Here is a 922,746-nt window from a genome sequence, read left to right as displayed (position 1 = left end):
ACAAACCCTGGCATGGCTGCGGGAACTGGGGCAGAGCCAGGGCAGTCATTTTATTCGGGATAGCGGTGCCCACAGAGTCAAACTGGGCAGCTATGTGGGGTTTCTGCAGAGCCCCACTGGGGAAGCTATCGAAATTCTGCCGAAAACCCACCGGCAACCACCCTCAGCCAGCGAAGCGCAGCGGAGCCGGCAACTGTTGCAGAAAATGCTCGCTATCAGCCTGGGTATTACCCCCCGCAATGCCGGCCCGGCTGATTTGCAGCAGCAACCGCTGCCCCTGCACGAGTGGATTTTTTCACAGTTCTTGCAAGCCCTGAGCCGACTGTTAAAACGCGGGCTGCGCAGTGACTACCAGCGCCGGGCGGAGGAGAGCCGATTTATTCGTGGCCGCCTTAACATGGCCCGGCAGGCACAACAAACGCCGGACAGGGCCACCTGGTTCCATATTGAGCACGATATTTTCAGCCCTCAAATCCGGGAAAACCGCCTACTCAAAAGTGCCCTGGAAATTACCCTGAAGCTCTGCGCCACTGCCGATAACTGGCGCTTGGCCAATAGCTTTAATCACCAGATGGCGGCGGTGCCGGCAAGCCGGGTGCCACTAGCCGAACTGCCAAAATGGCGCTCGGACCGGTTGATGCAAAGCTATGAGGCGATCAAACCCTGGTGCCGTTTAATCTTACAAAACCTCAACGCCAGTTTTACCCAAGGCGAGCATCGCGGTATCGCCCTGCTCTTCCCCATGGAGCGGTTATTTGAAAATTATGTGGCGCACAGCCTGCAACAAACATTACCGCCCAGCAGCCACCTTCGCACCCAGGCAAGCGGCCAATACCTGTTAAAGCACAGGCCCGAGGGCACAGAAACGGATGGCCGCTGGTTTCAACTGCGCCCGGATTTGTTGCTGGAAAGTAACACCATGGAAAAAGGTCGACCACAAGTATCCGTGATGGATACCAAGTGGAAATTATTAAGTAGCCGCGCCAGCAGCAACGAGAAATACAAACTGAGCCAAGCTGATCTCTACCAGCTCTTTGCCTACGGCAACTATTACATGGATGGCCGGGGCCATATGGCGCTGATCTTTCCCGCCCACGGGGATTTTTGCCAACCCCTGCCGCGCTTTAGTTTTTCCGACAACCTGCACCTTTGGGCGCTGCCATTTAATCTGCACAGCCAACAATTGGTGGCCGGAGACTGGCAAGCGTATTTTCCCAGCTTGCTCCACAGCCCGGAAACAGAGACACTTTTATCCCAATAAAAACGGATTTCCCTTTGGAGACATGTATTACCGTGGAAATGGATTACACAGCAGTACCGAAATTCCAAGAAGAATACGCCGCAAAGATCCCCGCCCTGGCCCTGTTGTGCAATCTGGGCTGGTCGTTTTTACCCCCCGCCGAGGCCAACCAAGCCCGTAGTGGGCGCCAGGATCAGGTGGTGCTCACAGAGATACTGCGCCGGGAGCTGGGCAAACGGACCTTCCATTTCGCCGGTAAAGAGCAGCCGCTCTCGCAAAAATCCATCGACCACCTGATTGGCATCGTGTGCAGCCCAGCGCTGAACAAAGGACCGCTTGCGGCCAACGAAGAGCTGTACAACCACCTGCTCTACGGCATTTCGGTGACCGAGTTTGTCGATGGCAAAAAAGCTACCCCCACGATTGCCCTGATCGACTGGCACACCATCGAAAACAATCACTTTGCCTTTACCGAGGAATTCAGCGTAACCCGTGCCAGCGGCGTAGAAAGCCGCCGCCCGGATATGGTGTGTTTCGTCAACGGTATTCCCCTGGTAGTGATCGAGGCCAAGCGCCCGGATGGCAAGAAAGGCCCCTCTATCGACGAGGGCATTTCCCAGAGCCTGCGCAACCAGCGCAACGATCAAATCCCGCAACTGTTCGCGTACAGCCAACTTTTATTGTCAGTCAACGGCGCCGAGGGCCGCTACGGCACCTGTAACACGCCGGCAAAATTCTGGGCGGCCTGGCGCGAGGAGGATATCGCCGATGGGGAAATGCTGGCGATCAAAAACCGCCCCCTTTCCAGCGAACAAATCCAAACTCTGTTTAAACAGCGCTCCCCATCAGATCTGGACTGGTACCAGACCCTGATCGCCGGCGGCGAGCTGGCCCTGGGCGGCCAGGATCGGTTGCTAATCAGCTTGCTATCGCCCCAGCGATTGCTGGAGATGGTCCGTTACTTCACCCTGTTCGATAAAAAGGCCGGTAAAATTGTCGCCCGCTATCAGCAGGTATTCGGTATCAAACGACTATTGGAGCGCATTGCCCAACGCGGCAATGACGGCGCGCGGGAGGGCGGTGTGATCTGGCATACCACCGGCTCCGGCAAATCCTTCACCATGGTGTTTTTAAGCAAGGCGCTGATCTTCCAGCCGAGTCTCAAACAGAGCCGCCTGGTTATTGTCACCGACCGGGTGGATCTGGAGCGCCAGCTCAGCAATACCTTTGCCAGCGGTGGAGAACTGGCGGGCAAGAAAGACAAAGAAGCGGCCATGGCTACTTCCGGCAAGCGTTTGGCCCAGCAGATTGGCAGCGGCAATGAGCGGATTATCTTCTCGCTGGTGCAAAAATTTACCGGCGCCACTGCCCTGCCGGAGTGTCGCAACGACAGTGCCGACTTGATTGTGCTGATCGACGAGGGCCACCGCAGCCAGGGCGGCGAAAACCATATCCGTATGCGCCAGGCCCTACCCAATGCCGCCTTTGTGGCCTTTACCGGCACACCCCTGCTGAAAGACGACAAAACCACCAATAAATTCGGCCCCATAGTGCACGCCTATACCATGCAGCGGGCGGTGGAGGATCGCACCGTAACCCCACTGCTGTACGAAGAGCGTATCCCGGACTTGAATGTTAACGAGCGCGCAATTGACCGCTGGTTTGAGCGCATTACGGTGGGCTTGAGCGAGGAGCAGCAGGCAGATTTAAAGCGCAAGTTTGCCCGCAAGGGAGAGATTTACACTGCAGACGATCGCATTCGACTGATTGCTACCGATATCGCCACCCATTTTGTTAAAAATATCGATGCGGGCTTAAAAGGTCAGCTGGCCTGCGATAGCAAAGCCACTGCCATCCAATATAAAAAGTACCTGGATGAGGCCCAACAGCACTGGCCAGAAGCGCAGAAATTTGAATCGGCAGTAGTGATCAGTGCACCGGATACTCGCGAGGGCAACGAGGCGGTAGATGAATCCTCGATGCCGGAGGTAGTGAAGTGGTGGAAAGACAATGTGGGCTCGCAAAATGAACAGCGCTACACCCAGGGAGTGATTGAGCGCTTCGATAAAGACGATTCCCTGAAACTGCTGATTGTAGTGGACAAACTGCTAACCGGATTCGATGAGCCTAAGAATACGGTGCTGTATATCGATAAGCCCCTCAAGGAACACAACCTGATCCAGGCGATCGCGCGGGTCAACCGCCTGCACCCGGATAAAAAATTTGGCCTGCTAATCGATTACCGGGGCATCCTGGCAGAGCTGGATACCACCATGCAGAAATACCAGGATCTGGCCGCGCGCACCCAGGGCGGTTACGATATCGACGATATCGCCGGGCTCTATAGCCCCATGAGCAGCGAGTACAAGCGCCTGCCCCTGCTGTATAAAAACCTTTGGGGCATTTTCGCCGGCGTAAAAAATAAGCAGGACACCGAGCAACTGCGTCAGGTGATAGTGCCAAAAATTGAACAGCGCAACGGTGAGCTAGTCGATGTAAACCTGAAAGTGCGCGAGGACTTCTACGAGGCACTCACCCACTTCACCACCTGCCTGAAAGTAGCCCTGCAATCGGCCACCTTCTTCGAAGACAAAAGCTTTAGCGATAGTGACCGCAAGCACTACAAACAGACAATTAAAGAGTTCGCCAAACTACGCCAGTGGGCGCTACAGCAAACCGAAAAGTCTGTGGACTACGACCACTACGCGGCCCAGGTTAAAAACCTGTTGGATAAGCATGTGGTGGGGGTAGAAATCTTACAGCCCGAAGGCAAATACGAAGTCAATAAAATGGGCAAGGCGGAGCGGCCTGAAGATTGGGGGGAGGACAAAACCCGCAACGAAACCGACATTATCAAAACCCGCGTGACCCGCATGATCGAGCAGGAGCTGCGCGACGACCCCTATGCCCAGGAGGCCTTTTCCAAGTTACTGCTGCAAGCCATTGAGGAGGCGGAAAAACTGTTCGATCACCCGCTCAAGCAGTACTTACTGTTCGAAGCGCTGGAGGCCCAGGTAAAAGCCCGCAACCTGGATGAAATACCCAATGCCTTTGCCGATAATCGCCACGCCCAGGCCTATTTTGGTGTATTCAAGAAAAACCTGCCGGAAGCATTCACAATTGTTGATAGCCAGGTACAGGATAAATGGATCAAGCTGGCTTTCGAGGTGGATACGGCTGTGAACCAGGCCGTAATGGAACACTCCATCAGCCCACAAAATATTGAGAAGGATATCCATAAAAAACTGATGCCCAAATTATTTATGGAGTGTAAATCCATCGGCAGTGGTATGGTGCAGGCCAAGAAAATGGTGGAGATGATCCTACAGATCACCCGCGTTGGTTTAAGCGGAGACTAACCTCGGCATGAATGTGCCCATTACTTCCCCCCCAACTAAACCCAACTCCCGGCAATTGAGCTTTGCCTATGGGGATGAACGCATCACGTTTGAATGCCAACCCCGCCCCCAGGCCAGTGGGCGAGTGCTGATCAAAGTACACCCAGACTGCCGTGTGGTGGTCAGCGCACCGGAACCTATCGATAACGATGCAGTATTAAAGGCGGTAAAAAAACGCGGGCGCTGGATTTACCAGCAGCTGCGGGATTTCCGCAAAGCGCTGGAATATATAACGCCACGGCAATATATCAGCGGCGAGAGCCACTACTACCTGGGCAAGCAATATCTGCTGAAAGTCATTGAATCTGAAGACACCCAACAACAGGTGAAATTACTGCGCGGCAAGCTGGAAGTATCCGTGCGGAAAAAAGATCCCGAAAGAGTGCGCCTGCTTTTGGCCGAATGGTACAAGGCGCGCGCTAAAGATATTTTTCACCGCCGCCTGGATACACTGCTTGAGCAGGCCCTGTGGGTTTCCGGGCGCCCGCCCCTGCGTATCCTCAGTATGAAAACCCAGTGGGGCAGCTGCTCCCCCCAGGGGCGTATTACCCTCAATCCCCACCTGGTAAAAGCACCGCGCCAGTGCATCGACTATGTGATTTTGCACGAGCTCTGCCATATCGCAGAACACAACCACAGCGAGCGATTTTACCGTTTAATGAATCAAGTGATGCCCAAGTGGGAAGGCACGAAAAACAAACTGGATGCTATGGCGAATTTGATTCTGGGTGATACCCTGGCTTTTTCACCAACCTGCACATAAGTTATCTAAAGTAGATCGCTGTCACACTACGGAAAGCCGACATGCAAAAATCGCCATGGGTTGAAAACGCCATCGCAAAAGCGGATGCACACTGGCAGGCATCCAAGTCCACCATTGAGGGCAAAGTATTCAGTGATGTACAGGACAACCAGGGCCTTCAGTATGTCGATATTGTGATGGAAGGTGGCGGTATGCTGGGGATCGCCCTGGTGGGATATACCTATATTCTGGAAAAGGCGGGAATTCGGTTTCGCAAAATTGCAGGAACCTCAGCGGGCGCCATCAACGCACTCTTCTTGGCAGCGGCCGGCACACCGAGCACTGGCAAGAGCGAAAAGCTCTTGGGCATCCTGGCCAATGCGGACTTTGCCAGTTTTGAAGATGGCGAGCGCTATGCGCGCAAAACGGTACAGCGCCTGCTCAAGGGCAAAGGCTTGATGAGCAGTTTGGCATTGCACCCCTTCGATTCTATCCGCACCTTGCGGCACCTGCTCAGACATAAGGGGCTGAATCCGGGAGATACCTTTACCCAGTGGTTACAAACGGAGTTGACACAGCTGGGCATTACCAACACCGCACAGCTCAACCAGAGAATTAACCAGTTCCCACAGCTTCTGTACCGCGGCACACCAGATCACTTGATAGGTAGCGGCGAGGTTGCCCTGGTGGCAGCGGATATCACTACAGAGACCCGCGCAGTATTTCCAGCCAAGGCGCCGCTCTACTTCGATAATCCGAGCGCAGTAAACCCTGCGGAGTTCGTGCGTGCCTCCATGTCGGTACCCGGCTTCTTTAAGCCCTACACCGTAAAGGGCATCCCCCAATTAAGTGAGTGCAATACTGTCGCCGAGAATTGGCGTAGCATTAAAGGCATCGGTGATCCCAAACGTTTTTTCCGTGCTGGCTTTCCCAAAGATATTGAATTTGTTGACGGCGGCCTTGTCTCCAACTTCCCTTTCGATATCTTCCATAAACCCATCGGCACCCCCAAATTGCCAACCTTTGGGATCAAGTTGGAAGTGGATCTGTACCAGCCAAAATCAGATAAGGTAGGAAGGTTTGCGATGGGGCTGATCAGCACTTGTCGCAATATGCTCGACAACCATGTGCGCGCGAGCTTGAACGCGGAATACCATGCGCTGGTAAAAGAAATCCCCATTAACCCCACCGATACCGGAGAAAACCCGCACTGGCTGGATTTTTCCATGCCGGACCACCACTGCGAACACCTGTTCTTATCGGGCGTCAATGCAGCAATTGAGTTTTTGAATCAGGGATTCCACTGGGAGGATTACTTGGTGTTGCGCCAGCCGGACTCTTTCTATACTGGGGAAAAGCTGGCTTAAATGCAGGCCCGATGCGATAGTCGCAACGGGCCCAGCGCTCTTATTTAGAAAGAGCGACGACGGTAAGAACGGTAATCTGCACGCCAGAAGTTGCGCTCTAGCAAACGCTCTAAATGCTCGCGACTCACCTTGGGCGCAACGCCATCCAATTGCGCTTGGGCAGCCACAGCCCGAGCAATATGCATGCTCACATCGCGAATATCATTCAGGTGTGGCAATAAGGCGCCTTCACCATCTTTCACCACCGGCGCCTGCTCTGCCAGGGCGTTGGATGCTGCCATCAACATACCGTCAGTCACTTTGGAAGCACCGGAAGCAATCACGCCGAGGCCAATACCCGGGAATATATAGACATTGTTACACTGCGCTACCGCATAGTGATGTCCATCGATTTCTACTGCTGCAAAGGGGCTGCCGGTAGCCACCAAAGCTTCGCCCTTGGTCCAGCTGAATATCTCAGTTGGAGTCGCTTCAGCTCGGGAAGTGGGGTTTGACAGTGGCATCACCAAAGGACGGCGGTGCCCCTTGTGTAAAGCTTCGATTACTGGCTGGGTAAACAGGCCACCCTGCCCGGAAACACCAATCAGGATGCTGGGCTCAACATTGCCGATCAGCGTCTCAAGGTTCCAGCTGGACACTCCCTCATACTTACTCGGGTCCTGGGCCAGAGCTGCCTGGAAGTCGTGCAGGCCTTTCATATCGGAAGTCACAAGCCCGTAGCGATCGAACATAAAGATCTGTTCACGAGCCTCGGCATCGGATAGACCGGCCTGCACTTTTGCACTGACGATTTGCTCGGCAATACCACACCCGGCTGAACCGGCCCCCACTATCGTCACCTTCTGCGCGGCGAGGGTTTCTTGCCAGGTCTTACAGGCAGCCAGGATAGTACCCAGTGCTACAGACGCCGTGCCCTGAATATCATCATTAAAACAGCACAGGCGGTCGCGATAGCGCTCTAACAACGGCGTGGCATTGGTTTGAGCAAAGTCCTCAAACTGAACCAATACCTTGGGCCAGCGACGCTTTACCGCTTCAATAAATTGCTCCAGGAATTCATCGTACTCTTCCTGGGAAATTCGCTCATGGCGCCACCCCATATACATGGGATCATTCAGCAAAGTGCGGTTATTGGTGCCAACATCCAAGGTGACAGGCAGGGTATAAGCCGGGCTTATGCCGCCACAGGCGGTATACAGGGAGAGCTTGCCAATAGGGATACCCATGCCGCCGATACCCTGATCACCCAACCCGAGTATCCGCTCGCCATCGGTCACCACAATAACTTTGACGTTCTCTTTAGTGGCGCTGCGCAGAATATCGTCGATATATTCCCGGTCCGGATAGGAGACAAATAATCCCCGGTGGTTGCGATAAATACTGGAAAACTCTTCACAAGCTGCACCTACAGTGGGGGTGTAGATAATCGGCAGCATCTCTTCCGTATGATGTTCGATCAGATAGAAGAACAACGTCTCGTTGTCGTCCTGGATTCCCCTCAGGTAGATATGTTTTTCCAAGCCAGTCTTACACTGCTGGAATTGGAGGTAAGCGCGCTTGGCTTGCTCTTCAATCGTCTCAACGGTATTCGGCAGAAGACCGACCAAATTAAACTCGAGACGCTCTTCCAAGCTAAATGCGCTGCCTTTATTGAGCAGTGGTATTTCCAGTAGGGAGGGGCCTGCGTGGGGGATGTAAAGTGGACGCTTTTCGTTGTTACTCATATGCCTGCTTTTGCCTATCGCCCGAAGCGATGATTATTGCGTAGCCATATTTCAATATGACTGAATTAGCCAACCATGTTCTTGAAGTTGCATAAATGTGCTAACTCAACTTGAGCCGAAGACTATCTATTGTGCCGATAGATAACAAGGCCCCCGGTGTGGCCCAATTCGCGAATAAACAGAGTCGCTCAACTATGCTAGCTGTAATTTATCTTCTCTTCGCAACGAATTCTTTTAAGTTAAAAAGCGATCCGACACATTCAGGAAATGGAGCCGCCATCGATGCACAAGAGCAAAGCTGGATTAACCCTGCTCCTCTTTATTCTTGTACTCAGCCTTTATAGTTGCAGTAAAAAGCCCGACGGAGATAAAAATACAAATTCAAACGCCCGACAGACAGAGGACGCCACTCCAGAAAAACAAAGGCCGCTCACGGCGATGGCACCGGAGATAGAAGCGGAGCTGGAAGCCCAACGGGACAGCGATAAACGCATCGCTCGCAATGTCTATTTTGGCGATACACATGTCCATACTGGCTGGTCGGTAGATGCGGGGTTGGATGGCGCAATTCTTACTCCTGGTGACGCCTATCGATTTGCCCTGGGAGAAACTGTTACCTCCAACAGCGGACTGAAAGCCAAGCTCAGCCGCCCTTACGACTGGTTCATGATCACCGATCATTCAGACGGTATGGGAGTTATCAGCGAGATCATCGATGGCAATCCGGAAATGATGTCCAATGCCACCTTGAAAAAATGGCACGAGGCATTAATTTCAGGCAGCGAAGAAGCGACCAATGAAGCAAAAAGTGAAGTCATCGTGCTTCAATCAGAAGGCAAACTGCCCGAGCAGGTAATGGACCCGAAATGGATGAAATCCGCCTGGGAAAAAACCGTTGAAGCCGCAGAGAAATATTACAAACCCGGAGAGTTTTCTACCTTTATCGCCTTTGAGTGGACAGTTAACGCCGATGGTGGCGACAACCTGCACCGCAATATTATTTTTCGTGATGGCGCAGACCGCACTAAGACCCTGCTTCCCCTAACTACCTTTGATACCGAGAACCCGGTAAAACTCTGGGAGTGGATGAAAGCCTACGAAGACAAAACCGGCGGCCGGGTACTCGCCATTCCCCACAACGGCAATATGTCTAATGGCCGTATGTTTATCGAGCGGCAGTTTGATGGCTCCGAACTCACTCCGGAGTGGGCACAAATGCGCGCCCGTTATGAACCCCTTTATGAGCTGGTACAGGTAAAGGGACAAAGTGAGTCCCACCCTGCCCTCTCCCCGGAAGATGAATTTGCCAACTGGGATCTGTGGGATAGAGGCAACCTGATCTTAAAGCCCAAGCCCCCCGGTGCCCTGCAATACGAGTACTGGAGGGAGGCACTCAAGTCTGGCCTACGCCTGGAAGAGAAGCTGGGCACCAACCCTTTCGTGCTAGGCGCAAACGCAGCCACCGACACCCATACCGGACTTTCGACACCGGATCAGGGCAACTTCTTTGGCAAGTTCAAGACCCTGGAACCCAGCAACAAGGAGCGCTGGGCATTTCCCCTGCTCAAGGGGGTTGGTGGAGAGTACTTCGGATGGGAACAAGCTGCCTCAGGCGTTACGGGAGTCTGGGCCAACGAGAATACCCGGGAGGCAATATGGGATGCGATGTACCGCAAGGAGACTTTCGCCACCACAGGCCCCCGGATCTCAGTTCGCTTCTTTGGAGGCTATGACTATAACGATGAGGATATTCACGGTGATCTGGTCGCCAATGGCTATAAAAAAGGCGTGCCGATGGGCGGGAAACTACCTCAAGCCAGTGAGGGACAGGCACCGACATTCCTTATCGCAGCACTGAAAGACCCTGAGGGCGCCAACCTGGACCGTATCCAAATCATCAAGGGCTGGCTGGATAGCAGCGGACTCACCCGGGAAAAGATCTTTAATGTGAAGTGGTCTGGAAGCCGTAAGCTGGATACCGTGGGAAAACTACCCCCAGTTGGGACTACTGTGGATATGAAGACGGCGGAATACACCAACTCTATCGGCTCCCCTCAGCTAATCGCGGTATTCAAAGATCCCGACTTTAACCCCAAGGAAAGAGCCGTCTACTACCTGCGCGCCCTGGAGATACCCACACCCCGATGGACTCTATTTGACAAGGTACGCTTCGGTATTGAAATGGATGAAAAAGTACCCCTTACCCAGCAGGGGCGAGCATTCAGCTCGCCAATTTGGTATTCACCCTAGAGTTAAGGAGCCTCTGAATAACTCCGTGATACCTCTGGCTTTCAGAGCGGTTCACAATCAAGGCGCGGCTTCGCAGGAATGTCTAGACCTTTCAAGAAGTCGCAACGCGGAGTGTGAATCGCTCTGCAAGCCCCGAAGGGCGGGCCTTGAAGGCCGCACCTGCTGCGTTGCAGCTCTTGTAAAGGGCTACGGCCATTCGCGGCGAGCTGCGCCTAACATCTGCAGCCTTCAAGACTCGCAGAGGCATTACGGAGTTATTCAGAGGCTCCTTAAATAGCCCGTATATATACGCGATTCAATTACTTGATGGATATGGCTATCTGAACCTCATTTCCATCCACATACTGCTCAAAATCTGTGGTGAAAGCTCGCTGATGGGGGCAATCCTCCACAGCGAAATAACTCCAAACCTCGCCCCACAAATCAATGGCGACCTGAGGCATTTCCCCTTTGGCGGAAAACATTAGGTATTTGCCGGGCAGTATTTGAATCGACTTGAAATCCTCAGACATATCCTTCGACAACATATCTGAACATGCATACACATCAAAAAAGCCGGTATGGTCAGATTCGTAGTTGGAGTAAACACCAAATACCTTAGGGTTGCCCCTTAATTTGGGGGCAGCCTCTGCGCCGAAGCGTTCCCACATTGGCGTTATCTTTGCTGTTTTCGGGTCAGACTCATTGGCGTTCTTAGTGCGGGTATAAAAACCCACTAATTCCAGGCCTTCTAATTCTCTAACTTCCATTTCTGTGGACCAATTATTTAGTTATTCGTAGAGTGCCGAATACTATAACAGCTCTCCGGGAACTGGCCAGGCGCACACGGTCACAAGAAATCACAAGTACCTTTTCAAGCTGACTTTACAGATTTCTGCCTTACCTCTGAAGGGGGGTACCCATACATCGATTTATAGAGCTGGGTAAAATAAGATTGACTTGAGAATCCGCTCTCCAGAGCTATATCGACTAAACGCTTATTGGTAGTCTTCAACTGAATATCAGCATGTTGTAACCTACGTTCGTTAATCCAAGCCTTTGGTGACTCAGCTTTAAAGACTTGGCCAAACTTATTCTTGAATGATGTGAGACTCATCCCAATCTGTTTAGCATAATTTGCTACAGACCAGTGCTGAGTAGCATTTTCCTCCATAAATCGGCGGAAACGCTCGTTCACCGGATTAACCTGCCGAAGCAGCTCGTCAGCTAAGCGACAACCGCAAGCACCCTTCAGCTTTAAGAGAAGTAATTCTTCCAGCTTTAAATAATTCAAACTCTCATCATTTAACTTGCTAAATGCACTCAGTGAGTCCAAGGTAAAGCGTGTCAGATCGCACTTTGGAAAAACAAAAGGCCCACTTTTGGGGAACGTTGTCACGCTGGATGCAAGGGCATTCTTTGCTTTAATCAGTACGCGAGAGTGTCGCTCATAAAATCGTGTCAGCATGACCGGGCTGATACTCGCACAGATGATTATTAGGTCTTCTCCCTCAGACAAATTATCAACTGTAACATGGCTCATTTCACCCGATAGCCAGATCTCCCCCGAAGCCATAGGGAATTCGCAAGCATCACTATTGATATCAGCAACACCTGAAATCACCATTGTCAGATTAAAATCTGAAGAAAACCCAATTGAAACATTTCCATTTGGTGAAACAAGTATCTTTTGAAACCGAAACAAGTCACCTAAATACTGACTTTCAAATAAGACATTTTGCCTTATGTGAGTGTCCAAATCCTTTTGGCGAGGGGCAATCATGGAATTCACCACTAAATTTACTTCTTCTGTATCTTTACGCTTCACCTGACTCAGCTGAAGCCAAGCTCCAATCACGACACTTTTGTTTCCACTGTGCTCAGGGAGCACTCATCAAGAGATCCGTGCACGGGGTGCGTGGTCACCAAGGGGGAGACAAAGCCGCTTTCGAGTTCAGCCATTAAAACCCACAATCGTTGAATTGAGCGTTTGAAGAATCATTTGAAAGGCGGATACAGCGAAACTATTTGCAGGACTAAAGTGCCAACCTCTTTAGGAAGGGCAACTTTATTAGCCAGGATAAGGGGAAGGTCTCATAAATTAACCTATAAACAGGAACATACAATCCTGCACTACTTAGCGGGCCCTTCCAAAATTCAATTATTCTTCATGCGCGACAAAGCAAGTAGACACCCCAATGCACCCTTTACATTTATTTACACTACCTTAAACGGAACAAGAGGAGTCTCTGAGAGTGAGGGATTGTGAGGTTTAAGCATCGCCTATTCTATTAGAAATAGTGTCACCATATGAAAATTACTGACTTAAAAACCCTAAGTATTCACTAGCAGCCCGGTGGTAATGAGAGACCTCAGGTATTTGGCAAAAGATATCTAAAACAGGCCCCATAACCATCTACTGGCTTTGTAAATTATGGAAAACCCAAACAATTTGCCTGATTAAGCCCCTCACTCTGGTGTAATCACCCAAAAACCGCTAGGTAATCACAAAGATACTGCCGGGTAATGCAGCTGTTAACTTAACTATCTTTAAACTTAATAAACATTTGATTTGTACCAGGTATGATTTTTTTCTAAAATGTGAGAAGATAGCTTTTAACAATATCCCTCGGCTCGTCATGACGGACTCTGCACCAAATAGGTGCCATGGAACCAAGTGGAATATTTATTGATAAATTGAGAGAAGTTTTATATATAAACTATGCAAGCGGATAAGGTCATACCCATACTTAACTTCTATTTTTCAATTATAGATTAGTATTTATTAAGATCTTTTCTGTTAACTCTTTAATTTGCCAGTATTAGTAATCAGCAAAACACCCTAAACCAATAAACTCTTAAGCCTTTGAGATTTATGTCAACTAGTTACTCTAAAGAATTAAATCGGCTTGCCCAACTTATGTGGGAGCAAGAAGCGGAGTTGGAGCTTAAGCCCCAGGAAGAGAAAGAAGCAGCCCCTGAAAAGTCCTCAGTCAACAACGCTCCTAATGACGTTTTTTGGGGCAAATGGAAAGGGCGATATATCGTGGTAATGCGCTATATATCTGGTAGAACAACCTCCAATGTTAAGCTCCCCAATATATATGCCGATGAGGCCGATGCCCGCTCTGCCGCCCTCGATATCATTCGAAAATTTCCAGAAGCATCTATTCGCTATCTTTCAGCTAAAGAACTGGCTGTTTACCTATAGCCAACCCTTAAGAGCTTTAGTTGTTGGTTTTTGAGCAGGGTGGCTGCACTGCAGAACCGCCCCCTCATATTATTTTTATAGGTCACACTATCGGCGATTAATGCTTTGATATAAATTGACGAACTTCCTCCACAAATACATTGGAGGCAGGCTCACGCCCCAGGAGTAAGTGACCGTCGCTATTGAGACCAACAAATCGAGCGCCAGGTATAGCAGAAGCAATTTCACAGCCCGTCTGAACAGGAATACGCTGGTCCCCTAGTGAATGGATCACTAAAGTGGGCACATTAATCTCTTTGAGCTTGTCCCGCACATCAATACTGCCAAAAACCGATAGGAAGCGGACTGCATTTTCCGGCGAAGTAGTCAGCCGCTGAAACTCATTAAACCACTCTAATTCGCTGGCATTCGCGCTTGGCATAAATGTCGTGGAAAAAATCTGCCGATAAGCAGGATTATCCTGTCCCCAGCCCGTCGCTGTCAGGGTCATTACTGCTTCGCGCTCTTTTATCGTGGCCTCACTGGCACCTATTCGCCAACCTGCGTGATAACCCCCAAACAAAATCAGCTGCCTAACACGCTCTGGATGCCTTACTGCATATTCAATAGATACTGCCGCTCCTTGCGATATACCTAGCAAAGTAAAGTTATCAACTTCACAGGCATCGACGACTGTCTCAAGGTCTGTAACAAACGACTCAAAAGAGATATTTTCAACTTCCCAATCCGACAGGCCATTCCCACGCTCATCGTAACGAATAAACTGGTGGTCGACAGAAAGCTCCCGAAACAATGGACTCCATATGGGAGAGTCCCAGTCATGCTCTAAATGACTCAACCAGTTTGCGGCTTTAACTATAGGAAGCCCCTCTCCCATCTTGGCATAGGCAATACGCACACCATCGCTGGCCGTACAAAACTCAACCTTCTGTTGAGTTAGCAGTTTACGCCCCGTAGCTAAATCATCACCGGATTTCTGAACTACCGACTCACCAAGCCTGCAGGGCGACCATGTAATGCCTGCTTTGCGGAATCTGTCAGCAAGCCTTGTCCGTTCAAACTCCACTTCACTACTCAATCCCAATGAGCTCAACAAATGCAGTAACTGCGTTGCAGCGTTTGGGTTATAGGGCTCCAATGCCACCCAGCTGCGGGCCCAAGTTAACTGGTCCGGTATAGGAACACCCGGGTGAGAGGACAAGCGGGACAGCACCCTTCCTTGCAATTGAACAATCTCTTGACGTTCAGACAGTAACCACCGCTGAAATAGTTCTTGATCGGGCAGATCGATCCCATCCAGGAAAGGCTCCTGCAGCTGTCGATGGATATCTTCCAGCTCTGCTGCCAAAACGCCGGGGGAATCAAGCTTAAGTGCTATTTCGGCAACATCAATACAAATGCCTTCCGTATCCAAGCTGACACGCTCTCTATCAGCAATGAGGCGCTCTATTTCTGGGTCGTTGACAATGGATCGAATTTTACTCAAAGACCAGCGCAGGGAGGCACGCGGATCGTCAGGGAGCTCCCAGAATATCTCACATAAGCGATCCCTCCTGTGAGGTCTCGCAGCCAACAGTAAGAAAGCCAAAAGTGCTCGAGTTTTTCTTGAGGGTGGTAGATTAACAGGGCTGCCATCACGGGAGACAAGCAAGTCGCCCAGCATTTGGATTGAGATTCCCATTGATAAGTTATTAACCCCTGAAATGTAAGGTACTAGCATTTCTCAGAGAAAGGCGCCGGTGATTTTCTCAAGGATAATTGTTAGCTGCAAACACCGTTCGCGAAAGATGTGAAACCCTCTGCCAAAAACGCTTATTCCAAGATAGACAGCAATGAGAATACCAACGGCGCAGTGAAGCTTAAATCTGGCCAAGAAAGCACACTCCATTGGGCTTCTTTAGGGGTTAGAGTGGAATCGAAGAATTAGTCTGGCTCGATAGTCTTATCAGGAGATTCTGAAAATGCCCCAAATGGACCCCAGTGAAGGGCTAGATCCCCCAATATATAATGGGCATCTACAAGAAGTAGAGCAAACATATTGAGGAGCCGGACAACCGTATCGGAAAGGAGTTAAAAACCCATTTTCAAAATCAAAACCATGTCAGTATGGGCCTTATAGCCTAGGCCAATATTTGGAGCTTTGACTCACAAAAGGCCCTTAGAAACTCATACTAAAACAAACTTACGGAAGGGTTATCAATAAAGAATCGTATGAGCCAAAAGTAGAAGGGAGAGCGACTTCGCCAGGCTTACAACCTGTGAACACCCCGCCCAACTACCTAAAACACTTTGCAAATGCGCAAGCGCTACCTTACAAGTCTCAACTATCTGTCACTGTGCACAAAGATATCAAATCCCAGAGCCCTTGAAGTTCTATACAATCTAGAATCACTGTGATAATGCTCATACCACTTTCTAAATTGTGCATATTTCAGAAACTTAAACTCACCCTTATTGGGGTCAAAAAAGTAGCTTACCTTATCCGCAGATGGCTCAATGCGAAATGCCATCGCATGCCCCCACCCAGTACCTGCAGTTCTCAACATACAGTGGATGGTATTAGACTGCTGCTTGAAGCAATCTTTGGATTCAAGAGCATCAAAAGACGCAGCAAACTGATCTTTCAACGAAGGACTTTTCTTTTTCTGTGCAATACCGCTACCAGCCTGCCCAATATAGCGAAATCCCTGAGACTCTAAATATTGTTTAGTCTCCTTAATCATCTCATGAGATGTGCTAGGCCTGCCCTCACTTCCATTTGCAAACTTAAATCGATACATAGAGGCGAAGCGCTGGGCGACCACCGCTATTTTTGTCTCATCGATACTATTACCAGTCGTTAAAGCATCCTGAAGCCCCGACTGAAGGGCTTTACTGATCCAACTAACTGATAGAGCCTCACAAATCCCACCCTTGGTATGTGGATGCTTTTTGGTGATTTTTGAATAGCTTCCCTGACTGAACTTCCAGGTTAACTGCCCGCCGTAATTGGACGCACTTGCATCACTATTCAGTAAACTTGGCATTTTTTATCCTCACATCACAACCGAATATTCGGCTTTATTTATATTATCCGGGCTTTATGCAAACAATGTGCAAATTTAGTGATTAATTATTATTAGAAAAATATCACCCGAACATTTCCTTTAAAAACCACGACAAAAACTCAAAGACTGCACCTCAACCGATCAACTCGTCACAAGAAAGTGACAAACAAAACACTGAGGTATCACCCACCTTTAAGGGAACCTTAAAATTAAAACGCAGCTTAGCAATTACTATATTAGTTTGAATGGTCGAAAATATAACGTTTTCAACATGCTATATTTTTACAGACTACAAGTCCACGACAAGCGATCAATGTCGCCATCAGGCAAAACAACCACAAAATAATTACTGTTATTTAAAATTCACTACAGGCAACAAGGCATTTCGGTTTACTAAATAGAGACTGGTTTTAAATATACTTATCAGTACAGCAATTTAACTAAACACCCAGTTAATTTTAAATCAACACATTGACTTAATTACCCTCGGTAAACAGGCAGCAATCAGTACCTTTCGCTACACCGCATAACGTACTCAAAAGAGACATAAACAAACGATCAGAAGAAAGAATCAATGAACTTGGATCAAAAAGGCTGAAGAGCCACTACATCGTGGCTCTTTTTTGTCTCGGAGGGATATTGCTATTGTTGTGTTCCATACCCGCCAGGGGAAGTTTTAACCTAGGGCGGAAGGAATAAATACTGGAAGCCCTGGAAACAACATCAGTTACACGAGAGAATCTTAAGTATCCTGGCGAACCACTAAACTGCCAAAACCAATCAATAGGCCACCACTAAAACGCTGAACCCATCTTTGCATATTCCCACCAATGGAAGCCACTTTCCACTTCGACAACATAGTCGCAAGTGCCAGAAACCACAGGAATATTATTGATGCATGAAGTGAGACCAGCAGGAAAGCCTCATAGTAACTAGAACTGCCAACTGAGATAAACTGTGGAAAGGCCGCGAGATAAAACATCGATACTTTGGGGTTAAGAATCTGGGTTAAAAAGCCCTCGCCAAAATTTCGGTATGAGCTCCCAGGAGCTGCTGTAATTGGTGACAATTCATCCCCTGTATCCTTCACCGAAGATTTTGACAGCGTGGCTAATATCGTTTTCACACCCAAATAAACCAGGTAGGCAGCCCCAAGATATTTGATAATTGTATAAACCTCAGACGACTGCAATATAATCGCCGACAAGCCCAAAATTGAAATGGCACCATGGGCAAATGTTGCTGAAACCAGCCCAAAAATATTCTCTACTCCCGGCCTCAGCCCCCTACTAGCTACTGTTTTAAGAATCAGGACGCTGTTCGGCCCTGGTGAAATAACCAACAAAAGAGAGATTGCAGCAAATGCGAGGATTTCGCTCATAACAATAAACACCTTAAAGAAAGCCAGTGGATAAGGGGTACATCTAAGGGGTATATCTAAGGAGGTCGCCGAGCCAAGGGTTGGCTCGGACTAAGGTCAATACAGGTAAGTTGCCGTACCGGTAGCAATCAATTCATCCGTGTCGTTAATCAACTCCATTCTCGTTACAACCAGCTTGTTACCGGTGCGCAGAATTGAGCCATGGCAGAGAAAGTGTTCTCCCCTGCCCGGCTTTAGGTAGTCTACACGCATGTCGACCGTACCCAGCTTTAATAGGCGATCCACTTTTTCTTTCCAGTGCACATCTCCCAGATGCTGGTAGGCGGCGACCATTGCGGTCAAACCACCAACCGTATCCAGGGCGGTGGCAATTACGCCACCGTGCAGGATGTTCTTCCACACATTGCCGATCAACTGTGGGTTCAGTTCAAACCCTGCGGAAAGTGTGAGCGCCTCCAGGTCCAGGTCGCGCATCTCAAGTCCAATTTGTTGATTAAAAGGAATCTGCTCAAAAAATTCCTTTACCAACGCCTGAAACTCACTGGGTGAGGGTTCTGTCATAGGCGGGCAACCCGGTTGAGCCCATCCAGTGCAGCACTGCGATATGCCTCTGCCATGGTGGGGTAGTTAAAGGTGGTATTAACGAAATAATCGATCGAATTATTCGGTGCTGGTTGTTTCATAATGGCCTGGCCAATATGCACAATCTCAGCAGCCTCTGCTCCAAAGCAGTGAATGCCCAGGATTTCGTGAGTCTCGATATGGAACAAAATCTTGAGCATGCCTACGCGCTCACCAGAAATCTGCGCCCGCGCAGTGTGCTTGAACAGTGCGCGGCCCACTTCGTAAGGTACTTTGGCTGCGGTTAGCTCTGATTCGGTTTTACCCACAGAGGAAATCTCTGGAAGGGTATAAATCCCGGTAGGCGCATCTTCAATTACTCGATGGCCACGGCCCGCAATCGCTGCTGCAACCGCACGCCCCTGGTCATAAGAGGCACTGGCAAGGCTGGGCCAGCCAATCACATCACCTACCGCAAAAATATTTTCAATTTCGGTACAGTAATGATCGTCAACGCTCAATTGTCCGCGATGGTTCGCTTCCAGACCGACATTCTCCAGACCGAGGGAGCTGGTGTTACCAGTACGGCCGTTACACCAGAGCAATGCATCCGCATGAATACGTTTGCCGGACTGCATCTCCATAATTACGCCCTGCTCATTGGGCAGTACCCGCGCATACTCCTCCTGGTGGCGAACAGTCACGCCCATATCGCGCAGGTGATAGCTCAGCGCATCAGAAATCTCATCATCGAGAAATTCCAGCAGGCTGTTACGGGTATTAATCAAATCCACCTTAACGCCGAGGCCAGCGAAGATAGACGCGTATTCACAGCCGATAACACCAGCACCATAGATCATAATGGAGTGAGGGGTGTGCTGCATGTCCAGGATCATATCGCTGTCGTAGACCCGTTCGTGATCAAAGTCTACATCGGCGGGGCGATAAGGGCGTGAGCCAGTAGCAATAATAAACTTCTTCGCTGTAATAGTTTCCGCCGCACCATCGGGCATAAGCACCTCGACAGTATGTTCATCGCGGAACTTAGCTTCGCCGACGATTAGCTCAACCCGGTTGCGGGCATAAAATGAAGTGTGCATTTCCACCTGATAGGAAATGACTTTATTCACCGTCTGCATTACCTGGGGGAAAGTAAGGCGGCGGGGTTCACCCAATGCGCGAAAAACGCTCTGGGTGTTATAACGCATCAACTGTTTGACAGAGTGGCGCAGCGCCTTGGAGGGAATGGTACCTTTGTGAGTACAATTACCACCAACCACTTGGCGCTTTTCAATAACCGCAACGCGCATGCCCTTTTTTGCTGCGCTCATTGCGGCGGCCTCTCCAGCCGGGCCAGAACCAATTACTACCAGGTCAAACTTTTGCTCTGCCATTAAATGCTCTAATTCTATTTTCCAAACGGAGTCCACAGCGCGCTAACGCCATTTACTCAATACTAAATATACGGTTATCGACACCACTTGTGCCAATGACATAAAACAACAAGCCCGTTGATCACGGGCTTGTTGGAGAGGGAAAGCTTACTTGCGTTTAGATGCGTCGTAAGCGAGATCTTTGGCAGTCATCTGCTGCTGTCTTTGCCTCTCCTGTTCCTTTTCACACTCATCGTCATCGCCACCGCAGACTGTGCAATCCTGCTTCATGCCGATATTGTTGAGCCCGCCACAAGTTCCCTTTAACGGTTTGTTCTGAACCATGGCCCCGATCGCCATACCGGCAACAACGAGCAACATGGCCACAAAGGCAAATATGAAAATTGTCACTTCTCAGACCTCTCTACATAAGGTTTAAAGCCAGAGCTAGAACGCTCTTCGAAACCTGAATCAGTTTTCACCACCATAAAGACGGCTAGATTATCTCTTTCTGCCAACGCCATGCCGGCATCAGCACCGAGGACATTGATCGCGGTAGCCAGACCATCGGCTTCTGCACAGGTGTCGGCAATAACGGTTACCGATGCCAATTTGTGCTTAATGGACCGCCCGGAGCGTGGGTCAATGCTATGGGAGTAACGAACACCATCCCTTTCGTAGTAGTTGCGGTAGTCTCCACTCGTAGCTACTGCCTTCCCACTCACCGCGATTGGCTCCTGCACCATCTGCCCTGCCGTACTGGGTACTTCAATGCCAATTACCCAGGTCTTACCCCTTGGATTCACACCCTTAGTTCGCAGTTCACCGCCAATTTCGACCAAGTAGTTTCGAATACCCAGGTCTTCCAATAGCTCCGCAACCCGATCAACTCCGTGGCCCTTGGCAATCGCTGAAAGATCCACCTCAACGGGGCGGCTCTTGATAACAGTGTCTGGCTTACGGGTCAGGGTTAACGCATCGGAACCGACGACGGTTAGCAGATCGGCAATGTCTTTATCTGAGGGGATATGCTCCGGTTCGGGCTGGGGACCAAAACCCCACAAGTTGACCAGAGGGCCGACCGTCACCTCGAAAGCGCCTTCACTGCGGCGATAAATATCCAGGGACATTTCCAGTACATCTGCCAAGTGTTGGCTCACCGGGATCGCCTGCCCTACCGGGCTTTGGTTAAAGCGCATTAACTCAGAGTCGTCGATATAGGTCGACATCTCCTGGTTGACCTGCTGCAACTCATCGTCGATCAACTGCTGCAACTCACCCTGCTCCAGCCCAGAGGGCACCTGAACGACGGTGATGTGATAGCTGGTTCCCATGGTGCGGCCAGCCAACTGCCAGGACTCCGGCGAAGGAGCACAAGCCGATAAAATTACAGCCGCCCAAAGCAAAAACAGGGCCGTAAAGACGGGCCCTGTTTTTGAGTTTGTCGGGCCTGTGATTGCTTTTAGCAAGCTAAGCCCTCCAATTATCCGCCGAAGTCATCCAGCAGGATATTTTCATCTTCTACACCCAAGTCCTTGAGCATATTGATGACTGCTGCGTTCATCATGGGCGGCCCACACATGTAGTACTCACAATCTTCCGGAGCCGGGTGGTCCTTCAGGTAGTTTTCATATACCACGTTGTGGATGAATCCTGTGTAACCGGTCCAGTTGTCTTCCGGCTGAGGATCGGACAGAGCCACATGCCACTGGAAGTTATCGAACTCGGAAGCCAGACCGTTGTAGTCATCTTCGTAGAACATCTCGCGCAGGGAGCGCGCGCCGTACCAGAAGCTGATCTTACGGGTGGAGTTCAGGCGCTTGAGCTGATCAAAGATGTGTGAACGCATTGGCGCCATACCGGCACCACCACCGATAAATACCATCTCGTTGTCAGTTTCCTTGGCGAAGAACTCACCAAAGGGACCGTACACCTTAATCTTGTCACCTGCCTTCAGGCTGAATACGTAGGAAGACATCTGACCCGGCGGAATGCCCTCAGTGCGGGGCGGCGGAGTCGCGATACGGATGTTGAACTTAACAACACCTTTCTCTTCCGGGTAGTTAGCCATGGAGTAAGCGCGAACCACAGGCTCGGTCACTTTGGACTCCAGCTTGAAGAAGCCAAAGTGCTCCCAGTCGCCACGGTACTGCTCTTCGACATCGAAGTCAGCAAACTTGACATGGTGAGCCGGAGCTTCCAGCTGTACGTAACCGCCAGCGCGGAAGTCAACGTTTTCACCTTCGGGCAGACGCAGGGTCAGCTCTTTAATAAAGGTGGCCACGTTCGGGTTGGATTCCACAGTGCACTCCCACTGCTTAACACCAAACACCTCTTCCGGCACTTCGATTTCCATGTCTTGCTTAACCGCAACCTGACAGGAAAGACGCTTGCCTTCTTTTGCATCGCGCGGGGTAAAGTGAGCCGCTTCAGTCGGCAGCATATCGCCACCACCGGAATTCACCTTACAGATACACTGCGCACAGCTGCCGCCGCCGCCACAGGCGGAGGCCAGGAACAGGTTGTTGGCAGCCAGGGTTTGCAGCAGCTTGCCGCCGGCCGGTACGGTGAGAGTCTTCTCACCGTTAACCAGGATGTTGACGTTGCCGGTGTTTACCAGGCGCGAGCGGGCCGCAAGGATCACCGCTACCAGCGCCAAAACGATGACGGTAAACATCGCTACGCCGAGGATAATTTCAATACTCATTCTATTGTTTTCCCCGCTTAGATATCGATGCCGCCGAAGGACATGAAGCCCAGGGACATCAGACCAACAGTTACGAAGGTGATACCCAGACCTTTCAGGCCATCCGGAACGTCACTGTACTTCAGCTTTTCACGAATACCGGCCAGAGCGGTAATCGCCAGTGCCCAGCCGAGGCCGGCACCGAAGCCATAGGCAACACTCTCGCCAAACGCGTACTCGCGCTCAACCATGAACAAGGAAGCACCCATGATGGCGCAGTTCACGGTAATCAGCGGCAGGAATACACCCAGCGCGTTGTAGAGAGCCGGTACATATTTATCCAGGAACATCTCCAGGATCTGTACCAGTGCCGCAATTACACCGATGTAGGACAACAGGCCGAGGAAGCTCAGGTCCACGTCGGGGTAACCGGCCCAGGCCAGTGCACCGTCTTTCAGCAGGTAGGTGTAGATCAGGTTGTTCACTGGTACTGTCAGAGTCAGCACCACGATAACCGCAACACCCAGGCCAATAGCGGCCTCGATCTTCTTCGATACCGCCAGGAAGGTACACATACCGAGGAAGAAGGCCAGCGCCATGTTTTCAACGAAAACGGCGCGGATAATCAAAGAAATATAATGTTCCACGGATTAGGCCTCCTGCGCTTGGGAATTAGGCGCAATCTTGAACTCATCTTCTTCCACCTGTGCCGGTTTCCAGGCACGGATTGCCCAGATGAACAGGCCGATCAGGAAGAATGCACTCGGCGGCAACAGCAGCAGGCCGTTGGGGATATACCAACCGCCGTTGCTCACGGTAGTCAGGATATCTACACCGAACAGTTTGCCGGCGCCGAAGAGTTCACGAACCACCGCGAGACCGATCAGGATCACACTGTATCCCAGACCGTTACCAAGACCGTCGAAGAAGCTGGGCAGCGGCGGGTTCTTCATAGCGAAGGCTTCCGCACGGCCCATTACGATACAGTTGGTAATGATCAGACCAACGAATACAGACAGCTGCTTGGAGATGTCGTAAGCCAGGGCCTTGATCAGCTGGTCTACCAGGATTACCAAAGAGGCAATCACGGTCATCTGTACAATGATACGGATGCTGTTCGGGATCTGTTTACGGATCAGGGATACCGCAACGTTGGAACAGGCCACAACCGAGGTCAGTGCGATACACATTACCAGGGTAACCTGCAGCGAGCTGGTAACAGCCAGTGCAGAACAGATACCCAGGATCTGCAGCGCGATCGGGTTGTTGTTAAAAATCGGCTCTAGCAGAGTATCTTTAATTTTCATGCTTATGCCTCCCCTGCTTTCAGGTTTTTCAGGAAGGGACCATAACCCTGGTTACCCAACCAGAAGTTCACCAGGTTGCTAACGCCCTTACTGGTCAGAGTTGCACCAGACAGACCATCTACTTCGTGAATCGCGTCTGGGCTGTTGGGGTTAACCTGACCCTTGATCACTGCGATATCCACGTCGCCCTGGTTGTTGAAGACTTTCTTACCAATCCACTGGGCTTTCCAGTTGGGGTTGTCAACTTCACCACCCAGTCCCGGAGTTTCCTTGTGCTCGTAGAAGCCGAGGCCCGCTACGGTGTCGAGGTTGCTCTCCAGAGCGAGGAAGCCGTACAGGGTGCCCCACAGGCCATAACCGCGAATCGGCAGAATGATCTTGTCCAGCTTGCCGTCTTTCTCTACCAGGTATACCTCTTTGGTATTTTCCCGGCGGATAATTTTGGCAGTGTCCTCGTCAGCCGGCAGTTTTTCACTGTCAGACGGGATCTTGGCAGCAGCGCGACCACTGCCACCAGCCGGAGCCTGATCGGTAAACTTACCGGTATTCAGGTCGACGTATTTGATTTTTACGTCGGCGAAGGCCTTTTCGACTTCCGCTTTATCAGCGTGAGAGTCTTTCAACAGGCCGCCAGCCATCAGTACGTTGCGCTTCATGTCCAGCTCGGCATTCGCCTGCTGGGCAGGCTTCAGCATTACCGCAGCGGTGGATACCACTACGGAGCACACCAGGCACATTACCAGCGCGACAATCAGAGTACCGGTTACGGAATCTTTATTAGCCACGTGCCAACCTCCGTTTGATATTGGACTGCACCACAAAGTGGTCAAACAGCGGAGCGAACAGGTTGGCGAACAGAATCGCCAGCATCATGCCTTCCGGGAAGGCCGGGTTCACCACACGAATCAGGACAACCATCACCCCGATCAGGATGCCGTACCACCAGCGACCGGTGTTGGTCATCGCAGCGGATACAGGGTCCGTAGTCATAAAGATCAGACCGAAGGCAAAACCGCCCACTACCAGGTGCCAGTACCAGGGAACCTGGAACATCGGGTTGGTCTCGGAGCCGATCATATTGAACATGAAAGCAGTGGCCATCATACCCAGCAGGGTGCCAGCTACGATGCGCCAGCTGGCGATCTTCATGCCCATCAGGATTACGCCGGCAATCAGGATAGCCAGGGTAGAGGTTTCACCAATGGAGCCATGGATCTGGCCGAAGAAGGCGTCGAACCAGGTTACCTGGCCAACAGCAGCATTGACGATACCGTTCTGGATGCCTTCGCTTGCCATAACAGACAGCGCGGTAGCACCGGTGTAACCGTCAACCGCAGTCCAAACCGCATCGCCGGACATCGCTGCCGGGTAGGCAAAGAATACGAAGGCGCGGCCGGTAAGTGCCGGGTTTAGGAAGTTCTTGCCGGTACCACCGAATACTTCTTTACCGATAACCACACCGAAGCTGATGCCCATAGCCACCATCCACAGAGGCAGATCCGGCGGACAGGTCAAGGCGAACAGGATGGAGGTTACAAAGAAGCCTTCGTTGACTTCGTGACCGCGCACCGCAGCAAACAGGACTTCCCAGATACCGCCCACAATAAAAGTGACCGCATAAATAGGCAGGAAGTACATAGCGCCGTAGACAAAGTTGTCCCACAGGCTAGCTGGGTTGTAGGAAGTCAGAGCGCCGATAATGGCGTGACGCCAGCCGGACAGATCCGGGTTGGTCATACCTTCCAGAATGGTGTTGGACTGGAAACCGATATTCCACATACCGTAGAACGCCGGGATCATGGCACAAGCCCAAACGGTGATCATAATACGCTTCAGGTCGATACCGTCGCGCACGTGAGCAGTGGTTTTGGTCTTGTCTGCCGGCTGGAACAGACCGGTGTCAATCGCTTCAAACAGGGCGTAGAACTTTTCGAACTTACCGCCTTTGTGAAACTTGGGTTCGATCGAATCGAGGAATTTACGCAACATACTTACCCCTCCTTCTCAATACGGGTCAGGTTGTCCCGCAAAATGGGGCCGTACTCGTACTTGCCCGGACACACAAAGGTGCACAACGCCAGATCTTCTTCGTCCAGCTCCAGTGCGCCCAGCTTCTGCGCCATTGCAGTATCGCCAACGATCAGGGAGCGCAGCAACTGAGTGGGCAGTACATCCAGCGGCATGACTTTCTCATAACTACCGACCGGTACCATGGCACGCTCAGAACCGTTGGTGCTGGTGGTGAAGTTGAACAGCTTGTTCTTCACCAGGCGCGACAGATAAATCGGGAATACAGAGAAACGTTTATTACCCGCACGCAGATAGTGCAGGAACGGACGCTCATCGCCCTCTTCCAGTACAGAAATCTGGTTGTGGTAGCGACCCAGGTAAGCCATCGGGCCAGCAGCGGTGCGACCACCGAATACAGAGCCGGAGATGATGCGATCGTTATCGCCTTTCAGCTCGTCAGAAGTCAGGGTTTCAAGGCTGGCACCGAGACGAGTGCGCAGCAGACGCGGCTGCTTGACCTGAGGGCCTGCCAGGGAAACGACGCGATCGGTAAACAGCTTACCGGTGGTAAACAGTTTGCCTACGGCGATCACATCCTGGTAATTAATGGTAAATACACTGCGGTTGCCAGAAACTGGCTTCAGGTAGTGGATGTGGGTACCGGACAAGCCTGCCGGATGGGGGCCGGCAAAGGTTTCGCGGCGAATATTCGCTGCGCTCGGTACTGGAATATCCGCATCCGGAGCAGTACAGACGTAAGTGGTTTCTGCCAGCTTGGAAAGAATCTCAACGCCCTGGGAGAAGGCTTTGGGATTCTCAGCAATCACAACTTCTGGATTGGCTGCCAGAGGGTTGGTGTCCATCGCATTGATAAACACCGCTACCGGCTCAGCATCCAGGGCGGGAACGCGGCTAAACGGGCGGGTGCGCAGTGCCGTCCACATGCCGGACTCAACCAGGTTTTCAACGACCTGTTCGCGAGTCAGACCAGACAGTTTATCCGCGCTGTAGCTTTGGAACTGTTCCGCTGCATCGCCGTCTATGCCAATCACGACGGATTGCAGAACACGACGAGCGCCACGGTTAATCGCAACAACACGACCGGCAGCAGGCGCTGTGTAGCGCACGCCTTCAGTTTTTTTGTCGCTAAACAACAGCTGACCAAGATTGACGCGATCCCCTACAGCCACTGCCATTGTCGGCTTCATCCCGTGATAATCGGGGCCGAGAACAGCAACGGTCTTGATCGCAGGTCCTTTTTGAATGACCTGCTCGGGCGCGCCGGATATGGGTAAGTCCAATCCCCGACGGATCTTTCTCATACGCCTATGCCTAAGTTTCTAGTTTAAAAAAATTGCAATAGGACCCACCGTCCCATGCCTGGGATGACGGGTCCTATTGTGGAATTCCGTGCTGCGAGGGCTTATGCCGTATCACCCGTGGACCGGGAGGAAGGAAGCTGACTAAATGGTTGTGCGCGCTAACTTCTCGGCGCACGGCCGCCCCGCAAAATCGCGCGCATTATAAAGACGGGCCAGGATCTTTACCAGCCTGGAAAGTCGTTAAGTGGCACTAACTTTGGAAATTTCTGCTGAAAAAACAGGGATTTGGGGAGGTGAGGTGCGGCGGCCAGGAGAGCCGCCAAAACGCCGCAGTTGGCTCTGGGTACCGACTGCGGCAAGGAGGCGTGACGCCTTAGTCCTCTTTAGGGAACTGCTTGTAACGAACGCCAGCCATATCTTCCAGGCAGCGAACCACCTGACAGCTATAGCCGAACTCGTTGTCGTACCAGCAGTAGAGCACAGCGTTCTTACCATCTACGATAGTCGCAGTAGAATCGAATACGCAGGCAACGCGAGAGCCAACAAAATCGCTGGACACCACTTCCGGGGAGTTGGTGAAATCGATTTGCTGACGCAGCGGCGAGTGCAGTGCCACATCGCGCATGTATTCGTTCAACTCTTCCTTGGTGGTCTCTTTACCCAGGTTCAGGTTCAGGATCGCCATGGAAACATTCGGGGTTGGAACACGAATTGCGTTGCCGGTGAGCTTACCTTTCAGCTCGGGCAGCGCTTTGGCAACCGCCTTGGCAGCACCGGTTTCAGTCAGAACCATATTCAGCGCTGCTGCGCGACCGCGACGCTCGCCTTTGTGGTAGTTGTCGATCAGGTTCTGGTCGTTGGTGTAGGCGTGTACGGTTTCTACGTGGCCGTGCTCAACGCCGTAGCCATCCATCATCGCTTTCAGGACAGGCACGATGGCGTTAGTGGTACAGGAAGCGGCGGACAGTACCTTGTCTTCCGGCTTGATGTCGCTGCTGTTGATACCGTAAACGATATTCTTGATATCGCCCTTGCCCGGTGCAGTCAGCAGCACCTTGGAAGCGCCTGGGCTCTGCAGGTGCTGGCTCAGACCTTCTTCATCACGCCATACACCGGTGCTGTCAACGATAATCGCATCGTCGATACCGTGCTGGGTGTAATCCACTTCCTGAGGGGAGTTGGCGTAGATGATCTTGATTTCGTTACCGTTACAGATCAGGGAGTTGGTCTCCTCGTCCACACGGATAGTGCCCTGGAAGGCGCCATGTACGGAGTCGCGACGCAGCAGAGAAGCGCGCTTCACCAAATCGTTGGGGGCCTTGCCCTTGCGCAATACGATAGCGCGCAGACGCAGAACATCACCACTACCAGCCTTGTCGATCAGCAGGCGGGCAACCAGACGGCCGATACGACCAAAACCGTAGATCACAACATCTTTGGATTCGGGCAGAGGCTTGCCGGCACCCGCTGCGTCGGACAGCTCTTCACGTACAAACTCGTCCACAGACAAGCCGCGATCGTCGCGCATGTACTTGTTGGTCATGGTTCCCAGGTCGATATGTACGGGACCCAGCTCCATCTTGCAGATGGCTTCCAATACAGGGAAGGTTTCAAACTCGGAGAGTTCATTTTCCTCAACCTGACGCACGAAACGGTGCGCTTTCATAATGCTCAGCACTGAGCGATTAACCAGGTTGCGGCCGTACATATAAATACCGACGTTGCTCTCACGGTTGAGCTTTCCAATCATCGGAATCATGGATTCAGCCAGTGCTTCACGCTGTTTCCAGTCCTTGAAAAAGTCCGCGGGCTTCGGTCGCTTCTGAGTCACTATCGGACACCTCTGCAATGTATTTAGTAGGCAAGAAATACGGCCTTGAAACCACTCAGGACCGCATGGCTGCGCATTATAGTGTTCGCTTTACACTGCGCAACTGAGCAAAAAAGAGCCAAAAAAATGTAGTAAAACTACCTTTTTGTAGTCCACCCGAGCGACATTGCGCAATCCATAAAAAAGCGTAGTTGTTCCCGACTGGAAACACAGGCAGGGTTAACATTCCCTGCAAGTAAAACTGTTCGCGGCTACAATAGCCGACCTCGAAGACATCTCGAATGAATGCGCGGATATATAAGGAAAGATGACAGAAATACAGCCCCTGACCCCACCGAAGTTTCGCTCCTCCAGTGACCGACAATTTTGGGGACAACTGCATGGCGCAGCTGCCGCGCTCGCCATCCTCAACGCGGCACGCAATAACAAAGCGCCCACCCTGTTAATCACAAAGGACAGTCTCGAAGCGCACCGTTTAGAGGTGCAATTGAAATTTTTTAACAAAGCGCGGCGAGATAAGGGGGAAAACGGGGAGCTGGAAATTTTCCATTTTCCCGACTGGGAAATTCTCCCCTACGACACATTCTCTCCCCACCAGGACATCATCTCGGATCGCCTCGCCACCCTCTACCAGCTGCCGAAAATGGGGGGCGGGATCGTCATAATCCCAGTTAGCACCCTGATGCACCGGCTACCACCCTGCAATTATATTGCCGGCAATGCGCTGATATTGGAGGAGGGGCAGCAGTTTGATATCGATATCCAGCGGAGACTGCTGGAGCAGGCCGGCTACCACTGCGTAGACACCGTCTACGAACACGGTGAATTCGCTGTGCGCGGCTCACTGATGGATATTTTTCCAATGGGCAGCCCCCTGCCCTACCGCATCGATCTGTTCGACGATGAAATTGAATCCCTGCGCACCTTTGACCCGGAAACCCAACGCACCATCGACAAGGTGAAAACCATTCACCTTTTACCTGCGCGGGAATTCCCTTTGCACAAGGCTGCCCTATCAGGATTCCTGCAAAATTGGCACGGTGAATTCGATAGCGACCCCAGCCAAGTGCCAATTTACCAGGATATCAGTGCAGGAATTGCCCCGGCGGGCATTGAGTACTACCTGCCCCTGTTCTTCGATGGGAACTGCTCAAGCCTGTTCGACTATCTGCCCGAGGGCAGCCAGGCATTTTTACAGGGAGATATCCAACAGCCGCTGGACAATTTCTGGCGCGAAGTCAGCAATCGCTATGAAAGTCGTCGCGGCGACCTGACCCGCCCCATATTGCCACCGCGCCAGATTTTACTGGAAATTGATGAGCTTAACGGTGCCCTGAAGTCCATGCCCCGGGCAATCTTCTCTGCGGAGAGTCTTCCGGAAGCCCAGGGCAACTGTAGTTTTGACACTTCCGTCCCCCCCTCACTGCCAGTAGATGGCAAGTCCGAACAACCCCTGGCTGCACTGGAAAGCTACCTGATGGAATACTCCGGTCGGGTGCTATTTTGTGCTGAAAGTAGCGGGCGTCGCGAAGCGCTGCTGGAGCTATTAAAGGGCATACGGCTCAGCCCTCCCAGCTTCCAAAGTTGGCAGGACTTCCTCGCCGCAAAGGACACTATCGGCATTACCGTAGCCCCCATCGATCAAGGGCTGCTGCTTAAGGACCCGCAAATCAACTTGATCGCGGAACCGCAGTTATTTGGTGAGCGGGTACTGCAGCAACGCCGCCGTAAAAAAGCCAAAGATGAAGCGGACAACGCGGTTAAAAACCTGGCTGAACTGCGCATGGGCACTCCCGTCGTTCACATTGATCACGGCGTAGGTCGTTATCGCGGCCTACAGCACCTGGAGATCGACGGGCAACCGGCAGAATTCCTGACCCTTGAATATGCCGACGATGCCAAGCTCTACGTACCGGTAGCCAGCCTGCACTTGATCAGCCGCTACTCCGGTGCCGATGAAGCCCTGGCCCCACTGCACAGAATGGGCAGTGAACAGTGGCAAAAAGCCAAACGCAAAGCCGCCGAGAAAGTCCGCGATGCAGCTGCAGAGCTGCTGGATATCTACGCCCGCCGCGAAGCCCGTATTGGCCATGCCTTCGATAACCCTCAATTGGCCTACCGAGAATTTTCCGCAGGTTTCCCCTTCGAGGAAACTCCAGATCAACAACAAGCCATCGAGGCAGTTCTGGGGGATATGCTCTCAGATAAGCCGATGGACCGACTGGTTTGCGGTGACGTGGGATTCGGTAAGACAGAAGTGGCCATGCGAGCTGCATTTGTCTCGGCCCACGCAGGTATGCAAGTGGCCATGCTGGTTCCCACCACCCTGTTGGCCCAGCAACACTATCAATCCTTCCAGGATCGCTTTGCCGATTGGCCGATCAATATCGAGGTGATCTCCCGCTTCCGGTCCGGCAAGGAAGTGGACAGCGTGAAAGAGAAGGTTGCCAGTGGCAAGGTGGACATCCTGGTTGGCACCCACAAGCTGTTGCAAAGCGATCTGGACTTTAAAAATCTCGGCCTGCTGATTATCGACGAAGAGCACCGCTTTGGCGTCCGGCAGAAGGAGCGTCTGAAGAGCCTGCGCTCCGAGGTGGATATCCTCAACCTTACCGCCACCCCTATTCCCCGCACCCTGAATATGGCCATGGCCGGTATTCGCGATCTATCGGTGATCGCCACCCCACCAGCACGGCGTCTCTCCGTGAAAACCTTCGTGCGCGAGCGCGATGATGCCCTGGTAAAAGAGGCTATCCTGCGGGAGATATTGCGCGGCGGTCAGGTGTATTTCCTGCACAACGAAGTCAAAAGCATTGAGCGAATCGCGCGGGAGCTACAGGAGATGATTCCCGAGGCCCGTATCGGCATAGGCCACGGCCAGATGCGCGAACGGGAGCTGGAACAGGTAATGAGTGACTTCTATCACAAGCGCTTTAATGTCCTGGTCTGTACCACCATTATCGAAACCGGTATCGACGTCCCCACAGCCAACACGATACTGATCGAGCGCGCAGACAAGTTCGGCCTGGCCCAGCTTCACCAGTTGCGCGGTCGCGTGGGACGCTCGCACCACCAGGCCTACGCCTACCTACTGACTCCCAACAAACGCTCCATGACCAATGACGCCGTGAAGCGCCTGGAAGCGATTAGCGAGGCCCAGGATTTAGGTGCAGGCTTTACCCTGGCTACCCACGACCTGGAAATTCGCGGTGCAGGCGAACTGCTAGGTGAGGAACAAAGCGGGCAGATTCAGAGTGTCGGTTTCAACTTGTATATGGAGATGCTCGACAAGGCAGTGAAGGCCATTCGCGAGGGCCGCACACCGAATATTGACGAACCCCTCGAATCCCCTGCGGTGGACGTCAATCTGCGGGTTGCTGCGCTGATTCCCGAGGACTACCTGCCCGATGTCCACGGCCGACTGATCATGTACAAACGCATTGCCAATGCCACTGACGGGCAGCAACTGAAAGAACTTCAGGTAGAGATGATCGACCGTTTCGGGCTACTGCCGGAATCGGTAAAACACTTGTTCCGCACCACGGAGATCAAGTTAAAGGCCGAGAATATGGGCATCCGCAAACTTGAGGCCTCTGCGGCAAGAGGGCGTATCGAATTTGCGGAGAATACCCGTGTAGATCCGCTCACTTTGGTTAAGATGGTGCAAACCCAGCCGGGACGCTACCAGCTGGCCGGCGCAAACCAACTGAATTTCAGTCTCGATGAGGAGGGTACTGATCGCAAGCTCCAGGAAATTAACGAAGTTCTGGAAAAGCTTGCACAGTGATACCATCCGGCAGGCAGCAGCGGGAGCTGGCGGCAAAACTAATGAGTCTCCTACTCCCGCTTAAACGGCCTGTCGGCAATGACACCCTCTGCACCCAAATAGAATTGTTTAAGTGGTAAACCCATGAAAAGGATAATTAGCCTCTGCTCAACCCTGGCGCTCACGCTGGCAGCAACCAGTGCCCAGGCCGTCAACTACGCTGGCAATACTTTCGAAATAGAAATGATCGTATTCGAGCGCCCCCAGGGGATGGAAAGAACCGCAGAGACCTGGCCGACGGCACCCCGTCTTCAGTATCCATCAAAGTGGATCGACTTTGACACCCTGCGCACCCCAACTCAGCCAACAGAGGATGAGGTGTTATCGCTTGAAGACATCATCTCGAGCCCAGATACGAGCGGCCCAGCCGATATTGAATCATCGGAACTTGAGGGCGACGCATCTACTAGTTTGCAGAACTCTGAGCAAGCACCAAGAAACTTGCTGCTAAGACCAGTACCCAGGCTGCTGGACAACAAAGCCGCCGCAATTTCCAGGGCTGGTGACAGGGTCCTGTTTCACAAGGCCTGGCGCCAGGTTTTAAAAACCAAGAGAAACTCCCCGGCCATTCTGATTGATGGCGGCAGCCAGCTCAGCGGCCACAGCCAGCTTGAGGGATCTATCACCCTGAGTGTCGCTCGCTATTTACATATCAGTACTAATTTGTGGCTCAGCGATTTTTATACGCAACCCGGGGAACACAGCATTCTTCTTCCTCAGCGCCCACAAAATAAAATCGAAAAGCCACTACAAATCCTAACCGGCAATTACAGTGATATTGAAAATTCATATTCACAAAATAACGGGTTTGATATCGAAAATAGTCAGGGCGCAATTAACACAACTCAGCCACTCACACTGGGCGAGCCGGAATTTATAAAAGAAGAGCCATTATATGTAGCCCATGCTGCAAGACTGCAACACGAGAGACGTTTGCGTAGCGGACAACTTCATTATATCGACCACCCTGCATTTGGCATTCTTATTGAAGTGCGCACTGTAGCCAAACCCAAAGAAGACTCGCAAAATATGAATATACTTAATTCCGACCAAGAAAAAGATAACCGCACAGAAAGTTAATTTATTTAAATAATCGACTTTCGCCAATCGCCCCTGCAAATCTTGCAGGGGCGATTATTTTAAATATACCTTTAAAACTCTTCACCTCAAACGAATTAATTTCACCATCACTGCAAGCACACCCCACCCAGCCGATATTTAATCAATTTATCTTTAATCAAAATACTGCCAGCAAACAAGCAAATACCGCCACCCCACAACAACATAAAATTGCAATCAGTGGGCCAATATTCCGGAAGTATTAAAATAATAATTAGCACAGCGGTATTGAGCACAATAAACTCACTCATATACACACAATTACATTGGGGACTTTAGGTGGGGTGGGATATGACCAAATCTACAAAGAGGGACACAAATGCAACTTAAAGAAGAAAAGCCTATATCCACTGCAAAGTAGCAAACAAAAAAGCGGATCATAAAGATCCGCTTTTCAGAGGCGCTGACAGGGCCGGCGTCAATCGAGCCGCAGGACCCTACACGACAACAGTTCTTTCAACGAGTGATCTATAAATCACTCACAGGGAACAACATCTTCCGCCAGCAGTCCTTTGTCACCTTGTTGCATTTCGAACTCTACCGCCTGCCCCTCATTAAGGGTTTTGTAGCCCTCGCCGCGAATGCTGCGATAGTGAACGAAAATATCTTCAGTTCCTTCTCCACAGGTGATGAAGCCATAACCCCGTGCGTTATTAAACCACTTCACTGTACCTGTAACGCGATCACTCATTGAGAAAACCTCATTATTGTTATTGCGCCTACCTCTTTTACCTCACTGCTCAATTCGGCAAGAGGGGCAAACGCCACCCCATTGTTAACAAACTGCTCCATGCAGAATGCTATCTTGCTTAATCCGATGAGCATATACTCAAAGGACGTACCCTGATTCTTAGATAAAACAGCGCCAGTGTCTAGTTTTCTATGTGAAATAAATACTACGTTTTTCCCAATATGCGTAATTAACCGTCAAAATCTTCAATAGTGCTCAATTAGAAACTAATCATTTGTACCTTATTGCACTCCCATTCCTCAACTGTCTAACGCGGCCTCTCGCGTTAATGAAGGTATATCGGCAATATGTAATGTTGAGGTTGGGAATGCACAGGATGCCCCATATCCCTCAATTATTTTAAGAATCGTTAATAGAACATCCTGTTTTACTTCATGATAACGAACCCAATCGGTAGTGCGGGTAAACGTATATATAAAGAAATCCAAAGAGGAGGAAGCAAAACTATTAAAATTAACAATAAGCGTACGATTAGAATCAATTTCCGGATGTTCCTGTAACATATTTTTAACATCCGCCACGATGGCCGCCATATGGTGGGCATCTTCATAACGAATACCAATCGTTTCAAAAATCCTACGATTTAACATACGGGAAGGATTTTCTACCGCAATCTGGGTGAAGATACCATTGGGAACATAGACGGGTCGCATATCAAAAGTGCGGATTCTGGTCAGGCGCCAACCGATATCTTCCACGGTCCCCTCAATCTCCTTATCGGGGGAGCGAATCCAGTCGCCCACCGCAAAGGGCCGATCCAGATAGATCATCAGGCCACCGAAAAAGTTTGCCAGCAGGTCCTTGGCCGCAAAACCGACAGCCAGTCCGCCAATACCACCAAATGCCAAAACACCGCTGACGCTGTAACCCAGGAACTGCATGACCACAATTCCCGCCGTGATCACGATTGAGGCCCTGACCAGTTTGCCGATCGCACGTACCGTAGTGGCATCCATCGGCTTGCCCATATAGCGCGGATCGCACAGATTGTGTTCCACGCTGTGTGAGAATCGCCAGGCAAACCAGGCCATCACCAGGATCAAGCCTATTTCCCGCGTCGGTGCAGCCAGGGAGAATATCTCGGCTCCAGTGGCGTCCCCCGCTCGCTGGGCAGCGACAGTCAAGCCCAGCAGCCATACCAGTACCTGCCCGGGAGGGGAGAGTGCCCCAACCAAAGCATCATCCCAGGGATTAACCGTCTTTTCCGCCTTAATGGCCATGCGCTGCACAAACCGGCCAAATAACCAGGCCAACACCCCAGACGCAAGTACTATGAGGAAAACAGAAACTATCCAGATCCGGTTCTCACCAAGCCAGGACAACAGCACGCTCTCAACGGACTCCACTCGAACCCCTCCGCTTTAACCAACAATCAGTAATATCCGTACAACGCCTTCTCAATAGACGACGGATCTCAACAACTTATCTCAGCGCATTATGGAAGCTAACCACTCCCTGGTTCTGTGCCAACGCGCACTCTTCTCAAGCTCCTCCCAGGAGCCGATCACCGGCCTGCCACCCATGGCCGACAGCCGATGAGTGGACTCCGGCTTAGGCACAAAGGTATCCAGTGCCGCCAGCGCCTCAAAAGCGCCGACACGATTGTTGCATACGATACCCATATCACAACCGGCTTCCAGGGCTGCGCGAATCCTATCGCCATAGCCTCCGGCCGCACCCGCCCCTTCCATAGACAGATCATCACTAAAAATCACTCCATTGAATCCCAGCTGTCGCCGCAATACATCCTGTAGCCAATAGCGGGAGAATCCCACCGGCTGGCTATCAATGTTGATGAAGCGGATATGGGCCGGCATCACCGCAGTAAGTTCCTGGGTTCCAATACAATCGATAAACGGAAGTGCATCGGTTGCCAAGACCTGATCCAACGAGCGCTTATCCTCTGGCAACTCCACATGACTGTCTTCCAGCACGTGGCCATGCCCCGGAAAATGCTTGCCTGTCGTGGCCATTCCCGCTTCGCGCATTCCTTGGATAAAGGGGCGAGCCAGTGCGGTTAACTGGGCGGGGTCGGGACAAAAACTCCGATCGCCGATCACCCTGCTGTGACTGTCATCCGCATCCAAAACCGGCGCAAAGCTAAAATCCACGCCTACAGCCAGCAACTCTGCGGCCAGCAGCCACCCCACATCCTGCAATTGCTCGTTACTGGCGACAGCGCTGAGGGCCTGCATTGAAGGTATTCGCGTAAAGTCATCGCGAAACCGCTGAACCCTGCCACCCTCCTGATCTACCGCTAGCAGGATCTCTGGTCGCACCGCACGAATGGAGTTAACCAATTGGATAAGCTGCTGGCGATCCCGATAGTTTCTCGCAAAAAAGATCAGCCCGCCCACCATCGGATGCCGAAGCAACTCACAGTCTTCCTCGGTGAGTTCAAGCCCCTCGATATCCACCATGACCGGTCCGGGTGGTAAAGACATATTAAGTTCCTTATCGATTTAAGAGTGCGCCCACTAATTATCTACCTTCAACATGGCCGAAGCAGCGGGTACCAATCGCTCAAGAGTCTGGGTCAGGGTACTGTCAGAACCGAAATCCTCCCGCAGGATAGCCTCAATCGCATCGTGGCTCGACAGTGTGAAAATGGTCGCTCCCAGCATAAAGTAGAGGCGCCAATAGAAAGTTTCTGGGTCCAAGCCCGGTAGCGCTTCAGCCAGCAGTCCGGCAAAACGGCGGTAAGTATCCCCGTATCGAGATACGATAAATCGACGCAAATGCCCCTGGAACTGGGTATAAGCCAATCCTAAAAGACGCATAAATCGCTGTGGATCCTTTCCCTCCAGCCCAAGGCTTCCCAACCCAACTCGATACAGGCATTCGATCAGCTCCTCCACCCCCAGGGGCTGCCCCAGGGCAATACGGCGATCAAGCTCTTCTTCCAGAGCGTTAGTGAAAGGCGTTAAAAAGCGTTCAAATACCGCCTGTATCAATTCTTTCTTGGAGCCGAAATGGTAGTTAACTGCCGCCAGATTAACCCCGGCCGTGCTCGTAATTGTTCTCAATGAGGTTTCAGGAAAACCCCGTTCAGCAAACAGCACTTCCGCTGCATCGAGTATCCGGCTGACCGTATCTATCTGGCTCATAAGTATCAAACCACCATTTAAAACATACGTTTAATCGACGCCAGAGTAGCACATTCTCACTGATCTAGAGCCCGCCAGCTAAGCCCTCCACTCAGCAAGGTGCAAGAGTAAAAATAACAGGGAAAAGTATGTCAGGCGGCAAGATCAATACTGCTGGAGTTGATTTCCCGCCAACTTATGCAAGTACGCCACCCCACCAGCCGGTATAGCCTTTTAGTCCGGGGACAGCTTTAACAAAAATAACTTTGAAAATTTTTTCGGTATTTTAAGATCATCCGAATAATTATTCTTTCACCTGCATATATTTCATAATCAGGGCCGCAGCCTCCTCCACACTATCAACGATATGAAAAAGGTCGAGATCACTGGCATCGATACAATCGCGCTCTAACACTGTATCTACCAACCAATCGTACAGCCCACTCCAGTAACGCTTACCTACCAACACAATTGGGAAACGTCGCACTTTCTGCGTTTGCACCAAGGTAAGAGCTTCAAACAGCTCATCCAACGTGCCGTAGCCACCGGGAAGTCCAACGAATCCAAGTGCGTGTTTTACAAACATAAATTTCCGTACAAAAAAGTATCGGAAGTTCAAACTAATGTCCTGATATGGATTTGCCGCCTGCTCAAAAGGCAGCTCTATGTTTAACCCAATTGATGCGCCGGGCTGCCCGAAAGCCCCTCGGTTACAAGCCTCCATCAGCCCCGGCCCACCACCGGTAATCACGGGGATCCCTTCAGCCGCGAGCAACTCTCCCAACTTTACCCCCTGCTGATATTCAGGACTGTCCTCTGTAAATCTCGCCCCTCCAAACACTGTCACTGCACCACCTAACGCTATCAGCCGCTCTATCCCATCTACCAATTCAGACTGAATACGAAGCACTCTCCAGGCTTCCGGCATTTTTGCATCCAACATTATTTTTCCCTCTTTGTCAGTTCCTTCAACGCTTTCTTCTCTCCTTGCTTTCTCCATCAATGTAGCAGCTCACAAAGACTAAAACCTGAGGATTGCGCGAACAATAAATCTGTATATAATTCCAGCAACTGTATATAAATACAGAAAACTAGGTAAATCTATGACCAATCTCACCGCTCGTCAGTCCCAGGTTCTCGACCTGATCAAGTCCTACCTGGATGAAACAGGCTACCCGCCAACGCGGGCAGAAATTGCCCAGGAGCTCGGCTTCCGCTCACCCAATGCCGCCGAGGAACACCTGAAAGCGCTCGCCAGAAAAGGCGCCATTGAGATGGTTGCCGGCGCTTCCCGAGGCATTCGAATTCCGGATCACCAATCCGGCTTGCCGATTGTGGGTAGAGTAGCTGCGGGGAATCCCATACTCGCCAGTGAACATATTGAAGATTACTGCGACTTGCCCGCGAGCTTCTTCCATCCCCCCGCAGATTATTTGTTGAGGGTGCATGGTATGAGTATGCGAGATGCGGGCATTCTCGATGGAGACTTGCTGGCAGTACAAAAGACCGAGCAAGTGCGCAATGGCCAAATCGTCGTTGCCCGTATCGATGACGAAGTCACAGTGAAACGCTTTCGCCGCAAGGGAAATCAGGCAACCGTTCAGTTGCTACCTGAAAATAATGACTTTGAGTTAATTCAAGTCGATATGAGAGATAAGAACTTTGTGATTGAGGGATTAGCCGTAGGGGTCATTCGCCAAACGCCTTAAGCCCCTAAAAACGACAACAGCGGCCATTGGCCGCTGTTATTAAGACTCGAACTAACGCTGATGTTAGTGAATAGTATGATTTACCGGCATTAAATCATCTTCTTCCTCGAAGTAACCAGCCTCAAGATCGTCTAGATTTTGTACGGCTTCAATACCCGCTTCCAACATAGCCCTTGCCACAGCAACCTTGTTCTTGCGCAGAAACTGAAGGCTTTCCGCAGAAAAAGAAATGCTTACCAAAGGGTCCTCTTTATGGCCAGCACGACGCAAAGCTACATCGCCATTAGCCAGCTCGATTATTTCAAAAGTTTCGGAGGACATTCGCTTTTCCTTCACGGCACAACAGTTTGCGCCCAGTGTACCACAGGCTTGCGATAAGTTTCATTCATCCAGTTTAAGGGCTTCTGACTCCTGACTTTCTATAACCAGTACGCTATATCAAGGAATTACCTAAACCACTCAAGAGATCACAAGAGAAGAGTGAATTGCTTTGCACGTTGCGCCGGTTGGGGGTTATGTCGAGTGGGCCACAACTACTCTATTGTAACTCACTCAAAGGACAGCGGACTTTCCCACAGAGGTGCACCTAATATCAACAACCTTCAAAATTCGCAGGAATATTACGAACCTATTCAGAAGTTCACCGAGATCGAGTAAGCGTATTAGTTAACACTCATCCAAGTGAGCGCGCTGCCTCACCACCAATTCATTCAGTGAGCGATGCCACTGAAGCAACAACTCTTTGGACAAGGGTGCAAACTCAGGCTTGGCAACTTCGTTGTGTAGCGGGATTAAATTAACCTGTTGCTGTTTCTCATCGGCATCCACAGATATTTTCTGCTGTTCTTTCCAGGCGTAAAGCATATGGGACAACCAGCTTTCCGGGTCGCCGACCAAGCCGGACAGCTCATTGGCCTCCGCGCTGGCCCTACCCTGAACGCCCAGCGCATCAATGATCAACTGCGGAGACTCCGGTTCAAATCCCAGCTGAAGCTGGGCGGCCTGCTCTGCCAGAAATGCCCGATAGGCCTTGTACAACTGCATCAACGCTGCCTCTTCCAGCGCATCGCGCTGGAGAGGCAAGTCCCACGGCTGTTGCAGCAACAGCTGGCTCTTGCGCAGAGCCGAAGTGACATGAATCGTGTAAGAGTTACTCATTACCTACTTCTTTGCCGCTGTCTTTTTAGCTGCGGGTTTCTTGCGCTTGGCGGCAGTGCTCTTGGTGGAGGCCTCTACTTTCCAACCGCCATCGCGATAAAAAGCACGCCAGCCGGTCGCCTTGCCCTCTTCCTCAGATTGAACATATTGCTCCTGGGTTTTGCGGCTAAATCGAACTACGGTATCCCGCCCACTGTCATCTTGCGTCGGTGCAGAGAATAGGAAGCTGTATTTTGGATCGATCTCACTCTGGTGAGGCAGCAGCTCTTTAACCAGGGGCGCACGGGTCTCACGGTTTTTCGGGAACTGGCTGGCAGCCAGGAATAGACCCGAGGCACCATCGCGCAGGATATAGTGATCCTCAACTTTGATACAGGCCAATTCCGGCATGGGAACCGGGTCCATTTTCGGCGGCGCCGGCTGCCCATTTTTCAGCAGCTTGCGGGTGTTTTTACAGTCTTCATTGGTACAGCCGAAGTACTTGCCAAAGCGACCAGACTTCAACTGCATATCACTGCCACACTTATCGCACTCAATAATGGGGCCGTCATAGCCTTTGATTTTAAAAGTGCCCTGCTCAATCTCGTAGCCATTGCAATCCGGGTTATTGCCACAAATATGCAATTTACGCTGCTCATCTAACAGGTAGCTATCCATAGCCGTGCCGCACTTGCCGCAGCGGCGCTTCTCCCGCAGCAACCTGGATTCAGCTTCCTCGTCCTTATCCGCATCGACCGCCTCATCACCAGAAACCAGGTTCATGGTATTGGTACAACGCTCTTTTGGCGGCAGTGCGTATCCAGAGCACCCTAAGAATACACCGGTGGAGCCAGTGCGGATCTGCATATGGCGGCCACATTTGGTGCACTCGATATCAGTGTCTGTCGGCGTATTGCGACGCATACCTGCATCGGCAGACTGGGCTTTTTCCAGGCGCCCGGAAAAGTCCTGATAAAACTCATCGAGCAGTTGCTTCCAACCCTTATCGCCGTCGGCAACCGCATCCAGGGATTCCTCCAGGTTTGCGGTAAATCCGTAGTCCATCAGGTTCTTGAAACTTTCGCTGAGACGGTCGGTAACAATATCCCCCATTTTCTCAGCGTAAAAACGACGGTTTTCCAGGCGGACATAACCACGATCCTGGATCGTGGAAATAATGGAAGCATAGGTGGAGGGGCGTCCGATACCGCGCTTCTCCAGTTCCTTAACCAGGGCCGCTTCACTAAACCGCGCAGGCGGCTTGGTAAAGTGCTGCTTGGGATCCAGCTGTTGCAGGGATAGCTTTTCGCCTACCTTCACATCTGGAAGCACCAGATCTTCATCTTTTTTGCCGCTCGGTGGCGCAACTTTCAGGAAACCATCGAAACGAATTACTCGACCCCGCGCACGCAATTCAAAGTCACCTGCGCTGACCACGATTGAAGAGGAGGTAAATTGGGCAGGCGTCATCTGGCAGGCCACGAACTGCTGCCAAATCAGGTTGTATAACCTCTCCGCATCCCGCTCAACACCGGACAACATATTTGGGGCGATACGAACATCGGATGGGCGAATCGCTTCGTGCGCCTCTTGAGCGCCCTCTTTACTGCTGTAGCTATTGGGGCTTTCTGGAAGATACTTATCGCCGTAATTCTCGGCAATATAATCCCGTGCAGATTCCACAGCCTCTTTACTGAGATTGGTGGAATCTGTACGCATGTAGGTGATATGACCGGCTTCATACAAGCGCTGGGCCAGGGTCATGGTCTTCTTCACACTGAAGCCAAGGCGGTTACTGGCCGCCTGCTGCAAGGTGGAAGTAATAAATGGTGCGCTGGGCTTGGAGCTGGTTGGCTTATCGTCACGGGCGGAAACAACAAACTCACTGGACTGAAGCTGTTTGGCAGCACTCATTGCCAGCTCTTCGTTGGTAGGACGGAAAGCCTCACCAGCCTGCTTTTTCACCTCGAGGCGCAGCTTGGAAGCCTTTGCCGTCGCCGTATCGGCAAACAGAGTCCAGTACTCTTCCGGGATAAACGCGCGAATCTCCCGCTCCCGCTCAACTACGAGGCGGACCGCAACAGATTGCACACGCCCCGCAGACAAGCCTCTGGCCACTTTTTCCCACAGTAGAGGGGATACCATATAGCCAACGATTCGATCGAGGAAACGGCGTGCTTGCTGGGCGTTTACCCGATTAATATTCAGACGGCCGGGATCTTTAAAGGCCTCCTGAATCGCAGACTTGGTAATTTCATTAAACACTACCCGGCGGTAGCGATCGTTATCGCCACCAATTGCTTCACGCAAATGCCAGGCAATTGCCTCTCCCTCGCGATCCAAGTCCGTTGCGAGATAGATATGATCGGCGCCTTCGGCGAGTTTTTGTAACTCACTCACCACTTTCTCTTTACCCGGCAGTATCTCGTAGTGGGCTTGCCACTCGTGATCTGGGTCGATCCCCATACGCTTAATCAGCTGATCGCGGTTTTTCTTCCGCTTGTAAGCCTCTTTCGCCTCGGGGGAAAGCTTGCGTGTTTCCGCTGCACGACGGGCGCGCTCCTTTGCGTCAACCGGCTGTTTATTGCCCCCACCTGTGGGCAAATCGCGAATATGGCCGACACTGGACTTCACAACAAAGTCCTTGCCGAGATATTTATTGATGGTTTTCGCTTTGGCCGGTGATTCGACGATGACCAGTGATTTACCCATAAGCCTTTGATTTCAAATGAAAATTTACTGCTATTGCAAGTCTTTCAAGCCCTCTTATCGGGCTTGTGCTGCGCGAATATATAAGCCTCACTTCAAGCGCGGTCAAGCAAAGCTGACAATTTTCCACTCACAGTCACCAAAATTGGCACTGGGCAGTCCGCCTAAATGCGACTCAGTAGACGCTCTTTTACACCGCTATTACGGCAATCAAGACAGCCCCTCAGTCGCCGCGCGCGAACTCACTTTTCGAATAGCTTCTTCTATTAAGGGGGTGTACTCATCGAGCGACGCCATTAGTTTCTGGAAGGCTTGATTGCCTCCTGACTCCGGCCACTGAATACCGAGACCCACTGGTGTTGCAGTAATCGCACAGGCGTCCCGAGGGATTTTTTCCAGTAGCTCGCGCAAATATTTCCATGCCCCTTGCGGAGCTGGCTGGCCATCAGCCCAATCCCAAACACCGGAAAAATTCAGCTCGTGCTCAATCCGTTGTTTATCCAAAACCCACCCCACACTCAGGCCTTTACGGTTCTGCCAGCGGTGATAATAGACAGCTGCAGTCCCATCACCCAACGCCGCAGGCAGCGCTTGGATTTGTACGGTAATGCCAGCCTGGGCCGCCCGGCTACGCAAATCTGCAAGACGGCTGTCACGGGCATTGGGCTTTAGCCACATCACCGGCCCCAGCACCAAAGCGATGGCAAATCCGACGATAATCACCGGCAACCAATCAGACATAACCACTCCTCATCAGTGGAAAAAAGTGACTATTGTGCGGTGTTCCGCGTGATCTATGTCAATCGGTTTTTTTTGCGGTAGACTCAAAATAGGTGTCACAAGGGTGTTTTTCACAGTCAATAAAAGGGATAGGAGCAGGTAAATTATGGCGAAATACCGACACATCCTCGTGGGCTTGGACCTGTCAAAAGAGTCTTCCCAGGTGCTTGATAGGGCCGCTGATATGGCTGAAGCATTTGGTGCAGAGTTAAGCTTACTTCACGCCATTGAGCCCCTGACTTTTGCCTATGGCGGCGACATCCCAATGGACCTCTCCGAGGTACAGGACCAACTACAATCCCAGGCCAAGGAGCAATTGCAAAAAGCCGCCGATCGGCTGGATATCCCCGCAGATCGCCAGCACGTAATACTCGGCCAGCCATCTACTGAGATTCATCGCTTAGCCAAAGATATCGAAGCTGACTTAATCATTATTGGCAGCCACGGTCGTCACGGCTTAGCACTACTACTCGGCTCTACCGCCAACGGCGTTCTCCATGGTGCCAAATGCGATGTTCTGGCGATTCGGGTACATATGGAAGACGAATAATCGTTCAAAATTGGGGAGGGGGAAGCAGCAATAATTGCAGCTTCCCCTTCAACTTAGTCGTCTCCCCCCTCCAGCTCTGACCAGCGTTCAAATGCCTCTTCGAGCTGGGCTTGTCTTTCCGTCAGGGTGTTCAGCTTAGCCTGCACCAACGCCTGCTCCTGCTGATAAAAACTGGGGTCGGCAACCTCTTGCTCAATAGCCCCTATCTCTTCTTCCAAAGACTCAATCAAGGCGGGCAGGCTATCCAGCTCTCTTTGAAGCTTATAGCTCAGTTTCTTTTTCTTCGCTGGAGCCGCCTCCTGGGACTGAGGCTTTTCCTTTGGTTTACTAGCAGCTGGCTTAACTTCTTTCAGCTCAGCGACAAAGCTGCCACCTTGGCGCACAAAATCCCCATAACCACCCACGTATTCACGGATGCGGCCATCCCCCTCAAATGCGAGGCATGAGCCCACCACATTATCCAGGAAAGCACGGTCATGGCTCACCAGCAGAACCGTTCCGCCAAAGTCCAGGAGTAACTGTTCAAGCAGCTCCAGGGTTTCTACATCCAGGTCATTGGTGGGCTCGTCGAGCACCAAAATATTGGCGGGCTGGCTAAACAATTTTGCCAGCAAGGCGCGATTTCGCTCTCCACCACTCAAGGCGCTGACTTTAGTACGGGCTTTAACACCACTAAAAAGAAAATCGGCCAAATAAGACATTACGTGGCGGCTTTTACCACCAATAGTCACTGAGTCGCGCCCTTCGGCAACATTATCGAGCACAGTCAAATCGGGATTCAGCTGATCCCGGCGCTGATCGAAATAGGCCACTTGCTGCTTGGTACCCAGGCGCACACTCCCCCCCTGGGACTTTAGCTCTCCCAGCAGCAATTTGATCAGGGTACTTTTGCCGACACCATTGGGGCCTATTAGGCCAACGCGGTCTCCACGCATCAGCGTGAATGATAAATCCCTAATCAACGCTTGCTCATCGGGGTAAGCAAAAGTGACGCCCTTCAACTCAGCGACCAATTTGCCGGACATCTCACCGCTATCCAGGGCCATCTTGGCTATACCCTGCTGGGACCGGCGCGCTTCCCTTTGGCGACGCAGTGCTTGAAGCGCTCTAACCCGCCCCTCATTACGGGTTCGGCGAGCCTTGATGCCCTGGCGAATCCAAGCCTCTTCCTGTGCTAACTTCTTGTCGAAAAGAGCTTCATTTTTTGCCTCTTCTTCAAGAAGCTTCTCTTTTTCTTCCTGGTAACGGTCGAACTTGCAGCGAAATGTCCGCAGGTGTCCACGATCCAAATCCCATACGCTGGTGGCCAAACGTTGTGCCAATGCACGATCATGGCTCACAAACAAAAGAGCGCCACGATAGCTGGCGAGGAAATTCTCAAGCCATTCGACTGCAGCAATATCCAAGTGGTTGGTTGGCTCATCCAGTATCAGCAGATCAGGCTCCACCACCAAAGCGCGAGCCAGAGCAGCACGGCGCTGCCAGCCACCGGAAAGGTCGGCAACCTTTTCGTCTGCATCGAGCCCCAAACGATCTAATACACTGTCCACTTTCGGCAGCAGCTCCCAACCGTGAGCCGCTTCGATTTTGGCTTGTAGCTCTGCTGTGGGGGAGTCCCTGTACGCCGACAAAACAGCGCCTATTTCGCCCAATCCCATAGCCACATATCCGTAGACAGAATCGGGGCAATCGGCAGGTAACTCCTGCTCCAAAACCGCTTGAACCATACCGCTGGCACGAACAATCTCGCCGCTATCCGCGTCAACTTGCCCCGCGATCAAGCGCAACAGGCTGGATTTCCCCTCCCCATTACGCCCCACAAGGCATATACGATCTCCACGCTCAACTTTTGCGCTGACATTGTCTGCCAGTACCTGGGTCCCGTAACGAAGACTGACCCCATCCAATAGAAGCAACATAAATAGGCACTACAATTATCAAACCCGAACCTCAATCCCGCTGATGAAAGAAGCGAAGTCGGCTCTTTCGGGTTCTGTGAAAAATCAGCTATTTTACGCGTTTTTACCGTATAGTCAGTCATAGCTGGAAACACACGTCCAACTGAGGTAATTGAGATGTCAGCTGACGCAAAAGGAATCGCGCTTCTTTCTGCCCTAATCATCACCTGTCTCTGCACAGCCGTGCCCACTAATGCACAATCTGTTCAGGCAACCGCTATCGCACCGGAAGTATCCGAAGATAATCGTGCGGCGCAGAGAGAAAAGCTGCGCCAGGCCCGGCAGGCGATAAAATACAGGGATCGACGGCAACTTCGAGCACTTAAAGCTGAGCTCAAAGATTATCCCCTCGCTGCTTATATTGACTATTGGGCGCTCAGTGAAAAACTGCACCAGCTGCCCTTAAAAGAAGTTGATCAATTCCTGGAGAGCAACAGAGGCACGGCTATTGGCGACTGGATGATGGTCAGGTTGTTGCGCCAACTCGGTAGTCAAAAAAAGTTCTCGACTTACCTGCGCTATTACCAACCTTCGCAACACAGTCGCACCTCCCTCCGCTGCTATTACGCCGATGCCCTATCGCGCCGAGACGGCTATCAGGCAGAAACACAGCAGTTGATATCAGAACTCTGGCTTGTTGGCCGGTCCCAAGTCGAGGAGTGCGACCCCGTTTTTGCCCGCTGGATAAAAAACGGCGGCTTGACGCAGGAACTCGCTTGGAAGCGGCACCTGCTGGCAGTCGAAGAAGGCAATCTCGATTTGGCACGTTATATCGCCAAAAAAATGACGCCAGCACAAGCAGAGAAAGCCAAACTTTTACGCTCGGTCCATCGCAACCCACAGAAGCTTCTCACTGACACCAAGTTCGCCTACAACCCACTGGAATATCGCGATATCGTGTTGCACGGATTGCACCAATTGGCGAAAAAAGACGCGATCAAAGCTGAAACTGCGTGGCACCGCTATCAGGCCAGCTACTTGTTTTCCGATGCCCAACAAGAAGCCATGTTCAAGCACTTGGCGCGTCAATTTGCTCGCCAGGATAATATGCAGCGCTTGCAACAGCTGGTTGAACATCACACAGTGACCGATGGCCGTACCATCGAGTGGCTAGCCAGACAATCCCTACGTGAATTAAATTGGCAACAGGTCGCGTTCTGGATTGACCGCCTGCCAGAGGAGAAACAACAACTCGACCGGTGGATATATTGGAAAGCCCGCTCACTGGAAGAACTTTATGGCACAGGAAGTTCCGAAGCTTCCTCCCACCTTTACCGCAAAGCCGCCCGCAATCGCAGTTACTACGGTTTCCTTGCCGCTGATACCTTGGGGCAACAGTACAGCTTTGAGCACCGGCCGGCACCAATCACCCCCATTCAAGTGCAGGAGATGGCAAAGCGCCCCGAACTGCTGAGGGCCCGAGAATTACAAGCGATAGGCGAACTCTTCCATGCCCGAAGGGAATGGAGCTATGCCACAAGAGCTATGGACCACCAGGAATTACTTGCGGCCGGCAAAGTAGCTAGCGCCTGGGGTTGGTACCATAAATCAATCCAGTCAGTGCTTGCGGCTGACTACCTCGACGACTTGGAGCTGCGATTCCCACTCGCTTTTTCCGATATTGTTCACGATGTGAGCAAACAGGTTGGTGCCCAGAGCTCGGCACTAGAGCCATATCTGATTTACGCTGTGGCACGACAAGAGAGCCACTTTAGCCACGATGCAAAATCCAGCTCCGGGGCCCTGGGACTTATGCAATTGCTCCCATCCACGGCAAAAGCTACTGCACGCAGAGCGGGGGTGCGCTATCGACGCAGCTGGGACCTTTTGAGCCCCAATACTAACATTGCGCTGGGCAGCTTTTACTTAAGTAGCTTACTTAACCGCTTTGACAATAACCGCTTTCTGGCAGCCGCCGCCTATAATGCCGGGCCAACCCGCGTAGCGGGATGGCTAAAAGAGACCCGAAAACAGCTGCCCTATGATGTGTGGATTGAAACCATTCCATTCCGGGAAACGCGTAATTATGTGCAAAATGTACTCGCCTATTCTGTAATTTACGCCTACCGAAGCGGCACCAAGCTGCAACTATTAAGGGAGAGTGAAGCTGCGAGCCGGCTGTAATTTAAAGCCTCTCCTTCAGCCAATCTTGCAATTGGACCTGGTCAAACGGCCAACCGCAAACATCGTCGGGGTCTCCAAGGCCAACCACCGGAATGCGGATAGAAAAGCGCTCCATTAACGCTTCATCCTCGGCGATATCCACCTCGCGAAGACGCAAGTTGAATTTTTCCAGGGCAGGCCAAATTTCAATTTTGGCTTTTTCGCACAGGCCGCAACCCAAAGTGGTGTAGAGCAAAAGCTCTTTTATATCGCTCATCCAAAAACCCCCTGGCTGCTGCCCCAGAGATATCCCGCAACACTTAGCGCAAGCCCCACTATTAAAAGCCACGTTTTACTTTTAGCCTTTGGCTTATCGACTTCCTCAGGTACCTCCTCGGACAAACTGGGTTGCACTGCGTAGGGGACTGTATCGGCTTCTCCAGAGACAGAGGTAGAACTGGGCAATTCGAACTCCGGCAAAGCCGGGCGTACAGCCGTGCGGTTGTTATCGTCAGCTGGGCCGACAATTGAAAAACTTAAAGTGTCGAGCCGGAGCTCATCTCCCCTGCGCACCCGACTCTCACTAACCTTTCTATTATTGACAAAAGTCCCATTTGCCGAACCTAAGTCAATAACGAACAGTAAGCCCTCCCTTACTTCGAGACGAGCGTGCCTACGCGAAAGATGAGAAAGCGAAAAAGTTATATCACACTCATCGGAGCGCCCAATTACCGCACTCTCTTTCACAGGGAACACCTTTCCTGCAATAGCCCGGTGATTGGCTCTTAGCGCCCAGGCAACGCCCTGATTCGAAGCAGCCTTAGGGGGGCCAGACTTGAGCTTAGTTACCTTCGGGTCGATTACCTGGAGTAAACGGCTGCCCACTTTGACCTGATCGTTTATTTTTAACTGGCACGGTGTACCAGTTGGTTGACCATTAAGCAAAACACGGGCCGCGCCCGACAAATTGTGCAAAGTCAGAACATCGCCATTAACTGCAATTTTAAGGTGCGACTTCGCTACGGAATCATCGGCAATACACAAGTCACTACTCTGCGCCCGCCCCACAGTTACTCCCGGCGATACCAGCCATACGCTCTGGCTGAGATCATTGACATCACAAAGTTTGAGCATCGAAATCGCTCCTAAAGCCAAAATGGCCGTGTGAAATTGGCCAATTATTGAAGACAGTGAGCTTAACTAATGTTAAAAAGCAGCCGAAACACTCACTTTTATTGATAAAGTTGAGTTTATCATGGGCGATATCATTAGCGTGTGATTCGGTTTGCAGCTTAAAATGGCCCAATGGTCTAGTATTTAACAGATTCAGCGATGACCTACAAAGTGATCGGCAACTTAAATAAGCCGAGAGCACAACAGGGAAGAGGCGTGTGATTACCGGAGGGTTATCACCGTTAGAAAGATTAAATAAATTACAGGTAGTTGCACGCCAGTGAGTGAAGCCAAAGTACGCGAAGTATCACGGCACAGCGGGATAGTTCAGCATAGCAAAGACGCTACACGCAGTGCCGGCGCAACCCATACCGGCTATAAGCGTGAACAGAACGAAGATGCCTATTGGGCTGCGGAAGACAAAGGTATCTGGGTTGTAGCCGATGGCCTTGGCGGTCACCACGCTGGTGAACTCGCGAGCAAAACTGTTGTTGAAGAAATCCAAAAGTCAGCGGAAACTGACAAGCACTACGAGCGTGCCTTGCAAAAAGCGCACGCCCTTTTACTGGGCGATGAACAAACCACAGCCAATATGGGCTCTACTGCGGTCGTTGTTGCTGAAGAGGGTGACTACTTTCATATCTACTGGGTTGGAGACAGCCGCGCTTACCTCTGGGCTCCCGAAGGCACAACAGGGAAGCTCACCCAACTAACCAGCGACCACTCCTACGTACAGATGTTGATGGATTCAGGCGCTATCAACTCCGAAGAAGCCGCAATTCACCCCAACCGGCATGTAATTACCCGATGTATCGGCGGTAGTACCAACCCCAAACTCGAAGTGGACCGAGTCTCCTATCGCTGGGCAGCAGGACAAAGACTACTCATCTGCAGCGATGGACTTAGTTCGGAAGTACCAGCAAACTCAATCAACCAAATATTGACGGAAAACAGTGATACCCACAGAGCAACAGAACTTCTAATCGCTGCAGCATTGGATGCAGGAGGCAAAGATAATGTCACTGTTCAGGTCATAGATGCCCCATCCACAGCGCAACCTTCTTCTACCGCATCCCTCAACCCAATTAGCGAGCCCACCCTGCCCGGCTCCACACTCAGAAAGTATCGCCCCTTCATTCTCCTCTTCACAGTCGCTTTAGCCACCGCAGTTGCCTACGGACTTTCAACTCTGCTTTAAGATAGGGAAAGCACTTCATGGAAGTCGTCAATAGCGGCACCTCTTCACTGCAGATACCGGGCTACCGCATCCTCAAGAAAATCAATCAGGGGGGAATGTCCTCAGTCTACCTGGCTATACAGCGCAGTGTGGGCCGGCAGGTGGCACTAAAAGTTATGTCGCCAGTATTGAACGCTGATCCAATCTTCAGTGAGCGGTTCCAGCGGGAAGCGAATATCGTTGGGCAGCTGTCACACCCAAATATCGTCGGTATTCACGATATTGGCCGCTACCGCAGCCTGAACTATATCGCCATGGACTACATGCCTGGGGGCTCGGTTGCAGAGCGTTTAAGCAAAGGTGGGCTTGAGCCTCTTGAGGCGCTTAATGTTGTGCGCCAGATAGCCATGGCCCTAGACCACTCCCACAGCAAGGGCTATGTACACCGAGATCTGAAACCGGAGAATATCCTGTTTCGCGAAGACGGATCGGCCGTACTCAGTGATTTTGGGGTTGCCCGGGCTATCGCGAGAACCACCCGTATGACTAACAGCGGGATGGTTGTGGGAACCCCTCACTATATGAGCCCGGAACAAGCTCGCGGAGCAGCGGTTGACGGTCGTGCCGACCTGTATAGCCTTGGAGTTGTTTTCTATGAAATGCTCACAGGAGCCGTGCCCTATCAGGCAGACGAAGCCGTCGCCATTGCAATAAAGCACCTCACCGACCCAATACCGCGACTGCCAGCCCGATACGCACTTTATCAGCCTCTACTTGATCACTTCCTGGCCAAAGACCCGGATAAGCGATTTCAACGCGGCCTGGATATCGCCGATGCCGCAGATGATTTGGTTGCAGCCCTCGCCGGAAAGCCGGCCAACCAAATCAGCCAGCTCAACAATTCAACTTTAAAAACTTCCAGCTTGGCAAAAGCACTTGTACTGACCATTTACGGCAGTGTGGCAGACCAACTCGGGAGAGTTGCTTCCAGTTGGAAACGGAAGGAAACGCCCGAGAAGCCAGAGCGTAAGGAGCAGGATACTGTTGTACGCCTGCGGCAGTTCCTCGCTGAGCCAACAAAACACAAGCGCTCCTGGCTTATGAGCAGCTTTATCGCTGTTGGCCTTACCTCAACCTGGGGCCTGTATAGCATCGTTGATCACAAGACCGGCTGGCAACTTGGACTACCTATATTGGACGGCGCTGCCGATATTACAGCTGCCACCCTACTAGGTACCGCGGAGCAGCCTGCCAATATTGCTCCAAATTCAAATACAGAGTCTGCGCCAACTGAATCAGCAGCAGATGCCCTAGACTCACAGGTACAAGTTACCCAGCTAAATCTACCTTCCTCGCTCAATGCAGATGCACAACTACCCCTCAGTGGTAATCAGGCACTGATTGCCAGGAGTAATATTGAGCCCCCAAAAGTTCTCACGCCTGAGCCTGCAGAGCCAGGAGCAGAGAACCAACCCAAGCTGTACAGCCTAACGATTAACACAAAGCCGTCTGATGCCCGTGTGCGGATTATGAACATAGCCCCCCGCTACCAGCCGGGGCTTGAATTGAGCCCAGGCAAATATGATGTGGAAGTGAGTAAACGGGGCTTCAGTAAAGTTCGCCAGTGGGTCTTGCTGGAAGAACAAAACCTCGAAGTGGCAATCGAGCTGGAACCTGCCTACTTTATCGGCAAGCGATTTCAATCTGAATTATCCTCTGGTGGCTTGGGCCCGAAAATGGTCGCAGTGGGAGCAGGCAGCTTTACCATGGGCAATAACCAGCGGCGATTGGCCAGCCCTGCGCACAGGGTAAATGTAGAGCAGGACTTTGCTATATCCATCTATGAGGTCACCTTTGCCGAATACGATCGTTTCGCCGAGGTCACCGGCAGTGCTAAACCCAGCGATGCAGGCTGGGGGCGCGGCGATAGACCGGTAATTAATGTGACCTGGCGGGACGCACAAAGGTATGTGAAGTGGCTGTCAAAGGAGTCTGGCAAGCAGTATCGGCTGGCCAGTGAAGCCGAGTGGGAGTACGCAGCCCGGGGAGGTAGTTCCCACCAATACTGGTGGGCTTCCAGCGACGTCCGGGGAAAAGCGAATTGCCGCAGGGGTTGCTCTAGCGAATTTACAAAGCTGTTCAGTATCAGTACAGCTCCCGTAGGGCATTACCAGGCGAATCCTTTTGGCCTTTTTGACACTGCAGGGAACGTGGCTGAGTGGGTGGAAGACTGCTACCAAGCTGGATACAACCCAACAAAAACTACTTCAGCGCCTATAAAGATTAACGGCTGCCAACTTCATTCTGTAAGGGGCGGCTCAATGCGTGATACCTCTAGTAAGATTTCTTCTGACTACCGAAAAGGCCTCAATGAAACCGCGCGCTCAAAGGATGTGGGGATACGGGTTGTAATGGATCTGAATGAATAGATCCGAGCTCACAGCGAATCGGGTTTCTGTAGTTGTACCGTCAACTTTCGCTATCTTTTTATTTATGCAAAGTTCTAGCTGAAAGCCGCTGGCCCAAATTAACCTAGAATTGAATTACAAGTAAATTGACACTGGACGGCGATTTACCTCCAGCTTGTAAAATCCCTCAATTTCAATGGTCAAAACCTATTAGACCTTAGGTATCTTAGGCCGGCTATTAAATCAAGCCGGCCATAAATCACTAAAGCGTTAGTACCACCCTACTTCAGCCGGAGCTCCCAAACATTGTGAATTTTTGGGTTGCGCTGAAAGTCCTTATCCAAAAGGTTCAGCTTCTCTACCGAATATTCACTGGAAACGTCCTCGTCCATCTTAAAGCTGCGCAAGTTGTTGGAAAACACCAAGCGACCTTGAGGCGACAACAGGGACATACACTGACGAATCAATTTCCCGTGGTCCCTCTGAATATCTAATACCCCGCTCATCTTCGCGGAGTTGGAGAAACTCGGGGGGTCCATGAATATTAAATCGTAATGGCCTTTCCTGTTCTGTTGAGCAGATTCAAGCCACTGTAAACAATCGGCCTCGACCAACTGATGGCGATAAGGATCCATGTTATTAGCACGGAAATTTTGTCCCGCCCAGTTTTGATAGGTTCGCGACATATCGACACTAGTGCTTTGCTTGCAACCACCCAGAGCCGCTTGGACCGTCGCACTGGCGGTATAGCAGAAAAGGTTTAGGAATGTTTTACCGGCAGAAATCTCTCGCAGATATTTGCGCACCGGGCGATGATCCAGGAAAAGCCCTGTATCCAGGTAGCTCCACAGATCTACCGCCAACTCAGCACCATACTCCCCAACCCAGAGCTCCTTTCTGGATTCCGTCTGCTTCTGGTACTGACTTACACCCTTACCTCCGCCCTTGTGGCTGTGGCGACGGCGCTCTTTAATACTGATATTCGCGCGGGGCAATTCGAGCACGGACTGAAGGGCCCTTAACAAATCGCGCAAGCGTCCCCGAGCTTTCTCTTCCTCGATAGTGGCCGGCGGACGATACTCCTGCAAATGGGCGTACATGGCACCATCCAGGGTTTTATAGATATCGATAGCCGCAGCATACTCAGGCAAGTCTGCATCGTAGAGGCGATAACAATCCACGCCACTCCTCGCAGCCCATTTACCCGTAGTGCGCAGATTTTTGCGCAAGCGATTCGCTACCATCTCCGCCTGAGGTGAAAGCTTCGGCCCAGTAGCTTCACTCGCCGCCGCTCCGCTTTGCGCGCGAACCTCAAACATCAGCAACTGACTGGGAATACTGCCATTGTATAGCTGGTACTGCTTGTGAGAGCGTAAACCGGTGGCATAACCCAGCTCCGGATTGCCGGTAAACACACCGACCAACCAGCCCGGGAACTCCGCTTTTAACTGCCGCCCCAGTTCTAAATAGGTCTCCCGCAAAGCCTCCTGCTCACCCAAGCGCTCACCGTAGGGTGGGTTTGTCAAAACCAATCCCGCTTTGACTTCTCTATGACTCGGTACCCTAAACCCTGCTACTGGGCGGCAACTCACTCGCACCTGGCGCTCCAGACCGGCCCGGGCAATATTAGCTTCAGCCGCAAACAAGACTTTCGCATCGGCATCGTAACCGCGAATCTCTGGCAGTTCGCGAGCCAGGCCAACGCCTTGACGCTGCAATGCCTCTTCGCGAAGCTCATTCCAGATATCGCTTTGATGATTTAGCCAGCGTTCAAAACCAAAGCTATCCCGCATTAATCCCGGTGCCATATCCGCAGCGATCATCGCCGCCTCCACCAGAATAGTGCCCGAGCCACACATCGGGTCGAGCAAGGCTCCACCCTGCTCAGCAATCTTTGGCCAGCCGGCTCTCAGCAACAGTGCTGCCGCAAGGTTCTCTTTCAGTGGGGCTGCACCGATATGGGTTCGGTAGCCACGGCGATGCAAGCTGTCACCGCTTAGATCGATGGCGATATCCAACTTATCCCGATGCAAGCGCAGGGCAACCGTCAAATCTGGATGATGTTTATCAATACTTGGACGAGCTCCCGACTGGCGGCGAAGGCGGTCGACAATGGCATCTTTTGCTTTTTGAGCACCGAACTGACTATTGCGGATCTCTCGATTGGTCCCAGAGAATTGCATCCACAGTTTGCCCGAGGGGCGAATGTGGAGTTCCCAGGGTTGCTCGGCAACTGCTTGGTAAAGGTCTTCAGCGGTGACTACATGCACCTGCGCCAAACGCAGCATAATGCGGTTGGCCAAGCGACTCCACAGACAGCAGCGGTAAGCCAGCTTCAGGGAGCCGGAAAAATACACTGCCGCCGGCTGCTCCCTTACAGACCCTGCACCCAGGTCGCGTAATTCATTAGCGAGCAGCCCCTCTATTCCCTTGGGACACGTAGCCGTAAACTCAAATTCTTCGGTTTGTAAATCTGTCAAAATACTTACTCATTAAGCTCCTCCTGCGGAGGAAGTTTTGTGCGTCAATGAAGACTGCCCACTTAAAGCTGCCGGCAACGTCTGCGCCGCCAGTACGCACAAATAAAACTTGGAGGCAAAACCTTTACAGTCCCCAACTAGGGAAATTGAGCGCTATCGCCTTGCCCCAAAAGAGGACGATTATCCCATTTTGTGGCAGAAGAGAATACGCCCTGCCATTAATTACTACCTGCCCCATAAGTCATACTGTCATCTAGAGATATTTTCCGATTCCCACGCAGCCACTTTACTCTTACTAATAAGGTGGATTGGGTCGGTCCGTTCAAAGACTTATTTCCTTCACTAAAATTCATTGAGAGACACCCCCAAATAGAGCCGTTTGCGAACCTGCCGACAAACTGTCCACAGACCGACAAAGTAGAGGTGCCGTATACGATGAAACGCCAAAAACGAAATCACGCCGACAGGGCATTTTACAAGGGCTATTTGGCAGCCCTGAACAACAAGTCTATGGATAGCTGCCCATTTGTCGAAGAGGATCCTCATCAGGAGTGGATCAATGGTTGGCGTGAGGGGCGGGAAGATTACTGGAATGGCTTCGACAGAGTGACCAAGGCGCAAAAACTGGAGATTTATGGCGCCGTTTCTACCGACATCCAATACCCTGACGGGTGGAGCACCATTTAGCGATGGCAAGTGGGGCTTATCGTCAAAAGCCCCCCTTTTCCTAGCAGTCAGCAACTGATACAGCTTACCCTTGCTCTGTTCGGCGGCGCTCCAAAGCAATTGCCTCTGCCGCCTCACGAATCAATTCAGGCCCCCGATAGATGAAACCGGTATACATCTGTACGGCAGTCGCCCCAGCACGAATCTTTTCAGCCGCACTGTCACCATCAAAAATACCGCCAACCCCGATAATCGGGATCTGCTTGCTCAACTCTTTCGATAACAGCTCGATGACCTTGGTGGATTGCGCTCTCAGGGGTTTTCCGCTCAAACCGCCCTCTTCGCTACCATGGGGCAGCTTGGCGACTGAAGACTTATCGATCGTCGTATTGGTAGCGATCACGCCATCGATATCGTACTCACACAGCGCCTCGGCTATCTGCGCCACCGCATCGCCTTCCATATCCGGGGCAATCTTGACGGCAACAGGGACGTAGCGATCACTCTTTTGAGCCAGCTCCATCTGCTTGTCTTTGATGCTGCCCAGCAAGCGATTGAGACTGTCACCAAACTGGAGGTCACGTAGCCCTTTGGTATTGGGAGAGGAAACATTGGCAGTGATGTAGTCGGCGAAGCGGTACACCTTCTCCATACACAGGCAGTAGTCATCGGCGGCCTTTTCTACTGGAGTATCAAAGTTCTTACCCACATTGATCCCCAAAACACCGCTATAACGGCGCTTTTTCACTCTTTCAATCAGGTAGTCAACACCGAGGTTGTTAAAACCCATACGGTTAATAATCGCATCGGCCTCTTCCACCCTAAACAGCCTTGGCAGCGGATTGCCGGGTTGGGGACGCGGTGTCACGGTGCCCACTTCAACAAACCCAAAACCCAGGGCTCCGAAACCATTAAAGGCCTGCGCATTCTTATCCAGACCAGCGGCCAAACCGACTGGGTTGGGTAGAGTGAGCCCCATCAACTCGACCGGATCATCCGGGACCGACTTTTTGTAAAGGGACATCAAACCGAGGCGCTCTGCAGCGCCAATGGCATCAATCGACAAATGGTGGGCCCGCTCAGGGTCAAGCGCAAACAAGGCTTTACGCAGTGTTGAATACATACCTTTCCTTACGTGGGGAGGCGAACCCTTTAGAAAAACGAAGGGCTCTATCTTGTGATGACGATACTACAGGGGCCTTTGAGTGGCCCCTGGGCTCTATTTCGCTACTGTTCTGCCAGGGTTTCCCGATCCGCAGTGGCGTGGGCGAGATACATTAGCTCGCGCAAAGCCACGGTGAACATGGCAAAGTCACCGACAGAAGTAGACTTCAACTCGGCAATCATATTGTGCCAGCGTTGAATTGCGGGCGCCATGATAGCGCTCCAGCGGGACATTGCACCCTCTACATCAAGATTTTCAGCCTTGCCCAAGCGGAGAATGTTCACCGCCAGTGTCGACAACTGACTGTCCAGGTCATCCATACTGGTCTCCCGGGCCTGCGCCTGCCAGAAGCTGTCTACCGGCAAGTCGACGATCAGATTGCCAAACCAATGCAGGTTCAACTCATCCGACAGCCTGAAGTAAACCGTGGCAACTTCCTCTACGGGCGTATCGCTGGCTCGCGCCGACTCAGAAATACCCAGTGCCGAGTAGAGGTAGGTGGGCGACGCCGACAGCAGGGCCAGGGCCTCTGGCACCCCTGCTTCCAGGAGTTTCTGGTAGCGCTGCTCCCATTCGTTAAGGGGCTCGCCACTCAAGACCTGCGGCAGCGCTGTAATAACCCGCTGTACCGGCTCCTGGAACAGCTCGCAGTTGGTAGCTGGCTCCAACTCATTGCGGCGATTGCGCAGGAACCACCGGGTTGCCCGGCGCACACGGCCTATCATCGAGTTCAGCAGTTCTGTTTGCAGCTCCGCTGGCACCTTGTAGTCCAGCGCAGCCAGCTGCTCCTGGAAGTCGTGCATCTCGTACACATCGCGAGCGCTGACGTAAGCAGCAGTTACATCGTTCACATCGGCGCCAGTAGCTGTACCGATACGGTTGTAGAAGGTGATACCCATACTGTTAACCATCTCATTGGCGACCTGGGTAGCCACAATCTGGCGCAACAGCGGATGGTCATAGACTTGGTCGCGATAACGCTCGACCAATTTTTCCGGGAATGCAGACTCAACCGCAAAACGCACCCGCTCATTGTCGGTGATTTGTGCATTTTGCAGCTCTTCTTTCAACTTGACCTTCACGTATGAGATTAGAACCGATAATTCAGGGCGGGTCAGGGACTGCCCTTTGTGCTCGCGTTCAGAAATCTGCTCGTTGTCAGGAATAAACTCCAGCGCGCGGTTCAATCGGCCGTCGTCTTCCAAAGTGTTGATGGTTCTGCGGTACTCGTCCAGGCGCTTGGCAACCTGATATTCCGCCACACTGAGGGCAAAAGTCTGCTCATAGTTATTGTGCAGCACCAATTCACCGACAGCATCGGTCATCCCATCCAGTAGCTCATTGCGCTGCTTTTCAGTCAAATCACCCTGAGCAACGACTTTATCCAGAAGGATCTTGATATTTACCTCGTGGTCAGAACAATCCACACCGGCCGCATTATCGATAAAGTCGGTGTTACAACGCCCGCCATTGAGAGCAAACTCAATACGTCCACGCTGGGTCATACCCAGGTTGCCGCCCTCGCCAAAGACTTTGGCACGCAACTCCCGACCATCAACGCGCAAGTGATCATTGGACTTGTCACCAACTTCGGAGTCCGTTTCGGTAGTAGCCTTAACATAAGTGCCAATACCGCCATTCCAGATCAGATCCACCGGCGCTCTGAGCAAGGCACTAATCAGCTCGTTGGGGTTCAGTTGATCCTGTTTGATATCAAACGCTTCTTTCATTTCGGGCGTAATAGCAATGGCCTTGGCGCGACGCTCGAAGATACCACCACCTTTGGAAATTAATTTGCGCTCGTAATCTCTCCAGCTCGACCGGGGCAAGGCGAACAAACGCTGGCGCTCTTTAAAGCTGGATTCTGCATCCGGATTGGGGTCCACAAAAATATGCAGGTGGTTAAAGGCCGCTTTCAGGCAGATATGCTCAGACAGCAACATGCCGTTACCAAAAACATCTCCACCCATATCGCCAATGCCGACAACAGAGAAGTTTTCTTTCTGGACATCCACCCCCATCTCACGGAAGTGGCGCTGCACCGATACCCAGGCTCCACGGGCTGTAATACCCATTTTCTTATGGTCGTATCCCTGGCTGCCACCGGAGGCGAAAGCGTCGCCCATCCAGAAGCCATACTCCCCGGCAATGCCGTTGGCAATATCTGAGAAAGTCGCCGTCCCTTTATCCGCAGCTACTACCAGGTAGGGGTCATCCTCATCCCGACGAACAACGTATTTGGGCGGCACAACTTCGCCATCTTTTAGATTGTCAGTGATATCCAAAAGGCCGCGAATAAAGGTTTTGTAGCAGGAGATTCCCTCTTCCATCATGGCTTCGCGGCTGCCATCGGTAGGCGGACGTCGAACGACAAATCCACCTTTTGCACCACTGGGTACAATAACCGCATTTTTCACCGCTTGGGCTTTTACCAGGCCCAGAACTTCTGTGCGGAAATCTTCCAGTCGGTCAGACCAACGCAGGCCGCCGCGAGCGACTTTACTGCCGCGCAAGTGCACACCTTCCACACGAGGGGAGTAAACAAAAATCTCAAACTCCGGGCGGGGTTCGGGAATGCCGGGAATATCCCGGGGACTGAATTTGATCGAAATATAATCCTTGGGCTGCCCTTCATCATCCACCTGGAAGAAGTTAGTGCGCAGGGTCGCCAGGATTAATTCCAAATAACGGCGCAGAACCAAATCTTCATTCAGGTTATCAACCGTATCCAAACCATCGTGAATTTTAGCGATCAAGCGTTCGACACGGGGCTGCTCCTGCTTACCCGTGCTTAAACGGGGATCGAACATCGCCCTAAACAAGGCTACTAGGTTGCGGGTGATATCCACGTGGCTGGCCAGGGTAGCGGCAATATAGCTCTGGCTGGCACCGGACTTGGTTTGCTTCAGGTAACGGGCGTAGGCACGAAGCATGGATACTTCGCGCCAGTTAAGGCGGGCGGCCAGCACCAGGCGATTGAAGGCATCGCTTTCCGCCGTGTGATTCCAGATCGCCGCGAACGCATCCTGGAACAGGCCACGGGATGCCTGCGCATCAATTTTTGTGGGCAGACCAAATTCCAGATGGAATTCGTGCATCCACACATCGGTATAGCCACGGGGGCGAATCGTATAGGGGAATTCACCTATAACCCGCAAGCCCAGATTTTCCAGCACGGGAATCACGTCGGAGAGCGTCAGGCCGCTGCCCCAGTTGAATACCTTGAACCGCAGGCTGCCCTGAGCGGCCCCCACCGGCTGGTAGAAACTCATTGCTACCCGGTTATCTTCACTGAGGCTCTGAACGGCTCCTACATCCTGCACCGCAATACGAGGCTCAAAGTCTTCACGGTACCCCGCCGGGAAGGCGCGGCCAAAAGTACGATAGAGACGACTGCCCTCTTCTTCCCCGCTATTTTCAATTAGTGATCTTTGGAAAACATCTTCCCAGGAGCGGGTAATATCCACAATTTGCGCCTCCAGCAGCGCGACATCAAAATCAACAGGCTCATCGGGGGACACGCGGAAAACAAAATGAACCCGCGCGAGAATGGATTCGGAGAAGAAAGTGGTGAAGTCCGAGTCCTTCGCATTAATCGCTTTGGCAATATGCGCGCAAATCACCTCGCGCACATCACTGTTAAACAGCTCACGGGGAACGTATACCGTGGCAGTAACGAATTTACCAAAGGGGTCGCGACGCATAAACAGGCGAAGGTGAGCCCGCTCATTTAACTGCAGCACCCCCATTACCACGTCAAACAGCTCTTTGGTGCTGCCCTGGAAAAGTTCATCCCTTGGGAAGGTATCGAGAATCCGGCGCAGGGCTTTGCCATCGTGCCCCTGCCCGGAGAGACCGCTAGACTCGATGATCGAGGCCATCTTGCGGCGAATAATCGGAATTTTCGCCGGGCTCTCGGTGTAAACCGGCGAGGTATAAAGCCCCATAAACGCCGCTTCACCAATCACCTCACCATCGGTGTTGTAGCGCTTAATCATCACGTAGTCCGAATAGGCCGTGCGGTGCACCCGAGACTTAACGGAGGACTTGGCAAATGTCAGGTAATTGGGCCCTTGGTAGAAACGCTGCTTGCCCTCACTAAAAGAGGTTTCCAGCATCGGCGCAGCTTCTTCCAGCTTTTTGAAAATACCGAGCCTGCGGTCTTCAACTTCATTGAGGATTTTTTTATCCCCGACAACACTGAACTCGTATTCGCGATACCCCAGGAAGGTGAAGTTACCGTCGCGCATCCACTGCAAAAATGCACTGGCTTCCAATAGGTTGGTGTCTTCGTCTGGAAGTCCCGCCTGTAACTGCCCCTCCATTGCGCTGCAGGTTTCCAGCATCGGGACATAGTCGTCCACTACCAGCTCCACATCGCCGAGTACGTCTTTTAAGCCAGTCATCATGCCTGAAGCGAACTCAGATGAAGTGTCGTGATTAATCTCGACATAAATCATCGCTTCGTTCGTAATGCGCTTCCCTTTTGCCTGCGGCTTTTCACCCAGTAACTCTTCCTCTGGCGGCAACAGGCGAGTCAGTTTCCCCTTGGCATCACGCTCGACTCGAACCACCGTACTCTTTATCGAATGAGTCACTGTATTTCGGCGATTGATCTCCATGCGAATGGAGTCCACCAGAAATGGCATATCCCGCTGCAGCACACCAATGACCGTATGCGAGCACTCCCAACCATCGTCTTCGAGGCGGGGGTTAAAAACCTTCACCTTGGGTAGGCCGCCCGGGCGCTGTTGAATAAAGTTCCACCAGGTGTATATGCAGCCATAGACGTCAACAAGACGACGACCGGCCAGATCCTCTAATGGGTACTGATTGAGGAACTGCTGGGCAAAAGCCACAACGGGTTCGGCTTCGCTGGTCAGCTTGTCACGAATCAGCTCGCAAATCTGCGCAACTAATTCTTCACGGCTGTCGGTAATAACCGTCGCCATATTCACGGGGAACCTCCCAATCTCATTTTTGTCACATCGAATCCAAACACTGTAGATCCGAAAAGGTCATCATCTCAGCCCATACGCAGCTGCAGGGTCGAGTCCTAAAAATTACACTTTCAGTCAGACAGTGAGGAGAAGTCCATTCCACCTCAGAATCTAGTCGGCTCGGCAGAGGCCTACGTCTCAAGAGTTGCCTCTTCATTTGGTGCCGCTAAAATCATCAGTCGTCACCTTCTCGGCGGCGACTATATATAGATGGTAGAAAGCCAGCCAGGTCCGTGCGGCGGCTAAATTCTCAGAAGAAGAGATACTATGGAAGCAAACCAGACTATTAGGGATCATATCGCCGCTTTGGGCGATTGGTTGGAAGAGCAGATTATCGGTCAAGAGAGATTGGTTAACCGATTGCTGATCGCCATGCTGGCCGATGGCCACCTTTTGGTGGAGGGAGCGCCAGGCCTGGCCAAAACCAAGGCCATTAAAACACTGGGCGAAGCTATTGAGGGTGACTTCCATCGCGTTCAATTTACGCCAGATCTGCTTCCGGCGGATATTACCGGCACCGACATTTACCGGCCGGAAACCGGAGAGTTCCATTTTCAACCAGGTCCAGTGTTTCACAACCTGATACTGGCCGATGAGATTAACCGCGCGCCAGCCAAAGTTCAGTCGGCGCTGCTCGAAGCTATGGCAGAACGGCAGATCAGTGTCGGCCGAAAAACTTATCCCCTTCCCCAGTTATTTTTGGTAATGGCTACCCAAAACCCTATTGAGCAGGAAGGGACTTATCCTCTGCCAGAGGCACAATTAGATAGATTCCTAATGCAGGTAAATCTTGCCTATCCCAATGCGGAGGCGGAAGCAAAAATCCTGCGCCTGGCCAGATCCGAGGCTAGCCTTGGCGAAAATCGCCCCACTGAAATTATCAGCCAAGAAACCATTCTTCAGGCGCGCAACCAAATTCTGGAAATGCAGATGGTTGAGGCCGTGGAAACCTATACTGTCCAACTTGTCATTGCTACTCGCGAGCCGGCGAAGTATGACAGCGAGCTGGCGTCATGGCTAGATTTTGGTGCAAGTCCGAGAGCAACAATTGCATTGGATCGCTGCGCGCGCGCTCACGCCTGGCTCGCCGGGCGCGACTACGTCACCCCGGATGATGTGATGAATGTCGCTCCCGATATTTTACGCCACCGACTCCTGTTGAGTTTTGAGGCGGAAGCGGCGGGAATTACTACCGACCAGGTAATTGAGCGATTACTTCAACAGGTGCCTGCGATCTGATGTCCGCTGAAGCATCCCCAACTGAGCTCGAACTGCGCGGGGCTTATCCCGAAGTAACGCCGTTGGTGCAAATGCGCTACGCCGCACGGCAGCTGCAATTATTCAAACCGCGCCTGGCCCGCAGTGATCAGGCCGGCAGCCTGCTCACTCGCTATCGCGGCCGCGGCATGAATTTTGAGGAAGTGCGGAACTACCAGGCCGGCGATGATGTGCGCTCCATTGACTGGCGCGTAACAGCTCGAACCGGCCAAACCCACACCAAACTTTACCAAGAGGAGCGCGAACGCCCGGTAGTTATCCTGTTGGATTTGCGCTCGCCGATGTTTTTTGGCAGCCAAAGGGCATTTAAATCGGTGACGGCCAGCGGCATTGCGGCAGCGCTGGGTTGGGCTGGTTTACAGCACAGCGATCGGATCGGGGCATTGCTTTTCTCCGACCGGGAAATAGACACAGTGCGTCCGCGCCGCAGCCACCACGCCGTACTTTCGATGATTCACAGTACGGTTGCCCGCGCTGCGGAACTGAGCAGCCCCATCCCCGAACAGGGCAGCCAAACGCTGAAAACATTACTTGAGGAAGCGCGAAGAATCGCACGCCCTGGAAGTGCACTCTTTTTAATCAGTGATTGTCACGATCTCGACGAGAGCTGCTCACAGCCACTCTATCTTTTATCCCGCCATGCCGACCTCCAGGTGCTGAGGGTATCGGACCCGCTGGAGCAACATCTGCCCGGCCAATCCCTCACTATATCTGACGGTCGCCAGCGCACATTTCTTCATGCCGGCAATCGGCCGGTACACGAACATTTTGCCGAAAAGCAAGCCCGAGCCCGCGCCGAGGTTGAACAACTGTGCCGGCGTTATCGGCTGCCGCTGCTGGACTTTGATAACACCCAACCGCTTATTCCAGCACTGATGTCCGTCTACGGCTCGCGGCAAAGAAATAATGGCTGGCAAAATGCGAGAAGGCCCAAGTAGTAATGAGTTTGAAAGTGCAGAAAAAGCTAGTCGCCAGTGTTTTGGCGAACCAAGGAGCGAAGGCAAAACGCACTGGCAATTTAATTGAGGGCCAGTCGTGATAAAAGGAAGTCTTCTGGCAAAACAAATGCAATCCCCAACACCGCAAGCGCCTTCGCCCGAGGCCCAGGAACTGTTATCGCAACTCCGCGATATACAAGAGCCCAATGCGGTTAATTGGTGGCCACCCGCTCCAGGCTGGTGGATGTTGGCCGTATTAATTCTTGTCTGTGTGGCCGCCGCTGCCCTATGGTGGCGGCAGCGGCGCAAAAAAATTGAACGCAATCGCTATCGTGTCGAAGCAGCCTCACTGCTCGCCGCAGTAAATACTGAGGAGGTGGATGCAGTTCCAGAAATTAATGAAATACTTAAGCGAGTGGCAGTTACAACATACAGTCGCACAGAGTGCGGCAATCTTATCGGCACAGCATGGGTCGAATTCCTGAAAAAGTCAGCCCCACTCGAGTGCCCCTCTGATGCGCAACAAGCACTCGTCGAAAACCTCTATCGTGGCAGCTGTGACCCAGACAAAAACCGAGCGCTACAGGAATATGCCATTTTGTGGGTGAAGCAGCACGGACAACCCACCAAAAACAGCCCGCAACACCAAGGCGGGGAGGCCGCGCATGTTTGAATTCGCCTGGCCATGGGTTTTCTTTTTAGCCCCACTCCCGCTACTCGCTCGCTGGCTGCTACCCCGCTCCAAACCCATGAGCAGCGCCCTGAAGGTGCCATTTTATTCTGAGCTATCCCAACGCGGCGGCGGCGAACAAAGCAATCTGCTCAATCTCTTTTTGCTGATTCTGATCTGGCTGCTTTTAATCAGCGCCGCAGCCCGTCCCCGGTGGTATGGGGAGCCGATATCTCAACCCAGCAGCGCAAGGGATCTCCTTATTGCCGTAGATATTTCAGGCAGCATGGAAACGCCCGATATGGTAATTAATGGCCGACCGGCGATGCGTATCAATGCAGTAAAACAGGTGGTTGGTGACTTTGTTGAACGGCGTAAAGGTGACCGTTTGGGGTTGGTATTGTTTGGGACTCGCGCCTACCTGCAAGCCCCACTCACTTACGACAGGGAGACGGTAGAAACTCTACTAAAAGAGGCCCAGATCGGCTTTGCTGGACAGGGAACTGCCATCGGCGATGCCATTGGGCTATCGGTCAAACGCCTGACCCAACGCCCCGCAGAGCAACGCGTGCTGATACTCCTCACCGATGGCGCCAACACTGCGGGGGAAGTCTCCCCTCTCAAAGCTGCCGAACTGGCACAACAAGCGGGCATTACGGTTTACACCATCGGTGTAGGTGCCGACGAAATGGTTCAACCCGGTCTTCTGGGGAGCCGTTTTGGCAGCCGCAGAATTAACCCTTCGCGAGACCTCGACAGCAAGACCCTCAAGGAAATCGCCGATAAAACCGGGGGCCGCTATTTCCGCGCCCACAACCCGCAAGAGCTGGCAGAAATCTATGCCGAACTGGATAAGTTAGAGCCTGTCGAACAGGAAGCGGAAAGTTACCGCCCCATGAAGTCCCTGTTCACCTGGCCCCTTAGTATCGCCCTACTACTGGCTGGAATTTGGGCCCTAATTCCCCTGGCGAGCAATTTTCAGCTCCCTGCCAGACGAGAAGAGTTAAGTCGTAACAATGGAGGTCAAGCCCAGTGAATATGCTCGACCTAATCCAATCCTTCCACTTCTTGCGCCCTGGGGTTCTGTGGCTGCTAATTCCCGCAGCACTACTCTGCTGGGGGTTGGCAAAGATGGTGCTCAACAGCGCTCAACTGCAAAAGGTCATAGACCCAGATCTGCTGCCTCACCTTCTACTGCGCGGTGGCAGTAAAAGACCCTGGTTATTCGCATTAATATTTGCGCTGCTGGTCGCGATGATTATCGCTCTGGCGGGCCCTGCCTGGCGCAAGCTGCCAATCCCGGTGTACAGCAACCAGGATGCCCTGGTCATACTGCTAGACTTGTCACCGTCCATGATGGCGACAGATCTCTCACCCAATCGACTAACCCGCGCCCGCCTTAAAATTTTGGATATTTTGCGCCAGAGAAAAGACGGCCTCACCGCGCTCGTCGCCTATGCCGGAGAAGCCCATGTCGTCACCCCTCTTACCGAGGACACGGCTACTATCGCCAATCTGGTACCCGCGTTATCGCCCTCAATCATGCCAGTCCCCGGCAGCAATATCGAAATGGCCGTCGATACAGGAATTCGCCTGTTAAAGGACGGAGCTGCTGGGCGCGGGCAATTACTTGCCGTTACCGACGGCATAGACTCAATGGCCGCCGATGAGGTCGCCAAAGCTCTATCCAACGCAAAAGTCGAGATGAGCATACTCGCCGTGGGCAGCGGCGAGGGCAGCCCCATCCCTAGGGGAAATACCGGTGGATTTGTGACCGATAGTAAAGGGGCCATCGTCATCTCCAATTTCAATGCCGCTGAGCTTCGCCAGCTCGCCCAGTCCAGCGGAGGGCGTTTTGCCAAAATTACGGTAAATGACAGCGATATCGACTATTTACTACCTCAAACTGACAGCCCGCAACAAGCGCAGCTCACTGAAAGGGAGTTCGACCAATGGCGGGATGAAGGGCCGCTATTACTCCTTTTAATACTACCTTTTGCAGCCCTACTCTTCCGTCGGGGAGCTCTGGCATGCGCCCTGCCCTTACTGTTGCTAACTGGGATTTCAAGTGAAAGCCAGGCTATTGAGTGGCAGGATTTATGGCAACGCAAAGACCAGCAGGGCCAGCGCCTATTAGAAGAGGGACAGCCGGCAGAGGCCGCGCAAGAATTTCACAATCCCGAATGGAAAGGCACTGCCAACTATCGCGCAGGCAATTACGCAGAGGCCCAGGAAAATTTCGCCCAACGTAATAATTCACAGAGCTTGTACAATCTTGGCAACAGCCTGGTGCAACAGGGGGACTACGATAAAGCTATCGAAGCTTACGATGAAGCCCTGCAAAAGCAGCCCGAGTTTGCCGATGCCGAGCACAATCGGGAAATTGCTGAAAAGCTGAAAGAGTTGCAAGAAAAACAGCAGCAATCCCAACAGCAGTCCGGTGAACAACAGCAAAGCGAGCAGGAACAGAACCAGCAGGGCCAGCAGCAGAGCCAGGAACAACAGCAAAACCAAGAGCAGCAAGCTAAGAACAACGAACAGCAGTCCAGCGAGCAGCAACAACAGCGCAATAATCAACAGCCCTCTGGTTCACCAGAGTCCTCTGAGCAACAGCCTCAAGGTGAGGAGCAGCAGGGCTCCCAAGAAAAGGGCCAGGAAGAGCAGGAGAGCGAACAACAACAGCAAGGCGAACAACAGGGTGAAGAACAGCCGCAGCAAGGGGAATCGCAACCTACTGGCGCTGAAGAAAGCCCACTCGACCAGGAAACCCAACAAGCCCTGGACCAATGGCTCCGTCAAATTCCCGATGATCCAGCCGGCCTGATGCGCGAGAAGTTCAAATACGAGAGCCTGCAAAGGCGCCGTGCCTATCGCAGCGGAGAGTGGGAGCCACCGGAAAATGGGGCGACACAAAGATGGTAAAGAACAGTAGAACAATGTCGCTGGATTCAAGGACACTGATTTCAAAAATGCCTATGGACGCAATCATTAACAACCGAATAAAACTTTGGAGCCTCCCACTCAGCCACGCCTTCGCTTTGCTACTTCTTGCAATAGCACTTTGTCTGTCGACACCGGTTTTAGCAAGCGATCTCAGCGCAACGGTCGATAGAGATAAGATTGGAATTGATGAGACAGTCAATTTACGTGTGCGCTATTCAGGAGACAAAAGTGGTGGACAACCGGACTTTGACTTGTTGGAACAGGATTTCGATATTCTCTCACGCCAACAGTCCAACCAGTATCGCGTTATCAATGGCCGTGCAGAGAGTTTTGTCGAGTGGGTACTGGCGCTAGCCCCCAAACGGGAAGGCAAACTGTTTATCCCCTCTTTTAACTATCAAGGAGAGGTTTCCGATGCGGTTCCCGTCACGGTCACCGGAGCGCAAAGTGGACCTAACGGCGGTGAAAAGCAGGCTTTTCTGGAAGTAACACTCGACAAGGAAAAGGTATATGTCCAAGAGCAACTGCTGGTAAAAATTCGCCTGTACACCACTATCGGCTTACACGATATCGCAACAGAGCCTCTCAAGGTTGCCGGCGCTCATGCAGAAAAAGTCGATGAGCAGCGATATGAGCGCAAGCTCAATGATGTGAGCCATGCGGTTTACGAAGTTACCTACGCCGTTTTCCCAGATAGCTCAGGCAAGCTCAGCATTCCCGCACTAACCTACGTGGCCATCGCTGGGCGCAGGGACCCCTTCTCCCTATTTAATCGCAACAGCCAAAGGCTTCGACTTCGCTCCCAGGAGAAGTCTATCGAAGTGCTGCCAAAACCCGCTGACTACTCTGGCAGCCAATGGCTGCCCGCTGCCAGTCTCGGCATTGTTCAAAGCTGGAGCCAGGACCCGGACACCTTTGCCGTAGGCGAACCTATTACCCGAATTCTTACCGTACGTGCCGAAGGGCTCAGGGCCGCACAGTTGCCCCCACTTCCCAAACTCAACGTGGATGGCCTTAAAACTTACCCCGATCAACCGCAACAAGAAGACCAGGTTGGGCCCAACGGCGTTACCGGAAGCCGTATTGAGACAACCGCGATTGTGGCTACACAACCCGGGGACTACGAGCTTCCTCCCGTCACTGTGACCTGGTGGGATACAAAAAGCCAACGACAACGCACCACTCAACTACCGGCATTCCGCTTCTCAGTTTCCGGTACTGCTGCTGCAGTAACCAGCGACAATGAAACCAGTGCCAAAGTACCTCAGTCAGCTACACCCACTGAACAAGTCGGTACGGTGAGCCATTTTTGGCGCAACCTGGCTATTATCGCGATTGCCTCTCACTTACTGTGGGTGCTGTACTTTTTCTTTCAGAGGCGCAAACCCGCCCAACAAATACCGAGCAACCACATCCAGGCTCCCGACTTACAACGTGAAACCCGTGCCCTTAAAAAAGCTCTGGAGAGTGAGAATCCCATCCATATCCAGCAAGCCACTTTAAAGTGGCTTGCTGCAAAGTGGCCGCAAGTAAATGGGAAGAGCTTGGCTGCGACCGCGAGGCAACTGAACATCCCCGAGCTGGATCAGCTCCAAGCAGTTCTGGACGCCGCTATTTACAAGTCACCGGCTAGTCCTTTGGACATCAATAAGGTGAAAGCAATAGTCGACTTACTAGTGAACGCGAAACCTGAAAGTGAACCCAGTGAAACGGATAGCGCCCTGCCCTCACTGTTCTCTTAACAGGAGCCACTTCAAATCAAACAGGGAAAGGTTGGCCTTCACCGCCTATGGGTAAGGCCAATTCCTGTGTATTCGAGCAGTTTAAGAGGTACTTTAAATAGAATCAGGAAAAAGTTTGTGTAGATATGATTTTCTTTGCAAGCCCTAACAATTTCCAGATTTTGATGAATCCGCCCCCAAACGCCCTGGGAACTAACACCCCCTTCACGCATTTTCACAATACATTTTGGCAAGCGCCTGAAGCTGATTTTATCCCGATGAAGAAAACGAGCTAGCAATTCAAAATCTGCTGCAACACGGTAGTTGGTTTTATATAAACCTAGCTTTTTATAACAGTCACGCCGTACAAAAAATGTAGGGTGGGGTGGCATCCAGCCCCAGCGAAATTTAGACACCCTAAATTTACTGGAGCCATAAAAACGCACTCTTTGGCTTAAGTTATTGCGAGCCACAATCTCCAGGTCTGCATAGACAGATTGGGCTCCCGAAACTAAAAATTCATTAACAACATTTGAAATTACACGACTATCAGAATAGACATCATCAGAGTTAATTGTGCCGACTATATCGCCAGACGCCAGGCATATGCCTTTATTCATAGCATCATAAATACCTGAGTCTTTTTCAGACACAACTGCCGCGACTTGGTCTTTAAACTCAGATATTATCTCTAGCGTTCCATCAGTAGAGCCACCATCAATAATTATATGCTCAATATTTGCATAATCTTGAGCCAACACGGATAGTATTGTGTCGCGAATGGTGTCAGCACTATTTAGACAAACCGTTATCAGGCTTATTTTTATCACAAAAAGTCTCAAGTTGTCGTTTCGTGAAAAGTAAAACCTCTCTTGAGAACTTTAGTACAAATTACAATATCTGACATTCGATCAACGTAAAATACTTCTATACCAGTCGTATGTTTTCTTTAACCCTACCCCCAAGGAAGTCTGGGAATCCCACCCCAACTTCGATAGCTTTGAGGTGTCTAGCAACTTCCGCGGCACACCATCAGGCATTGACCTGTCAAATGTAATATTTCCCTCAAACCCAATGATCCCGGCGGTTAAATAAGCCAGCTCCTTAACAGTGCAATCCACCCCAGTACCCACATTTAAGTGGGAGCACATAGGCTCTGTCACGGATCGATATACTCGATCTTCCAAACCCATTACAAACACCAACGCATCAACCATATCCTCTACATACAGAAATTCTCGTCGAACATCACCACTCCCCCAAATCCTGACATTCTGCACCCCTTCATTTTTGGCCTTATGGAAACGATGTATTAATGCAGGGATAACGTGTGAATTTGCAGAGTCAAAGTTATCATGTGGACCATAAAGGTTTGTCGGCATAACACTGCGATAGTTACGTCCATACTGCCTTGAGTACGACTCGCACAACTTAATTCCGGCAATCTTAGCAATAGCGTAAGGCTCGTTAGTCGTCTCCAACCTGCCCCCAAGCAGGTCCTGCTCCCGTATCGGCTGGGGGGAATCCCTTGGATAAATACAAGACGACCCAATAAACAGCAAATTTTGGATATCGGCCTTGTGAGCCTGATGGATTACATTGCACTGAATCATCAGATTCTGGTAAATAAAATCAGCTGGGAGCATGCTATTCGCCAATATGCCCCCCACTTTTGCCGCAGCCAAATAAACAGTATCAATCGACTCCGAATTAAAAAAATCAGAAACAGCATCAGCATCTGTCAAGTCCAGCGAATCTCGAGGGCAAGTAATGACTTCACAGTTTTTTAGCGGTCTCAGCCTCTGAATTAATGCCGAACCAACCATGCCCCGATGACCTGCGACAAAAACTCTCTGGGAGTATTTCACTAACTACTCCTCAAAAATAGGCTCAGTGCGATAACCATTCCCAGCCAACAACAAATTCCGCTTCGCTTCCCTCAAATCATACTTAACCATCTCCCCAACTAAATCTTTCAAGGTTGTTTTAGGTGCCCACCCCAGTTCTTGCCGAGCCAATGAGGCGTCACCTATTAGTGACACCACCTCTGTCGGGCGAAAATAACGAGAGTCCACTTTAACAATTACATCTCCACATTTAACTGCTGGAGCATCTTCTCCCACAATTGAAGCAACAACACCTACTTCTTTCTGCCCCTCTCCATGAAACTCTATCGCTATCCCCAACTCTTGAGCACAATTACGAACAAAATCCCTAACGGAGTATTGCAGCCCTGTAGAGATGATAAAATCCTTAGGACTTTCTTGCTGCAACATCAACCATTGCATTTCAACATAGTCTCTAGCATGACCCCAGTCCCTCAGTGCATTCAGCTCCCCCAAATACAGGCAACGCTCTAAACCTTGGGCAACATTTGCCAAACCCCGGGTTATTTTTCGGGTAACAAAAGTTTCACCACGCCGTGATGACTCGTGATTAAATAAGATCCCATTGCAAGCATATAAGCCATAGGCCTCACGGAAATTGACCACAGTCCAATAGGCAAACAATTTTGCAATTGAGTATGGAGAGCGGGGGTAAAAAGGAGTGTTTTCATTCTGAGGGGAAGCTTTGGCAGCACCGTAAAGCTCCGATGTTGAGGCTTGGTAAAACCTGGTTTTATCCAGCCCCAGAAGACGCATCCCCTCAAGTATTCTGAGGGTTCCAAGCCCGTTCACATTTGCAGTATATTCAGGGCATTCAAAACTGACCGCAACATGTGACTGAGCACCCAAATTATAGATTTCATCAGGTCGCACCTCCTGAAGAATTCGGGTCAAATTGCTCGTATCGGTAAGGTCTCCATAGTGAAGAACAAACCTTCTACTATCATCTTGCGGCCCTTGGTACAAGTGATCTATGCGGCTCGTATTAAATGAAGAGGACCTTCTTTTAACTCCATGAACCTCGTACCCTTTCGCCAATAGAAATTCAGCTAAATAAGAGCCATCCTGGCCTGTTACACCGGTTATTAATGCTTTTTTCATGTCTCAGCCTGTTAGAATTATTGGTATACAAGCGCACCACCTCTCCACATCCAATACCGTCCAAACATTTACAAAGATCAATGTCGCTCAGGTTTCGCCCCTAACATCAAGCGAGCCATCTCCCGTATTTCAACCCCCCACAACCTTATCTGAACGAAAGTTGCCAACAATCTATAACCAATATAAATTTCCCTTTTCCGCCAAAAAAATACGACCGACCTTACCGGCGGAAGAAGGGTATATAGGATCAGCTTAAACCTCCCGGCCCCTTTAGAGAGGAAAAACTGCCCTCCCTTTATCCGCCTTGCTTTTGTCGCTACAGATTGCCAGGAGCATCTAACTCGATGATGAACAAAAGCAGATTTCAGAAATAAAACTTGATACCCTCCCACCCTCAACCTTCTGCAAAACTCAAAATCACCACTCGAAAAGGAATTCTCACTAAAGCCGCCAAACTTCAGGAACAAAAACCGATCAACTACCATATTTGCTGTAGCCGCAACTCCTGCAGATACGTAAACCTCTTGTGGTATCCCTCTCATAAAGTCATAGACTTCATAGATATTGGAAAATCCATGTTGCTTTTGACTTCGCACATCACCGGCAAATAACTTTACACTCCCTCCCCAACACCCAACCGCCCTATCAATTCCGGCTATCCACTTTGAATCCGGCAGGCAATCAGCATCCGTAAATATAAGCCAATCTCCTTCAGCTATCTCTGCCCCTCTGTTTCTTGCCGCATAAGATCCAGGCTTTTTGCACTTTCCTCTCTTAACCTGGAAGCTTCCCCCCCCTAAAAAGGATGGAGAATTCCCGTCGTTTGATATCAGTACAAGCTCAAAAAGGTCTTTTGAAATGACTTGAGACTCCAAGCAACAAACCAACTCCTCAATGAAGTGCCACTGCTGATAGACCGGAACAATCACGGAAAATTTAACCCGCATAGCAGCACCAATTGCAGATATTGTTAGACATTTGAATCATCACGCACTGACTAAACGATTAGCACAACACTTGGAATTAGCAACCTACAACATTGACCAACAAACAGGATGGGCGGGGATTTCAACAACTGGATCAGGAGAGAGATAGATGGGAATTTCGACAGCAGCCAGGGTAGTTAGAACCAGGCAACCTTAAGGGAAGACCGAAACAATCAATGAGAAAATAAATTTGGATAAGGCTTAAAGCACCACAACCTTGAAACCGCAGAACACAAACTTACTTCAGGGAATAGCCAGAGACCCGCCCGAAAAGAAAATGATGTAGAAGCTAGCGCTATAAAAAGATGAACCAAAGCCAGCTACCCGTTGATAGCAGCCTCCTCCAACACCTTCAAGGTGGCTTCCGCTGCTCGATCCCAAGAAAACTCTTTTACCCGAGCGCATGCAGATTCCTGAAGGCTACGGACCAAATCCAAATCTGAATGCAGCTGATGGATACCATTAGCCATGCTAGAAACCGAAAGAGGGTCGACTAAAATAGCTCCGTCTCCAGCCACCTCCCGCATAGCTCCAGTATTAGAGGTCAAAACCGGCGTGTTCTGCGAAAATGCCTCAACAATAGGCAGCCCAAACCCCTCATAAATCGAAGGGATTAGTAAAGCTCTGGCATTATGATACAAGCCACTTAACTCGTGATCAGGCACATAACCCCGCACCTTTACCATTTCCCTTAAACCCAACCCCTCAATAACTTCACTTAATCGAGGCAGCCCCCAGCCTTGCCCACCGCAAATATAAAGCGGCAATGCTCCTTGAGTAGCCATATCCAAGTAAGCTCGATATGCGGCCAGCAGGCGCTCCAAATTTTTCCGGGGCTCCAGGGTACCGACGAAAAGGAAATACTCCCCATCAATGCGGTCGTCAGTATTTCCCAAGAAAGGTGCTTCAGGAATAACAACGGTCTTACCCACAGACTTTGGCATTAACTCTGTGAGCTCATCGGCGGTAAATGCTGATACCGCTATCACCGTTTGCGCCGAGTTTACCGAAGGGGGCATCAACCCACGCTCTAGGTGTTTACCAAATACAGACATAGTTTCAGGAAAGCGCGCCCAAACCACGTCGTGAATCGTCACAACCCGGCTTACCGAAGACGGCATCATCAGTGGTAAATGATGCCTAGGGGACCAAAAGACCTGTACACCATCACGCTTGGCCCAAGACGGAAAGAAGGCTTGAGCAAAAAATGTTCCCAGGGATTTGCGCCCTACCTTCCCTGAACGTACAAACACGTTCTCAGCCTTAGAAAACCGATCCGGGAGGGGGGCGTCGCTATACAGAAACCAATGATGCCCACTCTTCAGCATGCGCTCAATAAGTGCCTCTGTGTAACGGCCAATCCCAGTGGTGGTAACTGAAAGCGGCCTGGCATCAACCCCTATCCTAAGCATTGGAATTCCTATTCAACTCAGTCACAGCACTATCTACATCACACCCAAGCAATCTTCGGCAAAGCTCTTGATAAGCAGCGTGCCCCCCCCTTTGAACTGAACCTCATCACGCCGAGGGAAGGCATGCTCCATAGCTCAAGTCTTATCATTTATCATGGCCTCTCTGCGTGCCTCGCTATAGGCCGAGGGATTACATGAGAGACTTAAGATCGACTAGGAGCCACGTATGATTGCATAGATATCAAAAGAGCTTGTGCCTCAGCATTCAACCCAAGGTAGCAGGAATGTAACGCCCAATCACCCTGGCAGGAATCGAAAGTCGTCGGGCATCTACCACCCTTCTGGCCACTAATCCACCAGGCCCCTCTCCAAGAGAACGTCCCGATAGAGCTGATGATAAGCAGCGGCCATTTTGTCAGCCGTAAATAACCTCTCGTAACGACAACGACCGGCGCGTCCCATCTCCTCTGCTTTCACAGGGTCGGACCATAAACTATTCATCGCTTTACGCAGTGCGAGATGGTCAGCCGCCTTCACGACATACCCTGTTTCCCCATTCTGGTTAACAAAACTGGTCCCAGTGCCAATTTCACAGGAGATAAGGGGCTTACTATTCATCAACCCTTCAATCAAAGTTACTCCGAAAGCCTCCGAGCGCAAATGAGAGGGGAAAACCACTGCTCGGCATAATTTCATTAGCGCCACTTTCTGTTCATCACTGACAAATCCAGCAAAATATATGTTACTTGCTCCGAGTTTGTCCGCCAGGGATTTTAAGCGATTAGCCTCAGGGCCCTTACCTGCAATAACAACACGATAAGGCTGATTTGCGGCGGCCCGGATTAGATATTCCAGCCCTTTGTAATACCTGAGCACACCGACAAACAACATAAAATTCTTGCCGTACTTCATCTCAATATTCACCAAAGACTTCTTCGAGGGCTCAGGATATCCCTGCTCAGAAACCCCTAGGGGTATTACCTTTACCTTGTCCCGATAAGCGGCAAGAACTGGGCTAGTTTCCACATAATTGTATGAAGTTGCCACGATACGATCTGCTCGCCCCAGGAACCAGCACATCAATGGTCGATATAAAGTACCTAGCAGCCTCTGTCTAACGATATCGGAATGGTAGGTCACCACCAGCGGGCGTGACCTACCAGCCAGTAAATAAGTCAGATCGCCGAATGGCCAGGGAAAATGAAAATGCAACAACTTGGCTTTTGAGCGAAACAAAGCTCTGAAAAGCCCCGGCCCCACACAGCACGAAGCAACCGAAAACCAGCGCCTTCGGGCAATCACGGGAAACCGCTCATTCAGCTTCAAGCGCAAGGGAGAATTCACCAAGGTCAGGACGCCACATTTGTCTGTTTTTCGTGCAATTTCTAGGATTACCTGTTCGACCCCCCCTTGAGATTCAGGATAAAAGGTTCTATAGCAATGTAGGATTTCAGGCTCGGGGATCAATGGAGACTCACTTAACAGCGGGACCAAAGCCCCACAGATAACCTATTGTTTTATAACGTATTAGGGTATGATAACCGCTCCAGTAACCCCGGTGTCAATGTGAGAATACTGTTCTGTACTATGCAATTCGGGCCCGGATATAATCAGGGAACCGAAAAGTATATTCGCAACCTCGCTCGCGATTTAAGTGGGCGGGGATGTGATATCGTGGTTGCCGGTGGTGACCCGGAAGGCATAATAACCGATGACTCTCTTATTGATGGAAGGGGGGTTCAGCTAATCAAACTTCCGACTTTTGGTTGGAGCACCACTCTAGGCGACTCAATTGATAGTTATCAAAACCTCCTTACGGAATTGAAACCCGATTTAGTGCATATGGTAAATCCAGCCCATATTGGTGTTAATTTGCTAAATGCCGCTCAAAAGCTTGGGATTCCCTACTTTATATCTATCACCGACTTCTGGTGGCTCTGCCCAAAGCATACATTGACGCTTAAGTCCGGCGAGTTCTGCTCAGGTTTTGCCGAGCAAGAAACCTGCTTCCGATGTATTGCGGAAACACACCCTAACAGACTGGTTAAAGCTGCCTCTCAGCTCCCTGCTGCCAGGGGTTGTATGGCCAAAATTCTGCATTTGAAGAATGCTCAATTTACTGCCCAACCAAAAGATAAAGATCGTAAAAAAATACTGATCTCAGTCCTGAATAAAGCCAAAAGGGTAATTTGCCTCTCAAAAACAAGCCAGAGGCTTATAAGCGAATACTTCTCACTTAGCAACACCCACTACATCCCTGCAGGTCTATCGAATACTTGGTTTGAAACAAGCTGCTCTCGACAAACGAATAGTAGTTCCTTTGTAGTAGGGTTTCTTGGGGCCCTTGCCCCACACAAAGGCCTGCATACCCTTATCCACGCACTAAATGACCTTGGTGACTCAAAAATAACTCTCAGGGTCGCTGGAAAAACATCAGCTCAGAAATATGCAAAACAGTGCCTAAACACCTATGGAAATACTCAGTATTTTGGCGAACTTAGCGAACCGCAAAGCAAAGAATTTCTAGACTCTCTGGATGTCCTGGTAATACCTAGTAACTCACCAGAAAATCAACCGCAAGTATTGCTTGAAGCAGCAGCTAGGAAAAAGCCCGTTCTTGCCTCCAATATACCAGGCTGCGCGGAACTTCTTCCTCCAGCTGCCGTATTCCCGGTCGATGATGTGAGGCGGCTGAGAGAACTGCTAAACGTAGCAAAAAAAGACATATCGAAAATAGGCTACCCTACTTTAGGGCTATCCTCCGAAGCAGTGTCGAAAGAAATATTAACCGAATACCAAAAAGTATTGTAATCCCGTGATTTTCCTAAAAAAACACCATAGAGATATCGTCTTCTACAAGGCACTCTGTAATTTGAGATCCGAAGCTTCAAAAACCTATTTGAGCTTCCTCTGGTGGATCATAGAACCAATTTTCTCAATGGCGATCTATTATTTTATTTTTGGTGCTGTCTTTCAACGGGGAACAGAAGATTTTATCCCCTTCCTACTGGTGGGACTAGTTGTCTGGCAGTGGTTTGCCCAATGTGTCAGTCACTGTTCTGCCGCGATCACTCAAAACCATGCCTTAATCAGCCAAGTCAATTTCCCCAAGGTGGTACTCCCCTCGATCAATATCGTCATGGACACCTTCAAATTCAGTATTGTTTTTTCTCTGCTACTGATTGGTCTTTGGGTAATGGGATACCCCCCTACATTAAGCTATATCTACCTTCCGCTGATTTTAGGCGTGCAGTTTCTATTGAACTATGCCTGCGGGCTGATCGCCAGCATGCTGATTCCATTTATACCGGATTTATCCCATTTGATCCCCCACCTGCTACGGCTTGGCATGTATGGTTCGGGCATTCTCTATGCTGTCAGCTCTCTTCCGGAAAGCGCTCAAGATATTCTCGCATACAATCCGATGATCTGGATTATTCAAAGTTATCGTGACATATTAATGTATAACCAAGCACCCGATATATTCAATTTGGCGATTTACGGCTGCGCAGTTTTGTCATTTTATACGCTAGCCAGGTTATTGATGAATAAACTTAACCCCGTATTTGCCAGGGCATTAATGCAACGATGAATGAAAGAAAGAAATCGGCTATCAGCCTCAAGAATGTACGGGTGACCTATCGCTCGGGAATTCCATTTACTCGCGCTACCAGTGTATATAGTCCGCTAAAAGATATCAGTTTCGAATTGTATGAGGGCGACTCGCTCGGGGTTATCGGCCGAAATGGCGCAGGCAAAAGCACCTTGCTTCGCCTGCTAAATGGCATTATCAAACCAGATAGCGGGGAGGTGGTCAATCACGGTCACAGAACCGCGCTGCTCTCCTTGACAGTCGGCTATGATCAGCACCTGTCTGGCCGCCAAAACGCCGTCATCAGCGGTATGATGATGGGTTTAAAAAAGCAGCATATTGTCAGCAAACTCAATGAAATCGATGAATTCTCTGAGCTTGGAATTTTTTTTGATCAACCAATCAAAAACTACTCTACAGGCATGAAGCAGCGGCTTGGAATGGCCGTAGCAATCCACTTAAAAACTGACGTCTTACTCATTGATGAAATTCTGGCCGTTGGGGATTCAAGATTCAGAAAAAAATCAGAGGCGGTGATGAGAGAGAAAATCACCTCAGGAGATACTATAGTCCTAGTTTCTCATTCCTCAGAAACTGTAAAGCGACTTTGCAATAAGGCCCTATGGATTGAAAATGGTGTTGTAGCCCGCTACGGTGATAGCAAGACTGTAGTGGCAGCTTATGAAGAGTCACAAAAGTAATGCGCACCCTAATATATGAACCGATGCCAGACATTCGGCGCGCAGATGTAATATTGGCAATTGCACACAAAGAGTCCGAACTCGGAAATTCTATTTTGCTATTAGTTGAAGAAGAGGTACAACTTCTCAGCAGAAACCACATTAATCACCCACATAGCGTCAATTGCACAAACATAATAAAGGCAAAAATCGCAACTGGTGGTTTTGATTTCGCCGTCGTACCCAGAGATAAAATCCTGGCAAAACAATTCCTAGAGAATCCGCAAAAAACCCAAGAACATATAAAGCACTATCGAACTGATCACTTCCAAAGAGTTTTAGAAAGCTATAAACCGCAAAAGATAATAATCTGGAACGGCCTAACGCATTATCAACAGGACTTTATAAACCTCGCCCGCAAGATAAACCCAAAGCAAACTTTCTCGTTCCTGGAAGCGGGCTGGTTTCCACAGTCAGTTACGTACTATGAGGACCCCCTTGGAGTAAATGCACAAAGTGAAATAGCAATTACAAAACCCAGAGATATTAGCTTAGAAGAACGTCAAAACATAGCTCTATGGAAATCATCATACAGGAAAAATTTTGAGAACAATAATACATCTGACAATGGGTATATATTTATCCCGCTTCAATTAGAAACAGACACGAACATTACAAAGTTTTCCCCATTTTCTACAATGAAAGACTTTCTCCTATGGGCAGAATCTCACACAGATCCCAGTACAAATATTATTACACGCCAGCACCCCCTTGACCGAAGCCCCTCATATAACCTACTCCCCCAAAATAGCCGAATAAAAATCGACAATGAAACTCCCTTACACCAATTAATATCAAAATCTAACTGTATTTTAGGGATAAATAGTACTGTTTTGTTAGAATCATTGATATATGAGAAGCCTATTTATGCGGCAGGCGATGGAGTTTTTTCAAGTAGTGATGCCATTATTAGGGTGAACTTGGAAGATATTATCCCCACTCGTCACAAATACTCAGTTGAAAGGCAGGAAGAGCTTCTTCACCTACTCCTCCACAAACAAAAAGACCTTATCTCTTCTACAGCCTCATTTTCCAACATAAGATCAGCACTCAAAAATCAAAGATACTCAGGTTACTCATTATCTGCCATTATTTTTGCTACCCTTAAAGTATGGGCAAAAAGAAAGTTAATTAGGGTCCTAGAACACCAACATCAGCGCCATAAACTTAGCACCAAAAACTCCAAAGGCACTAATAGTTTATAGTTTTTCGGCAAGTATTGATACGGAGTCTTTCATCTCCAACCTACTTATTCGACATTTAGCTAATTGCCTCCGTTTCAATAAATGATGTCTGGAAAAACTATTGGTATTTTGATTAAACAGAACTCCTAGGAGTAGTATGATCTAGCGTTATATGCAAGACTTACCCACGTTTAATAGGCACCCTGTATAGTTAGGTTTAGGCCTAACACGGAGGTGTATCATGGGTAAGAAAAGAACTCAGGCGTATACGGAGGAGTTCCGTAGAGAAGCAGTTAAGAGAGCGGAAAAGCCTGGAGTAACAACGGCTTCTGTGGCACGAGAACTAGGCGTCAGCGCACAGCAGATCTACAACTGGCGTCGTCAATTTAATCGACTGCCTGATAAGCAGTTCAATAGTTTAGACGGTGTCGACTATTCCAAACAGGAAAGCGCTGAAGTTCGCAAGCTCAAGAAGGAGCTGCATGAAGCTCGTCAGGAGGTTGAGTTTCTAAAAAAGGCAGCTGCGTACTTTGCGAACCACCAAGAGTAAAGTACGCACTGATACAAGAGCATGTAGGGTCATTCCCGGTTAGCTTGATGTGTCGGTGTTTAGAAGTCTCAAGATCGGGTTATTATCGATGGCGAGGGCGGCTGCCATCTGCTCGCACGATTAGAAAGATACGAATAATCGAGAAAATCCGAGAGACGTTTGTTGAGTTTAAAGGTCGTTATAGCGCGCCTAGAATCGCTTGCGAGCTTCAAGAGTTAGGTGAGCCATGCTCACGGAGCTATGTCGCTAAGCTTATGCAACAGAAGCATATTAAAGCGAGAAACGACAAAGGCTTTCGATATAGCCAGCCCGTCGAGGGGAATATCTATGTCGCCGCCAACCTACTTAAGCGTTGCTTCGATGTGGATCGACCAAATTGCGGCTGGACCAGTGATATTACGTATATCTGGGTTCTGGAGCGGTGGCTGTACCTCGCGGTAGTTATGGATCTGTACTCTCAACGTATTGTAGGTTGGGCATTCGACTCTCAGATGACCGATGAATTGACACGTCGAGCATTAAAAATAGCTCTAGAGAGACGACAAATAAAGCCTGGGCTAATAGTTCACTCTGACAGGGGTGTGCAATATCGATCGCAGAAATACCAGGATCTCTTGTCCGAAAGCAAGTGCAAGCCGAGTATGAGTCGCCAGGCTAACTGTTGGGATAATGCGGCAATGGAATCATTCTTTAGCAGGCTAAAAGTCGAGCTGGTCTATGCCGGAACATTCGAAAGCGAAGAGCACGCAAAATCTGCGGTGTTTGAATACATTGAGATTTTCTACAATAGGGTTCGTAGACACTCTGCATTGGGCTATGTAAGTCCAGCAGAGTATGAGCGTAAATATGCATAGTTAGAGTGTCTATTTTTTGTGGGCAAGACCAATGCTTCAGTCAAATTGATCCTACCCACCAAAGACGGACACTCTCTTAAGCGATAAACTACGCAGCAGAGGTGCCCTATGACACGATCAAGTAAATCAACCAAAACCACTCGTAAAAAATACTCAGAGGAATATAGAAAAGATGCCCTAGCACTGGCGGTCAAGGTAGGGGTAAGCGTTGCCGCTAAACAGCTTGGGTTACATCCTTCCCAGATTTACGGATGGCGAAGCAAGGCTAAGTTACATCAGAGCCGAGGGGATGCCGAGAGAGAGCTGGCCACAGAGAATGCTCGCCTTAAGCGGCAGCTGGCTGAGCAGGCAGAGGAGCTGGCGATCTTAAAAAAGGCCGCAGCGTACTTTGCAAAGAGCCTGAAATGAGGTGCGCCTTCATGCTAAAGCACAGGCATAAGTTCAGCATCAAAGCGATGGCTAAGGTATTGAGCGTATCTCGCAGTGGGTTTTACGATTGGGTGTCAAGATCGGCCGATCAATCCAAGCGCCAGCAGTACCAAATGGAGCTTGATGGTTTGGTACAGCAGCGCTTTATAGCCAGTAAAGAACGTAGTGGCGCCCCTCGCCTGACGAGGGAATTGGCCAGTGAGGGGAGTAAATATAATCAAAAAACAGTTGCTGCCAGCATGCGTCGACAGGGCCTACGGGCTAAAGCCGCCAAGAGATATAAAGCCACAACCTACTCAAAACATGGTCTGCCAGTGGCCCCAAATCTGCTCGAGCAGAACTTCAATACTGAAGCGCCGAATCAGAAATGGGTCGGGGATATTACCTACCTACGAACAGAAGAGGGTTGGTTATATCTGGCTGTAGTGATAGACCTATATAGTCGGCTGGTTATTGGTTGGGCGATGTCAGAAACGATGACAGCTACATTGGTCTGTGACGCCCTTCAAATGGCTTTATGGCGACGTAAGAAACCTACAAATGTTATCGTGCATACTGACAGGGGAAGCCAATATTGCTCTAAAGATTATCAATCTTTAATTACAGCTTATGATCTGCGGTGCAGCATGAGCGCCAAAGGTAACTGCTATGATAACGCCTGCGCAGAAACGTTCTTCCACTCACTTAAGGTAGAAGTAATCCATGGTAACCGCTTTCCTACAAGGTGCCTCATGCGGGAAACCGTATTTGAGTATATAGAAATAGACTACAATCGAAATCGCTTACACAGCGCCAATGGCTATCTCAGCCCTGAGGCGTTTGAGGAACAACTAGTCGCTTAGTGGTGTGTCCGTTGTTGGTGGGTAGGATCAAATCTCCACATTGTCGGTTGGCGCCCCCAAAACCCCCAACAGTTGTCGAAAATCATTATTTTATACATTTTCCAATGTATACTTCAGACTTTGTTAGGACATTTTACTCACAATGTACGATCAGTAGCTTTTAAGTAAATTTAACTAATACCACAACATAGTCATCTTGATCATAAGCTATATCACTCTCCCACTCCCAAAGATCGGCGCTTTCGAAAAAAGCAATCTGTTAGTGATAAATGTAACCGCTAGTCAAGTCAATCGATTTAGTAATGAGTCGTTAACCAACTGATACCTTAAGCGCTCACCAAGCTTAATACGACCAGTCATTTATAAGAGGTTGAATATTTCTCCTTATGGCCCAATTACCACTTTTATGTAAAACCAAACCTTTTATGATGAAGGTATCCATAATGCACCCTTGGTAGCTTGGATGCTCATGATATTGATTAGCGGAGCTCTTAAGTTTTATGATGGACTGACTTGATAGAACAGCTCTGCCAAAACATCTATTACGCGGGAGTTCAGGACTTTACTTAGCTACTTATATACTAAAATTTATGGGCTAGCTCAAAAAATATAGAAGTTCTAAATAATAAATTCATATTTATACCGCCCATATACTTAGAATCTCAGCTCAGAACTGTTATGGCAACTTCATTTTTTTAAGAGGCACTTTGTCAAGTCCAGTCAAGTTCAGTATTCTAACCCTCCCTTCTGAGTCTCACCATATTCAAGTATACCCATCGGATCCAAACACTATAAGGTGTTAGATGTTAGGTGTTAGATGTTAGGTGTTAGATGTTAGATGTTAGATGTTAGATGTTAGATGTTAGATGTTAGATGTTAGATGTTAGATGTTAGATGTTAGATGTTAGATGTTAGATGTTAGATGTTAGATGTTAGATGTTAGATGTTAGATGTTAGATGTTAGATGTTAGATGTTAGATGTTAGATGTTAGATGTTAGATGTTAGATGTTAGATGTTAGATGTTAGATGTTAGATGTTAGATGTTAGATGTTAGATGTTAGATGTTAGATGTTAGATGTTAGATGTTAGATGTTAGATGTTAGATGTTAGATGTTAGATGTTAGATGTTAGATGTTAGATGTTAGATGTTAGATGTTAGATGTTAGATGTTAGATGTTAGATGTTAGATGTTAGATGTTAGATGTTAGATGTTAGATGTTAGATGTTAGATGTTAGATGTTAGATGTTAGATGTTAGATGTTAGATGTTAGATGTTAGATGTTAGATGTTAGATGTTAGATGTTAGATGTTAGATGTTAGATGTTAGATGTTAGATGTTAGATGTTAGATGTTAGATGTTAGATGTTAGATGTTAGATGTTAATCCAAGAAATTCTAACACCCTTCTATTACCCATAAATTAAAAGTACAGTGGTAGTAGCCAACACTACTGCAGAGTGGATTTAGAGAAGTATATGAATGTTTTTTATTTACAAGTTTTAGCTTTTCCCTACTTGTCAACCTGTCTTTTGTTTGATTAAGCAATTGTCTGTATAACTAATAGGGCCTACCCTTGAGCCTTCCTCTAGGCTCATTCTCCCTTATCAAAACCGGTAGGCCCATTTGCACAAATTGTAATCTGAACTGGACTAACCTTCTCCTCATGGTAGGTTAATGCAGATTTACACAAACTACTCCCTTAATTAAAAGCACACAAAAATTTAAGACAAGATAAACCAGTTGAGTTTATAAGTAGTTTGCCAATTTTTTGAGCTCCAGAAGGAGTCAAATGTCCTCCATCATAGGAAATTAAACTCTCCTCTGTAGCAAACTCTGGACAAACGCCATCACTACATAAAACGCTCATTTGATCGATAAATAGCAATTCACTACTTTTTTTCTTTAATATTGAGTTGATATTTTTTACTGATTCTGGCGGCTGAAAAGTTCTCTCCAGCCTATTGTCAAGTCTAGAATAATATTCCAACTTAGGCTTAGGGAACCATTTAGTTCCAACTACAAATATTTTTTGTTGCTCTTTTAGAGGCAATAGATTGATAGTATTATCAATATTCTCCGCAGCCCAGTCTCTCCACATACCTGCAAAGACTACTATATCTGCCTCCTCAAAAATCTGTAGATTTCTTCGTATAGATTTACCGTTTTTACAAAACGCCTTATCAGCTTTTAGAACATATTCAAAGTCTGAGTCTTTATGGTCAGCCTGAGATAAATAAATTTGGCACTTAACATGAACGTAATAGGTTACCACATTGTAATAATCCAAAACGCCAGTAGAATCTAAACTATTATATAAGTCCTGTGAAAAAGAATCTCCGACGATCAGCAGATTAGGCTTCTTACTGGTAGGGAAGCTATCAAAAGACTGGCTATTGTACTTACCTCTCACAAATTCTGAATTTTTTTCATTCTCATGAGCTTCAAAGAAATCTTTAACAGCATCTTTCTTTTCATTAAGGTACCCTTGACTTTGAATCAACACAAAGCTCAATATAAACGGGGTTAGCGTCAAGCTAGACACCCCGATAACTTTCCCAATGTTATAATTGGACTGGCGAAAAGGCCGCTCAATTAAATAATGGCAAAGAATAGCGAACACAAATGAGACAAAAAAAACAAAAACACAAAAAATGATATTTTCGCTTTCAATCAACTCTTTTAAAAAAACAATAACTGGCTGATGAACCAAGTATAGGCTATAGGAAATAAGGCCTATTTTCACAAGCAAACGACAAGATAATAATTTATTTATTAGACCGGAACTCTTCCAACCTATAATCATTGCGGCACCAAGTACCGGAAGAAGCGTGTATAGGCTAGGCCAGGGGAGAGTTGAGTCTATCAAGAAGTAGCAAGAGAGAATCAATAATAAGCCAGCAATCTGAATATATGATGCATACCTTTGAAGTGGCATTACATCTTCTCGCCTAAATGCCAAAAGTGCCCCGACACCAATCTCCCACATTCTAAATGGTAGCAAATAGTATGCTTCATTAACAAATCGAGTAGAAAGTGAGTCAGCTAGAAAAAAGCTGAAAGTAGTCAGTGCGGCCACAACCCCAAAACGAATGTTATTTCTCCACAAAAGAACCATTAAAATTGGGAAGAAAAGATAATACTGCTCCTCAACTGCCAGGCTCCAAGTATGAAGAAGCGGGTTTAATTCTGCCTCAGGGGAAAAATAATCCTGATTAGAGTAAAAATAAAAGTTCGAACTAAACAACAGTGCATATAAACTTGTAATAGATAATTCTAACACTCTCTCAGGGGGGAAAAGGAGCACTCCAAAAAAAACTGAGAGTGAAACAATAAAAAATAATAACGGGAGAATCCTTCGTGCACGCCTCAAATAAAAATCGAAAAAACTAAATGTACCCTTGGAAATCTCCCCCAATATGATACCTGTAATTAAGTAGCCACTAATCACAAAAAAAACATCAACACCAGCGAATCCTCCGGAAATATTAGTAACTCCCGCATGGAAAGCTATGACAGGTAAAACTGCTAAAGCGCGCAACCCATCAATATCCCGTCTATACTCCATTTTTTTAAAATCTCAAGAATAAAAAAATATAGGCACCTAATTAATATTAGGCGCCTTTTAAATGCAATAAATTATCTATTCCGGCATTTATCTTTTCTAAGGCGTCTCGATGACTATATAAGGGCACCTTTCTTGTTTTAAGTAATTTTCTTTCCCATTTACTACAAGATCTTCTAGGTTTTCAAAAATACAAGGAGCACTAGACCAGATGGAATCTGACTTATCCAATAGAAGTTCTTTAGAAAACAGAGTACGACTAAATATTTCAGTTACAGTTGAGTAATTTCCTTGAACTACAGAGTCAAACGTCGCCCCTTTACCTGACACACCCTGTGTAACCCCAGTAGGAACAACCATACTTTTGCTCGCTCTTGACAACGCTTCCATACGAGCTAAGTAGTCGTTAGCAAGAATATCCGTAGAATTAATAAAAGTCGTTAATTCTGCTTTACACTTTCCCATAATTCTATCGAAGAAATCCTTACTTGAATCACCTTCGCATTTAGAAATAATATTACTTACTCTAGTATTATACTTCATGTAAAGCTTTAATTCAGATGACCAATATTCAGAAAATTCTTTTTCCAGTGCAAAGATGATCGAATAATGTTCAAAGGATTGATTCGAAAGTGAACTTAGGCAACGAGACATTGTTTCACAGTTGTCAATCAAAATAACAACATCAATTCTCAACTTATTAAATTCTTCCTGCTCAGAATTTTTTAACCCCAATTTTAGTGGGTGTGAATAATACGGAAAATCGTATAAACTTAAATCCCAACCAGCTTTTTGTGAAAACTCTAGCTGATCTCTTGTTTCCCGAATTGAGCTTTCAGTTACATCGGCTATTACCAAATTTGGATAAATGGCGAATGAATTTTCTTGATAAGATCTATTAAGTGATCTAAGTGCTCCAGAATCAAAAGGCCAATCAAATTTACTAAGCTCATTTAAAAGAAAATCAAATGAAGTGTGATCAATCATGTATGCAAAGCTCCCATCAGCTCCACCACCTGGATAGTATAAGCTTCCTGAGTACATTGAGACTTTACTTCTCTCTAATTGAGTGCAGCCTAAATAAACAAGCTTCCAGTCCGTAGGCAGCTCGAAGCAAGCTTCCTCAAGCTTTCTTTGGAAGTCTTTATGCAAGATAACGTCATCATCAAAAACTGCAATTCTTTTTAGTCTCCGCTCTTTAGCTTCTTGAAGTAGGCCTTTCATTGTTAATAAATAGCCCCATGCTCCGGGAGACTGTATTAATTTTCGATTAATCTGCTTCTCTACCGGGTGAGTCAACCCCCCACCAAAGTATCTATCCCAATCTTTTTTATATTTTTTAGAATAACCATTTACAGCATCGAAACGCTCAACTTGAACTCCATGTTTGGCGAATCTGGTCGAAACAGCTTTCCATTTCTCTACTTGTTCAGTCAAATTTAGGACAAAAACGGCATCCACGTATTGATTCAAACCATAGCCCATTGAAAAGTGACCGCTCTCTATTAATCGCGCTTCAAGGTGATAGTTTTGAGGGCTTAGAAGAATCTGGCTACGCGAAGAGAAAGGAGACTTATGGCTCAGCTGTATAAACTGGCGACTATCATCTTGTACAAGCGCCATCCTACGAGCTCGTTCATGAGGATTTAATATTTGTTTAACTTTTTCACTACTCCAATCAACTGTCTCTTTGTAGTTTTCTCTCTGCCACATCCCTACAAGCTCCTCAGAACCCTTTGCATCCCACAAAGTTTCACTGCTATTAAAACCCGCACGGCAGCAGCGAGCCGTAAAGTCCATGTGAGAATGCCCTCTAAAAGGAAAGCTCAATGTGTCAAAATAACCAACCTTGTTTAGAACTTCAGGGGTAAAAGAAAATAGACACCCCATAGCTTCAATTGAAGAGACCGATGAGCTTAAAAGCTCTGTTGACTTACTATGCTTTGGTTTCTTCCACTCAGAATTGTGGTACACAAGGTGCCCAAAGCCACTATGAATTGCGGCTTCATAATATAATGAATCCCAACCCTCTTTTAAGAAATAGATATCATCGTTACACATCAAACCAAAATCAAAATTTGATGACTTAGATGCATCAAAAAGTGAATTTGATTGTCCCGCAATCGTCTTATTCTTGTTTTTGATCAAAATAATTTGGCAATTATATATATGTAAATTCTGTAAGTATTCTAAGGTACCATCTGTAGATCCATCATCTGCCACCACTAAAACCCAGTGAAATTTATCTGATCGAGTAGCAACAAATGTTTCTATGAATTTTTGTATGTACTCTTGCCTATTCCATGTTGTCACACACAAAGCAAAAACTGGCTTTTTCTTTTCAACATTGAGAGGCTCTACTCTAAAGTGGTCCCGCTTTCCATGTAACTTCTTATATCGCGACGGAAGGACATTACTATATTTTACCGACTCTGCAGTGCTACCAGCTTCAAGGCTAGTGACCTGCACCCCCCTACTGTTGGTGGACTTAGTTTTATTTACAAATTTTTCCTTTTGAAAATGAGCATTGGGTTGATGCTCCTCTTTAAGATCTAAGCCTTTATGCCTGGCCCTATTAAAAGATAAAAGATACCTTTTTATTTTTAGAGGTAATAAAAGCGGGAACCTTATACCTTTTACTATCACTTGGCCAATCTTAAATGAGTTGCTATTCAAGATTAACTGGTATTGCTCACCTAATGAGTCTCTTACATTATTTAGAGATTTCTCATGCTCCCTTTTCGTATTTTTTAACTCTTCTTCTTTCCTTTTTAGCTCTTCCTCTTTCCTTTTTAGCTTCTCTTCATTTTTATTAACTACATCTTTCAGTTCAGAATTTAGTGAAGAATAACTTATAATCTCGTCTAAGGTTTCCCTAACATTAAGAAACTCATTTTCTAAGATTTCCTTCAAATTATTCGCCTGGCTTTCAACATGACCTGAAACTGCATCTTTCTTTGAAGGATTATGTATAGCTGTTAGCTCTGTCAGGGCAGCTTCAAGATCTCCTTCAGCCCCTATATCTGACCAAAACCTAGGAAATTCAACCTCAATATTATCTAAATTAATTTGTATTTTATTGGATTTGTTTTGCAAAAATGCACCAATATTAGAGTTAACAGTTTCCCAGTAATCTAAACATTCATCCAGCCCGCCTGAATCCCTCATCAGAATTCCATGGGAGTAAGCTCGCATAATACTTTGCTCAAAGTCCCATCTTTTATTGTAACTATGAGCTGTTTGAACCCGATCTCGAGTTAAGTGTACATAATACGCATCATTACCATACTGTTTTTCCAATAAACCCAACATCCATGACAAGCGATTATCAACTTCAATATGGAATTCGGGGAACCTCCCCCTCTGAGATGCAAGCAAACCACTCTGAGATTCATGCCCTGATGTATAATTGATCATATGCTCACAAGCTTTTGCAAATGACATAGACCCACATCGCCCTGTACATAGTACAAAGATATTCAAAACTTATCCCTCACAACTTCTCATAATATCAAACATTTTTCTTTGGAATGAAAAGACGGCTATCATCATAGATAACCTTGTATCTTCTCTGCTTTTCTTCTCTATTTGTCACGGAAGCATATTGGCTTCCCCAGGAAATAGCACAACGATAGTCATTACTGTTTTCATGCTGAAGAGTAATATAGTGATTACTCCCCAAGGCGTCGAAAAATGAAGCCTCTTTGTTAAAGCCTAAGCGAGAACATCTAGCTGAAAAATCTATATGCCATTGACCTCTTACCGGAAAATTTTTCTCGTCACAATAACCGACCTTTTCAAGTACTACTTCAGTAAAAGTAAACAAACAACCCATGCAACTATAACAGTCAACAAAAGCCTCACACGTACCTGATGGATCAACGACTCTATTTTTATTAATATCTTCTAGACTATTAACGTCTTCGTTTTCATACTTTATTTCTGGATTGAAATAACATAGATGGGCATACCCACTTGATTTGATAGCATTAATATAGAGAGAATCCCACCCCTTTTTTTTAAAGAGCAAGTCATCATCTATCAAAAAAGCAAAATCAAAACCAATGTTTTTACAAAGATCAAATATAGTATTAGTCTGGCCTACTGCATACTTTCTTCTATTTTTTAAAATATGCAGCTCAAATGGAAAATCGAGCATTTCTAAATATTCTAGAGTGCCGTCAGTGGAACCATCATCAGCCACAATCACCACCCAATCATACTTAGGGTCAGCAGATGCCAACCAAGTTTTCAGGCACTCTGACAAATAATCTAGTCGATTATAAGTCTTTATGGCTATAATTACTTTCTCTCTTCCTGGTACTTTTTTTAAGGAGCTTTTTCTACTCGACAGCAAACCAGTGCAATCACTATCAGCCCCCTCAAAACAAGCACTCTCTAAATTCTCTAGACTCTTCTCTAACCGCCAAATGCCAAAATCATTTTTAGAGTTGTTTATTAAATCTCTATTTCCTGGAACTAAGAATAAAGGCGGGAAGTTTTCTGTACAATTATAAAATCCCAGCATAAAGTTGATAGACTTTAAGGGTTCGAGAACTCCTCTCGAAAAAACATCACGATGAAAGGCCGAGCCAAATATACTAAGGAAATGGACTTGAGTAGGGGATTTTTTTTTATCTGAGGCGTAAAATGGATGAATGGCGCTATTTTCATGGCCAAATTTATATAGCCCTCCTTGAATACCCACAACCGCCTGCCGCTTTAAGTCCTCAATATATCCACAAAGGCAAGCAGCATAGTTATTGGGGTAGATCAAGCTGTTATGACAGATCAGGATATATCCGTGGTGCGAATCAATTTCATAGCTCAGCTCTTCCAATATAGCATTTTCATTTATCCGCTTAAATTTAACTTGAGAGCTATAATTTTGATTTAAATTGTCACTATTAGAAAAACTCAGATAAGTTATATGCTCTACCTGCGGCAATAAAGAATTAATAGCTCTTTCGGCTACCAAAGCAGAGCTGGCTCCACCTAATATTATCGCCTTCCTACCCAACTTTTCATTTTGATTCATCATGTACAGAGCTCGAAATTATTGAAGAAACGTTTACGCTCGCCGATAAAATTCTACCCTTATATAAAATAATCAAATGTCATATCAGTAAGCCAGCCTCAATATAGATAGACACAAAGTCCTAGAAATTTCCTATAACAATAAATCCCTTCTGAAAAGACAGGCATACAACCAACTTAAATATCTCCATTTTTTAATGCTACCTCACCTCTAACTTCACATCTTAATAAATAAAGGTCTCTAACTAGTCGAATAAGAGACAACGGATTTTTTTTACTGCTGACTACCAACTCACCTGCCCGAAAAATAAACCCAGCTTTTACATCCTCATACGCCTCTTTTAATATCTCTTTTTGCTTCTCAGAAACTAAAAGCTGCATATGTATTTCACGTACTTTTCTCTTAAGTAATCTTAACTCAATATTTTTTTGCATTAGCAAACTATAATGGCCTGGGTCTTCAATTAAGGAGGCCTTATAATCTTTGGATTTGGAGTTCATCATTCAAAATCAGGACCAAAATAAATGCCAATGCGTATGATAAACACGCTTGACAAGAGCGTTGCTGGGAATTTACATCCAAGACCGTGAATATTCGGACTATTAAGCTCAATCAATCTCACCAAATCTATTAACAGCCCGAATTAATTATAACTATGCCTTTACTATATTACCTATTTTCTTTGTATAACGACCTCTTGTATCAACCAATAATTGTGATTTTTCAGCGAGTAATTCATAGTCAAACGCATCATGGTCTGTTGCTAGCAAGACTAAATCATAATTTAGCAAATCAACCTGATTAAGGTTGACGCTTGACATTGAGAAATCATACTTACGCATTTTAGGAATTGAGGGTACATGCGGATCAGAATATGATACGTCCGCACCCAAATCTAGTAACATTCGCAAGAGCTCCATAGATGGTGATTCTCGCATGTCATCTACGTTTTTCTTATAGGCAATACCTAGAATCAGAATTTTACTGCCATTTACTGACTTTTTTACACTATTTAAAGAGGCGACTACCTTATTTACGACCCATTCTGGCATCATAGTATTAATTTCACCAGCCAACTCAATAAAACGAGTATGTAGGCCATACTCCCTTGCTTTCCAGGTTAGGTAAAATGGGTCAATAGGGATGCAATGTCCCCCTAGACCCGGACCAGGATAGTACGGAGTGAATCCAAATGGCTTTGTTGCGGCAGCTCGAATCACTTCGTGGATATCAATTCCCATGGCATCAGCAACAATTTTCATCTCATTAACCAAGCCTATATTTACCGCCCTATGAATATTTTCAAGCAGCTTTGTCATTTCAGCAGCTCCCACCGAGCTAACAGGAACTACTTTATCTATGACCTCATTATAAAGTGCGACTCCGGCATTCAGGCACGCTGCTGTATATCCACCGCATACTTTTGGAATATTCTGAGTGCTAAAATTTTTATTGCCGGGATCCTCTCTTTCAGGCGAATAGACAATATGCACATCCTTACCAGCAATCAGTCCAGCTTTCTCTACTCGAGGCACCACTTCTTCTTCAGTGGTACCAGGGTACGTAGTACTCTCTAGCGATACCAATTGCCCTTTACGAAGATAAGGCAGCATTTTATCCAGCGTTCCAGTTACAAAAGAGAGGTCCGGCTCGCGATATCTATTAAGGGGAGTGGGAACACAAAGAATCAACGCATCGACTTCCAGCATCTTTGAAAAATCAGTAGTCGCACTTAAGCCCTTCTCGCTTGCATTACGAACTTGCTCGCATGGAATATGCTCTATATAGGACTTTCCCACATTGATTGCTTCTGCTTTTGATTCATCGATATCAAATCCGACTGTAACGAACCCAGCCTCAGCAAAACGAATTGAAAGTGGTAAGCCGACGTAGCCGAGACCCACGATCCCAACTATAGTTTCTTTGGACTTAATTTTTTTTATAAAAGCTTCAGACATATCTAGTAACTCCGAAATGAAATCATCAGTTCAGCCAACCTAGCTTTGAACGGCATGTTTCGTAAAAGTTGTGATCAATCGGGTGGATCAGTGTCAACCGATGCGGTTTCTTATGAATACGTACAACATCTCCAGGCTTTGTAATGACCTGATCGTGCCCATCGCAAGTAACATGGGGGTTTGTGGTATTGTGTTCACCCACTATGATTTTGAATTCGCTGCTCCCTTCCACAACAATCGGACGACTACTGAGTGTGTGTGGGTTCAAAGGAACTAAGACGATAGCATCCAATTTGGGGTGCATAATCGGTCCTCCACCAGAAAGGGCATAAGCGGTAGAACCTGTAGGTGTAGAGACAATCAATCCATCAGAGCGCTGGGTATAAACAAATTGACCATCTATGAAAAGGTTGAATTCGATCATGCGGATAAACTCGCCCGGATGCAGCACCACATCATTCAGGGCGGATCCTTTGCCAATAGGCTTGCCCTCTCTGGTCACCGACATATCAAGTAGAAAACGGCTTTCGGCCATATACTTACCAGACAATACCTCACCAACTTTTTGCTCAATCTCATCAGGGGTAATATCAGTGAGGAAACCCAGCCGTCCACGGTTAATTCCGAGTAAGGGAACGCTGAATTTAGCCAGGGCGCGAGCGGCAGCTAGCAGGCTACCATCCCCACCAACTACAATTACTAAGTCGCAGAGCTTCTCCCAGCTTTTCTTTAGAAGATACGCGAGCATTATTGGCTGTGACCGCAGTTGAAGTCTCCTTCTCCAGTACAACCGCATAGCCTCCTCTCTCGAGAAACTCGCTCAAACGCTTGAGTGATAGTACAGCGCTATCACTCTCTATACGGCCAATCAAGCCGATATTAAAAAATTCCGACACCGCTTCCCCTCTGGGTGGCCGAACCAAGGCCTTACAAATAACACTTTGCCAACTTGATACCCACCACTACCAGGTAAGTCCGATAGTCATAGCTTCTCTAAATGTGACAGGCAATTATGCCTTAGCTTGGTACGTGAGTCGAATTACGGATGACAAGTCAGAGGTCGGGCACCGTCGAATGACCACACCCTTAATTCAGTCGGCACAATGGAATCCGCGCCGACCCTGCAGTCCCCCAGAGTGCAGAGCTAAAACCTTAAATCCGCTGCAAATACGGCCAGCGCGGACCTCTTGAGAAAGAGCATATAAAAGTTTTGCAGTGTAGATAGGATCCAAGGGGATACCGGACTGACGCTCGAAAGACTGATGAAAATCCAACAGCCGACCGGGGTACTTGCCATAGCCTCCACAGTGATACTGATTGGTCAAATGAATATTATTCATAGTGATACATGAATTATCAGAGGCATTGCCTCCCGACAACACCGCCCGCCAATGTCGCACTTCTCTACGAATGCCGTCCCCGGCCTTTAATACCTCAACACCATGTACCGGGAAACTGTCTATAGATGAACTCAGCCCGCCCAAAGTTAACCCAGTGCCACAAGCGACCCAGAGCTGGTCGAATTTAATCGGGGCTGTCTCTTCAATAATTTGACCCAACAGGCTCACCCCCCTTGCTCCAGCAAAGTTTGCCCCACCTTCCGGGATGTAGAGCCCGCAGTTTGGCTCTAGCCCAATTAGCCCCAAAAAATCGGGATGATGGCGAAGTCGGTACTCTTGTCGAGAGATAAAGATTAATCGCATCCCTAACCGCTCTGCATCCTGAAGCATGCCACTCATCACAGGCGGTCGTTGGCCACGAACGACACCAACTGTACGAAATCCAAACCGCGCCCCCGCTGCTGCGGTGGCATGCAAATGATTTGACCAAGCGCCACCGCAAGTAATCAGGACCTCAAAGCCCCTCTCGCTCGCTTCCGTTAGGTTGTATAGGAGCTTATAGGCCTTGTTTCCTGAAATTAGAGGGTCCAAAAGGTCATCTCGACGAACCCATAGCTCAATCCCTGAGAACTGATCACTATCAACTCTTTGATAAGGGATTGCCCGTGCTGCATCGAGAATACTTTTCAAATTGAGGCAAGTTAAGTAGCGAATTTGTATAGCCCTCTTTACCAGGTAAATACTCAGAGATTCACCCATTAATTCATACGGTCGAGCTTTGTAAATCAAAGCAAAAAACCATTGCTCTGAAAGATACGCCCCTTCTACATATCATTTCAGGCAAGGGGTGAAGGACTCCTAATAAAACAACATCGAACCCAAAGCCTGCAACTGACACTTAATAAGCGGTATTACATTTACCAAAAATTACATCACCACAATTACCAGTCATTAATCTAGCCAAGGCAAATCGCACTTATTAAGCAAATCATTATCAGCCAGCTGCTATCAGAAAACCAAAACTAATCGCCGAAATCAATTATTCTAATTAAGCAAGCTTCCCTACTGGCACCCTTCTTTATTCGACTGACAGGCGCCACTAAGGCTTTTTAAATCGCGCCCCTGCAAAAGGAAAACCTTTACTGGCTTCACCCTCTTTCAGGCGAGAAAGACTAAACAGTGTTCCACAATATTCCTGCCAATGCTCAAATCCACTAGCCTAAAATTAGAAAATTGAGATTGAATCCTTAGCACACTTCCAATCGGTAAGGGCAAGTTAGCCATATAGAAAATCAAATCTGTCGAGCCATCTTACACTGGGCGAAATGAACTAAAGCTCCAGTCTGCCCCCCTCAGGCTTATTTTTCCGCCATAAAAAAAGGCCCCCTCTCTCGAGGGGGCCTTTTTCGTATCTGGCGGACCGGACGGGACTCGAACCCGCGACCTCCGGCGTGACAGGCCGGCATTCTAACCAACTGAACTACCGGTCCTCGGTAGTAAACTTCCTCTATGGAAGTTGGTGGGTGGTACAGGGGTCGAACCTGTGACCTACGGCTTGTAAGGCCGTCGCTCTCCCAACTGAGCTAACCACCCGGTGCTCTTTGCTATAGGGGCCGTGCCCCCTTGAGCGACGCGCATATTACCCGACTGTAGATTCCTGTCAACAATTTTCACGCCAAATAATCACGTCCGATTAATTTCCATCCGATTCGTCTGGTAAAGAGACAGGAACCCCCCTCATTTCAGCCTCTTCAGTACTTGCTCCCTGCAAGACCTTACCCTGCCGATAGTCTGGGTCTAGCAGATGCCCAGCTATCTTCACAGGTATCCCCCTCGGTATCAGCTGCTCTTTTGGGCGGGCCAAGTCTTGCTCGTTGTAATTACACACACCAGTAGGAAATATTCTCTTTAGATCTGCCACACGACTGGAAATTTCCTCAGTGAATGGACCGTAGATCCCCTTCGCCAACGCCCGCTCAACCGGCTGTAGAGCGCACTTAAAGACATCATCGGTCACCGGTGCCCCCGCCACTTGCCTTGATGTACTATGAATCGGGTATACCCTCATACACTTCCCGGGAGCCTGGCTATTCCAGGGGCCATTCCAGACCTTGCCTCCAGACGCTAGCAAATTTCCTTCCTTGTCAAAGCATCGATCATTGGCGTCATCCGGGCGGTTTTCCACTACACCTTTACCTGGGTTTTCTATGATGCTCTGCATCCAACGGTCAACTAAATCCAGCGCCTCATGCAGCGGGTTGTAGCCTTTGTCACTCATCCAAATCAGTTGATTCTCCGCATGTCCACGGGCGCGCCGAATACGCTCGCGTGCAGAAAAAGAGGCAGAGCTGTGGTGCATATCAGGCTCTTTATCGAGGTAGTGCCGCAAATCAATAATAGGAATCTCTACATCCCCCAGGAAAACGTGCCCGGAACGATATATTCCATTAATAGCCTCCAGACTTGCGCGGCTGCGCTTCGCCGGCTTTTGGAGTGTTCCCATATTGAGGTTTTGCTCGCTCCAAAGGGACAAGCGAACCGGAAACATATTCCCATTCATAAACCATAACTGCTCTTGGCTCTGGTCTTCTGGCACTTTCCAGCCACCTACAGCAGCATTGACACGTAAAAATGTATCTATATTGATTTCGCCGTTCACCAGGGCTTTCAGGCCGTACTGCACCCCCTCATTGTCCCAAGAACTATTTGCGTACCCTGATGCGTTTGCACCATAAAATTGGCGAAGGTCCTCCCAGTGCGTCCAATGCACTTTTGGGACAACCTCAGCAGCGAAACTCTTAGCAAAGTGAACAAAGTTAGGGTTATTAACCAACGGTACTAAGCCTCGCCACCCTTCGACACATTCAGTGGTTCCCTGCATCCTATCTCGGTAACGACTATCAAAAATCCCAGCAAAAAAGCTCAACACTCCAAATTTACTTGAACCATTCTCACTGGCAGCTAACCCCTGGATAACCGTGCGCTCCTCTGCTTTTTTCCAGCGCTGATTCTGCCTATCCACAATGTCAAAAAAGTACTCCAGTGGCTCACAGTCGAAGGCATAAATTGTTTGGGACACCATATCTGGGTAGGAATACAAGGGGATAGCAGCATCTAAGAGGCCCGGTGCATTCTGCGCAAATAGATACTGCTGGATCGCTCCACCTGACCCCCCAATGCCAACGGTGTACATTGGCTCCCCATATAACGATACAAATTGCTTTTTCACCCTACGAGCAGTGTCTTCTGCCAGCCACATGTTGTAGTGGTTTCTAGTCTGATTGGCGGTCGAATAGACAATCGCATAACCGCGCGCAAGCTCATCCATTCGCCGCGTGGTGATATCTCCTTTGTTGATTTTTCCCTGGCGCCCTCCAATGCCTACGCCACCACGGAACTGATAGATCAGCCGCTTATTCCAGTTACTACCACTTGGCCTACCTGCAGACTCACCCTCGCCCCTCAATACTGCTATTGCATAAAAGTGACGGTTGATCGTGCCTGTCTCTACACGAACAATAAAATCTACCTGCTTCCCGTTTACCGTCACCTTATCGATATCATTTCTGGCCTCATGCAGATAGTGAAACTGGCCATCAGTGGTACTACGGTAAAAATAGGTAACCTCTGTAGCGTGACTGCAATCCCGGCTATACCCAATAACCTCTTTTGTCTTCCTGCCCTTATCATTTAGAGCAAAGATAGGCACCCCTTCACCATCCTGGTTATCTACCAGGGGCTGCTTATTTGTAATATTGTTTTTCCCGCAATAAAGAGGGTACCTGGCTGGGCCACTGAATAGAGTCTCTACAGGCCCTACTTCTCCCAAGCCAATAGGAAATGGGAAATATTCAGGCGGGCGGGACATCATTCGGGGGTGAGGACCGGAATAAGCTGGCGCAGGTTGATAGTCCAACACCCCTTCAGGAACCTTCAACACCGGAGCATCTACGCTCCCGTGGACTTTTGGCAGCTGGTTATACCCATACCAAGCTGCTGCCCCCAGGCCCACTAGCACCAAGAGCAAAATAGAGAGTATCCAGCCTCTCCTAACGGACATAAGCGCCTCCACAGGAAACATCACTTTCTGTACAGCTTGAGTATATGAACGGATGTCCCAGGCTACTGGCAGTTGGCGCCGAGGAAGACTTAAAGAGAGGCAGGACTTGTAGAGCGATGCGCAGAAGCGCAAATATCTTTAGGACAAAAACAAAAAAAGGGAATCTCCTGATCCCCTTTTCGAAAGCAGTACCGCCTAGTCTTTAGCGATAATGCCTTTCTCTTGGAGAGTGGAGAGAATCACTTCTACTTCCTCTTCAAGAGTCATTTCAGCAGTATTCAGGTGCAATTCTGGTGAAACAGGTGCCTCATAGGGATCATCTATACCAGTAAAACCTTTGATCTCACCTGCGCGAGCTTTCTTATACAAGCCTTTGGGGTCGCGTGCCTCAGCCTCTTTCAGTGGGCAGTCTACGAACACTTCCATATACGGAAGATCTCCTGCTTCATGCATCTTTCTTACTAAATCACGATCTTCACGGTACGGACTGATAAAACTGGATAAAACAACCACGCCAGTATCCGCAAACAACTTGGAAATTTCGCCTACACGTCGGATATTTTCCTGGCGGTCCTCAGCTGAGAAGCCAAGGTTAGAATTGATGCCCAAGCGGATGTTATCGCCATCCAGACGGTAACTGAGCACGCCACGAGCAGCCAGAGCCTTCTCTACGGCAACAGCCACAGTGCTCTTACCAGAGCCCGAAAGGCCGGTGAACCAGAGGGTCACGCCTTTGTGGCCGAGGATACTCGCCCGGTTTTCGCGGGTCACATCACCCTCATGCCAATGGACATTGGTCGCTTTTTGCTCAACTGTAGCTGTCACTGATTACTCCAAATCTTGAATACAATCCTAGTGTCACAGGTATCAAGCATTTCACTGCACTCTGTGCCAATGCCTGCCTGTGATGTGGGCGCTAATTATTGAGTATTTGGGCGGTAAGCGTAAAGCCCTCTGTTATAACGTGTCTATTCAACTCAAAGTCTTAAGTGCATAAGCAACAAAGTGGCATTGTTCTAATAGTGGGGCCGAATGGGCAAAATAACTCTATAGACAGGACTTTTTTGCTTGGAATCTGCTCCAGTGGTACTACTGCAGGCAGCATCATTAAACCATTCTGCCACTAGCATCCCTTCGTTACGCTAAGGCTGAGTGGGACATCAGGTTGTTACACTAATCCATCTATAACTAGGTACTTCTATTAGCTATTGAGTGAAATAAAGAATGGAGCAAGAAGTATCACTAGTCACAAACGCTCGCAACCAATACCCATCTACATATTTTGTAAATCTATAAATTCTCACCGGGGATGTAAGCCCTTTCCGGTAGCCCCTTTTACTCGCTCCAATGAACTATATGCCGTTGAATCATCAGCAGGAAAGCAAATAGCAGCTAGGGAAATTTGGCAAGGAGGTTCCTATACAATGCTACCCTCCTTAACCTCAAGCAAAGAAACTTAGGAACATCGCTACCCTATTGGACTAGCTAGGCAAACCAAAGTAGACCATTCAAATCCATAGACAATTGATTATTATAGTTAACATAAAAAACTATTATTCTTTACAATCCGAATACACTAAAATTTCATGGCCTTAGACTCAAGCTTGTCACCTTCCAATAAAAAGCGTCATTTAATTTCAAATCATCAACACCCTCAACTTTCTCACACGAAGCAAACAAACCCCCAACAATTGCGCAGGTTTTCTCATTCATCATATTTGCGACCGGCTACCGAGTGACGCGCTTTAATCTAGTTAAAAATACAAGTTCCATGGTAATCTTTGGGCCTGAATTGAGAAAAAACAGCCCTATATTTCTTAGGGTTTATAGCCGATAAAGGAGGATGCTCAACGATGAGTAAAGGGGTTTTAAATAGATTTAAAATTCGCAAAGGAAAAATTTTTGAAGCCCCGCTAGAAGAGGCATTTGGTCGCCTGGTTACTCCTTTTGAGGAATTTATTCATCGCCAAAGCAGCAGTGGTATATTACTAATGCTCTCTGCGCTTATCGCTTTGATTATTGCCAACTCTCCTCTGCAAGAGGCTTACAAGCACCTACTTCATATGCCTATTGCGATAGGTGCAGGAGACTGGACATTTTCCCTTTCCCTGCATCACTGGATCAATGACGGCCTAATGGCCATCTTTTTCTTTCTGGTAGGCTTGGAATTAAAACGAGAGTTTCTTGTGGGAGAACTCTCAGATCTCCGTCAGGCAGTACTACCTGTGATGGCCGCTATCGGCGGCATGGTGGTGCCCGCCCTACTATACAGCTCCCTTAATTTAGGTACCGAAGCCGGTCCAGGCTGGGGTATCCCGATGGCAACAGACATTGCCTTTGCGGTAGGCTGTATTGCACTACTAGGCAACCGTGTACCACGAGCAGTAGTGACCTTTTTGGTCGCACTAGCGATCGTAGATGATTTAGGGGCAATTCTCGTTATTGCCATCTGGTACACAGAGCAAGTAAACATGACAGCGCTCATCGCATCAGGTGGCCTGGTTATAGTGCTCGGGCTTCTCAATGCTGCGGGTATTCGCCGATCCGCAGCCTATGTCTTTGTTGGAGGTCTATTGTGGTACGGACTTCACTCAGCCGGTGTCCACGCTACTCTCGCTGGTGTCATTACCGCTATGGCACTACCTGCCAAGCCAAAATACGATCCTGTAGCATTTAGTACCTTCGTAAAAGATATCATTCGCAGCTTCGACCGCTGCTTCCGCCCAGGCGACAAGATTATCGCTAACGATGATTTACGAGCTCGCGTAATGGGCTTGGGTAATGGCGTGAACTTAGCCCAATCTCCGCTACAACGAATGGAGACTCGCCTGCACATACCGGTCGGGTTTGTAGTGATACCTATCTTTGCACTAGCTAACGCGGGAATTCCGGTCGACAGCTTCAGCAGCTCCGAAGCAGTACTCAACCCGGTCACTCTCGGGGTTATCTTTGGCTTGGTGGTCGGTAAGTTGCTTGGGATTGTAGGGGCCACTTGGGTAGGTTGGAAGCTAGGTTGGGGCCAATTACCCAAAGCGGCGAATTTCCAACATATTGTCGGTGTAGCATTGCTCGCAGGTATTGGGTTCACCATGTCCATTTTTATCGCCGAACTAGCATTTAGCTCGCAAAATGAACTGCTTATTCAGGCGAAAGCCGGCATTCTATTAGCATCGGTTATCGCTGGGACAGCTGGCTTTTTGGTGCTGCGTAATGCTCCCGCCTCAGAAGACAATGAAGTCAAGGGCGAGGAGCCAGATTACCCGGCCCAAGCTACGTCCAACTAAACAGCAACATTCAAAATAGGCCGGGCAAACTCCGGTTGCCCGGCCTACAAAAAGCGTGATCACTAATAAGGAACGAATAGAAGGCAAACTTTAAATCGACTATGGCCCTATAACTTAGATTCGAACCAAAGTTACATCACAATGTGCATAGTTCACTATGCTATTAGCGGTAGAACCAATCAGGGAACTCAAACCTTTCTTGGAGTGAGTTCCCAGAACTATCAGATCCACCTTCCTTTTTTCAGCTTCCTTACAGATAACCTCATAAGGCTTTCCCACTTTAAGGGCCCGATTTCTCTTGCTAACCCCAAAGTCTTCCGTAATCTCCTCAAACTTCGGAATTGCACTCTCTTTCAGCTCTTTTTGATAATCCTTGGGCAGGAAGCTATAAGGCAGCACATTTAAAACTACTAGCTTGCTATCAAATTTCTTAGATAATTCTACCGCTTTAGACAACACATACCTCCCTTCTTGAGACGCTTCTATAGCGCAAAGGATAGTATTGTACATATTCCCCCTCCAGTATATTTGACTAATAACAACTGAACTTATCGAGCACCGATTCCACCACAGCTTAAATGAAAAGAGTTCGAAGCACAAAGAGGAAAAATTAAAAAATCAATCTAATACCACCTATTTTGTATTCAACCCGAGCGGACTAAAACCTCGATTACGGCACAACTCTCAAACAGTCATAGGAGGTCAGAAGTTATCATTTTCTTGACCAAACCTCCCGCGAGCTTTAAAAAATTAAAGGTCGAGGAGATATAAGCAACAAACGAACAGGACACATCTGCGTCGCACGCAAACAATTATTACTATACGATGAACATCTTTATCCACGCAGATGATATCAATAGAATAACTTCCAACTTCAGCAAAATGTATACCTAATAACATCTCATATACAGCCCTAGCTCTCTTCTATTTTGGCACAAGTCTATCTCACAAAAAATCCATTACCAGAAGACACCAATTACAGGGCTTTCTGTTATTTTTAAACTGTCAACTCATCGTTTTCAACAAGTCTCGCCCTAAATCTGATTGTATAACTTAAGGCAACTATGACATTACATTCCCAGCCCCGCACCCAAAACAAAGCTTCATTTCAGAAGCCTACTGTTTCTCCAACAGGATTTGTATTATAAACGCGGGGTCACTCAAAGGCCGAAAGAAACCTGATATGAAAGCCTCATGTGTTGCGGCTATGACTTTTTGTTAGCTGTCTACGCGTTAATGAGATTTGCTAGAAAGTATGGGGACTCTTTTGGCTTGCACAATGGTAGTAGTCAAGATTCAACGTGGTAGTTGCAAATATCCCTATGGACTAGAAGACACTCCCAATTCCCTCTCGACTGTATGTGCACGCGGTAATATTAGCTTACTTAAGTAGCCTAGCATTGCAATAATTGGATCCAGAGATACGACAAAAAATGGAATGAAAATGGCTCAAAAAATGGCCAGCCATATTTCTTCTAGAAACAATGTCGTCGACAGCGGGCTAGCCCTGGAAATTGACACAACAGCCTGTAGAGAATGCTAGCTTCTAATTGCAGTCTCACCGACGGATTGCATACAGCAAACCGAAGGTCGAATTATCGACTAACAATGTAAGTATTAGAAAGTGGAGGCCTGTCGGTATCAGAGCACACCTCCCCAACAGTACTTTTTTTGTATACCGAAATAGATTGCAGCTAGGTCTTTCCCAACCCTCATTAATTGTTGAATCTGAAGTTTCGGTAGGCTCAATGAAGTATGTAGATTTCTGCCTCCAGGCTAAACACAAACTCTTTGTATGCTACTTTTGCCCATAAAGATCGATATCACCGTCTCCTAGGACCTTAAAAAGTCAATAAAGCACTGACTTTTTAAGGTTGAAATTATCAAGTTAACACTAACTTCATTATTCTTTTACAAGAAAATTTCTGTACTCGGCAATTCTGACTCGCATCGAGAAAAATTACCGTTCTCCAGCACTCTCAAGTAGTTGATAAACTCGCCCAGGGAAATCACCAATAATCCCATCTACACCAAGGGATATACTGCGCTCAATGTCATCTATATCGTTAACTGTCCAGAGATCGACGGCCACGCCTTTACTCTGAAAAAAGCGAACATAGGGCTTAGTGGTAATACTGTATGGCAGTTGGGCAACTTCAAAGTCCGGCTTGAAAGCCCATCCAAAGCCCGAACTCCAGGCTAGACTGGCCTCTATAAGTTCACCGATTGTTGCGCTCGTTCTAATCTCTCCCCCACTGATATCACGAAAATGGCCCATAGCCCTATTATGCTGGCTAGCCACAGTAACTTGCTGCTCCATTCTATAGTCAACAATTACTTGCCATAGTATTTCTGATAGGACCTTATTATTTGGTTTAATTTCAATATTAAAAATGGCATTAGGGTAGCTCTCAAATAGCTCATTTAATGTTAAGAGGACGAGCCCTTGGTTTCGGAATGGGTAACTGTCGCCATTATCTAGGGTAAACTCATGCCCAGCATCCAATGCTTTTATTTCTACCAAAGTCAAATCTTCTATTTTATCCGAGACACCTACATTTTTTTTAAGATCTGCATCGTGATTGATAATAATGAACTGATCTTTTGACAAATGTATGTCCAACTCTAGAGTATCAGCCCCCTGCTCCAATGCCATATCAAAAGCCAGAATGGTGCTTTGAGGATACTCACCAGAAGCTCCTCTGTGAGCAAGGATATCAATAGCCAAAACCTTATTATAAGCCATCATTGATAAAACCAGACAAGTAACGATCTTGAGCGCGTTGTTCATTTAGAAGTTTCCTATGTTTTAAGAGAAGAACTATTGCTCAGACACAAACAAAAGCCAATCCAAAATAGATACTACAGAGAAATAGTATTAGGCATACTATTTCCCTCACATACAAAGCACGAATTGACTCATTCAACCTATTTAAACTATATAAGAGATACAAAAGTAACTCTTACAGCCTTCAAGGCTCTTTTTGTTCACGTATACCCAACCAAAGAATCAACCATTAAAGTACTTAAACCTGATTGATAACCCACTCTAAATGCACCCATCTATTTTAAGCAATATCGTACATTAAAATATTAAGTACTAATGCACAAATCTAGAAAATATCGCCACCAAATTCATTAACTAAACAAAGCCTCCATTATCAATTAAGGACATGTCGATCAAGCTTCTGAGTTGGAAATTCTATCCTTTAAGCTAAAAAAAACATTTAGATCAAGCCAGGAAGGTTAAGAGCGGTTGAGAGGACCTGAAAATCCTCCCCCTTCATCTATTAAGGCAAGCAAAATAAAAATATATCGAACAATATAAAGCCTAGAACAATTTAGACCTATTATTCTTGCGCAAACATGTTGCAGATCACGACAAAAACTCTCCTCAAAATGCAAATGCATGTACTGGTTAAGCTTCTATACATAAACAAAAGGGTTAAATTAGAGTGCATGGTTAGTATGTAGGTTTTATAAAAGATAAAACATACTTCTAGCCGAGAAATTAGCCAACCGCGCTTCGGCGTATTTAGCCGACAGCAGCTACCCAAGGCTACCGACTCGGAGCCCAGATTTATAAGTTTGGAGAATCCCATGGAAAGATACGCACTATTTACCGGTACTTATAACCTACTTATGGGTGGAATAAAGGACTTCAAGCGATCATTTCACAATGAGGAGGACGCCTATAAAGAGATAGAACAAATTGCTAAAACTGACCCATTTACTCACTGGGCACAGATATTCGACAAGAGAACTGATAAGGCAAGAATTTTTAATATTATCGATGAAAATGTGATTGAGAATAAAATCAATGATTACCCAAAGCAATCTGCTAAATCAATGGTGAAGGCTGTAACTGAGTTTTGTTAAATAGTATTCAGCCAGCTTGTGAGCCCGCGTAAAGCAGGCTCGCAAACCTTCGCATATATATTATGCACTATCGAATAACAGATACCTATGTGGCTACTCAGTAAATAAAGAGATTTTTACTTTCCAACAATGCCTGGGCACTATCAACCCTACGGGTATCAATTACCAATAGCAGCAAGTATAAAGAAGAAATTACTCCGTTCTTAAAGCTACTTATATGCTTCTGAAGGGTAGCTTCGACACAAGAGTATCCCAACCTACAAAAATTTATAGCGCTAGTAGTCAAATTATGCAGGCCATAGGTGTATCTCTGCGAAACGGAAATTCCATAAAAAAACCACTTAAATGAACTAGCTCAATCTTAATCTGAAACACCCTATGAAAAGGAGGTGTTTAGCGGTTTAGCTGCAAGAACCTAGACCTAAAACCAAAGATAAGCCCGATGATCCATACTAATAATCGCATTATCAAACAAAAAATATGAAGCTCAATCCAGTAAAAGAACTGGGCAATATATCCAAAGCTGATATGATTCAGAATGTATCGAGAGACACCTTTGAGACCGTTTCAATTCGCGACGTAGACGCCCATCTTGAGAATAATCGATGGGTATCCAACCGTAAGAACCATATTGACACAGCCATAAAAAACAGCTTTGACTTATGCCCTCCTCTAGGAGCCTACCCATCGGCAGATTCGAGTCATCAGTGAACTGCGTAAACGCAGTTCACTTGTGTGTCCTCGTGGCGTTCGAAGCATTTGGGTAAGATCAGACTAAAAGATTTCAAACTGAGATTAAAAAGCTTGGAGCTAAGATGGAGAAGAGACTCACCCTCACCGAGCCACAAGTTCAGGCCTTGGCGCGAAAGTAGTATAGGAACAGAGATTAGAAATTTCTTTCTGAAGTTGGATAACCAGCTTGCTTCCAAGCTACTCATAAAAGTCTTCATATCGTATGACAAAAGGGAGTAGGATCAGTTGAGCTTCTTCCCAGCCTCTCTCTTGACAGCAAATTCTATCTGCTACTCTTCACTGCCTACCACCGTACCCAAAAGCTCTATGATCGGCTCCAGTACACCCACCTAGCTAATATTTGAATCTTTTTAACGGGACACCGAGAAAAAAAGCTTTAATATAGATTAAGGCCCAAATTGCCACACCGAAACAGAAACGAAAAAATTCGCATAGGTAAGTTTGTAAGCCCTTAATAAACAAGGAAGAATCTGGGGTGGCCGACGGGGATCGAACCCGCGACCTCAGGAGTCACAATCAAATGTATAACCTTATAATAATCATATAGTTACAATCATCCATGTGTAATTGGTACGGCGGCTCGCACCTCTCATAAACCCCGGAATCACTCAGTCTCTCAATTTTTGCCACACTCACAAACTGTATATTTACACAGAACCTAGACTGCAATCTCTGGCAACTGATCCCGCTGAGTTATATAAGCTAGAGAGCAATGCGATTACCGCATCTTGTTGATACTTTAAGCGCCAAGAACAAGGTAACTCGTCCAAATTTCTGATTAATCTGATCGATGGCCTACATGGTCTCGTCTGATCGTATTCGCTGGCCAGCGGCAAATATATCGCCTTGCCCCAACGAGCGAGGGTAAGCTCTATCAGCCCTACCCCGGCTTTCAGGAATTTATGCCCCTGCTGAAACAATTCTGAAATCACACGCCTTACCAGCTGCACTATTAGCCGTGTGTCATCCGTTGGACATGGGGCTTGTGTCATCTCAAATATCGAAAATGGAAACGGATTTGCAACGAATCCCTGCGGACTTGCTGCCATTATGGTGTGAGCTAGTAAGGGTTACTTTGGCGGAAGTGTGTGAGATTGAGAACCTATACCACTTTGCGAAGGTTCCCTTTCCATTGCTAACAGCCCGACTATATACAAAATTGCCACAGGAGTTTCGCCGACATATGCACCGAGTGATTGAGAGTAGCTACCAACTTCAGAAGGGCTTGCGATAACGTCCAAAGCAGCGCTGCGACCCTTGCTGCCTTCGCAACCTTTGTTAGTTAGGTATTTTCACTGCGCCCTACCTTACGATAGATAATTGCCATAGCAACAGTAACAACCAATGAAACTATCGCACAACCTGCATAGACTCCCGCCGCTTGTTCGTGCCAAACAACGAACCCATCCCAATATCTACCGGTTTCGTTGTATGGCATTTGATGCCACTTCCACCAAATAACTGAGAAAAATACCGTAACCAGCAAACTCAGAGCGAAGCTAATAGCGTAAAACACCTTAGTTGCCTTTAACATAAATGCACCTAACGAGGGGGTAAAAAAGCTCATCCCTCTTTTGTATTGTGCTTCTACGTGAAAAGCAGCCCACTCATCAGTGAAAGCTAAACCAGAATTCACGTAAAATCATCATTTATGGTTGATATTCGATCATATTTGAGAGGACAAATACATACATTAGTTTTTCAGCAGTCCGAAAGCCATTCGCTGTTGCGGCGTACCCTGTGAAGTTTTTGTGCAAAAATAGGAGCGTAACAACCACATAAAATCTGCACAGAGTAGGACGTCAGCCTGCCGCACTTTTTCATGCATTTCATACCTAGTCTGCTTTACGTTCTTTTCGAAACGACTCTACTCTTTTAAGAAGATCTTGCAATTTTTTATCAATACTTGGACATAGTGATTCTATGAGTTCTTTTTTCGATACATATTTTTCGACAATATATACTACTCCATCGAGGACATAGTGATGAGTTTCTGTCTCAGAATCATACTTTACGTGTTTTAGGCGCTTCATTATTTGTCTGGACCCGCGAAGACTTATCCTATTCTCTCTGGTAATAGATATTACATTGAAGTAGTCGGTTGAATTTTCTATGCCGCTTCGCTTGAAACTCTCGAATATATCTACTGACGCCCTTTTTATTCGATCACCACGTTTTATATTTAGCAATGAGTGGCCTTCACAAGTAAACCTTATCATGTGGTACTCCTCATGATCAGAAGCTAACTGTTTATCAACAACCTCTAATACTTCTAAATCCCATCCTTCCTTGAGATTTCTTATTTTTTCATGATATGGATAGCTAGATCCTCTTCTGGCTTCTCCTTCATGCTGCATTTTTCTACGCTCAGGGTTCTCCGTTCTACCTACATAGAAATATTCAGTCTCTGAAGATGCATCAAAGTACGCTTGCCTATCAGGAAACGTTTCTGTTGTGAGTACGTAGATATAGATTTTGCTCATTACTGCTCGTATATACTCTTACGGCGCATAACGAGGATGTAGAAAAACAGTTTTAGAAAAAGCTGTCACTCCTCAGGCTCCTCTAATTAAAATTTCGGGCTAAATTTAGCTATACCACCAAATTTCTTTCATTGTATTAAATTTTGGCGTCTTGACGCCCTTAATTCATCACTCAATCAGTGAATACTGCCATATCTCATCAACTTTTCAATGTTATGTACCAAGCAGAACATCTGCCATTGTCCCTGAACCTTACTTTTTCCTCGTAGCGAGAAGCGATTTAATCGCTTGTTGGTACCAATGTTCCCAAACACAGGCTCGACAACAGACATTCGATGCCCATAAATGGTCTTGCCTTCGATACTATCAACCCGCTTTTTCATCCAGTCAGTGGCTGTCCGTCCGTTTGTCCAAGTTAGGGATACTTGCCTTCCATGCCCTTTTCGAGAGTCGGCAGAATCTGGGTTTCGCATGCACTGATTTTTAAGGCTGCATTTCCTGCAGTCAGTGAGGCGCCCTTCGAACAATAGTTTTTTCTTACCTTCACTGACATGCTCTTCTTTTAACAAGAGCATGGATTTTCCTGCTGAACAGATACAGGTTTTCTTTTTCTTGTTGAATGTAAATTCACTAGCCGGGATAGTCTTTTGGACATTAGCCCTATCTTTTTGATTGCGCTTGCCATACTTGGTTTTTTGCTTTGTAAAAGCTTTATCACGTGAACGGAATTTATTGTCAGGTATGTAGGCATTGATGCCGTTCTCTCGCAGGTAGTTGTAGTTAGCATCGTTGGAGAATCCAGTATCAGCAGTAATGATGACCTGTTTGGCCAAGATGTCTTCATCTATTCCTATATTCTGATAATGGCAATTGATGCCATCGAGAATAGGTTTCAGTGTATGATGTTCCTGGCCCTCTCCAAAGGCCTGTGCTTCAACAACTATCTGATGCTTTCTATCAACTGCGGCAACACCGTTATAGCCCTGGATGGTTCCCTTGCTGGTAGTCATCTTAGATGATTCATTGTCCATGATATTACTTTTTACTTCTTTAGGGTTTTTACCTTGCCCCATCCTGGGGGAGTGATTCTTTAAGAACTGATCAATTTTATCAAAGTGTTTCTGCAGCGTATCCGCCGCTTTAGCTCTTTTTCTTTAGGTTTCCTGCCATCAAGCCTCTTGTGCTCTTTGAGGCAATGTTTGATCTTCTTGCGAATTTTTTCCTGCCTCTGTTCTAGCTCTTTAAAAGTCCCCGAATGTTCTTTGCTAGCATTGGATGGCATCTTGCATCCATCTATTGCGAAAGGTTCGTTGCCAAGCAGCCCCTGCTGATCGCAGACCAGTAACACTTGCTCAAACACCGATTCAATCGCATCAGGATAACTGCTTACGAAACTTGCAATACTAGTAAAATGCGGAACGGTATCGCATGACAGTGCTTTGAAGAGGATATTGTTCTCACATTGCCATTGAATTTCACGGCTTGAGGTAATGCCTTTTGAGTAAGTAAACAATATGATTTTCAGCAGGATAGCTGGATCATAGGCGGTTCGCCCGCCGCTATCCTTTTGATATTTTTTATGGAAGACAGAGAGGTCTATATGATCATCAATCAAATGATGAAGTGTAAATTCAAAGGTTTCAGGTTGTAGTTGTTCTTCGAAATTGATGACGACCATTGCATTTTGGTTGTAATCGTAACGTTTGAAATTGGGCATATGGATAATCTCGACATCAAGACCTCCATTTTAACAAAAAAGCTTCCTTTTAAGAGTTTTTCTACAGTCTGAACGACTACAACAGGGGCGTCCGGAGCGGAGCGTAAGCTGTCCCGCGAAGGGCCAAAGGCCCGTAGCAACCTGCTTGTACTTGGTACGCCCAGCATGGGCGTGAACTAATGGGGTGAAAGTCCCCTGTAGGAGGATCACCATTTAATGGATTCCATTAAATGCTAACTACTAGCGAATGGCAACTGCAATGCCGCGAGGTCTTGTGGGGAGGAAGCCGCTAGCAAAACTACGAGCTGACGGACAGAAACATCATATAAGGCTTAGCCTGGAGGCGAGGCGGCCAAGGACACCGAAGCCATGTGATCTAACGGGTAGAGTAAATGATGCAGTTGTGTAGTGAAAGTTCACGTTCTTATCTGGGGAGATCTGTTTAGCTTGCTCCTGTGAAGCTGTCAGCGTAGCCGCTGACTCATAAGTAGGCCCAACCCGCTAGCCACCATCGCGGGTGTAGACAAAAAATGGTGGGACACAGAAGCGCTTCGGTCAGCAATGATCAAAGTGATTAAACAGAAGTCAGCCGAGGGCATAGTAGCGAAATGCCAAGTTTAATACCTTGGACAGGGTGAAGGCCTGAACCCAAAATCCACGAGTTAAAAGACAGGGCTAGCCTACTGATATGTTGCCAGCCGGATATAAAATTGACGTAGCGCATTGCCATGACACTCAACTCAAATGAAAATCTGCTCGAAACCATCCTCAGCAAAGAAAACCTCAATGCTGCATGGAAGCACGTTCGGAGCAATAAAGGTGCCGCAGGCATTGACGGGATTACAGTCGATAACTTTGTGCAGCACTTTAAGGCAGTTGGCGATGACCTTATCGAAACCATTCGGCAAGGTCATTACCAACCGCTTCCTGTCAGGCGCGTCTACATTCGCAAGCCAGATGGTGGCCAGCGTGGTCTCGGGATACCTACGATCTTTGATCGTGTTATTCAGCAGGCTATCGCCCAAATCATCGGTCCCAGTTTCGATAAAACCTTTTCGGAGTTCAGCTATGGGTTCCGCCCAAAGCGATCACGGCATCATGCGGTGAAAAAGCTACAGAAGTATATCGAAGGCGGGAAACGAATAGCCGTAGATGTCGATTTATCTAAGCTCTTCGACCGGGTAAATCATGATTTTCTCATGAGTTTACTTGGCCAAAGAATCAGCGATAAGCGCTTACTCAAACTAATCGCAAGCTACTTGCGTGCAGGAAGTGTAGAAGATGGATGCTGGAAAGGCTGTCATGAGGGGGTACCACAAGGCGGCCCTTTATCGCCGCTGCTCTCCAACATTGTACTCGACCTGCTCGATAAAGAGCAGGAAAAACGCCAACATGATTTTGTTCGCTATGCGGATGATTTTGTGATCGTTGTTGCTTCTAAGCGCGCGGGTGAACGGGTTATGGCGAGTATTAAACGCTTTGTTGAGCGCAAGCTTAAGCTCAAAGTTAACGACACTAAAAGCCAAGTAGTTCCTGTCAGCCGCTGTAAGTTTTTGGGATTCTCTTTTCGCGGTGCAAGGCTTGTCTGGCATGATAAGTCTCTGCTCCAATTTAAATATCGCGTCCGCCAGATCACAAGGCGATCCCATGATATTTCGATGGAAAAGAAACTGAAAGAACTTACCGTATACCTCCATGGTTGGATCAACTATTTTGGGATAGCGCAAGGCTATCAAAAATGTATCGATCTTGACTGCTGGATACGACGAAGATTGAGAATGAGCTACTGGAAAAACTGGCGTAAAGTGAGAACGAAAGTCCGAAACTTACTGCGCGTGGGCGTGAGTGAATCACGGGCTGTCACTTGTGGATCGTCCGGTAAAAGTTACTGGCGAAATGCAAAGACGGAAGGTATTCATATTGCACTCAACAATGAGCTTTTCCAAAAGATGGGATTGGTCTCGTTACGTGATCGCGGGGTAGAAATTCATTACGGAGAGGGAACCGCCCATTGCGGACCCGCACGATGGGTGGTGTGGTAGCCGGTAGCTAGAAACTACCGGCTACCCGATTTAGCCAATCAATCTTCAAAGAAAGGCGCCCATTCTGTTTTAGAAAACTCTGATTTCAATTCATCGTAATTTTTTATCGATTCCCTCAAGGTCTTGGTATTTTGTTTTTTCAACCTCGTTTTTGGTTCTATGTGCTGAACATCCAAGAACTCAGTAATTTTTCTGAATGTACCCGAGCGGTTATTTACTAATTCTTCATAGGTGATAGACAAAAGAGGGTGGTTCTTGAAATTGTTTTCACCATTTTCCTCCCAATCTCTTGTTCTCTTAAATTCAGCTCGCAGCTCATCTTCGGTAAAGCTGACTGATACCTCTTTACTAGGAGTGCTTGAAGCTTGGTCAGATTTAATTGCCCAAACATCCTGAACTCCTGCGACCTTTCTCGAAATTAAAGTACGCAAGATATTTTCTCTCTTTAAGTGAATTACATGTAGATCATTCATTGATTTAAGTTTTTCCCATATGCCGCATGAATGATCATCCTGCGGGTGATAATAAAAAATCTTGAATCCTTTGGCCTTTATGTTAAGTGGCTGTTTAGGAAATGCCTTGGACAAAACTGTTTTGTAATTCTTTCCGTTCAATTTAGAGAATATTTCCCCATCTGCCTCAATCTGCGGATGCGAATTGAGCAACGATATGAGCAAGTTCGATCCAGTTCGTGATCTCGTAAGTACGATAAATCGCCTATAGCGACTAGATCCAATACCTTTGCGAAACTTTTCAATTATGCTCATATGATTTTCTCTTGACTTTGCCTAATATTTATGCAGGAGTCATCATGACTACTATTTCTGGCACAAATTTACGCCAATACGCCATTTTATTCCACTAAATCAATGGATTACGATCATTTGGCACTACCGGTCCATCTGGAAAAATGATCAATTTGACCACTATCCCCATTTTTAACCGATCTTTTAAGTCAATGATTTTAAAGCATTTTCCTGTATGTTTGAGCAACTCAAAAAAATAACAATCACAATGATCATAAATCCTGTGCTGACCTACCAACTCAGGCTACACATCCACCAGCACTCGCCAAACAACCCCATCATCCGCCAATCGCTTGCGCACCGTATACCCCACACTACCAAGGGTAATCACCGCCTCTGAGTTGTAAGCACCTACCTCACTCACCAACAGACTCAATTCAACACGCGGTACCTGCACGCGTTCATCACTACCAAGGTCATCAATCTCCTGCTCAAAGATCACACGGCAATCAATAGGCTCACCGCCGCTACCATCATCATAGGTAGCGGCTTTGCCCCATTTGCGAAACGCGCGCTCTGCGGCTCTCTGATCTAAGTCCATGATGAATTAGGACTTCACTGTGCCCGGTACGCCTGTAAATTTGACCGCGAAGCTGGTAACACTGGAACCCGCTGCCTCAGCGGCAAAGGCCGTTGCGCCGATGATATCGCCAGTGGCTGCGGTGGCTGCGTTGTTATCGAATGAGCTGGATGCAACTACCCGGGTGAGAGTTTCCCCTTGGTTGACCTCTGCGGCGGATACCTTGGGCACGGTGAATACGCCATCAATACCAATCACGCCAGACTCACCCACGGCAATATCATCCATCGCCACACCCAGCACCGCACCAACCGCCACAACCTGGCCAGAGGTAATCTTCGCACTGGTACTGTTGGTGTAATCCAGCATACGCCCGTCTTGTACAAAATTAGTAGCCATTCTCTTTCCCTCAATTGAGTTTGTAACTGAAAGTAAAAAGGCCGCGCGATGCGGCCTCTTCAATGAACGTTGTTAGAGCTAGCGGTTGGCTGGTTTTTGGAGTCTTCACCATGCCTTTCGCATCCCAGGCTTTGGCTGCAGCATCCCAGGCTTTGGCTGCAGCATCCAAGCGGACTTTGAATTCCACCCCATCAATACTCCAACCATTTTGCTCTTCCAAAATTGGGGCTTGCTGGCCATCCAGATAGAGCACTTTGATAGTGTCATACGCTACTGGGTCGGCATTGAGGTACCACGCATTGTGGCCACTAAGGCGCGCATCAGAGAGCACTTCGGCAATATTGCGTACGCTATTCGGTGTGGTGTTGTTTTTGGTGGATGCACCCACTTCGTACTCAGATTCCAGGGCAACCTTTGCACTGCCTTCATCAGCAATATCACAGAGCAGGAACTTGGACCGGATGTTGAGCACCGCATCGCCATCCTTTTGCTTACCTATCAATACCCGCGCAATATCAATACTGCTGGTATTGATTCCCGCTGGGCTAGCGAGGTTGCCATGACTTGCGTCGAACAAGGGCTTATCGTCAGCCATATTGGGATTATTGAGCAAGATGCTAAATACCAGGTCACCCACCGTGTGCACGGCAGCGAGGCCCATCTTTTGTGGGATACGGGTAAATGCGCTGAGGTCATCGTTAATGATGGCTTGGCGGGTAATGGAGAAGAGTTCACCGTAAGTAGCCAGTGTAGCTGTCTCGGCGCACTCTCCGATGCTCACGTATTTAAATTCTGCCCCCGGAGCCACTCGGCGAAGTGAGGGGAAGCTGCCCAGGTCCATGCGAGTTGTGAGTTTAAAGCCACTGAGGTTGCCCACGCTGGTAAAGCGCGGGAAGATCTCTTGTGCTTCTTCATAGCCTTTCAGCATGGATTTATTGGCAGTATTGCCAAGGACAGTCGCGAAGTCACCAGAGCTATGGGTAAACGCTGCGGCAACCACACCCATCCGATCCAGGCCAGACAGGCTCTGTCCATGGGCCTGTATCAGGATGCGGGCAATCTCCATCATGGTGTAGCCACTGAGCTCATTGCCCTCTGTGCGCTTTTCACCGAGGGCACGCACGGCAATGGCATTTTCAGCATCAGCCTTAAGCCGTTTCATGCCCTCACCTTCCTGCACCACCACGCTGTAGCTTTGCTCTGGGGTTGGGGTTTGAATACCCAGGGCTGTGAGCAGTTTGTCTTTGGCGCCCTGCACTGAGCAGTCCATATCATTGAGACATTCCTGCATCACAATACTGTGCGCTTCAAAACCTTTAAATACGGCTTTGATATCGTCTTTGCGCTTTTGCTCGTCTGCTGCAAATTGTGCTCTGGCATCGGCTTCAATTTGCGCTTTCATTCCTGGGGTAACCTCGGGCACAGCGGTTGCAGCTGGCGTAGTGGAGGTAGTTTTCGCATGGCTTGCGCCTCCTTGGTTTCGGTTGGGTTGTCTGCAACCGCAGACGGGAATCTGAATTCAGTGGGCCCCTGCATGACCAATTCGCTAATCGCTTTAGGGGTATTTTTGAATTGGTTTAAGAGATCGGCGTTAAAGCTGGCAGCCATCTCGATCTCTGTGGTGGTATCGGTGGCAAAACCGGCTTCTACGGCTTCAGCACCGGTATACCAAGTCTCGTCATCCATCACTTGGCTGACTTCCTCATCCGGCATTCTTGAGCGGGAGGAATAAAGGCCGATCATGGTGGTTTTCACTTTTGCCAGCAGGCTCTTGGTTTTTTCCAGGGCGCGTTCATCGCCTCTGGCGCTGGCACTAGGGTTATGCACCATATAATAGGCGTTCTCGGCGATATGAACCGTATCCCCGGCTAAGGCGATCACACTACCCATACTGGCTGCGATGCCTTCAATCCAGGTTTCCACTTCGGCCTTATGATCTTTGAGCAGGTTGTAAATGGCGGTACCGTCGAACACATCACCACCGGGGCAGTTGATGTGTAGATTGATCTTGCTGACATCACCGAGTGCTTTGAGATCACGGGCAAAGCCTTAAGCAGTTACGCCCAAATAACCGATGTAGTCATATACATAAATATCGGCTTCGCTTTTTTTGTGACCGCGGTAATGCTGTACCAAGATTTTTTAGGCATTGCGGTCTCCTATTTAGAGTCAGACTCAGTGTTTTCTGCGGGGACCGCAGTGCGTTTAGTTGGGGTGGTGATCTTGTTTTTTCGCAACTTTTGTTGCCAGGCAGCAGTCTGCTTAATCACATCGTCCGGCTTCTTGCCTCGGCGGCGAATGGTCTGCTGTGGGCTGGCCAGAACATTTTCCAGCAGCGTTTCATCGGCGCTGGCTTCATGTGCTGGATTAATCCAGGGCATAGCCGGGGTAATAAAATCGACGTGCATCAGGGTTGCCGGGTCCACATCAGCAGGCACTTGAAAGGCGTCTGCTAATAAACCCATTTGCACCCAGCGCCGGGTTACTGGCTCTACAATTTCCTCACAGAATTCCAAGCTGAGGGTTTCGTAGTTTGCCCACTGCTCTACCAGTTCCTGGCGCTGCGAACTATAAGTGCCGTTGTAGTTTTTACTGATGCTGCTAAAGCTGACCATGGTGCCGGCAGCAGCCATGCGGTGCATAGTTTCTAAAAATGGCGTTAGTAGACCGCTGGGGCGATTACTTTGAATGGTGCCGACAGATTCCCCAGGCCGCAGATCGTCATAGATAGCACCAGCGCGAATAGCCAAGGTGCGATTTCCTTCATCATCACTGTCCTCAGGTTTGTAATCTTCAGGACCACCTTTTTGAATGAATCCAACTATGGCCGAGGCAATCTTTGCGGCAACTCGCTCGTTTTCTTCATAGTCTTTAATGTCATTAAGGCGGTTCATCACCGCAGCAAAGATGGAAACTCCACGGGTTTGATGCAGCCTGCGCACAAACTTTAGATGCTCAATATTTTCGGCACTGTGAAATCTGCGCTTCATACGCCAGTTAAAGGATGCCCCGGGATGTTCATCGTGTAACCAGAAGCCCAAGGGCTCGCCCCAAGCAGTTTTTTGGATACCCTGAACAATGCGCTTACTGGGATCGTTGTAATCCACCGGCAGGAAATCCGGCTCCAGGCATTCGATGGTGTAAGGCACTTCAGTACGATGCTTTAAGCCAGGTACCGTGCCCTGCAAGTGCCGCATGAGGGTTTCACCATCCCGTAGCCACGTATTACACAGAAGCCGCTGCGCTTTCCCCCAACTGAACTGCCGGGTACATTCCGGGCGCCGAGCCCATTCCTCATGAGCGGCATTCATTTGGGTGGCGAGGTCTTCATGAATGTCGCCATCCCAGGTTTTGGGCTGGAACTCCACATCAATACCGCGCGGACCAACTACGTTGGTTACCAAGGTGGTGAGAATGCCACAGGCAAAATCGTGGTTTTGCTCCAGGTGCCTAGCCTGGCCGCGCAGGGTTTCTACACTGCTCTCAAGCACCAAATCCCCGCTGCGGTTATCCCCGGGATTTTTTCTTGTACGGCTAGGGCGCGTGGCCTCGTAAGCGGCAACCAGTTCTAATGCCCGGCGAGCTTGCATACGGCGCAAAGCAGCCTCGGGAGCAAAAAACCCGATGAGAGAATCCAGTTTGTTCATTAGTAGAAATTCGCGTAGGCAGGTCCGCAGCGTTTACCTGCAGCCTTTAATTTTTCTTGATATACACGGCGCTCCCACTCCTGGCGGCCTGCACGGATTTCCTGCAGGTTCTCTGCAGTAAATTGCCGACCATTGGTCACCGTGGTTTTACCGGCGAGCACGTCTATCTCGGCCTCGATATAGAGGTCGACCATTTCTTGAGGCGTTTTAGACATTTAACTATCCAGTAAGGAGCCAACGGGCTGCACTGGCCGGAGTGGTTTTTTAGTGGTGTGCGTTGATTCAGGGTCCCGATCAGACTCACTAAACAAAGTGCGCTGACCTAAACGCGCTTCAAGAGTTGACCATTTTTCTCAGTCTTTTTGTGTATTTCCATGGCGTAAGCGGCGTGTAAGGCATAAACCTTGGTATCTGTGCCCTCATTCGGTCTCCCGGGTCGCTGCTGCCAGGTCTCTCTACCTTTGTGCTTTTTACTCGGTGCTTTTACTTCAGCAGTTACCTGCTCCCAGTAATCCTGTCGCACATGCTTACAGCTGTGCATATAGGCACTGGTGCCTAGTAGTCGCCGGGCCATCAGATCCTTAGCCTTGTGGGTGCCTACCATATACACCTTCACTTCGTGGCGATCGGCTTTCGTAGTACGCGTAGGGTTGCTAACTTCTGCTTTCCTTGGGTGGGAAAATATTTCTTTACTACCAAAGTCTCTGCTATCGCCTTTAATCGTTATCACAAGAACGCGACGATATTTTCTTTTTCTGGTTCTTACCCACTCATACACTGCGCCGCTGGTAGTTCCATCAGAGGAATCGATGCTCACCGCAGATGCGTAAATCTCACCAAAGCGCTCGTGCTTAAAGCTTTGAAAAACTAACTTATCCAGGGCATCCCAGCAGCTATCACGCTTATCTACCGTGTCGCCATCAATTTCGCCCCAGTACATTTCCAACTTTCTTCATTGCGACCAAATGCGCGGATGGTGATTGCGAGTCGATCGTGCTGGACATCGACACCGGCAGTCACCAGCAAACCGCCAGCAGGACAAAACAATTCTGAGTAGTCTTCGGCAGCTTCTTCCAGTTTCTCGTGGTCCAGTAACCGATTGGCAGCATATTTATAAGGTCTGCCTAACTTGTTGTTTTGGAATACAATGCGTGCAGATTCATCGCCGCTTTTGGCTTCGTGCTCAGCCTCTAAGAAATCCCTAACGACCTCCGCCAATCCTGTGCCAGGGATACACACATAAAGCTCCGATAGCTCCATAAACGTCTCTATCGATTCTATCTCATCCTGCTCATAGTCTTCGCCGCATTGGGTTTTAACCCAGCCGGCAAATTCATCACCGTTTTCACGCGCTGTTTTACAGGTCTTCAATATGTTAGCTTGGCGGCGGTAGTCATCCCATTCACTGCCACACTTGGGGCAACCGTAAATTGCGGTTTCTGGCTGATTCAAGCCGAATACCGGGTGCGGTGTGCCTCCCTCTTTTTCCAACCAACTAACGTTTTCCCAATCCAGTACATGAGACTCACCGCAGTCATGGCAAGTAACCGGCAGTACACGCATAGTGCCGAGTTTGGTGTAGTGCTCCACCTGGGAAAGATCAGCAACGGCAGGCGTGCCACCAATGATCAATTTCTTATTGCGCATTCGCTTGAGGCGTTCGCGCAGGTGGCGAATGGAATCGCCCTGATCACCAACGTCTTTATTAGTATCGTCCGGCTCCTCCACATAGCCGCGCTTGGCGGTGGTGGATTTAACATTGGAGACGGAGTTAGAACCGACTGTACGTACTTCCCCACCCGGGAATACTTTCCTGGTAGGTCTGTTGCCTAGCTTGCGACTGGTGGAGACATCGATCACACGCGCTACATTCGGCGAGCCCTCAACAATCTTCACGAACTTTTCGTCCATGAAGTTCTGGCCTTTTGAATCCTTAGGAAAGAGCATCAAAACCCGCGCGGGATCAGTCACCGCCACCTTACAGATATCTGCCGCTAGCAGTACCGTCCAGCCAATCTGCGCCGCTTTTTGCATTACCACCATCCAAGAGACATGGCTGTCGAGCGCGTACATTACGCCCCAGAAATAGGGCACAAAATCTACTCTGTAATATCCTGCGTTATCACTATCTTCAGAGGGCAGTTTGATATTTTCTGGCAACCACTCAATCAGCGGAATTTTAGGCTGCGGTATCCAGGTCTGGCGTACCTCCTTCACCAGCCTCTGTAAATTCAATCTCGTAACCGCCAATAGTTCTGAGGGCAGCTTCAATGTTTGGCTATAGGGGTTCTCTGTCGACGGTAATGGCACACTGACTTTCGATAGCAATAATGATGCTCTCTACCGCTCCTATAAATTCATTTTTTCCAACGGTGGACCACTCCACCATCGCCTTGCGCGTCGACTCGACATCAAGGATTAATTGATCCTCTCGATACAGCTCGCGCATTTTTAGTTTTGCATTAACTTCAGACTCAATCGCCTGGGCCATATCGCGACGATTTCGGGCCTCATTCGCCTGGCGGCCTGCGGCCTCAGTTCACAATCGCTCGCAATATTCATGAAGCCAAACTTTGTAGCTGGCACCTACGGTAAAGACCTCAGCCTTGAAGTGTTTGGCAATAGCAGGTTGAGTAGCACCAACCAGGCGAGCAAAACCAGACTGAGTGGCCTGATCATCAAGTGATAGGTTGTCAGCCAAGGTATAACCCCCTAGGAAATTTCAGATATCTGTTAAAAAAACACGGTCCGAATTACCCGTGTGCTACCCCTCTCAGGAGGACCCATTCAGCGCCTCTTCGCGGTCGCAATCGCATGGTCCATGGCTTTATCAAGTTCTAGTGGCAAATGCCTACGTGCTGTGCCGTCAGCAATCCGAAAGAAAGGAAAGCGCTTGCGGTAGTCTGGCTTTCCCTTTAGGAAAATGAGAATGGGCTTTACTGTAGGACGTCGCTTACCCCCGGCCCTTTTCCACACACCCAACACTCCGTTTACCTTTCCTACAAAGTGCTTGCCTGTTGGCCCTTGAGTACTATTTGCCCTGCCCTTTTTGGTACCTGAACCAGCACGGAGTTCTGCCAGAATCTTCTTATAGGTAGCGACCGAGATATTCCCATGTCGGTTTAGCCTTGCCGCTTTTCCATGTACGGCCTACATACCCGCAGGCAGCACACCTAGATCCCGCAGGGCATGCTCAAATCTCTTATCGTTGCGCTTCACATCGATAACCGACGGCGCCAAGTATTTACTCGGTGCCGTGCCGTTGGTTGCTTGATCACGAATAAAGATCTTCGCAACACCCGAGCGCTTAGTGGCTTTCTTCACCAGTACAGAGTTCAGTGTCAGCTTCGCTGGATTTGCAAAGATACGCCCAATTGCTGCGCGCTCTTCTCCACGTATACGAAAGGCCACGTTATTTAGGGCAACCGAACTGGCATAAGGTAATTGCTTCTTCAGTTCAGCAGCTGCTCGATCAAACTTTGAGGTATCGAGCTTTACATTAACGTCCATCGCCCCCGCCCTGCTGCTCTTGCAGCTTCAAGCGCTTGTGGTTGTAATAGCAATTCACAATGAACCCACCCAAAGCAATCAAGAAACCACCTACCGCCAATATCTCTTGTGCTGCATATCCACCAACTACCGCTGTACCCGCAGCAACCGTAGTGGTTGCACTGGCGACCTTCTGAACCATGGCTTCCCTCGCTGCCTCTTGAGCTACAGTGTTCACCGCTTAACCTCACTCACCCACGACTTCACAAAATAGAAACCGATGATGATGCTATAAGGCTGCACAACCACATCAACTAGCAGACCCTTTAGGTCTGCTACAAAAGGCGCGTTAAAAGCCTTGGCCGCTGCAATAAATAAAACCAGCAGCGCCCAAACCATTGTCACCAGAAAGGCAATTAATCTTCGCGCCCGGTTCTGCGGCTGCGTGGCCTTCAGTTATTTCAGATACCAACGAGATTTTTCCTCATTGGTAAACCACATCGCATCTACAGTATTCACAGTGGCATCTAGCACTTTGTTTGCCGACTCGGGGCCAGCAAATAAACTCTTAACTCCAGACCAAATACCCATCACGGATACTCCGGCACATAGTGCGTGATTGTTAGATTAAACTCATAAGGCAGCAGCTCTCGCAATTGCTGCATTGCCCTGCGGGATTGCGTCACCCACCAATTGCCGGGAGCCAGACTAGAGCCAACCCCAATGCAGCCCTGCACATCTGCAGCATAATTTGCTGTATGGATCAAGATTTTTGAACGACTAGGCACTTCCAGTAGCTCCCACACATTGGGGAACCTTGGTGAACTATAGGGATTACAGGAATAAACCCCTTCAGGAATACAGCTCTCGAACGGACGATTACCTAACCACGGGCGCTCTACCGTATAAAACACACAGTCGCGCACCCTTAGCCGTCCCAATGTGGCATTAGGCCCATAGGCAAATCGCTGCAGATTGCAATTCATGAAGTTCTACTCGCAGAGTATTGGAATAGAAAACGGCACCCAAGTGAACACCGCCAAGTACAGAAAATCAAAGACTAAAAAATGAAAAAACCCGCACAAGGCGGGTTAATTTTTATGAAATAAGTATCGCTACTGAGCGACTATCTAAGATTTCTTAACTGATTTTAACTTACAGTACATCTTAAACCTTAAATCAAAAATAAGGACGCGCTTAGTGCTGGTAAGCATCTCTCAGCATATCTTCAAGATATACATGATGAGTTTCAGATTCCATACCTTGCGCGTCTTTAATTTTAACACCTATGGCTGTTTCATCACCATCAGGAGCAGTTGTTGTTGTCACTTCTAGCTTGTATGCTTCATAGAATTTTGATTCATCACCAAAAGGTGCGTGAAAATGGTAAACCTCTTTCCCCTCCCCAAACCACAGTAATTCGACAACAAATGCCATATCACCATTGTTTGAATTTGGATCAAGAGTTGGGTTATCTCTTAGAGACAATTCAACCTGCTTACCGTCAACTGTGAACGTTGCGACATCAACAATCTTGCTTGGAGTCACATCAACCAGCTGCCCATGAACAGTAAATAGTCTTTGGTCATAGTTCAGTGAACGCTCTGCCCCAATAAAATTTTCAGCCTCAGAGACATAACCATCAATGTTGATCATTGTATTATTTAAGCTTTCGAGGTCCAAGCCATCTACTACAACATCAAGCTGACGATACACCCAGGCGTCATCGACGGTCGCTTCATGTCTCCAACCTCCGTCATCCACCTGGAAATTGCTTACTGACAGACTGGGTGCATTAGGAAAGTTAATTTCCAACGAAGCAAGTATAGCGGGGGACCATTTATCTTTTTGATCAACAGTCAAGGTTGCAGAGCTAGCACCTTCTAAATCTAGACCGGGGTACTGTAATTCACCACCAAATGAACCTAGATCTTGAAGTTCGTATTGGAACGTTTTAGCCTGCGCGCCGAAGGCCAACAAGGCCACAGAAACAGCTACTGTTTTGACGGTATTTCTTAAAAACATAAAAACTCACCAAAAAATGTATTGATTAACTAACGAAAGAGGAAGTAAAACTTACAGCACACCTTAAACTAAGTAAATTATATTGAACTTAATTTAGCATCCTTTCCCAGTACGATCTTACCAAATAAAGAAACTCAAAATTTCACGAACAATATCTTTCTCATTCACCAGAATTAATACAAACAGAACGCGTAAAAACCCAGCGCCTGATCACACTTTGTAAAACAGCCATTCAAAAAATACATAAAGTGCGATTAAAGTTTGAAGAAACTTACTGAGCTAACCAACTTCCAGGCATAAAAAAACCAGCTCAGTGGCTGGTTTAATTTTGCAAAGCAGAAAAACTGCATGCTAGGAAATTTATACCCCCTCAGGACAAAGCTGTCAACAAGCGGCTTTAAGTCGCCCTCTGTACTCCTGTACAACTTCAGAAATAGGCCCTAAAGCTCTTGCGGGCAGAGGGTCCAAACGCCGTTGCAAACGTTTCCAAATTTTTACCCACTCCCTATCCCACCGCTTTTTGTCACATCCTAAAATTTTCCGCGCTTGACCCAGATCTATTAATCGATCATTTACATCGCGCAGTGCACGCGTATTAATACAGAATAGCGCCAGCTGGCTAACCTTTTCTCGCAAGCAATTCGGAATATAGCGAACGGCACTCAACTCAAAGCTCTCCGCAACTGGATTACTCGCCAGGCTCCCGGAGCAAGAGCTGTATCAATTCCAGTACATCCTTGAAAATCTGATGGCGGTGGAGGTCCAGATTATCGAGCGACCTGGAACTTCCTGTAGTCCCTACACGTTAGAACGCTTGGCAGAGTTATAAGGCTCACATAGGTATATACCCCTGGAGATACAATTACGATTACCCAACCATGGACGCTCTACGATATAGAAAGTTCAGCCATACAACATCAAGCGCCCCAAAGTAGCAACCGACTCACTGGTAAATCTTGTCACGCTAAAATCCATAAGGTAGAAACTTCCTATTTGGTTTTTTAGTTGAAAGTAGTCAAAAAATAGGTAAGCTACTCCTCTTTTATGACCCCGAGACTACACCGGATTGCGGAACAAACCCTCGTACCATTTATGTCAGGATTTATTAATTTTCAAAAGGCCACAAACTCCACCATAGGACAACTAATTACTCTCCCTATATAGAAGCAAGTCAAACCCATCTATAGTTCCAATTTATTATTTTCAGGCGAAAATGCTTTATAGATAAACATGAAAAAACTTATCATGAAAAAATTAATATTACCGATTGCTATTGCCTTATCTTACTCACCAATCACCAGTGCAGCCGGCATTGCGTCTTCATTTGATATTGAATATGTGCGTATTGGCAAGTCTGGAAAAGGGTTTGTCAGGTTCAAATCAGAACTAAACTATGATCCCCCCGAGTGCGTAAGCTCGCACTATAAGGATGCGCTCGCTTTCGATACAAATGAAAAGGGTGGCGCGTCCATATATGCAATGGCCCTCGCAGCTCAAGCACAAGGTAAGAAAATATATGCCGTTGGGAGTGATTCATGTGATGCCTACTCCCAAATCGAAAGTTGGAGTTGGGGTTATATTGTCAATTAAAACTTCTCTGTATTCAGAACTTAAAAAACCGGCTCAGTGGCCGGTTTAATTTTGCAAAGCAGAAAAACTGCACGCTAGGAAATTTATACCCCCTCAGGACAAAGCTGTCAACAAGCGGCTTTAAGTCGCCCTCTGTACTCCTGCACAATCTCAGATATAGGCCCTAAAGCTCTTGCGGGCAAAGGGTCCAAACGCCGTTGCAAACGTTTCCAAATTTTTACCCAATCCCTATCCCACCGCTTTTTTGTCACACCCTAAAATTGTCCGCGCTTGGCCCAGGTCTATTAATCGGCCATTCACATCACGCAGTGCACACGCATTAATACAAAATAACGCCAGCTGGCTAACCTTTTCTCGCGGGTGCGGTTCTCCCCATTTATCGAACTCACTCATCAAGTATTTCAGTAGTGTTGCCCGCTCTTTGACTCTTGAGGCTGGCGGGGCGTAGGCGGCCATGCTCCAGCAGTATGCTAACGGATCACTCACTCGCAGCTTTGCAACTGTATCTTGAATTAATCCCTTTTCACAGGCACCCATGATGCGATTGCCGCTGTCCTTAATCCCTGGGGCTTCTTTCTCAGCCGCAACCCGGCAAATGACTTGGTTGGCCCTCCCCTGCACCTCTCCGCGAATTACAACTTTTCGCCCTCTCCCAGCCGAGGAAACCGTACTTCTGCCGTTCATGGCCTCATAATCAAACGCAGCGGTGGAGCTACCAAAGGCGTCGTGCCACGCTTGTCTAGCACTTTCGAATTTCATGTCATGCCCATCAAGCAGCCTTCGGCATACTCTCGTAGTAATCCTGAAATCGCCTTTTGGCCGCGTGCAAATTATCGCGGTGATCGGCCCCCAGGTAATTGATGCGGCCCTGGTTTATCCAGAACTGGTTAACCACCCTATTCGCGAAGATGACTTCCACAGGTGGGCGGACTTGGTTATGAGAATCGTTACCTGAGCGCAGAGCCTGTTGACCGCTGTCGCTCTCTTTCCAGATCAAGGTAATAGAGACTTCACCCGGATCACGCAAGCCCGAAGGGTTATAGTCCATATAGCCACTGGTGCCATCAATCGGTGTCATATCAACCGAACCACGAGACTCTTCACCAGGCTCAAGATCCAACATTCCCGCCACTTGAAAATAGGAAGTGCCATCATCACTGCGATAAAACTTGGCTTTATAACCTTGTGCCATAGTCATAACCTCAATTGGATTGTTTTGTTAAAAGTCAGTGGATTCAGTGGAATACTTGGCGCTATACGTCAGCGCACTCCACCTAATGGGTGATCCTGGTCCAGCGCAAACTCGGTTTGGCTGAGCAGTAACAAATCACAGACGTCCTCCAGAGAAGCACCCTGCAAGGAGCATTCAATAGCTGCCGCTGCCTGGTCTAACGCAACATATACATCACCACTAGTTATCACTACCGCAACAACCGTCAGATTCAGTTGCCGCTCGGTTCCGCCATACATTTCGTGCTCATTGTTCTCAGTAGCAAAACCCACCACAATCGCTGGTAGTTTTTTGGTATCAATTTCTTCCGTGGTACCGGGAGGTGGGAATGTGCAGCCGGATAGGGTTCGCAGCTTGCTTTGTACTGCATCGCGGATGGTGATGCGTTGGGTCATTGGGTAATGCTCCAGAAATTTCGGGCATTAAAAAACCCGCTGGTGCGGGTTTGAGCTACTATGTGATTGATAAAATTTAACCTTTCATACAACCGTTAAGATCCTCAGGCTCTACCTTTTCGCCTTTCTTACCATCAGTAATATCGTAGATTAAGACGCCGCAAATATGGCGAAATGAAAGTATATACGCCTCATAGTGCTTGTTACTCTCTAGGCTCATAGCCTTAGTGCCTCTACAGGTTGTCCTACCCGATTTATTCACGTGAAGCACAATACTTTTGTTAGCTTGAACATGTACATTTTCGCTATCCGAATAGCTTTCAGCCCTTACAGCTCTAAAGTTGACCGCACAACCTTTTTCATTTAACTCACCTAGTTTGTATAAAGTGTTGTCGTCTTTTGGCAATTTTAATTTAGTCAAATTACTATTCTGAGGTGGCTTATACGTTACAAGGATAGAATTACAACCCACAATGGAGAGTGAAATGAGAATAAGAAAAAACCTTTTCATATCGTCAATAAGTTACCACATTTAAAACGATTAAAATTTGGACACACATAACGCCCGCCACACAAGAGAGCAACCTATTGCGAGTCCAATACATACAAGGAAGCCTATTTATAACATTTTAAGAAGAGCAAACAAAACACCCCATCATCCGCCAATTTCTGTTCATAAAGGTTTCAATAGGTCTGATCGGACAAGTCGGCAGTCACTGAACACCTGAAGGGGAATGAAAATGGGCGAGCGCTATTTCCTTCCACTCCTAATCATCGATCTCAGAGCCCCTTTACTCGATCCCCACTTGCCTAGGTAATTTGTAACCGTTGCAGCTTTTTGTACGACATTGCCGATTGTTATACGTTGGGTTATTGGGGATCATTCCAAGAATTTCGGGCTAAAAAAACCCGCTGGTGCGGGTTTTAATATTTGCAGTTCGAGAGAGTCTATTTGTGCTAGGAACTTCTTTGTGGCCGCCTATGATTCAAAGTGACTTGGTATAATATGTAAACTTTATCGACTACTCGGTGTGTAACCAAACACTAAGTATGTACGGGTAGCGTCCTTCTTGCCCACCACAACCAGACAACCAAAAGCTGACCTTTGTTCCGGTCATTTGTGCGGTTAACAAAGTTGAATGAAATGCTGCATAGTTATCATGGTCTTCGTGAATAGCAAAATAGTATGTATTTTCACATCCACTAGGATTATAGACAGCTTCTTTACCGGGATGATTTGAGGCATCAAGTTCTGGGACTCTAACTTGTGTCCACCCACCATTTACCCACATTTTACTAATTGCTCCAGGACCAACTAAGCCAGAACCTGTAGCCCAAGCCGTCATTGTCATCATGTAGACTACGGCACCGAACATAAACTTCTTCATTTAATTATATCCCTCATTAACTGTTTACAAACTAATACTGACATGTATCCTAACTGGCGCCCTCAATCAACCCATTCAAACTTAGCCCAGATCATCTTGTGATCAGGTGTACAGCTATCCATTACACAAATTGCTTCCTTAGAATGTGCAACTGGTATATTAAACGCGGATAAGAATTCCTTTCCAACAACTACCCGATTTACTTTCGGCCTAATCTTTCCCTGAGGTGAATAGTAAAATATGTGATCAATCTTCACAGGATTATTCGCTCCTGCATCATTTTTTGTATTTTGAATATGTTGTGTTACGTCTACGACACCAGGAAACTCGTCCTTAAATGCAGAGATAAGCTCATTATAGTCCTCAGTTTTGTGGTAATTTATATTGAAATCACCAACAAATATAACTGGTGCTGGTTTCTTATCAAATTCAGTCTTAAACTGCTGAATCATACTCTTAGCATCTTCAAGACTTTTCTGAGTATCACCTTTCACAAAAACAAAGTGCGTTGTGACGAACCAGACATTTTTTCCATCACCAAAATCCTGAAATAGAACTATGGCTCCTGTATCTGTACCCTCTGTACCCGTAAGCTCTAAGTACTTTTCATCTTCAATTTTAACATTAGTGACTACAGCCCCACCTTTGTAGACACCAACAGCCTCACTAGGCCCAGTTCGGGCGCTAAACCCTCCATCTTCCATTCCCCAGTTAATATTGGAAACTAAGCCATAAAAACGATTTACTACATTGGGGGAAAAATAATCATCCACCTCTTGAATAAATGGCTTATTGCAGACTTGCTTGGTCTTATTCATCGCCTCTTGAAAACCAATAATGAATGGTTCGCCTCTATCTATTACCTCATCCAATTGAGCTAAATATGCCTGAAACCGCGCATCAAAATCATTCTTAGAACTTTCACTTTCACTACAGTTCAATAGGCCATTTTTCTTTTTAGTTGTAACATCATAGCTTGATGCTAGTGAATTCCAGATATTGTGTGTGACAACAGTAAATTCGAGCGACAATGAAGCTGGTGAAATAAAACTAAGCAGCAACAAAACTACTGCATTTACTTTAAAATTAAACATATCCCTTATCCGATATCTTCCTATAAATAGATTCGAGCCATGAACAATGCCGCTGCAAAAACTACCACAGTTTTTCGACAGATTTAGAATTATATTTAAATAAAACTAGAAACAAAACCATTGACAATTCGCCGATGTCAAGTCACCACTTTCACCAACGCCCGCCAGAAAACCCCATCATCCGCCAGCTGCTTACGCACCGTATACGCCATACCAACAAGGGTAACCACCGCCTCTGAGTCGTAACCTTACTCACCGGCAGACTCAACTCAATTCGCGGCACCCTCACGCGCTCCTCATCCTCGAACCCGTCAACCTCCTGATCTTTTATCACACGGCAATCAATAGGCTCGCCGCCGCTACCATCTTCATAGCTAGCAGCCTTGCCCCATTTGCGAAACGCGCGCTCTGCGGCTCTCTGGTCCAGATCCATAGTTCACCTAGGATTTAACGGTACCCGGTACGCCGGTGAATTTAACCGCCAGGCTAGTAACGCTGGAACCCGCATCCTCAGCGGCAAAGGCCATCGCATCGGTAATATCGCCTGTAGCTGCAGTGGCTGCGTTGTTATCAAACGATTTGGAGGCAACGACCCAGGTGAGGGTTTCACCCTGGTTGATCTCTGCGGCGGATACCTTGGGCGCGGAGAATACACCATCAATGCCAATTACACCGGACTCAGCCACGGCGATATCATCCATCGCTACACCCAACACCACACCTACTACCACTTGACCAGAGGTAATCTTCGCACTGGAGTTATTGGTGTAATCCAGCATGCGCCCATCTTGTACAAAATTAGTAGTCATTCTCTTTCCCTCGGCTGGGTTTGTAACTGAAAGTAAAAGGCGGCACGATGCAGCCCTTTCAATGAATGTTGTTAGAACTAGCTGTTAACTGGTTTTGGGGATTTCACCATGCCTTTTGGGGTCCCAGGCTTTGGCTGCGACATCCAGATAGAGCAATTCGATAGTGTCATGCACTACCGGGTCGGTATTAAGGTAGTTGCCGGTCCCAACGCGTCCCAGACTGAAGTCTGGATTGCCTATGAGAAATACGTACCGGTCTAGTGCATCAGGCCTTTACCTTCGCGGATTTAGTAGAGCTCTACTTCGCTTCCCCTCAGTACACCAAACATATAAAACCGCAAACTCAAAAAGACTACCACCGCTATAGCCAACGAGTTCTCGCGGTATTTGGGAAAATGGAACCAGACAATATCACCTCCCCACTAGTACAGATGTTTATGGGTGCGCGCGGCGCTGAGTACCCAACCTCAGCCAATAGAGAGCGAACCTTTCTAGGCATTGTGATGAAATGGGGCAAAGCCTGGGGCTTCGTTAAGATTGAAGACCCCACAGCAGTAGTAAAAACAATTAAAGTAAAGCCCGGCGGGCGCTACGTAGAAGACTGGGAATACCAAGCCTTTTGGCAATGGCTGGGTGATCGCGGCCATGTGATGCACCAGTGCGCTATGGAAATTAGCTATTTGTGTGCAGCCAGGCAACAGGATGTACTCGCTCTCACCCGTGCAGACATCCAAGAAGATGGCCTATTGATCGTGCAAGCCAAAACAGGCAAAGCCCAGTTAAAACTATGGAGCACAGCGCTCAAAGAAGCCGTTGACCTAGCAGTAGTCACTAACACAGAAGCACAAATCCAACCCCCCCCATATCATTCGCAGCCGCGTTGGCCGCGCCTACACCCGCACCGGGTTCAATGCTATTTGGCAAAGGGAACAACGAGCAGCGCTAGCTGCTGGGGCAATCAAACAGCGCTTTCGCTTTCACGATTTGAAGATCAAAGCGGCTAGTGACTTTGATGGGGATGTTCAAAAATTCACCGGACATAAGACACGATCTATGGCTGAGCGATATAACCGTACGGCGGATCGGGTCGCTAGTTTGAATCTAGCAACCAATCAAAAGGCAACCCCTAAATAAAATCTACTTCATTTCATGCTCAAGTATAACTAGAATTACTGAATTGGCATTAGGCGCCAAGAGATACCTCCCATATCTCTTCGTTATAGATTAAGTTTATGGGCACTCCTCATGGGGGTTACCTGCATAAACTGCTTTTTCTCAATACAATTTATATCCATCTCATAACACTAAAGGAATTAAGGTGCAATTTAAAGGTTTTGGTTTTTCTGGGTTTAGAAGCATTGGGGATGAATTGGTAAAAATTAGCCCACTTAAAAAGGTTAACTTTATCATCGGTCAAAATAACTCAGGAAAATCCAATATTATCAATTTTCTTCACGGCCACTATGATTTTTTCCTAAAAAAAGCTAAAGATCGAAGACACAATATCCCAATTGAAAAGAAACACTCATTTACAGAAATTGATAAACACATTTCAAGCCAACCAGGTTGGCACAGAATTTCTTTTCCATTGCCTGTAAGTGAAATTGATAACCATATATACAAAAAGCTTCCCAATGGAAAAAACCATTCCAGTTATATCAACTTAGCAAAAAAAGTCCTTTTATCTGAGCATTTCTTTGATGGTGGTTTTATATGGTTCACATATGGCGCAAGCAACCTCAATGGACATTTTTCTTTAGAATACCCTAATACTGTTCGTCAAGAATTATCTGAAAGGGAATGGAGCACTATTCGTAGCGCCCTAACAAGAAAATCAGGCGGAGAACTGTTAAAACACTGGATTCCAGAAACCATTGAAGCCCTAGCTTACACACCAGATAAACCGCCAAAAATAGAAATAGTACCAGCAATCAGAAAAATTGGCTCATCCAATAGCGAAACCTCTGATTTTAGCGGCGAAGGAATTATCGAAAGGTTAGCAAGACTACAAAACCCCTCACTAAAGGATCAAAAATCAAAAAGTAAATTCTTTGCTATCAATCATTTCCTCCAAGATGTACTTAGCAATAATTCAGCAGAGATAGAAATACCCTACGAACGAGATATGATCCTGACACATATAGATGGGAAAACTCTCCCACTGGAATCTCTAGGGACTGGAGTTCATGAGGTAATAATCTTAGCCGCAGCTGCAACTTCATTAGAAAACACAATATTATGCATTGAGGAGCCAGAGCTCCACTTACACCCATTACTTCAAAGAAAGTTAGTCAACTACCTAAACAAAGAAACAAACAATCAATACTTGTTCACTACACATTCAGCTCACTTGTTAGACGCTGTAGATTCTGAAGTATTTCATGTTACATTGAAAAATGGAGCGTCCAATGTTGAAGCAATATCTAGCACCAAGCAAAAATCAAACATATGCAATGATCTAGGATATAAAGCTTCAGATATACTTCAAGCAAATTGCATTATTTGGGTTGAAGGACCCTCGGACAGAATATACTTAAATTTTTGGATCTCTCATCATTCCCCCGACCTCATAGAAGGCATTCACTATTCAATAATGTTCTATGGAGGAAGGCTATTTAGCCATTTGACAGCACACGACTCAGAAGAAGCCACCTCAGCCGCTAACGACCTTATATCAGTCAGAAAACTTAATCGGAATTCGGTAATAATGTTTGATAGCGACAAGAAAAATCCAAGGGGCAAATTAAACAAAACTAAACAACGACTCAAAGAAGAATTTAACTCAGGACCTGGATTTGCATGGATAACAAAAGGCAGAGAAGTAGAAAATTACTTAGAATTTGACAAAGTTGAAGAAAGCGTAAAAGCTGTCCACCCATCAGCAAAAGAGATCGTGAGCAAATGTGTCTGGGAAAATCTTTTAAAATACAAAACAATCAAAAAAAATGATGAAGTTACTGCAAATAAAGTCAAAGTGGCCAAACATTACACCAACAATAACGAAGCCTCCCTGTCCAATCTTGACTTAAGAGCAAGAGTAAATGATCTAGTAAAATTCATTAAAAATTCAAACAACAATGAAATACGCAATAGATAACTGCACTTTCAAAACCAAAAAATAACGCAAGTAACAATCCATGGAAACTATTAACACGATACTGAAAAAAGAAAAACCTAACTGGAAAAAATTTGAAGAGCCTGTTGGGAGGATTCTTGAAACCGATGAATTTAAAATTTAACCAAGTGAAAAAAAAGGTAGCCACGGATTCGATTTTACAGGGTCAAAAAACAATGAAGAATGGGCAATAGATGTTAAATACTACAGAACGGCAAATGTTAGATCCTCCCTCATCAACTCCGCAGCAAAACGGGTAGCAACAAATGGAAAAAAAGAAAATAAAGAAAAATATATGCTGATTGTTTCAAGCGTGCTTCCAATTAAGACCCAAGAAGTATTAAAAGAGTTATACGACATCGATATCTTGGATAGGTACAAACTAAGAGATCTGGCTCTCGCCTCACCGGAGCTAACAGATGAACTAGACTCACTGATCGAAATAGAGCCACAATTCACCAATAACCAGTCAACCACTCCTTTCGAGTTAGGTACGCTAATAAAGGAAACCCCCATAAATCACACAATTGATGATGAAGGGACCAAACTATCCGAGGAGTTGACTTCGCTACCTAAAGGAAAGGAGGACTGGAGGAACTATGAAGCTCTCTGCATAAAAATATTAAAGTACTTGTTTGAAAATGAACTAGATGGTTGGAGCGCACAGAAAACCACAGATGACGGGCTACATAGATATGATTTAGTTTGCAGGGTTCGCTCAAACTCAGCATTTTGGAAATTAATTGCTCAAAGCTTAGGCAGCCACTACATAATATTCGAGTTTAAAAACTACACTAACAAGATCCAGCAAGAGCAAGTTCTAACAACTGAAAAATACCTTCTAGAGCGAGCCCTCAGAAAGGTAGCTATTGTTTTAACTCGTGAAGGGGCCAGTGACAATGCAAACAAAATGATTCAAGGAGCAATGCGCGAACACGGGAAGTTAATCTTAACCTTAACAGACCAAGATCTCATAAGCATGCTAGAAGCAAAGGAGCAAGGAGAAGATCCCTCAGATAAACTATTCGATTTAACTGATACATTTTTACTGGGGCTACCGCGATAACCCCACTCCTGCGAACAAATAGTTATCTGGGGCCCCAATTGAATTAATCCAAGACAACCACACACTTTAATAAAGCCTAATATGAATGGACCCCAATCACGGAGTGCGCATTAGAAGTGGCCCACAGGGAGTGCGGCCAACTTCATCAACCCTACCATTGATAAGCTAACTTTACACTCGCACCGGTAGTATGTTCATCAAAATACGACTTATCACCTGATCTGGTTCCCGCATGAACAGCGGCACCGAGAACAAATGAGGATTCAGAAAATCCTGAAAAGTAATAATTGTAAAGCAAAGCAATCCCGTTATAGCGCGCTGCTTCATTTCTACTGTAGTGAACTTCTACAAGCCCCAAGAAAGCTCCTAAAGAATGGCTATCGGAAGCTACAAGTCGCTCCCAACCCAATCCGTAACCCGCAACTGAACCAGCCTCATCGGAATAGCCCTTCCAACCCAAGGAGCCGAAGTACTTATCTTTACCGCGGTTAATCGAATACTTTGCTCCTATCCCAGCATGATCCTGCCCCCCCCCTAATGAGAAATTTGAGTCCTCAGCCGCAGAGGCGAAAGCAGAACAAGTTAGGAAAAATACGGACAGCAGATACTTCATTACAGCTCCAAGCTACTTCTTAGTGATTTCAACAGGAGGGAGGGGGGAATTTTTACCGACAAATGGGCATGACTCATGACCGGCCAAATTCAAACCTCAGCATAGATTGAGGCAGAAATTAGTACACTGAATTCGTACACTGAGGCCCAAAACTAAAAAACCCCGCACTCGGCGGGGTTTTAAGTCCTTGATAAACAAGGAAGAATCTGGGGTGGCCGACGGGGATCGAACCCGCGACCTCAGGAGCCACAATCCTGTGCTCTACCAACTGAGCTACGGCCACCATAAAAGTGATATACTTCAGCACCTTGTGGCAGTACTGATTGCCGGATACCTCTTGCAGCCAATCTGGCTTCAGACTAAGTCCTTTTTGCCAAACCAGCACCATCTTGTGAAGATGGCACGCCCGGCAGGACTCGAACCTGCGACCATCCGCTTAGAAGGCGGATGCTCTATCCAGCTGAGCTACGGGCGCAAGGTGAACCCGGAAAATTGGTCGGGGCAGAGGGATTCGAACCCCCGACATCCTGCTCCCAAAGCAGGCGCGCTACCAGACTGCGCTATGCCCCGTTTTTCCAATCATTCGCACCTCTTTGACTCTGTTAACCGCCCCGTAGGTGGTTGTGTAAGTCGCTGTAGCTGCGAAGTGCGTGCATAGTAATGATACCCCCGGCCCATGTCAACGCTTCTAAGCTATTATTTTTAAAGAAGTTTATCCTTTTGCCTATCTGGGCCCAGAAGTGGCGAAATTATTTCCAACCTGTGCGAAAATGGCGCACTTCGCGAATCCGACCGGATAAAAAGTAAGCGTTTTAAAAAATCGCCGGCTTCCGCCCTTCTATATAAAGTAGGTGCTGAAGCAGATTCCGGTCTATTAGCCATCGATTTTTTACTGTTAGAGATAGTATCTATGTCTGCACTGGTTCTGGACGGCAAGGCCCTGGCACAGAAAACTGAAGAGGAACTCTCGGCTCGGGTAGCCGTACTAAAGGAAAAGAGTGGTGGCCAAACGCCAATCCTGGCGACCATTCTGGTAGGTGATGACCCCGCCTCCGCCACTTACGTAAAGATGAAGGGCAATGCCTGCCGCCGAATCGGCATGGACTCCCTCCAGGTGGAACTGCCCTCCTCCACCACCACTGAGCAGCTGCTCGCTAAGATCGAAGAACTCAACACCAACCCCAACGTCCACGGCATTCTGCTCCAGCACCCGGTACCGGCGCAGATCGATGAGCGCGCTTGTTTTGATGCGATCAGCCTGGAGAAAGATGTAGACGGTGTAACCTGCCTGGGCTTTGGCCGTATGGCAATGGGTGAAGAGGCCTATGGTTGCGCGACTCCTAAAGGAATTATGCGCCTGCTGGAAGCCTACAATATTGAACTGGAAGGCAAGCACGCCGTGGTTGTGGGTCGCAGCCCCATTTTAGGTAAGCCGATGGCGGCCATGTTGTTGAATGCCAATGCCACCGTGACTATCTGCCACTCCCGCACCCAAGACCTGGCCGAACATATCCGCCGCGCCGATATCGTAGTGGGCGCCGTGGGCAAGCCTGAGTTTATCAAGGCTGAGTGGATTAAGGATGGCGCGGTGGTTGTGGATGCCGGTTACCACCCCGGCGGTGTCGGCGATGTCGAGCTGGGCCCGCTGACTGAGCGCGCTGCAGCTTACACCCCGGTACCCGGCGGTGTTGGTCCCATGACCATCAATACCCTGATCTATCAATCTGTCGATTCCGGTGAGCGTAAAATTGGCTAACCTGATTCGTCTGGATAAAGCGGTCAGCCAGGTCACCGACCTCTCCCGCACTGATGTAAAGCGCGCCGCTTGGGCGGGGCGCATTACCGTCAATGGTGAGGTGGTCACCAATGCGGCCACCAAAATACAAGTCAGTGATGAGTTGTGCCTGGATGATGAGCCCCTGCACGAGCCGGGGCCCCGCTACATTATGTTGAACAAGCCCCTGGGCTATGTCAGTGCCACCAAAGATGGCGAGCACCCTACAGTGCTGGACCTGATTGATGAGCCTAACAAGGAAAAGCTGCATATTGCCGGGCGCCTGGATATTGATACCACCGGCCTGGTGCTGCTTACCGATGACGGCCAGTGGTCCCACAAAGTGACCTCCCCCAACCACCATTGCGACAAGACCTACTACGCTCTGTTGGCCGAGAAAATTGAGGAAGATGCCGTGGCCAAGCTTGCCAAGGGTGTCTGGCTCAATAACGAAAAGAAGAGAACCAAGCCCGCCAAGCTGGAGATCCTCTTTGCCAACGAAGTGCGCATCACCATCGGTGAAGGGCGCTATCATCAGGTGAAGCGTATGTTTGCGGCCCTGGGCAACAAGGTATTGGAGTTGCACCGGGAAAAGATCGGCGAAATCATCTTGGATGAAGAACTTCAGGAAGGTGATTACCGCCTCCTGACCCCTGAAGAAATTGCCTCTATCAATTAAAAAAAGATATGTCAGCCCTTCTATATCAGGAACTTATCCAGGCCCCAGAGGAAACCCTGTGGATCGCCGATGAAAACAGCAAGCCCCTCTTACACCAGGAGGGGTTTCATTTTGCCGGGGATTTAATCAGTAACCGCTGGGATATTGCCGAACTCGCCGAAAATACGGTGAAGCGGAGCTTCTTCAACGATTTCCACTTTGAAGAACTGGACCGTAAATACCGCCGTATTGTTTACGCCGTTTCGAAAGAGAAGGCCGTAGTTCACCATATTATTGATTGTGCACCCCACTTCCTCGGTGAAGGTGGCGAATTGGCTCTGCTGGGTGAAAAGCAAAGCGGAATCAAAAGCTACGCTGCGAAAGTGGCCGAGCGCCTGGGCACTGCCAAGCACTTGCAAAAAAACGGTAACGACTACCTGAGCAGTAATGTTGTCGCTCACGAGGACACCGGCAATCCAATCAGTGAGCTTCAGTACGCCCAGTTACAAAAGCTGCCCGAGCTTGGCGGCCTCTACTCCAAGCCGGGATTGTTCGGCTGGAACAAAATCGATAAAGGCAGTGCCCTACTCGCCCAGCAATTAACGACGGAGTTGCCACAGGACGGTTCTCGTATTGTTGATCTCGGTTGTGGTTATGGCTACCTGAGTATGCAATTAGCCGCTTTGGGTAAATATCATTTTACCGCTACGGATAATAACGCCGCTGCTCTAGTGGCCTGCCGCAAAAATTTTACCGAACAGGGAGTCGAAGGCATCGTTGTGCCCTCTGATGCAGGCTCTGAACTGGAAAGTGAAATCGCCGATCTGGTACTGTGCAATCCTCCTTTCCATCAGGGCTTTCAGGTGGAGGGAGATTTGACCGATCGCTTTCTGCAACAGAGTGCGCGGATTCTTAAATATTCCGGCACTGCGATTTTTGTGGTGAATGAATTTATTCCCCTGGCGAAAAAAGGGCCCCGCTATTTTTCCCAGGTGGATTTAATCACCAAAGAGCAAGGATTTTGCGTATACCGACTGCGCCCCTAAGAGCTGGGGCGCAGGCCGGCAGCAGTCGCCTGGAAACAGGATTAAAGGCTAGTAATCGCGCAAATTAAACAAGTTCATCGACAGCGTATGCTCTTCCAACTCTTCGAGTTGTCGCAATCGTTCGAATGCATCCCGTGCCGATGGGGTTTCAGCGCCCTGGGCAAGATCCCGATATTGATCGGCCAGGTAGATCTCGATATCCATGGCCAACTTGGCAATCTGCTCCAAGTCTTCAATATCAATGCCGCGCAAGCGCTGCAAAAATTCTTTCTCTCGCCCTTCCGGGGCAAATTGCACCCAGGTATGCAGGGCTCCAGGGGGCAGGTCTTCATGGAAATTTTCCAGTGAGTGCTTCATGGAATCTTCCCGTCGTCGCAGCTGATCCAGCAGCAACTCGACCCGTTCATTGGTGGCAAGCTGCTCATACTCTTCGTACTGCAGCGCCAACTTGGCATGAAAATCCCTTCCTTCCTGAATCACTTCCTCAACAGTTTTGTACCGCATCAATCGATCCCGGCAGAACACTTCGCTCACCTTGAGTATAGTCACGAGGTGACAAAGGGCGCCAATGAATATCACTATTAAAGTGACAGGGATTTTAGGAGCCGGCCTCTGTGGGGGCTGTCGAGATTAGCGAAGCTGGCTCATGCGGAAATCCAGGCGCCGATTGGGGTTGGCGGGATTGATCTTTTCTGGGGCCCTGGCCGCCAGCTCACCTTTGCGCAGAGTTCTTCTGCTCACTGCCAGGATATGATTCTCATACTGGGGCATATAGGCCATCCAGGCACCGCCGAGTCGCTCACGCATAGCTTTATCGCGCCAAGCACTGTTCTGTAGCTCGGGCCTATCCCCGAAGTTGCTGACCAGCACGCCATCTTTATGAAGCAGGCGCATCAGACTGGAGCACCAGGACTTATCGGCGGGCACCGCTCGCTGCGCTACGCCGTCGCAGTGCCCAAATAAGTCGTCGATCACCAGGTCGAAAGTGCTGTGAGAGGGTCGCTTCAAGTGGTCGTGCACAAAGTCGCAGGCATCCGCACACACCAGCTCAACATCGCGTACGCCAAAGAAGCGACGGGCAATATCCAGGTGCACCGGGTCCAAATCTACGCCGACAATACGCTTGGCGGAGGTGAACGCCTGCAAAAGGCGAATCAGGGCACCGCCACCGACACCGAGTACCAATACCGAATTCAAGCGCTCTTCAGGGAGGAAAAATGCCGGTAGCAGCAATAACTCCCAAAGGGAACCCTTGAGCGGATCGCGGGGATTCCATTGAGAGTGGAAAACCCCGTTGCTGTAGAGGCGCACACTGGCACCATGATTGCGCACCTGGTAACAGGTGTCGCCAACCTGCTTTTGCCAAAGCAGCGCCATCAGCTCGCCGGGAGGTCTGAGGACTTGAGCAATACCCGGGCAAAATCCTGTAGACCCACCAGGTCTTCCTCGCTAAAGCGCGCCACACTGGGGCTATCGATATCCAACACTCCCAGGCAACGACCCGCTTCGTCATAGAGCGGCACCACCACCTCTGAAGCCGACACGGCATCGCAGGCGATATGGCCGGGGAACTGATGCACATCCTCTACCAATTGGGATTCACCGGTCGAAACAGCAGTACCGCAAACACCGGCACCCACTGGAATCCGGGTACAGGCAGGCTTGCCCTGGAAGGGCCCCAAACGCAATTCATCACCGTAGAGGAAATAGAAACCGGCCCAGTTGATATCTTCCAACTCCATAAACAACAGCGCACTGGCGTTGGCGGTGTTGGCCAGCCAGTCCCGCTCTCCAGAAAGCAATCCTTCCAGCTGCCCATTTAAGGTGGTGTAAAACTTGTTCAGCGACATACCTAGCGCCCCTTGCCCACTTATAATTTCAAATCGTGTCAGCTAAAACTGGCAAACCCGCAAAACAGTATCCTGCGGGAGGCAGGTATTTTGCGGGCTTTGGCGAGGGAATCAATATGCAGAGTGCAAAATTACTGGTAGGGATCGACCACTGCGGGTTCTTCACCGGTCTCACCACGATACTCATCGGCATCTACAGTTGGGCGAGACCACTCGCTTTCATCATTGTTGCTACGAGTATTCGACTGGATAGCCGGCGGCGCGCTGGTAACGTCTGACTGCATCAGGTTGCGCGACTTTTCAAAGCGGTCTTCCACTTTTGGCTTGGGCGCAACTTGTGCGGGATTGCCGCTACCTTCACGGCGAATACGGTTGGCCATAGCACTCAGATTAGGGCGGCGGCGCTCCGCAAGCTTCACGGTTTCCAATTCGCTGTTCAGGCGGTTGATCTCCGCCTGTAAATCACCCATCTGCGCCTGAAGTTCAGTAATCTGGGTCAACACGCCTTTTACTTTACGACTTTCCTTCTCGTACATCACGGCGGCGCCGCCAAAGGCCAACGCAAAAATGACCAGGATGGAAAACTGACGCATAGCAAACTCCGGAAACTGCACTTGTTATTCTGAGGGGCATTTTTACAGCATATTTTTTCTATCTTCCGAGAAATTGCGCATAAAAAACAAGTTCAAACGCCCGCCGACACCTTGATAGTCACCATTCCATAAAAAACGAACAATTAAAATTTATCGGATAGCGACATATTCACACTAATGTCCCAGCCAGCTCCCCAATCTCAACCGCCTCCTGATCCACATAGCGATTGCTGTCTGAAATTGCTGGCAGCAGAGTGCTATCTGCGTATTGGCAACCAATCGCTTGCACCAGCTTTTGCCCCACCTTTTCCGCCTGCTCCGGAGCATGGGCTTTTCCCGTGCGCAGAAAATGCAGTAACAGATCGTAGCCCGGGCGCCAGCACTGCAAGTCGGGAAAGCTCTTTCTCAGCGCTGCGGCAATCCGCAATCCTTCATAGTCCAGATCCCCCCAGAAAAATGTTGGAACCGTTCGGGACTCCCCATCGTGCCACCAGCTTAGGAATTGCTGCCGGATATTTTCACTAACCACATTAATAGTGCTGAAGCGAACCCTCTCCCCATTGCGAATCCTTTCTGCGCCTCCCTGGTAGCCCTCGCTATAAACCAGTGCTGCACGACTGGGTTGCAGCTCCGCCAGGCTAATAAAAGTGTCCTGGTTTTCGATAAAAATGACCTGCTCAAATTGCCTGGGGAGGTAGGCGTGAAGTAAAAGCTGGCGCCCCTGGATTTTACGGCTCAGGTCAGGATAGAGGTTGCGCACCAGAGATTGGCGGCTGGGTAATTCCAGGTATTTGGAATCCCCTTTAAAGCAGCGTGCGGCTAATTGTCGCCAGGAAATTTTATTGGCAAAGATCAGCTCTTTGCCGACGGACACCCAGCAAGCAATAATTTCTTCGACGGAATCAAACCCCGGTTGGAGTTCCAAGCCCTCGAGGGGAAAAGCAGAGGGATTTTCAAAGCGATCGACATAGGGTTCCAGCAGACTCGTCCAGGCGGATTGTCGAACGGTGGGGGATGGGCGATTGAGCCACAGGCGTAGCTGTTCCTCGCTGGCATCCCGAAAAATCAATTGGGCCCCCTGCCACTCGGCAATACCCGGCCGCCTTTTCGGATTCGGTTTCACCGTAAAACACTGGTATTCCCGCGCAAAATGCTGCAATTCATTCCACAGCTCCTGCTCGTCTTGATCGGGGTCCCTGAGGGGCTCCAACACTTCCAACCAGCGTTTACTGCCAGCGCGCAAATCCAGCCTGAAACTAATGCGGGCTTCCTTGCCGCGTTCCAGCTGGCTGTCCCGCCGATCCAGAATAAAATTCAGGATGCCGATTAACAGCGGGTTTTCCTCTACCCAATAGGGCAATGTCTTTTCCATCGGTTGCCTCCCTGCCAATGGAGGGGTTTCCCCCGAAAATACCTATCCCTCTACTTCTACCAGGTCCATAAAATCCAGCGACGCCTGCTGGCGAATCGTACGGCGGTGATTGGCCCAGAGTTCGGCGATACGCTCCTGGTTGCAGACCTTGCGATCGACATACACCCGGGTATTCAGCTGGCCGATGGGCTTGGCACTGGGGCACTTACTGAATACAAACTGATTCGAGATCAGGTCCATAAAAGGTCCCGATTTACTGCTGGGCATAATGAACAGCAGCTGTAGCCCCAGGGTTTCAGTCAGGTAACGGATCACTTCCTTGGAGCGGGACTCATCCATTTTGGAGAAGGCCTCATCCACCAGCACCATTTGCAAATGGCTGCCGCTTTCACCAAAGCGGAAGGCCGAAGTGACCGCTGCGGAGCGGATAATATAAGCCGGCGTTTCCAGCTGACCGCCGGAACCGGTGCCGTACTGACTGAGCGCAATCGGTTCCTTGCCTTCCGGTTCCTTATAGATCTCATAGCTGCGGTAGTTGCGATAGTCGCTGATTCGATCCAGCTCGCGCCGCGCTACCTGCTCGTCTTCACTCAGCAGCATACTCAACAGGCGGTCCCGCACCTTGCGGTGCTTGGGCGCCAAGTCCGTGTCGAACAGGCTCTGCTCTTCACCCAGATTCGGCAGTTCAATTACCGCCTTAAAGAAGCTCCAGTACTCCTTAAATTCCGCCACCCACTGGTAGTCGAAACGGAAGCGCTCGCGGTCGGCGCCAAAGCGGTGGTGTTCCAGCTCTTTGTTCAGATCATCCAACACGCGCTTACCATCGTTAATGGACTGGTAAATAGCGTGGCACAAGTGGGTTACAAAAGTGGTGTTAAAGGATTTTTTCAATCCCAGCAATTGATCGTGGCGCTCCACCAGCAGGTTGTTCTTCAGGCGGTTGCGCAGGGTCTCTACCTGATCGCCGAGACCGCTGATCAACTTGAACAAACCATCTTTGTGGCCGCCACTCAAGTCTGGCTCAAATACCAGGGTATCGACGCTGGCACAGGTGGCGTTGTACTCCATCACCGCGCGATCCAACTGGCGACTGTATTTCTCCAGCTGCCCCTGCCAACTTTCGATATCCGCTGAGAAGTCGAAGTTGTCAGCTGCGCGCTCTACCTGCTCATCAGCAGTAACCAGTACTTGCTCGGCATCGAAAGTGGGGTCGATGGCGGTAATACGCCTTACCATTTCCTCGCTGTCACTGGCGGCATCGTCCAGGGACTCAAGCTCGCCAGACAGGGCGTATAAGAGTTTTTCGTTGCTCTTTAATTTCGTTTCCAGGGAGCCATGCTTGCGCTGGAGGTCCGACAGCTGCTTTTGCTGGTCTTTAAGCTGGGCCTTGAGTTCATCGACCTGCTGCTCGAACTGCTCGAAGTCCTTCAGGTCCAGGTTTTCCAGAGCCCGCTCGGCGCTGCGCCATTCCCGCTGGGCCGCCAGGGCGGAATCCACAATGGACAACAGCTTGATATTCGCCAGTCCGCGCACCGCGTTGGTGACTCGGCGGTAGAGCTGGTGGCGCTCGTTGACGTGGGCGGCCTCTTCCAGCAACTGCTCCATAGCGCGCTGCTGCGCCGCCAGTGCGCGAGCGCGGGCGCCCTGGCCGAATACCAACTCGGCATCGTCCATATCGCAGCGCCACATGCTGTAGTTGCCACTGGCCATACCGTCGGCAGTCAGGCCCCGGCGGGTGCCGCGCAGCTCGTGTTCATCCTCCACCTGTACCACGGCACCGTATGAGGCGCGCAGATAGTGCTCGGCAGTTTTATGGGTAAACTCCATCAGTTCGATAATAGAGCCCGACGGAGTATCCAGGCGCTCCGCATCGCGGCGGGCTTTATCCCCCTGGATCACGCGGGCGCGGTTGTTGCGCCCGGGCAGGCCGCGCACGATACGAATCGCGCGGGCCTCGTGTTCCGGCTCCACGATAATCGAGAAACGCGCGCCGCCCAGATAGCCTTCAATCGCCATCTGCCAGCGCTCATCCAGCACTTCCACATAATCACACAGGACGCGGGGCTCCGCCTCTGGGCACTGCTCGCGAATTGCGGCCAGGGCCACTTCCACCGATTGGGGGTAGCGCACGCGGTTGGCCTGGAGATGCTGAATGCGGCTCTCCTGGGTGCGCAGCTGCTTTTGCAGTTGCTGCACTTTTTGCTCCCAGCGGGAGGCCTGCTGGGCAATCTGCTCTTTGGGGGAAACCTCATCACTGGCGCCGGCTTTACCACTGCTATCCAGCAGATCGAAGAGGCGGTTCTGTAGGGCCTCACTGCTGGCAGCACGCTCGCGCAATGGCTCCAATGCAGCCAGGTCAATCCAGTCCTTGCCCAACAACTTGTGCAGATCAGGTAGGTCTTCCTCGCGGGCCACCTGCTTAATTGCCTGCACCAGTGCCTTATCGGAGAAGGCGGGAATTTCCAGCTCGGCGGAGGTGGAGTTGAGCAGGTTTAATAATTCTTCGGCGGCCTCGCGGTTCTCGCGCCAGCGGGCCTCTTCGGCAGACATGGGGGTGTGCTGCTGGGACAGCAGGCTCAGGGCATTGTTAATACGCTGTTCCAGTTCGTCCTTATTGCGCAGCGCATCGATACCCAGGCGCTGGGCTTGAAGCTCTACCAGCTGGCCATTGAGTTGCTCGACGCGCTCGGAAGCGACGCGCACTTCGCGCTCATTGTTGTCCAGATCACTGCGCAGCTTTTTCTGGTCGTTCTTGCCACTCAGATAACTCTTTTGCACCCGCTGCTGGCGGTGGCGCGCGCATAAATATTCCTGCACCCGCAACTGCAACCACTGCTCCCGGTAGAGCTCTACCGACTGGGCGATGGCCTCCAGGGAACTGACCCGCTCCACAATCTGGCGGGCTTCCTGCTCCATGCTGTGAATGGTTTTCATCAGTTCGGAGACGGAGCGGATGGCATCACCCAAATCGCGTTTTTCCAACACCTCTTGGGCGACAAAATCGTTAATACTTTTTACTGGCTTGTAGGCCATAAAGTTGGCAAAGGTGCGTGCAGCGTGCATAGCCTCTCGATCGGAGACCGCATCACGACGTCCGCGCAGGGCACCGTAAAGGCGGCGCAGGTAGGCCTTTTTCTTGTCGTACTGCTCTACTTTTTCGAACTGCTTGCTCAGGACCTGGTTGAATTTATCCAGCGGCAGCAGGTGTTTGCCGTCGGTGTAGTCCCGGATAAAATCCCCCATCACCAACTGTTCGCCGGGGAATACGAAAAAGCGCAAATCACTCTGGCGGGCCTGGGCGGGTTTACTGCTGCTATCCAGGTGCGCGCGAATACCCATCACTGCGGTAAAGGGCTCAGCATCGTCTTCACCGCTGGTGGGATGGAAAATACCGGCGATGTAACAGTCGGTAGGCTCGACACGGGCATAACTGCCGTCGTCACAACCCAGTACATAGGAAGCTAGCGTCCGCACCTGCTTGCCACCGCGCCCGCGCTGGGTGGTTTCATCCTGTCCCGGGTTAAAGGTAAACAGAGTGTCGTGGGCGGCGGTCATCAATGTCTGGATAGCATCGGCCGCCGTGGTTTTACCGGAACCGTTGCCACCGGAAAACAGGTTGATCGGGCCGAAATCATATTCCAACTGCGGGATATTGCCCCAGTTAATCAGGATCAGTTTTTTTAGGAACATAGTCTTTTCAAAAAAACGGTCTTTTCAAAAGCAGGGTCTTTTTGCAGGCGGGAAGCCGACACCCCTCTCCGAGGCTCCCGGGTGCGATTTACGCAAACCCGGGCGGTCGAATGTTTTCGATTTTTTATAGCCGCTACTGCGGCCTCTATTTTCAACTAGGAAGCGGCTTCACTCTCAAACAGGCTGTTATCTTCGACTTCTGGAGTGATGCGTTCGAGCGCTTGCTCTTGTTCCGCCTCTTCAACCTCGCCAACCTCATGAACTTGAGCGGCCTCGCTCTCCACTGTAGGAGGGACTTCGCTGTCGATCAGCTGGTGCAATACCGACTCGCTGACAAAGTGGGCGATGGTCGGGCGTACGCGCAACCAGACTTCCGCACTGGTATCCACTTCTTCGCTGCTGAACTGCACCAAACGCAGCTGGCGCAATTTTTTCAACAGATTTTTGCGCTCGGCGTGCTTATCCGGCAGGGACATTTTCAGCAGGTTGCGCATGCCCAGCTCCAGGGCTTCCATCGACAGGGCGGCGCAACCACTCTCATCCACTTGCCCTTCCCGCAGCGCTTTATCGTATTCCACGCGCAGGGCGAGAATCGCGGCCACTTCCTGTTGGCTGAGTCGGGCGCGGAAGCCGCCGTGGTGCGGCTCTTCCTGATCCGGCAGACCCGGTACTTCGGCACCGGGCGGATACACGCGAATAAACTGGAAACGGCTGTCGTGCTGCAAACGCAACCCCAGCGGGGCCAACCACTCGCGCACCAGCTGCTCGCAGCGCTGGAAGCGATCATAAAGCGTGGTTTCGATAACGCTTTCATCCCGGCAGATAACGCCGTAATCCAACAGGCGCACCAGTAGCTCGGAAAATTCGCTGCGGTTCAGGCGACACTGCGCCAGGGCCTCTTCCAAAGCCTGTTCAATCACTGTTTTTCAGCTCCAGGATATATTCGTCAAATTCGGTGAAATAGTCATTGCTGGCGATTTCACCGGTAAATTTCACCTGCAGGTCGGCGGCGCCGCTCTGGTTCACCGCCGCTGCTTCGATCACATGGCTCATAGCGAGCAGATCACGCGCATCCCGCAATGGCAGGTTACGGCTGTTGATCTGGCGGCCGGTGCCGAGGGCATCACTCAGATAATCGCGCAGGTTACTGTTGTTGAAATTAAACGCCTGGTCGAGCAGTTGTTGCAGCTCGATCTCGCGGCGGTTCTCCTCACCAATGGGGGTTTCATCTTCGACCCGGGTATTCACCGGCTGGCGGCGATTGCGCTGCCACAGCTGGGTTTGTTTGGGGTCAAACAGGCGCAGCTGGAAGCCACCTAACTGTTCGCCCAGCTGTTCGAGAATTTGTGTTTTTTGCTGGCTCTCGCCGAGGCGCTGGCACAGGTCGGCAAACTCGCCCTCGGCCTGGCTGTGCAGGTAACTGAGCTGGCGAATAATAATATCCGCGCGCTTGGTAAAACCCTGTAGCGCGCGGCGCAAGGCGGGCAGTTTTACCTCGCAGGCGCGGCGCATACGGTCCTCGATGGTATCGAGCATCAGCCACAACAGGGAGTGGCCCGGCTGCATCAATTCCGGCAGCAGCTGGCGCAGGCGCTTCTCCCACTCCGCTTTCTGCATATCCTCCTTGCGGCGAATGCAGTCAATTACCCGGTTGATGGAATCGCGGTGCTTCTCCACGCTATCCGCAGACAGTCGGATAGCCAGGTCCGGCTGGAAGCGGCTCTCCATAAAGGAGAAAAACTCATCGGTGGCCTGCTGCACCAGCAATTGGGCCTCCACTTCCCGCACCATTTCCCGCTTGCGCTCTTCTAGCTCGGCGATCATATCGGTGAAATCCGCCACGATACGCTCGGAGTATTCCCAGGCATCGATCAAGTCGTGGATTTCACCTCGGCTGGCAAAGGCTTCCAGGGCATTTAAGGTGTTGCGGGTATTGCGGTGGCGGGTGCGCACGCGGGTGCCGTTCACTTCCACTAGCGGCTGAGTGAAAAGGCGGCCCCGGCGGCTAAACGGATAGGTGGCGGTGAGCGTGGCGCTGTCTACCTGCTTCTCCAGCCAACCGAACTCCACCAGGCTGTTCAGTACCCAGACCGCCTGATCGCGTAGGTTGCGGAAGCGGCCCTCGGGGTCCTGCACTCCATCTTCACTATCGAGTTGGGGCGCGCGGGTCAGGGCCTCGGCAAAAATTTCCAGAATCTGTTCCCGCAGCAAAGACTCACCGTAGTCAGCCTTGGCGGTGTACAGACGCTCATACAAAAGACGCAAGCACTCAACCACCTGCTCGCGGTATTTACCGGTCAGCGGGCGGAAGAAGTGTTGGTAGGAATCGACGAAGAACAACGACTATAGGCCCGCTTATTCCTCTTCCGGCTTTTGGTTGAAGACACAATATTTTGTGTAGTCGCGGGTATCGTCAAAAGTCCACTGCCCTTTGGGAATGCCATCCATTTTCTCGCACCAGGCATCGGAACCCCGTTTGGGCTCACAGCCGGTCAGTGCGATAAGGGCGATCACAGCGCTGGTCAGGACAAATACTTTTTTCATGGTTCGCTTCTACAAATGAAATTCGAATTTCACTTCCCCGGCGGCCGCAATGTGCCAAACTGGGGAAAATCTATCGGTGTCTCAAATCTATCCGTGTCTCGGGGAGGGACCGCGCTATTCGCGGCGCCACTTGGTCCCTTCGCGGCTATCCTCAAGCACCACACCTTTGGATTTTAACTCTTCGCGAATCTCATCGGCGCGGGCAAAGTCACGGTTCTTCTTGCTTTGTGCGCGCTCTTCGATCAGTGCTTCAACTTCTTCGGCAGAAATACCTTCATCTCCACCACGGGCCTGTTTGAACCAGGCTTCCGGGTCTTGCTGGAGAATGCCCAGCATATCTGCAGCGGCCAGTAGCAAGCCTTTCAGGCGTCCTTTATCCACCTCATCGGCTTTGTTCAGGTCGCGGGCAATCTGGTGCAATTCGCTGATGGCGATCGGCGTATTCAGATCGTCTTCCAACGCCTTGATAAAGGCGGTGTCATTAAGATCTGCCGCTTCAGCCTCAACCGCTTCCGTTTCACGCAGTGCGCCATAGAGAGTATCCAGGGTGCGCCATGCCTGATCCAGCAAATCAGCACTGAAATTCAGTTCTGAACGGTAGTGGGCAGACAGCAGTGCGAAACGCAGGACTTCACCGGGGTACTGGCTCAGCAGGTCTTTGACCATGCGGAAGTTGCCCAGGGATTTGGACATCTTTTCGCCATTGATATTCACGTAGCCGTTGTGCATCCAGTAGCGCACAAAATCCACACCATTGGCGCAGCAGCTTTGGGCGCGCTCGTTTTCGTGGTGGGGGAAGGTCAGGTCGCGACCGCCGCCGTGAATATCGATAGTGTCACCCAGGTGCTTCTTGATCATGGCCGAGCACTCCAAGTGCCAACCCGGGCGCCCACGGCCCCAGGGGCTGTCCCAGCCGGGCTCGTCATCGGCAGACGGCTTCCACAGTACGAAGTCGCCGGCGTACTTTTTGTAAGGCGCCACTTCCACCCGCGCACCGGCGAGCATATCGTCGAGGGAGCGCTTGGACAGCTGTCCGTACTCCTGCATGGATTCCACAGCGAACAGCACATGGCCTTCGGCGGCGTAGGCGTGACCTTTCTCCAGCAGGCTTTCGATCATCGCGATCATTTCCGGCAAGTGCTGGGTGGCGTAGGGGACAATATCCGGCTCCAGGTTATTGAGCGCGGCCATATCCTCGTAGTAAGCCTGGGCATAGCGCGCTGACAGCACGCCGATTTCCTCGCCGTTATCACGCGCGGTCTTCATGATTTTGTCGTCAATATCGGTGATATTGCGCGCGTAAATCACATCGCTGAAATTTCTTTTCAGTACCCGGTACAGGGTGTCGAACACCACCACAGGGCGGGCATTGCCAATATGCACGCGGTTGTACACGGTGGGGCCACACACATACATGCGCACCTGATCTTCCACCATTGGTACGAAGGGTTCTTTCTTCCCGGAAAACGTGTTGTAGACCTGTAGAGACATCTTTTCTCTCGAATTCTTTTTGCTGTGTGGCTGGGCCAGTCATTGACCCAGCCGCGAAAACTGCCGCTCGGGCAGTCCTCCGCTTTGCTATTTGTTTTGCTCTTTGGCCCAGCTGTCGCGCAGACCAATGGTGCGGTTAAACACCGGCGCTTCTGCGCTGCCGTACTTGCTGTCGCGACAGAAGTAGCCGTTGCGTTCGAACTGGTAACCCTGCTCCGGCTCCGCTTTGGCTAGGCCGATTTCCGCTTTACAGCCTTTTAGGATTTGCAGGTTGTCCGGGTTTACGCAGTCGAGGAAGTTCTTACCGCCGGCATCCGGCGCCGTATCATTGAACAGGCGATCGTAGAGGCGCACTTCGCAATCGACATTGTTGTCCGCAGATACCCAGTGAATAACGCCCTTTGGCTTAACGCCGTCGGCCGGGTCTTTGCCCAGGGTGTCCAGATCAACCGAGCAGATCACCTCAATAATTTCACCGGCATCGTTCTTCACGACTTCTTCAGCAAAGATCACATAGGCGTTGCGCAGGCGAACTTTTTTGCCCAGCACCAGACGCTTGTACTTCTTGTTGGCCTCTTCGCGGAAATCCTCTTTCTCAATATAGAGAGTGCGGCCAAAAGGAAGTTCACGGGCCGGCAGATCATCGCGCACCGGGTGGCCGGGTGCTGACAGCATCTCTTCCTGGCCTTCCGGGTAATTTTTCAGGGTAATCTTCAAAGGCTCCATCACGCACATGGCGCGCGGTGCATTTTTATCCAGATCGTCGCGAATGCTGTATTCCAGCATGCCCACATCGACAACTGAGTCGGAGCGGGTTACACCGATCATCTCGCAGAAGTTGCGAATGGAAGCCGGGGTAAAGCCGCGACGGCGCATACCGGACAGGGTCGGCATGCGGGGATCATCCCAGCCGTCTACATGGCCTTCGTCTACCAGCTGCTTGAGCTTGCGCTTGGACACCACGGTGTAGTTGAGGTGCAGGCGGGCAAATTCGTACTGACGCGGGCGCGAAGGCACCGGCAGGTTCTCAATCAGCCAATCGTACAGGGGCTTGTGATCTTCAAACTCCAGGGTACAGATGGAGTGGCTGATACCCTCAATCGCATCACACTGTCCGTGAGCGAAATCGTAGCTGGGGTAAATGCACCACTTATCACCAGTCTGGTGGTGGGCCATCTTTTTGATGCGGTAGATGATCGGGTCGCGCAGGTTAATATTCGGCGCGGCCATGTCGATCTTGGCGCGCAAGCTGCACTGGCCCTCTTCCATTTCACCGTCGCGCATCTTTTCAAACAGCGCCAGGTTTTCCTCGACAGAGCGATCGCGGAAGGGGCTGTTTTTGCCCGGCTCTTTCAGCGTGCCACGATAGTGACGAGCTTCTTCTGCGGACAGGTCGCAGACATAGGCCTTGCCATCTTTAATCAGGTGCAGAGCCCACTCGTACAATTGATCAAAATTATCCGAAGAGTACTTCGCCTCGCCATTCCACTCAAAACCGAGCCAGGAGACATCGCGCTTAATCGCATCGACAAACTCTTCCTCTTCCTTGGCCGGGTTAGTGTCGTCAAAGCGTAAATTACAGGTGCCACCGAATTCCTGCGCCAGACCAAAATTCAGACAGATGGACTTGGCGTGGCCAATATGCAGGTAGCCGTTGGGCTCCGGCGGGAAGCGGGTCGCGATCTGCGTAACCCGGCCCTCAGTCAGATCTTCACGGATAAGGTTCTGTAAAAAGTGAGCTGGCTTGCTCTCGGATGTCATAGGATTCTCTTAATTTACAGCTGTGCGAACGTAAACGGCGAATTATAACCTACTTGAGAGACAGAATATCGAATTTGAAGGAACGCTTTTCATAGAAATTCACTGCAAGCGTTTGATTTTTGTGCAATTGACACAGATATTCCGACACAGCATTTTACAGCTACAGACTACAAGGTATCATGCCGCCCCAAATCAACCCTCATAGGACATTTTATGATCACCCTTCACACAACCCATGGAGATATAGCCATCGAATTGGATTTCGAAAAGGCACCCAAGACTGCTGCCAACTTTTTGCAGTACTGCCGTGACGATTTCTATACCGGCACTGTCTTCCACCGGGTGATCAACAACTTTATGATCCAAGGTGGCGGCATGACTCCGGACATGCAACAGAAGGAAACCCGCGACTCCATCGAAAACGAAGCCAACAATGGCTTGAAGAACGACACTGGCACCCTGGCCATGGCCCGCACTATGGACCCGCATTCCGCCAGCTCCCAGTTCTTTATCAATGTTAAGGACAACGATTTCCTGAACTTCCGCAGCGAAGATTCTCAGGGTTGGGGTTACTGCGTATTTGGTAAGGTTGTCGACGGCATGGACGTGGTCAACAAAATTAAAGACGTTAAAACCGGCAGCAAAGGCTTCCACCAGGACGTACCCCTGGAGACTATCGAAATCACCGGTATCAGCATCTCTGACGCCTACGCCGATAAGTAATTCCACGGGTCAGTACCGACTCTAAGGCGGGGACATTGTCTACTTATTTTATTTCTGACTTGCACCTCGACGAAAAACGCCCGGATATTACCCGGGCGTTTTTTGATTTCCTGCACGGGCGAGCTGCCGGTGCTGAGGCGCTATATATTCTCGGCGACTTTTTTGAGGCGTGGATTGGCGACGACGACGATGCCCCGCTGGTCCGCGAAGTGATTGGCGAGTTAAGCCGCTATAGCGGTACCGGCGTAGAGCTGTACCTGATGCACGGCAATCGAGATTTCCTGCTGGGTACCGACTTCGCCCAGCGCGCGGGAGCCACTTTACTTCAGGACCCGACTGCGTTGTCCCTCGGTAATGAGCGCGTGTTGCTTATGCACGGCGACAGCCTTTGCACCCTCGACAAAGAGTATATGGCGTTCCGCCGCCAGGCCCGGGACCCCAAGTGGCAACAAGAGCTATTGGCCAAGTCCCTACAGGAACGCCGCGCTATTGCCGCGCAGATTCGTATGGCATCCAAGAGTATGAACAGCCGCAAGGCCGAAGACATAATGGATGTAACCCAGGAAGAAGTGGAGCGGGTGATGCTTGAGCACAATGTGCTTCGACTGATCCACGGCCACACCCACCGGCCCGCCCGCCACGCGTTGACGATCAACGGTGAACCGGCGGAGCGTATTGTGCTGGGAGACTGGGATAAGAATGCCTGGTGCCTGAAAGCGGACAACGACTCACTGGAGTTGATTCACTGGCCGATCGGCTAGGAGCCGGCGTTTTGGTAGAGGCTCTGCTGTTGCTGCACAGCCTCTACCAATTCCTCAAGCGTCTCCCGCAAACACTGCACACCCCCAAATCGAAAACCTATTCCCTGTAAATAAGCGCAATCCATCACTGCTGGCGGTTTCATTTGTGGCTGGGGAGGTAGCGGTCCCTGCTGTCCGGATATCGATCTTAGAATCTTCACCAACTCGCGACTGCTAACCAGGCAATCACTACAGTTTACTGCCCGCCCCCGAGCATCTTTGTGCTCCAGTAAAAGCTCTACCGCCCGCGCCACATCTTCTCCGTGCACTTCCGTTGAAAGCCGGGAATTTAAATAGGCTTCCCCAGATATCACTGCTCGAGCGATGTCATACCACTTGCTACGACTTAGCGGACTCACCAGCCCATAAACTCCAGTTAAGCGCAATGAAACTGTATGCCAGCCACGCTGATACGCCCAAGCAGACAGCATGGCTTCCACAGCCGCTTTATAGCCGCCGTAGAAAGTATCCGGCTGAACAACCTGCTCCTCACTTAAAGAACCGCTCAACTTTCCAGTGGCATAAACGGCACGACTGGAAATAAATACAAATTTTTTTACCTTCGCTGCATAGGCGAATTGGATTAATGCCAGGGTTCGATTGAGATTTACATGTAAAAAACCCTCAAGATCACCCCCTTCTCCATTTCGATAGCGACCGGGAAGATGCTCGAAAGCTGCATGCACCACCACATCCAGATTGCTGGCGAATGTCTGTAGTGTTGTATCAGAAGTAATATCCCCGACGCTCCACGCTAATCTGGGTGAAGCAATACTGCGAAAAAGATCTGCACTTTCCTCCCTGCGCAGTAATGCTCGCACTTCATAGCCCTGCCGCAAAAAATGCCTGACCAGAAATTGCCCCACATAGCCACTCGCACCAGTTATCCCTATTCTCACAATTCCCTCTCTCGATTTTATTTTCTAAGCACGGGCTAACTCACCCAGATCAACGGCGATATCTCGCCCTTCGTAAACCGCCCACCATAAGTCGATCAGGGGCTTGAGCCTCTCAACTTTCGAGTGTTGCTTTTGCCAGGGTTTTTCATATTGGTAGTGAATGACATGAATACTGTCCCACTGCCACAGCTGCGGTAAATTCAGGTAGAGGTATTGCAAGGCGTTATAGATATAAGGCAGGCCGTGCCAACGAGGAAAAAAGGACTGCAAAAATGTCTGGTCTGTGCGCCGCCAGAAAACCCCTGGTCGATCCAGTTGCTCAAGCATTTTTTGGTAAGTCGCTTCACTCGGTACCGCAGTAAACAATCCCGAATTCATACGATGAAATCCATCCAAGTCTTCGTAAAGATTGGGAGCTGCGCAAAATTCCGGATAATTCATCAAGTGGTCAATATTGCGCAATACCAGGGTGTCCGCATCCAGGAAAACAAGCTTATCGAATTGGGTCAATTGCCACAGTGCCAATTTGCAAAAGTTATTCAGTGGGTCATGGAAAGCGGGCTTACTACCCTTGTCAAAGGGCGCGCGCCGGTGCAAAGAATCGCGTTTATGGCGGCGGATAAACTCATCGGAAAAACGAGGCGTATAAACTTCTTTTATCTTACAGCCCGCCGCTTCCAATGGCGCTGGATCACAACTGTTCGGTGGCACCATACAAATTAACGGATAGGCACTGACCGTACGATCCAACGAGTGTTTCAGTGCCTGCGCACCTATTACATAATCCGCACTATTGACCAGGGTCACAAAGGCACATCTTGACATAACAATTGGCTCTACAGTCCCTATACAGCGTTATTTACAGCGGCGGTAGAATATCTTCAGGCCCGCACAATAATCTGTCACACCAGCGACTTACCATTTCCTCTACTTGTTTTTGTTCAAAGCAATTCTCATTGTAGATAAAACTCGAGCGCAACTGCTTTCCAAAGACAGTAATAGATAGATAGATGCCATATGGCGTTAAGCGCGTCGCCAGGGGGACAATGCGAATCTTCAAATGGTCATTCAATTTGACCCAGTTAGAAGTTTCACCGGTATAAACCGCAAAAAAACCTTCCCGGTGCTCCTCTGTTTGCAGGAAAGTCACCAAGTAGCAATGGGATGCATCGAGGTGGTGGCCAATCAGGCCGTGAGGCCCAATTGCATCAGCAGCATAAACCGTGCGCATGGCATACTTTATCTCCGCAGACAGGCGCGAGAGCTTCTCCTGCCAGGACTCATCCCTACGAACCGTCAAATTGACATACCGGCACATGGGGCCAAACACTTCCCGATACTCCCTCTTAAGCCGAAGGGATAAATTGCCATTCATCCAAAAAGAGTGAGGTATGAAATCACATAAAACTTGCTGAAATGCGGCTGCTAGATAAGCGAAGAGGTTCACATTCTCCGAGCTGGCCAATGCCTTTATCTGCTCCAGCTCAATCTCATCTATGTGCTGGATTACTTCACTACAAATAACCGAAGTCTCTTCCGATTGGGGCAACTGCTCTATCTCATCTTTTTGGGATTCCAACTTTTTCTGCCAAAGATTTCGCGCCTTATCCCCCCTCGGCGATCTCAAGTAGGTATTTTCATAATTCACATAATCAGCAAAGTCTGCAGTTTCCACCCTGGGTTGATAATCCTTACCCTTTGCACTATCCAAATAGTGCGTCAAGGATTCAGACCAGAGGAGTGACAAGCTAATCCCATCGGCAATGATGTGGTGACACTTGGTCAAAAAAATGTATTCATCTTCTCCACTGCGAAGAACACTGAGTCCCAACAATTGGTCCTGCGTCAAATCCATTGGCGAGCTGCCAAATTGACGCAAAAAGCTCTCGAAGTGAGCATCACTTAAGTGGCGGATGTCGATATAGTCCAGTTCAATATCTACAAAGGAGCGAACAGCCGGTTCCCCGCTATAACGACAGCGAAAAATCGGATAGGTATTTACCACCTCTGAAATGGACTTCTTAAACAGTTCAACATCGAATTTTCCTTTGAAAACCATGGCGCGGGTAATCAGGTCGACCAGATCCTTGCGGTGATGCAAATCATAAATACGCTGCTCAGTGATCGATAGGGGGACCTGAGTCGATAAACTCCAACCGGCCATTCTGGTCTCCAAAAATCATTTGCCCGACACAAGATCACTAATGAATCTGATAAAACTGCACAAGATCATCGGGAACGTTACTTTTAGAATATACAAAACAGTGAAATGACAACGGCGGTATGCTGAAGCCGCAGACAAGATTCTCTTGATTTAAGTCGCCGGCACGATGCATGATCTCTACAAACTATAAGGGGCAGGAGTTCCATCCAGGTGATCAATAACCTGAATAAACGCGTATTGATTCTCGGCGGCTACGGCAATTTCGGTGCACGTATTGCACAAATGCTGAGTTCTGAGCCCAATATCCAGCTGATTATTGCCGGCCATAACAAGACACGGGCAGACCGCTGCGCCCAATCACTCGGTGGCCTCGCCGAGGGGTTACGATTGGAGCGGGACTCCATCAACTTGGCTGCGCAACTGAAAGCCTTGCACCTGGATTTATTAATCCACTGCGCTGGCCCCTACCAGAGAGAAACCGATTACCGGGTGGCCAAAGCCTGCATTGAAGCCCGCACACCCTACATCGATATTTCAGATGCGCGCCGCTTTGTATGTGATTTTCACCGTCTCTCCCCGGCCGCCGAGGCCGCCGGTATCGCCATGGTATCCGGTGCCAGCAGCCTGCCCGGCCTCAGTTCAGCAGCCATAGCTGAGATCCAGAAAGAGCTACCGGTCATTCGCTCCGTGCAGGCGGCAATTGCTCCGGCACACAAGGTAGAACGCGGCCTCGCCACCGTGCGCTCCGGTTTTGAAGCGCTGGGAGAGAGCTTCCCCCAATTGCGGGATGGGCGCTGGAGAGAATCATTTGCCGGCAATCACCTGCACTCGGTAACTCTTGCCCATCCAGTGGGAAAACGCTGGCTGTGCGACTTTGAAGTACCCGACCTGGAGTTGTGCCCAAGACACCTGCCAAATTTAAACACAGCACTATTTTCCACGGGGACAGAGCCCCTGATTCTCCAGGCCGGCCTGTCTTTGTGCGCCCAACTCTCGCGCCTAAATTTGCCCGCCACGAGTTCCCGCATCGCACAGATTGCCCATAAATTGAGTGCCCGCTGGCCTGGTGGCAGCTCTCACGGCGGCATGATTGTCCGCGCACTGGGTGAAGATGCTGACGGTAGGGCAGCTGGAAGGCAGTGGCAAATACTTGGAATGGATGGCGATGGCGTCTGGATTCCTGCAGCACCCGCAGTGGCTTTGGCGAGAAAATTCCTTCGCGGTGAAATTTCAGACAGTGGCGCGCGCGCCTGCTGGCAACTATTAAAGCTGGATGAAATTCTGGATGAACTAAAGGATTACTCCATCGTCACTGCCATCGAGTTTTTACCTGCAAAGCAAAATTCACTGCCTGCATTAGCGGCAAGTTAGGGGAAAAAGCCCTTTAGTTGACCTTATCAAGGCAGAACCCTTACAAATGATCTAGGTTCAGTATCGGAACTTTATGTAACGATGCTGAACCTGATTTTATGAGTAGCTCCAACCCCTGGTGCGCCTATTCCGGCCGGAATGGTATAAAGCGCGCGATTATTCCCATTACCGCTCTTATCCTGACCCCATTCTTCTTGGTGCTCACGTTTACAAACAGCGCCTGGTGGCTGGTGGCTCTACTGATTAGCGTTTCACTGGTACTACTGGGAATCTACGATATGCTCCAACCCCATTGGAGCATTACGCGGAACTTCCCGGTTGCCGGCCGCATTCGCTGGATATTCCTGAACCTGCGTCCCTATTTCCGTGCCTATATGGTAGAGGGTGATGAGGAAGGACGCCCTTACAGCATTGAAGCCCGAAGGCTTGTGTATGCCCGCTCCGAAGGTTTTTCTGATATGCATCCGTTCGGCACTGAAAAAGATGTGCAGAGTGAGGAATATACCTGGCTCACTCACTCGGTGAAGCCCGAAAAACATGCAGACACCTCCTGCCGTACTGAAGTGGGCACGGGCCGCTGCAAACAGCCCTACTCCGCCGCCCTGTTAAATATCTCGGCCATGAGCTTTGGCGCTCTGTCCGCCGCCGCAATAGAAGCTTTGAATAAAGGAGCCTCAATTGGCGGCTTCTATCACGATACCGGTGAGGGGGGTATCAGCCCCTATCACCGCAAACATGGCGGCGATCTAGTGTGGGAATTGGGTACCGGTTATTTCGGTGCGCGCAACGATGACGGCAGCTTTAACCCGGATCTATTCCGCGAGGCCTGTAACGACCAGGTTAAAATGACGGAAATTAAATTGAGCCAAGGAGCGAAACCCGGGCACGGTGGAGTATTACCTGGCACCAAAGTAACTCAGGAGATCGCCTCCACCCGGAAGGTTACGCCCGGCCAGGACTGCGTATCCCCCCGCGCGCACTCCATGTTCTCCACCCCCATTGAAATGCTGGAATTTGCCGAACAAATGCGTGAACTGTCCGGCGGCAAACCGGTAGGCATAAAACTCTGTGTAGGGCATATCTACGAGGTGATGGCCATAATGAAGGCCATGCACGAAACCGGGAAACTGGTGGACTTTATTGTTGTAGACGGCGCCGAAGGCGGTACCGGTGCAGCGCCGCTGGAGCTGTCCAACCACGTGGGTATGCCGCTGCTGGAAGGGTTGATTATCGTACGCAATGCCCTGGTGGGGGCGGGCCTGAAAGATAAGGTGAAGCTGGCTGCCAGCGGCAAGGTTTATTCCGCATCCGGACTAGCGCAATGCTTGGCCATCGGCGCCGACTGGTGCAATGCGGCGCGGGCCTTCATGCTTTCCGTAGGCTGTATTCAATCCCAACGCTGCCACACGGATACCTGCCCAACTGGCGTTACCACCCAAGATCCTCGGCGTCAGCGTGGGCTAGTGGTGGATGTGCAAAGCAAGCGAGCGGCGGCCTTCCAGGCAAAAACCCTCGAAGCATTGGAGGATATTGTGGCCGGCGCGGGGCTTACCGACCCCCGAGACCTAAAACCCTATCACATGATTCATCGAATTAATGGCGCAGAATCCAGGCCGATAGATCGTATCTGGCATTTTCTTGACACCAACTCGCTGATCGACGCACCAGAAGATACGCCCTACTGGCACTGGTGGCTGGCCGCACAGGCAGACAGTTTTCAGCCTGCGATCAAGCTCGAAGAGGGCAAGTACGCGTCGATCCGCCGCGCTATTAACCGCTAGCCTCACCCAATCTGTGGAGATTGCTATGCAAACCGTTTCAGAGATTATTGTCGATACACTGGTCAAGGCCGGCGCCAAACGGTGCTACGGCATTGTCGGCGATACCATCAATCACTTTACATCAGCGGTACGCACTTCCGACTTGGAGTGGATACATGTGCGTCATGAGGAAGTGGGCGCTTTCGCCGCTGGGGGGGAGTCTTACCTTACCGGTGAGCTGAGTGTCTGCGCCGGGACTGCCGGACCCGGCAGCCTGCACTTTATCAACGGCATTTTTGAAAGCCATCGCAATGGCGCCCCGGTGGTACTGATTGCATCCCGCATCGACCGTGCGGAACAGGGGTTCGGCTATCCACAGGAAGTGGACCAGCAAAAACTCTACGAACAGTGTTCGGTCTTCTGTGAAACCATGACCCACCCGGAGCAAGCCCGTCGAATGATTGTGCAGGCGGCACAAACTGCGCTTACTCGCGGTGGTGTCGCGGTGGTGCAAATTAGCGGCGACTTGTTCAAGGAGAAGACCAAAGACAGTCTGCCCTGGTCGGTACATCGCCCTGAATGGCTAGCGCGTCCGTCTGACTCTGAGCTCGACGCCCTGGCAAAGAAAATCAACGCCGCAAAAAATATCACTATTTACGGCGGTATCGGCTGCCGTCACGCTCACGATGAAGTAGTAAAACTGGGACAGCACCTGGCCGCTCCTATCGCCCACACCACCAAGTCGAAAGAGTTTCTCGAATACGACAACCCCTGCCATGTGGGCATGACCGGGATTCTCGGCAATCCCGCGGGCTACCGGGCCATGGAGACTTGTGACCTGTTACTGTGTCTGGGTACCGATTTTGCCTACACCCAGTTCTACCCGAAAAAAGCCACCATTATTCAAATTGATGCGGAAGCGCCGCACCTGGGGCGACGCGCTCCTGTGGATATGGGCCTGGTAGGGCATGTGGGGCCCACCATTGAAGCCCTCTTGCCCCGATTAAAGGCCCGCACCGATAGCACCTTCCTCGATGACCTTCTCGAACGATACAAAAAAGATCGGGAAGAGATGAAGAGCCGCGGCAAAGAGAAAGACCCCAGCCTGATCCACCCTCAATTTGTCGCCCAGACGCTCAACAAGCTGGCCGATGAGGATGCCGTATTCACCGCCGATGGCGGCGCCTGTATGGTTTGGATGCTCCGCGACCTCACTGCCAACGGCAAACGCTCATTTCTCACCAGCCTTTCCCACGGCACCATGGCCAACGCCTACCCCCAAGCCCTGGGCATGGCCAAAGCCTATCCCGGGCGCCAGGTCATCGCTATGTGCGGCGACGGTGGTATGACCATGTTAATGGGAGACCTGTTGACACTGGTGCAAGAAAAAATCCCATTAAAAGTCCTGGTATTTAACAATAACTCCCTCGGCTTCGTAGAGATGGAGCAGCGCATTGAGGGGCTTCTCGACAGCTATACCGACTTACATAACCCGGACTTCGGCCGCGTTGCCGAAGCTTGTGGCATCAGTGGTGCCAGTATCGAGAGTGCGGATCAGCTTGAGGAAAGTATGAAGCGCTGGCTCGCCACTGACGGGCCGGCACTACTCAGCGTACCGACGAACCGCGTGGAGCTGGTGATGCCGCCGGAAGTTACAGCGCAGCAAGTCACCTCCACCGCACTGTTCGGACTTAAGGCAATACTCAACGGCCGCGCCGATGAGGTGGTAGATCTTTTGCGAGACAATTTCCTGCGCTGAGACTTTTTAGCAGGCCACAACAAAAGGTTTGTGCGGCACTCATGCATCATTTCGGACAGCAACGCCATAACAGCATGCTGGCCCTGATCGCCAGCAGTGAAGTCGACGACAACAGCGCTCCCGGCCGCGCCGCCATGAGGCTACAGGCAGAGTTATCAGAGCGAAAAATTGACGTAATAACAACCACCAGTGGTAGTGATGCCTGCGCCATACTGAGTACTAACACCGCGATCCAATGCCTGCTGATTAATTGGACCCTGCCCGGTGAAGCGAAATGCCCCGCCCTGGTTGTATTGGAAGAACTTCGCGCCCGCAATCCCCAAATGCCGGTATTCCTTCTGGCAGATCAGCAGACTGTCAGCACCATGCCGCGACGGGCCCTGGAATTAGCCAACGATTTTATCTGGATGCTAGAAGATACCCCGACCTTTATCGGCGGTCGCATCCAGAGTGCGATTGAAAGATACCGCCACGCCATTCTTCCCCCCATGTTTCGCGCCCTGACCCACTTTGCCCGGGTCCATGAATATTCATGGCACACACCCGGCCACACTGGGGGAACAGCTTTTCTCAAATCCCCTGCGGGTCGCGCTTTTTACGATTTCTTTGGGGAAAATATGTTGCGCTCGGACCTCTCTGTTTCTGTAACAGAGTTGGGATCGCTTTTGGATCACTCGGGCCCCATTGCCAAGGGAGAGAAATATGCAGCAAAAGTATTTGGTGCGGATCGCACTTACTATGTAACCAATGGCTCTTCGACATCGAATAGAGTGATATTGATGGCATCGGTTACCCGGGGGCAACTGGCTCTATGCGATCGAAACTGCCATAAATCCGTCGAACACGCGATCACCATGTCAGGTGCAGTTCCAACCTACCTGATTCCCCTACGCAACAACTACGGCCTCATAGGCCCAGTCCCTCCCCAGCAGCTGACGGCCAGCTCTGTTGCCAATGCTATTCGGCAAAACCCTTTGTCCAAGCACGCCAAAAATTCCCGCGCCGTTCACGCAGTCATTACTAATTCCACCTACGACGGTCTCTGTTACAACGTGCGCAGAGTGGAAGAACTTCTCGGCGAGTCCGTTGATCGCCTGCACTTTGACGAAGCCTGGTACTCATACGCTCGATTTAATCCTATCTATCGAGATCGCTTCGCAATGTACGATTTGGGAGAAGCCGACGCGAAAAATGGCCCGAGCAAATTTGCCACTCAGTCAACGCATAAATTACTTGCTGCATTGTCCCAGGCATCGATGATTCACATTCGCGATGGGCGTAAACCCATTGAGCATGGGCGCTTTAATGAAGCCTTTATGATGCATGCCTCAACCTCCCCACTTTATTCCATCATGGCCTCCAATGATGTGAGCGCAGCAATGATGGATGGACCGGGTGGAAAAGCATTAACAGAGGAGTCAATTGCTGAGGCCGTAGCGTTCCGACAAGTATTGGCCCGTTTGCAACAGGAGTATCGCGATAAAGAAGAGTGGTTCTTCGGAGGTTGGCAGCCTGAGCATGTCACCGATCCCAATAACGGGCACAACTACGCTTTTCACAGCGCCCCAGCAGAACTCCTGTGTCATGAGCCCAGCTGCTGGTTATTAGACCCCGGCGAATCGTGGCATGGATTTGGTGATATAGAGCCAGATTACTGCATGTTGGACCCGATTAAAGTATCGATTACCACCCCGGGGATAAACCCTGATGGCAAACTGTCTGCATCTGGAATACCTGCCAACATCGTCAGTAAATACCTGGACAACCTTGGCATTATCGTGGAGAAAACTACCGATTTTACGATTTTGTTCCTGTTTTCTATCGGTATTACCAAGGGTAAGTGGGGCACTCTAATCAATGCTTTACTGGCCTTTAAGCGCGACTTCGATGCCAACCGGCCCTTAAGTGAATGCCTGCCAAACCTTATAAAAAAGTCCCCAGCCTATCGCAATATCGGGCTGCGCGACCTTGCAGACAATATGTTTGCTTCCATGAAAAAATTGCAAACCACAGTGCAAATGTCTGCAGGATTTTCAGCCTTACCTAGAGCTGACTGCAGTCCGGTACAAGCTTATGAAACCCTGGTTCGCGGCGATGTGGAAATGCTTCCGCTAAGCAAGTTACCGGGACGTACCGCAGCCACAGGCGTTGTACCCTACCCTCCAGGTATTCCTCTGCTAATGCCCGGCGAAAATTTTGGCGATGAAGATAGTCCGGCATTGATTTACTTGAGAACTCTGGAAGCCTTCGACCAGCAATTTCCAGGCTTTACCCACGATAACCACGGAGTAGAGGTGCGGGACGGCCACTATCATATTTACGCCCTGCGGGGAGACTTGCCATAGGCTCGCCTATCAAAGAGGAGCATAAAATAGGCCTGGTCCCCGCAACCCTGATGGTTGCAGGCAATATGATGGGTTCCGGGGTTTTTATGCTCCCCGCCAATCTCGCTGCAGTCGGCAGTATCTCCCTGATCGGCTGGTTGATAACCATCGTCGGCGCTATCTCCCTGGCCCTGGTATTTGCCAAGCTTGCCGCTATCTATCCCGCAGCCGGCGGCCCTTACGCCTACGCCCGCCGCGCTTTTGGCGATTACATTGGCTACCAAACCAACCTGGTTTACTGGCTGGCCAATGTAATCGGTAATGTTGCGCTGATTACTGCAGGCCTGGGCTATCTGACCCATTTTTTTCCACCGTTAAAAGACCCACTGACTTTTGCCATGGCCCAGGTTGCCATGGTCTGGCTGCTAACTTACGCCAATGTACTGGGCCCGCGCACCGTCGGTCGCATCCAATCCCTCACCACAGGCCTGGTTTTACTTCCAATCCTCGGAACCGCTATTTTTGGCTGGTTCTGGTTCGACCAGCAAAACTTTACCAGCAGCTGGAATGTCTCGGGCAAGAGCGACCCCAGTGCCATTATGGCCAGCCTGACCTTCACGCTCTGGGCCTTTATTGGGGTGGAAACCGCCTCTGTATCCGCCGCAGTGGTAAAAGACCCCACCAAGAACGTCCCAATCGCAACGGTTGGGGGAGTTATCCTAGCTTCTATTGCCTATGTACTCAGCTCATCGGTCATTATGGGGATGCTGCCGAACCAGGAATTAATCAGCTCCTCCGCTCCCTTTGCCGATGCTGCTCGCCTGGCACTGGGAAATACTGCGGCCAATGTCGTAGCCCTGTGCGCCGCTATTGGCTGTATCGGTTCATTGGGCGGCTGGATACTGTTGGTGGGGCAGTCTGCCAAGGCGGCGGCAGATGATGGCCTGTTTGCAGCACTATTTGCCCGCACCAATAACAAAGGCGTACCTACCGGCGGATTAACCCTGGTGGCCGTGCTGATGTCTGTATTGATACTTACCACCATATCGCCAACGGCCAGCCAGCAGTTTGGCAAAATTGCCTCTGTCGCTGTGATTATGACACTGATGCCCTATATCTATTCAGCGGTAGCTTTGCGGGTTTTGGCCTACGGAAAAATGCCGCCTCAGCAGTACGGACTGTTTACTGTGATTTTGCTGATTGCAGCGGTGTACTGCCTTGTGGCCCTGGTGGGATCTGACGGGCAACAAACCCGCTGGTCCCTGATCTTTGTGATTGCGACAGTCATTTTTTATGCGCTAATTTTAAATCGCCGTCGTAGCGTTGAAGAAAAGCACTTTCTACCCGGTGGGCCAGAACCAGCCTGGGTTCACTACTTCACTCTCTTTGCCACAATTGCTACCCTGTGCCTGTTCTTCTGGTTTTCCGTAGGGCAATACCCGGACTTGGAATTGCGCCTGCGCGCACCCAACCCCTCGGGTCATCATCTTGAGAGGCACATTGAACCCTAGACTCAGCGGGTTAGCGCCCTCTCGATGGTTTCTGCGGTAATTTCAGTAATCCCTTGGGAGTTGGATTCACGGTTACCCGCCACATTGAGCGTCTGCGGACGATTCTTGAGGATAAAGTCGCGCACCAGTTGTACTCGATCGGCATCAGTCGGATTGACTACCAAGTGTGGTTTCCCCGATGCCTGGCAGAACTCAATAGTAAACAGGGTACCATCACTACTGGGATTGGTTGTGAAGATAACAGTGGCATCAGAGTTGCGGATATTCTCACGAGTACGCTCTTCCAGATCCGGGGACGTGTTTTCAACCAGCCCAAGCCTTTTCAGAAAATCCGGCCGATCACCGATCTCAGTCCAGTAACCCTGCGGTGCTGTGCCACCGGTGGCAATTCCCAGGCGCTGCCCTGCCAGCAAGCCGCCGGTATCCGCCCCTGTCTGACCACCACTGATAATTTTCTCCGGTCGGAAGATCACTTTTCTCCCCCATATCGTTTATCGTCCTACTAGCTCAAGCTAGCAGATATCAAGGCAGCGATAATTGGCATTGAAATTAACGACCGCAGCCACTAATTTATCTCCAACTTTAGTCTGGCCAGCAGCGCTGTGAATTACTATCTGATACTGAAAACACTGCATATCCTCTGCGCCATAATCGTACTCGGCACAGGGACCGGCATCGCTTGGTACACCCTGAGGGGCTGGCTGTCCGGAAATGCCCAAGTTATGCAGTGGGTCAGCCGGGAGACGGTACGGGCAGACTGGATATTTACCGGATCGGCGGTAATTGGTCTATTCGGTAGCGCGGTGGGAATGCTGCTGATTAATCCAAGCTGGATGCTGCAAGCCTGGCTGCAATTAGCCGCCGGTCTCAGCGCAACCGTGTTCTTGTTGTGGCTGCCGGTTGTTTACCTTCAGTACCAGCTGCGTAAACATGCCAAAGAAGACGGTAATATAGACAAAATGCGCAAGCTAATGATGGCTTGGTCCCTGCTCGGGGCTATCGCATTTCCCATAACCGTTGTCATTGTCTATCTGATGGTGTCTAAGCCGGCACTATAAGGACTCATGCCAGGCCATTACCTCTTCGCCCCCCTGAGGGTCTTATAGCTCGCTCGATGGCCAATATCTTTCCATTGCCGCTTGAAGTCATCCAGAACTACGCCAGACACAATTTCTGCATTACCTTCCGCACTTTTATCCAAACGATGTATCGCTTCTTTCTTACATAGCGGAACAATAATCGCCGAGCGTTCATGCCGGTCCATTCTCAACAGACGGCTGCGAATATGCTCTGCCTCACCACCGGTACAACTTGCATCTGTAATCACAAATACATTGGTATCACTGTCTAAATCCGAAGCTATAGTGCCAAAACCGAGATCAAACTGCCGAAATACCACCCCTTTGAACAACCCCTCCCCCACTTCCGAACCCGTTATAAAGGGCCAGGCATGTGCCAGGGTCCACAAGTAGGATTTACTTAAGACATATTGCAGGTGCTGATTGCGAACAAGCCCCAACTGGAATTGACGCTCAAAGGTTTCATCATTCAACTTGGCTTTACTGCAAATGGCCTTGGGAATGAGCTCCCCTTTGTAGCTGGTGGTCGGGATAACCACGATAAAATCATCAGCATCCCGCTTTTTCTCCAATGCCTTAAGAATGGTCGCCTGTAGATGTAAGACAAATTCCTCGGTGGTAATTACATCGTGTGGCAGCGCTGCGTTGTCCATTGCCAGGTTCATATAAAGTGTTTCCGCTCTATATGCCTGAATAATCGGCTCCAGCTCTTCTCGACTAAACAACAACTTTTCATCGAGGATTGCCTGCTCATTAATTTTTTTTGCATAGCAATCTATCAATAGTTGGTCTGCGGCATAGATACCGAAATTTCCCGAACTGACACAGCGGAAGTATTCCTCATCTTGCATCGACAAAAATCGCTCAACCACAGCCCGGCTAATGTCCCGGCCAAACAACTCATAAAGCGCGTCCTCTTGCCGAGGTAAAAAATATTCTTCCGGGTCAATCAACCGCTGAGATCGTTTAAGAACCACTTAATCACACCTAAATTCTTGATCCACTGCCATTAACCCGCATTAAAAAATACGAATTATGTTAAACACAACAATTTACAGAGTTCTGCACACTTCATCGAAATCCAACCGAGGGTTGCGCGGATATAATTTGTCGGTTTCGCCATAGCCAAGATTGCACAAGAAATTGGACTTAATATGACAATCAGGGAAGTGCTCCGGCAGAAAAGCCGGTGCTGAGCATTTGTCACTGAAGAATGCCTCATCAACCAATGCGTTATCAAACCCCGACATTGGGCCGCAATCGAGCCCCAGGGCCCTCGCCGCTAAAATAAAGTAGCCTCCTTGCAAGGAACCATTGCGAAATGCTGTAACCTCGGCGTATTCGGGGCTATCGGCAAACCATTCCCTCGCAGGAGTCTGGGGGTAGAGCCTCGGAAGGTGTTCATAAAAGTGCACATCGTAAGCAACAATGGCAGTCACCGGAGCCCGCATAGTTTTTTCAATATTTCCCTCATTAAGCGCTGGCTTGAGCCGCTCCTTAGCCTCCTTACTTACAACAAACACCAATCGCATAGGGCAACAATTAGCACTGGTGGGTCCGATTTTGACCAAGTCGTAAAGCTGTTTCAAAACCTCTTTTGAAACCGGCTTATCCTGCCAATGACTATGGGTTCGGGCCTTGTTGAATAGCTGGTCGAGCACCTCAGAGGAAACAGGTTGCATAAGAGCTACCCCAAAATAACTTCGCTGGTAACAGTTTAGTTTGCGCCAGACATTTCAAAGGAGCAGCAGAATCATAAGAAGATGGCAGGCCATCACTAGGTAGGTCACGATGCTGCGGGTACGGAAATACTGATCCCGCCCGGGCAGATTGGGATTCAACCGGGCCTCGGCCCAGACAACAAAACCGAAAGCAACTAGTAATACCGGTAGCGCCCAAGTGGTGCGAAACATCAGCAGCGCCACCCACCCCACCAACGTCACCAGGTTACTCAGTAGCGCTAAAATCATCCTGTGCGGATGCCCCACTTGATTGAGTGCAGCGCCCCACCAAACACCGCAGAGAAAACTCAGAATCACGGCGCTGTAGGCGGTGAACAGTAGGCGAGGAGTCACTCCCCAAAGAGAAAACCCTAACCACTGCATAATGATTCCTGCGACAAATGGAATCAAACCAAGGTAAGCCAGCCAGTCAAACAGTCGCGTATTTACTGGTGGGTAGTGATGGATGTCAGTGTCCATGTCGTCTAAGCTTCCAAGTCAAAGACAGTTTCGTCTCAAACAACAAGCTTAGCGGCAGGAGCAAGCAGCAATGGATGCCGAACAGAAAATTGACGTCAAACAGGCGCTGCGGGTGTTTGATAGGGCGACAAAGGAGGGGCGCAAGGAAGGTAACGAATGGCATTACCAGGGGCTGGCAGTCAGCACTGACTTTGACGGCTATACGGTTTTTATCAATTCCCCCAAAGTGAAACTCACCATATTTTTTCACAATAAATTTTCTGTGGATTCCACCAGCAGTAAAGAGCTTGAAGAGTTTATTCGGCTATTGAAAAAGCTTGATTCAGGATAAGAGAAAAGAGCCTTGGAACCTCAAGCAGAGATAAATTTTAAACACCGAAATGAGACACGTTGAGAGTAACTCTTCGATATTCACTAAAAGAACACCGCAAGCACGAATGGAGACACTATCCGCCACCAAACTTAAAAAACCAAACGCATCCGGTTTAAAATTACAGCCTAATACTACCGCAGTTATCTTCCAGATAAATTGATCATCTTATGGACTTATACAGCTGGCACAGAGTTTTGAAGCCCAGCGAAACATTACCCCATCATTTCACCCAAAGTCCGCTGGGCTAAATGTTAAACCTCTCCCAGTAGAATTTTAATTATTGCCCCAAGAATATTAGCAACATTATCTGTCACTGCACCAGACACATCACTTTCAGCCGTTAACATATCTACTGAAAAGGTTTTCCCTTCTTCAGATACCTGAGAGTGAATCACGTCCTCATGTATTGACCCAGCAAAACATACGCTGACGGTTAAAACCATAAAAAACAATTTATATATAACTTTCATTAATATTCTTCCTAATTGATCAAGTTATCCATCTTCCTATCGTCCCACCCTCCAAAAACCTCCCTATTTTTGGAGTATCTACATTAATGCATATTTGAACAGCCTTCAAACCTATTAGATTAAACCTGCGGCTGCCAATACCCTCTGAATCATATTCAAACTCCCTAAAACCTAAAAGGCATCAACACCTCCAAAAGATTCAGAGTTATCACTGGGATACGCGCCTAGTACTTTTCTACCAAGTCTAAAAGCATAGGACCACCACCTGCCAACATGGTGGAATTGTGTTTAAAAAATCCAATATCTGGGTATCCATAACCAGATATTTCGTCAAACACCAGTCCCAAATAACACCACCTCCCCAGCCTCCCTTTAATATCAACCTTTACATTTCATTGCATGCAAATATTTTTTAACATCCTCAGGAGCCAATAAACAATTACAGCTTTGAAATAGCTTGCTCCTAGCAACATCATTGGTCACACAAAAGATCATCTTGAGCACCAATACTGATTCAGAGTTAGCTATATTGATGTTCAAACGGCAAAATATAACCTTTTTCGCCAGAGTAAAGTTGGAAGCTTGCCATGTCTTTTTTTCAGCCCTTCTCGAGGAAGGCCAAATAGCCTCACACCCTAACAGAACTCTTCAATGGCTTTATTGATACAACCTTCTCGCCAAGGATAAATGTAAATCATGATCATATCTACTGGAGAGCGTCCCAAGATCTTTATATTTTCTGCAAACTAAAATACTACGGCGTCTAAGTGATCAACCCCACTGTGAATACCGTTTTGCTTTATGAGATCTTGTGCAAAATTATTGAGTAAAGCACGGGACAGCCTTGCCTCTGTGCTTCTCTCAGCATCTGTATATTTCTTGGAAATGAAAGATAGTTTTTCCATTACTTACATTTTCTGGGGGAGGAGGGAAGAAATACCGGGCTACCTGGTACAAACTCACCATAACAATCATCCTGACTGATCATTACGCTCCTCAATCTTCAGTGCTCCAAGATCGTCGAATGCGGCCCCTGCAGTAACACCAATATGTTTACCGCCCCAGGCTTTCCCGTTTTGGTGCATTTCTCAGGTAGCCTAAAAACTTCCTGAAATTAGCCCGTTGCCTAGTATCCCTCTCTTAATATGTCTTTAAGCAGTTTCATTAGCCCTTAATGCACTACAAAAAAGCATCCAACGAGCCACTTTCGTCTTCCTTGAATCACTCAGACAAAGATGCCCATAAACCACTTATGCTTTCTGATTACAGAATAACTGTTTGAAAATAAAAGCTAATTAAGAAACGGCACTTAAACCTTCAAAAGGCGGTACTCAAAAACTGTACTTCCACACATTGACTCTAAATTATAATTTTTACGGAAGGATGGTCAGTAAAAATCACTGTGCAGTACATATCTTTTTCAAGATTGTGGCCAACAGGGTATTGATGAACAGCCCCTAGTGTACGAGTTTGATCTTCTAGCGAGCTTACGATAGTACAGCTTACAAATACCCTTTAGTATTAGTTTACTACCGCTCACCCAGCTTACTTATAGCGTTTGATCAGTTGATATCGACTTGTACCGGCGAGATCCCAAAGAGACCTGTGCTGATTTTTAGGGCACAAACGTAGAGTCAGGTCAGGTCAGGTCGGGTCGGGTCGGGTCGGGTCGGGTCGGGTAAAGGTAACAGAACTACCAAGCAGCCCTACGATAATTCCATAACCAACGATTAGCGCTACTGCCGGTATGACCCCATAAGTGAGCTTAGGCAGCAAGAATTCTGGTGTTATCACTAAAGAATCAGGAAGCTTGTAGCTAATAAACATCAATTCGAAAGCTTCCTGAAAATCTGAGCCACCTTAGCAGGCCAAGCGAGAATTACTGCCCTGCACTCTCCGGCACACCACTGTGAAAGCGGAACTGTCCATCACTGCCTTCCACTAATTCCTTTTCTTTCTCCAGCAGTACCTGAACCCTAGATTGAATATCTTCATCGGAAGCCTTCTGGGCAAGATGCAGGTAATCGCGGAAGTGACGCGCCTCAGATTTAAGCAGGGAGAGATAAAACTTCTGCAACTCGTCATCTAACTGGGGCGCAATCCGTGCAAAGCGCTCGCAGGAGCGCGCTTCGATAATAGCGCCACAAATCAGCGTGTCGATCAGTCGCCCCGGCTCCGCACTGCGGACTTCGGCACGAAGACCGGCCGCGTAACGGGAGGCACTAACGTGGGGATAGGCGATACCGCGCTTCTCCATAATCGCCAGCACCTGCTCAAAGTGGCGCAACTCTTCGCGAGCCAGACGCGACATTTTGTTCAGAAGCTCAAAGTCATTCAGATAGCGAAACATCAGGTTCAGGGCAGTACCCGCCGCTTTTTTCTCGCAGTTGGCATGATCGATCAGCATCATTTCCGGCTCCTTCAATGCCGCCTCCACCCAGGCATCGGGCGTGGGACACAGCAGGAATTCATTGATAGCGGACAGATCTGGGACTTGAGCATTCATAAGACGAACAAACTTAACCGGAGCAAAATAACTTGGCGCGGGATTATAGCGGCCCCAAGCCACAAACGCCCGCTTTTAAACGATCAGCGGGCACTACTCCCCCAACTGACAAACCGGGGCTGCAATTATCCAGGAAGGTCCCTAGTGATAAATACACTCAATTTGATAACGATTTATTAAGTGCATTAATATATAAATCACTTTTTATCCGGCATATCTGATGAATGACTACAGAACCCAGGCTAAAGCTATCCCACCGCTATTAGAAAATGTCCATGGTACCGCCCAAGCCCTGAGAGAATCCCTGGAATTGCTGCAAAATGCCGAGAAACCCTGGCAGCACTATCTACTTCAGCCCCCTTTCGCACAGGATGCCGCACTCAGTCTCAATCAGAGCTTTGAGCGCCCCTATTCACTGTCAGGCGCTCTCTACTCGCAACTCGACTATCAGGAGCCCATTAGCGCCGGAGGGGATGCCCGCGCTACTTTACAGGTACCTGGCTTATTGGCGGTACCGACCAAAACCCTTGAGCTTGCCCAACAACTCAATAACCACAAAGAGATCTTCGCCAAGGCTATCGCCGAACTTCGCGGCGCCTTGGCGGAGCGGCCAGTAGCAGAGCAGGATCGCACTGTGCGGGAAACCCTTGCGGATGCCGGATACCCCCGCGCACATCTACGCCAATGCTACCGCCTGGTCTTGATGTGCCCGAAGCGGCCCGATGCTATCACCCTTTCATGGATTAAGGCGCGTAAATCCATTCGCAAGGTCACGGTGAAATGGTGTGAAAAGAAGTTGGTACAGCTGGACCCTCAAGGGTCCGATCCCGGTATCCAATATCAGCGCCAGCTACTCGCCGGGCTACACAAAAGCCAGCAGGAGGATTTACGCCAGGTGCAAGTGCAAAGTCGCCCCAATCTCCAGGTAGCGGAAATCTTCTATGGGCACGAGCCAGGTGAGGAAGAGGAATATCATCAGGTCGGCTATTCCTCCATGCCGATTCTGGTAGAGGCCAACGAAGCCGGGCAGCTGCCTGAATTCACCCGAGTTGACCACCAACCGAGCTTGAGTCGACGGCGCCAGCGGCGGGATCTGGCAATCGCCAGTGAACCCTTTCTACCGGCGCTCAGAGTATTTTTGCGCCAGCAGCGCTAAACCCAAGCCCCAAATGGGGCTGCCATCAAATTTTTGAACCTTCTTAGGTAATACCAGGCGCCACATAGCGCTGGTAATAGGCGACAGACAGTGCGTAAAAATCCTCATCGATAAGGCGGCGAATTTCCACCAGTGGGACGCCGCGAACCTGTGCGGTGAGTTGCAACCCAAAAGCCTTGAGGTCCGATATCTGGCTGGCCCCTGCCCTCAATAGTTCGAACACCCAGCAGTATGGATTTTGACTCTCATCAAAACGGACCCGCTGGTGATGAAGCTGCTCCAATAGCAGCTCGCGATCCACGATCTCCAACTGGCTGCGTACTGCGTTCACCAAATACCCTTCTCGGCGCTCGGCAATTACTCGGCGCTGTTCTTCACTATAGGCATTCCAATCAATAACCTCGTGTGCAAAGCGCTTGCAGCCACGGCAAACATCATCGCCAATTCCCGTGGAGCAAACACCGATACAGGGCGTGCGAACCTTCTTATACATTAACTATCCGACCAACCTATTTATGCCGCCCGCGCGGCCTTCAAATTGCGCGTAGCCTATTTTGTTTCCGCCGCCAAGAAAAGGGGGGAAGTACCAGCTGCCAAACCACTAAAATTCACCTAGCAAATAGTCATAATTCACTTAAACTATTGATTTTTCGATAAACTTAACAGCTGTAGGGCTTTCCTGTAGTATTCGCCCCCCGCCATCAGCGGCCTCGAAAAAAAAATCCCGGCTGACAGTTAATAGACCGGGAATTCCGCCCGCTGTAGGTGCCACCCCACACACCAAGAGGGACTTATCAGTGCTTGAAGCCTATCGCAAACACGTCGCCGAGCGCGCCGAACAAGGCATTCCGCCAAAGCCATTGGACGCCGAGCAAGTCGCCGGCCTGGTTGAATTGCTGAAAAATCCGCCAAAAGGCGAAGAACAGGAACTGGTTGACCTGCTCACCCAACGCGTTCCGCCGGGCGTTGACGAAGCCGCTTATGTTAAAGCAGGTTTCCTGTCCGCCATTATCAAAGGTGAAGCAGAATCCCCGCTGATCGATCGCAAACACGCTGTAGAACTGCTGGGCCAAATGCTGGGCGGTTACAACATCTCCACCCTGGTCGAGCTGCTGGACGACAAAGATCTGGCCGAACTGGCTGCCGAGCAGCTGAAAGGCACCCTGCTGATGTTTGACGCCTTCCACGATGTGGAAGAGAAAGCCAAAGCCGGCAACGAATTCGCCAAAGCGGTAATGCAATCCTGGGCAGACGCCGAGTGGTTCACCAAGCGCAACAAAGTACCCGAGAGCATCAAAGTTGCCGTATTCAAGGTAACTGGCGAAACCAACACCGACGACCTGTCTCCGGCACCGGATGCCTGGTCCCGTCCGGACATTCCCCTGCACGCGCTGGCCATGTACAAAATGAAGCGCGACGGTCTGGAGCCAGAAGAAGCAGGCGTTACCGGTCCCCTAAAGCAGATCGAAGAAGTTAAAGCCAAGGGCCTGCCCGTTGCTTTCGTTGGTGACGTAGTAGGTACTGGTTCTTCCCGTAAGTCCGCCACCAACTCCGTGCTGTGGTACTTCGGTGAAGAAATGCCCGGCGTGCCCAATAAGAAAGGTGGCGGTATTTGTATCGGCGGTAAAGTTGCCCCGATCTTCTACAACACCATGGAAGATGCCGGCGCACTGGTATTCGAAGCCCCCGTTGACGAACTGGGCATGGGCGACGTTATCGAGATCCGCCCTTACGACGGCAAGATCCTGGCCGAAGACGGCAAAGTCCTGTCTGAATTCCAACTGAAGTCCGACGTACTGCTGGACGAAGTTCAGGCTGGCGGTCGTATCAATCTGATCATCGGTCGCGGCCTGACCGGCAAAGCACGTGAAGCCCTGGGCCTGGCGCCTTCCGAGCTGTTCCGCAAGCCTGAGCAACCTGCCGACACTGGCAAGGGTTACACTCTGGCGCAGAAGATGGTTGGTAAAGCCTGTGGCGTTGAAGGTATCCGTCCGGGCACCTACTGCGAGCCGAAAATGACCACTGTGGGCTCCCAGGACACCACTGGCCCCATGACCCGTGACGAACTGAAAGACCTGGCCTGCCTCGGCTTCTCCGCCGACCTGGTAATGCAGTCTTTCTGTCACACTGCGGCCTATCCGAAGCCCGTTGATATCAGCACCCAGCACACCCTGCCGGACTTCATCATGAACCGTGGCGGTGTTTCCCTGCGCCCGGCAGACGGCATCATCCACAGCTGGCTGAACCGCATGCTGCTGCCGGACACCGTAGGTACCGGTGGTGACTCCCACACCCGCTTCCCCATGGGTATCTCCTTCCCGGCAGGTTCCGGTCTGGTAGCTTTCGCCGCCGCTACTGGTGTTATGCCGCTGGATATGCCTGAGTCCGTACTGGTGCGCTTCAAGGGCAAAATGCAGCCCGGCATCACCCTGCGCGACCTGGTGCACTCCATTCCTCTCTACGCCATCAAGCAGGGCCTGCTGACCGTTGAGAAGAAAGGCAAGAAGAACATCTTCTCCGGCCGCATCCTCGAGATCGAAGGTCTGGAAGACCTGACTGTAGAGCAGGCATTCGAGCTGTCCGACGCCTCCGCCGAGCGCTCCGCTGCTGGCTGTACCATCAAGCTGTCCGAAGACACCATGTCTGAGTACCTGCGCTCCAACGTAACCCTGTTGCGCTGGATGATCGCTGAAGGTTACGGCTCCAAGCGTACCCTGGAGCGCCGCGCGCGCGCCATGGAAGAGTGGCTGGCCAACCCGAAACTGATGGAAGCGGACGCCGACGCCGAATACCTGGAAGTCATCGAGATCGACCTGGCCGAGATCAAAGAACCGATCGTATGTGCTCCTAACGATCCAGACGACGCTCGCCTGCTGTCCGACGTTGCTGGCGACAAGGTAGACGAAGTGTTTATCGGCTCCTGTATGACCAACATCGGTCACTTCCGCGCTGCCGGTAAACTGCTGCAAGAACACAAAGGTGGCATCTCCACTCGCATGTGGATTTCCCCGCCCACCAAGATGGACGAGCACCAGTTGATGGAAGAGGGTTACTACAACATCTACGGCTCTGCCGGTGCCCGCACCGAGATGCCCGGATGTTCCCTGTGTATGGGTAACCAGGCACGTGTGGCACCGAACGCCACCGTACTGTCCACCTCTACCCGTAACTTCCCCAACCGTCTGGGCGATGGTGCCAACGTGTACCTGACCTCCGCTGAGCTGGCTTCTGTAGGCGCCATCCTGGGTAAACTGCCGACTCCGGCTGAGTACCAGGAATACGCACAGAACCTGGACTCCATGTCCAGCGAGATCTACCGCTACCTGAACTTCGATCAGATTGAAGACTTCCAGAAGTCTGCCGAAGAAGGCAAGCGCATCGCAGCGACTGAGATCCAGGAAGTTACTGTTTAAGTACGGACGAGCCTTTAAAAAACCCGCCTAAAGGCGGGTTTTTTAATTTCCGTACAATATATTAAACTTACCCTTCCATTACTTCAGACCAAGCCTTTCAAAAACTTAGCAGTACTTCATCAAATGAAAAGAATGTTAAAAAAGTTGGTTCGCCCATCACTTGCTAGACTCCCGATAAAATTAACCTCCCCACCTAAAATTTTCTTTTGTCACGTACCAAAATGTGCCGGTTCCTCCCTCAACTCTGCCATTAGCTCTCAATACTATGAGCCCAACAAACTAGACACTTTTGGTATCAAGCGAGCAGTAAACAAACGTACAGCAGACATATTAGATATCCCAATGATGTCGGTACGAGAAATCGTAATGGTCCACAACTTATCAATAAAATCGAACTATTACGGCCGAGGTCATTCATATTGCCGCCCAAATGTCGTCAAAAGTTTCTCCGGCGAGTGGAACTTTTTGACGGTACTGAGGAATCCTGTTGATAGATGGATATCTCTCTATACCTACAATACTTACAAGAAAAGTCAGTGGGATAAAAATACACTCTCTCTAAATGAATACTTAGACTCCAAAACTGGGGTTAACGCTGGAAAAGAGTATCTTCAATATTTTTCTAACTTTAATAATCGAAATCCATCAGAACATATTGCAGAGGCCCTGGATAACCTCCAACAGTTTTCCATTGTAGGCACAACTGGCCACCTTGACCTACTAACACAGCAGATCGAAGAAGATTTTGATATACAGTTGAACATCCCTGAAATCAACAAGAACCCCAACAATAAACTGGCCCAAGAAATAAAATCCGACCTCAAAACCATTAAAAAGATCGAAGATATCTGCAAATACGACATAGAAATATTCGAACGATTTACAGAAAAGCATGGGTCAATATTTTCAGCAAAAGAAAATCGTCAGTAGAAAATAAAAGAGCAAGAGCGGGAGTAAAATCGACTTAGTCAAAAAAATACAAATCCCGCCCACCTTGGCCTAAGCCCAGTAAACCCAATCAGCTTCTCGCCTCAATTAATAAACATAAACTAACCATCCTATCCACCGCAAAGAGAATTGTACTTCACTAAAGAAGAGAAGGTTTAAGTGGAACCCTGACTCAGGTTAGAGTTCAATACGTTAACGTCCACACCTTAGTCAATTGGAGATATCTTAATTTACGGCTTAGCCGTTAATTGGCGTATTTTATAGCGCCGAAATCCCAATCAAAAATCAAACCTGCTATATTAAGCCCATAATCACACGGCTAAATTGATATCAAAGGCATTTATCGTACCAGCCAACAACCATTAAGAGCCCTCGAACTGAACCAAAAGACATATCTATATATGCAGAAGCCCACCAAGCCCAAACAAAGGATAATAGTCGCCCACAAAAAGGCCTTTTGGTTACAGTGGCAAAATCGCTGGATATTTTTCATTCGTAAACTCAAAAGAAAAATACTAAAATTCTCCAGAACTCTAATCCGTATCATCATTCACAGAAATCGTTTCTTCCCAACCTTTTACTTTCCTTACAACCGCCCACCCTACCCTAAAACCACACCAATCAATACCCACCTAAACACATCAAATAATATCCAGACCTTTATCCTCTACAGAATCATCGGCAACGACTTAGCTCCCCGGCATAGTGTGGGACAGTCCCGCAAGAATCTGGAATTTATTTTGAAGCATGAGTCGGTACTCGACAACTGCAAAAAAGTATTTATCCTCAATCGAATAGTCGACCCTAATGAAGAAGCAGCCATCATTAAACTGCTCGACGACCATCAACAAACTTTCATCAGAATCCCCTTTAGTTGGGACGACTACAGAAAAGTAGAGTGGAATATTCTCGACCACCCCATCATCTATGCCCCCTATAAATTAAAAGGGCTACGATTACGTCAGGACTTAGCGACTCAGGCAGAGCTGAGCCTTTACCGCTATAAAAATAATTATGTAATGAACAATAATGGGGCCAGAAATCTCGCCCTCCAGGACGGCAAATCAAAAGCCGACTGGATTTTACCTTGGGACGGCAATTGCTTCGTAACCCCAAAAGCCTGGCAAGCAATAAAGCAACAGGTACTTCACAACAACGCTTACCCCTACCATGTTATTCCAATGACAAGACTGCTGGATAACCAATCCATTCTATGTGAAAACTTCAAACCAACTCCCACTGAAGAACCACAAATAGTATTTCGATCTGATAGCAGAGAGATTTTTGATAGCCGCTACTGCTACGGCAGGCGCCCCAAGGTAGAACTTTTATGGCGGCTAGGCGTATCGGGGAAATGGGATGAGTGGGCGATTTTCCCATGGGATCTCCCCTGCCCGGATTACTCGGAAGCCGCAGGTCACTATACTCAAGGAGGCTGGGTAGCCAGGCTATTTTCCGGAAAGCCGCACCTGGAGCGGACAGATCAGCAGTCCAGCCGGGATCGAGGAACAACTCGCTCTGAAGCTATCCTTGCCATGCTGGATCACCTCGATGATTCCTGCTTTTCCGCCGATACAAGCGCCCCTGGCAGCAAGTTGGCCGCAGCAAACAGGTGCGACCTTCCCTACCTAATGCTATTAAGAGAGGCCACGCAAAGGTCGGTAAAAGCAAAACAGAGGGCGCGATCCAGTTCGATTAACAGCCTGCTTCAGGATTTGACCATTGTCGCCCTTGCGCAATCCAACTGCTCGAAGCAGGAATTCATTCAATTTATCGACAATAGCCTCATCAAGCTATTCCCCAACAAACATGAAACGAAATACAGCAAACAATTACAATCTGTAAATCCCAACCTACTGGTCTACACCCTCTCCAATTTCAAAAAACTGAAACAAGAACAGCAGATTCGTCTGATAGGAGTTGAGCGATTAGACTACCATCTGGAGCAATACTTTAACTGGTTGATAGATAGTCATCGCGGACAATCAACACGCCCAAAACTTGGGCATCTTGGCACACAGTATGATTTACAAGTTGTAGCTTTAGCGCTCTATCTCAATCAAATACAAACTGCCAGAAAAACTCTCAGGGACTCCCGCTTCCGAATATTAGAGCAGTTTGATCACTCGGATAACCAAGTATCGAAAACCAAGAGTAAAAATAGTGTTAATTTTGAATGCCTCAATCTTCAATCATGGATTTATCTTGCCAGTCTTGCAGAAACAATTAATGAGAATCTCTGGAACTTCACGACAAGAAATGGGGCTGGCATCCAGCAGGGAATAGATAATTTTCTACAAGCATTCGAAAACAACAAGGGCGCCAAGTATTTCGACCGGCAGAGGCTGACCCCAATAGCCCATGCCTACAGACAATATTATGGAGATCTAAAAATAATAATTAATGCCGTACCAATCAGTCAATGCAAACCTGTTTTCCCAATTGAAACGGGAATTTTTCCATTTTGGAACCTCGACAAAGAAGCACAAAATTTACCTTTAAAGGCTGCCGATCAATTAACAACTGAAACGGAAAGGTAGATAATAGATAGATTATTAAAGTCAAACTTCAGGCTTTTTATCCCCGACAAATAAAATGCAAATAATAAAAGAAAACATGGCGAGATAGGCATTTGCAGTAAATGCATATCCAATACCCGATGGCATATCAGTGGCCATCGCCACTATCGTTGTATTCAACCCCAACCCTACGGCACCACCCGCTATTTGAAACATAAAAATGATTGCACCCGCTAAACTTGCCCTACTGCTATCAACAACCGTTATAGCTACAGTTGTAATGGTGGAATTGAACAAACCAATACCAGCACCCAATATCACAAGCCCAGGAACCAAAGACATATATTGAGTATCCTTGTGGATATGAGATAGAAGATACATTCCCAGCGTCATCAATAAAGTAGCTGTCGATACTATCTTCTTTGCTCCAATCACATCATATAGCTTCCCTGCCAGAAAGCCGAAAACGCTAAAGGAGAGCATCATAGGGATCAGCCCCATCCCCGCCCTCATTGCGGAGGTACCACGAACATTGGTTAGGAACTGTGGAATAAAAAACAATCCAGCAAAGAAAAGCGCTGAAATCAATAACGTAGCAGCAGAGGCGAAGACAAACCGTTTATTCCCAGCCACATCCGGTGGAATCAACGCCTGAGCCCCAACTCGCTTCTCAACGACACTAAACAAGCATATAAGTAAGAAAAAGGCAGCGATAAGGCCGAAGACCAATGGGCTTTTGAAACCGACATCAACCACAAGATCAAACGCCAGCAGCAAGGCAAATAGAGCCATCGACAGCGAAGTGATTCCGGCATAGTCAATACGTTCATCACAAGCTTCTGGAGAGTCATCAGGAATCACTCTCCAGCAAACATATAAGGCAACTGCTGATACCGGCAGGTTAATAAAGAAAATCCATCTCCAACTGGCATAATCTGCCAGCGCACCACCCAACAGTGGTCCAACTGAATTGGCAATACCGCAAACAGTAATCACCAGCCCTCCAGCCAAACCCGCTCGCTTTTCAGTCATCAGGCCATAGGTCATACCCAGGATCGACGGCCACATCATAGCCCCTCCAATCCCCATCAGTGCCCGGGATATCAATAACATTCCCATATTAACTGCAATCCCACCGATAAGTGAGAACGCCATAAATAGCAGGGTTCCAATAAAGAATACCCTCCTCCTGCCATACATATCGGCAAGGCGACCACCTGAAATAATCAGTACTCCAAAGACTAAGGCGTAACCATTAATGACCCACTGGGTCGTTGTAAGGTCAGAGTGGAACTCGTGCTCCATTGCCGGCAGCGCGGGAGAAAAGGCCGTAAAATCATTGGCGACAAGGAAAATAGCAAGAGACAGAGCCAACATTCCAAGGTATAAATTCTTATCTAAGAGACCCTCTTGTCTTTCCATTGCGTAAACCTATACTTACATATACATAAACCAATTGACATACAAAATGACGTTAAGCTTTTTCTTCCTTAGACCCTATAAATAAAACGCAAATAATAAAAGATAACATTGCCAAGTATGCGTTTAATGTAAATGCCTGACTAATCCCATAAGATATATCACCAGCCATTGCGACTATTGTGGTATTCAGGCCCAACCCCACTGCACCACCCGCTATTTGAATCATAAAGATTATTGCTCCGGCCAAACTTGCTCGGCGCGGATCAACAACCGATATTGCAAACGTGATTATAGTAGAATTGAATAAGCCAATACCCGCCCCCAAAATTAACAACCCGGGAACCAAGCGAATATATTGACCGTCCTGATAGATATGAGACAGCATATATAAACCTAAAGCCATTAATAGTGTTGCTATGGAGACAATTAGCTTGGCTCCCAGCACCTTATAGACATTACCAGCAACAAAACCAAATACACTAAATGCCAACATAAGTGGAACCAATCCCAGACCTGCTATTGTTGCAGAAGCTCCATGGACTTTACTTAAATATTGCGGGATAAAAAAGAACCCCGCATAGAAGAACTGGGCAATTAACAAAGCGACACAGGCTGCAGTGACAAAAGACTTGTTTCCTGCTACATCTGGAGGGATTAATGCCCCCTCAGCTGCTCTCCCCTCAACCAATATAAAGAGGCAAAACAAGAGAAAGAAAGCCATAAACAGTCCAAACACCAGATAGTTTTTAAACCCCACATCGACTACAAAGTCGAAAGCAAGCAGAAGAGAGAATAGTGCCGATGACAGTAGAGCAACTCCTCGATAATCTAACTTCTCTATAGGCACATTTAACGAATCTGGTGGAATCACTCTGAAGCACAGATAAAGAACCACTAGAGAAAGTGGTAAATTAATAAATAGAATCCATCTCCAGCTGATATAGTCGGCCAGGAAACCTCCCACTAATGGCCCTACAGAATTTGCTATACCGCATATCGTAATAATCAGTCCACCGGCCAACCCTGCATTCTTCGGTGTCATCAGACTGTACATCATCCCCAAAACAGACGGCCAAATCAGCGCACTCCCCGCCCCCATAAATGCACGGGAAACCAACAGCATCCCCATACTTCCAGCAATTCCGCCCAAAAACGAGAAAAACATGAAAATTAATAACCCGACAATAAATGTTCGCCTCCTACCATACATATCAGCCAGACGACCTCCTGAAACTATTAACACACCGCAAACCAATGCGTAAGCACTAATTACCCATTGACTCGTAGTAAGATCTGACTGAAACTCTTGTTCAACCACAGGCAGTGCCGGCGAAAATGCAGTGAAATCATTGGCCACAAGAAAGATGGCCAGGGACAGCGCGCCTAGGCCAAGATATAGATTACTTTTCACCGAGGGCTTTTTATCAACCACACCTAAAACTCGGCTTATTCTCAGTAAAAATAGCTGCCATTAATGGATCGTTTTTGTAGAATGACCAGAAAAGAAAATCATGGAAATCAAGAACCCAAGTAGTGCCAGATAAGCATCAACCACAAAGGCCCGCTCAATCCCAACAGAGATATTTGGAGCCATCGCCAGTAAAGTCGCATTAACCCCCAGCCCAAGTGCACCACCCACAAATTTAAACATATAGATAATCGACCCTGCCAAACTGGAATCACTCGGCTCAACTACGCTAATTGCCGCGGTAACAATCGTAGGGGTATATATGCCAATACTGCTGCCTACTATCAAAAGCCCAGGAATGAAAAAAATATAAGATACTTGGGGCTTTATAGCCGACAGTAGGAATAGCCCTATACACATACCCAAAGCGCCAGAACAAATCAAAATCTTGGCGCCCAACCGCTCGTATAAAGTGCCAGAAATATAGGCGACAACACCAGAGCTGACCATTAATGGTAACAAAGCCAACCCAGCCCCAAAGGCAGAAAAGCCCTTCACCTTGATAAATAGCTGCGGGATATAAACCAGGGTTGCAAAGAATGCGATAGCAACAAAGAACATACTGAGTCCAGCGGCGATAAAGCCTCTATTCTTTATCAACTCACCGGGAATTAGTGCGTTATTCGGATCAACAGTTTCAACACCAGCAAAAACTATCATGAGAAATATGGAAAGTACCAATAGGCCCCACACATAGAAGTGGGACAAGCCATACTGAACCACCAGATCCATAGCAAGGAGGAAACTAAATAAAGACCCACAGAGGGTAATAACACCCCAATAGTCAATTTTCTTAGTGCTTCTCTGCGTATTAGCTGGAGGATATTTGCTCCAACATAGAAGAATAACCAGCAAAGCAATGGGAATATTGATAAATAATATCCAGCGCCAGCTGGCAAAGTCAGCCAACAGGCCACCAATCACTGGGCCACTGGCATTGGCCAACCCCGTTGTAGTGAGAATCAATCCTCCGGCCAGCCCGGCCTTATCCCTGGGTAAGAGGGAGAAGACCATACCCAGGATCGCAGCCCAGGCCAAGGCGCCTCCCAACCCCATCCCAGCACGGGCGAATAATAGCGTTCCTATATTTCCCGCAAACCCACCAACAAGGGAAGATGCAGTAAAGATATAGATGCCGGTAATAAACATTCGCCGACGACCATAGATATCAGCCATCCTGCCCGTAGACACAATCAAAACACCATACACCAGGGTATAGGCGTTAACAACCCAGTGAATGGTGGTGATATCGACATTGAATGTCTTTTGAATTGCCGGGAGTGCCGGCGAAAACGCCGTATAATCATTGGCAAGAAGAAATGCCGCCAGTAGCAGGGCAAAGAGCCCCCAGTAGTGAGTGGGAGTTAAAGAGCTTTCATTGGATGCCATCGATTAAATCTACAGGTACTTTATATCCAGTATGGTGTATTTGTTCCAACATCCACCCCAGCAAAAACCTCAATTCGAGATCAAAAATCTATATAATTCGAGCCACTATCGCATTTACATGGCAACAACTAATGATTACCATTAATTAAGCTAAATTCCACTTGAAAAAACAGATTTAAGCGAGTTTCATCAAGAAGTACATGCCTACAAATTATTACAAAGCGCCTAAGGCCAACCTGGAAAGTAAAACCACTCCTGCGCCCAAAACTATATCCTTCCTCATTGCCCTGAAAGCTACTGCGCTAACCTGTGTCGTATTGCCAACTATTATTGCAGTTTTTTCCTTGCCAGGTGCTTCCGGAATTCAGATTCTTAGTGGCACAGTCCCCATGCTGACATTCTATCTGATGACTACTTTGATATCCTTAATCGCCACCCTAACCTACGGGAAGCTTATTGAGTACTTCCTGTTAAAGATGCAGAGATACAACCGAGTTTCTATGATGTTGGGTGGTGCTCTTCCAAGCATTCTCCTTTGCTGCGCAGGAATAGCAACAACAGAATCAGGTTTCTTCGGTCTCGCATTTATTATCGCTTTATACTCAATTCCCATTGCCTTTTTATGCCATTATTTTGTTGAAAAATCTGGCAAAGATGTAAAGAGCGCATAAAAGAACCTGTCACTTCCCCCTCCCTCAGACGAAGAATTAAGGACCTCTGATCACCTTTAGGAATTTCTTCTCAGAATATTGATAGTTAATTCCCAAGGAAAACACCCTGCCCATAATCAAAAATCGGAGGGTCATCCTATAACGTCATCCAATATCATTTTAACGATAGTGCTTTGGATGTCAGTGGTAGCTTTGGGTGAAAATAATTCAAGTAATTACCCAGGGATTTGAGAGCCGTCTTTGCCTAACCAGCTATTCAGCAGAGTCCCAAATCGACAAACAGGCAGTAATCCGCTTGATAGAACTTAATATGTTGATTTGTAAGGAAATAGATATGAAAACTTACGCCTCCATTGCTGCGGCAGTCGCTATAGCCATCAGTGGGCACGCTGCCGCCAATACTACCATTGTCAATCAAAATGGCGTCGGGAATTCAGCCCTGTCCAACCAGGTTGACCCATCCACGTCAGGAAACTTTGCGATATTCACACAAATCGGTGACAACAACTCATCGACCACATCTCAGGTAGTCAACACTACGAATAGTGTTATTAACAGCACTCAACTTGGAGACAACAACACTGTTTCATCGATTGATCAAAGCGATGCTACTACATCAACTGTTACCGTACTGCAAAATGGCCAAACCAATTTGTTTAATGCGCTTCAAATTAGCACTACTTCAAGCACTTCAACAACGACACAAACTGGCACCTCCAATCAATATACCACCGTACAAACTAATTCATCTTTGGATAACACCGTAATCACCCAGAATGGTGACTCCAACATGGGTTCCATGGTTCAGTCATCCTCCTCTGGGAATGGGCTTTTTATTACCCAGCTTGGAACAACTAATACCGCAGGAGCAGCTCAATCAACTGAGACTTCCGGCACCATCACGGTACTTCAAGATGGCACATCAAATATGTCGGGAAGTACACAATCTCTCGGAACAGGGAATACTCAAAGTACAACCCAGGTGGGAACGAGTAACACCTCATTAGTTCTTCAATTTACCAGTGTCGGAGATTCTGCTGAATTAATACAGGAAGGTGATTCAAACGATGCAGATATTGAACAAGATTTAGGCGCGGGCAATAGTCTCTACGCTGAACAACTAGGCACCACCAATACGGTCATGACCTTTCAAACTGGTGCGGGTAACGATGGTGAAATTCTCCAGGATGGATTAAGTAACTCAGCAGATCTATCACAGGATGGCGACTTGCTCGTAGCCTATATAGAACAAATCCAGACTTCGAATACTGCAACAATTACCCAAACATCAACCAACAATAATGCCAGTACTATGCAGATGGGTTTCGCCAACACCCATGACACCACCCAGGCAACAAGTGGAAACTCAGCAACTGCTACCCAGCTAGGTACCAGTAATACAGGTACCATCTTGCAGTAATTTATCGGCCGGCTCCTGTGAGACTCAAGCTGGAGCCGGCCAAACCTGATGATATAGTGATATTTACTTTGCTATAGTAAATCTTTCAACAATTAAAGCCCCCAGGTTTTTCCCCGCCCCTATTTTAAATGCATAAAAGAAATGACTAACGTAATTAGTCACTTCTTTTTTACACAAGACAAGCTGCAATATAGGCCTGCAACTATCTCTTTAGGGATTTCTTCTCAGTAGATTGATAGTTATTTCCCAAGGAAAACACTCTGCCCATAATCAAAAATCGGAGGGTCATCCTATAACGTCATCCAATATCATTTTAACGATAGTGCTTTGGATGTCAGTGGTAGCTTTGGGTGAAAATAATTCAAGTAATTACCCAGGGATTTGAGGGCCGTCTTTGCCTAACCAGCTATTCAGCAGAGTCCCAAATCGACAAACAGGCAGTAATCCGCTTGATAGAATTTAATATGTTGATTTGTAAGGAAATAGATATGAAAACTTACGCCTCCATTGCTGCGGCAGTTGCTATAGCCATCAGTGGGCATGCAGCCGCCAATACTACCATTGTCATTCAAAACGGTAATGGAAATACAGCAACATCTAACCAGAATGATCCATCAACATCTGGCAACTTTGCAATATTTACTCAAACTGGCGACAACAACTCATCCACCACCGCTCAGACAATCAACTCTACAAACAGTATTATCAATAGCACACAAATAGGTGATAACAACACCGTTTCATCAATTAGTCAATTTGACACCACCACTTCAGCCATTAATGTACTGCAAAATGGCCAAACCAATCTCTTTTTTGCCATGCAAAGCAATACGATGACAAGCACATCAATAAGCACACAAAATGGTACATCTAATGAAATGGTAATTACACAATTTGAATCCAACTTAGATAATATGGTTGTTACCCAGACAGGAGATTCAAATATAGGCGTGCTCGGACAAGACCAAACATCTAATACTTCCCAAATTTTAAATCAGCAGGGAATCTCAAACGTAGTCGGAGGCATTCTAGCTAACGAGACGTCTAGTATTGGCATAATTTTCCAAGATGGAACCTCGAATATTGCAGACTCTATTTTTGAAAATGGTTCGGGGAATTATCAAAGTACCATACAGCTAGGCCTTAGTAATACATCATTCGCTAAACAATCCTCTGCATTTAACAACACTTTTAATCTGCTACAGGATGGTGACTCTAATGATGCCCATGTTGTCCAGGAGTATGGCTCCGACACCTCCATTGAGGTCATACAGCTTGGCACAACTAACATGGTAATGACGGACCAGACTGGATCAACTAATGAGGCAGGACTTGAACAAGATGGCCTCAGTAACACCGCAGACCTCTCTCAAGATGGAGACCTACTTGTAGCCTTTATGGAGCAGGTTGGAGATTCTAATGGAGCTACGATTACCCAAACCTCTACGATGAATACCGCTAGCACCATACAAATGGGCACGACAAACACCCATGACACTACCCAGGCAACAAGTGGAAACTCAGCAACTGCTACCCAGCTAGGTACCAGTAATACAGGTACCATCTTGCAGTAATTCATCGGCCGGCCCCAGTGAGCCTCAAGCTGGAGCCGGCCATACCGGATGATATCGAAAGATTTAAATTGCTATAGTAAATCTTTCGATAATTAAAGCTCCCGAGTTTTCCCCGCCCCTATTTTAAATGCATAAAAGAAATGACTAACGTAATTAGTCACTTCTTTTTTACACAAGACAAGCTGCAATATAGGCCTGCAACTATCTCTTTAGGGATTTCTTCTCAGTAGATTGATAGTTAAATCCCAAGGAAAATACTGCTCACCTGACCGAAAATCGTTAGGTCATCCTACACCATCACCCAATATCATTTTAACGGTAGTATCTTGGGTGTCAGCAGTAACTTTGGATGGGAACAATTCAAGTAATTACCCAGGGATTTGAGAGCCGTCTTTGCCTAACCAGATATTCCGCAGCGTCCCAAATCGACAAGCAGGCGGTAATCCGCTTGATAAAGATTAATATGTTGATTTGTAAGGAAGTAGATATGAAAACTTACACCTATATTGCTTCGGCACTTGCTTTAGCAATCAGCGCGCATGCTGTCGCCAATACCACGATTGTCAATCAAAATGGCACCGGGAATACAGCAACAGCCAACCAAGCTGACCCCACCACGTCGGGCAACTTCGCGATATTCACTCAAACCGGCGACAACAATTCATCAACCACATCACAGATAACCAACTCTACAAATAGTGTTATCAACAGTACCCAAATTGGCGACAACAATACCGTTTCGACGATTGAGCAAGATAATGCGATCACATCGACAATTACTGTACTGCAAAACGGTCAAACTAATTTATTCGATGCCACTCAAACCAATACCACATCGGTAACTTCGACAACCACACAAATTGGCACTTCCAACCAATTCACCACAACACAACTCAATTCCTCCCTCGATACAGCCACAATCACCCAGAATGGTGATTCAAACACTGGATCTATTATTCAATCAAACTCTTCGGGGAATGGACTTGTTGTCATCCAACTGGGAACGACTAATGACGTAGGCGGTACCCAGTCAAGTGAAACTTCTAGCACCGCCACCATATTTCAGGATGGCACATCAAATATGGCTACCTTTTTTCAGGTCGCCAACGGATCGGGGAATATTCAGAGTACAATCCAGTTAGGGACAGGTAATACCTCTCTCATAACACAATTTACATCTACCGGTGGTACTGCCGAGCTAATACAGGATGGCGATTCAAACGATGCTGATCTTGGACAGCAGGACGGCCTCGGTAATAACCTTTTTGCCGAACAACTGGGTACAACCAATATGGTTTTTGCCATTCAATTTGGTGACAGTAACGATGCTGAGATCGAACAGGATGGCTTAAGTAATTCCTCTACGCTATTCCAGCTTGGAGATTTACTGGTTGCCGATGTGGAACAGATTGGAGATTCTAATACGGTTACGATTAACCAATCAATGACGATGAATACCGCCAACATTATGCAAATGGGCACAACAAACACCCATGATACCACCCAGGCAACATCTGGGAACTCTGCAACCGCTACGCAAGTGGGCACTAGCAACACCGGCACAATCTTACAATAATCCACAGGCCGGCCTCCAGAATCACGAGCGGGGCCGGCCATTTTGTTTGATCTATCGAGGCCTGTATCTCAAGAGAATGGCTCCCGCCACCCTGTTTAATAGCCGTCAAAATATTACATACTTAAACGGCTCAAGCATAAATCCACTCGTAGAGTTAAAGCTACATTTCAGGGTTCAACTCTAAGGCCAGGGATACTTACCAGTACCCTCTTTCTCAAACTGCTCTAACTTCTCTTTGGCTTGAGGTAAAAGGTCATAGATTGGCGGATTGTTGGATATAAAACCGATCTTGAATTGTGGGGGATACTTAATGAGTTCTTTCATGTAGTCCCCTGCTGTTGTCATCACCGGTACAAGCATTGGCAAATGACGTACACCGATACTGACATCTTCCTGAGGATTGGAATAAAGGTTAAATAATATTGCCCCACCACTCTCAACAAAAATGGGACCACTGAACCCGCCCCAGTTTCCCCTCTGTACGACACCATTTTCGATTTCTGCCGTCCATACATATTTGAACTCATCAATACGCATGGCAGAAAAATACTGATTCATCGTATAGGGCCGACTACGGCGTGCAGACTGGCCATTATCCGCCAACAGCATTCCCGTTTGATCGATACCATCGATATATCGATCTTCACTAACAAAACTTGCCACCTCCCTACCGGGCTTGCCCGCTATTGAAATTGCTGTGTTAAAGAGATCAGCCAGATCAAACAACCCTTAAGTTCGGCGCAGCTCTATCATCCCCTTCCAATAGGCAAATGTCGGCACTCTTACTCCACCCTCCCAGCTCGTACCTTTACAACCCCGGAAAGGGGTTCGGCCATAAGGAGGAACCTCGCACTCGGGGCCATTATCCGAGGTGAAGAAAATCAGAGTGTTATCCAGCTGGTTTGTTTCCTGCAAAGCACTAAATAGCTGTGCAAGTACATAATCCATATGTACCATACAGTCGCTATATACTGTACGAGCTCGCGATTTCCCTGCCCACTTATCAGATGGATAATTATCAAAGTGGCAACCTCGGGGGGCGTGATACAAAAAGAATGGCTTTTCAGAGCTTTTCATTTGCCTAATGAAATTTACACTGTAATCCATCCACTGGTCATCGAGCACCTTGATAGTGTCCAGGTCAATCAGATGGAGATCTTCACACCGTTCCGTGTCCTGCGGCGTGCAATGAACCTCACTATGACTAAATGGCTCCTTCTGCATCATGGCAAAGCGCTCTGGAGACAGCGCCACTTCTGGATTGAAATAAACGTCCCGCCATTCCGTATACATATCTGATACACCGAGAAACCCTCGGTAATCGTCATAACCAATATTCTGCGGTAGTGAGCCCTTATTCTCTCCCATATGCCATTTACCGACCCCCTGGGTCACGTAGCCTAACTTTTTGAGTACCGCCGGCATAGTTACCGCTCCGTCCAAGCCACCAGCCTCACCGTACATAGGGGGGCGTAGGATTCCATGGTGTAGCGGATTTTGGCCGGTATGAATCGTAGCCCGTGTTGGCGAGCATGAAGGTGTTGAATAGGCAGAGGTTAAGATAAGCCCCTCATTCGCCAACTTATCCATGGTGGGTGTAGCATTGCCGACAGCAATTCCTCCTCCGTTAAAACCAACATCCATCCAGCCCACATCATCAAGTAAGAAAATCAATATGTTAGGCTTTTTTCCAAACTTCTCCTCCAAAAGAGCCAGCTTCTGTCTAGCTTGCTTTTCCTCTTGCGGATGCTGGATTACCGGATACATATTGTCAGCCAGCTTTACAGGCTTTAAATGCAAAAATTGATCCGGATGGCTGTATCCTGGTGCAGAAGTTGGCCCCGTAGTACTTCCCCGTAAATTCTCTGCCAGAGCAATGGGGCCTGACACCATCAAGATTACAACAAGAGATACAACAAAAGAATTATCAGCCAAGAACCGCAACCAAGACAATTTCATATCCGAGATCCATTTCGTATAAATTTACTATTAGCAATCTCTAAGAACTCAGCCCTTCCTGAGCCGCCAATATTAAACGGCTAACAACCCATACGAGTTAACATCGCTAATACTTGTTGAAGGATAGCCCCGACCACTCGCCCTATCCCTTGCAGTCAACATTTAGAGAGAATGAAAATAGGAAACACGCTCCTAAAGACCGATAAGAAACCGTATTGCCTAAGAGGAATCTAAGCAGCGCGTTAATTACCTTCTCTGGGGCTCCTGAAAGAAGAAAATTGCAATCAAGAACCCTATAAGGACAATAAATCCATCTACCAGTAGTGCCCGGTTCACACCGGTGGCAATATCCGGCGCTGACGCCAATATGGCTGAATTGATCCCCAAACCCACAGCACCACCTAAAAAACGGAACATATAGACAACAGCACCAGATAAACTGGATTTACTGGCCTCCACAGAAGTTATTGCGGCAGTCACAGCGGCAGGGCTAAATATACCTAACCCAATGCCAATCAATAACATGCCCGGTACAAAGACCAGATAGACGATATGATTACCGTGAACCGAGAGCATAAAAAGCCCCAGACTCATCGCCAGAGCACCTGAGCAGAGCAGCAGCTTTGGGCCAAGCCGTTCATGAATTGCTCCAGATACAAAGGCAAAAACGCCAGAAGAGACCATAGCTGGCAACAAAGCCAATCCAGCCTGAAATGCGGAATAATGATGCACGCTAATAAAAAGCAGAGGGATATAGACAAGGATTGCAAAGAACGCGATAGCGACAAAAAAGACACTAATTCCTGATACCATAAAGACACGATTAATTACCAGACTCGCTGGAATAAGTGCATCCTCCGCCATTCGCTTCTCGACAAGTATAAAACTCATTGCAGCGATTACAGATATAACCAACAAGCAGAACACCAAAAATCTAGAAACACTAGGCTCAACAATAAAATCCAAGGCGAGCAGAAATAAAAACAGCGACAGGGAAAGAGTCAATATACCCAGATAATCAATGTGATCCTCTATTTTTTTATGCTCCTCCGCCGGGTACTTTAAAACGTACAAAGACACCACCAAAGCAGCAATTGGAATATTTATAAATAAAATCCAACGCCAGTTAAAAAAATCTGACAAGATCCCACCAACAACTGGCCCACAGGCGGTAGCCACACCTAATGCCGCCAAAACAAATCCGCCAACAAACCCTGCCCGATCAGATGGCAATAGGGTGTAAGCCATGCCCAATAAGGCAGACCAAGCTAAGGCGCCCCCCAACCCCATCAGTGCTCTGGCGACCAACAACACCTCTATTTCTCTAGAAAGACCTCCCAGTAGTGATGACAGACAGAAAATTACAATCCCAATCAGGAATGTATTTCCACGCCCATAAATATCCGCCAAACGTCCACCAGTTACTATAATGACCCCATAAGCCAAGGCGTAGGCATTCACTACCCAGTGCACAAATGATAGGCGTATAGAAAAGGTTTTAGCGATAGCGGGGAGAGCCGGTGAAAAGGCGGTAAAATCACTAGCGATTAGGAATACTGTCAGAAAAAGGATTAATAGGCCCCAGTATTGGCTTGTAGAAATACCACTTACTTTTACCATTTTATTCGCACGAGCAATTTAAGTGCCTAAAATTTACACTTTAGTCTATATTCTAGAACTATTTTTCCTGAGCATCGTTTCACCTCTAGAGATTACTCATTTTATCAATGAAGACAACCACAAAGAAAAGTAAATATTTATAACTATATTTCTCATAAACTCTTAATCAAGCTACAAGTAATATCTTAGCACCTCACAATGCATATTATATCAATACACCCCCTACAAATAAAGTTTACGCCACAACGGCCAAGCTCTACGTGTTGCCGCCCCCTACGAGCCCAAATTATAATGAAAAATTAAAATAAGATAATCAAAAAGGATTACACCTCGAATAATGAGCCCTCCAAAAATTAACCCCTTGAAAACACCAATAAATCACCACATTAAAATAAAGCTAAACCGCTAATCTTTAATTATAAATCAATAGCGACTGGTAGATTTAGCACAAACCGTATGGTACTGCTGAATTTTTCTCAATGGATATTAAGATCGGGATAGTGGAGACACCAATACTTAGTAGAATCTGCCTAACTCCAACTTCAGCCTATATTGAAATCAACAGGCTCGAACCCTAAATATTTCACTTTACTAGATCACGAAATTAGAAAGGAAGATTCATTTTAGCAGGCATCTGAAATTCTGATACTTGCCTTTGCTCCAGAAAGGCTTATACTAAAATTCAAAAGAACCTAAAAAACAAGCATCCAATTTTCAAATACGCATACAACAACTGCTGTAATTTTTTGCGGCAATATTCCATCAAGCAATTTCCACAGCATTATTATTCAACAAGCATAAATTGAAACATCTGAGAAACAGTCAGTATCATCCTTGCAACTTCAAACATCCACTTTATTACCAGAAATTAGAGCAGTTGTTGCCAGGGTAAAACTCCTCTGAAATACTCCCTCAGCCCCTGCATTAACTATGCTGAAATCTTATCTTCCCAGAGCAGTTATCTGTATTTGATGAACACCATATCAAAAAAACATCTTCATTCTGCGAAGTCGATTATACTTTTGTTACAGTAGAACCTCTGGTAAGGTATCCTTCACCAGCTTAAGTATTTATCGAAAGAAGCAAAAACAATAGAGTCAAATAGTTTTTTATATAACCCTCCGTAGGCTTAAGATCAATTTAACGATGTTTAAGCAATTCCACAATATCCCGTCACCTTAGAAAGACTAAGAGAGGTATAAGGGATAGCTAGCTATGGCCAGAGCCTACAATTGATGCTTACGGTAAATCTTTAAGTGATCTGTATTCTAACGCAGCTAAATAGGTTTATTTAAGGCTACAGATCTGTGTTTTTGCGATCTGTAAAAAACCAACATCTGAATATAATAATAGAACTCTCTTTCAACTTGCCCTCTATTTGGCTGGACGGGTAATATTTAGCGCCCATATAACGACTTCTTGTTAGTGACAATATCTGCAATACCATAGCCGATATCTCAAAGCTCGCTTATTGAAGTAGGCAGAAGACAAGAAAATGTAGAATAAATCTAGACTAAATGCCATAAACAAGGAGTATACAGCATCGATAATTACTGGTGCTTTCTTTCCGTAACATGCAAATAGGTTATGGCCTGATTCCTAACTGCTATCATTTCTTACTGTTTTATCCACGTTTACTATATTTTTTCTTGTAGTATAACTATGACTCCTTTCACTTAAACTTTGTGCCAAACTAAAAGAAAAGTACAGCCAGGGAGAGCGCTACCTGTTATCTCTAGCGCCTCCCTCCAATCAATGACTAATGTTAATTAATCATTGCTATCACAACTTAGTGAATTCTGATATAAAGAATCTGAGGATCTTTTCCGCAGCCTGTTGTAACCTCAGGATCATATGTCACCAGCACCTCTCTATCCCCCATTAGGGCAGCCAAGGTGATAGAGAGAATATCAGAAGATCCTTCGTCATCTTTTATTCTAAACGTTAATCGCTCCTTCGTTGCATTACTCTCTAGCTGCACAGTGCGGCAATTCGGTACTCGGTGCCCTTCAGTAAATATGATTTTACCTTTAACGTTTGTTGACTCAGCTAGAGTACAAGAGGCAAAAGCCATCAAGAATATACCACCAACAATCCTAACCAGATTCACTTTAATTAAACTCCATTTAATATTAAAAATAGAATTATCTCATTATATCCAAATAAAATTCAACATTTTGTTTGATAAGCAGACAGATTCTGGACACCCACCAAAGGAAGTATACACCGCCAGTCCTATTGACAAAAGAGTGAAACCCCACAAATACTGTATGTTAATCCAGTAAACAGGTGTATAACCGATGACTCTACCGCGAAGCACCCAGATATCTCTTGACGCAACGCCTTATTACCACTGCGTATCCCGCTGTGCACGGCGAGCATTCCTTTGCGGTCGGGATGCCGTATCCGGGAATGATTACGAGCATCGGCGCGAGTGGATTGAAAACCGTATACTTAATTTGGCTGAGGTTTTTGTCCTTAATATTGCTGCCCATGCCGTAATGAGCAATCACTACCATGTGGTTCTCTACATTGACAAAAAATCTGCTGATAAGTGGTCTCTTTTAGAGGTGATTACTCGCTGGCAAAAACTATTTAAAGCGTCTAGGGAGTCTCTGAATAACTCCGTAATACCTCTGCGGGCCTTGAAGGCTGCAGATGTTAGGCGCAGCTCGCCGCGAATGGCCGTAGCCCTTGGCAAGAGCTGCAACGCAGCAGATGCGGCCTTCAAGGCCCGCCCTTCGGGGCTTGCAGAGCGATTCACGGAGTTGTTTAGAGGCTCCCTAGTTTGGCTCAGCGCTATCTTAAAGGCGATACCCTCGACTGCTGTGAGCTGAACACACTAAAAGAAATCACTTCGATATGGCGGGAACGCTTATCGGATATCAGCTGGTTTATGCGCTGCTTAAATGAGTCTGTCGCTCGCCAGGTTAATGCTGAAGACAGGTGTACAGGCCGCTTTGATTCAATAACGTATTAGTGCGGCAGTCTCAGGCAAGCAGCCCAAAAATCTCCTTCCATTTATCGGCGGTGAGCGTTTGAATATGCCGAACGGGCTATCTTTTCAGCTGGATCACTATCTGGAGCTGGTAGACTGAAGCGGGCGGCATCTAGACCCAAGAAAGCGCGGAGCCATTGCTGAAAATACTCCTCCCATACTTAAACGGCTGGGTATTTAACCTGAACACTGGCTCTATCTCAACCAAAATTTTGAAAGTCGCTTTAAAGGTTTGGTAGGGTCTGCTGAGGCCTTACGAAGCGCTTGTCGGCGCTACCTTTCTGCTACACCTTGCTAACTCCCTCCCACTCCCTCAATACTTTTTCTCAAAGCCACAGTTTTTCTAAGCCCAAGCATAAACCTTTAACATTTCCCCTCACTTTAACTATAAAGCAGAAAGAAATAGCCGCTGGAGCTAGCGCCAATACTGCTAGCGTCTCTTCCTAATCTATGGATGTCCTAGTTTGTTTCTTCTGCCAAAATTCGGATTTGCTCTGGGTGTTCATTGAGAATTCCTGATCATTAAAAACCAGGAGAGTAGAGAAAAGTTGGTTGGTATTTTAGGTGGGGTTGCTTGATCGCTTACACTCAACGGGCATATCAATAAACCCATAACACCGTCGATTGTTAGCGAATTATTTCTACGACACCCTGAAAATTCTAAAACATTCTCTCACCTATCACTTCCTCCAGCTTAGCTAGAAATCACCGTCTCCAGGTTCCAAGTATGATTCATAATCATTTAATCAAGGACTTATACAAAGCCAGAAAGAAATGATCACCAAGGAGAGCACTAGCACCTCCACTAGTGTCCCCCCATGATCCACGGTTGCCTTTAATTTAGCCTTTAATAAGCTCCATATATACGATAACTAAAGACAGCTTACATGATTACCATTGTTAGTTTCTGTGACAACAATTCCTCCCCCCTTTTGTAGAAGAAGGGTGAATACACCATCCTTCATGAAAGCAGCGCGTACATAGCGATTTCTCTCTCTCAAATAATCAGCATAACTAATATAATTTTCACTATCATCTAAATCATCCTCTGGATCAGGGCCATTACATTTGTCAACAAAAAGCAGGCCGGCATCAATAAACAAACGCAGCCATAACAAACCTACATTCAAATATAGAGCGTGGACATTCCCGTCCCGATCACTAGGAATTGCTAATATTTCATTACACTGCATTCCGTAGATTTCCGATATTTCAGTTTCATCATCTTGTCTGTATATATCCACTTTTCTCACAGCCCCTTTGGCATATTAAGTGCTGCACCTTTCTTTGATGCATCAAGGAAAGTAAGAAACTCACCATTGCTGTACCGAATAACAACCGCATCCCCTAGCCGACTGTACTGTGCATCTTTAACTTCTTTATACCGTCCCGTTTTAGTTACACCTTCTGAAACCACCTTTTCAATAAAAGTTTTCATGGCAACTTGGGTCTCAAGCTTTTTTGGGCTTTTAGGGATTTCAATACCGAGCTTTCTCGCTGTCTCTCTAATATGATGAGAATGGCTTCTAAATTTTGACAGAGCATTCTTACCATAAGACACAACTCCAGAGAAGGAAACATCACATATATTATGAACCCAAATATCCGTCTTACCAACAAAATAAGTATGGTCCGTATCTACAGTAAAGTTATAGGCATACTGTGGTGAATCATTAACAGTTATGCCAACAACTTTAATCGCACTTTCAGGAGAGGATCCTGCAAAGACGGTATCAACCCCGATTTCACCTGCCGGCAACCACCCCTGCCCAGCGATATAGAAGGGGTGTTCCGCGGTAGTAGTAATCGTTTCCTGAATACCATTCTCATCAATAACTGTAAATGTAATAGTTTCCTGGTGCCAATCCTTAAAGGTATCAGTAACTTCCCGCCAGCTTAGCTCACCGGTAATATCATTTTTGGACAAAACAATATCGCCCACCTGAACTTCAATGATGGCTTTATAGCCATTCTGAGTAAGAACAAGTGTCTCTGGAGTAAAGCTACAGCCTCCACCCTTTTTGTAAAGCTTTGCTACTCGATTGAATTTCTGCAAAGTTTTGGCTGGGTTTAGCATACCAACTGCTGCTTCACCCATTGCCCCAGTCAGATTAAGAGAGCCAGTCTCTGCATAATTCAGCGCTGCGGTCAGGGCCACATCAGCAGCAAACTTAATAGCAAAGTTTAAGAACTCCCCATCCGGGTCATTATATTTATAGGGGTTATTATTCGCATAGGCGTAGCGGTTCATTCCCTGAATAGGGTTTCCTCGCTCTAAATGCCCCAGATACCCCACCGGGTCCATAGAGTAAAAGCGGCCAATTAGTGGATCGTAATAACGGGCCTGCATATAGACAAGTCCCGTATTGGCATCCTCCGCATGCCCCGTATAACCGCGGTGATTCAGGCTTTGCTCATCACCCGCTTTTTTACCATAGGGCTCGTAGGATTCCCTCCATAGAAGCTTGCCTTCTTTATCAGAAGCCGCCACGGGGGAACCCAACATATCATTATGGTAAAAAGTTAATTTTTCTTCTGCCGCAGCAAATGTGGAGAAAAATAAAACACATAACAGAATAACTGAGGTCATTATACTTTTCATCATTCCTCCTAATTCAGCAGTGATGTAATTATGGGCATAATCCACTCCACCTTCACCCTACAATTACCTTGGGCATCAGAAAATGAAACACAATCATCCCTTCTGGTTATTAGCTCTCCATTAAGATAGTAATACTCACTGACATTTCCATTTGTGTCTATCTCTGCCATCAACTTTCCAGCGAGGTTATACATGGAGACATACTCGCCTCTTCCCGCATAGTTAATTACTCGCTTATTATGAGCATCATACTCATAAACCCAGTCGTCAGCTTTTTCCGTCTCTCCCATACCCAAAACATTATCCGCAAAATCATAAATAAAGTGATTTCTCGAGTTATAGGTGATATTGCCACGGCTATCATGCTCATAAGCATATTTATAAGCACCGGATACTGCGCTCAGCAAATTATTGGAATCATACGCATATACCAAAGAAGCGCTTCCGGCTTTCTCTCTTCTATCTATATTTCCAGAATCAGTATACCTATAGGTGTAATCTCCCCAAGGACCACTGGCCTTAGAAAGCCTATTCAAACCATCATAAGTAAAGTGGTCTTTCCTACCGCCGTCAATATAATCGGTAATGGACTCGATATTATTCAAGCTGTCGAATTCATATTTTAGATTTACTGCACCCGGTACAGTAATCCTATCAACCCTCATTTGAGAATCCACGCCATAGCTTTGAGAAAGCCCGTTACTAAAATTAATGGTTTCAATAGCACCGTTTGGATGGTAATCCACACTATTTACCAAGTACCTGGATGGTTTTTCAGAGTAACTGCTAAACAACGCGCGATCTCTGCTCAAGCTATCAGTAGAAAAACTCACTGTTTCCCCCGACGGATAAGTTATCGTGTCCACACTTCCCTGGGGATTGTATTTATATGCCAAACTATGGCTATTCCCAGAGACAGATAGCTCCTCATTTTTTAAATTACCATCTTGATAATAACTGTAGTACCAAGAACTCAACTCATGAGTAGGATTTTCTACATCATCTAGCCGCTGGGCGCGTTTCATTGCGCCGTTTTTATAGTATTCAAAAAATACATCATAAGTGGACGCTGGGTAGTCAATACTTTTCAATCGGCCACTTTTTGTATAATCGTATTTTGCAATCTGCGACCGATTATTATTGTACCATTTTTCAATAATCTGGCCCTTTTCGTCCAGAGAGGCATTAACAATAATTTCAGGCCGTGTAATCTTCTCTATATAGCGAGTACCCGGCTTATAATGGTAGGTTTCAGTCACCCCACCTTGTGTTACAGAATTTATAACACCTTTTGCATTGCGCACATGCGTAGTCTTGACAAAGCTATTAGATCCCGCTGACTTTTCTCGATATAGATTTTTTAGGTAGGTCTCACTAGGGCTACCATAAACATCAAAATCCATAATTGTTGTTATACCTTTTTCATTCGTCGTCCGCAGTCCATAGCCAATTGAGGGTTCACCGGATTGTATACATGCAGATCCGTAACAAATATTCTTACTTTTCCCGGTTGTTGTGTTGGTTACCTTACTAAGACGATCAAGAACGTCGTAATATTGTCTAACGCCCTTTGTTTGGCCTTCGCTCTCAGAAGGCCAAGAAGTAAAGTAGAGCGCACCCCGATTTGTATATTGCTTAGTACTAATAATTGGCTCGGATACATAATTGGTATCCCAAACTTTACTATATTTTAAATTACCTAGGGCATTGTATTTCTCTATACTCCTATAGCTGCCTTGAGTGGTGTTTTTTTGAGTTACTGAGGGCCAAGTAATCACCATATCTGCCCGACCCGGCCTTTTTTCCTTAGAGATCCGGTTTAAAGAATCATACTCATACTCAACCCAATTACTCTCAGCGTCAGTAATACGTTTAGTGTTTCCAAAATAGTCCACTACAACTTTGGTTGTATTTTCATCGGCATCTTTTAACTGCCTTGGAACCCCTCGATAATAATCGCTATAATATTCACGCTCCAAAACACCGCTGACAGTTCTAGTAGCCTCTTTTACATTTCCATTACTGTGGTAATAGAAAGTTTGTGTCAACTTATTATCTGTTACAGTTTTAACTTTATTCTTCTCATAGGTATAGGAGGTAATATCTGAAACCCCATCTACAGAGGCCTTCTTCACCTTGCCAATAAACCACTTATCCAAGTCATTATGATAGGTATACCGTGCAACTCTAGACCTAGTTCCAGTTTCGGATATCTTCTGTGAATTACCCAACTTATCCTGCCCGGAAAAAATCATACTGAGAGTTTTTCCATCTAACTCGCTCGTTATACTTTTCACCCAGCGAAGTGTTTGGCTACTGACATGTTCTCCTTCAAGAAAGGTTCGCCCTATTCGCCCGGCACGCCCCCAGGTATAACTTTTCTTTAAAGCCTTTTTCCCGTCATCATAGACCGTATGGCTCCTTAACAGACCGTGCTGCCAAACATTCCTATGATAATCAAGCACATCCTTTCGGTTACCCGACACAATCTCAGTTCTTGAAATACTGTTATTTTCCTGCTTACTTAAGGTAAAAGTTGCGGAGTGCGTTGGGATATCACTGCCACTTACCGTTCTCGTGAATATCACTGGCACCTTGCCGCAACAGGCATTTAACCCCCAGAATTTTTTGTCCAGTGCGGTGTATGTATAACTTACTTTTGCACCCGCTGGACTCTTAACCTCTTTAATAGCATATAAATATTTAGAAGTTATAGTAGAGTTGTATTTTTCTGGAAGGACACCAAAAGTTGAGTTACTCCAGCGTCCTTTTGGGTGTTTATCGTGTGTGATAACCCATTTAGAATTATCCGGCAGGATAATTTCCTCTAGATATTTTGAAGTGGTCGTAGCACTTTCATATTTAAAATTCCATACACGGCCGTTAACAGTTATTTTCTCTAACTTTGGATTTATTTCGGATGAGTGAGTAAAATCAATAAGCCGGCCATCATTAGACTGGATTTTGTCTATTATCTTCCGTGTATGGTAAGCGGGTAATTTTGTTGCCGCCGAACTGTCATAGTATGTAAACGTAAGTTTATTGCCCCATGGATCATAAATCTTACTTGGATAAATAGTTAAAAATGCCGGGTAATCTCTATAGCTAAAAAATCCCATTGTTGCACTAAGTACATTGAACTCATAGGTAATAGCATCGGGAGAAATCACCTTAAATGTTGCACCATTATCTGAGCAGTAAACAATATAATTGGATGAAGTTAAGTACTTGACTCCAGACGGGTAGATATCGGCCGATGCATCTCTCTCAAGAACCACTTGCGGGGCCATTCCTGGAATCACTAAACTGATAGGGCTCCTTTTACCATCTGGAACCCCGTGATAATCACTTCCTTTGGTATATGGATCTTCACAAGCTTTATTTCTATTGTTGTAGCTCCCTCTTGTGTGGCCATATACATGAGTTCTCGCGGCAATTTCTATGCGCGGAATTTCTAAATCCCAGCTTCCCAGATTATAGAAACCGCTTTCTGTGCTTTTTTTAAATGAGAAATTTACCCCCATATCCAAACCACCTTGTCCAGGTAATGATGGCCCGGGAATTTCCCAGTAGCTTGAACCTGTACGAAGGTCTAAGTTTTCCCCAGGAAAACTGGGGAAAGGTGCATCAGCAGTCTGTGAAAGGCTCGATTCGTAGACTCCAGGATCTTGGTACACATCTTCAGCTATGGACCCAGATGAGATTAGTAGTAAAAAAATATAAAATAAAATCTTATTCATACCCCCTCCAAAAAAATAACAATAATAGGCTTTTAGAATAAATGATCGGCATTCTAGCTAAGTGATGGAGTAATGGCTATCTTACAAGTTAAAATGGTACAGGGGTTTCTGTTTTTACAGCGGCATTAGCGTATAGCCAACCACTTGATATTCCCCAAAGCAATTACTAAACATTGCGATTAAATATGCTTTCTTTTTAAGCTCGAAACCTATTGATATCAAGTTAAATCATATTAACCGGAGATATTTTCGAGAAATTAGATGGTAGGAATCCATCCGTGTGAGGCCGTGCCCACAACACAACTAAAATTAAACTACGAATAATAATATATTTTAACGGTGGCTTTTTACATTGGCACCTGAACGCCTACTAGCCTTTAGCATTGCAATAAGAACACCATAGAATGCATAGCTATCCACCATTCTTTTGAGCGAGTGACCGCTCCATAAGCATCTACGAAGGCATCAAGTGAAAAGTTGGTAACGCCGCTGATATTCAGAAGTATCTTTCAATAGGAACTAGGTAAGTTTCAATACGAACTTGCGGAAATACTGATCAACGAGCGTGGCTAGCTAGAAGCTGCCGAGCTTCCATGAAAGTGGCAAGAGGAGTATTAGTCAAACTGGCAGTTGCAGTCTAATTTGGTACAAAGGCCCAGCTTGCACCGGGCCATAAACTCACAACTTACCAATAATATTAATAAACACCCCGTGACTGTCATAGTCCAGCTGGGTGAGGTCATCAGAGAAGTCGGTAAAGTTGTAGCCCACCCCCAACTTAAGGTGGTCGCCAACATGGCGATACAAGCCGATTAAGGCGCCGCTCTTGCTATCCTGGGCATCGGGTAAATCGAGCAGACGTGCTTCCAAGAGGAGGTCCCAGCGCTTGATAAAATGCCAATCGGCACGCAGTACATAGAGACTTGCACGGCTATCGAAAAACTCCGGGTCTTCCGTATCCATGCTCAACTGGCCCAGGCGATAGGCGTACTTGCCACCCAAAGTCCACTGTCGATTGAGATCGTAACTGGCATCTATCGAAAAGATATGACTCTTCTGGATAAATTCAGTGGAGGTATTTTCAACAGTAACCTGATCCTGAGTCGGCACATTATAGAAATAGGTGTACTTCATCAGGGTATTCAGGCGGTCATTGTTTACCGGGCGGTAGGCATAACCCATTACCGCTTCGGTGAATTTACCATCGTAGAATTCACCTTCCGAACTTTTGCTGTCTGAATAGTTGAGTTTGCCTACCAAGCGCCAGTCCGGAGTGAACTGGTAGTTGAAGGTATTTTTTAATAGCCAGGTATCGCGCTCAGTTTCCGATACAGTATTTTCGCCCGATACCGTTTCCGATATATCCGTACGGTATTCCAGCGCGGATGCGATGCGTATAGCATCCAAACCATAGCCCACATTAAAGCCCATGGCATTGCGCTCGGTCTTGGCTCCTGTATCCGGGTCTTCGAGTGTGCCCGCCTCCAGGGTAGTGCCATAGGTCCAACGGTCATTGGGGGCCAGATCCATACCCAGGGCGTGGGTCAGGCCAGTGGAAACATCACCGTGACTATAGCGCTCCTCACCGTAAATATTTAGCGTATCAGAATAGCGACTGCGGAAGCCGGTACTCATATTGCCCTTGCGTGCACGCACACCGGTATCGCTGCGCTCATTATCCAGCGCATAATTCATATATAGGCTGGTTCTGTCAGTCACCAGAAAGTCCGTACCGAGTCGGGCAGCTGTGCCAGTATCACCACCGGAAACTTCACTGTCCATTGTCAAACGGTCACTTACCCGATAAGCGCCACCAAGGCCGATGCGATTGTTCTCTTCCCGGGTACCGGTCACTTCCATCGTATTCTGAACAAAACCAAAGGCGCTCCAACTCTCACCGGAATCATAGCTCGCCTCGACAGCAACATCTGTGCGATCCCCTTCTGTCTGGGTAGCGGCGACAACTTCGGATTCATCTTCACGGCTATCATTGCGAACTGCGGAGGTGAGTCGCCAGTGATCATTAATGCGGTAGCCGAGCATCAAGTCCATGGCATTGGTTTGCAACCCCTGCTCTTCCTCTTTGGTGTCGGCTTTGATTCTTACATCAAAACTTTCGCCGATCGGCAGGTTAACGCCACCGCCATATTGAATGGTATCGCCATCCACAAATTGGCCTGGACCGGAAAAACCAGCTTCACGCTCTTGATGGTAGAAATTACCAGAGCCACGCAAACTCTCGAAGAAATCTCCCAGCTGTAAAACGCCTTCCACTTTAGTTGCACTGGCAGCAACCGTGGAATCCAGGCTTTCGTCATCAAAGGTATAGCCACCATCGAGTGAACTGACGCTATCGAGATTGCTACCCTCGCTATCGGCCATTTCAATTTTCACCCAACTACTGGCGCTTTTACGCAAAGTCAGGTCAATACCCTGCAAGGAACTCTCATTCTCATCTTCATCTTGCTGAATACTGCTGAGGCCCAATTTGACGTGATCGCCCAACCAGTAGTGGGCACGCCCACCGACAGCCAGGGTATCCATTTCTTCAAAACCGGGAGTATATTCGTAGCGTGCTACCAGGTATTGGGGATTGCCGTTGTAAGCGCCATCTTCAATGAGCAGTTCATCATTTGCCAGAGAAGATAAAGGGCTGTTAAGCAGGATACGCCCTTGGATATAGTCGATGTCGTAATCAACTACTGCGGTAAGGGTCTTAACTGCGAGCACCAGCCCGGAATCTTTATCCCGAACTTCTACTCGTAAACTTTCCGAGCCACTGGAAATGTCCTGGTGACGGAGGTAATACAGGGAACCACCGGTTCCACGATACTCATCGCGCCCTGCAATGGTTCCCGGCTCTGCTCCAAAGGCATCTATTTGAAAGCGCTTCTCACCAAAGCTGGTCATCGCATCGGTTTCAAAGTGACCGCTACCGCCGTAGAGCGTTCGGTCAATTTGGGCGAGCTCATTATCGGCGTAGTTGGCTTTGAAATTACCCCAGAGACCGTAGTCATCGTACTTGGACAATTTCACATAAAACTTGCCTGACGTGGGGGCGTCTTCAACTACGGTGGAGTCATCGCCAAACGTCGGGTAATACAAATCACTATCCAGACGGCGGAACAAGGCATCGGGAGACTTTTCCATAAAGTTGGAAAACAGATCCTCCACCGGGCCCTCTTCGGTATCTGCACTGGCCGACAGCCGCCAACCTTCCCCGAAACCACCGTTGGTGTAAAACGCCAGACGGCCATCGTAGCTTACTGAATTGTCATAGTGAGTTTCATCACCAGTAACCAGGGCCGCTGGGCCATTGGTTTTATCGTAACCCACGGTAAGGTCAGCAATACCTACAGTAAACCAGTCGTTTTTGGCAAAATCCAAATCCCGCAGGAAAAGTTCACCATTACCCTCATCATCAAGTATCGCCACTTCAACCGTATGCATGCCCGGCTCAAAAATTTGCTCGGCGATAAACTGGCCTTGACTATCGACCGGTACCGGATTGCCCGCTAACCATACGGTGTGCCCGGACGGCACCTGAGTGCCATTGACCAGTACACTGTTACCATCCAGAGGGATGTTCCGCTGGGCTAAGCGGTTCTCACCGTAGCCTACTAATAATTCCCTGCCGATATCTTCATTTTCTGCAGACTCTTCAATTTGATCTACCAACCACAGGGTCTGTTCCGTGGTCTCGTCATAGCGGCCCTTGCTGTCATAGGCACGCAGTACGTAGTGTAATTTTTTTAGAGGCGCCTGGAATTCAGAAAATTCTGCACGCCATTCCCCTTTGCCAAAGTGATCCAGCGGTACAATTGCCAGAGGTGTATCGCGCAGAGACTGTCCCTCTTCAAACAATCGCACTTCGGTACTTTTAATAAAAGAGGGATAGTTGGTATAGCTACTGAAAAATACCCGGTTCTCTGCCAGGTCGGTATCCGGGTTATCTGCGTAACGGATGGTGTTGGGCCATGCTGTCACATTCAGGCGCGGTTGCATTTTTTTATTGTCGAAGCGAAATTGAATATTCGCTTCTTGCAAGGCCACATCAGTACAGCGCTGTAAGTCCGCCGAGTTTTTATAGGGGTCGTATTCCGGGCTGCCATCGACAGTGATACGCATTAAGTTAAGTGCGTAGGGATTATTGGCTATGGCTTCACGATTAATGCGCTCGATTTCCAAGCGATCACTTTCAGTGAGAATTGCCAGTTCATCGTACAGGATTTCGACCTCAACCCTGGCGCCATCCCGCTGCTCAAAGCCATTGCTCACAACATCCGCAGATTGGACGTAGCCGCGCCCCTCAAACTCCACCTGGGTGTCTTCGAGATTCAATAATTCCTGTACCTGTGCCATAGCGCGCTGAGCGCGGGCACCGGACAGTCCCTGGTCATCGCCGTAAACCATCGCTTCGCGGCGATCCATACGCTGGTTATCGCTGTAGCCAATAAAGCTCAGACGAACATTCGCTTTATTGGAAATTTCAGCCATGGCCGCACGTATTTGTGTCAGCTGTGCCTGACTGATAATCGGATCGCCATTATCAAAACGAATCGGCGACAGTTTTCCACCGGCAGACTCATAGGCAATGGTGAGAGTTTCCGCAGCGGCAGCTTCCGGACAGGCCTGAACAGAATCTGTAGCGACTTCCAATGGGTCGTCATACCAAAATTCCACTTCTACGCGACGGTTGAGGGCTCGGCCTTTCGGCGTATCGTTGGCCGCTATTGGTTGACTTGCCCCCTTGCCACTGCTGGTGACCATGGCCGCAGGCAAATTCAGTGCAGAACCCAGGGCCTGAGCGACACGGCGGGCTTCGCTATAGGATCGCTCCTGATAAGCACTCTGTTGGGCTTCCGGATTTTCACTCACGTCCAGGGGGCGGGCGTCGGTATGACCAATAAAGTGAATAACCAGATTGTTTTTATCCGCAAGGTTGGATCGAACCTCGCGGATACGGCGAATAAAGGCTTCCGGCAATTCTGTTTGCCCGGGCTCCATCCTCAGTGGCGTCACCAGGTTTCTAAGGCGTGCCCGCTGTTCACTGCCTGCGGCATAAGTAAGCCTGCATACCGTTTCCTGGCGGCATACTTTCACCCGGTTGAGCAACAATGCTTCCGCACGGGCACGGTCCGCCATGGCTTTTTCATCCAGGGCGTCGTAGGTTACTTTTACCTGTACTCGGCGATTCTCTTCTCGACCTGCGGTAGTAATATTATCCGCTGTGGGTTCTATATCCCCACGCCCTTCAACAACAATCATTTGCTCAGGCAGTTCAAGGGCCTCTTGAAGGAAGTCCGCCACGAACTGGGCCCGCGCCAAAGTAAATTCTTCTTTGCTGGCAAAGTCTGCTACCTGTTCCCCGGTAAGGGGATCGGAATCTGTATGGCCAATAAAGTGCAACTTAAAATTAGGCGTCTCACCCAAGTCATTCAAGGTCTGGCTCAGTAACGCCACTGTCTCCAGAGGAATTTCATCCTCAACGCCATAGAACAGGATTGGATCGATAAAATCTTCCACCACAATCGGGTCCAGCGGCGCAACAAATTGAGTCGCATCCTGCAACCATTGATTTGTAGGTGCGCGCAGCAGCATACCTTCTGTATTACTGCCGATCGACTGCTCTTCGAGTTCAGATTGGGTTTCACTTTCTTCAGAACTCAGGCTCGGAATATTTTGCCAAACCTGCCACCAACTAGGCTCATCTACTTTCGCACCCGCTTCCTGGGCCTGCGCTGGAAGTGTCAATGCCAACGCGATCGCAGTGGCGAGACGGCAGTCCCGCCGAGGGAAAAAGCGGGTCGTCTTCGCGGCAGCTTTTATCGAGCAAGCTCGCTGATCACGATTCCGTTTTGCAAAGGACATCACTCCAAACCTCCTTTACCAGGAGGCGCTCCACGGCGCCAGAAAACTTCAGTTTCTATGGTCAAATCGTAGTCACCTTCACGGCTCTCCCAGTCCTGGGCGACCTGATCTTTAATTGCCTGCAGACGCTCGTCCACCAGATCCGGATCTTCATTCTCCCCAAGATAGGCAAGGCGTAAAACAGAGGGAGCTTCACTGAGTTTTTCCAACAATAAATCCATTCGGGAATGCCATTGCGGGCGCAATTCTGTTGTGCCCGGTTCAAATACCGCTTCGGCAATATCCAGGCGCACTACCCGGTGCAAGCTGGCTCCAAAGTTGAACTTCAGCATCTTGCCTCGGGTGGCTCGCAGCACACGCGGGTTTTCAGTGGTGAGACGATACCCGCTTGGCAAGCTGCGATCGTCGAGCTTGAGCACAAAATTGGAACCTCGATCCCCATTCGGCACCACTGCGCAGGTAATATGGAATCGACCATGGGAGTCCGCAGTAGCATTCAGGCCGGTAGCAGTCACCACTCGAGCACCCGGTAAACCACCCTCGCCTTCATCCTGGTAGCCATTCATATTTTTATCGTCAAACACTTTTCCGATAACATCGGTGCAGTCGAAGGTGGGATCGGGCACCACGCGCACAGTGGCAGAGGCCTCACCAGAGGCTGCCTGTCCAGAGAGCTGATTAAACATACGAGCGCGGTTCACATATTTGCCCTCGCCCACACCGGAGCCCACAACCAATAGCAATTTCAATACACGGGTTTCTTCCGCTTCCACGCGCAGATCCGACCACCTCAATTGCAGGCCCTCGCTTTCAGGCTCAACCGCTTCTCCATCAAGGCGCGCCGAGCCCGCGACATATTTGAAGCCTGCCGGGAAGTAATCTACTAGCTGTAGATCTGTCAGTGGAATTGGCAGCGTATTGCCAAAAGTAATGGTGTAAGGAACCAACTGACTGCGGGTTACATTGAGCATGGCCGCGGTTTTGGTGATGGATAGCGCCCCTTCCAACTCCGGGTCCATGGCGACATGGTTGTTGAACAGCTGGCTTTCCCCTGGAATCTGACCATCATCCAAAGTCATTCGCAGGTAGTAGTCCGTTGCCGCATCCCGCGCCTCGACATCAAGAGAGGGGTGAGAGAACGATTCCTGAACCTCACAATGATTTGCGGTCGCAGGAACCATATCGGCGTTACTGCCCAGGCAACCGGCCACATCAAAACCGGCAGTTTCGCTGTTTGTCTGAGAAGGAATTACCAGTGATTCACCACCCACATAATCCTCATCCGCGATATCCACCTGAATCAGGTAGTCCGCGTTGGATGGACAGGCTGCATCGCTGAAGTTGATATCAAACTTGTAGTAACCCCCAGACTGGGTTACCTGCCCTTGTTGTTTCTCATCATCAAAACAACGCGCAGGCAATTCCTGACCGGAACTCACCCTCAACATAGTGAGGGTGGCACCCTCAATGGCGGAGCGGGTTACTGAATCGTAAACCACGCCATTGGGTGTTAGAGGCAAATTCAAATCCTGTGGGTTCGCTCCCGAATCTACATAAATTTCACTAATGGACTGCGGGCCGTTGGTGAAATCAGAAACAGAGTTACCCAATGAAGCTGTACTTTCAGTAGCATCTGGTGCGGTGTAACGCATTTCATAGCTAAGGCCACCATAGCTATTCGGTACCAGCCCCTGGAACTGGAAGTAACCATTTTCATCAGACTGAGCTGTTTCCATCAATTCGTCATTGAAATACAGGTCTACCGCCCAATTAAGCAACAGGCTCTCATCCGTATCCAAGGCATCATTGAAATTCACATCGTGCCACAGATAACCAGCCAGGTTGGCAATGCCCGGGGTACCGCCAACGTCAATGGCAACACTGGCCTGAGCGCTGGAAGCAGGATCATTCCACTGTACTTCTGCGGTATTTAATACAGTAAAACCATAATCCAGGTTTTCTGACATCTGCGCCTGGAAACGCAGAGTAACCATCTCTCCCGGTTCCAAATCACCGTAAGTTGTGGCGTAGTCTGCAGTGATTAGCGTGTCGACAACCGTTATTCCATCGGTCTGCCCGTTGAGCATGGCCGAATCGGCGATATAGGTGAGAACTCCATCTCCAGCTATAGCCAGGTCATCGGTGATCTCAATATAAGTTGCTGGGACACCGCTGATATTTTCAACGGTTACCAGGTATTCCAATACCGCACCCGCTTCTGCGGCACCGCCACCGACAACCGCAACTTCTTTCACAATGGAGAGCAACTGGGCATCACCCACGACAACGTCAGTTGGCTGTGCACCATTGGCTGGGTTGCCATCTGCATCGGTCAGGGTAAGTGCCAACTCATCTGCTTCGACACTACCCTGGTTACTGATAACTGTGCCTGTCGGAGTGCCAGCATTCACCATTACCTCAAATGTGACAGTGGCAGTTTGACCCGAGGTAATAATGCCTTCATTGGCTCCTGGTAGCGGCGGTGTCAGGTCATCGGATGAAACCGGTAAGGCAGAATCCAACTGTGAATTACCACCACCATTATCCGCTACCAATTCACCATTCAAAATGGTGGTGCCAGCAACATAAGCAGTGTCATTTGGTACCTGATCGGTAAGCGCTACTTCGAGAGCATCTACACCACCCATATTGGTGATCGCGATGGTATAGCGAAGTACATCACCCGGATCGACAATCCCTGCGGAAATATAGTCTTCGGCAATCTCCACAGTCTTGTGGGCAATTAACAGGGGTACATCGCCAACAATATCGATCGTGGGATCATTGGGAGCATCGGTATTCGGATCATCGGAGGGCACTTCATCAAAAGTACCGCTACCCGCACCTTCACCATTTACAAACGCTTGGTTTGAAATAACGGTGCCATCATTAACGTCATTAATGGTGACATCAAAGGTGATGACCACTGCAGGTGCGCCATTGGCCGTTGCGCCGATAAAACCATCGGCTTCACCATCGGTATTAATGCTCATACCTGCAGCCAGAGGAGAGGTGCCGCTGACATCAGACAATGTGGAGCCATTCAGGGTGGTAGAGCCACTGACATAAGTTGTATTAGATGGGATCTGATCCAATATCAGGGCATTGATCGCATTCTCATTACCGGCATTTTCCGCGGTAATAGTATATCGCAGGGTATCCCCAACCATCAGCAGATCTGCATCATCAGTCATATCTGCCGACGTTTTTTCTACCACCAGTAATGGCTCTGACTCAATCAGTACTTCTGTGGGATCTTCATCACCCGCCGTATCCGGATCATCAGTGCCGTTGATGTTGGGATCATCACTGTCTTGCAGTAATTGCCCGGGAAGCTGAACCTGGGCCTGGTTGAAGACTTGGGTCCCACTATCAATAACTGCTGCCAGGGTAACTTCATAAACAATCTGGATAGAATCTCCCGCGGTACCGCTCGCCGTAAGATCCAGATTACTGACTTCCAGATAGCCACTATTCCAGGTACCGGCAGAGGCATCGATAGCACTGCTGTCACTGCCAGTCGGAGCACTTACCAACTGTAAAGTGCCCGATTCAAACAGTGCAGAATTATTTAATCGACCCAGGTCATCGGTAATCTCTACTCCGCTCACATCAACACCACTCGTATTGGTCAGAGTCAATGTGTAACGTAAAACTTCCGTGGGGCTGGCGGCAGTGGCCGGGTTTTCTCCACGGCTGATATTTTCCACAGCTTTGTAGAAAGTCACTGTCGGCACAGAGGCGCTAACTGAATAAGCATCCTCATGATCCAGCACACCGGGAGTGCCATCGGTGGGCGCCGCACGGGTGTACTGGCGAACTTCAGTGAGGCTGCTATCCCAGCTGTGCCACTGAGTAACACCAGCAATATTCGTCAGCGTATCCCCATCGACGGTGTCGGCATCCAAATAGGCATCGTAACCAATCAGCAGATGGTAATCCGCATCCAGCATTGCCACTGAACCAATGGAGGTAATTGTGAGGGTGCAGCTATCGTTATCGAATACCGCGCTAAAGTCGGAACCCTCTGCCAGGGTGGCCGTCGTGGTGCCGGCGCTGTCAGTAATTTGCGCGGTGAAATTGGCTGGGGCCGTTTCACACATTCCACCGGGATTATTATCCGGCAAAATATCGGTAACACTAATATCCCAGGCCGGGCCCGTACCAGTATTGTGCAAATCTAAAGTAAAGGTACCGCCTACACCGGACTGGACACTGGTGGGGCCAGTTTTAGTCAGGGTAATAGCCGTGGGCTCTACTACCGTCATGTCCGCCGTAGTATTGCCGCTACCCGCACCCTGCCCCGCAGAGGAATTATCATTATCGTAGTTGTAGCTGTAGCTGGCACTGGCGGCAAAATTCAAACCGTCCACATTCGGCGGGTCCATATCCAGCAGTCGCAGTGTTACATCAATAACGACTTGCTCGCCGGCAGGCACATCAATTCCGTTAGTGCTATCTGCAATACTGAGACTCGTGGAGCTGCCGTTATTTTCCGGAGTGAAAGATGCACTGCCAGATACTTTACTGGCACTGACAAATTCCAGGTCTGCAGCAGACGTAGACAGATCCATCAGCACAGTGACATCGTGAAGCGCCGTGGTCTGCACCGTTTCCGGGATGGTAATGCGATAGTTAAACGGCTCGCCAATGGAAGCTGTTAATTGGGTAACTTCAATCAACAGTGGCGCGGCATTGGGAGTATTAAATTGGACACTCACCGGAGAAGTCGGGCCATAATCCTCACGTAAATCGTCAGTGACCGCCACGGAATTCAGAGATGGCAAATCGTTATCATCAAGCGAATAATAAACTTCAACATAGGCCGCATTTTGCAGACTAAGTCCAGCCCCTAAATTAGAATCCGCTTCAACGCGATATACCATTTCCATGGACTCACCAGCGTTGATTCCGTAACCCGTACCTGCGGCAAAATTCCAAACGGCTTCGCCATTACTACTATCGAAAGTAGGCGCAACCACTGTTGCTGCGGCACCATTTACCGTGAGGGACTGGACACTGACTCCCCCTTGGCGCAGACCTAAAGGAATCACATCGCGGAATACCGGGTCATAGGCTGGTGAAGAACCATTGTTGGTAATCGTAACGGTATACTCAATCGTATCGCTGGCGGAAAGCGTGCTGCCATCTGCGGGAGTTGAGCTAATAGCTACGGCGAGGTCCGGCTGTAACAGGTCCAGTGTTTCGCTATCACTGCGGGTTTCGGCTCCTGTGGCAGCATCAAAACCAAACTCTGCAGTATTGGTCAGCGCGGTGTTCGTTGCTGGCCAGGGATGGGAATCCTCATTGAGAACCCGCACAAGGTAACGCACAACAAATTCATCGTTGCTGGTATCGTTATCACCCGTGTTGACCAGGTCGGGAATGCTCCAGGTAACCGTAGTGGCATCAGTAGAAGGATCACCAGACTGCACTGGCTCTGCAATATCGGTGTGGGTAAAGGGCGCCGCAGCCGTAAATGGTGCAGAAGTCTGGCCATTAATTGAAAGTGTGCTTACAAACACCATTCCCTGGGGCAAAGTATCGACAATAAGCCCATTGGAGGCCGTGCCCTCTGGTAGGGAGAGGTTAATCTGGTATTCAACCAAGTCGCCCACTCGCAATTGCTCGTCAGCGCTACCATAGCTGTCATCTGAACGGATTTTGCTAATTGTACTGTCATTGGCAGCATCTAGCTGAGCAGCAATATTTTCCAGCAAGTAATCATTCAGGCCGCCGCTGCCATCAGCACCGTTACGTTCATAAATACTGCTGTTATCTTCATCGAGACTGGTCCATTCCACACTGGCAGTTGCGGACAGCGCAGCTGCTGGCTGTACGCTGTCGAGTACAACTACATCGAACACCAGTTCACTGTTATCACCTGCGGTGATATCCAGATCACTATTGGCCCTATCCCAAACCAGGTTTTGTGCACTAGTAACTCCGTCACCATTCACGGTGGGATCTGCCTGGGAGGCTCCGGCAAAAGTCACGGTGCCCGGTACAAACCCAAGCCCCAGGGATAACAACTCATTAACCGAAAGATCGTAAGCTGCAGAATTTTCCGCATTACCCGCAGCACTGAGATCCAGGGTAAAACGCAGTACATCGCCCGCATCCGGATCGTTACCGGGGTTGGTTTGATTTGCGACAGAGGCAATTGCACTTATTTCTGGCTCGACGATGGTAAGTGTCGCCGCAGTACCAGTGCCTCCGGACTGCGAAGTGCCACCATCAGTCGCGGCATAAGAATAAGTCACCTCATTTTCAAAGCTGTGGCCAGCCTGGGCTGTAGCATTGTTGGCAACCCGAGCGCGAACTTCAAAAATTGCCACGGTACCGGCTGGGATAATATCGATTGCCATATCGATATTATTGCCACTGGTATTATCGGTGTAGGTAAGCCCATTAATTTCCTGCAATTGCACCAACTCCAGGCTGGGGTCTAATACATCGGAAATTTCAATATCGTATATAGCCGAGGTGGTGCCGCTACCGGGTACCTGTATCTGGTATACGACCTCGTCACCAACAGCGGCAGTAGTCGCTGTTTGCAGTGTTTTTTGTGGAGCAGTCACACTGGTCGCAACAGTGCCCATAGGATAGGGAGTGCCCAAAGTAACTGCAGAGTACTGTTCGCCATTGCTAGCTTCCAGCGACCAGAATTCATCGACGGTAAAAGTGTTAACCCAGCTTTCACCGCCACTAATATCTGTATAGAAACCGATCTCGTAACTGATTTCCAAACAGGTGCCCGCTTCGACCGGCACCAGGAAATCGAAGCCCATATCATCACCCCGTGTTGCCGGCGCACTATAGGTGTAGTCTGTTCCCTGTGTCAGCACAGTACCGTCGAGGCTCACCTGGAGATTGGCAATGGAACTCTCATCCATTTGCGTCGCTAAATCGTCAGTTAGCGATAGGTTGTAGGCGGGGGCAAGACCCGAGTTACAGGCCAGCAGGGTAAACTGCATAATATCGTTGGCCGGGTCCACATTCATATGGGAACTGGGCCAGGTAGCATCGGTCTTGGTGAGATTGTCGATCACCGGTTGCAGTACAGTAATATCGGCGCTGTCCTGCAAGGTACTGGCGGCACCGGTGTAATTTAGCTGAGCCGTATTGGTAAGAGTTGAGGTAGGCGCGGTGATTCCCGAACCCGCTACTACTTTAGCGGTGTACTCAATAACAAAGTTATTGGTATTACCGAAATTACTGGTGATATCCCCTAGATCCCAGGAAACTGTACCGGTATCGCCGGCAGTGGGAACCGAAATCGCTGAATAGGTAAAATCATTCAGGCTATCGTCGTAGGGAGCAGTGGTATCCCCGTTCACGCTGACAACAGTGTCAAATTCCAAACCACTGGGCAGCGCATCATCAATAGTTACCGCTGGTGTTGTTCCCGCCTGTAAATTCAGGGTGAGCTGGTAAGTGACAGTATCGCCAACACGCAAAGTACCCACTGCAGTTGCGGTATCTGTATCGGCAATTACTGCTTTTGTAATGCTAGTATTGTCTACCGTATTAATACTGGCTTCTGCAGGACCAACACAGTAATCATCAGGTGCGGAAATACTGGGGCATCCAGCACCGTCTCGCTCATAGGCCTGGTCATTGATACTGCCATCGTCCAGGGAGGTCCAGTCCAGCATCACACTGTTGCTGATAGGCGAACCAAAAACGCCTGTAACCTGGGTTCGGTAGGTGAGCACCAGAGTTTGACCCAGCGCTAAATCCAGACTGTTATCGCCATTGTCACGACCCCATACGAGTGGACCTGCTGGAGCTGCCGCTGGTGTGGCGACAAAGCCGGATACTGCGGTACCGCCTATTTCTGCGGTAGGTGTAAAGCTGCTATCAAAGGTCAACTCTGAAGGCAGCGTATCGACTAAATTCAGCTCATAAGCTGCGGCACTGGAGCCCGCATCATGCTCCACGGTAATAACATATTCCAGCACATCACCACCCACCGGCAGATTGCCGGGGTTGGTGGCATTACTCACTGTCTTATTAACCTCGAGTAACGGCTCTACTACCGTTACACTGGTTGTGCTGTCGTTGATATTTTCTGTGCTGCCACTTTCCCCATTGCTGTAAGTAAGCGCGGCATTATTTTGGCGATTATCACCATCATTAGTGGCGAGATCATTTTCGATGCGGGCAAAATAGGTAATTCGAATCAGCGGAGCAATTGTGCTTCCGGCCGTGTCATTTTCACTGCTGGTATCGACGGTGCCGATATCCCAGGTAGCATTTCCGGAAGTATTATCCCCCGGAAAACTGTTAAAAGCTGATTCAGATGGCGCGCTGCCATTAATAGTTTCAATACCGACAAAATCGTAAGTGATATCGTAGTCAGTATTATGAGAGAGCACATAACCCTCAGGGCTACCCAGCTGATCAGTGATAACTACATTTTCACTGATACCTTCCGGTAAACTAATCTCCAGTTGGAATTGTTTATGGGCACCGATGGTGGGGACTACCGAGGTGTCCAAATCCGTTTTAGTCAACTCTAATGAAGGTACTTCAGTCTGGGCACTGGCAGTGGTTTCATAATCATTGATAGGATCGCCGACATTGGGCAAAACACCAATACGCATGCCGTCAGCGGCACCATCAACGCCAATAGAGTTGCCACTATTAAGGGCAACATCTATACCAGGTAGGGACTGCCAGCGGGCTTCAACGGTGTTGTCCAGAATTTCATGGGGCTCAACGCCCTGCTCTACCTGGACTTCAAAAGTGAATGTTTTTGTATTGCCAACCGCAATAGTGTAATCGCTATTGCTGCGATTCCAGCTAAAGATGGGGGCATTGGTGCCCACCGTAGTGACATCGACATTATTGGGTGGATCGTTACCGCCCACATTTCCCAGGTAAATAAGATTACTGCCGGTGAGATCGTCGAGCACCTGCAAGTTGTAGGCATCGGCACTGCCAATATTTTCTGCTGTAACCGTGACTGTCAAAATATCGTCAGCATCACTATTGGTAACAGCAAAGGATTTGGTCAGCTGTATTTGTGGCTCGAGTACTGTTATTTCATGGGCATCAAATGGCACCGCCACCGCAGCACCGGACTCATCCACATAGGTAACTTGCGCAGTGGTATAGCTGCCGCCATTACCCAAAACATCGCCGTCATTGGTGTTACTGCTGTTTTCAATACGGGCAATAAACTCTACCGGAAAATCAAACAGGCTACCGGATACGGTGGTGAGTTCCTGATCACCAAAATCCCACTCAACGTAATCTGCAGTACCTGTGCTGGTACAGGTAGCATTAAAAGTACCTCCCGGTACAAAGCCAGCGGCATCGTAAGGGGAGGCACTTAAATCGATGGTCTCCCCTTCGATACAGCGCATACCTGCCGGCAATTCATCACGAATCACAAAATCTCGCAGTTTCGCTGCCGGAATCTGTGCTGTCAGTTCATAACGTACCTCTTCACCGACAACCGCTGTGTCACTGCTGGTTCCACTGGCCGTGCCGTTGGAGAACTCAAGGGCTTCCTTCGGCTCTGCCTGTACTTCAATAATCCTCATCTGTGCTTCGGCATCGTCGGACTGGTAGTGGCGCGCCCGACCGGCTGCAGGAGTGCCGTCACCGACACCATCATTGTCCGTGTCACTGTCAATTTGCGGAGAAGTCTGATTACCAAAATCGCCTTCCAAACTGTCATAGCGAGCGAAGAAAGTATTGGTAAACAGCTGCAGTGGTGCCACTGACTGGTGTGGTTTCACACGGTAATACAGAGTTACGGAGTCACCCGGGTTAATTCGCTCAAGGGCAGTGGAATGCTCATAGGAAAAAGTAATAATAGCCGGAGTGCCACCATCATTACAGTGGGTAGCTTCCGAATAGTTATTTGCACCGGAGGTAATTCCCACCAAGCCATCATCACCACTGACAGTTTCCGAACTGCCATCAGCATCGTTATCCAGGCTATCGGAATCCATCGCCTGCACACACATCTGGCCGGAAGAATCCAGGGTATCAGTTACTACAACATCGTATGCAGGAGCGCGATCAACACCGCTATCCGCAGCCCGGTTAGTCACCGTGAGACGGAAGATATAAGTCTGGTCCCGGTGCCCTTCATCGGTAAAATCCACAAAATTGCTACAGCTTGTTCCAGTGCCGTAGAGATTCTCATTACAGACTTTTTTATCGACTTCTATCGAGGGTTCAGTAACAGTGACAGATTCCGACCATTCAGTAATATCTGGGAAACCGGGGACCGTGGTTGGAACACCATCAATATTGGTCAGGGTTCCACTGGTATTGTAGTTATCTACGATAATCGTTTCAGTATCAAAAACCGCAGTAAACTGGGCGCGGGCGTAATCGATACTGTCATTTGCGTGTTGATTCGGATCAGTGTTTTCTGTATCCACTGGGTCATTCAACAAGCGGGTTGTCATATCCGCAAGGAACCAGCGATCTTTCTCAGTAATATTGGTAGTAATATCCCACTGTAAGTCCGTTTCGCTCAGAGAGTTATTCAGGCCACCGCCTTCGACAATATCACTGGTGGAAATAACCACACAATTTGCCTGAGAGGTAGGATCGGGAAGGCTGACGTCTGAACAATTTAACGCCGAATCCGCAATATAGCCCTGACCATCGGGAAGGTCATCGATAACATCAATATCCTTCACTTCAATCAAAGTGAATCCCGGTGTATCGAATCCAAACCAACCACCGGCTTGAATTTCAAAACTACACTCTTCACCAATCAATACACTGCTATTTGGGAAAGCACTTTCACTGGTCAGCTCGGTACATTCATCAGAACGGTCCTTGACCAGGTTAAAACCCATTACCCGCGCGCGCATACCATCAAGGGTGTAATTGTTGGCCAGCTGCAAGTTTGGTGTTGTTTCGGTAATTACGGCAGGGCTCGGAAAGTACAGAGGTGTACCATCATTCAGAGTGATCTCGCCGACCACATCCGCGCGAAAAGTCAGGTCATCATCGGTGGCCGAGTGATTCTTTTCAACCACAAAAATCACCCGCTCTGTATCACCGGGTCCAATTTCACCACCAAGATCACCACTGTCACAACGATACACTGTTGAGGAATCTGGCAAGTAATCCGGCTGGTTCCATACAGGGTGCTGAGGTACAGTGCCCACATTCGGGTTGCCCAACGCCGTACAGCTGCGGTCGTTAGACAATACCCTCATCGCCTCACCGAAAGTGACATACACTGAATAATCATTCGCATCGTGGCCACCATTATTGGTGATATCCACTGTTAGTTCTGAAGTGCCACTATCGCGAACAATATAGAGGGGGTGAACAGTACTAATATCCAGGTCTTCGGGATCAGGCGTAACCGATTCCGTATCTACCTGAGTGGCAGGGCTGGTTGAAGAACAAAAGTCCTCGTAATCAATAGTGAGAACATTATTTGCCAGAGCGATATTACTATTAGGATCAGTACCGGTGGTAGAAGACTCTTCCTCTACATCCAGGTCCGCATCCAGGTCATAGAAGTCGGGCTCAATCGTAACGATGCGGAAACGAATTTGAATTTCATCTCCATGTCGCATCATGTGCTCTTGGTCTGAGTATACCGAGTGAACTGTACTACTCAACAAGCGGAATTCCGGTTGGTTGTTATTAAGTGGATCCGTATCCCATTGATTCCAAGTAGAACCCACACGCCATTCCAGCGTATCGGCTTTGCCGTCATAGTCTGAGCTGTAGTTAGCGCCATGGTTATCAATACCGCGACGCTCTCGGGTAATTTCCGGTGTAAAGGTGGTATCAACCACATACTCATCGGGCAGATCGCTGACAAACTGGATATCTCTTACCGAGCCACCCGTCCGGTTATTTACGGTTATAGTGACGTAACCGGAAGCACCGAGAGGTTGATTCAAGTTGGTACCGGTAATCTCCTGGGTAATAGTGAGATCAGTTAAAACCTCAACACGCATTTCCGAAGTATCAGAACCCGGAGCCGAGGCTTCCGCAGGGCTTGAAATACCGCCCACACCCGTATCACCATCAATCTCACAACCCCACTGTAAATCTGACACTGTATTGGTGCCATTAGTGCAGGAGGTATTTACCTTACCTACCAAGTAGATATCCAGGTCGCCACCAGACGGAACGTCAGTGCGCCCTGAACCATTGGAAAAATTACCATCCAGCTCAAAGTTATTAATAGAATTACTTGCGGAAACACAGCTACTGCCACCAGGCGCAACACCATTATTATTGGCAACAGCTTCAGCGGCACTTTCACTCGGACAGGCGTAGTTGATATCCATATTGGAGTTGGACATCAAATCATCAAAACGCGCATCCTGCATATCTGCGTCACCATCATTGGAGATACGAATACGCCAGATCACATCATCTTCAATATTGCCATAGACATTATTGGTGTAGTTTGTTTGCGCCGCATCAATATTACGGCCGCGTTTGTCCATGGAGGGTTCCGGCTCGCGGATCGCCAACTCCATGCTGTGAGTATCTGTAGTGGTGGGGTAACTGCAGTAGTCAAAAGTTGCGGTAGCATTTAAGGTGCGATTATTAACAACCAGCTCTTCCTCTTCCTCATCCTGACTGCGCACATTAAAGGTAATCGTCAGCGTCGTACTTTCGTCCCGCTCAGCAAGTGCCGACAGGTCATTTTGATCCCAAGTAATCGTGGTACCACTAATAGTGGGTTCGTCCAGAACAAACCCAGAACTCACTGAAGTAGAGCCAGTCACATACTCAAGACCGGAGGACCCGAAGTTCTCCGTAATAACGATATTCTGAATGGACTGGGTACCCGATAGGCCACTGAAAATACTGGGTACATCAACTTCGATGGTTACCTGACCATCACCACATAAAACGCACCAACTTTGGCCGGAGCGGTGACTGAGAATATTGAACCCTGCAGGATCATCGGTAATAGAAGGACAGCTAGATTGAGCAAATGCCTGCGGCGCAGCTAATAGGACCACCGCACAGACCAATAAAAATCCAATAATCACAGACTTGCAGGATTTTTGCTCAACAAATTCCGACTTCATTATCACTTAACGGCCGCCACTTTCTAATACAGATATTTGGAGATAAATCGGGCATTTACACCAGACACTCCACGGTGGGCGAACTTTAATTACAACCCACTTAGGTAGCCGTGAAACAAGTCATAATTAGCCAGCTAACAAGTGGAACTTTTGTAGGGATTGCCAAGTGGTTCTCAGGCGGGCCCTCTGTGAGGGAAAATTTTGTTCAGAACGGATAACTAATAACTGAACAGGTATGACGAAAATTTCATCAGTTTGAAACGACCGGAGCCCACTATTCAGTGGGCTCCGGCCAACTATCAGCCTAGGTTGGCGGGAAGAAGTCAATCGGATAAAGAATGGTAATGGTCGGCACTCCGGCCTTTTCACCAAAGTTAAATCGTTTGACCCTAGCCACAATTTTTGCATTGAGCGACGGCGAATCCACATCACTAGAATCTACACTCACGGCAGAAACCGATCCGCTGGGTTCAATAGTAATCTTCAACACCATCTTACCTTGCAGCGCGGGATTATTACGAAGCTCACGATTGTAGATACGATACAAGGTGGCTTTGTAGCGATCGAAAACAATCTGGATTTCCTCATCTGTCCGCGACGGTCCAGCACCATCACTGAGAGGACGGTCCTCGCCGGCAAAGTCACCTTCAGTACCGATAGAACTTTCCACTCGAGCAAAGGCAACGCCACCCAAGTCCGAACCAGATCCACCCACATTGCGACTCAACTCTGCCGTATTGATACCACCACTTCCCGCGGTAGATGCTGCGATGATCAGTGAGCGCTGACTGCGGTTCTCTTTTTTACCGGCTGTGCTCAGCTGGGTTTGCTGGCCGAGGCGGTTATCCAGATCATCTTGTATCAGGTCCTGGAAGTTATCCTTAAAGGCGAGAACACCGGATCGCTCAGCTTTTTTACGCGCCTGCTTTTTCTCCGCCTTGGAGGGTTTCGGGTCCTGCTTGGCTACCTTCTGCTCAGGCTTCTTCTCCGGTTTTTTCTCCTCTTTCTTAGGCTTGGCTTTTTCTGGCTCCGGCGGTGGCTTGGGCTTGGTTTTCTTCTCAATAACCAGCTTGGCCAGGCGCTCGGGAATTTCCACTATTTGAGACTCGGGCTGGGGCACCGTATACAGAGGAATCAGGTAGCCCAGCAAGGCGGCGATAAACAGTGAGGCAAAAACACAGCGGCGAAAACGCTTTTCGTCCTCGCCTTGCTTGTGCCATGGCATCACCATAGGGCGGAACTTGGGCTGCTCGAATTCCCGTGTTATCTCGAACTCGAACTTTGACTCTTCCTCCTCGCGGCGCAGCTCATCCGCGCGCTCATCCAGCGTAAATACCTCTTCCTGGCACTCGCTTATGCTGTTCTGCAAAGCACTGCGCTCATCGCGCAGCTGCTCCAGGCTCTGATTGAAACTGCGCGTCGACTGCCCGATCCGCTCGATAACCTGCGCAGAAGCATTCTCCCGATAATCTTCCGCCCAGAACATTTCTCCCGCGCCCGCTTCTTCAAGCTTGCGCAGGCGTTCGGAAATTTCGTCGAGCAACTGGTACTTGGACCCCTGGTCCTGTAATTCAGCCAGCTTCTCTTCGATCTGGTGCCGCTCATCCTCGAGCAGCTGCATGCGATGGTGAACCGCCTCAAGCGCCTCACCTACCGCCCGCTGTTGTTGAAGAAAATTACTCACAAACTTCCATTAACCCTGAGATGCTTTCTGAATAACCGCCAGTGAAACTTTGGTATAGCCAGCGTCTGTACAGCTGGACATCACCTTTTTCAGCAAACTGAACGGAATGCCTCTGTCCGCGAGAATATTGACCTCCGGTGGTTCTGGATCCTGCCCCCCCTCGACATCACCCTCACCTGAATCTTCCGAGGCCTGGGCAACACCAATTGCCTTGGCCAGCTCCGCAACCATCGCTTCCTTAATGGCCGCAATAATGGTTTCCTCACTTTCCAACACTTCGGAGGTGGCAATTACCGAGTTGGACTCCACCAGGATTTCATCATTGGTCACCATCAGGGTCACCGTCTCCCGGGGCTTGGTCTCCACCACTGAGTCCGGCAAGGTAATCACCTTGGGGGGCTCAAGCGCTTCATTGCTGGAGGTATTAGTCAGCAGGAAAAATACCAGGATCGTAAAAACATCCATCAGGGAAGTCAGGTTCATGCCTGAAGTTTTCTTGCGCTTATGGCTTCGCGCCATACGCTTCATGCGTCGGCTTTCATTTCTCACGGCGCATCTCCTATGGAAATATCAGGAAATAAAACCACCTTTTCCACCGCTTCCAGGTCACTGGGATCACTCCCCTCAACCCGCACTTCAGCTCCTCGCACAGTATCCATAATGCCCACTAAATGCTCATAGGCGATTGTGGGCTCCATCAGGATGATGGAATCGGTTTTATCCGGATAACTGGCCTTAACTTCCAACAAAAACTGAGTAAGCTTTTTAAGGTCATACACCTCTGCTGTGGGCAGCACAGCGAGAGCCTCAGCCTGCTCGGTATCTGCCCCAACGGGGGCTTCAACCGGAGCATTTTCACCCTCACCATCGATGTTCAAGTTGGGGAAGCGAGCGATAACCTTTTCACCATCACTGATTTCCACGGCCTGCTCTCGCACAACTACCTCCACCGTAACCGTGGGATCATCCGGTGCCCCACCACCGGCACCACTCGGCATATTCAGTTCGAGAATTGTCACCCGCGAAAATACCGCCGATACCAATAGAAAAGGCACCAATACCACCATCAAATTCAAGAAAGCGGTGATATCCAGCTCAGGAGCTTCTTTATCCCGCCCGTGGCGCCGCCTTCTCATTACGCAGTTTCCGCTTGCTGTGCTACTGGACTGGTTTTAGCTGGAGCAGTTTTTTCACTAGACGGCTTGGATTTTGTGGGCTCCACTTCAAAGCGACGACGGGTTGCACCATCAATCAGGTTGGATGCTTTTACAGAGACCATTTCCAGGCTGTCGATAATTTCACCGGTGAGTGAGTTCAGCAGTGCGTGAACGATCAACAATGGAATACCAGTCATCAGACCAAAGGCGGTGGTGTTCATCGCCACGGAAATACTGGCGGAGAGCAGGTCCGCTTTTTCTGCCGGGTTGGCATTGGCTACCGCGGTAAAGGCCTCGATCAGACCCATAATGGTTCCCAGAAGCCCCAGCAAAGTTGCGATATTGGAAAACAAAGCTACGTAAGGGGTGCGCTTTTCCAGCTGTGGAGTGATCTCCATCATGCTCTCTTCCATCGCGATTTCGATATCTTCACGACGGCGAACAGCCCCCTGCCGGGCCAGCCCCATAGACAGTAATTTGCTCACACTGGACTCATCCTGTTTTACCAGGTTGCGAGCGCGATCGAAGTCTCCTGAAGCTAATACCGGCTGCAGCTTATCCCACATATTGCGGTTGCTGCGGCGCTCCAAATGCAGGCGGATAAAACGCTCGATAGCCACAGCACCACCCAGTGCGGCAACCACGAGAATCGGGTACATGAAAGTACCGCCCGTCTGGAAAAACTCGATGACGTTATTGAAAAAGTCCATTACAAACCCTCTTGAGAAATACAGCTAAAACTTGGTGCTAATCCGGCGACAGCCAGAATCAATATGGCGTTAATCGCCGGACAGGCTGAGTTGATAGAACTCCAACTCACGCATGAAAACTTCCTTGTCGAGCGGTTTGAGTTTGTCGTCCATCAAACTGGAGACAAGGTCGCTTTCGACACCCACTTCGGAACTTTTCCAGGGGACAATATAGAGAGACTTAGGGGCTTCCTTGTTACCGATAATAGAAATACCCGATAACTCCTTAATTTTTGAATCCACCTTTTTATCGGTGGATTCTTTTTTCTCCTCTCCCTCAGACTGAGCCAAGGCATAAGGAAAAACCATAAAGCTGGCCACGAATGGCAAAGCCCAACGAAGTTTAATCATTTACCAGCCCTCCGTTGAATATCAGCTAACCAGATAGTGACATCCCGGTCCTCTGGCTCCAATTGAACATATTGTTCGAATTGTGCCAGAGCACACTGGAGATCTTGCAGATACAGATCACACAATATGCCCAGATTTTTTATCAAAGGTAGATATTCTGGATTTTCTGCCAAAGCATTCACATATATTTTTCGCGCCTCGGCAAAGCGCCCTTGCTTTCGGTAGAGAACGGCCAGTTCATTAGTTGCCACCGGATGCTTTTCGTCCAGCGCCAATGCCTTTAAAAAAGCCTCTTCCGCTTTTGCCTCATTGCCACTTTTGTAGTGGGCAATACCCAGATTGATATAGGGTGCCGGAAGGCGCTGCTCGCGCTCCACCACTGACTGCAGAAGTTCAATAGCACTCGCATAATCCTGCTCGGCAAGATATTCCAGGGATCGCTCAAAGTCCCGACTCACACTGCCCGATACCCGCACCGAAGAATAATCAGAGATTTTTCCAGACTTGGTTTGGGTGCTGGCGCAAGCTGCTAACAACAAGGCTAAGCCCACCAGAAAAAACAAACGCATTTGTTTTTGCATAACTTTCCACTCCAAAAGGCAAATGCCTGTTATTACTGACCCGAAACTGCTGATCCCGCTGAGGGCAATTCCGGCTCTGGCGGCAGGGGTACAATAGTCTGGAGATACTCACCAGCCTCTTCCGCCCGTGCATAGCGAGCGGGCATTAAATTGGCAAGCTTGCCAATACTTTTATCAATCCAGGGGTTATAAATACCGACGCCCAGCAACTCGACATTCTTCTGGTGAACAGAAATGGCTTTTTCCTCGAAGGGATAAATCTGCTCCTCCAATGCCAACTCATACTCTTCCAGCTCCAGGGCATTCAGGTTGGTTGGACGTTCAGAGTCCTTCAGGGCCACGCTAAAGTGGAGATAAATTTCAGCCAGGTAAAAGGTTGCCGCAGCGGTCACATCAGCCACCTGATAATCAATCAGGTCAGTAAATGCACGGGTGGCTGCTTTCATACGCTTGCGCTTGAGGTTGAGGCTTTTCTCGATAGGCGTAACCAAATCCACCTGGGTGAAAGCCTCAAAATTGGGTTCAGCCAATAGCAGGGCCGCATTACCTGCGAGATAACGGGTGCGGTCGCTGCGCTGGGAACCACCGCGGGACTCAACTTTCACCAGTTCACGAAGCTCTGCCATATAAAGCTTTTGACTCCCGGACACTTTGTAGATATCGGCAATTTTCTGGCGGGTCTCCAGCGCCGGCTCCATGGGTTCGGGGAAATAATCGACGTAGCGACGCAAAACAGACAGCGCTTTAGCGCTATCTTCTGCCGCTGCATAAAGATCTGCCGCCTGGGTTAAGGCCTCACGGCGTATTTCATCGTCCTCGGATTCCCGCTCAATACGCTCAAATTCCGCAGCTGCCAACAACAGCTCACCGCTCTCCTGGTAAACCACTGCCAACTTCTTGGTGACATCTTTTGCCAGCTCATGCTCCGGGAAGTGACTGCGGAAGTTATTTAATACCGTTGCCGCTTGTACCCAATCCTTAAGCACGATCAATGATGCGGCAGCATCGTACTCCGCCGTAGCCAAAATGGTCGCACCGGGTGCAGCGCCTCGAATACGCAGGAAATGGCTCGCTGCGGTTGCATGATCCTCCTGCTTACGGGCCATATCACCCTGCTGGTAGATAGAAGCAGCCAGGTTATCTACCAGTCCCGCCCTATCCTTTGCATCCTGGGCAGTCAGCATCAAAGTTTCACCGTAAGCGGTTTCTGCATCCGCAAAGGCCGCAGTATCGAAAGAAGCGTGAGCCACCAGCAGCCAGGCAGAACGTCTAATCTCCTGCTCCGCAGTGGGGAACTGCTCCAACAGTGAACGGCCATTGGCGATCGTCGGGGCATAGTCTTTTAACCCGTAAAGATCCTCCACCGCGCCGAGCATGATCTGAGGGGCTTTGGCATGCTCAGGGAATGTGGCTGCAAATGTCAGCGATGAACGGATAATTTCCCGCAATAGTGGTGCACGCTGCTCATCCGTTGCATCTTTTAAGTTATTGGCCAGATGTTCGCGATAAGCGTAAACCGCTGCGTAGCCTGCTTCGCTGGAATCCTTGTGCGCAGGATATTCATAGGCCGTGCGCTCATACTCCAGAGCTGCACCATGAAAATCCCGGTTTTCCAACATCAATCCGGCAAGCTGATAATTGATTTCCGGTGCGCGCTCAGTTTCCCGGAAGGAATCGAGATAGCTTCGATACCAGTGAATCGCCTCGCGATAATTCTCGGCCTTCTTGTCTTTTAACTTCTTATTCTGGTAAGCCGCATGGTAGTGCCCGGCGAGGTCGACCAGGTTGGTCTGCAGGAAGGCAACCACCTCTCCGTATTCATTAATATCGAAGACAGTCCAGTAATCGGCATTAAGTGCATAAGTAGTGGCGAAATCCTTCTTCGCTTCCAGCACCAGTTTGGGGAAGCCGCCTTTACTGTAGATCTCAATAACACGAATTGAGAAATCCGCAGATACTCTGTGTAACTGGTTTCGATCAACAAACGCAATATAGGATTTTGCCGCATCCTGGTAGCGACGCTTCTCCAAATAATATTCACCCAGCTGGCTGTATACCCGGAATTCGTAATCTCTATTACCCTTGCGGGAGAAGTAATCGACAACCGAATCAGGGCCTTCCAGGTAAGAAAAGCTCAAGCTGACCACACGGAAAGTATCGTCAATATGCTTGCGCTCGCCCTTATTGTTTTGCTGGTCGAAGTCATATCCCTGGGAGACTTTGTAATCCAGCATGGCGATATAGTCATCCAGAGCCATTTCATACATATCCTGCTTAAACAGCGCCCAACCGCGTTTATACAGGGCAAGCTCGTAAAAACTGGATATCACACCAATATCGATAACTTTTCCGTAGGACTCTTCCGCATCGAGAAACTTCTTGCGGGTAAAATAGTATTCGCCCAGCCGGAACCAGGATTCATCGATATGTCGCGAATCCGGATAGTTAGCCACCAGCTGACGCAATACATCCACCGCTGCATCAATCTCTCCCGCCTCTTCATAAGCTCGGGATAACTGATACATCACCTGGTCGTTGCGGTGATACAGGGGATATTTTTGCAGTAATTTAATATAGAGATTGATGGCCTCGCGGGCATTGGCTGACATCATTTCCTCAGAATCAACGCCCGGCGCTTCAAGCGGAGTATCATCTGCAGCTATTTCTATGCTGCCACTAGCCCGGGTTTCAAACTCCTCATCAGACTCGACAACCCCAGGGGCCTGCGCCTCAGCCACTACCGGCTCAACCTTCGCCACCGGCGCTGCCGTCTCTGGAGCATCCAGGGTATTTTCAGCCATAGCTTCTGACGCATCGACAGAGATCACCGCCCCGCTTCCAGCAGCTACTCCAGCAAGGTTATCGAATTCTGCATCTTCAGCGCGGTGTGCCTGCTTGATTTTCAGGTCGGCAATCCTGCGCATCGCCTCGGGGGTCAGCTTGGATTCAGGGGTTTCCTGCAAGTACTTCTGGTAGCTGGCCAGTGCCTTCTCCAGGCTGCCATCAATATGCTCTTCCTTAATTTCTACTTCGACATTTTGGAGGCTGCCGATGGTCTTGCCGCTGTTTCCCGCACAACCCCCTAGCACTATAAGTGCAGAGAGAAGACCGACGGCGCGATTGAGAGATTTACCAGCTTGAGATTTAGATTTGAGCAACTTACTCACGAATCACCTCCCTCTGCTGATTCTTCTTCCTCCACCGGCTCCATCTCCGCTGGATTCTCCTCAGGGATTTGCTCTTCCAACAGTGCCTTGTGCTGCTCTACCTTAAATTCATCTTCACGCTGCTCCTGCAGCTCATTAGCGCGGTCGTAGCTGTCTGCCAGGGCAAAGCGGGCTTTAATTTGATAACTCTCCAACTGTGCGCGACGGCGTTCTAACTCGGCAATAGCCAATGCCTCAAGCATGGTGCCCTGGCGCGCCATCAGGGTTTTCAGTCGCCGTTGGGTTTGCTGGATACGCGCGCGCAAACGAGTAATATCGCGGTCGTAACCGGTATAGCTGTGAGTTGCCGCCTGGCGACTGCGCACAAAGGAATCGTAAACAGACTTGAGACTTTCGATCTCCTGGTTTAATTCCGCAAGGTGTTTGTAGGCCTCGGTCAAACGCTGGTCGTACTCAAAGGAAAGACGCAGGTCCAAAACACCTTTGAGCCGCTGTACCCGCTCCAAAGTAGTTTCAGTAAAGCCCTGGGGATGCTCAGCAATTTTTCCGCTAAGTTCCAGGAGCTTCAATCGCGCTTCCTGCTCTTCGGCCGTTGCCAGGTATTCTGGGCGGCGGGAGATCAGCATCTGCTCTATACGACTGGCAAACTGATCGCGCTGCTCCATCCGCAGTTTGATACGGGCGTCGAGTTCCCGGAATTGCCTGTCCAGCTCCGGCAACAGGGGCTCGTAATAGTTGCGGCGAATACGAATAATATCTTCGTAGGCTGTGAGGCTTTTTAGCCACTCCTCATTGCGCTCATATAAATCGTTGAGGTCGCGATAGTTGCGTAGAAATTCCTGATAGTCATTGGACGCCATCAGGTCGAGTAAGTAATGCGTTTCGGGGGCTTCCGGTAAATTGCGCAAGGCCACTACCCAGTTCTGTACCTGGGTAGCCTCTTTACGACGCAACGCCTCAAGGAACTTACCTTTGCGAATACTATGAATAGACTGAGTGAGGGTATCAATCTCGCGCCCGAACGCGTCTAATGCGCGGCCGTAGTTAATTGCAGCGGTACTGTGGACATCCAATTTTCCATAGGCATAGGGCACCGCCAACATGACCTCTTGCACTGGCTCACTGGTGCCTTTGCGGTCTTGCAACAGTTTCCAGGGCACCAGTGCCCGGTCATAGCGACCCGCGCGGGCCTCTACCCAGCCAGCACCCAGCAGCGCCCTATTTGAAAAAGGGCCATCGAGGTTTACACGATCAAAATAGGGGCGCGCCATATCCAGCCTGCCCAGCTCCATTAAATGGGAGCCCAATAAGAGGTTGGTTTTATCGTAAAGGGCCTGCAGGGCTGCCTCTGAACTGCGCTTTCTTCCAAGCGCAGCCAACTCCAGAACACCGCGTTCCTCTTCTCCCGCCTTCAGTTGGGCAATACCCAAATTGAAGGAAACAAAGCCCTCTAATGACTCTTCACCCTTCAGGTCTTGCAGCAGTTCTACGGCCTCCTCAAATCGACCAAGCTGCATATAGACTCGAGCACGCAAAAACTGCTCATCTGCACGGACCCTCTCGGGAACCCGCCCGTCAATCATTTCCAGAGCATGTAAGGCGTTGCGCGGCTGTTGTTTGTGATAGTGAATTTTTGCCAGTCGATACGCGGCTTCATTGCGCACCGGCTGGGAAACATTTCCCTGCAGTACAGCCTCAATAGCCCGCCCAGCCTCCCTGTGCATTCGATAGGACAATTCCAAGTCACCCACCGAAAACTCAGCTTGCCCCAAGTGCGCACTGAAAGGATCGAGTTCGGGCTGATCTAAGCGGTGATACTGAGCAAGTTCTGTGTCCAGTGCCACAATCGCATCAAAATAACTTTCCTGATGGGCATGAAACATTGCCGCACCGAAAAACAGGTCTTTAAGTTCTTCCTGCGGTTCAGTCGCCGCTGCAGCGGGGAGAGCAGCCAAAGAACAAAGGGATAGAGCACCAAGCATCATCCTGGTTTGACAGGACAACACATTTACCAGGGACCTGAGCATGATTACCAGTCCTTGAAGTTTATCGTGGACTCGGTTCCCAGAACCTTAATCTCGACAAATTTAGGACCCACTGCTTTCTCCACGGTGTAGGAAGCTGTAGCCCGATACTCTTTTCCTGATGGGGTTTTACCGAGAAAACTAACCTCTAATGGATGCCCACCCACTTGCACATTGCCAGTGTATATTTTTTGTACCCCACCTTTTTGCAGGGACTCAATTTCCCGGTAGGTATAGAGATGATGGGCAACTAATTTGCCATTCAATGTGACCTCAACCGATTCCAGCTCGAAGGGCTTTTCATCAGCCACCGAGACAAAAAGAGCTACTTGCGTATTAGAGGGGAATAAGAGCTTTTCCTCCAACTGTGACAACTCAGCAGTGAGATCAATTACATCTTTCTTAACATCCTGGATCTGCTCATCCAGGCCACGGATATCATCTCTATCAATAGTCTGAGCATGCCCAGTACTGGCCAACAGAAAGAAAAGTACAATCTGAAGAATTCTGAACATGTGGCCTACCTCCGACCCAACCCTAAACTATCAATTCCTGCCAGAGAACCTGGAACAGGACCACAATAAACTCAGGCACAACAGGGCCTTGAGCTGCGGCATTGTATTGAATAGAGGGCTAATCAGATGTGAGGAAATTCAAATCTCACAAAAACTCAAAGAATGGATAAATTTTGAAAAAAGCACTTCAATTAGATAAAAGAGATCTACGACACAAAAGAAATGAGACGCACTTCACTTGCGATCAAGAAAGCTCTCCGCTTTGGCTCTCTGGCCTACCGATCACAAAGAACATACAAACAATCAGGCCAACCAAAGCTAGGTAGGCATTTACTGTAAAAGCTCTATCTATACCCGTAGGTATATCTGGAGCGAAGGCGATGATTGTAGCATTCATACCCAAACCAACCGCACCCCCACCAATTTTAAACATATAGAGGATTGCGCCTGCCAAGCTGGCACGGTGAGGTTCCACCACAGTAATACCCGCGGTCGTACTGGATGGATTGAACAGCCCAATACCCACTCCCAACACGACCAAGCCCGGACACATATCTAAAAAACCCGTGTCCGAAGTCAGGTTCGAAAGCATGAACATTCCAACACTCATCCCCAAAATACCTAATGAGACGAGTAATTTTGGTCCAGCTAGCTCATAGAGGCGGCCGGAGATAATAGCAACCAGCCCCGATACAACCATTAAAGGGACCAAAGATAAACCGGCCTGAAATGCTGAGTAACCACGAAAATTCGCCAAAAATTGGGGGACATAGAGAATTGCCGATAGGAATACTACGGAGATTAGAAGTGTCGTAACACCTACCGCTAGGAACTTCCGGTTCTTTGCAATATCAGGGGGAATCAGGGCATCTTTACCAACTCGATACTCCACGATGGTAAACAGGCAGAGCAACACCAGAAACACAACGATCAGGCTGATAACCACAGGATGCTTGAAACCAATTTCCGCGGAGACATCCAGTGCAAAAAGCAAACAAAATAGCGAGGTGCACAGTAGTAGCACACCGAAGAAGTCTATTTTTTCCTCGGTGTCACGAGGTTTATCGGGGGGTACTGCCCACCAGCAAGCCAGCATTGTTGCCAGAGTGAGGAGAATATTAACGAAGAAAATCCATCGCCAACTGAAAAAATCTGCGAGCACCCCACCCAAAACTGGTCCAGCTGCATTCGCTAACCCACAGGTGGCCATCAGGATACCACCCGCCAACCCTGACCTTTCATAGGTCAACAAGTTAAAAGTCATTGCCAAAGTGGACGGCCACATCAATGCCGCACCCACTCCCATTAATGCGCGGGATATCAATAACATCCACATATCCATTGCCAAGCCACCCAGCACGGCAAAGAAAACGAATATTCCCGCTCCAATCATAAATACTCTGCGGCGGCCATAGATATCCGCCAAGCGGCCACCGGTTATGATGAAAACACCAAAAACCAAGGCGTAGCCGTTAATGATCCACTGGGAGCTAGTTATGTCTGCATTGAATTCTCTTTCGATGGCAGGTAGTGCGGGGGCAAAAGCGGTATAGTCATTACTAATAAGGAAGGCGGCGAGAACTAATGCAGCCAACCCCAAGTACTGATCTCGTGTAATTTTGCCGCTCTGTTTAGCCATACTGCGTAATTCACTCGACACCCGAGCCGCTCAGGTAATCCTTCAGAACCTAATTAGCTTGCGATATATTTTTAATACTCCCGCCTAGAGCCTAGACCACTCGCTCATTTACACGCATTTTGACTAGTCAGTTTTCACTGTCGATACTGATCATCATCTGCCTTGTAACTGGCAGCTCATATCTTATGCTTAAAGGACATCCAAGCGCCGGAAAATTGAATTAGTAATTGGATAGCCTGCTGAGCCCCCTAAGATCACGCTAATAGATGAGATGAGTAAATGCATAAGTACATTGTGCTTGTCTTGGTTCTGTTGACTTTTTCTACATTCGCCCAGGGGTCTACGGTGAACGACCTAAAAGACTTCCAGTGGAAAAATCGCATACTATTACTGAATATCCCGGAAGATCCCAATAGCACAATCAATGAATTACTCAAGTTAGCGCCGCAGTTTGCAGAGAGAAACTTGATATGGTTCCTATTCTCTAACGGCACCCTTGAGACTAACTTCCCCGGTAAAGTCACAGACAATTTTGCTAAAAATGTACGGGAAAAATATCTGCAAGGACCAGCAATGCAAGTGCTTCTTATAGGAAAGGATGGGGAAGTAAAGTATAAAGCCAATAAATTCTCAGCCGTCGAAATTTTCCAACGTATCGACAGCATGCCCATGCGACGCAATGAGATGCAGCAAGGACCTGCACAGTGAACAATTATTGAACATCCACAATCTGATAGAGAATTTTTGTATCCTCCAGTATTACTGAGGAATCCCAGAGTTAGATTTCCCTCAATTAATTACGCTTCGGCATTCATTGCTCACCAGACACCCTTTCCAGCTGGCAACTTTTAACAAACATAGACATCTTTGCGCTAAAGTACGCTATTAGCCTTGCGAACATATACCCAATGGAAATTGACCTCCAATGAGCAAAAGAGCCATTATCCTCGGAGCTACGGGCCTTATCGGTGGCCATCTCACAGAGCAACTGGCTGGTGAAGAAGTCTTTGATGAAGTACTTACCCTCACTCGACGCCCCAAAGCCACTGCAAGTCAAAAAATACATAATCATATTGTCGATTTTGATCGATTGGAGGAGGCTGCCCCTCTTTTTCAGGGAAATACTCTATTTTCCTGCCTGGGAACCACTCGCAAGCAAGCCGGCAGCCTAGCCGCCCAGCACAAGGTTGACGTTGAATATCAATACAAAGCGGCCCAATTGGCAGCGGCGGCAGGAGTCAGCCATTACTTACTGGTTTCATCCAGCGGAGCCAATGCCAATAGCGCCAGTGCTTACTTACGTATGAAGGGTGAGCTGGAAGAGAAAATCAAGAAACTTCCATTTAAGCGTATCAGTATACTGCAACCCTCCCTACTCCTCGGAGATCGTGCAAATGCCCGACCCGGTGAGAAAATCGGAGGCATCCTCCTACCAGTAATTTGTATGCTGCCGGGGCTGAGACGTTATAGGCCCATTGAGGGGCGTGAAGTAGCCAAAAAAATGGTTTATTTAAGTCGACAAGAACGAAAAGGGGTTGAGACCCTGCGTTTGGATGAGTTATTCAATACTTAAGGAGCCTCTGAATAATTCCGTAATGTCTCGGCGAATCTGGAAGGCTCCTTAAACCCCAAAGCTTAAATTCGGGAGCTTAAAACAAGTAAATCGCTCCCGAATATTGCGGTTATTCTTTTACTTTAATCCCTAGCCAATGCGGATATTGAGTCAAAACAATAAGGACAATTGCATCGTAGACTGCGTGCCAGATTATCACTCCAAATAAGCTTCCGGACACTTGGTAAACCACTCCTAGAACCACACCAATTCCCAAAGTCAGAAAGAAATTGGTCCACGATGAGAAATGAAGTAGCGCAAATGCAATTGCAGAAATTAATAACCCCAACAATGGCGAGCTAAGTTCTGATAACCAGGACTGCAAAAACCCCCGAAACAAAAGCTCTTCACAAATTCCGACTACAATAGAAATCAACAGCAGCTGAAAGAAAGACAATCGTGAAAATAGCGGAATCAGGGCGATCGATTGACGCCGCATTGACTTGCCAAGGGTCGTTTCTGAGCGAGTTAACGACAACATCACACCGTAGGTAGCCATTGCACCAATGATGCCAATTGTTACTTGCAACCCTACACTATCACCAATGATCACTACCTTGAGTGAAGCCAGATAAAAGCCCAGAAGGGCCAGCAACAAGCAAACAACCTGAGTGCCAATTAATAAAAGAAAAACTGGTGGATTCCCTTTTGTTTGGTCAACAGCATCCATTTGTGACCGTCCTTTTTATTAGTAGTTTATCGAGGTAGTCGAGTGGCTCAGTACCTAAATAGACTGCCTTAGGATTCCGTACCAACTAGAAACCACACCGAAATTCAATCAGCCGAAATAAGCACACCCGCCATCAGCAATAATCTAACAGAAAATGATGACAGGCATAATCCTCCGCCAACAGCCTATCTCTATCCGTTTAGTTTGACGTCAGACAGCTTATCCCCTTTGAAAAACTGCCTGACTTTAGCCGAAAAGCCAGTCACAGTGCTATGCTCGACAATATCTCTGGAACCGGATAGCTCGTAGAGACTACCCGGTTTCCAGCCCTCTTATCAGTAGATTGTCTTGCAAAGAAACTACACAGCAACTAATTCCAACCATGACACAAGAAATCATAGGACTGGGCCAGCTGCTGAAGGATATTGAGGAGAAAAGTCAGGGGCAGGAGAAAATCTCCATCCAGCATGTTATTGAGGCTGTGGGGCTTCGATCCTTTGCCCCATTCCTTATCCTTATCGGGTTGATCCTGTTTTCCCCTCTGAGCGGTATTCCCGGAATGTCTACCGCGATGGGCGTATTGCTACTACTGTTTGCCCTACAACTGCTGATGAAGCGCAACTATATCTGGCTTCCACAGTGGTTAATCAACCGCTCCATATCCAGCGAGAAGCTGATGGATGCCCTGCACTGGATGGAAAAGCCCGCCCGGTTTGCCGACCGCTGGATTCAGCCACGGATGGATTTTATCGTGCGCCGATATGGCACCTACGCTATTGCTGGAACCTGCATTTTTATTGCATTGACCCTGCCAATAATGGAAGTAATCCCCTTCTCTGCCTCAACTGCTGGTCTCGCTCTCACCATTTTTGGGCTGTCGCTGGCAGCTCGAGACGGACTCTTAGCGCTTATTGCTTTTATCCTAACGGCCTCCCTGGTACTAGTGGTGATCGTTGCCGTGATCTAGGGAGCCTCTGAATAACTCCGTGATACCTCTGGCTTGCAGAGCGGTTCACAATCAAGGCGCGGCTTCGCAGGAATGTCTAGACCTTTCAAGAAGTCGCAACGCGGAGTGTGAATCGCTCTGCAAGCCCCGAAGGGCGGGCCTTGAAGGCCACAGCTGCTGCGTTGCAGCTCTTGCAAAGGACCGAGCCATTCGCGGCGAGCTGCGCCTAACATCTGTAGCCTTCAAGGCCCGCAGAGGCATTATGGAGTTATTCAGAGGCTCCCTAGGAGCCCGCGAGTAACTCCGTAACATCTCTGCAGGTCTCCAGACCAAAGCTGGCTACTTACCCTCGCTTTAAGACTTGATTTTTTAATCCGAGCAAATGGGGAAAGTGCACTATGGCGAAAATTGCCAAAAGGTCGTATACCGCATGCCAAACAATCGCCCCCACCAAGCCCCCGGACATTTGGTAGAAAATGCCTAAAATGAGCCCAATCATAAAGGTAAGGAAGAAGTACACCCAGGAAACACAGTGCAGTAATGCGAATATCAGTGATGCACCCAATAAACCGAGGAATGGCGTACTGAGCTGGGAGAGCCAAGACTGTAGAAAACCACGAAACAATAGCTCCTCACAAACACCCGCAGCTAAAGCAACCCATACCATCTGTGATGGGGACAACTTGGAAAACAGAGGGGTCAATTGAGTACAGTGGAGCCGCAGCATTTTCCCAAATAGCGTCTCAGAACGAGCTAATGTCAGTACTACCGCAAATGTGACAATAGCGCCTAACAATCCCAACAGCAGTTGCAGCCATACCGTATCACCAACAAATGAAACTTCCATTGGCACGAGGTAGAGACCCAGAGCTGCAAGCAATAGACAGCCCAGTTGAATATCCATTAAAAAAAAGAAAACCGGCAGGCTGCGCCGTGCCGGACCAATCGCTTCCATTCCTGATTTTTCCCTTTGCCTATTGATTTCCTGAGCCTCTGACAACCTTCAAGCTCGCTCGCCCATCCGCAGAAATCATCAATTCGGCCACGCCACCCTCCCGCAGTTGTTTTTCCAGATCCAGGGCTTTTTCCTTCGGAGCAAAGTAGGCTTCAATACCGTAGCGAATCCGGTAGCTATCTGATGAATTCCAAAAATTCTGGCCTGCTACCCGCCCTCGAATAAAAACTCCGCCCTGTGGTTGTTCAAGGCTGACAGAGGCGCGTTCATACAATCCGGATGACCCTTTTTCTAAGCCCACATAAACCACCTCTCCCTGACGCAGTCGTCCCTGCCCTTTAAACAAGGCTTTATCTAAAGTGGAAAAGGGGTAACTCAATTGGGCATAGTTACCCCGAAACAATGAGCGCGGGTCTACAGGAACAGTTTTCACTGAGACAGGCTGGCCCGTCCACAGCGGCATTTGAGCCTTAATATACATTCCTAACAGTATAAAAAACTGCACGCCAATGGCGGCAACCAGGCCAATCACAACTCTACGTTTCATCGCAAACTTCCCCCCGCCTGGTGATATTTCCAATACTTGGCTGCTGCCAGCAATAAAACTGCGAAGAGAATAAACAGGAGAGCAGCTCCTATATAGTCGCCAATCAAGTCAATATAGCGCAGCAGAGCCGTCAACAGGACCGCCATAACTCCGAGGAAGAAGTAGTGCGAGATACCATCGTGAATACCCCTGAAGATCAACCAGATTCCACAGGTAATCAGGGCAAAGTTTGTAACAATTTGTAACCAAACTGCGTAGTCACTGGAGCTGGCATTCGTTACGAACGCAAGTACTGCCGCAAAAACACCGCACAACCCCAGTCCGAATAGCAACCTCTGAGACAGCAGCGCCAACACTATCGACACAGCAGACATAGTCCCCACTACCGCCCACATAGAAGGTAGGTGACTCCAGGGGGCTTCTATCATCTCCTCCCAGGGATATTCAAAGCTAAAAATCAGTAAGCCAATTAAAGTAAACCGAAGGCACCAAATAGAGATTACTGCTGCGTAGTCCTTGGCTACCGCCGACGGGCGAGTTGCCAACCAATGGGCAAAGCAATACATCAGGATAAAGAGCGAGACTGCAACAGCAAGGTTCTCTGGATAAATATCCGCACTAAATTTCCCATCCTGCAAACGCCAAAATTCTGATAGGGAAAATTCCAGCCAAAAACCTAAGCCAAAGATAAAGGTCAGCAAGAGAATCACGCTCGCACGACCACTTAACAGGATATAGAGGGCTCCCAGCAAGAAAATTGGGAACAGGGCGGGGTAAAAGCCTAAACTCGACTCCAGGAAGAACCAAAGCAAAGCCAATAGCAACGACTGCTCTGCAATCCATGGGCTGCGGGTAATTAAAGCAAATGGCAAACTACCCAGTGCCCACCAGAAAATACCATCTGGCATATGCTCGCCCAAGTGGTATACCTGTGCGATCAAAATAATCGCCGCACCAAAAAACAGGTTGCCCAACAAGAACAAGCCCTCTCCGGCTTTCCGATCTCCAGACAGGTAAACCTTAAACGCCACTCCCTGGGTCACCAAGGTCAAAGCGATCAGCCCCCCCATTCGCAGCGCTCTGGGGATTTCCTCCCAATTGGCCCCAATCAGTGTAATCACCGCCAGCCCGATAAAGAGATAGGCCAACCCAATCAAAATACGATATCCAAGTGTTCTTTCTTGCGCCCGGTGGTAATCCACTTCATAGCGGGCACAGATCTGCTCAGCCTGAGCTTCACTGATCACACCGTCTTCAACCCAATCTCCGGCCTCGCGGGCCAGGTCATGCTTAAGCAACCGAATCAATCGCATAGATGCGCCTTGTGAAAAATTACCCATACACGATGGATGGGTATTAATACTTTGGTCCCGAGTATCCCCGATGTAACCAGCGACCTCAAATTGGTACGGATTGCAGACTAAATTATCGCCAGGCTGCCTAGATAGCAGAAAACTATCTCAGATATTTAAATTGTTAATTTCTATTATCAATCGCCAGCCAATAGCATAAACAGCATCAAAGTTAAGAGCCAGGCACCCAATAAGGAGCTAACCATGTCCCGCTATATCGAATCCGAACTCAAGCCGTTTAACGCCAAAGCCTACCAAAATGGCGAATTTCACGATGTAAGTGACTCTGACGTCAAAGGTAAATGGGCCGTATTCTTCTTCTACCCCGCCGACTTCACCTTTGTATGCCCCACTGAATTAGGCGATCTGGCAGACAACTATGAGGAGTTTAAAAAGCTGGGTGTAGAGATCTACTCAGTCTCCACAGACACTCACTTCACCCACAAGGCCTGGCACGATTCCTCTGACACTATCGGTAAGATCCAGTACCCGATGGTCGGTGATCCTACCGGTACCATTACCCGCAACTTCGGTGTAATGATTGAGGAAGAAGGCATTGCCGACCGCGGTACTTTCGTAATCGACCCGGAAGGCCGTATTCAAATTGTGGAAATTACTGCTGGCGGTATCGGCCGCGATGCCAGTGAGCTGCTGCGCAAGATCAAAGCTGCTCAGTACATCGCTGCTCACCCGGGTGAAGTTTGCCCAGCAAAATGGAAGGAAGGTGAGGAAACCCTGGCCCCCTCTCTCGATCTGGTAGGCAAAATTTAAGACTTCCCAAGCCCTCACAGGATTGGAACTGGCCTTGCCCGCCCTTTTGGCGGGCATTGTCGTTAATCAAATATTGCTAATCCGTGTTAATGGCTTCTTTGCTTCGCAATAAGTGATAAAAGCAAGCAACATACAACTCCTCCCAAGAGGAACACAGGAACTACAAAGATTGCGGTTTGTATTCCATAACTTTCGTCTAACCATCCCACCAAAGCATGGGCCAGAATCAAGAAAATTCCCCCCATACCTAAGGAGAATGAAACTGTAAAAGGGGGATTCTTACTACAATCTGTCAACCATTCCATGGCATAAGGAAACAAGTAGGATAGTGTCAATCCACACACTGGGAACCATAGTGGGCTCACCCAGTAGCCCAAAGAAAATACGGCTGCTGTCGATAAAAAGGAGACTATCAACCAGAAAAAAGCACTTCCCTTCAGCAGGATAAAAGTGAAGGCCACTCTCCCTAAGCAGAGCAATCCGAAAAAGATTGAAAGCAAAATATCCGCCTCAACGGCCCAGTGCCCTCCCCTAGCTTCAAGAAACAGTACCATCCTACTCGCCAATATATGTTCAGCGCCGTTGTAGGCAGAAACAATAAACCCACCACCAATTGCGATCCACCACTCTTTCGGTTCTTTATCTCGTTGGCTCGCCTCTTTAAAGGCGCCAGGGTTAAAAGAACTCCCATTTTTCCTTAGTTTTCCTTTTCTTCTTATTAATCCAGACAAGATAAAAAATAATATGCTTGCAGCTATCCCCCCAAACAAATAGAAACCGCCCTCCCATCCAAAGTGAAATTTATATAACAACCCAGGTAACAAAGGAGACAATATGGAGGCAACCCCATAGGTACTATGTAATCCACAATAACCTTGACGAGTTAAGTTTTCAGGCACAAAAAGGGGGATTGCCACATTAATCAAAACCATGCTCCCTCCGGCACCCAAACCAAAGAGGAAGCTGCCCAGAATAAGCAGGGTAAACGAGTACAAATATCCAGAAATACCTGAAAGTACCGACCCTACCCCCATAAACACTACGAATAATGCTAACCCAGAGATCACTCTGATTTTTTTCACCCAGAGAGCCCCTGACAAAGTCATAAGTAAGGCAGAAAAAGTGGACAGGAAGAAAAAGGTGGAGCCCTTTGTTGGGGAAACAGAAAAAAAATCTAAAATTTTTGGATAAATTGGAGCTTTATAGACCTCCACAAAGCCCAGTAAAAATAGAGCCCCATAGCATGACAGCAATCCAAACCAATAGATGTTGCGTTTCACGCAGCCCTTCTTTTGATATATTGATCACACTCTTCAATCATTCGGATTGCTTGTATAGAGTCGGCAAGAGGAAGATCCGGTGATTCAATTAAGTTTTTCTCAATACATAACTGAACAGCCTGTGCCTCATAATAAAGCCCTTCAGAATTTGGATAATTAAACCTGCCTCTTATTCTCGGTAATGGGAATTCGTACAACTTAGTCTCATTATCTGTCCTTCGATCACCAGTGATCCGCGTCACTGACACCCTAGTTGGACAATGTGCCGGGGCAAACACTTTTATCCGCCCTTCTGTGCCATAGATTTCCAACTCTTCCGCACCCTCAACCAGATGACTCCAGGAAACTACAGCTGTTGATCCACTATCGAAGTGCGCATAAATGAGTCCGGCACCATCCTCCTGGAAACCGTAGTTATCCAGCACCCCAGAGAACTCCAGGTCTGATATCCCCCTACCCAATACCATCAGCGCCGTGTGGACAGGATACACACCGGCATCCATACCAGCTCCCACCTTCCATTTTGGAGACTGCAACCCTTCATCCTTACGCAGGTCAAAGCTCAAATCTGCACGAAGCTGGCTTACCTTACCTATATTTCCAAGACTAATAATATCTCTACAGTATTTAATAGCAGGGAAGAATCTCATCCACATCCCTTCCATGCAAAACAGCTGTTTTTTATTGGCAAGCTCTTTAATCCTTACAGCATCCTCAACTGTTAACGCCAGAGGTTTTTCAATAAGAACAGGCTTACCTGCCATTAATGCTAATTCAGCATGTTGTCGGTGTAACTCGGGGATAGTTGCAATATAGACAATGTCAATATCAGGATCAGAAACAAGTTCCAGGTAACTGCCATAAGCCCTACTTGCTCCATGACTATTCGCAAACTCTCTCGCCCTATTAAAATCCCTGGAAGCTACAGCAAACACTTCTGAGGAATCCAGGTAATCGAGGACTAATGCAAAATCATTTGCTATTCTTCCACAGCCTATAAATCCCCAGCGCAGCCTTCTCAATGGTAGTTTTTTAGCGCTTTGATGACTGGTCAAGTCTAATTGCTTAGGTAAATACTCCTCCTCTGCTATTTCATCAGGATCCAATATGAGCTCTGGATGACGAGTAAGCCTTTCTTGCAGGTCATACCAAGCGCTTTCCAGATGGTTCGCCTCTATCTTATTGACCCAAATACAGTTTCCTAGAGGGGCTGGGAGAGGCGCTCGCAAAGTACCGGAGCGATGAATCGAGATCTGTTTTATTGCCGTCTTGTATACATCCAGGCTCAGCCCTTTGACACTAGCTGCAAGTCCCAGCTGCACGTAAATTCCAAACAGTAACTCAATGTCTGCCTTGGATATCAATCCCATTTTTTCAGCTACCAGCGAAGTAAACAGGCAATCAATGCCCACAGCTTCACCATGCATCAACCTAAAAGCCTCATCACGCTCCAACCAGCGGGATAACGTATGTCCAAAGTCCATTGGTCTGGATAAGTTTTCTTCTTTTAAGTCTCCCGCAATACTATCCAGCATGGCATCAATACAATTTATCAGCAGTTTATAGGATGCATCTCCCGGCAGGCCATCAGGTTCTAAAAAACTATTTTCCAACAGAGTGGCACACTGAGCTGACAAGGTATCGAGCACATCCTTATTGAATACCACTCCAACCTTAATCATTTCACCAATCGCACTTTTTAATACCCGCTGTGGATTAGTTTTCAAGAAGGAGGGATCAATAATGGTATGCAAGGGACAATGGAAAGCACCAATCCCATTCTTAATATTGTGGTTCACACTGACTTTAATGCCGATAGAGGAGTCAATCATTCCCATTAGAGTCGTTGGAATACGTATCCAGGGTGTATTCCGTCGCCACACCGCACTGACAAACCCAATCGTATCGGTTACCGCCCCTCCACCCATAGCTAAGATTGGCTCCCTGTAACGAAGAGGATTTGCCTTCCATATTTCATCAATCATACTGATAAGACTATTAATATTTTTTGACTGTTCGCCACCCTTCATAACTATCGGGATGAACTCAACCCCCATGGACTTTTGCCACTCGGTAATACCCTTCCCATAGAGCTCCCATACCTTGTCATCAACACAACAAATAATTCTGTTCTGCGGCGGTCTTAGGAGTTCTATAAGGAATTTATTACCAGGATTAAAGAGTCCATGGTGGTACCAGATTCTTTGGTTTGTTGGAGCCTGACAAATAGTATCTGAAATTTGTACGATAGAATGATGGCTTTCATCTTCTCTTAATTGAGCCTTAATACTGGGCTCAATCGCTGCGGCCAATTCGAGAACACCACATGCATGAAGCAGTCGCGGCAGGCTCAAGTATTTCTCATCATTGCTATCTAGAATGGATTCAATAAACAGCCGCTTCAGATTGTAATAATCTCGCTCAAACAAGTAGCAATACCACATCCCTCCCTTTTCTTTTCTAGTAAGCTCAAGTGCCCGATCAAGGACATCTTCCATGGCCTGCCGAATAAAAACAGGGTCGCCTCGAATGCCTTTTCGCATCACTATGCAATTTTCGACACCTTCACAACGGGTAGCCAGAAAAGAGAAACTCACCCCCAGATTAGTTTTTAGCGTAAAAGACAGCTTTTTGAAATCCTCGATATCACCGAAGCGCTTCTGCACGGTTTCATCTCGGTTCACCACTACATCAGTAATGTTGTGAGGAGCAAGGTTCCACTTTGCTATACAGAGTTCAAGTTCATGGCAACACTGGTTGAGCAGCATACCCTCGGAATTTTGCCTAAAAATGCTTTCCAGGTTGGCTTCCGGATGCGGGTTGTGATGAATGAATCCGACACTCCTGGACTTCAACTTCCATTGCTCGTTAAGCCTCTCGGCTCTATCCACGTAATTTGCGATATGCTTTTGATAGCCAACAACAACATTTACATTGTTTCTGTCGGCGATCATTTCCATTTCACGCAGCTTTTCCAGCGAGTCTGCACCAGGTTTTTCAAGGTATATATTCCTATATCCTTTATTAATTACCGATTCAAAAATCCCCTTCGCGAGTGGAGTCCTCACAGAGATAACAACCAAATTTTTTAAGGAGGGATGCGCATCAGGTATTTGCTCCACCGAGGAATAAGTTTTGAAATCGCCATACTGAGCTTTAAGTCTTGCCATCTCGTTTCGGAAAACCATCCCTTTTTCAGATGACTCGACATCACTGGAAAGCCAATACTCTTCAACAATCGCATCCACCACTACATTTCGCATATTCATTAGCTGAGACAAATGCAGCCATCCGATTGACTCCCCAGGCAGACCGACACCTACCACCGTGACATGCACCACATTCTGATTCATAGCGGCAACATTTAACCTCACATCCGCTGGCACTACCCAGATCATCAGAACCGGGCTTGCACTTCTAACTTATTGCTAATGTGCGCTGATTTACGACTCAACTCTTTTTTGATGCCTGAGGGTATGGACCGCGATCAACACATCTATATGTCGTCTTTGCGGCTCAATAGACATCAGGATGCGCCGATAAGGTTTCACCTAACGGCTGTCGCTTTGCCAAAGCCATTAAATAGCGGCTAAACACCCAACCAATCAAATAGCCAACAACGATTGCCAAAAGCTATCACACGTATTTACATTAATAATTTTTATCAAAGAGCATCGACCGATAGTATTGATCCCACTTCCAAACAACGACCGACAAGACAGTGATAAATAAGGAGCTATCCATGTCACGTTACATCGAATCCCAGCTGAAACCCTTTAACGCCAAGGCTTATCAAAACGGCGACTTCTTCGATATCAGCGACGCCGACGTTAAAGGCAAGTGGGCCGTATTCTTCTTCTACCCCGCAGACTTCACCTTCGTCTGCCCCACTGAGCTGGGCGATCTGGCGGACAACTATGAAGAGTTCAAGAAGTTGGGCGTTGAGATCTACTCCGTATCTACCGATACCCACTTCACCCACAAAGCCTGGCACGACTCTTCCGACACCATCGGCAAAATCCAATACCCGATGATCGGCGACCCCACCGGCACCATCACCCGCAACTTCGGTGTGATGATCGAGGAAGAAGGCATCGCCGATCGCGGCACCTTTGTAATCGACCCGGAAGGCCGTATCCAAATTGTCGAGATCACTGCCGGCGGAATCGGCCGCGATGCCAGCGAGCTGTTGCGCAAGATCAAAGCTGCCCAGTACATCGCCGCTCATCCCGGTGAAGTCTGCCCGGCCAAGTGGAAAGAAGGCGAAGAGACCTTAGCCCCCTCCCTAGATCTGGTAGGAAAGATTTAACCCAAATACCTCTGACCCGGCCCATCAAAAGGTGGGCCACAACCAAGCCTTAAATTGTTAGAGAAAGGACACACCGATGTTGGACGCAAACCTGAAAAAACAACTGGACACTTACCTGCAGAATATCGTCAAACCGATCGAGATTCGTGTGTCCACAGATAACAGTGAAAAATCCAAAGAGCTGGAGGCGCTGGTAGATGAAATCTCCGGACTCTCCAGCAAAATTACTGCACAGCAGAGTCAAGCCAAGCGCACGCCGAGTATGGCCATCGCCCCTGCCGGAGAGGAACCCCGGGTTAGCTTTGCCGGTATTCCCCTGGGACATGAATTTACCTCACTCGTACTGGCACTATTGCAAGCGGGGGGCCATCCCTCAAAAGCAGACCCGGAGCTACTGGAGCAGGTACGAAACCTGAAGGGTGAATTCCACTTTGAAACCTATATCTCCCTCTCTTGCCAAAACTGCCCGGATGTTGTCCAAGCGCTGAACCTGATGGCAACCCTCAACCCAAACATCACCCACGAAATGATCGACGGTGGCCTGTTCCAGGAGGAAGTTGAAAAGCGCAATGTTATGGCTGTACCTGCGGTTTACCTCAATGGTGAACACTTCGGCCAAGGCAGGATGTCCCTCGAAGAGATTGTTGGAAAACTGGATACTGGCGCAGCCGAGCGTAAAGCTGAAGAACTGAATGAAAAAGCACCCTACGATCTTTTAGTGGTAGGGGGTGGCCCAGCGGGCGCAGCGGCTGCTATTTATGCCGCTCGCAAAGGCATTCGCACTGGCATAGTGGCAGAACGCTTCGGCGGCCAGGTAATGGATACCGTAGGCATCGAGAACTTTATCTCTGTACCTTATACCGAGGGCCCCAAGCTCGCAGCCAGCCTTGAGCAACACGTAAAAGAGTATGGTGTTGATATCATTACCGATCAACGCGCAGCCAACTTGCGACGCAACGAAATGGTAGATATCAAACTACAAAGCGGTGCTACCCTATCCAGCCGCTCTGTAGTATTGGCTACCGGTGCCCGCTGGAGAGAACTGGGGGTACCTGGCGAAGCGGAGTACCGCACCAAGGGCGTAGCCTACTGCCCCCATTGCGACGGCCCCTTCTTTAAAGGTAAGCGCGTAGCTGTTATCGGTGGCGGCAACTCGGGCATCGAAGCAGCGATCGACCTCGCCGGAATCGTCGAGCACGTCACCGTACTGGAGTTCGCCGATAAACTGCGTGCAGACGAGGTGCTGGTACGCAAGGCTCAGTTAATGGATAACATTGATATTATCGTCAATGCGCAAACCACCGAAGTACTCGGCGACGGCAACAAAGTTAACGGCCTGGCCTATACCGATCGAGAGAGTGGTGAAAACAAGCAACTCGACCTGGCAGGCGTCTTCGTACAGATTGGCCTGGTACCCAATACGGAGTTCCTTAACGAAACCGATATAGAGATGAATCGCATGGGCGAAATCGTGATCGACGAGCGCGGCGCAACTTCAGTCCCCGGCGTCTACGCCGCCGGCGATGCGACCACTGTCCCCTACAAACAGATAGTGATCTCTATGGGTGCAGGTGCAACTGCTTCGCTGGGCGCATTTGACTACTTGATTAGGTCTTCGGTTGAATAACACCAAAGCGTTAAAAAGGGCCAGTCATTGACTGGCCCTTTTTTATATTCACTTTAAGCATGGACAATATAGGAGAACAGATTTCAAGCTAAGACCTGAGCCCACATAAAATATCATGCGCCATTTATAAACCTATATTTATAATGGACACTAAATCCGCACCTTTAATTTATATATATTATTAACAAACCAAAAACAAACTGATTAAACCCTATAAAATACCACTTGGCATCACCTATCAATTACTAATCGAAAGAAAACTTTAGAGTAAATAATAGACTCATTATCTTGGGAGCCCCCCATGAAGAAGCCAAGCCTAACGCTATTTTTAACCCTGCTACCAACCTTTGGATTACCTTTAGCCTCAAACAGTTTTGCTGTGAGCTGTGGTGACACGATTACTACCCAGGAATCCCTCACAGAAGACCTCTCCTGCGAAACCAATCCAGCCCTCACAATTGACGGCCCCGGTGGCGGGCTGAACTTAAATGGGTTTACTGTTACCTGTATAGAACCATTACATGAGGGCATCTATCTAACAGGGCTAGCTGCAAGCCTGTTTAACGGCGTAATAGACAATTGCAATGACTCAATAGCACTTACGGAAGATGGTGTTCATTTTGTCAGTGATATTGAGATTAACAATCTTGTAGGTGTGGGCGTACGTATTGAAAGTAACAGTAATTTTGTTACCGGCATCGTGATACCTTTTAATGGTACGCAATATGCAATAGGCATAGAAACAGCTAATCCCGCAAGCCTCAATCAGATCACTGGAAATTTTCTAGAGTTCCCGGGATTTTCAGGAATATATATCGAGGGGCGAAGCAATACAGTCACCGGAAATGAAATTCTTAACCCTGGTGATTTTGGCATAGCTCTTGATTCCGATGGAGGGAGCAACTTAATCCTACTTAACACTATAATCAGTGACAGTAAAGCGAGAATATTCAACACTCTCAATGGCGATGGAGATGTGGGAATATCTGTAAGTTCAGATTCAAATCTCATTTCTCAAAATAGTATATCGAACAGCACCACTGGAATCAGAATCAATAACAGTGACAGCAATACAGTAAGCAGCAATGAAGCTGACAATAACACTGACTATGGCATAGTGATCGAGGGAACTAGCGCAGAATTCAATAACATTTTATCTAATACAGCCAATGACAATGGTATATTCGACCTTTACTCCCCTGATGATCCGAACTGCACATCTTCGAACAACTGGATTGGCAATAGTTCTACCATTAATGACCCTAACTGCTTGGATTGAGGCTTTGCCAAACTAAATCCATAAAATTATCTAGTTAAGCAATAGCCGAGCGGTATATTGCTTACTTATAAAGTATAAAAAAGTAAAGAATCTCTTAGCAATCATTCGTAGCCAATACTCCCCGATAACGGATTGAGAGTGAAATCAATACTCACATCTTCATAGCCCCCAAACTACAACCATGCCAGCACTAATGGGATAAAGCTAAGGACCCTCTGATCAACGAAGCATTTTTCCAGAATTAAGCTGAGCTGCTTGAAAAATTCACTTTATTACGCACAAACGCGTAATTTGCGCGTAATAGTCCACTAATTTTTCATCTGAAACCCTCAATAGGTGGATTTCAGGCGAACCACCCCTAGGCAGCCAAGTATTTTCTCCCTATTATTAAGTTGGTAAAGCCTGCCAGTAAGCACAGCCTCTCAGTATTTTTTACCAGTCCCCGATAGCGGACCTTGTCATAACCAAATACCCGTTTGATGTAGCGGAAGGGGTGCTCGACCTTCGCTCTTATCTGCGCCTTGATCTTTTCCGCTTTACGAAGTGCATCACGCCCTGGAAGAGTTTTTAGCTTGCTCGGCTTCATTGCTATATACCAATCCGCCTCCCGCTCTTTCAACTCTTCACGTTTCTCCGCACCAATGTACCCAGAGTCTCCCCAGATTCTTTTCTCCTCCCCGTGGAGAACTCGCTCTGTAGTTGTGACATCATGCGAATTCGCTGCTGTTGTATCTATGCTATGTATTACTCCGAGCACATCATCAACCCCGATATGCATTTTCATTCCAAAATGCCACTGATTGCCTTTCTTTGTTTGATGCATTTCTGGATCACGTTTTTTCTTTTTATTCTTGGTTGAAGTTGGCGCAGAGATAATAGTGGCATCTACAATCGTGCCTTCACGCAGTACCATGCCATTCTCAGCAAGATGCTTGTTGATTTCATCAAAAAGAGCTGCACCTAGCTGATTGAGCTCCAGTAAGTGGCGAAAGTTAAGAATCGTTGTTTCATCGGGAATTGGGCCGCTCAAAGTCAATCCAGCAAAACTACGCATGGATTCAATTTCATACAGTGCATCCTCCATAGCGGGATCACTGAGATTATAAAATAGCTGCATGCAATGAATACGGAGCATGACACTCAATGGATATGGCTGTCGGCCACGTTTGCCTTGTGGATAGCAAGGAGTGATCTGAGCTTCTAGTCGCTGCCATGGGATGAGGGCTTCCATTTGAGAAAGAAACTTCTCTCGGCGAGTTATACGGCGCTTTAGCTTATATTCTGCTTCGGCAAAGGTGACTTGGTGCATAATTCATCGTAGTCTTGATGGGTAGGTGAATATTACCAATATTGGCTTGGAATTATTCAGAGGTTCCCTAAAACTGACTTCTACCAGAAAAAAAGTATTACGCAAAAGTTCCAGACACCCATAAACCTTACTGAAAGTAAGATTCAATATTTACAATGGGTTTTAAAATCAAAGCCATAATTTAAATTAAATATTATCGAAAACAAATAAAAAAGCTAATAATAGTAAAAGTAACGCTAGCCCAGCTTACGCACTCATCCAATCTAACCATAGAAAATGAATCACCCTCAATAACATAACAACCGCGAACAAGGAATGGAAAGTATGAAAAAACTAAAATTAGCCCTTGCCTATTTTCTTTTGCCCGCTGCTGGAATAGCAATTTCCTTCGAAAGCTATGCTGTTAGCTGTGGAGATACCATTACCTCCCAAGAAACACTGACTCAGGACTTAGTCTGTGCCACTAATCCCGCACTAACAATTACCGGTCCCTTGGGCGGACTTGATATGGATGGATTTACTGTTACGTGCTCTGCCTCAACAGACGACGGCATACTCCTAAATGGCCTATCTGCTAGTTTAACCTCTGGAGTTATCGATAACTGTAACAACTCTATTATGTTACAAGACGATGGGTCCCACTATGTTACAAGTGTTGATATAGATGATCCTGATGGAGTAGGAGTACTTATTTCAAGCGATAGTAACTTTGTCACCGGCATCCAGATACAATCTGATGGCGTAACCTCCGGAAATGGTATAGAAACTGAAGATCCCGCTAATTATAACCAAATCATCGGAAATACTATCGATAGCACCGGTGGAGATGGAATATATCTAGAGGGAATCTCAAACAATGTTACTAGCAATATAATCACAAATGCTGGTGGTGACGGTGTTGATTTCGATCCCGATGGTCGTTCAAATATCCTTATATTGAATGTTATTGATAACAGTACAGACGTTGGCATTGAGATAGATTCCAACTCTAATCTCATTTCTCAAAATGTAGTGACAAATAACGTGACAGGTATCAGGGTTGAGAGCGCTGATAACAACACCATTAGTGTAAATAGTGTAAGTGATAACAATGACTACGGAATATCTATTGAAAGTGGAAGCGCCGACGGTAATACCGTCTTATCTAACTCCTCCTTAAACAATGGGATCTTTGACCTTTACTCACCCAACGATCCAACTTGCACTGATAACACCTGGATAGGTAATACTTTTGTTACCCGTGACCCTTCATGTTTAGAATAAATTAAACCCTAAATAACTCAAAACTAAAGGCGATAATCAAGTTCTGTATCGCCTTCTCTCAATGACTATCATTTGGGCAATAGAATACCTTGTAAGTTAAATCATACATTGTTACCGGCAGTCCTCTATCAAGCTTTCTTCAGCAAGAATTTCAAACCGACAATAAGTAAAACCTCCCATTAAACTAATGTCCCACTAAATCAGCACTTACCTCTCATAGCATCTATCTAGGCCATCTATCAAACTCATACTTGTATCAACCCCATTCACAAGGAGTACGTGCCAGATTGTCGGCCAAATTCCGATGATCAGGCTAGTGAACGGTGATTGATACGACCTCAACCTTGAAAATGCAATGGAAAACGACATTGGTCGTACAGTCTCATCACTAAAGGAGTTTATGATGAAGAATATTGCACCTCTAGCCGCCAGTATTGCCCTGGCAATCATTAGCCAGGGCGCTATCGCCGACACCAATACTGCAACGGTTTACCAAGAAGGTCTTGGGAACACTGCAACAGCTGATCAAAGTGATCCAACCGCCACAAACAATACCATCGATCAAACTCAGATCGGTGATAACAACACCAGCTATGCGGAGCAATCCGCTAACAGTGATGGTGGCACGATCATTCATAACCAAACTGGCGATATGAATACCGCCGAGTCCTATCAGGATAACTCTGTAGGCGCCTATATCGAGATCAATCAGGGTGACAACAATCAGTACGTCTTCACTCTCCAGTCATTTGTTGACGGTAGCACCATGTCCATTACCCAAGATGGGGATGGCCACAGTGCAACCTTAACTCAAACCAATAGTACCGATGATGTTATTGTGGTGACTCAAGCTGGGGTAAACCAAACCGCATTTGTTACCCAAACACTGACGTCAAACAGTGAAGTCTATGTAGATCAGCTCGGCGACTCCAACCTGGCGACCCACAATCAAGTCAATGGGGACTCCCACTACTCCTACTCATATCAGGACGGTACTACCAACACCCTAAATGTGATTCAAACCAACGATGATCACGAGAGCAACCTCTGGCAAATTGGCGACAACAATGTGGCCATTCATAACCAGACGGGTTCAGATCACTACGCACTGACCGAGCAGCTCGGAACTTCCAACTTTGCCAATATTACGGCAACAGGTATTGGTTCTTCCGCTCAAACTTACCAAAATGGTGTGGGTAACGCCCAAACAACAACGCAAATTGGCGATGCGCAATCTGCTTTTGCCAATCAAACCGGAAACGCAAACGTAGGTGTGATTCTACAGTAAACGCTTCATCTCGCAGTGCTGCCCATAAATGGGCAGCACCCATGGACTCATTGGCACCGAAAGACCATCTTCCAAAGAGTTATTTCCGAAACAACTCTTCCCTTACATCCACATACCTAGCAATAACCCAAGTTCTTTACCAACTTATATAGGCGACTTCGTGTTCGTCATAGGTACAATCCGCACCGTTAGTTAGTCTCTCCGTCCCATCTATCAGGATAAGTCGCCTCTATCTGATGACGCAACATACCTTTACCCCACGCATAACTAGACAAAGGATAGCCAAGACTTCCTCGCCGTTCAGCAGCCCTATTCGCCACTTATCCTAATTTTAATCCAGAAGAAAAAGATTCCTCTAAGATGGCAAGCATTCAGCAGGTGAACACAGAGAGAATAGTTGTGCGATATATTCAAACTAGATTTTCAAAGACAAACGCAAAGTTAAAGTCGCTTTTCTTAGCCGCCGGCCTGTTTTCTACTACAGCAAGTGCTGGTGGCATTGATGGAGAATGGAAGGCCACTATCCAAACAGAGAGTGACAAGGTACTTCCGATTGTCCTCCATTTTGATCAGGATAACGATAAATGGACGGGCGTACTGGATAGCCCTTCACAAAATGCCTATGGCATAGAGATGTCATCCTTGGACATTAGCGGCAACAACATATCCTTCGAAATTGAAGACTTACAAATCAGCTACGAGGGGGCGTACAACCCAGTAGTTGAGCTTATGTTCGGATCATTTACTCAAGGGAAGTCACAGACTCTTAACTTCAGAAAGATAAATACTGCTAAACCGGATAACCGTCCACAAATACCAACAGGCCCCTATCCCTATACTGTTGAAGAGGTAAGTTTTAAAAGTACAATCACAAATAATATAATCTCTGGAACATTGACCAAACCAAACTCAAGGATAAAAGCTACTGCGATCCTGATTAGTGGTTCGGGGCCGCAAGACCGGGATGAAACCGCATTCGGCCATAAAGCATTTGCGGTAATTGCCGACTATTTAACCCGGCAAGGGTACGCCGTATTGCGTTATGATGAACGAGGAATTGGTGACTCTACCGGGAGTTTCTCCACGGCAACTACCGAAGATTTTGCCAATGATACCAGTGCAATTGTGGATTATCTGAACAGTCGTAACGATCTCCCCAAGGGTAAAACGGGCTTGATTGGGCACAGCGAGGGGGGGATGATTGCCCCCATGGTAGCCAGCAATCGTGATGATATTGCGTTTACAATTCTTCTCGGCGGCCCAGGGGTTAAAATGCAACAGCTCTTTTTCGACCAGTGGCACAGGGATAGAAAGCACAGCGGTGTGACTGAGAAAAACCTACAAGAGTTACGCAAGCTTGATAAAATTATTTTTGAACAATTTGCTCGTCTTCCCATAGGGGGAACTATCAGTGATGGCTTACATCAAGCTCTTCATAAGAGTGTTAAACTCGAAGGCTTGGAAGGAGGCAAACTGGAAGCTCAAGTTGAGGTACTTAAGAAACAGTATTCCACCCCTTGGTTTCGTTATGCATTGAACTTCAACCCTGAGCCCTATTTAGAGGGTACAAAATGTCCTATTTTGGCTCTTAACGGCTCACTGGATTTTCAAGTTGATGCGGAAATGAACTTAGGCAATATAGAAAAGGTGTTGAGTAAATCCAATCATAAGGATTATGAAATTATTGAACTCGATAAAATGAATCATCTCTTTCAAACAGCCGAAACCGGCAGCTATGCCGAGTATGCGGAAATAGAGGAAACCTTTTCCCCTATTGCCCTCGAGATGATGTCAACCTGGCTGAACGAGAGATTCTGATTTTAACTAAACTCTGTGGCCCCAGAACAAGGGGCCATTTTATTAACATGTATTAATTTATGAAGTTACTGAAGTCCCCCGCACCTACGACAAAATTCTTAGCGTATCATTTTGGCGGCTGGCTAATATTCGCCCTAGTGAACTCCATTTCTCGCGGATTACTTACCGATGAAAATTTTGAGCAACTCGCCATACATGCACTCACCCTGATATTAACCTGCGGAGCTTTAACACTAATCATCAGAGAAATGATTTATCGCTTTGACCTCTTAGATAAAAACTGGAGGCAACAGTGGCCCTACTTTTTTCTATCCTCAATCTCACTTGCATTTACCTGTGCCTATATTTCAGTTATTTTTCTATTCTCATATTATAATTTAATGGGGTATGCCATTCCCGAATCAATTTGGCACAACGTACTTGGCAACTGGCTTATCATGACTATTTTATTAGTAAGCTGGACCCTGATTTATGTTACAGCAGTTAATCAAGACCGTTTACTCAAAGCTGAACAGGAAGCCATTCAACTTAACCTACAGCTCAATGAGGTTAAAATGGCAGCACTTATGGGGCAGCTTAACCCACATTTCCTTTTCAATGGACTAAACAATATCCGGGCCTTAATTCTCGAGGATGCTACTAAATCAAGAACGATGCTGACAAACCTCTCTGATCTACTGAGATATACATTGATGGCGCATAAACAGAAAACCGTGCCACTCAGAGATGAGCTGGAAATTGTTTGTCAATATATCGACCTCCTCAAAATACAATATGAAGATCGTTTGACTTTCAACTTGATAACTGATCCAGAATTGATGGGAGAACGAATCCCTCCTCTTATTATCCAACTGCTTACAGAAAATGCGATACGCCACGGAATTGAAAAGTCCAAGCATGGCGGTGAAGTAACCATCAGAGTATCCCATGAAGAGGAACACCTAGTCATCACGGTAGCTAACCCAGGGACCTTAGAACTAAACGCACCTCTAGAAACAAAGCCCAGCAAAAAGAAAAATGAAAATACCGGATTGGGGCTAGCTAATATAAAAAAACGATTGACTCTTCAATATGGTAACAACACATCCTTCCAGATAAAGCAACAGGGGCAGCAAGTTATTGCCCAATGCCATATTCCTACTTCATCTCTACAGTTGGCGGTATAATAAGTGAAAGCCATTATTATTGAAGATTCCAGACTCGCTCGCAATGAATTGAGAGAGCTGTTAAAGCCTCACAAAAATATTAACTTAGTTGCAGAGGCAAAAGATTGTGAGCAGGCAGTTTCTCTGATTTTAAAAGAACAACCAGACTTACTTTTTTTAGACATTAATCTACCAGATGGGACAGGCTTCGATATACTAGAACAGCTTGAAACTGCACCCCAGGTTATTTTCACAACGGCTTATGACGAATACGCCATACAAGCATTCGAAGTCAACGCATTAGACTACCTCCTCAAACCAATCAACCCGGAAAAATTAAAGCGAGCGCTTAACAAAACACTAAGTGATTCTCCTTTACAGGATGATAATCACTTATCGAACTACCTAGACACCAACAACAAGATCTTTATCAAGGACGGAGAGCGCTGCTGGCTAATAGAAATAGGAAATATCCGTTATTTTGAAAGCTGTGGAAATCATGCCCAAGTATTCTTTGATAACAACAAGCCGTTTATTTATAAATCATTATCTAAAATTGAACAGCGTTTAAATCCTGAGGTTTTCTTTCGCGCCAACCGCCAGCAAATCATAAACTTGAATTTTATTCAGGATATTCAACCATGGATCAATAGTGGGCTACTAATAACAATGACCGATGGAAAAGAAATAGAGGCTGCAAGACGCCCCGCTACTCGCTTACGGGAAATGCTAAGTTTGTAGGTCGGCCGTATAACCTGCTGCCAGGTACCATGCTGGCAGCAGCATCTCTATTACTCACCTCGTATAAATACTCTGCTGCTAATCTGAAACATCAATTTTAGCGGCATACTTTTAATCCAGTAAAGTCTAAAGATGGACAGCTTGCCAAGCTACCTGAATATCGATTCACCTTATGAAATATGCGTCCATAATAGGAGATGACACAATTCTTTACTCATTTTTAATGTCGTTTACAAGACGTCCTGAAACACACCCTAATTTATGTAGAAAGGAATCTATCAAATGTTCAAACGAGCTTCCTGTTTGGTTTTAACAGCCCTTTTATTCAGTATCACCAATTTGGTGGCGGCACAGCCAAATAACTTAGAAGAGAATAAAAAACTCGCAATGCAAGCTGTGGGGTTATGGCTAAGCGGCAATAAGATAGATCCCAAGACAATTTTATCTCCTAACTATATAAATAACCTGGATTCTGCGACAACGGATAGCGCAGGCCCACAAAAGCGTAACCTCAAACAATTTGAAGAAGAGGTGGCTAAGTTTCACAAGGCTTTCAAAGACATCAAGGCGGTCAGTACCAAGCAAGTAGCTGAAGGAGATTTAGTCGCAACCCATGTTACAGTCAGCGCTAATCATGTCGGCTCGTTTATGGGGGAATCTCCAACCAAAAAAACAATCACCTGGGATGCCGTGGAATTCTCCAAGATTCAGGACGGCAAAATAGTCGAAGCTTGGGTCACTTGGGATAAATATGGATTCCTAAAGCAGCTTGGTGCACTGAAGTAGTCAATTGCGGAGTAATACTATCCTTGACAGCAAGTCAGGATACATTCCCGAATGCGGCATTCATGCTGCTCTGACCCCAAATAATCAAGATCGTCGATATTTTGATCGGTGTCTTTTATGAGTTTAGAAACTCCATCTCGAGAACTTGGCCCACAAGAGGCCTTATTTATAGAGATGACAAGACTCTCCTATGGTGGCTTACAATTTGTTTCTTTCATTAGAGTCTGCAAATCGTTAAGTGTTGACACTTTACGCACAGGATTAGAGTACCTACACAAACGCCACCCTCTTCTACGCGCTCGTATCCAAAGAGGGGAAAAACTTCGCTGGATTTGCGACGTTGACTTCAATGATATTCCATTAAATATATGCCAAGTTGGCGGTACTCTCAATTTAGAGGATGAGTTTAGAGTTCACGGCATAAACTGCCTGGACAGTGAAAAATATGTATACAGCATAAAGCTCTACCTCAATAAAGAAGGTCTCGTAGAGTGGATTTCTGTCATCAATATACATGCAGCATTTGATGGCAGATCAGTAATGACTATATTTTCAGACTTAGACAAATTCCTGCAATCTAACGAAACACTTGAACAGGCCAAGTCACTACCTCTACAAGAGAGTATTGCGAGCCAGCTAGAGTCAGCTGGATACTTTGGAGAAAAAGAGGTCGAGCACAAGAATACCGGAGATTTTAGCTGGCCAGTAGAGAAGCAGGCCCCTCCTACAGAACGTATATCTTGTGCCGTTTCATACCTGATGCCCCCAGAGAAGATCCACAAACTCGCCCAATGGGGCAAGGATAATGGCATTAAAATAACTGCCATTTATTGTGCTATTGCATCCATAGCAGCTCGAGCCATACCTATCTACAAGCATCTAACTGAAGTAATTTTGGCCATGGATGCTAGGGGGTTATGCTCTCCCAATATCCCCATAGGGCACATTGGAGCGTTTTCAGAAACTACCAGTTTAAAATTACCTGAAAACATTGAGTCCGCTGAGGTTATCGAAGTTGCTAAACAACTTCAACAGCAGATTCTTTCAGTTCTCCTCAAGCAGAGCCCTATGACAAAAAACCTAAGTTCTGACTATAAGATGGATGATATCACTCAAATGGCTTCAGAGATAACAGCCCAACAGAAGTCATTTCCAGCAGGTATTATTGTTTCCAATGTGGGCAGTATGCGCTTACTAGCTGATGAAATGCAGTATTTTGAGATCCAAAAGCCTATGATCACCCTAACCAATGGTATAAACCCAATCATGGCAGTAACCTACACCACCTACCGCAATGCTGTTTTTGTCTTTGGGTATTGTGAACCATTGATTAGCAGACATAGTATCGATTTATTTGTTAATGAATATATGCGTATATTAAATAGCCTTATTTCAGAATAGTATTCCATTCGATAAATTACTTTAAGTAAACAGCCTTGAAAGGGAAACCCTGAAAATAACCATCAAAAAAGCTAAACTCTCATACAACTAAGCACCTCACAAACCCGCTAAAAATCAACCTATTTTTGAGGTGCCAAGCAACTATTTATATTGGCAAATCTACTTAAGCTGAAACATATTGCTCATCCCATAAGCTGAATAAATTTCTTGCATCGCCTCTTCTGTAGCTTTGTTAATTCTCTCAATAGTTGGATTTAAGCCTGTGCCATCAACAGTTGCTCTAAATGAATGCTAACCAGGCTGAACAATCAGAGACTGAATGCCAAATTGAGCCAGCTCCACGCGGTAGTTTTCTCCGATTCCCTCTATTGCGTGCTTGCTAGCATTATATGAGCCAAGAGAAGGTAATACGAATTCCCCCAAAACACTTGATATCTGGACAATAGCTCCATTACCATGCTGTTTCATTTACTTCAAGACCGTATGAATTAGTTGTTACAATCCAAACACATTAATTTCAAAAACCAAGATACATAATCTAGCTGCATTACTTCCACTAGATATCATTGCATATGCTATATCAATAGAAAGGCGGAGCTTACCAGCGTCGGATTTCGAGACAAGTCACCACCAACTAGAATAATTACACTTTCTACTTAAGCTACGCGTAAGTTCCTTACCATATTGCTTATAGATTTTGATTTATCACCATTCAGTCTTTGAAGATACAAAATAAAAGTTATTATAGCCTTGGGAGTTTGTCTTTAAAAAGGCAAAACCCATGAGGAATAGATGGTTTCTGGGTACAACATGGCAAGTAAGTTCAACGCCTCTTTCAAAAAGACTATTATTACACTTGTGTATATAGCTGTTGGTTATGCTTTTTTCGCCTACGTTTATAACAATTTTTTCACGCAAACAACCACATTCCCCCGAGAGTCGGTCACCTATGATCTTACTCACAATACCGATTATCTCCAGCAAAAAGACACGATTAATATCCTCGTCGTAGCAGGCGGAGGAGTCAGAGGCTTAATTCCTCTACATGTATTGCAGTATATTGAAGACAAATTGGGGAAGCCCCTTGATCAGGTGTTCGACGTTTTTTCAGGGGTTTCCACTGGAGCAATTATCGCAACAGGCCTCAATATTCCTGATGAAGCTATTCCCACCAGAAACGGGCAAAAGCTTTCCCATCTCGACTATCTGGTTGATATCTATGAGAACGAAGTAAATTACCTTTTCTCTCCCCCTTGGTATCACAAGTTCCTAACCGCAGGCGGTCTGTTTTCACCCTCTTACTTTGGCAGCCGATTACATGAGGTAATGGAAAAACATTATACTAAAGACCTTAACTTTACTGAACTTGAGAACTACGTAATCATCCCTTCTTTAAACTTAAAGGACGGACAGATACACCTTTTTAAGAACAAAGGTGAGACGGTCAATTATCTCCCCACCGATCGGCTTTATCAATTAATGACAGCCGCGGTAAGTGCTGAAACGGCTTTTCCGCCTGTCGTATTCAACTATTCAGAAGATGAAGGTATCCAGCATTGTGAGCCTGAATTTGCAGAGTCGGAAAACGAATCCCAATGTGTCTTTGCAGATGCAGCTATAGCTATGAACAACCCGGCCAGTATGATTCTTCGAGATGTTATCAACGAATTTCCCGATAAAAATTACTACATCCTGGTATTAGGTGCTGGTAGCCCTCGACTCCTTAGCTCAACAACAAACTACGATACCCTGAAAAACTGGGGACAAATAAACTGGTTTCGAGATGCGCTAACAAATATGCAGCGCTCAATGGATACACACCAGCTCCACACACTGGAAATTGCAAAGTCTTTATCTGAAGAAGGGAGGATAGAATACGACTATCTAAATATCGAAATTCGAGAGCCTTTTATCGGCATATTTGAGCACAAGAAACTCCCAAAGTTAAAGGACTATTCGGACCAACTAATCAAAGACAATCAGGTCCAAATCGATCTAATTGTCGACCATTTAAAAAGTGAGAGCATTAAAAATTCAAGTGATAAGTCTTGACAGGTGACTCTTAAATCAACATGGGGAAACCTAGAAGGTTTCCAGGTATCTATGTGTTACCTCCTTGCCCTACCTGTATATTTACAAATGCCTGGTACTGACTTAAAAATACTTCGCCAGAGAGCTTTTGTAAAAAGCTACTTTTCTCCAAACGATCCATCACCGGACCTTTAACTTCAGAAAGATGAAGTCGAACATCTCTATTAAGTAAGATACTGTTTATACTTTCCAGTACTTCCAAGGCACTCCAATCAATTTCATTAACGGCACTACACATCAGGATCACATGCCTGACCTGGGAATTGCCTCCTAGACGGCTATAAATACGCTCTTCCAATGTACTTATATTAGAGAACATCAGACGGCCATCTACTCTAAAAGTAAGAATCTCAGAAGCAGTTTTAACTGGGTGTCGATCTATATTGCGGAAATGCTCAGTGCCTTCGATTAATCCTACCTCTGCAATATGAGGCTTTGATGCGCGCCAAACGAATAATAATAGCGATGCACCCACTCCACAGAGCACGCCCGACTCAACGCCAAATAATAGAGTAACGAAGATTGTCACCGCTACAGCAAGAAAATCCGCCTTGGAAAATTGCCAAGTTTTGCGCAAGATAGAAAAATCTACCAGTGAAAGTACTGCAACAATAATAGTGGCAGCGAGAGTAGCTTTCGGAAGAAAATATAGTGGTGACGTTAGAAAAAGAGCCGTGAATCCAATGCCTATTGCGGCAAATAGGCTGGCAAACTGTGTTTGTGCTCCCGCGTCAGCATTTACAACTGAGCGTGAGAAGCCACCACTTACCGGAAATCCACCAGAAAAACCTGCCCCAACATTCGCCAACCCTAAAGCCACCAGTTCTTGGTTGGAATCAATTCTTTGTCTACGTTTTGCGGCTAAAGTCTTTGCCACGGATATCGATTCTACATAGCCGATGATAGCAATCATTAGCGCAGGTAACGCAAGTGACTCAAATAGGGAAACCGACAGCTTTGGCAAGCTAAATTGAGGCAGCCCCGAAGGAACACTGCCAACAAGGGCTACTCCCCATGCTTCAAGGTTAAAAGTATATGAGAAGTACACGGTTATCAGCACTGCTACTGCGGGGGCTGACTTAGACAGAAGATTAGCGGTATCAGCTGTGATTCCTAATCTTTGCAATAGTTTTGCCGCACAAGCTCTAGATAGGTATAGAAATAGCACCACCCCCAAACCGACTAACAAGGTCAACTGATTATAGCCACCCAAGTTTTCAAACAAGCCAGGCAACAGCTCTAATATTGTATCTCCATGGACCGATAGCCCCAGCAATTGGGTAATCTGATTAAGTGCAATTAATAATGCAGAAGCAGTTATAAAGCCGGAGATTACTGGGTGTGATAAAAAGTTAGCGAGAAAACCTAACTTTAATATACCTAATACAGTGAGAATTCCCCCGGACAAGAGCGCCAATATCGCTGCTGCAGTGAGGTAGTCTACCTCCCCGCTCGCTGTTACCTTTCCAAGAGCAGCGGCGCTCATTAAGGAGATTACCGCTACAGGTCCTACGGATAGTGTTCGACTGCTGCCTAACAGGCCATAGACTAGCAGCGGAACAATACTCGCATAGAGGCCCACCTCAGGTGGCAATCCGGCAAGCAAAGCGTAAGCAAGAGACTGGGGAATAAGGAGCACGGTAACAATTGAAGCCGCCAGTAGGTCCTGGGTTAGCAGCTGCCGATTATAGGAGTGAATAGTTGCCAGAATGGGAAACCATCTGGTGAGATGCTGCATCGCCATGATCTGTTTTCCGCTCTGGCCTTACGGCCTGAGTTCTATCAGCTTAAAAGAAGGGTTTGAATTGCAGCACCAAAAGTGCTGCATTTTAGAGCTAGGGTTCAATCGATATCAGCACCGCACCAATATCGAATCCTGCGGCCTGGGCCTGGGAGTTGAGCTGCTTTTTATCTGCCCCCATCAGGACCTTGGCGCCGGCCCATACCTGGCTGGAACGATTACCCGTCCGGCAAAACGCGTGCACTTTGTCTCCTTCCTGTAAAACATCACGAAATGCCTCGCAGTGATTTCGCATCATACGTCCGCGAGTAAAAGGAATAGCCACAAATTTAATACCCACCGCCAATGCGGCCTGCTCCATTTCCAAATAGGAGGGGTGAGTTTCACTCTCACCTTCCGGGCAATTGCATACTACAACTTGTACCCCACTCTGAGCCAATGGCACCATACTTTCACAGGCTATATGCTCAGAAACGCTCACCTGTTCATCTAATTGTTTAATATTCATTGTCACCTCAGTTCTATGCATTCAACTGAATAAATATATCGATCAATAATTTCGTCTAAAGTTGATTAAGCGGCACTTTCAAATAAACCGTACCATTCGATTCTGCCGGGGGCATTTGCCCCGCTCGAATATTCACCTGCACAGACGGTACTATCAGCCGCGGCACAGATAAAGTGGCATCGCGCTTGCGGCGCACCGCGACAAAATCTTCCTCGGCAACCCCATCGCGCAAATGAATATTCTCCCTGCGTTGCTCTCCCACGCTGGTCTCACACTGATAGCCCCGCTTACCTTTAGGCGGGTAGTCGTGACACATAAACATGCGGGTTTGGTCGGGAAGGGACAAGATCTTACGCACTGAGCGATACAGCTCTGACGCATCGCCGCCGGGGAAGTCACATCGCGCACTGCCAACATCCGGCATAAATAAGGTATCGCCAACAAAAAGCGCATCGCCGATTAGCCAGGCCATATCTGCGGGAGTGTGGCCGGGACTGTAAATCACTTTCGCTGTCAGCTTACCCACCTGGAAAGTCTCACCATCCTTAAAGAGATGATCAAACTGACTGCCATCTGCCAGGAACTCCCGCTCAAGGTTAAATACATCGCGGAAGATTTTCTGCACCTGGCAAATGTGTTCACCGATTCCGATACGTCCACCCAATTGCTGGCGTAAAAACGGTGCCGCTGATAAGTGGTCAGCATGGGCATGAGTCTCCAGTATCCACTCCAGAGTCAGGTCTTTCTCTTGAATAAATGACACCAGCTCCTCAGCACCTCGGCTACTGGTGCGACCCGAGGCTGAATCAAAATTCAGCACAGAGTCCACAATAGCGGCGGAACCCCCTTCCCTGTCGTACACCACATAGCTCCAGGTTTCTGTATCCCGATCCAGGAACGGCTGTACCCGGGCACAGTGTTCTTCATGAGCCATCTTCTGCTCTCCCGTATTCACTACACCAACAATATACAATGTGATATTATATAAAACAATATATTGTAATTGTGTAAATTGATTTAGTTCCTATGCCTGATACTGAACATCTCGATCTCAACAAAATGCGCGATTCCGCTGGCCAGGCGGCAGCGATGCTGCGCTCCCTGGCCAATCAGGACCGCTTGCTACTTCTATGTCAGCTCAGCCAGGAAGAGTTAAATGTAGGCGAATTGGAAGAGCGCCTGGGTATTCATCAGCCAAGCCTGTCCCAACAACTGGGTGTCCTCCGTCGTGAAGGCCTGGTCGAAACACGCCGCGAGGGAAAAAACGTCTTCTACCGGGTTGCAGACCCGCGAGTACTCGCCCTGCTGCAAACCCTTTACCAGCTCTACTGTGCGGAGTAATCCCATGACCATCGATTGGACCGCTTTCACCCCGGGCACTGCACTCGCCGGGGGGCTGCTGATTGGCCTCGCCAGTGCCGCTTTACTCGCCTTCAACGGTCGTATCGCAGGTATCTCCGGCATCATTGGCGGGCTGCTTAACCAATTCCAAGGTTCCCTGTGGCGCCTGGCCTTTATCGGGGGGCTATTGATAAGCCCTCTTGCCTGGAAAATCTTTGCAACAGTGCCCGACATTGATATCCAGGCAGGTTATCCCACCTTAATTGCAGCGGGATTACTGGTGGGCCTGGGCACGCGGATGGCTTCCGGTTGTACCAGTGGCCATGGTGTTTGCGGCTTGTCCCGACTCTCCACTCGCTCGCTAACCGCCACCCTAATATTTATGGCCGCGGGCTTCGCAACCGTATTTCTAATGCGACACCTCCTGATCGGCCAGCTGGGTCAATGATGATGAAAACCAATATCAGCGCACTTTTGGCCGGGCTCACTTTCGGCCTGGGGTTATTGCTCTCCGGTATGGCCAACCCAGAGAAAGTTCTGGGCTTCCTCGATTTAGCCGGCGCCTGGGACCCCTCTCTGGGACTGGTGATGTTTGGCGCTATCGCCGTGGGCCTGCCACTATTCCATTTCATCAGACGGCGGGGACAGTCTATCTGGAAGCAACCGCTTCACCTGCCGGCAAGTAACCAGGTTGATCGCCGATTGGTATTGGGCAGCCTTCTATTTGGCGCCGGCTGGGGACTGGCGGGGTTTTGCCCCGGACCGGCGATTGTCGCTACCGGGGCGGGACAACTTAAAGCGGTAATTTTTGTACTCGCCATGCTCACGGGTATGGGGATATTCCAACTCTTCGGGATCAAGCGCACTGCCGCAGTGGAGTAACTTGCGCCCAAGCACAACGGTGAGGCAGCCGCCGTCTATCTTGTTTGAGCAGTTCACACAATTGCGGCAGGAAGAGAGCGGAAACAAATGTAAGGATGCGGCTACTCCACCTAATCCCTCCATGGCTTCGACGCTACCAGCCCAAGTGGCTGGTGGGAGATAGTGTTGCCGCCCTCCTGGCCAGCATGATGCTGATCCCACAGGCCCTCGCCTATGCCGCACTTGCCGGCTTGCCCCCTTATCTAGGGCTCTACGCTGGGCTGCTCCCATTAGTTGGATACGCACTGTTTGGCTCCAGCTCGGTGCTGTCCGTTGGCCCGGTGGCCGTGCTCGCCCTAATGACCGCTTCAGCTCTCACCCCCATAGCCTCACCGGGAAGTCCCGAGTACATTTCCGGCGCCATATTATTAGCACTCTTGAGTGGAGTAATCCTGCTGTTAATGGGGTTTCTTGGCCTCGGTAGCCTCGCCAACCTTTTGAGCCTTCCGGTTGTTGACGGTTTTGTCTCCGGTGCCGCGCTGCTGATTATTGCCGGGCAGATTGCCCCCTTGCTGGGAATATCAAGCAATGGCGATACGGTTCTCGAGATATTGATCAGCACCTTTAACCACCTGCCCGAAACCGATCGGGAAGCAGCTCTGCTGGGGCTCATTGCACTGGCCAGCTTAATTGCCGCCCGTCTAGGCTTGCCCTTCCTGCTCAGGAAAATCGGGGTCGGCCCAGCACGATCCAAATTGCTTTCGCGGTTGGCGCCCATGCTTATCGTGGTGATTGCCATTGTGCTCACCGCTATTTTTCACTGGGAGAAGGAATTACCCGTTGTGGGGGTTATTCCCGCTGGCCTACCGCACCTAAGTATCCCCTCTATTAATCCGGGGCCGATTTACAAACTGCTATTGCCTGCCCTGATTATTGCCCTGCTCGGTTTTGTCGAGAGCTTATCTATTGCCCACTCTATCGCCCAACGGCGCGGCGAGAAGCTCAACACTAATGCGGAACTGCGGGGGCTGGGCGCCTCCAACCTACTCAGCGCATTTTCAGGAGGGTTTGCGGTAACCGGCAGCTTTGCACGGACAGCCGTTAACGATGAGAGTGGAGCAAAAACCCCCCTCAGCGGCGTGATAGCCGCAGTGCTAATCGCCCTGCTACTCCTGTATGCCACCAAAGTCTTTACCGAACTGCCAATCTGCGTGCTGGCCGCCACCATCATTGTTGCAGCCGCAAACCTGATCAACTTCCAGGGTATGGCCCACCACTGGCGCTACGACCTCACCGATGGACTGGCAATGGCCGGCACATTTCTCGGGGTAGTGTTTTTTGGCGTGGAGACCGGGATTGCCCTGGGCGTCGGGCTCTCATTCGCCACATTGATCTGGCGAGCCAGCCGGCCACATATCGCTGTCGTGGGGCGTGTACCAGGTACCGAGCAATTCCGCAATGTGCTTCGCTATACAGTGAAAACCGACTCTGAAATTTTGTTCTTGCGTATTGATGAGAACCTGTTTTTTAGCAACATCAATGCGATTGAGGAGCGACTTTTTGTAGAGATAAAGCGACATCGCAATACCCGCCATATGGTGCTGATCTTATCGTCTGTTAACCGGATCGACAGCACAGCAATAGAGCGTCTGTTACAAGTAAACCGGGATTTACAGAATCGAAATATCCAGCTGCATCTGGCTGAGGTAAAGGGGGCTGTACTGGATCGCCTGGGCCACTCCAAGCTACTGCAGGAATTGAGCGGCCGCGTGTTCCTCTCTCCCTACATCGCAGAGCTTGCTCTGCGCCACCATCAAATCTCCGATAGCGACAAACCACCCAAATAAGTTAGCGCGACTTGTAAGACAACATCAAACACTGGCAAAATATCCAGTATTTGGGCAAAGAGCGCGATGGGCGGAAACAACCTTACCTCTGAACAGCAGGCAATTGCAGATCACGCCGGTGGTCACGCCAAGATCATTGCCGTTGCCGGCTCTGGCAAAACCACTGCTCTGTTGCACTACATAAAGAACCGCCTTGATGCAGGTATCGCCCCCGAACGACTGCTGGTATTAATGTACAACCGCAGCGCTCGGGAGGACTTCGACCGCCGCTTACGGCAGCTGGCTGAAGGCTCGATACCAGCGGTACATACCTTTCACAGTGTTGGATATCGTTTATACCAACACATGATCTCCAATGACCATATCGCTGCTGCCAACCTATCCCCCCTGCCACAATCCACAATCCAATTACAAATCTGGAAGGCCATTGAAGAGTGCGCGCCTACCCACGAACTCGAAGAGATTAGAGCACGGAAGCAATCTGAGATTGAGGCCGCTGAATTTTTTATCGACTACACCAAAACGATTCTGTCGGGAGATCTCAGCGCATTTCAGGAACTGAAGCTCGGTGATGAATACATGTATTTTCTGCAGGTGTTTCGCACTTTTGAAGCTTGGCGCCGCAGCCAAAATGCGGTTACCTACGCCGATCTGATTTATGACCCAGCCATACTGCTCAGCATGGATGAGGAAATGGCCGAGCAGTACGGCAGCTATTACGAAGATATCCTGGTGGACGAATACCAGGACATCAATGAGATACAACACTTTTTATTGCGAGTTCTCTACGGAAAATCTGGCAACGTCATCGCGATTGGCGACCCAGACCAAACAATTTACGAATGGCGAGGCTCCAAACCAGATTTCCTGCTCACATTTTTCGATGGGGATTTTCCCCCCTCGAATATTTATCACCTGAGCCGCACTTTCCGTTATGGCCACCAATTATCCCTGGCCGCCAACCACTTTATTGAGAACAATCGCGATCGCGCCGATATATTCTGTGTTTCAGCCAATGAAGATCAGCAAACAGAAATCGAGTTGGTAAAAACCGATAAGGAGGGGCGCTGGCTTGTAGAGCACCTGCGCCGATGTCAAAAGCAAGGTCAGTCATTCAGGGAGGTCGCCGTACTGGTGCGGCTGTGGTCTATCGCCGCTCCTATTGAACTGGCACTGCTGGCCAATAATATCCCCTACCGTTCAGCAAGCCGCAACACCGTCCTTTCGCGCCGGGAGCTCCGCCCCTTATTTTGGAGTTTAAATATTGCCTCCGGTCGATTCGCCGAACTTCCTCCCAAGCGGCGCCAGCAGGGACTTTACGAATGGCTGACCTCTCCCCATGTGCGTATTCCGCGCAAAGTCCTGGAGCCCATCTGTTCCTCTCTGGCAGCGCTGGACAAAGGCTGGGGCAAGAAGCTGATTGCCCTGCTACCTGAAAACCTGAGTAAGCCCCAGACCAAACGCTTGCGCCAACGGGCAGACCTGCTTACCCAGATCGAGAGCTGGCGCGGTCACGCCGGAGAGCTACTGCGTCGCCATATCGGTGAACTGGAACTTCTCAGCGGAATCGCTGACGACGCCTTCACCCGCCAACAAGGGGAGGAGAGGCAACAAACCATCCTCGCTTTCTGCAAATACCTGGACACACTGAAGCAGCCACCCGCTGAAGCCCTGGCACATCTACAAGAACTTCAACGCCAACACCGGGAGGGCGAACAAACCGAAGCGGATGCTATACAGATAACGACTATGCACCAGGCTAAAGGTTTGGAGTGGGAACAAGTGATTATCCCCACCCTCACCCAGCACAATATGCCCTATCAGCCCCAACGGGACTTCAGCACACCCGCGTCACTGGAGAGCGAACGCCGCTTAATGTATGTGGCGATGACCCGAGCCAAGTCAAAACTCTTCTTGTTGGCCCCTGCAGAAGACTCCAAAAAGAATGATCCAGAGGCTTCGCAGCCTTCATTATTTATTAATGAAATGCAGCTTCCTTTAAGTAAATTGATGGCAGACTCCTTAAAGGAGCGTCCGGAAAAAATCGACACCGATGTACCGGTTTCACGCCAAGCGCTCCACTATTTAGAAGCTTGCGATTACAACCCCAATATCAGTGCACCCCGGGCCCCCATGCGAAAACCCGAACCTGGAGAGGGACTGCGGCATCGAAAACTTGGCTATGGAAGGGTTTTAGGATGGGAGGACAAGCGTATCGAGGTTTTATTTAGCGATGGAAAAGCTCGACGGTTTGATTGGGAGACTTTGTCACAATATCTGATGTAGCAATATCCAGGAACGTGTGTACCACAAAAAAATTATTCACTCCGCTGTTATCAGGTCACCTAATGCAAATATCTATCAAGAGCCTTCTTCATAATTATCTTTCCCAACTACTTTCAATTGTGACTAAAATTCCGCAGGAAATATTTCACAAGCAGCTGGCATCTAACATGTTCAGCTTAGCCAAGAATGCAAAAATTGCGGCCAATTTTTCTCTTCGCGGATACTGCCCACTCGTTGACCAAAAAATTGTGACATTTGAAGAGGATGGCAGTACAAAGGAGGGTATTCTGAGAACCATCCAGAAAACACTAAATTATTTAGATTCTTTACCCGAAGTAACCGATCTGGACAGTAGTAGAAGAATCAATGATAAAGCAGGTTTTACAACCGTGGATCTCCCACAGCCACAATATATCCATCAATATATAATTCCAAACTTACTATTCCATATAAGCATGGTTTATGCAATTGCACGCCACTGTGGTGTAACCCTTAGCAAAGGCGATTTTGATGGGTTACATAAGTACCCTGACAATTTTACCTTTATAGATGGGTTTTAAAAATGACACAATTCCATATGTACTACAGTGGCAAGTTAGAAAAACTACAAAAAGCTCTTCAAAAAACCTGCCACAACTACAACTAAATTCAGACAAAAAAGGCGTGCAGACCGATACTTTGACAAATCAAAAGAAGACAGATTGGCAATCAAATCAGACAAAACACCCCTTCAACGCACAATCACGCCTCAAAACCATCCTACTCTAATTAAACAACTTGACTGAATTCTTCAGCCAAAAGCAATATAGGTGTTATCTATTTTGACGCTTGAGCATTTCGTTACTTTTACACCTCAGGAGACCAACATGAAAATTTCAAAAATATTTCTATTGATCCCTCTATTAGCCAACTACAATTCAGCATTTGCAAAAGAAACCCCTTTCTACGCTGGAATTGGATACGGGACTCAGGATTTTGATGGGCAACAAGAACTTACAGATTATTATGTAAATAATAATTTTAAAGATACCACCAGCTCCTTTGATATTTACGCTGGCTACCAACTAAATCAATTCTTCTCTGTAGAGGCAGGATACAGCCATTTTGGTAAAGCATCCGACACCTATATTCATCATAGTGCAGTAATAGCTCAACTTGACTATAACATCATTAATGACAAGGAAAGCTTGGATATTGACAGCGTACAAATAAATTCTGTCTTCGAATACCCAATGCTAGATAATGTCACTGTCAGCGCCTACCTTGGCCTTTCTTACACTAAAATAGATAGTACTTATACCGCCTACATGAGCATCGCGGATATTGATGGAAATTATGAAGACAATAAACCTTTCAAGTCCAGCGAGAATGATTTTGACCTAACTTACGGTATCGGCGTCAGATACGACTTTACCAACCGGTTCAGCGGCAAACTGCAATGGAAAAACATCAATAATGATGTCGTAGATATCAGTGGCATACATTTGTCTATAGAAACCCATTTCTAAGGACATCTATAAAATGAATATCCGAGGGTAAAAACTGCCTTTATTTTTACCCTCACGAAACTGGCCTCATATTCTAAACCCCTAAACTTCCAGCTTTCATTTTATTGCCAATACCCTACACTTCCATAGCTAGCTCGCTGAGCAGTTTAAAGAGGCTTAATGAGCCAAGCCTAAAATAGATTGAGTTGATCAGGCAACAAATCCTAACTTTACTTGAAAGCGAATATAGCGCAACGGTAACTAGCGATTTACAACCTATCAAAGAGATAAAACCGCTCATTTAATGGAATAAATGGGGCCACAATGAAATACACTAGACTAGCCATATTACTATTAACCTTTGCAAATGCTTCTATCGCGGCAGAGAAGTCAATCTACGCCGGAATAGGATATGGATACTTTGACTTTAAGGGCCAGAACAAACTTCCAGAACCCTATATAAGCTCTCAACGCTTTGGCGATCACGCCAACAATGTCAACATTCACGCTGGGTACCAATTCAATCAGTTTCTTTCCGTTGAACTCGGGTATGACCACTTCGGTAACACCTATGATGAATTTGTTGCATTAGTTAGTTTCTATGACAGAGAAATTGATGAATATCGCGATGCCTATATCACCGATGATGAAACGGTTACAGTAGAAAGTTATCATCTGCATGTTATTGCCCAATATCCAATCCTTAACAAGACGACTGTAAATGCTCTTGTTGGCCTCTCCCATACCAAAATCGACAGCGAGTTCATACCAAGATCCAGCTGGATACCAGATAGCCCATTAAGCCCAACCTACTCCCAAAGCAAAAATGAAACGGACTTAGTCTACGGCATTGGAGTAAAGTATTCTTTCACTGATAACTTTGCTTGCAGGCTCCAATGGAAAACAATTGATAACGATACCCTGAGGATAAGCGGATTTGACCTGTCATTGGAGACGCGCTTTTAGGCGTTGAGATCGAAACCTGATAAGTTGGATGAGATTGACCCCTGCTCTGTCACTGATCGGTACATTTCCTTTCAAGAGCCTCCAAAAGCCCCGCAAGCGGGCCTTGCCACCTCACTCTGTAAAACCACTTGTCTGCTCTTGATGGTGGTGCCTTTTCATCCTCTTAACCCGCTAGCCCTGGCAGCGAATCTGTAACTAGTCAACACTCACTCAAAGTGCCTAACTTTTATCCAACATAATGTTTTTTAAGGATTTTTTTACTCTTAAGGTTGACTTACCCCCACCGCATCTATAGTATCCGCATCCGTAACGCGCTCGTAGCTCAGCTGGATAGAGTACCTGGCTACGAACCAGGCGGTCGGAGGTTCGAATCCTCCCGAGCGCGCCATACAAACGAAGGGCTTATGCTTAACAGCGTAAGCCCTTTTTTGTTATAGTGCGGTAAAACCCGCATGCATATATCACCGCCAGCACTACCTTTATGCCTGAGCCGGCCCCACCGCCATCAACTCCCCCAGAACTCCACCACTAGGCATCCGTCACCGGGCCGTAACACAAGAACTTCTAGGAAGTATTCCTCACCCTAAACCCATTGCTGGGAGCTAGTGATGGAATTGGCGGTTCACTGCCAGAAACATAAATTGCCGGTGATACAGATAAATTTATACAAGCACGGGCTGAGCCAGTTCCTCTTTCCCAAGAAGAAAGCCAGCGATTGGGTAAGCACTAGATTTTAACTGAGCTCCACTAGCAACAAGTAAGTGGGCGAACCCCAGTCGGCAAATAGCCAACGAAAAGCCATTATCAGGTGTAATAGAATTACGCATCAGCACTCTCTGCTGAAGAGCAATAATCATACCCCCTCGCGTACAGACCATTTTAGATGCTAGATAAATTGAGGGGCGAGTTTCTCGATGATATAACCTACCCCTCCACATCAACTCATGAATGCAAATGATACTCTCAACACCACCACCCCATAAGTAATACACCTTATAGTGTCGACTCAATAATTCACAACTTAGCTAACATTACTATGCTAATAGAAACGTAAGATCAAAACAGCCACCATAATCCAGATTGACTGATTGCAAGCAGCCCTCTTTTACACTTGCTGGCGGGATCATAATTACCCCAAAAGGAATGACGCAGGCATAAATTACATCGCTTATAGTTAATGAGCACAGAACATGACACGTTTCCTATCTTTTCTGACATGGAAAAAAATACTTGTCGGTTATTTTTCAGTAATCTTCATCTTTGCTGCAATATATAGTGAATGTGACTCCTGTATAAATGAAAAGCTCGACTTCACAAAAAGTATCTACTTCAGCATTGTAACAATAACAACTTTGGGCTATGGAGAAATTTACCCTGTCAATGAGCTCGGTTACCTACTAACCTCCATTGAAACACTGACGGGAATTGCAACATTTGGGCTACTATTGAATGAATTTACAAAATACCAATCAAACCGACAAGAAAAATTAAGACAAGAAAAATTAAGACAAGAAAAATTAAGACAAGAAAAATTAAGACAAGAAAAATTAAGACAAGAAAAAAGAGTCGAACAATTAAAAAATGCATACCACTATTTTCGAGTTCATATGGCCGACTTTTGTTCCGCGGCTATCAGCACCATAACCCACAAAGAACAAGCCCCAACATCCTATGACATGATGGGTTTTAGAGCATATTTGGAGAACAATAATAATAGAAATGCAAATATCCTTAAGGAAGCCCTTCCTCGAGACTACAAGTTCAGAGCAATGGTCATGACGGAATACAAAATATACGCCCGACAAATAGAATTGGCTTGCTCAACGATAAATCTCCACGATACAAGGCTATTGGACTTCTTCTATACCCATATAAGCCAGTCTGTCCGACTTGAAGCTGTGAGTGAAGCATCAGAGACCTTATCGGAAACTCTATTCAATCTAATCAATGACATTATGGCAGGAGTCGATGCAAATGGAGACAGGCGTGACCGAGACATATATATGGGTTATATCAACTCACTAGAATCGCACGTTAGCCAAGGCTAATAAACCGCCAAGAGGTTAAGGGCAAACTAGATCCAAGCCTTAATATTTATCTCAACCATAAGTCATCCTGTTCGGGGTATACAAGGGCCCCACCTAAATAACAGATACTGCCGGACATGCTATATCCAGCTTCCAAAGTTCCAATTCAAGTATTATTTATCAGTAGCAAGTAGCAATTTTTCGAATTGTACTACGATTTAAGTCGGGAGAGGTCTGCTTAATGGCCTTTCATCTTCGCTGACAATATCCACTACTTAAAACCTAAGATAATTTTTAATAGAAGATATTACTTGGAATTTAATGGGCACTAAAACCTGAACTTTCTTCCTAGTAATTTAACACTGAGTTCCTATGGCAACTTCAACTCAGATCACCAACACTTTCCCTGCACCGATTGACCTGATCAAGATGTCGCGAGAAGGATGGCTGCACCGGGGTTACCCAAAGGGCTTCCCGTGAGACGAGTGACAGAGCATAAATGGGGTCAAGTTGCGTGAAGTCTTTCGCCAGACGCCTCCTACAATTTGATAGCCTCCTTTGCAGTATTTGGCTACAACTGCCCTTAGCGCCACTCAAAACAGCCCCCAATTTTGACACTATCAACTTCCCCTTAGAGGGCAACATAACCAAGTATGCGCATCCTACTGATATCAATCCAACTACTATTTCCATTTACACCCTAGAGGTCGCACTATGAAAGCAAATTTTTTAGTTATGGCAGTTGCACTTACTACTTTCAGTGCACATCTACAGGCAAATAATAATACTTCCATTGTACAGCAGACCGGTACCGGCAACATGGCAATGACGGATCAATCCGACTCAAGCACTCAGAACAGCACCATTCTACAAGTGCAAAATGGCAACAATAATTTCTCTGAAGCAATCCAATTTGGAGCTACCCTTGATAGCTCCATCAGCCATACACAAATAGGCAACGCAAATACCACTCTAAACTTAGAGCAGGAAAATGCTGAATTATCCAGTATGACTATCCTACAGAATGGTGATGGAAACACACTGTCAAATTTTCAGATTGATTCTATTGGAACGACATTATCCCAGACACTTTTTGGGATCAATAATGGAACAGCCGGCACGCAAATTCGCTCTTCTAATGACACTGCCATCTCCTTACAACAAGGCGATTCTAATACTACCTTGCTCACCCAAATAGATAGCACCAATAATTTCATGAATATGACTCAGGATGGCACTAACAATGTCGGAGTATCTATACAGATTGAAAGCTCACTGGGTACCGTTCAAATTTTACAAATCGGAGATCAAAATGAGAGTGGAATATCTCACAGCTTAAGCATTTCTGATTTTGCCAGCTCTACACAATTTGGCACTGGAAATATATTCAGCCTTGGTCAGAGTGCAGGCGGTAATAATTTTGCTATTGGAGATCAAGTTGGTGAGCTAAATATCGTGTCAGCCAATCAATCCAACAGTTCCTTTAGCCAATTAAATATAAGCCAACAAGGCATGCAAAATTCACAAACACTGTTTCAGACAGGCTCACAAATTAACTCATGGACCACCCAAAGTGGCATGGAGAACTCTGTAATGTCGAATCAGAGCGGAATGAACCACACTTTAACATCCCTTCAAAACGGGACCCTGAACAGCCTCACAGCTAGCCAAAGTGGAACCTCACAACTTGCCAATGTGACCCAGCTGGGAACAAGCAATAGCGGAACGATCAGTCAGTAGTCGCCGCAAAGCCTCAAAAGCCTCTTATAACCTCAAGAAAGCCCTACCCACGGCTCCTGAGCCAAATCCCTTTGTGAGAAAACAGAAACAGACAAACAGGTTTTACGGTCACCAAACACCAAAAAAGTGCTTCATATGAAAAAAATGCTTGACTCTACCTACACCAATCTATATTGTGCGCCTCCTCGACGCGCTCGTAGCTCAGCTGGATAGAGTACCTGGCTACGAACCAGGCGGTCGGAGGTTCGAATCCTCCCGAGCGCGCCATTTTCAAGGGGCTTACGTTTTTTGACGTAAGCCCCTTTTTTATTGCGACAACCTCAACACCAAAACACAGCTAGGCTTTGGACTATGGAAACAAGGAGAAGTTTTCAGGGGTTAGCGCCATGGATATCACGACTCTGAATGTACTTAAGCAGCTAGGTTTGTTAGCCGCAGTCTTTACCCTATCTACGGCCGCACTGGCCATTGAATGCGGCGACACTATATCTGAGCCCACCACTCTATCTCAGGACCTGAATTGCGAGTTGAGTATCGCCAATCCTGTAGCACTCACCATTGTAGGCCCATCGGGGAGCCTGAATATGGCGGGGTTTGAGCTTAGCTGCGTATCGCTGGACCCAACCCAAACAGATTTCTACGCAATAGACCTCCAGGGCACCGCAGCATATCTCAGCAACGGCCAACTAACCAACTGCACCAATGGTGTCATCACCTCCAGCTCAGGCTTCCACTCCATCTCCAATATGGAAATAAATAGCGCTGTAAGAAATGCAATTTTACTATTCGGCAACGGCAATACCATCACCAACGTCGATATTACAGGTCCTGCTACTTCAACCATCTCTGATGGTATTGAGGTTTTTGGCGATTACAACACCATTAGTCGCAGTACGGTACTAGGAGGCGGAGACGAAGGCATTGAAATCCTGGGAGACTATAACAATATCTCCTTTACTACCGTTTCTGGGTTTAGCGAGGACGGCTTCGAGATTGACGGCAACTTCACATTTGTATCTAACAGCATCATTGAGAATAACGGTGAAGCTGGAATCCTGATAAACGGTAATTTCAACAACATAGCAAGTAACAATGTGGCGGATAATGGGCAGGTGGGCATTAATCTAAGTGGCGGCTCAAGCAATTCGATTGCAAGCAACACGGTATCCAATAATGGGCTCTCGGTACTACCAAGCAATGGCGGTATTATCGTTACCGACTCGAACAGCTTAAACAACCGGGTTACCGGGAATACCCTAAACGGCAATCAGCAATTTGACCTCGCAGATCCCTTTGACCCCGACTGCAATGAAAGAAATCTTTGGAGTGGAAACCAGTTCACTACTTCAGACCCCACATGCTTAGACTAACTGCCCAAAAGAGAAGTGGCTTGCGCTGCAAGGTCGGGCACCTCCAGCCTCACGAAGGCTATATCCGGGATTTAAACAGAAGCAAATAAGACTCAAGTACCAAAATTACTGTTCAAAGTTAAACCAAGTTGAATCAAGAGTCTCAATAGTTAAAAATGCATGAGGAGCTGTCAAAATCAGAAGTAAGGGACTACATGACTGATATCCTCAAAGATATACTTCAGTTCGTACAGAATGTGGGGCTTAAGAATGGCCTCTTTGTCATATTTTTCATCTTTGCTCATTACCTCCTCTTCTGGATGTACAGTGGGCGCCTGAAGGACCGACAAGTTGAAATTGACCGGCTTGCAGCAGATAATAAAGAATATAGGGACAGGTTTTTAAAGTTGATGGACAACGCCTTCTCTTATTCACCTCCCACTAGGAAAAACGCGCCCAAGAAGCCAATTAATGAAAAGGAGTTTGAGTAGTGCTCTATCTATTGCCGGCAATTGCTCTTGTCTTCATTTTCGCGAAAATGTATCAGCTTCTGGAAGTAAAGAAGCATGATCAACACTTATTTGAGTTTTGTCAGCTGCGGAGAGATACGATCAGCTATCTCTCCGATTCTTATACCGACCTATCAAGAAATGATTACATAGCCTTACGCAAGATCAATGATGCACTCAGCACCATCATTGCCGGTTATAAAGAGCACAGAACGGTTGTGTTTAATCTCAGGTTATTTTCAGAGTATGTCAATCAGCTAAAAGCCTTTGAGAAAAAGGCCGAGAAGATATCAACTAGCAATCCAGATATACAAGAGTTACTAAACAGAGTTCATCAGTCTATATTTAATGCCTTTCTGGCATTTACCCCCTACCTAAAATCAGAACTCGCGTTCAATGTAGTGATGAAATTGATCTCTCTGGGAGTAAATGCCGGGGCCAATTCATTCAGGGCACATTTGCTAAGCCTTAAAGAAGCCAAAACCCTGCTCAATACCTTTAAAAAGCATTCCTCCCCTTGCTGAGCCCCTCTTTTTCAGCCACCGAGAGCTTTTCAGCTATTTGCATGGCAAGCGCTATCAAGGGCAAATTTGATACCAGCCAGTACGCCAAACGCTGATATCAATCCTGCTGAGAGCCAGCCAATAAGGCTGGACTCTGTGGACACTCAAGATTCTATGCGTGAAAAGTAACTAAAGGCGGAATTTTCAGTCAAGCAAAAAGCACTGAAAAATTAAGGGGTTAATACAGAAATACACTTATTTTTTGGAATGTTTAATATCCCAAATTAGGACAGCACTCCATCCAGCATCAAACTATTGATGTTTAACTAAATAGTCATCTTCAGCTTATATTAAACCATTCGGTCATCGTCGATATATCGATAATTTCGAAAAAATCGATATACGAAATAATCATTACCAGAAAACTGAAAATAAGACGCACAGATCTATAAATCGCACTTTTTTCTCACCGAAAGCCCTTACAACCGAGAAAAAACTACGGACCGTTAAACCCATAAAAAGTAATATCATACGTTTTTTTCGCCCCCCTTCTTACCCGACAAAACCCGCTCTCTCCATTTAGTCAATATCAAAGATTCGGTGTCTATATCCTTGTGACGTAAATACCTTATAGGTGCAGAAATGGAACTCAGTTATATCCTTATTATATGTACAGTGATCATCGTGATATTCACTGCCTGCGCCTATCTGTACAACTATATCCTTACAGCAAGCGCAACATTTTATCGCTCTCCAGTGCAAGAGGATGAGACTGCGATACGCAATCATCTCAATGATAAAGATACGATCAACATACTTGTCATTGACGGTGGTGGTATCCGTGGACTCATACCACTATATGTCATTAAGCACTTGGAAAAAGCACTGGGGCAACCAGTTGACGAGCTTTTCGATGTGTTTAGTGGTGTCTCGACGGGCGCTGTCATTGTTACCGGGTTGAATGTCCGCTCATCTCACCTGGCTAAAAACTATGCCAATGTCGATTCAAAAACAGACTTGCTTATTAACTTATACAAGTCGAAAAGTAATTATCTGTTTTCAACCCCTTGGTATCATAAACTGCTTACAGCATCCGGTCTTTTTTCTCCAAAATATTTGGGTCGCCGCCTTCACAAAGTGATGGAGAAGCACTATACACCAGAGCTTAACTTCACCGATTTGAAAAATTATGTGATTATCCCCTCACTCAGTGTAAATACTGGTGAACTTCACCTCTTCAAAAACCGAGGAGGAGATACCAGTGAGCTTCCTACCAACAGCCTATATCAACTGGTCACAGCTGCAGTTAGTGGGGTTTCACTGTTTCCCCCAGTTGGCTTTATGGCTGACAGCAAAGAAGTGGGCCATAAATACTTTGCCGACGCAGGTATTTCTGCCAACAACCCTGCAAGTGTTGCGCTCCTGGATATCATCAAAGAGTTCCCTCACAAGAACTACTATGTGCTGATTCTTGGGTCCGGCACCTCCCCGCTAACCAGTTCGCAGGTGAAATATAAAGACCTGAAAAACTGGGGCATACTACAGTGGGCACGAGATGCTATCTCAAGTGTTCAAAGATCAATGGATGAGCAGCAATTGCACGCCCTGGAAATTGCTTCATTACTCTCCAACAATGTAAAGATCAAATATGACTATCTCAATGTAGAGGTAACTGAACCCCATGTCGGTCTATTTGAATATGACAATATCGATTCACTCAAGATTCACTCAGATCGACTCATTAAAAACAATAAACAGAAAATACAACAGGTAATTGACCAATTGGCCACTGCCAACGGATAAAAATCTCATCACAATGTAAGGCGGCAACTCAGCAAAACGGTTGCCGCCTAATCTAAGGACAGTGGCATTCACTCTATCAGAAAATACACGCTTAGCACCCGCCACCCTCTCACCCGCCACCCTCTCACCCACCACCCTCTCACCCGCCTGCCAGCAAACCAACCAACAAATATTTTACTGGTTTATCGCTAGTGACATTACTCTTCAGGAGCAAAATCAAACGGCGTTTAACCATGCCAAAGCTTCGCTATCTAATCACAATTCTAATTACACTGACTTCCTGCCTCTTTGTGAATGTAAGAGCTGGAGAACTTCATGATCGTGAGGCTCGAAACAGGTGTATAAAAACCTGTAAGAATAGCTACTATGACTGCATTAGAGATAATGAAAATCAAGACTGGTGCGTAGAGAAGAAGATCCACTGCGATAATATATGCTATGAGTACGAAGAAGATCGCTGGCGCTGGTATCGGGATAAATCTTCCAACCATTAACCAATAAACAGATATATGTAAGCCGTCCTATAGGACATTAAAGCAACATAGGATAGCTGTGCATTAAGCGTATATTTTGCTAAGATCCAGGTCCTGCATAAATTATCTACCAATAAGAAAATATGAAACTCCTCTCTATAAACGTATCCAAAAAAGTAGATTGCGAATACAGGGGTAAAACTGTAACAACGGGGATCTTCAAGAAGCCAGTCCAAGGAAAACTTTTTGTTGGAAAGAATAATTTGGAAGGAGATGAGCAGGCAGACTTAAAAAATCATGGCGGCAAAGATATGGCCATATATGCGTTTTCTAATGACCACTACCCTTACTGGGAAGACCTGTTAGGCAGAAAGAGCCTTAAGTATGGCGCATTTGGTGAGAATTTAACTGTAGAAGGGCTTCGAGAACAAAATATCTTTGTTGGAGACCAATTCCGCATAGGCAGTTGTATCCTTGAGGTAAGTCAACCCAGAATACCCTGCTTTAAGCTAAGCATGGCCCTAGATAATGACGCTGCAGCCAAGATTCTCACTAGTAGCTTTAATTGCGGTGTATATTTTAGGGTTATTAAGGAGGGGCATATTAAAGAAGGGGATTCGATTTGTAAGATAGCTGAAGCTCCAAACTCAATCGACATACGATCTATGTTCAGAGCTTTTTTTGATAAGCAATTTCCCGATACCAAGCAAGTACTCCAGGCTGCAAGTCAACTACAACCCTTATCCAAAGAGTGGAGAGAGAAAGCTGTAAGACGGCTCTCTAAGCTCTGACAATTGAGCAATTTATCACATCAGCCTACTAACTATGTTCCCTCCGAAAGTGAGCCTCCAGGAGGGCTGTGTAGTAAAAGTTAAAACCCGGCACTCCCCCGGACTTAAATGTGTTAACCGTAATTTTTTGGAGAAAAGTACTAACTTATTAAACAAACAAGAATTAATAGGCTTCCTCAAGTTGATATTACTGCGCGAGCTATGCTCGAACACCCCCTATTGCCATCTACCAATATATTTGCGGATAAAATGATAGCTATTATCAGGCATTCAATAACTTAAACTGACCCTGTCAGAATTGGCCTTGGCAAAAGGGTTCACTCATGTACTTGGATCCACCCAACACCCTGTAATCTTTTACTAATATCACAGACACCAACCATTTAAAACCATACATCAAGCTACAGCTTATTATATACCCTGCAAAATTTAACATAGGACTTCGAAGATATTAAAAAATAAAAAGCAACTGAAAAAACAATTACCGCCCAAGCATACTGAATAAAATATAAAATCCATAAATATATAATAAACGGCAGAACTAACACGGATAATTTCTTAACCCCAATACTGGCAATATGCAATGATGCATAAATACAAATAAGTACTGACAAAGAGGCGCACACCAACAAAAGGGATGATGAAGTTATGGTAATCATGAGCACCCCCAGTACAGCAAAAACAGCAGCTCCAAAGTATCTCGTGCCAGGTTCAAGTGCACCCATGCTAATGGGGGCGGCCATATATCCAACTATATGATAGCCAGATACGATCACCATAAGTGCTGCCCAGCTATCAGCATGAGCAAGTACAACTGCTGCTATCAACCAATTAGTAAGCATCGAGCGCCTTGATAAATTATGTACAGGATCTAAAACAGCTAACCATCGCGGCATTTGCCCTACAGAGGCCATTGCAAATAGAATTCTTGACGAGGCCCCCAAATAAGTATATCCAGATGCCGAGGGGCTTATCACACTGTCTGCGAGTAGTATCATTGCAAGAAAGTGCAAGCCAAGCAGTGTCGCCAAGTCCAAAAGCGGCGAGTCAAAATTAATCCCTTGCCAACCACCATTTTCCACCAGAAGATCGTTCGGCACTGAGGCCATAAAAGCATATTGCAATGCAAGATAAACAAGTGTCATTATTGTAATTGATAAAGTAACGGCCAAAGGAATATTACGCTTGGGATGTTTTATCTCACTGGCAAAGGCAACACTGATCTGAAAGCCATTAAACGAATATATTAGACCTGCCCCAATAACAGCGGAAAAAGCGCTTCCAAACCCAAACTCCTGATTAGAGTCAATTGAAAAATTTGACCCACTTGTATCACTACTAAATACAACTATAAGCAATACAACTATTGCAAAGGTGGGAGTAAATATCTTTAGAACAGTGACAACATTATTGATCTTGGCAAGAAACCGTATTCCGTAATAGTTAATCAGCAAATATACAAAAAGAATACTTAACGCGAGAACCTTCCCCCACGGAGTCAAGGTGTGATTGCCAATTAACAAAGAGGAATCTATAGCAGATGAGAGGTATTGGGTAGTTGCCTGCGCCTCGGTCGCAACAACCATTAATGTGCCAAACCAGTTAGCAAACGCAAATGGCATTCCAAGAATACTATTGTGCGACAATGCACTGGATTGAGCGAGGGCTCCCCGGACTGGGTAGAATGCAACGACACGGCTTAGGCACAAGCCAACCATCAAAACCAAAAGCGCCGCTAATATCCAGGCTCCAAAAGCCCAATTACCTGCATAGTTTGCCGTAAGCTGCGCACTAAACAACCAGCCCGAACCTATCATACAGGTGGCACTAAGCAGCGTAGCACTCAACAGAGAAACGCGTTTTTTTCCGCCTTTGGCACAACCCATATCGACCGTTTTCTATAGTGTTATGCAGGCGTCTTCTCTATATAATCTGATAGCTCCTGCTACTAGTATCTTTAGTTTAGCCAGCCCAGTTCATTTCAACCAAAAACAGTAAGTTATCTCTTTCTACTTCAGGTATAAGTCAAAATTAAAAATGGAGATATTGTATAGAAGCCTTTAAAGGCCTTATAGAAATTTGACATGAGCATCTACCCGCCTTTCCAAAAGCTTAGGGCTGTCTGCCGGGAGGCACGCTCAACGTATGCAGCAATGAAGATACAGAAAAGTTAACGCAACTATACAGAGGGCTGAAGGAAATCCCAGCGGTTGCACCTTTCAACATCAAGTTATTCTTTCAAGATTGACGTCATACGCCCCCGCATCCGCCAGAATTTTTCTGGCACATAGTTAGTCGCAAAAGATATAGAAGCCTTACATCCAGGAACAACTAAAAGGTAAGCCGTAGCCGCATCATCAGTCACGCCACCGTGATGCAGTACCAACCATGGCTTATCTTGCTCCCCTAGATTTATGCCACCCACCTGCAATCGAGGAAATATTTTTTCTTTTGATTTCTTCACTATGTAATTAGGCGTAGTCAACGCGAAACTTGGATTCAATAGATTAATTATTTTTTATATCGACACGTGCTTAAATTATACAGAGACATACTTGCCCCATCTCTCATTGGAGCATCCATAAGGGGTGCCCCATATAAGTTGCTAAAGTAGCGCAGCTATTGCTATATCGAGGCTATCAAAATTTGGGTAAGTTCTTTGGGCATATCTAGCATCACATCATGACCACAGGGAAGGTTTATCGTCTCCCAACCAAGTTCTCTCTGGGCTCTCTCAAAGAACGGCCTACCAATTCCTGGTGCCCAGCCCGACGCATAGATGTATCGGTGCCGAGCTACTTGCTTCCATAAGCCCTGTAGTTGAATCGGTTGCTCAAATGATCCCAGAGGATGGTCGACACAGCGCCGATCCACCCATGCCTGATCTTGAATGTTAACCCCGAAATCTATTGCAGGACTTGGCGCTACACGAAATCCATCACCCTGAGTTCTGGCAATATCCTGAAAACTCAACCCGACCTCTACAGGCAAAAGATCTAAGACGTTTTGCCCATCCTCTGGAACTAAGGCATCAAGATAGACAAGGGATCGTATATGCTGGTGCACCTTATCAGCCACACCGGTTATTACCACTCCACCATAACTGTGGCCACACAAGACAATATCCGTTAACTCTTCACATGCGATAACACCCAAAATGTCTTGTATATGCGTATCCAGGTTGATTGTGTCATCTAAAAGGTGCGCCCTTTCTCCGAGCCCCGTCATAGTTGGGCTATAAACCTCATGGCCGTACCGCCTAAGAAACGCTGATACCCGCTTCCAACACCAGCCTCCCTGCCAAGCACCGTGTACCAGAACAAATGTTGCCATATTGCACCCCCTATCAATCAAACCTACTGGGTGTACAAATTATCGCCCCCCTATCCTCGATCAGTATACGAATTGATAAATGGTTGACACCGCTAGGACGGGTGACCTAGCATAACAACCACTAGGTCAGGCGTCCTAGAGAAATAAAGCTGAGAAAAGGAAGTAAAACATGGCTAATTTATTCCAATCCTTCGATTTGGCAGGTCTTCAACTCTCAAACCGAGTGGTGATGGCACCAATGACTCGCAATCGAGCAGATGCACAAGGGGTAGTGACACCAATGATGGTGACGCATTATCAACAGCGGGCAAGCGCAGGCCTAATCATCACGGAATCCTCCCCTATATCTGCTCAAGGCATTGGATACCCATGCACACCGGGTATTTACACAACGGAGCAGGTCTCTGGCTGGAGGAAACTCACACAAGCAGTGCATCAAGCAGGTGGGAAAATTTTTATACAGCTGCAACACTGTGGGCGCATATCCCACCCCACATTGCAGCCAGATGGAGATACCCCCGTCAGCGCATCGGCAGTTAAACCAGTTGGACAAGCGGTTACCTATGAAGGAAAAAAAGACTTTGTACTTCCCAGGTCATTAGAGAGCAGTGAGATCCCCAAAATCGTAGAGCAATTTGGCTTTGCCGCACAAATGGCTAAAGAGGCAGGCTTTGACGGAGTTGAGATTCACGGTGCGAACGGTTATTTGATCGATCAGTTTCTACGGGATGGTACTAATCAGCGCGGTGATCTCTATGGCGGTAACATAAAGAACCGCATGCGGCTGCTAAATGAAGTGATTGACTCCGTAATGGCAGCGTGGCCTTTAAATAGTATTGGAGTGCGACTTACACCCGAAAATTGCTTTAATTCGATGTCCGATTCCGATCCGCAAAATCACTTTGAGTACCTATTGCAGCAACTAAGCTTCCGAAATATTGCCTACGTCCATATTTTAGAAGGTGATATGATGAAGAAAGAGCGAGATGTAAATTACCAGCTCTTGCGGGAACGCTTTAAAGGTGTGTATATCGCCAACAACGGCTATGACCTCGAGCGCGCCCAAACATCTTTGAAAGAAAATAAAGCTGACCTAATTGCTTTTGGGACACCCTTCCTAGCAAATCCCGATTTAGTCTACCGACTTAAGCAGGGTATGCCACTTAATCCAGCTGACCATTCAACTTTTTACGGCGGGGACGAAAAAGGCTATAATGACTATCCATTCGCTTCAGCCCAGATTAGAAAATAGTCCCCGATCAATATGGAAAAACTAGATACCCGTGAACGAATCATTGATGTTGCAGATGATTTATTCTACCAACAGGGATTTGAGCATACCTCTTTCAAAGATATTGCCAGCCTCTTAAATATTTCACGCGGGAATTTTTATCATCACTTTAAGACGAAGGATCAGATCTTATCCAGCGTAATAGAACGAAGATTACAAAAAACCCGAGTAATGCTCCAAGATTGGGAAAATCAAGGAAGCGCACCTGATCAGAGAATCAAGTGCTATATACGTATTGTTATTACCAATTGGGATAAAGTCAGAGATTTTGGTTGCCCCATTGGTACTCTCTCCAATGAACTAGCTAAGCTGAATCATATAAGCCGGGAGGACGCTAATAAAATATTCACTCTATTCAGAGAGTGGTTAAGAATGCAATTTACTCAGCTAAACCCCGATATTGATGCAGATAACTTATCATTGAAGGTTTTATCTTGGAGCCAAGGGGTGGCCACTATGGCAAACGCCTTTCAAGATAAGGGTTTTGTCGAGCATGAAGTTAAGAAGATGTGCTCTTGGGTTGATACGTTCCAAATGAAGGGATAGCCCTATTTATAAAGGAATTGAATTATATGTTTATTATCCTATTAAAATTTTCACAGAACAAAGCACAAGCTGCCCAGTATATGTCAGGTCATAAGGTGTGGCTGCAAAAAGGTTATGATGATGGTGTATTTCTAGCATCAGGAAACATAAAGCCCGGTATTGGTGGGGGGATTTTAGCGTTTAATACTACTTACGAAGAATTGTTGGAACGCATCAGTCAAGATCCTTTTATATCTGAAAATGTCGTTAGTAGCGAAGTCATAGAAATCGATGCATCCAAAACAAGTCCGCAACTTGAATTCTTACTAAATACTGAGACAGATGGTTAGGAAGCTGATATGCCTGCGCAACTTATACAAGGCCACGATGGTAAATATCGCTGTAGCTGGTGTTCTTCGGCACCGGATTTTCTAGAATATCATGACTCTGAATGGGGCTACCCAGTAGATGATGATTACCGTCTATTTGAAAAACTATGCCTGGAAGGTTTCCAGTCGGGACTGAGCTGGCGCACAGTCCTAGCCAAGAGAGAGAATTTTCGGAGGGCCTTCCATAAATTTGACTTTAACAAAGTAGCTCGTTTCAACCAATCAAATATTGAAAAACTTCTAAAAAATGAAGGGATAATTCGGCATCGGGGTAAAATCGAGGCTGTAGTTAGTAATGCCAAGTGCGCCAAAGAAATCGTTAAGAACGAAGGTTCGCTGGCATCATTTGTTTGGAGATACGAACCTAAGGAGGAAGCCCTTGCCACACCACAAAGCATGTCAACCTCAAAAGAGTCTATCTTACTTTCAAAAGACTTAAAAAAACTCGGTTGGAAATTTGTAGGCCCAACAACTGTATACGCTTTCATGCAAGCAATGGGACTAATTAACGATCATTTAGAGGGATGCGTCACAAGGACACAAATTGAACTTCACAGGCGGAAATTTATAAGGCCCTAACAATCAATAAGACAGCAAGAATGAGTAAACATACCACACTCAGCTGGAAATGTTCTTTGCACAACTTGTATCTACCCCCATTCACACTTTAATCATTTTTTGTTTTCGATCAGAAAATTTTACAAACTATCTGTATATCTATATAGATCTGGATTATGTATAAAGCAAAAAATCAGGGTTTAATTGTTACCACTTTAAAATAGATATTCGCCCCCTATCAGATTAAGTGACCTCCTTACTTTAAAAGATAAGCAAATGGAAAAACTCGTATCCTGTTAGGTGGGAAAGTATATCTCCAAGTAATTCCAAGAGATAAACTTAAATGGAAAATAACCTGGCACACTACGGTCTTGACTGGCTAGCTATATCCTTAAGCTTATATGCAGCCTACTTGCTTGGCAACAAGCAAAAAATTGGCTTTATTATTTTTGCAATTTCCAATGTTCTTTGGATAATTTTAGGAATATTCTTCATGTCAAGTTATGGTATGGCTATTGGCAACCTGGCCTTCTTCTTAATAAACGCAAGAGGTTTTAATCATTGGAACACTGAAAACGTGGAGAAAAAAGTAATATAATTAAACAACAAAGCATGGTCTAACTCATATATCTCACTTGTAATCATCATTTGATATTAACGTAACGATTTACACTTGAGTCTCAATCACGAAGCACATCAATGGGCCACTTAAGAAATACTGATGTGCTTCAACCTTGCAAGCAATTTTTACAGTAAAGCGACATGCCTCAGCCATCCATCTAAGAATCGCAACCTATTTTTATTATCTAACATTTGAGAAATCCTATAAATAGTTCTTGAAAACAGAAAAGTACAAAATTTATATGCTTAAGTCACCTGAACTTTCACTCAAATGACTATCTATAAAATTTGTCAGTAGCGTCAAGCGATAGGTGGGCCGCCTATTTCCAGGCCTCAATGAATAAAGGTTCAGCCTTTTCGTTTCAAAGCCTGTTAATATCGGGACCAGTCTTCCTTTATCAAGGTCATCAGCGATAATAAACTCAGGTATCAAGGCAATCCCCTTTCCCTCTAATAAAGCCGTATGGAGTAGTTTACTATTATTGGAAACGAGCCTAGGCTCCAGATAAACTTCTAGCAATTTATCCTTTTCCTTAAACTGCCACACTCTAGGCATGTCCGGCAAGGTATACACTAGACATGAATAATCACTCAGATCTTGAGGATTGCGCGGCTCGCCATATTGTTCTATATACTCGGGTGCGGCGCATGCAACTCTGCGATAACTGGTTATTTTTCGGCAAAGTAGTGAACTATCAACTAGCTCATTAGTGAGCCGTAATACGAGATCAAACTTCTCCTCTAACACATTGACATGATGATCCCCCATCTGGATATCGAGGCTAATATCTGGATAGCTATCCATAAATGCATTTAGGATGGGACCAAATTTGGATAGCCCCCAGGACATAGGCACGCTTACCCTCAGCTTCCCACTATGACTCTCACGGGATTCCGATAGATCATCTTCTAAAGCATCCCATTTGCTGAGCAAGTCAATAGCACGTGAATAACAACGCTCCCCAGCGTCGGTGACTTGCATGTGCCTAGTAGTGCGATGGAAAAGTGTAACCCCTAGCTGAGATTCCAATCGCTCTACCGACTTGGACACCCAAGCGGCAGAAACCCCCAGCCGTTTCCCCGCAGCGGTAAAACTCCCGCGCTCCACCACGGCACAGAATACTCTCAAGCTCTCTAACTGATTAATACCCGGCATATTCAATAAAAAGTTAAAAATGTAACGACAGAATGACTCATTTACATAACATTTTGTGAATTGTCAAAATGAGGAGACTTATTACAAGCACAAGTGATTTATGACTACTAAGTACCGTAATCTATTTAACGACACTAAGATTGGAAAGCTCTATATACCTAACAGACTAGCCGTAGCGCCGATGACACGGGTCAGTGCAGAGCCAGATGGCAGGGTGGGGCCATTAATGGGGGAGTATTACGAGAAATTTGCCAGTGGTGGATTTGGGCTGATTATCACAGAGGGGCTTTATACCGATAAACTTTTTAGTCAGGGCTGTAGAAATCAACCTGGCATGGCCAGCCTCAGCCACGCAGAGAGCTGGAAGCCAATTACCAATGATATCCATGCACTAGGAGCAAGGGTATTTGCCCAGTTAATGCATGCCGGAGCCCTCTCCCAGCACAACCCTTGCGCCAACAGAACTGCTGGCCCCTCTGATATTCGCCCATTGGGAATCCAGATGCCTTTCTACCATGGCGAAGGCCCCTACCCCATACCAGAGGCCATGACACAGCAGGACATCTCACAGGCTGTTGAAGGTTTTGCTAAGGCTGCCCACTTAGCCCAGCTTGCTGGCTTTGATGGCGTCGAAATCCACGGAGCTAATGGCTATCTTCTAGATCAATTTTTGACCGCCTACACTAATAAACGACAAGACTGCTTTGGCGGGTCACTTAATAACCGCTTACGTATCTACAAAGAAACCCTTAAAGCTGTAAGGAAAACAGTCGGGGATGGCTTTACGGTGGGTATTCGCTTCTCACAGAAGAAAGTCAACGATACCAACCACATCTGGGACGAAGGCGAATCTGGAGCTGCCAAAGTCTTCGAGTTAGTGAGACAATACGGCGCCGACTATATTCACACCACGGAGCCTGAAATAAGCGCTCCGGCCTTTGAAGGCACGGAATCACTCTCGCAGCTAGCGAAGAAGTACAGCGGTCTGCCAGTGATCGCCAATGGTGGCGTGACCGAGCCAGAGCAGGCAAGTCAGGTACTAGAGAGTAATCAAGCAGATATTATCTCGCTAGGTAAAACTGCCCTGGCCAATCAAGATTGGCCCTGCGCGGTTAAGAAAAACCGTTTGTTGAAGAAATTTAATTTTGGCATGCTCTCACCCCATGCAAACCTTGAGTGCGCACGCAGCTACTGTCAAGAGAACCCCTCCCTGTCGGTGAGTGATAAATCTTAGATCACCTAATATTGTTTACCTCACAGCCGCCAAATGATTAATTCCATCAAGTTTTTATAGGCAGTACTAAAAGATATACCTGTTCTGTATTGGGTTTATGATATGTAATTGGCGGCGTTTCTTTAGAACAAAATAAATCACTTATTCTCAGTTACTTTTTAGCAGCTTGAGGAAAGGATACCCTAGTACACTTAGGGGGAAAACTATGGGCGAATCATAATATCCATTGCCGCGCCCAATACAGTCTTTATCCGAGGTAAAAAAGGCTAATTTTCTAAATAGAAACCACATTCAGAATGTCACGAATCTACTAACAAAAATTCGAAATATAGCTTTATCATTCAACCATCACTAGACACAAATGATAGTACAGTCAATGAAACCCTGCTCTTTTTGAAGAAGGATGGCGCCGACTTGCATCATATTGCAACAGCTAGATTACTAAAAAATAATTAGGGCTTGAGTTAAACACTTGCACTGGATTAATTCTAAACCGCCTATTTAATCTAGGTGAAATCGTTGCTCCGATAGAGCATACTTAGAGAAATTAAATTTGGAAGAATTGATCCTCATCCCTTCAGTGCCTGTAAAAATTAAAACTGCTACTCATTATACTGGCACTTATTATTCACACCGACTACCGGTTTTTCATTTGATTTAACTCATTGATTAGACTTTACCTCTCAAAATAGTCACCCGATCCCAAAAGGATTAAAGTAAGATAGAGTATCTCTATTACTTACTACAGGCAGCACAAAGGAGCATCCCCATAGAGCTTAGGGCCAGTGTGCCAAAATAATTGGATCGCAAGTTATTTTAGCCTTAGACTAAAAATAAAAGAGATCAGTCTTTAGGAAAGGTATATTTGAGTCGCCCCTTTATTTTTTGATTTTTTTTGGCAACAATCTGTACAACCATAATCCAACTAGAGAATAATAATGAAGGATTTTTTAATTATCGGTGGTGGCCATAATGGCCTGGTCTGCGCCTGCTATTTGGCAAAAGCGGGAAAAGCTGTAACAATCCTAGAGCGCCGATCTATAGTCGGCGGCGCCGCGATTACAGAAGAATTTCACCCGGGCTTCCGGAACTCTGTAGCAAGCTACACCGTAAGTCTACTCAACCCGAAAATCATTGAGGAGCTGCACCTCCGTCAACATGGTCTGGATATAAAGTTACGGCCTCAATCTAATTTTTATCCACTTTCAGACAATGAAAGCCTTTCTTTCCATAAGAATTTTCTCGATACACAGGCTGAAGTTGCCCGCTTCTCGAAGAGGGATGCAGCCACGCTACCTGACTTTTATTCCATGCTCGAAAGCGTTGCAAACATACTGCGCGAAGAGCTACTGCGCACTCCCCCCAATGTGGGAGGCGGCCTTGTGGACATGGTTCGCGCTGGTGGATTTGGGCTTAGAGCAAAAAAGTTAAGCATGGCATTACGCCGAGATGCTCTGGACCTGTTCACTAAGAGCGCTACCAACGTACTCGATAGCTGGTTTGAGAACGACCATGTCAAAGCCGCGCTTGCCTTCGATTCTATTGTCGGCAACTATGCCGCCCCCAGTACTCCCGGCTCTGCCTATGTGTTACTACATCATGTATTTGGAGAAGTAAACGGCGAGAAAGGCGCCTGGGGTCATGCCATGGGCGGTATGGGTGCTATCACTCAGGCTATGTGTAAAGAAGCAGAGCACCTCGGGGTCACTATTCGCACAGACGCTGAAGTTAAAGAAGTGCTTATCGATGGTGATCGCGCTACCGGGGTACGACTAAGTAGCAGGGAGACCATTACTGCCAATAAAGTAATCGCTAATGTCGGCCCTAAACTACTCTATTCCCAGATGATTGACGAACAACACCTGGACCCAGAGTTCCACCGCCGTGTATGTGGTTTTAGAGTGGGGTCCGGCACCTTCCGTATGAATGTCGCACTGTCTGAACTGCCAGACTTTACATGCAAACCCGGTACTCACGTGCAACCACACCACAAGTCAGGAATCGTCATTGGCCCTACCATGGATTACCTGGAGCAGGCCTATATAGATGCGGTTCAATACGGCTGGTCAAAGCAACCCATAGTAGAGATATTGATCCCCTCCACCATCGATCCCTCCCTGGCCCCCGAGGGTCAACATGTCGCCAGCCTATTCTGCCAACAATTTGCTCCAGAACTGCCGGACGCTAAAAGCTGGGATGACTATCGCGAGCAAGCAGCACAAACCATTATCGATACTGTCACTAACCATGCCCCCAATTTCCGTGACTCCATCATCGCTCATCAAATTCACTCACCTCTAGATTTAGAACGCAAATTTGGCTTGATGGGGGGGGATATCTTCCATGGTGCCTTAGGATTGGACCAACTGTGGAGCAACCGGCCCTTCATGGGCTTTGCCGATTACCGCACGCCGATCCAAGGGCTGTACCTCTGTGGCTCCGGTAGCCACCCAGGAGGCGGCGTTACTGGAGTGCCTGGACATAACGCTGCGATGGAGATTCTAAGGGATAAATAAAAAATGACCCGCAGCAAGCAGGCCATTATCTGTTTGGGTTCAGTAGTGGGGTATGAGTCGAACTCAACCCCCTATTCAAGCGCTACAATGACCTTGATGATCTCTATTACAATTAACGCGAGCTCACTCTAAATAGCAAATAATACCGCTTGAAATGCCTCTTTATTAACTCTCATAGATTTTCTTAGTGGCAATCCAGTGATCAACTAGTTGCTCTAACACCATCAGTGGTACGGCACCATTAGTTAGTACCACATCATGGAATTCACGTATATCAAATTTATTCCCTAACTTTTGACGAGCACGTTCTCGCAACTCCAATATCTTCAACATACCAGTTTTGTAAGCTACAGCCTGACCCGGCATCACGAAGTAGCGCTCAACCTCAGTGGTGACTTCAGTTCTCGGAAAACCGGTCGTTTTCACCATATATTCAATCGCCTCTTCTCGACTCCAACGCTTGTGATGTATACCGGTATCTACCACTAAACGAACAGCACGAAGCATCTCATCTTGTAATCGCCCAAGATCATCATAGGGATCATCTTGAAAACCAATCTCCTTGGCTAGCCTCTCTGTATAAAGAGCCCAGCCATCCGCATAAGCTGTATTTGATACGGCTTTAAGAAAAGTTGGCAATCCCTCTAAATCTTTTGCAATTGCCTCTTGAAAATGGTGCCCTGGAATTGCCTCATGATAAGCCAAAGTTCGCATGGTAAATTTCTTTGTTTCATGAACATCGCGCAGGTTTACATAAAACACCCCTCCGCGAGACCCATCAATTGCCGGGGGCATATAGTATGCTTTAGGTGCGCCTTGTTCTTTGAACTCCGCAATTCGCTTAACTTCAACACCCGCAGTTGGCTTTATATTGAAATAATCGTCAATACCTGCGTTAATCTCATCGATAATCAATTGATAGTCTTTGATAATCTGCTCACGGCCCTTATCTGAATTTTCATAAAGAAACCGAGGATCATTATTTATTGCAGAGAAACGGGTATTAATGCTACCCGTATTAAGACCTACAGAAGCAAAGATCTGTTTCATTTCGTCTTCTATACGTTCCACTTCCATCAATCCTGTATGGTGCAATTCATCAGGAGTCAGATTTGTAGTGGTATGAATACGTGTTTGATATGCATAAAATTCATCACCTTCAGGAAGGGCCCAAACGCCATTATTCTCTGTAACTTTATATTGTAATTCTTGATAATAGGCGATCAAGCTTGCGTATGCAGGATAGACATCTGATTCAATTAATATTTTTCCTCTACCAAGAATGCGTGTACGTTCTTTGGCTGGCAGAGTTTCAAGGGTATCCAGTCGCCTTTCCAAAGAGGTATAGAGTATGTTTTCATGCACAGGAACGTTAATAAATCCTTGCATTTCGCTCAACACACGATCAATTACAAAACGTGGAGGCAAGATTTTCTTCTGCTCCCGAATTTTCAACCCATCCAATACTTGAGAAAACTTTCTATCTACTTCACTTAAGCGGGAGAGATAATAATCAGCTTCCTTGACATTATTAATTTGATGCAATTCAACGAGAAACTCCGGAAGAGCATTTTGCACACCAAACATTTGATTGAGAGGGTAATTATGATGCCTCCAGCGCTCTCCTTCTACAAGATTTTCCAGGTAGTACTCCAGAATATCGTAGAAAATTGCCTGCCGATCATCGAGGCTAGATCGATCATAGTTTCTTAAAGTAGATAGTTCATCCTTAACTATCTGTATCTCATGCAGCTCCATCTTTTCAGAAACATCATCAAGATGAGCATTATGGCCATCAATCCCAAATCGTTCTAGCATACGAAAAATTGAGAGTGTTTCCGGGCTGGTACTTTGGATTTTTATAAAGGCCCTTTCAAAATACACATTGATAGACCACGGTTTAAAATAAATCGCATTTACAGCAAAGACTGAAACTGCAACCATTCCAAGTAATAGCATCCCGCCAACCCACTTGGCTGTTGTTTTTATCATTATTAGATCCTCCTAAATTGTGCCGCTATTTTCACTACGCTCTTAAACAAAGCACAACCATTAGATCTAGATAATGCGCCAAACAAACCGAATAAAGCGACAAAATGCACATTGTAGATAGATCATGGTAGAACAATGGATTTAAGAGAGACTTGAAGCCTCAAATAGTTCAAGCCTTACCAAGTAGGATCTTCCACTGCGCTCTCGACTCCGGCTCCAGAAAACTATCATATCGCCAAGCCACTTCACTAATAAATCATTCCAGAATATTGGAGGAATAGAACCTGAGAACTATCGCGATTAATCCGAGAAAACCATTACTGGCACCACCACCAACTACTATTCTAATGTCCGTAATGCCATCATCGTCCAGCCCCCTGAATTTGGAACAAAGGTTTTGTTTGATCTACTGCGATACCTACCATAATACCTTGGGATTGCATTAACTGTGAAGTAACCGATTCTTTATTTAGGATTCAGGTTAGCGTATACAGTAGTAATACCTCCGTGTTTGTGACTCCGACAACTCCGAAAAGATTTTTTAGGGGCCTGTTTTGGCAGTTAAGATACCAAGAATCAAAGGTACCAATTCTGGAGCAGCATAAACTTTGACGAACCCAAACTCGTAATAGGGATAGGAAAATTGGTACACACAATATGAACAAGGAAATACAATTTAATGAACTTATCATATCTCCAGACTATCGCTGGGCTTTACCGCTTTATCCCCTACTAACAAACATAAACATACAAAAAGTACAGGGAAGGCATTTCTTTGGAGAGGAAGCCTAAAATATTCAAAGCCTTCCAATCTCACTCAACCCAGCATAAAACATTTAAAAATCTTGTTATCACGCCCACATTTGTACATCTTTAACAATGGAAACAACAATCAGATATCGCCTATATCAGATCTCATCTTTACCTCCATAAGATTTTTAGAAATATATGCCCAACAATCTAAAGGGGGAAATTATCCTGAGAAAATAAAACCTTCTAAAACTATAAATTACTTACTAATCATATAAATACTTCCACCCACTTTTACTTAAAAGCGAAGTGGCAAGAATCAATTACAACACATTCTAAATTGTCATAGAGGTAGTTATCATGAAACATTATCTCCCACACAATTGACTTTACCTTACCAAGGACAATCCTATAAGTACTCGAAATATTTGATGATCTCCAACCATTTCAATCAGAATCGTCGTTGACGATCGAGGTATCCTGGCGCCAGCGAAACTATCCGCACTCCATTTTTTACTTGTAGTAAACTCTCACACCTGGCATAAGCCAATTTTATTCCAGCTTTTCTGACATCTTCTCTTTCTTGATAATGATCCCGGCCGATTTTATCATCACCCAAGAATGAGCAACGCAGAAATAAAATATTTTTGGAGAACTCAATAAACAAATAAACCTTTCAATTTTCTAGAGCTCTTTGTATAGCAGGGCCAATTTGGCGCTTACGTGAGATCACCCCCTCGGCAATAACCATGTCATCCACCTCCTGATCTCCAAAAGCCGCAACAACAACATCTTTGTCTTGATCGTCACTCCAAAGGAGATAAGATCTATTTTAACGAGTGTCGACAATTGCAAAGATCAAGTGATCGATATTTTTTTCTTTCTTAATCTCTTCCATAGCGGACTTTAATTCATACCTCCAATTGATCAACTCCTGGGGTGTAAGTGTTTCAGCAACACCAATTCCGACTTTCTTTCCTCCAAACTCAAAATTCTTATAATCAAGTAAAATAATGTCCGTAGCTGAAAACCCACCCAGATCAGATTTTGCCAGCAACATATTCTCTGCAAATTTATTAACATCATCTATGCCTGCTCTATCGGCCAAATTTTGAACATAGGCTTTATCATATTCGGTAGTAGTCGGTGATGTCAGATTCACGGTATCAGAGAGGATTGCAGCCAATCCCATACATGCTAAATTCACTGGTAACTCAATACCAAGCATCTGTGCATGGTCAGCTAAAATTGTCGCAGTTGATCCCCAGGGTCTAACTTCTATATTGATCACATTTGGAATGTTGACTGGCGACCCACCAATTGCATGATGATCGATTATTGCCACGATTGAGTCTGGATCGATGCCGCCTGGTAGTTGAGTGCTTTGGTTGAAATCAACCAGTCCAACAGTCTTTCCTGAAAAATCCTCGATAATTTTTGGATCACTCGCATTACATCGCTCAACTGCAAAGCGAGTTTCCGGGTTAACTTTACTCGGAATACTTGGTTCACCTCCATAAATAAAGGCTGCGAGCAAGCTTCCGCTCACGGAATCCGTATCGGGAATTTTATGACCAATCCAAACCAAGTTCTGGCTGCTTTCTAGCTCCTTCTTTAAATAATTAACAGCGATACCGTTAGCGAGTTTAATTTGCCCTGCTGCTGAGGAACTGATTTCCTGTGCGCCTAATGCCCTGCCCATCAGCCCCAACAGTAAAAGTACAACTCCTATAAGCACGCCAGAGAAACTAACTGAAGGGTATTCATCTAATTTTTGCAAACCTGAAACCGGATATCTCATCAGCTCCCTCCACTGTCATTTGTCAAGAGAGCAATGAAAAGTATAATAAATTGCCGATCGCATAAGTAGCTTCCATCCATACCGAACTTTCATTCGCCTGAACATTAATCCGATCACAATACTGTTAGTCGCCCCCTCATGAATAGATAAGCAATTCGTAATATAGACAAGGGGCAAACACTTAGGGGATAAGTCTGATACATCTTAACTATACCCTTGCAATTTGTCGCATGCCGCAACATATATGTACATAACTTCAAAAGCCCCATTTCCTAACTCGCTTTATATTTGACACAAAGAATGCGATATTGGTACCCGTTGTCTATGGATATCCTCCCAACATAAAGTCTCAAGCGCCAATCTCATTAACAATCGAGTAAGATCTTATAGAGCACTGGACGTTTATCTGCATATGTTTAGCCAGAGGTTCTGCCGTGACGCGCCGAGATTTTTCTTGATGCAACACTTCCTTATAACTACCCGTCCTGCTGCGTGCTGTGTGGTTAAAAGCCGTATACACAAGTAATAGGAGTTTTATCATTGATACCACAGTCTAAGCTGTAGTGAACAATCACTACAATATCGTACTTTCTATCAACAAAGAGCCACCCCTTAAGAGGATAGATTGCAAAGTTATTCTTCATTGGCAGACACTAATTAAGACCTCAAAGCTGTCATAACGGCACCCTCAGCTACTATACATTGGCAAAACTACAAGAAGTTGTCGCCCTGAAAAGCGAACCTCTAATGGATATTATTTGACTTGCGTACTGCAAGTTGATCTGCTGTTTGTCAGCCAAGTGATCAGGCCGTATTTATCTTCCAGAAATAGGGCTGCATGTCTGAGAGCTGACCTCCAATCCCTAGGTAGTTTGCTATCTCCCCCAACGCCGGCCATATCTCAACCATAATTTTAAAATCGCAGACCGCTTGCTGGGTGGGATCATTGAGGGCAGTACCAAAGGTCTTTAGCCAGCTCAATGAGCGTGGGCATACAGGATAGCTAGCCGCCAGTACTTCCTCTCAGCAACTTCCTGCTAGTCTAGCCCTGCTCAATACATCCGACACCACAGCCCTTTACTTTTTATCCCAAAGCTAGTCTTTAAAGCTATAACACAAACGCTCAGCATTTTAAGTGTCTTATCTCTAAACCAGAGATGATAATTCACAGAAACTGACACTTACCGTGTAACTGACAACTCTCACTAACCACACAATACTCTGAATAATTATTTATGAACGAAGCTTAGTGTTATAATCTTGTCACCGTGATAATAACAAGGTGTCGAAATGGCAAAATATATTTACCTCCCGGTAAACAGTGAAGAAATGCTAGAGTTTGCGGAGAATATGGCGAGCGCATGGAGTATTCCGAAGAATCATATTCTTGCCAACAAGGTTACATCCGGTATTGGTAAGTCTATGTACCGCTGGATTGATAAGTGTCTCAGTAGCCTCAAATCTGGAGATACTCTTTATATTGTTTCTCATGGTACTGGCGCTGGTGACGGTGAGCAAATTGGTGCTCAACGCAATAACGGTAAGAATAAACAAACCAAAGTTTTCGAGAGAGGCGTAGAGTCGTGGCAGGGTGGAGAATGGAAAACCTATACCCCGACGCAACTAGCAGCTACTTTGGTTAAAGAAGGTTTACCTGGTAGTTTTGTGGACCTGCATCTCTGTGCTTGCGGGTCAGGTTATGACGGTGAGAGGCTAAGGCCCTGGGCACAGCGTTTACGTGAGGCGATGGCCACTACCCATAAAAGCCTAGAGGTTACTGGGTACCTTGGTTGGTTTGACGCTACTGGCAGCTCTGTCAAGATTAAGGTTAATACCAAGTATTATGATTTGAATGAGCGTGCAGTGACCTTTTCTTAATAGTTATCAATTTAAGATAAGTATAGACATCAGGTAGAGCGCCCAAAACTTAGCATACGTAAGACAGCTATAAGCGGATGTATTTCTCCAGGCGATCTAAAAAATGGATCGCCAGCTGTTACCATCTCAAGTTTCAAGTTTGAACCGAGCACCTCCAGTGTTCGGAAGTTTTGGGTGTAACGGCATAAAGTGGTTTCTATTCTCTTGGCGAAACCACGCTTGCTTAAACCATAGAATTATCTGTATGTAGCCTCCAAAGAGAAGGATCGCAATTTAGATTTCAGGAACAATCACACGGCTAAAAATATTCCATTTATTCCAGGGTGGATTAATGCATCATCCAAATGCTGGTCTTCTATCAGCCTAAACTTTGAAGATTACTTTAATGGTTTTACGGGATCGGAGGGGGTACTGTAACAAGCTTATAGCCAGCTCAGTAAATTTTTAGTTCACGGCATAGGCGACCACCATCCCTCTAGTTAAACATTTAACTTTAAAACCTGAGTAAAAATTCCCAGCATTTTTTCCTTGTTTATTATTCGCAAATAAAAAACCTTCAGAGTATATGCTTGCCGTACAACTGACACCCCTTTCCAATCCATAGATGCCAATAAACTACTTTTCTAATTAATACAATCATGGTAGGTGTACGCTTGTTTTCTCCTGATTCCATAATCTCTCTTTGTATCCGGCTCCTTGCTTATCATTATCAATGTGATTAGGGCCATTGCTTCCCCCCTCCAATCTAATACCGTTTCACCGATATGGCATTCTTCGAGAATATAGTTATCTGGCAAATAATCCCCGCTATCGTAATAAAACTCCACATAGCAGAACATCTCACCAGCGTGCTCTTTTTTCTGAAACTCAACTCCCTCTACATATACATTACCACTGATATTCCACACACCGCTACAGTCGCCGTACACCGATATAGGGAAAGATATCGCCAACATAGCTGAAAAGATTAAATTCTTCATTGGAGCTCCCTTCCGTTTATTTAAATAAATTAACCTTCATGCAATAAAAGAAAGTATTGGTAATAAAATACTACCATTATCGACTGAGAACCCCCACTAAATTCATTACCCTGCCTTTACCTATGGATCAATTAGATGCCACCTACCCTCTGCTTTTTAGCTCAGACCGTACAATACCCACGGAAGATAGCGTATAAGAAAATAAATGTAACTTTAATACTTACCTACTCATAACGCCAAAACAAGAAACAAACCTAAATAGAGCAAAAACAACTTATATGCATTTTCCCTTCAATTGTAAATTAGCGATAATTTATGACTTTAATTGTGTTTGTGGGGGGGGGGGAATACCCATGCGCTCAAGAACACAAGGGTATTCTTTGCAATAACTATTTTAACTATTGTAAGAGCAATCTGAATTGGTACACAGCTGAACTATAGTGGCTTTTTGCTTTTCACCAATGCATCCGTCCAACTTGAAACGAATAGGCTTTTGGCTAACTTGAGCTGTCATTGCAATTGATACAGCACGGTTAAAAGCTGCCTCATTACCCAAAGAGTCAGCATCAAATCTTACCGCATGACTACCGCTACCACATTCTTGAGTTTTAGGCCCAGTCCATCTTACAACCACATAATCAGAAAAAGATTCAAGTAAATCAATCTCGCCATACGACCAGCTAGGCTCTGCAAATACATTTGGAGTTACAAGCATCAGCAGCAGAGATAAACCAAAATTTTTCAACACTCATATCCTTTAAATATCAAAAATAAATTCAATACTACAACAATCCAGTGTATATTTCATCGTCTATAGCACTCATGTAACGAACAGGCACCTGTGGGATGAGTAGGTCTTTCTAAATAAATTATATCGGCCCAAACCTTTATTTATACAGATCCAAGAGACAATTGACTGAGATGTATGACCTCAACCTAGAAGTAATTCCTGCTTGCGCAGCTTCATTTAAAAGCCTTAACTCTACCCATACAAATGTTAATTGGCACTAATTACTCTTCGATTTAACGGCGTATTCATGTCTCAGCCTAAGGCAATCAGCCCAGATACCTATTTCTATTAACCCGCGTAAGCGTTTGAATGCGCCGAAAGCGTTGCCTTTTCAATTGGACAACTATTTGAGACCCCTGGGCTGGAGTCGTCGGCATTCAGATCTTAGAAATCGAGGCTATGTTACCGAACGCACGCCTCCCACCCAAAGCGGTTTGGTATCTCAAGCCATTAAGGCTGTATTCAACCAGAATTTTGAAAGCCGCCTCAAAGGCTTTTAGGAATTAGTCAGGCAGTGCAACAAATTTGAAGCCGACTAAATAGAATTTGGGTACATGGCATAGATCAATACAGTCACCTCATCTTAATTACTCTTTGCTAATCTAGCTCACCCTCGAACATCTACCGCCGCGATTGCCGTTTTCTATCAAGAACCGCGTTCGAAGGCTAAATAAAATTTGTAATATTTCATATCTACTGCCTTCATTTCGAATGATGATGAACCTCTGGAATTTGGGCTTGTCATGTAATTACCCCCTGAAAACTCTCTCGTATTGAGTAGACGCCTACTCCATTCAAAAGGTAAGCATCTACTCAGTAGGGGGGAGGCTTTATCCCATGGAGGGGCGAAGACCCGGAGCAAATTACGTCAGCTTGTTATGTCTTTTCATATATTTCTATAAACTCTTTAACTATGTACTCATCAAGTTCTTTCGCGCTTCCCCAGCGATTTCGATACTGGATTTCCACATCAGTTAACATCCTAGCGGCTTCCGATAGACCAGATTCACAACAGAGATATAGAAACACCCAATACCTCTCTATTACCCCCACCATATTTTTGTCGAATTTAAATAAGTGTGTGAGTAATTTATTAGGTGAATCGATAGAGTGAACAACACTGAAATACTCCTCAATGTCGATCTCCTCTCCCGAATTAATAAAAACTTCCCCACTTTTAGTATTACTTTTCTCGATAATAGGAGAGGCAAATGCCAGACATCCATCCTTGTCTTCTCTAAGCTTCCTTGGGAGGTAACCCCAAAATGGAGAGCTCTGTTCTCCAAAAAGTAGGGCCATCAATCTAGAAAATTTTTTCGAGTAGAAGTACATATACAAAAAATCTTTTTCTGCATTGTCTTTATCAAATTTTGACTCGAATAAATAATCGCCAAATAATTTAATGGATTTTTCGTATTTACTCATGAGTTTCTTGGTCGTTGCCTGAGACTGGGCTTGCCCACAAAAAGTAGACTCTCCAACTATACGTATTTTCGCTCATACTCTGCTGGACTTACACAGCCCAATGCCGAGTGCTTACGAACCCTACTGTAGAAATCTCAATGTGTTCAAACACCTCAGATTTTGCTTGCCCTTCGCTTTCGAATGTTCCGGCATAGACCAGCTCGACTTTTAGCCTGCTAAAGAATGATTTCATTGCCGTATTATCCCAACAGTTAGCCTGGTGACTCATACTCGGCTTGCACTTGCTTTCAGACAAGAGATACTAGTATTTCTGCGACCGATATTGCCTCCCCCTGTCAGATCGAACTATTAGTCCAGGCTTTATTTATCGTCGCTCTAGAGCCATTTCCAATGCACGACGTGCCAATTCATCGATCATCTGCAATAGGTCTAAACCTAACTATACAGGGTGTCTACCAAGCGTGGGTAAGTCTTGTACATAACGCCGCAAACAGCGGCAGATTTGAAGCAGCGAAGCTGCTGAAAAACTGTCCAGCCCATGTAGTGGGCGGTGCAACTTTGCTTGTTATGCAATGCTGACATTATTGCTACTCTATTATTTGGCTTACGCTACTTGGATCAATTTCACACTCTTTGAACCACGATGCCATTTCTGACAAGCTAATTGAGTGTTTTGTGATTGCTCCGCCGCTATTGCCCTCAAAATAGTAGCCTGAGCTATTGTGCCCCTCGTAGATTGTTTTTATACCTTTGCAATCTGTAAGAAACTCCCGTTTAAACGCACTCTTTCCCAGTGGGGGCTTAGTTTGTGATTTCGTTGTACAACCCGCTTGCACAAGAATGAGGAATATTAAAATAAATATCGGGACTCTCTTCACTCGCTTTCCTTGTGAGCACAACGCCCAGCAGCAAGCCCGGCAGACGAAGCCTGTGTACTTGAGCCGCTTGTTATGAAGTTGGGCCATCAGTACGCTTCTTTTTAGATTTCTTACAGGAATACAACACAGCACTTCTTAGCACTGTGTAGAAGCATATAACTGATCCGATGAAGCACGGGACAAAGAGCAATAGAATTCCACCAACATACCCCATATAAGCGAAGACTCCAAGCAGAAAACCGATGAAAACTTCGGTTACCACTGACTCCCAATCTACGGAACTATTCAACTCAACCGTCTTAGCTCCATAGTGCCTTAATCCTATTCTTTGTATCTTTCTAGGCATAAAAAATCATAACTCCCGCGGAGGCCCGAAGGGCCGCAGCAAACTGCTTGCGTTTGTATGGTTGTTATTGATCGATTCTGATGTTGAAAACCTTTTTCGCTAACGGGTAAATTGAGACCCACCTTCGGCGGCCTCCGAAGGCCTTGTTTGTCACAGCTCGTTGCTGCGCAGGTTTATAAAGACCGTTAACAAGTAGGAACGTGACAGACACTCACTAGGCATAACTCAGATAGCCATGTGGGCCTCGAGCCTGAATAGCAAGGCGGAAATAGCTTATCTTATAGAACCTCAAGATATCAATGTCGGTATCGACACCAGCAGTAAACAGCTCAATATTTATGTAAGACCTACTGGTCAGTTTTTAGTGTTGCCGATAATGAAAATGGCAATAAGGATGCCATTAAACAACTACAACCGATTAAACCTCAAAGAGTATTAATAGAGTCCACGGGAAGACTCGAGTTACATTTTGTTTACGCCGCCGACAAAGCTGGATTACCTATTGTTGTTTGCAGTTCTTAGCAGATAAGAAACTTCGCTAAATCCGCAGGTCGTCTCGCCTAGACTAACAAGCTAGATGCAATAGATATTGCACATTGTGGTGAGGCCATGAAGCCAAGGTTGTCGACGCTAAAACCAGAAAAATTTAGGGAGATCAGTGACTTACTGATCTGCAGGAAGCCAGTGCATAGAGATGAGCACAATGCAAAAGAGTCGGCTTCAGCGGATGCCTAGATCAGTGCACAAACCTATCCAGACCATTTTAAGCACCACTAGAAGAGAGTTACAAGGTATCAACAAAAAACTGGATAACAGTGTGTCTGAGTGGCAGCAAAGGCGCGACCTATTGCTGAACCCTAAAGGAGTCGGAAATGTATTGGCTTATAAGCTGATGAGTGAACTTCCTGAGCTCGGAGAATTGAACCGTAAAGAAATCGCTGCACTTGTAGGTGTCGCCCCAATTAACCGTGCTAGCGTCAGCTTCCAGGGAAAGAAATATATTCGGGGCGGAAGGCATTGTGTACGCACGGTTCTGTTTGTTTCCATCAGGCCAGCCATACAGCATCATCCCAAACTAAAGCCGATGTATAAGCGATTAGTCGATGCTGGCAAATTTAAAGGGTCGCTCTAATTGCCAGCATGAGAAAGCAGATTACGATCCTGAATACGATGGTGAAAAATAACACCTACAGAGATGAAAGTATGGCTTAATAACTTGATGGGCAACCATAGTCACTTGTTAACCCTTACCCGCTTTGACGGTAAAAACACTTGATGGACCAACGTTTAGGCCGTTGGTAACAAGAAATACCTCAACTTCTAAATCAAGCGCGATTTGATGAGATGGGTGCCCATCTAGCCACGCAAGTAAGATATTACTCTTGCCGTTTTCAATTGCTCCGACCATGGGTAAGTCCGGGAAAATAGCATCTGGCAGAACTCCGCTTTTAACTCGGAAATAAATGCCAAACTCTTCGATTGAGTATGTGGATTCTTTGGGAAGAGAAATTTCCAGAGACAAAGTGCCAGCATCAGAACAGGAGCTTCCCGGTGCGCTTGAACCTCTGGTGATGCCAGAAACTCTAACGATAGGAGCTGGAACTTGCTCCCAATAGTCTCCTTTCTCTCCCTTTTGAGCTGGACCAGGGTGTTGCTCCCATTGCTTTAAAGTGGGCTTGAATAAATCAGAGCCGCTAAATGAGCACGCCAATGCCCCTTGGGCAGATAACAACGAAGAAATAACGATTATTTTAAGTAGATGCCTCATGACTCTCCTTGAGGGTTAACGATTTTAGCAGCGTGTGCACGCTAGGGCGTCGCCAGCCTAAACTTGCTATTGGGCCCGCGGACTGGTTGTTTTTATCGGGGCCACAAGATCTGATGGATCTTCATAAAGAACTACTTCATGCTTATCCGGATCGGTCTCAATTCTTACAACCCATTTAGCGCCCATAAACGCTATTTTCCACCAGAAACTCAAGTTTTCTATTTCTACAGACTTGATACATTCAAGTGGAATGGCGATTTTTATTTCCTTTTCAAACATTGCCGCCGAGCAATCATTCGGACTATAGGACCAATGTACGATCGATTCTCGATCTACATACAATGCACCTGGTCTAGAACGAAAACACAGACCGTAATAAGCTCTGCTCGTACCGAAACGGACATCTTCAGGGATACTCCGCTCTTCTTTCCATTGCTTAAACTTTTCTTTTCCTATCAGTTTCAATTAGAACTTTCCTTCACTTCAAAGACGTATAACAGTTAATTTAAAAGAAACTTCCTTATATCACCCTGCTTTATATTTCTATACTCCACTTCCTCTGAAGACTTAAAAACCAATAAGTTATCGTAAATCTGTGTAAATACGCAAAAATAAATACAAAGCAGCGTCTTTACAACTCTGTATTTGCTCTGCTTTACATCAACTTTTGAACCCTTTAAGTATCAATGAGTTACTAAGTTTCACCTAGAAATAGGAACAGCTATCGCTGATTTTTGTTATAGATTGCACAGCTGTACACTTTTCGTTCGACATTAGCCAATTTGAATAGCTAAAAGTTTATAATCTGAGGGTTATACTAGCTAGTCACTTCTGCCCTCTCCCTGCCCCAACCTTATTGATCTCCTGATTTTTTATCACCTGGCGTCAACAGGGCTTCCGTTACTACTACCCTTGTAAGTAGCGATAACGAATCTGGGCGGCTGGTTATACAGGTTCGGAAAAACGTGATGGATTGAAATCTAGCGTTGTGGGGTGGTACTTTGCAGGGTAGGCGAGCCGCTTGAGGCTCCATCCAGGAAAGGATGAGCTGCGAGGAGCAGAAAAACCAAAGCATAGATTCCTTCAAAAGTGGAACCTCCATTGCTGGCAGCTGGATTGATCACTGACTCAGTACACAAGAGCTAGGGAGCAATGACGGGAATATTCCTCCTTCATCAAAAGGCTAAGCATCTTCACTTATCCTAGGCTCTGTCTTCAGCGCAATCCCGGAGGTTGCTTGAAACAGCTGGTGGGCTCGGCGACATTCATCTGGAGGATCTTTGTATAGCAAGCCAAGCATTGAGTACACGTCTTATGGCGCTGGCAAGGCTTGCTTACCCTCTCTTCCTGTCGGATAAGAGGGTCTGCTTGTTAAACACCTCCAAGACGTCAGCACGGCCACTCCGAATTCGCTACCTAATCACCTTTGGCACCCAAGAGGCATTCGAATCAGAGCGCGTATATCGCTCCACGAACAGAGGCGCAATGATTCCGCTTTGAATCCCATTTTTAATTATTGGGTGCCTCAAGTTGCCCTACCCTTTTTAGGATATTCAGGCCTTTGCTCTCTGCTGCTTTTTGATCCGCACATAGATTTCTTCACGGTGGATGGGGAGTGATTTGGGTGCGCTTATGCCTATCTTCACTTGATTGCCTTTCACCTCCAGCACTGTGACTGAGACATTTGCTCCAATCCTTAGAAGTTCACCTGTCCGTCGCTTTAAGATCAACATACTTATTTCCTTCAGTGGTCAAAGTTTGGGCGCTTCCGGGGTGGGGAAGCTTGGGCTTAACGTTTGGAGGAAATGTGGGGTGGTGCGCGGGGGCGGTAGGCAGAGAAGAGGAAAAGGCGGGCGCTAGGCTTCCAGCGCTTGGGAACAGGCCCCAAGCCACTGAATGTACTCCACTTTATTGAAGACGAGCGGGTTTCTAGCGTATTATCCATATAGCCATCTTGATACTTATCCTATCAATTTGGTCAGCTGGCCCCTGGTGTTCCTAGCACCTTGGGTCAGCGCCTTTTACTTTCTCTTACGTCACGCTACCGTTCTCCTTTGAGGGTATGGGTCTTTTAGAAAATTCTCGGCTCTATCGAAGCTTCCAAAATCCTTTAAACTTCTGAAGCCTTTTTAATCGGCTCGCTGAATTACAGCCAAAATACCAAAAATATCTATCGATTTTACGCAGCTTTGAGATTGAAACAAACTGAATAAATTCCAATAAGATTATTTTCGCGCCTATATTTTAATATATTTGCGGCTAAGGAAATCTCAGTCAACTATTGGAGAATTCAGCTCACATTAGAATTTACCCCATGCTGTTCTGAAAAGACTAAAGAGTAATGTTCTCAATTACATAGCGTGCTAGTTTTATGCTCTTAGAGACAAAACTCCGTTGTTAAATACAGCAAGTGCGTGAATCCGCTGCAGGGATAAATCCTGAGTGCAGCATGGAATTGCCATCTTGCAAGCTATCTCCCCCACTCATGTTAATGCTTGGTTATTCCTAGATTCAGACCAATCGTACAGACCGCTTTTGGAAAGGTCATTTTAAATTCTGGGCTTTACTGGAAGAAAAGGCCCTCACTGCCTGCATGGGCCTTGTGGACCTTAACTCTACCCGTGCCAATATCACTAATTAGAAATGGCTTTAAAGGCTTTGTGGTATTAGTGAAGGCTATACAACAAGCTTACAGACAGTTCAATAAAAATTGTGTACATGGAATAGGCCACTATCGGCATTTCCTCTTAGTTACTCCCTGCTTATCTAGCCCTACTCTAAATACTCGACGCCACAAGTGCGGATTTTCTATCCAAGAGTAAAACTACTCATAGACTGAACACAATTTCCCGGCCTTTCATGGCTATCGCCCCTAAATCAGAAATGAATAGCTTTTAGAGCTGATGTTTGTTGCGTAACTGACACATTTTTAAGTCTTTAGATATTCAGAAACCATCCTGTAAAACCTGGCTTAAATATGCACACCAAACTCGAACACAAACTCTTGTTTACGCTACTGCAAAAAAATGAGGTAAATCAATTAATCCAGAATTAAAAGTTATCAAATACAAAATTGCCAGAGAATCTATCAACCACTAAATTTAATACTGTGCTAGTAAATGTTTAGCACAAATCTTTGCCACCTTTGTTAACCGAACGGAAGGTCTACCCCATGAGATTACTTCAAATGCTACCTGCTTTTTTTTCTATTTTATCCCTCAGCGCCGTTAGCTTTAACAGTTCTGCTCAGATTGACTTTGAAAGCATACCCAATAGCTCTCCGGTAGAGGGCATGGCCATTGGCAATCAATTCGAAGAGCAGTATGGCGTTAGGTTTTCTATGAGTGATGGTACCTTGCCGGTATTATCAGAAGTAGGGGCTCCACTTACTGCTTTTGTGGGGCCAAACAGTGCAGATGATACTCCAGCTGAAAATCAAAGTGTGGGCCAGTTCTTTTTAACTGATGATAATTACCTGGGGCTAAATGCTGACCTTATTATTGACTACACTTATGCTGTGTCCGCTGCCAGCGGTGCCTTACTTGATATTGATGGTGAAGAGGAGTGGACTATTACAGCCTACAATATTCAGGGTGACCTAATAGGCACAATTATCATTAACAACAAAGTGGTAAATACGGGTGATGGATTAGCAACAGCTTGGTCTTTCGAGCACGATGAAGCTGACATAAAGCAATTACGTTTCTCGGGTACTAAGCCCAACCAACACTATTTTGGTCTTGCATTTGACAACTTTTCACCTTCCTCGCCCTCATCTTGTGAGCCCTCATTAGATTAGTCACCTTAAATGAACGAAGGATAAGCTACTGTAAGGTAGCCGCTAAAAGCCAAAGCCCGGCCTTGCCGGGTTTCCGAATTTATAGAGCGTCTTATTTCGTTGCATTTCCCTCTAAGTACACAGGACGCCGAATTGTGAAAAAAATAGATGCTCCAGTAGAAACTGTACTCACAAAACAAAAAATTTTATAAATTTTTTGCTATTTTGGATGCAGAATAAATTTATATCAAAATACTTAGCACTACTTGCTACCGTCGAGGGTACTGAGCATTTGAATTCGCGCTATACAAGCCAACTCCGATCTTGCTCACCATTCCCCCTCCCACCCATATTTGCAAATATCATCACTGGTCATGAAATTTACGTCTCCTTTTACTCCTAAACCAGAGAAAAACACTTGTTATCGCGGATATCAACAGCATTATTTTTAATCCTTCAAACTATGGGCATCCTAGTTCGTTGGGTACACGGCATAGGCGACTGCTGACGCCTCCTCTCAGCCCCTGCTAGTCAGGCCCTACTCTAACCTTTGAGTGTCCTAAATTTTTTTGAGAACACAGCCCTATCGAGTTTGAGAAATATACTTAAAGAGATGCTCGATTAGAATTGACCACCATATCCAATACCTCTCCTCAACACAAAAGCAACCTACTCAATATCATCACATTAATTCAATATTTAACAGCCATGAACTTCACAAACTTGTATCCATTCTTAATAAAGCAAAATTTTTCGAATAAATCAACTCCATGCTAAACAATAAATACCTCTCATATCGACTCTTCAACTTGGCGCCTATATATGGCATCGTAAGCTAACGTTAGCTAAGGACGGCTTCCAAATTCACACAATCTATACGCAAAAAAACTATACAAAGATATCAGTACCGAACCGGCAATTTCTATGCTTGATCGTTGCACAAGAAACTATATCGCACCGATTAAAGGGATATTTCATTAAACGGAATTTAAGAATGAAACGGAACCTCAGATCTATCGATCTCAATTTACTACCGGTATTCGAAGCCATTATGGAGCATGGTCAGCTGGGTAAAGCGGGCGAATGTATCGGTATGAGCCCACCGGCAATGAGTGCCGCACTTCAGCGATTGCGACATACTGTGGGCGATGAACTTTTTGTTCGCAGGCGTATTGGCTTTTTGCCGACCCCAAGGGCTGAACGCTTACATGCAACGGTGAGTGAGGCACTCAGGCAAATACGTGAGGAGATTGAAGAGAAGGTTGATTTTGATCCCTTCGTAGAAAAGCGTAATTTTAATATTATCGGCGGCGACTATGCAGATATTATCTTTTTGGGAAGCCTGCTAAACCACCTTGAATCTATCTCTCCCAATATAACTGTTGAGATTTCTCCGCTTGAGGTTGGCGGCTTGGAATCCAAGATGAAACACGGTGCAGTAGATTTTGCACTCTATTATCAGCCCGTAGATTCCAAAGAATTACAGGCAGAGCATATTGCCTCTGATCGCCTGGTTGTTGTAACCAAAAATAATCACCCCAGGATCCGCAGAGAAATTAGTTTGGAGCAATTCAATGCCGAAAGGCATGTCACTCTACACCAGAATACCTCAGGTCTGACCCACCTCGAGAATCATGTGGGGGAGTGGGGAGATAACAGCTCGCAACGCGTTGGAGCTCAAGTAGACCAATTAGGTAGGAAAGTAGCTGTTCGAGTCTCTCATTTCCAAAATATGATTCCGGTCGTTTTGAATACCAACTACTTGTGCACTATGCCGGAGGGCATGGCACAGCAATTTGCCGCACATAACCCCATACAAATACTGCCCTTCCCTGTGCCAATTGCGCCCCTGGAGATTTACCTTGTATGGCCCCGGATTTGCAATAGCGATATTGTGCACCGCTGGTTGCGGCAACAATTGAAGATTGCTAGCAACACCAGTAAAGAACCCATTAGCGCAGATCTCGCCAGCTAATCAATAGCTGATGCCAGCATAGGTCCTCGCTAACTTATAAAAGTTAAACCATTTTTGGAAAGTAGCTACTAGAGATACTCCCTATCCTTTGAATACGTATGAGCCATATCATTACCCAGAACAATTTCTATTCATGCAGGACATTTTAAGTCAATGTCCTCAGCAGCCCGACTCTTGACTCTCTTTATTTCAGCCAACTGGTAGCCGGTAGTTTCTAGCTACCGCCCCTCCCTAGGCTTCCCTATATAAAACCGTTAATGAAGCACCCAGCAAATAGGAAACTTGAGACGCCACACCCATTAACACAATACAGGGGATACAATAATAATACTGGATATTAAAACAGTGAAACCTCTATCTCATGGCCCAGCCTCAGCATTCGCAGATATCCCTCAATGCAACTCCTTACTATCACTGCGTCTCCCGTTGTTTTCGCAGAGCTTTTCTTTGTGGGAAAGATATCCAATCCGGGAGAGATTATGAGCATCGGCGTCAGTGGATAGAGAGCAGAATGCAAAAGCTGATTGGCATCTATGCGCTTGATGATGAAATACACGATTTGAAAGCTATTCTTTCAATTTATGAGTGCCCTGGATTCGTTTCGGATTCGTTTGTGCAGGGTATTGTGGTAGCCAGAGGCTAGATACCTCCGGCTACCCGATTAGGCATTTCATATATCATTCTTTATTACAGAAGGCAGCTGGAGCCAACTTTTTAAATATGGAAGTGTTATAGATATTCCTGCTTGTTGAAGGCATTCAATTGCAAAGCTACCACAGTTCTCGACACCACTTGAATATATTACATATCCGTAATTACCATAATGACCTTGATTCTGATTTTGAACCCTCTGGTGAATCCACTTCAACATTTTGTCCATGTGTGGTACCGAAATAGTCCACTGCTTAATTCTTGAGCGATTTTCTGCAGAATAATTTATTCTTTGCGTAAATTCATTTGGAGAGCTCTTAAAGTCAGATAGCACTTCACTAGTTGCAAAGCCTGTAACCTGTGCAATCTTATGTTTAGCCCAAGCCAATTTCCCGCCATGAGCGCTCTCTGCACTACGGTCAACTAAATGAATTCTATAAGCTATAAGGTCAACTTTATCGTAAACGATTATCGTGAAGTGCCCTAGCAATGTTTGTGAATAGTAAAGATCAACTTGTGGCATAAAAATTCCTTTTTTCATTAAAATATTGTGAACTAAGATACTCGATTTTAGAACGGCCGCCTTACATTTATATACTACTCATTCTGACCACTACTACCCTGATTACTCTTTGGCATTGCCAATTGCTACCAACTGTGTGTCGAATTAGATCATTGGATCAATCGCAAAGTGCGCATGGCGTATTGGCGACAGTGGCGCAAGCCGCGCACCAAGGTAAGAAATTTGATCAAGCGTGGTGTAAAGATATAAGCCGCAGTTGCATGTGGTATTACCTGCAAAGGACCATGGCGTAGCTCGAAAACTCCGGGGATTAACCAGGCATTATCTGATGCGTATTTGAAATCCGAGGGGTTGCACTCACTGCGCGATGGTTGGATCAGGCTTCACTATCCTGAGTGAAACGCCCTGTGCGGACTCGCATGCAGGGTGTTGTGGGGGCCGGAGGCTAGATACCTCCGGCTACCCGATTAGGTGACATCGTATCCCGCTGATTCAGGTTTTTTGCTTTTTATCACCAAATTGGTCGTTCAAATTGTCCCAATGACGTTCTCTCAAAGTATCCCACTGGTAATCCTCTACCCATCCTTGAATTTCGTCACCTACTCTTTCTATATCTTGAACCCCGAATAAATTAGCAAGTTCTTTCGGGTCAATCCGCGTGGGAGAGGCGATATAAATTGTACGCAACAGTGATGCTTCAGGTAGTTCGGATTCTTTTCTAAACTTAAATCCAAAAACAGCGCAATCCGCACTTCCGTAAAAAGCGCTTGTTCCCATAATCTTAATACTTGAAAGCACCTCATCGGTGTAGCTAAATTTATTCTCACTACCACCCTGATAGTTTCCTCCAAGCTTATTGCTAGTAGAGCCATCTGAAAATACAAACCACAGAGCGTCTAATATGTCGCCAGTCTGAGCTTTAACCTGCACAATCGGTCCCCGCGCCGTAAGGTCAAACACGCCGCCGTGAGGTGGTTCTGAGCTACCGCCACCCTTGTTTCCCATACGCTTAGTTTGGGTTACATCATCAGGCCCACCACCTTGTGGGTACGTCAACTGGCAAGCATCTATACGATCCCATGCCCAAACCTCAATCTTCGAAATAGGTTGTTTGGGTGGTGCCGGTAAACTAATAGGACCGCTGTTATCAGCTGTTCCAACAGCATCAGAATATATCTCACGATCAAGATAAACTTTAATGGGATTGGGATACTTTACTGGATTGAAGTACTGCCACATACTCTTAAAATCCAACACAGTAATTACCATCTCTCGCGTGTACTTATTGATCGTGTTAAAAGGTTCTGTATGGTGTTTGTTCGTAGGGGCTTTTTTCTTCGTGTCTTCCAAACCGCTCTTAAAGGTCGTTTCGGCATATTCTGAATACTTCTCGATAGTTTCTACGATCTGTTCGCGTTTGTGTTGCAGTATTTCCTCCGTCCATTCCCAATCTGCACCATATAGAATGCCATCTCGTAGAAGACTTAGATGCATATTTGCAAACTGAGCAAAAAGCGGTAATAAGAGAACCTTATAACCATTTGACTGGAAGTGGGGTAGCTGCTGGAGAAAATGGCCTAATACAACGTTGTATTTTTGTGAAATGTATGTTGGACTCTGTGAGTTTTTTACAGCCCACAGATATTCATTCATATTATTTTTGAGCCCCTCTAAGCTTTCTTGAACCTGTTGATAAACCAAATGGCTAATTTTTTCATCAATGAGCTCCTCTACCTTCTCTTTTATTTCTGACCAAACATCTTTATTTGATGAGGGCCAAAATATATTGACGAGCGCACTTAGAACAAAGCCAACTCCTGGAACTTTTCCAAAGCCTGCAGATATAATTACTCTCGCTGCATTATTGTAATCGACATCATAGCCTGATTCGAAGAGGATGATTTTTTCAACAGCATCCGATGACACCTGAACCTTTTCTATGAATTGATTTTCGGTCATTGTAATCTCCTTATTACTGGTTGGGTGTAGAATATTTAACACTTTGGTTTACATACCACCTAAAATTTATATAGCACTCATTCTGACCACCACTTACCTGATTAATATCCTGGAATCAAGCTTACGCCTTGGCTAAAAAATGTTATTCAAATCAAAAGCTTGCTTGCCTTTATATCAGTCGTACCAAGTATAGAAACGATCACTTTGATTACTATCTCCAATATAGACTCACTTTGTAACTCATTGTATTTCAAAAAATTTCCGCCTGTTAAAGCCGCTCTGAAAAACAACAGTCAAACTGATCAAAAATATCTCTGTGCAGCTTTTTATTACTCGCTGGGACTAACACATATAGAACTGGTGTTGAGCAAGCTAACGGACTGACTGCTTGCAAAGCTAAAGAATCGCTGGATGATTTTGTGGTGCCTCTGGCTTGCAGAGCGATTCAACTTCGCGTTGCGGCTTCCTGAAAGGCCTAGACATTTCTGCATCGCTACGCCTTGACTATGAACTGTTCTGTAAGCCCGAGTAATCAAGGAGTTGTTCAGAGGTTCCATTATTTAAGTGCATTTCAAATTCAGGGTTTAGTGGTCGGGCGTTTATATCAGCAATAATCAATGGCTTCCCCAGTCCTTATCGCGCAACTAGCCCTATTCTCTAATCTTTGGGTGGCCTGGATCACATTTTTTGTTAGCTGTAATCCTTTTGCAAAAAACATTAGCTATTCATAGTTGAACTCGTGCCAGAAAGGAAATATAGGTGAATCACTGTCTCCTGCGTCCCAATTTTTCTTGCCCAAGCCACCAAAATGGGTGATGTGTTTATTACCGATTGCATCGAGCTCGATTTTTACTTTTATGCATTTTTTTTCACTTGAAACAGTTGCTCTTGTATGTACATTAGTTGAAAGAATAGCACCATTGGCGACGGAGATTAAATTATGACCTTTTTTTCCGTTCTTTATTACCCAGGCTTCCATTTGTTCAAATCCACCGACATTCGTTACTACAACAGTGTTCGCTGTTTTAGGTTTGACCCCACCAAACTGAGCATCCTTCCTATTGGCATTTAACCTACTAATTAGAATTTGCTGAGCAATATTTTCCATGTCGTTGTATTTAGTTGCTCCTTTAATGACATGAATATGTTTATAAATAAATCGATTGGTTTGCTCGTGAGTTAGCTTCCCTTTTTTAGTTGTATATTTTGCTACTCCACTCCACATAACTGCCATTGTGATCTCCCTATTGTCCGCTTGAAAAATAACCGAAAAAACTTAAATATTTATATGCTTTATTACATGTACTATGGAACCTCTGATCAAGCAGGTCTTTTTCCCTAAAAAATCCCAACCGATCAAAAAAAATGGAATATTTTTTAAAAAAATGTTAATTTCGGCAAAATAATCCCCTGATTTTCTGTCCGAAGCCCGCTGTACGCGGATTTTAAACGTACTGCTCCTATGTGTAAAAATGATTACTTTGCCTACCACCCCCAATATAGATTCATTTTTTAACACATTGTATTTTAAAAAACTTTCGTCTATTAAAGTCATTCTGAAAAATAACAGTCAAGCCGGTTAAAAATATCTCTGTACAGCTTTTTATTACTCGCTGGGACTAACACATATAGAGCTGGTGTTGATAAAGCCAACGGCCTGGCTGCTTGCAAAGCTAAAGAATCGCTGGATGATTTCGTGGTACCTCTGGCTTGCAGAGCGGTTCAACTTCGCGTTACGGCTTCCTGAAAAGCCTAGACATTTCTGCGTAGCTACGCCTTGAATGTGAACTGTTCTGTAAGCCCGAGGAATCAAGGAGTTGTTCAGAGGTTCCCTTATTTAAGTGCATTTTAAATTCAGAGTTTAGTGGTAAGAATGTTATATCTGCAACAATAGTGGGCGATATACTTTCGTGACAATCTACAGTAATCACGCTCTCTGATTGATGCCTATTTTTTTTCAGTACCAACCTCCAACAAAAATATAACCCACCCAAATCTATTCCGCCAATTCACAATTTAATAACCATAAATTCCACAAAACTGAACTTAATACAAAAACAAAATTTTCGGATAGAACTCTGCACAGTAAGCAGCACAAAAACCCCATACCATCGCTTCAGTGCAGCACCTACATATCACCCCGAAAAATACTATTGATTAAACAAACCCTCCTAATTTCACTCCGCAACAAGCAAAGAGATATCTGAGCACATCAACACTAAATCGACACCTTTTATATTTAATCGTTACACAAGAAACCATATCGCACCGACTAAAGGGAAATTCCAGTAAAGCGAATTTAACAAGCAAAGGAACCTCGGCTCTATTGAGCTCAATTTGCTATCCGCCAGCAATAAGTTCCAAGCTTCAATAACGGCAATACACGTAAGACAACAAACTATTTATGCGCAGAGATGGTGGCTCTTAAATTTTCCGCCTCCACAGAGGCGCGCAATCTAAACAATATCGACGGTGCCCATACCAATATTATTTTTCGGAGTAATTCAATCGCAAAAGACATATCACCCTGCGCCAGAAGAAATTAGATATCGCACAACTGAATAACGCTACAGAGGAGGACAACAACCCTGACAAAGTGGGGAGCCGAGTCGAGCGACTAGAGGAGAGCGATGTCCCTCGCAGTGAATAGCAATATGCCCGAGGACATAACACCGCAATCTAGCCCATACACCCCTATCCCGATTGACCCCAGGAGACTTACCTGGCGCACTCAAAAATCTGCACTGCGATATTGTGCCCCTGGCGCCGCCCAAGTGAAGACTCCCAGCAATACAACAGCTAGGAAGCCCCAGAATAGGTACGGGCCAGTAAGGAAACCCATCTATTAATTGACTTTATTTTGGACACAAAAAAACCCACTAAAAAGCAGGTTTCTTCGCCGTTGCCATGCAACGATATATATGGTCGGAGCGGCCGGATTTGAACCGACGACCACCACACCCCCAGTGTGGTGCGCTACCAGGCTGCGCTACGCTCCGATTTTGAAAAATCGCTCACTTCGCTAAGTGATTGATTTTTAAAGACATCGTGTCTCGATGTGGCGTGAATCATACCTGAGTGCGGCTGGATTGCAAGCCCAGGTTTACAGTTTTTTATAAATTATTTTTCCCTTCCAGCAGGGCCACTACGTCCTTTAGTTCTGCGATCACTTCGGGTAGTACTTGTTGAAGCTGTACCACCTCTGCCCGCTCACTACCGGTTTCGATCTGCTGGCGGGCTCCACCAATGGTATAGCCCTCTTCGTACAGGAGCGCACGGATCTGGCGGATCATGATGACATCTTGGTGCTGGTAGTAACGGCGGTTGCCGCGACGTTTGACGGGTTTCAGCTGGGGGAATTCCTGCTCCCAATAACGCAGGACATGGGGTTTAACGGCGCACAGTTCACTCACCTCACCAATGGTGAAATAGCGCTTACCGGGGATTGCAGGCAGCTGAGCGTTATTGCTCGGTTCCAGCATGCTCTTCTACTCGTGTCTTGAGTTTTTGCCCGGGTTTAAAAGTGACTACCCTGCGGGCCGAGATGGGGATTTCCTCACCGGTCTTGGGATTGCGACCGGGACGCTGGCTTTTATCGCGCAGGTCGAAATTGCCAAAGCCCGAGAGCTTGACCTGCTCGTTACTTTCCAACGCATTGCGGATCTCCTCGAAGAAATATTCGACGATCTCTTTCGCTTCGCGCTTGTTAAAGCCCAGCTCTTCGTACAGTTTCTCGGCGAGCCCGGCCTTGGTCAGTGCCTCTGTCATTGGATCCTACCAATTGATTCAGAGGCGTCGACTCCAGATCGGAAGCGGCCCAAACCGCGGCGGCTTTCAACCCGGTAGCAGACGCTCTCGGGGTGCAATTCAGCCTGCACCCGAGAGCATCATGCTCTACTAGCGCAGACTAGCGTTATATTTTTCTTCTAGTTTTCCGACCACCGCATCTACAGCGGCATTGATTTCGTCGTCATTAAGGGTGCGTGACGAATGCTGAAACGTCAACCCCAAAGCGACACTTTTTCTATTTAAATCAATACCTTTGCCCTGGTAGACATCAAATATCTTGAGGTCCGTCAAGGTTTCACCTGCAACTTCGACAGCAGTTTCCACCAGGCTGGCGGCAGGAACCTCTGCGTCAATCAACAGGGCCAGATCGCGGCGCACTTCCGGGAACTTGGACAGCGGGCGGAATTCGGGGGTTTTGCCCTCGCCGATCGCTTCCAGGCTCAGTTCAAATACGAACGCGGGCTTGGCCAGATCCAACTTCTTCTGCAACTGCGGGTGCAGGGCTCCGATGACCCCTACTTCGCGGTCGCCGCGCATAATCTTGGCGGTTTGGCCGGGGTGCAGCGCGGGGTGCTGGCCAGCGACAAAGCGGAACTCATCGGCTACACCGGTACGAGCCAACAGGGCCTCTACATCGGCTTTCACGTCGAAGAAGTCCACGGCGTCTTTGCTGCCAGTCCAGTTTTCTGCGTAGCGGCTACCGTAAGCGAGACCGGCAATCATTTGCTCCTGGTGCAACTCGGCACCCGGCACAAAGCGCAGGCCGGTTTCAAACAGGCGCACGCGGTTTTGCTGGCGATTCAGGTTGTACTGCAACGCTTTGCACAGGCCCGGCAGCAAGGTGGTGCGCATAACCGCCAGCTCGGCGCTGATCGGGTTTTGCAGGGCCACTGGATCGGCTTCCGGATCAAACAGCGCGGCGCTGTCGCTATCGATAAAGCTGAAGGTAATCGCTTCGTAGTAGCCACGGCTCAGCAGAGTTTGCTCCAGGTTGTCCTGGGCAATAGTGCTCTCCGGGCGCGGGGCGATTTCCAGCTCGGCGGTAAAGCTTTCGCTGGGGATACGGTTGTAGCCGTAAACACGGGCCAGTTCTTCCAGGAGGTCTGCTTCGATGGCGATATCGAAACGGAAGCTGGGAGCGAGGAAGGTCCAGCCTTCGTCGTTCTGGTCGATTTTTTCCAGGCCCAGACGGGTGAGGATATCGACGATTTCGTCATCGGCCAGTTTGATGCCCAGACCCAACTCTACTTTCGCACGGCGCAGGGTAATATGGCGCTCGGCGGGCATAATTTCAGTCAGCTCGCGCACGTGTACCGGACCGGGTTCACCGCCGACGATATCCAGCAGCAGCTGGGTAGCGCGCTCTACCGCTTTCTCTTGCAGGTGGTAGTCCACGCCGCGTTCGAAACGGTGGGAGGAGTCGGTGTGCAGGCCGTAAGAGCGAGCCTTGCCGGCAATGGCCAGCGGGCTGAAGAAGGCGCTCTCCAGGAAGATATGCTGGGTGCCTGCGGTCACGGAGGAATCCAGGCCACCCATAATGCCGGCCATCGCCAGAGGTTTTTCTTCATCGGCAATTACCAGGGTGCCGTCTTTCAGTTTGACTTCCTGGCCGTCCAGCAGGGTCAGCTCTTCACCGGCTTCTGCCATACGCACTTTGATGCCGCCGGAGAGTTTCTCCAGGTCGAAGGCGTGCATGGGTTGACCCAGTTCCAGCAGAACGTAGTTGGTTACGTCCACTACCGGGTCGATACTGCGCAGGCCGCTGCGACGCAGGCGCTCTTGCATCCACAGAGGTGTTACCGCTTTGATATCGATATTGCGAATCACACGACCTACGTAGCGCGGGCAGGCGGCTTCGGCCAGCAGGGATACGGGCATGCTCTCGTCGATCTGCTGGGGTACCGGAGCAACTTCCGGGCCCTGAACGGCGCAGCGATTCAATACACCCACTTCGCGAGCAATACCGGCAACACCGAGGCAGTCGGAACGGTTCGGGGTGAGATCCACTTCGATGGTCTCATCGTCCAGCTGCAAGTATTCGCGCAGATCGGTACCGGTGGGTGCGTCTTCTGGCAGCTCCCAAATACCGTCATTGTCTTCGCCCAGTTCCAGTTCGGTCTGTGCGCAGAGCATACCGAAGCTCTCTACACCACGGAGCTTGGCTTTCTTGATTTTAAAATCGCCCGGCAGCTTGGCACCTACCAGGGCAAAAGGAATCTTGATTCCGGTGCGCGCATTAGGAGCACCGCACACAACCTGCATTTCACCGTCGGGGTGGCCAGCGACTTTACACACGCGCAGCTTGTCCGCATCCGGGTGCTGTTCACAGGCGACAATCTCACCGACAACCACTCCGGAGAAATCGCCCGCAACTTTTTCTATACCGTCCACTTCCAGGCCGGCCATGGTGATTTGATCGGCCAGTTCCTGCGTGGTGAGTTCCGGGTTTACCCATTCCCGCAACCAGGAGTTGCTGATTTTCATAGTTGATCTCTTTCTGTATTCCGTCAGCGCAACTTGGTGCGCATTTCGCCTGGGGCTATTTCGCCTCCCAGGCCTCCACAATTCGACTGCTGTTGCGAAGGGCCATTGCCATTCGCGCTGTCACTTGGCTTAGAACTGTTTCAAGAAGCGCAGATCGTTATCGAAGAACAAGCGCAGGTCGTTGACGCCGTAGCGCAGCATGGCGAGGCGCTCGATACCGATACCGAAGGCAAAGCCGGAGTATTTTTCGCTGTCGATATCGCAGGCGGCGAAGACGTTCGGGTGCACCATGCCGCAGCCGAGAATTTCCAGCCAGCCGGTGCCGGAACATACGCGGCAGCCTTCACCGGAACAGGCGGTACACTGGATGTCCGCTTCTGCGGAAGGCTCGGTGAACGGGAAGTAAGACGGACGGAAACGCACCGGTACTTCCGCTTCGAAGAAGGCGCGCAGGAACTGGTCGATGGTGCCTTTCAGGTGGGCGAAGCTGATGTTCTCGCCGATTACCAGGCCTTCTACCTGGTGGAACATGGGCGAGTGGGTGACATCGGAGTCGCAGCGGTATACGCGGCCCGGGCAGATAATGCGCAGCGGTGGAGATTTTTTCTCCATGGTGCGGATCTGCACTGAGGAGGTGTGGGTTCTCAGTACGGTTGTGGGGTCCACGTAGAAGGTGTCGTGCATCGCGCGCGCGGGGTGGTGCGCGGGAATATTCAACGCTTCGAAGTTGTAGTAGTCCTGTTCGACTTCCGGGCCGTTTTCAACGGAGAAGCCAATGCTCGCAAAGAATTCTTCCACGCGCTTTAAGGTGCGCGTAATGGGGTGGGCATTGCCCTGCTCTTCGCCGCGCCCCGGCAGAGTGACATCAATGGTCTCTTCGGCCAACTTCGCGTTGATGGCGGCCTGCTCCAGCATATTGCGGCGCGCGTTAATTTTTTCCTGAACCTGCTGCTTGGCTTCGTTGATCTTGGCACCCGCCGCCGGACGCTCCTCAGCCGACAGCTTGCCAAGGCCTTTCAGCAGTGCCGTCAGCTGGCCCTTTTTGCCCAGGTAATCAACACGCACCTGATCCAGTGCGGCGAGGCCATCGGCCTTCTCCACCAGCTCCATAGCCTGCTCGGTGAGGGACTGCAAATCTTGCATCGAACTGTTCCCGTTTGAATCCAACTTCGATTAATTTTTTCTGCTTTGTTCGGCCGGTACTTTCTGTACCGGAGGGAATTTCCCCAGGCACCGCCACCGGTAAAAAATAGCGGAAACTCCATAAAAAAATAGGGAAGGGCCACTACAGCCCTTCCCTATTTTGAGTATTCAGTTTTACAACTGAAGTGACAGCTTACGCTGCCAGGGCTGCCTTAGCTTTTTCAACTACGGCAGCAAAAGCGACTTTATCGTAAACAGCCAGATCAGCCAGTACACGGCGATCCAGTGCGATGTCCGCTTTTTTCAGACCTGCGATCAGGCGGCTGTAGCTCAGGCCTTCAGCACGGGACTGGGCGTTAATACGAGTAATCCACAGAGCGCGGAAGTTACGCTTTTTAACGCGACGGTCACGGTATGCATACTGACCAGCTTTAATTACTGCCTGCTTGGCAACGCGGAATACGCGTGAACGCGCACCGTAGTAACCTTTAGCCTGCTTCAGAATCTTCTTGTGACGACGACGCGCCTCTACACCACGTTTTACACGGGCCATACTTCTATCCTCTTAAACCTTTGCGATTTGGGCCAATTACTTGGCGCGCAGCATACGATCGACCAGACCAGCATCAGACTTGTTCATAGTCTGGGTGCCACGCAGCTGACGCTTGCGCTTGGTGGTCATCTTGGTGAGGATGTGGCTCTTGTTAGCGTGCTTGTGCTTGTAGCCCGCAGCCGTCTTCTTGAAGCGCTTGGCAGCGCCACTGTGAGTCTTTGCTTTCGGCATTTTGTACTCCAAAGTTAATATTCGCCTGAAAAACAGGCACCTTTAGTAACTGCCGACAACCGAAGTTACCGGCACTGCGAGAGTGGGGAGGCAGCCGTCGCCCAACCACTTCTCAAAGGAGATCCCGGGAATGACTTCCCCAGACCTCACTTTTTCTTTTTGAGCGGAGCAATCACCATCAGCATTTGACGACCTTCCATTTTCGGTCGCTGCTCTACGGTGCCCAACTCTTCAAGGTCCTTTTCGATGCGCTGCATCATTTCCATGCCCAGCTCTTGGTGAGCCATTTCGCGGCCACGGAAACGCAGGGATACTTTGGCCTTGTCACCCGCTTCCAGGAAGCGGGCCAGGTTGCGCAGCTTGATCTGGTAGTCACCGACATCGGTGCCCGGGCGGAATTTCATTTCCTTGATCTGCTGCTGCTTCTGCTTCTTCTTGGCGGCATTCTTAGCTTTTTTAGCTTCGAATACGTGCTTGCCGTAGTCCATGATCTTACAGACTATCGGCGTGGAGTCCGAGGCAATTTCAACGAGATCCAAGCTAGCTTTCTGTGCAGCTTCCAGCGCTTCATCCAGGGAGACAATGCCTACCTGTTCGCCATCAGCGCCTATCAGGCGGATTTCTGACGCTTCAATCTGATCGTTTATGCGGGCCTTTTTGGACCGTCCCTTAGTGTCTCGTTTAATAGCTATGGTCTCCCAGTTGCCAAGTTGTTATGCATTATCTTCTGTCAAACGACCGCGACGATTCACGTCTTGCTCGAGGATCTCGAGGAATGACTCATACGTCATTGTACCAAGATCTTCACCGCTACGGGTACGTACTGCCACGGTTTGACTTTCTACTTCCTTATCGCCAATTACCAATAGATAAGGAACACGCTGAAGCGTGTGCTCGCGGATTTTAAAGCCGATCTTCTCGTTTCTCAAGTCAGCTGTGGCGCGGTATTGCAGCTCACCCAAACGATCTTGCAAATTGCGACAATATTCGGCCTGGCGATCGGTGATATTCATGATCGCCACCTGCTGCGGCGCGAGCCAGGTGGGGAACGCGCCTTCGTAGTGCTCGATCAGGATTCCGATAAAGCGCTCGAAGGAACCCAGGGCTGCGCGGTGCAGCATTACCGGGGACTGGCGCGAGCCATCTTCCGCTACAAACTGGGCATCCAGGCGGCCCGGCATGGAGAAGTCCACCTGAATAGTGCCGCACTGCCATACACGGCCGAGACAGTCTTTCAGGGAGAATTCGATCTTCGGTCCGTAGAAGGCGCCTTCACCCGGCAGCTCTTCCCACGGCAGGCCAGCGGCATCCAGTGCGTCGGCCAGGGCCTTCTCAGCCTTATCCCAGCTCTCATCGGAACCTACGCGCTTCTCCGGGCGAGTGGAGAGACGGTAGATAACGTCCTGGAAGCCGAAATCCTTATAAACGGAGTGCAGCAGATCCATAAAGTCAGAAACTTCTGACTGGATCTGGTCTTCGCTACAGAAGATATGGCCATCATCCTGCACAAAGCCGCGCACGCGCATCAGGCCGTGCAGGGAACCGGAGGGCTCGCTGCGGTGACAGGAGCCAAACTCCGCCAGGCGCAACGGCAGGTCGCGGTAGCTGCGCAGGCCCTGGTTGAATACCTGTACGTGACAAGGACAGTTCATCGGTTTAATGGCGAACTGACGCTCTTCACTGGTCAAGGTGAACATGTCATCGCCGAACTTATCGGCGTGACCGGATTTGCGCCACAGGCTGAAATCTACCAGCTGCGGAGTCTTGATTTCTTTGTAGCCGAATTCGCGCTGGCGGCGACGCATGTACTGCTCGATAGTACTGTAAATGGTCCAGCCGTTCGGGTGCCAGAACACCATGCCGGGAGCCTCTTCCTGGATATGGAAAAGGTCAAATTTCTTCGCCAGCTTGCGGTGATCGCGCTTTTCTGCCTCTTCGATACGACGCAGGTAAGCTTTCAATTCTTTTTTGTTGGCCCAGGCAGTGCCGTAAACACGGGTCAACATTTCATTGCTGGAATCGCCACGCCAGTAGGCACCGGCCACTTTGGTCAGCTTGAACGCTTTCAACCTGCCAGTGGAAGGTACGTGGGGACCGCGACATAAGTCTTCAAAGTCGCCCTGGCGGTAGAGAGAAATATCTTCATCGCTGGGGATGCTGTCGATAATCTCAGCCTTGTACTCTTCGCCCATTTCGCGAAAGTACTTAACCGCTTCTTTGCGCGGCATCAGGCGACGACTGACAGTGATGTCTTCTTTGGCCAGCACTTCCATACGCTCCTCGATCTTCTCGAGATCTTCCGGCGTAAACTGGCGCTCGTAGGCGAAATCGTAATAGAAGCCGTTTTCGATAACCGGGCCAATGGTGACCTGGGCTGTCGGGTACAGCTGCTTAACTGCTTGTGCCAGCAAGTGCGCTGTGGAGTGACGGATCACTTCCAAGCCTTCGGGCTGACGATCAGTAATAATTGCCAGATTTACGTCGGTATCAATAACGTAACTGGTATCGACTTCCTTGCCGTCTACAACGCCAGCAAGTGCGGCTTTTGCCAAACCAGGGCCGATATCAGCGGCTACATCGTGTACGGAAACCGGAGCAGAAAATTCTCGACGGGAACCATCGGGGAGAGTAACAACGGGCATTGTTTATCCTTTGTTCTCAGTGGCGATCCCTACCAAAGACCGCATGAAACTATCCATGAATTTATTCATGGAGCTCTTGATCGGGATGGGCAATCCATCCTTTTGAAAGGTGGTAGACCCGGGCGGATTTGAACCGCCGACCTCTGCCATGTCAAGGCAGCGCTCTAACCAACTGAGCTACGGGTCTAAAGCTCTACAGCGGGGGAACCCTGTGCTGTGAAGAGCGCGAACTTTAGCACCGCTTTTCAGTGTTTTCAACAACTTACTGAACTTTTGTATGAAATTTTTTAAGAGCGACCAAGCACCAACAAGGCAGTGCGGGACTATCAAAATGTAGATCCAAGTCCCGCCCTTCAGCAAGGATTATTCCACACCTTTTAAGTGGGTAATCTCATCGCGCAATTTTGCTGCCGCTTCAAATTCCAGGTTCTTCGCATGCTGGTACATTTGCTCTTCCAGCTCGGCAATTCGGGCCCAGCGCTGCTTATCGGTAAGGGCCTCGACATCCACCTTGTACTCACCTTTACCCTCGGCAACTTTGCGGCGCCCTTTCTTGGGTACGCCGGGGGCCACCGCTCCCTCCAGAATATCCGCCACACTCTTGCGGATACCCTTGGGGGTAATGCCGTGCTCCTCATTAAAGGCCAACTGCTTCTCGCGGCGACGACGAGTCTCTTCGAGTGCTCGCTCCATAGAACCGGTGACTTTGTCCGCGTAGAGAATCGCCCTCCCCTCCAGGTTTCGCGCAGCCCGCCCAATGGTCTGAATCAGCGAGCGATCGGAACGGAGGAAGCCCTCTTTATCGGCATCGAAAATTGCCACTAGGGCAACTTCCGGCATATCCAGGCCTTCTCGCAGCAAGTTAATGCCAACTAGCACGTCAAACTCACCGATACGCAGGTCCCGGATAATCTCCACCCTCTCGACAGTATCAATATCGGAGTGTAAGTAGCGGACACGAACACCACTTTCGGAGAGATATTCAGTCAGGTCTTCCGCCATCCGCTTGGTCAATACGGTAATCAGTACTCGCTGATCGGCATCCACACAACGGTGAATTTCAGACAGGGCATCATCTACCTGGGTCAATGCTGGGCGAACTTCCACTTCCGGGTCCACCAGGCCGGTCGGGCGAACCACCTGCTCGACCACTTGCCCTGCATTCTCCTGCTCGTAAGGGCCGGGAGTCGCAGAGACAAAGACCGTCTGGGGCGCCAAGCCCTCCCACTCCTCAAATTTAAGGGGGCGATTATCAAGCGCCGACGGCAGCCGGAAGCCATACTCCACCAAGGTTTCCTTTCGCGACCTGTCCCCGCGATACATGCCGCCAATTTGCGGCACCGTTACATGGCTTTCATCGATAAACAGCAGTGCATCGCTGGGCAAGTAATCGAACAGCGTGGGGGGCGGCTGGCCAGATTCGCGACCGGAGAGGTAGCGGGAATAGTTCTCCACCCCATTGCAGTAGCCAAGCTCCTGCATCATCTCCACATCGTAGCGGGTACGCTGATCTAGCCGCTGCGCTTCGACCAGCTTGTTGTTGCCACGCAGTTGCTCCAGGCGCCCTCGCAGCTCATCTTTGATTTCATCGATAGCACTGACGATGGTCTCTCGCGGCGTCACATAGTGACTCTTGGGAAAGATAGTGACCCGAGGCACCTTCTTGAGCTGCTCTCCAGTGAGCGGGTCAAATATAGTGATCTCTTCGATCTCTTCATCAAAAAGAGACAGCCGCACCGCCTCCAAATCAGAGTCTGCCGGGTAAATATCGATAATATCGCCGCGCACCCGGTAAGTGGCGCGACGGAAATCTGCATCGTTGCGGGTGTATTGCAGTTCAGCCAGACGCCTGAGGATAGTGCGTTGATCAACGAGATCACCGCGATCCAAATGCAGTACCATCTTCAAATACTTGTCGGGGTCACCCAAACCGTAAATTGCCGAAACTGTGGCGACCACAATCACATCGCGCCGCTCTATAAGTGCCTTGGTGGCCGAGAGGCGCATCTGCTCAATATGTTCGTTTACGGATGCATCCTTTTCGATAAAGGTGTCCGAAGAGGGAACGTAAGCTTCCGGCTGGTAGTAGTCGTAGTAAGAGACAAAATATTCCACCGCATTCTTCGGGAAAAACTCTTTAAACTCACCGTAGAGCTGAGCCGCCAGCGTTTTATTGTGAGCCATCACAATGGCCGGCCGCTGCAGGCGCTCAACAATATTCGCCATAGTGAAGGTCTTACCCGAACCGGTAACACCCAGTAGCGTTTGATGGCTCAAACCATCATCAATCCCTTCTGACAACTGCTCTATCGCCAGAGGCTGATCGCCCGCTGGCTGATACTTGGATTCCACCTTAAAAGGTCGCGACTCCATACACTTCCCCCAACCGCTTAATCATTCATGCAACACAGGATTGTAGGCTGTCGTCATACGACCCACAATTACAAGAGAATAGCGTCCTACCCTTCCTAACTCTGACCTGCGGCATTTTGCGCATGACCCCAAAAAATAATTTCCTGACAAATCAATTAGTTAAAGATGAAAAAAGGGGTTGACCTGTTCGGAAGTGCTCTATAATATACGCGCCATCTCAACGGCACAGCCGAAAAGATATTCCGCCTTAGCTCAGTTGGTAGAGCAAATGACTGTTAATCATTGGGTCGCTGGTTCGAGCCCAGCAGGCGGAGCCAAATTTCAAAGCGCAGCTTAATTTGCGCTCTATAAATTAGATTAAATTCCGCCTTAGCTCAGTTGGTAGAGCAAATGACTGTTAATCATTGGGTCGCTGGTTCGAGCCCAGCAGGCGGAGCCAAACAAAAGCCCGGATAGATTCCATCTATCCGGGCTTTTTCTTTTCTGTTCAAATGTTTTTTAATCTGCATAGAGCTAGCGGCCAGCCGTACTGGTTAGCCGCTCAAAATAACCAGCTAGCGGGAGCCAGCCTCCCCAACTAACGGCAACCTCTCTACCGTCGCTCCTCCACTTGGTTTTCGCACCTGCCCCTGCCTCGACCAGACAACATCGACCAGCCCCTGCTTGGGTGAATAGCCTTTTACTGCCCGACATAGAATCCTGCGGACCTGCTCGCAATCATGAGAGCCGCACGCATCCCTAAGATCCGAAACCAGGAGCTGCAAAGCCTCGCTATCGAGACGCTCCTCTTCGGCGCGCATAATCATTGGATGGTCCGTGCCCAGCACGTTATCCCCCAACAACAGCTCTTCGTACAATTTCTCCCCAGGGCGCAGTCCAGTGAGCTGAATTTCAATATCACCATCAGGGTTTTCTTCATCCCTTACCGTGTGCCCCATCAAACGAATCAAGCGCTCAGCCAGATCGTAGATGCGAACCGGTTCACCCATATCGAGAACAAATACATCCCCGTTGCGCCCCATACTCCCAGCCTGCAATACCAGCTGAGCCGCCTCGGGAATTGTCATAAAGTAACGGGTTACTTTTGAGTGGGTCACAGTTACCGGACCACCGGCATTGATCTGATCCGTGAACAAGGGAATTACCGAGCCGGAAGAGCCGATAACATTACCAAATCTGACCATGCACACACGCATCTTGTTAAAACGGCGACCAAAATCCTGGCAAATCAGCTCAGCAAATCTCTTGGTGGCCCCCATAACATTGGTTGGCCGGACAGCCTTATCAGTGGAGATAAGCACAAACTGCTCAACCCCACACTGCTCCGCAGCCTCAAGTACAGAGAGGGTGCCCAGAACATTATTGTCGGCGCCAATAACAACGTTCTGCTCAACCAAGGGCACATGCTTGTATGCGGCCGCATGGTAAATTGTATGCACGGAGAAGCCCTGAATGATTTCCGCCATACGCTCAGTGTTACGCACATCGCCAAGCAGCGCGGTTACTTCAAACTGGACCCTGTCATCCTGATGCTGCTGTCGCAGCTCGCGCTCTATCTGATAGAGGGCATATTCAGAGGACTCAACAACAACCAGCCTGGCAGGCTTCCATTGCGATATCTGCCTGCACAACTCTGACCCAATAGACCCGCCAGCACCAGTAACCAAAACCACCTTGCCGCTGATGGAGCCAGAAACGAGCTCCTTCTGAGGCTCAACAGAAGCACGCCCCAGAATATTCTCATAAGTCTGCGAAACATCCTCTGCCCGTCCCACACCGTCAAGCAGCTCCTCCACTCCGGGAATCGCCTTTACCACCAGGCCTCGCTCTCTAAGCGCCTTGGTTATTTCTCTACGGCGGCGCCTGGGCACTCCCGGCATAGCCAAAATAACTTCTGCAATATCTTTACCTGCAACCACTTCAAGAATGTCTGCAGGGTTATACACAAGCAGCCCATCAATAAATGTCTTTTGTTTGGAGGCGTTATCATCAAAAAAAGCAACGGGCTTATATAGCTGCCCGTGAACTAGCGCCTTATACATTTGCAGGCCCGCAGTACCAGCACCATAAATGGCCACCCGGGTTTTGTGAATCTCAAGTGCTGCCTGATAGTAAAGGCGGACCAACCAGCGGGACCCACCCACGGCAATAAACGCAAAGCACCAGTAGATCACAGGGACAGAGCGAGGAACCCCTGCCGTAGTCAGGTAAGAAAAGAGCGCCAACATCACTGCAGAAAGAGTGACCCCCTGCAGAACCGCAATGATAGCTTTTTGCCCCATGTACCGAATAATCGTCCGGTACAAGCCGAGCCGGAGAAAAATAAAGCTAGTGGCAACTAGTGTTAATGTCAGGCAGACCACCATTCGCCACTCGAAAAATTGAGCGACACTATTAAGCCTAATCATCATTGCCAACAAAAAGGCCATGCTTAGCATCAGCATATCAAAGGCCAGCATCAATACTGGCTTATGGGCTTTCTTTACATTGCGCCAAACTCTTGTCACAAGACTCCCCGAAATCTATTTACCTTTAAAACGACATTCAGCATGAGAGACATTCACTTCCCCTCAAGTACAACAGCTGCTAGCGCCACTAAAGAAAAAGATATCATTGCGCCCAGCTGCAAAATGAGCGCCCTTTTAACGCCAATCTTAATTGCGCACCTCTGGTAGAAATGCTCACGATGAGCTTCCCACCAACGCTGACCACTCAACGCCCTTTTTAGCAGTGTATATGTAGCATCCAACCAAAATGGTATAAATATGACCACGGGTATCCAAAGCTCAAACGCTCCCCGCTGCCAGCCAAATAAGCTGACAGCAACCACCCCCAAACCTACGCCCGTGGAGCCAGCATCACCCAAAAAAATCTTCGCCGCAGGCCAGTTGAAGACCAGAAAAACGAACGCACAAACAGCCACCAGGGCACAGAGCCAGGCTAACTCCAAGTCCCCATTTAAAGTGCAAATAATCCCCAAGGAGGAAAAGCCAACAAGTGTCATTGACCCCGCTAGACCATCCATTCCATCCATAAAGTTGTAGAGGTTAACAACCCAGGCCCCCGCCAAGATAAGGACCGGGTACAACCACCACTCCAAACTTTCTGGCAGTGCAAACAGAAGAAAGACCACAGCTAGAAGATGAGCCGAAAAGCGAAGATGTATGGCTACATCTCCAAGATCATCCAGTGCGGATACCACTAACAACAGTGTAAATGCAGCCAACACCAACGGAGACAGGTCAAGTGGGCTAGCGACTACCGCAACCAGACAACCGAGCAAAAAGGCCCAACCACCTGTGCGAGGTACCGGCACCGAGTGCATTGAACGATTATTGGGCACATCGAGCGCAAAATTGCGCATCCTCACGATAAACAACGATGTAGCGCCATAGCTTGCTGCTAAAGCCAGCAATAGCGGTATTACCCACTCCCAAGCGATACTAATCAACTAACCAACCCTTATCACTTCCAAGCAAGCCAATCCTTCCGACTACATTCAACAAACAGGACAGGGAAGCACCATGCCCAGCAAATGAATTAAAAATGTTTTCGCAACTCGACAGAAAAACCTAAAGGTCATCCAGGCGGGGAACATTTGCCAACAATGAAAGGGGGACGAGAACAGGAAGTAGAACACAACGAATGGTGTAGCTCCGCGGCAGACGCAACATAAATGCTACATTTTATCGACAGTAACAACTGAAATTCATCCGGGGGAGTCATCTATTAATGCTCTCTTACTCACCAACTCAAAACCCCAACTGGAGACCACAAAAAGCCTCCAGTCGGGACCCATAAACCTTTAGAGCCGAATCAAATCCCTGTTTTTATCCAGGGTTGCCGCACCGATTCCTTTAACATTCAACAGCTGCTCCACAGAAGTAAACGGCCCATGCACCTCGCGATACTCAACGATTAATTGTGCCCGTGCTTCGCCAATGCCATTCAACCTCTCAGCAAGTTCAACAGCTGAAGCACTGTTGACATTGACAGACAGCACAACCTCTTTGGCTTCAACGCTGCCCATCTCTCCCGCAAATGCAGATGGACTCAAAAAAAGCGAAAAAGCTAGCGCAAAAACAACAGAAAACAATTGGTAGGTCAATTTCATGGTCAACTCCCAGTGAATTATCGGTTTCACTTTGGGACTGCTATTACCTCCCCCAAGCCACACCATAATATCAACGGGCAACTTTCTGTCGGCTCAGGCCTAATTACACATCATTACAAGCCACGAAGCAAGATAACCATCCTAATCTGCCACTTCAGCCAGTACTGACTTTAGGGCCGCTAGAGGTTCAGGAGCCGCGGTGATGGGACGACCCACAACCAAATAGTCAGAACCTTGCGCCAAAGCTTCAGCAGGCGTCAAAGTGCGTCGCTGATCCCCGGCATCAGAGCCCGCGGGACGAATTCCCGGCGTCACCAGGGAGAAACCGGCTCCGCATTCACTTCGCAGCAGTTGGGCCTCCCGTGCGGAGCAGACCACACCGTCGAGACCGCAGGACTTAGCTTGAGAGGCCAGGTGAAACACCTGCTTTTCCAGCGGTGCAGCCACACCAACTGCAGCCAGTTCCTCTGCAGTTGTGCTGGTAAGCACAGTAACCGCAATTAATAGAGGCTTATCTTCGCCAAATTCCCGCAGGGCCTCGGCGGCAGCCGACATCATCCGCTCACCACCACTTGCGTGAACATTAACCATCCATACCCCCAATTTCGCAGCAGCTTTAACGGCCTTTGCAACAGTATTGGGGATATCGTGAAATTTAAGGTCCAGAAATACCTGGAAGCCCCGGTCAACCAGCGTTTTCACCAGGTCTGGACCAGCGGCAGTAAACAGCTCCTTACCAACTTTGACCCGACACAGCGACGGATCGAGCTGATCTGCCATTGCCAGTGCAGACTCAGCATTGTCGTAATCCAGAGCAACGATAACCGGAGAAGAAACTTTAGACTGCAAGAAAAACCTCATTCATTTCAAAAGCCGCCCCGACCAGGCCGTCAGCCCGGTGAGCAGGACAGTCATTACTTTACTCGCCCTCAATCCCCTTAACGGAGCGTACCGAATCCCAGTGCTTGCAGCTCGGACACAACCAGTGCAACTGATTACCCGAAAACCCACAATTGCTACACCGGTAGTGAGGGCGGCTCGCTATAAGCTGGTCGATTAATGTCTTGAGTAGGGAGAGATTCTCTCTTGCCCTACCCTCTGTACTATCTATATGCAAATCGAGAAAGCGTCCCAACCCCCTCAAAGACGGGCGCAGCGCCAGCTGCTTCCCCATAAATGCAGCCGCTGCAGCCTCGCTATCCTGCTGCTGAATACGCTCAGTCAGGGCAATCAATACACTATTAGAGGGGTGCTCTTTCAAAAGGGATTCAAGATAGCGATCCAACCCCTTGCCATCCCCTAAATCCCCATAACAAGTAATCAACAACTCAAGGATTTCAGGAATATAGTCCGGGCTCTGCTTGGGGATCCGCTGCAAAACCTTAATGGCCTCTCTTGGCTTACCAAGCAGATATTCGAGGCGACCCCACAGCAAATTTGCCCGCACTGAGCTGCGCTCATAACTCAGGGCAGAATCGATATGCTTCCTCGCACTTAGGTAATCCTTTGCCGCTATTGACTCCTCTGCCAATTCGCAGCAAAAATGAGCCTGAACCGGAGCCCAGTCAGCCGAGAGGCGCTTGAACCGTCGGCCATGCAACAGGTTTACAGCATGGATCGCTTTAGCCCATTCCCTTTCATCCCGGTAGACTTCAATCAGACGCTCAAGGCTAACAGCCTTTAACTCCTGAGAAGTCTCAACCAGCTCTTGTAGCAGACGTTCAGCTCTATCCAGCCAGCCAGCAGAAATATAGTCACAGGCAAGTTCAAGTTGAGCTTTGTTTTGACTAACTCTGGACAAGCTCGGGCGCCCGAGTAAATTTTGATGGACTCGAATCGCCTGATCGTACTCCCCTCTTCGGCGCAACAGACTTCCAAGAGCCAGGTGGGTGTCAAAAGTAGCCTGACTTACTTCCAAAGAGTCAATAAATTTATCGATGGTATCGTCGTGGCGCTCACTCAATAAATAGTTCAAACCCTGGGCATAAGACCTCACCAGCGCATGCTCTTGCTCACTATAATCCGCCACTTTCTTTTTGGCGCTGCCTCGCCCCAGCACCCAGCCGATCGCGATTGCCGCAAGCAGGAAAAAGAAATAGGTAAAATCGAGCAAATCAGTCTCCAGAAGCCTTGCGGTGGGCGGTGTGTAATTCCCGCTCCATTTTCTTCAATTGCTTCTCGAGCGACCGCACTTGGCGACGCTTGGCATAAACAGGCTGCAGACTAACGACAAAACCCAGCAACAACCCCAGCAACAAGAAACCAATCAACCAAAAGCCTACACTTCCCGCCGGCAGTTGATAGCCCACAATATTTGGTTTGATAGTCTCCGGATTGGCAACTGCGAAATAAATCCCCAAGGCGATGCAAAGCAGGGCGACGACCCCATAGACGATGCGTGTCAGCCAACGCAAAAATGACAAGGGAACCTCCACGTTCCACAAAAAACTTTATCGATTAACGACGAAGCTCTAATGGCAGTATTTATACTGCTGCCAGGGAATCTAATCATACTTCGATACTCGCCTCATCGTGCATACTTCGATTCACTCTGTCGCGCAACTCTTTGCCAGGCTTGAAATGCGGGACATATTTCCCGGCGAGATCAACCGCATCCCCAGTTTTGGGGTTCCGGCCCGTACGCGGGGCTCGATAGTGAAGAGAAAAGCTACCAAAGCCGCGTATCTCTATACGCTCACCCTGGGACAGGGCATCTGACATGGTGTCGAGCACCACTTTCACCGCCAGCTCTACATCCTTAACTGGCAGCTGATCCAACCTCAACGCAATCCTTTCGATCAGTTCGGACTTGGTCATGCGCTCCGCAACCTTTGTAAGTCATTGATTATTCTGGAGTAGAGCACCAATCATCTAATAGAAAGCCGGACTGGGCAACCCCAGTCCGGCTTTCGGGTCGCTCCAAATGATCCATTTGGAGCTATGAACACTCAAAGACGATTAGTCTTTGTTATTCATTTGAGCCTTGATCAGGTCACCGATAGTAGCGGGCTGAACTTGTTCAGACTGCTTCTTGCTGTGATCCTTGATAGCTTGCTTCTCGTCGTCCTGGTCTTTGGCTTTGATAGACAGGCTGATCACGCGGTTCTTGCGATCCACGCTGGTGATCTTAGCTTCTACTTCTTCGCCTTCTTTCAGAACGTTGCGAGCATCTTCAACCTTGTCGCGGCTGATTTCAGAAGCGCGCAGTACGCCTTCTACTTCGTCCGCCAGGATGATTACTGCTTGCTTAGCGTCAACTTCCTTAACAGTACCTACAACGATGCTGCCGCGATCGCTGGTGGTAACGTAGTCGGAGAACGGATCGGACTCCAACTGCTTGACACCCAGGGAGATGCGCTCACGCTCGGAATCGATACCCAGGATAACAGTCTCGATTTCGTCGCCTTTCTTGAACTTGCGAACAGCTTCTTCGCCAGCTTCGTTCCAGGAGATGTCGGACAGGTGAACCAGACCGTCGATGCTGCCGTCGAGACCAATGAAGATACCGAAGTCAGTGATGGACTTGATCTTACCGGAAATCTTGTCGCCCTTAGCGAATTTACGCGCGAAGGCATCCCACGGATTTTCCTGGCACTGCTTGATACCCAGGGAGATACGACGACGCTCTTCGTCGATATCCAGGATCATCACCTCTACCTCGTCGCCAACCTGGACAACTTTGGACGGGTGAATGTTCTTGTTGGTCCAATCCATTTCGGAAACGTGTACCAGACCTTCCACACCTTCTTCCAGCTCGGCAAAGCAGCCGTAGTCGGTCAGGTTGGTTACAACCGCCTTCACGCGGCTGTTCTCTGGGTAACGCTGTTTGATGGATACCCAAGGATCTTCGCCCAACTGCTTCAGGCCAAGGGATACACGGCTGCGCTCGCGGTCGAACTTCAGTACTTTTACTTCGATCTCGTCGCCAACGTTCACGATCTCGCTCGGGTGCTTGATGCGCTTCCAAGCCATATCGGTGATGTGCAGCAGGCCGTCGATACCGCCCAGGTCTACGAAAGCACCGTAGTCGGTCAGGTTCTTCACGATACCCTTGACGCTCATGCCTTCCTGCAGGCTTTCCAGCAGAGCTTCACGCTCTTCGGAGGTGGCAGCTTCCATAACGGCGCGGCGGGAAACAACTACGTTGTTGCGCTTGGAGTCCAGCTTGATAACTTTGAACTCGAGCTCTTTACCTTCCAGGTGCGCAGTGTCGCGAACCGGACGAACGTCAACCAGAGAGCCGGGCAGGAACGCACGGATATTGGCAACATCAACAGTAAAGCCACCTTTAACCTTACCGCTGATAACACCTTTAACCACTTCGTCAGCTGCATGAGCTGCGTCGAGGATTTTCCAGGCTTCAGCGCGCTTGGCTTTTTCGCGGGACAGACGGGTTTCACCGAAACCGTCTTCTACAGCTTCCAGGGCAACCTGTACTTCGTCGCCCACCTGCAGCTCAACTTCACCTTTATCGTTGGCGAATTGTGCAGCAGGGATAACGCCTTCAGACTTCAGGCCCGCGTGAACGGTAACCCAGTCTTTATCTACGTCGATTACAACACCAGTAACAATTGCGCCCGGTGCCATTTCAACGCTTTTCAGGCTCTCTTCAAATAGATCAGCAAAGCTCTCGCTCATTACATTACCTATAGTGCTGGGTCCAGCCGTTGGTAACTGTTAAGTCTAGTCAACCGCCAGCCGCGACCCCAACCGCGCTGCCAGCACGCGGGTCGGATTACGATAACGGCCGGGCGATTCTGGCTGATCCCGGCCGCTGTCGTTAGAAAACTATTTACTGCCCGAACTTCAGGGTGAAATACGGTCCTGAACCAAATCGAGCACTTTTCGGAGGACTTCATCGATACTCACCCCCGTACTATCCAGCTCAACCGCATCCTCAGCGGGAGCCAGGGGGGAGGCTTTTCTGTTCATATCCTGTGCATCTCGGGCACGGATGTCCTCCAGCAGGTCGCGGAGGCTAACAGAAACCCCCTTCTCCTGCAACTGAGCGAAACGCCTGTTAGCGCGTTCCTCAGCGCTGGCGGTTAGGTAAACCTTGACCGGCGCGTCGGGAAACACGGTAGTGCCCATATCCCGACCATCGGCAACCAAGCCGGGGGGCTGGCGGAAGTCCCGCTGGCGCTGCAGTAGCGCTGCCCGCACACCGGGAATTGCCGCAACCTTGGAAGCAGCCATGCTTACCCGCTCCATACGGATATCTGCGGTGACGTCACTCTCTTCCAGCCACACCTGCAACTGACCGGCACTCACGGTAAAGCGCACATCGAGATCTTTCGCCAATTCGGTCAGCAACTTGTCATTGGAGAGGTCAACTTCCTTATTAACTGCGGCCAAAGCTGCAGCCCGATAAAGGGCCCCGGAGTCCAACAAGGAAAAGCTCAAGCGATCAGCCAAAAGCTTTGCAATGGTTCCCTTACCCGAACCACTGGGACCATCAATGGTAACTACTGGTGGCAACCCGTTTGTATCACTCATATTTTCTTTACAACTCAACATCTCTGGCGGATGCACTCAAGCGAACCACAACCGCCCAAACCTGAATGCCCGTGTCACGCCAACTGCAACTTGAGACCCGCGCCCGTTGCCAGTTCGGCAAAGTTCGGGAATGAGGTCGCCACATTGGCGCAGTGAAGGATGCGGATTGTATCCTTTGCGCGCAGCGATGACACTGCAAACGCCATAGCAATGCGGTGATCCCCTAAGCTATCGACGGTGCCTCCAGCAAATACCGCACCCTCTTTGCAGCCCTGGATCACGATACCGTCCGGTGTTGGCTCAGCTTTTACCCCAAGTGCAATCAAGCCATTTGCCATCGCCTGAATCCGGTCACTTTCCTTGACCCGTAACTCCTCCGCACCAGTCAGGACGGTCTCACCTTCTGCACAAGCTGCCGCAACAAACAATGCGGGAAACTCATCAATCGCCAGGGGTACCTGATCCTCAGGGATACGAATTCCCTTCAAGGGCGCATAGCGAACGCGAATATCCGCCACCGGCTCACCGCCCACTTCACGCATATTCAGCAATTCGACATTACCGCCCATTGCACGGAGGATATTGATAACCCCATCGCGGGTCGGATTGATCCCCACATGCTCCAGCACAACATCGGAACCGGGAGAAATAGCGGCAGCAACCATAAAGAATGCGGCTGAAGAAATATCGGCAGGCACATCGATGCGACAGGATTTCAGTGAGCCGCCGCCCGCCAGTTTAGCCTGAGCCCCATCCCGCTCCACCTTATAACCAAAGCCCTGCAACATGCGCTCGGTATGATCTCTAGTGGGCGCCGGCTCAACGGTAGACGTTTGACCCTCACTATAGAGCCCAGCCAGTAATACCGCTGATTTCACCTGGGCACTGGCCATCGGCAGCGGGTAATCAATCCCTTTCAACGCACTACCACCCTTAATCAAAAGCGGCGGACGACCTTCCGGGCCAGTCTCAATATTTGCACCCATCTCACGCAGGGGGTTAGCCACGCGATTCATCGGGCGCTTTGACAGGGACTCATCGCCAGTGAGTGTTACGTCGAAATCCTGCCCGGCAAGCAATCCAGCCAACAGGCGCATGGAGGTCCCGGAGTTACCGAGATATAGCGGTCCGGGCGGTGCCTGCAAGCCATTAAGACCCACGCCATGAATTACAACCCGACCATTGTCCGGCCCCTCAATCACGACCCCCATATCGCGGAAAGCCTGCAGGGTTGCCAGTGCATCCTCACCCTCCAGGAAGCCCTCAACTTCTGTAACTCCCTCGGCCAGGGAGCCCAGCATAATTGAGCGGTGCGACATGGACTTGTCCCCCGGCACCCTGAGCTTGCCATTTACAGCCTCGCCCGGCTGCACGATAAAAGTAATCTCTTGTTCTTGCATAGGTTCCGAATACGCTTGTTTTGCCAACATTTTGGTGAAGTGATCCCGCGCCGCTTTGGCGCGGGTAAAAACCCCCATCAGGGCAGCGCTATCACCGGAGGCAATAGCGTCGCGCAGGGAAGAAAGGTTGAGGCTGTATAGGTCGATAGCCTTTAAGATGGCATCTCGATTGGCGAGCATAATATCTCGCCACATAACCGGGTCACTGGAAGCGATACGAGTAAAATCACGGAAGCCTCCCGCCGCATAGCGGAAGATATTTTCGTTTTCCGCATCGTGGGCCAAAGTGTCCACAAGGCTAAAAGCGATGACATGAGGAAGATGGCTCGTAGCGGCCAGAACCTCGTCGTGCTCCTCCACTGACATTGTCAGGGGCTCAGCTCCCACGGCCTGCCATGCTCGCTCCACGAGATGCAAATGAGCAGCCCCTGTATTCGCAAGCGGCGTCAGGATAATGCGGTGATCCCTATAGAGGTCATCTCTCGCCGCGGTAACACCACTTTTTTCAGAACCAGCGATTGGGTGCCCTGGCACCAGAAAATCTGGAGCACTCCCCCACACTTTTTCTGCCGCTGCCACCACGCTACCTTTTACGCTGGCGCCATCTGTCACAGTGACTCCCGCCGGCAGGTGTTCTTTCAGCTGCGCGAATACAGGCTCAATCGCCAGTGTCGGCACAGCCACAAACACCAAATCGCCCGGCTCCAGCTGCGGCAATACCAGCTCGAGACTGGTGCTGGCCCGATCAACAATACCGAGCGCCCTGGCTTCATCGCAGACACTCTCTTCCAGAGCGACCCCGATAACCTCTCGGCAAGCCCTCGCAGCTTTCAGTGCAAGGGCAAAACTCCCCCCAATTAAACCGATCCCAACAACCAGCAGTCGGCCAATTTGAGCCTCTGCCATCACAGCACTCCGCGAGGGTAGGAGCCCAGCACTTTCAAGTCTGAAGCGCAGCCACCGACTTCTTTTAATGCCTCGGCAATTCCCTGGGTATCGCGGTGGCCGCTAAAATCGATAAAGAACACATAGGTCCAATTGCCAGACTGCGATGGCCGGGTCTCTACCCGAGTCAAATCGACACTGTAGCGACGAAACGGCTCCAGGAGATCGTGCAGAGCACCTGGCTCATTGCGCATTGATACCATCAATGAGGTCTTATCATCCCCACTCGCAGGCACTTGCTGGGTACCAATAATCAAGAAGCGGGTGGAATTATCCGGGCGATCTTCTATTTTCTCCGACAGCACCTTCAACCCGTAGAGTTCCGCTGCCATATCGCCAGCTATCGCCGCAGCATTCCACTCACCCTTAACGCGCTTGGCCGCATCCGCATTGCTGGCAACTGCAACACGCTCCACATTGGGATAATGAGCATCAAGCCATTTGCGGCACTGCGCTAAGCTCTGCGCATGGGAATAAATACGAGTGATTGACTCTGGGCGCGTTACATCTGAGATCATCAAGTGATGATGGATACGCAGCTCCACCTCACCGCAGATACTCAGGTTAGAGTGCATAAAGTTATCCAGGGTGTGATTGATCACCCCTTCGGTAGAGTTTTCTACCGGCACTACACCGTAACTGACGGCACCTGCTTCTACCTCACGGAAAACTTCATCAATTGCCGCCAGCGGCCGGCTCTGGGCAGAGTTGCCGAAGTGCTTTAATGCCGCCTGCTGGGTAAAGGTACCCTCAGGGCCCAGGTAGGCCACCTTGACGGGCTCTTCCAAGGCCAGGCAGGCCGACATAATTTCGCGAAACAGTCGCGCCATTTCTTCATCAGTCAGCGGACCATTATTGCGCTCCATAGCCTTGCGCAGCACTTGTGCTTCACGCTCCGGCCGATAATAGAGAGCATCCTCGCCAGTAGCTTTCTTAACCTCTGCAACCTCCAGGGCGCAGCGAGCCCGCTCACTAATTAAGCGAGCAATCTCTCCATCAATACTGTCGATCTGATTGCGCAGCTCCAGCAGTCGCTGGTCACCACTCACAGTTTCCTCTGCCATTCGTTTATCTACTTTCTCTAGAAATCATCAAGATTGAATTAACTACCTAAGCCTTGCGCGCTTCAAAATCCGCCATAAATGCCACAAGCGCTTCCACTGCCTCCATGGGAACGGCGTTATATAGCGACGCGCGCATACCACCCACAGAGCGGTGCCCCTTTAAGCTCAACAAACCCGCTTCTTCTGACTCAATCAAAAACTGCTTATCCAGGCGGTCGTCAGCCAACACAAAGGGCACATTCATGCGGGAGCGACTTCCCTCCTCAACCGGACTGGAGAAAAAGTCACTGCTGTCGAGGAAGTCGTACAGCATTTTGGATTTAGCATCGGCCTGCTTAGCCATCGCATCAACACCCCCCTGACCTTTCAACCACTGGAAGACAAGACCAGATAAGTACCAGGCGAAAGTAGGTGGCGTGTTATCCATAGAGCCCGCTTCTGCCGCCACCTTCCAGCTCAAACTGCGAGGAATATTTTCCAGTGAGCGATCGAGTAAATCATCCCGAATCAAGGCTACAGCGATACCTGAGGGGCCAATGTTTTTCTGCGCGCCGGCATAGATAACGCCGAACTTTTCCACCTCAATCGGTTGAGACAAAATAGTTGAGGACATATCCGCCACTAGCGGGCACTCCACTTCCGGCACATAGCCAAACTCAACACCGCCAATCGTCTCGTTGGGGGTATAGTGGAAATAAGCCGCATCACCACTCGACTGCCAGCTGTCTGCCGCAGGTGCATAGCTGAAGTTGCGATCCTCACTGGATGCGACCACATTTACCTCACCGTAGCGACGAGCTTCTTTGATCGCTTTGGCCGCCCAACTACCGGAGTGTATAAATTCAGCTTTGGATGAACCGGCACCGAGAAGATTCCAGGGCACAGCACTGAACTGCCCAGTTGCCCCCCCCTGAAGAAACAATACTTTGTAGCTGCTCGGCACACTGAGCAGATCGCGGAGATCCTGTTCGGCCCGCTCAGCTACCTCAACAAACTCTGGAGAACGGTGGCTGACTTCCATTACAGAGCAACCGAGCCCTTGCCAATTGAGCAACTCCCTTTGCGCCTGCTCCAATACGGGCTGCGGTAAAGCGGCAGGACCTGCACAGAAATTAAACTTCCTCATGAGCTGATTTCCACAATACAAAAAAGGTTTCAAATACAACTAGATGTGTCTACGCACAAACTGCCATTCAGGGGGATAGATATCGCGCCTTTAGCGTTTTTCGTGGGAGCCAAAGGCAAGAAAGGCCGCGATAAACGCAGCCTTTCTTAGTGGTCTGGAGCGGTGGGTCACTCTTCCCCACCGTTTTCTTCACCGTCATCTTCGGTCTCTTCAATGCGACCGAGACCAACCAGCTTCTCGCCAGTCTTCAGGCGAATCACTCGCACCCCCTGCGTGTTGCGCCCAAGTACAGACACTTCATCAACACGGGTACGCACCAGAGTACCCTGGTCGGAGATCAACATCATCTCCTCACCTGGGTGCACCTGACAGGCCCCAACCAAGGCACCGTTACGTTCACTTTCCGCGATCGCAATAACACCCTGGGTACCGCGTCCCTTGGTGGGGAATTCACTGATAGCTGTACGCTTACCGTAACCATTCTCAGTAGCCATCATCACAGAGCCACCCTCTTCAGGGATAACCATAGCGATAACCTGCTGACCTTCCTGCATACGAATACCGCGAACACCACGGGAAACACGACCCATAGAGCGCACATTGGACTCGGAGAAGCGCGCCGCCTTACCGGCGCTGGTAAACAGCGCTACATCGCGCTCACCATCGGTAATCGCAGTGGCTACCAGGCGATCGCCCTCCTCCAATTCAATTGCACGCAAACCAACACTGCGGGGGCGAGCAAAAGCGGTGAGGGGGGTTTTCTTCACGGTGCCATTGGCAGTGGTGAAGAAGATAAAGTGATTTTCGTCGTACTCGGACACCGGCATCATGCTGCTGATACGCTCACCCTCTTCCAGGGGCAGCATATTAACCATTGGGCGACCACGGGAGGCTCGGCCAGCGGTGGGCACTTCGTAGACTTTCAGCCAGTACACCTTGCCCTTATTAGAGAAGCATAGAAGGGTGTCATGGGAGTTGGCGATCAATAGATGCTCGACGAAGTCCTCGTCTTTTACCTGGGTCGCGGATTTACCCATACCACCACGGCGCTGGGCCTGGTAATCGGTCAGCGGCTGGCTCTTGGCGTAACCACCGTGGGAGATAGTTACTACCTTGTCTTCCGGGGTAATCAGGTCTTCAACGGTCAGATCCTGGCGAGACGCAACGATATCGGTACGACGCTCATCGTTAAAGTCCTTTGACAGCTGCTCTAACTCTTCGCGGATCACTTCCATCAGGCGCTCGAAGCTGCCGAGGATATGCAGGTATTCAGCGATCTGCTCCAGTCGATCCTGGTATTCTGCCAACAGCTTGTCGTGCTCCATACCGGTCAAGCGGTGCAGGCGCAATTCGAGAATTGCCTGAGCCTGGGCCGGGGACAAGTAGTAAGAGTCGTCGCGCAAACCAAATTCTTGCGGCAGATCATCTGGACGGCAGGCATCAGAACCAGCCCGCTCCAGGAACTGCTGTACATTGCCCACAGGCCAGCCTTTAGCCAGCAACGCCTCGCGGGCATCTGCCGGTGTGGCGGAAGATTTGATCAGCTCGATTACCGGATCGATATTGGCGATGGCAATCGCCAGACCTTCCAGAATATGACCGCGCTCGCGGGCTTTGCGCAACAGGTAGACCGTACGACGGGTAACCACTTCCTGGCGGTGGCGAATAAAGTGCTCGAGCAGCTCTTTGAGGTTCAATACCTTGGGCTGGCCATCGACCAGGGCCACCATATTGATACCGAAGACGCTTTCCAGCTGGGTCTGGGAATAGAGGTTATTCAGGACCACATCACCCAGCTCTCCTCGCTTAAGCTCAATCACTACGCGCAAGCCGTCCTTGTCGGACTCGTCGCGCAGCTCAGAGATACCCTCGATCTTTTTCTCTTTCACCAGCTCAGCAATACGCTCGATCAAGCGCGCTTTATTCAACTGGAAGGGGATCTCAGTAATGATGATGGTTTCGCGATTGGTCTTGTCATCGCGGATCACATCTGCTTTGGCACGCACATAAATGCGGCCACGGCCAGTGCGGTAGGCAAGGAGAATACCGGCGCGGCCATTGATGATGGCGCCCGTGGGGAAGTCCGGCCCGGGGATGTACTCCATCAGGTCGTCGACGGTCAACTCGGAATTATTGATCAGAGCCAGACAAGCCTTGATCACCTCACCCAGATTATGGGGAGGGATATTGGTGGCCATGCCTACCGCAATACCGGAGGAACCATTGACCAAGAGGTTCGGCACACGCGAAGGCAACACCTCCGGCATTTGCTCGGAACCATCGTAGTTATCGACAAAATTAACAGTTTCTTTATCGAGGTCGGACAGCAGCTCGTGGGCCAACTTATCCATACGAATTTCGGTGTATCGCATGGCAGCTGGACTGTCACCATCGATAGAACCGAAGTTACCCTGGCCATCTACCAAGGTGTAACGCATAGAAAACGGCTGCGCCATACGCACAATAGTGTCGTAGACCGCAGTGTCTCCGTGCGGGTGATATTTACCGATTACATCACCAACGACACGCGCTGATTTCTTGTAAGGTTTATTCCAGTCGTTTTTAAGCTCGCTCATCGCGTAGAGCACGCGGCGGTGTACCGGCTTGAGGCCATCGCGTACATCCGGCAGTGCGCGCCCGACAATCACGCTCATGGCATAGTCGAGATAAGACTGCTTGAGTTCTTCTTCGATATTAATCGGAGAGATTTCTTTGGCTAATTCGCCCATGGCTTACGGCGTTCCTTTTATAGCGCGGGCGTACGTACTGTGCCCGGGATAAGCGGGCGATTCTACCATAGTTTGAGATGTTTGGAGCTGCAGGACTCGGAGATATCCAACTGCGGCACAAACCACAGTTGTCGCCCCCATTGACTGCGGCTACAGTAAAACACCCCCACAGCAGCCACCAGATAACTCCTCATGCAACAAGCTGTCGATACCCTGATCCACGCACGCTGGATCATACCCGTCGTACCCGAGAAAAAAGTGTATGAAAATTGTTCACTCGCAATAGAAAAGGGCAAAATCTCTGCTCTGGTACCCACAGCTGAGGCCTCAATTCGCTTTAGGGCAACAGATGAAGTCGACCTGGGGCAACACGCACTAATTCCAGGGTTAATTAATACTCACAACCATGCGCCCATGACGCTATTGCGCGGCTACGCTGATGACCGCCCCCTTAAAGAGTGGCTGGAGCAGCACATCTGGCCGACAGAGCAACGCTGGGTGGGTCCGCAATTTGTAGCTGACGGCAGCCGGCAAGCGATTGCCGAGATGCTGCGCTCTGGTACTACTACTTTTTCTGATCAGTACTTCTTCCCGGAAGCCGTCGCCATTGCTGCGCGGGAAAGCGGAATCAGAGCCCATATCGCCTTCCCCGTGCTGGATGCCCCAACCCCCTGGAGCCGCAATAGCGACGAGGCCCTGCACAAAGGATTGGCGTTACGCGATGATTATCGTACGCACGATCGAATTGAGGTGGTATTTGCACCCCACGCCCCCTACACCGTGGGGGATAAAACACTGGAGAAAATTGCAGTCTGCTCTGCCGAAGCGCAGATCCCCATGCAAATGCACCTCCACGAGACCCACGCTGAAGTTGAAAGCGCCCTGAACGCTAATGGAGAGCGGCCCACCGAACGGCTATTCCGCCTTGGGCTGCTGGGGCCGCAGACACTTTGTGTACATATGGTGGCCACTAATGAACGAGACATTGAGCTAGTGAGTTCAAGTGGCGCCCATGTTTCTCACTGCCCATCATCCAATCTCAAGCTCGCCTCAGGCTTTTGCCCGACCTATGACATGCTGGAAGCCGGTATCAACGTATCCCTTGGCACCGATGGCGCTGCGAGCAATAACACCCAAGACTTGTTCTCCGAAGCCAACACAGCCGCACTACTGGCAAAAGCTGTTAGCGGGAACGCAACAGCCCTACCCGCGCATCAGACACTGAGCATGGCGACCATCAACGGAGCCAAAGCACTGGGAATTGAAGATATAACCGGAAGCCTGGAAGTAGGCAAAAGCGCAGACATTGCTGCTATCAATCTCGGCGGTCTAGAACAGCAGCCTTTGCATGACCCAGTGTCCCAGTTGATTTATACCAACGGAGGACACAATGTCAGTGATGTCTGGGTTGCAGGGCGACAACTTTTAAAGGAGCGCCAGCTACAAACCTTAAACGAAACTGAGGTTATCCAGCGGGCGCAAATATGGCGTGATAGAATCAGCGGAAATTTACGCTAGATAACTGATTCCGGCCCAATCACTGAAAAATGCCGGTTACGAGCGACGGAGTTTGCAGAGAAGTTCATGAGCAATGTAGATCCCTCAGAAATCGCCAAATTTGAGCAACTTGCCAGCCGCTGGTGGGACAAGGAAGGCGAGTTCAAACCACTACACGAAATCAATCCACTGCGTGCAAATTACATTGACGGGTATGCTCCGGTTGCCGGCAAGAAGCTCCTCGATGTGGGCTGCGGTGGCGGTATCCTGGCTGAAGCCATGGCACAGAGAGGAGCAGATGTTACTGGTATCGATCTAGGGGAAGCCCCACTCAATGTCGCCAAACTCCACGCCCTCGAAAGTGGCGTCAGCGTCAATTATCGCAAAGTGGCAGTAGAGGAACTGGCAGAAGAAGCGCCCGAGAGCTTTGATATTGTCACCTGCCTGGAGATGCTTGAGCATGTACCAGACCCCTCTTCTGTCATTCGCGCCTGCGCAAAACTTGCAAAACCTGGCGGCAAGCTATTTTTCTCTACGATCAACCGCACCCCTAAAGGGTGGCTGTTTGCCGTAGTCGGAGCAGAATATGTCCTACGCTTACTGCCCAAGGGCACTCATGAATACAGTAAGTTTATCCGCCCCTCAGAAATGGGCGCCTGGCTGCGCGATGAGTCCCTGGAATCGCACGATATAACCGGTATGACTTATAACCCGGTTACCCGCAGCTACAAATTGAACCCCCGGGATGTCGACGTCAATTATTTGATGTATGCCAGCAAACCAGAATAAGTGAACTGCAAAATGAAAGCCGTTTTATTTGACCTGGATGGTACCCTGCTTGATACAGCGCCAGATTTTATTGTTGTATTAAATCAACTGCGCCAACAGGAACAGTTACCTCCACTGCCTGACGAGACGATCCGGGGAACTGTATCCAATGGTTCCAGGGCGCTGGTCACATTGGGGTTTAACAAAGAAGAAGGTGACCCCGCCTTCCCAGGATTACTGCAAAGGTTGCTGGACCTCTACTTGGCACATCTTGCAGAGAAGACAACCACTTTCCCCGGTATCGACAACCTGCTCGACAACCTGGTTGAAAAAAACCTTCCCTGGGGGATTGTCACCAATAAACCGGAGGCCTACACCACTCCTCTAATGGAAGCCTTTACCCATCTACCGCCAGCCTCTGCAATTGTTTGCCCTGACCACGTCAGCAAATCCAAGCCGGACCCCGAGCCCCTATTTTTAGCCTGCAGCCAGATTGGCTGCGCTCCCGCTGAAGCAATTTATATCGGCGACCACAAGCGCGATATCATCGCCGGCCAAAAGGCTGGTATGCCAACTATCGCTTGCGGGTATGGTTATATTGACTCTACAGACAACCCCGCCAATTGGGGGGCAGACCACCTGGTAAATTCCGCCAATGAAATTTGGCCCCTTCTAGAACAACACTATTTTTGAAACTTGAAGTAATACCGGGCACCCAAGCCCGGTGACAGTATCGGGATATTTCATGTCAGACTTTGTTGGCGACTATCAAGCGCCCTCCGACCTATTAAAGAGCAAGATTATTCTTATCACCGGTGCCGGAGACGGCATAGGTAAAACTGCAGCAAAGACTTTTGCTGCTCACGGGGCGACGGTAATTTTGCTAGGCCGTACAACTCCCAAGTTAGAAGCTGTCTATGACGAAATCGAGGCTGCCGGTGGGCCACAGCCGGCTATTTTCCCCATGGACCTGGGTGCGGCAAAAATAGAGGATTTCGAGAGCCTCGCAGAAGCTATTCGCAACGAGTTTGGTCGCCTGGATGGACTCCTGCACAATGCCGGCCTACTCGGGCAACGCACCCCTATCGGCAATTACAATTTCAACACTTGGCAACAAGTAATGCAGGTGAATGTTAATGCAGCGTTTGGACTAACAAAGGCAATGCTGCCCCTGCTAGAGGAATCAGAAGCAGGCTCTGTTGTCTTTACAAGCTCCAGCGTTGGGGTTAAAGGGAGAGCCTACTGGGGGGCCTATTCAGTATCGAAGTTTGCCACTGAAGGACTGATGCAGGTACTCGCCGATGAACTGGAAGGGGTTTCCAATACCCGGGTCAACTCCCTAAATCCAGGGGCAACCCGTACATCAATGCGAGCAACTGCCTACCCAGCAGAAAACCCTCAGTCGGTAACCTCTGCAGAAGATATTATGCCCACCTATCTCTATTTAATGGGCAGAGACAGTAACGGAGTTAGTGGGAAGCATTTTAGCGCCCAGAAGAAATAGAAAGCTTGGCCTATGGACAAGAATCAGAGTCTCAAGCTCGAGGCTTGTCCATAACAGCTATTCACCAAAGCCTTTGTTATCACCTTCCTTAGCACCTGAGCCCTCTCCCGCTGGGGGCATATGCTCTGGAGCATCGGCAAATACATCACCTTCAAATTCCAGCATGCTGGAGTCATCAAACAGCTCTATATCTTGAGCATCTCCCGAATATTGACTGTAATCAACAGACTGGTCATCACGCTCACTAAGAGTAACAACCCCAGCCAAGGCCACAGATCGATCAGACACCGTGAGATTTACTCCCTCAAAAGACACACACCCAATTACAACAGCGAATAGTGCTGTAGGTGCTAGCAATCCCTTCATTTTTCTGCCCCCTGGATAACCTAATTTTATTAATGATCACTACTCGATAGGGTTATTTGTCTACCCTTTAAATATCCTCCTCCATCAAGCAATTACCACTACAAATGACTTTGCTTAATGAGCCGTACTCCAGCCTCCCTCTTAATGGACTGCCAGCGAGTGCGGTTCTTCAAATTCTTTCATGCTGACAACCAAAAAAGTGTGAACCTATCGACAATTCTATTTGTTCAGACAAGTCTCTTGAGGCAAAAGTTAGATGACATCTCTCAATTACAGGCAGCAAATACACTATGAAAGCCATGGTTGTCATCCGCTTCGATATATTTTCTACTCCCTCCACTCGCCCTTTTTCGTAGCAATATTAACGGAAGAGACTGAGGAATATAGCCGAGCTGAGTAAAAAATAAGCGCCCAGCTTGTTATAACAAATTGGTCCTATTACCGAAAATAACACCCAAGAAAGGAAGACGCGGTGGCCGAAATGCCCGGCTCTATTCAAGGGTACATAAAGCTGCCCCTCCTCTTCAGATAAAGAAAACCTACAAGTCCCATTTTTCTCTCCTAAAGTTTGCTGACACATCTATAGTGAGTAGAAATAGACGTCAATCGAAATTTTGAGAGACCGATCAGCAAATATCGTTCACACAGCCAACAGAAGGTTTAAGCACTTGTCCCGAGAACATTTTTACTCAAGGGATGAAGAATGGCTGAAGGATACAGGCGAACCACTCTCTGACTCCTGCCAGGGTGCCAGCGAGCCCGACCCTCAAGTCGAGCGAGACCCTGACGCGGAAGAGATTCATGCAGCGGGTGATACCCTCTCCGAGAGCGGCACCACCCCAATGCAAAGCTATCTCAAGCACCTCTACAGGCTTGAGCTATTAACTCCGGAGGAAGAGCACAGTACCACCTGTCTATTACGCGACCTGGAAGAAAAGCTCATTTCCAACCTCCAGGAAAGTGGCACCCAATTGGTCCAACTGCGTAGCGAGGGAGTCGAGCAACGAGGAAGCACAGGAGCCTATGATCACGGATTGATAATTGCCCACACCGAAATCCTTCTCGCCAGCGAGTACTTGGACAGGCGCGGCCGCAGCAAACTGAACGGGCTATTACAGCGTTTTCAAAAACAGCGGAAAAAACTAATCCAATGCAATCTGCGCCTAGTTATTGCCATTGCAAAACGCTTTCGCAATCCATCAGTTCCCTTTATCGATTTAATTCAAGAAGGCAATGTTGGATTAATGAAAGCTATTGAGCGGTTCAAGCCGCAAATGGGATACCGCTTTTCCACCTATGCCTACTGGTGGATCCAGCAAGAGATTCAGTTAGCCTTAAGACGCAACGAAGATCTTGTCCGACAACCAGCCAATGTCCAGGATGATTTAAGAGCGATTTACAGAGCTATTGGTGAAGTCCGCGCTCAGGGACAACCTGCATCCGATGACAATCTAGCCCGCCACACAGGACTAGATATTGAGAGAATCCAAAGCTTATTAAAACTCCCAGGACCAACAGGGTCTCTCGATGACCCGGTTGCAGATGACCAGAGCAGCACCAGACTGGACTACGCACCTGCTGATGAGCTTTACAATACGGATGAGCTTGTAACCAACCAAGAGCTAGCTCAACGTCTCCGTGAAGCTGTTGCCCGCCTCCCTGCACGACAAAGGACAGTCCTCAACTTGAGGTATGGATTAATTTCTGACAAGGACTGCTCTTTTCGAGTTATTGGGGAGCAATTGGGGCTTAGCCAGGAGCGCGCGAGACAACTGCATTCTGACGCACTTCGACAACTGAAGCGGCAGTGGCGCTAGAAAAGGAAGAAGTCGATGGCAAGCCTCTTTGGAGAGCTTGCCATCGAAGCCTTTCCCACTAGTCTTTAAAACAGCTCTATCAGTTAGTACCGCGAAGCTATGCGTAAACCAGTGGTTTTTAACGATAAGTGCAGTGTTTTTAAATACTGTGCCTATTTTTTTGCCGGCGGACTCTTCCTTACTCCGCCCACCCATGCAGAATCCGAATTCATTGCAAGTGCAGGTAAAGGACTTGGGAATGAGTTGATGCAGTATCGCTCTATCTCAGCCTCAGAAATGGCTGGATTTAGCTACTCCCATTTACTGCTTTCATTTAGTCTCGGCAATAATTCACTTCAATGGTGGGGGCAAGGCAGTTACTCCCATATGCGAATTGAGCATCAAAGTGAGAAACAGCAGCAAAATATTTTCGAAATTAAACCTATTTTGCGCTGGTATCCTCGCAGTCAACTACAGGGAGGATTTGCCGAAGCTGGAGCGGGCGCATCCTATTTGAGTCAAAAAGATTTTGGTGATATTGGGCTAAGTACTAAGCTCAATTTTGCTCTGCATTTTGCACTTGGCTATCGTTTCCCCAGGGGCCACATCCTATCTTTACGATACAGCCATTTTTCAAATGCCAGAACTAACACACCCAATCCTGGCTTTGATTTTGCTTCTTTAAATGGGCACCTGAGCTTTTAGCAACTTAGTCAATTAGCATTTTACATATCTTCTGAGAATTTTTACGCGCGCAATTTAATTTAATAGCTTCTGAAAGAAAACTATGGCTTTTTCAGCTGAAGCAGAATAGCTGAACTCTTCAGGATTCAAGCTATTTGGCCTATTCACTAACCCCAAACTTTTTTCTATCAAAGACTTCATATTGCCTCGTTGCACTAAGCCATCAGGAAAGTATTTCTCTAAAACTTCCCCTGTACAACCATCAGAGTAAGCGATTACAGGACGTCCCATCGCCAGCGCCTCCCTAGAATATTTTGCACTCTCATTCTTTTCACTCGCAAGATGAAAAACTAACTGGGACGTTGCGTACAACTCACGCATATCCTGGCGCTCCCCCAAGAAAGTAACTCTACCCCCAAGACCTAAGCCTTGCGCGAGCCCTTCCAGCTTTTTCAGATAGCGCAAATCATTTTCGACTAAAGCTCCTACAACCACTCCGTGAACATCATCTCTTTGTACCGCAGCCTGAGCCAACATATGTAGAAATTCTTCCTGCCCGCCATTTGCAGAGATTTCGCTAGGCATTAACCACCAGTTTTTCCCTTCCAGCTGAGGGTAACTATTTAGAAGCTTTAATTGCCACTGGCTCGCTACAGGTTTTTCACGATCAAACTCTCGGACATTAATGCCACGATAAATAACTTCTATCGGATTTTCTGAAAATTTGATAGAAGCATTTTTCAGGTATTTCGCAATCCCATACGAAGTTGCAATAACTCCATCTCCTGCCAATAAACCTTTGTTGAAGTAGCTATTGGAAAAATATTGATCCACCAGAGGCACCAGCTTAGGACGAGTTGCGACTGACTCACTCTTCAAGGCATGCCATGCAAGGAAGGCCGTTGAGCGACCATAGGTATGGACAATATCCGGTTGCAATCCTGCGAGAATCTTACGCAGGCGGGATTTGTGCCGCAAAGACCAGATTGACTCACTGATTTTTGGAAAGCTGATAAAGTCACTACCGTGCAAACGAAACCGCGCCTCCAATGGTCCATCAGTAGAAATCACCAGGGACTCGTGGCCTTTTTTGACCAGTTCATTTGCAAACTCAAGCGCAAGAGTTGCTGTGATCCCAGGCTCTAGGCTGGGCAAAAACTGTACAACTTTCAATTTGACTTCCGTGAAACAGACCAAAAGGTCTATTTTGACTTCCTATAGGATAATTTCCCAGTAAATCATCACTAATTTACAAGTCAGTGACTTGATGCCTAAAAGCCCCTCTGGCACCTGAAGGTGTTAGTGATAGTATTTGCAAAGGCAAATTACTCAGGGACCCGACAATGCTTCAGCGACAAATAAGTTACTTTCTCGCCTTTACACTGCTTCTACTAACAATAGGAGCTTCAGCCGCTGAGAGTGATAAAGGCATCTTCTGGAAAGCAACTAAAGATAATAAAACCGTTTACTTATTAGGCTCGGTTCACTTGGCAACTGAGGACTTCTACCCTCTAAGATCAAAAATTGAACAGGCCTACTCCAATAGTGATGCTATTGCCGTCGAGGCTGACATTCTCGCTGCAGAAGGCGACAGCCTGTTACAGCAGCGAATCATGATGGAGTCTATCTACCAAGGTGAGCGAACTTTAAAAGACGAACTTCCACCCGCGATATACAGCCAACTAAAGTCGTGGATGCACAAGCGTAGTATGCCCGAGGCTATGTTTATCCGGCAGCGTCCCGCCATAGCCATGATCTCTATGAGCATGATTGAGATGCAAGCCCACGGCCTCAATCCAGAACTAGGCATTGATCGGCACTTTTTACAAAAAGCAAAAAAGGATGGGAAATCCGTTCTGGAGTTGGAAGGTGTCTTGCAACAATTCAAGATGTTAAATGACCTGGACAACCCTGCGCTCCTCTTCCAGCAAACCCTTGAGCAAATTGGGGATATTTCAACCTTTTTACCCAAACTTACCAGCGCATGGAAGCGAGGAGATGAAGAAGCTTTGAATCGCCTTATTATCCTCGACGGCCTAACTGAAAACCCTGAATATAAGCCGCTCTATGACACACTTTTTTTTAATCGCAATGAAAGGATGGCTGAGAAAATTGCCCTTAAGGGGCCAAACTACCAGTCTCTGTTTGTCATTGTCGGCGCTGGCCACTTGGTGGGCGAACGCAGTGTTATCGAGTTTCTAGGCGACACTGGTTACAAATTAGAACGCCTTTAATCAACTGTCCAGTAACCCTCGGCGCAGATTTTCTGCGCCGTCCCATCCCCCCTCCCCGTCCAAAGTCTTTTCTATTGCTAAACTCGAATAGCACTTTTCCCGTGACCAATGACAACTCTCAACTAGAGGCGTCCGATGAAATGCTGGGGAGCATACTGTGCCATATCAATTCTTTTATTTAGCTTCCCAGCTATTGCTGATGAAGCCGAGACAAAAGGCGGACTGAAAATTGTCTCTGACGATGGGGATTTCTCCGCACAACTCGGCGGAAGGATTCACTTCGATACATACATTTTTGACAAAGACCTAGAAGATCCGGTCAATACAACCGACTTCCGTCGGGTTAGATTGACAATGAAAGGCAATCTATGGAAGTGGAACTATAAGCTTGAAAGAGACTTTGCTGATGATGGAGCTGGAGGGTTGAGGGATGTCTACTTAGCAACAAAGTTCTATACGGGAAAACTAACCATCGGCAATTTTAAACCCAGCCGCTCAATCAATGAGCTGACAAGCTCCAATGACCTAGTGCTTATGGAGCGGGCATTTACCAGCGCTGCAGGTATTTATTCTGGACGTGGACGTCAACAGGGTATCGACTGGCATACGCATTGGTGCTGTTATACATTTGGTTTTACGTTATTCAATTTACGAGACCCCGGTGACCCCAGAAATTCTGGGTTTGGCGCAGCAACCCGACTGACCTGGGCCCCAATTAACGATGCCTTATCAACAGTTCACCTGGGTGTATACCGTAGCTACGAAAAAGCGAATCAAGACAGTCCCGATATCGTTGCTGAAGTTGCCTATGCGGGCCGACGAGGGCCGGAGCAGCTGATAGCAATCACACCTGGCGGATCAGATAATTTTTTTGGCGAGTTTGGTGACGATGAGTTCTTCCTTGGGGATGGTGGGGGCAGAGTCAACACTACCGGTTTCGAGCTAGCTGCGACTTACGGCCCTCTATTCGGCCAAGCGGAATATGCGTATGGTCATTTCACAGGGAAGATATACCTCTCTGAATTGACCTATGAGGAATTCTTCGGTCTTCCGCCAAGTTTTTTTTGCGATCCCATAAGCGGATGCTTTATTGGCGGGCAGGATGTTCATGCCTGGTACATTATGGGAAGCTGGGCAATTACCGGCCAACATAAACCCTACGACTCCAAGATCGGAGTATTTAAATCTATCAAGCCATCTCCTCCAGAGGGTGCCTGGGAAGTTGCCGCAAGATATACCGCTATAGAGAATCGGGATTTTCGCCAGCTACGAGCCAGTAATTTTACACTTGGGGTCAATTACTATTTCAACCCAAAAATCCGGGTAATGATGAACATCACCCTCGGCGATGACGATTTTACTGGAGATAAAACCAACCAATTCGCCATACGATTACAAGGGGTTTGGTAGGGGGGTATAAAGTGACTCAAGACAGTCCTCAAGCCACTTTATCAAACAGGCAATTAACCTACTTGCTGTGCCTTAGCTGGGTCAAAAACCTCAACTTCCGCTGAAAGTTTTATATCCCGAACCGGGTTTTCAAATCGATTTAATGCGATATTTCGCTGTTCTTTCGCTTTCTCAATATTGGCCTCCTTCACCGGGCCGTAGCCCCGGATGATATCCGGATATTGAAGTAGCTCAACTGCAGCAGCGTGATTCTGCGAATTTAATTGGCCCAGAACTTTCTTAACCAACTCTTCATATTCGCTAATCAGTGCCCTCTCCATTTTTCGCTCTGCTGTATAGCCAAAAATATCAAGCGCCGATCCGCGCAAGAATTTCAGCTTCGCCAAAACACCAAATGCCTTGTACATCCAACCGCCAAATTTCATTTTGCGGGGACGCCCCAAGCCTTTATCGAAGCGCGCCAGTAATGGGGGAGCCAAATTGAACTCCAGGGTAAAGCCACCACTGAAGTTTTCTTTTAGCGATTCGGTAAAGCGACTATCGGTGTATAGGCGGGCCACCTCGTACTCATCCTTATAGGCAAGCAATTTTGCGTAATTGCGCGCAACCACCTCGGCCAACTGGACATTCCCGGGCACTTTTAAAATCTCAGCAGATTTCACCGTATCGACCAAACTGCGGTAACGCTCGGCGAGGTCTGCATTTTGATAACCGGTGAGGTGCTCCACCCGGTGAGCTACAATCGCCTCAAGAGTTTGTGGTACCTCTACCACAACTTTCTCGTGGGTTAACAGTTTGTCCAGAGCGTTGCGATTTTCTGCCGCCAACCGCCCTGCAGCAAATCCCTGCAGATTTCCTTCCACAGCGACACCGTTTAAGCGGATCGCTTCCTGCAGGGAGGCTTCAGTTAGCGGAATCAACCCTTTCTGCCAGGCGTAGCCGAGCATGAAAATGTTGGCGGCGAGCGTATCACCCAGAGCTGCTTTGGTCAGGCGATGCGCTTCCACAGAGCTGAGCTCATTAACCGCGCCACTCACCGTATCCAATACCGCTTGCGGTGAATGGACATCCTCACGCCCGAGAACCGTTGCCGCCGTTGGGCTCAAGTGGGTATTCACTACCGCGCGACTGTGCGATTTATCCAGTTTAACCAAACAAGCTGCCACATTGCCGGCTGCAATCAAGTCGCAGGCCATTAGGGCATCGGCACGACCGTCAGAAATACGTACCGCCTGCAAAGCCTCGGGCGCAGCTGCAAAGCGAATATGGGAGTAAACCGCTCCGCCCTTCTGAGCCAATCCCGTCTGATCAAGGGTACTGCACGCCTTGTCTTCGATATGTGCTGCCATCGCTAACAAGGCGCCAATAGTCACTACACCCGTACCGCCAACGCCGGTAACCAGGAAGTTATACGGCTGCTGTAAGCCCGGAAGCTGTGGCGAGGGCAACTTGGCCGCTTCAGTTCGCAACACGTCACCCACCCCGGCGCCCTTGGCAATATTGCCACCCTTCACCGTAACAAATGAGGGGCAGAAGCCGTTAACGCAGGACATATCCTGGTTACAGCCGGTTTGGTTTACCCTGCGCTTATCACCCAGCGCCGTTTCCACTTTCTCAACAGCGATACAGCTCGACTGCTGGACGCAGTCTCCACAGCCTTCACACACCAGCTCGTTAATGAAGGGGCGCCCCTCGGCTTTAGGCTGTAGCCCGCGCTTGCGCTTGCGGCGCAGTTCGGTGGCACAGGTCTGGTCGTAAATAATAACGGTACAACCTTCAACCTCACGCAGCTCATCCATTACAACGGGCAAGTAATCCCGGTGATGAATTTCAACTTCACTGGGGAAGGACAGTGCACCCTTGTATTTATCCAGGTTATCCATCACCAGGACAACTTTCTGAACCCCTTCCGCCAAGACTTGGCGACAGATCATATCCGGAGCCAACTCACCATCGTGGGGCTGACCACCGGTCATGGCGACTGCATCGTTAAACAGGATCTTGTAAGTGATATTGACCTTGGCAGCCACGGAAGCGCGAATCGCCAAAATACCGGAGTGAAAATAGGTCCCATCACCCAGATTTACAAAGACATGCTTTTCACTGGTAAACGGCGCCTGCCCTACCCAGTTGACCCCTTCGGCACCCATTTGGGTGAAGGTATAAGTCTCCCGGTCGAGCCACTGGGCCATATAGTGACAACCAATACCTGCTAAGGCTCGGCTTCCTTCTGGCACCTTGGTGGAACGGTTGTGAGGGCAGCCGGCACAGAACATAGGCAAGCGAGACACACTTGAGCCCGTCTGCTGGGAAATACGTTCAGCCAGCGCATTGAGACGCATCAAGCGGTGCTTGCCGCCTTCATCCAACTTGTCCTCACCCAAAACAAAACCCAATACCTGGGCAATAATCGCTGGCGACAGCTCGCCATAAGCGGGCATCAGCGGCTGATCACAATCGTCCACTTTACCGAGAATACGCGGGAAATTCGGGTCCTTCACGTGGACGTTGTACAGTTCCTCTTTCAGCTGTACTTCCATCAAACTGCGTTTTTCCTCAAGCACCAGCAGCGTATCCAAGCCACGGGCAAACTCCTGGATACCCGGCACATCCAACGGGTAGGTCATACCCACTTTAAGGATTCGGATACCGAGCTGCTTGGCCTTCTGCTCATCGATACCCATATCTTCGAAGGCCTGCATCAAGTCCAGATGGGCCTTACCGGTAGTGACGATGCCGAGGCTCGCCTCAGGGTTTTCCAATACAACCTTGTTGAGTTTATTGGCGCGGGCAAAAGCCAGCGCAGCAGGGCGCTTGTAGCGCCACAGGCGCTCTTCCTGCTCGAGAGGGTTATCCTGCTTGCGAATATTCAGGCCGCCCTCGGGACGTTCAATATCCGGGTAGTGGAATTTAACCCGCTCAGGGTCCACTTCCACGGTCGCAGAGCTATCCATATTTTCTGCCAGGGTGATCATTGCCACCCAGCAGCCGCTAAAGCGAGACAGCTCCAGCCCGTAGTGACCATAATCCAACACTTCCTGCACGGTGGCGGGGTTAAGTACTGGAATATGCATATCCACAAAGGCAAATTCAGACTGCCCTGGATAGGAGGATGACTTACAGCCGTGGTCATCGCCGGCAACGATCAGTGCGCCACCTTTGGGAGAGGAGCCAGCGGCATTGGCATGGCGAAATGCATCGCAGGAGCGGTCGACACCCGGTGTCTTGCCATACCAAATCCCACAGACGCCATCCACTTCTGCACCCTGGAACAAGCCCACCTGCTGGGAACCCCAAACTGCCGTAGCCGCCAACTCTTCATTGACGCCAGGCTGGAAACGGATGTTGTACTCTCCCAGCAGTTTTTTCGCCCTGGATAACTGCAGGTCGTAGCCACCTAAGGGCGACCCCCGATAACCGGAGATAAAAGTCGCGGTATTGAGGTCGCGATCCCGGTCCATTCGCATCTGGTCTATGGGTAAGCGCACAAGGGCCTGGATACCTGAAAGGAGCACACGGCCCTTGAGCATGGTGTAGCGGTCGTCCAATGAAACCTGTTTTTTTACTTGGGAATCCGCCGTACTTTGAGGACTGGTTACTTTTTCAGTCATACACCTACTTCCGGTTAATTATTCTTCTCGAAACCCGGTTCGAGTTATTAGTCATTATTCTTCCGAATAGTCCGTTTTCTGTGGTTAGATGCGCCTGTTTTTATATTTGCCGCAAAGTCCCAGAGCGGCTGAGGGCACACTGCACCTATCCCGAAACGGTTTAGTCAGGTCATACTAGTTCGTTAAGCGCAATAGAGCATTGCTTTATTCACGCAAATATGCGTAAATTTGTGATAGAAGTTTCGATTTAGATAATTTTTATAGGATAGGAGTCTTTATGAAGCGTTCGACAGACCTGGATGATTTTGACCGTAAGATTCTGCGAGCGCTGCAGGAGAACGCAGATTACTCCATGGCAGAGCTGGGCGATAAAGTCGGTCTTTCGCACACCCCCTGCTGGCGCAGAATCAAGCGATTGGAAGCCGAAGGCATTATCCGTGGCCGTGTTACCCTGCTGGACCCACGCAAACTGGATCTGGGTGTCACCGTATACTGCTACGTTACCATCCACAATCACGATGAGGAATCCCTGAACAACTTTGAATCAGCAGTTCAGGATGTCCAGGAGGTGGTCGAGTGCTATTCCACCAGCGGAGACAAAGACTATGTCCTGCGCGTTGTAGTGGATAGTGTGGAACACTATGAGCAATTACTGAAGCGCTCTCTGGTACACCTGCCAAACGTGGCCTCAGTCAACTCCACCTTTGCCCTCAAGCAGGTGAAGTACACCACCCAGCTGCCACTTTAAGCCAAAAGTGTGAAAAGTAAAGCCCCTTGCTTTAACGCATGGGGCTTACTGAGAAAATTTCGGTTACTCTGCAAGCTCCCGCAGCGCATTAAGTAAATGATCAAGCGTTTCCTGCAGTGATTTACTGTCACAATCCACCGTTATTTCTGCATATTGCCGGTAAAGGGCCTGTCGCTCTTCAAATAAGTCCGCAAAAGACTGCCCGGGCGCCTTCGCAATGCCACGGCTTTCATAATTATGGATACGCCGACGCAATTCCTCCGCTGAACACTGAAGAAACACTACCACACCCTGACTGCGTAGATTCGCCATACCCTCTTCGCTATAGACTGCGCTTCCTCCAGTGGCAATAACATCACTGGGGAGGGTGGCCTCAGCTAATACCTCCCCTTCAATGGCGCGGAGATTAAGATAGTCACTTTCAGCCATAATTTGCTGCAAAGTCTTGCCCTCTCTGGACTGGATCAGAACATCAGTATCTGTAAACCCCAGTGCCAGCTCCTTTGCCAACAACACCCCCAGCGTACTTTTACCGGCGCCGGGCATTCCAATCAGGACAATACTTTTTCTTTTTTTCATTTTATTAATACTTGCACATTCAATCGCTACGGCGGGGAAAGAATACCGAGCGCAACCAACCCAATAAGGTGTTCCCACCCAACATCATCTTATCCAATTCATCCAGATTATGCGCTTGGCGAAAGGCATCGGCAAATAATGCCTCCCGGGTAATCATTCGCCGCTTGGGATTAATTGATTTAATGGGTTTTGCCGGATTACCGGCGACAACCGTATTTGCGGGGACATCCTTGGTGACGATACTGCCGGCTCCCACTACAGAATTATCACCGATAGTGACACCTTTGCAGATGGTTGCACTATCTCCAATCCAAACATTGTTACCCAGGCGCACCGGGGAGGTACAACGGAAGGGCCGCGTGCGATTGTAGAGCCCATGCCAATCAGAATCGGAAATATACACATTGGCTGCGATCATACAGGCGTCGCCAATCTCAATAGATTGAGCCGCAGAAATACGTACCCCTGGAGAGATCAATACGAAATCCCCAATAGTAATAAATGCCTCTCCCCCCTTGTGCCCAAAAGTGGTAAAGCGAATACACTTCTCGTTGTTGGAGATTAAGTGAGGATAATTTCCGAGCCGAACATTTCCGCCAAAAACATGGACAGAACCCGGATCCATTACTTCCGGCTCAACCCCAACCGCATCGAATTGTGGCAGAAGGAAATACTCTGTTCGCCATTTTCGCCAACGCAGCTGCAGTCGCTTGAGCCAATAGGGCCTGTGATCCTTACGCATATTTTAATTTCTACTTATATTTTATGGGATTTACGGAGCCCTGAGTAAAAACCCAATTGCTTTTGTATTAGTGGCAGTTTAGTGTTTCGGCCACGAAAAATAGCAAGCGTTTACCCATGTCCCTAAATCTACCTATTGATATTCGAGCAATTAAAGGTTTCCTCGCCGCCCATGAAGGGGAAGCTCTCTACCACCTGGCAGCTGAAGCCAGCCCACTGGGTCCCTGTCTTGAAGTGGGCAGCTACTGCGGCAAATCATCAATTTACCTGGCCAGTGCCTGTAAGCTGACCGATAACGTCCTGTTCGCCGTGGACCACCATCGAGGATCTGAAGAGCACCAGCCCGGAGAGGAGTATCACGATCCCGAACTGTTTGATGGCCAGGCCAATTTAATGGACAGTTTTCGCACTTTCCGCGCGAATATTCGCGCGGCTGAATTGGATGACTGGGTTGTTCCCGTCGTCGCCCCCTCCGCAACAGCTGCACGCTGCTGGAATACCCCTTTGGGTCTCGTATTTATTGACGGCGGCCACTCCCTGGAAGCGGCCATGACCGATTATCGCAGCTGGTCCCGCCATATCGTGCCCGGTGGCTACCTGGCGATCCACGACATTTTCCCGGACCCCGCCGATGGCGGCCAGGCGCCCTACGATATTTACAAGCTAGCCCTGGCTTCCGCTCAATTCGAGCTCGTCGAAACTGTCGACACCCTGGGAATCCTGCGCCGCATTTAGGGGCAGGCGCACCGATGTAAACAGCTCGCTCGCTGGCGTTAATCCGGCGAGCGCATCGGCAGCCAAAAGCATGGCCCCTACAGTCCAGGTGGTTTTTTCCTCCGGCCAGATGGCCTCATCCCGGTAGACATAACCGGTCCAGTAGCCCCCATCTTTATCCTGCCAACGGTGCAAACCGCGATACAAAATTTCCGCCCGCGAACGCTGGCCAGCAGCGATTAGGGACATAGTAAGTTCGCAAGATTCAGCCACCGTCACCCAGGGCTCATCGCTGACGCAACGACAACCCAAACCAGCCACGACAAACTCATCCCAGCGCTGCTGAAGACGCAACTGCGCTGCCTCACCAGAAAAGGCACCGGTTAATACGGGATAAAACCAGTCCATTGAAAAGCGCGCCTTGCTTTCCCAAGTGCGATCAAAGCGCTCCGGTTTATTGCGCAGCGCATCACCCAGAGCTTCCCGGGCAAGTATCCATTGGAGGCGAGCAACCCCTAGCTGGTGGGCAATATTAATTGCGCATTCCAGACTTTTATAAATGGAGGAGCAACCAGTGATCAGGGCATCTTCCATAGGGGCACCCTCTGAATCTACCGCCCAATGAATTTCGCCAAATTCCGTTTGCAAACGCAATACAAACTCGATTGCACGCTCCACCATCGGCCAATAGCGCTGTAAAAACAGTGTGTCTCTACTAATCAGAAAGTATTGCCAAATTCCTGTTGCCACATAGGCAACAAAATTGGTTTCACGGCGCTCCCGGTTGTCAATATCGCCATCTTTATAAGCGGCCCACCAGCTGCCGTCTTCCAGCTGAATCTCAGCCAACCAGCAATAGGCGTTTTCAGCAGCACTGAACTCTCCAGCAATGGCGAGCCCCATAGCGGCCTCAACATGATCCCAGGGATCGGCATAACCCCCTTTAAACCAGGGAATTGAACCATCGGGGAGCTGTTGGGAGAGAATATAGGCGGCGCTATCCTGGATAAATCCTTCAGGGAAAAGACCAGAAGCTTTTGCCGGCACAGAAACTTTACTCATGCTTCAGCTCCCTCAGGCAGAGAGAGAGGCGTATCTACTCGTTGTGTCGACCCGGCAGGTTTCACAAAATAGAGAGCGATACTTTTTCCCAACAGCGGGTTCAATAGTTTTTCGAGAATCCGGGTAAAGGCTGGTTTCTTCATCAGATCCCACACCAACAGGCGGTGATAGGCAGAGACCAAACGGGAATCGGGCTTGTCCCAAAACAAACACTTTAACCACCAGTAAGGTGCATGTAACGCATGGGCCTTATGCCGGGCAAAATAGTGGTGTCCCAGCCTTTCAATATCCTCTCGCAGCTCGCGCTCGCGGAATATTCGGATATGCCCACCCTCAACCTGATGGTATTCATCGCTGAGTTTCCAGCACACCCACTCGGGAAAAAATGCCGGTACTGTCGCGGCAAAAATACCGGAGGGTTTTAATACCCGGTTAATCTCAGCCAGGACAGACTTGTAATCGGGGATATGCTCAAGTACCTCTGAGCAGATAACCACATCAAAACTCCCATCGGCAAATGGTAGTTGCAAGCCATTGGCAACTCCGAACTGCAAGCGACCCTTTGAGTGCTCGGGAGAGCGGAAAGGTTCCGCTCGCTCACTGGCAGTGCGCACATCATCAAAACACAGGTCAATGCCGTAAACATCGACATCATCGGTGATCATCAAGTGGATGGAATGGCGCCCTTCACCGCACCCCAAGTCGAGGACTTTTTGGCCAGGGCGAAGATTTAAGTGCTGGGGATCTACAGTAATCATCAAGCCGCCTCCGCACTGCGCATATTCGGAGTTTCTATTTCATGACTACTGGGTTGTTCCGCCAGTGTATGTCCGAGAATTTCCCGGTAATATTTCACCAAACTCTCTGCAGCGATTTTCCAGGAAAATTTATTTTCAATGCGCTGGCGACCTTTCTCACTGAGTTCTTTTCGCAGCGCTTCGCTGGATAAAACCTGGCGCAGGGCATTGGCCAAAGCTTCGTGATTTCCTGCAGGGACCACGATTCCTGCATCCCCAACCACCTCAGGCAAAGCACCCCCGTCACTGGATACTACCGGAGCACCACATGCCATTGCCTCCCCGGCAGGTAAACCAAATCCCTCGTAGAGCGATGGGCAAACTACCGCTGTAGCCTTGCGGTAATTATCGACCAGTTCTTCGTTAGAAATACCGGAGACAAACTGAACCCTATCCTGAAGATCCAGATCGTGAAGTAAGTGTTCCGTGGCGCCACCTTCGCGTAATTTGCCAACCACCAACAACTCTATGTTTTCATATTCCTGGCGCAATTCCGCCAGCGCCTGCAATAAAAAGCGCAGACCTTTGAGCGGCTGGTCTGCCGATGCGGTGGTCACAATTCGCAGAGGCAAGCGCTTATTCTCTGCCCCTGGGTTGAATAATTCGGTATCAATACCGTTGTAAATCAGGTGAATCTGCTCGGGAGCTACGCCAAACTGCTCGATAATATCCCGCTCAGATTGCTTGGAAACTGTCACGATATGGCGAAGTTTCCGCGATACCTTGATCTGCATATTCAAAAAATTATGCCAGCGACGTACCAGCAAACGAAAACGCCAATCGGGGGCGGCATCTAATGCCAATTGGCGATCCCGGGTAATGGGGTGATGAATTGTCGCGACAACAGGCAATCCATTTTTTTCGATATCCAGCAAGCCGTAACACAGTGATTGGTTATCGTGAACAATGTCGTATTGTTTGCCGTGCTTGCGCAGGTATTTATTTACCCGACGGCCAAACGTATAAGGCTCGGCAAAACCGCCGGTAAGCTTACTCCACCATTCAAAAAAATCCGCCCATGACAGCAGGTGGCGAGGTTTCAAGGCCCGCGCTGGACGCTCAACTTCATAGAGATTCAACCCTGGCATTTTGATGAGCTTTACGCGCTCATCGAGTTCTGGGTAGGGCTGGCCAGAAATAACATCCACGGAGTGACCAGCATCTACCAGTGCTTTACTCAGGTAGCGCAGGTAGATACCCTGACCACCACTGTGTGGATTGCTGCGATACCCCAAAAGGCATATTTTTAGTGGCTGCGTCTCGCCAGCCGTTGGACCGTCTGCACAATTTCCCAAGGCGGTCATAGTTTCCCCATCTGCAATATTCTTATACCCCATAACATTATCCGCTCTCGCACAGACATTCTGCGAATGCCAACGTCTAAAAGCCGACCGTCTGGGGTGCCTCGCTGGTAAAGCGGAAGAATACACTGGCGGAGAAATGACTGCTAGGCGGAAGCGGTCCACACTCTTGGTATCCTGGCCCAAGGATGTGTGCTCGCAAGCCAAAATAGCAACAAAAGCCCAGCAACCGCACACCGTGTCAGTCGATGCACTCAAGCCATGGCAACCTTAAAAGAAGGGATTAATACGAACAGGAAGTGGAAATAAGTCAATCGAAAATAAAAAAATGCCCGCCAAAAGGCGGGCCAGATTTCTCGAACACACTTTCAGGAGGAGAGTTTCAAGTACATTACGCACTTAAATTTAGGTATAGCAGAGGAAATACCCCCCACTAACTCTCCTGTCGTGAAAGCCGTTCACTAAAACGGCAATCGACGCTAAAGCACACCGCCAATGTTTATACCCGGTGCAGATAACTCTGGTATTCAACATCGGTAACGCGGGCAGCTATCTCTGCTTGCTCCTGTCTCTTCAACAGAGAGAACAATTCCACAAAGCGCGGATCAAGATACTCGCGCCACAAAGGGCTCTGCTCAAAGCGCTCCAGTGCACCACTCCAGGTATTGATCAACTTCTCACTCTCCACCTGATAGGCATCGCCTTCCACGGGTGCAGGCGCTTCCATCTGGTTCTCAATGCCATGACACACACCAGTGAGAATCGCAGCTAACACCAGATAGGGGTTTACATCCGCCCCGGCAATACGGTGCTCGATACGCCGCGCCACAGGATCACTGGCGGGCACACGCAAAGTTGTAGTGCGATTATCGTAGCCCCAGCAGAGATTCAGCGGTGCGTGAGAGCTCTCTTGGAAGCGACGATAGGAGTTACTGTGAGGTGCGAAAAACGCCATCGCATCGTTGGCAGTCGCCAGCATTCCTGCTGCGGCATAACGCAGTAAATCAGAGCCAGTGTCAGAACCGTCATCAAAAACGTTCTTTCCATTGGTGTCGATCAAACTCATATGCACGTGCATTCCGTTACCCGCCTGATCCCCGAAAGGCTTGGCCATGGTACTCACACGGAAGCCGTGACTGCGCGCCACCCCTTTTAACAAGCGCTTAAACAGTAATGTTTGGTCTGCTACTTTAACGGGATCGGCACTGTGCAACAGGTTGATTTCAAACTGTCCCGGCGCACACTCCGACAATACTGAATCTGCGGGAATACCCTGCGCCTCGCAAGCAGCTCGCACATCGGCAAAGAAGTGTCGCTGTGCATTGAGCTCGGACAGATCGTAAACGTCGGTGGAAGGCACCAGCTCGGCGTCGTTATCGCTAACCGGGCGCGGACGCGCCAGATGATCCACCTCATCGCGGAGCAGATAGAATTCCAGCTCGGTCGCACACACGGCGGTATAACCCAGTTTGCCGAGACGCTCTACCACGCGTTGCAACTGGCTGCGGGGATCGGCATAGAGAGAGGAGCCATCTGCCTCATGCAACTGCATATGCAGCTGGGCAGTGGACTCGCGATGCCAGGGCGCCAGGCTAATAGGCGAAACCGGCAGACAAACGCCATCGCTGTCTCCACTGGCAAATACCAGCGGGCTGTCTTCGATATCCCGCCCCCAAATATCGAGACTGACCGCGCTACGCGGCATTTGCAGACTGCCCTTGAGCAATTTCTCCGCAGCTTCTGCCGGCAACCACTTCCCTCGCGGCACGCCATTGATATCGAACATAAAGCCTTCGATCCACTTTAGGTCCGAGTGCTCTGCCAGGAATTTTTGCGACTGCTCCAGCAAATCGGGCTGGGCAGTGAATTCTTTTTCTTGAGACATAAGGTGCCTGGGGTGATCCAATCTAAACGCAGAGACGGTCCGGCATCCCTTTTCCATTCAAATCCTGGAAAACGGGGTACCAGATCGCCTCTGCAACAGAGTATCTTGCCGCTATGTTACGCCAGTGCTTTAGCAGTGTCGTCCAGGGCGCGGTGCGCTTTTTCTACCAGCTCATCGATCTGTTCAGTGGTCATAATCAGCGGTGGTGCGATAACCATGGCATCGCCAACGGCGCGCATCACCAAACCGTGCTTGATACTCAGGTCACGACATACCGCACCAGCGGTGCAGTCATCATCAAAACGAGCGCGGCTGGCCTTATCTTTTACCAGCTCCAAGGCACCGACCATACCCAAACTGCGGGTTTCGCCAACGATCGGATGCTCCGCCAGTTCAGCCCAACGCTTGGATAGGTAAGGGCCGGTTACATCGCGGACATTCTCGATAATCTTCTCGTTGCGCAGAATATTGATAGTTGCCAGACCTGCCATACAGGCAGCCGGATGCGCGGAGTAGGTGTAACCGTGGGTAAACTCGCCACCTTTGGTTTTGATCACTTCAGCGACACGATCACTCACCATGGTGCCGCCCAGGGGGAAGTAGCCATTGGTTACTGCTTTGGCGAAAGTCATCAGGTCGGGCTTCATGCCGTAATAGTCGGCACCGAACCACTCACCGGTACGACCGAAACCAAAAATCACTTCATCCATCACCAGCAGGATGTCGTACTGATCCAGCACCTTCTTGACTTCCGGCCAGTAGGTTTCCGGCGGGATAATTACCCCGCCAGCACCCTGGATTGGCTCAGCGATAAACGCCGCAACATTATCCGGGCCCAGCTCCTGGATTTTCTCATCCAGGCTGCGAGCCGCTTGGATACCAAACTCCTCCGGAGACATATCGCCACCCTCACCAAACCAGTAAGGCTGCTGTACGTACTCAATGTAGTCGAGCGGCTGGAATTGCTTGTGCATACCGCTCATACCACCCAGGCTAGCACCGGCAATAGTAGAGCCGTGATAGCCATTCTTACGGGAAATAACGATGCGCTTCTCCGGCTTTTCCTGGATATCCCAGAAACGGCGGATCAGACGCAGGTTAGTATCATTTGCCTCGGAACCGGAACCCGTGAAGAACACATTGTTCATATGCGCCGGGGTCACTTCAGCCAGGGCGTCGGCCAGTTCAATCGAGGGCACCGTAGTGCACTGGAAGAAGCTGTTATAGAAAGGCAGGGTATTCAGCTGCTCGTAGATCGCATTGCTGATTTCTTTGCGGCTGTAGCCGAGGTTGCAACACCAGAGGCCTGACATGCCATCAAGCATTTTGTTGCCATCAATATCGGTGATGTAAGCGCCCTCGGCGCTGGTAATCACACGGGTCCCCTGCTGGCCCAAGTCATGGAAGTCAGTAAATGGGTGTAGCAGGTGCTCACGGTCGTGTTGCTGCAGCTCAGTCTTGTTCATATTTCTCTCCTGGCTTTCACAGGCCTTGCTCAGCGCCCACCAATCGGGCTCAAAAGGCCAAATCGTTACCACTAATTTGTGATCACATTCTAGTGGGGCCATCGACAGAAGCGCAAGGTCTATCTGCCCTTACCGAAAACATAAGGTCAAATTGCGCCAGTGCGAGGAGAAAAAGTGGAAACTAAATAGTCAACTGGGGGGGGGAGGAGCCGCTACAGCAGCTCCTCTGCAGAGATAGAGCCGAGCCCCTCTTCAATATCCTGCTGAATGGCTTTGCGCACCTTCAACTCATCTTTACTGGCAATAGCTTCAAGCAGATCTTGATGCCGGTCTGGCAGCTCCTGCACGCCAAAGCGCTGGAAAACCAAGTGCTGGAGGGGAGCTGTCTGTAGCCACAGGCTCTCGATAAGGGACAGGATGATATGGGGCTGCCCCAGGCGATAAAGGGTAAAGTGAAATTCCAGATTAGTGGTTACATAGCGCTCGATGTCTTTCTGAGCGAGAGCTTCTGTTACAAGCTCATCCAGCTCCCGAAGTTGCGCTAATTCAGCATCCCCAACCAATGGCAGTGCCTGTTCAGCGGCCTGACACTCCAGGGCCACGCGAGCGGCACAAATCTCTGCCAGTTTTTCCGGGGTCATTGTCGGTACCCTGACCCGACGGGTATCTGACAGCTCCAGGGCCCGCTCCGAAGTCAGGCGGCGCAACGCTTCTCGAACCGGCATTGGACTGCAATTAAGCTCCGAGGCCAGGCCCCGAATAGTAATCGCCCTACCCGGCAAAAACTTTCCCCGCAGAATGGCATCCCGCACCTGAAAATAAACCCTCTCCTGGGTTGTGCGGTACTCTTCCTGGGGACTGTTAAATTCCTGCACCATACCTATGCTGCCCTGACCTGCTCCAACATATGAGGGACATCCTCCGCACCCACCTCAATTAAATGTTCAGCCGCCCGACCACTTTGCCAAATTTCATAAAAATCATCTGCCACCCGGCGACTGAGATCAACCACCCGCCCCCAGTACTTCAAACGGTCTTCACGGTCGAGCTTGTAGAAATCATTGCGGTCTGGAATTTTGCCATAGGGCAAGGAGGCAACGAATTTGGGCGAAGGAGCCACAACCAGAGTGGATTGCATGGCATCTCCGCGAACCCGTCGCCAAGAGAGCCCTTTATCAAACCAGCCGGGCACCATATAGGGGAAAAAGTGCGGGTAGAGCACTAGGCCCTGGGGGTGGCGGAAGCGCAGATCAAAGTGGTAATCGGTGATACCGCCATCGCGATAATTACCCTGTGGAGCTCCCTCCGGTGTTTGCACCCCTGTCATTACCAAAGGGATACAGCCACTGGCCAGTACAGCAGCACAGGTATTCTGCTCAGTCAGCGGAATATTTTCGGTGCTCAGGTTCTTGAAGTGGATGCCTGCCGACTCTTGCGAATGAAAAACCACCCGCTCCCAAAAAGCGCTCAGGCTGTTGCGAGATACAGCATTTGCCAGTGCCGAGGCGAGTAATGCCGGCGCCAACAGCGCCTTGTTTTCACTTGCCAGTGGCCCCCTGCCCCTGACCGCCACAAAGTGGCTGTGCCAAATGGGATTTTCCACTACCTCGCGCGCACCTTCAGCACCCAACACTGCCTGCAGCATCTTGCGACCGCCGGCAGTAATCTCTTCAGGGGAGGGCTTGTCAGAATAGGCTTGGTAGATGTAGTGATGCTCTAATCGTTCAAGTGCTGACAGCGGCTCTGCCATTGCGTAACACATGTTGCGAAAACTACCGATAGATGATCCCAAGGTGACAATTGGCTCGCTCCGCTCCTTGAAGAACTCCCCCATCAATACCCGATCCAACTGGCTAATTACCAGCCACTTGGGACCGCCGGAAGCGCCGACCAGCGTCGAAAATTGCCTCTGGGACAATCCCTCTTCACGTATGCGCCGCGCAGCCGTCTCTCCGGCCAGTAGAATACAACTGGTATTTTTCACTCACTTTCTCTTTTTCTTGGCCGTCAGAATTTATCTCAGGCTTCAACTATCCCGGGCTACCACTCACCCTGATTATCCATAGACATCCAGGGCTCCTGGGGTGGGAGGGGCTCTCCACTTTGCAGCAACTCAATGGAAATCCCATCTGGGGAGCGAAGAAATGCCATATGGCCGTCTCTCGGAGGCCTATTGATGACCACCCCCTGATCCATCATGCGTTGGCACACCCCGTAAATATCATTTACCCGATATGCCAGGTGTCCGAAATTCCGCCCGCCAGTGTAGCTTTCCGGGTCCCAATTGTAAGTGAGTTCCAATGTCGGGGCCTTATTCTCCCTGGCCGCTTCAAGATCCTCGGGAGCTGCGAGATACACTAGGGTGAAACGCCCTTTATCATAATCATTTCGACTAACGACCTGCAGGCCCAGCTTTTCACAGTAAAACGCCAGAGATTCATCCAGATTGGTTACGCGAACCATCGTGTGTAAGTACTTCACCCTCTACTCCTTCTTGTTGCCAAGCTCTACAATCAGCCCATAACAAATAAATCGGCTTTTTAAAGCTAAACGCATATGTATAAAAAATTCTATCGCGAGTTCCTTCAGGCGCCCAGTGGCAGTCCCTCTTCCATGCTGCACATGGCTTGCCACTCCCACCACTACTGGCCCGATGTTACCCTTGATGCAGTACAGCAGTACTGGCGCGATTCAGCACTTCTGGCCGATGAAAAATGGGGGCCAATTTTTGAGGAGAAGATACCCTCATGGCAAGCGGCGATCGCAAAATCCCTCAACCTACCCAGGGCAGACTTGATCGCTATAGCCCCAAATACCCATGAACTAGTGTATCGGCTACTGAGTTCATTCGATCCCAGTAAACCATTGCGCATTCTCACTACAGACGGAGAGTTCTACAGTTTTACTCGCCAATTACAACGTCTGGAAGAGCTTCCTCAAGTAGAGGTAACGAGAGTTGCCAAAGAACCCTACGCCACCCTGGCGGAAAGATTTGAGACCGAGCTACATAAAAATGAATACCATCTGGTCTATGCCAGCCTGGTATTTTTTGACTCCGGTGTGGTATTTCCCCGGCTGCTGGAGGTTGCAGCACAGAAACCGCACGACACACAATTCGTTATCGACGGATATCACGGTTTTTTTGCTCGCCCAATCGATCTTTCAACCGTTGCAGACAAGGTTTTCTTTACGGCAGGATCATATAAGTACCTAGGCGCCGGTGAAGGCCTGTGTTTTATGACAATTCCTGCGAACTGTACACTGCGCCCTGTAAATACCGGCTGGTTCGCAGAAATGGCTGAGCTGGAGAATCACTCGGAAGAAGTCGGATATAGCGACAATTGGCTGCGCTTTGCCGGGGCGACCATGGACTATTCAACACTCTACAAAGCCCTGGCTATTTTCGATTTATTCCATCGCGAAGGCATTACCATCGAGAAAATACACAGCTATGTTCTCAATGCGCAAACCCGATTCCTGAATAGCATGGATAACTCAGACCATCCCATCTTGAATCGCAACAACTTGATTTGTCATGATCTGGAAGAAGGTCACGGCCACTTTTTCACATTTAACTGCTCACAACCAGAAATCTCACAGAGGGTTCAGGAAGAACTCAAGGCTCGAGCAGTTCTGTGTGATCGCCGACAACAGTTTCTCAGGCTGGGATTCGCCATCTATCACGATAAGGATGAAACTTACCAGCAGGTTTTTAACTCTTAAAGCTTCAGAGCTAAGAGAACGGAGTGATTTTTACTACCGCCGCTAGAGCATATTTCACACCTAAAAGACACACGGGCTCAGCTGCGGTTCAGGATTCAATCTATAAAATAATGGCGCCATTTTCGTCACAATAATCAGCACTCAATGGATAAGGAAGCGTTATGAAAGCAGTAAAAATTTCAGTAATTTCCCTTCTCGCCCTGCTCGCCACAGCCTGTGGTAACGAGCGGGCTCCAGAAGACCGGGGGACCATGGTATCCATCGCTGCACGGGGGGAGGCAAGTCAGGTTCCTGATATCGCAAAAATTTCTGTCGGAGTGGTGACCGAGTCAGAGGACAGCAAACAGGCAATGCGCGATAACGCCAATCAGATGGGGTCTTTAATGGCCGCCATCAAGAAATCGGGTATCAACAAGAAAGATATTCAAACCACAGGCGTTAACCTGTCTCCGCGCTACCAGTACCAGCAAAACAAAAAACCCCGAATCACTGGTTACACCGCGCGAAATACCGTCAGCGTAAAGGTTCGCAAACTGGATGAACTCGGCAAGGTCTTGGACAATCTTACCGCCGCTGGAGCCAACCAGATCAACGGTCCGAGCTTCGAAATTGGTGAACCTGCTCCAGTTCAAGCCAAAGCCCGGGAGAAAGCCCTTGAAGACGCCCAGGAACGTGCAGAAATGTACGCAAAAGCGCTGGGTACAAAAGTGCGTCGCATTGTCAGTATTTCAGAAAATGGCAACGGCGGTATGCCACGCCCCATGTACCGCACTGAAATGGCGGCCATGAAAGACAGCGCTTCCACCCCCATTTCACCGGGAGAAACCACACTTACCGTCAATCTGGATCTGGTATACGAACTCGAGGACTAATACGGAGCAATAGCTACTCACATACGGAGGCAGGAAGGATACACGGCTCTTGGGGCCATTCGGAACTTGAATATATTCATAGTCCATTTCGGTTCTTCCCTGCTGCCCCGTAATAGCTAATATCTTGTCAGCAGTGAAACAGCACCAACAGCCTTGCTGTTTCACTGCCGTTCTTCCCTACCGGCTAACCGCTGATATCTTGCTCAAGAAACACATCGCTTGGCAGCTCGCTGGATTCTTTGTAAATAACGCCTTCTTTCATCACAAACAGAACCCGTTGCATTTCCGAAATATCTTCCAGGGGATTTCCTGCCACAGCGATAATATCGGCTATCTTGCCCTCGCTAATGCTGCCCAGTTCATCCTGTACTTGCAGTAGTTGGGCCGCGTTCCAAGTCGCTGAACGCAGTGCATCGGCCGGGCTCATTCCACCCTGCACCATCAATAAGAATTCACGAGCATTATTGCCGTGACGGGTAACACCGGTATCGGTTCCAAATGCAATTTTTACTCCGCGCTTGTGAGCGCGGCTAAAAGTATCCTGCATTAAAGGCCCCATAGTCGCGGCTTTCGGGCGCACCAGGTCCGGCAGGAAGCCTTCAATCGCCGATTTTTCTGTCACCCACTCGCCAGCCATTAGAGTCGGCACAAACCAGGTGTTGTTACGGCGCATCAGGTCCATCACCTCATTATCCATATAGGTGCCGTGTTCAATGGAGTCCACTCCAGCACGAATTGCGCGGATCATTCCCTCCTTACCGTGGGCATGTACTGCAACTGTGAAACCATAGTCCTTAGCAGCCTCAACAATTGCCTCCAACTCATCCTGCATAAATTGAGGGTTCTGGCCGCTCTTTGCCACACTCAAGACTCCACCAGTCGCGGTGATCTTGATCAGGTCAGCGCCGTCCTTATAGCGTTGACGAATCGCTTTGCGCGCGCTGATAGGCCCATCAATAACACCATCCACCGGGCCAGGGTTCCCCATCAAGTCCTGCCTGAGCCCATTGGTGGGGTCAGCGTGCCCACCGGTAGTTGCGATTGTCTTTGCCGCCGTATAAATACGCGGACCTTCCACCAGGCCTTTGTTGATTGCATTACGTAAACTCACAGTCACATTGTCGTGATCACCAAGATTTCGAATCGTGGTAAATCCAGCCTGTAGAGTGCGATGAGCAGCATCCACGCCGCGCAAGGTAAAATCGGCAGTATTCCAGCTGAAAGACTCCATATAAGCACGCGGCCCAAACTCGTAAGTGAGATGGCTGTGCATATCCATCAAACCTGGCAATACCGTATATTCTCTCAAGTCGACCAAGCGCTCTCGATCGCGCTTGGCAAACCCCTTCTGTACTGACTCAACCCGCCCATCGACAATATGAATGGTGCGGTCTTCCAATAATTTTCCATTACTGCTATCAAATAATTTGCCAGCGTAAATTGCGATGCTCTCGGCCCCAGCCTGTAAACTAAAAAGCCCGGCAAATACCGACAAAGCCACGGCGGCTGCGCGGTTGACAAAGTAGCTTCGGTTGGTCTTTGTTGTCATTGTCGTCCCCAGTAGATCTCTTTTAGATTCTTAACGTCCTTTACCAAGATCGCACAATCTACGCAATTACCCAGGCGAGAGGAAGCCTCTATGAAAATCTATGAGTTCGCAGCAGCACCAAACTGTCGACGTGTTCGCATGTTTATGGCAGAAAAGGGGTTAGATGCAGAATATGTCGGAATAGATATTACAAAAGGGGAAAATCTTAGCTCAGAGTTTCGAAGCAAAGATATCAATAAAAAAGTACCCGTAATGGAGCTGGATGACGGCACTTACATTGCGGAATCAGTGGCCATTCAGCGTTATTTTGAGGAGCTACACCCAGAGCCACCACTCTTCGGCCGCACCCCCAAGGAAAAAGCACTGGTGGAAATGTGGAATCGCCGTGCCGACTTTAACCTTATGTTTCCTGTCGGGATGTGTTTCCAGCACGTTTCCGGTTTCTTTAAGGACCGGATGAATGTTTACCCCGATTTTGGTGAGGATTCAGGCAAGCGAGCCTTGAAGTTTATGGATACCCTCGACAACCACTTTTCAGACCATGAATACCTGGTTGGTGACTATTTTTCAGTGGCCGATATCAGCATGGTTTGCGGACTGGATTTCGGCAAAGTTCAAAACCTTCGACCCGATCCGTCCAAGCACTCTCATCTAATCAGGTGGCGTGAACAACTTAAAGAGCGCCCCAGTTTTAAAGCTTAAACCCTATTTCCCCGCCCAAACAGGGCGGGGAAATAATTCAAATCAGTCCTTTGCAGGAAGCACCTCAACGGGGCCAATATCCAAGGCTTCAACCTCGCCTTTAATCTTACTCAGATCCCCAACAATCACCCAGGTGAATTGATCTGGCGCAAGATACTCCTTCGCGGAAGCCTCTACTTTTTCCTTATTCAGTGCTGAAACCCGCTGTGGATATTCGGCAATATATTCCTCTGGAAGCCCCTTCTCCACCTGCCAATTAATACTGGAAAGCAATTGCCCTTTGGTCTGGAATCGAGCACTTTGCTTCAGGACTTCGTCATTCTGGTAGTCCTCAAGCTCTTTTGCAGTAATAGGACGCTCTCCTAAGTATTCCTCATACTCTTTTACCAATTCCTTAATGGCTGGAGCTGTTTTATCAGTTTGCACAGGAGCAAAGAGGATATAAGGACGCTGCCCTTCTGTATCGAGGGAAACCGCGCGGGCACCATAGGACCAATGCTTGTTCTCACGAAGATTCATATTGACCCTGGACGTAAACTTTCCGGCAATAATATTTGTCATCGCATCAAAAGCTTCAGCTCCCTGCGGCTGCCAAGGCGGCATCAGCAGACCTGCCATGATATAACTCTGTTGTGCGCCGGGGCGGTCGAGCAAATAAACTCGAGCCTTTTCCGGGCGGGGCACCTTGGCAACTTCAATTTTGGGAAGCTCTGATTTAGGAGCAGTCCACTTTCCGAGAGTTTCATTCAGCAGAGGCTCTATTTCTTTTTCAGTAACATCGCCCACGATCGTCAGGGTTGCATTATCCGGTCGCACCCAGGTCTTTTGGAAATTAACCAGATCCTCACGGGTTATGGACTTAATACCCTCGGGAGTACCCGATCCCGTCAAGGGAGAGCCATAAGGGTGGTTTTCTCCAAATAGTAGCGGCGGCAGTTCACGCATAGCCAGGCCCTGAGGCTGGGCTTTTTCCTGGGCTATTGCATCCAGGCGATTGGACTTAACCCGCTCCAGGTCAGACTCTGGGAAACGAGGTTCAGTAACCACCTTCTCAAATAGCTCCAGCGATGGCTCCAGCTGCGTCTTAAGGGCACTCATGCTGATATTGTTATAATCAAGGCCGCTACCACCACCAATATTTACACCAAGCTCTTCTGAGCGAGAGCTAAATTCCAGGCTATCCAGATCACCCGCACCTTCGTTCAGCATTTGCGCCGCAACTGAAGCCAGACCTGGCTTATTTTTATCTGCGGAGGCACCACTGCGAAATTGCAGATTCATCAGTACAACGGGAGTATCATGACGTTCGGCCAGGACAACCTTTAATCCATTTTTGAGGGTAAATTCTTTTTGTTTTGGCAGTTCCAGCTCTACATTTTTGTCTACCTCGGGGAGCTTGCTGCGGTCAGCACCCTCCGCCGCTGCCGTATACTTCTGCTTCGGCTCCATAATTAAGGTGTAGGAGTCCTCTTTCAACCACTGCTCAGCCACTTCTTGAACTTCGAGAGCGGATACTTTTGCATAATCCTCCACGCCTTCTATCAAGGCTCCGGGATCGCCAAAATAAAACTCCGACTGGGCAAGGATGTCACTCTTACCACCAAAACCACCGGTTTTTTCCAACCCCTTTACCAGCCCGGCAAACTCACTCTGTTTAACCCGGCGCAGCTCATCCGCATTCACACCATTTTTTGCGAATTGCTTTAATTCTTTATTCAGTAAGTCTTCAACTTTTTCTACAGACTGCCCAGGTTTCACGTCGACAATAATCATCAACTGCCCTGCAAGCTGACGGCCATAATAAAAAGCGCTGACACTGGTGGCCACTTGCTCATCGCGAACTAAACGGCGGTAAAGAAGAGAGTTTTTTCTATTAGCGAGAAGGGAAGTCATTAATTCCAGCGCGTCTTCAACTTCACTACCCACTGCAGGCACATTCCAAACCTTGTAAATTCGAGTTTGGGGCACCTGGTCGTAAACCACCTCCCTCTTTTTCACTTGGGTGGGTAGTTCCCAATTCTTAATGCGCGGTTGCACTCCTGTGCTCGGGATATCACCAAAATATTTGCGCACCTTGGCCATCGCATCTTTGACCGTAACATCACCCGCAATTACCAAAACGGCATTAGCGGGCTGATAATGATCCTCAAACCATTTTTTGACATCTTCAAGACTGGCGTTGTCCAGGTCCTCCATCGAGCCAATCGGCGTCCACGAATAGGGGTGTCCTTTGGGGAAGGTACTCTTGGCAATAATATCGAACGCTTTGCCATAAGGTGCATTCTCCCCCTGGCGCTTTTCATTCTTTACAACACCGCGCTGCTCATCCAAAACCTCCTGAGTAATTGCACCTTTAAAATGCCCCATTCGGTCGGATTCCATCCACAGCGCCATATCCAGGGCGCCTTTGGGCACGGTGACAAAATAATTGGTGCGGTCATTGCTAGTGGTGCCATTCATATCGGTGGCCCCAGAGCGCTGGAAGGGTTCGAAATATTCCCCTGGGAAGTTTTCGCTACCGTTAAACATCAAGTGCTCAAATAAATGAGCAAATCCGGTTTTACCTGGCGGCTCGTCCTTAGAGCCTACTTTGTACCAAAGATTGGTAGAAACAACGGGGGCTTTGTGGTCTTCATGCACAATCACCGTCAGGCCATTGGGCAATACTTCCTTATGGAAAGGAATCTCCAACTTGGGTGGCGGGACATACGCCTCTTTATCGGATGCAGCAGCCTTACTACTGGCTGCTGCTTCCTTATCCACCGAAAGCGCATGAGGCGTATCATCGGTAGACTTTCCGCAAGCGGTAAGGCCAGTAATAGCGATGGCAACGCTGATAAGTAGCGGACGCAAGTCCATATTGTCACTCCCTTTTAAAAAACCGCAATTTCAGGATGGCAAGTTTAGGCCAGCTTTCCTCCAGAGTGTCAGCAAAACCTTTTACCAACCGCAATTTAGCAAATATTCCAGGCAAAAAAATGGGCACCGAAGTGCCCAAATCAATACATCACAGAGAGAAGCGAGATGACAATCGCCCAAGGAATCAGGTCACCAGCTCTACTCCTGCGCTGAAAACATTACGCTGCCACAGTACCAGACTTATCTTCGGCCTCGCCTACAACCGTATGGTGACCAAAGCGCTCCTCGGCAACCCGGTCCGCTACGTGAGCAGTGGTCTGGCCGGTTTCATCGGCACGCTCGAACACTTCTTTCATAGTGTTGCCAATCTCTTCGATATGAGCGCGCACTTCTGCAGCGTCGTAATCGCCTTTCTGCTGGTAGTAAACATCGATAATACCGCCAGCATTAATGACATAGTCCGGTGCGTACAAAATACCTTTCTCGCGAAGCACTTCAGCATGGCGCTCTTCCGCCAACTGGTTGTTGGCCGCGCCAGCGATCGCCTGAACCTTCAAACGGCTGATGGTGTCATCGTTGAGAATTGCACCCATCGCACAGGGAGCAAACAGATCTACGTCCAGGTCAAAGATTTCGTCGGCAGTTACGGCTATGGCACCAAGCTCTGTAACCGCACGATCGATATTGTCTTGGAAAATATCGGTGACAAACAGTTCCGCACCGGCATCCTTCAATAGTTTACCCAGGCGGAAACCGACGTTGCCCACGCCTTGAATAGAGACTTTTAAGCCGGTCAGGTCAGTCTTGCCCCAGCGGTGTTCCACCGCAGCTTTCAGGCCAACAAACACACCGTAAGCAGTCGAAGGGGAAGGATCACCACCATACTCGGAGCCCGCGAACAGGCCGGAGACAAACTCGGTTGTCTCACCGATAACACTCATATCCGCCACGCTCGTGCCAGAATCTTCAGCAGTGATATAACGGCCACCCAAGGTATTAATAAATTCACCCATAGCGCGGAGTAACTCAGGAGTCTTTTCCTTGCGCGGGTCACCAATAATTACGGATTTGCCACCGCCCAGCTTGAGGCCGGCCATTGCGGACTTGTAAGTCATACCCCGGGAAAGACGGAGAACATCATTCAGGGCCTCGCCATCGTCGGCGTAGGGCCACATACGGCAGCCACCCAGTGAGGGACCCAAATTCGTATTGTGTACCGCGATAATGGCCTTCAAGCCACTCTTTGCATCTTGGTAAAACGCCACTTGTTCGTGTTTATCGTAGGCGGAATGGGAAAAAATACTCATTAACTGTTCCTCTCCGGAAGGCCGGTTCTACAGCTGGGGAACAACCACAGCCCTTATCTGTTTTTATCTGGAATAAGATTATATCCAGCTCCCACAGACAAAGTTTGCATATTTTGCACACATGAGCATTAGAATAGCTAAAACATCACACCAAAATATTATTTTTAGGATATTCGTTTGCCCTGAAATAACTTGGGCCGCCCAGTCATTAATCTAGGCGGCTAGCTCTACGCTCTTATTTCTCCATCAATTGGCATTGAATACCGGGCCCTCTCCTACCGCTGGCGGCTGTCTTATAAATTTCCTATAACTGCCCCTCAAGAGAACACGATTCCTGTATAAATCTTCTGGCAAAGAACCACCTTTTGAAGCCTTCCTTAATATGTCTACTTTTTCAAAAATTATTGAAAACCTCACAACACTGACAACTAAGATCATTTCCACCGCCTAAGCGCGTTACATCCTCTGCGCATGGTCTGGTAGAATCCGCGCCCAAATCGACCCATAGAGATAAACTCGATGCTGAATGCCGACGCTCTAAAACAACTTTCGCAACTGAAAACAGATATTCGCTCCAATAAGGAGTTTGCCGAAGGCCGGGTTCGCGGCAGTAATGGCAAGTTTGGCTTCGTTGAGTTGGATGACGGGAGGGAAGCCTTCCTGCCTCCCAATGAAATGGAGCGTGTATTTCCCGGTGACCGGGTTCGAGTAAGTCTCTCCGAAGAGAACAAGGGTAAACTCGCGGCAGAGCTCGATGCATTGATCGACAGCCAGCTCGACTACCTTGTTGGCCAGTATGTACAGCGCGGCCAGGGCCACTTTATTCAGCCCACGCAAAATGGCCTGTCCCGCTGGATTTTTCTCCCTCCCAAGGCTCGCGGCAAGGCCCATCCGGGAGAGTTTATTGCCTGCAAAGTAAACCGCCATCCATTTAAAGACGGCAGAGCCCAGGCCAAGGTGGAAACCGTTATCGGCAAGCCCGATATGCCCGGTATCGAACACGCCTATGTTGTCGCCCAATTCAAGCTGCCTGAGCAATTTGGTGCCGCTGCACAAAAGCAGGCGGACACAATTGCGGAGAAACTGACAACAGTTACCGGTGAGCGCACCGAACTTTCCGAGCTGGGCTTCGCAACTATCGATGCAGAAACCACTCGCGATATGGACGACGCTCTGGCCGTAAGCAGCCGTGACGGGGGCTGGACCCTGCACATTGCTATTGCAGACCCATCGTCGCTAATTGATGAGAACAGCCCCCTGGATAAAGAGGCGTTTAATCGGGCCCACAGCCAGTATTTGCCGGGCGAAACCCTACCCATGCTGCCCCGCAATCTGTGTGAGAACCTGTTCTCCCTCGTTCCCGGCGAGCTGCGCCCCGCCCTGGTTATCCATATCGATATCGATAGCGATGGCACCATTGGCAATAGCCGCTATGAATTTGCCGCTATTCGCTCCCAGCACAAACTGAGCTATGAACAAGTCAGCCGCTTTATTGAGGGTGACGACTCCGCCGTGCCCCAGGAGCAACAGGACAGTCTGCGTAATTTGGCGGCGATCTACGAAGCGCGGGCCGCATACCGTGCCAGCCACTCACTGGCGATGGAAGATCGCCCGGACTATGAAATCCGCTTGAACGATCAGCGCAAGATCGAGCGTATCGAAAAGCAGGAACGCAATATCGCTCAGCGAATGGTCGAGGAAGCCATGCTCGCTACCAATATCAGCATGGGTGGCAAACTCGCCGAGATTGAGCAGGGCTGCTTCTCTGTTCACTTGGGCTTCCGCGAAGAGCGCATGGGAGAAGTTCGCAGCCTGCTAAAAGAACTGCTGCCTGAGCATGCAGAGGCCGATCTGGGGCAACTGGAGCATTACCTTGCACTGGTTAAGCACCTGGAAAACCATGAAGAGCCGCAGATGAACAACCTGCTCGCCGTGCTCAAGCGTATGCTGCGCCCGGGCCAGCTCGATAACAAGGTAGGGGCTCACCTGGGACTGGGCCTCGAGGCCTACGCCACCGTCACCTCTCCAATTCGCAAGTACAACGACCTGCACAACCACCGCGTTCTGCGCGCTGCTGCGCAGGGAGAGAAAGCCTCCACCCTGGCCGATGATAAAATCGAATCCCTGCAGGAAAGCCTGATTCGCGGTCGCCAGGCCAACCGAGCCCTGGAGCAATGGCTCTACGCTCAATTTATCGAGAAGAAAGTTGGCCAGGAATTTACAGGGAAAATTACCCTGGTAAACGGCGCAGGCATCGGCGTGCGACTCGACGACTTTGGTATTGACGGCTTTGTGCGCATGAATGGCGATAAGAAGAATCTGCCCACCTTCGATGGCAAGCACCTGGTTCTTACGCACAATGAAAAACGCTTCCACCTAGAACAGGAAGTTTCAGTTAAAGTAGCGTCTGTCGATGTAGACAAACGACGCATCGCCTTTGAACTGAACGCTGAAAAAACTGAGGCTGCCGACGCGGCCCAGAAATAAGTTCCTGCACATTTACCCAAGCCCGGCGCTCGCCGGGCTTTCCTGCCGGGGGCCAAAGCCCACCGCCTTTGATCGGCCAGCTAACTTATAGCTCCGGCACCAATAGAATAAATCGAGGCCACTCATGAGCAATATTGCTGAATTGAACCCAACTCCACTGTGGGCACACTTTTCCAAGCTCTGTGAAATTCCACGCCCATCCAAGCATGAAGACCGCGTAGTGGAGCATATCGTTAACTTCGCTAAAGCACGCGGCCTAGGCGTTCAGCTGGATGAAATCGGCAATATTGTTATCAAGAAGCCGGCCACTCCTGGTATGGAAAACCGCAAGACACTGGCACTGCAGAGCCATGTGGATATGGTGCCGCAGAAGAATGCCGACACTGAGCACGACTTTCTCACTGACTCAATCAAACCCTACGTGGATGGAGACTGGGTAACTGCGGAAGGCACCACACTCGGCGCAGACAATGGTATTGGCGTTGCCGCAATCCTGGCCCTGATGGAATCTACTGATATTCCCCACCCCGCCTTGGAAGCCCTGCTGACAATCGATGAAGAAGCGGGCATGACCGGCGCCAAGAATCTTAAGCCTGGCTATTTTGAAGCTGACCTGCTCCTCAACCTGGATACTGAAGATGAAGGCGAGCTGTATATCGGCTGTGCCGGCGGTGTCGACGTCAATGTCAGCCTGCCCTATACGCCAGAAGCGATCCTGCCCGGTGCCGAAGCAGTAAAACTCTCTGTTCGCGGCCTCCGTGGCGGGCATTCTGGCTTGGATATCGACAAAGGCCGAGGCAATGCCAACAAGATCGCAAACCGCATTATCCACGCCGTTCTAACCCAGGTCCCCGAGCTGCGTATTGCCAGCCTGGATGGCGGTAGCCTGCGCAATGCGATTCCCCGCGAATCCTTCACAACCCTGGTCGTGCCTTCAGTAGCGGTCGATAAAGTACAGGAAATTGTAAAAAGCGAAAGCGCTCAAATTGCCCGTGAACTGGACAATGAAGCGGCACTGGACATCACCCTGGAAGCTACCGAAGCTCCAGCCAACACCCTGGACGCAGATAGCCAGTTGACCCTTATTCGCGCAATCCGCTGCTGCCCCAATGGTGTTGAGCGAATGAGCACTGCTCTCGAAGGTATTGCTGAATCATCCAACAATCTGGCCCGTGTTGTAACAATGGAGGAGAACGGTGAGCATCGAGTAAAAATCCAATGTCTTGTACGCAGCCTCTCTGACAGTGCCCGCGACCAACACGGCCTCAATGTCGCCGCCACCTTCCAGCTGGCAGGTGCAGAAACAACACTGGACAACGATTACCCTGGCTGGACACCAAATCCCGAATCACCGCTGCTGGCGATGATGAAGGATGTCTATAAAGATATGACTGGCGAGGAAGCTGAAGTAAAAGTCATTCACGCCGGCCTGGAATGCGGATTGCTGGCCAAGCCCTACCCCAACTGGGATATGGTTTCCTTTGGCCCAACCATTCGCCGCGCTCACTCTCCTGAAGAGAAGGTTCATATCCAGAGTGTCGCCAATTTCTGGGATTACTTTATTAAAGTGGTCCAAGCAATTCCCACTCGCGACTAATCGCCCAATCAGGCCTCGGCTTACCCCGAGGCCCGACACCTTGCCTTTCCACGCCGCCCTCCAATTACTACACCCAACGTATTAATCACTCTAAAAACTGCTTTCTAGCTATTGTTAGAGAGCCACTGGGCTATTTTAATATTTCCTAACTCCACAGGTGGCCGGGGGAAGTTGCAAAAGCCTCAGAGCAGAAACGGTTGCTATAACAGAGGAAAACTTACGGGTATACATAAGGCCTAAATTTTCCGCACACAAGCAATTTGGAAAGCTACCACCCAAGTTATCTAGCGGTAGAGAAATTGGAGATCCAATGTTGCGCTACCTCATTGCGGCGACAAAGCCAAATGGGTTCAAATCGCTGGATATATTTCAAAAAACGATAAACTCCAGCAGCCCTGGCAGGGTGGCCGCTGACTCGCCCATGTAGTCCAACACTCATCAACTTAGGACTCACGCTCCCTTCCCGCCAAAGCTGATCGAAAGCATCTTTTAGCAATAAAAAGAAATCATCGGCAGTCGCGCAGCCACTGGGCAGCAGGTACTGAATATCGTTATTCACCAAGGTGTAGGGAATCACCACCAATGAATCTGATTTCTGTTCCCAGAATGGCAAATCATCACTGTAGGAATCTGACGTATACAGTAATCCATCAATTTCTCGTACCAATGACCTAGTATGGGAGCTTACCCGGCCTGTATACCACCCAAACGGAGGCCTACCGGTTAACTGCTCGATTATCTTAACAGTGAGCTGAATATCGTGTTTTTCTCGACCCTTAGGAGTATCTTTATAATCAATCCACCGGTATCCATGGCCAGCAATCTCATGTCCCATTTCAATCAGGGCCAGCGCTAAATTCGGATTAAGCTCTAACGCCTGACCGGTCGCAAAAACTGTTAAAGGTACGTTGTAAGTCTTAAAGATATCGAGAAGCCGCCAGACACCAGCGCGAGAACCATACTCATACATACTCTCTACACTGAAATCCCGCCCTCCAACCCGCGCAGGCCTGCCAGGAAGTTCATGCAGGTAAGATTCAGATTGGGTATCGCCGTTTAGCGTGGTAGATTCTGATCCCTCCTCTAAATTCAAGACAAACTGAATTGCAATACGGGCCTGATCAGGCCAGCGGGGATGAGGCGGACGCCCAGCGTAACCCTCCAGATTTCTCTTGTGCATCAACCCAACTCAAATGTCGTTACACCAAAAATTCGGTCCCGCGCAATATCCGGCATTGGCCCCAGGTACATCCTTGCGCAGCCAAAAACCTCCTCCATTCCATAGTGCTTGGCCAGCGACATAGCCGCAGGATTATTTTCCGGCACATCCAGAAAAATAGGTCCATCATCTGCAAATGAGACCAGTCGCTTCAGCAACATATCTGCCACTTTATAGCTATTTGCAAACAGAGGACCGACTTTACATCCATTGCGGCAACGCCTGATTACACCGTAGCCACAAAGACTTCCAAATTGGACATAGCCCAAACTCAGAGCCTCTGGCTGGGAAAACCATGCTTTCAGAAATACCCGTCTACTTGCGGGAAAGCAGGTCCTGTCGTAAGCAATTATTTGATCGAAAGAAACTTCACTAAGCGGGATAATTTCATCAGGGCATTGAGTACTCACACCCTCAAAAGCAGAAAGCTCGACTCGATAACGGAGATTCCGATGGGAGAAGTTAAAACCGCCGCGGGCATAGTAATCCTGCATCGCAAATACCCCATCCATACCGATGCTTGCATCAGGCCTCAACCGGGTTTTTAAGCGGTCCCGTCGGATATACCAAAGTCTATTACCAAACCCATGACCTCTGAATTCAGGCCTAACGATAAAGAATCCCATAAAACCGAAATCATCACCGTACGCAGTAATTGCCCCTCCTCCGATCAAGTCGCCCCGAACTTCCGCCGCAATGTAAGCTTCTGGATCTGTTTTCCAGAAAATTTCTGAATCGTGCAACCCCGGATTCCAGCCTTCAAGTGCAGCCCAGTCAACCAGTAAATCCAATTCTTTACGAGTCATCTCCCGAACAGTAAATGATTCATGCATTGACTTAGACTCTTCTCGTTATCGTATTTATTCAGCTACCTGGAGCGAGGAACTTAAAGGGCTCTGAAGGACTCAACTTAGATGCTACTTCCCCACCAGTATCCATTGGAGTATCTAATTTCATTGTCATTACTTTAGATCCCGGCTCGATAGAAACACTATCTATATCCAGCCAGATTACTGATGGATTAATAACAGAATCGAAATAGTAGCGGCTATTTTTTTGATCAATAACTGACCGCCACAATGTTGAGGCTATATTGGGTTTATCGGGATCATCCATTCCCAGCGGCACACTGACGGCACGAATTTGGGAGAATGCGGATGCCAATGCATCGCGATACATTTTATATTCTGGCGATGTTTTTAAAGCATAACTCGCCCGTACAAACCTGTCCGCCGCACTAATTGTACCTGGTAAAAAGTTTTGGCCTCCAATTGAATTCCAATAGGAGTTGATTGCCAGCTGCTGATCATAAGGAGGAGAATTAGTCATTACCGCAAACTGCTTACCGTGATGGATCTTTAGCACACCATCAAGATATTCAAAAATAGCGGAATCACCGCTGGGATCTGAAATTGCAATATGTGTACTTGCCGGTCTCCCATTGGGAAGATCTGCGCCAACCACGGTGAATGGGTCACTCTTTAACCCCTTTACCGCAGCATCAACCGTTGCGTAGTTATCCAGGATGTATTGCAACCAGGCCCCAACAGAGATAGTCGGCTTATCCCTATCGGAAGCACTCCCATAATCTGCCTCAGCCAAGTATAAAAGATTGCCTACGAGGCCCTTTTCATTGAGCCCATCAGTTGTAGCCGCATCGTAAATACTGATAACAATTGAGCCAAACTTCGATGTCCAAGTAATAGATTTTGGGCCCAAGCCACCATTGCGCTCCATCCCCTGAGGGAAAACCCAAAATGCCATAGCTGCATCGGTATCACTCCAGTCCATGCTACGGGCAGTAATATAGGTCTTATCGCCAGTTTCATAGAGTATTCGGGTACAAGCAATCGAAGACCTGGGCTCGAGTAGGCACAGCACTACAATAACAAAAACCATAACGGAGCTTATAGATTTAGGAAAACATGAAATCCTTTTCACTTTGCCTACCATCCTTCAAAATCATTAATTAATATACTGATCGTTTACAATCACTGTAATCGGCTATAAACAATAGAAAGTCCGGTTTCCATCATAGATGGCCAACAATGGGGAGACTGTCTTTCATTCCAATACTTGGCAACCTTGGCGTAAAGATCCAGAAACTGACACCGCTTTCGACATGTACAGTTCAAATATTTTGTAACTTCAGTAAACTTTTACAGCTTATCAGCTTCACGCTAAAAGCATTCATTTTGGTATAGGCCACTCAAATAAAAACTATTTGAAAAACTGTACACCTGTTAACCAGAAAGAGATGACCCCTCTTATCGAAGCAGCAATAAGGCCAATCACGGAGCCCCTAATGAACTCAATTGGCAGACTGGTAATCCTAGTCAACAACTATGAAGAAGCTATTGCCTTTTATCGTGACAAATTGGGGTTTGAAGTATTTATTGACTCTCAAGCAGCACCGCATCGATTTGTTCATATTCGACTTCCGGCACAAAAAGATATGGGTATATGGTTACTTCAGGCAACTTCTGAAAGCCAGCAAAAGAAAGTGGGAGCACAAACTGCAGGGCAGCCTTGTGCCGTTATTTATACAGATAATTTTGACAGAGAATATAAAAAACTTGCAAAAAATGGCGTTCACTTCAGCAAGCCACCCACTTCTGAAGGGGGTGCAGAGTTTGCCCACTTTGAAGATCTCTACGGCAACGAATTTATTTTAGTTGAACTACAAAAAGAAACCGTAGAGTAAATTTTAACCTGTCGCTTCTGATTCCCCCATAGAGTGCGGTGTAAGCAGCAACAGATCTTCACCTTCGCTAGTCTCCCCCCTTAACCGCGATGAAATAACTTCCGACAAGTAATTTAAGAAAAGAACCACGAAGCGGCTTTTCCCCTCCCAATCAATAAATCTTTTTCTTTTCTATATTTACATCTCATTTTGTATCACATATAAATCGAGTAACATTCAGTTGACATGCACCTATATCCAATGTCCTTCGGTTAGTATAGAGCTGGCCATCGCACAAAATTTCACCACTGAGATACACCGCAGCTAGCTACTGGCTAGCGTACTTATATATGGAAATACTCACTTACTGAAACGATTTTCACACAGAAAAAACAAAGGCAGGAGCAAACCTTGGCAGAAGGTTATATCTCCAGAATAGAGCCAATTGGAATAACAATGAGAAGAAGCTTAATTATGCTGGTGCCTGGATTGACACGAGTCACCAGCACCGCCCAACTGTCAGAGTTCACCGAGGGAATGATCGCAGCCAGTGAGCGTATGCCTCTCACTCAGATTTCTGATCCTACCGTCCCCGCCGGCATCAACCGCCTGAGGGTCAACGATAAACAGGAGCTTGATCTGGTTGAAGCTTACTGGAACGACTTGGTTCCTAGCATTACCCAGCAGAGCCTGAAAGTCCGCTTAGCCCGAGGCTTCTCCCTAATCTGGTTCTGGCTGGCCAACCTCCATATTTGGAAAGGGGTGCTTAAACGAAAGTACCTGACATTTGGTCTAACCCTCTCAGCATTAGCCTTTATTGTTTGGTACATTGGTACCATCATTTTGTTTGTCGAAGCTGTTGAGCCCACCAGTGACAGCCCGTTTTATCCCGCAGTACAACAGCTCAAGCAAGGTGTTGAGTATATAGGGGGCTGGCGGATCTGGCTGATTGCTACTGCCGTTGTTGCCGTTATGCCGGTTGCCTTACTAGTAGATATTTCTGACTTTTGTAAGCGCTATCTCACCAATGAGCCGGCGGCCAAGGGCAAGCCTGCAGTCCGCTTTGAGATTATCCGACGGGTCAGAGAACAGCTCGAAAACAGTATTAAACTATATGACTACGATTCCGTAACTATTGTCGGACATAGTTTTGGCAGTGTTGTTACTGTAGACCTTTTTGCCGATCTTCCGCCAATCGGTAAACCTATACGTATCCTAACAATGGGGTCCCTAATCGAAGTTCTGGGTAAGCAAGCTCCTTGGCTGCAGAATGAAGTAGAACAACTGTCACAAAGAAAAGATCTAATCGAGTGGATTGATATCAAATCTCACTCAGACTGGTTTGCCAGTGGTTCTGCGGTCCCAGCACGCCACCACTGTTATGAGAGAATTATCGGGTCTTACGGTACTTTTCCGGACAAACTGGCAGCTCGAGTTCACTCCCGATATTTCGATAATCAGGAGGCTGTTCGCTTACTGCTGACTTACTTTGAAAAGAAAAATGATCCCAGTATTTCGCCGACCTCGCATGAGATTTTGGAACCGGTATAAATGGGTACCCAGACGAAAAAATTGGAAAGAACTGTATATCTCTCAGCCACCCTTTAGGCGGCTGAAAAGAGCCGAATTGAACTATTAAAATGAAAATTAAAGGGGGAGTTGTCATGATAAGGCAGCCAATAGCAATCTTTGCAGTTTTAGCCTTTCTTACCATTCTAGTTAGCGGATGCTCACAAATGGCGCCGCGCTATGATGCCGCGCTATACTCCGATTTAACCACTGTCAATGTAGAGATAATGGAATTTTTCTCTTCAGTTTCCAGTGGAACTAACAAAGATTCTTACTCAAAAAGAGATGAGAGATACCATGCATTGATCGGCAAAGTAGATGCGCTGGCTATGCAATCGAAAACCCGCCCTGCGCCTGAAAGTAAACTACTCAAAAAGATTAACAACTATTTGGAATCTTCTGGCAGGAATATTAGCTTTGAGCGGGCCCCCCCCAGTGTTGCGTCACTGGAGAAAATTTCAGAGAGTTTGAATATGATGCGCACGGTAGATGAAGATAAGGGCCTAAACGCAACCGCTGTTTCTCTATTCAAAAATGAAATTGTTGTTTCCATGGACCAAGCACTCACCTATGAGTCTTTTCTGAATCGCTGAGGAAATTACTATGTCTATTGACGTTAACCAACTCGTTGCCGATATTAAAGGGGCAGCTTCTGCGGTAATCAACAGTGATATTTCTGAACTCAGAGGGTTTTCCGAACGTCAGTTATCCGCAATGGCCCAGCAAACAAAAATGATTGCTAAAGCAATTGCATCTGATGAAATATCTGGCGATCTGCAAGATTACTTTCTCGACTCCCTGGAGGATATGGCCAAGAACTTCGCCAACACCTTACGTGGACTCCTGATAGTTACCATCGAAAAAGTCTGGAATGCAGTTCTGGGAGTTCTCTGGGGAACAATTGAAGCTTGCACCGGCATTTCTTTGAAAGCTGCTATCTGATTTCTGTTTAAATTGGGCTGGGGTAACTCAGCCCTCCCCCTCTACACTCAATCAAGATTACTCACCGGATCACCCCCACTACCAAGGACTCTATTCAGTCAGTCTGAAACAGCTCATGTTTCTGACTCTCAGGATTTATTGAGCATTCACCAACGGGTAAAAAGAGTTTAACCCCCCTGTAAAGAATTATTCATCAAGACGCGTCAATGTACGCGCGCAAATAACCCAAGCCACTAACCAGGCTGGTTAACACTTGCTGAATCACTACAAACTGGGGTATCCCGATGAATACTAAAAAGACCTACCTGGCAGCCGCCATTTCAGTGGCCACAATAATGAGTGCCAGTCCCGTGACCGCTGAAGACCTCAGCAACGCACAAATTGAAGAAGTAATGGTTCTGGGCTCCGGTAGCACTTTTAACAGCAGCGAAGTATCTGAGGCAATGCGCAAGCAACAGTCCTCTATCACCAGCGTTAATGCACTGATCGATAACCTCCCCGGTGTCTCAGTCAATGAAGGAGATACTTACGGCTTTGACGACTGGTCAACCAATATCAGTATTCGCGGATTTACTAACAGCTTAGATGAACAGCAAATTGGCACCACCATCGATGGTATTCCCAATGGCGGTTCGAATTACGGTGGAGGCTCAAAAGCAAACCGCTTTGTTGATCCGGGTAATATCGGTTCAGTAGAAGTATCACAGGGTACTTCAGATATCGCCTCACGTTCCCACGAAGCCTTGGGAGGCACTATTGATTATCGCACTGATGATCCTTTGGATACACAGCGCAGTCGAATAGAACTGTCCGCAGGCGAGTTTGATGCACAGAGAGTATATTTTCGCTATGACACTGGTATTTTTGCCGGGAACAGCAAAGCCTGGATCTCATACTCTAACCAGGAAGCGACCGACTGGATTACTGAAACCGCTGAGAATGAACGAGAGCATATCGCGGCAAAACTAGTGACCAGCTTGGAAGCTGGTACCATCAAGGCCTACCTATCTTACGACGATATCCACGAAGATAATTATCAACGAATCTATTCGGACGCCCAATTTGAAGAGTACCCTGAAAACGATTTCCTTACCGGCAACTGGTCTGGTATTCCTTATATCGATCAACTTTATCGCCGTGGCTGGTCTACCTTGCGTGAGAACCTGCTGGCCTACACCCAGTTCGATTTTGACCTGACAGATTCATTCAATCTACAGGCCGGACTCTATTACCACAGCAACGAAGGCCGCGGGGACTGGGTGCCCCCTTACCTGGTTGATATTACAGATGACAGCGAACAAGGCGAGCCCGAGTTCCTCGGCGGCTCAACTGCCTACGGCGGTAGCCAGTCGGGCATCATTTATTTTGTTGACGCCAATGGCAATGCCCTTACTTATGATGAAACATGTACAGCGTCAGTCACCAATATCTATGGCGATTCAGGACCGGCCTACAATCCAGATTGCTATGCAGAGGGCGCCATACCCACGATGTCTTATCGGCACACTCATTATGAGAAAGAGCGTGCCGGACTGACTCTAGACTTTACATACGCTACCACCATCGCCGGGTTAGACAATGAGCTGCGAGGCGGCCTCTGGTATGAAGACTCCACCCGTGACGAACACCGCGATTGGCACAAAATCACTGATGCAACTCAAGGTGCCAGTTTCAATTCAACACCCTATTGGGTGCAATACGACCGCAGTTACCCCTCCACCAGCACAAAGTGGTATTTACAGAACTCCCTGACCATCGACACTCTCACTTTGACACTGGGCGCCAAGCAGTTCTTTGTCGATGTTGAAAGGGAAGATCTGTTTCAGGAGTCTTCCGATGCAAGTGTTGACTCTGATTCAGATATCCTGCTCTCCGCCGGTTTGATTTGGGAAACACCCCTGGAAGGTGCAGAGCTGTTCGCAGGCTACGCTGAAAACTTTAAGGCGATTGGAGACAGCGTATTAGAGCGGCCCGATTCAGATCTCGACAATATCGAACCGGAAACCTCAGAGACCACAGAGCTAGGGCTTCGCTATACCGCCGATAATTTCTCGGCAACTGCCACCTATTTTCAAAATGATTTTGAAAACCGGATCATTTTCCTGGATAACAATACTGCCGCAGGTAATAACTATTTGATAGGTACCAATGGGACCTATTTTAATGCCGGCGGAATCGAATCTGATGGTCTGGAACTTTTCCTGGACTACGATTTATCAGAAACTCTAAATCTCTATACATCCTATACCCTGCTGGACACTACCTATATTGGCTCAGGAAACTCAGCAGTAGATGAAACTCAAGGAATAACACCAGGGAATGACGTAGTCGGAATAGCTGATCAACTCTATGTGATTGGCCTGGATTGGAATTCTGAAATATTTTACGGTGGCATCTCCAGTAAGTTTACCGGAGATCGCTTTGTCGACTTAGACAATAGCTGGACAGCTGACTCCTATGTAGTTGTCGATGCCTACCTGGGCATGAATCTGGGAGAATTTAGCCCGGCACTACGGGGAGCCAACCTGAATTTAGTGATAAATAATTTACTGGATGAGGATTACTTAGGAACTGTCGTTTCTGGCGGTGCCTGGATAGGTGCTCCACGGACAGCCTCACTCTCTGCAACTATTGATTTCTAAGATTTTTTTGGCAGCCACACAATCGGCTGGAAATGCTAGCCGATTGTGCGTATGTTTAGTCAAGCAGTAGATTCAAAAATAAAGTGCAATAAATAATAAATATAGTCGAAAAATAATTTTGATTATTTGCGACAAATATAAATAATCCAAAAATATGCAAAGAGCTCTTTCAATGAACAGATTGACTACAGCAATCCTGACCCTGTTTCTTTCTACTCAATCCCTTGCCGCAGACAACCTCGTATTAGTTACTATCGACGGCTTGCGCTGGCAGGAAGTGTTCTCCGGTTATGACCCTGAACTTCTCAACCACGCAGAGTTCACTGAAAATAAACAAGACCTTATCAATCACTTTCACGGCGATTCACTCATCGAAAAACGTCAAAAATTATTGCCTTTTATCTGGCAAACAGTGGCTAAAGAAGGGGTTTTAATTGGCAATCGCGACAAGGGGTCTAAAGCACAAGTTACCAATAGCTGGTGGTTTTCCTATCCCGGTTACAATGAGATTTTAACCGGCTCCGCCGACCCCAAAATCAATAGTAACGACCCAACTCCCAATGCCAATACTACCTTTCTCGAGTGGCTAAACAGCAAATCTGAGTACAAAGGCCAAATCGCTGCATTCGGCAGCTGGGGGGTATTCTCCTCGATACTTAATCGTGATCGCAGTGGTATTTACATTAACGCGGGGCTGGAAGCTGCCGATTGGCCAAAATTGAGCCAAAGAGCAGGGTTTCTCAATGATTTGCAGGGGCAACTGCCGGTTTTCTGGGAAAACGTGCGGCCCGATGCATTTACCTATGGATTTGCAAAAGAGTACTTAATTAGCAAAAAGCCCAAGGTAATGTACATTGCCCTGGGTGAAACTGACGATTTTGCCCACGATGAGGAATATCACCAGTATCTCCACTCCGCACATCGGAGCGACATGATACTCGCCAAACTCTGGCAGACACTGCAATCTCTTGATCAATACCGAGACAATACCAACCTACTCATTACCGTTGACCACGGGCGTGGCAACACCGCTGAATCCTGGCCGCACCACGCCAGTGGCCCTGCACTGACCCAATACTTCGGTAAAGAAGATCACCCCCACAAAGCGGGTATACCCGGCTCCAATGAAATCTGGATTGCCGCACTGGGCCCAGACATTAAGGCCTTGGGAGAAGTATCCAGGGGAGAAGCCATTTTTCAGGATCAGATAGCCGCAACCGCACTACAACTGCTCGGCCATAAGTCAGAAGAGTTCTCGCAGGATAGTGGCAAAGCAATAGACAGTATTCTCAAATAAACCTTTGTTCAGCCAGGCCTGACAAGTTCGGCTGAACAAATTTTCACCGCCTTGGACCAGTAATATTCTGGAGCTTGATAACAACTTAAAGAACCCATCAATTAAGTGTTAACAGGCTCTAGCTGCCCCGCCCCGGTTTCCGCATAATGCAGGCCGCACTCGCAACTGAAAACAGATGGCCTGATGTATGTGGTTTAAAAACCTCCGTATTTATCGTTTGACGAAAGAATTTTCCCTGGATGCTGAAAAATTGAACGAATTGCTGGAGCCCCATGCATTTGTTCCCTGTGGCAGTCAGGACAGCACTCGCTATGGGTGGGTGCCTCCACTAGGGCGCCACGGCAGCCAGTTGGTGCACGCAACTAATGGCTACCTAATGGTCTGTGCTAAGAAGCAAGAAAAAGTGATTCCTGCTGCGGTAGTCAATGAGAAAGTTGAAGAGCTGGCACAAGCTATTTCTGAAAAAGAAGCCAGGCAGGTAGGTCGCAAGGAGCGGCAAAACCTTAAAGACGAGATTCTCCTTGAAATGCGCCCCAAGGCATTCGCTCGCTCCCGTCTGCAATATGCCTATATTGCACCTCAGGATGGTTGGGTAGTGGTTGACGCCTCTTCTGCCTCCGCCGCCGAGGAACTGCTGGAGAACCTCCGCGAGGCTATCAGTAGCCTTGCCGTGGTACCACTCTCCGCTAAGAACCTGCCACAGCAAACGATGACCCACTGGCTCAGTGCCCCTGAAGCACCGCATCAGTTTGATTTTGGCCACGAATGCGAGTTGCGCGATCCCAAAGACAGCGGCAGTGTTATCCGCTGTAAAAACCAGGACCTCTGTGCAGAGGAAATTCACAATCACTTGGTGGCGGGACTACAAGTGCACAAGCTGGGGCTGACCTGGCGTGGGGGCGTTGAATTCCTGGTAGATGATCAGTTGTCCCTAAAGCGTATCAAGTTCAGTGACGAGCTTCTGGAGAAGGCCGATAGTGCCGATGCAGAAAGTGCAGCCCAGAGATTTGATGCAGATTTTGCGGTGATGACTCTGGAGATCTCAGCCTTGACCAAAGACTTGCTCTCCGCCTTCGGTGGCGTCAACACCGAGTCGGCTAGCGTTGAGGAACTGGTCGCCAAAGCCAGCCGCCAAGAGGCGGAGGCCCTGGCCAAAGAGGTAGAAGAGGTCGTTCTTTAGGGAACTCACATTGTGATGCGTACCTGAAAGGCACGTATCACCTGCCCCCTACCCCACCAATCAGATCTCAACCATTGGGCGGCCAGGTTCGGTCCACTGGACGTGGTACTTGCGCTGCTCAGGCTGGTCCACACGCGCAAAGGTATGGGCTCCAAAGAAATCACGCTGTCCTTGTAGCAGGTTCGCCGGCAGCGACTCGGTGCGGAAGGCATCGTAGTAATTGAGCGCCGATGACAGGGCCGGCACCGGAATACCATTCAGAGTGGCGCTCGCCACCGCTTGGCGCCAGTTGGCCTGGTGGTCGGCAATCTGCTGGGTGAAGAAATCATCCAGTAGCAAGTTGGAAAGCTTGGAATCTCGATCGTAAGCATCGCTGATAGATTGCAGGAACACTGCTCGAATGATGCAACCTGCACGCCAAATTCTGGCAATCTCAGAGAAGTTCAACTGCCATCCCTGCTCCCGCGCAGCCAGCTTCATCAAATCGAAGCCCTGAGCGTAAACACAGATCTTTGCGCAGTAGAGAGCGTCGTGCAGCTGTGCAATCACTTCTTCCCGTTGCTCTGGAGCCACCGGTGTCAACTCAGGCCCTTGCAGCTTCTTCGCTGCGCGGGTGCGCAATACCTTCCGGGTAGATAATGAACGGGCGTAAACCGCTTCGGCAATACTCGGAGCCGGACAGCCCACTTCCAGACTGCTCATGGCTGTCCACAGACCAGTACCTTTTTGCCCTGCACGGTCGAGGATAACGTCTACCAGCGGCTGTTCTGTCACAGAGTCCAAAGTAGAGAGCACTTCCGCACTGATATTGATCAGATAGCTGTTCAGCGGGCCTCGATTCCACTCGCGGAATACTTCTGCAATTTCCTCTGGGGCCATGCCCAGCGCCGTGCGCATCACATGGTAGGCCTCACAGATCATCTGCATATCGGCATATTCAATACCGTTATGCACCATCTTCACATAGTGGCCTGAGCCTATCGGGCCGATATAAGCCGCACAGGGCTCACCTTCGCGAACCGGGTTGCCAGGCTCAAAGCGCTCAATCGGCTGGCCGCTGGCTTTATCCACTTTGGCGGCAATAGCATGCCAAACTGGCTCAATACGACTCCAGGCATAACGGTCGCCGCTGGGCATAAGGGATGGCCCAAAACGAGCACCCACTTCGCCCCCGGATACTGCGGTGGTGAAGAAAATCAATTTGCCTTCATACCGTTTAGCCCGCTCTACAGAGTCGGTCCACAGGCTGTTACCAGTATCAACAACGATGTCGTCAGCCTTCAAGCCCGCATCGAGCAGCTTGCTGCATACGTCATCAACGGGGGCTCCAGCCGGAACCGAGAGAATAATCAAGTGCGGGGCTTTAACCTTCGCCAACAGCTCTGTGTAAGAGTTGCAGGCTTCAACACGCGCAGGCAGGTCTCCACGCTCTTTCTTGTCCTGCTCCAGCAGCGCATTCAGCCGGTTGTGATCCAAATCAAAGGCACAGACCCTATAGCCATTGTCGGCCAGGTTCAGGATCAGGTTCTTACCCATCACACCGGCGCCGATAAAGCCAATATCGCACTGTGAATCAGACATCAAGTTCTCCATATAAAGACAGGGGGCTTTCAAGGGCGCGGAGTATAGCAATATGAATCTGGAGCAGGGAGAGCAAAAACCAAACAAAATTGCCCAGAGGGCAGCAAATACAGCCTACAAGGTGTAGAAGCCGATAGCAGGTGGTCCGCTATGGGCAAATACTCCCGACCTCGTGCATCTTATCTTTTGGTGCCAACCGGCAATTCAATTGCCCCGACACCAGAGCTCCATAAGTTATTTCAAGTCTATGACGCTTTATAAGAAAAGCTGATAACGAACTGTAAGAGCAAGAATATATCCGCCCAATACGCTAATTGGGGAAATCGCTTCCGATGAGGCTGAGTTTCCTAACGATAACGCAGCCGGTTTCCCCATGTACCGTAAGTGGCACTATCATTACTAACCCATAATCCTCCATCACAACTACTTAATCTGCCTATAAATCCATTTTATCGATTAAATTGAATTTTTAACAAAATCAAGGCATGTGAAATTTAATAAAGTAAAACCCATATTCTTTGGAAATTTGACTGAGAGGGATGACCTTGGACACCCTACTTAACTGAGCTTACTAACAAATGAAAGCCAACAATAAAATAAACCATAAAATACAATCAATCCATTATTTGGCCTTCCAGGATTTATAGCCAACACCTCGATACTGGAATTTCAATATTCGCTTCACTACAGCAAAGCGCAAAATAAAAGCTCTTAACTTTACTGAAAGTAAGAAATAAACGATGAAAATAAATTGACTTTTTCAGCAAGATGGAAACTCACGATTTATCCTATAAGTGCATGAGCAATACCATGGTCATTAAAAATAGACTTATTAAGTCGACCGCCGGTGAATATGCTGGAGACCTCATAAGATCATTGAATCAGCCAAATGGAAAAACTACCTTCAACAGCGCCAAAACTCCCAGCGCAGGTTCAGACAACTAGAGGGAAATTAATAGTGTAATTTCAACAAGCTCTCATTTCACCTATACAGCCTCTAAGTCTATCCCACCTTAATTAATAGCCCTAGATGCTAACAACACTAGCATTACGGAAACAGTTAATTTATATACCTGCCAACAATAATCAATGACTATTTTTGTAACCCAAAACTCATATGCAGTACGAAAACTGGCAGCGCCCCTAAAGCCAAGACCGCCAGATTTCAGAAGACATCAATAAAAATGCAAAAATAGGTTGGCAAGAAATCCTCTCACCAACCTACATATTCATTCAATCAAATATAAGCAATGAATCACAGATTTCACCGGATTAATCAAAACCCTTTACTAACACTTAAGCCAACAATACGAGGCTCTAATGTAAACACATTAGTAGTAAGACCTGAATCATCACTATTAGTGAACATATCAGTGATAGGCGCATCATCAAAAATATTCTTCACGTAGAGCTGCATATATAGATCAGAGTCAGGATTGCTGAGGCTAACTGAAGTATTGAGATTACTCCAAGCCTTCAAACGATCATACTCAGTATTATATACACGAGCATAACTTTCCGACTGACGGTAGTAGTCTGCTCGTAGAGTTAAATCCCAATTCTCAATAGGAATCGTATGTTCCACTCCGAAATTAACAGTGAAACGTGGTGCATTGGGTAACTCATTTCCACTTAAATCAGCAGAAAAACCACGCCCCCCATTAGGTGCATCCGTTAGCGGGTTGTAGGGATCGACTCCATAATTGATATCATGGCGCAAAGCATCCGAGACTTCGATTTCTGGAGAGAATGAACCATACTGGGCGGAACCCGCACAAAGCGACCAAATAGCAAAAATATTAGGTGCAGGCGCAGCCATAACGGTTTCAACTAAATCCACAGGTGCAATACAATTAGACGGCACTTGGATGCTGGGACGAACCAGTACCCAATCTTCATTGCCCTGAGTACGATCCATCACGTCAACAGATTCCTCTCCATCTGCAATTCGGGTTTTCAGGTACCCTAAATTCATATCTATTCGTGTTGCATCTGTAAGCTGCCAAGCCAGCTCAAGCTCAAGCCCCATAGTTTCCGCATCAAAATTCTCATTGAGAGAAATTCGGTCAACAATTTGAGAGACTTGATAGTCGGTATAATCGTAATAAAAGGCGCTAGCATTGAGCGATAAGCTACCATCAAAAAGAATGTTCTTACTGCCAAACTCAATTGCGTTAACAAACTCCGGCTCAAAAGAATCTTCCAGGGGCTGAAACTGTACTATTGCTGGATCAACCTCGGCTCGGGGAGGGTTAGTACCACCACCTTTGTAGCCATGGGCAAAGGACATATAGAGCATAGTTTCATCCGTAAAAGGCAGATCCGTTCTCCAGTCCAAAACTGCACGCCCGGTGTACTCCTTCCAGTTCTGGGTCACCGGATCACCTTCCGGATAGCCTCGATGGACAAGCCCCCCTGAGATTTCACCGGAGGAGACTTCCCCCGTTACCGGATCATAAAAAGTACCTAACAACAGCTGACTGGGTACCGGAGTAGAGCGCTTGCGATCATTTGTATAGCGAAGGCCGGTAGTTAGCTTTACATCATCATTAATTTGCCAATAAGTTTCACCAAATAATGCCCAAGAATTAACTTCCACCAAATTTCGGCTCAAGAAATAGTTATGTCCTTCCTCATCAATGTTTTCTATCGAATTAGGGTCAACATAAATACAATCCGCACCGACATTTACCTCTGGATCAGTACAGTTTTGAAATACTAAATTGAAATATTCATCGCGGTCGGCATTATGTAGATATTGCGCCACCATACTAAATATATTATTGAATACGAAATAGTCATCTTGGGTTTTAAAGTCTAAGTAGTTTGTGCCCACTGAGAAATTCCAAGGGCCATCAAAAGATGTTTGCAATCGGAATTCTTGGCTCCACTGCTTATTATCTGATCGACTAATATCAACCGCCAACAGTCCTTCAGAGGGTCCCAACTGTGGATCAGTAAAAACTCCCCCCGGTGTAGGTTCTAAATTACCCCCATCATTAAAGATGGGATCTGAAACATAACGATTATAATCTTGGGATGAATAGTAATCGTCCTTAGCATAAGTCGACTGAGAGTAAAATGTGAGAGAGTCTGTCAGGCCCCATTCGAAGTTCAGTTGCACTAAGTCATTCTCTGCGCGAAATACCGGATCATAACTGGTTTCAATTTTACGAAGATCACGCGACTGTGTTGAATTCGCATAAGGGTCAGTAAACCAGTCAATAACCTGGCCATAGCTCGTGACAATTAACCCGGTAGCCAAAACGCTCGCAAAACCCTGGGCATTGGGTGCGCTGTAAGCGTCATCACTATAAATCGAGCTAGGCAGACAACCCTGACTAAAAAACACTGGCGTAAAGCCTGTTAGTTCAGTATCACCAATATGTGTTCGGCCTGGATCTTTTGTACAAAGTTGCTTGCCCGTGCGCGAGCGCCGATCATCTTCTTCAAAGTGCTGCCATATTAAGTTGGCACTAAAGGATTCACTGGGCTCCCACTCAAAGATTGCACGAGTAGAATATAGATCGCGGTCATTAACATCGTTACCGGTATAAGTGTTATAGTCAAAACCATCACGCTTAGTCATGGCTCCGGAGAGACGCAACGCCATGGTCTCCCCCAATGGGATATTAAACATTCCGCTGGCGCGTTTGGTGTTATAACTGCCCACCTCCGCCTTAATCTCAGAGGCAAACTCATCTCCAGGCATAATTGGCAGCATATTAACTACGCCAGCTGTCGCATTGCGGCCATAAAGTGTACCTTGGGGGCCACGCAAGACTTCAACCCGTTGCACATCAAAGAATTCTTGCTCAAATAATCGATTGCGAATTAAAGGAGCATTGTTAAAGCTCACAGCAACCGCCGGGTCTGAAGCAGCAGAAACAGCTTTAGTGCCTATACCGCGAATAGAGAAGTTATAGGTGCTGAAGTTGGATTTGGAAAAATTGGTATTTGGGACAGCTCGTAGTAACTCCTCCCCCCGCTCAATCTTAAGGTCATCCATACTGTCGCCACTGAGTGCAGATACTGCAATGGGCACATCTTGAATACTCTCTTCAATCTTCTGCGCAGTAACCGTGATCTCCTCAATCGCCTGTCTTGGGTGTTTGCTTTCTTCACTCTCCTGGGCGCTGGAAATGGTAGGAACAACTGCAATTGCCAAAGAGGCAACAATGGAGCTGTACCAGGGAGTAATTTGGCATGAATGTCCAGATTGATAAATCGCTTGTGCAATCAATGTTTTCTTTTTGACAGGTTTCATCATCACACTACGTCTCTCTTTATTGTCGGTATTATTGGGTTATTGACCTGATATAAACCTATTTCAGGTTTAACAATACTTAAGACGCGAGAGCTAAAAGAAAGGGGGGATAAAAAATAAACTTGATTTTCTGGAAGTCAAAACAGAATTATTAACTAAATATTTCGAAAGCTACAGCAGTTAGAACTAAAAAAGCCAAACCTCTGGCGTAGCGCTATCAGAATCACTCACCAAAAAATTTCTAGTTGAGCTTATTGTCCCGTTAGACATCTACTCGAAAAAAGGTTACAACCTACAGTACAATATAAAATATTTTGCGCCATCAAGGAGCTTCCTCTGCCACCTGCCTAACCTTGGTCAAAGCACGTTGTATTAATTCTTTAACCGAATCCTTAGAGATTCCCATTTGCTCCGCAATTGCTTGATAAGTCATTCCCTCAAAGCGATGATAGCGAAAAGCTGTACCAGCTCTTGGCGGCAATCCTAAAATAGCTTCCTGCACTCGGGTATAAGCCTGTATTCCCATCACCGTCCGTTCCGGACTAATCATGTAAGGGATGTCGACTTTGTGATCAATAGAGTCATGTAACCCTCCACACCTAGACTTTTGACGCCTACCATGACTAATCAAAAGATTTCTTGCCATGGCATAGATGTAAATTCTTGGGTTTTCGATTTGCCCTCCATACTTTTTGATACGAATATATAACTGAATAAAAACCTCCTGGACTAGATCATCAACATCAGATAGATTAACTCGGGAAGAAAAGTAACGTTTCAAATCCAATCCATACTCACCAACCCACTGCGTCACATCATCCTGATAAAAGTTTTCCATTTTTCTAGTGAACCATCTCGTGTGACCGACCGGTTTCCCTGAGCTTCTGGAAAATTTTGCAATACTTAGTACAACTTACAGAGGCTCTCTAGAGACAATGAACAAAACAAACCATCGATCAATTATTTTTTGGTCAAATTATTTTTGTAGTACAAAACCAGCCTTTTTTTCAAAATCGAGTATCAACTAGCTAAACCGATATAAGTCTTTAGTTTTACTAAAGTTAACTTCCCCTAAAAACACAGGGAGTAGACAAAAAACATACGATAAACGACCACCTCCAGCGGTTGGAAAAAAGTAACGCCTAAATTACAAGCATAGAGAGGTATTACTATGAACTTCAGCGCCTAAAGGCTAATCAAATCGTAGACTATTAACCTTCAAAAGGAGGGAAAATAAAAGAGGGGAAAATGGAACAAGTACTTGGATAATTGTAGATATGAAAAAGTTACATTACGAAATATAAAAATAGAATTACTTACTTCTTCCGTTTTTGTAGTAGTAAAGTAGATTTTTACACTTCCACAGAAACATTGAGAGCTTCATACTCTTTATCTTATTACAAAAAAAATTGCTATCTTTTGAATAAATCTTATGCGAACAGTTTTCAAGATGAATCATTTCTATATGCTAGAGTACTTTCCTGACTTTTTGTTCACGCCGGCATAGTCGCAACTGGGAAAGAAAATGACACTTTCGTTTATAGAGCCTGTCAAGCCACTATACAAAAAGTACAAGCGTTTTATCCGTGCTAAAGCCCTGATAGGGTCCTAAGCAACCTTGTTTTGCACCCTCAGCCTTTGTTCAGCCCCTCCACTTTCAGTGAACGCAGACATCTCACCGTTCCAAATTCCTCGAAGCAGCAGCCTGGAGTTAAAGATCCTATCAGTACTAGGTCCTATTCACTTTACGTTAAGTTACCTAAGAGTTACGAAAGTACCCTCGACTAACGATATCCTTTAGTGCTTATGACAGATGCAGACTCAGCCTTTCAGGCCACTTCAGGTACAACTCAAGTGGCGATGGATTTAGGCAAACTGCAGGAAGTCATTTTAGTTGGACTATCTTACTCAAAAGGGTCAAAAATCATGCCAGCCGTATTCGGGACTTTACCCCCATCATCGATAAAAACTGGAAATATTTAACTGCAAGGCCTATGAGCATGCCACTTTTATTCATGACGTCATTTTGCCCCTCCTAGCAAGATCATATCGCCTATTTGACAGTGGACACACGTTTATAGGGCACTCTCTAGGCGAGCTATTTGGCACATATATGTTGCTTACCAGGCCAAGCGGCTTTGATAACTATATCCTCAGCAGTCTATCGATGTGGCACGATCGTGCAAGAATCCTTAATGTGAAAGCTACTCCCAGCTCTAATCACCGAAAGGTGTTTATTGAAGTTGGTGCTATAGAAACTCCAGAAAAAAGCCAAACTCGCAACGACATGTTAAGGGGAGCGAGGCAGCCCTAAAGAAAATTAATCATTGAAGAAGGCTAGAGGTAAGCTCCCGACTGTTCATTATTCCAGAAGCAAATCATGGCACTTCATTTCCAACTACTGCCATTCAGGACTTGGGCTGCCTATACAAAACAATCATGCAAGAGCAACAGTAACGTAAACTAATAGATGACAGTTTCATTAATACAAAGGTCTTTTATATCAACGGATGCAACCACTAAAATTTATAAAAATTTCATAGGTGTGATCAACAAACCAAAGATAAAAAGGCTATCCTTATTGTTATAGCTGGCATTTTTTCATTGACACTATAGCCTCACTTTACCAAAGCTATTATCTAGGGATGATAAACTTCAAATCGCCATACGATTCTCCCTCAGATACCCTACTTCAGGTAAAATATCTACACCAGAGGCAACCCATGAATCTGAGCATAATGATTTTTATAACAACCCATAATACCTGAACACTTGCCAGCCCAGGCGTAGAACCATTTTCTAGTTATTTTAGAGCAAGAGCTTAATTTCCGCGTAATGAATTTAAGGCAAGCTAGCTTTCATGGAGTAGCAATGTTGCCTATCAATGATTATAACCTTGCACGGACCCCATAAACCCATTAGCACTGGGGTTTAAACATCCACCGTCTATTTTTCGGACTTCTGTCTGACAGCCCAATTAAACCGAAATCCCTAGTGAGAGGTTAATAGCTTATATTACCGATATTCACGAGGTATCTATATCGAGAAAAGCCCCATGGGCTCTCGAATAAACTTTTTATCCACTTGAAAATAAGAGCCCAATCTAAAACAATAACATTCGCCTAAGTTCGACAATAAGGAAGTATCGAAACAATGAAAAATAACGCCAAAAAAGCACATCTTTTAGCTCCGCTAATAATAATGCTATCACTGAGCCCTGTCAGCGGATCAGCAAAGTCCATTAACAATGAAAAACCGCACACCCTTACTACATGGAGCAAACAAACTGCAGAGGGCTATCAAGGCTTTATTGAGGTTCCAGAAGATCGCACTAAGAAAGATAGCCGTAATATCACCCTCCAATATGTAAGGTTTCCTGCAACAGGAAAGAAAGTGGGTCCACCAATAATCTACCTGGCAGGCGGCCCTGGTGGCTCAGGAATTACGGCCGTTAACTATCGCTTTGATATGTTTATGGCGTTGCGACAATTTGGTGATGTTATCGCATTAGATCAACGTGGTAGCGGCCATTCCAATGACCTTCCCAATTGTGAATCCAAGCAAATTGTACCTTCCCTTGAACCAATCACCGATACCCAGTATATCAACTACCACCGCAAAGCCCTAAAAGAGTGCTTACACTTTTGGGAGCTTACTGGTGTAAACCTAAATGCCTATAATACTCTCGAAAATGCCCGAGATCTTGATGCCATACGGAGCCATTTGGGTGCAGAGAAAATAGTATTGTGGGGAACATCTTATGGAAGCCATCTCTCTTTGGCAGCGGTAAAGGAGATCGAAGGTTCTATTGATAAGCTAATTTTATCCAGTGCAGAGGGTTTGGACCAAACCATCAAGCTGCCCGCCCGAACAGATTACTATCTAAACCGTCTACAACAGGCAGTCAATCAGCAACCCGCAGCAAAAAAAGCCTATCCAGATATTAAAGCACTTATAAGCCGAGTCCATAAAAAACTTGAGTCACAACCATTGAAAATTAAAATCCCTCAACGGGATGGCAGGGAAGTCGAATCCCTCCTACAGCGTAGGGATATGCAACAACTAGCCTCGGCATTCATTGCGGACCCTAAAAGTGTCAGCCATCTACTCAGGTTTTATCGCGATTTGGACCAAGGAGCTACATTAAGTTTCGACAAGGTGCCCAGACGTTACTTCCCCGATGAATTTCTGCAACCAGGCATACCCATATCCCTGCGCCCGATGCCTACGGCGATGGATATAGCCTCTGGAATTGATATGAAGCGTAAAGCACAGGTTGTTGAGCAGGCACAAAAATCTCTACTGAAAGACTACCTAAATTTCTCTCTGCACTACGATAATTTGGCGCCAGAGTTAGACCTTGGGGATAAATTTCGAGAAAAGCCAGTCAGCAATATTCCGGTATTACTATTTAGCGGGACCTTGGACGGAAGAACTTATCTGGAAGGTCAATATGAAGCCATTTCAGGGTTCAAAAACGCCACTAAAGTAACAGTCGAAAATGCAGGGCATAATTTATTAATGGCTTCTCCTGAAGTCCAGGATGCGATAAATCTATTTATGGAGGGGCAGCCTATCCCGAATACCCATATCGTAGCCAAACTACCCAACTTAGCTCCATAACCAGTATCCGCCGATCGATAGCTGCGCTGTTAGGGTAAAAGACTCTTCCGCAGCTTTCTCCCTTTCTCGCATCCAACAAACCCTCACATTACCCTTGTCCTACAAGCAACTGGAGGCTGGGGGATGACCAATATCACCGACGAAGTCCATCGTGGTGCCATCTGTGACCTCAGGGCGTTGCAGCAACCTGGTCTCGACACCTTTAAACGTTACATTCGCGGCAGCTTACCCGGGCCCCCTTTTTGGCGACTAACGGGTATGACTCCCACCGAGGCCGGCCTTGGTAAGGCCACCTATTCTATGCCTATTACGCCGTGGCTAGCTGATGGGACCGGGATCTATTGGGGGGGTATCTATGCGATGTTTGCAGACGCCCCCTTGGCCTCCGCAATATGGACAACCTTGCCAGCTGGTAAAGTCTTGAGCACATCAGAATTAAATATGTGCTTTATTCGACCCATCACTAGCAGTACACAAAATATTGTTGGTAGAGCTACGACCGTTCATTCAGGCAACCAGGTGGGGCTCTCAAGTATTCAGATTAACGATCAGGAGGGGAGAACCCTCGCTTTCGGTAGCACTCGCTGCCTTATTGCCGACTTTCCAGTCAACCCAGATCAGGAGCTTCCAATTCCCGACCTAGGACCAACAGATACACCTGACCCTTATCTTCGCCCTCCTCCAAAAACGTTCTTTTGCGACATGGCACACTTACCGGAGCAAGTCCCTATCGAACTGCAGAGAACCACGATTAGTGAGGGGCGAACTCACCCTATCTGGATGCTCACAGGTTACCGCGCAATAGAGGTTGAAAATGGTCGCTGTATCTCGACTATGCCCTCCTCTCCCTGGTTCTCCAATGGGACCCTTTCTATATATGGTGGACTTTTGGCATGGGCCGCAGATTTCACCATGGGAGGCGCGGTCTACTCCACACTGCCTGCAGGATCTATATTCGCTACTCTGGACATGCATATCCGCTTTGCTCGCCCAGCCAAGCTCAACAGTGGCGACTTGATTCTGGAGGCGCAGGTACTCCACCGCGGCCGGCAGCTGAGAGTATCCTCTTGCAACATTGATACTCCCAGTGGCAAGCGGGTGGCTATTGCTACTGGCTCAGCCCTGGTAATTCCAGGGGGCGCTCAAATGCTGAGTGACGGCAAGGAACCCGATGAAATCATCGCAACTGCTACCTCCGGTAAGCCTTGGACACCATAAAAATCTTTAGCGGTAGTTGGACCATCTTCAGGTAAAATACCCTCACAAACTATCAACCCATATGGTTGGTGAAAATTTGATCAGGCATACCTGTAAAGGCTGCCGAAACTTTAGACTTTCACGGGGAAGAGACTATGGCCTCATTGCAAGACCAACTACTCCAAGCAGGACTTGTCGATAAAAAGAAAGCCAAACAAATCAGCAAAGATAAACGGAAGCAACAGAAAGTTGCGAAGAAGTCTTCACAACCCCAGATTGATGAAACAAAGCTAGCAGCACAAAAGGCTCAAGCAGAGAAAGCCGCTCGTGATCGCGCCCTCAATGCTGAGCGCGATGCGGCTGCACAGCAGAAAGCTATTGCCGCGCAAATCAAGCAATTGGTGGAAAAAAATCGCCAACCTTATTCTGGTGAAATTACTTATAACTTCACTTTCGACAAAAAAATCAAAACCATCTATGTCAGCGAAGAATTAAGGGATCACTTGATTGCGGGGCGCCTGATGATTGTTGTCCAGGGAGAACAATTTGAGTTGGTTCCACGGGTTATTGCCGAGAAAATTGCGGAGCGCAATAGCGATATCGTAATCAGGCCTGCTGAAAGTTCAGCAGTGGTAGATGAAGATGATCCCTATGCAGACTTTCAGATCCCCGATGATCTTATGTGGTAAGCAGTCAAATGGAAAAAGCTGTTACTCAGGCGGTAGAACAATGGCTTACTGATGTGGTTGTCGGTCTCAACCTCTGCCCTTTCGCACGCAAACCTCTGCGTGCAGGGCAAATTCGACTCAAGGTGAGTCCTGCCACAGGAGACGAGGCGCTACTCAGTGATCTATTGTCGGAATTACGTCGGCTCGATACCACTTCGGAATCTGAATTGCTTACCACCTTATTGATTATCCCTAATGACCTAGGGAAATTCAGCGACTACAACCAGTTCCTGGATTTAGCAGAGTGGTTACTGGAACGCAACGACTATGTAGGCACCTATCAATTAGCCAGCTTCCACCCAGATTATCAATTTTCTGGCACTGCAGCCGCCGATGCGGAAAACCTAACTAATCGCGCACCCTATCCTATCTTACACCTGCTGAGAGAAGAAAACCTGGAAAAAATGATTGATCTATATCCAGATCCAGAGAGTATTCCAGAAAATAATATCCGTCGTATGGAATCATTAAGCCATGAGGAAAAACTAAAGTTATTTCCCTACTTATTTCTTCAGGGCAACAAGAAATAATGAAGTCTCTGGCAGAATTATTACGATTAAGGAAGCAGATCCGAGTTATCGGTTTTGATGACGCCCCTTTTGAAAAACGAAGGGGCGCGCCGGTAAAAGTAAGCGGTATTGTCTGCACCAAAACTCGCTTTGAGGGAATGCTTTGGGGGCAGGTAAGCAAAGATGGGATGGAAGCTACAGAAACACTTGCCACACTGCTGAAAGAAAGTAAATTCTACAGCCAGGTAAATGTCGTATTGACCGATGGAGTAGCAGTGGGTGGTTTCAATATTATTGATCTACCCAAGCTGGCCGATATCTTACAGCGCCCTTGTATCGCGTTAATGCGAAAACCACCAGACATTCAAGCCATTGATAAAGCGCTGCAAAATTTTCCTGACTATCAACTGCGTAAAGAAACCTTGATGAAAGCTGGGAGTATCCATAACTACAATAACTTCCATTTTCAAGTGCAGGGATGTGAACCGGAGATTGCCGCCCAGGTGTTAGAGCAAACCACTGACACTGGGTATGTCCCTGAAGCTCTACGTTTAGCTCATATGATTGGCGCGGCAGTAATGACCGGACAAAGTGGCAAATGCGCATAATTCCAATAGCATAACAGATCTACCATTTGTCGCGGGCAGCTATAGCTCATCTTTTACCGCGAGAATTATTATATTGCCCACAAATCCTGATATACCCACCTTAAACCTTTTGCCAACCCCACCGGGAAAGTGGAATAGTGGTCCGTACCGCTCACCACCTCTCCACTAAGCTTTAATCCACGATAATTACGCGACTGTAACTTAGCAAGAAATCTCTTATGCCCATCTACCATATCATTACGCATGTGGCTCTTTTGTATTGTCTCCAAAGCGCCAGTGGCAATATAGACGTTTACAGGCAGTGTGTTGTTATGGCTTGCATATTTATCCTCCAAATCAAAGATCATTTCATCCTTAAACCAAAGAGAAGGACTTGTCAGGATATAAGTGGAAAACAACTGTGGATTGGTAAGTAATACCCAAGCACCAAAAGATCCACCCAGTGAATGACCTGAAAGAATCCTACGTGTGGGATCCCCCCTAAAGCTCCCCTCAATAAAGGGCATTACTTCTTTTTCAATAAACTGTAAGTACTTACTGGCTCCACCAGTTGTAAAACGCTTCCACCCACTATCGACTACGGGCGTGAGATCTCGAACTCGACTATACTGTCCGTTTTCTCCGTGAGCGAATGAAATAGCAACTACGATGGCTTTATCCATATCCTTAAAGTGTGTAACACCCGAGGCAACCTTAAATGTATGAGGCCCATCATTAAGGTAAATTATCGGGTAGGTCTTATTTTTATTGTCATCGTTCGAGTAACCTGATGGTAACTTCACGTACAAGTCGTATTTGCGTTTGAGAATATCAGAGTCAACTGTATATATTTTAGATCCACTTAACTCAAAAGATTCAGAAACCTTGGTAATGAGGGGCTTTGCAATTAGTGAATTAGACAGCACCAGAATGGCTATCAGCAGAATAGCTCTAATCATATTTAACCTAGTTTAATTTTATACTCAATATTGCTTTAAGAAAAAATTCGCTACCAACAAAAATGTAAGTCAGTTAAACCCTGAATATAATAAGGTGAGAGAGAAATAAAAAAGCTTAATTATGAATCATAACTGATTTTGTTGAGCGTACTTTATCAATTCATCTTGAATCTTTTGAACCTGTTGAGAAAATTGATTTAAAGAATCTCCTACCAGCCCCTTACTAATAGGGAGGTCAAGCCTTAATGGATCAACAGCCGTACCATTTTTATGAATCTCATAGTGCAAGTGACGCCCCTGCACACGACCTGTAGCGCCAAGGTAACCGATTACCTGCCCTTGTTTTACTCTTCCCCCTTTACTAATTCCTTTCGCGTACCCCTTAAGGTGCGCATAAATAGTCTTTATCCCAGAGCCATGGCGAATACGAATATAGTTGCCGAAACTACCAAAATAAGAAGCTCGCTCAATAATACCATCACCTGCAGCCAATATCGGCGTGCCTAAAGGGGCTCCAAAGTCCAAACCTTTATGTACTCGAGTATACTCTAGGACTGGGTGCTTGCGGCGCCCAAAATAAGATGACAACCTTGCATTCTCTAACGGAGTACGCATTAGAAACCCTCTAGAGCCTTGGCCATCAGGGTAATAATAATCCACCCCCTGAGGCCCCTCAGTAGAAAACCGATATAAACTTATTTTTTCTCCACTAAGAATAAGCTCAGCAAATAAAATTCTATTTAGTTTTTCCTTTCCAGTTTGGCTATTGAACAAGGTATCATAGAAAACAGAGAATTGATCACCTGCTCGAATCTGCCGTTGAAAATCTACGGAATAACTAAATATTTCATTTTGTTTTGTGAGCACAGAATTAGATAGGCCAGACTCTTTTCCACTTTGGTATAAACTGCCCGAAATTCCACCTTTAACGTAGTATTTCCTGGCATCGACAGGAGATTCAAATTGATTAGCTCTATAATTGTCTCCATGTCTAACCAACTCCAAACTCTCTGCAAAGCCAACAACCAAGGTAAGCTTATTAAGCTTTCCAGTGGTATCTATTGTTAAGTTAAATTCCTTACCAACTGGTAGGATACTGACATTGACATGTTCCGACAAAGCCTGAATTATTTTATACGCTTCTGCACGATCGACTCCACTATCCACCAATAGTGATAAAACCCCTTGGTTTTTAGCTAGTTGAACTTTTTTTGTGCGCTCTAGATATTCTTCCTTAACTCTATATGGAGGGGCCACCTCCCTACGCTGCATCCCTTCATCTTGATGTACCAAGGATAGATCATTGAGTAGGGGCAATGTAAAAGATAAATCATATTGTACCGATTTAACATTGGAATGGTTTTCCAATAACGGCCCTGCTATCGCCAGTGATTGAATCGATAAAAGAACCAGCAACAAAGCCATCCTCCAGATATCGATCAGAAAGAAAATAGTTAATCGCCTCACAGGTAACCCTACTTTTCTTAAGTAATAAATCACACTCCCCCCTTACTTCGCAAGCAAAGTGTCTGGGTTGATTCGCTTGCCTTCTTTGATAAGTTCAAAGTGAAGGTGTGGCCCTGTTACACGCCCTGATATACCCACAGTTCCTATCGCCTGGCCGGCACGTACTGACTGCCCTGCCTCAACCTCCCGCTGATTTAAATGGGAGTACAGGGTTTTCGTATTATTACCATGATCAATAATTATGATTTTCCCATAATTTTTATGCTTATAATCATCAGTAGAGACTATTACAACACCACTTTCAGCTGAAACCACCGGAGTACCAATCGGTGCCGCAAAGTCAGTACCTTCATGGGGTTTTTTGCGAATTTTACTGAAATCACCAAAAGGGCTACTAATACGGGCACTCTCAACCGGGACTGTCAATTTGGTAATCTCCACTGAAGCCATTGTTAATCCCGGTTTTAACAGTAGCCCTCCGAGTATTAAAATGGTTGAAAAACTGCAGAACAACATGGCGCGTAAATAGACACCTAATTCGCCATTATTAGACCCCGCCCTTGAGGCTTCCATAATATTCAAAAGTCTGCGTCGGAAAAAAGGAGCCTGACTCGTACCACCAGAGAAAGAGAAAGCTACAACCCAGTCACTTGTTCTTTGTGAAGAGTTCCGTCGAAGAGTGTCAATCATTGCTTGTGCATAAACACGGTGCAATTCTCGCTTACATGACTTTAGAACTTCGCGATCGCACCCCAACTCTATCGCCCAGCTGAATCGAGACTTCATCCAACCTAAGAAGGGATTGAACCATAGGATGCAAGTAAATATATGCACAATCAGAATCAACAAGGGGTCAAGCCTTTTCAAGTGCCTAATTTCATGCTCAATGATTAGATGACGCTCCGTTTCATTCATTGATAAAATATAGGAGGGAAGCACCAATTTACGATTGAATAGCTGCATCACAAATGGTGTAATCGTTGAGTGTGTTATAAACACCTGAGTCTTACTTCCGATTAGAAAATCACTTTGAGATGAAGTAAAAAACTGGTCAAATTTAACAACAGAAAGCTTATTATTTGCTATTAAACGCAATTTCTTGCCATAGAAAAACTGACTCACTACCACTTTAGATAAGGTAAAAAACACCCCGGACAGATATATAAGCAACCAAAGAAAAGCCAGTAATTCAACAGAACTCAAAGAGGTCGATACATACTCATGCAGAACTATGTTAATTGGTGGTATAGAGGTAGCCTCATAAGCTGGCGGTAATTCAAAATTCAAATCCGGAGCAATACCCAACGTTAACTGGTCGCTCAATTGCGCAAGAAAAAATGGGGAACCGGCAGCAACCATTGCACACAGCCAGAAACTTCGCCAATGGTATATCGCATTAAAGCTGCCTTTATTTCTAGCTGTTGCCAGCCAAATAACAATAAAAACCAACCCCGCCCACAATATTGAGAAGAAAGAAGTAGCTAGAAAATCCAGTGCAAATGGTAGAACTGTAGAGACTATCTCGGCCATAGCCTATTCACCATCCTTGTTGACCGGCTCAGAGTCTGGCCAGGAATCGAGCACTGTCTGAAGCTCCTCGATATCCTTATCACTCATTAACTTACTGCCAGCAAACATCGACACAGGAAGGGGACCATCAAGCTCTAATACTCTTTCAGCGAAATCTTTTGCATATGACGCCAAAGTTTCCACCTTCTCAATCGCAGGCCTATAAACATGGATTCCATGGATCTCAGATTGAGCCACAAACGACTTATCCCGCATCCGATCTAGTGTCTTTCGAGTAGAGGAGTATGACCAACCCAATTCAGGTCCCACCCGATCATGTAACTCTCTGGCACTCAGCGGTTCTCGCCTCCAAAGGGCTTTCAACAGCGCAAGTTCTGATGGGGACGGTTTTACCTTTTTCATTTTATCTTCCCGTGTGACAGTCAGGGCTAGTGTGCGACAAGTGTCGCATTCGGTCAACCACCCTGCAGGGAAACTTGTTAGGTTGTTTTTTATACAGCCAGGATCGTAAACAGTTCTTGCCGGCTGGCAAAAAGTTAAAAGCTATCGATAGACCAATCGATTTTGATCAGTTTAAGCACCAACCAATATAAGGTTTGAAAGCGCTTGCAACCAACTCAAAGCCTCAGGGCTTGCTGCACCAGCGCCAAGCAAAGCCCCAATCCAAAGATATAAGTGCCTACGGCACCCAAGAAGCGCATTGGGTTAGGCTTTGCCATAGTGGAGGGAAATAAGATGCCTGCAACAAAAAGAAATCGACAAGCGGTCAGCAGAATAACAAACCACCAAACCCAGGTAGAAGACTGCCCTAAGCTCACTAAGTAAATAAGTACCATCAAAAGGGGAGCATATTCTGCTGTATTTGCATGGGCCCTTACCCATTTGTGCAGAGTATTATCGGGGTCGAAAGAATGCCCAACTAAAACCTCATACTTACCGCGCCCAACAGTAACCAAGGCGCCGAGCAGAAGGGATAATGCCGCTAAGAGCCCAATACACAAATAGTAAACATTCATAGAAATCTCCATTTCCTATGTTATTTGTACAGGGAGGGCATTTTAAGCCTCGCCTCCCCGCCCTAGTTGTTCACACTATATAAGCATCGTTTTCAGCTACATTTTAAAGAATCACAGCAGTATCTCTGGAGCCTGCCGCGAACAATGCAACCAGAGAAAACTGTGAAAAACCTTGATCAGTAGATAAATACTCTTTACACCAAAACCTAAGTTCATCCGACCATTTAACCAAGGCTTCCTGCCTCTTCGGCTCAGCATCATATTGGGAAGCCAGTCCAGCAAAGTGACAGTGCACAACTACTTTAGAGTCATTGCTCCGACTATCATCAACTACAGATACCGTCATAGAAGCAGATACAGACTCCCAACTAATCAGGAAGTACAGAGAAGTATCACTTACATTTTCATCAAGCTTGGAAATTGCGAGCTGTAATACTTCGGAAAGGTCCTGATAAATGTCATCAGTCGCCAAGGCAGTACTTTCCGATCGGTGTAACTCATGCTCCGTAGCAGCTTTATTTTCACCACCAAAGAGGCATGTCGACTTTTCTATCTGCCAAGCCAATCTCATAAACCCTCCAAATACATCAAGACTGAACAGAGAAATATTCTACGAGATTTATGAGTAGAGCACACTTCATCGTCTCCCAGCCGGCATACTCTTCTCCATATTCAAGCTCAAAGTAAGGCAATTCCCCTTGTAAACACACCAAGAATTGACCTCAAATGACAGCTCTACTACTTCGCGCTGGGGCGCTCTGATACACGCATGGTAATATCGGCATGAAATACTTCCTCTCCATTAGTATCAATAACGCTCACAGGCATAACAACATCGCCAGCCTCGATGGTTTTATACCCTGGATACTCACAAACGGCTCGCAGATTAGTCTTCGCCATCTTTAAGTACTTGACTTCCATCCCTACTGGTATCCAGCGAAAGCGTCGATCCAAAGACACATCCAAACAAACACCGCCAGCCAATTCAGCGGCGTTACACATAGCGATAGCGTGTACAGTACCGATATGATTTGTCACGCTCCAACGCTTATTCAGTAAAACCTCCACTTTACCCGGTGATAATTCCAAGAAACGTGGCTTGATTGAACGAAAATACGGTGCCTTAAGTGCCACTAATTTAGATACCAGCCAGCGGCCCAATGCCGAGCTGCCAAATCGCCCCCAAAGATTAAGTACCGGGCTTTTAGAAGATTGATAGTCCACCTTACCTCGCCATCCTATACATCGAACCGCCACTCTATATGGACGGTCTTAAGCTATTTAGGCCACTATATATCAACTTCCGGTAGTCCAGGATAATCAGATCTATCAGTTTTATTGACATAGGCTATTCCAAGTGCAGAAATGCCCAAGAGGAGGTTTGGTTCATAAGCGAGTGCAACTAATAAGGCTAGAGCTAATAATTTGTATTCCTTAAAAGCATATCCATTAATAGGTAAAGTAACTATATCTGCAAGCTGAAAGACATACTTAATGAAAATCGCCACTACGCACCCTGAAAGATTGTTTTTGATGTTCAAAAAATTTACCCATGCAATCTTTCACAAAAAAATTTAGATTGAGTACTTAGTTATATGTCAATTAATATTGGAGAATAGATATCGAAAATTATCAGACTAGAAAATCTTAGATTGTATTCTGACCATACTTCTCACTGCGGCACTTACTTTACCCATTTCTAATACACCTAATTATCACAATAAGTCCACCATAATTAAGGGGGTATTAAACATTTTTCAGAAATTTAATACTACAAAGGGTATCGTGGCAAGTCCACAGCCCACCAACAATATTGGACTCCCAGAATATCTACACCACTAAAGGACTCCTTTTCATGAGTCTAATTTTATTTAGCCACAAATCTATCACTATTTTTTCGTCACACCTATATAGATATCGGGATATAATTTTATGGCTATATCACTTACCAATTGCTACCGGCCTGGTCCTAATAGAGATCGAGAAGCTCAAACTCTACCCGCGAAGATTAGAGCTTCTAGTTAACACAAAAATTTAATTCCTATTCATGGGACCGACTCGGTCAGCCCTAGTAAGGATATATAATGGAGAGAACCAAGCTGTGTAAATTATCATATAAGAATAAAAGCCAGCTAAAAATTTTTTACTCAGATGCAAATCTAGTGGAGGCACCAGCACAAAGCAAGGCAAGGCAAGGCAAGAAGAACAGAAGTTTCTAATAAAAATGTTATCTATATCTTGTAACTAAGGATAAAAATATCTTTTCTGAAAATGAGACAGCCCCACCGAATAGACTGTCCCATAAATTATCTCACGACAACTTTCGACGGTATTCCCTCGGCAACATACCCTTATTTCGGCGAAATGCCCTTCTAAGCTGCTCTTGAGACTTAAAACCACAGATAGTAGCAATACGCTCCTGTGTTAACGCTTGAGTTGCTAAAAGCTGGCAAACCTTTTCAATGCGAATTTTCTCAACGAATCGACCTGGAGTTACTCCCATATCCCGAGTAAAGCAGCGAGCAAAGTTTCTCGGGCTCATAGATGTCTTTTCCGCGAGACTATTAACGCATAAAGTTTTATCCAAATTACTATGAATCCATTGCACCAGCTCTAAAAAACGATCACTCTTTAACTGGCTCATAAGATAAGTGCTACTCTGTTTATGATCTCCATCTCTCTTGAGATATAAGACCATTAATTGAGCAACAGCTAAAGCAATACCCCGACCAAAATCATCCTCTACCATTGCCAAAGCCATATCAACCCCCGCACTAACACCTGCAGAAGTATATATATGATCATCTTTGACAAATACAGATTCTGAATCGACATCCACTTCTGGGAATCTCTTCAGCTGATCAATATATCTCCAATGGGTAGTGGCACGCCGACCATTTAGCAAACCTACTTTTGCGAGAATCAGAGCTCCATTGCCAATAGAGCCTATACGCTTAACTAAACCAGACTGAAGAGAAAGCCATCTACTCAAACATTCACTGATATTCAAATCATCAGCAGCATTAAGATTACCGCTCACAAGGAGAGTATGAATTCCTCTTGAATCAGTAAAACATCTATCTGAGCATATCCTTAAACCTGATGAGATTTCCTTGGTATCTCCATCTTCGGCTAAGAATTCAACCTCATACTGATCATCACAACTAAAGCCCCTATCCTTTAGCTGCTGATTTGCCAGCGAAAACACTTCTGCGGGCCCCATTACATCTAATGAGTGTGCCCCAGGGTAAAATACGATAGATACTTTCTTTTTACAGTTCATTTTAAATTGCAGAATAAGCGTAAAACTATATACCAAACTCAAAAATCACTGTGCGGATTACTAACTTATTAAAAGAAACTTCAGGAATACTATCTTGGGTAGCCCAACCACCTCAGAGGAAGGTGAAAAAACGCCATAGCGGAAGCTGAATAAAACCTAAATAAAATCCAGATTAACTGGAAACACTACTAATAAGTTAATTCTTCACTTGATCTGAGTAATATACCAGGTGGCTACTACCCAATAGTGAGAATTGATCACACGATGATTCTTACCCCAATTAGAGACTACAGGCAAACACACTATCCATCAGCCATACTCTCATCATCCATATACATAAAAATGCTATTTAATAAGGCACCTTCAGAACCAATATCACAAACTGTTAATCCTGTATAATTAAGCAATCCTGACCCTAAGGTACCAGCTTTTTCTATTCTGTAAAGTAATAACGATATTTTTTTTCGGAATATATAGTCGTATATGAAACAGCCCTGCATCCTGCCAAATAAACTTTGATTGCGGCCAATAATTACAACAAAGAAACACTACCCAGCCACATCAACAGAAGAGCCGCTTCAAAGACCTAACGCCATTAAAGGAAAAAGATAATCATTCCTAATAAAAGGAACTGTAAATATCTAAAGTCCTATTCATCTCAGATAATATGAATTGATTCAAGGCAAGAAACAAAAGAAACTCACATTTATCGCCTAAAGCCTTCGCTCTATCGTATAACGACCTAAAAGCCCGCAAGAAGTGCACCGCCGTACCACTTACTTATTCGCTCATATGAGCATCAAAATATTGATGATCTCATAGAAATTTAAATAATTTATCGACTCAAATAACCTCAGGCTTAGTAAGCTCTCTAACATATTGTTACAGTCGGTTGGGTGCTGAGCCCCATAGCTGGGACTTTCGAGGGTTATTAAATATAGATAGGCTTCAGACTACGCATGGTAATCTGCTATTTCCAGGGCGGATAAGCAAAGACTACCGACAACCTTGGCAGGATAGCCAAGACTTCAGAAAGTGAGTTTTCATTATTTATGGAAAATAACACACTAAAGCTATTGCCCTTTATGTTGCCGAAAGCCCTATCTAGCAATTTAACCCGCATAGACTTATATAAGCTAAAAAGGATAGCAACTTGTCTTCATGTAAAGAAGCACTGAATATGATTTATCTCAAAATGCAATACTGCTGTAAAAACTTACGCAAATTGACGTATTCAGGCTTTCGAGTTAACCCCCTATATCACAGACAACTTATAAGCCTTTACGAAATAATACTTCATTTACTTTGATCGTCATTCTTAAGCTGTTGAATAAGCGTATCACCAGACCAAAAGAATCTGACACAACCATCATAATTTTCCTTTCTTACACATCGCCCCAAGGGGTCGTATTGATACCGAATCACATCCTGAAATTTCTCTACACCTTTTTCTACTTTTAGATTTTCTATTTTTATCAACTTTTGCTGACAATTATAATGGTATCGAATCCTCTGTGCCCCCTCCCCTCCAACTTCTTCAACACGACCTGTAGAAGAGGTATAACCACGGGATATATTGCCATTATCAACGATTCTATTCTCAATAACTTCTTTGCCAGGAATCTGACTATCAACCTTACTCGTCGAGTTAAGCTTACCTAGGAGACTATCAGCGGGGTCATAAATTAAGAAGGCAAGAAGCTGATCTGAATCACTCTTACAAAAGTTATGAACATTAAAGATATTTTTATTAACCTTGCCGGAATGATTAACTCTGGCAAGTGAACAGCTACTATTCGGCAATAAATTCAAAATATTTGTAACTGTATCAATTGGCCTTTCAAACTTACTGACAATAAAGCCTTGCACATAAACCTGAGGATCATAATTGTCCAGAGGTTTCAACCCTTCGGTTGTTTTTATCAACAAAGAATTGAAATTTCCATTTACTGAGGAGAAGGGTGAATTCTCAGATTCCACAGAATGATCAAAGATAAATTTAACATCTTCTTTTCTGGATAGTGAAGTTGCCGTAAGATTACCTAAAATATCATACTTATAACTGAGCTTACTATCATCTTGCCATTCCGCTACAATACGACCACTAGCATCATATTCCCACTTCAGACTACAGTAATTATTTTTAGCTTCGATCAGTTGCCCTAGGCAATTATATCTAAAGCTATTAACGCCCTCTAGCGTAGTTTCTTTTATTAACTGGCCCAGCAAATCACGTTCAAAGTAGATATCGGTACCAATGCCTGATTGAGAAGCAATTACTTCCGTAGAATTTATTAAGTGGCCAGCGACATTATATGCATAGTGGGTAACACGACCATAGAAATCCTCCTCTTCTATTAATCGATTATTGAGATCATATTTCAGCCGATAACACTCACCCTTTTCATTTATAAGGCAAATTAAATTGCCCTCTCCATCATAATGATATTCTAATTGACTGCCACTGGAACTAGTCTTGCTCTTTATTTGATGGAGTGCGTTATAAGAATAACGCGTATAATTCCCATCCTTATCTAATATTTCTGAAACTAATCCATGCTGGTTAAATCTGCACTGAATATCTGTATCTTTTTGAGCAACCTTAACATTGATCCGACCCTGATCCTCATTCTTGCAAGAAGCCTCTTTCGTCTCAGCAGGCGTTAACAATTCCGTGCGAATATCAACATCATATCTACAATCAATAGATCGTCCGAAGGGGCAACTTATTCTTAATAGCTTATTGCTGCTTCCCCACAGATAACTCGTAACATTACCTAATGAGTCACTAATAGAATTAATCATGCCAGCAGAGGTATAGTCATATTTCACTTGGTTGCCGAGCGGGTCTTCAGCTAGCACCAGCTGTCTTTTTTTGTTGTAACTATACTGCCAACTGCTATCTGATGGATCAGTATACTTTGTGGCGAGACCTTCATTGTTATATTCAATTTGATAATTATTACCGGCCACATCTATCTTCTCGGTCAAGCGACCCTGATTGTCATATCGGAATAACTCCTCACGTATAGTCCCATCAGTACTGGGTAGCCGTACTTTTGTAACGTGACCTAGATCGCTGTATTCATACCACGTTTCTCCACCTTCAGCATCTTGATGGAATGTGAGTAATCCGCGATTATTGAAGTGAAAACGTTGCCGTCCCCCTCTCGTGTCACACATCGTTGCTCCGTGACCACTTTCCTCCCAGATAAATTGATAACTGTAAGCAGCTTTTTCGCCAATAGGGTCCCCCCACTGCCGTATACAATGCGCTGAACTACCCTCAGCATCCCACTGAAAATAGAAACTATAACCAGTTTTTAAAGTTCTTTGTTTAATAAGGCCTTTGTGATAAACATACTTTTCATTATTGCCAACACTGTCTACAGCTTCAGTCAGATTATTTTCACTATCAAAGACATATTGAGCTACTACTTCAGAACTTCCCGAATTATTTTCTTTTGTCAAAGTATTTATAAGGTGACTTTCAGGAGATTCATCAAGCGAGCTAATGTATAAAATTTCACCGGAACTACTCTCGACCGATCTTAAATACTCCCCTGAGTAGTTGAATAAATAAAAGTTATCGTTATCATCCCGAATCTCAGCGAGCTTTAACGCACCAGTTTCACCAGTAGCTTTAAAATGTCTTTGTGCTCCATTGGAAATTCCATATGTCGTAATGATCCAATGCTCATCGTTTACTCGCGTGAGAGTTAATCTCTCATAAATATTATGACTGCGCGAGCTATTTCCGGGAGCTGGCAAGCTAATTATTCTACCTTCAGAATCAAAGAAGAGTATGGGCTTGCCTGGACGCCAAACCAAGCGCTCGCTAAATGTATGAGTCCAGCCACAACCCAATCCGAAATTTCTTGAATTACTACTGCGATAGGTACGAGTTACCGATAAGGGTAGTGCCCCCTCCAATACCAAATCTTCTAAAGTAAACTGAACCTCTCCAGTTTTTAGATTTACAGACCTAGTTACTTCACCAGTAACATTATCGCTCTGACATATATCGGAGTTATAATTTTCACCTACTTCGCTAATGTAGTTATCAGTATCATATGAATAATCCCTGACACAATTTATCTTATAAAATTCAGACTTTACATCATGGGGCACTGTGAAAGCTTGTTCTCTACCCCTTTTATTTTCTCGCAGCTCGTTACCCACTTTGACTTGCACTAAATTTCGACTATTTTTTCGGGGTGCAGCTATTTTGGGGGTTTTCTTTCCGGATACAGCAGTGCTTTTGCCTACTGTCGGATATCCTGAATTTTTAGCAAGTATTTTCCTTTGCTTTTTTGTCCTGGCAAAATCAAACATTAAATCGCCAATATTACGGAAAGCATTCACTAAGCGCTTATTCTTAGTTAAGGATGTTATAGCTACATCTCCCTCAGTCAATGCCGCAAGTGCTATAGTCAAAATGATCTCAAAAGTACCACTTGCAGTTAAGTTTGTGTGCTGCAAGCTATGTTGTGTTTTGATGTAGTCCTGGGCAAAATGAAAAACTGCTCCCCGAAGAGTTGGGTCACTATAAATAACTTCAGCTATGTTGAAACTCAAGCGGAGCTGCTTTTTTGAAACAGAACTGGGATTAAAGCCTAGTACATCAATCACACCTCGATACAGGGAGGTTACACATTCATCAGCTTCTTCTTCTGGAGTTTCTTCATATAAGACATAATTGATTGCTGCAGAGCTAAACTCAAATGATTGACGTGCTGGACTTACTATTTTCTCAACATCAACAGCACTCTTTGACCAAATCGATAAGCGCCACACAGAACTGTCAGTTTCTTTTACTTTCTTTTTTACAGTTGTTACACGCTTCACCCAACTCCAATCAGTTTGCTGGCAAATAAAAGCCTTATCTGCAACTTCCTGCGTAATAATTTGCTGCAAGCCCATACGAATCTTAGCAACCAACTCTGTTTGTAGATCCCCCAATGCCGAATATGGCAGTGGTGCCTCTTCAATAATCAGTTGATCCTGAGTCAATGCCAGATAAATGGCTTTATCCCGCTCATTAAGATAGCCAGGCGCATTACTTAATCGCGATTGAGATGGGGGACGCTCTTGCTCAGGGTCTATATCTGGCGCAAAGGTTGTGTATAAGCCAAGGTACTGGTCATATACTAACTGAAGAGTGTTAGTATCGAACATCCTCAATAATTCAGCAGCATCAATCTTTCTAGAGGGACCTGTTTGGCATATCCATCCAGGCCTCACCGCATAACGAGAGCCCTGAGAGTTTTCGATATAGAGCTGTATCAAAAGTTAAATCCTGTCAACCGCTGACCGACAATTCTACGGTCATCAAAAAACGAATCCATTCGAGGCACCTAAACCAGGTGCCCATCTTCTACATAATCATTTCTACTTGAACGATTTTTCTTTCAAAAGACGAAGAAATACATTTCAGCCTTCTTACATCGGTATTAAAAAATCGCCTGAACCAAGAACAGTTTCTGTGTCCAAAATTTTGACAATGAGTGTGAATTTTAGTAGTGCGTGTTTCAACGCCGGGAGCAATAAGCTCTCGATTCACATTCAAGTCTTCAATATCACAAGCAAAATGTTAAAAGTCAAAATAGCAACATCAAAAGCTATACCAATAGGAAAGCCATAATTCATCCACATTTAAAGACTTTTCAAATGATCTAAACGAAATAGATATAATCCCTATCTAATAGCTACTAGGCCAATCCTCCAAGATACCTAACATACCACCATCTTTCGGAGTGGCTAGAAATTAGGTGAAAGCTAACTTAATTTGTATTGTTGAGATAGGAGAAAACGATTACAGGAGAGTACACTGCATATAGTGCAAGTAAATTTGACTAGGATCAAAGAAAGAAAATCACAGACAAGCGATATATAGCAGCATATTCTGACAAAAAAGTACCATTTAGCGACATTAAATATAGCTTGAAGTTATGGGTGATAAACTAATCTCAAAGAGAACACTTGAACTCTATTAAATTTTTGCCGTAATTTATAGTATTCGCTCAAATGTATAATAAACACCTAATAATGATTCAGCGGTAGAACATATCACGTCTATTACAAGTATCGACATACAAATCGGCTAGATTGTCCAGCCGATCTGTAATGAGCACTAATTGCTAACAGTAAAACTACTCGACTTACCTGAATAGCTGGAGATCTTCCCAGTCCAACCACTCTTCCAGTTACCAAAGTGCTTTATTCGGTAAGTGCCTGATGGCGTATCCTCTCCGATGATCCACTGTCCTTCAGCAAATGAACAGGCCATACAATCAATAGCCGTATCTCGTGTCCAAATAAAGCGTGTATCCAAATCATCATCGGTAAGATAAGTTTCCCAACTACCGTTAACTTTACGCTGCACTTCAATGAACGTACTCTCAGTCTTCGGGTCATTACGGGGATGGCCAGAACGGAAAGTGACAGATACAGTATCGCCAGCACTGTAGCTGGTACCTACATCATCCCAGACTTGACCAAAAGACTCCCACAGGCGTTTATCATCATAAACAACCCCAATTACATTAATGATTTGGTCATCAGACAGATCTTTCGGAGTAGGCCCTGCAGCAATATCTACGCCATTGACCATAGCATGTGTCATTTCGGTATAAATCTGTCTGTAGGCTGCAAGGGTATTGGGGCCGTATATGGTATGTGCTCCCTCATAGTGCTGCCTATCAAACTCTTCAGGGGTAGTTATGTAACCGGAATAGGCATTTGCCAAACCGGCAATCACCACAGTGTTTACACCGCTTCCTTCAAAAGCTGACAAGACTTCTGCTTCAAGACGTCGGCCTGCCATAGTCGTCATTTCACCCGGCGCGGCGACCAAAGCAAGTGAGCCTATGCGAAACATTTGGAAAGGTAGGTAAGGGGTATAAAGTGCTTGGCCTATTACCTCACGCTGTACAAATGTAGGTTTGGGGTACTGGCAGGGGTCATCCTGAGTATCCTCATATACAGCGGCTGCAGAAAATGCACTCATCAGGCCAAAAAGTGGATAACCATTAATCGCTGATTCAAATAGTCCCACATCTCTATCCCAATCCACCCCCTCATTTTCAACAGACATTCCCTCAAAAATACCATCAATATTGCTGGGACCGTCCCAACTTGATCCTGCAGTAAATGACCAGCCAACAGCACCTTCACAAATATCTATTTGCCCCTCACCGGTAAATTCACCTGCTACAGTATAGCCAGGGAAATAGATATGTTGATGTCGATAATCTAATCCACCTTCAAGTTTCACAGTAGCTGATTGGTAAAGAAACTGAGCTTTTGCAACTTGCTTTTCAGCAGATAAAAGTAAACTTTCATACTCAGAATTTCCGCATCCATCCCTAGGGCCACAAATATTCGGAGACGCATCACCTAAATTACTATTGGCAAATGCCGCAGTAAATTGACTTGCAGCACCCTGCTCGGCAGCCCAAGACTCCAGCAACTGACTCGCCGCCCCCTTATTATCCCCGCTAAGTTGCCGCTGCCCTGTCCCTAAAGAGACATTGTGTACTGCAAACCAATTAATAACTCCCAGTGCTTTGTTGTTGGCATCAACCAACTTGAGTTGGGTCATGGTTTTATTGGTATCGTATTGATAGTCGCTTGCATCAGTATTTTCTGAATAAGGGTATGGGTTTCGATTGATACTGGTATCGAGTAGTATCCCCTGCTCAATAAAGATATCACCTGGAGTTAGTCCACTATCTGCTTCAACGATTGACTGAAAAATACCATCAACAATAGCGTCATAGTTATCTTCCGCATAACCGAGAGCACTCATATTCAACATGACATAATGATCATACCCGCCAGGACCTACATGGGTATGTGTAGCAGTCAGCATCACATTCTTTTCGGTGTACTTACTATTACCATAGAGATTTTTTAATTTATCAACGACACCCTGCTTCACGCCCTGCGGAATACCTTGCAGATCTGCTGATACGAATACCAAACGCTTATTTTCAGAGCTATCAGAAATTATGAATGCGCGGGACCATAAACGGGTATGAATTCCCTTGGTTGTCTGCCCCGTTTCTCCATATCCTACCATTCCAACATCTGCTGCTGGACCAGTTATATCATACTTACCAACACCAACACGCCAGTCAGATGCTATAACAGTAGAAGAAGCTCCAATAAATACTATTAAAGCAATGACGTAACCATTAATTATTTTCATTTTTTCTCCAGAATCTATACACGCAGGAGTACATTCGCCAGTTCACAGAAGTGAACGCGCATCCTTTTCGTTGAAAGTTGATATCTGAATAAGCCACTTCCGATCGACTCGAACGCGGCTCTCTAGATAGTTAGCCAATGTAATCTTGACTTTTATTATCTCATCCTGAAAAGCGGCTTTATTATTTCAAAAATACACATAGTAGCCATAACCTCCCTGCTGTCAGCACACTGGAACTGAGAGTACAGCTCTAGTACGCATGTTCAGAATACCCTAACTGGCTGTATTTGGTAGCACCCGCAGAGTAATTGCCCGCCATAAATCCATTAATTTAGAGTCGAAAGCAAAATAATTTTAAATATGCGAAGATTTTCTGAACTACGGCAAACCTAAATATTTACAATTCAAGCAAGTACAATCTAAAAATGAGTGTAAAGAAAGGATAAATTAGGAGATTTGAATTACGTTTAGAGAGGAAATGTAAAAAACTTTCGCCATTCAAAATTAGCACTCAATCAGTTTCCAATTATATTCCATCGATTGACCTCTTGTTCACAAAAACAATTAAATTAGCAATTAATTAGGCAAACACCTGTACTTAACATTCAAAGTTGTCTTGACAGGAAATAAGGTGGAAGTTGAATATCATTAATAATCGGCCCTTTTAGCATTTGACGTCCCTGACTATAAATATGTGAACTTTATGTAGCTATCAATATCTGACTACTCTGCAGTACTCCATATAGATACATAAATAATGCACGCTAAACTTCTCACCCTCTCAGTTTTTTCCATATTGACCTTCTTATCCCTACCATCCCTGGCCGGTCAAAAGTGCGATGTACAAATGACGATACAGAGCGAATGGGAAGGCGGATATATGGCTTCAGTGGTTGTACGTAATACAGGTACCGAGCCAATAAGTGATTGGGAACTTTCATGGCAATGGCCCTCAGACCAAGAAGTCACACATATATGGAATGCTACTTCAGCGCAGGATGAAAATCTGATCTCTGTAGTTGGAAAACAAGGCTTTATAGGAGTACCCATTGGCCAAGCCCAATCTTTTGGTTTTAATATTCGCTACTCGGGTGGTAAACAGAAGCCTGCTCATATTAACGCTAGTTGCAACAACACCATCAATAAACCAGATCCGACCCCACCTTCACGAGACCTGTTAGACCCCCTTTCACAATACAATTTAATTTTAGGCACTCAAACGATAAACCCTAGGTATACATTTACAGATAAGGGATCACTTGTTGAAAGTGCTGAAGCCATTTATTCAATGGGCTCTAACTTACTCAAGATTGCCCTTTCTCCGAGCCTATATAACGAGCTAAGTAACTCTGGACTCGACTATCAATTCAAGCGGATACTGAAAGAAATACCAGAATTTCAGCAAGTCTTGGAAATGGATTTCTCCATCTACATGTTTTGGGTCGAGGACTCCGGTTCCTGGATGGATAACAAAGGAATGAGTGAAGAAGAGCTAAACTGGCAATATGACAAAATTTATTCGTTGGCTGAATATTTACTAACTGAATATAACGGCTCCGGTAAGACATTCATGATCGGGCATTGGGAAGGCGATTGGAACCTAGTTCAAAAAACTGATGGTACTAGAGATGACAGTCAGGAAACTATCCCTCCTAAGCGTTTACAGGGTCTAATTGACTGGATCAATATTCGACAAGAAGCCATTGACGATGCCAAGGCAAATATCACCCACTCTGACGTTAACTTATATCACTATATTGAGGTCAATAGGGTTGAATCTGCAATGCAGGGCAAAGAACGAATAACCAATGCCGTACTTCCCCATACTAATGTAGATTTGGTGTCTTATTCAGCTTACGATCTCACTACCAAAGAAAAGCATTCAGATTTTGCCACTCTACATAGTGAGTTGACCTCAGCACTGGAATTTATCAACTCAAATCTTCCCAAAAAATCTGGGCTACCATTTGAAAAGCGGGTTTTCATTGGCGAATATGGTTACGGAGAGTCCTGGTTTAAGGATTGGGGAGCCCGCTCTGGCGAAGCCCAGGATATGCTATCACGCAATGTAATAAAAACGGCACTCCAGTGGGGTGCTCCATTTATTTTGTACTGGCAAATGTATGACAATGAGTATGATAGCTGGATCAATGAATTCGCTGGCTACTGGCTGATTGACAAGGATGGTAATAAAAAGGAGATTTATAAGACTCACCAAGAGTACTATAAGGACGCGAGAGCATTCTTAGATAACTATTATATGGAAAACTCCTCCCTTCCGTCAGAAAGTGAATTTCGAACCTATGCCTTAAAATGGTTTGAATCATCGAAAATCCCACCACAACAGCCCAAACCTGACACTCCCCCTACTATACCGGAAGAACCCGGTGAACCTTCAGGCCAGTGTAATGTGGAATATGCAGTGCAAAACGATTGGGGAAGTGGCTTTATGGCAAATGTGGTTATTTATAATAAAGGAAAGACTTCTCTCGATAAATGGCAGCTACAGTGGAACTGGCAAGGTAACCAATCAATCACAAACTTCTGGAATGCACAAGTCGCAGAAAGTAACGGGACTATAACTGTTACTAGTGAATCATCTATTCCCGCAGGAGAGGCACGAGCTTTTGGGTTTAATGCAAATTACTCTGGAGAAAACACCCCACCAATTATAATTGGCAACTGCACGGGTACACTCACAACAGAACCTTCACAACCTAGTCAGCCCCCCAATCAGCCCAATGAACATTCAGATAGTAGCAGTATTAAGCTATGGTTTATTGGTGATTCGATTACTTACGGCATGACAACACTCCCTTATAATTCAAACGGATTTCGTAGCCAGATCTGGAACTATCTTGCCAAAGCAGCCGATGGCAACTCAATCTTTCCTATAGATCAAGAATCTACCAGTGAGCAGCTAATTCTAAAATACAATGGAAAACAACTAGAAACGATTGGCACTATCACTGGACCAACAGGCCCTGACGATATGTCTCAACAGACCAAGAATTACTGGCACTCTGGGATACCTGGAGCTACAACCAGCGATTTACTTTGCTACCTTGATCCGATAGGCCATCAAATCACCCCGGGCTACAATTTCACCAACTGCCTCAATTCCATCAAGAACTTCAATCAATTTCTCAGCGAAATGTGCAGGGAGAACGAAACTAGTACAGGCTGGCTCACTAATCAAGCCTGCAATTTAATGCGGGATATAACCTCTGAGGATAGCGTTGTCATACCTATACAGCTCGGCACTAACGACATCACCTTCCTTAGCATGAATAATGCGATTGATTGTAGCCTTCCCATACAAGAAAATAGTGAATCCGCCCAGAAGCTAAATATGGTCGTTAGTAAGATAATATCATCACCCAATAATATTCAAGGCATATCAATAATAGATAGAATACAAAATTACTTTGAGAGCATAGATATTCCAACTGAGAAAATTGCATTCGTAATTTCAACTATCCCTCGTCGAAGTGATTTAGACGGACAAGATCCGAAAAATTACTGTACGGACTTTTATAATCAAAAAATCAGGAAGTCACTATCTGCGGCCTCCAATACCAAAAATATTTTCTTAGCAGACCAAGGAAATATTGTCCCAACTGGAGACCCGGTACACCCTACAACTGAGGGCCACAATATTATGGCTTGCAACTTACTTTATGGTAAAAATCTTGGCCATTCAGATATTCCTTCTTGTATTCTTCCCAGTAATATCCCAGATAAAGGGCTATTGAAAGCAATAGATCATGTATCCAATTAGCTAGGATTTCGCTTAACAGGCCCTGATTAGAAATTTTCAGGGCGCTGCTTTTACTCACCAATAACTTTGGGAGCCTTTATAAAACCGACTTCTATAGTAGCCGACCTAACTCTGAACCAGATTTAAGAACTGCTTCCTATATTCTGCCCAAATCACTTTCCCTGAGAAATTACTTAAATCAACTTTTTTTAATTTTGAACCCGATAGAATCGACAAAAACATTGATTCCAGCTTTTTTACTGCATCATTACAGTTTGAATAACAGAAGTTTTCGGAATAGATCTCTGGGTAGCACTGTTCATCTGGCACTAGCGGGGTCGCGCCAAGAATAGCTGCTTCCATCACCGCCAGCCCCTGGAATTCATGGTAAGCCGTAGAAAGGAATATATGGCTATGTCGCAGTACTTGACGATAGTCTTTAGCGCTTTCGAGATACCCGAGTACCAATAAATGGTCGGCAAACTCTTCTTGTATTTGAGCAAACTCAGCAGGGCTATTACGAAATGACTGCCCCATTAGATTAACAAGAAACTTAACATTTCTGGCTTTCAAGCCCCGAAGGATATCCAGCAATCGGTCCGCACCTTTGTCATATTCCCAACGGGCCGCCCAACTGATAATCAAAGTATCTTGACCTATCTCGCCCCCATAAATGCTCTCTGCGCAAGAGTTCCAGGAAAAGGCCTCTTCAGTTTTCGCACTATCAAAAACGATGTCTTCTATTGGCACAGGAAGAACTCGCGACTTTTCCTCAATCTCCTCACAAATTCCGGGAGGAACACAATCAGGAAAGCGCTTGAGTAATTTCTTTACTCCTCCTAACAAGGTACTGCGGTTGTATTCAGAGTTGAACAAGACCAGATCACCGGACAAGGCCGTGTAAATATTCAACAACTGGGGTTCTACCGATCGAAACGCATCAGAGCTCACTGGGTAAGCAAATTGATTCTCATGAAAATATACAACTGTAGGCACCCTAACGATTTCAGGAACTAAACCGCGCAAGGCACTTAGATCGGTCATTGAGGTTGTAACAATAAGGTCCCAACGCTGCTTCAATATTTGCGCAGTTTCCCCTCGGCCCCAAGAAAGGCTATTACCACGGATTCGCCAGCTAAAGTATCGCGGTGGTAAGGTTAGTACGGTCCATTGCCAATCAGAAAATGCCGCTGCCAGCCCTTTACGCCAACGCTTGTGACTGTCCGCATCATAAGCGGAGAGTAATAAAACTTTCATTAAATAGTAACAAGAAGAAGCGGCACCGGGATCAAACTCAACCCCGGTAGCTATTGATTGGAGGGATTAATCGAAAGAGCGCACATTCATTAATCGTGCAAACAAGCTGGAAGTATCCCAACGAGCACCACCAATAGCTTGTACCTCACTATAAAACTGATCTACCAGGGCAGTTACGGGCAGTAAAGCTCCGTTATGTTGTGCCTCTTGAAGGACGATAGCCAAATCCTTACGCATCCAATCCACAGCAAAACCGTGGTCATACTCACCTGCTAACATAGTTTTTGAGCGGTTTTCCATTTGCCAGCTCTGTGCCGCCCCCTTGGATATCACATTGACAACCTGCTCTCCATCGAGGCCAGCTGCCTTGGCAAAATGTAAACCTTCAGCAAGCCCCTGAACGACACCCGCGATACAAATTTGATTGACCATTTTACACAGCTGGCCGCTACCTACTGGCCCCATCAGGTTGCTCGCCCGCGCATAACAGTCGATAAGAGGTTGCACCTTATCAAAGTCTGCCTTATCTCCCCCAAACATAACCGTTAAAGCACCATTCTCAGCACCGGCCTGGCCTCCAGAGACAGGTGCATCCAGAAAACCGATTCCCTTTTCGCTAGCTGCAACTGCCAATTCCCGGGCAACATCGGCAGAGGCTGTTGTATGATCTACAAACAAAGCCCCGTCACCCATACTCGTGAATGCCCCCTGCTCTCCTGTCACCACTTGGCGGAGATCGTTGTCATTGCCTACACAGGCAAAAACAACCTCCGCGCCCTTTGCGGCTTCAGCGGGCGTTACAAAGCTCTCTCCATCATATTCTTGTAGCCATTGATCCGCACGGCTAACAGTGCGATTGTAAATTCGCACCATGTGGCCAGCATTAGAAAGATGCCCCGCCATGGGATATCCCATCACCCCCAAGCCAATAAATGCAACTGTTGCCATTTCCTCTACCCCCATACCATCCAAATAAGTATTACACCGAGAACCAAGCGATAAATCGCGAATGGAGCCATCCCAATGCGGCTAATAAATTGAAGGAAAAAATGAATACACAAATAAGCACTAATACAAGATAAAACGGTACCAAGCAGCAAGTCATTCCATGGAACACTTTCCAGCGCAAGTAATTCAATTGTTAACAAAATAGCGCTGAGGGCAATAACAGGAATGGACATCAGGAACGAAAAGCGCGCTGCAGCCTCTCTCTTCATGCCAAGCATCAAACCAGCAGTCATTGTGATACCAGAGCGGGAGGTGCCAGGGATCAGGGCCAACACCTGTGATAAGCCAATCAGAAGTGCTTTTTTCCAATTTAACTGGGCTAGAGATTCGACCCTGCGCCCCTTTGCATCAGCCCACCAGAGTAAAATACCAAAGCCAATAGTCGTAGCAGCGATAACACCGGCTGAACGCAGGTGAGTTTCTATGAACCCTTTAAATACCAGGCCTATCAGTCCCACAGGTATAGTAGCGAGAACAATCAACCAGGCCAGCCGCCCCTCATCGGTAAATTGTTTATCCGTAAATCCTCCTAGACCATCCCTAATCAGCACCCAAATATCTTTGCGGAAATAGAATACTACTGCCAGTAAAGAGCCAAAATGAACAGCGACATCGAAGGCCAGCCCCTGGTCCTGCCAGCCCAATACCTCAGAAGGTAAAATCAAGTGCGCGGAACTGGAGATGGGCAGAAACTCTGTCAGCCCCTGTATCAGGGCCAAAATTACAATCTGAAATGTTTCCATGTGTTATTAAGATCGGATTTTTTGTCTTTTCTTCCAAGTCACTTCATTGCGCAAATAAACAGGCTCAAGCTCTTCAGCGGTCACTGTATGACCCTGCTCCCATAGTGGTACTGCCAACTGCGCTATATCCCGAGCCTGAATGAGGCTGGCTTGATCAACGGCAGCCAATGACGCCCCTTCAAAAGCCTCATAATGTAATCCCGGACCCGCCCCATAAATCGGAGTACAAATCTCCGATTTCTCTAAAGACAGCAGAACCTCCTCCGGGTTCTGTACCGCCTCCGGGATCAAGCTATCGCAGGGAGAGTCACTGGAGTAAACCCCCCAATATACTTGTTGCATGCGAGCATCCAGCATTGCCACGATGGGTGACTGTCCCCAGTCCGGATGCGATCGCCGAGCTCCAAGCGCTAGGGCTGCGAGGCTGGAAACCGGAACCACCGGTAGATCTGCAGCATAAGCCAACCCCTGCACACTACTAATTGCTATACGGAGACCAGTAAATGACCCCGGCCCGCGGCTGACAGCAAGAGCATCCAGGCCTGCCAGCTTTATGCCGGCTTCTGCGAGAACGTCATCCACCATTGGCAAAAGGCGACGAGTGTGATCGCGCTCTGCCTGTACAAAACGCTCAATCAGCTGGCCATCAGATATGAGAGCAACAGAACAGGCGCCCGACGTTGTATCCAGGGCAAGTATTTTCACAGCGTTCTTAATCCTGGTCATAAAAAAGGGAGGGAATTGTGGCACGGGAGCGGAGGGGAGTCATGCCCAATATCGCAACCCGCAACTAAAAAACCCCGGACTAACCGGGGTTTATGAGGAGCCTGCCAAAGTTCACATCGTTGAGCCCATATATATGACCCTAGGCGGCCTTTTTCGGTGGCCGACCTCGACGGGCAGCACCAGCCTTCGGTGGACGGCCGCGACGGGCTGGAGCCTTCTTAGCAGCTGCTGTCGCAGTCGCTTTCTTGGGTCGTCCGACTCTTTTTGCTGGCTTAGCCGCTGAAGTTGCCTTCTTTGGACGGCCGGCTTTTTTCGCCGTCGCTGTAGCGGCCTTCTTGGGGCGTCCGGGCTTTTTCGCTGCTGTGGCCTTGGCTGCAGGTTTCTTCTTGGCCTTTTGAGTTTCGGCTTTTAATTTGGCTTTAGCCTTCTTCTCTAACTCTTTAACTTTAGCGGCAGCTTTCTTTGCAGCTGCTTTAACCTTAGCTTCAGCCTTCTTCTCAGCAGCCTTCAATTTCTTGGCATGAGCCTTTTCTTTGGTTTTTACCCAGCGTGTTTCAAATGCCTTAAGTGCGGCAGCTAACTCTTTATCTGCTTTGCTGGAGAGGCTCTTAGAGAGACTTTCCACCTTTTCTTTTGCAGCAGCTTCAGCCATATGTACGGCATCCATAGCCTTAGCTTTGGCAAGATCCATCTTTGCTGCTGCCAGCTTGGCGCGCAAATCCTTTGCCTTACTATTGGCACTGGCCAGCGAAGTTTTCGCTGTTGCCGCATTACTTTTCTGCGCTCGAGCCTTAGCCTTAGCAACACGGTCCATTTGCGCATCCAGCGATTTGGTCGCTGAATCTACCGCCTTCTGCGCTTTCACGACCGCTGGCGACGCTGCGGTCGCACTAGTTGCTCGTTTCGCGCGTGTACCTTTTTTTACTACTCTTGCCATCCCTTGTCTCCTCACTGAAAGAAGAAGTACATCCAAAAGTGTGCCGGCAGCATTGCCTTTTAGCTATCGAATAAAAACTGGAATCGGCCGTTTTTATTACTTATGCAGAGCGCCGCACCGCCTATTTCGATACAACTTTATCAAAGTTAATAAAAATACCCGGCATTGCAAGTAAAAAAGCGAAAAATGAGAAACTTTTTATAAAAAAAGTATATTTTTCTTATCAATTTTCACTTTTGGGTCCCGTTTTAGCACTTTGGTAGAAATTATTTTGTCCCATTGAGCTTAGTTTGCACAATTCCCGCAAGCGCCTCTATATGATCCTCACGTAAATTTAATGCGGGAATATATCGGTAGTCACTGCCCCCAGCATCAATAAAATTAGCGCGATTCTCTACCGAAATTTCTTCCAATGTTTCCAGGCAATCCGCAGAAAAAGCCGGGCAAATTACATCGACACTACTAACTCCTGTTTTACCCCATTCAATAAGAGTCTTATCGGTGTATGGCTGCAACCACTCTGCCTTACCAAAGCGCGACTGAAATGTGACTTGCCACTTATCCTCACTGATTTCTAGTTCATCCGCTAATAACCGTGCGGTTTCCATGCAATGGCGATAATAGGGGTCCCCCTTATCAACATTGGCTTTTGGGATACCGTGAAATGAAAGTAACAATTTTTCCGCTGGCCCTGCTTTTTCCCAGTGTTCTTTTACTGAATTGGCCAGGGATTTTATGTAGAGGGGATTTTGGTAATAATCTCGAATCAGAGAAATATCCGGAATATCGCGACTATTGCGAAAAATTTGCGCCACCTGATCATAAATTGCTGCAGTTGTGGTAGCCGAATATTGGGGATATAGGGGAAGCACTATAAAAGACTCAAAACCTTTCTTGCGCAGAGTTTCTATGGTGTTGTCGAGGCGGGGCTCACCATAAGTCATGGCATATTCAACAGCGACATCGCAACCTTTTACTTTTAAACGCTGCTGCAACAGCTCTGCTTGCTTCTGCGTATAGTAGAGAAGCGGCGATCCTTCCACTTTTGTTTCATCTGCACTGCTATTCCATATTTCCGCATAGGCAGGGGCAATACGTTGTGGACGAAAAGGCAGTACCAAGCAGTTCAATATGGTCAGCCAGATTGGCCGCGGTATCTCGACAACCCTCGGATCTGAAAGGAATTCCCGCAAAAAACTTCTTACTCCTGTAGGTGTGGGCTCAGCTGGAGTACCTAAATTCATCAAAATTATTGCCGTAGACATAAACCGCCCCGTTAGAAATCTTATCCTTTCAAGAAATCCTGCCAGTTATCGGGCAGGGAAGAGCGCATACTGCCAGGCCAATACCGCCGTGATCAACTCGCTCTATATCACTTCTGGAGATACAAAAAAGCCCCCAAGTGGGGGCTTTTAAAAAATGTTAGCGATGATCTCAGCTGAGAGCTTCCAACACTTTCTCGCGAATCTCATCCATACCGCCAACACCCATTACCTTGCTGTACTTGGGAGCCGCTTCAGGAGAGCGTGCTTCCAGCTCGCGATAGAAGCCTACCAGCGGTGCCGTCTGCTCGTGATAAACCGCCAAACGGTTGCGAACAGTTTCTTCAGTATCATCTGTACGCTGGATCAGTGCCTCGCCAGTCACATCATCGACACCCTCAGCCTTGGGCGGGTTGTATACGATGTGATAGACGCGACCAGAGTTTTCATGAACCCGGCGGCCCGAGAGACGCTTTACGATTTCTTCATCGTCAACAGCGATCTCCAGAACATGATCGATATGTACATCGGCTTCCAGAAGGGCTTCAGCCTGGGGAATGGTGCGAGGGAAACCATCGAACAGGAACCCTTTAGCGCAGTCTTCCTGGGCAATGCGCTCTTTAACTAACGCAATGATCAGGTCGTCAGAAACCAATTTTCCCGCGTCCATAACATCCTTGGCCTGTAGGCCAAGAGGGGTACCCGCCTTCACCGCAGCGCGAAGCATATCGCCGGTGGAGATCTGCGGAATGCCGAACTTCTCTGTTATGAATTGAGCCTGAGTGCCCTTGCCGGCTCCCGGCGCGCCCAAGAGAATAATTCGCATGTTCAGTAAGCCTCCAATACTATCGACGAACCAAAAGCCGCCGCGCTAAAAGAGCGCTACCTTACACTCACACCTCAGATTGGGCAAGATTGCTACCGATACCCCCACAATCCATACAAACCACAGAGTACTAAAAGGGGCTTAAAGCTCCGCTCTATGTAAGCCTGTTAAGATCCCTAGCTATCAGCACCGGGCTTCCGCTGAACTTTGGCCTTGTCCCAAAGTCTGTCCAGTTCCTCCAGCGTTGCCTCTGATACTTGCCGACCTTCACTGTGTAAACTGGACTCAACATAACCAAAACGCCGCTCAAATTTCCTGCTACACCCCCGCAAAGCTGCCTCAGGATCAACCTTCAGGTGGCGGGATGCATTCACACAAGAGAAAAGCAGATCCCCCAGCTCCTCCTTTGCATGCTCCGTATCCCCATTTGTCACGGCCTCCCGCAACTCTGCAACCTCTTCCTCAATCTTATCGAGGACACCATCAATATTGGGCCAGTCAAAACCGACACGGGAGGCGCGCTTCTGTAATTTGGCCGCACGCGTCAAAGCCGGAAGACCCACAGCTACTCCTGCCAGGGTTCCTGCATCCCCTTTGGCAGTGCGTTCGGCCTCTTTAATCGCCTCCCAATTCCTCTTTACTTCAGCTTCATCAAGAGCTTCGGCAGAGCGGTCGCCGTAGAGGGTTCCACTTGGAAAGACATGGGGATGCCTGCGCACTAGTTTGCGTACCAAAGTGTCAACAATCTGGGGGAAATCAAAGTGGTCTTTCTCACGCCCTAACTGGGCATAAAAAATGACTTGGAAGAGCAGATCTCCAAGCTCTTCGTGCAGGTGCTCAAAGTCTTCCTGCTCAATAGCCTCTGCTACCTCATAGGCCTCTTCAATCGTAGAGGGGACAATACTGGCAAAGTCCTGTTTCAGGTCCCAAGGGCAACCGCCCTCAGGGCTGCGAAGCTGAGCCATCAAGTGGAGGAGGTCCTCCACAGAGTAATTCTTTTCCACGTTATTCCTTACTCAACGTTCAGCGCAGAATTCGCCGCTTTGCCGCTGCCACATTGGGCAGTTGATTGATCCGATGTAAAACTTGGCTCAACTCTTCAAAGTTGTGGATCTCAGCAGTCACGATCATTTCTACCGTATGCTTGTTCTTATTAGAGCGGGTTTGCATAGCGGTAATATTAATTTTCTGACTGTCCAGCATCACCGTGACATCCCGCAACAGGCCCTGGCGATCGTAGGCTTCGATCATAATTTCAACGGCGTAAAGTTCGCGGGGTTTTTCCGCCCAACTTACCTGGAGTACCCTTTCAGACTCCTCAACCTGCATACGCAGCATATTTGCGCAGTCTTTACGATGTATAGAAACCCCGCGCCCAAGGGTGATATACCCCATAATTTCATCGCCTGGAACGGGGTTACAACAGCCGGCAATGTGGGTGAGCAAATTACCCACTCCGTCGATATAGACATCTGCCTTGCCTTCTCCCCGGGCAACTGGAGCCGTCAGCGATGGTACCCGAGGCACATTGTCGACCTTCACCATTCGCTGGGCTGCGTTGAGAACCTGACCCACGCCTATATCACCGGCACCCACTGCCGCATAGAGGTCCTCTAGGGAATGCATGTTGAGCTTGGCTGCCAACTTATCGAAATCGAAATCACTCAGCGCCAGCTGCTTAAATTCCCGGTCGAGAATACTGCGGCCATCGGCGATATTCTGATCCCGAGCCTGCTGCTTAAACCAGTGAATAATCTTGGCTCGGGCACGGGAGGTAGTGATATAGGCCATGCCCGAAGAGAGCCAATCGCGACTCGGCGCTTCGAGTTTTCCTGTGAGGATTTCAACCTGATTGGCTGTCTCCAACCGGTGGTTGAGCGGCACGATTCGGCCATCTACTTTAGCCCCGCGACAACGGTGACCAATTTCTGTATGGATCTTGTAGGCAAAATCTAATGGTGTTGCACCCCGAGGCAGGTCTACAACATGACCGCCGGGGGTAAATACATAAATACGTGAATCTGCCTCACTGGAGCGTAAATCATCTTGTAGTGGGTTACCTCCCACCTCTTCATGCCAGTCGAGCACCTGACGCAACCAGGATATTTTTTGCTCGTAGCTATCTTTACTCTCGCTCTTAAGATCAGTGCCCTTGTAACGCCAGTGAGCACAAACACCGTATTCCGCCTCTTCATGCATAGCAAAAGTTCGGATCTGAACCTCAAGCACCTTTCGCTCGGGGCCAATTACAGCCGTGTGCAGAGAGCGATAACCGTTTTCTTTGGGGGAGGCGATATAATCATCGAATTCATTCGGTATGTTGCGCCAGAGGTTGTGCACTATACCCAGAACCGCATAGCAATCCCTTACTGTTGGGACAAGAATACGCACTGCGCGAATATCATAAACCTGGGAGAAGCCGATATTTTTCCGGCGCATTTTCCGCCAGATACTATAGATATGCTTTGCTCGCCCGTAGACATCACCTTCAATATGGGCGCGCTCGAGTTCAGAGCGCAATAGCTCCAATACCTCATCAATATACTGCTGCCGAGCCAGTCTTTTCTCATCCAGCAAGCGAGCAATCTGCTTGTAATCTTCCGGCTCAAGATAGCGAAATGATAGGTCTTCCAATTCCCATTTGATATGACCAATTCCCAGGCGATGGGCAAGGGGTGCATAAACATCGGCCACTTCACGAGCAACTCTCTGGCGTTTAGCCGGCTCTGAGTTTTTTGCAGCACGAATGGCACAGGTGCGCTCAGCGAGTTTGATCAAAGCGACTCGCACGTCGTCGACCAATGCCACCAGCATACGCCGGATATTCTCTGAATGTTCCTCTACCGCACCACTCGGGCTCTCTTCTCCGGTATCTGCGCTGCGACTGCGAATCGCAGCCATACGCAAAACACCACGAATCAACTTGGCAACTCGCTCACCAAATTCTTTTTCCACAGCTTGCAGTGGCAGGCGTTTTTCACGTACGGCACGGTACAGCACCGCCGCGACAAGTGCTTCTGAGTCTATTTGTAAGTCGGCGAGAATCTCAGCCATCTCAAGGCCTGAGGCAAAACTGCTAGCGCCCTCAGCCCAGATATTTTCCGCCTCAATTGCGCGCTGTTCTGCTTCGGCACTCACCTCAGCTGCGCGCCGCAAAGTTACTATCGCAGAACCATCCAGGCCCGCGAGCTTCTGTACATGGCGCAACCAGGATTCAAGGTCGAGTTCACCTTCTCCACCAAAGGAATGATGCTTTCTTACTTGAACCATCTTTTAACAAGAGTCATTTGTGTTATTGGCATAATTTTGTCGTTACCTGGCTTAGCAGCACATTTACTCAGTGCTCATGCTGGATTAAGCGCTTCTCTATCATAGGTTTGAACTCACCAAAGTCCATGATTTTCTGTATACATTTCAATAAGCTGCGCGAAATTCAGCAGTTTTTCGTACCAATTTGAGTGGGAAGGTATAAGTCTTGTCCAGCTTGTTGACCTTTTAACCAACAGTAAACCTGCAAAACCAATGCCTATAGAAAACTAAAATTGTGATATTGGGGAATATCGAGAGAAGTGAACAGGTTGCATTTGTTACTTAAAAGTGAATTTCTCCACCTCTACATGAACACAAAACAAGGCTTTACCGAACTTTACAAACTATCAGTTTTTTTGTATTTACCGGCTTAGTTATTGCTTTTTTAACTGGCAATGCACATATAGCAGGAGGATTAGAGGCTCCCCCCAAAAAAAGGGGCAAGAGAGATGATTGTAGATTGATTGGCGAATCACTTTACAAAGCTGCGAATCTCACAAAGTTTTTGCTAGTAGATATCAGGCACAATGCTGGAGTTAAAGCACTTTATTTCCAGCATTGATCAATAAAATAAGATAAATTAGAGAATAAAAGTAAGAACTATTTTGGGGAGGCAAAAAGTCCTGAAGATAAATAACGATCTCCACGATCACAGACAATTGCAACAATCGTCGCATTTTCTAGCTGCGCAGACAGCCTTAAAGCACCGGCTACCGCCCCTCCAGAGGAAACGCCACAAAAAATACCCTCTTCCTTCGCTAGCCTGCGAGTCATATCCTCAGCTTCTCGCTGGTCCATATCCATGACCATATCCACTTGCTCAGGAACAAAAATCTTAGGTAAGTATGCCTCCGGCCAACGGCGAATCCCCGGAATACTGGAGCCTTCAGTTGGCTGCAATCCAACGATTTGAATATCGGGATTTTGCTCCTTCAAGTAACGCCCGCATCCCATAATGGTACCGGTTGTACCCATTGAGGAGACAAAGTGAGTCACCGTTCCAGAGGTCTGCTGCCAAATCTCCGGACCGGTTCCCTCATAGTGAGCCAGGGGATTATCGCTATTGGCAAACTGGTTCAGTACCAATCCTTTTTTATCCTCTTGCATTTGCAAAGCTAAGTCCCGCGCACCCTCCATACCTTCTTCAGCGCTAACCAATATCAACTCAGCGCCATAAGCTGTCATTGAAGCCTTGCGCTCCTCGGTAGCACTGTCGGGCATAATCAATATCATTTGATAGCCCTTAATCGCTGCAGCCATTGCCAGGGCAATTCCCGTATTACCGCTGGTCGCTTCAATCAGGGTATCTCCTGGAGAAATATATCCTGCAGCTTCCGCATGGTTGATCATTGAAAGTGCCGGGCGGTCTTTTACCGAACCCGCAGGGTTATTGCCTTCCAGCTTGAGCAAAACAGTATTACTGGTATCACCTGGCAGGCGCTGTAGTTTAATCAGCGGGGTATTGCCTACGCAGTCAGCAATTGTTGGATAATCCATAATGCAATAAATTCCAGAAAAATCTCGCGGGGTCCAAGTGTACAGCAAGCGGTACTATGCACTAAATACCGTCTACTTTGGTCTACTCCCTACCCAGGTTATTAAGGGAGATATACCTGAAGCGGTATTATTCAGATGGCTATGCCGCGCTATCTAATCTTGGCAAAGTGAATCTTTGAGCCTCTAAAACGCGCATATTGTGACAAAAAAGAAGCGTTTTCTGATAAGTGAATGAGTGCGCTCAGATGTACATAACGGTAAAATGAGGGAAAAATAATCGTACAAGGCCCCTCTTAACATGGCCCCAGGCAACCCTATTCTCTCAATCGAGGAACCAGAGCAACCTCGATCCTTACGAACCCTGGTATTTCGCCTTACTGTAGCACCCGCACTAATTCTGTCCTTGCTCCTCGCTCTCGTTTTCACCCTGCAGCAAATGCACGATCGTCGCCAATTACTATTAAGCCACGGTCGAGCCAGCGCCGAACAGCTAGCTGAACTAATTGAGATGAGCGGGGGCCATCCAGCTGAACTTAGAATGGAATGGCTGCGTAAAAGTTTGCTGGCGCTAATGCTGGAAAAAGATATGGTCAGATCTGTTCATGTCTACTCCACCGAACCCAGCCCCAAGCTAGCCCTCAACCCCAGCACCGGACTCAGCTTGCTGGCCAGTGTCGGGCCGCGTCCACGCAGCCCCATTAGTAGGGACACCCTTAACAAGCGCGAACCCTTTATTTTTGAAGATGATGAGACCCTTCAGGTTTTACAGCCATTGAAAGGCGATATCACCACCTGCTGGATAAGTATTGAGCTACATCGCCCCTATTTCCTGGTGGGAACTTACCAAGTTTTACTCGTAGGTTTGGTGGGGTTGATTCTCTGTACCCTAGCCGCGCTGGCCTGGTCGGTCATCATGTCTGAGCGCTTTGCTCACAGCCTGATTAGAATGGGGCATACTCTGGAGGCGATTGGCAGAGGTGAGTTTGATCGACGCACCCATGAAACGGAGAATCGAGAACTCGCTCAACTGGGAAACCAAATTAACGAGATGGCTGAAAACCTGTCCAGTTACCAACAGGAATACAAAGCCAACTTGCTCCAGTCTATGGATGACCTGCGCCAATCCCTGGACAGTATGGAAGAACAAAATATTGAGCTGGACTTAGCACGTAAAAGGGCGCAGGAAGCAAGCAGGATTAAATCGACGTTCCTAGCCAATACCAGTCACGAGATTCGCACACCTTTAAATGGCATTATCGGTTTTACCAACCTGTTGTTAAAAACTGGAATTGATGAGCTACAGCAGGATTACCTGCAAACCATTTTACGTTCATCGGAAAACCTGTTGACTACCATCAACGACATCCTGGACTTTTCCCGCATTGAGTCCGGCAACCTGGTCCTTGACCATATCCCTATGGACCTTGGCTTACTACTTGAAGAGACCCTGCAAATACTGGCCCCAAACGCCTATGAGCACCATCTGGAACTGGTGCCCTTGATCGATTCTCAACTCCCTCCCACTTTAATCGGAGACCCGTTGCGAATTAAGCAAATACTTACAAACTTGATCGGTAACGCGGTGCGCAGCTCAGCAAATGGCAATATCCCTGTGCGCTTGTCAGTACATAGCATTAATAACTCAGAACTTGTACTCCGTATTTCGGTTACCGGCCTGGGTAACCGTCTTGACGAGGCTGGTCGCCGTGAAATCGAGAACATCCTCACTAGCAAGTCCCCACAGCTCACCCAACAAATCAGCGCAAATGGTTTAGGGATGTCTATAGCCCGCAGCCTAGTCGAGAGAATGAGCGGCTGCACAGGTATTGAAGAAACAGCCAATGACGGCAACACCTGTTGGGTGCAAATTTCCCTCCAGGCTGAACGTAATCGAGGCATGTATCCGCGTATTCAATATCCTGGCTGCCGAATTTTACTTGCAGACCCCAACCCAGTTACACGGACCCAGGTAGCCCAGCTACTCAGCCAATGGCAAGTGGAGCCCATAGAACTCGGCGATACCGATACTCTGCAACCGGCAATCGAGCAAATGTGGCGGCACGATGCCCTACCGGATGCGGTTATTATCGATACAGCTACTGCCAAAGGTGATTTTGATAATTTCAGTAGCAAAGTGCAGTCGCTGGTTGATACCTATCAGTGCCGCGTGATCGTTCTGGGCCCACCCGCTGAATTGCGTCGCTGCTACGACCAACTGCGCACCCGCACTCTCACTTTCCTTAGCAAACCCGTCACCCGAGACAATTTGCTGCGATCCCTGAAACGAGCAGTACCACAGCAGGGGCAACAGCGGGTTAATGGCGGGGTACAGGCGCTACCGTGGCCTGCACCACCGCGTGTGTTGGCAGTGGATGACCACGCGGCAAACCGCCGACTGGTTGGCGAACTTCTGCGAGCACAAGATGTAGAAGTCGTTATTGCAGCAAGCGGCGAAGAAGCTCTACAGCTCTGGCAGCAGGGAGCTTTCGACCTGGTATTTATGGATATTCAAATGCCCGAGATGGATGGTATCGAAGCTACACGTCTGATTCGTGAGCAGGAGACCGGCCGCCGTACTCCAATCATTGCCCTCACCGCCCACGCCGGCGCCGAAGAAAAAGCACGCCTGCTGTCTGCGGGACTAGACGACTACTTAAGCAAGCCTGTTAGCGAGGCCCAGCTCTCCCATATGATCAAGCGCTGGCTTAAGATCATCACTCCCCAGGCCGCAGAAAAAGTGAAGATTGAGGAGATGCGCCTGGTAGACATTGGCGAATGCCTGGCCCTCGCCAACGGCGATGCCAAGCTGGCCAGGGACATGCTGCGCATGTTGATTGACGGTCTCAGTTCAGATGAGAGAGAACTGGAAAGGTTGTACAACCTTGGGGATTACAAGGGCATGTTCGAACTCACTCATCGCATGCACGGTGGCTGCTGCTATTGCGGAGTTTCACGCTTGAGAGAATCAACTTGCGTGTTACAAGAGGCATTGCGCACTATCCAAGGCTCCGATGCCCTAGCCTTTGACCAGCGCAAACTCAATGCTGTTCTCAGGGAGATCCGGGCCCTGCGCGAGTGGGCTTCTGAACAAGACTTGGATGCGCTCTTTGGCCTGGAGGTAGTTGCCTAGCAGGATTCAAACACGACAAATGCCAGGGCCGAGTCTTTTTCATCAGACAGGCTGAGGTGGATTCTGTCCACACCAAGTTTTTCGGCCCTCTCCTCAGCTGCGCCCGCCAGTACCACCTGCGGTGCAGCGCCCTTGCGGCGACGGACATCAATGTCTTGCCAGGAAACCCCCTCGCCAATCCCTGTGCCCAAGGCCTTGGCTACAGCCTCCTTCGCCGCAAATCGCTTGCACAGATATGCAGCGCGGATGGACTCAGCCATAGCATAAAAGTCCTTCCTTTCCGCACTGCTAAGAACACGCTCAACAAAGCGATCACCAAAGCGCTGCCACGCCACCTCAATACGGTCGTAGTTACAAATATCGGTGCCAATACTAACAATCATTTTTTTCCGTAAACCTGTCGAAAAAGCTCTCTGCTCTTCAAAGGCTTATCCCCCAATACTTTCCTCAACAATAAACGTGTAAGACGCTTTGCAGGTGCTAAAGCGTCACCTGACCAGCCACCCCCATTCATAGCGCTGTCCATCTCCAATAGTTCGGCACCTGAAAAAAAACACTCTCCCAGACTCTCATCTTTGGAGCGGTGAACAGGAATTAAACCCCACTCATCATCCAGGCGATAAACCCCATCTTCACTTACAGGGTCTCCTCGCGGGCCGCTAATATTGAGGGACGGGCAGGTACCGAGCTCCAGGAGCAGTTGTAACTCAAAGCGACGAAGCGGACCTTCCAGTTCAGCGTTGGAGAGTCCCTCCAGCTGAGACAGAGATTCCAGCAGGCTCTGATAAGCTGCAAACAGCGTGTAATGCGCCTCGCCCTCGGGAAGGAGCCTTACCATCAGTTCATTGGCATAAAGGCCCGCATAAACCGCTCGGCTCTTGAGCCATAGTGGTACACCAACATTTTCGACTGGACCGAGCGTTTTAAGTGAACCCGCTCCCATCAATGTGACAAGCAACGGGGTGAAAGGCTGCAACGCTTGTTGGCGGCGCTGCTTGTCACGGCGGGCCCCACGGGCGACACAGCCCAGCCGGCCGTAATCGGGAGTGAAAAGCTCCAGGATCAAACTGGAGTCTTTATAGGGCCGCGAATGGAGGATATATGCGGGTTGAGGCGGTTGAGGCGTTTTCATAGGTGCAGGGGAAATTGCCCTGATGATTACTCGTCTCTGTAACCGAGACTGCGCAGAGCCCGCTCATCATCAGACCAGCCAGATTTCACCTTCACCCACAAATTGAGCATTATCTTGCTATCAAACAAGCGCTCCATATCTTCTCTAGCCTGGCTGCCAATCTGTTTGATTCGCTCGCCCTTATTTCCAATGATGATACGTTTTTGGCCCGCCCGCTCAACCAAAATAGCAGCGCTGATATGCAAGACCTTACCCTCTTGGGCAAACTCCTCTACCTCCACAGTAACTTGGTAGGGAACCTCGGCACCCAATTGACGCATAATCTTTTCGCGAACAATTTCTGCTGCGAGAAAGCGCGAGCTGCGGTCAGTCACTTGATCTTCGGGGAAGAAATGCTGCCCCTCGGGCAAGTGCTTCAGAATTACCTCTTCCAAAGTATCCAGATTTACGTTGCGCAAGGCTGATATGGGAACAATTTCAGCTTTTGGATGCTCCTCAGCCAGGGCTTGTAGCTGGGGCAGTAGATCAGCTTTATCCTCGAGCTGATCCACCTTGTTCACGGCGATGATTAATGGGCATTTAATACCACGCAGCTTATCTGCCACCAACTGGTCTGCCTCACTCCAACGAGTGCGCTCTACAACAAACACCACTACATCCACGTCCCGCGCAGCACTGGCGGCAGCTCGGTTCATATAGCGGTTAATCGCTTTTTCTTGATCGGAGTGCAGACCCGGAGTATCGACAAAAATGATCTGGTTTGGACCTTCGGTTTTAATACCGAGCATATTGTGGCGGGTCGTCTGCGGCTTGCGCGAAGTAATCGCGAGTTTCTGCCCCAGCAGGTGGTTCAACAGTGTGGATTTTCCCACATTGGGGCGGCCGACAATCGCGACATAGCCACAGCGAGAAGGTTGTTCGCTCAAGAAATTTCTCCGAAAGAGTTGGAGGTCTCCGGGAAGCCCCGGAGCCAGAAGCGCCCCCAATGATACAAGGGGCTGTCATTACGATGCGGGAAATGGATCCGGCGCGTCGTTTCTATTGTAAGGTTAGTCCTGCCCGGTGAGGAGCTTATAAGCTTTCACCGCCGCAGTCTTTTCAGCATTACGGCGACTGCTGGCTTCGCCTTTTGCAGGCTGCGTAAGGCCACTGACACGGCACTCCACTACAAAATGCTGTGCGTGTTCAGCGCCAGAAACATCTACGACTTTATATTCCGGCAGAGGTTTTTTTCGAGCCTGTAGCCACTCCTGCAAGCGAGTTTTGGGATCCTTCACGGTCTCTAATGATAGGCCCTGCAAGCGCAATGCAAACCACTCAAGTACCCGGGCGCGCGCAGCCTCCAAACCGGCATCCAGATAGATGGCCCCAATAAGAGCCTCTACGGCATCGGCCAGAATCGATGCCCGACGAAAGCCGCCACTTTTCATTTCACCTTCACCGAGGCGCAGGCAATCGCCAATTTCCAACTCCCGCGCAAGTTTTGCCAGGGTTTCACCGCTAACCAATTGTGCCCTCAAGCGGCTCAACTGCCCCTCGCGCCCGTTGGGGAACTGCTCGTAAAGTGCCGCGCCGATAGTGAACCCGAGTATCGAGTCGCCGAGAAACTCCAGGCGCTCATTATTACGACTCCCGTGGGATCGGTGAGTAAGAGCCAACTCAAGCAGCTCGGCCTGATCAAAGTCATGGCCGAGGCGCTTGCAAAGGCGTTCCAATAAAAGATCAGTCACGTTTGCGGAATTGCTCCAGATCGATCAGCGCATCACAGCAAAGCTCCGGCTTCGCAGTGTCGAGCTGTTTATTAAACTTCATCACAACATCTACGTTGTATATCAGCGGCTGGCGCAGTTCGTAATTGATGCTCACAACAGAACCCTTTGCGCCGCGAACTACCTGTACAGATTTAGTAGGCTCTCCGCGCACATTGTTTACCAGGAAAAAACGGTTCAGCTCTTTTTTAATCTGACCCGTGGTCATATCTTCCAGGTTTGGATTTTGTCCCAGGGTTTTTAGCCCTTCGTTAACGTAACGAGCATCTAGGTAGGCCGGTGCCATCTTGGATACACAGGTCAAAGCAAATCCCAACATCGCGATAATCAGCAGCCAACCCCAGTAGCTCATACCGCGCTGCTGCTGCAGTGAAAGGTTGAGTTTACTACCCATAACTATGCCCTCTATCCTTTATATATAACCGGGCTAAGGCCCGGCTGGTTTCTTTATTGGATTGAGCCTACACGCTTAAAGCTGGGCAAACTGAGCAACTTGTCCCAGTGCATCCAAATGGCGAAAGCTTTGCCGACGATATCCTTCTCTGGGACAAAGCCCCACTCCCGGCTATCGAGGCTGTTATCGCGGTTATCGCCCATCATAAAATAATGCCCTTCCGGCACTACACCACTAAAGTTACTGTACTGCCGGGGGCGGACACTTTTCTGCATCTCGTGGCGATAGCCATCGAGATCTTCCCACATGACTTCTGTTTGCGGGTTACTTGGCGGGATAGCCCGGATCAATTCTTGGCGAGCCATCTCACCGTTGACATAGAGCACATTGTTCTTCAGCTCTATCTTGTCACCGGGTAACCCAATCACCCGCTTGATGTAGTAAGTATCGTTATTGTGGGGTGGAAAGAACACCATGACATCGCCGCGCTTGGGCTCACCCACATCCATTACCTTGGTTCGGGACACTGGCAAGCGCACACCGTAGGCATACTTGTTGACCAGAATAAAATCCCCGACTTCCAATGTTGGAATCATTGAACCTGAAGGAATCTGGAAGGGCTCGACAATAAAAGAGCGCAGAACAAATACGATCGCCAGAATCGGGAAGAAAGACTTCGCGTACTCGACAACGATCGGATCTTCTTGCTGGTCCCCGACATTCTTCTTGCGTTGACGGGCGAAAAACAGACTGTCAACTAACCAAATTCCGCCACTAATCACAACCAACCACAGCAGAATCAGAGGTAAATTTATATCCATTACTTTTCTCTACTATCCCTTATTTTTCGTCGTGGCGTAGGGCCGAAACCCTACTGATCCACCTTCAGTACCGCCAGGAATGCCTCCTGCGGCACTTCAACACGGCCCAACTGCTTCATTCTGCGCTTACCCGCTTTCTGCTTCTCCAGCAGCTTCTTCTTACGAGTAACATCACCACCGTAACATTTGGCCGTCACGTTTTTGCGCAGCGCCTTCACCGTGGTTCTCGAAACTACCTGACCACCAATAGCCGCCTGGATCGCCACATCAAACATCTGACGGGGAATCAGCTCTTTCATCTTTTCCGCCATTGCGCGGCCTTTCTGCTGCGCATTATCGCGGTGGACAATCAGCGCCAGAGCATCCACCCGGTCACCATTAATCAGGATATCCAGCCGCACCAACTTGGCCGCTTCAAAGCGGACAAAGCTGTAATCCAAAGAAGCAAAGCCGCGGCTTACGGATTTGAGACGGTCGAAGAAGTCCATAACCACTTCGCTCATCGGCAGTTCATAGCGCAGGGACACTTGTGAACCTACGTACTGCATGTCCTTTTGAATACCGCGTTTTTCCACACACAAAGTGATGACATTGCCCAAATACTCCTGAGGTACAAGAATATTCACCTCGGCAATCGGCTCCCTCATCTCTTCGATGGAGCCTACATCGGGTAAGCGCGATGGATTATCTACCATCACTATCTCACCGTCTGACTGCTCAACTTCATAAACCACGGTCGGCGCTGTGGTAATCAGATCCAGGTCGTATTCCCGCTCCAGACGCTCTTGGATAATTTCCATATGCAGCATGCCGAGGAAGCCACAACGGAAACCAAAGCCCAGCGCATCGGATGTTTCTGGCTCGTAGAACAGGGAGGCATCGTTCAGCGACAGCTTCTCCAGCGCATCCCGGAAAGCCTCATAATCATCTGAACTAACCGGGAACAAGCCTGCATAAACTTGGGGCTTAACCTTCTGGAAGCCCGGCAGCATATCAATATCATCGGCGCCCTTAGCATGGGTCAGTGTATCGCCCACAGGAGCGCCATGAATATCCTTGATCCCTGCCACCACAAAGCCCACTTCACCTGCGCGAAGTACACCGGTTTCGTGGCGCTTGGGTGTAAAGATTCCCACGCTGTCCACAACATGGGCACGACCGATAGATTTGGTGACAATCTTTTCTTTGGTTTTCAGGGTGCCCTGGACAACACGCACCAAGGAAACAACGCCCAGGTAGCTGTCAAACCATGAGTCGATAATCAGCGCCTGTAGAGGAGCATCGACATCGCCTTCAGGCGGTGGTACCAAGCGCACCAGATCTTCCAGTACATCCTCAACACCGAGGCCAGACTTAGCGCTGCAACGAGTCGCTTCGGCGGCATCGATACCGATAATATCTTCAATTTCTTCGGCAACCTTTTCAGGGTCTGCCTGGGGCAAGTCCATCTTGTTCAAGACAGGGATAACTTCCAACCCCTGTTCAATGGCTGTATAGCAGTTGGCAACCGATTGGGCCTCAACGCCCTGGGCGGCATCTACCACCAGTAGCGCGCCTTCACAAGCTGCCAGAGAACGGGACACCTCATAGGAGAAATCCACGTGTCCGGGGGTATCAATAAAGTTCAGTTGATAGGTCTTACCATCGCGCGCTTCATAGTCGAGCGTCACACTCTGCGCCTTGATGGTAATCCCACGCTCGCGCTCGAGCTCCATGCTGTCCAGCACCTGTTCAGCCATCTCCCGATCGGAGAGGCCACCACAGTCCTGGATAAAGCGGTCAGCCAGGGTAGATTTCCCGTGGTCGATATGGGCAATAATGGAGAAATTGCGGATATGAGAGAGATCTGTGGCCACTGCGGAATAAAAACCCTTGCAAAATCAAATGATTAGCTGGCTATAGTGCCAACTGTGTGGCGCAAGTCTAACAGAACTCATGGACAGAGGTGAGAGCTAGGTGGCCCAACGGGCCACCAATCGCTGGAAAGCGGCTAGCTTTCGATCTTAATTGTACGGAAAGTGGACTGCCCAGCCCGGAAGAAGCGAATCGGCAATAGCTCATCCTCCGGCAGATCCTTGACGACAGTTTTGTAGTCACTAATGTCGCCAACTTCTTCAAAACCAAGTTGCGCGATGATATCACCACTGCGCAAACCTGCTTTGGCACCGGGCTTGCCTGGAATCACCTGCTTCACCAGCACCCCAGTTTCCACATTCCAGCGCTGCTTCAGGATATCGGGAATTTCCTCAACCACGACACCCAGTCGCCCACCCACTCCAGAGCTGGGATTGGCTGCCACTTGCCTCGCTTCATCTTCAGAACCCGGCAGGGTGCCGACAGTGACACTCAGGCGCTCGGGTTTACGATTGCGGATCAACTCCACCTGGGCCTGTGTACCCGGTCGAATCTGCCCTACAACGTGCGGCAGGTCACCAAAAACTCCTATCTTCTGACCATGGAAGCGCAAAATGATATCACCGGGCATAATTCCCGCTTGAGCTGCAGGCGACCCAGGGCTCACCTGATCGATCAGGGCGCCGGCGGGCTTACCAAGGCCCATGGCTTCCGCCATATTGCGGTCGACATTACTGATTCCCACTCCGAGCCATCCGCGATCCACCCGCCCTTTTTCTTTTAACTGGGCAACCACATCCTGGGCAAGGCTTGCGGGAATAGCGAAGGAGAGCCCGATAGAACCGCCACTGCGGGTATAGATCTGAGAGTTGATACCCACTACTTCGCCATCCAGGTTAAACAGCGGGCCTCCGGAATTTCCGGGGTTAATTGCAACATCTGTCTGGATAAAAGGAACGTAATTCTCGCGGCTCTCATTGGGGATACTGCGCCCCATCGCACTGACGATCCCGGCGCTTGCGGAGTAGTCCAAGCCGAAGGGAGAGCCAATAGCGACAACCCATTCTCCCACCTGCAGTTCTTCGGAATCCCCCCAGCGTACTGACGACAGGTCCTCCGCGTCGATCTTTAACAGGGCCAGGTCGGAGCGCACATCCTTGCCAATAACCTGCGCCTCGTATTCGCGACGATCAGTCAATGTAACGGTTACCTGGTCTGCACCATCGACCACGTGATTATTGGTTACGATATAACCCTCTTCAGAGATGATAAAGCCGGAACCCATACTCGCTACCGGACGCTGCTGGCGCTGGCGCGGCTCGAAAAGGTGGCGGAAGATATCGGGAATTTCCTGCTGAAGCTGCGGCTGGCTGCTGCGACTAGTGCGGTTGCGATCAACCGTGTTGATTTTGACGACTGCCGGAGAGTTATCTTCGATTAACTCCGTAAGTTCGGGTAGTCCGCGGGCACTGGCAGCCCCGGAAACCAACAGACACAGAACCAGTAGATATTGTGTACAACGTTTAACCATAGGTTTGTTACCCCTAGTGATCCCTTCTAATATGAAACCATTGGATTTTCGAGTCCTTTCAAGGGCGAGCCTTGGCTTGTCCAGCCCCTTAGGGACTCTCAGTAACGACTTAGTGGCGATCTAGTCACCAAAGTTCTACAACAGACTGTAAAACTGTGTAAAGAGTTAACGATGTCCGAAATGCGCCCGCGCCCAGAACGCGGTCAGTTTCACCTGCCCACTGAGCTCTACGGCCAAAGTGTTTTGGGTGCCCCTCTACTCTATTTTCCCGCACAAACCGGCACCCACCACGGCCTCATAATGGCCGGCACCCACGGAGATGAAGTCGCCGCAGTCGTCGCTCTATCCTGCGCGTTGCGGGCCCTCGCCACCAATTCATTGAGACATCACGTAATCCTCGCTGTCAATCCGGATGGCTGCCAGCTGGGCACCAGGGCCAACGCACGCGGCGTAGATCTTAACCGCAACTTTGCCACTGCAAATTGGGATGGCAGTGGCAATGTCTACCGGTGGAACAGTGCTGCGGAAAAACGCGATGTTCGGTTAAGTACAGGTGATAGCGCCGCCTCTGAACCCGAGACCTCTGCACTTTGCCAGTTGTTTGCAAAGCTGGGACCGACCTGGACCGTTTCCATTCACGAGCCCCTTGCCTGTGTCGAGGATCCCAGCAACAGCCCTCTGGGCATGCAGCTTGCCAGTGATTTCAAGCTGCCTCTGGTTGGGGATGTGGGTTACCAGACCCCAGGATCATTCGGCACTTGGTGCGCAGAACAAACACTGCCCTGTATTACTCTCGAATTCCCCCCAATATCAGCAGATGCGGCAAGTGAAGACTATCTGCAAGCGCTAATCGATCTGCTGACTTACGACCAATAAACTCTTCCTGCCTCGAAACGCAGAGGGGGCTCCACATCGCTGGCCAGCCAGGTGGGCCCATCCAGGTCCAGAAAGCTAGCTCGACTTCCCAAGGGCCAGGCTGCGCGGATAGCCCGAGAGGTACACAGCATACATCCCAGCATAATTTCCAGGCCGAGATCAGTCGCTTCATCTGCCAGTGCCAGGGCCTCGGTAATCCCGCCAGTTTTGTCCAACTTGATATTGACCATCTCATAGCGTTTGAGCAACTTCGGTAGATCCTCCCGAGTATGGCAACTCTCGTCCGCACAAATCGTCAGCGGGTGTTCAAAGCTCTCCAAAAATTCATCTTCACTCGCTGGAAGTGGCTGCTCAAGCATCGCTACCCCCAGCTTGCTTAAATCATGACATCTCTGCAACAAGGTCTCTTTTCGCCATGCCTCATTGGCATCAATCACCAACCTGGTATCTGGTGCTGCTGAGCGAACTGCCGACACCCTTTCTTGCACATGCTGGTCATCAAGTTTCAACTTGAGAATATCAGCTCCCGCCGTCACAGCAATTTTCGCAGCACTTGCCATTGCCTCGGGACTATCTACAACTAATGTCTGTACGGTAGGGAGAAAATCCGGAGCCGGGTGTAGACGCCCCGCTTTTTTAGCCTCCCAATCTGCCAGCGCACAATCCAATGCATTTCGCGCCGCTCCGGCAGGCATACGCAGCTGTAACTGCTCTCGGGTCAACCCATCGCTCACCTCTTTGAGCATTGGCTGCAGCTGGTGCAAAACAGAGGCAGCACTTTCTCCATAGCGAGCATAAGGCGTGCACTCACCGACGCCAGAGACTTCACCATCACTAAGCTCCACCACCACAACCTGAGCCTCAGTGCGCGCGCCACGAGAGATGACAAATGCAGTGCGTAGAGGCCAGCGCTCATCAAAACAGCGAGCCCTCATTGACAGAGCCTCCAGGCGATAAAAGGAACTCTCAGTTTAGGTCAGGGAGACGAGGGCTAGCTGGCGAAGGCGGAGGCGGCGGACTATTTCTTTTGGGAGGGCTCAATCTGCAGAAGTACAGGGGTGTAGGTGGGGTTTTGCGACTGGGACCTACTGTACCAGCGAACGCCCAAAGCACCGAAGACCAGACCGATCAAGGCCCCGATTACAGCACCGGGCTCAGCGAAGAGCGAATCCCCAATCAGTGCAACTAGCACCAGGGACATCAAGGGGACGAGGTAAACCAGCAAGGCACTACTGGTCAGGGCATTCTCGGTAATACCAATTACTGCCACATCATCGAGGTGGATTTTATCAGCAGAAAAACCGTTGAGAGCTACTTTAACGCGGGTCGAAGAAGAAAACAGATCGCCCAGCAATCCGGTCCCACAGCTGGACTTGGTAGAACAGCCATTACAGGCGCTACTCTGGGTGGTCTCCACCCAGATAGCATCGGACTCTATGGCCACCACCCGGCCACGCTCTTGAAGCACCTATATGCTCACTTAGCTCTTTGCGGTAATTGAGCTGGCGACACGGCGCGCTGTAGTTTCGGGGATTTCACCCACCACTGTTACAGTGTAAGCAACGCCTTCAATTTCCAGACGGTCCATATAGGCTGTTGTAGCTCCGCGGATTGCGCGACCTTTAAAGCCCTCAAGTTCTGGACCGAGGCGTTGGACAAATACAGAGAACACTCCCAGCCCATCGCTAAACACCATCATGTCGCCATCAGATAACGGCTTGACGGACACTACCCTGAAACCGTCGGGCAACCAGCCCACCTGCCAGCGGCTCTGTGAAGCCGTACACTCATTCCGATTGTCGATGCGCCGGGCATTATTCGAGACCGCCTGTAGTGCGGCATCCTCTACAGGGGAGAGATCCAGTTGTACAAACTGGTAACGCTCCAGTACGCGGCCCTGGGTGCTAACCAGCATGGTCTTCAACGGCAGCCCAGTCTGTTTATCGAGACTCACTACCAAGCCCAGGCGATAGCGATCCCTCGGTCGCGCCTCAATCACAACAGCATCGCGATCCGCGATTCGCTCCTCACCCCGCAAGATAAATTGGTAGGCACGCTGAGCCTGTTGTTGGCCCGCCGAGTTCCATGCTGTAGCACGATTTCTTGGCGAAGCACTGACATCGCAATTTCCGGCACTGCCGTGGCTGATCAACTCTCTAGGCTCACCACTGAGGTAGCGCACGCGCTCTACCTGCTCACCTTCTCGAACCGCGTGAACTACCTGCAAGGTCTCCAGGAGGCCCGCATGCTCAAAGGTCACCAGACCACTGTATTCAAGCTCAGTTACTGCCTTTGCCAACTTGGCTAGCCAATGCTCAACCTCGTTATTACTCACCACACCCGGGCTTACCATGCCGTTCTGCGCTGCAGGGTTGAGGTTAACTACGCCAGATGTCACCGCCTCTTGCGCCGGCATGCCGCCAACAGCACTTTCTGGAGTTGCAGTTGCTGGAACGGCCGGTACCGCAGCGGGACTTTCCACCTCTCCCGAGCCCCCGTCTGTCATAGCAACCTCCACTACAGCTGGGGCTGCTGCGGGAGCAGTACTCATATCGAGATTGATGGTGGTGGGGGCACTGGGTTCGACCCCAGTGTCAACCTGGGCAAATGACATGGGTGCCAACAACGAGGAGGCCAACAGTAGACCGTTGGCCTTGAGAATCCCGCTGAAAATTCGGCGCCCCCTGGTTTCGACTTTCGTCACACTACATTCCAACCTGTTCGCCGTAAGTGGCGCGAGCAAAGGGAACCATCCCCTGGCTGCCCACATGAGCGGCTTGTTCTGAGTGCTGAATCATTACGCGATTCAGGTGGCGCATCAACTCGGGAGTCGGGGCCTGCTGAATTACGGCCTGCCCCACAACACCGGTGCGTTGTTCCGGCACAAAGCGGGGAGCCGCAGTGCTCACTGAGCGCGTGGAAGGGGCGGGCACATAGAAACCGGAAGGCTGCGGTGCAGACTGAACGACCGGCTGAGCCTCCCGTTCTACCGAAGCTACCGGCTGGTTTGCCCCCTGAATAGCGCTCTGAGGAGAATCTGTCATTTGCTGCACACCCAAAATGGCAGCAAAGGCCACCGTCGCAGCAACAGCACCACGGGACAGCGGACGCCACCAGCGATTGTTGACCAAATTGCCAGCAACCGCAGATCCCCCATTGCCGTTTTGCGACAGAGGCTCTTCCTCATCGATGGCGGCAGAAATACTCGCTGCAAGGCCGATGTCGACCGGCGCGACCTGTTCGCGGCGCATAACACTCGCCGCAAGTTGGTAACGCGACCAGCGCTCACCGAACTCTTCAGAGGCCGCGCTGGCCTTCAGAAGCCGTTGCAGCTCCAGTTCGCTGACTTCGCCATCCATGAGCGCCGAGAGCGACTCGTTAAGACGTTCCTGATGATTCCCGTGGGACATAGGGGTTAACCCTCTTGTGCAATCATTTATTCGGTGCCCACAAGCACCATATTTGGTTACATGTTATGACCGGAGTCTGAGCGGTTGGTTTCCCCGACTGGGAAAATTTTCCGCAATTTTAACCCCTGTCACCCAGTGTTTCCGGCTCGCCGGCCATCACGGCCTGGACTGTCCGGTCTATCGCCTCCCGTGCGCGAAATATTCTAGAGCGCACAGTTCCCACCGGGCATCCCATAACCTCGGCGATTTCCTCGTAGCTCAGTCCCTCAAGCTCTCTCAGCGTTACCGCTGAGCGCAGATCCTCTGGCAGTGCGCGAATAGCGCGATGCACCGCCGCTTCCAGCTGGTCGCGAAACATCTGACTTTCAGGTGTCTCGTTGTCACGCAGCAGGTCAGCGCCCGAGTAAAACTCAGCATCTTCCAGTTCAACATCGGAAGATGGCGGCCGACGACTGCGGGAAACCAGGTGATTCTTGGCGGTATTGATCGCAATCCGATACATCCAGGTGTAAAAAGCGCTCTCGCCACGAAAATTGGCAAGAGCACGATAAGCCTTAATAAAAGCTTCTTGGGTTACATCCTGTACTTCACTGTGGTCCTTAATGAACCGACTCACTACAGCAACAATTTTGTGCTGGTACTTGAGTACAAGAAGATCAAAAGCGCGTTTGTCCCCTTTTTGTACTCGTTCTACCAGCTCACGGTCACTCGTTGACGCCTGATGCGCTGTCATCCCCAACTCCCATATCCAGCCACACTGCGGGCGCCACAAAATTTGACTGCGGGGCCACCGGCGCAGGCGTTTCTTTTACTGTGTTGATGACAATGACAATAGGACATAAGTTCCACGTCAAATCGACGAATAATCAGGAGGCGCTATACTACGCGACCCTTAAACATAATTGAAATCTATGAATGCCCAGGCAAACTACGACGTTCTCGTAATTGGAAGCGGTGCAGCAGGCCTTACACTGGCCCTGCATCTCGCCTCCCAGTATCGCGTGGCCCTGCTCTCCAAACAGAGATTGCAAGATGGCTCCACCTGGTTCGCCCAGGGAGGCATCGCTGCAGTGCTGGATGAGATGGATTCGGTTGAGTCGCATATTGCAGACACATTAGACGCGGGTGCAGGACTCTGCCACCCCGCTTCAGTGCGCTTTACCGTAGAGGAGAGTACTGCTGCGATCAGCTGGTTAATCGATCAAGGGGTGGACTTCACCCGCGAGGAGCAGGGCTACCACCTCACTAAAGAGGGGGGGCACAGTCACAGGCGCATTATTCATAGCGCCGATGCCACCGGCCAAGCGGTACACAGCACCCTGATCACCAAGGTGCTAAACAGCCCCAATATCGACTGTTTCGAACACCATGTTGCCATCGATCTAATCCGCCAGCCAGATCCAGATAAAGGCCGATTTCGCTGTGCCGGCGCCTATGTACTCAACAAGAGCAACGATGAGGTCGAGCTGATCCAGGCTAAAGCCGTCGTCCTGGCCACCGGGGGGGCCAGCAAGGCCTACCTTTATACCAGCAACCCAGACGGTGCCAGCGGCGATGGAATCGCAATGGCTTGGCGCGCCGGATGCCGCGTAGCCAATATGGAGTTCAATCAATTTCACCCCACTTGCCTTTACCACCCCAAGGCCAAAGCCCTGCTGGTAACAGAGGCTTTGCGCGGTGAAGGCGCTGTACTCAAGCTTCCCGACGGCAGCCGGTTTATGGACCGCTTCGACAAGCGAGGAGAGTTGGCGCCACGGGATATCGTCGCCCGCGCTATCGACCACGAAATGAAGCGGCTGGGGGCAGATTGCCTCTATCTGGACATTTCCCACAAAGATCCTCAGTTTGTACGCGATCACTTCCCAACGGTTTATAACAATTGCCTTCGATATGGCATTGATATCACCCGAGAGCCTATTCCAGTGGTGCCTGCAGCTCACTATACCTGTGGCGGCATTATGGTCGATCGCCATGGGCGTACAGATCTGGACCAGCTCTACGCCATTGGCGAAACGACATTTACCGGCTTACACGGCGCCAACCGCCTTGCCAGTAACTCGCTGTTAGAGTGCCTGGTTTACGCTCGCTCAGCAGCCCTGCATATCGATGAGCACCTGGGTATGGTACAGGCGCCCCGCCCATCTCCAGATTGGGATGCATCGCGAGTCACCGATTCCGATGAAGATGTAGTGATTTCCCATAACTGGGATGAGCTGCGCCGGTTTATGTGGGACTACGTGGGCATTGTGCGCACCCGCAAGCGACTCTTGCGCGCGCAGCACCGAGTAACGTTGCTGCAGAAAGAAATTCGCGAGTTCTACGCCAATTACCGCATCAGCAGCGATCTGGTTGAACTGCGCAATCTCTCCCTGGTATCGGAATTGATTATTCGTTCGGCCCTGGATCGCCGCGAGAGCCGTGGACTGCACTACTCCCTCGACTACCCCCAGCTGCGTGAACTTGCTATGGATACGATTTTGGTGCCAGAGAACTTTGCCGGCCAACGCCAATTTATTTAACCGACCAATTTTTAGCCAGCTGGGCCCGCCACGGCAACCCAGCTAACTAGCGGGAATAGCGCAGTGCCACTTGTAGCCTGCGCCAATCCTGCGGCGCCAGCATATCCTTGGCCAACACCAAACGGAGCCGGCGCCCAGCCCTGTCCCGACCATTTATCACCACCAACCAAGACCACAACACCAGCTCATTTACAAACTGGAATTCGCGACGATCTGCGCCATCAGGGTGCCAAAACCACCTTCGCTCACGGGTCGATAAATGGCCTCTCACAGTTTTTACCCGGCGCCACTCTATCCCGGCGTAAACCATAACAAAAAGGCTCGCCAGCCCTGATAACACTAAAGGCAGGTTACACAACCAGAGTAGTAAGATCGCCAGGAAGGTGATCAGCAAAAGGAGCAAATGCAAAAGAAAGGAAGGCGCAACGATGCAACTTAAGCGGGCGCTGCGCTCATAAAGCGGGGGGGTCGAGCTATTCCTGGAGTCCGGTGTTGTCACGGATGATCTGCACTATACGCTTCAAGTCCGAGTCAGCCGGATCTTCTCGACGCAAGAACCAGGCGAACAGATCCTGATCCTGCTCATCGAGCAGGCGGATATAGCGCTGCTGATCCTCTGGCTCCAGGGTCTCGTAAACATTATCCAGAAACGGCAGCAAAACCAGATCCAATTCCAACATGCCACGGCGACTGGCCCAAAACAGGCGGTTGCGATCCATACTTCTTTCCAACCAGATAAAAAGCGCAGTATACCCCCTGCCCCACCAAACTTGAAAAGGGCGCGAATGACCCCCAAATTATGCCCCGAATACAAATGCAGGTGGCAGGATTATGGATCAGCAACAGTGGCAGGATTTTCTCAGCAACGAGGGCGCCATTTGGGAGGGCAGCAAAGCTCACTTCCCCCTCACCAGTCGCGAAGACCCTCAGAGTTTGCACCTGCTGGACCTGGGCCCAATCGGAGCTATTTCCATTACCGGACCCGACAGCCAGAAGTTCTTACAGGGGCAGCTCACCTGTGACTTGATCAACCTTCCCGATGAACACAGCACCCTGGGAGCTCACTGCAATCCTAAGGGGCGTATGATCAGTGCTTTTAGTGCACTGAAGCTTTCGCAAAGTGAGTTCATCTTCCGGTTGCCAAAGGATTTGGCCCCCATCGCCCAGCAAGCGCTGGCCAAGTACGCCGTCTTTTTCAAAACAGAGCTGCGCGACATCAGTGATGAAACCCACTGGTTAGGCCTGCAGGGGCGCAATGTGGCAGAGCGCACCTCCAAATTGCTGGGCTTCGAGCAACCCTCTGTCGGCGAGGTGAAGCTATTTGACTTCGAAGGGGAGCGCTGCATTGCCCAATGTATTACCGACCTGCAACTAGCCATCCTGGTACCCACCAGCAAGGTCCAGCAACTGTGGCAAAAGCTATCACCAGAGTGTGAAGCTACCGGCTATGACTGCTGGCAAATGCGTCAAATTGAAGCCGGTATCCCCCAGGTGGACGCCGCCACGACAGAGATGTTTATCCCGCAGATGACCAACCTGCACCTGCTCGGTGGCGTGAGTTTTAAAAAAGGCTGCTATACCGGCCAGGAAGTAATTGCCCGTATGCAATTCCGCGGCGCCGCCAAACGTCGCCTTTACCGGGCAAGCTGCGCTGCGGGGGATCTCCCTGAATCGGGCATGGAGATCTTTGGAGATGGGAAGCAAAGCATTGGCAATCTGGTAGAAGCCTGCCATAGCAAAGAAGGCGTTCAGCTACTCGCCGTACTCACCATCGCCAAAGTGGCCGCTGGTGAAACCTTACACCTGAAAGATGGCCGCACTTTGGATATCGGAGAACTTCCCTACGATGCAGACGCCGATCCGCTAGCCTAAACCGGAAAAGTACTTTTAATCAAAAAGGCGGCTTTTTAGTCGCCTTTTTTGTTTATGATTTAACAACCAGAAAAAACCTCTGGAAAGTAAAAAGGTTTGCACCAATCAAAACGCAGCTTACTACCGCTACTATATTTATGGATATTTCCCTGGGCTTCAAAATTTCAGCTAAATAAAGCAGTAGAGGGAGGCAATATTGAAAGAGTTAGACCAACTAATTGTCGTTCTTGAATGCTGCATTATTCTGGCAGGCTTTGCTGCAATAGTTGGCACACTCCAACCCAGAAAAGGCAGAAATCTTGGCAAAGGAAGAATTGTATCCCTCGCGATGATTATTTATATCAGTTTGATCAACGCATTACTGGCTGCCTTCACCCTGACTCTATCCAATTTTGATCTCGCTGATCGCACCCTGTGGTCAGTAAGCAGTTTTGCCATGAGTGTGGCTACGTCGTTTTCTATCGGCTACCTATGGATAAAGAAACGACTCAAATCTGTTTCAATTGTTGCCAAGGTTACCTATTTCCTTCTTTTCGGCATTGCCGGCTCAGTAGTTATTATCAATATCATGAATACGCTAGGGATCGTTTTCAACAGGGAGTATGGACCGTATTTTTTATCCTTTGTTTGCAACCTATTTGTCGTCGGTTATGCATTTTCAAGACTGCTTATGCGCCCATTATGGGTAGCTGTTAAAGAAAATGAACTAGGCCGAACCGACAAGGAGAAAACGGCGGCGTCCGGCTGATTTTCAGCTAAAAATATGGTGCCAACCATTGGACACCTACACCTAACAATAATTATTAACCATATAGCAAGCGGGCTAAAATAAAGCTAATTGTGAGACGGGAAACAACTTACCAGTTCTCCATTTCACTCATATACTGTTATCAACTTTCCTATTTAACCTTTCTGCTTAGGGCAATAGCGGAAGATGGAAAAACTGTCGGTACAAATCGATCAATTACTTGTCATTATTGAAATATCCATAGTGCTGGCAGGGTTTGCGGCAATGGTTGCCACTTTTCAGTCAAGGAGAATAGAGAGTATATCTAGAGGGCATGTGGTGTCCCTGGCCATGATTGTCTATATCAGCCTATTCAGCGCACTGCTCGCCGCCTTTTCTTTGGCACTTTTGAACTTCCGTATCGATGCTGGCTATGTTTGGTCTACAAGCAGCTCCTTGATGGGAATAGCCACCACAGGCTTTATTGTCTATCTGTGGAAAAAAAGACACTTCAAATTTGTGTCTATTGTAATGAAAGTTACCTACTATGGGCTTTTCAGTATCGCTTCATCGGTAGTTATCGTCAGCACCCTCAACGCTACTGGCATATTTTTCGAAAGAGAGTTTGGCCCTTATTTTTTAGCCTATATCTGTAACTTATTTTTTGTCGGCTTCGCGTTTGCCCGGTTGTTAATGCGGCCTCTTTGGAAGGCCGTTGAAACCAAAAAGAGGCACCCTGTGAAGGGCCGCCAATCTTAATTAGATAGGATTATTAGCCAAGCAATATATACCACCCAAGTGGAAACCCTTTTCGAATTACTCAATCCATATATTATTAATCAAACTTTAGCCACCAAGCTTATTAGGCCAAATCAATCTCCACCCATAAAATACTAATTTTTCTATTTACAATCCGGGAGAGCTGAAAATTCCGCCTTCTTTGACTCATACCACTTCTGCATTGATTCAGGATCTTTCATCAAATCCTGCATTTTTTTCATAGCTTGCAAGTGCTGTGCATCATTTTTTCGATACATCTCGATTCCGTGCATCTTGCTAAGCTCCGCCACCTCTTCAAAGTTATTCCCACGAAACTCCACATCGCAGGCGCCCCCCAACTCCTTGCAGGTCATCATTTTCATAGCAATTCCACCTTAGATTTCACAAGTGATACTTTATCGGACAGATAAATAACTTCAAAAGAGCCAAAAATAGATAATAGCTCTGATTGGCTTTCAAGCCTCGATAGATTTCCATCGCAAAACACTGCCAAAGCAGAGAATTGACGCATATAACCACTAAAAAATAGAAAGATTCTTTATCTGGAAGCCAAGAGAAGGATAACAGGAATAGAATTTTTGGCTCTCTGGATAAATACAAACCCGGATAGATAATACCTATCCGGGGCAAGCCACTAAATCTCCACAGCAATCCGCTTCAATTGATCCGCCTCTGGCAAAGCCCATTCAATAGGCTTTTCTCCACGCTGCTGCAACCAGTGATTTGCCTGGGAAAAAGGACGGGTTCCAAAGAAACCCCGGTGCGCAGATAGAGGGGAGGGATGTGGAGCGCGCAATACCAAATGCTTATTGCGGTCGATAAAGCCTCCCTTCTTTTGGGCATAGCTCCCCCAAAGAACAAAGACTAGCCCTTCACGCTGTTCCGCCAGCTTGTGAATCGCCGCATCCGTAAATTGCTCCCAACCCTGCCCTTGGTGGGCGCCGGCTTTGCTGTCCTCAACAGTAAGGGTGGCATTTAGCAATAGCACGCCCTGCTCTGCCCATGGTTGCAGGCAACCGTGGTGTGCAGGGGGAATACCCATATCGGAATGCAGCTCTTTATAAATATTTTGTAACGATGGGGGAATGCGTACTCCGGGCATCACAGAAAAGCACAGGCCATGGGCCTGGCCAACACCATGGTAAGGGTCCTGGCCCAGGATAACGACTTTTACCTGATCAAAAGGTGTGGAGTTAAAGGCATTAAAAATCTGGCCACCGGCCGGGTAGATCTTCTTGCCGGCAGCCTTCTCCCCCTTTAAAAACTGACGCAATTGGGCCATATAGGGTTGGTCAAACTCCCCGCCCAAAACATCGTACCAAGAGGGGTGGATCTTTATCTTGTCCGGAACCGGCATTCTTAAACCTTCAATATCTTTTTAACTTGATGTTGTAACTCAGGCACAACCTCTTCCTCAAACCAGGGTCTGCGACGCAGCCACAGGGTGTTGCGCGGGCTGGGGTGCGGTAAGGGAAAATATCCCGCAGGCAGAGCATCGCGGTAATGGCGAACATTCTCGGTAATGCTGCCATACCAGTGCGGGAGGTAATGACGCTGAGCATATTGTCCCACCAACAGCGACAGTTGCAAGTTGGGCAGCTGATCCATCAAGCGCTGATGCCAGGTGGCCGCACATTCGGGTCGCGGCGGTAAGTCACCGCCCTTGCCGCGTCCAGGGTAACAGAAACCCATGGGAATAATGGCAATCTGGGACTCGTCGTAAAAGGTGTCCCTGTCGATCGCCAGCCAATCTCGGAGGCGATCTCCTGAGGGGTCATTCCAGGGGATACTGGTCGCATGAACCTTGGTGCCCGGGGCTTGGCCGACGATCAGTAAGCGTGCAGACGCTGCCGCCCTCAAGACTGGGTTCGGCCCCAGGGGAAGCTGCTCTTCACAGAGGCGACAAGCCCGTATTTCCTCCAGCAGTGTCGGTAACTTCTCAACTACCACCTATTGTCTACCCTCGGGAAAAGCCAGGTGTAACAGGAGCGCTCTGCGGTCCTGGGGATCGTGAATACGGCTGATATTATCATTATCAAACACGATAAAAATGCCTCGCTCTCCAATAGCCAAGCCGTCCCCTTTACCGCCGGTCCGAGAAACCTCGTAGCCAAGTTCAGAGGAGTTCTCATGCTCCCAGTAATCCAGGCACCACTCGGCTTTCAAGCTGGGTAATTCCCTGCGGCAGACTGCATAAGCATTAGGTTCCAGGGTCCACAAAGCGCCATCGTAATAATAGAGGCCTGCCATATTTTCCGACTCATCGCGAAAATCCAGCCCTTTAACTGGCGGCGGTGTGAAAATCTGTACACTTCCCTTGGGACCGAGTTTTACCAGGGCGCGGGGATCACGCTCTATAGCCATCCAAAAGTCGTCGCCCACTTTCTGCAGTCCCACGCCGGAGAGATTGTACCCGTGCATATAGCCTTGGGCTTTAGCCGTGGCCGACCACATATTTTCTAGCCAGTGCCCCTTTCCCTCCTTATTTATTTCAGCTATCCGGTTGTAACGTTCACTCAACAAATAAAACTTATCATCGGCACAGGTGATAGCTTCAAAATCCATCGCTGCGGCTGGGCGAGTAAGTTCCAGTAAGAAATACCAAAAATTGGTCGGCCGATCTTTTTTAGGAACCCGGAGCCCGGCGAGCTTGATATAAGGCTCCAGGATTGCGCGCCTGTCTCCGAGTACTATCTGGTAGATTTCCCTGGATTGCTTGTCCGACACCGTAACCATTTTTCCATCGCAAAAACTCAATCCAGATATGCTTAACCCGGCACTATCATCCACCCAGTAGTGAGCTATTTTTTTGGCGGGAATAATGTCAGCTGCCAGTACTGAGGATGGCAACAGCGCACCTAGGATAGTTAAAAAAATACGCTTAATCACGACCCTTCCAATTTATCGCCAAAGTGATTTAAGAACCGGGAGACTCCCTGCGGCCAACAGACACTACCAAGCTGTAAGGTCCCAATAGCTATTGGTACACAGCATAGTTACCCCAATTGCTCTAAACAATTTTAGCGCTAGTGGCTGGAGAAGATCTTAAAGAGGGGGAAGACTTAATGAACCAGAGGGAACTAAAGGAGTGAGATTGGCGCCGACTCCCAGAGAGCACGACACCAAACAGAGCCAGCTATTGCAGCCTACTGGCCTCACCTGGCATTGCCAGATGCAACAGCAGCGCGCGCTTGTCGTCAGGCGCCTGGGCACGGCCGATATTATTGTTGTCGAGGATAACAAAAATACCCCGCTCTCCGACTGCCAGCCCCTCGCCCTTTCCATAGCGGGTTTCTTCATAAACCCGCTCGGGAGATTCTTCAAGGGCGCGATAATCCAGGCACCACTCGGCTTCCAGGCTAGGAAGTGCCCTGCGGCACACGGCGTGGGCGTTGCGCTCCAAGGTAAAGAGTGCGCCGTCGTGGTAATCCAATCCCGCCAAGTCCTCTGAACGGCCAGCAAAGTCCAGACCATCTACTTGAGGCAGAGTCAGCGTGCTGGCCTCGCCATCTGCATTAAGCCTCAACAAACCACGGGGTTCGCGCTCCATGGCTACCCAGAAAGTATCGTCGGCTTTCACCAACCCCTCGCTGGAAGCATTGGTCTTCTGTAGAAACCCCTGGGACCTGGCTAATGCCGACCAGCTATGCTCTTGCCAGCGTGCATTTCCATCAATATCTACGATGGCAATACGGTTGTAATGCTCACTGACCAGATAGACCTGGCCATCGCTACAGGTAACACCTTCAAAGTCCAGATCTTCTGCCGGGCGGAACAACTCCTTGAAGCCTTCCCAAGCGCTGACAGGCTCATCCTGCTCCGGTATCCCAAGGCCGCTTAAGCGAAGATGTGATACCAGGTCGGCACTGCCATCGCGAAATTCAAGCGTGTAGATCTCTTCAGAATTCTTATCGGAGACTGCCAGCAGATCTCCAGAACAGAAACTTAAGCCGGAAATATCCAGGCCTGCACTACTATCCACCCAATAGCTGGCCAGCAACCTAGCCGGGGTAATTTCTGCGGCTATCGCCAGTGGCGACAACAGCACGGATAGAACACTGAAGAGAGTACGCTTGATCACTGCAAAACCAATTAATCGCGGAAGTTATTAAACTGCAATGGCTGTTCCAGCTCTTTACCGCGCAACAAGGCGATCACCTGCTGCAAGTCATCGCGCTTCTTGCCAGTAACACGAACCTGCTCACCCTGAATGGCAGCCTGCACCTTGAGCTTTTCATCTTTGATCAGCTTAACAATCTTTTTTGACAGTTCTTTGTCAAGGCCATTTTTCAGGGTCACGTCCAATTTGACCTGCTTGCCGGATTGCTCTTTATCACCTACATCCATCGCCAGTGGATCGATATCGCATTTGATCAGTGCGCCGCGCAGCATATCCACCATCTGGTCTACCTGCATGTCCACTTCAGCGCGAACTACCAGGGAGAACTCACTCATCTCCACTTCCGCATCCACACCTTTAAAGTCGAAGCGGTTGGTAATAGTGCGATTCACCTGATCCACAGCGTTGGTGAGTTGGTGCTTATCCACTTCAGATACAATGTCAAAAGAAGGCATTAAGTTGTCTGCTCCTATTTCCAGGTTTCCGGAGTAATCTCCGCGTTGTTGTCACTATCGGCCAGCCAAATATGGCCATCCTGAATGGTGGCACTCAGTTCCATATTGCGCTCAGCCATAGCCGCCAATTGCTCAGTGGCATCAGCGGCTAAATGGTAGACGGTAAGGTTATCAAAGCGCTCCAATTGGCTGGACAGTTTCTGCCACCAGATTGGTGCTGCACGGCGCCCGTAACTGTATACGATAACGCGCTTCGAGCGGTTGCAGGCTTTGCGAATTCGCTCCTCAGTGGGAAGCCCCACCTCGATCCAGAGATCGATTTCCCCGCTCAGGTTTTTTTGCCAGAGATCCGCTTCCTCATCGGAGGACAATCCCCGGGTAAACTCCAGCGTTTCCGCCGCATTGTGTGCAAAAGCCAGTAGGCGCACCATCATACGCTCATCTGTTTCCGAGGGATGTCGCGCCAAAGTGAGCGGATGTTCGGCGTAATAATCCCTGTCCATATCGGATATCTGGACTTTGGCCTTAAATATTGTTGCTTTTAGCGCCATTTTGGCTCCATGGTGATGCCTTCTCCAGCGCCGGGAGTCAGGCGGACTATTCTTGTTGGGTTCACGTGAGAATAAGGATATTCCGCATGACCTCTGCGCTCCCCAGCGGCTGGCCCTTTTGGCAGAGCTCACTGCTACTGCTGCTGGCAACCACCCTCAGCGGCTGTGGTGTCAACAATATCCCAACCTATGACGAGCAGGTTAAGGCCACCTGGGCCCAGGTTCAAAACCAATACCAGCGCCGTGCCGATCTGGTTCCCAATCTGGTGCAAACCGTAAAAGCTTACGCATCCCACGAACGGGAAACCCTACAAGCCGTCACTGAGGCCAGGGCCAAAGTCAGCTCTCTCCAGGTTGACGGCAACCTTCTCAATGACCCAGCCAAGCTGCAACAGTTCGAAGCAGCACAAGGCCAGTTAACCAGGGCGCTATCCCGCCTTATGTTGGTGGTAGAGCGATACCCCGACCTAAAAGCCAACCAGAACTTCCTCACACTGCAATCTCAGTTAGAGGGCACCGAAAACCGCATCAGTGTCGCGCGCCGGGATTATATCCAGGCTGTAGAGCGCTACAACCGCGAGATTCGCACTTTTCCAGGAAGAATCTGGCATGCCGTGCTCTACAGGGATATGCCGCTTCGAGAAACTTTCGAAGCCACCAGTGAAGATGCCGATAAGGCACCTGAAGTCAACTTCCAATAGACAGGCGCCATCGACCCCAAAATGAACCGCCCCAGTCTTGCCATAACCATCCTGATCGCTCTGGTCTGTGCCTTAACAGCCTGGGCCGATGTACAGTTTCCAGCGCTGTCCGGCCGGGTAGTAGATCAGGGAGAGTTGTTAAAGGCCGATGAGAGATACCAACTTACTGAGTTGATACAGCAGTATGAGCGCGACAGTGACAATCAGCTGGTTGTCGCCACCATCCCCGAGCTTCAGGACATCACTATAGAGGAGTATGCCAACCAACTGGCACGCAAGTGGAAGCTAGGAAAGAAAGACAAAGACAATGGAGTTCTTTTCCTGATTGCGCCCAATGATAGAAAGGTCCGTATCGAAGTAGGCTACGGCCTGGAAGGAGCCCTAACCGATGCACTGGCGGCAAATATTATCCAAACCAAAGTACTGCCAGAGTTTCGCAATGGCGATTTTAGCGGCGGAATCAATGCAGGGGTTCGATCAATTATCGCCGCGACGAAAAATGAATATGTCGCTGAACCCGTAGAAACCAAAGAGGGACGCCGAATTGCTGTACTGGTCGGCCTGTTCCTTCTGCTGGTCATGCTACACCTCTTCGGCAGTGCCGCACTGGGTTCACCTGTACAGAGCCGCATTTTTAAGCGGGGGCGCTACGGCGGCTACTATGGTGGAGGTGGATTTAGCGGAGGTCTATCCGGCCGCAGCTCTGGGGGCGGGTTTAGCGGGGGCGGCGGAGGTTTTGGCGGAGGGGGCGCATCGGGAGGATGGTAATGCTCACCAATACTTATCAACGCCAGGTAGCAGAAGCAATCAAGGAAGTAGAGTCCCGCACAGACGCTGAAGTCATGGCTGTGGTCGCCAAGGAAGCGGACAACTACCTTTATATCTCTACCCTATGGGCCGCATTCCTAACACTGTTAGTCTCCCCTCTGATCGAATTCCTGCCGTTCTGGATCAACCTCCAACAGGCGGTGACGCTTCAGTGGATTTTATTTATTGTCCTGGCAGTAATATTCCGCTGGCGCCCCATCACCATGCGCCTGGTACCAAAGAAAATAAAATTCTGGCGAGCTTCAAACTTAGCCCGCAGGCAATTTCTGGAGCAGGATTTACACGCAACCAAGGATCGACTCGGGCTACTGATATTTGTTTCAGAAGCCGAACACTATGTGGAAATACTGGCCGACAGAGGCATTGCCCAACACATCACCAATGACAACTGGCAGAGAGTAGTTGAAAATTTTGTGCAACAAATCAAGCGGGGAAAAGCTGGAGAGGCATTACTGGCATGTATTGAGCAATGCGGAGATCTACTTCACGAAGCGATACCCACCAGCACCATTAAAGATGAACTGCCGAATCATCTAGTCGTCATCAATTAAGTCCCCGTATCCCCCAAAACTGGCAACACCAACTTATTCAAGTTTCAAAACGAAACTCCACGCCATACCAACCTACCCTCATATTGTGACTTGAATCATCAACTAAGCTGCCTAAAGGCATAAAACCCATAAGTAAACTCTGTACAAGAAGATGATTCCGACTAAAACCCTATTGCAGCTTTTCAGTATTACTCTTCTGTTACTGGTATATGGATTCAGTGCCGCTCTCTGGTCTCAAGAACTACAAAAGAAAAATACGACTTCGGCAATCGGGGACGCTTACTTGCCCGGCACTCGTATAGCCTCCCCTCGCCAAAAGCAAGCCACGACCCGCTTCCTGCCAGCATTGGGTAACAGCGATAAATTAACTTTTCATGTCGAGCATTTGCGGAGCAGCCACATTGGCGATCTCGACGACCTCAGGGTGGAATGGGCCATCAGTAACCGGCAAGTGAAATTTCCGACCTGGGACCCCAGCAGTACCGAGCCGGAGTCCGAAAAGTTACCAGCTGCCCCTACTGAGGTTGTATTCATGCCTACTATTTATGGCGGAAAAGTAATTTATAAAAAGCTGATTGAGAAAATCTACGGGGAAGACAATGCAACCTTCGGTACTGATCTTGAAGCACCAGACTAAATTAATCCCCCTTCAAAAATGAATAAGGTGCAACTGATAAACTCTACTCAAGAAACACATGACTCCCGAAACGAAATTTTATTTATCATTCAACAAAATACTTATCAGCCTGGCCCTGATATTATTCACCTGTGCATTATCAACAACCAGCAAGGCTGATTTCATCAGTTTAAGTGGCGCCGAGACCGCCAACAATATTGCGGAGATTGATATACAAAAAAATATCCTAAACATTAGATTCGAGATATCAGCAAGCGATTCCAAACTATTTTGGCCAGAAATTGAAGATACACCAGATATTTATCGACTGGCACAATCAGCAAAAATCCAGCAATCTTTCGATTTTCAAGTACTCTCTGGAAATAAGAGCATTAAGCCCAAACTTATCTCAATTCGAGTAGCCCAGAGAAAACCTAGAATTTCCCCTTTTGCTGGGCAAACCGATCCCCGCACCGGCATAAAAATGCCGGATTTCCCGGCAGATAAAAAGATTATTTTAACTCAGCTGAAATATCCAATCGGTGGACTTTCAGACCTGCAACTAAAACCACCCATGGGTAGTGATGAGCTGGCATCCGTGACAATTGGCTTTACCAGTCGCCACGGGCAAACACCTATCAGCGGCTTTCACTACCTATCCCAACCTGAACCACTCATTATCGACTGGAAAGACCCATGGAATACACATTTTAAGAACACCGATATTAGTCGGCATAATCGCTACCCTCTAATGTCTTTCCTCTACGTAGAGCCCCGCCAGATACGCCATGAGATACTCGTGCGCACCAAGGACTTACTGGAGTGGACCAATCACCCTTTTGATGCCTGGCAACCATTAACACCAGAAAGTAAGGCCTTCCTGCACCACACAGTACGCAGCTATCTAAATAATAAAAATCCAACTTCTATTGATCAGTCGCCCTCACAGCCGAATAGCATTGAGACTGTTTTTCTTCGCGCAAATAATAGCGGGTACTCACAGATTTCAGAGAATGACACTATTGAAATGGGCTCAGTGATGATTGGCTACCGGGAAAAATTTTCCATCGATGCACTGCCCCAGAGTGTTACCGTAGACTGGAATATATTCACCGATACGATCAACTCCGTTCCCACCCTTATTCAGGACCCCACAGGCCCATTCCCCACCCATGTAATTCCCTCATTTCCTGATATTCAGTGGCACAACTACCTATACGATTACCGCCCTCCAAATAGCGATCCACTCGTAATAGAAACCCCTAGCCTGGCGGTCCCTATGGCTATCCTATTTTCATTTCTTATTATTACGATAATTGTATTGACGCTATCCACCAAACACTCACTTTTAGGCCGCAAGGGTTCAACTATTATCTATACCGCCATAATAATCTCAGCTGGCGCTTTGTACCTCAATCTTCCAGAAGAATACCTGGTAAACCTCCCAGGAACCGCTAAAAAACGAGACTTGGGCCAAGTAACAGAACAGCTACTGTTAAAAGTTGCTGCCGCATTTAAAGAGCCTCTACCGATCAATCTGGAATTAAAGCTAAAAAACCTGATTACCAAGGAAGGATTCGAAAGTACCTATTCAAATCTGGCACAAATTTATCGCCCCCAAACAGCGAGTGGTGGCTTGGGATCAATCAGTACTATTACAAATCTTAAAGTCGAGTACTCCAGCCAAATTAACCTGAATGGCAACAAAGGATTCCAGTTGATTACAAGTTGGCAGGCGGTAGTAGAGGACCGAAGCTGGGGACACTTTGAACAAAGACCGCAAGAGACCCGGGCCAATATCGCAATTATCCAGTCTGATAACCACTGGAAAATCGCTGGATTTACGCCCCTATCCGTACGGTAAGAACAAAAGTAGAGAAATAGTTTGAGCCATGAAAAACAGCACACCCAAGTTGCCCGCAATGATCGCTCTATACCTCCTCATATCCAGCCTCAGCGGGCAAGCACAAGCGCACTTCCTTCTCAACCTCAATGTACGGATTTTCCATATAGAGCACACAGCCAGTGGTGCCAACCTATATATGAGAGTGCCTATGCCCTATTTACTGGCAGATAAAACAAAAAAGGGTCGCGACCCCTATACTGGCAAACTCCCACAACCCGCGCCCTATACCAAAAACTCATTGGATCAAGGCGGCTTGGTCCATTATGTGGATTTTCAGCAGCTGGAGCTAGCGCCTCTAGGACTCGGTAATATTGCAGAGAGCGCCACTCTTCTCCGCAATACTGACAAGCAGATAAAAGGCGATGTAAAAGCCGTGCGCCTGTATCGGATAGGAAATGAACCAGGTTTTGCAACGCTGGAGGAGGCACAGCAGGCATTTTTGCACCAATACTTACCTGAAGATACCAATCAAAGGTTGTATGTGGGTGACACCTTGGTTGATATTCAGATCTTCTACCCTCTGGAAGCTCCCCTTGGAAAATACCAACTATCCAGCTCTCTTAACCCCGGCCTCCCCAACCAGGAAGACACCGCAAATCTGGTGCTGGATTACAACCCAGGTAAGACCCAGGTATTTCGCTCACGCGGTCTTATGCAAAAGCCACTACTGATTACCCACTCCTCAATAGACGCTGTGAAGACTTTTCTGGCGGAGGGCATCGCCCATATCCTGAAGGGGTTGGACCACGTGTTATTTGTACTCTGCCTAAGCCTCGGTGCACTCAGCCTACCGCTACTCTTGTGGCGCGCTACCGGCTTTACCATCGGTCACAGTATCACCCTCTCAGCCGGATTCTTTGGTTTTGTTCCCATAGTCAGCTGGTTCGTACCTATGGTAGAAACCGGTATCGCCCTATCCATAATCTATATGGCCTGGATATCACTACACAGGGAAGAAACAAAGATCACAGGCAGCGAAAGTACAATTTTTATCGGCACCTGCATGCTCGGCCTGCTCCATGGCCTGGGTTTTTCATTTGTATTACATGAAATACTCCAAGTTGACTCCCCGAATATCTGGCAAAGCCTCTTGGCCTTCAACCTGGGAATAGAAGCCGGGCAAGTACTCATAATTCTTGCCATATGGCCCCTGGCCTATTTGGCCAGGCTCAGGAAAAAGGAATGGGAAATCCGGATACGTTATTCTGTTGCTGGACTCTGTAGCGCAATTGCTTTTATTTGGACATTAGATAGAGGATATGAGCTTGTTTCGGCAATTTTCTGAACAGGAGAATGAGCTTTCTCTCTGATTATTACACCCGAGATAATACACCTAAAACTACTTTGTATTCTCAAGCTCCAGAGACAAAACTCACTCCAAAATTAACCTCCCTGTCACTACACACGTAATAGTGAGTAAAAATACAAAGCGCAATAAATCAGGACGTTAAATAATTTAAGATCCAACCCCCTTGGGATGCTGCTTCCCGGCGTCACCTATTACTTCCCAAGAGGCCTTTGAGTCAACCCATAAATGATGAACCACTTTTAGATTCTCGTTACCATCTACCAAGCTTCCTGCAGGAATGTAAGTATTTAAAGAATCATTATCTCCGGGCAGAGTCGAACCGCAAGTAGCGCAAAAATTTGTATGCCAATCATGCCCGGGCTTAGACCAATACTTAAGGTTCTCCTTACCTTTAACCCAACTAAACTTCTCGGTAGGCACAATAGCTACAGTAATAGCGCCACTCCCTGTGGAACGACGACAGATTGAACAGTGGCACATATATAAATCTGTGAGGGATTCTTGTATCTCATAAGCTATCTCTCCACAATTGCATTCACCTTTAGTCAAAAAGACACTCCTTTATTAATATAAAGTCTCGAAAACTGAGATATCTATATCACCTTTTATAATTTCTACACTGCTAAAGCAATATAATTTGGCTGTAGAAATAAGCTGATAACTCGTCCTTTTTAAATAAGGCATAGCCACTCCTAGATACATGACTTTGATCATCAGTGAAACGTCGGAGTACATCTCCCTCCTCATACAACAACCACATACACTCTATTTCAGGGCCCAAACCTGATGGATTTTTAAGATAGTCAATTAAAATTGGTAAGTAATGCTCATCTGGGCCACTTAGCTTATAGTCCCAATTTGCAACTTTTGTAATTTCTTTAGCGTATTGAATAAGGTTTTCTTGAGCAACATCTTTTAATTAGACTCCTCATGGAATTGAATATTTGAAAAATCACCAAAATATTCATTGCTAATTTCAGAATTAGTACAGTTTTCAACTTCAGCTGCATTGATACCTAAGCAGATCATAAAGCAGCACACAAAAAGGATAGTTTTCATCATAATTTCACAGTTTATTCTTATAAAAGTTATGCCATATCCAAAAGTACAAAATAAAGCAAGAGTAAATAGTTACTTCCTGCAGAATTAACCTTACAAGTTGGGTTTATCGATATAGCCAATTGCGAACTTCCAGAAGCCCATACCCCAACATTCCAAGGAAGATTACCCAAAACAAGGAGATTCCCTTTTCAAGAACTGAGAACATTGGCAGGACTGGATTATAATATACAGTTCGCATTCGCCCTATCGTTGAGAGAGAGCCTATTTTCATCCAGGCTCCACTATATGACGATTTACCTACCGTATATTTGTAACTAAATAAAACAAACTTTGTACTCCCTCCATTATTCTTCGCATAAGAACCAAACCTTCCGACCGGATCAGTATACCCATTTTGATATAGTGTAATCTCCTTTATATTGACGTATACAGGCTTGACCTCCACATAAAACACAGAAACTAAACCTAAAATAAATAGGCAACCTGAAACTGTAAGGAGAACACGACTAAAATACTTAAGGAATCCATTCATACATTTTAAATCAACTCAAGTAATACAAGACAATCTCTATCATTGATAAATTTTAACCGACCATGGGGCCCCAATCTACTAACACTGAACGATCTCCCGGACTAATTTTAACTCCGGCATTAGCTACATGTTCTACAACAAATATCTCAGGCTGAACTTCGGTTCCAAATAGAGAAATGTTATCAGAAAGAACAGGTTTTTTGTGGCGTGCATATTTATTGCGTATTCTAGTTGCACAAACCTCAATCTAAGGACCCTCTGATCAACGAAGCATTTTTCCAGAATTAAGCTGAGCTGCTTGAAAAATTCACTTTATTACGCACAAACGCGTAATTTGCGCGTAATAGTCCACTAATTTTTCATCTGAAACCCTCAATAGGTGGATTTCAGGCGAACCACCCCTAGGCAGCCAAGTATTTTCTCCCTATTATTAAGTTGGTAAAGCCTGCCAGTAAGCACAGCCTCTCAGTATTTTTTACCAGTCCCCGATAGCGGACCTTGTCATAACCAAATACCCGTTTGATGTAGCGGAAGGGGTGCTCGACCTTCGCTCTTATCTGCGCCTTGATCTTTTCCGCTTTACGAAGTGCATCACGCCCTGGAAGAGTTTTTAGCTTGCTCGGCTTCATTGCTATATACCAATCCGCCTCCCGCTCTTTCAACTCTTCACGTTTCTCCGCACCAATGTACCCAGAGTCTCCCCAGATTCTTTTCTCCTCCCCGTGGAGAACTCGCTCTGTAGTTGTGACATCATGCGAATTCGCTGCTGTTGTATCTATGCTATGTATTACTCCGAGCACATCATCAACCCCGATATGCATTTTCATTCCAAAATGCCACTGATTGCCTTTCTTTGTTTGATGCATTTCTGGATCACGTTTTTTCTTTTTATTCTTGGTTGAAGTTGGCGCAGAGATAATAGTGGCATCTACAATCGTGCCTTCACGCAGTACCATGCCATTCTCAGCAAGATGCTTGTTGATTTCATCAAAAAGAGCTGCACCTAGCTGATTGAGCTCCAGTAAGTGGCGAAAGTTAAGAATCGTTGTTTCATCGGGAATTGGGCCGCTCAAAGTCAATCCAGCAAAACTACGCATGGATTCAATTTCATACAGTGCATCCTCCATAGCGGGATCACTGAGATTATAAAATAGCTGCATGCAATGAATACGGAGCATGACACTCAATGGATATGGCTGTCGGCCACGTTTGCCTTGTGGATAGCAAGGAGTGATCTGAGCTTCTAGTCGCTGCCATGGGATGAGGGCTTCCATTTGAGAAAGAAACTTCTCTCGGCGAGTTATACGGCGCTTTAGCTTATATTCTGCTTCGGCAAAGGTGACTTGGTGCATAATTCATCGTAGTCTTGATGGGTAGGTGAATATTACCAATATTGGCTTGGAATTATTCAGAGGTTCCCTAACCTGGTTTCTATCAACATTGTTTCAAGTTTTCGGTAGTTTGTGGCTAATAGAGGCTAACACATAAAGGTGAACGCTCACATACTTGGTGTGGTGCTCACCTTCTTACTTGGTGAAAGGATTCTATACAACTTAACAGGTTGCTGCGGGATCAACCGGGGCTTCATGTATAGCGAAGACCGGAAATATCATTAAAGAATTTAAATTTAGCAATATGATGATAGATACAGAGAACTAGGCGTAGCTTAGTGTAAATTTTATTTAGGCCTAAGGGCCTCAATAAACTCCGCATCTACCCACATTATTTCAAAATTCGGTGGAGTACAACGCCGGCAGTAGAAAAGGTATTTCCCATCAGGTGTTACATATCCACCACCATCTTCCCCCTCCGTATTGATCTTATCACCGAAGTTAATAGCCGCACCCCATGAGCCATCTTTTTGGCGAAAGCTGATGTACATATCGCTATCACCATATCCACCCTCTCTTTCACTATCCCAGATAATGTAGGACTCATCAGGGGCAATAAACGGGTGAGCAGTCCATTTACCTGTATTTATCTGCTTTCCAAAAGGTTTTGGCGCTTCACGCTTACCATCTAACAGACGCGAATAGCGAAGAATACCATCTCCATTTGAACCTACTTCATCAAATACAAAGGTTCCTTTTGCAGAAGCCGTAAGGCGCATGATACGAAAGTCTTCAAATAGTGGCCCCAGGCTTTTAGGTTCTGACCAACCATTGTCAGTGCGTTCTCTATATCGATTTCTAGAATACATTGTTTGACCATCAGGTGAGATAGAGCCACCCCAGGCCACTTCCGATTCATACCAACGATTACCCTCAAGCTTGAATACAACTTTCGAAGACTCACCACTTTGGTGATATCTTCTTGTAACGTAGTACTCCTGCATATCAGGCGTGAAGTAGCCACCCCAATCCCGATACTCTTTCGAGGGATTAGGAGCGAATAACTTTGGAGTTAACCCAGGAGGTTTCTGTCCAAGATAGGGCCCTTCAAGAACTGTCGGTGTATCCTGACTATAACTGTTAACACTCAGGGCTAGCAGTGAGAGTAGAGCCATTGAAATACAAAGGTTCCTCATGACATATCCTTGCTTAAATATGAAGTAATAAGCAACCAATGTATCTATTCAGTCTTTATAACACCTGACGTCCATATGAATTTTGCCTGATTCTTGTGGGAAGAGGTGTGATCCGCCAGCTATTTGTATGAAATATGCTCAAAAGTGGCTCTACAGCGAGGGTTCGGACCTCCCTTTTGCCCTCCATATATACTGACCTTGCGGCTCATTTTGTATTGCCAATCCACACCGAGCCCCCAATTACAGAGAGAGTTATCGGGAAACGACGATCTTAAACCTATAGAAATACTCCCTCAGATATTCACCTATCCGCTGTAAGTAAATCCACAAGTCTGCCCAAAAGAAATAAATGATGGTGGAAACTGTGAAACAACGAGTACTATTTTCTAATCTCAACCATATGATCAATTTTTATTCTGCGGGATTAAGAATGAGCGATACTTTAGTCCCAATGGCTGCTGCATTTTCTACCAGATAGACATCAATCTGGTAGAAAGTGCAGCTCAATTAGATACATTGCCTGAAATACACTTACCTAGATCTCTACCTATTGAAGTGAGAGCGCTTTCCTTGGTGGGAGGCTTGGTAAGTGATGTTTAGAGGTTGGATTGGGAGAAAGAACCCTGGGCGTTAGGTTCAAGACTTACCCACGTTTAGTAGACACCCTGATAGTTAGGTTTAGGCCTAACACGGAGGTGTATCATGGGTAAGAAAAGAACTCAGGCGTATACGGAGGAGTTCCGCAGAGAAGCAGTTAAGAGAGCGGAAAAGCCTGGAGTAACAACGGCTTCTGTGGCAAGAGAACTAGGCGTCAGCGCACAGCAGATCTACAACTGGCGTCGTCAATTTAATCGACTGTCTGATAAACAGTTCAATAGTTTAGACGGTGTCGACTATTCCAAACAGGAAAGCGCTGAAGTTCGCAAGCTCAAGAAGGAGCTGCATGAAGCTCGTCAGGAGGTTGAGTTTCTAAAAAAGGCAGCTGCGTACTTTGCGAACCACCAAGAGTAAAGTACGCATTGATACAAGAGCATGTAGGGTCATTCCCGGTTAGCTTGATGTGTCGGTGTTTAGAAGTCTCAAGATTGGGTTATTATCGATGGCGGGGGCGATTGCCATCTGCTCGCACGATTAGAAAGATACGAACAATCGAGAAAATCCGAGAGACGTTTGTTGAGTTTAAAGGTCGTTATGGCGCGCCTAGAATTGCTTGCGAGCTTTAAGAGTTAGGTGAGCCATGCTCGCGGAACTACGTCGCTAAGCTTATGCAACAGGAGCATATTAAAGCGAGAAACGGCAAAGGCTTTCGATATAGTCAGCCCGTAGAGTGGAGCATTAACGTCTCCGCCAACTTACTTAAGCGTTGCTTTGATGTGGATCGACCAAATTGCTGCTGGACCAGTGACATTACGTATATCTGGGTTCTGGAGAAGTGGCTATACCTCGCGGTAGTTATGGATCTGTACTCTCGACGTATTGTAGGTTGGGCATTTGACTCCCAGATGACCGATGAATTGACACGTCGAGCGCTGAAAATGGCCCTAGAGCGACGACCAATAAAGCCTGGACTGCTAGTTCACTCTGACAGAGGTGTGCAATATCGATCGCAGAAATACCAAGATCTCTTGTCCGAAAGCAAGTGCAAGCCGAGTATGAGTCGCCAGGCTAACTGTTGGGATAATGCGGCAATGGAATCATTCTTTAGCAGGCTAAAAGTCGAGCTGGTCTATGCCGGAACATTCGAAAGCGAAGAGCAAGCAAAATCTGAGGTGTTTGAATACATTGAGATTTTCTACAATAGGGTTCGTAGGCACTCTGCATTGGGCTATGTAAGTCCAGCAGAGTATGAACGAAAATACGCATAGTTAGAGTGTCTACTTTTTGTGGGCAAGACCAGTTCCTATAACTAGACAAGCTATTGAATTTACAACATTTAATCAGCTCCGGTGTCAATACTCTATTTGCTGGGTTTCCAGAACTGCTCCTGGGGTTGTAACTTACCCAAATAACATAGATGCAATGCCAAACAAACTACCTGCCTTTAGCTGACGCAAGTTGAACTGGGTGTTTAACTAGGCCTGTTGAGTTAATGGAATAGCTTCTAGCTTTGCTATTACGTAGCTTGACAGAATCTTCACAACCCCATTGTTAAGCTGCTCATTTCAAACTTGAGTTTTCGAAATGAAAAGGTTATATCAAATTTGTTTTTTTCTGGTAAGTTCAGTATTGGTTATTGCTTGTAACTCATCACATCTAGAGATTTTTCCTGAGTTAACAGACAGCTCTTTGTTGGAAAAAAAATTAACTGTTGCTGAAATGCGAGAAGATGTGGAGGCATTCTACTTGGGGGCTTTAGAAAGACATCCGGCACTAGATCATTATAACGATTTGCAGGAGCTGGAAGAAGCGGTTAGAGACTTACAGCTACAAATCTCTGATTCTATGAATCGACTCCATTTCTATCGAGTTGTAGGGCAACTGGCGCACAAGTTTAATGATGGTCATTCTTTTCTGATATGGCCTTATCAGGAGTATGAAAAACTTATAGCCAGTGGCAAAAAGCCCTTTCCATTGGCTGTTACTTTAACTCCTGATGGTAGTATCGTAACAAAGAATACATATATAAATGGTAGGCAATCAGTGCCGGCAGGGGCAAGAATTACAGGAATTAATGGTCAAAGTATTCAAACCTTGATGGATCATATGCAGAAGTTTGCAGGTGGGGAGTCTCGCTTTCTAAGAGAGCAAATTATTACTAAACGGTTTGGTGTAATGTTATGGGCTGTCTTTGGGTTTATTGACGATTTTGAATTGAAATGGCAGGAGCCTGTGAGCCGATCCAATCATACTACCCAGTTACTTTCCAAACAAAACTGGCACCTTCAAGATGAAATTATCAATGGCAGGCAGGACTTCTATTTTAAAGTCATATCAGATGACACTGCTTATCTTCATATAGGCAGCTTTGATGTAGGATTGGACTGGTTTAGCGAGTTTATCGATCAAGCTTTTACTGATATCAAAAATAGAAAAATTACATGCTTGATTATCGATTTGCGCGAAAACTTAGGGGGTAATACTGATAGTGCCACCTATTTATTAAGCTATATTGCCCACAAAGAGTTTCGTATGATTTCTTATATGACAGAAAAATTGAATCAACAAAATCGAGGGCTTTTTAACTATAAGGGAAAAGCTGGAGAATTGATTCAACACGACTGGGATGAATGGCACCGCCCCATAGATAATAATAACTTATTTGAAGGAGAAGTTTATATACTGATTAGCCCGGTTACTTATTCTGCTGCTATCGTATTTTCTAGTGCGGCTCAAGATCATCGATTTGCTACATTGATTGGTCAAAAAACGGAAGGCTACTCTAACCAAACTGCGCAAGGTAACTTGTTTAATTTGCCACATTCACAATTGAGGGCTTATATCACTACACGCAAGCTGGTAAGGCCCAATGGGGACGATAAAGTTAGCGGTGTAATACCAGATATCCCAGTAACTCCGAATGCAGAAGCTATCGCTGCCGGATATGATTTGGCCATCAACAAAGTGTTATCTTTACGAAATAGTGCTGACTAAGAGGTAATCATGAGCCTGACAGCTTTATTAATTGAAGACAATACAGACATCGCTTGCCAGGTGTGCGACTTTTTAGAGCAACAACTGTTCCAGGTAGACTATGCCAGTAGTGGCAAGATGGGGTATAGCCTGTTTCAACAACATCAATATGATGTAGTATTGCTGGACTTAATGTTGCCTGATATTGATGGTATTAAGTTATGCCGACAGATCAAAACTAATTATGAAGTGAATACCCCGGTGTTGATGCTCACCGCTAGAGATAGTATTTATGACAAAGGGATTGGTTTTGAAGCTGGTGCTGATGATTATCTAACCAAGCCATTTTCATTGGAAGAGGTGGCTATGCGGTGTAAGGCCTTATATCGTCGACATAACCTTTATCGATCTCAAATCCTTAATATTGGAGAATTGTGTATTGATATACGCCAGCATAAAGCTACCCGCCGAGGGCAGACTCTAAAGCTCAGTCGTACAGACTTCAAACTACTATTGTTACTCGCCAAGGCGTTCCCTCAAGCTATGACCCGCTCTGAACTATTAAGTAGAATTTGGGGAGACAATTTTCCTGATAGTGATGTATTACGATCACATATCTATATATTGAGAAGTATATTGGATAAGCCTTTTTCATATAACATGCTAAAAAATATTCATGGGGTTGGATATAAATTAGATGTGCCATATGAATAACCCAGCTCAGTGGCCAAAGAAAGGCATACAGCAGCGCACCTTGTATTTAATTGCAATTTACTCAATTTTTTTGGGTTTGCTTTATAGTCTTGTAATAGTGGCTTATGCTTGGGTAGTAGAAGATATTATTTTTAATAGATTAGTCAATAATGAGGCTGTATATCTCAAGGAGGTCTATAAATCATCAGGAGAAATTACAACTCCAAGATTGCAGTTTATTCAGTTGTATGGAAGTAGAAGTGCTTTGCCAGGTAATATTCCTGTTTTGCTAGAGCAAGATCCAGAAAGAGTTGAATTTGTATTAGATCGAGGCCCAACTCTCCATATCAAACCAGTAATTCTGGGGGAGCTGGAAATGGTATTAGTTGCAGACATTTCCGCTTACGAAGTTAGTACTGATTTTCTACCAGTAGTAACGATATGGCTATCATTGATGCTTGTGTTACTCGTAGTTTTAGGTTTATTGCTGGCCTTCTGGGTATCAAGTTATACTTTAAAGCCTCTACAATCTCTTGCTTATGCAATCTCAAGAAGTAAGCAGCAGCCCATTTCGCCGGGCTTCGCCAGAGCTTACCCTAAAGATGAAATAGGTTATTTGGCAAAGACTTTTGAAGATACCTTATTGTATAAACAAGTCATCTTAAAGCGTGAGTCCGACTTTACTCGGGACATTAGTCATGAACTCAGAACTCCATTGAGTGTATTACGTAATATTATTAGCAAGGTAGCTGGTACTGGCAGAATATCTTTAATGGAGATTGAGAGGCTACAAAAATCTTCATCAGAGATGCAAAGAACTATATCAACTCTGCTGGCTCTGGCAAGGCAGGAGTCACTGGAACGCCAGGAGGTAAGCTTATTGTTTGTACTTGAAAAATCGATATTAAATCATGTACAAGCAAGCCCTGATAGCCTTTTAACTTTTGAACTTCAGGTTTCTGCTGAAGAAAAGGTGCGAGCTAATGAAAATTTGTTGCTGCACCTTTTTACTAACCTCATAGAAAATGCAGATCATTACGCCAGCGACCATAAATTGAGCATTAAATTTTCACAAGGAAATTTACATTTTTCGAATAATATTGATGAGATTCAGCAGAAGTTGATAAAAGATCCTTTTACTGAAAGTGCAAAAAACAAACATAGTTCCGGCTTGGGGCAAGGACTGTACTTAGTAAAGCGTATTTGTGAAATGTGTTCTTGGCAAGCACGGTATCAATGCGCTCAAAGCAGATTTGAAATAATTATCAGAACTTAAAGGCGTTAACTATTAATGGCCACTCCACTCTCTCAAGTTGGATGCCCCAAGGTAGCAGTGGCTCATAACCCTCAACGGATTGACAGTGAGGAATCTGCTCAAGCAACTTGACGTAATACATTTAGGGGGCAAGGCTGTGCATCTTGGCAGTGCGAATCAATCTGAAGTGCAGGCATAATGCTTTAGCGCCATTGACCAAAGGTACAAACAGGAAGGTCTTACGAGCCATCACAAAACTGCTTATCTAATCAATCCTCTTCAGGCGTCTTTCCACTTTTTCTCGCCACTCTTGGGAGAGGGGCCGCAATTGATGGACGGCCTCAAGTACTTGTTTGCTAAAAGCATACCCCTTATCAAATAAGGCTCTAAACATGGTATTTACACTGACAGAACCAGGTGCCTCAGCAACTTTACTTAGTTTTTTTCTTGTCCTATATAACCTTCCTCAAGCACCCTAAAATACACACTAGTGTTGAAGTAATCTTTAAATAATTTAACGGTATTATCATTATCTAAAGCCATATTGAGTTTAAAACATGGAATTCTTGGCTGACTTACCTCAAGGAGACAATCGCCTATGCTAAATTGGTCACCGATAAAGACTTCATCTTCGATAAGCCCAGAGACTGTCAAATTTTCCCCGAAAGTTCCATAGGGTAAATGGCTTTTATACAGGATTTGTTGCCAATAATCATAACTATTGAAGTTAAGGTATCGTCAAGTGAATTGGTTGTCGTTAGGAAGTCATAACTAACATAGATTGATTTGTTCTAGGCTAAATACAGCTAGCACCAAGTGCTTTAACAGTTTTCAACCAGGAGTCCTGTTGATTCTTATCAGACATAATCATTGAACCAAATAAACTAACCTCTGCTTTCGAGAAGCCGCAGTATTGAAGAGTAAATCGATCAAGCTGCTCTAATACTGGCTTTGCTTGTTCTTCTAAATATTCTGTAGGGGCATCCATTGTCAAAATTATTCTTGATGTTTTGCCTTTAAGAAGTTGTATCGGTTCTGCACTACCACTCTCAAATTTAAAGGTAATTCCGGGAAGAAAAGATCGATCAATCAAGCCTTTGAGCTTTCCTGGCAATCCGCCCCACCAAATAGGCGACATCACAACAATATGCTGTGCCCATTTAAGAGCCTCTTGAAATTCATATAGACAATCCTCCAATACTTGATAGTCATCGTACCCAAACTCTAAATTCGAATTGAAGTCCATTTCCGACAGATTATATCGCCGAACATTTGCCTGCTTCTTTGCCTCAGACTCATAGACATCGCTCAACAGCTTAACAAAACTGTTCTTCTTTGGATTGCCATTTAAAAGTAGGATATTTTTCATCGTGTCATACTATTGCTTAAAGACATGATGAAAAGTCTACCGTCTCCCCTTAAGGGGAGAGTCAAGACTTTTATGGCAGGAATCTATAGAAGCAATACACTGATCAACCTTTTCAGCTTTACTAGAAAGTGATTCCAATTCAGCCTCAATTTTCCTTTTTACTTTCTTCAGAAAAACGCTGATTCGAGCCCAATCAACCTCTCCATTATGGTACCGAATAACATCCTTCAACTCAGCCAAAGTCACCCCAAGTACTTTGGCTTCTGAGATCAAAGTAAGAATTTCAACATCTTCTGCCGTATAGACTCTATATCTGCCCTGCCTTTTAGGAACGGCAATGAGGCCTTTTTCCTCATAAAATCTTATCGCTTTTACAGTGAGATTCGTCCTTCTTGACACCTCTCCTATAAACATACAGACCTCCTACCTATGCTCAATTTCCCATTGAGATTACAGCCTATGAAAAATATTCATCACATGAAAGGAGCCTTCCATGAGTTTGGGACCTTCGCAGCTCTTACGGGTACCTAGTAGAAACCCATAAGAGCCGGGACTCACTTCTAACATTCTCATGCTTTCGGCACAAACATTACGTTGAAGAACGTAAATACGCAATACCGCAAATTAAGAAGAAAAGGCCCTCTAATTTCCTGTAATAAATTCAGGCGGGGAACCTAACTACGTAAATAAACTACTACTAATGGCAGTAACACCTCTATGCCGCCTCATACGCATCTGGCAAGTATGGCTAGTATCTGGACTACCTCTTACTTGATTTTCAATGGTCAGTGAGAATGTCCATTCAGAGAAACCTTAGAGACTGGTAGATTTTAATTAGAGGTACTCTACTGTATACCAAAAAGCTCTAGCTAAGTAAGTCTGGAGTTGTACCGCTCGCTTTAAGCATGTGGCCTATCCCCATGTCTTTTTGTTTCAGGTTAACAAATAGCTTTGAAGTAAAAACACCAAAGGGCATTTGAGCTACACCTGTCTCTGTACCGGTCGGCGTAACAATGGCATAACTAGGTGTTTTATAAGGCGTAACCTTTTTACCTTTGGCTTGATTAATGTGGTCTTGCCCACAAAAAGTAGACACTCTAACTATACGTATTTTCGCTCATACTCTGCTGGACTTACATAGCCCAATGCAGAGTGCCTACGAACCCTATTGTAGAAAATCTCAATGTATTCAAACACCTCAGATTTTGCTTGCTCTTCGCTTTCGAATGTTCTGGCATAGACCAGCTCGACTTTTAGCCTGCTAAAGAATGATCCTACCCACCAAAGACGGACACTCTCTTAAGCGATAAACTACGCAGCAGAGGTGCCCTATGACACGATCAAGTAAATCAACCAAAACCACTCGTAAAAAATACTCAGAGGAATATAGAAAAGATGCCCTAGCACTGGCGGTCAAGGTAGGGGTAAGCGTTGCCGCTAAACAGCTTGGGTTACATCCTTCCCAGATTTACGGATGGCGAAGCAAGGCTAAGTTACATCAGAGCCGAGGGGATGCCGAGAGAGAGCTGGCCACAGAGAATGCTCGCCTTAAGCGGCAGCTGGCTGAGCAGGCAGAGGAGCTGGCGATCTTAAAAAAGGCCGCAGCGTACTTTGCAAAGAGCCTGAAATGAGGTACGCCTTCATGCTAAAGCACAGGCATAAGTTCAGCATCAAAGCGATGGCTAAGGTATTGAGCGTATCTCGCAGTGGGTTTTACGATTGGGTGTCAAGATCGGCCGATCAATCCAAGCGCCAGCAGTACCAAATGGAGCTTGATGGTTTGGTACAGCAGCGCTTTATAGCCAGTAAAGAACGTAGTGGCGCCCCTCGCCTGACGAGGGAATTGGCCAGTGAGGGGAGTAAATATAATCAAAAAACAGTTGCTGCCAGCATGCGTCGACAGGGCCTACGGGCTAAAGCCGCCAAGAGATATAAAGCCACAACCTACTCAAAACATGGTCTGCCAGTGGCCCCAAATCTGCTCGAGCAGAACTTCAATACTGAAGCGCCGAATCAGAAATGGGTCGGGGATATTACCTACCTACGAACAGAAGAGGGTTGGTTATATCTGGCTGTAGTGATAGACCTATATAGTCGGCTGGTTATTGGTTGGGCGATGTCAGAAACGATGACAGCTACATTGGTCTGTGACGCCCTTCAAATGGCTTTATGGCGACGTAAGAAACCTACAAATGTTATCGTGCATACTGACAGGGGAAGCCAATATTGCTCTAAAGATTATCAATCTTTAATTACAGCTTATGATCTGCGGTGCAGCATGAGCGCCAAAGGTAACTGCTATGATAACGCCTGCGCAGAAACGTTCTTCCACTCACTTAAGGTAGAAGTAATCCATGGTAACCGCTTTCCTACAAGGTGCCTCATGCGGGAAACCGTATTTGAGTATATAGAAATAGACTACAATCGAAATCGCTTACACAGCGCCAATGGCTATCTCAGCCCTGAGGCGTTTGAGGAACAACTAGTCGCTTAGTGGTGTGTCCGTTGTTGGTGGGTAGGATCAGAATGATTCCATTGCCGCATTATCCCAACAGTTAGCCTGGCGACTCATGCTCGGCTTGCACTTGCTTTCGGACAAGAGATCCTGGTATTTCTGCGATCGATATTGCACACCCCTGTCAGAGTGAACTAGCAGTCCAGGCTTTATTGGTCGTCGCTCTAGGGCCATTTTCAATGCTCGACGTGTCAATTCATCGGTCATCTGCGAGTCGAATGCCCAACCTACAATACGTCGAGAGTACAGATCCATAACTACCGCGAGGTATAGCCACCTATCCAGAACCCAGATATACGTAATGTCACTGGTCCAGCGGCAATTTGGTCGATCCACATCAAAGCAACGCTTAAGTAAGTTGGCGGAGACGTTAATGCTCCCCTCCACGGGCTGACTATATCGAAAGCCTTTGCCGTTTCTCGCTTTAATATGTTCCTGTTGCATAAGCTTAGCGACGTAGTTCCGCGAGCATGGCTCACCTAACTCTTGAAGCTCGCAAGCAATTCTAGGCGCGCCATAACGACCTTTAAACTCAGCAAACGTCTCTCGGATTTTCTCGATTGTTCGTATCTCTCTAATCGTGCGAGCAGATGGCAATCGCCCCCGCCATCGATAATAACCCGATCTTGAGACTTCTAAACACCGACACATCAAGCTAACCGGGAATGACCCTACATGCTCTTGTATCAATGCGTACTTTACTCTTGGTGGTTCGCAAAGTACGCAGCTGCCTTTTTTAGAAACTCAACCTCCTGACGAGCTTCATGCAGCTCCTTCTTGAGTTTGCGAACTTCAGCGCTTTCCTGTTTGGAATAGTCGACACCGTCTAAACTATTGAACTGCTTATCAGACAGTCGATTAAATTGACGACGCCAGTTGTAGATCTGCTGTGCGCTGACGCCTAGCTCTCGCGCCACAGAAGCCGTTGTTGCTCCAGGCTTTTCCGCTCTCTTAACTGCTTCTCTGCGGAACTCCTCCGTATACGCCTGAGTTCTTTTCTTACCCATGATACACCTCCGTGTTAGGCCTAAACCTAACTATACAGGGTGTCTACTAAACGTGGGTAAGTCTTAATGATAACGCCCGCTAAGATGCCTCCTTGAACGTTTGCTATATAGCCGTGCTTATTTTCATCCAGAGTAGAGCAATCACCTATCGCATAAAGGTTAGAATAACCCCTAACCCGCATGTATTCGTCTACTTTAATTAATCCCTTCTCATCTAACACACAGGCTAATTCCTTTTTTAGAAATTCGGTATTTGGCAGCATACCGGTACATTCATAAACCAAGTCTGCCTCGAAGATTTCCTGAGTATCTAATGAACGGTAGATAGCACCCTCCTTAATTAGCCGAGTATTGAGGTGTACGCTAACCCCCTTAGCCTCAAGCTGTTCTAGCGCCTTGTTCTGGGCTTTAGGCTTAAGATGGCCAAGTAGTACATCTTTAGAATGGACTAACGTCACGGATTTATTGGGATAAGCGCTGCTAATTTCCCCTGCTAGCTCCACGCCAACGGTACCCCCTCCTACAATCAAAACTGACTGAGATTTCGCCAGTATTTTTTGCTCATTCCGCATTTCTTGCTCACGCTCGGAAATTGTATAAGCTGATGTAGATTTAGCTATCGGCAAGGTTGGGTAGCGACTGCCTGTCGCGATAACTGCCTGCTTAAAGTGGATCTCTAATCCATTCGATGACTTTGCTATCCGCTCATCCATGGAAACCACATCTGCTTGAACAAAATCGCTCTGAATAAAGTCACGATAATATTTACGTGGATTAGCAGTCAGTAAGTTAGGCGCTATCGCATTACGTAATGTGGCAAAGGTCACTTCAAAATGGTCCTTTCGGTCAACCAATACCACCTGCATACCCTGCTTAGCTAACTTTTGGGCCACAGAAACACCAGCAAAGCCTCCACCAACGATTAACACGTCTGTCCGTTTGATCATAACTCGCCTCAATATCGTTCAGCTGTTTGGATAAAGCGCGACCGCTCGCAATGCCTCACGAACAGGTCACTTCTTGATAAGGAGATAAGGATAAAGTTAGACTTAAGTTAATGATATTAACTATAATCTAAGTTCTTGTTAGCTTTTACCTAACAAGTTGGTTTAGCTGATATCGGGTGATGATACTGCGCAGGCATGAAGTAAAAAGGTGCACGCAGACTCCCAGCTTCTGTTGGTAGAAGAAAAACAAATAACTGGTTTACGTAAAAGCTGCTCATTCAAAATGATCAGCGGTGTTGATGTTGTCCAGTTTGCAAGCACTGGCAAATGGTATCAAGTGCAGATTACTCATGTTGTCAGCACAACAAAAAAAGATGCTTCATAAAAGAAAGCCAGTTAATGGCTATTTTCAGTTTAAGATCCTCAAATATGCTGCATCAGAAACTTACCTATATTTTCTCTAAACTCACGCCACTATGACTTTGGAACAATTACGATATTTAAAGGCAATAGTTGAAGGGGGCTCGCTAAAAGCTGCTGCTCAGACACTTCACCGAACACAACCCACTATAAGCGCCGCCATCAAAAAATTAGAAGCAGACCTCAATCTACAACTGTTTGATCGAGACCAATACAGGAGCACACTCACAGCTGAAGGCAAGGCCCTGTATGAGCAATCCAAACACGTATTAGCTGAAGTCTATTCGTTTGAGAACTTAGCAAAACAGTTAGTCGCAGGAGAAGAACTGGCAGTGGGTATTGCATTTACTTCCGCTATACCAATTAGCCCGATTCTCAATACAATCCGCCAGTGTAAAGTTGAATATCCAAGAACACGCCTGGAGGTTTACTCCGAAAATGGCCTTGGGCCACTGGACCTATTGGAGGCTGGCCAGGTTTCCTTAGCTATTATTCCGTGGATAGAAACCCACGACCAGCTTGAGTCTATTCAACTGATGAATATGAAATTCGTTTCTGTGATCGCTGGCAACTCTCCCCTACTTACCCAATACGAGGAAATCCCAAGGCAGATTATGCTACACCATCCCCAGGTGATCATCAGTGGTAGGAAGTCATCCACTAAAACCTACGGGGTGCTTGAAGGGGGCGATCAATGGAAAGTCAACGATTTTCCGGCTAAAAAAGAAATTATTCTTCAAGGTATGGGTTGGGGTACGCTACCAGAACATATGATAGAAGCGGAGCTTGAACAGGGCTTATTATCTCCCATTGCAGTGGAAGGGATCCCAAAACCGCAAGAACTGGAAGTACGCGTGGCAAGACAAGCTTCTAATCCAATGGGCCCCGTAGCAAGTTACCTTTGGCAATTATTCCTAAACCTTCAGGGTTTTCATTAGAAAACACTTACGATATTTCTACCAAGATTTTTCAGATTCTTTATGTTTAATACATAGATTCTAAGAATTCGAAGCTGGCCTACTAGGTGTTTGTATTTTACGAGAGAAACTCTTTGGCTCCTCATTAACTAGATAGTAAGAAAATGAATCATTCCAACTAGCTACGGCAACAGGCTGATACTCGGATAGTGCTGCAATAAGATCGCAACCGCCCTCAAAATTAAACTCATCCGCTCTTCCAAGGGAAATTCCCAGATAGTTACAGAGGGCTACAGCATCAAACTTTTTTGGTGCCTCCCTGAAGAAGTACCACTCATCGTAGCTGTCCGTAAAAAGGAATGATTCGAAATTTGGCTCACTAATGATGGGCGAAACAGCTCGCCGATTACTCGTATGCCAGCCCAAACTGATATCTTCTTTAGTGAGCCTCATAGGTTTCCTACCAAGAACATCTGAATCAAAGGAGGTATTTATAGCCCTAAAGCCTTAAATCAAAGGAAAAATTTCAAAAAAATATCTGCTAGATATACCTCATTATCCTCAATCCAATAATAATTTCCGAGGATTCCTTTTCTTCGCATAGTATGCCTCCCCAGCTGCCAGCAAATGGACTTAACAATATTAGAGGCTGTTTCATAACTTGAAATCTGCCATTTTCACGCAATTACAAGGAAAAAGTGCAGCAATAGTGAGCCGATTCAAGTCAGAGTTAGCCGATGGTCAATGAAAATTGATCGAACCTTGTCTTTCTAAGTTAAAACGAGAAAAGGGAGGTCCAAAACCCATTGATAATCGAGCTTGTTTTAAAGGCATCCTGTGGGTTTTACGTTCTGGAGCACGATGGAAAGATCCTCCTACATACTATCCATCACCGAGTACATGCTGGAGAAGGCTTCAACTTTGGGAAGAGCAAGGTGTTTGGTTACAGGCATGGAGAAGATTCCTGGGGCTGTTAGATCAATAGTCTTTGCTTAACTGAGAGGCACCATTACTTCGGCCTCACCAGCAGAAGTAAAGTTATTACACCCATTACTTGATGTTACATATAAAAATTGAAAGATTCATCGTTTAGTTTATGGTAAGGCGGCGGACTCTGATCCTCTTCGAGATAGTCTATTGTGTCCTGGAATTGACCTTATCTGGTCACACAGGATTAATAGGAAAAAAGCCTCAAGGCAGGATGGTAGAAGGCTCAGAAGGTATGCCCTCCGTTGGAAAGTTAAGCAGATTTCATGTGGCTAGTAAATTACCGCCGTTTGGTTGTTAGAAGGGAGCGATATTTGTCCACTTATCGTGCTTTTTCTATGTTGCATGTATGTTAATTACGTTAAAGAAGTCATGGAATAGCTTCTAGTTATTTTTATAGTTTTAGTTGCTTCAATTATCAACGTCTGTCAAATTGGCTAAACACGTAACAAACAGCAACAGCATGATCACTTGAAAAACATACGGACTAGACGGGCTACACTTCACTTCGAGCTCTCTTTGCAGATCTTTAGGCGTAGATAGTTATACTAATACCATTCACATATCCATTTAACAATATGATAATAAAATGAAGAAATTGCTCTTTTTTCCAATCGCTTCTTTTTCACAACCATTTTGCCAAGCTATGATGCGACCTCAATCGCGAGGTCCGATCCTAAAAAGTAGACTTTGACACATATAATCTAAAAATTTTCGTTGGGGACGCTTGCTTTCCTATAACCCGATATAAATATATAGTTAGGTTCGAGAAAGCCGCATATCCCAATATTTCGATATAAAATAAATAAGGCCAACCCCTATCTTTAGGAGCAAGATCCATATATAGATAATACAAGGCATCTAACTATGAAGTTCACCAATGCGCGAAATATCCAAATCATAGCTTTTCTGCTGTTGGCGCTAGTAGTTACACAGGCACTCTTTACCATGCTGTATGTTGCAGAGATTAACCCCTCACGGCAACTTTTCTGGGGGCTGGAGGGCTTGCTGTTTACCATTCTTTCAGCTTTTGCTGGAGCGGCCATGGTGCAGACTAAAAACCACCATGTAGGGTGGTCCGCTATTGCATTCAGCTCTGTATTCAATGTGGTGCAAGTTAGCATTGGCGCCACTATGTTTATGCCATTTCGGGAGGTCGCTAGCCAATTAGAGGCGCTTGGAGCTGCAGCGGGGGCCGTTGTGGCTTTTTCATTTATGATCTATTACGCGGCGAAATTTTTGCTGGGCTTTGCTGCTCTTATTTTTGGGGTTGCCAAAATGAATGGGAGCTCCAAAGTGCTGGGAGGTTTGACTGCCTCAGTTGGCGTTATTGCAATGTTTGCTAATGCTATTTCGGTTACGTTTGGACGTGATTCCTATTTACCCTCTTCCGTTGCTGGAGCATCGGGTGTTCTTGCAACCTTACTCTTGGCGATTTGTCTTTTGACTATTGCCCGCGAGGACTGATATACGAAATTTAATCTAATAATCAAGTCGGGCGTGACTTCACAACAGATTGCTCGGCCGCCCATTTAAGACTTATAGAAAGAGACCTTTATAGTGGATGAACTAATATATAGCAAAGAAGAGATCCTGTCGGTTCTTAGAGATATCAATGAATTCGTGGTCTCACTGGATCAAATGAATAAAGTACACCACGAGTTTGGTGAAGAGGCGTGGAAGGATGAAATTATTGATTATTTTCAGAGTGCAAGGGTAAGTGACAGGCTAGCGCAAGTACGCTCGATGCTTTCAAAACCGTTTCCGAGTGATATTGGACCCAATGATATGGATGAGCTTGAGAGAGAAATGCAGGGGGTACAGTATTGGACTTTTGAGGAGTACCTGGCAAAGAACAACTCACCCCACTTTCCAGAAACCGCTTATCGAAAGCGTTAAATTTCGGTAAGGTGATCGGTTATTAATATATAAGAAAATCGTTTCCAGCCTATCATAGGCTTTCTTAAGGAGCCATCTACAAAAAAGAGGGTCATGCTAGTAATGAAATTACTCAAGTAGCATCGTTACACTTTACAAGACTAGTCAACGCCACCTACTATGAGGGCTGGATCTCCATTCTTGGGCTTCGAAGGCTTAAATTAAAAACTTGCCTCTTCACGGGATCCAAAGTCATGGCGTTAAGCAATATGAATAAAATTCGAAGAAAAATCCTAACCAAAATCACTTTAATTATTTTCCTAACAGGTATAGTTTTCTATATGTCAATTGTATTCAGATCAAATAAACCTGTAGATTACGCAAGGAAAAATCAATTTAGAGTTGTGCCAATAGATAACTTATTGGTAGATAAGCCAAAATTATTTGGGCGAGATGAATTGCCAGTCTTTATTTATATTTCCTCTGCTACAGGTGATCCTGTGGTACTGGAAGCTTCTGTTAAATATGATGACTCCGAGTACTATAGATTGATCAGATACAAGCCAGGAGTTTATTCAAATGGGAATAAATGTGCCTTCGTTGAGGAGGGTAAAGGTGGTTGGTTTTCTTTGGACGGAACAATGGTTTCAAGTCCTGGCTGGTACACGGGCAGGATAAAACCAGTGATCTATGAAGTAAGAATGGGCAATATATATTTCGCAAGATAAATACTTACCAAACAAAGGCACTCGACATCAAAAGTACCACTTCAAAATTATCCACTATTCAGTTGTCACTCTCCTATCTGTAACTTTGCCTTACCACCCTTTCTTTCTGTAAAGTGATGGTTATTTATCATACGAGGGTTATCAGTGCGAAAGGAATTCTCTAAGGCTTGGCGAAGTCCGAGTCATTGCGGCATAGAGCTTTTTCACGCCTACTTCCATAAGTTTTCCTTTGCCAAGCATTGGCATGATGAACTCGCTATTGGACTCTTCCTTTCTGGCGTAGAAAAGCTCGATTATCGCGGTGAAACAGTGACTATTCCTCAGGGAACCCTTGCTGCGCTTAATCCAGGGGAGATTCATACCGGTTTTTCCGGAAGTGACTCCGGTTGGTACTACCGTATGTTTTACTTTGACACGGCGCTTATTGAGGAAACCCTCAGAGAACACACTCTGCTGAATCAAACACCCGTACCATTTTTGAAAGGGCCACTATTGGATGATCCTGAGCTTTTTCAGCTTCTCTACAAGCTACATAGCAGTCTTGAAATGAACGCTTTATCCCTTTCAACAGACTCTCTACTCACCCTGGCAATTAGCCAGCTCTTTGCCCGTCACGGCGACCAAAAGATCTACCCGAAGGCATCGTCTAACAAACAGGGAGTCTTGAAGGCCCGTGCTTATTTACAGGAAAACTGGCAAAGAAATGTGACACTGGATGAGTTGTGCCAATTAACTGGCATGAGTCGATATCAGCTAATTCGTAGTTTTAATGCCCAGTTTGGCGTTCCTCCACATCAATTCCTAATCCTCCTAAAAACCCAAAGGGCCCGCGCATTATTTCGTACGGGAGCCCAGGTGGCTGAGGTGGCTATCGACTGTGGGTTTTTTGATCAGAGCCACTTGAGTCGAAATTTCAAGCGTGCATTCGGTATCACACCTGCTCGCTACTTGAAGTCTGCACAGCGCAATTTTGTACAAGAACCTTCCTTCTACTCTCTCTAAGCTCACCTATCTCTGGGAAAACAAAGCGCACCGTTAAACGGTGTGAACCATTTCTCATAGCGATATCTCTTCTACGACATGAGTAATATATATGAGCTTAGAATTTCTATTAGCCTGGCTGGCAGTAATGTTCCCACTAATTTTTAGCCCGGGACCTGCCAATATCACCTTTGCAGCAGCCGGAGCCAGCTTGGGTATTCGTCGCTCCTTACCTTTACTGGCAGGCATAGACATTGTATTTCTAATGAAGGCCTTATTGGTTGGCTTCGGATTTATGAGCTGGCTAATTCACTACCCTATGGTAATGACCATCTTACAGTGGACTGGTGCCATCTACTTAATTTACCTTGCTTACGTTTTTATAAAGCCTAATAGAAAGCCTGGAAAAACTACCACTAAATCGGTAAGTATTTGGCAGGGAATGCTGATTCAAAGTATGAACATTAAAGCTTGGATGATAGTAATTACTATGTTCTCTGTATTCGCACCAAAGCAAGAGGAGAGCAATGAAAGCAGTGTTATCACCTTGATTATTATGATCACCATACTCAACTTTGTAACACATTTCTCATGGATCGCTTTTGGTCGGACCTTATCGAAAGCACTTATCAGCGATAAAAATAGAAATCTGCAAAACAAGCTTTTTGCACTCAGTCTGCTTCTTGTCGCTGTGTGGTTAATTGCTGATAACCCAACCGCTATTAGCCTAAAGGCTGTATGACTTGGAACCTTAGCTCAAAGGTTTAATTTATGAATCAAGCGGCCACTGGTAGTCCCCTGTACCAACAAGGAGAAAAGGACCACGCCAAATACCATAGATTGAATTGTCCACCAATAGGGCAATTCAACTGGAAGAGAAAGCACCAGAGCGACCGCAATAACCCCTCGCAGCCCGCCCCAACTCATTAATAGACGCCAGGATTTCGGTATCGGGGGGCCAACAAAGCGAGTCAGAGGTGCCACTAAGAATACAGATAATGCTCTAGCTCCTAAAGCAGCTGCTGTAGCAATAACCATCGCCAGCCATTGGTGGGTAAACATCTCAAAAGTAATCACCAATCCCATAATCACAAAAATAATACCGGTAAAAAACAGCCCCATCCACTCCCAGGTTGGACCCGCATGAATTAAATAGGTGCTATTTTGCTTGCTTAAGCACGCTCGAGCAACAATTGCACATATCATTACCGAAATGATACCTGACACATGAAAAATACTTTCCGCCAAATAGAAGCTACCAAATGCAGCGATTACTAAAGTCATTAAAGCCGCACTGGGAGATCGCAGAAACAATATGACAAGAGTGGTTATCAAGCCAAAAATAAGCCCAATCGCAACACCACCGAAAAATACCATGCAAAAATATAGTGTCACTGAAGTCGCGTCCAACGAAGGGGCTGCAGCCCCCATCGATGAGCTTTCAACGATACCATAGGTAGCTAGCCCTAATACTAACGAATAGAGAACTACAGCTGCAGCATCATTGAAGAGGCTCTCTCCATCCACCAAGGTTAAGAGATCTTCTCCCGTTTTTTCCTGACGCAACTTATTAACTACAGAAACAGGGTCAGTAGCCGCTAAAATAGCCCCGGTTAGCATGGCCGCTACCCAAGGAAAACCCTCCGGATGACCAATGCCGTAATAAGTAATTGCTGCAATAAGAACTGCACAAATAACCAAACCGAGTGTAGAGAATAACAGTACAGGTCCAATCCAGCGCTTTAAGACTTTGGGTTCCAGCTGCCAGGCGGACTCAAAAATTAATACCGGTAAAATAACAAAGAATACCAGCTCTCTGATACTGGTTGCACGCAAACCTGTATCATAGTCAATTATGGGAAGTAGCAAAGCCGCCAGCACTCCTGCGACAAGGCAGCCAAGTGTATTATCAATACGTAAGATCCTTGCAATGCCCAGTCCAATAACTGCAGCGGCAGCGAGATATAACCCCTGCCCTACAACAGTGACTATATCATTCACCTGTCAACTCCCATTGCCAGTGCATTCGCACTTCGAATACAGACACACTCTCATTGAACACACTCATCTACAAGTAGAGACTTTACAAGTTTTAAGTATGACTCCACATACAAATGTGCACTCTCATGGCTAGTTAAGGGCTCACAATATCCAAATACAAAAATGGTATTTCTACAGGTGGTATACGTAATAACTATTAGCAGGTGGGTAACGTGGACTTGTACGACAATGCCTGACTCGATTTCAAAGTATTTAAGCCCACTAGTTAATCGCTGCATATTACAGGTATTAGAAACACAAATACCAACAGGGAATACAGTGACTTCTGGGAATGTAGGTATACATTGCGCAGCAAAAACGGCAACAGCTTCAGGGGATATCAATTTAAGTGTTGAGTATCCTTTTCTTCCTATAATGGGTACCGCTTGCTTTACTTTCCATTTACTACAGTTATTGGATTTCCGCACATTAAATAAATCGACATCCTTGAATCCAGACAAATTAAAATACTCACCCGTACTTTTTCTTAGTAGTTTAGGTTCTTGGCCAATATCGTCTCCCTCCCTCTCCTGAAACCTGTCTAGATCGCAAAAAAGTACCAATCTTGACTGGCCATCCAATGCAGTATGATTGCTAACAATGATGACCCACTCAACTTCATCATTCACGTTAACTTGCAAGGTAATCCCATAGGCGCAATTTTCTATGTCAACAAATTGATTTTGCTGCCAAAGGTATTCAATCTCATATTCTAATGATTTATTTAAATGCTTTATGATTAGAGGTACTTTTTCAAATTCAACATCACAAATGCAAGAAGCCTTGGTGCCCTTCTTGGCCCTCGCCCGAAGCATTGGGTGTCTTCTATGGATAAAGGTAAAACCTCTGCAAAATTTCTCGAAAGTAACAGAATCGCGGAGACAAACAAACGATATTAGCTGAGTTCTACCGCGAGACTTATTAGTCAATTCAATAAATAGAGCTTCTTGGGGCCCCAACTCACGTGAGAGTGGCTCATTCTCCATGCAGGCCTCACATTTGCTAATGGGTAGATCACCTGTGATACAAGAAGCACTCTCCTCAGTATAGGAAAATAGTTAGAAACTGTTTGTTGATATTGGCTATTGATACAGAGAGCGTATCACTAAGACAGCCAGCACAATCACAATGTAGTTAACAATCGATTGATTCCTTCGTCTATACAGATTAAAAGGTTAAAAATACATTGCTAATGTATAGATATCTTATTATTCCTTACTTAAATAGGATTCAACTAATCTTCATATGAAAAGCAATTCTTAATGACCTCTACAAGAATTTCTTTCCACCAAACCGTCATCACTACGATGGAGAAACTCACCGCAACCGAGTACGAAATAGCAAATACGCTTAGCAATTTATGTATTTAAATTAACAGCTTAAACAACACAAAATAAGAACAATTCAATTCTCTTGTGAAACCCTTACATAAAAACAAAAAAGCATTCTAGAAACCCTGAATAAAAATCAACGAATTAGACTACCAATAATATCCATATACCGCTTTACATACAGAAGAACACTATTTCGACTCAAAAGTGGTTCACAGTAACCAAATACAAAAACTGAATTCTTATTGGTTGTATACGAAATTACCATCAATGGGTTTATTCCATTAGTTTGAGTCACCATTCCTTTTTCGATATCAAAAAATTTCATCCTCCCACCTAATTTGTTCAAACTCCCTACATTAGATATACAAATACCAGCAAAGAAGGATTCTGAGCCAGAGATTGTCTCTCTTGCCATAGCTTCCACCTCAGCAACAGTGTATGCAGACACAATTTTTTTTGCCATCGGACGTTGTTTAGTTAGTACCGTGTATATTTGGGACTGTAAATTTTCAGCAAAATCTATGATATCAACCGATGTAGGGTCTTCAGGAATAGATAACTGAGTAGTTTGCGAAAACGAACCAATATGCTCTAATGGGATCGGGGGGGTACATAAGCCTCTTCCATCTAAAGCTAAAATAATCTCCTCTCCCTTTTTATAGGTTGGTAGGACTACTGAAGCAATGGAAGCAATTGCACAAAGAATTGCGGTTAACTTTACTCCTCGGTCTTTACCTATTTTTGCTAGCTGATGGAGATCTTCAGGACACAATAGTCTCGCTATTGCACCAGCCTGCCGTTTACTTGCCGGTGCAACCTTCTCAACAGGCCAGTTTAATTTTTGATCATCCGCATCATGAAATATATGTTTTTCACCTACATATCCAGCGACTTCTAAATTTTTAGCGATGCTTTCCCCAAGAGGTAGCGTTTCATTGTCTCTAAAGGGTTTATTTTTTTGTACTAACTGATCCAACTGCAAGAACAGAGTCATAATAGAACGACCATCCATAATCGCATGAATATTATTGACAATAACCCACTGCACTAAACCTTCATGATTGCAAAATATGCTTAGACAATATGCATATCTATCACTGTCTATATATTTTTTGGCCTGGTTTGAGTACTCTCCCTCAAAATCCATTTCCTTATCTAGCCGGTACACATCTATAGGTATTTCGGAAAAATTCACATCACAAACCCACCGATATTTATTATCTTTCTCGACGCGGGCTCGCAAGAGGGGATGATACTGGTGTAGTATTTTAAGGCCAGAACGTAGCGTATCAATTGCTAGAGGCTCACAAACTCGAATAAAAGAAATAAGTTGCAAGCCCCCTTTTGACTGCCTAGACAGCTCTACATGAAGAGCTTCTTGGCGTCCCATCTCCCGAGAGGGTATCTCCGATTTCATGGTTGAAGCTACCGTACCTATTAGGCATTCATACCAATTATAGAAAATAATAAAACCACATATAAATCAAACAATTACGACATAAAAAGTGAAGTGACACACTATCTCGTAGCTATGCACACCTAGCGGCTTTGTAGATAAGCTCACTTTCAGTTGATATCATAATGACAGCTTTGAATCTGCTCACTAATGACAGCACTAAATATTCAAGCGAGTCGGCATGGGTATTTTCAATATACAAAATAGAATTAAATATTAACTCAGGGTCACCGGCTAGACAATCAAAGCTTTTAATTGAAATTAGACAAGGATAGAAATATGACAAATAATATGGAAATACAACAAGTTATCGATGAATTATATAGTGGAATCTCTGGCCCTTCAGGTTTTCAACGCGACTGGGAAAGACAGGCATCATTATTTTCCCCTGATGCGAAAATGATTCGCACATTTGTGGATAGCAATGGCAAGCCCCAGTCTACGATCCTCAGCGTCCAAGAATATCCAGAAAATTTTGAAAATCTAATTGCAGATCGCCCTTTCTATGAAGCTGAAATACACAACATTATCGAGCAATTTGGAAATATTGCTCACGTCTTCAGTATTTATGAGGCCTGGAGCGATAAGGAGAAAACCCAATTCCTAAAAAGAGGGATAAATAGTATCCAGCTATTGAACGATGGCGAATCCTGGAAGGTAGTGCATATGATTTGGGATGACGAAAGACCCGGGCTGACAATGGAATCGAAATATAACCCCGCAGTCACTGCCTAAACAGTATCTAAGAGCACAATTAGACCCTAAGAGGCATTGCCTCTTAGGGAAACCAAATCCAGACTTATTTTCCTCTCCAGGTAAATCCGCTAAGGCTTGCAATCCTCCAAAATTAAGGCGTAAACTGTACATTAATACAGTTATCGCTAAAAAAATGTCAGATCATCCTTCCACTAAAGCGCCATCCCCATGCAAGGGCCGAGGAACCGCTTCTAACCTCCCAGGGCGCTTTGCTGAACTTTCCAGCTCCCGTGAAACTGATGGCTGGCAAGTGGAGCCTGATCAGCCGGTGAGACTAATAACCTCATCCATTGAGGAAAAGGCGAAAACTATTATCTCGACTAATCAATCTCCAGATATCCCTTTCTCCCAATCGATAAACCCCTACAGGGGATGTGAGCATGGTTGCATCTATTGTTATGCCCGCCCAGCCCATGCCTATATGGATTTATCACCAGGGCTCGATTTCGAGACCAAGATTTTCTACAAGCCAAATGCTGCTGAGCTTTTAGAGAAAGCGCTACGAAAGAAGAGCTACCAGTGCAGTCCCATCGCTCTGGGAGCCAATACCGATCCCTATCAACCTCTGGAACGAGAGAAAGAGATAACCCGTAGTTTACTGGAGCTTATGCAGGAGTTTCGCCAGCCGGTAACCATTGTCACCAAAAGCCAGCTAATCTTGCGGGACCTCCCACTGCTGGCAGAAATGGCACAAGATAACTTGGCCCAAGTCGCCATTAGTGTGACCACGCTAGATAATGCCCTTAAGCGTAAGCTTGAGCCAAGGACCGCTAGCCCTGCTGCTCGTCTGCGAACAATTGAACAGCTGAGTACAGCGGGCATTCCTACCGCAGTACTCGCTGCGCCTATGATCCCCGCTCTCAATGACTGTGAGCTGGAGTCGATTCTTGCAGCTGCACGGGAATCAGGGGCTGTAAGAGCCGCATATATCCTATTACGCCTCCCCTATGAAGTTGCCCCTCTATTTCGGGAATGGTTAGAGGTACACTACCCAGAAAGGGCAAAGCATGTCATGAGCCTGGTGCAGCAAAGCCGTGCAGGTAAAGATTATCAAAGTGAATTTTCCCAAAGGCGAACTGGCACAGGCATATTTGCTCAACTACTCCAAAGACGCTTTCAAGTGGCAATGAAAAAGCTGGGCTTGGATCATCGGCGCCTTACCTTGGATTGCTCCCAGTTCAAGCCGCCGCCTCGCACTAATGAGCAGCAGGATTTATTTTCTTGAATCTATGGGCCATATAAAAAAGAAGGAAGAGCTGAGGGTGAATTGGTTTCTCTATCTTGTTCGAACGGCCAGAGGAACACTCTATACCGGTATAACCAATGATTTGGAGAGGCGTTTTTCTGAGCACTGTAGTGATGGCCCAAAGGCGGCAAAAGCACTACGAGGTAAGGGGCCCCTTACGCTCGTGTTCTCTGTGGGGCTACCCGATAAATCAACCGCCTTGAAAATGGAGATAGCCATTAAGAAGTGGCCAAAATCAAAAAAGGAAAAACTAATACTTGGCTCTCATTCCCTGCCAGAAATTTAGCTTGTTGAGAAAGCCATTATCACTTTGGTGTTAACAACCATGCCTCTTCTCTTGCAGGAACCTTGCCTTTAAGTCCACCAACAACGTCTCTTGTCGCCAATACTTGTAGGCTATAATCGGCATCATAATATTCATAAATCAAACGGCTCTCAACAGAAAAAGGTGGGCCAGGCATCTGGGTTTGTTCATACTCGAAGGATACGAGGAGTTGCGGTGCGACCTGGGTAATAGCCATTAAGTGTCTGACATATTGCTCACGAATATCTGAGGGGAGGGCTACCAGTGCAGCCCGATCATAAATCGCTACAACCGGCCCCAACTCCTCTCTACCCAAATCGAATATATTGCCAACAAAAATATCGATGTTGGCAGCAGAGTAGCACTTCAGATTACCAACCTGGCTTACCTGTGGGATTACTGCCATTTCACTGAAGAGCTGCTTCACGGCCTCCTCATTGAGTTCACAGCCAACGACTGAGATATTCTGTTCTAATAACCAAGCAATATCTTTCGTTTTGCCACATAGCGGCAAGAAAATCCGATCACCCGGAGACAGAGAGAGACTGGAAAAGAACTCTGTCAACAACGAATTGCCGGCCGCCTCGTGAAAGCCAATATCATTTCTTTTCCACTTATCATGCCAAAATTCTTCCTTCACAACTGGCTCCTACAATCCAAGGTAAAAAAATAGATAAGAAACGAATTACATCAATGAGGAAGTGTTCTGTAGTATTCCATTTCGATACTACTTTCAGACCCATAGGGTTCAGTAAACGCCAAAGCCGCAACAAATACCATTGCTGTAGATAGCAATATACGTTTTACCATTGAACTACACCTCTATTCAATCTTACTGAACCCCTTACAACCCTTCCCCTCAAGCACTCAGATTAATCTTTCAACAAGTCCTTACTGCTCGTTGCTGACGCGGCCATAAAATATCAATCAGGCCGGCAAATACTGCACCGATAGATACCGTTGCAATCAGTTGAAAATAGGCATCCAAGGTAATGTCCAACTGCGCAAGAAACGCAATAATGATACCAATGGCATAGCTGGTGACATTCCGAATACCAGTCACCATTCCCATTGCCCATACACTGATAATCGAGAAGAGAAGTGCAATCGGCCCAACCAGGATACTTGGGTCAATTTGCCATTTATGTGCCGCTGTTTGAGCGCCCAACCCCAACCCCAGCCCGGTCACCACACATGCGAGATTGTAGGCACCTGCCCGCCAATCACGCCCCCTGGAGTAATAGGCAATAACACCCAACACCGCTACCCATATTGGCATTCCGCCCAGATAACCGACGAGTGCCGCAACAATGAGAATTGCAAGGATTGGTGACTTCAGTAACTGGGGGGACAAGCTTTTACGCTTGGTTAAAACACTGGGCCACTTCATGATTTCCACTCCTTCGAGGACACCCTGATAAGAGGTAAGATTCCTTGCCTAAAACGTAAAACCCGCCAACACTCTGAAAGGATCTATCAGAACCATTCCTTGATATGAAGCTATTTTCAGGTAGTTCCCACTCTGGGGGATAGAAAACTTCTTCCGTATTCTTGCCCAATCTTGCAATCAGCAGGCAGTAGCACGAAGCAGACAAAACAGACTCACCCGCCGGCCATATGCAAAAAAGTTGAAATGCATAAATTCGACTGATCAAGGCTACTCAAGCGACCTCGTATTCAGGCCGGCAGAGTGTGGGAGCTGCATTCTATTAGATTCTCAGAGGAGTTTTGTCACAGCCCATTACAAGTATTACCAGGGAATTTCAGTCCCGTCATAGTTATAAAATCGACCCGTTTTTGCTGGCGTTGCTGATAAAAGCAGCTTTTTTAGTCCGCCGACACTTTCCTCAGCAGAAATCAGTGCTCCGGGGCCGCCCATAGCCGTTTTTACCCACCCCGGATGCAAAGCGAGAACCGTGATTCCTCTCGGCTCTAAATCGATAGATAAGCTTTTGACGACTTGGTTTACGGCTGTCTTTGAAGTTCGGTAGATATATCCCCCGCCAGAGCGATTATCAGCGATACTCCCAACCTTGCTGCTCATCACCGCGATTAGCTTGTGCTCGCTGGCCGCAACATTGTCACAAAAAGTTTCTGCCATCATATAGGGGGCGATAGTGTTGGACTCTAAAACTCGACGCCACTCTGCGCGGTCAACAGCGCCAAATCCCACGCCCTTCGGCCCGTAGTAACCTGCATTGTTGAGCAATATGTCTATCGGCTCTCCTTGAAAGGCCTTACCTAGAGAGATCATCTGTTCGTAGTCGGTCACATCCAGGCGAATCAACTGTATCGAGGGGTAGTGCTCTTGCAACACCGCGAGCTCAGCAGCTTTCTTCGGTTCCCGACAACAAGCCAGGACCTTCCAGCCAATTTCGGCAAACTGGGCACACAACTCAAGCCCAATTCCGCGATTGCAGCCAGTAATTAAAATCGTGCCGGACATTGGCGCTCCTTAAATGGTATTCTTGCAGGAAAGCGATCATAGCAACTGTATAGCAATGTATTACACTCTCAGCGACATACTGTGGCTTTCCCTGTTCTTTGTGGTTCTTTGGTATATCTGGGCCAGTATGGCCGCTAAAGAGCACGTCCGGCGAGCCGCTTCTGATCACTGCCGACAGCTCGGTGTCCAACTGTTAGACGACACCGTGCTTTTGGTTCGTACTCGAATCAAAAAGGATAAGAGGGGGTTTTTCAGCCTTCACCGCAGTTACAAGTTTGAGTTTACTTCTACAGGCGAACATCGCTATTCAGGCACTGCTGTACTTCACGGGAATCGCATCCAACAGCTACAGCTTGCCCCCCACCACGTAAGTTAGAGGTACCCATGCAACGCGGCCTATATCGTCACTACAAAGGAAATCTGTACGAGGTTTTACATACCGCAAAACATAGTGAATCCGAAGAGGTTATGGTTGTGTACCGAGCCCTTTATGGAGGCTATGGCGTCTGGGTGAGACCCCAAAGAACATTTAATGAAACAGTTTCTAAAAACGGCGTTAAATCTCCACGCTTTGAATTAGTCCAGGCATTTGACATAGCTGCCTGACCTGCCTGAAATATCATTAATTTTGGAGGGGCCATGCTTCCTCCAAAGTCACTTTATCTGTCTATTATTTTTTCCAATAAGATAAGCAACTTTCTTCAGTTATATCTGCACCCAATCCAACTCAATCTTTTGTCTAACTTGCTGGTACTCAGGTGTACTATCAGCTTACAACTGACCCCGAAAACCCCCAGCGTTTATTAATCGAATTACTTATAATTTTGATTTGGAATAATTTTGCGCCAACTATTCGTTGGATCTTTCAGCCTTTGAAATAAGCTCTTTCATTCTATTCTTCCCGCCTGGTCAAGATTTCATTATTGCGACATAAATCGGTCAAGTCCGTGCAATAATCGATTTGTAACTTGTCGGCATGCGAGGCTTACCGATGAATCTAAAGAGTTTTGATGTGTCCATAGTGCTGTATATGGTTGAGCGGGCATCACGCCCCAGCTCTCGCCGGCGCTATCTGTGGCTATCTAAATCTGGGGATGGGTGGGCAGCCGGGGCACTTTTATTCACCTATGTATGGCTCAATTCAGCCATTCAACTGCTGTACTTGGCATGTACCGCAGTTGCCTTGGAGCGCGGATTGTACTGGGGAATAAAAAACACGACACGACGACTTCGCCCGCCCCAAGCAATCCCGGGCATGCGTCCCGTAATTGTGGCGCACGATCGCTTCAGCTTACCGTCGGGCCACACCTCATGCGCATTCCTATTTATAACAGCGATGTCTATACAGGTGAGTCCCATGTGGAGCTTCGGTTATATCTGGGCCACCGGGGTCGGAGCCGCCAGGGTTGGCCTGGGAGTTCATTTCCCGTCTGATATTTGTGCCGGCGCTATTTTGGGGACCAGTGTCAGTTTAATTGTGAGTGCTGCCTTTATATGAAGATACTTTACGGCGTTCAATCCACGGGTAATGGGCACATCAGTCGCTCCCGTGCGCTGGCTAAGCAATTCGAAAAGTATCCAAATCTCGAGGTCCAGTGGTTATTTTCAGGCCGCCCAAGAGAAAGCTTATTTGAGATGTCTTCTTTTGGAGACTATTGGTGGCGGGAGGGAATGACTTTTATCCACAGTCATGGCCGCTTGAATAGTTTCGCAACACTGCGAAACATCAATGCAGTAAGATTCATCAAGGATATAAGAACACTGCCGGTTAATAATTTTGATTTAATTATCAGTGACTATGAACCTGTTACGGCCTGGGCAGCGAAATTTAAGAAAAAACGCAGCATCGGTATCGGCCATCAATACGCCTTTGAATTCCCGATCCCTGCACCTCGCAATAAGTGGGCATCCCGCACAGTACTAAAATCATTTGCCCCAACACAAGAAAGTATCGGTTTACATTGGCACCACTTCGGCAACCCAATACTACCGCCAATCGTCCCTCAGAAACCTGAATTCTCCCAGGAGTTGGGTGAACATATTCTAGTTTACTTGCCTTTCGAACAGCCTATTCCGATGCTGGACGAACTTTCCAGGCTGCCCTATCGGTTTATCGTCTACGGTATACCCCACAATTTACCTACCTCTAGTAATATTCAGGTTAAGGCCCCCTCAATTAATGGCTTTCAGAAGGATCTGGCAACCTCTAAAGCAGTAATCTGCAATAGCGGATTTGAATTATTGGCTGAAACCCTGGCTCTGGGAAAACCCATTCTCAGCAGGCCTCTCGCCAATCAATTTGAGCAGGAAGCCAATGCCAAAGCACTCGATCAGCTCAAACTGGCCACAATCGTAAAACAGATAAATGCCTATACGATCGACAAGTGGCTAACCAACTGCCCCCCTCCACTTCGGATAGTTTGGCCTGATGTGGCTCAATCACTGGGCAACTGGATTGCTTCCGGGTGCCGACAAAGCCCAGCTGAACTATCCTCCCAACTGTGGCGCCAGGTGGTACCAAAGCCCGTTGCAGACGCAGCACCAGTATTTCAAAGAATATCCGAGTAAAAGCACTCTAATAATCGCCAAGTCTATTCATAGAATCAGTCATTGCCCAGTGCACCCTCTCCACGTTTACATATACACTTGAATCGTAGTGTTCCAGCATAAAAATATTCAATGGAAAACTACCTGGAAATTAAACGGATTACCCAAAAAGAATAATGTAAGAGGTAAACATGGCCCATCAGCTGCTCAACGAGCGTGAAATCGATTTTTTGCTTTACGAATTTTTAGATACCGAGGCCCTAATCAATCGCCCTCGGTACAGTGAGCACTCCCGTGAAATTTTTGATGCAACACTGAATACTGCACACACCATTGCAGAAAAATTTTTCGCTAATCACTACGCCAAAGGCGATGAGATTGAACCGAGCTTTGATGGTGAAAACGTCAGCGTTATCGAAGAAACCAAACAGTCCTGGGATGCTTTTGCCTCTGCAGGATTTCTCGCCGCTCACTGCAATGCAGAGGAAGGCGGACTGCAATTGCCGGAAGTTATTCTGCGCACAGCACTCGCTTATATGGCTGCAGCAAACGTTGCCAGCGCTAGCTACCCGTTCTTGACCATTGGCGCGGCCAATCTGGTACGCACTTTCGCCAGCGAATCGCTTAAAAAGCAATTCCTTCCACAAATGTTGGACGGGCGTTTTGCCGGGACTATGGCACTAACTGAACCGGATCAGGGCTCCGCGCTGTCAGACATTCGCACTAGCGCCCTACCAGAAGAAGACGGCAGCTACCGCATTCACGGACAGAAAATGTATATTTCTGGTGGCGATCAAAACCTCACTGAGAATATCGTTCACCTGGTTCTGGCAAAAATTAAAGGCGCACCCGCAGGTGTGAAGGGAATATCACTTTTTCTGGTTCCCAAATTCCTTCTGGACGAGCAGGGGAAACCAGCAAAACGCAATGATGTAAAACTCGCAGGCCTGCTACATAAAATGGGCTACCGCAATACCACATCAACGGTTTTGAGCTTTGGTGAGGACAGTGGCGCTATAGGCTACCTGATCGGTGAACCCCACCAGGGCCTGAAGTATATGTTCCAGATGATGAATGAGGCTCGTATCAGTGTGGGAGCTGGCGCTTCTGTACTTGGATACCAGGGGTACACTTACTCTCTTGAGTACGCCAAAGGCCGCCCGCAGGGGCGTATGCCCTCTAACCGAGATCCTGAATCCAAACAGGTCCCTATCGTCCAGCATGCCGATGTTCGCCGTATGCTACTGATGCAAAAAGCCTATGCTGAAGGTGGCTTAAGCTTGAGTGTTTATGCCACCTCACTTTACGAGGATGAGCATACAGCCCCTACAGAAGAGCAGCGCAACAATGCTGCAACACTGCTCGATCTGCTAACTCCCGTAGTAAAATCCTGGCCTTCCAAGTACTGCCTAAAAGCTAATGAGTTGGCGATTCAGGTTTTGGGGGGGGCGGGTTATATTCGTGAATATCCGGTAGAGCAGTTATATCGAGACAATCGCCTTAACGCAATTCACGAAGGTACAGAAGGCATCCATGCCCTGGATTTACTGGCCCGGAAAGTACCGTCAAAAAATCTTGCTGGCTACCAACTGTTACAGGCAGAGATCCGCAATACGATTATGCAGGCCAGGGATAAACCCAAGCTCGAATCTATGGCCAAAATGCTGGAAGAAGCCCTGGAAAAGTTGGATGAGACAAGTTTTGCAATATTCTCCCAGCTTCAGGAAGATGTGGATCGCGGCCTGGGTAATGCCACCCTATACCTGGATTTATTTGGCTGTACCGTAGTCGCCTGGTTGTGGCTACAGCAGGCAGTTATCGCAGAAAAAGCACTGGAAAAGAATCCTAACAGTGAAGCTCAGGATTTTTACCTGGGCAAATTACACACTGCGAAATACTATTTTGAATGGGAGCTGCCAAAAACAGAGACAGCTATCGCACTGCTGAAATCAGGCAATAGCGTTCCTTTCGACATGCAGGAAAATTGGTTCTAGTTAAACGACTTGTCGAGCAAAACGGAAATTACAGTTGTACCGTAATTTCCGTACCTCCCTGAGGAAGAGGGGCTGCATGTATTTGCCCTTCATAGCTCTCAACAATATCCACTACCACGGCAAGTCCAATACCCTGCCCAGGTTGCTGTTCATCGGCGCGAACGCCCCGCTGGGTAACCGCTTGCCATTTCTCACTGTCCAGCCCTGGGCCATTGTCTTTAACCCGAATAGACAGTTTGCGAGTATCTTCCACATTCTCAACGGCAACCGATAATTTCCCGTCACCATATTTATAAGCGTTATCCAGCAAGTTACCCAGGACTTCCATCAGGTCACCTTCGTCACCATAAAACAGGGCGTTTTCAGCACAGGAACTTTCGACATCACACGGCTTACTGCGATACACCTTTTCAAGCGCATCCAGTATTTTATGGAGCAGTGGCGCGACCGGTGTCCCCCGTATAATGGATTTCGGCGAACTGGTTACTGCCCGCTGCAGTTGATAGCTGATAATACTGTCCATCCGCTGCACCTGATCCGTTAGCGTCTTACCGGCGGTTGTTGAATCTCCAGAAAATTTGAGACCTTTCAATACCGCTAATGGCGTCTTCAGGCTGTGGGCCAGGTCAGCTAATGTATGCCGGGTTTTTTCTCTCTGGCGGCGCTCATTTTCAATCAACAGATTTAAGTTATCTGTCAGTGGGCGCAGCTCCCGAGGAAAATTACCCTCCAATCGATCAGCACCCCCACGCTGCATTTCCTGAAGCGCATTAGCCAGGGCTGTCAGCGGGGCAAACCCCCAGCGCAGAACCAACCACTGTGCAAGGATTAATAACAATGCTCCCAACCCCAACCAGTGCCACATGGTTGAGCGAAACTGTTCCACCTGGGCCTGTAGCGGGGCCGCATCCTCGAGCACTGCAAAGGTAAACAAATTTTCATCTTCCAGCCCCCAGGCAACCCCTTGGCGGAAACTGCTATAACTTCCCTCTTCTCCCGGAACCGATACCTGCGAATAGGACTGCTGCCCCTGGGAAAGCGGATAGAACTCCAGCTGCGGCATTGCCAGGGCTGACTCCGAACGCCAGATAATCTCACCCTCCCGGTCAATAACAGCTCCCACCAAGCCGGAATCAGGCTGGTTGAAGCGTTGCTCGGGCAAACTCGGGGGCAGAATCAGGGTTTTACCTTCCGGCTCAGCAACCGCCAGCAGGGTGTAAATGTAGACCTGCAGCTCCCGCTGCTTGGCTTCATTCAGGGACGTGCGGTAGGCGTGCTCAAGGACTCCAGAGATAAGAAGAATAAAGCCGACCAGCACAAGACTGGTAACCAGGGCCAGACGCCCCTTTAAGGAACCCAGAATATAAGAAAGCAGGGGGAAATTGATGGATCTCACTGCGGAATCACAAAGCGATAGCCGCGCCCGCGCAGAGTCTCGATAGGCTTAAGCTTGGCTGCCGCATCAATTTTTTTCCGCAGGCGTCCAATAAACACCTCTATCACATTGCTGTCCCGGTCACAGTCCTGTTCATAGATATGTTCTGTCAGGGTGGTTTTTGACACCACTTCATCCGGATGCAGCATCAGATATTCAAGTACCTTGTATTCAAATGAAGTCAGGTCCAATTCAACTTCATCCACACTAACCCGTTGCGCACTGGTATCCAGAACGATAGGTCCAGCTTTAATCGTCGGTGATGAGAAACCTGCGGAACGGCGCACCAGGGCATTCAACCGTGCGAGCAGTTCTTCAGTATGGAAGGGTTTTACCAGGTAATCGTCCCCGCCGGCTTCCAGGCCGGAGACCCTTTCCTGCCAGTGTCCCCGAGCCGTTAAAATCAGGATAGGAAAATGCTTCTCTTCACGACGCAGTGTTTCAATAACCTGGATACCATCAATTTTGGGTAAACCCAGGTCCATTACTGCAACGTCGTAGGGATATTCCCTCCCCAGATAAAGTGCCTCTTCTCCATCAGGGGCTTCGTCAACCGTGTACCCGGCCGTGCGCAGGGACTCTGCCAGCTGCTGCCGCAGTAATGCTTCATCTTCAACTAATAGTGCGCGCATAGTAATTACCTTATTGCGGCTCGCAATTATTCTGTTATCGGGATATACGGCCGCTCTGTTTATCGACAAACACCACATAAACCTGGCTTTTGGCCGACAGTCCCTTCACCCGATACACGGCTCGCCCCTGTTTTTTGGTCTCAGAAATGGCGAGAATTTTTCCACCAAAGCGTTGTTTTACGATTGAAGCAGCCCGATCCCTTGAGATTTCTCCCCCTTGAACACGAAGAAAGTGGGGCTGGAAACTCTCCCGCTCATACGCGGGGTAGCTGTGTACCGTGGCACTGCAGAGCGCCGGCAAAAACACAGCGGTAAAAGCAATAAAGCCAAGTAAGGTACGATTCAGTTTCACGGTGCGGCTCCTGTGGATATCCAATTTTCCACCCTTTATAAACTCCCTGCCGCCCTCAACCGGACTCAAAGAGCCGGTGAGACATCGACATGGACCCGGATTCTATCGCCCGGATGATGGTCAGTGCGAGTCAAGTAAACTTGCCCATTATACCGATAGCGGACATCGTATCCGACTAATTCCCTTCTTGTAGAGTATTCATCTACAACATGGCAACGGGACTCTGTTGCATAATGGACTGGAGCATTGGCACGGCTGATCTGGTTACCTACCAGGGCGCCCACCAAAGCCCCTGCGATTGTGGCGCCGCCACGATTGTGACTGCGATGATAACCGTAGCGTCCACGGTGGCCGTGATCGCCTAAGTTATTGCCGATTGCAGCACCTATAAGTCCCCCCACTACAGTACCTGCCGGGGAAGTCGGCTCGCGATAGGCAACCTGTTCATCGCGACACTGGGTCGTCGGTGTAACAACCTGAACATCGGTGTAGACGGGAGTAACCTCGGTAACTCGCGCATAATCATAGCCACCCGCAGCATAGCCTCGGGGGCCCGCGCTGGCAGTAGAACTTAGACCCACCAGTGCCGCAACTGCCGCACCCGCGATTAGCTGTTTGTATAGTTGCACGATATATCTCCCGCTAGTCATCAACGGGAGCCAGATTACTTAAGATGATCTGAATAGACGCTGAATTACACTGTCGTACCAGCGTAGCAGCGAGGTAAAACGATAAGCCAGCCTCTCAGGGTTGGAATTTGAATGGCAGGGCACTATTCAGGAGCCCCAGATGAACTATCAGTCTCCTCATCACCCTCTCGTCGGTCACTGGCCTCTCGATCACGCCTAGGCCGAGAATCCTGGTGCCTTCTCCCCCTTTCGTGCTCCCTTCTCGGCCTATCTCCTCTCGCCCGGTCGCCCCTTGGTCGGTCTTCTCTGTGCCGGTTTCCCCTAGGTCTATTCTCATCGGACCTATCCCTCCTAGGCCCATCTTCCCTGAGTCTATCCCCTTGCGCTCGCTCTCCCCGAGCCCTATCACCCCTGGGCCTTTGCGGTTCACTCCTATCGCCCCTAGCTTCCCGCCAGCGCTCGCGCACTTGCTCTCTCTGTTCGGGGGACATCTGCCGATATCTCTCACGAGCCTCACGGATACTCTCACGCCTGCCTTCCGGCAGGGCACGGTACTGTCGATAAGATTCCCGCAGCTGATTACGGCGTTCCTGGGGCAGAGACTGCCATTTTTCATAGCGCTGCCGAGCATTGTCACGCTGCTCAGGGCTCATTGAGTTCCATCGACGCGCACCCCGCAACAACCTCTCCTGCTGGCTATCAGACATGTTGGGCCAGCGCTCTTCCATGCCCTGTAACAGCTTGCGATCACTATCACTTAGGCTTTTCCACTCCACCGACCACGCCATACCAGCCCAAAGCAGAGAGGCTGCCATCAAACAAGTTGCGACCAGGGTTTTAATCATGACTGTCCCCCAGCCATATATCTTTGCTTTTGGTGCCTTCTTGGGTTTGCCCGGGACCTTGAACCAACTCGGGATCTTCAGGGATAACGACATCACCTTGTTCATCGACCCACTCTTCCAGGAATAACAGGAATTCCTCCGGCAGAGGCTCAGCTTCCTCCGCCTCGGTAGTACCTGGAAATACGAGCGCACACATAGATATGATGAATAAAACACTACGAAGAGTGCCCATCCAACTCCTCCGCCAACCACTGATAAAACTCCATATCCTCAATCATCTCGATATCCATATCTTCATCCAGCAGCCAATCACCACTCACTAGCAGCTCTGTACGACTTTCATTATTGATAACAGAACTGGGCCACCATAGAGCAAGAAATAGCACTGCGGCAGAAGCCGCTGTAACTGGAAGGTATGGATACAAGGTGTTGAGTGAAAAGTACCGTTTTTTATTATTTTGATCTTGCGCTGCGGAGCGGATTCGCCGCAACTCAGCCAGGGTTTCCGTATCGAGCGATCTCTCTCTACGTATAACAGCGGCACTGGCCGCTCCGAGTATACGCTTCTCGTTAGTCGATGAATTGTTTTCTAAATTACTCATTCCATCGCCTCCAAATGAACCCGCAGGCTGCGCAATGCTCGAGAGAGGTGAGTCTTCACACTTCCCTCGCTACAAGCCATAGCCCCTGCTGTCTCACTGACATTAAAGCCTTCAACGCAACGCAACAAAAAAGCCTGCTGTTGACGCAGAGGTAACTTTTCAATGGCGCGGTCAATGGCATCAATCGTACGTTCACCGATTAGGACACTATCCGGGCTGCGGCCGTTGGGGTCGGGAAATTCACTCAGATCCCATTCATCGCCTTCGCTATTAATAGGAAGTTTATCTTTCAACAGCTGCCAACGGGACAGGTTTTTCTTGCGACGATGCCAATCGGTTATGCGGTTATTAAGAATGGTAAAAAATAATGGGCGCCACTCCGCACGGTCTCGGCAGCTATAGCTTTTGACGAGTGCAAGCATAGAGTCCTGAACTATATCCAGCGCATCATCACGGTCCCCTACAGCATATTTCGCCATAGTGAATGCCCGCTTTTCTACTGAAGCGAGAAACTGATCCATAAAAGCCGATTGAGGTCCCTTGACGAGGATGCAATCCTTCTACGGCTATTGCGGAGCCTCTAAATAATTCCGTGATATTTCTTTGGCTGTCAGGGCAGCTCACAGTCTAGGCGCGGCTTCACAGGAGTGTTTAAACCTTTTGAGAAGTCGCAGCACAGAGTATGAACCACTCTGAAATCCCCGTAGGACAGACTTAGAAGGCCCCAGCTACTGCATAGCTCTTGCAAAGGACTAAGGCCTTTATCAGCAGGCTGCGCCTAGCGACTGCAGTCTTCCAAGACTGTAGAAATATCACGGAATTATTCAGAGGCTCCTTAGTTTGCCGCAACCCACTAGATAATGCCTGCTACAACCAACAATCACTAATCGTTATTGTTGTCACGGGATCTACGATGGTGCTTTTTTGTCCGCTCGCCGCGTTCGTTCTTCCGATCGTATCTATTATCTATTCGCTCACCTTTTTTATCGAGGCGCTCGTTTATTTTCTCACCTTTGTTATCCAGGCGCCTATCGATACGATCACCTTTTTTATCTAAATGTGCAGCTAATTTATCTCTCCCATTAGCGGCAGCCTGCTCAGACCGCTGGTCCAGGCGCTCATTAATACGATCACCTTTATCATCAAGGCGCTCTTCAATGCGATCCCCCTTTCGATCGAGACGATTTTCAATACGGTCGCCGCGATCATGTCCATCATCCTCACTGCTTTCAGCTTGCAGCGAGAGGGGAAAACCAAGGCTAAGCGCCAGTACTGACAGTCCTATCAGTTTATTCATAAGTTGCTCCAGTTCCGTGAACAAAAAACTCAATGCATTAACAGCACTGACTATAACGTCAGGCACTGGAGCTGGTTGACAGGACTCCTATGAAAAATCAGCGAAATCAGAAGACAAAAATAATCGGTGCGCAAAGTACCATTCTCTGTTCAACCCTCTACAACTTCCGGGCCGGGCACTTCATCGCCGAGCCAGCGTTGTGTCAGGGTGCCAGCGGTCATAGCGCCGTTAACATTCAGCGCGGTTCGCGCCATATCAATCAGAGGTTCAACAGAAATCAGCAGAGCCGCGATAGTGACTGGCAACCCCATCGCCGGCAATACCACCAAGGCTGCAAAGGTAGCCCCACCACCAACGCCCGCTATACCGAAAGAACTGATCATTACAACCGCCACTAAAGTAGCAATCCATACCGGGTCCCATACATTGATCCCCATGGGGACTGCCACCATCACTGCCAACATGGCCGGATAAATGCCGGCGCAGCCGTTTTGCCCAATAGTCGCACCGAAAGATGCAGAGAAATTGGCAATTGCTGGAGACGTACGCAGCTGGTCCACCTGAGTCTCGACATTCAGGGGAATAGTTGCAGCACTGGAGCGGGAGCTAAAGGCAAAAACCAGCACCGGCCATACCTTGGTGAAATAGTGCAGCGGATTGATACCATTAATCAGTAGCAGCAGACCGTGCACCAGGAACATCAAACCAATAGCCGTAAAGGAGGCCAGAACAAAACTCAATAAGTTAAGAATATCTCCCATACTGGATTTAGCGATCAGGCCGGTAACCAAAGCCATCACGCCGTAAGGGGTAAAAGCCATCACTAGTCGCACCAGCTTCATAACCCAGACTTGAGCCACATGAACGAAGCGCTCAATCGCTGCGCCCTCTTCGGGAAATTCACGGCGAACCGCCAAGGCTGCCAACCCTAAAAGCACCGCGAATATAACCACCGCTATAACAGAAGTAGAGCGAGCCCCGGTCAGGTCCAGAAAAATATTGCGCGGCACAAAAGAAGTAATAATCTCAGGAATGGAAAGGTCTGTGACCTTGCCAATGCGCTCATTCAGTACTTCCACTCGCGCAGCTTCCCTGGAACCCTCAACCAATCCCGCAGCCGACAAACCAAATAGCTCGGCCATAGCCACGCCAATTAGAGCGGCCACCGCCGTTGTTCCCAATAGCACCCCCAGGACTGAAATACTGATTTTGCCCAGCGCCTGGGTATGGCTGACTTTAACTACCGCCACTAATATGGAAGTCAGCACCAGGGGCATCACGAGTAAATACAATAGGTTTACGTAACTGTCCCCTATCATCTCTACCCAAGGTATCACCTCTGCGGGTGCAGCCCCCCATCCGCGAGACAGTTGCAGGGTGCCTCCAAAGATAACCCCAAGAATCAGGCCAGCCAGCACTGCTGGTGCGAGGGAGTCACGGCCTCGCTGCCAGCGAAAAAGTCCGTATATAAAAACAATAAATAGAAGCAGGAAAGCAAATGAACTGATATGCATAAGGTCTGGGTCCCACCCGGAACAAAAGGGGAAAGTGGCGGCATGCTATCAGCGAACCGCCACAAGCCTATAGATGTGTTAGTTATAGTTTTATAAAGTTTGGGAGCTTCTAATAATCCACTGTTACCCCGCCGGCTTTTACCAACACTCCATTAGTACTCGCTATAGATTGAGAGCCGAAATGAAGTCGTCTCTATCCTGCGGCCCAACCAATGTTTTATGCCAGCGACCATCGGTACCAATAATGAACGTAGAAGGCAGCACCTCCGGCTTCTCCTGCCCCCAGCGCCCTTGCGGTTCGGCCACTAGAACGGGAAAAGTAATACCCAACTTATCCGCCTGTTTTTGTATTTCCGCAATCGGTAAATTGTCGAAGTTCACCCCAACAACAACGACATTGTTGTTACCGTCGGCCAGTTGGTTAAGGACCGGGATCTCCTCTCGACAGGGCTTACACCACTCTGCCCAATAGTTAACCAGCAAAACCTTACCCGATACATCCAACTCTTCCCCATCAATGGCTAGAAGCGATTTATCGTCTTTAGCGCAGGCGCTTATTCCGCATACCAACAAAAGAAAGGTGACCGCTGCTGCTCTTGCCATCTTTACTTTGACTATTTTCATCAGGCCCACTTTCTCCCCCGGTTTCAGAGTTTGTTTGCTTATCATCAGTCCCGCCGTCGTGGCCCAGCTCAAGGGGCTTATCTTCAGCTTCCTTTTGCTCGGCCTCCAGGAACAACTCTCCAACAGTGATACCTAATTGCTCCCGGGTTGACTCTCTGGCATTGGCAAAGCGTTGCTCTACCTCTCCATACCAGGGCAATCCATCCAGACTCGCAGGAATTCCACTGGGCATCCAATCCGAACTCAGCCAACCCGCCAATTCAACCAGGGACACCGTATTCAGGTCCCTCAGCAAAACATAATCATTGCGATCAGTCTGGGTCACCATACGATTAGCCTGAAGGATATTCCGCAACCTTCGCCACTGAACAAACTTGATTCCCATACGGGAAATATCTCGCTCCTTCAGAGGCCTCCCCTTCGCGCATTTCTTATACATCTGCCAGAGAACAATAAGGAGGGCAACCAGGTCAGAATGCTCCCGCTCCTGGGTCGCAGCTTGATAAACCGATAGTGTGCGCACCAACACACAGCCAGCCAATACCAGTATCCACATCAGATAAATCCAAAGCAGGAACAGGGGAACAACAGCGAATGCCCCATAGATTGCCTGGACCGAACTCCGCGCTACCAACAAGCCGAATAAGTACTTCATAACCTCGAAAACAATCGAGATTATGATCCCCCCCTCTATTCCGTGGCGCAACGGGACATAGCAATTGGGCACAGCTATGAACAGTAGGGTAAAAACTATGGAGCTGAAAACAAACGGCAGAATCCTGAATAACAACGAAGTTACCTCAAAAGAATCAGCTCCACCCAAGAAAAATTTTTGTGAAAAGACAAAAGTACTTGTCGCCAGTCCCGCCCCTAATAGGATTGGACCGAGACTCAATATCGCCCAGTACAAAAGAAAACTCGAAACGCCGCTGCGGCCTTTTTGGACGTCCCAGATAGAATTAAAGGTCCCCTCGATACCGCGAAGGGTCAAACCCGCAGTAATAATCAGCATCGCGATACCAACGCCAGTCAAACGCTGTGCCTGTTCGGAAAAACTGCTGATATATTTTTGGATCTCGCGCCCACTCTGAGGTAAAAAGTGGGTGAACAGTTGATCCTGTAACCTACTCTGCAAGCCGGCAAAGTCGGGAAACAGTGACAACATGGCGTAGCTCACCGTCACTAGGGGAACTATGCCAAACAGTGTCAGGTAGGTAAGAGCAGCCGCGCGTTGCCGACAATCCTTTTCATCAAACAGTTTCCACAGTGACGTCGCAAAGCGCAGCCAGTGGTTTCCCCAATCCTTTACGGTGCTTCTCATTGTGATCTCTCTATGCCTGGACATCTCGCCCAGGCCGCAGTATTACTGCCCCAAATAGCCAAGGAGCTCCCGAAAACCCCGCAGGACGTTGGGGGAATTATTCAGAAGCGCCTTAGAACTCCGCAACATTCTTCGGTTAGAATACGCCAAACAGTAACAGGATGCCGCCACAATGTGGACGATTTACCACAACCCCCGCTGCTCAAAATCCCGCCAAACCCTACAGCTATTGCAGGATAACGGTATTGAACCTGAGGTGGTTCTCTATCTACAAACTCCACCTTCTGCCGAGGATATTCAGCAGTTGCTGCACAAACTGGATATTGATGCACGACAGTTGTTGCGCACTGGTGAAGAGCCCTACAAGCAGTTAAATCTGAAAGACAAAGATCTGGCCGAATCCCAGTTAATTGACGCAATGGCTCAAAACCCTATTTTGATCCAACGCCCGATCGTTATAAAAGGCGACAAAGCAGTGATAGGGCGGCCCCCTGAAAATGTACTGGGGCTGATCTGATGGATCGGGACAACGAAGGCTATGTCCTCATCCTCTACTACAGCCGCACCGGCGCTACTGCGCGCATGGCCACCGAACTGGCTCGCGGCGTAGAGGCCAGTGGGATTACCGCTCGCCTGCGCACCGTGCCCGGCGTATCCCCAGACACTGAAGCCAGCGAGCCGCCGGTACCCACCGAAGGTGCCCCCTACTGTACAATCGAGGACCTGCGCAATTGCTCCGGTTTACTGATGGGCAGCCCCACCCGCTTTGGCAACATGGCCTCTCCGCTGCGCTATTTCCTTGACCAAACCAGTGATATTTGGCTCGATGGCAGCCTTACCGGTAAGCCGGCTGCGGTATTTACCGCCACTGGCAGTCTTCACGGTGGTCAGGAAACTACGCTGGTATCCATGATGCTGCCCCTGCTGCACCACGGCATGTTGATCGCCGGCATCCCATACTCCGAAGCCGCCTTAATGCGCACCCGCACTGGCGGCACACCCTATGGTGCCTCACACTGGTCCGGTGAACACGCCACATCGCTTTCCGATGACGAAGTAACCCTGTGCCGGGCACTGGGCAAGCGAGTCGGCAGCCTGGCACAGACGCTGGATAATTCGCATAACGGCGACAACTAGAGGATAAAGTGTGAACGATTCTGTACAGCGCAAGCTCAAGATAGCGCTGCGAATAAACTGGATTTGTTATATCGGCATGCTCGTACTGTTTGTCGTCTGGAATCTATTCCTCGAAGGCGGCTCATTGTTCCTGTGGTGCTTGCAGACCATACCACTGCTATTGGTACTACCTGGGTTACTCAAGCAGCACTATCGCAGCTATCTGTGGCTCTGTTTTATTCTTTTGCTGTATATCACTGCCAGTATTGTCGGTGTAACGATGCCTACACGCGGCTGGCAGGATGGCGTACTGGTAGTCCTTAGCCTTATCCTATTCTTTTCATCAATGATGAGCAGCCGCTGGCATCGCATGCAATAGCCACCGGCACTACTCACATTGCTTATGATTTTGTAACTGATAAATAGACAACGCTTGCCCCTCAGCGCACTAAGGAGTTTTGAGGTTTGACTGATTCATCCAATGAGAAAGGACTGTTCCGCAGCTTTTTTGGTGCCATTGGCGGCTCAATTACCTGGCTGAGGCGAGTGTTTACCAACCTGATATTCCTGTTAATACTGGTATTCCTGGGTATCGCAATTTTTGGCAAGGACGAACAGCTGGTAGTCCCACAAGGCGCGGCCCTTCGAGTGGCTCCGAGTGGATTTTTGGTAGATGAGCTCAGCCAGCCCAGCGGATTACCGATTTTCTTCGGCGGCTCCCAGGGGCCAGCAGAAATCAGGGTTAAGGATCTTGTCGACTCTATCGACAAAGCCGCACAGGACAAACGCATTTCCGCACTGGTGCTAGAGCTCGACAATATGGTCGGCGGCAGCCTCAGTAAGCTCGACGAGATTGGCGCAGCCCTGCAGCGCTTCAAGGCTGCCGACAAGCCCATTTATGCGGTGGGTGATAACTACACCCAGGCGCAGTATTTCCTCGCCAGCCACGCCGACAAGGTGTACCTGAATCCAATGGGTTCCGTGATGCTCACCGGCTTTGGCGTCTATCGAAATTACTATAAAAGCGCCCTTGAAAAGCTCAAAGTTAATTTCCACGTGTTCCGCGTTGGCGACTACAAGGATTTTATCGAACCCTATACTCGCGACGACATGTCTCCGGCTTCCCGTGAGAATAACCAGCGCTGGCTGCATGAACTCTGGAGTGAATACACCGAACAGGTGACCGGCCTTCGCAACCTGCCAACTGAAAGCATCGATCTATTTATCGACGAGCTACCCCAGAAACTGCAGCAGCATGAGGGCGACTGGGCACGTACTGCTCTGGCTAATAAACTGGTCGACCAACTCGCCAACCGCAACTTGGCTGTTCAAGAGCTACGCAAAACCATTGGTGAAGATGAGAACGATGAACGCAGTTATAAGGCCATCGATGCCCTCACCTATTTACGCAGCCAAAAGCTCAGCGAAGTCGCCGCCAAGAAAGAACCCAATAAGATTGCCTTAATCACGGCAAGCGGTTCTATTGTCGATGGCCGCGCTCCCGCCGGCAGGATCGGCAGCGAAAGCCTGGGTGAACTAATCGCACAGGCGCGCAAAAAAGAAGTTGATGCACTGGTTCTACGCATTGACAGTGGTGGCGGCTCCGCCTTCGCGTCAGAAGCAATTCGACAGGAGTTACTCGCCACCCGCGAAGCCGATATCCCTGTCGTTATCTCCATGGGCAGTCTGGCCGCATCTGGTGGCTACTGGATTGCTACCGGCGGCGATCGAATCTGGGCCTCTCCCGCAACCCTGACAGGCTCCATTGGCGTATTTGGCGCCTTCCCGACCTTTGAGGATTCCCTCGAGGCACTGGGTATTTATACCGATGGTGTGGGCACTTCAGACCTGGCCGGCAGCATGCGGTTGGATCGTGCCCTACCCGAGGCAGCCGCCAGTATCCTGCAACAGGGAGTGGATAATACCTACGCCAGGTTCCTGAGAATTGTGGCCGAGTCCCGTGGCAGCACTCCCAAGGAAGTGCACAAAATTGCCCAGGGCCAGGTCTGGACCGGGCGCGCGGCCAAAAACCTGGGGCTGGTAGACGATCTGGGCAATCTCAACGACGCCATTGCCGACGCCGCACAGCTTGCTGAGATCGAAGAATACGATGTAATAGAGATCCAGCGCGAGCTGACTCCCGGCGAAAGATTCCTGCGCGCCCTGAGCGATAATGTGGATGCACGTATCGCCGCCAGCCTTGAGGCAAACCTGCCACTCGGCGCCTGGTTAAACAGCTTACAACCGGTTTTGGCACCAATCGGCGAACTGCAGAGCTTCCGCGACCCGCGCGGACTCTACGTGCGCTGCCTGCCCTGCCTAGCCCCCTAAAAGACTTCATCGCCTCTACCCTGCGCCGGCTCAATGCCGGCGCGGACGCCCATAAAGCTCACGCAATTCATTTTTCGCGGCCTCCAGGATTCTGCGCCTGCGCGCAGGCAAATGATGACCCGCACGATTGATATAAAAAGTGAGCATAGACATGGCTGAACGGAAAGGCTCTGATTTGCGCTGCTGACTAGCCTCAGCTGCACTCTTCAGGGATTTGGCTATCGCTTTTGGATCATCCAGGCTAAATACACCGGCTTCAAGGTCCAGCGCATGGCTGTTTGTCGTGACTCTCTGTGACCATTTGGCACTTTTTACAGATACCAAACCCCACCTCCATAACCGCAGTTCCCTGTTAAATATATGGTGGCTCAACCGGATTTGGTCGTTGCGGGATTCCTAAGGAGCCCCTGAATAACTCCGTAATGCCTCTGCGGGTCTTGAAGGGTGCTGATGTTAGGCGCAGCTCGCCGCGAATGGCCGTAGCCCTTTGCAAGAGCTGCAACGCAGCAGATGCGGCCTTCAAGGCCCGCCCTTCGGGGCTTGCAGAGCGATTCACACTCCGCGTTGCGACTTCTTGAAAGGTCTAGACATTCCTGCAAAGCCGCGCCTTGATTGTGAACCGCTCTGCATGCCAGAGGTATCACGGAGCTATTCAGAGGCTCCCTAAACCTCGCTATCGGAAATTTTAACCTGCCGTAGAGCCCCACTCAGGGCAACCAGTGCGAATGCCAATAAGCTCAGGATTCCCGCCCACAATAGTGTCGTCAGAGGCGCTGCAATCTCACTCAAAACACCCGCAGCCAGGGCCCCCAGCGCCGCAGAACCAAATAGGGCAAATTGATAAATGGAGATAATGCGACTGCGATAATCCGCCGGCGCCAGCAATTGCACAATGCCTCGCCCCAACCCCGCGGAGGCTGCCGCAACCGCCCCCCAACACAGACACAACAGAATCAAGCCAAACTTTGTTGGCCCCAGGCTGATAGCAATCAAGAGTGCTGCGCTGTAAAGCAAGCACATCAAAATTCCCCGCCCTGGCTCCTGTCCCTGGCCCCGTCTCAACATAGTCACCGTCGCGATCACCGTGCCCGCTATAAATGCCAGCTGCAGGGTCGCGTAGTAACCGGCACCGCGACCGTAGTCCTCCGCCAGCAGCGGTAAGACCACCAGGAAAACCCCGATATGCACAAAGCCATTGAATGCCATCAATGCGGTCAGCTCCCGCAAAACCGGGTGTTTCCATGCCTGACTGAGACCATCCAGAATCAGGGTATGGGGTCGCTTCTCTGGTGTCTTTTGACGCTCTTGAGGCTGGCGCAAGGAGAAAAGCAATAATGAAGCCACTAGCACAACGGCAATCTGTACACCCAGCAAGTGCTGCAAGCCCCACTGGTCAAATCGACTCGCTAGCAGCATACCCACTGCCTGGCCGCCGTACTGCGCCAACATCATCCAGGTTACGGTTTTTTGCACGCCTCGCTCAGTGGCCTGCCCCTTGCGGTTGCGGGCACTGCGCTGCACCAGATTGTCCCGTGCCGGCTGTAAAAAAGCGCTGCACACCCCCAGGCAAATTCCGTAAACCATCAAGGTGGATAAATTCAGGACATGGAAGGTGAAATACAACAGCAATGCGGTATGACAAAGCGCCAGGCCCAAGCAGGCCAGAGCCGACACCAGAGCCGGATCTCGCCTATCCGCCAAAGCGCCGCCAAACAACAGGAATACCAGGTTTGGCAGCAATACTGATGCCTGAATCCACCCCAATTGCAGGGCGGGAAGATCCACGATCGTCAGCGCGATCCAGGGCAGCAATATCACCTGCAACCCGGTTGCCAGGGAGGTGCCGCTATAGCCCAACAGAAACCTTTGCAATTGGGTTGGCATTCTAGATACGAAATAACTCAATGATTAATAACCTGCCAACTCACGCTTGTGCGGCGTCATATTTGCCGAGTGCCGCAACCAGAAATACCAGCTTGATAGCTTCCGAAGTGTTCTTAGCCCAGAGCCATCACCACCATAGGCGGCAGACTCAAAAGCCTCTGTCACTGCTGCGGCATAACCAGACATCTCCGGTTTTTCCTCGGCAATCCGGCGGGCATAGGATCCTGCAGTCTCACCGGAATGCCGCTGGACCCCATTGCGGGCCATGCGCCGGCAAAAGCGCTGGTAGAGCTTCTCCGCAGGCGCCAACTTGGGTCCTCCTGCGGAGCGGGCCGCCCATAAACTGATCCCCAACAAAAGCACAAGAATCGGCGCCCCCAGTAATAGGGCGATACGCATTGGAGACAGATCACCAAATAGCCGCTGTAACAAATTCTGCTGTCGATCGGCATCAAAGCTCACCACGGTTTGATACCAACGGTAGTTGATCATATCCCACTGTAAGCGCAACTGGCTGAGAATACCGATACGGTGCAAGAGAAATAGGGAGTCCTGCATAAACTCTTCACCCGCCGCACTCTCCAGACCGTCGCGCACCCGCTCCGGAGCTACTGCCGCTGTGGGGTCTACACGCTGCCAGCCTTGGCCGTCGAGCCAAATTTCTGCCCAGGCATGGGCGTCGTACTCTCGCACCAATAAGTACTCTTCTCCACTGACCCACTCACCGCCCTGGTAACCAGCCACTACTCGCGCCGGTATCCCCGCTGCGCGCATAGCAAACACATAACTACCGGCAAAGTGCTCGCAGAAGCCCTGCTGGCTATCGAAAAGAAACTCATCAATAGTATCGCCGCCCAGTGCTGGAGGCTTCAGGGTATAAGTGAAAGCACTGTGGAAGTGCGACAGCAGCTGGGAGGAAACCGCCTCAGCACTGAGCCCCTGATCTCGTAGGGAAGCCATCCACTGACGAGTACGGCTATTGCCGAAACTGGGAAGTTGCAAATTCCTGCGCCGCTCCGCATTGCTGAGAGTAGCACTGAGCGACAGGGTTTCTCTCGGCCAGGAACTTACCTGGTAAGAAAAGCGGTTGAGAACCGGGGTCCGTTTTACCAGGCGATCATCCGTTGTCTCTCCCACACCCGCGCTCTCTGAAGCCGGTTTTGCCATAGCGAACAACCAGGGGCTCCGGCTCGCTTCCTGGATAACCTGGTAGCGATAACGGGGACCCACTTGCGGAAGCACCTGCTCACCACTTCTCCAATACACTCGCCCGCCATTTCGAGGGTCAACACCATAGCCCTGGCGCCAGGTACGCCCATCAAATTCCGAGTACACCAAGCCCCTCCAGTAGCGCTGCTCTGGCGGGGGCACTGGTCCATCAAAGGAGATACGCAAGGTCGGCTTGCTGGATTTGGAAAGCTCAGTAAAGTCTCCCGGGGCCATCGAATCACTGACACCGGTACGCCCAGCGGAGGTATTCTGCGGCACAGACCAAAGGGGCCCCAGCCTAGGCATCACCAAAAACAACAACACCATTAACGGCGTGGCCTGTGCCACCAACCGCAGGGATAATCCCAGAGCCCGGCGCGGGCGCGCACTAAAGTGTCCCAGCTGCGCCGCCAGGGCTGCAGTAATTACCAACACACTCAGTAAACCGTAAAGTGCATAGGGAATGGTCTGCTCTTGCACAAACAGAGTGGCGGCTACGAAGTAGGCCAGCAGTAGACTGACAAAGGCATCCCTGCGGCTGACCAGTTCGAGATTTTTCAGGGTGAATGACAGCGCCAAGAGTGCAATCATCGGCTCCAAAGCAAACAAGCGCCGATAGGACAGAGCCAGTCCCGCCACCGTCAATAGAATCACTGTCAGTTTAAGAGCGCGGCCGGGTAAATCCCTGCGCCCGCGAAAGACTTCCAGGCGCCAATAAACCGCAAAGGCCCAGGCAAAAACCACCCACAGTGGCAGCATTGTGAATTGCGGCAAAAGGGCGACAAACTGGGCAGCAAAAATCCACAGCAAACTTTCCCTGGGCAATAAATCCTTATTCGCAATCATCACTGGCCTCGCCCGGGGTACAGGGCCAATGCCTGCAAGACCTGCTGCTGATGCTCGGAACCGAGCGAAGGCTCTATTGAAATGCCAGGCAGGCACAAACCATATGCAATGCCTTGCTTTTCCGCTTGTAGGGTCCAGTCACAGAGATTGCTCAGGCGCATCTCTATATCCCTACCATCGAGTAAACCCCAGTCGAGCCACAAGCGCGTGTCAGTTTTGCGCTCATAGTCCTTGCTGTAAAGATCGCGTCCGGCCGCGTATTGCTTCCAGGCTACATGGCGTAACGAGTCACCCGCTTGATAGGGTTTTAGCGCGGCAAAATCATCTCCCCCCCGCTTCACCTCACCAAACTCCCCCTCGGCAACAGTCTCTCCTAGCGGTAAAGGGCCCGCAGAAATTGGACGGGGGTAAACCAAAAATTCAACATCCAGGTCAATGCGGCTCCAGCAGCGAAATAACCCGAGAGGGAAACGACTTTCAACCCTCAACCGAGGTGCCTGCACTCGCCCACGTTTTACTACCGGCATAGAGATACAAATATCCGCACTTTTCTGCTCGCACAAATCCACGCGACTGCCCTGCTCCGGTGGCCAACTCAGCTCGAGCCATTCCCGCTCCCGCTTGCCCTCACAACTGACATTAATTTCCGCCTCGGCAAAATCACCAGCAAAAGCTGCTCGGGTATCCACAAGGCGCAAGTGCACGCCACTTAAATTGGCAAAGGTGTGTAGTGGCAACACCGCTAAAATGCTGACCAACAAAAATGTCAGAGCGAAAACCAGATTGTTTTCATAATTGGTGCCCAGCAACCACAATAATGCCACCACTATTAGGAAACCTAAGCCTGCGCGCGTGGGCAGGATAAATAATCGGCTGTGGTTCAAGGTAATCGCTCGGGCCCGCGGTGCCCGGCGACTAAGCCAGCGCTGCATAAGGTTGCGCCAATATTCCACCAGCAGGTGTATCGGATTGCGGGAAGGGTTCCGACGTTGGGGGTGACTTACATTCATCGACTCAGGCCGCGATCACATCCACTTGGCGCATCAGACGCTCAACCAACTGCTCGCCGTTGCTGCCATCGCTCTGTAATCGATGTCCTGCCACCGCCGGCAACACAGCCTGGATATCCTCAGGCAAAACATGGCCACGATTGTGAATCAACGCCCAGGCTTTGGCTGCGCGCAAAAGGGCCAAGGCGCCTCGGGGTGATAAACCCACTGCGCAATCCGGGCTCTGGCGGGTTTGCAAAACCAGTCGCTCAAGGTAATCCAACAGACTGTCAGAAGTTTTCACTTGCGTAACCAGGTTTTGCATTTTTCCGAGTGTGGCGGTATCGATTCTCGGCTTTAACTTCGCCAGCTGCTGCCTCGGATCGGCCCCCAAATACAAAGCTCGTTCCGCCTCCCGGGTGGGATAGCCGAGGCTGATACGCATCAGGAAGCGATCCAGTTGAGATTCCGGCAATGCAAAGGTGCCCGATTGTTGCATCGGGTTTTGCGTGGCAATCACAAAAAATGGCTGGGGCAGTGTGCGGGTCTCGCCATCGACACTCACCTGGCGCTCTTCCATGGCCTCTAATAGCGCACTTTGGGTTTTTGGCGATGAGCGATTAATCTCGTCCGCCAATAACACCTGGCTAAACACGGGTCCCTCGTGAAAGTGAAATTGGCTGGACTCCCGATCAAATATCGAAACACCAAGAATATCCGCCGGTAACATATCACTGGTGAACTGCACCCGCTTATACGTTAACCCCAGCACCTGTGCGAGTGCATGGGCCAAGGTGGTCTTACCCATGCCCGGTAGATCTTCAATTAACAAGTGGCCTTTTGATAACAAACAGGCCAGCGCCAGCTTTACCTGACGCTCTTTACCCAACAAAACACTGCCGATATCAGACACTATGGCGGAAACTATTTTTTGCACGGCAAATCCATTACTGCTCAATTTTTCTCAAGGGGGCTATTTCTGCACACCGGCAGGGGCGCGACAAAATGCAAACACTACCGGAAGCAGCGAACAGTATTTCACTGTCCGCTAGGGAGCCTCTGGATAACTCCGTGATACCGCTGGCATGCAGCGCGGTTCACAATCAAGGCGCGGCTTCGCAGGAATGTCTAGACCTTTCAAGAAGCTGCAACGCAGAGTGTGAATCGCTCTGCAAGCCCCGAAGGGCGGGTCTTGAAGGCCGCATCTGCTGTGTTGCAGCTCTTGCAAAGGGCTGTGGCCATTCGCGGCACACTACGCCTAACATCTATAGCCTTCAAGGCCCGCAGAGGTATTGCGGAATTATTCAGAGGCTCCCTAATAATCATAGGTAGCTGGGCGCTTACGCCAGCGCTTATAACTGGGATAATCCACGCATCAAGTCGCGCTTGAGGTCCTCAACATTTTCCAGCCCTACCGAAACTCGAATCAAATTTTCAGTAATTCCGGCGCGAGCCTTATCTTCATCACTAAGGCGGCCATGGGTTGTCGTGGCAGGGTGCACAATAGTGGTTTTTGCATCCCCCAAGTTGGCGGTGCAGGAGAGGATTTTACAATTGTCGATCACTTTCCAGGCAGCTTCGCGACCACCGCGCACAGTAAAACTCAGCACTGCGCCAAAAGCGTCTTGCTGTTCCCGCGCTAGGCGGTGTTGGGGGTGTTTAGGCAAGCCGGTGTAATTTACTTTCTCAACCATCTCCTGCTCATCGAGCCACCAAGCCAAGTCGAGTGCATTGGTGCAATGCGCCTGCATACGCAGCTTTAAAGTTTCCAGGCCTTTGAGGAATACCCAGGCATTAAACGGGCTCATACTCGGTCCGGCAGTGCGCAGGAAAACCACCAACTCATCCATTACTTCCTTGCGGCCAACAGCAACACCGCCCAGGGCCCGGCCCTGGCCGTCGAGGAATTTGGTTGCGGAGTGCACCACAATATCGGCGCCCATGGATAGAGGTCGCTGCAGTGCCGGGGTACAGAAACAGTTATCGACAACCAGCATGGCACCAGCGCTGTGGGCGACCTGTGCCAACGCGCGGATATCGGCTACTTCACACAGAGGGTTGGAAGGCGTCTCCATAAACAGCAGCTTGGTGGAACCATCTACGGCCTGCTTCCAGGCATCCATATCGGTCAAATCGACATAGCTCACCCGCACGCCGAACTTTTCCATATAGCGGCCAAATAAAGCCGTAGTTGTGCCGAAAACACTGCGGGAACAGATAACGTGGTCGCCACTTTTCAGTAACGCCATACAAATACTGAGAATGGCAGCCATGCCGCTAGCAGTGGCTACCGCAGCTTCACCGCCTTCGAGAGCAGCGATGCGCTCTTCAAAAGTGCGTACTGTGGGGTTGGTATAGCGGGAGTAGACGTTGCCGGAGCTTTCGCCAGAGAAGCGCGCAGCAGCCTCTGCAGCGGAGGGGAAAACATAACTGGAGGTGAGGTAAAGTGCCTCGGAGTGCTCTCCTTCCGGTGAGCGAACCTGGCCGGCGCGCACCGCCAGGGTTTCCAGAGCGTAACCGTCGTCTTCAAACATATACCGCTTCCTGGTCAGTATTTTTGGAAGCAGTCATCTTAACCGAAACGATCTTAACTGGCGCCCTCTTCTGCCGCGAGAAAAGGACGCTTACGCTTTTTTACTATTGGCAGGCTACAAAAAACGGTTTTTTGCCGCCCGCCAAATCAGGTGAGGGATATTTAGATATTCCCCCAAGGACGAATTACAAAGCGTTGGCGTCGGCCTTTTTACGCTTGGCCGTATCATTGCGCTGAGCGTGCAGATCGTTCAAGTATTCCTCGTCCACATCACCGGTGATGTAATTGCCATCGAATACAGAGCAATCAAAGCGATCAATTTTTTGCTTACCGCCACTGGAGCTGACTACCAGATCTTCCAGCTCCTGGTAGATCAACCAGTCTGCGCCAATCTCCTCACAGATTTCCTCGGTGGTGCGACCGTGAGCCACAAGCTCAGTGGCGGAGGGCATATCGATACCGTAGACATTCGGGTATTTTACCGCTGGTGCAGCACTGGCGAAGTACACTTTGGCAGCACCGGCATCGCGGGCCATCTGGATAATCTGCTTACAGGTAGTACCGCGCACAATGGAGTCATCTACCAGCAACACATTCTTGCCACGGAATTCCAGCTCGATGGCGTTGAGCTTCTGGCGAACCGACTTCTTGCGCTGCTTTTGACCGGGCATGATGAAGGTCCGGCCGATATAGCGGTTCTTCACCATACCTTCACGGAATTTCACCCCCAAGCGGTGGGCTACCGTCTGACCTGCCGTGCGGGCAGAATCCGGGATCGGGATAACCACGTCGATATCGTGATCCGGGCGCATGCTGAGAATTTTGTCCGCCAGATGCTCACCCTGACGCAAACGCGCCTTGTGTACCGATACGCCATCCATAATGGAGTCAGGACGGGCAAAGTACACATGCTCAAAAATACAGGGAGTCAAAGACGGGTTATCTGAACACTGCTCGGAGTGCACAGTGCCATCCAGCTCGATATAGAGCGCTTCGCCAGGAGCGACATCGCGCACCAAGGTGTAACCCAGTACGTCCAGAGCCACGGACTCGGAAGCCACCATATATTCGGTGCCCTTCTCGGTTTCACGCTTGCCGTAAACCAGTGGGCGAATTCCGTTGGGATCGCGGAAAGCGACAATACCGTAACCAACAATCAGGGCAACGCAAGCGTAGGCGCCGCGCACGCGCTTGTGTACAGAGCGCATCGCACTGAAGATATCTTCGGCTTTCGGCTGCAGCTTGTGCAACTTGTGCAGCTCGTGGGCAAACACGTTCAGCAACACTTCCGAATCAGAATCTGTATTGATATGGCGCAGGTCCTGCTGGAAGATCTCATCGACCACCTCGTGCACATTGGTGAGGTTGCCGTTGTGAGCCATGGCGATGCCGTAGGGGGAGTTCACGTAGAACGGCTGAGCCAGCGCCGGGCCGGAGCTGCCGGCAGTGGGGTAGCGGACGTGACCAATACCAAAATTGCCTTTCAGACGCTCCATGTGGCGCGCGCGGAATACGTCGCGAACCAGACCATTGGCTTTCTGCTGGTTCAGGCGATCATCGTCACAGGTAACGATACCGGCGGCATCCTGTCCCCTGTGCTGTAGCAGAGTGAGCCCATCATAGAGCTGCAGATTGACGTCACTCTTACCGACGATACCGACGATACCACACATATATTTGACCCTATTGACTCGAGAAGAGCGCTTTTGGCGCTCTATTTAAAACAACTTTACGAAGAATTCCTTAACGGAGCCCGCCAGCTCCCGCGCACTATCCTCAAACTCGAGGAAATGGGGAATCAGAACAGACTGACTCCACCAGCTGTCCTGTTCCACCGGCACCAATGCCGGGGCCAGGATCAACAGCGCCATCACGACAATGGCTCCCCGCACCAAGCCAAACGCCATTCCCAGCACTCTATCTGTACCGGATAGCCCAGTTGCCTCAACAAAGGCAGAAAGCACCATGTTGAGACCGGCGCCAGCGAGTAAGGTGCCGATAAACAGGATGCCAAAAGCTGCAATCATTTGGAGGGAGGGGGTGTCGACGAGGTTGGATAGCATTGGCGCCAGCTGGTCGCGAAACATCATGGCGACGATAAAGGCGGCAATCCAGGTAAGCAGAGACAAGGTTTCCTTGATGAAACCTCGACTAAGGCCGATAAGCGTGGAGATACCCACAATAGCCAGAATGATCCAGTCAGCCCAATTCATTCAATCCTACCTGCGTGGCGGCTGCTGCCGCGAAGAGCGCGCATTCTAACTGAAGGGACTAAGCGCGTGAAGCCGTAGGCCAACCGATTGGAATTTATTACTTGTAGTACCGCTTTCCCTGGACGTTTGGCGCAGTGGCAATCGGTTAATTGCGAATAAAAGTGCAAAGTGGAAGTCTGCCAGCAAGTTGCCACCATCCGCCTCGGGCTGAAATGGTGGCAACCTGAAGTCAAAGGCCCGATCAGGCCTTGAACTGAAGCACGAAGGTCTGGGCTTTCAGAAGGGTATCCAGTTCTTTTTTCAGCTGATGGGCATCGGCCTTGTTGACCTTTGGCCCAACAAAGACCCGCACCAAGCGACCCTTGTCTGTATCCACTGCCCGAGTATAGGCACTGTAGCCCTCGTTCATCAGGCGCAAACGCAGCTTGTCCGCATTGGACTCATCCCGGTAGGAAGCCACTTGAACCACCCAGGCCACAGGCAGGCCATAGGCATCCACAAGTGGCGAGGCTCCCTTCTTCGGCGCGGCCAGTTTTTCCTCCTGCTCATCACTCTTGGCGACCTCTGACCGCTCCTCTCCCTCATCAGCTACTGGAGCCTTCGGGTTGGAGAAGTTCTCTGGAAAATCCGGCTGGAAAGCCTCACCGGGCGCCGGTGCAGGCACAGCATCCGCTACCGGTTGCGGCTCGGCAATTTCTATAGGGCGTATATCCGGCTCCGCCGGAATCTGGCTGGCTTCACTGATATTGCCTGCGGCCTCTCGGTCCAACAGGCTGGGCAAGAAAATAACGGCAAGCGCAGCCAAAACCAGCGCACCGACAATGCGCTGCTTAAATCCGTCGTTCAATCGCCCTCGGCGGGAGGGTTTACCCTCGCAATTCTCCATTACCTTCGTCTCGCATCTGCTGCAGAACCTCAGCCACAGTAAAGAAGGAACCAAATACAAGCAACCTGTCTTGTGGACCAATGGTCGGCAGCAGCTGTTGTAAACCATCGGCGACGCTTGGACAGCGGCTATCGGCGTTCGTTGCCTCAACACCTGCTGCGGCCAGACCTTTCAGCAAGGTCTCTCCGCTCGCAGCGCGGCTATTACCCGGTAACTCTGCGGGGTGCCAGGCATCCACCACATCCCGCAAAGGCGCGAAGAGCCCCACCAAATCCTTATCGGCCATAGCCGCTACCAGCACATGGGTCTCACCATCTACAGGGTGATCTGCAAGCCATTTAGCCAAGTGTTCGGCCGCTGCCGGATTGTGCCCCACATCCAACAGCAGGTTGCGCCCCTGCCATTGAACCTGCTGACAGCGACCAGGCAGGGCAATTTCAGCCAGTGCAGATTCGATCCCACCCTGGGGCAATACATTGAGCAGAGCCAGCGCGGTAATCCCAGCAGCGATACTCGGGCGCGGCAAGTTGATCGGAGGGATCGCAAGTTCCAACTCACCAAAACGGTAAAGTTCTTTTTTACCCTCTCCCAAATTGAGAGAGAAATCCTGACCTATAAAGTAACTGGAACTAGACAATTTTTCTGCCGCAGACAGCACAGATTGGGTGGGGTTGCTATCAGCACAGACAAAAGGCGCCCCAGCACGCAGGATACCGGCTTTTTCACGGCCGATTATATCCCGGTCACTGCCAAGCCAGTCCTCGTGATCAATGGCAACACTGGTGATAATAGCGAGATCCGCATCCACCAGGTTGACTGCATCCAGGCGTCCACCCAGGCCAACTTCCAGAAGTGCAAACTCGACGCCTGCCCTTTGAAATAACCAGAGCGCCGCCAGGGTGGTGTATTCAAAATAGGTCAGGCTGGTCTCACCGCGAGCAACCTCGATAGCCTCAAACGCCAGCACGAGATCTTTATCGGCAACCTCTTCACCCCCGATACGCACCCTCTCGTTAAAGCGCAGAAGGTGTGGGGAACTGTAAGCGCCTACGGAGCGCCCTCCCTTACACAGCAGCGCCTCCATAGTCGCCACGCAGGAACCCTTACCATTGGTGCCCGCCACAGTAATCACTGTCGGTGCCGGTTTCTGGATACCCAGTGCATCGGCCACAGACGCGACGCGCTCAAGACCTAATTCAATTTCGGAAGGGTGCAGCTGCTCCAGGCGGGAGAGCCAATCTTGCAGTGAAGGCATAGTTGAAAACATCAATGATGGGGGCTGCAATCAGCGGAAATTAAGCTGATCACAGCATTACCCTATGGGAATGGAAATCAGTTGCCGGTCAGTTTACCCAATATGCGGGACACTGTAGAGCGCATTTCCTTGCGAGGAATAATCATATCAATTGCGCCGTGCTCCAGCAGGAACTCACTGCGCTGGAAACCTTTCGGCAATTTCTGGCGAATGGTCTGCTCGATAATATTCGGGCCGGCAAAACCAGCGCGCGCTCCGGGCTCCGCCGCGTTGATATCCCCCAGCAGGGCCAGGGATGCGGAAACACCACCGTATACCGGGTCGGTCATAATGGAGATATATGGCACGCCGGCCATCTTCATTTTTTCCAGCACCGCTGAGGTTTTAGCCATCTGCATCAGGGAGATCAGGGCCTCCTGCATCCGGGCACCACCGGTAGCAGAGAAACAAACCAGCGGGATACGTTGCTCCAAGGCACGCTGAGCGGCACGGGTAAAGCGCTCGCCGACCACATAGCCCATGGAGCCACCGTGGAAAGCGAACTCAAATGCTACCGCTACCAGGGGAGCACCATTCAGGCTGCCCTGCATAGCGATCAGGGCATCCTTCTCACCAGTGGACTTTTGTGCCTGCACCAAGCGGTCTTTATATTTTTTAACGTCTTTAAACTTCAGGCGATCAACCGGCTGCACATCGGTGGCCAGCTCTTCACGACCTTCCTCGTCGAGGAAGATATCCAGGCGGCGGCGGGCGCCGATTCTAAAGTGGTGATCGCACTTGGGGCACACATCCAGATTGCGTTCCAGCTCCGGGCGATAAAGCATCGCATCGCATTTGACGCACTTCTTCCAAACCCCCTCGGGGACCTTGCTGCTGCCGGTGCGACGCTCTGTGCGAATTACCGCAGGGACAATTTTTTCTAACCAGCTCATCTCGTTTCCAAATCCGGATGCTTTCTTTGGGCCGGCACATTTTACCGACCAGTGGGTTTCAGGCTAGGAATTAAAACACTAAGCTGAACAACAAACCCGGCCAGATCAGCCGCTATTTTTGGCTTTCTGGCCAGCTTTGTGCTTAGACCTATAGCTGCTTTTAGCGATCCAGGGCTTCGCGCATCTCGCTGACAATAGCTCCAACCGCCGTTTTAGCGGCTTCCAGGTCTGCCGCTGCATCTACTGCCGACACCAGCACGCTACCGACTACAGCACCGTCGCCATGGGCACTGACCTGGCGGGCCGAGGCACCATCTTTGATACCGAAGCCAACACACAGGGGCAGATCGGTAAACTGGCGAATATGGTCCAGATTGTCACGCACCGAATCCAAATCCAGGTGGCCTGCTCCGGTAACCCCTTTCAGGGATACATAGTAAACAAAGCCACTGGCAACATCGGTAATTTCACGAATACGCTCTTCAGTGGTGGTAGGCGTTAGCAGGAAGATATTGCGCAGGTTGCGCTCCGCCAAAAAGGCATTCAGGGAACCGGACTCTTCAGCTGGCAGATCTACGGTCAGGGCACCATCGACACCCGCAGTGGACGCCGCTTCAGCAAACTCCAATTCACCCATACGCTGAATAGGGTTGGCATAGCCCATCAGGATTACCGGGGTGTCACTATCCGACTGACGAAATTCTTTCACCAATGCCAAACATTTGCGCAGCGAAGCCCCATTGGCCAGTGCGCGCTCATGCCCTTTCTGAATTACCGGGCCCTCTGCCATGGGGTCGGAAAATGGCACCCCCAGTTCAATAACATCGGCCCCGCTGGCCACCAACTGATGCATCAAGGGCACAGTATTGTCCAAGCCTCCATCGCCAGCGACAATATAAGTTACCAGCGCCTTGCGGCCCTCATCGCGCAACTTGGCAAAGCGGCGATCAATTCTATTTTGTTCTGTCACAGTTTATTCCCTGAGCTACTCCTGGCAAAAAGCCAGCTCAATTATTTGATCTTCACCCATTTTGCCCGCCTCAGAGGCGGGCGGTGATATTGCTACACCTCGATACCGTCGATAGCGGCAACGGTGAAAATATCCTTATCGCCTCGGCCGGAGAGATTCACCAGGACATTCTGCTCAGGACTCATGGAAGCCGCCAACTTGAGCGCGTACGCAACTGCATGGCTGGATTCCAATGCCGGCAAAATGCCCTCAGTGCGAGTGAGACGGCGGAAGGCATCCAGGGCTTCATCATCATCGGCGGTGACATATTCCACCCGGCCGATATCTTTCAGCCAAGAGTGCTCAGGGCCAACACCCGGGTAGTCGAGCCCCGCAGAAACCGAGTGAGTCTCGATAATCTGGCCGTCATCATCTTCCATCAGGTAGGTGCGGTTACCGTGCAGAACACCGGGAATACCATCATTCAGTGGTGCAGCATGCTTACCGGAAGCCAGGCCTTCACCGCCGGCTTCGACACCAAACATTTTCACTTCAGCGTCATTCAGGAACGGGTGGAACAGGCCGATCGCATTGGAACCACCACCGACGCAGGCCACCAGCGCATCGGGCAACTGGCCAAAGCGCTCCAGACTCTGGCGACGGGCTTCACGGCCGATAATAGAGTTGAAGTCGCGCACCAATTGCGGATAAGGGTGAGGACCAGCCACAGTGCCGATAATGTAGAAAGTATTATCGACATTGGTTACCCAATCGCGCATGGCTTCATTCATGGCGTCCTTTAGGGTCTTGGAACCGGATTCCACCGGCACCACTTCTGCCCCCAGCAGCTTCATACGGTATACGTTGGGGGATTGGCGCTTAACGTCTTCCGCACCCATATAAACCGTACACTGCAAACCGAGACGCGCCGCCACGGTTGCCGTAGCCACACCGTGTTGACCAGCGCCGGTTTCGGCAATTACGCGGGTCTTACCGCTGTGTTTGGCCAGAAGTGCCTGGCCCACCGTGTTATTTACCTTGTGCGCACCGGTATGGTTCAGGTCTTCCCTCTTAAGCCAGATTCGCGCACCGCCCGCCTGCTCAGTCAGTCGCTCAGCAAGATACAGCGGCGATGGCCTGCCTACGTAGTGCGCCAGATCGTGATCAAAGGCAGCGACAAAATCCGGATCATCTTTCAGGCGGCTATACATTGCCTGAAGCTCATCCAATGCGCTGATCAGCGTCTCCGATACAAAGCGACCGCCGTAGGGACCAAAATGTCCGCTCGCATCCGGGAAGGTGGAAAAATCGATAGCACCTGGCTTACTCACACTCATACTCCGTGGGTCACGTGGGGTTAAAACTTTCTTACTGTTTACCTACTGTTTGAATAGTTCTTCCTGAATGAACTATTCAAACGTCGCCAGAAAATACTGGCGCAGATGCGTCGATCTGCTGGTATTTACTGGCTCGCGCCGGCCAAGCCGGCGGGCGGCACTTCCCTGTGCCGCTTCAATACTATTAGCCGTAGTTCTTCCTGAACTATTCAAACGTCGCCAGAAAATACTGGCGCAGATGCGTCGATCTGCTGGTATTTACTGGCTCGCGCCGGCCAAGCCGGCGAGCGGCACTTCCCTGTGCCGCTTCAATACTATTAGCCGTAGTTCTCCCTGAACTATTCAAACGTCGCCAGAAAATACTGGCGCAGATGCGTCGATCTGCTGGTATTTGCTGGCTCGCGCCGGCCAAGCCGGCGGGCGGCACTTCCCTGTGCCGCTTCAATACTGTTAGCACTAGCTCTTCCTGAACTATTCAAACGTCGCCAGAAAATACTGGCGCAGATGCGTCGATCTGCTGGTATTTGCTGGCTCGCGCCGGCCAAGCCGGCGGGCGGCACTTCCTGTACCGCCTCTAAATCTATCTCTTCGCCGCGCTGACAAACGCAAAAACTTTTTCTCGATCCTTGCGTCCCGGCTGACGCTCTACACCTCCGCTCACATCCACCCCCTGTGGGCGCGCAGCTTCTACTGCTGCAGTTACATTCGCGGGATTCAAGCCACCGGCAAGAACGATCGGGCGACTGCTATCTTGGGGAACCCTGTCCCAATCAAAGGTCTCTCCGGTACCACCGGGGACACCAGGCCTGTAGGCATCCAATAAAAAACCCCGGGCTTTGGGGTGCTCAGTCATTGCGGCTTTGACATCGAGGTCATCTTTCATCCGCAACGCTTTGATATAGGGACGCCGGAATTGTTCGCAGAAACGGGCGCTTTCATCGCCGTGGAATTGCAACAGGTTAAGCGGCACCGATTCTAGTACAGCGTCCACCTCACTCTGTGCCGCATCGACAAATAACCCCGTCAGGGTGACAAATGGGGGAACTGCCGCTGCAACTTTAGCTGCCATATCAAGATCGATATAGCGCGGGCTCGGCTTATAAAATACCAGGCCCAACGCGTCGGCACCTGCATCTACAGCCATCAGGGCATCTTCTATACAAGTGATGCCGCATATTTTTACTTGCATCGTGTAACCTGGACTCAGCCGGCTGGCCGATCAAAAGAGGGAACGACGGATACTAGCAGATAGTCAGAAGGCGCGAAATGCACGCCCTCTCCCAGATTTGCTTTAGCCTCGAAAAATTCAGCAGTTTAACTGGATAGCAAAGCACCCAAAGGCTGTGGCACCAGAAGTGGCCCCGGCTCACACTGGGGAAGCTGGAAATGATCCGGGTAGCGCACATCAACGAGATACAGGCCAAACGGCGGTGCAGTCACGCCGCCGGCGGAGCGGTCCCGCTGATCCAGCACCTCTTTTACCCAAATTGGTGAGCGCTCCCCTCGCCCCACGGCCATCAAAACCCCGGTGATATTGCGCACCATATGGTGAAGGAATGCGTTAGCACTAATTTCCAAGGCAATCAGCTGACCCACCGGAGCAATATCCAGGCGGGTAATTTCACGCACTGGGCTCTTAGCCTGGCACTGAGAGGCACGGTAGCTGGTGAAGTCGTGGCGGCCGATCAAGTAGCTGGCTCCCTCACGCATCGCCTCCAAGTCCAGTGAGTGCTGGGTCCAGGTTACCTCAGCGGCGCTGTGGGCCGAGCGGGTTGGTGCGCTGTGGATCAGGTAGCGATAACTGCGTGCGTGAGCGGAAAAACGTGCATGGAACTGCGCCGGCATTTCCCGCGCCCAGCGCACCCGCACAGAATCCGGCAACTTGGTATTAACTCCCTGCACCCAGGCGCGGTCCGGGCGCTGCGCTCGGGTATCAAAGTGAATGACCTGATTGGTAGCATGAACGCCCGCATCGGTGCGCCCGGCACAAACCAGGGTCACATCCTCCGCTGCAATAGTGGATAAAGCCCGCTCCAGATGAGCCTGGACAGTCTCCGATGCAGACTTCTGCTTCTGGAAACCGTGCAGTTTGGCTCCGCAGTATTCAACGCCCAGGGCTATGCGGCGCAGTCCTTCGGGCAGCCCCTCACCTTCAGGGACCTCCCCATTTGGCTTGTAAATATATTCCCTCTGCGTCACCTGACTCATATCACCAAAACCACTTGCTCTCCCCGCTGCGACTGCGCCGGGTAAAAATCACTGCCGGGAACTTCCCGGTAAAAATAAAAAAACCTCGCAACCAGTGCGAGGTTTTTTCAAAAACGGAATACGCTGCTAGCTTACACCATCCGCTCCAGCATTTCCTCGGCGCGGTCTTTGTGTTCACCACCACCGTCCTGGGCTACCTCTTTGAGGATATCCTTAGCGCCCTCTTCGTCACCCATATCCATATAAGCTTGAGCCAACTCCAACTTGGTCGCCATCTCATCGCCGCCTTCCAGCAAACTCAACTCTGAATTGAGGTCGCTTTCCAGGTTGAAGTCGAGGTCACCAAAGTCAGATTCTGACGGCTTTTCGACAATCGCCTCAACCTGCTCTGTCGCTTCAGGCTTAGCTTCAACCAGGGGTTCTGGCTCAAGAGTCAAATCACCCTCAGTGGATTCATCGATGAGAGCCAGCTCATCCTCCAGGGAGAACTCCTCTTCGATTGCATCCGCATTGAAGTCCAGATCGCTAGCCCCGGCCAGTTCCATACCTGCCGCATCGAGAGTATCCAGATCAGCATCGAGGGATAAATCTGCTGCCGGCTCACTGCTGGCCGCGGCTACCTCTGCCGAGGGCTGCTCAGTTGCGTTGAGATCCGCAGCAATATCTTCCAGGTCGATACCGTCGAGATCCAGATCGGAATCCAAGTCGCCGCCGATCATCTCCAGATCACCCTCAGAGAAGTCATCCATAGATAACTCTTCTGCAGACTCCTGGGGAGAGGAGACTCCTTCTGTCAGGGAGATTTCCTCGCTCAAACCGCTGTCAACGGAATCCAGCTCCAGAGCATCATCCAATTCAAAGGCCGTATCCAGCTCAACCGAAGTCTCTTCTTCTTTCTGGGGCTGAATCTCTTCCTCCATCATGGAAAGATCCAGCTCAAAATCCAGGCCCGGAACGGAACCACCGCTGGTAGTTGCCTTTTCTTCCAGCTGGGCCTCAACTGAGGCCTCAGAGTTTTCTTCTGCCGCCGGCTCCAGGTCGAGGGAATCCAGATCCAACTCAGAGGTATCGAATTCTATTGGAGCATCGACACTCTCTTCTGTGTTATCAGAAAGCTCAAGCCCCAAATCGTCTTCAATCAAAGCGGGCTCTTGATTACTTGAGCCCAGATCACCCAGGTCCAACTCACCCAAATCAAGTTCATCAAGATTTAAGTCGTTTTCAACTTCTGGTTCCGATACCTCAGCCGTAACTTCCTGGCTGTCTCCGTCGAGAGCACTGTCCAGGTCCAAATCATCCAGATTGAACTCGGTATCCAGCGACTCACTTTGATCTGCGCTCGCCTGCAACGGCTCTTCAAAGCTGCTATCCAACTCCAGGTCCAGGGACAGCTCTTGCTGAGAATCAGAGCTTTCCTCATCCAATGACAGATCCATAGTCAGGTCATCGAGGAGAGAGGTATCGGGCTCCAGCGCGTCACCGCTACCAACCAGTCCCGGCTCGGCGCTGGTGAAGTCATCGTCCAGGGCCGCGCCGATATCGTCGAGCTGCGCCGCTTCGAAGGACTCATTGGAAAGACCCATAGCTGGAGCTTCAAAATCCGGCGCACCAGCAATGGATTCACGCAGGCGGGCGGCGCGATCGGCAGCAGGACCGTCGCTGATGCTAAGCAGCTGGCGGTAGTGATCGTCAAACTTTTCAACGTCCTGGTTGTGGGCGTAAACCTCCATCAACATCAGGCGCGCATCGACTACCTGCGGGTCCTTTTCCAGGCCCAGCAGCAGCTTGCTTTCCGCTTCCTCATACTGCCCCAGGGACAGGTGAATCTCCGCTTCAGAAATTGGGTCATCAGTGCCTACATCGCCGAGATCACCCAGATCGAAGGTATCGTCTGCCTCCATGCTCTCAACTGCAGCGAGAGTTTCATCGGGTTCGGCAATATCCTCAGGAATATCCAGCGGCTCTTGTTCCATAGCCATCTGCTGTTCAAGTTCCTGCTGCGCCTCTTGTTCAGCCTTGCGGCGACGCCAGGTGAACAGGCCAAATATAGCGGCCAGCAGACCCGCACCACCCAAGCCAATCAGCATTCCGTTATCGGCCAGCTGCTCCATAAAGGTTGGCTTGGGCTTGGTTTGAACTTCAACTACACGGTTACGCGTCTCTGCTGGAGCCGGTTCTGCTTCAACAGTTTCTTCTTCCGTATCAGCAGCAACATCAAACTCTTCGCTGTCTTCAACAGTCAGGCTGTCATCTAAAGACTCTACTTCAACGTCATCCGCCTCAGTGGGGTCGAGCAACACGTCTGACTGCTCTGCGACGGCCTGCACCGCAGCCAGTTCCTCATTGGAAACATCAATCAGCGTATCCATGGTATCGATCTGCTCGTCGAGCTCGGCGATACGTTCACGCAATTCAGTGTTTTCGAGCTTGGACTTATCCAGCTCTTCCTCAGCTACTGTGAGATCGCCTTCCAGCGCCTCACTGTCGTCAGTGCCGACTCCAGATCCGGAGGTAACGGACTCATTGTCCCCTGGAGCAGCCAGGCTAACGCGTCCTTCAACCGTTTCGCTGACAAAGGACTCCTCCTCAACCGCACGGGCATCCAGCGGTGCGCCAGTAGCCACTTCCACTTCGGAGCGCTGGCGCCAGGAGTCATTTTGTTGAGCCACCTCAGAAATCGCCTCCGTCATAGTCAGAGTGCGCAAATCTTCCGTGTTGGGCAGGCGCAGTACGGCACCTTTCTTCAACAGGTTGATATTGTCATTAATAAAGGCTTCTGGGTTCAGCCTTTGAATCGCCAGCATGGTCTGCTGAACAGAGAACTCGCGACTGGCGCGATTTTGCAGCGCGATTTCCCACAACGTATCGGAGGAACTTACCGGGCCATATACCTGGCTATTGCTTTCACTGGTGTCTGTAGTCGTATAACGTGGCTGCGGACGAGCGGGCTCGCGAGTTTCTGGGGCAGCCCTTTCAGTTGGGGCTGGTTCGGCCGGTGCCTGACGAGCAGCCGGGGCCGGTGTTGTGCGAGGCTGGGGCTGCTGAACTGGGGCAGTGCGACGCACTTGCTGCCGCTCACGCTCAGCTGCGCGCACGGGTTGTTGCGCAGCCGTTGGGGAAAACGCCGGCAGGTCCATCAGCAGCGTATATTCGCGCAGTAGACGGCCACTGGGCCAGCGAGTCTCAACCAGGAAATTCAAAAAAGGTTCGCGAATGGCGTCGCGACTGGAAATGCGGATAACCGGCTTGCCACCAGAGTAGTCCACTTCAAAACTTAAAGAAGTAAGGAGGTAAGAGCGCTCGACACCAGCGCGTTCGAATTCTTCAGGACCTGCGAGGCGAACCCTAATTTCGGTATCTTCCAAACCGCGAGTCTGCAGCAGTCCGATTTCCGCATCGAGAGGCTGGTTAAGGGTCGAGTTGAGCTTGATCTCACCTAGTCCAAGCGCCAGAGCCGCGTTGCTTCCCAGTGCACCGACTAGACCAACTGCAAGTGCCAACTTACGCACACGCATATCCGATTCCCTTTATTGTTAGAACCTTCCCAGGGTTTCCGAAAAGCGCGCCTTCAGAATATCCCCATTACTGAACGGTAATCGTTCAACTAATTAGCCGCCGTTTAGGCAGCCGCCAACTATGGCGAATTTTTCGCCAGCCTCAGCCAGGCCAAAGTTAAGATTACACCTTCACTATGGCCGCTAAGTATTAAATATCAGTAGTTTTTTAGCAACAAGTGGGCAATTTGTGCACAGTTTATTGCTACATCTTTACGCAGGTTGTCAGACACCGCACAAAGATTTAACTGTCGCTTGTTGAGTAGACTTTGGCGCAAGCGGCCGATGATTGTCACGTCACTGCCCACCGCACTTTCTGCCGAGGGCTGCTCCGCCATTTTGAGGCCAGCGCCATTTGCCAGCAGCGCACGCACTTTTTCCAGATCGACATCTTCAGATAAAGCGACGCCCAAATTAGCTAGCTGACCGTGGAAAACAGAGACCGTATTGATGCTGGCATCGACTGCTACCGCGTCTCCAAATAAGCGGCGCAGGTCGTGAACCAAAGTCAGCTCACTGAGGGTGTGGCCACTGGCGAGCAGAGCCTCGCAGGCACTGAGCTGGTTAAACGCCAATCGGTGGCCAATCTCAGGATCAATTTCTGCGTCCTGGCCACTAAACATCCGCGCGGTTTGTGCCGCCATTGCATCAATTGCGGCCTTGCCCAGAGCAGACACCGGCTGATTGAGCTGTACCTCTACCACTTGCAGTTTATCTTTCAGGGGCGCCAGGGCTTCCGCCACCATGGAGGCGCCGGCACTTGGCAGCGCAACAACGCGGCGCTCGGCAGAAGCGAGTTCACCGCTGTTAAACATTGGGTGTACCAGGGCAACACTTTCATCGCCACGGGTGTTGTTGGCCACGTCTACAATCCAGGCGCCATTTTGTTCTGCGGCAGCCATGGCTGCTTCAACGGCTTCGCCGGCGCTCAGCAGAATCACGACCTGCTTATCGTTAAATGTAAATTTCTCCAGGGACTCCACCGGAATATTGCGATTGGCAAATACCTGGGGGTCTACTTCCCGTTCGTCAGTCTCCAGCAAACTCAGCTGCTCGGCGGAAATTACTTCACGCTCTTCGAGTACTTCCAGCAGGGGACCAAAGGCGGCGTTATCAACACCGACAATGACCAGTTCGCGGGTGGCTTCGGACATGGCAAATCACTTCATTGAATTGGAAAGGGAAAAATGAGGGGCGATTATACCCGTGGGGAAAATTCGAAAAAGGCGCTATGACAAACAGTAGCCGTTTTTTACGCGAAGAAGTTCACAGCTTGGCAAAAAGTCCTCCACTAAAGTGGCCTATTTCCACTCTTAGTAGAGGACTTACTCAGGTTCGTACCAGTTACAGTTTGCCGAGTAAAATCAGCAGGATTCTGCGCAGGGGTTCTGCGGCGCCCCAAAGCAGCTGATCCCCTACAGTAAAGGCGTTTAAGTACTCTGGACCAACGCTCAATTTACGCAGTCGACCAACAGGAATATCCAACTTTCCGGTAACTGCTGTTGGCGTCAGGTTCTGCACCGTAGCCTCACGCTCATTGGGCACCACATTTACCCAGTCGTTGGCACCATTTAACAATTGTTCAATGTCGGCAAGTGGCAAATCTTTTTTCAATTTTATGGTGAAAGCCTGGCTGTGGCAGCGCATGGCACCGATACGTACACAAGTGCCGTCTACCGGAATCGGGTTTTCGGTCTGTAAAATCTTGTTTGCTTCAACTTGCGCCTTCCACTCTTCGCGGCTCTGGCCATTCTCCAACTGGGTATCGATCCAGGGCAACAAACTGCCTGCCAGTGGCACGCCAAATTCTGCGGTGGGGAATTCTGCTGAACGCATATCTGCTGCTACTTTGCGATCAATCTCCAGAATGGCACTGGCGGGGTCGGCCAGCTCTGTTGCCACACCATCGCGCAGCGCACCCATCTGCGCAATCAACTCGCGCATATTGCGCGCACCGGCACCGCTGGCCGCCTGGTAAGTCATGGCGGTAACCCACTCGACCATGCCCGCCTTAAACAGTCCACCCAGAGCCATCAACATCAGGCTCACTGTGCAGTTGCCACCGATAAAGTTTTTCTGTCCGGCATCAATCGCGCGATCAATCACATCGCGATTAACCGGGTCCAGCACAATCACAGCATCGTCCTGCATTCGCAGGCTGGAAGCCGCATCAATCCAGTAACCCTGCCAACCGGCCTCGCGCAAGCGGGTAAAAACTTCCTTGGTGTAATCGCCACCCTGACAGCTGACAATCGCATCCAGCTGGCTCAGTGCATCAATATCGTAAGCATCGCCCAGTGGCGGCAGCGGCCTGCCGATGTCCGGCGCCGTGCCACCGGCGTTGGAAGTTGAGAAAAAAACCGGTTCGGCGATATGGGCAAAGTCGTCCTCTGCTCGCATGCGCTCCAGTAATACCGAGCCGACCATGCCGCGCCAGCCGATAAAACCTATTTTTTGCATTGCGGTGTCCTGTATGTGAGGTGGTCAAAGTGCGCCGCCGGGAAAGCGGCGCGATAGTGGAATCGAAAATTGCGGTTTCGAAACTTGTGGAATCGAAACTTAAAGTGCGGCTACAACGGCAACGCCCATCTCTGCGGTAGAGACTTTCTGGCAGCCGTCGGTATAAATATCGGCAGTGCGCAAACCCTGCTCCAACACCTTGCTCACTGCTGCTTCAATCGCATCTGCGGCCTCATTCATATCGAGGGAATAGCGCAACATCATGGCAGCAGACAAAATAGTCGCCAGCGGGTTGGCGATACCCTGGCCAGCAATATCCGGAGCGGAGCCATGGCAGGGTTCGTAAAGACCAAAACCGCTTTCGTTCAAGGAGGCGGAGGGCAACATCCCAATGGAACCGGTAAGCATGGCGGCAGCATCGGAGAGGATATCGCCGAACATATTGCCGGTTACCATCACATCAAACTGCTTGGGCGCCCGCACCAATTGCATCGCCGCGTTGTCCACGTACATATGGGACAGCTCTACATCGGGATATTCCGGAGCCAGACGATCCAACACCTCGCGCCAGAGCACTGTCACTTCCAGTACATTGGCTTTGTCGACAGAACAGAGTTTGCCATTGCGCTTTTGTGCCGCCTCAAAGGCAGAGCGAGCAATGCGTTCAATTTCTGATTCGCTGTACACGTAGGTGTTAAAGCCCTGGCGCTCACCATTTTCCAGGGTCTTGATACCGCGCGGCTCACCAAAGTAAATGCCGCCGGTTAACTCGCGCACAATCAGAATATCCAAGCCGGCGACCACTTCAGGCTTTAGCGAAGAGGCATCGGCCAGTTGTGGATAGAGAATCGCCGGGCGCAGGTTCGCGTAGAGGCCCAGGCCGCTGCGAATTTTTAACAGGCCTTTTTCCGGGCGAATTTCCCGCTCCAGGGTATCCCACTGAGGGCCGCCTACCGCGCCGAGCAGCACCGCATCGCAATCACCCGCCGCCTTCAGAGTTTCGTCAGTCAGAGGCTCACCGTGAGTATCGATAGATGAGCCACCTATCAGGCCCTGCTCAAAGCTGAGCCCCAGATTGAATTTTCCCGATGCAACTTCCAGCACCGCCATGGCCTGTTCAACAATTTCCGGACCAATGCCGTCACCGGGCAGAATCATTACTTTTTTCGTCACAGGAATTTCCTTTAATTATTGAACCGCATCAAAAAGCCAGGGGGCTTTCTCTCGGCGCGCCTGCTCATAAGCGCGAATATCGTCGGCGTGCTCCAGGGTCAGACCGATATGATCGAGACCATTTAGCAAACAGTGCTTGTAGAAGGCATCCACTTCAAATGGAATCAGCTCGCCACAGGGCTTGCGCACATGCTGCTGTTCCAGGTCGATGGTGAGCGCATAACCCTCCTGCCCGTGTGTTTCCTCAAACAACTGGTGCACTACATCTTCCGCCAGGACAATTGGCAAAAGACCATTTTTAAAACAGTTGTTGAAAAAGATATCGGCAAAGCTGGGAGCGATAATTGCGCGGAAGCCGTGATCTTCCAGTGCCCAGGGTGCGTGCTCACGGCTGGAACCGCAGCCAAAATTCTCCCGTGCAATCAGCACTGAGCCACCTTGGTAGCGGGGGAAATTAAGGGGAAAGTCCGGATTGAGCGGACGGCCAGAACAGTCCTGCCCGGGAACCCCCTCATCCAAATAGCGCAACTCATCAAACAGGTTCGGGCCAAAGCCAGAGCGCTTAATGGATTTCAAAAACTGCTTGGGGATGATCAGGTCGGTATCCACATTGGCCCGATCCATCGGTACCACGAGACCTTCGTGCTGGGTAAACGCTTTCATCAAACCATCTCCTCTTCCAGCTGTACCGGTGCCATCTCTCGCACATCGACAAAGTGGCCGGCAATTGCAGCCGCTGCCGCCATACTGGGACTCACCAGATGCGTGCGGCCACCGTAACCCTGGCGCCCTTCAAAGTTGCGGTTGGAGGTGGAAGCACAGTGCTCTCCCGCCCCCAGCTTGTCCGCATTCATCGCCAGACACATGGAACAGGACGGTTCGCGCCACTCAAAACCGGCTTCAACAAAAATCTCGTGCAACCCCTCGCGCTCAGCCTGGGCTTTTACAGCCTGGGAGCCCGGAACAATCAGCACCTGCTTGACGCTATCCGCCTTGTAACGGCCCTTGGCAACTTCTGCTGCTGCGCGAAGATCTTCAATCCGGGAGTTGGTGCAGGAACCGATAAATACGCGATCCAGTTTGATATCGCTGATATTCTGCCCAGCGTTCAACCCCATATATTCCAGCGCTCGCTCCATGCCCGTACGCTTGGTGGCATCGCTCTCGTCACTGGGGGTAGGCACCTGGGCGCTGATCGGCGCCACCATCTCAGGGGAAGTGCCCCAGCTGACCTGCGGCTCAATATCCTCACCGACCAATACCACGACTTCGTCGAATACCGCATCGTCATCAGAGTGCAAGTGGCTCCAGGCCTCAACTGCGCGATCCCACATTTCGTCTTTCGGCGCGTAGGGCTTGCCTTTCACGTAATCGAGAGTGATCTGGTCTACCGCCACCATCCCCGCGCGAGCACCGCCTTCAATGGCCATATTGCACACGGTCATACGGCCTTCCATGGACATGTTACGCATCACTTCGCCGCCAAACTCGATCGCGTAACCGGTACCGCCAGCAGTGCCAATTTTGCCAATGATCGCCAACACCACATCTTTAGCCGTGACACCTGGGCGCAGCTGGCCGTCGACGCGAACCAGCATATTCTTCATTTTCTTCTGGGTAAGGCACTGGGTAGCCATCACATGCTCCACCTCAGAAGTGCCAATACCGTGGGCCAAGGCGCCGAGCGCCCCGTGGGTGGAGGTATGTGAGTCGCCACAAACCACCGTCATACCCGGCAGTGTCGCACCTGTTTCCGGGCCGATCACATGCACAATACCCTGTCCCGGCTCATTGATGCCGAACTGGACTACATCAAAGTCACGGCAGTTTTCATCCAGAGTCTGCACCTGGATTCGGGAGATATCATCACGAATACCACTGACGCCAGCGGCGCGCTCGGCCGCCTCGGAAGGCACATTGTGGTCGGGAGTGGCGACTAGCGAATCCTTGCGCCAAGGTTTGCGACCCGCCAGACGCAGGCCTTCAAACGCCTGGGGGGAGGTCACCTCGTGAATCAGGTGGCGGTCGATATAGATAAGTGAGGAGCCATCATCACAGTTCTTGATCAGGTGGTCCTGCCAGAGTTTGTCGTAGAGTGTTTGCCCTGCCACAGCCATTCCTCTCAGTAGTTAAGAGCCTGAGTCTACCCAGACCCACCAAATAACACCAATTTATATTTATTATCTAAAGTATTCCTAAATGGAATTCGAAAGCCAAACTGAGGTAATATCCATCTTCTGGCGTCTCTGCCATTTACACAGGGGCTCAATCGGAACCTTTACTGACAAACCAGCTCAGGGGAAACAGCTTGGAACTACAGTGGCTGCGGGCATTTCTGGCAATCGCCGAACAGGGTTCGGTATCTGAAGGCGCCGAGCTGCTGCACCTGACCCAGCCCGCCATGAGTAAGCGCCTGGCTGCCCTGGAACAGCAACTGGGCTCCCCGCTGTTCGATCGTATTGGACGACGATTGCAGCTCACCGATGCCGGCCGCGCCCTGCTGCCCCGCGCCCGCCATATACTCAATGAGATCAGCGACACCGAGCGGGAATTGCGCGCATTGAGCAACTCGGTCAGCGGCAGCTTGCGTATCGCCACCAGCCATCACGTGGGTCTACATCATCTACCTCCAGTGCTGAAAGAGTTCAGTTTCCGCTACCCACAGGTTGCCTTGGACATCGATTTTGTCGACTCGGAACAAGCTTACGAAGCCCTGATGGCCGCCAAATATGAATTGGCCGTGGTCACCCTGGCACTTAAGGAGTATCCGCACCTGAATGCCGAAGTGATCTGGCCCGACCCCTGTGTTGTGGTGGCGGCCCCGGACCACCCCCTGGCAAAATTGCCGGAACTGGAACTCACCGACCTCGCCAACTATCCAGCCATACTGCCGGATATGAATACCTATACCGGGCGCCTGATCAAAAGAGAGTTTGATGCCCAGGGGTTAAAACTCACCGCGAAGCTGGCAACCAACTATCTGGAAACCATTAAGATGATGGCCTGTGTCGGTCTCGGCTGGAGTGTTCTGCCCCACACACTGGTGGACAGCAGCCTGGCAGTGCTGCCAGTCAAAAAGCTGCAAGTACTGCGAAACCTTGGCGTAATCAGTCACCGGGGCCGAACACTGAGCAATCCCGCCAGCGCGCTACAACAGATGTTGTTCGAAGCAGCTATTTAGTGAGGCAGGAAAAAAGCGACCAATTTACTAACAGGCAATACCCAAACGCACCATTTTTACCAGTGCAAAACGTTAAAGATTTGTAAAAATGTGCAACTTAGCCACGGCACGGGAAAAATTTATCTGTAAACTCCGCGACAAATTCATCACGGAGTGAAGTCAATGAAGAAATCCGCACTTGCCTTGAGTACCCTCCTCGCCTGCGGCACCGCAAGCGCAGATACTATCCTCGGCCTTGATGCTACTGCCGGCGCATGGCTGCCAGGCTATAGCGGTAATATCGGTACCGACGAATACAAGCTGGATAACCTGTCCCTCTCGGAAGATAACATTACCTTCCTGCAGGTTGCCCTGGAACACCCCATTCCCCTGGTGCCCAATGTGCTTCTGGCCCACAGCAATATCGATACCGACGGTGACGATACCCTGGCCACCTCCGTTACTTTTGATGATGAAACCTTCACTGCCAATTCAGAAATCCGCACAGATCTGAACCTCAGCCATACCGACGCCACTCTTTACTACGAAATTTTGGACAACTGGGTAAATCTGGATCTCGGTTTGACCGCGCGTATGTATGACGGTGAATTTACTGCAGTGAGCGATACCCAGGCAGAGACTGTCGACCTCACGGGCTACCTGCCTATGGCCTACGGCATGGCGCGCTTTGATCTTCCATTTACCGGCTGGTCTGTAATTGCCCAAGGCAATGCAACGGCCTACCGTGGCGATACCCATACCGACCTGACAGCTAAAGTGCGCTGGGATTTTGTACCAGCTGTCGACTTTGCTATCGAAGCTGGTTACCGCGTAATGACTCTCGATCTGGAAGAGCTCGACGACTTGCAGAGCGATATTGAAATCAAAGGACCATACATCGGTTTCAACCTACATCTGTAAGCAATCCACCTAGGATTGCTGTTCGCGCTCCCCAAAAACTTTTGCAGCACTAACGCCTGTGAGGTATAGCTACCTCGCTCAATCTGCACTAAGGTGGCCCAGAAGGGGAGCGCAATTCAAAGGCAGGGCCATGAATCCATTACTCGAAAAACTCGGAATTTCCCATCCCATCTTTGCAGCACCCATGGCCGGGGTATCCACACCCGCTCTCGCCGCCGCTGTATCCAATGCAGGAGGACTCGGCTCACTTGGGCTCGGCGCCTGCTCAGTAGAAAAAGCCGCAGATGAAATTCGTTGTACTCACGACCAGACCGAGCACCCCTTTAATGTAAACCTCTTTTGCCACCAACCCCCGACAAAAGATCCCCAACGGGAGCAAGCCTGGCTTTCCCATCTCGCCCCACATTTTGCCGCCTTCGATACACCGGTTCCCAAGTTGATCAATGAACCCTACTCAACATTTATCGACAATAAGGCCATGCTGGAAGTTTTGCTCGAGCAAAAGCCACCGGTTGTCAGCTTCCACTTTGGCCTACCGTCAGAGGAGTTTATCGCCGCACTAAAAGGTGCAGGGATTATCTTGATGGCCACGGCAACCTCCCCTCAAGAAGCCAAACTGGCTGAGGATGCTGGTATCGATGTTTTAATTGCCCAAGGTATTGAAGCTGGTGGGCATAGGGGGGTCTTCCACCCAGAGAGCGACCAGGAAATTGGAACTCTGGCCTTGGTGCGATTGCTGTGTTGCCACAGCAGCTTACCAATCGTTGCTGCGGGTGGCATTATGGATGGCGCTGGCATTCGCGCTGCACTATCTCTCGGAGCCAGCGCCGTGCAAATGGGAACCGCATTTGTCCTCTGTCCGGAATCTGCGGCCTCCGACAGCTACCGCAGCGCCTTGCAAAGTGAGCGCGCACAGCACACAGAGATTACCGCCAATATTTCCGGGCGCCCCGCTCGCGGTATCAGCAACCAATTCTATAAAGCACTAAGTAAGGGCGCTCCCCCTCTGCCGGATTACCCGATCGCTTACTCCGCGGGCAAAGCCCTGGCTCAGGCAGCTACAAAAGCGGGCAATGACGAATATGCCGTTCAATGGGCCGGACAAGGAGCCCCTCTCGCACGAGCCCTGCCCGCAGCCGGATTGGTGACAGCTTTAGTAGCGGAGCTGGAAGCGAGTAAATGAAGGGAGCTATTGGCAACTACCATTTATAGAGCTGCACAATTAAAGAGATACAATCTCCGAACACCACCCTTCATCATCGCGCTCAACGCAAACTAGTTGGCTGGCTGTATCACTCGCGCTGACAATCTCACCTTCGGGGCCCCAAGCTGCACTACAGCCGGCTGTGGAATAACCACCTGTCGGCTGATTAAAGTTCGCAATAGCCACCAGTAAATTGTGCTCTAAAGCATAGTTTGCCAACTGTTGACTATCTTCCGGGTATCCCGTCGGAGTAATCAATACCCCCGCCACATAAACTGAAGCCCCCTGCTTTTCATAGGTGGCAACATGACCTGGGTTACAAACATCTGCACAAATAGCCAGAGCTACGGTCTCACCTTCGATGTTCAGTGATAGATATTCAGATCCGGGAACGAACCACTTTTCTTCTCCTGGGTGCAAATGTATTTTCAAATAAACAGAAATCTCACCCTGAGGAGAAAATACGAGCGAACCGATCGCAATACCATTCTTCTGGCGAATAGGCGCACCCGCAACTAGCCAAACACCACTGTCAGCTACCACCTCCGCTAGAGGGCTTAACTGTGGAGCGTCGATCTTAAGCGCTAATTGTTCAGCCAGATCCGGCTCATAACCAGTTAAAGAAAGTTCAGGAAACACCACAATAGAGGCCTTTTTCCTTACTGCGACTTTTACAGCATGGATATGTGACTCAATATTGCGTCCTATATTTCCTTTCACTGACGGCAACTGTGCCAATGCCAGTTTAAACCTGCCCATCATCCCCCCCTTCAGATCACCACTTAAATACAACATGAACCGAATAAATTACTGTATATGTTACACCACAAGTAATAAGCATCGATTCTTGATTGTGTTAATTTTTAAGTTTCTTCCAGCTATAGAATCCCTATCTTTAAATAAATAACCTACATTTTCTTCAGGTATCTATTTAAAAATAAAATAGTTGACTGAAAAAATAACAACCAGCCAAGATAAATGTTTAGACTCTAATCTTAGAGAGTTTGCATTAAGAGCAGCGGACACAAGAATCAATCCACAGCAGCTAGCACTGACAATTGGGAAACGGCAGGTTACTGAGTCAGCGCTCATTTCCAGCAAGCGTTGCATCAACCATCTCCCCGCATGATCCAAGATAGTTATGAGGGTCAAGAAGTTGATCTAACTCCGCATCAGAGAGAGCCCCCGACACCTGTTTATCTTCCTTTAACAAGTCAGAAAAAGGACGACCCGTCTCCATTGCCTGGCAGCAAATCTGGTAAACCAAATCGTGGGCATTCTCACGCCCCAGTTTCGGTCCCAGTCCCATCATTACAGCCTCAGAGAGCACTAAACCTCCTGTCATTTCCAAGTTTCGCATCATTTTTTCTGGAAATACCTGAAGTCCTTCTAGCGCAAAACGTGCCTGGGATAATATCGATGCGGTAAGGCAGAATATTTCCGGCAGAACAATCCACTCTATCTCCCACGGGCCCGTAGCCCGCTCATGGTCTTCAACCATCGCTTCCAGCAAAGAGGCAACCTGCTGTCTAACCACTGGGACAGTACCGCTGATAAGAACTGCTGATAGAGGGTTGTGCTTTTGGGGCATTGTACTAGACGCTCCCCGGCCAGATATAAGAGGCTCCGCCACCTCCCCGACTTCTGTCTGTGCCATTAGTTTTATATCGAGGGCTATTTTTCCCAAGGTGCCAGTAATCAGCCCCAATAGACAAGCCACTTCGGTAACACGATCTCTCATCGTATGCCAGGCGATACAAGGGACTCCGAGATCGAGTTCCTGCATAATTCCTCTTTGAACTTCTAGCCCCTGATGCCCCAGGGAAGAAAGATTACCCGCCGCACCACCAAATTCCCCTACAAACGCCCGAGACTTTATCTCTTTTAAGCGCGATTGATGGCGATGAATACCAGCCAACCAAACAGCCGCCTTGTAGCCGAACGTTATAGGTACCGCTTGTTGAAGATTGCTACGCCCAACCATAGGCGTATCCCTGAAACGCTTGGCCAGGCTCGCTAAAGCATCTGCTATCCCATTGACCTCCGTCTCAACAATTTCAAGCGCCGCCCTAATCTGTAAGACGGTTGCCGTATCCGTAATATCTTGAGTAGTAGCCCCCCAATGACACCACTGACCTAAATCTCTACTACACAGTGACACTAGCTGCTCTACAACACCCAGCACCGGGTAACCAATCAGCTCCGTTTGCTCCTTGAGCTTTACAAAATCTATCTGCTTGGCATCACAGTGTTGAGTAATGTCCTCTGCAGCCTCTGCAGGGATTATTTTTAACCGGGCCTGTACTTTAGCCAGCGCCGCTTCAACATCGAGATAGCGCTGAACACGCTGTTCATCCGAGAAAATCTTCCGCATTGCTGAAGTACTAAAAATATCGCAAAAAACGACAGAATCAATCGCGGTTGCTCTCATATCAAATCACGCTTAACAAGATGCCTAGACGCCAACAGGATCAAAACCACAACAACATCAGATTAGCTAAGGAAGAGATATTCTAAAAAATTAACCTAAGAATCGAGGCGCCAAGAATATGGGGAACTAGAGGCGCCGCTAATCAAGCACATTAATCCAACCTAAGAGAATTGAATACAACAAGCTAAAACATACTCCTGATTACATTACCCCCTATCTAAACAGCATCCTAAAGCGAATTTAATCCATTAAATTCAACCCCAAAAAATAAGTTTTATTTGACATATATCAACTCTAAAAACAAAAGTACTGCTAACCTGAGCCGGCATGAAAAATATAAATAAAATGTGAATTATGAATATTCCATCTCAAAGAAAAGACCTTGACGCTCCTCCTCCAGCTTTGCATACTCAACTAAGCAACAAAACCAAACAATAAAAAACTGCCAGCATGCCCACCCAAAATAAGCTGCAGAATACAAAAAACTACCAAATGGACTTCCTGGTAACGACTAATTTTATATATTTAAAATGCTAGCCTTATCAAAACAGCAATTAAACTTAAATAATTAAAGCCGCAGATACCTAAAATTTCACCAGCCATGTAGTAAACACCAATACACACACCACTGCATAGCATACTTTATCCCTAAAATTGAAGGAGCAGTTCGGGATGAACTTACCACTATCAACTGAAACCATCTATAACAAACAAGCTCACAGCTGGAACCGCTCTGAGAAAATCCTACTCAGTGATTTCACCGCTCGCCCCAAAGTTTTGGAAGCAATCGGAGATATCTCCGGGAAAAACATATTGGATATGGGCTGCGGTGAAGGCTATGTATCCAGGATGCTACTTGATAAGGGAGCAGGTTCAATCTTTGGAGTTGACTCTTCTTCAGAGATGATTTCCCAGGCAAAGAAAACGGCTTCTGCTGGAAACTTGACGAAAGCAGAATATGCAGTTGGAAATGCGGTTACATTTACAGAATTCCCTAGAGATAAATTTGACCATGCTATCGCTGTATTTCTTTTCAACTATCTAACCATAGAAGAAATGACAAAAGTGATAAGCAAGGTCAAGAATCTACTAAATAAAGGGGGTACCTTTATTTTTACAGTGCCCCACCCTTGCCTGCCATTCATGAGGGAAGAAGTTCCTCCGTTCTACTTTCAACACGGCAACATGACTTATTTAGATGGTATAGATCAAACATTTGAAGGAAAAATATGGCGCAGAGATGGAAAACCAGTTTCAGTGCGATGCGTGCATAAAAATTTTTCACACTATTTTGAAGCTCTGGCACAAGCTGGTTTTAAATCCCTACCAACTGTTCAAGAACTCTCAGTGACTCAAGAGCACCTCGACCTAGATCCAGATTTTTTCTCACCACTAGCCGGCTATCCACTACACGTATTATTTAAGGTGCAAGTAAATGACTAACTTAGCCCCATGTGAAGTAGTTCAAGCTCAAGCCTGGACTGCTAATGATATGACCGCAACTTCCAACTGGAAGTTTCTGTGGCCTTCAAACTGGAAATCTGAGGTCGAGGCTTTGGAGAGCTGGGCCAAACAACAAAACAACCCGATTGAAAATCTGACCCAAGAATCAGTTGCCACACCTGAGTTCGACCAACTTGCCAACCAGATAAAAAATGAAATAGAGCATGGTAGTGGTGTGGCATGGATACAAGGCGAGGAATCATTAAGCAAGCCAACGCTTAACCTACTATTTCTAAAGCTTAGCCTGGCAATGGGCAATACTATAGATACTTATGGCCGGCTTTATGGGATTCTCGACACAGGAAAAGACTACACTAGCGAAGCTATTCCTGTGTCTCAGACAAATGCACCCACTGGCGTCCATACTGATAGCTCACAACGTACCGTACAACCAAAGATACTTGGATTATGCTGCCTTACTCCGGCAGTTGAAGGTGGAAAATCGAAAATCGTTTCTGCGGCTCAAGTTCATGAAAACTTGCGAAAAACCGCTCCACAAAAACTAGAGATCCTGTACAACAACTATATTAGAGATTTAGTTACTCCAGGCAGTGACAAAAACATAAAAAGCATACTTGAGAACTGTTTTCCTATTTTCGAATATTCAAACGAAAAGCTCAGCATTCGTTATATGCGGTACTGGATTGAGAAAGGCCATCAGCGCGTGAACCAGCCTTTATCAAAAGAAGTACTTAAGGCTCTGGATATACTAGATAAGGAATTAAACAGTGCGGAGAATACATTAAGCTTCTACATGAACTCTGGAGATATGGTCTTCGTTGACAACACCAAAGTCCTACATGATCGGGATGGATTTATTGATACTCCGGATCAGAAGCGGGTTTATACCAGGGTATGGATTGATTAGGCTCCATCTAATCAACCCATAAACCATATACTCTTTAGCAGAACACCATCACTTTGTGAGCTAATAATTTGCGAAATGCTGATTGGCAGCCTAAGAAAAACTGGAGAAGTACTTTAAACACTTCTCCAGCTTTAACGGGTGAAAGATCTCCCCGCAAAAATTTCTATTAACTTCCAATTAAACCTAACGATACCGGATAGCTACTATAGGCAGGCTAGTCATTTTATTAACACCTCAAACACCGGACTTATGAAGTTGGAGGATTTTTTGGGCAAAACTAGGCCAGCTTTTCAAAGCTTCTTGTTTTAACTTACATGGCTTCCCTTGCCTGATTTTTACCCCTGCATGCAGCACTTGCTGATATGGAGCTACAAGGTATCACAAACGCTGTATTTGAACGTGCTGAATTTTACCGCCATATACAACCACATCTTCCAAGCCGGAATACTCTACTTTTTCTCCAGCATGTGTTTCACCTGTAAAGTTAAAATTGAAATGAACTATCCCGGGTTTGGTTTCTGTAACACTGCATACTTCCCACTCAAGCTTTGAAAACATACCATGATGAAGCCTCTGCATAGACATAATGTCATTCACACCTAAGAATAGATCTCCTTTTCCTGACCTGAATGTGGAGCTTTCACAAAATAGCTTTGTGATTTCATCAAAGTTACTTTCGTTTGAGAGTTTGAAATAATACTCTGCCACTTCCAAAGAACTCATCATCTTTTATTCCTCTCGATTACACATATCTGAGTTGTAGCATAGACCTACTCATAAGCGCAACGCTTTACTCAGGCCATCACCATGGTAAAGCTGCTTTGGTCTACAGCACAAAGCGAGCAGAACATAGGATTCAGCAATTTGTTATGCTTTACTCCAAATAATTGAAAAAACAACCCACATGAATATAGGAGTATTGATTCCTAGTGATAAAACACCAAAATATTGAAAACATTTAAGCTTGGGCTTCCATCTGCTTTTGTAAATTTTACTAAATCGAAACGGTTCGTCAATTTCCTTACTTGAAATAAACATCGAAGTTATCATTATCAAAGCAGCGACAACCAATATGATTGATTTTATCAAACCACTCAGTTGAGTAAAAATCACAACCCACCAAGAAATCGGAACTACACACCCAACAAAAAAACCTAACGCAAATAATGCTCTATATTTCATCCGACCTTTTAAAAATATAACAATTCAAACACATGTGTGCGTTAGCACGTCTGTCAGATTTGATTTGATTTACTAAAGCTTGGGCAGACCTTACACACAACACCCCAATCAGCCGACTGAATTAGTGGTCGACAGCTTTAAATTGTTATGACCTTTCGCACACAGAAAATATGCCCACGCAATTAGTATGATTTGCAGTGGCGCACGTAATAACAAATAAACAGGCCCCCATTGATGCCCGCCAAGACCAATACCGTTTAATGCCGCATAAATATTTGCAGGAAAGAAAATAATGAAAACTACAATAGCAAGCCATGCAGCATGGAGTTGATATCTTGGCACAAAAAGAGCAATACCTATCAATAGCTCAATCAATCCAGTGAGATAGATTATCGCTAGGCGAAAAGGAACCCAAGACGGTAACATTTCCACCATGCCCTCCGTTTTAACAAAGTGCCCAACGCAGAAGAATATGAAGGTTATTCCCAATCCCCAATAGGCGTACTTTTTAACATTCAGAGGCATGCCGCTAAACTTTGAATAAATAAAAGAGATACCTAAGGGACTAGACAACAGTAAAAGAATAATTATTGGAGTTACCATAGTTTCCTCATAACGCTAAGCTCACCCACAGAGACGCATTCGCGCTGGAGCCGGTGACAGCGCCTTGTGTGGTTGTTCTTGCCCGATTCTGATATTGAAAGTACTTTTCGCTAACGGGTAAATTGGGAGCCATCTTCGGTGGCCACCGAAGACCCTGTTAGTTACAGTTCATTGCTGAACCGATTAGTTTATATAGACCATTAAAGAGTACGAACGTGACAGATATCCGCAAGGCACAACTAAGATAGTTATGTGTATCTCAAGCCCAAATAGCAAGGTAGAGATAGCTTATCGCATGGAACCTCAACTGATCAATATCGGAATTGATACCGGTAATAAATAACTCGATATTCATGTAAGATCTACAGGCCAATTCTTTAGTGTCACCAATATAAATTTCATTAAGTCATTAAGGACGCCTCTCAATCTCAAAGAATATTAGCAGAGTCTACAGAAAGACTCGAATTAGAGTTTATTTGCGCACGGAGAAAGCAGACTCCCCCCCCTAAATACGATCGTGAAAAATAACACCTACCGGGATAAAAGTATGGCTTAAAAAATTGACGAGCAACCATAGTCATTTGCTATGAGGGCCTCTCACTGCGATGTAACCCCAATGACCGAACTGATTGAGAGTGATTGTTTACAGCTGGGGGATACTCCCTCTGAGCAGCAATACTGGATAGTTATCGCCGTATAATAACCCGATGCGGGCATATGAAGTAAAACACTGGGTTGCTCACTGCCGACTTTATAATCCATAGAAGAGCTTGAAATTTTCTTTTTATCAAGCAATAGAAAGGTTTGAACCCGTCCCGCTAAGCAACTTTCGAGTTTGTTAGCAAACTCAAGCTGATATAGAAAAGTATTAACACTTCCAGAATCTATTTTTCCAACTTAATAGACAGCAAGTCAGCATTTACTCGTGTTACTTAAGTATTTTTAGGTGGGCAGAGGCCATACATTCGCCACAAAGCGCTAAAAATAAAAATTTTAGAACATGCTTAAACATAGCTGGTTTAGCTCATAATGGCGGATTCAGGCTCGCCAGGAGCGAAGCGCCACCTGTGTATTAAGGGGAGCGCAGCAACCTTACACTCAAAAGTACGTAGCTTTGGGTGTCGACTGGAACCCCTTGTTGTGTAGGAGGATTACCATATGATACTTGTAATTACTATTACTGCTACAATATACAAAACACCATTAATCGCAGTACGAATAGTTAACGGTGGGTCAGATTCTCTAGCGCTCAATTTCTTATATAGATAAATACTACTTAAGGAACCTCTGAATAATTCCAAGCCAATATTGGTAATATTCACCTACCCATCAAGACTACGATGAATTATGCACCAAGTCACCTTTGCCGAAGCAGAATATAAGCTAAAGCGCCGTATAACTCGCCGAGAGAAGTTTCTTTCTCAAATGGAAGCCCTCATCCCATGGCAGCGACTAGAAGCTCAGATCACTCCTTGCTATCCACAAGGCAAACGTGGCCGACAGCCATATCCATTGAGTGTCATGCTCCGTATTCATTGCATGCAGCTATTTTATAATCTCAGTGATCCCGCTATGGAGGATGCACTGTATGAAATTGAATCCATGCGTAGTTTTGCTGGATTGACTTTGAGCGGCCCAATTCCCGATGAAACAACGATTCTTAACTTTCGCCACTTACTGGAGCTCAATCAGCTAGGTGCAGCTCTTTTTGATGAAATCAACAAGCATCTTGCTGAGAATGGCATGGTACTGCGTGAAGGTACGATTGTAGATGCCACTATTATCTCTGCGCCAACTTCAACCAAGAATAAAAAGAAAAAACGTGATCCAGAAATGCATCAAACAAAGAAAGGCAATCAGTGGCATTTTGGAATGAAAATGCATATCGGGGTTGATGATGTGCTCGGAGTAATACATAGCATAGATACAACAGCAGCGAATTCGCATGATGTCACAACTACAGAGCGAGTTCTCCACGGGGAGGAGAAAAGAATCTGGGGAGACTCTGGGTACATTGGTGCGGAGAAACGTGAAGAGTTGAAAGAGCGGGAGGCGGATTGGTATATAGCAATGAAGCCGAGCAAGCTAAAAACTCTTCCAGGGCGTGATGCACTTCGTAAAGCGGAAAAGATCAAGGCGCAGATAAGAGCGAAGGTCGAGCACCCCTTCCGCTACATCAAACGGGTATTTGGTTATGACAAGGTCCGCTATCGGGGACTGGTAAAAAATACTGAGAGGCTGTGCTTACTGGCAGGCTTTACCAACTTAATAATAGGGAGAAAATACTTGGCTGCCTAGGGGTGGTTCGCCTGAAATCCACCTATTGAGGGTTTCAGATGAAAAATTAGTGGACTATTACGCGCAAATTACGCGTTTGTGCGTAATAAAGTGAATTTTTCAAGCAGCTCAGCTTAATTCTGGAAAAATGCTTCGTTGATCAGAGGGTCCTTAAGCTAACAAATACACATATCGTAGCAATTACATAATCTTGAACGCTAGGCACTGCCTTGTCTGTAAGAATATATGCAAAAAAAAGCAAAATACCTGATATAGGAAGCCCTATAGCTGTATATGCACTTAGCAGTACGTTTTTTGTTTCACTGTTCATTCTTCACCTCGAACAAAACGCTTAAATTAGGTACTTCTTAGGCGTCATCTGGGTTTACAGGTTGTATGAATTTACTTGATATTATTCTGCCTCTTAAACCTGCGCACCTTTGTGCGGATATTTTTCATTGGAGATGAGGTATTAAACTGGATCATCCTCCCAAGGGTGTAACTTTTATACCAACTGTGTCCATAAAGTTCATCATTGCTCAATGAGTCTACAAGCTTCAGTATTTTTTGTATTGTAAACTGGAATTCTGTCAGCAACTGTTTATAAGACCAATCCTTATAGGATGCATGAAAGTGCTGCGCTAGCTTCCCAAGCTCATTCCAGCTGTAACCTTTTTCTGGAAAATCTACTTCGAGATTATTTGCCCTAAGCTCATGCCATTTTAGGACAAGACTTCCCCAGCCGATCAGATATGAAATAGTATCAGAAACGCTTATTTCTGTGTTTTTTATATTACCTTCAACACCAATCTCCCTCGAAAGCTCCTTGGGAATCCCCATATAATCAGCAAATAAATTTTCATAAGAATTTTCAATCGAGGAGATTAATTCTTCTTTATTTTTCGAAATTGAAGACATAGCTATCAATGGTTACTCGATTACAGAGTATTTACATAACATTCGGACTTGCAGCGGGCGAAGCGTGGCGTAAGCCATTCGACCGCGATAGCGGCAAATAATATGTGCTTGCTCAGTGATTTAACACCCACCATCACCATCGCCTCCATCTCCACCACCTAAATTTCCTGAATATCCACTGCCAAGGTAAGCGCCAGAGCTAGAGCCCTGAGTTGTTCCAAACTTTACAATAAACCACAGCACACTGGAAATTAGGAAGCCAGTGAATACTAACGGGGCAAAAACTGAGTTAAGAAAATTTTCGGAAGTAAGATCGATCATATACCAAGATCCGACTAGGCCGAAAAAATTAATTATGAATGATTTCATTTTCCCCCCTTGTACCACTTAACACCTTGCACAGACCCGTAGGGCCGTAGGGCCGTAGACTCGCTGCCCATGATTGTTATTTCTGTATACACTCGCCGTCCAGATTGTAGCTTATTTTGCGCTTCACGCCATGAACTGGGACAGTCACACCTATTAATTCCCCAGGCACTAACTTGTATTTCATAAGAGCTTTTCTAGCCGCCTCATCAAATACGCCTTCAGGATAAGAATCTATGATTTTAACATTTTCAAAAAAACCACTAGGCATTACCGTCACTTCGAACTCGACCCACCCCTCTATGCAATTTTTAAGTGCCTCTAAAGGATAATTTGGCTTTACATAAATTATTGTTGCCGACGCAATTCCGGACATGAGAGAAATAGTGAGAGTAAATATTATTGGAATGCTCTTCATATTCTTATTCTTATTCTTATTCTTATTCTTATTCTTATTCTTATTCTTATTCTTATTCTTATTCTTATTCTTATTCTTATTCTTATTCTTATTCTCACAACGTTAAGATCAGCGGCGGCTTGCTTCGCGAACATTTAACATACATATTGGAGCGCAGCAACGGTATAAAAAACGCACAAAATAAAATGTCAGCTACATTGCCTTGTTAAGGCTTTTGCCTGCTAAACGTAAATTTATTGCCATTTTCTACCAGCCCTCTAAAGAAATCCTTATCAATCTCGGCAATATGAGCCTTTACTATATAAGAACCATCCAAGCGAAGAATGAGAGTGTTACCTATTAACTCCCAAGCTCCTTCAAAAGGTAAAACCAAACAGCCTAGTTTTGGATAGTTTGTACACTTAAAAGTGTTGTCATATCTAAACTCACACTCGTCCCAGCCTGACTCACCACCAAATGTGCCCCCACTCCTATCCTCCCAGGTGCCTACTAGATCCTGAGCTAAGCAAGTATTGCTACTTAGTAATAATAGAGTGACGAGCTTATTCATGGAGAACCTTAACACCTTTAATATGTGCGGTCGCGCAGCAAACGTCACATGTCTAACTTTATTATGTGCATTTACCTACTGCCTTAATTGAAAAATGTACTGTTCCTGCATGACTTGTCTTTTTATATAGGCACAGCTCTGAGCCTATTTTTACTTGGCCAGGAGAGCTTACCCCCACATGAGCTAAGTTGCCGTTAGCTAATTTGACCAAGAGCTTAGGCTCATTTCCAGTTTGGCTGCCACCATAAACCTGAGCATGCGCGACACCTGAAACAAGCTCAGTGCTTTTAGGAAAACCGACATACTGGAAGAGCACTCCAATTCCCAGCGTAACCAAGATTGCGAACAGAATGCCTTTGTGCTCGCAGTACCAGAGTTCAACTGTCGCAAATATGGCTCGTTTATCTCTCATAGTCTAGACAATGCTGCCATTGCTTGTTAGCTTTTTTACTGAAAGTCCCCATGAGCTTTTAAAATACCATTTTTCTTCAAAAGAAACAGCTTATCGATATAGTTGCCGTAAACTACTACAGCAGAACTTCCCTCTATTTTGTAGTAAGGCTCAGGGAACTCGATCTTCACTGGCTTGATCTTCGTGTTCTTATTATATGAGTGGGCATAGTCATAAGCGGCATATGGAAGCCACGCAGAGACTGGAACGAACATCACCTACTTGTTAGCCTTTGCCACCAAGCTCGAACTTCTGATGCAACTCATAGATTTGCTCCGTAAGGATATTATTACAATTCTGAACCGAAATCCGAGCGCCTGACTTATCTCCAATAACCACATATCTTACCCCGACTTGAAAGTCGTATTTGCACGTACAGGCTGTATCAAGCTTTAGATAGATTTTTTCAATTCTATTTCCATTAAGATCTTCGACCTTATCAAATAGAACTTCAATAGATTCTATTCTTTCTTCATGCCCCTTTTCTTGCGATACGATAGCCTTTCGATATTGAACCTCTCCACGAAAGGTAAAATTCGACTCTTCTATTCTTTCAGATAATGTTTTCTTCGTATATTCAATCCAGCAGCTTGCCAGCCCACTTGGTGAGCATATCAATAGAGCTAAGACTACTAAGAATTTATTCATGGCTTAGAGACGGCTTACTTTGGGCGCTTTGTGCGCGAAAATAGGAGCAAAGCAACTGCGCATAAAGTGCACAAAGTAAGACGTCGCCTTGCAGCGCTTTGTTAGGGCTAACCCCGGGCACTGCCTCTGTGCTTAAGCCAAAATCCAGAATGATGCTGTGCAACCGACAGCCCTAAGCAGAAACGCTCAATGTTCAGCTGTGATTTTGGAAACGTGAATTCACGCACGAACATCGATTGCAAGAGTACTAGCGCCGCCCCTATCTGGGTAGAAGACTCCGGCCCATGCCCGCCATTTATATAGCTGGGAAAAAAGTCCATCATTTCCCTGAAATGAAGGCGAGCCATTGCAACAGCAATTTGTGGGCTAACCATACTACCATTTTTGAAGCGGTTCTTTAGCTCTTCCAGATGCGACTTATTCTCCGAGACAATGAGGCACATACATGCGATTAAGTGCGAACGCCAATTCACATCAAGTAGCAGAGCTTCATAACCTGCATGTTCGGTTTCAAGCTCAGTAGCTAGAGCACTAAAGATAGAAAGATCACTTTCTACTTCAAATGGTTGAAAACTCAAATCAAGGGCCTTCAGGTAGAAGCTACCATCATTACTGAGCTCTTCTAACCTCTTAAATACGTTCATCTACCAATTGCCCTAACGGCCGGTTAATGGGCAAGCGCAGCAACGCGTAGCTTGTCCCAATGAAAGCTGCGTTTTTCGCAGCTGGAACGAATTGAACCGCTTATTATATTTATGCACTACCAAAGACACGAGCCACACACCGATTACAACCCCAGATTGAAGCCACCAACCCAAGGAAAAATAGAAAGCCAAGAAAAATACAAAGTGACTTTGTAACCATATCTAAAGGTCCTTCGCTTTGGGCTACCCAGTATACTCCATAGCCTCCGCCCACTAGGGCAATAAAGCTGAGTATAAAGAGTGTTGAACGCCCGCAGTTGCGGACGACTTGTAGCGACGAAGGAGCGGAAATGCGTTCCGACAACCTGCGCTTGTTATGTTTAATCGATGGTATATACAAGACCGCACCCTTTTGATTTTGCGTAATCTCTCGCTGACGTTAACAATTGTAAAAAATCGCTCGCACCAGATATTTTTAAACCTCTTAATTCAGAATTCGATAAATACCCTATTTTTGTCTATTTATTTCTCGTATCAAAATCAGCACCATAACCAGCAAATATGCGCCTGCCTGTTATGGAAAAAATATGCTCTATCTCTGATTCAGTGCAACACACATTTCCCAAACTTTCTGGGAACTCATGATGTTCACCATAAAAGTCAAATACATACTCAATAAACTTGTCGATATATCTAGCTTGCGTTACATCCATAGGTTCTAATTCTGAACCAAAATTTAAAGAGTCTACATAGTTCAACACTTCTTCAGACAGGCCATACCATAAGCTATCCCTGTAAAATTGGAGTAACTTACTGAGATTACCTTGTATCAGGCATTTCAAACCATCTGGAGAGCCAAGGTATATTTCAAAATATCTATTGACCATTCACCACCCAAGAAACATAACGCCCAAGCTCAGTGGAAACTTGAGGCTGGATTTGTATTGCGCGATCAGCGTAAAGTTAAAGCCAGGGTCAAGTTTTCCACTGCAGCTATTTGTCATGCTTTACTTGTTGACTGAGACATGAGAATAATTTGCATTACCCTCTAGTTTAAACTCACCGTCAGCACTATATACTCTTGCATATATAGGCCCATTGAAAGGCCCTCTCGCCGCAAGACGATGACAAAAAACTCCATCCTCACAACTGTCATGGATTAAATTCATTTCCTCAGTAATTGTTAGAAAATTTGCCCCCCACAATGTAAACACTTTTCTCCTGCTACCCGATTCATTTTCCAAGAAATGTAACTCTTTAGAATTTCTTGTGATTCTTTTACTGGTATATTACTACTACAGAACGGAACCTCTATTTCAACGCCATCTGAAACAGCCTTATAGATATACTCAAACTCTCTAATTGTTGGTATATCTTCCGCAACGGAAGCAGCCTCGCAATCAAAACACCAGACAGGTTTAATTATTACAGATATTAAATCTTTATATTCCAACCTATCCATCGATGATTCAATCTCAACCAACAAATAGTAGTAAACACGCCCAGGGCCATGAGGAAAAAAATGTTCTTCACCGCATTTAAAACATCTAATCGAATCGATATCATACAATTTGCGCAACTATTAATCCTCCAGAAGCATAACGGCCCAATAACGGGCTGGAACGCAGGAGCCGTTTTTGCGCTATTTCAGCACAAAAACGAGCGACGCAGTGGAGGTCCGAGCTAGCTTGCTGGCGGGCGTTAATTGGTTTGTTATGCATTTTCAGCCAGAAAAACTATTGATATAAGCTTCTATTTCTGACTCAATAGATTTCAAGCCATTTACACACGCACGTACTAAGTCTTTACCATCAGGGTTCCCCATCACCAACCATTCCTCCCGGTCAGCTTCCTCCACGGATTTGACGCCATTTACATTTAGCAACGATTCGTGAACAACCTTCTGCAATTTACTCTCAAGGGGTTCATCACGAACAAATTCTGCAGCATTTACAAATACGTACCATTCATCCTCATTATCTTCCTTGGAGGCAATTACACCGCTAATCTGAGGTTTCGAAGAACGATAAATTAGCTCAATGGCCCCATCTTCGTTATTTAACTCAATCTTTGAATCGTCGGTACCAGCACTCACTAATTCTGCTCCCGTGAAAAATAATAAAAATACTAAAGTAGTTATATATTTAGCCATTGCTCCTCTCAATACCGATGCGTAACGCCCGCAGCACGCGCGGTTTTATAGTGAAGGCGAAGCCGCAACGGAAAAGCCGTCGCCGTGCCTGCGCTTGTATGGTTGTTCTTGCCCGATTCTGATGTTGAAAATCCTTTTCGCTAACGGGTAAATTGAGACCCACCTTCGGCGGCCACCGAAGGCCTTGTTTATCACAGTTCGCTGCCTGGCCGGTTCGTAAAAGACCGATAACAAGTATGAACGTGATAAGCACTCACTAGGCATAACTCGAATAGTCATGTGGGCCTCGAGCCCGAATAGCAAGGCGGAGATAGCTTATCTTATGGAACCTCAAGAGATCAATGTCGGTGTCGATACCAGCAGTAAACAACTCGATATTTATGTGAGACCTACTGGCCAATTCTTTAGTGTTGCCAATGATAAAAATGGCATTAAGGATGCCATTAAACAATTGCAATATCTTAAACCTCAAAGAGTATTAATAGAGTCTACGGGAAGACTCGAATTAGAGTTTGTTTGCGCCGCTGACAAAGCAGGATTACCTGTTGTTGTTTGCAACCCTTCACAGATAAGAAGCTTCGCTAAATCCGCAGGGCGCCTCGCCAAAACTGACAAGCTAGATGCAATGGATATTGCACATTTTGGTGAGGCCATGAAGCCAAGGCTGTCGGTGCTAAAGCCAGAAAAGCTTAGGGAGATCAGTGACTTACTGGCGGTAAGAAGTCAGTGTTTAGAGATGAGCACAATGCAAAAGAATCGGCTTCAAAGGATGCCGAAATCAGTACACAAGCCTATCCAGACCATTCTAAACACCATCAAGAAGGAGATACAAGGTATCGACAAGCAACTGGATAAACTGGTTAACAGTGTGTCTGAGTGGCGGCAAAGGCGCGACCTATTGTTGAGTGCTAAAGGAGTCGGAAATGTATTGGCTTATACGTTGATGAGTGAACTTCCCGAGCTAGGAAAATTGAACCGTAAAGAAATCGCTGCACTTGTCGGTATCGCCCCGATGAACCGTGATAGCGGCAGCTTCCAGGGAAAGAGATATATTCGGGGTGGAAGGCATCGTGTACGAACGGTTTTGTTTGTTTCCATTATGTCGGCCATACAACATCATCCCAAACTAAAGCCGATGTATAAGCGGTTGGTCGACGCTGGCAAACCTAAAAAGGTCGCTCTGATTGCCTGCATGAGAAAGCAGATTACGATCCTGAATACGATGGTGAAAAATAACACTTACTGGGATGAAAGTATGATTTAAAAACTTGACGAGCAACCATAGTCACTTGTTAACTGTTTTGCTCTCTAATCATCGCTATCCTTTGGCAGATAGAATAATACAAAGACTTCTTCATACCCGACTCACTTCCCTTTGGTGGAGACCACGACAATCCCGAATCAATTGCGGACAAAAAGCAAAGCAAATTAATCGCTGCGACTGTTTTATAGAAGTTGATTGGCTTTCCGTAGTCTGCGTCAGCATACGCAGCATGTGTGATACCGTGCCTGTTAGTATTGTCATCATGTGGATACTGGGCAGAATCGGTGTACAGTTTCTTTGTTGCGAACTGCTCGAAAGAATTAATCATTGATTCTGCTTCTTCATATGCTCCCAGTTTTTTAGTAGTGACTTCTGTTTTGCAGCTTTCACATAAATTTTTTATTGTTTGCTTTATGTATTTATGCCCCACACACCTCTTCTCAGCCAGTCGCCTGGAAACCCCCTCCACCACGGGAATCAAAGTTGTTACTGCCGCATAATGCAGGCCAAGAAAATGGGCTTCCAGCCCATCGGCAAGAATTTTCATGTAGTCTTTTATAAAAGGCGTGGTCGAGTACTTCTCTATATAGAGATTTGCCATATTGGAAGGTGAATATATCTCCGCCAACATCATTTCTAAATCTGGCTGAGTAAGGCCACTCGGACTTTCAATATTTTTTCTTAGGATTTCATCCATTTGCCCCATGGTCACATAAGGAGGAATAAACCAACCAATTTTATCGAACTCAACAGACCAAGAATCAAGACTTCCCATGTCGACTACCTCGTACAGTTAACGCCGCTAGCAAGGGCAGCCGAAGCAACGCGTAGGCTGTCCAGCCCAGCCCCGGAGGGGTTGGGCGAGCTTGCCTAGCCTGGTTATGGCTGGCGCGCTCAGGACCGACTACTAGCACTTTGCCAGCCATAGTTTGGCTGGCCGCTGCCCAATATTTACGAGGGAAGAATACCGCACTTTCCCTAACCAATTCCTATCTTACTGGCAATCCGAGAAATTGCAGCGGACTGCCTCTTTTTACAACACCCGAGCGAACACTCTTGGAGCGAAACTGCCTGAATAGCAATCAGTAAAATTGCTCAATACCAGATGCTATTTAGTGGCACGAAACCTTCAGTTACCACGAAAAATCAATAAAACCGATCGCCACAATAACGCCTACTTAAGCGGAAAATATAGTTGGCTAAAATGTTGAACGGAGTGAAAGCAGCCAACTGTATTTTTTCCGCTTGAAGTTCTTGTTAGCTCCATGCTTTCACTTGATAAAAATGATTAAATATTTCTAGTGATGCAAACGAATCTAGGTACTCTTTATACTCAGGAGCTTTTTGAAGAATTTTAACTTGTTTAGCTGCTTCTTCAGCGAATTCAAGAGACTCCCAACGTACAAAATCCATGAAAACATTTTTACTTCGACTACTTTGATAAAATTCATAACTAATAAAACCTTCAAAGCCCATCACAAGCTTGCGAAATTTCTCAATAGCTGTATTTACATAAACACTATTCATTTCTGGCTTTACTGTGTACACAACCAACTCTACAATTTCATTCGGTTTTTCTAGATTCACAACACATCCTCTGATAATGGAGCTAACGCCGCTAGCAAGGGCAGCCGAAGCAACGCGTAGGCTGTCCAGCCCAGCCCCGAAGGGGTTGGGCGAGCTTGCCTAGCCTGGTTATGGTTGGCGCGCTCGGGACCGACTACTAGTACTTTGCCAGCCATAGTTTGGCTGGCCACTGCCCAATATTTACGAGGGAAGAACACAGCACTTCCCCCAACCAATTCCTACCTTATTGGCACTCCACGAAATTGCACCGGGCTGCCTCTTTTTACAACAACCGAGCGAACACTCTAGGAGCGAAACTACTTGAATAGCAATCAGTAAAATTGCTCAACACTGAATGCTATTTAGTGGCACTAAGCTTTCAGTTGCCACGTAAAATCAATAAAACTGACCGCCACAATAACGCTCAGCACACGGGCGGCCGAAATGAAGCGAAGCGCAATGTAGGCCGTCCTGCCCGGCGTCTTTTGCCGGGCATTCGTGCTGCTGCTTGTTAAGTTTTACTGGTACCACTTTACGCCCTTGGTTTTATTCTTGTGTTCAACTGAATACAGATGCTCAATGGTTCCCTTGTATTCACCATGTTGAAACACGAGACGAACGTAACTACGATCATCTGGTGATACCGGTAGTTGCAAATAAAGAATATCATTTGCGCTACCCAATACGAATACTTGGCCAAGATCAATATATGTTACCGGCTTAAAATCTATTTTTGGTATTTGGATTTCTTTGCCGCCTAGCTCAAAACTCACTCCCTCAAGTTTATAGTGAACTCTGTGCGGGTAAGTCGATATCTCTACACTTGAAACCTCCAAGCTCGCCTTATAACTCAGGCCTCTAAATTCGCCAGACATACCAACATGTGTAATGGGGCGAGCCACATCCTCTACTGCATTAGCGGAAAAAGAAACCAAGAATATTAAAACTAAAAATTTACGCATAATCTGATTAAAACTTAACGCCCCAAGCTGCGGCGCGCAGCGTCCGACAGCCTTGGCTTGTTATATTTTTTCATGCTTAGTTGTAAATTCTTCTATCGACTTTGTAGTGCTATCGGGAAGCATACTAACAGTAGTGGTTATAGCTTCAACAACAGTGTTATATGCCCATGCTGCAACTGATGGCTGGCTGACAGTATAACTCCATACAGGAGGCATTTTTTCAGATGGCCTATGAATCAACCCTCTTTCAACAAGAAAGCTAGTAAAAGGGTGCAATGAATATACGGCATCAGGGTCAGCGCCAAAGTCGCCCGTTGATTCAGGCTTTCTATGTACTAGAGCATTCCTAAGCTTGATCAGCATACTTATATCTTGAAAGTACTTAGAGCCCTTATCTGCTTTCTCCCCGGATAAGCAAAAATGTATAAGTTCAATTTTGCTTTGCAAAGAATTCTTATTTTTCTCATATTCCCCTAGAAGAAAGCCTAAATTCTTCAACTCTTCTATCGGTTCATGCCTCTGAAAATCAGATACCCGATGAGATAACTCATTTACGTAACACTCCAATGTCATTGCAGAGAGCATTATAGAGACTGACGCCTCCCATGATTCATCTTTAGATCTCTCATAAGCCTTCTTGGCAAGCATTAGTATATGCCCATGATGATAAAGCAATTTCTACTCCGATCTTGGAAAGTTGAAAATATAACGTCGCTAGCAAGGGCAGCCGAAGCAACGCGTAGGCTGTCCAGCCCAGCCCCGAAGGGGTTGAGCGAGCTTGCCTAGCCTGGTTATGGCTGGCGCGCTCGGGACCGACTACTAGCACTTTGCCAGCCATAGTTTGGCTGGCCGCTGCCCAATATTTACGAGGGAAGAATACCGCACTTTCCCTAACCAATTCCTATCTTACTGGCAATCCGCGAAATTGCAGCGGACTGCCTTTTTTTACAACACCCGAGCGAACACTCTTGGAGCGAAACTGCCTGAATAGCAATCAGTAAAATTGCTCAATACCAGATGCTATTTAGTGGCACGAAACCTTCAGTTACCGCGAAAAATCAATAAAACCGACCGCCACAATAACGCCTCAATAACCCGCAGCTGAAACATAGCGAAGCGGCGTGTAAGCTGTCGGGCGCCGAAGGCGCGTAGTTAATTGACTTGTATGGTTGTTCTTGCCCGATTCTGATGTTGAAAATCCTTTTCGTTAACGGGTAAATTGAGACCCACCTTCGGCGGCCACCGAAGGCCTTGTTTATCACAGTTCGCTGCTTGGCTGGTTCGTAAAAGACCGATAACAAGTATGAACGTGATAAGCACTCACTAGGCATAACTCGGATAGTCATGTGGGCCTCGAGCCCGAATAGCAAGGCGGAGATAGCTTATCTTATGGAACCTCAAGAGATCAATGTCGGTATCGATACCAGCAGTAAACAACTCGATATTTATGTGAGACCTACTGGCCAGTTCTTTAGTGTTGCCAATGATAAAAATGGCATTAAAGATGCCATTAAACAACTACAACCTCTTAAACCTCAAAGAGTATTAATAGAGTCTACGGGAAGGCTCGAGTTAGAGTTTGTTTGCGCCGCCGACAAAGCCGGATTACCTATTGTTGTTTGCAATCCTTCGCAGATAAGGAGCTTCGCTAAATCTGCAGGGCGCCTCGCCAAAACTGACAAGCTAGATGCAATGGATATTGCACATTTTGGTGAGGCCATGAAGCCAGGGCTGTCGGTGCTAAAACCAGAAAAGCTTAGGGCGATCAGTGACTTACTGGCTGTAAGAAGTCAGTGTTTAGAGATGAGTACAATGCAAAAGAATCGGCTTCAGAGGATGCCGAAATCAGTACACAAACCTATCCAGACCATTCTAAACACCATCAAGAAAGAGTTACAAGGTATCGACAAGCAACTGGAAAAACTGGTTAACAGTGTGTCCGAGTGGCGGCAAAGGCGTGACCTATTGTTGAGTGCCAAAGGGGTCGGAAATGTATTGGCCTATACGTTAATGAGTGAACTTCCTGAGCTAGGACAATTGAACCGTAAAGAAATCGCTGCACTTGTCGGTATCGCCCCGATGAACCGTGATAGCGGCAACTTCCAGGGCAAACGATATATTCGAGGTGGAAGGCATCGCGTACGCACGGTTCTTTTTGTTTCCATCATGTCGGCCATACAACATCATCCCAAACTAAAGCCCATGTATAAGCGATTAGTCGACGCTGGCAAACCTAAAAAGGTTGCTCTGGTTGCCTGCATGAGAAAGCAGATTACGATCCTGAATACAATGGTGAAAAACAACACCTACTGGGATGAAAGTATGGCTTAAAAACTTGACGAGTAACCATAGTCACTTGTTATGAGCTTCGGTACTCACCTATTACCTCGATTTTCCCAACAATATTTTTATTAAGATCTTCCAGATCTTCAGCGGGCACCCACCATTCAGTATGTGACTTAGCACCCACGCATTTTATGGGGTATTTTTCCATGAAGGACTTAACTACCTCAAACTTTGTTACGTAGCCTGCACCGAAATCGGTGATATTCCACTGTGTTAAGGCAATCGCATACTCTTCGTTTGTAACCGGATAAAAAATGGGTTGTTCTGGCAAGCGAGGTGGCCATTTCTTATAGCCTGATTCCTTAACTAGTTCTAACTCTTTTTCTCCGGTTGGCCTATAGCAAGTAACAGTTTCCATGCATTAAATCTCAGTACTCATAACGTTGCCAACAGGGGCGGCCGGAGCGTTTGCGTGCGAAGCGCGCCGCGTAGGCTGTCCAGCCTAGCCCCACAGGGGCTGGGCGAGCCTGCTTGGCCTAGTTATGGGGCCCCATTGTATAATAAGTAACCCTGAATTATCCCATAAAATAACACGCCCACAACAACACTACTTGGGACATAGTAACGAGCATTATTTACCGGTAAAGCCGCAGTCAATAATGCTGAACAAACCGCTGAAACCACAGCAACACCAAACCAATTTCCCTTTAACCCTGGTAAAACCGCCCAAAGTACATATGCCATGGGAATCAAGCTTGAAGCAAAAAGACAAACCATGAATTTCCACAGATATACACTTAATTTTTGGTCTTTGTGAATTTGGCTCAAGTTCTAGCCCTATAACGTTGCCAGCAAGGGCAGCCGAAGCGAAGCGTAGGCTGTCCAGCCCAGCCCTCGGCTGGGCGATCTTGCCTGGCTTGGTTATAAACCGAATTACGCACTTGCTTGGCTACTATTACTAATATCTCGTTTGAACATCAAGACCACCACATACACAAGTCCGAACACGGGAACAATTGAGAGTGCAACGCCGATAAACGCTGCAAGTATTGGAGTTTCCGTCTTCCTGCGCCCAAGGTAGTAACTGATAATGCCGATAAAAATTGCAAAGATAGTAATAAACTGACCGATCAATGAAATATTAATGTTCACTCAGGTAATTCCCTTTAGGTTTATAACGTTAAGCTTTGGGGCGGCTGGAACGCAGTGTAAGCCGTCCCAGCCACGATAGTGGCGACAACAGCGCCTTGTTAAGTGTTTTACTAACCCTAAATATTTGGTGGAACTAGCCCTGGAGGAAGTTCTTTAAAATAGAATATCTCATATTCAAATTTACCACCAAATTGATTAGCTAGTTTAATATCTCTTGTTAGATTTTCCTCTGGATTGAAAGATGATCTCTTACATGAACCACACATATACCAAATTAAGCCATCTTTACTCGAAACGTTAATAGAACACTTACAATCTTTGCATTCTGCTGCCACTACACCATCACTGCAAATAGTGACAATAATATCCTTTTGCTCCTTCATTTTTTCTATTAGTGCTTCGAGTGGCACACTCTTAGTAATGACCCTTGGATCTTTTCTATTTAATAGTTTGTTCTTTAGCCAACTTATCATTATTAATTATATGCTCTGATTATTTACACTTAACAGTTAATTCAAAAGCAGCGTCTATATATCACCCTTCTATATAATTCTACCGCCCTCAATCAAAGTCCGCTTAAAAACCCAATAAAATCAAAAAAATACATTGAGTGTCACGAAACGAAACAAGTAGATATAAAGCAGCGTCTTTATAATTTCGCGCTCTCCCTGCTTTATATCATTTTTCACATCCTTTAAAAATCAACAAGTTATAGAATTTTCCCCAGAAATAGGAGCAGCGTCTTTTGAATTCTGATATACGAAGCAGGACTTAGTTATCAGTACTGTATTTCATCAGCCTACTATGCACATATGTACCAGCTGGAGGGATGCGCTACCGCGTAAAGAATTGGCTTGCTTTGTACTCGACCTTACTGAGTCAGGAATCTTTTTTGTTGAGATCAGCAGCAGATTCATTAGAGCAAAGAAAAGTGACGATCCCTACCTCAAAGACGAAAACGTCCCGCTTCCCTACAAGGCTCTCATAAAATCACAGGGTCGCTGCTGGCCATTTCACTTGCAGTTGATAAGCCATCCATAGTGGTTTGCCCCCCACTCTGCTATTCTGCGCCCCCTATAAAGAAGCCCTTCGAACTTTAGCCTGGACCTTTCTGTTCAGATCTATCCCGATTGCATGCTTCAAGAACATCAGGTTTGGGCTTGCCGTTCATTATTTGATCGAACGCTTCTGCTTATTAAGCCCCCGAGGAAACCTGCCCCCTACCCCAATCTGAGCCGGCCGCCACTCCTGCGGGGCTCTTGGGGTTTGCGAACACTTTTGTAACTTACTGATTTTCTTAGAGAAAAATGCCAAAAACCGCAAACAAGACCAAGGCCGCGAAACCCGAACACACCCCCATGATGCAACAATACATGCGCATCAAGGCCCAGCATCCCCAAGAGCTGGTGTTCTACCGCATGGGGGACTTTTACGAGCTGTTCTTTGATGATGCCAAGAAGGCGGCTGAGCTGTTGGATGTCACCCTTACTGCCCGTGGCAAGTCCGGGGGTGAGCCTATACCCATGGCCGGTATTCCATACCATGCAGCTGAGGGCTACTTGGCGCGGCTGATTAAAGCTGGTGTTTCCGTTGCCATTTGTGAACAAATCGGTGATCCCGCCACCAGCAAGGGGCCGGTTGAACGCCAGGTAGTGCGTATTGTTACCCCTGGTACGGTTACCGACGAGGCACTTCTCAACGATCGCCGCGATAACCTCCTGGCTGCTATTTCACACTTGGGCGATGTATTTGGCCTGGCACTGCTGGACCTGGCAACCGGTCGTTTTGTGGTTCAGGAAACAGATACTCTGGAAGCCCTGACCGAGCAGGTGCAGCGCCACAATCCCGCTGAACTGCTTGCGCCGGAAGACCTTAGCCTGCCGGTTGAAATCGAGCGCCGCGCGGGCGTGCGCCGCCGCGCACCTTGGGAGTTCGAGCTGGAGAGCGCTTTGCGTCTGCTCAACCAGCAATTCGGCACCATGAACCTGGAGGCCTTTGGTTGTAGCCATATGCACGGTGCTGTTATCGCTGCCGGCTGTTTGCTGCAATACGCACGGGACACCCAGCGTACCGAGCTGCCCCATATTCGCGGCCTGCTGACGGAAAGTGGTAATGAGACAGTCGCCTTGGATGGTGCCAGCCGCCGCAATCTGGAGATTGATCTGAACCTGAACGGTGGCGATGACAATACCCTATTGTCGGTCTTCGATAGCTGTAAAACCGCTATGGGTAGCCGCTTATTGCGCCGCTGGTTCAACAACCCCCTGCGCCAGCTGACCACCTTGCGCAACCGCCAGGATGCCATCGCAGCGTTAATTGCCGATTATGGCTTTGAGCCTCTGCGTGATGCCCTCAAACCTGTAGGCGATATGGAGCGAATCCTGGGCCGTTTGGCACTGCGCTCTGCACGCCCTCGGGATTTGGCTCGCCTGGGCCAGTCCCTAGCTCAATTCCCGGAAATCCAGCAACAGTTGGCAGAATCTGACGCAACTTTATTGAGTGAGTTGTGCAGCCAGATCGGCGAGTGGCCTGAAACAGTAGAGCTTCTGCAAGATGCCATTATTGAAAACCCTCCGGTAGTAATTCGCGACGGTGGCGTTATTGCTACCGGCTACGACGAAGAACTGGACGAGCTGCGCGCTATCAGTGAAAACGCCGGCGATTACCTGGTGCAACTAGAGCAGCGGGAAAAAGAGCGCACCGGTATCCCCACCCTTAAGGTGGGTTACAACCGGGTGCACGGCTACTTTATTGAAATCAGTCGCGGGCAAAGCGATAAGGCGCCAGCTGAATATATTCGCCGCCAGACCCTGAAAAATGCAGAGCGCTTCATTACTCCCGAGCTAAAGGAGTTTGAAGACAAGGCGCTCTCCGCCAAGAGCCGCGCGCTAGCTCGTGAAAAGGCATTGTACGAAGAGCTGATCAATCAGTTGAATGAGTCCCTGGCAGAGCTCCAAGCCGCTGCTGCGGGTATCTCCGAATTAGACGTGCTGGCATGCTTGGCCGAGCGCGCTGACGATTTGCGCCTGTGCCGTCCCGAACTGGGCACTGAGCCTGGTCTGCATATTACCGGCGGGCGCCACCCGGTGGTGGAGCAGGTATTGGACGAGCCCTTTGTGGCCAACGATATTGAGTTGCACGACGACCGCCGCATGTTGGTGATTACCGGTCCAAACATGGGCGGTAAATCTACCTATATGCGCCAGACAGCATTGATTGCCCTGTTGGCCCACTGTGGCAGTTACGTACCCGCCGACAGTGCCCAGATCGGCTTGCTCGATCGTATCTTCACTCGCATCGGCAGTGCCGATGACCTGGCCGGTGGCCGCTCCACCTTTATGGTGGAAATGACCGAGACCGCCAATATCCTGCGCAATGCCACCGAGCACAGTTTGGTACTGATGGATGAGATTGGCCGCGGTACCAGCACTTACGACGGTCTGTCCCTGGCCTGGGCCTGTGCCCACTATCTGGCAGGGGAAGTGCGCGCCTTTACGTTGTTCGCCACCCATTACTTTGAACTGACTGACCTGCCCAACCAGTGCTCTGAAGCCGCCAACATCCACTTGGATGCCACCGAGCACGGCGAGGGAATTGTCTTCCTGCACCGCATCCAGGAAGGGCCCGCCTCTAAGAGTTACGGGTTGCAGGTGGCCAAACTGGCCGGTATCCCCAGTGATGTATTGACCGAGGCCCGCGCGCGCTTGGCAGCATTGGAAGCCGGCGCCCAGTCAGTGGATGTGCCAGCTCCTATCGCTGCGCCTGCACCGGCCCCCAAACAGGAGCCGGAAGAAGCCGCTGTGCCAATGGCCGCAGGCCCTGGTTCCCCCCAGCAGGTAGATCTGTTTGGCAGCCCGAGCCACCCGGCCGTGGATGCCCTTGAGGAGCTTGATCCAGACGATTTGACGCCACGCCAGGCACTGGAAGCGCTCTATTCTTTACGCAAGTTACTGAAGTAAAAGACCGGGCGACCCTGGTCGCCCAATTCATCCTGTTATAAACAGTGAACTAAATCGACTGAAAAGCCACTACAATTCGCGCCAGTAATTGATAAAATCCGCTGCACGAAGAATTCAGTGGCACTATCGAGGGACAAACATGACATTCGTAATTGGGGAAAACTGCATTAAGTGTAAATACACCGACTGTGTAGAGGTTTGCCCGGTAGACTGTTTTTACGAAGGCCCCAACTTCCTGGTAATTCACCCAGACGAGTGTATCGACTGCGCCCTGTGTGAGCCGGAGTGCCCCGCCAACGCGATTTTCTCTGAGGATGAGGTTCCGGACGATCAGCAGGAATTTATCGAGTTGAACGCAGAACTCGCCGAGGTATGGCCCAATATTACTGAGAAGAAAGACCCATTACCGGATGCCGAGGAGTGGGACGGCAAGAAGGGCAAGCTGGACCAGCTGGAGCGCTAAACAAGTTCAAAGAAAAAAAGCCGTCATTGACGGCTTTTTTTCTATCTGTGGAAACCCCAAAAAATGAAAATAATAATTAATGCTATTTGCATTTGGCTTTTTGTATTTTCAACCTGTGCCCAGGCAATTACCGGCAAGGATAAATGGGTAGCGCTTATTTTTGATGAGGGACCCTCCCCCGACAAAACCGAGCCACTGTTAAAGCGGCTCGAATCTTTGGAAGTGACCGCCACTTTTTTCCCTACAGGGCAGGAAATGGAAAGGTACCCGGAGCAGACCCAGGCAATCATTCAGGCTGGGCATCAGTTAGGCAACCATGGTTACTCACACACAAACCTTTCCCAGATGCCTTTGAGCAGTGCCAAGGAGGAGATTAAAAAAACCTGTCGGCTACTACAAAGTAATGGCTATACCAGCAAGCCCATGTTCCTCCCTCCTCACGGAAAGATGTCTGACGAGCTGGGCACGCTTTTAAGTGATCACCAGTTCAAGATTGCTCACTGGGATATCGATCCTACTGAGCAACTGCAAGCAGGCGGCGCACAAGTCGCAGCTGACTATATATCCCAAAAGGCAAAAGACGGAAGTGTGGTTCTGCTGCATCCCATGTATGGTCAGCACCATCAGGTAATGGAAGCCCTGCCCCTCATTACTGCGCAACTCAGGCAAAAGGGCTTCCAGTTTGCCACACTGGAGCAACTAACCCTGATGAAAGCAGGCGACCATTTGGAACCTGTGGAGCGGGACTCTATCAATTAGCGGAACGGGAGCCTAAGGCTCCCTCCACCCTGTTGGGAGCCTCTTATGTTGCGCTGGGCTGTCACCTTCCTGGTTATTGCGCTGATCGCCGCCTTCTTTGGCTTTAGTGGCATCGCTTCGACCGCAACTGAAATAGCCAAGATTCTGTTCTTTATTTTCCTTGTGATGTTTGTGCTGGCACTGATTTTCGGCAGACCCAAGTAGAACAGCCGCCCAAGGGCGCCTGTTATTACTTCTTGTGAGGCACTCGGGTCGGCGCCAGGCTGAGTACTTCAGCAATGTGATTGGCCCCCAGTACCATCTCCATTACGCCCAACGCCTCAAGAATCTCATCATCACCGGCACCGAGCTTTCGCGCAGCGGCAATCAGGTGCTCGCGATGGTCATCAGGGGCGCTGTTGGCATTGCGCGCCAAGTCAAACAGGGCGTGCTCTTTTTCAGAAAAGTGCACATGCTTGGGGTCAGTGCGAATCCGCATCACTTCATCGGTTTCCACCCCAAGCATTTGCAGAGACATACTGTGATGGTAAATGCCATAGTCACAGTGGTTATCGGCTGAGACTGCCAGGCCAATGGCTTCTTTCAGCTGCGCCGACAAACAGCCGTGAATCATCACCGTCTTAAACTTGTACCAGTTTGCCTCAAGCAATCCCGGGTGTTGGGCGTAGACACGGAACAGACTGGGGATTCCCCCCAGCTCGTCATCAATCTCAGCAAAAACCCTGGCTACATCATCGGAAGTTGGGTGCTCGACCAACGGAATACTGCTCATTATTCACCTACCTGTCATCGCCGGGTGTCCAAGTGGCATAAATTACTTTCTGGCACGACATAACACTGTATATAATCACAGCATGAGAAAGATTATCCACTGTGATTGTGACTGCTTCTACGCTTCGGTCGAAATGCGTGACGATCCCAATCTTCGTGGACGCCCTTTGGCCGTTGGAGGCAGTAGCGACCGCCGCGGAGTGATCTCTACCTGCAACTATGAAGCCCGCAGCTATGGGGTTCGCTCCGCAATGCCTACCGCCCAGGCCAAGAAACTGTGCCCTGATTTGATTGTAGTACCCGGCAACATGGCTAAGTACCGGGAGGTCAGCGGGCAGATACGGGAGATATTTCTCGACTACTGCGATGATATTGAGCCCCTATCCCTGGACGAAGCTTTCCTGGATGTCACCGACAGTGGCCGCTGCCACGGCAGCGCTACCCTAATCGCTGAGGAAATCCGGCAACGGGTGCGCGATACCCTGGGTATCACTATTTCTGCCGGGGTGGCCCCGAATAAATTCCTGGCCAAAATTGCCAGTGATTGGCAGAAGCCCGACGGATTGACAGTCATTACGCCAAGCGAGGTCGATCAATTTGTTTTGCGCCTGCCTATCAACAAAATACACGGCGTGGGACGGGTGACCGCAGAGAAAATGCATCGACAAGGCATTCGCACTTGCGCGGATTTACGCAATTTTTCACAAGTTGAACTGAGTAAGAAGTTTGGCAAATTTGGCCGCCGCCTTTACGACCTTTGCCGTGGTGTTGACGATCGCCCGGTAAGCGGCGATGGCTCCCGCAAGAGTGTTAGTGTCGAGCGCACCTTTCGCGAAGACTTATCCAGTTTTGACGAATGGCTGGAACAGCTGACAGAGCTGTATATGCGTCTGCTGGAGCGCCTGGAAAAACTCGGCGATCGTTACGAAGTAAATGGCGCCACCGTTAAAGTAAAGTACGCAGATTTTACTACCAGCACCCACGAGCGCAGCAGCCGTGCCGGGCGTATTTCTGAATTCCGCCAGCTACTGAAGGAGTGTCGAGAAAAACGCCCTGCTCCTATCCGCCTTCTTGGGGTAGGCCTGCGACTCACAGACCTCCGGGCGGGGCAAGGCCCTGTCCAATTGCCACTACCCTTGCCGGAGCAAGCCTCTTTTTGACGTTTGATTGCTTAATTAGGCGCATCATCACCTATCGATAAATCTGGCGTTGGCCCTTACCCGAGCAACCACCTCTCAAACCAGGGGCAACTATACTTCGCAAGCCCGAAGATTCGTATCTGTCGTACCGTGACATCGGCTGAAATTATAAGTACTGGCCAGAGAATAATTGCGACGCAGAACCATACTACAATCTTCTTTATTGACGCCGCATAAACCAATACTCGGCCAGTGGTTCGAGGCGGGATAATTTGCGTACGGAGGCTCAAGACATTGTCTCTCAAAGAGTTACGCCAGCTATCTGACGAGGCGCTATTCCAATACTACAAGGAGTCGCGCAAACCTGCTGTGTTCCGTCAACTCTACGGCCGTCATAAAGATTCCCTGTATCGCTACTGTATGCAAATGGCGCCGTCTTCATCCACTTTACTCTTGCAAAAACTCTGGCGTGGTCTTTTGGAAAATCCGCCAGAACTGCACGGGCGCCTGCTTAAAAGTTGGCTTTACATCCAAGTCAATAAATTGCTCAAGCTTGAGGAATTTTCCAGTTCGAAGAAATCCGCGCAAGAGTCTCCCCAGCAGAATAGAATTCTCGCAGCGATTCAAAATTTACCTTCTCAATTGCGCAATGTTTTATTACTGCATATGGAATGCAAGCTGCCACTGGCAACCGTGGCTGACATCGAGCAGCTCTCTCTCAATAAATGCCGCACCCTATATCATCGCGCCCGCACCGCACTGGACGAAGCGATATACGGTTCGGAGAGAAGACCTTGGCAAGTAGAAGTTATCGAAGAGTAATCGAGTTAATGCTATGAGCAATTGGGAAAATCAATATTTTAAAGAAGCCGAGACGTTGACTTCCCCGCAGCAGCTGGATGACGATCTATATAAAACAGCCCAAACCTATAAGCCGAAAGTAAACGTCAATCATCTACTCTCTCGTGCAACAGTAAGTTGTAGCTTGGTAACCGCCTTGCTATTGCTTCTTCATCCAGCTCAACACCTGGGTGCCTTCACTCACAAGGCAAATTCCACCGAGCAGCATTTGTACGAGCCGGCATTAAGGGATTGGAAAGAAACTGTGATGGCAGTTACCCCAGCGCCAGATCCCTGGCTCGCACTACGCAATCAGGTAAATAGTGGCGAGTATGTTGCCTTGTGCCACTATTGGCGGGCAGAACAGCAGGATGCAAGTGAAGAATCCCTACCCGATGAATTACGTAAAAGTGCTAAGCGTCACTGCCGGATTTTATCGAGCACGGCTTCAAGGAGCTAGAAACAACTGATATCAAGTTCAAGCGGCCAATTCAAATTCTCACTCCCTATACAGTCCCAACTTAGCCACTACACTGTGGTGGGCATCTACGGTGCCGGTGGTCCTTCTGCCGGAGAAAATCCAGTACTAAAGTCAGTAATCAACCAACTTCATGGGCGGATATTCTCCCACACACGAAAGCTAACTATTTACCGTTACCTTAAAAATGGGGTTTCACGCAAAAAAGCAGCGATATTGTTTGGCTACAGCAGAGGGGGAAATGCTGCGATAAAAATCGCCAATGCGCTTGGTCGCCAAGGCATCTCTATACAATGCCTGGTGATATTTGATGCCCACAGCATCAATGACAAAAGAAAATTCAAACTCAAATATGACAATATCAAAAGGGCTTACAACTTCTTTCAAAGAAACCCCAGAACCGCCGGAAAATATGGCTGGTGGGGTATAAACCCCTACTGGGGATGCACCCTATTCTCACCATTTATCGAAGTCCAACAATTTGACTTTACTGGCGAGTACTACAAAAAAGGGATTCCCGCTTCTCACTTGAATATTGTTCGCATGGGTCTCAACACCCTTAAACAAGAAGAAACATTTTTGTAAACTCGCCTTAAACAACTCTCAAACAGATCGAAACCACCACTTTCCACCACGACTTAGAAAAATGGTGGTCCGGCCTTATACTGACCCCACTACGTAATCTGCAGAAAAATCCACTCTGCAACTAAAGCTGGCTTCGCCTCGCCCTCTATTTCCATAGTTACCATCAGCTTAATTTGATACTGGGACTCTTTTTTCTCCGTAATATCCAGTATTTTCCCGGAGACGCGCACCCGGCTACCGGTCTTTACAGGGTTGATAAAGCGGACTTTATCCAAGCCATAATTCACCCCCATATAAGCACCTGCAACCGTTATCTGTAGAGCACCTACAAAATAAGGCAGCAGTGACAGTGATAGAAATCCATGGGCAACCGTTCCACCAAAAGGTGTTTTCGCAGCGGCCTCTGGGTCTACATGAATAAACTGTCGATCCAAGGTGCACTCAGCAAAGCTATCAACTCTCTGCTGGTCAACTTCAAACCAGTCTGTGGGCTCTGTTTCAAAACCAATGTAATAGCCGAGGCTATCAGGTGAAATTTCTACAGGCATCGAAGGCTCCTTTTCGATTCTCTATTCGCTTTCTCTGCGACTCCCAACCTCAATAGGCCGAGAGACCGCCATCTACTGCCAGTGCCTGCCCGGTAATGTAAGTCATTTTTGGGGAAACCAGCATCAACATGGCCGCTACGACTTCTTCCGGCTTACCCAGGCGTTTCATCGGGCAACCCTCAGCGAGAAACGCTTGAACTTGTTCAGGGCTGGCATCTTCAGTTGCAATATCGGTAACCATCGGGGTGAGGCAATAGAAGGGGCAAATCGCGTTTACACGGATACCGTACTTGGCATTTTCCATCGCAGCCGTTTTGGTCAGGCCGATCACACCATGTTTTGCCGCTGCGTAAGAGGCTATCTTGGGAGCACCGCCCAGCCCTGCCATAGAGGAAACATTAAGTACAGCTCCGCCGGTCATCTTCAATAGGGGCAACTGGTGTTTAAGCCCCAGGAAAACCCCCTTAAGGTTAACGTTGTACTGAAGATCCATCATGGCCTCATCTGTCTGCTTAAGAGACATCATCGGAGGCGCGATTCCAGCATTGTTAACAGCGATATCCAGCTGTCCAAACTCTGACTGAGCCAGTTGCGCCAGAGCAGCGCAATCAGACTCTTGGGAAACATCACAGCGCTGGGCGCGCACAGCGATATTTTGGCTTCCCAGTTTGTCCGCCAACTGCATCAAGGCCTCTTCATTGATATCTCCCAATACCAAACGAGCGCCCCGAGAACCAAGTTCCTTGGCCAATAATTTTCCAAATCCACTGGCAGCACCGGTAATCAATGCGACTTTATCGCTAAAATCGAGAATTGGATCATGCATGGTTAAATCCCCCCACACGAAGTCAAACCACCATCTACAACGACACACTCTCCAGTCGTGTAACTGGAAGCATCGGAGACCAAATACAAAACGGTGCCCGCCATCTCTTCCGGCTCCGCATGACGGTGCATGGGAATATGGCCAACAGCAGTTTTATAAATATCCTCGTGGGAAAACAATGCCCCAGCGAATTTGGTTTTTGTAAGCCCTGGTAGTAAAGCATTCACCCGGATATTAAATTGCGCACACTCCTTGGCAAACGCTTTGGTCATATTGACCACCGCCGCCTTGGTAATTGAGTAAATACCCTGCCCAACACCCGGCTGCAAGGCATTCACTGAGGCGGTATTTACAATAACGCCACCACCCTGCTCTCGCATCAACTTGCCGGCTTCTACCGACATAAAGAAATAACCGCGTATATTGACCTCTACCGTCTTTTCGAAGGCCGCTAGATCAGTATCAAGAATATGACCAAAATAAGGGTTGGTTGCCGCATTGTTGACCAAAATATCCAAGCGACCAAATCGCTCGCGAATATCGCCAATAACCTGCTGGATATTATCCATATTGCCAATATGGCAGGGGATCGCATCGGCACAGCCACCGGCATCCACAATTGCATCGGCTACGGCCTGACACCCCTCAATTTTTCTGCTGGAAACCAAAACATGGGCACCCTGCTCAGCCAAAAGTTTTGCGATGGCCTCACCAATACCTCGACTGGCACCCGTCACCAGGGCAATTTTTCCCGAGAGATCAAAAATATTCTTTGCCATTTCTTATCCTTATAATTTCAGAAGTTAACCGTTAGCAGCGATATCCAATGCAGCTTGTGCGAGGGGTTCTACCAGGGCTCCCAGTTTTGCCGCATTTTTATTGGAGGCATTGCCGTCTTTTGCACGCTTTACCACCCCCTGAACAATCGCAGCCAGGCGGAAGAAGCTAAATGCCAAATAAAACGGCCAATTATCAATCCCATCAATACCCATTCGCTGGCAGTATTTGGCCACATACTCTTTTTCGGAGGGGATGCCCAAGGCCTTTATATCCAAGCCTAATAGGCCGGACATTTTGTCTTTGCCAGCGGGCATTCGCATTTGCATACACTGGTAAGCGAGGTCGGCATAGGGATGTCCCAGTGTGGAAAGTTCCCAATCCAAAAGCGCTATGACCTTGGGCTCCTGAGGATGGAAAATCATATTGTCGAGCCGGTAATCACCGTGCACCAATGCGATACGCCCATCATCATCCGGTAAAACGTCACCCAACCAGGCCATCAACTCATCCATTGCCGCAATGGGCTCCAGCTCAGAGGCTCGATATTGAGTGCTCCAGCGGTCCAGCTGCCGCTGGAAGTAATTACCAGGTCGGCCGTAATCCGAAAGGCCTACGGCATTAATATCCAAACTGTGCATGGCCGCCAGTACACGATTCATTTCATCGTACATAGCGCTGCGCTGCTCGGCGTCAACTTCCGGCAGTGCCGCACTCCAGAATATCCGGCCCTCACAATATTCCATTAAATAAAACATAGAACCGATTAGGTCCCGGTCTTCACAGAGGTGCAATACTTTGGGCACCGGCACATTAGTATCGGCGACTGCCGACATTACCCGGTACTCCCGATCTACGGCATGGGCAGATTTCAATAACTTGCCCGGAGGTTGGCGCCGCAAAACATAAGATCGCGCCGCAGTTTGCAACTTGAAAGTGGGGTTAGACTGGCCACCGGGAAATTTGGTGACCGTTACAGGCCCACTGAAACCGTCGACTTTGCCGGACAAATATTCTTGCAGTCGCTCAACAGGCAGCTCTTCCACAGAGCTGCGCAAATTGTTTACCGTCTCAGTCACTGAGTCCTCCATGATTTTCTGCGGCGGCATAGTGAGCTGCCAGGTTTCTGCCCAACTGCATCATATGAACTTGATCGGGACCATCCGCCAGACGGATAGTCCGAGCATAGGCATAGTGGTGGGCGAGACTGTAATCCTGCCCCAATCCCGCAGCGCCGTGAATCTGTATGGCGCGATCTATCACCTTACAAGCCATCTGTGGCGCAACAATTTTTATCATTGCGATTAAATCTTTGGCCGCCTTATTACCCAACCGATCCATTTGCGCAGCGGCCTTCAGAGTCAGCAGGCGTGCCTGCTCAATTTCGCAGGCGGATTTGGCAATATCTTCCCGCACCGATCCCTGCTTGCTCATCGGGCGACCAAAAACAATGCGCTGCTCCGCGCGTGCCGACATCATCTCCAGCGCTCTTTGAGCCTGACCAATTAAGCGCATACAGTGGTGTATCCTGCCCGGCCCCAAGCGTCCCTGGGCAATTTCAAAACCGCGCCCCTCTCCAAGAATTAAATGGCTTGCGGGCACCCGGACATTTTCAAAAATCACTTCCGCATGCCCTTCCGGTGCATCGTCATAACCGAATACCGTCATCGGGCGAACTATTTTGACTCCAGGCGTATCAGTGGGTACCAGGATTTGCGATTGCTGCTGGTGACGATTGGGATTTTCCGGGTCGGTCTTACCCATCACAATCATCACTTTACAGCGTTTATTCATCAGGCCACTGATATAAAACTTGTGGCCGTTAATAACGTAGCTATCGCCATCGCGGATAATCGACGTTTCGATATTAGTGGCATCGGAGGAGGCAACCCGGGGCTCGGTCATAGCAAAGGCAGAGCGAATTTTTCCATCCAAAAGCGGAGTTAACCATTGTTCCCGCTGGGCCTCAGAACCGTACTGAGCCAAAACTTCCATATTGCCGGTATCCGGGGCATTACAATTAAATACCTCCGATGCAAAAAGCACTTTCCCCATTTCCTCAGCCAGGGGCGCATACTCCAGGTTATTGAGCCCGGCACCGTAACGGGAATCCGGTAAAAACAGATTCCAGAGTTCCGCTTCCCGGGCTTTAATTTTTAATTCTGCCAAAATCGCCGGCTCTCCCCAGCGATCCTCCTGCAACTGCTGCATAAATATCGCTTCGGCGGGATAGATATACTCCTGCATAAAATTTTGCAGGCGTTCCAGCAGTCCTTTTACTTTGTCTGAGTATTCAAATTCCATCGCTACCTGCCCGATCAACTGTAAGTGATATGTTCGTGACGCCCATCCCGATCCAGGTGCGGCACATGATTGAAACTGTGCAGACTGATATTTTCTGCACTGAAAAATAAACGGCTAACGGCTGTGTTTTGGATTTGCATATTGAGATTGGCGACGGTGGAAATTGAGCCGCCCAATATTTGCGTCAACATCATGGCAATGGCACCACCCGAACTAACAACCAGGGTTCGGCTGCCTTTGGGGCTATCGCAAATGTTTTTAAGCGCATCTGCGATTCTGGCTTCAAAATGCGACCAGGTTTCCGGTGGACTGATCTCACCGGCGGCCCAAGCCAGCATCCCCTGCTTCAGGAATCGATAAAAATCGGCGCGACTGGCACCTGCTCCCGGTGCCCGATCCGGGTATAGTTCGCTGTAATGCTTGGCAACCGCTAGAAAATCAAATTCATTAAGCTGGGTGAGTACACTGCGGGTATTTTCACCGGGGATTTCCAGCCCCTCGCAAATGCCGTCCAAAGTTTGCCGGTGCCGGGTTAGGTTGCCACACAGCAACCGGTCGAAACGAACACCCTTATCCCGCCAGTATTCACCCAACCAGCGCGACTGTTGCCAGCCGGTATCGGAGAGATTGTCATAGTCATCGGCCCCAAATGAAGCCTGTCCGTGACGTACCAGAATAAATTCAGCCACCTATTTCCCTCCCCTTTTGATCTCCCCAACCCTATCTCCAGCATTTGAATCATCAAAGTTTATTATGCGAATATTGAATCATTCATGAGAGTGATGGTGGTGACAGCAATGCAATTACAGCGGATCGACATGAACCTCTTTCCCGTGCTGGAGGCGATATACACAACCCGAAACCTGACTCGTGCCGCTGAGCAACTGCATATCACCCAGCCGGCTGTCAGTAATGCCCTGGCGCGACTTCGCCGTACGTTAGACGACCCACTATTCACTCGCAGCCCCACCGGTATGGCACCGACGCCACTGACTGAGAGCATTATGCCGAAGGTCCAGGAAGCTCTTTCTCTACTGGGGGCAAGCCTTAGCGAGCAGCGTCATTTTGTGCCACAGGAAGCCAGAAAAACCTTGCGGCTCTCCATGAACGATATGGCGGAGACTTTCCTTTTACCTAGGCTGCTGGAAGTGCTGGAGCAGGAGGCCCCAGGTATTACTGTCGAGTCTTTCCAGGTCCCAAGGGAGCAGCTGGTCAAGGAATTGGCCGCCAACACCCTGGACTTTGCCCTGGATGTTCCCGTACCCACTTCCCCACACATAAAACAACAGCGACTGATGAACGATCGCTACCTGTGTATGTTGCGCCAGGATCACCCCTTGGCGGATTCCGCCAGCCTTACCCTGGAACAGTACCTCAAGCTGGAACATATCCATGTCTCCAGCCGTCGCAGTGGTCCTGGCCTGGAAGATATTGCCCTGAACAAGTTAGGGCGCCGTCGCAATGTGAAATTGAGGGTCCAGCACTACCGGGTCGCACCGTTAGTGGTATTGAGAACCGACCTGGCACTGACAGTCCCCGCCAGCCTGGCGCGACAGTACTCAGCCCGATTGTTTGAGCTTCCGTTTCAAATACCGCAAATGGACTGGCACCTGCTGTGGCATAAAAATCAACACGACGATCCCGCCAATCAATGGCTGCGAAACAAGTTGTTAAGCTTGGTAGAGGAGTAAATGAGCCTCTGTATACGTCGAGACAGGGAACCCTTAAAAAACACTTTATTTATAGATGAGAATGGGACGCATCAAGGTTAGACGGGGCCCGTAATTGATCACTGAATTCGACCGGTTAAGTCACTGTTTCACAGTGGGCCGTCTTGTTATCCTGCTGGGCAACGATATGCACTTTTTTGCATATACATAAATGAACCCTAAAGGTTACAAGAAGAGAAATTTGCCATGTCCCAAGCCTACCCTAATATGCTTGCCCCCCTGGACCTGGGCTTCACCACCCTGAAAAACCGGGTGCTGATGGGCTCCATGCACACCAACCTGGAAGAACACCCCAATGGCTTCACCCGTTTGGCGGCCTTTTTTGCCGAACGTGCCCGCGGTGGCGTTGGCCTGATTGTAACCGGTGGTATTGCCCCGAACGAAGAGAGTGGCGTATTCCAGGGCGCTTCGAAGATGACCACTTCGGAAGAAGCCCAGCAGCACCGCGAAGTCACCGATGCTGTTCACGCTGAGGGCGGCAAGATCTGTATGCAGATCCTGCACACCGGCCGCTACGCCTACAACGAAAACCTGATCGCACCCTCTCCCATCCAGGCGCCGATCAACCCCTTCACCCCGCGCGAATTGACCAGCGAGGAAATCGAAGGCCAGATCGATGACTATGTACGCTGCGCCACCCTGGCTCGCGAAGCCGGCTATGACGGTGTGGAGATCATGGGCTCCGAGGGTTACTTTATTAACCAGTTCATCGTGAAACGCACCAACAAGCGTACCGATGAATGGGGCGGCTCCTTCGAAAACCGTATCCGCCTGCCGATCGAAGTTGTGCGCCGCGTACGGGAAGCCGTCGGCGAGAACTTTATTATTATTTACCGCCTGTCCATGTTGGACCTAGTGGAAGATGGCAGTGACTTCGATGAAGTAGTGGCTCTGGGCCAGGCTATCGAAAAAGCTGGCGCCACAATTATCAATACCGGCATCGGCTGGCACGAAGCGCGCGTTCCCACTATTGCCACCAGTGTTCCCCGCGCGGCATTTACCGATATCACCGCCAAGGTGAAAAAGCACCTGTCTATCCCGGTAGTTGCCAGCAACCGTATCAATGTGCCGGAAGTCGCCGAAGAAGTTCTGTCCTCCGGCCAGGCTGACATGATCTCCATGGCACGCCCCTTCCTGGCAGACTCTGAGTTCGTCAACAAAGCCGCCGAAGGCCGCGCCGACGAGATCAACACTTGCATTGGCTGTAACCAAGCGTGTCTGGATCACACTTTCCAGCTGAAACTGACCTCCTGCCTGGTAAACCCCCGCGCTTGTCACGAAACCGAATTGAACTACCTGCCTACCGACAACGTGAAAAAGGTAGCTGTAATCGGCGCCGGCCCTGCGGGCATGGCCGCATCTACCGTTGCCGCAGAGCGTGGACACGAAGTAACCCTGTTCGAAGGCAGCGATAAGATTGGTGGCCAGTTCAATATCGCCAAGCAGATCCCCGGCAAGGCAGAATTCCAGGAAACCCTGCGCTACTTTAAGCGCCGCCTGGAAGTCACCGGTGTTGAAGTAAAACTTAATACCATCGCCACAGCGGAAGACCTGCAATCTTTTGATGAAGTGATTATTGCTACCGGTATCGAGCCGCGCACTCCACCGATCCCCGGCATTGAGAGCGATAAAGTCCTGGGTTACCTGGATGTACTGAAGCACAAGAAGCCGGTTGGCGAGAAGGTTGCCATTATCGGTGCCGGCGGTATCGGCTTTGATGTAGCGGAGTACCTGACCCACGATGGCCCCCACTCCACTGAAGATGAAGTGGTCGCCAGCGATAAGGAAGAATTCTTCAACGAATGGGGTGTCGATATTGCCCTGGAGAATCGCTCCGGCCTGAAGCCTCGCGAAGCAGTAAGCTCTCCGCGCCAGGTATACCTATTGCAACGCAAAACCACCAAAGTGGGCGCGGGCCTGGGTAAAACCACCGGCTGGATTCATCGCGGCAGCCTACAGCATCGCAAGGTAGAGATGATTGCCGGTGCCCTTTACGACAAAATTGACGATAAAGGCCTGCATATCCGCGTTGGCGAAGAGGAAAAGGTACTGGAAGTCGACAATATTATTGTCTGCGCCGGTCAGGAGCCCGCACGCAAGCTATACGAAGCTCTGCAAGAGCGCGGCGTAACCACCCACCTGATTGGTGGCGCTGATGAAGCCGCAGAACTCGATGCCAAGCGCGCTATCGACCAGGGCTCACGTCTCGCTGCCGAGATCTAATCTCCCGGCGATCACAAAATAAAATACCCCCGTTGACCAGAGTTGGCGGGGGTATTTTTTTGCCCTTAAATTCTGTATCCCGTGCTAGGAGACATTGGCGACTCGATCCGCGACTACCGTTCCCTCAGGCTCAGGCCACTCAGGGCGAGACAGATACTCGGTAAGGCGATAGAGCACGAACACAACTCCACATAACGCCACTAACAAGCCGTATAAGGCCGGGCCACTCCACCATTGAATAATCACTCCACCAATTAATGGCGCCATCGACCAGCCAATGGCATAAAAGGAAGAGACCCCAAAATAGGTACCGCGTAAATGGGATGGTGCCAGCCGGTCAATTTGAATGCTCATGGTTGGAAACAAAATTGCCTCAGCCAGACTCAAAATAAAAGTCGCTCCGAGCCAACCCCAAAACCAATCTACCGGATTTAGGGCATACCAAAGCTGGGAGATCGACAAAATACCCAACCCAATCACAATACGGGTGTTAATGGCCAGCGGCCCCATTAACTTCATAATGGGAAACTGCAGTAATACTATCGTCGACGCATTAACAAAGATCATGCTGGATATCAGCTCTACCAATCCCGGCGCTTCAGCGCGGGTGAGGTATTGCACCAAGCTTGAATCCATATGCGCGTAGATAAACAGCGTTAAAATATTCGCAATAATCACCACCAGAAATACCTGATCACGGCGCAATACCGAAAGCGTATTTCCCAGTGATACACCCGCACCCTTTTGCTTACTCGCTAAACGCCCGCTCTCGGTTCTGGCAAAACCCCAAACAAAGGCCAGGGCTAAGAGTAGGTAGCTGAGAGAGGTGAGCCCAAAAGTGGATTGCTGCGCACTCAAACCGGCCCAGACACCCACAATGGGCCCCAGCGCGGCCCCCACATTAATCAGGAAGTAGCGGAATTGCAGCGCCAATTCACGGCTGGCTTGATCGTCAATTAAGTCGCCTATCAGCGCACTCGCCGGCGGCTCCCACACCGCACGACCGATAGCACACAGGGTCATCGCACAGATAAATCCTGCCAAGGTTTGCGTCACAGCCAACAAGGCAAAGGAAAAAATACTCACAATACAGCCAAGCAATAGCATATTGCGACGCCCATAGCGATCCGATAGCGCACCGGTAAAGAAGCCCAACACAGCAGCACCAACGGCAGATGCACTCAGGATCAAACCAATTTCAGCCGCGCCGAGGTGAAACTTTTCAAATAGAAGGATGGCCAGGAAAGGCCAGACCATAAAATAAGTTCCACGGCTAAAAAAACTGCCAATTAAAATAATCCAAACTAACGGAGGGAAGCTCCTCAAGCTTCTCCACCACTTCCCATTCATGGTTACTACTCCAATAGATCACTGCCAACAATTCGATAGAGGCACCTGTCCTGTATGGTTTAAGTTGACTGGTTCCAGATAAAAGAATGGCGCTAAGGCCACTCGGCGAGTGCCCGCAAGACATTGGTACAAATGCAAACCCGGAAGGTTTTTTCACTATTCGGCCAAGGTGCCCATCTTTCAGGGGAGGACAAGCAGCCTACCTCAGAAAATTAAGAGGCAGACAAGGAAGAGTTTCAGTAAGCAAGATGAATTTGAGACAAACAACCTTTATTTACCGACAAAAAAACCCGAGATGATAAGATCCCGGGTTTCCTTCTTGGCAGAAAATGCTCCTGCCCTACGGCTAAACCTTGGTATTAACCCACACTGTTAATTACAGGTTAATAGAGAATAATCTGAGTGAGTTGCACAACAATCATTCTGAATACGGTTACCCAATACTATCCGACAAGATTTGTTTTGAAAACCCAATCTGACAGATAAAACAAAAAAATATTTGCCACATCATCACCCCAGTACAAACCACTAAAAGCAGAATCTTCCCCCCCGTCTATACTCGTTCAGGAAAAGCACCCGAGCCGACCAGCAGAAAAAATACTGCCACGCTTTTTTAATAGAGAGATAAGTCGCGACATGTCCCTATCCAACATGCTCGTTCAAGTGCGTGCTCAGGTTGAGCAGGCACTGGGTAACCAACGCCCCCCCTATACCTTGTTTTTTTCAATTAGTGATGCCAAGCATCGCGCCATCGTGAAGCATAAAACGGCGGCGGATATTGCAGAGGTATGGCAAGACCTAGCAAAGCTCATCCAAAGTGCAGCAAAATCGCACAGGGTGAACCCCTGCTGGTTGAGAGTTGACTGGGTAACTCAAAAAAGTGCAATGACGTTTGCTGGGCTGGAACAAATACTTAGAGATACCAAACGATCATACTTTCGCTATGGTCTGGCATTGGATGATAACTGTGATGTCGCATTCCTTGAACAGGAACTCAATGCTAATGCCATGCTTTATGGCGGGAATCAGATCGATCACGTAATCATCAACGAGAATAATTTCCTTGCCTATGCTAAGAAACGTTTTGGACTAAACACCAAGTTAGATTTTTCAGATGACAGCCCAGTATATCTTCTGTCAACTCAGGGGATTTTTTGTGAAGCTAAACGTGAACCCGTCTGCCTCTATGGTCCAGGATTAGACGCTGGTCGGCGTATCATCGAAAAACTAAATACTAATACTGTTACGAAATTAATTAAAACAAGCAGCCATTACCTGGGCAGCCAAGTCAAAAACAATGGAGCATTCCACTATGGTTGGCATGCCTGCTTCGACCGGAAGATAGATACCTATAACAATTTGCGTCATGCAAGCAGTACCTATGCGATGATTGAAGCCTGGGAGGTAACCGGTGATAAAGCACTGATGACTTCCATCCTTCGGTCACTAAAGTACCTGACAGAAAAGCTAATACAATCCGCGCTCCTTCCTTCAGGGAAGATGGGTGCATTTTTAGTAGAGTCGAATAATGAGATTAAATTAGGGGGCAACGCTGTATCACTCCTGGCACTAGTAAAGTACTCTGAGGTAACAAAAACCGAACACTACTCCGATTTAATGGAGCAGCTGGCACTTGGTATGGAGTACATGCAAGACGCCGTCACTGGGCAATTTTGTCATGTTCTTGAATATCCTGAACTTCAAGTTAAAGACAAGCATAGAGTCATCTATTACGATGGTGAAGCTGCCTTTGGTTTAATGCGTCTTTACGGATTTACTAAAGATTCCCGCTGGCTGACATTGGTCGAGAAGGCATTCAATTATTTTATCCGAGCTGAGCACTGGCGTGCCCACGATCACTGGCTGAGCTACTGTGTCAATGAGCTGACACTATATCGCCCTGAAGAAAAGTATTATCAGTTCGGTATTCGCAACTTTTCCAGTTACTTGGATTTTGTTGAAAATAGAATCACCACCTTCCCAACTCTGCTTGAATTGATGATGGCTGCTGAAAAGATGGTGACTCGCTTACGCAAAGAGCCCAAGTTTCAGTACCTACTAGACCAGGTAGATCTAAAGCACTTTTACAGAGCGTTACACAAACGTGCAATGTACCTCCTAAACGGCTATTTCTGGCCCGAAATAGCCATGTACTTCAAGAATCCCAGACGAATCTTAGGAAGCTTTTTTATACGGCACCATGCTTTCAGAGTTCGTATTGATGATGTCGAGCACTATCTATCTGGTTTTATCGCCTATCGAAATTATCTTATTGCCGCCAAAGATATACCGGAGGATATTGAGGAGGCATACCAAGAAATGCTTATCGAACCAGCTGCCGATTCACACAAGTCATTGCCTGTGCTCGCTTGGGGGGGGGACGTAAACTTGGCACGAAGGCAACATTATCGCACGGCACAATTTGGAACCGAGAAAGTGCTCGGCACAATTATTGCCCTAAAAAACGCAGATATAAGCGTAGTGAATCTAGAGTGTGTGATAGGGACTGAGGGCGAACAAGGAATCAGTAAGGGAGAGTCATCCCCATACTATTACCGAGCCCGCCCTGAAATGCTATCCGTGTTAATGGAGGCCGGTATTGATGTCGTTGTTACTGCAAACAATCATAGTGGGGACTATGGAAGCAAAGCACTTTTGGAGCAACAACACTGGCTGGATGCAACCGGTATCGGTTACGCTGGATCAGGTATTAATATCGAAGAAGCACTTACCCCAGTATATCGTCCCGCCGGTCGGCTAAACGTCGCCATTTTCTCTATTGATGCCACACAGCCCCGCTTTGCCGCAGGTCCAAGTACGCCTGGTTGCGCTCATCTACCACTTACCATACCCAGCCTCTGGCTTGATAACCTAAAGCCTAGGATTGAAGCAGCGCGCAAAAAAGCACATCTCGTGCTCGTCGCTGTTCATTGGGGAAACAACAGAGAACCAAAACCAAGCGAAGATGAAATAACCATTGGCCACGCCATTATCGATGCCGGAGCAGATGGTATATTAGGTACCAGCGCACATAACCTACAAGGTATTGAAATTTATCAGGACAGACCTATTATCCACGATGCTGGGGATCTTTTGTTCGATGCGGTCCGACGTAACCTAGCCGATAGTGGAATCTTTCGCCTCCAATTAAGCGAAAATGGAATAGAAAAAATCATTTTTGTGCCCGTAGGTGTTGGGTTTGGTTTCAGTAAGCAACTAAGTGGAGATGTAGCAAAAGATCTTACGCAACGATTTTCGAAAGCTTGCTCAGAGCTGGGGACACACCTGACCTTAAATCCAGATGGTAGCGGAACCATTCTACTGTCACCTCCAGACAGGCAATACCGTAAACTTCCCCATCTTCTTAAAACCCATTACAAACGAGAAGTAATTAGAGAAAAGCGTCCATTGAACCCTAATTGGACTGTAGATCAAGTCCCCCTAGATGCTCGCATCCCCCCAATAAAATGCGGGCCGCTTAAACTATTGGGAGTAAGATTTTTTCCGCGTGAAATAAAGACTAGACAAATGTTATGGGTAGAGTCATTTTGGACTACCGATAAAAAGGTAAAGGAGGATTTCCGTTTAGATTTTCGAGCGATCCCAATCAAAGAAACATCTATGCCTTATTGGGGAAAGGCGATGGACCACGATCCTTGTGATTGGCAAGTACCCACTTCTCGATGGGAACCAGGAAGAATCTACCGTGACTTTTATGGGTTAAGGGCCCCGGCAGCCAATCAAATTAAGCCTGTTCATCTTCAACTTGCCGTAGGTATTATTTCCAACACACAACAAGTAAAGCCTGTAATTGTTGGCGGAATGATTACACAGCTAAACTTTTCTAAGAAGCCGCCACAAATTCCTACATACAAAACAGATTTTCCTCCGGCTGTATACCAACATACGCCTATGCAGACTTGGAATGCTCAACAACTTGAACTAGTTTCTGGAGGAAAATGGCTAACGCCGCCACCTGAAAATTGGTACATTCGCAGCGTAATTTCTGGGAGTGGATTTTTAGACCAAGCAGTGGGGCCTGTCTTATTTGTTGCTCATACAAGTAAAGACAGAGATTTTCACGAACAGCGCTCAAAGCCATCTGCCAATTACTTTGACTGCCATAAAACCCTTCCTGAATTTGCACATCGTATTGCTGGCGCCATTGTTTCCCACCCTGTAGATGGATTGCCTAAGGAACTGCCTGTACTTCAAGTTGAAGACCCATTAAAAGTTATAATTGAGCTCGGATTAGCAGCCAGAAAACGATTCCAAGGCGATGTCATTGCCATTACAGGTACTGCAGGAAAATCAAGCACCCTAAAAATGCTTGTGCAAATTCTGGGCCCCAAAGAAAAGATATTATCCAGTTTAGGTAACTATAACTCACGTGTAGGCGCACCTTCGATGCTTGCCAGTCTAAATCCTGACCATGAAGCTGCCGTTATCGAAGTGGCTCAGAGCGCATTATGGATGAAACGAGGCCCCATCACAAGACAGATAAAACCAACTATATCTATAATTACGGAAATTGGTCTATCACAAACTAACCATCGCATAAAATCAGTTGAAGACACTGCGAAATGGAAATCGTGCATTTTTGACGGATTAACGAATTCTTCAGTAGCTATATTAGGGGACCACCTAAAGTGCTTCGACTATATTCTTTCGCAAGCAAAAAAATATGCTAAAAAAATAATAGTGTTTGGCAAAGGAGAAAGGGCAGATGTTAAGATAATAAATATTGATGCCGATGAAACTGGAAGCAATGTCACACTACAGTTCCCAACTCAAAGATTAGAATTAAAGGTTCCCGCACCCAGCACTGGCATGATGTACAATGCCATAGCTGCTATTTGTGCAGCTTACGCGCTAGATAAAGACCTAGCCCAATGCGCAAATAGATTGCTTGACCTAGAACTTGATGAGGGACATTTAAAAAGAAAAAATTTAAACATTCAAGGTAAATCCCTAACACTTATTGATGATAGCTGGAACGCTGAAGTTTGCTCCATGATTAATGCATTCTCAGTATTTTCTCAGAGTAAAATAAAAAATAATGGACGAAGAATTGCGGTACTAGGTCGCATTGTCCATTTAGGTAAAAAAGCACAAGAATTACATGAAAGTCTCACTCACCCCTTACTCAACAGCAATGTTAACTGGGTAATAACACACGGTGAGGAAATGAAATTTCTCCGGGAGTTATTACCGGAAGAAATTTTAGGACCACATTTTTCAGAGGCTTCACCTCTCGTTGACTATCTAGCTGATTTCTCCCAGGATTCAGACCTAATACTTATCAAAGGATCCAGAAGGGACTCCGACTTTGGCTCAATCCCCATCCTACTAGAAAAACTTCAAAAAACCGGACAACCCATAGAGGTAGAATAAAACTTAAAATCCAACACATGACAACTCAAGAAAAACATGATACAGATCAAACTTACACATCTGGCCGACAGATGTAATTCGCTATACCACTGCACGCCCTACTAAACCCACCCATAACAAATAATTGAATCCAGAAATTCAATATTTATTGCAAACTCCACAAAACAGAAACACTAACATTATTTTTTTTACCTTTAAAATCTTTCGGAAACAAATTAGACCAAACCCATGAAAACTCTCGAGTAAGAACAATTTTACTTATACTACCCTTACCGAAACCATATCCAAGATAAGGCTTCTGCGCCAAATTGGGGTCTACCGGCACCCACCGACCACCCATAAAAACTTCAGCGGCATGATGATTAGGTCGATCAAATCTTTTTTTCTTGGAAAAAAGAAACTCTGAAGTAACTCTTGCAGGATACCCCATAGAGCGTGCCAATGCGACAAAAAGCGCCGCATGCTCTGTACAATCACCCTCCCCTGACTCAAGGCCCGCCAGAGCGCCTTTTGTAGGCTGAACTTTATATTTAATTATTGCTTGAGGAATCAAAAAAGCTGCCCTCAAACGACTCTCTTCATCTTCAAAAGTATTTTGTATTTTAAGGGATAACTTTTTAATTGGAGTGGAATCTGACTCGATAAACCTCGCTGACTCTAAGTAAGTACCACTTGGAAAAAAGTCTCGCCCCCTGCTCAATTGAGTATAATCATATGAAGTAAGCATTAAATCAAACTCAACAATCCTGGAAACTGTCCTTCCAGCAGGAATACTCAGCACAAACTCAAGGTACTTAGAACCCCCTACACCATGCTTCTTGTAAATAATTTTTTCTGGATAATCATATCTAATCTTCTTTAATGACTGCTGCAAACTATACTCTACAGGCATAGAAAGTCTTTGAACATAACCATTAATATCCTGCTTCGAAGAGTTCGTAATTGCGACCTCAACCGAAAGAGTAACAATTTTTGATTCAGCTTGAGATAAGCTAGAAAGACCAAAGAAGCCAAAAACAATGTGCACCAATGAGTTAGCTAACCATTTCGCCATTACCTTTCCCGTAGCGCCTCACCCGCCTTATTGATTGGCTTCATAAGATAATCAAAAACAGTTTTCGAACCCGTTTTTATATCTACCGCTGCAATCATACCTGGCACTATCGGAAATTTATTACCCTCATGATTTTCCAGAGAATCAGTATCTGTGAGGATGAAAACCTTATAATAGTATTCGCCTGGCACAAACTCATCTTGAATCGTATCAGGAGATATAGTCGTCACTGTACCATTTAAGTCACCATAAATCGTATAGTCGTATGCAGTAATTTTTACTTTAGCTACCTGCCCAGGACGAATAAATGCGATATCCCTGGGGGAAATTTTTGCTTCAACTAAAAGCTGATCATCAAGTGGGACAATCTCCATTATCTTTCCATTTGGGGGGATTACGCCACCAATAGTTGTAACCTCAATAGCTTTAACAATGCCTCTTACAGGAGATTTGTGAGTAAGTCTTATTAGTGAGTCAGAACGCCCCTCAACTACAGAAGACAGCGCCTCAACTTCAGCACTAAAGTTTGCCAACTCCTCTCGGGCTTTCACCATGTACATAGATTTTATCTCATTTATCTTTGTCTCCAACTCAGACTTTTGTCTTTGCAGACGTAAAAGATCAACACTACTGGCTGCCCCTGATTCGACAAGCGACCTGGTGATAGACAACTCTTTATTGACCAACTCTAGGGTTTCCTTTGAACCTTTCAACGATTCTGCTAATCCTCTCCGCCGCGTATCAAATAGTTTTCTTTCTTTAGCAATAAGCTCCGCATGCGAAGACAGTTCCTCTGGAAATTTAATCGATGTACTATTTACCTCAGCACTCAATCGCGCGACACTAGCCAAAGCAGCTCTGTAGCGAGCCAATATTTCTTCTACATTCGAACGTAATTTTGTAGGATCCAACTGCGCCAACACTTCACCCTTTTCGACAATATCCCCCTCAGAAACTTTAAGATCCTTCAGTATTCCTCCCTCTAATGATTGGATAATCTGTGAACGCGAAGTCGGAACCACTTTACCAGCGCCAGAAGAAACCTCATCAACCTTGGCCAAGTAAGACCAAAAAACCAACGCGGCTAACAATAAAAAAAATACCCAAACTATTCTTCCTGAGCGTACGAGAGATGCATCATCAATATCATCCTCATATTGTTTTTCATCATTTTGTGAATCAATATCTAAGAGAGCGATGCGTTTTGGTTCGCGGCGAAAACCGAAGTCATCTGGAATTGGCATTACAGCTTCTCCATCCTAACCTCTAGGAAACTTCTTCATCCTTCTTAGGATCCTTCCGTCGAGAAAGAATAGAGAGTGCTTTTTCTTTTGGCTCATCGAGAACAACTCGACCACTATCCAGCACAATTATTCGATCTACAAAGCTAAGGATGCTAGTTCTATGAGTTGCAATAACAACTGTTTTGTTTACACTCCAATCTGATAATGCACAAATAAATTTTTTCTCAGTGGCTTCGTCCAGTGCTGAAGTAGGCTCATCCAGCAAAAGAACATTTGGTTGACGTAATAAAATCCTAGCAATCAGCAGAGACTGCTTTTGCCCTCCAGACAGCCCGTAGCCACCTTCTTGAATCATAGATCCCAAGCCTTTCGGGAGCTTACTCACAAAAGTCTCGGCACCACTCATTTTAAGTGCGACGAGAATTTCATCATCGCTGGCATTGGGAGAACCTAAGACAAGATTTTCATAAATAGTCCCATGGAATAGCCCTGTCTTTTGGCTAAGGAGAGAAATATCTCGTCTTACATCAGCGGGATCTATATGAGCCAAGCTGACATCATCTAACCGTAACTGACCACGAGCGGGCTCAATATAACCCGACAGTGCATGTAGCAACGTTGACTTACCGGATCCATTTCGACCTAATATAGCAATCCGTTCACCTTGAGTAATTTTTAATTCAGGAATAACTAGAGCGGGATCAGACGTATCATCTCCATAGTTATAAACCGACTGTTTAAAGTGATAATTTCCTTGAAGCGAGGACTTCTGCACTTTCTTTTCATCTTCAGGGTTATCAACCGGTAACTGCATAATCTGATCAATTCCTTTCATCGCAAACCGGGCTTGCTGCCAGCGGCTTAAAACCTGGGTGATATTTGCCATTGGTGACATCATCCGCGAACCAAGAATAGAGGCAGCAACCAGTGCGCCCGTTGTCATGTCGCCAGCCATGACCATCGGAGCTCCAAATAACACAACTACAGCAAAAACTGATGACTGCACGTTATGGGTCCAACTCAGTAAAACACCAACCAGATATCGCAGCTTTAGATTGGAATCTGCGGTGACTGCGTTGAAATGATTCCACTGCCCTTGAAAGCGCTGTTCCGCCTGCATGGCTTTTATATCTTCCAGCCCTTGAACCGTTTCTATTAGCATTGCATTACGTAGCGCTCCTTCTTTAATAGATTCCTTCGATAACTTTGCAAGCCTCGGCTGAAGAAGCAACCCAGGAATAATTAACAAGAAAACTGCTACAAGAGGTATTAGTGCCAAGCTCCCAGCAACCCACCACATAACAAACAGAAAGAGTACAAAAAAAGGTAAATCTGCAAGAGCCAAAACGGTGGAAGATGTAAACAATTCTCTTATGCGCTCAAGGTCTCTAATCTGAGAGATAAATGTACCGGTTGATTTTGGTCTGGCTTGATCTTTAACCCTAATAGCATGCCCAAAAACCAAATCCGACATACGAATATCAGCACGCTTCCCCAGCAAGTCCGTTACCCTGACTCGCATAGTACGCATAATAAAATCAAAGATAATTGCTACTACAACACCGCTAAATAGAACGTAAAGGGTAGGAAAAGACTCAGCTGGAATGACTCTGTCATAGACCTGTTTTGAAAAAACAATTCCAGCTAGTGCTAGAGAATTTGCAATTGTTGTGGCAATCATCACATGAAAATAGGGTTTCAAATCCCTAAGGATAATCCGGCGAAACCAATGCTTGTCTTCAGTCTTAACATAGTCATCTATACGAGAGTCTGTTGCCGTTCTCCTGGGACGAAATATAGCCAGGTTCAGAACATTATTTTTTAAATCGTCCAGATGTACTGTACTCTTTAGACCTTTATCGCCACAGTAGATAACACTCAGTTCCATATCTTTAGATACAGACTCTACAACAACTAACTGACCATCCACCAATTGGGCAACAATGGGCAAACGCCACGAATTGATCGCAGACTCATTGAACGAGCTGAATGTTGCCGTAAGCCCGGCCTGTCGCGCCATCTGCCTAACAACGCTTTCTATAGAGTTATATCCCCCCCAATTCCCAGCTATTCGGACCCTTTCATAAGAGCAATCAATTCGATAATGTCGAGCAATAGAAATTATTGCCTCACACCAAGGAGTAACGTTAGCGGCATTATTTTTAGAGCTGGAAAATGGCTTTTCAATTTCACCCGCAATATCTAATTGGCTTCCATTCAAGGCAACACCTCCACACCCTGAATCTCGGTTCCATCCAGTTTAAATGCCTCGCGCAAACCACCACGACTATGTAGACAATCTATTTTTAGAAGGTGCAAATCAAAAATCGTATTATTTTTTTCTCGGCGGGCAATGTGTAGCTCCTGTTCTGAATTTAGCAAATCAATTAGAGTCCGCGTGCCTAGAGTGGAATACTGCTGTTTATATAGATCCCTTGTTTCAGCTATAGCGCTCTCCCTAGCGCTAAGCGAACTCAAACTACGCATTAACCCTTCAGCTTCTTCTTGTGCCTCACGATATTTTTGGGTTACAAATAATTGTGCCGAGTCTCTCGCCGCATCAGCCGACAGCAAGGCATAACTCGCCCCCTCTCTTCCGGCAGATATCTTTCCACCTTGATAAATAGGCATGGAAACATTAAAGAAAATCGCCTTCTCATTACTATCAAGTGCATTGGCATCAACATAGTTTTGATCCAAGTACTGATTCACATTTCCATCAAGGGTTAAGGTTGGCCATGCATTTGCTTTTGCCGATTTAAGCTGTGCTTCAGCTTCAGCTCTAGATGCGGCAGCAATAAGTACATCTGGTACTGACGACAAATCAAAAGACTGGACATCACATGCTTGTGCGACGTCCTCAGGAACATACATAGCCACCCGAAATGGAGATTGGAATCCAGTGAGATTCTGTAAAGTGGTACGCCATCGGCGTAACAAAGCTTCTACTTGCTGTTTAGATGCCTGTGCAGCATCAACTCTTGATTGCGCCTGTAACACATCTGAGCGGGAACTAACTCCACGCTCCTTTCGAATTTGCACAAGATCAGCAATAGCAGATACGCCATTAACTTGTGCATCAGAAGTTAAAAGGAGAGACTGATAGCGCTGAACCTCAATTGCCGCTTTTGCGGTTCTCCTTGCAACTTCGTCAATAGATTGGAGAACTTCAGCCTGAGACCTTTGTACACCAGCCTTTGCAAAGTCAACATTGCTAGATACTTTGCCAAAGTCATAAACCATCTGGGAAATATTCACCTGGAACGCGTGTCCATCACCTTCGCTTTTGTACTCGGAGTCGTTCCCGGCCACAATTCCAGCATTCAATCGAGGAAAATATCCCGATCGTGCAGCTTTGACGCCTTGCCTCTGCTGATAGAGATTCCCAACGGCTTCTGCAATTAATGGATGCCAACCGACGGCTTGGTGCACCACTTCAAGCATATTGAATTCAGTTCGCTTTATACCTTCCTCATACTCCCTAAAGGAAAACTTTTTTAATGAATCATAAGCCTCTACTTCCATGCTTCTTGGGCTAATTACTTCAGAGGAACGGGTAGAAATTAATATATCGGCGTCACCTGTGATTGACCAAAACACCAGAGTCAACACAAATGATATTTTCATTTTCTGTTTAAACACTTCCACTATATTCACTTTCAATAATTACCGGGAGGTTAAACACTCTATTAACATCTAATTACATAAATTCTGTAGAGTGGCCACAAAAGTCTAGCCAAAAAAAACCGGGCCTTACGGCCCGGTACTTAAGTTAATTTTTCGCTTTCAGATCTAAGTGTCGCTCAAGCTGTTTTGTTGCCACATATCTCCGATAGTGTCGTCAATTGCTGCCGACATCTCCATCGAATCCATTACTCCACTAGAAATTTGGCTCGTATCTACGCCAGCCACCTCTCCAGCAGACTCGAATATTTGAGTATCGCTACCCACAGATTCGAATAGATCATCAAGAGTCAAGTCAGAGCCACTACCCAGCATGTCAATACCAGGCACAGTTGCAGTACCAACATCCAATATGCCGTCAGAGTCCATTGCCACATCTGATCCAATATTGATGATGGTAATGTCAATATCAATATCGATATCAACTGAAATGTCGATGTTGATATCAATGTCAACGCTAGTATCGGCATCGGCATCGGCATCGGCATCGGCATCGGCATCGGCATCGGCATCCGCGTCAGAATCCCAAACAAATATCTCATCTGTTGGCATTCCAATACTTTCAACCATGAAAGCGACACCTTCATCTGGGAGCGCATCTGGCTCTTGGTAGTCCCTTCCAATATTGATAATGATGATATCAACGTCGATATCGATATCGATGTCGATATCAATATTTATGTCGATATCCACATCGGCATCAGCGTCGGCATCGGCATCGGCATCGGCATCGGCATCGGCATCGGCATCTGCATCTGCATCAGCATCAGCATCTGCATCAGCATCTGCATCTGCATCTGCATCAGCATCTCCGTCCGGTTCCCAAGTGAATAACGGCGGATCTGCCAAAATATCTCCGTCGCCACCCAGAGTCGCTACATCACTTCCATGAAGTGCGCTCTGCTCGTGCGGATGATGTCCGATATTGATAATGATGATGTCAACGTCGATATCAATATCAATGTCGATATCAATATTTATGTCGATATCTACGTCGGCATCCGCGTCGGCATCGGCATCGGCATCAGCGTCGGCATCCGCATCCGCATCCGCATCGGCATCGGCGTCCGCATCCGCATCGGCATCCGCATCGGCGTCGGCATCCGCATCCGCATCCGCATCCGCATCCGCATCCGCATCCGCATCAGCATCAGCGTCGGCATCTGCATCGGCATCGGCATCGGCATCGGCGTCGGCATCTGCATCCGCATCTGCATCCGCGTCGGCGTCGGCGTCGGCGTCGGCATCGGCATCGGCATCCGCGTCGGCATCGGCATCGGCGTCGGCATCGGCGTCAGCATCGGCATCCGCATCAGCGTCGGCATCGGCGTCGGCGTCGGCATCGGCATCTGCGTCGGCATCCGCATCCGCATCCGCGTCAGCGTCGGCATCCGCGTCGGCATCCGCATCCGCATCGGCATCCGCGTCGGCATCGGCATCGGCATCGGCATCGGCATCGGCATCGGCATCGGCATCGGCATCGGCATCGGCATCAGCATCTGCATCTGCGTCGGCATCCGCATCCGCGTCAGCGTCGGCATCCGCGTCGGCATCCGCGTCGGCATCCGCATCTGCGTCGGCATCGGCATCGGCATCGGCATCGGCATCCGCGTCGGCATCCGCATCTGCGTCGGCATCGGCATCGGCATCGGCATCGGCATCAGCGTCGGCGTCGGCGTCGGCGTCGGCGTCGGCGTCGGCGTCGGCATCGGCATCTGCGTCGGCATCCGCGTCGGCATCGGCATCGGCATCGGCATCAGCATCTGCATCTGCGTCGGCATCCGCATCCGCATCCGCGTCAGCGTCAGCGTCAGCGTCAGCGTCAGCGTCGGCATCAGCGTCGGCATCCGCGTCGGCATCCGCGTCGGCATCCGCGTCGGCATCGGCATCGGCATCGGCATCTGCGTCGGCATCTGCATCCGCGTCGGCATCTGCGTCGGCATCTGCGTCGGCATCCGCATCTGCGTCGGCATCGGCATCGGCATCGGCATCGGCATCGGCATCGGCATCAGCGTCGGCGTCGGCGTCGGCGTCGGCATCGGCATCGGCATCTGCGTCGGCATCCGCGTCGGCATCGGCATCGGCATCGGCATCGGCATCGGCATCGGCATCGGCATCAGCATCTGCATCTGCGTCGGCATCCGCATCCGCATCCGCGTCAGCGTCAGCGTCAGCGTCAGCGTCGGCATCAGCGTCGGCATCCGCGTCGGCATCCGCATCTGCGTCGGCATCGGCATCGGCATCGGCATCGGCATCGGCATCGGCATCGGCATCGGCATCAGCGTCGGCGTCGGCGTCGGCGTCGGCGTCGGCGTCGGCATCGGCATCGGCATCGGCATCGGCATCGGCATCTGCATCAGCATCAGCATCGGCATCCGCATCCGCGTCGGCATCCGCGTCGGCATCGGCATCGGCATCCGCGTCGGCATCCGCATCAGCATCTGCGTCGGCATCGGCATCGGCATCGGCATCGGCATCGGCATCGGCATCGGCATCGGCATCCGCGTCAGCATCGGCATCGGCATCCGCGTCGGCATCAGCGTCGGCATCCGCGTCGGCATCCGCGTCGGCATCCGCATCTGCGTCGGCATCGGCATCGGCATCGGCATCGGCATCGGCATCGGCATCAGCGTCGGCGTCGGCGTCGGCGTCGGCATCGGCATCGGCATCGGCATCGGCATCGGCATCTGCGTCGGCATCAGCATCCGCGTCGGCATCGGCATCGGCATCGGCATCGGCATCGGCATCAGCATCAGCATCAGCATCAGCATCAGCATCAGCATCAGCATCAGCATCAGCATCAGCATCAGCATCAGCATCAGCATCAGCATCAGCATCAGCATCAGCATCAGCATCAGCATCAGCATCAGCATCAGCATCAGCATCAGCATCAGCATCAGCATCAGCATCAGCATCAGCATCAGCATCAGCATCAGCATCAGCATCAGCATCAGCATCAGCATCAGCATCAGCATCAGCATCAGCATCAGCATCAGCATCAGCATCAGCATCAGCATCAGCATCAGAGTCAGGAATAAAAAATTGATCGCGATTGTCATCATCGTTATCGCTAGCCGCTACAGCGATAACAACAACTCCAAGTGCAATTAATGCAGGAATCCACCAAGAAATACCCGGATCGACTGGTGCTGGTGCTGGATAAGAAGCGCCACCAGCCGCAGCAAAGGCAGAGATTAAATCTCCATTAGAAGCTAACATAAGAGGCTCTCCAGCCCCTGTTAGCACTAGCTCACTGTGCTCGCCATCTTCATCTAACAGGTAAAACCCTGAAACAATGACGATCTGGCCGGATTTTAAAACAATAACGAGGTCTAATCCGTCCTTGGAAAAAGACGCAATATCCTCAGGATCTGCGGGCATTTCGACAAGACCAGGAGAGGTCAAAGATAGCCCCTCCAGTGATCGCTCGTCGATTGAGCCCGTGGATTTGTCAAAGATTTTCGCAATCATGCTCTCACCAACTTCAAACGGTGCAACTTCCTAAATACACAGTTCATGGCCTGAGCTTAAAGACGGAAAATACCCCACTTTGAGCCCATCCGTGACTAGATTCACTAATACATAGCCTTACTAATTTCCCTCCATAAAAAAACAATTACGCCAGTACGTTTTTACGCGCACTACTTTTGTATGGACGTAATTCAAAACGTTTTCAAGGAGGAGTTAGGCAGCGGCAGGAGAAAAACAGTTTTCGTGCTAACTTCAGCAAGATTAGGAAGTTACAAATGACTACAGACCCGGAAATTGGCAGGCACTTAAACAAAAAACCTACCCCCGTTGTTGATACGCCTGCCGGGCCAATCATCGGAACCACAGATGAGGAAACTGGCGTATATAAATTCTTGGGTATTCCCTACGCTCTCCCTCCTGTAGGGAATTTACGTTGGCTACCACCGCAAGAGTTAGACCCCTGGAAAAATCCTTTCCAAGCGCATAGCTTTGGTTCACCAGCAGCGCAAAACTCATCCGCCCTAATGGAAGTTCGAGATCAAAACGGGAATCTTCCTGAAAGGGAGGAATGCCTCTATTTGAATGTATTTTCTCCCGCAATGTCGCAAGGAAAAAAGCTGCCAGTAATGTTTTGGGTTCATGGCGGCTCTTTTTACATGGGATCAGGATGCCAAGAAATTTACAATGGTAAATACTTAGCAGCTAGCGGTCGGACAATTGTTGTCACTATAAACTACCGTTTAGGCGCACTGGGATTTCTACGTCTAAAGGATATTAGTGATATACCATCAACCGGCAATGAAGGGCTTTTAGATCAAATAGCCGCCCTACAATGGGTTCAAAAAAATATCTCAGCATTTGGCGGAGATCCAAACAATATCACTCTTTTCGGTGAATCAGCTGGGGCAATGAGTATTGCCTCCTTACTTGAAACTCCACAATGTAAAGGTCTTATACGCCGTGCAATTGTCCAGAGTGGGCACCCAAGAGCCTCCCACTCCCTGCAAAGCGCTAACCATGTTGGTAAGACTTTCATTCAACAATATGAAAAAATCTCTGGTGGCATCTCACTACAAAATTGTCCAACCAAACTTCTTCTGAAAACCCAAAAAGCAATACTATCTGACACGTCGATGACAGCAAAATGGGGGCAACTGCCATTTAAACCTGTCGCAGACAGGGAACTTTTTTCCCCTGAAAAGAAGCTCTCCCCGACACACCAAACATCCCTTTTGTTAGGGAACAATTTGGAGGAATGGAATCTCTTTAGCGCGATAAACCCTGAAAGCTTTAACATGGACTACCGGCAAATATGCACTCATCTGGAATGGCTTATCTCAGAATCCGAGCTAAAGCCCCTACTCAGACATTACTATCAACTAGCAAAAAAAATGACAGACAACCCCTGGCCAGAGTGGAGCCGAGCCTGGAACCTTTTGCTCACTGATATGGTATTCACCTTGCCTGGGCTGAGACACCTACAAAGTCATCAGGGGGAAAACTATCACTATCACTTTGCACAACCTCTCGCAGCACAGCCATTGCTAGGGGCTTGTCACGCCGTTGAGCTTGGCTATGTATTTGGAACCCATAGCGATCACTCCTTGAAAACACTATATGGTGCTGAAGAAAACCCCCATTTATTAAGTGCCTCAATGCAACAAGCTTGGCTGAATTTTGCTGAAACAGGGAACCCCGGCAATGATTGGCCAGAGTTTTCAGGAAAACACAGTAAGCGATTTGGCAATCATCCCTCAGCCAGAGCGTTTAACTCACCAGAGCTTCTCAGTTTATGGCAACATATACCCGACGATAGTTTGAATGGTTATCTTTAGGTTGGCATAGATGGCAAGAATTTTTTTAATCAGGCATGGAGAAGCAGCGAAAGGGGAGCACATCCCCGACCCAATACTCACAGACGAAGGTTACAAGCAGGCAGAAGAGCTAGCCCTAAAACTTTCCTCTCTTGAGAAAGTTCAATTAATCAGCAGCCCCAAACTCCGTGCACAGCAAACAGCAAAGCCTTTGGCCGAAGTTTGGGATATAGAGGTTGTAATTGAAAATGCAGTGACGGAAATACCTACACCAGAAGAAATACCCAAAGCTCAACGCCTAACCTGGTTACGAACATTACTTACTGGAGAGTGGGACCCCTGCGACAGAGAACAAAAAGACTGGCGCGAGGGAATAATCCGGTATTTGGAAAGTCTTTCAGAGGACACCTTTATCTTCTGCCATTTTATGGTCATCAATTCAGTTGTTGCACATATCCGAAACCACCAAAAAGTACAACAGTTTAGGCCCGATTACACTTCAATCACTGAGCTAAAAAATGATGGGAACAAGCTACATTTAGTTCAGCTAGGCGAAGAAAAAGTTAACAAAATCCTATAAAAAAATGGGGTATGTGCAGCATACCCCAAGCAGGTATTTATTTTAAATCAAGCTTTTGCTGACCACCTCAAACAAATCCTTAGATAGGTCTCCCGAATCAGCAACCCTTTGCAGGGCAACTTTCATCTTCTCACCCAGGCTACCAGAGTATTTTTTCCAACGTGTGATCGGTATAACCAGCCTTGCTGAAATTTGTGGATTTAGCTTGTCCAAGGCCAGAACCTGATCGGCAACAAACTCAAACCCGCTACCATCGCTCTTATGGAATTGCTTAAAATTACGATTAGCAAAACCACCTATTACAGACCTTACTTTATTGGGGTTTTTCATTTCAAAAGCAGGGTGATCCATAAGTGCACGAATATTTTCCAATGTACCGCGCTTGGGACTACAACTCTGCTGGCTCAGCCATAGTTCTACGACTTGAGTATCGGTTTTCCAGCGCTCATAAAATTGCTCAATCAACCCCCTGGCTCGGTCTTCCGGTGCATGATTAATAATAACAGCGAGAGCCGCCGCACTATCTGTCATATTACTAGCGCTCTCAAACTGAATCTGGGCTATATTTAAGGCCTCCTCAGTTTCTGTTATGCACATATAGGATAAACAGGTATTTTTGAGTCGTCTTTGCGCAACATCTAACGCATTCGGGCTATAGGGCTTTGTCGTATTCAATTCTAGATAGCGCTTGCGAAATTCATCAAATAATTCACCTGCAATTACCTTCCTTACAAAATCCCTCGCAACAATTATTGCTTCCGCATCAATAAATGATGACTCTTCAGCGATAAACTGCTCACTGGGCAACTGCAAGATCTCTGCAACCAGCGCTAGATCGAGATCAACATCCTGTAAAACCTCTTTATAAGCACTGATTAAACTTGATTGTACCTGTAGTTCCTCACCTTTACGAAAAGCCACCTGAAGCTCATACAAAGCATTTAATGCTAGGCGCTGACTTGCATCCCAGCGGTTAAACGTGTCCTTATCCTTTCTCATTAAAAACTGAAGCTGCTCATTACTATAGTTGTACTTTATTTTTACTGGAGCAGAGAAGCCCCGCAGCAATGAGGGTAAAGGCTTCTCCGTAAGTCCGGAAAACTCAAAAGATTGCTCATCTTCTGTTAACTGTAAAACAGTTTCAGTATCACCCTGCTCATTGAGCACAAGCTCTGTGCCATCAGCCCCCAGCAATCCAATTCTTATTGGTAAGTGGAAAGGTAACTTCTCTTCCTGACGTGGCGATGAAGGGCAAGACTGGCGAATAGTTAGCCTATAAGTGCCATCAGTTTCATTAAAGCTATCTGTCACATCAAGTATCGGCGTGCCTGCTTGGCTATACCAGTTGCGGAATTGCTTCAGTTCAACCTTGTTAGCATCTTCCATCGCCTTGACGAAATCTTCACAGGTTACCGCGCAGCCATCGTGCCGCTGAAAGTACAAGTCACTTCCTTTGCGGAATCCTTCTTCACCTAAGAGTGTATGAATCATCCGTACAACTTCCGCACCCTTTTCATAAATTGTCAGAGTGTAAAAGTTTGAAATTTCTATATAAGAATCTGGCCTGATAGGATGGGCCATAGGGCCGGCATCTTCAGCAAACTGGGTAGTACGCAAAAGGGATACATCTTCAATACGCTTAACCGCTCGGGAATTAAGGTCAGCAGAGAACTCCGCATCACGAAATACAGTAAAACCTTCCTTCAGACTCAACTGAAACCAATCCCGGCAGGTGACCCGATTACCGGACCAATTGTGGAAGTACTCATGCCCTACAATAGACTCGATCCGCTGAAAAGCTGAATCCGTCGCTGTTTCTGGGCTAGCGAGCACGCAGGCCGAATTGAAAATATTCAATCCTTTGTTTTCCATAGCCCCCATATTGAAATGATCAACAGCAACAACCATAAAGATATCTAGGTCATATTCCCTTCCGTAAGTTTCCTCATCCCAACGCATCGCATTTTTAAGGGAGTGCATAGCATGATCACACTTCCCAATATTTTTCGCTTCCGTAAAGATCTGTAACTTAACCTTTCTACCAGAGGCTGTTGTGAAGCTATCTTCCACATGCTCCAAGTCCCCCGCTACCAACGCAAATAAATAAGCCGGCTTGGCAAATGGATCTCCCCAAGTTACAAACTGACGACCATCTTCATATCTACCTTTCTCAATTTCATTGCCGTTGGAAAGTAGTACCGGGTGGTCCATCGGCGCGACGATGGTGGTGGTAAATTTGGACATAACATCCGGCCGGTCAGGATAGAAAGTAATTTTTCTAAATCCTTCAGCTTCACATTGAGTGCAATACATACCATTAGAGAGATATAATCCCTCTAGAGATGTGTTTTCCTCCGGATTTATCCGATTGCGGATTTCCAGCAGAAATTCTGGTTTCTCTACAGGGATAGACAGGCCCTCAGGTAGAACCTGATAATCAGATGTAGACAACAAAACTCCATCCAAAGAAACCGAAAGTAATTCCAGCTCGACACCATCCAGCACTAAAGGCGGCAGCCCTGCACCCGCTTGCGGATTTCTGCGAATATTCAAACGAGATTTGACCAAAGTTGCCTTGGGTTCCAGCTCAAAATGTAAATCAGTAGCATCCACCAAGTAATCTGGTACTTGATAGTCTTTCAGGTAAATGGTCTTTGGCTGGCTATCTTTCATTATTGAAACACCTTCAGTCGTTCTATGCCCTTCCGGGGCAGTATGAATTCGATTAATTGGACCAACAATATCGTTACCCGGGCTAATACTATTTATCACCCAAGTTAAAAACCGGACTATAGCTTCCCAGCGCGATTGGTGCCACGCATAGATAAGTTAGATTAATACTTGCCCTTGCAGCCTTGCCCACCGGCACTCTTGGCACATCTGCCTACACAGGCGTGGCGGCAACAGCGGCGGAGAAGCTAAAAACTATCAATATAGCCATTAATATAGATAAAAACTATTAATTAATAGTCGATTATCTATCTACATAAAGCACTTATTGTCTGCCCCACCCCACAGCACAGTAGATACTCATCAACATGGCGAGAAATTGCAGCAAGTATAATTATCCAATCTGGTAAACTCGCCATAAGGTAGAAGTAAGGGATTAAAGTATTCCTACTCCACCCTTCTGTAACAAATAATAGATTTAATTTTGAGCTAATCTCTTGCGGGAACTCCGAGGTTCAGTGTGCGTAAACTCCGTATATCCATCATAACCCTATCTTGTTTTTTAGCTGCGCTCATAGCAGCTAGCTGGTGGAAAAAGGATATCGTTGCTTCTCAGCTAATCAATATTTTCTCAGGAGAGGTAGTTATTCAGGAGCTGACAGGTCTACAACTGGGTTTTAAAGAAGTTTCGATCCAGGAAGTTCGCCTAAAGTCCAGTGTAAATAGCATTATCCTCCTTGAGGGAGTAAAAATTGTCTATCCTTTCCATATTATTTATGACCGAGATAATACTCAAAAAATTGAACTATCAATAGAGAAGCTAACCAGGAGCATGGAAGCTGAAGATATCGTTACCAAAGCCCATATCGACGAGCAGCTCCCGGAAAATAATGTCAAGACAAGTAATACATTATCGTTAAGTGCCCTAAGCCAAAGTCTAACCCGCTTTTTGCCAGGCAAGATATCCGTTAAGCAAATAGTACTCGATGACCAATTGATTGGCGGCCCACTAAATATAGCTCGCGACAACACAAAAATTCATGCCGAAACTCCCCTTAAACACCCCCAGTTTGGCGAGCTTAATTTATATTTTGAGGCTTTTTTAGGTTTGTCAGAAATCAAACTAAAACCCAGAATACTAACTAACAACTCAAAGCTTCTGTCTGAAGCTGATATAACTATTGCTAAACTAGAAACTGATAGATGGGTTTTAAACAGTGAACTTGTATCAGAGCTGGAATCTATAGCCCCACTGATAGAGATATTTGAACCTAAAGCTAGCTCTACAACTAAGCCGACAGTATCAGGCAAAATTATAGCTACCACCGCGATTAGCTTGCCAGACAATCTGCTATCCATTTCAAGCTACCGAGAAATTGACATTCAACTTAATGGCAATGATCTAAAGACCACAATCCCATACGCTCAACTAAACTCCAATATAGAAGCCCAATTATCTATAAGTAATCCAATAAAAATAACACTTGACTCACTATTTCCATTTAAACCTCGACATATCAAGGGGAGTGGCGAGTTTGATATAGCTTTAGGTACTGATAAAAACACCAATACCCCGCTATTAAGTGCGGACTTTAGCTCGAGCACATCGGCGACATCTCCCGAATTAGATATCGAAGGTACTTTTCATCTAACAAGTGCAAATACTATAGTTAATTCCCCCCTATATCTCAGGCACTTGCCAGCACTACCTATAGATAGTGTTAATGGAGATGTGGCATTTAAGGGTAAACTTCAACTAAGTTCGCTTAACAATATTAACTCTCCAGAAGTAAATAGCTTTCAATTAGAATTGATACCAAACCAAACTATTCAATTGGATATTTCAGCTCCCACATCAGGAAAAAACTCGCCTTTAATTACTACCGGATTGCATCAGAGCAAGATTCAGGCAAGCATTAAAGATCTTATCTCCATTACAGGTGACCTGACCAATCCCAACAAAAGAGATATTAAGGTCGAACAAGGATCTCTAACTGCAACAATACAAGGCTCCAATAGGGACTCGACAGTACAGTTAACCGCTAGCGGCATACAATGTCACTTCTCTGATATCAGTGCCTGTAACTTTGAGCTGAAGACAAAGGTACCCCAACTTTATGAGCGGGCCAGAGAATTAGCAGTTACCAATCTGAGTTCAACGGCCAAGGCAAAGATTGAAAGCAATCTTAAAGGTCAAAACTTTACTCTAGAGAGCATTAAAGTATCTGGAGAAAAAATAGCAACCAAAACATTGGCGGCTGACAGAGTAAACTTAGATATACCAACAGTACACTGCGAAATAACAGAACCTACAATCTGCACTCTCCCAGAAATAAGCAGTCAGTTTGGAATTATCAACACCAAGCAATTTTCCCTTTCTGGAGACCTCAACTTTCTTGATAGTATTGTTACCATCAAAAATGGTGCTGCAGCGCTGGACAGTGAATTTAATAGTAACAATTTAGAGATTGAGACATCGGAAAAGTACAAGGTTAACTCTTCAGCCAAAGGCAAGCTATCCCTGCAACACAATAAGCTAACAAGTCATAGTCAAATTAAAGCAGGTGCAATTAAAATTGATTTAAGCGGCTCTTACGACTTATCAAAATCCTCAGGTGGAGTTGAATTTTCCGTTCCTGAAGTTACCTTTAGTACGGATCCCTCTCTAAACGATACGATCCAGGGGCTTCCCCTCAATATCGTCTCGGGCAGACTTTCTGCCGGTGGTTCTGTGTCTTTGCCCCCCCGGTCCAAAGATAGTATCCATGTTTCATTGGACGATATTGCAGCAACCTATAAGGATAGTTTTGCCACCGGAATCAGTGGAGATCTAAAAGTAGAAAACGAAGATGGGCACTGGATCACACCTACACCATACCCACTATCGATAGAATCTATTAACGCGGGTTTACCAGTGAAAAATATCCAGTTATCACTGCAACTGGATAAACAGAAAGATATTACATTGCATAATTTTTCTGCTGACTTTTTGCAAGGCAAGGTTACTTCATCAGCCCTTATTTGGAATCTCGCTGAAGAGACTCGAAAAAGCATTGTACATGCACAAGGTATTTCCCTGGAGGCTTTAGCACTGGAGACAAACTCAGAGAACTTTGAGGCCAGCGGGCTAATTAATTTAGAAATCCCCATTGTAACGGGGCCTGAGGGTATCACTGTGGAAGCCGGTCACCTTCAGGGTGAAGCTCCAGGCGGACGCTTACGCTACTACGGAGCCTTTTCTCCGCAGATGCTGGCAAGCAACCCCCAACTTAAGTTGATAGCCAATGCACTGGAAGATTATGAGTTTCAAACACTGGAAGGCAGCATAGACTATCCAGCCAGCGGAGATCTCCAACTACAGCTAAAGCTGGTTGGTCGAAGTGAGGCTATCGATTCTGATCGAGACCTGGTGATCAACCTAAACCTTGAAAACAATATCCCAGACATGCTGCGCTCATTGCAAGCCAGTCGTGATTTGACTGAAACTCTGGAAAAGCAGCTGGACCAATAGGTCAGGAGTGAAGTAGCCTTTATTGGTATGTACAAGCCTGCTTGGTTCATCACCGGTTAAGGTTGACTCAATAAAATACTTGAGTCTGCCGGCATCCAACTCACCTGCTGAACCAGGCAGGTAACACGGGCTAGGTACAAAAAGTAAAAGGGTACCAAAGAGGTACTGTGAGGAGTGTCAGATGAAAGCCAGCCGACTGATTCCTATGGGGCTGCTATACGCTATGGTTGCTACAGGGTGTACACCCACTGTAGCGGTAAAGGCTCCCAGTGAGCCAATTACAGTAAACCTGAATGTGAAAATTGAGCATGAAATTCGGGTCAAGGTCGACAAGGACCTGGACAACCTGTTTGAAGACAAGGAAGGGATTTTCTAAGGAGGCAAATATGAAGACATTAATGAAAGCCTTTTTGGCACTGAGCTTATTAATCGCCCTGCCTGCAATGGCAATTTCCCTGAATGAAGCCAAAAGTAAGGGCCTGGTTGGTGAAGCCAATAGCGGATACATCGCTATCGTAGATGCCAGCTCACCAGAATTAGAAAAACTGGTCAAAGAAGTGAATGCCAAGCGAAAAGCTGCTTACGCTCGAATCGCTGAACGCAATAAAATTGATATAGCCCAAGTGGCAACACGCGCCGCTGAAAAGTTGGAAGCCCGCTTGTCACCCGGAGAATACTACCAGGACAATCTGGGACGCTGGGTAAGGAAGTAACTCATAGCCCGAGGACTTCAGCTTAGCAAGGCGGAGTGATAAAAAACCCCACAGCCAGATAGCGGCAGTGGGGTTTTATCAAGGAGTAGAGACTACAAATTGCCAAATAGTGACTGCCCGTCGAGTCCCTGCTTCTCCATAACCTCTCTTAATCGTTTAAGTGCATCCACCTGTATCTGCCTGACCCGCTCCCTGGTGAGACCGATTTCACGTCCAACCTCTTCCAGGGTGCTCGCTTCAAACCCTCGCAAACCAAACCGCCGAGATACTACTTCACACTGCTTGTCAGGTAACTCTCCTAACCAGCGGTTGATACTGTCAAAAAGGTCGCTGTCCTGTAAGAGCTCTGCTGGGTCGGACTCCTGCTGATCGGGGATGGTATCTACCAAGGTCTTCTCAGAAGAGGGGCCAATGGGAGTATCTACAGAAGTAACCCGCTCATTGAGCCCAAGCATACGCTCGACATCTTCGACCGGCTTCTCAAGGAGGGTGGCAATTTCCTCTGCAGATGGCTCGTGATCCAGCTTTTGCGCCAACTCTCGAGATGCGCGCAAGTACACATTTAACTCTTTCACGACATGGATGGGCAGGCGTATGGTTCGGGTCTGATTCATTATGGCCCGTTCTATCGTCTGACGTATCCACCAGGTGGCGTAAGTGGAAAAGCGAAAGCCTCTCTCTGGATCAAACTTCTCAACTGCTCGAATCAAGCCCAGATTGCCTTCCTCAATAAGGTCCAGCAGTGCCAAACCTCGGCTAACGTAGCGGCGAGCAATCTTTACAACAAGGCGAAGATTGCTCTCGATCATTCGTTTTCTTGCCGCAGCATCTCCACGCAAAGCCTTGCGCGCGTAATACACCTCTTCTTCTGCGGTCAATAGGGGGGAGAATCCAATTTCATTGAGATAGAGTTGAGTAGCGTCGAGATTTTTCTGCAAATGGCCATCGCCATCCAATCTACAAACTCTACTTTTCTCTGCCTGGGAGGGTGCGGAACTCTTTTTAGCCGCAGATTTCCGCGTGCGACTAACACCTGCTTCAGTTGAACCTAATTTCTGCTCATCATTTTCAACGTCTAACTCAGGAGGAAAGTCTTCTGCCTGGCCAGCCATAGACTGGTCTTGCCGTTGTGCTTCCATTTCCCCTGCTCCTTGTACTTTGCCAATTTCAGCCGCACAACACACTCGGACATTGATAACACAACTATCAATGCCGCAGGTATGTGGCGACAGCCACTGAATCGGCTGACCCTGGGATGGCCACGATTACAGTGACTACCTCAAGTGGTACTAGTTAAAAGTCCATTTTTATTTGCAGAGCTTTACTGCGGCCGTGAACTTACGGTAAGTAGGCAAGAGGGTCTACTGGCTGACCGTTTTTGCGAATCTCAAAGTGGAGCTTGTTGCGGTCGGTACCACTCGAACCCAGTTCCGCTATCCTTTGCCCCGCCTTTACCCTGCTGCCCTCCTTTACGAGCAACCGGTGATTGTGTGCATAGGCACTGAGGTAAACCTCGTTGTGCTTGACGATCAGCAGCTTTCCATAACCTCTCAAGGCGCTTCCTGCGTAGATCACGGTGCCATCAGCCGCTGCCAGTACAGACTCACCCTTTTCACCCGCGATATCAACTCCCTTACGCAATGGGTCCCCAGAGCGGAAGTGACTAATCACTTTCCCCTTGGCGGGCCAGCGCCAGTTGACCGATCCGCTCCGGCGAGATGCTGTTGATTGGCGCTTTGGGCTTGGTGTTAAAGATTTTTTAGCAGTGGTCGTTTGTGTTGTTTTCGGTTTAGCTTTTGTGACTGGCGCTTTTTGTTTCTTTTGCGCACTAGCGGTGCTCTTGGTTGGCACTGAGCCCGTCAGCCTGATTCTCTGCCCAGGATATATTTGATAAGGGGAGCGGATACCATTTATCGCCGCCAATTGGCGAAAATCCTTGCCGTAACGCCAGGCTATCGAATAGAGGGTATCTCCTTTACCGACCGTGTGGTGGGTAATTTTGATACTCGGGGGCTGGCGTAGGGAGCTTGAGGGAGCCTTATGGCTGGAACAGGAGGAAACGGCCTGCAGCAGAACCAGCAAGCCTAATATTTTAAACACCCCCCACAAACAATGACCGATTTTAGGGAGTTTGTTCCGCCAATATCGGCGCTCAAGAGGTTGCAAAAGATGACATTCCATTATTCTCTTTTTACATCAGACCACGGCATTTATGGAAAAAGTGTCTAAAGAAAAGCTCCAAAAATCTCTGGAAAAGTTTGATAAAACGCTGCCATACCGAGATTTTCCAGATCTTATTGCGGAGTGGCGCAAGACTTCTCTCTGTGCACCTTGCCAAAGAAGTCTACAGCGAGAACCAAGAGCGCTGCCCCTAGAGCCGCAACAATTGCGCCCCCCAAATGAGCACTGTCGCCGGTTTGCTCGACATAAGTTAGCGGAGAAGTGTTGGATAGCAAAGGGGCCAATTTGCTTGATGCTTCGATTTCCCCAGAAATTGGCAGTTTCCAGGGCCAAATAATTTTCAGACTACCCAACAAAACCCCGGCAAGAAATGCCAATGTCCTAGCTACATATTTGTGCATCAGCCAAGACAACAAGCGACTGAAGAGCATCAGCCCTATTGCCGCCCCTGCCGCAAAGCACAATAGGTTTGAAATTTGGAGTTCATGAACTGCAGCTAAAACCTTGGGGTATATCCCGATTAATAACAGCAGGAAAGCGCCGGAAATTCCCGGCAGTGCCATCGCACATATTGCCAAAGCACCTGATAAAAACAGCGTAAGTGGAGTTGCCGGTATCTCCGAAGGCCGCATCTCACTCACTGTTACTGCAAGCGCAATACCCAGTGCGAGAAAAACCAAAACAGATGACGACCACCGGGGGATATTTCTCACAATGGGAACAATTGAGGCGAGAACCAAACCGAAAAAGAATGACCATACAACAATTGGATAATTTTGCAGTAAGCCACTAATCAGGTGGGCCAAGCTAAAAACGCTCAACAATACCCCAAGGAAAAGAGAGAGCAAAAAGCTCCCATTAATATAGCGCCAAGTAGATAGAAACCCCTCCTTCCGCCACACTGTAATACAATGCGGGCCTATTCGACTGAGGGAGTCCAAAAGCTCCTGGTAGATGCCGGTAATAAAGGCAATAGTTCCCCCGGAAACACCGGGCACCACATCGGCAGCCCCCATTGCCATTCCCCGCAGTAGTACTCCGGGGTAGCGACTTTTTAGAACCTCAGCAAATCTCATCGAACCACGCCACCGAGTAAAGGCACGAAACGTACCGCTTCCAACTTTTCCACATCAAACTTATTACTATCCTCACGACGAGTCACCATCGTCAGGTATTGCTGCTCAGCCCCCACCGGAATTACCAAAACCCCATTGGGAGCCAGCTGTTCTCGCAGCTCATCAGGAATCATTGCGGGTGCTGCTGCAGCCAGGATAGCATCGTAAGGACCCTCGTCTTTCCAACCAAAGCCCCCATTGCTGAGCTTGTACTCTACATTGCTATAACCCAGCTCCCCCAACCGATGGCGAGCGGTTTCCAATAGAGGTTCGACACGCTCGACGGAATAAAGTTGTTCGACCAAACGAGCAAGAATGGCCGTTTGGTAGCCAGAGCCCGTACCCACTTCCAGAACTCGGTGTAGAGACTTGGCTCTACTCAGTAAGAGTTCAGTCATACGGGCGACAATGTATGGCTGGGAAATAGTTTGGCCATACCCTATGGGCAAAGCAGTATCTTCATAAGCCCGAATAGCCAGGGCCTCATCCAAAAAGAGGTGTCGAGGTGTAGATGCCATTACATCCAGTACCTCCTCGTTGGATATCCCCTCTTCCCGCAATCGCTGGATCAAGCGATTACGGGTTCGCTGGGAAGTCATCCCCAGACCTTCTTGTCTCAAGCGGTCCATATTCTTTTCTTGTCCATGATTTGTGCAACAGCGCCAGTCACCTAAATACAAATTTTATGTGCACTGTTTAACATTGACCAGCTGAGCTATCTCCCGTAGCAAAGCCGTAGCAAAAGTACCCGGTGGCAAGGCAAATTCGACGATTAAATGATCACCTTCCCACTTATAGCGAAACGCCTCCGGGGATAAAATCATGGCCCGGCGTTCCTGGCTAAGACCGCAGTGCTCCAGCCAGTTGCACCAAGGCTGCCACGGAGACAGCACTTGCTCTTCCAACTGCCCCAGGGCATCCGTTGACAGGTTTCTGCCACGCCCCCAAAGAGGCCCGGTTGGGTAATCTTCAGGCTCTCCAACGAGGGGGCTCTGCCAGGTTCCGGTGTTGACTCGTTCAGCCAAAACCTGGTTGAACAGCCAGCTACGGGCAGCAGACATGGCGAAGGCCTTTTCGCTTTTGCGGCAGCGACCGTCCTCTTCAGCTAAGTTTTTTGCCAAGCTAAGGTTATTGCCATCAATCCCAAAGCGCTGTTCACCGAAGTAATTGGGCACCCCTTTGGGAATCAGCTGAAGTACTTCTTCTGCTTTGTCCCGATCACCTTCTATATTGCGCAAACGAATCTTGAAGCGATTCCCCATATGCTCGCCGCGACGCAACTTGCGTGGCCCCCGGAAGGCCTGGAGCAATGAAATCTCATCGCTGTTAATTTGCGACCAGTCTGCTTCTGGCTTTTGTCCGAGCCATACACTGAACCATTGAGTGGTAACAGCATGTCGGTCTTTCAATCCATAAAAGCTGACATCCCGGCTTTGCACCCCGGCTAACTTCGCCAATTCCTTGGCAACCCAGGCGGTATTTGCCCCGCGCTTTTTAACCTGTAAGTAAACATGTTCACCATCTTTATCAGCCGGTGGCATAGCCAGTTCATCGACAATAAAATCTTCTGGTTCTGTGCGAAAATCGCCAGAAATTACCGCACCCCCAAGCGCTCGGGGCCAATCCAGGTTCCAAACTTCAGACATCTTTGCGCTCTAATAAAACAGTAGCTTGCGCGGCGATACCCTCACCGCGACCAGTAAATCCAAGCTTTTCTGTAGTGGTTGCTTTGACACTGATCGCACCGCAATCAACACCACAGTCAGCGGCAATATTGACTCGCATTCCATCGATATGCGGAGCCATTTTGGGGGCCTGGGCAATCAACGTCATATCCGCATTAACCAGGCGATACCCTTTACTATCGATTAATCCAACAACATGTCGAAGCAGGTTTCTGCTATCCGCTCCGGCAAATTGTTCATCGTTATCGGGAAAGTGTTTACCGATATCTCCCAGGGCCAGAGCACCCAGTAAGGCATCCGATAGGGCGTGCAGTAAAACATCCCCATCAGAATGAGCTACCAAACCATACCCATAGGGGATTTGTACTCCTCCGAGCACTACATGATCACCAGGGCCAAATGCGTGCACATCAAAGCCCTGGCCTATTCGAAAACTCACTATCGCTTATCCTCAGTCGGGGAGTAGCGCAGACGTAAAATAGTTTCTGCAATTATGATATCGGCGGGGTGCGTCACTTTAATATTGTCACTATCACCCGCAACCAATTGCGGAGAATGGCCAAAAAACTCCAGTGCGCTGGCTTCATCGGTTACAGCAACCCCTTGCTCCAGGGCTTTACCAAGGCATGAGTGCAAAGTGCTGAGAGGGGCACGTTGCGGGGTTTGCGCCAGCCAAATACTTTCGCGGTCAACTGTTTCTTCCACACAGGCTACACCGCCAGTCACATGACTGCGCTTTAATGTGTCGCTTGCGGGGCGCGCCAAAAGTGCCATCGGTGAGACTTCGTCACTGAGTAAAGCGCAGATATCGCGCTCAGACACACAGGGTCGTGCAGCATCGTGGACTAAAACCGGAGTATCGCCGCTTTCTCGCTCCGCCAGGAAATCCAGGGCGGACTGAACAGAGTCTGCTCTCTCAGCTCCACCAATGACGGTGTGTACCAAGGGGTGGTTTGCTTCTTTCAGGTGAGGGAAGTAGGTATCCTGCTCCGATAGCGATACTACAACGCCAGCCAAACCTGGCCACCCAAGAATATTTTTTAAAGTCAGGGATAGCAGTGGTCGCCCGAGCAACGGCAGGTACTGTTTCGGGCGATCAGCCCCCATACGTTTGCCAACGCCGGCAGCGGGTACAATGACCCAATAATCCTTAATCAATTTTCAGCCTCTTCCTTATCCAGGAAGATAAACAGTGTTTCCCCTTCCTTGATCAGTCCCAGGTCATAACGGGCTTTCGCTTCCACACCATCAGTGCCAACTTTCAAACTGCGGACTTCCCTGAACAGTTGACGGTTTTCCCGCACCAGCGCGATATTTTTTTCTTGCTGTTGGGCTAATTGACGCTTGAGACGGGTAACTTCGGCGAGACTACCTTCACCAACCCAAAGTCGGTACTGGGTGGCGAGGAGCATAATGGTGAGTATTGCCAGCAGCCATTTCATACGAGATTACGATATTTCGCTTGTTCGTATTTATAGTACTACAAAGAGGGGCTGGCCCCTCTTTGTAGTACTTGCACGCTAATTCAAATAATGGATTACTTGAATTCAGCGCGGCCGCGATAAGGAGCGGAGCCATTCAGCTCAGCTTCAATGCGCAGCAGACGGTTGTACTTGGCTACGCGGTCTGAGCGGCAAAGGGAACCGGTCTTGATTTGACCAGCAGCAGTCGCAACCGCCAGATCCGCAATAGTAGTATCTTCGGTCTCACCGGAGCGATGAGAGATCACAGCGGTGTAGCCCGCATCTTTAGCCATTTTGATCGCATCCAGAGTCTCGGACAGGGAACCGATCTGGTTGAACTTGATCAAGATAGAGTTACCGACACCTTTCTCGATACCTTCCTTCAGGATCTTGGTGTTGGTTACGAACAGGTCGTCGCCTACCAGCTGTACTTTTTCACCAATTTTGTCGGTGAGTACTTTCCAACCGTCCCAATCACTCTCGTCCATACCGTCTTCGATAGACAGGATCGGATAGTTGGCGGACAGATCGGCCAGGTAGCTGGCAAAACCTTCGCTGTCGAACTGCTTGCCTTCGCCAGCCAGATCGTACTTGCCATCTTTGTAGAACTCGGAAGAAGCGCAGTCCAGAGCTAGAGTAATATCATCGCCCAGGGTGTAACCGGCCTTTTCTACTGCTTCAGCGATGACTTTCAGTGCCGCTTCGTTGGAAGGCAGGTTCGGAGCAAAGCCACCTTCATCGCCAACTGCAGTGTTCAGGCTGTTGCTGGACAGTACTTTTTTCAGGGAGTGGAAGATCTCAGCACCTTGGCGCAGAGCTTCGGCAAAAGATTCAGCCTTAACGGGCTGAACCATAAATTCCTGGATATCCACATTGTTGTCAGCGTGTTCGCCGCCATTGAGGATATTCATCATCGGTACCGGCATGGAGTACTCGCCCGGAGTGCCGTTTACCTCAGCAATATGCTGGTACAAGGGGATTTTTTTGGAAGCGGCAGCTGCTTTAGCGGCAGCCAGGGAAACCGCCAAAATAGCGTTGGCGCCGAAGTTCGCCTTATTTTCAGTGCCGTCGGCATCGATCATCGCCTTGTCCAGGGCGCGCTGATCAGTAGCATCCATACCCTTGAGCAGGTCGGCGATAGTAGTGTTGATATTTTCAACCGCTTTCAGGACACCCTTACCCAAGTAACGGCTTTTATCGCCATCGCGAAGTTCCAGCGCTTCACGGGAGCCTGTGGAGGCACCGGAGGGGGCGCAGGCGGAGCCAATAGAACCATCCTCCAGGATTACATCGGCTTCAACGGTAGGGTTACCGCGAGAATCCATTACTTCAAAGGCTTTAACAGCGACAATCTTGCTCATTTACAATGGGCTCCGTATTGGTACTTACTGAAAATAGGTTTTCGTAAATCAGACGTTATGCACTTTTGCTACAGCACTCAGGCTAAATAGCAGAGGGGAAAGTGCCGCGCGCCCAATCAGGGCGCGCAAAAATATTTCTTTTTTATTTCGTATCCAGCGGCTCAAAACCTTTAATCAGGTCATCTACCGCTTTCATCTGCGCCAGGAATGGCTCCAGCTTTTCCAGTGGCAATGCACTGGGGCCATCACACAATGCTTTGTCTGGATTCGGGTGTGCTTCCAAGAACAGGCCGGCAATCCCGATAGCCAAACCTGCGCGGCCCAGCTCAGTGACCTGTGCACGGCGACCACCAGAGGCTGCACCGGAAGGATCGCGCATTTGCAGTGAGTGGGTGACGTCAAAAATCAGCGGCGCACCGCCGGAGGCATTGATCATGGTGCTAAAGCCCAGCATATCGACAACCAGGTTGTCGTAGCCAAAGCAGGCTCCGCGCTCACACAAAAGAATTTTTTCGTTGCCACACTCAGCAAATTTCTCCACCACATTTTTAACTTGCGGCGGGCTCATAAACTGGGGCTTTTTGACGTTGATCACAGCACCCGTCGCTGCCATAGCGGCAACCAGGTCAGTTTGGCGGGCCAGGAAGGCCGGCAGCTGGATAATATCCACGACTTCGGCAACCGGAGCAGCCTGGTGTACTTCGTGGACATCGGTAATCAAGGGAACCTTAAAGGTATCTTTGATTTCCTGAAAAATCTTCAGGCCTTCTTCCATTCCCGGTCCGCGATAGGAATTGATGGAAGAGCGATTAGCCTTGTCAAAAGACGCTTTAAAAACATAGGGAATACCCAGTTTTTCAGTGACTTTTACATAGTGCTCAGCCACCTGCATCGCCAGGTCGCGGGATTCCAGTACATTCATACCGCCAAACAGCGCAAATGGCTTATCGTTGGCGACCTGAATATTTCCGACTTCAATTGTTTTCACTGTCAGCTCCCTGTCATCTCACCCCCAGTCACAGAGACCGGGGGCGGATACTGATTAACCCTGGTTTTCACGCTGCTTCATTGCAGCGGCAACAAAGCTTTCGAACAACGGATGGCCGTCGCGCGGGGTTGAAGTAAATTCCGGGTGGAACTGGCAAGCAACGAACCAGGGATGGTTCGGCAATTCAACCATTTCTACCAGGGTATCGTCTGCAGACCAGCCGCCAATTTTCAAACCGGCTTGCTGCAGGCGATCAACGTAGTTGTTGTTTACTTCGTAGCGGTGGCGGTGGCGCTCTACAATGACGTCGGCGCCGTAGATATCGCGAGCCTTGGTGTCTTTAGCCAAGCGACACTCCTGACCGCCCAAGCGCATGGTGCCACCCAGGTCGGACTGCTCGTCGCGCTTCTCGATATTGCCTTCGCTATCGATCCACTCTGTGATCAGGCCAATAACCGGGTGCGGGGTTTTAGTATTGAATTCAGTACTGTTGGCACCTTCGAGGCCGAGCACATTGCGCGCGAACTCGATAACCACAGACTGTAAACCGAGGCAGATGCCCAGGTAAGGAATATTGTTTTCACGAGCGTAGCGAACAGATTCAAGCTTGCCCTCTAAACCGCGCTCACCAAATCCACCGGGAACCAGTATTGCATCGGCATCCTTGATCAGGTCAATACCGTTCTCACCCTCAACGTCTTCAGCGTTGATAAAGTCGATATCCACTTTGCAGCGATGCTTGATACCCGCATGGGTCAGGGACTCGATCAGGGACTTATAGGCATCCAGCAACTCCATGTATTTGCCAACCATGGCAATTTTCACTTCGTGCTGCGGGTTCAGCTTGCCATCGACCACTTCATCCCACTCGGAAAGGTCTGGTGCCTGGCATTCCAGCTGCAGTTTTTCCACAACGATATCGTCGAGGCCGTAACTGTGCAGAAGACGCGGTACGCCGTAGATGGTCTTGGCATCGGGCAGCGGTACAACAGCGCGCTCTTCAACATTGGTGAATAGTGCGATCTTGCGGCGGGAGTCCTCATCGATCTCGCGCTCGGAACGGCACAGCAGAATATCCGGCTGCAAGCCGATAGAACGTAACTCTTTAACAGAGTGCTGAGTCGGCTTGGTCTTGGTTTCACCAGCAGTGGCAAGGAAAGGCACATAGCTCAGGTGGATCAACAGGGCGCGATTGGTGCCCATTTCCACACGCAGCTGACGCACAGACTCCAGGAACGGTTGGGATTCGATATCACCTACGGTGCCACCGATTTCAACAATAGCGACGTCGACATCGCGGCCACCTTCTACAACGCGGCGCTTGATCTCGTCGGTAATATGGGGGATCACCTGTACGGTGCCACCCAAGTAGTCACCACGGCGCTCTTTGCGCAGTACGGTTTCGTACACGCGGCCGGTGGTGAAGTTGTTACGCTTGGACATCCGGGTACGGATAAAGCGTTCGTAGTGACCCAGGTCCAGGTCAGTCTCGGCACCATCCTCGGTGACATACACCTCGCCGTGCTGGAAGGGACTCATGGTACCCGGGTCTACGTTGATGTAGGGGTCCAGTTTGAGGATGGTAACCTTGAGGCCGCGGGCCTCGAGAATGGCGGCCAAAGAGGCGGAGGCGATACCTTTCCCCAACGAGGAAACCACGCCACCAGTTACAAAAATATAGCGCGTCATGCAAAACCTTGGTCAGTTGAGCGCTCGATGAATGTCGAGCTTACAGGGCTGGCCCGGGCGGATAATCCAGCTTCTCCCGGTGCCTTTTAGACGGGGCGCCAGGGTAGCAGAAACCCCCTTAACACTCAATCGAAAAACCGCCAGCAGGGTGGTTCATCCGGGATGGCGCAGCCTGCTTTGCATGAAAAGAGCCCCGCGACAGCCACCAGATCATCCCCCAAAAATACCAATGGGACACGATCCCTGAGCCAGGGCTCAAGGGCCCACTCCTGCAAGAGCTTCTTAAGCGTTTGTGACCTGGAGCGATTTACCGGGTGCGCACGCTCCCCTCCTCTGCGATAACACACTCGATAATCGCCCTCTGGCCAATCCGACAAGGGCCGAAGAATGCCACCCGCTGGCAGAGTCAGATTAGAGCGGCCATCCCAGTGCCAATCTTTATCGGAGTTATTGGCAATTGGCGCCAGCTCAGGGGTCAGGTAAAGGCGATTCCGAAAACGCCGCACCACTCGCCCACCCATATTAACTTCAAGTTGTGCGTCCTCTGCCGCATGAGTCACCTGGAAAAGCGCCTGATTTAATAGGGCTGACTCTGGCGGCTGCCCCCCTTGGCCCAATACCCAATGCCGCATAAGGTTTTTACGGCGCCCCTCGCTAAGGCTGAAGAAGCGAGGCAGGGCCAGACTTTCGCCAAATCGCTGCACCTTTAAATCAGCCTCCTCCAGGTCAGCAAGTGCCAACTCAGACAGCAAGTCCGCAGACTCCCTCAGGTTCTCCGCTGCCCGAGCGATCTGGCGACTCACTCCCCAACGCTGGTTGAGCAGTGGCACAACTCGATGCCGCAAAAAATTACGCTCCAGGGCCTCATCAGCATTGCTGTCATCTTCAATCCAGCTCAATCCGTGAGCCTCAGCCCACTGCTCTAGCTCTTTTCGCCCCGCTCCGAGTAGAGGGCGCAGTAAGTACTTATTATCTCCGATAGTTCGACTCTCGGACATACTGGCCAATCCCAACACGCCCGCGCCCCGCATTAAGCGCAGCAGGAAAGTCTCAGCTTGGTCATCCGCGTGGTGACCGAGCAGAATTTGATCACCTTCGGACATCACCTGATTGAAGGCCGCATATCTCGCCCGGCGAGCCCCCTGCTCCAATCCGCCATCTTTGTAATCAACAGTAACCTGGATGGCTGTAAAGGGAACCGCCAGATTTTCAGCAAACTCTTTACAGTGAGCCAGCCAAATGTCCGCATTTGTATTTAGGCCATGGTGAATATGAAGCGCACGCACGGGAACCTGGCAAGTTACCAGAAGGTGCAGGAGAACAGTGGAGTCCAGACCACCAGAAAACCCCACCCACAGCTGGCCGCTGGCAGGGTGGGACTTTAGTAACCCCCTTATCAGAGTTGGGAGTTTTTCAGGGGGGTCTACGGGTTTCACAAGGGGTCGAGCCAGAATCAAATTTTCAAAAGTATACTGCCAAACCCAGCAAAGGCGGCTAGAGCCCTTTAGCTGGGCTCCATAGCACCCATCTCACTGCCAGCCCTGGCTTCGCAATTAAGCCGGCGGTACTCGGTCGGCGTCATACCCACCATTTTCTTAAAAAACGAGTTAAATGTAGCCTTGGTATTAAAGCCCGAGGACAACATTACCTCCATCACGGTGAGCCCCGCATTTTGCGGCTCCCGCAACATCCTTTTTGCCTCATCTATACGGTAACGGTTTACAAATTCGAAGAAGTTGCACTGAAAATGACGATTAATCGTCTGTGACAGCAACCTGCGTGATACCTGTAACTGCCCGGACAACTGCTCTAGGGTAAGGGCAGGAACCAAGTAAGGCTTTTCTTCCCGCATATAATTTTCAATTTGGGCTGCCAACTCCAGATCAATCTCAGGCTCCCCATTAACATCCTGTTCCAGGTCAGAACCTACACCTTCCCCGGACTTCTCCACTTTATGCCCATCGCCCTCAAACATTGAGGAGTAACTGAGACTGAAGAAGATCATGGCACTAACCAGAACAAATACGGCGTAGTTACTAAACAGCCCCATCGCTCCAATATCCAACTGGAGCTGCCACTCCTGAGCCAACCCTACCGCCAGGTTAATCATCAGAGCCCAAATACGAACCAGCAAGAAGCCCCAGATCAACACCAACAACCAAATCAGGTCAATTTTCTCAATACTGGAATGATTATCTCGAATCTGCCTACGGCATCGACGCACCTCAACAAGACACAAAACACCGAAAAGTACCCGAAGCGATTCACGAGCCAATCCCAACAAGTGATCGAACACCGAGCCAGTAGTTAAATTCTCCCCACGCAGCATGGCTGTCTTGGTTTCGCTATCAAATTGCCAGTAGGAGAAATATTCAAACACGACTGCCAGAAAAAAAGGCAGCAAGTACCAAAGGTCCCGCCTGGAAACCCTAAACCCCTCGCGAGTTAAGGAGCGGGTATACCAAAGTAACAGGGGGCCTTCTAACCAGTAGGCTGCGCCAAATACAAAAAACAAGTTCGGGGAAGTCTCAATGGACCAACTGCGGAAACCCTCACCAAAATTAATCAGGATATCCAGGGGAATAGCGGCTTGTGAGAACAGAAATAGCGCCAACAAGGTGTTGCTGAAACGCCGCTCACGACGAATCACTAACAACAACAGTGCAAAAAGAGCACACTGATAACTGGTCATTATCAGAACAATGTCGTGGAAATTGAATAGTAAAGCGTCCATTGATACTCAAATAGCCCTTCTACCTAGAGAGCCTCTGAATAACTCCGTAATGCCTCTGCGGGTCTTGAAGGCTGCAGATGTTAGGCGCAGCTCGCCGCGAATGGCCTAGTCCGTTGCAAGAGCTGCAACGCAGCAGCTGTAGCCTTCAAGACCCGCCCTTCGGGGCTTGCAGAGCGATTCACACTCCGCGTTGCAACTTCTTGAAAGGTCTAGACATTCCTGCGAAGCCGCGCCTTGATTGTGAACCACTCTGCATGCCAGAGGTATCACGGAGTTATTCAGAGGCTCCCTAAAAAGATATTACCACTAAACCACCATCGGCCCGCCCAAATAAGGGGTAAAGCTTTAGGTAATACCTGAATTTGTACGTCCAGATTTGGGTATTACCACAAATCAAGACGACGAGTTTAAGCCCCAAAGACAAAATCTCCCTACCAGTATCGATTCACTAGAAAAGAACTAACTCTTCAAGCAACAAGAGGAGACCGGGATGATAAACCGTCGGAAATTTATTCAAGGACTGGCCACTGTGGGCGGGACCTCTCTGGCCCTAACCTGCACAGAGCAGCAAGCTCTTGCGGCAGCAGATAATTTTTTCAAATCGCGAAGAACTGACGCCTACCGGGCACGACTTTTCTCTATTGAACAACTCACCACCCTGCACAAAATCTGCTCCTACCTGATACCCGCAACGGATACTCCCGGCGCAGCTGAAACAGAGTGCCATTTATTTGTCGATCACTATTTAACCGGCTGCATAGAAGAGCAGACCCAGCTAAAAACCAAAAAGCTCTTACATGAGTTGGATGAGCGTGCCACCACCCGGTATGGACACCCCTTTATTCATCTTGCCCCAGAACAATCGGTTGCTCTACTCGAATCACTCGACACCGGAATAGCCCCCTTTAACCCAGACTTACAGCAAGATTTCAGGAATCTTAAATTCCTGGTGTGCCTTGGCTACTACACCAGCTTTACCGGAGCCACCCGTGAGCTTGCTTACCAAGCAATTCCCGGTGGGTTCAAAGGTTCAGTTCCCTTGGATCAAACCGGGAAGGCCTGGGGTTCACTGCCACGTATTTAAAGGAAAGTACTATGCAAAATGATGAATTATTGATCCAAAAAGAAAGCCAGGTATTTGACGCAATCGTTATAGGGTCAGGCATTAGCGGCGGCTGGGCAGCAAAAGAACTAACCGAACGGGGATTAAATACCCTGATGATAGATCGGGGCCGGATGGTAAAACACGGTCAGGACTACCCCACAGAAAACAAGGGACCTTGGGAATTCCCACTCCGTACTAAAATGAATCTGAAAGAGAAAAAAGAAATCTACCCAATACAAAGTCGTAGTATTTTTCTCAATGAAAGCACCAAGCATTTTTTCTGTAATGACAGCGACCAACCCTACTCCACAGAGCCCGGCTCAGACTTTACCTGGATTCGCGGCAATCAAGTAGGGGGCAAAAGCCTTCTCTGGTTCCGGCAGTCATATAGATTTAGTAACCACGACTTTCTCGCAAACAAACGTGATGGCGTAGGAGTTGATTGGCCCATTCGCTACAAGGATATTGCACCCTGGTACAGCAAAGTCGAACGCTTTGCCGGAATCAGTGGCAATACGGACAATATTGAGCAACTGCCAGACTCCGAATACCAACCACCATTTGAGATGTACCAGTGTGAACAAGACATCAAGTCCAGGTTTGAAAAGCAGTATCGTGATAAGCATTTCATTATTGGAAGAGCTGCTCACCTGACCAAGCCAAACCGGGAACAGGTAGCCCTAGGCCGATACAACTGCCAGGCTCGTAACCAGTGCCAACGAGGCTGCTCATTCGGCGGCTACTTTTCTACACAAAGCGCCACCATGCCAGCCGCAATGAGAACCGGCAAACTACAAATTGCCAGTAATAGCGTGGTACACAGCCTTATTTACAACTCGCAAAAGAACCGAGTAGCTGGCGTAAGGGTAATCGACAGCGAAACCCTGCAACAACGAGAGTATTTTGGCCGAATCGTTTTCCTCTGCGCATCCACATTGGGCTCAACCCAAATACTCCTCAACTCAGCCAACAAGCATTTCCCCAAGGGGCTCGCCAACAGCTCTGGTGTACTGGGCCACTACCTAATGGACCACAATTACAATGCCTCAGCCCACGGCTTTATTGATGGTTATGAAGATGAGTACTTCTCCGGGTGGAGACCAACCGGCATCCTGATTCCCAATTTCCAATATCGCCCCGAACTTTACCGAAAGCACTACAAGCGCGGCTACCAGATTTCAGGAAGCGCCTATCGGCAGGACTGGCGGACAATGGCTGCTTCCGAGGGGATTGGAAAATCTTTCAAAGAAAAACTGCAACAACCTGGGCGCTGGGGATTTTGGATTGGTGCACAGGGAGAGATGTTACCGAGACACGAAAACCAGGTCAGGCTCCACTCCACCAAAAAAGATAAGTGGGGAATCCCGCAACTACATATCAATTGTCAATGGTCTAAAAATGAGCGCCTAATGATGGAGGATGCCTGTGAGGCCATGCAAGCTATGCTTAAGAATTTGGGGCTAAATGAAGTTAGTGGACAAGTCACTAGTGATAAATATCCCCCTGGAAGTGCCATCCATGAGGTAGGCACAGCACGAATGGGTAGTGATAAAACCAACTCAGTTTTAAATGGGTACAACCAATCGCACGACATACCCAACCTTTTTGTAACCGATGGCTCCTGCTTCGCCTCTTCAGCAGTTCAAAACCCCTCTCTAACTTTTATGGCATTAACTGCTCGAGCCGCAAACTATGCAGCCAGCGAACTTTCTGCGGGGAGATTATAAAAGTGATAAGCCTACGAAATTTATCTCGCAATCTGTTTACAGCTATTCTCTTGACAACTTTACCTGTCGTAAAATCAGTCGCAATAGAAGTGAATATGACTACTGAGAAAATTGAACCCCAACTCGGGGTTCAACTATGGTCTGTTCGCCATGAGTTAAACCGGGACTTTTCAGGCACACTAAAAAGACTAGAAGCAGCAGGTTTTAATGCGATAGAACTGGCTACGGAACTAGGTCCGTACAAAGAAAAGCCAAAGGAACTCCGCTCTCTACTGGAGCAATTAAAGCTAAAAGTGAGCGGTGCACACGTTTCTATTACCCAGCTGCTCCCGGAATTAATAGATACAACGGCCACTTATTACCAGACCCTGGGTGCCGAATACCTAATCGTTGGCTGGGACCCGAGAAGCTGGAACCCTAACGGGGTAGACAAGTTAATATCGCAGCTTCGCAGTGCGCAATCCGCTCTTTCCAAGTACGGTTTGAAAATGGGATTTCATAATCACGATAAAGAATTTTCCACCTATCAAAACACAACTTTCTGGGACTATATATCCCAGTCTACTGATGACAATTTCATTTTGCAGTTAGACATCGGCTGGGCTTCTGCGGCAGGCAAAGATCCTATCAACTATCTAAAACGATATCCGGGGCGAACCTATACCACTCATTTTAAATCCTGGGTTCCTGATGAGAATATTAACAATAAAGCTAGGGAGCCTCTGAATAACTCCATGATGCCTCTGGCATGCAGAGCGGTTCACAATCAAGGCGCGGCTTCGCAGGAATGTCTAGACCTTTCAAGAAGTCGCAACGCGGAGTGTGAATCGCTCTGCAAGCCCCGAAGGGCGGGCCTTGAAGGCCGCATCTGCTGCGTTGCAACTCTTGCAAAGGGCTACGGCCATTCGCGGCGAGCTGCGCCTAACATCTGCAGCCTTCAAGACCCGCAGAGGCATTACGGAGTTAATCAGAGGCTCCCTATAATCGGCATGGATCTAATAGATTGGCCTTCAATTATTGAGGCCAGTATCGAAGTCGGCGGCAGCCAGTGGATTATTCTTGAGCAGGAGACTGCGCCAAAGGGTATGAAAACAATAGAGGCACTTATAAAATCAAAAGCAAATCTTCAGCAATACCTTTCATCGTATATGTCCACTAGAAAGGATATAAAATCATGAAATACCTATCCCCCGCTCTATTGACTTTGATACTTCAAACCAGCAATTGCATAGCAATGACAGCCGCCCCAGAAACTTACAACTATTTACTAATTCCCTATCCGCTGGAAAAACAGCACACCATTCAAGAACCAAGCATCGCACCTTCAAAAATCACCATCACCGCCACAAAAGGCAGCGATTTATTCACCAATGCCGACAGCTCTTATCAAATAGACAATGCCCCAAGGTTACTTTTCGCACCGAAATCTGACTTTATTTTTTCCGCAAAAGTCTATGTAGACTTTGAGAAAAACTTTGATGGAGCCGCTTTAATTGTTTATGCAGACGAGGGAAACTGGGCAAAACTTCTACTTGAGAGGTTTAACTCTGGCAAAAATGGCATAGCGTCTACCGTCGTTTATAAAGGTGGTGACGATGCCTACCATATAGAAACCCAGAGGGAATACAGCCATCTAAAAATTGCAAGGAAAGGAACTACATACTTCTTTTATCACTCAGAGGATAGCAGACACTGGTCATACCTTCGATCATTTTCCCTGCAGACCTCCAAGTCCACCAGGATTGGTTTTCTCGCCCAATCACCTACAGGCCCCAAAGTACAAGCTTTGTTTTCTGATATTAACTTTGAGGAAAAAACAATTACAGACTATATGCAGGGAACCTAACGACCCGACTATCGTCTCGAAGAAAAAACTTCGAGAGAACATTAATAACAGCCTTCGAGATACATAGCTATGACAAGCACAACTTCTGTCATAGCTATGTATCTTGAGCCACCCGGGAAATGCTTGTCATCAAGCAGTCCGCGCCAAGGGCCTGTTTATACCAAGAAGATACCCAGAGAGAAGCTGATAAAATTCTTCAGGCTTTTCCAGCATAGGACTGTGCCCACAATCATACACTTCACAATAATCCAAATTATCATTCTGGGAGGCCAGCGACCGCCAGGATTCAGCCGGTGTTATTTGATCGAAGTCTCCCCATATTAACTTGATCGGGCATCTCACTTTCTTCAGACTACCATAAACATCATACTTCCTACTTATATTCAGCCATTTAACTACTGATTTAAACGTTTCGTTGGTGGAGAAAATAGTATTGATATCGGCGACGCCCTTTTCATAATCCGATTTAGGCAGGCGGTTAATATCTCGGAAGACCCGTTCACAAAGTATATTTGCTGCTCCAGGTACCGACCCGCGTAAATCAGAAAGGGAAACTCCTGCTTCCAACTCCTCAAGCCCGGGGGCTCCACTGATAACCACCCCAGCCACCAGTTCAGGATATTTTGCGGCAAAATCTAACGTAATAAGCCCACTCATCGAATTGCCGACCAAAATATTATTCTCCATATCTCCATTTAACTGGAGACACTCTCTAATCATTTCGTGCGCCGAATCCAACTTACCCATAAAAACCTCGGGGATAGATGGCTCGATAACAGTTATTTTATGTCCCTGCTGCCGGCAAGCGTCTGCAACCTGGTTCCAAATCCACCCACGCGCGAAAAGTCCTGGTAAAAAAACGATATGACAAGGTGCCATTAGTTCCTCCAATTCCATTTCAAGTTAATTTATCCGCACCATCCCCGGTACTACCATGACCGAGGACCTCAAAATGCACAAAAATCAAATAGGGAACCAACCCACCATAACCGCCATAATTCAATGGAAGGCCAGGTCTGAAAAGTAAACACTCGAAAAATAACCAGCAATAAGAATGCCAACTATCCAAGAGCCCTAATTTTGAGAGCGAAGTCATACTAACCAGAGAGGAATGGCAGCTTCATTTCAAATCAATTACCTTTCTGTTCCCGAGAAAATGGAACCTGCGCAAAGCCTACCCCACTCCAAAACTTAAATAAGATTAGAAAATAAAATTTATTGAATTATTTATTCGCCTGCACGTTTGCAGTGCCTGACAACCCAATACAGCACCAATAGCGGCAACAATTTTGTGACAAGTAATACTAAGAAGGCGTGAAATAACAAAAATCAGGAGGGGTAGATTTATCGTGGGATAACGCTATCCAATATACTAAAAAGGGAGAAGGAAATAATACACTCCGCTCGGGACCCTATGAGGCACGGATGCCGATTAGGAGCTTACAGGGATGTATTCACAGCATGCCTCAAGTGAAGTGTATTCTTTCCTTCCACCCCAGTAGTAAATCTATGGGATAAAAGAAATAGTAATATCTGGAAAGAAGAGATTGGCGGGCAAAGAAGTGCCAACGGGATAGAACATCACACTGGCACCGTTCCTGTGAGAACAAATTGTTTCAGCCGCTAACCGGAACCAAAAAACAGGCTCCGGTTAGAACTGAGGGTAATTAGCCCTTTAAGTGTGTTGTAACTTAACCGTCACAACGAATATCAGCAGATACGCCAGCTTCCGGGGTCAACTTAACGTTGGCAACCGCAATAGCCATCGGAGCTTCACTCTCCAAGCCAAAGGCACTAAACACCTTGCCGAAGTCCGCACCGGCTTTTACAAAGCACTGCAGATCTACAGAAACCCGAGTCCAGCTTTTCTGTTCCATGGATTTCAGCGCAGACTCCAGCGGTACCTTCGCAGAACAGCCATCACCACAGTTCATGGTAGCCACCACCGGCTTCTCAATTGGCTGATCGACACGGATATTCAGTGTCAGCGCAGATTTCTCTTCCAGGTAGACATTCAGGTCCTGCATATATTCAGCAGACAACTGAACCGCGCCAGGACGCAGGCCTTTCCAGGTAATCAGTCGAGCATCTTCCTGGGAAGACATATCGATGGAGCTGACAGTGATGTTTTTATCGTCTCCGCTAACTGCGAAGTTACCGTGTACAGGTACAACCTCTGCCCCAGCTTCAGCGATATTCAACACCCAGGGAGCCTGCGGGCGGGATACCAACAGCCAGGCTTCTTCCAAACCGCCACCGGCAACGGATTCACTGGTCTCCGGCAACTCGTTACTCACCAAGGATTCCTGTTCCGCAGCCAGGCCATAGCCCAACTCAAACAGTGGCTCGTAATTGTCGTGGTATGGATTCAGGACATTCTGATAGCTGTGCATTGGCCAGCTAAATGGCAGCTTGCCAGTAAAGTCGTAACGGGCTTCCCCATCGGCACCTTTAATCAGGACATCCGCAACACCAGCACCTTCAGAGCCAGGCAGCCAGGCAGCAACAAAGGCATCGGATGCATTCAATTCACTGTTAATCCAGAGAGGACGACCTGAAAGGAAAACGCTCACTACCTGAACACCCTGCTCGCGCAGTTTTTTCAGCAGCGCCAAATCCTTCTTGTTACCGCGCTGGTATTCCAGGTTGGTAATATCGCCGTGCCACTCTGCATAGGGCTCTTCGCCAAACACAACAACAGCAACCTTGGGTGCCTTACCATTGGCAAAAGTGGCATCTGAGAAGCTGCCATCAGCACTCAATACCGCTTCACCGCCGGCTGCTTTAACCGCCGATGAAATACCTTCAAAGATTGAAGTGGCACCAGGGAAGTCTGCGCGCGTGTTGCCGGTACCCTGCCAGGAAATCGTCCAACCACCACTCTGCTTGGACAGGTTATCCGCACCATCGCCGGCAACCAGAATATTCTGGTCAGCAGCCAATGGCAGCAGCTGGTCGTTGTTTTTCAGCAATACCAGGGATTTGCGTACCGCTTCACGAGCGATTGCGCGGTGCTCCGGGTTGCCCAGGATGCCATCTTTGCCTGCCAGCGGCATATTGCGGTCAAACAGACCTGCACGGATCTTCACTCGCAGGATACGGCGAACAGCATCATCGATACGCTCTGCACCGATTTCACCGCTTTTGGCCTGGGCCAGGGTGTTGTTGTACAGGGCTTTCCAGTCCGCCGGCACCATAAACATATCCAGGCCGGCATTAATCGCCGCTGCACAGCTCTCTACAGTGCAACCGGGCACGAAACCGTGGCCATTCCAGTCGCCCACCACAAATCCATCAAAACCGAGGCGCTCTTTTAAAACAGTGGTCAGAAGGTATTTGTGGCCGTGGAGTTTTTCACCGTTCCAGCTATTGAATGAAGCCATCACGGTCTGTACGCCAGCCGGCAGAGACGTCAGGTAACCCGCCGCATGGACCTCTGCCAGTTCTTTTTCCGGAACCGCATTATCACCTCGGTCAATTCCTCGATTCGTACCACCGTCACCGACAAAGTGCTTGGCAGTGGCAACCAGGTTTTCGCCGCGCAGGAATTCAGCGCTGGATTTTTCGCCCTGGAGCCCCTTCACCATTGCCTCGGCATAATCCGCAACAATCTTGGGATCTTCTGAGTAGCTCTCGTAAGTTCTGCCCCAGCGGTCATCGCGGACTACCGCGACGGTAGGAGCGAAAGTCCAATCGATACCGGTCACTGCCACTTCGCGGGCGGTGGCGCTGCCAATACGCTCAATCAGCTCCGGGTCTTGGGCGGCACCCAGACCAATATTATGCGGGAACAGGGTCGCACCGATCACATTGTTGTGACCGTGAACCGCATCGGAACCCCAGATCAGGGGAATCGCAACACCGCCATCGGAAGTGTCCATAGAAGCCTTAAAGAAGGCGTCAGAAAGGGCCAACCAGTCTTGCGGCGTGGCAAACTTATCGTTGTTCGGGAAGGCGCCACCACCATTCAATACGGAACCCAGGTGATAGGTCTTCACATCTTCAGGAGTAACGCTGCGGATTTCCGCCTGGATCATCTGACCCACTTTCTCTTCCAGAGACATGCGGGACATGATTTCAGTGATTTGGGCTTCCAGCTTTTCATCGCGTGGTAAGGCTGGCTTGAGTTCAGGCCAGTTGTCGATGCCCTCGGCGGCACTGGTGCCAGTATCGGCCTGCGCTTTATCGGCTTTTGGCTCAGTTTGTTGGCTCTCGGAATGACACCCGGCGAGCACAGAAGCACAGAGCACAAAGCCCAGCGAAAATCGCTTACTAAAATTCACGAATAACTCCCAAAATTATTCCACGCTTGTTAACTGGCTCTACGAGTTGCGCTCAGACAAACCTTAGAGGAAATATCTCCAAAGCCCTACACCCAGCGCGACCTACTATCGCCATATTTATTATGCCGCACATCACCTGCCCCGGCAGTTGTGCACGGTCTGCCTCCACCGAGCTGAAATATTAGAGATAACTCCAGATCCAGCTCTCGTCGGAATCAAGTTCTGCTAATGCCGTATTCACCGATCGGCCATAAAACTGAGTCATGGCTACCCAGTGGGCACAGTTCGCAATGACAACAAATTGCAGTACTTGTCTCTACAGGCCAATAGAAATCCGATGGGCTGGTCCAAATTGCAGACAAGGCGGAAAGGATAAATGAAGGTTCTACTCCACTGCGCTACCGCGCAGGGTTCGTGAAAAAGCGCCGTAATAAACGATATAGCAGTAACACACCAGAGGCACCAAAAATGAATACTGTATACCGGCGCTATCAGCCAGCATTCCCTGGAAAAGAGGAATAATTGCACCACCTACAATTGCCATACATAAGATACCGCTACCCTGGCTGGTATGTTTACCCAGCCCGCGCAAGGCCAGGCTGAATATAGTCGGGAACATAATCGAGTTACACAGACCCACCGCAACTATGGACCAGACCGCGATCGGGCCAGACGTCATCATCGCGATTGCTATAAGTACCACCGAACCCAGGCCACAAACCGCCAGGGTTTTTCCAGCAGAGACAAAGCGCAGCAAAAAGGCCCCGGCAAAGCGCCCAATCATCGCTCCGCCCCAGTAATAAGAGACATACTTTGACGCTTCAAAAGGAGCCATCTTTGCCACTGATGGTTCACCAAAGAAACTCACCAGAAAGCTGCCAATAGCCACCTCCGCACCCACATAGGCAAAAATACCTACAGCCCCCAGGGTCAAGCGGGGGAAACGCCACAGAGAAAACACATCGTGACCATCCGCTCCTCCACCCTGTTGGTGCTCGGGAATAGCTGGCAACCTGATCCAGGAAAAGAAAGCGACCATCACCAGTAGAAGCACTGCCAACCAGAAATAAGGGGTCTCCACCAAAGCCGCTTCGCGGGCCCTGAACTCAATAATACTCGCCGCTGTATCCGGGTCAGCGGTAATAGTAAGTCCCGCAAAGAAAACTGCGCCGCCAATCACCGGTGCCAAGGTAGTTCCCAGGGAGTTAAAAGCCTGGGTAAGATTCAGTCGACTGGGCGCCGTGCGAGCACTGCCCAGCGCGATAACATAGGGGTTTGCGGAAACCTGCAGCAGGGTAATCCCGGAGGCCAGAACAAACAGCCCCAGCAAAAACACTTCGTAGATTTGTAAGCGGGCAGCGGGAATAAAGACCAGGCAGCCCGCACAAGCCACCAAAAGCCCGAGCACCAGCCCAAGCTGATAACCAACCCGCCTCAACAACATGCCTGCCGGCACGGATACCAGGAAATAGGCAGCAAAAAAGTAAAACTGCACCAAGACAGCTTTGGTGTAACTCAACTCAAAAACATTTTTTAAGTGCGGCACCAGCACATCGTTCAGGCCGGTAATAAATCCCCAAATTAGAAATAGGGACGTAAGTGCAATTAAATTGATATAACGCGGGGCAACGCCGGCCGCTACTCCGGCACGGGCATCAGTGTCATATTTAGCCATCTCGCTCGAGGAGAACCCCGATTCGGGCAACATCTGGCTCATCGGAAACCGATCCCCAAATCTAAACTATTTCTTTCTAGCGGTTGGTCCATTCACCCGGAATTTTTTCCGCCACCACATCATTTTGCGCAAAAGTTAGTACCACCTCTGCGACTGTGGATTCATTCAAGCCGTTAAAGGCCCTGCACATTTTTACCACAATTATTGGCAACTACCTATCTACTCAATCAAATTTCAAATTACCGTTTTTGACCAGATAGACAATCTAATAGTGTCGAGCTGGATAAACAGAAGTACCACTGAACTTTAGCCTCAAAGAAGTCCGGGCTGATTAACTCGTATTTAAAAATAGAGAGGAGTTGTCTTCTGAGTCGAGATTGCCGAAAATTACTCGACTATTCACCCCGAAATCAGATAAAAAGGACTTTCTCGGGGACAAGCCGGAAGCGTGGCGCTATCCCCTCTGGCGGGTCACGTTTCTGCAAGGTAATATTCTGCGGATAATAATGAACGCGACGATGAGCGTCTATCCCGTCCTTTTCACAATACTAAATATGCGGGAAATCATGCAGTACTCGACCCGTCTAGATACGAGACCGAACACTGAAATTCAGTCGACCCGCTGGTTTTGGAAACTGCAGCTGGTCAGCTGGGTTGGCATACTGCTGGTCACTTTTCTTTCACTGACCCTGTGGCACTCCCCTACCGAGTGGCCTCACTTCGAGCCTGTCAATACAGTATTCCAGTGCGCTATTGCATTTTTATTATCCCTGTTTCTAAAACCGATTTTTGATGTCGCCTGGGAATCAGAGCTCGCTTTCCGCACCGTGATCTACCTTCTGGCTGTCGCTGTTATTTCCGGAATATGGACCCTGGTTCGAATGGAGGCCTATATACGCCTCAGTGGTGAACACTCGATCTGGTCTGAGTTCGGCGGCTGGTATTACGCTTCTTTATTTGTATTTTTATTCTGGAGCGCCCTGTACTGCGGGGTAAAATATCACTTCCTACTCAATGAAGAGCACAAGAAAATGCTGGAGGTTGCAGCAGTACATGAACGGGAGCAGCTCCGCAGACTTCAAGCAGAGGCCATTGCCAATGAAGCGCAACTAAAAATGTTGCGCTACCAGCTTAACCCACATTTTCTCTTCAATACGCTCAACTCCATTAACGCCCTAATTCGATTCCAGCAATCTGATGAAGCGCGAGAAATGGTTGTGCGCCTCAGTGATTTTTTAAGGCTCTCCCTGAAAGAAGACCCCATGCAGAAAGTGGAGCTTGACCGCGAGATCGAGGCGGTATTGCTCTATTTGGAGATTGAGAAAACCCGCTTTGCCGACAGGTTGTCCGTAGACCTATCGATCGATGAAACTGTACGCCGGGCGCAAGTGCCCAGTATGTTGCTGCAACCACTGGTGGAAAACTCGGTGAAATATGCCATAGCCCCCAACGAAATGGGGGGCACTATCGGTATCCACGCGCACAACACCGATGATCGCCTGGTGCTGGAAGTCTACGACACCGGCTGCCCAGATCACTTTGCCAGCGAATGTGACCCGGAATCCTCCTCAACGGGAGTGGGCCTCAAAAACGTGCGCGAACGGCTATCGACGCTCTACCCACAAGATTTCAAAATAGAACAAAACAAAAATTCTGATGGCGGTATGCAAGTACTCATCAATATTCCACTGGAAATTTCCAACCAATCAACCCACCTGACACAGGGAGAAGTTCAATGAGCAAGCTCAGCGTCGTACTGGTGGACGACGAGCCCCTGGCTTTAAGACTACTGAAAAGTATGCTCGAAGAACGCAAGGACCTGGATATTCTCGCCTGTTGTCGCAATGGCCGGGAAGCTGTCCAAGCAGTTTCAGAGCACAACCCAGACCTACTCATTCTCGATGTTCAGATGCCAGGAATGAACGGTTTTGATGTGGTGCGCAACCTGCAGGCTGACACCATGCCCTTGGTCATCTTTGCCACAGCCTACGACCAATACGCCCTTAAGGCTTTTGAAGTCCATGCGGTTGACTATGTGCTCAAGCCACTGGACCCGCGCCGACTGGAAACAGCCCTCGATCGGGCCCGCCAGCGCCAGGCACAGATGATATCCAAAGGAGAGGATGGCCATCAGGAAGAGAAAAATCGCCTGATGCGATCTTTCGAAAGCAGTGCCTGCAAAGCATCAAGCGGAGAGAACGCCGCTACTTCAACCCAGCGTCTCGCCATTAAAGACCGGGGCAGTATCACCATGGTTAGCCAACCGGATATCGAGTGGATCGATGCGGCGGGTGACTATATGTGTGTGCATGCCAAAGGGGAAACCCATGTAATGCGCAGCACTATTAAAGACCTGCAAAAACAACTCTGCCCAGACACTTTTAAACGCATTCACAGATCCACGCTGGTTAACCTGAACTTTATTGTGCATATCAAGGTTTTAACTAAAGGCGAGTACTTTCTCACCCTGAGCAGCGGTGCAAAACTGAAAGTAAGTCGCAACTATCGCTTACCGATTAAAGAATTTCTCGATTCCAACAAACAGTCTGATCTAACTGCCCCCCAAGCTTCCTAACCTCCAACCTCTCTAAAACTGGCAGGGATCGCCGGTACCCCCTCCCCCCACAATCAAATACATTTCAAATTGGCCATTTATTCCGGACACAAAAAAGCCGGCATAAAAATGCCGGCAAACGAGCTCAGAAGAGAAGAAAAGAAAACTTAAGCGCGTTTATCTGTACGGTGTCCTGAGAGACCGTAGTAGAGAATATATAGGTAACAGAAGATCGGCAGAACGAACGCCAATTGGATACCAATTTGGTCAGCCAGAAGCCCCTGTAACAACGGCACAATAGCACCGCCTACAATGGCCAGGCATAAGATTCCGGAGCCCTGACTGGTCGATGGGCCCAGCTTGGCCAGCGCCAAACTAAAGATAGTCGGGAACATAATAGAGTTGCAAAGACCCACAGCCAGTACCGCCCACATCGCCAGATAGCCGCTACCCGTAACAGTAATCAACAGCAGTACACAGGAGCCGATAGAGCAGATTGCGAGCACTTTGCCAGCAGAGATAAAGCGCATAATTAAAGCGCCGGCAAAGCGACCAACCATAGCGCCACCCCAATACAGGGAGATATAGAAGGCGGCTTCAGACTCTTCCAAACCGGCGATGGAATCCTCAGCGATAAAGTTCACCAGGAAGCTGCCGATAGAGACTTCAGCACCCACGTAGACAAAAATAGCGATCGCGCCCAACACCAAGTGACGGTAGCTCCAGGCGGAAGCGGCTTCAGTATTGGAAACAGACTCAGAAGTTGCACTACTGACAATTGCCGGCAAATTCAAAAATGCGAAGACGATAGCCAGGATCGCCAGCGCGGAGGCCAGGATCAGGTAGGGAACTTCAATAACAGCAGCGCTGGCAGCACCCGCTGCAACACCGGCAGCGGGTAAAATCAGCAATGCACCAAATTGAGGGGCGATAGTGGTGCCCAGGGAGTTAAAGCCTTGGGTCAAGGTCAGGCGGCTGGGCGCCGTGCGCTCATCGCCCAGTGCTGTCACATAAGGGTTGGCGGAGACCTGTAAAATAGTAATACCGGAAGCCAGAATAAACAGTGCACCGAGGAACAGTGCATAGACTTCCATTCTTTCAGCGGGAATAAACAGCAAACAGCCAACCACCGAAATACTTAAGCCGGTCACAATCCCTTTCTGATAACCAATTTTACTGACCAGGGCACCGGCAGGCAGGGAAACGAGGAAATAAGCACCAAAAAAGCAGAACTGCACCAGCATTGCCTGGGCATAGTTCAGCTCGAAAATTCCTTTCAAGTAGGGAATCAAAATATCATTCAGGCAGGTGATAAAGCCCCACATAAAAAATAGTGAGGTCAGCGCCACCAGGGCAAACCTGTGCCCCGACTGGTCACCCGTCGGTATCTGCGCAGCATCCGTTGCTGTATTACTCTGCATTATTGCCATAATTATTAATCCTGAGACTTCAGCTCACAGGTCTCTCCGGTCGATATTTTTATCCGGGCAAACCTGTGCCTATTGCACCAATCTTTATTGTTGGTACTTTCTATCATGGAGGTAGCGCCGCCTCAGAGGGCTTTTCGATAAGGGGGTTCAAAATGGAGGCAGCGTGGACATACAGCGGCCGTCAAACTCCAGACTGCCTGCTATCGGGCCAGCTGAACCGCTTTCTCAACGGCCTCGCTCGAAAGAGTAGATCAACCTTTTTGAGTACTTTATTCCCCTCTAAAACTTCCCGGGAGTCCAATAACCTAGCTGTATTGACGAGACTGACCACAAGGCAACTCTGCAAGTAGTGGTTTTTTCAGGCAGAGGGACAGCGAAAGGGAAAACTCAATCGCGCGGAAAATGACACACAAGCGCAAGTATCTATGAGTAGGGAAAGAAGGGACTAGGAAGGAAACACCAACCGCGCACACGGCAATAAATTTATACACTTGGCGCGGCAGGGAAAGGATCTAGGGAGCCTCTGAACAACTCCCTAGAGTAAAAAAGCAGCTTAGGAAACGATATTGCCGTAGCTCATCAGGCGCTGATAGCGCTTCTCCAGCAGCTCATCAATGGGGATGCTGCTCAGCTGGTCCAGCTGCTCGCTAAGACGGTCTTTGAGGCTAGTGGCCATTGCATCCGGATCGCGGTGAGCACCACCGAGAGGTTCGGGGATGGTTTCATCCACAATACCCAACTCTTCCAACACGCTGGAGGTCACCCCCATCGCCTCAGCGGCCAAAGGCGCTTTCTCAACAGTTTTCCAGATAATGTTGGCGCAACCCTCAGGGGAAATCACAAAGTAGGTGGAGTACTGCAGCATGTTCAGCTGGTCACCCACACCGATCGCCAGTGCACCACCGGAGGAACCTTCACCAATCACGGTACAAATAATCGGCGTGCGCAGGCGGGACATCACTGCCAGATTCTGGGCGATGGCTTCACTGATACCGCGCTCTTCACTATCGATACCCGGATAGGCTCCCGGGGTGTCGATCAGGGTCAGAACCGGCATTTTAAAGCGCTCGGCCATTTCCATAACACGCAGGGCTTTGCGGTAACCTTCCGGCTTCGGCATACCAAAGTTGCGTGCAACCTTCTCGTTTACAGAGCGGCCTTTCTCTTCACCAATCACCGCTACCGGCTTGCCATTTAAGCGCGCGATACCAGCGATAATCGCCTTGTCATCACCAAAGTGACGGTCGCCGTGCAGCTCATCCCAATCGGTAAACAAGCGCTCGATATAGTCCTTTGAATAGGGACGTTGCGGATGGCGGGCTACCTGTACGACCTGCCATGGGCTCAGGTCGGAGTAGATGGACTCGGTCAAAGTTCTACTCTTCTCCCGCAACCGGGTAACTTCATCGGCGATATTCAGCTCGTTGTCATCACCCACAAGCTGCAGCTCTTTTATCTTGCCTTCCAGCTCTGCAATTGGCTGCTCAAACTCGAGAAAATTAAAATTCATGAAATCTGCGCCTTTAACTCTTTTTGTTACCACCGGGCTATCACAGCGGCATAGCTTAACTGTACAGAACCAGCCAGTCGAGCCCGGTAGATTTTAACGCCGTTGTGCGTATTGAAGCGCCACCTGCTCACGTCCCAACAGTTCCCTGAGGGACTGGACCATCTGGTCGTTTGGTTCTACGTTCCACTGCGGCGGCAGTCGGTACAAGCCCCGGGCATCGTGGCGGGAAACCTCAAGGCTCACCCCGCACTGACCACCGGTATAGGGTTGCAGGCAAGCGGCCAGCCGCTTGGCCAGCCCCGGTGCCACACTGCCGCTATCCACTCGCAAACGCACCCCGGTCACCCGGCTCTGGCGCAGCTCATCGAGCGTGGAAACGCTGTTTACTGTCATCTTCAGGCCGCCGCTGTAATCGTCAGTGGCAACCGGTCCATCCAATACCAGCAGAGCATCTTTGGCCAACTTGTCTCTATGTTCGCCAAAGGCCTCGCTGAACATGGCCGCTTCAATACGGCCACTGCGGTCATCCAGGGTAACAATAGCCATGGAATCACCGCGTTTTGTTTTCATTACCCGCATCGCCACAACCAGACCCGCAACTTTTTGCGATTCCCGGCCGGGTTTCAAATCGGCGATTCGCGCCTTCACCAGGTGTTGTAACTCACCGGCATACTCATCAATCGGGTGCCCGGTGAGATACAGGCCCAGGGTATTCTTTTCGCCTTCCAGGCGCTCGCGAATACTCCAGCAGCGTGTGCGGCGGAAATCCTCGTACACATCACCTTCGGATGCCTGGGGCACCACTTCGCCAAACAGGTCCATCATGCCCGCATTGGCATTGGCCTTTTGCTGTTCCGCCGCTTTTACCGCTTCATCCAGCGCGTTAAACAGCACAGCGCGGGAGTAATCCAATCCGTCGGCACCATTGGTATCCGGGCCTATGCTGTCCAGTGCCCCTGAGCGCACCAGCGCCTCCAGCGCGCGCTTGTTCACCTTGCGTGGGTCAACCCGCGAGCAGAAGTCGAACAAGTCGGTAAAGGGACCGCCCTCTTCCCGCGCCGCAATAATATTTTCAATCGGACCTTCACCCAGGCCCTTAATCGCACCGAGACCGTAGATAATGCGATTGTCGATATCCACCGAGAACTGGAAGCTGCCCAGATTCACATCCGGCGGCACCAGCACCAGCTCCATGGCTCGGCACTCTTCGATAAAGGTGACCACCTTATCGGTCTTATCCATATCCGAAGACATGGTCGCCGCCATAAACTGGGCGGGATAGTGCGCTTTTAGCCAAGCGGTCTGGTATGACACCAGTGCGTAAGCCGCAGAGTGCGATTTGTTAAAACCATAGCCTGCGAACTTCTCTACCAGGTCGAAGATCTTAATCGCAAGTTCGGGGTCAATTCCTTGCTCTTTTGCCCCGTTTTCAAAAGTGGCCCTCTGTTTGGCCATTTCCTCCGGTTTCTTTTTACCCATCGCCCGGCGCAACAGGTCGGCGCCACCGAGGGTATAGCCCGCCAACTCCTGGGCGATCTGCATAACCTGTTCCTGGTAGACGATAACTCCGTACGTGGGCTCCAGGATTGGTTGCAGTTTCTCATGCTGGTATTTGGCATCCGGGTAGGCCACCTGGGCGCGACCGTGCTTACGGTTAATAAAGTCATCAACCATGCCCGATTGCAGCGGACCCGGACGGAACAGGGCCACCAGGGCGATCATATCTTCCAGGTTGTCCGGCTGCAGGCGCTTGATCAGGTCCTTCATACCCCGGGATTCCAGCTGGAATACCGCCGTGGTCTCTGCCCTTTTGAGCATTTTGAAGGTTTCTTCATCGTCCAGCGGCAGCGCGGCAATATCCAGGGGTTCCTCACCCTCTCGCGCACGGGTCTCGTCCACCATGCGCTTGGCCCAGTCGATGATGGTCAGCGTCCGCAGGCCGAGGAAGTCGAACTTCACCAGACCCGCATCTTCCACATCGTTTTTATCAAACTGGGTTACCAGACCCGCGCCAGTCTCGTCACAGTAGAGCGGCGCAAAATCGGTGAGCTTGGTGGGGGCAATAACCACACCACCGGCGTGCTTACCCACGTTACGGGACACACCTTCTAGTTGCAGGGCCATCTCCCAGATTTCCTGGCCCTCATCGTCGTGGTCGAGAAATTCCCGCAGGATCTCTTCCTGGTCGAAGGCCTTTTGCAGGGTCATGCCCACATCGGGGGGAATCATTTTGGACAGCTTGTCGGCGAGGCCGTAGGACTTGCCCTGTACCCGCGCCACGTCCCGCACCACCGCCTTCGCGGCCATGGTTCCGAAGGTAATAATCTGACTAACCGCTTGGCGGCCATAGTTATCCGCAACGTAGCCAATTACCCGGTCGCGCTTCTCCATACAGAAGTCGATATCGAAGTCGGGCATCGACACCCGCTCCGGGTTCAGGAATCGTTCGAACAGCAGATCGTATTGCAGTGGGTCCAGATCGGTAATGTCCAGCGAGTAGGCCACAAGGGAGCCGGCACCGGAACCCCGCCCCGGGCCCACCGGGATATCGTGGTCTTTGGCCCACTGGATAAAGTCCATTACGATCAGGAAGTAACCGGGGAATCCCATCTGGATAATGATATCCAGCTCAAAGCGCAGGCGGTCTTCGTAGATCTGGCGGCGCTCGGCATAGTCCGCAGCGGACTTGTCGAGGATGGTGGCGAGGCGCCGCTCCATACCTTCATAGGAGACCTTTTCGAAGAACTGGTCTTCGGTCATGCCCTCGGGAATCGGATATTCTGGCAGGAAGTACTTGCCCAGCTGGATCGGTGCGGAGCAGCGCTTGGCAATCTCCACGGTGTTTTCCAGGGCTTCGGGGATATCGCCAAACAGCTCCCACATTTCTTCCGGTGTGCGGAAATACTGCTGCGCGGAATAGCGGCGTTCGCGGCGGGGGTCATCGAGAGCGCGGCCTTCGTGGATACAAACGCGCACCTCGTGGGCCTCGAACTCGCTCTCGTCCATAAAGCGCACATCGTTAGTGGCTACCACTGGCAAGTTCAGGTTCTGGGCCAACTTCACCGCCGAGTGCAGGTAGTCCTCATCGCCGGCGCGACCGGTGCGCTGTAACTCCAGGTAGTAGCGGCCGGGGAATAACTCCGCCCACTCCCGTGCCAGCTCCTCTGCTTGGGCGCGGCGCCCCGCTACCAGGGCACGGCCCACATCGCCGTACTTGGCACCGGACAGCATCAGCACCCCTTCGCTGTACTCCTTAACCCATTCGCGCTTGATATAGGCGTTACCGTGGTACTGGCCTTCCATCCAGGCGCGGGAAATCAGCTCGGTAATATTGCGGTAGCCATCGGCGTTCATCGCATAGAGCGTGATCAGCGTAGGCTTGCCCTCGCCGCCTTCGCTGAGCCAAAAATCCGCTGCGGTAATCGGCTTGATACCGGAGCCCAAACAGGCCCGGTAGAATTTAATCTGCCCGTAGAGGTTGCACTGGTCGGTAATCGCCAGGGCTGGCATTTCCAGCTCCTGGGCGCGGGCGATGGCCGGCTTGATTCTTACCAGGCCATCGATCAGGGAAAATTCTGAGTGAATTCTTAGGTGGACAAAGGGTTGGGTCATAGTCGCATTTAGTTCCGGGCCCTGCGAGGCCCGGCCCCGACAAAGCGCTATCGATTGTTTACCAGATTCGGCCCATTTGCCGCGCGCGCTCGGTGCAGAGCTTTAACACTGCACGGCGCTCATCATTGTTCATGGAGCCCCAACGGCTGATTTCGTTACCACTGCGAAAACAGCCCTCGCACAGGTCCTGCTCATTCAGGGCGCATACGGAGATACAGGGGGATTTAACCGGGCGCTCTTTCGGCTCCACGGTTTTTACCGGTTGTTCAGACATCTTTAGCCTCAAGCGGGACCAGTTCACTGGCGAAATGTTTGCCGTTGGCCGCATAGTGATCGCTGCTGGCTTTGAGCAGCTCGTTGGTGGCGGGATCGAGAGATTTTACTACCTTGCCGGGAGAGCCCAGCACCATAGAGTAATCGGGGATTTCTGTGCCCTCGGTCACCAGCGCATTGGCGCCAATGATACAGCACTTGCCGATTTTGGCCCGGTTTAAGATCACGGCATTGATACCAATCAGGCTGTAATCACCAATGTCACAGCCGTGCAGCATCACTTTATGGCCTACGGTGACACCGGTGCCGATGGTTAATGGCACACCCACATCGGCATGCAGTACCGAGCCATCCTGTACGTTGCTGTATTCACCGATAGTGATCGGCGCACAGTCGCCGCGCACCACCGCGTTAAACCATACGGAGCTATGCGCAAGCATACGCACATCTCCAATCACATGGGCACCGGGCGCAATATAGTGGCCCTCACCTTCCAGTTGTGGCTGTTTATCACCCAATCTGTACAGCATTTGGCCTCCGGCTCGATATGATGATGAACCGCTCATTATCTCGCGCCAAAGAGGCCGTGGCTAGGGAGAGATGATTGCGCTTTTCCCGATATGACCAGCTAGAGCAGCTCGCCCTGCTGGACAAAGTTGGCGCCCTCAAGGGTGAGCAAGCGCGCTTTCAAAGACAGGCCGCCGGCGTAGCCGGTAAGGCTGCCATTGGCTCCGATTACACGGTGGCAGGGAATAACGATGGCAATCGGATTCGCACCATTGGCCCGCGCTACCGCGCGAATAGCCCGTGGCTGATCTAACCACTGGGCTTGCTGGCTGTAACTGCGGGTTTCGCCAAAGGGAATTTGCAACAGCGCATCCCAAACCCGGCGCTGGAATTCAGTGCCCTTTGGCGCCAGAGGCAGATCAAAGCTTTTGCGCTGGCCGGCGATATATTCCCGCAACTGCTGAGCGGCCAAATCCGTCAGCTCCGAGGCGCCCCGCTGCCAACCGGCCCCCAAACGCAGTGGCCGTTCATCGTCATAAAACTGGAGTGCAACTATACCTCGGGAGAGACCCTCTCCCTCTTGCTCGCAGGCCGCGATGGCAACATCCCCCAATTCCGTGGTGTAACTCTCATAGACAATCATTTTTTCTCTCCAGATTTCAGGGACTGCCACAACAAAATGGCTCCATATGCCCGCCAGGGCCGCCACTGCTCTGCCCGCTCCAAGGCCTGCTTGGGTTTTGCCTTTTCACCATCACTGCCCAGGGCTTGCAGAATACCCAAATCCGACGCGGGGAAAGCGTCCGGCATCGACAGGCCGCGCATAGCAATATAATGCGCCGTCCAATCGCCAATACCCGGCAGTGCTGTGGCTTGACTGCACCAATCCTCCAGGGACTGATCGGCAAAACTCACACGGCCATCCAAAGTTGCGGCGACAAACTCCTGTAAGGTTTTCATCCGAGCCCGGGTCAAGCCCAGATCGGCAAAGTCCGCCTCAGCGAGACGCTCCGCCGTTGGGAATAAAAACCGCTCTCTGCCAGCGTCATCCACAAAAGACTCCCCGTAGCGGGCCACGATACGTCCGGCAATAGTGGTCGCCGCCGCGACACTAATCTGCTGACCGAGAATCGCCCGCAGTGCATATTCGAATGGGTCCCAGGCACCAGGCAAGCGCAGGCCCGGATTCTTCGCCAACTGATCCGCTAGCAGTGGATCTTCATTTAATACCGTCTGGATCTCCTCAATATCCGCATCCAGATCAAACAACCGGCGCAGGCGCTGGTTCAGTAGATATAACCCTGCCCCACCTTCCTGACCAAAAACTTCCACCACCAGGCGATTTCGTTCCGGATCGTGGGAAACCTCCATCACGCCGCGACAGGCATCCAGTTCGAAACTGCGTGAATAGACCTCCCCCTCCACCTGTTCTACCCCGGTCAAAGCGCGAGCTCCCAAGAAAGCCAGGAGTTGTTGCCAATCTAACGGCGGGCGGTAATCCAGGTACAACCGCACCCGTGTGGCACTCGCCTTCTCCGAGCGCACTGCGTGCGCCTCCCTGCGCACCTCGGATGGGGTGCGTTGATAGATCTGTTTGAATACGCCGTTAAAGCGTCTCAAGCTGTTAAAACCAGACTCGTAAGCGATTTCAGCAATAGGCAGGTCCGTATCTCGCAGTAAACGAAAAGCAAACAGTGCCCGCTCGGTTTGCCAAACCGCTAAGGGGCTTACCCCCAGGTGCTCAGAGAACAGACGGCGCAAATAGCGGCTGCTGACTCCGAGACGCTCTGCAAGCCGCTCCACAGATTGAGGCTCGCGCTCACTGCGCATCAGTTTTAAAGCGCGCTGCACGGTGGTCGACACCAATCCCCAAGCTGGACTGCCCGGCGCAGAATCGGGTCGACAGCGCAGGCAAGGCCTAAAGCCCGCATTGGCCGCCTCCGCCGCAGTCTCAAAATAAGTGACATTGCGCTCTAGCGGAGGCCGAGCGGGACAGATCGGGCGGCAGAAAATGCCGGTTGTTTTCACTGCGGTATAGAAGCGCCCATCAAAGCGCCGGTCTCGGGCCAATCGCGCACTGGAGCAAACTGCTGCATCAATCTTCATAAGTCTCTCTCGTTTCTGACTACCAGTGTATGGATTGGACGGTATCGGAACTAGTCATAAACGGAACTGACCATTTTGGGCTGTAGACTTATAAGTCAGGCAGCTGCGGCTTGAAAGAGTGAAACCAATTAGATGCTCTTGAATACCTTACGCAAAAAGGCCCTCTGCCGATAAGTCACACCTAAAGATTTTTCTTTAAATAAACTGATAAAACGGAGGCTTTTAACCATTCCAGGGAGGTATTTGTAAGTGGGTTAAACAGCCCCGGAATAGCCCAACTAACCATCAGAAACGCTAATTGATACAAACCCTGAAACGTAAATGTTCAAGGCAATCGCAACGGAGTCACTCATTCTTTGCGCACCTTGAAAACTACAAATAGTAAGCGCAACTCGCCGCAAATGGACCTAATCCTTTCCAAGCCCCGTAATGCAGCAGCTATCGCTTTCAAGACACACCCTTCGACGCTTGTAGAGTTATTAGCAACCTGCACCGCGACGTCGTAATGGTCCAGACATTTCCGTCGAACCGCGTCTTGATTGGGAAACGCCCGGTTAGCCAGAAGTATCATGAAATTAATCAGCAGCACTATAGATTTGAAATACCCAGGCCATAGCTGTTGCTCAATTCCAGCCCTATTTGCACTAACGGTCGCTAACAATTAATGGGCATACAGAGATATTTTTGATCATCTTGACTGTTATTTTTGAAGAATAGCTTTATCAGGAAAAAACTTGATGAAATACAACGAGTTACAAAGGTAGTCTTTTTTGGGGATAGCAGTCAAAGTGATCATTTTTACATTTGGTACGACTGACATAAAAGCAAATAATCTTTTGATTTGAATAACATTTTTTAGCCAAGGCGTAAGATTGATTCCAGGATAGTAATCAGGATAATAGTGATCATAATGATTACTATATAGCTGTTATTGGTCGCTCGCTCCAGTTTTGCGGGGGTTCAATAAAGAATAGCAGGTAATTATTAGGTTGCTGTATAAAAAAACAGTATTGGCGGGAAAGCCCATAGCCAACGGTTCGACCTTCATGTAAGCTTCGAAGCTTCAGCGACGCTCGCATAACGAAGTTAATGCGGACGGCGCAGCCGCTTCGAAGCAAGGCCGCGAACCTAGTGCTGCTAGTTTCTCTCTCCGAATCGTGGTAGACAATAAAAGAAAGATATTTGTAGTGGATTTGTACACAGTGCCACGAGCAACAAATAACAACCCGATTATGCGGAAACCTAAAAATTGTCATTCCCTTTGCTTGCACAAAGGCACTGCCAACTTTCTTAACGGTTCCGCATATCTATTTTCGTTATTGTGGCGGTCGATTTTTAGATGTTCTGTAGCTGCTGCAAGCATCAATCTCTATCTGAGCACTTTTTTCTGAGATTTTTCCTGAAATTTGGTACCGCAGTTTCGCTCCAGTGCCATCGTTTTAAGTCAGCAAGCCCTGCAAGCCAGCTACGCCATCATGGAGTGCCAATCAGATAGTTAACCGGTTGGGAAAGTATGGTATTTTTCCCTTTAAATTTATCGGGCAGTGGCCAGCCAAAGTTGGCTGGTAGAGAGCAAATAGGTGGTTCAGTGCGCGCCAACCATAACCAGGCTAGGCAAGCTCGCCCACCCCCTTCGGGGCTGGGCTGGACAGCCTACGCGTTGCTTCGGCTGCCCTTGCTAGCGGCGTTATTGTGGCGGTCGGTTTTATTGATTTTTCGTGGTAACTGAAGATTTCGTGCCACTAAATAGCATCTGGTATTGAGCAATTTTACTGATTGCTATTCAGGCAGTTTCGCTCCAAGAGTGTTCGCTCGGGTGTTGTAAAAAAAAGGCAGTCCGCTGCAATTTCGCAGATTGCCAGTAAGATAGGAATTGGTTAGGGAAAGTGCGGTATTCTTCCCTCGTAAATATTGGGCAGTGGCCAGCCAAACTATGGCTGGCAAAGTGCTAGTAGTCGGTCCCGAGCGCGCCAGCCATAACCAGGCTAGGCAAGCTCGCCCAACCCCTTCGGGGCTGGGCTGGACAGCCTACGCGTTGCTTCGGCTGCCCTTGCTAGCGGCGTTAAACATCTAATGGATATTATCGAGTTGCATGATTTGATCTCTGAGGTTATTGAAAGTCTCCCCGAACAAGAATCTAGAGAGCTGATTGCCCTTTGTGATTCTTTAGAAGAGCTTGGCCCTAATGAATGGAGTATTAGGATTGCGAAATTCTCAAACAAAATGCTCCTAAACAATATTGGCGATACCGAAAAACTACTGAAGCTAGAGGCTGAGGCAGAGAATGCCGGCTCCATCGAGATCAAACCAATCTACCTGATGTTAATTTTAGTTCTAGTGGCATTGATGGTGTATTATGTTTAACAAATCAATGAACTACGCGCCTTCGGCGCCGGACAGCCTTCGCTACGCTCTGGCTGCCGGTTATTGAGGCGTTAAATGCTTATGCAATACGAATCTGGAGAAGAAGTAAAATTGGGTGATATCGTTGAATACGATGTGGGCCCAAACGAATTCGAATCTGCAAATGTTGTAATGCTCGGAGAAGACTATTCTCACAGCGAACTAGAAGAAGGATTTTTGCAATGGGTTACAACAGACAACGTTTTAGAAAAAGATAATGTCGTTGTAGAAGTAGAGCATGAAAAAGGCAGCTACATGTTTACAACGTTGTGCTGCGTCAAGCTGAAAAGACGAGCAGATGCCTAATCATGCATTTAACCAGGCTAGGCATCGGACTACGCACTGCGTGCTTCGCTCGGTGCTAGCGGCGTTAAATTCCTGAGAGAGTATGAGCAATAGAGATTTGGTAACTTTCGCAACTATAATTTCTGCGGGCTTAATAAAGTCTACAGACTACATTCCATGCTGTGATGAAATCATTCTAAGGGAAGGCGAGCCTTCTGAACTGATAATGGATTTGTCACTTTTGAAGGACGAAGATGCTGCCGTGAAACGCTTGTTATCAGAAGCATATGGAAACTTTGAGGAAAACTATCCTTCAATTGAGACTGGTTTTTATGAAGTTTGTGCGAAATTTTTAATGTATCAATCAGGCGAAATTGACTGGTCTAATTTTTTAGAGTCTGCGATTTATATTGCAGAGCATGGACGATGCCAATGGGATGCGCCAGATTTTCAACGTTTTCTAGGGACCCTCTGATCAACGAAGCATTTTTCCAGAATTAAGCTGAGCTGCTTGAAAAATTCACTTTATTACGCACAAACGCGTAATTTGCGCGTAATAGTCCACTAATTTTTCATCTGAAACCCTCAATAGGTGGATTTCAGGCGAACCACCCCTAGGCAGCCAAGTATTTTCTCCCTATTATTAAGTTGGTAAAGCCTGCCAGTAAGCACAGCCTCTCAGTATTTTTTACCAGTCCCCGATAGCGGACCTTGTCATAACCAAATACCCGTTTGATGTAGCGGAAGGGGTGCTCGACCTTCGCTCTTATCTGCGCCTTGATCTTTTCCGCTTTACGAAGTGCATCACGCCCTGGAAGAGTTTTTAGCTTGCTCGGCTTCATTGCTATATACCAATCCGCCTCCCGCTCTTTCAACTCTTCACGTTTCTCCGCACCAATGTACCCAGAGTCTCCCCAGATTCTTTTCTCCTCCCCGTGGAGAACTCGCTCTGTAGTTGTGACATCATGCGAATTCGCTGCTGTTGTATCTATGCTATGTATTACTCCGAGCACATCATCAACCCCGATATGCATTTTCATTCCAAAATGCCACTGATTGCCTTTCTTTGTTTGATGCATTTCTGGATCACGTTTTTTCTTTTTATTCTTGGTTGAAGTTGGCGCAGAGATAATAGTGGCATCTACAATCGTGCCTTCACGCAGTACCATGCCATTCTCAGCAAGATGCTTGTTGATTTCATCAAAAAGAGCTGCACCTAGCTGATTGAGCTCCAGTAAGTGGCGAAAGTTAAGAATCGTTGTTTCATCGGGAATTGGGCCGCTCAAAGTCAATCCAGCAAAACTACGCATGGATTCAATTTCATACAGTGCATCCTCCATAGCGGGATCACTGAGATTATAAAATAGCTGCATGCAATGAATACGGAGCATGACACTCAATGGATATGGCTGTCGGCCACGTTTGCCTTGTGGATAGCAAGGAGTGATCTGAGCTTCTAGTCGCTGCCATGGGATGAGGGCTTCCATTTGAGAAAGAAACTTCTCTCGGCGAGTTATACGGCGCTTTAGCTTATATTCTGCTTCGGCAAAGGTGACTTGGTGCATAATTCATCGTAGTCTTGATGGGTAGGTGAATATTACCAATATTGGCTTGGAATTATTCAGAGGTTCCCTAGACGCATTTTTAACTAACGATTTGGATAAAGGAATGGCTGAGAGTCAGTCGAAACATATTGCTGGTGTGCTAGAAGAAGAAATAGAAGAGATTAAGCTTTACCAAAATATGATAAGGCAACGAAATTTAACAAGTTTAGGTTGCGGAAATAGCTGACGCTATTCCGCAACTAAAAGCGTTATGTGTGTTGAGGAGAGAAAAGCTTGAACGAATGGATGAGCAATGCGAGGCGAGCAATAAAAAGCAGCTTATGGACTACTTTTCCCATCGTTATTATTGCATTTTCGATTCCCCTAATTGCGTATTTCGGAAAATGCATACTACCTGATGGTGAATCAGTTGCCTCATGGTTCCAGCGAAGTGGATCTATTGTTGTCGCTTTGGCTGTATGGATTGAGATAAAAAATAATAAAATTAGTGGTTACATTTATCCTTCTGGGTTATCAACAAGTGACTATACAACCTTGAGAAATGACTATGGCGCTTACTTCAATGCTATAAAGTGGTCTGGTTTTGTACTTGCGGTAATTGGCACGTTGATATGGGGTTATGGTGACATTCCAATCAGAAACACATAACCAGGCCAGGCAAAGGGACCTCCGCTTCGCTGCGGCCCCTGCTGGCGAGCGTTAAATGCTTCTATGAATAAAGTTGAGAGTACATTCAAACTTACAAAGGAAGGTAAGCTTCCTTCCCGAAGCAATATGGAATGTGAGAAGCACGGTATTTACGCATTCCTACACAAGGGTTCGGTTATACGCTTCGGGGAGAGTGCGTCAGGGTTTGATCGGATTAGAAAAGGTTTCAATCATCAGCTTCGCAAGGCCAACGGAAAGAAGAATTACCTAGCCTACCATTTCAGAGAAGGGTTCAAAGATGAAGAAATTGAAGTTCGTTATTATTCTGTAAATCGGTTATTGGATTTACCTGAAGAACGAAGAGCAATAGAAGCCGAGCTAGCTTACCAATTTAGGGTGAAAACCGGCGCATGGCCAAGAGTAATGGTTGAAATTCATTTTTCTAATAACATGTGTAAGAACAGCACTATTTTTGTAAACCGTGTGCTGGAAGACTTATGCATTTAACAAGCAAAGGCAGCATTGCCCTGCGGGCTGGACGCGCTAACGCGCGCCGCTGCTTTGGGCGTTATGGCCCTTAAAGGATTATCGTGGATCTATCAAAATCTCTCGAAGAACTACACAAAGAAAAATGGGGCAGGCCTGACTTTGGCTCAAGTCTAGCCGCTGAATGAACACAAATAGGACACCCATGAATCATGTCGCAAATAGGACACCCATGAATCATGTAGGAGAGTGAGAAATCGGCAAAATAAAAAGCCATGCTCGCCAGAGGAGCATCGAAGCACGAATATGCGGAGTATTTTGTCTATTTTTGGTGTACAGAGCATTCAGCACACAGGGCGAACGGGGATCGATCGGTGGGATTAAAAATGATTCAATTGAGTTGAGATGAAGGGTAAGAGAGAAACTTTTGGCAATCACGCACACCTTGGGCCCAGCGTTTATTCAATAAGTTACAGGCTTTCCGTACTGCTTCAACCGACCCTACCAATCCTTTAAATCGGCTTTCAAAATTTCGGTTGAGGTAAAGCCAGTGCTCAGGTGAAATACCCAGGCGTTCAAGTATGGGAGGGGTATTTTCAGCCATAGTGCCGCGCTTTTTGGGATCTAGATGCCGACCACTCCAATCCACCAACTCCAAATAGTGGCCCAGCTGAAAAGGTAACCCTTTTGGCATATTTAAGCGCTCATCCCCCACAAACGGTAGTAAACTTTTGGGTTGCTCAGCGGTGATTGCAGAGCGAATACGCAGTTGAATAGAGGTGTGATCAGAGTCTTCAGGCGTTTTGGCAATATTAGCGCGGATAGGGTTTAGGTCTACATAGGCCATGCAAGCGGCGAGGGCTTTTTCATCCAACAAAGCCTGGGACTTAAATCGCCCCTCCCAAAAACGGCCTGTACACTTGTCTTCAGCATTGGCTTGTCGAGCAATAGACTCGTTTAAACAGCGCATAAACCAACTGATATCTATTAAGCGCTCCCTCCATATTGCGGTGACTTCTCTTAGCTTTTCCAGCTCACAGTGATCGAGGGTATCGCCTTTGAGATAGCGTAGAGCCAGAGAGGGAGCCCGAAACAGCTTCTCCCAACGGGTAATTACCTCTGTAAGAGACCACTTATCAGAAGATTTTTTGTCGATGTAGAGTACTACATGGTAGTGGTTGCTCATAACTGCAAAGGCGGCAATATCCAGCGCAAAAACCCCGGCCAATTGCTGTATACGATTTTCAATCCATTCGCGCCGATGTTCGTAATCTCTCCCGGATTCACTATCCCGTCCACAAAGGAATGCTCGCCGCACACAGCGGGATACGCAGTGGTAATAAGGGGTTGCATCAAGAGATATCTGACTGCTTCGAGGTAGAGTCATCAGCTGAACACACATTAACCTGGATGAACATCCAGTATTTTCTAGTATTTCCACCCTTTGTCAATAGAGTTGGCGGCTTATACCTTCTGTTTGGTGGGTGCTTAAATCAACTCTTCCTTGGCCACCTCGCCTCCAGGCTAAGCCTTATATGATGTTTCTATTCGTCAGCTCGTAGCTTTGCTAGTGGCTTCCTCCCCACAATACTTCACGGTGTTGCAGTTGCCATTCGCTAGTAGTTAGCATTTAATGGAACCCATTAAATGGTGACCTTCCTACAGGGAATTTTCACCTCATTAGTTCACGCTCATGCTGGGGGTACCAAACGTGTCATGCCGGAACTCCGTTTCAACGCTTCGCGTTTCCACTACGCCTGCATACACGACTGTTATTGTGGCGGGCAGCTTTTAGAAATTTTGTAGTTGCTGTAAGCATCAATCTCCATCTGAGCACAATTTCCAGAGCGTTGTCCTGCAAAACTGGTACCGCAGTTTCGTTCAAGTGCCTTCGTTATAAGTCAATAAGCCCTTAAAGCTTATTGCCCCATTGTGGAGTGCCAATCAGATAGTTAATTGGTCGGAGAAGTATGGTATTTGTTCCTATAAATTTATTGGGCAGTGGCCAGCCAAAGGCTGGCAGAGAGCAAGTGGGTCGTTCAGTATACAGCTAGCTATAACCAGGCCAGGCAAGATCGCCCAGCCGGAGGCTCGGCTGGACAGCCTACGCTCCGCTTCGGCTGCCCTTACTGGCAACGTTAAAACAATCAATATCAAATCAAGAATGGAAAATGAGTGTTACAACTTTAAAGGACGTTCTAATAGAAAAAGATCAACTTGATCGCTTCTTCGATAAATCAACTCCAGTTGACTTATGGAGAGCATTAAAGAAAAAATCAGGGCAACAACCTTTTGACTTTGTTGAGAAAGGCTTTGTTCTATCTAATGGTCGACCTAGGCCTGCAGATATTACAATTGAGCGTAGGGCTAATGAAGATTGGGTTTGTGTGAAAGATCGCCCCAGGGGGCTGAGTACATTCGATGAGAAAGGTGTCCCTAAAGGGAACGGTTGGGAGTATTTTAAGATACCTAAAGGTACCAAGCTTCCCGAAGGCCTTGCTATCGTAAAAGATGAGTATAACTCAAAGTTCGAGGCGACTCACTATACAATTGCGCCAGCTTTTGATATGCCGATATCTCAGTTCAAAAGTAAGTTGTTGCAGCTTGCAAAACAATTAATCAAAGAGGCCGCATAATGGAAATACCAAATACATGGGCACCAATGCTCGTATCCTCTGTCAGAGACGCTGTTCTTTACCAAGAAAACTTACTGAATAGCGAAACTCTTAGAGATAGAGAAGATTATGAGGAGCACCTCCTTCAGCTAACCCAATTCTTGGAGTTCATTAAATCAGAATACAAGAGTATAGAATCTGAAACTGGAATTCCTTTGGATAAATTGCTCTAAGGTTATAAGTCGGGTAACCGGTAGCTTCAAACTACCGGCCCCCCACACCACCCATCGTGCCAGAGCACAATGGCCGGCTCCCTATCCGTTGAATCCCTACCAAACGATAGCGTCGAGTAACTTCTCATTTAAGTTGAGTGCCATGATAGTACGCCACCTCAACTTTATCCGACTGGAAACAAATCGATAGGCTAGCCCTCGCTTTTAACTCGTGGAGTTTGGGTTCAGGCCTTCACTCTGTCTAAGGTATTAATCTTGGCATTAGGCCACAAATAGGACCCCCATAAATCCGACCTAATAGGGTTGGCGGCTTATGCTTTTTGTTCGGTGGGTGTCTAGTTCTGTTGTCCCTGCTAGTGAATTTACATTCAACAAGAAAAAGAAAACCTGCATCTGTCCAGCAGAAAAAACCATGCTCTTGTTAAAAGAAGAGCATGTCAGTGAAGGTAAGAAAAAACTAATGTTCGAAGGGCGCCTTACTGACTGCAGGAAATGCAGCCTTAAAAATCAGTGCATGCGAAATCCAGATTCTGCCGACTCTCGAAAAGGACATGGAAGGCAAGTATCCCTAACTTGGACAAACGGACGGACAGCCACTGACTGGATGAAAAAGCGGGTTGATAGTATCGAAGGCAAGACCATTTATGGGCATCGAATGTCTGTTGTTGAGCCTGTGTTTGGGAACATCGGTACCAACAAGCGATTAAATCGCTTCTCGCTACGAGGAAAAAGTAAGGTTCAGGGACAATGGCGGATGTTCTGCTTGGTACATAACATTGAAAAGTTGATGAGATATGGCAGTATTCACTGATTGAGGATGAATTAAGGGCGTCAAGACGCCTAAATTTAATACAATGAAAGAAATTTGGTGGTATAGCTAAATTTAGCCCGAAATTTTAATTAGAGGAGCCTGAGGATTGGCAGCTTTTTCTAAAACTGTTTTTCTACAGCCTCGTTATAGCTTTGCGAAGGAATCGAACATAGGATTATGAAGCCACCTATAAATTTATTCAGTACCCCCTATGAAGTGTGGGAAACGCGAGATCCGACTATAGATGAAATGCAAAGATCACTGGCAGAACATGGAAGGTATCCGCACGAGGTTAAAGTTCGCCTCATAGAAACAATAGATGATCCTATGTCCGCTGCTCGACATAGTATCTATAAGCGGGGAGCTTGTAATCGTTTTGAAGGGTTTATTGATAGACAATTAGAATCATCTAATGAGTATGCAGTACTGCGACAGTCTATGTCTTCGAGAACGCCTAAATCGATTTCTGATTATCAAAATAGATACGCTGCTAGTGGCTTTGCTCAAGTAGCTGAAGATATTGAAAATCATGGTTGTACTGTTGGAGTCGGAACTGTCTTATTTCATGGTGGTTTTTGGCCTCCAGAACAAGATAGTGTCTTTGTTACAGAGCGACCATTTTCAACCAGTTTCTGTCCGCAAATTGCATTGAGAAACGCTATGTGGCGAGGTAAAGCTTTTGATGCTGGCGAGCTACACTTGCTTTTGATTCAAGTGACAGGACCGGAAGTAAAAGCGTTTGCTACGAGATTTAAAGGTACTAGTAAAGGGCATGAGAAGGAGGTTGTCTTCGCCCCAGGTGCTACCATTTCTTTAAAAAATAAAACATTGGTTAGCGACTGTTACGAGATAAGGAAAATGAATAAAGATTTGTCCGAAGAATTAAAAAATATTTCCGTGTTCATATTGGAGGCAAAAATTAGTTAGCGAAATGGCTATAACAAGCGCCTGCAATCTGGCCCCTGTCATCTTTTGTGCGCTCCGCAGCACAAAAGCCGCCCGTAGCCTCCGGCAGTTAAGGCGGGCGTTAGCCATGTAGTTTGATTTCGAGAAAGTAACGTAAAGGACGAGAGATGACGAAAAAAGTATGTGTAGTCCTTGGGAACGGATTCACAATAGATTTGATGAACCACCTTGATAAACAAAATAAGAACATATGGTCTTCAATAGATGTCCTTAATTTATTCAGATTTGGTGATGCACTTCGATGGCCGCGTGATGATAGGCCTGGATTTTTATCGTATAAAAACTGTCCGAATCTGTGGTCTATAGGTGCTAGGTCTTACCTGGAGGGGGAAGGTACTTTAGAGATTATTGAGAGAGTAGTAACAAGCGCAAATGTGTATTCTCTCAAAGGCAAAGACCTTATTGATGAGCGTGCCGGAAACGGTTTCCTACTTGCTTACAAAGAACTTGTATATTATCTAAAGTATCTCTTTATTCACTATAATTCTGCTATTCCTGAACTTGACGATGTTGTTGAAGAATGGTCATGGTCGAAGCTTTTTAGAAAAATGAATGATGATCCTTCTGTAGAAGAGGTGATTATAATTACTTACAACTATGATATTTGGCTAGAAAGAGTTCTAAATACTCTTGGAATAGAGTATGAAATTCCTCTTCTTGATCCAAAGGATGCTTCAAAGTTTAAAATATTTAAGCCACATGGGTCGATTAGTTTTCAACACAAACAGGAGCTGCCTAAAGAGTCCTTTGAAGTTAATTATAAAACCTTTGTTTCTGATTGTGCTCTTTCTGACATAAAGGTTACCTATGATAATCTGGAGAAGCACACTCCATTAAACTTCTTGATACCACCTGCAGGTGAATCTGGAAGAACAGATTTAAACTGGACAAATGCTATAAAAAGGGAATGCTTAGCAAAAATAAAATCGTTGTCTAGTGACGATACTTCATTTATTTGTGGCATATCGTATTGGCATGTTGATAGGCCTGAGATCGATGAGCTTTTGGTAAACATGGATGATGATGCAGAGGTGATAAATATCAATCCCAGTCCATGCTCTGCCTTTGAGTCGGTACTTAATAGCTTATTCAAAAAATATATCCATTTGGATTCTAGTCGAGTGTTAGAGGAGTTCATAAAATGAGTAAAGTTTTAGAGAGAGCATCCAATAATATTACCGTGTCGACGTTTTATGAAGAGTACCTTTTGGATAAATACAACATGGACCCAGCGTATCAGAGAAGAAGCGTATGGAGTGATGAAAAGAAATCTTTCTTCGTTGATAGTGTCTTGAAAAACTTACCAATACCACCGGTATTTCTACGGCAAAATGTAGATGACACAACAGGAAAGACGACATACGAAGTGATTGATGGAAAGCAGCGGCTTTCTTCACTAGTTGACTTTATTAATGGTGAGTTCCCAACTGCAGATGAGGCAGACGACCCACTTCATGACGAAAGTCTAGCTGGAAGGTACTTCTCTGAAATTGAAGGGGAGGATCTTGGGCATTATAAAAAGAGGTTTTGGAGATACCTAATTCCTGTGGAGTACGTTGATACAGATGATGACCTTATTATCGACAAGATATTCGATAGGCTTAATAGAAATGGTGAGGCATTGACAGGACAAGAGCTCCGCCATTCAAATTACTATAGTTCTCCACTGCTTAAACTTTGCTATGAAGTATCTAAGACCGAGTTTTGGTCAAACCGCCTAAACGTAACAGATAAATCTAGAATGGAAGATATTGAGCTAGTTTCAGAGTTAGTATTTGTTCTGCTAGAGAATAAAGAACTAAAGTCAACGGATGAAGATATCGATCAGCTGTATCTGAAATATGCCGAAAACTCTGAAGTTGACTGGGGCGAAATCAGTAATCTGTTTTATGGAATTACAGAATATATGGAACGCCTATCGGTACCCTATGAAGAGTATAAGGTTCAAGGAGTTAGTCACTTATATGGTCTATGGTGTTTTAGCAAATATTGCGTTGAAAACGGTATTGATTACGAAGAAACTGCACCGCATTTGATTGAGTTTTATCGAGCCTTGAGGGGGCGAGAATACGATAACGAATATACTGATCAGTACAGAAAGAGCATGTCATACAGTACAAAGATGCAGGGGCAGAGAAAGATGCGGAAGGAAGCTTTGATTGGTTTTTGTGACCATAGTGGCTAAATCGGGTAGCCGGTGGTTTCTAGCTACCGGCCCCCACACCACCCATCGTGCGGGTCCGCAATGGGCGGTTCCCTATCCGTAACACAAATTCACAAATACACAAATAGGACACCCATGAATCATGTGGGAGGGGGAAAATCAGCAAAATAAAAAACCATGCTCACCAAAGGGGCATCGAAGCACAATTATGTGGAGTATTTGTCTATTTTTGGTGTGCAGGGCTTCCAGTACACAGGGCGAACGGGGATCAATCGGTGGGATTAAAAATGATTCAATTTAGTTGAGATGAAGGGTAAGAGAGAAACTTTTGGCAATCATGCACACCTTGGGCCCAGCGTTTATTCAATAAGTTACAGGCTTTCCGGAACACAAATAGGACACCCATGAATCATGTGGGAGAGGGAGAAATCGGCAAAATAAAAAGCCATGCTCACCAGAGGGGCATCGAAGCACAATTGTGTGGAGTATTTTGTCTATTTTGGGCGTATAGGCCTTTCAGGACACAGAGCGAACGGCGATCAATCGGTGGGATTAAAAATGATTCAATTTAGTTGAGATATAAAATCACGAATAGGACACCCATGAATCATTCCCAATAGGGTTGGCGGCTTATGCTTTTTGCTTAGAGAGCATGAATAGCACACCCATGAATCATGCCCAATAGATTTGGCGGCTTATCCTTTTTGCTTGGTGGGTGTCTAGATCAATTATTGTTAGTAATGACAGCATTGAAAACAGATAACAAATTGCCGCATGCTCAAGCTTGCTGAACCCCCTCTGCTTCGCAGCTCCGGCCCATGGGTAAGGTGTTATGCGTAAGAAAGTGATTAAGGGTAAGTTGAATAGAATAATCTTTTTTCTTTTGGGGATAATGGTTTCATATGGCATTTCAATTATCTGGTGGAATGCGTGGATGTATAAAGGGGTAGTTGGTCCAATTCCTTTCTTGAATAACTACAAATAGGACACCCATGAATCATGTGCCCAAGAATCATGTCGGAGAGGAAAAAATCGGCAAAATAAAAAGCCATGCTTACCAGAGGAGCATCGAAGCTCAATTGTGTGAGGTATTTAGTCTATTTTTGGCGTGCAGGGCTTTCAGTACACAGGGCGAACGGGGATCAATCGGTGGGATTAAAAATGATTCAATTTAGTTGAGATGAAGGGTAAGAGAGAAACTTTTGGCAATCATGCACACCTTGGGCCCAGCGTTTATTCAATAAGTTACAGGCTTTCCGTACTGCTTCAACCGACCCTACCAAACCTTTAAATCGACTTTCAAAATTTCGGTTGAGGTAAAGCCAGTGCTCAGGTGAAATACCCAGGCGTTCAAGTATGGGAGGGGTATTTTCAGCGATAGTGCCGCGCTTTCTGGGATCTAGATGCCGACCACTCCAATCCACCAACTCCAAATAGTGGCCCAGCTGAAAAGGTAAACCTTTTGGCATATTTAAGCGCTCATCTCCCACAAACGGTAGTAAACTTTTGGGTTGCTCAGCGGTGACTGCAGAGCGAATACGCAGTTGAATAGAGGTGTAATCAGAGTCTTCAGGCGTTTTGGCAATATTAGCGCGGATAGGGTTTAAGTCTACATAGGCTATGCAAGCGGCGAGGGCTTTTTCATCCAGTAAAGCCTGCGACTTAAATCGCCCCTCCCAAAAACGGCCCGTACACTGGTCTTCAGCATTGGCTTACCGCGCGATAGACTCGTTTAAACAGCGCATAAACCAACTGATATCTATTAAGCGCTCCCGCCATATTGCGGTGACTTCTCTTAGTTTTTCCAGCTCACAGTGATCGAGGGTATCGCCTTTGAGATAGCGGAGAGCCAGAGAGGGAGCCCGAAACAGCTTCTCCCAACGGGTAATTACCTCTGCAAGAGACCACTTATCAGCAGATTTTTTATCGATGTAGAGTACTACATGGTAGTGATTGCTCATAACCGCAAAAGCGGCAATATCCAGCGCAAAAATCCCAGCCAATTGCTGTATACGATTTTCAATCCATTCGCGCCGATGTTCGTAATCTCTCCCAGATTCACTATCCCGTCCACCAAGGAATGCTCGCCGCACACAGCGGGATACACAGTGGTAATAAGGGGTTACATCAAGAGATATCTGACTGCTTCGAGGTAGAGTCATCAGCTGAACACACATTTATGTGGATGAGTATCCAGTATCTTCTAGTGTATTCATCCCTTGTCAATGGGGCTGGCGGCTTATACCTTCTGTTTGGAGGGTGTTTAAATCAACTCTTCCTTGGCCACCTCGCCTCCAGGCTAAGCCTTATATGATGTTTCTATTCGTCAGCTCGTAGTTTTGCTAGTGGCTTCCTCCCCACAATACTTCACGGTGTTGCAGTTGCCATTCGCTAGTAGTTAGCATTTAATGAAGCCCATTAAATGGTGATCTCCCTACAGGGGACTTTAACCCCATTAGTTCACGCCCATGCTGGGGGTACCAAGAAGCTGCTAGGGGCAGCATTACACTACGCTCCATGCAGCCCCGGGGCCATACGTTATGGTGACAATCATGCTAGTGAAACTTCGTACAAAATTTTCGGAAAACGGAAGTTTTGACTTGCCTACAAAAGAAAACGTAACAAAGTATATCCGTTTAAATAAAGTGCCCAACAGACCCGGAATATGTTTTATTTTTGCTGGCCATGGTTGCAAAGGTGATCCAATTTATATTGGCAAAGCTGGGACGTTAACACAAGCGGGGCTTTTCAGGCCGCAAGGTATTGCAAAGCGCTTGGGTGCAAAGCAAAATGGGAAAACCCGCAATTGTTACTTCCAACAGATTATGCGGCAAAAATATAAACAAGGTCTTTCTTTTGCTTGGTTTGTTACATATGGCAATGGTCACTCAACTTTGCCAGCTCTTGCTGAGGCTGAAGAAATCCAAAAGTTTTTACAAAAAAATAGGTGCTTGCCAGCCCTTAATAAGGCGTTCTAGTCATGTCACCATACAAGCTTGTCAAACAACGCCACACATCTTCGGTGTTCCGCTGGACTCGCTCCTGCACCACTCGCCGTTTACAAAAGCGTTATGTGGTTAGGTATGAACAATAAGCGTACCCTGCTAGCTGTACTGCTATCTCCTATTGCATCCTCAGTCTTAATAGTTGCGATACTTGTAGATTCACTTTTCAACGGGCAAAGTTTGGTCTCATTTGAAGGACTTTTGGTTCTAACTTTGTTTGCAATTGGCTCTATAGCTGTATCATATGTATTCGTTTTGCTTGTCGGGCTACCTATTCATTTTGTATTTTCAAAACTGAATATTACATCCTGGCTGGCCTATACATTATCTGGAATAGTTGTCGCGCTTAGCTATCAATATATTCAATACCTAGCTGATGAGATGCCTGCTCAATTACAAGAAGCAGGATATGCGTTGTACGCAGGAGGTGGTTTGATTGTGTCACTCGTATTTTGGTACTTTGCAGTGAAACTGCATAACAATAACAGGCAAAGCGACGGAAAAAATTCTCGCGTGCTATAAGGTATTATGTGTGTGCACGTATGACTATCAATGTATACATCAAAGAAACTAATATAGATAAGATTCAGAGCTGGATCTCCTCAGTCTTCGAATCTGTAGAGCAAGTAGACCACGAAGACGATTTGTATATCTATCACGGCAAATTTCACCATGACCGTGTTTTTGTAACCGTCACCACTGACCTAGATGATTTCACGGAATTTTCGTGCCTTTTTCTCGTGTTTGAAGGTGGTGCCAAATGGGGAAATGATCAAGAATGTGCGCTCGACCTACATAAACACTTTCATTGTAAAGTTGTTTGTTCCCATGGAACAAACCAGTACAATCCATATACGTGGCTTCATATCTCCGATAAAGGTGAGGAAATTAGTGATAAAGCTTGGTAAAACGTATAACAAGCATAGGCAAGGGGTGGACAAACCGCTGGTTTGCCCGCACCTAATACAGTCGTTAGGGACCTAATGAGAGTAATCACACTTTATATAGTTTTATTTTCATCACTAGCAATGGCCACGGAATTTGCGCCCCCTAAATGGTACCCACATAAAGACTATACACCGTCAGATAAAGTAATCCTAGCCTTCGATACCGCTCAGGAATATTATGTAAAGAATGTAGCGAGCACAAACCAACCTATTGATTATGAGTTTCATGCTTATGCAACAGATGGTGGCTATATCGTTTCAATTATGGTGCTTTATCGAGAGAAGGATGGCAGGCATAGCGTGACGATGGATGGCGAGCACTGTATCTTTTTGAATCAGCAATACATGATAAAAGGATCAAGGCAGTGCATAGCAACAGACCCAAATCCTTTAAAGCAGTGATATCTAACAACCCGCAACAATCGCTCCCGTTCGTTGCTGGACGTTAAGCATACAGAGAAATATCGTGCCACAGTTAAGAAAAATATATTTATGTAATTGCTGCATGCTTTATGATCGGATGCATTAATCACGTAGCAGATATCGTAAATGGTGGCCCTTTTCCATATACCTTCGCGCCATTCGGTTTTAATGTATTCTGGACTGCATTGTCTGTAATTGATCTCCTTGTGGTGGTTTTGCTTATTGCTAAATTGCGAGCTGGCCTAATTTTCGCTGCCATAGTTATGGTGCTGGATGTTACCTTGAATTCATATGCAATTTACGGTGTAGGAGTGAAGCTTGCATTTTGGCCTGTACAAATTCAAACGCTATTTTGTGGCTTTGTTCTTGGAGCGTTACCGGCATTGTGGGACATAGCTCCTCGCCATAGTATGGTGGAGGCCAATGAGATAAGTGCTTAACAACCATAGACACATTACTGCGGGACTTTGGCCCTTCACGGGATGGCCTACGCGATGCTCCAACAGCCCATTTTTGTAGCCGTTATCCCGCGTTCAGCTCTCTAACATCAGTAAATAATAAAAAGGAATCAACGAATGATTGAAAGTGCCCAAATAATTCAGCCTGTAATTGCCTTGATAGCTTGGTCTATGGTTATGTGGTTGTGGATGTACGCAACACGATTGCCTGCAGTGAAGAAAGCTAAATTAAAGCTTGATCCGAATGCTCCTCGCGGAGAGCAAATGTCAACCCTGCCTCCCCATGTTCGTTGGAAAGCTGATAATTATAATCATCTCATGGAGCAACCAACTATTTTCTATGCTTTGGCGATATCACTTGCAATCCTTGGCGCAGGAGATGGCTTAAATTTTATTCTGGCATGGGTATATGTCGGCATTCGAGTAATTCATAGCATTGTACAGGCAACTTTCAACAAAATTGAAATCAGATTTTTAATATTTGCTCTATCAAACATTCCATTATTAGCCTTAACAGTGAACGCTGTGCGAACCACATTTATGTAATAAAACCAATGGGCATAACAAGACGTCGGCGTTCGATAGCAAGCTGCCCGGGACGCCTACGGCGCCCCACAACTTCGTGTTAGCACCGATATGAAAGCACATATACCTTATGAAGAAAGATCCGGAAGAAAGCCGGATTTTGTAGTCAAGTACAAGATAGACCTATCTGAAGAGAATAAAAATGTCAAGCCGGGACAAGGAATGAGAGTGGATTTTCTTTATGACGGGGATGATCCGCAGGTTGAAGGTATACACATGATCTGGCCAGAGATTCTTGATGAAGATGGCAGAGTCATAAGAGATACTACTCCAGGTTATATTCCTAATGAAGGCTTTGCCAATATGTGGATATTAAGTGAAGAGCGCCGTGAGTATCACCATAAAAGGCTTAAGATTGGTACAAAAGGGACTTGGTGGCGCGGTGGTCGCATTGCTAATGTCACGGTAGTTCAGATCAATGCCGTTAAGTAGTACTTACAAATTGTGGCACAATCGCCCACAAAGGATGCGGGCTGGACTCGCTACACGTCGTTCCACTCGCCTGTGTATAAGGCGTTAAAAGTTATGAAAATAATCGCAGCATTAATTTTGACTGCTCTATCTTCTAGGGACCCTCTGATCAACGAAGCATTTTTCCAGAATTAAGCTGAGCTGCTTGAAAAATTCACTTTATTACGCACAAACGCGTAATTTGCGCGTAATAGTCCACTAATTTTTCATCTGAAACCCTCAATAGGTGGATTTCAGGCGAACCACCCCTAGGCAGCCAAGTATTTTCTCCCTATTATTAAGTTGGTAAAGCCTGCCAGTAAGCACAGCCTCTCAGTATTTTTTACCAGTCCCCGATAGCGGACCTTGTCATAACCAAATACCCGTTTGATGTAGCGGAAGGGGTGCTCGACCTTCGCTCTTATCTGCGCCTTGATCTTTTCCGCTTTACGAAGTGCATCACGCCCTGGAAGAGTTTTTAGCTTGCTCGGCTTCATTGCTATATACCAATCCGCCTCCCGCTCTTTCAACTCTTCACGTTTCTCCGCACCAATGTACCCAGAGTCTCCCCAGATTCTTTTCTCCTCCCCGTGGAGAACTCGCTCTGTAGTTGTGACATCATGCGAATTCGCTGCTGTTGTATCTATGCTATGTATTACTCCGAGCACATCATCAACCCCGATATGCATTTTCATTCCAAAATGCCACTGATTGCCTTTCTTTGTTTGATGCATTTCTGGATCACGTTTTTTCTTTTTATTCTTGGTTGAAGTTGGCGCAGAGATAATAGTGGCATCTACAATCGTACCTTCACGCAGTACCATGCCATTCTCAGCAAGATGCTTGTTGATTTCATCAAAAAGAGCTGCACCTAGCTGATTGAGCTCCAGTAAGTGGCGAAAGTTAAGAATCGTTGTTTCATCGGGAATTGGGCCGCTCAAAGTCAATCCAGCAAAACTACGCATGGATTCAATTTCATACAGTGCATCCTCCATAGCGGGATCACTGAGATTATAAAATAGCTGCATGCAATGAATACGGAGCATGACACTCAATGGATATGGCTGTCGGCCACGTTTGCCTTGTGGATAGCAAGGAGTGATCTGAGCTTCTAGTCGCTGCCATGGGATGAGGGCTTCCATTTGAGAAAGAAACTTCTCTCGGCGAGTTATACGGCGCTTTAGCTTATATTCTGCTTCGGCAAAGGTGACTTGGTGCATAATTCATCGTAGTCTTGATGGGTAGGTGAATATTACCAATATTGGCTTGGAATTATTCAGAGGTTCCCTAGTGCCTTATCATATCAGGCAGTTTCAATAGCGGTCAGATCTCTATTAGAATCAGGGAATACAGATAGCTTCGTTCACGTCGGAAACAGCACACGGTCAGAATTCAATAAGCGGCGAAGTATTGCTTCGTCATGCACCCTCAACATTCTAGAAGGCGATACCAAACAACCAATAGGTGATGGTAGCGCTAACAATCATGCTCTTATTATCTGCCCTGGATTTAGAGCTCTCGGCATTCGTTTAAAACCTGAAGAGTCTGGCAAATACCATATATTGGGTTACTGGTCCCAGTAAGCTTTTAACAAGTTGCGGAATCCCACCGTCTATACTCCGTTCGCATTGTGCTGTACGCTATGCTAACACAAAGCGGCTCAATTCCGGCGGCGCCGGTGCAAGGAGTTATGTGTAAGGAAGAATTGTGGATGTAACTACACTGAGAGAAAAGCAGGAAGAGTTATTTCAGTCAGGTAAAATCAACAAGGCTAAATACAATGAGCTCTCATCGATTCACCAGCGGATATCTGAAATATCATCGAAGGCTGAAATGAGCCCAGAGGAAGCTGAAAAGATAGGTGAACTATTCCAATCTAGCTCAAATATTCTATTAAAAGATGCTATCGAAACAGATGAAAGCTTAACTCAAAATTTAATAAAACGAAGTAATCAAAGATTCAAACAATGTATCACTATATTACTTATATCCACATTTATTAGTATATCAATTATAATTATTAAAGGGCTTTAAACACATAAGAAGTTTTGGGAACGGACTGGCAAACCTGTCGCCTAAGGAACCTCTGAATAATTCCAAGCCAATATTGGTAATATTCACCTACCCATCAAGACTACGATGAATTATGCACCAAGTCACCTTTGCCGAAGCAGAATATAAGCTAAAGCGCCGTATAACTCGCCGAGAGAAGTTTCTTTCTCAAATGGAAGCCCTCATCCCATGGCAGCGACTAGAAGCTCAGATCACTCCTTGCTATCCACAAGGCAAACGTGGCCGACAGCCATATCCATTGAGTGTCATGCTCCGTATTCATTGCATGCAGCTATTTTATAATCTCAGTGATCCCGCTATGGAGGATGCACTGTATGAAATTGAATCCATGCGTAGTTTTGCTGGATTGACTTTGAGCGGCCCAATTCCCGATGAAACAACGATTCTTAACTTTCGCCACTTACTGGAGCTCAATCAGCTAGGTGCAGCTCTTTTTGATGAAATCAACAAGCATCTTGCTGAGAATGGCATGGTACTGCGTGAAGGCACGATTGTAGATGCCACTATTATCTCTGCGCCAACTTCAACCAAGAATAAAAAGAAAAAACGTGATCCAGAAATGCATCAAACAAAGAAAGGCAATCAGTGGCATTTTGGAATGAAAATGCATATCGGGGTTGATGATGTGCTCGGAGTAATACATAGCATAGATACAACAGCAGCGAATTCGCATGATGTCACAACTACAGAGCGAGTTCTCCACGGGGAGGAGAAAAGAATCTGGGGAGACTCTGGGTACATTGGTGCGGAGAAACGTGAAGAGTTGAAAGAGCGGGAGGCGGATTGGTATATAGCAATGAAGCCGAGCAAGCTAAAAACTCTTCCAGGGCGTGATGCACTTCGTAAAGCGGAAAAGATCAAGGCGCAGATAAGAGCGAAGGTCGAGCACCCCTTCCGCTACATCAAACGGGTATTTGGTTATGACAAGGTCCGCTATCGGGGACTGGTAAAAAATACTGAGAGGCTGTGCTTACTGGCAGGCTTTACCAACTTAATAATAGGGAGAAAATACTTGGCTGCCTAGGGGTGGTTCGCCTGAAATCCACCTATTGAGGGTTTCAGATGAAAAATTAGTGGACTATTACGCGCAAATTACGCGTTTGTGCGTAATAAAGTGAATTTTTCAAGCAGCTCAGCTTAATTCTGGAAAAATGCTTCGTTGATCAGAGGGTCCCTAATTTTATTTGCGATTACGTGCCAACTTCATCAGCCCATGTTCACGGCATTATGCGTCATTAAACATAGAGTATTAATTGAAAAATGAGTAAAGATCAACCAAATAATCCGCTACACGGTATTACTCTTGAGAAAGTTGTTACACGTTTGCAAGAACATTATGGCTGGGATGGTTTGGCAGATAGGATCAATATCAATTGCTTTAAGAGCGACCCGTCAATTAAGTCTTCGCTCAAGTTTTTACGCAAAACCCAGTGGGCACGAGATAAAGTCGAGGATCTGTATATCTCAACTTTTGAAAATAAATCTCCGTGGGCTAATCGTAAATAAGCACTATTTGGTCACTACATAGATGTTGCTGTAATTAGGCAGGGACAGGCGCATAAATCGGGTAGCCGGTAGTTTCTAGCTACCGGCCCCCACACCACATATCGTGCCAGTTCGCAATGGTCGCTAGCGGGTTGGGCCTATTTATTAATCAGTGTCCACGCTGACAGCCTCATAGTAGCAGGCTAAACTGATCTCTCCAGATAAGAACGTAAACTTCACTACATAGCTGCATCATTTGCTCTACCCGTTAGGTCACCCGGCTTCAGTGTCCTTGGCCGCCTCCCCTCCAGGCTAAGCCTTATATGATTTTTCTGTTCGTCAGCTCATAGTCTTGCTAGCGACTTCCTCCCTACAAGACCTCATGGTGTTACAGTTGCCATTCGCTAGTAGTTAGCATTTAATAGAGCCCATTAAGTGGTGATCTTCCTATATGGGGCTTTCACCCCATTAGTTCACTCCCATGCTGGGCGAGGGTACCAAGTCAAGCCTATCGGACGCTCCGCTCCGCAGCTTGAGGCATTAACTGCTTTATTAGCAATTTTACTTGCAAGTGGAAAGTCAAAAATACAAAAAGAGGAATTTCATTGAAAACTATATTCTCATTAGTAATATTCTTAATATTTACGACATTTGAAACTATTGCTGAAGAAGTTGATACAAAAAAAGATTATCACACCTTTGTTTTGGTACATGGTGCTACAGGCGGAGGATGGGACTGGAAAGAGGTTGGTAAGCAACTTAGCGCTAAAGGTCATACCGTCTACAGGCCAACACTGACGGGGTTAGGTGAGAGGCATCATCTTTCCTCTCCTGATATTAACTTAACCACACATATCAACGATATCGTTAACCTGATTATTTTTGAAAAATTGAAAAATGTGGTACTTGTAGGTCATAGCTATGGTGGCATGGTAATCACCGGAGTTATCGATCGTATTCCAGAGCGAATTCATCATGTTACATTTTTAGACGCGAAAGTACCTGAGGATGGCATGTCAATGATGGAGGGGCAGCCAATACCTGCGGAACATAAAGTGGTAAATGATCAAGTTCACTTCTCATGGATTGATGTTAATTCCGAATTTCCACGAGATGTTACGCAGCCATTAAAAACACTTACGGAACCTGTATCGTATAAGAATCCTCTGGCAAAAAAACTCAATGTCACTTATGTAGCTTTTATTCCTGAGGGGGTGTCGAAAGCTGATAGAGCTAAAGATCCTTCTTGGCATCGGGCAGTAGAGCGGAAATGGACAATTCGTACATTTAATGGTGATCATGTGATTTATCGGGCCAAGCCCAAAGAATTTTCAGAGATGCTTGAAGAAACCGTAAACGATACAAATAATATTTAAATATTTTGTGGCATACAGTTAAATCGGGTAGCCGGTAGTTTCTAGCTACCTGCCCCACGCTACCCATCGTGCCGGTCCGCAATGGCCGGTTCCCTATCCGCTGAATCTCTACCCAACGATAGCGTCGAGCAGATACTCATCTAAGTTGAGTGCCATGACAGTGCCCAACCTCAACTTTATCTGACTGAAAGCATATCGGTAGGCAAATCCGGTCTTTTAATTCGTGGAGTTTAGGTTCAGGCCTTCACTCTGTTCAAGGTATAAATCTTGGCACTTGGCTACTATGCCGTCAGCTGACTTCTATTTAATCACTCTATTCATTTCTGACCGAGACGCTGCCGTGTTCCACCACTTTTTTCTATCCCCGCGATGGCGGCTAGCGGGTTGGGCCTACTTATGAGTCAGCAGCCACGCTGACAGCTTCATAGCAGCAAGCTAAACAGATCTCTCCAGATAAGGACGTTAACTTTATATACACAACTACATCATTGACTCTGCCCGCTAGATCATCTGGCTTCGGTGTCCTTTATCCCCCGCCTCCAGGCTCAGCCTTTTAGGATCTTTCTGTTCGTCAGTTCGTAGATTTGATAGCGACTTCCTCCCACAAAACCTCACGGTCCGCAGTTGCCATTCGCTAGTAGTTAGCATTTAATGGAACCCATTAAACGGTGATCCTCATACAGGAGGCTTCCACCTCATTAGTTCACGCCCATGCTGGGCGTACCAAGTTGCTGCATTCGACAGCCTACACTCCGCACGCTTTATGCTATACGCTACGCTAGCACAAAGCGGCTCCATTTAGGCATCAGCTGAGCAAGGCATTATATTTTGAATCATGGTTGAAGAAGAACTTAAGATCGCATTGTTTGAAGCCGCTAGTTACTTTCGGTCTCGCGGTATTTCTGCATGGGAACTTGAAGCGCTAAAGGCAATAAAAAAAATAGAGAGTAACGACTTTAGCTTTTTAGAAGATCTTTGGATTAAATATGCGCCAACTTGTGATATTGACGATTTACTGCTCACAGAATATGCAGCCGAAGATGAGGATAAGGTGAATAAGCTAAACACCCAGTTAGCAAAGATCGCAAATGAAGTGTTTGCTTTACTAGAAAGAGCAAAGTGTGAAAAAACATAACAAACTGATCCTACCCACCAAAGACGGACACTCTCTTAAGCGATAAACTACGCAGCAGAGGTGCCCTATGACACGATCAAGTAAATCAACCAAAACCACTCGTAAAAAATACTCAGAGGAATATAGAAAAGATGCCCTAGCACTGGCGGTCAAGGTAGGGGTAAGCGTTGCCGCTAAACAGCTTGGGTTACATCCTTCCCAGATTTACGGATGGCGAAGCAAGGCTAAGTTACATCAGAGCCGAGGGGATGCCGAGAGAGAGCTGGCCACAGAGAATGCTCGCCTTAAGCGGCAGCTGGCTGAGCAGGCAGAGGAGCTGGCGATCTTAAAAAAGGCCGCAGCGTACTTTGCAAAGAGCCTGAAATGAGGTACGCCTTCATGCTAAAGCACAGGCATAAGTTCAGCATCAAAGCGATGGCTAAGGTATTGAGCGTATCTCGCAGTGGGTTTTACGATTGGGTGTCAAGATCGGCCGATCAATCCAAGCGCCAGCAGTACCAAATGGAGCTTGATGGTTTGGTACAGCAGCGCTTTATAGCCAGTAAAGAACGTAGTGGCGCCCCTCGCCTGACGAGGGAATTGGCCAGTGAGGGGAGTAAATATAATCAAAAAACAGTTGCTGCCAGCATGCGTCGACAGGGCCTACGGGCTAAAGCCGCCAAGAGATATAAAGCCACAACCTACTCAAAACATGGTCTGCCAGTGGCCCCAAATCTGCTCGAGCAGAACTTCAATACTGAAGCGCCGAATCAGAAATGGGTCGGGGATATTACCTACCTACGAACAGAAGAGGGTTGGTTATATCTGGCTGTAGTGATAGACCTATATAGTCGGCTGGTTATTGGTTGGGCGATGTCAGAAACGATGACAGCTACATTGGTCTGTGACGCCCTTCAAATGGCTTTATGGCGACGTAAGAAACCTACAAATGTTATCGTGCATACTGACAGGGGAAGCCAATATTGCTCTAAAGATTATCAATCTTTAATTACAGCTTATGATCTGCGGTGCAGCATGAGCGCCAAAGGTAACTGCTATGATAACGCCTGCGCAGAAACGTTCTTCCACTCACTTAAGGTAGAAGTAATCCATGGTAACCGCTTTCCTACAAGGTGCCTCATGCGGGAAACCGTATTTGAGTATATAGAAATAGACTACAATCGAAATCGCTTACACAGCGCCAATGGCTATCTCAGCCCTGAGGCGTTTGAGGAACAACTAGTCGCTTAGTGGTGTGTCCGTTGTTGGTGGGTAGGATCAAACAGCAGCACGGTCGCCCGCAAATTACCCGGACTGGATGGCCTATGCTTCACCTCGGCCGCCCGTGCTCTGGGCGCTAAACACTAAAGGAAGTATCTACAGTATGCCAAAGTTAAGAAATCCGATAATCACTCAAATACTCGATTACCTAGAGTATGGTGATTCCTGTTTAGAAGACTTTGATACTCAATTTCCTGATGATTCATCTACATTGGCGAAGTTAACTTTTAAACCTCTACTAGGTACAATTTTGTATTAGATGAAACTCATTCTGGTGGAACAATAGACTCAGCATTGACTGCTACCGATCAGAGTAGTAATAGGAGGTTTATAGAACTATTAAGAGGCCCGGAGAATATATGAATCAAGAATCACGGATACATGATGATATAAATTCCGCGATGATCCGGGTGAGCGACTGGGTTTCTAGTATTAGAGATGATCTTGTAACTTCTAGAGCCAGTGTAAGATCAACTATCGATAAGCTAACCGAAAATTTTCAGAGCAGGATCGACGAAAATACTAAAGACTAAGAATCATACTTTGAGCCAAGTGAAGAGGATCATTTAAAGTCAAGACTGGACGAGCCACATGAAAAAGTAGCTGAACTTGAATCTCGTTTGGAAATATCTCTGAAGGCACAAAGGAAAGACAAAGAGTGATTGATAAAGGTTAATCAGATCTAAAGGTCTACCTCAAAGGCATATGGTATAAAACATTTGGCACGAAGCTCCTTAAAACAATAAAGAAAATATTGAAATCAAAAGAAGGTCGAGAAATGCCAGCAGATATAGCCAGGAAACTATTGCAGTAAATGTTTAACAATATCAATTAAGCGGACAGCCTTATCATTGTTTGTGGCGTTCAGACTGTAGAAAACTAATGTATGTCTTTGCCTCCTCAGGCAGGATCGAATATCAACCATAAATGGTGATTCTACTTGAATTCTGATTTAGCCTTCACTGATAAGTAGGCTATTTTTCACATAAAAAGAAAACACGAAAAGCGGGCTGAGTTTTCCTGCACTTTCGTTAGCACTAATTTGGGACAACCAATGAAAACGACATTACTTTTACTGGTGTTACTTGTTCTTTGTGGATGCTCTAGTAACAAGGTAATTGATAGAACCGAAAACGGTGTACTCATAAATAGCCGAGAAAAAACAGATGGCGGTGTTTCGCTCATTTTTGCTTCAATCGATGGAAAAAAACTTCATCCCGGACCATGGACGGCGCCAATTGAGGCAATCTTTCCAGTTGCGCCAGGACGGAGAGATATTGGGGTAAAAGTTGTATTTACACCAGAAAAAACCACAGCGCAAAAAATAGGTTTTCAAACCCCATTTCACTATATCCTTGAGTCAAATACTGAGCTATTGGCAGAGGCTGGAAAATCGTACGTGTTGAAAGCTAAAAGGAGTGGAAGTTTAGCTACTTTCTGGATCGAGTCAGAATCGGGGGATATCGAGTCAGAAATTAAAACTGGCCCGGTGAAAAGAGTAACAATTATTCCAGTATTCTATTAAATTAGAATCGGTAGGTAACAGTGCTAACAAAGCACAACAGAATGACAATTTTCTTTATGTGAGCAAGACCACACACAATAGGAGCATAGAGTGAAATTAAGAATTTTTATTATATGGTTCATAAGTAGTACTGCTTTCGCAAGTGAACACCTTGAACCTGAGGACTCTCAATTTTCGAGAGAGTTCTTTGGCGGATATACGCATCTTGTCTTAAGTTATCTTGGTTCAGCATATGAAGAAGATGTAATAGTAAGGCTTATTGGATTCCCTTCCTTTTCTCCTGAATACGTCTTGGGTATAAAGCAAAATGATAAAGAAAATTATATATTTTTTGAGTCCCCCAAAATGCAATTATGGGGATACCAAATGATGCCTTTGATGGAAGAAGGTTCTGTGAAGGTTATGAATGATGAGGGTGAATTCGTTAAAGATGAAGCAGGGCTTAAAGAACTAGAGTCCAAATACCCTAAATCTCCCCAAGAAATTCCACGAATAAAATGTAAAAAAGAAATTCGTCAAGAGTTAGCAGATAAAATTCAGTATGTTTGGCAAGAAATGCTGTATGAAACAAGGTATCCACGAGATTTTTCTATGGGAGCAGACGGCCAAACTTACCACTTCTCAGCAAAAATATTTGGAAACTTGAATTACGCTGGTAAGGTATGGTCACCTTCGCCAGAGAGCAAAACAGGTAAACTCGTTAGAATATCTGATTTAATGGTGGACTACTGTCTTGAAGGCAAGAGGAGAATTAGGAAAGAGCTAGAGAAAAAAGTAAGCACTTTTAAAATAGAATTAGAAAACATTAACAAATCAATCCAACCGTCCGCTAACGCATCAGTTGATTGAAGTGTTTTAAGTATAAATAGGTGGGAAGATGTTACAGGCTGCAATAATTGCTTTGATATTGATAGGCATCTACAAGCTAATTGACAGAAACAAGTCACAAAGTAGTGATCCAAATATTGACTGGTGGGTTGCTTTTACCTTCGTTTTTGTACCTATGATTCTTATATTCATAATCAGCTTAGTAGTCATAGGAAATGCTTTTTCGGAGATCATTATTTTATCGGCCTATTCCTTATATTTTATTATTCCATTTATCTATTTAAAGAAGATTCTAGGCTATTCAGCAAAAAAATCACTAAAGTATTCAGTATGGGTTCCGGTTACGGTGTTGGCTATAGAAATTCCATATACTTTGTTTTTCGGCCTACACAATGCTTAACAAGCTTGTGTTGTCGCCTCCGACTTGGACAGCCTAATGCATAGGTTCTCATAAAAAGGCGTTATGACCCATAGAAAATGAATATATTACCGGGTATTGGAATAGGTAAAATTAGGTACGGCATGATAGAGAAAGAAGTCATTTCTTTCTTGGGCAAGCCAGATCGAGTTGAGGAATCCGAGTATGTTGAAGGCAAAGGTGATTGGCATAGAGAATTATGGTATTCGCATAGAAACTTAACATTTATCTTCAATGATAGTGATAACTTTCGCTTAGGTACAATAACAGTTATGGGGGCCGGATATTCATTATTTGAACAGCAACTATTCGGTTTAGGAATCAAAGAAATTTCAAGGTTAATAGCTAAACATACTGGAGAGATAGCAAAACTAGAAGACTGGTCTTCCGAAGAGCTTCCAGATCATAAATGCTTAATTCATGATGGTTTAGGTATAATGTTTTGGTTTGATTACAATTACCTTGCAGAAATGCAGTGTAGCTATCTATTTGAGCCGGACAACGAGACTGTTATATGGCCAGTAAAGTCATAACAAGTTTAGCCAGCATCGGCAAGCCAAAAAAGTAACTGGGCTGGACCTTACTTCCTTCGGCCTATGCTAAAGGCGTTAAGCACCGACAATATACGGATCAATAATGAAGCCTGATGAAAGATGGAAAAAGATTCGATCTAAAGGGTCGTTTCATTTTACTTTAACTAGAGGTCTATTTGGGGGCGGTTGTTTACTATTTGTTAATGGGTTTCTATCAAGGCAGATGATCTATAACCAACCCATTCTCACTATGGATACATTTTGGTCAGTAATAGGTAGTTTGGCTGTTGGGTTTCTCTTGGCAGGTGTAATCTGGTCTATTAATGAGTCAAGATACAATGGGCCCAGAACCTAGATCACATAGCCGGTAGTTTTTAGCTACCGGCCCCCACACCACCCATAGTGCGGGTTAGAGATGGGCAGCTCCCAATCAGCAATAAATCTCTACTCAACATTACTGTCGAGCAGCTCTTCATTTGAGTTGGAACAATCTTGGGCGTCCACAAATTGGGCACCTATGGCTTATTGGTAGGTGAGTTCAACACTAACCCATTGATTACATCCAGCAAATAGGAGGCGCTAGCAAAGGCACCCTATATCAAAACCTTTGCCGCCATAGTTTTGATATGGATGCTTTGGGAAATCTGTAGCCACAGCGGGGCTATCAACGATCTCCTCTTCCAAGTGCCCGCTCCTTTTGTGCACGTATATATATTTCTTCACGGTGAACAGGCAGGGATTTGGGAGCAAGTATGCTTATCTTCACTTGATTACCTTTAACTTCCAATACGGTAATTGAGACATTTGCTCCAATCCTTAAATTTTGACCCGTCCGGCGCTTTAAGATCAACATATTTGTTTCCTCTAAGACTCAAACCATTTGTAGGCCACCCTTAATGGAAGGCTTTGTAAGTAATTTTTTGAGGAAATATGAGGTGGTGCACGAGAACGGTAGGCATAGAAGAAGAAAAGGCGGGCACTACGCTCCCAGAGCTTGGAGAACCTCTCCAAACTGCTCAATATACTCCAGTTTATTGAAGACGAGCGGGTTTCTAGCGTATGATCCATATAGCCATTTTGATAGTCTGCTTATCAATTTGGTTAGCTGGCCCCTGGTGTTCCACCACCTCGGGTCAGCGCCTTTTACTTGCTTTTACGTCACAATACCGCTCTCCTTTGACGGGCTGATTCTTAGAAAATTATTGACTTGGTTAAACTTCTTTGGTAGCTGACATTTTAAAAGGCAGCTCAACGCCGACCAAAATACCAATAAGTATCCATTGATTTTACGCAGCTTTGACACTAAAACAAACTTAATAAAATCCTATAAGATTATTTTTGTGCCTATATTTTTAACTTTATGCTTTGAATAATCTGAGTTATTCACAAAACAAACCATTTATCCTGGTGCTTTTATTAAGCTCACTCGAAGGAACTCAGAAAAATAGATTACCAATGCTACCACTTACCATAAGCCCCTTACTTCTTAGAGCCAAAATTTCTTAGTATTTTTAATGTATTACTGAGGATTTTAGGTAACCATCCTACTAGGGAACCTCTGAATAATTCCAAGCCAATATTGGTAATATTCACCTACCCATCAAGACTACGATGAATTATGCACCAAGTCACCTTTGCCGAAGCAGAATATAAGCTAAAGCGCCGTATAACTCGCCGAGAGAAGTTTCTTTCTCAAATGGAAGCCCTCATCCCATGGCAGCGACTAGAAGCTCAGATCACTCCTTGCTATCCACAAGGCAAACGTGGCCGACAGCCATATCCATTGAGTGTCATGCTCCGTATTCATTGCATGCAGCTATTTTATAATCTCAGTGATCCCGCTATGGAGGATGCACTGTATGAAATTGAATCCATGCGTAGTTTTGCTGGATTGACTTTGAGCGGCCCAATTCCCGATGAAACAACGATTCTTAACTTTCGCCACTTACTGGAGCTCAATCAGCTAGGTGCAGCTCTTTTTGATGAAATCAACAAGCATCTTGCTGAGAATGGCATGGTACTGCGTGAAGGTACGATTGTAGATGCCACTATTATCTCTGCGCCAACTTCAACCAAGAATAAAAAGAAAAAACGTGATCCAGAAATGCATCAAACAAAGAAAGGCAATCAGTGGCATTTTGGAATGAAAATGCATATCGGGGTTGATGATGTGCTCGGAGTAATACATAGCATAGATACAACAGCAGCGAATTCGCATGATGTCACAACTACAGAGCGAGTTCTCCACGGGGAGGAGAAAAGAATCTGGGGAGACTCTGGGTACATTGGTGCGGAGAAACGTGAAGAGTTGAAAGAGCGGGAGGCGGATTGGTATATAGCAATGAAGCCGAGCAAGCTAAAAACTCTTCCAGGGCGTGATGCACTTCGTAAAGCGGAAAAGATCAAGGCGCAGATAAGAGCGAAGGTCGAGCACCCCTTCCGCTACATCAAACGGGTATTTGGTTATGACAAGGTCCGCTATCGGGGACTGGTAAAAAATACTGAGAGGCTGTGCTTACTGGCAGGCTTTACCAACTTAATAATAGGGAGAAAATACTTGGCTGCCTAGGGGTGGTTCGCCTGAAATCCACCTATTGAGGGTTTCAGATGAAAAATTAGTGGACTATTACGCGCAAATTACGCGTTTGTGCGTAATAAAGTGAATTTTTCAAGCAGCTCAGCTTAATTCTGGAAAAATGCTTCGTTGATCAGAGGGTCCCTAGGAATAGTAATGGCGTTATTTTTATACCCTTTAGGGATTTGGTTTTTTTATGCGACAACCCCTAAAAATTCACTTCACTCAAAGGGTGAAATTATAAATTTTCTAAGTGTATCTCAGAAAGCGAACCCAAATCGAAATATACGCACATCGATTGAACTCGCTAGGGGTGGGATTGTAGAGTAATTGAGATATAAAGTAACGGTTTGGAACTAACACTCCTATCAATTGACGACACTAATCTGGTGCCGCTCAATCAGATACAGCGAGCTGATATAATTCCCACGGAATTCCTGGTTTTTTTGGCTGGGAGCATAGCTGACTACTGCTAGCTTCCTTCACTACCGCTAAGTGAATCGGTTATTGTGGGAATCTAGGCTGCAATTGACCCTCCATTTGGTCTAGAATTAGCTCCCAAGGAAAGTGCATATCTTTGAACTGTTTGAGCTTGTGAATCAGCTCATATGGAAGAATCAAAGTGCTAATCTATCAATCAACTAACCGTGGGTGACAATAGAAATTGAAGGTCTTATAACCTCAGCAGAGAAAAGATTGAGTGGTTTTGGCGGAAAGCTTTTTGACTGGATTTTGGAGCAAGCAAAAGTTGAAGGCTGCAATCAAGTTCGCCTTGTTTCTGGTGTCCAACGCTAGCAAGCTCACAAATTCTATATAGAAAAAGGTATGGTATGGGAAGCAAAGTACTTTTCCATTAATGTTTAAATTCCATTACCAAGCTATTAACCTAATCTCTGCGTACTATCAATTTTACGTAGATACCAAAAAATCATCCCATTTAGGAATGGTTATAGAGACGTTGTACCTAAGACTTACCCACGTTTACGAACAACAAGGTGAAACTTATGTTGAATCCATTTCATCTCTCTTTCGTGGTTCCCGACAAAGAGGAAGCGAAGCGCTTTTACTTAGAAATTTTGGGTTGCCCTATAGGTCGTGACAATTCCACCTGGTTCGACATTTTATTTTACGGCCATCAAATTACAATTCATCAAGCTTCCGACAAAATGCCGGCCTACCAAATTGACCATTTTGGACCAATTCTAAGCAAAGAGGAATGGCTGTCCGTATTAGAAGTTTGTAAATCAAATGATATAGAGTTTGTAGCAAATAGCCTTATAAAAAACGAAGACGCTGAAGATGAGTCAGGCAAGTTTCTTATAAAAGATCCCAGTGGTAATACACTTGAATTCAAGTATTATATGAACTTTGAGTGTACAGTTGGGTAGCGACATCTATCGACCAGAAAACAAACGATCTGTGGGCTCCAAAGACGGAGCCCAACCTATCCGCTCGCGGTGGGAGCTTCAACGTCAAATTCGGGAGAGAACAACCATATCTGCTCCTAAGTTGCCAACATAAGTGACACAGCACCACGTCGCCATTAGCTCTGATTACACAAATGCTCGTTGCCTTAATGTGCTTTAGAAGCTTTCACCAAATCGCCTGTTTTATCCAATCACGCTGTAGAGCAAACTGCTCTATAAATCTTCATAGCTTTCTCTCATTTCTGGGTATCAGAGTATGAAGTCGGCAGTTTTGGAATTATTCGAAATCGGAAATGAAGATTTCGCTCGATGAATTTTAAACCAGAAAGCAAGGAGTCTTCGAGTTATAAAAATATGAATTATCTAGACATATGGTTCCAAGAGTATTTCAAACGACCAATCGCCTTTGACAATTATTAATCAAGTGATCTTATAAAAACTGAGATTCTATTGAAATAATAGATATTTATTCCAATCTTAGGCCACCCCGAACATTTTTTATTGCTTTCAATAAAACCTGAAACTGAAAGCAACTGCCAAATATAGCTTTCACCTAACACTGCTAAAAAACTGAAGGTTTTGACTATTTCCGAATACTTAAACTTATTTATTCATACAAACCTTGGGAAAATAGCATTCGAACGACTCAGCTCTTCCTTTCAGAATATTCGAAATATTTAGGAAGCATCCTAAAGGCAATGAATGTGAATTTTTTCTGTACCCCAGGATAACTCTTAACGCCATAGCCTCCTACTTGATACGAGTGTTTCAGAACCGCATGATCTATTGCGTTTACTATTCTTTAGCAGTTGCGTCAGATTGATTCTAAAGCGGTAATCTGGATAATACCAACCAAAATGACAACCGAGCAGCCATTTTAGGTAAGGAAAGAAGATGAAGAACCTCACAATTACATATAGCTCCCCCTTAAGTACTAAAATATCATTCTGACATGTATGAAATCACATCTCACAATGAGCTTGTACAAAAGATGGGGGGAGTATCTTGCTGCAATGAATCTGTACTCAGTAAACTAGGCATCAAGAAGGATAGAGTCAGCAACATATCAAGCACCAAAAATCAATAGCAGTATTTATGCAGAAATAGAGATATAATTGATAGCGATCTTGTTACAAGTCATGAAAATGACATAATGTCTAAGGATGAGAAACCTTCTCCCTAAAAGCAATCATAACTGGTGATCAAGAGAGCAAATCTAAAGTACTTTTATATTGCGAGTACCTAAAGGAAATCTGTTTTCATTTCGTGAGTTAGGGAAATATAGGCTTAAATAATACATTTCGTCATTGACTCCAAAGATCAGTCACAAAATTTAATTTCGCATTAAATAAAAACGACAAATACCTAGGCTTCAACTTCTCCATAATTTTACCTTAGTTACTTTAGGCGCTATGTCTACCTCTAAATACGAACAATTAACTAGAATCAGCACAAAAATCCTATTGCATGAGCCCTTTTATGGTCATTTTATGCTTGGGATGCCAAAAAGCCTGGATGAATGCGTGGATACAGCCTGCGTATCACTCATAAATAAACAGGTAATAAAACTATCAATCAACCCTCAATTTTGGGCTTCACTTTCAGAAAACCACCAATATGGCTTGATTAAACATGAGTTATTGCACGTTGTTTTTCGACACTTATTTGCACAAAGAGAATATTCCAATAAGACCGTATTCAACATAGCTGCCGATCTTGCCGTCAATCAATACATTAAACAAGAACAGCTACCAAAAGGAGCAATAACACTCGATAAATTTTTCTATTTACGTCCTCTTTATGGTATCTCACTTGAACCAATGAAGTCGGCAAAATACTACTACCAAAAGTTAATGGATGCGATAAAGGCTGAGCCTTTTAAACCAATATCTAATTATGAAAATCAACATGGTAAGATAACTCCGCTTACAGATTTAATTTCTGAAGACAACCAAGAACAGAAAAAACATAAAAGCTGGCAAGAATTTTCCGCACTTAATCCATCTGAAATTAAAGTTATGGAGTATCAGCTTCACGGCCAGGTGAAGCATGTTATGAATCGTTTATCCACCCACCAAAAGGCAGCTGGACACCTGCCTTCCAGTCTAACTGAATATTTAAAGAGCTTTTTAGAAGAATACAAACCCCAGGTGGACTGGAAACGTACAGTCAAGCGTTTTGCTGCATCTAGCAATAGCACCTTTATAAAAAACACATTACGGCGTCCATCCAAACGATACGGAACCACACCAGGAATTAAAGTTAGGCGACATCAGAGAATCCTAGTCGCGCTTGATACATCGGCTTCTGTTCCCATAGATTATTTTGATACTTTTTTTGGTGAGCTACACCAAATATGGAAAAATGGAGCTGAAGTTATTATCACAGAGTGCGATGCCAACATTCAGAAAACTTACAAATATCTAGGAGTTAAACCAGAATTTGTGCATGGCCGAGGTGGAACTAGCTTTAACCCACCTATACAGCTAGCCAACCAGGAAATTCATCCAGATGGTATCATTTATTTTACCGACGGTGGCGCACCTATACCAAGCTATAAATCTAGATGCCCAATACTTTGGGTAATCGTACCCGAACAAATGAGCGACAGTGACTGGTCGCATCTACCAGGCCAAACAGTGGTGATTAATTCGTGAGTAAAAATTATCTTACCTATGGGCTTAAATCCTCCTCAAAAGAAGCTACAGAGTTTATTGAACATATACTTCAAACCAATATAACTGCCGAGGAAGAAGGCAAGAGGAAAACCCCAGTATGCATATGGGGCAGGCATGGGATCGGTAAAACTGAGCTGGTCGGACAAATTGCTAGTGCACTAGATTACCGATGGACATATATCGCACCCGCTCAATTTGAAGAAATGGGAGATCTATTGGGGATGCCCAAGGTAGATGGGAATAAAACGGTTTTTGTTCCACCCAGTTGGGTGCCAACGGACGAGGGACCCGGTATTCTGCTCATTGACGATGTTAACCGCGCGGACGATCGGATTTTGCGTGGCATCATGCAGCTACTTCAGAATTTTGAATTAGTAAGTTGGCGATTGCCCAAAAATTGGCAAATTATACTCACAGCAAACCCGGATGGCGGTGATTATTCCGTGACGCCAATGGATGACGCTATGCTGACACGCATGATGCATATCACTATGGAATTTGATGCGAAAGTCTGGGCCAAGTGGGCTGAACAAGCAAAGGTTGACCCTAGAGGGATTAACTTTGTATTGATTTACCCCGAAATAGCAGCTGGTGAGCTGACTACACCCCGCTCATTGGTCCAATTTTTCAATAGTATCAACTCCATCAGGGACCTAGAGAAAGAGCTACCACTGGTTCAAGCTCTCGCTGCTTCGTGCCTAGATGAAGAAACAGTTACTGCATTTGTTACCTTTATTCAGCAAAATCTTACCGAGCTGATCGAACCGGAAAAGATCTTAAATGCCAAGAGTTTTAAGAAGGAAGTTACGGAGCCTATTGAGAAGATAGTAAAGAAAGATGTCTTACGTGTAGACATCTTAGCAACTCTGGCAACGCGAATGTCAAACTACTTAACGATAAATAAGATAGCACCAACTAAACCACAAATAGAGAATATTCAATCTTTTATCAAGATGGATGTAATTCCAAATGATATTCGTTTATCCCTCCTTCAAGACATCATGAATACAGACAATACAAGATTAAAAATGGTCATGTCTGATCCAGAAGTAAGCATGATGCTACTCAAAAATATGTAATCATAGATAATCTGATAAATAAGCAGAGTTCCATCACATATGAACACCCTTGAAGATATAGAAAAAACACTATCGGAGTCAACGTCGATACGCAGACTGGATATTTCTGGGAAAGAATTAAAAACAAGTAAACTCACAGAATTCCTAAATCGCTGTAGAAGCGATTTAAATGACGTTAAATATCTAAGAATTGATCTATCAGAATTAGAGAAAATACCAGATGAAATTTTCACACTAAAAAATTTGCAAGAAATATGTCTTGTCGGCAAGAAAATTGAAGGCCTAAAGGGCTTGTCTCTTCCAGCCCAAATAACCTCATTTACTTTAAACTGTGACTCGATAGATGAGCTGCCAGGATTTCTTTATACAAATACGTGCAAAAGAATACTCATCAAATGCAAAAATCTAAAAAAAACTTGTAAAGATTTAATCCGCCTACCAGAAAGAGACACACGATTCACTATTGAAATTGACAACCTGTTGGAGCTTCCGCCTATTGAGATAACCTCTAGTGTTCAATCTTTTCAGTTGAAAAGTAAAGCTCTTAGCCATATCGATTTTAACTTCTTTCGTAACATTGTTGTTGGCAGCCTGACGGTAGACTGTGATAAGCTGAAGTCTATCAAAAATATCAACGCAACTGATCATGTAAAATACTTTAACCTCTATACCACACAACCTCTAGATTTTTCTCAGTGGTCGATATCTGACACAATAGATACCTTAAAAATAAAGACATGCAGCCTTAAGCTACCCGAACTAACCCAAGCAACCCAACTTCGTTCACTTCACATCGAAGGTGTATCTGGAGAAATCACCCAAGATATCGGCAACTGTTCCAACCTTACAGAATTGTCTATTCGCAACTCTACAATCAGTTCAATAAGCCCTTATATTGAACAGTGTCAAAACCTCAAGTCTATATCGATAGACGGTGGTTTAGACTTTTTCCCAGAGTGTATAAGCAAACTTCGAAAATTGAATTCACTAAGACTTACCAATAATAAGATATCACAAATAGATATTGACTGGTCAGCTCTTATAGACCTCAGCTACTTATCTCTTCGTAATAACAATACGGTATTCTCTTCACTGGCATTCGTTTCAGATTTACCCAACTTATCAAAGCTCAATATAGATGGAAACACACTTGAAAACCGTTACGTGCTTCTACATAGAAAAAAAATACCGATAGAACAAAGCTATTCTATATTCTCAAGTGCCAAAGGATCTATAGAATATCTTCTAGGATTTTGCTCAGCGCTTGCCAAGACACGACTTAGCGAGCAAAATAAACGAAGACTACTAGATTTTGTTTGGGAACACGGTTCAGATATTAATCTTCTTTTACAAGATCCAGAATTACTAACATTAGCACTAAGCGTTCAATTCAAACCTATCAAAACCAAGCTAATTGATTATGTACAAACTTTCGTTAAGAGCCATAGTGGCCTTGAACTCTTAAGTAAGGAGTCAGTTCTTTACATTGAAGGAAAACCAAATACCACTCTCAAAAAACTTAAAGAAAAAGTGTCTACAATTGGCTATGGATTTAGTAAACATTTAGATGAAAATGTTACTCATGTAATTATTGGCAAGTCACCAAGTAACCCTAAAGTTTTTGACTCGGATCGATTTGTTTATTTAACAGAGAATGACGTATTTAGCCTTGAGTCACAACAGAATCCCAAGTTTCTAGAGCAGCAAGTTCAACAGGGTGACACCTCGGCGTTGGACGCTGTAAACGATTTGCTTTCTAATGTTGAGCCTGTCAATGTTAAAATTGGACTTCAAATGCTCGAGACGGGAGGAGTACCCGCAGACATACTTGAAACTGTATTAATGATTGCCAAATCGAATCCAGATTCAAAAGTCCGAGCACAAGCAAAGAAGGTCCTGGTTGAGCAAGGGCCTTCAGAGTGGGCATTGCTTATTGATGACAAACAACTATTTAAAAATCTCAATGAGTCTGTCAAAGAGCAAGATATAAACAACAAACTCAAGAAGATTGAAAAAACGGCTGGTTTCGACTCAGCAGCAACTCTCTCCCTTGCACTATATAAACGTTACAAAAAGGGGCTTCGCTTTCTTATCGAAAAACGTTCTATGAATGAACGCTGGCTACAAAGAATGTATACGCTCCTAATGGAAGGAGAGCATTTTGCATTTTCAACAGGCTTAGGATATAAAAATTGGAAAAACACCCGACCTGAAGATGTCACTCTATTTCCACATCGAGCAAACTATTCTTTTCCTAAAGACGTATTAAAGTGGCATACGGTAACAAGTGTTAACTTGCATAATACAAAATTAACTTCACTTCCAAAAGAATTGGTATTGTTTAAGGATCTTAAAAAGCTTGACTTGTCGGCAAACTACTTAGCTTCACTAGGCTCTCAAATCGAGGAGCTAGAGAAAATTGAAGAATTAGATTTATCTTTTAATAATTTCAAGAAATTTCCGTCCAATATCACGAAGCTTCCTCGACTAAGAAAAGTCGACCTGCGACACTGCAGTATAGATTATGATCAGAAGCCGTTGACGATCCCGAAGACGGTGAAAAATGCAATACCGGATTGCGAAATATTAGTATAAGACACAATTTGAGACGTACGAATAATTAGAGCTTTCTGATTTCATACTTAATTATATATTGGTCCTGGTTCAGAGTTCTCTGAAACCTATTAAGTCAAGAACATGCAATCGCACGTTCTTGACTTAGCACAACACATAATCCCTCAACAATTCGCAAACTCTAAGAACTATTAGCGCAAATCAAACCAATCATTATTTATAAATTGATATATTCAAATTTTATCTACACGGATTTCAGTAGAATTACCCCTAATATAATTACCCCGAAACTCTCGCGGAGATTGCCCAGTCCATTTTTTAAAGCTTCTGGAAAAACTACTGGTATCACCGAATCCTAATTTGTAGGCGATTGACGTGATCGGGGTATCACTTTGCTTAAGATACTGCACAGCCTGATGCTGGCGTATTTCATCTAGCACAGTCTGATAACTGGAGCCTCTTTCTTTTAGTTTTCTATGCAAACCACGGCAACTAATCCCAAGCTCCTTGGCCACGACCTCTTGTGAAAAATTACCTGAAGACATCAGATCAATAAGCACTCTACTGGTCATGCTAACTATGTCATTCTTCTGCAAACGCTCCAAGTAACCAATCAGGGCTTGCTCGTTGACCCTGACCAGCTCATCGTTTCCCGAAGAGAGCTTTCGATCAACAAACTCTTGTTTAAATCTAATCTCACAAATGTCTGCCGAAAAGTTAATTGGGCACTTATACATCAATTGATGCCGCTCAAGGGTGGTAGGTCTGGACCTCTCCAGATTAATAGAAATCAAATGATGATACACATCGGGGCATATCTTTCTGATGGACTTTATTAGCAAAGCCATAAAGGCATCTATAGCATGAATACTTGGATCATATGAAAAATTATCAACTTTTTCCCAGGAGACTACTACTTGTTTCTGTTCATCATGAACATTGATTCGCATAGCGGTGGTAACCACTTCTGAGAATCGAGCAGATCTTAGTAAACTCTCCCTGATGGAGCTACTGGCCAAGTGGGCATAGCTTAGAGCGTGAAGGTTTGTATGATTCACATACTTAGTGACTTGCAGGCCGATACAATCATCATCTGATATAGATTCAGCGAGCCCCCATAGTTTTTTCATATTCTCTAAAGGAATTCTCTGGTTTGCATCCACTATGCATTTGGGGTCAATTTCTGCACGCTGCAAAATTTCTTGGGTGGAACAGAATGGTTTTAGGGCCTCAACAATAGGTAATACCCAAGTTGCAATGGTCGTGTGTCCATACTCAGCCATCTACAAATGTGTCCTAATTGGTCAAGAGATTGGCTTTATTTGCAAAGAAACCTAAAAGCCAAATGATTAGCATCTAATCAATCACATCCTTATTTACCAAGATTATCCTAACGATCCTGACATGTTAAGAGGATCTAGTCGCCTAAAAGATAGCCAGCCGACGCTGGTAATTGGAAATATGAAAAATCCCATAAAAAGAATAGCACGTCTGGTAGGGGTTACATTATCCATCGCTCACCTAAGTGTTACTGCTAGTGAGCCCACTCAGGTTTTCTGGGGAGATATGCACCTTCATACCTCCTATTCGTTCGATGCCTTCTTAAGCCAAAATTATTCGGCAACTCCAGACACTGCTTATCGCTGGGCCAAGGGACAGCCGGTTATTCACCCCTACACTCATGCGAAAGTACGTATAGACACCCCCCTGGATTTTCTCGTGGTTTCAGATCACGCTGAAGGGCTGGGTGTTATGAGGGCAGTGGTGAATAAGACAGATGAGCTAGACAGCGATATGTCCTTATACCAGTCGATGATGCGCTGGTTTGCCAAGCAGCATATCCGATATAAAGTATCTATGAATGAAGGTATGGATATTTTCAATGAGTTACTGCCCGCTAAGGCTCTCGACACAGTAGCTCCCGCCGACCCTGTCCAGGACCCGGCTAACAAGTTCCCAGAGCCGGTTCTTGGTGATTTGGATAAAACCCGGACAAGTGCATGGAGCGCAATAGTCGATGCTGCAGAGCGCCATAACAACCCAGGCACCTTTACCAGTTTTATTGGCTGGGAATGGAGCTCAACCCCAACAGGGGCCAACTTACACCGGGTTGTGGTCTCCCCTGATGGGGCGGATAAAGCTAAGCAGTATCTTCCTTTTGGGGCTGATCAGAGCCAGTACCCAGAAGATTTGTGGTACTGGTTAGATGAGACATCTAAACGGACTGGCAGTGAATTCATTGCGATTCCCCACAACTCCAATGTATCCAAAGGCTATATGTTTGCAGAAACCACTCTGCGTGGTGAGCCAATTGATACACAGTATGCGCGTACACGCATGCGCTGGGAGCCCCTGGTTGAAATAACACAAATTAAGGGGGACTCAGAAACCCATTCAACACTTTCCCCGGACGATCCTTTTGCCGACTTTGAGAATTATCCATTCTACCTACAAGCCGACCCGGAGTCGTACCGTGTCGCTAAAGGTGATTTCGTCCGATCCGCCTTACGCACAGGGCTGGAAATACAGGAGAAAATAGGTGTAAACCCTTATAAGCTGGGGTTTGTGGGGTCCACAGATTCACATACTGGTATGTCAACTGCTGAGGAGAACAACTTTTGGGGCAAGTTTGCCCATGACTCAATACCAAGCAGCAAGCGAACTAACACTGTCATTGGCGGAACCAAGGCTACAGGTTGGAACATGTCCGCTTCTGGACTCGCCGCTGCTTGGGCTGAAGAAAATACCAGAGAAAGCCTTTTCGCCGCATTTAAGCGCCGTGAAGTATACGCCACTACAGGCCCTAGAATTCAGGTGCGCGTCTTTGCAGGCTGGAATTTTCCGAAACACGCTATCGATGCTGAGAATATTGCTGAACTAGGTTATTCCCATGGAGTACCTATGGGGGGGGATTTAGTGAAACCACAAGGAACTGACCAACCAATTCAGCTACTTATACGCGCGACAAAAGATCCTAAAGGAGCAAATCTGGATCGAGTTCAGGTGGTTAAATCTTGGCTGGACTCAACAGGAAAGAGCCAAGAAAAAATATTTAATGTTGCCTGGTCTGGCGAACGCACGCTCAATAACCAAGGGCAGCTAAGGCCTGTGGGGGATACGGTAAATCGAGAAACGGGGCAATACACTAACAACATTGGCTCCATAGAGTTATCAACCCTATGGCAAGATCCAAAGTTTAATATGAACGAAAGAGCCTTTTACTATGTTCGGGTATTGCAAATCCCTACCCCACGCCATTCACTCTACGATGCGATAGCTGCAAAAGAAATCAATAATGGAAATATTCAGGTACCCTCTGAAGGACCTGCCGTTATCCAGGAGCGCGCTTATACATCCCCAATTTGGTATACCCCCTAAGATTGGCAGGAACCTCGACACCAAAGCAAGTAAATAGCATATCTAAAAAAGTCGCTTACATACTGATATCAATATTCTCTGCAGGTTTTAAGGAGGAAGCTTCATGCAGCGGAAATTAGAGATTCTGAAAAGGGAGCCTCTGGTACACTTTTGTATTATCGCTTTATTGCTGCTCGTTGTCGCAGAGTTGTTAATAGAGGAAAATGGAACCAACCATGAAGATACCTTGCTTATCAGCGAGGACATACTAATTGAGCACCTCCAATTCCAGAAAAAAACATTTAACCAGAGTTTTGCACGACGTTATTGGGAGGGCTTGACCCAGCCAGAGAAGTCCAACCTGATTAATGATTACATTAAAGAAGAAGTACTTTACCGTGAAGCCCTTAATCTAGGCCTGCAGAAGCATGATCAGATTATACGACGACGCCTTATTCAAAAACTGGACTATGTAAATGGTGGCTTTTCCAGTAACACTGACATTAGTGAAGAAGACCTGGAGAACTACTTCCAGCTTCATCGCGAGAAATATCGAATTGAAGCATCTATTACCTTCACTCATGTTTTCTTTGATTTTAGACGTCACTCTAAAGAAAAGTTAGAGAAGACTGTTAAGCAGAGCTTTAACCACTTAATAAAGCAGTCAGTTCCATTCGAGGAGTCCGCCCGCTACGGAGACAGATTCATCTTTCACCGGAATTATGTAGATCGCACTCTCCGTCTAGTGGCCAGCCATTTCGGCGATGATTTGGCAGATAGTATCTTTCAACTACCATTGAATGCCTGGTCCGGTCCATTTGAATCTCCGTATGGTCTACATCTAATTTTGGTTAGTGAAAACAAAACAAGCCGTCTACCCAGCTTTAGAGAAGCTGCCCCCTTAGTCCTTGAGGATTATCGACGAAATAAAATGGAGGAAAACAGACAACTTAAGATACAAGAACTGTTGGCAGGATACAGAATAGAGAGGGATGCCTCGATACCATATGTACCTGTGGATATCACCTATGCCAACTAAAAATTCCTACAAGATCATCAAAGCCCTTCTATTCTTATTGTTACCTACAACAATTAGTAGTTTTAGTTTCGCTCATGATGGAAGACCGATATACATTGAGTTAAAAGAGGTCGCAGAAAGCAGATATATCCTTCGATGGAAAGTTCCGCCTATCATGCAGCCAGGCACTGAACCTGAGATACACTTAAAGGGCGAATTCTGCCAAATACAACCAGATATAACAGGGCCTGCCGGACCCAACGTGAAGAGTTACCTATGCAGGAACCCCCACCCAAACAATTTTACAAGACTATATAATCCCCTAACAATAAAAATCACATACCCCATTGCCAATCCAGCCTTATCGAGCTTAATTCATTTTGAAAAATCAGACGGTGACACTATTAATCTCTTTAATGGCCCCAAGGTCTTAGAGATAAATTTACCTTCCCGCCTAACTATTTGGGATTGTGTCAAACAATATATTGAAGCAGGTTTCTTACATATATTGGAGGGCTATGATCACTTACTATTCGTGTTATGTTTAGTCTTTATCGCCAGAAATTTTAGAAGCACTTTAATAGCGATTAGCGGATTTACGTTAGGCCACTCCCTCACCCTGGGACTCGCAAGTTTAGATTTATTCACCATAAGAGTAGATGTTGTTGAAGTGTTGATCCCATTGAGTATTATGCTGTTAGCCGCAGAAATTGTATACGCGCATAATGGACAGAGTAAAACGAGTTTAACCCGACGCCATCCTGCGATTGTTGCCAGTGGCTTTGGGTTACTTCACGGATTTGGTTTTGCCAGTGCGCTAGCGGAATTAGGCCTTCCTCACAGCAATAAAATCACGGCATTATTTAGCTTTAATATAGGTGTAGAACTGGGGCAGATATTATTTGTCTTGGTTTTGATTTTCTTATCATCTACAGTTCAGTGGATATTCTCGAACTGGAAGTTCTCAATTTTGTATCAACACTTTCTAACACAATCAAAATACGCTATTTATCCAGTTGGAGTAGTCAGCGGGTATTGGGTAATTGAAAGGACCATTGGGCTAATTTCCTAAACAAACAAAGCTTGAATCACAAAAGCTGCTTCAAGACTTACAATCTGCTATCCTCACGCAATCACACAGATCACGGCCTGCAGTAGAGGCCAGATACAAGTATGAATTGACCGCCACTCAATAGAAATTTGTCTAGCTTTGTTAGCCCACACCAAAGTCAGATACAGGCCTTTGTAGAGTTGGAGCAGTTTTCATTACCAAATCTATCACCACTGAAAATAAAGATGTTAAATTTTAGAACAGCACTTATAGAAGACCTTCCTGATTTACTTAAGCTGGAACAGTGTCTAATCGAAGCCGAAAGGCCATACAATTCATCCATTAAAGCTGAATCAGCATTCTATTATGATATGGAGAAGTTGATACTATCTGATGACTCTCATCTTCTGGTAGTTGAAATCGAAGGTGAGGTTATTGGAACGGGATATGCCCAGATTCGAAGCTCAAAAATATCTCTTGTTCATGAACGGCATGCTTATCTGGGATTTATGTATGTATCACCAGCACACCGAGGAAAGGGCATTAACTCAAAGCTAATAGAAAAATTAATTACATGGGGTAAAAAGAATGGAGTTCAAGATTTTTATCTTGATGTTTACTCTCAAAATAGCTCAGCGATAAAAGCCTATGAAAAAGTTGGCTTCCAACCATCACTTATGGAAATGAAGTTAAATCTTAAATAGAAAGTTCACAGCCTATAAACCCAGGTGATGTCGATGCCCTTGGCTCACCTGATTTACATCAGGCAATTTTAAAGAGTGTTATTAAAGAGTCCTTAGTCAATATACTTCGATCTAAATACCTGCCTGCAAGATTCATAATCAACTTGAAATGGCGGGGTAACTCCCCATCTTAGTAGCGGCTTAATCAGGCACAGAATCAGATTCCACTTTAGAAAGAGTCAAGAGCAACAGCAAATCAAGCTGTCAAATTATCTATTCCATTATATTTTATGGCGTAAATTTGTCTTCACTAATTACACGCTTTATCACCCATAAATTATCCCGCCAAAATTTCGCCATTCATCACACTTTTAGTGAGAAAGAACGCATAGTTACCACACTCATAAACGGTTGTGCGCCATAACTTTAGTATTAGAAATACGCACAACCAAAATAATGACATCTATCTAAAAATAAGCCGGAGTCCAAGTGCGCCAGCATAAATGATTTATTGCAGGCGTATTTTTTATAGGTCTACTGCGCTTGTCCGACAGATAACAAAAATGGATTTTGTTCGGGAGATTATGACCATGCGTCTACCTTCGCTTATTGCGATACTATTTTCATTGGTGCTTTTAAGTGCCTGCGGTTCTGATGGAGGCCGGGGCGATGCCGCCGATGACTTGCTCCCGCCCCCTGGCGTCACAGACTCAGATGGTGACGGTATCGATGATGATAATGACAATTGTCCGAGTGTTAGTAATTCAGACCAGGATGATTTAGATGGCGACGGCAGCGGTGATGCCTGTGATACTGATGACGATGGCGACTCCCACCCCGACACTTCAGACAACTGCCCACAAACCCCGAATTCGGACCAAGCCGACAGTGATAGCGACGGCATAGGCAATGCCTGTGACAGCGATCTGGATGGCGACAACGTCCCCAACGATTCTGACAACTGCCCTGCTGATTCAAATAGTGAGCAGGGTGATATCGATGGCGACGGCGTCGGGGATGTGTGCGACAACGACCGCGACGGGGACAATTACACCGACAGCTTGGATAACTGTCCGGACGTAGCCAACCCAGACCAATCAGATCAGGACAATGACGGTATCGGCGACGCCTGTGACGAAGATAGCGATACTGACAATGACGGCCACGACGATGGCCAGGATAACTGCCCAGCCGTATCCAACCCAGATCAAGCCGACCTTGACGGCGACGGCATTGGCGATGCTTGTGACAGCGATGACGACGGTGACGGCGTAGACGATCAAGACGACAACTGCCCAACCGCAGCCAACTCCTCACAAACCGACCAGGATGGCGATGGTATAGGCGATGCCTGCGATGACGATGCGGACAGTGACGGCATCGATAACGAAGATGACAACTGCCCATCCACCCACAACCCAAGCCAAGACGATAACGACGGAGATGGCATTGGCGACGCCTGTGACAGCGACGACGACAATGACTCTGTCGAGGATGAGGTCGACAACTGCCCCAGCCATAGCAATAGCGACCAAAGTGATATCGACGAAGACGGTGTCGGCGATGCCTGTGATAGCGACCAGGATGGTGACGGTATTGATAACGACGATGACAACTGCCCTGCTACCGCCAATTCAGGCCAGAGCGATATCGATGGTGACGGGCAAGGCGATAGCTGTGACAGCGACGATGACGGCGATGGTATAGACGATAGTAATGACAACTGTCCGGCCGTTGCCAACGACGATCAAACCGATACCGACGGCGACGGCACCGGCGATGCCTGCGACAGCGATCGCGATGATGACGGCGTTGAAAATGAAAATGACAACTGCCCGCTGGTACCCAACGCAGATCAAACAGATACAGATGGTGATGGTTACGGAGATGCCTGCGATGACAACACCGATGTCGACGGCGATCAGGTACCTGACAGCGTCGACAACTGTGTACTCATCCCCAACACCGATCAAACTGATCAGGATGGAGATGGTGTCGGGGATGCCTGCGACAGCGACCTGGATGGAGATGGCACCGATAACGATACCGACAATTGCCCATCGATACCCAACTCAGACCAACTCGATACTGACGGGGATGGCAGTGGCGATATCTGTGATAGCGACGACGACAACGACGGCGTCGATGACGTAGCCGATAACTGCCCTACTGAGTCCAATAGTGATCAAGCAGATACCGACGGGGATTCAGTTGGTGACGCCTGCGATCCAGACCTCGATGGCGACGGTATCTTCAATGACGACGATAACTGCCCCTACGTCAGCAATACACTACAGGAAGACAGTGACAACGATGGAATCGGCGATGCCTGCGACGGCGACAACGATAACGACGGCGTAGATAACGCTAACGATAACTGCCCGGATACTGCCAACAGCGATCAGTCGGATATCGATCAGGATGGCGTTGGCGATGTCTGTGACAGCGACCGGGATGGTGACACAGTCCCGGACACTTCCGACAACTGCCCGGCTATTCCAAATGATGATCAAGCCGATCAGGACGGTGACGGCATCGGCGACGCTTGTGATGACGATAGTGATACCGACAATGATGGCCACGACGATGGTGAAGACAATTGCCCAGCCATACCCAACCCGAATCAAACGGACACGGATGGTGACGGTGTCGGCGATGAGTGTGATAGCGATGCCGATGGCGATGGCATAGACAACACCGATGACAATTGTCCACTAACGCCAAACGACCAAACTGATACTGACGGTGACGGTATTGGGGATGCCTGTGACGAAGACCTGGATGGTGACGGCGTTAATGATGACGTCGACAACTGCCCAATGATTCCGAATCCAGGGCAAGAAGACGGCGATAACGACGGTGCCGGAGACGTCTGCGATAACGACCGCGACGATGACGGTCTTGATGATACTGTCGATAACTGCCCGGCGATTCCAAATCCAAACCAAACCGATACTGATGGTGATGGAGTGGGAGATGTTTGCGATGCAGACCTGGATGGGGACGAGGTAGAAAACGATCTCGATAACTGTCCCCAGACTCCCAATCCCAACCAGGAGGACTCTGATAACGATGGTATCGGCGACGCCTGCGACCTCGAATCAGGCCTGTCCTGTGCAGCGTTTGAAGACTTGGAGATCGTTAACGGTGTAGATGCAGACCTGACTTACGGAATTGAACAGCCCTGTGATGGATGTTCTATTACTGCAGTAGAAAGGGTATTTAACGGCGTCCTATCTGATGCAGCCAGAATGGAAGTTGTCAGCGGTGCGGGCGGCTCTACCCATATTCAAATCAACCACCACTCGGTTAAAGAGGGACGCCATGTGGTCGGTTTCCTGGTAGAGCACACCACACCACTGCTGGATATCATCTACCTCAACACCATCACAATCAGTACATACTTGGATGGAGTAGCTACTGGAGAGTCCACCAGCGGATATCGTCTGGCCCCATTCAAAGTCAACGGTGCGCGCAATCACCGCCTGCTATTAGTCACCACCAATAGTGACTTTGATCAGGTCAGGCTATCTTTGAGCGGCTTGAGCTTTATAAACAACCAACTGGATGTTTACCTGGCCTGCTCAAAAGCTGTGGGCCAACCATAACTAAAAGAAGAAATAAAAAGCCCCGGTACGCCGGGGCTTTTTATTTACAATTAAATTGAAAGGAATAAAGCACATAAAGAAAACCAATTCCAACCTTTAAAACAATAAAGAACGCAAGCTAAAGAACTTATTTACCCCCCACCTATTCCCCATACACCAAAAATTACAAAATCAAAAATCCTAAAAATAAAACTTTTTTAAACATTCAAGATAGGTCTGGTCAAATTGACAGCGGAGCGCCTTATAGTTACTGACCAGTAAGTTACTACTGGGGTGGAAGGAAAGAATACACCGCACTCGAGACACGCTGTGAATACATCCCTGTAAGCTCCTAATCGGCATCCATGCCTCATAGGGTCCCAAGCGCGGTGTATTCTTTCCTTCTCCCTTTTTAGTAACTATATATTGGCCGGCTTATATTTTAGCCATAGTTGACAATTAAACTTACAGTCACTCGAACGCCTCTCAGAAACCATTCCAGCTGCAATTAGACTTTAGAAAAAATATGGGCTTGCCATTATCAATAACATGCAGATGTATCTGTACATTCGAAAGTGAAGTACTTGACGAGGAACTCCATGGTTTTTTTTAATGATTAGCCAACGTCATCAAGTGACTTCCCCGTCATTTCTATCCGGTACTTCCAGGTTATCATTGCGCCAATCAAGGAAGTCACGGCTAGTGCACTAAGCAACATACTTGCGCCAATATCGCTAAGTAAAATTGGAAAAAAAAATGCGATTGCGACACCCCCGAACTTTGAGATGGATGCGGCCAATCCCGCACCAGCACCACGATAGCGGGTCGGGAATACCTCCCCAGCGATTAGATAAGTCTGAGAATTTGGCCCCAGATTATTCATCAAGTTGAACAACATAAACCCCCCGAAAATGAATGGTAACTGCTGGCTAGTATTTAAAGATTCTCCATAGGCGGCAATAAGAAGGCCGAGTGCACAACCAAGGAAGCCAAGAACTTGCAATCGGATACGCCCCACCCTATCCACAAATATAATTGCTAGAATAACGCCAACTACCAGCATTACATCGATTAATGCTGCCCCTTTCGCCGCCTCGACTTTGTTATGGATTAATTCCGAAATGGAGCGTGCATGGGGTGACGCATATCCCAACACATTCGCTAAAATTACTGGCGTGAAGATACCAACGCCATAGGTTCCCAAATCCTGCAAAAACCAGGGAATAGAAGAGAGTTTGATTGCTTTTCGAGAATTATTATCCTGAAGTAAATGCTTAATACTCGATAGTCCACCTATCTTTTTCTCATTCGTCTCCGCTGTGGCAACATTCTTCAATAAGAATCTGGACGGGTATGGCGGATCTCTTTTCAACAGTTGACTGATAGATTTCTCCGCCTCAGGCATGCGACCTTTAGCCAGAAGCCACATCGCACTCTCCGGAATATAGAAACGACCAATCGTGATCAAAATCGCTGGAACAATCGCCGCAGCATACATATACCGCCAAGCTTCCAGGGAGGGATACCAAGAGAGGACCAAAAATGCGAGACCTGTACCCACCAAAATTCCAACAGCCTGAAAACTAAAGGCTCCGAGAACTAGCCTGCCCCGCATCCTCGATGCCATACTTTCAGAGATCATCATGTGAGCCGTGGGATAATCACATCCAAGCGCCAATCCCAGACCAAATAATGAAATAACAATCACGAGATAAGAATCTGCGAAGGTCAATATCACCAGGAAAAAGATAAACATGATCATCTCAGCGATGAACATTTTCCGCCGGCCATAATGATCGCTGAGCCCGCCTAGGGTTATCGCTCCAACCAGAATTCCAAACAATGTCGCCGATGTCACAAAGCCCATACTAAAGGCGGTCAAACCAAATTCTTTAGCAATTAAAATGTGGGATACCCCAGTCATGAAGACGATCATTCCCTCGAAAAATTTACCAGCTGTCGCAAGCCACCAAATTCGCCACTGCATTGGCGTAAAAATATTCTGCGGAATCGAGGTTCCATCACACCAAACGGGAGTTTCGTCAATGTAATAGTCAGCCGAATGGTGTTCGCTGAACCGGGCATTTTCAGTCAATGAAGGATTTGGAGTGCCATCGGGCTCATTTCTCTCCATAACTACTTCTTTAAATACCCCAGTGAATTATGGCGAACACTAGCATAAAGTGATGACAACTAAGTGATCGAAATATCAGTATTAAGAAAGATTCGAAAGCATGGTCTGTTACTACATTAGACTAAGGCGGTCGGTGATGCTTTTGTAGGTAAAGACACACCATAAGGCAGCTACTATTTTCAGCCCTTGAAGTGTAATAGTTCAGACCAAATCTGACACATCCTCTTGAAAAAGAGGGGTTTACCGGTTTTGATGAAGGTGCCTAAACCTAAAAACAAAACCAAGGATAAACCCCATGATCCATACTAATGATCGTATCATCAAACACAAGACCGGATTGCTCAATCTTGCAGAAGAGCTTGGCAACATCTCAAAAGCTTGCAAGATGCTTGGTGTATCGAGAGACACTTTCTATCGGTACAAGGAAGCTGCTTCAAGTGGCGGTGTGGACGCCCTTCTTGAAAAGAGTCGACGGGTGCCTAACCACAAGAACCGTGTTGACACAGCAATTGAAGAGGCCGTGTTGACTTATGCCCTCCAAGAGCCTGCCCATGGACAGATTCGAGTCTCCAATGAGCTACGTAAACGTGGCGTATTCGTGTCCCCTAGTGGTGTTCGGAGTATCTGGTTACGGAACGACCTGGCTAACTTCAAGTTACGATTAAAAGCACTTGAAGCCAAGGTGGCTAAGGAGGGGCTAATCCTCACGGAGTCGCAGGTTCAGGCCTTGGAAAGAAAGCGACATGATGATGAAGCCTGCGGGGAAATTGATACTCAACACCCCGGCTATCTAGGTTCTCAGGACACCTTCTATGTAGGAACATTTAAGGGGGTTGGGCGTGTTTACCAACAAACCTATGTCGACACCTATGCAAAGGTAGCCCATTGCAAGTTGTACACCACTAAGACGCCAATCACAGCAGCAGATCTTCTGAATGATCGTGTATTACCGTTTTACGCCATGCATGATCTGCCGGTGTTGCGTATTTTGACTGACCGCGGTACTGAATATTGCGGCAAGCTGGAGCAGCATGATTATCAGTTGTACTTGAATATCAACGAGATAGAACATACCAAGACAAAAGCCAGGCACCCACAAACAAATGGTATCTGTGAGCGCTTCCATAAAACTATATTACAAGAGTTCTACCAGCCATCGTTACGACGAAAGATCTATGGATCAATAGAAGAGCTACAAAAGGATCTGGACGAATGGCTCGTATATTACAATAATGATCGAACTCATCAGGGTAAAAAGTGTTGTGGTCGCACACCGATGGTAACCCTTGAAGAGGGTAAAAGTATCTGGAAGGAGAAACTCGTAAACTGAATTTGACCTGACAGAGTACCTTCTGAAAAACCGGTAACTGTCAGATCAAGTCTGAACTACTACACTTGAAGGCTGCAAGGACTTTAGTGAACAGTGAAGTGCTTGGAACTTCAACGAGCACCGCATCATCTGCTCCACAAAATCCATCAATCAGACTTTTGTCGTTATTAGCTCGGCGAGCAATAATTCCTTCATTTTATATACTTGATTAATTCATACCGAAAGTCCACTGCCCCGCCCTTTTAAAGTTGCAATTCAAATACCCACCTGGATTCATCTTGGGAAATGCGGTGTCAAATAAAAATTTCTATCTTATCTTGACACTCTAACAACCAAGCACCAAACTCCCGAGCAGATGTACTCTAAGGTAACCTAGGAAGAGATACACTTCACTATCTTCTGTGCTTGTTAAGCACTTAAGAAACTCAATCAATCTGTCGGCATTTATACTTTCTTCGTAAATTCAAAAATACACAACTCCCTGATTTGTCATCGTGAAAATCATCTTAAGCGAAGCTCACTTTGCATTCAGCTTTACAATGTCTTTTTGGGCGCATAGCCATACTTATGTCGACAATCACTACGAAAGGCCGCTTCTCTCCCCCGATAACTTTCTGTGTTTTCCTGGCTCGCATATTGATTAATATCCGGGAAGTCTTCTTCCATCCATTTTTTAACGACTTTAGAATTTTACCTTAAGGCCAGCTTGACGAATTTCTGTGGTTAATATGCAAGTGCCTTAGATAATCACCGACAGTACGAATTAGCTCCACAATGATCGCACTTACCCACAGAACGTAACCAGGTTTACACTGACCAGGCTATTCACCTGCGGTTTATTCTTGAAGCTGCCCATTATCAAATAGGTTTTTTAACGCTTTAAAGCCTTCTCGATGCACAAAATTTCTTTTATCACTAATGTTAGACTGGAAAACTCTGAGGTTCAGAGTTCTTCAAAAAGCTCAACCAGGCAATGCGCCATTAAATACCCCTCGGCAGTCATTGACACATTGATTGGCTGATTTGATTTATTGGAATCACTACTAAAAACTTATACAAAGGAATAATGGTTACCGCTCCACCTAGATGGAGCGTAAAACCTACTGCAAACCGAGTATTGTATTATTATCCCCAAATTGAGCCGCAGTGGCCAAGTTATTAACAGTTGTCTGACTCAAACGCAACTGGTTGGTATCGCCATCCTGTATAGCCACTGCGGTATTAAAACTCTGTAGCTGTACTATCAAGGAATCATTAAGCAAACCACTTAACTGTAATGTTTCTCCAAAATTAAACTCATTGCTTTGCACAGTTTCCGCAGTGTTAAGCCCGCCGCGCTGTTCAGTTAGAGCCGTATTAAAAGCGCCAATCTGCTCATGGATCACCTCAAGGCTGGTACCATCCTGAAAAATATAACTATCATGCCCTAAGTTTTCTTGAGTGGATTCTACAAAGTTATTATTTCCAACCTGAAGCGCAAAAGAATTAGAGGCCACAGCAGAATCTTGCGTAATAGCCATATCCATGTTATTGCCAATTTGAATCCCAGCACCAACATTTTCTACCGCAGAATTTTGACCTATATCGAACTCTAAAACTTCACCAACCTGAAAAATAATTCCCTTATTTCCAAAGCTATCATTCTGATTAATTGAAGCACTACTATCAGCACCCAACTGATTAATACTAGCTAAATTATTAGCGCCACTACTCTGAATTATTGTCGCATCGAGAAGTACTCCACCACCCTGTAAAATAAAAGCAGAATCATTTTCAGCATTGATTTGAAGTGTAGAAGCTGTATTCCCGGAGCCAAACTGATACTGTATAGAAGTTGAATCAACGGTTGCCCCCAGCTGTTCCGAACTGGCGGAGAGATTAGTACCAATCTGCCGCTGGATAATCGTGCTGAATTCCGTGAAAGAAGTCTGGGTCGCCGAGGCTTCATTATCAACACCGATTTGTAGTTGAATAATAGTACTTCCATTCACACCGGGATCACTCTGATCAGCTTCTGCAGTATTACCCTCCCCAATTTGGGTGAGCTGATAAGTATTATCATCCGCCATTCCCACCATACTGGAAATAGAGAATAGAGTGCCTATTACAAGAGAACCATACTTCATTGCCGAATACTCCCTTTCATCTGACAGTATTAATTACTGAAGTCCTAATACCGTGTTGTTATCACCGAACTGCATAGAAGTAGAAAAATTTCCAGCAGTAGTCTGGCTAAGACGTGTAGAATTACTAGCTCCCGTTTGGATTGCGACGGCTGAATTAAGTACATCCAACTGTACAATTAAGGAATCATTTAGCAAGCCACTAAATTGAAGTGTCTCAGCGGTATTAAACCCTGCACTTTGCGCGGTTTCGGCCGTATTAATTCCACCAAACTGTTCCGTATAAGCAGTATTGAAATCACCAATCTGCTCATGCACAGTCTCAAGACTAGTGCCGTTCTGGAATATAAAACTGTCATGCCCCACATTCTCTTGTGAGGATTGAGCAAAATTGTTATTTCCACCTATTTGCATCACAATAGAATTTGAAGCTGAGGCTGAGTTTTGCTCGATAGCTAAGTTAAGAAAGTTACCTGACTGAAAACCTACGGCTGTATTCTCTGACCCCATAAATTGATTGATCAGGTAAGTTAGATTTTCCCCAACCTGGATCATAACACCGGTATTGCCGAAGCCATCTCTCTGCGACGTAGAGCCATCATTATTGATGCCCACCTGATCCACTCTCGCATAATCATTAACACTATTACGGTGATCTACCATCGCCAGGTTGCCAGATCCAACCTGCAAAATTGAACTTGACGTCCCCTCTGCATTAAACTGAAGCGAAGATCCAAAGTTGTTGACTCCAACTTGATTAATTATAGAGCTAGTAAAAACAGTTCCTTCTTGCGCAGCATCTGTTTCGTTTGTGTTGCCCGTCTGATATTGAACAATCGAACTAGAGACCGTTACCCCCTCTTGTGTTGCCATAGCATCATTGTTATTACCAATTTGTACTTGAATAATGGTACTACCAACTACTGCGGAATCACTCTGATCAGCCGATGCGGTATTACCATTACCGATTTGAATAAGTTCGTAGGTATTATCAGTCGCAATAGCTACGCTTCCAACGAGTAGTAAAGTGACACCCACACCGAGAGGTCTGTACTTAGTCATCTAATACTCCTTTAAGATGATTAATCCAGCACACCAAACAGAGGCCATCAATCTCCCAGAATTTCTCTGGGAGATTATTTAGCAGAAGAACAACCAAAAGACTCCCAAGTATTACTGAAGCCCCAGGACCGTATTGTTGTCACCAAACTGAGCAGAGGTGGCAAAATTTCCCACTGTCGTTTGACTTAGTGTCGTCTGATTGGTATCTCCTGTTTGCGCCGCAATGGCAGTGTTAAAAGCCTCTAGTTGTACAACGAGTGCAGTATTCAACAGACCGCTAAACTGCAGGATCTCTGAAGAACTAAAATCTCCACTCTGAGCTAACTCAGCAAAATTTAGCCCACCGAATTGCTGAATAAATCCGCTACTAAAGTTACCGATCTGCTCTTGAATCCCTTCTAAACTTGTTCCATCTTGAATACCGACACTGGTATTCCCCACATTCTCCTGCCTACTTTGAAATGCATTATTATTGTTGTTCTGATAAATAAATGAATAGGAATCAAAAGCAGAGATTTGTGAAATCCCACCATCTAAGGCATTACCTGACTGAAAAATGACAGCTTGATTTCCCGCACCACCAATCTGATCAATTGCGAAATTCAGCGCCGACCCAACCTGTAGACTAAAGGCTGAATCCCCCAGACTGTTTTCTTGAGTAGCTGAACCGTTATTAGAGCTGCCTATTTGAGTTGCGCTAATTGAATTATTAGCACTATTTCTCTGCAGCATAGAGACATTATTGCTATCACCCACTTCATTGACATTAATGGTACTACCCAATGTATTGAATTGAGAAATTAAACCATCATTATTATCACCTATTTGCGTAACTATAACAGCTGATAGCACAGCTCCAACTTGGTACACCTCCATAAAGTTACTATCGCCAACCTGGATCTCAATAATGCTACTAAATTCGGTAAACAACTGCTGTTCACCTAAGATCTGATTATTGTCGCCGATCTGTGTCTGACTAATAAGGCTATTAGTAACACTGGGATCACTTTGTTCACCTGTTGCAGTATTTCCAGAGCCTACTTGAAAAACTATGTAAGAATTGTCAGCTGCTATAGAAGTCGCACTTGCTACTGCAATTAAAAAACCTATTGAAAGAGGTTTTAATGTATTCATCACAAACTCCTTTGAGTAACATAATTTAGAAATAGACAACCATCCGCGCCATCGAGCAAAATAGAGTAAGCGCAAGATCTAATTACATTACTTTGATTCAGGTTTACTGTAATCCTAAAACCACATTTCCATCCCCCACTTGAGTAGCAGAGGCGGTATTACCAGCGGTGGTTTGGGTAAAAGTAATTTGGTTGGAGTTACCTAACTGAGAAGCGGAACTGGTGTTAAAACTAGCTAACTGTGCAACAACAACAGAATTACCTGTCCCCCCAAGCTGTAAAATATCGGCTTCATTAAAGGTCCCAGCCTGTGCGATTTCGGCAGTATTAGTGCTACCATACTGTTCCGCCTGAACCGTACTAAACCCTCCTACCTGGAACACCTCTACACTGTTTGACTCACCAAACTGTTGGGAATAAGCATCGTTATAGAGGCCCGACTGCTCATGGCGAGCATCCAATCCCTCACCCTCCTGGCGAATTTCGCTATAGTGACCAACGGATTGCTGTAAAGTATCTGAGCTGTTACCAACCCCATCTTGAACCACTATTGCAGTGGAATCAAAAGCAAGAGTATGACTGACGTTTAAGGAGTTGGAGTTCCCATACTGCTCGGTAGTAACACTGTTTCCAACACTCGAATTTTGTACAACGATTGTGCTTTGATCACTACCTTCCTGATGCATGGAAATAGAATTCCCAGCTGTGCCGTTTTGCAATAAAGTAGCAGCGTTTGCATCCCCAATCTGAACAATACTTACAAATTCTCCCAGCGTATTTGTTTGCATGAAGGAAGCTTCATGGCTATCTCCAATCTGCACAATCAATATAGTGCTTAACTCTGCAAACTCTTGCCCGGGTGCCGCAGAGTTATTATCTCCAATTTGCTCTACCAGGATACTTGAAAAGACCGATCCCGCTTGGGTTGCTTCAATATAGTTACTGTCACCTACTTGTGATTGCTGAATTAAACTAAATGAAGTAAACAGATTCTGGATTGCATACACCTCGTTATCATCGCCCACCTGGACTTGAACAACAGTATTGCCAATAGCCGATGGGTCACTTTGCTCTGAGTTTGCGGTATTACCTGACCCTACCTGAAGAACATCATAGGTGTTATCTCCAGCAAAGGCGGTAGTCCCGCTCATGGAAAGTAAAACAGCTGCTGCGATAGGTCTGTACATGTTCATCTAATACTCCTTAACGATGACAAGTCCAGCTAGATAGCTTTTACGACAATTTTTTCAGGAAAGCAGCATCATTGAGTAAAACAAATATTGAGGTTGCGGCATGTAATACACGCCACATAGGGGGAGCGGTGACAGTTGAATGACTAGCTTCATAAGTCAAACTCATACTACTTCGCATACAAACAACAATATTGCGATACTTCTTGAGTGATAAAACGATGCTGAATTCAGTATTGATAAGAAACAAAGGTTTTTCTATGAGAGATTAGTTGTATGCTAGTGGGAAGAAAGTATCCTGTTTACAAAGGCGAGCAATCAGAGAGTGAGTATTTCTTACTAATAAATGAAGGAGCAGCCATACAATTCGACTACTCCATAGATTATTATTTAATCTAAACAACTCGGATCAGCCGTATCAAAAATATTTCCATACCATAAATTTGTAGACATACAGGCATCCGGATTTGAATCAACCAAATCACCATCAGGGTTACCCGTTGCTATGTTTCCGGTAATCAAATAATCACTTTGCCCCCCTCCCTCCATTGATATTCCAGTCTGTCCATTATTTGTCACTATATTTTGAACAACCAAGCCACCAGAAGATGGGTCAATAACTATTCCCTCACCATTGTTGTTATCACAAATATTCTGAGCAACAAATGAGTTATCACCGTTAATCAATATCCCGCTAGAGGTTCCTCCTTGGTTATCTATAAGAAAATTTCCAATTACTTGACTGTTAGAACCTTGAATTTCAATCCCTCGATTAAAGAAACCAGTAGCAGTAGAACCATTCACAATATTATTTTCGCTTATTAACCAAATACCGACGTCGATACCATCTTGCACAGTCATCGTTTGAATACTATGAAAGCCATCCCCATCCACAAAAATACCTATTGCACATCCATCCACCACTCCATTTGAAAGAACAGCCGCGCTGCCGAGGACGTCAATACCTCTAGAGGATCCACCGCCACATTCCAAGGTGAATCCATTCATATCTAAACTTCCAGTTGGACCCTCAATCGTTAGCGCCGGCGTACCACTACAATTTAATAGATCTTCAGTGAGAATCTCTGCGCTTGTAATAGTATCTCCACACTCCACCGCAGCCACTGACACAAAGGGAAGAGCCAATATTGCTGACACTAGAAGCTTCACATCCATTAGTTTCATGAGCTAAACCTTTAAGTCTATAAAAACAACAATTAAAAAAAGTTCGCATCCGAAGATTTTACTTTTATCGGAGGCGAAGCATTTTTTAGTCTAGCTACGGTTATTAACTTAACGATAAGAATATTTTCTCATACCTTAAAGTTTGAAATTAAAACAAATTGGCACTGAATAATACTTTCGGTCTAGGGCCTAATAAAACCCAAGCACATCAAACGACGTAATGCCTCTATTTAAATTAGCGCCTTCTATTTAGCAAGTAGCGATGCAAAGCCTATTAGCTTTTAAACGCTCTCTGTCTACTCAGGATCAAAATCTAATAAAAAAGTAATGGGCAGGCTATTCAACTTATTCATAGGCGCATAAGCACAAGAATTGGAGTCAGCCTGTTTAGCAATACCTATAGAGGCATCAGGCATGAACTAAAGGTAAAATAATCATTCCAATAGTACCCATATATCATCAAAAAAGGGGCTCTGAATAGAGCCCCTTTTAATTATCCTGATGCCTGTGGATGGGTATCAGGTAAAGGATTTTGAATACTGCTCTCTACTGCGGGTTTCTCCACAAGTTCAGACCATACACTGTCCGCTTCGATTTTTGCCCGCCGCTTGCGAAGATGAATCAAGAGTAAAACAAATGATGCACCTATCAGTAGCGCAACAACGTCAACCGCCCATACCTGGGTGGCAGCTCCCAGCAACTCGCCATTTATAAGTGAGCTAATTGGTATCAGGAAGATAGCGGCGGCACAGAAGACAAGGAGCTGCCGAGCAGCTGCCATGGGACGACGAACAAATACCCATGCCAGCGCAAATAAAAAGCCTGTGTAATAAGCGGCTTTCTGCCAAAACTCAATATCCACCTGCGCATGGGGCAGCCATTTAACTGCCAGCATACTAGCGGCGACCCCCAAGATAGTGCCCAGCCCAACCCCCACTGTGAGCTTTGCCATTACCACTGATGAGGTTGTTTGTACCGGCAGCGCCCCCTGCCCCCTGCGTTTTTTGCGGCGGCTTTCAATCCACAGCAGATTGCCGGTGAAGAAGATCAGTGCTCCCATAATGCCGAGAATAAAGTACACCCAGCGCACGGCATTTCCACCAAAACTGCCAAAATGCAGCGAGAAAAAACTCATTACTGCGCCACTGTACCCATTAAAGTTGCTGGGCAAAAAGCTGCTATAGGGAATCTCCCTCTGATAGGGATTACCGAGCACATAGCCGTACTCAGCACCGCGCACCACCTCACCATGCATGAATCCACCTACACGCATACGCGGAGAGCGAGTATCGAGATTTATATAGAGAATTTCTGCCATTTGGTATTTCGGCTCCCGTTCCTGAATCGCGGATTCCAATTCGGCGACCGGCACCAATTCAGAGAAACTCTTCACCTCTGTTGGCATCGGGCGAGTGAACATGGGTGAGTCACCGTAGGCCGTCATGCGCAGGGCATCATAAAGCGGGTCATGGAAGGCAAATACAAAGGCGGTAAAAGCAATAATCAGGTGAAACGGCAGCGAGGTGATGCCCAGGACATTGTGAAAATCCAGCCAGTATCGCTTGCGGTTTTTACCCTTTCGGAGTACCAATAAATCCTTGAACCAAGTGGGCAGGAAAATAATCAGGCCCGAAATTAGCGCCACAAAATATAGAGCCGCCACAACACCCAGTACATAAGTACCAAAAGCATCGTGGCCCTCGCCACCGGGAATACCGGCAGTGCGATGTAAATGGTCGACAAATTCGCCAATGGCGGAAACTGTAAAACTTTGAGTGATTAGCTCCCCTTTCTCATTGAAACTCGCATACCAGAGAGTATGGTCATGGGTTTTTTCATCCTCTATTTCCCAACTCACCGGTGCCGCCTGTAGACCCGCCAGTGGCAATTGGACAGTCATCTGTTTTGCTGCTTCCGGGTGCGCCTGCAGAACCCCGGAAATAAGGCTGTCATACTGATCGATAGAAATACTTGGCAGGGTAGTCTCAGGCTGCAGGGCCCATTGATTGAGGGGCCCTTTAAACATGGTCAGGGCACCAGCGACAAAAGCGATATACAGAAACAAGCCCGCAAGAATACCGGTCCAGGTATGCACGCTTTTATAAGTTTTAATCAATTCAACGCGCATATTCTTAGACTCCGAATCTCGCTACCCACAACAGGGTAAACAGCACCAAATTTAGCCCCAGGTAGAGAGACAACATACGTCTGACACTAATAAACAGGTAAACCAGACTTACCAAAGTGAGCCAGACAGGTGTGATCAGCCACATCACGAATTGGCTTTTATCATCGACCACTACATCACCGGGGCCCCACAGAGCAATCAACCCAGCAACGGCAACTGCAATGGGTAACCCCAAGAAAACTGCACACAGGCTTTTAATCCACCAGTGGGGTTTGTAGCCTTCCAGCCCTTTTTGAATTCGCTTCTTTTTCTTTGCCAAGACTTTGCCCGGCTTGTCCAATACACCGCTAAAAGGCAGCAATCCCAGCGCTAACATAAAAGTGCTAAGAAGCGTAAAGGAAGCTGACGTTGCCGAAAAATTTTGGTGGAAAAGTGCCCAGGAAATGACAAGGAGCGCAAAACTGATGAGAAGAGCGGGGTAAAACTGGATTGGTCTCTGCTCACGCCACTGCTGATTGGGACAGCCTAAATAAAAGACAGAAGACGCAAGGAGACAACTCAATAGGCCGAGTCCCGTTAAAACTGAGGAATACATTTCTAGTTTCACTTAAGGGTTAGAAGCACTACCACTAAAGTGGTAGAAAATTGTTTGCCAGGCACTGATCAATCGGTGCAGCTAAGCCGTTGCCAGACGAAATAATAGTGAGAGTTTATTGCGGCAATCCCCTATTTGCAAATAAGAATGATTAGCATTATATTCGCTGCCGATCTTCCTTGTTGTCCTGACTTCTTTACCTTGCTAGGGATTACGCTATGTATAAACGCCACCTGCTCAGCAAAGCCGTTTCACTCACTATTCTTGCTTCGATTGGAGCGACTGCAATCGCCGCAGATGAGAAGAAAGAAGAGTATGCGCCGCAGGCAATGGAAAATGTCATTGTTATTGGCGAGAAAACAGAGCGCTCCCTCAAGGAAACCACCTCTTCGGTATCCGTGATTACCGAAGAAACCTTAAATAGCATGCAACACCTGAGCATCACCGATGCGGTGTCTAATATCTCTAACGTGGTGGTACTTTCCGGCGCTACTCCAGATATTCGCGGTGTGTCCGGTAACGGTTCAGCCACCGGCTTTAACTCCTTTACCGGTGGTGCCAAAGCCCGTGTCTCCACGTTAATTGATGGTGTCGCCGAGCCATTTGTTGCAGACCTCACGGGTGATTCCGGTATTTGGGATGTAGAACAAATTGAAGTATTTCGTGGACCCCAGTCCACCAGCAATGGCCGTAACAGCATTGCCGGCTCTGTCTATATCAAAACCAAAGATCCCAGCTTCGACTGGGAAGGTGCAGCTCGCGTAGGTTACCGCGACCAGGACGGCTACATCGATACTTCTGGCATGATTTCCGGCCCAATTGTTGATGATACCCTCGCATTTCGGATAACTGCTCAACAGCTCACCGGCGACACACTGTCTAATGCTGAAGAATATGAAAATAATCCTGCTGATTTCGACCTAAATGAATTGGAAACCCAGCGACTAAAAGGCAAGCTGCTGTGGACTCCCACAGAAAAACTGAAAGCGCTCGTGGCTGTATCTACCAATAGCGAAGAAGGTAATACGGGGCGTATCTACTATACCCTGGACGATCCCTACGAATATAAGCCTGCTTTCTATCGCAATATGGATACTGAATCCACCACGACTAGCGTCAAAGTGGATTACCAGATCAACGATGATACCTCCATCGAAGTCCTCGCGGCCTATATGGATTATCAGTGGGGCTTTGACTCCTATGAAGAGGAAGCTACTGACCAACAGTATGTTCGTATGGACGAACAGAACATCACGCTCGACGCAAAACTGAACTTTGGCCTCAACAGTGATAGCTTGCACGGATTTATCGGCTTTGCTCACTTTGAAAGAGAGCAAGAATTTGACAGCACTGGTAGTACCATCTATTTCGGTGATGATGAAAGTACCTCTACTGCTTTTTATGGCGAAGTCACTTATGCACTGACTGATAGGCTGAATTTAATCAGTGGTCTACGCGTAGAGCAGGAGGAACAGGACCGTTACTTTAGCTTGCTATTCTTCGGCGAACCCAAGGACGACTCTCTTGATACCGACGAGACAATCGTTCTTCCAAAAATTGCACTGCAATATGATCTTACCGAAAACACTGTCATCTCTGCTAGCGCTCGAAAAGGATACAACTCAGCTGGTGGCGCCCTCACTTTTGACTCGGAAACATTCGAGTACAACTATTATTATTACGATGAAGAGACCGTTAATACCTACGAGCTGGCTCTGCGCAGCTCCCTAGCAGACGGCACCATCAACATAACTGGCAACCTCTTCTACAACGAATATTCCGGCTATCAAGCTCTCAGCTCTGCCCGTAGAATCGTCAATATGGATAGCGTCGAGACTTACGGTGCGGAAGTTGAAGCTATTGCTATGCTAACCCCGCAGTGGGAACTCCGTGCAGGTCTAGGCCTGCTAGAGAGTGAAATTACCGATGCCGGTACGGATTATACAGATGCGAATGGCAATGAACTCAACTCTGCCCCCAATGTCACCGCAAACTTGGGTACAAAGTATTGGTTTAATGATGCACTTAGTGTAGGTATTTCAGCCAATTATGTAGCTGAGTACTATGGTGATTTCGCCAACACTGAAGAAAGAGTCGCCGGTGACTATACTCTGGCCCGATTGAACGTGAACTACGAAGGTGAAGATTGGAATATTGCAGCGTTTATTAACAATGCCCTGGATGAAGAAGCCTATACAAATAGAGAGCCAGCTGGCCGCAGCTACCCAGACGGCTACGCTGCAATTATTGACCCACGTAATTTTGGTGTATCCGCTACCTACCACTTCTAATTAGCTCCTTTACCAACAGCTAAAAATCCGGCCCCTAGTTGAGTTTATCTCACACAGGGACCGGAATTCCGATATCGTCCTAAGCCTCGCCCTACTGCACAATTATTACCATATTGCTGTTTCCAATCTGGGAAACATTAGCATTTTGAAAATCGTTAACCTGGCTAACGGTAAACATATTTAAGTTACCCTGCTGTAATGCCGTAGCAACACCAAAGGTTCCGCTTTGGATCGTAGAACCCGTATTGTTCAAACCGATCTGAGTAGTACTTGCTAAATTGAAGCTGCCAGATTGAGCGTGGATAATGGTGTTAAATTCATTTTGCTGACTAATGGCACTGGTATTATTATTATCTGTTTGATTCACTGTAGCATTATTACTATTTCCCAGCTGACTCAATGTGGAAGTATTCGTGTCAGAGTTAAACTGCGACACAGTAGCCACATTCAAATTCCCTTGCTGGGCAGTTACCGCCGAGCTCGTCGTGCTATTGGTTTGAACAACCGTACCGGTGTTGTTGTCACCTACTTGATTAATAACTGCTGTATCAGTAGTACTACTTGACTGTGTAACAGTGGCAAAGTTAACCAGATTAAACTGATTAATAGTTGCAGTACTGGTTGTAGACGCCACCTGATTAATTACGCCAACATTAGTATTCCCATTTTGAGTAATAACGGCAGCCACAGTATCAGATGAATTCTGAGCAACCGTGGAAGAATTTAAATTCCCTGTTTGTATCTGATTAACTGTGCTTCCGGTATTTCCGTTTACCTGAGTAGCAGTGGCTGTATTAGTGTCTCCAGTCTGGGTTTGGCTGATAAAGTTAAATGTAACGGATGGATCACTTTGATCCGCTGTCGCGGTATTACCTATTCCACTTTGGTTCTGAACCGCAACATTGTCGGAGGCAAAAACACCCTGACTTGCAACAGCAAGCAGGACCGCAGCCGCCAACGGGGCACACCTTTTCATATTTATCTCCTTAGAATATGAAATGTCGCAAAATTAAGATTCTTATACTGCATCAACACACGAAGTTAATTAGCACCATATGCAACAACATTAAGAGAAAGCGATTTACGATCAGCTGCGCTTAATTTTGCTAAAACAAATACCGGAACTTCAGCATTTATGCTTATAAACTCTTGCTTCTCAAGGACTCAATCCCCAGCTTCCTTCAGGAATCTATGCTTGATGCTGTGTTGAGTCTTATCTCCGATGGCACTTTCAGCAATAGGAGAATAGTGCGGAAAATATAGGAAGAAAGTTCCCCCCCTATTTAGGAAAACAGCCATACTGTAGGCGAATCCATTATTTTTAACGCCATCACTACACACACAACGAAACCTCTCAAACACACCCTCTCTTAATATCAACCAGGCCACAAACCACTCTAGAAAATCACGCCCTCACTAATTGACACGCCACCAAAGAACAATTATGGAAACACTACACATATTTGAACCGAAAAGCCAACCTTTAAACTCATCTATAAAACACCAAATAATAAAAACCCAACTCCTCCAGCACATATCCCATCAACATAGTTAATCAATAGGAATTATTCTCCATAAATATGAGAACAACTTCCTATTGTCATCAACCAAACAAAGACCAAAATTCGAGATATTTACACCCTATCAACCACTTCAAATATCAGACAATCACAATAGGAATATATCAATGAAGGTGATTTTAAATATTAAAACATCAATAATCGCAGCAGCAAGCTGCGGCTTAATAAGTGCATCGGGTATTGCTTTAGCCGTAAGTTGTGGTGATGTAATCTCTACCGCCGAAGTATTGGATGCGGATATATCTAATTGTGCGATTTCTCCTGCCATCACAATAATGGGCCCTACCGGTAGTCTCGATCTCAATGGATTTTCATTATCCTGTGATGGCCTGGCTGGCACAGGAATTCTACTGGAAGGAACTACAGCTGTACTTATTAATAGCCAAGCATCCAGTGGCATCATTACATCATGTGATATAGGCGTATCTGTAGAAGGCAGCGGCCTTCACAATGTCATCGGCGTTACAACGCAAGAAAATGGATCTTTGGGAATGTCAGTCAGTAGCAGTCGCAATATTGTCAGCGGCTCAATCAATGACTTTAATTTTGGCAATGGTATTATCGTTCTCGGCGACTGGAATAGCTTTTTTGAAGTAAGCGCCACCAGCAACGGGGAAGGTGGCATTATTATCTCAGGAGATAACAATCAAGTTTCCCAAAGTACCGCCAGAAATAATACTTTTTCTGGAATAGCAATCCAAGATGCAAACTACACAAGCATCTTACTAAACACTACATCAAGTAATAATGAATACGGTATTTCAGTAAGTAATTTTGGGCAAGTAGGGAATCTCATAACAGGAAATACTGCTGAATCCAACGACATAGATGACCTATTTGATGATAATACTCCTGCCTGTGTAGGAACCACATGGTACGGTAATATTTTCAGCTCATCAAATGACGCCTGCATAAACTAGCTTAAAAAAAATTGCGGGATTCAAGGCATTAAACTTCTAGCCTTTGAATCCCGCATAAAAACAATTAACGCTTATCTATATCTTACTTCTGAGAATATCTCTCTATAACTGAACCAGACTAGCAAACCAAACTCTCCTCTCACTACATCAATCCACACTGGCCGACTGGATATCCCTCAGGAATAAATATGAAAACGAAAATCTAAAGGGAAATCAGGCTTTCAGCAATTACACTAGCTGCAGTGTCCGCAATACTGTGGCGACACCATTAAACTGCCTGCAAGCCTATCAACTTATCGTAAAACGCTATTAATTTGACGTTACACAATCTCCGGAGGTAGTAGCGTCAGGTGAATTTCCTACCCAGTTATTCTCACAGGGGGCAGAATTATCATCTTGCAAGTCAAAATCCACATTGCCAGAGACAGTATTGCCTACGATATTGTTTCCAGTCTGGCCAAATAGCTCCATTAAGATTCCTGCAGTATTTGACCCTTGAGTGCCATTATTCTCCACCGTATTCTGGCTGATAAGACAGCTACTGGCGCTATTAATTTGTATTCCAGTTAAAGTATTATCCGATACTGTATTTGACGATATTATTGAACTGCTACCATCTACCTGTATACCCGTTATTTCATTTCGACTTATGTCATTAGAAAACAGATTATTTGTTCCCCCCGCGATTATAATACCTGTACCTGCATTATCCGATATATTTGATATGGTTAGCGTATTATTACTACTAACAAACTCAATACCAGAAGAAGTATTACCAGAGGTGTTCAGGCCGAACAAATTATGAATACCGGAACCTTCCACAGAAATACCTGTATTGCAATTAGATACAAACCCATCCTGTAACACCCCGCCCGATATTATGGCCGCAAAACCATCGACCAAAATTCCCACTGTAGTTCCATCACAACTCAGCGTATAACCATTCAAATCCAGATATCCGGTCGGCCCAGTTACAGTCAAAGCCGGGGTAACATTGCAGAGCAAATCTTGATCCAGTATTACCGGACTGGTTATGGTGTCTCCGCACTCAACAGCACCATTTGCTAGTGAACACAAAGATGCAGACAATAAAGAAGCCGCCAAAGAAGTTATCAATGCCTTGCTTATCACAGATCGAGATATAAAGCTCACGAGAGTCCTCCCAAATAAAGCTCAAATACAGAAAAGATATGTCATGCTGATTTTGAGTCAAAAACTGGTAACAGCCATGGGAAATTTGTCCGCAAAATTTAGTAAAATAGTTTAAGCGGGGAATGGAGCATATTGATATACAAGCTACAGGAATATAAATTGTAAAAGATAACACCACTACCGAAGCCACCATAGTGGCACTATCTTTTTATATCCGTATATTTCAATCCAGGCAGCTAGGATCTACAGTATCAAAAGTATTATTTCGCCATAAATTTGTACCATTGCAGGGATCACTGTTTAAATCTTGCGCATCGAAATCTTCATTGAGAATCCCCACATTTAAAATGATCAAATTATATTGCTGATCAAAATCATTCATTAAGATTCCTGCCGTTCCCGCACCTGAAGTGCCATTATTTTCCGATGCATTTTCAACGATCCAGCTATTACTGGAATCATTAATCTCTATTCCTGAGCCCATATTCTCAAAACAGAAATTCTCTGTTATATATGACCGATCACCATCTATCTGGATACCACTCAGGGTATTTTCCTCAAAAGTATTCTGGAAGACATTATTTCTCTCCCCACTAACAATTAGTCCAACCCCCGTATTTGCTTGAGCGGTACAGGCTGTCATATAGTTGCTATTGCTCACTAATTCAAATCCGGCACTGGCATTTGCAGTGGTCGATACCGCTTGAATATTATGGAATCCATCTCCATTCGCTAAAACACCCACCTCACAATCTGCAACCTGCCCTCCTCGAAGTAGCGCTGCACGCCCCTCTAACAGCACTCCAACTTCACTACCATCACATTGAACCTCGTACCCGGTCATATTCAAGCGTCCATCTGGGCCTATCACAGTTAAAGCAGGGCTGACATCACAAGTGAGATCCTCATCCAAAGTAACGGATGTGGTAATCGTATCCCCACATTCAACATCATCCGCAATCACTGGCTTGGAAATGGAAATGTTGGATATCCCGATCATTGAGACAATGGCGATTTTATAGAGACTTGAACGAGGGAGTTTCATCAAATTTTTCCTTAGCGCTGTGTTCGTTATTCATAGTCCAGGGTCATGCCTAGGTGATTTTGATCCAGCATTAAGAAAGAACCATGAGAAATTATTCCTAATAAAATGGGAATTTAGTTTGGGTTTTATGTTTAATATGCGCCAATACGGCTACGATTTTATGGGTTTTATTAAAGAAACGAGAGTTAGGGAGATGGCCAAATGATGGAGTGGGCGTCGCCCCTGCTCCATCATTTAGTGGATAAGAATTTAGGCTTTTGGCCGAACGGCTTTGATATCCTGATCTGCAGCCCAGTTAAGAACGTCTTCACGACGCAGCGCCGTTGCCATTAGGTCCGGGAATTGATCCGGTGTACAGGCAAAAACCGGAGAGCCTATCGCAGCAAACTCTTCCGCCAGCGACTGGTCATAAGATGGACGCCCATCATCACTGAGTGCCAGTAAGGTAATCACATTTACATCCTGGCGAACAAGGTTAGCAACCCGTGCTTTTAACTCCTCTTCATTCCCCCCTTCATACAGGTCGGTAATCAGGATTAAATGTGTCTTGCCAGGCCGTTCAATTTTATCCTCGCAATAAGCCACCGCCTGGTTAATGTCTGTGCCACCGCCCAGTTGCACGCCAAACAAAACGCTGACTGGGTCTTCCAGGTCCTCAGTAAGATCTACTATTGCGGTATCAAAGCAGACCAGTTTGGTTTTCACTGCCGGTATTGAAGCCATTACCGCTGCAAAGATTGAGCTGTACACCACCGATGTCGCCATGGAGCCGGACTGATCGACACATAGAATAACTTCATCCAGGTCCGCAAGTCGGCGACTTTGTCGCATAAAACCAATCAATTTCTCAGGCACCACTGTGTGGTAGTCATGTTGGTAGTGCCTGAGATTTTGCTGAATAGTTCTATGCCAGTCGATATCGGCAAAACGCGGCCTAAAGCTGCGTTTTGATTTATTGACAGCTCCCCTAACCGCTTCTGTGGTCTTTCGCTCCAAACGCTCCATCAGCTCATCGACCACTTTCTTGATGACCTGGCGAGCAGTCTCAATAGTCTTCTCGGGCATCACTGAACGAAGACTAACCAAGTCAGCGACCAGGTGAACATCCGCTTCAATCGCTGACAAAAACTCAGGCTCCATGAGCATCTGCTTGAGGCCAAGGCGCTCAAACGCATCACGCTGGACAACTTGTACTACCGAAGTCGGAAAGAACTCGCGGATATCACCCAGCCAACGGGAAACTTGTGGCGACGAGCGAGACAAACCACCTCGACCTTTTTTACCAGACTCCGAGTCTCCGCTGCCATAAAGCGCAGTTAACGCTTGGGACAAACGCATATCCCGCTCAGAAAGCCCGGACTCACCTTCATCAGCCCCTAGCACCAGGCGCCAACGGCGTTCCTTTTGCTGGTCTTTATCGACCGTTATCTCATCGGGTTGTTGCTCTTCAGACACTTCGTTTACTGCGCCCATGTCTTGTCCTTCTGGATTAATTTGCCGATGCGCAATAGATGCTCTGACCACAGCGGCAAAACTTCGGGATTAATGGCTTTGGATACCGAGTGGTTAGATCGGGCACCGAGTACCAGCTCCATCATGCGCCGACGCTCCATCGCATCGAGACTGGAAAATACGCGCCGGAACAAGGGCAAGTACTCGATAAATACTTCTTCGTCCAGATGCAGCAACCAGCGCTGTACCGCTCCCATCAATACCGGGTCGTACAGCAGGCGCTCAACCGCTTCGGCAAAAAAGCCCTCAAAAAATCGTGCTGCATCGGCGGCAGCTACCGCTGGAGACAGGGATTTTTCCAGCAATTGCTGTAAGCGATATCCATCAAATCTTTCAGCTTGATACAAAAGACGCGCACAAAGGCCGCTGACCTGTAAACTGGAAAGAGAGCTGTCTACCAGTTGCTCGAAGGCTTGCCACCAGTCCTCCATGATTTCATCACCCAACTCTGCCAATTGCAGTGCCTGATGAGCGCTGTGAATACTGTTTCGCAGCCGTAGGGACTCTTCATCGTTAAGATTGCGACAGGCGTACGGCAGGGCCAGGGCAGATTGCATGGCTAAGCGTTCTACCAGGCCGGCAACTTGCTCCAATGCTAATTCTCGCGCGGTACCATAGCGCTGAACCTGGATTAACGCCGGCAGGCTGTCGAGAAGCTCGATACCGTCACTGGCCAGAGCCGCTCTCTCGGCCAATCGCTTCAGCCCCGCTTCAGAAGCCCGGTGCAACTGAGATTCGAGGGACAGCAAAACCACTTCTGCTAATTTGCCCAAATGACTCTCAGCGGTAATCGCCTCGATAAGTTTATTGTTAGCCGCTTGCTCAATGGTGGAACCGTAAACTAAGTTTTCCACCAACTTAACTGCATACTCCGGCTGCCAGCTGAGCACCCAGTTTTCCCGAAAAGTACCGCGACTTTTTCCGGTATGGGAGGGTTTACCCCAAGGCACTTCCAGCACAGCAAGACGGTGCAGTAACGTAGATTTATTCAGGCCGATATCACTGCGTAAATCCAGGGAAACTTCTTTATCCAGAGCCGTGGGCTTTAGCTTGGTCTTTTTCTGCCAGCGCTGTAGATCCTCCAGCAGGGGCACCAGCGGGGCATCCTCGGGGATGGAGCCAACTTGTTCACCCAGTAGCAACTCTCTTTCTACCTGTTGCCAAATAAGGCGCTCGCCAAAACAGAGGCAGGCCACAGCGGCTTCAATAATTTCTTCAAACCCCGGAGCTGGACGATTTCTAACGGCTGCCAAACTGCGACTCAGACGCACGGCTTCAATAACCGAAGCCGTAGAGACCACTTGTCCACTTTCGCGCAATGCGCGCACCAGCCGCCCAAACCAAAGCTCCAGCCACTGCTCGCCGGTGCCCTCGCGCCAAATATGCTGATACCACATAGGTGCAGCAACCCCAGCCCCGTAACCGGAGGCCATCGCCAATCGCGGCGATGTCCAGGGAATCCAGGTGGTTTTCACTTTGCTCTTGGGCAATTTCGCCGGCAGCTGTTTAATCAGTGCGCGGTCATCTTTTGCTGTGTGCTTTTCACGAAATGCCGGTAAGTGCCAGGCCCCACAGACTACAGCAACCTCACCTTCCACCCCTTTCTTTTCTTTGGCAATTTCCAGGCGCATATAGGCTTCGCGCAGTAAATCCCTTTGCGATAACGGCGCGGTTTCAGTTATTTCTCCGCGCAGCACGGTCATCGCCGACTCTACCCGGGCAAATATCTCCGCACTGTCATCGTTATTCTGCTCGATCAGGTCATTCCACCAGGCCTCACCATCTTCATAACCCGCCAGCTTCGCCAAAAGGCCGATAGGATCAGAGGTATCAGATGGTGGCTCTGGCTCGCCTGCCACCGCAGGGGAATCAGACTCTCCGCCGTTTTGCTCCACTTCAGGGGCCAGGGCTTCAGATTGGAGTAACTGCGCCAGCTGGATATTAATGGGCAGATCAATGAACTTAACTTCTACCCCTTGTTGTACGGCCCATAGGCAGGCCTGGTACTCAGGGGAGTATTCCACAAACGGGTAGTAAAGGCTGGAGCCGGGCGACTCTGCGGCATAGCCGAGTAGCGCTACCGGCGGCTGCATCTGTGCGCTAGCCAGCAGAGGCAGTAATTCACTGCAATCAGCGGGGCCCTCTATCAATACTTTTTTTGGCTTCAGCTGATCCAACGCGGCGACAAGTCGCCGCGCAGAACCGGGCCCGTGGTGCCGAATACCAAAATAATGACAATCCACCTTGGACACGGGATATCCCTTACAGTACTTCGTTCATGGTGTGGTAGTAACCGGCAAAGTCACGGCGCTTTTTCAGGACCGTTTCCAAGTACTCTTCCAATACAGCTTTATCCTGCACTGGATCTTTGACAATGGCGCCCACCAAATTACTGGAAAGCTCTTCTGCACTGAATTTACCATCGCCAAACCAGTTCGCCTGGCTCAATCCACCCACCATTACCGCAATTGCCTCAGCCGTAGACAAGTTACCGGACGGTGTTTTCAGAGTTATTTTTCCATCGAGTGTTTCACCGCCGCGTAGCTCGCGGAAAATGGTCACTATTTTCTCGATCTCTTCGCCGGCATTTGCGGGTACTGGCAACTCCAGGCTCTCACCCATCTCTGCCACGCGGCGAGAAATAATGCTGACCTCTTCATTCATATCATCGGGCAACGGCAATACCACAACATTGAAACGTCGTTTTAGTGCGGAGGATAATTCATTAACACCCTTATCGCGGTTATTGGCTGTTGCAATCACATTAAAACCGCGCTGCGCATAAACCGCATCATTCAACTCGGGGATCGGCAGCATTTTCTCTGACAGCACGGTAATCAATGTATCCTGAACATCAGAACCCATACGAGTCAGCTCTTCCAAGCGACACAAGGTACCCTGCTCCATAGCGCGATATAAAGGCGTTGGCACCAGGGCTTCTTTGCTGGGGCCCTTTGCCAGTAGCTGAGCGTAGTTCCAGCCATAGCGAATCTGGTTTTCGTCGGTACCCGCCGTACACTGGATCACACGGGTACTGTTGCCACAGATCGCCGCAGACAAGTGTTCAGACACCCAGGACTTTGCCGTGCCCGGCACACCGAGTAACAGCAGTGCACGATCGGTGGCGAGGGTGGCAACAGCAGTTTCAATCAGGCGGCGGTTGCCGATATATTTTGCACTTATCTCAGCACCTTCAGCCGTTGTGCCGCCCATCAAGTATTTCACGACTGCCTGCGGAGACAGACTCCAATTCTCTGGTTTTTTTCCGGTGTCTTCTGCTTTTAAGGCATCCAGTTCTGATTGGTAGGTAATTTCAGCGGGTTGACGAAGTACGTCACTCATGGGGAATCCTTTTATTTTACCTGCCCGGAAATTCACTGCTTATTTAATGAATTTTGCCGGGCAACGATCGGTCTTAAAATTAAATCTGTGTTGGGTGTATGGACTAAAGCCCATCCACGCCGGCAAGCTCGCTATTAAATCGAAGACAGTCAGTTGCGGGGTCTGCCCGTAGCACGCCCTGCTCAAAAAGCGCTTCCAGTAACTGCCGAGCGGTCTCTCTGGGTAACATCAAGCCCAACGCGGTCAACTCCCGCTGGAGATAAATAGACTGCAAATAACCACTCTCACTTAATTCCTCGGCAACAAGCTTTAACAGCGCCTTCCAGGGCGACGTTTTTTTCAAATCATCCCACGAAAGCTCCGTTAGCGGTTCGGGCAAAAACTTGAGTAAATCCTGAAAATCCACTTTGGCCTTTTTATTGCGCAATAGTCCAAACATCAATTCGGCACGGCGGGACTGTTCCAGGCGCGGCAATAAACTGTGTAAGAGGGACATACCGGCCTCACCGGTATCCAGGTAGCTCTCAATATTGGTGACCAGCAGGGCAATAGCCTTATCTGGCAAAGAATCTACCGCATTGGTAACAAAACTGTGGTTATCATAATCACGATTTTTATCGAGCTGCCAAGCCCCAGCTAAGTCAGTCACGCTGATATCCAGTGCTTCCGCAAGGCTTTGCAGAGATACCTTCTGCAAAAATTCCGAGCGAATGACTTGCTGTTTTTTGCTCTTGAGCTTACGGGGCAATAGTTGCAACTGCTTCTTTACCAAGCCCACTTTTTTTAATTCGTAAAACTCAGCCAACTCCTGCGCAGAAAACTCTTCCTGAGTATTGGATTCAAGTTCCGATGACAATCCCAATCGAGATAAATACTGATTGGCAAGACGCGCCACCTTTTGTGAACGATCTTTAAGCAGGGACTGTAAATATTCCCCATCGGACTCACTCAGCCGGATGGCAAGAACTCGCACGACCCTTAAACGCTTATCAGCGGGTTCGCGCCCGGCGCAGGTCTGGATCAAATTCAAAGCAGCGTTGGGGTTACTGAAGCGCAACTCCCTGAGCTTTGCCAGGCGACTGGCGGGATACCAATCATCCCAGTTTTCCTCAGTTAACGCTTCAGTATCATCAATACTACCTCGCTCATTCGCGGCCCATTGTGACCAGGGTAAATAGACTTCCGGCAAGCCTTCATCATTACTTGAAGGAAGCCAATCCGCAGGATGGGCAATATATCCCCGCTGTAACAACAACTTCAGGAGCAATCCGGTTTGCTCCATAGAGCGGGTCTGAACGCTTTCACTGACCCGTCGAAAATGGGCCCGCATTGGGTAGGGAAGCACGGGCTTATTCAACTCGGGCAACAAGGGAAATTCGCGTAACTCCCCCGGCGCCTGAGGCTGATAGAGTGCGCTTTGGTGCTGGCTGACAAGCGCTACTGCCGCTGATGCCATGCGCTCCTCTTCCAAACCTTCAAACAATGGACGCCAGGACTCAGGTAGGGCGTCGAGCTCTAAGGGCAAATCACTGCCCACCATCCAACGCTGCTGTAGGCGCTCTACCAACAACTGCTCTTCCTGGATTTTCTCAGGCGTCAGCATGCGATTGTCCCCCACTCATCTGTCCGCGCGCTGTGCAGTTCAGCAGTACTTCCATCCCACAAAATAAACGCCGCCTGTAATTTTGAACCCAGTAGTAGAGAGGGAATCTGTTCATTGTTGAGCGGTAGCGTTTGCTGACCACTCGAGCAGCGCCACCAATAATTGCCGTTGGCACATCGCAGTAGACGCCCCCCTTCAAGAAGGTGCGGTACCTGTTCTATCCAGGGTTGCTGAGACAACTGCTTTTGGTAGTGGGAGAACACGCTCTCTTGCTGGGCTGGCCATCTCTGATTCACACCATCCTGCACCACTTTAAACTCCACAGGGAAAGCTCTCAGAGGCATGCGACCGGGATAATAAACCAACTCCCCTTCTACACTGGCGCCGATACCAATGCCCACCTCCCTGCGCCCCGCAGAAGCCGGATAGTGATCCAACAACAGGGCAAATACTGGGGTGTCACTATCAAGCTTGAGCAACCAGGAAGCGTGGCTCACCAAACCATCGCGACGGGTGCTCACTTTTTCTCCAACATTCTGCCAAATACCCCTTTGTCGGGGGCTGGCAGGGTTTTCCAAGACCTGGTCACGATTCTCGGCAACGGCAATGGCCCTGCGAGCATCCACATCTTCCTCATTGGTGAGCCAAGCACTGCTGAGCAACATTAATTGCCCCAACTCCTTGAATACCACTTCCGCCTGTTTTTGTGGTGCAAGCCCCAGGGCCTTGGCTGGAAGCTCATCAACCCTGGATGCCAGGCCGGCAGCTTTGGCGTCCACTAAGCGCGCAGAGATATAGCGGCAGCGCTGGCGAAGTTCCTTGAGAAATCCCACCATGCCAGTACGCAATTGATCCTCAACCCACTGCTGGAATTCACCTAGCCCGGTGGCGATACTCTTGTTGGTTTTAGCGCGTGTCTGCGCTGCCCGCTTAGCCCTGGCCGCTTCCTTTTTTTTCTGCGCCTCTTTACTTTCCGAGGTTTCCTCAGAAATACCGTGAATGTTTTTACTGGTAGAAGCTTTTGTCTCAGCTTGGGCTTCAGGTTTACTCTTACGCCGCCGCCCCAACCACTCTACTACCCACTCCGGTGTCTCAGCCTCAATAAAGTCATCCGGCCCATCGGCGAATTGCCACAAAAGGGCTAGAACATGCTTGCAGGGAAACTTACGTGAGGGGCAGGTACACTTGTAACCGTGATCTACTGTATCTGCCATGGTGTAATAGGGATTGGCCCCCGACCCTTGGCATTGCCCCCATATACAATTTACGGAAGCCGCTTTACCGCGCAAAGGCCATTTAGCCGGCTTCAACAGTTTTTTGGCTGCGTTTAAAGAAGCCTGGTCTGGGGCCAGTTCTTGCACAACCTCTAGGGAAATATTCATCTCTTGCCTTATACAACCCAATACTGTACATAAATACAGCAACCGTATCTATGTAGCTATAGCGGCGCATAAAGTATCACGCAGCCCACAGAGATTAAAATCTAATTTCTCAAATTTTGATTTTGCCGTCACTCTTGTTGATTTAAGACAAAAAGTACACTCGGCGAGCATTTATTTGGCACGATCGAACAAGCTCTAAAGAAACAAGGTGTTCTCTCCTGCCAGCATTAGAGGGATTTCGCCTAGCCTCTCTAAATAAGTTACCATTTTCAGGAACTGGCTATATTGGCACCAATTCCAGCCAAACCTAATCGCAACAAGATATCCTTCTCTATACGATTAGGTCCATTGGATATCAACGGCCAGTGAAAAATGCAATTAAACTAAATACGATATTTGCTGTCATTAGCACATGCTTTAGCATGTCTAGCTTCTCTCAGAGAATTGCCAAACTTATTGAAAAATCTGAAAGCTTTCCTTTCAATGAGACAATAACCCAAGAACAAATTAAAGACTTAGGGTTTAAAAAAGGCAGCTATGATATAGAAAAAAGCAAAGAATACATCAGGTATTATCACGCTCCTGCTTCATCTAAAGACGGCATTCATTACTCAGTCAAATATGACACCGACGGCAAAGAAAGCACCGTTAAACTTGATTTACCAAAAGATGCACTGAAAGAAAAATATTCTGGAACAGTGATTTTATTACATGGGTTCCGATCATCAAAAGAGTTCATGTTATTTTCTGCTCAATACTTTCGCTTTCTTGGATTTCAAGTTGTAGCTCCGGACCTCCTTGGTCACGGGGAATCGAATAGCACCAAAAAATATGGTGTAGGAGATAGTGAAATCATCAATAAACTTATTGATGCACTCATCAGTAAAGGGGACATCAAGGACAAGCCCTTATATATCGTAGGAAACTCTATGGGAGCCTTAACGGCTCTCTATATCTCAGCCATGAGATCTGACTTAAATGGAATTATTTTACTTGCCCCAATGGTCCCTTTTGATCAAGCCGTGTATAACTACGGTAGGCTCAATCATCCCATACTTAGCCGGGTTATACCCGAAAATAAAATTCGAAAAGGAGCAAATCTGGCTCTGGAGCAGTCTGGTATTGAACCGAGTGATACCAATATACTTCCCCTTCTCTATTCTTCCAAGCTCCCCATACTGCTAATATCTTCCCCCTCGGATCTAATTGCACCCTATGGTAATTATATAGCTTTAGATCAATCAAATATTAATTTGGTGAAAATTCCCAATAGAAGCCACCCAAGCATATCGACCATTGGAAATATTGAACACGAAGCAATTATCAGCTGGCTTAATAAACTGTAAGATATTTACGCGATCCAAGAATTTCTCAGCTTTAAGGATAAATCACAAAGTCACCCTTAAATAAGCGCATAGATTTATCAAATCTAATTGATCATCTGCCTCGGTGAAAACATAATGATAGCCATACCCAGCATTGCTACAGCGGCACCACTCACATCCCAAACAGTGGGTTTAACACCGTTAACCAGCCATAACCACATTATTGAGGAAAAAATATAAATTCCCCCATAGGCGGCATACACCCGGCCCGCTGGAGCCGGATGCAACGTCAATAACCAAGCAAATATCGCCAAACTTATACCGCCAGGTACTAGAAGCCAAATACTCTTGTCCTGCTTTAACCACAAGTAAGCCGTGTAGCAGCCTATTATCTCTGCAAGCGCCGTAGCCAGGAACAAAGCTATAGTTTTTATTTCAAACAGTAGCATGAACGTCTAGGTGTTTAGCTATTTACCGGACAAACATTTTCAAGACGCATTGTGAAGGCTCTTTTCATATATGAAAATTGTTCAATGGTCTCCATATGCTTACTCAGGGAGTTTCTTGCACGTGTGAATTTTCTCTTTTCCGCTGCATTCATTCCCTCGTTAAACATATATAAGCTTTGCAGTGGTGCCATGGCCGTTTTCTCTGTGCGATAAAAAACATCATCAGACATCGCCAAATCAACTTTATCCCGTATGGAGCCATCCGGCATAATTTGCACGGATACGCTGGGAACATAATTCGCAATAGGGCCTTCAAAGTTAAGAACGGAGGATTCCTCCTCACTCAATTTCTTCGCCACATAAACCTTAAGCTTGTTATTGCGAACTTCCAATTTTACAAACGGCTTAATAATTTTAAATTTCTCCTTATCCTCCTCAAATAGCTTCACGGATGCTTCAAGCATTACCAGGCTTTGAGTATTGATAAAGCGTTCATATTCTTCCAAGTGGCATGATGCCTGCACTCCACCACTCAACAAGAAACATAGACTAAAGGCTAATCTTTTCATTGATCTAAATATTATCCTTAATATTTGATAAATTGATCGCCTCAAACATTAACTGGCGCACTGGTTAACCCAGCACAGTTTAGACCTCATTGGCATCACTATTAGCCAGTGATTGCGCTTGAAACTTTCTTACGATAAAAAATACGTACCCTGCTTCTTTTTCCGATTAATTTACGCCACTAATAGTAAAAAAGGTGAAGCTGGTACAGCTTCACCTAACGGGTTTAGTCACTAAAAAATCCTGATCTCTGCGGAAGTTAGTCCCTACCGATAATCCGACAGTACTACCGGCGGCAGTTCAGTGGCCTCTGACATCCACTCTTTTACGCTGTCACGCGCCAGCAACCGGTCTATCCACTGTTTAGTAAGCGGCCAGGGCTGCAAATTTGGGGCGTGGGAGAAAATTCTTATCACTGTTGGTACAAAGGCTAAATCTGCCAGGGACAAAGCACCCATCAAGTAAGGGCCACCACTTTGCTCAAGCTCTCCTTCCCAGGCGGCAAATAAGCGCTCCGCATCCATCTCTTCTTCGGGGGTCATTAGGCGTTTGTCGGGGTAAAATGCACTTTCAAAGGATAGGCGTGGACACAACCCGGACAACCCGGAATGTTGCCAGCTAAGCATGGCCCGGGCTCGGGCCCGCATCAATGGATCTTGAGGTAACAGTTCACCAGAGCCAATGTCATTGGCATATTCCATAATGGCCAAGGAATCAAAAATAATCATCTCCCCCTCTTCCAGTACGGGTACTGATCTCGCAGGGGATAGCTCTCCTATACGCTGTAAATTCTGGAATCGCTGTGGCCGGCGAATATCTACAACCACTTCCTCAAATTGAACTTCCTGTTCACGCAATGCCAACCAAGCCCTAAAGGCCCAAGTGGATGCATTTTTAGTACCCGAGTACAGAACACGAGACATAATTAATCCATTGTTATAGTTGAATTATATTGATCAATTGGGAGCTTCACTTATACCGTTTAACCGCCAAACAATTAGAATATAGCATCAAATTTATTGTGCATTAACAGCACTACGATTCATAGCCATCAATGCCTCATCACAAACAGCTATTTTTTTGAATCGCCTCACAAACTTAAAGAAACCAAAAGGAGACTCAAGTTTAGGTTAGCTCTCACTATTCAATTGAATCGCCTAAGAGACACAACTTACTACTGGGGTGGAAGGAAAGAATACACCGCACTCGAGACACGCAGTGAATACATCCCTGTAAGCTCCTAATCGGCATCCATGCCTCATAGGGTCCCGAGCGCGGTGTATTCTTTCCTTCTCCCGTTTTAGTAAGTTTCGAAAATCGCCAAAAAATTCAATCCAGGCAGCTTGGACTTTTAGTAATGGCATCATTAGCGTACCAAATGTTGGTGCCACTACAATCGGGATCAACCGTATCATATAAATCAAAGGGAATATTAAGTTCAGAGAAATTTCCAGTTATGACATTATTAGTTGAATTCGTGAATTCCAAAACGATACCTCCACCATCATTACTTGATATTAAATTTTGGGAGATTATATTACTGGATGAGCCCTCGATTAGAATTCCTGCCCCACCATTAAATGTAGATATATTATTGAACACATTTGAAAAGCTATCATCTACCTGAATTCCATCAGAGACACTGAGCGATACAACACAAGAAGAGAGAGTATTAAAATCATCATCCATATCAACACCTACCCGACCACTATCAGTAATTATGCATCCACTAATATTGTTAAAGATACTGTCAATATCAATACCATCGTCAACACTACCAACTAGCTCAGTTCCGACAACCGTGTGATAACCCACACCATCTATAAAAATATTGTCAAAACATCCATTAATGGTACCGCCAGTCAACACCGCGCCTTGCCCCAGGATACGGATTCCAGCAGTACCAAATACCGCACCTGTAGCACAGGTCACAGAAAAATCCCCCATACTCAAACTGCCTTCAGGACCAACTATCGTAAGGGCATCCGGCTCAGCGGCAGTAAGGTCACAGGATAAATCCTGTGTAAGCACTTCGGCGGTTGTAATAACATCACCACAGGATACCTGAGCGGATACTACAAAAGAGTATGACGCTGTAAATAGCCCCATTACGCCTAATATTAAAAACTTAATAACTGACTGTTTAATTTCCATGTAAAACCTCTGTCAATTTTGTATAAGAATTGGACCTTGCCTGGGATATAGACTGCCTCCTTAGTTTGGACCTGACTATTAATTCCGCCATAAGAAAAAGTACCTAAATACTAAGCTGCAATCGGCGGGGAAAATTACAAATCGAAGGGGGATAAACTTTATGGGCACAAAAAAACCCGGCAAGTGCCGGGTTTTTTAAAACAAAAGGTAAGGAGATTACTTCAAACCAAGTACTTCTTTACCCTGAATAAAGGTAACGTCAACCGGAATATTGGCCTCGGCCAAGCGATCCAAATCAGCCTGCAGTTCAGGGCCAATTACGCCTTTGGTCTCCAGCAATGATTTGGCTTTCTCGTAGTCACCATCACCCTGGATAGTAATGATTAAACGAGACAAGTTGGTCATCGCCTGCTGCATCTTTTCAAAATCAACACTGTATTGACCAGTCTTGGGATCGCGAGTGAAGGCACCCTGCTCCTTAAAGTAGTTAAAGCGCATCATATTGGCTTTACCGTGGGCACTGGCCGCACCAAAACGTACGCTGCGGAAGATACCCGCCAGGAAGGTCACATAGTTATCCATCAACTGGCCATCTTCCAGCGCACCTTTTTCATGCAAGCGGGTAACCATGTACAGACCGAGGATATCAGCCTTACCTTCTTCCAGGGCGGAAGAGGTTTCCTTCAAAGCCTGGCGAACATTATTTCCGCCTTCTACGGTCTTTTTAATTCCCAAACCGTGGGCCACTTCGTGGAACATGGTGTTGGCAAAGAATGCCGGGAAGGTAATGTTCTTGCGCTGATTTTCTGCGATCAATACATCGCTGATCGGCACCAGGATCTTGTCAAACTTGGCCTGCATTGCATTCTTCAGCTGCAAACGACGAGTGCCTTTGGCCAACTGTACTTCCTCATCATTGGGAAGGTTAATGGCAATAGTCTTGGAGCCCGCGTTACTGTGGCCGGCGTAGAAGAGTACATCGTAGGCATTCAAGTCTGAATCAGTACCGGGCTCTTCAGATTTGTATTTTTCCTCAACCGGCAAACCTTTCTGCAACTCGGGCAGCAGAGCGGCAAACTTGGCCAGTTTTTTACTCCACTCTTTGTCTTTCAGCAGGACGTAGGACTCATAAGCGGTACGATAGGCAAACAGCTGGTCTTCATAGTTTTCAATAGGACCAATAACCACATCGATATCATTCTCCTTCATATCCATCCAGGCCATATCACTGGGGCGGAAATTATCGGAGAGAAGTGCATCGGCACGCATGGTGAGGTAGTTAGCAAATTCCTTGCTCTCAGCCAGTTCAGCTGCCTGGCGCAGAATGCTGGCCGCCTTATTCAGGTCCGCATTGTAGGCTTCGTTGTAAGGCACCAGTTCGAGACTGCCAGACTCATTGCGGCGTACCAGGGAGTACAAGCCGTCTTTTCCTGCCTGGTCCCATTTCTCGAACTCTTCGCGGGTCATATCCGCTGGGTAGAAGTTAGCACCCAGGGGCTTATCTCCATAACCAACAATAAACGGCTTATTGTCGTTAAGACGGTCCCAGGGGCCATAGTTGATATCGGCAAACTTACGAGCGCGGTTGTCTTCAATATCCGGCAGCAATTCCTCAGCTGGGCCGTAGGATTGCAACCAGAACAAGCGATCCATAATCTGGCTGGCATCAATCAGCAGGCCAATCATTTTGCGCTGGTTGTCGGAGAGACCGCTTAGATTTGCAGTGAGCTCAACCGGTACATAGATATCAAAACGCTTATCCGCATCTTCTACCTTTTGGCCTGAGGGCACAGGTACAGTCTTGGACTCTACAATCTGAGCCTCAGCTTCCGCTTTGGCAACTTCTTCGGGCTGCTGCTCTTTTTTGGAACAAGCGCCAACAAGGGCCAGTGCCAACACTGCTGCCGCTATCTTGGTAGCCTGAAAAGGAATGGTCATATCGCTCTGCCTATCATTTTTTTGTATCGGCGCCACATTAGTCTGGCTGTAGGGATTTATCAACCGTCATGGCGTAGGCACCTCGGCCGCCTGGGTCTCAGTTCCACGCTCCTGTTGCTGCATACGCCAGAGGGCCGCGTAGTGTCCATCAGCCTGCATCAATTCCCGGTGGGCTCCCTGCTCGACTATTCCGCCCTGATCCATTACCAGAATGCAGTCCGCATCCACAATTGTGGAGAGGCGGTGAGCGATCACTAATGATGTCTGCTCGCGGGCAATATCCTGCAGAGATGCCACTATGCCCTGCTCAGAGTGGCTGTCGAGAGATGAGGTCGCTTCGTCAAAGATCATAATCGGAGGCTTTTTCAACAGGGCCCGAGCGATAGCAACCCGCTGCTTTTCCCCTCCGGACAATTTGAGCCCCCGCTCCCCCACCAGGGTATCGGCTCCCTCTGGCAGCTGCTGAACAAAGCCTTCCAGCTGAGCGTGACGGATCGCCTCATCCACCTCAGTATCTGAGGCATCTACACGTCCGTAACGCACGTTCTCCCGGATCGACTGGTTGAACAACACTGCATCCTGAGGCACAACACCAATAGCCCTGCGCAGCGACTCCTGGGAAACACTGCGAATATCCTGGCCATCAATGGAAATGGAACCGCTGTTAGCGTCATAAAAACGAAACAGGAGCTTAAAGAGGGTGGACTTACCTGCACCGCTAGCGCCAACAATTGCCACTTTTTGCCGTGGTTCCACAGCAAAGCTGATACCTTTGAGGATCTGGCGATTATCTTTATAGCCAAACTGGACGTTATCAAACTCAATTCGGCCCTCCATCACAGTGAGGGGAGCCGCCTGGGGAAGATCTTCCACAGCAGGTTTTACCGCCAGTAAAGAGAACATCTTCTCAATATTTGCCAGTGCCCCTTTCATCTCCCGGTACACAAAGCCGAGGAAATTTAGCGGTATAAAGATCTGCATCATAAAGGCATTCACCAATACGAAGTCACCGATGGTCATAGTGCCTTTGGTGACTCCTACCGCGGCAAGAACCATTGCTGCACACATTGCGCTGGCAATAATCAGCGCCTGGCCACTATTTAGGCCAAACAGGGACAGCCTGTTCTTACGCCGGGCCTTCTCCCAACTGGCCAGCTCCCGGTCATAGTGACCGGATTCATGTCGCTCATTGGCAAAGTACTTAACCGTCTCATAGTTGAGCAGACTATCAACTGCACGGCTGCTGGCCTGTGACTCCGCCTCATTCAACTCCCTGACAAAGCGCGTACGCCATTCAGTAGCTACCACTGAAAAGCCGATATAAATAATCACTGCGGCCAGCACTAATAGCGCAAATAACCCGCTGTAATTCCACCAGAGCAATCCCGCCACCATAGCTATTTCTACCAGCGTGGGTACGATATTGAAGACCATAAACCGCATCAGGAACCCGATGCCGCTATTGCCCCGCTCAATATCCCGCGAGAGCCCACCGGTACGGCGGTTCAGGTGAAAATCCAGGTCCAGCTTGTGCAAATGCTGGAACACTTCAAGCCCGATCCGCCGCTGGGCCCGCTCAGTGACACGGCCAAAAATCGTGTCTCGCAGTTCGCCAAACAGAGTGCTAGAAAGGCGCACAGCCCCATAGGCCAACAGCAGCCCCAAAGGTAATGCCACTGCCTGGGCCATGCCCCCAACACTATCCAGGTCATCGACAATATGTTTGAGCAAAAATGGCAGGGTAACACCCGCAACCTTGGCGCCAATCAGGCAGAGGATCGCCAAGACTACGGCGCGGCGGAATTCCAATAGGTAAGGGAAGAGGGTTTTGAGTGCACCCCAGTGCACCTCATCCAAAGAGACAGTGGATTTGGGTCTCGGCATAATCTATCCAGGAGGAGAAAACAGGCGCCCATTATAATTCGTCAATAGAACTTATATAGACGCTTGCCTCTAAAGCGCAGTCTCAAAGTAATACCTTGAAGCACCTATCCTCCCCCTCTGGCAGGCCGTGACACTGATGATTTCGTCAACGCTACAGCTTAAGTCACCAAAGCACAAAACATCATTGCAGACCTGCCTAAGACACAAAGCAATAAATCGTTGTTAGTCTTTCATATACTCCAGCATATAAGTTAAAACTTCGTCACGGTCATCTACCAACTTTTCTATCAGGTCAAGGTGATCCCGGTTATTCGCTAATTTGAAATAACAGGGGTTACCCATTTTAAGCATTTTCTCCTGATACTCTTTGGTCTGCCGAAAAAATTCTGGCGTATCAAATTCAGGCACAATTAAATGTAGCGGGCATTCAGTTGTGTCAATACCAGGCTCTACCAGCTGGGGGCTTACTTTTTCGGCGGATTCCATCGACATATTGATGGCGTCATTGACAAAACTATTGACCAGTGGGCGAATGTCAAATAGCCCCGCCAGGGAAAATGCACCTTTAAACTTACTTTGAGCAGATGCCGGTACGCCAAATTTACTCCAATCCGTTTGATGCAACAGTGCTGCCAGTTGGCCACCTGCCGAATGCCCCACAATGTAGACAGATGGAGCTCCTTTTTCCTCGGCCTCATTCAGCACGCTCGCCATTGCCCACTGCATCTGTAAGACAATAGACTCCATTGGAGTACCATTTTCCCAATCCGGGGCCATACGGTAACCCGGCATATAGACCGCAAATCCCTCTTCATTAAAAGGCTCGGCCAGAAAAGAAAACTGCTCTTTTGAAAACCACTGCCACCAGCCACCGTGAATATAAATTACGACCGGTGCATCCTCAGCAACTTCGTCTGACCTGAAAACATCCATCGAGCCAGCTAAATCACCTTCCCCAAAATTGACAGTTTGCAAACCGTCCTTAATCCCGTTGCGATATGCCGAGCTACGACTGCCCGTAAACTCAGCATGAGAAGGCAGCAGCAGATCGGTTGGAAGGCGGCAGGTCCACAAAGTAGGGTTATATTGCTCGTCCGTTTTCTCACGGGTAAAGATATTCCAAAATTCACTCACGGCTAGCACCCTTACTTTTCGCTAGGATTTATAGCTTCGAACTGGTCATCACGCAGTAGCATAGTACCGTCCCCCTGTAGGACCCAAAGCTCACGAGTAATAACACCTTCTGCGTTGTTCATTTTCCAATTACTTGAGAGTACAGTTGAGACTTCATCCACTACTTCAATTTTTGCGCCAATATAGGTCACATCTGCAAAACCCTGATCTACCAGATTTTGCCAGAAAGCTTGTATATTCTTTCGACCTTCGAACTGGCCAAAGGGTTTGGCAGTCATCTGAGCCTGCTCTTCATACATGGATGCACACCCAGCTGCATTGCCACTATTGAAGTAAGACTTCCACTGTTCACTGGCAGCTTTTGTTTTCTCAATCAGAGTGTCGCTCATATCAAAATCCTCTTCTGTAATAGGTAACGACCTTGTGCCTATAGATTGCCCCATGCCCATGGTTGTGATAAATATCCATTAATTGATATTAGTGTTTAGGAAAATTAAACAATGAAGCCAAGCCTGGAGGATATGCAGGTATTCCTAGCCGTTGTAGAGGCGCGCAGCTTCACACTGGCAGCCGACCGACTAGAGCGCACCAAATCGGCAGTAAGCCAAGCAGTTACCCGGCTGGAGTCTGATATCGGCACCCGCTTGCTTTACCGCAGTACCCGCTCCCTATCTCTCACCGAGGCCGGCTCAGAGTTTTACGCCCATTGCCGGGAGATCAAAGATATTTATAACTCAGCAATAGCGGGGCTTAGGAATAGCGGTGACAAATTGGCGGGCTCCCTATCGGTAACAGCACCTCACGCACTGTGCGAACCAGTAATTATTCCTGCAATCATTAAGCTGGCCGAGCAGCACCCGCAACTGAGAATCAGGCTGTTAGCCAATGACTCCCCCATGGATTTGATTGAATCGCAGGTAGACCTGGCCATTCGCGTAGGCAGTCTTGCACTTCAATCGGCAAAAGTTTCAAAGTTAGGATTGTTAGGAGAAAGTCTCTACGCCAGCCCGCAGCTTATTGAAAAGCTATGTGGCATTCCCTCAGACCTTGCTGAACTACAAAATTGGCCGCATATCGCTAATGATTGGCAGGGCATGCCATTAAAGTATGAATTGAATAGTGGGATTCAGGTAAAAGCCACGCCTAAGGTTCGCTGTAACTCCTTACACGATATAGTACAGTTAACCGAAGCCGGAATTGGGATTGCCAGGTTGCCCGATATTATCGCTCGAAAAAAAGTGGATACCGGCACACTTTGTCCAATAACATCTGTTGCCGCTGCACCCATCCATTATATGCATCTGTTTTCCAAAAGGCCGCCAACAAAAGTACAGACTTTTGTTAAGGCTATTAAATCCCAATTACAAACCTGTAGTAAAAATTAATGGTAGAAACAGGCTTCGTCTATTTAAAAGCATCAAGCTAACCTTACAGCCATCCGAATAGACTTCCATTTTAAACTTTAGCAATGACGAACCTGTCATTTTACAGGGAGCTACAGATAGCCTACTAACTCAATAGGTACAAGGAGGGGCTTATCCATTTCACAAAGAAATGCAAGGCAAAATTGACGCTTGGACCGAATAGTTATTTTACCAAGCAAATCCACATTTAAATGACCAGAGCTGCAAGCTCCAGTCATTTAAACGACTGAGTTCTATTCTCAATGCTAGCCCAGCCTCCACGCCCTCAGATTTCATACTCTGTACTGTAAGCTTGAGGAGTGGAGGGCTCTATGATTTTTTTCTTATTATTTTTCAACTATTTTCCGCAGCCTTCAATTCCAATCAATTGCAGCGGAAATACTTAAACGTAGAATCCTGGGTATAACGCACTAGTACCTTTCCGCCAGATGTCAGAGAGTACACCTCCTCTGACTTCCAAGCTTCTCCTTCACCTTGCATATTGAAAACCAGATGAAGATTGCCATCACTTTGGCTAGCAGACATCAACTGGCCTGAAGACTCCGTAAATTGAATACGACTACCTGCCAGAGTCATCGAGTCGGCCGATGAAGAAGCGTTACAGGATTCCTCGGTTCCAGCCCATTGTCCCTGATACTTAGGAGGTACAGTGGACATTGCACAAGCCTGGATTAATCCGATTCCCAGCAACACACAGAAAAAAGAGAGAGATCTCATTCAAGCAATCCAATAACGTATATAATAAGAAAAATTAAGGATATAAGAACCTTACAGTATATCTAGTACTTACGTCTCAAATAAATCCCACCATTAGCTAAAACCGTGAAATAGTCACCAAACGACAAAGGATTTTAGGGCTTGGTATTGCTTCACTTTACACAAACAAACACTTCCCGATTTTATTAATAATTCACTCAAGGTTACTTACAGGATTCCGGGTTAGATAACAGGTTTTGATTAATACTCAATTAATATCCTAGGTGCGCCCCCCAAAAAACATCACTAGAAACTATCCTCTTCAATAGCTACTGGCGATAAAGGTCAAGGTGAAGAAATGGATGAGATTCAACAGCTAAAAGATCGACTAGCGATTAGTGATCTACTCGCCCGTTATACATTAACTATCGACAGTAATGATGCCCGAGGCTGGGCTTCATTATTTACACCCAATGGCCGATTTGAGCACGGCAATATTATGATTCGAGGAAGAGAAAAACTGGAGCGCTACGCAGCGGTTCACAGCAAGTTGGGAAGCCGGCATATTACAAGCTCCCCCCTACATTTTATTTCTGAAGATGGGCAATCCGCCTCAGGGAAAGCAACGACCGTAGAAATCATAGCAACACGATCCGGCTATCGCATTTCTGCTGTTGGAGAGTATCGGGACAAACTCGTTAAAATCGATAATAACTGGTTAATCGAATGTCGACGAGGAGAAGAAGTTAAACTTCCTGAAGCCCCTGATTTCCCAATCCTCAGCGCCGACCCTGATGCCGGAAAAATAATGAAAATATTAATCGATGCTTGGGATGACTTAGGTGAGCCAATACCTGAACCTCCCCCAAAATAAAACTAAATCCTATTTAGTAAGCTGAGCTAATTAAGTGCACGCAGCGGCACATCATCGCGGCGCCCTATTGTTGCCCCTAATATTTTTACTAAAAATTCGGTTAATACCCCTGCAGTAAAGCCCCAGATTTCATAGTTTTCATACATATACGCCGGAAGGTATATTTCCTGGTTATCAATAATAATACGATCAGTGCGAATACGCGGGTCTGCAAGAAAGAAAGACAGGGGGACTCGAAATACCGCATCCAATTCTCCTGGGTTTGGGAACAATTGGATATCCGGTGAAATTATCCCTACCCAAGGAGTCACATGTACTTGCCAGCGGGTAGTGCGAGGCCAAAGGGGGCCGAGTACGCGCACGTCATCCATAGGTAGGCTGACTTCTTCTTCCGCCTCACGCAAGGCGGTAAATTGAAGCGATGGGTCTGTGGCATCCCAGCGCCCCCCAGGGAGAGAAACTTCACCGGAATGTGTGGAGAGATTTGCAGAGCGCTTAGTTAGAATTACTTGAGGGTCCGGCTCTTCTGTCAGGGCAATCAGTACTGCGGCATGGCCTTGCAGGTCAGGTCCTGCCGGAACCCTTGCTTCCAAGTCCTCAATTTGCCCTACGATTTTCTGTTCAATAATCTCTAGCATAAATCTGTGCCCTGCCCCGATCGCTGCGGGGGCTCCATAACATTCATCATACCGTTTTTCAGCGGTAACACTGAGCGATATGCCACAATATCCATTTGTGACTTACCACCCTACCACACAATCAACAGCTTGGCTCAGGTGGATTCAGACCCACCATTCGCGGTCTTATCCTCATCAATTTTGGGGGTATAGCCCCCTTTCAGCTTTTCCCGCACCGTTTGCACCAAGGCGTAATACACAGGCACTAGCAAAGTGGCGAAGAGACTCGCAGCCAACATACCGCCAAAGACCACCAGCCCCAGGGAAACCCGGCTCACTGCGCCAGCACCGGTGGCGACCAGTAGTGGAATTACCCCTAAAATAAAGGACATGGCCGTCATTAATACCGCGCGGAATCGCAGGCGCGTAGCCGATAGAGCCGCATCCGCAATAGACCGACCCTTATCGCGTTCCACGCAGGCAAACTCTACTATCAGAATCGCACTCTTTGCTGCCATCCCAATCAGCAATACCAAACCGATCTGCGTATAGAGATTGTTGATAGACCCCGCGATAAATACCGTAAACATAGCGCCACCAATCGCAATGGGGACGCACAACATCACTGCAAAGGGGATAGTCCAGCTCTCATATTGGGCGACCAAAAACAAGTAGACAAATATAACGGCCAAAGAGAACAGGATTGGGGCCAGATTACCCGCGGTCACCTCCTGTAAGCTGATCCCCGTCCACTCGTATCCATAACCTTCTGGCAACTTTGATGCCAAGTCTTCCATAGCATCCATTGCCTGGCCACTGGAATACCCTGGTGCCGGTGATCCATTGATAGTGACGCTGTTATATAAGTTGTAACGGGTTATTGTTTGTGGCGCGACCACCGGGGTAATAGTTGAGATAGAAGTCAGCGGTACCAAACCGCCACTATTGGCACGAACATAAAAGCCAGCCAGATTTTCCTCTTTATCGCGAAATTGAGCATCGGCCTGAGCGATTACACGAAAGACCTTTCCATATAGGTTAAAGTCATTGATGTAATAGCCCCCCAAAAAGGTTTGCAACGTTAAATACACATCCGGCAGGGGGACCCCAAGCACATGCGATTTCTCTTTATCTACTTTTAATTCAAGCTGCGGTGTGGCGGCCTGAAAACTGGTAAAGGCCTGGGAGATTTCACTGCGCTGATTGGCATTGCCTAGCAGGTCAAACAAGACCTGTGACAATTCAGTAATACTGCGCCCCTGTAGATCTTCGAGTACAAATTCAAATCCACCAACAGTGCCAATACCCGGAAGTGGTGGAATGACAAACGGCAGCACTTGCGCATCGGGAATTGCAGATAATTTTTTCTGTACCCGATCCATAATGGCAAACTGGCTATCTTCTCTATTCGTGCGGTCATCCCAGGGTTTTAGCACAGCAAACATCATTGCCGTGTTGGAAGAAACACTGCTGGTAAGCAGGTTGTAACCGGGCACACCAACCACATGAGCCATACCTGGCTCTTCCATTAGAACATCGGTCACTTGATTGACAATGGGTCCGGTTCGCTCCAGGGAAGATCCATCAGGCAACTGCACGTGCAACATAAACGTGCCCTGATCTTCATCGGGAATAAAACCGGTGGGGATTCGGGTAAAGAGCAAATAACAGAATAATAAAATCAGAATAATTGAGGCGATACCGATAAGCGGTATTTTGATACAAGCCCTCACCATTCCCACATAAAAACCTGTAGAAATATGCAGAGCTTTATTAAAGAAACCAAAAATACCGGTCTCCTTAATACCGGCAACTTCCCCGTCTTTACTCGGCTTTAACAAGCTGGCACAGAGAGCCGGACTTAGTGTAAGTGCATTCAGGGAGGAAATGGCCACCGCCATTGAAATGGTGACAGCAAACTGCTGATACATTTTTCCCGTAATTCCCGGCATCAACATTACCGGGACAAAAACTGCAAACAAAACAAGGGTCGTAGCAATAACGGGGCCGGTAACTTCACGCATGGATTCCAGCGCGGCTTCCTTTGGCGGGAGGCCATCAGCCATTAACCGCTGGGTGTTTTCCACCACGATAATCGCATCATCTACCACTATGCCGATCGCCAGGATTAAGGCAAACAATGTGATGGTGTTAATCGTCATCCCAAATGCCAGCATTAAGGCAAAGGTGCCTATCAGGGATACGGGAATAGCAATGGCTGGTACCAGCGTAGAGCGCCAATCCTGCAGAAACAAAAAAACCACCAGTATTACCAGTATCAGGGCAATAATCAGTGTTTCCACAACCTCTTTAATTGAGGCCTCTACAAATAATGTGGTGTCGTAGAGAATCTCCGCTTCCAGCCCATCCGGGAAGCGCTTCGACAACTCAGCAACCTTGGCCTTAATGCCATCGGCCACTTCGATCGCATTTGCCTCGGGCAGCTGGTACACCCCTATCACTGCTGAAGCCTGGTTATCCAATTGCCCATAGGAAGAGTAAGATTCACTTCCCAGCTCCACCCTCGCCACATCCCTGACTTTTACCATGGCGCCATCGGGCTTGGCGCGGATGGTGATGTCCTCAAATTCGCTGGGAGATACCAAGCGCCCCTGCACCAAAATATTGTATTGGAACTGCTGATCTTGGCGGATCGGTGGCGCCCCGATCTGACCGGCAGCTACCTCTACGTTCTGTGCCTGCACAGCAGAGATAACATCCTGGGCGGTCACATCTAACGAGGCCATCCGGTTGGGGTCGAGCCAGAGGCGCATGGCGTAATTGCGCGAGCCAAAAATAACAACACTGCTCACCCCCAGCACCCGCGCCAATTCATCTTTTAAATAAATCTCGGCGTAATTTGCCAGAAATAATTCATCAAACTTTTCATCTGGGGAGAACAAATTGACTACTAGTAACAGCGTGGTGCTCTGCTTGGAAACTACCACCCCATCTCTTTTCACATCCTCAGGTAGCTGGGGAGTGGCCTGCTCCACCCGGTTCTGAACATTAACCTGGGCGATGTCATCGTCGTAGCCAGGCTTGAATGTCACCGTGAGACTGTAGGAGCCATCATTGCCACTGGTGGAAGACATATAATCCATGCCCTCCACACCATTAACTTGCGACTCAATCGGCACAGCCACACTATCGCGCACTACTTCGGCGCTGGCACCGGCAAACGTGGCGGCGACATTGATGGTAGGTGGCGTTATTTCAGGGAATTGCGACACCGGTAATTGTGGCAAGGAGAGTATCCCAGCGAGGGTGATCAATATGGAAATAACAAAGGCGAATCGTGGCCGCCGGATACAAAAGGCGCTAATCATGGGCAGCGACAGCTATTTGTAGTCATCGTCATGCCCCTCAGATTCAGGGCTTGCTGGTGCCGCTTCCCCATCAATTACCGGTAGTTCTCTCTCCCCTTGACTGTCTGTAGAGCCAGATTTCGCCGCAGAACTACTACTTTGCTCAGCGGGAGGGGCTGGTGGCGCTTCAACATCGTAGGGGTTTCTAGGGGTGTTTTGCGGCGTCACCGGCTTCCCCGCGACAACCCTCTGCAAACCATTAACGATTACAGATTCACCGGCGACAAGCCCGCGATCTACAGCCCACAACTCCCCTTCCCTCTGCCCCAAGGTCAGGTAGCGCTTCTCCGCAATATTATCTTTGCCCAAAACAAAGACATAACGCCCCTGCATATCCTCCATGACCGCTGACTGGGGTACCAGCGGCCTCAGGGCGTCATTGCCGGTGTAGACGCTTATGGAAACTCGGGCAAACTGGCCCTGTACTAATAGTTGGCCTGGATTGGGAAACAGGGAGCGCACCGCTACCGATCCGGTATTGGGATCGATCTGATTATCGATAAATACGATTTTGCCCTTATGGGGGTAGTAATTGCCGTCGGGTAACTCAATGCGGACATCCAGGCGAGTGGGACTTAAACCCTCTCGCTGCCGCCGCTGGGAATCCACCTGCACCGCATAAAGTTGCTCTTCTGGCACTTCAAAGAGCACATAAATGGGATCCATTTTTACTATCGTGGCCAGGGGATCGGTGCTTGGCCCTACCAAGGAACCCACTGGAAATTCTGTACGCCCGATTCTTCCAGTGAGTGGCGCGTAAACTTTGGTATAAGAAAGATCCAGCTCAGCACTTTGAACTTTGGCGCGATTGGCATCGACTTGGGATTCCGCTTCCTCAAAATTACCTTCAAGCTCATCCATCTGTACCTGGCTGATAGCCCCAGTGGCCACCAAGCGTCGGCCACGCTGGAAGTTCCGTTCAGCAACTCTCAGGGAGGCTTGGGATTGTTCCAGAGTGGCGCGCTGATTCGCCAGTTCGGCAATAAAAGGGCGTGGGTCAATTTCAAACAGTAACTGCCCTTTCTGGACGGTTTCCCCCTCGGTAAAATTGCGGCTCTGGATATACCCTTGTACTCGTGGGCGGACTTGATATTCATCAGTTGCCTCTACCCGTCCGACGAATTCAAAGCGGGGGATAACAGGCTCCTCCCTAACAACCAGTACTTCTACTGGCGGGGGAGGTGGCGCCTTTTCCTCTTCGCCTTTACCACCACAGGCGCAAAGGGCAAGGAGCGCTAGTCCGAGCAGAAAAAAACGCGCCATCGCAGGGTAGATACCGCCTTTATACTTCAACATCACTAACAACTATAGGCGTCAACCGGTCCGGAAGCTGGCGCTCAAATCTCGCATGGGTATACTGACGCCATGAAATTTTGCAGCCAATGCGGCAGTAACGCCGTAACACTTTCCATTCCCAAGGGCGATGACCGCCCCCGCCACATCTGTGGCAGTTGCGGCGCCATTTACTACATCAACCCCCGTGTTATTGTCGGAGTTGTCCCTTACGTTGGCGACAAGGTGATGCTGTGCAAGCGCGCCATACAGCCGCGCCTGGGGCTCTGGACTCTGCCTGCCGGGTTTATGGAGAGTGGCGAAACTAGCGAAGAGGGCGCTTTACGGGAGTCCTGGGAGGAAGCCCGGGCCAGTATCCGCGTGGACGAGCTCTACTCCGTCTACGATATTCCCCATATCAATCAGGTCTACATGATGTACCGGGGTGAATTGACCGATATGAATTTCGGACCCGGGCCTGAATCGCTCGAAGTTGAGCTATTTCGCGAAGACGAAATTCCCTGGAAGGAGATTGCATTTCCCATTATGCACCGCACTTTGGAGCACTATTTCGAAGATACCCGTATCGGGCAATACCAGTTACACCGCGGTGTCATCAATCGAAAGCTGTAAACCACTTTACTTAATGAGTTAATGACCCTGCATTAAAAGGATGTTTGCATGAAATACTTTCCAATGCTCGGTGCCTTGTTACTGGTAGGCATTGTCCTGCCTATGATCTTACCGGGCCCAGATGGCAAACCCATCATGTCACCCTCCGACTGGCTGCCTCAAAAACCGGATATTTCAGCGATTCGCGAAACCGGTGAGCGAGCTATGCAAAGTGTGCGCGAAACCACCCAGGAATCAGTATCAAAAATTGAAGAGTTGGCAACTTCCAGCGGGCTCGTATCTCAAGGGGATTCTGACAAGCAAACATCTGAGGTTTTTACCTGGAAAGATAAAGATGGGAACTGGCACTTCTCAGACACCGTGCCGGAGGGGTTGGATTCACACGTGCGTATTCACCGCGTCAAGCCTCTAAATACAGTCACTGCCAATGACCCAATTGACTTGAGATCCGACTCGATCGTTGAAGACAGTAGCCCCGCCGAAAATAAACTGCCGACCCATCACACCAGCGTTTCAAAATTACTGGAAGATGCGAAAGCGATCGAGCAAAAAAGCCACGAACGACAAAAGGTACTCGATAGCCTTTAAGAGACCTCTGCTTTATTTAAGCCGGCACTACTGCAGCGATCATCCAATCGCCAGAGGTCAAACGCCGGTTCTTCATAGGGGTGGGCTGCTCGCATTGCATCGAGAGCAGCATCCACCAGCTCATCAGCACAGACCATCTCCACACGGTATTCCATCACAGTCTCGACCTGGCCCGACTGACCAATAAATGGCTGACTCCCATCCAGCGGCCTGAACTGCCCCTCTCCCAGGACTTGCCAACAACAACTATCGTAGTCACCAATACGCCCAGCCCCCACGGAAAATAGCGCTTGCTTTACCGCTTCCAAGTGAGACTCGGGAATATAAACACATAGCTTATACATAAATAATCGTCCTTCTCTCCCCCAAAAACAAAGAGGCCTCTTGGGCCCCTTTGTTTACCGGTAAAGTATTTTTTAAAACATCATAGTCATTAACTTGCGCTGGTACTGAGTGGCAACAGGGTCGCCAGCACCCAAACTTTTTACAATATCCAGGAACGTCTGCTTGGCAGCACCATCGGCAAAGCCCATGTCTTTACGCAAAATATCCAGCAATAATTCCAATGCTTCTTCATGGCGGTTGGCCTGACTGTACTGTACGGCCAATTGATAAGCAGAATCGCTATCCGCAGGGTTTTCTTCCAGCGCCTTTTGCAGAGCCTGAATTTCTGGAGTTTCCGCTGCCTGTTGCTTCAGCTCCAATTGAGCCATCAGCTGCTGGTATTCCGCATCCTGATCTGCCAGCAGAATTTTACTGAGCACAGTCTCCGCTTCCTGGGCACGGTTTTGGTCGAGCAGGATAGCAGCCAGTTGTTTGGCGATATCAGTGCGTTCAGACGATTCCGTATAAGCCTGACGCAACAGAGGCAGAGCTTCCGCCACTTTATCTTCACCGATTAACGCCTGTGCCTGCTGCAACTTTATGTCCCAGGGTTTTGGTAGATACTTATCCAGCATCTCACGAATCTGTGTCTCTGGCTGCACACCGGCAAAGCCATCTACCGGCTGGCCATCTTTTAAAACCATTACCGTGGGCAAACTGCGTACACCCAGCTGACCCGCCAGCATTTGCTCGGTATCTGCATTGACCTTGGCCAATAAAAACTGACCGCTATACTCATTGGCCAGTTTTTCCAACACCGGCATCAACTGCTTGCACGGCTCACACCAATCGGCCCAAAAGTCCACCACTACCGGGCGCTTCATGGACTCTTCAATCAGAATTTGCTGGGCGTTCTCTGCCGTTACATCGACAATAAATTCGTTCACATCCTCTCCTAGACTAAATCTGGGTATTTCTATTCTCAGGGGCCTCTAGCGGTAGAGCAGCTCCGCTCCATAGGCCAGTTCCAGGGACTCCCGCTCAAGCTTGCGAAGCCCCTTAACCACCAAGCCATATGAGCGATCCACCATTCGCTCAATCTCATAATCGGGCACTGTGCCATCCAACAACACCGTATTCCAGTGTTTCTTGTTCATATGGTAACCCGGGATAACACCGGAAAAGATGTCCCTTAAGGCCTGGGCTTCATCGGGATCGCACTTGAGATTACTGGCGTTCACCCCGCGGTAACAGCTTAAGGTAGCAAACATACGCCCCTTAATCTTAAATACCGCTACATCCGGGCCAAAAGGAAAATCCTCGATAGCTTCCGGGCGCGATAGTAAATACTCTCTCAAAGTGCCTTTTTGCATGATTACCAATCCAGGGATGACGGCAGGCGCGGCGAGGACAATAAGCGGGTAAAGCGCTGCCAGCGCTCTTCACTATTTTGACTGCCCTGCTCTACATAATCAGCAACCAGTGTCTTACCCCAATTGTAATTAATTACGTAGGCGCCGTAGGCATCTACAAAATCCTTCCGCTGTGCTGCCTTGGCGGGGCTCATCAAGGTATATTTCTCAAACAACGCAGGTACCTGCGCGCCCTCAATTTCCCCGTCGATATACTGGCGGGCAATCTCATTGCCGGCAAAACCCAACTTATCTACCAGGGCCATTACCTGCTCATACTTTTCCGCCGTTTTCGGATCCAGGCCAGCTAGGGGGTAGAGAACTTCCATTTCAAAACGGGTTTTCTCTTCACCGGGGAAAGTCAGCTCAATCCCGTAGTTTGCACTTCCTTCGGCAATCAGTGACTGTGGACTGAAAAGCGGGTAAACGCTGTACTCTGCCCAACCCCGTTCCTTGACCAGAGTTTGCTCCAACAGCGCGTTATAGGTGTGATGCCCCGGATACCCTTCGTGACAGCCCAGATCAATAGCCCTATCTATCGTAATTGGCAAGCCATTGTTCACCTGTATTAGGCTGTGCGAACGCCCCTTATACCAGTTGTAGCCACTCCAGGGTTTGTCGCTGACATACTCCAGAACAAAACTCTCATCCGCTGGGAGTGAAACATACTGCTTAGTGCGCGCGCGGCATTCTTTAATGGCGGCATCAAATACGGCCTGAAGGCGATCGGCAGGAATTTCATAAGCTTTGCGGAAGCTGGCTACCCTCTCACTTAAGGGCTGTTCACCTGGGAGTAATACTTCCAACTCCTCCAGCATGGGTTCAAAACTTTCCAAATCCTGCTGCGGGGGCTCGGTGTCGTAGAGGGTTCGAGCTTCATTGGCGAAGCTTCTCGGGCTCTCTCCTGCCAGACTACGAGCATGGAACACCAGGGCCCGCAACTGTGTCTTCAGGTAATGCATACGCAGGTTTTCGATAGAACCATCGCCGTCGATTACCGCTGGCAGCTCTGCCAGTAAAGATTCACCGCGCCGGGCAATATCTGCAGCGCTCGCCTTACTCTTGGTGGCAGTTTCACGCAATTCAGCCGGACCGTAATAGGCATCGACATAGCTGTCGTCATGATTTCCCAGTTCAAGCACTAGAAGGACATAAGCCTGGGCCAGACTATCCATCGCACTATCTCCACTATCGGGTTTGGGAATTGTTGTAGTCGATTGATCATCAACCCCGACTTCAGAATCGGTTTTTTTATTAGCTGTAGTTTGGCCATCACAAGTCCCAAGCAGTAGGGAAATAGCCAGCACTGGTAGCGCCTGTGCCAGTGTTCTCAAATACATAATTCTTATTTCTCTCACGTACATTAACAATGGGAACTGGAAACTAATGGAATCAGGCCTCTCCAGGACCGAGACGCAGTGACATCAGAAACGCTAAAACAACTTAACCCTGGCGACCGGGCTGCTGTTCTACGTCTTCCCCTTCCCCAAGGCTATCGCTGCCACCTTCATCTAGGGGCTCCCCCTCCCCATGAACTTCAAACTCATCGGCCACCGGAGCTTTGCGCAATACCAGGAACCCAGCCACTCCAGCAATTACTGATGCCAGTAGGATACCCGCTTTAGCTTGGATCAACAGCTCATATTCAGAGCTAAAGGCCAGCTCGGCAATGAAGATCGACATAGTGAAGCCAATCCCGCCAAGGAGTGCAACACCGACAATATGTTGGAAATTGGCGGACTTAGGCAACTTGCCCCAGCCAAGCTTCCAGCCAATCCAGGTGGCGCCAACGATACCTACCAGCTTGCCCACAACCAAGCCGGAAATGACCCCAAGGGTGACAGGGTTTATCACTGCCGAAGAACTGGTAAAACTACTAAAGGGAATACCGGCGTTAGCCAATGCAAAAATAGGGATTATTACGAAGCCCACCGGTGTGTGCAGGCGGGTTTCCATGCGCTGTAGCGGTGATTGCGCCAGGTTGACACCATTTCCCAGCGCCATCACTCGGGCGCGCAACGCATCGTTAGCAATAATCTTATCGCCTGGCCGGAAACAGCGGTCAAAGCTGCGAATAATATCCTTAACAAAGGTACTAAAGGCCACCGGGTCATATTTGGGTTTGGCCGGCAGTGCCATTGCCGTAATCACCCCCGCAATAGTCGCATGTACCCCCGCCAGGTAGAACTCATACCAGAGCAGCACACCGACAAATACATAGGCCGGAGAACTGCGAACCCCCGCCGCTTTTAGCAGCCACATAATCACTACCAGGCAACCCGCCGCAATCAGCGCGGTGATATTCACCTGTTCGGTATACCAGATTGCAATCACTAAAATTGCGCCCAAGTCATCCACAATGGCTAACGCAACCAGGAAAGTAACCACCGCACGAGGCACCCGATTCCCCAAAAGGGCAATACAGCCGACAGCAAATGCTATATCCGTGGCCATGGGAATGCCCCAGCCGCGTTCTGCACCACTATCCGCATTAAAAGAAGCGTAAATAAGTGCCGGCACCACCATTCCGCCAATTGCCGCCATCACCGGAAGTACAGCCTGGCGAAGGTCGGACAGCTCTCCCACCATAAATTCGCGCTTTAATTCCAATCCCACCAGAAAGAAAAAGATCGCCATCAAGCCATCGTTGATCCAGTGATGTAAGGAGAGAGAGAATTCCCAGTTTCCCGCGCTGAGGCTGATGGGCATGTGCAACAGGTGCTTGTAAGCCTCCTGCAAAGGAGAGTTGGCTATAACCAACGCCGCCAGAGCAGATAGCATCAACAAAATACCACTGCTGCTTTGGCGATGGATAAATTCTTCAAAGGGAGTAACCAGGCGCCCAAAGGCACCCTCAAGTGGCGCCTCAAAGACCTTTCCCTTGCGAATTTTGAACTTATCCAGAACGCTTTTTGCCATCAGCTAACATCCTCCTTACTAAAGATTAGTCCCACAATTTGCGGAGCCGCACTTCTACCTGCTGGAGCCAGAGGTTAGCATGGACCCTGTATTCTCAATTATGTAAACAGGATTGCACCGCGAAACATGACCCGATTGGATCAACTGCTTGTACAGAGAGAGCTGGCAAACTCCCGCACCCATGCAAAGAAACTGATTGATGCCGGAAGGGTCATGGTATCCGATGGCGGTACCCTCCAGCCCGCGCGCAAGGCCGGGCAGAGCATTCCAGAAGATTGCGCCCTTGAAGTCACCCCCCTACCGGAAGACCAGTATGTTTCCCGAGCGGGCGTGAAATTGGCCGCCATCCTCGACCAGACAGGACTAAACCCCTCTGGGTGGCACGCACTGGATGTTGGCTGCTCTACTGGCGGTTTTAGCGACTGCCTACTTCAACGGGGAGCAGCATCAGTCGTCGGTGTTGATGTTGGGCGAGATCAGTTGGCGCAGAAGTTACTGGATGACCCCCGTATGCACCTATTTGAAGGGGTAAATGCACGCCACCTGGAAGCCTCCCAAATCTCCCCTCACGGAGACACAGGTTTTGATGCCATCGTTATGGATGTCTCTTTTATTTCCCAAGCACTCATTCTGCCGCAGTTACCCGCCTTGCTTAAACCTTCGGGGCAACTCTTAAGTCTGGTTAAACCGCAATTTGAAGTGGGCCCGGAGGGGATCGGCAAGGGTGGTCTGGTGCGAGATGCCAAATACTACCCGGAGGTGCGCGAGCGCATTACTGCCTTATGTGAAGACTTGGGACTTGAAGTGAAAGAGTATATTGACAGTCCAATAAAAGGCGGCGATGGCAACCAGGAGTTTTTACTCTGGGCAAGTCCACGCCAAGCTTAAAGTATCTTTGAATAAATCAACTCTATTTCCATCTCCGATAGCTCTTGAAGATAAGAGCTATCGGTCCGCGCAAAATAAAAATTAACTCCACCATCTTAACGCTTACCACCCTCTCATATACCTTGGCCATAGATTTCAGTACATCTTTTACCACATGGTTAAAAGCTACTCCCTCCTATTAAAAATGTGACCTCACCATACATTTAATAAAAATCCATTTTTTATATCACTATTTATACATAGCAACGTAACAACCCCTACCTATGCTGCGCCATGTAACTTTATCTAGGATAATCATAATGAAAAGACTACTTATCATGGCGGCCCTATCTACTTCGACACAGGCAGCGCCGTTAACAAACTATCAAATTATTGATGGCGATACAGTTCACGGTTACGTCGACAGTGAGTACGTAAAGATCCGTTTAAACTGCATTGATGCCCCTGAAACCAATCCCAACACCCAATCTTACGGATCCGAAGCCACTCAAACTCTCAGCTACTTATTGTCATTTGGTTCAGTTGATTTCGAATCTACCGGAAAAGATGTCTATGGCCGGGAGACCGGGTACTTATATGTGAATGGTTACAATATCAATCAGGAAATGGTGATACGTGGGGCTGCCTGGAATTATGAATACTACTGCGGCAGCGAATTTGAACTAGAGCAGGAATTCGCCTACTACTACGGCCTTGGGTTATGGTCGGATGCTGATGCTATAGACCCCTACTGTTTTCGCAAGAACTTGGACTATGATTACTGCTACTACAACCCAGAGAACAACTTAATTTTAGATAACTAGATCAAACGCAATAAAAATCAGAAAAATACTGCGTCAAATAACTTGGCGATCTGACTTTAGGAAAACAGTAGAATTTCAGATCACCAAGTTGAGTATAACCATTGAAAACAATAGCTACTTAACTTCTAAAGTAGCGATTCTAATTTGGATTAGTTCATATTTGATCTGACAGTTACTGGTTTTTCTGGAGATACTCTGTCAGGTCAAGTTTGAATTACTACAATTTGTCAGAAATTTATTAGAGTAATCATTTGACAAACTATTACTATCTGGACCCCCGACAAAGCAGGGACCCTCTTGAATTAAGCCTCTATTTTACAGCGATATACAGCCAACAAAAATAGATACCCAAAGCAATCAAATTGCCCCGCCCTATTAACCTCTAAGCTCGACAATTTCAACTTTAGTGCCTTCCTCACCATAAACATACACGGTACATGCCCCCCAACTTTCCGGTACTTCCCAAGTATTATCCAGCAAAAACTCAAAGACCTGCCTATTCCTATCGCACCTTAATTCAAACTTATCAACACTACCAACTATATTTTGATAATAGAACTTTCTTCTATTGAGCTTATACGGCCAGTTTTCATGCTCGCCAATGGCACCACTAACAGCAATAGGACTATCACTAGCAAGAAAAATTTTGATCTTTTCTTCAATACTGCTTAACTCTAAGATCTTATCCTCATACTTGCCATCCGAAAATTCTTTCATCTTGGAAAAGGTATCCAAGGCATCCGAATAGTAAGCACGCTCAACTTGCGATAGAAATAAAATTTCCAGTGCAGTCATATAAAAATTACCAGGAAGATAAACGCCGTCATAAGCTATCGACTTTAACAGGTTCCCATAAGCTGCCTCTTTGTTCCCCTGTGCCAAATTGTATTGTGCCTTTAACCACCAAAACCAGGAATCCTCATAGTGATTCCATTTCTCACGCTTTCCCAGCTTTTTAATTTTCACTTCGGCCTCATCGAGACTACCATTCTTAATGAGAGAGGCCGCTTCCTTATACCTCAAAACAAAAGAACGCCTTGCCCCGGAGGATGTCATTTTCATATTAAAAGTAAACTTGCTCCGAGTATAAATTTGCTCTACCGGACTCCCATTTAATGTCGCTGGCTCCCAAGTCCATGTTTTAATATTACTTAACGCACTCCTCTCAAATTGCTTATTGCCGCTAGAATCGACGACTATCGCATCAACTGCAACACCTTCAACCGAAACAACATAACTCAAAACAACCCACCCCTCTCTTTGGGAGCGAGCTTCTGAGGGCGGATACTTAAGCGGGGAACTCTCAATTAATTTTGCACCAATAAAAATATCTCCAACTTCCTCGCTTTTACTTTCTCCAGAAAATACCCAACCAGAAAAAAGTAAAAAAAACGGGAGAACTATCCTTCTCATTAAACAACCTTACTATAATAAATTGCCCTGAAACTTAAATAGTCAGTTCAAGATTTAGGGATACCTAGCCACAATCGACTATAACTTCCTTATGGGCACAAACAGAAAATGTTATTTTGCCGATATAATCATACCTGATTATATCGGATTATACTGAAATAATATCAAATAGATAAGACTACTTCCAGCTAACACAGAGTTCATATTGAAAGCTCAAATTACAGATCAGTGCACGACTTTATGAGGATTTAGCTCAAACATTTCTCTTTGAGCGTCAACTCTCTAACCCTCATTCTCAAAAGAGTTTCCAACCTGCTTGTGCGGCAATCAATCGAGCCACTATCAGCGAGTCTTTTTCACCACCTACCCAAGGGCAGCACACGACTATAAGGAGCTAGACTTAAAAAAACTAATATATCAATAAATCAGACATTCTACTTTTAGCATTTTCATTATCAGGATTTATTAACAATGACTTTCTATAGCAATCTATAGCAAGCTCTTTCTTCCCCTTTACCATATAAGCTTCAGCCAAACTATCCCAGGTCTTATATAAACCTGGATAAAACTGTGTATTCAATTCGAAAAATTCTATTGCCTTATCAACATCTATGCCAAACTGATCATTATAGAGACGATCATAGCCAAAGAAACGAATAACATCTTCCCTCAACATAAACGTCCCTCCGAGCTTTCTTGAGAACTGTTCGAAGTGATTTTTAACATTCACTGCGGTGCGAAATCTAGCTTGATCATCGATCATATAACCATCAAAAATTGATCGAAGCCCTCTATAAAAGCTAATAACGGGCATTGTATGATGATTTTCCTCTGGCCCATATATTACTGAATCTACGTACAACCCTTTTTTGGGCTTCTCATTTAGCAGCCTAATAAATTCTGCAACATAGTTTTCATCCGGATATACACCTTCTACTCTCTCTGAAGTAGCGATAAACAGCCTGCGCTTTTCAGTTGATTTACCTTGTAGGAATTCAGAATACCGCTTCAACATAATTTGCTCATCCCACCACATACTTGGATCAATAGCGATATACGCATTAAAATCTTCAGGCGATGAATATAAGCTATGAATAACAGGTAGACCTGTAAATGAGTAACCTGCAAGAATTTGATACCCAGATGTCGGATATTCCGCGTTTATCTCTGGGATAAGCTCTTCTCTTAAAAATTCAAGAAATTGATCAGCGCCCCCTGTATTGGATAGCGCCTGATTTTTACGTCCACCATATTCAGTTAGCGATCTAGTAGGTGAACTATCTCTTACACGTTCTTGGCTTACGATACCTACAACAATCATTTCAGGAATTACTGGAGTGGCATCAGAGCTCAGCTGCCGAACCATACCTGTAAAGACATGAAAGAAGCTATTAAAATCTGCATCAAGCAAATAGAGAACCGGGTAATCTTTATATCCACCGTTTTTAAAGGATGCGGGAAGAGAAATCCAATACTCCCTTCTCTCTTCGAGAGTTTGCGAGACAATAACCTTGCGCTCACCAATAGTTAACTCATTGGATTGAGCAGTCAAACTCCAAACTGCGGCAACTAAAATTGCTATAAATTTGCCTTTCACAGGAACACTCCATCTTTCCACCAGCTAACCATTTAACCCACATTTAATAATCAGAAGAGGAAGAAATCATACGCCGCGTTCTGGACTCAATGAGAAAGAAGAATTCACGATGTGTTTAGAATGCAGCTTAGTCTTTCCCTCTGCCCAAAAAGTAAGTAGTTAAACTGCGATATATACTCAACTAATCATTTGGATCTTTTAGGCATTAGTCCAAAATATTTCCTGCTTTGCGAAGGGATCCTTGTAAGAATCCTGGCTGACCTGGGTTAAACCAAGCCTTTGCATGGACATTTCAGCTACATGTCTATTAAATGCTGAGATATGCCCTCCATTTAAGTAGTGGTCAATATCTACCCAGGAAGCATGCTTAATTTCTTCCGTATCTGTTATTGAAATATCCCGATTTAAGGCACTCAATTCACATACGAAGTAGATATCCGTATAGCCTAAATTCGTAGGAAATCGGGTAGCAAATCCGAGTACTGAGGAAAACTCGCAGGACACACCGGTCTCCTCATAAACCTCACGAATCACCGCATCGGCTATCTTTTCACCCAGATCAACGGTTCCTCCAGGCAGCTTCGGGCTCGATGCTGCACTGTGGCCCTGGACACAGAGCAGTTGCCCATCAAGAAGTACGAATCCCCCAACTCCCACCGTATGGGTTGGGTAGAAGGGAACATATGCATCTTCCTGAAGCTTAAGAACCAGCCTTGTAGCAGAATCCCGACAGCTATGAAATGTAAAACCATGCTTTAGGCATATCGGGATAAACCGGGTAAGTGCATCTCGGAGATCTATCCATATCAACTTTCGGCTGTTAACTCTGGATACTTCTATAATGGCTACCAGTTCAACCAAGAACTGATTTTCCGTACCAGAAAAATTCTCGAGATCCAAAGTAACGCAATTAAAGGAATCAACTGTATGATGAAACACAAGCAACCTATTCAACACCTAAATGATTTCAATACCATAAACGATATAGCCAACACTGAATCAGTTATTTGTTCATGGGTGTAAAGCCAACTTCGAATCCACAATAATAGCTCTGTGCCATTATTTGATAAGATACATCCCTTCAGTGTCTGGACGGCTCAATTCAAATCCAAATTTTCTATAAAGCTCGGGAACATCTGCCATCAACGTAATATATGCTGAAGGAAGGGCTTCTCGATCCAGGTAAGCCATAATGTGCTCCATGATCTGACGCCCCAGGCCAACACCTTGGAATTTGGGATCGACAGCAACATCCACTATCTCAAAATTAAGTGCGCCATCCTCCACTACCCGCCCCATGGCGACAGTTTCAGATTGTCTTTTTATATGGATACCGTACAAGCTATTTGAAAGGCCTTTTTCCGCTGCTTCACGGCTTCTGGGGGTTAAGCCTATTATCTCTCGCAGTTTGAGGAAATCCTCGGTAGAAGCTACTTTCTCAATAATTGTGTACATACCTTGCCGAATAAAATAAACAAATTAAGGACCCTCTGATCAACGAAGCATTTTTCCAGAATTAAGCTGAGCTGCTTGAAAAATTCACTTTATTACGCACAAACGCGTAATTTGCGCGTAATAGTCCACTAATTTTTCATCTGAAACCCTCAATAGGTGGATTTCAGGCGAACCACCCCTAGGCAGCCAAGTATTTTCTCCCTATTATTAAGTTGGTAAAGCCTGCCAGTAAGCACAGCCTCTCAGTATTTTTTACCAGTCCCCGATAGCGGACCTTGTCATAACCAAATACCCGTTTGATGTAGCGGAAGGGGTGCTCGACCTTCGCTCTTATCTGCGCCTTGATCTTTTCCGCTTTACGAAGTGCATCACGCCCTGGAAGAGTTTTTAGCTTGCTCGGCTTCATTGCTATATACCAATCCGCCTCCCGCTCTTTCAACTCTTCACGTTTCTCCGCACCAATGTACCCAGAGTCTCCCCAGATTCTTTTCTCCTCCCCGTGGAGAACTCGCTCTGTAGTTGTGACATCATGCGAATTCGCTGCTGTTGTATCTATGCTATGTATTACTCCGAGCACATCATCAACCCCGATATGCATTTTCATTCCAAAATGCCACTGATTGCCTTTCTTTGTTTGATGCATTTCTGGATCACGTTTTTTCTTTTTATTCTTGGTTGAAGTTGGCGCAGAGATAATAGTGGCATCTACAATCGTGCCTTCACGCAGTACCATGCCATTCTCAGCAAGATGCTTGTTGATTTCATCAAAAAGAGCTGCACCTAGCTGATTGAGCTCCAGTAAGTGGCGAAAGTTAAGAATCGTTGTTTCATCGGGAATTGGGCCGCTCAAAGTCAATCCAGCAAAACTACGCATGGATTCAATTTCATACAGTGCATCCTCCATAGCGGGATCACTGAGATTATAAAATAGCTGCATGCAATGAATACGGAGCATGACACTCAATGGATATGGCTGTCGGCCACGTTTGCCTTGTGGATAGCAAGGAGTGATCTGAGCTTCTAGTCGCTGCCATGGGATGAGGGCTTCCATTTGAGAAAGAAACTTCTCTCGGCGAGTTATACGGCGCTTTAGCTTATATTCTGCTTCGGCAAAGGTGACTTGGTGCATAATTCATCGTAGTCTTGATGGGTAGGTGAATATTACCAATATTGGCTTGGAATTATTCAGAGGTTCCTTAATAGTACCGCTAAGCCTACCTAGTACCCAGCGACAACCCAATCGTTATAGGAAGGTACTTAAACTGGAACTTCCTGGATCTCTGTCACCACTTCAGCTTTCACAGAGTTCGCAATAAAACACTGTTTGTGGGAAAGGTGATGTATTTTTTCTAACTGCTCGCGACTGGGTTGTTTTTCACCGGAGAAGCGCACTGAAGGACGCAGGGTAACTTTAGTCATAGCAATTCGACCATCCTTATCAGTCCCCATAATTCCTATAGCTTCATCGCAATATTCATCAACCACAAACCCTCGCTTGGCTGCAATCGATAGAAAAAACAACATATGGCAGCTGGACAGAGCCGCTACAAAAGCTTCTTCTGGATCAACGTTTTCAACTACTGAATAGGGAATGGGTACAACATGGGGGGAAGAGGAGGCTGGGATAGATGCCCCACCATCAAATTGCCAGGTGTGGGCTCGACTGTATTGATTATCGGTGAAAATCTGCTCGTCGCGTTTCCAGGTCACCGTTGAAGTATACTCTGACAAGACTTATCTCCCTTTAGACGACACCCCTAGTCTTGGGGGAAAAGGGGCTAAATTGGGATACTCACCAGCCCTAAGATTACCAAGAACCGGTGAGTGCTATTTCAAATGGTCCATCGCCTCCCGAAGCCGGATATAGGCGCCACAAGAAATACTAGTTAAGCAGCATCCACCTGCTCATCGGTGCGAGCAGCCATGATAAAGTCATTTTTGTGCAGGCCTTTAGCCTCGTGACTCCACCAGGTAACCGTAACCTTACCCCATTCAGTCAGCAGTGCGGGGTGGTGCCCCACCTCTTCAGCAATCGCGCCGACACGGTTGGTAAACGCCAGAGCCTGCTTGAAGTTACGAAATTTAAACACGCGTTCCAGCTGCATAATTCCGTCACGGGTCATCGGCGTCCAGTCAGGGATCTGCCGCAGCAGTCCTGGCAGTTCGTCATCACTCACCAGCGGCGCATCGGCACGACAGGCTTCACATTGTTGTTGAGCTAGTTCGGTCATGAATCGGTCCTCAAAACCTTGTTTATTATCGGCTCAATTGGGCCGGCCTCACTCTACCCGCCCCCCCTTAACGAAACAAGTACAGGGCTCAAAAACGCATTTTATCCGGTTTTACCATCACAAAATGGAACCGCATGCTAAAAATATTGGACGATCTATAGCCACCGCAGCATTGGGTCGACATCGGCAGATTAACGTGAGGATTGTCATGAAAGCACACCTCAGTCTATTACTACTTCTAGTATCTCTAGGAGCCTGTGAGCGCCAGCAAGTGGATAGAGAGCGCCTTCCTCCACCAGAGAAGGTTATCCTGGAGGAAATGCGCTCCGAGACAAACCTGGCATTCGAGCAGCTCTGTCAGCAATTTATACACGGCCTATGGAATCTATTCCCATCCTGGGCGCTCAGTGAAGGCTACTATGAAGTAGCCAAAGAGCTTCAGGTGCCCGATAAGAGTTATCGTGAATTTGTATTGGATTTTGCTCAAATCTATGAACGCAAATTTGCAGCCTTGGATAAAAGCCAGCTCAATATCAATTCACGCAGTAATCTCGCTCTTATAGAAAATTTTCTGCAGCGACTGCAATGGCAATATACCCGCTTTAAGTCATACCAATGGGACCCATCCATCTATAATGTTTCCCATTCTTTTGCCCTGATCCTAAACACCGACTATGCGCCACTTCTAAAGCGCCTACATACCGTTAGCACTCGTATGCTGCAAGTGCCCGAGTACTATCAGGCCGCTAAGGCAGCTATCTATCGTCCGGCAGCGCCACAGCTTGAATTAGCAATTCAACAGAGTACAGGCTCACTGGAAGTCTTTGGTGAAGAGCTGGAAAAAACGGTTAAAGAAAGTCAGATGCCTGCGGACGCAAAGGAGATTTTCCTACGGCGAATGCACGATTCTCGCTTAGCGATACAAAGCTATATCCACTTCCTACAAAACCTACAAAAGAAATTGACTAAATCCGGAAAATTCCGTGATTTTCGTATCGGTGAAAAACTCTACGAAGAAAAATTCCAGTTTGATATCAATATTGGAATGAGCGCTGCTGAACTATATCAGCGCGCCATCATAGAGAAGCAGCTAACCCACGATAAAATGACCAAGCTTGCCGATCAACTCTGGCCAAAATACTTTCCTTCTGACTCCCCACCCAACGAGCCACTGGTAAAAATTGAAAAGCTGCTGAACAAGCTTTCCCAATATCATGCCACCAAAGAAACTTTCAAGAAAAAAGTAGAGCAACAGATCCCGGAGCTGGCAGAGTTTGTGACCGAAAAAAACCTGTTAAGCCTGGACAAGGAAAAGCCACTGGTAGTTCGAACAACTCCAGCCTATATGCAAGGCTTTGCTGTAGCTTCCATTAATGCGCCTGGCCCCTACCATAAAAATGCAAATACCTATTACAACGTGATGCCCATAGAGACCTACTCCGATCAACGGGCGGAGAGCTTACTGCGAGAATACAACGACTATATCCTGCAGATACTCAATATCCATGAAGCGATCCCCGGGCACTACACTCAACTGGTTTACGCCAACCAGTCCCCCAGTATCCTGAAAACTATTCTCGGCAATACTGCCATGATCGAAGGCTGGGCCGTCTATGCGGAACGCATGATGCTGGATGCGGGTTACGGTAATTTTTCCCCCGAGCTGTGGCTGATGTACTACAAGTGGAACTTGCGCACTATCACTAATACCATTTTGGATTATGAGGTACAGGTAAAGGGTATCAGCCAAGCAGAGGCGATGAAGTTAATGGTCAGGGATGCCTTTCAGCAACAGGCTGAAGCAGAGGGTAAATGGCGCAGGGCGACCTTAAGCCAAGTGCAGCTCACCAGCTATTTTGCTGGCTTTACTGATATTTTGGCCCTGCGCGAGGAAATCAAAAAGAAAATGGGCAACAACTTTAGTCTCAAGGGGTTCCACGAGATGTTCCTGAGCTATGGCAGTGCACCAATACCAATTATTCGCGAACTGATGCTGGCGGACTTAGCCAAGCAAGGCAATAAATTCCAATAAAAAAGGCCCCTGTTGGGGCCTTTTCTTTAAATGGCGGAAGCGTTACACCTCACCTTCGGCAATCTTGGCTTTCCAGATCAGCGGGCCAGTAGTGTGTACTGACTCACCCTGACTGTCGACAGCCACAGTTACCGGCATATCTTCTACTTCGAACTCGTAAATCGCTTCCATTCCCAGCTCGGGGAAGGCGATAACTTCGGAGCCCTTAATCGCCTGGGCAACCAGATAAGCAGCGCCACCGACGGCCATCAGGTATACCGCTTTATTATCGCGGATTGCCTCAATTGCCATGGGGCCGCGCTCCGCCTTACCGATCATCCCCGCCAAGCCAGTTTCTTCCAGCATGGTGCGAGTGAATTTATCCATACGGGTAGCGGTGGTTGGACCAGCGGGACCAACAACCTCATCGCGCACCGGATCTACCGGGCCTACGTAGTAGATAAAGCGGCCGGTGAGATCCACAGGCAACTTCTCGCCTTTGGCGAGGATATCTACCATTTTCTTGTGCGCCGCATCGCGACCAGTCAGCATCTTACCGTTCAGCAGCAGGGTCTCACCGGGCTGCCAGCTTTGGATATCTTCTGCAGTAATGGTATTCAGGTTTACCCGACGGGTATTGCTGCCCGCTTCGCGGGTAATTTCCGGCCAGTCTTCCAACTTAGGCGGAGTCTGGCGCGCGGGCCCGGAGCCATCCAGGGTAAAGTGGGTGTGACGGGTAGCCGCGCAGTTGGGGATGATCGCCACAGCCTTGTTGGCAGCGTGGGTAGGATAATCCTTGATCTTCACATCCAACACAGTGGTCAGTCCGCCCAGGCCCTGGGCACCGATGCCCAGTTTGTTGACGGAATCATAGAGTTCCAGACGCAGCTCTTCAGCGCGGTTAGAGGCTCCGCGCTCTTGCAGCTCCTGAATGTCGATGGGGTCGAGCAGGGATTCTTTGGCCAACAGCATCGCTTTCTCAGCGGTACCGCCAATACCAATACCCAGCATGCCGGGCGGACACCAGCCGGCGCCCATCTGCGGAACCATCTTCAGCACCCAGTCAACCACCGAGTCAGATGGATTCAGCATGGCAAACTTGGTTTTGGCTTCACTGCCGCCGCCTTTAGCTGCCACATAAACTTCTACGGTATCACCGGGAACGATTTCATAGTGAATCACCGCCGGAGTATTGTCTCCGGTATTCTTACGAGCACCATCTGGATCTTCCAGAATAGAGGCACGCAGCACGTTGCTGGCATTTTGATAGGCCCGGCGCACACCTTCGTTAACCATATCGGTAACGCTCATATCCGCTTCCCAACGCACATTCATGCCCACTTTCAACTTCACGGTGACTATGCCGGTATCCTGACAGATTGGGCGGTGGCCCTCGGCACACATGCGTGAGTTGATCAGGATCTGGGCCATGGCGTCCTTGGCCGCCGGGTTGACCTCTTTCTCATAAGCCTTGTTCAGGGCCTGAATGAAGTCCTGTGGGTGGTAGTAAGAAATAAATTGCAGCGCATCGGCCACGCTGCCGATCAGATCATCCTGGCGGATAGTGGTCATTGCCAACTCCGATTAACGTCTCGAGGCCGGCGATTCTACACGAAATGTAGGGTTATTGACCCAGATATTCCCAGAAATCCCATTCACCTAAAGGGAAAACGGAATAAAAAAGGCGGACACCAGGTCCGCCTTTTTTTACTCAACCGGAAAACTACATGGATGAAGCTGTGGAATCACCGCTGGACTGCAGGGAGCGAATCGCATCGCGAAGCTGCACCAGATCCTTATTCACAGAACGGCGGTAAGCATCGATAGACTCTACAGCCTCTTCATTCGCACCGACACGCATAGTCAGGTCACTGCGCACAGAAGCCAGCTGGCGCTCCAGGCGTGCAAGCTTATCGGTCATCTCACGCTGGGAATCTGTATTGCCCTTGCGCAACTCTGCCAGCGAAGCCTCTACAGCAGCGATTTTCTTCACGCTGGACTCAAGGCCGCTGAGCTTGGTACTGAGCGCGGCGACTTGCTTTTTGTTAGCCGCAACTGCTGTTTTGTTGGCGGAGATACTCTTGCGGTTGGTGTCATAAGCAACACCCCACAATTTGCGGATCTCCGAGGAGTTTTCCTTCGCTTTTGCATTCAGAACTTCAACCGATGCCGTAGATTCCTCATCGGAGAGGCTAAAGCGCTTCTCCAGTTCAGCAATACGGTTTTCCGCATCGGCAATACGAGTCTCTGCATCATTCAACAAGGTCCGGCTGTCCTGCCATTGCTGGTACAGGAAACCCGAGGCACCCAGCCCACCCATCGCCATAATCAGGGCACATAGCCCCAAGAAAGAGAAACCACCTCGGCGCTCCTCCACGATCACCTGGGGCTCTGGTGAATCACTCCTTTCTTCGCTGGTAGTGAGATCCAGTGATGGTTCAAGAGCGGCGCTGCCGCCCAGTGTGGGCTCTTTGCGTTGCATGGTTCGATACACCCGATAACTGTGCTGATGAGTCCGGTACCCGCCAGTTCTATGCTGCTCTTTCCGGTACCGTATTTTCAGAAATATATGACAATAGAATCCATTCAGATTCGTCGAATTCTGCGGCAGTTATACCAAAAATTGACGAAAAAGTAAGCGGTCGTCAGTAATAATAGACGACAGTCGAATAGAGCTGACAGCAAAAGCTTCCCCCCTTGTGTTTGAGGAAATCGTCCCAAACTTCCCTAATCCATCGCGCCGGCTTAATTCTGAGATGCGGCACGTGTAGAATGCCCTCACCAATAACCCTCAGACAAAGGAAGGAAAACACCATGGCTTTCGAATTGCCTGAACTCCCCTACGCTAAGAACGCCCTGGCACCGCATATCTCCGAAGAGACTTTGGAGTACCACTACGGCAAACATCATAAAACTTACGTAGACAAGCTGAACGGCCTGCTGGAAGGCACTGCTGACGCTGACAAATCTCTGGAAGACGTGATCAAGTCCTCTTCCGGTGGTGTGTTCAACAACGCAGCCCAGGTTTGGAACCACACTTTCTACTGGAACTGCCTGAGCCCTAACGGTGGCGGCGAAGCCACTGGCGCGATTGCCGAGGCTATCAACGCAGCCTTCGGTAGCTTCGACCAGTTCAAAGAAGCATTTACCACCAGTGCTGTAAACAACTTCGGCTCCGGCTGGACTTGGCTGGTAAAAAATGCTGACGGCTCAGTCGCCATTGTAAACACTTCCAACGCAGCAACCCCGCTGACTGAAGAAGGCGTTACTCCCCTGCTGACCTGCGATGTTTGGGAACACGCTTACTATATCGACTACCGCAACCTGCGCCCGAAGTACATGGAAGCTTTCTGGGCCCTGGTGAACTGGGAGTTTGTAAACCAGAACTTCGCTTAATCCCGAAGTCACCAGAAAAAGCGGGCCATGTGCCCGCTTTTTTTATTTCCTTAATGCCCTCCTCCCAATCAAATTCTCCCCACTACTGGCCAAATGCTGCTCCAGTCAGCACAATACCTGCTGATCTGCACTACACATCCCGCATAAAGTGTGGGGGATTTAGGCAATCAACCTAAAGAATGCCACTGGAGTGGCACAAATTAGCAACGAAGAACCGAACACTGGGAATATGCTCATGAAGTTGAAACCAACCCTGATCGCAGCCGCCATAAGCGCGCTGGTAATCAGCGGCTGTGACCGCGGCGCCCCGAACACAGCCGAGCAGAGTGCAACCGCCACAGCCACGGAAAGCACGGCGACTCAAGAAGTCGCAGGAAAAGTGGACCCAGCCGCAGTCAAACGCGTAAACCAGATGTTCGAGGACTTCTTCCAGGAGCACCTCGCCCGCAGTCCTGAGACCAAAACTTTCCTGGGTAAAAAAGAAGACTACGATAAGTGGGATAACCTCTCCCCAGAATTTGCCAAGGAAACCCTGGAGCTCGACAAGCGTCAGCTGGCGGAACTGAATAAAATTGATCCTTCCACCTTGGATGACGCTACCCGCCTGAGCCTGCGCCTGGCAAAACGCAACTGGCAACAGGATATTGATGGCTACAAGTGGCGTAACCACGGCTACCCTGTTAACCAGATGTATGCCACCCATACCAGCGCCGCCACACTGTTGATCAGCCAGCACCGTATTGATGATGTCAGCGATGCAGAGGCCTATATCGCCCGCTTGAACGGCATGCCCAAGTATTTCTCCCAGTTGGAAGAACAACTGAAAGCCAATGCTGCAGTCGGCACAATCGTACCTAAGTTTGTATTCCCTTACGTTATTAGCGATTCCCGCAACCTGATCACCGGTGCACCTTTTAACGGTGAAAAAGACAGCCCACTGTTTGCAGACTTTAAAGACAAAGTAGAAAAGCTGGAAATCAGTGAAGATCAAAAGAAATCACTGGTCAATAAAGCCAGCCAGGCCCTGACTGAAAGCGCCGGCCCCGCTTACGAAAAATTAATCAGCTACCTGCAAGAGCTTGAGAAAAAAGCCAACACTGACGACGGCGCCTGGAAACTGGCAGACGGCGAAGAGTTCTATAAATTCCGCCTCGGTGTTTACACCACTACGGATATGACTGCCGATGAGATCCACCAAACCGGTCTTAAGGAAGTTGCCCGTATTCACGACGAAATGCGCGAGATTATGCGCAAGGTGAAGTTCGAAGGTAACTTGCAGGAATTCTTCGAGTTCATGCGCACCGACAAGCAGTTCTACTACCCCACCACTGAGGAAGGTAAAGCGGAATACCTGGAAAAGGCCACCGCAATTATCGACACCATGAAGGGCCGCCTGGATGAACTGTTTATCACCAAGCCCAAAGCCGATCTCGATGTAAGAGCCGTAGAGGCCTTCCGCGAAAAATCTGCGGGTAAGGCCTTCTACCAGCGCCCGGCTCCCGATGGTTCGCGCCCAGGTATCTACTACGCCAACCTGTACAATATGAACGATATGCCGTCTTACCAGATGGAAGCATTGGCCTACCACGAAGGTATCCCTGGCCACCATATGCAGCTTTCTATCGCTCAGGAATTACAGGATATTCCCAAGTTCCGTAAATACGGTGGTTACACTGCTTATACCGAAGGCTGGGGCCTCTACTCCGAACTGGTGCCCAAAGAATTGGGCTTCTATGAAGACCCCTACTCTGACTTTGGACGCCTGGCTATGGAACTGTGGCGCGCTGGCCGATTGGTGGTAGACACCGGCCTTCACGCCAAGAAATGGACCCGCGAGCAAGCGATCGACTACCTCGTAGAGAACACCCCGAACCCGAAAGGCGACGTGGTTAAAGCGATCGAGCGCTATATTGTGATGCCTGGCCAAGCGACCGCATACAAAATTGGTATGCTGAAAATTGTCGAGCTGCGTGAAAAAGCCAAAACAGAACTGGGTGATCAGTTTGATGTTCGCGGCTTCCACGACACTATCCTGGCCAGTGGCCCAGTCCCCTTGGATGTACTGGAAGAACTGGTTAATGAGTGGGTTGCAAAAGTAAAAACCCAACAATAAATAATAGAAGCGACAGATAAGTACCTGATAACTACTTGTCTGTCTTTTTCTTATCGTCAGTAGAGCATTGCAGAAGTAAAAATTCTGTATAGTTTTTACAATACGGCATTTATTGTTTTACAGGGAAGTCCGGAATGACACTCCGGACTTCTTATTAAGCAATCACCAGCTCCCAGCATGATTGGCACCGTGGTCTTATTTCAACCCCCCCCTATTTTCAGCTCACCTTAGCCGCCACTGTCTTATAAAAGCACCAAAATAAAACATACCCAGTATTCCCCATACCAAAAAAGTGCACCGCTCTTATTTTCTGCTGAATTTATATCCACAAAACCAAATAATGGGATGCTTTTACATAAAAAAGTCCATTAACTGCAAAAATAATGATAAAAAAGTAAGAGCTACTCTTTGAACGCAAGGATTGTACTCATGAAGTTAAAAGTAACTCTGATTGCAGCGGCAGTAAGCTCACTCATCCTCACGGGCTGCAACGATAGTACCAACAATGCAGATGCACATAAGATTGCCCCCTTAGAGGAAAGTGCACTTAATCAGTCACCTCCCCCGAAAGTCAGCAAAGAAATGAGTGAGGCCAGCAAGAAGGTCAATTTGCTATTCGATAAGTTCTTCCAGGAGCATCTAGACCGCAGCCCTGAATTCAAAACATTCTTGGGTCTGAAAGAGGAGTACGGCAAATGGAATGATCTAACTCCTGAGTTTGCGCAAGAAACCCATGAAGTTAATAAGCGTCAATTATCCGAGCTGAATAAAATTGATCCCGCTATATTGGATCGACCTACCCAACTTAATCTTCGACTGGCAAAACGCACTTTGCAACAAGAGATCGAAGCCTATAAGTGGCGAAATCATAATTACCCAGTCAACCAAATGTTCGCCACCCATACCGGCGCCGCTTCAACACTTATCAGCCAGCACCGTATCGATAACATCAGGGATGCCGAAGCTTATATTTCCCGCTTAAATAGAATTCCCCAGTATTTCGCACAGCTGCAAGACCAACTGGAAGAAAACGCCAAAGCTGGCACCACTATCCCAAAATTCGTTTTCCCCTATGTTATTGGAGATGCACAAAACCTAATTACTGGTGCTCCTTTTGACAGAAAAAAGGACAGCCCTCTATTTGCTGACTTTAAGGGAAAAGTAGAAAGTCTCGATATCAGTAAAGAGCAGAAAAAGTCCTTAATAGATAAAGCTAAAACAGCACTAAAAGACAACACTGGCCCCGCCTATAAAACCCTAATCGACTACCTGCAAGAGCTTGAGATACGCGCAACTACTGATGATGGCGCCTGGAAACTGGCAGATGGCAGTGACTTTTATAATTTTCGCCTCGGCTTTTACACATCTACCGATATGACAGCCGAAGAAATTCATAGGATTGGCCTTGAAGAAGTGACTCGCATCCATGATGAGATGCGTGAAATTATGCGTAAAGTAAAATTCGAAGGTAAGTTGAAAAACTTCTTCGAATTTATGCGCACCGACCAGCAATTTTATTACCCGACCACTGAACAGGGGAAAGCTGCATATCTTGAGAAGGCTACTACCATTATCGATACCATGAAGGGTAGGCTGGACGAGTTATTTATCACCAAACCTAGAGCGGACCTCGATGTGAGAGCGGTAGAACCATTCCGGGAGAAATCTGCCGGTAAAGCTTTTTACCTGCAACCTGCTGCCGACGGATCACGCCCAGGCATCTACTATGCCAACCTCTACAACATGGACGATATGCCCAGTTACCAGATGGAAGCACTGGCATACCACGAGGGTATCCCCGGCCACCATATGCAGCTCTCTATCACCCAGGAATTACAGGATATCCCTAAATTCCGCAAATATGGTCACTATACCGCCTATACCGAGGGTTGGGGCCTTTACTCTGAAATGGTGCCAAAAGAGATGGGACTCTACCAAGACCCCTACTCAGATTTTGGGCGCCTCGCCATGGAGTTGTGGCGAGCAGGACGCCTTGTAGTCGATACCGGAATTCACACTAAGAAGTGGACCCGAGAACAAGCCATACAATACCTGATGGAAAACACCCCTAATCCTGAGGGGGATGTGATTAAAGCAGTCGAGCGCTATATCGTATTACCCGGCCAGGCAACAGCCTACAAAATTGGCATGCTCAAAATTTTACAGCTCCGCGAGAAAGCCAAAAAAGAACTGGGAGAAAAGTTTGATATTCGCCAATTCCACAATGCAGTTCTGGCCAACGGCCCAGTACCACTGGATGCCCTGGAGGAAATTATTGACGAGTGGATAGCAAACACCAGAACTCCAAAAGTATAACTAAAAGGTTAAAACAGAATTAAAAAAGGCCACTATCTGTGGCCTTTTTTGTTTGAGCTATTAGTGAACACCTAACAATTCGAGAGCCAAATATACACGAGGACAAGCGATATACTTGGTTTACCTGCATTTTTAGAACCCTATAGCTCAAGGTTGAAAGCCCCAGCTAACAGCACTCACTCTTGTACTGCAAACCGCTGCAGCATGTAGAATGATCCTATTTCTTAAGTATCGCATGGCTTAGTGATACTGTGCTCAGTTGGCTGCGGGGTGATAGTCATAACTTTTACTTCGCTAGGTGTTTCAAATCGGTGCCAGATACCTTTTGGTATAACCAATATTTGCCCGGCTGATAATTCGTTCCGCTTCTCATCACCGTTAACGAGAAGAATTAGAGCTGTTTCCCCACCTATAACTTGAACAAACTCATCTCCATTGGTGTGTCTTTCCCACTCGCTATTCCCTGAATAGTGGGCTACGTATATTCCACCATCCCTATACTCGGACAATAAGGCAAATGCATCTTTAGCATCCTCATCCGTTGTTTCGGGAGTTCTTCCTTTAGAAATTTAACTCTAGAAAATCCATCATCTATCGTAATAGCTTTTGACTTCGGCACTTACCAACCCCTTACAAGTACTACTCTTACTACTGGGGTGGAAGGAAAGAATACACCGCACTCGAGACACGCTGTGAATACATCCCTGTAAGCTCCTAATCGGCATCCATGCCTCATGGGGTCCCAAGCGCGGTGTATTCTTCCCTTCTCCCTTTTTAGTAACTAAAACCACATAATCCGAGCACCTTCACCCTTTCTAGCGGTAAAGCTGCTCAAACTTTAAAGTTATTCTTTTGACGATCCTATAGCCGAATACTCTGCAAAAGTGAATCCTAACTCTTGTTGGTTTCTATCCACTGATCTACCTGCTGCTCCAACACTGCCAATGGCAAAGCGCCATTGGTGAGAACTACATTGTGGAACTGGCGGATATCAAACTGGCTACCAAGCGCTTCTTTAGCGCGTTCACGCAACTCAAGAATCTTTAGCATACCGGTTTTGTAGGCCAGTGCCTGACCGGGCCAAACCATATATCGCTCGATTTCGGTGGTGACTTCGGACTCAGTCATACCGGTCTTTTCCAGCATATACTCAATCGCTTGCTCGCGACTCCAGCGCTTATAGTGCATTCCAGTATCCACGACCAACCGCACAGCCCGGAACATTTCCGCCTGCAACCGACCCAAATCATCATAGGGGTTTTCCTGGAAACCGGCTTCTTTAGCAAGCTTCTCGGAGTACAGTGCCCACCCTTCCGAGTAAGCATTAAACAGCCCCATTTTACGGAAAGTCGGCACACCTTTTAGTTCTTGCGCTATTGCCAATTGGAAGTGATGCCCAGGCACCGCTTCATGGTAAGCCAAGGTACGCATTCCAAACTTTTTGGTTTCATGAACATCCCGCAAGTTTGCATAAAATACGCCGGGGCGAGACCCGTCCATAGCCGGAGGGTTGTAGTAGGCTCCCGCAGAACCTTGCTCTTTAAACTCTGGGACTCGACGCACCTCAACACCCATTTTGGGTTTTAAATCAAAATAGTCACCCAGGCCTGCATCAATTTCATCAATCATTACCTGGTAATCGGCAATAATTTTCTCCCGCCCTAAATCTGAATCCTCATAAAGAAACTGGGGATCATTATTCAGTGCAGAGAAACGTTCGCTAATAGTGCCACTGGTTCTACCAACGGATGAAAAAATTTCATTCATTTCCGTTTCAATTCTTGCAACTTCTTCCAATCCAATACGATGGAGTTCCTCCGGTGCAATATCTGTACTGGTAAAGTTGCGTACTTGATAGGCATAGTAGGCATCCCCATCCGGCAATGCCCAAACACCATTATTCTCTCCAACTTTTAACCGGAGAGTACTGAAATAATCGATTAGCCCTTGATACGCGGCGTAAACTTCTGTACCAATCAGTACCTCAGCTTGGCTGAGAATACGTTCCCGCTCCTGTTTATCCAGCTTTTCAATTTTGTTAAGTCGCTCCAGTAATGAGGTATAAAGTATATTTTTTTTTACCGGCGCGGCGATAAAACCCTGCATTTCCTCTAAAACACTATCGACAACGAAACGCGGGGGCAGGATATCTTTCTCTTCCCTTATCTTCAGGCCATCCAGCAATTGGTCAAACTTACGTCCAATCTCTCCCAGACGAGACAAGTAATAATCAGCTTCTTTTACATTGTTGATCTGATGCACTTCAGCGAGAAACTCCGGCAACCTATTCTGCTCACCCGACATTTGGTTAAGCGGGTAATCATGGTGTCTCCAGCGTTCAACTTCTGTCTTTATACTGAGAAGATGCTCTAACACATCATAGGAAATGGCCTGCTGCCCTTCCAAACTTTCGCGATCATAGCTGCGCAATACCGCCAGCTCGCTCTTCATCATTTCAATAACACGCAACTGCTCTTCTTCAGACAAATCATCGAGATGCGCATTGTGTCCATCAATTCCAAATTGTTCCAAAATTCTAATTTGTGAAAGGATTTCCGGACTGCTACTGCCGATTTTTATAAAGACACGTTCAAAAAATACATCTATAGACCAAGGCTTGAAATAAACTGCATTAATAGCAAAAGCAGAAACTGCCAAAACCCCCACAAAAAATAAGCCGCCAAACCATTTGGCAATAGTCTTAATCATTATATTTCTCCCGAATTCTTAGCTGTAATTTTGTCCCGGGATCAGGATCACCTCAACTCCCGCAGTAGAGAATTCCGATAGAGCGATCAGCGCAGGGGGCAAGCTGAATTAGCCCCATAATTCACAACTATTTTATCGGCGATACAAAGTCACTGGGCTTCAGAGCCAGCAGGGAGCAACTGACCTTCTGCAATATATTCTCTGCAGTATTCCCCATAATGAAACCGGGAATACCCGCTCGTCCAACAGTGCCCATAACCAGCAAGTCGAGACCTTCTTCATCAATCAGCAATGGAATAAAGTTATCAGGATGGGCAACCACATGGTGAATACGTATTTCCCCCTCAATTCCGGATGCACGTATCAATACATCGAGCTTTGATCGGTGTTGGGCCCGCGCTGATTCAGTGGCCTCATCCAACTCTTCCTCAGAAGCGCTCAAGGGAAAATGGCGCCGCAAGTATCCATCGATATCGAAGTCCCAACAGGAAATAACGTTCAACACCCCACTGCAACTGTCAGCGAGTACTCGCGACCAGCGCAGCAACCGGATCGCCAAGTCATAAGTGCTGCCATCCTCGCATTCAGGGTCGAGAGCAACAGCCACCTGTATCTTGTTGCGATGTTCCTTGATTGGGCGGCACAGCCATACCGGGCAGGGACACTTTCGCAGCAGATCCATATCCATTGCCTTGAAGCCCTTAAGCTGGCTACGACCCTCAACATTCTTGATCACCAGGTCATAGCCCTCAGCCAATACCCGGCGGATCACCCGCTCGGCAGGTCGGGCACCACAATCTGACTCAATCTCCAAATTGGTCCTTTCCGCCGATAACTCCATATGTACGCGGGCCGACTCAATTTCACTCCTGACCCTATCAAGCATTGTCCTCACACAGAGCCGACTAAACTCCTCAAACCCTTCCGGCACCTTCGGACAGACCAGTAAAACCTTTATCTCCGCCTGATGATTGCGCGCCACTGCAAAAGCCTGCATGAGCCCACTGCTTTCATCCTCAGCAGCATGGCTGACATACAGGATTTTATGAATGTTTGGCATAACGCTGCCCTCAACCAGAGACATTTGGGAGCAAACAGGGGCAAGACTCACCATAAACCCACTCGCTGCCTCAAATTGGTATCGTGAGCAGAGCAGATTTCACACGGAAATACACAGGTGAAGGAGATGGAGCAGGAGTAGATAGGGGGAGGTGAAGTGAGTAAACACCAACCATAGTAGGCGGAAAAAGCGTCTAGTGCCGCTAAAACACAAGATAGAGGAGCCCAAATGAGCTCAGGGAGCTAAAGCAGGTCGGCCAGGACCCAATTCTGGGGTCAGATATCCAAAACCTGCTTAACAAAAGGAATGGTAATTTTACGCTTAGCCATAAGTGAAGCCCGGTCCAGCTCCTCCAGACACAGAAAGAGTGCTCGAGTATCCCTCGGGGCGCGGTGCAATATGTACTGGGCCACATCTTCCGGCAGGTCAAAACCGCGCAGACGGCTGCGACGGCGCAGGGCGGCAACTTTATCGCTGTCATTCAGGGTTTTGAGCTGGAACACCAGGGACCAGTGTAGGCGTGACTGCAAATCAGCCAGGGCAATATCCATACCGCGGGGTGACTTGCGAGCCCCCATTAATAACTGCCGGCCGCCATCCTTAACTCGGTTATAGAGGTGGAAAATAGCAGTCTGCCACTCGGGCTGCCCCTCCAACAAATGAACGTCATCTATACAGACAAGGTCCAGTCGTTCGAGTCCGTCGAGAATAACAGCCGGGTCCATGTTCATTAGGTCTGCGAGAGGGAGATAATGGAAAGAGCGACCATTGGCCTCTGCGCACTGACAAGCAGACTGAAGCAAGTGGCTAATACCACTACCCGCCTCACCCCAAATGTAAATTACAGACTCGGGATTCTCGCCACTGGCAAAAGACTGCAGCAGGGCAACTACCTGTCGATTTGGATCTGAATCCGACAGGTAGAAGTTATCAAAAGTGGCGTCATCCCGCAGGGATACCCCCAGCGGCAATTGTTGCGGAATACTCATCTCAATCCCAGTGATAGCGCAACGGATTCTCAGCGCTGCCCAAGGGTGAACGGTATCCATTCAGGTTAATGGCGTCTCCGTCCGCTTGTGCTCGCAATTTATGGTTTAGAGCCAGGGTATCACGCAAATTGCTCAACCCTGCCGAAGTGACCAGTGCCAGGCGCATTCGGTCCCCTTCAACAGAGAGCAGGTTAGCACTGCTGACTTGTGCCAGCCCCTGCAGGTAACCAGATGCCTTGGCATAATCAGCAAAACTGTCGATACCAGACAATTCAACAATCACCGCACCCAACTGATTGTCCTGCCCATTCGGGGACACTGCATAGCGCTGAGCGAGAATATTGGCCAGCTGGTTAACGCCGCGCAGAGCGACCTCTTCCAGCGAACCTCCGGCGGTATCGAAGGCATAGCTGCGACCGCCGTGAATTAGCAACCAATCTGCCTGCCAGCGATGGCCTGAAGCTTGAAGCACCCGGCCCATCAAAGTGGCATCGGGGCTATAGCGAAAACCCGCCTTCTCAGCTGCTTGCTCATCCTGGGCCCAGAGAGCTCCCAAAGGCATATTGCGCTGGTCATTGAGATCCATTACCGGGAAATCCAGGGGGACACCGCGCTCGATAGCCATTGCCTCAAGTACAGAGAAGAGCTCCGGGGTCGCTTCTTCACTCAGAGCACTGCGGCCCTCTTGCAGGGTATCTACTGCAAGCCACACCAAAGTGCCGGGGCGATTGTTAGGCCACATGGGCAAGTTCATTTGATTAACTTGCCGGGAGATCGCTTGGGGATCAAAGGAAAGGTGCAAGTAGAGCTGATTGTCCTCACGGGTATAGCGATACCCTTGAACAAACTGCTGTGCATTTTTTAATATCGGCTGCACATTTGGGTTACTACCGACAGCGGCATCTCCCGTAACACGTACGAACACCCGTTCCAGGCCGCGACTTCCGGCTGCTGCACGATCCGTGGCTCCGCGACTCGACACAGCCTCGACAACTTCGTACAAATCCGAGATGACTCGAGCTTGGACCGGTAGGGCTAGAACACTGATGATCAGAGCCAGCAACTGCAACACCAATCCCTGCCGGAGCAGCTTGTGCATAGGACTTCTCTCCAAACCTCTTATTTTCCGCCCCTGAGCTTGCAGAAATTATTATCGATGTGCAAGACGCCAGATTTTAGGGCGGACTAAAAATTGCGGCTATTGTATCAGCGTCAGACGTTTCTCTCAGCCCCGAGTTCTCACTATCGGAGTGATTTCACAGTTCAAATGGTGAGAAAATGCCGAAATCCCCCTTCGAGATGCCGTCTGGGCGTGGCTCCCGAGGCAAGACCCAGATAGAATACGCGCCCTTCGAATACCCACCGCAGGAAGAATCATGAGCGATTCCAAGCCGCAATCTACGCAAACGTCCCTCTCTTATAAAGATGCCGGTGTCGATATCGACGCAGGTAATGCACTGGTAGAGCGCATCAAAAATGTCGCCAAACGCACATCCCGCCCCGAGGTAATGGGCGGACTGGGCGGATTCGGCGCCCTGTGTGAACTTCCAAGCGGCTATAAAGAGCCGGTTTTGGTTTCCGGCACCGACGGTGTGGGTACCAAGTTACGCCTGGCAATGGACTTGGGCATTCACGACAGCATCGGTATCGATCTTGTCGCCATGTGTGTGAATGACTTGATCGTAGCAGGAGCTGAACCCCTCTTCTTCCTCGACTATTACGCAACCGGCAAACTCAATGTCGATATTGCTGCAGAAGTAGTTACCGGCATTGGCAAAGGCTGTGAGCTGTCAGGCTGCGCACTGGTCGGCGGCGAGACCGCCGAAATGCCCGGCATGTACGAAGGCGACGATTATGACCTGGCAGGCTTCTGCACCGGTGTCGTAGAAAAATCTGAAATCATCGACGGCAGCAAAGTTAAAGCTGGCGACGTATTGATCGGCCTGGCCTCCAGTGGCCCCCACTCCAATGGCTACTCCCTGATCCGCAAGGTTCTAGAAGTCAGCGGTGCCGATCTCCAGCAGGACATCGGCGGTGAAACCCTGGCCAAGGCGCTGATGGCCCCGACCCGTATTTACGTTAAAAACCTGCTGCAATTAATGAAGACCTTCCAGGTGAATGCGCTAAGCCATATCACTGGCGGCGGCTTACTGGAAAACCTGCCCCGCGTACTGCCCGAAGGCTGCAGCGCGCGTATTGATGTCACCAGCTGGGAAATGCCTCCTGTATTTAATTGGCTGCGTGATGCAGGCAATATCGATAGCCGCGAAATGTACCGCACGTTTAACTGCGGTGTTGGCATGGTTATTTGCGTGCCTGCAGAGCAATCCGAGTCGGCACTATCCGCTCTCAAGCAAATGGGCGAAGACGCCTTTGTCGTTGGCACTATCGAAGATGCCAAAGAAGGGGCGGAAGCAGTAGAGCTGGCGGGGCTGTAATGTCTTGTAGAGTTGCCGTATTAATCTCCGGTAGTGGCAGCAACCTGCAGGCTCTGCTGGATGCCGCCGCACAAGAGGACGCGCCTTTTTCCGTGACTGCAGTTGTCAGCAATAAGGCAGATGCCTATGGGCTGACTCGCGCAGAACAGGCAGGCGTTCCCACCTCTGTGGTGGATCACCGGGATTTCTCCAGCAGAGAAACCTTCGATCACGCCTTGATCGAAGAGATCGACAAGTGCAAACCAGATTTGGTTGTACTGGCTGGGTTTATGCGTATTTTGACACCCGACTTTGTGCGCCACTACAACGGCCGCCTGATCAACATTCACCCCTCCTTACTGCCGAAGTACCAGGGCCTGCATACCCATAAGCGGGCACTGGAAGCCGGGGACAAAGAACACGGCGTAACCGTGCATTTTGTCACCGAGGAACTCGATGGCGGACCACCTATCGTCCAGGCCATTGTTCCTATTAAGGAGGGAGACACTCCTGAGCTACTGGCAAAGCGAGTGCAGGTTCAAGAGCACATCATTTACCCCATGGCGGTTACCTGGTTTGCCCAGCAGCGCCTGCAAATGGCCGATGATCGAGTTCAGCTGGATGGTGAATTACTACCTCACCACGGGGTTCAGGTTTCCGCATAAAACCAGCCCTTGATAGCTGGCGGGGTAAAAGTCCTTCAATGTACTTTGCGCGCCTCGCCAGCTAGTATTCAAAAGGGTTCAGTTTTTTGTGGGATATCACAGTGCGCCTTTTTGCTACCTCTCTGTTTCTTTTTTTAATTACCGGCCAGGCAATTGCTGCTGAGCTGGAACCTTTCAAAGCCACCTACGCCGCCCGATTTAATGGGATCAGCATTACCGCCACTCGGGAATTGTCCGGACAGGACGGCAATTGGCGCCTGGACTTCGATAGCAGCGCCCTTTTTGCCAGCATTAAAGAGTACTCTCGCTTTACCAGCCAGGATGGCCATATCACCCCCCAACATTACGAATATCGCCGCAAAGGCCTTGGTCGAAATCGCGCCACGGTGCTTAATTTCGAACCGTCAAAAGGTATGATCTTTAACGTCCATAATCCGGAGCGGGATCTCAAAGACGCCCCACCCAATATTCTTGACAAGGTGAGCTATCAAATCCAACTGGCACTCGATGTCGCCGCTGGAAAAACAGACCTTCAATACAAAGTTGCCGACGGCAAAAAAATTCGCGATTACAAATTCAGTCAAGTTGGCACTGAAACCCTAAAAACACCTCTGGGCCCGGTGGAGACAATTAAAGTCGCTCGAGTGAGAGATAAAGACTCAGGAAGAGAGACAACTGTCTGGATCGCACCGCAATGGAACTACGCTTTGGTGAAACTTATCCAAAGAGAAGAAAATGGCAAAAGGTATCAAATCAACCTGACAAATTTATCCATCAACGGCGAAAAAGTCGCTGCCAGCCAATAAATGACCACATTTTCGACTGATGAAAAAAAATCCGTCGACTTGGATAGATTTTTGTCCCCATTGTCTTTATAAAGTCACTCCTCTCCCTCACTAGGGCAATGACGTATTGCTAGACTTTTTAGTAAGGGATTTGCTACGGAAGTGGAAGGTACTTATATAAGTCTAAAGGCCTTCCTGCCATGGCAGAGTTTTTTCCAACCTGTTTATGGCTTTCAGTAATCAGCAGACTTAGAGATGGGTTCTCATGAATAAAAAATACCTGCGACACGCAGTTCTGGCCGCAGCTATCAGCTCCGTTTCCCAAGGCGCTATGGCTGCAGGTTTCTACTTGCAGGAAACCAGTGCAACAGGCCTTGGCCGCGCATTTGCTGCCGAAAACACTATCGGCGACAACGCTGCAATTCTGGCGCGCAACCCAGCCGGTTCAGCACTATTCAATACTTACACCATTTCTCTTGGTGCGACTTACGTTGATCCCGAAATCGATGTTGATGGTGATGTCACCTACTATGTCGGCAGTGAGGAAACTGGCTACCTGGGATTCGAAACTCCCGCGAGCGCCAAAGACTACGCCACCAGCGCGGTAATCCCCAACGGCTACCTGGCCGCCCCCATCAATGATGAGTGGTCCTGGGGCCTTGCCATGTACACCGACTTTGGCCTGGAAACTGATTTCCCGGATAACTTCCCCGCAACTACAATCGCCAACAAAACCTCTCTGCTGACCGTAAACATCCAGCCATCTGTTGCTTACGATTTTAACGATCAATTCAGCATTGGCCTGGCAGCGAATATTTTCTACGTTGATGCAGAACTGAACACCACCTTCCCCGATGACTTCCTGATCGGTGACGTTGTAGAACCCGCCTTTGGATTTAACCCCTCCGGCGCCACCGTGTTGGACGTAAAAGGGGATGCCTGGGACCTGAGCTGGACCATCGGCGGCCTGTGGCGCATCAGCGACAACACTCGCGCAGGTATTTCTTACCACGCTAAGTACGACCCCAAAATTAAGGGTGAAGTAAGCTCCGACATCGCTCCGAGCCCGCTGGATTCATTTGACGATACTTCCGGCAACCTGACCCTGAACCTGCCTGACACCCTGGAGCTGGGCTTCTACCACCGCTTCAACAATAATTGGGGTGTGGCAGTAGGTTACATGTGGACCAACTGGGACCGTTTCGAGCGCCTCGAAGCCTTTATCCCCTCCGCTGGTGAAGACTACAACCCGCTTCTGCTGAAAGAAGAAAACTTCCAGAGCGGTTCTCGTTTCAGTATCGGTGGTGAATACTACCGCAATGACGAGTGGACCTTCCGCTTTGGTTACGCTTACGATCAAGGCGCTGCCCGCGACGGCTTGAACCGCCATGAAACCGAAGAACTGTCAGATCTGGTAGGCGAAGACCTTCCGATTACCTGGCGTACCCTGTCTATTCCCGACACTGATCGCCAGTGGCTGACTGTTGGCGGCACCTACTCACTAACTGACAAACTCACTGTTGATGGCGCTTTCGCCTACATCTGGGGTGATGACGAAGTTATCCAGGAAGCTAACAACATTAACGACTCCCTGATTACCTACTTCGATGGTGGCACCACCAAAACCGAAGCTTACCTGTTCAGCTTGGCTCTGAATTACCAGTTCTAAGTCACCTTAGATCTGATAGGAAAAAGGCTCTACCCCTGGTAGGGCCTTTTTTATTCCCAGCTATTGTCCTCCTCACCTAAGCCTCCATTAACCCCACAACAATCCACTCCCCAGAAAACTCCCCCTCACCCCCAATCCAAATACCACCAAAGCGTTAACACCGAAAAAAAGGGTTAGATATCTCCATCCTTAAATTTGATATAAGGAACGTCAAATCCTAAAACCAGATGAGTTTGCAAAATCATATTTCCTAACAACGTATTTAAATTATTTATTTTTGCTAAATCAATGGAATTTGGAGCTTATTTGTTTAACTTATCAATATTGTTCAAAATCGCCTTATTCAGAAAGCAGGCCCCATAAGCTCACACCACTATTACTCAAGGATCTCTGAATAACCCCGTAATACATCTGCGACCTCTCATTAGCTGAGAGGGATCACGCATGCATTGCAAACCTCAAGCCCACTTAAATTTTGAAGTAAGTCAAACTACAAGAGTAAAATCATGAAGTTGTCAGCAGTATTTATCTTGTTAATTTTAAGCCTGGATGTCGCAGCTTTCTCTATGGGAGACGCCATCAATACGGCTGGCCGACAGAGAATGCTATCCCAACGCATCACCCAGACTTACATCTTGCGTGGCATTCAACCGGATGCAGAACGCCATGAAAAAGTATTTGCCCGATCAATTCACGAATTTAAAAAGAATCACGAGAAACTAAATAATTTTCATGGCGCAGAAAAGATCAGAGCTCAACTTGTTAAAGTTGAAAGAGAATGGAAAGCGTTTGAGTCTGTCGCCTCACAACCCGTCAATAAACAAAGTGCCAGCGAATTATTTAAGCGCAGCAACTCCCTTCTTTCTGCTGCCCACACCTATGTGGTCCAACTCCAACAAGTCGCCAATCACAACAGCGCCGAGCTCATTAATATCGCCGGCCGCCAGCGTATGCTCTCCCAGAGAATCGCCAAGAACTACGCTGCTAAACTTTGGGAAGTATCCTTGGATGATGCCGAAACCGGATTGCAAGAAGATCTTTCTGAGTATTCCAATCGACTAAACCAACTACTGGAGAGCCCCCTCAATACACCAGAGATCAATGGCAACCTACGAAAGGCAAAAGACCACCTAAATTATGCCAGCCGGGGGTTTGAGGGAAACATGAAAATATCTGAAAAGCGCCAAATTCAGGTGATCACCGGCACCACGGATCTGATGCTACGCAATATGAACATCATTACTCAACAATACGCCGAATTGTTAAATTCACAGGAGTAGCAATGAGAACGGACATTGAGTTCAGGCCCAGCACAGAAAAAATCTTGCACGAACTGGCCGACCCTGATTTCCAAGCTCTTAATCAACAGGCTAATGATGAAACGGTCAAGCGCATGAAGCAGGCCACTCCGGTATTAATCGGCATAGGCAAGGCCGGAGATAATATACCTGGCATGCGCAAGAACTTAATGCTCCACGCCGGCCCTCCAATAACCTGGCAGCGGGCATCCGGGCCATTAAAGGGCGCCATTATTGCCGGCCTGATTTATGAAGGGCTGGCAAAGAATAAAGCTGAGGCTGAAAAAATTATGGCCGAAGGCGGGGTGGACCTGGAGCCCTGCCACGATCACAGTGCCGTTGGACCAATGGCGGGTATTATCACCTACTCAATGTCGGTTTATATCGTAGAAGACAAGGTAACCGGGTATCGAGCTTACTCCAATCTCAGCGACGATCGAGGTGACAACCGGGGAAGCTCGATGCGATTCGGTGTCTATGACCAAGATGCAATCGACCAACTTCACTGGATAGAAAATCATATAGCTCCAGTCCTCGATCAAGTGATCAAAGAGCAAGGCGGTATCGATTTCCTGCCCATTATCGGCAGAAGCTTACTGATGGGTGATGACTGCCACCTGATGACGAATGCAGCCACATTACTACTTTCCGGAATCATATTACCGGGCATCATCAAAAACTGTACGAACAAACACGATATTGAAAAAATATCGACTCAAATCTATCAGGACGGCTCCTTTTCCCTAAACCCTATTATGGCCACCTGTAAAGCTGTAGCCGACGCAGGAAGTGGTATTCCCCATAGCAGTATCATCACCACAATGGCCCGCAATGGAACAGAGTTTGGGATCAAGGTCTCTGGTCTTGGAAACACTTGGTTTACTGGAATTGCAGGAGTAGGACACGGGCAATTAGTACAGGGCGTTACCCCAGCAGATGTCAACAGGGACATGGGAGACAGCGCGATTACCGAAACAGTGGGACTGGGTGGCACCGTCAGGTCTATTTCCGGCTCCAGTGTAGAAACGGTCAACAACACATTGCAGATGTATAACCTTTCCCATTCAGAGAGTGACACCTTCCTCACTCCAGGAATTGATGACAGGGGTCCACCCTTGGGCTTTGATCTACTGAAAATCATCAAGGCAAATATTACACCAACCATTAACTCCAGCTTGGCGAACAAAACCATGAACCGCTATATGGCGGGAATTGGGTCTCTTCGTCCTCCGATGGAAGCCTTCACCAAGGCTGCCGCAAGCTTCTTAAAAGAGGAAGAGAAACAAACCAAACTACATTAGAAACGAGACTGCCAGCCAAAAAAAGGGGGCAAAGCCCCCTTCTTCATTTAGCTTCAAAAATAAAGCTAAGACTCTTCAGACTACCAACCGCACTGACGCCCTTGGTTCTGCTCTTCCAGGTACGCCATCAGCGGCTGGAAGTAATCGATAATGGCGGAAGCATCCAGGTCGCGCTGACCAGTGAGCGCTTCCATAGCATCCGGCCAGGGCTTGCTTGCACCCATTGCCAACATAGCGCGCAGCTTCTTACCAGCCTCATCATTCTGGTAGATGGAGCAGCGGTGCAGCGGTCCGGTTTCACCAGCGGCTTCACACAGCGCACGGTGGAATTGGAACTGCTGGATACGCGCCAGGAAGTAGCGAGCGTAAGGTGTATTACCGGGGATATGGTACTTGGCACCCGGATCGAAGTTCTCTTCGGAGCGCTCTACCGGAGCGGCAATGCCCTGGTAATCTTCACGCAGTTTCCACCAGGCTTTGTTGTAGTCTTCCGGCTTCACCTCACCGTTGAATACCTGCCAGCGCCACTTATCAACGAGCAGACCAAATGGCAGGAAGGCAATCTTATCCAGCGCCTGCTGCATCAGGTAACCGATATCTTTACTCTCATCCGGCACCTCATTCATCAAACCGATTTCCTTGAGGTACTTCGGCGTGATGGAAAGCGCGATGGTGTCGCCAACAGCTTCGTGGAAGCCGTCGTTAGCGCCATTTTTATAGAGGAAAGGCTGATCCTTATAAATGCGCTGGTAGAAGTTGTGGCCCAACTCGTGGTGGATGGTAACCAGGTCTTCACCCGTTTTATTGATACACATCTTGATGCGGAGATCGTCCTGCCCGTCCATATTCCAGGCGCTGGCATGACAAACTACATCGCGATCGCGTGGCTGGGTGAACTGAGAGCGCTCCCAGAAAGTTTCCGGTAGAGGCTTAAAGCCCAGGGAGGTGAAGAACTTCTCCCCCACTTTAACCATGTCTTTTTCACTCATGCCGGAATCAACCACCAGCTGAGTCAGATCATAGGGCGCCTGCATGTCATCGTCTTTGACTATGTCGTAGACGTTACCCCACTCCTGGGCCCACATATTACCCAGCAAGTGTGCAGGGATTTTACCCTGAGCCGGCACTACGTCATCGCCGTAATGCTCATTCAACTTGGCGCGAACATGGCAGTGCAAAGCTTCGTACAACGGCTTCACTTTGCCCCACTGGGTATCCATATCCGCAGCAAAGGCATCCGGAGCCATATCGTATTTGGAACGCCAGAATACACTCAGGTTGTCATAACCCAGCTCTTTGGTGCCCGCATTACCGATCTCCACCTGGCGCTCATACAGAGGCTTCATGGGAGGAGAAACTTTACGCCAACCAACCCACAGATCCTTGAGCAATTCAGGATCGCGATTAGTCGCCATCACCTGCCCCATCTCGGTCAGGGTATAGCACTTTTCTTCACCGGCATCTTCGCGGCAGTATTTACCGGCACCGTACATGCCCTGCATTTTTGAGCCAATTTGCGCCAACTCAGAAGTTAATGCCGGATCTTTCGGCGCGGGGAAAACCAAACCCTGCTTCAACATGGTCAACTGGCGACGGGTATCCGGGTCCAGGTCCAGGTCATTAAATTTGGCGGCCTCTGAAGCCAGCTCCACGGCCAGGGTGGTGTATCGCTCTGAAGCCAAAGCCTCTACATATTGGGAATCAACATTGATATAGGTAGAAGCGAGCCAAGCCGCATGACTTGCCTCTTGTCCCATTTTTTCCATGCGAGCCTGGGCATCTTTTAAGAAAGCTTGCGCATCTTTGGCTGTCAGCTGGGAATTATCAGCTGGGCTTTCCGCAGTCGCCTGGGCCACACCAACCGGTTTTACCGCTTGCTGCCCACTGTCACAGGCAGACAGTGCAACGGCAACCGCTATCGAGAGAGCAACTTTTTTCATTTTCTCCTCAAGAATCATTTTTAGATCTGCTTATAGTTGACGCCGTTTATAGCATAAGCCCCACACAATCAGCGACGGCAAGGCCGAAGATCGAGCCAGATCGACACAAAATCCCCTTTTATATCGTCTTTGCGGGAAAAAATTTGGTGAGGAAAAGAGTAAAAACCCAGGACACGGTCGAGCAAAACACTCTCAACGGGGATTTTTCAGGGGGTGATTTTTGAAACAAAGAAGGGAGAGATTGGAGGCAGCCCAACCAGCAACACCCTCGGCACATGATACCACTGCTACCGTTGCTCCCTTCCGGGCCTGGCGGAGTTCACAGCTGCTCATTGCGAGGGGACCGGGAGGGCCGCCACAACGATCTTCGGTGCCAGTGCATCCGAAGAGGGCGCGATTATAGAGGCATAAACGAATAAGATCCAGCCCTATTAACAGGTTATAATAAACGACTACTACCTCACCCCCTGCAAAGAGTTACTCATGCACTTGTTTGTCGATAATTTAACCAACGTTGACTTCAGCTACCTCGACTCAAAACGAGGCATCGTAGGCGAGACCTGGCTGGCAAACGCAGCCCTCGATGGCGCCTTGGATGAACAGGGTATGGTTTGCGACTTCGGCATAGTGAAAAAGACCCTGAGGCACTGGCTGGATGATCAAGTCGACCACCGCCTCCTGGTACCTACCCGCTCACCCCAACTGACCCTGGAGCACAATGGAGACCAGGTTAACCTGACCTGGCTACTGGAAAACGGGGCATCTATTAAAGTGTCAGGTCCGGAACAAGCTTTTGCCTTAGTGGACGCCGAGGTAATTACCCCTGAGAGCGTCGCCGTCTGGTGTGTCCAGCAGCTGGCCAGCCACTTCCCCGATAGCGTGGAGAAGCTCAAGCTCAGCTTCCACTGTGAAGTGATTGAAGATGCTTTCTACCACTACAGCCATGGCCTGAAGAAACACCTTGGCAACTGCCAGCGTATCGCCCATGGACACCGTTCACGCATTCAGGTCATGACGGGTGGCCAACGCGATACAGAGCTGGAAAAGTACTGGGCTGAACGCTGGGAAGATATCTACCTGGGCACTCGCGAGGATCTGGTTTCAACAACTGCCGATGATCGCGGTGAGGATATCCATAACTTTGCTTACAGTGCACAACAGGGAAACTTCACCCTATCCATCCCTGCCAAGGTTTGTGAAATTCTTGACTGTGATACCACGGTGGAGCAGTTGGCCCAATATATCGCCAACACCCTGGCGGCAAGAGAACCGGGGAAAGCGATTACCGTAAGAGCCTACGAAGGTATTGGCAAAGGCGCGATTGCTTCAGCTCAAACCAGCTAGCCCAGCCCCATAGCACCGACACCGTTATAAATTGAAGTACCAAGGCACCCGACTTTGAACCTGATTGTTTTACAAAAGCACGACTTTATTAGTCCCAGTCGCGTCCGCCTTAGTGGACGCCAATTGGAGCATATCACCAAGGTTCACAGAGCAGCGCCAGGACAACAACTTCGTGTCGGACTGCTCAACGGGCAAATAGGTAGTGGCGAGATTGTTACGCTCGACGAGAAGTGCGTTGAGCTTGAAGTGGCATTCGAAATTGATCCGCCCCAGCCATTACCTCTCACACTTATTTTGGCCCTGCCTCGCCCCAAAATGCTCAAGCGGGTTATCCAGCACCTGACTGCACTCGGGGTCAAAAAACTGGTTTTAATTAATAGTTACCGGGTCGAAAAGTCTTACTGGCAAACTCCCTGGTTGCAGGAAGACAAACTCTTTGAGCAATGCCTGCTCGGACTCGAGCAGGCTGTCGATACGCAAATGCCGGAAATTCTGTTGCGCAAACGCTTTAAACCGTTTGTCGAAGACGAACTCCCTTCCCTTTCCAGTGACTCCCGTAAACTGGTGGCCCATCCAGTAGGGGGAACGGCTTGCCCTGTGGACATAAAGCAACCGACCACTTTAGCCATTGGCCCTGAAGGCGGCTTTATCAGCTATGAAGTCGAGAAGCTCCAGGAAGCAGGCTTTCAATCCGTTCACCTGGGGCCACGTATTTTACGGGTAGAAACTGCACTGCCAGTGCTAATTAGCCGGTTATTTCCCGCGTTTTAAATTATCGGACTTTACGAGGCTCTGCTGCATATCCACAGGAGCCTCTGAGTACTTACCCGACGTATTGCTTTTTAAGCTTTTACGAAAGCTTAACCACCCATACTTCAATTGTTCAAATAAACCCCGCTAAAGTTACCTATCTCTCACGATGAGAGAATTGCGTAATTTAGCAATCAATATTTCATCAATTTGTCACAATTAAGTCATATTTTGCGCCCTCGTTTTACCACCTTACGGTCGAATTACTATGAGCGTATTTTTAAGCCGGCTAAAGCAAACCCTTACCTTCCTTCTTCTTGGGGGGGCACTGGCTGCTGCAACTTCTACAGCCCAAACCCGTTTCCCTCCCGATACAACGGGCCTGCTTTTTACTCTACACGGCTCCAATACTGTCGGTGCAAAGCTGGCACCCAACCTGGTGAGTGATTACCTGGAATCCCGAGGTGGCAGTAATCTGGAGGTTATTCCTCTAGAGAAAGAAAATGAGGTTCGAGTACAGGGGGATCTCGGTGGCAATAAAATTTATGTCGATATTGCGGCACACGGTTCAAGCACTGGATTTAAAGGCCTTGAACGGTCCCAGGCCAATATCGCCATGGCTTCGCGACCAATAAAAGATGCTGAGCACGCAGCCCTGAGTCGCTTTGGAGATATGCGCGGTCAAGGTGCAGAACATGTTATTGCTATCGATGGACTCGCCATTATTGTTCACCCTAAAAACCCCATTACTCAATTAACCCTGCAACAAATAGCAGCAATATTTTCCGGGAAAATTACCGACTGGTCTGAAGTGGGCGGGCGGAAAGGTCGTATCAAAGTTCTGGCGAGAGATAATCAGTCCGGCACCTGGGATACGTTTAAAAGCTTGGTGCTTGGAAAAAAGCACTCCCTTATTGCCAATGCAAAACGCTTCGAATCGAATGATCAATTGTCGGACCGTGTTTCGGCAAACCCCAATAGTATTGGATTTGTCGGCTTGGCATCTATTCGACGGGCCAAGGCAGTGTCAGTATCCGATCAGAACACCCAACCACAAGCTCCAGAACATCTGACAATTGCAACTGAAGACTACCCCCTCTCCCGCCGCCTTTTTCTCTATACCGCTGCTTACGGTTTAAAACCCGCCGCCGAAGAGTTCCTGCACTTTGTACAGAGTGAGCAGGGGCAGGAGCAGGTAAAGGCCACTGGGTTTGTCGCGCAAACGCCGATCGGTGTAAAACCTGAAGCCAATCGGGAAGGCCCCAGCGAGTACCTAAAATTAACGGAAAATGCAGAGCGCCTGAGCATTAACTTCCGTTTCTCTGAAGGCAGCGCCTCTTTAGATAACAAGGCAAAACAGGATATACAGCGACTTGTCCGCTTTATGCAAAAGCCTGAGAACAGCCACAAGCGACTGCTATTGATCGGATTTGGCGATGAGAAAGTGAGCGAGGGACGCTCAATCGTTTTATCAAAACTACGCGCAGTTACCGTTCGCTCAGCTCTAAGGGATCACCAGATTAATACAGCACCGGTTCAGGGCTTTGGTGCCTATCTGCCGGTAGCCTCCAACAGCTCCAGCTCAAAGATAAAAAATCGCCGGGTAGAAATCTGGGTTATTTAACCCTAGCCCAAAACCCCTCTCCCTCGTGAGGCGACAAGGAAGTCCCTCAGCACCCTTTCTGTTTTTCCTTCTCCCCTTCCCCAGTTTTTCCCTAAACAACACATCCAGCTTTTTCTAAAGCATAAATAACGCGCATAAAAAAGCCGCGTAAATACACGGCTATCAATTAGTGGCTATGCCACCAGGTCTCACAGAGAGGAACGCAAAGAGCGCTCCGGGGGAAACTTCCCAACAACAAGCGCGTTACCGCTTATTTACAATGCGGCCGCCCGCAGGCGGCCACCGGGGGCAATTAAGCTACAGCGTCTTCCGCTACTGCTTGTTTTTGCAGAGCCAGTTTGGGATCTACAAACTCGTAACCCAATACGTCGGCTACGGCTTGGTAGGTCACCATGCCAGCGTGAACATTCAGGCCTTCCAGCAGGTTGGAATCGTCCAACAGTGCCTGCTTGGCGCCTTTGTTTGCCAGGGCTACCGCGAAAGGCAGGGTGGCATTGTTCAGGGCCATAGTGGAGGTGCGAGCTACACCGCCGGGCATATTGGCAACACAGTAGTGAACCACACCATCAACTACGTAAGTAGGCTCTTGGTGAGTAGTCGCCTTGGAAGTCTCGAAACAACCGCCCTGGTCAATAGCAACGTCAGCTACAACTGCGCCTTTCTTCATGCGGCTGATAATGTCGCGGGTCAGCAATTTGGGGGCTGCCGCGCCAGGAATCAGAACCGCACCAACAACCAGGTCAGCTTCCAGTGCGTGCTTTTCAATAGCATCGTTAGTGGAGTACTCAGTGCGAACCGCACCACCGAAAATATCATCCAGCTGACGCAGACGCGGCAGGGAGCGGTCGAGGATAGTAACGTCAGCACCCATACCCAGGGCCATCTTCGCTGCGTTAGTACCAACAACACCGCCACCGATAATCAGGACTTTAGCGGGAGCTACACCGGGAACACCGCCGAGCAGTACGCCGAGACCACCCTGGGCTTTTTCCAGGTGGTGGGCACCGCACTGTACAGACATACGGCCGGCAACTTCAGACATAGGCGCCAGCAGAGGCAGGCCACCGAAGCGATCGGTTACAGTTTCATAAGCGATGCAGGTAGCGCCGGACTTAACCAGCAGCTCAGTTTGTTTGGGGTCTGGAGCCAAGTGCAGATAGGTGTACAGAACCTGCCCAGGGCGCAGCATTTCGCACTCGTGGGGCTGGGGTTCTTTTACCTTGACGATCATATCGGCAGTGGCAAAAATCTCTTCCGGAGTATCGATAATCTTGGCGCCGGCTTGAACGTACATCTCGTCGGGGAAACCAATAGCGGCACCACCATCCTTCTGTACAATCACTTCGTGGCCGTGGCCAACCAGTTCGCGAACACTCGACGGCGTCAGGCCAATACGATACTCGTGGTTCTTAATCTCTTTAGGGACGCCAATCAACATTTTCCTTCTCCTCGCTCTGTGCGCTCGGTACTGCCTTAATCAAATAGGAGTACCTAATTTCTATGTTTTCCCCAGTATAAGAACAGATAAGAAGTGGATATTTGGTAGATTTTTGATAAAACTAGTGGAATCCACTACACAACCAGTCGGCAAGTCTACTTTTTGACCATGTCGACCAATTCGGAGTCAGCAGTTATGCGCAAACGTGCGGGAGAGCTAAGCACTATCGACCGGAACATATTGCGTGTTCTACAAAAGAATGGACGAACCAGCTATGCAGAGCTAGCCCGGCAGGTAGGTCTGACCGCGACCCCCTGCGTCGAACGGGTCAAACGCCTGGAAAGTGACAACGTCATTCAGGGCTACACCGCCCTGATCAACCCGGAGTACCTCGATGCTGCCCTGGTGGTTTTTGTGCAGATCAGACTGAATCGATCCGCACAAGATGCCTTTGAGGAATTTCGCAACGCCGTGGCCGCCCTGCCTGAAGTGCAGGAGTGTTACCTGGTATCCGGGAATTTCGATTACCTGATCAAAGCCCGGGTGGCGGATATGAGTGCCTACCGCAAGTTCTACGGCGAAACGCTTTTAACACTGCCGGAAGTGCAGGAGTGCACCAGCTATGTGGTGATGGAAGAAGTCAAAGAGACATTGGAAGTACCGGTTCACTACAACCGATAGGGGGATAGATCGATGAGTGGCCACAGCCACTCATCTGCATAAACCGGCAATCAGTATTGAATGCCCAGTTTCCGGTAAATAAAACCAATCACCCAGGCTGGGCCGATCAACAGGAATTGTAAGTCCTTAAAGAAAGAGGGTTTCTTGCCTTCGATATGGTGGCCAATAAATTGGAACACCCACATGATCACAAATAGGGCCAGTGCCGTCTGCCAGATGGGCACCCCCAGCCGCTCCAATACCGACCAAGCCCACAAACACAGAACAGTTAACCCCGTCATTCCCAGGGCAATGGGAAACGACATCGCGAAATAAAACAGGAGAATCGGGATTGTCACCACGACGGCCCAATTCAGCCAGGGAATTGTCGCCATAAAGTCCGGCTGCGGAACTGCCCACAGAAGTCCGGCCACGGTCGCATAAATTACGGGAACAGCAATCCAATGAATGGATTTGTTGATCGGATTCTGATGACTCTCACCATACTCGGAAAACCACTGCTGGGCACTGCGCATGACAATCTCCTCATTCTTATATTGTTATTGTCAGAGCAATAATAATCGCCAAGCCATGGATATCAATCAATGGCCGAAAATACCACGAGGCCTACAAAGCGTGGCTTTTAGCGCCTAACGTAAGCATCTAACTGGGATAAATAGAGATCCGCCATCGATTTATCGAAACAGCAGAATACAACCTGCTGCGGCGCCCCCTCCTTCTCCTGGAATTGTTGCACTTGCTCCACAGCCACTTCTACGGCCAGCTCCGGGGGATAATCGTAGATACCGCAACTGATCGCCGGAAAAGCGATTGAGCGCATGTTTTCGCGCCGGGCCAATGCCAGGCAGTGCCGATAACAGCTGGAGAGCAACTCGGGCTCACCCAAACTGCCGCCGCGCCAAACTGGCCCAACCGTGTGGTAGATACGTTTTACGGGAATGGAATAAGCGCCAGTGGCGCGCACTTCACCAACAGGACAACCGCCCAGACTGCGGCAGGCCTCCAGTAGATTGGGCCCCGCTGCGCGGTGTATGGCCCCATCGACACCACCGCCGCCCAAGAGACGGCTGTTGGCAGCATTGACGATTACATCGACGTGCAATCGAGTGATATCACCGAGATGAACTTTGATCACTCAGCATCTCCAACCGCTATTTGAATAATTGCTGCGGATGGAAATCCATTTCACTTCACAACAGTCGCACCTTTGCCAGAGATGCGTCCCTAGCGCGGCTGGTCTGTCTCGGCCCGAGCGAGTCGCTCGGGCTCAAGTCCTGCCCTGCCCCCTCAACCAAGCAACTTGCGGTGCTGTGAGGCAACGGCTTCCGGGCACTTCGTCAGCGCGCTCACTAACACGATAGCAGCTGAAGAGAAAACAAAACCCGGCAACAGCTCATAAACATCAAAAATGCCACCGGAGAGTTGCTCCCACACCACAACGGTGAGGCCGCCAACGATAACACCGGCAATAGCACCACTACCGGTCATACGAGACCAGTAGAGACTGATCAACAACGCCGGGCCAAAAGCAGCGCCCAGACCAGCCCAGGCGTAACTCACCACATCCAGAACCTTGGAATCCGGGTCCATCGCAATCCACACAGCGACCAGTGATAAAGCAACCACAGCCCAGCGCCCCACTTTCACCATGGCTTCCGGGGTGGTCTCACGCCCAAACCAAACGTGGTAAATATCCTCCGCCAGTGCAGCCGAGGACACCAACAGCTGGGAATCTGCCGTACTCATAATGGCAGATAGAATCGCCGCCAAAAGAACACCGGCAACTAGCGGGTGGAACAGCACCTGCACCATTTCCATAAACACAGTTTCGCCATCAGGCAGGCTCTGCTGGATTTCCAGGTGTGCAAACAAACCTACCGCCATTGCGCCCAAGAAGCCCGCCAGGGACCAAACCGCTGCCACTGTCGCCGCAACCGGAATATCGTTAGGGCTGCGCACCGCCATAAATCGCGCCAAGATGTGCGGCTGGCCGAAATATCCCAGTCCCCACGCAAGGGAACTGAGTATCGCCACCAGGCTTAATGTTTGCCCGGTGCTATCGGTCATCCAGTGGGTCAGCTGTGGCATCTCCGTTTGCAGGCGAGTCCAGCTGGCAGAAAAACCACCCTGATCAGAAATAACAACGAGGGGCACCGCAATCAACGCCGCACTCATCAGCAGTCCCTGGAACACATCAGTCCAGGACACCGCCAAAAACCCGCCAAACAGGGTGTAAGAAATAACGGCAACCGCACCGATAATCACCGCCCAGCGATAATCCCAGCCAAACACCGTTTCAAACAATTTGCCACCGGCAATCAGGCCGGAAGCCACATAGAAAAGGAAAAATAACAGAATGAATATCGCGCAGACGGTGCGCAGATAGGGGTGCCCCATCTTAAACCGACGATCCAGATAGGCTGGCACCGTCAGGGAGTCGTCCAGCTCATAGGTGTAGATGCGCAGACGCCGGCCCATTGTCACCCAGCTCAGAACGATGCCGGAGAAAAGGCCGATTGCGATCCAACCGGCGGAGAGCCCCGCTGCATAGGCCGCGCCAGGCAAACCCAGAAGCAGCCAGCCACTCATATCCGAGGCTCCGGCAGACAGGGCCGCCACTGCCGGCGGCAGGGAACGGCCGCCGAGGAAATAGTCGCTGGCATTTTTTGTACGCATGTAGGCGTAAATACCGATAACAACAATCAACGCCAAATAGGCGACAAAAGTAAGGGCGATCAGCCACTCGGCGGCCATAAGGGATTCCTTCTGATCAAAGTGGGGTGGTACTTGGCGCGGGAATAGTCTGCGTTTTCCTGCTCAATTTTTCAGCGCATTGAGCTATGGAAAGAGCACCACCTAAAAATTGTTATGTTTATTGCGCGTAAATCTACCCATAAGGTGGCGCCGACTCAATCAGCAAACTACATATATGTTGGATACAACTACAGAAAAAAAGACAACACTATGGGCATTTGTCTGGACGAGCTCCGACTCCAGGTTATCCGTCCAACCCTCAAGCACTTGAGAGCCTGGAGCCAGGGCATGGAGAATCTCCTTCTGGGAACCGCCGCCCAGGAGTCGCAATTGGGCTTCCACCTCAAACAGGGACGGCGCCACGGGCTGGGTATTTACCAAATCCAGCCCCACACCCACCGGGAAATCTGGGATCAATACCTGATCGATCACCCAAGCCTCGCCTCAAAAGTGCGGGGGCTGGCGAGCCAGCGGGATTTTCTCGATCACCCCCACAGCGAACTGACCACCAACCTGCGCTATGCCACAGCTATCGCCTGGCTGATTTACAGGTCGGCCGAAGTCCACAAGATCCAGGACGAGGAAACCTCAGACGTGGCCAATATGGCGCGCCTCTGGCATCAGCACTTTCACCACGGGCCCAGTGCCAGTCCCCGGGACTTTGAATGCAGTTACGCGCAACTGGTCAGCGGTGCCGATCCTACAGATTCAGCGCCTCGATATACTGGGGCTCCACTTCCTGAGCATCCTCAGGCTCCCAAGAATTCACCTGGCGCTGGATTGAATGGTCAGGACGCTCGACAGCCGACGGCTTAGAGCGATCCAGTTCCAGACTCTCAAAATCGTAGAGGTCCCTGTCCGCCAATTGTGACGGGGACACCCGGGTAATCGCGGCAAAAATATTCTCGCTGCGGCCCGGGAATTTCTTATCCCACTCCCGCACCATCTGTTTGATCGCCTGGCGCTGAAGATTCTCCTGGCTGCCGCACAGATTGCACGGAATAATCGGAAACTGCTTGTACTCAGCGTACTGGGCGATGTCCTCTTCGCGGCAATAGGCGAGCGGACGGATCACGATATTGCGGCCATCGTCGGCGCGCAGTTTGGGCGGCATCGCCTTGAGGCGACCACCGTAAAACATATTCAGGAACAGGGTCTCGACGATATCGTCTTTGTGATGGCCCAGTGCCACCTTGGTGGCGCCAATTTCTTCAGCAAAGCCATACAAGGTGCCACGGCGCAAACGGGAACAGAGCCCGCAAGTGGTCTTGCCCTCGGGCACCACTTCCTTCACGACCGAGTAGGTATCCTTCTCGACAATATGGTGGGGAACACCCAGGGACTGCAGGTATTCCGGCAGGATATGCTCGGGGAAGCCCGGCTGTTTCTGGTCCATATTGACCGCCACCAGTTCAAAGTTAACCGGCGCTGTCCTCTGCAAATTCAGCAGCACATCCAGCATGGCGTAGGAATCCTTACCGCCGGACAAACAGACCATAATCTTGTCGCCCTCTTCAATCATGTTGAAGTCGGCGATGGCGCGGCCCACATGGCGGCGCAGGCGCTTTTGCAGCTTATTAAACTCGAGCCGCTCGCGGCGGTTTTCCAATTCGGGCATGGTGTCTCTCTAACTCATTCGCGACCAGTGACCGGGCCCAGAGTACCGGCACAAAACCTTAAACTTTGGGACCAGATCCAGGCTTTCCTGTTCCTGGGGGCGCGATTGTACGCATTTCGATCACGGAGTACACGACTCACCAGCCGCCTTCTCCCCCAACAGGGACTTCACGCAAGGCCAGACATGATCCAGCAGGGCCGGCTGCGCCTTAGCGGTGGGGTGGATACCGTCGGATTGCATAGCGCCCTGCTCCAGGGCCACGGTTTCCAACAAGAAAGGCACCAGGGCGACCTCTTCGGCCTTGGCCACTTTGGGGAATACAGCGGCAAAAGCCTCGGTATAGGCGCGGCCGTAGTTGGGCGGGATACGCATCCCCAACAGCAGCACTTCTGCCCCGGAGTCTTTAGCCAGTTTTACCATCTGCTGTAGGTTCTTCTGCAAACTCTGGGGTGGGTAGCCGCGCAAACCGTCGTTACCGCCCAACTCGACAATCAGCCACTGGGGATTGTGCTCTTCCATCAGGCGCGGCAGCCGGGTCAGGCCGCCTGCGGAGGTCTCCCCACTGATACTGGCATTAACCACCTTCACCGGGCGCCCCTTCTCCTGCAAGCGCTCTTGCAACAAGTTGACCCAGCCCAACTCCTCATCGATACCGTAGGCCGCACTTATGCTATCCCCTAATACGAGCAGAGTGCCGGGCTTGTTGGCACTCAGTGCCAGATTGGGGACCGACAGCATCAGCACCAAGCCGAACCGAGTCAGTAACTGCCGAAAAAAGGCTGTTGTCATGTCATACTCTCCAAAAATCTCGCGTATCCGCAAAGGGAATACAGTATGTCCGCCATTCTCACGGCAGAAAACCTCTATCACAGGGTCTCCACCAGCGAAGGGCCACTGACCCTATTAAACAATATCTCCCTGAAAGTCGCCCGTGGCGAGAGCCTCGCTGTGACAGGGGCCTCAGGTTCCGGCAAGTCCACCCTGCTCGGCCTGTTGGCGGGATTGGACAAACCCACCGAGGGCAAGATCTGGCTGGCGGGCGACGAGATCACCGCCATGGACGAAGAGCAGCGCGCCGCGGTGCGCGCCCGCTGCGTGGGCTTTGTATTCCAGACGTTCCAACTGCTGCCCGGCCTCACAGCCCTGGAAAATGTGATGCTGCCGAGCGAATTGCGCGGTGAGCGGGGCGCCGCCAAGCGGGCGGAAGAGTTTCTCGCCCGGGTGGGCCTGGAGCAGCGACTGCGCCACTACCCGCGCCAGTTATCCGGCGGTGAGCAACAGCGGGTGGCCATTGCCCGGGCCTTTGCCAGCTTTAGCAGCAAAGATGCCATCCTCTTTGCCGACGAGCCCACCGGCAGCCTCGACGCCGGAAACGGCGCCAAAATTATCGACCTGCTGTTTAAACTCAACGAAGAATCTGACACCACCCTGGTGCTGGTGACTCACGAACAGCGACTGGCAGAGCGCTGTGCCTCCCACCTGCATATGTCGGCAGGCGCTGTAGATTCCTACGCTCCCCTTGTCGACGGGGACAACCTGTCGGAGGTATCCGCCTGATGCTGCCACTCAGACTGCTGTTCAGGGACTGGCGCGGTGGCGAGTTGGCACTAATTGCCTCGGCCCTGGTTTTGGCCGTTACCTGTGTCACTGCGATCGCCCATTTCACCGACCGCCTTACCCGCGCCATGGAGCAGCAATCCCTCACTTTCCTGGCCGCAGAGCGGGTGCTGCGCAGCAGTAAGCCTGTGGATAGCGCATGGCTGGAGGAAGCCGAAAAAAAGGGATTGGAACAGGCCCAGATAGTCCAGTTTTCATCCATGATCTCCGCCAACGACCAGTTCCAGTTTGTCTCGGTCAAAGCTGTCGACAAAGGCTATCCATTGGTGGGACAACTGGAAATCAGCAAGTCCCAGGGAGGCCCTGGAGAAGTGGCACCACAAGGACCTCCCCCGGGAGAAGCCTGGGTGGAATCCCGTCTTCTACCTTTGATGGGAATCCAGCTCGGCGATCCTATCGCCCTCGGCGACACCCAATTAAAAGTGACAGCCATTCTGGAGCGGGAACCCGACCGGGGTACCAGCCTGTTTGATATGGGGGCGCGAGTATTAGCCAATACCGCCGACCTGCCCGCCTCAGGTGTAATCCAGCCCGGCAGCCGAGTGCGCTACCGCTACCTATTTGCCGGCGACGACCAAGTCCTGAAAGATTACTTTGACTGGCTCAAACCTCAACTGACTGAGCACCAGCGGATCTTGGACCTGCGCGAAGGCCAACCCCGGGTTGCCTCAGCCCTGGATAGAGCCGAGTCCTTCCTGTTTCTCGCCGCCAGCCTGGCCGTACTTCTCGCCAGCGTCGCCGTTGGCCTGGCAGCCAGACGCTACGGACTGCGCCACGGCGCCTACGTAGCCGTAATGAAAAGCCTCGGCGCCGGGCGCAACAAAATTCTCGGTATCTACCTGGGACAGCTGGCCGCCCTCACCCTGATTGCCACCGCTATCGGGCTGGCACTGGGCACCTTTATCCAGAGCCAGGCGGTCAACCTGATGGAAGGGTTCTTCCCGGTTCAACCCCCGGCCACCAGCTGGAGCCCACTGCTGATTGGACTCGCCACCGGCCTCGCCTGCGCCCTGGGATTTGCCCTGCCGCCGCTTTTCCGCCTGGCGCGCACAGATCCGATGCAAACCCTGCGGCACGACTGGAGCAATCCTGACAGACGCGAATGGCTCGGGTTGATTCTCGGCCCCAGCGCCATGTTGCTTCTGATCTGGTGGCTGTCCGGCAGTCTGCTTATGACGCTCGCCTTGTTTGTCGGCATGCTCCTATTGGTAGCAGGCAGCGCCCTGGTTAACCGACTCCTGGTGCGCGGCAAGCTGGCTTCCCTGGGCGGCGCCTGGCGTATTGCCCTGGGCAGCCTGCAACGCCGCGCCGCGTTTAACACCCTATTGATTGCCGCTTTTGGCACCGGATTATTGGCCATGTTGGCCATGGTCTTTGCCCGCACCGCCCTGGTGGACGAATGGCGGATGCAATTACCGGAAAAAGCCCCCAACCACTTCCTCCTGAATATCGCCCCCCACGATGTTCCAACCATGGAAAACATGCTGGCAGAGGGCGAGGTAAGCAGCACCGAGTTTTACCCCATGGTGCGCGGCCGTTTGGTAGCAATTAACGGCGTCTCGATTAAAGAGAAAAAAGATCGCCCCGGTGGCGTTCGGCGGGAATTGAACCTGAGCTACACCGACACCCTCGCACCGGATAACCGTATTTTGGAGGGCGAATGGTGGGACAAGGCCAGCGAAGGTGTTTCCGTAGAAGTGGAGCTGGCAGCCCAGCTGGAACTGTCACTGGGAGATCAGTTGCGCTTTTCCATCGGCGGACTCGAAGTAGAAGCCCCCGTAGCCAGCTTCCGCTCGCTAGACTGGAACAGCATGCGCCCCAACTTCTATATGATATTTGCACCGGGCACTATCGATGATTTCCCGGCTACCTATATCACCAGTTTTTACCTCCCACCGGAGGACAAGCTACTGGTCAACGACCTGGTTCGCGCCTTCCCCAGCGTCAGCGTGATAGAGCTGGATAAGATCATCCAGCGTATCCGCGACACCATTAACCAGGTGTCCTTCGCTATCGAATCGGTTATGGCCCTGATGCTGGTTGCCGGGGTCCTGGTATTAATTGCCGGGGTGCGCGCCAGTATCGCCGAGCGATTGCAGGAAGCGGCAATTATCCGCACACTGGGGGGCCGCAGGCGCTTGTTGCTGAGAAGCCTGATACTGGAATTTGGCCTACTGGGTTTTGCCGCCGGTTTGCTCGCGGCTATCGGTGCTGAAGCCACCTTGGCGGTCCTGTCTTATTGGGTCTTTGAACTGCCGGTGATATTGCACCCAGTCCTTTGGCTAACCGGACCACTCACCGGTGCAGTACTGGTTGGCACCGCCGGTACCCTGGCCTGTTACAGCTCGATCAGCCAGCCCCCGCTCAGGGTACTGCGCGAACTGGCCTAACTGATGAATGTCGGCTCTTGAGAATAAAGATGTAGTTTTTATGGACCTGGATTTCGATCGCAAACATATTTGGCACCCCTACTCCTCCCTGATCGACCCGCCTCCGGTATACCCGGTGACGCGGGCCGAAGGGGTACGTATTTACCTGGAAGACGGGCGCGGCCTGATCGACGGTATGTCCTCCTGGTGGAGCGCCCTGCACGGCTACAATGTGCCCGAGCTAAACCAGGCCATGCGCGAGCAGATGGACAAGATGTCCCATGTCATGTTCGGGGGTTTAACTCACGAACCGGCGATCGAGCTGTGCAAGAAATTAGTGGAAATCACTCCAGCTGGCCTCAACCGGGTATTTCTTGCTGACTCCGGTTCAGTGTCTGTGGAAGTGGCTATCAAGATGGCCGTGCAATACTGGCACTCCCATGGCAAGCCCGAAAAGAACCGCCTGCTGGCCCTGCGCAACGGTTACCACGGTGATACTTTCGGGGCCATGGCCACCTGTGATCCAGTCACCGGAATGCATCATTTGTTTGCTGAGCATCTGAACCAGCACCAGTTTGCACCCGCTCCGCAAACACCCTTTGGCAGTACCTGTAGTGACAGTGATATCGCCGAACTGCGCCAGCAAGTGGAAGAGAACCGCGATCAACTCGCTGCGATTATTTTAGAGCCCATCGTCCAGGGCGCTGGCGGCATGCGTTTTTATTCTGCCGATTATTTGCGCCGGGTGCGCGAACTCTGCGACGAGCACGACGTACTGCTAATCGCCGATGAAATCGCCACAGGTTTTGGCCGCAGCGGCAAAATGTTTGCCTGTGAGCACGCCGATATCACCCCGGATATCCTCACCCTGGGCAAAGCTCTCACCGGCGGCACCATGACCCTCGCCGCCGCCCTCTGTACCGATAAAGTGGCCGAAGGTATTTGCCAGGGAGAAGCCGGTGTGTTTATGCACGGCCCCACTTTTATGGGTAACCCCCTGGCTTGTTCCGTCGCTAACGCCAGCATCCAATTGTTACTCAACAGCCCCTGGCAGGAGCGAGTAACTGCGATCGAACAGCAGCTGACCGAACAGCTGGCCCCGTTAAAATCCGCACCGGGTGTCGCTGATGTTCGAGCCCTTGGAGCGATTGGCGTGGTGGAAATGCGCGAGCCGGTAAATACGGCCAAAGTGCAGGAAGCCCTAATCGAACGCGGAGTTTGGCTGCGCCCCTTCGGCAAACTGGTCTACGCCATGCCGCCCTATGTGATTACTAAAGAAGACCTCAGGAAATTAACCTCAGCGATGGTTGATGTACTGGGAGAGATTTCCTAGCTTCCGTACCAAGTAATTTGTGAAGCCGGTCTCAATAATACCGGGTTAACCGGCTCCTCCTGTAAATAACCTTCTCTTTGCTACCGCGAAGAGAGGGTTAACAGATCGAATTCCATAACACGGAGGCGCCTCTTCCTGGCTAAAAACCTCTGTTGCCCCCTCCCCTGCGCATCCTTTCCAGATTCAATTTTCTTATTCCTTACAAATTTCGATCAGCTTGATCGCAATTTTTGCCACAAATGTTTTGAGCACCTAAAAATTCCTGTATCATGAATGTTAATGATAGTTATCCTCATTTACGATAGCGATCAAAGTGGTCAAAATGATCACTGATAAATGTTAGGCATTCACCTCGCCCGATCAATGCCTTATCAACCCTTAGCGTTTGGGCGTTAGAGAGGAAAAATGAGAACTTTAATTGCGTTACTTTTTGCTGTTACTTTTGCTACCACTGCTCAAGCTAGCCCTGCATCAGACGAAAAGCCCATCCAGCATCTCAAAGTAGCGGACGTTACTTCTATGAAGGATGCCAAGAAGATTTTCATTGAGAAAACAGCAGAAATTAAAAGCAAGCAAAAGCTGAATCCTGCTGAACTTCACCAGATTCATGTCATCACCTACACCCTCGAAAAAAGTGTTGAGTATTTCGCTGAGAACCTGAAGGGCGAAAGACAGAAGCTGGCAAAAGACATCGCCGTTGTTGTGGAAAACATCCACATTAACTCCGAAAACAACCGCCCAGAAAAAACCCGCAAGGATCTGAATCACTACTTTAAATTAGCAGAAAAGTTTGAAGCTGGATTTAAGCATAAACATCACTAATACAGATCACTTCCGAGCTTAACCTGTCTCTATCCGCAGCGAAAGGCTCAACTGAAAGCGCTAACTAACAGTAGTTAGCGCTTTCATAGCAACACCACCCCGCCACAATCTCCATCAACTTCTCAACGATTCCCACTGCCCAGATTTCCTTCCTGTCTGATCCGCACATAAATCTCCTCGCGGTGTACGGGCAGAGATTTTGGAGCAATTATTCCTATCTTTACCTGATTGCCCTTAACTTCTAATACAGTGATTGAGACATTCGCTCCAATCCATAAGTTTTCGCCTGTACGGCGCTTTAAGATCAACATATTTTTTCCTACTGATACTCAAACCATAGGTAGACCTTCCACAATCGGAAGTTCGAATAGAAATGTTTTGAGTAACTGCGAGGTGGTGCGCGGGAACGGTAGGCATAGAAAAAGAAAAGGCAGACGCAACGCCCCCAGGACTTGGAAAATCTCTCCAAGCCGCTGATTGTGCTCCACTTTATTGAAGACGAGCGGGTTTCTAGCGTACTATGCATATAGCCATCTTGATAATGTGTGTATCAATTTGGTTAGCTGGCCCCTGGTGTTCCAGCACCTTGGGTCAGCGCCTTTTACTTATTCTTACTTCACGCTACCGTTCTCCTTTTAAGGGATGGTCTTTAGAAAACTCTCGATACTCTTGAACCGAGCTGCTTTGATTGTTGCCTTTAGATGGCTTCTTAATCTCGGCCAAAATACCAATAAATATCTACCGATTTTACGTGGCTTTGACACTAAAACAATCCTAATAAAATCTAATAAGATTATTTTTGTGCCTATATTTTTTGTTGCTCACGCATTAAAAATTTCGATTGCATATAAAAATGGCCGTTTAGATTAATATACCCACCGCTCCCACGCTGGAGTTCAGACAACGATAGATCATCAATGCTTCGACTTAATACGTACTCCACATATCTACAGAAAAGATATCTCCATAGACCAAAGTAACTTGCAGACTTTTAAAATATTATTGCGAGATTTAGGACCTCTGAGCAACCCTGTGATGCCTCTACTTACAGAGTGCTTTCAATAAGAACTCAGCTTCACAGGAATGACTAGACCTTAGAAGAAGTTTCAACACGGTGCATGAATCGTTATGGAAGCCCTCAGTCCAATCCTTGAAGACCACATCTACTGAGTTGCAACGCTTGCAAAGGGCTACATCCATTCGCGGCGAACTGCGCCTAACATCTTTAGCCTTCAAGATCTGCAGAGATATTACAGAGTGATTCAGAGGCACCCTGTATACCTTAACCACTTCCCAACTAATACCAGCCTGTAAAAGTTGGCGAGTGCTAGCTTAGGGATTTACGATCATATTGACCGTGATATTGGAGAACAAGAAGATAAACCCAAAAAAAGTAATGAGATAAAGGGGGTTACGGACTAGCGTTAAAATTGGGATAGTAGTCAAAGTGATCGTTTTTCCAATTTGCTCGGACGTATCAGGATGCTTTAAGTCTATGGTTTTAAATAAAAATTTAGGCTTTGGCGTAGAAATTGATTCTTAGATAACAATCAGGATAATAGTGGTCAGAATGATTACTATATAGCTGTTAGGCAAATTTAGGAAGAACAATGCTCATTATTCAGATAGCACTGGGAATAGTTTTGGCTGTTGTAATCCTGAGGTTTTGGAGGCAAATCCTAGGTTTTGGCATAATTGGCCTTATCGGTATCGCCTTACTGGGTACAGTTTTGACGGCTGGCTACTTCGCTTACGAAAACATCCATTCAATATCGCCGTTTATAGGGCTTGCTGTATTCATTGGAGGGCTGGTTGGGTTAGTAAAGTTCTTTGAGGTTTCAGAAAAATATCTTTCAAAAGTTACTGTGGAAGTTTGGAACCTATCTGCGGGAGATGTTTTCTTTTTGCTGTTCTTGTTGTGCTTGGTGGTGCTAGCTTTTTTCTTTTTTGGTAAAGCAATTTGGTTAACTGAAAGCCGAGCAGGAAATATTCTTATCGGTACGATATTGTTTATAGTTACGGTTTCTGGCTACTTTATTTACCAGAAGGAGCTGAAAAGGGGGCGAGCTAGTCGGTCGGCTCAGGCAAGCTACAAGGAATAATTACCTAACAAGTGACTATGGTTGCTCGTCAAGTTTTTAAGCCATACTTTCATCCCAGTAGGTGTTATTTTTCACCATCGTATTCAGGATCGTAATCTGCTTTCTCATGCAGGCAATCAGAGCAACCTCTTTAGGTTTGCCTGCGTCGACTAATCGCTTATTTATACATCGACTTTAGTTTTGGATAATGCTGAATGGCCGACATGATGGAGACAAACAAAACTATTCGTACACGATGCCTTCCTCCTCGAATATATCGTTTGCCCTGGAAGCTGCCGCTATCACGGTTCATCGGGGCGATACCGACAAGTGCAGCGATTTCTTTACGGTTCAATTTTTCCTAGCTCGGGAAGTTCACTCGTCAATTTATAAGCCAATACATTTCCAACCCCTTTAGCGCTCAACAACAGGTTCCGCCTTTGCCGCCACTCAGACATACTGTTAACCAGTTTATCCCGTTGCTTGTCGATACCTTGTAACTCTTTCTTGATGGTGTTTAGAATGGTCTGGATAGGTTTGTGTACCAATTTCGGCATCCTCTGAAGCCGGTTCTTTTGCATTGTGCTCATCTCTAAACACTGACTTCTTACCGCCAGTAAGTCACTGATATCCCTAAGCTTTCTGGCTTTAGCTCCGATAGTCTTGGCTTCATGGCCTCACCAAAATGTGCAATATCCATTGCATCTAGCTTGTCAGTTTTGGCGAGGCGCCCTGCGGATTTAGCGAAGCACCTTATCTGCGAAGGGTTGCAAACAACAACAGGTAACCCTGCTTTGTCGGCAGCGCAAACAAACTCTAATTCGAGTCTTCCTGTAGACTCTATTAATACTCTTTGAGGTTCAAGAGGTTGTAATTGTTTAATGGCATCCTTAATGCCATTTTTATCATTGGCAACACTAAAGAATTGGCCAGTAGGTCTCAAATAAATATCGAGTTGTTTACTGCTGGTATCGATACCGACATTGATCTCTTGAGGTTCCATAAGATAAGCTATCTCCGCCTTACTATTTGGGCTCGAGGCCCACATGACTATTCGAGTTATGCCTAGTGAGTGTCTGTCACGTTCCTACTTGTTAACGGTCTTTATAAACCGGCGCAGCAACGAACTGTGACAAACAAGGCCTTCGGTGGCCGCCGAAGGTGGGTCTCAATTTACCCGTTAGCGAAAAGGATTTTCAACATCAGAATCAGGCAAGAACAACCATACAAGGCCGGGCAATTTGCTCCGGGCCTTCGGCCCTCCGCGGGACAGCTTACCTTGTGCACCTTTTGCGCGGGTCGCTACGCTCCCATTTTCGCGCAAAACGCGCACAAGTTATGCTGCCCCTGCCGGCGGCGTTAAACGAGCAAAGGAACTTTCGTGAATTATCACAATCTTGACGAATTCATTGAAGAAATCACAGCCCTAGAGGCGTTCTTTACAGAGTTTGCTGTTCGTGAAGACGACGTTCTTACGCTGGGTATGAGGAGGGTTGCAGATTGGGAAAGTTATCAGCGTTCAGCAGAAATATTGAAAACCTTCGAAACCAGAATTCATGAGTATCATGCTTTCCTTCGACCAATAGACAAGAGCTTATACGAGCGCGTCGTCACTTTGACCACTGACTCCAAGTTGGTTGAATCAATTGTAGGGATAGAGGTTTCTTTAAGGATCGCTACTCAGCGTCAGAAACTGAGTTTTACTAGCGAATTGGCAAACACGCTTCTCTTTCAATTACCTTACATATCTAACGCGATCCGCCGAAGAAAACTTTTTTCTGAAGAAGTAATTCCTATTCAACAACTCCTAGTCGCAATAGGACGGCTCAAGAACTTGGTGAGCATCTCTAAAGATGTCTATATCCGTCAATGGAGCCATGACAGTGATGTATTCAAGCCATCTAATCTAGATGATGAAAAGATAATCACATACATAGAAGAAGCCATAAGCTGCATAGAGAATCAGTCTTCACTTCCAAAGGAAGACAGGAAACAGCTAGTCGAATATTTATACAAGGCTAAAAGTGAATTTTCGGAAGACAGGCCTTCGTGGAATAAAATTGTCGGAGCTTTGGTGATAGCTGCTGCAATTACAAGTGGAATTGCGGATTCTAGTGGCGCAATGGAAAATATCGATGCGGCAATTAAGTATATATTAGGCACTTCTGTAGAGAAGCATATTCCAAGCCCCGTCCCTTTGCTCGAGCAGCCTGAGAAAATTCGGGGAGATACTGATGAGCATGAGGTGATAAGCGTTTAAATCGGGTAGCCGATGGTTTCTAGCTACCGGCCCCCACACCACCCATCGTGCGGGTCCGCAATGGGCGGTTCCCTATCCGTAATGAATCTCTACCAAACGATAGTGTCGGGCAACCCTTCATTTGAGCTGAGTGTCATGGCAGTGCGCTACGTCAATTTTATATCCGGCTGGCAACATATCGGTAGGCTAGCCCTGTCTATTAACTCGTGGATTTTGGGTTCAGGCCTTCACCCTGTCCAAGGTATTAATCTTGGCATTTGGCTACTATGCCGTCGGCTGACTTCTGTTTAATTACCTTGATCATTACTGACCGAGGCACAGCTGTGTCCCACCATTTTTGTTTACCCCACGATGGTGGCTAGCGGGCTGGGCCTACTTATGAGTCAGTGGCCACGCTGACTGTTTCACAGCAGCAAGCTAAACAGATCTCCCCAGATAAGAACGTGAACTTTCACTAAACAACTGCATCATTTACTCTACCCGTTAGATCACATGGCTTCGGTATCCTTGGCCACCTCGCCTCCAGGCTAAGCCTTATATGATGTTTCTGTCCGTCAGCTCGTAGTTTTGCTAGCGGCTTCCTCCCCACAAAACCTCACGGTGTTGCAGTTGCCATTCGCTAGTAGTTAGCATTTAATGAAGTCCATTAAAAGATGATCTTCCTACAGGGGACTTTCACCCCATTAGTTCACGCCCATGCTGGGCGTACCAAGTCAATCCAGCCGACCGCTGACGCGTCGGCTGATTGAGGCGTTAGCACTCTCTTGAATAAATCGAGCATAAGGATGTAAGTAATGAGTTTTGTTGGAGCAAGATGGTGGAAGTTCGATTTTCATACGCACACGCCAGCTTCTTTTGATTATGGGAAGACTGATAGTCATTTAAAGTCATCAAAGACCCCTAAAGATTGGTTGCTGGACTACATCGCCAAGGGAATCGAGTGCGTTGCAGTTACCGACCATAATTCTGGCGACTGGATTGATGGACTTAAAGATGCAGCAGAGGCTTTAAGAGCCGAAGGCCGCTCAATCTTCGTTTTCCCTGGTGTTGAGATTACAGCGAATTCGAACATACATGTTTTAGGTATTTTTGATCCAAGTGTTACGTCAGCAGATATTAGTGCAGTTATCGGAGCATCAAAGTTTCGTGGGACAAAAGGAGATAGTGATTCAGTAGCCGAAGAAAGTGCTGAGAATGTAATAAAAGAAATCATATCAGCTGATGGCGTTGCCATACCAGCTCATATTGATATGAAGGCAGGGCTTTGTCAGCAGCATTCTTCTCACACAATAGGGCAAGTCTGCAAACATGCAAATGCCGTTGAAATTATTTTTCCTGATCAAGAGCGAGCTGATGCCCCTTTATCAAGATACACAAATTTAAATGTCGACTTACCATCAATAATTGGCTCTGACGCCCATCACCCTAATGATATAGGGAGAGCTTATACTTGGGTAAAAATGTCTACCCCTTCGATAGAAGGTCTTAAACTGGCTTTGGTTGATGGTTCATCTTCCATAATTCGTTCAGATAATGAAACAACAGATCCAAATAGCTCTTCCAACACACTGTTACGCTCTGTGACTATTGAAAATGCTAAATATGCAGGGCGTTCGACTCCTCTGAAAGTGGAATTCAACCCTTGGTTGAATTCAATCATTGGAGGTCGTGGTAGCGGAAAGTCGTCCGTCCTTGAATTTATACGATTAGGCATGGACAGAGCGAAAGACTTTAATGTACTGGATCGCGAAAATGAAATTCGTAGATCTTTCGAGAGTTTTACTAAAATATCTGCATCTAGAGATTCGGATGGAGTAATGCTTGAAAATACGAAAATCAGTTGTGTCTATACGAGAGATGAAATTCATTACCTCCTGACGTGGACCAAGGCAAGCAACCACGTTTCAATTTCTCGTTATGATGGTCAGCGCTGGGTTCCCGAAGAGGGTGAAGCACATTCACGCTTCCCAATAAAGATATTTAGTCAAAAGCAGATATTCGACTTAGCTAAAAACCCTAATACGCTTCTGCGTCTTATCGATGAGTCTTCTACTGTTGGTTACCAGCAGTGGAAGATGGATTGGTCTGAAAAATACTCCCATTTTCAAACATTGTGTAGTCAAAAAAGGGAGCTTCAATCAAAATTAGCAAATAAAAGTGTGTTGTTAGGACAACTTTCTGATGTTGAGCAGAAGATAAAAACAATTGAGAACTCTGGTCACACAGACATCCTTAAAAACTATCAAACATATAGTGGAAAGCGAACGAATGTTTCGCAATATGAAACTGATATTGAAGAATTGAAGAATCAAGTTGAATCAATATCCAACGCTTCTGCTATTCCCGCAATAGATGACATCGCATTTGATACGCGGTCGGAAAGTGAATCAGAAGTTCTTACCAAGTTACAAAACTTGAATGAGGCAGCACAATCTTTTAAAGAGACAATTGCGCAAGCAGTGGCTTCACTTGGAAATGAATTAACTCAATTTAGAGGCTGGTATAGTGAGTCTGATTTCAATAAGTCTCATCTTGAAGTTATTAGAAGATACGAAGATTTAATTGAAAGATTGCGTAGCGAAGGAATTGATAATCCATCTGATTATGCAAAACTTATTGATGAACGGGATACCATTAATAAATCACTAAAAGCAATGGAGTTGGTAACCTCTCAGGTAAGCGAGGCGGATTCTTTAATTAATTCGGCATATCATGAAATTATAGAATGCAGAAAAAAATTAACAGTAAATCGTTTAGAATTCTTAAAGCAACACTTGTCTGGAAACTCGTCGATTAAAGTTGATTTAAATCCTTTTTCAGATATAGACCACATGGAAGAATCATTTAGAGGTGCCATTGGACGTTCTGATAACGCTTTTGCTGCTGATATTTTTGATTTAGATCGCGAGTGTGGCTTCCTTTACAGCTTAAACAAGGAATTATTGGCCACTACAATCTCTGGTAATTCAAACAACCTAGAGCCTTGGCTATCTAAAATTCATGACTTCAAGTCTCAGATATTTGACTTTAGGTCTGGTGAAATCCAAGGAACTAAGATTGGAAAAAGATTTTCTGAATACATGGCTAACTTGCAGCCTCAAAGCTTTGATCAAATAAATACTTGGTTTCCTGAGGATAAATTGTCCATAAAATTTAATTACGGCAATAGATTTAAGGATGTTTCTCAAGGTTCGGCTGGACAAAAGGCCTCGGCTATTTTGTCATTTTTATTATCTTATGGAACTGAACCGCTCGTTTTAGATCAGCCTGAAGATGACCTTGATAATGGCTTGATTACAAGCTTGATCGTTTCGAAATTGCATGAAAACAAAGCAGAAAGACAAATAATTGTCGTCACTCACAACCCTAATATCGTTGTAAACGGTGATTCAGAGTACGTCATTGCGCTAGAAGATCGAGGCCAAATAAATCCCGTTGCATCAGGCGCTTTGCAAGAAGTAAATGTTAGGAAGAATGTATGTGAAATTATGGAAGGTGGTGAGATAGCACTCCAGCAACGCTACAAAAGAATGTTTAATGTTTAACTTAAGCAAAGTGCTAAATCGAACAACACTAGGACACCCACAGATTGAAATATGACGCAGGAAAAAGTACAGGCCTTCCACCTTGAAGGCCATTTCTCTTGGTCTGGTGAAGAGCAAGGAGAAATGCAGAAAAATTATGCTTGAGGTTTGAAAATTGCGTGGTTTTGGCCAAGCCGGAAGGAATAATATCGAAAGGCGGGGTGGGAATTAGGAAGGGCTTGCCGAAAGAAAACGTTGACAGTCGCCTATACCATGTACCCAGCGTTTATTGAGCTGAATACAGGCTTGCCGTACGGCCTCTGCTGATCCCACCAGGCCTTTAAAGCGGCTTTCAAAGTTCCGATTAAGATAGAGCCAGTGTTTTGTTGAGATGCCCAGCCGCTCAAGGATAGGGGGCGTCTTTTGAGAAATGGCACCGCGCTTTTTGGGGTCTAAATGCCGGCCACTCCAGTCTACTAACGCCAAATAGTGATCCAATTGAAAGGGTAACCCTTTCGGCATATTAAGGCGCTCGCCGCCCACAAACGGTAGTAGCTCTTTAGGCTGCTCACCTAAGATCACAGCGCGAACACGCTGCTGAATGGACGTGTGATCGGAGTCCTCCGGGGTTTTTGCAATATCGGCACGGATAGGATTGAGATCGACATAGGCCATGCAGGCAGCCAAGGCTCTTTCATCCAATAGCGCCTGAGACTTGAAACGGCCCTCCCAGAAGCGGCCAGTACAGCGGTCTTCTGCATTGGCTTGGCGAGCAATAGATTCGTTTAGGCAGCGCATAAACCAACTGATATCCATTAATCGCTCTCGCCACAGCTCAATCAGCTCTTTAAGCTTGTTCTTTTCACTGCAATCCAGAGAGGCACCCTGAATAAAGCGCTGAGCCAAATTAGAAGCTTTAAATAGTTCCTGCCAGCGGAGAATGACCTCAGTATCAGACCAAGTTCTGGCCGTTTTAGCATCGATATAGAGCACCACATGGTAGTGATTACTCATTACCGCATAAGCAGCGATATCCAGCGCAAAGATAGCAGATAGCTTTTTCATCCCAGTCTCAATCCACTGGCGCCGGTGCTCATAATCCCTCCCCAATTGATCATCTCTTCCACAAAGAAACGCCCTGCGTACACAGCGGGAGACGCAGTGATAGTACGGCGTCGCATCAAGTGATATCTGTGAGCGGCGAGGCTGGGTCATCGGGTATGGATTTAACTGTTTTAATATCCAGTACTTTTATTGTGATTTCCGTATTGTGTCAATAGCTGTGACGCCTTAAGCTCTACCTTTGATGGGTGTCCAGAAACAACGGCCGATAAGAACATCAACTTTCACTACACAACTGCATCATTGACCCTACCCGCTTGATCACCCGGCTTCGGTGTCCTTGGCCACCTCGCCTTCAGGCTAAGCCTTATATGATATTTCTGTCCGTCAGCTCGTAGCTTTGCTAGCGGCTTCCTCCCCACAAGACCTCGCGGTATTGCAGTTGCCATTCGCTAGTAGTTAGCATTTAATGAAGTCCATTAAACGGTGATCTTCCTACAGGGGACTTTCACCCCATTAATCCACGCCCATGCTGGGCGTACCAACAAGTGCCAGCACAATCGCGCTTTTAGCGCTGGACTCGCAACAAGTTGCTCGCCTTTTATGGCGGCGTTATGCATAAAATAAGTAGAGTACGAAAATGAAATTGAAAATTGATATATTCTCCATTCTGTTTCTATTTTTAACCGGCTGTGCTTCTTCGCCACCACAAGATGCTAAATATTTTCAGGAAATTTCTGAGAGTAAAGGTGGGTACGCTAAACTTTATATTTATAGACCTAATTTCAGGAATGGTAGCGCAGTCTGGCCAGAAGTGTTCTTTAATTCTACTAAAATAGTGGGTTTAAAAAATCATTCGTATACACAAGTCTTTATTCAACCTGGAAAATATAAGATCAGAACGGAAAAAAGTAGCTTCATATCGGGCCTGGGCAACATACCAGGTGAGATAGAAATAAAAAGTACAGAGGACCATTTTTTATTTCTTGAACAGTATTATTGCCAAACAGAATATTCAAATGCTTACTGTTTAGTTAACGGTCGCGATATGGATTATCAACGGTGGGTGATGAAGTCAAAGCCTGATGCACTTCGTGCTTTAGGAAGTTACTATTATGTAACCCCGTATGTTGAAGTAGTTAATAATTAGTAAAATGCATAAATCGGGTAGCCGGTAGTTTTTACCTACCGGCCCCCGCACCACCCATCGTGCGGGTCCGCAATGGGCGGTTCCTATCCATAATGAATCTCTACCCAACGATAGTGTCGAGCAGATCTTCATTTGAGTTGAGTTTCATGGCAGTGCGCTACGTCAATTTTATATCCGGCTGGCAACATATCGGTAGGCTAGCCCTATCTTTTAACTCGTGGATTTTGGGTTCAGGCCTTTACCCTGTCCAAGGTATTAATCTTGGCATTTGGCTACTATGCCGTCTGCTGATTTCTGTTTAATCACCCTACTCATTACTGAGCGGAGCGCTGCTGTGCCCCAACATTTTTGTTTACCCCACGATAGTGGCTAGCGGGTTGGGCCTATTTATGAGTCAGCGGCCACACTGAAAGCATCACAGCGACAAGTTAAACAGATCTCCCCAGATAAGAACGTGAACTTTCACTACACAAATGTATCATTTACTCTACTCTTTAGATCACATGGCTTCGGTGTGCTTGACCACCTCGCCTCCAGGCTAAGCCTTATATGATGTTTCTGTCCGTCAGCTCCTAGTTTTGCTAGCGGCTTCCTCCCCACAAAACCTCACGGTGTTGCAGTTGCCATTCGCTAGTAGTTAGCATTTAATGGAATCCATTAAACGGTGATCCTCCTACAGGGGACTTTCACCCCATTAGTTCACGCCCATGCTGGGCGTACCAAGCGCAAGCACTCGGATCAAATTTCCACTGCGTTCCAATTTGCCCGGTGTTGCGGGCGTTAGGCGATGAGGGTTAAATAAAACCATGAATCGAAGATTTTATAAATCGTATGCTGAGGGCATGGAAGGTGAGGAAGGTGCATTCCTTTATGAAGTTGTAGACCAGCTAATCGTAAGGCAAATTTACGTTATCGATGGATGCCATTTTTGGGCGACACCTAACGCCGAAAATAATGAGGTATACTTTTTTACTGATCAACCGGAGTTTCCTAAGGGAGATATACCTCGTCTTGAGAAAGAGTTTGATCTTGTTGAATTAACGGAAGAAGATTTTCTGAAAGTGTGGGAAATTGCACAGAAAGAAAATTATTGAACCGAGTTATGGGAGCAGCCGCCTAAATCGGGTAGCCGGTAGTTTTTAGCTACTGGCCCCCACACCACCCATCATGCAGGTCCGCAATGGGCGATTCCTATCCGTAATGAATCTCTACCCAACGATAGTGTCGAGCAGATCTTCATTTGAGTTGAGTGTCATGGCAGTGCGCTACATCAACTTCTCCGACTGGAAACTTATCGGTAAGCTAGCCCTGCCTTTTAACTCGTGGAGTTTGGGTTCAGGCCTTCACCCTGTCCAAGCTATTAATCTTAGCATTTGGCTACTATGCCGTCGGCTGACTTCTGTTTAATCACCCTACTCATTACTGAGCGGAGCGCTGCTGTGTTCCATCATTTTTTTCTATCCCAGCGATGGTGGCTAGCGAGCTGGACCTATTTATGAGTCAGCGGCCACGCTGACAGCTTCACAGCGGCAAGTTAAACAGTTCTCCCCAGATAAGAACGTGAACTTTCACTACACAACTGCATCATTGACTCTACCCGTTAGATTACATGGCTTCGGTGTCCTTGGCCACCTCGCCCCCAGGCTAAGCCTTATCTTATGTTTCTGTCCGTCAGCTCGTAGTTTTGCTAGCGGCTTCCTCCCCACAAGACCTCGCAGTATTGCAGTTGCCATTCGCTAGTAGTTAGCATTTAATGGAATCCATTAAACGGTGATCCTCCTACAGGGGACTTTCACCCCATTAGTTCACGCCCATGCTGGGCGTACCAAGTAAAGCCAAAATCGGCCTTGCGGGCCTGGACTCGCTACGCTCGCCGTTGCTTTAGGCGTTAAGTGTACAAAGGAAATGAAGCTACTCATACTTACAATTGCATCGATTGCACTTACTGGTTGTATTGAACCAATTCTTTTTACAAGTTGTGCCGTAGAAAAGCCATTTACTTCGTTAGTTGAAAAAACGAAGTACTTCGAGGCAAAAATGGTTTTTACCAGCGAGCTAGGTGAACATGAGGCAAAAACAACCATCCAGTGCAACGTAGTAGATTATCTGTGCCACGCCGGAGAAATGGGGCTTGCAGAGGTCTGGGAAACAGTCCCGGCCGAGAGCATCACTTTATCAGCACCGCTCTCAGATAGTGCCACATTTAAAATAGGCACCCCAAACTGTTCTGGGCTAGTAAACTCTAACAACGCATATTTAGCAGGGCGAGAAAGTTATAGCTATTGGCAAAAGCCCAGAATTGAGTCGGCTGCTGAAACAACGAATGTGTCAATTTGGTATCCAGAGCATCGTAAAAAATTTGATGGCTTAGGTATTAAAGGGCTTAAATTAACTGTGGTGCAGGTAGATAGTCCTGCACTTAAATCGGGTAACCGGTAGTTTTAGCTACCGGCCCCCACACCACCCATCGTGCGGGTCCGCAATGGGCGGTTCCTATCCGTAATGAATCTCTACCCAACGATAGTATCGAGCAGATCTTCATTTGAGTTGAGTGTCATCGCAGTGCGCTACATCAACTTTAACCGACTGGAAACATATCAGTTGGCTAGCCCTGTCTTTCAACTCGTGGATTTAGGTTCAGGCCTTCACCCTGTCCAAGGTATTAATCGTGGCATTTGGCTACTATGCCGTCGACTGAGTTCTGGATAAACACCTTGTTCATTGATGACCGAGGCGCTGCTGTGTCCCACCACTCTTGTCTACCCCTTGATGGTGGCTATTGGGTTAGGCCTACTTATGAGTCAGCGACATGCTGACAGCCTCACAGCAGCAAGCTAAACAGATCTCCCCAGATAAGAACGTGAACTTTCACTACCCAACTGTATCATTGACTCTACCCGTTAGATCACCCGTCTTCGGTGTCCTTGGCCACCTCGCCTCCAGGCTAAGTCTTATATGATGTTTCTGTTCGTCAGCTCCTAGTTTTGCTAGCGGCTTCCTCCCCACAAGACCTCACGGTATTGCAGTTGCCATTCGCTAGTAGTTAGCATTTAATGAAGTCCATTAAACGGTGATCTCCTACAGGGGCAACACTAGGACACCCACAGATTGAAAGATGACACCGAAAGCGGTACGGGCCTTCCACTTTAACGGCCATTTCTCCTGCCTGGAGCTGGAAGAGGTTAAATACAGGAAAATTATGCTTTAGGTTTAAAAATTGCGTGAGTTTGGCCAAACCAGAAGGAATAGTATCGAAAGGTTGGGAGGGAATTAGTGGGGCGTTGCAGAAAGGAAACGTTGGCAATCGCCTATGCCATGTACCCAGCGTTTATTGAGCTGAATACAGACTTGCCGTACAGCCTCTGCTGATCCCACCAGGCCTTTAAAACGGCTTTCAAAGTTCCGATTAAGATAGAGCCTGTGTTTTGCTGAGATTCCCAGCCGCTCAAGGATAGGGAGCGCGTTTTGAGAAATGGCACCGCGCTTTTTGGGGTCCAAATGCCGGCCACTCCAGTCTACTAACGCTAAATAGTGATCCAATTGAAAGGGCAACCCCTTCGGCATATTAAGGCGCTCGCCGCCCACAAACGGTAGTAGCTCTTTAGGCTGCTCACCTGAGATCACAGCGCGAACACGCTGCTGAATGGACGTGTGATCGGAGTCCTCCGGGGTTTTTGCAATATCGGCACGGATAGGATTGAGATCGACATAGGCCATGCAGGCAGCCAAGGCTCTTTCATCCAATAGCGCCTGAGACTTGAAACGGCCCTCCCAGAAGCGGCCTGCACAGCGGTCTTCTGCATTGGCCTGACGAGCAATAGATTCGTTTAGGCAGCGCATAAACCAGCTAATATCCATTAATCGCTCTCGCCACAGATCGATCAGCTCTTTAAGCTTGTTCTTTTCACTGCAATCCAGAGAGGCACCCTGAAGAAAGCGCTGAGCCAAATTAGAAGCTTTAAATAGCTCCTGCCAGCGGAAAATGACCTCAGTATCAGACCAAGTTCTGGCCGTTTTAGCATCAATATAGAGCACCACATGGTAGTGATTACTCATTACCGCATAGGCAGCGATATCCAGCGAAAAGATAGCAGCTAGCTTTTGCATCCCAGTCTCAATCCACTGGCGCCGGTGCTCATAATCCCTCCCCAATTGACCATCTCTTCCACAAAGAAACGCCCTGCGTACACAGCGGGAGACGCAGTGATAGTACGGAGTCGCATCAAGTGAGATCTGTGAGCGACGAGGCTGGGTCATAGGGTATGGATTTAACTGTTTTAATATCCAGTACTTTTATTGTGATTTCCGTATTGTGTCAATAGCTGTGACGCCTTAAGCTCTACCTTTGATGGGTGTCCAGAAACGGCTTCCAGCTATCTCAGCCTTGCTATTCAGGCTCGAGGCCCACATGACTATCCGAGTTATGCCTAGTGAGTGCTTATCACGTTCATACTTGTTATCGGTCTTTTACGAACCGGCCAGGCAGCGAACTGTGATAAACAAGGCCTTCGGTGGCCGCCGAAGGTGGGTCTCAATTTACCCGTTAGCGAAAAGGATTTTCAACAACAGAATCGGGCAAGAACAACCATACAAGTAAAGGCACCAGACCGCTTTGGTTTTGATGCAGGAGCCTTAGGCGTTATTAGGTGGCTTTACAAAGCACTCCCAAAAAGAATGTACTCTTCATTTCCTTAGAGGTAAAAATGAATAATTGTATTAATGCACTTGTTGAGTATTTCAAAAATGAAGTACCAAAACTTGAGAGCAGATACTCATGGAAAATCCCACAAATCTCTGATTTTGAATCATCAGGTAAAAGTGGATACCAGCAGAACATTGAATTAAAGCATCACTTCAATGCAAAGTGGCAAAGCTCAAATACAGAAAATAAGCTTGCTCTATCAAAAGAGGTAGTAGCAGATTGGGGCGGTGTTCGTGGCAATAAAGATGAAACTCTAACATCATATGTAAATGAGCTTATCAAAGAAAAACCACGAACACCGCTAAAAGGCATTGCAAGTTACTCCAAGATCTTCTCCATTGTAGATATGGATAAATATGCTATTTATGATGCTAGAGTTGCAGCCTGCTTAAATGCTGTTCAGTGGAACCATGATGTTTCTACAGGTCTAGCCTTCAACTATATTAGCGGCCGGAATAATGTAGTTGGCAATTCAATCAATAAAAGTGGTTTCGTTTATCAAGAAGAGTTCAAGGTGAGTTCACTTGTTGCTGCGGGCTGGCAGAGAATAAAGAGAAATGATACTTATCAAGTTTACCTCGATGTTCTAAAACAGTGCCTAAAATCATTACCAGGTTACAAACTATACGATTTGGAAATGGTGCTTTTTGCAAATGCAGAAACCGAATGTTTGAAAGCAATGAATGCTTAACTCAGCCACCTAACAAAGCAATCAAGGGGATATCAAAAGTCGTGCTGCGCGCGAAAACGCTTTTGCCAGCCCTTATTGCTAGCGTTATGACACAAGACTATAAGAACCAACACATATAAATCACGCTATGTATAAAAATAAACATTATATTTACGTACTACTAATACTCTTGGCTTCGTGCACTAGTCACGATACTACTAAAAAAACTTCGGGCTCCACTCCAGATATGAAATATGAGGCTGTTCGTATTTGTAGTGCCATGTTGGATGATATGAGTAGCCAAATCCTTACAGAAGCAGAGAAGCTTAAGAGAACCAACCCCGAGAAATCTGAACTTGTAAAGAGAAAAAATGAAATAGGTGTTAAAATGGCAGCTATTTCGTGCGAATGCAGCTCTGAAGAAGCTTTAAATAAGCGGACTTACAAAAATTCGAACCACCTTAAAAATGAAATTTATCGCTTCTCTTCTGAATGCAAATATAAGGGAATCGAAGAGTCTGGATTTATTGAGTTACATCGTTCAAATCTTATTAAGGCTTGCTACTTTAAAGGTAGCTTAGCTGCCAATTTAATGATTGCTTCTTTTGGTGATCTTTGGCTCGTAAAATCACAAGACTACGATATCCAAACTCTGGAAAAAGCCTATCCCGCCCAAGCAGAAAAATGTGCATGTTTTTCAGAAGCTGTATCAAAAATACCTGCTAACGAACTATGGCACGATAAGCAAGTAAGTTCTAGCAGTAGAGTAAATATTGCACTTAAATCATGTGGTATCTAATTGGTACTCGACACGTCATAAATCGAGTAGCCGGTAGTTTTTAGCTACCGGCCCCCACACCACCCATCATGTGGGTCCGCAATGGGCGGTTCCCTATCCGTAATGATTCTCTACCCAACGATAGTGTCGAGCATCCCTTCATTTGAGTTGAGTGTCATGGCCGAGCAATACCTCAACTTATCCGACTGGAAACATATCGGTAGGCTAGCCCTGTCTTTTAACTCTTAGAGTTTGGCTCCAGGCCTTCACCATGTCCAAGGTAATAATCTTGGCGCTAGGCTACTATACCGTCGGCTGACTTCCGTTTAATCACTTTGGTCATTACTGACCGAGGCGCTGCTGTGTTCCACCACTCTTGTCTACCCCTCGATGGTGGCTAGTGGGTTAGGCCTACTTATGAGTCGGCGACATGCTGACAGCCTCACAGCAGCAAGCTAAACAGATCTCCCCAGATAAGAACGTGAACTTTCACTACACAACTGCATCATTTACTCTACCCGTTAGATCACATGGCTTTGGTATCCTTGGCTACCTCGCCTCCAGGCTAAGCCTTATATGATGTTTCTGTCCGTCCGCTCGTAGTTTTGCTAGCGGCGTCCTCCCCACAAGACCTCGCGGTATTGCAGTTGCCATTCGCTAGTAGTTAGCATTTAATGGAATCCATTAAACGGTGATCCTCCTACAGGGGACTTTCACCCCATTAGTTCACGCCCATACTGGGCGTACCAATGCAAGGCAACATCGCCCACTGCGTGGGCTGGATCTCCAATTCGCAGCTTCGCTGCTACATTACGGCCGTTGCTTGCGGCGTTATTTTTTAGGATATTTCAATGCCACACAAGAAAATTATGATATTCATTTTCGTTACAATAATTACTGGTTGCTCTGAAGTTAATGAAAAACAGATAGCCCTTGAAGAAATCAAAGCTAGAAAACTTACATACGATATAGACGGGCTTAAAAAATCAACTAGAAATCTTGATGAAGATGGGGCTTTTGTTTTCGAAAGCGCTGGCTTTTTTGATGATATCTCTGATAAAGATTACAAAGAGCTAATAATTCATGCGGCTAAAAGCAACAACTTTGGCTTGGTAACTAGACTTTTAAAATTAAATAAAAATATTCAATTACAAACTAATGAGTCAAGCACCCTTATTGATAAAGCTTTAGAAAAAGGTTTCTCCAGGACAGTTATTCTACTCATTAATAATGGGGGAAAGATTAAACCGGGGGCACTTTTTAGGTCTATATATAAAGATAACTATGACTTCGTGAAATTGATTATTGATAAAGGTCCTAAATTTGATTCTTCCGAATACAAAGAAGCTTTATATGTTGCTGCTCGAATAGGACATTTGAACGCGATAAAAGCAATTATTGAAAGCAATAAGGCTCCTCAAAAAGCTATTGATAATGCAATACTTGGAGGTGCCATTACGGAAGAGATTGAGGTAGTCAAATATTTTGTTGCGCAAGGAGTAGACATTAACTATCTCGCTAAAGACAAATGTACATCTCTGCACTATTTAGCACAAGATGGTACAGTTCAAATGATTGAATTTATGATTGATTCCGGGGCTCATGTAAATGCAGAATGCCGTGGACGTGAAACTCCTCTTAAGTGGGCCTATTACGGAAAAAATACTGAGGTCATAAAATACTTAACAGAAAATGGTGCAGTAAAAAACTAAATCGGGTAGCCGGTAGTTTCTAGCTACCGGCCCCCACACCACCCATCGTGCGGGTCCGCAATGGGCGGTTCCCTATTCGTAATGAATCTCTACCCAACCTTGGCGTCGAGCAGCTCTTCATTTGAGTTAAGTGTCACGGCAGCGCGCTACCTCAACTTATCCGACTGGAAACAAATCGGTAGGCTAGCCCTGTCTTTTAACTCGTGGATTTTGGGTTCAGGCCTACTCCCTGTCCAAGGTATTAATCTTGGCATTTGGCTACTACGCCGTCGGCTGACTTCTGTTTAATCACCTTGATCATTACTGACCGAGGCGCTGCTGTGTCCCACCACTCTTGTCTACCCCTCGATGGTGGCTAGTGGGTTGGGCCTACTTATGAGTCAGCGGCCACGTTAACAGCTTCATAGCAGCAAGCTAAACAGGTCCCCCCAGATAAGAAGGTGAACTTTCACTACACAACTGCGTCATTTACTTTACCCGTTAGATCACCCGGCTTCGGTGTCCTTGGCCGCCTCACTTTCAGGCTAAGCCTTATAGGATGTTTCTGTCCGTCAGCTAGTAGTTTTGCTAGCGACTTCCTCCCCACAAGACCTCGCGGTATTGCAGTTGCCATTCGCTAGTAGTTAGCATTTAATGGAATCCATTAAATGGTGATCCTCCTACAGGGGACTTTCACCCCATTAGTTCACGTCCATACTGGGCGTATCAAGTTAAGGCACTCGACGCCAAAACCTTCACTTCCCTATGGTTTTGACAGAGGTGCGTTATGCATCAATCTCTCCACCAAACAATAGGTATGTCTATATGAACCAAATAGCAACGCAGGATGTAGTTCGCATATCAGATAGTCTTTCTAAGGGAATGGATAAACTATATAAGACTGGGGGGTTCGCATTAGCCTTTGGGTTTGCTGGCATTTTATCTATGGTATTGGCTAACATACCTGGACTAACTTTACCGTCTGAGTTATTTGTTGTTGGAGCGATATTGACTATCGGGTGCTTTTTATTTTTCGTGTATACCCATTTCCAAGGAGCACGAAAAGCACTTGCTGAAATCAATGAAAATAAGCCTCTGATTGATGCCGTACAAGATGTTTCTTTACAGGTCACAGAATTGACATCTGTTATTCAAGCGTACAGCTTTAAAAACCTGAGTAAAATACATAATACTTTAGAGGTTGCATGCCCTATTATTGAAGGTCTTCCCCTGGTTGGAGATAAAGCCAAAGAATGGGGATTAAATGATGCCTCAAGGATTTCAGGCATAATTGTGGATACTACTGAAAACACAAAAAACTTGGTAACGGAAGTTAAAGAAGCTCTTATCAAAGGTGATTTAAAGAAACTAAAAAGTTACTCCAAGGATCTACAGCAAGCTGTGGACACAACCAAAGAGGCCCTAAAAACTAATGCTTAAATCGGGTAGTCGGTAGTTTCTAATTACAGGACCCCACACCACCCATCGCGCGGGTCCGCAATGGGCGGCTCCTATCCGTAATAAATCTCAACCCAACGATAGTGTCGAGCAGATCTTCATTTGAGTTGAGTGTCATGGCAGTGCGCTACATCAACTTTAACCGACTGGAAACATATCAGTAGGCTAGCCCTGTCTTTCAACTCGTGGATTTAGGCTCAGGCCTTCACCCTGTCCAAGGTATTAATCTTGGCATTTGGCTACTATGCCGTCTGCTGAATTCTGTTTAATCACCCTACTCATTACTGAGCAGAGCGCTGCTGTGTTCCACCACTTTTTTTACCCCCGCGATGGTGGCTAGCGGGCTGGGCCTACTTATGAGTCAGCGGCCACGCTGACAGCCTCACAGCAGGAAGCTAAACCGATCTCCCCAGATAAGAACATGAACTTTCACTACACAACTGCACCATTTACTCTACCCGTCAGATCACATGGCTTCGGTGTCCTTGGGCACCTCGCCTCCAGGCTAAGCCTTACAGGATGTTTCTGTTCGTCAGCTCCTAGTTTTGCTAGCGACTTCCTCCCCACAAGACCTCACGGTGTTGCAGTTGCCATTCGCTAGTAGTTAGCATTTAATGGAACTCATTAAACGGTGATCTTCATACAGGGGACTTTCACCCCATTAGTTCACGCCCATGCTGGGCGTACCAAGTTTGTCAACGATCGCCCTTCGGGCTGGACAGCTTTAAACGTGGCTTTGCTACAAAGCTGCCCATTACAAAGGCGTTATATTTTTACTGAACTATGGAGTAGGAAATGAAAAGACCTACATGGGCGACAATAGTTGGAGTGTTGGCAATTATCTTCGGGATATTTGGGGTTCTTGGTGGCGCTCAGGAAATAGCCATGCCCTCGATGCTCGAAATGCAGAAAGAAATGATGGCTGAATTCAGTAAAGGGAAGACTCCTGATGGAAAGGATATGCCCCAATTGATGCTAGAAATTGAAGAGGAAGGTGAACCCAAACGAATTGAGTTTTCTCAAATGATGGAGTCTATGCAAGAACAGTTTAAGGTCCCAGAGTGGTATGAATCTTGGTCAATTGTTTTTGGTATAGTATCTATGGTCGTAGCAGGTCTGTATCTTATATCTGGAATATTTCTAATGATGACCAAAGATTTCGCAATAAAAATTTTCTATATAGCTATCGCTGCGTCTGTTATTTGGGCCATTGTTCAAACAGTAATTAGCTCGCGGTCAGATAGTGGGTTCTTGATGGCTAAAATACCTGGCTCAATCACTAGTATTGTCATCGATATAATACTTCTTATTGTGGTTCTCGTTGGCAGTAAAGAGGCTTTTGTTCCTCAACAAGAAGAAATATAAATCGGGTGGCCGGTAGTTTCTAACTACCGGCCACCACACCACCCATCATGCGGGTCATAAATACTAACCGGTTGGACCTACTTACCAGCCAATAGCCACGCTGGCAGAATCACTGAAAGAAAATTGCACAGATTTTCCAATATAAGAGTATAAAATTTCACAAATCAGCTGCATCATTAACCCTATCCACTAGATCACGTGGCTTCGGCACCCTTGGCCTCCAGACTAAGCCATATAGGATGTTTCTGTTCGCTAACTCATAGTTTTACTCGCGGCTTCCTCCCCACAAAACCTTATGGTATAGCTATTCGCTGGCAGTTAGAGGTCATTAAACGGTGATCTTCCTACTGGGGGTTTTCATATGTCAAGTGCGATTCTTATTGCCCCCATCCTTTACGCAGGCATTATAGGGCCCCATAATCGCTCTTTATCCATAAGCAAGATTAGATTTCTTGCCTCAAATACACATGGAAATATGTCAATAGCATATATGATTAATTGCCGAACACTCGAAGCTGGTATCTAGTGAAAACTCCCAAACGTCTACAGCCTCTCATCGATGATGGCTTAATCGATGAAGTTATCAGCCGCCTAATGAGCGGTAAAGAAGCCGATATATTTATTGTCCGTTGTCGTGACCAAATTCGTTGCGCCAAAGTCTATAAAGACGCAACTAAGCGTAGTTTTAAAAAGGCCGCACAGTACCAAGAAGGGCGTAAAGTTCGCAGTGGTCGTCAAGCACGTGCCATGCAAAAACGGTCAAATTATGGCCGCCAACAGCAGGAAGAGATTTGGCAAAATGCCGAAGTTGATGCTTTATCCCGTTTAGCACGCGCTCATGTACGAGTTCCCAAGACTTTTGGTTGTGTTGACGGTGTATTATTGATGGAGTTAATCACTGACGAAGCAGGCAATGTCGCACCACGGCTTGGCGATGTGACAATGTCAGAAGAGCAAGCAATTCAAGATCATGCATTAATGATTCATTACATCATGCTCATGCTTCACGAGGGAATTGTACATGGTGATTTATCCGAATTTAACGTCCTAGTGGATGATTCCGGCCCTGTGATTATCGATTTACCCCAAGCTGTTAATGCCGCTGCCAATAACAGTGCACAAGAAATGTTCACCCGCGACGTCGACAATATGCGTCGTTATTATGGCAGATTTGCCCCCTCTTTATTACAGACTCAATACGCCAAGGAAATGTGGGCACTGTTTGAAGAGGGTAACTTAACGACTAGCTCAACGCTCAGCGGCAAGTTTGATGATGACGATGACAGCGCCGATGTCGACGCCGTGCTAGAAGAAATCAAAGCGGTGATGCAAGAGGAACTGGAACGAAAAGAGCGCATACGTGAATCTTCAGAAGATACATAAATTTAGGTGAAAGCACCCGGTATAGTAACCTTATTGGTTGCTACGGGTATTGTTTATTGCCCTATTACGCAAATTAGTGCACACACACATTAGGACACCCAAAGGCTGGAGGATGTTGTGAACTGTAGAGCAAGCTCTCTTTCTGGGGGCTCTTACCCTTTGATTTATAGGTAAGATAGATTAAGTTCTGAGAATTGATATGCAGATTTTTGGAAATGCTATTTTGGATAAAAGAGTGGTAATCATGTTATAGAGTATTTTGGGTAGGAGTAGATTAGCAGGGTGTGGCTGAGAGGAAACTCCGGCAATCCCTATCCCGTGTACCCAGCGTTTATCGAGTTGGATGCAAGCTTGCTTTACCGTCTCTACTGATCCCAACAAACCTTTAAAGCGACTTTCTAAGTTCTAGCTGAGATAGAGCCAGTGTTTTGCTGAGATGTCCAGCCGCTCAAGATAGGGGGCGCCTTTTGAGAAATGGCACCTCGCTTTTGGGGGGCTAAATGCCAACCGTTGTCTACTAACGCCAAATAGTGATCCAGCTGAAAGGGCAACCCTTTCGGCATATTAAGGCCACTTTTCCACTAAGCTCCTCATTGGACGGTATCCTGTAAAAACACACCAGAGGATTGAGGTGTAAAGCCCTTAACTGAATAACAGCTGTCCTAATAAGGACTCGGTCGCTAAGCAACTAACTCCAAAAATGCTAAGCGGCTAAATACTACCCTTAAACTTAACTAAAAAATTAATGGTCAAGTAACTCCGCATTTGTCGGGTACTTTTCAAGGAGTTCAATAAGTTTCTTAGTGCCATCTACAGGCTTTAGGCTAGCAAGCGTTCTTCGTAAAGCTCTTATCGTTGCAATATCTTTCGAGTTGAACAGGATTTCTTCACGGCGAGTACTGCTTTTAGCAATTTCCAAGGCAGGGAAAATTCGCTGTCTCGCAACTTCCCTGGACAATACTACCTCCATATTTCCCGTTCCCTTAAACTCCTCAAATATCACCTGGTCCATTCGGCTTCCGGTATCCACGAGTATCGTTGCCAGAATCGTAAGTGAGCTACCACCTTCAATCTTCCTAGCAGCGCCAAACAGCTTTCTGGGTACCTCCATAGCCCGGGCATCGATCCCGCCAGACATCGTACGTCCCCTACCACTCCGCTGTGCATTGTGTACCCGTGAAAGCCTTGTCAACGAGTCAACCACGATCATCACATCCTGGCCCTCACCGGCTTCCTTACAGGCCCTATCATGGAGTTCATTAGCTACTCTCACATGCTCTTCATAGCTATGATCAGAAGAGGACGCATAAACTTCGGCCGGTACACTTCGCTTAAAGTCAGTAACCTCCTCTGGCCTTTCATCAATAAGCAAAGCGTACAGCTTTATTTCGGGGTAAGCCTCCCCCACTGCTTGGCAGATATGTTTCAGGATAGTGGTTTTGCCACAGCCCGGTGGAGCCACAATCAAGCCTCGCTGCCCCTTACCAATTGGCGTAATCAAATCCATCGCCCTTACCGTAAGTTCCCGAGAACCTGTCTCAAGGCGAATAGGCTCAGATGGATTAATAGCTACTCCATTTAAGAAGCGTTTCTTTGGATCAGAAGTATCCTCTTGCTTTTTATCAGCCTTCTTAGGCTCCGTATTTCTCTTTACCTTTAAGGATAATATTTTTCTGGACATAACATGCTCTTTATAAATCAATCGAGACCGGGGAGATTATTAATGATTGTCGATGGCTGGACAAAAGATTAGCGCTCCCCCAAATTGGATACTATAGCCAGAACTTGCGGCTAAGCGATTACCCTACCGAACCCAAGGCAGACAAATAGCCCAATTAAAACCCGAGAATACCGATTAACGTCAGCCGTAGCCATTGAAACACCAATCAGAATGAAAAAAACGAAGAACCGCTACTGATTGAAGGTGCACACTAGGACACCCACAGATTGTAAGATGACACCGGAAATAGTACAGGCTTTCCCCCTTAACGGCCATTTCACCTGGTCTGGCTCGGACGTAGTGAAATGCTTAAAAAATATACTTTAGGTTTGAAAATTACGTAACTTTGGTCAAATAGGCCTTTGGATTGCTCACCTGAGGTCGCGGCACGAATACGCTACTGAATGGATGTGTGGTCAGAGCCCTCCAAGGTTTTTGCAGTATCGGCACGGATAGAATTGAGATCAACATAAGGCCATACAGGTAGCCAAGGCTCTTTCATTCAATAGGGCCTGAGACTTGAAACGGCCCTCCCAGGAGCGGCCTGCACAGTGAGCTTCTGTGTTGGCTTGGTTGGCAATAGATTCGTTTAGGCAGCTTATAAACTAGCTAATATCCATTAATCACTCTCGCCATAGCTCGATCAACTCTTTAAGTTTGCTATCTTCACTGCGGTCCAGTGAGGTGCCCTGATTGAAGCACTGTGCCAAATTAGAAGCTTTAAATAGTTCCTGCCAGCGGAGAATGGCCTCAGTAATAGACCAAATATTGGCCGTTTTAGCATCGATATAGGGCACCACATGATATTGATTACTCATTACCGCATAGGCGGCGATATCCAGCGCAAAGATAGCAGCCAGCTTTTCCATTCCAGTCTAAATCCAATCGTGCCGGTACTCATTACCCCTCCCCTCTTCCACAAAAGAATGCTTTGGGTACACAGCGGGAGACGCAGTAATAGTTTGGAGTCGCATCAAGAGAGATTTGTGAGCGGCGAGGCTGGGTGATGGGGTATGGACTTAACTGTTGATTTTCGTATTGTGTCAATGGTTGTGAAGCCTTAAGCTCTACCTTTGATAGGTGTAAAGAAACGGCCTTCTAAGATAACATAAACCGGCTCATTTCTGTGGCGGCTGAGTAAAACGTTACGTGAAATCGATATGAACAAAGTAGAGCTTGCTCGAAAATATATGGACATATTCTATGAAACAAAGGACTTTGATTCATTAGACCTAATACTATATGAAAAGCTGGATTTTGAAGGGCCATTGTTTAAGTGTAAATCGGCCAAAGAATATATAGAATCTCTGAAAGCTTCGCCTCCAGTTGATATATCGTATGAGATGGTAGAAGAGTTTCACAATCCGAATTCAACATGTTACATATATAAATTCACTAAAAATTGTAGAAGTACATTAATGGCTCAAACGCTTCATTATAAGGTGGATCGCATTAGCAAAATTCGTCTTGTTTTTAATCCAGAGGAAATCTCATAAACCAGGTCGATAGTTTCTAGATAGCAGCCCCACATCATCCATCGGTTGGGCGGGTCCGCAATAGGCAGCTCCCTATCCGTAATGAATATCTTCCCATTGGATCACATAGCTCCGATGCCCCTGCCATCTCACCTCCGAGCTAAGCGTTATAAGAAGTTTCTGCTCATCAGCTCACAGTTTTTTGCTGGCGCCTTCTTCTCCACAAGACCTCTCGATGTTGCAGTTGCCATTCGCTAGTAGTTAGCATTTAATGGAGCCCATTAAACGGTGATCTCCCTACAGGGGACTTTCACCCTATTAGTCAATACCCATGCTGGGCGTACCAAGTTAAGGCAGCAAGGGCGCTTCTCATCGGGGCGTAGTAAACTGCACCCCGACTTAAGGCGTTAGGTCCCTAAATCGAGCACCACCAATAATTCATGCGTAAATCTGATAGACTTTTTCAGCTAACAAATATCCTAAGAGCCCATCAGCCCATTACAGCTAAAGAGCTTTCAGAGCGGCTTTCCGTTTCTGAGAGAACTATTTACAGATATATGGATGACCTCTCTGTATCTGGGGTTCCTGTATATGGAGAAGCCGGAATTGGATATAGGCTTTCTAAAGGGTTTGAATTACCTCCATTACAATTAACAGAGCAAGAATTAGAAGCTTTGATCTTGGGTGTAAATATGACATCCTCTTGGACAGGGCCAACTCTAAGCAAAGCATCTCATTCTTTATTGAGTAAAATTGAAGCTGCTTTGCCAAATAAGACTTTAGCTCAGTCAGGTGAGCAACGTTCAGTAAGATTTCCAGGTGAGCATATCCGATCTATTGATTTTGATTATTGGGATAAAATCCATCAGCTCATACACGAAAAACGGTGGGTACAAATTTGCTACAAATCATTATCAGGCAAAACAACTGACAGAATAATTTTCCCTCTCGGTCTATTTTTCTGGGGAGGAAGATGGACTCTTGGGAGCTGGTGCAGTCTAAAGAGTGAATATCGTGATTTCAGACTTGATCATATAGATACTATGAAATCTGCAAATGCCCCTACACAGCTTCCTACCAATATCTCCTTGAAGAACTACATAAAATATCAAAAAAGTCAGCTAACACATAAAACTCCTGACACAACGCTGTCAGTAGGGTAGAAGGATAATGGCATCTCCAAAAACAACGGGGATAAGCATGATTTTTAAAAATAATACATCTAAATTCTTAGGTTTTGAGTTTGCTGTATTCCAGCTCAAAGACGGTGTTACCGAGGAGCAACTTTTAGCTCTTTCCAAGGAGGTGGATGATAAGTTTCTATCAAACAAAAAAGAGGTTTTATCTCACTTCCTACTCAAGGGCAAAGATGGAAAGTATGCAGATGTTGCTATTGCTACTACTCAAGTAAAAGCAGAAGAAGTATGCCAGCTCTGGCTTCACAATGATGTTACTCAAAAATATTTAGAGCTTCTTGACCAAGAATCGGTAGACATGTCCTTCTGGTCGAGAATCAGCTGAAACAAGGATCTAAATCGGATAACCGGTAGTTTCTAGCTACCGGCCCCCACACAACCCATCGTAAAGATCTACAACTAGCGGCTCCCTATACGGAATGAGATTCTACCCAACGATAGCGTCGAGCGGCTCTTTGTTTGAGGCGAGGAATCATTCTTTAGTAGGCAAAAATCAATTTGATCTATGCTGGGACATTCGAGAGTGAAAACAGGCAAAATGTGAGGTGTCTTAATACATTGAAATTTTCTACAATAGATCTCATAGGCACTCTGCATTGGGTTATGTAATTCCAGCAGGGTATGAGCATAAATATGCATAGCTAGAGTTTCTACTTTTTGCAGGCAAGACTAGGTACCGAATGAATATGCTAAAACAAATTCTTATTCCTCTTTTTGTTCTGGTACTTCCAGCATGTTCAACACCATACCAGCCTTATGGATTTGGTGGTGGCTACAAGGAGGAAAAGGTATCAGATGGAAAATACAAGCTACTTTTTAGTGGAAACGGCTTAACCTCTAATGAGCAAGTTAAAGAGCTATGGCATCGTAGGGCATCAGAACTTTGTCCAAACGGTTACTCTCAAAGCAATATGAACGATGAGCCTTTTCGTGGTTTCAGTATGGTTTATACAGGTGGCGTACTTGTACCAATTGGTGGCCAATTCCCAGAGCTTGTAGGATGATCCTACCCACCAACAACGGACACACCACTAAGCGACTAGTTGTTCCTCAAACGCCTCAGGGCTGAGATAGCCATTGGCGCTGTGTAAGCGATTTCGATTGTAGTCTATTTCTATATACTCAAATACGGTTTCCCGCATGAGGCACCTTGTAGGAAAGCGGTTACCATGGATTACTTCTACCTTAAGTGAGTGGAAGAACGTTTCTGCGCAGGCGTTATCATAGCAGTTACCTTTGGCGCTCATGCTGCACCGCAGATCATAAGCTGTAATTAAAGATTGATAATCTTTAGAGCAATATTGGCTTCCCCTGTCAGTATGCACGATAACATTTGTAGGTTTCTTACGTCGCCATAAAGCCATTTGAAGGGCGTCACAGACCAATGTAGCTGTCATCGTTTCTGACATCGCCCAACCAATAACCAGCCGACTATATAGGTCTATCACTACAGCCAGATATAACCAACCCTCTTCTGTTCGTAGGTAGGTAATATCCCCGACCCATTTCTGATTCGGCGCTTCAGTATTGAAGTTCTGCTCGAGCAGATTTGGGGCCACTGGCAGACCATGTTTTGAGTAGGTTGTGGCTTTATATCTCTTGGCGGCTTTAGCCCGTAGGCCCTGTCGACGCATGCTGGCAGCAACTGTTTTTTGATTATATTTACTCCCCTCACTGGCCAATTCCCTCGTCAGGCGAGGGGCGCCACTACGTTCTTTACTGGCTATAAAGCGCTGCTGTACCAAACCATCAAGCTCCATTTGGTACTGCTGGCGCTTGGATTGATCGGCCGATCTTGACACCCAATCGTAAAACCCACTGCGAGATACGCTCAATACCTTAGCCATCGCTTTGATGCTGAACTTATGCCTGTGCTTTAGCATGAAGGCGTACCTCATTTCAGGCTCTTTGCAAAGTACGCTGCGGCCTTTTTTAAGATCGCCAGCTCCTCTGCCTGCTCAGCCAGCTGCCGCTTAAGGCGAGCATTCTCTGTGGCCAGCTCTCTCTCGGCATCCCCTCGGCTCTGATGTAACTTAGCCTTGCTTCGCCATCCGTAAATCTGGGAAGGATGTAACCCAAGCTGTTTAGCGGCAACGCTTACCCCTACCTTGACCGCCAGTGCTAGGGCATCTTTTCTATATTCCTCTGAGTATTTTTTACGAGTGGTTTTGGTTGATTTACTTGATCGTGTCATAGGGCACCTCTGCTGCGTAGTTTATCGCTTAAGAGAGTGTCCGTCTTTGGTGGGTAGGATCAGGAATAGTAACCTGCCTTCAATCCAATCCTACGTCAGATAGCTGATAGTTTCTAGCTACCGGCTCCCACACCGCCCATCATACTAGTCTGTAATGGGCGGTTACACATCCGTAGTGAATTTCTACTCAACGATCACCTAACGAATCAAGTGGCCACGCTGATAGCATCATTGCAACAAGTTAAGCAGATCTTTACTCATGGAGCGTGGACTCCCACTAAACAAATGTATCACTTACTGTACTCATTAGATCACCCTGCTAGGGCTTAATTGATGTTTCTGCTCGTCAGCTATTACGACTACCTCCCCACAAGATCTCGCGGTGTTACAGTTGCCATTCGCTAGTAGTTAGCATTTAATGCAGCCCATTGAACGACGGCCTTCTTACAGAGGGCTTTCATTTCATATAGGGCATGCCCATGCAGAATGTGCCAAGCACCGGAAATTTGATATTTACTCCAACGTTTGTTTTCTGTTCACTGCGCTTATAACGCAAAACAGTCTTCTCCGTGGATGCTGTTGCGCTAAAAGTTAGAGTGCCCACAAAATTTTAGGCTAAGCTTAATATGATAATAAAACTTGACAATTCAAACGAAGAAATAGCAAATCAGATTTTCATAATATTTCAACGCTCCTATAATGTTGAAGCTCAATTGATAGGTGCCGCTGACTTTCCTCCACTATCGCGAAGTGCGCAAGATATAGAGAAATCCAAATCGCAATTTTATGGATTTATTGACAATGAGTGTCTAGCCGCAACTATTGAGATTGCTATAGAAGATAAGCGATTAGAAATTAATAGTTTAACTGTTGATCCAGATTATTTCAGGAAAGGAATAGCAGGTAAATTGCTAAGCTACATCCTAGATGAATTTGAATTTATAGAAGCAATTGTAGAAACAGCTGCTGTAAATGAGCCCGCAATTAATTTATATAAAAAGTATGGTTTTGTTGAGTTTAAACAATGGATTCCGCCTCATGGCATTAAAAAGGTGGCATTATGGACCCTCTGATCAACGAAGCATTTTTCCAGAATTAAGCTGAGCTGCTTGAAAAATTCACTTTATTACGCACAAACGCGTAATTTGCGCGTAATAGTCCACTAATTTTTCATCTGAAACCCTCAATAGGTGGATTTCAGGCGAACCACCCCTAGGCAGCCAAGTATTTTCTCCCTATTATTAAGTTGGTAAAGCCTGCCAGTAAGCACAGCCTCTCAGTATTTTTTACCAGTCCCCGATAGCGGACCTTGTCATAACCAAATACCCGTTTGATGTAGCGGAAGGGGTGCTCGACCTTCGCTCTTATCTGCGCCTTGATCTTTTCCGCTTTACGAAGTGCATCACGCCCTGGAAGAGTTTTTAGCTTGCTCGGCTTCATTGCTATATACCAATCCGCCTCCCGCTCTTTCAACTCTTCACGTTTCTCCGCACCAATGTACCCAGAGTCTCCCCAGATTCTTTTCTCCTCCCCGTGGAGAACTCGCTCTGTAGTTGTGACATCATGCGAATTCGCTGCTGTTGTATCTATGCTATGTATTACTCCGAGCACATCATCAACCCCGATATGCATTTTCATTCCAAAATGCCACTGATTGCCTTTCTTTGTTTGATGCATTTCTGGATCACGTTTTTTCTTTTTATTCTTGGTTGAAGTTGGCGCAGAGATAATAGTGGCATCTACAATCGTGCCTTCACGCAGTACCATGCCATTCTCAGCAAGATGCTTGTTGATTTCATCAAAAAGAGCTGCACCTAGCTGATTGAGCTCCAGTAAGTGGCGAAAGTTAAGAATCGTTGTTTCATCGGGAATTGGGCCGCTCAAAGTCAATCCAGCAAAACTACGCATGGATTCAATTTCATACAGTGCATCCTCCATAGCGGGATCACTGAGATTATAAAATAGCTGCATGCAATGAATACGGAGCATGACACTCAATGGATATGGCTGTCGGCCACGTTTGCCTTGTGGATAGCAAGGAGTGATCTGAGCTTCTAGTCGCTGCCATGGGATGAGGGCTTCCATTTGAGAAAGAAACTTCTCTCGGCGAGTTATACGGCGCTTTAGCTTATATTCTGCTTCGGCAAAGGTGACTTGGTGCATAATTCATCGTAGTCTTGATGGGTAGGTGAATATTACCAATACTGGCTTGGAATTATTCAGAGGTTCCTTATCATTAAAAAATGCGCTATAAAAAGAATAGCCGGTAGTTTCTAGCTACTGGCTACCCACACCATCCATCATAGGGTCCGCAATAAATTTCTATCCGGTGACAGCATCAAGCAGGTCTTAACCATCTCCAGGGTAATAGTCTCGGTATTAGGCCATTAGACGATCAGCTGACATCTGTTTAATCACCTTGATTATTACGCGGTATTGTTCCACCACTTTTTTCTATTCCTGTGATCGTGGCTAGTTGATTGTGCCTATTTATATAATCAGCAGTGGCAGCTTGATAGTAACAAGCTAAGCATAACCTCCTAGATAAGAGCGTGAACTTTCACTACACAACTACATCATTTACTCTACCCATTTTATCACTTGCTTTGTTGCCTTTGGCCACCTCGCCTCACGGCTAAGCTCTGTATGACAGTCTCTTTCGCACTTCGTAACTTTGCTTGAGACTCCCTTCCCACATGACCTCACGGTGTTTCAGTTGCCATTCGCTGGTAGTTAGCATTTAATACCTCTCTTAAACGGTGATCTTTTTACAACGGGCTTTCACCTCATTAGTTCGTACCCATACGGCAGTACCAAGACAGCATACTGTGTGCCCTCGGCCCCGGACAGCTTACGCTTTGCTACGGGTTACTAAGGCGTTAAATGCTAAGGAAACTATGAATATTACATTACGCTCAACCGGGTTATTTGGAATTCTATTTTTTGGAATTCTATTCTCTATTACATTCTTGTCACCTGAGAGCATAGAAGAATCAGCAAAAGGATTTGTAAAATACCAAATAGAGAAGGAGGTTCGAGAAAAACAGCATCTTGTAAGCGAATCTACAGTTGCAAATCAAGCGCTGAGCATTGCTAATAGACTTGGACTGGAATCGGAAAAAATTAAAGAAGACTTAGATAACAATCTACCGCAAAAAATAGCAAGTGTAATTGCCTCTATGTGTGGTTATGACTGTGAAAGACAAAAGGCTTTGGCTCAGTCTATCACAGCAGGCTACCTCGATCGCCTTAAGAGCATTAAAGTTGCGCAACATACACTCGGCGATCTTATTAAGGGAAAGTACCTTGAGATAGTGGGAAATTTAAAACTTGACCTTCGTATATTCCTTGGGTCAAATTTTCTAATGTTTCTTATCCTCTTGGCCGTATCTTTCGCCAAACCAAGAGCTATAGCTCACTTGTTCTTACCTGCAGTGCTTTTGTTCGTTGCTACCATCATATCTTCCGCCATATACACATATGGTCAAGATTGGTTTTACACCATCTTATACAATGACTATATGGGTTTTGGATACCTGGCCTATATCTCTGTCATTTTTGGCTTGCTGGTTGACATCGCGCTTAATAAGGCACGAGTGACAACTGAGCTAATAAATGGTATAGCAAATGCCTTGGGTTCGGCACTTTCGGTACTTCCGTGCTAAAAATGTATTGAAATCGGGCAGCCGGCAGTTTCCAGCTTCTGGCTACCCACTATCTATCATTCGGTTCTATAGTGTGCGATTCTCTATCCACAATGCATTCCGACTCGCAGACAATTATCTGTTTTAGGATAAACAGGCACCCCCCCGAGTAAACCATGCATCCATGCGTTTATCCAACCCAGAACAGACTAAACGTTTGAAATGGCTTTTAGAATTTCTGATTTAGGTAGAGCTTGAGATTATATGCCTAATCTGCTTGAACGTTTTTTTGATAAAAGACTAAAAGGCTTGAAAAGCTTTTATATTACTGAGTGTTTAGGGGCCGCTCATGCACAAGGAATAGTAACCAAATCGCTGTAATCGCACTTAACACCATCACTACAATTTAGATATAACCCACTGATTCTTAATGGTTTTTGAGTGCTTTTATGGTAGATTGATCCTTGAATAGTATAAAGCGGTAGTAACATATGAAAAGTAAATTTTTGCTTTGTGGTTTAGCTGTTTTAGCTTTGCCTTTTGTTTTTCATCAGAAAATAATTGAATTTACCTTTGTAAACCCATATGCAGAGTGGGCTGAAAAAATTGATACTGAAGGCCTTCGAGTTGGTCACCCTCTAGATCAGAAGCACCTTGATATTGCGAAAGAGATAGGCATTACGAACCCTGAAAAAATAAGACTGGTTTATGTGGATGAAGTGCCATTTCCACGTGAGAATTCACTTCTAAAGTTTATTGGCGAGACAGCCGGACTTATAGGCGACGGAGTTGTGAATAATGCACAAGTATTTGGTTATTCTATATACATAAGAAAGGGATTCCAGATGGATACTCCGAAGTTGGCACATGAGCTTGTTCATGTTTTGCAAGTAGAGCGAGCTAGCTTTAAGGACGTCCTTTCTGGTCATTTGTTAGGTGTGTTAGAGCATGGGTATGAGGATTCCCCTATTGAAGCCGAAGCATTTAAAGCAAATGTTAAATACAGAGAATACTAGTAAGAAATTATAGTAAATTTATCCAGTGGATGCTTTGAGGTCCACTTTGTTTTGGGCGGGAATTTCTAGCGTAGCCAAAACTACGCTACCGTCCAATGAGCCGCTAAGCAATGCATTTTACGTATCAACAAGGAAGGTAATTATGGATGAGTTAATTGGGGAGATAGGTAGGGGATTTCTCCGAGGTATAGGTTATATCTTAGCAGAAATATTCTTCGGCACCATCTGCTACTGGATTGGCTGGCCCATCTGTAAACTAATCACTCTCGGCCGCTAACCTTCACCAAAACAAACTGTCTATCTAGATAGTTATAACGGCAATAGTCACGGTTTTTGATGTAGTGCCACCGGCCTTGTTGCAATAGTTATAGCGGGCTTATTTGCTGCCAGACAGTTTTAATATGTACAAAATATATAACAAACAATAGCTCGTACACTCTGTAAAAATACTGAGTCGGACTGCCTACGTACTACTTCCCCCTGCTTTGGTTGCTGATATACTGGGCGCTAGCAGGCAAGGAGAAATCGATAATAATCGAACCGTTATTCAGAAACACGCACTATCAAGATCAAGAAATGCTTAAGGCATTCGCTCAAGCATCGAACACTATTGCTGATTTCATCGATCTTGTGAAATCCGGTCCTAAAGCCATTTACGCAGTAAAGCTAAGGTTTAGAGATCCGGATTTATCTGAAAAGCTTGGAGAAGACCGGTTTCTATACCTCTGCCTGTCAAATGTATATTTCATATCGAAGAAAACTTCCTTTCAGGAGTATTCTTCGAAGTCCCAGAAGAGCTTACAAAGTGGCATCAAGTAGGTGAGCGACTTGGTTTCGGTCCAGAAGATGTATTTGATTGGATGGTGATTGAAAACGGGCATGTAAAAGGTGCTTACACCTTGCGGGTAACAAGAGAACAGCTTGGTTCGGAAAAAGAAAAACAGGAATATGACTCATATATTGGAATTTCATCATATGAACCAATTTAGAAGGCAAGTGCCTAACTAGCGAATGTCGTTCGTTGCTATCGCGACCAGACAGCTTACGTCACACTCCAGCCGCAGCAAATTCTAACTTCATATCGACCACCCAGCAATGAATCGTTGAACAACTATCCGTTTTCACACACCTCCAAGCCATATTCGCCCAACGATTTCTCAGACCTGATTTTTTTAGCTGGTGGTCGATTTACACCGATATGGCAGAGTTGAGTTTGGTGTGTTTAAAGCTTCGTGCTGGCGCTGCAACATCCTTAGTGGGTACTCTCGGCACAGCAGCGAAAGGCGACTTTATTGCCTCGGTAGAAGCACTAAGCGATGGCCTAGACTGAAGACTTCTGTCCAGTAAGCGCTTCCATCTAGTATCCTTCTTTCAAGGACAGCTGGTTGGTACGGATTCCCATGATCTTCCTGCCCTAGATATTTGAAAGCTGACCAGTTTACAGTACCCAGCTGCCGGTCTTTACTTTTGCCAAGTGTGTCGGTTTTTGTGCACTTTAGGTTTAAATGTTTGGTGCCGTCAGCTCAAAATCATTTAAAAATCATAAGTATTTCAGGTGTTTTCATATCGAACTGATTAAATTGCCCGTAGTTCATTTATTCGTTGATGTAAAAACAAGGACAAGCTGTGAAGCATTTTTGTAGTTCTATCATACTCCTGATCTCTCTTCTTGCAGTGAGTAGCTACGGTTGTAGCCAAGAAGCACTTCCCCTGCTGGAAGGCCCCTACCTTGGGCAAACACCACCGGGACTAACACCCAAAATATTCGCGCCGGGCTATGTCGCAACCCGGCATCGTGACTATAGCGGCTCTTTCACACCAGATATGACCGAGTTTTACTTTAGCCGAATGGATGTCGACACTGAAAAGTGGTTGCTCATTCGTTTCAAGCAGATAGGTAACCAGTGGCACGAATCCGTTGTTGGCCCAAGGGTCGGCCGCCCTCTACTTGCCCCGGATGGCAAAACCATGCACTTGGGGAACAAGTACATGGTGCGTACCGAATCAGGCTGGTCAGATATTAAAAGTATGGGGACGATGTTCGACCGCAAAGATTGGGGCATCATGCGTCTGACATCATCAGCTGATGGCACCATAGTGTTTGACGACTACAAAAGCAATGACGTGCTACGTATATCAACCGTTAGCAACGGCAAGCGGCGGCCACCTGTACTGCTGGGGCCGCATATCAACTCTGGCAAGTGGACAGCGCACCCCTTCATTGCCGCCGATGGCTCTTACCTTATCTGGGACAGCGAAAAAGACGACGGTTACGGCGATAAAGATCTCTACATCAGTTTCCGCCAACAAGATGGTTCCTGGGGTAAGGCAATAAACTTGGGAGATACCATAAACACCGCCGGCAATGAGGCCAGCGCGTATGTGTCACCAGACGGTAAGTATCTGTTCTTCAATCACAACCCCATTAAGAGAGAAGACGGTGTCGATCCTGAGGGTGATATCTATTGGGTAGATGCGCAAATCATCGAAAAACACAGACCCAAATTCTAATCCGCGCAATACAAAGATACAGCCAGCCTAAATCGGGTAGCCGATAGTTTCAAACTACCGGCTCCAACACTACTCTCTTATGAGTCAGCGGCCACACTGATAGCTTTATAGTAGCTCGCTATATAAGAATATGAACTTTCATAATACAACCTCCGCATTCACGATCATGTAGTTTTGGTGTCCCTGACCACCTCACCTACAGGTCAAGCCTTATATCGTTTTCTGTTCGTCAGCTCGTAACTTTTCCAGGGTGTATTTCCCTCAGAATCTCGCTGTCTTGTAGTTGCCATTCGTTAGTAGTTGGCATTTAATGGAAGCCATAAACGGCGATCTTGCTATAGGGGCTTTCATTCCAGTAATCCAAGCTCAGCCAGAGGAAATTCCACTTCTATGCGGCCACTGCTGGCGGGTATTATTCCGTTCTGTGGAGTATCCGATTTTGAAGAGAAGATATTGCTTACTAGTTACCGCTGTATTGCTGATTATTGGTGTTAGATAGGCTTCTTTGGGGTGATGCCGAATGTGATGATCAAGAACCAAAGTGGAATATAGGTAGACTCGGCAATTGTTCAGATTCCAAGCAATAGACTTAGGTTTGGTGCTGTAGCACCAGATGAGTCCCGGACAATTTACCGGTCATTGAGCAAAATAATGGAAGCTACAAATACACAATTGCTTTGAACTCTGGTGTGGATTTGTCTAGGGAATGTGGTTACTTCACTGCGAGTGAGTTTTTCATCAACTTCGTAATTGTTGTTGGGGTGGCAAACGATGTGTCCTGTTCAAGCTGAGCGGCATTACAATCAAATGATCCAGGCATTCGTTGCTACGGTCCTTACGGTGGCAGGTGCGATAAAGCTCTGGAGCCGCTGCACTTGCCCACTATATAGACACTATGCTTCATCATAATTGGAACTAATTTTTATGCTCTTTAAGGGATCGTGTAAATGTAACCGTTGGCATATTGAAGTTCAGTTAGCAAAGCCGCTCGAAGCTTTGAATCCGCGCATTTGCGATTGCAGTTATTGCCAAGCCAATCCTTCCCCAATTATAAGTGACCCAACTATGTCTGCGGTTTTCATTGGCGATGGAATTTCAACTAATCAAAATGGAGATCAGCTTGCAGTTTTCTACCATTGCAAAGGTTGTAATCAACTGCTAGCCGTAGGCTGCAATATAAATAGCCAGCTTCGTGGAGCAGTAAATCTCAACTTATTGAAAGGTGTAGATCAACTTGGCGACCCTATTCAAGTTCAGCCGAGGCTATTGAGCGCTGATCAAAAGCTAGAACGCTGGGGTAAGTTGTGGGGTTTCCTTAGTGGACTATAAAAACATAACACGTCTCTAAATTTTCAGACACTTCGTCCCGCAGCTCAAGACGTTAAGCGCTAAGGTGATCACTTGCTAGTAACCGTTGCTAGATTCTCATTTCCATATGAAGCGCAGATTGCAAAAGCACGACTTGAATCTGAAGGAATACACGCTTTCATTGCAGATGAGCACACAGTCAATATGCAGTGGCTATATTCTAATGCTATTGGTGGAGTCAGGCTTCAAGTGTCGGAAAGAGACCTTGATGAAGCCAATGAAATACTAAATCAAGACCGTTCCATTCTTGTAGACCAAGAATTAGGGCATGATGAAGAAAGAGTATGCGAGTCCTGCTCATCACGAAATGTCGAGCCGTTTACCAAGGGGAAAAAGCCCGCATTTTTGGTTTTCCTACTTTTGGGGATGCCTTTATTTTTCTATCAACATGGAGTTAAGTGCAAGGACTGCGGCCACTTCCAAAAGTTTGATAATCAGCGATCATAAAATATTGCCCCTTTAATGTTGAACATGGCGCCAACACCCCCACCCATACTCTTTGTTAAAAGCCTATTGATTTGAATATGAGTTTTAGACTAAACAAATAAGGTATATCCATTCACCAAGCTGCTGGATTAAACCTTAATTGCCTCATTTACAATCACCGCGAACAAGACAACGCCATTTTAAACACCCCAATCATTCTTATATGGCCAATCATCTGGAAAAATAGGGGGTCGAATGGATGTGATTGCTAGCCCTATCCGCAATATCCAAAGTGAGTCGTAAAGTATGGCAAGGATACCGAGAGCTATGGAATTGAAAACCTATGACTGTCAGTTCTCGTTTACGGTAGATAGGCTTATTCGTGGCACACATCTGAAATCTAAAATGTCTTAGATAAAAGGCAATTACTCTCGTATCAACGACTTATTAGCACCCCCGGCTAAATGTGTTCATCGTAATGACTCGCAAGTATCGAATGGGGTAATACCCCACTGTATTTAATTTAACGGACGTATTAAGACTGTTAAGCGTAAAAGCCAACCCACAGCCAAGAAGCAAAACTGAGACCCATTTTGATCAACTAAATAGATAATGCAACTACCCCAGCGGCATTACACTGGCTTGTTTAACCCTCTCGACATAGATTTTACTTATATAGGTATCTACCTACATAAGCAAACTCAATATAGCTTTATTAGTCTTTTCAGCTTAACTCATAAGATGAATTGAAAACATTGAAGTAGACTTAGTCATCACAATCTAATTCATAAGCTTAGTACAAATTAGCAAAGTCAACTAACTTTCTAGGTTATGGATATTGTTATGTTGCATATCAAATTATACGACTTTGGCTTAAGTTAGAATACATTACATATAGAGAAAATCATTATGTGTTTTTCAGCCACGGCATCGTTCGGATCAGCAGCTCTGCTTATTGTCGGTGGTGCTTTGTGTACAACACATGCTATGAAAAATGATAAAACCTATTTATTACTCGCAGTCACCCCCCTCCTTTTTGCGTTACAGCAAGTAAGTGAAGGGGTAGTATGGATTGGATACAACGAAAATTTGGTGTCACTGACCGCAGCATCTTCTATTTTTTATTTATTTTTTGCTCTGTTTTTTTGGCTTGTCTGGATACCAATTGTTGCCTTTAGTCTTGAGACAAAAAAATGGAAAAGAATTTTCTTTATTATATTAACAATCATAGGTTTTATTTTTGGCTTATATCTTTGGATACCCATCCTATTAGAAACAGGACCAAGACACTTAATAAAAACGAGCGTGTGCGGCCATAGCTTATGCTATATCACATCCGATTACAGCTTATTCGCCATTACAACTGGACATATTATCTATTCTTTACTTGGATTTTTATTTTTATTATCGAGCAATCGAATTTTTATAAAATTTTGGGCACTTGTCATGACACTAGGTGTTATCGTTTATTTCACTCAACGCGAAACATGGGTATCAACCTGGTGCTTCTTTGCTGCGATATCGACCTTATGGATTTACTTTCTATTAATAAATTATTATAAATCAAAAATAGAAAAACAACCCTCATAATTGGGGCAACGAAGTTAGGCGTTAACAGGCAGTACTAAGCACATTAATTTTGGATTCCCACAGATTGAGACTGTTGCCATTCAGACCTTCATCTAAAATAAATGTTCGATTTATGTCTTTTAGGCTTTTAGACTTTTTATCACTTTCATACCTGTTGTTGTTTTTTTAATAAGTCGACCCAGTAGAAAACCATAACAAATATGTCCTTTGCCAGTACCGAAGGCGAGAATCAATTTACTCTCCCACGAAGAGCATCTTAAATATTTAAACCTAGGAAAAACTAAACAAGCGAAATTCTACCTTTATTTATTCGACTGAAAAGAATACTTTTATCAAAAAAGAAACCGTTTCTTAAAGGACTCTTAGCGCGTTGCAGATAATGCACCCTTAGGTGTCATCGGATGATGATCTCAAAAACTACCATCACCCGGAGATGGACAAAGAATACCGACACACCTTACTTGTACAAATTGGTGCTCAGATACCGATAGGACTAAAAAACGGGCAGATAGCATTGAGGATCCTATCATTTATATGTGTTAAGGGGCTGCTATTGAGTACCCCCTATGGAGCATTATCACCAATGATAATTGATTTATTTCTAGTTACATGAAAAATAAGATTTGAGACCAAGAATAGTTATTCAGCTTAGTCCATTGTGCTGTATCATTAATGGAACATTGCGAGTTAAAATACTTCAAAATATTCCAACAAGTATAGCTGGATGATATCATCTAGCCTCACCTGAAATTATTATCTAGTGAAGCCCCGGGAATAAAAGATTTTTCAAGGCCTGATTTTTATAATTTCGCTACGCAACCATTGAAATAGTATAGGAAAAACATGTCCATCCTTAGAAGCCTCTTGGCAACAGCAGCTCTTTTACTTCCACTTTCGGGCAATGCTGCATTTACTGAAGCTCATAAGATAGAAGATCTGAAAGCTCAAACCAATGGTGTATATGTAAAATTAAGCGGATTTGAAAATGATCCCAGTATTAGTAATTTGGATTGCACCAACAACAAGACATTTGTAATGTTAGAAACTTCTGAGAACTATGAAGGGAGATTGTCATTCCTAATTTCTGCATACATGGCAGATAAATCAATACAAATAAGTTACTACGATTGCCAAGGATCATACTTAAATTTGAGTTCTGTGATTTTTAAATAACTCACATCATGTAGCGGGTATGCCGGTAGCTTGTGGCTACTGGCCTCGCGCCACCCGTCATGAAAATCTACAATAGGCAATCTCCTACCTGTAAGGAGTTTTACCCAACAACCATATAACAAACTCAATTCTATTTTCAAAAAAAACATCTCCAAGCGTGAAATATCTATCCCTTTTATTTGTCTAATGTAAATAACTTTTAATGCTGGCCAATACATTGGTGCTTAGGTTCGAGTAAATTACACTTTACCTTGTTATCGATTGAGCTTCAATAATGGAAAGAAATTAGAACAAATAAGCTCAACCATCCTAAACACCATGAATAATTCCAAGAATTAGTGACAAAAATGCCTGGCGGTAAAGCAATATACTAGACCATATATTGGTCAACAAACGTTAGCGGAAGTTCGGTTAACCCCTTCAAAGAATTTTCGCTTCAAATTTTCCTCATATAAAAAGAAGATTGCGCTCGTCATATCGACCTCAGTATTGATGAACGACCAGCGAAGATATCCCTCCTTGAAACATTCAATGTATGTGATGTACTGTTATCTTCACTCGAAATCTCTCACAGTCCAGTACACGCACCAAATACTGAGGCTAATGGTATAATCGGGATTAGACTCGCTTAAACACTGCTGCACAACTAAAAGTATGCATCACTCTGGACTGACTATCGGTCAGTTTGGTGATAGCTATGATCAGGAACTAGACCCAGTAGCTGCCCAAATTGTTTACAGGCCAAACTACTGGAAAACCCGTGCATCCCATACTCACTATTGAAGACCTGCCGTGCCGCTAAGGTGAGCAGGTAGTTATCGAATCAGTCTTCTTTGCTTTACAGGCGGGGAAATTGCCTTTTTGTGGGCCCCAGCGGTTGTGGCAAGACAACGCTGCTACACGCATCGCTGGATTTCAACCAGTCGCAGCAGGGAATATCCAGCTATCCGGGGAAGTGATTTCCTCTCGTGGAAAACAGATTCCCACAGAGAAGTGGAAAATTGGGATAGTATTTCAGGACTACGCCCTCTTCTCACACCTCACCGTTGAACAGAATATTGCCTTCGGTATCCAGTCACTGCCAAAAGCAAGCAAAATCCGAGATGTTTGAATACATTGAGATTTTCTATCTTAGGGTTCGTAGGTGTTCTATATTAAGCTATGAAAGTCCAGTAGGGTATGAACGCAAAGGCGCATAGTCAAAGTTTCCACTTTTTGTGGGCAAGACCACCTTATGCGACGGGCATCTCTGCACCAAGCACACACTTTTGCTTTCGGCGACATTCATCCTAAAAAGCAATGCTTTATTACAGTTTTTTTCAATCACTCTAATGTAAATCGCTAATAGCGCAGTAAAGCTTTAGGGAGATTGTAAAGCCACATCAAATTCCAGCACTCAACTACCCCTCTCATTTTGAACTAGCACGGCACTGATCATATTAGCAGGGAGGTGGGACGCTTGCACAAGACCATAGACCAGTTTCCTAGACGCCCATCATATTTAGCAACAGAAAAAATACCTAAGCAACTTGTTATTTGACTTAAGAGGCATGAATTTTTCACTATTAATATGTGGAAATATGGAAGTTTGAAGAGAAAGTCTTTAGAATCCGCGAGCTCGCATCATTTGTAACTTATTGCCGCAATACTATGGCCATTTTAAAACCTATCACCAAAGTACAAGTTTTGCATATACCCCCCCCCAACATGGAGAGTTTAAAAGTGCAACAAAATAATGATGGGGCCTAAAGCGAGTCAAGTTAGTCACTAGATAAATGTTATAACATTAAACAAAATATATTATGAGGGTTTAAAATGAAACTAAAAATCACATCAATCTTTTTAGCAATTATTATGCTGGGCGGATGTACTAGAGCTCTGGTAGCCACATACGAGCCAGGTGTTAACCTAGAACACAACGGTATCTCTGGCACAAGATTAGCTGTTTATCAATTTGAGGATTCACGCTCTTGGATTGATGAAAATGATGAAAAATCAAAGAGCTTTATAGGCAAGCAAGGCGCTTGGAAATTTGGCCTAAAGTATGAAGGCGTTGCGTACCAGCCAGTTGCTCAGATACTGCAAGATGTTTTTATTAAAGATTTTAAAATGGTGGGTGTTGACGCCTTTAAAGGTGAGGAGTCAACCTCTCCCTCCTATTCTTTAAATGGTAAAATATTAAATTTTGAGTTTGAAAATGAAACTGGACTAGTGACAGTAACAAGCAGAAGACATGTTTCAATAGTTTTGACTCTGTCTGACAAAGAAGGCCGAGTTATATTGGCAAACGAGTTATTCAATGAAGTCAGCAGAGAAAATGAAGGAATGGGAGTTTTGCACTCTACGAATGTCGATAAACTAATGAAAGAAGCTCTTAAAGAAGTAGTAGTTAGCGTGATCAATCGTACAAATACTGAATTGGCTCACGTCGGACTGGAAGCTATGAGTGTCAGTCTTAATGGCGTAGATATAACCCCATTTTTAGACTCTATGTACTATGCCGGAATAAACCTAAATCAATAGGGTCAATCAAATCTCTAAGTGCCGAATGATCGGCACTTAGAGTATTATTAATTGGAACTATCTCTCTTTATCCTCGCTAAGATCGATAAGAAAACAATGTAAAAAAAGGTGTGTTCAAAACTTCCCCCTCATCTTAAGTCAAGGTAATCGCCCATTTAAATAAGTGCGGGTACGAACATTTATTTCCTAACTGCTCAAATGGCAGGGGCTAACAGCTTTTCAGATTACTCGATTTCCGCCTGTAATAGCTTCGCTAACTCAGGTCACATTTATGAGTATCGCCTTAGATAAAGAGCTATCAAAGTTATATTCAATATATGTATAATGGCTGTTAGTTCTGGTTAACCCTAGATATATTTACGAAAACCTTTTTTGATTATATCTTGCTTCACCACACTATTAAATTTAGTTTCTGGCGACTCTACGCTGTGTGTTACCTGTTTATGGATCCCATCTTCAGCTTTGCGTCTGAAAATTGCTTGAAGTGTCGAGAATGCAAACTACTGGAAAACCCGTGCACCCCATACTCACTATTGAAGACCTGCAGTGCCGCTACGGTGAGCAGGTAGTTATCGAATCGGTTTCCTTTGCTTTACAGGCGGGGGAAATTGCCTGTTTGTTGGGCCCCAGCGGTTGTGGCAAAACAACGTTGCTGCACGCCATTGCTGGTTTTCAGCCGGTCTCAGCGGGGAGTATCCAGTTATCTGGGGAAGTGATTTCCTCCTGTGAGAAACAGATTCCCGCAGAGCAACGGAATATTGGGGTGGTATTTCAGGACTACGCCCTCTTCCCACACCTTACCGTTGAACAGAATATTGCCTTCGGTATCCAGTCAATGCCGAAAAGCAAGCGGCAATCCCGCACCCAGTCTTTGCTAAAGTTAGTGCATCTGGAAGGCTTTGGGCAACAGTACCCACATCAGCTCTCTGGCGGTCAGCAGCAGCGTGTTGCTCTGGCTCGGGCACTGGCACCGCGCCCCAAGCTGTTACTCCTAGATGAACCCTTCTCCAATCTGGATACCGAGTTGCGCCGCAGTCTCGCCGCCGAAGTCCGCTATATACTGCGCGAAGAGAAGATCCCTGCAATTATTGTTACCCACGACCGCCATGAGGCTTTTATTGCCGGAGATAAGCTGGGAGTACTCAGCCAAGGCCAATTACAGCAGTGGGACAGCCCTCAAGACACTTATCAAACACCTAGAAACTTGGCAGTTGCAAGGATTGTTAGTGAAGGGAATATCATTTCCGGTACTGTTGTGGGCAATGGCCTGATCAGCACCCCTCTGGGGGAAGTAAAGATGCCGACAGCTGCATACGAAAGTGGAGATCAGCTCGAACTGTTTGTGCGCAGTGAGGATATTGCCGCAGGCGAACATCCCGGTGCTGTGATGGCTCAGGTTGTGGAAAAGAATTTTCTCGGCAACCAGGTGAACTATCGCTTTCAGTTAGCTGCAGGGGAAACTGTCGAGGCCGCTTTGAATGCAGACGTTCAAGCCGCTCCTGGTGATAAACTTCCCCTGCACCTTTCCTCTGCTCTGGTGTTTGACCAAGCCCGATAAAAGCTATCAGGACAGGGCGGGCGCTTCTGAGTCCGCCACGGCTGTGCGCTCCTCACCTCTGCGCCAACCAATGGAACGGCTTAGTAAAATCACCGGTATCAACCCCACCAGGACAATCAATAAAGCCCCCAGGGCCGAGCGTTCCAGCATCTCATCGGAAGCGAACTGATAAACATAAGTCGCCAGGGTGTCAAAGCCAAAGGGGCGCAGTAACAAAGTCGCCGGCAGTTCTTTCATACAATCCACAAAGACCACCAAGCCACCCGTTAGTAGACCTGTACGCACCAAAGGTAGATGTACAGCCCACAGGGTTTGCCAGCTATTGCGCCCCAGGGAGCGGGCAGCGCGATCCATTGAAGGGGTTACTTTCTCCAGGCTGGATTCTATGGCCCCTGTGGACACTGCCAGGAAGCGCACTGTGTAGGCAAAAATAATGGCGAAAATACTGCCGCTTAACAGCAGCCCTATGGAGATATCAAAGTGTTCACGTAAAAAACCATCCACCGCATTATCAAAAGCGGCCAGGGGAATCAGGACACCAATCGCCAGTACTGCCCCGGGCATTGCATAACCCAGCTTGGAAAAGCCGACCAAGACCCGTACGGATCTTTTGGGTTGCAGTCGCTTACCGTAAGCCAACAGCAGGCCCAGCAGTACAGAGACCAGTGCCGCTGCGATTGACAGTAACAAGCTATTGCTGGCGATCTGTATAAAATCTTCGCTCCAATAACTGGAGAAGTTGCTGAGTGCGTAACCTCCCAGAACCAGCAGGGGAATAATAAAACCAGCCACCAACAGTAACCCGCAGAACAATAGGGCTACACCGGATCGCCAGCCGCGCAAATCATAGCGTTCACGCTGGGAATTTGGCGATTGTACAAAGTGCTTCTGCCTCGCCCGCCCCATTCGCTCCAGCGTAATTAACAGAACAACAAAAATCAGAGTGCTACAGGCAATTTGCGCCGCGCCTCCTAAATTGCCGTGGCTCAACCAGGTATCGTAAATTCCGACACTCAAGGTGCGTACGGCAAAGAAGTCCACTGTGCCGAAATCATTCAGGGTTTCCATCAATACCAGTGATAAACCCACCGCAATTGCCGGGCGTGCCATTGGCAGGGATACGCGCAAGAAGCTCTGCCAGGGCGTACAGCCCAATGACCGGCTCGCGGCACGTATACTGCCGCACTGCTCGATAAAGGCTGCTCGCGCGAGCATATAGACATAAGGGAAGAGCACCAGTGACAGCATGGCAATCGCCCCACCCATGCTACGGATCTCCGGGAACCAGTAATCCCTGGCTGTCTGCCAACCAAACCAGGCGCGCAGGGACTTTTGCACAGGGCCCGCATATTCCAGCAAGTCCGTGTAAACGTAGGCAATCACATAGGCGGGAACAGCAAACGGCAGTAACAGCCCCCACTCAAACAAACGACGCCCGGGGAACTGGCACATGCTCACCAGCCAGGCACTGCCCACGCCTGTTATCAGCGTTACCAAACCGACACCGCCAGCCAGAATCAATGTGGAGGACACATAGTGAAACAACACCGTATCCACCAGGTGCGGCCAGATATTTTCTTCGGGGAAAAATGCCAACCAAAAAATGGATAGCACTGGCAGAGCTACCAGAAGGGAGATAGTAGCTACCAATAGCAGCCAGCGGGAAGCTGATAAGTTTGCTCGGTTTAGCATGGATTAAGGAATCAAAAGCTCATTATAAAAGAACGGCCCTGGTCTCTCGACAGGGCCGTTCGAATAAGGCTGAGATAGTGCTGTCAATTTACTCGGCAGCAATTCCCATTCAGTTAACCATTCTAAAAGTCAAAGCGTACTTCATCAACCATACGGGAAGCCGCTGGAACGTAGGAACCGATCTCCGTGAGACTCAGATCATCTTCTTTAAACTCACCCATATACTCCTTAATCAACTCAGAGCGGGCAGTGCCAGGGCGTACCGGGAACTCAAAGTTTTTCTCAGCGTAAGAGTATTGAGCATCGGCGCCGCTGAGGAATTCCAGCAGCTTAACGGCATTTTCACGGTTGGGGGCATGCTTGGTCAGCGCCGCACCGGAAATAAACATATGGGTACCGCGATCTTTCTGGTTAGGGAAGACCAGGTTTACAGACTTGGCCCAATCCACCTGCTCCGGCTGCTCCTTATTGGTAATCATTTTACCGAAGTAGTAGCTGTTACCCAGGGAAAGGTCGCAGACACCTTCGCTAATCGCTTTAACCTGAGCGCGGTCATTACCCTGGGGCTTACGCGCCAGATTCGCTTTCACACCTTGCAGCCACTCTTTGGTTTCTGCTTCACCGTGATGGGCGATCATGGAGGCGATCAGGGACAGGGTATAGGGATGCTTGCCGCTACGAGTACAGATTCGGCCCTTCCACTTAGGGTCTACCAACTCTTCGTAGCGAGTAATTTCACCGGGCTTAACGCGGTCTTTGGAGGCGTAGATCAAACGCGCCCGGGTGGTCAGGCCGAACCAGTTGCCAGCCTTATCGCGAAATTGTGATGGGATATTGTCTTCCAGGATTTCACTGCTTACCGGTTGGGTCAGCTGCTTATTAAGCAGATCCATCAGGCTGCTGGTATTGGAAGTCAGGACCAGGTCAGCGGGGCTATTGCGCCCTTCCCTTTGTAAACGCTCGTTCAAGCCTTTGCTGGCGTAGACCACTTTGGCCTCAATACCGGTTTTTTCGGTGAACTCCTTTAAGATCGGCTCTATAAGGAAAGGCTGTCGGTAGGAGTAGATATTTACCTGCTCGGCCGCACTGGCACCCACAGCACCCAACAAGCCGGCTACAGCCAGCACTTTTTGAAATAGAGCTCTGGTAGACATTATCGTAGATCACCCTTGGATTAAACGAGAAACATTCTCATTTGATTTAATGGCAATGTCAATAAAAATACATATGACCTAAGGCGATAAGGCAAAGTCGTCAATTTCCTCCTATGCTTAGGCTTGATACCGCCACCCATAGAGGTCCTATGTACCGCTTTGGCCCTTTAATAGCACTGATCTTTGTCCTCTGCAGCTGTGGGGGCCCGAAGGACTCCAAGTCACCTGCAACCCCTCCTGCAGATGAGTCGGCTACCAGCGCCATGAAGGAGCCCATTGCCCCACCGGGCAATGAAGTGGAAACGGAAAAGAAAGCTGCAGCTATATGCACCCCGGAATGGTTTGCCTGGGTTCAACAGCAAGTGCTTGCCCAGCAGAATGGCGATATGGCGAAACTATACCCATCCGGTATGCCAACTACCGGTAGTGAGGAGTGGTTCACAGCCATCACCCGGCTCAGCGGAGCCAATACCAACGGTCTCAAACCCGGAGGAATGGAGTGGTGCGAGGCTATCCAGAAGCATCTTACCGAGGGCAGTCCACAAAACCCGTTGTAAGTGCCTGGAGACCAAACGCAGACGCATCAGTTTTTATTTTACAGTTTGGAAATACCGATCGCTCGGTTAAGGGAAGATTTGACTCATAGGATACTGCGATTTAGCAAATAGACAGCGAGGTAATAGCACCATGCAGCCTATCAGCAAGTTGTTGCTGGCCTTTATCGCCGCAACAGCACTACCCTATGCACTCGCCAAAGAAAAGCCCCCACCCGGAGCTATGGCCCTTTCCACCGTATTGACCAAATTGGAACAGCAGGGCTACACCCCAATTGTTGAGGTCGATCTGGACAAGGGTAAGTGGAAGATTGAGGCCTATAAGGGTGACCAGAAGTACGACTTGCACGTAGACCCCAACTCTGCGGAAGTTTTGTCGGAAAAACCGGACAACGATTAAGGATTAGCGTCCTCATTCTGAGCTATCCTGCCAGGGCCGGCTGCCAAAGCCGGCCCTAACCTATTCTGCTTGAACATAGTGATGTAATCCGCGCCATAAATTGCGATGGCAAAACAAACTTGGCCATACCCCGGATAAAATTTGTTATCCGATCATCAAAGGAATTTACCGGATTGGTCAATCACTCCGATTCAATTTCGTTTAGTCTTTCTGAGATCAACGCCACAGGATAATAAAATGACAACACAAACCCTGACCCGGCAGGATGCAGACAAAGCGGTACTGCAAAACTATCTGGACAAACAGCGCAGTGCCTACCTGGCCAACCCGGCTCCCAGCTATCAGCAACGTGTGCAGGATCTTAGAACCCTTGCCCAGCTCCTGCGTGAACAGCAGGAACCCATTATCCAGGCGATCAGTAACGACTACGGCAATCGAGCCCGGGAAGAGATACTGCTCTACGATATCTACCCAGCGCTCTCCGGCATTAAAGAGACTATCAAGCGCTTAAAGAAGTGGATGAAACCCAGAGGGCGCCATACAGATTTTAAATCCTATCCCCTCTCTAAAAATCGTGTGGTCCCACAACCTCTGGGGGTAATTGGCGTCATAGTGCCGTGGAACTTCCCAATAAACTTAAGCTTTTCACCACTGACCAATATTTTCGCCGCAGGCAATCAGGCGATGGTCAAGATGTCTACCAACTCCAAGCATCTTGCAGAGTTACTCAGTAAAGTCTGTGAACAATACTTCCCAGAAGAAAAGCTGGTTTTTATTCCCGATGCCGATGAAATAGGCCCGGTGTTTTCCAGCCTTAAATTCGATCACTTAATTTTTACCGGATCCAGTAATACCGGCCGTGCAGTAATGCGCTCCGCCGCAGAAAACCTGACTCCAGTCACATTGGAACTTGGTGGTAAATCACCGGCAATTGTTGGCCCGGATTACCCGGTTAAGAAAGCCGCCGAGCAACTAATTTACTGGAAGCTGGTAAACGCCGGGCAGATCTGTGTCAACGTGGATTATCTTTTCTTGCCGGAGGAGCATCTCGAAGAGTTTATCGAGCACGCAAAACATTATGTTCAGAAGCACTACCCCGACTTAGATGGCCAGGATTACACTTCTATTATCGACGATACATCTTACCAGCGAATCTGGGCAACCCTGGATGACGCCAAGGCTAAGGGTGCTAATACCATAGATTTAAGTGCTGGCAAATTGGATAGGGACAATAAACTGCGAAAATTCCCTCCGCATATCCTGACCAATGTAGACGGCGAGATGCTGGCAATGCAGCGTGAGATTTTTGGCCCTCTATTGCCGATTATCACTTACTCCAAGCCAGAGGAAGTTATTGATTATATTAATGCTCGCCCCAGACCCCTGGCGATTTACCCTTACACTCACGACAAAACCTTACAAGATTTATATATCAACAAGGTAATGTCTGGAGGCGTGTCGGTAAATAATTGTGTACTGCACGTTGGTCAGCACGATATTCCATTTGGCGGCGTTGGTGAAAGCGGTATGGGCCACTACCATGGCTACGAGGGATTTCTGACCTTCTCTAAACTTCGCCCCATCTTCTATCAGGGCCCAATCGATCTATTAAAATTACTGCGGCCTCCCTATGGCAAACTCTCAACTCGTGTTATCGACTTTATGCTAAAACTTACCCGCTAGTATTTTTATGGCCCGGCTACATCCTGTAGCCGGGCCATTCACTGCTATAATCGCGCTCAGATAAGATCGAAATCACTACAGCCCGCTGGCACTGCGATAATCCCTAGTCCAAACTAAAACTATGGCTTGTTAGCAGTTTGGAGCCGTAGATGATTTTTCTTACCGCCATAGCTTTAGTTGGCAATCTCACTAACCCAATCCCCCCCGGCCTCGATCCCAATAAACCCGCCCCCATCTACGACAGCCCCGACCTTTACGGAGCGGAACCCTCGGTCATTGCCTTGGACTTATCCACCATTAAAGCGAAACTGCATGGTCTTGGGTTTAATCCCATCACGCATATCGAATTTGTAGGCGGAAGATGGAAAATCCAGGCGGTCTACGGAGGAGAATTGAGGGCTTTGGAAGTGAATCCGGACAACGGAATAATTATTGCTGACCGACCAGCCAATTAATGGCTGTTTAAATGTTAAAACTAAGGAGCCTCTAGGTCCAAACTGGTCACAAAAATATACAGTGATATGCAAACATTGGCTTTTTACTAACGGATCTATTCAGTGAATAGAGTCCCGGTATTGCAATGGTGTCATTCCTTTCCAGCCCCGGTAGGCCCGAATAAATGAATTGGGTTCTTTAAATCCCAACATAAAAGAAATCTCGCCCAGATGAAGGCTGGATTTGGCGAGGTAGTGATCAGCCAAACTTGATCTAACTCCCTGTAATACTGTCTGGAAGGATTGATTTTCCTCACCCAGTTTCCGCTGCAAAGTCCTTTTACTGATAGCCAAGCGTTCAGACACTGCTTCGACAGAACTCTCTCCAGCCGGTAGTAACTCTATCAATACTGAACCTACCCGCTCTCCCATTGTGGCTTCGCTATCCAGATCCTTGAGCTGTTGGCTCAATTTACCCTCAAAGAAATCCCACATAGGGGCATTGGCAGTCAGAAATGGCTTTTGTGCATCTTGCGCTGAGAAACAAATTCTCACCCGGTCTGACTGCTTAATTGAACAACCAAAAAACTCCCGATAAGGCGTTTGATCTTCAGGCAGCTGCGGTAGTGCCAATTCCAATGGTTGAATTTCCTCCCGGGTTCCCAACCGAGCCAGGCGGATATAGAAAATTAATTCGCTCAGGCCCAAAGCTTCAGGGATATTCCCATCACTTCCATAGCACTCTAAATTGAGCTTGGTGTACTCATCAGTAATATCCAAGTGCAATTCCATGGGACCAATCAATGGTTTGTATTGCTGTATCCGCAGTAGAGCTTGATTCAGATTTGCACTGCACAGGCTCGCAAATATGGGAGGGTCAAACGACTCAGCCGAAAGGTGCTCCGCCAGTAAAAGCGGTAGTGGCCGATCCTTAGAGGCCTGATCAATACCACACCAGAAACGGAAATATTCCACCGGAGTGAGTGTCACAGCCTCCCGCTGTAACAGATCCGCAGGTAACCCGGCATAGGCAAGAGCCAGCGCTGTATCGATATTCATATCGTGTAATATCAATTTCCAGCTGGGAGGTACCAGGAATTTCGCTGCACGTTTGATCATTACCGGACCTGCCTGCAATTAAGACTTTTCCATCGTCTGACGGGAAAACTTCAGTACCATTTTACGGGGCAGTAAAGGCATTATCCAATTCAGAAGCAACTTGAGTCGTGTCTCATTAAAAGCAACCAGATCTCCCCGCTCCATTGCCTGATAGCCACATCTGGCAACAGACTCAGCCGAACGGGCATTTTTCCAAATATCGACACCCTGAAGATCACCAGCCGCAACAAACCCTGTTGCAACAGCACCGGGACACAAAGCCGTTACTGTTACACCTGTGCCTTTCAATTCCTCAGCCAGTGCCTGGCTGAATGAAGTTACATAGGCTTTTGTTGCGTAGTAAACCGCCTGTAAAGGGCCTGGAATAAAAGAGGCTGTAGATGAAACATTAAGAATATGCCCACTATTGCGGGCAACCATCCCCTTAACATACAGATGGGTGAGATTGGTAAGGGAAACCATATTCACCTGCATCATGCCCTGCTCAGCTTCCAAATCCCTTTGATGGAAAAGACCATGACCACCAAAACCCGCATTGTTAATTAGAGTGCCAATCTCCACACCCTCACTTTGGGTTCGCTCAAAAATTCTCTGCGCGGACATGGGGTCAGAAAGGTCTTCGGCAATAACCATTGCCTGGATACCAAACTCCTTCTCCAGCTGCTGCTTGAGTGCTGAAAGCTTCCCTTCAGACCGGGCAACCAGAACCAAGTTGCCACCCTTAGATGCATGTACCCTGGCCAGTTCAAGGCCGATGCCACCAGAGGCCCCAGTAATAAGTGCCGTTTCCATCTATCTGTCTCCCAAGCGTTAATCTTGAAATCAAGTATATGATCAGAAAGCGCCAACTAAGAATCCGATGATGCCAAGTGGCTATCCAAGTATGCCAAAAACCATATTGGTAGTTCTTCCATCAAATGGGAAATTAATCAGTCCGCTTTGAGTCCATAAACGGGCTGGATAAAGTCAGCTCTGTTCCACACCAGTAACAATTGGCCCTTTGCTTTCTCACCTTATGGCCACAAGAAGGGCACTCTTTCAGGTTACCAGTGGATATTTTTCCATCGCGCTTACCATCTCGCAGATCAATCTGCCCCATTTTTTCAATAAGCTCGGCCTCGGTTAGCCCTAATTTTTCCGATAAAAGCTCCCACATAGCCTGATTCGCCAACACTAATGTATCTATACGTCCCTGAATATCACCGACTTCCAGTTCCAGGTTAGCGGCCATCTGCTTTGCATTTTGAGCTCGATATCTCGCATCATCGATTTCTCGCTGCTGAAAATAATCCCAAATAGTGTCTAACATTTATTTCACTTCACTTAACAAATCAGAAAAAAATGGATCAAATCTGCATTTACGATTTTCGTTTAATCAAAATTATTAACAGATATATCAAACCAAGTAATGTCCCAAACGGAAAAGAGCCAATCCAAATCAGTGAGAGTATTAAAGAATACCAGAATAACCACTTAGCTCGAAAAGACGATAAAAACAAAGCAGTACAGGAAATCAACAAGCCTGGAGCAGACAATAGACCTCCTATAACAAAATTAGAGAGGGATTGGCTCATCATGCCTGCCATTACTTCAGGGGATGTATCAAGTGATTGGGCGATCTGAGAAGTTTCCCAAAAACTCAACATCCCCAAATAAAAGAACACAATAATCGGGGTTTGAAGAGCAGTACCCAATATAGAAAGAACGCTCCCCAACCTAACCCGCTTATTTCCCTCCGGGCAAAGCTCACTTTCCGGGGAGCTATATATGCCTTGTTCAAAACTCATTTTTACCTCAGAAAACATCACATCCTTCATCAAGGATTTATAAATTTTGTCCCTTTATTAAAGCGGTAGCGGTTGCCCTAGCAATTAGTTTCCCCTCTTGAAGAAGCTCTCCTTCCAGAAAGCAGACAGTTCCACCTCTAGATACAACTCTGCCAACACCCTCAACTGGCCCCACTTTAGCTGGGCGAACAAGTTGAGTCTTTAGCTCTAGTGTCGGAGCAAACTGACCAATATTCAGTGAAAATACAAGTGCAGGACCCATTACGTCGTCGAGCATTGCACATAGAAACCCACCCTGTATTGTTCCCGCAGGGTTTAAGAATGACTCCCTGGCAAAAAATCGGGCTTTCATCTCCATTTTTTCACGTGAATAGCTTATTAACTCAAATCCCAGAGTTTTCGCACACTCAGGTGCTGGCAGATCTCCCGACTCGACCATTTCGTAGATGTCCATATTTCCGCACCGATTCCATTCTATGTTTGTTATTTCAACTTAAGTCAGATTCACCATCACTTACCAGCCCTGCTTCACTCGATTTTGCTACTGCCCTGTATCGCACCAAGCTCCAGCAGTTAAGTGCTCTCATCTACACCAATTCACACCTTGGAGAAATCTGCCCCCAGTAAACCACTTTCCACAAGGCAAAAAAAAAGCCCCGCAATTGCGGGGCTTTTTAGATAGGCTTAAGGCCGGCTTACATCATGCCGCCCATACCGCCCATGCCACCCATACCGCTCATGTCAGGAGCAGCCGGCTTGTCTTCCGGAATTTCTGCAACCATGGCTTCGGTGGTAATCATCAGGCCAGCGATAGAAGCTGCCGCTTGCAGAGCAGAGCGGGTTACTTTAGCTGGGTCCAGGATACCCATTTCCAGCATATCGCCGTACTCACCAGTAGCAGCGTTGTAACCGAAGTTGCCTTCGCCTTGCTTGATCTTGTCAACAACTACGGAAGCTTCGTCACCAGCGTTGGAAACGATTTGACGTAGAGGCATTTCCATAGCGCGCAGGGCTGCTGCGATGCCGTGGTTCTGGTCTTCGTTGTCGCCAGTTACAGAGATAACCTGGGTAGCGCGAACCAGTGCGGTACCACCGCCAGGTACTACGCCTTCCTCTACTGCGGCGCGGGTAGCGTGCAGCGCGTCTTCAACGCGGGCTTTCTTCTCTTTCATTTCCACTTCAGTAGCGGCGCCTACTTTGATTACCGCAACACCGCCAGCCAGCTTGGCTACGCGCTCTTGCAGCTTCTCTTTGTCGTAGTCGGAAGAGGACTCTTCGATCTGTGCACGGATCTGGCTAACGCGAGCTTCGATGTCTTTAACATTGCCAGCGCCGTCAACGATTACAGTATTTTCTTTGGACAGGGTTACGCGCTTAGCAGTACCCAGGTGCTCCAGAGTGGTACCTTCCAGCTCCAGGCCAACTTCTTCAGAAATCACGGTGCCGCCAGTCAGGATAGCGATGTCCTGCAGCATGGCTTTACGACGGTCGCCGAAACCAGGTGCTTTAACAGCAGCAACTTTAACGATGCCGCGCATGCTGTTTACAACCAGAGTTGCCAGTGCTTCGCCTTCTACGTCTTCAGCGATGATCAGCAGCGGCTTGGAAGCTTTAGCTACTTGCTCCAGCAGGGGCAGCAGGTCGCGGATGTTGGAGATTTTCTTGTCTACCAGCAGGATGAACGGATTGTCCAGCTCGGCAGTCATGTTCTCTTGGTTGGTGATGAAGTAAGGAGACAGGTAGCCGCGGTCGAACTGCATGCCTTCTACTACGTCCAGCTCGTTTTCCAGGCCGGAACCTTCTTCAACAGTGATAACGCCTTCTTTGCCAACTTTTTCCATGGCTTCAGCGATGATGGTACCAACGCTCTCGTCGCTGTTAGCGGAGATAGTACCTACCTGAGCGATAGACTTGGTATCAGCACAAGGAGTGGACAGGCCAGCAATGTGGTCAACAGCTGCGGTTACCGCTTTGTCGATACCGCGCTTCAGGTCCATTGGGTTGAAGCCAGCGGCTACGGATTTCAGACCTTCAGTTACGATAGCCTGGGCCAGAACGGTAGCGGTAGTGGTGCCGTCACCCGCAGTGTCAGAAGCTTTGGAAGCGACTTCTTTAACCATCTGCGCGCCCATGTTCTCGAACTTGTCTTGCAGTTCGATTTCCTTGGCTACGGAAACACCGTCTTTGGTTACGGTAGGAGCGCCGAAGGACTTGTCCAGAACTACGTTGCGGCCTTTAGGGCCCAGGGTAGTTTTTACAGCGTCTGCCAGGATGTTTACGCCTTTCAGCATTTTCTGACGAGCGTCGTCACCGAAAATTACGTCTTTAGCTGCCATGATTCTTATTCCTCAAATTCTTTTTGCGAGTAAAGTTAAAGGCTGGCCTTAGCCTTCCAACACGCCGTAGATGTCACCTTCGCTCATGATGATCAGCTCTTCGCCTTCCACCTTGAGGGTATTGCTGTCGGCATAGCGACCGAAAACAACAGTGTCACCTACCTTCACAGACAGTGCGCGAACATCGCCATTGTCCAGCTGCTTGCCCTCACCCACGGCTACCACTTCACCTTGGTTCGGCTTTTCTTTGGCAGCGCCTGGCAGCACGATACCGCCAGCTGACATCGCTTCTTCTTCCTTACGGCGTACTACGACGCGGTCGTGTAAAGGACGAATTTTCATGGATAAGTTCTCCATTGAGTCGTTTTAATGGTTTCCAACATGGGCGGCACTGGCCCTTTGGGCCGGTAACCTCACCCCTCTCTGATCCCCAGAGGCGGGGCTTAATTCTCAGTTGAACCCTATCTATGGGCGGGATTAAGGATTTCAACACCATCAGGTGAAAAAACTGCAAAGCAAATTCTCATCACTGACATTTTGTATACTTTTTAACCCAATCAGGACTTGGGGCGCTTATCTTCAACGGAGTGTTGACTCTCTCCGGGGCGCTTCTCATCTTTCGAATACTCCCCCTCGATAATGTCATCGCCACGCTTGTGATTTGGCGACTGGTTAAAATTCTGCGGAGGAACCACTTTGACGTGGCGAAGGATAAAACCGAGCAACAGGTTTCTGAGCCCAGGAATCAGGCAGATAAAGCCGAAGAAATCAGTGATAAAGCCCGGGGTGAGCAACAGCACACCACCCACCGCGAGGAATATCCCTTCAACCATCTCTTTGGCGGGAATATTTCCAGCCTGCATCTTCTCCTGGGCCCGCATCAGGGTAGAGATCCCCTGGCGGCGAAGCAGTGTCACTCCTACCACTGCGGTCAAAATGACCAGGCCGATCGTTGGCAGGGCGCCAATTTCACTCCCTACGGCAATCAACACCCACATTTCGAGTACAGGTAGGGCTATAAATAGAAGTAATAATGGGCGCATTGTGGAAATTCCTAGTTAACCAGCTTCGCAGAGAGCCGGGACGATCACGGTTTTTTCAATATGCTGTAGTAAATGGAGTGGGGAGGCAAATTATTCAAGGGCGCCTTATTCCACCCCAAAGTAACTGGAGAGAGGAAGGATTGAATGGCAAGCGAGCAACAGGATGCTATAGAAGTGCCAGCCATCGGACGCAGTCGCCACTTAGTGGACGATATATTGGCGAAAGCGGACATTCAAATTAACGGGGAAAGACCCTGGGACCTGCAACTCCATCGGGAAGCAGCCCTTGATGAGGTCATCGCCCGGCACAGCTTGGGCCTGGGTGAGTCCTATATGCGCGGCGATTGGGATGTCCAAGACCTGGATCAATTCTTCCACCGGTTACTCAGTGCTGAGATTCATCACAGTATCAAGAACTGGCGCTACTTTTGGCGCGCCACACGCAGCTACCTGGTGAATCTACAAAGCAAAAACCGCTCGTTTAATGTGGGAGAGCAACACTACGACCTGGGCAACGAATTCTATAGTGCCATGCTCGACAATCGGCTTACGTACAGCTGCGGCTATTGGAAAGAGGCTGAAACCCTCGACCAAGCCCAGGAAGCCAAGCTGGACCTGATTTGCCGCAAGCTGGAATTGAGACCCGGGATGCGCTTGCTGGATATTGGCTGTGGCTGGGGCAGTCTGGTTAGCTATGCCGCGCAAAAGTATCAAGTGGAGTGTGTAGGGATTACGATTTCCCGAGAGCAAAAAGCCTATGTGACAGAGCGCTATGGTGAACTGCCAATTACTGTTCGCCTTCAGGACTATCGAGAACTCAACGAACCTTTTGACCGCATCGCCAGCGTAGGGATGTTTGAGCATGTCGGCCGCAAGAACTACCGCACATTTATGGAAACAGCAGCGCGCTGTCTGAACAAAGATGGATTGATGATGCTGCACACGATCGGCAACAACCAGCGCACCGCATCTACGGACTTGTGGACAGAAAAATACATATTCCCAGGTGGTGAGCTACCTTCCGTAGGACAGCTGGGCGACGCGACCGATCGCTTGCTAGTGTGCGAAGACCTGCACAACTTTGGATACTACTACGATAAAACCCTAATGGCCTGGCATGAAAACTTTGAGAAAAACTGGCCGCGCTTTGCCGATCGCTACGGCCAGCGCTTCTACAGGATGTGGCGCTACTATCTACTATCTTACGCCGGTGCATTCCGGGGGCGCACACTTCAGCTATGGCAGCTAATGTATTCACGGTTTCGCACAGATGGGGTCCAGCGCATCAGTTAACACCAACTGTTTTTTATGGAAACAGCCAGGAGTAGATGGCCATCAATGGAACTATGGAAATGATATTTCTCCAGGGCACCCTTGAATAATTCCGTAGTACCTCTGGCTTGCAGAGCGATTCACAACCAATGTGAGGCTTCGTAGGAATATCCAATCCCTTTAGGAAGTCACAACTCCAGACGTGGATCGCTATAAAAGCCCTGTAGCGGTATTGCGGCAATAATCAGGGACTCCTTAAAGAATCAAGCCAACAAAGCCAAAGAATCCCCCAGCTATCATAATTCATTGAATAGCTGAAGATACTTTTAACAGTAGGCTCAACAGCTATTTCTATTCCGGCTGGCAGAAAACTACCAACCTATGGACAATTTGCTCTCATCTCTTGGCGGGTTAAACCTACTGATACAAGTGCATACCGTCTCAGCAATCATACTGACGATATTTCTCATCCCCCTGACGCTCTTAATGAAAAAGGGAAGCCGCTATCATCGGGCGTGCGGTATTACCACGCTTCTACTCGCCCTGGTTTTTTCTGCCAGCGCCTTGATGATGCTGTTTAACCCAAATTTAATCCCACACCTCAAGGCAGACATCCCCGAATACCCGATTGATACAGCCTATGTTTACAACATCCATTCCGACCTACTGTTAATTGGGCTGGCTTCCATATTTATCTATTCAATCTATTCCGCCTATCGCATATGGCCCCGTATTAAACATTCTACGGACGGAAGAATAACATCCAATGTGATTGATTGGGTCCTTGCAGCAGTCGCTTTATGGGTAACTATTTTCTACCTCCAGATGTTCTTCTACGACATGGATGAACACCCAGGTTACGCCAATATCTACTTAGCCCCCTCAGTATTGATGCTGATATTTGCAGGGCTTGATTTCTATACGTTTGTTTTCCGCCCGACAATCTATGGCAAGCCCTGGTGGGCCTTGCATATGAGCAAAATGTTGTATGCATGGTCAGCACTGATCAAAGGGTTTTTACTCAGGGATTTCCACCTGACGCTAGATCGAACCGTCCTGCATGAGATAGCATCCATTGTTATTTGGCTGTCCATCTCACTTCTCGTCTATTTGTTTTACAGGAAGAATCTCAATTCCAGATACGCTAAAAAAGAAAAGATCGAAAAAACTTAGCAAACCTTTATTGGAGCAGGAACAAAAAAAGGGTGAACTCAGTTCACCCTTTTTTTGCTGGGGAAGAGGGAAGCTTACAAGCGCGCTCCGCCATCAATATCTATCACTCGACCGGTGACATAGTCGTTCTCCAGAATAAACGCTACTGTCGAGGCGATCTCATCCTGCTCACCCAACCTGCGCAGGGGCACTTGTTTTACCAGGCTCTCAAGAATTTCAGGGCGCATTTGCGCAACCATATCGGTACCGATAAAGCCCGGGGCAATCCCGGCAACACGCACGCCGTATCGCGCCAGTTCGCGTGCCCAGGATACCGTCATCGCTGCAACACCCGCTTTACTGGCGGAGTAGTTGGTCTGCCCCATGTTGCCTGCACGGGACAAACTTGAGATATTGACCATCACCCCACCCTTGCCGCTTTCCGCCATAATGCCCGCAGCAGCACGGCCACAAAGGAATACACCGGTAAGATTCACATCGATCACAGACTTCCACTGTGCCAGGGACATGCGATCTGTCACTTTGCCGTCTTTACACTTGAGCAACATGCCATCGCGCATAATGCCGGCGTTATTAACCAAAACCTGGAGTCCGCCAAAGTCTGCTGCGATTTTCGCAAAACCGGAGTCCACCGCTTCCTCATCGGCAACATTGATCAAGTAACTGCGAGCCTCAGCACCGAGCTTTTCACAAGCTGCAACGCTGTCTTTCAGGCCTTCCTCATTAACATCGATCAGGGCCAGGCGGGCGCCCCGCGCAGCCAGATACTCGGCCATGGCTCGGCCCAACCCCTGGCCCGCACCGGTAATCGCAACAATACTGTCAGCGATTTGCATATTGAACTCCTCGTCGTCGCTCGTTTTTTAGATTTATCGTTTATGACTGCCTTCGAACCTGCCCTATGCTGGCTCGAGGGGGAATTACCATTCGTAACCGACACCAACGGTCACTTTGGTATCTTCTTTTTCACTTTCCAGGGAGGGCGTATTGTCGTACTGCCACTCGTAACCGATCTCCATCAGCACGCCTTCAACCAGCGGTGTGCGCACCCCCAGCTTGGCGTTAGCTTCGTAGTCGTTACTGTGATCAAAGGATTGTAAGGTTTCCTGGTCGAAATAAATTTCCGGTCCAAGGGAAAACTTGTAGCGGTAGTTAAGTGCAATTCGACCGGCGACATAGCGTTCATCCTGGTCTTCGCTCAACTCTTCGTCGATAAAACTCTCGTGCAGGCTACTCAAGCCACCTTCTAGGGAGAAAGTGGTCTTACTGGTATCGTAAAACAGATAACCCATACCGAGACCGAGCGTAGTTCCCAGGTCTAAGTTCTGGGCCTCTTCCCTTTCCAACTCACTGTTAGCAGCGGCAAACCATTTCTCAGCAAAGATCCAGCGCAGGTCATAGTTGAGCTGGTATTTTTCCAGGTCACCATCTTCTTCACTTTCCTGGTTCTGGTAAACCGCCCCAATCAGGTGGTTAAAATCTCCATGGCGGATATCCAAGTTGATATTGGCATCGAGGTCTTCACGCTCACGGTTACCGCTCTCGAATACGCCTCCGGCGGTAACATCACCGCTGAATAACACCGGACTGGTGGTAAATGTGCTGTAGGGTTCTGCCCGCTCAATACCGGGGAAGTCGATCAACCAACCGCGCCCTTCATCGCAGTACACTTCCCAGCGCTCCTGGCGGTGGCCAGCCAAGGTGCAAGGTTCATCCCTGCCGGCAATTTTGATATCGGTATCGATATCCATCGACACCACTTTGGATTTGTCGACTTTAACTTCACCAAAAGTCTCTGACTTCCAAGTGACCTGATCCTTCTCTACCAGCACCAACTCGCCCTGAATACGATCGCCATTTTCCAGGGTCAGCACACCGGCATGGGCCTGGAAGGGCACAAGAAACAAGAGAGTTCGAGCAAAGAGCTTGGGAAGTCGTGTCGATAAAACCACTAAGAAACCTTGGACTTTTTAGGTGTATGAACGGTGCAAACAGCCTCAACAATCGCACCATGATGCCATAACTAGAATCATGTGGCACGCCGTCACAGCGGAGGCCTTCGCGCCCAGGGGACTGTGACCTTGCGAGCTGGTAAAGTATCCATAAATGGCGAATAAAAATCTCATTTTCAGGAGATTACAAAGTAAAAAATTGCGCCCAGTTGGCGTAATTCGCCGATATTTAGAGCTTTTTATGGAAAAACAGAACTCCCTGGAAAGAATATGCCAAGCCTTGGCGGCGATCCCCAAAGGGCGGGTTGTCACCTACGGGGACTTGGCTGAGATGGCCGGCTACCCACGCGCTGCGAGACTTGCAGGTCAGACCCTGCGTAAATTACCCCGGGGTACCAAGCTACCCTGGCACCGGGTGATCAACGCCCAGGGGCGCATCTCCCTGCCGGAACCCGGCGCCAGCCGCCAGCGTGAAAGACTGGAAAGAGAGGGGGTCATACTGCTGAAAGGGCGAGTGGATATGGGCAAATACCGCTGGAAACCTTAGCCCCAATCGCAGACAGAAAACTACGCTACTTCATCAGCCCCCCAGGGCGCGACCCAAAATAACAGGATCATTCCAGGCACCGCCAAAACGGCACACAGGAGAAAGAAGTGTGTCCACCCCATTCCCTCCACCAAATAGCCGGTGGAGGCATTGGCGAAGGTGCGCGGGAGCGAAGTCAACGCTGTAAACAAGGCAAATTGAGTTGCAGTGTGCAACTTGCTGGTAGTGCGGGCGATAAATGCAATAAACACCGCTGTCCCCAACCCCACCCCGAGATACTCAAAGGCAATTACTATCGCCAATAGCCAGAGGCTAGGATTGAAATCTGGAGTGCCCACCAGCTCGCCATTCACTTCAGACAAAATCATGAATCCGAAAATTGAAACCAGCTGTACCACCCCGAAAATCCATAGGCACTTATTAATCCCAATCTTTACAATTAATAAGCCGCCAAAGAAGCCGCCAATTACCGCAGGCCACAAACCGGCATTCTTTGCCACTATGCCGATATCCGTATTGGAATATCCCATATCCAGGTAATAGGGCGTCGCCAGTGCCGTAGCCATGCTATCGCCAAGCTTGTACAAAAACATAAAGGCCAGTACGAGCACCGCCTGTTTTACGCCATTGCGATTAAAGAATTCGACAAAGGGTAAAACAATGGCCTCGCGCAAAGATTTAGGACGACCTGCTGGATGGTCTGGCTCCGCCACCATCAAGGTCATAAAGACGGCAATCAACATAAAGGCCGCAGTAATCATAAACACCTGGTCCCAGGCCAGGTGGTCCGACAGGATCAAGCTGAGGGATCCCGGAATCAAGCCGGAAATACGATAGGCGTTGGCATGAAAGGAATTGCCCAGACCCAACTCCTGGTCTGGCAGAATCTCGCGTCGGAAAGCATCCAGGACTATATCCTGGCTGGCGCTAAAAAAAGCCACGGCAAAGCAAATTGCGGCAATTGACCAAATATCAAACTGGGGACTGAACATCCCCAGGACACCAATGGAAACAATCAATAACAGCTGCATTACCAGCATCCAGCCCCGCCGGCGACCGAGCATCGGGAATGCGTAGCGCTCCATCAATGGAGACCAGATAAATTTCCACGTATAGGGCAATCCGAGCAATGCAAAAATACCGATAGTGGCCAGATCCACGCCTTCGGTACGCAGCCAAGCGGGCACCAACTGTATCAATACAAAAAGAGGCATCCCCGAAGAGAAACCGGTGCCAATACAAATCAGCATGCGCCGATTAAACACCGCCTCCCGGATGGTTTCGTGGGCCATAGTTTGTCGCTTTTATTCGCTGAGCATCATCTACCAGTGATACCCGACCCAACAGGCAACAGACACACAATCGAACATAAGGGCGAGTCTATGGAGGGGTGGGTTTCACCTTTACAACCACCATAGACACAAGCCGGGCAGAATGCCCGGCGAAGAGTTTTGATATGACATAGGGATTTAGAAAAGAGCTGAATTCGGGATGTACTCTTAGAGAGGAAATAGCATCCCTGTAAACCTTAGGTAGTGCCCGCTCCCGGCTGAACTTCTTCTCCCGGCCAGTCGCGCTGCTCGCGGCGCCAGAAATAAATGGACAGCACAATGGCTGGTATTCCCATAAGCGCCGCATAAATAAAGAAGTAGGCATAACCCTGAGCATCCACCACTATGCCGGAAAAACCACTGATAAATTTCCCCGGCAAGGTCATCAGGGAGCTGAACAAAGCATATTGAGTGGCGGTATAAGCTTTATTGGCAAGACTGGAGAGAAACGCGATCAGTATCGCATTGGCAATTCCTCCACTGATGTTGTCCGCACTAATTACCAGCGCCAACCAGGCTTTATCGGGACCGATCACAGCGAGTTGGGCAAATAACAGGTTGGTGCAGGCGACCATAACCGAACCCAGTATCAGCGGACGCACAACACCGTATCGCACCACTAACAGCCCGCCTAGAAAGGAACCGATAATGGTACAGAAGAAGCCAAACAGCTTACTGATTTCAGCAATTTCCGTTTTGGTAAAGCCCAGATCCAAATAGAAGGGATTGGCCATCACCCCCATCGCAATGTCACTTAAACGGAAGATACCGATAAATAGCAACAGAATGATTGCAAAGCGGCCATTGCGCTGAAAAAACTCGATAAAGGGGCAGGCCACGGCGCGAATAAACCACTGCTTCATGCGACCATGCTCCCCCTTGCCCAACAACCGCTGTGCCCACTCGCTTTGCAGCTCATCGGCTTCTTTGTTTACCTTGCTGTGATCGGGCTCGGCAATAATCAGAGTGGTAATCAGGCCCACGCCCATCAACCCGGCCATCGCAAGATAAGCACCGGACCAGCTAAAGATATCCGCAATAAACAGGGCACCCGCTCCGGCTATCAGCATTGCCACCCGATAGCCAAATACATAATTGGCAGCCATAGCGCCCTGGTAGTCGTCATCCATGGCCTCAATTCGATAGGCATCAATCGCCACATCTTGAGAGGCCGAACAGAAAGCGACCCACAGGGCCAGTAGGGCTACGTGCATCAGGGAGAGCTGGGGATTTAAACTGGCCATACCTATCAGGCCAATCGCTATCCCGATTTGGGATACCAGCATCCAGCCCCGACGCTTGCCCAATTTATCCGTGAAAAAAGGCAGACGCAGCTGATCGACAATAGGGGCCCAGAGAACCTTGATCGAAAAGGTAATCCCCACCCAGGCAAAAAACCCGATGGCGGTACGGCTGACACCGTAGTCCCGCAGCCAGGCAGTCAAAGTAGAGAAAACCAGCAGTAATGGGAGGCCGGCGGAAAAGCCGAGGAAAAACATGGTGAGTACACGGGGCTTCAAATAAGCGGCCAGCGCTTGCCCCCATGTCATTTGTTTTTGTAAGTTGGTCAAGCGCGGGCCTCCAGAGCCTCAGCCGCTGCAACAGGTGTTCCTGTGCAGCGGAGTATTAGGGAGCCTCTGAATAACTCCGTGATACCTCTGGCATGCATAGCGGTTCACAATCAAGGCGCGGCTTCGCAGGAATGTCTAGACCTTTCAAGAAGTCGCAACGCGGAGTGTGAATCGCTATGCAAGCCCCGAAGGGCGGGCCTTGAAGGCCACAGCTGCTGCGTTGCAGCTCTTGCAAAGGGCTACGGCCATTCGCGGCGAGCTGCGCCTAACATCTGCAACCTTCAAGACCCGCAGAGGCATTACGGAATTATTCAGAGGCTCCTTAGATTAGTTTATTTACTCAGTGGCCCCACAAAACTTCCAGCTCCGCTTCGGCCAACTTATTGGCATTGATATTGAAGCCAACTTTAGCAGGAGAAGTGTTTTCATCCAGCGGCAGGGATTCCACTTTCAAGGCATAGACACGAAAACGATAGCGATGATCCCCGTTCCCCTTGGGCGGGCAGGCACCACCGTAACCGGAATTACCATAATCATTGCGCCCCTGCACTGCTTCTGGAATCAGGCCGTTTTTCAAGTCACCGGCCCCTTCCGGAAGATTGGTCGTATCCACTGGGATATTAAATACCACCCAGTGCCACCAACCACTGCCGGTGGGCGCGTCGGGATCGTAAGCGGTAATAGCAAAACTCTTTGTGCCCTCCGGTGCCCCACTCCAACTCAATTGGGGAGACAGGTTCTCACCGCCGCAGCTGCCATAAACATGAGCCATGGGCATTTTCTTTCCAGCTTGTAGGGAGCTGGATGACAGTGTCAGCTTCTCAGCAATCGCGTTGGTTCCAGTCAGCGACAGCGCAGCAGCACAAAGCAGCCCGGCCAAACCCCGGCCGCCCTTTTTCAATAAATGGCTCATATCCCAGTTCCCCTTTTAGTTTTCTTCACTGGACAGCAGTGGGCCCACTTTGTCCAGATCCATATTTCCGCCGGTCAGAACAACCACGACATTCTTATTGCGAAAGCGCGCGCTGTGCTCAATGATCGCAGCGAGACCCACCGCAGCCGACGGTTCTACCAGCTGTTTGGTTCGTGTCCACAATAGCCGCATCGCATTGACGATACCAGCTTCGCTGACTGTCACAATATCCCGCACCGTGCGCTCAATAACGGCGTAATTTTTGCCGCCCAATGTTGTGCGCAGACCATCGGCGATCGTATCGGGTTGTTGTGTGGTGATATGAACGCCACCGCGCAGTGAACGCTGGGCATCATCCGCTCCGGCAGGTTCCGCACCAATTACCAGGATATCGGGGGCAAGCGCAGCCATAGCCAATCCCACGCCGGACAAAAGTCCACCGCCTCCCACTGGCGCCACAATAACGTCTGGAGCAAAGCCCTGTTCGCGGCTCTGCTTGAGCACTTCCATGGCTACAGTGCCCTGCCCTGCAATAATGCGCTTATCGTCATAGGGCGGGACTTCGTGCGCACCGGTTTCTTCAAGTACCTTTGCCAAAGTGGATTCGCGATCAGCCAGGCTGGGGCCCGAAGTCACCACTTTGGCACTGTACCCCTCAACCGCCATGCGTTTCGTCTTGGGAGCCGTTTCGGGCATCACCACCGTGCAGGCCAACCCCCGCTGGGCTGCTGCCCAGGCGAGCGCCGCACCGTGATTACCGGACGAATGGGTGGCAACTTCCTCGACCCCGTCTGGGAGCAGCGAAAGCGCATTAGCCGCGCCCCGCGCTTTAAAGGCACCCACTTTCTGCAAGTGCTCACACTTAAACCGCAAATTAGCGCCCGTCAGCTCGTTCAGCTGCCGAGAGCTGAGCAGAGGGGTCTCGTGTACCATGCCTGCAATATTTTGTGCGGCACTAAATACATCCTCACTGGCAGGTATCTCGTTGCGATCCAGGGGCATAACACTGTGTATCCTTTTCGACTACATAGGAATAATCCAGCTTATCCACCGTCGATAACATCCAGTGTTCTACGGAGCAGGCACAGTGGAAAACCGTGCCTGTCGATAAGGGATTATTTGCTGAGCATACGCAGGAATTTCATTTTCCTGTCGTTGAAGGGTGCATATCGTATATCGATATCGAGGATATTTCTGCGCCGCATTACGGCCTTGTAATGACTGAAAGTGCGGAAGCCATGCTCTCCATGGTAGGACCCCATACCGCTGGCACCGACGCCTCCAAAAGGCAGGTCCTGGGCCAGCATAAACATCATACAGTCATTCACACAGGCGTTGCCGGAGCTGCAACGGGATAGAATTCGATCCGCCAATGCTTCATCCTGGGTAAATACATACAGGGCCAGGGGCTTCTCTCGCTCATTGACAAACTCCTCCGCTTTGGAGAAATCATCCAGTTCAATAATGGGGAGTATCGGGCCAAAGATCTCCTCCTGCATAACTCCCGCAGAGAGATTGACGTTGCGCATTATGGTGGGCGCCATATAGCAGTCATCCACATCGACTTCACCGCCAAATACCACCTCTCCATCCCCCAGGTAATCCGACAGGCGAAGGGTGTGCTGGCTGTTAATAATACGCCCATAGTCGGCAGATTCCCGCGGGTGCTCCCCATACATTTCCCAGAGCACCCGCTGCAACATGGGGGTGAGCCGATCGGCTGTCTGCCGACTACAGAGAACATAATCCGGGGCGATACAAGTCTGCCCCGCGTTGGTAAATTTACCCCAGGCAATTCGCCGTGCAGCCACTTCCAGGTTGGCATCGTCGGCAACAATACAAGGGCTCTTTCCGCCGAGTTCCAGGGTTACCGGAGTCAGGTATTTAGCCGCCGCACTCATTATGATTTTGCCGACCCGGCCACCGCCGGTGTACATAATATGGTCCCAACGCTGCTCCAGCAGCGCCGTGGTTTCTGCCACACCACCTTCGACACACGCAAAGGCATCGTTGTCGAGATAACGCGGTAATAATTCTGCGATTAACCGGGAGGTTGCTGGCGATAACTCAGAGGGCTTTACCACCGCACAATTGCCGGCGGCAATCGCCGGTACCAGCGGCGATAACAATAATTGCAGCGGATAATTCCAGGCACCGATAATCAGCACAACACCCAGTGGTTCCGGTTGCACATAGCTCTTGGCCGGCTGGGTCATCATCGGCGATTGGACCTTGCGCGGGCGCACCCATTTCTTTAGGGACTTCAGGGTGTGATCGATATCGTTGTAAAGAAATGAAATTTCAGTGAGGTAGCTTTCCTGGGGAGCTTTGCGCAAATCATCGTGAAGGGCTTGGGCAAAATGTGCCTCGTTCTCGGAGATCATCTTGCGCAGCTGAGACAGTTGCTTGCGCCGCCAACTCAATTCAGTGGTGCTGCCGCTGCGAAAATAGGTTCGCAAGCCCGCCACTAATGTGGCTGCGTTCCAATCGTTTGCCCTAGCCAGATCTGACAACATTTGCGGTTCCAATACCGAAACTTCCAAACCCTACTTCCTCCAATGAGTATAAGCCGTCGCAGGCAATGACTAGCTTCGCTTTATTGATATGGCAAAGCACCGAAGTCCGGCCGCTGGGGCGCGCAATTTCGTAGGAAGGGGGGGATAAGTCAAGATAGGAAGGAGAGAAAATTTTGAAAATGGCGACAAATTCAACAATCGCCCCAGCAGACAAAAGTAGCTCTGGGGCGATGATACAGGCATTGCGGGATTATTCAGAGGCTCCTTAGATAAACAGAACCAGAAGGGCCAAACCAGTGATCCACAGTAGCAAGGTTCTGGATAGCAGCGCTTGCAGCCCTTCAATCTCCGCACCACTTTGGCGCTGCATCTGAGACAGATCGGAACCACCACTGCACTCACTGGCGTCAATACCGCCGAGAGCTCCTTCCAGGTAAGCCTCGAGAACCTGATCGGTATGGCTCTCACGACACATCAACACCCGGCGCCAGGCGCGGTAACAACCGGCAAAGTTACCCACAATGGCAAAGCTCAGCCCCATCACACGGACCGGCAGCCATTCCAGCAACCACAACCAACGCGCCGCCGTCGCCTCATCGGAGGAGCCCCGAGTATTTTCTGCGTACAAAGCACTCAAGCGGAAGAGTACTGCCCCGGGAATACCCAGCAAAATAAACCAGAACAGCACAGCGAAGAGTCTCTCAAAGGCGCAGTAGGCAGCGCCGCGAAATACCTGTTCATGCAGACAAGTGTCATCGGAGGGCGCTTCGTGTAACTCGCGCAAAATGGGCGCCGCCGCTTTGGTGGCACCTTCCAGGTCTCCGCTATACCAGTGGCGCAGGTAATTTGCGACGATATCGTTGAAGTTGCCGCGACCGAGACAATAGAGCAGCAGTGGCACCCCCAACAGCAGGTAGCCCAGACCACCCGCAGCGCCCTCTGCCAGCGTCATCACAATTGCAGAAATCAATACTGGAACCAGGATAGTGACACCAAGCAGCAGGCCGCTATTGCCATTAATGCTGGGCAACGCCTGTAAGTACTGACTCCAGCGACTGAACCAACCATCGCGATGTAACGGAGCCCCTGAGCCCCAGATTTGCACCAGGGCAACGGTGATCAGAACAATTAACAGAGTCATAAATAATCCGAGACTGTTTCAGTTATCAAAATCGTGCTGCGGCTCCTGTTACAGAAACCCTTCCCACTTTTAAGGTCCGCTACTGGGTATCAGACGATTTCTTTCAGCTTGTTGAGGTAGCGCTCCCAGTCAAACCCCGGACCCGGGTCCAATTTCCTTCCGGGAGCAATATCCGAATGACTGGCAATTCTATCGATATCAATAGCGGGGTAAGCTTGCATAATCGCAGCACTCACCTCGGCAAGTGCGTGATATTGGGAGTCGGTGTAAATATCGGTATCCAAACCTTCCAGCTCAATACCAATGGAAAAATCATTGCAATTAGTGCGACCTTTAAACTCGGACTTGCCCGCGTGCCAGGCACGCCGATCAAGGGGCACGTATTGAGTTACCAGGCCATCGCGGTCGATCAAAATATGCGCAGACACCTGTAACGCAGCAATATCGGCAAAATAGGGGTGCGCATCGATATCCAACTGCCCCAGGAAAAAGGCATCGATGTAGGGGCCGCCATACTGTCCGGGCGGCAAGCTGATACTGTGAATCACCAATAGATCCACCGCACAGTCTTCCGGGCGGCTATTGCAATGAGGACTCGGAACCCGGCGCGCGCCCGCCAACCAGCCAGACTCCACTTGATATTTCAATCTGCGATCTCCGCTGCAACCTATTGATAGCCCCGGTATCGACCGAGGCTTCAGCAGTTACCATTCTATGGAAGCGTTGATCGATATGCCAATCTGATCGGAGCAGTATCGCGACATAACTTGCGGAAAACCACTGGCCACTGAGTATCCCTGCTAAATACTCAACGTCCGCTCGTTAAATTCCTGAAAATTAGCGCTGCTCACTGCGCTTCTTGCGCACATTGCCAATTACGGACTGCAGCGCCCGCTCAAACAACATGCCGTCATCCAGCGGCAGCAGTTGTGCCGAACGCAGCGCATGGGCCAGCTCTAGTCGGGCAAATTCAGCGACTTTGGCGCCATTGCGATTAACGAAGATAAACTGGTCGATATCGCGAATTACCGCCGCCAGACGACAACGGAACTGCTCGTCCTCAGAGCGCTTCAGCTCGAACCAACTGCCCTGTGCCAGGCGGAAGGTCATCTGCCAGTGGGGATCATCTTCGTCAAGGGGGGCCAGTCCATCCTGCTCCGGTGCAGCCACCTCTGCGTCGGCAACTGCCTGCTCAAGCTCTTCCATCTGCGGCACAGCCACTTCCTGGGTAACCACGACTTCTGCAATAACCGCTTCAGTCACTGCAATTTCATCAACCGTAGCTTCAGTAACATCAGCGGGTCCGGCATCAGCAGCAGTTTCCTGCTCCACGATAGGGGCAACAGGCTTGTCAGCAACATTATCAGCAACAACAGGCGCAGGCTCAGCAGATTTCGCTGCGCGCACTTCGCGGGCAACCTGCTCTGCCACTTCACGTTCACGCTGCTCCGCCAGTTGCTGGGCCAGGGCAAAGCGCTCGCGATAAACTTCTTTGAGGCCGGTGAAAAGGGTACGCGCTTCGAAAGCGTTATAGGAAAGCGCCTCAATTCCCTCGCGCAATCTCTCCTGCAAAACAGGCAGTAAGCTCAATAACTGTTTGCGGGAATCCGGCATTGGGGCCTGCACACTCCACACGAGATCTCTCGCTGTGCGCACGTCACGGTTCCAGGCGTCGCTCTCTGTTCCCTCTTTAACACAGGTCAGGAACAGCACGTTGTTCCAAACTTTGTTCAACCAATCCTGTACCACCTGTGGCAGATCCCGCTCTGCAACCAAGGCATCCATGACTGCGGCAACCCGTGCGCGGGCAGCTTGGGTTTTAGCCCGACCATCCGCCTCATCGACAACGCGGCGCTCCAACATCTCGGCACGCTTGCGCTCGCGGACGATAAATTCGCGCAGGGATTCCAGCAAAACGGCAAAGATATTGATATCCCGATCAAACTCATTAAGCACGCGCTCAACAATTTCGGATATCTCTTTGTACAGGGGATCGGATTCGTAGTTATCCCCCGCCTGCCATCCGGTAGCGGCATCGGCCAACTCGTTCAGCAATTTGCGCGCAGGGTGGCCGCCTTTACTAAAAAATGACTTGTCTGCAATGGCTACTTTCAACAGCGGCAGTTGCAGGCGACCCAGAAGTGATTTGATTTGGGTGGCAAGGCTGCGGTCCTCCAGGATAAAGGAAAACAACATCTCTACCAGCTTGATCACATCGCTATCGACTTTTGCCAGCGAAGCGGCCTGGTTGGAATCCACCAAGCGCTGCTGAAGCAATTCGCCCACATTCAAAAGCTGTACCGCACTTCCACCTTGATAGTGGCTGCCACTTTGCAGCGCGCCCAAGTGGGAAAGCAGATCCCCTGCAGGCATAGGAGTAACACCGGTTGCAGCGGACACTAACCCAGGGGGAAAGTGTCCCGTAGTTGCTACGCCACCTTGCGTCGATGGGTTGCCGGCCACCACACTACTCCCCCCCCCAATGGGTACACTGGGAACACCAGGGGAATTGGAAGTACTGTTGTAAGCAGGTACCTGCCTAGCTGCACGCTGCTGCTCCTGTAGCGATGGCAGCACGCCCTGCTCTATGAGCAGTTGATTACAGAATTCGTAGAAGTCGCGCAGCTGCAACATGACCATCTGCTCGAACTTCTTCAGCAGAGTAAGGCGGGCACGAATATGGAGATTCAGTTCTTGAATCGAGTCTACAAAGGCATCACAAATGACATCAGGGCCCAAGGGGTTGTTCTTGTCATAGACTTTGACCGCATAGAGCGTATCGAGCCTCATGCACAATGCAGTGAGGGGCTCGGCAAAATCGCGCTTAGCCGTGGCCACCATGGTATCAGCAGCGACCAATTGCTCTAGGTCATCATTGTGAACTAGCGATAAATTATCGGAAGCGAAATTGCTTTCAGCCTTTTCTTCCTGGCGAACCAGGAAAGCGTGAGAGATATTCTGGACAAAGTGCTCAGCAATATTACGCCGCTCAACGCGCAACAGTCGCAAGGCCTGGAAAAGCCCATCCTGTTCCTCCTGGCCGTGGGCTCGCTCAGCCATGGCAAACAACGAATCATCCACTTTGCCAAACAGTGCTTTAATTCGCTCCAGTAACTGATCCGTCGCTTTTTCTTTCAGCATTGTTACTGCGGCGGGCAGAACAGCGGGCTTACCAGATGCAGAAATATTGCGCGCTCCACTTTTCTCTGAGAGGGAAACTACCTTGCTGGATTCACTCATTTCCAAGAGGTCCTTCGAATACCGTCCGACTTAAAACGCTGTGGCTAATAGCAAAATTGGTGAGTGGAAAAGTGGCTTTCCAAGCGACTACGGGGACTTGCACCCCCGTAAATCGGATCTCCAAACCGCCGATCTCCGGGCGCGATCATCTGTGAAAAATCTGCCGAAGCTCTTGATTTCACTCAAGTTTTGAACGCGAAGGGGCAACGATTCCCAGCCCTGTCCGAGAACAGTTCAGATTGCGATCAAACCTAGCTCTTTGGCATTCTACTAGCGTTTCTGGGCTGTTTTACACAGTTCCGCGACATATTTGAGACACCTATCACAGCTATTCGTCGAGCCAACTGCTACTTGCCGGTGATTGAGTTGAGCAATCAAAACCCCGAGTGTTTTGGTAAACTGCGTCGGCGTTAATTTCGAGGTTTCCCAATGCGACCACAAGACACGGCTATTCCCAATATCACTGCCGACCTGCAACGCGCAGTTCAGGTGGCCCTGGAAGAAGATATTGGTAGTGGCGATATCACCGCCCAGCTGATCCCAGAGGACCGCAATGCGCGGGCTCGGGTAATCACCCGCGAAGATTGCACTCTGAGTGGTCGCGCCTGGGTAGAGGCTGTATTCCACGCCCTGGACCCGGAACTCGTCCTCACCTGGCACTTCGAGGATGGCGACCGCATCAGCGCCAATGCCGTTATTTTTGAGCTGGAAGGCAATGCCCGCGCTATCCTGACCGGCGAACGCGCCGCACTGAATTTCCTGCAAACCTTATCCGGTACTGCCACAACCGCTGCGGAGTTCGCCGCGCGAGCTGAAGGCACTGAGGTGAAGATTCTCGACACCCGCAAGACCATTCCCGGTCTGCGCAGCGCACAGAAGTACGCCGTACTTTGCGGTGGCTGCCACAATCACCGCATCGGTCTTTACGACGCCTTCCTGATCAAAGAGAACCATATCTTCGCCGCCGGAGGCATTGAACACGCCGTCGCCCAAGCGCGAGTGATCAAGCCGGAAGCCTTGATTGAAGTCGAAGTGGAAAATATTGAAGAGCTGGAGCAGGCGCTCGCCGTCGGTGTGGACGTGATTATGCTCGACGAATTCAATGATGAAGACACTAGAACGGCCCTGAAACTGGCCAAAGGCAAAGCCAAAATTGAGCTTTCCGGCAGTGTCGACCGGGATCGCATCGCTCAGTTAGCTGAACTGGAAGTGGACTATATCTCTTCCGGTAGCCTGACCAAGCACCTGCGCGCTATCGACCTGTCCCTGCGGATCGATCTCTAGCGCCCACAGGACCCATCATCACTGCGCTTAGTGATGGTGATGATGGTGTCCCTGCTCTTCCGTGTCTTCTGCGGGAACTTCCATCCCGCTCATCTGCCCGTGATTGGCGTGGTCTCCGTGTCCACCGTGGCCCATAGCCCCCCAAATGGTCCAGATACCAAACAGCAAAATCGCTGCGGCGAAACCATAGCGAACCCCCGGCTTTTGCACGATGCCACGCACCTGCGCCGCCGCAGCACCAGTAGCCAGCATGGCGGGCACAGTGCCCAGACCAAAAGCAAACATCGCCAGGGCAGACCGCTCAGCACTGCCCTGGGCCAGGGCAAAAGTCAGCGCGCTGTAAACCAAACCACAGGGCAACCAGCCCCACAGGGAGCCCAGTGCCAATGCCTGCCCCGCAGAGCGAACCGGTAATAATTTGGCCGATAGTGGCTGCACATAGCGCCAAAGGTAGCGGCCCCCTTTTTCAATCCAAGCCAATCCCTGCCAGATACCGCCGATGTACAGCGCCATCAGGATCAACATGATCCCGGCAGCAAATCGCAGCGGAGTTAGTGCCGGCAGTATCGCCGCACCGAGGGCACCAGCGAGCGCTCCCATCAGCGCATAGCTACCCAGGCGACCCAATTGGTAAGAGCCCAGCTGCACCCAAGCAGTTTTTTTGCCCGGTACCGCCATACCCAGCGCTCCGGAGATTCCCCCACACATACCGATGCAGTGACTGCTACCCAAAAAACCGATAGCGAGCGCCGCCGCTAAAAAACCCCAGTCCCCCACTTACTTCTCCTGCTTCCTTTCCGCGTCAGATTTGTCCTGCTGAACATCATCGTCATCAAACAAAATGCGACGACCTTCCGTTTCCAGGTCATCGTACTGTCCGTTATTCACGGCCCAGAAAAAGAGCTTCACCGCAAAGCCAACCAAAATCACCGCAATGGGAATCAGGAAATACAGACTTTCCATCAGTTACACCTCCTCTCTTTCTGTGAGCACGGGATTAAGCCGCAGCGCTCACAGGGTTTTCGTCGACTTCCTGTCCACGGGACAGACGCAACGCATTTAGCACTACGATCAGAGAACTCAGGGACATACCGATTGCCGCAGCCCAGGGCGGCACCAGACCGCAAAATGCCAGCGGCAGGGCAATCACGTTGTAACCCAGAGCCCATGCCAGGTTTTGCCGCACAATTCGGCGGCACTTGTGCGCCAGCTCTATAGATTTGGGCAGCACTTCGAGATCTCCGTTCAGCAAAATGGCATCGGCGCGGGACTGGGCCAGATCCGCCGCAGACATCATCGCCACAGAGGCATCGGCACCAGAGAGCACTGGCACATCATTGATGCCATCCCCTACCATTAACACCTTCTCACCATCGCTTTGCAGCTGCTTCATATGGCTGAGCTTGTCCTCTGGCGAGGCACCGGCGCGGTAGTTGTCGATACCCGCTCGCCCTGCCAGCCGCTCAACCTCCGCAGACTGGTCACCACTGAGCAGTTCCACTGAAAGACCTTGCTCAGTCAAACCCTCAACAGCGCTGGTTGCCGAGTTCCGTAACTTATCCCCCAACGCAATCCAGGCAATAGGACCCAGGGAGTCGCCGAGCAGCAGCCACTGCCCCTCCCCTTCGGGTGTAGAAACATCCTCACTGGAGACAAAGCTCGCCTTACCCAGCCGGTAACTGTCCCCCTCGATCTGCCCTTCCAGACCAGCTCCGGTATGAACTTTCAGATCAGTGGCGATGAGATTGCCACGCCAGGCGCGGAAGGCCCTGGCCAGGGGGTGATTGGTCTGGGATTCCAGGGCAGCGGCAACATCCTTAACCCGCTGCTCGCTCCAGTTGGCCCGCAGCAAATCAATATGCAGGATTCTCGGCTCACCGCGCGTCAGGGTGCCGGTCTTGTCGAACAGCACCCGACCGATACGCGGCAGCGTTTCCAGTAGGCTGCCTCCAGCCACAAGAAGTCCCAACTGCTGTAAACGCAGGGTGGCGGAGGCCAGGGCGGCAGGGGTTGCCAGCGACAGTGCACAGGGGCAAGTCACCACCAGCACAGACAGGGATACCCAAAAAGCGCGACTGGGGTCGATTTGCCACCAGACAACAAACGCCGCTAGTGCCGCGAATAGAACGACACCGACAAAAATACCCGCGACCCGATCTGCCAGGGCCACTTGGTTGGGTTTATCTAATTGCGCCCGTTCTACCAGGCGCTCAATAGCGGACAAGCGAGTCGACTGCCCCGCTGCCGTAATTCGAATAGTCAGGGTGGAATCGCCGTTGACACTACCGGCATAAACCGGGCTGCCTGCAGACTTCTGTTGCAGTGCCGATTCACCGCTGAGCAGGGATTCATCCACACCACTAACGCCCTCCAGCACCTCCCCATCGGCGGGGATAGTGTCTCCCGGGCGCAACAAAACTTTATCCCCAGCGACCAATGCGGCCACCGGTACATGGACAATATCGTCCCCTTGGTATTTGGCCGCCGTCATCGGCAACAACTGAGCCAGACCACCGCTGGCTAAGCCCGCCCGATGGCGGGCGCGCATTTCCACCGTCCGCCCCAACAACAGGAAGAAGGTGAACATGGAGATAGATTCGAAGTACACCTCACCGGTGCCGAATACGGTGGCGTAAAAGCTGGCGACATAGGCCATACCAATCGCCAGGGACACCGGCACATCCATACTCAGGTGTCGGGCGCGCAGGCTGCGCAAAGCGGCACTGAAAAATGGGCGCGCCGCGTAGAAAACCACTGGCGTTGCTACCAGCAGGGAAACCCAGCGGAAGTAGCGCTCAAACTCGCCGACGCCCTCTTCCGCTGCAGCACCAAAATACAGGGCGATGGCAAACATCATCACCTGCATGGTGCCGAGTCCGGCGACACCCAGGCGGCGCAGGGCGGCGCGGTGTTCGCTCTGGATCACACTTTCCTGGTTGGCCGCAGTAGCCGGGGCCGGCCGGTAGCCAATCCTTTCCAGTTCGCCAAACAGCTCACTGGGTTTGATCTTGTCGGGATTAAAACCGATCTGGGCACGCTGGGTACTGGCGTTGACAGAGACCTTCTCAATCCCGTCCAACTGCCCCAGGTGCTTTTCTATCAGCCACACACAGGCCGCACAGGTAATACCGCTAATCAACAGCGAGGCAATCTTGTTGCCGTTATCCCAATCGTGAACGAACTGCTGCTGCACTTCCGGCAAATCGTATGCCGCCCAGCGGTCCTGGGGTTGAGCTTCCTCCGGCCTGTCGCTCTCCTTCTCCCGGAAGCGATAAAAGCCATCCAGACCACCGGAAACGATAGCGCTGGCTACCGCCTCACAACCTGGACAACACATATCCCGGGCGGCCCCGTCGATAACCACCGAGTGGTTGCTGCCGGGAGGGACTGGGAGTCCGCAGTGATAACAGGAGGAGGAAGACGAAGTCATTGAGTTACTGCGTTCAGTGGCGCGGCATTGCCGAGATCGAAGTTGATTTCACCTTTCAGGCGCCAGTTGGCGTCCTGATGCGCATCGGGATCGAGTTCCGGCATCAAGCGCAGATACCAGCGATTCCCAACGCCTTCAGGCAAAGTGCCCTGGTAGCGGCCCACGGAGAGCTGGGAGAAGCTCGATATGCTTATCCAGGTCAGACTCCACTGGGTGGCTCAATGTGAGCAGTAGGGCCTTGGGGTAGTCGAGGTCGCCATTCAGCTCCACGACAACCGATTTTTCAGACGGCTGAAACTGGACCAAAGCGGCCAAACCCAGCTCTTTCGCACGCAAGTCCTGCTCGGCGCTGAAGTGATACATGCGGCTGTCTTTGTAGTAAGTATCACTGACTTTATCGTCAGCAAAGCGCACCGCTATCGAGACTGTAATTGTGGAGACAACCACCACTGTAATCAGTGGGGCCAGTACCATCCACGCCCAAGGTTCCCGGTACCAGGGTTTTGGGGTTGATTCATTCATCGCGTTACCAAAAAGTTACCGTTTGTGCACAAAAGTCGAGCCCGCCTGGGCGGGCCCGTACTTTGCAACGGGATTGGCGTCCCGTCTACTGCTTTGGACCAATAAACACCGTTCGGTGCTTATCAACCAGCTCAGGATTGTCGACTGCTTGGACAACAATCTCGATATCGTGCTTGGTATCCTTCAGCTGGTCTCTGGGAACGCTTACCCGAATGGGAACGGAGAACATCTCTCCAGGCACCAGGTAAATCGTCTTCGGCTTGCGAATGGAGTAATCGTATTCAGGCTTACCTTCCACCTTTATGGTGAATTCGTGGGGAGCCTGATCCATATTGTTGATTTTTACCGTGTAGACATTTTGCACCTGTCCCTGGGACTCACGGAACATACGAGCACCGCGGTCGCGAGTGATTTCTGCCTCGATTGGGCTTCGAGTCATCACTTGCTGTGCAAACAGGCCGGTCATCGCAACCAGTATCAACGCGTAGCCAAATAGGCGCGGGCGCAGGAAGCGGGTCTTTCCACCCTGCAATTCGTCCTCAGAGGTGAAGCGAATCAAGCCCTGCTCATAGCCCATCTTGTCCATCACGCTATTACACGCATCGACACAGAGGCCACAGTTGATACATTCGTACTGCATGCCGTCGCGGATATCGATATCCACCGGACACACCTGAACACACCAGTAGCAGTCGATACAGTCGCCCATACCTTCCGCCTTGTAATCCACGTTCTTTTTGCGCGGACCACGGGTCTCACCCCGCTTGGCATCGTAGTAAACCGCCAGCGTATCCTCGTCGTACATCACCGACTGGAAACGGGCATAGGGGCACATGTATTTACACACCTGCTCACGCAGGAAGCCGGCGTTCATATAGGTGGCAAAAGTGAAGAAAGCGACCCAGAAAACACCCTGCGGGTGCGCGTTAAACGTCGCCAGATCCACCACCAGCTCGCGCACACCGTAGAAATAACCCACAAATGCCAGTGCAGTTGCCAGCGAGATCAACAGCCAAATGGTGTGTGTGCCACCCTTGCGCAGAACCTTTTCCAGGTTCCAGGGGGCCTTATCGAGCTTCATTCGCTTGTTGCGATCGCCTTCACAAACCCTTTCTGCCCAGATAAACATCATGGTCCAGACGGTCTGCGGACAGGTGAAGCCACACCACACCCTGCCCAGCAAAGTGGTGACCGCAAACAGCGCGAAGGCGGCAATGATCAGCAGCCAACCTAGAAGGAAGCCGTCTTGGGGGCCGAAAGTAGTCCAGAAAATATGGAATTGGCGGGTGGGGAGATCAAAGAAGACCGACTGGCGCCCGTCGATATTGATCCAAGGTAGGAAGAAGAAAGCCAGCAGCAAAGGCAGGCCGGTATATTTGCGAACACGGGTGAAAACACCCTTGATATGTCGGATGTAGACTTTGTCTTCCGACTCATACAGCATGCGATAGCGAACTTCGCCATCACCTTCCTGTTCCTCACGGGTTGGAATTAAATCACTCACACAAACCTCACTCTCGCACGGGCACATCTTGTACGTGGGCCAGGTAGCCCCTTATGTTGAGGCTTTTTTCTCCGTCCCTGCAGCGCCCGGAGTCCCTTGATAAAACAAGGCCCAGCAAATGCCGGGCCTCAATAGTTAATTACTGCTTTTCTTCTTCCTGCTGCGACAGGCTGTAGACATAGGCCGCTACGAGGCGGATTTTGTCTTCACGCAGTTTATCTTTTTGCGCGGGCATCATATTTGTACGACCACCGCGAATAGTGTGTTGGATCTGTTCGCGATTGCTACCGTACAGCCAGATGTCGTCGGTCAGGTTCGGCGCACCCAGCATTTGGTTGCCTTTGGCATCCATACCGTGACAAGCCATACACACGGTGTTGAATACCTTCTGACCTTCGGCTGCCATGGCGGTGTCGTGCTCCAGGCCGTTCAGGGAGAGAACATACTCTGTCGCATTTCTAACACCTTCTTCACCGATCACCGGACCCTGAGGAGGCATCATGCCCTGACGACCGTTGTACAGGGTTTCCAGGATTTTCTCCGGGGTGCCGCCGTACAGCCAGGCGTTATCGGTCAGGTTCGGGAAGCCAAAGTTACCGCCGGCATCTGCACCGTGACATACCGCACAGTTGTTAGCGAAGATCCGGGAACCCATCTTGAGGGCTTCGGGGCTCTGCGCAATCTGCTCGATCGGCATATTTTCGTACTTACCGAAGGTCTCGTGGAATCGCTCCTGAGCCTTGGCCTGGGAAGCTTCCAATGCACCGACAGAAGTCCAGTTGCCGACACCTTTGAAGTTACCCAGACCCGGGTAAACCACCAGATATCCCGCAGAGAACACCAGGGTGGCAATGAACAACATGAACCACCACTTGGGCAGCGGGTTGTCGTATTCCTCGATGCCATCGTAAACGTGGCCCGTGGTTTTGTTTTCCGGTTCAGCCTGGTCATCCACTGCCACCTTTCGGTTGGCGAACAGCACCCAGGTAATCAACGCCAGATTGGCGAGGGTGAGCACAATTACCCACACACTCCAGAATGTACTCATTACTTATCCTGCCCCTGTTTTCGATTGGCTCCGGGTTTATCCCCGGAATTGGATTCGTCCTGCTGAGCGGCCGACTTGTCCTTGTCGGCTTGTCGCTCTTCATCGGCAAATGGCAAATTGGCATCTTCTTCGAAGCGCTTCTTGCGCTTCGGAGAGAAGGCCCACCAGCAGATAGCCAGAAAAGCCACAGAGCCCAGAACCAGACCGATTTCCCGCAAAGTTTCAATAGTCACGAGTTTCCTTCCTCGCTATTAGCGTTTTTGGGTAACCAGGGTACCCAGCTGTTGCAAGTAAGCGACCAGCGCGTCAATTTCCTTGACCTTGCCACCTTTGAAAGGCTCAGCGGCGTTGGCGATGTCGTCATCGGTGTAGGGCACACCGACGAAGCGCAGCGCTTCCATCTTACGTGCGGTGTATTCGCCAGTTACCACATTGTCGAACAACCAGGGGTAAGCAGGCATGATTGACTCAGGCACAACGCTACGCGGGTTGTACAAGTGCGCGCGCTGCCATTCATCAGAGTAGCGTCCACCTACGCGCGCCAGGTCTGGACCGGTACGCTTGGAGCCCCACAGGAAGGGGTGCTCGTAAATGGATTCCTGAGCCATGGAGTAGTGGCCGTAACGCTCAACTTCCGCACGCAGAGGACGAATCATCTGAGTGTGGCAAACGTGGCAGCCTTCGCGAATGTAGATATCGCGACCTTCCAGCTCCATTGCTGTCAGCGGCTTCTGCCCCGGCAGCGGCGTGTAGTTATCCTTGGTAAAGAACTGCGGAACGATCTCAACCAGGGCGCCGAAACTGATGGCGATAATGGTGAAAAAGATCATCCAGCCGATGTTTTTTTCTACGAGGTCATGATTCTTCACGATCTAAACTCCTATGCCGCAGGCACTGCTCGAACGGTGTTATCGGCTTCGGCATCGTTTACCTTCTCGGTAATCGTGCGGTAAACGTTGTAAGCCATCAGCAGCATACCCACCAGGAACATGGCGCCGCCCAACCAGCGAACTACATAGCCCGGATGGCTGGCTACAACACTCTCTACGAAGCTGTAAGTCAGGGTGCCGTCGGCGTTAAATGCACGCCACATCAGGCCCTGGGTAATACCGTTAACCCACATAGCGGCGATGTACAGAACAGTACCTACAGTTGCCAGCCAGAAGTGCGCGTTGATCAGCTTGGAGCTGTACATTTCGCGGCGTTTCCACAGAACCGGAACTAGGTGATACAGAGCACCGATAGAGATCATTGCAACCCAGCCCAAAGCGCCGGAGTGTACGTGGCCAACGGTCCAGTCAGTGTTGTGAGACAGAGCGTTTACAGTCTTGATGGACATCATCGGACCTTCGAAGGTAGACATACCGTAGAAGGACAGGGATACCACCAGGAAGCGCAGGGTCGGGTCGGTGCGCAGCTTATGCCATGCGCCGGACAGGGTCATGATGCCGTTGATCATACCGCCCCAGGAAGGTGCCAGCAGAATCAGGGACATAACCATCGCCAGGCTCTGAGCCCAGTCGGGCAGCGCTGAGTAGTGCAGGTGGTGACCACCAGCCCATACGTACAGGGAGATCAGTGCCCAGAAGTGAACGATAGACAGCTGGTAGGAATAAACCGGACGACCAGCTTGCTTAGGTACGAAGTAGTACATGATGCCGAGGAAGGCTGCAGTCAGGAAGAACCCTACTGCGTTGTGGCCATACCACCACTGGATCATTGCGTCCTTAGTGCCCGAATAGATAGAGTAGGACTTGAACGGGCCAACAGGAATCTCCAGGTTATTAACGATATGGAGAACAGCAATAGTTACGATGTAAGCACCGAAGAACCAGTTCGCCACGTAGATGTGAGAAGTCTTACGCTTCATGATGGTGCCGAAGAACACCAGCGCGTAAGCAACCCAAACCAGGGCAATCAGGATATCGATAGGCCACTCGAGCTCAGCGTATTCCTTGGTGGAAGTGAAGCCCATCGGCAGAGTAATTGCCGCGGCGACGATAACGGCCTGCCATCCCCAGAAGGTGAAGGGGATCAGCCAGCCACCCCAAAGGCGGACCTGACAGGTACGCTGTACCACATAGTAAGAAGTGGCAAAGAGAACACTACCACCAAAGGCGAAAATTACCGCGTTGGTGTGCAGGGGCCTCAAGCGCCCGAAGTGCGAGAAGGGCTGCCAAAAGTCGTTGAGTTCAGGCCAGGCTAGCTGGGCTGCGATCAATACGCCCATGCCCATACCAAAAATGCCCCAGACCACGGACATGATGGTGAACTGGCGCACGATATTGTAGTCATAGTCCGGCACAGGGCCGGTCTTTGCCACCGTTGTCGTCATGTTTTTACTTCCGTTGCTTTTAAGATTCGGTTCCACTGTGCGGGACTGGCCCACCACAGAAGGTGTGTAACCACAATGTGTGAGGCACTGTGGTTACTATTGGCCGGATAAGGATTTAAGCGCATCCTTGCCCGGTGATTGCTGATCTAAATCAACTAAATCAATTTTCTTCCTTTACCTGCGGCAATGCGCAGACGCAGGGCGTTGAGCTTGATAAAGCCCTCCGCATCCTTCTGGTCGTAAGCGCCAGCATCGTCTTCGAAGGTAGCGATACGCTCATCGAAGAGGCTGTCCGCAGAGCGACGGCCCACAGCACTCACGCTGCCTTTGTACAGTTTCAGGCGAACTTCGCCATTAACCACATCCTGGGACTCATCGATCGCAGCCTGCAGCATGCTGCGCTCCGGGGACCACCAGTAACCGTTGTAAACCAGCTCGGCGTAGCGCGGCATCAGGGAATCCTTCATGTGCGCAACTTCGCGATCCAGGGTAATGGACTCAATGGCGCGGTGCGCCTTCATCAAAATGGTGCCGCCCGGTGTTTCGTAGCAGCCGCGGGACTTCATTCCCACGTAGCGGTTTTCCACGATATCCAGACGACCGATACCGTTGGCTCCGCCCAACTTGTTCAGCTTCTCAAGCAAAGTAGCAGGGCTTAAGCGCTCGCCGTCGATAGAAACGGGATCGCCCTTCTCAAAACCCAAAGTAATGTAGGTGGGTTCTTCCGGAGCCGCCTCGGGGCTCACACTCCAGCGCCACATATCCTCTTCGGCTTCCGCCCAGGGATCTTCGAGGTTGCCGCCCTCGTAAGAGATGTGCAGCAGGTTGGCATCCATCGAGTAAGGGGATTTCTTCTTGCTGGAAGAGAAGTCCACCGGAATATTGTGCTGCTCGCAGTACTGCATCAGCTTTTCGCGGGAGTTCAGGTCCCACTCGCGCCAGGGAGCGATTACCTGGATGCCCGGCTTCAGCGCGTAGGCGCCCAGCTCGAAGCGCACCTGGTCATTACCTTTACCGGTAGCACCGTGGGAAATGGCATCGGCGCCAGTCTCGTTGGCAATCTCAATCAGGCGCTTGGCAATTAGCGGGCGCGCAATAGAGGTACCCAGCAGGTACTCCCCTTCATAAATCGCATTGGCGCGGAACATCGGGAAAACGAAATCGCGCACATACTCTTCGCGCAGATCGTCGATATAAATCTCTTTAACCCCGAGGGCCTCGGCCTTGGCACGGGCCGGTTCCACCTCTTCACCCTGGCCGATATCAGCGGTGAAAGTCACCACTTCACAACCGTAAGTCTCCTGCAACCATCGCACGATTACTGACGTATCCAATCCACCGGAGTATGCCAGTACCACCTTTTCGATTTTGCTCATTGCTGTCCTCTGCTGCCGGAAATACGCCGCCACGACTAAACCGCGGAGACGGGGAATGCCACTACGCGAAACTAGTGTCGGTCTGGGGGAGTTATTCTTGGAGATATGCCCAGGATCGGTAAATTGCGGGCACAACAATACCCACACTCTTTGTCGGGGCGCGATTGTAGCGCCTAAGCTCGCGATCGACTAGCGCCAAGGCGCGAGTAAGCACAATTGATTGATTTTTAACCTTTTCGTGCATCGCAATTTTGTACAGCTTCGGGTAGCATTCGCGCCGCACAACGACTCACTACGCTAAGAAGCTTTACGGAGTACCATGACGGAGCAAATTACCCTTCGCGCCCCCGACGACTGGCACATTCACCTGCGCGACGGCGCCGCTCTCGGGCGCACCGTGCCCGATGCCGCAAAACAATTCCGCCGCGTGATTGTAATGCCCAACCTGGTACCCCCTGTGACCGATGCCGAAAGTGCAGTGGCTTATAAGGAACGTATTGACGCTAATGTTCCCGCCGACACCCCTTTCGAACCCTTGATGGTGATCTACCTCACCGACAAGACCGACGCTGCCGTTATTCGCAAGGCTCATGAAGCCGGTGTTATCGCCGCCAAACTGTACCCAGCGGGCGCGACCACCAACTCCGATTCCGGCGTTACCGATATCGCCAACATCTACCCGGCCCTGGAAGAGATGCAGGCCTGCGGTATGAAGCTGCTGGTACACGGTGAAGTGACCACCAGCGATATCGATATCTTCGACCGCGAGCAGGCTTTTATCGAGAAAACCCTGTCCCGCCTGGTAGATGATTTCCCCACGCTGAAAGTGGTGTTTGAACATATCACCACCGCCCAAGCAGTAGAGTTTGTACAAGGCGCCCGCGAAGGCGTTGCCGCAACCATCACCGCGCACCACCTACTGTACAACCGCAACCATATGCTGGTTGGTGGTATCCAGCCGCACTTTTACTGCCTGCCGATCCTCAAGCGCGGCTACCATCAAAATGCATTGATCGAAGCGGCCACCAGCGGTAACCCGAAGTTTTTCCTCGGCACCGACTCAGCCCCCCACGCCCACCACAAGAAAGAACACTCCTGTGGTTGCGCCGGCTGCTATACCGCCTACTCCGCTATTGAGCTATACGCCGAAGTATTCGAGCGCGCGGGCAAACTGGACAAGCTGGAAGGCTTTGCCAGTGAGTTCGGCCCCGACTTCTACGAGCTGCCGCGCAACGAGGGCACCATCACCCTGGTCAAGAGCCCCTGGACCCTGCCGGAAAAACTGGATATGGGTGGTGAAAATCTGATTCCCCTCGCAGCCGGTGAAACCTTAAACTGGCAACTTGCGTAATCGGCGAGTGCCCTGATTACAGCGCCTGCAGGGAGAACACTCCCGGCAGGCGCCGCAATTCGAATACAATACCCTGCCCCACCAGCGCCAAATGCTGCTGGCCTGAAGACAAGATTTACAAGGAACCACCGTGACACCCGCCGAAGAACCCACAGGACCAAAAAGCTCTCTCGCCCAGCGATTCCGAGGCTTTCTGCCCGTGGTCATCGACCTTGAAACCGGCGGCTTTAACGCCCGTACCGATGCACTGCTGGAAATTTCTGCGGTTATCCTCGACATGGATGACTCCGGCAACCTCTTCCCGCTGGAGACCCACAGTTTCCACCTGGAGCCTTTTGAGGGCGCCAATGTTGAGCAATCCGCTCTCGACTTTATTGGCATCGACCTGGAATCCCCGGACCGCGACGCCTGGCCGGAAGAAATCGCCATCCCCGAGCTGTTCCGCAAGATTCGCAGCGCGGTGAAAAAGCACAGCTGCACCCGCGCCATCGTGGTTGCCCACAATGCCCACTTCGACCTAGGCTTCGTCAATGCAGCCGTCGAGCGCACCGGCATCAAGCGCAACCCATTCCACCCGTTCTCCTGCTTCGACACCGCTAGCCTCGCCGGCCTCGCCTACGGCCAGACCGTATTAGCCAAAGCTTGCCAGGTTGCTGGAATCGAGTTTGATAACAACTGCGCCCACTCCGCCGAGTACGACGCAGAAAAAACCGCAACCCTGTTTTGCGGCATCGTGAACAAGTGGAAAGAGATGGGCGGTTGGCCGCTGGAAACCGAAGAGACCACAGAAGAAGCCGAATAACGCACTATCTTCCGGGCTGCCTCAAAGCGGCCCGATTTATCCAAAAACGACAAAATTATTCGAAAGCTGTCGACAAAACACCCGCTATGTGCAGAGTCTGGCCACTTGGGTGATTTTTTGTGCAAGCCGTGCTAATATGGCCCGCTTACACATAAAAACCGGATAGCGCCGTGGCCAAGAAACCTTCCTCTTCCTCCAATCGCAAACAAGCCGCTCCCCTCGAGACCAGCGAAAGCATCGAGGAGCAGGTAAAGGCGTTCCTCGCCGGTGGCGGTGAGATCGAGCAGGTGCCCAAAGGGGTAAGCGGCCAGACCAACACTTCCGGCCCCAAGCACATCACCCTCGGCAAAAAGCCCAGAGCCTAACCTCCGCGCAATAAAAAACCCCGACGGCGCTCCGCTGACCAGCAGCAAAGCGCGGCCGGGGCCGCTCGAATATGGCCGCGTCAACGCAGCCACTTCTCATTCACATCAGGGCATTTCTTCCAGTTCCGCACCCTCTTTCACCGGCGGCATCAGATCTTCTTTGTTGATATTCAAAGCCATCAGCACGTTGGCAGCTACGTAAACAGAGGAGTAAGTACCCACAACCACACCCACGATCAAGGCCAGGGAGAAGTTGTGGATCAATTCGCCACCGAAGAACTGCAGCGCCCACAGCACCAGCAAGGTGGTGAAGGACGTCATAAAGGTACGACCCAGGGTCTGGCTGATAGAAATATTGATAATTTCCTCAGATTCAGCCTTTCGCACCTTGCGGAAGTTCTCACGGATACGGTCCGATACCACGATGGTATCGTTCAGGGAGTAACCGATCACCGCCAGTACTGCCGCCAGTACGGTTAAATCGAAGTCCAATCCCATCACCGCAAAGAAGCCCAGCACGATAATCACATCATGGCCCAGAGCCGCTACAGCGCCGAAAGAGAACTTGTACTGGAAGCGCAGGGCAACGTAGATCATCACCATGAACAGGGCCAGCATCATGCCCAGGCCGCCGTCGTCACGCAGCTCGGCACCTACCTGTGGGCCCACCATCTCGACACGGCGCAGCTCAACATCACCCTCACTGCCCTCTCGCAGGAGAGCCACAACCTTGTCACCGATCGGTGTCGTTGTTTCCTGATCGGTAGCGCTGATCTGGATTTCTTCCTCGGTCACCGCAGGGGGCAACTTGATCAACAGGTCCTTCTCAGAACCAAAATTCACTACCGTGGCACCGTCGTAACCCGCTGCTTCCAGCTGATCGCGCACGTCGCTAATAAAAGGCGTTACCTCGTAGCCCACTTCAACCTGGGTACCACCGGTAAAGTCCAGGCCGAACTTCAGGCCGTTCATTGCCAGTGCGGCGATGGAGGAAAGTACCAGCACCACCGAGACAATCCCGGCGATCTTGCGCCAGCGCATAAAGTCGTAGACGCGCTTGCCCATGTACTCGGTAATTTTGCCGTTATCCACTTTGGTCTCACTCATGACTGACTCCCTTAAATCCAGAGCTTCTGCACACGGCGACCGCCGTAGAACAAGTTAACAATTGCTCGCGTACCCATGATGGCACTGAACATGGAGGTGAGAATACCGATAGACAGGGTTACCGCGAAGCCCTGTACCGGACCGGAACCGATGGCATACAGGATCACCGCCACAATCAGGGTGGTGATATTCGCATCCACAATGGTGCTGTAAGCATTGTCAAAACCGGCACTGATCGCTGTCTGGGGAGGCATCCCATTCCTGAGTTCCTCCCGTATTCGCGAGAAGATAAGCACGTTGGCATCCACCGCCATACCTACTGTCAATACGATACCGGCAATACCGGGCAGCGTGAGGGTTGCACCCAACAGCGACATAACCGCCACCAGCAGGATCATATTTACCGCCAGGGCCAGGTTTGCGGCCAAGCCAAATACGCGGTAGGAAATCAGCATACAGATAATCACAGCCAGCAGACCGATCTGTACGGACTGCACACCCACCTTGATGTTATCGGCACCCAGGGATGGGCCGATCACACGCTCTTCCACAAAGTACATGGGCGCAGCCAGGGCACCAGCACGCAGCAGCAGGGCCAGTTCCTGGGCTTCGGCCGGGCTGTCCAGACCGGTGGTGCGGAACTGCTTGCCCAAGGCACTCTGTACCGTAGCCAAGCTGATAATTTTTCGCTCTTCAGTGCGCTTCTGCACGGTAACTTCGTTACCGTTTTCGTCGATCTCAGTTACCGGCTCAAAGCGAGTCTCGATAAACAGGGTGCCCATACGGCGACCGACATTCTTCCAGGTAGCGCGGTGCATCATCTCGCCGCCACGGGCGTCGAGGGTGATATTTACCTGCGGGAAGCCGCTCTCGTCGTAACCGACGCGGGCATTGGTAACGCTGTCACCCTTGATAATGATCTGGCGCTCCAACCAGGCACCACCGTACATCTGCGCCTGACGCTCATCGCGGTAATCGAAGTATTCCTTGTTGGAAACCAGCTCATCCGGGCGAGCTTCCATACGGTATTCGAGGTTGGCAGTTTTACCGATAATACGCTTGGCCTCTGCGGTGTCCTGTACACCGGGCAGCTCCACAACGATACGGTTACGGCCCTGGCGCTGTACGATCGGCTCAGCAACACCCAGCTCGTTCACCCGGTTGCGCAGGGTAGTGAGGTTCTGGGTTACTGCGTAATCTTCCAGCTGCTTGATTTCCTGATCGGTCAGGGTTGCGCGGATCTCCAGGTTTTCGCCGCTGCCGGACTCCCGCAACTGAAGCTGCGGGAATTCCTTGCGCAGGGTGGACATCGCCCGGCTGCGCAGCTCATCGTTGCGGAAACGGGCAATAATCTCGCGATCATCTACCAGTTCCACATTGCGGTAACGGGCCTTGGCTTCGCGCAGTTTGCTCTTTACTTCCTGCTCGTAGCTTTCCATGTTGTTCTTGACGATGGTGTTGGTGTCGACTTCCATCAGGAAGTGCACACCACCCGCCAGGTCCAAACCGAGCTTCATCGGGCTAGCGCCGATATCTTTCATCCACTGGGGTGTGGTGGAAGCCAAGTTCAGGGCGACAACATAGTTGGTGGTTCCAAGCGCTTTTTGAATCGCCTCTTTAGCCGGCAACTGCTCCTCCATGGAGTTCAAGCGAATCAGTACTGACTTGTCCCCAACTTCGCCGCCGAAGTGAGCAATACCCGCATCATCCAGGGCTTTTTGTGCATTCGCAAGGACATCGGGGCCGATGGTGAGTGCACTGGATTGCCCGGAAATCTGCACGGCAGGGTCCGGCTTATAGAGATTGGGCGCGGCGTACATCAGGCCAAAGGCCACAACCGCGAGAATCAGAAAGTACTTCCAGATCGGGTAGCGATTCATGCTGTTCTCATTGTTCTAGTGTGACCCCGAGGGCCGGTAAATCTTGGCAATCTGCCTAAGCAATTTGCCTGGATATGCGGGCAGTATACGCAGAATGCAAGGTACACCGCCCCCAATAAAAGTGGGGGCTGATTATACGGGGATCGTGGGAACGGACAAATTACAGGGGTGCCGCAATGAGACGGGCAGCACCCCAGGCAGGGTAAAAGCGACGCCTGATCAGGCCTCCAGCGCTGGAACCTCGCGGCCCAGACCACGGTAGAACTCGGCGACATAAGCCTCCAACTCATTGGCGGCAATGGCATCGCGCAGCTTTTGCATCAGGCGCTGGTAGTGGCGCAAATTGTGAATCGTATTCAGCTGTGCACCGAGAATTTCACCGCAGCGATCCAGGTGATGCAAGTAAGCGCGGGAGAAATTCTCACAGGTGTAGCAATCGCACTCTTCCTCCAAGGGACCCGTATCGTGACGATGCCTGGCGTTGCGGATTTTCACCACACCTTCGAAGGTAAATAGGTGGCCGTTGCGCGCATTGCGAGTGGGCATGACGCAGTCGAACATATCCACACCGCGACGCACCGCCTCGACAATATCCTCCGGCTTGCCCACGCCCATCAGGTAGCGCGGCTTATCTTCCGGCATCTTGTGAGCCAGGTGATCCAAGACCTTGATCATCTCCTCTTTCGGCTCACCCACAGACAGGCCACCAATGGCATAGCCATCGAAACCAATCTCGGTCAGGCCGCGCAGGGACACATCGCGCAACTCCGGGTACATACCGCCCTGCACAATACCGAACAGCGCCGACGGGCTATCGCCATGAGCTTTCTTGGAGCGCTCCGCCCAACGCAGAGACAACTCCATAGATTTGCGCGCTTCGTCAGTGGTGGCCGGATAAGGGGTGCACTCATCGAAGATCATGACGATATCGGAACCCAGGTCCCGCTGAACGCGCATGGACTCCTCTGGGTCCAGGAATACCGGGCTGCCATCGATAGGCGAGCGGAAAGAAACCCCCTCTTCCGTAATCTTGCGCAGTTCACCCAGGCTAAACACCTGGAAACCGCCGGAGTCGGTGAGGATCGGGCCGGACCACTGGGTAAAATCGTGCAGATCGCCGTGGGCTTTAACCACTTCGGTACCCGGGCGCAGCATCAGGTGGAAGGTGTTGCCCAGAATAATCTGTGCACCGATCCCTTCGATATCCCTCGGCAACATACCTTTCACGGTGCCGTAAGTGCCCACCGGCATAAACGCCGGGGTTTCCACTACACCGCGAGGGAAACGCAAGCGGCCGCGACGGGCCTTGCCATCAGTGGTATCCACTTCAAACTGCATAAAACATTCGCGGCTCACTGGGTATCTCCTTTCGCTGGTGCGACTTCTTCTTTTTTGGCATTGGGATCGCGGGTAATAAACATGGCATCGCCGTAACTAAAAAAGCGATAGCGCTCCTCAACAGCGGCCTTATAAGCGGCCATCGTGTGCTGGTACCCCGCGAAGGCACTCACCAGCATCAATAAGGTGGATTCCGGCAGATGGAAGTTGGTGATCAACTTATCCACAACCTGGAATTCATAACCGGGATAAATAAAGATATCTGTCTCCCCCACCGTGGCCTGTAACTGGCCACTGCGCGCCGCACTTTCCAGCGCGCGCACACTGGTGGTACCCACCGCAATCACGCTGCCATTGCGAGCGCGACAAGCAGTTACCGCATCCACCACATCCTGGGAGACATCCAGCACTTCGCTGTGCATCTGGTGCTCAAAAATATTGTCCACGCGCACCGGCTGGAAAGTACCGGCACCCACATGCAGGGTAACGAAGACAACCTCGACACCTTTATCTCGCAATGCGCCGATCATCTCATCATCAAAGTGCAGCCCCGCCGTCGGTGCCGCCACTGCACCGGCATTGCGGCCGTATACGGTTTGGTAGCGCTCGCGATCGCTGGCATCGTCTTCACGATCAATATAAGGAGGCAGCGGCATATGGCCGAGGCGATCCAGAATCGCCAGCACACCCTCTTCTTTTGGGAAGGACAATTCAAACAGCGCATCCTTGCGGCCGGTCACCGCTATGCGGGTACCGTCCTCAAGAACAATGGTGGAACCGGGCTTAGGCGACTTACTGGAGCGCACGTGGGCCCAGATATCTGTTTCGTTAAGCACCCGCTCCACCAGGATTTCCAACTTACCGCCGGTCTCCTTCTGCGCGAACAAACGCGCCGGGATCACCCGGGTATCGTTAAAGACTATCAGGTCACCAGCTTGGACCTGATCGAGAATATCTGGGAACTGCCGATGTGCAATGGCCCCGCTGGGCCCATCCAGACACAAAAGACGGCTGCCACGGCGCTCCTCGGTGGGCGCGCGGGCGATCAGCTCATCGGGCAGATGAAAGTCAAAGTCCTGACGCTGCATGGAATCCTGGAAATCTAGAAACTATGGAGAGGTCGCGAAGGTTATAGGAAATTTTAGGAGCTGTTAAGGAGCCTCTGAAAAACTCCGTGATACCTCTGGCATGCAGAGCAGTTCACAATCAAGGCGCGGCTTTGCAGGAATGTCTAGACCTTGCAAGAAGCCGCAACGCCGAGTGTGAATTGCTCTGCAAGCCCCAAAGGGTGGGCCTTGAGGGCTACAGCTGCCACGTTGCAGCTCTTGCAAAGGACTGTGCCATTCGCGGCGAGCTGCGCCTAACATCTGCAGCCCTCAAGACCCACAGAGGCATTACGGAGTTTCTCAGAGGCTCCTCAACTAGGACGACAGAAAATGCGCTAAGTTATTGAAATCACTGGTTGACCCAAGCGAAAGCATTGCTATAATCACGCCCTCTTCGCACCGACCCCAAGGTCGAGCAGCGAAAGTGCCAGAGTGGTGAAATTGGTAGACACAGGGGATTCAAAATCCCCCGCCCTTAAAAGCGTGCCGGTTCGAGTCCGGCCTCTGGTACCATATCTCAAACCCGCGATAGCGTAGGCTTTCGCGGGTTTTTTATTGCCTGCCACTCACCCTACTACCCAACGATTAATAAGCCTAAATTTTCTAAAACACCTGATAGGTTGTCGTAAATTGCAATTAAGTCACTTCATTAAAAGCCTAAAACTTATCTAATAGGCCCACTCCGAAATAACATTTCAAAGTAATTAACTAGCGAAATACCTAGCAACGCTAGAGCAGCCGGCAACTTTCTCACTCCACCACCCCAAACTGGAACCTCCGTACTGTACCCGGCACCGAACTTATAATACTAAACTCTATAACAGCAAATCGAAGCTTCGTAACTGCGTGAAGCTCACCATCAATCTAACTTCTCCACACTTACCTACTAAAGCATCAAGTCATTGATAGTTATAAGCTTTTCTTGCAACACAGAATAAGAAATGAGGGCTAATAAATATTTAGGAGGATACTTTAAATTTCCACATTCCTTTATATTATGCCATCAACTCAGCAAACAGCTTAAATTACAATGAAAAATTATTACTTATCTAGAGACAACAAATAAATCTGTTACGTAAGATAAATTAACCGTTTAAAAATACATCAAGCTAGTATCGTGAAAGAAAATATGTAGAATACAAAGATCATCAAACACAGAATTTGCCCACTAACATGAAGCGCTAAAGTAAAGGGAAGTATTTTAAGTGCCTGAAGCAATATCTGAAGCAGATTTCCTACAAAATGAAATCTCAAAAAGCATACAAACACTTAAAAACAAAGTTAAAAAAAATAAAACAAGAGTTAAATGGATAAATGCGGCCTTGATTTCATTAGGCTCAATAATAACCTTTACACTAGGAGTGGACATACCCGAAGACAGTATTAAAATTCAAAAGAATTTAGCATTATTCTTTAGTGCCTTACTGACAACAATCAGCAGCTGGAATGCGTTCTTTAACTACAAAAAACTTTGGATCAGGCAAAAAACAACTCTATTAGCCCTCTATCAACTACAAAATGAATTGGGGTACAGAAAATCACAAGAGCCAACCCCTGAGCTAGACGATATATTCAAAAAATATCAACTAATATGGGGCAAGGACAGCACTGAGTGGAGAAGCATATTCTTAAAATCAAAAAATGAATATACTTCCAAAAGGGAAACCAAGGATTAATAATAGTGAACGTTATCAAGCTTCAGATACAAAGAATTATAATTCATCAAATACATCAACGTGATGTAGATGGCAAAAAAATACCCCCCAGCAAAAGCAATGAATTCATTAAATTTGACCATGAGGCAATGACCACCTTTAAGTCACGATTTATTAATGCTATCGGCTCGGACTCCAAAGCTGTCCCCATGTCAATCGTGAATCAAGAGACGACAGATCTACCTCACTTGATTGACCGCATTAGCAATAGCGATGATGAAGACTACATTTTTCTATCCCATGAAATCGCAAACAAACTAGCAGACGCACAGCAAAGACGAGACATAGCAGGCGGAATAATTGTAGTATTTAGTGGTACATATGGAGCAACTCCAAAAAAATTCGTAGGAATAATGAAAGCTGAAATTCATAGCGCCTACGAAAAAACAGTGAATGAACTTAATCAAGAGATTTCACTACAGTATATCGAAGAAGCATTATTAACACCTGCGACAAGGCTCTACAAAACTGCAGGTTTTTTCCAAAAAAAAAGTGATGCAGTAAAAAGAGATTTAAACTCCAAATGGGATGTCCTAATTGCTGATACACAGATTAGTCAAGCTGAGGGGAAAGCGGCAGCACGCTATTTTTATTCGAGTTTTTTAGGCTGTGGTTACCCTCAGACGAGCGCCAGAACAACCAAACAATTCTATGAAGCTACATGCGAATTTTTAAAGGACATGAAAATCAATGTAGAAAAAAGGAATGATTTACATAATGCTCTAATATCGTACTTAAAACATGAGAACTCGGATGTAATTAACCCTTCTGAATTCTCCGCTCGCTATTTTGACTTAGAAACTAGAGATTCATACTCAGAATTCCTTGAGGACAAAGAAATTCCAGTTACATCATTCACAAAAGACATCGAGCATATTTCAGGAAGGCTGAAAACTCGGAAGTTATCTTTCAGGAAGAATGTTAAATTAACTGCCCCATCGCATGTTTTCAAAGATTACATTGACATACAAGAGATGAAAAAAAATGATGATGGTGATACAGTAAACTGGACTAAGATTATTGTCAAAGATGAAATTGTAGCCCAAGAATGAACGAGGAACAGTTTTTAGACAAATGGAGTAGTGAATCCCCTATGTATGATGCATGGGGCGACTTTGTTTCATCTATAATATGTGAAACACTTGAGAGCTCTGGTAAAAATCTAACTTCATATCTTAAGCAAGACCCTGCCCATAGGGTTAAAGACTCAAACTCCCTTTTGGATAAAGCTTATTACAGAGATACTAAGAGTTACTGTAATCCTTACGATGAAATTGAAGACAAAGTTGGATGTAGATTTGTAGTGCTTTTAGTGGAGCAAATCCAAGATCTTACAAACATAATAGTTGAACAAAGTGCCTGGGACTATAAAGAGTGTCGTCATTTTCATTCCGAAAGGGAGAAAGAGCCTCTTCTCTTTACTTATCAATCTGTACATTATGTCGTCAGGGCTAAGGAGACTATCACACATAATGGCGTTGAGATTATTCCGAATACGCCATGTGAAATACAAATAAGAACATTATTACAACATGCTTATGCTGAACTGACTCATGATGCCATTTATAAAGCTAAAACCCTAGTTAAGCCTGAGGTTCATCGCACCGTAGCAAAAAGCATGGCCTTAATCGAAACTACGGATGACTTCTTCTCGGATGTTAACAACAGACTAAATGTAAATACAGAAGAAAACTTAAGCTTCCAACTAAAACTTGACGCACTTTACGAGGAATACACTGGACTTAACAGCATTGCAGCCCAGAAATCCTCAACTGTAATACTTGATGTTTTTAGTAAGATCATAAATAAAGAACTTCACTCAACTATAAGGAAGTTCCTTAAGAGAGAAACATATTTAGCTGACGTAATTAAAAATGAAGTTATTAAAAATCCATTCTATACACAAAGCGTAATAATTTTTATTTACTATTTAATAAAGAAAAGAAAAAATACTCTTATTAATAGCTGGCCACTTAACTATAAGATTCTAGAAAAACTTGCCGTAGATACCGGCGTCTCCCTTGACTCCCACTAATTGAAACACTATCTATATATCCCCCAGATCAAAAATTCTGGGCACGTACAAAACTAGTATCTTCAAACGCTATCCAGATTGATACTGGTATCAAATGCTGTATAAATAGCCACTAAAACAGAGGGGCTTCGATGCCCCCCCACAAAGTATTCGAATCTCACTAGAGAATACTCCCCTTTTAGCACCACTGCTTACGAAGAGCCTTTCTATGTGGCGTAAATATTGAACCAGGGAGAGACTATAAGCATAGCCGCGAGTGAATTGCACCTAGAATGCATTATCTGCGCTGCAAACTAAGTTATTGATTTATCTATATGTGCATAATAGAGAACCACTACCGCCTTGTAATTTATACCTAGATCGAGCAGATAAATAACTAGCCAAGCTATCAATATTTATGTTTACATCACTTAATTAGACTGGCGTTTATAATTTAAACAAATAATCTTATAGATGATAAAAAGGCATACTTAATTTAGATTCTTATTTTAAATAAATTTTTACATCTACAGGCTCAATATATGAATAATGAGAATTCAATTACTTCTGGTGGTTGCTTGTGTGGAGCTGTGCGGTACGAGGTTAAAGGGCCACTACGCAACGTAGTTAACTGTCACTGTAGTATGTGTCAAAAGCTACATGGAAGTTTCGGCCCTCATACAAAGGCTCGCAAGGTCAACATTAAAATAACAAAAGATGACGGGTTGGCGTGGTATAAAACATCAGAAGTAGCCCGCAGAGGCTTCTGCCAGCAATGTGGTTCAAGCCTCTTCTGGGAGCCATTTAATCTTGATGCAACTGGAATTATTGCAGGATCACTAGATGGCCCAACCGGGTTGAAAACTATGGGGCATATTTTCACTGGCGAAAAATCTGATTTTTACGAAATCGATGACGAGCATCCTCAATTCAAGGAGTCATCAAATGGGCAACTAGTCAATGACTACAAATAGGTAGTTACCAGTGAGATAGGGGCTCTAGTGCTCAAATAGCACTAAGGCTCCCTGTCAAATCTACGGACATCTAATTTTTTCAAGCCCATATGTTATTTAATTCGTGTACCTAGTGGGCACTTAAGGATCTAACTGAGATAAACCCATTTCCTCTAATATCTTTCAAATTAGAACCTCCACCAAATACAACCAGTAGAATTCCAGCCCCAAGTATTGGCAAATGCCCTATCAACTCATGGATACCGAGAATGGATGCGGTTAAAATGAAGAAACTTAATACCGTAAGAGTTGCCAACCCCAACAAGATAACCAACCCAAAGCAGAACTCAGCCATTCCCGCAGAAAAAACGAAGGTCAAATCGGAGAAAGAATGCCACCCCAGATTAGACATGAAGTTCCAATGATAATGCTGCAGAAATTCAAGACCCAAGTGAGGATTGAGCCACTTATTGTGAACTGCCAGAGTCATTAGCTGAAGGCCTAGCCCGCTGCGTAAAGCAAGCAGTCCAAGATCTGGCTTTTGGTACAATATAAATGCCAGTGAAAGCCCTAAAAATTCAAAGCCGTAATCAATCCAGATTGAGAATGGATAAGTAGCCATTATTGAGAGCAAAAGCGCGAAGATTAGATACCCGGAGCTTCTTAGGCTGACATCTAAAATTAACACAATACCAATTACTAGCTGAAACTCATTAATAAGACTTTGCGTGGCAGAGAATTCCAGGTTGGGGGCCAGTAATACACCCGAAAAATAATTAAAAACAAAGGTTAACCCAATCAATGCAGACGTGATATGCCAAATTTTGTGACGACCTATGTCGGACCAGAGGTAGGGAAATTTATTAGATGCTTTGTGAACTGCCACTATCTCAAGTGACTGTAAGGATCTATTCACCATACTGTATAGAAAGCCCCCCAAAAGAACTAACGCATATATCCAATTCCACTCAAACTCAACTGCATTACCATCGTTTTGTACAAACCAGCGTACATGAGACCACGCAGGAGGAGAAACAAAGTAGCCCATAAAAGCTATAACCAGTAGAAAGCTGTAAGACTTCCTCCGTGTAAACATAATTATTACCTCAGTGAATACTGCTTTTAGCCTACAGAAACTTATGCAGGCAGATCTTGTACCTGATCATATATAGTTCACGTATTTAGAGTAAATGGGGTAACTTTCACATTGCTAGGTACTTAACAAATGTGAAAAAAATAGCATTCTGAGGGAATTCTTTGTCAACCAAAAAAATTCATGGAGCAAGTTCACAAAGTGTGAAATCATTGTTCATTGGTAATGATCACCAATAGATCTTAGCTATCTTGCGCGCGTCTAGAATGAGCATGTTATCCGTCAGACAAATGGGGGAGCAACCACATAAGTCTATCTTTTATTAATAGTTTTACTAGAACCAAAAAAGTGCCGGTTATTTATGATTGAATTTAAAAGAAATGCTCACATTGAAGACTTACTGCTTTACTATGCAAAATCATACAAAGATGACTCAATACTTAAAATACTAAAGAAAGAGGTAAATAGCACTAGTGAAGCAGAAGAGTTTTCTCTCTTTATTTGGCGGGTTGTTGATTCTATTCATGATGACCAGGAAAACGAAATAGAGGTAATGAGCAGCGTAGGCAATCTTGAAATGTTACCTGATCTCGAATATAAAATATCAGGTTATATGCAATCAGTAGGCTTCTACGATATATGGTGTAAAGTGAGTAAACAGGCTTAATAGTACCAATACTCATTATTCAAGAATTGAAAATGGAAGCTCTACAAACCAGTTTAGCGTTGAGCTGACTAGTACTACTACCATCTCAAACCTTCATCCCAACAATTCTGGGCACCCACAAAAGTAGTAGCCTCAAAGACAATCCATATTGATACCGCATAAAACGTTGAATCAAACTCTGTATAAATGGCTAGCCAAATAGGGGGTAACCAATGCCTATTCCACGCAGCGCGCAAATCTCATGAGTGGCCAATGCACTTGCTTGAGTACATAAAGATGTCAAAAGCATGGGGCCGGGTAAAAGATATGGACATCGTCTCAATTGGGGCGGCAAAAGCCAGCTGGCAGATTTCCCAAGATGCGGCAACTTATACCACAACAAGCAATTACAAGCCTGCCGTCCTTTATATCAATAAAAAGACCGCTTTGAACTGTCCTCCATAGCCAAGGCTAGCCTTGACAAGCCAGGAGCAGACACCACAACTCACTTCAATGCCATACCACTCACAGGCTTTAACTGTTCGTTCGTCTACGAATATGTCGATTCGTCACTTTTTTAAACACCGAGATTACTGTCGCTATAAGCTAGGTCAAAACTCAATAGGAAAAGAAACTCTTATGAAAGTTACAGCCATTGCCTCCTGTTTACTATTAGCCTCAAGTAATAGCTTCGCCCTCGAAACCAAAAAGAATGACTACGATTTGAGAATCGACAATGTACAAATATTAACCAACGATACGGAAGGCTTTAGCGAGAAAAGCCGTATTTACATTCAAGATGACCGCATAGCCAGAATCACTCCAATGACCAGGACAGCCCTACCTGCCGAGAATACCCACGACGCAAAGGGTAAATATGCGATACCGGGCTTAATCGATTTACATGTGCACTTGAGTGCATCTGGGTCAACTTATAAGAATTATCAGCATCTGCCGCTAGAAACCAACTTAAACAATCAACTCTATTATGGCGTTACCGCTGTCACTGACCTTCTGATGTCGAGCGAGATGATGCAATCTATATCCCAGTTGAACGATTTGGCTCCACTAGTATTTGCCTCCGGACCCGCCTTCACCAACCCTAGAGGTCACGGTACCCAATTCGGAGTGAAAGTTCATGAGATTGACAGTATCGAGCAAATCAGTGCGAGCTGGGATGCACATTTAAGTTACCAGCCAAAGTTGACCAAAGCCATCATAGAAACTTTTGATGGTACTGTCGTCCCACTCTCAGATGATGTACTCAAAGAGATTGGAAAACGCTCCCAAAGCGCCGACTTACCGTTTTTTGTTCATGTCTCCACCCTGAAAGATGGGAAACGAGCAATCAAGGCCGGGGCTACTGCTTTAGCCCACGGTATTAATTTTGAACCAGTGGACAGTGAATTTATAAAGCTCATGCTACAAAACGAGGTTACCTATATACCCACTCTATCAGTGCTTCATAATCAGGCTGATGAACATGAAAATCAATCTATCACTCAGTTAGACTTGGCACCTATACACCCAAAAATGAAGAACTGCCTGTTCAATGAAGTCCAGGCACCAACCGCCAGTAGAAAACTAGCCTGGAAGAAAAAATCTATCGCATATAATAACGTGATAAAGCTAGCTAAAGCCGGTATTAAAATTGGCGCTGGCTCTGACTCCGGCAACCCCTACTCGCCACACGGACTGGGCTTAATAAGCGAGATATTAGCGTTGCACAAGGCGGGTCTATCCAACCAGCAAATTTTACTCGCCACGACACAGGTTGCAGCAAAAACTTTGAATGCAAGTGAGAATATAGGGTCAATATCCCAGGGAAAACGTGCTGACTTTATTCTGCTAAATGAAAATCCTATTGAAAACATACAAGCAATTACAAACCCAGAAAAAATCTATCTTGCAGGTGCAGCGGTAGATAGAAAACAGCTTATCGAGAAGAGTTACGCCACTCCCCCCATTGGTTCCAGTTGTGAATCTTCATCGGAGAAGAAAGGCCACAGAACATAAAAGAACCTCATAGTGTCAGCGCCCATTTAAATTGTAATTTATGGGTGCTGATACTCACCTTTAGATAATAAGAAAACACATCAAGCTGGGTTGAATTAAAACTATCTTATCTTATTTAATCCCAATATAATTGGCCAATCCTGAATAAGCTATGATAGCTAGTGCTCATCAATATTTTATGTCAATACTAAAAGATCTTAAGCATCCTTTCTTTGCGAAATCATTTGTCGTCGTTCTATTACTAGATATAGCTTGCGTATTTGTTTTTTTTGAATCAGGAGATATAAGCTCGGTCAGCAATGCTCTCACTGGTGCTCCGATATGGTTTGTTTTCTTTTATTGGCTACCCACCTGGTCCACAGCTCTCATTGTATTGCGCCTTAGACGCAGAGGGTATCATTCATTGTTAATCGAGTGGATGATCCTGGTAGTCCATATGACTATCGGCAATCAGTGCGTTAGCTGGTTTATAGAGTACGCCTTTAATGTCGAAGGCGGTTTGAATATGGGACTGGGCATTATCTTTAATGGGCTAATGTGGGCTACCTGTTTATACTGTTCTTACGCCATGCTGGAATACCGCCATAAAGCCTCTGAGCAAAAGCTCGCCATGCAGAAAGCAAAATTACAAACATTACGTTATCAGCTAAATCCACACTTTATGTTTAACAGTCTTAATACTATCTCCTCCTATATTCATAGCGATCCAAACCTTGCTGATGAAGTTTTACATAAACTGGCAGATATTTTGAGACATTCTCTCGACACTGGCGAGCTAGAAGAAACTACAATCAAAGAAGAAATTGAACTGATTAATAAGTATTTAGAGATAGAAAAAGTACGTTTTGGTGATAATTTGAAAGTAGAGATTACGGTAGACCCAAGAGCCAGTGATATCTCTATCCCTCCCCTATTATTACAGCCAATTTTTGAGAATTGCTTCAAACATTGTCGTACAATAGAAAACTTACATATTCAATGTCGTATCTACTTAAAGAATGACAAGGTAATTATTGAAGTCGCAGATAATGGATATGGATTTCAGGAAAGCGTTCTTAGTTTTATCCACTCACAGGGAACTGGAATTCATAATTTGCGCCAGCGCATTGAGCTACGACCAAATGGAAAACTTACTCTAAGCAATCAAAGCGGTGCCCACGTTAAAGTTGAGATGTCTGTATGAATTTAAGGGTCATTATTGCCGAAGATGAAGCACCGGCAAGGAATAAATTAAAAGCTCAGCTGGCGACTATTAACTCTATTGAATTGGTTGCAGAAGCAAAATCTGGACTGGAAGCATTAACATTGATTGAGGAGCATCAACCACAACTACTACTGATGGACATTGAAATGCCTCATCTTAGTGGATTGGATGTACTAGATGCCCTAACTTACCAACCCTATATTATTTTCACAACTGCGTATTCTAAGTTTGCTATTGATGCTTTTAGCCACGATACAATCGATTACTTGCTTAAACCCTTCCCATTGCAACGCTTAAAAGCTGCCATCGAAAAAGCGGAGAAGCGAATCAAACTTATTCATAACAGTACTCGAGTAGGGGATGATTCGATAGCACTAAAGCGCCTCGTAAGTAAGTGCGATGATCGCATGACCTTTATTGATCTGAACGATATTTCTTATATTAAGTCTGAACAAGGTTCAATTATTGCTCATACAGTGAAAGGCATCAAACCCTTACAAATGGGCCTAGATCAACTGGAGCAAAAGCTTAACCCAGATCAATTTCTACGCCTACACCGCAGCTACCTGATTAACCTGGACAGAGTCTCGGAAATTCAGCGTTACTTAAACGGAAAATTGGCAGTGATTATTGATGATGAACAGAAAACCACTTTAATATCTAGCCGATCCGGAGCCGATAGATTGAAAATGATATTCGAGCAGGGAAGCTAGAAATCGCTATTTGTTTCTTTATTCTTACACGATTAGACTGTGTTTACACCTTAAATGGAAATCAGGCTGAGTTTTATATGGAATACTGGAAAGTACGTTTTTGATACCATCTCATAAGCACTATCAAGTAATCATCCCAACATCATAAATCATAAACCATATCGACAAAAATAAAGTGCTGAACCAATTCAATACATTGGGAAAGACACAGAAGCCTCTAAAACTAGCCCAGCATTTCTTTAAGTGGAAATAATAATTTCGACATTCAATTATTCAAGAGACTCTTCAAATTCCTTTTTGCTCTCTAATTCGTAATAAAGAACATCACTCCAATACAAACCCATCGGAGGCTCACTCTCAACGTTGTCAAATTTATCATTGAACTGGAGCCCATAAAATGGACTTAAAACAGATTCTGAATTGTTTTCTGCTGCACTCTTTACAATATCAGCTGATGCCTCTGGGTCTTCAGGAAGTGCATCAATAGCTGCTCCAGCTTCACGGCAAGCGACAATTTCGGATTCAACGTAGCCACGCAGAACTGACCCTTCAGAGCCATCCATACAGTCCAGCTCGATAGTCTCAAGCAGTAGATGCCTATCCTTATGCTCTTGAAGGAATTCTAACGTTTCATTTAGCATTGAATCCGGCAGATCCGTAATGTCTTTGCTAATAACTCGCAGAACTTCAACAAATTTCTTTAACCGCGCAAATCCTGCCTCGAAGTCACTACTAACAGCATAAAGTTGAGTTTTATCATCAGGTGAATCGTCCTCAAAGCCATCCGAGACCAGTGACGCGCACAGTTTGGGATTCCCGGACATTAGTACACGGTAAGTGAAGGGAATACTATATGGCCATTCAGATAAGCCTGAAATAGTCTCGGGGCGGTCTGAATAGGATTTAGGTTGATTACTAAGGCTATAAAGATAAGAACGATTTGCCATTTTAAGACTCCTTATAAATACTGCCAACGGCACGACCTTATCGTTGTCATGCCTTTTTTGCTTAAGAAAAATATTAGATGGAAACTTTCTGGGCCAAGAAAGTCGAGTGTAAAGTTAACTTTGTGTGCCAACCATCCAGTTAGTTGTTAATAACTATCGATTTGCTCGCAAAATTGAGTAGATGGATCAGTTAGGTACTGACCGCCAGAGTTCTATTTATGTTAGAACTAGACTCTACCACTACTGAGCCTGATTATGTACAAAGGGGCTTTATTTTAATGATATTTTTCAGAAATTGATTTTAATCAATTTCAGCTTGGAGTTTTTCTAACGGTGCTGTAGCCAGAGCTATTCAACTTTACCCCTGCAAATAGCTCTGGTCACTCGGGAGATTATCAAACCACAACCTGCCTTAACCTGAACTTTAAATTACTCACACTATACATGTAACTGTTACTTACTTTTCTTACCCTCTGTCTTCGTTCATTAAGTCTATCTTAGTTACCAGGCTCCTATTATTCTGGGCACTCCCTTTCTTCCAATACCCCACCCCTCTTGATTGAGTATTCTGTATAACTACCAGTCATTATATCGAGAATTTGTAGCCAGGAATAAAACAGCGCTTTTTCAGATTTAGCAATTTCTTCTGCCAGTTCCTTTGCGGCTTCTTCTGTGGGTGCAGAATCCCTAAAGCTTTTTGCACCTCCATTCATTAAATGAATCCGCTCTGCAAAAATTGCGAACCGATTGATTTTTCTTCCCATAATTTTCTCCTTATCCATAAAACAGCTTAAGCCCTTATACTCCTAAGCTGATACTTCCATCCAATTCATACTTCGCTCAACTCCTCGCATTTGCGCCAGGGTCAGTTCTAACTCCTCGCGTAGATTCATCTTCACCGATACCGAAAAGCTGCGCACGTATTTTGTATAGTTAAGGATACAGATAGCGTACATTGCCCGGTTGTTATAACCCGATCGGTAACGGCAGATCCGGATCGGCTCCCCGTCAATAGTGATATTTCTGGCTCCCATTGCTACCTCTACTCAAGATACTGTACATGAATACAGTATACGGTAAGAGGTTCAGGAACTGTCAAGTCACTATTGCCGCCAGTCCAGAGCCCACTCCGCCCATATCGCCCTTCTGCACGCGAAATTACCAGTGTTATCAAGGAGTTTGGTACGAGGGTAATCACCGTTTACGCCATAGCCGCAGATATACACTTCCTGTGTATTGGCAACCCAGTCGTATAAAGTGCTGGGACAAGCCATAGACTGTATAAGAAACGATCAGTGATCTATTTTTTGATTAAAAAATGATTAACAAAGCTTAAGGTGAGGGAACACCGGTGAGTAGTACATAGGCTACACCGCTCAACTCAATGCAAGGGAGAAGCAGAGGGGTTGTCGTAGAACAATGTGTATCCTACTAGCTACCAGGAGTATTTTGAGGAAAGCTGTGGTAGTCAGCCCTTAGGAGGGTTTTGCGGTACTTCTAAGCTCTCGATGCTTTTAGCCAGCCAGTCTTCATACCAGTTAAGATAGCTACTAGACCAAGGCTGTGGCTCCCGGTAACTCTGAGTAACCCATACTTCCCCACGATGAGCACCGTTAATAACTAACATAAATTCAATACCACAGCCTATTTCTGCAATATCAATGGTGCCTGCTGACATCGGATATTCATCTTCGTCATCCTGGTAGTAGTACGGAAGACCCTCTACGTTAGCACCATAAGAATCCGCAGCCCCAAAACCAATCTCAAGAAGAAAGGCCCGAAACTCCTGCGGTAAAGAAATGCTGTACTGTTTCTCGATACCGTTAATTTCTTCCTCCGAAAACCGACGGAAGTTATAGTTCCAGCGCTCTGCACCAAAGAGAGAACAATCCTTATCCAAACCACTCAGCCGTTTAAGTTGTTGTTTGATGCCCAGAAGCCGGCTTTCTATATCTTGTGTACTCATACCGTCTATATTTTAAATATTGATAAGTTTCAATACTGTCTAGATTATAACTTTTAACTCAACAGCTGAAGAACCTACTCCACACCCTGCCGCACTGTAACCTAACGAAGAGTTAGATTACTTCAATTTATGAAATTTCGTTAATCTTAATTCACAACTATATTTTTTGCGATAAGAAGCCCTACAAATAAAACAGAAAAATAAAAACCATCCTTGAACCAAGACACCTACGTGTTAACAAAAATCAAAAGCAACATTTATGATTTAGACTATTTATTTAAGTTGTTTTGATCAATTCAATCTCGACCAACTATGGCCCAACAATATCAAACTCCAACAGCAGCTAACATATTTTAAAATTGCAAATACAGCTAAAAAGATAGGCGCAGAAATGATCTTATTGGAATTTATTCAGATTGTTTTCAGTAACAAAACTGCGTAAGGTAACTGAATATTTCTCGATATTTTGATCGCTGCTGAGCAGCGTTATTTGTAAGCAAATCGAATGCAAAATATTAAAGAGCTTTATAAATAGCCTATTCCCTCAAAGGAGAACGGTAGCGTGACATAAAAGTAAGTAAAAGTCGCTGACCCAAGGTGCTACCAACACCAGGGGCCAGCTAACCAAATTGATACACTCACTATCAAGATGGCTGTATGGATGATACGCTAGAAACCCGCTCGTCTTCAATAAAGTGGAGCACATTCAGTAACTTGAGGCAATTACTCAGGTTCTGGCAGCGTTGTGTCCGTCTTTTCTACTTTTATGCCTACCGTTCCCGTGCCCCACCCCGCATTCACTCTTCAACTTTCTTTCTAAGCTTTCCCATTGCGGAAAGGCTATCCATGGTTTGAGTATCATTAGGGAATAACATATGTTGATTTTGACTCGCCGAATTGGCCAAAACCTCAGAATTGGGGCTAATGTCTCAATCACTGTATTGAACGTTAAAGGCAATCAAGTACAAGTAGGAATAAAAGCCCCCAAATCTTTAGCGGTTCACCGCGAAGAAATTTATAACCGTATCCAGAGGGAACAGAAGATAGGCAAGTAAAATCTGTGAGCGGAAAACCTGGATCAATTATTGGGGGCAGAGTCGAGTAAGCTAATGGGTTACACTGCCACCAATTATTGGCCTTTCGCGGAAGCAATCATACTTACCGTCAAGAACCCAATCATCTTGAACCTTTGGGATTATCACGAATTAGAGATACGCCATCTTCGAAGACTATATGTCGTCTTCGAAACTTCTTGTCCTGAAGGTATTCAGGTTGGCTAATCCGATCCATTCGAAAATGACGAAAATCATTGCGAGCAGGGTCCCAAGCTACCAGATACCATAAGGGTGGTAAGATCAACATAGCTTGCGGTTCAACAACCCGGCTAGTTACTGCCCCTTTCGCATCACGATATTGGAAGCTCAGGTATAGTCGCTGAAGAAAAGCCGTTTCAAATGTAGGCAGTAGTAAGGGCGACATCTCTCCGACATTAGATATGTCTACCTCCGGTGAAAGCTTACCGATGTACAGGCAATCCATAAACCTGCGTAAGTCACGCACCTTATCAACGGGTAAAGCCTTCTCTATTTTTGCCAGCCCGGCATCCGCAAGATCTGAAAAGGGCAAACTCCCTGCTGCACGCACGGATGCAACGCTAATAAGCAACGCAAAAATCTCAGCGACCGAGAGCCGAGCTGTAGTTTGAACCGATTGCGGATCAAGTTGCAGGCCGCCCCCAGGGCCAGGTTCAGAACGGATAACAAAACCCTCATCCCGCAACGAGCTGATATCACGCAGCACGGTGCGCCTGGATGCGCCAACTTCAGCGGCTAAATCGGCAATCGTCAAAGTGCCCTTTCGCCGAAGGCTTCGCACTATGGCGTCTTGTCGGAGACGTACATTCATTTTACACAGACATTAATAAATGGTGACAGTTTTTGGCACCATTAGATTCTAGCCTAAGCACTCACGATCCAGCAAAGGGATGTTGAAGTTGGAACAACCCTTAAGGATAGGAAGCGGAGCCTGCTGGTAAACAGCAGCTCTCAAGGCCTCCCCAAAGAAGAGGAAGTAAATTGTCTAGAATACCCGATTTCCCCACACCTACTCTTATCTCAGTGAATGGCATAGAGCTGGAGGTCTTTGAAGCGGGCCAACAGAACACAGGAAACCCTGTTGTGCTTTGTCACGGATGGCCGGAACATGCCTTTTCCTGGCGCCACCAAATACCCGCTCTCGCCGCAGCGGGCTACCACGTTATCGTTCCCAATCAGCGAGGCTATGGCAACTCATCCTGCCCAACGGAAGTAACCAGCTATGACATCGAACAATTAACCGGCGATCTAGCTGCACTTCTGGATCACTACGGATACCAAGATGCCACCTTTATTGGTCATGATTGGGGTGCAATGGTCGTTTGGGGAATAGCGCTATTACATCCAAGCCGTGTTAATAAAATTATAAACCTCGCACTGCCCTATCAAGCCCGAACAGAAAAACCTTGGATCGAGTTTATGGAGGAACTCCTTGGGAGCGATTATTATTTTGTGCACTTCAATAGGCAGCCAGGTGTTGCGGACGCAGTGTTAGACAAGAACGCTTCCCAGTTCCTTCACAATTTGCTCCGTAAAAACGTACCTCCTACACCGCCGGAGCCTGGTATGGTAATAATCAATCTCGCGAGAGCAGCATCACCGCTTGGTGCCCCCTTGCTGAATGATAATGAACTGGCTGTATTCGTTTCCGCATTTGAAAAAACGGGTTTTACAAGTAGCATAAATTGGTATAGAAACCTGGATCGCAATTGGCATATCTTGGCAGATGTAGACCCAGTTATCCAAAAGCCGTCCCTTATGATTTACGGCGATCATGATTTGATACCTAGGTCTCCAGATATCAAAGATTTCGTCCCCAATGTAGATGAGGTGAACCTTAATTGCGGCCATTGGATTCAACAGGAAAGACCGGAAGAAACCAATCAAGTGATTTTAAACTGGCTGGAACAACAATCCGCTACTTAGTATCCATTTCTCTAGGAAATTTTCTTTCAATTTATCCACACAGAACCCCGCAAAAAAAGGGCGTTCACGGTAGGATACTCACTATAAAGTGGCCATCTGGGGATAGCATGTACATATAAGCGAGACATGCTACTTCATAAGGCCACTGCTCAACACTATATATCTCGATACAACTCATCAGCTACTGATAAATTGGCTTTGCTGCCGAGATGTTCCTCACCTCTAAATTTGGCTGACAATCATCACTTAAGTATGTAAAACTAGCGGCTTAATGGATCCACCCTGGTGCAGGCAGATCATAACTTCACTGTCAATTTCAGAATTTTATAATAACTGGATTCCCAAATGGAAAAGGTTGCCATATTTGTTGATGTGCAAAATGTTTATTACACATGTCGACAAATCTATAAACGAAACTTTGATTACAACAAGTTTTGGCGGGAGGTGACAGGGGGTAAAAAAGTTGTTAAGGCCATAGCTTACGCCATCGACCGTGGTGATAGAAAACAGTATGAATTTCAAAACATCTTAAGGTCGATTGGTTTCGAAGTGAAGTTAAAGCCCTTCACCCAAAGATCCGACGGCTCAGCCAAGGGCGACTGGGATGTGGGCATAACTATTGATGCTATGGAATATTCAAGCTCGGTAGATACAGTGATTTTAGTGTCAGGAGATGGCGACTTTGACATTCTTGCCCATAAGCTCAGGTTAGATAGAGGCAAGAAGGTTGAAGTATATGGTGTTCCGGAATTGACGGCTGGAGCATTAATTAATGCGGCGAGCAAATTCACTCCAATTGAAGATAGGTTATTGCTGTAATAACTACCAAGGCGACTAACTGGCGCTCTTATACGTCTCTATGTACTTATTACACTCTACCCTTCAATTGAGGTGTGAATGCAGTCTGAAAAGCTATCCCTCCTTCAAATTCAAATAGGTAACTGGTACTTATTGGCTTTAAATAAATTTCGCTCAAAATCACCATCTATTAACTTTTGTGATTTTAGATTAAAGATCTATGCTGTTAGTCAACAGACAAGTCTATTATTGGCCTTTATACTATCTAATAACACCTTAGTAAGGCTCAAGGCGTCAACAAATGAAGAACTTATTCGTTATAATTTTGACCCTATTCTCTATGGCTTCTATAGCAAGTGGGGATGTAAATAATTGCCCTAAATTAAATCTCAACATTCCTGAATCTAAAGCCAACCCAGTAATAAAGGTCGCACCACTGCGTCCAATAGGCACTAACAGGAACTTACCCGTATGCGTAGTCGTGTCCTTTAGACTGGTAGAGAAACCGACGTCTGAAGGTGGAGGTCTTGTTCCTGGGGAAATAAAGATCGAAGGTTCATCTGATAAAGCATGGGATACCCCCGTTAAAGTCGCCGTATCAAGATGGCTTTACCTTTCAGAAGGTATCGACTATCGTGGGCGTCAGTATGTGATCTATAAGATTCCCTCACAATCCCCATAGTCAAAAACTAGAAAAGCCAAATGGTACCGTTTAGAGATTTTATGCGTATATTGGTACTCTTGATTACATTTATCCCCGCAGCAGTTTTTGCAGGAGGTACAAATTGTACTAGCGACGGAGACTCAGATCACTATAAAAATCAGCTCAAAAAATTCAATGCTCAGCTACTATGCGGCCTAAGTCCTGAGTATGTTGCAGGATTTCGTATTGTTTTTGCTCCATCATTCGGACAAGCCAAGATAACAACGGTTTACCAACGCCATGACGGGACACTAGATGTAAATGGTAAATATCCTCTATCGTTATCTCAGTACATGGACATGGTTTCCCAATTTAAGGATCTCAACCTCTTTGAATTAGAAAGTTATGATAGATTAATTGATTTGTACTGTGCCAAGCCTCCAAAATTATCAACGAAAATAGATTCCTCCGAACCTAATAAATGCCCTTTGGGGTTCGATGGGGAGACCGTTTATATTGAGGCTGCCTATGGAGGCCAAAAAAGGACCGTTCAGCGCTGGAATGGACTAAGTGTTGCTCCCGATGTGGAAAGGGACTTTAGTAAAACTGCAAATTTTCTCCTAAATATACTTGACTCTGAAATTAAGGAATAATTTATTTTTATATATACTCAATGAGAACACTCAAGATTCTATTATTTTACTTTAGGGAGTGGAAAGGATTTAGCCTAATAGTTCTCCTTCTATTACTGGTGTTACCTCATGTTATTAACCTTGCCAGTAACACCGAGAAGGTTGTAAGGCAAAATGGTACAATCAAATCAAAGTTTTATATTGGTCGTTCCAATGCCGCTTACATTCCAAATTACCAATATCAAGTAGAGCTGAAGAATCGCAAGGTGATTGATGTGGGCGGCGATATGAACCTACACCCAGGTGATACAGTTTGTATTGCAAGCATCACTTATAAAAATAGCTTGAGAGTCGCCCAATATACCATAGAGACTTCAAACGGCTGCACCGGTGCACAGTAATCGGCGTTGCATAAGAATCTACTTTTGTATTCCTACTAATTTCACGACACTCTAGCCATTGAACTTTAGGCGTCAGCTCAGAGACCTACTAATTTCCATATCTATCAATCCTTATATAAGTTTCTTTACCCTAACCATATTAATAAACTCAGCATGGTGATAGATGCGACTAACTTATTGATATTACGCGTTTTTTTGATGGTATCCAGGGTATATGAAGTATTACCCCTGTTACCAAATGCTATGTTTCTAGTGTCGCGTACAATCTACGGAGCCAGAGGGCATCGGCAATGGCTATCAGAATCCTTTCTATCGATGGTGGAGGAATCCGGGGAATCTTGCCTGGCCAGATACTGGTATCCCTTGAGCACAAGCTAAAGGTGAAATCAGGCAATCCTGACGCCAGGATAGGCGAGTACTTCGACCTGGTGGCCGGAACAAGTACCGGAGCAATATTAGGTGCCGCCTACATCTGCCCTAACAAGCAAGGAAAACCAAAATTTTCTGCCCAGGATGCTGTCAGCCTCTACCTTAAGGAAGGCGAGAAAGTATTTGGCTCAGGCTCATGGCCTTTTCTAGAAAAGTTAAAGTTATTGAAGGAGGAAAAGTACTGTTCCATGGAGTTGGATAGGGTTTTATCGCAATTCTTTGGGAAAATGAAACTTAGTAATCTATTAAAGCCCTGCTGCTTTGTTTCCTATGATATCAAAAAGCGGGAACAAATCATTTTTAGGCAACATTGTGCCATAGTAAAGAATGAAGACTTTCTGGTTAAAGACCTTCTCCTGGGAAGCACCGCGGTACCAACCTACTTTGAGCCAGCACGCATCTTTTCACTACCTCCATCCAACAATAAATATGTCTTAATTGATGGTGGCATGGTAGCTAGTGATCCTGCTTTATGCGCCTACTCCGAAGCCATCAAATTCAGCGGGGTCTCTGGGATGAAGGATATGGTTATTGTATCTCTGGGTACTGGCAGGCAACTTTCAGGATACAAATACAAGGAGGTTAAAGATTGGGGGATACTCAATTGGGCAAGGCCCGCCATTGATATCGCCGTAAATGGAAGCGCGCAAATGGTTCATTACTATATGAAGCAAATTTCTTCTACCGTAGAGAATTCAAATTACTACCGGATACAACCGAAGCTTTACACTGCTGATTCAGCTATGGACAATTCGACACCAGAAAACCTGAAGAAGTTAAAAAAAGCGGGAGAGAGGAATGCAGAGTATTTTGATAAAGAGCTGGAAGAAATAGCTACTATATTAGTCAACAACCAAGGGAGCCATAGGTATCAGTAATGCTACTGATCGGGACCAGCGCTGACTTTATCAAATTTCAGCTATAGAAATTCATACTACTTATCAGAGCTTAGGTATTTTTCTCGAACCTGGTTAATCATACCCCCTGCTTCCAGCACTTCAATTTCGTCCTTAGCCAAATCACTCCGCAAGTTAATACATTCTCCAGATGATTTAATTATCAATTTAATTGAACTGCTTGACTTTATCTGTGCAGTTGGGTTGTCAATTTCAAGAGCTACCCCCTGCTCAAGCCGATCGTAATCATCAAATTCTTCAAATAGCAATGGCAGTACACCAAAGTTAATAAGATTACGCCGGTGTATACGGGCCATACTTTTTGCAATTATGCACCTTACCCCAAGAAAACGTGAAGATACTGCCGCATGCTCACGGCTAGAGCCTTGTCCATAATTCTCACCACCGACAACGAAACAGTCTCCATTGAGCTTCATTGCCCGATCATAAAACGATTCATCGATTCTTGAAAATGTATAGCGGCTGATGGCGGGGATATTTGAGCGCAGCGGTAAGATTTCTGCTCCAGCAGGTAATATTTCATCAGTGGAAACATTGTCCCCTGCTTTCAGCAATAATGGGCCAGTTAAAACTTTCGGGAGCTCTTCGAAATCAGGAAGGGGCTTGATATTTGGCCCTTTAATTAACTCCACTGCTACTGGGATTTCTTGAGGTGGCTGTAATAACGGACGTATATCAGGTAGATATTCCGGCTCATGGAAGCTGGGGTAGTCCATATCCAGATCACGAGGGTCGGTGATCACTCCTCTTAACGCACTGGCAGTGGCTACTTCGGGACTGCACAAATAGACTTGGTCATCTGCGGTGCCGGAGCGGCCGGGGAAGTTGCGAGGGACTGTACGCAAGCTTATACCACCACTGGCGGGGGCCTGCCCCATGCCAATACAGCCGCCGCATCCTGTCTGATGCAAACGAGCTCCAGCTTGAAGCAATTTTGTTAGATCGCCGCTCCGACTGAGTTCTTCGAGTAACTGACGTGAGGTCGGGTTAATGTCAAAGGAAACGTCATCGGCTATACGGCGACCTGAAACCATACGTGCCGGTATCGCAAAATCTCTCAATCCAGGGTTGGCAGAAGAGCCTATATAGCTCTGGTAGATCGGACGGCCCGCCACTTCTCGGACCGTCACAACTTTGTCTGGGCTTGATGGGCAAGCAATTAGCGGCTCGAGAGTTGATAAATCAATAGTATCTTCTTCGTCGTAACTCGCGCCTTCATCAGCCTTCATCTCGACAAAGTCACTTTCACGATGCTGCTGTCTAAGGAAGGCTCTCACACCCTCATCCGCAGGAAAGACGCTGGTAGTGGTACCCATTTCCTGCCCCATATTGGCGATCACATGGCGATCCATCGCTGTCAATTTAGCCAAGCCGGGACCGTAATATTCAACAATCTTGTTAACACAGCCCTTAACAGACTGCCGACGCAACATTTCCAGAATGATGTTCTTAGCGCTAATCCATGGCGGCAGCTCACCTTCGAGCTTCACACCGAGTATTTTGGGCATTTTCAGTGCAAAGGGGACGCCTGCGATAGCCATTGCCACCTGTAGGCCACCGGCACCAATCGCCAGCATCCCCATAGAACCCGCTGCACAAGTATGGCTATCAGCGCCAAGTAATGTCTTACCAGGCACATCGAAACAAGCCATCTGTACTGGATGGCTGACACCATTACCGGGCCGCGAAAACCAAATTCCAAATTTACGACAGGCACTTTGCAGGAATATATGGTCGTCGGCGTTTTTAAAATCCGTCTGTAACAGGTTATGGTCTACATATTGTGCTGAAAGCTCAGTCTTGATTTGAGACAAACCAAGTGCCTCAAGCTCCAACATAATAAGTGTTCCCGTCCCATCCTGAGCTAGCGTCTGATCTATCTTTATCTCTATTGGGCTGCCAGGCTCCATTGATCCACTCACGAGGTGGCTTTGGATAAGTTTCTGCGCAAGATTCATAGGCATAAAGGGATACCCGGTGAGTGAGCTGGAGCTTTCTAGTATTGATGTAACTAGATCTTGATCATTGTAGCTCTAGCTTCCTCGGCTGAAGCACCGTTGTAGTTGCAGGACTATGTAAGCGCCAAGGCTATACCCCCGGACTCTTAGTAGCTCTAACATACGCTAGCGCTACCTGAACCGTTTGCTTCCGCAGTTTTGTAATCTCTGACAAATGACTGAGTATATGCAGCTACATACGCTCGATAGGGGAGTAATCACTAGAAGATAGGGATTTAATTCAATCCAGAACTTCTATTTAACCAGTCAAAATAAAAAGTGTTCTTGGGAAAGACACAATTTTCAAAGATTGGCAATTGCTTATGGATTCAGCTCACACACAATTATATTAATTTTCTTCTCCACAAGCTGCCCTGTATTACTTTCTCCATACTCACTATGCTTACCGCGGGATGCAACTTTAAATCCAGCTGCAGACAATTGGGCACAAATATCACCCTCATCAAATAGCCTGAATCCATATTGAGTGAACGGTAGATTTTGCATAAAAGATTTATCGCCAAAAGCCAGGCATAACTTTCCTTTAGGTACTAGTACTCTGGAGATCTCTGCTAGATGAGTTTTGAGGGTGTCCCAAAAATATACTGTGTGTACGGCTAGAACCTTATCGAACTGTCTATCGGCAAACGGCAGACTTTCTGAGTTACCAACTAAAAAGTCCATTTGCCCCGACTCTATATATTCAAAATTTAGGCCTTTTGCGGTTGCAATCATATCGCTCGACCAATCAATACCGGTATAGCGGACACAAGCTCCCTTACGAATTACGTCGACTGCAAATTTGCCATTGCCCGGACCAATTTCTAGAACAAAATCACCATCTACCACATTGAGAGCCGTTAAGGCGGCAAGATTCGTTGCTTCATTCGCTTTGTTCATTTGTTGCGCGGTTTCTGAGGCCAATGTACCAGATGGTTTTCTAAGCTGCTCAGCAACAAGCTTTGGATCTTTTGACATTACTATTCCTTCAGCGTCAAAAATAAAATACTAACCAGATAATTTATTCTTTAAATTAACCAATCACTACCTGGGTAACCGTTTTGTTTTGAACATACATGTAAAATACAACTTATTCTACACTACCCTTTTGCTCAATATCTATCTCGATTATATTAGGTAAAAATAGGGGTAGGCAGAATACCTATTAAGATATTCTGCCTGCGCATCTCAGTATTTCCTACAATGCAAATCACTTCAATATGAAAATTTGTTTTTTAAGTGCCCCTATCCAAAATAGATTGCAAATTAAGCAAACTAGAACTTGCTATCTTTAATTTGGTTAGATTGCACTTATAACGACATTTAAGCATCCACAGTATGTGCCATGAGCTTGCAAGCAATTATCATAATGACAGTAGCCACAATTGTTGGGACCACTGTAGGGATAAGTTCTGGATAAGATCCATCAATAAAATAGCCTACTAATCGGCCAACTAGAACCAACATCAATGCAATAAATCCAACCATAATATAGTCCACGTTAGATCTTATCGCTCCAAGAAGAACCATTGCCCAAATTGCGATTGTTGATCCTACCCACCAACAACGGACACACCACTAAGCGACTAGTTGTTCCTCAAACGCCTCAGGGCTGAGATAGCCATTGGCGCTGTGTAAGCGATTTCGATTGTAGTCTATTTCTATATACTCAAATACGGTTTCCCGCATGAGGCACCTTGTAGGAAAGCGGTTACCATGGATTACTTCTACCTTAAGTGAGTGGAAGAACGTTTCTGCGCAGGCGTTATCATAGCAGTTACCTTTGGCGCTCATGCTGCACCGCAGATCATAAGCTGTAATTAAAGATTGATAATCTTTAGAGCAATATTGGCTTCCCCTGTCAGTATGCACGATAACATTTGTAGGTTTCTTACGTCGCCATAAAGCCATTTGAAGGGCGTCACAGACCAATGTAGCTGTCATCGTTTCTGACATCGCCCAACCAATAACCAGCCGACTATATAGGTCTATCACTACAGCCAGATATAACCAACCCTCTTCTGTTCGTAGGTAGGTAATATCCCCGACCCATTTCTGATTCGGCGCTTCAGTATTGAAGTTCTGCTCGAGCAGATTTGGGGCCACTGGCAGACCATGTTTTGAGTAGGTTGTGGCTTTATATCTCTTGGCGGCTTTAGCCCGTAGGCCCTGTCGACGCATGCTGGCAGCAACTGTTTTTTGATTATATTTACTCCCCTCACTGGCCAATTCCCTCGTCAGGCGAGGGGCGCCACTACGTTCTTTACTGGCTATAAAGCGCTGCTGTACCAAACCATCAAGCTCCATTTGGTACTGCTGGCGCTTGGATTGATCGGCCGATCTTGACACCCAATCGTAAAACCCACTGCGAGATACGCTCAATACCTTAGCCATCGCTTTGATGCTGAACTTATGCCTGTGCTTTAGCATGAAGGCGTACCTCATTTCAGGCTCTTTGCAAAGTACGCTGCGGCCTTTTTTAAGATCGCCAGCTCCTCTGCCTGCTCAGCCAGCTGCCGCTTAAGGCGAGCATTCTCTGTGGCCAGCTCTCTCTCGGCATCCCCTCGGCTCTGATGTAACTTAGCCTTGCTTCGCCATCCGTAAATCTGGGAAGGATGTAACCCAAGCTGTTTAGCGGCAACGCTTACCCCTACCTTGACCGCCAGTGCTAGGGCATCTTTTCTATATTCCTCTGAGTATTTTTTACGAGTGGTTTTGGTTGATTTACTTGATCGTGTCATAGGGCACCTCTGCTGCGTAGTTTATCGCTTAAGAGAGTGTCCGTCTTTGGTGGGTAGGATCATGTTGTCCCGCCCCAAAGAGAGCGAATACTCGATAGCCCACTCACAGAATCAATAGGTTCGATAAATGTGTGGGTCAGCATGACAGATGGACTGATCATAAGAACCAATCCAGTCCCCATAAAAAACAGGGCTAAGATACCTAAAATACACCGTCCAATAGCTGCCTTCGCCATATACCCAAAACCTCCAATCAATTTGTAATCATTCAATATCACCGAACGAGGTATAGGTTATGGATAAATATGACACTATATGGCATATTTTGATAACTATGCGCACATCTACCCTCTCACGAATAGATAGACTTGAAGTTATCACTGCCCGATTAAAGTCGGACGAACCCATCACGATTGGTGAAATTGCCAAGGAAGTGGGCGTTAGCATTCGGACGCTGAATCGAGATATAGAGGTGTTGAGAAGCCGAGGCTTGCCGATTGAAACGGATGTGGGACGCGGTGGTGGAATCCGTTTGGACCAGCGCTGGGGCGTTGGTCGTGTCAACTTAAACTATACAGAGGCTGTTGACCTGATGATCAGTTTGGCTATTGCTGAACAGATGAAGTCCCCCCTCTTTATGGCACACCTAAGTAGCATCCGCCACAAGGTAATGGCTTCCTTTTCATCGTCCATGAAAAGTAAAGTGAATGGTATAAAGGCACGTATCATCATCGGAAAATCAGCTTCCGAGGTTGTGCTCTCAAATTTCTTAACTCCAAAGCGTAAAACTGTCGAGAAGCTCCACCAGGCTTTCTTAATGCTTCAACGCATAAAGATCACCTACTGTGACGAAAGCGGAAAAGAAACACTACGAACTATTGAACCCCACTACCTCTTTCTTAGTTATCCCGTATGGTACATCCTAGCCTGGGACAAGCTCCGTGAGGATATTCGGGTATTTCGCTGTGACAGGATTAGGAAAATTCAGGCTCTGAATGAAGACTTCAAGCTAATTCCACTTATTAAATTTAAACATAAGAGAGATAAAATACCTCCATCTTAAGGTCATTATGTTTGAACTTCATCGAAAACCACCTTAGAGCAGTATAAGTAATAAGCCTTATATTTAGCCAAGGGCGATAACAAATAAATTGTATACGTTACTATATGTACTGACGATACAAGTCCAAGAAACCCACAGAGTTGACCTATTAATTTGACTTGTAGCGAGATACATATTTGCATAGCTCTATAAGTATGGCTAGGATGGCTGCCAACCATTAACTCCATCGCCTAAAACAAAGAAGCCTCTTAATTTAGGTATAGGTACATGAGGATAGCCATTTGAATCCTAGGTCACTTTTCTTTTGGTTCTGCGGCTTATCGACAATCATTATTCTTGGATTCACACCAAGTTATGTTATGGCTTACCGAAACCTATCCACAATGCATCATATCCATGGAATAGTTTCCCTTCTATGGATTGGAATCATGTGCTTACAGTCTTATTTAATGCTCAAAGGGAGCACATCTCTTCATAAATATCTAGGTTGGCTGTCAGTTGTCGTTGCCACATTATTTATAGGCACTTCATACTGGGCATTTTTCAGCACTATTGAATCAACCTTAGAGAAGAGTGAAATATTTAAACTTGTATATTGGGTTGACTTATTCTTATTACCACTTTTTGTATTCTCTCTGCTATCTGGGTTCCAGTACCGAAAGTCTCCCCAAAAGCATATGCTCTGCATGATGCTGAGCTTGGTAGCTATACTACCGCCGGGACTAGGAAGGCTTATCTACGGTTTATTTCTATTTCCCTTCAATGCTCCTATTAGGTATTTTTACGAGCCTATGATGCTAACCACCATAGGAATACTGATATACTTAGGAATTCGTGAGCAATGGAGATTTGGTCAAATAAAAGTGGCTCTTGGGGTAACGACATGCTCATTTATCACTTCCTATTGGGTAGTCAATATGAGATTTTTTGAGAGTGGCGTAAGGTGGATTTTGAGCACTTAATGCTGACTCCATTTTGTTCCACTAATTATTTATCTCATTAAATATTGGGTTATTAATGGCGGCATGCTACTTCTTAATTAGACGGATAATTAGCACGCTATTTCCAAAACTCCATCCTTTCGCATAGCAATGGAAAAGAACAAACCAAAAGAGCAATTACAAAGTTAGTAAAAATAGTCTTGGAACTATTAGGATGGTGATTTACTCTACCTACAGGACCTTTGGCCCAAAACTATTTTATACGCACTCAACAAGGAAGCAGAGATGCCAGGCAGTTATCCAAATAAAATTAAGGAATTACCTCTCTACGATGGTCGCTTTGATGCTTACAAGCTTAAGGCAGAAAACAGTGATGTTCTTTTCGCATCATATCCAGCTGGAACGTTCATTCCACCCCACACTCATGACACAGATAATCATGGCGTTATCACAAAGGGGGAACTAATACTCACCATGAATGGTGCCACCCAACGGATTGGCATTGGACAGTGGTACCACGTACCGGCAAATGTAGAGCACTCCGCGACTTTTGAAGTCGAAACAGATGAAATTGAATTTTGGTTTAAAGATAAAACAATCTAAATCTCTACACGCACATAAACTAAGACCTTTAAAAGCCTAGTCGGCAACCTGTAGATGCAGTGTAATTTATCATGAAATAGAGCTGAACATGCAGCTTGAAGAAGGACTTTAGGCTTATAAAGCCTAAAGTCCTTATCGATAAAGGTATAGCAGTATCGTGTGTGGCTTAACGCTAAAGTGCAGGCGAGTTAATTACTGCGTTAAGTATTCGTCAGCACTGATAACCTCTGCATAAGCAAATTGTAGTGCTGCCATATAAGCTGCATGTATATGTGCAGCGGGAACATCGACACCATTGAAGTACATGTCCCGACTGGCACAAGCATCATGAATAACGGTATTTTCATAGCCAAAGTCACTTGCCGCTCGGGTAATGGCATCGATACACATATGGCTCATCGCACCGACAATGACCAATTTATTAACACCTAGCTCATCCAAGTGCTTTTTAAGATCCGTACCTTTGAAGCTGTTAACTTCATTCTTGAGTACTACCGGCTCACCTTCAACAGGCAGAAGGCTTTTGTGTATTTTCGCACCCTCACTACCGGCAATAAAGAATGGAGCATCCTCACTGAGAAATTCATGGCGAACATGAATAACTGGCCACTGCTTTTTGCGAAACTCAGCCAGTACTTTTGCGGCTTTGTCTGATGCTTGGCCAATGCCTTCAAGAGTCCACTTTCCGCCTTCAAAGTAGTCGTTTTGCATATCGACGACGATTAGCGCTGTCTTGCTCATAAGATTGTCCTTTGGTTGTGTCTTTGAAATGTACAAGCGCATGTTAGGGCGATGGGCTAAGATACAGGCGTGGCAAGACCGACATAAAACGGGCAAGAACTGACAGGGGGGCTAGTGACCCAAACAATCCACATTGCAATACTGATGATCCCCGGAGCGGCTCAGTCGGCGACTTATGGCCTAATCGACCTGTTCCAAACCGCAAACCACATCTGTCAGGAGTCAATTCCAGAACCCAAGGCGCTATTTGAGGTATCACGCTGGCTAATTAATGACGGAAAAGTCATACCCGAGAAAAAAGGGGCTGCTAAAGACCCAAATATCGTTATTGTACCGCCGGTACTGGAAGGTCAGGAGTACATGGAACCACCGACAGATGTTTGTACCTGGTTGTTAGAGCGGCACAAAGAGGGAGCCGTAACCTGTTCCGCTTGTGCTGGGGCTTTTATGTTGGCCGACGCAGGACTATTAGATGGACGCCAGGCGACCACTCACTGGCGACTGGCCGATGCCTTTAAGCAGAAGTTCCCGGATATAGAGCTGAATATCGATTCCATCCTGATTGCAGACCCGGATCTTGTCACCGCAGGAGGTGTAATGTCTTGGATTGACCTTGGGTTACATCTGGTCGGACGATACATGCCTCCCCATATAGTTATGGAGTTGGGACGTTTCCTGTTGGTGGATACGGGTACCCGTTACCAAAGTTATTACCGCAGTTTTCTACCTCCTCTAGATCATGGCGATAAAGCAATTTTAAAAGTACAACAGCAAATTCACCGGGATTATCAACAACCAATCTCTGTTGCAGAGATGGCTCAACTCGCCAATCTGGGCGAACGCACCTTTCTACGAAGATTTCAAAAGGTTACCGGCTATAGACCCGCCGAATATCTTCAACAGCAACGTCTGCAAAAGGCTCGCGAACTATTGGAAACGGGCACATTGCAAGTCGAACAGATCGCTTGGCAAGTGGGGTATGAGGACGTCAGCGCATTCCGGAAAATGTTTCACAAACAGACCGGCCTCTCCCCTAGGGAGTATCGACAGAGATTTTCAGGTGGCTCTAAAATGTAATTCTCGGGAAAGGTTGAGTCCTGTATGTTCCAAATGCCTTAACTCACTGAGAAGTGATTAATTTAACCATACAGCATCGAGTTTAGAGGAGTGCTTAAAAAAATCGAAAAAAACTTGAATCTGTAATATCCTATCAAAAAACACCCATTATTAAACATGAATAAATATGACAGTTGGATACTCACTTGTAAATAATACAAAAAAAGAGCAGATTATATTCCTTCATTTACCCGTCAATACTATGGGTGAAATTCTTAGTAACCCCTTATCTGCTTATATAGTAAAGTGGTACAAGGCTCAACATCACAATGATAACGTGGATTTTGTATCAGATACATACGACGACTGGCCGTTTATCAATGGATCGCGAAGCGACCTTGAACACTATAAAGAAGTAACAAATAAAGTTGTTGATTCTTTGATAGCTCAAGGAATCATTCTGGATAAAGGCATTGCTTGGAGAGATGATGATGATCCAGATACAATATTCATCAGAGACCTTTCTCTTGTCAGTAGCCCTAAGTAATTCGACAAAGATAACTTTATCCATTTAAAGCAAGATAGAGTTATAAAATAACTTAGAAAGACATGTGGAAATTCATACTAAATTATATAAATGGTGCTCTTGGCATAAGTTCCATTGAAAGCGGCGAAAGAATATCCCCAGAGGAAGAGCGCTTTCCAACAGACGGAATTGTACGCGCACCCTCTTTTGATTCGATTCCACACAAACAAGAACCTTTGACGGGCTCAGTCCGCCCAAAAGAGCTTGGTGAGGTAGTAGAAGTCATAGTTGGTGTTGATTATTCAATTTACGGTGGACAAACGATACTCGTTGCCGATTTTGGAACTTGCACAATTGAGCTGCCCAGCCCTTGCAGCGGAATAATCGAAGAGACTCTTATTAAGCCCGGCAGCTTGATAGGTAGCGAAACGCCTCTATTTAGAATACGTAGACCAATATAAAAGTTAACCTGATATAACAATAAGATTAAAAGCTTCCTGAAACCTAAAAGCTCTAATTCAAAAGTTAACCACATTCAGATAGTTATGAAGTCATTTATCGTTCGAGTAGATATTACTCCACCAACCGGCTAGCAGAAATACGAATCATTTCTCTTTAGAGATACTGATAGTTATCCCCTAAACCCTACACTTCCTCGCCATCTC

Annotated in this window: 780 protein-coding genes, 12 tRNA genes, 1 other RNA gene and 6 pseudogenes (1 of these 799 only partly in view); 331 read left to right on the top strand and 468 right to left on the bottom strand. The window is 47.7% G+C overall.

The window, feature by feature from the left end:
* The 4 genes in view from ACJJIY_RS14180 to ACJJIY_RS14165 are tightly spaced (at most 41 nt apart) and all read left to right on the top strand, a layout consistent with a single transcriptional unit that may run on beyond the window.
* A protein-coding gene (locus tag ACJJIY_RS14180; RefSeq protein ID WP_445358129.1) for an McrC family protein crosses the window boundary here: on the top strand, nt 1–1,261 show its 3' portion. Its footprint begins 80 nt before the window's first position; only the last 1,261 of its 1,341 coding nucleotides appear in the window; its start codon lies off the left edge, out of view; the stop codon is at nt 1,259–1,261.
* A gap of 14 nt (nt 1,262–1,275) precedes the next feature.
* Nucleotides 1,276–4,599 carry a type I restriction endonuclease subunit R gene (locus ACJJIY_RS14175; protein ID WP_445358128.1) on the top strand — a complete coding sequence of 1,108 codons (3,324 nt, stop codon included), beginning with the start codon at nt 1,276–1,278 and terminating at the stop codon, nt 4,597–4,599.
* A 7-nt stretch (nt 4,600–4,606) separates the two neighbouring features.
* Entirely contained in the window at nt 4,607–5,401 is a 795-nt protein-coding gene (locus tag ACJJIY_RS14170; RefSeq protein WP_445358127.1) for a M48 family metallopeptidase, read from the top strand.
* 41 nt (nt 5,402–5,442) lie between these two features.
* Nucleotides 5,443–6,747 carry a patatin-like phospholipase family protein gene (locus ACJJIY_RS14165; protein WP_445358126.1) on the top strand — a complete coding sequence of 435 codons (1,305 nt, stop codon included), beginning with the start codon at nt 5,443–5,445 and terminating at the stop codon, nt 6,745–6,747.
* A gap of 44 nt (nt 6,748–6,791) precedes the next feature.
* On the opposite strand, the gene ACJJIY_RS14160 is transcribed toward ACJJIY_RS14165, so the two are convergent.
* The gene (locus tag ACJJIY_RS14160; protein ID WP_445358125.1) at nt 6,792–8,471 is read right to left on the bottom strand and encodes an NAD-dependent malic enzyme; all 1,680 of its coding nucleotides are present in this window, start codon (nt 8,469–8,471) and stop codon (nt 6,792–6,794) included.
* Nucleotides 8,472–8,753: 282 nt separating this feature from the next.
* Between ACJJIY_RS14160 and ACJJIY_RS14155 the strand changes: the two genes are divergently transcribed.
* Nucleotides 8,754–10,721: a DUF3604 domain-containing protein gene (locus ACJJIY_RS14155; RefSeq protein WP_445358124.1), complete on the top strand. Its 1,968-nt coding sequence runs from the start codon at nt 8,754–8,756 to the stop codon at nt 10,719–10,721.
* A 299-nt stretch (nt 10,722–11,020) separates the two neighbouring features.
* Here the strand turns inward: ACJJIY_RS14155 and ACJJIY_RS14150 are convergent, their stop codons facing one another.
* Nucleotides 11,021–11,470: a GyrI-like domain-containing protein gene (locus ACJJIY_RS14150; RefSeq protein ID WP_445358123.1), complete on the bottom strand. Its 450-nt coding sequence runs from the start codon at nt 11,468–11,470 to the stop codon at nt 11,021–11,023.
* Nucleotides 11,471–11,574: 104 nt separating this feature from the next.
* A complete protein-coding gene (locus tag ACJJIY_RS14145) occupies nt 11,575–12,528 on the bottom strand; it encodes a helix-turn-helix transcriptional regulator (protein WP_445358122.1) in 954 nt (317 codons plus the stop codon).
* Between the two features lie 1,047 nt (nt 12,529–13,575).
* On the opposite strand from ACJJIY_RS14145, the gene ACJJIY_RS14140 reads away from it, so the two are divergent.
* Nucleotides 13,576–13,911 carry a hypothetical protein gene (locus ACJJIY_RS14140; RefSeq protein ID WP_413662424.1) on the top strand — a complete coding sequence of 112 codons (336 nt, stop codon included), beginning with the start codon at nt 13,576–13,578 and terminating at the stop codon, nt 13,909–13,911.
* A gap of 97 nt (nt 13,912–14,008) precedes the next feature.
* Here the strand turns inward: ACJJIY_RS14140 and ACJJIY_RS14135 are convergent, their stop codons facing one another.
* The 14 genes from ACJJIY_RS14135 to ACJJIY_RS14070 all read right to left on the bottom strand — a co-directional run bounded on the left by ACJJIY_RS14135 (nt 14,009) and on the right by ACJJIY_RS14070 (nt 29,357).
* Nucleotides 14,009–15,592 carry a bifunctional AfsR/SARP family transcriptional regulator/alpha/beta hydrolase gene (locus ACJJIY_RS14135; protein WP_445358121.1) on the bottom strand — a complete coding sequence of 528 codons (1,584 nt, stop codon included), beginning with the start codon at nt 15,590–15,592 and terminating at the stop codon, nt 14,009–14,011.
* A gap of 643 nt (nt 15,593–16,235) precedes the next feature.
* A complete protein-coding gene (locus ACJJIY_RS14130) occupies nt 16,236–16,937 on the bottom strand; it encodes a YopT-type cysteine protease domain-containing protein (RefSeq protein ID WP_445358120.1) in 702 nt (233 codons plus the stop codon).
* Nucleotides 16,938–17,700: 763 nt separating this feature from the next.
* Complete coding sequence (locus ACJJIY_RS14125) at nt 17,701–18,339, bottom strand: LysE family translocator (RefSeq protein ID WP_444907935.1); 639 nt, start codon at nt 18,337–18,339, stop codon at nt 17,701–17,703.
* A 96-nt stretch (nt 18,340–18,435) separates the two neighbouring features.
* Complete coding sequence (locus ACJJIY_RS14120) at nt 18,436–18,900, bottom strand: thioesterase family protein (RefSeq protein ID WP_282932335.1); 465 nt, start codon at nt 18,898–18,900, stop codon at nt 18,436–18,438.
* Entirely contained in the window at nt 18,897–20,294 is a 1,398-nt protein-coding gene (sthA, locus tag ACJJIY_RS14115) for a Si-specific NAD(P)(+) transhydrogenase (RefSeq protein WP_108733649.1), read from the bottom strand. Before sthA ends, ACJJIY_RS14120 begins: the two co-directional genes overlap by 4 nt.
* A gap of 147 nt (nt 20,295–20,441) precedes the next feature.
* Nucleotides 20,442–20,684 (bottom strand): (Na+)-NQR maturation NqrM, encoded by a 243-nt coding sequence (nqrM, locus tag ACJJIY_RS14110; RefSeq protein ID WP_444893507.1) that lies wholly within the window; start codon nt 20,682–20,684, stop codon nt 20,442–20,444.
* Entirely contained in the window at nt 20,681–21,742 is a 1,062-nt protein-coding gene (locus ACJJIY_RS14105) for an FAD:protein FMN transferase (protein ID WP_445358119.1), read from the bottom strand. The genes nqrM and ACJJIY_RS14105 overlap by 4 nt, the downstream gene beginning before the upstream one ends.
* A 14-nt stretch (nt 21,743–21,756) precedes the next feature.
* Nucleotides 21,757–22,980 carry an NADH:ubiquinone reductase (Na(+)-transporting) subunit F gene (nqrF, locus tag ACJJIY_RS14100; RefSeq protein WP_108733652.1) on the bottom strand — a complete coding sequence of 408 codons (1,224 nt, stop codon included), beginning with the start codon at nt 22,978–22,980 and terminating at the stop codon, nt 21,757–21,759.
* Between the two features lie 17 nt (nt 22,981–22,997).
* Complete coding sequence (gene nqrE, locus ACJJIY_RS14095; RefSeq protein ID WP_370452159.1) at nt 22,998–23,558, bottom strand: NADH:ubiquinone reductase (Na(+)-transporting) subunit E; 561 nt, start codon at nt 23,556–23,558, stop codon at nt 22,998–23,000.
* A gap of 51 nt (nt 23,559–23,609) precedes the next feature.
* Nucleotides 23,610–24,266, bottom strand: a complete 657-nt coding sequence (locus ACJJIY_RS14090) for an NADH:ubiquinone reductase (Na(+)-transporting) subunit D (RefSeq protein ID WP_282932331.1) — start codon at nt 24,264–24,266, stop codon at nt 23,610–23,612.
* Nucleotides 24,267–24,268: 2 nt separating this feature from the next.
* Nucleotides 24,269–25,051, bottom strand: a complete 783-nt coding sequence (locus ACJJIY_RS14085; protein ID WP_282932330.1) for a Na(+)-translocating NADH-quinone reductase subunit C — start codon at nt 25,049–25,051, stop codon at nt 24,269–24,271.
* Nucleotides 25,044–26,255, bottom strand: coding sequence for an NADH:ubiquinone reductase (Na(+)-transporting) subunit B (locus ACJJIY_RS14080; protein WP_444917559.1), 1,212 nt, complete (start codon nt 26,253–26,255; stop codon nt 25,044–25,046). Before ACJJIY_RS14080 ends, ACJJIY_RS14085 begins: the two co-directional genes overlap by 8 nt.
* A gap of 2 nt (nt 26,256–26,257) precedes the next feature.
* Nucleotides 26,258–27,598: a Na(+)-translocating NADH-quinone reductase subunit A gene (locus ACJJIY_RS14075; protein ID WP_413662429.1), complete on the bottom strand. Its 1,341-nt coding sequence runs from the start codon at nt 27,596–27,598 to the stop codon at nt 26,258–26,260.
* A gap of 373 nt (nt 27,599–27,971) precedes the next feature.
* On the bottom strand, nt 27,972–29,357 hold the full coding sequence (locus tag ACJJIY_RS14070) for a glyceraldehyde-3-phosphate dehydrogenase (protein WP_444908411.1): 1,386 nt from the start codon (nt 29,355–29,357) through the stop codon (nt 27,972–27,974).
* Between the two features lie 379 nt (nt 29,358–29,736).
* Between ACJJIY_RS14070 and mfd the strand changes: the two genes are divergently transcribed.
* Both mfd and ACJJIY_RS14060 read left to right on the top strand, forming a co-directional pair.
* Entirely contained in the window at nt 29,737–33,216 is a 3,480-nt protein-coding gene (mfd, locus tag ACJJIY_RS14065; RefSeq protein WP_413662430.1) for a transcription-repair coupling factor, read from the top strand.
* A 123-nt stretch (nt 33,217–33,339) separates the two neighbouring features.
* Nucleotides 33,340–34,335: a CsiV family protein gene (locus ACJJIY_RS14060; RefSeq protein WP_445358118.1), complete on the top strand. Its 996-nt coding sequence runs from the start codon at nt 33,340–33,342 to the stop codon at nt 34,333–34,335.
* A gap of 514 nt (nt 34,336–34,849) precedes the next feature.
* Here the strand turns inward: ACJJIY_RS14060 and ACJJIY_RS14055 are convergent.
* The 5 genes from ACJJIY_RS14055 to ACJJIY_RS14035 form a co-directional block, all read right to left on the bottom strand.
* On the bottom strand, nt 34,850–35,065 hold the full coding sequence (locus ACJJIY_RS14055) for a cold-shock protein (protein ID WP_020413094.1): 216 nt from the start codon (nt 35,063–35,065) through the stop codon (nt 34,850–34,852).
* Between the two features lie 299 nt (nt 35,066–35,364).
* On the bottom strand, nt 35,365–36,471 hold the full coding sequence (locus ACJJIY_RS14050; protein WP_445358117.1) for a mechanosensitive ion channel family protein: 1,107 nt from the start codon (nt 36,469–36,471) through the stop codon (nt 35,365–35,367).
* A gap of 81 nt (nt 36,472–36,552) precedes the next feature.
* Nucleotides 36,553–37,569: a beta-N-acetylhexosaminidase gene (gene nagZ / locus ACJJIY_RS14045; RefSeq protein ID WP_444897698.1), complete on the bottom strand. Its 1,017-nt coding sequence runs from the start codon at nt 37,567–37,569 to the stop codon at nt 36,553–36,555.
* Between the two features lie 33 nt (nt 37,570–37,602).
* Nucleotides 37,603–38,232, bottom strand: a complete 630-nt coding sequence (locus ACJJIY_RS14040; RefSeq protein ID WP_282932323.1) for a TetR/AcrR family transcriptional regulator — start codon at nt 38,230–38,232, stop codon at nt 37,603–37,605.
* 283 nt (nt 38,233–38,515) lie between these two features.
* The gene (locus tag ACJJIY_RS14035) at nt 38,516–39,154 is read right to left on the bottom strand and encodes an LOG family protein (RefSeq protein ID WP_282932322.1); all 639 of its coding nucleotides are present in this window, start codon (nt 39,152–39,154) and stop codon (nt 38,516–38,518) included.
* A gap of 160 nt (nt 39,155–39,314) precedes the next feature.
* Between ACJJIY_RS14035 and lexA the strand changes: the two genes are divergently transcribed.
* Nucleotides 39,315–39,920, top strand: coding sequence for a transcriptional repressor LexA (gene lexA / locus ACJJIY_RS14030; protein ID WP_282932321.1), 606 nt, complete (start codon nt 39,315–39,317; stop codon nt 39,918–39,920).
* A 63-nt stretch (nt 39,921–39,983) separates the two neighbouring features.
* On the opposite strand, the gene ACJJIY_RS14025 is transcribed toward lexA, so the two are convergent.
* From ACJJIY_RS14025 to ACJJIY_RS14010, 4 genes are all read right to left on the bottom strand, one after another.
* Nucleotides 39,984–40,241 carry a hypothetical protein gene (locus ACJJIY_RS14025; protein WP_282932320.1) on the bottom strand — a complete coding sequence of 86 codons (258 nt, stop codon included), beginning with the start codon at nt 40,239–40,241 and terminating at the stop codon, nt 39,984–39,986.
* 345 nt (nt 40,242–40,586) lie between these two features.
* Nucleotides 40,587–41,078 carry a DUF6586 family protein gene (locus ACJJIY_RS14020; RefSeq protein WP_444897699.1) on the bottom strand — a complete coding sequence of 164 codons (492 nt, stop codon included), beginning with the start codon at nt 41,076–41,078 and terminating at the stop codon, nt 40,587–40,589.
* Between the two features lie 3 nt (nt 41,079–41,081).
* Entirely contained in the window at nt 41,082–43,769 is a 2,688-nt protein-coding gene (gene topA / locus ACJJIY_RS14015) for a type I DNA topoisomerase (RefSeq protein WP_282932318.1), read from the bottom strand.
* Nucleotides 43,770–43,976: 207 nt separating this feature from the next.
* Nucleotides 43,977–44,507 carry a hypothetical protein gene (locus tag ACJJIY_RS14010; RefSeq protein ID WP_282932317.1) on the bottom strand — a complete coding sequence of 177 codons (531 nt, stop codon included), beginning with the start codon at nt 44,505–44,507 and terminating at the stop codon, nt 43,977–43,979.
* 145 nt (nt 44,508–44,652) lie between these two features.
* Here ACJJIY_RS14010 and ACJJIY_RS14005 point away from each other — a divergent pair, with 145 nt between their 5' ends.
* Nucleotides 44,653–45,096 carry a universal stress protein gene (locus tag ACJJIY_RS14005; RefSeq protein ID WP_282932316.1) on the top strand — a complete coding sequence of 148 codons (444 nt, stop codon included), beginning with the start codon at nt 44,653–44,655 and terminating at the stop codon, nt 45,094–45,096.
* Nucleotides 45,097–45,149: 53 nt separating this feature from the next.
* Here the strand turns inward: ACJJIY_RS14005 and ACJJIY_RS14000 are convergent, their stop codons facing one another.
* Complete coding sequence (locus ACJJIY_RS14000) at nt 45,150–47,015, bottom strand: ATP-binding cassette domain-containing protein (protein ID WP_444897700.1); 1,866 nt, start codon at nt 47,013–47,015, stop codon at nt 45,150–45,152.
* Nucleotides 47,016–47,171: 156 nt separating this feature from the next.
* On the opposite strand from ACJJIY_RS14000, the gene ACJJIY_RS13995 reads away from it, so the two are divergent.
* Complete coding sequence (locus ACJJIY_RS13995) at nt 47,172–49,178, top strand: transglycosylase SLT domain-containing protein (RefSeq protein WP_444897701.1); 2,007 nt, start codon at nt 47,172–47,174, stop codon at nt 49,176–49,178.
* A gap of 1 nt (nt 49,179) precedes the next feature.
* On the opposite strand, the gene ACJJIY_RS13990 is transcribed toward ACJJIY_RS13995, so the two are convergent.
* Complete coding sequence (locus tag ACJJIY_RS13990; RefSeq protein WP_413662439.1) at nt 49,180–49,434, bottom strand: glutaredoxin family protein; 255 nt, start codon at nt 49,432–49,434, stop codon at nt 49,180–49,182.
* A complete protein-coding gene (locus tag ACJJIY_RS13985) occupies nt 49,431–50,291 on the bottom strand; it encodes an FHA domain-containing protein (protein ID WP_413662440.1) in 861 nt (286 codons plus the stop codon). Before ACJJIY_RS13985 ends, ACJJIY_RS13990 begins: the two co-directional genes overlap by 4 nt.
* A gap of 319 nt (nt 50,292–50,610) precedes the next feature.
* Here ACJJIY_RS13985 and ACJJIY_RS13980 point away from each other — a divergent pair, with 319 nt between their 5' ends.
* Both ACJJIY_RS13980 and ACJJIY_RS13975 read left to right on the top strand, forming a co-directional pair.
* Nucleotides 50,611–51,528, top strand: coding sequence for a PP2C family protein-serine/threonine phosphatase (locus tag ACJJIY_RS13980; RefSeq protein WP_444897702.1), 918 nt, complete (start codon nt 50,611–50,613; stop codon nt 51,526–51,528).
* Nucleotides 51,529–51,545: 17 nt separating this feature from the next.
* Nucleotides 51,546–53,936, top strand: coding sequence for a bifunctional serine/threonine-protein kinase/formylglycine-generating enzyme family protein (locus tag ACJJIY_RS13975; protein WP_444897703.1), 2,391 nt, complete (start codon nt 51,546–51,548; stop codon nt 53,934–53,936).
* Nucleotides 53,937–54,196: 260 nt separating this feature from the next.
* Here the strand turns inward: ACJJIY_RS13975 and rlmKL are convergent, their stop codons facing one another.
* Nucleotides 54,197–56,395, bottom strand: coding sequence for a bifunctional 23S rRNA (guanine(2069)-N(7))-methyltransferase RlmK/23S rRNA (guanine(2445)-N(2))-methyltransferase RlmL (gene rlmKL, locus ACJJIY_RS13970; protein WP_445358116.1), 2,199 nt, complete (start codon nt 56,393–56,395; stop codon nt 54,197–54,199).
* A gap of 435 nt (nt 56,396–56,830) precedes the next feature.
* On the opposite strand from rlmKL, the gene rmf reads away from it, so the two are divergent.
* Nucleotides 56,831–57,082: a ribosome modulation factor gene (rmf, locus tag ACJJIY_RS13965; RefSeq protein ID WP_108733677.1), complete on the top strand. Its 252-nt coding sequence runs from the start codon at nt 56,831–56,833 to the stop codon at nt 57,080–57,082.
* A 64-nt stretch (nt 57,083–57,146) separates the two neighbouring features.
* Here the strand turns inward: rmf and ACJJIY_RS13960 are convergent, their stop codons facing one another.
* Nucleotides 57,147–58,184, bottom strand: coding sequence for a quinone-dependent dihydroorotate dehydrogenase (locus ACJJIY_RS13960; protein ID WP_444897705.1), 1,038 nt, complete (start codon nt 58,182–58,184; stop codon nt 57,147–57,149).
* 104 nt (nt 58,185–58,288) lie between these two features.
* Entirely contained in the window at nt 58,289–63,178 is a 4,890-nt protein-coding gene (locus tag ACJJIY_RS13955) for an NAD-glutamate dehydrogenase (RefSeq protein ID WP_445359674.1), read from the bottom strand.
* A 315-nt stretch (nt 63,179–63,493) separates the two neighbouring features.
* Here ACJJIY_RS13955 and ACJJIY_RS13950 point away from each other — a divergent pair, with 315 nt between their 5' ends.
* From ACJJIY_RS13950 to ACJJIY_RS13925, 6 genes are all read left to right on the top strand, one after another.
* Nucleotides 63,494–64,465, top strand: a complete 972-nt coding sequence (locus ACJJIY_RS13950) for an AAA family ATPase (protein WP_282932305.1) — start codon at nt 63,494–63,496, stop codon at nt 64,463–64,465.
* Nucleotides 64,465–65,442 carry a DUF58 domain-containing protein gene (locus ACJJIY_RS13945; RefSeq protein WP_445358115.1) on the top strand — a complete coding sequence of 326 codons (978 nt, stop codon included), beginning with the start codon at nt 64,465–64,467 and terminating at the stop codon, nt 65,440–65,442. The genes ACJJIY_RS13950 and ACJJIY_RS13945 overlap by 1 nt, the downstream gene beginning before the upstream one ends.
* A 127-nt stretch (nt 65,443–65,569) precedes the next feature.
* The gene (locus ACJJIY_RS13940) at nt 65,570–66,115 is read left to right on the top strand and encodes a DUF4381 domain-containing protein (RefSeq protein ID WP_445358114.1); all 546 of its coding nucleotides are present in this window, start codon (nt 65,570–65,572) and stop codon (nt 66,113–66,115) included.
* Nucleotides 66,108–67,148: a vWA domain-containing protein gene (locus tag ACJJIY_RS13935; RefSeq protein ID WP_444893491.1), complete on the top strand. Its 1,041-nt coding sequence runs from the start codon at nt 66,108–66,110 to the stop codon at nt 67,146–67,148. The genes ACJJIY_RS13940 and ACJJIY_RS13935 overlap by 8 nt, the downstream gene beginning before the upstream one ends.
* 2 nt (nt 67,149–67,150) lie before the next feature.
* Complete coding sequence (locus ACJJIY_RS13930; protein ID WP_445359673.1) at nt 67,151–69,034, top strand: VWA domain-containing protein; 1,884 nt, start codon at nt 67,151–67,153, stop codon at nt 69,032–69,034.
* Nucleotides 69,028–70,797, top strand: a complete 1,770-nt coding sequence (locus ACJJIY_RS13925) for a BatD family protein (RefSeq protein WP_445358113.1) — start codon at nt 69,028–69,030, stop codon at nt 70,795–70,797. Before ACJJIY_RS13930 ends, ACJJIY_RS13925 begins: the two co-directional genes overlap by 7 nt.
* Nucleotides 70,798–70,835: 38 nt before the next feature.
* Here the strand turns inward: ACJJIY_RS13925 and ACJJIY_RS13920 are convergent, their stop codons facing one another.
* The 6 genes from ACJJIY_RS13920 to ACJJIY_RS13895 form a co-directional block, all read right to left on the bottom strand.
* Nucleotides 70,836–71,606: a glycosyltransferase family 2 protein gene (locus ACJJIY_RS13920; protein WP_444897711.1), complete on the bottom strand. Its 771-nt coding sequence runs from the start codon at nt 71,604–71,606 to the stop codon at nt 70,836–70,838.
* Between the two features lie 81 nt (nt 71,607–71,687).
* Nucleotides 71,688–72,644 carry a GDP-L-fucose synthase family protein gene (locus tag ACJJIY_RS13915; protein WP_444897712.1) on the bottom strand — a complete coding sequence of 319 codons (957 nt, stop codon included), beginning with the start codon at nt 72,642–72,644 and terminating at the stop codon, nt 71,688–71,690.
* Nucleotides 72,645–72,647: 3 nt separating this feature from the next.
* The gene (gene gmd, locus ACJJIY_RS13910; RefSeq protein ID WP_444897713.1) at nt 72,648–73,763 is read right to left on the bottom strand and encodes a GDP-mannose 4,6-dehydratase; all 1,116 of its coding nucleotides are present in this window, start codon (nt 73,761–73,763) and stop codon (nt 72,648–72,650) included.
* Nucleotides 73,764–73,840: 77 nt separating this feature from the next.
* Nucleotides 73,841–74,710, bottom strand: a complete 870-nt coding sequence (locus tag ACJJIY_RS13905) for a glycosyltransferase family 2 protein (protein WP_444897714.1) — start codon at nt 74,708–74,710, stop codon at nt 73,841–73,843.
* Between the two features lie 359 nt (nt 74,711–75,069).
* A complete protein-coding gene (locus tag ACJJIY_RS13900) occupies nt 75,070–76,161 on the bottom strand; it encodes a glycosyltransferase family 4 protein (protein ID WP_444897715.1) in 1,092 nt (363 codons plus the stop codon).
* A gap of 348 nt (nt 76,162–76,509) precedes the next feature.
* Complete coding sequence (locus ACJJIY_RS13895) at nt 76,510–77,628, bottom strand: glycosyltransferase (RefSeq protein ID WP_445359672.1); 1,119 nt, start codon at nt 77,626–77,628, stop codon at nt 76,510–76,512.
* A gap of 120 nt (nt 77,629–77,748) precedes the next feature.
* Here ACJJIY_RS13895 and ACJJIY_RS13890 point away from each other — a divergent pair, with 120 nt between their 5' ends.
* The 7 genes from ACJJIY_RS13890 to ACJJIY_RS13860 all read left to right on the top strand — a co-directional run bounded on the left by ACJJIY_RS13890 (nt 77,749) and on the right by ACJJIY_RS13860 (nt 84,352).
* The gene (locus ACJJIY_RS13890; RefSeq protein WP_444898238.1) at nt 77,749–78,972 is read left to right on the top strand and encodes a glycosyltransferase; all 1,224 of its coding nucleotides are present in this window, start codon (nt 77,749–77,751) and stop codon (nt 78,970–78,972) included.
* Between the two features lie 61 nt (nt 78,973–79,033).
* Nucleotides 79,034–79,753 (top strand): ABC transporter permease, encoded by a 720-nt coding sequence (locus ACJJIY_RS13885; protein WP_445358112.1) that lies wholly within the window; start codon nt 79,034–79,036, stop codon nt 79,751–79,753.
* A complete protein-coding gene (locus ACJJIY_RS13880; protein ID WP_444897718.1) occupies nt 79,750–80,454 on the top strand; it encodes an ABC transporter ATP-binding protein in 705 nt (234 codons plus the stop codon). The genes ACJJIY_RS13885 and ACJJIY_RS13880 overlap by 4 nt, the downstream gene beginning before the upstream one ends.
* The gene (locus tag ACJJIY_RS13875) at nt 80,454–81,698 is read left to right on the top strand and encodes a capsular polysaccharide export protein, LipB/KpsS family (protein WP_444897719.1); all 1,245 of its coding nucleotides are present in this window, start codon (nt 80,454–80,456) and stop codon (nt 81,696–81,698) included. Before ACJJIY_RS13880 ends, ACJJIY_RS13875 begins: the two co-directional genes overlap by 1 nt.
* Before the next feature lie 220 nt (nt 81,699–81,918).
* Nucleotides 81,919–82,227, top strand: a complete 309-nt coding sequence (locus ACJJIY_RS13870) for a transposase (RefSeq protein ID WP_444897720.1) — start codon at nt 81,919–81,921, stop codon at nt 82,225–82,227.
* Nucleotides 82,228–82,235: 8 nt separating this feature from the next.
* Nucleotides 82,236–83,081: an IS3 family transposase gene (locus ACJJIY_RS13865; protein ID WP_445359671.1), complete on the top strand. Its 846-nt coding sequence runs from the start codon at nt 82,236–82,238 to the stop codon at nt 83,079–83,081.
* 108 nt (nt 83,082–83,189) lie between these two features.
* Nucleotides 83,190–84,352, top strand: a protein-coding gene (locus ACJJIY_RS13860; protein WP_445358111.1) for an IS3 family transposase whose coding sequence is annotated in 2 segments (ribosomal slippage) — nt 83,190–83,448 and nt 83,448–84,352 — 1,164 coding nt in all. Because the reading frame shifts where the segments join, the coding sequence is not laid out codon by codon here.
* Nucleotides 84,353–86,051: 1,699 nt separating this feature from the next.
* On the opposite strand, the gene ACJJIY_RS13855 is transcribed toward ACJJIY_RS13860, so the two are convergent.
* The 11 genes and pseudogenes from ACJJIY_RS13855 to cysC form a co-directional block, all read right to left on the bottom strand.
* On the bottom strand, nt 86,052–87,917 hold the full coding sequence (locus tag ACJJIY_RS13855) for an acyltransferase family protein (RefSeq protein ID WP_445358110.1): 1,866 nt from the start codon (nt 87,915–87,917) through the stop codon (nt 86,052–86,054).
* A gap of 96 nt (nt 87,918–88,013) precedes the next feature.
* Entirely contained in the window at nt 88,014–91,358 is a 3,345-nt protein-coding gene (locus ACJJIY_RS13850; protein ID WP_445358109.1) for a glycosyltransferase, read from the bottom strand.
* A 67-nt stretch (nt 91,359–91,425) separates the two neighbouring features.
* Nucleotides 91,426–92,955: a glycosyltransferase family 2 protein gene (locus ACJJIY_RS13845; protein ID WP_445358108.1), complete on the bottom strand. Its 1,530-nt coding sequence runs from the start codon at nt 92,953–92,955 to the stop codon at nt 91,426–91,428.
* 173 nt (nt 92,956–93,128) lie between these two features.
* Nucleotides 93,129–93,455, bottom strand: a complete 327-nt coding sequence (locus ACJJIY_RS13840; protein WP_444897724.1) for a hypothetical protein — start codon at nt 93,453–93,455, stop codon at nt 93,129–93,131.
* A gap of 150 nt (nt 93,456–93,605) precedes the next feature.
* Nucleotides 93,606–94,910, bottom strand: a complete 1,305-nt coding sequence (locus ACJJIY_RS13835; protein ID WP_444897725.1) for a nucleotide sugar dehydrogenase — start codon at nt 94,908–94,910, stop codon at nt 93,606–93,608.
* Nucleotides 94,911–94,935: 25 nt separating this feature from the next.
* Nucleotides 94,936–95,806, bottom strand: a pseudogene (locus ACJJIY_RS13830) (NAD(+) kinase).
* 195 nt (nt 95,807–96,001) lie between these two features.
* On the bottom strand, nt 96,002–97,009 hold the full coding sequence (locus ACJJIY_RS13825) for a 1-aminocyclopropane-1-carboxylate deaminase/D-cysteine desulfhydrase (protein WP_444897727.1): 1,008 nt from the start codon (nt 97,007–97,009) through the stop codon (nt 96,002–96,004).
* 654 nt (nt 97,010–97,663) lie between these two features.
* A tRNA-Asp gene (locus tag ACJJIY_RS13820) sits at nt 97,664–97,740 on the bottom strand.
* Nucleotides 97,741–97,767: 27 nt separating this feature from the next.
* A tRNA-Val gene (locus ACJJIY_RS13815) sits at nt 97,768–97,843 on the bottom strand.
* Nucleotides 97,844–97,943: 100 nt separating this feature from the next.
* On the bottom strand, nt 97,944–100,310 hold the full coding sequence (locus ACJJIY_RS13810) for a DUF6351 family protein (protein ID WP_444897728.1): 2,367 nt from the start codon (nt 100,308–100,310) through the stop codon (nt 97,944–97,946).
* Between the two features lie 195 nt (nt 100,311–100,505).
* Entirely contained in the window at nt 100,506–101,135 is a 630-nt protein-coding gene (cysC, locus tag ACJJIY_RS13805) for an adenylyl-sulfate kinase (protein WP_282932285.1), read from the bottom strand.
* Between the two features lie 1,028 nt (nt 101,136–102,163).
* Between cysC and nhaA (ACJJIY_RS13800) the strand changes: the two genes are divergently transcribed.
* On the top strand, nt 102,164–103,594 hold the full coding sequence (gene nhaA, locus ACJJIY_RS13800) for a Na+/H+ antiporter NhaA (protein WP_444897729.1): 1,431 nt from the start codon (nt 102,164–102,166) through the stop codon (nt 103,592–103,594).
* Nucleotides 103,595–103,708: 114 nt separating this feature from the next.
* Here nhaA (ACJJIY_RS13800) and ACJJIY_RS13795 read toward each other — a convergent pair whose 3' ends face one another.
* The gene (locus ACJJIY_RS13795; protein ID WP_413662467.1) at nt 103,709–104,104 is read right to left on the bottom strand and encodes a universal stress protein; all 396 of its coding nucleotides are present in this window, start codon (nt 104,102–104,104) and stop codon (nt 103,709–103,711) included.
* 928 nt (nt 104,105–105,032) lie between these two features.
* Between ACJJIY_RS13795 and ACJJIY_RS13790 the strand changes: the two genes are divergently transcribed.
* Together ACJJIY_RS13790 and ACJJIY_RS22360 are read left to right on the top strand one after the other, a co-directional pair.
* Nucleotides 105,033–105,137 (top strand): hypothetical protein, encoded by a 105-nt coding sequence (locus tag ACJJIY_RS13790; protein ID WP_445358107.1) that lies wholly within the window; start codon nt 105,033–105,035, stop codon nt 105,135–105,137.
* 7 nt (nt 105,138–105,144) lie between these two features.
* The gene (locus ACJJIY_RS22360; RefSeq protein WP_507019903.1) at nt 105,145–105,408 is read left to right on the top strand and encodes a DNA-processing protein DprA; all 264 of its coding nucleotides are present in this window, start codon (nt 105,145–105,147) and stop codon (nt 105,406–105,408) included.
* Between the two features lie 146 nt (nt 105,409–105,554).
* On the opposite strand, the gene ACJJIY_RS13785 is transcribed toward ACJJIY_RS22360, so the two are convergent.
* Nucleotides 105,555–106,385, bottom strand: a complete 831-nt coding sequence (locus tag ACJJIY_RS13785; protein ID WP_444897730.1) for a glycerophosphodiester phosphodiesterase family protein — start codon at nt 106,383–106,385, stop codon at nt 105,555–105,557.
* Between the two features lie 809 nt (nt 106,386–107,194).
* On the opposite strand from ACJJIY_RS13785, the gene ACJJIY_RS13780 reads away from it, so the two are divergent.
* A complete protein-coding gene (locus ACJJIY_RS13780; RefSeq protein WP_444897731.1) occupies nt 107,195–107,473 on the top strand; it encodes a hypothetical protein in 279 nt (92 codons plus the stop codon).
* A 480-nt stretch (nt 107,474–107,953) separates the two neighbouring features.
* Nucleotides 107,954–108,184 (top strand): hypothetical protein, encoded by a 231-nt coding sequence (locus tag ACJJIY_RS13775; protein ID WP_445354543.1) that lies wholly within the window; start codon nt 107,954–107,956, stop codon nt 108,182–108,184.
* Between the two features lie 1,324 nt (nt 108,185–109,508).
* Here ACJJIY_RS13775 and ACJJIY_RS13770 read toward each other — a convergent pair.
* The 3 genes and pseudogenes from ACJJIY_RS13770 to ACJJIY_RS13760 all read right to left on the bottom strand — a co-directional run bounded on the left by ACJJIY_RS13770 (nt 109,509) and on the right by ACJJIY_RS13760 (nt 112,426).
* Entirely contained in the window at nt 109,509–109,760 is a 252-nt protein-coding gene (locus ACJJIY_RS13770; RefSeq protein ID WP_444897732.1) for a hypothetical protein, read from the bottom strand.
* A gap of 301 nt (nt 109,761–110,061) precedes the next feature.
* On the bottom strand, nt 110,062–110,709 hold the full coding sequence (locus ACJJIY_RS13765; protein ID WP_444897733.1) for a GIY-YIG nuclease family protein: 648 nt from the start codon (nt 110,707–110,709) through the stop codon (nt 110,062–110,064).
* 176 nt (nt 110,710–110,885) lie between these two features.
* Nucleotides 110,886–112,426 (bottom strand): annotated as a pseudogene (locus ACJJIY_RS13760) (transposase).
* Between the two features lie 728 nt (nt 112,427–113,154).
* Here ACJJIY_RS13760 and ltrA point away from each other — a divergent pair.
* On the top strand, nt 113,155–114,468 hold the full coding sequence (gene ltrA / locus ACJJIY_RS13755; RefSeq protein WP_444897734.1) for a group II intron reverse transcriptase/maturase: 1,314 nt from the start codon (nt 113,155–113,157) through the stop codon (nt 114,466–114,468).
* Nucleotides 114,469–114,506: 38 nt separating this feature from the next.
* Here the strand turns inward: ltrA and ACJJIY_RS13750 are convergent, their stop codons facing one another.
* The 16 genes from ACJJIY_RS13750 to ACJJIY_RS13675 all read right to left on the bottom strand — a co-directional run bounded on the left by ACJJIY_RS13750 (nt 114,507) and on the right by ACJJIY_RS13675 (nt 125,354).
* Nucleotides 114,507–115,235 carry a Stf0 family sulfotransferase gene (locus tag ACJJIY_RS13750; protein ID WP_444897735.1) on the bottom strand — a complete coding sequence of 243 codons (729 nt, stop codon included), beginning with the start codon at nt 115,233–115,235 and terminating at the stop codon, nt 114,507–114,509.
* 283 nt (nt 115,236–115,518) lie between these two features.
* A complete protein-coding gene (locus ACJJIY_RS13745; protein WP_444897736.1) occupies nt 115,519–115,815 on the bottom strand; it encodes a head-tail joining protein in 297 nt (98 codons plus the stop codon).
* Between the two features lie 6 nt (nt 115,816–115,821).
* On the bottom strand, nt 115,822–116,193 hold the full coding sequence (locus ACJJIY_RS13740; protein WP_444897737.1) for a DUF2190 family protein: 372 nt from the start codon (nt 116,191–116,193) through the stop codon (nt 115,822–115,824).
* 10 nt (nt 116,194–116,203) lie between these two features.
* Nucleotides 116,204–117,595: a phage major capsid protein gene (locus tag ACJJIY_RS13735; RefSeq protein WP_445358106.1), complete on the bottom strand. Its 1,392-nt coding sequence runs from the start codon at nt 117,593–117,595 to the stop codon at nt 116,204–116,206.
* Entirely contained in the window at nt 117,592–118,188 is a 597-nt protein-coding gene (locus ACJJIY_RS13730; protein ID WP_445359670.1) for a head maturation protease, ClpP-related, read from the bottom strand. The genes ACJJIY_RS13735 and ACJJIY_RS13730 overlap by 4 nt, the downstream gene beginning before the upstream one ends.
* 164 nt (nt 118,189–118,352) lie before the next feature.
* Nucleotides 118,353–119,840, bottom strand: a complete 1,488-nt coding sequence (locus ACJJIY_RS13725; protein ID WP_445358105.1) for a phage portal protein — start codon at nt 119,838–119,840, stop codon at nt 118,353–118,355.
* Nucleotides 119,840–120,055 (bottom strand): DUF6148 family protein, encoded by a 216-nt coding sequence (locus tag ACJJIY_RS13720; protein ID WP_444897740.1) that lies wholly within the window; start codon nt 120,053–120,055, stop codon nt 119,840–119,842. The genes ACJJIY_RS13725 and ACJJIY_RS13720 overlap by 1 nt, the downstream gene beginning before the upstream one ends.
* Nucleotides 120,056–120,162: 107 nt before the next feature.
* Nucleotides 120,163–120,780: a terminase gpA endonuclease subunit gene (locus tag ACJJIY_RS13715; RefSeq protein ID WP_445358104.1), complete on the bottom strand. Its 618-nt coding sequence runs from the start codon at nt 120,778–120,780 to the stop codon at nt 120,163–120,165.
* Nucleotides 120,747–122,057, bottom strand: coding sequence for a terminase gpA endonuclease subunit (locus tag ACJJIY_RS13710; RefSeq protein WP_444897742.1), 1,311 nt, complete (start codon nt 122,055–122,057; stop codon nt 120,747–120,749). Before ACJJIY_RS13710 ends, ACJJIY_RS13715 begins: the two co-directional genes overlap by 34 nt.
* 61 nt (nt 122,058–122,118) lie before the next feature.
* Complete coding sequence (locus ACJJIY_RS13705) at nt 122,119–122,331, bottom strand: hypothetical protein (protein WP_444897743.1); 213 nt, start codon at nt 122,329–122,331, stop codon at nt 122,119–122,121.
* A 48-nt stretch (nt 122,332–122,379) separates the two neighbouring features.
* Nucleotides 122,380–122,541 (bottom strand): hypothetical protein, encoded by a 162-nt coding sequence (locus tag ACJJIY_RS13700; RefSeq protein ID WP_444897744.1) that lies wholly within the window; start codon nt 122,539–122,541, stop codon nt 122,380–122,382.
* Nucleotides 122,542–122,990: 449 nt separating this feature from the next.
* On the bottom strand, nt 122,991–123,350 hold the full coding sequence (locus tag ACJJIY_RS13695; protein ID WP_444897745.1) for a hypothetical protein: 360 nt from the start codon (nt 123,348–123,350) through the stop codon (nt 122,991–122,993).
* Nucleotides 123,340–123,567 carry a holin gene (locus tag ACJJIY_RS13690; protein WP_444897746.1) on the bottom strand — a complete coding sequence of 76 codons (228 nt, stop codon included), beginning with the start codon at nt 123,565–123,567 and terminating at the stop codon, nt 123,340–123,342. The genes ACJJIY_RS13695 and ACJJIY_RS13690 overlap by 11 nt, the downstream gene beginning before the upstream one ends.
* A 218-nt stretch (nt 123,568–123,785) precedes the next feature.
* Nucleotides 123,786–123,920 (bottom strand): hypothetical protein, encoded by a 135-nt coding sequence (locus ACJJIY_RS13685; protein ID WP_444897747.1) that lies wholly within the window; start codon nt 123,918–123,920, stop codon nt 123,786–123,788.
* Nucleotides 123,920–124,315 (bottom strand): DUF5675 family protein, encoded by a 396-nt coding sequence (locus ACJJIY_RS13680; protein ID WP_444897748.1) that lies wholly within the window; start codon nt 124,313–124,315, stop codon nt 123,920–123,922. Before ACJJIY_RS13680 ends, ACJJIY_RS13685 begins: the two co-directional genes overlap by 1 nt.
* 211 nt (nt 124,316–124,526) lie before the next feature.
* Nucleotides 124,527–125,354 (bottom strand): hypothetical protein, encoded by an 828-nt coding sequence (locus ACJJIY_RS13675; protein ID WP_444897749.1) that lies wholly within the window; start codon nt 125,352–125,354, stop codon nt 124,527–124,529.
* Between the two features lie 1,230 nt (nt 125,355–126,584).
* Here ACJJIY_RS13675 and ACJJIY_RS13670 point away from each other — a divergent pair.
* Entirely contained in the window at nt 126,585–126,944 is a 360-nt protein-coding gene (locus ACJJIY_RS13670) for a hypothetical protein (protein WP_444897750.1), read from the top strand.
* Between the two features lie 228 nt (nt 126,945–127,172).
* On the opposite strand, the gene ACJJIY_RS13665 is transcribed toward ACJJIY_RS13670, so the two are convergent.
* The 8 genes from ACJJIY_RS13665 to ACJJIY_RS13630 form a co-directional block, all read right to left on the bottom strand.
* Nucleotides 127,173–127,703 (bottom strand): hypothetical protein, encoded by a 531-nt coding sequence (locus tag ACJJIY_RS13665; RefSeq protein ID WP_445358103.1) that lies wholly within the window; start codon nt 127,701–127,703, stop codon nt 127,173–127,175.
* Nucleotides 127,704–127,713: 10 nt separating this feature from the next.
* A complete protein-coding gene (locus ACJJIY_RS13660) occupies nt 127,714–128,136 on the bottom strand; it encodes a phage tail tube protein (protein ID WP_445358102.1) in 423 nt (140 codons plus the stop codon).
* A 68-nt stretch (nt 128,137–128,204) separates the two neighbouring features.
* Complete coding sequence (locus ACJJIY_RS13655) at nt 128,205–128,570, bottom strand: hypothetical protein (RefSeq protein WP_445358101.1); 366 nt, start codon at nt 128,568–128,570, stop codon at nt 128,205–128,207.
* A 76-nt stretch (nt 128,571–128,646) separates the two neighbouring features.
* On the bottom strand, nt 128,647–128,991 hold the full coding sequence (locus tag ACJJIY_RS13650; RefSeq protein ID WP_445358100.1) for a hypothetical protein: 345 nt from the start codon (nt 128,989–128,991) through the stop codon (nt 128,647–128,649).
* Nucleotides 128,992–129,592: 601 nt separating this feature from the next.
* Complete coding sequence (locus ACJJIY_RS13645) at nt 129,593–129,958, bottom strand: hypothetical protein (RefSeq protein WP_445358099.1); 366 nt, start codon at nt 129,956–129,958, stop codon at nt 129,593–129,595.
* Nucleotides 129,959–130,020: 62 nt separating this feature from the next.
* Nucleotides 130,021–131,052: an endonuclease/exonuclease/phosphatase family protein gene (locus ACJJIY_RS13640; protein ID WP_445358098.1), complete on the bottom strand. Its 1,032-nt coding sequence runs from the start codon at nt 131,050–131,052 to the stop codon at nt 130,021–130,023.
* A 151-nt stretch (nt 131,053–131,203) separates the two neighbouring features.
* Nucleotides 131,204–131,485 carry a hypothetical protein gene (locus tag ACJJIY_RS13635; RefSeq protein ID WP_445358097.1) on the bottom strand — a complete coding sequence of 94 codons (282 nt, stop codon included), beginning with the start codon at nt 131,483–131,485 and terminating at the stop codon, nt 131,204–131,206.
* A 7-nt stretch (nt 131,486–131,492) separates the two neighbouring features.
* Nucleotides 131,493–131,861: a capsid cement protein gene (locus tag ACJJIY_RS13630; RefSeq protein WP_445358096.1), complete on the bottom strand. Its 369-nt coding sequence runs from the start codon at nt 131,859–131,861 to the stop codon at nt 131,493–131,495.
* A 108-nt stretch (nt 131,862–131,969) separates the two neighbouring features.
* On the opposite strand from ACJJIY_RS13630, the gene ACJJIY_RS13625 reads away from it, so the two are divergent.
* The 4 genes from ACJJIY_RS13625 to ACJJIY_RS13605 all read left to right on the top strand — a co-directional run bounded on the left by ACJJIY_RS13625 (nt 131,970) and on the right by ACJJIY_RS13605 (nt 136,042).
* A complete protein-coding gene (locus ACJJIY_RS13625) occupies nt 131,970–132,122 on the top strand; it encodes a hypothetical protein (RefSeq protein ID WP_445358095.1) in 153 nt (50 codons plus the stop codon).
* Between the two features lie 134 nt (nt 132,123–132,256).
* On the top strand, nt 132,257–132,865 hold the full coding sequence (locus ACJJIY_RS13615) for a site-specific integrase (protein ID WP_445359687.1): 609 nt from the start codon (nt 132,257–132,259) through the stop codon (nt 132,863–132,865).
* 314 nt (nt 132,866–133,179) lie between these two features.
* Nucleotides 133,180–134,958 (top strand): ATP-dependent nuclease, encoded by a 1,779-nt coding sequence (locus ACJJIY_RS13610; RefSeq protein WP_445354564.1) that lies wholly within the window; start codon nt 133,180–133,182, stop codon nt 134,956–134,958.
* Between the two features lie 313 nt (nt 134,959–135,271).
* Nucleotides 135,272–136,042: a hypothetical protein gene (locus ACJJIY_RS13605; protein WP_445354565.1), complete on the top strand. Its 771-nt coding sequence runs from the start codon at nt 135,272–135,274 to the stop codon at nt 136,040–136,042.
* Nucleotides 136,043–136,193: 151 nt separating this feature from the next.
* Here ACJJIY_RS13605 and ACJJIY_RS13600 read toward each other — a convergent pair whose 3' ends face one another.
* From ACJJIY_RS13600 to ACJJIY_RS13585, 4 genes are all read right to left on the bottom strand, one after another.
* Nucleotides 136,194–136,655: a hypothetical protein gene (locus tag ACJJIY_RS13600; protein WP_445358094.1), complete on the bottom strand. Its 462-nt coding sequence runs from the start codon at nt 136,653–136,655 to the stop codon at nt 136,194–136,196.
* Nucleotides 136,656–136,862: 207 nt separating this feature from the next.
* A tRNA-His gene (locus ACJJIY_RS13595) sits at nt 136,863–136,938 on the bottom strand.
* Nucleotides 136,939–137,053: 115 nt separating this feature from the next.
* Nucleotides 137,054–137,130: transfer RNA gene (locus tag ACJJIY_RS13590), tRNA-Arg, on the bottom strand.
* Between the two features lie 18 nt (nt 137,131–137,148).
* Nucleotides 137,149–137,225, bottom strand: a tRNA-Pro gene (locus ACJJIY_RS13585).
* Nucleotides 137,226–137,565: 340 nt separating this feature from the next.
* Between ACJJIY_RS13585 and folD the strand changes: the two genes are divergently transcribed.
* Genes folD through ACJJIY_RS13570 form a run of 3 tightly spaced genes read left to right on the top strand, consistent with a single transcriptional unit; the run spans nt 137,566 to nt 140,133 of the window.
* Nucleotides 137,566–138,411, top strand: coding sequence for a bifunctional methylenetetrahydrofolate dehydrogenase/methenyltetrahydrofolate cyclohydrolase FolD (folD, locus tag ACJJIY_RS13580; protein WP_445358093.1), 846 nt, complete (start codon nt 137,566–137,568; stop codon nt 138,409–138,411).
* Nucleotides 138,404–139,108 (top strand): 16S rRNA pseudouridine(516) synthase RsuA, encoded by a 705-nt coding sequence (rsuA, locus tag ACJJIY_RS13575; protein WP_282932200.1) that lies wholly within the window; start codon nt 138,404–138,406, stop codon nt 139,106–139,108. The genes folD and rsuA overlap by 8 nt, the downstream gene beginning before the upstream one ends.
* An 8-nt stretch (nt 139,109–139,116) precedes the next feature.
* Entirely contained in the window at nt 139,117–140,133 is a 1,017-nt protein-coding gene (locus ACJJIY_RS13570; protein WP_445358092.1) for a class I SAM-dependent methyltransferase, read from the top strand.
* A gap of 48 nt (nt 140,134–140,181) precedes the next feature.
* On the opposite strand, the gene ACJJIY_RS13565 is transcribed toward ACJJIY_RS13570, so the two are convergent.
* The 11 genes from ACJJIY_RS13565 to ACJJIY_RS13515 form a co-directional block, all read right to left on the bottom strand.
* Nucleotides 140,182–140,637, bottom strand: coding sequence for a hypothetical protein (locus ACJJIY_RS13565; RefSeq protein ID WP_444897768.1), 456 nt, complete (start codon nt 140,635–140,637; stop codon nt 140,182–140,184).
* A gap of 126 nt (nt 140,638–140,763) precedes the next feature.
* Nucleotides 140,764–141,510, bottom strand: a complete 747-nt coding sequence (locus tag ACJJIY_RS13560) for a spermidine synthase (RefSeq protein WP_445358091.1) — start codon at nt 141,508–141,510, stop codon at nt 140,764–140,766.
* Nucleotides 141,510–141,983 carry a free L-methionine (R)-S-oxide reductase MsrC gene (gene msrC, locus ACJJIY_RS13555; RefSeq protein ID WP_444897770.1) on the bottom strand — a complete coding sequence of 158 codons (474 nt, stop codon included), beginning with the start codon at nt 141,981–141,983 and terminating at the stop codon, nt 141,510–141,512. The genes ACJJIY_RS13560 and msrC overlap by 1 nt, the downstream gene beginning before the upstream one ends.
* A gap of 131 nt (nt 141,984–142,114) precedes the next feature.
* On the bottom strand, nt 142,115–142,576 hold the full coding sequence (locus ACJJIY_RS13550) for a 6TM ABC transporter family protein (RefSeq protein ID WP_444897771.1): 462 nt from the start codon (nt 142,574–142,576) through the stop codon (nt 142,115–142,117).
* Between the two features lie 169 nt (nt 142,577–142,745).
* Nucleotides 142,746–143,948 carry a Wadjet anti-phage system protein JetD domain-containing protein gene (locus ACJJIY_RS13545; protein ID WP_444897772.1) on the bottom strand — a complete coding sequence of 401 codons (1,203 nt, stop codon included), beginning with the start codon at nt 143,946–143,948 and terminating at the stop codon, nt 142,746–142,748.
* Nucleotides 143,949–143,990: 42 nt separating this feature from the next.
* Nucleotides 143,991–147,638, bottom strand: a complete 3,648-nt coding sequence (locus ACJJIY_RS13540; protein WP_445358090.1) for an ATP-binding protein — start codon at nt 147,636–147,638, stop codon at nt 143,991–143,993.
* A 155-nt stretch (nt 147,639–147,793) separates the two neighbouring features.
* Complete coding sequence (locus tag ACJJIY_RS13535) at nt 147,794–148,558, bottom strand: DUF4194 domain-containing protein (RefSeq protein WP_445358089.1); 765 nt, start codon at nt 148,556–148,558, stop codon at nt 147,794–147,796.
* Nucleotides 148,551–149,978 (bottom strand): Wadjet anti-phage system protein JetA family protein, encoded by a 1,428-nt coding sequence (locus ACJJIY_RS13530; RefSeq protein WP_444925330.1) that lies wholly within the window; start codon nt 149,976–149,978, stop codon nt 148,551–148,553. Before ACJJIY_RS13530 ends, ACJJIY_RS13535 begins: the two co-directional genes overlap by 8 nt.
* Before the next feature lie 15 nt (nt 149,979–149,993).
* Entirely contained in the window at nt 149,994–150,182 is a 189-nt protein-coding gene (locus tag ACJJIY_RS13525) for a DUF3012 domain-containing protein (RefSeq protein WP_108733723.1), read from the bottom strand.
* Between the two features lie 114 nt (nt 150,183–150,296).
* Complete coding sequence (gene cysS, locus ACJJIY_RS13520; RefSeq protein WP_445358088.1) at nt 150,297–151,673, bottom strand: cysteine--tRNA ligase; 1,377 nt, start codon at nt 151,671–151,673, stop codon at nt 150,297–150,299.
* Between the two features lie 87 nt (nt 151,674–151,760).
* Nucleotides 151,761–153,434, bottom strand: a complete 1,674-nt coding sequence (locus ACJJIY_RS13515; protein ID WP_445358087.1) for a glutamine--tRNA ligase/YqeY domain fusion protein — start codon at nt 153,432–153,434, stop codon at nt 151,761–151,763.
* 213 nt (nt 153,435–153,647) lie between these two features.
* Between ACJJIY_RS13515 and ACJJIY_RS13510 the strand changes: the two genes are divergently transcribed.
* The gene (locus ACJJIY_RS13510; protein ID WP_108733726.1) at nt 153,648–154,157 is read left to right on the top strand and encodes a peptidylprolyl isomerase; all 510 of its coding nucleotides are present in this window, start codon (nt 153,648–153,650) and stop codon (nt 154,155–154,157) included.
* 35 nt (nt 154,158–154,192) lie between these two features.
* Nucleotides 154,193–154,918, top strand: a complete 726-nt coding sequence (locus ACJJIY_RS13505) for a UDP-2,3-diacylglucosamine diphosphatase (protein WP_445358086.1) — start codon at nt 154,193–154,195, stop codon at nt 154,916–154,918.
* Here ACJJIY_RS13505 and ACJJIY_RS13500 read toward each other — a convergent pair.
* The 3 genes from ACJJIY_RS13500 to ACJJIY_RS13490 are packed head-to-tail and all read right to left on the bottom strand — an operon-like array spanning nt 154,915 to nt 158,020.
* The gene (locus tag ACJJIY_RS13500) at nt 154,915–155,856 is read right to left on the bottom strand and encodes an NAD-dependent epimerase/dehydratase family protein (RefSeq protein ID WP_444936194.1); all 942 of its coding nucleotides are present in this window, start codon (nt 155,854–155,856) and stop codon (nt 154,915–154,917) included. The genes ACJJIY_RS13505 and ACJJIY_RS13500 overlap by 4 nt on opposite strands.
* Before the next feature lie 24 nt (nt 155,857–155,880).
* Complete coding sequence (locus tag ACJJIY_RS13495; protein WP_445358085.1) at nt 155,881–156,681, bottom strand: glycosyltransferase; 801 nt, start codon at nt 156,679–156,681, stop codon at nt 155,881–155,883.
* Between the two features lie 34 nt (nt 156,682–156,715).
* Nucleotides 156,716–158,020 (bottom strand): condensation domain-containing protein, encoded by a 1,305-nt coding sequence (locus ACJJIY_RS13490; protein WP_444897781.1) that lies wholly within the window; start codon nt 158,018–158,020, stop codon nt 156,716–156,718.
* Nucleotides 158,021–158,230: 210 nt separating this feature from the next.
* On the opposite strand from ACJJIY_RS13490, the gene ACJJIY_RS13485 reads away from it, so the two are divergent.
* From ACJJIY_RS13485 to adiC, 5 genes are all read left to right on the top strand, one after another.
* A complete protein-coding gene (locus ACJJIY_RS13485) occupies nt 158,231–159,391 on the top strand; it encodes a saccharopine dehydrogenase family protein (RefSeq protein WP_445358084.1) in 1,161 nt (386 codons plus the stop codon).
* Between the two features lie 98 nt (nt 159,392–159,489).
* Nucleotides 159,490–161,172 (top strand): FMN-binding glutamate synthase family protein, encoded by a 1,683-nt coding sequence (locus tag ACJJIY_RS13480; protein WP_444897783.1) that lies wholly within the window; start codon nt 159,490–159,492, stop codon nt 161,170–161,172.
* Between the two features lie 25 nt (nt 161,173–161,197).
* Nucleotides 161,198–162,910, top strand: coding sequence for a thiamine pyrophosphate-dependent enzyme (locus tag ACJJIY_RS13475; RefSeq protein WP_444897784.1), 1,713 nt, complete (start codon nt 161,198–161,200; stop codon nt 162,908–162,910).
* A 41-nt stretch (nt 162,911–162,951) separates the two neighbouring features.
* Nucleotides 162,952–165,255, top strand: a complete 2,304-nt coding sequence (locus ACJJIY_RS13470; protein WP_445358083.1) for an Orn/Lys/Arg family decarboxylase — start codon at nt 162,952–162,954, stop codon at nt 165,253–165,255.
* Between the two features lie 50 nt (nt 165,256–165,305).
* Nucleotides 165,306–166,745: an arginine/agmatine antiporter gene (gene adiC, locus ACJJIY_RS13465; protein WP_445358082.1), complete on the top strand. Its 1,440-nt coding sequence runs from the start codon at nt 165,306–165,308 to the stop codon at nt 166,743–166,745.
* 2 nt (nt 166,746–166,747) lie between these two features.
* On the opposite strand, the gene ACJJIY_RS13460 is transcribed toward adiC, so the two are convergent.
* Entirely contained in the window at nt 166,748–167,218 is a 471-nt protein-coding gene (locus ACJJIY_RS13460) for a YpsA SLOG family protein (protein WP_445358081.1), read from the bottom strand.
* Nucleotides 167,219–167,347: 129 nt separating this feature from the next.
* On the opposite strand from ACJJIY_RS13460, the gene ACJJIY_RS13455 reads away from it, so the two are divergent.
* Nucleotides 167,348–167,803 carry a DUF2269 family protein gene (locus ACJJIY_RS13455; protein WP_444933666.1) on the top strand — a complete coding sequence of 152 codons (456 nt, stop codon included), beginning with the start codon at nt 167,348–167,350 and terminating at the stop codon, nt 167,801–167,803.
* 17 nt (nt 167,804–167,820) lie between these two features.
* Here the strand turns inward: ACJJIY_RS13455 and ACJJIY_RS13450 are convergent, their stop codons facing one another.
* The 3 genes from ACJJIY_RS13450 to ACJJIY_RS13440 form a co-directional block, all read right to left on the bottom strand.
* Complete coding sequence (locus ACJJIY_RS13450; RefSeq protein WP_444907840.1) at nt 167,821–168,801, bottom strand: hypothetical protein; 981 nt, start codon at nt 168,799–168,801, stop codon at nt 167,821–167,823.
* A 75-nt stretch (nt 168,802–168,876) separates the two neighbouring features.
* Complete coding sequence (locus tag ACJJIY_RS13445; protein ID WP_444925340.1) at nt 168,877–169,506, bottom strand: malonic semialdehyde reductase; 630 nt, start codon at nt 169,504–169,506, stop codon at nt 168,877–168,879.
* 54 nt (nt 169,507–169,560) lie between these two features.
* Entirely contained in the window at nt 169,561–170,025 is a 465-nt protein-coding gene (locus ACJJIY_RS13440) for a DUF3429 domain-containing protein (RefSeq protein WP_444925341.1), read from the bottom strand.
* A gap of 70 nt (nt 170,026–170,095) precedes the next feature.
* Here ACJJIY_RS13440 and ACJJIY_RS13435 point away from each other — a divergent pair, with 70 nt between their 5' ends.
* Complete coding sequence (locus ACJJIY_RS13435; RefSeq protein WP_413662543.1) at nt 170,096–170,356, top strand: DUF3081 family protein; 261 nt, start codon at nt 170,096–170,098, stop codon at nt 170,354–170,356.
* Between the two features lie 293 nt (nt 170,357–170,649).
* Here the strand turns inward: ACJJIY_RS13435 and ACJJIY_RS13430 are convergent, their stop codons facing one another.
* Both ACJJIY_RS13430 and ACJJIY_RS13425 read right to left on the bottom strand, forming a co-directional pair.
* A complete protein-coding gene (locus ACJJIY_RS13430) occupies nt 170,650–170,868 on the bottom strand; it encodes a hypothetical protein (RefSeq protein ID WP_445354586.1) in 219 nt (72 codons plus the stop codon).
* A 1,879-nt stretch (nt 170,869–172,747) separates the two neighbouring features.
* On the bottom strand, nt 172,748–173,374 hold the full coding sequence (locus ACJJIY_RS13425; RefSeq protein WP_444925343.1) for a MiaE family protein: 627 nt from the start codon (nt 173,372–173,374) through the stop codon (nt 172,748–172,750).
* A gap of 220 nt (nt 173,375–173,594) precedes the next feature.
* Here ACJJIY_RS13425 and ACJJIY_RS13420 point away from each other — a divergent pair, with 220 nt between their 5' ends.
* Nucleotides 173,595–174,530, top strand: coding sequence for a hypothetical protein (locus ACJJIY_RS13420; RefSeq protein WP_445358080.1), 936 nt, complete (start codon nt 173,595–173,597; stop codon nt 174,528–174,530).
* A gap of 43 nt (nt 174,531–174,573) precedes the next feature.
* Here ACJJIY_RS13420 and ACJJIY_RS13415 read toward each other — a convergent pair whose 3' ends face one another.
* Complete coding sequence (locus ACJJIY_RS13415) at nt 174,574–175,023, bottom strand: DUF1289 domain-containing protein (RefSeq protein WP_445358079.1); 450 nt, start codon at nt 175,021–175,023, stop codon at nt 174,574–174,576.
* A 304-nt stretch (nt 175,024–175,327) separates the two neighbouring features.
* On the opposite strand from ACJJIY_RS13415, the gene acnB reads away from it, so the two are divergent.
* The 3 genes from acnB to ACJJIY_RS13400 all read left to right on the top strand — a co-directional run bounded on the left by acnB (nt 175,328) and on the right by ACJJIY_RS13400 (nt 181,431).
* The gene (gene acnB, locus ACJJIY_RS13410) at nt 175,328–177,943 is read left to right on the top strand and encodes a bifunctional aconitate hydratase 2/2-methylisocitrate dehydratase (protein WP_413662548.1); all 2,616 of its coding nucleotides are present in this window, start codon (nt 175,328–175,330) and stop codon (nt 177,941–177,943) included.
* A 123-nt stretch (nt 177,944–178,066) separates the two neighbouring features.
* Nucleotides 178,067–178,873, top strand: coding sequence for a sulfotransferase family 2 domain-containing protein (locus ACJJIY_RS13405; protein WP_444897795.1), 807 nt, complete (start codon nt 178,067–178,069; stop codon nt 178,871–178,873).
* Between the two features lie 419 nt (nt 178,874–179,292).
* Entirely contained in the window at nt 179,293–181,431 is a 2,139-nt protein-coding gene (locus ACJJIY_RS13400) for an alginate lyase family protein (protein WP_444897796.1), read from the top strand.
* A gap of 21 nt (nt 181,432–181,452) precedes the next feature.
* Here the strand turns inward: ACJJIY_RS13400 and ACJJIY_RS13395 are convergent, their stop codons facing one another.
* Genes ACJJIY_RS13395 through ACJJIY_RS13385 form a run of 3 tightly spaced genes read right to left on the bottom strand, consistent with a single transcriptional unit; the run spans nt 181,453 to nt 185,689 of the window.
* Nucleotides 181,453–182,832 carry an MFS transporter gene (locus tag ACJJIY_RS13395; protein ID WP_445358078.1) on the bottom strand — a complete coding sequence of 460 codons (1,380 nt, stop codon included), beginning with the start codon at nt 182,830–182,832 and terminating at the stop codon, nt 181,453–181,455.
* A 52-nt stretch (nt 182,833–182,884) separates the two neighbouring features.
* A complete protein-coding gene (locus ACJJIY_RS13390; RefSeq protein WP_444897798.1) occupies nt 182,885–184,264 on the bottom strand; it encodes an MFS transporter in 1,380 nt (459 codons plus the stop codon).
* Nucleotides 184,265–184,303: 39 nt separating this feature from the next.
* Nucleotides 184,304–185,689 (bottom strand): MFS transporter, encoded by a 1,386-nt coding sequence (locus ACJJIY_RS13385; RefSeq protein WP_445358077.1) that lies wholly within the window; start codon nt 185,687–185,689, stop codon nt 184,304–184,306.
* Nucleotides 185,690–185,889: 200 nt separating this feature from the next.
* Here ACJJIY_RS13385 and ACJJIY_RS13380 point away from each other — a divergent pair, with 200 nt between their 5' ends.
* The 4 genes from ACJJIY_RS13380 to ACJJIY_RS13365 all read left to right on the top strand — a co-directional run bounded on the left by ACJJIY_RS13380 (nt 185,890) and on the right by ACJJIY_RS13365 (nt 190,930).
* Complete coding sequence (locus tag ACJJIY_RS13380) at nt 185,890–186,360, top strand: hypothetical protein (protein WP_445358076.1); 471 nt, start codon at nt 185,890–185,892, stop codon at nt 186,358–186,360.
* Nucleotides 186,361–186,556: 196 nt separating this feature from the next.
* A complete protein-coding gene (locus ACJJIY_RS13375; protein ID WP_444897801.1) occupies nt 186,557–187,780 on the top strand; it encodes a hypothetical protein in 1,224 nt (407 codons plus the stop codon).
* 350 nt (nt 187,781–188,130) lie between these two features.
* Nucleotides 188,131–189,354, top strand: a complete 1,224-nt coding sequence (locus ACJJIY_RS13370) for a hypothetical protein (RefSeq protein WP_445358075.1) — start codon at nt 188,131–188,133, stop codon at nt 189,352–189,354.
* A 487-nt stretch (nt 189,355–189,841) separates the two neighbouring features.
* The gene (locus tag ACJJIY_RS13365; protein ID WP_445358074.1) at nt 189,842–190,930 is read left to right on the top strand and encodes a hypothetical protein; all 1,089 of its coding nucleotides are present in this window, start codon (nt 189,842–189,844) and stop codon (nt 190,928–190,930) included.
* Nucleotides 190,931–191,110: 180 nt separating this feature from the next.
* Here ACJJIY_RS13365 and ACJJIY_RS13360 read toward each other — a convergent pair whose 3' ends face one another.
* From ACJJIY_RS13360 to ACJJIY_RS13345, 4 genes are all read right to left on the bottom strand, one after another.
* Nucleotides 191,111–191,593 carry an alkaline phosphatase family protein gene (locus ACJJIY_RS13360; RefSeq protein ID WP_445358073.1) on the bottom strand — a complete coding sequence of 161 codons (483 nt, stop codon included), beginning with the start codon at nt 191,591–191,593 and terminating at the stop codon, nt 191,111–191,113.
* Between the two features lie 66 nt (nt 191,594–191,659).
* Nucleotides 191,660–192,889, bottom strand: coding sequence for a sulfatase-like hydrolase/transferase (locus tag ACJJIY_RS13355; RefSeq protein WP_445358072.1), 1,230 nt, complete (start codon nt 192,887–192,889; stop codon nt 191,660–191,662).
* Nucleotides 192,890–193,135: 246 nt separating this feature from the next.
* Nucleotides 193,136–194,509 (bottom strand): MFS transporter, encoded by a 1,374-nt coding sequence (locus ACJJIY_RS13350; RefSeq protein ID WP_445358071.1) that lies wholly within the window; start codon nt 194,507–194,509, stop codon nt 193,136–193,138.
* A gap of 1,789 nt (nt 194,510–196,298) precedes the next feature.
* On the bottom strand, nt 196,299–196,619 hold the full coding sequence (locus ACJJIY_RS13345) for a hypothetical protein (RefSeq protein ID WP_445358070.1): 321 nt from the start codon (nt 196,617–196,619) through the stop codon (nt 196,299–196,301).
* 190 nt (nt 196,620–196,809) lie between these two features.
* On the opposite strand from ACJJIY_RS13345, the gene ACJJIY_RS13340 reads away from it, so the two are divergent.
* Nucleotides 196,810–197,346 carry a hypothetical protein gene (locus ACJJIY_RS13340; protein ID WP_445358069.1) on the top strand — a complete coding sequence of 179 codons (537 nt, stop codon included), beginning with the start codon at nt 196,810–196,812 and terminating at the stop codon, nt 197,344–197,346.
* A gap of 1,033 nt (nt 197,347–198,379) precedes the next feature.
* Here the strand turns inward: ACJJIY_RS13340 and ACJJIY_RS13335 are convergent.
* The 15 genes from ACJJIY_RS13335 to ACJJIY_RS13265 all read right to left on the bottom strand — a co-directional run bounded on the left by ACJJIY_RS13335 (nt 198,380) and on the right by ACJJIY_RS13265 (nt 234,657).
* Nucleotides 198,380–198,751, bottom strand: a complete 372-nt coding sequence (locus ACJJIY_RS13335; RefSeq protein ID WP_445358068.1) for a hypothetical protein — start codon at nt 198,749–198,751, stop codon at nt 198,380–198,382.
* Between the two features lie 5 nt (nt 198,752–198,756).
* Complete coding sequence (locus ACJJIY_RS13330; RefSeq protein WP_445358067.1) at nt 198,757–200,154, bottom strand: polymorphic toxin-type HINT domain-containing protein; 1,398 nt, start codon at nt 200,152–200,154, stop codon at nt 198,757–198,759.
* Nucleotides 200,118–203,849, bottom strand: coding sequence for an RHS repeat domain-containing protein (locus ACJJIY_RS13325; protein WP_445358066.1), 3,732 nt, complete (start codon nt 203,847–203,849; stop codon nt 200,118–200,120). Before ACJJIY_RS13325 ends, ACJJIY_RS13330 begins: the two co-directional genes overlap by 37 nt.
* A gap of 678 nt (nt 203,850–204,527) precedes the next feature.
* On the bottom strand, nt 204,528–209,720 hold the full coding sequence (locus ACJJIY_RS13320) for an OmpA family protein (RefSeq protein WP_445358065.1): 5,193 nt from the start codon (nt 209,718–209,720) through the stop codon (nt 204,528–204,530).
* On the bottom strand, nt 209,720–222,769 hold the full coding sequence (locus ACJJIY_RS13315; protein WP_445358064.1) for an isopeptide-forming domain-containing fimbrial protein: 13,050 nt from the start codon (nt 222,767–222,769) through the stop codon (nt 209,720–209,722). The genes ACJJIY_RS13320 and ACJJIY_RS13315 overlap by 1 nt, the downstream gene beginning before the upstream one ends.
* A gap of 304 nt (nt 222,770–223,073) precedes the next feature.
* Entirely contained in the window at nt 223,074–224,453 is a 1,380-nt protein-coding gene (locus ACJJIY_RS13310; protein WP_444925356.1) for an AgmX/PglI C-terminal domain-containing protein, read from the bottom strand.
* Nucleotides 224,454–224,462: 9 nt separating this feature from the next.
* Nucleotides 224,463–225,002: an ExbD/TolR family protein gene (locus tag ACJJIY_RS13305; protein ID WP_444925357.1), complete on the bottom strand. Its 540-nt coding sequence runs from the start codon at nt 225,000–225,002 to the stop codon at nt 224,463–224,465.
* The gene (locus ACJJIY_RS13300; RefSeq protein WP_444933687.1) at nt 224,999–225,589 is read right to left on the bottom strand and encodes an ExbD/TolR family protein; all 591 of its coding nucleotides are present in this window, start codon (nt 225,587–225,589) and stop codon (nt 224,999–225,001) included. Before ACJJIY_RS13300 ends, ACJJIY_RS13305 begins: the two co-directional genes overlap by 4 nt.
* Nucleotides 225,589–226,320 carry a MotA/TolQ/ExbB proton channel family protein gene (locus ACJJIY_RS13295; RefSeq protein WP_444933688.1) on the bottom strand — a complete coding sequence of 244 codons (732 nt, stop codon included), beginning with the start codon at nt 226,318–226,320 and terminating at the stop codon, nt 225,589–225,591. Before ACJJIY_RS13295 ends, ACJJIY_RS13300 begins: the two co-directional genes overlap by 1 nt.
* A gap of 69 nt (nt 226,321–226,389) precedes the next feature.
* Complete coding sequence (locus ACJJIY_RS13290; RefSeq protein ID WP_238152012.1) at nt 226,390–226,710, bottom strand: hypothetical protein; 321 nt, start codon at nt 226,708–226,710, stop codon at nt 226,390–226,392.
* A complete protein-coding gene (locus ACJJIY_RS13285) occupies nt 226,707–227,291 on the bottom strand; it encodes a tetratricopeptide repeat protein (RefSeq protein ID WP_413662567.1) in 585 nt (194 codons plus the stop codon). Before ACJJIY_RS13285 ends, ACJJIY_RS13290 begins: the two co-directional genes overlap by 4 nt.
* A gap of 32 nt (nt 227,292–227,323) precedes the next feature.
* Nucleotides 227,324–230,458 (bottom strand): tetratricopeptide repeat protein, encoded by a 3,135-nt coding sequence (locus tag ACJJIY_RS13280; protein ID WP_445358063.1) that lies wholly within the window; start codon nt 230,456–230,458, stop codon nt 227,324–227,326.
* On the bottom strand, nt 230,455–232,485 hold the full coding sequence (locus ACJJIY_RS13275; protein ID WP_445358062.1) for a tetratricopeptide repeat protein: 2,031 nt from the start codon (nt 232,483–232,485) through the stop codon (nt 230,455–230,457). Before ACJJIY_RS13275 ends, ACJJIY_RS13280 begins: the two co-directional genes overlap by 4 nt.
* 2 nt (nt 232,486–232,487) lie before the next feature.
* The gene (locus ACJJIY_RS13270) at nt 232,488–232,997 is read right to left on the bottom strand and encodes a hypothetical protein (RefSeq protein WP_282932151.1); all 510 of its coding nucleotides are present in this window, start codon (nt 232,995–232,997) and stop codon (nt 232,488–232,490) included.
* 244 nt (nt 232,998–233,241) lie between these two features.
* Nucleotides 233,242–234,657 carry an MFS transporter gene (locus ACJJIY_RS13265; RefSeq protein WP_445358061.1) on the bottom strand — a complete coding sequence of 472 codons (1,416 nt, stop codon included), beginning with the start codon at nt 234,655–234,657 and terminating at the stop codon, nt 233,242–233,244.
* A gap of 258 nt (nt 234,658–234,915) precedes the next feature.
* Between ACJJIY_RS13265 and ACJJIY_RS13260 the strand changes: the two genes are divergently transcribed.
* Both ACJJIY_RS13260 and ACJJIY_RS13255 read left to right on the top strand, forming a co-directional pair.
* A complete protein-coding gene (locus ACJJIY_RS13260; protein ID WP_445358060.1) occupies nt 234,916–235,344 on the top strand; it encodes a DUF4174 domain-containing protein in 429 nt (142 codons plus the stop codon).
* A 217-nt stretch (nt 235,345–235,561) separates the two neighbouring features.
* Nucleotides 235,562–236,209 carry an NAD(P)H-binding protein gene (locus ACJJIY_RS13255; RefSeq protein WP_445358059.1) on the top strand — a complete coding sequence of 216 codons (648 nt, stop codon included), beginning with the start codon at nt 235,562–235,564 and terminating at the stop codon, nt 236,207–236,209.
* 109 nt (nt 236,210–236,318) lie between these two features.
* Here the strand turns inward: ACJJIY_RS13255 and ACJJIY_RS13250 are convergent, their stop codons facing one another.
* Entirely contained in the window at nt 236,319–236,918 is a 600-nt protein-coding gene (locus ACJJIY_RS13250) for a CPBP family intramembrane glutamic endopeptidase (RefSeq protein ID WP_445358058.1), read from the bottom strand.
* A gap of 382 nt (nt 236,919–237,300) precedes the next feature.
* On the opposite strand from ACJJIY_RS13250, the gene ACJJIY_RS13245 reads away from it, so the two are divergent.
* Nucleotides 237,301–237,885, top strand: a complete 585-nt coding sequence (locus tag ACJJIY_RS13245) for an exopolysaccharide biosynthesis protein (RefSeq protein WP_282932146.1) — start codon at nt 237,301–237,303, stop codon at nt 237,883–237,885.
* 322 nt (nt 237,886–238,207) lie between these two features.
* Here ACJJIY_RS13245 and ACJJIY_RS13240 read toward each other — a convergent pair whose 3' ends face one another.
* The 3 genes from ACJJIY_RS13240 to ACJJIY_RS13230 are packed head-to-tail and all read right to left on the bottom strand — an operon-like array spanning nt 238,208 to nt 240,679.
* A complete protein-coding gene (locus tag ACJJIY_RS13240) occupies nt 238,208–238,819 on the bottom strand; it encodes a CPBP family intramembrane glutamic endopeptidase (protein ID WP_444897824.1) in 612 nt (203 codons plus the stop codon).
* Nucleotides 238,820–238,838: 19 nt separating this feature from the next.
* The gene (locus ACJJIY_RS13235; protein WP_444897825.1) at nt 238,839–239,366 is read right to left on the bottom strand and encodes a GDYXXLXY domain-containing protein; all 528 of its coding nucleotides are present in this window, start codon (nt 239,364–239,366) and stop codon (nt 238,839–238,841) included.
* Nucleotides 239,363–240,679, bottom strand: coding sequence for a DUF2157 domain-containing protein (locus tag ACJJIY_RS13230; RefSeq protein ID WP_444897826.1), 1,317 nt, complete (start codon nt 240,677–240,679; stop codon nt 239,363–239,365). Before ACJJIY_RS13230 ends, ACJJIY_RS13235 begins: the two co-directional genes overlap by 4 nt.
* Before the next feature lie 243 nt (nt 240,680–240,922).
* Here ACJJIY_RS13230 and ahpC (ACJJIY_RS13225) point away from each other — a divergent pair, with 243 nt between their 5' ends.
* Nucleotides 240,923–241,489: an alkyl hydroperoxide reductase subunit C gene (ahpC, locus tag ACJJIY_RS13225; protein WP_444897827.1), complete on the top strand. Its 567-nt coding sequence runs from the start codon at nt 240,923–240,925 to the stop codon at nt 241,487–241,489.
* 86 nt (nt 241,490–241,575) lie between these two features.
* Here the strand turns inward: ahpC (ACJJIY_RS13225) and ACJJIY_RS13220 are convergent, their stop codons facing one another.
* Together ACJJIY_RS13220 and ACJJIY_RS13215 are read right to left on the bottom strand one after the other, a co-directional pair.
* A complete protein-coding gene (locus ACJJIY_RS13220; protein ID WP_444897828.1) occupies nt 241,576–242,769 on the bottom strand; it encodes an MFS transporter in 1,194 nt (397 codons plus the stop codon).
* Nucleotides 242,766–246,167 (bottom strand): Gfo/Idh/MocA family oxidoreductase, encoded by a 3,402-nt coding sequence (locus ACJJIY_RS13215; protein ID WP_445358057.1) that lies wholly within the window; start codon nt 246,165–246,167, stop codon nt 242,766–242,768. The genes ACJJIY_RS13220 and ACJJIY_RS13215 overlap by 4 nt, the downstream gene beginning before the upstream one ends.
* Before the next feature lie 344 nt (nt 246,168–246,511).
* On the opposite strand from ACJJIY_RS13215, the gene ahpC (ACJJIY_RS13210) reads away from it, so the two are divergent.
* The 3 genes from ahpC (ACJJIY_RS13210) (at nt 246,512) to ACJJIY_RS13200 (ending at nt 249,984) form a co-directional block, all read left to right on the top strand.
* The gene (gene ahpC / locus ACJJIY_RS13210) at nt 246,512–247,078 is read left to right on the top strand and encodes an alkyl hydroperoxide reductase subunit C (RefSeq protein WP_444884410.1); all 567 of its coding nucleotides are present in this window, start codon (nt 246,512–246,514) and stop codon (nt 247,076–247,078) included.
* A gap of 76 nt (nt 247,079–247,154) precedes the next feature.
* Nucleotides 247,155–248,705 carry an alkyl hydroperoxide reductase subunit F gene (gene ahpF / locus ACJJIY_RS13205; RefSeq protein WP_445358056.1) on the top strand — a complete coding sequence of 517 codons (1,551 nt, stop codon included), beginning with the start codon at nt 247,155–247,157 and terminating at the stop codon, nt 248,703–248,705.
* Nucleotides 248,706–249,006: 301 nt separating this feature from the next.
* The gene (locus ACJJIY_RS13200; RefSeq protein WP_444897831.1) at nt 249,007–249,984 is read left to right on the top strand and encodes a right-handed parallel beta-helix repeat-containing protein; all 978 of its coding nucleotides are present in this window, start codon (nt 249,007–249,009) and stop codon (nt 249,982–249,984) included.
* A 358-nt stretch (nt 249,985–250,342) separates the two neighbouring features.
* Here ACJJIY_RS13200 and ACJJIY_RS13195 read toward each other — a convergent pair whose 3' ends face one another.
* Nucleotides 250,343–251,293 carry an IS5 family transposase gene (locus tag ACJJIY_RS13195; RefSeq protein ID WP_444895065.1) on the bottom strand — a complete coding sequence of 317 codons (951 nt, stop codon included), beginning with the start codon at nt 251,291–251,293 and terminating at the stop codon, nt 250,343–250,345.
* 324 nt (nt 251,294–251,617) lie between these two features.
* On the opposite strand from ACJJIY_RS13195, the gene ACJJIY_RS13190 reads away from it, so the two are divergent.
* From ACJJIY_RS13190 to ACJJIY_RS13160, 7 genes are all read left to right on the top strand, one after another.
* The gene (locus ACJJIY_RS13190; protein ID WP_444897832.1) at nt 251,618–252,556 is read left to right on the top strand and encodes a right-handed parallel beta-helix repeat-containing protein; all 939 of its coding nucleotides are present in this window, start codon (nt 251,618–251,620) and stop codon (nt 252,554–252,556) included.
* 400 nt (nt 252,557–252,956) lie between these two features.
* Nucleotides 252,957–253,844: a hypothetical protein gene (locus ACJJIY_RS13185; protein WP_444897833.1), complete on the top strand. Its 888-nt coding sequence runs from the start codon at nt 252,957–252,959 to the stop codon at nt 253,842–253,844.
* Nucleotides 253,845–254,204: 360 nt separating this feature from the next.
* Nucleotides 254,205–255,662 carry an alpha/beta hydrolase family protein gene (locus ACJJIY_RS13180; protein ID WP_444897834.1) on the top strand — a complete coding sequence of 486 codons (1,458 nt, stop codon included), beginning with the start codon at nt 254,205–254,207 and terminating at the stop codon, nt 255,660–255,662.
* Between the two features lie 59 nt (nt 255,663–255,721).
* Nucleotides 255,722–256,828, top strand: a complete 1,107-nt coding sequence (locus ACJJIY_RS13175) for a sensor histidine kinase (RefSeq protein WP_444897835.1) — start codon at nt 255,722–255,724, stop codon at nt 256,826–256,828.
* Nucleotides 256,829–256,831: 3 nt separating this feature from the next.
* Nucleotides 256,832–257,548, top strand: coding sequence for a LytR/AlgR family response regulator transcription factor (locus ACJJIY_RS13170; protein ID WP_445358055.1), 717 nt, complete (start codon nt 256,832–256,834; stop codon nt 257,546–257,548).
* Between the two features lie 282 nt (nt 257,549–257,830).
* Nucleotides 257,831–258,334 carry an ester cyclase gene (locus ACJJIY_RS13165; protein WP_444897837.1) on the top strand — a complete coding sequence of 168 codons (504 nt, stop codon included), beginning with the start codon at nt 257,831–257,833 and terminating at the stop codon, nt 258,332–258,334.
* Between the two features lie 117 nt (nt 258,335–258,451).
* Nucleotides 258,452–259,735, top strand: a complete 1,284-nt coding sequence (locus ACJJIY_RS13160; RefSeq protein ID WP_444897838.1) for a condensation domain-containing protein — start codon at nt 258,452–258,454, stop codon at nt 259,733–259,735.
* A gap of 291 nt (nt 259,736–260,026) precedes the next feature.
* Here the strand turns inward: ACJJIY_RS13160 and ACJJIY_RS13155 are convergent, their stop codons facing one another.
* Nucleotides 260,027–260,203, bottom strand: a complete 177-nt coding sequence (locus tag ACJJIY_RS13155) for an SDR family NAD(P)-dependent oxidoreductase (protein WP_444897839.1) — start codon at nt 260,201–260,203, stop codon at nt 260,027–260,029.
* 342 nt (nt 260,204–260,545) lie between these two features.
* On the opposite strand from ACJJIY_RS13155, the gene ACJJIY_RS13150 reads away from it, so the two are divergent.
* The gene (locus ACJJIY_RS13150; protein WP_444897840.1) at nt 260,546–261,787 is read left to right on the top strand and encodes a patatin-like phospholipase family protein; all 1,242 of its coding nucleotides are present in this window, start codon (nt 260,546–260,548) and stop codon (nt 261,785–261,787) included.
* Nucleotides 261,788–261,836: 49 nt separating this feature from the next.
* Here ACJJIY_RS13150 and ACJJIY_RS13145 read toward each other — a convergent pair whose 3' ends face one another.
* From ACJJIY_RS13145 to ACJJIY_RS13135, 3 genes are all read right to left on the bottom strand, one after another.
* Nucleotides 261,837–263,564 carry a SulP family inorganic anion transporter gene (locus ACJJIY_RS13145; protein WP_445359669.1) on the bottom strand — a complete coding sequence of 576 codons (1,728 nt, stop codon included), beginning with the start codon at nt 263,562–263,564 and terminating at the stop codon, nt 261,837–261,839.
* Between the two features lie 97 nt (nt 263,565–263,661).
* Nucleotides 263,662–264,075 carry a protein tyrosine phosphatase family protein gene (locus ACJJIY_RS13140; RefSeq protein ID WP_445358054.1) on the bottom strand — a complete coding sequence of 138 codons (414 nt, stop codon included), beginning with the start codon at nt 264,073–264,075 and terminating at the stop codon, nt 263,662–263,664.
* Nucleotides 264,076–264,130: 55 nt separating this feature from the next.
* The gene (locus ACJJIY_RS13135) at nt 264,131–265,009 is read right to left on the bottom strand and encodes an MBL fold metallo-hydrolase (protein ID WP_444897842.1); all 879 of its coding nucleotides are present in this window, start codon (nt 265,007–265,009) and stop codon (nt 264,131–264,133) included.
* A 92-nt stretch (nt 265,010–265,101) separates the two neighbouring features.
* Between ACJJIY_RS13135 and ACJJIY_RS13130 the strand changes: the two genes are divergently transcribed.
* From ACJJIY_RS13130 to ACJJIY_RS13090, 9 genes are all read left to right on the top strand, one after another.
* Nucleotides 265,102–265,416 carry an ArsR/SmtB family transcription factor gene (locus ACJJIY_RS13130; protein WP_282932131.1) on the top strand — a complete coding sequence of 105 codons (315 nt, stop codon included), beginning with the start codon at nt 265,102–265,104 and terminating at the stop codon, nt 265,414–265,416.
* A gap of 4 nt (nt 265,417–265,420) precedes the next feature.
* Nucleotides 265,421–265,864: a YeeE/YedE family protein gene (locus ACJJIY_RS13125; protein WP_445358053.1), complete on the top strand. Its 444-nt coding sequence runs from the start codon at nt 265,421–265,423 to the stop codon at nt 265,862–265,864.
* Nucleotides 265,861–266,298 (top strand): DUF6691 family protein, encoded by a 438-nt coding sequence (locus ACJJIY_RS13120; protein WP_444897844.1) that lies wholly within the window; start codon nt 265,861–265,863, stop codon nt 266,296–266,298. The genes ACJJIY_RS13125 and ACJJIY_RS13120 overlap by 4 nt, the downstream gene beginning before the upstream one ends.
* A gap of 95 nt (nt 266,299–266,393) precedes the next feature.
* A complete protein-coding gene (locus ACJJIY_RS13115) occupies nt 266,394–268,124 on the top strand; it encodes a SulP family inorganic anion transporter (RefSeq protein ID WP_445358052.1) in 1,731 nt (576 codons plus the stop codon).
* 66 nt (nt 268,125–268,190) lie between these two features.
* Nucleotides 268,191–270,410, top strand: coding sequence for an ATP-dependent helicase (locus ACJJIY_RS13110; RefSeq protein ID WP_445358051.1), 2,220 nt, complete (start codon nt 268,191–268,193; stop codon nt 270,408–270,410).
* 62 nt (nt 270,411–270,472) lie between these two features.
* Nucleotides 270,473–270,970 (top strand): DUF1993 family protein, encoded by a 498-nt coding sequence (locus ACJJIY_RS13105; RefSeq protein ID WP_445358050.1) that lies wholly within the window; start codon nt 270,473–270,475, stop codon nt 270,968–270,970.
* Between the two features lie 306 nt (nt 270,971–271,276).
* Complete coding sequence (locus ACJJIY_RS13100; RefSeq protein ID WP_444897848.1) at nt 271,277–271,918, top strand: outer membrane beta-barrel protein; 642 nt, start codon at nt 271,277–271,279, stop codon at nt 271,916–271,918.
* Nucleotides 271,919–272,221: 303 nt separating this feature from the next.
* Nucleotides 272,222–272,863: an outer membrane beta-barrel protein gene (locus tag ACJJIY_RS13095; protein ID WP_444897849.1), complete on the top strand. Its 642-nt coding sequence runs from the start codon at nt 272,222–272,224 to the stop codon at nt 272,861–272,863.
* A gap of 311 nt (nt 272,864–273,174) precedes the next feature.
* Nucleotides 273,175–273,251, top strand: a tRNA-Arg gene (locus ACJJIY_RS13090).
* A gap of 274 nt (nt 273,252–273,525) precedes the next feature.
* Here ACJJIY_RS13090 and ACJJIY_RS13085 read toward each other — a convergent pair.
* Nucleotides 273,526–273,720 (bottom strand): hypothetical protein, encoded by a 195-nt coding sequence (locus ACJJIY_RS13085; RefSeq protein ID WP_444897850.1) that lies wholly within the window; start codon nt 273,718–273,720, stop codon nt 273,526–273,528.
* Nucleotides 273,721–274,053: 333 nt separating this feature from the next.
* Here ACJJIY_RS13085 and ACJJIY_RS13080 point away from each other — a divergent pair, with 333 nt between their 5' ends.
* From ACJJIY_RS13080 to ACJJIY_RS13045, 8 genes are all read left to right on the top strand, one after another.
* Nucleotides 274,054–274,911: a potassium channel family protein gene (locus ACJJIY_RS13080; RefSeq protein ID WP_445358049.1), complete on the top strand. Its 858-nt coding sequence runs from the start codon at nt 274,054–274,056 to the stop codon at nt 274,909–274,911.
* Between the two features lie 693 nt (nt 274,912–275,604).
* Nucleotides 275,605–276,630 (top strand): hypothetical protein, encoded by a 1,026-nt coding sequence (locus ACJJIY_RS13075; protein WP_445358048.1) that lies wholly within the window; start codon nt 275,605–275,607, stop codon nt 276,628–276,630.
* Between the two features lie 190 nt (nt 276,631–276,820).
* Nucleotides 276,821–276,897: transfer RNA gene (locus ACJJIY_RS13070), tRNA-Arg, on the top strand.
* A gap of 119 nt (nt 276,898–277,016) precedes the next feature.
* Complete coding sequence (locus tag ACJJIY_RS13065) at nt 277,017–278,000, top strand: right-handed parallel beta-helix repeat-containing protein (protein ID WP_444897853.1); 984 nt, start codon at nt 277,017–277,019, stop codon at nt 277,998–278,000.
* A 155-nt stretch (nt 278,001–278,155) separates the two neighbouring features.
* On the top strand, nt 278,156–278,470 hold the full coding sequence (locus tag ACJJIY_RS13060; RefSeq protein WP_413662626.1) for a hypothetical protein: 315 nt from the start codon (nt 278,156–278,158) through the stop codon (nt 278,468–278,470).
* Nucleotides 278,470–279,012, top strand: a complete 543-nt coding sequence (locus tag ACJJIY_RS13055; RefSeq protein WP_444907790.1) for a hypothetical protein — start codon at nt 278,470–278,472, stop codon at nt 279,010–279,012. The genes ACJJIY_RS13060 and ACJJIY_RS13055 overlap by 1 nt, the downstream gene beginning before the upstream one ends.
* Before the next feature lie 621 nt (nt 279,013–279,633).
* Nucleotides 279,634–280,794, top strand: a complete 1,161-nt coding sequence (locus ACJJIY_RS13050; RefSeq protein WP_444897855.1) for a patatin-like phospholipase family protein — start codon at nt 279,634–279,636, stop codon at nt 280,792–280,794.
* Nucleotides 280,795–281,410: 616 nt separating this feature from the next.
* Nucleotides 281,411–282,058, top strand: a complete 648-nt coding sequence (locus ACJJIY_RS13045; RefSeq protein WP_444897856.1) for an MOSC domain-containing protein — start codon at nt 281,411–281,413, stop codon at nt 282,056–282,058.
* Between the two features lie 401 nt (nt 282,059–282,459).
* Here ACJJIY_RS13045 and ACJJIY_RS13040 read toward each other — a convergent pair whose 3' ends face one another.
* The 3 genes from ACJJIY_RS13040 to ACJJIY_RS13030 all read right to left on the bottom strand — a co-directional run bounded on the left by ACJJIY_RS13040 (nt 282,460) and on the right by ACJJIY_RS13030 (nt 285,391).
* Entirely contained in the window at nt 282,460–283,944 is a 1,485-nt protein-coding gene (locus ACJJIY_RS13040; RefSeq protein ID WP_444897857.1) for an APC family permease, read from the bottom strand.
* 344 nt (nt 283,945–284,288) lie between these two features.
* Entirely contained in the window at nt 284,289–284,522 is a 234-nt protein-coding gene (locus ACJJIY_RS13035; protein WP_444897858.1) for a hypothetical protein, read from the bottom strand.
* Nucleotides 284,523–284,683: 161 nt separating this feature from the next.
* Nucleotides 284,684–285,391: an alpha/beta hydrolase gene (locus tag ACJJIY_RS13030; protein ID WP_444897859.1), complete on the bottom strand. Its 708-nt coding sequence runs from the start codon at nt 285,389–285,391 to the stop codon at nt 284,684–284,686.
* A gap of 169 nt (nt 285,392–285,560) precedes the next feature.
* Between ACJJIY_RS13030 and ACJJIY_RS13025 the strand changes: the two genes are divergently transcribed.
* The 5 genes from ACJJIY_RS13025 (at nt 285,561) to ACJJIY_RS13005 (ending at nt 288,752) form a co-directional block, all read left to right on the top strand.
* Nucleotides 285,561–286,643, top strand: coding sequence for an alkene reductase (locus ACJJIY_RS13025; protein ID WP_444897860.1), 1,083 nt, complete (start codon nt 285,561–285,563; stop codon nt 286,641–286,643).
* 12 nt (nt 286,644–286,655) lie between these two features.
* On the top strand, nt 286,656–287,228 hold the full coding sequence (locus tag ACJJIY_RS13020) for a TetR/AcrR family transcriptional regulator (RefSeq protein WP_444897861.1): 573 nt from the start codon (nt 286,656–286,658) through the stop codon (nt 287,226–287,228).
* A 26-nt stretch (nt 287,229–287,254) separates the two neighbouring features.
* Nucleotides 287,255–287,557, top strand: coding sequence for a YciI family protein (locus ACJJIY_RS13015; RefSeq protein ID WP_444897862.1), 303 nt, complete (start codon nt 287,255–287,257; stop codon nt 287,555–287,557).
* Between the two features lie 9 nt (nt 287,558–287,566).
* Nucleotides 287,567–288,175: a DNA-3-methyladenine glycosylase I gene (locus tag ACJJIY_RS13010; RefSeq protein ID WP_445358047.1), complete on the top strand. Its 609-nt coding sequence runs from the start codon at nt 287,567–287,569 to the stop codon at nt 288,173–288,175.
* 322 nt (nt 288,176–288,497) lie between these two features.
* A complete protein-coding gene (locus ACJJIY_RS13005; RefSeq protein ID WP_444897864.1) occupies nt 288,498–288,752 on the top strand; it encodes a hypothetical protein in 255 nt (84 codons plus the stop codon).
* Nucleotides 288,753–289,013: 261 nt separating this feature from the next.
* Here the strand turns inward: ACJJIY_RS13005 and ACJJIY_RS13000 are convergent, their stop codons facing one another.
* Nucleotides 289,014–289,757, bottom strand: a complete 744-nt coding sequence (locus ACJJIY_RS13000; protein ID WP_445359668.1) for a substrate binding domain-containing protein — start codon at nt 289,755–289,757, stop codon at nt 289,014–289,016.
* Between the two features lie 36 nt (nt 289,758–289,793).
* Nucleotides 289,794–289,931: pseudogene (locus ACJJIY_RS12995) on the bottom strand (helix-turn-helix domain-containing protein); the annotation flags it as partial.
* 100 nt (nt 289,932–290,031) lie between these two features.
* Here ACJJIY_RS12995 and ACJJIY_RS12990 point away from each other — a divergent pair.
* Nucleotides 290,032–291,165 carry an NADH:flavin oxidoreductase gene (locus ACJJIY_RS12990; RefSeq protein WP_445358046.1) on the top strand — a complete coding sequence of 378 codons (1,134 nt, stop codon included), beginning with the start codon at nt 290,032–290,034 and terminating at the stop codon, nt 291,163–291,165.
* Between the two features lie 938 nt (nt 291,166–292,103).
* Nucleotides 292,104–293,681 (top strand): phytoene desaturase family protein, encoded by a 1,578-nt coding sequence (locus ACJJIY_RS12985; RefSeq protein WP_445358045.1) that lies wholly within the window; start codon nt 292,104–292,106, stop codon nt 293,679–293,681.
* A gap of 165 nt (nt 293,682–293,846) precedes the next feature.
* On the opposite strand, the gene ACJJIY_RS12980 is transcribed toward ACJJIY_RS12985, so the two are convergent.
* Together ACJJIY_RS12980 and ACJJIY_RS12975 are read right to left on the bottom strand one after the other, a co-directional pair.
* Nucleotides 293,847–295,673, bottom strand: a complete 1,827-nt coding sequence (locus tag ACJJIY_RS12980) for a DUF885 domain-containing protein (protein ID WP_445358044.1) — start codon at nt 295,671–295,673, stop codon at nt 293,847–293,849.
* 1,582 nt (nt 295,674–297,255) lie between these two features.
* The gene (locus ACJJIY_RS12975) at nt 297,256–298,224 is read right to left on the bottom strand and encodes a DHH family phosphoesterase (RefSeq protein WP_507021878.1); all 969 of its coding nucleotides are present in this window, start codon (nt 298,222–298,224) and stop codon (nt 297,256–297,258) included.
* A gap of 1,290 nt (nt 298,225–299,514) precedes the next feature.
* Between ACJJIY_RS12975 and ACJJIY_RS12970 the strand changes: the two genes are divergently transcribed.
* Complete coding sequence (locus tag ACJJIY_RS12970; RefSeq protein ID WP_413662643.1) at nt 299,515–300,102, top strand: hypothetical protein; 588 nt, start codon at nt 299,515–299,517, stop codon at nt 300,100–300,102.
* A gap of 623 nt (nt 300,103–300,725) precedes the next feature.
* On the opposite strand, the gene ACJJIY_RS12965 is transcribed toward ACJJIY_RS12970, so the two are convergent.
* The 4 genes from ACJJIY_RS12965 to ACJJIY_RS12950 form a co-directional block, all read right to left on the bottom strand.
* A complete protein-coding gene (locus ACJJIY_RS12965; RefSeq protein ID WP_445358043.1) occupies nt 300,726–301,082 on the bottom strand; it encodes a hypothetical protein in 357 nt (118 codons plus the stop codon).
* A gap of 394 nt (nt 301,083–301,476) precedes the next feature.
* Complete coding sequence (locus tag ACJJIY_RS12960; protein WP_445358042.1) at nt 301,477–301,827, bottom strand: hypothetical protein; 351 nt, start codon at nt 301,825–301,827, stop codon at nt 301,477–301,479.
* Nucleotides 301,828–302,748: 921 nt separating this feature from the next.
* The gene (locus tag ACJJIY_RS12955) at nt 302,749–303,297 is read right to left on the bottom strand and encodes a hypothetical protein (protein ID WP_444897873.1); all 549 of its coding nucleotides are present in this window, start codon (nt 303,295–303,297) and stop codon (nt 302,749–302,751) included.
* A gap of 88 nt (nt 303,298–303,385) precedes the next feature.
* Entirely contained in the window at nt 303,386–303,529 is a 144-nt protein-coding gene (locus tag ACJJIY_RS12950; RefSeq protein ID WP_445358041.1) for an IS3 family transposase, read from the bottom strand.
* A 1,731-nt stretch (nt 303,530–305,260) separates the two neighbouring features.
* On the opposite strand from ACJJIY_RS12950, the gene ACJJIY_RS12945 reads away from it, so the two are divergent.
* Nucleotides 305,261–305,653, top strand: coding sequence for a transposase (locus ACJJIY_RS12945; protein WP_445358040.1), 393 nt, complete (start codon nt 305,261–305,263; stop codon nt 305,651–305,653).
* Between the two features lie 108 nt (nt 305,654–305,761).
* Here the strand turns inward: ACJJIY_RS12945 and ACJJIY_RS12940 are convergent, their stop codons facing one another.
* The 3 genes from ACJJIY_RS12940 to csrA (ACJJIY_RS12930) all read right to left on the bottom strand — a co-directional run bounded on the left by ACJJIY_RS12940 (nt 305,762) and on the right by csrA (ACJJIY_RS12930) (nt 308,022).
* A complete protein-coding gene (locus tag ACJJIY_RS12940; protein ID WP_445354644.1) occupies nt 305,762–306,289 on the bottom strand; it encodes a hypothetical protein in 528 nt (175 codons plus the stop codon).
* Between the two features lie 66 nt (nt 306,290–306,355).
* A complete protein-coding gene (locus ACJJIY_RS12935) occupies nt 306,356–306,754 on the bottom strand; it encodes a hypothetical protein (protein ID WP_445358039.1) in 399 nt (132 codons plus the stop codon).
* Between the two features lie 1,088 nt (nt 306,755–307,842).
* Complete coding sequence (gene csrA, locus ACJJIY_RS12930; protein WP_444893306.1) at nt 307,843–308,022, bottom strand: carbon storage regulator CsrA; 180 nt, start codon at nt 308,020–308,022, stop codon at nt 307,843–307,845.
* A gap of 1,439 nt (nt 308,023–309,461) precedes the next feature.
* On the opposite strand from csrA (ACJJIY_RS12930), the gene ACJJIY_RS12925 reads away from it, so the two are divergent.
* From ACJJIY_RS12925 to ACJJIY_RS12915, 3 genes are all read left to right on the top strand, one after another.
* Nucleotides 309,462–310,088: a hypothetical protein gene (locus tag ACJJIY_RS12925; protein ID WP_445358038.1), complete on the top strand. Its 627-nt coding sequence runs from the start codon at nt 309,462–309,464 to the stop codon at nt 310,086–310,088.
* Between the two features lie 973 nt (nt 310,089–311,061).
* Entirely contained in the window at nt 311,062–312,042 is a 981-nt protein-coding gene (locus ACJJIY_RS12920) for a LysR family transcriptional regulator (protein ID WP_445358037.1), read from the top strand.
* A 511-nt stretch (nt 312,043–312,553) separates the two neighbouring features.
* A complete protein-coding gene (locus ACJJIY_RS12915; RefSeq protein WP_445358036.1) occupies nt 312,554–312,685 on the top strand; it encodes a hypothetical protein in 132 nt (43 codons plus the stop codon).
* Nucleotides 312,686–312,712: 27 nt separating this feature from the next.
* Here the strand turns inward: ACJJIY_RS12915 and ACJJIY_RS12910 are convergent, their stop codons facing one another.
* Entirely contained in the window at nt 312,713–313,216 is a 504-nt protein-coding gene (locus ACJJIY_RS12910) for a hypothetical protein (protein ID WP_445358035.1), read from the bottom strand.
* A gap of 114 nt (nt 313,217–313,330) precedes the next feature.
* Between ACJJIY_RS12910 and ACJJIY_RS12905 the strand changes: the two genes are divergently transcribed.
* Complete coding sequence (locus ACJJIY_RS12905) at nt 313,331–313,465, top strand: group II intron maturase-specific domain-containing protein (RefSeq protein WP_445359667.1); 135 nt, start codon at nt 313,331–313,333, stop codon at nt 313,463–313,465.
* A gap of 243 nt (nt 313,466–313,708) precedes the next feature.
* Here ACJJIY_RS12905 and ACJJIY_RS12900 read toward each other — a convergent pair whose 3' ends face one another.
* From ACJJIY_RS12900 to uvrB, 13 genes are all read right to left on the bottom strand, one after another.
* Complete coding sequence (locus tag ACJJIY_RS12900) at nt 313,709–315,175, bottom strand: insecticidal delta-endotoxin domain-containing protein (protein WP_445358034.1); 1,467 nt, start codon at nt 315,173–315,175, stop codon at nt 313,709–313,711.
* A 721-nt stretch (nt 315,176–315,896) separates the two neighbouring features.
* Nucleotides 315,897–316,409 carry a hypothetical protein gene (locus ACJJIY_RS12895; protein ID WP_445358033.1) on the bottom strand — a complete coding sequence of 171 codons (513 nt, stop codon included), beginning with the start codon at nt 316,407–316,409 and terminating at the stop codon, nt 315,897–315,899.
* A 1,688-nt stretch (nt 316,410–318,097) separates the two neighbouring features.
* Nucleotides 318,098–318,174 (bottom strand) — tRNA-Pro (locus ACJJIY_RS12890).
* 114 nt (nt 318,175–318,288) lie between these two features.
* Nucleotides 318,289–318,657 carry a MerR family transcriptional regulator gene (locus ACJJIY_RS12885; RefSeq protein ID WP_108733836.1) on the bottom strand — a complete coding sequence of 123 codons (369 nt, stop codon included), beginning with the start codon at nt 318,655–318,657 and terminating at the stop codon, nt 318,289–318,291.
* The gene (ihfA, locus tag ACJJIY_RS12880; RefSeq protein ID WP_108733837.1) at nt 318,638–318,943 is read right to left on the bottom strand and encodes an integration host factor subunit alpha; all 306 of its coding nucleotides are present in this window, start codon (nt 318,941–318,943) and stop codon (nt 318,638–318,640) included. Before ihfA ends, ACJJIY_RS12885 begins: the two co-directional genes overlap by 20 nt.
* A gap of 129 nt (nt 318,944–319,072) precedes the next feature.
* Complete coding sequence (gene pheT, locus ACJJIY_RS12875; RefSeq protein ID WP_445358032.1) at nt 319,073–321,448, bottom strand: phenylalanine--tRNA ligase subunit beta; 2,376 nt, start codon at nt 321,446–321,448, stop codon at nt 319,073–319,075.
* Between the two features lie 129 nt (nt 321,449–321,577).
* Nucleotides 321,578–322,591, bottom strand: a complete 1,014-nt coding sequence (pheS, locus tag ACJJIY_RS12870; RefSeq protein WP_108733839.1) for a phenylalanine--tRNA ligase subunit alpha — start codon at nt 322,589–322,591, stop codon at nt 321,578–321,580.
* A gap of 193 nt (nt 322,592–322,784) precedes the next feature.
* A complete protein-coding gene (gene rplT, locus ACJJIY_RS12865) occupies nt 322,785–323,144 on the bottom strand; it encodes a 50S ribosomal protein L20 (RefSeq protein WP_108733840.1) in 360 nt (119 codons plus the stop codon).
* Between the two features lie 36 nt (nt 323,145–323,180).
* Nucleotides 323,181–323,375, bottom strand: a complete 195-nt coding sequence (rpmI, locus tag ACJJIY_RS12860) for a 50S ribosomal protein L35 (RefSeq protein WP_020413351.1) — start codon at nt 323,373–323,375, stop codon at nt 323,181–323,183.
* A gap of 146 nt (nt 323,376–323,521) precedes the next feature.
* Nucleotides 323,522–323,986, bottom strand: coding sequence for a translation initiation factor IF-3 (gene infC / locus ACJJIY_RS12855; protein ID WP_444908406.1), 465 nt, complete (start codon nt 323,984–323,986; stop codon nt 323,522–323,524).
* 102 nt (nt 323,987–324,088) lie between these two features.
* Nucleotides 324,089–326,017: a threonine--tRNA ligase gene (thrS, locus tag ACJJIY_RS12850; protein ID WP_445358031.1), complete on the bottom strand. Its 1,929-nt coding sequence runs from the start codon at nt 326,015–326,017 to the stop codon at nt 324,089–324,091.
* Nucleotides 326,018–326,127: 110 nt separating this feature from the next.
* Nucleotides 326,128–326,204 (bottom strand) — tRNA-Val (locus ACJJIY_RS12845).
* 176 nt (nt 326,205–326,380) lie between these two features.
* Nucleotides 326,381–328,390, bottom strand: coding sequence for an excinuclease ABC subunit UvrB (gene uvrB / locus ACJJIY_RS12840; protein WP_444914259.1), 2,010 nt, complete (start codon nt 328,388–328,390; stop codon nt 326,381–326,383).
* 241 nt (nt 328,391–328,631) lie between these two features.
* On the opposite strand from uvrB, the gene ACJJIY_RS12835 reads away from it, so the two are divergent.
* Nucleotides 328,632–328,707: transfer RNA gene (locus ACJJIY_RS12835), tRNA-Asn, on the top strand.
* A gap of 46 nt (nt 328,708–328,753) precedes the next feature.
* Nucleotides 328,754–328,829, top strand: a tRNA-Asn gene (locus ACJJIY_RS12830).
* 115 nt (nt 328,830–328,944) lie between these two features.
* On the opposite strand, the gene ACJJIY_RS12825 is transcribed toward ACJJIY_RS12830, so the two are convergent.
* The 13 genes from ACJJIY_RS12825 to gyrA all read right to left on the bottom strand — a co-directional run bounded on the left by ACJJIY_RS12825 (nt 328,945) and on the right by gyrA (nt 345,264).
* Nucleotides 328,945–330,897: a polysaccharide biosynthesis protein gene (locus tag ACJJIY_RS12825; protein WP_445358030.1), complete on the bottom strand. Its 1,953-nt coding sequence runs from the start codon at nt 330,895–330,897 to the stop codon at nt 328,945–328,947.
* Nucleotides 330,898–330,950: 53 nt separating this feature from the next.
* Nucleotides 330,951–331,841, bottom strand: coding sequence for an MraY family glycosyltransferase (locus ACJJIY_RS12820; RefSeq protein WP_444897935.1), 891 nt, complete (start codon nt 331,839–331,841; stop codon nt 330,951–330,953).
* Between the two features lie 354 nt (nt 331,842–332,195).
* Nucleotides 332,196–332,504, bottom strand: a complete 309-nt coding sequence (locus tag ACJJIY_RS12815) for a ComEA family DNA-binding protein (protein WP_444897936.1) — start codon at nt 332,502–332,504, stop codon at nt 332,196–332,198.
* 141 nt (nt 332,505–332,645) lie between these two features.
* Complete coding sequence (pyrF, locus tag ACJJIY_RS12810) at nt 332,646–333,353, bottom strand: orotidine-5'-phosphate decarboxylase (protein WP_444897937.1); 708 nt, start codon at nt 333,351–333,353, stop codon at nt 332,646–332,648.
* A 70-nt stretch (nt 333,354–333,423) separates the two neighbouring features.
* Complete coding sequence (gene lapB / locus ACJJIY_RS12805; protein ID WP_413662668.1) at nt 333,424–334,617, bottom strand: lipopolysaccharide assembly protein LapB; 1,194 nt, start codon at nt 334,615–334,617, stop codon at nt 333,424–333,426.
* A gap of 1 nt (nt 334,618) precedes the next feature.
* Nucleotides 334,619–334,927 (bottom strand): lipopolysaccharide assembly protein LapA domain-containing protein, encoded by a 309-nt coding sequence (locus ACJJIY_RS12800; RefSeq protein WP_413662669.1) that lies wholly within the window; start codon nt 334,925–334,927, stop codon nt 334,619–334,621.
* 85 nt (nt 334,928–335,012) lie between these two features.
* A complete protein-coding gene (ihfB, locus tag ACJJIY_RS12795) occupies nt 335,013–335,321 on the bottom strand; it encodes an integration host factor subunit beta (RefSeq protein ID WP_282932044.1) in 309 nt (102 codons plus the stop codon).
* A gap of 141 nt (nt 335,322–335,462) precedes the next feature.
* A complete protein-coding gene (gene rpsA, locus ACJJIY_RS12790; RefSeq protein ID WP_444914264.1) occupies nt 335,463–337,142 on the bottom strand; it encodes a 30S ribosomal protein S1 in 1,680 nt (559 codons plus the stop codon).
* A gap of 168 nt (nt 337,143–337,310) precedes the next feature.
* Nucleotides 337,311–338,000, bottom strand: a complete 690-nt coding sequence (gene cmk, locus ACJJIY_RS12785; protein WP_444914265.1) for a (d)CMP kinase — start codon at nt 337,998–338,000, stop codon at nt 337,311–337,313.
* 74 nt (nt 338,001–338,074) lie between these two features.
* The gene (locus ACJJIY_RS12780; RefSeq protein WP_444897940.1) at nt 338,075–340,306 is read right to left on the bottom strand and encodes a bifunctional prephenate dehydrogenase/3-phosphoshikimate 1-carboxyvinyltransferase; all 2,232 of its coding nucleotides are present in this window, start codon (nt 340,304–340,306) and stop codon (nt 338,075–338,077) included.
* Nucleotides 340,306–341,409 (bottom strand): prephenate dehydratase, encoded by a 1,104-nt coding sequence (gene pheA / locus ACJJIY_RS12775; RefSeq protein WP_282932042.1) that lies wholly within the window; start codon nt 341,407–341,409, stop codon nt 340,306–340,308. The genes ACJJIY_RS12780 and pheA overlap by 1 nt, the downstream gene beginning before the upstream one ends.
* Nucleotides 341,410–341,455: 46 nt before the next feature.
* Nucleotides 341,456–342,535: a 3-phosphoserine/phosphohydroxythreonine transaminase gene (gene serC, locus ACJJIY_RS12770; protein ID WP_445354660.1), complete on the bottom strand. Its 1,080-nt coding sequence runs from the start codon at nt 342,533–342,535 to the stop codon at nt 341,456–341,458.
* A gap of 167 nt (nt 342,536–342,702) precedes the next feature.
* Complete coding sequence (gene gyrA / locus ACJJIY_RS12765) at nt 342,703–345,264, bottom strand: DNA gyrase subunit A (RefSeq protein ID WP_445354661.1); 2,562 nt, start codon at nt 345,262–345,264, stop codon at nt 342,703–342,705.
* A gap of 192 nt (nt 345,265–345,456) precedes the next feature.
* Here gyrA and ACJJIY_RS12760 point away from each other — a divergent pair, with 192 nt between their 5' ends.
* The 4 genes from ACJJIY_RS12760 (at nt 345,457) to ACJJIY_RS12745 (ending at nt 349,033) form a co-directional block, all read left to right on the top strand.
* A complete protein-coding gene (locus ACJJIY_RS12760; RefSeq protein WP_444897943.1) occupies nt 345,457–346,782 on the top strand; it encodes a TRZ/ATZ family hydrolase in 1,326 nt (441 codons plus the stop codon).
* A 66-nt stretch (nt 346,783–346,848) separates the two neighbouring features.
* Nucleotides 346,849–347,550, top strand: coding sequence for a bifunctional 2-polyprenyl-6-hydroxyphenol methylase/3-demethylubiquinol 3-O-methyltransferase UbiG (gene ubiG, locus ACJJIY_RS12755; RefSeq protein ID WP_444897944.1), 702 nt, complete (start codon nt 346,849–346,851; stop codon nt 347,548–347,550).
* A gap of 12 nt (nt 347,551–347,562) precedes the next feature.
* Complete coding sequence (locus ACJJIY_RS12750; protein WP_413662676.1) at nt 347,563–348,222, top strand: HAD family hydrolase; 660 nt, start codon at nt 347,563–347,565, stop codon at nt 348,220–348,222.
* Nucleotides 348,223–348,274: 52 nt separating this feature from the next.
* Nucleotides 348,275–349,033, top strand: coding sequence for a YciK family oxidoreductase (locus tag ACJJIY_RS12745; protein ID WP_444897945.1), 759 nt, complete (start codon nt 348,275–348,277; stop codon nt 349,031–349,033).
* Nucleotides 349,034–349,090: 57 nt separating this feature from the next.
* Here ACJJIY_RS12745 and ACJJIY_RS12740 read toward each other — a convergent pair whose 3' ends face one another.
* Entirely contained in the window at nt 349,091–349,399 is a 309-nt protein-coding gene (locus ACJJIY_RS12740; RefSeq protein WP_444897946.1) for a hypothetical protein, read from the bottom strand.
* Between the two features lie 668 nt (nt 349,400–350,067).
* On the opposite strand from ACJJIY_RS12740, the gene ACJJIY_RS12735 reads away from it, so the two are divergent.
* Complete coding sequence (locus ACJJIY_RS12735) at nt 350,068–351,216, top strand: sigma-70 family RNA polymerase sigma factor (RefSeq protein ID WP_444897947.1); 1,149 nt, start codon at nt 350,068–350,070, stop codon at nt 351,214–351,216.
* Nucleotides 351,217–351,315: 99 nt separating this feature from the next.
* Nucleotides 351,316–351,900 carry an acyloxyacyl hydrolase gene (locus ACJJIY_RS12730; protein ID WP_445358029.1) on the top strand — a complete coding sequence of 195 codons (585 nt, stop codon included), beginning with the start codon at nt 351,316–351,318 and terminating at the stop codon, nt 351,898–351,900.
* A gap of 54 nt (nt 351,901–351,954) precedes the next feature.
* Here the strand turns inward: ACJJIY_RS12730 and ACJJIY_RS12725 are convergent, their stop codons facing one another.
* Nucleotides 351,955–352,950 carry a glycosyltransferase gene (locus ACJJIY_RS12725; RefSeq protein WP_445358028.1) on the bottom strand — a complete coding sequence of 332 codons (996 nt, stop codon included), beginning with the start codon at nt 352,948–352,950 and terminating at the stop codon, nt 351,955–351,957.
* Between the two features lie 272 nt (nt 352,951–353,222).
* Here ACJJIY_RS12725 and ACJJIY_RS12720 point away from each other — a divergent pair, with 272 nt between their 5' ends.
* Nucleotides 353,223–354,113 carry a TraB/GumN family protein gene (locus tag ACJJIY_RS12720; RefSeq protein ID WP_444897949.1) on the top strand — a complete coding sequence of 297 codons (891 nt, stop codon included), beginning with the start codon at nt 353,223–353,225 and terminating at the stop codon, nt 354,111–354,113.
* Between the two features lie 135 nt (nt 354,114–354,248).
* Entirely contained in the window at nt 354,249–355,523 is a 1,275-nt protein-coding gene (locus tag ACJJIY_RS12715; RefSeq protein ID WP_444897950.1) for an OprO/OprP family phosphate-selective porin, read from the top strand.
* Between the two features lie 53 nt (nt 355,524–355,576).
* On the opposite strand, the gene ACJJIY_RS12710 is transcribed toward ACJJIY_RS12715, so the two are convergent.
* On the bottom strand, nt 355,577–359,134 hold the full coding sequence (locus ACJJIY_RS12710; protein ID WP_444897951.1) for an indolepyruvate ferredoxin oxidoreductase family protein: 3,558 nt from the start codon (nt 359,132–359,134) through the stop codon (nt 355,577–355,579).
* Nucleotides 359,135–359,411: 277 nt separating this feature from the next.
* Between ACJJIY_RS12710 and ACJJIY_RS12705 the strand changes: the two genes are divergently transcribed.
* A complete protein-coding gene (locus tag ACJJIY_RS12705; RefSeq protein ID WP_020413378.1) occupies nt 359,412–359,882 on the top strand; it encodes an Lrp/AsnC family transcriptional regulator in 471 nt (156 codons plus the stop codon).
* A 63-nt stretch (nt 359,883–359,945) separates the two neighbouring features.
* Here ACJJIY_RS12705 and ACJJIY_RS12700 read toward each other — a convergent pair whose 3' ends face one another.
* Nucleotides 359,946–360,461, bottom strand: coding sequence for a shikimate kinase (locus ACJJIY_RS12700; RefSeq protein ID WP_413662685.1), 516 nt, complete (start codon nt 360,459–360,461; stop codon nt 359,946–359,948).
* 19 nt (nt 360,462–360,480) lie between these two features.
* Nucleotides 360,481–361,203, bottom strand: a complete 723-nt coding sequence (locus ACJJIY_RS12695) for an acyltransferase (protein ID WP_413662686.1) — start codon at nt 361,201–361,203, stop codon at nt 360,481–360,483.
* Between the two features lie 116 nt (nt 361,204–361,319).
* On the opposite strand from ACJJIY_RS12695, the gene ACJJIY_RS12690 reads away from it, so the two are divergent.
* Nucleotides 361,320–361,937: a class I SAM-dependent methyltransferase gene (locus ACJJIY_RS12690; RefSeq protein ID WP_444897952.1), complete on the top strand. Its 618-nt coding sequence runs from the start codon at nt 361,320–361,322 to the stop codon at nt 361,935–361,937.
* On the opposite strand, the gene ACJJIY_RS12685 is transcribed toward ACJJIY_RS12690, so the two are convergent.
* The 8 genes from ACJJIY_RS12685 to ACJJIY_RS12650 all read right to left on the bottom strand — a co-directional run bounded on the left by ACJJIY_RS12685 (nt 361,866) and on the right by ACJJIY_RS12650 (nt 370,908).
* Nucleotides 361,866–362,978 (bottom strand): prenyltransferase/squalene oxidase repeat-containing protein, encoded by a 1,113-nt coding sequence (locus tag ACJJIY_RS12685; protein WP_445358027.1) that lies wholly within the window; start codon nt 362,976–362,978, stop codon nt 361,866–361,868. The two genes, ACJJIY_RS12690 and ACJJIY_RS12685, sit on opposite strands and share 72 nt — an antisense overlap.
* On the bottom strand, nt 362,975–363,736 hold the full coding sequence (locus ACJJIY_RS12680) for a class I SAM-dependent methyltransferase (RefSeq protein ID WP_445358026.1): 762 nt from the start codon (nt 363,734–363,736) through the stop codon (nt 362,975–362,977). Before ACJJIY_RS12680 ends, ACJJIY_RS12685 begins: the two co-directional genes overlap by 4 nt.
* Complete coding sequence (locus ACJJIY_RS12675) at nt 363,736–365,112, bottom strand: glycosyltransferase family 4 protein (RefSeq protein WP_445358025.1); 1,377 nt, start codon at nt 365,110–365,112, stop codon at nt 363,736–363,738. The genes ACJJIY_RS12680 and ACJJIY_RS12675 overlap by 1 nt, the downstream gene beginning before the upstream one ends.
* Before the next feature lie 463 nt (nt 365,113–365,575).
* Entirely contained in the window at nt 365,576–366,961 is a 1,386-nt protein-coding gene (locus ACJJIY_RS12670; protein ID WP_444897956.1) for a glutamine synthetase family protein, read from the bottom strand.
* Between the two features lie 116 nt (nt 366,962–367,077).
* Nucleotides 367,078–368,427: an aspartate aminotransferase family protein gene (locus ACJJIY_RS12665; RefSeq protein WP_444897957.1), complete on the bottom strand. Its 1,350-nt coding sequence runs from the start codon at nt 368,425–368,427 to the stop codon at nt 367,078–367,080.
* Nucleotides 368,428–368,639: 212 nt separating this feature from the next.
* Nucleotides 368,640–369,305, bottom strand: a complete 666-nt coding sequence (locus tag ACJJIY_RS12660; protein WP_444897958.1) for a GntR family transcriptional regulator — start codon at nt 369,303–369,305, stop codon at nt 368,640–368,642.
* Nucleotides 369,306–369,307: 2 nt separating this feature from the next.
* Nucleotides 369,308–370,411: a hypothetical protein gene (locus ACJJIY_RS12655; RefSeq protein ID WP_444897959.1), complete on the bottom strand. Its 1,104-nt coding sequence runs from the start codon at nt 370,409–370,411 to the stop codon at nt 369,308–369,310.
* Nucleotides 370,412–370,467: 56 nt separating this feature from the next.
* Nucleotides 370,468–370,908: a VOC family protein gene (locus ACJJIY_RS12650; RefSeq protein ID WP_444897960.1), complete on the bottom strand. Its 441-nt coding sequence runs from the start codon at nt 370,906–370,908 to the stop codon at nt 370,468–370,470.
* Nucleotides 370,909–370,983: 75 nt separating this feature from the next.
* Here ACJJIY_RS12650 and ACJJIY_RS12645 point away from each other — a divergent pair, with 75 nt between their 5' ends.
* Nucleotides 370,984–372,150 (top strand): aminotransferase class V-fold PLP-dependent enzyme, encoded by a 1,167-nt coding sequence (locus tag ACJJIY_RS12645; protein WP_444897961.1) that lies wholly within the window; start codon nt 370,984–370,986, stop codon nt 372,148–372,150.
* 161 nt (nt 372,151–372,311) lie between these two features.
* On the top strand, nt 372,312–373,022 hold the full coding sequence (locus tag ACJJIY_RS12640) for an SIMPL domain-containing protein (protein WP_445358024.1): 711 nt from the start codon (nt 372,312–372,314) through the stop codon (nt 373,020–373,022).
* A 184-nt stretch (nt 373,023–373,206) separates the two neighbouring features.
* Here ACJJIY_RS12640 and ACJJIY_RS12635 read toward each other — a convergent pair whose 3' ends face one another.
* The gene (locus ACJJIY_RS12635) at nt 373,207–374,571 is read right to left on the bottom strand and encodes a metal-dependent hydrolase family protein (RefSeq protein WP_444897962.1); all 1,365 of its coding nucleotides are present in this window, start codon (nt 374,569–374,571) and stop codon (nt 373,207–373,209) included.
* A 90-nt stretch (nt 374,572–374,661) separates the two neighbouring features.
* Between ACJJIY_RS12635 and ACJJIY_RS12630 the strand changes: the two genes are divergently transcribed.
* Entirely contained in the window at nt 374,662–375,273 is a 612-nt protein-coding gene (locus ACJJIY_RS12630) for a glutathione S-transferase family protein (protein ID WP_444897963.1), read from the top strand.
* Nucleotides 375,274–375,315: 42 nt separating this feature from the next.
* Here ACJJIY_RS12630 and ACJJIY_RS12625 read toward each other — a convergent pair whose 3' ends face one another.
* A complete protein-coding gene (locus ACJJIY_RS12625) occupies nt 375,316–378,132 on the bottom strand; it encodes a M16 family metallopeptidase (protein WP_413662698.1) in 2,817 nt (938 codons plus the stop codon).
* 218 nt (nt 378,133–378,350) lie between these two features.
* On the bottom strand, nt 378,351–379,439 hold the full coding sequence (locus ACJJIY_RS12620) for a Glu/Leu/Phe/Val dehydrogenase dimerization domain-containing protein (RefSeq protein WP_413662699.1): 1,089 nt from the start codon (nt 379,437–379,439) through the stop codon (nt 378,351–378,353).
* Between the two features lie 519 nt (nt 379,440–379,958).
* Here ACJJIY_RS12620 and ACJJIY_RS12615 point away from each other — a divergent pair.
* On the top strand, nt 379,959–381,926 hold the full coding sequence (locus ACJJIY_RS12615) for a VacB/RNase II family 3'-5' exoribonuclease (RefSeq protein WP_445358023.1): 1,968 nt from the start codon (nt 379,959–379,961) through the stop codon (nt 381,924–381,926).
* Between the two features lie 124 nt (nt 381,927–382,050).
* Nucleotides 382,051–383,523: an aminoacyl-histidine dipeptidase gene (locus ACJJIY_RS12610; protein ID WP_444897966.1), complete on the top strand. Its 1,473-nt coding sequence runs from the start codon at nt 382,051–382,053 to the stop codon at nt 383,521–383,523.
* Nucleotides 383,524–383,803: 280 nt separating this feature from the next.
* Here the strand turns inward: ACJJIY_RS12610 and ACJJIY_RS12605 are convergent, their stop codons facing one another.
* The 3 genes from ACJJIY_RS12605 to ACJJIY_RS12595 are packed head-to-tail and all read right to left on the bottom strand — an operon-like array spanning nt 383,804 to nt 386,641.
* Nucleotides 383,804–384,703, bottom strand: a complete 900-nt coding sequence (locus ACJJIY_RS12605) for a polysaccharide deacetylase family protein (protein ID WP_444897967.1) — start codon at nt 384,701–384,703, stop codon at nt 383,804–383,806.
* Entirely contained in the window at nt 384,703–385,575 is an 873-nt protein-coding gene (locus ACJJIY_RS12600; RefSeq protein WP_444897968.1) for a GNAT family N-acetyltransferase, read from the bottom strand. The genes ACJJIY_RS12605 and ACJJIY_RS12600 overlap by 1 nt, the downstream gene beginning before the upstream one ends.
* A gap of 31 nt (nt 385,576–385,606) precedes the next feature.
* Nucleotides 385,607–386,641 carry a bile salt hydrolase gene (locus ACJJIY_RS12595; protein WP_444897969.1) on the bottom strand — a complete coding sequence of 345 codons (1,035 nt, stop codon included), beginning with the start codon at nt 386,639–386,641 and terminating at the stop codon, nt 385,607–385,609.
* A gap of 406 nt (nt 386,642–387,047) precedes the next feature.
* Between ACJJIY_RS12595 and ACJJIY_RS12590 the strand changes: the two genes are divergently transcribed.
* From ACJJIY_RS12590 to rdgC, 7 genes are all read left to right on the top strand, one after another.
* On the top strand, nt 387,048–387,446 hold the full coding sequence (locus tag ACJJIY_RS12590) for a VOC family protein (protein WP_444897970.1): 399 nt from the start codon (nt 387,048–387,050) through the stop codon (nt 387,444–387,446).
* Nucleotides 387,447–387,881: 435 nt separating this feature from the next.
* Nucleotides 387,882–388,976: an alpha/beta hydrolase family protein gene (locus tag ACJJIY_RS12585; RefSeq protein ID WP_444897971.1), complete on the top strand. Its 1,095-nt coding sequence runs from the start codon at nt 387,882–387,884 to the stop codon at nt 388,974–388,976.
* 89 nt (nt 388,977–389,065) lie between these two features.
* A complete protein-coding gene (locus ACJJIY_RS12580) occupies nt 389,066–389,587 on the top strand; it encodes a hypothetical protein (protein ID WP_444897972.1) in 522 nt (173 codons plus the stop codon).
* 10 nt (nt 389,588–389,597) lie between these two features.
* Nucleotides 389,598–389,936 carry a hypothetical protein gene (locus tag ACJJIY_RS12575; protein WP_444897973.1) on the top strand — a complete coding sequence of 113 codons (339 nt, stop codon included), beginning with the start codon at nt 389,598–389,600 and terminating at the stop codon, nt 389,934–389,936.
* 284 nt (nt 389,937–390,220) lie between these two features.
* A complete protein-coding gene (locus tag ACJJIY_RS12570; RefSeq protein WP_445358022.1) occupies nt 390,221–392,578 on the top strand; it encodes a TonB-dependent receptor domain-containing protein in 2,358 nt (785 codons plus the stop codon).
* A gap of 172 nt (nt 392,579–392,750) precedes the next feature.
* Nucleotides 392,751–393,875 carry an alkaline phosphatase family protein gene (locus ACJJIY_RS12565; RefSeq protein WP_444897975.1) on the top strand — a complete coding sequence of 375 codons (1,125 nt, stop codon included), beginning with the start codon at nt 392,751–392,753 and terminating at the stop codon, nt 393,873–393,875.
* A gap of 187 nt (nt 393,876–394,062) precedes the next feature.
* Nucleotides 394,063–395,055: a recombination-associated protein RdgC gene (rdgC, locus tag ACJJIY_RS12560; protein ID WP_444907720.1), complete on the top strand. Its 993-nt coding sequence runs from the start codon at nt 394,063–394,065 to the stop codon at nt 395,053–395,055.
* Between the two features lie 60 nt (nt 395,056–395,115).
* On the opposite strand, the gene gnd is transcribed toward rdgC, so the two are convergent.
* The 3 genes from gnd to ACJJIY_RS12545 form a co-directional block, all read right to left on the bottom strand.
* Nucleotides 395,116–396,636 (bottom strand): NADP-dependent phosphogluconate dehydrogenase, encoded by a 1,521-nt coding sequence (gnd, locus tag ACJJIY_RS12555; protein ID WP_282932002.1) that lies wholly within the window; start codon nt 396,634–396,636, stop codon nt 395,116–395,118.
* Nucleotides 396,637–397,912: 1,276 nt separating this feature from the next.
* Nucleotides 397,913–400,906 carry a TonB-dependent receptor gene (locus ACJJIY_RS12550; protein WP_444897977.1) on the bottom strand — a complete coding sequence of 998 codons (2,994 nt, stop codon included), beginning with the start codon at nt 400,904–400,906 and terminating at the stop codon, nt 397,913–397,915.
* A 319-nt stretch (nt 400,907–401,225) separates the two neighbouring features.
* Entirely contained in the window at nt 401,226–401,741 is a 516-nt protein-coding gene (locus tag ACJJIY_RS12545) for an RNA polymerase sigma factor (RefSeq protein WP_444897978.1), read from the bottom strand.
* A gap of 968 nt (nt 401,742–402,709) precedes the next feature.
* On the opposite strand from ACJJIY_RS12545, the gene ACJJIY_RS12540 reads away from it, so the two are divergent.
* The 7 genes from ACJJIY_RS12540 (at nt 402,710) to ACJJIY_RS12510 (ending at nt 408,568) form a co-directional block, all read left to right on the top strand.
* Nucleotides 402,710–402,886 carry a hypothetical protein gene (locus ACJJIY_RS12540; RefSeq protein WP_444897979.1) on the top strand — a complete coding sequence of 59 codons (177 nt, stop codon included), beginning with the start codon at nt 402,710–402,712 and terminating at the stop codon, nt 402,884–402,886.
* A 43-nt stretch (nt 402,887–402,929) separates the two neighbouring features.
* Nucleotides 402,930–403,217 (top strand): alpha/beta hydrolase-fold protein, encoded by a 288-nt coding sequence (locus ACJJIY_RS12535; RefSeq protein WP_445358021.1) that lies wholly within the window; start codon nt 402,930–402,932, stop codon nt 403,215–403,217.
* 839 nt (nt 403,218–404,056) lie between these two features.
* The gene (locus tag ACJJIY_RS12530; RefSeq protein ID WP_444897980.1) at nt 404,057–405,526 is read left to right on the top strand and encodes an alpha/beta fold hydrolase; all 1,470 of its coding nucleotides are present in this window, start codon (nt 404,057–404,059) and stop codon (nt 405,524–405,526) included.
* Nucleotides 405,527–405,649: 123 nt separating this feature from the next.
* Complete coding sequence (locus ACJJIY_RS12525) at nt 405,650–406,744, top strand: PaaI family thioesterase (protein ID WP_413662716.1); 1,095 nt, start codon at nt 405,650–405,652, stop codon at nt 406,742–406,744.
* Nucleotides 406,745–406,878: 134 nt separating this feature from the next.
* Nucleotides 406,879–407,412 (top strand): DUF2058 domain-containing protein, encoded by a 534-nt coding sequence (locus ACJJIY_RS12520; RefSeq protein WP_413662717.1) that lies wholly within the window; start codon nt 406,879–406,881, stop codon nt 407,410–407,412.
* 8 nt (nt 407,413–407,420) lie between these two features.
* Nucleotides 407,421–407,981, top strand: coding sequence for a DUF1415 domain-containing protein (locus ACJJIY_RS12515; RefSeq protein WP_445358020.1), 561 nt, complete (start codon nt 407,421–407,423; stop codon nt 407,979–407,981).
* Nucleotides 407,981–408,568 carry an endonuclease dU gene (locus tag ACJJIY_RS12510; protein ID WP_444897982.1) on the top strand — a complete coding sequence of 196 codons (588 nt, stop codon included), beginning with the start codon at nt 407,981–407,983 and terminating at the stop codon, nt 408,566–408,568. Before ACJJIY_RS12515 ends, ACJJIY_RS12510 begins: the two co-directional genes overlap by 1 nt.
* Before the next feature lie 68 nt (nt 408,569–408,636).
* Here the strand turns inward: ACJJIY_RS12510 and ACJJIY_RS12505 are convergent, their stop codons facing one another.
* The 11 genes from ACJJIY_RS12505 to ACJJIY_RS12455 all read right to left on the bottom strand — a co-directional run bounded on the left by ACJJIY_RS12505 (nt 408,637) and on the right by ACJJIY_RS12455 (nt 425,014).
* The gene (locus tag ACJJIY_RS12505) at nt 408,637–409,506 is read right to left on the bottom strand and encodes an alpha/beta hydrolase (RefSeq protein ID WP_444897983.1); all 870 of its coding nucleotides are present in this window, start codon (nt 409,504–409,506) and stop codon (nt 408,637–408,639) included.
* Nucleotides 409,507–409,632: 126 nt separating this feature from the next.
* Nucleotides 409,633–411,006, bottom strand: coding sequence for a M23 family metallopeptidase (locus ACJJIY_RS12500; protein WP_445358019.1), 1,374 nt, complete (start codon nt 411,004–411,006; stop codon nt 409,633–409,635).
* Between the two features lie 9 nt (nt 411,007–411,015).
* The gene (locus ACJJIY_RS12495) at nt 411,016–412,503 is read right to left on the bottom strand and encodes a M56 family metallopeptidase (protein WP_445358018.1); all 1,488 of its coding nucleotides are present in this window, start codon (nt 412,501–412,503) and stop codon (nt 411,016–411,018) included.
* A 3-nt stretch (nt 412,504–412,506) separates the two neighbouring features.
* Complete coding sequence (locus ACJJIY_RS12490; protein WP_444897986.1) at nt 412,507–412,905, bottom strand: BlaI/MecI/CopY family transcriptional regulator; 399 nt, start codon at nt 412,903–412,905, stop codon at nt 412,507–412,509.
* 215 nt (nt 412,906–413,120) lie between these two features.
* Nucleotides 413,121–413,519, bottom strand: a complete 399-nt coding sequence (locus ACJJIY_RS12485; RefSeq protein ID WP_444914306.1) for an MAPEG family protein — start codon at nt 413,517–413,519, stop codon at nt 413,121–413,123.
* A gap of 103 nt (nt 413,520–413,622) precedes the next feature.
* On the bottom strand, nt 413,623–414,090 hold the full coding sequence (locus ACJJIY_RS12480) for a hypothetical protein (protein WP_444897988.1): 468 nt from the start codon (nt 414,088–414,090) through the stop codon (nt 413,623–413,625).
* A gap of 167 nt (nt 414,091–414,257) precedes the next feature.
* Nucleotides 414,258–414,743 (bottom strand): hotdog fold domain-containing protein, encoded by a 486-nt coding sequence (locus ACJJIY_RS12475; RefSeq protein WP_444897989.1) that lies wholly within the window; start codon nt 414,741–414,743, stop codon nt 414,258–414,260.
* Nucleotides 414,744–414,808: 65 nt separating this feature from the next.
* Nucleotides 414,809–415,060: a hypothetical protein gene (locus ACJJIY_RS12470; protein WP_444897990.1), complete on the bottom strand. Its 252-nt coding sequence runs from the start codon at nt 415,058–415,060 to the stop codon at nt 414,809–414,811.
* Nucleotides 415,061–415,830: 770 nt separating this feature from the next.
* Nucleotides 415,831–416,802, bottom strand: coding sequence for a GlxA family transcriptional regulator (locus ACJJIY_RS12465; RefSeq protein ID WP_413662727.1), 972 nt, complete (start codon nt 416,800–416,802; stop codon nt 415,831–415,833).
* Between the two features lie 1,296 nt (nt 416,803–418,098).
* On the bottom strand, nt 418,099–422,091 hold the full coding sequence (locus ACJJIY_RS12460; protein WP_445358017.1) for a DUF6531 domain-containing protein: 3,993 nt from the start codon (nt 422,089–422,091) through the stop codon (nt 418,099–418,101).
* A gap of 844 nt (nt 422,092–422,935) precedes the next feature.
* A complete protein-coding gene (locus ACJJIY_RS12455) occupies nt 422,936–425,014 on the bottom strand; it encodes a neutral/alkaline ceramidase (RefSeq protein ID WP_445358016.1) in 2,079 nt (692 codons plus the stop codon).
* 757 nt (nt 425,015–425,771) lie between these two features.
* Between ACJJIY_RS12455 and ACJJIY_RS12450 the strand changes: the two genes are divergently transcribed.
* Nucleotides 425,772–428,795, top strand: coding sequence for a cellulose binding domain-containing protein (locus tag ACJJIY_RS12450; protein ID WP_445358015.1), 3,024 nt, complete (start codon nt 425,772–425,774; stop codon nt 428,793–428,795).
* 105 nt (nt 428,796–428,900) lie between these two features.
* Here ACJJIY_RS12450 and ACJJIY_RS12445 read toward each other — a convergent pair whose 3' ends face one another.
* From ACJJIY_RS12445 to cysM, 10 genes are all read right to left on the bottom strand, one after another.
* A complete protein-coding gene (locus ACJJIY_RS12445; RefSeq protein WP_445358014.1) occupies nt 428,901–430,031 on the bottom strand; it encodes a tRNA-queuosine alpha-mannosyltransferase domain-containing protein in 1,131 nt (376 codons plus the stop codon).
* A gap of 66 nt (nt 430,032–430,097) precedes the next feature.
* Nucleotides 430,098–430,979 (bottom strand): NAD(P)-dependent oxidoreductase, encoded by an 882-nt coding sequence (locus ACJJIY_RS12440; protein WP_445358013.1) that lies wholly within the window; start codon nt 430,977–430,979, stop codon nt 430,098–430,100.
* A 5-nt stretch (nt 430,980–430,984) separates the two neighbouring features.
* Nucleotides 430,985–431,782: an undecaprenyl-diphosphate phosphatase gene (locus tag ACJJIY_RS12435; RefSeq protein ID WP_282931976.1), complete on the bottom strand. Its 798-nt coding sequence runs from the start codon at nt 431,780–431,782 to the stop codon at nt 430,985–430,987.
* Between the two features lie 6 nt (nt 431,783–431,788).
* A complete protein-coding gene (tsaB, locus tag ACJJIY_RS12430) occupies nt 431,789–432,487 on the bottom strand; it encodes a tRNA (adenosine(37)-N6)-threonylcarbamoyltransferase complex dimerization subunit type 1 TsaB (protein ID WP_445358012.1) in 699 nt (232 codons plus the stop codon).
* A gap of 160 nt (nt 432,488–432,647) precedes the next feature.
* Nucleotides 432,648–433,445, bottom strand: a complete 798-nt coding sequence (locus tag ACJJIY_RS12425) for a hypothetical protein (protein ID WP_444897997.1) — start codon at nt 433,443–433,445, stop codon at nt 432,648–432,650.
* A gap of 266 nt (nt 433,446–433,711) precedes the next feature.
* Nucleotides 433,712–434,710 carry a ferrochelatase gene (gene hemH, locus ACJJIY_RS12420; protein WP_444897998.1) on the bottom strand — a complete coding sequence of 333 codons (999 nt, stop codon included), beginning with the start codon at nt 434,708–434,710 and terminating at the stop codon, nt 433,712–433,714.
* 169 nt (nt 434,711–434,879) lie between these two features.
* The gene (gene adk, locus ACJJIY_RS12415) at nt 434,880–435,533 is read right to left on the bottom strand and encodes an adenylate kinase (protein WP_282931972.1); all 654 of its coding nucleotides are present in this window, start codon (nt 435,531–435,533) and stop codon (nt 434,880–434,882) included.
* A gap of 176 nt (nt 435,534–435,709) precedes the next feature.
* Nucleotides 435,710–436,537, bottom strand: coding sequence for a nucleoside triphosphate pyrophosphohydrolase (gene mazG, locus ACJJIY_RS12410; protein WP_444897999.1), 828 nt, complete (start codon nt 436,535–436,537; stop codon nt 435,710–435,712).
* A gap of 19 nt (nt 436,538–436,556) precedes the next feature.
* Nucleotides 436,557–438,803, bottom strand: a complete 2,247-nt coding sequence (gene relA, locus ACJJIY_RS12405; RefSeq protein ID WP_444898000.1) for a GTP diphosphokinase — start codon at nt 438,801–438,803, stop codon at nt 436,557–436,559.
* A 639-nt stretch (nt 438,804–439,442) separates the two neighbouring features.
* Entirely contained in the window at nt 439,443–440,339 is an 897-nt protein-coding gene (cysM, locus tag ACJJIY_RS12400; RefSeq protein ID WP_444898001.1) for a cysteine synthase CysM, read from the bottom strand.
* Between the two features lie 298 nt (nt 440,340–440,637).
* Here cysM and ACJJIY_RS12395 point away from each other — a divergent pair, with 298 nt between their 5' ends.
* Nucleotides 440,638–443,469 carry a response regulator gene (locus ACJJIY_RS12395; RefSeq protein ID WP_444898002.1) on the top strand — a complete coding sequence of 944 codons (2,832 nt, stop codon included), beginning with the start codon at nt 440,638–440,640 and terminating at the stop codon, nt 443,467–443,469.
* Here the strand turns inward: ACJJIY_RS12395 and acpS are convergent.
* The 8 genes from acpS to ACJJIY_RS12355 form a co-directional block, all read right to left on the bottom strand.
* Nucleotides 443,466–443,852: a holo-ACP synthase gene (gene acpS, locus ACJJIY_RS12390; RefSeq protein ID WP_444898003.1), complete on the bottom strand. Its 387-nt coding sequence runs from the start codon at nt 443,850–443,852 to the stop codon at nt 443,466–443,468. The genes ACJJIY_RS12395 and acpS overlap by 4 nt on opposite strands.
* Nucleotides 443,849–444,535 carry a DNA repair protein RecO gene (gene recO / locus ACJJIY_RS12385; RefSeq protein WP_444898004.1) on the bottom strand — a complete coding sequence of 229 codons (687 nt, stop codon included), beginning with the start codon at nt 444,533–444,535 and terminating at the stop codon, nt 443,849–443,851. Before recO ends, acpS begins: the two co-directional genes overlap by 4 nt.
* 92 nt (nt 444,536–444,627) lie before the next feature.
* Nucleotides 444,628–445,527 (bottom strand): GTPase Era, encoded by a 900-nt coding sequence (gene era, locus ACJJIY_RS12380; RefSeq protein ID WP_282931965.1) that lies wholly within the window; start codon nt 445,525–445,527, stop codon nt 444,628–444,630.
* A gap of 123 nt (nt 445,528–445,650) precedes the next feature.
* On the bottom strand, nt 445,651–446,331 hold the full coding sequence (gene rnc / locus ACJJIY_RS12375; protein WP_444898005.1) for a ribonuclease III: 681 nt from the start codon (nt 446,329–446,331) through the stop codon (nt 445,651–445,653).
* The gene (locus tag ACJJIY_RS12370; protein ID WP_445354702.1) at nt 446,324–446,764 is read right to left on the bottom strand and encodes a DUF4845 domain-containing protein; all 441 of its coding nucleotides are present in this window, start codon (nt 446,762–446,764) and stop codon (nt 446,324–446,326) included. The genes rnc and ACJJIY_RS12370 overlap by 8 nt, the downstream gene beginning before the upstream one ends.
* A gap of 53 nt (nt 446,765–446,817) precedes the next feature.
* Complete coding sequence (gene lepB / locus ACJJIY_RS12365) at nt 446,818–447,585, bottom strand: signal peptidase I (RefSeq protein ID WP_413662745.1); 768 nt, start codon at nt 447,583–447,585, stop codon at nt 446,818–446,820.
* 50 nt (nt 447,586–447,635) lie between these two features.
* A complete protein-coding gene (lepA, locus tag ACJJIY_RS12360; protein WP_413662746.1) occupies nt 447,636–449,441 on the bottom strand; it encodes a translation elongation factor 4 in 1,806 nt (601 codons plus the stop codon).
* A gap of 134 nt (nt 449,442–449,575) precedes the next feature.
* Nucleotides 449,576–450,970 (bottom strand): Do family serine endopeptidase, encoded by a 1,395-nt coding sequence (locus ACJJIY_RS12355; RefSeq protein ID WP_445358011.1) that lies wholly within the window; start codon nt 450,968–450,970, stop codon nt 449,576–449,578.
* Between the two features lie 171 nt (nt 450,971–451,141).
* Between ACJJIY_RS12355 and mpaA the strand changes: the two genes are divergently transcribed.
* Nucleotides 451,142–451,846, top strand: a complete 705-nt coding sequence (gene mpaA / locus ACJJIY_RS12350) for a murein tripeptide amidase MpaA (protein WP_413662748.1) — start codon at nt 451,142–451,144, stop codon at nt 451,844–451,846.
* On the opposite strand, the gene ycjG is transcribed toward mpaA, so the two are convergent.
* The 5 genes from ycjG to rpoE form a co-directional block, all read right to left on the bottom strand.
* Entirely contained in the window at nt 451,834–452,781 is a 948-nt protein-coding gene (gene ycjG / locus ACJJIY_RS12345; protein WP_444898006.1) for an L-Ala-D/L-Glu epimerase, read from the bottom strand. The two genes, mpaA and ycjG, sit on opposite strands and share 13 nt — an antisense overlap.
* Nucleotides 452,782–452,864: 83 nt before the next feature.
* The gene (locus tag ACJJIY_RS12340) at nt 452,865–453,314 is read right to left on the bottom strand and encodes a SoxR reducing system RseC family protein (protein WP_282931957.1); all 450 of its coding nucleotides are present in this window, start codon (nt 453,312–453,314) and stop codon (nt 452,865–452,867) included.
* A 12-nt stretch (nt 453,315–453,326) separates the two neighbouring features.
* The gene (locus tag ACJJIY_RS12335) at nt 453,327–454,550 is read right to left on the bottom strand and encodes a MucB/RseB family sigma factor regulatory protein (RefSeq protein WP_444898007.1); all 1,224 of its coding nucleotides are present in this window, start codon (nt 454,548–454,550) and stop codon (nt 453,327–453,329) included.
* A 1-nt stretch (nt 454,551) separates the two neighbouring features.
* Nucleotides 454,552–455,256 (bottom strand): sigma-E factor negative regulatory protein, encoded by a 705-nt coding sequence (locus ACJJIY_RS12330; protein ID WP_444898008.1) that lies wholly within the window; start codon nt 455,254–455,256, stop codon nt 454,552–454,554.
* A 118-nt stretch (nt 455,257–455,374) separates the two neighbouring features.
* Entirely contained in the window at nt 455,375–455,989 is a 615-nt protein-coding gene (gene rpoE / locus ACJJIY_RS12325; protein ID WP_282931954.1) for an RNA polymerase sigma factor RpoE, read from the bottom strand.
* 178 nt (nt 455,990–456,167) lie between these two features.
* Between rpoE and nadB the strand changes: the two genes are divergently transcribed.
* Complete coding sequence (gene nadB, locus ACJJIY_RS12320; protein WP_413662753.1) at nt 456,168–457,775, top strand: L-aspartate oxidase; 1,608 nt, start codon at nt 456,168–456,170, stop codon at nt 457,773–457,775.
* 46 nt (nt 457,776–457,821) lie between these two features.
* On the opposite strand, the gene ACJJIY_RS12315 is transcribed toward nadB, so the two are convergent.
* Together ACJJIY_RS12315 and ACJJIY_RS12310 are read right to left on the bottom strand one after the other, a co-directional pair.
* Complete coding sequence (locus ACJJIY_RS12315) at nt 457,822–458,274, bottom strand: protein YgfX (protein ID WP_445358010.1); 453 nt, start codon at nt 458,272–458,274, stop codon at nt 457,822–457,824.
* Nucleotides 458,249–458,494 carry an FAD assembly factor SdhE gene (locus ACJJIY_RS12310; RefSeq protein WP_444925505.1) on the bottom strand — a complete coding sequence of 82 codons (246 nt, stop codon included), beginning with the start codon at nt 458,492–458,494 and terminating at the stop codon, nt 458,249–458,251. Before ACJJIY_RS12310 ends, ACJJIY_RS12315 begins: the two co-directional genes overlap by 26 nt.
* Nucleotides 458,495–458,606: 112 nt before the next feature.
* Between ACJJIY_RS12310 and ygfZ the strand changes: the two genes are divergently transcribed.
* The 3 genes from ygfZ to ACJJIY_RS12295 all read left to right on the top strand — a co-directional run bounded on the left by ygfZ (nt 458,607) and on the right by ACJJIY_RS12295 (nt 461,133).
* Nucleotides 458,607–459,647, top strand: a complete 1,041-nt coding sequence (gene ygfZ, locus ACJJIY_RS12305; RefSeq protein WP_445358009.1) for a CAF17-like 4Fe-4S cluster assembly/insertion protein YgfZ — start codon at nt 458,607–458,609, stop codon at nt 459,645–459,647.
* A gap of 196 nt (nt 459,648–459,843) precedes the next feature.
* Entirely contained in the window at nt 459,844–460,395 is a 552-nt protein-coding gene (locus tag ACJJIY_RS12300) for a hypothetical protein (protein WP_444914327.1), read from the top strand.
* 186 nt (nt 460,396–460,581) lie between these two features.
* A complete protein-coding gene (locus tag ACJJIY_RS12295; protein ID WP_413662757.1) occupies nt 460,582–461,133 on the top strand; it encodes a hypothetical protein in 552 nt (183 codons plus the stop codon).
* 143 nt (nt 461,134–461,276) lie between these two features.
* On the opposite strand, the gene ACJJIY_RS12290 is transcribed toward ACJJIY_RS12295, so the two are convergent.
* From ACJJIY_RS12290 to ACJJIY_RS12260, 7 genes are all read right to left on the bottom strand, one after another.
* Nucleotides 461,277–461,516, bottom strand: a complete 240-nt coding sequence (locus ACJJIY_RS12290; RefSeq protein WP_444925507.1) for a DUF1059 domain-containing protein — start codon at nt 461,514–461,516, stop codon at nt 461,277–461,279.
* Nucleotides 461,517–461,788: 272 nt separating this feature from the next.
* Nucleotides 461,789–462,511, bottom strand: coding sequence for a uracil-DNA glycosylase (ung, locus tag ACJJIY_RS12285; protein ID WP_445358008.1), 723 nt, complete (start codon nt 462,509–462,511; stop codon nt 461,789–461,791).
* 2 nt (nt 462,512–462,513) lie between these two features.
* Nucleotides 462,514–463,104 (bottom strand): uracil-DNA glycosylase family protein, encoded by a 591-nt coding sequence (locus tag ACJJIY_RS12280; protein ID WP_445358007.1) that lies wholly within the window; start codon nt 463,102–463,104, stop codon nt 462,514–462,516.
* Nucleotides 463,105–464,043, bottom strand: coding sequence for a hypothetical protein (locus tag ACJJIY_RS12275; protein WP_445358006.1), 939 nt, complete (start codon nt 464,041–464,043; stop codon nt 463,105–463,107).
* Between the two features lie 247 nt (nt 464,044–464,290).
* Nucleotides 464,291–465,235 (bottom strand): esterase-like activity of phytase family protein, encoded by a 945-nt coding sequence (locus ACJJIY_RS12270; protein ID WP_445358005.1) that lies wholly within the window; start codon nt 465,233–465,235, stop codon nt 464,291–464,293.
* A gap of 11 nt (nt 465,236–465,246) precedes the next feature.
* Nucleotides 465,247–465,729, bottom strand: coding sequence for a YajQ family cyclic di-GMP-binding protein (locus ACJJIY_RS12265; protein WP_108733959.1), 483 nt, complete (start codon nt 465,727–465,729; stop codon nt 465,247–465,249).
* A gap of 14 nt (nt 465,730–465,743) precedes the next feature.
* Complete coding sequence (locus ACJJIY_RS12260; RefSeq protein WP_445358004.1) at nt 465,744–466,280, bottom strand: YaeQ family protein; 537 nt, start codon at nt 466,278–466,280, stop codon at nt 465,744–465,746.
* A gap of 86 nt (nt 466,281–466,366) precedes the next feature.
* On the opposite strand from ACJJIY_RS12260, the gene ACJJIY_RS12255 reads away from it, so the two are divergent.
* From ACJJIY_RS12255 to ACJJIY_RS12230, 6 genes are all read left to right on the top strand, one after another.
* The gene (locus ACJJIY_RS12255) at nt 466,367–466,981 is read left to right on the top strand and encodes a LemA family protein (protein WP_445358003.1); all 615 of its coding nucleotides are present in this window, start codon (nt 466,367–466,369) and stop codon (nt 466,979–466,981) included.
* 21 nt (nt 466,982–467,002) lie between these two features.
* Nucleotides 467,003–467,749: a TPM domain-containing protein gene (locus tag ACJJIY_RS12250; RefSeq protein ID WP_445358002.1), complete on the top strand. Its 747-nt coding sequence runs from the start codon at nt 467,003–467,005 to the stop codon at nt 467,747–467,749.
* The gene (locus ACJJIY_RS12245; protein WP_444911226.1) at nt 467,749–468,360 is read left to right on the top strand and encodes a TPM domain-containing protein; all 612 of its coding nucleotides are present in this window, start codon (nt 467,749–467,751) and stop codon (nt 468,358–468,360) included. Before ACJJIY_RS12250 ends, ACJJIY_RS12245 begins: the two co-directional genes overlap by 1 nt.
* Nucleotides 468,361–468,511: 151 nt before the next feature.
* Nucleotides 468,512–468,997: a hypothetical protein gene (locus tag ACJJIY_RS12240; RefSeq protein ID WP_445358001.1), complete on the top strand. Its 486-nt coding sequence runs from the start codon at nt 468,512–468,514 to the stop codon at nt 468,995–468,997.
* A gap of 58 nt (nt 468,998–469,055) precedes the next feature.
* The gene (locus tag ACJJIY_RS12235; RefSeq protein WP_445358000.1) at nt 469,056–470,840 is read left to right on the top strand and encodes a hypothetical protein; all 1,785 of its coding nucleotides are present in this window, start codon (nt 469,056–469,058) and stop codon (nt 470,838–470,840) included.
* Nucleotides 470,841–470,868: 28 nt separating this feature from the next.
* Entirely contained in the window at nt 470,869–472,167 is a 1,299-nt protein-coding gene (locus tag ACJJIY_RS12230; RefSeq protein ID WP_445357999.1) for a HupE/UreJ family protein, read from the top strand.
* A gap of 171 nt (nt 472,168–472,338) precedes the next feature.
* Here ACJJIY_RS12230 and ACJJIY_RS12225 read toward each other — a convergent pair whose 3' ends face one another.
* The 3 genes from ACJJIY_RS12225 to ACJJIY_RS12215 form a co-directional block, all read right to left on the bottom strand.
* A complete protein-coding gene (locus ACJJIY_RS12225) occupies nt 472,339–472,740 on the bottom strand; it encodes a GFA family protein (RefSeq protein WP_444898024.1) in 402 nt (133 codons plus the stop codon).
* Nucleotides 472,741–474,186: 1,446 nt separating this feature from the next.
* The gene (locus tag ACJJIY_RS12220) at nt 474,187–475,137 is read right to left on the bottom strand and encodes an IS5 family transposase (protein ID WP_444895065.1); all 951 of its coding nucleotides are present in this window, start codon (nt 475,135–475,137) and stop codon (nt 474,187–474,189) included.
* 326 nt (nt 475,138–475,463) lie between these two features.
* Nucleotides 475,464–476,312: a TolB-like translocation protein gene (locus ACJJIY_RS12215; RefSeq protein ID WP_444898026.1), complete on the bottom strand. Its 849-nt coding sequence runs from the start codon at nt 476,310–476,312 to the stop codon at nt 475,464–475,466.
* A 702-nt stretch (nt 476,313–477,014) separates the two neighbouring features.
* Here ACJJIY_RS12215 and ACJJIY_RS12210 point away from each other — a divergent pair.
* The 5 genes from ACJJIY_RS12210 (at nt 477,015) to ACJJIY_RS12190 (ending at nt 481,851) form a co-directional block, all read left to right on the top strand.
* Nucleotides 477,015–477,323 carry a transposase gene (locus ACJJIY_RS12210; protein WP_444926030.1) on the top strand — a complete coding sequence of 103 codons (309 nt, stop codon included), beginning with the start codon at nt 477,015–477,017 and terminating at the stop codon, nt 477,321–477,323.
* Between the two features lie 254 nt (nt 477,324–477,577).
* The gene (locus ACJJIY_RS12205; RefSeq protein ID WP_445357998.1) at nt 477,578–478,177 is read left to right on the top strand and encodes an IS3 family transposase; all 600 of its coding nucleotides are present in this window, start codon (nt 477,578–477,580) and stop codon (nt 478,175–478,177) included.
* A 316-nt stretch (nt 478,178–478,493) separates the two neighbouring features.
* Nucleotides 478,494–479,903 (top strand): S41 family peptidase, encoded by a 1,410-nt coding sequence (locus tag ACJJIY_RS12200; RefSeq protein ID WP_445357997.1) that lies wholly within the window; start codon nt 478,494–478,496, stop codon nt 479,901–479,903.
* A gap of 9 nt (nt 479,904–479,912) precedes the next feature.
* Nucleotides 479,913–480,596, top strand: a complete 684-nt coding sequence (locus ACJJIY_RS12195) for a response regulator transcription factor (RefSeq protein WP_444898028.1) — start codon at nt 479,913–479,915, stop codon at nt 480,594–480,596.
* Nucleotides 480,589–481,851 (top strand): sensor histidine kinase, encoded by a 1,263-nt coding sequence (locus ACJJIY_RS12190; RefSeq protein ID WP_444898029.1) that lies wholly within the window; start codon nt 480,589–480,591, stop codon nt 481,849–481,851. The genes ACJJIY_RS12195 and ACJJIY_RS12190 overlap by 8 nt, the downstream gene beginning before the upstream one ends.
* Nucleotides 481,852–482,265: 414 nt before the next feature.
* Here ACJJIY_RS12190 and ACJJIY_RS12185 read toward each other — a convergent pair whose 3' ends face one another.
* From ACJJIY_RS12185 to ACJJIY_RS12165, 5 genes and pseudogenes are all read right to left on the bottom strand, one after another.
* Nucleotides 482,266–482,526 carry an MOSC domain-containing protein gene (locus tag ACJJIY_RS12185; RefSeq protein WP_445359666.1) on the bottom strand — a complete coding sequence of 87 codons (261 nt, stop codon included), beginning with the start codon at nt 482,524–482,526 and terminating at the stop codon, nt 482,266–482,268.
* A 100-nt stretch (nt 482,527–482,626) separates the two neighbouring features.
* The gene (locus ACJJIY_RS12180) at nt 482,627–483,199 is read right to left on the bottom strand and encodes an NAD(P)H-dependent oxidoreductase (RefSeq protein WP_445357996.1); all 573 of its coding nucleotides are present in this window, start codon (nt 483,197–483,199) and stop codon (nt 482,627–482,629) included.
* Nucleotides 483,200–483,235: 36 nt separating this feature from the next.
* Nucleotides 483,236–483,613 carry a MerR family transcriptional regulator gene (locus ACJJIY_RS12175; protein WP_444898031.1) on the bottom strand — a complete coding sequence of 126 codons (378 nt, stop codon included), beginning with the start codon at nt 483,611–483,613 and terminating at the stop codon, nt 483,236–483,238.
* Nucleotides 483,614–484,064: 451 nt separating this feature from the next.
* Nucleotides 484,065–484,295 carry a hypothetical protein gene (locus ACJJIY_RS12170; RefSeq protein ID WP_444898032.1) on the bottom strand — a complete coding sequence of 77 codons (231 nt, stop codon included), beginning with the start codon at nt 484,293–484,295 and terminating at the stop codon, nt 484,065–484,067.
* A gap of 5 nt (nt 484,296–484,300) precedes the next feature.
* Nucleotides 484,301–484,477, bottom strand: a pseudogene (locus tag ACJJIY_RS12165) (IS3 family transposase); the annotation flags it as partial.
* A 53-nt stretch (nt 484,478–484,530) separates the two neighbouring features.
* On the opposite strand from ACJJIY_RS12165, the gene ACJJIY_RS12160 reads away from it, so the two are divergent.
* Nucleotides 484,531–485,693 (top strand): IS3 family transposase gene (locus ACJJIY_RS12160; RefSeq protein WP_444897071.1). Its coding sequence is split into 2 segments (ribosomal slippage): nt 484,531–484,789 and nt 484,789–485,693, totalling 1,164 coding nucleotides; the frame shifts between segments, so codons are not numbered across the junction.
* Nucleotides 485,694–485,720: 27 nt separating this feature from the next.
* Here ACJJIY_RS12160 and ACJJIY_RS12155 read toward each other — a convergent pair.
* From ACJJIY_RS12155 to ACJJIY_RS12145, 3 genes are read right to left on the bottom strand one after another with little or no spacing between them, the layout of a single operon-like run.
* Nucleotides 485,721–486,404, bottom strand: a complete 684-nt coding sequence (locus ACJJIY_RS12155) for an IS3 family transposase (RefSeq protein ID WP_444898033.1) — start codon at nt 486,402–486,404, stop codon at nt 485,721–485,723.
* A gap of 8 nt (nt 486,405–486,412) precedes the next feature.
* The gene (locus ACJJIY_RS12150) at nt 486,413–486,721 is read right to left on the bottom strand and encodes a transposase (protein WP_444895975.1); all 309 of its coding nucleotides are present in this window, start codon (nt 486,719–486,721) and stop codon (nt 486,413–486,415) included.
* Nucleotides 486,722–486,747: 26 nt separating this feature from the next.
* On the bottom strand, nt 486,748–487,668 hold the full coding sequence (locus tag ACJJIY_RS12145) for an NAD(P)/FAD-dependent oxidoreductase (protein WP_445357995.1): 921 nt from the start codon (nt 487,666–487,668) through the stop codon (nt 486,748–486,750).
* A gap of 208 nt (nt 487,669–487,876) precedes the next feature.
* Between ACJJIY_RS12145 and ACJJIY_RS12140 the strand changes: the two genes are divergently transcribed.
* Both ACJJIY_RS12140 and ACJJIY_RS12135 read left to right on the top strand, forming a co-directional pair.
* Complete coding sequence (locus ACJJIY_RS12140; RefSeq protein WP_444933807.1) at nt 487,877–488,053, top strand: hypothetical protein; 177 nt, start codon at nt 487,877–487,879, stop codon at nt 488,051–488,053.
* A 91-nt stretch (nt 488,054–488,144) separates the two neighbouring features.
* Complete coding sequence (locus ACJJIY_RS12135) at nt 488,145–489,026, top strand: LysR family transcriptional regulator (protein WP_445357994.1); 882 nt, start codon at nt 488,145–488,147, stop codon at nt 489,024–489,026.
* A gap of 60 nt (nt 489,027–489,086) precedes the next feature.
* On the opposite strand, the gene ACJJIY_RS12130 is transcribed toward ACJJIY_RS12135, so the two are convergent.
* Nucleotides 489,087–489,458 carry a hypothetical protein gene (locus ACJJIY_RS12130; RefSeq protein WP_445354722.1) on the bottom strand — a complete coding sequence of 124 codons (372 nt, stop codon included), beginning with the start codon at nt 489,456–489,458 and terminating at the stop codon, nt 489,087–489,089.
* 298 nt (nt 489,459–489,756) lie between these two features.
* Here ACJJIY_RS12130 and ACJJIY_RS12125 point away from each other — a divergent pair, with 298 nt between their 5' ends.
* The 6 genes from ACJJIY_RS12125 (at nt 489,757) to ACJJIY_RS12100 (ending at nt 494,321) form a co-directional block, all read left to right on the top strand.
* Nucleotides 489,757–489,990 (top strand): transposase, encoded by a 234-nt coding sequence (locus ACJJIY_RS12125; protein WP_444898037.1) that lies wholly within the window; start codon nt 489,757–489,759, stop codon nt 489,988–489,990.
* 869 nt (nt 489,991–490,859) lie between these two features.
* Nucleotides 490,860–491,459 (top strand): thiamine biosynthesis protein ThiC, encoded by a 600-nt coding sequence (locus ACJJIY_RS12120; RefSeq protein WP_444898038.1) that lies wholly within the window; start codon nt 490,860–490,862, stop codon nt 491,457–491,459.
* A 93-nt stretch (nt 491,460–491,552) separates the two neighbouring features.
* Nucleotides 491,553–491,891 carry a hypothetical protein gene (locus ACJJIY_RS12115; RefSeq protein ID WP_444898039.1) on the top strand — a complete coding sequence of 113 codons (339 nt, stop codon included), beginning with the start codon at nt 491,553–491,555 and terminating at the stop codon, nt 491,889–491,891.
* Nucleotides 491,892–492,139: 248 nt separating this feature from the next.
* Nucleotides 492,140–492,598: a hypothetical protein gene (locus tag ACJJIY_RS12110; protein WP_444898040.1), complete on the top strand. Its 459-nt coding sequence runs from the start codon at nt 492,140–492,142 to the stop codon at nt 492,596–492,598.
* Between the two features lie 144 nt (nt 492,599–492,742).
* Nucleotides 492,743–493,600, top strand: coding sequence for an AraC family ligand binding domain-containing protein (locus ACJJIY_RS12105; RefSeq protein ID WP_445357993.1), 858 nt, complete (start codon nt 492,743–492,745; stop codon nt 493,598–493,600).
* A gap of 91 nt (nt 493,601–493,691) precedes the next feature.
* The gene (locus ACJJIY_RS12100) at nt 493,692–494,321 is read left to right on the top strand and encodes a LysE family translocator (RefSeq protein WP_413664989.1); all 630 of its coding nucleotides are present in this window, start codon (nt 493,692–493,694) and stop codon (nt 494,319–494,321) included.
* 14 nt (nt 494,322–494,335) lie between these two features.
* Here ACJJIY_RS12100 and ACJJIY_RS12095 read toward each other — a convergent pair whose 3' ends face one another.
* The 3 genes from ACJJIY_RS12095 to ACJJIY_RS12085 all read right to left on the bottom strand — a co-directional run bounded on the left by ACJJIY_RS12095 (nt 494,336) and on the right by ACJJIY_RS12085 (nt 498,343).
* Nucleotides 494,336–495,580: a cation:proton antiporter gene (locus ACJJIY_RS12095; RefSeq protein WP_444905904.1), complete on the bottom strand. Its 1,245-nt coding sequence runs from the start codon at nt 495,578–495,580 to the stop codon at nt 494,336–494,338.
* 50 nt (nt 495,581–495,630) lie between these two features.
* The gene (locus tag ACJJIY_RS12090; RefSeq protein WP_445357992.1) at nt 495,631–496,605 is read right to left on the bottom strand and encodes a hypothetical protein; all 975 of its coding nucleotides are present in this window, start codon (nt 496,603–496,605) and stop codon (nt 495,631–495,633) included.
* Nucleotides 496,606–497,086: 481 nt separating this feature from the next.
* Nucleotides 497,087–498,343: a hypothetical protein gene (locus ACJJIY_RS12085; RefSeq protein WP_445357991.1), complete on the bottom strand. Its 1,257-nt coding sequence runs from the start codon at nt 498,341–498,343 to the stop codon at nt 497,087–497,089.
* A gap of 345 nt (nt 498,344–498,688) precedes the next feature.
* Here ACJJIY_RS12085 and ACJJIY_RS12080 point away from each other — a divergent pair, with 345 nt between their 5' ends.
* From ACJJIY_RS12080 to ACJJIY_RS12070, 3 genes are all read left to right on the top strand, one after another.
* Nucleotides 498,689–499,144 (top strand): Cif family virulence factor, encoded by a 456-nt coding sequence (locus ACJJIY_RS12080; protein ID WP_444905907.1) that lies wholly within the window; start codon nt 498,689–498,691, stop codon nt 499,142–499,144.
* Nucleotides 499,145–499,298: 154 nt separating this feature from the next.
* A complete protein-coding gene (locus ACJJIY_RS12075; RefSeq protein ID WP_444932632.1) occupies nt 499,299–500,390 on the top strand; it encodes a PA0069 family radical SAM protein in 1,092 nt (363 codons plus the stop codon).
* Nucleotides 500,365–500,697, top strand: coding sequence for a GIY-YIG nuclease family protein (locus ACJJIY_RS12070; RefSeq protein ID WP_444905908.1), 333 nt, complete (start codon nt 500,365–500,367; stop codon nt 500,695–500,697). The genes ACJJIY_RS12075 and ACJJIY_RS12070 overlap by 26 nt, the downstream gene beginning before the upstream one ends.
* 19 nt (nt 500,698–500,716) lie before the next feature.
* Here the strand turns inward: ACJJIY_RS12070 and tmpT are convergent, their stop codons facing one another.
* From tmpT to ACJJIY_RS12055, 3 genes are all read right to left on the bottom strand, one after another.
* Nucleotides 500,717–501,355: a thiopurine S-methyltransferase gene (tmpT, locus tag ACJJIY_RS12065; RefSeq protein ID WP_445357990.1), complete on the bottom strand. Its 639-nt coding sequence runs from the start codon at nt 501,353–501,355 to the stop codon at nt 500,717–500,719.
* Nucleotides 501,356–501,595: 240 nt separating this feature from the next.
* Nucleotides 501,596–502,105, bottom strand: a complete 510-nt coding sequence (locus ACJJIY_RS12060; RefSeq protein ID WP_444912525.1) for a DUF1097 family protein — start codon at nt 502,103–502,105, stop codon at nt 501,596–501,598.
* A 360-nt stretch (nt 502,106–502,465) separates the two neighbouring features.
* On the bottom strand, nt 502,466–503,161 hold the full coding sequence (locus tag ACJJIY_RS12055) for an SDR family oxidoreductase (protein ID WP_444898051.1): 696 nt from the start codon (nt 503,159–503,161) through the stop codon (nt 502,466–502,468).
* Nucleotides 503,162–503,174: 13 nt separating this feature from the next.
* On the opposite strand from ACJJIY_RS12055, the gene ACJJIY_RS12050 reads away from it, so the two are divergent.
* The 5 genes from ACJJIY_RS12050 (at nt 503,175) to ACJJIY_RS12030 (ending at nt 507,702) form a co-directional block, all read left to right on the top strand.
* Nucleotides 503,175–503,537: a DUF3301 domain-containing protein gene (locus ACJJIY_RS12050; protein ID WP_444898052.1), complete on the top strand. Its 363-nt coding sequence runs from the start codon at nt 503,175–503,177 to the stop codon at nt 503,535–503,537.
* Nucleotides 503,538–503,545: 8 nt separating this feature from the next.
* Nucleotides 503,546–503,767 (top strand): DUF1653 domain-containing protein, encoded by a 222-nt coding sequence (locus tag ACJJIY_RS12045; protein WP_444898053.1) that lies wholly within the window; start codon nt 503,546–503,548, stop codon nt 503,765–503,767.
* A 385-nt stretch (nt 503,768–504,152) separates the two neighbouring features.
* Entirely contained in the window at nt 504,153–504,659 is a 507-nt protein-coding gene (locus ACJJIY_RS12040; protein ID WP_444898054.1) for a phosphatase PAP2 family protein, read from the top strand.
* The gene (locus tag ACJJIY_RS12035; protein WP_445357989.1) at nt 504,656–505,729 is read left to right on the top strand and encodes an MJ1255/VC2487 family glycosyltransferase; all 1,074 of its coding nucleotides are present in this window, start codon (nt 504,656–504,658) and stop codon (nt 505,727–505,729) included. The genes ACJJIY_RS12040 and ACJJIY_RS12035 overlap by 4 nt, the downstream gene beginning before the upstream one ends.
* Before the next feature lie 170 nt (nt 505,730–505,899).
* Complete coding sequence (locus ACJJIY_RS12030) at nt 505,900–507,702, top strand: acyl-CoA dehydrogenase (protein ID WP_445357988.1); 1,803 nt, start codon at nt 505,900–505,902, stop codon at nt 507,700–507,702.
* 28 nt (nt 507,703–507,730) lie between these two features.
* On the opposite strand, the gene ACJJIY_RS12025 is transcribed toward ACJJIY_RS12030, so the two are convergent.
* The 12 genes from ACJJIY_RS12025 to ACJJIY_RS11970 all read right to left on the bottom strand — a co-directional run bounded on the left by ACJJIY_RS12025 (nt 507,731) and on the right by ACJJIY_RS11970 (nt 516,953).
* Entirely contained in the window at nt 507,731–509,098 is a 1,368-nt protein-coding gene (locus ACJJIY_RS12025; RefSeq protein ID WP_445357987.1) for an ATP-binding protein, read from the bottom strand.
* Nucleotides 509,095–509,769, bottom strand: a complete 675-nt coding sequence (locus tag ACJJIY_RS12020) for a response regulator transcription factor (RefSeq protein ID WP_282931897.1) — start codon at nt 509,767–509,769, stop codon at nt 509,095–509,097. Before ACJJIY_RS12020 ends, ACJJIY_RS12025 begins: the two co-directional genes overlap by 4 nt.
* A 34-nt stretch (nt 509,770–509,803) precedes the next feature.
* Entirely contained in the window at nt 509,804–510,121 is a 318-nt protein-coding gene (locus ACJJIY_RS12015) for a PepSY domain-containing protein (RefSeq protein WP_282931896.1), read from the bottom strand.
* A 65-nt stretch (nt 510,122–510,186) separates the two neighbouring features.
* The gene (locus tag ACJJIY_RS12010) at nt 510,187–510,750 is read right to left on the bottom strand and encodes a glycine zipper 2TM domain-containing protein (protein ID WP_413664972.1); all 564 of its coding nucleotides are present in this window, start codon (nt 510,748–510,750) and stop codon (nt 510,187–510,189) included.
* A gap of 143 nt (nt 510,751–510,893) precedes the next feature.
* Entirely contained in the window at nt 510,894–511,595 is a 702-nt protein-coding gene (locus tag ACJJIY_RS12005; protein WP_444912519.1) for a DUF3106 domain-containing protein, read from the bottom strand.
* The gene (locus ACJJIY_RS12000; RefSeq protein ID WP_444898060.1) at nt 511,588–511,827 is read right to left on the bottom strand and encodes a hypothetical protein; all 240 of its coding nucleotides are present in this window, start codon (nt 511,825–511,827) and stop codon (nt 511,588–511,590) included. The genes ACJJIY_RS12005 and ACJJIY_RS12000 overlap by 8 nt, the downstream gene beginning before the upstream one ends.
* Nucleotides 511,811–512,197: a hypothetical protein gene (locus ACJJIY_RS11995; protein ID WP_413664969.1), complete on the bottom strand. Its 387-nt coding sequence runs from the start codon at nt 512,195–512,197 to the stop codon at nt 511,811–511,813. Before ACJJIY_RS11995 ends, ACJJIY_RS12000 begins: the two co-directional genes overlap by 17 nt.
* Nucleotides 512,194–512,718: an RNA polymerase sigma factor gene (locus tag ACJJIY_RS11990; RefSeq protein ID WP_444912518.1), complete on the bottom strand. Its 525-nt coding sequence runs from the start codon at nt 512,716–512,718 to the stop codon at nt 512,194–512,196. The genes ACJJIY_RS11995 and ACJJIY_RS11990 overlap by 4 nt, the downstream gene beginning before the upstream one ends.
* Before the next feature lie 362 nt (nt 512,719–513,080).
* A complete protein-coding gene (locus tag ACJJIY_RS11985; RefSeq protein ID WP_413664967.1) occupies nt 513,081–513,494 on the bottom strand; it encodes a hypothetical protein in 414 nt (137 codons plus the stop codon).
* A gap of 149 nt (nt 513,495–513,643) precedes the next feature.
* Nucleotides 513,644–515,008 (bottom strand): L-cystine transporter, encoded by a 1,365-nt coding sequence (locus ACJJIY_RS11980; RefSeq protein ID WP_413664966.1) that lies wholly within the window; start codon nt 515,006–515,008, stop codon nt 513,644–513,646.
* A 162-nt stretch (nt 515,009–515,170) separates the two neighbouring features.
* Complete coding sequence (locus ACJJIY_RS11975; RefSeq protein WP_444894511.1) at nt 515,171–515,632, bottom strand: TlpA family protein disulfide reductase; 462 nt, start codon at nt 515,630–515,632, stop codon at nt 515,171–515,173.
* Nucleotides 515,550–516,953 (bottom strand): YihY family inner membrane protein, encoded by a 1,404-nt coding sequence (locus ACJJIY_RS11970; RefSeq protein WP_444898063.1) that lies wholly within the window; start codon nt 516,951–516,953, stop codon nt 515,550–515,552. The genes ACJJIY_RS11975 and ACJJIY_RS11970 overlap by 83 nt, the downstream gene beginning before the upstream one ends.
* Nucleotides 516,954–517,125: 172 nt before the next feature.
* Between ACJJIY_RS11970 and arsC the strand changes: the two genes are divergently transcribed.
* From arsC to sppA, 4 genes are all read left to right on the top strand, one after another.
* The gene (gene arsC, locus ACJJIY_RS11965; protein WP_282931887.1) at nt 517,126–517,470 is read left to right on the top strand and encodes an arsenate reductase (glutaredoxin); all 345 of its coding nucleotides are present in this window, start codon (nt 517,126–517,128) and stop codon (nt 517,468–517,470) included.
* Entirely contained in the window at nt 517,470–518,090 is a 621-nt protein-coding gene (gene wrbA, locus ACJJIY_RS11960; protein ID WP_444898064.1) for an NAD(P)H:quinone oxidoreductase, read from the top strand. Before arsC ends, wrbA begins: the two co-directional genes overlap by 1 nt.
* Before the next feature lie 10 nt (nt 518,091–518,100).
* Nucleotides 518,101–518,448: a DUF2069 domain-containing protein gene (locus tag ACJJIY_RS11955; RefSeq protein WP_444898065.1), complete on the top strand. Its 348-nt coding sequence runs from the start codon at nt 518,101–518,103 to the stop codon at nt 518,446–518,448.
* Nucleotides 518,449–518,534: 86 nt separating this feature from the next.
* The gene (gene sppA / locus ACJJIY_RS11950) at nt 518,535–520,400 is read left to right on the top strand and encodes a signal peptide peptidase SppA (RefSeq protein ID WP_444898066.1); all 1,866 of its coding nucleotides are present in this window, start codon (nt 518,535–518,537) and stop codon (nt 520,398–520,400) included.
* Between the two features lie 30 nt (nt 520,401–520,430).
* Here sppA and ACJJIY_RS11945 read toward each other — a convergent pair whose 3' ends face one another.
* The 22 genes from ACJJIY_RS11945 to leuC form a co-directional block, all read right to left on the bottom strand.
* Complete coding sequence (locus tag ACJJIY_RS11945) at nt 520,431–520,724, bottom strand: DUF3175 domain-containing protein (RefSeq protein WP_413664960.1); 294 nt, start codon at nt 520,722–520,724, stop codon at nt 520,431–520,433.
* Between the two features lie 339 nt (nt 520,725–521,063).
* Nucleotides 521,064–522,284 (bottom strand): MFS transporter, encoded by a 1,221-nt coding sequence (locus tag ACJJIY_RS11940; protein WP_445357986.1) that lies wholly within the window; start codon nt 522,282–522,284, stop codon nt 521,064–521,066.
* 24 nt (nt 522,285–522,308) lie between these two features.
* Nucleotides 522,309–524,339, bottom strand: coding sequence for a transglutaminase TgpA family protein (locus ACJJIY_RS11935; RefSeq protein WP_444898246.1), 2,031 nt, complete (start codon nt 524,337–524,339; stop codon nt 522,309–522,311).
* Entirely contained in the window at nt 524,339–525,271 is a 933-nt protein-coding gene (locus ACJJIY_RS11930; protein ID WP_445357985.1) for a DUF58 domain-containing protein, read from the bottom strand. Before ACJJIY_RS11930 ends, ACJJIY_RS11935 begins: the two co-directional genes overlap by 1 nt.
* Before the next feature lie 82 nt (nt 525,272–525,353).
* A complete protein-coding gene (locus tag ACJJIY_RS11925) occupies nt 525,354–526,265 on the bottom strand; it encodes an AAA family ATPase (protein ID WP_444898069.1) in 912 nt (303 codons plus the stop codon).
* A gap of 415 nt (nt 526,266–526,680) precedes the next feature.
* Complete coding sequence (locus tag ACJJIY_RS11920) at nt 526,681–527,862, bottom strand: O-succinylhomoserine sulfhydrylase (protein WP_282931879.1); 1,182 nt, start codon at nt 527,860–527,862, stop codon at nt 526,681–526,683.
* Nucleotides 527,863–528,046: 184 nt separating this feature from the next.
* A complete protein-coding gene (purF, locus tag ACJJIY_RS11915; RefSeq protein ID WP_282931878.1) occupies nt 528,047–529,534 on the bottom strand; it encodes an amidophosphoribosyltransferase in 1,488 nt (495 codons plus the stop codon).
* Between the two features lie 45 nt (nt 529,535–529,579).
* A complete protein-coding gene (locus tag ACJJIY_RS11910) occupies nt 529,580–530,074 on the bottom strand; it encodes a CvpA family protein (RefSeq protein ID WP_282931877.1) in 495 nt (164 codons plus the stop codon).
* 241 nt (nt 530,075–530,315) lie between these two features.
* Nucleotides 530,316–530,960 carry an SPOR domain-containing protein gene (locus tag ACJJIY_RS11905; RefSeq protein ID WP_444898070.1) on the bottom strand — a complete coding sequence of 215 codons (645 nt, stop codon included), beginning with the start codon at nt 530,958–530,960 and terminating at the stop codon, nt 530,316–530,318.
* Nucleotides 530,941–532,215 (bottom strand): bifunctional tetrahydrofolate synthase/dihydrofolate synthase, encoded by a 1,275-nt coding sequence (folC, locus tag ACJJIY_RS11900; protein ID WP_444898071.1) that lies wholly within the window; start codon nt 532,213–532,215, stop codon nt 530,941–530,943. Before folC ends, ACJJIY_RS11905 begins: the two co-directional genes overlap by 20 nt.
* Before the next feature lie 77 nt (nt 532,216–532,292).
* Nucleotides 532,293–533,147 (bottom strand): acetyl-CoA carboxylase, carboxyltransferase subunit beta, encoded by an 855-nt coding sequence (gene accD, locus ACJJIY_RS11895; RefSeq protein ID WP_282931874.1) that lies wholly within the window; start codon nt 533,145–533,147, stop codon nt 532,293–532,295.
* Between the two features lie 160 nt (nt 533,148–533,307).
* A complete protein-coding gene (gene trpA / locus ACJJIY_RS11890) occupies nt 533,308–534,117 on the bottom strand; it encodes a tryptophan synthase subunit alpha (RefSeq protein WP_444898072.1) in 810 nt (269 codons plus the stop codon).
* Nucleotides 534,118–534,209: 92 nt separating this feature from the next.
* Nucleotides 534,210–535,433 carry a tryptophan synthase subunit beta gene (trpB, locus tag ACJJIY_RS11885; RefSeq protein WP_108732438.1) on the bottom strand — a complete coding sequence of 408 codons (1,224 nt, stop codon included), beginning with the start codon at nt 535,431–535,433 and terminating at the stop codon, nt 534,210–534,212.
* 205 nt (nt 535,434–535,638) lie between these two features.
* Complete coding sequence (locus tag ACJJIY_RS11880) at nt 535,639–535,890, bottom strand: hypothetical protein (protein ID WP_445357984.1); 252 nt, start codon at nt 535,888–535,890, stop codon at nt 535,639–535,641.
* Between the two features lie 123 nt (nt 535,891–536,013).
* A complete protein-coding gene (locus ACJJIY_RS11875; protein ID WP_108732437.1) occupies nt 536,014–536,622 on the bottom strand; it encodes a phosphoribosylanthranilate isomerase in 609 nt (202 codons plus the stop codon).
* A gap of 125 nt (nt 536,623–536,747) precedes the next feature.
* Entirely contained in the window at nt 536,748–537,641 is an 894-nt protein-coding gene (gene truA, locus ACJJIY_RS11870; protein WP_445357983.1) for a tRNA pseudouridine(38-40) synthase TruA, read from the bottom strand.
* 131 nt (nt 537,642–537,772) lie between these two features.
* Nucleotides 537,773–541,156, bottom strand: coding sequence for a motility hub landmark protein FimV (locus ACJJIY_RS11865; protein ID WP_445357982.1), 3,384 nt, complete (start codon nt 541,154–541,156; stop codon nt 537,773–537,775).
* A 197-nt stretch (nt 541,157–541,353) separates the two neighbouring features.
* Nucleotides 541,354–542,349, bottom strand: a complete 996-nt coding sequence (locus ACJJIY_RS11860) for an Asd/ArgC dimerization domain-containing protein (protein ID WP_445357981.1) — start codon at nt 542,347–542,349, stop codon at nt 541,354–541,356.
* A gap of 190 nt (nt 542,350–542,539) precedes the next feature.
* Nucleotides 542,540–543,655, bottom strand: coding sequence for an aspartate-semialdehyde dehydrogenase (gene asd / locus ACJJIY_RS11855; RefSeq protein ID WP_445357980.1), 1,116 nt, complete (start codon nt 543,653–543,655; stop codon nt 542,540–542,542).
* Nucleotides 543,656–543,754: 99 nt separating this feature from the next.
* Nucleotides 543,755–544,813 carry a 3-isopropylmalate dehydrogenase gene (gene leuB, locus ACJJIY_RS11850; RefSeq protein WP_445359665.1) on the bottom strand — a complete coding sequence of 353 codons (1,059 nt, stop codon included), beginning with the start codon at nt 544,811–544,813 and terminating at the stop codon, nt 543,755–543,757.
* A 30-nt stretch (nt 544,814–544,843) separates the two neighbouring features.
* Nucleotides 544,844–545,491, bottom strand: coding sequence for a 3-isopropylmalate dehydratase small subunit (gene leuD, locus ACJJIY_RS11845; RefSeq protein WP_108732431.1), 648 nt, complete (start codon nt 545,489–545,491; stop codon nt 544,844–544,846).
* Nucleotides 545,491–546,939 carry a 3-isopropylmalate dehydratase large subunit gene (gene leuC / locus ACJJIY_RS11840; RefSeq protein ID WP_444916529.1) on the bottom strand — a complete coding sequence of 483 codons (1,449 nt, stop codon included), beginning with the start codon at nt 546,937–546,939 and terminating at the stop codon, nt 545,491–545,493. The genes leuD and leuC overlap by 1 nt, the downstream gene beginning before the upstream one ends.
* A gap of 197 nt (nt 546,940–547,136) precedes the next feature.
* Here leuC and ACJJIY_RS11835 point away from each other — a divergent pair, with 197 nt between their 5' ends.
* From ACJJIY_RS11835 to ACJJIY_RS11825, 3 genes are all read left to right on the top strand, one after another.
* Nucleotides 547,137–548,009 carry a LysR family transcriptional regulator gene (locus tag ACJJIY_RS11835; RefSeq protein WP_282931865.1) on the top strand — a complete coding sequence of 291 codons (873 nt, stop codon included), beginning with the start codon at nt 547,137–547,139 and terminating at the stop codon, nt 548,007–548,009.
* Between the two features lie 162 nt (nt 548,010–548,171).
* On the top strand, nt 548,172–548,909 hold the full coding sequence (locus tag ACJJIY_RS11830) for a TIGR04219 family outer membrane beta-barrel protein (RefSeq protein WP_413664944.1): 738 nt from the start codon (nt 548,172–548,174) through the stop codon (nt 548,907–548,909).
* A gap of 130 nt (nt 548,910–549,039) precedes the next feature.
* Entirely contained in the window at nt 549,040–550,092 is a 1,053-nt protein-coding gene (locus ACJJIY_RS11825; RefSeq protein WP_445357979.1) for an NAD(P)H-dependent flavin oxidoreductase, read from the top strand.
* A gap of 39 nt (nt 550,093–550,131) precedes the next feature.
* On the opposite strand, the gene ACJJIY_RS11820 is transcribed toward ACJJIY_RS11825, so the two are convergent.
* Both ACJJIY_RS11820 and ACJJIY_RS11815 read right to left on the bottom strand, forming a co-directional pair.
* On the bottom strand, nt 550,132–550,872 hold the full coding sequence (locus ACJJIY_RS11820; RefSeq protein WP_444898079.1) for a carbon-nitrogen hydrolase family protein: 741 nt from the start codon (nt 550,870–550,872) through the stop codon (nt 550,132–550,134).
* Nucleotides 550,873–551,194: 322 nt separating this feature from the next.
* The gene (locus ACJJIY_RS11815) at nt 551,195–552,487 is read right to left on the bottom strand and encodes a class-II fumarase/aspartase family protein (protein ID WP_445357978.1); all 1,293 of its coding nucleotides are present in this window, start codon (nt 552,485–552,487) and stop codon (nt 551,195–551,197) included.
* Nucleotides 552,488–553,216: 729 nt separating this feature from the next.
* Between ACJJIY_RS11815 and ACJJIY_RS11810 the strand changes: the two genes are divergently transcribed.
* Complete coding sequence (locus ACJJIY_RS11810; protein ID WP_444898081.1) at nt 553,217–553,987, top strand: class I SAM-dependent methyltransferase; 771 nt, start codon at nt 553,217–553,219, stop codon at nt 553,985–553,987.
* Nucleotides 553,980–554,915, top strand: coding sequence for a TauD/TfdA family dioxygenase (locus ACJJIY_RS11805; protein ID WP_444898082.1), 936 nt, complete (start codon nt 553,980–553,982; stop codon nt 554,913–554,915). The genes ACJJIY_RS11810 and ACJJIY_RS11805 overlap by 8 nt, the downstream gene beginning before the upstream one ends.
* A 378-nt stretch (nt 554,916–555,293) precedes the next feature.
* Here the strand turns inward: ACJJIY_RS11805 and ACJJIY_RS11800 are convergent, their stop codons facing one another.
* Both ACJJIY_RS11800 and ACJJIY_RS11795 read right to left on the bottom strand, forming a co-directional pair.
* The gene (locus tag ACJJIY_RS11800; RefSeq protein WP_444898083.1) at nt 555,294–555,641 is read right to left on the bottom strand and encodes a hypothetical protein; all 348 of its coding nucleotides are present in this window, start codon (nt 555,639–555,641) and stop codon (nt 555,294–555,296) included.
* A gap of 564 nt (nt 555,642–556,205) precedes the next feature.
* On the bottom strand, nt 556,206–556,700 hold the full coding sequence (locus tag ACJJIY_RS11795) for a DoxX family protein (RefSeq protein ID WP_444898084.1): 495 nt from the start codon (nt 556,698–556,700) through the stop codon (nt 556,206–556,208).
* 1,347 nt (nt 556,701–558,047) lie between these two features.
* On the opposite strand from ACJJIY_RS11795, the gene ACJJIY_RS11790 reads away from it, so the two are divergent.
* The gene (locus ACJJIY_RS11790; protein ID WP_444895065.1) at nt 558,048–558,998 is read left to right on the top strand and encodes an IS5 family transposase; all 951 of its coding nucleotides are present in this window, start codon (nt 558,048–558,050) and stop codon (nt 558,996–558,998) included.
* A 381-nt stretch (nt 558,999–559,379) separates the two neighbouring features.
* Here ACJJIY_RS11790 and ACJJIY_RS11785 read toward each other — a convergent pair whose 3' ends face one another.
* From ACJJIY_RS11785 to ACJJIY_RS11735, 11 genes are all read right to left on the bottom strand, one after another.
* Nucleotides 559,380–559,895, bottom strand: coding sequence for a ClbS/DfsB family four-helix bundle protein (locus ACJJIY_RS11785; protein WP_445359664.1), 516 nt, complete (start codon nt 559,893–559,895; stop codon nt 559,380–559,382).
* Nucleotides 559,896–560,015: 120 nt separating this feature from the next.
* Nucleotides 560,016–560,264: a hypothetical protein gene (locus ACJJIY_RS11780; protein WP_445357977.1), complete on the bottom strand. Its 249-nt coding sequence runs from the start codon at nt 560,262–560,264 to the stop codon at nt 560,016–560,018.
* A 76-nt stretch (nt 560,265–560,340) separates the two neighbouring features.
* Nucleotides 560,341–560,679, bottom strand: a complete 339-nt coding sequence (locus tag ACJJIY_RS11775) for an energy transducer TonB (protein WP_445357976.1) — start codon at nt 560,677–560,679, stop codon at nt 560,341–560,343.
* A gap of 205 nt (nt 560,680–560,884) precedes the next feature.
* On the bottom strand, nt 560,885–561,229 hold the full coding sequence (locus ACJJIY_RS11770) for a lipocalin-like domain-containing protein (RefSeq protein ID WP_445357975.1): 345 nt from the start codon (nt 561,227–561,229) through the stop codon (nt 560,885–560,887).
* A gap of 61 nt (nt 561,230–561,290) precedes the next feature.
* Complete coding sequence (locus ACJJIY_RS11765) at nt 561,291–561,641, bottom strand: hypothetical protein (RefSeq protein ID WP_445357974.1); 351 nt, start codon at nt 561,639–561,641, stop codon at nt 561,291–561,293.
* 35 nt (nt 561,642–561,676) lie between these two features.
* Nucleotides 561,677–561,811, bottom strand: a complete 135-nt coding sequence (locus ACJJIY_RS11760; protein WP_445357973.1) for a hypothetical protein — start codon at nt 561,809–561,811, stop codon at nt 561,677–561,679.
* A gap of 94 nt (nt 561,812–561,905) precedes the next feature.
* A complete protein-coding gene (locus ACJJIY_RS11755) occupies nt 561,906–562,328 on the bottom strand; it encodes a hypothetical protein (protein ID WP_444932601.1) in 423 nt (140 codons plus the stop codon).
* Between the two features lie 107 nt (nt 562,329–562,435).
* Nucleotides 562,436–562,972 carry a hypothetical protein gene (locus ACJJIY_RS11750; RefSeq protein ID WP_445357972.1) on the bottom strand — a complete coding sequence of 179 codons (537 nt, stop codon included), beginning with the start codon at nt 562,970–562,972 and terminating at the stop codon, nt 562,436–562,438.
* 518 nt (nt 562,973–563,490) lie between these two features.
* A complete protein-coding gene (locus ACJJIY_RS11745) occupies nt 563,491–563,859 on the bottom strand; it encodes a hypothetical protein (RefSeq protein ID WP_445357971.1) in 369 nt (122 codons plus the stop codon).
* A gap of 296 nt (nt 563,860–564,155) precedes the next feature.
* Nucleotides 564,156–564,551: a hypothetical protein gene (locus ACJJIY_RS11740; RefSeq protein WP_445357970.1), complete on the bottom strand. Its 396-nt coding sequence runs from the start codon at nt 564,549–564,551 to the stop codon at nt 564,156–564,158.
* A 144-nt stretch (nt 564,552–564,695) separates the two neighbouring features.
* Nucleotides 564,696–565,124, bottom strand: coding sequence for a hypothetical protein (locus ACJJIY_RS11735; protein ID WP_445357969.1), 429 nt, complete (start codon nt 565,122–565,124; stop codon nt 564,696–564,698).
* 322 nt (nt 565,125–565,446) lie between these two features.
* Here ACJJIY_RS11735 and ACJJIY_RS11730 point away from each other — a divergent pair, with 322 nt between their 5' ends.
* Nucleotides 565,447–566,388, top strand: a complete 942-nt coding sequence (locus ACJJIY_RS11730; RefSeq protein ID WP_445357968.1) for an IS110 family RNA-guided transposase — start codon at nt 565,447–565,449, stop codon at nt 566,386–566,388.
* 28 nt (nt 566,389–566,416) lie between these two features.
* Here ACJJIY_RS11730 and ACJJIY_RS11725 read toward each other — a convergent pair whose 3' ends face one another.
* The 4 genes from ACJJIY_RS11725 to ACJJIY_RS11710 form a co-directional block, all read right to left on the bottom strand.
* Nucleotides 566,417–567,163, bottom strand: coding sequence for a hypothetical protein (locus tag ACJJIY_RS11725; RefSeq protein WP_445357967.1), 747 nt, complete (start codon nt 567,161–567,163; stop codon nt 566,417–566,419).
* A gap of 482 nt (nt 567,164–567,645) precedes the next feature.
* Entirely contained in the window at nt 567,646–567,975 is a 330-nt protein-coding gene (locus ACJJIY_RS11720) for an antibiotic biosynthesis monooxygenase family protein (protein WP_445357966.1), read from the bottom strand.
* 497 nt (nt 567,976–568,472) lie between these two features.
* Nucleotides 568,473–568,916: a hypothetical protein gene (locus ACJJIY_RS11715; RefSeq protein ID WP_445357965.1), complete on the bottom strand. Its 444-nt coding sequence runs from the start codon at nt 568,914–568,916 to the stop codon at nt 568,473–568,475.
* Between the two features lie 60 nt (nt 568,917–568,976).
* Entirely contained in the window at nt 568,977–569,564 is a 588-nt protein-coding gene (locus ACJJIY_RS11710) for a hypothetical protein (RefSeq protein ID WP_445357964.1), read from the bottom strand.
* 741 nt (nt 569,565–570,305) lie between these two features.
* On the opposite strand from ACJJIY_RS11710, the gene ACJJIY_RS11705 reads away from it, so the two are divergent.
* Nucleotides 570,306–571,247, top strand: coding sequence for an IS110 family RNA-guided transposase (locus tag ACJJIY_RS11705; protein WP_444894991.1), 942 nt, complete (start codon nt 570,306–570,308; stop codon nt 571,245–571,247).
* A gap of 28 nt (nt 571,248–571,275) precedes the next feature.
* Here ACJJIY_RS11705 and ACJJIY_RS11700 read toward each other — a convergent pair whose 3' ends face one another.
* From ACJJIY_RS11700 to ACJJIY_RS11685, 4 genes are all read right to left on the bottom strand, one after another.
* Nucleotides 571,276–571,620, bottom strand: a complete 345-nt coding sequence (locus ACJJIY_RS11700) for a hypothetical protein (RefSeq protein WP_020411209.1) — start codon at nt 571,618–571,620, stop codon at nt 571,276–571,278.
* Between the two features lie 122 nt (nt 571,621–571,742).
* Nucleotides 571,743–572,030 carry a hypothetical protein gene (locus tag ACJJIY_RS11695; protein ID WP_444896935.1) on the bottom strand — a complete coding sequence of 96 codons (288 nt, stop codon included), beginning with the start codon at nt 572,028–572,030 and terminating at the stop codon, nt 571,743–571,745.
* A gap of 105 nt (nt 572,031–572,135) precedes the next feature.
* Nucleotides 572,136–572,354 (bottom strand): hypothetical protein, encoded by a 219-nt coding sequence (locus tag ACJJIY_RS11690; RefSeq protein WP_444912471.1) that lies wholly within the window; start codon nt 572,352–572,354, stop codon nt 572,136–572,138.
* 116 nt (nt 572,355–572,470) lie between these two features.
* Complete coding sequence (locus tag ACJJIY_RS11685) at nt 572,471–572,827, bottom strand: hypothetical protein (RefSeq protein WP_445357963.1); 357 nt, start codon at nt 572,825–572,827, stop codon at nt 572,471–572,473.
* 834 nt (nt 572,828–573,661) lie between these two features.
* Here ACJJIY_RS11685 and mutS point away from each other — a divergent pair.
* The 4 genes from mutS to ACJJIY_RS11665 all read left to right on the top strand — a co-directional run bounded on the left by mutS (nt 573,662) and on the right by ACJJIY_RS11665 (nt 577,739).
* Nucleotides 573,662–576,313, top strand: coding sequence for a DNA mismatch repair protein MutS (gene mutS, locus ACJJIY_RS11680; RefSeq protein WP_445357962.1), 2,652 nt, complete (start codon nt 573,662–573,664; stop codon nt 576,311–576,313).
* 139 nt (nt 576,314–576,452) lie between these two features.
* Nucleotides 576,453–576,776 carry a ferredoxin FdxA gene (fdxA, locus tag ACJJIY_RS11675; RefSeq protein WP_108732342.1) on the top strand — a complete coding sequence of 108 codons (324 nt, stop codon included), beginning with the start codon at nt 576,453–576,455 and terminating at the stop codon, nt 576,774–576,776.
* A 63-nt stretch (nt 576,777–576,839) separates the two neighbouring features.
* Complete coding sequence (locus tag ACJJIY_RS11670; RefSeq protein ID WP_413664917.1) at nt 576,840–577,535, top strand: polysaccharide deacetylase family protein; 696 nt, start codon at nt 576,840–576,842, stop codon at nt 577,533–577,535.
* 45 nt (nt 577,536–577,580) lie between these two features.
* Entirely contained in the window at nt 577,581–577,739 is a 159-nt protein-coding gene (locus ACJJIY_RS11665) for a DUF1328 domain-containing protein (RefSeq protein ID WP_282931841.1), read from the top strand.
* Nucleotides 577,740–577,764: 25 nt separating this feature from the next.
* On the opposite strand, the gene ACJJIY_RS11660 is transcribed toward ACJJIY_RS11665, so the two are convergent.
* Complete coding sequence (locus ACJJIY_RS11660; RefSeq protein WP_444898118.1) at nt 577,765–578,307, bottom strand: carboxymuconolactone decarboxylase family protein; 543 nt, start codon at nt 578,305–578,307, stop codon at nt 577,765–577,767.
* Between the two features lie 82 nt (nt 578,308–578,389).
* Between ACJJIY_RS11660 and dinB the strand changes: the two genes are divergently transcribed.
* The 4 genes from dinB to ACJJIY_RS11640 all read left to right on the top strand — a co-directional run bounded on the left by dinB (nt 578,390) and on the right by ACJJIY_RS11640 (nt 581,348).
* Entirely contained in the window at nt 578,390–579,466 is a 1,077-nt protein-coding gene (gene dinB, locus ACJJIY_RS11655; protein WP_444932594.1) for a DNA polymerase IV, read from the top strand.
* A 273-nt stretch (nt 579,467–579,739) separates the two neighbouring features.
* Nucleotides 579,740–580,267 carry an RNA polymerase sigma factor gene (locus ACJJIY_RS11650; RefSeq protein WP_444912463.1) on the top strand — a complete coding sequence of 176 codons (528 nt, stop codon included), beginning with the start codon at nt 579,740–579,742 and terminating at the stop codon, nt 580,265–580,267.
* Between the two features lie 13 nt (nt 580,268–580,280).
* Nucleotides 580,281–580,745: a hypothetical protein gene (locus tag ACJJIY_RS11645; protein ID WP_444898121.1), complete on the top strand. Its 465-nt coding sequence runs from the start codon at nt 580,281–580,283 to the stop codon at nt 580,743–580,745.
* A gap of 78 nt (nt 580,746–580,823) precedes the next feature.
* Entirely contained in the window at nt 580,824–581,348 is a 525-nt protein-coding gene (locus tag ACJJIY_RS11640; RefSeq protein ID WP_445357961.1) for a hypothetical protein, read from the top strand.
* Between the two features lie 89 nt (nt 581,349–581,437).
* On the opposite strand, the gene ACJJIY_RS11635 is transcribed toward ACJJIY_RS11640, so the two are convergent.
* The 6 genes from ACJJIY_RS11635 to ACJJIY_RS11610 are packed head-to-tail and all read right to left on the bottom strand — an operon-like array spanning nt 581,438 to nt 586,492.
* Nucleotides 581,438–581,896, bottom strand: a complete 459-nt coding sequence (locus ACJJIY_RS11635; RefSeq protein WP_445357960.1) for a MaoC family dehydratase — start codon at nt 581,894–581,896, stop codon at nt 581,438–581,440.
* Between the two features lie 49 nt (nt 581,897–581,945).
* Nucleotides 581,946–582,722 carry an SDR family NAD(P)-dependent oxidoreductase gene (locus ACJJIY_RS11630; RefSeq protein ID WP_445357959.1) on the bottom strand — a complete coding sequence of 259 codons (777 nt, stop codon included), beginning with the start codon at nt 582,720–582,722 and terminating at the stop codon, nt 581,946–581,948.
* Nucleotides 582,723–582,724: 2 nt separating this feature from the next.
* On the bottom strand, nt 582,725–583,501 hold the full coding sequence (locus tag ACJJIY_RS11625; RefSeq protein WP_282931833.1) for an SDR family oxidoreductase: 777 nt from the start codon (nt 583,499–583,501) through the stop codon (nt 582,725–582,727).
* Between the two features lie 24 nt (nt 583,502–583,525).
* On the bottom strand, nt 583,526–584,578 hold the full coding sequence (locus tag ACJJIY_RS11620) for a phosphotransferase (RefSeq protein ID WP_445357958.1): 1,053 nt from the start codon (nt 584,576–584,578) through the stop codon (nt 583,526–583,528).
* The gene (locus ACJJIY_RS11615) at nt 584,571–585,803 is read right to left on the bottom strand and encodes an acyl-CoA dehydrogenase family protein (RefSeq protein ID WP_282931831.1); all 1,233 of its coding nucleotides are present in this window, start codon (nt 585,801–585,803) and stop codon (nt 584,571–584,573) included. Before ACJJIY_RS11615 ends, ACJJIY_RS11620 begins: the two co-directional genes overlap by 8 nt.
* Nucleotides 585,804–585,817: 14 nt before the next feature.
* Nucleotides 585,818–586,492, bottom strand: a complete 675-nt coding sequence (locus ACJJIY_RS11610; RefSeq protein WP_445357957.1) for a histidine phosphatase family protein — start codon at nt 586,490–586,492, stop codon at nt 585,818–585,820.
* A 108-nt stretch (nt 586,493–586,600) separates the two neighbouring features.
* On the opposite strand from ACJJIY_RS11610, the gene ACJJIY_RS11605 reads away from it, so the two are divergent.
* The gene (locus ACJJIY_RS11605) at nt 586,601–587,494 is read left to right on the top strand and encodes a LysR family transcriptional regulator (protein ID WP_445357956.1); all 894 of its coding nucleotides are present in this window, start codon (nt 586,601–586,603) and stop codon (nt 587,492–587,494) included.
* Between the two features lie 225 nt (nt 587,495–587,719).
* Nucleotides 587,720–589,756: an oxidoreductase gene (locus ACJJIY_RS11600; RefSeq protein WP_413664906.1), complete on the top strand. Its 2,037-nt coding sequence runs from the start codon at nt 587,720–587,722 to the stop codon at nt 589,754–589,756.
* Between the two features lie 84 nt (nt 589,757–589,840).
* Here the strand turns inward: ACJJIY_RS11600 and ACJJIY_RS11595 are convergent, their stop codons facing one another.
* A complete protein-coding gene (locus ACJJIY_RS11595) occupies nt 589,841–591,013 on the bottom strand; it encodes an MFS transporter (protein ID WP_445357955.1) in 1,173 nt (390 codons plus the stop codon).
* Between the two features lie 729 nt (nt 591,014–591,742).
* Here ACJJIY_RS11595 and ACJJIY_RS11590 point away from each other — a divergent pair.
* Complete coding sequence (locus tag ACJJIY_RS11590) at nt 591,743–596,500, top strand: CapA family protein (RefSeq protein ID WP_445357954.1); 4,758 nt, start codon at nt 591,743–591,745, stop codon at nt 596,498–596,500.
* A gap of 145 nt (nt 596,501–596,645) precedes the next feature.
* On the opposite strand, the gene ACJJIY_RS11585 is transcribed toward ACJJIY_RS11590, so the two are convergent.
* The 5 genes from ACJJIY_RS11585 to ACJJIY_RS11565 all read right to left on the bottom strand — a co-directional run bounded on the left by ACJJIY_RS11585 (nt 596,646) and on the right by ACJJIY_RS11565 (nt 605,953).
* On the bottom strand, nt 596,646–597,554 hold the full coding sequence (locus tag ACJJIY_RS11585) for a transglutaminase-like domain-containing protein (protein WP_444898131.1): 909 nt from the start codon (nt 597,552–597,554) through the stop codon (nt 596,646–596,648).
* Complete coding sequence (locus ACJJIY_RS11580; protein WP_444898132.1) at nt 597,554–598,798, bottom strand: beta-barrel domain-containing protein; 1,245 nt, start codon at nt 598,796–598,798, stop codon at nt 597,554–597,556. The genes ACJJIY_RS11585 and ACJJIY_RS11580 overlap by 1 nt, the downstream gene beginning before the upstream one ends.
* Nucleotides 598,799–598,820: 22 nt before the next feature.
* Entirely contained in the window at nt 598,821–601,019 is a 2,199-nt protein-coding gene (locus tag ACJJIY_RS11575) for a type I secretion system permease/ATPase (protein WP_444898133.1), read from the bottom strand.
* Complete coding sequence (locus ACJJIY_RS11570) at nt 601,016–602,446, bottom strand: TolC family outer membrane protein (protein ID WP_444898134.1); 1,431 nt, start codon at nt 602,444–602,446, stop codon at nt 601,016–601,018. Before ACJJIY_RS11570 ends, ACJJIY_RS11575 begins: the two co-directional genes overlap by 4 nt.
* 144 nt (nt 602,447–602,590) lie before the next feature.
* The gene (locus tag ACJJIY_RS11565; protein WP_445357953.1) at nt 602,591–605,953 is read right to left on the bottom strand and encodes a BapA/Bap/LapF family prefix-like domain-containing protein; all 3,363 of its coding nucleotides are present in this window, start codon (nt 605,951–605,953) and stop codon (nt 602,591–602,593) included.
* A gap of 275 nt (nt 605,954–606,228) precedes the next feature.
* On the opposite strand from ACJJIY_RS11565, the gene ACJJIY_RS11560 reads away from it, so the two are divergent.
* Nucleotides 606,229–607,788 carry a carboxylesterase/lipase family protein gene (locus ACJJIY_RS11560; protein ID WP_444905982.1) on the top strand — a complete coding sequence of 520 codons (1,560 nt, stop codon included), beginning with the start codon at nt 606,229–606,231 and terminating at the stop codon, nt 607,786–607,788.
* A gap of 10 nt (nt 607,789–607,798) precedes the next feature.
* The gene (locus ACJJIY_RS11555) at nt 607,799–608,347 is read left to right on the top strand and encodes a histidine phosphatase family protein (protein WP_444905983.1); all 549 of its coding nucleotides are present in this window, start codon (nt 607,799–607,801) and stop codon (nt 608,345–608,347) included.
* Nucleotides 608,348–608,389: 42 nt separating this feature from the next.
* On the opposite strand, the gene pepN is transcribed toward ACJJIY_RS11555, so the two are convergent.
* Nucleotides 608,390–611,020 carry an aminopeptidase N gene (pepN, locus tag ACJJIY_RS11550; RefSeq protein WP_445357952.1) on the bottom strand — a complete coding sequence of 877 codons (2,631 nt, stop codon included), beginning with the start codon at nt 611,018–611,020 and terminating at the stop codon, nt 608,390–608,392.
* Between the two features lie 517 nt (nt 611,021–611,537).
* Between pepN and ACJJIY_RS11545 the strand changes: the two genes are divergently transcribed.
* The 3 genes from ACJJIY_RS11545 to ACJJIY_RS11535 all read left to right on the top strand — a co-directional run bounded on the left by ACJJIY_RS11545 (nt 611,538) and on the right by ACJJIY_RS11535 (nt 615,241).
* Complete coding sequence (locus tag ACJJIY_RS11545) at nt 611,538–614,528, top strand: intermembrane phospholipid transport protein YdbH family protein (RefSeq protein WP_445357951.1); 2,991 nt, start codon at nt 611,538–611,540, stop codon at nt 614,526–614,528.
* A 181-nt stretch (nt 614,529–614,709) separates the two neighbouring features.
* Complete coding sequence (locus ACJJIY_RS11540; protein WP_282931815.1) at nt 614,710–614,904, top strand: YnbE family lipoprotein; 195 nt, start codon at nt 614,710–614,712, stop codon at nt 614,902–614,904.
* Between the two features lie 10 nt (nt 614,905–614,914).
* Entirely contained in the window at nt 614,915–615,241 is a 327-nt protein-coding gene (locus tag ACJJIY_RS11535) for a YdbL family probable chaperone protein (protein ID WP_282931814.1), read from the top strand.
* A 92-nt stretch (nt 615,242–615,333) separates the two neighbouring features.
* Here ACJJIY_RS11535 and rpoS read toward each other — a convergent pair whose 3' ends face one another.
* From rpoS to ACJJIY_RS11470, 13 genes are all read right to left on the bottom strand, one after another.
* The gene (gene rpoS, locus ACJJIY_RS11530; RefSeq protein WP_445357950.1) at nt 615,334–616,380 is read right to left on the bottom strand and encodes an RNA polymerase sigma factor RpoS; all 1,047 of its coding nucleotides are present in this window, start codon (nt 616,378–616,380) and stop codon (nt 615,334–615,336) included.
* Nucleotides 616,381–616,579: 199 nt separating this feature from the next.
* Nucleotides 616,580–617,341: a peptidoglycan DD-metalloendopeptidase family protein gene (locus ACJJIY_RS11525; RefSeq protein WP_413664894.1), complete on the bottom strand. Its 762-nt coding sequence runs from the start codon at nt 617,339–617,341 to the stop codon at nt 616,580–616,582.
* A 194-nt stretch (nt 617,342–617,535) separates the two neighbouring features.
* The gene (locus tag ACJJIY_RS11520) at nt 617,536–618,498 is read right to left on the bottom strand and encodes a DUF368 domain-containing protein (RefSeq protein WP_445357949.1); all 963 of its coding nucleotides are present in this window, start codon (nt 618,496–618,498) and stop codon (nt 617,536–617,538) included.
* The gene (locus ACJJIY_RS11515; protein ID WP_444898140.1) at nt 618,495–619,166 is read right to left on the bottom strand and encodes a protein-L-isoaspartate(D-aspartate) O-methyltransferase; all 672 of its coding nucleotides are present in this window, start codon (nt 619,164–619,166) and stop codon (nt 618,495–618,497) included. Before ACJJIY_RS11515 ends, ACJJIY_RS11520 begins: the two co-directional genes overlap by 4 nt.
* A 54-nt stretch (nt 619,167–619,220) precedes the next feature.
* A complete protein-coding gene (gene truD, locus ACJJIY_RS11510) occupies nt 619,221–620,183 on the bottom strand; it encodes a tRNA pseudouridine(13) synthase TruD (protein WP_445357948.1) in 963 nt (320 codons plus the stop codon).
* Nucleotides 620,176–620,661 carry a 2-C-methyl-D-erythritol 2,4-cyclodiphosphate synthase gene (gene ispF, locus ACJJIY_RS11505; protein WP_445357947.1) on the bottom strand — a complete coding sequence of 162 codons (486 nt, stop codon included), beginning with the start codon at nt 620,659–620,661 and terminating at the stop codon, nt 620,176–620,178. The genes truD and ispF overlap by 8 nt, the downstream gene beginning before the upstream one ends.
* A complete protein-coding gene (ispD, locus tag ACJJIY_RS11500; protein WP_282931807.1) occupies nt 620,661–621,380 on the bottom strand; it encodes a 2-C-methyl-D-erythritol 4-phosphate cytidylyltransferase in 720 nt (239 codons plus the stop codon). The genes ispF and ispD overlap by 1 nt, the downstream gene beginning before the upstream one ends.
* The gene (locus ACJJIY_RS11495) at nt 621,377–621,664 is read right to left on the bottom strand and encodes a septum formation initiator family protein (RefSeq protein ID WP_282931806.1); all 288 of its coding nucleotides are present in this window, start codon (nt 621,662–621,664) and stop codon (nt 621,377–621,379) included. Before ACJJIY_RS11495 ends, ispD begins: the two co-directional genes overlap by 4 nt.
* A 95-nt stretch (nt 621,665–621,759) precedes the next feature.
* On the bottom strand, nt 621,760–623,046 hold the full coding sequence (gene eno / locus ACJJIY_RS11490; RefSeq protein WP_444898143.1) for a phosphopyruvate hydratase: 1,287 nt from the start codon (nt 623,044–623,046) through the stop codon (nt 621,760–621,762).
* Nucleotides 623,047–623,188: 142 nt separating this feature from the next.
* Complete coding sequence (kdsA, locus tag ACJJIY_RS11485) at nt 623,189–624,034, bottom strand: 3-deoxy-8-phosphooctulonate synthase (protein WP_445357946.1); 846 nt, start codon at nt 624,032–624,034, stop codon at nt 623,189–623,191.
* A gap of 54 nt (nt 624,035–624,088) precedes the next feature.
* Nucleotides 624,089–625,723 (bottom strand): CTP synthase, encoded by a 1,635-nt coding sequence (gene pyrG / locus ACJJIY_RS11480; RefSeq protein ID WP_252085084.1) that lies wholly within the window; start codon nt 625,721–625,723, stop codon nt 624,089–624,091.
* A gap of 125 nt (nt 625,724–625,848) precedes the next feature.
* The gene (gene tilS, locus ACJJIY_RS11475) at nt 625,849–627,159 is read right to left on the bottom strand and encodes a tRNA lysidine(34) synthetase TilS (RefSeq protein WP_445357945.1); all 1,311 of its coding nucleotides are present in this window, start codon (nt 627,157–627,159) and stop codon (nt 625,849–625,851) included.
* A gap of 68 nt (nt 627,160–627,227) precedes the next feature.
* The gene (locus ACJJIY_RS11470; protein WP_445357944.1) at nt 627,228–628,457 is read right to left on the bottom strand and encodes an AraC family transcriptional regulator; all 1,230 of its coding nucleotides are present in this window, start codon (nt 628,455–628,457) and stop codon (nt 627,228–627,230) included.
* Nucleotides 628,458–628,947: 490 nt separating this feature from the next.
* Between ACJJIY_RS11470 and ACJJIY_RS11465 the strand changes: the two genes are divergently transcribed.
* The 4 genes from ACJJIY_RS11465 (at nt 628,948) to ACJJIY_RS11450 (ending at nt 633,135) form a co-directional block, all read left to right on the top strand.
* Nucleotides 628,948–629,541, top strand: coding sequence for a gluconate 2-dehydrogenase subunit 3 family protein (locus ACJJIY_RS11465; protein WP_444898146.1), 594 nt, complete (start codon nt 628,948–628,950; stop codon nt 629,539–629,541).
* 11 nt (nt 629,542–629,552) lie between these two features.
* Nucleotides 629,553–631,289, top strand: coding sequence for a GMC oxidoreductase (locus tag ACJJIY_RS11460; RefSeq protein ID WP_445357943.1), 1,737 nt, complete (start codon nt 629,553–629,555; stop codon nt 631,287–631,289).
* 95 nt (nt 631,290–631,384) lie between these two features.
* Entirely contained in the window at nt 631,385–632,467 is a 1,083-nt protein-coding gene (locus ACJJIY_RS11455) for a sugar phosphate isomerase/epimerase family protein (RefSeq protein ID WP_445357942.1), read from the top strand.
* Entirely contained in the window at nt 632,464–633,135 is a 672-nt protein-coding gene (locus ACJJIY_RS11450) for a DUF1349 domain-containing protein (RefSeq protein ID WP_445357941.1), read from the top strand. The genes ACJJIY_RS11455 and ACJJIY_RS11450 overlap by 4 nt, the downstream gene beginning before the upstream one ends.
* 129 nt (nt 633,136–633,264) lie before the next feature.
* Here ACJJIY_RS11450 and ACJJIY_RS11445 read toward each other — a convergent pair whose 3' ends face one another.
* The 3 genes from ACJJIY_RS11445 to ACJJIY_RS11435 all read right to left on the bottom strand — a co-directional run bounded on the left by ACJJIY_RS11445 (nt 633,265) and on the right by ACJJIY_RS11435 (nt 639,135).
* Nucleotides 633,265–634,014, bottom strand: a complete 750-nt coding sequence (locus ACJJIY_RS11445; protein WP_445357940.1) for an alpha/beta fold hydrolase — start codon at nt 634,012–634,014, stop codon at nt 633,265–633,267.
* Between the two features lie 812 nt (nt 634,015–634,826).
* Nucleotides 634,827–637,418 carry a glycoside hydrolase family 3 protein gene (locus ACJJIY_RS11440; RefSeq protein ID WP_445357939.1) on the bottom strand — a complete coding sequence of 864 codons (2,592 nt, stop codon included), beginning with the start codon at nt 637,416–637,418 and terminating at the stop codon, nt 634,827–634,829.
* 385 nt (nt 637,419–637,803) lie between these two features.
* On the bottom strand, nt 637,804–639,135 hold the full coding sequence (locus ACJJIY_RS11435) for a sugar MFS transporter (protein WP_413664879.1): 1,332 nt from the start codon (nt 639,133–639,135) through the stop codon (nt 637,804–637,806).
* Nucleotides 639,136–639,659: 524 nt separating this feature from the next.
* On the opposite strand from ACJJIY_RS11435, the gene ACJJIY_RS11430 reads away from it, so the two are divergent.
* Complete coding sequence (locus ACJJIY_RS11430; protein WP_445357938.1) at nt 639,660–640,832, top strand: sensor histidine kinase; 1,173 nt, start codon at nt 639,660–639,662, stop codon at nt 640,830–640,832.
* Nucleotides 640,829–641,668, top strand: a complete 840-nt coding sequence (locus tag ACJJIY_RS11425) for a LytR/AlgR family response regulator transcription factor (RefSeq protein ID WP_445357937.1) — start codon at nt 640,829–640,831, stop codon at nt 641,666–641,668. The genes ACJJIY_RS11430 and ACJJIY_RS11425 overlap by 4 nt, the downstream gene beginning before the upstream one ends.
* Before the next feature lie 146 nt (nt 641,669–641,814).
* On the opposite strand, the gene ACJJIY_RS11420 is transcribed toward ACJJIY_RS11425, so the two are convergent.
* From ACJJIY_RS11420 to ACJJIY_RS11390, 7 genes are all read right to left on the bottom strand, one after another.
* Nucleotides 641,815–643,077, bottom strand: a complete 1,263-nt coding sequence (locus tag ACJJIY_RS11420) for a sugar MFS transporter (protein ID WP_413664876.1) — start codon at nt 643,075–643,077, stop codon at nt 641,815–641,817.
* A 553-nt stretch (nt 643,078–643,630) separates the two neighbouring features.
* Nucleotides 643,631–644,587 (bottom strand): acetyl-CoA carboxylase carboxyltransferase subunit alpha, encoded by a 957-nt coding sequence (locus ACJJIY_RS11415; protein ID WP_445357936.1) that lies wholly within the window; start codon nt 644,585–644,587, stop codon nt 643,631–643,633.
* 93 nt (nt 644,588–644,680) lie between these two features.
* The gene (gene dnaE, locus ACJJIY_RS11410; RefSeq protein WP_444906003.1) at nt 644,681–648,199 is read right to left on the bottom strand and encodes a DNA polymerase III subunit alpha; all 3,519 of its coding nucleotides are present in this window, start codon (nt 648,197–648,199) and stop codon (nt 644,681–644,683) included.
* A 58-nt stretch (nt 648,200–648,257) separates the two neighbouring features.
* Complete coding sequence (locus tag ACJJIY_RS11405; RefSeq protein WP_108732299.1) at nt 648,258–648,473, bottom strand: DUF1289 domain-containing protein; 216 nt, start codon at nt 648,471–648,473, stop codon at nt 648,258–648,260.
* Entirely contained in the window at nt 648,466–649,002 is a 537-nt protein-coding gene (locus tag ACJJIY_RS11400) for a gamma carbonic anhydrase family protein (RefSeq protein ID WP_445357935.1), read from the bottom strand. The genes ACJJIY_RS11405 and ACJJIY_RS11400 overlap by 8 nt, the downstream gene beginning before the upstream one ends.
* 98 nt (nt 649,003–649,100) lie before the next feature.
* Complete coding sequence (locus ACJJIY_RS11395) at nt 649,101–649,622, bottom strand: methylated-DNA--[protein]-cysteine S-methyltransferase (protein ID WP_444916473.1); 522 nt, start codon at nt 649,620–649,622, stop codon at nt 649,101–649,103.
* On the bottom strand, nt 649,619–651,085 hold the full coding sequence (locus ACJJIY_RS11390; RefSeq protein WP_445357934.1) for an AlkA N-terminal domain-containing protein: 1,467 nt from the start codon (nt 651,083–651,085) through the stop codon (nt 649,619–649,621). The genes ACJJIY_RS11395 and ACJJIY_RS11390 overlap by 4 nt, the downstream gene beginning before the upstream one ends.
* A 2,073-nt stretch (nt 651,086–653,158) precedes the next feature.
* On the opposite strand from ACJJIY_RS11390, the gene ACJJIY_RS11385 reads away from it, so the two are divergent.
* The 3 genes from ACJJIY_RS11385 (at nt 653,159) to ACJJIY_RS11375 (ending at nt 654,248) form a co-directional block, all read left to right on the top strand.
* Entirely contained in the window at nt 653,159–653,449 is a 291-nt protein-coding gene (locus ACJJIY_RS11385) for a hypothetical protein (protein WP_445357933.1), read from the top strand.
* Between the two features lie 81 nt (nt 653,450–653,530).
* The gene (locus ACJJIY_RS11380) at nt 653,531–653,794 is read left to right on the top strand and encodes a hypothetical protein (protein WP_445357932.1); all 264 of its coding nucleotides are present in this window, start codon (nt 653,531–653,533) and stop codon (nt 653,792–653,794) included.
* Between the two features lie 82 nt (nt 653,795–653,876).
* Complete coding sequence (locus ACJJIY_RS11375; protein ID WP_445357931.1) at nt 653,877–654,248, top strand: hypothetical protein; 372 nt, start codon at nt 653,877–653,879, stop codon at nt 654,246–654,248.
* 139 nt (nt 654,249–654,387) lie between these two features.
* Here the strand turns inward: ACJJIY_RS11375 and ACJJIY_RS11370 are convergent, their stop codons facing one another.
* Complete coding sequence (locus tag ACJJIY_RS11370) at nt 654,388–655,338, bottom strand: IS5 family transposase (protein WP_444895065.1); 951 nt, start codon at nt 655,336–655,338, stop codon at nt 654,388–654,390.
* A 25-nt stretch (nt 655,339–655,363) separates the two neighbouring features.
* Here ACJJIY_RS11370 and ACJJIY_RS11365 point away from each other — a divergent pair, with 25 nt between their 5' ends.
* The 3 genes from ACJJIY_RS11365 (at nt 655,364) to ACJJIY_RS11355 (ending at nt 656,493) form a co-directional block, all read left to right on the top strand.
* Entirely contained in the window at nt 655,364–655,564 is a 201-nt protein-coding gene (locus ACJJIY_RS11365; RefSeq protein ID WP_445357930.1) for a hypothetical protein, read from the top strand.
* A gap of 47 nt (nt 655,565–655,611) precedes the next feature.
* Nucleotides 655,612–655,986 (top strand): hypothetical protein, encoded by a 375-nt coding sequence (locus tag ACJJIY_RS11360; RefSeq protein WP_445357929.1) that lies wholly within the window; start codon nt 655,612–655,614, stop codon nt 655,984–655,986.
* 63 nt (nt 655,987–656,049) lie between these two features.
* Nucleotides 656,050–656,493, top strand: a complete 444-nt coding sequence (locus ACJJIY_RS11355) for a hypothetical protein (protein ID WP_444927111.1) — start codon at nt 656,050–656,052, stop codon at nt 656,491–656,493.
* A gap of 370 nt (nt 656,494–656,863) precedes the next feature.
* Here ACJJIY_RS11355 and ACJJIY_RS11350 read toward each other — a convergent pair whose 3' ends face one another.
* The gene (locus ACJJIY_RS11350; protein ID WP_445357928.1) at nt 656,864–657,859 is read right to left on the bottom strand and encodes a transposase; all 996 of its coding nucleotides are present in this window, start codon (nt 657,857–657,859) and stop codon (nt 656,864–656,866) included.
* Nucleotides 657,860–658,643: 784 nt separating this feature from the next.
* Here ACJJIY_RS11350 and ACJJIY_RS11345 point away from each other — a divergent pair.
* The 6 genes and pseudogenes from ACJJIY_RS11345 to ACJJIY_RS11320 all read left to right on the top strand — a co-directional run bounded on the left by ACJJIY_RS11345 (nt 658,644) and on the right by ACJJIY_RS11320 (nt 663,282).
* Nucleotides 658,644–659,108 carry a Tse2 family ADP-ribosyltransferase toxin gene (locus tag ACJJIY_RS11345; RefSeq protein WP_445357927.1) on the top strand — a complete coding sequence of 155 codons (465 nt, stop codon included), beginning with the start codon at nt 658,644–658,646 and terminating at the stop codon, nt 659,106–659,108.
* A complete protein-coding gene (locus ACJJIY_RS11340; protein WP_445357926.1) occupies nt 659,108–659,320 on the top strand; it encodes a hypothetical protein in 213 nt (70 codons plus the stop codon). The genes ACJJIY_RS11345 and ACJJIY_RS11340 overlap by 1 nt, the downstream gene beginning before the upstream one ends.
* A gap of 343 nt (nt 659,321–659,663) precedes the next feature.
* Nucleotides 659,664–660,131: pseudogene (locus tag ACJJIY_RS11335) on the top strand (transposase); the annotation flags it as partial.
* Between the two features lie 177 nt (nt 660,132–660,308).
* Nucleotides 660,309–661,058, top strand: coding sequence for a hypothetical protein (locus ACJJIY_RS11330; protein ID WP_445357925.1), 750 nt, complete (start codon nt 660,309–660,311; stop codon nt 661,056–661,058).
* A gap of 146 nt (nt 661,059–661,204) precedes the next feature.
* Nucleotides 661,205–662,242 carry an SIR2 family protein gene (locus ACJJIY_RS11325; RefSeq protein ID WP_445357924.1) on the top strand — a complete coding sequence of 346 codons (1,038 nt, stop codon included), beginning with the start codon at nt 661,205–661,207 and terminating at the stop codon, nt 662,240–662,242.
* Nucleotides 662,239–663,282 (top strand): GmrSD restriction endonuclease domain-containing protein, encoded by a 1,044-nt coding sequence (locus ACJJIY_RS11320; protein WP_445357923.1) that lies wholly within the window; start codon nt 662,239–662,241, stop codon nt 663,280–663,282. The genes ACJJIY_RS11325 and ACJJIY_RS11320 overlap by 4 nt, the downstream gene beginning before the upstream one ends.
* A gap of 1,145 nt (nt 663,283–664,427) precedes the next feature.
* Here ACJJIY_RS11320 and ACJJIY_RS11315 read toward each other — a convergent pair.
* Both ACJJIY_RS11315 and ACJJIY_RS11310 read right to left on the bottom strand, forming a co-directional pair.
* On the bottom strand, nt 664,428–664,730 hold the full coding sequence (locus tag ACJJIY_RS11315; RefSeq protein ID WP_445357922.1) for a hypothetical protein: 303 nt from the start codon (nt 664,728–664,730) through the stop codon (nt 664,428–664,430).
* Between the two features lie 243 nt (nt 664,731–664,973).
* Complete coding sequence (locus tag ACJJIY_RS11310; RefSeq protein ID WP_445357921.1) at nt 664,974–665,423, bottom strand: nitrogen fixation protein NifB; 450 nt, start codon at nt 665,421–665,423, stop codon at nt 664,974–664,976.
* Nucleotides 665,424–665,813: 390 nt separating this feature from the next.
* Here ACJJIY_RS11310 and ACJJIY_RS11305 point away from each other — a divergent pair, with 390 nt between their 5' ends.
* The 6 genes from ACJJIY_RS11305 (at nt 665,814) to ACJJIY_RS11280 (ending at nt 669,111) form a co-directional block, all read left to right on the top strand.
* Nucleotides 665,814–666,239: a hypothetical protein gene (locus ACJJIY_RS11305; protein WP_445357920.1), complete on the top strand. Its 426-nt coding sequence runs from the start codon at nt 665,814–665,816 to the stop codon at nt 666,237–666,239.
* A 105-nt stretch (nt 666,240–666,344) separates the two neighbouring features.
* On the top strand, nt 666,345–666,788 hold the full coding sequence (locus ACJJIY_RS11300) for a hypothetical protein (RefSeq protein ID WP_444916462.1): 444 nt from the start codon (nt 666,345–666,347) through the stop codon (nt 666,786–666,788).
* Between the two features lie 461 nt (nt 666,789–667,249).
* Complete coding sequence (locus tag ACJJIY_RS11295) at nt 667,250–667,615, top strand: hypothetical protein (protein WP_445357919.1); 366 nt, start codon at nt 667,250–667,252, stop codon at nt 667,613–667,615.
* 110 nt (nt 667,616–667,725) lie between these two features.
* The gene (locus ACJJIY_RS11290; protein ID WP_445357918.1) at nt 667,726–668,076 is read left to right on the top strand and encodes a hypothetical protein; all 351 of its coding nucleotides are present in this window, start codon (nt 667,726–667,728) and stop codon (nt 668,074–668,076) included.
* Between the two features lie 135 nt (nt 668,077–668,211).
* Nucleotides 668,212–668,640, top strand: coding sequence for an MAPEG family protein (locus tag ACJJIY_RS11285; RefSeq protein ID WP_445357917.1), 429 nt, complete (start codon nt 668,212–668,214; stop codon nt 668,638–668,640).
* Between the two features lie 90 nt (nt 668,641–668,730).
* Nucleotides 668,731–669,111 (top strand): hypothetical protein, encoded by a 381-nt coding sequence (locus ACJJIY_RS11280; RefSeq protein ID WP_445357916.1) that lies wholly within the window; start codon nt 668,731–668,733, stop codon nt 669,109–669,111.
* 287 nt (nt 669,112–669,398) lie between these two features.
* Here the strand turns inward: ACJJIY_RS11280 and ACJJIY_RS11275 are convergent, their stop codons facing one another.
* Nucleotides 669,399–670,349 (bottom strand): IS5 family transposase, encoded by a 951-nt coding sequence (locus ACJJIY_RS11275; RefSeq protein WP_444895065.1) that lies wholly within the window; start codon nt 670,347–670,349, stop codon nt 669,399–669,401.
* Between the two features lie 487 nt (nt 670,350–670,836).
* Between ACJJIY_RS11275 and ACJJIY_RS11270 the strand changes: the two genes are divergently transcribed.
* The 9 genes from ACJJIY_RS11270 to ACJJIY_RS11230 all read left to right on the top strand — a co-directional run bounded on the left by ACJJIY_RS11270 (nt 670,837) and on the right by ACJJIY_RS11230 (nt 679,762).
* Entirely contained in the window at nt 670,837–671,163 is a 327-nt protein-coding gene (locus tag ACJJIY_RS11270; protein WP_445357915.1) for a hypothetical protein, read from the top strand.
* Between the two features lie 112 nt (nt 671,164–671,275).
* Nucleotides 671,276–672,226, top strand: coding sequence for an IS5 family transposase (locus tag ACJJIY_RS11265; protein ID WP_444895065.1), 951 nt, complete (start codon nt 671,276–671,278; stop codon nt 672,224–672,226).
* A 236-nt stretch (nt 672,227–672,462) separates the two neighbouring features.
* Nucleotides 672,463–672,708: a VF530 family protein gene (locus tag ACJJIY_RS11260; protein WP_444898167.1), complete on the top strand. Its 246-nt coding sequence runs from the start codon at nt 672,463–672,465 to the stop codon at nt 672,706–672,708.
* Nucleotides 672,709–673,292: 584 nt separating this feature from the next.
* Complete coding sequence (locus ACJJIY_RS11255) at nt 673,293–674,063, top strand: alpha/beta hydrolase (RefSeq protein ID WP_444898168.1); 771 nt, start codon at nt 673,293–673,295, stop codon at nt 674,061–674,063.
* A gap of 835 nt (nt 674,064–674,898) precedes the next feature.
* Complete coding sequence (locus ACJJIY_RS11250) at nt 674,899–675,198, top strand: hypothetical protein (RefSeq protein WP_444898169.1); 300 nt, start codon at nt 674,899–674,901, stop codon at nt 675,196–675,198.
* A 67-nt stretch (nt 675,199–675,265) separates the two neighbouring features.
* A protein-coding gene (locus tag ACJJIY_RS11245) for an IS3 family transposase (protein WP_444897071.1) occupies nt 675,266–676,428 on the top strand; the annotation gives its coding sequence in 2 pieces (ribosomal slippage) (nt 675,266–675,524 and nt 675,524–676,428; 1,164 coding nt in all).
* Nucleotides 676,429–677,512: 1,084 nt separating this feature from the next.
* Nucleotides 677,513–677,983, top strand: a complete 471-nt coding sequence (locus ACJJIY_RS11240; protein WP_445357914.1) for a hypothetical protein — start codon at nt 677,513–677,515, stop codon at nt 677,981–677,983.
* Between the two features lie 90 nt (nt 677,984–678,073).
* On the top strand, nt 678,074–678,832 hold the full coding sequence (locus ACJJIY_RS11235; protein ID WP_445357913.1) for a hypothetical protein: 759 nt from the start codon (nt 678,074–678,076) through the stop codon (nt 678,830–678,832).
* Nucleotides 678,833–679,288: 456 nt separating this feature from the next.
* Nucleotides 679,289–679,762: a hypothetical protein gene (locus ACJJIY_RS11230; RefSeq protein WP_444898172.1), complete on the top strand. Its 474-nt coding sequence runs from the start codon at nt 679,289–679,291 to the stop codon at nt 679,760–679,762.
* A 664-nt stretch (nt 679,763–680,426) separates the two neighbouring features.
* On the opposite strand, the gene csrA (ACJJIY_RS11225) is transcribed toward ACJJIY_RS11230, so the two are convergent.
* The gene (gene csrA, locus ACJJIY_RS11225) at nt 680,427–680,615 is read right to left on the bottom strand and encodes a carbon storage regulator CsrA (protein WP_444898173.1); all 189 of its coding nucleotides are present in this window, start codon (nt 680,613–680,615) and stop codon (nt 680,427–680,429) included.
* A 765-nt stretch (nt 680,616–681,380) separates the two neighbouring features.
* On the opposite strand from csrA (ACJJIY_RS11225), the gene ACJJIY_RS11220 reads away from it, so the two are divergent.
* The 5 genes from ACJJIY_RS11220 (at nt 681,381) to ACJJIY_RS11200 (ending at nt 690,116) form a co-directional block, all read left to right on the top strand.
* On the top strand, nt 681,381–682,331 hold the full coding sequence (locus ACJJIY_RS11220) for an IS5 family transposase (RefSeq protein ID WP_444895065.1): 951 nt from the start codon (nt 681,381–681,383) through the stop codon (nt 682,329–682,331).
* Between the two features lie 1,010 nt (nt 682,332–683,341).
* Nucleotides 683,342–683,725 (top strand): VOC family protein, encoded by a 384-nt coding sequence (locus ACJJIY_RS11215; protein WP_445357912.1) that lies wholly within the window; start codon nt 683,342–683,344, stop codon nt 683,723–683,725.
* A 1,451-nt stretch (nt 683,726–685,176) separates the two neighbouring features.
* Nucleotides 685,177–686,421 carry a vWA domain-containing protein gene (locus ACJJIY_RS11210; RefSeq protein WP_444898175.1) on the top strand — a complete coding sequence of 415 codons (1,245 nt, stop codon included), beginning with the start codon at nt 685,177–685,179 and terminating at the stop codon, nt 686,419–686,421.
* The gene (locus ACJJIY_RS11205; protein WP_445357911.1) at nt 686,418–687,521 is read left to right on the top strand and encodes an AAA family ATPase; all 1,104 of its coding nucleotides are present in this window, start codon (nt 686,418–686,420) and stop codon (nt 687,519–687,521) included. The genes ACJJIY_RS11210 and ACJJIY_RS11205 overlap by 4 nt, the downstream gene beginning before the upstream one ends.
* Before the next feature lie 39 nt (nt 687,522–687,560).
* Nucleotides 687,561–690,116 carry a leucine-rich repeat domain-containing protein gene (locus ACJJIY_RS11200; protein WP_444898177.1) on the top strand — a complete coding sequence of 852 codons (2,556 nt, stop codon included), beginning with the start codon at nt 687,561–687,563 and terminating at the stop codon, nt 690,114–690,116.
* Nucleotides 690,117–690,328: 212 nt separating this feature from the next.
* On the opposite strand, the gene ACJJIY_RS11195 is transcribed toward ACJJIY_RS11200, so the two are convergent.
* Nucleotides 690,329–691,378, bottom strand: coding sequence for an AraC family transcriptional regulator (locus tag ACJJIY_RS11195; RefSeq protein WP_444898178.1), 1,050 nt, complete (start codon nt 691,376–691,378; stop codon nt 690,329–690,331).
* 178 nt (nt 691,379–691,556) lie between these two features.
* Between ACJJIY_RS11195 and ACJJIY_RS11190 the strand changes: the two genes are divergently transcribed.
* From ACJJIY_RS11190 to ACJJIY_RS11170, 5 genes are all read left to right on the top strand, one after another.
* Entirely contained in the window at nt 691,557–693,473 is a 1,917-nt protein-coding gene (locus tag ACJJIY_RS11190) for a DUF3604 domain-containing protein (protein WP_445359642.1), read from the top strand.
* 103 nt (nt 693,474–693,576) lie between these two features.
* On the top strand, nt 693,577–694,491 hold the full coding sequence (locus ACJJIY_RS11185; RefSeq protein WP_445359641.1) for a peptidylprolyl isomerase: 915 nt from the start codon (nt 693,577–693,579) through the stop codon (nt 694,489–694,491).
* Nucleotides 694,481–695,542 (top strand): HupE/UreJ family protein, encoded by a 1,062-nt coding sequence (locus ACJJIY_RS11180; protein WP_445359640.1) that lies wholly within the window; start codon nt 694,481–694,483, stop codon nt 695,540–695,542. Before ACJJIY_RS11185 ends, ACJJIY_RS11180 begins: the two co-directional genes overlap by 11 nt.
* 179 nt (nt 695,543–695,721) lie before the next feature.
* Nucleotides 695,722–696,225, top strand: a complete 504-nt coding sequence (locus ACJJIY_RS11175; protein WP_445359639.1) for a GNAT family N-acetyltransferase — start codon at nt 695,722–695,724, stop codon at nt 696,223–696,225.
* 542 nt (nt 696,226–696,767) lie between these two features.
* The gene (locus ACJJIY_RS11170; protein ID WP_445359638.1) at nt 696,768–699,812 is read left to right on the top strand and encodes a thrombospondin type 3 repeat-containing protein; all 3,045 of its coding nucleotides are present in this window, start codon (nt 696,768–696,770) and stop codon (nt 699,810–699,812) included.
* Between the two features lie 595 nt (nt 699,813–700,407).
* Here ACJJIY_RS11170 and ACJJIY_RS11165 read toward each other — a convergent pair.
* Complete coding sequence (locus tag ACJJIY_RS11165; RefSeq protein WP_445359637.1) at nt 700,408–701,925, bottom strand: MFS transporter; 1,518 nt, start codon at nt 701,923–701,925, stop codon at nt 700,408–700,410.
* A gap of 295 nt (nt 701,926–702,220) precedes the next feature.
* Between ACJJIY_RS11165 and ACJJIY_RS11160 the strand changes: the two genes are divergently transcribed.
* Nucleotides 702,221–703,255: an IS481 family transposase gene (locus ACJJIY_RS11160; protein WP_445359636.1), complete on the top strand. Its 1,035-nt coding sequence runs from the start codon at nt 702,221–702,223 to the stop codon at nt 703,253–703,255.
* A gap of 1,100 nt (nt 703,256–704,355) precedes the next feature.
* Here the strand turns inward: ACJJIY_RS11160 and ACJJIY_RS11155 are convergent.
* The 7 genes from ACJJIY_RS11155 to ACJJIY_RS11125 all read right to left on the bottom strand — a co-directional run bounded on the left by ACJJIY_RS11155 (nt 704,356) and on the right by ACJJIY_RS11125 (nt 712,452).
* On the bottom strand, nt 704,356–705,324 hold the full coding sequence (locus ACJJIY_RS11155; RefSeq protein WP_445359635.1) for a hypothetical protein: 969 nt from the start codon (nt 705,322–705,324) through the stop codon (nt 704,356–704,358).
* 90 nt (nt 705,325–705,414) lie between these two features.
* Entirely contained in the window at nt 705,415–706,440 is a 1,026-nt protein-coding gene (locus ACJJIY_RS11150; protein ID WP_445359634.1) for a hypothetical protein, read from the bottom strand.
* 111 nt (nt 706,441–706,551) lie between these two features.
* Nucleotides 706,552–707,574: a hypothetical protein gene (locus tag ACJJIY_RS11145; protein ID WP_445359633.1), complete on the bottom strand. Its 1,023-nt coding sequence runs from the start codon at nt 707,572–707,574 to the stop codon at nt 706,552–706,554.
* A gap of 103 nt (nt 707,575–707,677) precedes the next feature.
* Complete coding sequence (locus ACJJIY_RS11140; RefSeq protein ID WP_445359632.1) at nt 707,678–708,766, bottom strand: hypothetical protein; 1,089 nt, start codon at nt 708,764–708,766, stop codon at nt 707,678–707,680.
* A 387-nt stretch (nt 708,767–709,153) separates the two neighbouring features.
* Nucleotides 709,154–709,948, bottom strand: coding sequence for a right-handed parallel beta-helix repeat-containing protein (locus tag ACJJIY_RS11135; RefSeq protein ID WP_444916427.1), 795 nt, complete (start codon nt 709,946–709,948; stop codon nt 709,154–709,156).
* Between the two features lie 493 nt (nt 709,949–710,441).
* On the bottom strand, nt 710,442–712,076 hold the full coding sequence (locus tag ACJJIY_RS11130) for a PepSY-associated TM helix domain-containing protein (RefSeq protein WP_445359631.1): 1,635 nt from the start codon (nt 712,074–712,076) through the stop codon (nt 710,442–710,444).
* A gap of 4 nt (nt 712,077–712,080) precedes the next feature.
* Complete coding sequence (locus ACJJIY_RS11125) at nt 712,081–712,452, bottom strand: hypothetical protein (protein ID WP_445359630.1); 372 nt, start codon at nt 712,450–712,452, stop codon at nt 712,081–712,083.
* 437 nt (nt 712,453–712,889) lie between these two features.
* Between ACJJIY_RS11125 and ACJJIY_RS11120 the strand changes: the two genes are divergently transcribed.
* Complete coding sequence (locus ACJJIY_RS11120) at nt 712,890–714,962, top strand: TonB-dependent receptor (RefSeq protein WP_445359629.1); 2,073 nt, start codon at nt 712,890–712,892, stop codon at nt 714,960–714,962.
* A 91-nt stretch (nt 714,963–715,053) separates the two neighbouring features.
* On the opposite strand, the gene ACJJIY_RS11115 is transcribed toward ACJJIY_RS11120, so the two are convergent.
* A complete protein-coding gene (locus ACJJIY_RS11115) occupies nt 715,054–715,938 on the bottom strand; it encodes a hypothetical protein (protein ID WP_445359628.1) in 885 nt (294 codons plus the stop codon).
* A 711-nt stretch (nt 715,939–716,649) separates the two neighbouring features.
* Here ACJJIY_RS11115 and ACJJIY_RS11110 point away from each other — a divergent pair.
* Complete coding sequence (locus tag ACJJIY_RS11110; RefSeq protein ID WP_445359627.1) at nt 716,650–717,462, top strand: NosD domain-containing protein; 813 nt, start codon at nt 716,650–716,652, stop codon at nt 717,460–717,462.
* A gap of 309 nt (nt 717,463–717,771) precedes the next feature.
* On the opposite strand, the gene ACJJIY_RS11105 is transcribed toward ACJJIY_RS11110, so the two are convergent.
* The 7 genes from ACJJIY_RS11105 to ACJJIY_RS11075 form a co-directional block, all read right to left on the bottom strand.
* On the bottom strand, nt 717,772–718,614 hold the full coding sequence (locus ACJJIY_RS11105) for a right-handed parallel beta-helix repeat-containing protein (RefSeq protein ID WP_444898195.1): 843 nt from the start codon (nt 718,612–718,614) through the stop codon (nt 717,772–717,774).
* Between the two features lie 223 nt (nt 718,615–718,837).
* Nucleotides 718,838–719,659 (bottom strand): right-handed parallel beta-helix repeat-containing protein, encoded by an 822-nt coding sequence (locus tag ACJJIY_RS11100; RefSeq protein ID WP_444957041.1) that lies wholly within the window; start codon nt 719,657–719,659, stop codon nt 718,838–718,840.
* Between the two features lie 249 nt (nt 719,660–719,908).
* Complete coding sequence (locus ACJJIY_RS11095; RefSeq protein WP_445359626.1) at nt 719,909–721,132, bottom strand: VWA domain-containing protein; 1,224 nt, start codon at nt 721,130–721,132, stop codon at nt 719,909–719,911.
* Nucleotides 721,120–723,423 carry a DUF5682 family protein gene (locus ACJJIY_RS11090; RefSeq protein WP_445359625.1) on the bottom strand — a complete coding sequence of 768 codons (2,304 nt, stop codon included), beginning with the start codon at nt 723,421–723,423 and terminating at the stop codon, nt 721,120–721,122. Before ACJJIY_RS11090 ends, ACJJIY_RS11095 begins: the two co-directional genes overlap by 13 nt.
* A 10-nt stretch (nt 723,424–723,433) precedes the next feature.
* Nucleotides 723,434–724,513, bottom strand: coding sequence for an ATP-binding protein (locus ACJJIY_RS11085; protein ID WP_444898200.1), 1,080 nt, complete (start codon nt 724,511–724,513; stop codon nt 723,434–723,436).
* A gap of 103 nt (nt 724,514–724,616) precedes the next feature.
* Complete coding sequence (locus ACJJIY_RS11080; RefSeq protein WP_445359624.1) at nt 724,617–726,116, bottom strand: DUF5691 domain-containing protein; 1,500 nt, start codon at nt 726,114–726,116, stop codon at nt 724,617–724,619.
* A complete protein-coding gene (locus tag ACJJIY_RS11075) occupies nt 726,110–727,498 on the bottom strand; it encodes an SWIM zinc finger family protein (protein ID WP_445359623.1) in 1,389 nt (462 codons plus the stop codon). The genes ACJJIY_RS11080 and ACJJIY_RS11075 overlap by 7 nt, the downstream gene beginning before the upstream one ends.
* A gap of 365 nt (nt 727,499–727,863) precedes the next feature.
* Between ACJJIY_RS11075 and ACJJIY_RS11070 the strand changes: the two genes are divergently transcribed.
* Complete coding sequence (locus ACJJIY_RS11070; RefSeq protein ID WP_444898203.1) at nt 727,864–728,844, top strand: alpha/beta hydrolase family protein; 981 nt, start codon at nt 727,864–727,866, stop codon at nt 728,842–728,844.
* A gap of 83 nt (nt 728,845–728,927) precedes the next feature.
* Here ACJJIY_RS11070 and ACJJIY_RS11065 read toward each other — a convergent pair whose 3' ends face one another.
* The 8 genes from ACJJIY_RS11065 to ACJJIY_RS11030 all read right to left on the bottom strand — a co-directional run bounded on the left by ACJJIY_RS11065 (nt 728,928) and on the right by ACJJIY_RS11030 (nt 737,338).
* A complete protein-coding gene (locus ACJJIY_RS11065; RefSeq protein ID WP_444898250.1) occupies nt 728,928–729,266 on the bottom strand; it encodes a YnfA family protein in 339 nt (112 codons plus the stop codon).
* Between the two features lie 20 nt (nt 729,267–729,286).
* Nucleotides 729,287–729,841 carry a hypothetical protein gene (locus ACJJIY_RS11060; protein ID WP_444898204.1) on the bottom strand — a complete coding sequence of 185 codons (555 nt, stop codon included), beginning with the start codon at nt 729,839–729,841 and terminating at the stop codon, nt 729,287–729,289.
* A 264-nt stretch (nt 729,842–730,105) separates the two neighbouring features.
* Entirely contained in the window at nt 730,106–730,762 is a 657-nt protein-coding gene (locus ACJJIY_RS11055; protein ID WP_445359622.1) for a glutathione S-transferase family protein, read from the bottom strand.
* Nucleotides 730,763–731,168: 406 nt separating this feature from the next.
* Nucleotides 731,169–731,993 (bottom strand): right-handed parallel beta-helix repeat-containing protein, encoded by an 825-nt coding sequence (locus ACJJIY_RS11050; protein WP_445359621.1) that lies wholly within the window; start codon nt 731,991–731,993, stop codon nt 731,169–731,171.
* Between the two features lie 216 nt (nt 731,994–732,209).
* Nucleotides 732,210–733,931 carry a DUF8614 domain-containing protein gene (locus ACJJIY_RS11045; protein WP_445359620.1) on the bottom strand — a complete coding sequence of 574 codons (1,722 nt, stop codon included), beginning with the start codon at nt 733,929–733,931 and terminating at the stop codon, nt 732,210–732,212.
* Between the two features lie 66 nt (nt 733,932–733,997).
* Nucleotides 733,998–735,815, bottom strand: coding sequence for an ABCB family ABC transporter ATP-binding protein/permease (locus ACJJIY_RS11040; protein WP_444898206.1), 1,818 nt, complete (start codon nt 735,813–735,815; stop codon nt 733,998–734,000).
* A gap of 222 nt (nt 735,816–736,037) precedes the next feature.
* Nucleotides 736,038–736,949 (bottom strand): alpha/beta hydrolase, encoded by a 912-nt coding sequence (locus ACJJIY_RS11035; RefSeq protein WP_445359619.1) that lies wholly within the window; start codon nt 736,947–736,949, stop codon nt 736,038–736,040.
* A gap of 11 nt (nt 736,950–736,960) precedes the next feature.
* Nucleotides 736,961–737,338: a Cif family virulence factor gene (locus tag ACJJIY_RS11030; RefSeq protein ID WP_444898208.1), complete on the bottom strand. Its 378-nt coding sequence runs from the start codon at nt 737,336–737,338 to the stop codon at nt 736,961–736,963.
* A gap of 111 nt (nt 737,339–737,449) precedes the next feature.
* Between ACJJIY_RS11030 and ACJJIY_RS11025 the strand changes: the two genes are divergently transcribed.
* Entirely contained in the window at nt 737,450–738,334 is an 885-nt protein-coding gene (locus tag ACJJIY_RS11025) for a LysR family transcriptional regulator (RefSeq protein ID WP_444898209.1), read from the top strand.
* A gap of 402 nt (nt 738,335–738,736) precedes the next feature.
* Here ACJJIY_RS11025 and ACJJIY_RS11020 read toward each other — a convergent pair whose 3' ends face one another.
* Nucleotides 738,737–739,090, bottom strand: coding sequence for a hypothetical protein (locus ACJJIY_RS11020; protein ID WP_444898210.1), 354 nt, complete (start codon nt 739,088–739,090; stop codon nt 738,737–738,739).
* A 337-nt stretch (nt 739,091–739,427) separates the two neighbouring features.
* Here ACJJIY_RS11020 and ACJJIY_RS11015 point away from each other — a divergent pair, with 337 nt between their 5' ends.
* Nucleotides 739,428–739,943 carry a nuclear transport factor 2 family protein gene (locus tag ACJJIY_RS11015; protein WP_444898211.1) on the top strand — a complete coding sequence of 172 codons (516 nt, stop codon included), beginning with the start codon at nt 739,428–739,430 and terminating at the stop codon, nt 739,941–739,943.
* A gap of 26 nt (nt 739,944–739,969) precedes the next feature.
* Here ACJJIY_RS11015 and ACJJIY_RS11010 read toward each other — a convergent pair whose 3' ends face one another.
* The 3 genes from ACJJIY_RS11010 to ACJJIY_RS11000 all read right to left on the bottom strand — a co-directional run bounded on the left by ACJJIY_RS11010 (nt 739,970) and on the right by ACJJIY_RS11000 (nt 745,224).
* On the bottom strand, nt 739,970–740,581 hold the full coding sequence (locus ACJJIY_RS11010; RefSeq protein ID WP_444898212.1) for a CoA pyrophosphatase: 612 nt from the start codon (nt 740,579–740,581) through the stop codon (nt 739,970–739,972).
* 134 nt (nt 740,582–740,715) lie between these two features.
* The gene (locus tag ACJJIY_RS11005; protein WP_413664815.1) at nt 740,716–743,889 is read right to left on the bottom strand and encodes an efflux RND transporter permease subunit; all 3,174 of its coding nucleotides are present in this window, start codon (nt 743,887–743,889) and stop codon (nt 740,716–740,718) included.
* A 12-nt stretch (nt 743,890–743,901) separates the two neighbouring features.
* Entirely contained in the window at nt 743,902–745,224 is a 1,323-nt protein-coding gene (locus ACJJIY_RS11000; protein ID WP_413664814.1) for an efflux RND transporter periplasmic adaptor subunit, read from the bottom strand.
* Nucleotides 745,225–745,293: 69 nt separating this feature from the next.
* On the opposite strand from ACJJIY_RS11000, the gene ACJJIY_RS10995 reads away from it, so the two are divergent.
* A complete protein-coding gene (locus tag ACJJIY_RS10995; RefSeq protein WP_444898213.1) occupies nt 745,294–745,833 on the top strand; it encodes an NUDIX hydrolase in 540 nt (179 codons plus the stop codon).
* Nucleotides 745,834–745,881: 48 nt separating this feature from the next.
* Nucleotides 745,882–746,421, top strand: coding sequence for a DUF4124 domain-containing protein (locus ACJJIY_RS10990; protein WP_444898214.1), 540 nt, complete (start codon nt 745,882–745,884; stop codon nt 746,419–746,421).
* Here ACJJIY_RS10990 and ACJJIY_RS10985 read toward each other — a convergent pair.
* The 5 genes from ACJJIY_RS10985 to nhaA (ACJJIY_RS10965) all read right to left on the bottom strand — a co-directional run bounded on the left by ACJJIY_RS10985 (nt 746,418) and on the right by nhaA (ACJJIY_RS10965) (nt 751,076).
* Nucleotides 746,418–746,765, bottom strand: a complete 348-nt coding sequence (locus ACJJIY_RS10985; RefSeq protein ID WP_444898215.1) for a YqfO family protein — start codon at nt 746,763–746,765, stop codon at nt 746,418–746,420. The two genes, ACJJIY_RS10990 and ACJJIY_RS10985, sit on opposite strands and share 4 nt — an antisense overlap.
* Before the next feature lie 72 nt (nt 746,766–746,837).
* Nucleotides 746,838–747,692, bottom strand: a complete 855-nt coding sequence (gene trxA, locus ACJJIY_RS10980; RefSeq protein WP_413664810.1) for a thioredoxin — start codon at nt 747,690–747,692, stop codon at nt 746,838–746,840.
* Nucleotides 747,693–747,737: 45 nt separating this feature from the next.
* Nucleotides 747,738–748,118, bottom strand: a complete 381-nt coding sequence (locus ACJJIY_RS10975; protein WP_413664809.1) for an MmcQ/YjbR family DNA-binding protein — start codon at nt 748,116–748,118, stop codon at nt 747,738–747,740.
* A gap of 2 nt (nt 748,119–748,120) precedes the next feature.
* Nucleotides 748,121–749,497 carry a hypothetical protein gene (locus ACJJIY_RS10970; protein ID WP_445359618.1) on the bottom strand — a complete coding sequence of 459 codons (1,377 nt, stop codon included), beginning with the start codon at nt 749,495–749,497 and terminating at the stop codon, nt 748,121–748,123.
* Between the two features lie 103 nt (nt 749,498–749,600).
* Nucleotides 749,601–751,076, bottom strand: a complete 1,476-nt coding sequence (gene nhaA, locus ACJJIY_RS10965) for a Na+/H+ antiporter NhaA (protein ID WP_444894797.1) — start codon at nt 751,074–751,076, stop codon at nt 749,601–749,603.
* Nucleotides 751,077–751,202: 126 nt separating this feature from the next.
* Between nhaA (ACJJIY_RS10965) and ACJJIY_RS10960 the strand changes: the two genes are divergently transcribed.
* Entirely contained in the window at nt 751,203–751,964 is a 762-nt protein-coding gene (locus ACJJIY_RS10960; RefSeq protein ID WP_445359617.1) for a TlyA family RNA methyltransferase, read from the top strand.
* A gap of 299 nt (nt 751,965–752,263) precedes the next feature.
* Nucleotides 752,264–752,767: a thermonuclease family protein gene (locus ACJJIY_RS10955; RefSeq protein ID WP_444894799.1), complete on the top strand. Its 504-nt coding sequence runs from the start codon at nt 752,264–752,266 to the stop codon at nt 752,765–752,767.
* A gap of 375 nt (nt 752,768–753,142) precedes the next feature.
* On the opposite strand, the gene ACJJIY_RS10950 is transcribed toward ACJJIY_RS10955, so the two are convergent.
* The 7 genes from ACJJIY_RS10950 to ACJJIY_RS10920 all read right to left on the bottom strand — a co-directional run bounded on the left by ACJJIY_RS10950 (nt 753,143) and on the right by ACJJIY_RS10920 (nt 759,463).
* Entirely contained in the window at nt 753,143–754,180 is a 1,038-nt protein-coding gene (locus tag ACJJIY_RS10950) for an energy transducer TonB (RefSeq protein ID WP_445359616.1), read from the bottom strand.
* A 409-nt stretch (nt 754,181–754,589) separates the two neighbouring features.
* Nucleotides 754,590–755,777 (bottom strand): alpha/beta hydrolase-fold protein, encoded by a 1,188-nt coding sequence (locus tag ACJJIY_RS10945; protein WP_445359615.1) that lies wholly within the window; start codon nt 755,775–755,777, stop codon nt 754,590–754,592.
* Between the two features lie 198 nt (nt 755,778–755,975).
* Nucleotides 755,976–756,716, bottom strand: a complete 741-nt coding sequence (locus ACJJIY_RS10940; protein WP_444894801.1) for an NUDIX domain-containing protein — start codon at nt 756,714–756,716, stop codon at nt 755,976–755,978.
* Between the two features lie 120 nt (nt 756,717–756,836).
* Nucleotides 756,837–757,232: a GNAT family N-acetyltransferase gene (locus ACJJIY_RS10935; RefSeq protein ID WP_444894802.1), complete on the bottom strand. Its 396-nt coding sequence runs from the start codon at nt 757,230–757,232 to the stop codon at nt 756,837–756,839.
* A gap of 178 nt (nt 757,233–757,410) precedes the next feature.
* Nucleotides 757,411–758,361: an IS5 family transposase gene (locus ACJJIY_RS10930; RefSeq protein ID WP_444895065.1), complete on the bottom strand. Its 951-nt coding sequence runs from the start codon at nt 758,359–758,361 to the stop codon at nt 757,411–757,413.
* A 128-nt stretch (nt 758,362–758,489) separates the two neighbouring features.
* Nucleotides 758,490–758,963 (bottom strand): OsmC family protein, encoded by a 474-nt coding sequence (locus ACJJIY_RS10925; protein WP_282931692.1) that lies wholly within the window; start codon nt 758,961–758,963, stop codon nt 758,490–758,492.
* Between the two features lie 155 nt (nt 758,964–759,118).
* Nucleotides 759,119–759,463, bottom strand: a complete 345-nt coding sequence (locus tag ACJJIY_RS10920; protein WP_108732232.1) for a 4a-hydroxytetrahydrobiopterin dehydratase — start codon at nt 759,461–759,463, stop codon at nt 759,119–759,121.
* 208 nt (nt 759,464–759,671) lie between these two features.
* Here ACJJIY_RS10920 and ACJJIY_RS10915 point away from each other — a divergent pair, with 208 nt between their 5' ends.
* Complete coding sequence (locus ACJJIY_RS10915) at nt 759,672–761,495, top strand: DUF885 domain-containing protein (RefSeq protein WP_445359614.1); 1,824 nt, start codon at nt 759,672–759,674, stop codon at nt 761,493–761,495.
* A 42-nt stretch (nt 761,496–761,537) separates the two neighbouring features.
* Here ACJJIY_RS10915 and ACJJIY_RS10910 read toward each other — a convergent pair whose 3' ends face one another.
* The gene (locus tag ACJJIY_RS10910; RefSeq protein WP_413664798.1) at nt 761,538–763,046 is read right to left on the bottom strand and encodes a fumarate hydratase; all 1,509 of its coding nucleotides are present in this window, start codon (nt 763,044–763,046) and stop codon (nt 761,538–761,540) included.
* 151 nt (nt 763,047–763,197) lie between these two features.
* Entirely contained in the window at nt 763,198–763,956 is a 759-nt protein-coding gene (locus tag ACJJIY_RS10905; RefSeq protein ID WP_413664797.1) for a hypothetical protein, read from the bottom strand.
* Between the two features lie 332 nt (nt 763,957–764,288).
* On the opposite strand from ACJJIY_RS10905, the gene sodB reads away from it, so the two are divergent.
* From sodB to ACJJIY_RS10890, 3 genes are all read left to right on the top strand, one after another.
* A complete protein-coding gene (sodB, locus tag ACJJIY_RS10900; RefSeq protein ID WP_108732228.1) occupies nt 764,289–764,870 on the top strand; it encodes a superoxide dismutase [Fe] in 582 nt (193 codons plus the stop codon).
* Nucleotides 764,871–765,105: 235 nt separating this feature from the next.
* Nucleotides 765,106–766,983, top strand: a complete 1,878-nt coding sequence (locus ACJJIY_RS10895) for a DUF885 domain-containing protein (RefSeq protein ID WP_444894804.1) — start codon at nt 765,106–765,108, stop codon at nt 766,981–766,983.
* A gap of 429 nt (nt 766,984–767,412) precedes the next feature.
* A complete protein-coding gene (locus tag ACJJIY_RS10890) occupies nt 767,413–769,299 on the top strand; it encodes a DUF885 domain-containing protein (protein ID WP_444894805.1) in 1,887 nt (628 codons plus the stop codon).
* Nucleotides 769,300–769,523: 224 nt separating this feature from the next.
* On the opposite strand, the gene ACJJIY_RS10885 is transcribed toward ACJJIY_RS10890, so the two are convergent.
* The 5 genes from ACJJIY_RS10885 to ACJJIY_RS10865 form a co-directional block, all read right to left on the bottom strand.
* Complete coding sequence (locus ACJJIY_RS10885) at nt 769,524–769,808, bottom strand: cupin domain-containing protein (protein ID WP_445359613.1); 285 nt, start codon at nt 769,806–769,808, stop codon at nt 769,524–769,526.
* A 382-nt stretch (nt 769,809–770,190) separates the two neighbouring features.
* Nucleotides 770,191–772,008 carry a DUF885 domain-containing protein gene (locus ACJJIY_RS10880; protein WP_445359612.1) on the bottom strand — a complete coding sequence of 606 codons (1,818 nt, stop codon included), beginning with the start codon at nt 772,006–772,008 and terminating at the stop codon, nt 770,191–770,193.
* Between the two features lie 127 nt (nt 772,009–772,135).
* Nucleotides 772,136–773,068 carry a universal stress protein gene (locus ACJJIY_RS10875; protein WP_444894808.1) on the bottom strand — a complete coding sequence of 311 codons (933 nt, stop codon included), beginning with the start codon at nt 773,066–773,068 and terminating at the stop codon, nt 772,136–772,138.
* Between the two features lie 275 nt (nt 773,069–773,343).
* Nucleotides 773,344–774,057: a DnaA regulatory inactivator Hda gene (gene hda / locus ACJJIY_RS10870; protein WP_282931683.1), complete on the bottom strand. Its 714-nt coding sequence runs from the start codon at nt 774,055–774,057 to the stop codon at nt 773,344–773,346.
* A gap of 1 nt (nt 774,058) precedes the next feature.
* Nucleotides 774,059–775,156 carry a DUF2066 domain-containing protein gene (locus ACJJIY_RS10865; RefSeq protein WP_282931682.1) on the bottom strand — a complete coding sequence of 366 codons (1,098 nt, stop codon included), beginning with the start codon at nt 775,154–775,156 and terminating at the stop codon, nt 774,059–774,061.
* A 277-nt stretch (nt 775,157–775,433) separates the two neighbouring features.
* Here ACJJIY_RS10865 and purM point away from each other — a divergent pair, with 277 nt between their 5' ends.
* From purM to ACJJIY_RS10835, 6 genes are all read left to right on the top strand, one after another.
* Nucleotides 775,434–776,495 carry a phosphoribosylformylglycinamidine cyclo-ligase gene (purM, locus tag ACJJIY_RS10860; protein WP_282931681.1) on the top strand — a complete coding sequence of 354 codons (1,062 nt, stop codon included), beginning with the start codon at nt 775,434–775,436 and terminating at the stop codon, nt 776,493–776,495.
* Nucleotides 776,495–777,139: a phosphoribosylglycinamide formyltransferase gene (gene purN, locus ACJJIY_RS10855; RefSeq protein ID WP_444906083.1), complete on the top strand. Its 645-nt coding sequence runs from the start codon at nt 776,495–776,497 to the stop codon at nt 777,137–777,139. Before purM ends, purN begins: the two co-directional genes overlap by 1 nt.
* A gap of 101 nt (nt 777,140–777,240) precedes the next feature.
* Nucleotides 777,241–777,945: a DUF3108 domain-containing protein gene (locus ACJJIY_RS10850; RefSeq protein WP_282931679.1), complete on the top strand. Its 705-nt coding sequence runs from the start codon at nt 777,241–777,243 to the stop codon at nt 777,943–777,945.
* A 244-nt stretch (nt 777,946–778,189) separates the two neighbouring features.
* Nucleotides 778,190–779,593 carry an OmpP1/FadL family transporter gene (locus ACJJIY_RS10845; RefSeq protein WP_445359611.1) on the top strand — a complete coding sequence of 468 codons (1,404 nt, stop codon included), beginning with the start codon at nt 778,190–778,192 and terminating at the stop codon, nt 779,591–779,593.
* Nucleotides 779,594–780,099: 506 nt separating this feature from the next.
* Complete coding sequence (locus tag ACJJIY_RS10840; protein WP_444932513.1) at nt 780,100–780,873, top strand: type IV pili methyl-accepting chemotaxis transducer N-terminal domain-containing protein; 774 nt, start codon at nt 780,100–780,102, stop codon at nt 780,871–780,873.
* 2 nt (nt 780,874–780,875) lie between these two features.
* A complete protein-coding gene (locus tag ACJJIY_RS10835; RefSeq protein WP_444906086.1) occupies nt 780,876–782,192 on the top strand; it encodes a YlbE family protein in 1,317 nt (438 codons plus the stop codon).
* Between the two features lie 80 nt (nt 782,193–782,272).
* Here ACJJIY_RS10835 and ACJJIY_RS10830 read toward each other — a convergent pair whose 3' ends face one another.
* Together ACJJIY_RS10830 and ffs are read right to left on the bottom strand one after the other, a co-directional pair.
* Nucleotides 782,273–784,132: a M2 family metallopeptidase gene (locus ACJJIY_RS10830; RefSeq protein ID WP_445359610.1), complete on the bottom strand. Its 1,860-nt coding sequence runs from the start codon at nt 784,130–784,132 to the stop codon at nt 782,273–782,275.
* A 251-nt stretch (nt 784,133–784,383) separates the two neighbouring features.
* An RNA gene (gene ffs, locus ACJJIY_RS10825) (signal recognition particle sRNA small type) lies at nt 784,384–784,481 on the bottom strand.
* 134 nt (nt 784,482–784,615) lie between these two features.
* Between ffs and ACJJIY_RS10820 the strand changes: the two genes are divergently transcribed.
* The 3 genes from ACJJIY_RS10820 to ACJJIY_RS10810 all read left to right on the top strand — a co-directional run bounded on the left by ACJJIY_RS10820 (nt 784,616) and on the right by ACJJIY_RS10810 (nt 787,850).
* Nucleotides 784,616–785,476 carry a 6-carboxytetrahydropterin synthase gene (locus ACJJIY_RS10820; RefSeq protein ID WP_445359609.1) on the top strand — a complete coding sequence of 287 codons (861 nt, stop codon included), beginning with the start codon at nt 784,616–784,618 and terminating at the stop codon, nt 785,474–785,476.
* 54 nt (nt 785,477–785,530) lie between these two features.
* Nucleotides 785,531–786,247: a 16S rRNA (uracil(1498)-N(3))-methyltransferase gene (locus ACJJIY_RS10815; protein WP_445359608.1), complete on the top strand. Its 717-nt coding sequence runs from the start codon at nt 785,531–785,533 to the stop codon at nt 786,245–786,247.
* A gap of 247 nt (nt 786,248–786,494) precedes the next feature.
* On the top strand, nt 786,495–787,850 hold the full coding sequence (locus tag ACJJIY_RS10810) for a substrate-binding domain-containing protein (RefSeq protein WP_444927011.1): 1,356 nt from the start codon (nt 786,495–786,497) through the stop codon (nt 787,848–787,850).
* A 292-nt stretch (nt 787,851–788,142) separates the two neighbouring features.
* On the opposite strand, the gene ald is transcribed toward ACJJIY_RS10810, so the two are convergent.
* Nucleotides 788,143–789,288 (bottom strand): alanine dehydrogenase, encoded by a 1,146-nt coding sequence (gene ald, locus ACJJIY_RS10805; protein ID WP_444894668.1) that lies wholly within the window; start codon nt 789,286–789,288, stop codon nt 788,143–788,145.
* Nucleotides 789,289–789,483: 195 nt separating this feature from the next.
* On the opposite strand from ald, the gene ACJJIY_RS10800 reads away from it, so the two are divergent.
* Nucleotides 789,484–789,969, top strand: coding sequence for an Lrp/AsnC ligand binding domain-containing protein (locus ACJJIY_RS10800; protein ID WP_282931670.1), 486 nt, complete (start codon nt 789,484–789,486; stop codon nt 789,967–789,969).
* 50 nt (nt 789,970–790,019) lie between these two features.
* On the opposite strand, the gene ACJJIY_RS10795 is transcribed toward ACJJIY_RS10800, so the two are convergent.
* The 3 genes from ACJJIY_RS10795 to putP form a co-directional block, all read right to left on the bottom strand.
* Nucleotides 790,020–790,484 carry an Mpo1 family 2-hydroxy fatty acid dioxygenase gene (locus ACJJIY_RS10795; protein ID WP_444894669.1) on the bottom strand — a complete coding sequence of 155 codons (465 nt, stop codon included), beginning with the start codon at nt 790,482–790,484 and terminating at the stop codon, nt 790,020–790,022.
* A 107-nt stretch (nt 790,485–790,591) separates the two neighbouring features.
* A complete protein-coding gene (locus tag ACJJIY_RS10790; protein ID WP_444906091.1) occupies nt 790,592–791,104 on the bottom strand; it encodes an O-acetyl-ADP-ribose deacetylase in 513 nt (170 codons plus the stop codon).
* 152 nt (nt 791,105–791,256) lie between these two features.
* Entirely contained in the window at nt 791,257–792,723 is a 1,467-nt protein-coding gene (putP, locus tag ACJJIY_RS10785; protein WP_444915807.1) for a sodium/proline symporter PutP, read from the bottom strand.
* A gap of 210 nt (nt 792,724–792,933) precedes the next feature.
* On the opposite strand from putP, the gene ACJJIY_RS10780 reads away from it, so the two are divergent.
* Nucleotides 792,934–793,539 (top strand): hypothetical protein, encoded by a 606-nt coding sequence (locus tag ACJJIY_RS10780; protein ID WP_444894819.1) that lies wholly within the window; start codon nt 792,934–792,936, stop codon nt 793,537–793,539.
* Here the strand turns inward: ACJJIY_RS10780 and ttcA are convergent.
* A complete protein-coding gene (ttcA, locus tag ACJJIY_RS10775) occupies nt 793,424–794,341 on the bottom strand; it encodes a tRNA 2-thiocytidine(32) synthetase TtcA (RefSeq protein ID WP_444894820.1) in 918 nt (305 codons plus the stop codon). The genes ACJJIY_RS10780 and ttcA overlap by 116 nt on opposite strands.
* A 120-nt stretch (nt 794,342–794,461) precedes the next feature.
* Entirely contained in the window at nt 794,462–795,130 is a 669-nt protein-coding gene (locus ACJJIY_RS10770; protein ID WP_444927010.1) for an arylesterase, read from the bottom strand.
* Nucleotides 795,131–795,175: 45 nt separating this feature from the next.
* Here ACJJIY_RS10770 and ACJJIY_RS10765 point away from each other — a divergent pair, with 45 nt between their 5' ends.
* The 4 genes from ACJJIY_RS10765 to ACJJIY_RS10750 all read left to right on the top strand — a co-directional run bounded on the left by ACJJIY_RS10765 (nt 795,176) and on the right by ACJJIY_RS10750 (nt 800,482).
* Nucleotides 795,176–795,898 carry an ABC transporter ATP-binding protein gene (locus ACJJIY_RS10765; RefSeq protein WP_445359607.1) on the top strand — a complete coding sequence of 241 codons (723 nt, stop codon included), beginning with the start codon at nt 795,176–795,178 and terminating at the stop codon, nt 795,896–795,898.
* Nucleotides 795,898–798,348, top strand: coding sequence for an ABC transporter permease (locus ACJJIY_RS10760; protein WP_445359606.1), 2,451 nt, complete (start codon nt 795,898–795,900; stop codon nt 798,346–798,348). Before ACJJIY_RS10765 ends, ACJJIY_RS10760 begins: the two co-directional genes overlap by 1 nt.
* Nucleotides 798,349–798,355: 7 nt before the next feature.
* A complete protein-coding gene (bioA, locus tag ACJJIY_RS10755) occupies nt 798,356–799,660 on the top strand; it encodes an adenosylmethionine--8-amino-7-oxononanoate transaminase (RefSeq protein ID WP_445359605.1) in 1,305 nt (434 codons plus the stop codon).
* A gap of 405 nt (nt 799,661–800,065) precedes the next feature.
* The gene (locus ACJJIY_RS10750; RefSeq protein ID WP_413664776.1) at nt 800,066–800,482 is read left to right on the top strand and encodes a DUF6746 family protein; all 417 of its coding nucleotides are present in this window, start codon (nt 800,066–800,068) and stop codon (nt 800,480–800,482) included.
* Between the two features lie 122 nt (nt 800,483–800,604).
* Here ACJJIY_RS10750 and csrA (ACJJIY_RS10745) read toward each other — a convergent pair whose 3' ends face one another.
* Entirely contained in the window at nt 800,605–800,793 is a 189-nt protein-coding gene (gene csrA / locus ACJJIY_RS10745) for a carbon storage regulator CsrA (RefSeq protein WP_445359604.1), read from the bottom strand.
* 1,299 nt (nt 800,794–802,092) lie between these two features.
* Between csrA (ACJJIY_RS10745) and ACJJIY_RS10740 the strand changes: the two genes are divergently transcribed.
* A complete protein-coding gene (locus tag ACJJIY_RS10740; protein WP_445359603.1) occupies nt 802,093–802,584 on the top strand; it encodes a hypothetical protein in 492 nt (163 codons plus the stop codon).
* 36 nt (nt 802,585–802,620) lie between these two features.
* On the opposite strand, the pseudogene ACJJIY_RS10735 reads toward ACJJIY_RS10740, so the two are convergent.
* Nucleotides 802,621–803,566: pseudogene (locus ACJJIY_RS10735) on the bottom strand (IS110 family RNA-guided transposase).
* Nucleotides 803,567–803,944: 378 nt separating this feature from the next.
* Here ACJJIY_RS10735 and ACJJIY_RS10730 point away from each other — a divergent pair.
* Both ACJJIY_RS10730 and ACJJIY_RS10725 read left to right on the top strand, forming a co-directional pair.
* Nucleotides 803,945–804,823: a hypothetical protein gene (locus ACJJIY_RS10730; protein WP_445359602.1), complete on the top strand. Its 879-nt coding sequence runs from the start codon at nt 803,945–803,947 to the stop codon at nt 804,821–804,823.
* A 794-nt stretch (nt 804,824–805,617) separates the two neighbouring features.
* The gene (locus ACJJIY_RS10725) at nt 805,618–808,368 is read left to right on the top strand and encodes a TrlF family AAA-like ATPase (RefSeq protein WP_445359601.1); all 2,751 of its coding nucleotides are present in this window, start codon (nt 805,618–805,620) and stop codon (nt 808,366–808,368) included.
* Between the two features lie 207 nt (nt 808,369–808,575).
* On the opposite strand, the gene ACJJIY_RS10720 is transcribed toward ACJJIY_RS10725, so the two are convergent.
* A complete protein-coding gene (locus ACJJIY_RS10720) occupies nt 808,576–809,412 on the bottom strand; it encodes a transposase (protein ID WP_445359600.1) in 837 nt (278 codons plus the stop codon).
* Between the two features lie 637 nt (nt 809,413–810,049).
* Here ACJJIY_RS10720 and ACJJIY_RS10715 point away from each other — a divergent pair.
* The 3 genes from ACJJIY_RS10715 to ACJJIY_RS10705 all read left to right on the top strand — a co-directional run bounded on the left by ACJJIY_RS10715 (nt 810,050) and on the right by ACJJIY_RS10705 (nt 812,998).
* Nucleotides 810,050–810,559 (top strand): DUF2846 domain-containing protein, encoded by a 510-nt coding sequence (locus tag ACJJIY_RS10715; protein WP_445359599.1) that lies wholly within the window; start codon nt 810,050–810,052, stop codon nt 810,557–810,559.
* Between the two features lie 806 nt (nt 810,560–811,365).
* On the top strand, nt 811,366–811,653 hold the full coding sequence (locus tag ACJJIY_RS10710) for a hypothetical protein (protein ID WP_445359598.1): 288 nt from the start codon (nt 811,366–811,368) through the stop codon (nt 811,651–811,653).
* An 811-nt stretch (nt 811,654–812,464) separates the two neighbouring features.
* Nucleotides 812,465–812,998, top strand: a complete 534-nt coding sequence (locus ACJJIY_RS10705) for a hypothetical protein (protein ID WP_445359597.1) — start codon at nt 812,465–812,467, stop codon at nt 812,996–812,998.
* 831 nt (nt 812,999–813,829) lie between these two features.
* On the opposite strand, the gene ACJJIY_RS10700 is transcribed toward ACJJIY_RS10705, so the two are convergent.
* Nucleotides 813,830–814,816 carry a transposase gene (locus tag ACJJIY_RS10700; protein ID WP_445359596.1) on the bottom strand — a complete coding sequence of 329 codons (987 nt, stop codon included), beginning with the start codon at nt 814,814–814,816 and terminating at the stop codon, nt 813,830–813,832.
* Nucleotides 814,817–815,205: 389 nt separating this feature from the next.
* On the opposite strand from ACJJIY_RS10700, the gene ACJJIY_RS10695 reads away from it, so the two are divergent.
* The 6 genes from ACJJIY_RS10695 to ACJJIY_RS10670 all read left to right on the top strand — a co-directional run bounded on the left by ACJJIY_RS10695 (nt 815,206) and on the right by ACJJIY_RS10670 (nt 822,606).
* Nucleotides 815,206–815,952 carry a hypothetical protein gene (locus ACJJIY_RS10695; RefSeq protein WP_445359595.1) on the top strand — a complete coding sequence of 249 codons (747 nt, stop codon included), beginning with the start codon at nt 815,206–815,208 and terminating at the stop codon, nt 815,950–815,952.
* 226 nt (nt 815,953–816,178) lie between these two features.
* Entirely contained in the window at nt 816,179–816,730 is a 552-nt protein-coding gene (locus ACJJIY_RS10690; RefSeq protein ID WP_444926995.1) for a hypothetical protein, read from the top strand.
* 830 nt (nt 816,731–817,560) lie between these two features.
* A complete protein-coding gene (locus ACJJIY_RS10685) occupies nt 817,561–818,421 on the top strand; it encodes an ankyrin repeat domain-containing protein (protein WP_444898819.1) in 861 nt (286 codons plus the stop codon).
* An 804-nt stretch (nt 818,422–819,225) separates the two neighbouring features.
* Nucleotides 819,226–819,840, top strand: a complete 615-nt coding sequence (locus ACJJIY_RS10680; RefSeq protein ID WP_282931626.1) for a hypothetical protein — start codon at nt 819,226–819,228, stop codon at nt 819,838–819,840.
* A gap of 813 nt (nt 819,841–820,653) precedes the next feature.
* Entirely contained in the window at nt 820,654–821,223 is a 570-nt protein-coding gene (locus ACJJIY_RS10675; RefSeq protein WP_445359594.1) for a hypothetical protein, read from the top strand.
* A gap of 525 nt (nt 821,224–821,748) precedes the next feature.
* Complete coding sequence (locus tag ACJJIY_RS10670; protein WP_282931624.1) at nt 821,749–822,606, top strand: PA4780 family RIO1-like protein kinase; 858 nt, start codon at nt 821,749–821,751, stop codon at nt 822,604–822,606.
* A gap of 742 nt (nt 822,607–823,348) precedes the next feature.
* Here ACJJIY_RS10670 and rho read toward each other — a convergent pair.
* Both rho and ACJJIY_RS10660 read right to left on the bottom strand, forming a co-directional pair.
* Nucleotides 823,349–824,287, bottom strand: a complete 939-nt coding sequence (gene rho / locus ACJJIY_RS10665; RefSeq protein ID WP_445359593.1) for a transcription termination factor Rho — start codon at nt 824,285–824,287, stop codon at nt 823,349–823,351.
* Nucleotides 824,288–824,949: 662 nt separating this feature from the next.
* A complete protein-coding gene (locus ACJJIY_RS10660) occupies nt 824,950–825,195 on the bottom strand; it encodes a hypothetical protein (protein WP_445359592.1) in 246 nt (81 codons plus the stop codon).
* Between the two features lie 291 nt (nt 825,196–825,486).
* Here ACJJIY_RS10660 and ACJJIY_RS10655 point away from each other — a divergent pair, with 291 nt between their 5' ends.
* From ACJJIY_RS10655 to ACJJIY_RS10640, 4 genes are all read left to right on the top strand, one after another.
* Entirely contained in the window at nt 825,487–825,822 is a 336-nt protein-coding gene (locus ACJJIY_RS10655) for a hypothetical protein (RefSeq protein ID WP_445359591.1), read from the top strand.
* A 419-nt stretch (nt 825,823–826,241) separates the two neighbouring features.
* Entirely contained in the window at nt 826,242–826,964 is a 723-nt protein-coding gene (locus tag ACJJIY_RS10650) for a helix-turn-helix transcriptional regulator (RefSeq protein ID WP_445359590.1), read from the top strand.
* 7 nt (nt 826,965–826,971) lie between these two features.
* Nucleotides 826,972–827,322, top strand: coding sequence for a hypothetical protein (locus ACJJIY_RS10645; protein WP_445359589.1), 351 nt, complete (start codon nt 826,972–826,974; stop codon nt 827,320–827,322).
* Between the two features lie 355 nt (nt 827,323–827,677).
* Nucleotides 827,678–828,001 (top strand): CC0125/CC1285 family lipoprotein, encoded by a 324-nt coding sequence (locus ACJJIY_RS10640; protein WP_445359588.1) that lies wholly within the window; start codon nt 827,678–827,680, stop codon nt 827,999–828,001.
* Between the two features lie 27 nt (nt 828,002–828,028).
* On the opposite strand, the gene ACJJIY_RS10635 is transcribed toward ACJJIY_RS10640, so the two are convergent.
* Nucleotides 828,029–829,191, bottom strand: a protein-coding gene (locus ACJJIY_RS10635; RefSeq protein WP_444897071.1) for an IS3 family transposase whose coding sequence is annotated in 2 segments (ribosomal slippage) — nt 828,029–828,933 and nt 828,933–829,191 — 1,164 coding nt in all. Because the reading frame shifts where the segments join, the coding sequence is not laid out codon by codon here.
* Between the two features lie 626 nt (nt 829,192–829,817).
* Between ACJJIY_RS10635 and ACJJIY_RS10630 the strand changes: the two genes are divergently transcribed.
* Nucleotides 829,818–830,264, top strand: coding sequence for a GNAT family N-acetyltransferase (locus ACJJIY_RS10630; protein ID WP_445359587.1), 447 nt, complete (start codon nt 829,818–829,820; stop codon nt 830,262–830,264).
* Between the two features lie 139 nt (nt 830,265–830,403).
* Here the strand turns inward: ACJJIY_RS10630 and ACJJIY_RS10625 are convergent, their stop codons facing one another.
* Nucleotides 830,404–831,354, bottom strand: a complete 951-nt coding sequence (locus tag ACJJIY_RS10625) for an IS5 family transposase (protein ID WP_444895065.1) — start codon at nt 831,352–831,354, stop codon at nt 830,404–830,406.
* A 734-nt stretch (nt 831,355–832,088) separates the two neighbouring features.
* On the opposite strand from ACJJIY_RS10625, the gene ACJJIY_RS10620 reads away from it, so the two are divergent.
* The 11 genes from ACJJIY_RS10620 to ACJJIY_RS10570 all read left to right on the top strand — a co-directional run bounded on the left by ACJJIY_RS10620 (nt 832,089) and on the right by ACJJIY_RS10570 (nt 845,000).
* The gene (locus ACJJIY_RS10620; protein WP_445359586.1) at nt 832,089–832,856 is read left to right on the top strand and encodes a hypothetical protein; all 768 of its coding nucleotides are present in this window, start codon (nt 832,089–832,091) and stop codon (nt 832,854–832,856) included.
* A 470-nt stretch (nt 832,857–833,326) separates the two neighbouring features.
* Entirely contained in the window at nt 833,327–833,851 is a 525-nt protein-coding gene (locus ACJJIY_RS10615) for a hypothetical protein (protein ID WP_445359585.1), read from the top strand.
* A 719-nt stretch (nt 833,852–834,570) separates the two neighbouring features.
* Complete coding sequence (locus tag ACJJIY_RS10610; RefSeq protein ID WP_445359663.1) at nt 834,571–834,840, top strand: DUF2314 domain-containing protein; 270 nt, start codon at nt 834,571–834,573, stop codon at nt 834,838–834,840.
* A gap of 637 nt (nt 834,841–835,477) precedes the next feature.
* Nucleotides 835,478–836,362 (top strand): TolB-like translocation protein, encoded by an 885-nt coding sequence (locus tag ACJJIY_RS10605; RefSeq protein WP_445359584.1) that lies wholly within the window; start codon nt 835,478–835,480, stop codon nt 836,360–836,362.
* A 1,065-nt stretch (nt 836,363–837,427) separates the two neighbouring features.
* The gene (locus tag ACJJIY_RS10600; RefSeq protein WP_445354896.1) at nt 837,428–837,691 is read left to right on the top strand and encodes a hypothetical protein; all 264 of its coding nucleotides are present in this window, start codon (nt 837,428–837,430) and stop codon (nt 837,689–837,691) included.
* A 72-nt stretch (nt 837,692–837,763) separates the two neighbouring features.
* Nucleotides 837,764–838,177, top strand: a complete 414-nt coding sequence (locus tag ACJJIY_RS10595; protein WP_445359583.1) for a putative signal transducing protein — start codon at nt 837,764–837,766, stop codon at nt 838,175–838,177.
* A gap of 888 nt (nt 838,178–839,065) precedes the next feature.
* Nucleotides 839,066–839,746 (top strand): DUF6629 family protein, encoded by a 681-nt coding sequence (locus ACJJIY_RS10590; RefSeq protein ID WP_445359582.1) that lies wholly within the window; start codon nt 839,066–839,068, stop codon nt 839,744–839,746.
* A gap of 843 nt (nt 839,747–840,589) precedes the next feature.
* On the top strand, nt 840,590–840,919 hold the full coding sequence (locus tag ACJJIY_RS10585) for a hypothetical protein (protein ID WP_445354899.1): 330 nt from the start codon (nt 840,590–840,592) through the stop codon (nt 840,917–840,919).
* 853 nt (nt 840,920–841,772) lie between these two features.
* Nucleotides 841,773–842,030 (top strand): hypothetical protein, encoded by a 258-nt coding sequence (locus ACJJIY_RS10580; RefSeq protein ID WP_445354900.1) that lies wholly within the window; start codon nt 841,773–841,775, stop codon nt 842,028–842,030.
* Between the two features lie 704 nt (nt 842,031–842,734).
* Nucleotides 842,735–843,442, top strand: a complete 708-nt coding sequence (locus ACJJIY_RS10575; protein WP_445354901.1) for a hypothetical protein — start codon at nt 842,735–842,737, stop codon at nt 843,440–843,442.
* 493 nt (nt 843,443–843,935) lie between these two features.
* Nucleotides 843,936–845,000, top strand: a complete 1,065-nt coding sequence (locus ACJJIY_RS10570; protein ID WP_445359581.1) for an ABC transporter ATP-binding protein — start codon at nt 843,936–843,938, stop codon at nt 844,998–845,000.
* A gap of 6 nt (nt 845,001–845,006) precedes the next feature.
* On the opposite strand, the gene ACJJIY_RS10565 is transcribed toward ACJJIY_RS10570, so the two are convergent.
* Both ACJJIY_RS10565 and ACJJIY_RS10560 read right to left on the bottom strand, forming a co-directional pair.
* On the bottom strand, nt 845,007–846,692 hold the full coding sequence (locus tag ACJJIY_RS10565; protein WP_444894865.1) for an ABC transporter permease: 1,686 nt from the start codon (nt 846,690–846,692) through the stop codon (nt 845,007–845,009).
* Between the two features lie 122 nt (nt 846,693–846,814).
* Entirely contained in the window at nt 846,815–847,846 is a 1,032-nt protein-coding gene (locus tag ACJJIY_RS10560) for a Fe(3+) ABC transporter substrate-binding protein (RefSeq protein WP_282931603.1), read from the bottom strand.
* A 149-nt stretch (nt 847,847–847,995) separates the two neighbouring features.
* Here ACJJIY_RS10560 and ACJJIY_RS10555 point away from each other — a divergent pair, with 149 nt between their 5' ends.
* The 4 genes from ACJJIY_RS10555 to ACJJIY_RS10540 all read left to right on the top strand — a co-directional run bounded on the left by ACJJIY_RS10555 (nt 847,996) and on the right by ACJJIY_RS10540 (nt 850,938).
* On the top strand, nt 847,996–848,403 hold the full coding sequence (locus ACJJIY_RS10555) for a hypothetical protein (RefSeq protein ID WP_445359580.1): 408 nt from the start codon (nt 847,996–847,998) through the stop codon (nt 848,401–848,403).
* A 130-nt stretch (nt 848,404–848,533) separates the two neighbouring features.
* Entirely contained in the window at nt 848,534–848,800 is a 267-nt protein-coding gene (locus tag ACJJIY_RS10550; protein ID WP_282931601.1) for a PepSY domain-containing protein, read from the top strand.
* A gap of 237 nt (nt 848,801–849,037) precedes the next feature.
* Entirely contained in the window at nt 849,038–850,483 is a 1,446-nt protein-coding gene (locus tag ACJJIY_RS10545; RefSeq protein WP_445359579.1) for a coniferyl aldehyde dehydrogenase, read from the top strand.
* A gap of 149 nt (nt 850,484–850,632) precedes the next feature.
* Complete coding sequence (locus ACJJIY_RS10540; RefSeq protein ID WP_413664728.1) at nt 850,633–850,938, top strand: hypothetical protein; 306 nt, start codon at nt 850,633–850,635, stop codon at nt 850,936–850,938.
* Between the two features lie 99 nt (nt 850,939–851,037).
* Here the strand turns inward: ACJJIY_RS10540 and ACJJIY_RS10535 are convergent, their stop codons facing one another.
* The 3 genes from ACJJIY_RS10535 to ACJJIY_RS10525 all read right to left on the bottom strand — a co-directional run bounded on the left by ACJJIY_RS10535 (nt 851,038) and on the right by ACJJIY_RS10525 (nt 853,345).
* Nucleotides 851,038–852,036, bottom strand: a complete 999-nt coding sequence (locus ACJJIY_RS10535; protein ID WP_445359578.1) for an AraC family transcriptional regulator — start codon at nt 852,034–852,036, stop codon at nt 851,038–851,040.
* A gap of 18 nt (nt 852,037–852,054) precedes the next feature.
* Nucleotides 852,055–852,828, bottom strand: a complete 774-nt coding sequence (locus tag ACJJIY_RS10530) for an SDR family NAD(P)-dependent oxidoreductase (protein WP_445359577.1) — start codon at nt 852,826–852,828, stop codon at nt 852,055–852,057.
* Between the two features lie 133 nt (nt 852,829–852,961).
* The gene (locus tag ACJJIY_RS10525) at nt 852,962–853,345 is read right to left on the bottom strand and encodes a zinc ribbon domain-containing protein (RefSeq protein WP_445359576.1); all 384 of its coding nucleotides are present in this window, start codon (nt 853,343–853,345) and stop codon (nt 852,962–852,964) included.
* A 32-nt stretch (nt 853,346–853,377) separates the two neighbouring features.
* Between ACJJIY_RS10525 and ACJJIY_RS10520 the strand changes: the two genes are divergently transcribed.
* Nucleotides 853,378–853,659, top strand: coding sequence for a hypothetical protein (locus ACJJIY_RS10520; protein ID WP_445359575.1), 282 nt, complete (start codon nt 853,378–853,380; stop codon nt 853,657–853,659).
* A 201-nt stretch (nt 853,660–853,860) separates the two neighbouring features.
* Here ACJJIY_RS10520 and ACJJIY_RS10515 read toward each other — a convergent pair whose 3' ends face one another.
* The 4 genes from ACJJIY_RS10515 to ACJJIY_RS10500 form a co-directional block, all read right to left on the bottom strand.
* Nucleotides 853,861–854,277, bottom strand: a complete 417-nt coding sequence (locus ACJJIY_RS10515) for a PaaI family thioesterase (protein WP_445359574.1) — start codon at nt 854,275–854,277, stop codon at nt 853,861–853,863.
* A gap of 241 nt (nt 854,278–854,518) precedes the next feature.
* The gene (groL, locus tag ACJJIY_RS10510) at nt 854,519–856,159 is read right to left on the bottom strand and encodes a chaperonin GroEL (protein ID WP_445359573.1); all 1,641 of its coding nucleotides are present in this window, start codon (nt 856,157–856,159) and stop codon (nt 854,519–854,521) included.
* A gap of 48 nt (nt 856,160–856,207) precedes the next feature.
* On the bottom strand, nt 856,208–856,501 hold the full coding sequence (locus tag ACJJIY_RS10505) for a co-chaperone GroES (protein ID WP_020412315.1): 294 nt from the start codon (nt 856,499–856,501) through the stop codon (nt 856,208–856,210).
* A gap of 215 nt (nt 856,502–856,716) precedes the next feature.
* Nucleotides 856,717–857,202 carry an FxsA family protein gene (locus ACJJIY_RS10500; RefSeq protein WP_444914467.1) on the bottom strand — a complete coding sequence of 162 codons (486 nt, stop codon included), beginning with the start codon at nt 857,200–857,202 and terminating at the stop codon, nt 856,717–856,719.
* 144 nt (nt 857,203–857,346) lie between these two features.
* On the opposite strand from ACJJIY_RS10500, the gene cfa reads away from it, so the two are divergent.
* Nucleotides 857,347–858,495: a cyclopropane fatty acyl phospholipid synthase gene (cfa, locus tag ACJJIY_RS10495; RefSeq protein ID WP_445359572.1), complete on the top strand. Its 1,149-nt coding sequence runs from the start codon at nt 857,347–857,349 to the stop codon at nt 858,493–858,495.
* Between the two features lie 360 nt (nt 858,496–858,855).
* Complete coding sequence (locus ACJJIY_RS10490) at nt 858,856–859,647, top strand: hypothetical protein (protein WP_445359571.1); 792 nt, start codon at nt 858,856–858,858, stop codon at nt 859,645–859,647.
* Nucleotides 859,648–859,721: 74 nt separating this feature from the next.
* Here ACJJIY_RS10490 and ACJJIY_RS10485 read toward each other — a convergent pair whose 3' ends face one another.
* Both ACJJIY_RS10485 and ACJJIY_RS10480 read right to left on the bottom strand, forming a co-directional pair.
* Nucleotides 859,722–860,483: an SDR family oxidoreductase gene (locus ACJJIY_RS10485; RefSeq protein ID WP_445359570.1), complete on the bottom strand. Its 762-nt coding sequence runs from the start codon at nt 860,481–860,483 to the stop codon at nt 859,722–859,724.
* A gap of 84 nt (nt 860,484–860,567) precedes the next feature.
* Complete coding sequence (locus ACJJIY_RS10480; protein ID WP_444914470.1) at nt 860,568–861,599, bottom strand: DUF481 domain-containing protein; 1,032 nt, start codon at nt 861,597–861,599, stop codon at nt 860,568–860,570.
* 241 nt (nt 861,600–861,840) lie between these two features.
* Here ACJJIY_RS10480 and ACJJIY_RS10475 point away from each other — a divergent pair, with 241 nt between their 5' ends.
* Complete coding sequence (locus ACJJIY_RS10475) at nt 861,841–862,146, top strand: MGMT family protein (RefSeq protein ID WP_413664717.1); 306 nt, start codon at nt 861,841–861,843, stop codon at nt 862,144–862,146.
* A gap of 20 nt (nt 862,147–862,166) precedes the next feature.
* Here the strand turns inward: ACJJIY_RS10475 and ACJJIY_RS10470 are convergent, their stop codons facing one another.
* From ACJJIY_RS10470 to ACJJIY_RS10435, 8 genes are all read right to left on the bottom strand, one after another.
* Entirely contained in the window at nt 862,167–863,438 is a 1,272-nt protein-coding gene (locus ACJJIY_RS10470) for an AmpG family muropeptide MFS transporter (RefSeq protein WP_413664716.1), read from the bottom strand.
* Between the two features lie 236 nt (nt 863,439–863,674).
* The gene (locus ACJJIY_RS10465) at nt 863,675–865,048 is read right to left on the bottom strand and encodes an AmpG family muropeptide MFS transporter (protein WP_444894883.1); all 1,374 of its coding nucleotides are present in this window, start codon (nt 865,046–865,048) and stop codon (nt 863,675–863,677) included.
* A gap of 340 nt (nt 865,049–865,388) precedes the next feature.
* Entirely contained in the window at nt 865,389–865,961 is a 573-nt protein-coding gene (locus tag ACJJIY_RS10460) for a YbhB/YbcL family Raf kinase inhibitor-like protein (protein WP_444894884.1), read from the bottom strand.
* A 15-nt stretch (nt 865,962–865,976) separates the two neighbouring features.
* A complete protein-coding gene (locus tag ACJJIY_RS10455) occupies nt 865,977–866,963 on the bottom strand; it encodes a threonine ammonia-lyase (RefSeq protein ID WP_445359569.1) in 987 nt (328 codons plus the stop codon).
* A gap of 113 nt (nt 866,964–867,076) precedes the next feature.
* Nucleotides 867,077–868,504 carry an aldehyde dehydrogenase family protein gene (locus tag ACJJIY_RS10450; protein ID WP_445359568.1) on the bottom strand — a complete coding sequence of 476 codons (1,428 nt, stop codon included), beginning with the start codon at nt 868,502–868,504 and terminating at the stop codon, nt 867,077–867,079.
* A 238-nt stretch (nt 868,505–868,742) separates the two neighbouring features.
* On the bottom strand, nt 868,743–869,618 hold the full coding sequence (ampE, locus tag ACJJIY_RS10445) for a regulatory signaling modulator protein AmpE (RefSeq protein ID WP_444894887.1): 876 nt from the start codon (nt 869,616–869,618) through the stop codon (nt 868,743–868,745).
* Nucleotides 869,619–869,707: 89 nt separating this feature from the next.
* Nucleotides 869,708–870,265 carry a 1,6-anhydro-N-acetylmuramyl-L-alanine amidase AmpD gene (ampD, locus tag ACJJIY_RS10440; protein ID WP_413664710.1) on the bottom strand — a complete coding sequence of 186 codons (558 nt, stop codon included), beginning with the start codon at nt 870,263–870,265 and terminating at the stop codon, nt 869,708–869,710.
* Nucleotides 870,266–870,455: 190 nt separating this feature from the next.
* Nucleotides 870,456–872,858 (bottom strand): DUF1631 domain-containing protein, encoded by a 2,403-nt coding sequence (locus ACJJIY_RS10435; protein ID WP_444894888.1) that lies wholly within the window; start codon nt 872,856–872,858, stop codon nt 870,456–870,458.
* A 429-nt stretch (nt 872,859–873,287) separates the two neighbouring features.
* On the opposite strand from ACJJIY_RS10435, the gene nadC reads away from it, so the two are divergent.
* Entirely contained in the window at nt 873,288–874,142 is an 855-nt protein-coding gene (nadC, locus tag ACJJIY_RS10430) for a carboxylating nicotinate-nucleotide diphosphorylase (protein ID WP_444894889.1), read from the top strand.
* A 27-nt stretch (nt 874,143–874,169) separates the two neighbouring features.
* Here nadC and ACJJIY_RS10425 read toward each other — a convergent pair whose 3' ends face one another.
* The 10 genes from ACJJIY_RS10425 to ACJJIY_RS10380 all read right to left on the bottom strand — a co-directional run bounded on the left by ACJJIY_RS10425 (nt 874,170) and on the right by ACJJIY_RS10380 (nt 884,357).
* On the bottom strand, nt 874,170–874,919 hold the full coding sequence (locus tag ACJJIY_RS10425; RefSeq protein WP_444894890.1) for a sulfite exporter TauE/SafE family protein: 750 nt from the start codon (nt 874,917–874,919) through the stop codon (nt 874,170–874,172).
* A complete protein-coding gene (gene ccoS / locus ACJJIY_RS10420) occupies nt 874,920–875,105 on the bottom strand; it encodes a cbb3-type cytochrome oxidase assembly protein CcoS (RefSeq protein WP_108732140.1) in 186 nt (61 codons plus the stop codon).
* Nucleotides 875,106–875,139: 34 nt separating this feature from the next.
* Nucleotides 875,140–877,572, bottom strand: coding sequence for a heavy metal translocating P-type ATPase (locus tag ACJJIY_RS10415; protein ID WP_445359567.1), 2,433 nt, complete (start codon nt 877,570–877,572; stop codon nt 875,140–875,142).
* 135 nt (nt 877,573–877,707) lie between these two features.
* On the bottom strand, nt 877,708–878,094 hold the full coding sequence (locus ACJJIY_RS10410) for a FixH family protein (RefSeq protein WP_445359566.1): 387 nt from the start codon (nt 878,092–878,094) through the stop codon (nt 877,708–877,710).
* Between the two features lie 85 nt (nt 878,095–878,179).
* On the bottom strand, nt 878,180–879,598 hold the full coding sequence (gene ccoG / locus ACJJIY_RS10405) for a cytochrome c oxidase accessory protein CcoG (protein WP_413664704.1): 1,419 nt from the start codon (nt 879,596–879,598) through the stop codon (nt 878,180–878,182).
* A 139-nt stretch (nt 879,599–879,737) separates the two neighbouring features.
* The gene (gene ccoP / locus ACJJIY_RS10400) at nt 879,738–880,646 is read right to left on the bottom strand and encodes a cytochrome-c oxidase, cbb3-type subunit III (protein ID WP_444906137.1); all 909 of its coding nucleotides are present in this window, start codon (nt 880,644–880,646) and stop codon (nt 879,738–879,740) included.
* Nucleotides 880,646–880,879: a cbb3-type cytochrome oxidase subunit 3 gene (locus ACJJIY_RS10395; RefSeq protein ID WP_413664702.1), complete on the bottom strand. Its 234-nt coding sequence runs from the start codon at nt 880,877–880,879 to the stop codon at nt 880,646–880,648. Before ACJJIY_RS10395 ends, ccoP begins: the two co-directional genes overlap by 1 nt.
* A gap of 18 nt (nt 880,880–880,897) precedes the next feature.
* On the bottom strand, nt 880,898–881,515 hold the full coding sequence (ccoO, locus tag ACJJIY_RS10390) for a cytochrome-c oxidase, cbb3-type subunit II (RefSeq protein ID WP_413664701.1): 618 nt from the start codon (nt 881,513–881,515) through the stop codon (nt 880,898–880,900).
* Nucleotides 881,516–881,526: 11 nt separating this feature from the next.
* Complete coding sequence (ccoN, locus tag ACJJIY_RS10385; protein ID WP_413664700.1) at nt 881,527–882,981, bottom strand: cytochrome-c oxidase, cbb3-type subunit I; 1,455 nt, start codon at nt 882,979–882,981, stop codon at nt 881,527–881,529.
* A 155-nt stretch (nt 882,982–883,136) separates the two neighbouring features.
* On the bottom strand, nt 883,137–884,357 hold the full coding sequence (locus ACJJIY_RS10380) for an argininosuccinate synthase (protein ID WP_413664699.1): 1,221 nt from the start codon (nt 884,355–884,357) through the stop codon (nt 883,137–883,139).
* Nucleotides 884,358–884,676: 319 nt separating this feature from the next.
* On the opposite strand from ACJJIY_RS10380, the gene pyrC reads away from it, so the two are divergent.
* The 3 genes from pyrC to ACJJIY_RS10365 all read left to right on the top strand — a co-directional run bounded on the left by pyrC (nt 884,677) and on the right by ACJJIY_RS10365 (nt 886,875).
* Nucleotides 884,677–885,708, top strand: coding sequence for a dihydroorotase (gene pyrC / locus ACJJIY_RS10375; RefSeq protein WP_444891808.1), 1,032 nt, complete (start codon nt 884,677–884,679; stop codon nt 885,706–885,708).
* 130 nt (nt 885,709–885,838) lie between these two features.
* The gene (gene rnt, locus ACJJIY_RS10370) at nt 885,839–886,510 is read left to right on the top strand and encodes a ribonuclease T (RefSeq protein WP_282931564.1); all 672 of its coding nucleotides are present in this window, start codon (nt 885,839–885,841) and stop codon (nt 886,508–886,510) included.
* 170 nt (nt 886,511–886,680) lie between these two features.
* A complete protein-coding gene (locus tag ACJJIY_RS10365) occupies nt 886,681–886,875 on the top strand; it encodes a PFL_1563 family small protein (protein ID WP_413664697.1) in 195 nt (64 codons plus the stop codon).
* A 105-nt stretch (nt 886,876–886,980) separates the two neighbouring features.
* Here ACJJIY_RS10365 and secF read toward each other — a convergent pair whose 3' ends face one another.
* The 4 genes from secF to queA all read right to left on the bottom strand — a co-directional run bounded on the left by secF (nt 886,981) and on the right by queA (nt 892,288).
* On the bottom strand, nt 886,981–887,982 hold the full coding sequence (secF, locus tag ACJJIY_RS10360) for a protein translocase subunit SecF (RefSeq protein WP_444894896.1): 1,002 nt from the start codon (nt 887,980–887,982) through the stop codon (nt 886,981–886,983).
* A gap of 11 nt (nt 887,983–887,993) precedes the next feature.
* A complete protein-coding gene (gene secD, locus ACJJIY_RS10355; RefSeq protein WP_445359565.1) occupies nt 887,994–889,862 on the bottom strand; it encodes a protein translocase subunit SecD in 1,869 nt (622 codons plus the stop codon).
* 219 nt (nt 889,863–890,081) lie between these two features.
* Entirely contained in the window at nt 890,082–891,200 is a 1,119-nt protein-coding gene (tgt, locus tag ACJJIY_RS10350) for a tRNA guanosine(34) transglycosylase Tgt (protein ID WP_445359662.1), read from the bottom strand.
* 14 nt (nt 891,201–891,214) lie between these two features.
* Nucleotides 891,215–892,288 carry a tRNA preQ1(34) S-adenosylmethionine ribosyltransferase-isomerase QueA gene (gene queA / locus ACJJIY_RS10345; protein ID WP_445359564.1) on the bottom strand — a complete coding sequence of 358 codons (1,074 nt, stop codon included), beginning with the start codon at nt 892,286–892,288 and terminating at the stop codon, nt 891,215–891,217.
* Between the two features lie 444 nt (nt 892,289–892,732).
* Between queA and ACJJIY_RS10340 the strand changes: the two genes are divergently transcribed.
* The 5 genes from ACJJIY_RS10340 to ACJJIY_RS10320 all read left to right on the top strand — a co-directional run bounded on the left by ACJJIY_RS10340 (nt 892,733) and on the right by ACJJIY_RS10320 (nt 897,009).
* Nucleotides 892,733–892,819 (top strand) — tRNA-Leu (locus tag ACJJIY_RS10340).
* A 692-nt stretch (nt 892,820–893,511) separates the two neighbouring features.
* The gene (locus ACJJIY_RS10335; RefSeq protein ID WP_445359563.1) at nt 893,512–893,982 is read left to right on the top strand and encodes a DUF4231 domain-containing protein; all 471 of its coding nucleotides are present in this window, start codon (nt 893,512–893,514) and stop codon (nt 893,980–893,982) included.
* 5 nt (nt 893,983–893,987) lie between these two features.
* Nucleotides 893,988–895,073, top strand: coding sequence for a nucleoid-associated protein (locus ACJJIY_RS10330; RefSeq protein ID WP_445359562.1), 1,086 nt, complete (start codon nt 893,988–893,990; stop codon nt 895,071–895,073).
* A complete protein-coding gene (locus tag ACJJIY_RS10325) occupies nt 895,070–896,056 on the top strand; it encodes a GTP pyrophosphokinase (RefSeq protein ID WP_445359561.1) in 987 nt (328 codons plus the stop codon). Before ACJJIY_RS10330 ends, ACJJIY_RS10325 begins: the two co-directional genes overlap by 4 nt.
* A 521-nt stretch (nt 896,057–896,577) precedes the next feature.
* Nucleotides 896,578–897,009 carry a GFA family protein gene (locus ACJJIY_RS10320; RefSeq protein ID WP_445359560.1) on the top strand — a complete coding sequence of 144 codons (432 nt, stop codon included), beginning with the start codon at nt 896,578–896,580 and terminating at the stop codon, nt 897,007–897,009.
* A 109-nt stretch (nt 897,010–897,118) separates the two neighbouring features.
* On the opposite strand, the gene ACJJIY_RS10315 is transcribed toward ACJJIY_RS10320, so the two are convergent.
* On the bottom strand, nt 897,119–898,036 hold the full coding sequence (locus ACJJIY_RS10315) for a hypothetical protein (protein WP_445359559.1): 918 nt from the start codon (nt 898,034–898,036) through the stop codon (nt 897,119–897,121).
* A gap of 406 nt (nt 898,037–898,442) precedes the next feature.
* Between ACJJIY_RS10315 and ACJJIY_RS10310 the strand changes: the two genes are divergently transcribed.
* The 5 genes from ACJJIY_RS10310 to ACJJIY_RS10290 all read left to right on the top strand — a co-directional run bounded on the left by ACJJIY_RS10310 (nt 898,443) and on the right by ACJJIY_RS10290 (nt 902,660).
* Complete coding sequence (locus ACJJIY_RS10310) at nt 898,443–898,748, top strand: hypothetical protein (RefSeq protein WP_445359558.1); 306 nt, start codon at nt 898,443–898,445, stop codon at nt 898,746–898,748.
* 252 nt (nt 898,749–899,000) lie between these two features.
* The gene (locus ACJJIY_RS10305) at nt 899,001–899,192 is read left to right on the top strand and encodes a hypothetical protein (protein ID WP_445359557.1); all 192 of its coding nucleotides are present in this window, start codon (nt 899,001–899,003) and stop codon (nt 899,190–899,192) included.
* Nucleotides 899,193–899,366: 174 nt separating this feature from the next.
* Nucleotides 899,367–900,743, top strand: coding sequence for an amidohydrolase family protein (locus ACJJIY_RS10300; protein ID WP_445359556.1), 1,377 nt, complete (start codon nt 899,367–899,369; stop codon nt 900,741–900,743).
* A gap of 436 nt (nt 900,744–901,179) precedes the next feature.
* A complete protein-coding gene (locus tag ACJJIY_RS10295; protein ID WP_445359555.1) occupies nt 901,180–901,926 on the top strand; it encodes a sensor histidine kinase in 747 nt (248 codons plus the stop codon).
* Nucleotides 901,923–902,660 carry a LytR/AlgR family response regulator transcription factor gene (locus tag ACJJIY_RS10290; protein WP_445359554.1) on the top strand — a complete coding sequence of 246 codons (738 nt, stop codon included), beginning with the start codon at nt 901,923–901,925 and terminating at the stop codon, nt 902,658–902,660. Before ACJJIY_RS10295 ends, ACJJIY_RS10290 begins: the two co-directional genes overlap by 4 nt.
* Nucleotides 902,661–902,929: 269 nt before the next feature.
* Here the strand turns inward: ACJJIY_RS10290 and ACJJIY_RS10285 are convergent, their stop codons facing one another.
* The 4 genes from ACJJIY_RS10285 to ACJJIY_RS10270 all read right to left on the bottom strand — a co-directional run bounded on the left by ACJJIY_RS10285 (nt 902,930) and on the right by ACJJIY_RS10270 (nt 905,573).
* A complete protein-coding gene (locus ACJJIY_RS10285) occupies nt 902,930–903,607 on the bottom strand; it encodes a DUF7822 domain-containing protein (protein WP_445359553.1) in 678 nt (225 codons plus the stop codon).
* Nucleotides 903,608–904,122: 515 nt separating this feature from the next.
* On the bottom strand, nt 904,123–904,371 hold the full coding sequence (locus tag ACJJIY_RS10280; protein ID WP_444912276.1) for a hypothetical protein: 249 nt from the start codon (nt 904,369–904,371) through the stop codon (nt 904,123–904,125).
* Between the two features lie 42 nt (nt 904,372–904,413).
* Nucleotides 904,414–904,641: a hypothetical protein gene (locus ACJJIY_RS10275; protein ID WP_445359552.1), complete on the bottom strand. Its 228-nt coding sequence runs from the start codon at nt 904,639–904,641 to the stop codon at nt 904,414–904,416.
* A gap of 434 nt (nt 904,642–905,075) precedes the next feature.
* On the bottom strand, nt 905,076–905,573 hold the full coding sequence (locus ACJJIY_RS10270) for an SMI1/KNR4 family protein (RefSeq protein WP_445359551.1): 498 nt from the start codon (nt 905,571–905,573) through the stop codon (nt 905,076–905,078).
* Between the two features lie 875 nt (nt 905,574–906,448).
* On the opposite strand from ACJJIY_RS10270, the gene csrA (ACJJIY_RS10265) reads away from it, so the two are divergent.
* Nucleotides 906,449–906,628: a carbon storage regulator CsrA gene (csrA, locus tag ACJJIY_RS10265; protein WP_299588813.1), complete on the top strand. Its 180-nt coding sequence runs from the start codon at nt 906,449–906,451 to the stop codon at nt 906,626–906,628.
* A 121-nt stretch (nt 906,629–906,749) separates the two neighbouring features.
* On the opposite strand, the gene ACJJIY_RS10260 is transcribed toward csrA (ACJJIY_RS10265), so the two are convergent.
* Nucleotides 906,750–907,448 (bottom strand): helix-turn-helix transcriptional regulator, encoded by a 699-nt coding sequence (locus ACJJIY_RS10260; RefSeq protein WP_445359550.1) that lies wholly within the window; start codon nt 907,446–907,448, stop codon nt 906,750–906,752.
* 200 nt (nt 907,449–907,648) lie between these two features.
* Between ACJJIY_RS10260 and ACJJIY_RS10255 the strand changes: the two genes are divergently transcribed.
* The 5 genes from ACJJIY_RS10255 to ACJJIY_RS10235 all read left to right on the top strand — a co-directional run bounded on the left by ACJJIY_RS10255 (nt 907,649) and on the right by ACJJIY_RS10235 (nt 912,374).
* Nucleotides 907,649–908,593: an alpha/beta fold hydrolase gene (locus tag ACJJIY_RS10255; protein WP_445359549.1), complete on the top strand. Its 945-nt coding sequence runs from the start codon at nt 907,649–907,651 to the stop codon at nt 908,591–908,593.
* Nucleotides 908,594–908,938: 345 nt separating this feature from the next.
* Nucleotides 908,939–909,412: a LabA-like NYN domain-containing protein gene (locus ACJJIY_RS10250; RefSeq protein ID WP_444894959.1), complete on the top strand. Its 474-nt coding sequence runs from the start codon at nt 908,939–908,941 to the stop codon at nt 909,410–909,412.
* A 702-nt stretch (nt 909,413–910,114) separates the two neighbouring features.
* Entirely contained in the window at nt 910,115–910,687 is a 573-nt protein-coding gene (locus ACJJIY_RS10245; RefSeq protein ID WP_445359548.1) for a hypothetical protein, read from the top strand.
* A 20-nt stretch (nt 910,688–910,707) separates the two neighbouring features.
* Nucleotides 910,708–911,067, top strand: coding sequence for a hypothetical protein (locus tag ACJJIY_RS10240; RefSeq protein WP_445359547.1), 360 nt, complete (start codon nt 910,708–910,710; stop codon nt 911,065–911,067).
* Nucleotides 911,068–911,357: 290 nt separating this feature from the next.
* Nucleotides 911,358–912,374 (top strand): patatin-like phospholipase family protein, encoded by a 1,017-nt coding sequence (locus tag ACJJIY_RS10235; RefSeq protein ID WP_444906164.1) that lies wholly within the window; start codon nt 911,358–911,360, stop codon nt 912,372–912,374.
* Nucleotides 912,375–912,430: 56 nt separating this feature from the next.
* On the opposite strand, the gene ACJJIY_RS10230 is transcribed toward ACJJIY_RS10235, so the two are convergent.
* The 3 genes from ACJJIY_RS10230 to ACJJIY_RS10220 all read right to left on the bottom strand — a co-directional run bounded on the left by ACJJIY_RS10230 (nt 912,431) and on the right by ACJJIY_RS10220 (nt 917,151).
* A complete protein-coding gene (locus ACJJIY_RS10230; protein WP_445359661.1) occupies nt 912,431–914,323 on the bottom strand; it encodes an aconitate hydratase in 1,893 nt (630 codons plus the stop codon).
* Nucleotides 914,324–914,731: 408 nt separating this feature from the next.
* Complete coding sequence (locus tag ACJJIY_RS10225; protein ID WP_445359546.1) at nt 914,732–915,388, bottom strand: class I SAM-dependent methyltransferase; 657 nt, start codon at nt 915,386–915,388, stop codon at nt 914,732–914,734.
* Nucleotides 915,389–915,988: 600 nt separating this feature from the next.
* A protein-coding gene (locus ACJJIY_RS10220; RefSeq protein ID WP_444897071.1) for an IS3 family transposase occupies nt 915,989–917,151 on the bottom strand; the annotation gives its coding sequence in 2 pieces (ribosomal slippage) (nt 915,989–916,893 and nt 916,893–917,151; 1,164 coding nt in all).
* A gap of 295 nt (nt 917,152–917,446) precedes the next feature.
* On the opposite strand from ACJJIY_RS10220, the gene ACJJIY_RS10215 reads away from it, so the two are divergent.
* The gene (locus ACJJIY_RS10215) at nt 917,447–918,214 is read left to right on the top strand and encodes a helix-turn-helix transcriptional regulator (protein WP_444894966.1); all 768 of its coding nucleotides are present in this window, start codon (nt 917,447–917,449) and stop codon (nt 918,212–918,214) included.
* 1,226 nt (nt 918,215–919,440) lie between these two features.
* Nucleotides 919,441–919,758, top strand: coding sequence for a cupin domain-containing protein (locus ACJJIY_RS10210; RefSeq protein WP_444894967.1), 318 nt, complete (start codon nt 919,441–919,443; stop codon nt 919,756–919,758).
* A gap of 192 nt (nt 919,759–919,950) precedes the next feature.
* On the opposite strand, the gene ACJJIY_RS10205 is transcribed toward ACJJIY_RS10210, so the two are convergent.
* Nucleotides 919,951–920,499, bottom strand: a complete 549-nt coding sequence (locus tag ACJJIY_RS10205) for a cysteine hydrolase family protein (protein WP_444894968.1) — start codon at nt 920,497–920,499, stop codon at nt 919,951–919,953.
* A gap of 114 nt (nt 920,500–920,613) precedes the next feature.
* Between ACJJIY_RS10205 and ACJJIY_RS10200 the strand changes: the two genes are divergently transcribed.
* From ACJJIY_RS10200 to ACJJIY_RS10190, 3 genes are all read left to right on the top strand, one after another.
* Nucleotides 920,614–921,576, top strand: coding sequence for a GlxA family transcriptional regulator (locus ACJJIY_RS10200; protein WP_445359545.1), 963 nt, complete (start codon nt 920,614–920,616; stop codon nt 921,574–921,576).
* 166 nt (nt 921,577–921,742) lie between these two features.
* Complete coding sequence (locus ACJJIY_RS10195) at nt 921,743–922,102, top strand: hypothetical protein (RefSeq protein ID WP_444894970.1); 360 nt, start codon at nt 921,743–921,745, stop codon at nt 922,100–922,102.
* A 62-nt stretch (nt 922,103–922,164) separates the two neighbouring features.
* Entirely contained in the window at nt 922,165–922,542 is a 378-nt protein-coding gene (locus ACJJIY_RS10190; RefSeq protein ID WP_445359544.1) for a hypothetical protein, read from the top strand.
* Nucleotides 922,543–922,746: the final 204 nt, after the last annotated feature.

The sequence above is a fragment of the Microbulbifer maximicatervae (SeqCode) genome, assembly GCF_052468155.1.
This window is presented reverse-complemented; position numbering and strand designations above follow the sequence as displayed.

Bases quoted from the DNA above. Each gene is read 5' to 3' on its own strand.
- ACJJIY_RS14170 (WP_445358127.1), top strand. From the start codon at position 4,607: ATGAATGTGCCCATTACTTCCCCCCCAACTAAACCCAACTCCCGGCAA.
- ACJJIY_RS14165 (WP_445358126.1), top strand. From the start codon at position 5,443: ATGCAAAAATCGCCATGGGTTGAAAACGCCATCGCAAAAGCGGATGCA.
- ACJJIY_RS14160 (WP_445358125.1), bottom strand. From the start codon at position 8,471: ATGAGTAACAACGAAAAGCGTCCACTTTACATCCCCCACGCAGGCCCC.
- ACJJIY_RS14155 (WP_445358124.1), top strand. From the start codon at position 8,754: ATGCACAAGAGCAAAGCTGGATTAACCCTGCTCCTCTTTATTCTTGTA.
- ACJJIY_RS14150 (WP_445358123.1), bottom strand. From the start codon at position 11,470: ATGGAAGTTAGAGAATTAGAAGGCCTGGAATTAGTGGGTTTTTATACC.
- ACJJIY_RS14140 (WP_413662424.1), top strand. From the start codon at position 13,576: ATGTCAACTAGTTACTCTAAAGAATTAAATCGGCTTGCCCAACTTATG.
- ACJJIY_RS14135 (WP_445358121.1), bottom strand. From the start codon at position 15,592: ATGGGAATCTCAATCCAAATGCTGGGCGACTTGCTTGTCTCCCGTGAT.
- ACJJIY_RS14130 (WP_445358120.1), bottom strand. From the start codon at position 16,937: ATGCCAAGTTTACTGAATAGTGATGCAAGTGCGTCCAATTACGGCGGG.
- ACJJIY_RS14125 (WP_444907935.1), bottom strand. From the start codon at position 18,339: ATGAGCGAAATCCTCGCATTTGCTGCAATCTCTCTTTTGTTGGTTATT.
- ACJJIY_RS14120 (WP_282932335.1), bottom strand. From the start codon at position 18,900: ATGACAGAACCCTCACCCAGTGAGTTTCAGGCGTTGGTAAAGGAATTT.
- sthA (WP_108733649.1), bottom strand. From the start codon at position 20,294: ATGGCAGAGCAAAAGTTTGACCTGGTAGTAATTGGTTCTGGCCCGGCT.
- nqrF (WP_108733652.1), bottom strand. From the start codon at position 22,980: ATGAGTATTGAAATTATCCTCGGCGTAGCGATGTTTACCGTCATCGTT.
- nqrE (WP_370452159.1), bottom strand. From the start codon at position 23,558: ATGGCGCTGGCCTTCTTCCTCGGTATGTGTACCTTCCTGGCGGTATCG.
- ACJJIY_RS14090 (WP_282932331.1), bottom strand. From the start codon at position 24,266: ATGAAAATTAAAGATACTCTGCTAGAGCCGATTTTTAACAACAACCCG.
- ACJJIY_RS14080 (WP_444917559.1), bottom strand. From the start codon at position 26,255: ATGTTGCGTAAATTCCTCGATTCGATCGAACCCAAGTTTCACAAAGGC.
- ACJJIY_RS14075 (WP_413662429.1), bottom strand. From the start codon at position 27,598: ATGAGAAAGATCCGTCGGGGATTGGACTTACCCATATCCGGCGCGCCC.
- ACJJIY_RS14070 (WP_444908411.1), bottom strand. From the start codon at position 29,357: ATGATTCCGATGATTGGAAAGCTCAACCGTGAGAGCAACGTCGGTATT.
- mfd (WP_413662430.1), top strand. From the start codon at position 29,737: ATGACAGAAATACAGCCCCTGACCCCACCGAAGTTTCGCTCCTCCAGT.
- ACJJIY_RS14060 (WP_445358118.1), top strand. From the start codon at position 33,340: ATGAAAAGGATAATTAGCCTCTGCTCAACCCTGGCGCTCACGCTGGCA.
- ACJJIY_RS14055 (WP_020413094.1), bottom strand. From the start codon at position 35,065: ATGAGTGATCGCGTTACAGGTACAGTGAAGTGGTTTAATAACGCACGG.
- nagZ (WP_444897698.1), bottom strand. From the start codon at position 37,569: ATGTCTTTACCACCCGGACCGGTCATGGTGGATATCGAGGGGCTTGAA.
- ACJJIY_RS14040 (WP_282932323.1), bottom strand. From the start codon at position 38,232: ATGAGCCAGATAGATACGGTCAGCCGGATACTCGATGCAGCGGAAGTG.
- ACJJIY_RS14035 (WP_282932322.1), bottom strand. From the start codon at position 39,154: ATGTTGGATGCAAAAATGCCGGAAGCCTGGAGAGTGCTTCGTATTCAG.
- lexA (WP_282932321.1), top strand. From the start codon at position 39,315: ATGACCAATCTCACCGCTCGTCAGTCCCAGGTTCTCGACCTGATCAAG.
- ACJJIY_RS14025 (WP_282932320.1), bottom strand. From the start codon at position 40,241: ATGTCCTCCGAAACTTTTGAAATAATCGAGCTGGCTAATGGCGATGTA.
- ACJJIY_RS14020 (WP_444897699.1), bottom strand. From the start codon at position 41,078: ATGAGTAACTCTTACACGATTCATGTCACTTCGGCTCTGCGCAAGAGC.
- topA (WP_282932318.1), bottom strand. From the start codon at position 43,769: ATGGGTAAATCACTGGTCATCGTCGAATCACCGGCCAAAGCGAAAACC.
- ACJJIY_RS14010 (WP_282932317.1), bottom strand. From the start codon at position 44,507: ATGTCTGATTGGTTGCCGGTGATTATCGTCGGATTTGCCATCGCTTTG.
- ACJJIY_RS14005 (WP_282932316.1), top strand. From the start codon at position 44,653: ATGGCGAAATACCGACACATCCTCGTGGGCTTGGACCTGTCAAAAGAG.
- ACJJIY_RS14000 (WP_444897700.1), bottom strand. From the start codon at position 47,015: ATGTTGCTTCTATTGGATGGGGTCAGTCTTCGTTACGGGACCCAGGTA.
- ACJJIY_RS13995 (WP_444897701.1), top strand. From the start codon at position 47,172: ATGTCAGCTGACGCAAAAGGAATCGCGCTTCTTTCTGCCCTAATCATC.
- ACJJIY_RS13990 (WP_413662439.1), bottom strand. From the start codon at position 49,434: ATGAGCGATATAAAAGAGCTTTTGCTCTACACCACTTTGGGTTGCGGC.
- ACJJIY_RS13985 (WP_413662440.1), bottom strand. From the start codon at position 50,291: ATGCTCAAACTTTGTGATGTCAATGATCTCAGCCAGAGCGTATGGCTG.
- ACJJIY_RS13975 (WP_444897703.1), top strand. From the start codon at position 51,546: ATGGAAGTCGTCAATAGCGGCACCTCTTCACTGCAGATACCGGGCTAC.
- rmf (WP_108733677.1), top strand. From the start codon at position 56,831: ATGAAACGCCAAAAACGAAATCACGCCGACAGGGCATTTTACAAGGGC.
- ACJJIY_RS13960 (WP_444897705.1), bottom strand. From the start codon at position 58,184: ATGTATTCAACACTGCGTAAAGCCTTGTTTGCGCTTGACCCTGAGCGG.
- ACJJIY_RS13955 (WP_445359674.1), bottom strand. From the start codon at position 63,178: ATGGCGACGGTTATTACCGACAGCCGTGAAGAATTAGTTGCGCAGATT.
- ACJJIY_RS13950 (WP_282932305.1), top strand. From the start codon at position 63,494: ATGGAAGCAAACCAGACTATTAGGGATCATATCGCCGCTTTGGGCGAT.
- ACJJIY_RS13945 (WP_445358115.1), top strand. From the start codon at position 64,465: ATGTCCGCTGAAGCATCCCCAACTGAGCTCGAACTGCGCGGGGCTTAT.
- ACJJIY_RS13940 (WP_445358114.1), top strand. From the start codon at position 65,570: ATGCAATCCCCAACACCGCAAGCGCCTTCGCCCGAGGCCCAGGAACTG.
- ACJJIY_RS13935 (WP_444893491.1), top strand. From the start codon at position 66,108: ATGTTTGAATTCGCCTGGCCATGGGTTTTCTTTTTAGCCCCACTCCCG.
- ACJJIY_RS13930 (WP_445359673.1), top strand. From the start codon at position 67,151: ATGCTCGACCTAATCCAATCCTTCCACTTCTTGCGCCCTGGGGTTCTG.
- ACJJIY_RS13925 (WP_445358113.1), top strand. From the start codon at position 69,028: ATGGTAAAGAACAGTAGAACAATGTCGCTGGATTCAAGGACACTGATT.
- gmd (WP_444897713.1), bottom strand. From the start codon at position 73,763: ATGAAAAAAGCATTAATAACCGGTGTAACAGGCCAGGATGGCTCTTAT.
- ACJJIY_RS13905 (WP_444897714.1), bottom strand. From the start codon at position 74,710: ATGCGGGTTAAATTTTCCGTGATTGTTCCGGTCTATCAGCAGTGGCAC.
- ACJJIY_RS13900 (WP_444897715.1), bottom strand. From the start codon at position 76,161: ATGCTTAGGATAGGGGTTGATGCCAGGCCGCTTTCAGTTACCACCACT.
- ACJJIY_RS13890 (WP_444898238.1), top strand. From the start codon at position 77,749: ATGCAATTCGGGCCCGGATATAATCAGGGAACCGAAAAGTATATTCGC.
- ACJJIY_RS13880 (WP_444897718.1), top strand. From the start codon at position 79,750: ATGAATGAAAGAAAGAAATCGGCTATCAGCCTCAAGAATGTACGGGTG.
- ACJJIY_RS13875 (WP_444897719.1), top strand. From the start codon at position 80,454: ATGCGCACCCTAATATATGAACCGATGCCAGACATTCGGCGCGCAGAT.
- ACJJIY_RS13870 (WP_444897720.1), top strand. From the start codon at position 81,919: ATGGGTAAGAAAAGAACTCAGGCGTATACGGAGGAGTTCCGTAGAGAA.
- ACJJIY_RS13855 (WP_445358110.1), bottom strand. From the start codon at position 87,917: ATGGAGTATAGACGGGATATTGATGGGTTGCGCGCTTTAGCAGTTTTA.
- ACJJIY_RS13850 (WP_445358109.1), bottom strand. From the start codon at position 91,358: ATGTCATTTGCAAAAGCTTGTGAGCATATGATCAATTATACATCAGGG.
- ACJJIY_RS13845 (WP_445358108.1), bottom strand. From the start codon at position 92,955: ATGATGAATCAAAATGAAAAGTTGGGTAGGAAGGCGATAATATTAGGT.
- ACJJIY_RS13840 (WP_444897724.1), bottom strand. From the start codon at position 93,455: ATGATGAACTCCAAATCCAAAGATTATAAGGCCTCCTTAATTGAAGAC.
- ACJJIY_RS13835 (WP_444897725.1), bottom strand. From the start codon at position 94,910: ATGTCTGAAGCTTTTATAAAAAAAATTAAGTCCAAAGAAACTATAGTT.
- ACJJIY_RS13825 (WP_444897727.1), bottom strand. From the start codon at position 97,009: ATGGGTGAATCTCTGAGTATTTACCTGGTAAAGAGGGCTATACAAATT.
- ACJJIY_RS13810 (WP_444897728.1), bottom strand. From the start codon at position 100,310: ATGTCCGTTAGGAGAGGCTGGATACTCTCTATTTTGCTCTTGGTGCTA.
- nhaA (WP_444897729.1), top strand. From the start codon at position 102,164: ATGAGTAAAGGGGTTTTAAATAGATTTAAAATTCGCAAAGGAAAAATT.
- ACJJIY_RS13795 (WP_413662467.1), bottom strand. From the start codon at position 104,104: ATGTACAATACTATCCTTTGCGCTATAGAAGCGTCTCAAGAAGGGAGG.
- ACJJIY_RS13790 (WP_445358107.1), top strand. From the start codon at position 105,033: ATGAAAATGGCTCAAAAAATGGCCAGCCATATTTCTTCTAGAAACAAT.
- ACJJIY_RS13785 (WP_444897730.1), bottom strand. From the start codon at position 106,385: ATGAACAACGCGCTCAAGATCGTTACTTGTCTGGTTTTATCAATGATG.
- ACJJIY_RS13780 (WP_444897731.1), top strand. From the start codon at position 107,195: ATGGAAAGATACGCACTATTTACCGGTACTTATAACCTACTTATGGGT.
- ACJJIY_RS13775 (WP_445354543.1), top strand. From the start codon at position 107,954: ATGAAGCTCAATCCAGTAAAAGAACTGGGCAATATATCCAAAGCTGAT.
- ACJJIY_RS13770 (WP_444897732.1), bottom strand. From the start codon at position 109,760: ATGTTAAAGGCAACTAAGGTGTTTTACGCTATTAGCTTCGCTCTGAGT.
- ACJJIY_RS13765 (WP_444897733.1), bottom strand. From the start codon at position 110,709: ATGAGCAAAATCTATATCTACGTACTCACAACAGAAACGTTTCCTGAT.
- ltrA (WP_444897734.1), top strand. From the start codon at position 113,155: ATGACACTCAACTCAAATGAAAATCTGCTCGAAACCATCCTCAGCAAA.
- ACJJIY_RS13750 (WP_444897735.1), bottom strand. From the start codon at position 115,235: ATGAGCATAATTGAAAAGTTTCGCAAAGGTATTGGATCTAGTCGCTAT.
- ACJJIY_RS13745 (WP_444897736.1), bottom strand. From the start codon at position 115,815: ATGGACTTAGATCAGAGAGCCGCAGAGCGCGCGTTTCGCAAATGGGGC.
- ACJJIY_RS13740 (WP_444897737.1), bottom strand. From the start codon at position 116,193: ATGGCTACTAATTTTGTACAAGACGGGCGTATGCTGGATTACACCAAC.
- ACJJIY_RS13735 (WP_445358106.1), bottom strand. From the start codon at position 117,595: ATGAAAGCGCAAATTGAAGCCGATGCCAGAGCACAATTTGCAGCAGAC.
- ACJJIY_RS13725 (WP_445358105.1), bottom strand. From the start codon at position 119,840: ATGAACAAACTGGATTCTCTCATCGGGTTTTTTGCTCCCGAGGCTGCT.
- ACJJIY_RS13720 (WP_444897740.1), bottom strand. From the start codon at position 120,055: ATGTCTAAAACGCCTCAAGAAATGGTCGACCTCTATATCGAGGCCGAG.
- ACJJIY_RS13715 (WP_445358104.1), bottom strand. From the start codon at position 120,780: ATGTACTGGGGCGAAATTGATGGCGACACGGTAGATAAGCGTGATAGC.
- ACJJIY_RS13705 (WP_444897743.1), bottom strand. From the start codon at position 122,331: ATGGCCCAGGCGATTGAGTCTGAAGTTAATGCAAAACTAAAAATGCGC.
- ACJJIY_RS13695 (WP_444897745.1), bottom strand. From the start codon at position 123,350: ATGGACGTTAATGTAAAGCTCGATACCTCAAAGTTTGATCGAGCAGCT.
- ACJJIY_RS13685 (WP_444897747.1), bottom strand. From the start codon at position 123,920: ATGGGTATTTGGTCTGGAGTTAAGAGTTTATTTGCTGGCCCCGAGTCG.
- ACJJIY_RS13680 (WP_444897748.1), bottom strand. From the start codon at position 124,315: ATGAATTGCAATCTGCAGCGATTTGCCTATGGGCCTAATGCCACATTG.
- ACJJIY_RS13675 (WP_444897749.1), bottom strand. From the start codon at position 125,354: ATGTTTTTAAGAAATACCGTCAAAACAGTAGCTGTTTCTGTGGCCTTG.
- ACJJIY_RS13670 (WP_444897750.1), top strand. From the start codon at position 126,585: ATGAAAAAACTTATCATGAAAAAATTAATATTACCGATTGCTATTGCC.
- ACJJIY_RS13665 (WP_445358103.1), bottom strand. From the start codon at position 127,703: ATGAAATTCGAAAGTGCTAGACAAGCGTGGCACGACGCCTTTGGTAGC.
- ACJJIY_RS13660 (WP_445358102.1), bottom strand. From the start codon at position 128,136: ATGGCACAAGGTTATAAAGCCAAGTTTTATCGCAGTGATGATGGCACT.
- ACJJIY_RS13655 (WP_445358101.1), bottom strand. From the start codon at position 128,570: ATGACCCAACGCATCACCATCCGCGATGCAGTACAAAGCAAGCTGCGA.
- ACJJIY_RS13645 (WP_445358099.1), bottom strand. From the start codon at position 129,958: ATGAAGAAGTTTATGTTCGGTGCCGTAGTCTACATGATGACAATGACG.
- ACJJIY_RS13640 (WP_445358098.1), bottom strand. From the start codon at position 131,052: ATGTTTAATTTTAAAGTAAATGCAGTAGTTTTGTTGCTGCTTAGTTTT.
- ACJJIY_RS13635 (WP_445358097.1), bottom strand. From the start codon at position 131,485: ATGGATCTGGACCAGAGAGCCGCAGAGCGCGCGTTTCGCAAATGGGGC.
- ACJJIY_RS13630 (WP_445358096.1), bottom strand. From the start codon at position 131,861: ATGACTACTAATTTTGTACAAGATGGGCGCATGCTGGATTACACCAAT.
- ACJJIY_RS13625 (WP_445358095.1), top strand. From the start codon at position 131,970: ATGCCTTTTGGGGTCCCAGGCTTTGGCTGCGACATCCAGATAGAGCAA.
- ACJJIY_RS13615 (WP_445359687.1), top strand. From the start codon at position 132,257: ATGGAACCAGACAATATCACCTCCCCACTAGTACAGATGTTTATGGGT.
- ACJJIY_RS13605 (WP_445354565.1), top strand. From the start codon at position 135,272: ATGCTGATTGTTTCAAGCGTGCTTCCAATTAAGACCCAAGAAGTATTA.
- ACJJIY_RS13600 (WP_445358094.1), bottom strand. From the start codon at position 136,655: ATGAAGTATCTGCTGTCCGTATTTTTCCTAACTTGTTCTGCTTTCGCC.
- folD (WP_445358093.1), top strand. From the start codon at position 137,566: ATGTCTGCACTGGTTCTGGACGGCAAGGCCCTGGCACAGAAAACTGAA.
- ACJJIY_RS13570 (WP_445358092.1), top strand. From the start codon at position 139,117: ATGTCAGCCCTTCTATATCAGGAACTTATCCAGGCCCCAGAGGAAACC.
- ACJJIY_RS13565 (WP_444897768.1), bottom strand. From the start codon at position 140,637: ATGCGGTACAAAACTGTTGAGGAAGTGATTCAGGAAGGAAGGGATTTT.
- ACJJIY_RS13560 (WP_445358091.1), bottom strand. From the start codon at position 141,510: ATGGCGCTGCTTTGGCAAAAGCAGGTTGGCGACACCTGTTACCAGGTG.
- msrC (WP_444897770.1), bottom strand. From the start codon at position 141,983: ATGTCGCTGAACAAGTTTTACACCACCTTAAATGGGCAGCTGGAAGGA.
- ACJJIY_RS13550 (WP_444897771.1), bottom strand. From the start codon at position 142,576: ATGCGTCAGTTTTCCATCCTGGTCATTTTTGCGTTGGCCTTTGGCGGC.
- ACJJIY_RS13545 (WP_444897772.1), bottom strand. From the start codon at position 143,948: ATGGAAAAGACATTGCCCTATTGGGTAGAGGAAAACCCGCTGTTAATC.
- ACJJIY_RS13540 (WP_445358090.1), bottom strand. From the start codon at position 147,638: ATGTTCCTAAAAAAACTGATCCTGATTAACTGGGGCAATATCCCGCAG.
- ACJJIY_RS13525 (WP_108733723.1), bottom strand. From the start codon at position 150,182: ATGAAAAAAGTATTTGTCCTGACCAGCGCTGTGATCGCCCTTATCGCA.
- cysS (WP_445358088.1), bottom strand. From the start codon at position 151,673: ATGTCTCTACAGGTCTACAACACGTTTTCCGGGAAGAAAGAACCCTTC.
- ACJJIY_RS13515 (WP_445358087.1), bottom strand. From the start codon at position 153,434: ATGACATCCGAGAGCAAGCCAGCTCACTTTTTACAGAACCTTATCCGT.
- ACJJIY_RS13510 (WP_108733726.1), top strand. From the start codon at position 153,648: ATGATCACCCTTCACACAACCCATGGAGATATAGCCATCGAATTGGAT.
- ACJJIY_RS13495 (WP_445358085.1), bottom strand. From the start codon at position 156,681: ATGTCAAGATGTGCCTTTGTGACCCTGGTCAATAGTGCGGATTATGTA.
- ACJJIY_RS13490 (WP_444897781.1), bottom strand. From the start codon at position 158,020: ATGGCCGGTTGGAGTTTATCGACTCAGGTCCCCCTATCGATCACTGAG.
- ACJJIY_RS13480 (WP_444897783.1), top strand. From the start codon at position 159,490: ATGAGTAGCTCCAACCCCTGGTGCGCCTATTCCGGCCGGAATGGTATA.
- ACJJIY_RS13475 (WP_444897784.1), top strand. From the start codon at position 161,198: ATGCAAACCGTTTCAGAGATTATTGTCGATACACTGGTCAAGGCCGGC.
- ACJJIY_RS13470 (WP_445358083.1), top strand. From the start codon at position 162,952: ATGCATCATTTCGGACAGCAACGCCATAACAGCATGCTGGCCCTGATC.
- adiC (WP_445358082.1), top strand. From the start codon at position 165,306: ATGGTTGCAGGCAATATGATGGGTTCCGGGGTTTTTATGCTCCCCGCC.
- ACJJIY_RS13445 (WP_444925340.1), bottom strand. From the start codon at position 169,506: ATGCAACCTGTTTCCTCTGAGGTGCTCGACCAGCTATTCAACAAGGCC.
- ACJJIY_RS13440 (WP_444925341.1), bottom strand. From the start codon at position 170,025: ATGGACACTGACATCCATCACTACCCACCAGTAAATACGCGACTGTTT.
- ACJJIY_RS13435 (WP_413662543.1), top strand. From the start codon at position 170,096: ATGGATGCCGAACAGAAAATTGACGTCAAACAGGCGCTGCGGGTGTTT.
- ACJJIY_RS13430 (WP_445354586.1), bottom strand. From the start codon at position 170,868: ATGAAAGTTATATATAAATTGTTTTTTATGGTTTTAACCGTCAGCGTA.
- ACJJIY_RS13425 (WP_444925343.1), bottom strand. From the start codon at position 173,374: ATGAATGCTCAAGTCCCAGATCTGTCCGCTATCAATGAATTCCTGCTG.
- ACJJIY_RS13420 (WP_445358080.1), top strand. From the start codon at position 173,595: ATGAATGACTACAGAACCCAGGCTAAAGCTATCCCACCGCTATTAGAA.
- ACJJIY_RS13415 (WP_445358079.1), bottom strand. From the start codon at position 175,023: ATGTATAAGAAGGTTCGCACGCCCTGTATCGGTGTTTGCTCCACGGGA.
- ACJJIY_RS13405 (WP_444897795.1), top strand. From the start codon at position 178,067: ATGAAAAGAATGTTAAAAAAGTTGGTTCGCCCATCACTTGCTAGACTC.
- ACJJIY_RS13400 (WP_444897796.1), top strand. From the start codon at position 179,293: ATGCAGAAGCCCACCAAGCCCAAACAAAGGATAATAGTCGCCCACAAA.
- ACJJIY_RS13395 (WP_445358078.1), bottom strand. From the start codon at position 182,832: ATGGAAAGACAAGAGGGTCTCTTAGATAAGAATTTATACCTTGGAATG.
- ACJJIY_RS13385 (WP_445358077.1), bottom strand. From the start codon at position 185,689: ATGGCATCCAATGAAAGCTCTTTAACTCCCACTCACTACTGGGGGCTC.
- ACJJIY_RS13380 (WP_445358076.1), top strand. From the start codon at position 185,890: ATGCCTACAAATTATTACAAAGCGCCTAAGGCCAACCTGGAAAGTAAA.
- ACJJIY_RS13365 (WP_445358074.1), top strand. From the start codon at position 189,842: ATGAAAACTTACACCTATATTGCTTCGGCACTTGCTTTAGCAATCAGC.
- ACJJIY_RS13355 (WP_445358072.1), bottom strand. From the start codon at position 192,889: ATGAAATTGTCTTGGTTGCGGTTCTTGGCTGATAATTCTTTTGTTGTA.
- ACJJIY_RS13350 (WP_445358071.1), bottom strand. From the start codon at position 194,509: ATGGTAAAAGTAAGTGGTATTTCTACAAGCCAATACTGGGGCCTATTA.
- ACJJIY_RS13340 (WP_445358069.1), top strand. From the start codon at position 196,810: ATGACTCTACCGCGAAGCACCCAGATATCTCTTGACGCAACGCCTTAT.
- ACJJIY_RS13325 (WP_445358066.1), bottom strand. From the start codon at position 203,849: ATGAATAAGATTTTATTTTATATTTTTTTACTACTAATCTCATCTGGG.
- ACJJIY_RS13320 (WP_445358065.1), bottom strand. From the start codon at position 209,720: ATGTCCTTTGCAAAACGGAATCGTGATCAGCGAGCTTGCTCGATAAAA.
- ACJJIY_RS13315 (WP_445358064.1), bottom strand. From the start codon at position 222,769: ATGAAGTCGGAATTTGTTGAGCAAAAATCCTGCAAGTCTGTGATTATT.
- ACJJIY_RS13300 (WP_444933687.1), bottom strand. From the start codon at position 225,589: ATGAGAAGGCGGCGCCACGGGCGGGATAAAGAAGCTCCTGAGCTGGAT.
- ACJJIY_RS13295 (WP_444933688.1), bottom strand. From the start codon at position 226,320: ATGGACTTTTTCAATAACGTCATCGAGTTTTTCCAGACGGGCGGTACT.
- ACJJIY_RS13290 (WP_238152012.1), bottom strand. From the start codon at position 226,710: ATGATTAAACTTCGTTGGGCTTTGCCATTCGTGGCCAGCTTTATGGTT.
- ACJJIY_RS13285 (WP_413662567.1), bottom strand. From the start codon at position 227,291: ATGCAAAAACAAATGCGTTTGTTTTTTCTGGTGGGCTTAGCCTTGTTG.
- ACJJIY_RS13275 (WP_445358062.1), bottom strand. From the start codon at position 232,485: ATGCTCAGGTCCCTGGTAAATGTGTTGTCCTGTCAAACCAGGATGATG.
- ACJJIY_RS13270 (WP_282932151.1), bottom strand. From the start codon at position 232,997: ATGTTCAGAATTCTTCAGATTGTACTTTTCTTTCTGTTGGCCAGTACT.
- ACJJIY_RS13260 (WP_445358060.1), top strand. From the start codon at position 234,916: ATGCATAAGTACATTGTGCTTGTCTTGGTTCTGTTGACTTTTTCTACA.
- ACJJIY_RS13255 (WP_445358059.1), top strand. From the start codon at position 235,562: ATGAGCAAAAGAGCCATTATCCTCGGAGCTACGGGCCTTATCGGTGGC.
- ACJJIY_RS13250 (WP_445358058.1), bottom strand. From the start codon at position 236,918: ATGGATGCTGTTGACCAAACAAAAGGGAATCCACCAGTTTTTCTTTTA.
- ACJJIY_RS13245 (WP_282932146.1), top strand. From the start codon at position 237,301: ATGACACAAGAAATCATAGGACTGGGCCAGCTGCTGAAGGATATTGAG.
- ACJJIY_RS13240 (WP_444897824.1), bottom strand. From the start codon at position 238,819: ATGGAAGCGATTGGTCCGGCACGGCGCAGCCTGCCGGTTTTCTTTTTT.
- ACJJIY_RS13235 (WP_444897825.1), bottom strand. From the start codon at position 239,366: ATGAAACGTAGAGTTGTGATTGGCCTGGTTGCCGCCATTGGCGTGCAG.
- ACJJIY_RS13230 (WP_444897826.1), bottom strand. From the start codon at position 240,679: ATGCGATTGATTCGGTTGCTTAAGCATGACCTGGCCCGCGAGGCCGGA.
- ahpC (WP_444897827.1), top strand. From the start codon at position 240,923: ATGTCCCGCTATATCGAATCCGAACTCAAGCCGTTTAACGCCAAAGCC.
- ACJJIY_RS13215 (WP_445358057.1), bottom strand. From the start codon at position 246,167: ATGATCTGGGTAGTGCCAGCGGATGTGAGGTTAAATGTTGCCGCTATG.
- ahpC (WP_444884410.1), top strand. From the start codon at position 246,512: ATGTCACGTTACATCGAATCCCAGCTGAAACCCTTTAACGCCAAGGCT.
- ahpF (WP_445358056.1), top strand. From the start codon at position 247,155: ATGTTGGACGCAAACCTGAAAAAACAACTGGACACTTACCTGCAGAAT.
- ACJJIY_RS13200 (WP_444897831.1), top strand. From the start codon at position 249,007: ATGAAGAAGCCAAGCCTAACGCTATTTTTAACCCTGCTACCAACCTTT.
- ACJJIY_RS13195 (WP_444895065.1), bottom strand. From the start codon at position 251,293: ATGCACCAAGTCACCTTTGCCGAAGCAGAATATAAGCTAAAGCGCCGT.
- ACJJIY_RS13190 (WP_444897832.1), top strand. From the start codon at position 251,618: ATGAAAAAACTAAAATTAGCCCTTGCCTATTTTCTTTTGCCCGCTGCT.
- ACJJIY_RS13185 (WP_444897833.1), top strand. From the start codon at position 252,957: ATGATGAAGAATATTGCACCTCTAGCCGCCAGTATTGCCCTGGCAATC.
- ACJJIY_RS13180 (WP_444897834.1), top strand. From the start codon at position 254,205: ATGGCAAGCATTCAGCAGGTGAACACAGAGAGAATAGTTGTGCGATAT.
- ACJJIY_RS13175 (WP_444897835.1), top strand. From the start codon at position 255,722: ATGAAGTTACTGAAGTCCCCCGCACCTACGACAAAATTCTTAGCGTAT.
- ACJJIY_RS13165 (WP_444897837.1), top strand. From the start codon at position 257,831: ATGTTCAAACGAGCTTCCTGTTTGGTTTTAACAGCCCTTTTATTCAGT.
- ACJJIY_RS13160 (WP_444897838.1), top strand. From the start codon at position 258,452: ATGAGTTTAGAAACTCCATCTCGAGAACTTGGCCCACAAGAGGCCTTA.
- ACJJIY_RS13155 (WP_444897839.1), bottom strand. From the start codon at position 260,203: ATGAAACAGCATGGTAATGGAGCTATTGTCCAGATATCAAGTGTTTTG.
- ACJJIY_RS13150 (WP_444897840.1), top strand. From the start codon at position 260,546: ATGGCAAGTAAGTTCAACGCCTCTTTCAAAAAGACTATTATTACACTT.
- ACJJIY_RS13145 (WP_445359669.1), bottom strand. From the start codon at position 263,564: ATGCAGCATCTCACCAGATGGTTTCCCATTCTGGCAACTATTCACTCC.
- ACJJIY_RS13140 (WP_445358054.1), bottom strand. From the start codon at position 264,075: ATGAATATTAAACAATTAGATGAACAGGTGAGCGTTTCTGAGCATATA.
- ACJJIY_RS13135 (WP_444897842.1), bottom strand. From the start codon at position 265,009: ATGGCTCATGAAGAACACTGTGCCCGGGTACAGCCGTTCCTGGATCGG.
- ACJJIY_RS13130 (WP_282932131.1), top strand. From the start codon at position 265,102: ATGCCTGATACTGAACATCTCGATCTCAACAAAATGCGCGATTCCGCT.
- ACJJIY_RS13125 (WP_445358053.1), top strand. From the start codon at position 265,421: ATGACCATCGATTGGACCGCTTTCACCCCGGGCACTGCACTCGCCGGG.
- ACJJIY_RS13120 (WP_444897844.1), top strand. From the start codon at position 265,861: ATGATGATGAAAACCAATATCAGCGCACTTTTGGCCGGGCTCACTTTC.
- ACJJIY_RS13115 (WP_445358052.1), top strand. From the start codon at position 266,394: ATGCGGCTACTCCACCTAATCCCTCCATGGCTTCGACGCTACCAGCCC.
- ACJJIY_RS13110 (WP_445358051.1), top strand. From the start codon at position 268,191: ATGGGCGGAAACAACCTTACCTCTGAACAGCAGGCAATTGCAGATCAC.
- ACJJIY_RS13105 (WP_445358050.1), top strand. From the start codon at position 270,473: ATGCAAATATCTATCAAGAGCCTTCTTCATAATTATCTTTCCCAACTA.
- ACJJIY_RS13100 (WP_444897848.1), top strand. From the start codon at position 271,277: ATGAAAATTTCAAAAATATTTCTATTGATCCCTCTATTAGCCAACTAC.
- ACJJIY_RS13095 (WP_444897849.1), top strand. From the start codon at position 272,222: ATGAAATACACTAGACTAGCCATATTACTATTAACCTTTGCAAATGCT.
- ACJJIY_RS13085 (WP_444897850.1), bottom strand. From the start codon at position 273,720: ATGATTATTGCTCTTCAGCAGAGAGTGCTGATGCGTAATTCTATTACA.
- ACJJIY_RS13080 (WP_445358049.1), top strand. From the start codon at position 274,054: ATGACACGTTTCCTATCTTTTCTGACATGGAAAAAAATACTTGTCGGT.
- ACJJIY_RS13075 (WP_445358048.1), top strand. From the start codon at position 275,605: ATGAAAGCAAATTTTTTAGTTATGGCAGTTGCACTTACTACTTTCAGT.
- ACJJIY_RS13065 (WP_444897853.1), top strand. From the start codon at position 277,017: ATGGATATCACGACTCTGAATGTACTTAAGCAGCTAGGTTTGTTAGCC.
- ACJJIY_RS13060 (WP_413662626.1), top strand. From the start codon at position 278,156: ATGCATGAGGAGCTGTCAAAATCAGAAGTAAGGGACTACATGACTGAT.
- ACJJIY_RS13050 (WP_444897855.1), top strand. From the start codon at position 279,634: ATGGAACTCAGTTATATCCTTATTATATGTACAGTGATCATCGTGATA.
- ACJJIY_RS13045 (WP_444897856.1), top strand. From the start codon at position 281,411: ATGAAACTCCTCTCTATAAACGTATCCAAAAAAGTAGATTGCGAATAC.
- ACJJIY_RS13040 (WP_444897857.1), bottom strand. From the start codon at position 283,944: ATGGGTTGTGCCAAAGGCGGAAAAAAACGCGTTTCTCTGTTGAGTGCT.
- ACJJIY_RS13030 (WP_444897859.1), bottom strand. From the start codon at position 285,391: ATGGCAACATTTGTTCTGGTACACGGTGCTTGGCAGGGAGGCTGGTGT.
- ACJJIY_RS13025 (WP_444897860.1), top strand. From the start codon at position 285,561: ATGGCTAATTTATTCCAATCCTTCGATTTGGCAGGTCTTCAACTCTCA.
- ACJJIY_RS13020 (WP_444897861.1), top strand. From the start codon at position 286,656: ATGGAAAAACTAGATACCCGTGAACGAATCATTGATGTTGCAGATGAT.
- ACJJIY_RS13015 (WP_444897862.1), top strand. From the start codon at position 287,255: ATGTTTATTATCCTATTAAAATTTTCACAGAACAAAGCACAAGCTGCC.
- ACJJIY_RS13010 (WP_445358047.1), top strand. From the start codon at position 287,567: ATGCCTGCGCAACTTATACAAGGCCACGATGGTAAATATCGCTGTAGC.
- ACJJIY_RS13005 (WP_444897864.1), top strand. From the start codon at position 288,498: ATGGAAAATAACCTGGCACACTACGGTCTTGACTGGCTAGCTATATCC.
- ACJJIY_RS13000 (WP_445359668.1), bottom strand. From the start codon at position 289,757: ATGCAAGTCACCGACGCTGGGGAGCGTTGTTATTCACGTGCTATTGAC.
- ACJJIY_RS12990 (WP_445358046.1), top strand. From the start codon at position 290,032: ATGACTACTAAGTACCGTAATCTATTTAACGACACTAAGATTGGAAAG.
- ACJJIY_RS12985 (WP_445358045.1), top strand. From the start codon at position 292,104: ATGAAGGATTTTTTAATTATCGGTGGTGGCCATAATGGCCTGGTCTGC.
- ACJJIY_RS12980 (WP_445358044.1), bottom strand. From the start codon at position 295,673: ATGATAAAAACAACAGCCAAGTGGGTTGGCGGGATGCTATTACTTGGA.
- ACJJIY_RS12975 (WP_507021878.1), bottom strand. From the start codon at position 298,224: ATGAGATATCCGGTTTCAGGTTTGCAAAAATTAGATGAATACCCTTCA.
- ACJJIY_RS12970 (WP_413662643.1), top strand. From the start codon at position 299,515: ATGGCAAAATATATTTACCTCCCGGTAAACAGTGAAGAAATGCTAGAG.
- ACJJIY_RS12965 (WP_445358043.1), bottom strand. From the start codon at position 301,082: ATGAAGAATTTAATCTTTTCAGCTATGTTGGCGATATCTTTCCCTATA.
- ACJJIY_RS12955 (WP_444897873.1), bottom strand. From the start codon at position 303,297: ATGAGTAAATACGAAAAATCCATTAAATTATTTGGCGATTATTTATTC.
- ACJJIY_RS12950 (WP_445358041.1), bottom strand. From the start codon at position 303,529: ATGAAATCATTCTTTAGCAGGCTAAAAGTCGAGCTGGTCTATGCCGGA.
- ACJJIY_RS12940 (WP_445354644.1), bottom strand. From the start codon at position 306,289: ATGAGGCATCTACTTAAAATAATCGTTATTTCTTCGTTGTTATCTGCC.
- csrA (WP_444893306.1), bottom strand. From the start codon at position 308,022: ATGTTGATCTTAAAGCGACGGACAGGTGAACTTCTAAGGATTGGAGCA.
- ACJJIY_RS12925 (WP_445358038.1), top strand. From the start codon at position 309,462: ATGAGATTACTTCAAATGCTACCTGCTTTTTTTTCTATTTTATCCCTC.
- ACJJIY_RS12920 (WP_445358037.1), top strand. From the start codon at position 311,062: ATGAAACGGAACCTCAGATCTATCGATCTCAATTTACTACCGGTATTC.
- ACJJIY_RS12915 (WP_445358036.1), top strand. From the start codon at position 312,554: ATGCAAAAGCTGATTGGCATCTATGCGCTTGATGATGAAATACACGAT.
- ACJJIY_RS12910 (WP_445358035.1), bottom strand. From the start codon at position 313,216: ATGCCACAAGTTGATCTTTACTATTCACAAACATTGCTAGGGCACTTC.
- ACJJIY_RS12900 (WP_445358034.1), bottom strand. From the start codon at position 315,175: ATGACCGAAAATCAATTCATAGAAAAGGTTCAGGTGTCATCGGATGCT.
- ACJJIY_RS12895 (WP_445358033.1), bottom strand. From the start codon at position 316,409: ATGGCAGTTATGTGGAGTGGAGTAGCAAAATATACAACTAAAAAAGGG.
- ACJJIY_RS12885 (WP_108733836.1), bottom strand. From the start codon at position 318,657: ATGCTGGAACCGAGCAATAACGCTCAGCTGCCTGCAATCCCCGGTAAG.
- ihfA (WP_108733837.1), bottom strand. From the start codon at position 318,943: ATGACAGAGGCACTGACCAAGGCCGGGCTCGCCGAGAAACTGTACGAA.
- pheT (WP_445358032.1), bottom strand. From the start codon at position 321,448: ATGAAAATCAGCAACTCCTGGTTGCGGGAATGGGTAAACCCGGAACTC.
- pheS (WP_108733839.1), bottom strand. From the start codon at position 322,591: ATGCAAGATTTGCAGTCCCTCACCGAGCAGGCTATGGAGCTGGTGGAG.
- rplT (WP_108733840.1), bottom strand. From the start codon at position 323,144: ATGGCCCGTGTAAAACGTGGTGTAGAGGCGCGTCGTCGTCACAAGAAG.
- rpmI (WP_020413351.1), bottom strand. From the start codon at position 323,375: ATGCCGAAAGCAAAGACTCACAGTGGCGCTGCCAAGCGCTTCAAGAAG.
- thrS (WP_445358031.1), bottom strand. From the start codon at position 326,017: ATGCCCGTTGTTACTCTCCCCGATGGTTCCCGTCGAGAATTTTCTGCT.
- uvrB (WP_444914259.1), bottom strand. From the start codon at position 328,390: ATGGAGTCGCGACCTTTTAAGGTGGAATCCAAGTATCAGCCAGCGGGC.
- ACJJIY_RS12815 (WP_444897936.1), bottom strand. From the start codon at position 332,504: ATGAAATTGACCTACCAATTGTTTTCTGTTGTTTTTGCGCTAGCTTTT.
- ihfB (WP_282932044.1), bottom strand. From the start codon at position 335,321: ATGACCAAGTCCGAACTGATCGAAAGGATTGCGTTGAGGTTGGATCAG.
- rpsA (WP_444914264.1), bottom strand. From the start codon at position 337,142: ATGAGCGAGAGCTTTGCTGATCTATTTGAAGAGAGCCTGAAAAGCGTT.
- cmk (WP_444914265.1), bottom strand. From the start codon at position 338,000: ATGAGTGATACAAACGGGTTGCCACCAGTAGTTACCATTGATGGTCCC.
- ACJJIY_RS12780 (WP_444897940.1), bottom strand. From the start codon at position 340,306: ATGGCAGAGGCTCAAATTGGCCGACTGCTGGTTGTTGGGATCGGTTTA.
- pheA (WP_282932042.1), bottom strand. From the start codon at position 341,409: ATGGCAGAGGAAACTGTGAGTGGTGACCAGCGACTGCTGGAGCTGCGC.
- serC (WP_445354660.1), bottom strand. From the start codon at position 342,535: ATGAGGAAGTTTAATTTCTGTGCAGGTCCTGCCGCTTTACCGCAGCCC.
- gyrA (WP_445354661.1), bottom strand. From the start codon at position 345,264: ATGGGCGAATTAGCCAAAGAAATCTCTCCGATTAATATCGAAGAAGAA.
- ACJJIY_RS12760 (WP_444897943.1), top strand. From the start codon at position 345,457: ATGCAACAAGCTGTCGATACCCTGATCCACGCACGCTGGATCATACCC.
- ubiG (WP_444897944.1), top strand. From the start codon at position 346,849: ATGAGCAATGTAGATCCCTCAGAAATCGCCAAATTTGAGCAACTTGCC.
- ACJJIY_RS12750 (WP_413662676.1), top strand. From the start codon at position 347,563: ATGAAAGCCGTTTTATTTGACCTGGATGGTACCCTGCTTGATACAGCG.
- ACJJIY_RS12745 (WP_444897945.1), top strand. From the start codon at position 348,275: ATGTCAGACTTTGTTGGCGACTATCAAGCGCCCTCCGACCTATTAAAG.
- ACJJIY_RS12740 (WP_444897946.1), bottom strand. From the start codon at position 349,399: ATGAAGGGATTGCTAGCACCTACAGCACTATTCGCTGTTGTAATTGGG.
- ACJJIY_RS12730 (WP_445358029.1), top strand. From the start codon at position 351,316: ATGCGTAAACCAGTGGTTTTTAACGATAAGTGCAGTGTTTTTAAATAC.
- ACJJIY_RS12720 (WP_444897949.1), top strand. From the start codon at position 353,223: ATGCTTCAGCGACAAATAAGTTACTTTCTCGCCTTTACACTGCTTCTA.
- ACJJIY_RS12715 (WP_444897950.1), top strand. From the start codon at position 354,249: ATGAAATGCTGGGGAGCATACTGTGCCATATCAATTCTTTTATTTAGC.
- ACJJIY_RS12710 (WP_444897951.1), bottom strand. From the start codon at position 359,134: ATGACTGAAAAAGTAACCAGTCCTCAAAGTACGGCGGATTCCCAAGTA.
- ACJJIY_RS12705 (WP_020413378.1), top strand. From the start codon at position 359,412: ATGAAGCGTTCGACAGACCTGGATGATTTTGACCGTAAGATTCTGCGA.
- ACJJIY_RS12700 (WP_413662685.1), bottom strand. From the start codon at position 360,461: ATGAAAAAAAGAAAAAGTATTGTCCTGATTGGAATGCCCGGCGCCGGT.
- ACJJIY_RS12695 (WP_413662686.1), bottom strand. From the start codon at position 361,203: ATGCGTAAGGATCACAGGCCCTATTGGCTCAAGCGACTGCAGCTGCGT.
- ACJJIY_RS12690 (WP_444897952.1), top strand. From the start codon at position 361,320: ATGTCCCTAAATCTACCTATTGATATTCGAGCAATTAAAGGTTTCCTC.
- ACJJIY_RS12685 (WP_445358027.1), bottom strand. From the start codon at position 362,978: ATGAGTAAAGTTTCTGTGCCGGCAAAAGCTTCTGGTCTTTTCCCTGAA.
- ACJJIY_RS12680 (WP_445358026.1), bottom strand. From the start codon at position 363,736: ATGATTACTGTAGATCCCCAGCACTTAAATCTTCGCCCTGGCCAAAAA.
- ACJJIY_RS12675 (WP_445358025.1), bottom strand. From the start codon at position 365,112: ATGGGGTATAAGAATATTGCAGATGGGGAAACTATGACCGCCTTGGGA.
- ACJJIY_RS12670 (WP_444897956.1), bottom strand. From the start codon at position 366,961: ATGTCTCAAGAAAAAGAATTCACTGCCCAGCCCGATTTGCTGGAGCAG.
- ACJJIY_RS12665 (WP_444897957.1), bottom strand. From the start codon at position 368,427: ATGAACAAGACTGAGCTGCAGCAACACGACCGTGAGCACCTGCTACAC.
- ACJJIY_RS12660 (WP_444897958.1), bottom strand. From the start codon at position 369,305: ATGGTGCAGGAATTTAACAGTCCCCAGGAAGAGTACCGCACAACCCAG.
- ACJJIY_RS12645 (WP_444897961.1), top strand. From the start codon at position 370,984: ATGTATAAAAAATTCTATCGCGAGTTCCTTCAGGCGCCCAGTGGCAGT.
- ACJJIY_RS12640 (WP_445358024.1), top strand. From the start codon at position 372,312: ATGAAAGCAGTAAAAATTTCAGTAATTTCCCTTCTCGCCCTGCTCGCC.
- ACJJIY_RS12635 (WP_444897962.1), bottom strand. From the start codon at position 374,571: ATGACAACAAAGACCAACCGAAGCTACTTTGTCAACCGCGCAGCCGCC.
- ACJJIY_RS12630 (WP_444897963.1), top strand. From the start codon at position 374,662: ATGAAAATCTATGAGTTCGCAGCAGCACCAAACTGTCGACGTGTTCGC.
- ACJJIY_RS12625 (WP_413662698.1), bottom strand. From the start codon at position 378,132: ATGGACTTGCGTCCGCTACTTATCAGCGTTGCCATCGCTATTACTGGC.
- ACJJIY_RS12620 (WP_413662699.1), bottom strand. From the start codon at position 379,439: ATGAGTATTTTTTCCCATTCCGCCTACGATAAACACGAACAAGTGGCG.
- ACJJIY_RS12615 (WP_445358023.1), top strand. From the start codon at position 379,959: ATGCTGAATGCCGACGCTCTAAAACAACTTTCGCAACTGAAAACAGAT.
- ACJJIY_RS12610 (WP_444897966.1), top strand. From the start codon at position 382,051: ATGAGCAATATTGCTGAATTGAACCCAACTCCACTGTGGGCACACTTT.
- ACJJIY_RS12605 (WP_444897967.1), bottom strand. From the start codon at position 384,703: ATGCACAAGAGAAATCTGGAGGGTTACGCTGGGCGTCCGCCTCATCCC.
- ACJJIY_RS12600 (WP_444897968.1), bottom strand. From the start codon at position 385,575: ATGCATGAATCATTTACTGTTCGGGAGATGACTCGTAAAGAATTGGAT.
- ACJJIY_RS12595 (WP_444897969.1), bottom strand. From the start codon at position 386,641: ATGGTTTTTGTTATTGTAGTGCTGTGCCTACTCGAGCCCAGGTCTTCG.
- ACJJIY_RS12590 (WP_444897970.1), top strand. From the start codon at position 387,048: ATGAACTCAATTGGCAGACTGGTAATCCTAGTCAACAACTATGAAGAA.
- ACJJIY_RS12585 (WP_444897971.1), top strand. From the start codon at position 387,882: ATGAGAAGAAGCTTAATTATGCTGGTGCCTGGATTGACACGAGTCACC.
- ACJJIY_RS12580 (WP_444897972.1), top strand. From the start codon at position 389,066: ATGAAAATTAAAGGGGGAGTTGTCATGATAAGGCAGCCAATAGCAATC.
- ACJJIY_RS12575 (WP_444897973.1), top strand. From the start codon at position 389,598: ATGTCTATTGACGTTAACCAACTCGTTGCCGATATTAAAGGGGCAGCT.
- ACJJIY_RS12570 (WP_445358022.1), top strand. From the start codon at position 390,221: ATGAATACTAAAAAGACCTACCTGGCAGCCGCCATTTCAGTGGCCACA.
- ACJJIY_RS12565 (WP_444897975.1), top strand. From the start codon at position 392,751: ATGAACAGATTGACTACAGCAATCCTGACCCTGTTTCTTTCTACTCAA.
- rdgC (WP_444907720.1), top strand. From the start codon at position 394,063: ATGTGGTTTAAAAACCTCCGTATTTATCGTTTGACGAAAGAATTTTCC.
- gnd (WP_282932002.1), bottom strand. From the start codon at position 396,636: ATGTCTGATTCACAGTGCGATATTGGCTTTATCGGCGCCGGTGTGATG.
- ACJJIY_RS12550 (WP_444897977.1), bottom strand. From the start codon at position 400,906: ATGATGAAACCTGTCAAAAAGAAAACATTGATTGCACAAGCGATTTAT.
- ACJJIY_RS12545 (WP_444897978.1), bottom strand. From the start codon at position 401,741: ATGGAAAACTTTTATCAGGATGATGTGACGCAGTGGGTTGGTGAGTAT.
- ACJJIY_RS12540 (WP_444897979.1), top strand. From the start codon at position 402,710: ATGACAGATGCAGACTCAGCCTTTCAGGCCACTTCAGGTACAACTCAA.
- ACJJIY_RS12530 (WP_444897980.1), top strand. From the start codon at position 404,057: ATGAAAAATAACGCCAAAAAAGCACATCTTTTAGCTCCGCTAATAATA.
- ACJJIY_RS12525 (WP_413662716.1), top strand. From the start codon at position 405,650: ATGACCAATATCACCGACGAAGTCCATCGTGGTGCCATCTGTGACCTC.
- ACJJIY_RS12520 (WP_413662717.1), top strand. From the start codon at position 406,879: ATGGCCTCATTGCAAGACCAACTACTCCAAGCAGGACTTGTCGATAAA.
- ACJJIY_RS12515 (WP_445358020.1), top strand. From the start codon at position 407,421: ATGGAAAAAGCTGTTACTCAGGCGGTAGAACAATGGCTTACTGATGTG.
- ACJJIY_RS12510 (WP_444897982.1), top strand. From the start codon at position 407,981: ATGAAGTCTCTGGCAGAATTATTACGATTAAGGAAGCAGATCCGAGTT.
- ACJJIY_RS12505 (WP_444897983.1), bottom strand. From the start codon at position 409,506: ATGATTAGAGCTATTCTGCTGATAGCCATTCTGGTGCTGTCTAATTCA.
- ACJJIY_RS12495 (WP_445358018.1), bottom strand. From the start codon at position 412,503: ATGGCCGAGATAGTCTCTACAGTTCTACCATTTGCACTGGATTTTCTA.
- ACJJIY_RS12490 (WP_444897986.1), bottom strand. From the start codon at position 412,905: ATGAAAAAGGTAAAACCGTCCCCATCAGAACTTGCGCTGTTGAAAGCC.
- ACJJIY_RS12485 (WP_444914306.1), bottom strand. From the start codon at position 413,519: ATGAATGTTTACTATTTGTGTATTGGGCTCTTAGCGGCATTATCCCTT.
- ACJJIY_RS12480 (WP_444897988.1), bottom strand. From the start codon at position 414,090: ATGAGATTGGCTTGGCAGATAGAAAAGTCGACATGCCTCTTTGGTGGT.
- ACJJIY_RS12465 (WP_413662727.1), bottom strand. From the start codon at position 416,802: ATGAACTGTAAAAAGAAAGTATCTATCGTATTTTACCCTGGGGCACAC.
- ACJJIY_RS12455 (WP_445358016.1), bottom strand. From the start codon at position 425,014: ATGAAAATAATTAATGGTTACGTCATTGCTTTAATAGTATTTATTGGA.
- ACJJIY_RS12450 (WP_445358015.1), top strand. From the start codon at position 425,772: ATGCACGCTAAACTTCTCACCCTCTCAGTTTTTTCCATATTGACCTTC.
- ACJJIY_RS12445 (WP_445358014.1), bottom strand. From the start codon at position 430,031: ATGAAAGTTTTATTACTCTCCGCTTATGATGCGGACAGTCACAAGCGT.
- ACJJIY_RS12440 (WP_445358013.1), bottom strand. From the start codon at position 430,979: ATGGCAACAGTTGCATTTATTGGCTTGGGGGTGATGGGATATCCCATG.
- ACJJIY_RS12435 (WP_282931976.1), bottom strand. From the start codon at position 431,782: ATGGAAACATTTCAGATTGTAATTTTGGCCCTGATACAGGGGCTGACA.
- ACJJIY_RS12425 (WP_444897997.1), bottom strand. From the start codon at position 433,445: ATGGCAAGAGTAGTAAAAAAAGGTACACGCGCGAAACGAGCAACTAGT.
- hemH (WP_444897998.1), bottom strand. From the start codon at position 434,710: ATGTCTACGGCAATAATTTTGATGAATTTAGGTACTCCAGCTGAGCCC.
- adk (WP_282931972.1), bottom strand. From the start codon at position 435,533: ATGCGAATTATTCTCTTGGGCGCGCCGGGAGCCGGCAAGGGCACTCAG.
- relA (WP_444898000.1), bottom strand. From the start codon at position 438,803: ATGGTTCAAGTAAGAAAGCATCATTCCTTTGGTGGAGAAGGTGAACTC.
- cysM (WP_444898001.1), bottom strand. From the start codon at position 440,339: ATGGATTATCCAACAATTGCTGACTGCGTAGGCAATACCCCGCTGATT.
- ACJJIY_RS12395 (WP_444898002.1), top strand. From the start codon at position 440,638: ATGGCCCCAGGCAACCCTATTCTCTCAATCGAGGAACCAGAGCAACCT.
- acpS (WP_444898003.1), bottom strand. From the start codon at position 443,852: ATGATTGTTAGTATTGGCACCGATATTTGTAACTACGACCGTATTGAG.
- ACJJIY_RS12370 (WP_445354702.1), bottom strand. From the start codon at position 446,764: ATGGGTAGTAAACTCAACCTTTCACTGCAGCAGCAGCGCGGTATGAGC.
- lepB (WP_413662745.1), bottom strand. From the start codon at position 447,585: ATGGATATAAATTTACCTCTGATTCTGCTGTGGTTGGTTGTGATTAGT.
- ACJJIY_RS12355 (WP_445358011.1), bottom strand. From the start codon at position 450,970: ATGGTTAAACGTTGTACACAATATCTACTGGTTCTGTGTCTGTTGGTT.
- mpaA (WP_413662748.1), top strand. From the start codon at position 451,142: ATGTCCGAAATGCGCCCGCGCCCAGAACGCGGTCAGTTTCACCTGCCC.
- ycjG (WP_444898006.1), bottom strand. From the start codon at position 452,781: ATGAGGGCTCGCTGTTTTGATGAGCGCTGGCCTCTACGCACTGCATTT.
- ACJJIY_RS12330 (WP_444898008.1), bottom strand. From the start codon at position 455,256: ATGTCCCACGGGAATCATCAGGAACGTCTTAACGAGTCGCTCTCGGCG.
- rpoE (WP_282931954.1), bottom strand. From the start codon at position 455,989: ATGACAGCGCATCAGGCGTCAACGAGTGACCGTGAGCTGGTAGAACGA.
- nadB (WP_413662753.1), top strand. From the start codon at position 456,168: ATGAATGCCCAGGCAAACTACGACGTTCTCGTAATTGGAAGCGGTGCA.
- ACJJIY_RS12310 (WP_444925505.1), bottom strand. From the start codon at position 458,494: ATGGATCGCAACCGCCTGTTTTGGGCCAGTCGCCGTGGCATGTTGGAA.
- ygfZ (WP_445358009.1), top strand. From the start codon at position 458,607: ATGGATCAGCAACAGTGGCAGGATTTTCTCAGCAACGAGGGCGCCATT.
- ACJJIY_RS12295 (WP_413662757.1), top strand. From the start codon at position 460,582: ATGGAAAAACTGTCGGTACAAATCGATCAATTACTTGTCATTATTGAA.
- ACJJIY_RS12290 (WP_444925507.1), bottom strand. From the start codon at position 461,516: ATGAAAATGATGACCTGCAAGGAGTTGGGGGGCGCCTGCGATGTGGAG.
- ung (WP_445358008.1), bottom strand. From the start codon at position 462,511: ATGCCGGTTCCGGACAAGATAAAGATCCACCCCTCTTGGTACGATGTT.
- ACJJIY_RS12265 (WP_108733959.1), bottom strand. From the start codon at position 465,729: ATGCCTTCTTTTGACATTGTATCTGAAGTGGATAAGCACCAACTCACC.
- ACJJIY_RS12260 (WP_445358004.1), bottom strand. From the start codon at position 466,280: ATGGCGCTAAAAGCAACAATATTTAAGGCCAAAGTCCAGATATCCGAT.
- ACJJIY_RS12255 (WP_445358003.1), top strand. From the start codon at position 466,367: ATGACCTCTGCGCTCCCCAGCGGCTGGCCCTTTTGGCAGAGCTCACTG.
- ACJJIY_RS12250 (WP_445358002.1), top strand. From the start codon at position 467,003: ATGAACCGCCCCAGTCTTGCCATAACCATCCTGATCGCTCTGGTCTGT.
- ACJJIY_RS12245 (WP_444911226.1), top strand. From the start codon at position 467,749: ATGCTCACCAATACTTATCAACGCCAGGTAGCAGAAGCAATCAAGGAA.
- ACJJIY_RS12240 (WP_445358001.1), top strand. From the start codon at position 468,512: ATGATTCCGACTAAAACCCTATTGCAGCTTTTCAGTATTACTCTTCTG.
- ACJJIY_RS12235 (WP_445358000.1), top strand. From the start codon at position 469,056: ATGACTCCCGAAACGAAATTTTATTTATCATTCAACAAAATACTTATC.
- ACJJIY_RS12230 (WP_445357999.1), top strand. From the start codon at position 470,869: ATGAAAAACAGCACACCCAAGTTGCCCGCAATGATCGCTCTATACCTC.
- ACJJIY_RS12220 (WP_444895065.1), bottom strand. From the start codon at position 475,137: ATGCACCAAGTCACCTTTGCCGAAGCAGAATATAAGCTAAAGCGCCGT.
- ACJJIY_RS12215 (WP_444898026.1), bottom strand. From the start codon at position 476,312: ATGAGGAACCTTTGTATTTCAATGGCTCTACTCTCACTGCTAGCCCTG.
- ACJJIY_RS12210 (WP_444926030.1), top strand. From the start codon at position 477,015: ATGGGTAAGAAAAGAACTCAGGCGTATACGGAGGAGTTCCGCAGAGAA.
- ACJJIY_RS12205 (WP_445357998.1), top strand. From the start codon at position 477,578: ATGCAACAGGAGCATATTAAAGCGAGAAACGGCAAAGGCTTTCGATAT.
- ACJJIY_RS12200 (WP_445357997.1), top strand. From the start codon at position 478,494: ATGAAAAGGTTATATCAAATTTGTTTTTTTCTGGTAAGTTCAGTATTG.
- ACJJIY_RS12195 (WP_444898028.1), top strand. From the start codon at position 479,913: ATGAGCCTGACAGCTTTATTAATTGAAGACAATACAGACATCGCTTGC.
- ACJJIY_RS12190 (WP_444898029.1), top strand. From the start codon at position 480,589: ATGAATAACCCAGCTCAGTGGCCAAAGAAAGGCATACAGCAGCGCACC.
- ACJJIY_RS12180 (WP_445357996.1), bottom strand. From the start codon at position 483,199: ATGAAAAATATCCTACTTTTAAATGGCAATCCAAAGAAGAACAGTTTT.
- ACJJIY_RS12175 (WP_444898031.1), bottom strand. From the start codon at position 483,613: ATGTTTATAGGAGAGGTGTCAAGAAGGACGAATCTCACTGTAAAAGCG.
- ACJJIY_RS12150 (WP_444895975.1), bottom strand. From the start codon at position 486,721: ATGGGTAAGAAAAGAACTCAGGCGTATACGGAGGAGTTCCGCAGAGAA.
- ACJJIY_RS12145 (WP_445357995.1), bottom strand. From the start codon at position 487,668: ATGATCAAACGGACAGACGTGTTAATCGTTGGTGGAGGCTTTGCTGGT.
- ACJJIY_RS12135 (WP_445357994.1), top strand. From the start codon at position 488,145: ATGACTTTGGAACAATTACGATATTTAAAGGCAATAGTTGAAGGGGGC.
- ACJJIY_RS12130 (WP_445354722.1), bottom strand. From the start codon at position 489,458: ATGAGGCTCACTAAAGAAGATATCAGTTTGGGCTGGCATACGAGTAAT.
- ACJJIY_RS12120 (WP_444898038.1), top strand. From the start codon at position 490,860: ATGAAGTTCACCAATGCGCGAAATATCCAAATCATAGCTTTTCTGCTG.
- ACJJIY_RS12110 (WP_444898040.1), top strand. From the start codon at position 492,140: ATGAATAAAATTCGAAGAAAAATCCTAACCAAAATCACTTTAATTATT.
- ACJJIY_RS12100 (WP_413664989.1), top strand. From the start codon at position 493,692: ATGAGCTTAGAATTTCTATTAGCCTGGCTGGCAGTAATGTTCCCACTA.
- ACJJIY_RS12090 (WP_445357992.1), bottom strand. From the start codon at position 496,605: ATGGAGAATGAGCCACTCTCACGTGAGTTGGGGCCCCAAGAAGCTCTA.
- ACJJIY_RS12085 (WP_445357991.1), bottom strand. From the start codon at position 498,343: ATGGGACGCCAAGAAGCTCTTCATGTAGAGCTGTCTAGGCAGTCAAAA.
- ACJJIY_RS12080 (WP_444905907.1), top strand. From the start codon at position 498,689: ATGACAAATAATATGGAAATACAACAAGTTATCGATGAATTATATAGT.
- ACJJIY_RS12075 (WP_444932632.1), top strand. From the start codon at position 499,299: ATGTCAGATCATCCTTCCACTAAAGCGCCATCCCCATGCAAGGGCCGA.
- ACJJIY_RS12070 (WP_444905908.1), top strand. From the start codon at position 500,365: ATGAGCAGCAGGATTTATTTTCTTGAATCTATGGGCCATATAAAAAAG.
- ACJJIY_RS12060 (WP_444912525.1), bottom strand. From the start codon at position 502,105: ATGAAGTGGCCCAGTGTTTTAACCAAGCGTAAAAGCTTGTCCCCCCAG.
- ACJJIY_RS12055 (WP_444898051.1), bottom strand. From the start codon at position 503,161: ATGTCCGGCACGATTTTAATTACTGGCTGCAATCGCGGAATTGGGCTT.
- ACJJIY_RS12050 (WP_444898052.1), top strand. From the start codon at position 503,175: ATGGTATTCTTGCAGGAAAGCGATCATAGCAACTGTATAGCAATGTAT.
- ACJJIY_RS12045 (WP_444898053.1), top strand. From the start codon at position 503,546: ATGCAACGCGGCCTATATCGTCACTACAAAGGAAATCTGTACGAGGTT.
- ACJJIY_RS12040 (WP_444898054.1), top strand. From the start codon at position 504,153: ATGAATCTAAAGAGTTTTGATGTGTCCATAGTGCTGTATATGGTTGAG.
- ACJJIY_RS12035 (WP_445357989.1), top strand. From the start codon at position 504,656: ATGAAGATACTTTACGGCGTTCAATCCACGGGTAATGGGCACATCAGT.
- ACJJIY_RS12030 (WP_445357988.1), top strand. From the start codon at position 505,900: ATGGCCCATCAGCTGCTCAACGAGCGTGAAATCGATTTTTTGCTTTAC.
- ACJJIY_RS12020 (WP_282931897.1), bottom strand. From the start codon at position 509,769: ATGCGCGCACTATTAGTTGAAGATGAAGCATTACTGCGGCAGCAGCTG.
- ACJJIY_RS12005 (WP_444912519.1), bottom strand. From the start codon at position 511,595: ATGATTAAAACCCTGGTCGCAACTTGTTTGATGGCAGCCTCTCTGCTT.
- ACJJIY_RS12000 (WP_444898060.1), bottom strand. From the start codon at position 511,827: ATGGGCACTCTTCGTAGTGTTTTATTCATCATATCTATGTGTGCGCTC.
- ACJJIY_RS11995 (WP_413664969.1), bottom strand. From the start codon at position 512,197: ATGAGTAATTTAGAAAACAATTCATCGACTAACGAGAAGCGTATACTC.
- ACJJIY_RS11990 (WP_444912518.1), bottom strand. From the start codon at position 512,718: ATGGATCAGTTTCTCGCTTCAGTAGAAAAGCGGGCATTCACTATGGCG.
- ACJJIY_RS11985 (WP_413664967.1), bottom strand. From the start codon at position 513,494: ATGAATAAACTGATAGGACTGTCAGTACTGGCGCTTAGCCTTGGTTTT.
- ACJJIY_RS11980 (WP_413664966.1), bottom strand. From the start codon at position 515,008: ATGCATATCAGTTCATTTGCTTTCCTGCTTCTATTTATTGTTTTTATA.
- ACJJIY_RS11975 (WP_444894511.1), bottom strand. From the start codon at position 515,632: ATGAAAATAGTCAAAGTAAAGATGGCAAGAGCAGCAGCGGTCACCTTT.
- ACJJIY_RS11970 (WP_444898063.1), bottom strand. From the start codon at position 516,953: ATGAGAAGCACCGTAAAGGATTGGGGAAACCACTGGCTGCGCTTTGCG.
- arsC (WP_282931887.1), top strand. From the start codon at position 517,126: ATGTGGACGATTTACCACAACCCCCGCTGCTCAAAATCCCGCCAAACC.
- wrbA (WP_444898064.1), top strand. From the start codon at position 517,470: ATGGATCGGGACAACGAAGGCTATGTCCTCATCCTCTACTACAGCCGC.
- ACJJIY_RS11940 (WP_445357986.1), bottom strand. From the start codon at position 522,284: ATGCCAACCCAATTGCAAAGGTTTCTGTTGGGCTATAGCGGCACCTCC.
- ACJJIY_RS11935 (WP_444898246.1), bottom strand. From the start codon at position 524,339: ATGATTGCGAATAAGGATTTATTGCCCAGGGAAAGTTTGCTGTGGATT.
- ACJJIY_RS11930 (WP_445357985.1), bottom strand. From the start codon at position 525,271: ATGCAGCGCTGGCTTAGTCGCCGGGCACCGCGGGCCCGAGCGATTACC.
- ACJJIY_RS11920 (WP_282931879.1), bottom strand. From the start codon at position 527,862: ATGTTTGAAGACGACGGTTACGCTCTGGAAACCCTGGCGGTGCGCGCC.
- purF (WP_282931878.1), bottom strand. From the start codon at position 529,534: ATGTGTGGTATCGTCGGTATCGTCGGTAAGAGTGACGTCAATCTGCAG.
- ACJJIY_RS11910 (WP_282931877.1), bottom strand. From the start codon at position 530,074: ATGAATTGGGCTGACTGGATCATTCTGGCTATTGTGGGTATCTCCACG.
- ACJJIY_RS11905 (WP_444898070.1), bottom strand. From the start codon at position 530,960: ATGGAGAATTGCGAGGGTAAACCCTCCCGCCGAGGGCGATTGAACGAC.
- folC (WP_444898071.1), bottom strand. From the start codon at position 532,215: ATGCCTTCACTGCAAGATTGGCTCTCCCGCCTGGAGCAGCTGCACCCT.
- accD (WP_282931874.1), bottom strand. From the start codon at position 533,147: ATGAGCTGGTTAGAAAAAATTGTCCCTGCGGTAATTCGCACAGAGCGT.
- trpB (WP_108732438.1), bottom strand. From the start codon at position 535,433: ATGAGTGTGAGTAAGCCAGGTGCTATCGATTTTTCCACCTTCCCGGAT.
- ACJJIY_RS11875 (WP_108732437.1), bottom strand. From the start codon at position 536,622: ATGCAAGTAAAAATATGCGGCATCACTTGTATAGAAGATGCCCTGATG.
- truA (WP_445357983.1), bottom strand. From the start codon at position 537,641: ATGAGTCAGGTGACGCAGAGGGAATATATTTACAAGCCAAATGGGGAG.
- ACJJIY_RS11865 (WP_445357982.1), bottom strand. From the start codon at position 541,156: ATGCGTGTGCGTAAGTTGGCACTTGCAGTTGGTCTAGTCGGTGCACTG.
- ACJJIY_RS11860 (WP_445357981.1), bottom strand. From the start codon at position 542,349: ATGTCCGAAGCCACCCGCGAACTGGTCATTGTCGGTGTTGATAACGCC.
- asd (WP_445357980.1), bottom strand. From the start codon at position 543,655: ATGCAAAAAATAGGTTTTATCGGCTGGCGCGGCATGGTCGGCTCGGTA.
- leuB (WP_445359665.1), bottom strand. From the start codon at position 544,813: ATGATTCTGCCCGGTGACGGCATTGGTCCGGAAATTGTTGAACAGGCC.
- leuD (WP_108732431.1), bottom strand. From the start codon at position 545,491: ATGAAAGCGTTTACCCAGCACGAAGGTCTCGTGGTACCGATGGATCGG.
- ACJJIY_RS11830 (WP_413664944.1), top strand. From the start codon at position 548,172: ATGAAGAAATCCGCACTTGCCTTGAGTACCCTCCTCGCCTGCGGCACC.
- ACJJIY_RS11825 (WP_445357979.1), top strand. From the start codon at position 549,040: ATGAATCCATTACTCGAAAAACTCGGAATTTCCCATCCCATCTTTGCA.
- ACJJIY_RS11820 (WP_444898079.1), bottom strand. From the start codon at position 550,872: ATGGGCAGGTTTAAACTGGCATTGGCACAGTTGCCGTCAGTGAAAGGA.
- ACJJIY_RS11815 (WP_445357978.1), bottom strand. From the start codon at position 552,487: ATGCGGAAGATTTTCTCGGATGAACAGCGTGTTCAGCGCTATCTCGAT.
- ACJJIY_RS11810 (WP_444898081.1), top strand. From the start codon at position 553,217: ATGAACTTACCACTATCAACTGAAACCATCTATAACAAACAAGCTCAC.
- ACJJIY_RS11805 (WP_444898082.1), top strand. From the start codon at position 553,980: ATGACTAACTTAGCCCCATGTGAAGTAGTTCAAGCTCAAGCCTGGACT.
- ACJJIY_RS11800 (WP_444898083.1), bottom strand. From the start codon at position 555,641: ATGATGAGTTCTTTGGAAGTGGCAGAGTATTATTTCAAACTCTCAAAC.
- ACJJIY_RS11795 (WP_444898084.1), bottom strand. From the start codon at position 556,700: ATGGTAACTCCAATAATTATTCTTTTACTGTTGTCTAGTCCCTTAGGT.
- ACJJIY_RS11790 (WP_444895065.1), top strand. From the start codon at position 558,048: ATGCACCAAGTCACCTTTGCCGAAGCAGAATATAAGCTAAAGCGCCGT.
- ACJJIY_RS11785 (WP_445359664.1), bottom strand. From the start codon at position 559,895: ATGTCTTCAATTTCGAAAAATAAAGAAGAATTAATCTCCTCGATTGAA.
- ACJJIY_RS11780 (WP_445357977.1), bottom strand. From the start codon at position 560,264: ATGAAATCATTCATAATTAATTTTTTCGGCCTAGTCGGATCTTGGTAT.
- ACJJIY_RS11775 (WP_445357976.1), bottom strand. From the start codon at position 560,679: ATGAAGAGCATTCCAATAATATTTACTCTCACTATTTCTCTCATGTCC.
- ACJJIY_RS11770 (WP_445357975.1), bottom strand. From the start codon at position 561,229: ATGAATAAGCTCGTCACTCTATTATTACTAAGTAGCAATACTTGCTTA.
- ACJJIY_RS11765 (WP_445357974.1), bottom strand. From the start codon at position 561,641: ATGAGAGATAAACGAGCCATATTTGCGACAGTTGAACTCTGGTACTGC.
- ACJJIY_RS11755 (WP_444932601.1), bottom strand. From the start codon at position 562,328: ATGAATAAATTCTTAGTAGTCTTAGCTCTATTGATATGCTCACCAAGT.
- ACJJIY_RS11750 (WP_445357972.1), bottom strand. From the start codon at position 562,972: ATGAACGTATTTAAGAGGTTAGAAGAGCTCAGTAATGATGGTAGCTTC.
- ACJJIY_RS11745 (WP_445357971.1), bottom strand. From the start codon at position 563,859: ATGGTCAATAGATATTTTGAAATATACCTTGGCTCTCCAGATGGTTTG.
- ACJJIY_RS11735 (WP_445357969.1), bottom strand. From the start codon at position 565,124: ATGGCTAAATATATAACTACTTTAGTATTTTTATTATTTTTCACGGGA.
- ACJJIY_RS11730 (WP_445357968.1), top strand. From the start codon at position 565,447: ATGGAACCTCAAGAGATCAATGTCGGTGTCGATACCAGCAGTAAACAA.
- ACJJIY_RS11725 (WP_445357967.1), bottom strand. From the start codon at position 567,163: ATGGGAAGTCTTGATTCTTGGTCTGTTGAGTTCGATAAAATTGGTTGG.
- ACJJIY_RS11715 (WP_445357965.1), bottom strand. From the start codon at position 568,916: ATGCGTAAATTTTTAGTTTTAATATTCTTGGTTTCTTTTTCCGCTAAT.
- ACJJIY_RS11710 (WP_445357964.1), bottom strand. From the start codon at position 569,564: ATGCTTGCCAAGAAGGCTTATGAGAGATCTAAAGATGAATCATGGGAG.
- ACJJIY_RS11705 (WP_444894991.1), top strand. From the start codon at position 570,306: ATGGAACCTCAAGAGATCAATGTCGGTATCGATACCAGCAGTAAACAA.
- ACJJIY_RS11700 (WP_020411209.1), bottom strand. From the start codon at position 571,620: ATGGAAACTGTTACTTGCTATAGGCCAACCGGAGAAAAAGAGTTAGAA.
- ACJJIY_RS11685 (WP_445357963.1), bottom strand. From the start codon at position 572,827: ATGATAAGTTGGCTAAAGAACAAACTATTAAATAGAAAAGATCCAAGG.
- mutS (WP_445357962.1), top strand. From the start codon at position 573,662: ATGCCAAAAACCGCAAACAAGACCAAGGCCGCGAAACCCGAACACACC.
- fdxA (WP_108732342.1), top strand. From the start codon at position 576,453: ATGACATTCGTAATTGGGGAAAACTGCATTAAGTGTAAATACACCGAC.
- ACJJIY_RS11670 (WP_413664917.1), top strand. From the start codon at position 576,840: ATGAAAATAATAATTAATGCTATTTGCATTTGGCTTTTTGTATTTTCA.
- ACJJIY_RS11665 (WP_282931841.1), top strand. From the start codon at position 577,581: ATGTTGCGCTGGGCTGTCACCTTCCTGGTTATTGCGCTGATCGCCGCC.
- ACJJIY_RS11660 (WP_444898118.1), bottom strand. From the start codon at position 578,307: ATGAGCAGTATTCCGTTGGTCGAGCACCCAACTTCCGATGATGTAGCC.
- dinB (WP_444932594.1), top strand. From the start codon at position 578,390: ATGAGAAAGATTATCCACTGTGATTGTGACTGCTTCTACGCTTCGGTC.
- ACJJIY_RS11645 (WP_444898121.1), top strand. From the start codon at position 580,281: ATGAGCAATTGGGAAAATCAATATTTTAAAGAAGCCGAGACGTTGACT.
- ACJJIY_RS11635 (WP_445357960.1), bottom strand. From the start codon at position 581,896: ATGCCTGTAGAAATTTCACCTGATAGCCTCGGCTATTACATTGGTTTT.
- ACJJIY_RS11630 (WP_445357959.1), bottom strand. From the start codon at position 582,722: ATGCATGATCCAATTCTCGATTTTAGCGATAAAGTCGCATTGATTACC.
- ACJJIY_RS11625 (WP_282931833.1), bottom strand. From the start codon at position 583,501: ATGGCAAAGAATATTTTTGATCTCTCGGGAAAAATTGCCCTGGTGACG.
- ACJJIY_RS11615 (WP_282931831.1), bottom strand. From the start codon at position 585,803: ATGGAATTTGAATACTCAGACAAAGTAAAAGGACTGCTGGAACGCCTG.
- ACJJIY_RS11605 (WP_445357956.1), top strand. From the start codon at position 586,601: ATGCAATTACAGCGGATCGACATGAACCTCTTTCCCGTGCTGGAGGCG.
- ACJJIY_RS11600 (WP_413664906.1), top strand. From the start codon at position 587,720: ATGTCCCAAGCCTACCCTAATATGCTTGCCCCCCTGGACCTGGGCTTC.
- ACJJIY_RS11595 (WP_445357955.1), bottom strand. From the start codon at position 591,013: ATGGTCTGGCCTTTCCTGGCCATCCTTCTATTTGAAAAGTTTCACCTC.
- ACJJIY_RS11590 (WP_445357954.1), top strand. From the start codon at position 591,743: ATGTCCCTATCCAACATGCTCGTTCAAGTGCGTGCTCAGGTTGAGCAG.
- ACJJIY_RS11585 (WP_444898131.1), bottom strand. From the start codon at position 597,554: ATGGCGAAATGGTTAGCTAACTCATTGGTGCACATTGTTTTTGGCTTC.
- ACJJIY_RS11580 (WP_444898132.1), bottom strand. From the start codon at position 598,798: ATGCCAATTCCAGATGACTTCGGTTTTCGCCGCGAACCAAAACGCATC.
- ACJJIY_RS11565 (WP_445357953.1), bottom strand. From the start codon at position 605,953: ATGATTGCGAAAATCTTTGACAAATCCACGGGCTCAATCGACGAGCGA.
- ACJJIY_RS11560 (WP_444905982.1), top strand. From the start codon at position 606,229: ATGACTACAGACCCGGAAATTGGCAGGCACTTAAACAAAAAACCTACC.
- ACJJIY_RS11555 (WP_444905983.1), top strand. From the start codon at position 607,799: ATGGCAAGAATTTTTTTAATCAGGCATGGAGAAGCAGCGAAAGGGGAG.
- pepN (WP_445357952.1), bottom strand. From the start codon at position 611,020: ATGAAAGATAGCCAGCCAAAGACCATTTACCTGAAAGACTATCAAGTA.
- ACJJIY_RS11540 (WP_282931815.1), top strand. From the start codon at position 614,710: ATGAAAGCCAGCCGACTGATTCCTATGGGGCTGCTATACGCTATGGTT.
- ACJJIY_RS11535 (WP_282931814.1), top strand. From the start codon at position 614,915: ATGAAGACATTAATGAAAGCCTTTTTGGCACTGAGCTTATTAATCGCC.
- rpoS (WP_445357950.1), bottom strand. From the start codon at position 616,380: ATGGAAGCACAACGGCAAGACCAGTCTATGGCTGGCCAGGCAGAAGAC.
- ACJJIY_RS11520 (WP_445357949.1), bottom strand. From the start codon at position 618,498: ATGAGATTTGCTGAGGTTCTAAAAAGTCGCTACCCCGGAGTACTACTG.
- ACJJIY_RS11515 (WP_444898140.1), bottom strand. From the start codon at position 619,166: ATGGACCGCTTGAGACAAGAAGGTCTGGGGATGACTTCCCAGCGAACC.
- truD (WP_445357948.1), bottom strand. From the start codon at position 620,183: ATGTCTGAAGTTTGGAACCTGGATTGGCCCCGAGCGCTTGGGGGTGCG.
- ACJJIY_RS11495 (WP_282931806.1), bottom strand. From the start codon at position 621,664: ATGAAATGGCTGCTGGCAATACTCACCATTATGCTCCTCGCCACCCAG.
- eno (WP_444898143.1), bottom strand. From the start codon at position 623,046: ATGAGCAAGATTGTCGCTGTTAAAGCCTTTGAAGTAATGGATTCTCGC.
- pyrG (WP_252085084.1), bottom strand. From the start codon at position 625,723: ATGACGCGCTATATTTTTGTAACTGGTGGCGTGGTTTCCTCGTTGGGG.
- ACJJIY_RS11470 (WP_445357944.1), bottom strand. From the start codon at position 628,457: ATGGACGCTTTACTATTCAATTTCCACGACATTGTTCTGATAATGACC.
- ACJJIY_RS11465 (WP_444898146.1), top strand. From the start codon at position 628,948: ATGATAAACCGTCGGAAATTTATTCAAGGACTGGCCACTGTGGGCGGG.
- ACJJIY_RS11460 (WP_445357943.1), top strand. From the start codon at position 629,553: ATGCAAAATGATGAATTATTGATCCAAAAAGAAAGCCAGGTATTTGAC.
- ACJJIY_RS11455 (WP_445357942.1), top strand. From the start codon at position 631,385: ATGACTACTGAGAAAATTGAACCCCAACTCGGGGTTCAACTATGGTCT.
- ACJJIY_RS11450 (WP_445357941.1), top strand. From the start codon at position 632,464: ATGAAATACCTATCCCCCGCTCTATTGACTTTGATACTTCAAACCAGC.
- ACJJIY_RS11445 (WP_445357940.1), bottom strand. From the start codon at position 634,014: ATGGCACCTTGTCATATCGTTTTTTTACCAGGACTTTTCGCGCGTGGG.
- ACJJIY_RS11435 (WP_413664879.1), bottom strand. From the start codon at position 639,135: ATGAGCCAGATGTTGCCCGAATCGGGGTTCTCCTCGAGCGAGATGGCT.
- ACJJIY_RS11430 (WP_445357938.1), top strand. From the start codon at position 639,660: ATGCAGTACTCGACCCGTCTAGATACGAGACCGAACACTGAAATTCAG.
- ACJJIY_RS11425 (WP_445357937.1), top strand. From the start codon at position 640,829: ATGAGCAAGCTCAGCGTCGTACTGGTGGACGACGAGCCCCTGGCTTTA.
- ACJJIY_RS11420 (WP_413664876.1), bottom strand. From the start codon at position 643,077: ATGGCAATAATGCAGAGTAATACAGCAACGGATGCTGCGCAGATACCG.
- ACJJIY_RS11415 (WP_445357936.1), bottom strand. From the start codon at position 644,587: ATGAATTTTAATTTTCTCGAGTTTGAGCAGCCAATTGCAGAGCTGGAA.
- dnaE (WP_444906003.1), bottom strand. From the start codon at position 648,199: ATGACCCAACCCTTTGTCCACCTAAGAATTCACTCAGAATTTTCCCTG.
- ACJJIY_RS11405 (WP_108732299.1), bottom strand. From the start codon at position 648,473: ATGTCTGAACAACCGGTAAAAACCGTGGAGCCGAAAGAGCGCCCGGTT.
- ACJJIY_RS11400 (WP_445357935.1), bottom strand. From the start codon at position 649,002: ATGCTGTACAGATTGGGTGATAAACAGCCACAACTGGAAGGTGAGGGC.
- ACJJIY_RS11395 (WP_444916473.1), bottom strand. From the start codon at position 649,622: ATGATTGTCTATGAGAGTTACACCACGGAATTGGGGGATGTTGCCATC.
- ACJJIY_RS11390 (WP_445357934.1), bottom strand. From the start codon at position 651,085: ATGAAGATTGATGCAGCAGTTTGCTCCAGTGCGCGATTGGCCCGAGAC.
- ACJJIY_RS11385 (WP_445357933.1), top strand. From the start codon at position 653,159: ATGGATATTATCGAGTTGCATGATTTGATCTCTGAGGTTATTGAAAGT.
- ACJJIY_RS11380 (WP_445357932.1), top strand. From the start codon at position 653,531: ATGCAATACGAATCTGGAGAAGAAGTAAAATTGGGTGATATCGTTGAA.
- ACJJIY_RS11375 (WP_445357931.1), top strand. From the start codon at position 653,877: ATGAGCAATAGAGATTTGGTAACTTTCGCAACTATAATTTCTGCGGGC.
- ACJJIY_RS11370 (WP_444895065.1), bottom strand. From the start codon at position 655,338: ATGCACCAAGTCACCTTTGCCGAAGCAGAATATAAGCTAAAGCGCCGT.
- ACJJIY_RS11355 (WP_444927111.1), top strand. From the start codon at position 656,050: ATGAATAAAGTTGAGAGTACATTCAAACTTACAAAGGAAGGTAAGCTT.
- ACJJIY_RS11350 (WP_445357928.1), bottom strand. From the start codon at position 657,859: ATGACTCTACCTCGAAGCAGTCAGATATCTCTTGATGCAACCCCTTAT.
- ACJJIY_RS11345 (WP_445357927.1), top strand. From the start codon at position 658,644: ATGAGTGTTACAACTTTAAAGGACGTTCTAATAGAAAAAGATCAACTT.
- ACJJIY_RS11340 (WP_445357926.1), top strand. From the start codon at position 659,108: ATGGAAATACCAAATACATGGGCACCAATGCTCGTATCCTCTGTCAGA.
- ACJJIY_RS11330 (WP_445357925.1), top strand. From the start codon at position 660,309: ATGAAGCCACCTATAAATTTATTCAGTACCCCCTATGAAGTGTGGGAA.
- ACJJIY_RS11325 (WP_445357924.1), top strand. From the start codon at position 661,205: ATGACGAAAAAAGTATGTGTAGTCCTTGGGAACGGATTCACAATAGAT.
- ACJJIY_RS11320 (WP_445357923.1), top strand. From the start codon at position 662,239: ATGAGTAAAGTTTTAGAGAGAGCATCCAATAATATTACCGTGTCGACG.
- ACJJIY_RS11315 (WP_445357922.1), bottom strand. From the start codon at position 664,730: ATGCCAAAAGGTTTACCTTTTCAGCTGGGCCACTATTTGGAGTTGGTG.
- ACJJIY_RS11310 (WP_445357921.1), bottom strand. From the start codon at position 665,423: ATGACTCTACCTCGAAGCAGTCAGATATCTCTTGATGTAACCCCTTAT.
- ACJJIY_RS11305 (WP_445357920.1), top strand. From the start codon at position 665,814: ATGCTAGTGAAACTTCGTACAAAATTTTCGGAAAACGGAAGTTTTGAC.
- ACJJIY_RS11300 (WP_444916462.1), top strand. From the start codon at position 666,345: ATGAACAATAAGCGTACCCTGCTAGCTGTACTGCTATCTCCTATTGCA.
- ACJJIY_RS11295 (WP_445357919.1), top strand. From the start codon at position 667,250: ATGAGAGTAATCACACTTTATATAGTTTTATTTTCATCACTAGCAATG.
- ACJJIY_RS11290 (WP_445357918.1), top strand. From the start codon at position 667,726: ATGATCGGATGCATTAATCACGTAGCAGATATCGTAAATGGTGGCCCT.
- ACJJIY_RS11285 (WP_445357917.1), top strand. From the start codon at position 668,212: ATGATTGAAAGTGCCCAAATAATTCAGCCTGTAATTGCCTTGATAGCT.
- ACJJIY_RS11280 (WP_445357916.1), top strand. From the start codon at position 668,731: ATGAAAGCACATATACCTTATGAAGAAAGATCCGGAAGAAAGCCGGAT.
- ACJJIY_RS11275 (WP_444895065.1), bottom strand. From the start codon at position 670,349: ATGCACCAAGTCACCTTTGCCGAAGCAGAATATAAGCTAAAGCGCCGT.
- ACJJIY_RS11265 (WP_444895065.1), top strand. From the start codon at position 671,276: ATGCACCAAGTCACCTTTGCCGAAGCAGAATATAAGCTAAAGCGCCGT.
- ACJJIY_RS11260 (WP_444898167.1), top strand. From the start codon at position 672,463: ATGAGTAAAGATCAACCAAATAATCCGCTACACGGTATTACTCTTGAG.
- ACJJIY_RS11250 (WP_444898169.1), top strand. From the start codon at position 674,899: ATGGTTGAAGAAGAACTTAAGATCGCATTGTTTGAAGCCGCTAGTTAC.
- ACJJIY_RS11240 (WP_445357914.1), top strand. From the start codon at position 677,513: ATGAAAACGACATTACTTTTACTGGTGTTACTTGTTCTTTGTGGATGC.
- ACJJIY_RS11230 (WP_444898172.1), top strand. From the start codon at position 679,289: ATGAATATATTACCGGGTATTGGAATAGGTAAAATTAGGTACGGCATG.
- csrA (WP_444898173.1), bottom strand. From the start codon at position 680,615: ATGTTGATCTTAAAGCGCCGGACGGGTCAAAATTTAAGGATTGGAGCA.
- ACJJIY_RS11220 (WP_444895065.1), top strand. From the start codon at position 681,381: ATGCACCAAGTCACCTTTGCCGAAGCAGAATATAAGCTAAAGCGCCGT.
- ACJJIY_RS11215 (WP_445357912.1), top strand. From the start codon at position 683,342: ATGTTGAATCCATTTCATCTCTCTTTCGTGGTTCCCGACAAAGAGGAA.
- ACJJIY_RS11210 (WP_444898175.1), top strand. From the start codon at position 685,177: ATGTCTACCTCTAAATACGAACAATTAACTAGAATCAGCACAAAAATC.
- ACJJIY_RS11200 (WP_444898177.1), top strand. From the start codon at position 687,561: ATGAACACCCTTGAAGATATAGAAAAAACACTATCGGAGTCAACGTCG.
- ACJJIY_RS11195 (WP_444898178.1), bottom strand. From the start codon at position 691,378: ATGGCTGAGTATGGACACACGACCATTGCAACTTGGGTATTACCTATT.
- ACJJIY_RS11190 (WP_445359642.1), top strand. From the start codon at position 691,557: ATGAAAAATCCCATAAAAAGAATAGCACGTCTGGTAGGGGTTACATTA.
- ACJJIY_RS11185 (WP_445359641.1), top strand. From the start codon at position 693,577: ATGCAGCGGAAATTAGAGATTCTGAAAAGGGAGCCTCTGGTACACTTT.
- ACJJIY_RS11180 (WP_445359640.1), top strand. From the start codon at position 694,481: ATGCCAACTAAAAATTCCTACAAGATCATCAAAGCCCTTCTATTCTTA.
- ACJJIY_RS11170 (WP_445359638.1), top strand. From the start codon at position 696,768: ATGGATTTTGTTCGGGAGATTATGACCATGCGTCTACCTTCGCTTATT.
- ACJJIY_RS11165 (WP_445359637.1), bottom strand. From the start codon at position 701,925: ATGGAGAGAAATGAGCCCGATGGCACTCCAAATCCTTCATTGACTGAA.
- ACJJIY_RS11160 (WP_445359636.1), top strand. From the start codon at position 702,221: ATGATCCATACTAATGATCGTATCATCAAACACAAGACCGGATTGCTC.
- ACJJIY_RS11155 (WP_445359635.1), bottom strand. From the start codon at position 705,324: ATGGCGGATGATAATACTTATCAGCTCACCCAAATTGGGGAGGGTAAT.
- ACJJIY_RS11150 (WP_445359634.1), bottom strand. From the start codon at position 706,440: ATGACTAAGTACAGACCTCTCGGTGTGGGTGTCACTTTACTACTCGTT.
- ACJJIY_RS11145 (WP_445359633.1), bottom strand. From the start codon at position 707,574: ATGAATACATTAAAACCTCTTTCAATAGGTTTTTTAATTGCAGTAGCA.
- ACJJIY_RS11140 (WP_445359632.1), bottom strand. From the start codon at position 708,766: ATGAACATGTACAGACCTATCGCAGCAGCTGTTTTACTTTCCATGAGC.
- ACJJIY_RS11135 (WP_444916427.1), bottom strand. From the start codon at position 709,948: ATGAAACTAATGGATGTGAAGCTTCTAGTGTCAGCAATATTGGCTCTT.
- ACJJIY_RS11130 (WP_445359631.1), bottom strand. From the start codon at position 712,076: ATGCGCGTTGAATTGATTAAAACTTATAAAAGCGTGCATACCTGGACC.
- ACJJIY_RS11125 (WP_445359630.1), bottom strand. From the start codon at position 712,452: ATGTTAGCGCTGGGATTGCTGCCTTTTAGCGGTGTATTGGACAAGCCG.
- ACJJIY_RS11120 (WP_445359629.1), top strand. From the start codon at position 712,890: ATGTATAAACGCCACCTGCTCAGCAAAGCCGTTTCACTCACTATTCTT.
- ACJJIY_RS11115 (WP_445359628.1), bottom strand. From the start codon at position 715,938: ATGAAAAGGTGTGCCCCGTTGGCGGCTGCGGTCCTGCTTGCTGTTGCA.
- ACJJIY_RS11110 (WP_445359627.1), top strand. From the start codon at position 716,650: ATGAAGGTGATTTTAAATATTAAAACATCAATAATCGCAGCAGCAAGC.
- ACJJIY_RS11100 (WP_444957041.1), bottom strand. From the start codon at position 719,659: ATGAAACTCCCTCGTTCAAGTCTCTATAAAATCGCCATTGTCTCAATG.
- ACJJIY_RS11095 (WP_445359626.1), bottom strand. From the start codon at position 721,132: ATGGGCGCAGTAAACGAAGTGTCTGAAGAGCAACAACCCGATGAGATA.
- ACJJIY_RS11085 (WP_444898200.1), bottom strand. From the start codon at position 724,513: ATGAGTGACGTACTTCGTCAACCCGCTGAAATTACCTACCAATCAGAA.
- ACJJIY_RS11080 (WP_445359624.1), bottom strand. From the start codon at position 726,116: ATGCTGACGCCTGAGAAAATCCAGGAAGAGCAGTTGTTGGTAGAGCGC.
- ACJJIY_RS11075 (WP_445359623.1), bottom strand. From the start codon at position 727,498: ATGAATATTTCCCTAGAGGTTGTGCAAGAACTGGCCCCAGACCAGGCT.
- ACJJIY_RS11060 (WP_444898204.1), bottom strand. From the start codon at position 729,841: ATGAAAAGATTAGCCTTTAGTCTATGTTTCTTGTTGAGTGGTGGAGTG.
- ACJJIY_RS11055 (WP_445359622.1), bottom strand. From the start codon at position 730,762: ATGTCTCGTGTTCTGTACTCGGGTACTAAAAATGCATCCACTTGGGCC.
- ACJJIY_RS11050 (WP_445359621.1), bottom strand. From the start codon at position 731,993: ATGGAAATTAAACAGTCAGTTATTAAGTTTTTAATATTAGGCGTAATG.
- ACJJIY_RS11045 (WP_445359620.1), bottom strand. From the start codon at position 733,931: ATGACCATTCCTTTTCAGGCTACCAAGATAGCGGCAGCAGTGTTGGCA.
- ACJJIY_RS11040 (WP_444898206.1), bottom strand. From the start codon at position 735,815: ATGCCGAGACCCAAATCCACTGTCTCTTTGGATGAGGTGCACTGGGGT.
- ACJJIY_RS11030 (WP_444898208.1), bottom strand. From the start codon at position 737,338: ATGAGCGACACTCTGATTGAGAAAACAAAAGCTGCCAGTGAACAGTGG.
- ACJJIY_RS11025 (WP_444898209.1), top strand. From the start codon at position 737,450: ATGAAGCCAAGCCTGGAGGATATGCAGGTATTCCTAGCCGTTGTAGAG.
- ACJJIY_RS11020 (WP_444898210.1), bottom strand. From the start codon at position 739,090: ATGAGATCTCTCTCTTTTTTCTGTGTGTTGCTGGGAATCGGATTAATC.
- ACJJIY_RS11015 (WP_444898211.1), top strand. From the start codon at position 739,428: ATGGATGAGATTCAACAGCTAAAAGATCGACTAGCGATTAGTGATCTA.
- ACJJIY_RS11010 (WP_444898212.1), bottom strand. From the start codon at position 740,581: ATGCTAGAGATTATTGAACAGAAAATCGTAGGGCAAATTGAGGACTTG.
- ACJJIY_RS11005 (WP_413664815.1), bottom strand. From the start codon at position 743,889: ATGATTAGCGCCTTTTGTATCCGGCGGCCACGATTCGCCTTTGTTATT.
- ACJJIY_RS11000 (WP_413664814.1), bottom strand. From the start codon at position 745,224: ATGTTGAAGTATAAAGGCGGTATCTACCCTGCGATGGCGCGTTTTTTT.
- ACJJIY_RS10995 (WP_444898213.1), top strand. From the start codon at position 745,294: ATGAAATTTTGCAGCCAATGCGGCAGTAACGCCGTAACACTTTCCATT.
- ACJJIY_RS10990 (WP_444898214.1), top strand. From the start codon at position 745,882: ATGAAATACTTTCCAATGCTCGGTGCCTTGTTACTGGTAGGCATTGTC.
- ACJJIY_RS10985 (WP_444898215.1), bottom strand. From the start codon at position 746,765: ATGTATAAGCTATGTGTTTATATTCCCGAGTCTCACTTGGAAGCGGTA.
- ACJJIY_RS10975 (WP_413664809.1), bottom strand. From the start codon at position 748,118: ATGCAAAAAGGCACTTTGAGAGAGTATTTACTATCGCGCCCGGAAGCT.
- ACJJIY_RS10970 (WP_445359618.1), bottom strand. From the start codon at position 749,497: ATGTATTTGAGAACACTGGCACAGGCGCTACCAGTGCTGGCTATTTCC.
- nhaA (WP_444894797.1), bottom strand. From the start codon at position 751,076: ATGGCAAAAAGCGTTCTGGATAAGTTCAAAATTCGCAAGGGAAAGGTC.
- ACJJIY_RS10960 (WP_445359617.1), top strand. From the start codon at position 751,203: ATGACCCGATTGGATCAACTGCTTGTACAGAGAGAGCTGGCAAACTCC.
- ACJJIY_RS10955 (WP_444894799.1), top strand. From the start codon at position 752,264: ATGAAAAGACTACTTATCATGGCGGCCCTATCTACTTCGACACAGGCA.
- ACJJIY_RS10950 (WP_445359616.1), bottom strand. From the start codon at position 754,180: ATGAGAAGGATAGTTCTCCCGTTTTTTTTACTTTTTTCTGGTTGGGTA.
- ACJJIY_RS10935 (WP_444894802.1), bottom strand. From the start codon at position 757,232: ATGTACACAATTATTGAGAAAGTAGCTTCTACCGAGGATTTCCTCAAA.
- ACJJIY_RS10930 (WP_444895065.1), bottom strand. From the start codon at position 758,361: ATGCACCAAGTCACCTTTGCCGAAGCAGAATATAAGCTAAAGCGCCGT.
- ACJJIY_RS10920 (WP_108732232.1), bottom strand. From the start codon at position 759,463: ATGACCGAACTAGCTCAACAACAATGTGAAGCCTGTCGTGCCGATGCG.
- ACJJIY_RS10915 (WP_445359614.1), top strand. From the start codon at position 759,672: ATGAAAGCACACCTCAGTCTATTACTACTTCTAGTATCTCTAGGAGCC.
- ACJJIY_RS10910 (WP_413664798.1), bottom strand. From the start codon at position 763,046: ATGACCACTATCCGCCAGGATGATCTGATCGGCAGCGTGGCCGATGCG.
- ACJJIY_RS10905 (WP_413664797.1), bottom strand. From the start codon at position 763,956: ATGCAACGCAAAGAGCCCACACTGGGCGGCAGCGCCGCTCTTGAACCA.
- sodB (WP_108732228.1), top strand. From the start codon at position 764,289: ATGGCTTTCGAATTGCCTGAACTCCCCTACGCTAAGAACGCCCTGGCA.
- ACJJIY_RS10895 (WP_444894804.1), top strand. From the start codon at position 765,106: ATGAAGTTGAAACCAACCCTGATCGCAGCCGCCATAAGCGCGCTGGTA.
- ACJJIY_RS10890 (WP_444894805.1), top strand. From the start codon at position 767,413: ATGAAGTTAAAAGTAACTCTGATTGCAGCGGCAGTAAGCTCACTCATC.
- ACJJIY_RS10880 (WP_445359612.1), bottom strand. From the start codon at position 772,008: ATGATTAAGACTATTGCCAAATGGTTTGGCGGCTTATTTTTTGTGGGG.
- ACJJIY_RS10875 (WP_444894808.1), bottom strand. From the start codon at position 773,068: ATGCCAAACATTCATAAAATCCTGTATGTCAGCCATGCTGCTGAGGAT.
- hda (WP_282931683.1), bottom strand. From the start codon at position 774,057: ATGAGTATTCCGCAACAATTGCCGCTGGGGGTATCCCTGCGGGATGAC.
- ACJJIY_RS10865 (WP_282931682.1), bottom strand. From the start codon at position 775,156: ATGCACAAGCTGCTCCGGCAGGGATTGGTGTTGCAGTTGCTGGCTCTG.
- purM (WP_282931681.1), top strand. From the start codon at position 775,434: ATGAGCGATTCCAAGCCGCAATCTACGCAAACGTCCCTCTCTTATAAA.
- purN (WP_444906083.1), top strand. From the start codon at position 776,495: ATGTCTTGTAGAGTTGCCGTATTAATCTCCGGTAGTGGCAGCAACCTG.
- ACJJIY_RS10845 (WP_445359611.1), top strand. From the start codon at position 778,190: ATGAATAAAAAATACCTGCGACACGCAGTTCTGGCCGCAGCTATCAGC.
- ACJJIY_RS10840 (WP_444932513.1), top strand. From the start codon at position 780,100: ATGAAGTTGTCAGCAGTATTTATCTTGTTAATTTTAAGCCTGGATGTC.
- ACJJIY_RS10835 (WP_444906086.1), top strand. From the start codon at position 780,876: ATGAGAACGGACATTGAGTTCAGGCCCAGCACAGAAAAAATCTTGCAC.
- ACJJIY_RS10830 (WP_445359610.1), bottom strand. From the start codon at position 784,132: ATGAAAAAAGTTGCTCTCTCGATAGCGGTTGCCGTTGCACTGTCTGCC.
- ACJJIY_RS10820 (WP_445359609.1), top strand. From the start codon at position 784,616: ATGCACTTGTTTGTCGATAATTTAACCAACGTTGACTTCAGCTACCTC.
- ACJJIY_RS10810 (WP_444927011.1), top strand. From the start codon at position 786,495: ATGAGCGTATTTTTAAGCCGGCTAAAGCAAACCCTTACCTTCCTTCTT.
- ald (WP_444894668.1), bottom strand. From the start codon at position 789,288: ATGTTGATTGGCGTCCCTAAAGAGATTAAGAACCACGAGTATCGTATT.
- ACJJIY_RS10800 (WP_282931670.1), top strand. From the start codon at position 789,484: ATGCGCAAACGTGCGGGAGAGCTAAGCACTATCGACCGGAACATATTG.
- ACJJIY_RS10795 (WP_444894669.1), bottom strand. From the start codon at position 790,484: ATGCGCAGTGCCCAGCAGTGGTTTTCCGAGTATGGTGAGAGTCATCAG.
- putP (WP_444915807.1), bottom strand. From the start codon at position 792,723: ATGGCCGCCGAGTGGCTGATCGCCCTTACTTTTGTCGCCTATTTGGCG.
- ACJJIY_RS10780 (WP_444894819.1), top strand. From the start codon at position 792,934: ATGGGCATTTGTCTGGACGAGCTCCGACTCCAGGTTATCCGTCCAACC.
- ttcA (WP_444894820.1), bottom strand. From the start codon at position 794,341: ATGCCCGAATTGGAAAACCGCCGCGAGCGGCTCGAGTTTAATAAGCTG.
- ACJJIY_RS10770 (WP_444927010.1), bottom strand. From the start codon at position 795,130: ATGACAACAGCCTTTTTTCGGCAGTTACTGACTCGGTTCGGCTTGGTG.
- ACJJIY_RS10765 (WP_445359607.1), top strand. From the start codon at position 795,176: ATGTCCGCCATTCTCACGGCAGAAAACCTCTATCACAGGGTCTCCACC.
- ACJJIY_RS10760 (WP_445359606.1), top strand. From the start codon at position 795,898: ATGCTGCCACTCAGACTGCTGTTCAGGGACTGGCGCGGTGGCGAGTTG.
- bioA (WP_445359605.1), top strand. From the start codon at position 798,356: ATGTCGGCTCTTGAGAATAAAGATGTAGTTTTTATGGACCTGGATTTC.
- ACJJIY_RS10750 (WP_413664776.1), top strand. From the start codon at position 800,066: ATGAGAACTTTAATTGCGTTACTTTTTGCTGTTACTTTTGCTACCACT.
- csrA (WP_445359604.1), bottom strand. From the start codon at position 800,793: ATGTTGATCTTAAAGCGCCGTACAGGCGAAAACTTATGGATTGGAGCG.
- ACJJIY_RS10740 (WP_445359603.1), top strand. From the start codon at position 802,093: ATGCTCATTATTCAGATAGCACTGGGAATAGTTTTGGCTGTTGTAATC.
- ACJJIY_RS10725 (WP_445359601.1), top strand. From the start codon at position 805,618: ATGAGTTTTGTTGGAGCAAGATGGTGGAAGTTCGATTTTCATACGCAC.
- ACJJIY_RS10720 (WP_445359600.1), bottom strand. From the start codon at position 809,412: ATGAAAAAGCTATCTGCTATCTTTGCGCTGGATATCGCTGCTTATGCG.
- ACJJIY_RS10715 (WP_445359599.1), top strand. From the start codon at position 810,050: ATGAAATTGAAAATTGATATATTCTCCATTCTGTTTCTATTTTTAACC.
- ACJJIY_RS10710 (WP_445359598.1), top strand. From the start codon at position 811,366: ATGAATCGAAGATTTTATAAATCGTATGCTGAGGGCATGGAAGGTGAG.
- ACJJIY_RS10705 (WP_445359597.1), top strand. From the start codon at position 812,465: ATGAAGCTACTCATACTTACAATTGCATCGATTGCACTTACTGGTTGT.
- ACJJIY_RS10700 (WP_445359596.1), bottom strand. From the start codon at position 814,816: ATGACCCAGCCTCGTCGCTCACAGATCTCACTTGATGCGACTCCGTAC.
- ACJJIY_RS10690 (WP_444926995.1), top strand. From the start codon at position 816,179: ATGAAATATGAGGCTGTTCGTATTTGTAGTGCCATGTTGGATGATATG.
- ACJJIY_RS10685 (WP_444898819.1), top strand. From the start codon at position 817,561: ATGCCACACAAGAAAATTATGATATTCATTTTCGTTACAATAATTACT.
- ACJJIY_RS10680 (WP_282931626.1), top strand. From the start codon at position 819,226: ATGAACCAAATAGCAACGCAGGATGTAGTTCGCATATCAGATAGTCTT.
- ACJJIY_RS10675 (WP_445359594.1), top strand. From the start codon at position 820,654: ATGAAAAGACCTACATGGGCGACAATAGTTGGAGTGTTGGCAATTATC.
- rho (WP_445359593.1), bottom strand. From the start codon at position 824,287: ATGTCCAGAAAAATATTATCCTTAAAGGTAAAGAGAAATACGGAGCCT.
- ACJJIY_RS10660 (WP_445359592.1), bottom strand. From the start codon at position 825,195: ATGGAAAAGCTGGCTGCTATCTTTGCGCTGGATATCGCCGCCTATGCG.
- ACJJIY_RS10655 (WP_445359591.1), top strand. From the start codon at position 825,487: ATGAACAAAGTAGAGCTTGCTCGAAAATATATGGACATATTCTATGAA.
- ACJJIY_RS10650 (WP_445359590.1), top strand. From the start codon at position 826,242: ATGCGTAAATCTGATAGACTTTTTCAGCTAACAAATATCCTAAGAGCC.
- ACJJIY_RS10645 (WP_445359589.1), top strand. From the start codon at position 826,972: ATGGCATCTCCAAAAACAACGGGGATAAGCATGATTTTTAAAAATAAT.
- ACJJIY_RS10640 (WP_445359588.1), top strand. From the start codon at position 827,678: ATGAATATGCTAAAACAAATTCTTATTCCTCTTTTTGTTCTGGTACTT.
- ACJJIY_RS10630 (WP_445359587.1), top strand. From the start codon at position 829,818: ATGATAATAAAACTTGACAATTCAAACGAAGAAATAGCAAATCAGATT.
- ACJJIY_RS10625 (WP_444895065.1), bottom strand. From the start codon at position 831,354: ATGCACCAAGTCACCTTTGCCGAAGCAGAATATAAGCTAAAGCGCCGT.
- ACJJIY_RS10620 (WP_445359586.1), top strand. From the start codon at position 832,089: ATGAATATTACATTACGCTCAACCGGGTTATTTGGAATTCTATTTTTT.
- ACJJIY_RS10615 (WP_445359585.1), top strand. From the start codon at position 833,327: ATGAAAAGTAAATTTTTGCTTTGTGGTTTAGCTGTTTTAGCTTTGCCT.
- ACJJIY_RS10600 (WP_445354896.1), top strand. From the start codon at position 837,428: ATGTCTGCGGTTTTCATTGGCGATGGAATTTCAACTAATCAAAATGGA.
- ACJJIY_RS10590 (WP_445359582.1), top strand. From the start codon at position 839,066: ATGTGTTTTTCAGCCACGGCATCGTTCGGATCAGCAGCTCTGCTTATT.
- ACJJIY_RS10585 (WP_445354899.1), top strand. From the start codon at position 840,590: ATGTCCATCCTTAGAAGCCTCTTGGCAACAGCAGCTCTTTTACTTCCA.
- ACJJIY_RS10575 (WP_445354901.1), top strand. From the start codon at position 842,735: ATGAAACTAAAAATCACATCAATCTTTTTAGCAATTATTATGCTGGGC.
- ACJJIY_RS10570 (WP_445359581.1), top strand. From the start codon at position 843,936: ATGCAAACTACTGGAAAACCCGTGCACCCCATACTCACTATTGAAGAC.
- ACJJIY_RS10565 (WP_444894865.1), bottom strand. From the start codon at position 846,692: ATGCTAAACCGAGCAAACTTATCAGCTTCCCGCTGGCTGCTATTGGTA.
- ACJJIY_RS10560 (WP_282931603.1), bottom strand. From the start codon at position 847,846: ATGTCTACCAGAGCTCTATTTCAAAAAGTGCTGGCTGTAGCCGGCTTG.
- ACJJIY_RS10555 (WP_445359580.1), top strand. From the start codon at position 847,996: ATGTACCGCTTTGGCCCTTTAATAGCACTGATCTTTGTCCTCTGCAGC.
- ACJJIY_RS10550 (WP_282931601.1), top strand. From the start codon at position 848,534: ATGCAGCCTATCAGCAAGTTGTTGCTGGCCTTTATCGCCGCAACAGCA.
- ACJJIY_RS10545 (WP_445359579.1), top strand. From the start codon at position 849,038: ATGACAACACAAACCCTGACCCGGCAGGATGCAGACAAAGCGGTACTG.
- ACJJIY_RS10540 (WP_413664728.1), top strand. From the start codon at position 850,633: ATGATTTTTCTTACCGCCATAGCTTTAGTTGGCAATCTCACTAACCCA.
- ACJJIY_RS10535 (WP_445359578.1), bottom strand. From the start codon at position 852,036: ATGATCAAACGTGCAGCGAAATTCCTGGTACCTCCCAGCTGGAAATTG.
- ACJJIY_RS10530 (WP_445359577.1), bottom strand. From the start codon at position 852,828: ATGGAAACGGCACTTATTACTGGGGCCTCTGGTGGCATCGGCCTTGAA.
- ACJJIY_RS10525 (WP_445359576.1), bottom strand. From the start codon at position 853,345: ATGTTAGACACTATTTGGGATTATTTTCAGCAGCGAGAAATCGATGAT.
- ACJJIY_RS10520 (WP_445359575.1), top strand. From the start codon at position 853,378: ATGGATCAAATCTGCATTTACGATTTTCGTTTAATCAAAATTATTAAC.
- ACJJIY_RS10515 (WP_445359574.1), bottom strand. From the start codon at position 854,277: ATGGACATCTACGAAATGGTCGAGTCGGGAGATCTGCCAGCACCTGAG.
- groL (WP_445359573.1), bottom strand. From the start codon at position 856,159: ATGGCAGCTAAAGACGTAATTTTCGGTGACGACGCTCGTCAGAAAATG.
- ACJJIY_RS10505 (WP_020412315.1), bottom strand. From the start codon at position 856,501: ATGAAAATTCGTCCTTTACACGACCGCGTCGTAGTACGCCGTAAGGAA.
- ACJJIY_RS10500 (WP_444914467.1), bottom strand. From the start codon at position 857,202: ATGCGCCCATTATTACTTCTATTTATAGCCCTACCTGTACTCGAAATG.
- cfa (WP_445359572.1), top strand. From the start codon at position 857,347: ATGGCAAGCGAGCAACAGGATGCTATAGAAGTGCCAGCCATCGGACGC.
- ACJJIY_RS10490 (WP_445359571.1), top strand. From the start codon at position 858,856: ATGGACAATTTGCTCTCATCTCTTGGCGGGTTAAACCTACTGATACAA.
- ACJJIY_RS10485 (WP_445359570.1), bottom strand. From the start codon at position 860,483: ATGCAAATCGCTGACAGTATTGTTGCGATTACCGGTGCGGGCCAGGGG.
- ACJJIY_RS10475 (WP_413664717.1), top strand. From the start codon at position 861,841: ATGGAAAAACAGAACTCCCTGGAAAGAATATGCCAAGCCTTGGCGGCG.
- ACJJIY_RS10470 (WP_413664716.1), bottom strand. From the start codon at position 863,438: ATGGCCCACGAAACCATCCGGGAGGCGGTGTTTAATCGGCGCATGCTG.
- ACJJIY_RS10460 (WP_444894884.1), bottom strand. From the start codon at position 865,961: ATGAGCCATTTATTGAAAAAGGGCGGCCGGGGTTTGGCCGGGCTGCTT.
- ACJJIY_RS10455 (WP_445359569.1), bottom strand. From the start codon at position 866,963: ATGCCCCTGGATCGCAACGAGATACCTGCCAGTGAGGATGTATTTAGT.
- ampE (WP_444894887.1), bottom strand. From the start codon at position 869,618: ATGACTCTGTTAATTGTTCTGATCACCGTTGCCCTGGTGCAAATCTGG.
- ACJJIY_RS10435 (WP_444894888.1), bottom strand. From the start codon at position 872,858: ATGAGTGAATCCAGCAAGGTAGTTTCCCTCTCAGAGAAAAGTGGAGCG.
- nadC (WP_444894889.1), top strand. From the start codon at position 873,288: ATGCGACCACAAGACACGGCTATTCCCAATATCACTGCCGACCTGCAA.
- ccoS (WP_108732140.1), bottom strand. From the start codon at position 875,105: ATGGAAAGTCTGTATTTCCTGATTCCCATTGCGGTGATTTTGGTTGGC.
- ACJJIY_RS10415 (WP_445359567.1), bottom strand. From the start codon at position 877,572: ATGACTTCGTCTTCCTCCTCCTGTTATCACTGCGGACTCCCAGTCCCT.
- ACJJIY_RS10410 (WP_445359566.1), bottom strand. From the start codon at position 878,094: ATGAATGAATCAACCCCAAAACCCTGGTACCGGGAACCTTGGGCGTGG.
- ccoP (WP_444906137.1), bottom strand. From the start codon at position 880,646: ATGAGTACATTCTGGAGTGTGTGGGTAATTGTGCTCACCCTCGCCAAT.
- ccoN (WP_413664700.1), bottom strand. From the start codon at position 882,981: ATGACGACAACGGTGGCAAAGACCGGCCCTGTGCCGGACTATGACTAC.
- ACJJIY_RS10380 (WP_413664699.1), bottom strand. From the start codon at position 884,357: ATGAGCAAAATCGAAAAGGTGGTACTGGCATACTCCGGTGGATTGGAT.
- pyrC (WP_444891808.1), top strand. From the start codon at position 884,677: ATGACGGAGCAAATTACCCTTCGCGCCCCCGACGACTGGCACATTCAC.
- secF (WP_444894896.1), bottom strand. From the start codon at position 887,982: ATGAGTGAGACCAAAGTGGATAACGGCAAAATTACCGAGTACATGGGC.
- secD (WP_445359565.1), bottom strand. From the start codon at position 889,862: ATGAATCGCTACCCGATCTGGAAGTACTTTCTGATTCTCGCGGTTGTG.
- tgt (WP_445359662.1), bottom strand. From the start codon at position 891,200: ATGCAGTTTGAAGTGGATACCACTGATGGCAAGGCCCGTCGCGGCCGC.
- queA (WP_445359564.1), bottom strand. From the start codon at position 892,288: ATGCAGCGTCAGGACTTTGACTTTCATCTGCCCGATGAGCTGATCGCC.
- ACJJIY_RS10325 (WP_445359561.1), top strand. From the start codon at position 895,070: ATGAACGAGGAACAGTTTTTAGACAAATGGAGTAGTGAATCCCCTATG.
- ACJJIY_RS10320 (WP_445359560.1), top strand. From the start codon at position 896,578: ATGAATAATGAGAATTCAATTACTTCTGGTGGTTGCTTGTGTGGAGCT.
- ACJJIY_RS10315 (WP_445359559.1), bottom strand. From the start codon at position 898,036: ATGGGCTACTTTGTTTCTCCTCCTGCGTGGTCTCATGTACGCTGGTTT.
- ACJJIY_RS10310 (WP_445359558.1), top strand. From the start codon at position 898,443: ATGATTGAATTTAAAAGAAATGCTCACATTGAAGACTTACTGCTTTAC.
- ACJJIY_RS10305 (WP_445359557.1), top strand. From the start codon at position 899,001: ATGCACTTGCTTGAGTACATAAAGATGTCAAAAGCATGGGGCCGGGTA.
- ACJJIY_RS10300 (WP_445359556.1), top strand. From the start codon at position 899,367: ATGAAAGTTACAGCCATTGCCTCCTGTTTACTATTAGCCTCAAGTAAT.
- ACJJIY_RS10295 (WP_445359555.1), top strand. From the start codon at position 901,180: ATGACTATCGGCAATCAGTGCGTTAGCTGGTTTATAGAGTACGCCTTT.
- ACJJIY_RS10290 (WP_445359554.1), top strand. From the start codon at position 901,923: ATGAATTTAAGGGTCATTATTGCCGAAGATGAAGCACCGGCAAGGAAT.
- ACJJIY_RS10285 (WP_445359553.1), bottom strand. From the start codon at position 903,607: ATGGCAAATCGTTCTTATCTTTATAGCCTTAGTAATCAACCTAAATCC.
- ACJJIY_RS10280 (WP_444912276.1), bottom strand. From the start codon at position 904,371: ATGGGAAGAAAAATCAATCGGTTCGCAATTTTTGCAGAGCGGATTCAT.
- ACJJIY_RS10275 (WP_445359552.1), bottom strand. From the start codon at position 904,641: ATGGGAGCCAGAAATATCACTATTGACGGGGAGCCGATCCGGATCTGC.
- ACJJIY_RS10270 (WP_445359551.1), bottom strand. From the start codon at position 905,573: ATGAGTACACAAGATATAGAAAGCCGGCTTCTGGGCATCAAACAACAA.
- csrA (WP_299588813.1), top strand. From the start codon at position 906,449: ATGTTGATTTTGACTCGCCGAATTGGCCAAAACCTCAGAATTGGGGCT.
- ACJJIY_RS10250 (WP_444894959.1), top strand. From the start codon at position 908,939: ATGGAAAAGGTTGCCATATTTGTTGATGTGCAAAATGTTTATTACACA.
- ACJJIY_RS10245 (WP_445359548.1), top strand. From the start codon at position 910,115: ATGCGTATATTGGTACTCTTGATTACATTTATCCCCGCAGCAGTTTTT.
- ACJJIY_RS10240 (WP_445359547.1), top strand. From the start codon at position 910,708: ATGAGAACACTCAAGATTCTATTATTTTACTTTAGGGAGTGGAAAGGA.
- ACJJIY_RS10235 (WP_444906164.1), top strand. From the start codon at position 911,358: ATGGCTATCAGAATCCTTTCTATCGATGGTGGAGGAATCCGGGGAATC.
- ACJJIY_RS10230 (WP_445359661.1), bottom strand. From the start codon at position 914,323: ATGGAGCCTGGCAGCCCAATAGAGATAAAGATAGATCAGACGCTAGCT.
- ACJJIY_RS10225 (WP_445359546.1), bottom strand. From the start codon at position 915,388: ATGTCAAAAGATCCAAAGCTTGTTGCTGAGCAGCTTAGAAAACCATCT.
- ACJJIY_RS10215 (WP_444894966.1), top strand. From the start codon at position 917,447: ATGGATAAATATGACACTATATGGCATATTTTGATAACTATGCGCACA.
- ACJJIY_RS10210 (WP_444894967.1), top strand. From the start codon at position 919,441: ATGCCAGGCAGTTATCCAAATAAAATTAAGGAATTACCTCTCTACGAT.
- ACJJIY_RS10205 (WP_444894968.1), bottom strand. From the start codon at position 920,499: ATGAGCAAGACAGCGCTAATCGTCGTCGATATGCAAAACGACTACTTT.
- ACJJIY_RS10195 (WP_444894970.1), top strand. From the start codon at position 921,743: ATGACAGTTGGATACTCACTTGTAAATAATACAAAAAAAGAGCAGATT.
- ACJJIY_RS10190 (WP_445359544.1), top strand. From the start codon at position 922,165: ATGTGGAAATTCATACTAAATTATATAAATGGTGCTCTTGGCATAAGT.